The sequence below is a fragment of the Pseudomonas sp. Pmew2 genome, assembly GCF_058129885.1.
The window spans coordinates 3,114,039-3,762,500 of the sequence record NZ_CM176702.1 but is presented as its reverse complement, the minus strand read 5'-3'; the positions used below and the strand labels follow the sequence as shown (position 1 = coordinate 3,762,500).

523 protein-coding genes, 5 tRNA genes, 2 rRNA genes, 73 pseudogenes, 3 riboswitches and 3 other annotated features (1 of these 609 cut by a window edge) are annotated in these 648,462 nt (G+C 58.1%); of the genes and pseudogenes, 293 read left to right on the top strand and 310 right to left on the bottom strand.

Going from position 1 to position 648,462, the window contains the following annotated elements:
* The first annotated feature begins 12 nt into the window (after positions 1-12).
* Positions 13-2,905: ribosomal RNA gene (locus tag AC4ANK_RS17155) — 23S ribosomal RNA — on the top strand.
* A 160-nt stretch (positions 2,906-3,065) separates the two neighbouring features.
* Positions 3,066-3,181 (top strand): 5S ribosomal RNA (gene rrf / locus AC4ANK_RS17150).
* A gap of 130 nt (positions 3,182-3,311) precedes the next feature.
* On the opposite strand, the gene queD is transcribed toward rrf, so the two are convergent.
* On the bottom strand, positions 3,312-3,668 hold the full coding sequence (queD, locus tag AC4ANK_RS17145) for a 6-carboxytetrahydropterin synthase QueD (protein WP_002554029.1): 357 nt from the start codon (positions 3,666-3,668) through the stop codon (positions 3,312-3,314).
* A 214-nt stretch (positions 3,669-3,882) separates the two neighbouring features.
* On the opposite strand from queD, the gene AC4ANK_RS17140 reads away from it, so the two are divergent.
* The 7 genes and pseudogenes from AC4ANK_RS17140 (at position 3,883) to AC4ANK_RS17110 (ending at position 9,502) form a co-directional block, all read left to right on the top strand.
* Positions 3,883-4,191 (top strand): PepSY domain-containing protein, encoded by a 309-nt coding sequence (locus tag AC4ANK_RS17140; protein ID WP_002554028.1) that lies wholly within the window; start codon positions 3,883-3,885, stop codon positions 4,189-4,191.
* Positions 4,191-4,499, top strand: a complete 309-nt coding sequence (locus AC4ANK_RS17135; protein WP_002554027.1) for a PepSY domain-containing protein — start codon at positions 4,191-4,193, stop codon at positions 4,497-4,499. The genes AC4ANK_RS17140 and AC4ANK_RS17135 overlap by 1 nt, the downstream gene beginning before the upstream one ends.
* Positions 4,499-5,167: a response regulator transcription factor gene (locus AC4ANK_RS17130; RefSeq protein ID WP_002554026.1), complete on the top strand. Its 669-nt coding sequence runs from the start codon at positions 4,499-4,501 to the stop codon at positions 5,165-5,167. The genes AC4ANK_RS17135 and AC4ANK_RS17130 overlap by 1 nt, the downstream gene beginning before the upstream one ends.
* Complete coding sequence (locus tag AC4ANK_RS17125) at positions 5,164-6,483, top strand: sensor histidine kinase (protein ID WP_002554025.1); 1,320 nt, start codon at positions 5,164-5,166, stop codon at positions 6,481-6,483. Before AC4ANK_RS17130 ends, AC4ANK_RS17125 begins: the two co-directional genes overlap by 4 nt.
* 125 nt (positions 6,484-6,608) lie before the next feature.
* Positions 6,609-7,430 (top strand): annotated as a pseudogene (locus AC4ANK_RS17120) (cache domain-containing protein); the annotation flags it as partial.
* 15 nt (positions 7,431-7,445) lie between these two features.
* Positions 7,446-8,288, top strand: coding sequence for a methyl-accepting chemotaxis protein (locus AC4ANK_RS17115; protein WP_460414692.1), 843 nt, complete (start codon positions 7,446-7,448; stop codon positions 8,286-8,288).
* A gap of 149 nt (positions 8,289-8,437) precedes the next feature.
* Positions 8,438-9,502 (top strand): AI-2E family transporter, encoded by a 1,065-nt coding sequence (locus AC4ANK_RS17110; protein ID WP_002554024.1) that lies wholly within the window; start codon positions 8,438-8,440, stop codon positions 9,500-9,502.
* Between the two features lie 56 nt (positions 9,503-9,558).
* On the opposite strand, the gene nuoN is transcribed toward AC4ANK_RS17110, so the two are convergent.
* From nuoN to cspD, 24 genes and pseudogenes are all read right to left on the bottom strand, one after another.
* Positions 9,559-11,028 carry an NADH-quinone oxidoreductase subunit NuoN gene (gene nuoN, locus AC4ANK_RS17105; RefSeq protein WP_002554023.1) on the bottom strand — a complete coding sequence of 490 codons (1,470 nt, stop codon included), beginning with the start codon at positions 11,026-11,028 and terminating at the stop codon, positions 9,559-9,561.
* 7 nt (positions 11,029-11,035) lie between these two features.
* Positions 11,036-12,568 (bottom strand): NADH-quinone oxidoreductase subunit M, encoded by a 1,533-nt coding sequence (gene nuoM / locus AC4ANK_RS17100; RefSeq protein ID WP_002554022.1) that lies wholly within the window; start codon positions 12,566-12,568, stop codon positions 11,036-11,038.
* Between the two features lie 39 nt (positions 12,569-12,607).
* Entirely contained in the window at positions 12,608-14,461 is a 1,854-nt protein-coding gene (gene nuoL / locus AC4ANK_RS17095; RefSeq protein ID WP_031596357.1) for an NADH-quinone oxidoreductase subunit L, read from the bottom strand.
* Positions 14,458-14,766, bottom strand: a complete 309-nt coding sequence (gene nuoK, locus AC4ANK_RS17090) for an NADH-quinone oxidoreductase subunit NuoK (RefSeq protein WP_002554020.1) — start codon at positions 14,764-14,766, stop codon at positions 14,458-14,460. The genes nuoL and nuoK overlap by 4 nt, the downstream gene beginning before the upstream one ends.
* A complete protein-coding gene (nuoJ, locus tag AC4ANK_RS17085) occupies positions 14,763-15,272 on the bottom strand; it encodes an NADH-quinone oxidoreductase subunit J (RefSeq protein WP_002554019.1) in 510 nt (169 codons plus the stop codon). Before nuoJ ends, nuoK begins: the two co-directional genes overlap by 4 nt.
* Positions 15,273-15,282: 10 nt before the next feature.
* Positions 15,283-15,831, bottom strand: a complete 549-nt coding sequence (nuoI, locus tag AC4ANK_RS17080) for an NADH-quinone oxidoreductase subunit NuoI (protein ID WP_002554018.1) — start codon at positions 15,829-15,831, stop codon at positions 15,283-15,285.
* Between the two features lie 11 nt (positions 15,832-15,842).
* Positions 15,843-16,850 carry an NADH-quinone oxidoreductase subunit NuoH gene (nuoH, locus tag AC4ANK_RS17075; protein ID WP_002554017.1) on the bottom strand — a complete coding sequence of 336 codons (1,008 nt, stop codon included), beginning with the start codon at positions 16,848-16,850 and terminating at the stop codon, positions 15,843-15,845.
* On the bottom strand, positions 16,847-19,564 hold the full coding sequence (gene nuoG / locus AC4ANK_RS17070) for an NADH-quinone oxidoreductase subunit NuoG (protein ID WP_031596355.1): 2,718 nt from the start codon (positions 19,562-19,564) through the stop codon (positions 16,847-16,849). Before nuoG ends, nuoH begins: the two co-directional genes overlap by 4 nt.
* Before the next feature lie 136 nt (positions 19,565-19,700).
* Positions 19,701-21,059, bottom strand: coding sequence for an NADH-quinone oxidoreductase subunit NuoF (gene nuoF / locus AC4ANK_RS17065; RefSeq protein WP_460384928.1), 1,359 nt, complete (start codon positions 21,057-21,059; stop codon positions 19,701-19,703).
* Entirely contained in the window at positions 21,056-21,553 is a 498-nt protein-coding gene (nuoE, locus tag AC4ANK_RS17060) for an NADH-quinone oxidoreductase subunit NuoE (protein ID WP_460384930.1), read from the bottom strand. The genes nuoF and nuoE overlap by 4 nt, the downstream gene beginning before the upstream one ends.
* A 2-nt stretch (positions 21,554-21,555) precedes the next feature.
* Positions 21,556-23,337: an NADH-quinone oxidoreductase subunit C/D gene (nuoC, locus tag AC4ANK_RS17055; protein WP_460384932.1), complete on the bottom strand. Its 1,782-nt coding sequence runs from the start codon at positions 23,335-23,337 to the stop codon at positions 21,556-21,558.
* A 74-nt stretch (positions 23,338-23,411) separates the two neighbouring features.
* Positions 23,412-24,086 (bottom strand): NuoB/complex I 20 kDa subunit family protein, encoded by a 675-nt coding sequence (locus tag AC4ANK_RS17050; RefSeq protein ID WP_002554012.1) that lies wholly within the window; start codon positions 24,084-24,086, stop codon positions 23,412-23,414.
* Positions 24,087-24,096: 10 nt separating this feature from the next.
* The gene (locus tag AC4ANK_RS17045; RefSeq protein ID WP_002554011.1) at positions 24,097-24,510 is read right to left on the bottom strand and encodes an NADH-quinone oxidoreductase subunit A; all 414 of its coding nucleotides are present in this window, start codon (positions 24,508-24,510) and stop codon (positions 24,097-24,099) included.
* Positions 24,511-24,973: 463 nt separating this feature from the next.
* A pseudogene (aceA, locus tag AC4ANK_RS17040) lies at positions 24,974-26,299 on the bottom strand (isocitrate lyase).
* A 277-nt stretch (positions 26,300-26,576) separates the two neighbouring features.
* Positions 26,577-27,320: a secretin N-terminal domain-containing protein gene (locus AC4ANK_RS17035; RefSeq protein WP_002554009.1), complete on the bottom strand. Its 744-nt coding sequence runs from the start codon at positions 27,318-27,320 to the stop codon at positions 26,577-26,579.
* Between the two features lie 139 nt (positions 27,321-27,459).
* The gene (locus AC4ANK_RS17030) at positions 27,460-28,209 is read right to left on the bottom strand and encodes an IS5 family transposase (protein ID WP_460382697.1); all 750 of its coding nucleotides are present in this window, start codon (positions 28,207-28,209) and stop codon (positions 27,460-27,462) included.
* 147 nt (positions 28,210-28,356) lie between these two features.
* Positions 28,357-28,788, bottom strand: a complete 432-nt coding sequence (locus tag AC4ANK_RS17025) for a GNAT family N-acetyltransferase (protein WP_002554008.1) — start codon at positions 28,786-28,788, stop codon at positions 28,357-28,359.
* Positions 28,781-29,947, bottom strand: coding sequence for a ribosomal protein uL16 3-hydroxylase (locus AC4ANK_RS17020; RefSeq protein WP_002554007.1), 1,167 nt, complete (start codon positions 29,945-29,947; stop codon positions 28,781-28,783). The genes AC4ANK_RS17025 and AC4ANK_RS17020 overlap by 8 nt, the downstream gene beginning before the upstream one ends.
* Before the next feature lie 60 nt (positions 29,948-30,007).
* Positions 30,008-31,378 carry an adenylosuccinate lyase gene (gene purB / locus AC4ANK_RS17015; protein ID WP_031596353.1) on the bottom strand — a complete coding sequence of 457 codons (1,371 nt, stop codon included), beginning with the start codon at positions 31,376-31,378 and terminating at the stop codon, positions 30,008-30,010.
* 131 nt (positions 31,379-31,509) lie between these two features.
* Complete coding sequence (gene hflD / locus AC4ANK_RS17010) at positions 31,510-32,130, bottom strand: high frequency lysogenization protein HflD (RefSeq protein ID WP_002554006.1); 621 nt, start codon at positions 32,128-32,130, stop codon at positions 31,510-31,512.
* The gene (mnmA, locus tag AC4ANK_RS17005; protein ID WP_031596352.1) at positions 32,130-33,260 is read right to left on the bottom strand and encodes a tRNA 2-thiouridine(34) synthase MnmA; all 1,131 of its coding nucleotides are present in this window, start codon (positions 33,258-33,260) and stop codon (positions 32,130-32,132) included. Before mnmA ends, hflD begins: the two co-directional genes overlap by 1 nt.
* Positions 33,261-33,320: 60 nt before the next feature.
* Entirely contained in the window at positions 33,321-33,767 is a 447-nt protein-coding gene (locus tag AC4ANK_RS17000) for an NUDIX hydrolase (RefSeq protein ID WP_002554004.1), read from the bottom strand.
* 161 nt (positions 33,768-33,928) lie between these two features.
* Entirely contained in the window at positions 33,929-36,160 is a 2,232-nt protein-coding gene (locus tag AC4ANK_RS16995; RefSeq protein ID WP_002554003.1) for an NADP-dependent isocitrate dehydrogenase, read from the bottom strand.
* A gap of 573 nt (positions 36,161-36,733) precedes the next feature.
* Entirely contained in the window at positions 36,734-37,018 is a 285-nt protein-coding gene (gene cspD, locus AC4ANK_RS16990; RefSeq protein ID WP_005731877.1) for a cold shock domain-containing protein CspD, read from the bottom strand.
* Between the two features lie 213 nt (positions 37,019-37,231).
* Here cspD and clpS point away from each other — a divergent pair, with 213 nt between their 5' ends.
* On the top strand, positions 37,232-37,594 hold the full coding sequence (gene clpS, locus AC4ANK_RS16985) for an ATP-dependent Clp protease adapter ClpS (RefSeq protein ID WP_002554001.1): 363 nt from the start codon (positions 37,232-37,234) through the stop codon (positions 37,592-37,594).
* Positions 37,595-37,624: 30 nt separating this feature from the next.
* Entirely contained in the window at positions 37,625-39,898 is a 2,274-nt protein-coding gene (gene clpA / locus AC4ANK_RS16980) for an ATP-dependent Clp protease ATP-binding subunit ClpA (RefSeq protein WP_004665689.1), read from the top strand.
* A 116-nt stretch (positions 39,899-40,014) separates the two neighbouring features.
* On the opposite strand, the gene infA is transcribed toward clpA, so the two are convergent.
* The 4 genes from infA to AC4ANK_RS16960 all read right to left on the bottom strand — a co-directional run bounded on the left by infA (position 40,015) and on the right by AC4ANK_RS16960 (position 42,012).
* Positions 40,015-40,233 carry a translation initiation factor IF-1 gene (infA, locus tag AC4ANK_RS16975; RefSeq protein ID WP_002553999.1) on the bottom strand — a complete coding sequence of 73 codons (219 nt, stop codon included), beginning with the start codon at positions 40,231-40,233 and terminating at the stop codon, positions 40,015-40,017.
* A gap of 101 nt (positions 40,234-40,334) precedes the next feature.
* Entirely contained in the window at positions 40,335-41,042 is a 708-nt protein-coding gene (locus AC4ANK_RS16970; RefSeq protein ID WP_010214796.1) for an arginyltransferase, read from the bottom strand.
* A gap of 48 nt (positions 41,043-41,090) precedes the next feature.
* Positions 41,091-41,780, bottom strand: coding sequence for a leucyl/phenylalanyl-tRNA--protein transferase (gene aat / locus AC4ANK_RS16965; protein ID WP_002553997.1), 690 nt, complete (start codon positions 41,778-41,780; stop codon positions 41,091-41,093).
* Between the two features lie 40 nt (positions 41,781-41,820).
* Positions 41,821-42,012 carry a hypothetical protein gene (locus AC4ANK_RS16960; protein ID WP_044320342.1) on the bottom strand — a complete coding sequence of 64 codons (192 nt, stop codon included), beginning with the start codon at positions 42,010-42,012 and terminating at the stop codon, positions 41,821-41,823.
* Positions 42,013-42,248: 236 nt separating this feature from the next.
* Between AC4ANK_RS16960 and ftsK the strand changes: the two genes are divergently transcribed.
* The 6 genes from ftsK (at position 42,249) to cysG (ending at position 49,761) form a co-directional block, all read left to right on the top strand.
* Positions 42,249-44,654, top strand: coding sequence for a DNA translocase FtsK (ftsK, locus tag AC4ANK_RS16955; RefSeq protein ID WP_002553996.1), 2,406 nt, complete (start codon positions 42,249-42,251; stop codon positions 44,652-44,654).
* A 76-nt stretch (positions 44,655-44,730) separates the two neighbouring features.
* Positions 44,731-45,354 (top strand): outer membrane lipoprotein periplasmic chaperone LolA, encoded by a 624-nt coding sequence (lolA, locus tag AC4ANK_RS16950; RefSeq protein ID WP_002553995.1) that lies wholly within the window; start codon positions 44,731-44,733, stop codon positions 45,352-45,354.
* A gap of 18 nt (positions 45,355-45,372) precedes the next feature.
* Complete coding sequence (locus AC4ANK_RS16945; protein ID WP_002553994.1) at positions 45,373-46,695, top strand: replication-associated recombination protein A; 1,323 nt, start codon at positions 45,373-45,375, stop codon at positions 46,693-46,695.
* On the top strand, positions 46,695-47,069 hold the full coding sequence (gene crcB / locus AC4ANK_RS16940) for a fluoride efflux transporter CrcB (RefSeq protein ID WP_002553993.1): 375 nt from the start codon (positions 46,695-46,697) through the stop codon (positions 47,067-47,069). The genes AC4ANK_RS16945 and crcB overlap by 1 nt, the downstream gene beginning before the upstream one ends.
* Before the next feature lie 16 nt (positions 47,070-47,085).
* On the top strand, positions 47,086-48,366 hold the full coding sequence (gene serS / locus AC4ANK_RS16935) for a serine--tRNA ligase (protein ID WP_002553992.1): 1,281 nt from the start codon (positions 47,086-47,088) through the stop codon (positions 48,364-48,366).
* Positions 48,367-49,761, top strand: a complete 1,395-nt coding sequence (cysG, locus tag AC4ANK_RS16930) for a siroheme synthase CysG (protein WP_002553991.1) — start codon at positions 48,367-48,369, stop codon at positions 49,759-49,761.
* Positions 49,762-49,812: 51 nt separating this feature from the next.
* Here the strand turns inward: cysG and AC4ANK_RS16925 are convergent, their stop codons facing one another.
* The 8 genes and pseudogenes from AC4ANK_RS16925 to tusD form a co-directional block, all read right to left on the bottom strand.
* The gene (locus tag AC4ANK_RS16925) at positions 49,813-50,811 is read right to left on the bottom strand and encodes a glutathione S-transferase family protein (protein WP_460384940.1); all 999 of its coding nucleotides are present in this window, start codon (positions 50,809-50,811) and stop codon (positions 49,813-49,815) included.
* Between the two features lie 108 nt (positions 50,812-50,919).
* Positions 50,920-51,417, bottom strand: a pseudogene (locus AC4ANK_RS16920) (glycosyl transferase family protein); the annotation flags it as partial.
* A gap of 14 nt (positions 51,418-51,431) precedes the next feature.
* Positions 51,432-52,181: an IS5 family transposase gene (locus tag AC4ANK_RS16915; RefSeq protein WP_460382697.1), complete on the bottom strand. Its 750-nt coding sequence runs from the start codon at positions 52,179-52,181 to the stop codon at positions 51,432-51,434.
* An 86-nt stretch (positions 52,182-52,267) separates the two neighbouring features.
* Positions 52,268-52,780: pseudogene (locus AC4ANK_RS16910) on the bottom strand (glycosyl transferase family protein); the annotation flags it as partial.
* Positions 52,777-53,112, bottom strand: a complete 336-nt coding sequence (locus AC4ANK_RS16905; protein ID WP_002553988.1) for a TusE/DsrC/DsvC family sulfur relay protein — start codon at positions 53,110-53,112, stop codon at positions 52,777-52,779. The pseudogene AC4ANK_RS16910 and the gene AC4ANK_RS16905, both read right to left, overlap by 4 nt.
* Entirely contained in the window at positions 53,109-53,408 is a 300-nt protein-coding gene (gene tusB, locus AC4ANK_RS16900; protein WP_002553987.1) for a sulfurtransferase complex subunit TusB, read from the bottom strand. Before tusB ends, AC4ANK_RS16905 begins: the two co-directional genes overlap by 4 nt.
* Positions 53,408-53,770, bottom strand: a complete 363-nt coding sequence (gene tusC, locus AC4ANK_RS16895; protein WP_002553986.1) for a sulfurtransferase complex subunit TusC — start codon at positions 53,768-53,770, stop codon at positions 53,408-53,410. Before tusC ends, tusB begins: the two co-directional genes overlap by 1 nt.
* A gap of 1 nt (position 53,771) precedes the next feature.
* Positions 53,772-54,164: a sulfurtransferase complex subunit TusD gene (gene tusD, locus AC4ANK_RS16890; RefSeq protein WP_002553985.1), complete on the bottom strand. Its 393-nt coding sequence runs from the start codon at positions 54,162-54,164 to the stop codon at positions 53,772-53,774.
* Positions 54,165-54,398: 234 nt separating this feature from the next.
* Here tusD and AC4ANK_RS16885 point away from each other — a divergent pair, with 234 nt between their 5' ends.
* Both AC4ANK_RS16885 and AC4ANK_RS16880 read left to right on the top strand, forming a co-directional pair.
* A complete protein-coding gene (locus AC4ANK_RS16885; RefSeq protein WP_002553984.1) occupies positions 54,399-55,700 on the top strand; it encodes an MFS transporter in 1,302 nt (433 codons plus the stop codon).
* Between the two features lie 14 nt (positions 55,701-55,714).
* Entirely contained in the window at positions 55,715-56,494 is a 780-nt protein-coding gene (locus AC4ANK_RS16880; protein ID WP_004665682.1) for a substrate-binding domain-containing protein, read from the top strand.
* Here AC4ANK_RS16880 and AC4ANK_RS16875 read toward each other — a convergent pair.
* From AC4ANK_RS16875 to AC4ANK_RS16855, 5 genes are all read right to left on the bottom strand, one after another.
* The gene (locus tag AC4ANK_RS16875) at positions 56,480-57,394 is read right to left on the bottom strand and encodes a LysR family transcriptional regulator (RefSeq protein ID WP_460384943.1); all 915 of its coding nucleotides are present in this window, start codon (positions 57,392-57,394) and stop codon (positions 56,480-56,482) included. The two genes, AC4ANK_RS16880 and AC4ANK_RS16875, sit on opposite strands and share 15 nt — an antisense overlap.
* Positions 57,395-57,452: 58 nt before the next feature.
* Positions 57,453-59,633, bottom strand: coding sequence for a DEAD/DEAH box helicase (locus AC4ANK_RS16870; protein WP_031594953.1), 2,181 nt, complete (start codon positions 59,631-59,633; stop codon positions 57,453-57,455).
* A gap of 43 nt (positions 59,634-59,676) precedes the next feature.
* Positions 59,677-60,972 (bottom strand): ATP-binding protein, encoded by a 1,296-nt coding sequence (locus AC4ANK_RS16865; protein WP_031594952.1) that lies wholly within the window; start codon positions 60,970-60,972, stop codon positions 59,677-59,679.
* A complete protein-coding gene (locus tag AC4ANK_RS16860; protein ID WP_031594951.1) occupies positions 60,969-63,512 on the bottom strand; it encodes a tellurite resistance TerB family protein in 2,544 nt (847 codons plus the stop codon). The genes AC4ANK_RS16865 and AC4ANK_RS16860 overlap by 4 nt, the downstream gene beginning before the upstream one ends.
* Positions 63,513-63,663: 151 nt before the next feature.
* A tRNA-Ser gene (locus tag AC4ANK_RS16855) sits at positions 63,664-63,751 on the bottom strand.
* A gap of 122 nt (positions 63,752-63,873) precedes the next feature.
* On the opposite strand from AC4ANK_RS16855, the gene AC4ANK_RS16850 reads away from it, so the two are divergent.
* Both AC4ANK_RS16850 and AC4ANK_RS16845 read left to right on the top strand, forming a co-directional pair.
* Positions 63,874-64,545: a Bax inhibitor-1/YccA family protein gene (locus AC4ANK_RS16850; RefSeq protein ID WP_002553978.1), complete on the top strand. Its 672-nt coding sequence runs from the start codon at positions 63,874-63,876 to the stop codon at positions 64,543-64,545.
* Positions 64,546-65,030: 485 nt separating this feature from the next.
* Positions 65,031-65,786 (top strand): annotated as a pseudogene (locus AC4ANK_RS16845) (matrixin family metalloprotease); the annotation flags it as partial.
* 181 nt (positions 65,787-65,967) lie between these two features.
* Here AC4ANK_RS16845 and AC4ANK_RS16840 read toward each other — a convergent pair.
* Positions 65,968-67,197, bottom strand: a complete 1,230-nt coding sequence (locus tag AC4ANK_RS16840; protein ID WP_460382827.1) for an IS91 family transposase — start codon at positions 67,195-67,197, stop codon at positions 65,968-65,970.
* Positions 67,178-67,459 carry a hypothetical protein gene (locus AC4ANK_RS16835; RefSeq protein ID WP_460384945.1) on the bottom strand — a complete coding sequence of 94 codons (282 nt, stop codon included), beginning with the start codon at positions 67,457-67,459 and terminating at the stop codon, positions 67,178-67,180. The genes AC4ANK_RS16840 and AC4ANK_RS16835 overlap by 20 nt, the downstream gene beginning before the upstream one ends.
* A gap of 89 nt (positions 67,460-67,548) precedes the next feature.
* On the opposite strand from AC4ANK_RS16835, the pseudogene AC4ANK_RS16830 reads away from it, so the two are divergent.
* The 5 genes and pseudogenes from AC4ANK_RS16830 to AC4ANK_RS16810 all read left to right on the top strand — a co-directional run.
* Positions 67,549-68,225: pseudogene (locus AC4ANK_RS16830) on the top strand (M10 family metallopeptidase C-terminal domain-containing protein); the annotation flags it as partial.
* A 56-nt stretch (positions 68,226-68,281) separates the two neighbouring features.
* The gene (locus tag AC4ANK_RS16825; protein WP_002553977.1) at positions 68,282-68,665 is read left to right on the top strand and encodes a protease inhibitor Inh/omp19 family protein; all 384 of its coding nucleotides are present in this window, start codon (positions 68,282-68,284) and stop codon (positions 68,663-68,665) included.
* 81 nt (positions 68,666-68,746) lie between these two features.
* Positions 68,747-70,543: a type I secretion system permease/ATPase gene (locus tag AC4ANK_RS16820; protein WP_002553976.1), complete on the top strand. Its 1,797-nt coding sequence runs from the start codon at positions 68,747-68,749 to the stop codon at positions 70,541-70,543.
* Positions 70,540-71,877, top strand: a complete 1,338-nt coding sequence (locus tag AC4ANK_RS16815; protein ID WP_031594950.1) for an HlyD family type I secretion periplasmic adaptor subunit — start codon at positions 70,540-70,542, stop codon at positions 71,875-71,877. Before AC4ANK_RS16820 ends, AC4ANK_RS16815 begins: the two co-directional genes overlap by 4 nt.
* Position 71,878: 1 nt before the next feature.
* A complete protein-coding gene (locus AC4ANK_RS16810; RefSeq protein WP_002553974.1) occupies positions 71,879-73,228 on the top strand; it encodes a TolC family outer membrane protein in 1,350 nt (449 codons plus the stop codon).
* 10 nt (positions 73,229-73,238) lie between these two features.
* Here the strand turns inward: AC4ANK_RS16810 and solA are convergent, their stop codons facing one another.
* The 3 genes from solA to AC4ANK_RS16795 form a co-directional block, all read right to left on the bottom strand.
* Positions 73,239-74,414, bottom strand: coding sequence for an N-methyl-L-tryptophan oxidase (gene solA / locus AC4ANK_RS16805; protein WP_031594949.1), 1,176 nt, complete (start codon positions 74,412-74,414; stop codon positions 73,239-73,241).
* A gap of 432 nt (positions 74,415-74,846) precedes the next feature.
* Positions 74,847-76,436 (bottom strand): aldehyde dehydrogenase (NADP(+)), encoded by a 1,590-nt coding sequence (locus tag AC4ANK_RS16800; RefSeq protein WP_002553972.1) that lies wholly within the window; start codon positions 76,434-76,436, stop codon positions 74,847-74,849.
* Between the two features lie 273 nt (positions 76,437-76,709).
* A complete protein-coding gene (locus tag AC4ANK_RS16795; RefSeq protein WP_002553971.1) occupies positions 76,710-77,606 on the bottom strand; it encodes a LysR family transcriptional regulator in 897 nt (298 codons plus the stop codon).
* A gap of 103 nt (positions 77,607-77,709) precedes the next feature.
* On the opposite strand from AC4ANK_RS16795, the gene AC4ANK_RS16790 reads away from it, so the two are divergent.
* From AC4ANK_RS16790 to AC4ANK_RS16780, 3 genes and pseudogenes are all read left to right on the top strand, one after another.
* Complete coding sequence (locus AC4ANK_RS16790) at positions 77,710-78,249, top strand: GNAT family N-acetyltransferase (protein WP_002553970.1); 540 nt, start codon at positions 77,710-77,712, stop codon at positions 78,247-78,249.
* Positions 78,250-78,254: 5 nt separating this feature from the next.
* Positions 78,255-79,414: pseudogene (locus AC4ANK_RS16785) on the top strand (MFS transporter).
* Between the two features lie 84 nt (positions 79,415-79,498).
* On the top strand, positions 79,499-80,143 hold the full coding sequence (locus tag AC4ANK_RS16780; protein ID WP_002553968.1) for a TetR/AcrR family transcriptional regulator: 645 nt from the start codon (positions 79,499-79,501) through the stop codon (positions 80,141-80,143).
* Between the two features lie 38 nt (positions 80,144-80,181).
* Here the strand turns inward: AC4ANK_RS16780 and AC4ANK_RS16775 are convergent.
* A pseudogene (locus tag AC4ANK_RS16775) lies at positions 80,182-81,762 on the bottom strand (glycoside hydrolase family 3 C-terminal domain-containing protein); the annotation flags it as partial.
* A 114-nt stretch (positions 81,763-81,876) separates the two neighbouring features.
* Between AC4ANK_RS16775 and AC4ANK_RS16770 the strand changes: the two are divergent.
* The 13 genes from AC4ANK_RS16770 to AC4ANK_RS16710 all read left to right on the top strand — a co-directional run bounded on the left by AC4ANK_RS16770 (position 81,877) and on the right by AC4ANK_RS16710 (position 93,071).
* On the top strand, positions 81,877-82,104 hold the full coding sequence (locus tag AC4ANK_RS16770) for a hypothetical protein (protein WP_010214293.1): 228 nt from the start codon (positions 81,877-81,879) through the stop codon (positions 82,102-82,104).
* Positions 82,105-82,187: 83 nt separating this feature from the next.
* Positions 82,188-83,912, top strand: a complete 1,725-nt coding sequence (gspE, locus tag AC4ANK_RS16765; protein WP_031594947.1) for a type II secretion system ATPase GspE — start codon at positions 82,188-82,190, stop codon at positions 83,910-83,912.
* A complete protein-coding gene (gspF, locus tag AC4ANK_RS16760; protein ID WP_002553964.1) occupies positions 83,909-85,111 on the top strand; it encodes a type II secretion system inner membrane protein GspF in 1,203 nt (400 codons plus the stop codon). The genes gspE and gspF overlap by 4 nt, the downstream gene beginning before the upstream one ends.
* A 25-nt stretch (positions 85,112-85,136) precedes the next feature.
* Positions 85,137-85,568: a type II secretion system major pseudopilin GspG gene (gspG, locus tag AC4ANK_RS16755; RefSeq protein ID WP_002553963.1), complete on the top strand. Its 432-nt coding sequence runs from the start codon at positions 85,137-85,139 to the stop codon at positions 85,566-85,568.
* An 8-nt stretch (positions 85,569-85,576) separates the two neighbouring features.
* The gene (locus AC4ANK_RS16750; protein ID WP_002553962.1) at positions 85,577-86,011 is read left to right on the top strand and encodes a prepilin-type N-terminal cleavage/methylation domain-containing protein; all 435 of its coding nucleotides are present in this window, start codon (positions 85,577-85,579) and stop codon (positions 86,009-86,011) included.
* On the top strand, positions 86,011-86,382 hold the full coding sequence (locus AC4ANK_RS16745; RefSeq protein WP_002553961.1) for a type II secretion system protein: 372 nt from the start codon (positions 86,011-86,013) through the stop codon (positions 86,380-86,382). The genes AC4ANK_RS16750 and AC4ANK_RS16745 overlap by 1 nt, the downstream gene beginning before the upstream one ends.
* Positions 86,379-87,011, top strand: a complete 633-nt coding sequence (locus tag AC4ANK_RS16740; RefSeq protein ID WP_002553960.1) for a type II secretion system protein GspJ — start codon at positions 86,379-86,381, stop codon at positions 87,009-87,011. The genes AC4ANK_RS16745 and AC4ANK_RS16740 overlap by 4 nt, the downstream gene beginning before the upstream one ends.
* The gene (locus AC4ANK_RS16735; protein WP_002553959.1) at positions 87,008-87,742 is read left to right on the top strand and encodes a general secretion pathway protein GspK; all 735 of its coding nucleotides are present in this window, start codon (positions 87,008-87,010) and stop codon (positions 87,740-87,742) included. The genes AC4ANK_RS16740 and AC4ANK_RS16735 overlap by 4 nt, the downstream gene beginning before the upstream one ends.
* On the top strand, positions 87,739-88,836 hold the full coding sequence (locus tag AC4ANK_RS16730) for a type II secretion system protein GspL (RefSeq protein ID WP_002553958.1): 1,098 nt from the start codon (positions 87,739-87,741) through the stop codon (positions 88,834-88,836). Before AC4ANK_RS16735 ends, AC4ANK_RS16730 begins: the two co-directional genes overlap by 4 nt.
* Positions 88,811-89,422, top strand: coding sequence for a type II secretion system protein GspM (gene gspM, locus AC4ANK_RS16725; RefSeq protein ID WP_002553957.1), 612 nt, complete (start codon positions 88,811-88,813; stop codon positions 89,420-89,422). Before AC4ANK_RS16730 ends, gspM begins: the two co-directional genes overlap by 26 nt.
* Positions 89,419-89,949, top strand: a complete 531-nt coding sequence (locus AC4ANK_RS16720) for a type II secretion system protein N (RefSeq protein WP_002553956.1) — start codon at positions 89,419-89,421, stop codon at positions 89,947-89,949. The genes gspM and AC4ANK_RS16720 overlap by 4 nt, the downstream gene beginning before the upstream one ends.
* Positions 89,949-92,276, top strand: a complete 2,328-nt coding sequence (gspD, locus tag AC4ANK_RS16715) for a type II secretion system secretin GspD (RefSeq protein WP_460384952.1) — start codon at positions 89,949-89,951, stop codon at positions 92,274-92,276. Before AC4ANK_RS16720 ends, gspD begins: the two co-directional genes overlap by 1 nt.
* 75 nt (positions 92,277-92,351) lie before the next feature.
* The gene (locus tag AC4ANK_RS16710) at positions 92,352-93,071 is read left to right on the top strand and encodes an alpha/beta hydrolase (RefSeq protein ID WP_031594945.1); all 720 of its coding nucleotides are present in this window, start codon (positions 92,352-92,354) and stop codon (positions 93,069-93,071) included.
* A gap of 51 nt (positions 93,072-93,122) precedes the next feature.
* On the opposite strand, the gene AC4ANK_RS16705 is transcribed toward AC4ANK_RS16710, so the two are convergent.
* Both AC4ANK_RS16705 and AC4ANK_RS16700 read right to left on the bottom strand, forming a co-directional pair.
* The gene (locus AC4ANK_RS16705) at positions 93,123-93,869 is read right to left on the bottom strand and encodes a hypothetical protein (RefSeq protein ID WP_002553954.1); all 747 of its coding nucleotides are present in this window, start codon (positions 93,867-93,869) and stop codon (positions 93,123-93,125) included.
* Positions 93,870-94,096: 227 nt separating this feature from the next.
* Positions 94,097-95,294 (bottom strand): annotated as a pseudogene (locus AC4ANK_RS16700) (MFS transporter).
* A gap of 254 nt (positions 95,295-95,548) precedes the next feature.
* Here AC4ANK_RS16700 and AC4ANK_RS16695 point away from each other — a divergent pair.
* Genes AC4ANK_RS16695 through AC4ANK_RS16685 form a run of 3 tightly spaced genes read left to right on the top strand, consistent with a single transcriptional unit; the run spans position 95,549 to position 98,514 of the window.
* Positions 95,549-96,280 (top strand): GntR family transcriptional regulator, encoded by a 732-nt coding sequence (locus tag AC4ANK_RS16695; RefSeq protein ID WP_460384955.1) that lies wholly within the window; start codon positions 95,549-95,551, stop codon positions 96,278-96,280.
* Between the two features lie 50 nt (positions 96,281-96,330).
* Positions 96,331-97,617 carry an MFS transporter gene (locus tag AC4ANK_RS16690; protein ID WP_460384956.1) on the top strand — a complete coding sequence of 429 codons (1,287 nt, stop codon included), beginning with the start codon at positions 96,331-96,333 and terminating at the stop codon, positions 97,615-97,617.
* A 51-nt stretch (positions 97,618-97,668) separates the two neighbouring features.
* Complete coding sequence (locus tag AC4ANK_RS16685) at positions 97,669-98,514, top strand: amidohydrolase family protein (RefSeq protein WP_002553950.1); 846 nt, start codon at positions 97,669-97,671, stop codon at positions 98,512-98,514.
* Between the two features lie 4 nt (positions 98,515-98,518).
* Here AC4ANK_RS16685 and AC4ANK_RS16680 read toward each other — a convergent pair.
* From AC4ANK_RS16680 to pncA, 8 genes and pseudogenes are all read right to left on the bottom strand, one after another.
* Positions 98,519-101,546 (bottom strand): annotated as a pseudogene (locus AC4ANK_RS16680) (efflux RND transporter permease subunit).
* Positions 101,543-102,634: pseudogene (locus AC4ANK_RS16675) on the bottom strand (efflux RND transporter periplasmic adaptor subunit). The pseudogenes AC4ANK_RS16680 and AC4ANK_RS16675 overlap by 4 nt, the downstream one beginning before the upstream one ends.
* Entirely contained in the window at positions 102,631-103,818 is a 1,188-nt protein-coding gene (locus tag AC4ANK_RS16670) for an efflux RND transporter periplasmic adaptor subunit (protein ID WP_002553946.1), read from the bottom strand. The pseudogene AC4ANK_RS16675 and the gene AC4ANK_RS16670 overlap by 4 nt, the downstream one beginning before the upstream one ends.
* A 98-nt stretch (positions 103,819-103,916) precedes the next feature.
* Entirely contained in the window at positions 103,917-104,843 is a 927-nt protein-coding gene (locus AC4ANK_RS16665; protein WP_005731927.1) for an alpha/beta fold hydrolase, read from the bottom strand.
* Between the two features lie 431 nt (positions 104,844-105,274).
* Positions 105,275-106,672 carry a sensor histidine kinase gene (locus AC4ANK_RS16660; RefSeq protein WP_031594943.1) on the bottom strand — a complete coding sequence of 466 codons (1,398 nt, stop codon included), beginning with the start codon at positions 106,670-106,672 and terminating at the stop codon, positions 105,275-105,277.
* Positions 106,650-107,333, bottom strand: coding sequence for a response regulator transcription factor (locus tag AC4ANK_RS16655; RefSeq protein ID WP_002553943.1), 684 nt, complete (start codon positions 107,331-107,333; stop codon positions 106,650-106,652). Before AC4ANK_RS16655 ends, AC4ANK_RS16660 begins: the two co-directional genes overlap by 23 nt.
* 86 nt (positions 107,334-107,419) lie before the next feature.
* Positions 107,420-108,358, bottom strand: coding sequence for a formate/nitrite transporter family protein (locus tag AC4ANK_RS16650; RefSeq protein WP_002553942.1), 939 nt, complete (start codon positions 108,356-108,358; stop codon positions 107,420-107,422).
* 140 nt (positions 108,359-108,498) lie between these two features.
* Entirely contained in the window at positions 108,499-109,143 is a 645-nt protein-coding gene (gene pncA / locus AC4ANK_RS16645; protein ID WP_002553941.1) for a bifunctional nicotinamidase/pyrazinamidase, read from the bottom strand.
* 192 nt (positions 109,144-109,335) lie between these two features.
* On the opposite strand from pncA, the gene AC4ANK_RS16640 reads away from it, so the two are divergent.
* Positions 109,336-111,462 (top strand): TonB-dependent siderophore receptor, encoded by a 2,127-nt coding sequence (locus AC4ANK_RS16640; RefSeq protein ID WP_002553940.1) that lies wholly within the window; start codon positions 109,336-109,338, stop codon positions 111,460-111,462.
* Between the two features lie 97 nt (positions 111,463-111,559).
* On the opposite strand, the gene AC4ANK_RS16635 is transcribed toward AC4ANK_RS16640, so the two are convergent.
* Entirely contained in the window at positions 111,560-112,810 is a 1,251-nt protein-coding gene (locus AC4ANK_RS16635; protein ID WP_002553939.1) for a cellulase family glycosylhydrolase, read from the bottom strand.
* 377 nt (positions 112,811-113,187) lie between these two features.
* Between AC4ANK_RS16635 and AC4ANK_RS16630 the strand changes: the two are divergent.
* Positions 113,188-114,153 (top strand): annotated as a pseudogene (locus AC4ANK_RS16630) (MCP four helix bundle domain-containing protein).
* A gap of 49 nt (positions 114,154-114,202) precedes the next feature.
* Here the strand turns inward: AC4ANK_RS16630 and AC4ANK_RS16625 are convergent.
* From AC4ANK_RS16625 to AC4ANK_RS16610, 4 genes are all read right to left on the bottom strand, one after another.
* A complete protein-coding gene (locus tag AC4ANK_RS16625; RefSeq protein WP_460384961.1) occupies positions 114,203-115,147 on the bottom strand; it encodes a D-2-hydroxyacid dehydrogenase family protein in 945 nt (314 codons plus the stop codon).
* A gap of 40 nt (positions 115,148-115,187) precedes the next feature.
* Positions 115,188-115,841 (bottom strand): DUF1345 domain-containing protein, encoded by a 654-nt coding sequence (locus tag AC4ANK_RS16620; protein WP_057412409.1) that lies wholly within the window; start codon positions 115,839-115,841, stop codon positions 115,188-115,190.
* Positions 115,842-115,988: 147 nt separating this feature from the next.
* Positions 115,989-117,341: a glucarate dehydratase gene (gene gudD / locus AC4ANK_RS16615; RefSeq protein ID WP_002553934.1), complete on the bottom strand. Its 1,353-nt coding sequence runs from the start codon at positions 117,339-117,341 to the stop codon at positions 115,989-115,991.
* A 52-nt stretch (positions 117,342-117,393) separates the two neighbouring features.
* Positions 117,394-118,719 (bottom strand): MFS transporter, encoded by a 1,326-nt coding sequence (locus AC4ANK_RS16610; protein ID WP_005745896.1) that lies wholly within the window; start codon positions 118,717-118,719, stop codon positions 117,394-117,396.
* A gap of 469 nt (positions 118,720-119,188) precedes the next feature.
* On the opposite strand from AC4ANK_RS16610, the gene AC4ANK_RS16605 reads away from it, so the two are divergent.
* On the top strand, positions 119,189-119,902 hold the full coding sequence (locus AC4ANK_RS16605) for a FadR/GntR family transcriptional regulator (protein ID WP_002553932.1): 714 nt from the start codon (positions 119,189-119,191) through the stop codon (positions 119,900-119,902).
* A gap of 13 nt (positions 119,903-119,915) precedes the next feature.
* Here AC4ANK_RS16605 and AC4ANK_RS16600 read toward each other — a convergent pair whose 3' ends face one another.
* A complete protein-coding gene (locus tag AC4ANK_RS16600) occupies positions 119,916-121,007 on the bottom strand; it encodes an alpha/beta hydrolase (protein WP_460385186.1) in 1,092 nt (363 codons plus the stop codon).
* 227 nt (positions 121,008-121,234) lie between these two features.
* Between AC4ANK_RS16600 and AC4ANK_RS16595 the strand changes: the two genes are divergently transcribed.
* The 5 genes and pseudogenes from AC4ANK_RS16595 to AC4ANK_RS16575 all read left to right on the top strand — a co-directional run bounded on the left by AC4ANK_RS16595 (position 121,235) and on the right by AC4ANK_RS16575 (position 126,741).
* On the top strand, positions 121,235-122,326 hold the full coding sequence (locus AC4ANK_RS16595; RefSeq protein WP_002553930.1) for a sugar diacid recognition domain-containing protein: 1,092 nt from the start codon (positions 121,235-121,237) through the stop codon (positions 122,324-122,326).
* A 111-nt stretch (positions 122,327-122,437) separates the two neighbouring features.
* Complete coding sequence (locus AC4ANK_RS16590) at positions 122,438-123,577, top strand: glycerate kinase (RefSeq protein ID WP_002553929.1); 1,140 nt, start codon at positions 122,438-122,440, stop codon at positions 123,575-123,577.
* A 180-nt stretch (positions 123,578-123,757) separates the two neighbouring features.
* Positions 123,758-124,528 (top strand): annotated as a pseudogene (locus tag AC4ANK_RS16585) (MCP four helix bundle domain-containing protein); the annotation flags it as partial.
* Positions 124,517-125,383, top strand: a complete 867-nt coding sequence (locus AC4ANK_RS16580; protein ID WP_374191733.1) for a methyl-accepting chemotaxis protein — start codon at positions 124,517-124,519, stop codon at positions 125,381-125,383. The pseudogene AC4ANK_RS16585 and the gene AC4ANK_RS16580, both read left to right, overlap by 12 nt.
* Positions 125,384-125,508: 125 nt before the next feature.
* Positions 125,509-126,741: a D-mannose isomerase gene (locus AC4ANK_RS16575; protein ID WP_460384964.1), complete on the top strand. Its 1,233-nt coding sequence runs from the start codon at positions 125,509-125,511 to the stop codon at positions 126,739-126,741.
* A 23-nt stretch (positions 126,742-126,764) separates the two neighbouring features.
* On the opposite strand, the gene AC4ANK_RS16570 is transcribed toward AC4ANK_RS16575, so the two are convergent.
* On the bottom strand, positions 126,765-127,877 hold the full coding sequence (locus AC4ANK_RS16570) for an AbrB family transcriptional regulator (protein ID WP_460385188.1): 1,113 nt from the start codon (positions 127,875-127,877) through the stop codon (positions 126,765-126,767).
* An 89-nt stretch (positions 127,878-127,966) separates the two neighbouring features.
* Here AC4ANK_RS16570 and AC4ANK_RS16565 point away from each other — a divergent pair.
* From AC4ANK_RS16565 to AC4ANK_RS16555, 3 pseudogenes are all read left to right on the top strand, one after another.
* A pseudogene (locus tag AC4ANK_RS16565) lies at positions 127,967-128,497 on the top strand (LysR family transcriptional regulator); the annotation flags it as partial.
* Positions 128,495-129,286, top strand: a pseudogene (locus AC4ANK_RS16560) (IS91 family transposase); the annotation flags it as partial. The pseudogenes AC4ANK_RS16565 and AC4ANK_RS16560, both read left to right, overlap by 3 nt.
* 181 nt (positions 129,287-129,467) lie before the next feature.
* A pseudogene (locus AC4ANK_RS16555) lies at positions 129,468-129,842 on the top strand (LysR substrate-binding domain-containing protein); the annotation flags it as partial.
* Positions 129,843-129,856: 14 nt separating this feature from the next.
* On the opposite strand, the gene AC4ANK_RS16550 reads toward AC4ANK_RS16555, so the two are convergent.
* Positions 129,857-130,372, bottom strand: coding sequence for a nucleoside 2-deoxyribosyltransferase (locus AC4ANK_RS16550; RefSeq protein WP_002553924.1), 516 nt, complete (start codon positions 130,370-130,372; stop codon positions 129,857-129,859).
* Between the two features lie 168 nt (positions 130,373-130,540).
* On the opposite strand from AC4ANK_RS16550, the gene AC4ANK_RS16545 reads away from it, so the two are divergent.
* A complete protein-coding gene (locus tag AC4ANK_RS16545) occupies positions 130,541-132,244 on the top strand; it encodes a VRR-NUC domain-containing protein (RefSeq protein ID WP_002553923.1) in 1,704 nt (567 codons plus the stop codon).
* Here the strand turns inward: AC4ANK_RS16545 and AC4ANK_RS16540 are convergent.
* The gene (locus tag AC4ANK_RS16540) at positions 132,220-132,522 is read right to left on the bottom strand and encodes a hypothetical protein (protein WP_031594938.1); all 303 of its coding nucleotides are present in this window, start codon (positions 132,520-132,522) and stop codon (positions 132,220-132,222) included. The genes AC4ANK_RS16545 and AC4ANK_RS16540 overlap by 25 nt on opposite strands.
* A 99-nt stretch (positions 132,523-132,621) precedes the next feature.
* Positions 132,622-132,906, bottom strand: coding sequence for a hypothetical protein (locus AC4ANK_RS16535; RefSeq protein WP_002553922.1), 285 nt, complete (start codon positions 132,904-132,906; stop codon positions 132,622-132,624).
* 537 nt (positions 132,907-133,443) lie between these two features.
* Between AC4ANK_RS16535 and pstS the strand changes: the two genes are divergently transcribed.
* From pstS to pstB, 4 genes are all read left to right on the top strand, one after another.
* Positions 133,444-134,463: a phosphate ABC transporter substrate-binding protein PstS gene (pstS, locus tag AC4ANK_RS16530; protein WP_002553921.1), complete on the top strand. Its 1,020-nt coding sequence runs from the start codon at positions 133,444-133,446 to the stop codon at positions 134,461-134,463.
* Between the two features lie 81 nt (positions 134,464-134,544).
* Positions 134,545-135,540 carry a phosphate ABC transporter permease subunit PstC gene (gene pstC / locus AC4ANK_RS16525; protein WP_002553920.1) on the top strand — a complete coding sequence of 332 codons (996 nt, stop codon included), beginning with the start codon at positions 134,545-134,547 and terminating at the stop codon, positions 135,538-135,540.
* Positions 135,537-136,421 (top strand): phosphate ABC transporter permease PstA, encoded by an 885-nt coding sequence (pstA, locus tag AC4ANK_RS16520; protein ID WP_002553919.1) that lies wholly within the window; start codon positions 135,537-135,539, stop codon positions 136,419-136,421. Before pstC ends, pstA begins: the two co-directional genes overlap by 4 nt.
* A complete protein-coding gene (gene pstB, locus AC4ANK_RS16515; protein WP_002553918.1) occupies positions 136,421-137,200 on the top strand; it encodes a phosphate ABC transporter ATP-binding protein PstB in 780 nt (259 codons plus the stop codon). Before pstA ends, pstB begins: the two co-directional genes overlap by 1 nt.
* Here pstB and AC4ANK_RS16510 read toward each other — a convergent pair whose 3' ends face one another.
* Positions 137,201-138,130 (bottom strand): LysR family transcriptional regulator, encoded by a 930-nt coding sequence (locus tag AC4ANK_RS16510; protein WP_002553917.1) that lies wholly within the window; start codon positions 138,128-138,130, stop codon positions 137,201-137,203.
* A 254-nt stretch (positions 138,131-138,384) separates the two neighbouring features.
* On the opposite strand from AC4ANK_RS16510, the gene AC4ANK_RS16505 reads away from it, so the two are divergent.
* Complete coding sequence (locus tag AC4ANK_RS16505) at positions 138,385-139,383, top strand: alpha/beta fold hydrolase (RefSeq protein WP_002553916.1); 999 nt, start codon at positions 138,385-138,387, stop codon at positions 139,381-139,383.
* A gap of 68 nt (positions 139,384-139,451) precedes the next feature.
* Here AC4ANK_RS16505 and nirD read toward each other — a convergent pair whose 3' ends face one another.
* Together nirD and nirB are read right to left on the bottom strand one after the other, a co-directional pair.
* Positions 139,452-139,838 carry a nitrite reductase small subunit NirD gene (gene nirD / locus AC4ANK_RS16500; RefSeq protein ID WP_002553915.1) on the bottom strand — a complete coding sequence of 129 codons (387 nt, stop codon included), beginning with the start codon at positions 139,836-139,838 and terminating at the stop codon, positions 139,452-139,454.
* Positions 139,838-142,399 (bottom strand): nitrite reductase large subunit NirB, encoded by a 2,562-nt coding sequence (nirB, locus tag AC4ANK_RS16495; RefSeq protein ID WP_031594937.1) that lies wholly within the window; start codon positions 142,397-142,399, stop codon positions 139,838-139,840. The genes nirD and nirB overlap by 1 nt, the downstream gene beginning before the upstream one ends.
* Positions 142,400-142,538: 139 nt before the next feature.
* Here nirB and AC4ANK_RS16490 point away from each other — a divergent pair, with 139 nt between their 5' ends.
* Positions 142,539-142,769 carry a hypothetical protein gene (locus tag AC4ANK_RS16490; RefSeq protein ID WP_141234608.1) on the top strand — a complete coding sequence of 77 codons (231 nt, stop codon included), beginning with the start codon at positions 142,539-142,541 and terminating at the stop codon, positions 142,767-142,769.
* Positions 142,770-143,000: 231 nt separating this feature from the next.
* Positions 143,001-143,495 carry a GNAT family N-acetyltransferase gene (locus AC4ANK_RS16485; RefSeq protein WP_002553913.1) on the top strand — a complete coding sequence of 165 codons (495 nt, stop codon included), beginning with the start codon at positions 143,001-143,003 and terminating at the stop codon, positions 143,493-143,495.
* Positions 143,496-143,554: 59 nt separating this feature from the next.
* On the opposite strand, the pseudogene AC4ANK_RS16480 reads toward AC4ANK_RS16485, so the two are convergent.
* From AC4ANK_RS16480 to AC4ANK_RS16460, 5 genes and pseudogenes are all read right to left on the bottom strand, one after another.
* Positions 143,555-145,548 (bottom strand): annotated as a pseudogene (locus AC4ANK_RS16480) (peptidase U32 family protein).
* 106 nt (positions 145,549-145,654) lie between these two features.
* A complete protein-coding gene (locus AC4ANK_RS16475; protein ID WP_002553911.1) occupies positions 145,655-146,446 on the bottom strand; it encodes an ABC transporter ATP-binding protein in 792 nt (263 codons plus the stop codon).
* On the bottom strand, positions 146,443-147,465 hold the full coding sequence (locus AC4ANK_RS16470; RefSeq protein ID WP_002553910.1) for a FecCD family ABC transporter permease: 1,023 nt from the start codon (positions 147,463-147,465) through the stop codon (positions 146,443-146,445). Before AC4ANK_RS16470 ends, AC4ANK_RS16475 begins: the two co-directional genes overlap by 4 nt.
* Entirely contained in the window at positions 147,462-148,475 is a 1,014-nt protein-coding gene (locus AC4ANK_RS16465) for an ABC transporter substrate-binding protein (protein ID WP_002553909.1), read from the bottom strand. The genes AC4ANK_RS16470 and AC4ANK_RS16465 overlap by 4 nt, the downstream gene beginning before the upstream one ends.
* A 130-nt stretch (positions 148,476-148,605) precedes the next feature.
* A riboswitch (cobalamin riboswitch) is annotated at positions 148,606-148,805 on the bottom strand.
* Positions 148,806-148,823: 18 nt separating this feature from the next.
* Entirely contained in the window at positions 148,824-149,540 is a 717-nt protein-coding gene (locus AC4ANK_RS16460; protein WP_031594936.1) for a FadR/GntR family transcriptional regulator, read from the bottom strand.
* Between the two features lie 108 nt (positions 149,541-149,648).
* Here AC4ANK_RS16460 and AC4ANK_RS16455 point away from each other — a divergent pair, with 108 nt between their 5' ends.
* Complete coding sequence (locus AC4ANK_RS16455) at positions 149,649-150,383, top strand: FadR/GntR family transcriptional regulator (protein ID WP_005755744.1); 735 nt, start codon at positions 149,649-149,651, stop codon at positions 150,381-150,383.
* Positions 150,384-150,809: 426 nt separating this feature from the next.
* Positions 150,810-152,161 (top strand): IS3 family transposase gene (locus AC4ANK_RS16450; RefSeq protein ID WP_095077641.1). Its coding sequence is split into 2 segments (ribosomal slippage): positions 150,810-151,269 and positions 151,269-152,161, totalling 1,353 coding nucleotides; the frame shifts between segments, so codons are not numbered across the junction.
* Positions 152,162-152,369: 208 nt separating this feature from the next.
* On the opposite strand, the gene AC4ANK_RS16445 is transcribed toward AC4ANK_RS16450, so the two are convergent.
* From AC4ANK_RS16445 to AC4ANK_RS16415, 7 genes are all read right to left on the bottom strand, one after another.
* Positions 152,370-153,104 carry an oligogalacturonate-specific porin KdgM family protein gene (locus AC4ANK_RS16445; protein ID WP_460237835.1) on the bottom strand — a complete coding sequence of 245 codons (735 nt, stop codon included), beginning with the start codon at positions 153,102-153,104 and terminating at the stop codon, positions 152,370-152,372.
* Positions 153,105-153,239: 135 nt separating this feature from the next.
* Positions 153,240-154,004: an ABC transporter ATP-binding protein gene (locus tag AC4ANK_RS16440; RefSeq protein ID WP_005731967.1), complete on the bottom strand. Its 765-nt coding sequence runs from the start codon at positions 154,002-154,004 to the stop codon at positions 153,240-153,242.
* Positions 154,005-154,014: 10 nt separating this feature from the next.
* Complete coding sequence (locus AC4ANK_RS16435; protein WP_029240939.1) at positions 154,015-154,854, bottom strand: ABC transporter ATP-binding protein; 840 nt, start codon at positions 154,852-154,854, stop codon at positions 154,015-154,017.
* Positions 154,855-154,903: 49 nt separating this feature from the next.
* Positions 154,904-155,809, bottom strand: a complete 906-nt coding sequence (locus AC4ANK_RS16430) for an ABC transporter permease (protein ID WP_005731969.1) — start codon at positions 155,807-155,809, stop codon at positions 154,904-154,906.
* Positions 155,809-156,846: an ABC transporter permease gene (locus AC4ANK_RS16425; RefSeq protein WP_058886529.1), complete on the bottom strand. Its 1,038-nt coding sequence runs from the start codon at positions 156,844-156,846 to the stop codon at positions 155,809-155,811. The genes AC4ANK_RS16430 and AC4ANK_RS16425 overlap by 1 nt, the downstream gene beginning before the upstream one ends.
* Before the next feature lie 40 nt (positions 156,847-156,886).
* Positions 156,887-158,509: an ABC transporter substrate-binding protein gene (locus AC4ANK_RS16420; RefSeq protein ID WP_031596681.1), complete on the bottom strand. Its 1,623-nt coding sequence runs from the start codon at positions 158,507-158,509 to the stop codon at positions 156,887-156,889.
* A gap of 86 nt (positions 158,510-158,595) precedes the next feature.
* Positions 158,596-159,750, bottom strand: a complete 1,155-nt coding sequence (locus AC4ANK_RS16415; RefSeq protein ID WP_016981371.1) for a mandelate racemase family protein — start codon at positions 159,748-159,750, stop codon at positions 158,596-158,598.
* Between the two features lie 519 nt (positions 159,751-160,269).
* Here AC4ANK_RS16415 and pmrG (AC4ANK_RS16410) point away from each other — a divergent pair.
* Positions 160,270-160,965 (top strand): lipopolysaccharide core heptose(II)-phosphate phosphatase PmrG, encoded by a 696-nt coding sequence (gene pmrG / locus AC4ANK_RS16410; RefSeq protein WP_460384974.1) that lies wholly within the window; start codon positions 160,270-160,272, stop codon positions 160,963-160,965.
* Positions 160,965-161,396: pseudogene (locus AC4ANK_RS16405) on the top strand (phosphatase PAP2 family protein); the annotation flags it as partial. The gene pmrG (AC4ANK_RS16410) and the pseudogene AC4ANK_RS16405, both read left to right, overlap by 1 nt.
* Before the next feature lie 10 nt (positions 161,397-161,406).
* Here the strand turns inward: AC4ANK_RS16405 and AC4ANK_RS16400 are convergent.
* Positions 161,407-162,156 carry an IS5 family transposase gene (locus AC4ANK_RS16400; RefSeq protein ID WP_460382697.1) on the bottom strand — a complete coding sequence of 250 codons (750 nt, stop codon included), beginning with the start codon at positions 162,154-162,156 and terminating at the stop codon, positions 161,407-161,409.
* A gap of 93 nt (positions 162,157-162,249) precedes the next feature.
* Between AC4ANK_RS16400 and AC4ANK_RS16395 the strand changes: the two are divergent.
* A pseudogene (locus tag AC4ANK_RS16395) lies at positions 162,250-162,693 on the top strand (phosphatase PAP2 family protein); the annotation flags it as partial.
* Between the two features lie 19 nt (positions 162,694-162,712).
* Positions 162,713-163,387, top strand: coding sequence for a response regulator transcription factor (locus AC4ANK_RS16390; RefSeq protein ID WP_004665622.1), 675 nt, complete (start codon positions 162,713-162,715; stop codon positions 163,385-163,387).
* A 7-nt stretch (positions 163,388-163,394) separates the two neighbouring features.
* Here the strand turns inward: AC4ANK_RS16390 and AC4ANK_RS16385 are convergent, their stop codons facing one another.
* Both AC4ANK_RS16385 and AC4ANK_RS16380 read right to left on the bottom strand, forming a co-directional pair.
* Entirely contained in the window at positions 163,395-164,432 is a 1,038-nt protein-coding gene (locus tag AC4ANK_RS16385) for an AraC family transcriptional regulator (protein WP_031596678.1), read from the bottom strand.
* Positions 164,433-164,441: 9 nt separating this feature from the next.
* Positions 164,442-165,356: a GGDEF domain-containing protein gene (locus AC4ANK_RS16380; protein WP_044320273.1), complete on the bottom strand. Its 915-nt coding sequence runs from the start codon at positions 165,354-165,356 to the stop codon at positions 164,442-164,444.
* Positions 165,357-165,879: 523 nt separating this feature from the next.
* Here AC4ANK_RS16380 and AC4ANK_RS16375 point away from each other — a divergent pair.
* From AC4ANK_RS16375 to AC4ANK_RS16355, 5 genes and pseudogenes are all read left to right on the top strand, one after another.
* Positions 165,880-168,396 (top strand): annotated as a pseudogene (locus tag AC4ANK_RS16375) (TonB-dependent receptor).
* A gap of 37 nt (positions 168,397-168,433) precedes the next feature.
* Positions 168,434-170,362 carry a phytase gene (locus AC4ANK_RS16370; RefSeq protein WP_460384977.1) on the top strand — a complete coding sequence of 643 codons (1,929 nt, stop codon included), beginning with the start codon at positions 168,434-168,436 and terminating at the stop codon, positions 170,360-170,362.
* A 55-nt stretch (positions 170,363-170,417) separates the two neighbouring features.
* Complete coding sequence (tolQ, locus tag AC4ANK_RS16365) at positions 170,418-171,128, top strand: protein TolQ (protein WP_004658021.1); 711 nt, start codon at positions 170,418-170,420, stop codon at positions 171,126-171,128.
* 9 nt (positions 171,129-171,137) lie between these two features.
* Positions 171,138-171,584: a protein TolR gene (gene tolR / locus AC4ANK_RS16360; protein WP_031596674.1), complete on the top strand. Its 447-nt coding sequence runs from the start codon at positions 171,138-171,140 to the stop codon at positions 171,582-171,584.
* A complete protein-coding gene (locus AC4ANK_RS16355) occupies positions 171,581-172,423 on the top strand; it encodes an energy transducer TonB (protein ID WP_031596673.1) in 843 nt (280 codons plus the stop codon). The genes tolR and AC4ANK_RS16355 overlap by 4 nt, the downstream gene beginning before the upstream one ends.
* A 41-nt stretch (positions 172,424-172,464) precedes the next feature.
* Here AC4ANK_RS16355 and AC4ANK_RS16350 read toward each other — a convergent pair whose 3' ends face one another.
* The 3 genes and pseudogenes from AC4ANK_RS16350 to AC4ANK_RS16340 form a co-directional block, all read right to left on the bottom strand.
* Positions 172,465-173,172, bottom strand: coding sequence for a methyl-accepting chemotaxis protein (locus AC4ANK_RS16350; RefSeq protein WP_460409000.1), 708 nt, complete (start codon positions 173,170-173,172; stop codon positions 172,465-172,467).
* A 201-nt stretch (positions 173,173-173,373) separates the two neighbouring features.
* A pseudogene (locus AC4ANK_RS16345) lies at positions 173,374-173,457 on the bottom strand (hypothetical protein); the annotation flags it as partial.
* Between the two features lie 385 nt (positions 173,458-173,842).
* Positions 173,843-174,463: a hypothetical protein gene (locus AC4ANK_RS16340; RefSeq protein WP_404940500.1), complete on the bottom strand. Its 621-nt coding sequence runs from the start codon at positions 174,461-174,463 to the stop codon at positions 173,843-173,845.
* A gap of 245 nt (positions 174,464-174,708) precedes the next feature.
* Here AC4ANK_RS16340 and AC4ANK_RS16335 point away from each other — a divergent pair.
* Positions 174,709-174,784, top strand: a tRNA-Asn gene (locus AC4ANK_RS16335).
* Positions 174,785-174,951: 167 nt separating this feature from the next.
* On the opposite strand, the gene AC4ANK_RS16330 is transcribed toward AC4ANK_RS16335, so the two are convergent.
* Together AC4ANK_RS16330 and mapR are read right to left on the bottom strand one after the other, a co-directional pair.
* Positions 174,952-175,365 (bottom strand): helix-turn-helix domain-containing protein, encoded by a 414-nt coding sequence (locus tag AC4ANK_RS16330; protein ID WP_080718939.1) that lies wholly within the window; start codon positions 175,363-175,365, stop codon positions 174,952-174,954.
* Positions 175,366-175,781: 416 nt separating this feature from the next.
* Entirely contained in the window at positions 175,782-177,191 is a 1,410-nt protein-coding gene (gene mapR / locus AC4ANK_RS16325; RefSeq protein WP_031596667.1) for a GntR family transcriptional regulator MpaR, read from the bottom strand.
* A gap of 389 nt (positions 177,192-177,580) precedes the next feature.
* Here mapR and AC4ANK_RS16320 point away from each other — a divergent pair, with 389 nt between their 5' ends.
* On the top strand, positions 177,581-179,068 hold the full coding sequence (locus AC4ANK_RS16320; RefSeq protein ID WP_031596665.1) for a SulP family inorganic anion transporter: 1,488 nt from the start codon (positions 177,581-177,583) through the stop codon (positions 179,066-179,068).
* 23 nt (positions 179,069-179,091) lie between these two features.
* On the opposite strand, the pseudogene AC4ANK_RS16315 reads toward AC4ANK_RS16320, so the two are convergent.
* Together AC4ANK_RS16315 and AC4ANK_RS16310 are read right to left on the bottom strand one after the other, a co-directional pair.
* Positions 179,092-180,267: pseudogene (locus AC4ANK_RS16315) on the bottom strand (sensor histidine kinase).
* A 5-nt stretch (positions 180,268-180,272) separates the two neighbouring features.
* On the bottom strand, positions 180,273-180,962 hold the full coding sequence (locus AC4ANK_RS16310; protein WP_004665612.1) for a response regulator: 690 nt from the start codon (positions 180,960-180,962) through the stop codon (positions 180,273-180,275).
* Between the two features lie 98 nt (positions 180,963-181,060).
* On the opposite strand from AC4ANK_RS16310, the gene AC4ANK_RS16305 reads away from it, so the two are divergent.
* From AC4ANK_RS16305 to AC4ANK_RS16285, 5 genes are all read left to right on the top strand, one after another.
* Positions 181,061-182,341, top strand: a complete 1,281-nt coding sequence (locus AC4ANK_RS16305; RefSeq protein WP_031596664.1) for a TolC family protein — start codon at positions 181,061-181,063, stop codon at positions 182,339-182,341.
* Positions 182,342-182,360: 19 nt separating this feature from the next.
* Positions 182,361-183,212 carry a MipA/OmpV family protein gene (locus AC4ANK_RS16300; RefSeq protein ID WP_004665610.1) on the top strand — a complete coding sequence of 284 codons (852 nt, stop codon included), beginning with the start codon at positions 182,361-182,363 and terminating at the stop codon, positions 183,210-183,212.
* Positions 183,213-183,294: 82 nt separating this feature from the next.
* Complete coding sequence (locus AC4ANK_RS16295) at positions 183,295-184,362, top strand: efflux RND transporter periplasmic adaptor subunit (RefSeq protein WP_031596663.1); 1,068 nt, start codon at positions 183,295-183,297, stop codon at positions 184,360-184,362.
* On the top strand, positions 184,359-187,412 hold the full coding sequence (locus AC4ANK_RS16290; RefSeq protein WP_031596662.1) for an efflux RND transporter permease subunit: 3,054 nt from the start codon (positions 184,359-184,361) through the stop codon (positions 187,410-187,412). The genes AC4ANK_RS16295 and AC4ANK_RS16290 overlap by 4 nt, the downstream gene beginning before the upstream one ends.
* Positions 187,413-187,485: 73 nt before the next feature.
* Positions 187,486-188,727, top strand: a complete 1,242-nt coding sequence (locus AC4ANK_RS16285; RefSeq protein WP_460384983.1) for a M20/M25/M40 family metallo-hydrolase — start codon at positions 187,486-187,488, stop codon at positions 188,725-188,727.
* A 60-nt stretch (positions 188,728-188,787) separates the two neighbouring features.
* On the opposite strand, the gene AC4ANK_RS16280 is transcribed toward AC4ANK_RS16285, so the two are convergent.
* Positions 188,788-189,225, bottom strand: a complete 438-nt coding sequence (locus AC4ANK_RS16280) for a DoxX family protein (RefSeq protein ID WP_032074460.1) — start codon at positions 189,223-189,225, stop codon at positions 188,788-188,790.
* Positions 189,226-189,318: 93 nt separating this feature from the next.
* On the opposite strand from AC4ANK_RS16280, the gene AC4ANK_RS16275 reads away from it, so the two are divergent.
* The 3 genes and pseudogenes from AC4ANK_RS16275 to AC4ANK_RS16265 form a co-directional block, all read left to right on the top strand.
* Complete coding sequence (locus tag AC4ANK_RS16275; protein ID WP_031596659.1) at positions 189,319-189,705, top strand: winged helix-turn-helix transcriptional regulator; 387 nt, start codon at positions 189,319-189,321, stop codon at positions 189,703-189,705.
* A 136-nt stretch (positions 189,706-189,841) separates the two neighbouring features.
* Positions 189,842-191,317 carry a TolC family outer membrane protein gene (locus AC4ANK_RS16270; protein WP_080900737.1) on the top strand — a complete coding sequence of 492 codons (1,476 nt, stop codon included), beginning with the start codon at positions 189,842-189,844 and terminating at the stop codon, positions 191,315-191,317.
* A gap of 148 nt (positions 191,318-191,465) precedes the next feature.
* Positions 191,466-192,173 (top strand): annotated as a pseudogene (locus AC4ANK_RS16265) (cysteine peptidase family C39 domain-containing protein); the annotation flags it as partial.
* 123 nt (positions 192,174-192,296) lie between these two features.
* Here the strand turns inward: AC4ANK_RS16265 and AC4ANK_RS16260 are convergent.
* The 6 genes and pseudogenes from AC4ANK_RS16260 to AC4ANK_RS16235 all read right to left on the bottom strand — a co-directional run bounded on the left by AC4ANK_RS16260 (position 192,297) and on the right by AC4ANK_RS16235 (position 197,106).
* Positions 192,297-193,277, bottom strand: a complete 981-nt coding sequence (locus AC4ANK_RS16260; protein WP_044424202.1) for an IS5 family transposase — start codon at positions 193,275-193,277, stop codon at positions 192,297-192,299.
* A gap of 12 nt (positions 193,278-193,289) precedes the next feature.
* Positions 193,290-193,424, bottom strand: a complete 135-nt coding sequence (locus tag AC4ANK_RS16255) for a hypothetical protein (protein ID WP_460385237.1) — start codon at positions 193,422-193,424, stop codon at positions 193,290-193,292.
* A gap of 81 nt (positions 193,425-193,505) precedes the next feature.
* The gene (locus tag AC4ANK_RS16250; protein ID WP_005746894.1) at positions 193,506-194,468 is read right to left on the bottom strand and encodes an LLM class oxidoreductase; all 963 of its coding nucleotides are present in this window, start codon (positions 194,466-194,468) and stop codon (positions 193,506-193,508) included.
* A gap of 11 nt (positions 194,469-194,479) precedes the next feature.
* Positions 194,480-194,953, bottom strand: a pseudogene (locus tag AC4ANK_RS16245) (MFS transporter); the annotation flags it as partial.
* Positions 194,954-195,673: 720 nt separating this feature from the next.
* Positions 195,674-196,378 carry an adenylate dimethylallyltransferase Ptz gene (gene ptz / locus AC4ANK_RS16240; RefSeq protein ID WP_031598371.1) on the bottom strand — a complete coding sequence of 235 codons (705 nt, stop codon included), beginning with the start codon at positions 196,376-196,378 and terminating at the stop codon, positions 195,674-195,676.
* A gap of 113 nt (positions 196,379-196,491) precedes the next feature.
* On the bottom strand, positions 196,492-197,106 hold the full coding sequence (locus tag AC4ANK_RS16235) for a hypothetical protein (RefSeq protein WP_134937633.1): 615 nt from the start codon (positions 197,104-197,106) through the stop codon (positions 196,492-196,494).
* 744 nt (positions 197,107-197,850) lie between these two features.
* Here AC4ANK_RS16235 and istA (AC4ANK_RS16230) point away from each other — a divergent pair.
* From istA (AC4ANK_RS16230) to AC4ANK_RS16220, 3 genes are all read left to right on the top strand, one after another.
* On the top strand, positions 197,851-199,365 hold the full coding sequence (gene istA / locus AC4ANK_RS16230) for an IS21 family transposase (RefSeq protein WP_054082386.1): 1,515 nt from the start codon (positions 197,851-197,853) through the stop codon (positions 199,363-199,365).
* A 20-nt stretch (positions 199,366-199,385) separates the two neighbouring features.
* Positions 199,386-200,141 (top strand): IS21-like element ISPsy14 family helper ATPase IstB, encoded by a 756-nt coding sequence (gene istB / locus AC4ANK_RS16225; protein WP_002552598.1) that lies wholly within the window; start codon positions 199,386-199,388, stop codon positions 200,139-200,141.
* A 343-nt stretch (positions 200,142-200,484) separates the two neighbouring features.
* The gene (locus AC4ANK_RS16220) at positions 200,485-201,714 is read left to right on the top strand and encodes an IS91 family transposase (RefSeq protein ID WP_460384989.1); all 1,230 of its coding nucleotides are present in this window, start codon (positions 200,485-200,487) and stop codon (positions 201,712-201,714) included.
* Positions 201,715-201,892: 178 nt separating this feature from the next.
* Here the strand turns inward: AC4ANK_RS16220 and AC4ANK_RS16215 are convergent.
* A pseudogene (locus AC4ANK_RS16215) lies at positions 201,893-202,048 on the bottom strand (FitA-like ribbon-helix-helix domain-containing protein); the annotation flags it as partial.
* Between the two features lie 358 nt (positions 202,049-202,406).
* Here AC4ANK_RS16215 and AC4ANK_RS16210 point away from each other — a divergent pair.
* The 4 genes from AC4ANK_RS16210 (at position 202,407) to istB (AC4ANK_RS16195) (ending at position 205,686) form a co-directional block, all read left to right on the top strand.
* Positions 202,407-203,063 carry a nucleotide-binding protein gene (locus AC4ANK_RS16210; RefSeq protein WP_017684244.1) on the top strand — a complete coding sequence of 219 codons (657 nt, stop codon included), beginning with the start codon at positions 202,407-202,409 and terminating at the stop codon, positions 203,061-203,063.
* Between the two features lie 47 nt (positions 203,064-203,110).
* Positions 203,111-203,365, top strand: a complete 255-nt coding sequence (locus tag AC4ANK_RS16205) for a hypothetical protein (RefSeq protein WP_058886869.1) — start codon at positions 203,111-203,113, stop codon at positions 203,363-203,365.
* Positions 203,366-203,857: 492 nt separating this feature from the next.
* Complete coding sequence (istA, locus tag AC4ANK_RS16200) at positions 203,858-204,880, top strand: IS21-like element ISPsy4 family transposase (protein WP_460383174.1); 1,023 nt, start codon at positions 203,858-203,860, stop codon at positions 204,878-204,880.
* Entirely contained in the window at positions 204,877-205,686 is an 810-nt protein-coding gene (gene istB, locus AC4ANK_RS16195; RefSeq protein WP_460383172.1) for an IS21-like element ISPsy4 family helper ATPase IstB, read from the top strand. The genes istA (AC4ANK_RS16200) and istB (AC4ANK_RS16195) overlap by 4 nt, the downstream gene beginning before the upstream one ends.
* A 555-nt stretch (positions 205,687-206,241) precedes the next feature.
* On the opposite strand, the pseudogene AC4ANK_RS16190 reads toward istB (AC4ANK_RS16195), so the two are convergent.
* Positions 206,242-206,940 (bottom strand): annotated as a pseudogene (locus AC4ANK_RS16190) (IS110-like element ISPsy16 family transposase); the annotation flags it as partial.
* Between the two features lie 404 nt (positions 206,941-207,344).
* Here AC4ANK_RS16190 and xopAF point away from each other — a divergent pair.
* The 6 genes from xopAF (at position 207,345) to AC4ANK_RS16160 (ending at position 215,116) form a co-directional block, all read left to right on the top strand.
* Complete coding sequence (gene xopAF / locus AC4ANK_RS16185; protein WP_460414670.1) at positions 207,345-208,187, top strand: XopAF/AvrXv3 family type III secretion system effector; 843 nt, start codon at positions 207,345-207,347, stop codon at positions 208,185-208,187.
* A 316-nt stretch (positions 208,188-208,503) separates the two neighbouring features.
* On the top strand, positions 208,504-209,100 hold the full coding sequence (locus AC4ANK_RS16180) for a recombinase family protein (protein WP_015060659.1): 597 nt from the start codon (positions 208,504-208,506) through the stop codon (positions 209,098-209,100).
* A complete protein-coding gene (locus AC4ANK_RS16175) occupies positions 209,090-212,116 on the top strand; it encodes a Tn3-like element ISPsy30 family transposase (protein WP_015060658.1) in 3,027 nt (1,008 codons plus the stop codon). Before AC4ANK_RS16180 ends, AC4ANK_RS16175 begins: the two co-directional genes overlap by 11 nt.
* Before the next feature lie 584 nt (positions 212,117-212,700).
* Positions 212,701-213,339, top strand: a complete 639-nt coding sequence (locus tag AC4ANK_RS16170) for an N-acyl amino acid synthase FeeM domain-containing protein (protein WP_031599113.1) — start codon at positions 212,701-212,703, stop codon at positions 213,337-213,339.
* Between the two features lie 46 nt (positions 213,340-213,385).
* Positions 213,386-214,519 carry an MFS transporter gene (locus tag AC4ANK_RS16165; RefSeq protein WP_058887150.1) on the top strand — a complete coding sequence of 378 codons (1,134 nt, stop codon included), beginning with the start codon at positions 213,386-213,388 and terminating at the stop codon, positions 214,517-214,519.
* 285 nt (positions 214,520-214,804) lie between these two features.
* Complete coding sequence (locus AC4ANK_RS16160; protein ID WP_330218099.1) at positions 214,805-215,116, top strand: MobA/MobL family protein; 312 nt, start codon at positions 214,805-214,807, stop codon at positions 215,114-215,116.
* Here AC4ANK_RS16160 and AC4ANK_RS16155 read toward each other — a convergent pair.
* From AC4ANK_RS16155 to AC4ANK_RS16130, 6 genes are all read right to left on the bottom strand, one after another.
* Positions 215,113-215,640 carry a hypothetical protein gene (locus tag AC4ANK_RS16155; RefSeq protein ID WP_044320037.1) on the bottom strand — a complete coding sequence of 176 codons (528 nt, stop codon included), beginning with the start codon at positions 215,638-215,640 and terminating at the stop codon, positions 215,113-215,115. The two genes, AC4ANK_RS16160 and AC4ANK_RS16155, sit on opposite strands and share 4 nt — an antisense overlap.
* 139 nt (positions 215,641-215,779) lie before the next feature.
* Positions 215,780-216,073 carry a type II toxin-antitoxin system RelE/ParE family toxin gene (locus AC4ANK_RS16150; RefSeq protein ID WP_044424159.1) on the bottom strand — a complete coding sequence of 98 codons (294 nt, stop codon included), beginning with the start codon at positions 216,071-216,073 and terminating at the stop codon, positions 215,780-215,782.
* The gene (gene relB / locus AC4ANK_RS16145; RefSeq protein ID WP_080719061.1) at positions 216,073-216,258 is read right to left on the bottom strand and encodes a type II toxin-antitoxin system RelB family antitoxin; all 186 of its coding nucleotides are present in this window, start codon (positions 216,256-216,258) and stop codon (positions 216,073-216,075) included. The genes AC4ANK_RS16150 and relB overlap by 1 nt, the downstream gene beginning before the upstream one ends.
* A 205-nt stretch (positions 216,259-216,463) precedes the next feature.
* Positions 216,464-216,943 (bottom strand): DUF4411 family protein, encoded by a 480-nt coding sequence (locus tag AC4ANK_RS16140; protein WP_031598957.1) that lies wholly within the window; start codon positions 216,941-216,943, stop codon positions 216,464-216,466.
* Entirely contained in the window at positions 216,930-218,078 is a 1,149-nt protein-coding gene (locus tag AC4ANK_RS16135; protein ID WP_031598959.1) for an ImmA/IrrE family metallo-endopeptidase, read from the bottom strand. The genes AC4ANK_RS16140 and AC4ANK_RS16135 overlap by 14 nt, the downstream gene beginning before the upstream one ends.
* A 265-nt stretch (positions 218,079-218,343) precedes the next feature.
* Positions 218,344-218,658, bottom strand: coding sequence for an HU family DNA-binding protein (locus tag AC4ANK_RS16130; protein ID WP_031598871.1), 315 nt, complete (start codon positions 218,656-218,658; stop codon positions 218,344-218,346).
* 349 nt (positions 218,659-219,007) lie between these two features.
* On the opposite strand from AC4ANK_RS16130, the gene AC4ANK_RS16125 reads away from it, so the two are divergent.
* Both AC4ANK_RS16125 and AC4ANK_RS16120 read left to right on the top strand, forming a co-directional pair.
* Positions 219,008-219,289: a hypothetical protein gene (locus AC4ANK_RS16125; protein WP_015062535.1), complete on the top strand. Its 282-nt coding sequence runs from the start codon at positions 219,008-219,010 to the stop codon at positions 219,287-219,289.
* Entirely contained in the window at positions 219,270-220,499 is a 1,230-nt protein-coding gene (locus tag AC4ANK_RS16120; RefSeq protein ID WP_460382827.1) for an IS91 family transposase, read from the top strand. Before AC4ANK_RS16125 ends, AC4ANK_RS16120 begins: the two co-directional genes overlap by 20 nt.
* A 312-nt stretch (positions 220,500-220,811) precedes the next feature.
* On the opposite strand, the gene AC4ANK_RS16115 is transcribed toward AC4ANK_RS16120, so the two are convergent.
* The 3 genes and pseudogenes from AC4ANK_RS16115 to AC4ANK_RS16105 all read right to left on the bottom strand — a co-directional run bounded on the left by AC4ANK_RS16115 (position 220,812) and on the right by AC4ANK_RS16105 (position 223,672).
* Positions 220,812-221,129 carry a type II secretion system protein GspI gene (locus AC4ANK_RS16115; protein ID WP_460385193.1) on the bottom strand — a complete coding sequence of 106 codons (318 nt, stop codon included), beginning with the start codon at positions 221,127-221,129 and terminating at the stop codon, positions 220,812-220,814.
* Between the two features lie 26 nt (positions 221,130-221,155).
* Positions 221,156-222,031 (bottom strand): annotated as a pseudogene (locus tag AC4ANK_RS16110) (pectate lyase family protein); the annotation flags it as partial.
* 336 nt (positions 222,032-222,367) lie between these two features.
* Positions 222,368-223,672, bottom strand: a complete 1,305-nt coding sequence (locus AC4ANK_RS16105) for a sensor histidine kinase (RefSeq protein ID WP_460384997.1) — start codon at positions 223,670-223,672, stop codon at positions 222,368-222,370.
* A gap of 513 nt (positions 223,673-224,185) precedes the next feature.
* Here AC4ANK_RS16105 and AC4ANK_RS16100 point away from each other — a divergent pair.
* Positions 224,186-225,793 carry a M10 family metallopeptidase gene (locus AC4ANK_RS16100; protein ID WP_002553217.1) on the top strand — a complete coding sequence of 536 codons (1,608 nt, stop codon included), beginning with the start codon at positions 224,186-224,188 and terminating at the stop codon, positions 225,791-225,793.
* 111 nt (positions 225,794-225,904) lie between these two features.
* On the opposite strand, the gene AC4ANK_RS16095 is transcribed toward AC4ANK_RS16100, so the two are convergent.
* Complete coding sequence (locus AC4ANK_RS16095) at positions 225,905-226,180, bottom strand: hypothetical protein (RefSeq protein WP_489980878.1); 276 nt, start codon at positions 226,178-226,180, stop codon at positions 225,905-225,907.
* On the opposite strand from AC4ANK_RS16095, the gene AC4ANK_RS16090 reads away from it, so the two are divergent.
* The 7 genes from AC4ANK_RS16090 (at position 226,134) to AC4ANK_RS16060 (ending at position 233,452) form a co-directional block, all read left to right on the top strand.
* Entirely contained in the window at positions 226,134-227,537 is a 1,404-nt protein-coding gene (locus AC4ANK_RS16090) for an amidase (protein WP_031596941.1), read from the top strand. The two genes, AC4ANK_RS16095 and AC4ANK_RS16090, sit on opposite strands and share 47 nt — an antisense overlap.
* An 80-nt stretch (positions 227,538-227,617) precedes the next feature.
* On the top strand, positions 227,618-228,376 hold the full coding sequence (locus AC4ANK_RS16085; RefSeq protein ID WP_002553219.1) for a DeoR/GlpR family DNA-binding transcription regulator: 759 nt from the start codon (positions 227,618-227,620) through the stop codon (positions 228,374-228,376).
* Positions 228,354-229,634, top strand: a complete 1,281-nt coding sequence (locus AC4ANK_RS16080) for a M20 family metallo-hydrolase (protein ID WP_002553220.1) — start codon at positions 228,354-228,356, stop codon at positions 229,632-229,634. Before AC4ANK_RS16085 ends, AC4ANK_RS16080 begins: the two co-directional genes overlap by 23 nt.
* 9 nt (positions 229,635-229,643) lie before the next feature.
* Positions 229,644-230,597 carry an aminoglycoside phosphotransferase family protein gene (locus AC4ANK_RS16075; RefSeq protein WP_002553221.1) on the top strand — a complete coding sequence of 318 codons (954 nt, stop codon included), beginning with the start codon at positions 229,644-229,646 and terminating at the stop codon, positions 230,595-230,597.
* Positions 230,594-231,529, top strand: a complete 936-nt coding sequence (locus AC4ANK_RS16070; RefSeq protein ID WP_002553222.1) for a choline kinase family protein — start codon at positions 230,594-230,596, stop codon at positions 231,527-231,529. Before AC4ANK_RS16075 ends, AC4ANK_RS16070 begins: the two co-directional genes overlap by 4 nt.
* A 136-nt stretch (positions 231,530-231,665) precedes the next feature.
* Complete coding sequence (locus tag AC4ANK_RS16065) at positions 231,666-231,926, top strand: hypothetical protein (RefSeq protein ID WP_002553223.1); 261 nt, start codon at positions 231,666-231,668, stop codon at positions 231,924-231,926.
* Complete coding sequence (locus AC4ANK_RS16060; RefSeq protein ID WP_002553224.1) at positions 231,923-233,452, top strand: sodium:solute symporter family protein; 1,530 nt, start codon at positions 231,923-231,925, stop codon at positions 233,450-233,452. The genes AC4ANK_RS16065 and AC4ANK_RS16060 overlap by 4 nt, the downstream gene beginning before the upstream one ends.
* Here AC4ANK_RS16060 and AC4ANK_RS16055 read toward each other — a convergent pair.
* Together AC4ANK_RS16055 and AC4ANK_RS16050 are read right to left on the bottom strand one after the other, a co-directional pair.
* Positions 233,449-233,595, bottom strand: a pseudogene (locus AC4ANK_RS16055) (LysR family transcriptional regulator); the annotation flags it as partial. The gene AC4ANK_RS16060 and the pseudogene AC4ANK_RS16055 sit on opposite strands and share 4 nt — an antisense overlap.
* Positions 233,596-233,610: 15 nt before the next feature.
* Positions 233,611-234,447, bottom strand: a complete 837-nt coding sequence (locus AC4ANK_RS16050; RefSeq protein ID WP_002553225.1) for a pirin family protein — start codon at positions 234,445-234,447, stop codon at positions 233,611-233,613.
* A 113-nt stretch (positions 234,448-234,560) separates the two neighbouring features.
* Here AC4ANK_RS16050 and AC4ANK_RS16045 point away from each other — a divergent pair.
* Positions 234,561-235,471: pseudogene (locus AC4ANK_RS16045) on the top strand (LysR family transcriptional regulator).
* A 31-nt stretch (positions 235,472-235,502) separates the two neighbouring features.
* Here AC4ANK_RS16045 and AC4ANK_RS16040 read toward each other — a convergent pair.
* The 7 genes from AC4ANK_RS16040 to AC4ANK_RS16010 form a co-directional block, all read right to left on the bottom strand.
* The gene (locus tag AC4ANK_RS16040; RefSeq protein ID WP_002553227.1) at positions 235,503-235,940 is read right to left on the bottom strand and encodes a helix-turn-helix domain-containing protein; all 438 of its coding nucleotides are present in this window, start codon (positions 235,938-235,940) and stop codon (positions 235,503-235,505) included.
* Between the two features lie 291 nt (positions 235,941-236,231).
* Positions 236,232-236,855 (bottom strand): PqiC family protein, encoded by a 624-nt coding sequence (locus AC4ANK_RS16035; protein WP_002553228.1) that lies wholly within the window; start codon positions 236,853-236,855, stop codon positions 236,232-236,234.
* The gene (locus tag AC4ANK_RS16030; protein ID WP_002553229.1) at positions 236,852-238,531 is read right to left on the bottom strand and encodes a PqiB family protein; all 1,680 of its coding nucleotides are present in this window, start codon (positions 238,529-238,531) and stop codon (positions 236,852-236,854) included. Before AC4ANK_RS16030 ends, AC4ANK_RS16035 begins: the two co-directional genes overlap by 4 nt.
* Complete coding sequence (locus AC4ANK_RS16025) at positions 238,524-239,138, bottom strand: paraquat-inducible protein A (protein ID WP_002553230.1); 615 nt, start codon at positions 239,136-239,138, stop codon at positions 238,524-238,526. The genes AC4ANK_RS16030 and AC4ANK_RS16025 overlap by 8 nt, the downstream gene beginning before the upstream one ends.
* Complete coding sequence (locus tag AC4ANK_RS16020; protein WP_005731758.1) at positions 239,135-239,764, bottom strand: paraquat-inducible protein A; 630 nt, start codon at positions 239,762-239,764, stop codon at positions 239,135-239,137. The genes AC4ANK_RS16025 and AC4ANK_RS16020 overlap by 4 nt, the downstream gene beginning before the upstream one ends.
* 275 nt (positions 239,765-240,039) lie before the next feature.
* Positions 240,040-240,339, bottom strand: coding sequence for a protealysin inhibitor emfourin (locus tag AC4ANK_RS16015; RefSeq protein WP_002553232.1), 300 nt, complete (start codon positions 240,337-240,339; stop codon positions 240,040-240,042).
* A 21-nt stretch (positions 240,340-240,360) separates the two neighbouring features.
* Positions 240,361-241,431, bottom strand: coding sequence for a M4 family metallopeptidase (locus AC4ANK_RS16010; protein WP_002553233.1), 1,071 nt, complete (start codon positions 241,429-241,431; stop codon positions 240,361-240,363).
* A 267-nt stretch (positions 241,432-241,698) separates the two neighbouring features.
* Between AC4ANK_RS16010 and AC4ANK_RS16005 the strand changes: the two genes are divergently transcribed.
* A complete protein-coding gene (locus AC4ANK_RS16005; protein ID WP_005731759.1) occupies positions 241,699-242,055 on the top strand; it encodes a hypothetical protein in 357 nt (118 codons plus the stop codon).
* An 88-nt stretch (positions 242,056-242,143) separates the two neighbouring features.
* Here AC4ANK_RS16005 and AC4ANK_RS16000 read toward each other — a convergent pair whose 3' ends face one another.
* Positions 242,144-242,461, bottom strand: a complete 318-nt coding sequence (locus AC4ANK_RS16000) for an ElaB/YgaM/YqjD family protein (RefSeq protein WP_002553234.1) — start codon at positions 242,459-242,461, stop codon at positions 242,144-242,146.
* 153 nt (positions 242,462-242,614) lie between these two features.
* On the opposite strand from AC4ANK_RS16000, the gene AC4ANK_RS15995 reads away from it, so the two are divergent.
* The 3 genes from AC4ANK_RS15995 (at position 242,615) to AC4ANK_RS15985 (ending at position 245,028) form a co-directional block, all read left to right on the top strand.
* A complete protein-coding gene (locus AC4ANK_RS15995; RefSeq protein ID WP_002553235.1) occupies positions 242,615-242,869 on the top strand; it encodes a hypothetical protein in 255 nt (84 codons plus the stop codon).
* A 124-nt stretch (positions 242,870-242,993) separates the two neighbouring features.
* Positions 242,994-244,355, top strand: a complete 1,362-nt coding sequence (locus tag AC4ANK_RS15990; RefSeq protein WP_002553236.1) for an MATE family efflux transporter — start codon at positions 242,994-242,996, stop codon at positions 244,353-244,355.
* 22 nt (positions 244,356-244,377) lie between these two features.
* The gene (locus AC4ANK_RS15985; RefSeq protein WP_002553237.1) at positions 244,378-245,028 is read left to right on the top strand and encodes a TetR/AcrR family transcriptional regulator; all 651 of its coding nucleotides are present in this window, start codon (positions 244,378-244,380) and stop codon (positions 245,026-245,028) included.
* Positions 245,029-245,044: 16 nt separating this feature from the next.
* Here AC4ANK_RS15985 and AC4ANK_RS15980 read toward each other — a convergent pair whose 3' ends face one another.
* Positions 245,045-247,786 (bottom strand): beta-glucosidase, encoded by a 2,742-nt coding sequence (locus AC4ANK_RS15980; RefSeq protein WP_057425307.1) that lies wholly within the window; start codon positions 247,784-247,786, stop codon positions 245,045-245,047.
* Positions 247,783-248,025: a hypothetical protein gene (locus AC4ANK_RS15975; protein ID WP_002553239.1), complete on the bottom strand. Its 243-nt coding sequence runs from the start codon at positions 248,023-248,025 to the stop codon at positions 247,783-247,785. Before AC4ANK_RS15975 ends, AC4ANK_RS15980 begins: the two co-directional genes overlap by 4 nt.
* A 548-nt stretch (positions 248,026-248,573) precedes the next feature.
* On the opposite strand from AC4ANK_RS15975, the pseudogene AC4ANK_RS15970 reads away from it, so the two are divergent.
* Positions 248,574-248,891, top strand: a pseudogene (locus AC4ANK_RS15970) (hypothetical protein); the annotation flags it as partial.
* A gap of 37 nt (positions 248,892-248,928) precedes the next feature.
* On the opposite strand, the gene AC4ANK_RS15965 reads toward AC4ANK_RS15970, so the two are convergent.
* Together AC4ANK_RS15965 and AC4ANK_RS15960 are read right to left on the bottom strand one after the other, a co-directional pair.
* Complete coding sequence (locus AC4ANK_RS15965) at positions 248,929-249,741, bottom strand: glycoside hydrolase family protein (RefSeq protein ID WP_460385195.1); 813 nt, start codon at positions 249,739-249,741, stop codon at positions 248,929-248,931.
* A 189-nt stretch (positions 249,742-249,930) separates the two neighbouring features.
* Positions 249,931-250,410, bottom strand: coding sequence for an LEA/WHy family protein (locus AC4ANK_RS15960; RefSeq protein WP_002553242.1), 480 nt, complete (start codon positions 250,408-250,410; stop codon positions 249,931-249,933).
* A 174-nt stretch (positions 250,411-250,584) separates the two neighbouring features.
* Here AC4ANK_RS15960 and AC4ANK_RS15955 point away from each other — a divergent pair, with 174 nt between their 5' ends.
* Positions 250,585-251,793, top strand: coding sequence for an acetyl-CoA C-acyltransferase (locus AC4ANK_RS15955; protein WP_031594744.1), 1,209 nt, complete (start codon positions 250,585-250,587; stop codon positions 251,791-251,793).
* A gap of 92 nt (positions 251,794-251,885) precedes the next feature.
* Positions 251,886-252,659, top strand: a complete 774-nt coding sequence (locus tag AC4ANK_RS15950) for an enoyl-CoA hydratase (protein WP_002553244.1) — start codon at positions 251,886-251,888, stop codon at positions 252,657-252,659.
* Here the strand turns inward: AC4ANK_RS15950 and AC4ANK_RS15945 are convergent.
* Positions 252,599-254,239 carry a type VI secretion system Vgr family protein gene (locus tag AC4ANK_RS15945; protein ID WP_460385007.1) on the bottom strand — a complete coding sequence of 547 codons (1,641 nt, stop codon included), beginning with the start codon at positions 254,237-254,239 and terminating at the stop codon, positions 252,599-252,601. The two genes, AC4ANK_RS15950 and AC4ANK_RS15945, sit on opposite strands and share 61 nt — an antisense overlap.
* Positions 254,240-254,564: 325 nt before the next feature.
* On the opposite strand from AC4ANK_RS15945, the gene AC4ANK_RS15940 reads away from it, so the two are divergent.
* Positions 254,565-255,269 carry a YebC/PmpR family DNA-binding transcriptional regulator gene (locus AC4ANK_RS15940; protein ID WP_460385009.1) on the top strand — a complete coding sequence of 235 codons (705 nt, stop codon included), beginning with the start codon at positions 254,565-254,567 and terminating at the stop codon, positions 255,267-255,269.
* 20 nt (positions 255,270-255,289) lie between these two features.
* Here AC4ANK_RS15940 and AC4ANK_RS15935 read toward each other — a convergent pair whose 3' ends face one another.
* On the bottom strand, positions 255,290-256,594 hold the full coding sequence (locus AC4ANK_RS15935; protein WP_460385011.1) for a leucine-rich repeat-containing protein kinase family protein: 1,305 nt from the start codon (positions 256,592-256,594) through the stop codon (positions 255,290-255,292).
* Positions 256,595-256,673: 79 nt separating this feature from the next.
* Positions 256,674-257,219: a TetR/AcrR family transcriptional regulator gene (locus tag AC4ANK_RS15930; RefSeq protein WP_002553247.1), complete on the bottom strand. Its 546-nt coding sequence runs from the start codon at positions 257,217-257,219 to the stop codon at positions 256,674-256,676.
* Positions 257,220-257,325: 106 nt separating this feature from the next.
* Between AC4ANK_RS15930 and AC4ANK_RS15925 the strand changes: the two are divergent.
* A pseudogene (locus tag AC4ANK_RS15925) lies at positions 257,326-258,554 on the top strand (MFS transporter).
* 34 nt (positions 258,555-258,588) lie between these two features.
* Here the strand turns inward: AC4ANK_RS15925 and AC4ANK_RS15920 are convergent.
* The 3 genes from AC4ANK_RS15920 to AC4ANK_RS15910 all read right to left on the bottom strand — a co-directional run bounded on the left by AC4ANK_RS15920 (position 258,589) and on the right by AC4ANK_RS15910 (position 261,320).
* Positions 258,589-259,725 (bottom strand): M14 family metallopeptidase, encoded by a 1,137-nt coding sequence (locus AC4ANK_RS15920; protein ID WP_031594742.1) that lies wholly within the window; start codon positions 259,723-259,725, stop codon positions 258,589-258,591.
* 100 nt (positions 259,726-259,825) lie between these two features.
* Positions 259,826-260,359, bottom strand: coding sequence for a sigma factor-like helix-turn-helix DNA-binding protein (locus AC4ANK_RS15915; RefSeq protein WP_002553251.1), 534 nt, complete (start codon positions 260,357-260,359; stop codon positions 259,826-259,828).
* Between the two features lie 493 nt (positions 260,360-260,852).
* Complete coding sequence (locus AC4ANK_RS15910; RefSeq protein WP_002553253.1) at positions 260,853-261,320, bottom strand: Lrp/AsnC family transcriptional regulator; 468 nt, start codon at positions 261,318-261,320, stop codon at positions 260,853-260,855.
* A gap of 184 nt (positions 261,321-261,504) precedes the next feature.
* On the opposite strand from AC4ANK_RS15910, the gene AC4ANK_RS15905 reads away from it, so the two are divergent.
* On the top strand, positions 261,505-264,990 hold the full coding sequence (locus AC4ANK_RS15905) for an indolepyruvate ferredoxin oxidoreductase family protein (RefSeq protein WP_002553254.1): 3,486 nt from the start codon (positions 261,505-261,507) through the stop codon (positions 264,988-264,990).
* 84 nt (positions 264,991-265,074) lie between these two features.
* Here AC4ANK_RS15905 and cobM read toward each other — a convergent pair whose 3' ends face one another.
* From cobM to AC4ANK_RS15885, 4 genes are read right to left on the bottom strand one after another with little or no spacing between them, the layout of a single operon-like run.
* On the bottom strand, positions 265,075-265,824 hold the full coding sequence (cobM, locus tag AC4ANK_RS15900) for a precorrin-4 C(11)-methyltransferase (RefSeq protein WP_002553255.1): 750 nt from the start codon (positions 265,822-265,824) through the stop codon (positions 265,075-265,077).
* Between the two features lie 32 nt (positions 265,825-265,856).
* Positions 265,857-266,306 carry a cobalamin biosynthesis protein gene (locus AC4ANK_RS15895; protein ID WP_005731779.1) on the bottom strand — a complete coding sequence of 150 codons (450 nt, stop codon included), beginning with the start codon at positions 266,304-266,306 and terminating at the stop codon, positions 265,857-265,859.
* Positions 266,284-266,991, bottom strand: a complete 708-nt coding sequence (locus tag AC4ANK_RS15890; protein WP_002553257.1) for a CbtA family protein — start codon at positions 266,989-266,991, stop codon at positions 266,284-266,286. Before AC4ANK_RS15890 ends, AC4ANK_RS15895 begins: the two co-directional genes overlap by 23 nt.
* A 10-nt stretch (positions 266,992-267,001) precedes the next feature.
* Positions 267,002-267,187 carry a CbtB domain-containing protein gene (locus tag AC4ANK_RS15885; protein WP_002553258.1) on the bottom strand — a complete coding sequence of 62 codons (186 nt, stop codon included), beginning with the start codon at positions 267,185-267,187 and terminating at the stop codon, positions 267,002-267,004.
* A gap of 95 nt (positions 267,188-267,282) precedes the next feature.
* Positions 267,283-267,495, bottom strand: a riboswitch (cobalamin riboswitch).
* A 58-nt stretch (positions 267,496-267,553) separates the two neighbouring features.
* Positions 267,554-267,776: riboswitch (cobalamin riboswitch) on the top strand.
* A gap of 115 nt (positions 267,777-267,891) precedes the next feature.
* Here AC4ANK_RS15885 and cobW point away from each other — a divergent pair.
* From cobW to AC4ANK_RS15865, 4 genes are all read left to right on the top strand, one after another.
* Positions 267,892-268,956, top strand: a complete 1,065-nt coding sequence (cobW, locus tag AC4ANK_RS15880) for a cobalamin biosynthesis protein CobW (RefSeq protein ID WP_002553259.1) — start codon at positions 267,892-267,894, stop codon at positions 268,954-268,956.
* A gap of 4 nt (positions 268,957-268,960) precedes the next feature.
* Positions 268,961-272,722 carry a cobaltochelatase subunit CobN gene (gene cobN, locus AC4ANK_RS15875; protein ID WP_460385016.1) on the top strand — a complete coding sequence of 1,254 codons (3,762 nt, stop codon included), beginning with the start codon at positions 268,961-268,963 and terminating at the stop codon, positions 272,720-272,722.
* On the top strand, positions 272,722-273,750 hold the full coding sequence (locus AC4ANK_RS15870) for a magnesium chelatase ATPase subunit I (protein ID WP_031594740.1): 1,029 nt from the start codon (positions 272,722-272,724) through the stop codon (positions 273,748-273,750). Before cobN ends, AC4ANK_RS15870 begins: the two co-directional genes overlap by 1 nt.
* A gap of 77 nt (positions 273,751-273,827) precedes the next feature.
* The gene (locus AC4ANK_RS15865) at positions 273,828-274,415 is read left to right on the top strand and encodes a vWA domain-containing protein (protein ID WP_002553261.1); all 588 of its coding nucleotides are present in this window, start codon (positions 273,828-273,830) and stop codon (positions 274,413-274,415) included.
* A 95-nt stretch (positions 274,416-274,510) separates the two neighbouring features.
* On the opposite strand, the gene AC4ANK_RS15860 is transcribed toward AC4ANK_RS15865, so the two are convergent.
* Positions 274,511-274,777 (bottom strand): hypothetical protein, encoded by a 267-nt coding sequence (locus AC4ANK_RS15860; RefSeq protein WP_002553262.1) that lies wholly within the window; start codon positions 274,775-274,777, stop codon positions 274,511-274,513.
* 327 nt (positions 274,778-275,104) lie between these two features.
* Here AC4ANK_RS15860 and AC4ANK_RS15855 point away from each other — a divergent pair, with 327 nt between their 5' ends.
* Positions 275,105-276,430 carry a sigma-54 dependent transcriptional regulator gene (locus AC4ANK_RS15855; RefSeq protein ID WP_002553263.1) on the top strand — a complete coding sequence of 442 codons (1,326 nt, stop codon included), beginning with the start codon at positions 275,105-275,107 and terminating at the stop codon, positions 276,428-276,430.
* Here the strand turns inward: AC4ANK_RS15855 and AC4ANK_RS15850 are convergent.
* On the bottom strand, positions 276,418-276,951 hold the full coding sequence (locus AC4ANK_RS15850) for an AAA family ATPase (protein ID WP_002553264.1): 534 nt from the start codon (positions 276,949-276,951) through the stop codon (positions 276,418-276,420). The genes AC4ANK_RS15855 and AC4ANK_RS15850 overlap by 13 nt on opposite strands.
* Positions 276,948-277,511, bottom strand: coding sequence for a nicotinamide riboside transporter PnuC (gene pnuC / locus AC4ANK_RS15845; protein ID WP_002553265.1), 564 nt, complete (start codon positions 277,509-277,511; stop codon positions 276,948-276,950). Before pnuC ends, AC4ANK_RS15850 begins: the two co-directional genes overlap by 4 nt.
* Before the next feature lie 251 nt (positions 277,512-277,762).
* On the opposite strand from pnuC, the gene AC4ANK_RS15840 reads away from it, so the two are divergent.
* Together AC4ANK_RS15840 and AC4ANK_RS15835 are read left to right on the top strand one after the other, a co-directional pair.
* Positions 277,763-278,593, top strand: a complete 831-nt coding sequence (locus AC4ANK_RS15840; protein ID WP_002553266.1) for an undecaprenyl-diphosphate phosphatase — start codon at positions 277,763-277,765, stop codon at positions 278,591-278,593.
* Positions 278,590-279,024 (top strand): DUF1294 domain-containing protein, encoded by a 435-nt coding sequence (locus tag AC4ANK_RS15835; RefSeq protein ID WP_002553267.1) that lies wholly within the window; start codon positions 278,590-278,592, stop codon positions 279,022-279,024. The genes AC4ANK_RS15840 and AC4ANK_RS15835 overlap by 4 nt, the downstream gene beginning before the upstream one ends.
* Here the strand turns inward: AC4ANK_RS15835 and AC4ANK_RS15830 are convergent.
* On the bottom strand, positions 279,019-279,375 hold the full coding sequence (locus tag AC4ANK_RS15830) for an MmcQ/YjbR family DNA-binding protein (RefSeq protein WP_002553268.1): 357 nt from the start codon (positions 279,373-279,375) through the stop codon (positions 279,019-279,021). The two genes, AC4ANK_RS15835 and AC4ANK_RS15830, sit on opposite strands and share 6 nt — an antisense overlap.
* 126 nt (positions 279,376-279,501) lie before the next feature.
* Between AC4ANK_RS15830 and pcaD the strand changes: the two genes are divergently transcribed.
* The 4 genes from pcaD (at position 279,502) to AC4ANK_RS15810 (ending at position 283,417) form a co-directional block, all read left to right on the top strand.
* Complete coding sequence (gene pcaD, locus AC4ANK_RS15825; protein ID WP_002553269.1) at positions 279,502-280,293, top strand: 3-oxoadipate enol-lactonase; 792 nt, start codon at positions 279,502-279,504, stop codon at positions 280,291-280,293.
* A 79-nt stretch (positions 280,294-280,372) separates the two neighbouring features.
* Positions 280,373-281,332: a LysR substrate-binding domain-containing protein gene (locus AC4ANK_RS15820; RefSeq protein ID WP_002553270.1), complete on the top strand. Its 960-nt coding sequence runs from the start codon at positions 280,373-280,375 to the stop codon at positions 281,330-281,332.
* A gap of 74 nt (positions 281,333-281,406) precedes the next feature.
* Positions 281,407-282,015: an FMN-dependent NADH-azoreductase gene (locus tag AC4ANK_RS15815; protein WP_002553271.1), complete on the top strand. Its 609-nt coding sequence runs from the start codon at positions 281,407-281,409 to the stop codon at positions 282,013-282,015.
* 361 nt (positions 282,016-282,376) lie between these two features.
* Positions 282,377-283,417 carry an alpha/beta hydrolase family protein gene (locus AC4ANK_RS15810; RefSeq protein WP_010203452.1) on the top strand — a complete coding sequence of 347 codons (1,041 nt, stop codon included), beginning with the start codon at positions 282,377-282,379 and terminating at the stop codon, positions 283,415-283,417.
* A gap of 7 nt (positions 283,418-283,424) precedes the next feature.
* On the opposite strand, the gene AC4ANK_RS15805 is transcribed toward AC4ANK_RS15810, so the two are convergent.
* The 10 genes from AC4ANK_RS15805 to glgA form a co-directional block, all read right to left on the bottom strand.
* Entirely contained in the window at positions 283,425-284,078 is a 654-nt protein-coding gene (locus AC4ANK_RS15805) for a glycosyltransferase family 2 protein (protein ID WP_002553273.1), read from the bottom strand.
* On the bottom strand, positions 284,047-284,673 hold the full coding sequence (locus tag AC4ANK_RS15800) for an SAM-dependent methyltransferase (protein ID WP_002553274.1): 627 nt from the start codon (positions 284,671-284,673) through the stop codon (positions 284,047-284,049). The genes AC4ANK_RS15805 and AC4ANK_RS15800 overlap by 32 nt, the downstream gene beginning before the upstream one ends.
* On the bottom strand, positions 284,670-285,443 hold the full coding sequence (locus AC4ANK_RS15795) for a PIG-L deacetylase family protein (protein ID WP_002553275.1): 774 nt from the start codon (positions 285,441-285,443) through the stop codon (positions 284,670-284,672). The genes AC4ANK_RS15800 and AC4ANK_RS15795 overlap by 4 nt, the downstream gene beginning before the upstream one ends.
* A 13-nt stretch (positions 285,444-285,456) precedes the next feature.
* Complete coding sequence (locus tag AC4ANK_RS15790; RefSeq protein ID WP_002553276.1) at positions 285,457-286,470, bottom strand: acyl-CoA dehydrogenase family protein; 1,014 nt, start codon at positions 286,468-286,470, stop codon at positions 285,457-285,459.
* On the bottom strand, positions 286,467-288,650 hold the full coding sequence (glgX, locus tag AC4ANK_RS15785) for a glycogen debranching protein GlgX (RefSeq protein ID WP_057425333.1): 2,184 nt from the start codon (positions 288,648-288,650) through the stop codon (positions 286,467-286,469). Before glgX ends, AC4ANK_RS15790 begins: the two co-directional genes overlap by 4 nt.
* A 158-nt stretch (positions 288,651-288,808) precedes the next feature.
* Positions 288,809-289,207: a DUF2934 domain-containing protein gene (locus tag AC4ANK_RS15780; protein WP_002553277.1), complete on the bottom strand. Its 399-nt coding sequence runs from the start codon at positions 289,205-289,207 to the stop codon at positions 288,809-288,811.
* A gap of 17 nt (positions 289,208-289,224) precedes the next feature.
* Positions 289,225-292,008: a malto-oligosyltrehalose synthase gene (locus AC4ANK_RS15775; RefSeq protein WP_002553278.1), complete on the bottom strand. Its 2,784-nt coding sequence runs from the start codon at positions 292,006-292,008 to the stop codon at positions 289,225-289,227.
* Positions 292,005-294,083, bottom strand: a complete 2,079-nt coding sequence (malQ, locus tag AC4ANK_RS15770; RefSeq protein ID WP_002553279.1) for a 4-alpha-glucanotransferase — start codon at positions 294,081-294,083, stop codon at positions 292,005-292,007. Before malQ ends, AC4ANK_RS15775 begins: the two co-directional genes overlap by 4 nt.
* On the bottom strand, positions 294,073-295,896 hold the full coding sequence (gene treZ / locus AC4ANK_RS15765) for a malto-oligosyltrehalose trehalohydrolase (RefSeq protein ID WP_002553280.1): 1,824 nt from the start codon (positions 295,894-295,896) through the stop codon (positions 294,073-294,075). The genes malQ and treZ overlap by 11 nt, the downstream gene beginning before the upstream one ends.
* A 15-nt stretch (positions 295,897-295,911) precedes the next feature.
* Positions 295,912-297,510: a glycogen synthase GlgA gene (gene glgA, locus AC4ANK_RS15760; RefSeq protein ID WP_031594734.1), complete on the bottom strand. Its 1,599-nt coding sequence runs from the start codon at positions 297,508-297,510 to the stop codon at positions 295,912-295,914.
* Between the two features lie 634 nt (positions 297,511-298,144).
* Between glgA and AC4ANK_RS15755 the strand changes: the two are divergent.
* The 3 genes and pseudogenes from AC4ANK_RS15755 to AC4ANK_RS15745 all read left to right on the top strand — a co-directional run.
* Positions 298,145-298,225: pseudogene (locus AC4ANK_RS15755) on the top strand (GNAT family N-acetyltransferase); the annotation flags it as partial.
* Positions 298,226-298,275: 50 nt separating this feature from the next.
* Positions 298,276-299,498, top strand: a protein-coding gene (locus AC4ANK_RS15750) for an IS3-like element IS51 family transposase (protein WP_460385024.1) whose coding sequence is annotated in 2 segments (ribosomal slippage) — positions 298,276-298,561 and positions 298,561-299,498 — 1,224 coding nt in all. Because the reading frame shifts where the segments join, the coding sequence is not laid out codon by codon here.
* Positions 298,554-298,670, top strand: a sequence feature (AL1L pseudoknot). (Overlaps the previous gene by 117 nt.)
* Positions 299,482-299,952 carry a GNAT family N-acetyltransferase gene (locus AC4ANK_RS15745; RefSeq protein WP_460385197.1) on the top strand — a complete coding sequence of 157 codons (471 nt, stop codon included), beginning with the start codon at positions 299,482-299,484 and terminating at the stop codon, positions 299,950-299,952. Before AC4ANK_RS15750 ends, AC4ANK_RS15745 begins: the two co-directional genes overlap by 17 nt.
* 158 nt (positions 299,953-300,110) lie before the next feature.
* On the opposite strand, the gene AC4ANK_RS15740 is transcribed toward AC4ANK_RS15745, so the two are convergent.
* Positions 300,111-300,284, bottom strand: coding sequence for a DUF6026 family protein (locus AC4ANK_RS15740; protein ID WP_002553283.1), 174 nt, complete (start codon positions 300,282-300,284; stop codon positions 300,111-300,113).
* A 315-nt stretch (positions 300,285-300,599) separates the two neighbouring features.
* On the opposite strand from AC4ANK_RS15740, the gene gnd reads away from it, so the two are divergent.
* The 4 genes from gnd to AC4ANK_RS15720 are packed head-to-tail and all read left to right on the top strand — an operon-like array spanning position 300,600 to position 305,777.
* Positions 300,600-301,574 (top strand): phosphogluconate dehydrogenase (NAD(+)-dependent, decarboxylating), encoded by a 975-nt coding sequence (gene gnd / locus AC4ANK_RS15735; protein ID WP_002553284.1) that lies wholly within the window; start codon positions 300,600-300,602, stop codon positions 301,572-301,574.
* Positions 301,574-303,106 carry a glucose-6-phosphate dehydrogenase gene (gene zwf, locus AC4ANK_RS15730; protein ID WP_002553285.1) on the top strand — a complete coding sequence of 511 codons (1,533 nt, stop codon included), beginning with the start codon at positions 301,574-301,576 and terminating at the stop codon, positions 303,104-303,106. The genes gnd and zwf overlap by 1 nt, the downstream gene beginning before the upstream one ends.
* Positions 303,099-303,908 carry a Cof-type HAD-IIB family hydrolase gene (locus AC4ANK_RS15725; protein ID WP_002553286.1) on the top strand — a complete coding sequence of 270 codons (810 nt, stop codon included), beginning with the start codon at positions 303,099-303,101 and terminating at the stop codon, positions 303,906-303,908. The genes zwf and AC4ANK_RS15725 overlap by 8 nt, the downstream gene beginning before the upstream one ends.
* Positions 303,909-303,959: 51 nt before the next feature.
* Positions 303,960-305,777 (top strand): glycoside hydrolase family 15 protein, encoded by a 1,818-nt coding sequence (locus AC4ANK_RS15720; protein ID WP_002553287.1) that lies wholly within the window; start codon positions 303,960-303,962, stop codon positions 305,775-305,777.
* On the opposite strand, the gene alkB is transcribed toward AC4ANK_RS15720, so the two are convergent.
* Genes alkB through AC4ANK_RS15705 form a run of 3 tightly spaced genes read right to left on the bottom strand, consistent with a single transcriptional unit; the run spans position 305,778 to position 306,991 of the window.
* A complete protein-coding gene (alkB, locus tag AC4ANK_RS15715; RefSeq protein ID WP_002553288.1) occupies positions 305,778-306,464 on the bottom strand; it encodes a DNA oxidative demethylase AlkB in 687 nt (228 codons plus the stop codon).
* 24 nt (positions 306,465-306,488) lie between these two features.
* A complete protein-coding gene (locus tag AC4ANK_RS15710) occupies positions 306,489-306,671 on the bottom strand; it encodes a hypothetical protein (protein WP_002553289.1) in 183 nt (60 codons plus the stop codon).
* Between the two features lie 14 nt (positions 306,672-306,685).
* A complete protein-coding gene (locus AC4ANK_RS15705) occupies positions 306,686-306,991 on the bottom strand; it encodes a DUF1883 domain-containing protein (RefSeq protein ID WP_002553290.1) in 306 nt (101 codons plus the stop codon).
* Positions 306,992-307,157: 166 nt separating this feature from the next.
* Here AC4ANK_RS15705 and AC4ANK_RS15700 point away from each other — a divergent pair, with 166 nt between their 5' ends.
* Positions 307,158-307,508: a hypothetical protein gene (locus AC4ANK_RS15700; RefSeq protein WP_002553291.1), complete on the top strand. Its 351-nt coding sequence runs from the start codon at positions 307,158-307,160 to the stop codon at positions 307,506-307,508.
* 55 nt (positions 307,509-307,563) lie between these two features.
* Here the strand turns inward: AC4ANK_RS15700 and AC4ANK_RS15695 are convergent, their stop codons facing one another.
* Positions 307,564-307,845, bottom strand: a complete 282-nt coding sequence (locus AC4ANK_RS15695) for a hypothetical protein (protein ID WP_029240846.1) — start codon at positions 307,843-307,845, stop codon at positions 307,564-307,566.
* Between the two features lie 396 nt (positions 307,846-308,241).
* Here AC4ANK_RS15695 and galU point away from each other — a divergent pair, with 396 nt between their 5' ends.
* The 3 genes from galU to AC4ANK_RS15680 all read left to right on the top strand — a co-directional run bounded on the left by galU (position 308,242) and on the right by AC4ANK_RS15680 (position 311,911).
* A complete protein-coding gene (gene galU / locus AC4ANK_RS15690; protein ID WP_002553293.1) occupies positions 308,242-309,081 on the top strand; it encodes a UTP--glucose-1-phosphate uridylyltransferase GalU in 840 nt (279 codons plus the stop codon).
* A 102-nt stretch (positions 309,082-309,183) separates the two neighbouring features.
* On the top strand, positions 309,184-310,542 hold the full coding sequence (gene gorA, locus AC4ANK_RS15685) for a glutathione-disulfide reductase (RefSeq protein ID WP_031594733.1): 1,359 nt from the start codon (positions 309,184-309,186) through the stop codon (positions 310,540-310,542).
* A 97-nt stretch (positions 310,543-310,639) separates the two neighbouring features.
* Positions 310,640-311,911 (top strand): hybrid sensor histidine kinase/response regulator, encoded by a 1,272-nt coding sequence (locus AC4ANK_RS15680; RefSeq protein WP_044344911.1) that lies wholly within the window; start codon positions 310,640-310,642, stop codon positions 311,909-311,911.
* 10 nt (positions 311,912-311,921) lie between these two features.
* On the opposite strand, the gene AC4ANK_RS15675 is transcribed toward AC4ANK_RS15680, so the two are convergent.
* Positions 311,922-312,932 carry a DNA-binding protein gene (locus AC4ANK_RS15675; protein WP_460385030.1) on the bottom strand — a complete coding sequence of 337 codons (1,011 nt, stop codon included), beginning with the start codon at positions 312,930-312,932 and terminating at the stop codon, positions 311,922-311,924.
* Between the two features lie 176 nt (positions 312,933-313,108).
* Between AC4ANK_RS15675 and AC4ANK_RS15670 the strand changes: the two genes are divergently transcribed.
* The 3 genes from AC4ANK_RS15670 to ahpF all read left to right on the top strand — a co-directional run bounded on the left by AC4ANK_RS15670 (position 313,109) and on the right by ahpF (position 316,429).
* Positions 313,109-314,068 (top strand): site-specific integrase, encoded by a 960-nt coding sequence (locus tag AC4ANK_RS15670; protein WP_002553297.1) that lies wholly within the window; start codon positions 313,109-313,111, stop codon positions 314,066-314,068.
* 110 nt (positions 314,069-314,178) lie between these two features.
* Entirely contained in the window at positions 314,179-314,742 is a 564-nt protein-coding gene (gene ahpC, locus AC4ANK_RS15665) for an alkyl hydroperoxide reductase subunit C (protein ID WP_002553298.1), read from the top strand.
* A 124-nt stretch (positions 314,743-314,866) separates the two neighbouring features.
* Positions 314,867-316,429 (top strand): alkyl hydroperoxide reductase subunit F, encoded by a 1,563-nt coding sequence (gene ahpF / locus AC4ANK_RS15660; protein WP_460385032.1) that lies wholly within the window; start codon positions 314,867-314,869, stop codon positions 316,427-316,429.
* Between the two features lie 102 nt (positions 316,430-316,531).
* Here the strand turns inward: ahpF and gloA are convergent, their stop codons facing one another.
* On the bottom strand, positions 316,532-317,053 hold the full coding sequence (gene gloA, locus AC4ANK_RS15655; RefSeq protein WP_002553300.1) for a lactoylglutathione lyase: 522 nt from the start codon (positions 317,051-317,053) through the stop codon (positions 316,532-316,534).
* Between the two features lie 101 nt (positions 317,054-317,154).
* Between gloA and AC4ANK_RS15650 the strand changes: the two genes are divergently transcribed.
* Positions 317,155-317,763 (top strand): DUF4946 domain-containing protein, encoded by a 609-nt coding sequence (locus tag AC4ANK_RS15650; protein ID WP_031594731.1) that lies wholly within the window; start codon positions 317,155-317,157, stop codon positions 317,761-317,763.
* A 485-nt stretch (positions 317,764-318,248) separates the two neighbouring features.
* Here the strand turns inward: AC4ANK_RS15650 and AC4ANK_RS15645 are convergent, their stop codons facing one another.
* The 5 genes from AC4ANK_RS15645 to mexE form a co-directional block, all read right to left on the bottom strand.
* Positions 318,249-318,611: a histone-like nucleoid-structuring protein, MvaT/MvaU family gene (locus AC4ANK_RS15645; RefSeq protein ID WP_002553302.1), complete on the bottom strand. Its 363-nt coding sequence runs from the start codon at positions 318,609-318,611 to the stop codon at positions 318,249-318,251.
* A 485-nt stretch (positions 318,612-319,096) separates the two neighbouring features.
* Positions 319,097-320,191, bottom strand: a complete 1,095-nt coding sequence (locus AC4ANK_RS15640; RefSeq protein ID WP_002553303.1) for a HEAT repeat domain-containing protein — start codon at positions 320,189-320,191, stop codon at positions 319,097-319,099.
* A 143-nt stretch (positions 320,192-320,334) separates the two neighbouring features.
* Positions 320,335-321,720: an efflux transporter outer membrane subunit gene (locus AC4ANK_RS15635; protein WP_460385035.1), complete on the bottom strand. Its 1,386-nt coding sequence runs from the start codon at positions 321,718-321,720 to the stop codon at positions 320,335-320,337.
* Positions 321,720-324,911 (bottom strand): efflux RND transporter permease subunit, encoded by a 3,192-nt coding sequence (locus tag AC4ANK_RS15630; protein WP_031594729.1) that lies wholly within the window; start codon positions 324,909-324,911, stop codon positions 321,720-321,722. The genes AC4ANK_RS15635 and AC4ANK_RS15630 overlap by 1 nt, the downstream gene beginning before the upstream one ends.
* A 12-nt stretch (positions 324,912-324,923) precedes the next feature.
* Positions 324,924-326,165: a multidrug efflux RND transporter periplasmic adaptor subunit MexE gene (mexE, locus tag AC4ANK_RS15625; RefSeq protein WP_002553305.1), complete on the bottom strand. Its 1,242-nt coding sequence runs from the start codon at positions 326,163-326,165 to the stop codon at positions 324,924-324,926.
* 315 nt (positions 326,166-326,480) lie between these two features.
* On the opposite strand from mexE, the pseudogene AC4ANK_RS15620 reads away from it, so the two are divergent.
* Both AC4ANK_RS15620 and AC4ANK_RS15615 read left to right on the top strand, forming a co-directional pair.
* A pseudogene (locus tag AC4ANK_RS15620) lies at positions 326,481-327,503 on the top strand (methyl-accepting chemotaxis protein); the annotation flags it as partial.
* A 33-nt stretch (positions 327,504-327,536) separates the two neighbouring features.
* On the top strand, positions 327,537-328,409 hold the full coding sequence (locus AC4ANK_RS15615; RefSeq protein ID WP_460414691.1) for a methyl-accepting chemotaxis protein: 873 nt from the start codon (positions 327,537-327,539) through the stop codon (positions 328,407-328,409).
* Positions 328,410-328,476: 67 nt separating this feature from the next.
* Here AC4ANK_RS15615 and AC4ANK_RS15610 read toward each other — a convergent pair whose 3' ends face one another.
* The 9 genes from AC4ANK_RS15610 to AC4ANK_RS15570 form a co-directional block, all read right to left on the bottom strand.
* A complete protein-coding gene (locus AC4ANK_RS15610; protein WP_002553308.1) occupies positions 328,477-329,274 on the bottom strand; it encodes an amino acid ABC transporter ATP-binding protein in 798 nt (265 codons plus the stop codon).
* Positions 329,267-329,917: an ectoine/hydroxyectoine ABC transporter permease subunit EhuD gene (gene ehuD / locus AC4ANK_RS15605; RefSeq protein ID WP_002553309.1), complete on the bottom strand. Its 651-nt coding sequence runs from the start codon at positions 329,915-329,917 to the stop codon at positions 329,267-329,269. Before ehuD ends, AC4ANK_RS15610 begins: the two co-directional genes overlap by 8 nt.
* A gap of 3 nt (positions 329,918-329,920) precedes the next feature.
* Positions 329,921-330,604, bottom strand: a complete 684-nt coding sequence (gene ehuC / locus AC4ANK_RS15600; protein ID WP_460385038.1) for an ectoine/hydroxyectoine ABC transporter permease subunit EhuC — start codon at positions 330,602-330,604, stop codon at positions 329,921-329,923.
* Positions 330,605-330,661: 57 nt separating this feature from the next.
* On the bottom strand, positions 330,662-331,534 hold the full coding sequence (gene ehuB / locus AC4ANK_RS15595) for an ectoine/hydroxyectoine ABC transporter substrate-binding protein EhuB (protein WP_002553311.1): 873 nt from the start codon (positions 331,532-331,534) through the stop codon (positions 330,662-330,664).
* Between the two features lie 243 nt (positions 331,535-331,777).
* The gene (locus AC4ANK_RS15590; protein ID WP_002553312.1) at positions 331,778-333,421 is read right to left on the bottom strand and encodes a dipeptide ABC transporter ATP-binding protein; all 1,644 of its coding nucleotides are present in this window, start codon (positions 333,419-333,421) and stop codon (positions 331,778-331,780) included.
* Entirely contained in the window at positions 333,418-334,350 is a 933-nt protein-coding gene (locus tag AC4ANK_RS15585; protein ID WP_002553313.1) for an ABC transporter permease, read from the bottom strand. Before AC4ANK_RS15585 ends, AC4ANK_RS15590 begins: the two co-directional genes overlap by 4 nt.
* Positions 334,351-334,354: 4 nt before the next feature.
* The gene (locus tag AC4ANK_RS15580) at positions 334,355-335,305 is read right to left on the bottom strand and encodes an ABC transporter permease (protein ID WP_002553314.1); all 951 of its coding nucleotides are present in this window, start codon (positions 335,303-335,305) and stop codon (positions 334,355-334,357) included.
* Entirely contained in the window at positions 335,302-336,933 is a 1,632-nt protein-coding gene (locus AC4ANK_RS15575; protein WP_002553315.1) for an ABC transporter substrate-binding protein, read from the bottom strand. Before AC4ANK_RS15575 ends, AC4ANK_RS15580 begins: the two co-directional genes overlap by 4 nt.
* A gap of 447 nt (positions 336,934-337,380) precedes the next feature.
* On the bottom strand, positions 337,381-338,283 hold the full coding sequence (locus AC4ANK_RS15570) for a LysR family transcriptional regulator (RefSeq protein WP_002553316.1): 903 nt from the start codon (positions 338,281-338,283) through the stop codon (positions 337,381-337,383).
* A 139-nt stretch (positions 338,284-338,422) separates the two neighbouring features.
* On the opposite strand from AC4ANK_RS15570, the gene AC4ANK_RS15565 reads away from it, so the two are divergent.
* On the top strand, positions 338,423-339,520 hold the full coding sequence (locus AC4ANK_RS15565) for an NADH:flavin oxidoreductase (RefSeq protein ID WP_002553317.1): 1,098 nt from the start codon (positions 338,423-338,425) through the stop codon (positions 339,518-339,520).
* Between the two features lie 16 nt (positions 339,521-339,536).
* On the opposite strand, the gene AC4ANK_RS15560 is transcribed toward AC4ANK_RS15565, so the two are convergent.
* Both AC4ANK_RS15560 and AC4ANK_RS15555 read right to left on the bottom strand, forming a co-directional pair.
* On the bottom strand, positions 339,537-340,193 hold the full coding sequence (locus tag AC4ANK_RS15560) for an NAD(P)H-binding protein (RefSeq protein WP_002553318.1): 657 nt from the start codon (positions 340,191-340,193) through the stop codon (positions 339,537-339,539).
* 81 nt (positions 340,194-340,274) lie between these two features.
* The gene (locus AC4ANK_RS15555; protein ID WP_460385202.1) at positions 340,275-341,348 is read right to left on the bottom strand and encodes an acyltransferase family protein; all 1,074 of its coding nucleotides are present in this window, start codon (positions 341,346-341,348) and stop codon (positions 340,275-340,277) included.
* A 501-nt stretch (positions 341,349-341,849) separates the two neighbouring features.
* Between AC4ANK_RS15555 and AC4ANK_RS15550 the strand changes: the two genes are divergently transcribed.
* Entirely contained in the window at positions 341,850-342,275 is a 426-nt protein-coding gene (locus AC4ANK_RS15550; protein ID WP_002553320.1) for a VOC family protein, read from the top strand.
* A gap of 58 nt (positions 342,276-342,333) precedes the next feature.
* Here AC4ANK_RS15550 and AC4ANK_RS15545 read toward each other — a convergent pair whose 3' ends face one another.
* From AC4ANK_RS15545 to AC4ANK_RS15535, 3 genes and pseudogenes are all read right to left on the bottom strand, one after another.
* Complete coding sequence (locus AC4ANK_RS15545) at positions 342,334-343,209, bottom strand: LysR family transcriptional regulator (protein ID WP_002553321.1); 876 nt, start codon at positions 343,207-343,209, stop codon at positions 342,334-342,336.
* Between the two features lie 124 nt (positions 343,210-343,333).
* Positions 343,334-345,182, bottom strand: a pseudogene (locus AC4ANK_RS15540) (ABC transporter ATP-binding protein).
* Positions 345,183-345,283: 101 nt separating this feature from the next.
* The gene (locus AC4ANK_RS15535; protein ID WP_002553323.1) at positions 345,284-345,910 is read right to left on the bottom strand and encodes a TetR/AcrR family transcriptional regulator; all 627 of its coding nucleotides are present in this window, start codon (positions 345,908-345,910) and stop codon (positions 345,284-345,286) included.
* 110 nt (positions 345,911-346,020) lie between these two features.
* On the opposite strand from AC4ANK_RS15535, the gene AC4ANK_RS15530 reads away from it, so the two are divergent.
* On the top strand, positions 346,021-347,208 hold the full coding sequence (locus AC4ANK_RS15530; RefSeq protein WP_002553324.1) for an MFS transporter: 1,188 nt from the start codon (positions 346,021-346,023) through the stop codon (positions 347,206-347,208).
* Between the two features lie 106 nt (positions 347,209-347,314).
* Here AC4ANK_RS15530 and AC4ANK_RS15525 read toward each other — a convergent pair.
* Positions 347,315-348,000 (bottom strand): annotated as a pseudogene (locus AC4ANK_RS15525) (hypothetical protein).
* A gap of 222 nt (positions 348,001-348,222) precedes the next feature.
* Here AC4ANK_RS15525 and AC4ANK_RS15520 point away from each other — a divergent pair.
* Together AC4ANK_RS15520 and AC4ANK_RS15515 are read left to right on the top strand one after the other, a co-directional pair.
* The gene (locus tag AC4ANK_RS15520; protein ID WP_002553326.1) at positions 348,223-349,800 is read left to right on the top strand and encodes a sensor domain-containing diguanylate cyclase; all 1,578 of its coding nucleotides are present in this window, start codon (positions 348,223-348,225) and stop codon (positions 349,798-349,800) included.
* 131 nt (positions 349,801-349,931) lie between these two features.
* Positions 349,932-351,551: a methyl-accepting chemotaxis protein gene (locus tag AC4ANK_RS15515; protein ID WP_460385044.1), complete on the top strand. Its 1,620-nt coding sequence runs from the start codon at positions 349,932-349,934 to the stop codon at positions 351,549-351,551.
* 226 nt (positions 351,552-351,777) lie between these two features.
* Here the strand turns inward: AC4ANK_RS15515 and AC4ANK_RS15510 are convergent, their stop codons facing one another.
* On the bottom strand, positions 351,778-352,692 hold the full coding sequence (locus AC4ANK_RS15510; protein WP_002553328.1) for a LysR family transcriptional regulator: 915 nt from the start codon (positions 352,690-352,692) through the stop codon (positions 351,778-351,780).
* Between the two features lie 309 nt (positions 352,693-353,001).
* On the opposite strand from AC4ANK_RS15510, the gene AC4ANK_RS15505 reads away from it, so the two are divergent.
* The 5 genes from AC4ANK_RS15505 to pgm all read left to right on the top strand — a co-directional run bounded on the left by AC4ANK_RS15505 (position 353,002) and on the right by pgm (position 361,821).
* Positions 353,002-354,024 carry a zinc-dependent alcohol dehydrogenase family protein gene (locus tag AC4ANK_RS15505; RefSeq protein ID WP_002553329.1) on the top strand — a complete coding sequence of 341 codons (1,023 nt, stop codon included), beginning with the start codon at positions 353,002-353,004 and terminating at the stop codon, positions 354,022-354,024.
* A gap of 601 nt (positions 354,025-354,625) precedes the next feature.
* Positions 354,626-356,128: a hypothetical protein gene (locus tag AC4ANK_RS15500; RefSeq protein WP_002553330.1), complete on the top strand. Its 1,503-nt coding sequence runs from the start codon at positions 354,626-354,628 to the stop codon at positions 356,126-356,128.
* A gap of 91 nt (positions 356,129-356,219) precedes the next feature.
* Complete coding sequence (locus AC4ANK_RS15495; RefSeq protein ID WP_002553331.1) at positions 356,220-357,626, top strand: aminotransferase-like domain-containing protein; 1,407 nt, start codon at positions 356,220-356,222, stop codon at positions 357,624-357,626.
* Positions 357,627-357,731: 105 nt separating this feature from the next.
* Positions 357,732-360,059, top strand: a complete 2,328-nt coding sequence (locus AC4ANK_RS15490) for an ATP-dependent DNA helicase (protein ID WP_002553332.1) — start codon at positions 357,732-357,734, stop codon at positions 360,057-360,059.
* 115 nt (positions 360,060-360,174) lie between these two features.
* The gene (gene pgm / locus AC4ANK_RS15485; RefSeq protein ID WP_460385048.1) at positions 360,175-361,821 is read left to right on the top strand and encodes a phosphoglucomutase (alpha-D-glucose-1,6-bisphosphate-dependent); all 1,647 of its coding nucleotides are present in this window, start codon (positions 360,175-360,177) and stop codon (positions 361,819-361,821) included.
* Between the two features lie 74 nt (positions 361,822-361,895).
* Here pgm and AC4ANK_RS15480 read toward each other — a convergent pair whose 3' ends face one another.
* Complete coding sequence (locus AC4ANK_RS15480) at positions 361,896-362,171, bottom strand: peptidylprolyl isomerase (protein WP_002553334.1); 276 nt, start codon at positions 362,169-362,171, stop codon at positions 361,896-361,898.
* A gap of 123 nt (positions 362,172-362,294) precedes the next feature.
* Between AC4ANK_RS15480 and AC4ANK_RS15475 the strand changes: the two genes are divergently transcribed.
* Positions 362,295-363,464, top strand: coding sequence for a PilT/PilU family type 4a pilus ATPase (locus AC4ANK_RS15475; protein ID WP_002553335.1), 1,170 nt, complete (start codon positions 362,295-362,297; stop codon positions 363,462-363,464).
* Between the two features lie 50 nt (positions 363,465-363,514).
* On the opposite strand, the gene AC4ANK_RS15470 is transcribed toward AC4ANK_RS15475, so the two are convergent.
* The 7 genes from AC4ANK_RS15470 to AC4ANK_RS15440 all read right to left on the bottom strand — a co-directional run bounded on the left by AC4ANK_RS15470 (position 363,515) and on the right by AC4ANK_RS15440 (position 371,658).
* A complete protein-coding gene (locus AC4ANK_RS15470) occupies positions 363,515-365,092 on the bottom strand; it encodes an ABC transporter ATP-binding protein (RefSeq protein WP_031594725.1) in 1,578 nt (525 codons plus the stop codon).
* Between the two features lies 1 nt (position 365,093).
* On the bottom strand, positions 365,094-366,116 hold the full coding sequence (locus tag AC4ANK_RS15465; protein ID WP_005732025.1) for an ABC transporter permease: 1,023 nt from the start codon (positions 366,114-366,116) through the stop codon (positions 365,094-365,096).
* Positions 366,116-367,180, bottom strand: coding sequence for a microcin C ABC transporter permease YejB (locus tag AC4ANK_RS15460; RefSeq protein ID WP_002553338.1), 1,065 nt, complete (start codon positions 367,178-367,180; stop codon positions 366,116-366,118). The genes AC4ANK_RS15465 and AC4ANK_RS15460 overlap by 1 nt, the downstream gene beginning before the upstream one ends.
* Positions 367,181-369,049: an extracellular solute-binding protein gene (locus AC4ANK_RS15455; protein ID WP_002553339.1), complete on the bottom strand. Its 1,869-nt coding sequence runs from the start codon at positions 369,047-369,049 to the stop codon at positions 367,181-367,183.
* 224 nt (positions 369,050-369,273) lie between these two features.
* A complete protein-coding gene (locus tag AC4ANK_RS15450; protein WP_002553340.1) occupies positions 369,274-369,555 on the bottom strand; it encodes a peptidylprolyl isomerase in 282 nt (93 codons plus the stop codon).
* An 81-nt stretch (positions 369,556-369,636) separates the two neighbouring features.
* Complete coding sequence (locus AC4ANK_RS15445) at positions 369,637-370,719, bottom strand: 3-deoxy-7-phosphoheptulonate synthase (RefSeq protein ID WP_002553341.1); 1,083 nt, start codon at positions 370,717-370,719, stop codon at positions 369,637-369,639.
* A gap of 702 nt (positions 370,720-371,421) precedes the next feature.
* Positions 371,422-371,658, bottom strand: a complete 237-nt coding sequence (locus AC4ANK_RS15440) for a DNA-binding protein (protein WP_002553342.1) — start codon at positions 371,656-371,658, stop codon at positions 371,422-371,424.
* Between the two features lie 81 nt (positions 371,659-371,739).
* On the opposite strand from AC4ANK_RS15440, the pseudogene AC4ANK_RS15435 reads away from it, so the two are divergent.
* The 6 genes and pseudogenes from AC4ANK_RS15435 to AC4ANK_RS15410 all read left to right on the top strand — a co-directional run bounded on the left by AC4ANK_RS15435 (position 371,740) and on the right by AC4ANK_RS15410 (position 375,714).
* Positions 371,740-372,074: pseudogene (locus AC4ANK_RS15435) on the top strand (helix-turn-helix domain-containing protein).
* A gap of 173 nt (positions 372,075-372,247) precedes the next feature.
* Complete coding sequence (gacA, locus tag AC4ANK_RS15430) at positions 372,248-372,892, top strand: response regulator transcription factor GacA (RefSeq protein WP_002553344.1); 645 nt, start codon at positions 372,248-372,250, stop codon at positions 372,890-372,892.
* Positions 372,893-372,894: 2 nt separating this feature from the next.
* Positions 372,895-374,718 (top strand): excinuclease ABC subunit UvrC, encoded by a 1,824-nt coding sequence (gene uvrC / locus AC4ANK_RS15425; RefSeq protein WP_002553345.1) that lies wholly within the window; start codon positions 372,895-372,897, stop codon positions 374,716-374,718.
* A gap of 32 nt (positions 374,719-374,750) precedes the next feature.
* Positions 374,751-375,311, top strand: coding sequence for a CDP-diacylglycerol--glycerol-3-phosphate 3-phosphatidyltransferase (gene pgsA / locus AC4ANK_RS15420; protein ID WP_002553346.1), 561 nt, complete (start codon positions 374,751-374,753; stop codon positions 375,309-375,311).
* Between the two features lie 66 nt (positions 375,312-375,377).
* Positions 375,378-375,453, top strand: a tRNA-Gly gene (locus AC4ANK_RS15415).
* A 117-nt stretch (positions 375,454-375,570) separates the two neighbouring features.
* Positions 375,571-375,714: a hypothetical protein gene (locus AC4ANK_RS15410; protein WP_162234010.1), complete on the top strand. Its 144-nt coding sequence runs from the start codon at positions 375,571-375,573 to the stop codon at positions 375,712-375,714.
* 52 nt (positions 375,715-375,766) lie between these two features.
* On the opposite strand, the gene AC4ANK_RS15405 is transcribed toward AC4ANK_RS15410, so the two are convergent.
* The 4 genes from AC4ANK_RS15405 to AC4ANK_RS15390 form a co-directional block, all read right to left on the bottom strand.
* Positions 375,767-375,889, bottom strand: coding sequence for a hypothetical protein (locus AC4ANK_RS15405; protein ID WP_002553348.1), 123 nt, complete (start codon positions 375,887-375,889; stop codon positions 375,767-375,769).
* Positions 375,890-375,936: 47 nt separating this feature from the next.
* Positions 375,937-376,863 (bottom strand): sugar ABC transporter substrate-binding protein, encoded by a 927-nt coding sequence (locus AC4ANK_RS15400; protein ID WP_002553349.1) that lies wholly within the window; start codon positions 376,861-376,863, stop codon positions 375,937-375,939.
* A 92-nt stretch (positions 376,864-376,955) separates the two neighbouring features.
* The gene (locus AC4ANK_RS15395) at positions 376,956-377,744 is read right to left on the bottom strand and encodes a TIM barrel protein (protein ID WP_031594724.1); all 789 of its coding nucleotides are present in this window, start codon (positions 377,742-377,744) and stop codon (positions 376,956-376,958) included.
* Positions 377,741-378,763 (bottom strand): Gfo/Idh/MocA family oxidoreductase, encoded by a 1,023-nt coding sequence (locus tag AC4ANK_RS15390; protein WP_002553350.1) that lies wholly within the window; start codon positions 378,761-378,763, stop codon positions 377,741-377,743. The genes AC4ANK_RS15395 and AC4ANK_RS15390 overlap by 4 nt, the downstream gene beginning before the upstream one ends.
* A gap of 192 nt (positions 378,764-378,955) precedes the next feature.
* Here AC4ANK_RS15390 and AC4ANK_RS15385 point away from each other — a divergent pair, with 192 nt between their 5' ends.
* Positions 378,956-380,950 carry a sigma-54 interaction domain-containing protein gene (locus AC4ANK_RS15385; protein ID WP_002553351.1) on the top strand — a complete coding sequence of 665 codons (1,995 nt, stop codon included), beginning with the start codon at positions 378,956-378,958 and terminating at the stop codon, positions 380,948-380,950.
* A 6-nt stretch (positions 380,951-380,956) separates the two neighbouring features.
* On the opposite strand, the pseudogene AC4ANK_RS15380 reads toward AC4ANK_RS15385, so the two are convergent.
* Positions 380,957-382,047: pseudogene (locus AC4ANK_RS15380) on the bottom strand (LacI family DNA-binding transcriptional regulator).
* Between the two features lie 121 nt (positions 382,048-382,168).
* Here AC4ANK_RS15380 and AC4ANK_RS15375 point away from each other — a divergent pair.
* The 3 genes and pseudogenes from AC4ANK_RS15375 to AC4ANK_RS15365 form a co-directional block, all read left to right on the top strand.
* Positions 382,169-383,260: a fatty acid desaturase family protein gene (locus AC4ANK_RS15375; RefSeq protein ID WP_031597058.1), complete on the top strand. Its 1,092-nt coding sequence runs from the start codon at positions 382,169-382,171 to the stop codon at positions 383,258-383,260.
* A gap of 36 nt (positions 383,261-383,296) precedes the next feature.
* Entirely contained in the window at positions 383,297-383,617 is a 321-nt protein-coding gene (locus AC4ANK_RS15370; protein WP_002553354.1) for a MocE family 2Fe-2S type ferredoxin, read from the top strand.
* 18 nt (positions 383,618-383,635) lie between these two features.
* Positions 383,636-384,567 (top strand): annotated as a pseudogene (locus tag AC4ANK_RS15365) (NAD(P)/FAD-dependent oxidoreductase); the annotation flags it as partial.
* Between the two features lie 180 nt (positions 384,568-384,747).
* Here the strand turns inward: AC4ANK_RS15365 and AC4ANK_RS15360 are convergent.
* Together AC4ANK_RS15360 and AC4ANK_RS15355 are read right to left on the bottom strand one after the other, a co-directional pair.
* Positions 384,748-385,977: an IS91 family transposase gene (locus tag AC4ANK_RS15360; RefSeq protein ID WP_460382827.1), complete on the bottom strand. Its 1,230-nt coding sequence runs from the start codon at positions 385,975-385,977 to the stop codon at positions 384,748-384,750.
* Entirely contained in the window at positions 385,958-386,239 is a 282-nt protein-coding gene (locus AC4ANK_RS15355; RefSeq protein WP_015062535.1) for a hypothetical protein, read from the bottom strand. Before AC4ANK_RS15355 ends, AC4ANK_RS15360 begins: the two co-directional genes overlap by 20 nt.
* Before the next feature lie 507 nt (positions 386,240-386,746).
* Between AC4ANK_RS15355 and AC4ANK_RS15350 the strand changes: the two are divergent.
* From AC4ANK_RS15350 to AC4ANK_RS15305, 10 genes and pseudogenes are all read left to right on the top strand, one after another.
* Positions 386,747-386,971, top strand: a pseudogene (locus tag AC4ANK_RS15350) (DUF3313 family protein); the annotation flags it as partial.
* Positions 386,972-387,056: 85 nt separating this feature from the next.
* A complete protein-coding gene (istA, locus tag AC4ANK_RS15345; protein WP_460383174.1) occupies positions 387,057-388,079 on the top strand; it encodes an IS21-like element ISPsy4 family transposase in 1,023 nt (340 codons plus the stop codon).
* Complete coding sequence (gene istB, locus AC4ANK_RS15340) at positions 388,076-388,885, top strand: IS21-like element ISPsy4 family helper ATPase IstB (RefSeq protein ID WP_460383172.1); 810 nt, start codon at positions 388,076-388,078, stop codon at positions 388,883-388,885. The genes istA (AC4ANK_RS15345) and istB (AC4ANK_RS15340) overlap by 4 nt, the downstream gene beginning before the upstream one ends.
* 50 nt (positions 388,886-388,935) lie before the next feature.
* Positions 388,936-389,382 (top strand): annotated as a pseudogene (locus AC4ANK_RS15335) (DUF3313 domain-containing protein); the annotation flags it as partial.
* A gap of 533 nt (positions 389,383-389,915) precedes the next feature.
* On the top strand, positions 389,916-392,366 hold the full coding sequence (locus tag AC4ANK_RS15330) for a TonB-dependent receptor plug domain-containing protein (RefSeq protein WP_460385054.1): 2,451 nt from the start codon (positions 389,916-389,918) through the stop codon (positions 392,364-392,366).
* A 41-nt stretch (positions 392,367-392,407) separates the two neighbouring features.
* Positions 392,408-393,382: an amino acid ABC transporter permease gene (locus AC4ANK_RS15325; protein WP_002553360.1), complete on the top strand. Its 975-nt coding sequence runs from the start codon at positions 392,408-392,410 to the stop codon at positions 393,380-393,382.
* Positions 393,375-394,160, top strand: coding sequence for an amino acid ABC transporter ATP-binding protein (locus AC4ANK_RS15320; RefSeq protein WP_031597061.1), 786 nt, complete (start codon positions 393,375-393,377; stop codon positions 394,158-394,160). The genes AC4ANK_RS15325 and AC4ANK_RS15320 overlap by 8 nt, the downstream gene beginning before the upstream one ends.
* Before the next feature lie 28 nt (positions 394,161-394,188).
* The gene (locus AC4ANK_RS15315) at positions 394,189-395,118 is read left to right on the top strand and encodes an ABC transporter substrate-binding protein (protein ID WP_044324819.1); all 930 of its coding nucleotides are present in this window, start codon (positions 394,189-394,191) and stop codon (positions 395,116-395,118) included.
* Positions 395,119-395,140: 22 nt separating this feature from the next.
* On the top strand, positions 395,141-396,724 hold the full coding sequence (locus AC4ANK_RS15310; protein WP_002553363.1) for a flavin monoamine oxidase family protein: 1,584 nt from the start codon (positions 395,141-395,143) through the stop codon (positions 396,722-396,724).
* Positions 396,725-396,764: 40 nt separating this feature from the next.
* A complete protein-coding gene (locus tag AC4ANK_RS15305) occupies positions 396,765-397,199 on the top strand; it encodes a RidA family protein (RefSeq protein WP_002553364.1) in 435 nt (144 codons plus the stop codon).
* Between the two features lie 45 nt (positions 397,200-397,244).
* On the opposite strand, the gene AC4ANK_RS15300 is transcribed toward AC4ANK_RS15305, so the two are convergent.
* From AC4ANK_RS15300 to xylA, 6 genes are all read right to left on the bottom strand, one after another.
* Positions 397,245-398,126: a hypothetical protein gene (locus AC4ANK_RS15300; RefSeq protein WP_005777017.1), complete on the bottom strand. Its 882-nt coding sequence runs from the start codon at positions 398,124-398,126 to the stop codon at positions 397,245-397,247.
* Between the two features lie 407 nt (positions 398,127-398,533).
* Positions 398,534-398,824, bottom strand: coding sequence for a CesT family type III secretion system chaperone (locus tag AC4ANK_RS15295; RefSeq protein ID WP_004665222.1), 291 nt, complete (start codon positions 398,822-398,824; stop codon positions 398,534-398,536).
* Positions 398,825-399,063: 239 nt separating this feature from the next.
* Entirely contained in the window at positions 399,064-400,200 is a 1,137-nt protein-coding gene (locus tag AC4ANK_RS15290; RefSeq protein WP_002553367.1) for a sugar ABC transporter permease, read from the bottom strand.
* Positions 400,201-401,757, bottom strand: coding sequence for a D-xylose ABC transporter ATP-binding protein (xylG, locus tag AC4ANK_RS15285; RefSeq protein WP_002553368.1), 1,557 nt, complete (start codon positions 401,755-401,757; stop codon positions 400,201-400,203). It lies immediately after the preceding gene.
* A 93-nt stretch (positions 401,758-401,850) separates the two neighbouring features.
* Positions 401,851-402,852 (bottom strand): D-xylose ABC transporter substrate-binding protein, encoded by a 1,002-nt coding sequence (gene xylF, locus AC4ANK_RS15280; RefSeq protein ID WP_002553369.1) that lies wholly within the window; start codon positions 402,850-402,852, stop codon positions 401,851-401,853.
* A 139-nt stretch (positions 402,853-402,991) separates the two neighbouring features.
* Positions 402,992-404,308, bottom strand: coding sequence for a xylose isomerase (gene xylA / locus AC4ANK_RS15275; protein ID WP_002553370.1), 1,317 nt, complete (start codon positions 404,306-404,308; stop codon positions 402,992-402,994).
* A gap of 182 nt (positions 404,309-404,490) precedes the next feature.
* Between xylA and AC4ANK_RS15270 the strand changes: the two genes are divergently transcribed.
* Complete coding sequence (locus AC4ANK_RS15270) at positions 404,491-405,690, top strand: XylR family transcriptional regulator (protein ID WP_002553371.1); 1,200 nt, start codon at positions 404,491-404,493, stop codon at positions 405,688-405,690.
* Between the two features lie 5 nt (positions 405,691-405,695).
* On the opposite strand, the gene AC4ANK_RS15265 is transcribed toward AC4ANK_RS15270, so the two are convergent.
* Positions 405,696-406,463 (bottom strand): C1 family peptidase, encoded by a 768-nt coding sequence (locus tag AC4ANK_RS15265; protein WP_002553372.1) that lies wholly within the window; start codon positions 406,461-406,463, stop codon positions 405,696-405,698.
* 401 nt (positions 406,464-406,864) lie between these two features.
* Between AC4ANK_RS15265 and AC4ANK_RS15260 the strand changes: the two are divergent.
* A pseudogene (locus tag AC4ANK_RS15260) lies at positions 406,865-407,316 on the top strand (DUF3237 family protein).
* A 321-nt stretch (positions 407,317-407,637) separates the two neighbouring features.
* Here AC4ANK_RS15260 and AC4ANK_RS15255 read toward each other — a convergent pair.
* Positions 407,638-408,069, bottom strand: coding sequence for a VirK family protein (locus AC4ANK_RS15255; RefSeq protein WP_002553374.1), 432 nt, complete (start codon positions 408,067-408,069; stop codon positions 407,638-407,640).
* A 162-nt stretch (positions 408,070-408,231) separates the two neighbouring features.
* Here AC4ANK_RS15255 and AC4ANK_RS15250 point away from each other — a divergent pair.
* The 4 genes and pseudogenes from AC4ANK_RS15250 to AC4ANK_RS15235 all read left to right on the top strand — a co-directional run.
* Positions 408,232-408,753: pseudogene (locus AC4ANK_RS15250) on the top strand (MCP four helix bundle domain-containing protein); the annotation flags it as partial.
* Positions 408,727-409,905: a methyl-accepting chemotaxis protein gene (locus AC4ANK_RS15245; RefSeq protein WP_371929229.1), complete on the top strand. Its 1,179-nt coding sequence runs from the start codon at positions 408,727-408,729 to the stop codon at positions 409,903-409,905. The pseudogene AC4ANK_RS15250 and the gene AC4ANK_RS15245, both read left to right, overlap by 27 nt.
* Before the next feature lie 216 nt (positions 409,906-410,121).
* Positions 410,122-411,126 carry a sugar ABC transporter substrate-binding protein gene (locus AC4ANK_RS15240; RefSeq protein ID WP_002553376.1) on the top strand — a complete coding sequence of 335 codons (1,005 nt, stop codon included), beginning with the start codon at positions 410,122-410,124 and terminating at the stop codon, positions 411,124-411,126.
* A 15-nt stretch (positions 411,127-411,141) separates the two neighbouring features.
* A pseudogene (locus AC4ANK_RS15235) lies at positions 411,142-411,513 on the top strand (ATP-binding cassette domain-containing protein); the annotation flags it as partial.
* A gap of 171 nt (positions 411,514-411,684) precedes the next feature.
* Here the strand turns inward: AC4ANK_RS15235 and AC4ANK_RS15230 are convergent.
* On the bottom strand, positions 411,685-412,914 hold the full coding sequence (locus AC4ANK_RS15230) for an IS91 family transposase (protein WP_460385061.1): 1,230 nt from the start codon (positions 412,912-412,914) through the stop codon (positions 411,685-411,687).
* Between the two features lie 351 nt (positions 412,915-413,265).
* Positions 413,266-413,610, bottom strand: a pseudogene (locus AC4ANK_RS15225) (two-component sensor histidine kinase); the annotation flags it as partial.
* A gap of 144 nt (positions 413,611-413,754) precedes the next feature.
* Here AC4ANK_RS15225 and AC4ANK_RS15220 point away from each other — a divergent pair.
* The 5 genes from AC4ANK_RS15220 (at position 413,755) to AC4ANK_RS15200 (ending at position 421,643) form a co-directional block, all read left to right on the top strand.
* Positions 413,755-414,957 carry an efflux RND transporter periplasmic adaptor subunit gene (locus AC4ANK_RS15220; RefSeq protein WP_002553393.1) on the top strand — a complete coding sequence of 401 codons (1,203 nt, stop codon included), beginning with the start codon at positions 413,755-413,757 and terminating at the stop codon, positions 414,955-414,957.
* Positions 414,958-414,959: 2 nt separating this feature from the next.
* On the top strand, positions 414,960-418,106 hold the full coding sequence (locus tag AC4ANK_RS15215) for an efflux RND transporter permease subunit (RefSeq protein WP_460385063.1): 3,147 nt from the start codon (positions 414,960-414,962) through the stop codon (positions 418,104-418,106).
* Positions 418,106-419,515 (top strand): efflux transporter outer membrane subunit, encoded by a 1,410-nt coding sequence (locus AC4ANK_RS15210; RefSeq protein WP_031597100.1) that lies wholly within the window; start codon positions 418,106-418,108, stop codon positions 419,513-419,515. The genes AC4ANK_RS15215 and AC4ANK_RS15210 overlap by 1 nt, the downstream gene beginning before the upstream one ends.
* A gap of 114 nt (positions 419,516-419,629) precedes the next feature.
* Positions 419,630-421,369: a tannase/feruloyl esterase family alpha/beta hydrolase gene (locus tag AC4ANK_RS15205; RefSeq protein WP_002553396.1), complete on the top strand. Its 1,740-nt coding sequence runs from the start codon at positions 419,630-419,632 to the stop codon at positions 421,367-421,369.
* Positions 421,370-421,569: 200 nt separating this feature from the next.
* Positions 421,570-421,643: transfer RNA gene (locus AC4ANK_RS15200), tRNA-Cys, on the top strand.
* A gap of 85 nt (positions 421,644-421,728) precedes the next feature.
* Here the strand turns inward: AC4ANK_RS15200 and AC4ANK_RS15195 are convergent.
* Positions 421,729-422,106 (bottom strand): YceK/YidQ family lipoprotein, encoded by a 378-nt coding sequence (locus AC4ANK_RS15195; protein WP_031597096.1) that lies wholly within the window; start codon positions 422,104-422,106, stop codon positions 421,729-421,731.
* A 193-nt stretch (positions 422,107-422,299) separates the two neighbouring features.
* Between AC4ANK_RS15195 and AC4ANK_RS15190 the strand changes: the two genes are divergently transcribed.
* Positions 422,300-422,953 (top strand): cysteine hydrolase family protein, encoded by a 654-nt coding sequence (locus AC4ANK_RS15190; protein WP_002553398.1) that lies wholly within the window; start codon positions 422,300-422,302, stop codon positions 422,951-422,953.
* Positions 422,954-423,165: 212 nt separating this feature from the next.
* A pseudogene (locus tag AC4ANK_RS15185) lies at positions 423,166-423,858 on the top strand (isopenicillin N synthase family dioxygenase); the annotation flags it as partial.
* A 168-nt stretch (positions 423,859-424,026) separates the two neighbouring features.
* On the opposite strand, the gene AC4ANK_RS15180 reads toward AC4ANK_RS15185, so the two are convergent.
* Positions 424,027-425,256, bottom strand: coding sequence for an IS91 family transposase (locus AC4ANK_RS15180; RefSeq protein WP_460382827.1), 1,230 nt, complete (start codon positions 425,254-425,256; stop codon positions 424,027-424,029).
* Positions 425,237-425,518, bottom strand: a complete 282-nt coding sequence (locus AC4ANK_RS15175; protein ID WP_460384945.1) for a hypothetical protein — start codon at positions 425,516-425,518, stop codon at positions 425,237-425,239. Before AC4ANK_RS15175 ends, AC4ANK_RS15180 begins: the two co-directional genes overlap by 20 nt.
* A gap of 84 nt (positions 425,519-425,602) precedes the next feature.
* On the opposite strand from AC4ANK_RS15175, the pseudogene AC4ANK_RS15170 reads away from it, so the two are divergent.
* The 3 genes and pseudogenes from AC4ANK_RS15170 to AC4ANK_RS15160 form a co-directional block, all read left to right on the top strand.
* Positions 425,603-425,764 (top strand): annotated as a pseudogene (locus AC4ANK_RS15170) (2OG-Fe(II) oxygenase family protein); the annotation flags it as partial.
* Between the two features lies 1 nt (position 425,765).
* Positions 425,766-426,152 carry a VOC family protein gene (locus AC4ANK_RS15165; protein WP_002553400.1) on the top strand — a complete coding sequence of 129 codons (387 nt, stop codon included), beginning with the start codon at positions 425,766-425,768 and terminating at the stop codon, positions 426,150-426,152.
* Positions 426,153-426,296: 144 nt separating this feature from the next.
* Positions 426,297-427,058 carry a lytic polysaccharide monooxygenase auxiliary activity family 9 protein gene (locus AC4ANK_RS15160; protein WP_031597092.1) on the top strand — a complete coding sequence of 254 codons (762 nt, stop codon included), beginning with the start codon at positions 426,297-426,299 and terminating at the stop codon, positions 427,056-427,058.
* 141 nt (positions 427,059-427,199) lie between these two features.
* Here the strand turns inward: AC4ANK_RS15160 and AC4ANK_RS15155 are convergent, their stop codons facing one another.
* Positions 427,200-427,475: a hypothetical protein gene (locus AC4ANK_RS15155; RefSeq protein WP_031597089.1), complete on the bottom strand. Its 276-nt coding sequence runs from the start codon at positions 427,473-427,475 to the stop codon at positions 427,200-427,202.
* A gap of 133 nt (positions 427,476-427,608) precedes the next feature.
* On the opposite strand from AC4ANK_RS15155, the pseudogene AC4ANK_RS15150 reads away from it, so the two are divergent.
* A pseudogene (locus tag AC4ANK_RS15150) lies at positions 427,609-427,953 on the top strand (tail fiber domain-containing protein); the annotation flags it as partial.
* 19 nt (positions 427,954-427,972) lie between these two features.
* On the opposite strand, the gene AC4ANK_RS15145 reads toward AC4ANK_RS15150, so the two are convergent.
* A complete protein-coding gene (locus AC4ANK_RS15145; RefSeq protein ID WP_460385067.1) occupies positions 427,973-428,728 on the bottom strand; it encodes a radical SAM protein in 756 nt (251 codons plus the stop codon).
* A gap of 440 nt (positions 428,729-429,168) precedes the next feature.
* Positions 429,169-430,149, bottom strand: a complete 981-nt coding sequence (locus AC4ANK_RS15140; protein WP_044424202.1) for an IS5 family transposase — start codon at positions 430,147-430,149, stop codon at positions 429,169-429,171.
* Positions 430,150-430,461: 312 nt separating this feature from the next.
* Here AC4ANK_RS15140 and AC4ANK_RS15135 point away from each other — a divergent pair, with 312 nt between their 5' ends.
* The 4 genes and pseudogenes from AC4ANK_RS15135 (at position 430,462) to AC4ANK_RS15120 (ending at position 433,563) form a co-directional block, all read left to right on the top strand.
* A complete protein-coding gene (locus AC4ANK_RS15135; protein ID WP_080394808.1) occupies positions 430,462-430,650 on the top strand; it encodes a hypothetical protein in 189 nt (62 codons plus the stop codon).
* Between the two features lie 160 nt (positions 430,651-430,810).
* Entirely contained in the window at positions 430,811-431,026 is a 216-nt protein-coding gene (locus AC4ANK_RS15130; protein ID WP_031599121.1) for a recombination protein NinG, read from the top strand.
* Between the two features lie 466 nt (positions 431,027-431,492).
* Positions 431,493-432,715, top strand: a protein-coding gene (locus tag AC4ANK_RS15125; RefSeq protein WP_095178853.1) for an IS3-like element IS51 family transposase whose coding sequence is annotated in 2 segments (ribosomal slippage) — positions 431,493-431,778 and positions 431,778-432,715 — 1,224 coding nt in all. Because the reading frame shifts where the segments join, the coding sequence is not laid out codon by codon here.
* Positions 431,771-431,887 (top strand) — a sequence feature (AL1L pseudoknot). Its footprint overlaps the gene before it by 117 nt.
* 223 nt (positions 432,716-432,938) lie before the next feature.
* A pseudogene (locus AC4ANK_RS15120) lies at positions 432,939-433,563 on the top strand (DUF2625 domain-containing protein).
* A 316-nt stretch (positions 433,564-433,879) separates the two neighbouring features.
* Here AC4ANK_RS15120 and AC4ANK_RS15115 read toward each other — a convergent pair.
* The 9 genes and pseudogenes from AC4ANK_RS15115 to AC4ANK_RS15075 form a co-directional block, all read right to left on the bottom strand.
* Positions 433,880-433,965: transfer RNA gene (locus AC4ANK_RS15115), tRNA-Leu, on the bottom strand.
* 167 nt (positions 433,966-434,132) lie between these two features.
* A pseudogene (locus AC4ANK_RS15110) lies at positions 434,133-434,564 on the bottom strand (DNA topoisomerase IB); the annotation flags it as partial.
* Between the two features lie 169 nt (positions 434,565-434,733).
* Entirely contained in the window at positions 434,734-435,963 is a 1,230-nt protein-coding gene (locus AC4ANK_RS15105; RefSeq protein ID WP_460385061.1) for an IS91 family transposase, read from the bottom strand.
* The gene (locus AC4ANK_RS15100; protein ID WP_015062535.1) at positions 435,944-436,225 is read right to left on the bottom strand and encodes a hypothetical protein; all 282 of its coding nucleotides are present in this window, start codon (positions 436,223-436,225) and stop codon (positions 435,944-435,946) included. Before AC4ANK_RS15100 ends, AC4ANK_RS15105 begins: the two co-directional genes overlap by 20 nt.
* An 89-nt stretch (positions 436,226-436,314) precedes the next feature.
* Positions 436,315-436,968: pseudogene (locus AC4ANK_RS15095) on the bottom strand (DNA topoisomerase IB); the annotation flags it as partial.
* Positions 436,969-437,055: 87 nt separating this feature from the next.
* Positions 437,056-438,144: a molybdenum ABC transporter ATP-binding protein gene (modC, locus tag AC4ANK_RS15090; protein WP_002553424.1), complete on the bottom strand. Its 1,089-nt coding sequence runs from the start codon at positions 438,142-438,144 to the stop codon at positions 437,056-437,058.
* Positions 438,145-438,147: 3 nt separating this feature from the next.
* A complete protein-coding gene (modB, locus tag AC4ANK_RS15085; RefSeq protein ID WP_002553425.1) occupies positions 438,148-438,828 on the bottom strand; it encodes a molybdate ABC transporter permease subunit in 681 nt (226 codons plus the stop codon).
* Positions 438,829-439,596: a molybdate ABC transporter substrate-binding protein gene (gene modA, locus AC4ANK_RS15080; protein WP_002553426.1), complete on the bottom strand. Its 768-nt coding sequence runs from the start codon at positions 439,594-439,596 to the stop codon at positions 438,829-438,831. It lies immediately after the preceding gene.
* Between the two features lie 101 nt (positions 439,597-439,697).
* Entirely contained in the window at positions 439,698-440,777 is a 1,080-nt protein-coding gene (locus AC4ANK_RS15075; protein ID WP_002553427.1) for an NAD(P)H-dependent flavin oxidoreductase, read from the bottom strand.
* Positions 440,778-440,919: 142 nt separating this feature from the next.
* Between AC4ANK_RS15075 and acuR the strand changes: the two genes are divergently transcribed.
* Together acuR and AC4ANK_RS15065 are read left to right on the top strand one after the other, a co-directional pair.
* Positions 440,920-441,555 (top strand): acrylate utilization transcriptional regulator AcuR, encoded by a 636-nt coding sequence (gene acuR, locus AC4ANK_RS15070; protein WP_032074467.1) that lies wholly within the window; start codon positions 440,920-440,922, stop codon positions 441,553-441,555.
* 50 nt (positions 441,556-441,605) lie between these two features.
* Positions 441,606-441,857 (top strand): annotated as a pseudogene (locus tag AC4ANK_RS15065) (alcohol dehydrogenase catalytic domain-containing protein); the annotation flags it as partial.
* 181 nt (positions 441,858-442,038) lie between these two features.
* Here the strand turns inward: AC4ANK_RS15065 and AC4ANK_RS15060 are convergent.
* Genes AC4ANK_RS15060 through AC4ANK_RS15050 form a run of 3 tightly spaced genes read right to left on the bottom strand, consistent with a single transcriptional unit; the run spans position 442,039 to position 443,794 of the window.
* Positions 442,039-443,268 carry an IS91 family transposase gene (locus tag AC4ANK_RS15060; RefSeq protein WP_460382827.1) on the bottom strand — a complete coding sequence of 410 codons (1,230 nt, stop codon included), beginning with the start codon at positions 443,266-443,268 and terminating at the stop codon, positions 442,039-442,041.
* Positions 443,249-443,530 (bottom strand): hypothetical protein, encoded by a 282-nt coding sequence (locus tag AC4ANK_RS15055; protein ID WP_015062535.1) that lies wholly within the window; start codon positions 443,528-443,530, stop codon positions 443,249-443,251. Before AC4ANK_RS15055 ends, AC4ANK_RS15060 begins: the two co-directional genes overlap by 20 nt.
* Before the next feature lie 54 nt (positions 443,531-443,584).
* Entirely contained in the window at positions 443,585-443,794 is a 210-nt protein-coding gene (locus AC4ANK_RS15050) for a hypothetical protein (RefSeq protein WP_460382826.1), read from the bottom strand.
* Here AC4ANK_RS15050 and AC4ANK_RS15045 point away from each other — a divergent pair.
* The 11 genes and pseudogenes from AC4ANK_RS15045 (at position 443,793) to AC4ANK_RS14995 (ending at position 457,464) form a co-directional block, all read left to right on the top strand.
* Positions 443,793-444,758 (top strand): site-specific integrase, encoded by a 966-nt coding sequence (locus tag AC4ANK_RS15045; protein WP_031596904.1) that lies wholly within the window; start codon positions 443,793-443,795, stop codon positions 444,756-444,758. The genes AC4ANK_RS15050 and AC4ANK_RS15045 overlap by 2 nt on opposite strands.
* A gap of 335 nt (positions 444,759-445,093) precedes the next feature.
* Positions 445,094-445,486, top strand: a complete 393-nt coding sequence (locus AC4ANK_RS15040) for a cupin domain-containing protein (RefSeq protein WP_002553433.1) — start codon at positions 445,094-445,096, stop codon at positions 445,484-445,486.
* Positions 445,479-446,978, top strand: coding sequence for a methionine--tRNA ligase (locus tag AC4ANK_RS15035; protein WP_002553434.1), 1,500 nt, complete (start codon positions 445,479-445,481; stop codon positions 446,976-446,978). The genes AC4ANK_RS15040 and AC4ANK_RS15035 overlap by 8 nt, the downstream gene beginning before the upstream one ends.
* A 13-nt stretch (positions 446,979-446,991) precedes the next feature.
* The gene (locus tag AC4ANK_RS15030; RefSeq protein ID WP_002553435.1) at positions 446,992-448,131 is read left to right on the top strand and encodes an NAD(P)/FAD-dependent oxidoreductase; all 1,140 of its coding nucleotides are present in this window, start codon (positions 446,992-446,994) and stop codon (positions 448,129-448,131) included.
* A complete protein-coding gene (locus AC4ANK_RS15025; protein WP_002553436.1) occupies positions 448,128-449,105 on the top strand; it encodes an ABC transporter substrate-binding protein in 978 nt (325 codons plus the stop codon). The genes AC4ANK_RS15030 and AC4ANK_RS15025 overlap by 4 nt, the downstream gene beginning before the upstream one ends.
* A 54-nt stretch (positions 449,106-449,159) precedes the next feature.
* Complete coding sequence (locus AC4ANK_RS15020; RefSeq protein WP_002553437.1) at positions 449,160-450,479, top strand: lysine N(6)-hydroxylase/L-ornithine N(5)-oxygenase family protein; 1,320 nt, start codon at positions 449,160-449,162, stop codon at positions 450,477-450,479.
* Between the two features lie 5 nt (positions 450,480-450,484).
* On the top strand, positions 450,485-452,668 hold the full coding sequence (gene sbnB, locus AC4ANK_RS15015) for a 2,3-diaminopropionate biosynthesis protein SbnB (RefSeq protein WP_002553438.1): 2,184 nt from the start codon (positions 450,485-450,487) through the stop codon (positions 452,666-452,668).
* Positions 452,668-454,416 carry an FAD/NAD(P)-binding protein gene (locus AC4ANK_RS15010; RefSeq protein WP_031596890.1) on the top strand — a complete coding sequence of 583 codons (1,749 nt, stop codon included), beginning with the start codon at positions 452,668-452,670 and terminating at the stop codon, positions 454,414-454,416. Before sbnB ends, AC4ANK_RS15010 begins: the two co-directional genes overlap by 1 nt.
* Positions 454,417-454,443: 27 nt before the next feature.
* Positions 454,444-455,088 carry a LysE family transporter gene (locus tag AC4ANK_RS15005; RefSeq protein ID WP_002553440.1) on the top strand — a complete coding sequence of 215 codons (645 nt, stop codon included), beginning with the start codon at positions 454,444-454,446 and terminating at the stop codon, positions 455,086-455,088.
* Positions 455,089-455,112: 24 nt separating this feature from the next.
* Positions 455,113-456,267, top strand: a complete 1,155-nt coding sequence (locus tag AC4ANK_RS15000; RefSeq protein ID WP_460385073.1) for an iron-containing alcohol dehydrogenase — start codon at positions 455,113-455,115, stop codon at positions 456,265-456,267.
* A 3-nt stretch (positions 456,268-456,270) separates the two neighbouring features.
* Positions 456,271-457,464: pseudogene (locus tag AC4ANK_RS14995) on the top strand (serine hydrolase domain-containing protein).
* Here the strand turns inward: AC4ANK_RS14995 and ftrA are convergent.
* Positions 457,424-458,377: a transcriptional regulator FtrA gene (ftrA, locus tag AC4ANK_RS14990; RefSeq protein ID WP_002553443.1), complete on the bottom strand. Its 954-nt coding sequence runs from the start codon at positions 458,375-458,377 to the stop codon at positions 457,424-457,426. The pseudogene AC4ANK_RS14995 and the gene ftrA overlap by 41 nt on opposite strands.
* 142 nt (positions 458,378-458,519) lie before the next feature.
* Between ftrA and AC4ANK_RS14985 the strand changes: the two genes are divergently transcribed.
* From AC4ANK_RS14985 to treS, 4 genes are all read left to right on the top strand, one after another.
* Entirely contained in the window at positions 458,520-459,125 is a 606-nt protein-coding gene (locus tag AC4ANK_RS14985) for a DJ-1/PfpI family protein (protein ID WP_005734627.1), read from the top strand.
* A 229-nt stretch (positions 459,126-459,354) separates the two neighbouring features.
* The gene (locus AC4ANK_RS14980) at positions 459,355-459,615 is read left to right on the top strand and encodes a helix-turn-helix domain-containing protein (protein WP_002553444.1); all 261 of its coding nucleotides are present in this window, start codon (positions 459,355-459,357) and stop codon (positions 459,613-459,615) included.
* A 35-nt stretch (positions 459,616-459,650) separates the two neighbouring features.
* On the top strand, positions 459,651-460,220 hold the full coding sequence (locus AC4ANK_RS14975) for a LysR substrate-binding domain-containing protein (RefSeq protein WP_230848522.1): 570 nt from the start codon (positions 459,651-459,653) through the stop codon (positions 460,218-460,220).
* Between the two features lie 158 nt (positions 460,221-460,378).
* Positions 460,379-462,442, top strand: coding sequence for a maltose alpha-D-glucosyltransferase (gene treS, locus AC4ANK_RS14970; RefSeq protein WP_002553446.1), 2,064 nt, complete (start codon positions 460,379-460,381; stop codon positions 462,440-462,442).
* Here treS and AC4ANK_RS14965 read toward each other — a convergent pair.
* Positions 462,439-464,211 (bottom strand): sigma-54-dependent Fis family transcriptional regulator, encoded by a 1,773-nt coding sequence (locus AC4ANK_RS14965; protein ID WP_057442678.1) that lies wholly within the window; start codon positions 464,209-464,211, stop codon positions 462,439-462,441. The genes treS and AC4ANK_RS14965 overlap by 4 nt on opposite strands.
* A gap of 279 nt (positions 464,212-464,490) precedes the next feature.
* On the opposite strand from AC4ANK_RS14965, the gene AC4ANK_RS14960 reads away from it, so the two are divergent.
* The 3 genes from AC4ANK_RS14960 to AC4ANK_RS14950 all read left to right on the top strand — a co-directional run bounded on the left by AC4ANK_RS14960 (position 464,491) and on the right by AC4ANK_RS14950 (position 467,858).
* Complete coding sequence (locus tag AC4ANK_RS14960; protein ID WP_002553448.1) at positions 464,491-465,972, top strand: benzaldehyde dehydrogenase; 1,482 nt, start codon at positions 464,491-464,493, stop codon at positions 465,970-465,972.
* Positions 465,973-466,058: 86 nt separating this feature from the next.
* Entirely contained in the window at positions 466,059-466,826 is a 768-nt protein-coding gene (locus AC4ANK_RS14955; protein WP_460385077.1) for a coniferyl-alcohol dehydrogenase, read from the top strand.
* Positions 466,827-466,910: 84 nt separating this feature from the next.
* Entirely contained in the window at positions 466,911-467,858 is a 948-nt protein-coding gene (locus AC4ANK_RS14950; RefSeq protein ID WP_002553450.1) for a SphA family protein, read from the top strand.
* Between the two features lie 363 nt (positions 467,859-468,221).
* Here AC4ANK_RS14950 and mhpT read toward each other — a convergent pair whose 3' ends face one another.
* Positions 468,222-469,442, bottom strand: a complete 1,221-nt coding sequence (gene mhpT, locus AC4ANK_RS14945) for a 3-(3-hydroxy-phenyl)propionate transporter MhpT (RefSeq protein ID WP_002553451.1) — start codon at positions 469,440-469,442, stop codon at positions 468,222-468,224.
* A gap of 326 nt (positions 469,443-469,768) precedes the next feature.
* On the opposite strand from mhpT, the pseudogene AC4ANK_RS14940 reads away from it, so the two are divergent.
* The 4 genes and pseudogenes from AC4ANK_RS14940 to AC4ANK_RS14925 all read left to right on the top strand — a co-directional run.
* Positions 469,769-469,924, top strand: a pseudogene (locus AC4ANK_RS14940) (outer membrane porin, OprD family); the annotation flags it as partial.
* Positions 469,925-470,125: 201 nt separating this feature from the next.
* Positions 470,126-471,640: an IS21 family transposase gene (gene istA, locus AC4ANK_RS14935; protein WP_054082386.1), complete on the top strand. Its 1,515-nt coding sequence runs from the start codon at positions 470,126-470,128 to the stop codon at positions 471,638-471,640.
* 20 nt (positions 471,641-471,660) lie between these two features.
* Positions 471,661-472,416 (top strand): IS21-like element ISPsy14 family helper ATPase IstB, encoded by a 756-nt coding sequence (gene istB / locus AC4ANK_RS14930; protein ID WP_002552598.1) that lies wholly within the window; start codon positions 471,661-471,663, stop codon positions 472,414-472,416.
* Between the two features lie 80 nt (positions 472,417-472,496).
* A pseudogene (locus AC4ANK_RS14925) lies at positions 472,497-473,672 on the top strand (OprD family porin); the annotation flags it as partial.
* Between the two features lie 44 nt (positions 473,673-473,716).
* Here the strand turns inward: AC4ANK_RS14925 and AC4ANK_RS14920 are convergent.
* Positions 473,717-474,205: a MarR family winged helix-turn-helix transcriptional regulator gene (locus AC4ANK_RS14920; protein ID WP_002553453.1), complete on the bottom strand. Its 489-nt coding sequence runs from the start codon at positions 474,203-474,205 to the stop codon at positions 473,717-473,719.
* A 211-nt stretch (positions 474,206-474,416) separates the two neighbouring features.
* Between AC4ANK_RS14920 and AC4ANK_RS14915 the strand changes: the two genes are divergently transcribed.
* From AC4ANK_RS14915 to AC4ANK_RS14895, 5 genes are all read left to right on the top strand, one after another.
* Complete coding sequence (locus AC4ANK_RS14915; RefSeq protein WP_002553454.1) at positions 474,417-475,247, top strand: p-hydroxycinnamoyl CoA hydratase/lyase; 831 nt, start codon at positions 474,417-474,419, stop codon at positions 475,245-475,247.
* A 90-nt stretch (positions 475,248-475,337) separates the two neighbouring features.
* The gene (locus AC4ANK_RS14910; protein WP_002553455.1) at positions 475,338-476,786 is read left to right on the top strand and encodes an aldehyde dehydrogenase; all 1,449 of its coding nucleotides are present in this window, start codon (positions 475,338-475,340) and stop codon (positions 476,784-476,786) included.
* 152 nt (positions 476,787-476,938) lie between these two features.
* Complete coding sequence (locus tag AC4ANK_RS14905) at positions 476,939-478,813, top strand: feruloyl-CoA synthase (protein ID WP_460385080.1); 1,875 nt, start codon at positions 476,939-476,941, stop codon at positions 478,811-478,813.
* Between the two features lie 8 nt (positions 478,814-478,821).
* A complete protein-coding gene (locus AC4ANK_RS14900; protein ID WP_002553456.1) occupies positions 478,822-480,066 on the top strand; it encodes a thiolase family protein in 1,245 nt (414 codons plus the stop codon).
* Positions 480,067-480,205: 139 nt separating this feature from the next.
* Complete coding sequence (locus tag AC4ANK_RS14895; RefSeq protein WP_002553457.1) at positions 480,206-480,550, top strand: hypothetical protein; 345 nt, start codon at positions 480,206-480,208, stop codon at positions 480,548-480,550.
* A gap of 14 nt (positions 480,551-480,564) precedes the next feature.
* Here the strand turns inward: AC4ANK_RS14895 and AC4ANK_RS14890 are convergent, their stop codons facing one another.
* Positions 480,565-480,969 carry a RidA family protein gene (locus tag AC4ANK_RS14890; RefSeq protein ID WP_002553458.1) on the bottom strand — a complete coding sequence of 135 codons (405 nt, stop codon included), beginning with the start codon at positions 480,967-480,969 and terminating at the stop codon, positions 480,565-480,567.
* 154 nt (positions 480,970-481,123) lie between these two features.
* On the opposite strand from AC4ANK_RS14890, the gene AC4ANK_RS14885 reads away from it, so the two are divergent.
* The 3 genes from AC4ANK_RS14885 to AC4ANK_RS14875 all read left to right on the top strand — a co-directional run bounded on the left by AC4ANK_RS14885 (position 481,124) and on the right by AC4ANK_RS14875 (position 483,988).
* A complete protein-coding gene (locus tag AC4ANK_RS14885; protein ID WP_002553459.1) occupies positions 481,124-482,059 on the top strand; it encodes a LysR family transcriptional regulator in 936 nt (311 codons plus the stop codon).
* Positions 482,060-482,213: 154 nt separating this feature from the next.
* Positions 482,214-483,530, top strand: a complete 1,317-nt coding sequence (locus AC4ANK_RS14880; RefSeq protein WP_031595650.1) for an AAA family ATPase — start codon at positions 482,214-482,216, stop codon at positions 483,528-483,530.
* Complete coding sequence (locus AC4ANK_RS14875) at positions 483,527-483,988, top strand: hypothetical protein (RefSeq protein ID WP_005731821.1); 462 nt, start codon at positions 483,527-483,529, stop codon at positions 483,986-483,988. Before AC4ANK_RS14880 ends, AC4ANK_RS14875 begins: the two co-directional genes overlap by 4 nt.
* A gap of 5 nt (positions 483,989-483,993) precedes the next feature.
* Here the strand turns inward: AC4ANK_RS14875 and AC4ANK_RS14870 are convergent, their stop codons facing one another.
* Positions 483,994-484,911 carry a LysR family transcriptional regulator gene (locus AC4ANK_RS14870; RefSeq protein ID WP_002553460.1) on the bottom strand — a complete coding sequence of 306 codons (918 nt, stop codon included), beginning with the start codon at positions 484,909-484,911 and terminating at the stop codon, positions 483,994-483,996.
* A 157-nt stretch (positions 484,912-485,068) separates the two neighbouring features.
* Here AC4ANK_RS14870 and AC4ANK_RS14865 point away from each other — a divergent pair, with 157 nt between their 5' ends.
* The 3 genes from AC4ANK_RS14865 (at position 485,069) to AC4ANK_RS14855 (ending at position 487,754) form a co-directional block, all read left to right on the top strand.
* Positions 485,069-485,824 (top strand): 5-oxoprolinase subunit PxpA, encoded by a 756-nt coding sequence (locus tag AC4ANK_RS14865; protein WP_002553461.1) that lies wholly within the window; start codon positions 485,069-485,071, stop codon positions 485,822-485,824.
* Positions 485,825-485,910: 86 nt separating this feature from the next.
* The gene (locus AC4ANK_RS14860; RefSeq protein WP_002553462.1) at positions 485,911-486,783 is read left to right on the top strand and encodes a 5-oxoprolinase subunit B family protein; all 873 of its coding nucleotides are present in this window, start codon (positions 485,911-485,913) and stop codon (positions 486,781-486,783) included.
* A complete protein-coding gene (locus tag AC4ANK_RS14855; RefSeq protein WP_460385085.1) occupies positions 486,780-487,754 on the top strand; it encodes a 5-oxoprolinase subunit C family protein in 975 nt (324 codons plus the stop codon). The genes AC4ANK_RS14860 and AC4ANK_RS14855 overlap by 4 nt, the downstream gene beginning before the upstream one ends.
* A 6-nt stretch (positions 487,755-487,760) precedes the next feature.
* On the opposite strand, the gene AC4ANK_RS14850 is transcribed toward AC4ANK_RS14855, so the two are convergent.
* On the bottom strand, positions 487,761-488,333 hold the full coding sequence (locus tag AC4ANK_RS14850) for a TetR/AcrR family transcriptional regulator (protein WP_002553464.1): 573 nt from the start codon (positions 488,331-488,333) through the stop codon (positions 487,761-487,763).
* Positions 488,334-488,542: 209 nt separating this feature from the next.
* On the opposite strand from AC4ANK_RS14850, the pseudogene AC4ANK_RS14845 reads away from it, so the two are divergent.
* Positions 488,543-489,551: pseudogene (locus tag AC4ANK_RS14845) on the top strand (aldo/keto reductase).
* 29 nt (positions 489,552-489,580) lie between these two features.
* Here the strand turns inward: AC4ANK_RS14845 and AC4ANK_RS14840 are convergent.
* Positions 489,581-489,793: a hypothetical protein gene (locus tag AC4ANK_RS14840; RefSeq protein ID WP_223216219.1), complete on the bottom strand. Its 213-nt coding sequence runs from the start codon at positions 489,791-489,793 to the stop codon at positions 489,581-489,583.
* Positions 489,794-489,865: 72 nt separating this feature from the next.
* Between AC4ANK_RS14840 and AC4ANK_RS14835 the strand changes: the two are divergent.
* Positions 489,866-491,049, top strand: a pseudogene (locus AC4ANK_RS14835) (L-dopachrome tautomerase-related protein).
* Between the two features lie 26 nt (positions 491,050-491,075).
* Positions 491,076-491,384: a putative quinol monooxygenase gene (locus tag AC4ANK_RS14830; RefSeq protein WP_002553466.1), complete on the top strand. Its 309-nt coding sequence runs from the start codon at positions 491,076-491,078 to the stop codon at positions 491,382-491,384.
* A 66-nt stretch (positions 491,385-491,450) separates the two neighbouring features.
* Here AC4ANK_RS14830 and AC4ANK_RS14825 read toward each other — a convergent pair whose 3' ends face one another.
* The 5 genes from AC4ANK_RS14825 to AC4ANK_RS14805 form a co-directional block, all read right to left on the bottom strand.
* A complete protein-coding gene (locus AC4ANK_RS14825) occupies positions 491,451-492,443 on the bottom strand; it encodes a DUF3829 domain-containing protein (protein ID WP_223216220.1) in 993 nt (330 codons plus the stop codon).
* Entirely contained in the window at positions 492,403-494,079 is a 1,677-nt protein-coding gene (locus tag AC4ANK_RS14820) for a J domain-containing protein (RefSeq protein WP_002553468.1), read from the bottom strand. The genes AC4ANK_RS14825 and AC4ANK_RS14820 overlap by 41 nt, the downstream gene beginning before the upstream one ends.
* A gap of 171 nt (positions 494,080-494,250) precedes the next feature.
* Positions 494,251-495,582, bottom strand: coding sequence for an OprD family porin (locus tag AC4ANK_RS14815; protein WP_002553469.1), 1,332 nt, complete (start codon positions 495,580-495,582; stop codon positions 494,251-494,253).
* Between the two features lie 72 nt (positions 495,583-495,654).
* On the bottom strand, positions 495,655-497,253 hold the full coding sequence (locus AC4ANK_RS14810; protein WP_031595654.1) for an MFS transporter: 1,599 nt from the start codon (positions 497,251-497,253) through the stop codon (positions 495,655-495,657).
* Entirely contained in the window at positions 497,225-498,433 is a 1,209-nt protein-coding gene (locus AC4ANK_RS14805) for an aspartate transaminase (RefSeq protein ID WP_002553471.1), read from the bottom strand. Before AC4ANK_RS14805 ends, AC4ANK_RS14810 begins: the two co-directional genes overlap by 29 nt.
* A 276-nt stretch (positions 498,434-498,709) precedes the next feature.
* Between AC4ANK_RS14805 and nac the strand changes: the two genes are divergently transcribed.
* The 13 genes and pseudogenes from nac to AC4ANK_RS14740 all read left to right on the top strand — a co-directional run bounded on the left by nac (position 498,710) and on the right by AC4ANK_RS14740 (position 510,246).
* Positions 498,710-499,621 carry a nitrogen assimilation transcriptional regulator NAC gene (gene nac, locus AC4ANK_RS14800; protein WP_002553472.1) on the top strand — a complete coding sequence of 304 codons (912 nt, stop codon included), beginning with the start codon at positions 498,710-498,712 and terminating at the stop codon, positions 499,619-499,621.
* A gap of 115 nt (positions 499,622-499,736) precedes the next feature.
* Positions 499,737-500,183 (top strand): acetyl-CoA carboxylase biotin carboxyl carrier protein, encoded by a 447-nt coding sequence (locus tag AC4ANK_RS14795; RefSeq protein ID WP_002553473.1) that lies wholly within the window; start codon positions 499,737-499,739, stop codon positions 500,181-500,183.
* 54 nt (positions 500,184-500,237) lie between these two features.
* Positions 500,238-501,590, top strand: coding sequence for an acetyl-CoA carboxylase biotin carboxylase subunit (accC, locus tag AC4ANK_RS14790; protein ID WP_460385090.1), 1,353 nt, complete (start codon positions 500,238-500,240; stop codon positions 501,588-501,590).
* On the top strand, positions 501,587-502,252 hold the full coding sequence (gene pxpB / locus AC4ANK_RS14785) for a 5-oxoprolinase subunit PxpB (protein ID WP_002553475.1): 666 nt from the start codon (positions 501,587-501,589) through the stop codon (positions 502,250-502,252). The genes accC and pxpB overlap by 4 nt, the downstream gene beginning before the upstream one ends.
* Positions 502,249-503,220, top strand: a complete 972-nt coding sequence (locus AC4ANK_RS14780; RefSeq protein ID WP_002553476.1) for a 5-oxoprolinase subunit C family protein — start codon at positions 502,249-502,251, stop codon at positions 503,218-503,220. The genes pxpB and AC4ANK_RS14780 overlap by 4 nt, the downstream gene beginning before the upstream one ends.
* Entirely contained in the window at positions 503,220-503,627 is a 408-nt protein-coding gene (locus tag AC4ANK_RS14775; RefSeq protein ID WP_031595657.1) for a biotin/lipoyl-containing protein, read from the top strand. The genes AC4ANK_RS14780 and AC4ANK_RS14775 overlap by 1 nt, the downstream gene beginning before the upstream one ends.
* A 4-nt stretch (positions 503,628-503,631) precedes the next feature.
* Positions 503,632-504,402, top strand: a complete 771-nt coding sequence (locus AC4ANK_RS14770; protein ID WP_002553477.1) for a LamB/YcsF family protein — start codon at positions 503,632-503,634, stop codon at positions 504,400-504,402.
* Positions 504,403-504,529: 127 nt separating this feature from the next.
* Positions 504,530-505,282 carry an SDR family oxidoreductase gene (locus AC4ANK_RS14765; RefSeq protein ID WP_002553478.1) on the top strand — a complete coding sequence of 251 codons (753 nt, stop codon included), beginning with the start codon at positions 504,530-504,532 and terminating at the stop codon, positions 505,280-505,282.
* A gap of 121 nt (positions 505,283-505,403) precedes the next feature.
* Positions 505,404-506,105 carry an amino acid ABC transporter permease gene (locus AC4ANK_RS14760; protein WP_002553479.1) on the top strand — a complete coding sequence of 234 codons (702 nt, stop codon included), beginning with the start codon at positions 505,404-505,406 and terminating at the stop codon, positions 506,103-506,105.
* Between the two features lie 6 nt (positions 506,106-506,111).
* On the top strand, positions 506,112-506,852 hold the full coding sequence (locus AC4ANK_RS14755) for an amino acid ABC transporter permease (RefSeq protein WP_460385094.1): 741 nt from the start codon (positions 506,112-506,114) through the stop codon (positions 506,850-506,852).
* Between the two features lie 19 nt (positions 506,853-506,871).
* The gene (locus tag AC4ANK_RS14750; protein WP_005731847.1) at positions 506,872-507,600 is read left to right on the top strand and encodes an amino acid ABC transporter ATP-binding protein; all 729 of its coding nucleotides are present in this window, start codon (positions 506,872-506,874) and stop codon (positions 507,598-507,600) included.
* A 51-nt stretch (positions 507,601-507,651) separates the two neighbouring features.
* Positions 507,652-508,485: an ABC transporter substrate-binding protein gene (locus tag AC4ANK_RS14745; RefSeq protein ID WP_002553482.1), complete on the top strand. Its 834-nt coding sequence runs from the start codon at positions 507,652-507,654 to the stop codon at positions 508,483-508,485.
* A gap of 106 nt (positions 508,486-508,591) precedes the next feature.
* Positions 508,592-510,246, top strand: a pseudogene (locus AC4ANK_RS14740) (PqiB family protein).
* A 16-nt stretch (positions 510,247-510,262) separates the two neighbouring features.
* On the opposite strand, the gene AC4ANK_RS14735 reads toward AC4ANK_RS14740, so the two are convergent.
* Entirely contained in the window at positions 510,263-511,537 is a 1,275-nt protein-coding gene (locus AC4ANK_RS14735) for a glucarate dehydratase family protein (RefSeq protein WP_002553484.1), read from the bottom strand.
* A complete protein-coding gene (locus AC4ANK_RS14730) occupies positions 511,534-512,898 on the bottom strand; it encodes an MFS transporter (RefSeq protein WP_031595664.1) in 1,365 nt (454 codons plus the stop codon). Before AC4ANK_RS14730 ends, AC4ANK_RS14735 begins: the two co-directional genes overlap by 4 nt.
* Before the next feature lie 139 nt (positions 512,899-513,037).
* Here AC4ANK_RS14730 and AC4ANK_RS14725 point away from each other — a divergent pair, with 139 nt between their 5' ends.
* Both AC4ANK_RS14725 and AC4ANK_RS14720 read left to right on the top strand, forming a co-directional pair.
* The gene (locus AC4ANK_RS14725) at positions 513,038-513,937 is read left to right on the top strand and encodes a LysR family transcriptional regulator (RefSeq protein ID WP_460385097.1); all 900 of its coding nucleotides are present in this window, start codon (positions 513,038-513,040) and stop codon (positions 513,935-513,937) included.
* 138 nt (positions 513,938-514,075) lie between these two features.
* Positions 514,076-514,768: a hypothetical protein gene (locus AC4ANK_RS14720; RefSeq protein WP_002553487.1), complete on the top strand. Its 693-nt coding sequence runs from the start codon at positions 514,076-514,078 to the stop codon at positions 514,766-514,768.
* A gap of 18 nt (positions 514,769-514,786) precedes the next feature.
* Here AC4ANK_RS14720 and AC4ANK_RS14715 read toward each other — a convergent pair whose 3' ends face one another.
* Entirely contained in the window at positions 514,787-515,785 is a 999-nt protein-coding gene (locus AC4ANK_RS14715) for a nucleoside hydrolase (RefSeq protein WP_002553488.1), read from the bottom strand.
* Positions 515,786-516,032: 247 nt separating this feature from the next.
* Here AC4ANK_RS14715 and AC4ANK_RS14710 point away from each other — a divergent pair, with 247 nt between their 5' ends.
* Together AC4ANK_RS14710 and AC4ANK_RS14705 are read left to right on the top strand one after the other, a co-directional pair.
* The gene (locus AC4ANK_RS14710; protein WP_002553489.1) at positions 516,033-518,003 is read left to right on the top strand and encodes a putative bifunctional diguanylate cyclase/phosphodiesterase; all 1,971 of its coding nucleotides are present in this window, start codon (positions 516,033-516,035) and stop codon (positions 518,001-518,003) included.
* 73 nt (positions 518,004-518,076) lie between these two features.
* Entirely contained in the window at positions 518,077-518,787 is a 711-nt protein-coding gene (locus AC4ANK_RS14705; protein ID WP_031595667.1) for a GntR family transcriptional regulator, read from the top strand.
* Here the strand turns inward: AC4ANK_RS14705 and AC4ANK_RS14700 are convergent, their stop codons facing one another.
* From AC4ANK_RS14700 to AC4ANK_RS14690, 3 genes are all read right to left on the bottom strand, one after another.
* A complete protein-coding gene (locus AC4ANK_RS14700) occupies positions 518,788-519,738 on the bottom strand; it encodes a PDR/VanB family oxidoreductase (protein WP_002553491.1) in 951 nt (316 codons plus the stop codon).
* A gap of 73 nt (positions 519,739-519,811) precedes the next feature.
* Positions 519,812-520,876, bottom strand: coding sequence for an aromatic ring-hydroxylating dioxygenase subunit alpha (locus AC4ANK_RS14695; protein WP_005743729.1), 1,065 nt, complete (start codon positions 520,874-520,876; stop codon positions 519,812-519,814).
* A gap of 147 nt (positions 520,877-521,023) precedes the next feature.
* Positions 521,024-521,911: a LysR family transcriptional regulator gene (locus AC4ANK_RS14690; RefSeq protein ID WP_002553493.1), complete on the bottom strand. Its 888-nt coding sequence runs from the start codon at positions 521,909-521,911 to the stop codon at positions 521,024-521,026.
* A gap of 127 nt (positions 521,912-522,038) precedes the next feature.
* Here AC4ANK_RS14690 and AC4ANK_RS14685 point away from each other — a divergent pair.
* Both AC4ANK_RS14685 and AC4ANK_RS14680 read left to right on the top strand, forming a co-directional pair.
* Positions 522,039-522,793 (top strand): annotated as a pseudogene (locus AC4ANK_RS14685) (gamma-glutamyl-gamma-aminobutyrate hydrolase family protein).
* A gap of 126 nt (positions 522,794-522,919) precedes the next feature.
* The gene (locus tag AC4ANK_RS14680; protein ID WP_002553494.1) at positions 522,920-523,468 is read left to right on the top strand and encodes a cupin domain-containing protein; all 549 of its coding nucleotides are present in this window, start codon (positions 522,920-522,922) and stop codon (positions 523,466-523,468) included.
* A gap of 57 nt (positions 523,469-523,525) precedes the next feature.
* On the opposite strand, the pseudogene galE reads toward AC4ANK_RS14680, so the two are convergent.
* Positions 523,526-524,553: pseudogene (galE, locus tag AC4ANK_RS14675) on the bottom strand (UDP-glucose 4-epimerase GalE).
* Between the two features lie 417 nt (positions 524,554-524,970).
* Here galE and AC4ANK_RS14670 point away from each other — a divergent pair.
* The 5 genes and pseudogenes from AC4ANK_RS14670 (at position 524,971) to AC4ANK_RS14650 (ending at position 531,608) form a co-directional block, all read left to right on the top strand.
* Positions 524,971-526,155: a glycosyltransferase family 1 protein gene (locus AC4ANK_RS14670; protein ID WP_031595670.1), complete on the top strand. Its 1,185-nt coding sequence runs from the start codon at positions 524,971-524,973 to the stop codon at positions 526,153-526,155.
* Positions 526,143-527,207: pseudogene (gene glf / locus AC4ANK_RS14665) on the top strand (UDP-galactopyranose mutase); the annotation flags it as partial. The gene AC4ANK_RS14670 and the pseudogene glf, both read left to right, overlap by 13 nt.
* A 119-nt stretch (positions 527,208-527,326) precedes the next feature.
* A complete protein-coding gene (locus AC4ANK_RS14660) occupies positions 527,327-528,484 on the top strand; it encodes a glycoside hydrolase family 1 protein (RefSeq protein ID WP_002553496.1) in 1,158 nt (385 codons plus the stop codon).
* 126 nt (positions 528,485-528,610) lie between these two features.
* Complete coding sequence (locus AC4ANK_RS14655; protein ID WP_002553497.1) at positions 528,611-530,215, top strand: hybrid sensor histidine kinase/response regulator; 1,605 nt, start codon at positions 528,611-528,613, stop codon at positions 530,213-530,215.
* A gap of 373 nt (positions 530,216-530,588) precedes the next feature.
* Entirely contained in the window at positions 530,589-531,608 is a 1,020-nt protein-coding gene (locus AC4ANK_RS14650; protein WP_002553498.1) for a hypothetical protein, read from the top strand.
* Between the two features lie 271 nt (positions 531,609-531,879).
* Here AC4ANK_RS14650 and AC4ANK_RS14645 read toward each other — a convergent pair whose 3' ends face one another.
* The 4 genes from AC4ANK_RS14645 to AC4ANK_RS14630 all read right to left on the bottom strand — a co-directional run bounded on the left by AC4ANK_RS14645 (position 531,880) and on the right by AC4ANK_RS14630 (position 537,018).
* Positions 531,880-532,959 carry a YncE family protein gene (locus AC4ANK_RS14645; protein ID WP_002553499.1) on the bottom strand — a complete coding sequence of 360 codons (1,080 nt, stop codon included), beginning with the start codon at positions 532,957-532,959 and terminating at the stop codon, positions 531,880-531,882.
* A 4-nt stretch (positions 532,960-532,963) separates the two neighbouring features.
* The gene (locus tag AC4ANK_RS14640; RefSeq protein ID WP_460385103.1) at positions 532,964-535,387 is read right to left on the bottom strand and encodes a TonB-dependent siderophore receptor; all 2,424 of its coding nucleotides are present in this window, start codon (positions 535,385-535,387) and stop codon (positions 532,964-532,966) included.
* Between the two features lie 108 nt (positions 535,388-535,495).
* Entirely contained in the window at positions 535,496-536,476 is a 981-nt protein-coding gene (locus AC4ANK_RS14635; protein WP_460385105.1) for a FecR domain-containing protein, read from the bottom strand.
* On the bottom strand, positions 536,473-537,018 hold the full coding sequence (locus AC4ANK_RS14630) for a sigma-70 family RNA polymerase sigma factor (RefSeq protein ID WP_002553502.1): 546 nt from the start codon (positions 537,016-537,018) through the stop codon (positions 536,473-536,475). Before AC4ANK_RS14630 ends, AC4ANK_RS14635 begins: the two co-directional genes overlap by 4 nt.
* Positions 537,019-537,310: 292 nt before the next feature.
* Here AC4ANK_RS14630 and AC4ANK_RS14625 point away from each other — a divergent pair, with 292 nt between their 5' ends.
* Positions 537,311-538,612 (top strand): sensor histidine kinase, encoded by a 1,302-nt coding sequence (locus AC4ANK_RS14625; RefSeq protein WP_002553504.1) that lies wholly within the window; start codon positions 537,311-537,313, stop codon positions 538,610-538,612.
* On the opposite strand, the gene AC4ANK_RS14620 is transcribed toward AC4ANK_RS14625, so the two are convergent.
* Positions 538,605-539,408 (bottom strand): phosphatase PAP2 family protein, encoded by an 804-nt coding sequence (locus AC4ANK_RS14620; RefSeq protein WP_031598433.1) that lies wholly within the window; start codon positions 539,406-539,408, stop codon positions 538,605-538,607. The two genes, AC4ANK_RS14625 and AC4ANK_RS14620, sit on opposite strands and share 8 nt — an antisense overlap.
* 244 nt (positions 539,409-539,652) lie before the next feature.
* On the opposite strand from AC4ANK_RS14620, the gene pmrG (AC4ANK_RS14615) reads away from it, so the two are divergent.
* Positions 539,653-540,342, top strand: coding sequence for a lipopolysaccharide core heptose(II)-phosphate phosphatase PmrG (gene pmrG / locus AC4ANK_RS14615; RefSeq protein ID WP_220273661.1), 690 nt, complete (start codon positions 539,653-539,655; stop codon positions 540,340-540,342).
* A gap of 119 nt (positions 540,343-540,461) precedes the next feature.
* Here the strand turns inward: pmrG (AC4ANK_RS14615) and AC4ANK_RS14610 are convergent.
* Positions 540,462-542,167, bottom strand: a pseudogene (locus AC4ANK_RS14610) (LTA synthase family protein).
* 327 nt (positions 542,168-542,494) lie between these two features.
* Here AC4ANK_RS14610 and AC4ANK_RS14605 point away from each other — a divergent pair.
* Positions 542,495-543,981 (top strand): annotated as a pseudogene (locus AC4ANK_RS14605) (ArnT family glycosyltransferase).
* 34 nt (positions 543,982-544,015) lie between these two features.
* Here AC4ANK_RS14605 and AC4ANK_RS14600 read toward each other — a convergent pair.
* The 9 genes and pseudogenes from AC4ANK_RS14600 to AC4ANK_RS14560 all read right to left on the bottom strand — a co-directional run bounded on the left by AC4ANK_RS14600 (position 544,016) and on the right by AC4ANK_RS14560 (position 553,742).
* Positions 544,016-545,410: a UDP-glucose dehydrogenase family protein gene (locus AC4ANK_RS14600; protein ID WP_002553510.1), complete on the bottom strand. Its 1,395-nt coding sequence runs from the start codon at positions 545,408-545,410 to the stop codon at positions 544,016-544,018.
* Positions 545,388-545,822 carry a 4-amino-4-deoxy-L-arabinose-phosphoundecaprenol flippase subunit ArnF gene (gene arnF / locus AC4ANK_RS14595; RefSeq protein WP_002553511.1) on the bottom strand — a complete coding sequence of 145 codons (435 nt, stop codon included), beginning with the start codon at positions 545,820-545,822 and terminating at the stop codon, positions 545,388-545,390. Before arnF ends, AC4ANK_RS14600 begins: the two co-directional genes overlap by 23 nt.
* Positions 545,819-546,163, bottom strand: a complete 345-nt coding sequence (arnE, locus tag AC4ANK_RS14590) for a 4-amino-4-deoxy-L-arabinose-phosphoundecaprenol flippase subunit ArnE (RefSeq protein ID WP_002553512.1) — start codon at positions 546,161-546,163, stop codon at positions 545,819-545,821. Before arnE ends, arnF begins: the two co-directional genes overlap by 4 nt.
* Positions 546,160-547,809 carry a lipid IV(A) 4-amino-4-deoxy-L-arabinosyltransferase gene (arnT, locus tag AC4ANK_RS14585; RefSeq protein ID WP_002553513.1) on the bottom strand — a complete coding sequence of 550 codons (1,650 nt, stop codon included), beginning with the start codon at positions 547,807-547,809 and terminating at the stop codon, positions 546,160-546,162. The genes arnE and arnT overlap by 4 nt, the downstream gene beginning before the upstream one ends.
* Positions 547,809-548,690, bottom strand: a complete 882-nt coding sequence (gene arnD / locus AC4ANK_RS14580) for a 4-deoxy-4-formamido-L-arabinose-phosphoundecaprenol deformylase (RefSeq protein WP_002553514.1) — start codon at positions 548,688-548,690, stop codon at positions 547,809-547,811. Before arnD ends, arnT begins: the two co-directional genes overlap by 1 nt.
* Complete coding sequence (gene arnA / locus AC4ANK_RS14575) at positions 548,690-550,681, bottom strand: bifunctional UDP-4-amino-4-deoxy-L-arabinose formyltransferase/UDP-glucuronic acid oxidase ArnA (RefSeq protein WP_031597972.1); 1,992 nt, start codon at positions 550,679-550,681, stop codon at positions 548,690-548,692. Before arnA ends, arnD begins: the two co-directional genes overlap by 1 nt.
* The gene (gene arnC, locus AC4ANK_RS14570; protein ID WP_002553515.1) at positions 550,678-551,691 is read right to left on the bottom strand and encodes an undecaprenyl-phosphate 4-deoxy-4-formamido-L-arabinose transferase; all 1,014 of its coding nucleotides are present in this window, start codon (positions 551,689-551,691) and stop codon (positions 550,678-550,680) included. Before arnC ends, arnA begins: the two co-directional genes overlap by 4 nt.
* Positions 551,688-552,566, bottom strand: a pseudogene (locus AC4ANK_RS14565) (DegT/DnrJ/EryC1/StrS family aminotransferase); the annotation flags it as partial. The pseudogene AC4ANK_RS14565 and the gene arnC, both read right to left, overlap by 4 nt.
* Before the next feature lie 195 nt (positions 552,567-552,761).
* Positions 552,762-553,742, bottom strand: a complete 981-nt coding sequence (locus AC4ANK_RS14560; RefSeq protein ID WP_044424202.1) for an IS5 family transposase — start codon at positions 553,740-553,742, stop codon at positions 552,762-552,764.
* A gap of 89 nt (positions 553,743-553,831) precedes the next feature.
* On the opposite strand from AC4ANK_RS14560, the gene AC4ANK_RS14555 reads away from it, so the two are divergent.
* The 4 genes and pseudogenes from AC4ANK_RS14555 to AC4ANK_RS14540 all read left to right on the top strand — a co-directional run.
* On the top strand, positions 553,832-554,287 hold the full coding sequence (locus AC4ANK_RS14555) for a hypothetical protein (protein WP_489980874.1): 456 nt from the start codon (positions 553,832-553,834) through the stop codon (positions 554,285-554,287).
* A gap of 29 nt (positions 554,288-554,316) precedes the next feature.
* Positions 554,317-554,598 carry a hypothetical protein gene (locus tag AC4ANK_RS14550; RefSeq protein ID WP_460384945.1) on the top strand — a complete coding sequence of 94 codons (282 nt, stop codon included), beginning with the start codon at positions 554,317-554,319 and terminating at the stop codon, positions 554,596-554,598.
* On the top strand, positions 554,579-555,808 hold the full coding sequence (locus tag AC4ANK_RS14545; protein ID WP_460382827.1) for an IS91 family transposase: 1,230 nt from the start codon (positions 554,579-554,581) through the stop codon (positions 555,806-555,808). The genes AC4ANK_RS14550 and AC4ANK_RS14545 overlap by 20 nt, the downstream gene beginning before the upstream one ends.
* Positions 555,809-556,210: 402 nt before the next feature.
* Positions 556,211-556,732, top strand: a pseudogene (locus tag AC4ANK_RS14540) (IS5 family transposase); the annotation flags it as partial.
* Between the two features lie 26 nt (positions 556,733-556,758).
* Here the strand turns inward: AC4ANK_RS14540 and AC4ANK_RS14535 are convergent.
* From AC4ANK_RS14535 to AC4ANK_RS14525, 3 genes and pseudogenes are all read right to left on the bottom strand, one after another.
* A protein-coding gene (locus AC4ANK_RS14535) for an IS3-like element IS51 family transposase (RefSeq protein WP_095178853.1) occupies positions 556,759-557,981 on the bottom strand; the annotation gives its coding sequence in 2 pieces (ribosomal slippage) (positions 556,759-557,696 and positions 557,696-557,981; 1,224 coding nt in all).
* Positions 557,587-557,703: a sequence feature (AL1L pseudoknot), on the bottom strand. It overlaps the preceding gene by 117 nt.
* Positions 557,982-558,032: 51 nt before the next feature.
* Positions 558,033-558,884 (bottom strand): annotated as a pseudogene (gene istA, locus AC4ANK_RS14530) (IS21-like element ISPsy4 family transposase); the annotation flags it as partial.
* 402 nt (positions 558,885-559,286) lie between these two features.
* Positions 559,287-559,577, bottom strand: a complete 291-nt coding sequence (locus AC4ANK_RS14525) for a hypothetical protein (RefSeq protein WP_031597969.1) — start codon at positions 559,575-559,577, stop codon at positions 559,287-559,289.
* A gap of 615 nt (positions 559,578-560,192) precedes the next feature.
* Between AC4ANK_RS14525 and AC4ANK_RS14520 the strand changes: the two are divergent.
* Positions 560,193-560,555 (top strand): annotated as a pseudogene (locus tag AC4ANK_RS14520) (site-specific integrase); the annotation flags it as partial.
* A 352-nt stretch (positions 560,556-560,907) separates the two neighbouring features.
* Here AC4ANK_RS14520 and AC4ANK_RS14515 read toward each other — a convergent pair.
* Entirely contained in the window at positions 560,908-561,090 is a 183-nt protein-coding gene (locus tag AC4ANK_RS14515) for a nuclear transport factor 2 family protein (protein ID WP_460414690.1), read from the bottom strand.
* Between the two features lie 196 nt (positions 561,091-561,286).
* Here AC4ANK_RS14515 and istA (AC4ANK_RS14510) point away from each other — a divergent pair, with 196 nt between their 5' ends.
* Together istA (AC4ANK_RS14510) and istB (AC4ANK_RS14505) are read left to right on the top strand one after the other, a co-directional pair.
* Positions 561,287-562,786, top strand: coding sequence for an IS21-like element ISPsy20 family transposase (gene istA / locus AC4ANK_RS14510; RefSeq protein ID WP_122302115.1), 1,500 nt, complete (start codon positions 561,287-561,289; stop codon positions 562,784-562,786).
* Positions 562,779-563,582, top strand: a complete 804-nt coding sequence (istB, locus tag AC4ANK_RS14505; RefSeq protein WP_031598096.1) for an IS21-like element ISPsy20 family helper ATPase IstB — start codon at positions 562,779-562,781, stop codon at positions 563,580-563,582. The genes istA (AC4ANK_RS14510) and istB (AC4ANK_RS14505) overlap by 8 nt, the downstream gene beginning before the upstream one ends.
* 160 nt (positions 563,583-563,742) lie before the next feature.
* Here the strand turns inward: istB (AC4ANK_RS14505) and AC4ANK_RS14500 are convergent.
* Positions 563,743-563,937 (bottom strand): annotated as a pseudogene (locus AC4ANK_RS14500) (DNA mismatch repair protein MutT); the annotation flags it as partial.
* Positions 563,938-564,084: 147 nt separating this feature from the next.
* Between AC4ANK_RS14500 and AC4ANK_RS14495 the strand changes: the two are divergent.
* Positions 564,085-564,429 carry a hypothetical protein gene (locus AC4ANK_RS14495; protein ID WP_460414698.1) on the top strand — a complete coding sequence of 115 codons (345 nt, stop codon included), beginning with the start codon at positions 564,085-564,087 and terminating at the stop codon, positions 564,427-564,429.
* A 124-nt stretch (positions 564,430-564,553) separates the two neighbouring features.
* Here AC4ANK_RS14495 and AC4ANK_RS14490 read toward each other — a convergent pair whose 3' ends face one another.
* From AC4ANK_RS14490 to AC4ANK_RS14480, 3 genes are all read right to left on the bottom strand, one after another.
* Positions 564,554-565,462, bottom strand: coding sequence for a zinc-dependent alcohol dehydrogenase family protein (locus AC4ANK_RS14490; protein WP_031598698.1), 909 nt, complete (start codon positions 565,460-565,462; stop codon positions 564,554-564,556).
* Positions 565,463-565,542: 80 nt separating this feature from the next.
* Complete coding sequence (locus tag AC4ANK_RS14485) at positions 565,543-566,391, bottom strand: SDR family oxidoreductase (protein WP_002553770.1); 849 nt, start codon at positions 566,389-566,391, stop codon at positions 565,543-565,545.
* Positions 566,388-567,758 carry a flavin-containing monooxygenase gene (locus AC4ANK_RS14480; RefSeq protein ID WP_002553769.1) on the bottom strand — a complete coding sequence of 457 codons (1,371 nt, stop codon included), beginning with the start codon at positions 567,756-567,758 and terminating at the stop codon, positions 566,388-566,390. The genes AC4ANK_RS14485 and AC4ANK_RS14480 overlap by 4 nt, the downstream gene beginning before the upstream one ends.
* A gap of 264 nt (positions 567,759-568,022) precedes the next feature.
* Here AC4ANK_RS14480 and AC4ANK_RS14475 point away from each other — a divergent pair, with 264 nt between their 5' ends.
* From AC4ANK_RS14475 to AC4ANK_RS14465, 3 genes are all read left to right on the top strand, one after another.
* The gene (locus tag AC4ANK_RS14475) at positions 568,023-569,090 is read left to right on the top strand and encodes an AraC family transcriptional regulator (RefSeq protein WP_002553768.1); all 1,068 of its coding nucleotides are present in this window, start codon (positions 568,023-568,025) and stop codon (positions 569,088-569,090) included.
* 146 nt (positions 569,091-569,236) lie between these two features.
* Positions 569,237-570,310, top strand: coding sequence for an NAD-dependent epimerase/dehydratase family protein (locus tag AC4ANK_RS14470; RefSeq protein WP_002553767.1), 1,074 nt, complete (start codon positions 569,237-569,239; stop codon positions 570,308-570,310).
* Between the two features lie 79 nt (positions 570,311-570,389).
* The gene (locus tag AC4ANK_RS14465; RefSeq protein ID WP_002553766.1) at positions 570,390-571,283 is read left to right on the top strand and encodes a LysR substrate-binding domain-containing protein; all 894 of its coding nucleotides are present in this window, start codon (positions 570,390-570,392) and stop codon (positions 571,281-571,283) included.
* Here the strand turns inward: AC4ANK_RS14465 and AC4ANK_RS14460 are convergent.
* The 4 genes from AC4ANK_RS14460 to AC4ANK_RS14445 are packed head-to-tail and all read right to left on the bottom strand — an operon-like array spanning position 571,256 to position 575,282.
* Entirely contained in the window at positions 571,256-572,482 is a 1,227-nt protein-coding gene (locus AC4ANK_RS14460) for an aminotransferase class III-fold pyridoxal phosphate-dependent enzyme (RefSeq protein WP_002553765.1), read from the bottom strand. The two genes, AC4ANK_RS14465 and AC4ANK_RS14460, sit on opposite strands and share 28 nt — an antisense overlap.
* 25 nt (positions 572,483-572,507) lie before the next feature.
* Positions 572,508-573,794: a TRAP transporter large permease gene (locus tag AC4ANK_RS14455; protein ID WP_002553764.1), complete on the bottom strand. Its 1,287-nt coding sequence runs from the start codon at positions 573,792-573,794 to the stop codon at positions 572,508-572,510.
* Positions 573,791-574,285 (bottom strand): TRAP transporter small permease, encoded by a 495-nt coding sequence (locus AC4ANK_RS14450; RefSeq protein ID WP_002553763.1) that lies wholly within the window; start codon positions 574,283-574,285, stop codon positions 573,791-573,793. The genes AC4ANK_RS14455 and AC4ANK_RS14450 overlap by 4 nt, the downstream gene beginning before the upstream one ends.
* 4 nt (positions 574,286-574,289) lie before the next feature.
* Positions 574,290-575,282, bottom strand: coding sequence for a TRAP transporter substrate-binding protein (locus AC4ANK_RS14445; protein WP_031598607.1), 993 nt, complete (start codon positions 575,280-575,282; stop codon positions 574,290-574,292).
* Between the two features lie 375 nt (positions 575,283-575,657).
* Between AC4ANK_RS14445 and AC4ANK_RS14440 the strand changes: the two genes are divergently transcribed.
* The gene (locus tag AC4ANK_RS14440) at positions 575,658-576,776 is read left to right on the top strand and encodes a metallophosphoesterase (RefSeq protein ID WP_002553761.1); all 1,119 of its coding nucleotides are present in this window, start codon (positions 575,658-575,660) and stop codon (positions 576,774-576,776) included.
* A 45-nt stretch (positions 576,777-576,821) separates the two neighbouring features.
* Here the strand turns inward: AC4ANK_RS14440 and AC4ANK_RS14435 are convergent.
* Together AC4ANK_RS14435 and AC4ANK_RS14430 are read right to left on the bottom strand one after the other, a co-directional pair.
* Positions 576,822-577,827: pseudogene (locus AC4ANK_RS14435) on the bottom strand (EAL domain-containing protein).
* A gap of 154 nt (positions 577,828-577,981) precedes the next feature.
* Positions 577,982-579,343 carry a methyl-accepting chemotaxis protein gene (locus tag AC4ANK_RS14430; protein WP_002553760.1) on the bottom strand — a complete coding sequence of 454 codons (1,362 nt, stop codon included), beginning with the start codon at positions 579,341-579,343 and terminating at the stop codon, positions 577,982-577,984.
* Positions 579,344-579,596: 253 nt separating this feature from the next.
* Between AC4ANK_RS14430 and AC4ANK_RS14425 the strand changes: the two genes are divergently transcribed.
* Positions 579,597-580,043 (top strand): NUDIX hydrolase, encoded by a 447-nt coding sequence (locus AC4ANK_RS14425; RefSeq protein WP_002553759.1) that lies wholly within the window; start codon positions 579,597-579,599, stop codon positions 580,041-580,043.
* A 4-nt stretch (positions 580,044-580,047) separates the two neighbouring features.
* On the opposite strand, the gene AC4ANK_RS14420 is transcribed toward AC4ANK_RS14425, so the two are convergent.
* From AC4ANK_RS14420 to AC4ANK_RS14320, 21 genes are all read right to left on the bottom strand, one after another.
* A complete protein-coding gene (locus tag AC4ANK_RS14420) occupies positions 580,048-580,686 on the bottom strand; it encodes an RraA family protein (RefSeq protein ID WP_002553758.1) in 639 nt (212 codons plus the stop codon).
* A complete protein-coding gene (locus AC4ANK_RS14415; protein ID WP_002553757.1) occupies positions 580,683-581,462 on the bottom strand; it encodes an IucA/IucC family C-terminal-domain containing protein in 780 nt (259 codons plus the stop codon). Before AC4ANK_RS14415 ends, AC4ANK_RS14420 begins: the two co-directional genes overlap by 4 nt.
* Positions 581,459-582,250, bottom strand: coding sequence for an ABC transporter ATP-binding protein (locus tag AC4ANK_RS14410; RefSeq protein ID WP_002553756.1), 792 nt, complete (start codon positions 582,248-582,250; stop codon positions 581,459-581,461). Before AC4ANK_RS14410 ends, AC4ANK_RS14415 begins: the two co-directional genes overlap by 4 nt.
* Before the next feature lie 10 nt (positions 582,251-582,260).
* Complete coding sequence (locus tag AC4ANK_RS14405) at positions 582,261-583,292, bottom strand: FecCD family ABC transporter permease (RefSeq protein WP_002553755.1); 1,032 nt, start codon at positions 583,290-583,292, stop codon at positions 582,261-582,263.
* The gene (locus AC4ANK_RS14400; RefSeq protein ID WP_002553754.1) at positions 583,285-584,274 is read right to left on the bottom strand and encodes a FecCD family ABC transporter permease; all 990 of its coding nucleotides are present in this window, start codon (positions 584,272-584,274) and stop codon (positions 583,285-583,287) included. Before AC4ANK_RS14400 ends, AC4ANK_RS14405 begins: the two co-directional genes overlap by 8 nt.
* A complete protein-coding gene (locus tag AC4ANK_RS14395) occupies positions 584,271-585,191 on the bottom strand; it encodes an ABC transporter substrate-binding protein (RefSeq protein ID WP_010214057.1) in 921 nt (306 codons plus the stop codon). The genes AC4ANK_RS14400 and AC4ANK_RS14395 overlap by 4 nt, the downstream gene beginning before the upstream one ends.
* Entirely contained in the window at positions 585,181-587,064 is a 1,884-nt protein-coding gene (locus AC4ANK_RS14390; RefSeq protein ID WP_002553752.1) for an IucA/IucC family protein, read from the bottom strand. The genes AC4ANK_RS14395 and AC4ANK_RS14390 overlap by 11 nt, the downstream gene beginning before the upstream one ends.
* A 4-nt stretch (positions 587,065-587,068) precedes the next feature.
* The gene (locus AC4ANK_RS14385) at positions 587,069-587,842 is read right to left on the bottom strand and encodes an HpcH/HpaI aldolase family protein (RefSeq protein ID WP_002553751.1); all 774 of its coding nucleotides are present in this window, start codon (positions 587,840-587,842) and stop codon (positions 587,069-587,071) included.
* Positions 587,842-589,695, bottom strand: a complete 1,854-nt coding sequence (locus tag AC4ANK_RS14380) for an IucA/IucC family protein (protein ID WP_002553750.1) — start codon at positions 589,693-589,695, stop codon at positions 587,842-587,844. The genes AC4ANK_RS14385 and AC4ANK_RS14380 overlap by 1 nt, the downstream gene beginning before the upstream one ends.
* A 24-nt stretch (positions 589,696-589,719) precedes the next feature.
* Positions 589,720-591,123 (bottom strand): DHA2 family efflux MFS transporter permease subunit, encoded by a 1,404-nt coding sequence (locus tag AC4ANK_RS14375; protein ID WP_031596321.1) that lies wholly within the window; start codon positions 591,121-591,123, stop codon positions 589,720-589,722.
* Positions 591,120-592,328, bottom strand: a complete 1,209-nt coding sequence (locus tag AC4ANK_RS14370; RefSeq protein WP_002553748.1) for a type III PLP-dependent enzyme — start codon at positions 592,326-592,328, stop codon at positions 591,120-591,122. Before AC4ANK_RS14370 ends, AC4ANK_RS14375 begins: the two co-directional genes overlap by 4 nt.
* Positions 592,321-594,105, bottom strand: coding sequence for an IucA/IucC family protein (locus AC4ANK_RS14365; protein WP_005734302.1), 1,785 nt, complete (start codon positions 594,103-594,105; stop codon positions 592,321-592,323). The genes AC4ANK_RS14370 and AC4ANK_RS14365 overlap by 8 nt, the downstream gene beginning before the upstream one ends.
* Before the next feature lie 238 nt (positions 594,106-594,343).
* Positions 594,344-595,720 (bottom strand): diaminobutyrate--2-oxoglutarate transaminase, encoded by a 1,377-nt coding sequence (locus tag AC4ANK_RS14360; protein WP_002553746.1) that lies wholly within the window; start codon positions 595,718-595,720, stop codon positions 594,344-594,346.
* Between the two features lie 345 nt (positions 595,721-596,065).
* Entirely contained in the window at positions 596,066-598,474 is a 2,409-nt protein-coding gene (locus tag AC4ANK_RS14355) for a TonB-dependent receptor (RefSeq protein WP_002553745.1), read from the bottom strand.
* A 69-nt stretch (positions 598,475-598,543) separates the two neighbouring features.
* On the bottom strand, positions 598,544-599,509 hold the full coding sequence (locus AC4ANK_RS14350) for a FecR domain-containing protein (RefSeq protein ID WP_002553744.1): 966 nt from the start codon (positions 599,507-599,509) through the stop codon (positions 598,544-598,546).
* Positions 599,506-600,015, bottom strand: a complete 510-nt coding sequence (locus tag AC4ANK_RS14345; protein ID WP_002553743.1) for a sigma-70 family RNA polymerase sigma factor — start codon at positions 600,013-600,015, stop codon at positions 599,506-599,508. The genes AC4ANK_RS14350 and AC4ANK_RS14345 overlap by 4 nt, the downstream gene beginning before the upstream one ends.
* Before the next feature lie 232 nt (positions 600,016-600,247).
* Positions 600,248-600,964, bottom strand: coding sequence for an ABC transporter ATP-binding protein (locus AC4ANK_RS14340; protein ID WP_002553742.1), 717 nt, complete (start codon positions 600,962-600,964; stop codon positions 600,248-600,250).
* Positions 600,961-601,809: an ABC transporter ATP-binding protein gene (locus AC4ANK_RS14335; protein ID WP_002553741.1), complete on the bottom strand. Its 849-nt coding sequence runs from the start codon at positions 601,807-601,809 to the stop codon at positions 600,961-600,963. Before AC4ANK_RS14335 ends, AC4ANK_RS14340 begins: the two co-directional genes overlap by 4 nt.
* A complete protein-coding gene (locus AC4ANK_RS14330; protein WP_002553740.1) occupies positions 601,799-602,653 on the bottom strand; it encodes an ABC transporter permease in 855 nt (284 codons plus the stop codon). The genes AC4ANK_RS14335 and AC4ANK_RS14330 overlap by 11 nt, the downstream gene beginning before the upstream one ends.
* Positions 602,650-603,684 (bottom strand): ABC transporter permease, encoded by a 1,035-nt coding sequence (locus tag AC4ANK_RS14325; protein ID WP_044423760.1) that lies wholly within the window; start codon positions 603,682-603,684, stop codon positions 602,650-602,652. The genes AC4ANK_RS14330 and AC4ANK_RS14325 overlap by 4 nt, the downstream gene beginning before the upstream one ends.
* Positions 603,681-605,258 (bottom strand): ABC transporter substrate-binding protein, encoded by a 1,578-nt coding sequence (locus tag AC4ANK_RS14320; protein WP_460382695.1) that lies wholly within the window; start codon positions 605,256-605,258, stop codon positions 603,681-603,683. The genes AC4ANK_RS14325 and AC4ANK_RS14320 overlap by 4 nt, the downstream gene beginning before the upstream one ends.
* A gap of 458 nt (positions 605,259-605,716) precedes the next feature.
* Here AC4ANK_RS14320 and AC4ANK_RS14315 point away from each other — a divergent pair, with 458 nt between their 5' ends.
* The 4 genes and pseudogenes from AC4ANK_RS14315 to AC4ANK_RS14300 form a co-directional block, all read left to right on the top strand.
* Positions 605,717-608,545, top strand: coding sequence for a toxin VasX (locus tag AC4ANK_RS14315; protein ID WP_421666661.1), 2,829 nt, complete (start codon positions 605,717-605,719; stop codon positions 608,543-608,545).
* 68 nt (positions 608,546-608,613) lie between these two features.
* Entirely contained in the window at positions 608,614-609,363 is a 750-nt protein-coding gene (locus AC4ANK_RS14310; protein ID WP_460382697.1) for an IS5 family transposase, read from the top strand.
* Between the two features lie 109 nt (positions 609,364-609,472).
* Complete coding sequence (locus AC4ANK_RS14305) at positions 609,473-610,222, top strand: IS5 family transposase (RefSeq protein WP_460382697.1); 750 nt, start codon at positions 609,473-609,475, stop codon at positions 610,220-610,222.
* A pseudogene (locus AC4ANK_RS14300) lies at positions 610,207-610,545 on the top strand (hypothetical protein); the annotation flags it as partial. The gene AC4ANK_RS14305 and the pseudogene AC4ANK_RS14300, both read left to right, overlap by 16 nt.
* A 78-nt stretch (positions 610,546-610,623) precedes the next feature.
* Here the strand turns inward: AC4ANK_RS14300 and AC4ANK_RS14295 are convergent.
* The 7 genes and pseudogenes from AC4ANK_RS14295 to AC4ANK_RS14265 form a co-directional block, all read right to left on the bottom strand.
* Positions 610,624-611,648, bottom strand: a pseudogene (locus tag AC4ANK_RS14295) (ABC transporter ATP-binding protein).
* Positions 611,638-612,636, bottom strand: coding sequence for an ABC transporter ATP-binding protein (locus tag AC4ANK_RS14290; protein WP_002553736.1), 999 nt, complete (start codon positions 612,634-612,636; stop codon positions 611,638-611,640). The pseudogene AC4ANK_RS14295 and the gene AC4ANK_RS14290 overlap by 11 nt, the downstream one beginning before the upstream one ends.
* Positions 612,633-613,553 (bottom strand): ABC transporter permease, encoded by a 921-nt coding sequence (locus AC4ANK_RS14285; RefSeq protein WP_031596326.1) that lies wholly within the window; start codon positions 613,551-613,553, stop codon positions 612,633-612,635. The genes AC4ANK_RS14290 and AC4ANK_RS14285 overlap by 4 nt, the downstream gene beginning before the upstream one ends.
* Positions 613,550-614,531 (bottom strand): annotated as a pseudogene (locus AC4ANK_RS14280) (ABC transporter permease). Before AC4ANK_RS14280 ends, AC4ANK_RS14285 begins: the two are co-directional and overlap by 4 nt.
* Positions 614,528-615,971 (bottom strand): annotated as a pseudogene (locus AC4ANK_RS14275) (NAD(P)-binding domain-containing protein). Before AC4ANK_RS14275 ends, AC4ANK_RS14280 begins: the two co-directional pseudogenes overlap by 4 nt.
* A 241-nt stretch (positions 615,972-616,212) precedes the next feature.
* Complete coding sequence (locus tag AC4ANK_RS14270; RefSeq protein ID WP_002553730.1) at positions 616,213-617,163, bottom strand: LysR family transcriptional regulator; 951 nt, start codon at positions 617,161-617,163, stop codon at positions 616,213-616,215.
* A gap of 108 nt (positions 617,164-617,271) precedes the next feature.
* On the bottom strand, positions 617,272-618,327 hold the full coding sequence (locus AC4ANK_RS14265) for a GGDEF domain-containing protein (RefSeq protein WP_002553729.1): 1,056 nt from the start codon (positions 618,325-618,327) through the stop codon (positions 617,272-617,274).
* Positions 618,328-618,729: 402 nt separating this feature from the next.
* Between AC4ANK_RS14265 and yghX the strand changes: the two genes are divergently transcribed.
* Positions 618,730-619,617 (top strand): YghX family hydrolase, encoded by an 888-nt coding sequence (yghX, locus tag AC4ANK_RS14260; protein ID WP_002553728.1) that lies wholly within the window; start codon positions 618,730-618,732, stop codon positions 619,615-619,617.
* 145 nt (positions 619,618-619,762) lie between these two features.
* On the opposite strand, the gene ydiJ is transcribed toward yghX, so the two are convergent.
* Positions 619,763-622,810 (bottom strand): D-2-hydroxyglutarate dehydrogenase YdiJ, encoded by a 3,048-nt coding sequence (ydiJ, locus tag AC4ANK_RS14255; protein WP_002553727.1) that lies wholly within the window; start codon positions 622,808-622,810, stop codon positions 619,763-619,765.
* 154 nt (positions 622,811-622,964) lie between these two features.
* Between ydiJ and AC4ANK_RS14250 the strand changes: the two genes are divergently transcribed.
* The 4 genes from AC4ANK_RS14250 (at position 622,965) to AC4ANK_RS14235 (ending at position 627,560) form a co-directional block, all read left to right on the top strand.
* A complete protein-coding gene (locus tag AC4ANK_RS14250; RefSeq protein WP_002553726.1) occupies positions 622,965-623,870 on the top strand; it encodes a LysR substrate-binding domain-containing protein in 906 nt (301 codons plus the stop codon).
* Positions 623,871-623,894: 24 nt separating this feature from the next.
* Positions 623,895-624,806, top strand: coding sequence for a LysR substrate-binding domain-containing protein (locus tag AC4ANK_RS14245; RefSeq protein ID WP_002553725.1), 912 nt, complete (start codon positions 623,895-623,897; stop codon positions 624,804-624,806).
* 187 nt (positions 624,807-624,993) lie between these two features.
* Entirely contained in the window at positions 624,994-626,304 is a 1,311-nt protein-coding gene (locus AC4ANK_RS14240) for an MFS transporter (RefSeq protein ID WP_002553724.1), read from the top strand.
* Entirely contained in the window at positions 626,301-627,560 is a 1,260-nt protein-coding gene (locus AC4ANK_RS14235) for a metal-dependent hydrolase family protein (protein WP_002553723.1), read from the top strand. Before AC4ANK_RS14240 ends, AC4ANK_RS14235 begins: the two co-directional genes overlap by 4 nt.
* Positions 627,561-627,567: 7 nt before the next feature.
* Here AC4ANK_RS14235 and AC4ANK_RS14230 read toward each other — a convergent pair whose 3' ends face one another.
* Together AC4ANK_RS14230 and AC4ANK_RS14225 are read right to left on the bottom strand one after the other, a co-directional pair.
* Entirely contained in the window at positions 627,568-628,470 is a 903-nt protein-coding gene (locus AC4ANK_RS14230; RefSeq protein ID WP_002553722.1) for a polysaccharide deacetylase family protein, read from the bottom strand.
* Complete coding sequence (locus tag AC4ANK_RS14225; protein ID WP_002553721.1) at positions 628,467-629,627, bottom strand: peptidase C39 family protein; 1,161 nt, start codon at positions 629,625-629,627, stop codon at positions 628,467-628,469. Before AC4ANK_RS14225 ends, AC4ANK_RS14230 begins: the two co-directional genes overlap by 4 nt.
* A gap of 93 nt (positions 629,628-629,720) precedes the next feature.
* Here AC4ANK_RS14225 and AC4ANK_RS14220 point away from each other — a divergent pair.
* Both AC4ANK_RS14220 and AC4ANK_RS14215 read left to right on the top strand, forming a co-directional pair.
* Positions 629,721-631,306: pseudogene (locus tag AC4ANK_RS14220) on the top strand (RimK family ATP-grasp domain-containing protein).
* A 4-nt stretch (positions 631,307-631,310) separates the two neighbouring features.
* Positions 631,311-632,240: a magnesium transporter CorA family protein gene (locus AC4ANK_RS14215; RefSeq protein ID WP_002553719.1), complete on the top strand. Its 930-nt coding sequence runs from the start codon at positions 631,311-631,313 to the stop codon at positions 632,238-632,240.
* Positions 632,241-632,244: 4 nt separating this feature from the next.
* On the opposite strand, the gene AC4ANK_RS14210 is transcribed toward AC4ANK_RS14215, so the two are convergent.
* The 7 genes from AC4ANK_RS14210 to lexA form a co-directional block, all read right to left on the bottom strand.
* Complete coding sequence (locus AC4ANK_RS14210) at positions 632,245-633,096, bottom strand: urea carboxylase-associated family protein (RefSeq protein WP_002553718.1); 852 nt, start codon at positions 633,094-633,096, stop codon at positions 632,245-632,247.
* Between the two features lie 105 nt (positions 633,097-633,201).
* Positions 633,202-635,163, bottom strand: coding sequence for a hypothetical protein (locus tag AC4ANK_RS14205; protein ID WP_489980873.1), 1,962 nt, complete (start codon positions 635,161-635,163; stop codon positions 633,202-633,204).
* 93 nt (positions 635,164-635,256) lie between these two features.
* Entirely contained in the window at positions 635,257-637,176 is a 1,920-nt protein-coding gene (locus tag AC4ANK_RS14200; RefSeq protein ID WP_460382704.1) for an NACHT domain-containing protein, read from the bottom strand.
* A 99-nt stretch (positions 637,177-637,275) separates the two neighbouring features.
* A complete protein-coding gene (locus tag AC4ANK_RS14195; RefSeq protein ID WP_460382706.1) occupies positions 637,276-640,371 on the bottom strand; it encodes an error-prone DNA polymerase in 3,096 nt (1,031 codons plus the stop codon).
* A complete protein-coding gene (locus AC4ANK_RS14190) occupies positions 640,368-641,783 on the bottom strand; it encodes a Y-family DNA polymerase (RefSeq protein ID WP_010215271.1) in 1,416 nt (471 codons plus the stop codon). The genes AC4ANK_RS14195 and AC4ANK_RS14190 overlap by 4 nt, the downstream gene beginning before the upstream one ends.
* A 7-nt stretch (positions 641,784-641,790) precedes the next feature.
* Positions 641,791-642,411, bottom strand: a complete 621-nt coding sequence (gene imuA, locus AC4ANK_RS14185) for a translesion DNA synthesis-associated protein ImuA (protein WP_032074412.1) — start codon at positions 642,409-642,411, stop codon at positions 641,791-641,793.
* Positions 642,411-643,028 (bottom strand): transcriptional repressor LexA, encoded by a 618-nt coding sequence (gene lexA / locus AC4ANK_RS14180; RefSeq protein ID WP_031594792.1) that lies wholly within the window; start codon positions 643,026-643,028, stop codon positions 642,411-642,413. Before lexA ends, imuA begins: the two co-directional genes overlap by 1 nt.
* 181 nt (positions 643,029-643,209) lie before the next feature.
* On the opposite strand from lexA, the gene AC4ANK_RS14175 reads away from it, so the two are divergent.
* Entirely contained in the window at positions 643,210-644,205 is a 996-nt protein-coding gene (locus tag AC4ANK_RS14175) for an aldo/keto reductase (protein ID WP_031594791.1), read from the top strand.
* Positions 644,206-644,224: 19 nt separating this feature from the next.
* Here the strand turns inward: AC4ANK_RS14175 and AC4ANK_RS14170 are convergent, their stop codons facing one another.
* A complete protein-coding gene (locus AC4ANK_RS14170) occupies positions 644,225-644,911 on the bottom strand; it encodes a hypothetical protein (RefSeq protein WP_002553713.1) in 687 nt (228 codons plus the stop codon).
* A 199-nt stretch (positions 644,912-645,110) separates the two neighbouring features.
* On the opposite strand from AC4ANK_RS14170, the gene AC4ANK_RS14165 reads away from it, so the two are divergent.
* From AC4ANK_RS14165 to AC4ANK_RS14150, 4 genes are read left to right on the top strand one after another with little or no spacing between them, the layout of a single operon-like run.
* On the top strand, positions 645,111-645,506 hold the full coding sequence (locus tag AC4ANK_RS14165) for a hypothetical protein (protein WP_154618438.1): 396 nt from the start codon (positions 645,111-645,113) through the stop codon (positions 645,504-645,506).
* On the top strand, positions 645,421-646,431 hold the full coding sequence (locus tag AC4ANK_RS14160) for an aliphatic sulfonate ABC transporter substrate-binding protein (RefSeq protein ID WP_002553712.1): 1,011 nt from the start codon (positions 645,421-645,423) through the stop codon (positions 646,429-646,431). Before AC4ANK_RS14165 ends, AC4ANK_RS14160 begins: the two co-directional genes overlap by 86 nt.
* Positions 646,428-647,279, top strand: a complete 852-nt coding sequence (locus tag AC4ANK_RS14155; RefSeq protein ID WP_031594790.1) for an ABC transporter permease — start codon at positions 646,428-646,430, stop codon at positions 647,277-647,279. The genes AC4ANK_RS14160 and AC4ANK_RS14155 overlap by 4 nt, the downstream gene beginning before the upstream one ends.
* Positions 647,280-647,993, top strand: coding sequence for an ABC transporter ATP-binding protein (locus AC4ANK_RS14150; RefSeq protein ID WP_002553710.1), 714 nt, complete (start codon positions 647,280-647,282; stop codon positions 647,991-647,993).
* 19 nt (positions 647,994-648,012) lie between these two features.
* On the opposite strand, the gene AC4ANK_RS14145 is transcribed toward AC4ANK_RS14150, so the two are convergent.
* A protein-coding gene (locus AC4ANK_RS14145; protein WP_002553709.1) for a polyamine ABC transporter substrate-binding protein crosses the window boundary here: on the bottom strand, positions 648,013-648,462 show its 3' portion. The gene runs 630 nt beyond the window's last position; 450 of the gene's 1,080 nt are visible here — the last part of the coding sequence; its start codon lies off the right edge, out of view; it ends in the stop codon at positions 648,013-648,015.

Sequence of the window (648,462 nt, the reverse complement as noted above, 5' to 3'; positions counted from 1 at the left end):
TTGGGGTTATATGGTCAAGTGAAGAAGCGCATACGGTGGATGCCTTGGCAGTCAGAGGCGATGAAAGACGTGGTAGCCTGCGAAAAGCTTCGGGGAGTCGGCAAACAGACTGTGATCCGGAGATGTCTGAATGGGGGAACCCAGCCATCATAAGATGGTTATCTTGTACTGAATACATAGGTGCAAGAAGCGAACCAGGGGAACTGAAACATCTAAGTACCCTGAGGAAAAGAAATCAACCGAGATTCCCTTAGTAGTGGCGAGCGAACGGGGACCAGCCCTTAAGTTGTATTGAGATTAGCGGAACGTTCTGGAAAGGACGGCCATAGTGGGTGATAGCCCTGTACGCGAAAATCCCTTTGCAATGAAATCGAGTAGGACGGGGCACGAGAAACCTTGTCTGAATATGGGGGGACCATCCTCCAAGGCTAAATACTACTGACTGACCGATAGTGAACCAGTACCGTGAGGGAAAGGCGAAAAGAACCGCGGAGAGCGGAGTGAAATAGATCCTGAAACCGTATGCGTACAAGCAGTGGGAGCCCACTTTGTTGGGTGACTGCGTACCTTTTGTATAATGGGTCAGCGACTTATTTTCAGTGGCGAGCTTAACCGAATAGGGGAGGCGTAGCGAAAGCGAGTCTTAATAGGGCGTCTAGTCGCTGGGAATAGACCCGAAACCGGGCGATCTATCCATGGGCAGGTTGAAGGTTGGGTAACACTAACTGGAGGACCGAACCGACTACCGTTGAAAAGTTAGCGGATGACCTGTGGATCGGAGTGAAAGGCTAATCAAGCTCGGAGATAGCTGGTTCTCCTCGAAAGCTATTTAGGTAGCGCCTCATGTATCACTGTAGGGGGTAGAGCACTGTTTCGGCTAGGGGGTCATCCCGACTTACCAAACCGATGCAAACTCCGAATACCTACAAGTGCCGAGCATGGGAGACACACGGCGGGTGCTAACGTCCGTCGTGAAAAGGGAAACAACCCAGACCGTCAGCTAAGGTCCCAAAGTCATGGTTAAGTGGGAAACGATGTGGGAAGGCTTAGACAGCTAGGAGGTTGGCTTAGAAGCAGCCACCCTTTAAAGAAAGCGTAATAGCTCACTAGTCGAGTCGGCCTGCGCGGAAGATGTAACGGGGCTCAAACCATGCACCGAAGCTACGGGTATCATCTTTTGATGATGCGGTAGAGGAGCGTTCTGTAAGCCTGTGAAGGTGAGTTGAGAAGCTTGCTGGAGGTATCAGAAGTGCGAATGCTGACATGAGTAACGACAATGGGTGTGAAAAACACCCACGCCGAAAGACCAAGGTTTCCTGCGCAACGTTAATCGACGCAGGGTTAGTCGGTCCCTAAGGCGAGGCTGAAAAGCGTAGTCGATGGAAAACAGGTTAATATTCCTGTACTTCTGGTTATTGCGATGGAGGGACGGAGAAGGCTAGGCCAGCCTGGCGTTGGTTGTCCAGGTTTAAGGTGGTAGGCTGAGATCTTAGGTAAATCCGGGATCTCAAGGCCGAGAGCTGATGACGAGTGTTCTTTAGAACACGAAGTGGTTGATGCCATGCTTCCAAGAAAAGCTTCTAAGCTTCAGGTAACCAGGAACCGTACCCCAAACCGACACAGGTGGTTGGGTAGAGAATACCAAGGCGCTTGAGAGAACTCGGGTGAAGGAACTAGGCAAAATGGCACCGTAACTTCGGGAGAAGGTGCGCCGGTGAGGGTGAAGCATTTACTGCGTAAGCCCACGCCGGTCGAAGATACCAGGCCGCTGCGACTGTTTATTAAAAACACAGCACTCTGCAAACACGAAAGTGGACGTATAGGGTGTGACGCCTGCCCGGTGCCGGAAGGTTAATTGATGGGGTTAGCGCAAGCGAAGCTCTTGATCGAAGCCCCGGTAAACGGCGGCCGTAACTATAACGGTCCTAAGGTAGCGAAATTCCTTGTCGGGTAAGTTCCGACCTGCACGAATGGCGTAACGATGGCGGCGCTGTCTCCACCCGAGACTCAGTGAAATTGAAATCGCTGTGAAGATGCAGTGTATCCGCGGCTAGACGGAAAGACCCCGTGAACCTTTACTATAGCTTTGCACTGGACTTTGAATTTGCTTGTGTAGGATAGGTGGGAGGCTTTGAAGCGTGGACGCCAGTCTGCGTGGAGCCAACCTTGAAATACCACCCTGGCAACTTTGAGGTTCTAACTCAGGTCCGTTATCCGGATCGAGGACAGTGTATGGTGGGTAGTTTGACTGGGGCGGTCTCCTCCTAAAGAGTAACGGAGGAGTACGAAGGTGCGCTCAGACCGGTCGGAAATCGGTCGTAGAGTATAAAGGCAAAAGCGCGCTTGACTGCGAGACAGACACGTCGAGCAGGTACGAAAGTAGGTCTTAGTGATCCGGTGGTTCTGTATGGAAGGGCCATCGCTCAACGGATAAAAGGTACTCCGGGGATAACAGGCTGATACCGCCCAAGAGTTCATATCGACGGCGGTGTTTGGCACCTCGATGTCGGCTCATCACATCCTGGGGCTGAAGCCGGTCCCAAGGGTATGGCTGTTCGCCATTTAAAGTGGTACGCGAGCTGGGTTTAGAACGTCGTGAGACAGTTCGGTCCCTATCTGCCGTGGACGTTTGAGATTTGAGAGGGGCTGCTCCTAGTACGAGAGGACCGGAGTGGACGAACCTCTGGTGTTCCGGTTGTCACGCCAGTGGCATTGCCGGGTAGCTATGTTCGGAAAAGATAACCGCTGAAAGCATCTAAGCGGGAAACTTGCCTCAAGATGAGATCTCACTGGAACCTTGAGTTCCCTAAAGGGCCGTCGAAGACTACGACGTTGATAGGTTGGGTGTGTAAGCGCTGTGAGGCGTTGAGCTAACCAATACTAATTGCCCGTGAGGCTTGACCATATAACACCCAAGCAATTTGAGTGGACTTCCTGACAGGAGCATCAGATTGCGGTGACTGTGAAGACGACACGAACCGAAAGTTTGCGTCACAAACGCACCGAGCTATCACATACCCGATTTGCTGAAGCGCGCCGCATGGCACGATTCGGTACCCGAATTTCTTGACGACCATAGAACATTGGAACCACCTGATCCCATCCCGAACTCAGCAGTGAAACGATGTATCGCCGATGGTAGTGTGGGGTTTCCCCATGTGAGAGTAGGTCATCGTCAAGATTAAATTCCAGAAACCCTCATCGCTTACGCGTTGAGGGTTTTTGTTTTTGAGGCACGATAAAGTCTTTTTCGTACCGTGCAGATACAAAAAAACCACCTGGTCGAGGTGGTTTTTTATTTTCCGGGAGAATCAATCCCCGCGGTATTCGCACCCGCTGGTGCAGGTCTCATGAATACGAACGGCGGACAGCTCCGGCAGCAGAGGCTTCAGCTCATCCCAGATCCATTTCGCCAGGTTTTCGCTGGTTGGATTCTCAAGGCCGGGGATGTCATTCAGGTAATTATGATCAAGGCGTTCGTACAACGGTTTGAAAATAGCCTTGATTTCCGAAAAGTCGCGGATCCAGCCTGTGTGAGGATCAACCTTGCCAGCCAGATGAATGCCGACACGAAACGAATGGCCGTGCAGACGTCCACACTTGTGACCCTCTGGTACGTGAGGGAGGCGGTGTGCTGACTCGAAGGTAAACTCTTTGAAGATTTCCACTGTGTATTGGCCCCGGAAAAATGGCGATCGCAGACGCGATAAATGCAATCGGCCAGTTTAACAGCAATGGCCTGAAACTCCATGCAGGGCTTGTGTGTGACGATTCCTTCAGATGCGATTGATGGCACTCGGCCAGATCTATTCAGTTTGAGTTAAGTTGTACGGGGTAAGGTAAACGCCATAGAAGCATCGACCGCTATGGACTCCTCCAATAATGAAAACGCTGACAACCCTGCTGGCGGCCCTGACATGTGTTCTGACTTCATGTGTCATCCAGGCGCGTGGTGTCGACCCGCATGAGGTATTGCGCCTCAGTAATGCGGGCACTCTCCAGTCTGCTGAAAAGCTCGATGCTAACGCCCTCAGCAAGCACCCTGGTGCCAGTATTCTTGATACACAGTTCAAGAATATATACGGCAGGTACGTTTACAATGTCGAGCTGCGTGACAAGCACGATATTGAGTGGGTTCTCGAAATAGACGCCGCTACGGGTCAGGTCTACAGGAATCATCAGGATAACTAATGAATGTCGACAAGCGTCTCTGTGTCATCCTTGGTTTGAGTCTGACCTGCTCTTTTGTCTATGCCAGGGATCTGAATCAGGATGAAGCGCTCAGTCTGCGGCAGCGTGGGGTGATACTGCCTCTCGAACAGTTTATCGAGCGCGCGCTGGGTCTTCATCCCGGCGCTCGCCTGCTGGAGGCTGAGCTTGAGGAAAAAAATAACATGTACGTGTATGAATTCGAGTTGCTGACCCCGCAGGGTGTTGTCCGTGAGCTCAAGTTCGATGCGCGCGATAGCCGATTGCTGAAAGACGAGGATGATGACTGATGCGCCTGCTACTGGTTGAAGACCATGTTCCTCTCGCGGATGAGTTACTCGCTGCGCTGGGACGGCAAGGCTATGCAGTCGACTGGCTGGCTGACGGTCGTGACGCGGTTTATCAAGGCGCAACCGAGCCCTACGACCTCATTGTTCTGGATCTGGGGTTGCCCGGCATGCCCGGGCTTGAGGTTCTCCAGCAATGGCGCGGCAAGGGCCTGGCTACCCCCGTACTGATTCTGACGGCACGAGGTTCGTGGTCAGAGCGTATAGAAGGCTTGAAGTCGGGGGCTGACGATTACCTGACCAAACCTTTTCATCCTGAAGAACTACAGTTGCGTATTCAGGCCCTGTTGAGGCGTTCGCACGGGCTTGCCAACCAGCCAACCCTGGAGTCTGCCGGCCTTAATCTGGATGAAGGTCGCCAGAGTGTCAGCCGGGATGGCGTTGATATCCAGCTCACGTCTGCAGAGTTTCGTCTGCTGCGCTATTTCATGCTCCACCCTGGACAGATTCTCTCCAAAAGCCATCTCTCTGAGCACTTGTACGATGGCGAAAACGAGCGTGACTCCAATGTCATCGAGGTCCATGTCAATCACCTGAGGCGCAAACTAGGCCGCGCAGTGGTCGAGACACGCCGTGGCCAAGGCTATCTGTACGGCGGAGCCGGAGGTTGAAATCCATACAACGGCGTCTGAGCCTGGGTCTTATCGCCGTTATGGTCGTTGTTGGCCTGGTGATGGCGCAGACCAGTCTCTGGCTGTTTGAAGTGGGCCTGCAGCGCTATCTGGAGTCGGGCTTACGCAACGAGAGCGAGAACCTGCTGGTGGCGCTGGTCCGAGGTCCTGCCGGGCTGCAACTGGATGACCATCGCTTGTCGGGTGCTTATCAGCGCCCGCTGTCCGGCCACTATTTCCGCATGGACTTGCCGCAGGGCCACTGGCGCTCCCGTTCTTTGTGGGATTTTGAGCTGCCGCAGCCTGGGGTGGGGTTGCACGCTAACCTTGAACTTGGCAAGACCGGGCAGTCGCTGTTGATGCTGACCAGCGAATACCGAAAGTTCGGCAAGCAGATTTCAATTACCGTCGCCCAGGATTACACGCCGGTCAGGGCGAGCTTTCGTCTCATGCAGCAGATCGGGGTTGGGCTCGGGCTCGCAGCGCTGATCCTGGTGCTGGTTTTGCAGCGCATCACTGTACGCAGGGCGCTTCGGCCTCTGGAAACCGTTCGCGAGCAGATCTTCCAGCTTCAACAGGGTCAGCGTTCGCAACTGGACAATCAGGTGCCCCTCGAGCTTGAGCCCCTTGTGGCTCAGATCAACCATCTGCTTGCGCATACTGAAGACAGCCTGAAACGCTCACGCAATGCACTGGGCAATCTGGGGCATGCCTTGAAGACACCGCTTGCGGTATTGCTCAGCCTGGCCCTCAGTGGACAGCTGGACGGCAACCCCGCACTGCGCAAGACGTTGCAGGAGCAATTGGAAAATATCCGTCTGCGTCTGGAGCGTGAACTCAATCGGGCCCGTCTTTCCGGGGACGCGCTGCCCGGAGCCCGTTTCGACTGTGATGCTGAACTGCCCGGGCTGTTTTCCACTTTGGGCATGATTCATGGTGCCCACCTTCATTTGGTCAACGATGTCGAAGCAGGCATGCATCTGCCGTGGGACCGGGAGGATATCCTCGAACTGCTGGGCAACCTTCTGGACAACGCCTGCAAGTGGGCCGACAGCGAAGTGCGTCTGAGCATTCTCAGTCAGGCTCAGGGCTTCAGCCTGCTGGTGGACGATGACGGGCCCGGTATTCCGGAGTCGCAGCGCGCAGAGGTGTTCAGCCGTGGCGCTCGCCTTGACGAGCAGATTACCGGTCATGGCCTTGGCCTGGGGATTGTGCGCGATATCGTCGAGGCCTGGGGCGGCCAACTGCAATTGCAGGAGAGCCCCGCTGGTGGCCTTCGCGTACGCATTGATCTTCCCGAGCGCACCGCTCCATAAGTTGCCAGCCTGTAACTTTCAGAGTCTTCATACAAAAAAATACGCCAGGTCTTAATGTCCGTCGGATGCCGCCGATAGCCTGACAGGTATCTCTGACTCATAAAAATAACCATAAGGCCACTCCTATGCGTCTCAGTCTGAAAGCCAAGGTTCTGTCGCTGGCAGTCCTGCCGGTTCTGATATTTGCGCTGGTGATCAGTGCCACCACGGTGTTCATGCTGCACCGGCAGGCAGAGCGCGAGGTCAGTGATACGCGAGAGCGTTTGCTCTCTGAAGCCAAGGCAACGTTGCAGAACTACGTTGCGATCGCCATGACGGCCATCAAGCCGCTTTACGAGGCTGCAGCGCCGGGTGATGAAACTGCGCGCGCTAATGCGATCAAGCTGCTTTCCTCCATCAGTTATGGCAAGGATGGTTATATCTTTGGCTATGACTCTCAGGTAATCCGGATATTCCGTAGCAACAGTCCTGATGGCGTGGGCAAGAGTTTCAATGACGCCCGCGATGCGAACGGGGTCTACATCAACCGCGAACTGGTGGCGGTCGGCAAGGCGGGCACTCACTATGTGATGTACTCCTCGGCCCTGCCTGGCAAGACTGAACCTGTGCCCAAGATTGGCTACACGGATTATCTGCCGAAGTGGGATCTGATCATCGGTTCTGCCGTCAATATAGACGGCATTGACGCTAAAGTTGCCGAAGTCAGGCAGAATGTCGAAGCGCGCCTGAAGGAAATGCTGTACAGCATTTTGGGTATCACCGTCCTGGTGCTGGTCATCATTGGCGTCATCGGGATATTGATGGCCGGCACTCTGCTACGTCCGCTCGGTTTGATGAAAAACAATCTGGATGACATCGCGGCGGGTGAAGGCGATCTGACTCGGCGTCTGGCCATTACCAGTAATGACGAGCTTGGTGATCTGGCTGGTTCGTTCAACCGGTTTGTCGACAAGATCCACGGTATGGTTCGTCAGGTCAGTGAAATGACCGGGCAACTCAATGGACTGGTCGGAGAAGTGTCATCCCAGGCACAGCGCTCGGAAACCGCCATGGACCGTCAGCGCCACGAAACAGATCAGGTGGCGACCGCAATCAATCAGATGTCGGCTGCGGCTCAAGAGGTCGCCAAGAGCGCGCAGGGTGCCTCCGTGGCTGCTCAGCAGACCGACGAGCAAGGGCACGCCGCCAAGCGCGTTGTGGACGGCAGCATCAGACAGATTCATGCGCTGGTAGACGACATCCGCAAAAGTGGCTCGTCACTGGATGTTCTGCAAAAGGACGTTTCTTCGATCGTCAGCATACTGGGCGTCATTCGCTCTATCGCCGAACAAACCAACCTGCTCGCACTCAATGCCGCCATCGAGGCCGCGAGGGCAGGGGAAGCAGGGCGTGGTTTTGCTGTGGTTGCCGACGAGGTTCGGGCGCTGGCCAGCCGCACCCAGCAAAGCACGCAGGAAATTCAAGGGATGATCGGTCGTCTGCAGCAGGGCACTCAGGAGGCTGTTACGGCAATGCGCCGTTCCAGCGAAGCTGGCGACGGGACCTCTGCGCAAGCCAACGAAGCAGGAACATCGCTGGTGACCATAGGTGAGTTGATCGCGACGATCAATTCGATGAACGCGCAAATTGCCAGCGCAGCCGAAGAGCAAACGGCAGTTGCCGAAGAAATCAATCGCAGTGTTCATCAGATCGCAGGTGCAGTCGAAAGCGTCGCCGACGAAACCCGGCAAAGTGCACAGACCTCACGCAGCCTTGCCGAACTGGGCTCGCGCCTTGACAGTCTGGTCGGCCAATTCCGTGTCTGATGCTTGCGTGGCAGGGGCGCTGATGTCCGCAACAGCCTGCGCCTGCCATCGCGGTCATATTGCCTTCATAGAAGATGGCACTCGTACGTTCAAGTGCTGACTAAGCTGTAGACCGGGCGCGAGGCGCGGTCTACTGACATGGACAGGACATGAACGAAACCACGTTGCAATACAAAACCCTCATTATGCTATTGGTGCTGGTCACCATTGCCTTCATATGGATTCTGCTGCCGTTTTACGGCGCAGTATTCTGGGCGGTCATTCTCGGGATCATCTTTGCGCCTGTGCAGCGCAGGTTGCAGATCAAGTTCAACTGGTCACGCAACCTTACCTCCCTGTGCACCCTGACAATCTGTCTGGTGATTGCGATTCTGCCAGTGATCGTCATCAGCGCCTTGCTGGTTCAGGAGGGCACCACGCTGTACAAGAATGTCGAGAGCGGGCAACTGGATATCGCCGGTTATCTCGCCGAGTTCAAGGACCTGCTGCCGCATTCGATCCAGGCACTGCTCGACCGACTGGGCATGGGCGATCTTGAAGGATTGCGCGACAAGATCACCAAAGGGGCAATGCAGGGCAGTCAGTATCTGGCGACTCAAGCGTTCAGCTTCGGGCAGGGCACCTTCGATTTCGTGGTGAGTGTGTTCATCATGTTGTACCTGCTGTACTTCTTCCTGCGAGATGGGCAGGAGTTGGTACGCAAGATACGTACGGCCTTTCCGTTGGGCGAACAGCAGAAGCGTCGTCTGCAACTCAAGTTCACTCGAGTGGTACGTGCCACGGTCAAGGGCAACGTCGTGGTAGCGGTAACGCAAGGTGCGCTGGGCGGTTTTATCTTCTGGGCGCTGGACATCCCGAGTGCGTTGCTGTGGGCGGTGATCATGGCCTTCCTGTCGCTGTTGCCCGCTGTAGGGGCGGGGATTGTCTGGGCGCCAGTGGCTGTCTACTTCCTGCTCAGTGGCATGATCTGGCAAGGTGTAGTGCTGGGGTTGTTCGGTGTTTTCGTGATCGGTCTGGTGGATAACGTGCTGCGTCCGATCCTGGTGGGCAAGGACACGAAAATGCCGGACTACCTGATCCTGATTTCAACGCTGGGTGGTATGTCGGTCTTTGGTCTGAACGGCTTTGTGATAGGGCCTCTGGTGGCTGCGCTGTTCATCTCCAGCTGGGGTTTGTTCAGCGGTGCCAAGAAGCCGATGAAGCTGCCGGGCTAGTTTTCCAGAGACAAAAAAAACCCTGCTGAATGGCAGGGTTTTTTGTTTCTGGATGATCAGCCTGCTACATGCAGACCGGCATTGACCACCAGATCGAGCAGCGGTTGCGGGTACACACCCAGCACGAATGTCAGGATCGCGACGGCCAGCAGCATAACGCCGCCAGTGCGCTGCGCCCAGTTGATCGCTGCATCGTGGCGTGGAAGCTTGTTGTCGACCAGATACATGGTGACCATCACTCTCAGGTAATAGAACACGCCAATGGCGCTACCGATCACCAGTGCTCCGATAAGCCACCACAGTTGCGACTCGACACCGGTGGCAATGATGTAGAACTTGCCGATGAAGCCTGCGGTAAGCGGGATACCTGCCAGCGACAGCATCATCAGGGTCATGACTGCCGTCAGGTACGGACGACGCCAGAACAGCCCGCGGTATTCGAACATCGCATCGGCATCACGTCCGCTGTAAGGCGAAGACATCATGGTGATCACACCGAAGCTGCCTAGCGAGGTCAGCACGTAAGTTGCCAGATAGACACCAATCGCCTCGACCGCCATGCCTTTGCTGGCCACCAGCGCAATCATCAGGTAACCGAAGTGGGCGATGGAGGAGTAGCCCAGCAGACGCTTGAGGTTGGTCTGAGTCAGCGCCAACAGGTTGCCGACCAGGATCGACGCTACGGCGATGACTGCCAGCACGTCATGCAGTACGCCACTGCTGGCTGCCGGTGAAATCTGGAACAGACGCACCAGCACGGCAAACACTGCCACCTTGCTGGCCGTAGCCAGGAAGGCCGCTACCGGCGCAGGAGCGCCTTCGTAGACGTCCGGTGTCCACAGGTGGAAAGGCACCAGCGACAGTTTGAATGCAAGGCCCACAACCATCATGCCCAGACCCAGGCTGGCAATCGGGCTTGGCATCCCTGTCGCGGCAATGGCTTTACCAATGCCCTCGAAGCTCAGCGAGCCGGCTTCTGCGTACAGCAGCGCCATGCCGAACAGCAGGAACGCTGAACCTGCAGCCGATAGCACCATGTACTTGATGCCGCCTTCCAGCGAACGCTTGTTGAAGAAGGCATACGCCACCAGACCGTAGACCGGCACCGACAGCAGTTCCAGGCCGATGAACAGGCCCGCCAGATGCTGAGCACTGACCAGCACCAGACCACCGGCAGCTGCCAGCAGGATCAGCAGGTAAAGCTCTTCACGATTGCCTGGATAACCTGCCTTGCCGTCACCCAGATAGGCGTGTGCCATGGTCACACAGGCCAGGGTAGAGGCAAGGATGATTGCCATGTAAAGGCAGGCAAAGTTATCGATGTGCAGCAGTGGTGTCACGACCAGTGGGGCAACTTTCAGTGCCGGATAGATCGACAGCAGGGCCAGGTTGAGACCTGCTACTGAAAGCAGGAACGTTTGCGAGTGATTGCGGCGCCATGCGATCGCCAGCATCACCACTACAACGGTGAGGCTGGTGATCAGCAGTGGCGCAAGCGCAATAAAGTGTTGAATCGTCAGGTCCATAGCGCTCTTACCGGGCCGAAGCGAGTTGAGTGAAGGCAGTGCCTAGCCATTGCTGCACGCCGTGCATGGTCGCTGCCGATGTGTCGAGGAACGGCTGCGGGAAAACCCCGAGCACGACCAGCAACACCGCAAGGCCCAGCACCATGATCATTTCACGTCCGTCCATGCCCTTCAGAACCTCGTCGGACTTCGACGGGCCGAAGTAGGCGCGGTGGATCATGATCAGCGAGTAGACAGAGCCGAACACCAGGCCGGAGGTAGCGATCGCCGTGATCCATGGTGAGCTGGCGAAGCTGCCCAGCAGAATCAGGAACTCACCTACGAAGTTACCAGTGCCCGGCAGACCCAGAGAGGCGGCGGCAAAGAACAGGCTGATGGCCGGGATGTAGGCGATACGCGACCACAGGCCGCCCATCTCGCGCATGTCACGAGTATGCAGGCGCTCGTACAGCTGACCACTGAGAATGAACAGTGCCGCAGCCGACAGGCCGTGGGCGATCATCTGGATCAGTACGCCTTGCAGCGCTTGCTGGCTGCCGGAGTAGATGCCGATCAGTACAAAGCCCATGTGCGAGACGCTGGAGAACGCGATCAGGCGCTTGATATCGGTCTGGGCAAACGCCAGGAAAGCGCCGTAGAAGATACCGACCAGGCCCAGCGTCATTGCAATCGGTGCGAACTCGGCCGATGCGTTGGGGAACAGCGGAAGGGCAAAGCGCAGCAGACCGTAAGCCGCCGTCTTCAGCAGGATACCCGCCAGGTCGACGGAGCCTGCAGTCGGTGCCTGGGCATGCGCATCCGGCAGCCAGGAGTGCAACGGCACCACCGGCAGCTTCACGGCAAAGGCAATAAAGAAGCCCAGCATCAGGATATATTCGGTACCCGGTGCCAGTTTGGTCTTCAGCAGGTCGGCGTAGGCAAAGGTGATCACGCCGGTCTGATTGAAGTGCACCAGCACCAGACCCAGGATCGCCACCAGCATGATCAGGCCGCTGGCCTGAGTGAAGATGAAGAACTTGGTGGCTGCGTAGATACGGGTTTTCTTCCCATCCGAAGAACTGTGACCCCAGAGCGCGATGAGGAAATACATCGGCACCAGCATCATTTCCCAGAAGAAGAAGAACATGAACAGGTCGATGGCCAGGAACACGCCGACCACACCGCCCAGAATCCACATCAGGTTCAGGTGGAAGAAGCCTACCTTGCGCTGGATTTCCTTCCACGAGCACAGTACCGACAACACGCCGAGCAGGCCGGTCAGCAGGATCATCAGCAAAGACAGGCCATCGAGTGCCAGATGCACGTCGATGCCGAAGCGGGTGATCCACGGGTGGTGGAATTCCAGGGTCCAGGTCGGATCGGCACCCGGCACCGGCGCGTAGCCGAAGTTGCCGGTAGCCCACAGCCAGAGGCCGAGAACCAGTTCCAGGGTCATTGTCAGCAACGCAATCCAGCGCGGCAGGGTAGAGCCGAAGCGCTCACCTAGCCAGCACAGCAGGCCGCCTATGAAGGGGATCAGGATTAGCCAGGGCAGAATCATGACGGGCTCAATTCCTTTCGCAAATTCGCAAGGTTCATATCAGATCGCAACCAGAACGACGGCACCGAGTACCAGAACGGCACCCACGGCGATCGAGGCAGCATACCAACGCAACTGGCCGGTCTCGGTGCGGCTCATGATGTCATGACCGCCTTTGACCAGACGTGGGATCAAGCCGATGGTGCGGTCGAACGGATCACTACGCAGTACATGGCTGATTGCCAGATACGGCTTGACGAACAGCTTGTCGTAGATCCAGTCGAAGCCCCATGCCGCGAACCACCAGGCCGAGAGGAAACGGCCCGGAGCGCTGTTGGCGATAGCCGTCGCCAGGCGGCGCTTGCCGAGAAACAGCAGCGCTGCCAGCAGGATACCGGCCAGGGCGATGGCGCCAGAGGCGATTTCCAGACTGTGTTTGGCTTCGCCACCGGCATGGCCGACGCTCTGCGGTAGAACACCTGCCAGTGGCGGGGTGATCAGCGCGCCAATGAACGTCGACAGCACGATCAGTACCGACAGCGGCAACCAGTGAGCAATACCGTGACCTGCGTGTGCTTCGGTCTTGGCTTCACCGTGGAACGCGATGAAGATCAGACGGAAGGTGTACAGCGACGTCATGAACGCGCCCACCAGACCGGCATACAACAGGCCATTGTTACCGCTGGCGAATGCTTCCCAGAGAATTTCATCCTTCGAGTAGAAGCCTGCCGTCAACAGCGGCAGGGCAGCCAGTGCTGCACCGCCGACGATGAAGCTGGCGTAGGCCAATGGCAGTTTCTTCCACAGGCCGCCCATCTTGAAGATGTTCTGCTCGTGATGGCACGCAACGATCACCGCACCGGAAGCAAGGAACAGCAGCGCCTTGAAGAAGGCGTGTGTCATCAGGTGGAAAATCGCGCCTTCCCATGCGCCTACGCCCAATGCCAGGAACATGTAGCCGATCTGGCTCATGGTCGAGTAGGCGAGGATACGCTTGATGTCGGTCTGTACCAGCGCTGCGAAACCCGCCAGAACCAGCGTGACGCCGCCGACAATGCCTACCAGATGCAGTATGTCCGGTGCCAGTGCGAACAGGCCGTGAGTCCGCGCGATCAGGTAAACGCCCGCGGTAACCATGGTTGCTGCGTGGATCAGTGCCGAAACCGGTGTAGGACCGGCCATCGCATCTGCCAGCCAGGTTTGCAGTGGCAGTTGTGCCGATTTACCGACAGCACCACCCAGCAGCATCAAGGTCGCCAGCACAATCCAGAAATCGCCGACCTTGAAGTGTTCCGGCGCCCGGACCAGCAGTTCCTGCACATTGAGCGTGCCCAATTGCTGGAACAGGATGAACAGCCCGATAGCCATGAATACGTCACCGATACGGGTGACGATGAACGCTTTGAGCGCTGCATTTCCGTTGTTGCGGTTGCTGTAATAGAAACCGATCAACAGGTAGCTGCACAGGCCCACGCCTTCCCAACCGAAGTAGATGAACAACAGGTTGTCGCCCAGGATCAGGAACAGCATGCTGGCAATGAACAGGTTGGTGTAGGAGAAGAAGCGCGAGTAGCCCGCCTCACCGCGCATGTACCAGGATGCGAACAGGTGGATCAGGAAGCCGACACCAACCACTACGCCCAGCATCGTGACGGACAGACCGTCCAGATACAGCGCGAAGTTGGGCTGGAAGCCATCAACGTCCATCCAGCGCCACAGCACCTGGGTGTAGTGACCACCTTCCGGCGGTGCCACGTTGAACTGCCAGATGACCCAGGCCGTGACGATGGCTGAAAGGCCGATAGAGCCGACGCCAATGAGCGCCGCAAGGTTTTCCGATATGCGCCCACGAGAGAACGACAGCAGCAGAAAACCGATGAGGGGAAATATGAAAGTCAGAAAGAGAAGATTCATCCGCGCATCTCGCTGGCAGCATCGATATCGAGAGTGTGGAAGCGGCGATACAGTTGCATCAGGATCGCCAGGCCGATACTGGCCTCGGCTGCCGCAAGGCTGATCACCAGGATGAACATGACCTGCCCATCCGGTTGAGCCCAACGACTGCCGGCAACTACGAACGCCAGTGCAGAGGCGTTCATCATGATTTCCAGGCTCATCAACACGAAGAGAATGTTACGGCGCACCATCAGGCCGACCAGACCCAGGCAGAACAGGACCCCGGCGACCGCCAGACCGTGCTCAAGAGGGATAGCATTCATTGGCTTGGCTCCTTGGCCTCGTTGCGGCCCAGATGGAATGCCGTGACGGCTGCAGCAAGCAGCAGCATCGAGGCAAGTTCCACCACCAGCAGATAAGGCCCGAACAGGCTGATGCCGACCGCCTTGGCGTCGACTGTGGTGTGACTGATTGCAGCGCCAGTCTGATTGGCGAACAGTACGTACAGCAACTCGGCCAGCAACAGCGTGCCGAGAATCACCGGACCAATCCAGATGCCGGGTTTGAGCCATGCACGCTCCTGCTGAACCGAGGCTGGGCCGAGGTTCAGCATCATCACCACAAACACGAACAGGACCATGATCGCGCCCGCATAGGCAATGACTTCCAGCACACCGGCAAACGGCGCACCGAGGCTGAAAAAAGTCATGGCCACAGCGATCAGCGAGATGATCAGGTAGAGCAGGGCATGCACCGGATTCGTGTTGGTGATCACCCGCAGGGTGGACACAACAGCGATACCGGATGCGAAGTAGAAAGCGAATTCCATCTTTACTTCCTTAAGGCAGCAAGCTCTTGACGTTGATCGGCTCGGCTTCATTCTGTGCGGAGCCCTTGGGCTTGCCGCCGATGGCCATACCGGCAACGCGATAGAAGTTGTAGTCAGGGTTCTTGCCGGGACCGGAGATCAGCAGATCTTCCTTCTCGTACACCAGATCCTGACGCTTGAAGTCGGCCATCTCGAAGTCCGGCGTAAGCTGAATTGCGGTAGTCGGACACGCTTCTTCACACAGGCCGCAGAAAATGCAGCGCGAGAAGTTGATGCGGAAAAAGTCCGGGTACCAGCGTCCGTCTTCTGTCTCGGCCTTCTGCAGCGAAATACAGCCGACCGGGCATGCCACTGCACACAGGTTGCAGGCTACGCAGCGCTCTTCTCCGTCAGGGTCGCGGGTCAGAACGATACGACCACGGTAGCGGGGCGGCAGATATACCTGCTCTTCGGGGTATTGCAGGGTGTCGCGTTTGCGGAAGCCGTGGCCGAAGACCATGACCAGGCTGCGCAATTGGGTACCTGTACCCTTAACGATGTCACCAATATATTTGAACATGGGTCAAATCCTCACTGAACCGAGCCTGCCGGTGTGTTCAACAACACAATCGCAGCAGTCACCAGCAAATTGATCAGGGTCAGCGGCAGACAGAACTTCCAGCTGAAATCCATGACCTGGTCATAACGCGGGCGCGGGATGGAAGCACGCAGCAAGATGAACAGCATGATGAAGAACGCGGTTTTCAAGGCGAACCAGAAGAATGCCAGCGATGGCAGAATGTCGAACGGGCCGTGCCAGCCACCGAAGAACAGCGTGACCAGCAGCGCCGAGATCAAGATGATCCCGATGTATTCGCCCACGAAGAACATGCCCCATTTCATGCCGGCATATTCAATATGGTAGCCGTCAGCCAGTTCCTGCTCGGCTTCCGGTTGGTCGAACGGGTGGCGGTGAGTCACCGCAACACCCGCGATGAAGAACGTACAGAAGCCGAAGAACTGCGGAATGATGAACCACAGGTTCTGCGCCTGATATTCAACGATGTCACGCATATTGAACGAACCGACCTGAACCACGATGCCCATCAGCGCAAGGCCCATGAACACTTCGTAGGATACGGTTTGTGCCGAAGCACGCAGGCTGCCCAGCAGGGCGAACTTGTTATTACTCGACCAGCCGGCGAACAGCACCGCATACACCGACAGACCCGCCATGGCGAAGAAGAACAGCAGACCGATGTTCAGGTCCGCCACACCCCATGTCGGGGTAATCGGGATGACTGCGAAGGCAATCAACAAGGCGCTCATTGCAACAACGGGGGCCAGGGTGAAAATCACCTTGTCGGCGAACGGCGGATTCCAGTCTTCCTTGAAGAACATTTTCAGCATGTCGGCTGCAATCTGGAACATGCCGAACGGGCCTACTCGGTTCGGACCATAACGGTCTTGCCACCAACCCAGCAAACGACGTTCCACAAAGCTCAGCAGCGCACCGCAGACCACCACGGCCAGTAGCACGACAATGGCTTTGACGGCCGCAATGATTGCGTCGATCACATCAGGGGTAAACCAGGTCATTGCGCTGCCTCCTGCAGACCGTCAACTGACTTGCCGAAGATCGCTGGCGGAATGCCTGGCAGCCCGGACGGCAATGCCACAAGGCCCGCGCCCAGTTCTTCGTTGATGCGCAACGGCAGGGTCAGCAATTCACCGCCAACGCTCAAGGAGAGCAGGGCACCATCGTTGACACCCAGGCGATCGGCTTCGGATTTGGCCAGCGCTACATAAGCCTGCGGGATACGTTCCTGAACCGGAGCGGCCAGAGACGATGTTTCATCGCTGCCGAACAGGTGAAAGAACGGCACGACTTTCCAGGTGCCGCGCTCTGGAGAGAACGCGCGTGGAACGCTGGAGAACCATGACAGACCGTCGCCCTGGCTTTCGATCAGGCGTGTGCCCGGGTCGCCAGCGCGCAAGTGGCCACCGACTTCGTCCTGGAATTTGTTCCAGGCCTGCGGCGAGTTCCAACCCGGAGACCAGGCGAACGGCACTTGCTGACGAGGTTCGGCGGAACCTGAATAACCTTCCATGGAGAAGGAGAACGCTGTATCGATGTCTTGCGAGGTGCGCGGCTCATGCACGCTGATGTTGGCGCGCATCGCCGTGCGACCACTGTAGCGCAGTGGTTCACGAGCCAGTTTAAGGCCCTTGATCCGGAACCAGGCAGACGGCGCAGCGTTGACGATACCCGCCAGTTGCGGGGTGCTGCTGGCGCAGGCTTCGGTGACGTGATCGAGTTGCGTCCAGTCGACCGGCTTGTTCAACAAGGTGGCGCGCAGGGCATGCAGCCAGCGCCAGCCTTCGTGAACCAGAATGCTGGCATCCAGGTAGGTCGGATCGAACACCTGGAAGAAGCGCTGGGCGCGGCCTTCCTGGCTGACCAGCGTGCCGTCGCCTTCCGCGAAGCTGGCAGCTGGCAGGACCAGATGCGCACGATCACTGGTCGGGGTTTTCTGGTGGTCGGCGACGATCACGACTTTCGCAGCGCTCAGCGCAGCGTCGACGATTTTGGCGTCTACACGGCGATACAGATCGTTTTCCAGTACCACGATGGCGTCGGCCTGACCGGAAATCACTGCTTGCAGGGCGGCATCGACAGAATCGCCACCAAACATCGCCAGACCCATGCTGTTGGCTTCCGGCACGATCAGGCTGATGGAGCCTTGCTTGTCACGCAGCTTCAAGGCCTTGGCAATGTTTGCCGCCGCCTCGATCAGCGCTGTCGAACCCAGCGAGCTGCCGGAAATGATCAGCGGACGTTTGGCCGCGAGCAGGGCATCGGCAATACGTTGCGCCAGTTCCAGCGCCTCGCTGTCCAGACCTTCTACGGCCGGGGCGCTGGCGTCCAGTGCATGGGCAACGGCGAAACCGATGCGAGCCAGGTCGTCAGGTGCAGCGTGCACGCATTCTTCTGCGATATCGTCGAGACGAGTCTCGGCGAGGCTGGCAATGAACAGCGGGTTAAGTTCGTGCTGGCCAATGTTCTTCACGGCAGCGTCGAGCCACGGCTGGACTTTCATCGCCGCAGCCATGTCTTCAGCCTTGCCCTTGACGGCCTGACGCAGGCCCAGGGCCATACGTGCAGCGGTCTGGGTCAGGTCTTCGCCGAGCACGAAAATGGCATCGTGATCTTCGATGTCACGCAGGGTCGGGATCGGCAGCGGACTGTCGTTCAGGACCTTGAGGATCAGCCTGATACGCTCCAGCTCACCGGCTTCGATACCGCTGTAGAAATGCTCGGCTCCGACCAGCTCACGCAGTGCGTAGTTACTCTCAAGGCTGGCGCGAGGTGAGCCGATACCAACGATGTTACGGCCGCGCAGCAGATCCGCCGCCTTGTCCAGTGCTTGGTCAAGGCTCAGTTTGACCTGACCTTCGGCCAGCAATGGCTGACGTGGACGGTCTGTGCGGTTGACGTAGCCATAGCCGAAACGGCCTCGGTCGCAGAGAAAGTACTGGTTGACCGAACCGTTGTAGCGGTTTTCGATACGGCGCAATTCACCGTAACGCTCACCTGGGCTGATGTTGCATCCGCTGGAGCAACCGTGGCAGATGCTTGGCGAGAACTGCATGTCCCACTTGCGGTTGTAGCGCTCGGAGTGGGTCTTGTCGGTGAACACACCGGTCGGGCAGACCTCGGTGAGGTTGCCGGAGAACTCGCTTTCCAGCGTGCCGTCTTCAACGCGACCGAAGTAAACATTGTCGTGAGCGCCGTAAACGCCCAGGTCAGTGCCGCCTGCGTAGTCTTTATAGAAACGTACGCACCGATAACAGGCGATGCAACGGTTCATCTCATGCGCGATGAACGGCCCCAGCTCCTGATTCTGGTGAGTACGTTTAGTGAAGCGATAACGGCGCTCGTTGTGGCCGGTCATCACGGTCATGTCCTGCAGGTGGCAGTGACCGCCTTCTTCACAGACCGGGCAGTCGTGCGGGTGGTTGGTCATCAGCCATTCGACAACACTGGCCCGGAAGGCCTTGGACTCTTCATCTTCGATTGAGATCCAGGTGTTGTCGGTGGCTGGCGTCATGCAGGACATGACGATACGACCGCGTGTGTCGTTCTCGTCCGTGTACTGCTTGACCGCGCACTGGCGACAGGCGCCAACGCTGCCAAGGGCAGGGTGCCAGCAGAAATAAGGGATATCGAGGCCCAGCGACAGACATGCCTGTAACAGGTTGTCTGCACCATCGACTTCGAGCGCTTTGCCGTCTACGTGAATAGTAGCCATGGTTCAAAGGTCTTCGTTGGCCCGTTGTCAGCGGGCGTGGCTAATGGAATCTCGGTAGTACCCGTATCGTTCAGCCCGGAGGGCGTCAGCAGGTACGAGGACGGCAGCCCGAACAGCCGCCGGCCGTTGTGTCTTGTTATGCGCCGACCACGGTCGGACTTTTGCCCGGGACGAGCGTGGTTGCGCTGGCTGGCGCAATACCGGCTTCGAACTCCGAACGGAAATACTTGATCACGCTGCCCAGCGGTTCAACAGCGCCCGGTGCATGAGCGCAGAAGGTCTTGCCTGGGCCGAGGAAATTGACCAGACCCAGCAGGGTTTCGATATCCCCCGGCTGCCCCTGACCCTTCTCGATGGCACGAAGCATTTTCACGCTCCATGGCAAACCGTCGCGGCATGGGGTGCAGAAGCCGCAGGACTCCTGAGCGAAGAACTCTTCCATGTTGCGCAGCAGTGAAACCATGTTGACCGAATCGTCGACGGCCATCGCCAGACCGGTGCCCATCCGGGTACCGACCTTGGCAATACCGCCTGCGTACATCTGGGCGTCCAGATGCTCTGGCAGCAGGAAACCCGTACCGGCGCCGCCGGGTTGCCAGCACTTGAGCTTGAACCCATCGCGCATGCCGCCGGCGTAGTCTTCGAACAGTTCGCGAGCCTGTACGCCAAATGGCAGCTCCCACAAACCCGGGTTTTTAACCTTGCCGGAGAAGCCCATCAGCTTGGTGCCGTGGTCTTCACTTCCTTCGCGGGCCAGCGACTTGTACCAGTCGTTGCCGTTGTTGACGATGGCGGGCACGTTGCACAGGGTTTCGACGTTGTTTACACAGGTCGGTTTGCCCCAGACGCCTACGGCAGCAGGGAAGGGCGGCTTGGAGCGCGGGTTGGCGCGGCGGCCTTCCAGCGAGTTGATCAGCGCGGTTTCTTCACCGCAGATGTAACGACCGGCACCGGTGTGTACGAACAGTTCAAAGTCGAAGCCGGTGCCGAGGATGTTCTTGCCCAGCAGGCCGGCAGCCTTCGCTTCGGCCACGGCGCGGTTCAAGTGCTTGGCGGCCGTTACGTATTCTCCACGCAGGAAGATGTAGCCACGATAGGCTTTCAACGCACGGGCACTGATCAGCATGCCCTCGACCAGCAGATGGGGCAGTTGCTCCATCAGCATGCGGTCTTTCCAGGTGTTGGGTTCCATCTCATCCGCATTGCACAGCAGATAGCGGATGTTCATGGATTCGTCTTTGGGCATCAGGCCCCATTTGACGCCGGTAGGGAAGCCCGCACCGCCGCGGCCTTTGAGGCCCGAGTCCTTGACCGACTGGACGATATCGTCAGGCGACTGTTGCGTCAGCGCCTTGCGCGCTGCTGCATAACCGTCTTTGGCCTGATACTCGTCGAGCCAGACCGGCTCGCCGTCGTCACGCAGACGCCAGGTCAGCGGATGGGTTTCTGCCGTGCGCGCAATGCGGTTGGCAGGGCCGAAGGAAGTGATGGTCATAGGTAACCCTCCAGCATCTTGGCAACGCCAGCAGGCTGTACATCGCCGAAAGTGTCGTCGTCGACCATCACGGTCGGCGCCTTGTCACAGTTGCCGAGGCAGCAGACCGGCAGCAAGGTGAAGCGACCGTCAGCGGTGGTCTGACCCAGGCCGATGCCCAGTGAGCTCTTGATCTCGTCGACCACGTTTTCGTGGCCGCCGATGAAGCACACCATGCTGTTGCAGACGCGAATGATGTGACGTCCGACCGGCTGGCGGAAGATCTGGCTGTAAAAGGTTGCAACACCTTCGACGTCGCTGGCGGGGATGCCGAGCAAATCGCCGATTGCGTAGATGGCACCATCGGGCACCCATCCACGCTCTTTCTGAACGATCTTCAGGGCCTCGATGGACGCCGCACGTGGGTCTTCGTAGTGATGCATCTCGTGCTCGATGGCCGAGCGCTCGGTTTCGCTCAGGGCGAAACGGTCAGTCTGGATTAGCGGGCTATTCATGCTTAGCGGTCCACGTCGGCCATAACGAAATCGATACTACCCAGGTACGCGATCAAGTCCGCGACCATGCTGCCTTTGATCACCGAAGGGATCTGCTGCAGGTGCGGGTAACTCGGGGTGCGGATCCGGGTACGGTAGCTCATGGTGCCGCCGTCGCTCGTCAGGTAATAGCTGTTGATACCCTTGGTCGCTTCGATCATCTGGAAGGACTCGTTGGCCGGCATGACCGGGCCCCACGAAACCTGCAGGAAGTGCGTGATCAGGGTTTCGATGTGCTGCAGGGTGCGCTCTTTCGGTGGCGGCGTGGTCAGCGGATGATCCGCCTTGTACGGGCCTTCCGGCATGTTGCGCATACACTGATCGATGATCTTGATGCTCTGGCGCATCTCTTCTACGCGGACCATGCAGCGGTCGTAAGCGTCGCCGTTCGCGGCCAGCGGTACTTCAAACTCGAAGTTCTCGTAGCCGGAGTAAGGGCGTGCCTTGCGCAAGTCGAAATCGCAGCCGGTGGAGCGCAGGCCTGCACCGGTGACGCCCCATTCCAGGGCCTCTTTGGTGTTGTACGCGGCAACGCCCACGGTACGACCCTTGAGGATGCTGTTCTGCAGGGCAGCCTTGGTGTATTCGTCGAGGCGCTTGGGCAGCCAGTCGACGAAGTCCTTGACCAGTTTTTCCCAGCCACGAGGCAGGTCGTGGGCAACCCCGCCGATGCGATACCAGGCCGGATGCAGACGGAAACCGGTAATGGCTTCGATCACGGTGTAGGCTTTCTGGCGGTCGGTGAACGTAAAGAACACCGGCGTCATGGCACCCACGTCCTGGATGTAGGTACCCAGGAACAGCAGATGGCTGGTGATACGGAAAAACTCGGCCATCATGATGCGGATGACGTCGACCTTTTCCGGCACCTTGATGCCTGCCAGTTTTTCGACCGAGAGTACGTAAGGCAGGTTGTTCATCACCCCGCCGAGATAATCGATGCGGTCGGTGTACGGGATGAAGCTGTGCCAGGACTGACGCTCGGCCATCTTCTCTGCACCACGGTGGTGGTAGCCGATGTCCGGAACGCAGTCGACGATTTCTTCGCCATCCAGCTGCAGAATGATACGGAACGCACCGTGAGCGGAAGGGTGGTTCGGCCCGAGGTTGAGGAACATGTAGTCCTCGTTCGCGCCAGAACGTTTCATGCCCCAGTCTTCCGGACGGAAACGTGCGGCTTCCTCTTCCAGTTGCTGTTTGGCGAGTGTCAGGGTGTAGGGGTCAAACTCCGTCGCGCGGGCAGGGAAGTCCTTGCGCAGCGGGTGACCTTCCCAGGTTGGCGGCATCATGATGCGGCTTAGATGCGGGTGTCCCGGAAAGTCGATGCCGAACATGTCCCAGACTTCGCGCTCATACCAGTTGGCATTTGGCCAGATACTGGTGATGGTTGGCACACTCAGGTCGCTTTCAGACAGCGCTACCTTGATCATCACGTCGCTGTTTCGCTCGATCGACAGCAGGTGATAGAACACGGTGAAATCTGCACCGGGCAGGCCGCGACGGTTGGTACGCAGACGCTCGTCCACGCCATGCAGGTCATAGAGCATGGAGTAGGGTTTGGGAACGTTGCGCAGGAACGTCAGAATTTCAAACAGCCGCGCGCGCTCGACCCACAGCACCGGCATGCCGGTGCGGGTTGGCTGGGCAGTGAACGCCTCGGCGCCAAAACGGTTGTTCAGTTCAACGACGACGTCTTGGTCGTCAGCCTTGTAAGGCGGGATGTACAGAGCGTTGTCTGCAGTCATAGGTCTCAATCACTTCGGTCAACGTACAGAATCAACCCCGGTTCCTGTCTTTTTTATAAGAAGAACGGGCTGGATCAGACTTCGTCGGGGCTGCGCAGGTTGGTCACCTGAATACGCTGTTCGCGGCGCTGTTCCTTTTGCGACGGCATCTCGGCGCGGTATACGCCTTGATCGCCAACGACCCAGGAAAGAGGGCGACGCTCCTTGCCGATGGATTCCTGCAGCAGCATCAAGCCTTGCAGAAATGCTTCGGGGCGGGGCGGGCAGCCGGGCACGTAGACATCCACGGGAAGGAATTTGTCCACCCCCTGGACCACTGAGTAGATGTCGTACATGCCACCGGAGTTGGCACATGAACCCATGGAGATGACCCACTTGGGTTCGAGCATTTGCTCGTAGAGACGCTGGATGATCGGTGCCATCTTGATGAAGCAGGTACCGGCAATGACCATGAAATCCGCCTGCCGTGGCGACGCCCGGATAACTTCCGCACCGAAACGCGCGATATCGTGAGGGGCCGTGAAGGCGGTGGTCATTTCCACATAGCAGCACGACAGGCCGAAATTGTAGGGCCACAGGGAGTTTTTACGTCCCCAGTTGACCGCACCATTCAGCACGTCTTCCAGCTTGCCCATGTAGATGTTTTTGTGGACTTGATCTTCTAACGGATCGGAAACGGTTTCCCGTTTGCCGATGGGGTACTGCTCGTTAGGAGCGTCCGGGTCGATCCTGGTGAGATTATATTGCATCGCCAAAGCCTCATTGTTTCAGCTTCGCTTGCCGATTACGGCGACCTTCAGGAGCCCAGTCAAGAGCGCCAACCCGCCATAGGTAGACAAGACCTGCCAACAGAATTGCTATGAAAACGAGAGCTTCGACGAATCCGGTCCAGCCGCTTTCGCGAACGGACACAGACCAGGCAAAGAGAAAGAGGGCTTCGATGTCAAAGATCACGAAGAGCATCGCGACCAGATAGAATTTTGCGGAGAGCCGCAGACGCGCACTGCCGGTAGGCAGCATGCCGGATTCGAAAGGTTCGTTCTTGCTGCGGCCCCAGGCCTTGCTTCCGAGCAGGCTGGAAAGGCCGAGCATGAAGGCGCAGAGGCCGACAACACCCAAAAGGAAAATGGCGAAGCCCCAGTTATGGGCAATCAGACCTGTCGATTCGGGCATGCTGTCAGTCCTTGTTAGAGAGCAAAGGTCTCTGTGCTTGATAAAGAGTCGAGGCAGTGACGAAATGTCGCAGTGCGGTCAACGGATTGATTTTATGTGCAAACAGTTGGCAAGTAAATTTTCTACATGAAATTTATTTACGAAATTAATCGCCCGCCGTCCTTTATCAGGGCTGTAAGGCATGCCAGCCGGGCTTCAGCAAGGTTTTGGCTAATTATGTTTTTTGGTGACGAAAAGGAATGAAAGACAATTTGAATGATAATTAATATCATTTAAATGGATCTGCATAGTTCGCCAAAGGATACTCGGAGCATAGTTATGCAGGGCACCGCTTATAAAGTGCGGTTTTTGTAGCATCTGTTCGTGAGCTGCACATTGTCCGAAATCAATACAGGCGCTATCTGACACAAAACACAGACCGCCCTTACGGACGGTCTGTGTTTTCAACGCGTTGCGCGGTGTCTCAGTGGAATTGCTCTTCTTCCGTCGAGCCGGTCAGTGCGGTTACCGACGATACGCCGCCCTGAATCACGGTGGTCATGTCATCGAAATACCCCGTGCCCACTTCCTGCTGGTGGGCCACGAAGGTATAGCCCTTGGCAGCATCGGCGAATTCCTGTTCCTGTAGCTTCACGTAGGCAGTCATGTCGTTGCGGGCGTAGTCGTGCGCCAGGTTGAACATGCTGTGCCACATGTTGTGAATGCCCGCCAGGGTGATGAACTGGTGCTTGTAGCCCATGGCCGAAAGCTCGCGCTGAAACTTGGCGATGGTTGAGTCGTCGAGGTTTTTCTTCCAGTTGAAGGACGGCGAGCAGTTTTAGGAAAGCAATTGGTCCGGGTACTCCTTCTTGATTGCTTCGGCGAAGCGGCGTGCCTCGTCCAGATCCGGCTTGGCGGTTTCACACCAGATCAGGTCGGCATAAGGCGCGTAGGCGAGGCCGCGCGAGATTGCCTGATCCAGACCGGCACGTACTTTGTAGAAGCCCTCATGAGTCCGTTCGCCTGTCACGAACGGCTTGTCATAGGGGTCGCAATCGGAAGTCAGCAAGTCGGCAGCGTTGGCGTCGGTGCGGGCCAGAATGATCGTCGGCACACCGGCCACGTCGGCGGCCAGGCGCGCAGCAACCAGTTTTTGAACCGCTTCCTGAGTCGGGACAAGCACTTTGCCGCCCATGTGGCCGCATTTCTTCACCGATGCCAACTGATCTTCAAAATGCACACCGGCGGCCCCCGCCTCGATCATGCTTTTCATCAGCTCGTATGCATTGAGCACGCCGCCGAATCCGGCCTCTGCGTCGGCTACTATTGGCGCGAAATAATCGATATAACCTTCGTCACCCGGAGCCTTGCCAGCTTTCCACTGGATTTGATCGGCGCGGCGGAACGAATTATTGATGCGCTTGACCACGGTTGGCACCGAGTCGACCGGGTACAGCGACTGATCCGGGTACATCGATTCGGCAGAGTTGTTATCGGCAGCAACCTGCCAGCCGGATAGGTAGATGGCCTGAATACCGGCCTTGACCTGCTGCACGGCCTGACCGCCGGTCAGAGCGCCCATGCAGTTGACGAAGTCCTTGTCTGGCCGGAAAGACGGCTAGGCGCCTTGGGTCACCAGGTTCCACAGTTTGTCAGCGCCCAGCCGTGCAAAGGTGTGTTCGGGTTGAACCGAGCCACGCAAGCGGACCACATCGGCTGCGGAGTAAGTACGGGTCACGTTTTTCCAGCGCGGATTTTCGGCCCAGTCTTTTTCGAGAGTGGCTATTTGTTGTTCGCGTGTCAGTGCCATTTTGTAAACCCCGAGAAGTAGGTCTTGATTAGAAGTCCTGCTCCGCCAAAACGCCTCGTTTATCGAAGGCACTGTAGATGGCTGCTCGCTGCTCGGAGAGCGACAGTCAAAGGCTTTTTGCGCAGCCTCCGATCAGCGGGAGCGAGGCAATCATGCCTCGGGGTATCGGGGTCGTCAAACAATTTGTAGTGCTTTTTTGATCTCACTACATAATTGCGTAATCAGACTGGTGAGTCACTAAAAGGCCCGTAGGTGCTGGGTTTCGCGCCAGCGCAGGCTACTCGAGGGTTTCGACCTTTACGCGCAAAATCATGTCGTCGCGACCCTGGGTTGAATAGCGTTGTGCAAGGCCACGCTGATCGGCAACCGATTGATCGCTATTGCTCGCCAGCGTGATCCATTCTCCGAGTCGGCCGCTGACCTGGCTATCGGTACTTTGCACTTTTATGGCATCAGCGCGCTCCTGACTCATGCGGTCATGGTTAGTGCTGATGCTCAGGTGAACGGTATCGCCGGTCACACTGGCAGTGACGTAAAAGCCCTGGGTTACATTGCGATATTCAGTATTGCTTTGGGAGTAGCCATAGGAATCCGTGGACGAGGAGGTCAGCGGAACGCTCTGGCCGATCTGGATAAGTGCTGGCGTACCTTCGCTGGTCTGCACTTGCTGAACGCTGCCCTCACGGCTGGCGGTGCCGTATTCTATGACGCGTGAGCCACTGCTGTTGCGCGTTGCGTTGTCGCTGGTGTCGACGCTAATCAACAGGCGTTTCGGTGCGGTGTCGAGTTGTGCGATAAGGGTGCGAAGTTCTTCTATCTTGCGCGACTCTGCATTGACAATCAGTTGATTGCCATAAGCGCTGACGGAGCCTTCGGTGCCTAGAAAGGATTTAGCTACGGGTAGCAGATCGGCACTGGTGCGGTAATTGAGAGGAACGACTTCGGTCGCTGAAAGGGCCTGAGTGCTGAATGCGATCAGCACTGAGGTGATTACCACGTTAAGCAGGTTAAGGACTGGCATGATCATTCTCCGCGATAAGCGCGTAAAGCATGAGTTTGCCAGTGTATCGGCTATAGTCGGGTAAGCTGAATGGGCCGCCACAAAAACGCCCTGGCATTTTTCGTCTCGACCTGAAAAGTGTCTAGGGTCTGTTCCCGTTTCACATTGGCAGCCACAGAAAAGCGCAGGCCATTGCTATGACGCTTTCATAGTTTCTCTTGAGTTTGTCGAACCGAGAAGCCGCCGCCCGGAAATGCTTCAACCGGGCAAAGGCGTTTTCTACGAGATGTCGATTGCGATATAACCCTTTGTCCAGATCTGCGTTCCCTTTCAGAGAATTGCGCTTTCGTGGAATCACCACTTTGCTGCCTTGCTGCTCGACCTGAGCGCGTATCGCTTCAGTGTCGTAGCCCTTGTCCGCAATGATCACTTCTGCATTGGGCATCTTGGCAATCAACGAGGCCGCCTGCGAACAATCATTGGTCTGGCCTCCGGTCACGTCAAATGCAATGGGCAGCCCACAAGCGTCTACAGCCAGGTGAATCTTGCTGGTGTTACCGGCTCGGCTTTTTCCGATGGCCTGGTCCTGCGTGCTGGCAGCACCTGCACTGTGCTGATGAGCCTTTACATAACTGCCATCAATGAAAACCCACTCCATGTCAGGATCGGTCATCAGCACCTCAAGCACCTTGACCCACTTGCCTGAAGCAGACCAGGCATTGAACCGCTTGTAGACCTTGCTCCAGTTTCCAAACGCTTTCGGCAGGTCTCGCCAAGGGCAACCCACACGCATGCGGTACAGCATGCCTTCAACCGTGGTGCGCAAATCTCGCTTGTTGTAGATCGATTCGTGCAGCAAAATTTCTCGAAGCTTCGGCCAGTGCTCATCACTGAGCATTAATCGGGGCATTGCAGGCTCGTATTGGTGTTGTGTGAGAACTCCAACAATACGGGCCTGTTCTCATAGAGATCAATGGGTTACGTCGAAACGGGAACAGACCCTAGCGAAAAAGAGCAGGGCGATCATCATGTAGTGCCTTGAAAAACGCCTACATAATCAGGTTTCAGGTGTTTCGCGGCGCATTTCGACGTGCGGTAAACCGGCTTCGAGAAACTCGTCACTGACCACGGCAAACCCGAAGCGCTGGTAAAACTCGACGGCCTGCACTTGAGCGCTGAGCTTCAGCGGCTCCAGTCCACGTTGTTCGGCCTCGTGGATCACCGCACCGAGCAACGCTTCACCGACTTTCATGCCGCGCCAGTCCTTGAGAACCGACAGCCGACCGATTTCACCGTCGGGCAGCAGGCGAGCGGTGCCTACTGCGTATTCCCCTTCATAGGCGAGAAAATGCACGGCAGTTGCATCTTCAGCGTCCCACTCCAGCTCCGGTGGCACCGATTGCTCGGCGATGAATACCGAATCGCGTATGCGCCGGATGTCGGCGTTGTTTTTCTGCCATTGTGCGACAGCTACGGTGACTTTATTCATCGGCAAATCCCAGACTTCCTTGTTTTACGAGTTCGCAAAGCAGATTGCGTCCATCGTCATCGGCCAACCATTGGCCGAGGTTTTCACTGTGCAATGCGTCGGCGGCACAGATCAGTTTAAGCAATTCGCGCAGACTGCCCGGCAACAGGCGGCTCTGACCACTGGCAAACAGTAGCAGATCGTCGTCGACTTCAGACCAGGCCAGTCTTGCACTCGGGTTGCGAATCAGCACCGCGCCCTGCTCGAGGCTATCGAGCAAGTCGTCTTCCTCCAGTTCCGGGCCGGTCACCAGTTCAGGGTAGCGCGGTTCGGTCATGAACTGGCCGAACCAGGTCAGCAGCAGGCGCTCGTCACTCATGTGTTCGGTCAGCAGCGCTTTGAGTCGATCCAGCGCATCGTGCTGGATCTGATGCGGATCGCTGACCGGTTGCGCGTCAGCGTCGGTATAGCGCTCTTCATCCGGGATGAACTGGCTGAGGAAATCGGTGAAATGAGTCAGGACCTCGGCAGCGCTTGGCGCGCGGAAACCGACCGAGTAGGTCAGGCAGTCGTCGACGGCAACGCCGCAGTGAGCCAGACGTGGCGGCAGGTAAAGCATGTCGCCCGGTTCCAGCGTCCACTCTTCGGTTTTTTCGAATTCGGCAAGGATGCGCAGGTCGGCATGCTGCAGCAGCGGGCTTTCTGCATCGCACATTTGGCCGATCTGCCAGTGACGCTTGCCGTGGCCCTGAAGCAGGAACACGTCATAGTTATCGAAATGCGGGCCGACGCTGCCACCTGGGGCGGCGTAGCTGATCATTACATCGTCAATGCGCCAGCTTGGCAGGAAGCGGAAGTTTTCCAGCAGTTCGCTGACTTCCGGAACGAACTGGTCCACCGCCTGCACCAGCAGGGTCCAGTCGCGTTCGGGCAGCTTGCTGAATTCATCCTCCGCAAAGGGACCGCGACGCAGCTCCCAGGGACGCTCGCCGTGTTCGAGGACCAGGCGGGACTCGACTTCTTCCTCTAGAGCAAGGCCAGCCAGCTCGTCCGCATCGATCGGGCTTTGAAAGTCCGGCAGAGCCTGGCGGATGAGCAGTGGTTTTTTCTGCCAGTAGTCACGCAGAAAAACGCGTGCACTGATGCCGCCCAGAAGTTGCAGAGGAATATCAGGATTCATGTGTAAGCCCTTGAAATGAAAACGCCCGGCACAGCCGGGCGTGTGCAATTTTTTTGCGTGTCAGATGCGCTTGGCCTGAGCCGCTGCGTTACCGATGTAGTTGGCTGGCGTGAGCTTCTTCAGCTCGACCTTTGCTTCGGCAGGCATGTCCAGACCGTCGATGAAAGTCTGCAGCGCTTCCGGGCCGATGCCCTTGCCGCGTGTCAGTTCTTTCAGTTTTTCGTATGGGTTTTCGATGTTGTAACGGCGCATGACGGTCTGAATCGGCTCTGCCAGAACTTCCCAGCACGCGTCCAGATCGGCAGCAATGCGTTGCTCGTTCAGTTCCAGCTTGCTGATGCCTTTGAGGCTGGCTTCATAAGCAATAACGCTGTGGGCAAAACCGACGCCCAGGTTGCGCAGTACGGTGGAGTCAGTCAGGTCGCGCTGCCAGCGAGAGACAGGCAGTTTGCTCGCCAGATGCTGGAACAGCGCGTTGGCGATGCCCAGATTGCCTTCGGAGTTTTCGAAGTCGATCGGGTTGACCTTGTGTGGCATGGTCGACGAGCCGATTTCGCCAGCAATGGTGCGCTGCTTGAAGTAGCCCAGGGATATATAGCCCCAGATATCGCGGTCGAAGTCGATCAGGATAGTGTTGAAACGCGCAATCGCATCAAACAGCTCGGCGATGTAGTCATGCGGTTCGATTTGCGTGGTGTACGGGTTGAAGCCCAGCCCCAGCTCGTCTTCGATGAACGCGCGTGCGTTGGCTTCCCAGTCGATATCGGCATAAGCGGAGAGGTGGGCATTGTAGTTGCCGACCGCACCGTTGATCTTGCCCAGCAAGGGCACTGCGGCGATCTGGTTGATCTGGCGTTCCAGACGGTAAACCACGTTGGCCAATTCCTTGCCCAGCGTGGTCGGGGACGCTGGCTGACCGTGGGTACGCGAGAGCATCGGCACGTCGGCGAAGCGGATCGCCAGTTCACGGATAGCATCGGCAATCTGGCGCATCAGCGGCAGCATCACAGTGTCACGGCCTTCACGCAGCATCAGGCCGTGAGACAGGTTGTTGATGTCCTCGCTGGTGCAGGCAAAGTGGATGAACTCGCTGACCTTGTCCAGCTCCGGCAGTTTGGCAGCCTGCTCCTTGAGCAGATACTCAACGGCTTTGACGTCGTGGTTGGTGGTGCGCTCGATCTCTTTCACGCGCTCGGCGTGCTCAACCGAGAAGTCTTCAGCCAGGGTGTCGAGGATGGCGTTGGCTTGCGCAGAGAACGCCGGGACTTCGGTAATCTGCGGGTGGGCCGCCAGACGCTGGAGCCAGCGAACTTCAACCATCACACGGAAACGGATCAGGCCGTATTCGCTGAAAATAGGGCGCAAGGCCTGGGTTTTGCCGGCGTAGCGGCCATCAACAGGGGAAACCGCAGTGAGCGAAGAAAGCTGCATGGGATGCTCTCGGGCAGTCGGGCAACGAAAAGGGCGAATATCATACATGAAAAGTCACTCGGACCGGAGCCCGCTGACCAGCGTAGACAGCGCCGTGCCTGTGGTGGTGAAGGTCATTGGTGCGTGGCGGATCAGCCGTGCAGCAATGGGTAGAGTTCTTTCAATAGCTTGCGACGGCTGAACACCAGTTGCCAGCGATGACCGCCAACTTGTCGCCACAGGCGTGCGGAGCGAATGCCTGCCAGCAGGATGGCGCGAATCTTCGACGCGTTGTTCGGTTGCTGCAGGTTGCGCATGTCGCCCTGGACCTGAATGCGTTGGCGCAGGGTGCTCAGGGTGTCTTCATAAAGGGCGCCGGTCGCAGCGATCACGTTTTCGTGAGCGATACCGAAATGTTCGACCTGAGACTGAATCACCGGGATGCGCCTGCCGATGATTTCGAGCAAGTCGTCGCGCTTGGCCAGCTGTCGCTCCAGGCCGAGCATCGATAGGGCGTAACGCAGCGGTTCGCGCTGCAGTGTTGCAGGGTCGCGTTCCAGAGCGCTGGCCATGGCGCGATAGCCTTCGTGCAGGTTGAGGTCATCGCCGCCGTAGACGTCCAGCGTATCCTTCGGGTCAACCACCAGCAGGCTGCCGAGCATGCAGCTCAGCGCGGCTTCGCTGACCTGTCCGGTCTTGGCGATCCGGTCGACCAGTACGGCGGCCTGAAATACGCCACCCAGAGCGATCAGTTGTTCCTGAATCGGGGTCATCAACGCTTGTCCTTGCTGGTCCAGGGTTCGGCAATTTCGATCACACCGCCGCCCAGACATATTTCGCCATCGTAGAACACCACAGACTGTCCGGGTGTGACGGCCCGCTGCGGATCATCGAATGTGGCTCGGTAGCCGTCGGCGGTCTTTTCCAGTGTGCATGGCTGGTCGCCCTGACGATAACGGACTTTGGCCGTGAGTTTGCGCGGGCTGCTCAGATCAATCGGGTTGACCCAGTAGATTTCCGAAGACACCAGTGCGCGGGAAAACAGCCACGGGTGGTCGTTGCCCTGGCCAACGATCAGTTCGTTGTTGTCCAGATCCTTGATCAGCACGTACCACGGATCATCGCTGGCGTCCTTGAGGCCGCCAATCCCAAGGCCCTGGCGCTGGCCGATGGTGTGATACATCAGGCCGCTGTGACGACCGATGACTTCACCTTCGGTGGTTTTGATCTCTCCAGGCTGGGCGGGCAGGTACTGACGCAGGAAGTCGGTGAAACGGCGTTCGCCAATGAAGCAGATTCCGGTGGAGTCCTTCTTTTTGGCCGTCGCCAGGCCGTGTTTCTCAGCAATGGCACGTACTTCCGGTTTTTCCAGCTCGCCCACCGGAAACAGCGTCCGGGCGATCTGTTCGCCACCGACGGCATGCAGGAAGTAGCTTTGATCCTTGTTCGGGTCCAGGCCCTTAAGCAGCTCGGTGCGGCCATCGGTATCGCGACGGCGCACGTAGTGGCCAGTGGCAATCAGGTCGGCACCCAGCATCAGCGCATAGTCAAGAAACGCCTTGAACTTGATTTCCCGGTTGCAGAGGATGTCCGGGTTGGGGGTGCGCCCGGCCTTGTACTCTTCAAGGAAATGTTCGAAGACATTGTCCCAGTACTCGGCGGCGAAGTTGGCCGTGTGCAGCTTGATGCCGATCTTGTCACACACGGCCTGGGCATCTGCCAGGTCTTCGCGGGCGGTGCAATATTCCGTTCCGTCGTCTTCTTCCCAGTTCTTCATGAACAAGCCTTCCACCTGATAACCCTGCTCCATGAGCAGTACGGCGGAAACGGAAGAGTCCACGCCGCCGGACATGCCGACTATGACGCGCTTCATTTCTGAGTTCGAGGGGGCTGGATCACGCATGGGGATTCAACGGCTGACCTGTAAAAGGACGCGATTCTATCAGGCTGAGGGCGTCGAGTCTCACGCCTTGTCGCGCAGCAGGTCGAGACTGAAATGTTCGGCATTGAGGTAATCATCCAGGCAGCGCAGTACCAGCTCGCTGCGCCAGCGTTCCTGTTGGGCCAGCAGTTCGTCGCGAGTCAGCCAGACGGCGCCAACGATGCCTTCGTCCAGCTGATATTCAGGGTTATGGCGTATGGCCTTGGCGGCGAAACATATCCGCTGGTAGGTCACGCCGTTGCTCGGCGCGGTGTACAGGTAAATGCCCACCACGCTGGTCAGTTCGACATCCCAGCCGGTTTCTTCAAGAGTCTCCCGCACTGCCGCACGTTGCAGGCTCTCGTTCGGGTCGAGGTGCCCGGCGGGTTGGTTGAGTACGGCGCGTCCGCCTTTCATTTCTTCGACGAACAGGAAGCGTCCCTGATCTTCGACGATGGTGGCGACGGTAACGTGGGCTTGCCAGGTCATGGATTGATCCTCTGCTGCCAGATAAGAATGTTCAGTATGTGGGCTGCCGGTCTGTCTTTGGCTTTAATGCAAAAGCCCCGACACGCGGGCCGGGGCTTTTGGCTGGGCGACGCAGTTTTGGCTGGGCGACGCAGTAATGCGTCGCACCGGTCTCATGCCGCTTACGCTTTCAACGCATCGATAGCTGCGTTGAGAGTGGCGCTTGGGCGCATGGCCTTGCTGGTGACTTCCGGGTTAGGGAAGTAGTAGCCGCCAATTTCCACCGGCTTGCCCTGAACAGCGTTCAGCTCGGCAACGATTTTTTCTTCGTTGTCAGTCAGGGTTTTGGCCAAAGGCGTGAACTGTGCCTTGAGGTCTGCATCGTCGTTTTGAGCAGCCAGTGCCTGAGCCCAGAACAGGGTCAGGTAGAAGTGACTGCCGCGGTTGTCGATGCCGCCAACCTTGCGCGAAGGCGACTTGTTGCGGTCCAGGAACTCGCCAGTGGCCTGGTCGAGGGTCTTGGACAGAACCAGCGCTTTCGGGTTGTTGTAGGCATTGCCCAGATGTTCCAGGGACGCCGCCAGAGCCAGAAACTCGCCAAGCGAATCCCAGCGCAGGAAGTTTTCTTCAACAAACTGCTGCACATGCTTGGGAGCCGAGCCGCCAGCGCCGGTTTCGAACAGACCGCCGCCGTTCATCAGCGGAACGATCGACAGCATTTTCGCGCTTGTGCCCAGTTCCATGATCGGGAACAGATCGGTCAGGTAATCGCGAAGCACGTTGCCCGTTACCGAGATCGTGTCCTTGCCGGCGCGAGTGCGTTCCAGGGTCAGCTTCATCGCGTCGACAGGTGACAGGATCTGGATATCCAGGCCCGACGTGTCGTGGTCGCCCAGGTACTTGCGGACTTTCTCGATCATCACGCTGTCATGGGCGCGAGACGAATCCAGCCAGAAGATAGCCGGTGTGTTGCTGGCGCGAGCGCGGTTGACGGCCAGTTTTACCCAATCCTGGATCGGCGCGTCCTTGGCCTGGCACATGCGCCAGATATCGCCCGCTTCGACGTTCTGTTCCATCAGCAGGTTGCCCTGGCTGTCGGTTACACGAACCACGCCGTTGGTCTGGATGTGGAAAGTCTTGTCGTGGGAGCCATATTCTTCGGCTTTTTGAGCCATCAGGCCAACGTTCGGTACGCTGCCCATAGTGGTCGGGTCGAATGCGCCATTTTTCTTGCAGTCTTCGATGACCGCTTGATAGATGGTGGCGTAGCAGCGATCCGGGATCACTGCCTTGGCATCGTGCAGTTGACCATCTGTGCCCCACATCTTGCCGGAGTCACGGATCATCGCTGGCATCGATGCGTCGACAATTACGTCGCTCGGCACGTGCAGGTTGGTGATGCCCTTGTCGGAGTTGACCATCGCCAGTTGTGGGCGAGTGGCGTAGACCGCTTCGATGTCAGCCTTGATTTCGGCCTGTTTTTCAGCAGGCAGGCTGGTGATGCGCTCGTACAGGTCACCGATGCCGTTGTTCAGGCTGAAGCCGATCTGCTTCAGCGTGTCAGCGTGCTTGGTCAATGCATCCTTGTAGAACTCATCAACGATCTGGCCGAACATGATCGGGTCGGAGATCTTCATCATGGTGGCTTTCAGATGCACCGAGAACAGAACGCCTTGCTTGCGGGCGTCTTCGATCTCGGCGGCAATGAAGCTGCGCAGAGCTTTGGCGCTCATTACCGAGCAGTCAACGACTTCGCCAGCCTTGACGGCGGTTTTTTCCTTCAGAACGGTGGTGGTGCCGTCCTGAGCGATCAGTTCTATTTTAACGGTGTTGTCGGCTGCGATCTGGGCAGCTTTTTCGCTGCCGTAGAAGTCGCCGTTGCTCATGTGCGCAACGTGGGCCTTGGAGTCGGCGGACCAGGCGCCCATTTTGTGTGGGTGCTTGCGAGCGTAGTTCTTGACCGACAACGGTGCGCGACGATCGGAGTTGCCTTCGCGCAGCACCGGGTTCACGGCGCTGCCCTTGGTCTTGTCGTAGCGTGCGCGGGTTTCTTTTTCCGCGTCAGTGACAGGGTTTTCAGGGTAGTCGGGAATCTTGTAGCCCTGATCCTGAAGCTCCTTGATGGTCGCCTTCAATTGAGGGACCGAGGCACTGATGTTAGGCAGCTTGATGATGTTGGCTTCTGGCGTAGTGGCCAGTTTGCCCAGCTCGGCGAGATGATCCGGCACTTGTTGATCGGCGCCAAGCGACTCCGGGAAGCTTGAAAGAACACGGCCCGCCAGGGAGATGTCGCGCGTTTCCACGTCGATATCGGAGGAGGCTGTGAAAGCTTCGATAATAGGCAGCAGCGAATAGGTGGCGAGGGCCGGAGCTTCGTCGGTGAAGGTGTAGATGATCTTCGAGCGGTTGGACATTCGTATTAACTCTCTGTTTTGCTGATTTGCTGAGCATGCACAAAATCTCGATACGCGCAGGGTATGCACTCTTGCCCACGGTTCGGCCATGGGCCCAGGTCGAGGTTCATTCGCGGTGATGTTGGGTGCATCAGTCGAGCGTCAAGCTGTCAGGCCAGGTAGCGACCCGACGCATAGGAAGGTTGAGGGTCTGATTTCAGACGGGTCAGCCTTTATGACTCTTCGGTCACGGCGCGAGTATATCAAACCATTGGCGCGAGGCATTAATGCTATGCGTGCTATCGAATAATGAACATCCGCCGTTGGTCGAACGACCAGGATGTCTACGAGTTATCAATCAGGCTTCAAGAGGCGGGATCTGGCGGAGGAGTGGGGCGCTGGTGGCTCTGTCACGGTAGGGGCATCCGCGGTGCAATAATCGCTAATTCGATACCCTGTGGAGTCGCATCGGTTCAAGCTACCAAAGCTGCGGTTTCTCAAGATCCGGTACAGGCTCATTGCGTGTTTCTGATTACTCAGTCAGCTGGCGCGAAAGACCATTGATCTGCTGTCAGGCTGTTTCCATGGAGGATTTCAAGCGTGTGCATGTTCAGGTTCATGCTCAGACGCAGCATGGGTTTCCTTCACAGGCTCACCTGCTTTAGCCAGCAATGGCGCGATATTCACGGCATGCAGCCCTTTTGGCCCCTGAATGATTTCAAAACTGACCGGCTGGCCGGCTTTGAGGGTCTTGTAACCTTCCATCTGGATGGTCGAAAAATGGGCGAACAAGTCGTCATCCGGCTTGCCGTCTTCGATTATGAATCCATAACCTTTTGCATTGTTGAACCACTTGACTTTTCCGTTAAGCATCGCCATATCCCTCTGCAAAGGACTCCGTCAGGAGTATCATCCACTTCAATCCGCCTCCCCAAAAATTTTGGTTGACTGCGCGGACCCTTTTTACCCAATGTGGGCTCTATTGTTTGTAACACCGTTTAGCTGATAGTCAAGGTCATGTGGCGGTCTGTTTGAAAAGCGTCCAAACTGCGACTGACAGCTCAATCCGCCCTCAAACGAACATTTCTTTCCATGCATGCATTTAGCAAGATTCGACTAACATTCAATCAGGACAGTCCGCAGTCGCACGAGGACGACGCGGCAGGCATCGCGGTGCAGGACGCCAAGCCGACCCTGCAGGCGCCACCGATGTACAAGGTGGTTTTATTCAACGATGACTACACCCCGATGGATTTCGTCGTAGAAGTGCTCGAGGTGTTTTTTAACCTGAATCGTGAGCTGGCCACCAAAGTCATGCTGGCCGTCCATACAGAGGGACGGGCAGTCTGCGGATTGTTTACCCGCGACATCGCCGAGACCAAGGCAATGCAGGTCAATCAATACGCCAGGGAGAGCCAGCATCCGCTACTCTGTGAGATCGAGAAGGACGGTTAAACGCCGACCACTTGGGTATGAGGTGAAGCTATGTTAAACCGTGAGCTCGAAGTCACCCTCAATCTTGCCTTCAAGGAGGCACGTTCGAAGCGTCATGAGTTCATGACGGTCGAGCACCTCCTGCTGGCTCTATTGGATAATGAGGCTGCAGCCACTGTTCTGCGTGCCTGCGGTGCAAACCTCGATAAACTCAAGCATGATCTGCAGGAGTTCATCGACTCCACCACTCCGCTGATCCCCGTTCATGACGAGGATCGCGAGACACAACCGACGCTCGGGTTCCAGCGTGTGCTGCAACGGGCAGTTTTCCACGTGCAGAGCTCCGGCAAGCGCGAAGTAACCGGCGCCAACGTGCTGGTTGCAATTTTCAGTGAGCAGGAAAGCCAGGCCGTGTTTCTGCTCAAGCAGCAGAGCGTGGCCCGGATTGATGTCGTCAACTATATCGCCCACGGTATCTCCAAGGTTCCGGGGCATGGCGAACACTCTTCTGAAGGTGAACAGGATATGCAGGACGACGAGGGCGGTGAAGCATCTTCCTCAGGCAATCCTCTGGATGCCTATGCCAGCAATCTGAACGAATTGGCGCGCCAGGGGCGCATCGATCCGCTGGTCGGTCGCGAAAGCGAAGTCGAGCGCGTAGCTCAGATTCTGGCTCGTCGTCGCAAGAACAACCCGTTGCTGGTCGGTGAGGCTGGGGTCGGTAAAACGGCTATTGCCGAAGGCCTGGCCAAGCGTATCGTGGACAACCAGGTCCCTGATTTGCTCGCCAGCAGCGTTGTCTACTCGCTTGATCTGGGTGCCCTGCTGGCCGGGACCAAATACCGCGGCGATTTCGAGAAGCGTTTCAAAGCGTTGCTCAATGAGCTGCGCAAGCGTCCTCAGGCTATTCTGTTCATTGACGAGATCCACACTATCATTGGTGCTGGTGCGGCATCAGGCGGGGTGATGGATGCCTCCAACCTGCTCAAACCGTTGCTGTCGTCTGGCGAGATTCGTTGCATCGGCTCCACGACCTTTCAGGAGTTTCGCGGGATTTTCGAAAAAGACCGCGCCTTGGCGCGTCGCTTCCAGAAAGTCGATGTGTCCGAGCCTTCGGTCGAAGACACCATCGGCATCCTTCGTGGCCTGAAAAGCCGTTTCGAGCAGCATCACAGCATCGAGTACAGTGACGAAGCGCTGCGCGCCGCAGCTGAGCTTGCGTCGCGTTACATCAATGACCGTCATATGCCCGACAAGGCGATCGATGTTATTGATGAAGCCGGTGCCTACCAGCGTCTGCAGCCTGTCGAGCAGCGCGTCAAGCGCATTGATGTGCCTCAGGTCGAAGACATCGTCGCCAAGATCGCGCGTATTCCGCCAAAACACGTCAACAGTTCGGACAAGGAGCTGCTGCGTAACCTGGAGCGCGATCTGAAGCTCACCGTGTTTGGTCAGGATGCAGCTATTGACTCGTTGTCGACGGCGATCAAGCTTTCGCGTGCAGGCCTCAAGTCGCCTGACAAGCCGGTCGGTTCGTTCCTGTTCGCAGGCCCTACCGGTGTCGGCAAGACCGAAGCCGCTCGCCAGTTGGCCAAGGCGTTGGGTGTCGAGCTGATTCGTTTCGACATGTCCGAGTACATGGAGCGGCATACCGTTTCCCGTCTGATCGGCGCGCCTCCGGGCTACGTCGGTTTCGATCAGGGCGGTCTTTTGACCGAAGCCATCACTCGTCAACCGCATTGCGTGCTGCTGCTCGATGAAATCGAAAAGGCTCACCCGGAAGTCTTCAACCTGCTTTTGCAGGTGATGGACCACGGTACGCTGACCGATAACAACGGGCGCAAGGCAGATTTCCGCAACGTGATCGTGATCATGACCACCAATGCCGGGGCTGAGTCCGCCGCGCGTGCTTCGATCGGTTTCACGCATCAGGACCACTCGTCTGATGCGATGGAAGTGATCAAGAAGAGCTTCACGCCGGAGTTCCGCAACCGTCTGGACACCATCATTCAGTTTGGCCGTCTCAGCCACGAAGTCATCAAGAGCGTGGTCGACAAGTTCCTTACCGAGCTTCAGGCCCAGCTGGAAGACAAGCGCGTACTGCTCGAAGTGTCCGAGGCGGCGAGAAGCTGGCTGGCGCAGGGTGGTTACGATGCGGCGATGGGTGCCAGACCGATGGCTCGCCTGATTCAGGACAAGATCAAGCGGCCGCTGGCTGAAGAGATCCTGTTCGGCGAATTGTCAGAGCACGGCGGTGTGGTTCACATCGATATCAAGGATGGCGAGATTACCTTCGACTTCGAAACCACAGCAGAAATGGCCTGACGCCGAAGCCTCGCTCCGCATCGTGAATGGATGCGGGGCAGGCCGGGGTCTCTGGTTGTATGAAACAGGCAAACAAAAACGCCCGGCTTATGCCGGGCGTTTTCGTCAATGCCTGTTTAACGAGCGCGGTAGGTGATGCGCCCTTTGCTCAGGTCATAGGGCGTCAGTTCTACACGCACTTTGTCACCGGTCAGAATACGGATGTAATTCTTGCGCATCTTGCCGGAGATATGCGCGGTTACGACGTGCCCGTTTTCCAACTCCACGCGGAACATGGTGTTGGGCAGGGTGTCGACGACAGTGCCTTCCATTTCGAAGCTGTCTTCTTTCGACATGCAGTAAAGCCCTCGGTATACAAATGAGTGGCCCGGTGCAAGTGGCGCCAGGCAAAAGCGGCGTGCATTGTGCCCGAAAAAACCAGTTTAAGCCAAGGGGTTCAATACAGAGTGACCCATCTTTGATTGGTAAGTAGCTCAATGGGCCGATATTGGGTCTTGTAATTCATCTTTTTGCAGTTTTTGATCCAGTAACCCAGGTACACCGCCTGCAGTTGAAGTCTGGCGGCTTCGGCGATCTGCCACAAAATCGCGTAACGGCCCAGACTGCGGCGCTCTTCATCAGGTTCGTAGAACGTGTAGACCGCGGAAAGGCCGTTGGGCAAAAGGTCGGTGACCGCAACTGCCAGCAGTCGTTGGTCGACGCGAAATTCGTAAAAACGCGAAAAGGGCAGGTCGCGAACCAGAAATGTCGAAAACTGTTCACGGCTGGGTGGAAACATGTCGCCGTCAGCATGCCGTTGCTCTATGTAACGTTGATAAAGATCGAAATATTCCTCGGTGAAGGCCGGTCTGGTGCTTTGCACCTGTACATCGGCATTACGTTTCAAAATCCTTTTTTGCTGTCTGTCGGGTACAAACAGGTTCACGGGGATGCGCGCGGGCACGCAAGCGCTGCAGTTCTGGCAGTGGGGGCGGTAAAGATGATCGCCGCTACGGCGAAAGCCCATGTCCGAGAGGTCGGCGTAGACCTGCACATCCATTGGCTGGCTGGGGTCCAGAAACAGGGTAGTCGCCTGCTCTTCAGGCAGGTAACTGCAGGTGTGCGGTTGAGTGGCATAAAACTTCAGCCTCGCCAGCTCTGTCATGGTCGTCGCCTAATGGTAAATCCTTACCTGTGAGTGTATGCCAGCCTGTCAAACTCGCCTAGATGACCAGTCGGCACCGCTTGGCTGATCAAGATGCCCGGACAGATAGTCGGCAAAAGTCTGCCGAGGAATCGAGCGTGCGCCGAAACTGTGAAGGTGTTGGGTCGGCATCTGGCAATCGATCAATACAAAACCCCAGTCGGTCAGGTGCTGCACCAGCGTGGCGAATCCGACTTTGGAGGCGTTGTCTGCACGGCTGAACATGGACTCACCGAAGAACAGCTGGCCCATTGCCAGGCCATACAGCCCGCCGACCAGTTCATTCTGATCCCAGACCTCGACGCTGTGCGCATGGCCGCGTCGGTGCAACTCAAGATAGGCATCCTGCATCGAGCCGGTGATCCAGGTTTCATTGGCGTAACTTCTCGGCGCAGCGCAGGCCTTGATCACGCTCGCAAAATCCCGGTCGAAGGTCACGTGGTAGCGAGACTGGCGCAACATTTTGCCGAGGCTGCGCGAAACATGCAGTTCTTCGGGAAACAGTACGGTACGCGGATCGGGAGACCACCAGAGAATCGGCTGGCCGTCCTGAAACCACGGAAAGCAGCCGTGCCGGTAGGCATTGATCAGGCGATCGGCTGACAGGTCTCCACCGGCGGCAAGTAATCCGTTGGGCTCGCGGAGGGCTTTCTCCAGTGGCGGGAAATCCAGGCTATTGCGGTTCAACCAGGTCAGCATGGCATCACAACTTTGCGGAAGGGGAGGGCGCACCCGCCTGTCAGTGCAACTCTGTGCGGCAGGCGTGGTCACAAGCGGTTGTCATTATGGCGCGTACCTGGCACATACGGTAGGGCAAGAGCGCGGCGATGATGGTGCAGCCCTTGAAGTTGTGGGCGGTTGATAGAAACACGTCATAAGCCTTTGTCACAAAACGGAATGCATGCTCAAATTGAACATCATCAGCGAACATGAAAGCATGTCCCGCATTGCGGAACTGTCTGAAGTCGGTCTGACGCGTTTTCGTACAGACCCCAGCGCCTGTAAAGCCGTACAATGCCCGCTTTGGGCGTTATCATTCAAACGTCTGCCGAACGGGCTTCCCGATGTCTGCTATCCCTGTTCATGCGGGAGCATTCAGCGCCGTCCGACAGCCGTTTCTGGTCAATCAACGAGATGTTCGCGCTACAGCGCAGGAATTAAAGCGTTTTGAAGAAATCCACCCCAGCACCCAGCGCTGTTCCGCTTTGGCGGCAGCAATTGCACTACCGGCTCAAGGAAGGGGCCCTGATCGCCTTTGGCGCCCTGTGCCTGTACCTGATAATGGCATTGTTGACCTACGATCAGAGTGATCCCGGCTGGAGCCACACCAGCAGTAACGCCGCGCAGGTGCAGAACGCTGCGGGGCGCGCAGGTGCCTTCTGTGCCGATATACTGTTCATGATCCTGGGCTATTTCGCCTATATCTTCCCACTGCTGCTGGCAATCAAGGCCTGGCAGGTGTTTCGTCATCGTCACGAACCCTGGCAGTGGAGCGGCTGGCTCTTCTCCTGGCGTCTGATCGGGCTGGTATTCCTGATACTGGCGGGCGCGGCGCTGGCGCACATTCATTTTCACTTTTCGGCAGGCTTTCCGGGCTCTGCTGGCGGCGTGCTGGGCGAAGTGCTGGGCGATCTGGCCAAGAAAGCCCTGAACATCCAGGGCAGCACTTTGCTGTTCATCGCCCTGTTTCTATTCGGTCTGACAGTATTTACCGATCTGTCATGGTTCAAGGTCATGGACGTCACCGGCAAGATCACCCTTGACCTGTTCGAACTGTTCCAGGGGGCGGCGAACCGCTGGTGGACCGCCCGTGCCGAGCGCAAGCAGATGGTCGCGCAGTTGCGTGAAGTCGACATGCGCGTCAACGATGTGGTCGCGCCCGTTGCACCTGACCGTCGCGAGCAGGCCAAGGCCAAAGAGCGCCTGATGGAGCGCGAAGTGTCGCTGAGCAAACACATGACCGAGCGTGAAAAGCACGTGCCTGCGGTTATTGCGCCAGCCCCTTCAAAGCCTGCAGAACCGAGCAAGCGGGTCATGAAGGAAAAACAGGCCCCGCTGTTCGTTGACAGCGCAGTCGAAGGCACCTTGCCGCCCATCTCCATCCTTGATCCGGCAGAAAAGAAGCAGCTCAACTACTCGCCAGAGTCCCTGGCGGCGGTCGGTCATCTGCTGGAAATCAAGCTCAAGGAATTTGGTGTCGAGGTCTCGGTTGACTCCATCCATCCCGGCCCGGTCATTACCCGTTACGAGATTCAGCCGGCCGCTGGCGTCAAGGTCAGTCGCATTGCCAACCTCGCCAAGGACCTTGCCCGCTCACTGGCGGTCACCAGCGTGCGCGTGGTCGAGGTGATCCCGGGCAAGACCACCGTCGGTATCGAGATCCCCAACGAAGACCGCCAGATCGTGCGCTTCTCCGAGGTGCTGTCGACCCCTGAATACGATAATGCCAAGTCGCCGGTCACCCTGGCGCTGGGCCACGACATCGGCGGCAAGCCGGTGATTACCGACCTGGCCAAGATGCCCCACTTGCTGGTGGCCGGTACGACCGGTTCCGGTAAGTCGGTTGGTGTGAACGCCATGATCCTGTCGATCCTGTTCAAGTCCGGCCCGGAAGACGCCAAGCTGATCATGATCGATCCGAAGATGCTTGAGCTGTCCATCTACGAAGGCATTCCGCACCTCTTGTGTCCGGTCGTTACCGACATGAAGGACGCTGCCAACGCCTTGCGCTGGAGCGTTGCCGAGATGGAACGCCGTTACAAGCTGATGGCGAAAATGGGTGTGCGTAACCTTTCGGGCTTCAACCAGAAGGTCAAGGATGCGCAGGATGCCGGGGAGCCACTTGCCGATCCGCTGTACAAGCGGGAAAGCATTCATGACGAAGCGCCGTTGCTGAGCAAGCTGCCGACCATCGTGGTAGTGGTGGATGAATTCGCCGACATGATGATGATCGTCGGCAAGAAGGTTGAAGAGCTGATCGCCCGTATCGCCCAGAAGGCTCGTGCGGCAGGTATCCACCTGATCCTCGCGACACAGCGTCCATCGGTGGATGTGATTACCGGTCTGATCAAGGCCAACATCCCGACGCGCATGGCGTTTCAGGTGTCGAGCAAGATCGATTCCCGGACCATCATCGATCAGGGCGGTGCCGAACAACTGTTGGGCCATGGCGACATGCTATACATGCCGCCGGGCACCAGCCTGCCGATTCGCGTGCACGGCGCGTTTGTTTCCGACGAGGAAGTGCATCGCGTGGTAGAAGCCTGGAAACTGCGTGGTTCGCCTGACTACAACGACGATATTCTCGCCGGTGTGGAAGAGCCCGGCAGCGGCTTTGATGGCGGTGGCGGCGAAGGCAGTGAAGACAGCGAAAGCGACGCGCTTTACGATGAGGCGGTCAAGTTTGTACTCGAAAGCCGCCGCGCATCGATTTCTGCCGTGCAGCGCAAGCTGAAGATCGGCTACAACCGCGCAGCGCGCATGATCGAAGCAATGGAAATGGCTGGCGTCGTGACCTCCATGAATACCAACGGATCGCGTGAAGTTCTGGCTCCAGGACCGGTGCGCGACTGATTTTTATCACCCCGAACTGCGGCGGCAGCGTGCAAGTCACGCTGCCGCATCATCATCGACTTCAAAGAGGAATCCCATGCGTCTTATCCGCATGCTGTTGGCCACCGCACTGACCTTCTCCGTGATGTCCGCCCATGCCGACAGCAAGGACGTGGCACGCCTGACCCAGTTGCTGGAGAAATCCCAGACCCTGACCGCACGCTTCTCGCAATTGACGCTGGACGGTGGCGGCACGCAATTGCAAGAGACTACCGGCGAAATGACGTTGCAGCGTCCAGGCCTGTTCAACTGGCACACCGATGCGCCACAGGAGCAGTTGATGGTTTCCGACGGCAAGAAAGTGTCGTTGTGGGACCCTGATCTGGAGCAGGTCACCATCAAGAAGCTCGATCAGCGCCTGACCCAGACCCCAGCCTTGCTGCTGTCCGGTGACGTGTCGAAGATCAGCGAAAGCTTCGATATCACGGCGAAAGAGGCGGGTGGTGTGATCGACTTCGTGCTCAAGCCCAAGACCAAGGACACCCTGTTCGACAGCCTGCGTTTGTCATTTCGTAACGGCATCATCAACGACATGCAACTGATCGACAGCGTGGGCCAGCGCACCAATATCCTGTTCACCGGCGTCAAGGCCAACGAGCCTGTTGCGGCCAGCAAGTTTCAGTTCCAGATTCCCAAGGGTGCTGATGTCATTCAAGAGTAAAAGGGTTAATTCCTGATCATGGATCTGTTCAGCCGTGAACCGATAGCTCAGCCTCTGGCTGCACGTTTGCGTGCTACCAATCTGGATGAGTACGTCGGTCAGGAGCACGTGCTTGCCCACGGCAAGCCTCTGCGTGAGGCACTGGAGCAGGGTGCGCTGCATTCGATGATTTTCTGGGGCCCGCCCGGTGTGGGCAAGACTACCCTGGCGAGGCTGCTGGCCAAGGTGTCGGACGCGCATTTCGAGACTGTTTCCGCCGTGCTGGCGGGGGTCAAGGAAATTCGTCAGGCAGTGGAAGTCGCCAAACAGCAGGCCGGGCAATATGGCAAACGCACGATTCTGTTCGTCGACGAAGTGCACCGCTTCAACAAGTCGCAACAGGATGCGTTCCTGCCTTATGTCGAGGATGGCACGCTGATTTTTATCGGCGCTACTACCGAAAATCCTTCGTTCGAACTCAATAATGCCTTGTTGTCCCGTGCCCGTGTCTATGTGCTCAAAAGCCTGGACGAGGCGGCGCTGCGCAAGCTGGTCCATCGTGCTCTGACCGAGGAGCGCGGGTTGGGCAAGCGCCAACTGACCCTGAGCGATGAAGGCTTCACGATTCTCATGGCCGCCGCTGATGGCGATGGTCGGCGCATGCTCAATCTTCTGGAAAACGCGTCCGATCTTGCCGAAGACGGCAGCGAGATCGACGTCGAGCTGCTGCAGAGCCTGCTGGGTGACAGCCGACGTCGCTTCGACAAGGGCGGCGAGGCGTTCTATGACCAGATATCGGCTTTGCACAAGTCAATACGTGGTTCTGATCCCGACGCAGCCCTGTACTGGTTTGCCCGGATGATCGACGGCGGCTGCGATCCGCTGTATCTGGCGCGTCGCGTGGTGCGCATGGCCAGTGAAGATATCGGCAATGCAGATCCGCGCGCCTTGCCGCTGTGCATGTCGGCCTGGGACGTGCAGGAGCGTCTGGGCAGCCCCGAGGGCGAACTGGCAGTAGCGCAGGCCATCGTCTATCTGGCCTGTGCGCCAAAAAGCAACGCGGTTTACATGGCCTTCAAGGCTGCAATGCGCGAAGCCGGCGAGCATGGTTCGCTGGAGGTTCCGCTGCATTTGCGCAATGCGCCGACCAAGCTGATGAAGCAGCTCGGTTATGGCGAAGAATACCGATACGCCCATGACGAGCCTGAAGCCTATGCGGCAGGTGAGGACTACTTTCCGGACGAGCTGGAACCACGGCAGTATTACCAGCCTGTGCCACGCGGTCTGGAACTCAAGATCGGTGAGAAGCTCAGGCATCTGAGCGCATTGGACGATGCCAGTCCCCGCCAGCGGAGAAAGTGATGATCCAGACCATTCTTGCGGTGTCGATTGCCGGGATCGCTGGTACATTATTGCGTTTTGCAGCGGGTACCTGGGTAAGCGCCAACTGGCCACGACATTTTTACGCAGCAACGCTTGCGGTCAACATCGTAGGGTGCCTGATAATCGGCGTACTGTATGGATTGTTTCTGCTGCGCCCGGAAGTGCCCATCGAAATTCGTGCCGGCTTGATTGTCGGCTTTGTAGGCGGTCTGACGACCTTTTCATCCTTTTCACTGGATACGCTGCGCCTGCTGGAAAGCGGGCAGGTACCGCTGGCCCTTGGTTATGCCGGTATCAGCGTATTCGGCGGGCTGCTCGCAACCTGGGTTGGCCTGTCCCTGACCAGACTTTGATAGACGAGAGAACGATATGCTCGATTCCAAACTGTTACGTACTCAACTTCAGGACGTAGCGGATCGCCTGGCTTCCCGTGGCTTTACACTGGATGTGGCGCGCATTGAATCGCTGGAAGCCCAGCGCAAGGTGGTGCAGACCCGCACCGAACAGCTGCAGGCCGAGCGCAATGCACGTTCCAAATCCATCGGTCAGGCCAAGCAGCGCGGCGAAGACATTGCGCCGTTGATGGCTGACGTCGAGCGCATGGGCAACGAGCTGAGCGAAGGCAAGGTCGAGCTGGACGGCATTCAGGCCGAGCTGGATGCGCTGGTGCTGAGCATTCCGAACCTGCCTCACGAATCGGTGCCGGTCGGTGCTGACGAAGAAGGCAACGTCGAAGTGCGTCGCTGGGGTACGCCGACTGCCTTCGATTTCGAGGTCAAGGATCACGTTGCTCTGGGCGAGAAGTTCGGCTGGCTCGACTTCGAGACCGCTGCCAAGCTGTCCGGTGCGCGTTTTGCGTTGCTGCGTGGCCCAATCGCGCGCCTGCACCGTGCGCTGGCGCAGTTCATGATCAATCTGCATATCAACGAACACGGCTACGAAGAGACCTACACGCCTTATCTGGTGCAGGCACCTGCGTTGCAGGGTACAGGCCAGTTGCCCAAGTTCGAGGAAGACCTGTTCAAGATCACCCGCGAAGGCGAAGCTGATCTGTACCTGATTCCGACCGCGGAAGTGTCGTTGACCAACATCGTGTCGGGTGAAATTCTCGATGCCAAACAGCTGCCTCTCAAGTTTGTTGCCCACACCCCTTGCTTCCGTAGCGAAGCGGGTGCGTCGGGTCGTGACACGCGTGGCATGATCCGCCAACACCAGTTCGACAAGGTCGAGATGGTTCAGATTGTTGCGCCTGAAGACTCCATGGCTGCGCTTGAATCGCTGACCGGCAACGCCGAGCGCGTTCTGCAGTTGCTGGAACTGCCGTACCGTACGCTGGCGCTGTGCACCGGCGACATGGGTTTCAGTGCCGTGAAGACGTACGACCTGGAAGTGTGGATTCCAAGCCAGGACAAGTACCGCGAAATCTCTTCGTGCTCCAACTGCGGTGATTTCCAGGCGCGCCGCATGCAGGCCCGCTGGCGCAATCCGGAAACCGGCAAGCCGGAACTGGTCCACACCCTCAATGGGTCGGGGCTGGCGGTGGGTCGTACACTGGTCGCGGTGCTGGAAAACTACCAGCAGGCGGATGGGTCGATTCGTGTGCCCGAGGTGCTCAAGCCTTACATGGGCGGCCTTGAGGTCATCGGTTAAATGGAATTTCTGCCGCTGTTCCATAACCTGCGTGGCAGCCGGGTGCTGGTGGTCGGCGGTGGTGAAATTGCCCTGCGCAAATCACGCCTGATTGCCGACGCTGGCGCAGTGCTGCGCGTGGTTGCGCCAGAAATCGAGGCCCAACTGAGCGAGCTGGTCGTCCAGAGCGGCGGTGAGATGATCCTGCGTGGCTACAGCGAAGGCGATCTTGATGGTTGTGTGCTGATTATTGCCGCGACGGATGACGAGCCGCTCAATGCCCAGGTTTCCCATGACGCCCGGCTGCGCTGCGTTCCGGTCAATGTGGTGGATGCCCCGGCGTTGTGTACGGTTATCTTTCCGGCGATTGTCGACCGCTCGCCATTGGTGATCGCTGTGTCCAGTGGTGGCGATGCGCCAGTGCTGGCACGTCTGATCCGTGCCAAGCTGGAAACCTGGATTCCCTCCACCTATGGGCAGCTCGCCGGGCTGGCTGCGCGCTTTCGCAATCAGGTCAAAGGTCTGTTTCCGAATGTGCAGCAACGCCGAGCGTTCTGGGAAGATGTTTTTCAGGGTGCCATTGCCGACCGCCAGTTGGCCGGGCAGGGGGCCGAGGCCGAGCGTCTGCTGATCGCCAAGATCGCTGGCGAGCCGCCGCCGGAGACCGGCGAGGTGTATCTGGTCGGTGCTGGCCCCGGTGATCCTGACTTGCTGACTTTCCGGGCCTTGCGCCTGATGCAGCAAGCGGATGTGGTGCTGTATGACCGCCTTGTCGCGCCTACGATTCTGGACCTGTGCCGTCGCGATGCCGAGCGTGTCTATGTCGGTAAACGCCGTGCAGAGCACGCTGTTCCGCAGGAACAGATCAACCAGCAACTGGTTGCACTGGCCAAGCAAGGCAAGCGAGTGGTGCGCCTCAAAGGCGGCGATCCATTTATCTTCGGCCGTGGCGGTGAGGAAATCGAAGAGCTGGCTGCGCATGGCATTCCGTTTCAGGTGGTTCCGGGTATTACCGCCGCCAGTGGTTGTGCGGCGTATGCCGGTATACCGCTGACGCACCGTGATCACGCACAGTCTGTGCGTTTCATTACCGGTCACTTGAAAAACGGCACCACAGACCTGCCCTGGTCCGACCTGGTTGCGCCTGCTCAGACGCTGGTGTTTTACATGGGGCTGATCGGTTTGCCGGTCATCTGTGAAGAGCTGATCAGGCATGGTCGCTCTGCCGACACGCCTGCTGCGCTGGTCCAGCAGGGCACGACGGTCAATCAGCGTGTGTTTACCGGCACTCTGGCCAATCTGCCGCAACTGGTTGCCGAGCATGAGGTGCATGCGCCAACGCTGGTAATCATCGGCGAAGTGGTCAAGTTGCGTGAAAAACTGGCATGGTTCGAAGGGGCTCAGGCGACTGTCTGAAGCCGATTACGGATAGCCCGTTCGGGCTATCCATCCTTTTTTGCCAATCTGTCAATTGCTCCAGACACCCTCACCGGACAGCCGCTCCCGGTCGTGACCTGCCTGCAGATCAAGCGCTGGACCCTTGGGTATGATGCCGGTCGGATTGATGGTGCGATGGCTCGCGTAGTAGTGGCCCTTGATGTGCTCGAAGTTCACGGTCTCCACGATACCTGGCCATTGGTACAACTCACGTAGCCAATTGCTGAGGTTCGGGTAATCCGCGATGCGCCGCAGGTTGCACTTGAAGTGGCTGTAATACACCGCATCGAAGCGCACGATGGTGGTGAACAGGCGTATGTCGGCTTCGGTCAGGTGTTTTCCCGTCAGGTAGCGCTTTTCGCCCAGCAGGTTTTCCAGCACGTCCAGTTCGGCAAACACATCATTGAATGCATCTTCGTATGCCCCCTGCGAGGTGGCGAACCCGGCCCTGTAGACACCGTTGTTGACGTTCGGATAAATCTGCTCGTTGAGCTCGTCGATGCTCGCCCGCAAGGCTTGCGGATAAAAGTCCAGCGTGTTGCCGGTCAATTCGTCGAATGCGCCATTGAACATGCGAATGATTTCCGCAGACTCATTGCTGACGATGCATTTCCGCTGTTTGTCCCACAGCACAGGGACAGTAACGCGTCCGGTATAGCTGGGATCATCGGCCGTATAGCGTTGGTGAAAGAACTGGAAGTCATCCAGTGCATCGCCGCTGGAGCCTTTCTGCTTATCGAAAGTCCAGCCATTTTCCAGCATCAACCAACTGACCACTGAAACGCCGATCAGGTTTTCCAGTCCCTTGAGCTTGCGTACGATCAGTGTGCGGTGTGCCCACGGGCATGCCAGTGAGACATACAAGTGGTAGCGGCCGGCCTGTGCAGCAAAACCGCCCTCACCGGATGGCCCCGCTTGTCCGTCGACTGTGACCCAGTTGCGTCGTTGCGCATTTTCGCGCTGAAAGGCGCCATCTTTGCTGCTTTCGTACCACTGGTCTTGCCAGTGTCCTTCGACCAGAATACCCATGTCTGACTCCCATTTCCAGGTTGTAGAGCTTGGAGGTCAGCCAGGGCGCATCGGTTCGACCTAAAACGCGCAAGATTATGGGGGCTGGTGATCGTCACAGCCGATAGGTCAAAGGTTCTTGGCGCGGCGATCCCAGAACACTCGGGCTTGCTCGAAAGCGTCGTCGCGAGCGACACCCAGGCCGCGCAGGGCAAGCGCGATTGTCGATATCAACGCCAGTTGCGGGTAGCTTTCTTCGATTTCCCCGCGCCATAAGGCCAACAGTTGCTGCGGGTCGAGTGTCGCCGGTTTTACGTGACGGCGCGGCGAAAGCGCTGGCCACTCCTCGTCCCAAGGCTGGCCGCCAGTGGTGCCGTACAAATGGCTGATGGTGTCCGGATTAATCTCGATTTCGCCACCGTCACCCTTGACCACAATGGCGTTGTCGCCCAGCAGGCTGCTGGCATCGCGATGCACGCTCTGATAGCCCGGATGAAAGATGCTTTGCAGGCCGCAACGGGCCTGAAGCGGGTTGAGAATGCGTGCCAGAGAATGAATGGGGGAGCGCAGGCCCAGCGTGTTGCGCAGATCAATCATGCGTTGCAGCTGCGGTGCCCAGTCCCCTAGGGTCTGTTCCCGTTTCACATTGGCAGCCACAGAAAAGCGCAGGCCATTGCTATGACGCTTTCATAGTTTCTCTTGAGTTTGTCGAACCGAGAAGCCGCCGCCCGGAAATGCTTCAACCGGGCAAAGGCGTTTTCTACGAGATGTCGATTGCGATATAACCCTTTGTCCAGATCTGCGTTCCCTTTCAGAGAATTGCGCTTTCGTGGAATCACCACTTTGCTGCCTTGCTGCTCGACCTGAGCGCGTATCGCTTCAGTGTCGTAGCCCTTGTCCGCAATGATCACTTCTGCATTGGGCATCTTGGCAATCAACGAGGCCGCCTGCGAACAATCATTGGTCTGGCCTCCGGTCACGTCAAATGCAATGGGCAGCCCACAAGCGTCTACAGCCAGGTGAATCTTGCTGGTGTTACCGGCTCGGCTTTTTCCGATGGCCTGGTCCTGCGTGCTGGCAGCACCTGCACTGTGCTGATGAGCCTTTACATAGCTGCCATCAATGAAAACCCACTCCATGTCAGGATCGGTCATCAGCACCTCAAGCACCTTGACCCACTTGCCTGAAGCAGACCAGGCATTGAACCGCTTGTAGACCTTGCTCCAGTTTCCAAACGCTTTCGGCAGGTCTCGCCAAGGGCAACCCACACGCATGCGGTACAGCATGCCTTCAACCGTGGTGCGCAAATCTCGCTTGTTGTAGATCGATTCGTGCAGCAAAATTTCTCGAAGCTTCGGCCAGTGCTCATCACTGAGCATTAATCGGGGCATTGCAGGCTCGTATTGGTGTTGTGTGAGAACTCCAACAATACGGGCCTGTTCTCATAGAGATCAATGGGTTACGTCGAAACGGGAACAGACCCTAGCGGAATGAACGCTATATTGCCTTGCTCAAGCGAGGTTTCGACTGCTGACCAGTTGCGGCACAGGGGAATATTCAGCAGGCCGAGCAATTGTTCGGTGTACAGGCGTCCAGCAGTATGGGCACCGCCGCCGTGCAGGAGGATCTTCACGCCGTTTTGCGCCAGACACTTGGCCGCCAGCAAGTACCACGGCAGATGACGCTTTTTCCCTGCGTAGGTCGGCCAGTCGATATCGACCTGAATCGCCGGAGCATTCAGGCGTTCGCGCACGGCTTCGGTAAACCCCGCCAGTTCCTCAGGGCTTTCTTCCTTATGGCGCAGCAGCATCAGGAATGCCCCGAGCTGAGTGTCCTCGACTTTCTCATCGAGCAACATGCCCATGGCCTCTCGCGCTTCTTCGCGCGTCAGGTTGCGCGCACCGCGTTTGCCTTTGCCCAGAATGCGCACAAATGTCGCAAAGGGATGCTCTTCAGGTGTTTCGGTAACAAGCGCGGCGTAATCGTTCATATGCAATTGGTCGGTTTAGGCAGGCCCGCCAGCTTGGCGGCGAGTTTGGCGGGAGTGCCGTTGAACAGGCGGTTGAGGTGCATGCTGTTGCCTTTTTCCGTACTCAGCTTCAGTGCGGTGTATTTGATCAGCGGCCGAGTGGCTGGCGAAAGCTGAAACTCGGCGTAGAAATCCCGCAGCAACTGGAGGATTTCAATGTGCTCGGCACTCAGGGCGATACCTTCCTCAGCGGACAGGGCGTGGGCGACGTCCAGCGACCAGTCGTTGAGGTCCTGCAGAAAGCCATCCTTGTCCAGTTCGATGCTGTGCCCGTCAATCGTCAACTGTTTCATAGCCAGGTATTGACCTTGTCGAAGCGTAAGGACAGTTCCACGAAGGCAGGGTAGTCGATGCTGTTTACTCCGGCGGGCAGTGGCAGATTGCGTGCCTTGAAGTCTTCATCAAGCACAAACAACTGCAATGAATCGGCCAGGGGCTGTAGGGATTTCAATGGTGCGCATGACGGCGTCAGTGCATAAGTAGCGTCGCCACAGAGCAATACACCGTCGTCACGGCCCAGCAGGCGCAGGCAGCTTTCCAGTCGGGTGTCGGCAAAAGGCGAATGGGAGAGAACGTGCAAAGTAGCCATCAGATCGTAATCACCTCGTCGTAGCGGTCAAAAAGTGCCGACAGTTCGGAGCGTGTGTACAACTGACTGATTTCTTCGCTCAATGCGCTGGCAGGGATGCCGCGCTCGGTCAGGCTTTGCCCGCAGGCATACAGGTCTTCAACGCCGAACATCGACAGGGCCTTGAGGTTTGCGGTCAGGTCTTTCTGTTGCAGGGCGTCGGGCAACTGCTGCGGCGACAACTGGAAAACCCCGTCATCCAGAAACAGCAGTCCGACCGACAGATCGAATGCACCACCCGCCAGCACGATGTCCAGCGCTTCACGGGCACCGGGACCGGACCACGGCGATTGACGGCTGACTACCAATAATGATCTGGGCATGTCACGGCCCTCCAAAGCAGATCAAACGATCAGCCGATTGCACGGCATCGTGCAACTGCCCCAGCCCGGACAATTCCCAAGGCTCCCGCAGATTCGCCGCTGGCCGCTGATAACGCTCGGCCTCTTGGGCATCAAGCACGCCACGACGCAGCGCGGCGGCGATGCATACCACGCCATCCAGGTGGTGTTCGGCGATGAAGTCACGCCATTGCAGGGCCATATCCTGCTCATCCTGAGGCGTCACGACATTGGCCGACGCGCTGTGTACGCCGTCTTGATAAAAAAACAACCGGACGATCTCATGTCCGCCTGCGAGTACGGCTTTGGCGAACAGCAAGGCTCGTCGCGAGGAGGGCGCATGGGCGGCGGAAAAAAGCGAGATGGCGAATTTCATGATCGGCTCTGCCAACAAAACATCCGCAATGATAAAGAATTCAAGGGCCGACGTGTGAGTTTGGCGCGGTTCGACCTGCAAGCGCTGGGTCAGGGCGCAACCGTCTGAGTGTCGATTGATGTTCATCGGGCATCAATCGATGAAAACATAGCACTTATCGTTTCAAAGTGTGTCCGGCAGACTCCTTACCCATAAGCGCTTACAACACTCTAATAAGATCGCTGGAGAACACTGATGCACAGCTCATCCCCATCAGGAACAGGCAACACCCGGTCGAAGGCCGGAGCAGTATTTCGCGTCACTTCAGGCAACTTCCTCGAGCAATTCGACTTCTTCCTGTTTGGCTTTTACGCCACCCAGATCGCCTCCGCCTTTTTCCCGGCCAGCAGTGAGTTTGCTTCGCTGATGATGACCTTCGCGGTCTTCGGTGCGGGCTTCCTGATGCGCCCGTTGGGTGCCGTTATTCTGGGCGCTTACATCGATGACGTGGGCCGGCGCAAAGGCTTGATCGTGACTCTGTCGATCATGGCCAGTGGCACGCTGTTGATTGTCCTGGTGCCCGGTTACGCGAGCATCGGCTTGTGGGCACCGGCATTGGTGCTGGTCGGCCGCTTGCTGCAAGGCTTTTCCGCAGGCGCGGAATTGGGCGGCGTGTCGGTGTATCTGGCAGAGATGGCGACACCCGGCCGCAAGGGCTTCTACACCAGTTGGCAGTCAGGCAGCCAGCAGGTGGCAATCGTTGTCGCCGCCGCGCTGGGTTACGGCTTGAACCAATGGATGACACCTGCTGCTGTCGCCGACTGGGGCTGGAGAATTCCGTTCGCCATCGGCTGCCTGATCATCCCGTTCATTTTCCTGCTACGCCGCAGCCTGCAGGAAACCGAAGAGTTCGCCACGCGCGCTCACCGTCCGACCATGCGACAGGTGTTCGCGACGCTGCTGCAAAACTGGCGCGTGGTGATTGCCGGCATGCTGATGGTGGCGATGACTACCACCACGTTTTACCTGATCACCATTTATGCACCGACATTCGGCAAAACCGTACTCAATCTGAATACCTCCGATGCGCTGCTGGTGACGTTGCTGGTCGGTGTCTCCAACTTTATCTGGCTGCCGGTCGGCGGCATGTTGAGCGACCGTTTCGGACGCAAGCCGCTGCTGGTAGCGATGACCCTGCTGACCATCATCAGCGCTTATCCGGCGCTGTCCTTTCTCGCTCAGGCGCCAAGCTTTGCTCATATGCTGGAAGTGCTGTTGTGGTTCTCGTTTCTCTACGGTTTGTATAACGGCGCGATGATTCCGGCGCTGACTGAAATCATGCCGGTAGAGGTACGGGTGGCCGGTTTTTCTCTGGCCTATAGCCTGGCGACAGCAGTTTTCGGCGGTTTCACCCCGGCAATCTCGACCTGGTTGATCCATCTGACCGGTGACAAGGCTGCACCTGCTTACTGGATGACGTTCGCTGCAGCTTGCGCGCTTGGCGCGACCCTGGTGCTCTACCGGCACCTTTCGGTTCGCCCGCAACTGGCTGTTTAATAAAGGAAAAAACTATGAAACTGTTGCATAAACATCAATTGGCGGTGCTTTTTCTGGGCTGTATGGCAGTCAGCGTTGCCGCTCAGGCTGAAGAGCTCAAGGTCATGACATCAGGCGGCTTTACTGCTGCATATAAACTGCTGGGGCCGCAATACGCGACGTCTTCCGGGGATACACTGGACACCATCCTTGGCCCGTCGATGGGCAAGGCCCCCGAGGCCATTCCAAACCGCCTGGCTCGTGGCGAGCATGCCGATGTGGTGATCATGGTCGGCTATGCGCTGGATGATTTGATCAAGCAAGGCAAGGTAGACCCGGCATCGCGGGTCGAGCTGGCCGATTCGCGGATCGGGATGGTGGTGAAGGAGGGGGCGGCCAAGCCTGCAATCGGTACCGACAGCGAGTTGAAAGACACGCTGCTCAAGGCGAAGTCGGTTGCTTACTCCGACAGCGCCAGTGGTGTGTACATCGAAAAAGAGCTTTTCAAAAAGCTCGGTATTGAGAAGGAACTCGCGCCGAAGGGCAAGATGATCGAGCGCATCCCGGTTGCTTCAGTGGTTGCCAAGGGCGACTACGAAGTGGGCTTTCAACAGGTGGCCGAACTGTTGCCGGTTCCCGGCGTGACATTCGTGGCGAAGATTCCGGAAGACGTTCAGTCGGTTACCCGCTACGCCGCTGGCATTCCGGTCAATGCCGAGCACCCGAAGCAGGCGAAGGCATTGCTCGATTACCTGGCGTCCCCAAAAGCGCAGGCCACGGTGCAGTCTACCGGGCTGGATTCAGTTCCCCGCTGAACGTAGCGGCATCTTCCTGACCAGTCGTTCTAGTTCAAGGGCTGCAGGCGTCAATGTCCTCCCGCGACGTTTGATCAGCCCTACGTTGCGAACCACTTCAGGTGCAACCAATGGCACGCTCACCAGAAACGGGTGAGCGGTCATCGGCATGGCAATCGAGGGCACCGCCGCCACGCCGAGGCCGGCCTCCACAAGGCCGATCATGGTGGTGACATGCCGCGTTTCGCAGATACTCTCCTTGTTCGGGCGTGAGAGCGCCAGCGCCTGATCCAGTACCAGACGGTTACCTGACGTTATGTCCAGAGCGATGTAGTCGTGGCGGTACATTTCCTCCCAGCTCACGCTGGCGCAGGTCGCAAGCGGGTGATCCCGGCGGCAGGCCATCACATAGCGTTCCTGAAGAAGCAATTCGAAGTCGACCTCCGGTGCTAGATTGCCGCTGAAACTCACCCCGAAATCTGCCTCGCCAAGGGCAACCGCGCTGTTGACCTCGTTGGCGCTGGCATCCATGACCCGGATTCTGATTTTTGGAAACAGCTTATGAAACTCGCTGATGACCTGCGGCATGAAGTAGTAGGCGGCTGACGGCACGCAAGCAATGGTGACGCTACCCATCCGGGTGGAACCGACGCCATCGATGGTCATCAATGCGATGTCGAGGTCATCCAGTATTCGCTCGACCTGAGGCAGAAATGCACGGCCCACCGTGGTCAGGCTGACCCTGCGGGTGGTCCGTTCAAACAGCTTCACGTTCAGCGCAGACTCAAGCTTTTCTATACGGCGGCTGAGTGCAGGCTGGGTGATCTGCACGGTTTCAGCGGCCTTGCGGAAGCTGCCATTCTCGACCACGGCACGAAATGCCTGGAGGTCGTTTAGGTCGAAATTAGATGGGCATTGCATGACCAGGATTATTGATTCGGTATGGACATCAATATATCAGGTTGCGCGGGCAGGGCAGTCAGGCCGTCAAGGTCTTCGCAAGCGCAATCGCGTTCGGTATATCAAGCTGGCTGGAGGCAAATGATTTGATCAGCAACGAATTTGGCAGGGCCCAGTCCCACTTCTCCCGTATCAGATTCTTCACATCTTTCAGCAGTGGTTCCACGTCGGTTGCGTCCAGTTCCGCAATCCTGCCCAGTGCTGTCAGCACGCTTTCCTGAGAGGCGCTGATTTCGAGTACTAGTCCCGAAGCTGTGCACATGACCCCAGCCTGGTTAAGCAGCAAGCACAGCGCATCATTGGTGTAGTCGCCCGCCCAGGTCAGCAGATAGCTGTTTGAGGTCGATCCCGTCAGACACTGGTCAGCTAGCCCCAGCCGGTGAAATGTCTGGCGCGCTTCCGCCAGTAGGACTTGTGCATTGGCATCGAGGAACGGGCAGGGGGTGACCTCCGTCAGTACCGCGCGCATTTCTTTACGCACCCGGTCATGGATCTTTGCGCCCAGTCCGTCGAATACCGGAGGTTCGCCGCCACGGGCGCGTTTGACAGTAATGACTTTCTTTTCCAGGTCCACATCCATGACCTGCCAGCGTTTGCCTGCAAAGATGATGCGTTGCCCGAGGGTCAGCGGGCGGCTGACAGGAATGGAACCTAGCGGCTTGCCATCGAGAAGCAGCCTGAATTCTTCGTCGCTGCTGAACGCGCTGTAGAACTCGTAGTGGTTGACCAGCTTTTCACCGATCTCGCCAGGCAATAGCAGGCCAGAGCTGTCCTGGACGATCAGTTTCTTTTCACCCAGAGTCTTGAGAAGGGCCATGAAGTCGTTTTTATCAACGGCCGCGAATGTTCCGCTCGCGATCAGCTCATTCCAGAGCTGTGAAGCATGTGCACCACCTTGCTGCGCAATCGTAGACAGGCATTGCTGGACCAGCGTAGAGGCGTGCAGGCCGTTTGCTCTTGGAGGTTCGAACCACTTTTCGATCAACAATCGAATCATGGCGATTGTCTGCACCAGGTTTTGCCGGAGCTGATCCGAGAGGTCTGAATCAGGTGTCAGGGTGTCTTCCTGGCAGTAGGCGCGAAGTGTGGCGGGCTCACCTGCGCGACGCCCGGAGCGGCCTAGTCGCTGGCGCAGGCTCGCCACTGATGGCGGAGGTCCGATCTGCGCGACCGCCTTGATGTTACCGATATCGATGCCAAGTTCGAGGGTCGTTGTGCAGACGGCCGAGGCGGGCGGGCTGCCGGCCTTCAGTGCTCGCTCCGTATCTTCACGCAAGTCTCGGGACAAGCTTCCGTGGTGAGGCAGGAACTCGTTCGGCAAACCGTCGTTTTCGCACAAATGCCGCAGCCGGTCGGCGTACCATTCAACTTTGTCGCGGCTATTGGGAAAGATCAGATTGTTACTGCCACGTAATACCTTGTACATATGCGCGGCTATAGCGTGTCTGGTCCCGGAGACATCCTCTTTCTGCTCTTCATCCTGATCGTTGTCGTCGTCTTTTGTGACGACCATCTGCAGGTTTGCCGCCAGTTTCTTCATCGGCAGCATGGTGTAACCACGTACCTGAACCTGAAGGTCCTGGCCCGACGTTTGAGAAATGATTTCGTCCATGCGCTGGCCTTGCCCCGGACGCAGGAACTCGCGGGCGAGCGCCATCTCACCTAGGGTTGCAGACAGCCCTACGCGTGGCAGCTTTTTGCCGACGACCGTTTCCACGCGATGCATCAGGGACTGCAATTGTTTGCCGCGCTCGCTGCCGATGAAAGCATGTAATTCGTCGATGACGATGTAGCGAAGGGGCTGAAAGAGGCCAGCAAGTGCCGAGCCCCGGTTCACGAACAGGGCTTCCAGCGACTCGGGGGTTATGAGCAGTACACCGCTGGGCGATTTCAGAAAACGATGCTTTCTGCTTGCCGAAACATCCCCGTGCCAGCCGACCACCGGGATCTCCAGATGCTCGCAAAGACGTGTCAACCTGTCCCACTGATCATTGATCAAGGCTTTGAGCGGGCTGATATAGAGCACAGCGCCCGGCGCATCGGTATTGTTGAGCAAATGGGTCAGAATGGGCAGAAATGCCGCCTCGGTCTTGCCCGCTGCGGTGGAGGCCGCAATTATAACGTCGCGATCAGCGTCGATCAGCGCAGGGATGGCCCATTCCTGAGCATCCCTTAGCGATGTCCAGCCTTGCGACCACACCCATTGCTGTACATTGGGGTGAAGCCGTTGGAATGCGGATGAGTCAGAGCTTGAAGCTTGTGAGTTCATTATCGGCCTCTACAGTGAAATCACTTTTGCCGCCGTCATCCCTGGCAATGTCAATGGCGCCCACAAGGTTTCTCCAGTTGGCCTCAGGGTTTTGCTCCAGAACCGCCAACAGGTTGATAAACGCGGTAATGGTGGTGCGTGGCGTTCTAAAGTAAGCCTCACCCAGACGCTGACCGCAGTGCTCGATAAAGGCCGGGATCGCCTCTTCCGGAAGCAGGTATTGTTCCGCGTCGCCGTATGCATAAACGTTACGCAGGTTCAGCAGCAGGACATAGAAGTCCTCCGGGGTCAGGCTGGTCAGCCGAATGACAGGGCCGGAAAGATCAACGTAGCCTGTCTTGGCAAAGGTGTTTTCTGCAAGGCGCGATTGCAGGGCCGGGTAGCTGTAGAGGCCGCGGCGAGTGTCCATCAGAAATTCCGGCGTGCCGCCCAGAACAAAGCCCAGCCCGTCAGTCGATCCTTGCAGGGAGTCATTGAGGATGCGCAGGATCTGTTCATAGTTCGCATTGCGAGCCTGCGTGTTGGCAAGCTTGTAGAGGTTGACCAATTCGTCCAGGCACACCATAAGCCCGCCGAAGCCTGCCAGACGCACAAATCGGGAAAGCAGTTTGAGCTGATCGTAAACGGACGCGTCGTCAACGATGCTTCTGACTCCCAAGGCCGCGCGAGCGTCTGTCCTGGTTGTGAATTCTCCCCGAAGCCAGCGGATTGCATCGGCTTTCAGCTGTTCGTTCCCTTCGTTAAAGCCTCGGCAGTAAGCGGCTATGACTTCGGCAAAGTCATAGCCGTTGACCATTTCCGTAAGCTCGGCGAGGTTCTGGCGTATGACCGTCTCGCTGTCTACGCCTTTGCTACTCGCGTGGGTTCTGGCCTGGGAAATAAACTTTTCGACAATACCCTGAAGTGCGCCACCGTCCGGCTTGGTGCGTGTAGACATGTTCTTCGCAAGCTCGGCGTACAGGGAGCGGGCCTGACCGCCCGAGGCGTGCAGGCGTCGATCGGGGTTCAGATCGGCGTGCATCGTCACCAGCTTGCGTTCCATCGCAATGCCTCTGACCAGGTTGAGGAAGAAAGTCTTGCCCGCGCCATACTCGCCGACCACGATGCGAAAGGCAGAACCGCCTTCGGCCAGCCGGTCTACATCCTTGATAAGAGCTGACAGCTCACCCGCCCGTCCGACCTGGATCAAGTGCTGTCCGACACGAGGAACGACACCCGCGCGCAGTGATTGAATGACCGCATCGCGATCCTTGGCTCGTATCTTGTTCATAGGGCAAGCTCGCTTAAAATATCCGGGTTGATTTCGATAGGGTCATCGCCCTCGGAAACCGGCATGTCGAACAATTCGAATGCCATATCGTTGATTTGCTCCAGCGCGCCGTCGAGCATCAACGCCATCTCCGCCGTTGCGATTTCCAGCTCTCGTCGACTCCATTGGTTGCGCGAAACCAGCAGGCGCAGAAACGTAGAGTGGCCCGCATCAAGCCCATGAAGATGGGCGTCAGTGTCTGGGGTGTCTTGTGATGCATCGTCTTCGGCTATCTGCTTGTCATCCTGCTGCTCGTCCTCCTGATCGTCGCGAAAAACATCAGCCAGCAGCGCCGACGCCTCTGCCGTTTCACGTCGCAATTGGGCAACCCTGCCCATGTCCAGCACGATTCCGGAGCCTGGCTTCTTGTCGGGCCCTGTTGCTGTAGTGGCTGACAGCGCTGTCGATACCGGGCCTGTCTGCGAACCGGCCGCAGCACCATGGAGGTTGCTGTAAAGGGTGTGAGGATCGAGTCGAAGTGCCCTGTATATCCGCTCAAGCAGTCTGACTTTCTCAGGCGTAACCGCTCCGTCAGCGTGGGCCAGGTGAGTCAGGCAACCGACGATGGTCTGCTTTTCGTCCTGATTTAGCGAGCTCAGCTTCTTTTTCAGGCTTGCCAGGTTGGGCGGCTGCTGCAGTTGCATCAACATATATGCCTTGAGACGTGTTCGATGCGAGATACGCAGATGACCCCATGAGTCGATATGCTGTTCGAGCAGTGCAACTGCACGCTGGCTTGTGCCTCTATCAACCGTTGCAACACTGCTGGCGAGATCCAGCGTGACAACAGCCGCATTGTAATCCACTGTCACCCTCGACATGCCTGGATCGGGCTCGGTCACAAACAGAACGATGCTGTCCTCAGGTTTGGGCGCACGATTGCCTGCCAGCACATCCGGCTCCATACCTATGTGCATGCCTTCAAGCACTTTTGTCAGCGCGACGATCTGGTTGCGTGCCTGGGCACCGTCAGACTTGAAACGTATGGCCAGTTGATCAAGCGTCGTCAGCTTCGTAGCAGTCCTGACCTCCGATTGAAGCTGTCGCAGTTCATGTCTGGCGTATTCGGGCCATAGCGACACGGGCAGCAATAGCAGCGCCTCCAATGACTCATGCTTATTGAGATCATCGGCATTGCGGCCCATGTACCGACTGAATGGAGCAAGTACTGAAGCACAGCTCTGCACGAGGAGTTGAATTTTCTTGCGAGTGGCGGACGTAATGCTGACGTCTGGCAGGTCGCCCACCGGTATTTCCGGTACATCGAGGTAGGCGGACGATGGGCGATAGGCGACCCATAGTCTGGTCTTGTTTCTCAGCAGCTTCAGGCCATCGGGAAACTGTTCTTCATATTCGGCCCTGAACAGCCGCTGAAACAGATCTGTGCATCTGCCAACAGGTTTGCCACGCGAGATATTCGGATCCGTCAGCGCCCAAGACAAGGCCCAGGATGCATTCAGCGGGTGTTTGTCGATGGCCATCTGACCTAGCGCCACTCGCAGCACGATGGGCATTTCATAGTAGTCGGCCGACTCCATTGGTGGCTCGCGCAAATACATCTGCCCTGAAATGACAGGCATGCTCAGGTATTCGAGAAGCCGCGAAGCCTGGTTGCAAAACGAAAAATCCCGATGATAAACAGTCCGCAAACGCTCGATTTCCTCTCTTAAAGCGGGAATTTCTTTTCGTGCGTCGGGATCAGAAAGGCTGTCGATCAGTAAACGCCGTTCAAGGCCGTGGAAAAACATGAACAGGTAACCGCTGCTTGCTTCAGGATCGCAACGTCCCCCTGCCAGCCACTGCAGATAGCCCCGGCGTGCCGCAGGTTCGAGGTCTTTATAGGTCGACCAATAGTATGCCGACCGTGCAGCGGGAGGCGCATCGGAACCGGCCACCGGCAAGGCAGCGTCTATGAAAGAAGGTTCGGATAGCCTGAATTCCGGGTTTTGCGTTCCTGTGTAGATCATGCCGCCGGGCAAGGTGATATCGGCCACGTTGAACGGCTCCCCTGGACGCAGCCATCTGGCCTTCGCCGGACGATCAGGTGCCTTGGGAATGCTGAAAGAGTTGGTGCCGGGAGAGTACTGCCGGATGGTAAAGAACTCAGACTCACGCTCTGTATGGCGCATTTGCGGAGCGAAGGCCGAGGGCGCCTGTTCCGGCGCTATGTCCGCCTGCGGTTGTGTACCGCCAACAAGGTTGGGAGACGGTCTGCTGAAGCGCGCATAGCGCCCTATGGCCAGGTCGGAGAAGCCCTCATCGGAAGCCGTTGTATGGATACGGTCGGGATAAGGCTGAGTGCCGCCCGCGAGATTGCCTGACGCTCGACTGAAGCGGGCATATCGACCGATCGCGAGGCGTTCGAGCTCTTCATCGATAAGGCGTATTTCAAAGGTGTCTGACACTGAGCCGTGACTGTCAGACTCGGCAGCATGCCGAATCTCGCCCGCGTGGGGTTGCGTGCCTCCAACAGGATGGACAAGCGTTCGGCTGGGTGCCATTGGGATCTTCCATGGTTCATCGGCTGGCAAACTGGCAGTATCCACATTTTGTCAGCGCGGGCCAAGCGTGGGCGGATGAGCTTGCGATTGCATTAGCCAAACCCCAGAAACGACAAAGCCCTGAATAATCAGGGCTTTGCGCTACCAAATATGGCGGAGGCATAGAGATTCGAACTCTAGGACCTGTTACAGTCGGCAGTTTTCAAGACTGCTGCCTTAAACCACTCGGCCATACCTCCACTATCGTTGCGGGCGCCATAATACCGGAATGAAACAAGCTGTCAAACTCTGTGACTAGCCAGTTGCAGCGCCTCTGTTATGATCTTTGCAACTCAACATTTCAACAGGAAGGAGTTTCGCCATGCGCGAACAGGATTACAGCCTTAAAACCGGCATGCAGGCCGACCAGCTAGAGGTTAGTCGTGTCCTGCGCAACACTTACGGTCTTCTCGCTCTGACGCTGGCTTTTAGTGGTGTCATGGCATTTGTCGCTCAGCAGATGCGCGTCGGCTATCCGAACATTTTCGTGGTACTGATCGGCTTCTATGGTCTGTTTTTCCTGACCAATAAATTGCGTGATTCGGTCTGGGGCCTGGTTTCGACCTTCGCCCTGACAGGTTTCATGGGTTTCCTGCTTGGCCCTATCCTTAACCGTTATCTGGGCATGGCCGGTGGCGCCGAAGTGGTTAGCTCCGCTTTCGCGATGACCGCACTGGTTTTCGGCGGTCTGTCGGCTTACGTGTTGATCACCCGCAAGGACATGAGCTTCCTGGGTGGCTTCATTACCGCAGGCTTCTTCGTTCTGCTTGGCGCGGTAGTGGCCAGCATGTTCTTCCAGATCAGCGGTTTGCAACTGGCGATCAGCGCAGGCTTCGTGCTGTTCTCGTCGGTCTGCATTCTGTTCCAGACCAGCGCGATTATTCAGGGTGGTGAGCGCAACTACATCATGGCGACGGTCAGCCTGTATGTATCGATCTACAACCTGTTTATCAGCCTGCTGCAGATTTTCGGCATCATGAGCCGCGACGACTGATGACTTCGGCCTGAGTACTCAGGCCGTTGCGCTTCAAATGCGTTAAACAAAAGCCCCGATCTTTCGGGGCTTTTGCATTTCCGGGATTTGAGAAGTGTCAGGATCTCAGGTGATGGCGATATGCCTTTCCGGCAGCCTGGGAAGGGCAAGCCGGATTGGTCAGAGACTGTCCGTCCAGTCAAATTATGCATGGTAGGCAACCTGACCGATCAGTCATCTTTATCAAGATTGTCCTAGTCTGCTCAAGCACTTATCAGCTTTTGATCATCACAAAAAATAATATCGGACGATTCCCCAAGGCCTGTGGCACTTCCTCGTTTTGGGCTAATTGACATCATGGAACAGAGCTGGACACAAGATTTCTAAATGTGTCAGCTTTGTTACGCTTCAACGCATTACGCACCACAAGGCGAGTGACTGGACTCTCTCGCTACAGGGGGAGTCCTGCCGTACCTAACCTGTTAATCAGCAAACAAGGAAGTGTCATGACGAAAGTCAAAGAAAATGCTGCAATTCAACTCTCTGCTGCTACCAGCACCTCTTTCGACCAGATCAATACGTTCGCTCACCAGTATGACCGTGGCGGTAACCTCACGATCAATGGCAAGCCTTCGTACTCGGTCGATCAGGCCGGCGATTACATCCTTCGCGACAACGCTGCGTGGACTGATCGCGATGGCAACGGCACTATCAACCTCACATACACCTTTCTGACCGCCAAACCTGCCGGGTTCGACAATTCGCTGGGGACTTTCAGTGCGTTCAACGCACAGCAGAAAGCACAGGCCGTATTGTCGATGCAATCCTGGGCAGACGTTGTCAAGGTCAGCTTTACCCAGGCCGCTTCCGGCGGCGACGGGCATATGACCTTCGGTAACTACAGCAACGGCAGCGCAGGCGGGGCGGCTTTTGCCTACCTGCCCAGCGGCAACAGCCGCACTGACGGCCAGTCCTGGTACCTTGTCGATAACAGCTACTAGGTCAACACCACCCCGGACAATGGCAACTACGGCCGTCAGACCCTGACCCATGAAATTGGCCACACCCTGGGCCTGTCTCACCCTGGCGACTAAAACGCTGGCGAAGGCAGCCCGACCTACAAGGATGCCAGCTACGCAGAAGATACGCGTGGCTACAGCGTCATGAGTTACTGGAGTGAGTCCAACACCAACCAGAACTTCGTCAAGGGCGGCGCTCCGTCGTACTCTTCGGCACCGTTGCTGGATGACATCACTGCCGTTCATGCATAGGAATTTCAAAATGCCTATGCATGAACCTGACGCTGTGAAGGAGGCGTCATGCCTTCATAGCGATGCGTAGGAAGACGCTGATGCGTTACTTATGCAGTGAAAATCCCTATAAATCCGCATTAACACAGTTTATTTTACCGCTGAGCCTAGGTGCGGACGCACCTTCCCCCTGTCAGGGCTTCACGTACCTCATCTGCGCGATCGCCTGAGCGTTGAGGACCAGTCCCTGCACCGTCAGCCCGCTGATCGCTGCCGTGTATACCATCCGCGCGCCACACAGCACGCAGCGGAACGGATCGACGTTTAGAAAGGCTTTGGCCATCGGCGCAAAATACAGCTTTGGTACCGGTCCTGGCGTCGCCATCTTCAGTGCTTCATACACCTTCGGCAGGTATTTCCCACACACCCGATTGGCCAGAAAACCAAAATACCGGATCATCCGGAAATGCTTTTCCGGGATGTGCTGGACCACCCGGCGCAGCATGTCGGCCTGGCTCAGCGTTTCCTGCTGATAGGTCTGCGTGCGGTGATCCAGGTAGGTAAAGCTCAACGTGGCCCCGCAGGTGTAATGCGCCAGACGACTGCCCGAGATCGGCGGTTTTTTCAGGTAGCGGCCCAGGTAATTGACGGTCTTTCGGCCGTTTTCCGTCTTCTTCGACAAGTGGATGTGCCAGTGCTGGCCACCAGCGGTCAGTATCAAACGGCGCCAGTCGCTTTCACAGTGGATGTGGGCCAGCTGCGGCGGCATCGTCAGTTGCGAAAGCGGCTGTCCCAGCAGGTAATCGCGCACCAGCCACATCCAGCGCCGCCGCAGGGCCTCTTTGTGGAACGACAGATTTTTCCAGACGCCCTGCTCATCCAGGCCGCCCGCGGTCACCGACAGGTGGACGTGGGGATGCCAGTTGAGCCGCCGGCCATAGGTGTGCAGCGCACCGAAAATCCCGACGCGCAAACCGCGCCGCTTGGCGGTGTAGATCAGGTTATCGGCCGCCAGACGAAACAGCGCATCGAGCAGCCAGCGGTTGTAGAAGAACAGGGACCACAGCGTGTCGGGCAGCGTGAACACCAGATGCTGCCAGGGGCAGTCGGGCAGACGGTTGTTTTGCACGGCGATCCACTGGTCGGTGGCCTTTTTGCCGCAGGAAGGACAGGCCCGGCAATGGCAGGTGTTGCACAGGTATTTGACGTGTGGGCAATGCTCATTGCCACAGGTGTAGTGTTTGACGCCCAGTATCGAGGTGCCGCAGGCGAGCATTTTGCTGATCGACTCCACTTCGATTTGGCGCAGACCGCCGGCTTCCAGCAAATCTGCCCAGCAGCCGTTGGCCGTGAAGAGGTTTTTGAGCGGTCGAGGTTTGTAAGCAGGCGGTGCAGAGGCCACGTCAGCAGGATGGCTCCTCATCGTGGTGAATGACGGCGGTGATGGCGAATCCGCCTGGCCCTTCTCTCATCGAAACGCTTACGCAAGAAGCGTCGGGAAACCTGTCGTTCAGATACGCTGTCTGGCAGCAACTACAAAGATCGACATCACCCAAAGGATCGACATCGAAGGAAAAGTCGGTATCGGGAACGAAGGTGGTATGCCCGGCGCGTTGGAGACGGGTCTGCTTTGCCTTGGCTTTTGCCCGGCTTGCCCGTTTACGTTTTTTTGTCTCTGACGCCATGTGTAAGCCTGTGCTGAGGAGGGATCGACTCAATTTTGGCTATGATAACCGATTTCAAAATCCCACAATTTGCAGCCGCAGGCTGCCCAGTTCAGCAGCTCTATGGCGCGAACATGAGCACCCGTGCCGGTGATACGGTCTACGGTTTCAACTCCACCGCCGGGCGTGATTTCTACAGCGCCACTTCTGCCTCTTCCAAGGTGGTGTTCTCGGTGTGGGACGGCGGGGGCAAGGATACCCTCGACTTCTCGGGTTTCACCCAGAACCAGAAGATAAACCTCAATGCGGCCTCGTTCTCGGACGTGGGTGGCATGGTGGGTAACGTTTCAATTGCCAAAGGCGTGGTGGTTGAAAACGCGGTGGGCGGTTCGGGCAACGACCTGTTGATCGGCAATGCCGCTGCCAACGACCTTAAAGGTGGTGCCGGCAACGACATCATCTACGGTGGTGGCGGTGCCGACAGCCTGACCGGTGGTGCTGGTGCAGACATTTTTGTGTTTGGTGCCAGTTCCGATTCCAACCGTGCAGCGCAGGATACGATTCGTGACTTTGTCAGCGGTCAGGACAAAATCGATGTATCGGCCATTTCCACGCTGAGCGCGCTGCAGTTCGGCAACGCGTTCAGCGGCCATGCCGGCGAAGCGATCCTCAGTACAACCAGAGCAGCAATCTGGGTAGCCTGGCGATCGACTTCACAGGTCAGGGTGTGGGGGACTTCCTCGTAGGGACTGTTGGTCAAGCGTTGGCTACTGATATCGTGGTTTAATCTGTAACAATCATGGACGACCCTGCTGTCGTCCATGATCTGGAAAGTACCCCATCATGAAGATCAATCACGTTGTTCGAATCGTGCCAGTGGCTTTTGCGCTGCTGGTGGGTATTTCTGGAGCAAGCATGGCCATGAGTTTGAAACTGCCCGACCCAGCTGAGCGAAGTGGCAAGTGGCGACTTTCGCTTCAGGGAAACACGGACGAAGTTTGTGAGCTGCACCTCAACACTGATGTACCGAAACTGACGGGCGATCTCGCCTGTGCAGTAAAGTGGTTGCACGAAGCCCCCACGGGCTGGTTTCCGACTCCGGATGGCCTGGCATTTACCGACAAGGAAGGCAATCGCCTGATTCACCTCAATAACATGGGGGAGCAGATCTATCAGGCGCGTCTGCCCGGCGGTGAAGTGCTGGTTCTTGGACGGCTCGCCGATTAAGCGTTTCATGGACCTGCGCGAGTTGTTTGTTAAAACCCAGGGATGTCACTCCGTCACCAGCAAGACCATCAAGGAACAACCATGAGTGCGTTGCCCCAAAGCGCCCGGCCGCCGCTTTATAAAGCGCTGGCTGACTACAAGAGCGCGTTGATTGGTGTCGGTTGTTTTACCGCGCTGATCAACGTGTTGATGCTCGCTCCATCGATTTACATGTTGCAAGTCTATGACCGTGTACTGACGTCGCAGAACCAGACTACCCTGGCCATGCTGACGCTGATGGTGGTCGGGTTCTTTGCGTTTATCGGCCTGCTGGAGATGGTCCGCAGCTTTGTGGTAATCCGCATCGGCAGCGAGCTGGAGAGGCGTTTCAATCTGCGCGTCTATCAGGCTGCGTTCGAGAGCAACCTGCACGCCGGACAGCGTCAGGCTGGGCAGGCGCTGGGTGACCTGACCTTTATCCGTCAGTTTCTCACCGGACCGGCGTTGTTCGCGTTCTTCGACGCCCCGTGGTTTCCCATCTACCTGGCGGTGATCTTCCTTTTCGACCCTTGGCTTGGCGTGCTGGCCAGTGTGGGGACAGTGTTGCTGGTCGGACTGGCCTGCCTCAACGAATGGCTGACCCGCAAACCGCTGGCCGAGGCCAGCGGGTACTCGCAGCAGTCTGCGCAATTGGCGACCCGGCACCTGCAACAGGCCGAGGCGATCCAGGCGATGGGCATGCTCGAAGTGTTGCGGCGTCGCTGGTTCCATGTGCATGGGCGCTTTCTGGCCTTGCAAAACCGTGCCAGTGACACTGGAGCGGTGATCAGTTCGATCAGCAAGGCCCTGCGCCTTTGTCTGCAGTCGCTGGTGCTGGGCCTGGGCGCACTGCTGGTGATAAACGGAGACATGACCGCAGGCATGATGATCGCCGGTTCGATCCTCATGGGAAGGGTCCTCAGCCCCATCGATCAACTGATCGCAGTCTGGAAACAATGGAGTTCTGCACGCCTGGCTTACGGACGTCTGGACCAGTTACTCAAGACCTACGCCGAGCCCGCGCCGCGCATGCCACTGCCAGCACCGCGCGGTCAGATCAGCGCGGAACAGGTCAGCGCTGCGCCTCCGGGCAAGACATCGGCGACGATTCAGCAAGTGAGCTTTCAACTGCAAGCTGGTGAAGTGCTCGGTGTACTGGGAGCATCCGGTTCCGGCAAATCGACCCTGGCACGCGTGCTGGTCGGTGTCTGGCCGGTGCTGGGTGGAACGGTACGTCTGGACGGGGCCGACATGCATCGCTGGGACCGCGAGGCGCTGGGCCCCTATATCGGTTATCTGCCGCAGGACATCGAGCTTTTCGGTGGCACCGTGGCAGAAAACATCGCGCGTTTTAGCGAGGGCGACGCGAGCGCCGTGGTTGCTGCTGCGCAACTGGCGGGCGTACACGAATTGATTCTGCGCCTGCCGCAGGGTTACGACACGCGGCTGGGCGACGATGGCGCTGGCTTGTCAGGCGGTCAGAAACAGCGCGTCGCGTTGGCCCGAGCATTGTATGGCGATCCGCGACTGGTGGTACTTGATGAGCCCAATTCCAATCTGGACGCCGCGGGCGAAGCGGCTTTGACTCAGGCGATCGCTGAGCTCAAGACCCGCGGTTGTACCGTCGTGCTCGTCACCCACCGCACACAGTCTCTGAACCAGACCGATCGTCTGCTGGTGCTGAGCGAAGGTCGCATGCAGGCATTCGGCACCACGGCTCAGGTGTTGCAGGCCTTGTCCGGACAGGCATCGCCCGGGCAAGCACCGCAAGCGCACCCTCAATCGCAATCTCGCCCTGCACCCGCCGGGCTTTCCATGAGCCGTCAGTACGGCACGCAGAACAGGCAGTCCGACGTATGAACAGCCCCATCGACACTCATTACGCCGTGCCGGGCAAGGAGCGCGGCGTGCAGTTCTTCGTTCGCGCAGGCTGGATTCTCATGCTGGCAGGGGCGGGCAGCTTCTTTCTGTGGGCCAGTCTCGCCCCGCTGGATCAGGGCATTTCCGTGCAAGGCACCGTCGTGGTGTCGGGCAAGCGCAAGGCCGTGCAGTCGCTGGATGGCGGCGTTGTAAGCAAAATTCTCGTCAGCGAAGGCCAGTCGGTAAAGGAGGGCGAGCCGCTGTTTCGCCTTGATCAGACTCAGGTCGAGGCCGACGTGCAATCGCTGCGTGCCCAGTATCGAATGGCCTGGGCCAGCCTGGCCCGCTGGCAGAGCGAGCGCGACAACCTGGATGAGGTGCACTTTCCCGCAGAACTGATTGCCGCCGGGCAGGGGCAGAACCCCGACCCGCGTCTGGCGCTCGTGCTTGAGGGCCAGCGGCAACTGTTCAGCAGTCGGCGACAGGCGCTGGCTCGAGAGCAATCCGGTTTGCAGGCGAGTATCGAAGGTGCCGGGCTGCAACTCGCCGGTATGCGCCGCGCTCGATCGGACCTGCTGGCTCAGGCTGACTCGCTACGCAAGCAACTGAGTAACCTGGAGCCCTTGGCGCAGAACGGTTTCATTCCAGGCAACCGTCTGCTGGAGTTTCAACGCCAGCTTTCTCAAGTGCAGCAGAGCCTGGCGCAGAACGCAGGCGAAACCGGGCGGATAGAGCAGGGGATCGTCGAGTCGCGGTTGCGTCTTCAGCAGCAGCGCGAGGAATATCAGAAAGAAGTGCGCAGCCAGTGGGCCGATGCCCAGGTCAAGGCGCTTACCCTTGAGCAACAACTGGCTTCGGCAGGTTTCAGTCTGCAGCACAGTGCAATTCTTGCCCCTGCTGATGGCATCGCCGTCAACCTGGGCGTGCACACCGAAGGCGCAGTGGTGCGTGCCGGTGAAACCCTGCTGGAAATTGTACCGCAGGGCACACGGCTTGAAGTCGAAGGGCGTCTGCCGGTGCAGTTGATCGACAAGGTCGCCAGCCATTTGCCGGTCGATATCCTCTTCACTGCGTTCAATCAAAGTCGCACGCCGCGGGTTTCCGGTGAGGTAAACCTGATTTCCGCCGATCAGATGCAGGATGAGAAAACCGGCCAGCCCTATTACGTGCTGCGCACTTCGGTGGGCGATGCGGCACTGGAAAAACTCAACGGGTTGGTGATCAAGCCGGGCATGCCCGCTGAAATGTTTGTGCGCACGGGTGAACGCTCGCTGCTCAATTATCTGTTCAAACCTTTGCTGGACCGTGCCGGCTCCGCGTTGACGGAGGAATAGGATGTCTCGTCATCCCCTGAAAGCCGCTTTGCTGACGGCCATCCTGCTGGGCACTGCTTCATTGAGTCATGCGATGGGCCCGTTTCAGGTCTATGAGCTGGCGCTTCGCAACGACCCGACTTACCTGGGCGCGCTCAAGGAGCGCGATGCGGGCCTGGAAAACCGGGTGATTGGTCGTGCAGGCTTGTTGCCGCGTGTTTCATACAGCTACAACAAAGGACGCAACGACTCCAAGGCCACCCTCAAAGGCGGCCGTGAAGACACCACTGACCATCGCCACTACAACAGCTTTGGTTCAAGCCTGACGGTTCAGCAGCCGCTGATCGATTACGAAGCCTATGCCAATTACCGCAAAGGCCTGGCCCAGGCGTTGTTTGCCGACGAGACCTTTCGCAGCAAGAGTCAGGAATTGCTGGTGCGGGTTCTGACCCTTTATACCCAGGCACTGTTCGCGCAGGACCAGATCAATATAGCCCGCGCTAAACAGCAGGCGTTCGACCGCCAGTTTGCGCAGAACCGGCAAATGTTCCAGCAAGGCGAGGGTACCCGCACCGACATTCTTGAAGCGGAATCGCGCAACGAGCTGGCGATTGCCGAGCAGATAGAAGCCAGCGACGAGCAGGACGCGGCCCTGCGCGAACTGGCCGCGTTGCTGGGCGAGCCGAGTATCGATGTTGCGCAGTTGGAGCCGTTGAGGGACAGTTTTCAGGCGCTGGTGCTGGCACCGTCCAGCTTTACCGAGTGGCATGCGCTGGCCATGGCCAACAGCCCGATCCTGGCCTCGCAACGCCAGTCGCTGGAAGTGGCGCGATACGAGGTGGAGCGCAACCGCGCCGGGCATCTGCCGACGGTGAATGCTTACGCGAGTATCCGTCAGAACGAATCGGACAGCGGCAACACCTACAATCAGCGTTACGACACCAACACGATAGGTATCGAGCTCAGTCTGCCGCTGTACGCCGGAGGCGGCACCAGCGCCTCGGTGCGTCAGGCCAACAGCAAGCGCGAGCAGGCGGAATACGAGCTGGAGGGCAAGACCCGCGAAACCCTGATCGAGCTGCGTCGCCAGTTCAACGCCTGTGCGTCAGGGGTGAGCAAGTTGCGCGCTTATCAGAAAGCACTGGTCTCTGCACAGGCACTGGTCGAGTCGACACGTCAGAGCATTCTCGGCGGCGAGCGCATCAGCCTGGACGCACTCAACGCCGAACAGCAGCTTTACAGCACCCGGCGTGATCTGGCGAAAGCCCGTTACGATTACTTGATGGCCTGGATCAAACTGCATTACTACGCCGGTACGTTGCGCGACACCGATCTGGCGCGTATTGACGAGGCCTTCGTTGTGGCGCGCTGAGTGTCGTTGGTCAGTTCTGCGCGGTGAAACGCGCCAGCGAGAAGGCTGAAAGGTCTACATCGCTGGTGCCGTGAATACAGCGTTGCGCAAGGGCCAGCCCGAGCCCGGCTGAGTGTTTGAAGCCGTGACCGGAGCAGGCCGAAACCACTGTCACGTTCTTCAGATGGGGGTGTTCATCGATGATGAAGTGGCAGTCCGGCGTGACGGTGTAGGCGCAGACCGAAGACTTGACCACGTTCGGCGTCAGTCCCGCAATCTTGCCCTGCACCTGGGTCTGGAACATTTCCTGCTCCTCCCTTGCCGTAACAGTGCGGTCCAGCTGGTCGGCAGCGGATGCTTCAATGTATTGCTCGGTGGCGACCTTCATACTGTTTTCACCGGGCAGGGGCGGGAAGCCATAGTTGACATCATCCTCCCCGGGCCCGTGAGTCAGAATGAAGCTCGGCGAACGTGGTGCAAAAGCGGCATTCTCCTGCAATTCGAACCAGAACAGCTTTTGCCGGCACACCCGCAGCAGATCGCTAAAAGGCGCGCCGAGCAATTCGGCTGACCACATGCCCGCACTGACCACGACCTTGTCAGCGATGATCGTGCCCTTGTCGGTGGTAATACGCACCTGATCACCCTGTGCCTGTAAGTGCGTGACCGTCTCATGGGTCAGCAACCTTGCGCCGTGTTGCCTCGCCAGACGCAGCTGTACCGCGATGCAGCGCTCTGGCCGGACAAATCCGCCTTCGGGTTCAAAGTAGCCAATGGCGGTATCCCGAACAGGGGTGAATTGGGGAAAGCGCTCGCGAATGGCCGCCGCCGACAATACTTCGTGCTTCACGCCATAGGTGCGGGCCAAAGCGATGGTCTGGTGGGTGAAGTCTTTACTGTCTTCAGGATCGTACGCAGGGCTGGAGGTCATCACCAGCACTCCGCACTGCTCGAACAGCGACTCGCCGCTCAGCGCCTCAAGTTCGCGCCAGATGCTGTGCGAACTGCGTACCAGCGGCAGGTATTGCGGGCCCTCGCCAACCGACAGTCGTGTGATGCGGGTATCGCCGTGGCTGGAGCCTTGTGTGTGCGGAGGGGCATAGCGATCGACGCCAATTACATCGACTCCGGCCTTCGCCAGTTGATAGACAGTGGCTGCACCCATGGCACCCAGACCGAGCACGGCCACTTCACAACGCTGCTGCATAATCGGAATGCCTTGATAAATCGCCTATTTCACGCCGGACGGCCTGCCGAATCAACCGCCAAACGTGCATAAGGTTATGTCACGGAGCCCCAAGGGCCATTACCAGTGCCATCACACATGAGGGTGTGGGGAACCTGTAAAAATTTACGCTTGCGCTGCTCAGGGTTTTTAAGGTCCGAAATTGATGAAAAGTTGTCCACGGAAATCGTGGGTATGTCTGTGGGTAACTTTTTGAAACCCTTGTTACACGTGGCTTACAGCTGTGTGGTTATTTTATGAACAGCTCATGTTTTGCACTTCCATGGTGCTGCCACCAGGCTGGAAGACAGGTCCGCCATAAGCGATTTAAAGCACAAAAAAGAAATATTTTTCAAAAAAAAGCGCGACCCTCATCAGGTCGCGCTGCTTTTTTTACGAGTCAAGCGATGGTTGTTACACGAGAGGCTGATCGCTCCATTCACCGTTGACCAGACGACGCAGGCCCAGAGGGTTGGCATTCTGCAACGCAGGCGGCAACTGGCTGTCGGCCAGGTTCTGATAGCAGACCGGGCGCAGGAAACGGTCGATGGCCAGAGTGCCTACCGACGTGCCACGTGCATCCGAGGTTGCCGGGTACGGGCCGCCATGCACCATGGCTTCACAGACCTCAACACCGGTCGGGTAGCCGTTGAACAGAATACGGCCGACTTTCTCTTCCAGTATCGGTTGCAGCCAATTGTATTGGCTCAGGTCTGCAGGTTCGCCGATCACAGTCGCGGTCAACTGGCCACGCAAGGCTTGCAGCGCGTCTTTCAACTGCGCATCGTCAGCGACCTCGATTATCAGCGTGGTCGGGCCGAAAACTTCTTCCTGCAACAACTGGTCGCCGTTCAACAGCAGACTGACGTCAGCCTTGAACAACTGAGCCTGAGCCTGAGCCTGTTTGCCTTCCTGCGGCTTGCCAGCCAGATGCGTCACGCCCGGATGCGACAGCAAATGCTCGACGCCTTTGCTGTAGCTGCGCAGACCACCCGCGTTGAGCATTGTCTGCGGCGCCTGACTGCCCATCTGTTCGGTCAGTTGCTCGACGAACGTCGAAAACGCCGGGGAGCGCAGGCCCATGACCACACCGGGGTTGGTGCAGAACTGACCGGCACCCATCACCACCGAACCGGCAAGCTCTTTGGCCACAGTTTCGCCGCGTGCCTGCAGTGCACCTGGCAGCAACACTACCGGGTTGATGCTGGACATCTCGGCAAACACCGGAATCGGCTGTGGACGCTCGGCGGCCATTTTGCAAAGAGCGTTGCCGCCGTTCAGCGAGCCGGTGAAACCGACGGCCTGGATAGCCGGGTGTTTGACCAGACCTTCACCCACGCCGTTACCGAAGATCATGTTGAATACGCCTTTCGGCATTTGGGTGCGTTCTGCGGCGCGGATGATAGCGCTGGCCACCAGATCGGCAGTCGCCATGTGGCCACTGTGCGCCTTGAACACCACCGGGCAACCGGCAGCCAGTGCAGCAGCGGTGTCACCGCCAGCAGTGGAAAACGCCAGCGGGAAGTTGCTCGCGCCGAACACGGCAACCGGGCCCACACCGATGCGGTACTGGCGCAGGTCGACGCGTGGCAACGGCTTGCGATCCGGCAGGGCCAGGTCAATACGTGCACCGACGAAATCACCGCGACGCAGAACCTTGCCAAACAGGCGCATCTGGCCGCTGGTACGACCGCGCTCACCCTGAATACGTGCCTGGGGCAGAGCGGTTTCCTGGCAGACGATGGCGACGAAATCATCACCCAACTGATCCAGTTCATCGGCAATGGCGTCGAGGAAGTCGGCGCGACGGGCCGGGCTCAGTTGACGGAATTCTGGAAAGGCAGCCTTGGCGGCGAGGGCGGCAGCGTCGATTTCGCCGTCGGTAGCCTGATGGAAGCTGTAAGGCAGTTCTTCGCCTGTTGTGGCATCCAGACTTTTTTGCAGGCTTTGGCCAAGAGCGCTGCGGCCGCCAGCGATGAAATTCTGGCCGAGAATGTTAGGCATCGGTATCTCCTGTTGTTTTGAGGTTGGAGGTCGGTATGGAAGGTATCCGGACCGGCGCTCCTTATGGGTTGCCGAGTTGCTTTACAGATTGTCAGTGATGTGGCGTGTAAAAGCAGGCCAGCGATCATTTTTTCTAAAACCAGTGGGCAGTCATCGTACAACCTGATTCGCTGCTGATGCAACTGTCGGCCTGATTTGCCAAGTCAAGCGCCGCTGCTCTTTATAGCGCATGGGCGCGATCAGGCTTCTATCGTGGCGCGCTTTTGTGACCTTTTAAGGTGGTGTAGCGTTGAGGTTGTGCAATGCATCCAGCACCTGGCGCAACGCCTTGCTGACCGGTTTGTCCTGGCGCAATGCAATTCCCAGCGTGCGGCTCAACCCCGGCACCAGCTGCAGCACCTGCAAACCGCGGCGGTGATGGACTGCAGCAACCGCCATGCGCGGCACGATGCTGTAGCCCAGGCCCGCAGCAACCATTTCCTTGATGGCCTCGATGCTGCCCAGTTCCATGACCGGCTTTACCCGGATCCCGGCCTGCAAGAACCATTCATTGATCAGCAGCCGCGTACTGCTGCCTGCTTCGAAGACCACCAGCGGTAGTTCGCAGAGGTGCTCCGGGGTCATTTCAGCGGCAATCGGCTGCTGGCTGCTGGCGAAGATCGCCAAGAACTCATCCTCAAGCAGCGGGGTGATATGCAGACTGCGACCCGAGGCGGGCAGCGTCACCAGTGCGAGATCCAGACGGTTTTCTTCCACAGCCTTGAGAATGCCGTCCGTGTTGCCGGTGCTGACCCGCACATCCAGTTGTGCAAAGCGACGGCGCAGTGCCTGCAACATGGGCGGCAGCAGATGAATGCAGGCGGTTGCGCCGGTACCGATCGCAACCTTTCCGGCAACGCCGCTGGCGTGACTGGACAACTCCAGCAGGGCGTCTTCGACCACCGCCTCAATGCGCGCAATATGCTCCAGCAACGTAGTGCCCGCCGAGGTGGGCTTGAGCCGCTTGCCTACGCGCTCGATCAATTTCAGGTTCAACTGGTCCTCCAACTGCCGAATTTGCAGGCTTACCGCTGGCTGGGTCAGGTGCAGTCGCTCGGCCGCTGCGGAGAAGCTGCCGTGCGCTATGACCAGCGAGAAGGTATGCAAGTGATTCAGGTTGAGTCGGCGCATGGCAAAGTATTTCTTATGCTGTGAATGATAAATCATAGCTTTTTTAACGGCTTGGTGAGCGGCATGATTGCACTCATCCAACGACATTTGCCCAGAGCCCGATATGACCCCGACCTTTATCCTGCGTGATGCGTGTGATCAAGACATACCTGCCGTACAGGCGATCTACGCCGATCATGTGCTGCATGGCATTTCCAGTTTCGAACTCGATCCGCCGAGTGTCGCCGAGCTGCTGCAGCGCCGTGCGCAGGTGCTCGTCAACGGTCTGCCATATCTGGTGGCCGAGCTCGCCGGAGAGGTGGTTGGCTATGGCTACGCCACACCCTATCGTCCGCGTCCTGCCTACCGCTTTACTGTAGAAGACTCGGTCTATATACGGGATGGTATGGGCGGGCGGGGCATCGGTCTGGCATTGCTTGGCGAGCTGGTACAGCGCTGCGAACAGGGCGGTTGGCGACAGATGGTCGCGGTGATCGGCAATAGCGAGAATATCGCGTCGCTGCGTCTGCACGAGCACCTGGGTTTTCGCCGTGTCGGGGTATTCGAGTCAGTCGGCTTCAAGCACGGTCGCTGGGTGGACACCGTGCTGATGCAGCGCATGCTCGGCGACGGCTCGGGCAGTGCACCTTCCGAACGGGCCTGACTGACGTGGACCGCGCTGATCTGTCCAGGCTGACGGTAGTCAAACTGGGGCTCGCGCAACTGATCAGTTGGGGGGTGACGTTTTATCTAACGGGGGCTTTCGGCAATGCGATTGCCGATGATCTGGGCTGGAGCGGCCAGCAGGTTTTTTCCGGGCTGTCAGTTGCGCTGCTGGTCATGGGCCTGGTTTCGATCTTCAGTGCGCGTTTGCTCCAGCGTCTCGGTGCACGGCAGGTATTGCAATACGGGGCCGGGCTCAACGCGCTTGGCTGCTGCATGCTGGCTGTGTGCGAGACACCTCAGTCGTGGTTTTTGGCTGGGCAGTGCTGGGCGTCGGCATGCGTCTGTCACTTTACGATGCGCTGTTTGCTGCATTGGCAGCGCTGTTCGGTGCACGCTCTCGGGCGCTGATGGTGCAGATTACCTTGTTGGGCGGGCTGGCTTCGGCGGTATTCTGGCCGCTGGGCCACGGCTTGTTGAATGCGTTGGGCTGGCGTAGTGCGGTTGCTGTCTACGGCTGCCTGGCATTGCTCAGCGGGTTATTGGTCAGCGGCCTGCCGGACTCCCGGTTGCCGGTCTTGAACGCCGGGCCAGCCGCGCCTGCGCCCGCTGACACCACTGCCTGGATACCTCAGTTCGGCTACGCCCTGAGCATGTCCCTGATCGCGTTCCTGTCAGCCGGCTTGTCTGCCCATTTACCCGCGTTGCTGGCTGGTTTGGGCGTGCCGGTCGTGCTGGCAGCGCTGTGGGGCATCGGTCAGACCTGCGCGCGTCTGGCGCAGGCTTTGTTGGCGCAGTCGATGCCAGCGCTGCGCCTGAATGTCTGGGTCGCTGCCGGAATGGTGCTGTGTTTTACCCTGGGGCTGCTCAGTCAGGGCCATACCCTGCTGGCCTGCATGTTCCTGTTCGGTTATGGCGCGATGAACGGGCTGGCCACATTGCTGAGGGCGAATCTACCCTTTGAGCTGTTTGCACATTCGCATTACGTACACCTGCAGGGCCGATTGCTGGCTCCTGCCTTTCTGCTGTCAGCTGGCGCTCCGTGGTTTTTTGCGTGGGTGCGTGAAGCGCAGGGCGGCAGCGGTCTGCTGTGGTTGTCGCTGGCGATCAGCCTGGTGTTGATTGCAGTGGCAATTGCATTGAATCTAAATGGCCGCGCAAAATGAAATTGTCCAACAATCCGGTTCAATAGCGTTGCCAGTAGTCGCCTGAATGGTTAGGGTACGCGGCTGTTCAAGAAGGAGCCTGATATGACTCTGCATGACCCCACGGAAACGGGCACGGCAGTCACCCGGCAGCGGCGCGCGCCAAAGGGTGAAAAGCGCCGCAAAGAGCTGCTTGATGCGGCCTTGCAAGTGTTTTCCCTTGAGGGCTATACCGGCGCTTCGGTGGCTAAGGTAGCGGCCATCGTCGGTATTTCCGTCGCCGGGCTGCTGCACCATTTTCCCAGCAAGATTTCGCTGTTGATGGGCGTGCTGGACCGACGCGATGAGGTCAATAGCCGAATTGCTGCCGAGGTGCGCACCGACAACACGTTGACCGGCCTGCTTGGCGGCCTGCGCGCAATCAACCGTTCAAACGCCACGGCGCCCGGCGTGGTGCGTGCCTTTTCGATTCTCAATGCTGAAAGTCTGCTGGAAAACCAGCCAGCCTTTGAATGGTTCCAGACGCGCTACGAGCGTATTCACGCGCACTTGATGGGACAGTTTGCAGGTTTGGTGGAGCGCGGGGAGGTGCGTGCGGATGTGGATCTGGACAAGATCATCCGGCAGATTCTGGCGATGATGGATGGCTTGCAGATTCAGTGGTTACGCTTTCCCGATCAGGTGGACCTGGTCGAGTGTTTCGATACCTACATTGCGCAGGTCGATGCAGCGGTAAGGGCTCGTCCCTGAGCCTTTATTTGTCCGTTTACCCTTCAGTCAGCTAACGCTTACTCGACGGTCTGCTTGAATACACCGCCGGTCTTGACCGGTGGTTTCTCGACCAGAACCGAGTTCAGAGCGGAGCGTGGCAGCGGTTTGCTGGTGGTGGTCGACAGTTCCTGACGGAACGAGTTGACCAGCTTGGCGTTCAGGCGGATGTCCTGCGACGAACCACCGAGCGACAAGTTGAAGGTGTCGGCATCAACCACCCACTGATTGGTTTTAACGTCGAAGTAGGCCAGCGAGCGGTCATTGAGCTCAATGGTCACGCGCTTGCTTTCGCCCGGCTTGAGGAACACTTTCTTGTAGCCTTTGAGTTCCTTGATCGGACGCTCGACTTTCGGGTTCTGCTGGCCCACGTACAACTGAGCGACTTCAGAACCGCCAACCTTGCCGGTGTTGGTCAGATCGAAGGACACCTTGATCGGCGTATTGCCCACCGCAACGCCCGGCGTCACTTTGATGTTGCTGTAACCGAACGTGGTGTACGACAGGCCGTAACCGAACGGGTAGAGCGGCTTGATGCCTTTCTTCTCGTAACCGCGATAACCCAGCATCAGGTCATCCTTGTAATCCATGTCGGTCAGAGTGTTCTGATTGTCGAATTTCGGGAAGGAAGCGTAAGCCGGGTTGTCTTCGATGTTGCGTTCGATACTGATCGGCAGCTTGCCCGACGGGTTGACCTTGCCGAACAGGATCTCGGCCAGAGCCTGACCACCGTTCTGACCCGGGTAGAAGGCATGCAGCGCTACCGGAACCTGTTCGATCCAGTCGCTCATCTTCAGACCCGTACCGCCATACATGGTCACCACGGTGTTCGGGTTGACCTTGGCGATGTTCTGGATCAGCTCGTTCTGGAACTCAGGCAGATCGAAGCTGTGGTCGAAACCTTCACCTTCGTATTCGTTGCTGTTACCCACGGCAACCACAACGGCGTCATAGCCGGACAAGTCCTGAGGAGCGTTCAGCGAAGCCGAACTCAGCTGCACACCTACCAGGCCACCCATGGTCGACAGGTAACCGGCGCGACGCGAGTACTCGAGCTTCACATCGTAAGACTGGCCAGCTTCCAGATTGATCTTGGCGAACTCTGGAATGGTCGGCGGGATGCTGTTGCCCGGCAATGGCTTGCCGTCACCGTTGTCGATGATTTTCTTGCCGTTGACCCACAGACGCACGGCGCCGTCGGCACGAACCTTGAACACCTGCTCGCCGCTCTGGGTCGGGGTGACCTTGCCGGTGTAGCGAATCGAAGTCGACGATGTATCGCCATTCAGTTCGCCAGCGGTCGAACCTTTGCTGGTGTACGGATCGGACGTCGAAGTGTTGCTTTCGAACGGCAGGTTCTTGTCGTTGGCCCAGTCCAGGTCAACATGCTTCTCGGTACGGGTGACCGCTGCATCACCAGACCAGTTGGTGTTGCTGAAGTACTCGACTTTCATGCCCTGGACTTCATTGCCAGTTGCGTCGGTGGTGGTCCAGGCACTGGTGCTTGGGTCCAGCGACAGGCCTTCGATGAAGTCGACTTTGGCGTTGGGCGCGATTTGTTGCAGACCGCTCAATTCGCTGACGTAATGGCTGGCCAGGACGAAGAAAGACAGCTCGCAAGTTGCGATGCGTGCTGTACGCTATTTCTTGCCCGGTCTTTATCCGATTTCTGCCTTTTGCAGAATTCACTTCTTTTTTCTGTGGAGTTAACTACGATGAAATTCTCTGTAATCAGTGCGGGCGTTGTTCTGGGTCTGGCCCTTAGTGGTGCAGTAGTTGCCGCTGAAGCGACCGATGACGATGCAACATCCGGTGCAAGCGATTCGACGGTCATGACTCAGACCCAGGACGCCAAGGCAGCGCAGAAGGCGCAAAAGCAGAAGACCGAGACGACAAAAGGTGGTCGTCCACAGAACGCAACTCCTCAAAAGCAGTCAAATTGATCGTTTGAAGCCTTTGAGCACAGCACTTTCCAGTCGGAGAGTGCTGTAACATGTCCCTCCGAAGTAGCAAAATGCCCTCATTCATGCCGCCAGTTCCCGTCGATGTTTCCCGCCTCCTCATTCCGGATGCCGCGCAGGTTTGCGCCTGGCTGACCGAGCACGCGGGTCTGAAAATGGCCGATCTGGAGCGGGCGCAACGTTTGCAGCAAGAGTCTGAAGGCACCGAGCTGCTCGGGCTGTTGACTCGTCTGGGTCTGGTTTCCGAATTTGAACTGGCCCGCGCATGGGCAGCCCTGTTGCAGGCACCGCTGCTACTTGCTGACGCTGTGCCGCCGCTGCTCGACCCCTTGCCGCCTTTGACCGAGCGCTTCATGCGCCACTATCAAGTCGTGCCCGTAGGCTGGAGCGATCAAGGGCTGCAAGTGCTCAGCGCCAACCCCGGTACGTTGTACCCGTTCCAGGCCATCGCTTATGCCTGCGAAGTGCCGGTGCGGCTGTCCATCGGGCCGCGCAATGAAGTCGAAACCCTTATTGAGCGTTATTACGGACAGGGCCGCTCGGCAATGGGCACCCTGATCGAGAACCTGGATGAGGAGGGCGGCTCGCTGGAAGACATCGAGCACCTCAAGGATCTGGCCTCCGAAGCGCCGGTCATTCGTCTGGTCAACCTGATTCTGCAACGCGCGGTCGAACAGCGTGCGTCGGACATTCATATCGAGCCGTTCGAGAGCCAGTTAAAAGTGCGCTATCGCATCGACGGCGTGCTGCATGAGGCCGAAGCGCCACCGTCCAGTTCTTCGGCGGCGGTTATTTCCCGGGTGAAGATCATGGCGCGGCTGGACATCGCCGAGCGTCGTCTGCCGCAGGATGGCCGGATCATGCTGCGCATCCAGGGCAAGGAGCTGGACCTGCGGGTGTCTACGGTGCCCACCAGCTTCGGCGAATCGGTGGTCATGCGTTTGCTGGACCGGCAGACCATCAATTTCGATTTCCCCAGCCTGGGTTTCGACGGCGAGCGGCTGGATGAATTTCTCGACGTGCTGGAGCGTCCGCACGGCATTCTGCTGGTCACCGGGCCGACCGGCTCCGGCAAGACCACCACTCTTTATACTGCGCTCTCACGGCTCAATACCGCCGAGCGCAAGATCATCACCGTCGAAGACCCGGTCGAGTATCAGCTCGAGGGCATCAATCAGATTCAGGTCAAGCCTTCCATCGGCCTGGACTTCGCCGGGGCACTGCGCTCCATCGTGCGTCAGGACCCGGATGTCATCATGATCGGTGAGATGCGTGACCTGGAAACCTGCCGTATCGCCATTCAGTCCTCGTTGACCGGTCACCTGGTGCTCTCGACGCTGCACACCAACAGCGCGGCGGCGAGTATTACCCGTCTGCTGGACATGGGCGTCGAAAGCTACCTGATCGCCTCGACGGTCAACGGCATTCTGGCCCAGCGTCTGGTCCGCCGTCTTGATCCGGCAACGCGTGAAGCCTTCGATGCGCCGCCGGAGTTGATTGCCGAGCACGGGCTGGAGCGCTTCACTGACGAGCGCCCGATTCGCCTGTATCGCCCGCGTGCCGATGCACCTGGCGGCGGTTACCGGGGGCGCAGTGCAATCACCGAGTTGCTGGTCATGAACGAAGAGCTGCGCAGTCTGTTGATGCGCCACGCCGACGCTTCGACGCTGGAAGAAGCTGCCAGACGCGGCGGGTTGCGCACGCTGCATGAAGAGGGCCTGCGCCAGGCCGTTGCCGGGATGACCTCGCTGGAGGAAGTGCTGCGCGTCACCCGAGGTGAAGGCACATGAGCCTGTTCAAGTACCGCGCACTGGATGCTCAAGGTGCGCCGCAGAACGGCACGCTGGAAGCCCGCGACCAGGATGCTGCAATCGCCGCGCTGCAAAAACGTGGCCTGATGGTCTTGCAGATTGACGCGGCCGGTATGGGCGGGTTGCGCCGCGCACTGGGCAGCGGCTTGCTCAATGGGGCAGCGCTGGTCAGTTTCACGCAGCAGCTCGCAACGTTGCTCGGTGCCGGACAGCCGTTGGAACGATCTCTTGGAATTCTGCTCAAACAGCCTGGACAACCGCAGACCAAGGCATTGATCGAGCGCATCCGCGAACAGGTCAAGGCCGGCAAGCCGTTGTCCGTTGCGCTGGAAGAAGAGGGCACACAGTTTTCGCCACTTTATATAAGCATGGTCCGCGCCGGTGAAGCCGGGGGCGCGCTGGAAAGCACGCTGCGTCAATTGAGTGATTACCTTGAACGTAGCCAGCTGCTGCGTGGCGAGGTCATCAACGCGCTGATCTATCCGGCCTTTCTGGTGGTCGGCGTACTGGGCTCGCTGGCCCTGTTGCTGGCCTATGTAGTGCCGCAATTCGTACCGATCTTCAAGGATCTCGGCGTGCCGATTCCGTTGATCACCGAGGTCATTCTCAACCTCGGACAATTTTTGAGCAACTACGGCCTGGCTGTTCTGGCGAGCCTGATCGCGCTGATCTGGGGCATGGCCATTCGCATGCGCGACCCACAGCGCCGTGAACGCCGCGACCGCCGCATACTCGGCATTCGGGTAATCGGTCCCTTGCTGCAACGCATCGAGGCAGCGCGTCTGACTCGAACGCTTGGCACGCTGTTGACCAATGGAGTGGCGTTGTTGCAGGCGCTGGTGATCGCTCGCCAGGTCTGCACCAACCGCGCCTTGCAGGCGCAGGTGGAGCAGGCTGCCGAGTCGGTGAAGGGCGGCGGCACGCTGGCCAGTGCGTTCGGCGCGCAACCGCTGCTGCCGGATCTGGCGCTGCAAATGATCGAGGTCGGCGAACAGGCGGGCGAACTGGACACCATGCTGATGAAGGTCGCCGATGTGTTCGACGTCGAGGCCAAGCGCGGTATCGACCGCATGCTCGCCGCGCTCGTACCGGCGCTGACGGTGGTGATGGCGGGCATGGTCGCGGTGATCATGCTGGCGATCATGCTGCCGCTGATGAGCCTGACCAGCAATATCTGAATCCATGAAAGAGGAAACCACTCCGATGACTTTTAGCCGCACACGCTTCAAACCCGCACGCCGACAGGGCGGTTTCACTTTGCTGGAAATGCTCGCGGTTATCGTATTGCTGGGCATTGTTGCGACCATCGTCGTGCGCCAGGTAGGTGGCAACGTCGACAAGGGCAAATACGGCGCAGGCAAGGCTCAGTTGGCCAGCCTGGGCATGAAGATCGAAAGCTATGCGCTGGACGTCGGTTCGCCACCCAAGACTTTGCAGCAACTGACCGAGAGACCGGGCAACGCCTCGAACTGGAATGGCCCTTACGCCAAGCCTTCGGACCTTAAAGACCCGTTCGGCCACGCGTTCGGCTACCGCTTCCCGGGCCAGCACGGCAGTTTCGACCTGATTTTCTACGGCCAGGACGGTCAGCCGGGCGGCGAAGGGTACAGCGCCGACCTGGGCAACTGGGAGTAACGTTCAGCATGAGAACGCCTGTCGCAAGCCGGGGTTTTACCCTCATGGAAATGCTGGTAGTGCTGGTGTTGATGAGCATTGCCGTCGGTCTGGTGGGGTTCGGTCTGCAACAGGGTTTGAGTACCGCCAGTGAGCGACGCGCGGTCGGCGACATGGTCGAGGCGCTTAGGGCAACCAGAGTGCGTGCGATTGTCACCGGTCAGCCTGCACGCACTGAGTTCAATCTGCGCAAGGCGACTTTCAAGGCGCCCGGCAAGCGTGAGGTGCACTGGCCTGAAAATCTGCATGTGACCATGCAGACCGCGTCGGATCTCGGCTCGTCCGTGGAGTTCTACCCGGATGGCGGTTCCAGTGGCGGCAACGTGGTTGTCGCCGACGGCGACCGGCGCTGGCGTATTGATATTGGCTGGCTGACCGGTAGCGTTCAGGTACGGTCGCTTTAATGAAAACATCGCAGTCGGGGTTCACCCTGCTGGAGATGCTTGCTGCATTGACCGTTATGGCAGTGTGCAGCGGCGTTCTGCTGGTTGCATTCGGGCAGAGCGCTCGCTCTCTGCAACAGGTGTCGCGCAGTGACCGGATCAGCCATGCAGCACGCACGATTATGGATCAGGAAAGTGCCGGCCCGCTGGAAAACGGTACGCGTCAGGGAACACTCGCAGGCATCGACTGGACCCTGGATATCCGTCAACTGTCGGGTGCCAATGGTGAGGCACGGATGTTTCGCCTCGACCTGATGCTCAGCGAGCACCAGCGCAAAGCGCAGTTCAGTACGCTTAAACTGCGCGGCGCTGTCAGCGGGGCCGGATCATGACCCGCACCCAGCGTGGCTTCACGCTGCTGGAAGTACTGTTGGTGATCAGTCTGTTGGGCGTGCTGCTGGTGTTGGTTGCGGGGGCGCTGCTCGGTGCCAACCGTGCGGTGCTCAAGGCCGAACGTTACACCGTGAACCTGGACGAAGTCCGCGCCGCGCAGGCGTTTCTGCGTAGCTCGATTGGTCAGGCCCTGCCGCTGGATACGTCTGCCGAAGACGACGTCAACAGCGGTTTTTTTGAAGGCTCGGCGCAGCAGTTGCGCTTTGTCGCCACGCTGCCCGGTGAGCTGGGCGGTGGCATACAGGTGCACAGCCTGGAACTTGGAGGGCCGCAAGGCCATCGGTCTTTGCAAGTGTCTTTTGCTCAGGTCCAGTCTGGTGCAAACGGCATTGCCCTGAAACCTTGGGGTGAGCCTCAGGTGTTGTTGCAAAACGTCGAGTCACTGACGTTCAGTTATCGCGGGCTGACCCCCAAGGGCAAGCCGACAGGCTGGATGGCCGAATGGCCCTGGCCGAATCGTTTGCCCGGTGCTGTAAGGATCGACCTGAAGACCAGCGGGGCGGTGAAGTGGGTCCCCGAAGTAGTCGCTTTGCGTCTGGACCTGTCCGGTGGGGCGGGCGGCGAATGAATATAGCCAATCGACAGCAGCGTGGTGTTGCGCTGCTGGTGGTGCTTTGGGTGCTCGCGCTGTTGAGCCTGCTGCTTGGCGGGCTGGCCGGGTGGGTGCAACTGGAAAGCCGACAGGCACTCTGGTTGCGCCAGAACACTCAGGCGCTGATGGCCGCCGAAGCTGGCATGAATATGGCTGTGCAGGGTTTGCTTGATCCTGCGCAGCGCAAACGCTGGATTGCCGATGGGCGTCTGGTGTCGTTGCGGATGGATGATACGCAATTGCTCGTCAGCATCAGGAGCGAGCGCGGCAAGCTGGACCTCAACAGCGCGCCGGTGGCGGATGTATCGCGGCTGTTGCAGGCCTGCGGCGCGGCTAAGAATCAGGCCAGCGGTATTGCCCAGGTGCTGGAAGAGCAGCGCAACGGCGGTCAGTCACCGTTGCGGGTGGTTGAGGAAGTACGCCAGTTGCCGGGCATGAGTCAGGCGTTGTATGCCCGGCTGTTGCCGGAAATAACATTATGGAGCGGCCTTGATCGGCCCGACCCGGCATTCGCTTCGGCGTTGCTGCGACGGGCCTTGAACCTGCCGAACCAAAGCGCGGTCGGGGCCGATCCAGGTGAAGTGCTGGCCATCGACAGCCGCGCAGAAAGACCGGGCGGTGTGACTGCCCTGTTACAAACCACTGTTTTATTGAGCCCATCGGAGGGAGGCGCACAGCCCTACAGGGTGTTGCGTTGGCAAGAATGAATTCATCAGTTTCTGCACGTCTGGCGCCTGTCTACGCGTTACGCGAACAGGTCGCCCGGCAGTGGCGTGGCAGTCCGGCGCAACACGGTTGGCAATGGTGGGTCGCGGAGCTTCGCGCCTGCCTGCCGCCGCGTGTGCGTCGCTGGCTGGGCCGCGAGACCCTGGAGCAGGCGCACGTCTGGCCGCTGGTCGAGCCGCTGCCCGATGCATCGCCTCAGGCACGACGTGTGCTGTTGCTGCCAGCGTCGGCGGTGCTGGTGCAGCCCCTGCAACTGCCAGCTGCCGCGGCGCGCAATCTGTCGACTGTCGTCGGTTACGAGCTGGACCGCTTCACCCCGTTCGACGCTGGCCAGTTGTATTTTGTGGCCCGTCAGGACAGTCGCAGCGCCAGCTTTGTGCAGGTCACACTGGTGGCGATATTGCGCGAGCGGCTGGACGCGATACTCAGTGAGTGCGCCGAGCGCGGTTTGCGTCCCGATGCGGTAGATGTCGTCACTGACATGGGGACTGCCGACATGGGTACTGGCGGGCAGCGTATGGGCATCGACCTGTTGCCGATGCCACTGCGCCCGCAGCAATCGCACTCCGGTCATCGTTTGCAGCGCTGGCTGCTCTGGCTGTGTGCCGGTTTGCTGCTGAGCGCCATGCTGTTGTGGCTGAATGACCGGCAGAGTCTGCTCGATGACATGCAGGCCAGTGTCCAGGCGCAGAAGGCCCAGGTGGGTGAGATTCAACAGCTGCGTCAGCAGTTGACCAACACGCTGGGCGCAGCCAATTACCTGATCCGCCGCAAGGCTGCGCAACCGCCGCTGTCGGCGCTGCTCAGTGAATTGACCGCTTGCCTGCCTTCGGACACCTGGATCGAGCATCTGGAGATCAGTGACAGCGCCGAAGTTGCGTTTTCCGGGCAAAGCGCCAAGGCCAGTGCCCTGATCGGCCGCGTCAAGGATTGTCACAGTCTGGACAACGCGCAGTTTCAGGGCGTGATCCAGCCCGACACCAAGACCGGCAAGGATCAGTATTCACTGCGTGCGCATTTGCACCAGAACCAGCATCAGGAGAACGCCGATGCGCCGTCCACTGACAAGCCGTGAGCGGCGGGGCGCGGCCCTGATGATTCTTGCCTTGGTGCTGTGCCTGGCTTATTGGCTGTTGATCGACAGTTGGTTCGCCGGACCCTTGCGCGACATCAGCGAGCAGACCGACCAGTTGCGCGAACAGCAGCAGCGTTACGCCGGCCTTCTGCAGCAGGGCGACTCATTGCGTGAGCAATTGGAACAGGCCCGTAGTGACCCGGCCAGCAGCACCAGTCTGTTGCCCGGCGAAGACCCGAGTGCTGTGGCGGCGGATCTGATGCAGCGCATTGCCGACCTGATCAGCAGCCAGGCAAGCACTGGCGGCGGCTGCGAGTTGACCCAGCGTATGCCGATCACGCCAGAGCAGGACAGCGCCGAGCCGTATCGGCAGGTCAAGGTCAGCCTGACCCTGAACTGCGCCATCGAACCGCTGACGGCCATTCTGCATGCGCTGGAGTACCAGCGCCCGTTTCTGTTCATTGACGAGATGAGTATGCGTCGCGATGCCAATGCTCCGGCCAGCGGTGCCGCCGGCAAACTGGTGGTGCACCTGCTGGTGCGCGGCTACCTGCAACCGGCCAGCGCCGGGGAGGGTGAGCAATGATCGGTTCCTTACGCCCGCTGGAGTGGTCGCTACTGGCTCTGGCCGCGCTGCTGGCGGGGCTGATCGCCCTGATTTTCAGTGGCGCTGCACACTCGCCCGACTGGCTGCCGGAGCAGGCACCGCGCAACCCGATCGATCAGAAGGCGCAGACCCACAATGCGCCGTCGGCGACGCTGGACAGCCTGGCCAATACCTGGAAAACCCCGCTGTTCAGTCCTGACCGCAGCCCGGACGTGGCGGTTCGCAAAGCCGACGCGCAGGCCACCAGCCTGGCCGGCCTGACCCTGACCGGGGTGATCATGGACGGCTCGCTGCGTGTTGCACTGATCAAACAAGCCAGCGGTCCAGCGTTGAAGATCCGTCAGGGCGATCGCCTGCCCAACGGCTGGACGCTGGACCGTCTGGAGCCTACCCAGGCCACCTTTCAACTCGATGGCCGTACGCAAATGCTACGCCTGCCCGCGTTGCGTCTGCCGCCGCCGTCGAGTACACCGCCGATTACCTTAACCAACGATTCCACCCTGTGATGGGTACCTTTTCTGGAGTTTCTGCCATCGCTACCTTGCGCACACCCTTGCTTTGCCTGGCTACCGCCGTCGCCCTAGGCGGCTGCGCGTCAAAGCCCGACACTCTCGATCCCGACAATGGCATGCTGCAGGAAGCGCTCCAGGGAACCGGTTCACAACGCCCGCCGGTAGACCCGCGCAGCGAACGACCGCCAGTCGAGCCACCTTCACAGCAACCGGCGAGCTCGCCGCAGCGCCAGATCATCAAGGGCAACCAGCGTTTCATCCGCCAGCCCGCTGTTGCTCCGGCGGCGCGTCCGGCCGAAACCGGCGACATCGTCTTCAATTTCACCAATCAGCCGATTCAGGCGGTGATCAACAGCATCATGGGTGATCTGCTGCACGAGAATTACAGCATTGCCCAAGGTGTAAAGGGCGATGTCAGCTTCTCGACCTCCAAGCCGGTCAACAAGCAGCAAGCGTTGTCGATTCTTGAAACGTTGCTGTCCTGGACCGACAACGCCATGATCAAACAGGGCAATCGCTATGTGATCCTGCCCTCGAATCAGGCCGTTGCCGGCAAGCTGGTGCCGGAAATGCCGGTGGCGCAACCGTCGGCGGGCATGTCGGCGCGGTTGTTTCCGTTGCGTTATATCTCGGCGACCGAAATGCAGAAGCTGCTCAAGCCGTTCGCCCGGGAAAACGCGTTCCTGCTGGTTGATCCGGCGCGCAATGTACTGAGCCTGGCGGGTACGCCCGAAGAGCTGTCCAACTATCAGGACACCATCGACACGTTCGATGTGGACTGGCTCAAGGGCATGTCGGTCGGCGTATTCGGTCTGCAACGTGCCTCGGTCGGTGAACTGATGCCTGAGTTGCAGAAAATGTTCGGTCCGGAGAGCGGCATGCCGCTGGCGGGCATGGTGCGTTTCCTGCCGATCGAGCGGACCAATTCGGTGGTGGCGATTTCCTCGCAGCCTGAATACCTGCGCGAAGTCGGCGAGTGGATTCATACCATCGATGAAGGCGGCGGTAACGAGCCGCAGATGTACGTGTACGACGTGCGCAACATGAAAGCTACCGATCTGGCCAAATACCTGCGGCAGATCTACGGGTCGGGTGCCATCAAGGAAGACTCGGCAGCCAAGGTTGCGCCGGGGCTGCGCACCACCACCTTGTCATCGCTCAACTCCAATGGCGGCAGCGGTGTTGGCGGCATGAGCAGTTCCAACGGGCTGGGCAGCAACGGCGGTGGCATGAGTAATGGCGGCGGCTTTGGCAACAGCCAGGGCATGAACAACAGCCAGAACAGTGGCGACAGTGAATCCGAGAGCGACGATCAGAGCGGCGGTGAATCGGATTCGGCCAGCCAGGAAGGTGGAGGCGCGAACGGCAACAGCAAGTCGCTGGACGCCAGCACGCGCATCACTGCGCAGAAGAGCAGCAACCAGTTGCTGGTACGCACCCGTCCGGCGCAGTGGAAGGAAATCGAGTCGGCGATCAAGCGCCTCGACAATCCGCCGCTACAAGTACAAATCGAGACGCGCATTCTGGAAGTCTCGCTGACTGGCGAGCTGGACATGGGCGTGCAGTGGTATCTGGGACGCTTGGCGGGCAACTCGGGTACAACCGGCAACGTTACCAACACTGCGGGCAGTCAGGGTGCGATTGGTACCGGCGGGGCTGCGCTTGCTTCTACTGACGCGTTCTTCTACTCCTTTGTCAGCAACAACTTGCAGGTCGCCTTACGTGCGCTGGAAACCAATGGTCGAACCCAGGTCCTGTCGGCACCATCGCTGGTGGTGATGAACAACCAGCAGGCGCAGATTCAGGTTGGTGACAACATCCCGATCAGCCAGACTTCGATCAACACTAACACCTCCACCAACACCACATTGAGCAGCGTCGAATATGTGCAGACCGGTGTGATTCTCGACGTCGTGCCGCGCATCAATCCGGGCGGACTGGTGTACATGGACATTCAGCAGCAGGTCAGTAGCGCCGACACCAATTCCACTAACAACGACGCCAACGGCAATCCGCGTATCTCCACGCGCTCGGTCGCTACGCAGGTGGCCGCGCAGAGTGGCCAGACAGTGCTGCTGGGCGGTTTGATCAAGCAGGATAACGCCGAGACGGTCAACGCTGTGCCGTATCTGGGACGCATTCCGGGCTTGAGGTGGCTGTTCGGCAGTACCAGTAAGTCCAAGGGCCGTACCGAACTGATCGTGCTGATCACGCCGCGAGTCATCACCAGCAGTAGCCAGGCACGTCAGGTGACGGATGACTACCGTCAGCAGATGCAGTTGATCAAGCCGGAAGTTTCGCGGACCAGCATGCAGAACTGAGGCTGTGTCAGTTTCTGCTTCCGAGCCCACTCACGACGCTGCTTGCTGGCAGCGTCAAACAGAGGTCATGAACCGATGCTGAAATTTTTCACTGCCTTGCTGTTTGCCGTTGCCGGCATGGCGCAGGCGCAGGACACCCTGCACACTGATCTGCCGCTGGATTACCTGGCACAGGTCAACGTCGAAACCCCGAACCGGCCGCTGGTGATCTTCATTCATGGCTACGGCAGTAATGCGGCTGACTTGTTCGGGCTCAAGGAGCATCTTCCGGCCGATTACAACTACCTGTCGGTGCAGGCTCCAGTGGAGTTGCGCGCTGACAGTTACAAGTGGTTCACCCAAAAACCAGGCGTGCCTGACTACGATGGCGTGACCGAAGACCTCAAGAGCAGCGGCAAGCAGTTGAGTGCATTCATCACCCAGGCCACCGGCAAGTTCCACACGCAGCCGGGCAAGGTGTTTCTGGTCGGGTTCAGCCAGGGCGCGATGATGAGCTACGAAGTCGCCCTGCGTCAGCCCAAGCTGGTAGGGGGGATTGCGGCGTTGAGCGGGCGGTTGTTGCCGGTGGTGCAGTCCGAGCTCAAAGCCTCTGATGACCTCAAGCGCCTGAACGTCTTCATCGGTCACGGGGTACAGGATCGCCAGGTGGCCTACGCCAGCGGCCCGCAAGCCGAAGCCACGCTGAAGTCGCTTGGCCTGTCACCGCAATTTCATGGGTATGAAGGGCTGGGGCACAGCATCAACGAAACCGAAGTCATTGACCTGGCTAACTGGCTGCAGCAGTCAGTCCGGTAGCGAATACGTGCGTCGTCATACTCAAGACGACGCACCCTCTATGTTTGCTACTTAATTGACCTTGACCTCGTTGAACTTGAGCACGTTGTCCTTGTTCTCGCGATCACGGAAGGTCAGCTTCAAAGCAGGTGACTGCTTGACCCGGCCCTTGGCCGCTTCAAAGATCAGCGTCACGCGGGTAGGGACGTTACGGATCAACTGGAAGCTGTCCCAGCGGTCGTATTTCGCATCGCCGACACGCAGTTGCGAAAGGCCCAGAGCGCCGCCTGTTTCTTCGAACAGGCTGATCGGGTTCAGAAAACGGAAGTCGCGGTCTGTACTTTTGTTGGTCAGCTCCAACATGCAGGTAGGCGACTGGCCATTCTGATCACAACCCAGCAACTCCATACTCACGTTGTCGACCGTCTCGGAGCGTTTGCCGAACAGGTTGGCGCTTTCATTCTCGGTGAACAGTGTTTGACCGCGGGCGAAATCGACCGAAGGTTTAGCGTATTCGCCGCCCAGTTTGAAGAACACCGCGCAGAGAAACAGTGATAGCGCCAGCCAGACACTGAGTTTGAGAATTGAGGGAAGCTTTCTGGCCAGGAAGGCGATACAAAACCCGCTTATCACCATACCTGTGCCGACGATAATGACCAGTGTCTTCCAGTTGATGAAGTCAATACTGAGGCCAAGAACGGCCGGGTCCGGGAAAAGGTAGGTGAAGATGCTCCAGATAACTCCAATCATGCCGCTGACGCCGATCGATATCCTGGCGAAAATCGCGGAAATTTTGCTTGTTCGTAGTGCTGCGTCCATTGCTGTTTTGCCTTGTTCGGGTTGCGCAAGTGCGTACCGATGCGCTTGAAAAGCAGTATCGGCGGATTCGGGGCCTTGGGATGAGGCGTCTGTACAATCCGTGTTCAATCGCGCAGATCCAGAGGTGCCGGATACGCGGGCCTTGAGGTGCGAGAGAGAGCCAGAAGGGCGATGGGCCATGCCATCGCCGCGGTATTATCCTGCAAATCAGTTACAAAGTGCAGCGTTTACGCATTCTGTCCGGATCGATCCCTGAGCAGCGCCAGCAAGGCAGTCAACGGCAGCACCGTGCCTGCGATCAGCACCCAGGTCCAGCCGCCATGATCAAACAACGGGCTAGCCACCGCCGAGCCAATCGCGCCACCGATGAAAATGCTGGTCATGTACAGGGCGTTGAGCCGGCTGCGGCTGGCGGCATCCAGTGCATAGACGGTTCGCTGGCCCAACACCATGCTGGTCTGCACGCAGAAATCCAGCACCACGCCCGTTACCGCAAGGCCTATCACGCTGTAGGCAGGATGAATAAGGCCCGGAAGAAAGCTCAGTGCACCGAACAGAAGTGCGCCCAAAGACGCGATGCGGGTGTAACCGGCGTCTGCCAGGCGTCCGCTGATGGGTGCCGCAAATGGCACCGATTGCGCCGATCAGGGCAAAGATCGCGATCTGGCTTTGCGACAGCCCGTGATTGCGTGACAGCTCCAGGGGTACGGCGGTCCAGAACAGACTGAAGGTCGCGAACATACATGCCTGATAAAAAGCCCGCTGGCGCAGCACCGGCTGGGTGCGCAAAAGCGTCCAGAGCGAGAACAGCAACTGGCCGTAGGATGCACGATGATCCGGAACGCGTTTGGGCATGGTGGTTGCCAGCACCACACTGATACCGATCATCACCACGGCCGCTGCCCCGAACACTGCGCGCCAGCCGAAATGGTCGGCCACCAGACTGGCAATCGGCCGCGCCAGCAGAATCCCCAGCAACAGCCCGCCCATGATTCCGCCCACCACTCTGCCGCGGGATTCTTCCGGTGCCAGATGCGCCGCCAGCGGGATCAGCATCTGCACCGACACCGAACTGAAACCCACCAGCAGCGACACCAGCAGAAACAGATTCGGCTGCTCGGCAAACGCAGCGCCCAGCAGGCTCAGCACCGCAACCGCAGTGGTGATCAGCATCAGCCTGCGGTTCTCCAGCAAATCCCCCAGTGGCACCAGAAAGAACAAGCCCAGCGCATAACCGATCTGCGTTAACGAAACGATCAGACTCGCCGCCGTACTCGACAGCCCGATGTCCGGGGCAATCAGCTCGATGATCGGCTGCGCATAGTAGATGTTGGCGACAATCGCGCCGCAGCAGAAGGCAAACAGCATGACCATGGCCGGGGTCATGCTCACGGCTTTGTGCGCCGCGTGGGACGAGTGGGGCATGAAGATTCTCGCTTGAGCGTATACCTGACAGGCACGCGAGGCGCATCTGTCAGGCGGGTTTTTGACTGATGGCAAGCAGGCTAACGGTTTTGTCGGGTATTAAGTAGGTGCGGCGAGTTGATACAGGATATTTCCAGGAATGATGATGACAAGTTACATAAGCCTGTACGGGCGTCTGCCCCTATTGACGTCCGCTAACCACGGATGAATACTCGCGTCCGAATATTCATATATATGACTGGATAACTACAACAATGAACAAGCTCTCCAGCGACGAACGCCTTCCGCTTTATCAACGCCTGCGCGACAGTCTGGCCGAACAGATTGCCAATAATCGTTGGCGTCCGGGTGAAGCCATTCCTACTGAAGCGGCGCTGTCCGCTGAGTATTGCCTGTCCACCGGCACCGTGCGCAAGGCCATTGATCTGCTGGTCAGCGACAACGTTCTGGAGCGCCAGCAGGGGCGTGGCACGTTTATTCGGCGTGCCAGGTTTCAGTCGTCGCTGTTTCTTTTCTTCCGTTTTCAGACCGAAGCGGGCGAGCGCCGTGTACCGGAAAGCCGGATTTTATCAATAGAGCCTGTGGCTGCGCCTTCAGCGGTCAGTCAGGCGCTGGGTCTGGTGGCCAATGCGCCGGTCATTCGGATGATCCGGCTGCGCTTGCTGGATGGTCAGCCGGTGCTGGCTGAAGAAATCTGGCTGCCTCGGATCCGCTTCCAGGCGTTGCTGGATCTGGATCTCGATACCCAGGGGCCGTTGCTTTATCCGATCTATGAAGAGGCTTGCGGTCAGGTTGTGGCTTATGCGCAAGAGAGCCTGACGGCTGAAGCGGTCAACGAGGTGTACGGCCGGTTGCTGCAGGTTTCGGCCGGCAGCCCGGTAGTGGTCATTGAACGACTGGCGCGTAATTACGCCGGTGAACCTCTGGAGTGGCGACGTTCACGAGGGCACGCCAGCCATTTCCGCTACAGCGTGGAAATTCGCTGAGCGCACTGCAATCACCCCGACTCATTCGACGCTCATAAGGATAGGAAGCCATGTTCAACTGGTATCGCGAAGTCACTCCCAAGGAGCGCAAGACCTTCTGGGCCTGTTTCGGCGGTTGGTCGCTGGACGCTCTGGAAGTGCAGATGTTCGGTCTGGCCATCCCTGCCTTGATTGCCGCCTTTGCCCTGACCAAAGGCGACGCAGGGCTTATCAGCGCCGTGACGTTGGTGACGTCGGCACTGGGTGGCTGGGTCGGCGGAACGTTGTCGGATCGCTATGGCCGGGTTCGCACGTTGCAATGGATGATCCTGTGGTTTTCCTTCTTCACCTTCCTGTCTGCCTTCGTGACCGGCTTCAATCAGTTATTGATCATCAAAGCGCTGCAGGGCTTTTGCATCGGCGGTGAGTGGGCGGCGGGCGCGGTGTTGATGGCCGAGACGATCCAGTCGCGCTACCGCGGCAAGGTGATGGCAACGGTGCAAAGCGCCTGGGCTGTCGGCTGGGGGCTGGCGGTGGTGTTGTTTACCCTGATCTATTCGTTTGTGCCGGAGGATATTGCCTGGCGGGTAATGTTTTTCGTTGGCCTGCTGCCAGCACTGATGATTATCTGGGTGCGCCGCAACGTCGAGGAGCCGGACAGCTTCCAGCGCATGCAGAAAAACGCTGCGCCGAAGGGTAATTTCTTCAAGTCGATGGCCGGAATCTTTCGCCCCGAATTATTGCGCGTCACCTTGCTCGGCGGCTTGTTGGGCCTTGGTGCGCACGGCGGTTATCACGCGGTCATGACGTGGCTGCCCACCTTTCTGAAAACCGAACGCAACCTGTCAGTGCTCAGCTCCGGCGGCTATCTGGCGGTCATTATCGTTGCATTCTGGTGCGGTTGCGTATGCAGCGGTCTGTTGATCGACCGCATTGGCCGACGCAAGAACATCATGCTGTTCGCGCTGTGCTGCGTGGTCACGGTGCAGTGCTATCTGATGCTGCCGCTGAGCAATACGCAAATGCTGTTTCTTGGCTTTCCGCTGGGGTTCTTCGCCGCTGGCATTCCGGCCAGCCTGGGTTCGTTTTTCAACGAGTTGTACCCGGCAGACGTACGTGGGGCAGGGGTTGGCTTCTGTTACAACTTCGGGCGCGTATTGTCGGCGGTGTTCCCGTTTCTAGTGGGCCATATGAGCGAATCGATGTCGCTGGGCACTGCCATCGGCATCGATGCCGGTATTGCCTATGGCGTGGCGATGGTGGCTGCTTTCTGCCTGCCGGAAACCCGTGGACGCAATCTTGATGCCACGCTGATTGCTGCCGAGCCGCTGGATAAGGGCGCAGCGCAGCAGGCTTGAATATCCTTTCACCCGCGGTGTTACGGCACTGCGTTGACTACAGATGAACTCATGACCGACCCCTGTACCACGCCAATCCTGGGCATTGATGCCCATGCTCATGTCTTCAGCAAGGATTTGAGTCTGACGTCAGGACGACGTTACAGCCCGGACTACGATGCCACTGTGCAAGCGTATCTGGCCCACCTGCACGAACATGGTTTGAGTCATGGCGTACTGGTGCAGCCCAGTTTTCTGGGCACCGATAACCGATTTCTGTTCGACGCTCTGGCGCAGGCCCCTGATCGGTTGCGCGGTGTGGCGGTGGTTGATACCGATATCAGCCGTGGTGCCTTGCAGCGTATGGCGGGGCTGGGCATTGTCGGTATTCGCCTGAACCTCATCGGCAGGGCATTGCCTGACTTCACCGCACCTGAATGGAAGTCGTTGTTCAAGAACGTCTGGACCCTTGGTTGGCATGTTGAACTGCACCGTGAGGTTGCGGACTTGCCGGGGCTGATCCGGCAGTTGCTGCCATTCGGTTGCAAGATTGTGATCGACCATTTTGGTCGGCCCGATGCGCGCCTTGGTATTGATGACCCGGCGTTCCAGGCATTGCTGGAGTTGGGCCTGAGCGGGCAGCTGTGGATGAAAGTCTCGGCAATTTATCGACTGGGCGGCACTGCCGAGCAAAATGCGGCGTTTGCCCACGCTGCATTGCCTCTGCTGCTGCAAAGCTTTGGTCCGCGCCGGTTGGTATGGGGCAGCGACTGGCCACACACCCAGCATGAGCAAGAGGTCAGTTACGCCAGTGTGGTCGAGCAGTTCCGGGCGCTTGAGTGCCCGGAACCGCTCAAAAACATGTTGCTGGTCGAGGCTCCTCAGGCCCTGTTCGATTTTCTGCCAATCGAAATCTGACCCGCTAAGCCGCAGGCGGCCTGATCCTGTAGCTCACCACATACAGCGCAGGCAGAAAAAACAACGTCAGCAAGGTGGCAATGGCGATACCGCCGATCATGGCGATCGCCATCGGGCCCCAGAACACCTCGCGGGCAATCGGGATCATGCCCAGGCTTGCGGCTGCTGCGGTCAGCAGAATCGGCCGGCAGCGATGTTCGGTGGCCTTGACCACCGATTTCCAGGCGCTCTCACCGGCAGCGATGAACTCGTCGATCTGTGTGACCAGAATCACCGAATTGCGAATAATGATGCCGATCAGCGCCAGAACGCCAAGAATCGCGACGAAGCCCAGCGGATAGCCGGATATCAATAACGCTGCGACAACGCCAATCAGACCGAGCGGCACCACGCTGACCACTAGCAGAAGTTTTTTGACACTGTGCAGCTGGATCATCAAAAAGCTCACCACCAGCAGCAACATCAGTGGCACGACCTTCAATATGGGCCCTTGCGAGCGGGCGCTGGCCTCGACCGCACCACCAGTAGCCAGCGAATAGCGTAGTGGCAGGCGGGCGCTGAAGGCGTCGACTTCCGGTTTTAATTGCCTGACCAGCGCGGCCGGTTGCAGTTTTCCGAGCACGCTGGCTTTAAGGGTGATGGTCGCCAGCCGGTCGCGACGCCAGACCAGTGGCTGTTCCTGCTCGTAGCTGAGCGTGGCGAACGCCAGCAGCGGCACGCTCGCACCGTTGGGTGTCGGGATCTGCAGGTTGCCGAGGCTTTGTACCGAGTTGCGCTCATCGTTTTCTGCGCGCGCGACCATGTCGATCAGGTAGGTACTGTCGCGCACCTGAGTGATGGTCGTTCCGCTGACCATACTGTTGAGGATTTGCGCCACGTCTTCCGAAGACAGGCCGAATTGACGCACCTTGTCCTGCGCGATATCAATCTTCAGCACTTTGCCCGGCTCGTTCCAGTCATAGATGACCTGGCCGATGTTTGGGTTGGCGTCGAGGATGGCCGCCAGTGCCATCGCCTGGCTGCGCACCTGTTCGATGTCCGGGCCGCTGACCCGGTATTGCACCGGCCAGCCCACTGGCGGCCCCATGTTCAATGGCTGGACGTAGCCGCCCACCCCGACATAATCGTCACGAAAGCGCTGGCGCAGACGCTCGATCAGACGATCACGCGCTGCGCCGCCCTGGCTCACGATCACCAGTTGCCCATAAAAGGGATTGCTCAGTTGCTGGTCCAGTGGCAGGTAGAAACGCACCGCACCTTTGCCTACATAGGAACTCCAGCGCAGCACATCGGGATCGTTCTTGAGCGTGGCCTCAAAGCGATCCATGGTCTGGCGTGTGCCTTCGATGGAGCCGTTTTGCGGCATATAGATATCCACCAGAATTTCCGGGCGGTCGGAGTCCGGAAAGAACTGGTTCTGCAGCATTCTGGTGGCAAACAGTGAGCCGATGAACATCAGCAACGTGATGCCGATCACCCACCAGCGGCGCTCCAGGGTCTTGATCAGCAGGCCGCTGAAGCCGCGCATCCAGCGCCCCGGCGCGGCATGCGGCGCCGACGCCTTGAGGATATGCACGCCAATCAGTGGCGCAAACAGCACCGCCACCAGCCAGGACAGCAACAGGGCCACGGCGATGACTGCGAACATGGTGAACACGTATTCGCCCGCTGAACTGGAATTCAGGCCGATGGGCACGAAACCGGCAACCGTCACCAGCGTGCCGGTCAGCATCGGGAAGGCCGTCGAGGTATAGGCGAAGGTCGCGGCCTGTGGCAACGAATCGCCGCTTTCCAGGCATTTCGACGGTAATCATGGCGTCATCCACCAACAGCCCCAAGGCGATGATCAGCGCACCCAGCGAGATGCGCTGCATGGTGATGCCGCTGTACTCCATGAACACAAAGACCAGCGCGAGCACCAGTGGAATCGAACAGGCCACCACCAGACCTGCGCGAATGCCGAGGCTGATGAAGCTCACGACCAACACAATCAGGATCGCTTCAAAGAGTGCATGGGTGAAGCCGCCGATGGCTTTTTCAACCACGTCGGCCTGGCTGGACACCAGATGCACGTCGATGCCCAACGGTAGCTCGGTGGTCAGCTCGTCGATGCGCTGCTGCAACTGCGTACCGAATGCCTGAATGTTGCCGCCTTGCTTCATGGCCACCGCAAGCCCGATGGCCGGTTGGCCATTGAAACGGAACAGCGAGGAGGGCGGGTCAGCGTAGCGGCGTTCGATAGTCGCCAGATCGCTGAGGCGAAAGAACCGCTCACCAAAGCGCAGATTGACGGCCTCAAGGTCCTCTTCACTGCTGAATTGACCGCTGGCGCGTACCGCAATGCGTTCCGGGCCTGACTCAATCACCCCGGCGGGCGTTACCGAGTTTTGCGCTTGCAGGCTTTGCAGCACCTGGCGCTGATCGATGCCCAACGCCGCGAGCTTGCGGATCGAAAAATTCAGATAAATGACTTCGCGCTGGGCACCGAGCAGCTCGATCTTGCCCAGGTTGGGCACGCTGCGGATATCGGCGCGCACCTGTTCGACGTAATCGCGCAACTGGCGGAACGACAGGCCGTCAGCGGTGAACGCATAGATACTGCCGAACACATCACCAAACTCGTCGTTGAATGCAGGGCCCTGAATGCCGCTGGGCAATTCGCTGCGTACATCGCTGATCTTCTTGCGTACCTGATACCACGCTGCCGGGATGTCGGCGCTACGGGTCTCGCTTTTGAGGAAGACAAAAAGCGTCGATTCGCCGGCCAGCGTGTAGCTTTTCACGTAATCCAGCGCGTCGATTTCTTCGAGCTTCTTTTCCAGCCGGTCGGTGACCTGTTGCAAGGTGTCGGGCAACGTAGCACCCGGCCAACGCGCCTGAATGACCATGGTCTTGATGGCAAAGGAAGGGTCTTCCTCGCGGCCCAGATTCAGAAACGACCAACTGCCCATCAGCAGTGAAACGAACATCATGTACCAGACCAGCGAGCGATGCCTGAGCCCCCAGGCCGACAGATTGAAACGCTCCCTCACAAACTGACCTCTCGCTGCATGCGTATTTTCTGTCCGGACTGCATGCCGTTAACGCCGGCAGTCACCACTTTTTCGCCCTCGTGCAGCTCGCCGCTGATCCGTACCTTCGAGCCCGTGCGCGTCAGTACCTGCACCGTGCGCGCAACGAGTGTCGAGGTCGATGGGTCGATGACCCATACCTGAGACAGGCCGTCGCACTCCACAACGGCGCTGCCGGGCAGCTCGTGAAACGGCGGTGCGTCGCCGCTGATTTCGACCGTGACCGTCGAGCCCGGACGAAAGCTGTCGGGCATGTGCTGCAAGGCCAGGCGGACATGTTGAGTGCGGGTTTCGGCGTTGATTTGCGGTGCAAGCTGGCGGACTTTTGCGGCCACTGAGACTTGCTCATCGAGTTGCAAAATCACCCTGATGCGCTGATTGTCATCCAGTGCCCCCAGCGGCAAATCGACCACCGCTTCGCGGCTTTCCGGACGCGCAAGGCTGACCACTGCCTGACCGGTCGCGATGACCTGACCGACTTCGGCTTGCCATTCGGTGATCAGGCCGTCGAATTCGGCTGACAGGCGCGTGTAGGACACATGGTCAGTAGCTTATTGCAGCGCAATGCTGGCCTGACTGCGAAGTGCGTCCTGAGTGCGCACTTCACTGTTCAACTGGTCCAGACGCGCCCGCGAGCCGATACCGCGCTCGTAGAGTTGCTGGTAACGCGTTTGCTCATCGCGCGCCTGCTGCCAGGCAGACCGGGCTCTGCCGAGTTCTGCCTGGCGGGCACGCAAACGATGTTGCTGATCGCCTGGCTCCAGCGTGGCGAGCAGATCGCCTTTGCGCACTCGGTCACCGACCTCTGCGTGCCGGGTTGCCAGTCGTCCGGCCACACGAAAACCCAGTGCCACCTCGTATTGCGGCTGGATGACTCCGGCGAAGCGTGCATAAGAGGCGCTGCGCTGATCGGCAATTTCGGTGAACAGCACGGGCCGCTCGACCGCTTCGCGAAGCGGTTTGTCGCGGCAGCCCGGAAGCGTCATGATCAGCAAACAGAGCAGCCAGCAAGCATGTGTCGGTCGTGGTTCTGCAGGTGTGCTGCTCATTGCCCAGGTGCCGATGACGCCAACGAGACGGCCACCTCGACTGGCACTCGCTCGGCGACCTCGACCCGTTGCCCCGGGTAGAGAAACTGCAGCCCTCGGGAAACCACCCGATCGCCCTCGGACAGCCCCTCGGAAACGATCACCTGGCCCTGTTCATAGCGCAGCACGTTGACCCGCGTCAGCTTGACCCTTGCCTGAGCGTCCACCTGCCAGACTGCCGGTTGGCCCTTGGCGCGGCTCAGCGCTGACCAGGGCAGAGCGTACGCCCGTTGTGACCGAACCTGCAGGCGGGCGCTGACCACTGAGCCGAGTGCAGGTGCAACGGCGACGTCCGGCAGCGCAACGCGCACTCGCAATGTGCCGTTAGCGGCGGAAACGATGGGCGTGATTTCCCTGATGATGCCGGTCAACTGAATGCCCTGTTCAGCGATAGGGCTAATGATCACCGTAGCGCCTGTCTGATCGGAGCGCAGCAGCGATTCATACACGGAAAATACCGCTTCGCGTTCGCCATCGTGAGCGACACTGAACACCGGTGCGGCGGCCTGGACCACCTGACCTTCTTCGGCATGCCGTGCAGTGATGACGCCATCTGCTACTGCGAGCAGTTCGGTGTAACCGACTTGATCACGTGCATTGGCCTGTTGAGCTTGCAGCGCTGCCAATTCAGCTCGCGCACTCTCAAGGCCGGAGCGTGCCTTCTGGTATTCACTGAGATTGGTATAGCCCTTGGGCAGCAGTAACTGCTGACGCAGGTAATTTTGTTCGGCGAGGTATAAGCGCGACTGTCGCATGGCCACTTCGGCATTGGCCGACGCCAGCTCGTTCTTCTGTTCTTGCGGGTCCAGCCTGGCAAGCACTTGCCCGGCACGCACGCGGTTCCCGACATCCACGTAGCGTTTGATCAGCTTGCCCGACACGCGAAACGCTTGCTCGGTTACTTTGCGCGCCTGAATATCGCCTGTCAGCGCCACACTGCTTGAGACGTCCACCAAGGCAACTGGCTGCACCTCGACTCGCACCAGCGCCTTTTCTGCAGGTTTCCCTGCGGAACAAGCGCTGAGCGAGAGCAGTGAAATGAACCCCAGCACCAGGCTGGGCTGAACAGGTATGAGGTGCGATGGCCGGACATTTCCGGTAGCACGGCAGTACCAACGCAAGCGCGTTGCAAAGGGAAAAGTCATCAACGAATAGCACTGCCCGATCAAAGAAACCAACACCGGTGAACCACTGCGTCACGCCGGAAAAGCTGAACGGCTTCCCGGGCGCAGGCGAGCGTGTTTCAGGCCATCGCGGTGACGCTTGGCCACACCTGTTGAGTGGCTTCGGTGCCCAGGAACGTCAGTGCGGTGCGTTGCGAGTGGTGCCACGCCGCCTTGCTCTCCAGATCCAGAAAGTGCCCGGTGTCCGGAACGACGTTGAAACTGCTTTTGGCGATGTAGTTGGAAAACATCCGCGCATCTTCAACGGTGGTGTACTCATCTTTTTCACCGTTGATGAACAGCACCGGAATCTTGATCGAGGAAAAACGCTCGACGTAGTTAGTGGCGCTTAGTTTGCGAATCTGGCTGATGTGAAAGTCGATCTGGCGATATTCGTGTTCGGCAAGGCTGATCAGGTGCTTGTAGTTATAAAGTTTGAACAGGCGCGGCAGGTACTTGCCCACGGTGTCATTGAGCAGTGAGCCGATCTTGCGCTTCTCGCGGGCGGCCAGATAGATCTGGGCGTTATCGATGTAATCGAGCATGGCCTCGTTGAGGACCGGCGAGAACGAGCTGATGATCGCCTTTTCCACGGATGGCGGGCACTCGGAAAGGGCCAGCAGGGCCGATACACCGCCCCAGGATACCGACAGCAGGTGGTTCACCTGATAAAGGTCGATCAACTGCAGCAGGATGTTTACTTCATCTTCCTTGCTGACAATCATGTCGTCCGGGTTGTGGGCTCGGGACTGCCCCGAAAACGGCAGGTCGAATAGTACGAGGTTGTAGTGCGGTTGCAGGTACTTGACGGTCTGCCCGAAAGAGCCGGTGGTCGATAACGCACCGTTGACCAGCAAGATGGTCTTGGCCTCGCTGCCTTTCCAGTAAGTCTCGGTGTAAACCTTGTACTGACCTACGCTTAAAATCTTTGATTGTGCGCCCATAACAGCCTCCCAGCCGATGTTGATCCAACTAATTAGTACAGCGTTCTCTGCTTTGGCAGCCATGTCAAAGCCTCGCCTTGTTAGTGGCGAAATCCGGTGAGTTATTATTTTGGGTGCAGCCAAGCGGTGCAGCAGGAACCTTGTTTGCCCGGTTATAGATAGCGCAGCGCCAGCGAAGCGACAAGACGCTGACGTCATAAAAATGTCTATTCGTTCACATTTTGCCTGGAAGGCGAAGAACCGCCATCTGCTCGATGGGGTGATTTATTCGGGGAAAACCGTCATATAAAGCCAGAAAAGCGCATTTATTGAGTGGAACTTGTGAGCGCTGAAACGGTCAAGCTACAGCGTTTTTTGAAATATATTGTTACAAATTAGCGCTTGGCAGGCTGCGCCAGATAACTATCGAAAGTTCTGGAACCACTGACCCAGACGCTTCAAGCTCGTCAAAAAGCAGGCACGTAGTGTTTTGCGCAGGGGATCGCGATTGAATCTCAGGCCAGAGTGTTTACGGTGCGACATTCCAGCAACAAGCTTGCGCCGCCGTATTCGCTGATGCCTATTTGCAGCGTAAAACCATGCAGATTGACGATAGCGGCGACTACGGAAAGACCGAGCCCGAAGCCGCTCTGTTCAGTGCCGGTTTCGCTGCGATAGAAGCGCTGGAAGACGGCTGCGCGCTCGGCGACGGGGATGCCGGGCCCTGAGTCCTGTACTTCAATGCACGGCGTGATGCCGTCGCTGGAGGGGTAGGCGCTGATTTTTACAATCCCGCCGGAAGGGGTGAACTTGATTGCATTTCCCAGCAGGTTGGTCAGCGCTTCAAATAGCAGCGCTCGGTCGCCTACCAGCGTGGGTAATGTGTCGTGCAGGTCCAGCAGCAGGGTGATCTGGTCTTCTTCGGCCAGTGGCAGGTAGAAATCATGCAGTTCCTGCAACAGTGGTTGCAGCTCCAGCTCAATGAACGCCGAACGTCGCTGGCGGTCTTCCAGTTCCGAAATGCGCAGCAGCCCGCGGAAACGCGCCATCAGCGTGTCTGCTTCACTGATGACCTGGGCAATCTGGGTGGAATGGGGCGAATCGTGTGCTGATTGCTGCTGAATGCGATAAAGCTGGGCGCGCAGCCGGGTCAGTGGCGTGCGCAGGTCATGGGCGATATTGTCGCAGACGCCCTTGACCTCGTTCATGAGCTTTTCGATACGGTCGAGCATGGCGTTGACGATCACCGCCAGCATGTCCAGCTCATCACGCCTGTTCGAGACCGGCAGTCGGCCAGCCATGTCGCCGGCGATGATTGATTCGGCGCTGGCCTGAATGGCGCGTATGCGGCGCAACGGGCGGCGGCGCAGCAAATGCCAGCCGGCGACCCCGGGAATAATGGTCAGAGAGATGCCCCACAGCAAGGCATGCAGGATCAGAGTGCTGACGGCAAGCAACGAGCCATTCTCGCGCACCAGTACCAGCCAGCGCCCGTCGGACGTTCGGTTGACTATCGCATCACAGCTGCCTTGCGGCAGGCCCGGGTCATCCGATTCGATGCAGTCGCTCAGTACATGGATCTGGCCGTCGATGGGCAGATTTTTCGGCACACGGGTGATGGGGCCTGCCACGGGACGAAAGTTTCGGTCGAACAGGCCATAGGCGTCCACTGCGCGCGTATCGAAGGTCATGCTGGTGGCCAGAGCATCAACCAGGGCCTGGCCTTCAAAGCGCGAAAACAGCTGCTGGCGGTGAGTGAGTGACTGGCGGGCGAGGTTGTCCAGGTAGGAGTTGACCTCCCAGTAGAGGACGCCCAGCAGCATCACGCTCCAGGCGACAAACAGGGAGCTGTATAGCGCCAGTAATCGGCTTGTTGAAGATCGCCAGCCCTTAGACGGGTTCGGCAATAACATAACCTGAACCTCGCACGGTCTGGATCAGCTGTGCGGTGCCAGGTTGGTCTATCTTCTTGCGCAGACGGCCAATGTGCACGTCGATCAGGTTGGTGCCCGGATCAAAGTGATAGCCCCAGACTTCCTGGAAAATCATCATGCGGGTGATGATCTGGCCGCTGTTACGCATCAGGAACTCCAGCAGCTTGAACTCGGTGGGCAGCAGGGTCAGCGGCTCACCGCCACGGCAGGCTTCGCGGCTGATCAGGTTCAGTTCCAGATCAGCGACCTGTAGCACTGTCTTGCCCGCGCTGACCGGGTTGCTGCGGCGCAGGAGCACTTCGACACGCGCCGCCATTTCGTCGGAAGCAAATGGTTTGGGCAGATAATCATCCCCACCTGCACGCAGCCCGCGCACCCGCTCGTCCACGTCGGAAAGAGCGCTGATCATCAGGATTGGCGTGGCGATACCCTGGGCGCGCAGATGGGTGACGATGGTCAGACCATCCATCTCCGGAAGCATGCGGTCCAGAGTAATCAAGTCATAATCGCCGCTCACTGCACGTGCAAGACCGTCACGGCCGTTGTCCACCCAGTCCACTTCCAGTCCGTGGTTGCTGAGTTCGGTCACGATTTCCTTTGCTGTGATGGCATCATCTTCGATTGCCAGAATTCGGGTCATGGTCCCTGCCTGAATAAGTGCGTTCAAAAACTCATTCTGCCTTTAAAAGCCACTGCGCTTCCTGAAAGAAAGTTTAATGATAGGGATCATATGTCATTCTGCATGCTGATATCCGCGTCCTTGAGCGTTTGCTGCTGCTTTTCCCGGCGGCTTTTTTCTGCCTTGTCCTGACGATCGCGTTCCAGTTTGGCGGTCGTGTCTTTTTCGCTGCGGATCTGTGCATGGCTGATCAAGGCAAAGATAAAGCTGCCACCAATGATATTGCCTGCCAATGTAGGACCGGCAAAGGTAAACCAGAAATCCTTCCAGCCCAGCTCTCCGGCAAATACCAGATAGGACACTTCGGCCGAGCCCACGACAATGTGCGTGAAGTCCCCGAGCGCCATCAGGTAAGTGATCAGAATGATAATGGCGATCTTGGCATTTTCCATGGATGCAATCATCCAGACCATGGTCGCGATCATCCAGCCGGACACGATGCCCTTGGAAAACATCTGACTGACGTCGTTTTCCATGACCTTGTGGCCAATCTCCAGAAATGCCTTGTCTGTACTGGTGTCGAAAATCGGCAGATTGAGCATGACATACGCCACCAGCAGCGTTCCTGCGAGGTTGCCCGCCAATACCACACCCCAGAGCCGAAACAATCGACCGATGTTGGCCAGGTTCAACTTGCTCATGACCGGCAGCACGGCGGTAATAGTGTTTTCAGTGAACAATTGCTGGCGCGCCAGGATGACCGCGAGAAACCCGGCCGAATAGCCAAGGCTGCTGATTACGTGACTGCCGGGTATGCCTTCCAGCCGCGACTTGAACAGCCCCATCGCCATCAACGACAGGCCCATCGTCAGCCCGGCCGCGAGCGCCGACCACCACAGGGCGGCAACACTGCGCTCCAGTTCGTGATCGCCCTGAATACGGATGGTTTCGTGCAGCACCGCCGCGCGGGGCGGCTGGTTCTCATCAATCTCGCGCTCTTCCTCGGCTGACAGGCCGGGGGTCTTGCCGTCTACTTCGTGATCCATACAACATCCTCAGCGCCAGTGATGAAAGGGACCGGCAAGGGCATTGCCGGTCCGATGGTTCAGACAGGCGCCGCGCGCGGTCGTTCGCTAACAGCGGGACGTATCAACGATTGTTTGCGCCGGTTGCAGGGTGCGCCCGTCTAGCCCAGCAGATCTGAGCTTTGCACGCGTTCTACACCCATGCTCAGGAGGGTCTTCCAGGCATTCTCCAGCGAGCCGTTCATGTCGATGGCGCGACAGCCATCTTCGATGACATACGTATTGAAACCGGCACTGCGTGCATCCTGAGCAGACCAGGCGACGCAGAAATCCAGCGCCAGACCGACCACGAATACCGTGTCGATGCCGCGCTCTTTCAGATACCCGGCCAGTCCTGTGCTGGTCGTGCGGTCTGCCTCCAGAAATGCCGAATAGCTGTCGATATGCGTATTGCAGCCCTTGCGCAGGATCAGTTGTGCGTGAGGCAGGTCAAGATCAGCGTGCAACTGCGCACCGTGGCTGCCTTGCACGCAATGGTCCGGCCACAGGGTTTGCGGGCCGTAGGGCAGGGTGATGCTCTCGAACGGCAGGCGCTGAGCGTGGCTTGAAGCAAACGAAATATGCCCGGCAGGATGCCAGTCCTGCGTAATGATCACTTGGGCAAAACGCGCGCCCAGACGATTGATCAACGGCAGCAACGCGTCGCCGTCAGCCACCGCCAGTTGTCCGCCGGGCATGAAGTCGTACTGCATGTCGATCACCAGCAAAGCACAATGCGGGTCGGCGGGCTTGTTGGAAAGAGGCATTGTCGGTTCTCTTGTCAGGTGCGATGAGCGCCAGTTTGCCTGTTTGTCCCCACGGTTGCGAAGTGTGATGCGCAGCATGGGCAAAAGATATTTTTGCGAATTTGTATCAGGTGTTAATACGAATCTGTACTATTCGCGAAAAATCCTGCCGGGTCCCAAGAGGCCTGGTTTCTTGCCAAGGGCTGCACGTCGATGCGTCGTACTCTCGTTTCACTTTGCGTCATTCAAGCGATCTCTCAAGCCGCCTGGGCTGACCAGGTTACTGCCGGGCAACCTTCCGTAGAGTTGCAGAATATCGACATCCAGGGCGCTGCCAATGCCGAAACGGCGCAAGGGCCGGTCGAAGGCTATCGGGCCACACGCTCCGCCAGCGCCACGCGCACCGATACCTCGCTGCATGAAACGCCACAGTCCGTCAGCGTTGTGACCCGCGACGCGGTAGAAGACATCGGTTCCACACGATTGCAGGACGCTCTGGACTACGCGGGTGGCGTCGGGCGGGCCAACAACTTCGGCGGTCAAGGGCTGACTACATTCACGGTGCGCGGTTTTACCACCGGCGAGTTCTATCGCAACGGCTTCCCGATCAATCGCGGCTATCCGAACATGCCGGATGCCAACACCATCGAGCGCCTTGAAGTGTTGCGCGGTCCGGCCACCACGCTGTACGGCCGGGGCGATCCGGGCGGCACCTTCAACGTGGTCTCCAAGCAGCCACTGGCCGAGCGCAAGGTCACGCTGGGCAGCCAGCTCAATGATCAGGGCATGAAGCGCGGCACGCTGGACGCGTCCGGTCCGCTGGATGACGAAGGGCGTTTCGCCTATCGCCTCAACGTCGTGGGCGAAGGCGGCGATACCTTTCGTGATCACGTCGAGACCGAACGCTATGGCGTGGCTCCGGTTTTGAGCTGGGAGGTCAACGACGTCACGCGCATTACCTTCGAAGGCGACTTCATGCGCAACAATGCACCGCTGGATCGTGGCCTGACGCGTTATGCCAACCAGGCGAGTACCGCCTCGCGCGATACGTTCTTCGGTGAGAAGAGCGTGGGCAAGCTGCATAACGACAACAACATGGCTCAGTTGCGCTTCGACCATGACCTCAATGCCGACTGGAAGCTGGGTGGCGGCGTCCAGCTTCTCGACGGTTCCCTGCAAGGCAATGCCATCGAGGCCAACGGCCTGGCGGCAGATGGTCGCACCCTCGGGCGCAACTTCAACTATCGCAAGCTGGAATGGACAGATCGCGATGTGCAGTTGAACCTGACCGGGCACTTTTCCGTCGGTGGTTTCGACCACACGCTGCTGACCGGGGTCGAGTATGAGGATTATGACTACAAGTCGATCATCCAGCGTTCCAGCGGCGCCGTCGGTGCCTACCCGATAGACATCTTCAACCCTGTCTATGGTCAGGCCCGGCCAGCACTTACCCGGACCACGACCCACGACAAGGAAAACCTCAAGACCTGGGCTGCCTTCGTGCAGGACCAGGTGGCGTTGACCGAGCGTCTGAAGCTATTGGGCGGCGTTCGTCTGGAACGTTTTGAACATGATTACGATTCCTTCCTGCCTGGCACCAGCAGTTGGACCGCCAGCGATAATGCCGTCACACCGCGTGTTGGCCTGAGCTACGACCTGACCGACACCATCGCTGTCTACGCCAATACCGCACGTTCATTCAAACCCAACAGCGGCGCGAGCCGGCTGGGTGGCGGCTTCAAGCCGGAAGAGGGCAAGTCTTACGAAATCGGCACCAAGTGGGAAGCGCTGGAAGGCCAGTTGAGTGTTGATGCGGCGATCTACCAGATCGAGAAGCGTAACGTGCTGACCACCGACCCGGTTGATTCCACATTCAGTGTAGCGGCAGGCGAAGTGCGCAGCCGTGGCCTGGATCTCAACGTGGTCGGCAACCTGACGCCCGAATGGCGGATGATGGGCAGCTACGCTTACGTCGACGCCGAAGTGACCAAGGACAACACCCTGCGCTCCGGCACACGGTTGATGAACATCCCTGAGCAGACCTTCAGCCTGCTCAACGTCTACGAGTTTCAGGAGGGTGCCTTGCGCGGCCTGGGTCTGGGCGGCGGCGGTCGTTATGTCGACCAGCGCGCCGGGCGCACCGCCAATGTCGCCTTTTCGATGGACAGCTACACCGTGTTCGACCTGCTGGCCTACTACAAGGTCAACCAGCACGTGAAGCTCAACCTGGACCTGAAGAACGTCTTCGATACCGAGTATGAGGAAGGTGCGTTTGGCAACGTCTATGCGTATCCGGGGGCGCCGCGGACGGTGCAGGTGGGGATTGCTTATACGTTGTGATGGTGCAAGTACCTGAGATGCAAAGCCTGGCCCTTTGAGGGTCAGGTTCAGCAGCGTGTGTGATGGATACCGGACCCTGATCACGCGCCGTATTGAATCATAAGAACTGATCTGACTTTGAAAAGCCGGCACGGCGGCGAAGTTTGCCATCCTGGAACTGGTCCTTGCCAGGTAGAATGTCCGCTCCGGCTGCTTTGAGAGCGGTCATATTATCCTGCAAGGCTTTGGTGGCTTCGTCCTTTTGCTGGAACGTGTTTCCTACCAGAAATTTGGCGTTACCCACTTCGCCAATCTGGAATTTATAACCAGCCTCTCGCAGTGCCTTGATCTGTTTTCCGAGCCGGGAGGAGGCTTCGCTTTCCCTGGCGTACACATGAAAACTGCCAATCAGGGCAGGGTTGCCTTCGCCATTGGCGGCCTTTAATTGATCGGCAAACTTGACCAGGCCGCTTTGCGGGCCAGCAGTCAGGCCACCTCCCCAGTTGCTGTCCTCGACAACAATAGTTCCTTTATAGCCGGAATTGCGCGCGGCTTTAATTAATGTGGTCTGCATGTCAGCCCAGTCCTGACTGGCGCTTTTGCCGCCCTGATTGAAAGTGTCCAGTACGAAACTGGTACGACTGCCAAACTTTTTGACCACATTACTGATGTCGGCCGAGGCCTGCTTCAACTTTTCTCCGGTCAGCACGTTTCCGCCACCCTGGTTCGCATTGTCGCGAAAGGTGAACTGAACTTTCACACCCTGTTTGTCTCCTTCGCTAAGCAATGCCCTGAGCTTATCCATCTGCCTGGCGTTCTTGATCTGATCATGCGTCATCTGGAAGCGTAAGGTCCCGCCTCCAATCGTTTTCAGGTCCTGAATCATCTTCGTGGCAGCAGCAGGTGTGGCGATGTCATCAGGATTGGCGTTGGCTCCCCCGCGCGCGACGGTCTGGGCAGCTTTGGCTGCCTCTGAAGAAGCGGCCTTTTCTGCTTCCTTGGCTTTTTTTTCTGCGTCCGAAAGGGCCGTGCTGTCCTTCACCGCGGCCACTTCGCTGCCAACAGCCTTTGTGTCGTTCTGGCTGACAAGCGCTTTTTGACTGGCAAGCAGAGCCGTGTCTGACGAGGAATCTTCGCTCTCCAGTGACCGGGTATTTCGGCTGAGCATCATTCTTGTATAAACAGGGGACGCTTCCGGTGTCTCGGCGGAGCGGCTGTCGGAGGCCGTATAGGTGTCGAGTTTCGCCTGCTTTTCAGGGTTCGCCTCAGTAACGCCAGCGTCCACGGCCCGCGTGGTTCTGTATGCCGTTGCAGGCTTTTCACTGGTGGCCGTGAGGGGGTCATAGGACCTGGCGGTATGGATGTTCATCGAATGTCTCTGTGGGCTCTTTGCGAAAAGTGGTTGCGCTCGGTGAAGCAGAAAAATGAGTCGCCAGGGAAGCGATAACGTATTGAATGACAGTGTTCATCTTGATGATTGGTGACGTTTCGATGACGCTTTTATTAGTGTTTCGCTTTTTTTGTTTTTTTTAGATGGTTTTTTGGCGAAATTGTACTTTAGTGTATCTGAATTGTATCTGGCGGCGAGGAGGTTTTCCTACATAGAGCGTGTAGGGCAACAAAAAGCCTGATGACTGATTTTTTAGCTTTTTCTTAGAGGGTGGCGGTCATCGACGCTCAACAAGGGTTTGCTATCTGGATCGTCGTTTTAAAATAGCCACGCGAACGTTGGCATGCTTTGCTGTCATGGTTTTGTTGGTCTTGGGATTGGGTATTTTCAGCCTGGCACAGTTGTCCAGTATTCGTGCCAAAGGCCTTGAGATCGAAAACGACTCATTGCCCGGAATTGCCTTGGGCGACGCCATTGCTCTAGCGTTTTCAAACACACGCTACGACGTAATGAAAATGTTATCCGCTCGCAGTGCCGATCAACTGGTTCAGGCGCGCGATGAATTAATGCAGCGCGAATCAGTGTTCGCAAAAGCCATAGATGCGTACCAGCCTTTCATCGATTCACCGGGCGAGCGGGAGTTGATTGAGGGCGTGGGCAAGACGTTTAAAGACTACGCGTGCCATGCCGAACAGGTTCACGCACTGATCACGGTAGGCCAGGAGGACGCAGGTCGTCTGCTGGCCTGGACCTCAGAAACACGCTGAGCCATGTCGGGCAGGCGGCGGGACAATTGTTCACGGCGACCGAAGAACTGAACATATTGATGCGCGATAACAACGCTGACCTGCGTGTACAGAATAGCGAAATAGAGATGTCTGCCGCTGCGGTGACCGAGATGAGCCAGGCGGTACAGGAAGTCACGCGTAATGCTGTTTCCACTTCAGAAGAGTCAAAGGCGTCTGCTCGTGCTGCGCAAGAAGGGCAGGGTGCACGTACAACAAGGCACCCAGGGCACCGTAGCGGCATTGTCGCTAAGCCGCGAGCAGGCGCATCGCACCAAAGCGCAGGCAGAACTGGCCAACGCAGCGTTGGCCTCTATCGCCAACTCGGTGATGATCATTGATGATCGCAACCTGGTAATCGCCAGCGCCTGCGAAGAGCAAACGCAAGTCGCCCGCGAGGTCGACAACAACCTGGTGCGCATTCGGGACCTGGCGGCCCAGTCGGCAGCTCGCGCGGACAAGACCACCAGCGCAAGTCAGCTACTCGCAGAGCTTGCCAACGGCCTGAACGAAAGGTTGAGGCATTTTCAGTTGTAGCAGGCCAGAGCCTCGGCGCAGGCGCAGTGTCGTTATGTTGCAGGACTCGTCACCCAAACACCCGAATCGGCGACCCCGCATGCCAGGCCTGAATGTCTTCGATCATCTGCCCATAAAAGGTCCGGTAGTTGTTTTCGGTGACGTATCCGATATGCGGTGTTGCCAACACGTTGTCCAGCATGCGGAACGGGTGATCGGCGGGCAGCGGTTCGATGTCGAACACGTCCAGCGCGGCGCCGGCGATGTGGCGTTGTTGCAGGGCTTTGATGAGCGCAGCCTGATCGATGATTGGGCCGCGGGACGAGTTGATCAGGTAGGCGCTCGGTTTCATCCAGCCCAGTGCCTCCGCGTCCACCAGGCCACGGCTGCGGTCGCTGAGTACCAGGTGCACCGCCTGTTCGAACAGTTGCTGTTTGCTGACGTACGTGACGCCCGATTCGGCAGCGGCTTCGGGTGTTAGATTCTGGCTCCAGGCAATGACCTGCATGCCGAACGCCTGACCGTAGCGGGCAATCCATTTGCCGATACTGCCCAGCCCGAGAATGCCCAGGGTCTTGCCGTGCAGGTCGCTGCCCAGCCCGACCTGCCAGTTGCCTGCACGCAAAGAGTTGGCCTCGGCCACCAGATTGCGGGTGATGCCCATGATCAGCGCCCAGGTCAGTTCCGGTGCCGCTTGTTTATAGCTTTCTGTTCCGCACACCACAATGCCGTGGCGCTTGGCCGCAGGGATATCAATCGCCGCATTGCGCATGCCGCCTGTGACCAGCAATTTGAGCGCAGGCAGTTGGCTGAGCAGTGCCTCATCGAACAGGGTTCGCTCGCGCATCAGGCAAATGATGTCGAAGCCTTGCAGCCGTTGCACCATGGTTACGGTGTCGGCCGGGAAGTCGTGCAGAAAGCTGATGTCGCCCGCGGAGTCGAGCACCGACCAGTCCACCACATCGCTGGCTATGTTTTGCCAATCATCGAGCACTGCGATTTTCAACGGGGTCATTGTCTGAAGGCCTCTTGACGGGTTTGTATGAAACCGAGCACTAATTGAACAGGCTGGCAGCGATATTAATCGAAAAGCCCAGAATCGCGGTGTTGAACACAAAGCAGATCAACGACTGACCAAGCACAACCTTGCGCATTTCGCGGGTCGCGACGCCGACATCGGAGGTCTGTACCGCAACGCTGAGGGTGAACGAAAAGTACAGAAAGTCCCAGTAGTCAGGGTGCTTTTCTCCGCCGACAAACGCCAGCGCGGGCTCCTTGCCTTTCCAGGTATAGAACATGCGTGCGTAATGCAGGCTGAAGATCACCCCGATCATCAGCCAGGAACCGATGACGGTAAGACCGGTAAAGGCGTGATGGAGCATTTTGGCGTCGCTGGACAGGCCCTTGCTGCTCGCGACTTCGAAGATGATCGCCGCCAGACTCGCCAGTGCCGCCACGCAGACCGTTACCAGAATGACGCCCGCGTTTTCGTCTTCCATCATCGCGACTCGGCGGACATCGTCGGCATTGCTGCGCAGTGTGCGAACGAAAATAAGGATCAGATACAGCCATACCCCTGTGTCCCAGCCGGTCAGCAGGCTCTGCGTGAGTGTTGCGTGGGGGATCAGCCAGGCCCAGGCAATGCCGGCGGTGAGGCCAACCAAAGCTGCGAGCGTCAGGCGAGGGCGGGTGCGGGCAAGATGGCTCATGCGGTCTAGTCGTTACAGGAGATTACGAGACAGTAGCATGCCCATTTTGCATGCCAAGCCGGATTTGAAAAAAACGGCGCGCAAGGGGGTTGCGCGCCGTGTGCCAGCCAGATTGTCAGCAGGCGGCGAGTGGTTTTTTAAGCTGGTTCAACGCATCAGGCAAGGCTGCTTGTTGTTGAATTTCCAGTCCGGGATCAGAAACTGCATGGCCACTGCGTCATTGCGTGCGCCCAGGCCCATGCCTTTGTAGCGTTCGTGAGCCTTGGCCAGCTGGTCCATGTCCAGCTCGACGCCCAGCCCCGCCTGCTTGGGCACGTCGACCTTGCCGCCGATAATCTGCAACGGGGCCTTGGTCAGGCGCTGGCCGTCCTGCCAGATCCAGTGGGTATCAATCGCCGTGATGTTGCCCGGCGCCGCAGCGGCAACGTGGGTGAACATCGCCAGAGAAATATCGAAATGGTTGTTGGAATGCGAGCCCCAGGTCAGACCCCACTCGTTGCACATCTGCGCCACACGTACCGAGCCCTGCATGGTCCAGAAGTGCGGATCAGCCAGTGGAATGTCCACCGATTGCAGTTGAATGGCATGGCCCATTTCCCGCCAGTCGGTGGCGATCATGTTGGTGGCCGTCTTCAGCCCGGTGGCGCGGCGGAACTCGGCCATCACTTCACGACCGGAAAAACCGTTTTCCGCTCCGCACGGGTCTTCGGCATACGCCAGCACGTGATGCTGATCGCGGCACAGGCGGATGGCTTCCTTGAGCGACCAGGCTCCGTTGGGGTCAAGCGTAATTCGCGCATCGGGAAAACGCTCAGCCAGCGCCGTGACGGCTTCGATCTCTGCGTCACCGCTCAGTACGCCGCCCTTGAGCTTGAAGTCCTGAAAGCCGTAACGCTGGTGCGCAGCTTCAGCCAGACGGACCACCGCCTGCGGAGTCAGCGCTTCTTCATGACGAATGCGGAACCAGTCATTATCGGCGTCGGGCTCGCTGCGGTAGGCCAGGTCGGTTTTGCGCTGGTCGCCGACATAAAACAGGTAGCCGAGCATCTCGACCTGATCACGTTGCTGACCTTCGCCCAGCAATGCAGCAACCGGTACGTCCAGGTGCTGACCAAGCAGGTCGAGCAGGGCGGCTTCCAGCGCGGTGACAGCGTGAATGGCAATGCGCAGGTCGAAGGTCTGCAGGCCGCGGCCGCCCGAATCGCGATCGGCGAAGGCTTTGCGTGCCTCATTGAGGATCTTCTGGTAAGTGCCGATGCTGCTGCCGACCACCAGCGAGCGTGCGTCTTCCAGCGTCTGGCGGATCAACTCGCCACCCGGCACTTCGCCGACGCCGACATGCCCGGCATTGTCCTTGAGTATCACGATATTGCGGGTGAAGTAAGGGCCATGCGCGCCGCTGAGGTTGAGCAGCATGTCGTCATGGCCAGCCACTGGCACTACCTGCATCTCGGTAATGACAGGGGCCTTGCTGGTGATGTTGGCTTGTTGAATGTTCATAGCTGATCCCGTAAAAAAATATGGCCTGTAATGGCGTCGCTTCGAACCTGCATCAATGCGTGGCCGGGGTATGGATGGCGGCTACCGGCGTCGCGCCTGGCTTGGGCGTATTGCGCGCAGCGAAGACGATGATCGCGGCAATGATCGATGTGACCGTCAGGCCATACAGCCCGCCCTGGATCGAGCCGGTGTGCTCTTCCAGCAAGCCGAAAGTGGTCGGTGCCACGAAGCCACCCAGGTTGCCCACCGAGTTGATCAGCGCAATGACCGCCGCAGCGATACGTGCATCCAGATACGCTTGCGGGATGGGCCAGAACAGCGACGAAGCCGACTTGAAACCCAGTGCTGCAAAGCAGATGGCAACGAAGGCGAAGATCGGGCTGCCAGTGGTGGACATGAACATCCCGGCAGCGGCAATCAGCAGCGCAATCGCTACCCACGCCTGCTGGCGCTTCCACTTGGCGGACAGCGTGGCGAAAGCGTACATGCCGATGATCGACAGCAGCCATGGAATGGAGTTGAACATGCCGACTTCAAAGTCAGTCAGGCTGCCCATTTTGCGGATGATGCTCGGTAGCCAGAAGGTCGCTGCGTAGATGGTCAACTGAATGAAGAAGTAGATCAGGCAGAACAGAATGATCTGGCTGTCCTTGAGCAACTTGCCGATGGAGGCTTTGACTGGCGTCGCCGCTTCGCGGGCAGCCTGTTCGGCATCGATGGCGCTGACCAGCGCGTCCTGTTCTTCGCGGGTCAGCCATTTGGCGTCGTGCGGTTTGGAGTCCAGCCAGAACCAGACGAAGAAGCACAGGCCCACCGAGAACATGCCTTCGATGAAATACATCCACTGCCAGCCTTTCATTCCGAAACCGGTGATCTGCAACAGCAGGCCTGATAACGGTCCCGAAATCAGCGAAGCGATGGCCGAGCCGCTGAGGAAAATGGCAATTGCCTTGCCGCGCTCAACCCCGGGCAACCAGCGGGTGAAGTAGTAGATCACGCCTGGAAAGAAGCCTGCCTCGGCCACACCCAGCAGAAAACGCAGGATGTAGAAGTGGGTTTCGTTCTGGATGAAGGCCATGCAGGCAGCAACGATGCCCCAGGTGAGCATGATCCGCGTCAACCAGATACGTGCGCCGACTTTCTGCAGCAGGATGTTGGAAGGGACTTCGAAGAGGGCATAACCGATGAAGAACAGTCCGGCACCCAGGCCATAGGCAGCAGCACCGATACCCAGGTCATGCTCCATGTGCGAACGCACAAAGCCGATGTTCACCCGGTCGATGTAGTTGACGATAAACATGATGACGAAAAGCGGCAGGACGTGACGTTTGACCTTCGATACGGCTGAACTCAGAACCGAATCAGTGCCGTCGGCCATCCTGGAATTGGATGTGCTCACAGTTGAATCTCCCACTCGTTGTTTTTATGCGGGTATGTGCGAAGTGTGTCCCTCGCATTGTCGGTCATCATACAAGTAAAAAAGGCTTGTGCAATCCCCTGATGCTGATGATTTGGACGATTGGGAAAGTTTTTCTGGATGCAGGTACATGCGCAGGGTGCGTCAGTATGACGATGTTAATTTAACATTTTTACCCATTGATTGCTGGGTATCAGCCTTTTTTATGAGCCGGGTACGACCTATTCACGGGCCGTTTCTTTCAAGCTGTGCTATTGAAAAAAACGCTTCGAGGTAAATCAAGAGCTTTGACAGTGACAGATAGCTTGTAATACAAGTAAGACAACTGCGCAGGCCGATGCCACCGGCCTTTTTGCGCACTCAACCTCACATTCGCGCTGTCATGAACGTGATACGGCAGCCCGACCAGACAAGTCAGGATTCATTCGCCATGCAAGAGCCTGTCAGCGCAGCGCCCAAACGTCGTCAGCACAGCCTGGCCACCGATCTGGTCACCGAACTGAGCCAGCGTATTTTGCTGGGCAAAATCGCACCCGGTCAGAAGCTGCCTTCCGAAAACCAGATCGTTCGTGAGCACGGCGTCAGTCGCACTGTCGTGCGCGAGGCCATTTCCAAGTTGCAGGCGTCAGGGCTGGTGGTGACCCACCACGGTATCGGTACGTTTGTGCTGGAGCGCAGTGACCAGACCGGCCTGCGTCTGAAGGTTGAAACCGTTTCACGGGTGCGCGATATCATCGAACTGCGTATTGGCCTGGAAACCCAGGCCGTCGCGCTGGCGGCTGTGCGCCGCACCGATGAGCAACTGGCGGCCATGCGTCAGGCACTGGACGATTATCAGGATCTGCTGGCCAATGACGACAGTTGTGTGGAGGCCGACAAACGCTTTCACATGCTCATCGCCGAAGCCACCGGCAACCCGTACTTCATGGAAATCATGCAGCACCTGGGCAGCGCGATCATTCCGCGTAGCCGCATTGCGTCAAGCGAGCGGGCGGGCAATAACCTCGCGCATCAAGGCTATCTGGCCAACCTTGAACACGAAGCACTGCTCAGCGCTATTCGCCGCAAGGACCCGGATGCAGCGCGTGCGGCGATGTGGACGCACCTGAGCAACAGCCGTGAGCGACTGGTGCCGCTGGAGTAAGAGCCTTTGAGTTTTACTGTGTTGCATTCAGCACGCCGAGCATCACTTGGGTTTGCCACTCGAAATACGGGTTGAAGGTCAGGCGTGCGTGGATCTTGCCCGGTTCGGTATAGCCCCAGTCCGAATACCACACCGGCTCGCCCGCCATGCATTTCGCGGTGTCCGGTGTGCTCTGGCCGTTCCAGCAGATGCGCTGGCTACCGGATACGCCATAAAGCGGGTTATCCGCTGAAAAAAGCAGGCCCATGTGGGAAAAGCGGCTGATGCGGTATTCCGGCAGGTAGTCCTTGCGCACCTCGACGCGCGGCGTATTGGCAGCGCGGGCGGGCAGGTCGCCGTACCAGATCAGGCGACTGGCGGGGTTACTGAAGCGCTGGCTGAAATTGTCCAGCACGTAATCAGTGTCGAGTACCGAGTCGTGCTCGGCGATGGCGATGAACACCGGCTTGTCATAGCGACGTTGATGCAGGCGGTCCTGAGTCAGCGCGCTGCTGCGATAGAACTGGGCGAAACCGTTGGTGGGCATGTTCATGTAACGAACCGGCGTCTGCATCGGGCGCAGGCCGTCGTTGGGGGCGGCAAGCCACGGCCTGGCCCAGCCGATCCACGGGGTCAGCCAGGCATAGCCGCTGTTGGAACGAAATGCCGGCGAGAACAACACCAGCCCGGCAATTTCTTCGTGGTCATAGGCGTAATAGAGCACCAGATTGGCCCCGGTTGAAAAGCCCCCCAGATAGACTTTCGGCACCTCGCGGCTTAGCTGTTGGGTCTGCTCTCGCACCACCTGCTGCCACTGCTCCAGGCGCACTTCGAGCATGTCTTCGGGCCTGGTGCCATGCCCCGGCAGCAGCACAGTCCTGACCAGATAGCCCTGATCGGCGAGTTTCTGTGCCACGTCATTGAATGACCACGCTGAGTCACCCAGCCCGTGCACCAGCAGAACGCCGCCTTTAGGCGTTCCAGTCGGGGTCCATTGGCGCGGCGCGTTCCAGCCCAGTTCGGCCTCATGGTCGGCGGTCTGGAAGTTGCGTTGCTTGCGGATCAGTTCAATGGTTTGTTGACGGTAGTCTTCAAAACGCTGCGTCGGTGCTTCGCTTTCCGCCATTGAGGTGCAGGCTTGCAGGGTCAATAGCGAGAGCAGACTGGCGAGTCGGGATTTGATCAAAAGGGGCCTGTGCACGTGTGTGGAAATTCAAAAGGTCGACGCGGGCACTCTGCCATGTACGTCGCGCCGGTGACCACTTTCAGGCACACTCGGGCGTTCTATAACTTCAACAAAATGTATCCATATGCCTAACCATTGCAAGCCTTGCCACGCGTCTGGAGCTTTTCATGTTCGCCCTTGATCGGGCGCTGGCCCAGGACATTGTCGACCGGGCCATGGCCATTCTGCCCTACAACGTCAATGTCATGGACTACCTGGGTATCATCATCGGCAGTGGCGACCCCGAGCGCTTGTGTACCCGTCATGAGGGCGCGCAGCGGGTGCTGGCCAACCGGCAGGTGGTGGAAATTGATTCGCAGGCGGCGTTGCAGCTCGGTGGCGTCAAGCCGGGGGTCAATCTGCCGCTGATGCTTGACCATCAATTGGTCGGCGTGCTCGGCATCACCGGCGAGCCCGACGAGGTCCGGGTGTACGGCGAGCTGGTGAAGATGACCGCCGAGATGCTTATGGAACACCGTCGTCAGCAGGCTGACCTGCAATGGCGGGCACAGCGCAGCGAAGACCTGCTGGCGCGCCTGCTGCTGCCGGATTGCCCCGATAGCCTGGTGGATGAAGCCCGCCAGCTTGGTTTGCAGCCGCATGTGGCGCGTCAGGTGGTATTGATCCAGTTTGACCAGCAAGGGCAGGTTGCCAGCCAGGTGGCAACCTGGCTTGGCACGCGTTACGCCGACAGCTGGTGCGTGCTGCGCGAGCCCACCTTGTTGTACTGGTGCCGCGCCACTGGCAAGGAACGTGACGATGCGCTGCTGCTCAAGCAGTTCGATGAGCACCGCTGGCCGGTGCTGCGCATGGCCACCGTGGCTCAGTCTGCTGACCTGCCTGCCTTGCGTCATGCCTGTGCGGCGGCGCGGGATCTGCTCGATTACGCCAGTCAGGCTCTGCCGGGGCAACGCTTGCTGCGTCTTGAGGCGTACCGTTTGCCGGTGCTGTTCTGGCGCTACCGCCACGACTGGCTGGCTGAAGACGTCGCCGAGCCGATTGGCCGTTTGCATAACCACGTACAACTGCTTGACACCCTGTGCAAATGGTTCGAGTACAGCGGCGAAAGCCAGGCCTGCGCCGAAGCCCTGGGCATCCATCGCAACAGCCTGCGTTACCGGCTGGAGAAGATCGGCGAGCTGACCGGCTGCGATCCTTACAAGACCAATGACCTGCTGCGTCTGTATCTGGGCACGCAGATGATCACTCGTCACGACTGAACACGGTTTTTGTTCAAATGCCCGATAACGGTTGCCGATCGTTGTGCGAAGGGCTGGCGGCAAACCCGGTGGCGGATGAGAGCATGCGAGCATCGGATATGGAGAACAACAATGAAAATAGTCATCGCCCCCGACTCGTTCAAGGACAGCCTCAGTGCACAGGCCGTTGCCGACGCCATCGCCAGTGGTCTGGCCGAGGTCTGGCCGCATGCCCAACTGATCAAATGCCCGATGGCAGATGGCGGGGAGGGCACCATCGAAGCGTTGCTGGCAGCCTGCAATGGTGAACTGATGAGCGCCCGGGTCAGCGGACCGCTGGGCGATCCGGTCCAGGCTCATTGGGGCTGGCTGGCCGAGAGCAGAACGGCAATCATCGAAATGGCCATGGCCAGTGGCTTGCAATTACTGACGCTGGCACAGCGCGATGCCTGTGTGACCAGCACAGCAGGTACGGGCCAGTTGATCTCGGCGGCACTGGATGCGGGTGCCCGTCGCGTGATTCTGGCCATCGGTGGCAGCGCAACCAACGACGGCGGCAGCGGCATGCTCTCGGCATTGGGCGCACGCTTTCTCGATGCCGACGATCAGCCCTTGCCACCGGGCGGTCTCGCGCTTGCCGATCTGGCCCGTATCGACCTGAGCGGCTTTGATCCGCGCTTGTCTGACGTGTGCGTCGAGATTGCCGCCGACGTCGATAATCCTCTGTGTGGACCGAATGGCGCCTCGCATATCTTCGGCCCGCAAAAAGGCGCATCGCCCGAGCAGGTTGTGGCGCTGGATGCCGCACTTGGGTGTTTCGCCGACCATTCGGCGCGGATCCTCGGTCTGGACCAGCGCAACAGCCCTGGCAGCGGCGCGGCAGGCGGAATGGGCTTTGCTGCCAAGGCGTATCTGAATGCCTCGTTTCGCGCAGGCGTTGAGGTGGTTGCCGAGCTGACCGGGCTGGAGCAGGCGTTGACCGGGGCCGACCTGGTCATCACCGGCGAAGGCCGTTTTGATGCGCAGACCTTGCGCGGCAAGACGCCGCTTGGCGTCGCGCGCGTCGCGAAGCGCCAGCAAGTGCCAGTGATCGTGCTGGCTGGAACGCTGGGCGAAGGCTACGAGCAGCTTTACCCGCACGGCATTGGCGCGGCCTTCGCGCTGGCCAGCGGGCCGATGAGCCTTGAACAGGCCTGTCGCGATGCCAGTCGCCTGCTGCACGACCGCGCGCGTGACCTGGCGCGGCTCTGGCAAATGGCGGCAGGACGCTGAAGGCTGCCCTTCGGGCAGCGCCTTGCACAGGCTCGGTCCAGTTGGCCGATCGGCCTTTTGAGTAAAAAACCTGATTATCACCAGCAATCCTAAAGAATTGTCGGACAAGGACGATACGCTCTCGGTTGTCTGACAACTTGGCGTCAGATACTGCCCTCCAAATACAAAAGAGCACTGGTCATGAATCTACGCACACTCACAATCGCTCGTCGTGCCGGTCTGGGTTTTACCCTGATTTCCCTGTTGGTGGCTTTACTTGGATGGTTCGCGCTGGCACAGATGTCGACCATTCGCCAGAGCGAAGTGGCAGTGGAGACCAATTGGCTGCCCAGCATGCGAGTGGTCAACGATATCCGGGAAATCATGCTGCGTATCCGGACCATCTCCTTGCGCATGGCGCTCGACACCGACCCTGCGAGCATTCCGACCTATCGCGGGCAACTGGACGTACGTCTGGGTGATCTGGACAAGAAGCTGGGCATTCTCAAGACGTTCGTCGACACCCCTGAAGAGAAGACCCTGACTGACCAGTTCATGGTCACCATGGGTCAATACCGCAGCGCGCTGGATCGCTCTTTTGTTCTCGCCGGGCAGGGCGACAGCACCGGTCTGAACAAGCTGCTGCTGGTCGATATGAAGCAGATCGTCGATGGCTCCGGCAAACAGCTCAATGATCTGGCTGATTTCTATGTCACCAAGGTGGATGCCGAAGGCAAGTCGGCCGAAGCCCAGTACGACAAATCGCGTGACATCGTCATTGTCTTTGTCGTTATCGCCGCATTGTGCACCATCGGTTTGGCGCTCTGGCTGACCCGCAGTATCGTGGGGCCGTTGCAACGTGCCGTCACTGCTGCCGAGCAGGTTGCCAACGGCGACCTGACCCATACCATCGAGGTCGACGGCGAAGACGAAGTCACCCGACTGCTGCGTGCGCTGGCAATGATGCAGGTCAATTTGCGTGAAGCCATGCGCCACATCGGCAGCTCGGCTACCCAGCTGGCGTCGGCGGCCACCGAGCTAAACTCGGTCACCGAGGACAGCTATCGCGGATTGAACCAGCAGAATGCAGAGATCGATCAGGCCGCCACGGCGATCAACGAAATGACCTCGGCGGTAGAAGAAGTCGCGCGTAACGCCGTGTCCACGTCGGACGCCTCCACCCAGTCCAGTACCTCGGCACTGGCAGGCCAGACGCGGGTGATCGAGACGGTGCAGTCGATCCAGACACTGACCGACAACGTGCAGGCCACCTCGACACTGGTGCAGAACCTTGCCAATCAGTCTCAGGATATCGGCAAGGTGCTGGACGTGATCCGCTCGATTGCCGAACAGACCAACCTGCTGGCGCTCAACGCGGCCATCGAGGCGGCGCGCGCGGGCGAGTCGGGCCGTGGTTTCGCGGTAGTGGCGGATGAAGTCCGTGCGTTGGCGCATCGAACACAGCAGTCGACGCTGGAAATCGACTCGATGGTCAATGCCATGCGCAGCGTTTCTGCGCAGGCGCTCGACTCGATGAACACCAGCCGCGACCGGGCCGATTCGACGTTGGCGCTGGCCAAGGGCGCGGGCGAGTCGTTGAGTGATATCACATCGTCGATCAATCAGATTTCCGAGCGTAATCTGGTGATTGCCAGCGCTGCGGAAGAACAGGCGCAAGTGTCGCGTGAAGTCGACCGCAACATCGTCAACATTCGCGATCTGTCCATGCAGTCGACTCAGGGTGCCAACCAGATCAGTGCGTCGAGTCATGAATTGTCGCGTCTTGCTGCTGACCTGAATCAGGTGGTCTCACGCTTCAAGGTGTAAAACCCTACATTGATACAGGTTGTGTCCGCTTGCCGACGATCGACCGGGCGCGCATTATGCCCTCGGTCGAAATGACCTCCGGTACAGTCTGGGCACAACCTTATCGAAGGGGGCGGCATCGCGTCATGGATAATAATAATCACACCTTCAGCAGTTGGCTGCGCTCGCCAGCCCATCATCAATGGCTGGCACTGGAAGGCAACCGTCTGTTGACCTTCGCCAAGGCTTCCCGACTCGACAACGGTTTTGGCAGTCTTGATGACTACGGCCGTCTGATGGTCGGCGCCACGGCCGAAACCATGAATACCGCACGTATGACCCACTGTTTTGCCATGGCCCATGCGCAAGGCATACCCGGCTGTGCCGCACTGGTCGATCATGGCATCGCCGCATTGCGTGGCCCGTTGCGCGATGCCGAACACGATGGCTGGTTCAGTGCCGCGCTCGAAGACGGCGGCAAAACCGACAAACAAGCGTATCTGCACGCTTTCGTCGCACTGGCGGCCAGTTCTGCCGTGGTGGCGGGGCGGCCTGGCGCGCAAGCATTGCTGTCCGAGGCCATCCAGATCATCCAGACCCGTTTCTGGAGCGAGCAGGAAGGTGCCATGCGTGAGTCGTTTGCGCAGGACTGGAGCAACGAAGAGGCCTATCGCGGTGCCAACAGCAACATGCACAGCACCGAAGCCTTCCTCGCGCTGGCCGACGTGACCGGCGATGCTCAATGGCTCGACCGGGCGTTGAGCATTGTCGAGCGGGTGATCCATCAACATGCCGGGGCCAACAATTTTCAGGTCATCGAGCACTTCACACAAAACTGGCAACCGCTGCCCGATTACAACCGCGAAAACCCGGCTGATGGCTTCCGGCCGTTCGGCACCACGCCGGGGCATGCCTTCGAGTGGGCACGGCTGGTGCTGCATCTGGAGGCCGCGCGTCGCCACGCCGGGCGTTCAAATCCGGAATGGTTACTGGAGCTGTTTGCCAATGCCTGCCGCTACGGCTGGGATGTCGACGGTGCGCCGGGTATCGTCTACACCCTTGACTGGCAGAACCAGCCAGTGGTCCGTCATCGCCTGCACTGGACCCACTGCGAAGCGGCCGCTGCTGCTGCAGCGTTGCTGCAACGTACCGGCGAGCAACAGTACGAAGATTGGTATCGCCGTTTCTGGGAATTCAACGAGACCCTGTTCATCGATCATGAGCATGGCAGCTGGCGCCATGAGCTGAACCAGCGCAACGAACCAAGTGCTGATATCTGGCCGGGCAAGCCGGACCTTTATCACGCCTATCAGGCCACGCTGTTGCCGGTGTTGCCGCTGGCACCCAGCCTGGCCAGTGCTCTGGCGGGGCATGAGTGAACGGCTGAGCCTGGCATCGGCAATCAGAGCGCAGGGATGCGTTTGTCGCTCAGGCGGATAATCTGCCGGGCCAGGAAACTGCCGGTCAGGATCACGCCGAACAGGCGCAGGGTCTGCATGGCCAGCACGAAGCCGACATCGGCATGAGTATCGATGGCAATAATGGCCATGGTGTCCAGGCCGCCCGGGCTGGTTGCCAGGTACACCGAGAGGTAATCCTTGCCCATCATCACTGCAATCAGCCAGGCCGACAGGGCGCACAGAACGATCAGCAGCAGTGAGGCCAGAATCATCATCGGCAGTCGTCGCCACACGTATTGCACTGTCGGCCGGTCGAAACGCAGCCCTACATAACAGCCGATAGCACCATAGCCAATTGGCAGCAGCCAGTCAGGAATGCTGATCTGCATGACGCCGCTCAGTTGCAGCGCGCCGCCCAGCATCAACGGCACCAGTAAGGCACCCGCTGGCAGGCGCGAGCCCAGTGCTACGCCCGTTACGATCACTGCCAGACTCAGGGCGAGGTCGATCAGGTTCAGGCTATGTAAGGCGGCTGCGGTGCTGTGCAGGTCAGCCCCGGAATCCGGTGCGCCGATGAAATGGCTGACCAGCGCGCCGATGGTGACCACGCAGACCACGCGCACATATTGCATGGTGGCAACGACTCGCGAGTCTGCGCCGTAATCCTCGGACATGGCGACCATCGCCGAAGCTGCGCCGGGCGACGTGCCCCAGGCGGCAGTGTTACTCGGGATTCCGCCAAAGCGCACCAGTACCAGACCCACCGCCGCGCTCAGCACCACAGTCAGGATCGTGGCCAGCAGCATGACGTGCCAGGACTGTAGCGCCGTGAGCAATATGCTGACTGACATGGCATGCGCAATCAGCACACCAACGGTGCCCTGGCCGAGTTGAAACGCCCGCTTGGGCATGCGGATGGTGGCGCCCGACACGCCAAAGCCGATAGCAACCAGCATGGGGCCGAGGAACATCGCAGCAGGCATATTGAACAGTTTGAGCAGTTGACCGGCAGCACCGGCCATCAGGATCAGGCCCGTCCATTGAGTCAACGGGGCAAGGGTGGAAAGTGAAAAGCGTGAAGCGTGAAGCGTGTGACAAGGACGTTCTCCTTGAATCGGGTGGATCACATGCAAACAGTATCGACTTGGCAACCGATCAAGTCTATTTTCTAATAATCATGAATTGATAACTTTGGTTGATAGATATGGACCTGCGCGATCTCACTTATTTTGAAACCATTGCCGAACTGGGCCACCTCGGGCGAGCCGCGGAAAAGCTCAATCGCAGTCAGCCCGCGCTGACAAAAAGCATTCAGCGGCTGGAGGAATCATTCGGAACGCGGCTGTTTCAGCGTGACGGTCGACGCATCAAACTGACCCCGGTGGGTGAGCTGTTGCAGGCACGCGGCAAGGAACTGCAGCAGAGCATTGCCCAGACCCAGCGGGAAGTAAGGGATTTCGCCAGTGGCATGGTGGGCAACATTCGCGTCGGCTGCGCCGCGACGATGGCGGAATACCTGATGCCGAAACTGACCTCGGCCCTGTTACAGCGTACGCCGGATGTCACTTTCAAGCTGGTGATAGGCCAGGATGACCTGTTGCGTGAGTCGCTGCGTTCAGGCCAGCTGGACATGATCATCTGCGCACTGGCACCCGATAGCGAAGACGTCACCAGCTTCGCCATACTCAGGGACGAAGCCGTGGTGGTCGCCAGCAAACACCACCCGATCTTCAAGCGGCGCGGTTTGCGCGTCGGGATTTTCGGTGCGCTGCACACCTATGGCCGGCGGCTCAACTGGCATCCCCACGTCCACCTGTCGGTGACCGCGGGCGGCCTGGATGAGCAGGGCGTCTGGAAAAATCTGTCGTTCCACAAAGAGGCCCTGCGGCGGCGCTGGATGTGGCTGGTGCGCGATTACCTGCTGGGACAGCCGCTTTCGCAACTGACGATGCCGCCGCAGCTGGCCCACATCCACTGTGAAAGCGACTGGCGCCGTTTGATACTGACCGCTGGTGGCCAGCACTGGCACATCCACTTGTCGAAGAAGACGGAAAACGGCCGAAAGACCGTCAATTACCTGGGCCGCTACCTGAAAAAACCGCCGATCTCGGGCAGTCGTCTGGCGCATTACACCTGCGGGGCCACGTTGAGCTTTACCTACCTGGATCACCGCACGCAGACCTATCAGCAGGAAACGCTGAGCCAGGCCGACATGCTGCGCCGGGTGGTCCAGCACATCCCGGAAAAGCATTTCCGGATGATCCGGTATTTTGGTTTTCTGGCCAATCGGGTGTGTGGGAAATACCTGCCGAAGGTGTATGAAGCACTGAAGATGGCGACGCCAGGACCGGTACCAAAGCTGTATTTTGCGCCGATGGCCAAAGCCTTTCTAAACGTCGATCCGTTCCGCTGCGTGCTGTGTGGCGCGCGGATGGTATACACGGCAGCGATCAGCGGGCTGACGGTGCAGGGACTGGTCCTCAACGCTCAGGCGATCGCGCAGATGAGGTACGTGAAGCCCTGACAGGGGGAAGGTGCGTCCGCACCTAGGCTCAGCGGTAAAATAAACTGTGTTAATGCGGATTTATAGGGATTTTCACTGCATAAGTAACGCATCAGCGTCTTCCTACGCATCGCTATGAAGGCATGACGCCTCCTTCACAGCGTCAGGTTCATGCATAGGCATTTTGAAATTCCTATGCATCAAGACCTCATTGAAGATGAGTGACCTCTGCGCGTATCGCTGGGTACTTCCGCCAGTCAGCGTTTCATCACGCAAGTGGCTGGACGCGACCTTTGCTGCCAACGGCCTGCCGCTGCCGACAGTGCAGATCGAGGCGAACTCGATCTCCCTGTTGCCAGGCTTGATTGCTCAAAGCAACCTGCTGAGCTTCATCGCCCGCGAGTCGCTGGAGTTTGGCAAGACCATGCAACACCTGCGTGAAGTGCCACTGGAACAGACCACGCTCAAGCGCACAATCGGCGTGACCCTGCGCAAGGGCGGCTACCTGTCGCCAGCGGCAGAGGGCATGTTGCAGATGCTGCGTGACAACGGCGGGGACTTTCTGGGTTGGGGGTGAGCGCGTGCGTTCAGCTACTCGCCGGGCATGACCTTTAAGCCATTCAGGTACCTTGCCAGTGCCTCGGCACCCAGCTCCACGGTAGAGCTGGTACCCGCCCAGCTACAGGCGAGCATCAGGTTGCGGGGCAAGTCGAAGTCCTCAACCATAAAGCCGTCGCGATCAAACCCGTGTTCATCATGAGAAACCAGTTCGCGCAACGAGGTCACTGGCTCGAAGTACGCCCAAACGGGCTTGTTCAATGCCACCGCCATACCGACTTCAAATGCGCTGCCCGAATCCGGCTCCAGACCGCGAAACACATTCAGGTTGACCAGTACGGCAGAGCAGCGATGAATCATCGCGATATTCATCGAGTAAATCTGCTGCGCAGTTTCATGCGGCGTGCGCCCGAGGGTCACTTCATTGTCGAAGGGGTACAAACCTTCAAGCCCGTGTGCCGAGCATAACGCCTTGAGGTAGCGTCCGTACTCGACGGCGTCGGGCCGGAACACGTCGAAGCCTGCGAGATAAACCAGTGGCGTTTGCATATCCGACTCTTGGCTACAGAGGTTATCCCACTGATTCTAAGGCCGACTGTCTGGCCGCGATACGTGCCATTGATCGGCCGACCGGCGCTCAGCAGGTATTTGAGCTGGAATCTGTACGGATAACCAGTATTCTTGTCCAGTCTGATCATTTTCATGTGAACGCTGGCCTTGAATACTGCTCCTCTCGACAATCCGTTCTATTACCTGGAAAACTTCCGGCAGGTCCTTGCCTGGATTGCCCTGCGCTACGACGACCTGCTCGACGCAGCCGAGCGCCGTTTCATCAGCGAGTTTGCCGAGGCGCCCGTGCGTGCCCAGGGTCTGCTGGTACGCATGGTGATGCGCAAGGGCGTATTGTTTCGGGCCAGCAAACTGAGTTACGTCGAAATCGGCGACCCTCGTGAGGCAGTGCAGCCGCTGCTGGATCGCGGCTGGGTCGTCACCAGCCCGCCACTGGGTTTGAGCGAACTGTTCCAGTTGCTGCGCCGCGACGAGCTGACCCAGTGCTTCAAAGCCCATGCAGTCAAGGGGCCAGAGCGCAAGCAGGCATGGCTGGAGCGCTTGCAGCCGTTGTATGAAGCGCCACAGGCACTTGAGCAATGGCACCCGACGTTGTCTGACGCCGTGTTCGGCCTGAACATCATGCCGCTCTGTGACCGCCTGCGATTGTTGTACTTCGGCAATCTGTATCAGGAGTGGTCAGAGTTCGTGCTGGCTGATCTGGGTATCTACCGCTACGAAAAGGTCGAATTTTCGGTGCAGTCGCGCGTCATCAATCAGCGCGCCGACATCGATGTGTGCCTGCAATTGCATGCCTGTCGAGAAGCGCTGGAAGCCTGCATCGATCTGCATGCGCTGGCCGAACAGGTCATCGCGGTCCAGTGCGGCAATGCGTGGTTGCATATGCGCCGCGCCAAACTGCTGTTTCGCATCGGGCAACAGGCCGAGCGCCTGCAGGACTGGCCTCTGGCGATGGCGGTGTACCGTCAGTCCAGCTACCCCGGCGCGCGTTCGCGGCAGATCCGGGTGCTGGAACGCAACGCCGAATACGCAGCCGCCATGACGCTTGTGCAGCAGGCGCGGAGTGCCCCGGAAAGTGATGCCGAGGTTCAGCATTTGTCGCGCGTGTTGCCACGACTGCAACGCAAGCTCGGCCTGACGGTCGAGCGCAGGCGCGCGGCGCGTATCGTCTCGCGGCTGGACGTGCAGGTTGCGCCATTGGCGGGGGTGAGTGTCGAACGTCTGATACGCCAGCACCTTGAACAAGAGCAGGGTGGGGAAGTGCATTACGTCGAGAATGCGCTGATCAATTCCCTGTTTGGTCTGCTGTGCTGGAAGGCCATTTTCGCGCCCTTGCCTGGCGCATTCTTTCACCCGTTTCACAGTGCGCCCAGCGACCTGTACAGCCCGGATTTCTATCAAAACAGGGTGGCATTGTTCGATGCCTGCCTGATGCAACTGGAGTCAGGTGAATATCTGACGACCATTCGCGAGCATTTTCAAAGCAAATTCGGCCTGCAATCACCCTTCGTATTCTGGGCTGCATTGACGCCGCAGCTATTGGAGCAGGCACTGTATTGCCTGCCCGCTGAGCACCTGCGTCACTGGTTTCGTCGTCTGTTGCAGGATGTAAAAGCCAACCGGACCGGAATGCCGGACTTGATCCAGTTCTTCCCGGAGCAGCGGCGTTATCGAATGATAGAGGTCAAAGGACCAGGGGATCGTCTCCAGGACAACCAACTGCGCTGGCTGGATTTCTGCGCCGAGCATGGTATGCCGGTGGAGGTGTGTTATGTGCAGTGGGCAACTGAACATGCTGCCGACGTCATTGAAGAGCTGGCCTGCCATCAAGGCGCTTTGTGTTCATCCTGACTGTCTTGGTGATTGGCGTCATGCGGTTGTTTCGAGTCATGAGGCTTGTCAGCCGCACTGCCGTTCTTTCCGGGCAGCGGGTCCATGCCTTTGGTGCCGGGGCTTGTGCCTGGCGCGCCGGGACTGGTTCCGTCCACGTTCTTTTCCGTTCCGGTGCCGGGTACTTTCGGACCGTCGCCTACCGGGTTCGTCGGGCCTGTAGAGCCTGCGAATGCGCTTGCGCACGAGAGCGCCAGCAGTGCTGCAAGGCCTAATGCCCCCAATCTATTCCTGATCATGCTGCAACCTCCGTGAGTGCAATGGGGTAGAACGGTGTTACGGGATCTGCCACTGACCCGCGAGCAAAACATGTTGTTCTGCCCGCGTCAGAAGCATAATTACTGAGTCTTGGTTTTTTCAGTAACGTTGCTCTTGTCGTGCGTGCCATGTGCGCCCTTGTCATGATTCATCGACTTTTCGGCAGCCGCTTTTTTGCTGTCTGTTTGCGCGCCAGGAGTTTCGGAAGAGGTGCGGTCCATCGGCTGGGTGTTAGTGCCCGGCAGCTTGGTCGCATTCTTGTTGATTGGCGTTTCAGAGCTGGTCGTCGATTCGGCAAAGGCTGCACCCGAAGCGACGGCCATCAGGCCTGCCAGGGTGAGGGCAGTCAGTTTGGTCTTGATCATGATGCTTACTCCGTTGTTTTAAAGTAGTTCTTTAACGTACGTATATTGGTCATTGGTCATTGGCCAGTGGCCATAGGTGCCGTTGAACCCGACGAACGGTAGCTTCGTGCGACACGCTCCCACCAATGCCGACTCCTTGCGTCGGCGGTTTCAAACCTTTTGCATTCGCTGATTTGCATAGATGTGATGAGCGCTGATGGAAAATTTTTAAGTTGATTTAGCTATAACGTGACCGTCTGGTCATCCCCAACGATTCTTAAAATCATACTTTCTTACATTTTTATAACGCAGATGGCGTTTGGCTATCTATCTAAGGGTGGCAAAAAGCTATTTTGCGCTGTGGGGCATGATTTCGCCGTAAACATTGGGTTCTACAGGGTTTTTCAGCGTCGGCAGCGTAGGAAATCGCCTACAAAAAAGTTCCCTCACCGACACGATTCGTTGGATTGTCATGAAACAGCAACATTTCAGGTTTTAAATCCGCCTCGGGCCTCCTTAACTGGGCCACCACACAATCTCCTGGACTGAGGTATTACCGTGATACTGCTGACTAAAAAACGCTTGTCGCTTCTGATCGCTTCGCTGTGCCTCAGCGGTGTGGCCCATGCGACTGATGTCACAGGTGCTGGTTCGAGTTTCGTCTACCCGGTTATTTCAGCGTGGTCCCAGGACTACAGCAAAACCAAGGATAACCGTATCAACTATCAGTCCATCGGTTCGGGCGGCGGTATTGCCCAGATCAAGGCAGCGACTGTTGACTTCGGTGCATCCGACGCCCCTATGTCCGCTGAGGACCTGCAGGCTGGCGGTCTGGGTCAGTTCCCAAGCGTCATCGGCGGTATCGTGCCGATCGTCAACGTCGAAGGCGTTGAAAGTGGCGAGCTGAAGCTGGACGGCCCAACTATCGCCAAGATCTTCATGGGCGACATCAAGAAGTGGAACGACCCGGCAATCACTGCCCTGAACTCGGGCGTGAAGCTGCCTGATACTGCGATCACCGTTGTTCACCGCTCGGACGGTTCGGGTACAACTTACAACTTCACCAACTACCTGAGCAAAGTCAGCCCGGAGTGGAACGAGAAGCTGAAGTTCGGTTCGACCGTGCAGTGGCCAGCCGGTGTGGGTGGCAAGGGTAACGAAGGTGTTTCTGCCTACGTGAAACAGATCAAGGGTTCGATCGGTTACGTTGAGTACTCCTACGCGACGACCAACAAGTTGTCTTACACCCAGTTGAAAAACGCTGCCGGCAAATTCATCAAGCCAGACGCCAAGGCTTTTGCTGCCGCTGCTGACACTGCCGACTGGGCGAGCGCCAAAGACTTCAACCTGATCATGACCAACGCGCCGGGTGAGGCTGCATGGCCGATCACCGCGACCACCTGGATCATCATGTACAAGAAAGCCAAGAACGAAGAGAAAAGCGCAGCCGCTTTCGACTTCTTCAAATGGTCCCTGGAAAACGGCCAGAAACAGGCCGAGAAGCTGGAATACGTAGCATTGCCGAAATCGCTGGTTGAACGCGTGGAAAGCTACTGGAAAACGGAATTCACCAAGTAAGTGATTCAACCCGTACCACCCCTGTCATCAGCCGCGATATAGGCTCGGTGACAGGGGCTTTTCCTTGCGAGTGGCCTCAACATGACTGAAAACCCCCAATACCTGTCCGCTAACGTCTCCGCTGGTGAGTCCGAGGGCGAGAAGCGCGCCAAACGGGATCATCGTCATGACCTGTGGTTCAAGCGTTCATTGCAGGCCGCAGCAATGCTGGTGCTTGCTTTGCTGGGTTGTATTGCCTTGTCGACCCTGTGGGGCGGCAGTCTGGCATTCCAGACTTTCGGGTTTGGCTTTCTGACCAGCACCGAGTGGGACGTGAACGCCGGCAAGTTCGGCGCGCTGGTTCCGATCTACGGCACCCTGGTTACCTCTTTTCTGGCTTTGCTGATCGCCGTCCCGGTGAGTTTCGGCATTGCAATCTTTCTGACCGAAGTAGCTCCGCCTTGGCTGCGCATGCCGATTGCCTCGGCCATCGAGCTGCTGGCAGGTATCCCGTCGATCATCTACGGCATGTGGGGGCTGTTTGTCTTTGGCCCGTTCATGGCTGAACACCTGTCACCCTGGATCACCGAAAACCTCGGCGCACTGCCGCTGATCGGTCCGATGTTTCAAGGCCCGCCGCTGGGTATCGGCATGCTGACCGCCGGTATCGTGCTGGCGATCATGATCACGCCGTTCATTACCTCGGTTATGCAGGAAGTCTTCCGTACCGTGCCCGTGGCCCTCAAAGAGTCGGCCTACGCACTGGGCGGCACGACCTGGGAAGTGGTCTGGGACATCGTGCTGCCTTACACCCGTTCGGCAGTGGTCGGCGGTGTGTTCCTCGGCTTGGGACGCGCGCTGGGTGAAACAATGGCGGTCACCTTTGTACTGGGCAACGCCCATCAGTTCTCTGCATCGCTGATGATGCCGAGCAGTTCCATTGCTTCGGTGATCGCCAACGAGTTCAACGAAGCCTATACCGACTTGCACCGTTCGGCACTGATCGCCCTTGGCTTCCTGTTGTTTGTGGTCACCTTCATCGTGCTGGCCCTTGCACGTCTGATGCTGTCGCGCCTTTCGCGTAAGGAGGGGTTATGAGTAAGGATGTGACAGGCAGCGAGAGCCTGTATCGGGTTCGCAGCATCAAGAACAAGATTGCGATGGTGCTCAGCTGTGGTGCCACTGCCTTCGGCCTGCTGTGGCTGGTGTGGATTCTGCTGACCACTATCATCAAGGGTATCGACGCGCTAAACCTGCAGTTGTTCACCGGCATGACCCCGCCGCCTGGCACCGAGGGTGGCCTGGCCAACGCGTTCTATGGCAGCGTGCTGATGTCGGGCATAGGCCTGTTGATCGGTACACCAATCGGCCTGATGGCCGGTATCTGGCTGGCCGAGTTTGCTCGCTACACCAAGCTGGGTAACGCAGTACGCTTTATTAACGACATCCTGCTGTCGGCACCTTCCATCGTGCTCGGCCTGTTCGTTTACACCGTTGTGGTACTGCCGCTCAACGCAGTCACAGGCCATCAAGTGGGCTTTTCGGCGATTGCCGGCGCGCTGGCTCTGGCATTGCTGGTGATCCCGGTGGTGGTGCGTACCACTGACGAAATGATGCAACTGCAACCCTCGACCATGCGTGAAGCCGCACTGGCGCTGGGTGTGCCGCAATGGAAGCTGACTCTGCAAATCGTCTTGCGCGCTGCCAAGGCGGGTGTGGTTACCGGCGTATTGCTCGCATTGGCACGTATCACCGGCGAGACCGCGCCGCTGCTGTTCACCGCTTTCGGCAACCAGTTCTGGAGCAGTGATCTGCTCAAACCAATCGCCAGTGTTCCGGTGGTGGTTTTCCAGTACGCCATGAGCCCGTTCGATGACTGGCACTCCCTGGCATGGGCCGGTGCGCTGGTCATGACGTTGTTCGTACTGATACTGAGTCTGCTGTCTCGCTTAATTCTTCTGCGCAATAGGGCGTCCTGATGAACAACCTTTCCCTGGCCAACGAAAAGACCAAGATCCAAGTGCGCGGTCTGGAGTTTTTCTACAACAACCAGAAGTCGTTGAAGTCCATCGACATGACCATCCCCGAGAAGCGCATCACTGCGATCATCGGCCCGTCGGGTTGCGGTAAATCGACCCTGCTGCGCGTTTTCAACCGTATCTACGCGATGTACCCGAAACAGGAAGCGCGCGGCGAAGTGCTGCTCAATGGCGAAAACATCCTGGCGCCAGGCTACTCGATGAACCGCCTGCGCAGTCACGTGGGCATGGTGTTCCAGAAGCCAGTGCCGTTTCCGATGTCGATCTACGACAACATTTCCTATGCCATCAAGCACCACGAAAAGCTGTCGCGTCGGGAAATGGAAGATCGCGTCGAGCAGGCACTGCGTGGTGCGGCGTTGTGGGATGAGGTCAAGGACAAGCTCAAGCAGAGCGCAACCGGTCTGTCCGGTGGTCAGCAGCAACGTCTGTGCATCGCCCGCACCATCGCGCTGCGCCCTCAGGTGTTGCTGCTCGATGAGCCCACTTCGGCACTTGACCCGATTTCGACCGGGCGTATCGAACAGCTGATCACTGAACTCAAGGAGCAGTTCACCGTGATCATCGTGACCCACAACATGCAGCAGGCGGCGCGTTGCTCCGACTACACCGCCTTCATGTTCATGGGTGAACTGATCGAGCACGGCGACACCGACACCATCTTCACCAAGCCCTCCAAGACCCAGACCGAAGACTACATTACCGGTCGTTTCGGCTGATCAACCGGCCAGGGCGGGCGCTTCCTGGCGCTCGCCCATGAACTCCTCGATCCTGCTGCGCAGCCAACGCTCGGCAGGGTCGCTGTCCATCACACTCAGCCATGTCATCGACAGGTCCAGCCCCGGCGTGGGGAAGGGCAACGGCTCGTCATACAGCAGACCCAAGGCGCTCATGGCCTTGGCCGCGTAGTCGGACAGGCCCGAAATCATGTCGGTGCCAGCCATCAGTGCGGGCAGGGTGGCGAACTGCGGCACTGACAACACGACCTGACGCTTGCGACCCAGTGCGGTCAGCCACTCATCGGCAAAGCTGCTGATGCTGGCCACGTGCGACACCACCACATGAGGTCGTGAACAATATTCGTCGATGCTCATCGGGCCGCGTGGTTTGTCGGCGCGTACCAGCCGTGGCTGCACGTTGCGCAGCGTCTTGCGTTTGGCATTGGCCGGCAGCTCACGGGTCAGGCAGACGCCGACGGTGATGTCTCCGGACATCAGCACTTCGGAGATATTCAGATAGTCGACGTGCTTGACCACGATCACCACGCCAGGCGCCTCCTCGCGGATGGCCTTGAGCATGGCGGGAAACAGGCCGAATTCGACGTCGTCGGTCAGGCCGATGCGAAAAGTCATCTTGCTGACCGAGGGATCGAAATCGGTGGTCAGGCTCAGCGCGGTAGACATGGCATCCAGCGCTGGCGTCAGGTGCTTGAGAATCTCATGGGCGCGCGCGGTCGGCTCCATACGATGCCCGACGCGGATGAACAACGGGTCATTGAGCAGGTTGCGCAGGCGATTCAGTGCGGCGCTTATCGTGGGTTGGCCGAGAAACAGCTTTTCGGCTGCCCGGGTGACGTTACGCTCCTGCATTAATGTCTCGAAGACCACCATCAGGTTGATGTCGGCCTTGCGCAGTTCATTTCGATTCATTGCTGTTCCTTGGCATCAGACCTGGCTGACCACGACGGCCTGTAACCGACGGCTCAGTCTAGGCAAGCGTGGCAGGGGGCGTCCAGCGTTTTGCCGCCGTCGGGCTGGCATGATGAAACGTCTGCTTACGGTTCTACAGGCAGGAAAGGGGCGAATCTGTAGTGGGAAACAAGGTCTACTTGCTGGTCTGCGGTTTAACGTGGAAGCGGCTGCAGATTTCGACCCCTATCCACAGGCTACAGGAGGTGCCCCTTATGCGGGCTGCAAAGATTGCCGGCATGTTGATGTCGTTGACGCTGTCAGGCGCAGCACTGGCTGAAACGCCCGGTTATGGCCAGCAACTGGAAGGTTTCACTTACCCCCACGCGCTGCACAAATTCAGTTTTCAGTCCCAGGGCCAGACGCTGGAAATGGGTTACATGGATGTCGCACCCACCGGCAAGGCCAATGGCCGCACCGCGGTGCTGATGCATGGCAAGAATTTCTGCGCCGCGACCTGGGAAGACACTATCGAGGGGCTGAGTGCTGCGGGCTATCGCGTTGTTGCGCCTGACCAGATCGGTTTTTGCACCTCGACCAAACCTGCGCACTATCAATACAGCTTCCAGCAGTTGTCGATGAACACCCACGCGTTGCTCGAAAAGCTGGGTATCGACAAGGCGTCGGTCGTCGGCCATTCCACCGGCGGCATGCTGGCCACGCGTTACGCGCTGATGTACCCGAAACAGACCGAGAAACTGGTGATGGTCAACCCGATCGGTCTGGAAGACTGGAAGGCCCTTGGCGTGCCTTACCGCAGCGTCGATCAGTGGTATGAGCGCGAACTGAAAACCACCGCCGAAGGCATTCGCGCCTACGAGCAGAAGACCTACTACGACGGGCGCTGGAAGCCTGAATACGACAAGTGGGTCGACATGCTGGCGGGCCTGAACAAGGGGCCGGGCCATAAGATCGTTGCCTGGAACTCGGCGCTGATCTACGACATGATTTTTACCCAACCAGTGTTCTACGAGTTTCCCAGGCTGCAGGTGCCGACCGTGTTGATGATCGGCGATGCCGATACCACTGCCATCGGCAGCGATATCGCACCGCCCGAGGTCAAGGCCAAGATCGGCAATTACAAGGTATTGGGCAAGCAGGTGGCGCAGATGATCCCTGGTGCCAGACTGGTGGAGTTCAAGGGCAAGGGGCATGCCCCGCAGATGGAAGATCCGCAGGGCTTCAACAAAGCGCTGTTGTCCGAGCTGCAATAGTCGGTCATTCATCCCACGCAACAGCCTGGTCGGCCAGCGATCAGGTTGTCTGGCCCTATTGTTATCAGCTAGACGGCAATCTCTACCTGATCTCCGTTAAGCCGTACCGGCCAGACCTCCAGACGTTGTTCCGGGTACTCAATGCAACTACCGTCGTGCAGACGAAAATGCTGCTTGTACAACGGCGAGGCAATCACCAGCTCGCCAGCGATATGGCCAATCAGTCCGCGACCGATCACATTGGCACCGGACTTGGGGTCGCGGTTGTCGATGGCAAAAAGCTGTTCGCCCTCAGGGGTTTCAGGCAGGTAGAACAGCGCTACCTGCGCGCCGTCCAGCCACGCTACCACGCCGGAGTTGGCGACCAGATCCTTGCGTCCGCACAGGGCATGCCAGTGCAGTTGCAGTGCAGAATGGGCGTTTTCGCCCGCTAATACGGTGTTGGACGAATTCATTACACCACCTCCTTGAACAGCGGGATAAGGGCCAGCTCTTCGGGTTTTGCCGGACGACGCTGGGCGCGCTCCTTGACGAAATGCACGTCCGGGTCGCCACGTCCGTCGTTGACGAAGGTGCGGAAGCGCTTGAGCTTCTCCGGGTCCTTGAGGGCATTGGCCCATTCGCATTCATAGCGGTCGACCACCAGTTGCATCTGCGACTCCAGCTCTGCGGCCAGCCCCAGGCTGTCATCGACAATCACCGCCTTGAGATAGTCGAGGCCGCCTTCCAGCGATTCACGCCAGACCGAGGTGCGTTGCAGCTTGTCGGCAGTGCGGATGTAGAGCATCAGGAAACGGTCGATGTAGCGAATCAGGGTTTCGTCATCCAGGTCGGTGGCGAACAGCTCGGCGTGGCGCGGACGCATGCCGCCGTTGCCGCACAGGTACAGGTTCCAGCCGTTCTCGGTGGCAATCACACCCACATCCTTGCTCTGCGCTTCGGCGCACTCGCGGGTGCAGCCGGATACGGCGAACTTGAGTTTGTGCGGTGAGCGCAGCCCCTTGTAACGGTCCTCGATGCGCAGTGCCATGGCGACGCTGTCCTGCACGCCATAGCGGCACCAGGTACTGCCGACGCAGGACTTAACCGTCCGGGTCGATTTGCCGTAGGCATGCCCGGTCTCGAAACCCGCCTCAATCAACTCACTCCAGATGTCCGGCAGTTCATGCAGTTGCGCGCCGAACAGGTCGATGCGCTGGCCGCCGGTGATCTTGGTGTACAAGTCGTACTTCTTGGCCACGGCACCAATCGCGATCAGCCCGTCGGGGGTGATTTCGCCGCCCGGAATACGCGGTACGACCGAGTAGGTGCCGTTTTTCTGCATGTTAGCCATGAAGGTGTCGTTGGTGTCCTGCAGTGGCACCAGCGAAGGTTCGGTGATGGGGCGGTTCCAGCACGAAGCGAGAATCGAGCCGACCGCAGGCTTGCAGATGTCGCAGCCATGCGCGCCTTTGCCATGGCGAGTCAGCAGCTCGTCAAAGGTCTCGATACCTTCGACGCGGACCATCGAGTACAACTCCTGGCGGGTGTAGGCGAAGTGCTCGCAGAGGCTTTTGTCGACCGCCACACCGCGCGCCATCAACTCATGCTCGAACACCTGCTTGAGCAGCGCGGTGCAGCCGCCACAGCCGGTGGCCGCTTTGGTGCAGGCCTTGATCCCGGCGAGGTCGGTGCAGCCATTGTCGATTGCCGAACAGATAGAGCCCTTGCTGACGTTATGGCAGGAACAGATGGTCGCGGTGGCGGGCAGGGCATCGGCACCCAGCGTCGGCGCGCCTTCGCCACGCGGCAGAATCAGGCTCAATGGATCGGCGGGCAGCGGGATGCCGTTCTGCGCATATTGCAGCAGGGTGTCGTAGTAACTGTTGTCGCCGACCAGCACAGCGCCGAGTACCTGTTTGCCATCGGCCGACACCACCAAGCGACGGTAGCTGGCGGTGGCTTCGTCAATGAAACGATAACTGACAGCCCCGGCCAGCGCACCGTGCGCGTCACCAATGGAGCCGACATCCACGCCCAGCAGCTTGAGCTTGGTGGACATGTCGGCACCGAAGAACGGCTCAGTGTCCTTTTCGCACAACTGTGCAGCTACGCCACGGGCCATCTGATAACCGGGTGCTACCAGGCCGAATACGCTGCCGTTCCAGGCCGCGCACTCGCCGATTGCATAGATATCGGCGTCACTGGTGCGACAGTGCTCGTCGATTGCAATACCGCCACGCGGGCCGAGTTCCAGTTCACACTGGCGAGCCAGAGCGTCCTGCGGGCGGATACCGGCAGAGAACACGATCAGATCGGTTTCCAGAAATTCGTCGTTGGCGAAGTTCATGCGATAGCGGTATTGCTTGCCGTCGCTGATCGATTGTGTGGCGCGCGACAGGTGTACGCCGACGCCCAGCGCTTCGATACGCGCTTTCAAGGCGGCCCCGCCGTGCTCGTCCAGTTGCACCGGCATCAAGCGCGGGGCGAACTCGACAACATGGGCTTCCAGGCCAAGCGATTTCAGTGCATTGGCCGCTTCAAGCCCGAGCAGACCACCGCCGACTACCACGCCACGGCGAGCTTTCGAGGCGGCGTAGCGAATGGTGTCCAGGTCCTCAAGCGTGCGATAGACCAGCCGCGAGTTGCCCTGTGCGCCCTCGATCGGCGGTACGAACGGGAAGGAGCCTGTGGCCAGGATCAGCTTGTCGTAGCTGAAGCAGCCTTCGGCGGTGATGATTTCATGACGATCACGATCAATCTCCAGCACCGGTACGCCCAGGTGCAGCGTCAGGCCAGGTTGTTCGTAGACAGACATTTCACTCATGGCCAGCGACTCGGCATCGCGGCCGGTAAAGTATTCGGACAAATGCACGCGGTCGTAGGCACGCTGTGCTTCTTCGCCAAATACATGGATGCGATAACGCTCCAGTGCGCCGCCTGCGATCAACTGCTCGACGCAATGGTGTCCGACCATGCCATTACCGACGACGATCAGGGTTTTTACATCGTTCATGGGGAAGACTGTGGTGTTCATAGCAAGTCCCGGCCGAGGCCAATCAGGTTTTTTGAAGCAAAAAAAAAGCGCCCGGAACCTTTCGGTTCCAGGCGCCTTTGCCTGTTCTCTTATTGGGTGTTCGGGGATGCCATCAAGCCACGTTGCCGGATGCACCCATGTGGCCCTCTGGTCTCTTCGAGACTGGCGATCAACGTCGATCAACCGGGGCGGCCCGACCACATTCATGGTGGGGTTGTTCAAGATTATGCAGGGGCTGTGCCAGCTTGCGTCGGCAGTGCTCCAGGCCCGAATTGGCAATGCCCGCAAGGCTGCGCAGCGTTTACAACGGCGTCCGGCGCATGATTTTTCCTGCCTTGCATTGGTGCGCATCGAAGGGTTTGCGCTGTAAAGCTGTGCGCCGCATTGCCCGCTCACGATAATCGGCGTTTTTACCTCCGGGCGCCCCAGTCGCTCCAGGCACATATCGTTCCTCACGCTCCGCGTGGGAATGCCTGTCGTGACGCTCCGCGTCACAATTCTGCGCCGCGCCGCCTGCTCTATAGTCAAGCCGTGCGTCCAAAGGCCCATCTCTGGCGTAACATTTGTATCACCCTGCAATTCCCCCAATAAGTCCGTGCTCATGAACATCACTATTACTGAGGTACACCCCTCCGAGATCCCGCACACCGTCGATTTCGTCATGCGTGCACGTGCCGGGATCTTTCCCTTGCTCGACACCGTCACCGTTCCGCCCGATCTGGCCGGTTTCGAGCAGGTGTATCTGGGCGGGGAGGACGGCAAGTTTCTGATCGCCCGCAGTGAAGGGCAGATCATCGCGGCTGTGGGCTACCTGCCGTTCGATCATCGTTTCCTGCAGCTCGATTATCGCGGGCGCAGAACCGTTGAGATCGTGCGCCTGTTCGTCACGCCGGAGTTTCGCGGCGACGGGCTGGCCAGCCGTTTATGTCAGGCGCTCTGGGCGCATGCCGAGGCAGGTGGCATAGAGGTTTTGTACCTGCATACCCATCCGTTTCTGCCCGGCGCGATCCGTTTCTGGGAGAAACAGGGTTTTGCTGTGACCGATGTGGAAAACGACCCGGTGTGGAATACCACCCATATGGAGCGCGTTCTTTAAGATTGCTTTGTCAGAAGACGCAAGGGGCTGGCAGGGCGCCAACCCCCCCCTCATACCGATCAGCGAGTGGAACGCTGACGCGCAGTCTTGAGCAGGTCTTCCGGTGTGATATGGCCGACCACCGATTTGGCCGCCGCGCTGCCGGGGAGCGGCAAGTCGAGAATGTGACCTTTCATCTTGCCGATCACGTGCATTTCGCAAGGCTTGCAATCGAACTTGAGGGTCAACACTTCATCACCGTGCACCAGTTGCATCGGCGCGACCTTGGTGCGCACGCCCGTCACACCTTTGGCCTGTTTCGGGCACAGGTTGAACGAGAAGCGCAGGCAATGCTTGGTGATCATCACGGGCACTTCGCCGGTCTCTTCGTGGGCCTCGTAGGCCGCGTCGATCAGCTGTACGCCGTGGCGATGATAGAAGTCGCGAGCCTTCTGGTTGTAGACGTTGGCCAGAAAAGACAGATGCGACTCCGGGTACACCGGTGGCGGGGTCGTCTCCGCCTTGCGGCCACCGCGTGGATGCGCCTCGATGCGCGCTTCGGTCAGCGCCTCGATGGCATCGCGACGCAGGGTCTTGAGCTGCGAGTTGGGCACGAAGAACGCCTGTGGCGCGTCGAGCCTGACATCCTGAGCATGGTAGATCGTGGTGCCCAGCTGAGTGAGCAGGTCACGCAGTTGATCCAGCGCCTGCTCGGGCTTGTTGGCTGCGCCGAACGGGCCGTCAAGGTTTACCGCGACGCTCACACCTTCTTCACTGATGGCTTCCAGGCGCAGGTGGTCTTCACGAAGGGTAACCTGCCACTGAATGCCGATGCGGCGCTCGACCGAGGTCTTGAGCAGCGCCTGCTGCCAGTTGTGGTCCAGGTTGCGATTCAACGGATGGTTGGGGCGCACACGGGAAAGGGCCGCAGGCATCTCGTTGGGTTCTACACGGTAGCGCCAGCGCTTCTGGCCGTCTTCTTCGAACTCGCCTTATTGGCACGGAAGCCCACCACTTCACGCTTGATCTGCACGTTAAGACCGTCACCGTTGGACAGCGGCTCATGGGTCACAGCGATCAGGTCACGCTTGCCGAGTTTTTCGACGGTGCCGACTGCCAGACCGGTAAACGTCGGCGTATCGAAAGCACCGATGTCGATCTTGCGGTCACTGACGAAATAGTCGGTGCTGCCGCGATGAAAGGTCTTTTCCGGGTCAGGCACGAAGAAGTGTGCGGTACGGCCGCTGGAAGCGCGGGCGAGGTCCGGACGGTCTTCGAGAATCTCGTCCAGACGCTGGCGGTAATAGGCGGTGATATTTTTGACGTAGCCTGCGTCCTTGTAGCGACCTTCAATCTTGAACGAGCGCACGCCTGCGTCCACCAGATCGCGCAGGTTGGCGCTCTGGTTGTTGTCTTTCATCGACAACAGATGCTTTTCGAAGGCAACGACGCGGCCCTGATCATCCTTGAGCGTGTACGGCAGGCGGCAAGCCTGCGAGCAGTCGCCGCGGTTGGCACTGCGGCCGTTTTGCGCGTGGGAAATATTGCACTGCCCGGAGAACGCCACGCACAGGGCGCCGTGGATGAAGAATTCGATGGCCGCATCGGTTTCATCGGCGATTGCGCGGATTTCCTGCAGATTCAGTTCCCGGGCCAGCACCAACTGCGAGAAACCGGCCTGATCGAGAAACTTCGCCCGGCTCAGGGTGCGAATATCGGTTTGCGTGCTGGCGTGCAGCTCGATGGGCGGAATGTCCATCTCCATCACCCCGAGGTCCTGCACGATCAACGCGTCCACGCCGGCGTCGTAAAGCTGGTGAATCAGCTTGCGCGCGGGCTCCAGCTCGTCGTCATGGAGGATGGTGTTGATGGTGGTAAAGATCCGCGCGTGGTAGCGGTGCGCGAATTTGACCAGCTCGGCAATGTCGCTGACCTCGTTGCAGGCGTTGTGCCGCGCACCAAAGCTCGGCCCGCCGATATACACCGCATCGGCACCATGCAGGATGGCTTCACGGGCGATGGTCACATCCCGTGCAGGGCTGAGCAATTCCAGGTGGTGTTTGGGTAACGACATGGCAACGGGATCCTGCGGCGTGCAAAGCGCGCATTGTAGTGCTACAGGCCGCGCGGCGCACCTGTTGAAGCATGCGCCAGGTGACCGGCTGACCATCGGCGCGTCTTCAGTGTGAGCGCAAACGCAGGATTTTCGCGCCGTCGAAAGGGTCGGTCAGCCAGTGCGCCACGACGCCGAAGGTGCTCAGCAGGCGTTCCGGGGTCAGCACCTCGACCGGCGCCCCCAGTGCGACCAGCCGGCCTTTCTCCATGACCGCCACGCGGTCGCAATCCAGCGCCTGATTCAGATCGTGCAGGGCTATCACAGTGGTTACCGGCAAAGCCCTGACCAGACCGAGAATGGTCAGTTGGTGCTGGATATCCAGGTGATTGGTCGGTTCGTCCAGCAGAAGGATCCTGGGTCGTTGCGCCAGTGCCCTGGCGATGTGCACGCGCTGCCGCTCGCCACCGGACAAGGTGTGCCAGGCACGTTTCTGCATGTGCAGCATGTCCACATTCTGCAACGCCTGGCGAACGATTGCGTCATCGTTAGCACTCCACGGCTCGAGTGCCGACAGCCAGGGCGTGCGGCCTAGCTCGACGGCATCCAGAACCGTCACGGCATCGCTGGTTTCCGCTTGTTGTTCGACCACCGCCAGCAAGCGCGCCACGTCTCTGCGGCTCATTGCCTCAAGTGGTTGCCCGCCCAGTCTGACCGTGCCGCAGACCGGTTTCTGAATACCGGCCAATAGTTTCAGCAGGGTGGATTTTCCCGAACCGTTAGGGCCGACCACGGCCAGTGTCTCGCCGGCTGCGATGCTCAAGTCGACGTCGCGCAGCAACGCAGTGCCACGAACCGAATAACCCAGCCCGGAGCAGCCCAGCACCGGTGCGTTGACCAGATGAGGAAAGGCGTTCATCGCGTGCTATTTCCCCGGATAAGAATCAAAGCGAAGACCGGTGCGCCGATCAGTGCGGTAATGACGCCAATCGGCAGCGCCTGGCCCTTGATCAGCGTGCGCGAGAGGATGTCGGCAGCGATCAGAAACAGCGCGCCGCTCAATGCACTCAACGGCACCAGCCGTGCGTGGCGCACACCGATCAGCATACGCACCGCGTGCGGGATCACCAGCCCGACAAAACCGATGGAGCCGACGATCGATACCATCACTGCGGTGACCAGGGCTGCGGTCGCGATCAGGATGATCTGCACGCGCCGCACGGCAATCCCCAGTGACGCCGCCGAGTCGCTGCCGAAAGTGAACGCGTCCAGCGCTCGCCGGTGCCAGAGGCACACCAGCAGACCGACCAGCACCGTCGGCACTGCCAGCCAGACCGAGTGCCAGCGTACGCCGCTGAGGTTGCCCAGCAGCCAGAACATGATGCCGCGTGCCTGTTCGGAGCTGGCGGATTTGGTGATCAGAAACGACGTCAGGGCATTGAACAGCTGTGAACCGGCGATTCCGGCCAGAATGATCTGCCCGGCTGCTGTGGTGCCTCGCGACGAGTGCGCCAGCAGGGCGACCAGCGAAAACGCCGCCACGGCCCCGGCAAAAGCGCCTGCCGACATCGAAATAGCCCCCGCGCCGAAGCCCAGAATGGCGACCAGCACCGCGCCGGTCGAGGCTCCGGCGGAAATTCCCAGCAGATATGGGTCTGCCAGCGGGTTGCGCAACAAGGATTGCAACACCACGCCACAGATCGCCAGCCCGGCCCCGCAGGCTGCCGCGACAATGGCGCGGGTCAGCCGGTAGTTCCAGACGATGCCTTCGTCGATAGGGTCGAGCACATAGCCGGCAGCCCAGAGTTTGTTGGCCAGCACCTGAAAAACCACCTTCAGGCTGATCGAGGTTTCGCCAATCGCTGCACCGACCATGATTGCCAGCACCAGCACTGCCGAGACCCAGAGCACATGGCCCAGTGCTACCTGTAATCTCATTGTGCAGCGTTGAAACGGTTGGCGGCGTCAGCAAGTTCCTCGAACCCGGTAAACAGGCGCAGGCCAGCCTGCATGCCTTCGGCGTCGATGATCACGATCCGGTCATGCTTGACTGCGTCCATGTTGCGCGTCACCGGGTCGCTCTTGAGGAATTCGATCTTTTTCAGGTAGTCGTCGGCCGGGAAGCGGCGGCGATCCATGCGTGCAATCACCAGAATGCTTGGGTTGGCCTTGGCAATGGTCTCCCAGCCCACTGTCGGCCATTCCTCGTCGGACTTGACGATATTACGCATGCCCAGGCTGTTGAGCATGAAGTCCGGGATGCCTTTGCGGCCTGCCACGAACGGGTCGCTGGCGAGGTCGGAACTGGAAAACCAGAACAGCGCCGAGACGTCGTTCGCCTTGTTCTGTTTGACGTTGGCAATCGCCGCGCTCAGGCGGGCCTTGAGGTCGGCGACCAGCGTGTCACCGCGGTCCTGTACGTCGAAAATCTGCGCCAGTTGCTCGATGCTCTTGTAGATGGTCTCGATGCGGAACGGCTCCAGGCGTGTGCCGTCGGCACCGACCAGATTGTCTTTGCCTTCGCAATCGGACGGCAGAATGTAAGTGGGTATTTTCAGGTCATGGAACTGCTCGCGTGTGCCGACCACGCCCTGTTTGCCGACCATCCACTCCAGCTGCACCGCCACCAGTTCCGGACGTTTGCCAATCACCGATTCAAAGCTTGGGTCGTTGTCGGCCAGACGTTCTACCTTGTCGTTCTGCGCCTTGAAGCGTGGTAACACGTTGTTGAACCACAGCGAAGTGCCCACCAGCCGGTCGCCCAGGCCTAGTTCGTAGAGCATTTCAGTACCGGCCTGGCCAATGGTCACTGCCTTGGTCGGCGCATGTGCGAACGTCAGGGTCGAACCACAGTTTTCGAGGGTCAGCGGATACTGAGTAGGCGCGGCGAGGGTCAGGGTGGACAGCGTCAGGCTGGCGGCAAGTACGGCAAGGCGGGGCAGCGACATGAAATGCGGTCTCCGTTGGAGCAGGTGCCAAGGCGCAATGCACATCAGGAAACACATCCCCGGCAAATGACCGGGCACGACGGGAAATGCTGCCGCGTGCGGATGTCCTTCCCGGACACCCCGCCGGTTAGTGGATTGAAGCAGGTCGGCAGGTCTCCTGACTGGCATGTCATCGCCAGGCTCCGGCCTTCCCGGAGCTGAATCCAGTGGCAGTCATGGAGCAGGCTCGATGCCTACAGTTGCGGGGGCAGTTTCGTTTTGGCCTTGTGCAGACAAAGCGTGCGAATTCCCTGTTAGTTCCTCTCGGAAACCGACGGGCGGCATGGTAAACGATAAGCGTTTTAGTGGCTAATCCTTTGCGCGCAGGCGCAGCAGACTGTTGATCAGATGCAGACGCATCGCGGCTCGGGCGGCATCCCGATCCTGATGGACAATGGCGTCGAAGATGGTCTCCTGTTCGCGTTGCTGGATGCCTGGGTCGTCCTCTGCGTGCAACGACGTGATATTGCCGAAGCCGCTGCGGGTGCGGGGCAGGATGCTGCTGCCGAGCTGGCTCATCACGTCGGTAAAGAAGCTATTGGCTGTGCACAGTGATATCTGCCGGTGAAACTCGAAATCGGCCTTCATGGTGTCGTGCCCCAGGCGCGCACAGCGATGCAGCTCATCGAGTGCCTGACGGATGGCATCCAGTTGTTCGGGCGTGCGGCGTTGAGCCGCGAGCGCGGCGGATTCCGGCTCGATGCTCAGGCGCAGCTCGATGATGGATACCGCGTCGCCGGATGTACCGATTGGCGATTCAATCTGCTGGAAATGCCCTGGCTGCGCGGCATCGACTACGAAGGTGCCGATGCCATGCCGGGTTTCGACCAGACCTTCGGCTTGCAGGCGCGACATCGCTTCACGAACCACGGTGCGGCTGACCCCGGTTTCACGGATGATCACCTGTTCGGTAGGAAGCTTTTCACCGCTCTGGATCTCGCCTTCGCGAATTCTGCGCGAAAACTCGGCGACCAGTTGCTGAGTCAGACTGGAGCGACGGCCTTTTGATGTGGAAGGTTGTTCCATGGCGGGTGATCGGGTCCGTGTCGGGTGGCTGAGTATAACCGTACTCAAGGCGTGTTTTGTGTGGTGATCGCAGCCTATACTCGCGTATCGGACAGAACTGAGGCTGCAATGTCGGACAACGCGCTTTCCTCGCAAAAGAACCATCGACGCCTGGCAGAAACCCTTGTCGACCGCTTCGCCCAGCGCATGCGTGACGGTGTGCTGGTGCGCGGCGAGAAATTGCCTTCCGAGATCCACATCATGGAAGCCGAGGGTGTCAGCCGCACGGTGGTGCGCGATGCGCTGTCGCGGATGCAGGCCGCCGGGCTGGTGGAAACCCGGCATGGTGTCGGCACCTTTGTTCTAGACATGCCACCGCCTGAAGGTTTTTCGGTAGGGCCTGCGACCATCGCCACCTTGTCCGATGTGCTGAACCTGCTGGAGTTTCGCTTGAGCCTGGAAGTCGAGGCAGCAGGGCTGGCTGCGCAGCGACGCAGCCCTGAAGCGTTGCTTGAGCTCAAGCGGGCGTTCGATGCGCTGCTCGAAGGCCCGCAGAAATCCGGAACCACCATCAATGCCGATTTTCAATTTCACCTCAAGATCGCCAAGGCGTCTGGCAATGCGTACCTGATCGATATCATGAAACATCTGGGCACCAAGCTGATTCCCCGCACGCGGATGAACTCGGCCTACACAGGGCAGAGCGATCGCAACGCCTACCTGGCCGGAATCAACACCGAACATCGGCAAATCTACAACGCCATCGCCGAAGGCAACGTCGACGCAGCGCGCTCGGCGATGTACCTGCACCTCAACGGCAGCCGCATGCGCCTGCGTCGCACTCAGGCGCTGTACAGCGACTGAGCGATTCAGGGCCGGACGCGGAGTTTCTGCCAGACACCTATCGTTCCTCATGCTCCAGTGTGGTGATGCCTTGAGTGACGCTCCACGGCACAAATCTGCGCCGCACCGCATGCTCTAAAGAGGACGCAGAGCGTCCAGAGCTGCATGTCGACGCGGAGCGTCGGCACGATAATCTGCGGAGTTTCTGCCAGACACCTCTCGTTCCTTACGCTCCAGCGTAGGAATGCCTTGGGTGACGCTCCGCGTCACAAATCTGCGCCGCACCGCATGCTCGAAAGAGGACGCAGAGCGTCCAGAGCTGCATGTCGACGCGGAGCGTCGGCACGATAATCTGCGGAGTTTCTGCCAGACACCTCTCGTTCCTCACGCTCCAGTGAACTGCCCCCAAGAAGTTGGACACCAATCCGACCTCACGGGGGTGTTCAAATGGGTAAGTATTCAGAGCAGTTCAAGCTCACTGTCGTCAAAGCGTATCTTGAAGACAACATGGGCTTTCGTATGGTAGCCCGCCAGTTCTCGATCGATTTCAGCCTGCTTCGACGCTGGGTCGCTAACTACAAGAGTCATGGTCACACCGGCCATCGCAAGCCTGGTCTTCGATACAGCGAAGCTTTCAAGCGCTCAGTGCTTGAGCACAGGCGTGAACACAAGCTATCGCTCCGTCAGGCCGCTGCGCATTTTGGTATCGGGGATCCCGGCCAAATAGTCATTTGGGAAAAGCGGCATTACAGTAGCGGTACAGCCCCGTATGTTCCTGCCAGAAGAAAGCCTGTCGCCATGCCAAAGAAGCCTTATCCCGCCAAACCAGTAACCGCCGACGATACGCAGAAGACGCGCGACCAGTTGATGAGCGAGCTTGAATATCTGCGCATGGAGAACGCTTACCTAAAAAAGTTGGAAGAGCTGAAGGAGCAGAAACGACGGCAACCGAAAAAGCCCTGAGCATCAAGCAACTGAGGGGCCGGTTCCCGCTTTGCGCTCTGCTGAGGCTGGCGGGCTTGGCACGCAGCACGTTTTACTATCAGGTTCAGGTGCAATCCAGACCCGATCCCTATGCTGCTTTGAAACAGTTAGTCGAAAGCATTTACCACGAGGAGAAAGGCCTTTATGGCGCTCGGCGTATCACGGCGGTCATTCGCACTGCAGGTATTTTGGTCAACAAGAAGGTTGTAGAACGACTGATGGCAGAACTGGGCCTGCGATCAGTGGTGCGCCCCAAAAAATACCGCTCCTATAAGGGCGTAATCGGAACCATTGCGCCGAATTTGCTGGAGCGCAATTTCAGCGCGCAACGCCCGAACCAGAAGTGGGTGACCGATGTGACTGAGTTCAAGGTAGGCAATCGAAAGCTGTATCTCTCACCCGTGATGGACTTGTACAACGGTGAAATCGTGGCGTATGAAGTGTCGACAAGGCCGAGCTTTGAGCTGGTCACCAGCATGCTGGACAAGGCGCTTCAGCAGTTGCAGGACGAGCCGAAGCTTGTGATGCACTCGGACCAGGGCTGGCAGTATCAACACGCGCAGTATCGCCATAAGCTATCGGTACGAGGCGTCAAACAAAGCATGTCCCGTAAGGGCAACTGCCTGGACAATGCGGCAATGGAAAGCTTTTTCGGTACACTGAAATCCGAGTTTTTCTACCTGAAACAGTTTGAAAGCATCGATGAGTTGAAAGCAGGTCTGGATGAGTACATCCACTACTACAACCATGACCGCATCAAGCTGAAGCTCAACGGCCAAAGCCCCGTAAAATACAGGGCTCAGGCGGCAAGCTAAAACCGTCCAACTTTTGGGGGGCAGTTCACCAGCGTAGGAATGCCTTGGGTGACGCTCCGCGTCACAAATCTGCGCCGCACCGCATGCTCGAAAGAGGACGCTGAGCGTCCAGAACGGCATGCGACGCGGAGCGTCGGCACGATAATCAGAAGCCAGACAATGCATGCGACGCGGAGCGTCGCACGATGGTGTGCTCCAGTGGGATGCGCTACAGGAAGTTGTACTGCACGCCTACGCGCAATCTCAGCTGGCGCTTGTCATCTTTGGAATCGACCTTGATGTCGCCGACTTCAAAGAACGGCACCCAGTGCTTGTCCCATTTGTATTTGAAGGCCGCATTCTGTTCGTAGTCGGTCTTGCCGTTGTCATAGCGAATGTAGTCGGCATCGAAGTAGGTGAACTGATACTCGTACGCCCACGGGCCTTTGCTGGCGTAGTTGACCCAGACGTCGTAACGATTGATCGACTGATCGTCCATCTGGTTGTCAGGCATTTCGTGGTTGACCTTGTCCCTGTCCAGCTTGATGTCCAGCTTGATCGAGTCGTAGCGATAGCGGCCTGACACGCTCAACTGATCGTTTACTTTGTAGCCCAGCTTGAGGCCCATTTTATAGGCCGTCGATTTCTCGATGCTTTCCAGTGCAAACGAAGGCGTCAGCAGCCATTTTTCGTCAAGCCGGTATTGATAGCTGACCGTCAATTCGTGGCCGTTGCCGACGGTGTTGTCGAACGCTACGTCCTGGCGGTCGCCTGCGGTCTTGTATTTGAGTTCACCTTCGAAGCCCCAGCCGCTGTCCAGCCGGCTGCCGAATTTGACCCGGTCGGCATGCATGCGCGTGCTTTCTGCATATTGGTGACGGTAGTTGATGTACGCGCTGTCGGCATGCGCCCAGGCGCCGGGGAACAGAGCAGTCAGAGAGATCAGTGCGAGTGTTTTTTTCATTTTTTTATTCTTGTTTGATGGCTGTTTTGGGTGTGTTCAGGTAAATCGCAGGCAGCCGGATCCCTTGGCCGAGAGGGCCGGGGATCACAGTGTCGGCAGGTTTACGGGTTCAGCGCTCGTGAGCCCGGCGGCGGGTCATCCCGTCGGGCGCAGGTCCATGTCGCGGCTGGCCTGAATCAGCAGTCGCGAATACTCGTGCCGAGCCTGGTTGTTGATCAACTGGCTGCTATCGAGGGTTTCCAGCACCTGGCCTTGCTGCATGACCGCAACCCGGTCACACAAGTGCGCCACTACACCGAGGTCGTGGGTCACCATGAGGTAGGTCAGGCCTTGCTGATGACGCAAGTCGGCCAGCAGATTGAGAATTTCGGCCTGCACCGAAACGTCCAGTGCCGAGGTAGGTTCGTCGAGCAGCAGCACACGTGGTTCGAGAATCAGCGCCCTTGCAATAGCGACCCGCTGGCGCTGGCCGCCGGACAGCTGATGCGGGTAACGGAAACGAAAGCTCTCGTTGAGACCGACCTTGTTCAGCACTTCACACACGCGACGGTCGCGGTCACCGATCCGGTGGATGCTCAATGGCTCCTTGAGCGCCGCGTCGATGGTGTGGCGCGGATGCAGCGAGGCATAGGGGTCCTGAAAGACCATCTGCACGGTGCGGTAGTGACTGGCATCGAGCTTGCGCTGCACGGTCTGGCCGGCCACGCTCAGTGCGCCGCTCCAGTGATGATATTGTCCTGCCAGGCAGCGCAGCACGGTGGTCTTGCCCGAGCCGGACTCGCCGACCAGGCCGAACGACTGGCCTTGCTCGACCTGCAGGTTGACGTCACGCAGCACCTGATTCAGCGCTGGGCCAGTGCCGAAGCTCAGGTTCAGTGAATCGACTGTGATCATTGCCATGGGAGCATTCTCAGTGAGTGAGCCAAAGGGGATCGCGTTGCAGAACCGGCAGGCTGGCACGCGGGTGATCCAGGCTGGGCAGGGCGGCCAACAGGCCTTGAGTGTAGGGATGACGCGCCTGATCCAGCTCGCTGGCGTTCAGCGATTCCACGACCCGCCCGGCGTACATCACCAGCACCCGGTCGCAAAAGTGACGGACCATATTCAGGTCGTGGCTGATGAAGATCAGGCCCAGATCGCGCTCGCTGACCAGCTCTTCCAGCACGTTGAGCACCTGACGGCGCACCGACACATCCAGTGCAGAAGTCGGCTCGTCGGCGATGATCACTTGCGGGTCGGTGATCACCATCATCGCGATCATGATCCGCTGGCCCATACCGCCCGAAACTTCATGGGGATACAGTTCGTAGACTCGCGCCGGTTCGCGGATGTGCACCTTGGCCAGCATGTCCAGCGTGCGTTCGCGGGCTTCCTTTTTCGAAACCCTGTGATGCGCCAGATAGGCCTCAGCGATCTGTTCGCCTACCTTGATCACCGGGTTCAGCGAGTATTTCGGGTCCTGCATGATCATCGACATGCGCCGCCCGCGAATGCTTTGCATCTGTTTTTCGCTGCATTCAAGTAAATCGATATCGCCGAAACGCAGGGTTTTCGCCGTGACCCTGGCCGTTGCCGGATGCAGACGCAGCAGGCTGCGACCGACCGTGGATTTGCCCGATCCCGATTCGCCAACAATCGCCAGCTTTTCCCGGCCAAGGCTGAATGACACGTCGCGAACGGCTGCCGTGACCTTGCCCGCATGACTGAACTCGACGCGTAAATCTTCTACTGCAAGCTTTATCTGTGGCATGGCTGTGTGTGACATGGTGTTAGCCCCTTTTATTATTGTTCGATGCGTGTCATTCGCTGCGTGGGTCAAGTACATCGCGCAATCCGTCGCCCAGCAGGTTGAACGCCAGACTGACCAGCATGATGGTTGCGCCGGGTGCGGCCACCAGCCACCAGCTTTCCAGCATGTAACGACGGCCACTGGAGATCATCGCGCCCCATTCCGGCAGCGGGGCCTGTGCGCCGAGGCCGAGAAAGCCCAGTGCGGCGGCGGTGAGAATGATGCTGGCCATGTTCATGGTCAGGCGGATGATCACCGAAGACAGGCACATCGGAATGATGTGACGGCCGATCACCCGCACTGCCGAGGCACCTTGCAGCTTCACTGCGACAACGAAATCGGCGTTGCGCAGCGACAGGGTTTCGGCCCGCGCCAGACGGGCGATCGGTGGCCAGGCCGTCAGGGCGATGGCGATGACTGCGTGTTCCAGGCCAGGGCCCAGGGCGGCGATGAAGGCCAGTGCCAGCACCAGACTGGGGAACGAGATGAAGATGTCGGTGATACGCATGAACAGGCTGTCGACCCAGCCGCCGAAATAGCCGGACACAGTGCCGATCAGCAGGCCGATCGGGCCGACGATCACCGTCACCAGCATCACGATGTACAGCGTGATGCGCGAGCCGTAGACGAGTCGGCTGAACACGTCGCGGCCGTACTCATCGGTGCCGAACCAGTTCTGTGCACCGGGCATGCGCAGCGCGGCCGACAGGTCCTGAGCCAGCGGGTCGTGAGTGGCGATCCACGGCGCGAACAGTGCGACGATCATCAGCGTGCCGATGACGATTAGCCCTGCCAGCGTCATCGGGTTGCGCAACAGAAAACGCATCAGGCGCGCACTGCTGGCGGCCAATGCTGCGATGCTTGAGGTTGGCGCCTGAACCATGGGCGTGGCGCTGCTTGCAATGGAAGTCGTCATCAGCGGGTTCTCGGGTCGAAGACTTTATAAAGGGCGTCACTGATCTGATTGAGGATCACGAAGATCAACCCGATCAGCAGGACGCAGGCCATCACGGCATTCATGTCGCCCAGCAGCAGGCTGCTGGTCAGGTACTGGCCGAAGCCGGGCCAGGCGAACACGGTTTCTATGAGTACCGCGCCCTCCAGCAGGCCGCCGTAGGCGAGGGCGACGATGGTCAGCAGTTGCACGCGAATGTTGCGGAACGCGTGGCCCCAGACGATGCGTCGCTGCGACAGGCCCTTGACCTGGGCGGTGATGATGTATTCCTGCGAAAGCTGTTCGAGCATGAAGCTGCGGGTCATGCGGCTGATATACGCCACCGAATTGAAACTGAGGATTACCGCAGGCAGGAGGATGTGGCGCAGTGCGCTGCGAGAGGCCTCCCAGTCGCCGGACAGCGCGGTATCGATCAGCAACAGGCAGGTGCGGGTTTCGATCAGGCCGTCATAGGCCAGACCGATGCGTCCAACCCCTCCGGCCCAGCCCAGCCAGGCGTAGAACACCAGAAAAGCCATCATGCCCAGCCAGAAGATCGGTGTGGAATAGCCAAACAGGGTAATGACCCGGGCAATATGGTCGCCGCTGCGGCCCTGATGGGTGGCGGCATACACCCCCAATGGCAAGCCCAGCAGCACGCCGAACAGGATTGCCAGGGTGGCCAGCTCCAGCGTGGCCGGGAAGACCCGCGCGATGTCGTCTATCACCGGGTGGCCGGTCAGCAGGGCTTTGCCCAGATCACCGTGCAGCAGGTCACTGAGGTACATGACGAACTGGGTGGTCAGCGGCTTGTCCAGGCCCAGTTCCTGATACGCCTGAGCGTAGGTGGTCGCATCTGCGTCAGGGCCGACGATGGCCAGTACCGGGTCCAGCGGCATGACCCGGCCAATGAAGAAAGTGAGCAACAACAGGCCGAACAGGGTCGCCGCCACTGATCCGCTGCGACGGGTGCCGTGGGCAACCCGACTGCTCCAAATTGAAATCGATGCACTCGACATGGTTATTCCTGCCTTGGCTTGAGCGATTGAACGCATGGGTTCAGCGTTGCTTGTAGACGTCACGCAGGCGCGTGGTCGCGGCGCTGTGACCCAGGTAATCCCGGACGTCAGCGTGAATGACCACTTCATCGGTCATCTGCGAAATCGGCATGATCGGCCCGGCTTTCTGGTCATACAGGGTCTGGATGCGTTGGTAGTCGGCCAGTTGCTTGCTGGCGTCACGCTCGCGTTCGGCCTGCTCGATCAACTGGTTGATCTCGGCGTTGTAGAACGAGGTACGCCAGCCCTGAAAGTTGCTCAACCTGGCTTCTTCGCGGTTGTCCGGGTTGTAAATGAGCGCTCGCAGGCTGGAGTGCGGATGGCGCTCGGCACCGCCACCGCCACGCCCGACCAGAATGTCGAAGCGCCGGTCGCGCATTGCGCCGTAGATCTGGTTACCGGTGCCGGTAATGATCGACGCCTGAATACCTGCCTGGGCGAGGGTCGATTGCAGGCTGGTGGCGATGTTGATGAAGGGCGAATCGGTCAGCGAACGAATGGTGATCTTGAAGCCATTCGGGTGCCCGGCTTCGGCGAGCAGGCGGTTGGCCTCGGCGACGTTGAGTGCATAGCCCGGATCATCCAGTCTGGCCGCCAGCCCCAGTTGCAGCGGGCGCTGGTTGATCAGCCCGTAATGCGGCATGACCACGGAGTTGATGCCTTGATAGTCGATCAGCGCACGAATCGCCTGGCGCACCCGGATATCCTGAAACAGTGGCTGCTCCATGCTCAGTGCGATGTAGTACAGAGTGCCGCGCGGGATGGTCTGCACATTGACGTCTTTCGAGCGGGTCAGTGCCTTTATATCGGTGGCCGCCATACCGCGCGCCACGTCCAGGTCTCCGCGCTCCACCATCAGGCGCAGCGCCTGGGATTCGGTCATGTTGCGCATGATCACCCGGCGCAGTCTGGCCGGGCCGCGCCAGTATTGCTCGAAGCGGCTCATCAGAATCACGTCGTTGGCACGCCAGATGTCCAGCTTGAATGCGCCGGAGCCCGCTGTGTTGGTGGTCAGCCAGGCGGCGCCTAGATCATCACCCTTGGCATGTTGCAACGCGGTCAGCCGATCAATGACGAAGGCGCTGGGCGAGGTTGCCAGCGTGTTGAGCACCAGCATGGGGTCGGTGGCTTTGGGCAGGTCAAGCACGAAGGTCGATGGTCCTTCGGCGCGCATCAGTTTGCTGACGTTGTCAGCGGTGTAACCGTAGGCTTTCCAGGTGGAAGCCAGGGCCTTGTTGAGTGTGACCACACGTTGCAGCGACCAGGCAACGTCCTGGGCAGTAAGCGGGTTGCCGGAGTGAAATGTCACGCCCGGGCGTAGGTGGAAGGTAAGGCGCATGCGGTCGGGGCTGATTTCCCAGCGCTCGGCCAGTGCCGGAATCAGCTGGTCGGGGCGGGCAGCGTCCTGTTCCAGCAGCATGTCATAGACATTGGCGTTGACCTCGGACACCTCAAGGCCGGTGGCACCTGCCGGGTCCAGGGACAGCAGGTTGATCATGCTCATGCCGACCACCAGTTGATCGACCGGTGTTTCACCGCGCGCCAGAGCGGGCGGGGTGTGCACGAGTGTCGCCGTCAGGGCGAGGCATAGCAGCCAGGGCAGGCGCTTGAGCCAGAGCTTCATGGGGGCAGTCCTTTTTTATATTTATAAGACGCTGTGTCGGGATGTCGAGCGAAGGGCGCTCGGCGTGCCCTTCGCGATGCTGCCAGTCAGTAACGCTGTTCGGTGTGTGTCTCGATATAGCTGAAGTTGATGTCTTCGCCCAGTCCCGGTTGCCCGGAAAGGTGCACGAAACCGTCGCTGTCCATTGGGTCGACCAGCGTATTGAGGTAGGCCGGTACATCGTCGTATTCAAGAAACGGGTGCAGCAGGCCGCGTTCGTACCAGCGGCAGTTGCTGATCGCGCCGACCACGGCGAGGTTGGCAGCGCCGTTGCCGTGGACTTCGCAGTCCATGCCGAACGACTCGGCCAGATGCGCGACTTTCAGGCACGGCCCGATGCCGCCGACGCCAGCCACGCCAGCGCGGAGGATGTCGCAGGCCTTGTTGGTCACCCAGCTGGCGCGGCTGTGGTACTTGCCGGCAATGCTTTCCGGGCCAAGCACCGGAATGTCCAGGTTGGCCGCCAGCCAGGCGTAGGATTCGGCAGAGTCTTCCATCATCGGCTCTTCGAACCAGGCAAAGTCGAGCTTTTGCAGTTCACGCCCGATGTATAGCGCGTCGGTGCGGCTGTACCAGTGATACCCGTCGAGCATCAGGGCAACGTCCGGGCCTACCGCTTCCCGCACCGCGGCGCAGGCTTGTACATCCATACGCGGGTCAGGCGCGAACGAGATCGGCGGCATCCAGGTGTGCAGTTTGATGCCTTTGTAACCGCGCTTTACCAGCTTTTCGGCAAACTGGCCGTATTCGTCCGGAGTGGACAGGCCGCCGGGCAAGTCGTCACCGCACATGGTCGAGCCGTAGGCCAGTACCTTGTCGCGATAGCCGCCCAACAGTTTGTGCACGGGCAGTTTCAAGGCGCGTCCGGCAAGGTCCCACAGCGCCTGCTCTACCAGTGCCAGCGCACGGTCGGTGAACTGGCTGGCGCTGCCGCGTTGCCAGTGGGCCAGTTCCTGCCAGATTTTTTCACGATTCATCGGGTTCTGGCCGATCAGCACCTTTTTCACGAACGACTCGATGATGTGCGGGCGGATCAGTTCGGGCGAGCCAAAGGAAAATCCTTCGCTGCCCTCGTCACAGGCGATACGCAGCATGGCCATTTTGACCGGTTTTTCTTCGCCTGGATGGGCATGGCCTGCGCTGTCCACAGCGCGGCGTGAAGGGAAGGAAAAAACGTCGACACTGACCGAAGTGATTTTCATGAGGACCTTCATGGATATTGTTGTTATCAGGTTATTGGTATGTCGTCATACAACATTGGGGTGATTATTTGCAGTCTTGTAGGACGATGTCAATAGTCGTATGACGACTATTTCCTGTATTGATGGGCGTTATAGGCGGTTATGAGCGAATCGCGATGAGTGGCGTGGGGCGTTTGAGCGGGATGACAGCGTTTAAGTCGTTATACCTTTGGTCTCTGAATAGCATTAAGTGCTGCACGCAACCTGCCGTCGCGCCAGGAACGCCCCGTGCAGGGCAGGGCGGCGCGCTGAATTTTCCGCAAAACGCTTAAATTATCTTCATGTTCAAGTCAGAAAAGCCGCAAGGCCCCGTTTTCAGGGCTTTCGTAAAAAACATGGCGCTGGGCCACAACATGTTTTTCACATCCTCTTCACTGCGTCAGCACGATGCTGAACCTATCTTGCCTGCACGGGAGCGGTGAAGACATTGGGCACCTCCCGAGTCAACACCACACATAGGTTCATGGCAGGAGTGGTCACTTGGCTGACACGACAATAAACAAGAATGTGCTTGCCGATTCGGGCATTCAGCAGCGCCACAAAGTGCATCAGCACATCGTCTCGATAACGGTGACTGTCGTATTACTGGCGATCTGCGCCTGGTTTTATACGGCGTTCTCAAGCGTGCATGTAGTGGATCTGGGCGTTGGCAGCAACCTGAAGGTTTCCGGTCTTCGCGAGCATTGGCGGCAAGGTGATGTGGTGGTGATGGTTCGGCACGCCGAACGCTGCGACCGCTCGACCAACCCTTGCATGGGTGATGCTGACGGCATTACCTCCAACGGGCGGGATGCGGCACTGGCCGTGGGCGCCGGTCTGCAGAAAATGGGCATGGACCATGTGCGCATGATCGCCAGCCCCAAGACCCGCACTCAGCAGACTGCACAACTTCTGGCAGGCCATTCCGTGGCCGCTCAGGACTGGATCAACGACTGTGACGGCGGTTCCATGAAGGTCGTGGAAGACCACAAGGTCAGTGGCGAAAATCTGGTGCTGGTGACGCACAGTGGCTGTATCGACCAGTTCGAACGCAAGGTCGGCGTGATCGGTGGCGAGCGTTCAAGTGAATACGCTCAGGCATTTTTCGTGCAGATGGATGGTACCCACCGTCCTAAAATTCTCGGCTCCCTGACCTCCGGGCAATGGGCCAACCTCAGCAGCGAGCAATTCAATTGATGACATCCTCCAGCCCCAGGCTGCGGTTTTACGCCGTCAATCTGGGTGTACCCGTTTTTTTCGCTCTACTGGTCTTCGTGACATTCGACCTGACCAGTATTGACCGACAGTTGAGTGACCTGTTTTTTGATTCGGCAGCCGGAGTATTTCCCATCGGGCAGATGCACCTGTTCGAGACCATCACGCACAAGTGGGCGCGAATCATCCCGGACTGGACCGGAGAGTTGGCGATCATCGGTGCGATGCTGTCGTTCGTCTGGCCTTTACTGGAAAAAAAGGCCGGTTCGCGCTTCATGAGGCGCCTGTCGGGTTCCCGGACAGAGGCGCTTCTGCGCTTTACGCGCAGGCATCGGCTGGACTTCTTTTTCGTGATCGTTGCCTTTGCGCTAAGCACCGGCATGATCCATTACCTGAAAAGCCACACTAGGGTCTGTTCCCGTTTCACATTGGCAGCCACAGAAAAGCGCAGGCCATTGCTATGACGCTTTCATAGTTTCTCTTGAGTTTGTCGAACCGAGAAGCCGCCGCCCGGAAATGCTTCAACCGGGCAAAGGCGTTTTCTACGAGATGTCGATTGCGATATAACCCTTTGTCCAGATCTGCGTTCCCTTTCAGAGAATTGCGCTTTCGTGGAATCACCACTTTGCTGCCTTGCTGCTCGACCTGAGCGCGTATCGCTTCAGTGTCGTAGCCCTTGTCCGCAATGATCACTTCTGCATTGGGCATCTTGGCAATCAACGAGGCCGCCTGCGAACAATCATTGGTCTGGCCTCCGGTCACGTCAAATGCAATGGGCAGCCCACAAGCGTCTACAGCCAGGTGAATCTTGCTGGTGTTACCGGCTCGGCTTTTTCCGATGGCCTGGTCCTGCGTGCTGGCAGCACCTGCACTGTGCTGATGAGCCTTTACATAACTGCCATCAATGAAAACCCACTCCATGTCAGGATCGGTCATCAGCACCTCAAGCACCTTGACCCACTTGCCTGAAGCAGACCAGGCATTGAACCGCTTGTAGACCTTGCTCCAGTTTCCAAACGCTTTCGGCAGGTCTCGCCAAGGGCAACCCACACGCATGCGGTACAGCATGCCTTCAACCGTGGTGCGCAAATCTCGCTTGTTGTAGATCGATTCGTGCAGCAAAATTTCTCGAAGCTTCGGCCAGTGCTCATCACTGAGCATTAATCGGGGCATTGCAGGCTCGTATTGGTGTTGTGTGAGAACTCCAACAATACGGGCCTGTTCTCATAGAGATCAATGGGTTACGTCGAAACGGGAACAGACCCTAGTGTGTACTGTCCCGTTGAAACCACCTTGTACGGTGGCAGCGAGGCGCACATCGAGTGGTTCCGAAACTTCAATTTTCTGCATGAAGCCGGTGCCGGGCGTTGCTGGCCGGGCGGTCATGCGTCAAGCGCATTCAGTCTGCTGGCCTTGTACTTTGTGGCTCGGCGCTACTGCTGGCATCATTCCAACATCCTGCTGGCGGGCATTCTCGTGCTTGGCATGATCTACGGCACTACGCGGGTGCTGCAAGGCTGGCACTTTATGTCGCACACGTTCTGGGCGGGTATCGTGGTGTGGCTGAGCACGCTGCTGGTCGCACTATGCTTTTATGGACGATCCAGGTTGCAACAGCCAATTCGTAACGCTGCGGTTTCCGGTCGGCGTGATGAATTTTTTACTCAACCTGCCGATTCAATGGCAACAGGGTCCCGCTCGGCCGGGTAGAAAACAAGAAGGCGCTGCAATGAACATTCTGGTTATTGAAGACCACCGTGACATTCACGATAACCTGCTGGAATTCTTCGAACTCAGGGGGCACGCGGTAGAAGGTGCGCTGGACGGCCTGAGCGGGCTGCACCTGGCGGCCTCGAAGCGCTTCGACGCGATCATCCTCGACATCATGTTGCCGGGCATTGACGGCAACCAGATTTGCCGCAGTCTGCGCCAGTATTCGAAGTCCGAAGTCGCCATTGTGATGCTCAGTGCGCGGGATGAGCTGGATGACCGTCTTACCGGCTTCAAGGTGGGTGCCGATGATTACATCACCAAACCGTTTGCAATGTCCGAGGTGCTCGCCCGGGTCGAAGCGGTGGTGGGCCGACGCCAGCGCAAGGATAACCGGGTGATGGTGGTCGCTGACCTGCACTTCGATCTGGATACCCTTGAGATAACCCGCAACGGTGTGCCTTTGAAGCTCAACCCGACCAACATGAAGCTGTTGGAATTGTTGATGCGCAAAAGTCCCCATATCGTGAAGCGATCCGAGCTGGAAGAAGTGCTTTGGGGGCGTGATGCCCCGAACAGCAGTAGCCTGCGCAGCAACATTCATATCCTTAGGCGGGTGCTGGACGGCGACCACGAGACGCCGTTGCTGCATACCGCTCATGGCCTGGGTTACAAGTTGTGTGTACAGCGCTGAAGCCTGCTCAGTCGAAATTGAACAGGCGCTGGATCAAGGTCGGTGTACTGCCGGTCCAGCGTTTGAACGAGCGGCGGAAGTTGGCCGGATCGTTGAAGTTCAGGTAGTCCGCCACAGCCTCGTTGCTCAGCCCCTTGATCTGATACAGGTACAGCGCGACATGCTTGCGCGCCAGGTCGTGCTGGGCCTGAAAGCTGGTGCCGTGTTTGTGTAGCTTGCGCTTCAGCGTAGCCGGGCTCATGGCGAAGGCATTTGCAACCTGTTCCAGGCTGGTAGCCTGGCGCACGTTGTCACGCAGGTGCTGGTGTAACCGGTCCAGCAGGCTGAATGGCATACCCAGCGCAGCGAGTTGCCCGGCGGCTTCCTGTTGTGCGACCTGCACGGCGATGGGTGATGCGCCTGGCCACGCGCGGGTGAGGTAATGCCGGGGCAGGCGCATCATGTCCAGCGGGCGGCGAAATGCCGTGTTCTCGCCCAGATGCACCCAGTATTGTTCGATGTAGCGCGGTTCCTCGTGACAGAAACTGCATTCCCACGGCAGCCGTTCCCCGCTGAGCAACTGACTCATCGCGACCAGTGCAGTCATACCGGCCTCCAGCAGGAAGCGTTGCTGTTCGCCAGCGCCGCAACTGTCCAGCCAGTAAAGGTAGGCAAAATGCTCATCCAGCTCCAGACGCGGCGTCAGCAGCGGGCTGAGCAGCGCATGCTGGTGGATCAGGATTTCCAGCGCCTGATGCAGGTTTTGCGCATGACGCAGCGCATGGCTTGCGGCGCCGTAATGGCCGGGAAACAGTCGCTGGCCGAACAGGAAACTGGTGTCGTCGGCTTCCATCTGGCGTTGCGCGTTACCGATCAGAACGAAGAATTGCTGCGCACTGAGCCGCGTCTTGCCCGCAACGATGTCTTCGTAGAACAGGCCTGTGCCTTTGAGCAGGCGATGGCTGTCGATCCCGCGCGACAAGGCCAGATCAATCAGCGTAGCCGGCTGGTAATGGCCGGGGATGAAGCGGCTGTCGGCTTCGTACCAGTCACTTTTGAGAGTCACGGCAGTCGCTCAGGCAGTACGGGTCAGGGGACGTCGGGCGCGGGCCAGCGACAGGTTGAGGCGGCGCAGCAGGTTGTCCGGCGTTTCATTGAGGGCCATGACCACCGCCACGCTGGCCGACAGTTGAATGCGTTCACCTTGTTGCCGAGTCTTGTGCGCCAGGCTGGCAACCGCCTGTTGCAGCTCCAGCGCCAGCAGTTTCGCCTGACTCTCTCCGGTATTGGGCAACAACACCACAAACCGGTCGCCCGCCAGACGGCAGAGCAGGTCCTGGCGGCGCAAATTGAGTACCAGCAGATGGCTGAGCGCCGATAGAACCTCATCGCCCTCGGCATGACCGAATGCGTTATTGATCGCGCTGAAGTCATCCACATCCAGTACCAGCAGCGACAACGGTTGCTGCTGGCAGAGGCTTTCTTCAAGGCTGACGACCAGTTGGCGTTTCAGATAGTCGGCGCTGCCCAGCGGTGTGAGCTTGTCGTAAAGCCGATGCTCACGAAAGCCACGCTCGCGCTTTTCCATCTGAGCGCTGATCGCCAGTTGCTCGCGATGCCAGTGATAGATACCGAGGGTCAGCAGGATAAGGCCGATTGGCATCGGTCCGGATTCCAGCCAGTGACCCCACTGGATGTGGCTGGGCAGGCGAATGAACTCGTCCAGCGCGTCGATCCACCAGGAAAAGAACACACAGCTGAGGCCTGTCGACAGGTAATTGGTGACCCGACCGGCTGGTCGGCTCTTGAACACCAGAAACAGCCAGACCAGCGACAGCAGCGCGGAGCCGCCTTCGCCGACGATGTCCAGCCATTGCCATTCGCTGACCTGTTTGACGTTGCCAAATGCCAGAAAGGCCAGCAGGCCCAGGTTGGAAGCGACCATCAGCGCAGCGAGTTTCCAGCGATGGGGTTGGATGATCCTGAACATGAAAAGACGGCTCCCGAGCTGCTGGTTATCGGCCAGCAGAACAGATGTACATGACACTTCGGTGACGGGTAACGCGGACCGCTAAAGGTCGAATCAGCTCACGTGTGTTGCAGGTTTTTTCTACGCGCCTGACTGCCACCCGGCTGGTTCGCCTGCCAAACGCATGCGGTTCGTGACGCTTTGCGTCACAAGTCTCCGGAGCAGCACAATGTCATGATGCGTCTGCAGGAGGTCGCCATACGTGCTTCTCGATCACGGTGGCACTGGCGACGCGGAGCGTCACGAACTCCATTCCAACGCAGAGCGTTGGAAAGAGAGTCATACGCACATCGGCTTTTGATTCCGGCCAGCCCCGCCTGAAAGTCAAATCAGCTCATTTGCCTGCCAAATCACCCTCAAACCCGCTGTTTCCAGCCCCTGCGCCCGTTACCTGTCACAGAACCGTCACTGCGCGGCTCTAGCTTGCGCCTCCAGTTGCCGGGTCATTTGCCTGGCCTGTCGGGATTATGGGGGAGGACTTAACATGCACAGGCGTCGCAGCAGGGCTCAACTGGTCGGCTTCACACTCAGCGCGCTGGCATTTGCCATTGCCAGCGAACGTTTACAGGCGGCCGAAGCCGATACCACCGAGCACGTGCAAGTGGTCGGGCAGGCGGCGAGTATCGACAACGCGCTCAAGGAGCAACGCAGCTCCGACAACATCAAGAGCGTGGTGCATGCCGACGGTGTTGCGCAGTTACCGGACCAGAACGTCGCCGAAGCAGTGCAACGCATGCCGGGCGTCAGCGTCGAGCGCGATCAGGGCGAGGGGCGCTTTGTCACCGTCAGGGGACTGGCGCCTGACCTCAACAGCGTGACCATCAACGGCACGCTGGTGCCTGCCCCGGAAAGTGGCCGACGCGCCGTAGCGCTGGATGTGCTGCCTGCCGAACTGGTGCAGTCACTGTCAGTGATCAAAACCCTGACCCCGGACATGGACGCCAACTCGCTGGGCGGTACAGTCGATGTCGAAAGCCTCTCTGCCTTCGACCACAAAGGGCTGTTCTAAACCGGCAGCAGCGAAGCCAGCTACGACAAGAACACCCACCAGACCAGCCCCAAGTTTTCTGGCGCGGCGAGCAATCGTTTCAGCCTTGGCGACGGCATCGACAACTTCGGTGTGGCGGCAGCACTGAGCTGGCAGAAGCGTGATTTCGGCTCCGACAACGTCGAGACCGGCGGAGACTGGGACGGCTCGCGACTGCAATCGTTTGAACAACGCGACTACGACATCAGCCGCGAGCGCACCGGGGGTGGTCTTAACTTCGATTACAAACCCGATGACCTCAGCAAATACTACCTGCGCACCCTGTACAGCCGTTTCAAGGATGATGAGGTGCGCACCACCAACGGTTTCGAATTTGCCAATGCCCAGAGCGCAGGGCAGACCGGCGATGCCGAGGGCACGCGCAAGCTCAAGGCGCGCACCGAAACTCAGGAAATCCAGTCCTACGTGTTCGGTGGCGAACGTATGGTCGGCCTGTGGACGCTCAGCGGCCAGGCCGGTTACAGCGAGTCCAGTGAAGACAGCCCTAGCCATATTGCCGGGGCCACATTCGTGGGCAACGATGATTTTGCCGACACCGGTTTCTACGACCGCGACAAGCCAAGGCCCATCGTCGATCCCTCGTTCTACGACAATTCGAACTTTACTCTGGACAAGGTCGACCGGGAAAAGCAGTACACCAAAGACACCGAGAAGAACGTGCGCCTCGACCTGGCCCGCGATTACGACTTCAAGGGCTATGCCTCGCAGTTCAAGTTTGGCGGCAAGGTCAGCCGACGCGACAAAAGCAACGATCTGGAAGTCTGGAAATACGACGATTTCGATGATCAGGGTTTCAGCGATCAGCAACTCAACCTGACACAGTTCCAGAAAGGCACCATCGACTATCGACTGGGCAATTTCGGCAGCGGTATCAGTCCCACTGCGGTCAAGGGCCTGATCGGCGGCCTGAACGCCGCCGACGCCTACGACGCGTCGGAAAGCCGGGCCAATGACTTCAAGATCAACGAAGACATCAATGCCGGTTACTTCATGAATACGCTGGATGTCGATAAATGGCGCTTCATCGCCGGTCTACGTTACGAGGGCACGGAGATGGACGCCAAAGGAACTGGCGTGCGCGATGGGGCATTCGAGTCCAGTACCACCAACCGCCGCTATCACCACTGGTTACCAGGTCTGCATGCCCGTTATCAGATCGACAAGAGAACCCAGTTGCGCGCCGCCTGGACCAAAACCGTGGTGCGCCCGACGTTCGGGCAACTGGCGCCGGGCTTTGTGATCGACGATGACGAAGCCTCTTTCGGTAACCCGAATCTGAAGCCGCTGGAGTCGAGCAACCTTGACCTGGGCATCGAACACTTCATGGGCCGAGCGGGGACGGTGTCGGCGTTCGTGTTCTACAAGGACATCCAGAATTTCGTCTACAACACCGACCTGGCGGGCACCGGGCAGTGGGCGAACTTCTCCGAAGCCAACACCTACGCCAACGGCGACAAGGCCAAGCTCTATGGCCTGGAGCTGGCCTATTCGCAAAAGCTCGACTGGCTGCCATCGCCATGGAACGGTCTGCTGCTGGGCGCCAACGCCACGTTGAGCCGTTCCGACGCCAGCATCAACGGTTTCGACCAGAGCACCGGCACCAACCGCAAGCGCGACATCGACCTGCCCAGCCAGTCGAAAACCGTCGGTAACGTCATGCTCGGCTGGGAGAACGACAAGCTGAGTCTGCGTCTGTCCGCCAACTACAAATCGGCCTATCTCTACGAGTTGGCGTCGATCGGCGACAAGGACCACGACCAGTACGTGGATGCGCAGACTTTCGTCGATTTCAGCGCCCGCTATTCACTGACCAAGAACCTCAAGGTCAGCTTCGAGGCGCAGAACCTCACCGATCAGCCGTATTTCGTCTACAGCGGTCATCGCGCCTACAACGGCCAGTACGAAGAATACGGCCCGACCTACAAAGTCGGCCTGACCTTCACTCACTTCTGATCGACCTGACGCGCTCATTCAAAGGATTCAACCGTTCATGATCATTTCGTTATCACCCAAGCCAGCGTGCCTGGCGCTACTGCTTTGTCTTGCGATCGGGGCTGCGCACGCTTCGCCGCCGATGGACCTGAACCTGACACGCTGGGCTGAAAATGCTTCGTTCAAGGCTCAATCGGCGAGCTTTCTGCCGGGCAGTGACGGCACCCGCCGCCTGGCCGCGAGCGTCAAGGCCGGTCTGTTGCTGCTGGATGAGCAGGGCCGCGAGCTGGCGAAAATGCCGGGGTCGTTCCAAGGGCTCGACAGCCGTACTACAGGCTCAAGTGTGCTCATTGCAACGCTGGATAATGCCCGCCAGCAGGCCATGCTGACCCAGCTCGATCCGACCGGAGCACACTGGTCAAAGCCGGTATATCTGCCCGCACGCGATTATTCAGTGGCCGGTCTGTGCCTGTACCGCGATGACGCCAGCAACCTGTTTGTGTTTCTGGTGGGCGAGGAGGGCAAGGGCGAACAATGGCTGATTGGCGCAGATAATCGACTGAACGACGCGCCACGCCTGGTGCGCAACCTGCCGCTACCACCCAAAGCCGAGTTTTGTCAGGTCGATGACGCTGCGCACAGGTTGTTCGTCAATGAACAAAACATCGGTTGGTGGGCTTATTCGGCGCACCCCGAGGCTGAGGTCGCGCGTCAGCCTGTGGCTCTGCGCGAACCGTTTGGCGATTTGAAACAGGCGGCGGGGGCAATGGCCATTGTTCCGGGCGGTTTGCTGGCGCTGGACCCGAAAGGCAAGGCGTTGCATCTCTATCAGCAGCAGGATTCGCTGGAGAGCTGGACGCCGGTGGCCGATCTGTCGCTGATGAGCCTGAAAAAGCCGGAAGGGCTTTCTGTGCGTGAGAGCAAGAACAGCTTGCAGGTGTTGGTTAACGACAATGACGGCGAGCGCCTGTATCAGGGGGAACTGAGCTGGTCGCCCAAACCGGTGAATAACGCCAAGCCGTTGCCGACTGTCATGGCGGCGAGTCAGAGCCAGCCGGTCGGGCGTCAGGGTGACGCCGCCGACGACCCGGCCATTTGGGTCCACCCGAAAAATCCGGCGCTCAGTCGCGTGTTGGGCACCAACAAAAAGCAGGGCCTGCTGGCTTATGACCTGACTGGCAAGCAGCTGCAGGAATTACCGGTAGGCCGCCTGAACAACGTCGATCTACGCCCAGGCTTCATGCTCGGCAAGAAGAATGTCGATCTGGCGGTAGCCAGTAACCGGGATCACAACAGCCTGAGCCTGTTCAGCATCGACCGGACCAGCGGCGTCATTCGTGAAGCGGGAGAGATCCCCACACCATTGGCGGAAATCTATGGCGTCTGCCTGTTCAAACCTGCCAGTGGCGAGCTATACGCCTTCGCCAACGGTAAAGACGGCAGCTTTCTCCAGTATCGGCTCAGCGCGTCCGACGGTAAGGCAAAAGGCGAGCTGGTACGCCGCTTCAAGGTCGACACCCAGCCGGAAGGCTGCGTGGCCGATGACCAGCGTCAACGCCTGTTTCTCGGTGAAGAGGACGTTGGCGTCTGGGAAGTCGATGCGCGCGCCGATCAGCCTGCGACGCTTTCCAGTGTGATCAAGGTGGGCGAGGCGGTGCATGCCGATGTCGAGGGGCTGGCGCTGTATCAGAGTGACAAGCACGACTATCTGGTGATCTCCAGTCAGGGCAACGACAGCTACGTGGTGGTCGATGCCGAGCCGCCTTACGCACTGCGCGGCGCTTTTCGGGTCGGTCTCAACGCGAACGCGGGGATTGACGGTACCTCGGAAACCGACGGCATCGAAGTGACCTCCATGAACCTCGGCGGCCCTTGGAGCAAAGGCATGCTGGTGGTGCAGGACGGGCGCAAACGCATGCCCGAGCAGGCGCAGAACTTCAAGTTCTTACCGTGGGCCGAGGTGGTGAAAACCTTGAAGCTGCCGTAAGTCGTTTGTCATCAAGCGGTGCTAATCATTCGTTCCATTACAGAGGACTACCACGATGCACGCCACCCTCGAACACATGACTATCTGGGGCCTGATCAGCGATGCCAGCCTGCTGGTCAAGGCCGTGATGCTGATTCTGTTACTCGCTTCGCTGGTCAGCTGGTACCTGATCATCCAGCGCAGTCTTGCGCTGGGCCATTACGAGCGGACACTGGATGCGTTTCAGCAGCGCTTTCGCGCTGAAGCCGAGCTGGCACCACTGTACGCCGAAAGCCGTTCGGCTCAAGAGGGCGCTGACGGTATCGAGCGCGTCTTCAACGCCGGTTATGCCGAGTACGTGCAACTCAAGCCACGTCCCGGCATCGAGCCTGACGTGGTGCTGTCAGGCGTCGAACGCGCATTGCAGGTCGCCATCAGCGAGCAGGAGCTGCAACTGGAAAAAGGCCTGCAGTTTCTCGCCACGGTTGGCTCGGTCAGCCCCTACATCGGCCTGTTCGGCACGGTCTGGGGGATCATGAATTCCTTCATCGGCCTGTCTCAAGTGCAGCAGGCCACACTGTCGACGGTCGCGCCGGGTATTGCCGAAGCTTTGATTGCCACGGCCATCGGCCTGTTCGCCGCCATTCCTGCCGTTATCGCCTACAACCGCTTTGCCGCGCGTGGCCAGACGCTCACGGCCCGTTACTACAGCTTCGGCAATGAACTGCAGGTGCGCCTGAACCGCACCCTGCAAGGCCTGACCCGCAACATGGCCGCTGCGGCCTGAGGACTTGTCATGCTGGTCAAACCGCAACGCAAACATGGCCCGAAAGCCGAAATGAATGTCGTGCCCTATATCGACGTGATGCTGGTGCTGCTGGTGATTTTCATGGTCACGGCACCGATGCTGACCCAAGGGGTGAAAATCGAGTTACCCAAAGTCGCCAGCGAAGCACTCGCCAGCGATACCCGGCAGCGCATCGTGACCCTGTCCGTCAAGGCGCAGGGCGGCTACTACTGGAACCTGGGCGACACGGTCGATACTCAGGCGCAGACCGATAAGGCTGCGAGCCTTGAAGACATGCAGGAGCGCATTGCCCGACTGGTTGCCGAGCGCAAGGACACGCAAGTGTTCATCCGTGCCGATGACAAGGCTGATTATGGCCGGGTAGTCGCCGCCATGGCGGCGCTGCAACGCAGTGGCGTAACGCAATTGGGCTTGGTGACCGAGGCCCCGCAATGAACACCCTGGCCCTCGATTACCACCCGCCGCGCCGCGAATGGGTGAATGGGCCCTGGCTGCGCAGCAATGGCCTGGCCGCTGCCATCGCGCTGGCATTGCATGGCGTGCTGCTGGGCGGTCTTATGTTCGGCTGGAGCCCGCACGAAGCACCGCCCGCACAGAGCAGAACCCTGACCACGCAATTAGTGATTTTGCCGCCAGCGCCTGAGCCGGTTCCAGTCGCCGCTGCGCCGGTTGTCGAGCCTTTTCAGCTGCCGCCACCTGCACCGGCCTCGCTGCCGATCACCCAGCCGGTAGAAGCTGCAAAACCGCAGGCAGAGCCGCAGCGCCAGGTCGAACAGGCGGCGTTGGCACGCAAGCGCGTTGATGAGCAAAAGCGTGAGCGCGAACAGCAACAGAGCGTTCAGCGCCTGCACGAAGCCGAGCAGCAAAAGCGCCAGGAACAGCAGCGGCTGGCCGAACAGCAACGTCAGCAGGTTGAGCAACAACGTCAGGCCGAACAGGCGCGTCAGTCTGCCGAGCGCGCCCGCCAGGCGCAGCAATCAGCACAACAGCAGGCCGCCGCTGACAGCAGCCAGTATCAGCCACTCAGCAAGGAGGCTCCGGACTATCCCGAACGGGCTCTGGACAAAGGCATCGAGGGTGATTGCACGGTGGTCTACGACGTGTCGCCGCAAGGCACGGTGGTCAACCCGCAAGTGCAGGGTGCGTGCCATCCATTGTTCATCCGTCCGTCACTGGCCGCAGCGCAAACCTTTCGTTATCAGCCACGGGTTGTCGAGGGCAGGGCAGTGACCGTGTCCGGGGTGAAGAATACTTTCCACTACCGGATCAAATAGACAGCGGGCCTGACGCAAGCTGCGGCAGGCCCGCACAGGTTTTAACTGACCTTGAAGCGCCGTACCAGCGCAATCAGGCGAGTGTTGGACTCGGAAAGGGCAGCGGTGCTGCGTTCGTTACTGGAGCCGCCTTCGACCAGCTCTTCGACGATGTGCCGAACGGCAATGATGTTACGGCTGATTTCCTCTGACACCGCGCTTTGCTCCTCGGCCGCTGTGGCGATTTGCGTGCTCAGGTCGTTGATCTGCAGAACCGAGCGAGTCATGTCGTCCAGGCCGCTTGTTACGGCAGTGGTTTTGCCTGCCGTGGTCTGGCAACTCTGGCGGGTTTTTTCCATCGCGGCTACTGCTGCGCTGACGCCTTGTTGCAGGCTGCCGAGCATTTCGTTGATCTCCGACGTGCTGGCCTGGGTGCGAGCGGCGAGGGCGCGCACCTCATCGGCCACGACCGCAAAGCCACGACCCTGTTCGCCGGCGCGCGCGGCTTCAATGGCGGCGTTAAGTGCGAGCAGGTTGGTCTGCCCGGCGATTTCGCCAATCACCGCCAGCACCGCGTTGATGCGCTTGGCGTCCTGCTCCATCGACTGCACTTTGCTGGTGGCCGAATCGACCTCGCTGATCAGTGCATTCACGCTGTCAGAAGCGTCCGCAACAACGGTTTTCGATACCTGAGCGTTCTCGTTGGCCGACTGCGTGAAGCTTGCGGTCTGCGCCGCGCTGCGGGCCACTTCGTCCGCGGTGGAGGACATCTCGGTGATCGCAGTAACGGCCTGATCGGTTTCGTTGGCGTGGCGGATCAGAATGGCACTGGTAACGCCCGCCTGACTGCGCAGTTGTTCGATACCGCTGGCAATCTCGCTGGTGGAACTGCTGACGTCGAGCATCATGCGTTGCAGGTAGGCAATGAAGTTGTTGACCGACTCACCCACCTGATCCACTTCATCGTGCCCTTTGACGGCAATGCGCCGGGTGAGATCGGCGTCACCGGCCGACAGCGTGTCGATGTTGGTTTTGAGCACGCCCAGACGGTTCATCAGCGTGCGCAACGCAACGATCATCAGCACCAGCAGCACCAGAACCATCGGGATCTGCAGCCAGGCCAGGGTCTTGAGGACGGTTTCGCTCTGGCTTTTCAGCAGATCGGTGTTTTGCGAAACGGCCAGCAACCAGGGCGTTCCAGCAACCGGCATCAGAAACAGGGTTGACTCCTCGCCATCGCTGTTCTGGTAAGTCAGACGCGAGGTGCCAGTACCTTTGACGGCGAGTGCCGACTTGATGCCATTGATGAACGGCGATTGCGCCGCCAGTTCGGAGACGTTGCGCAGCACGATCTTGTCGCTGCTGCCCGGCACGTTGGACAGAATCTTGCCATCGGCCTCAATGATCATGATCCGGCCATGGACTTCCTGCTCTTTGGCTTCAACCAGCTTGTTGAAGAAGCCCAGCGTCACGTCGATGGTAGACACGCCCCAAGGCTGTCCGTCCTTGGTAATGGCCATGGCGCAGTTGGTGCGCGGTTCCGGGCTGGCGGCATCCTGATAGGCGGGCGCCCAAGGCGCATTGGCCAGCAGGGGAGTTCAAGCCGCCTTTGTGCCAGCCCTGTTCGAAATAGTTGAGCGACTCAGGCGAGTTCCAATGGGTGTTGACGATCAATTTTCCCGACGCATCGCGATGGTAGAAGGTGCTGTGCTTGGCACGACCGGGCGTGCGCACGTTCGGCAAAGGCCAGATCCCGCCGCCGAATACCTTGGCTTCGCCGTACTGGTTGACCATGAACGGCAGCAAGCGGTCGATATCGTCACTGGACAGCTGCGGCACCAGCTCGGTGATCACCCGCGCCTGCGCCTGTACGCGCGCCAACTCGGTCTTGATCTCATCGCTGATGTCTGCCGCCTTGGCGGTCAGCATGTTTTCATCGTTGGCCGTAAGCCTGGGGGACACGAACTGACCGATGCCATAAACCGTCAGAACAACGACCAGCGCCATGAATCCTACGAAGGTTGCGGTGTAGCGAGCTTGTACTGTCTTGAGCGAGGCCATTTTTTTGTTATACCTGATCCGTAGGAAAGGAATTACCTGACTCAGGTGTCGACCGGGATAGATATTTCTTGATGTGACAAAAGTGCCAACTTCAGTACGATCGGCTGCGTCCAGCGTCGCGCAAGGCACTAGAGGTATTCTCCCGTGGGTCATCAGGAACAACCGATATCGCGCAAGCCGCAACGCAGAAAATTTTTCAGTCCCTCGCTTGACTTCCTTTTCCTAATCAGTAACATAGCGCTCATTCCGCGATAGCTCAGTTGGTAGAGCAAGTGACTGTTAATCACTGGGTCCCTGGTTCGAGTCCAGGTCGTGGAGCCAGACAAGGTTTCAGAGAAGACTTTAAAAATCTTTGAAACACCGAAAACCCGCCTTCTGGCGGGTTTTTTAGTTTTAGCGCCGAGCACTGGCAACGCGACAATTCATGGACTTGGCAAAGAAAACACCTTGAGTAGTTTTTAAATCGCCTCCAGTACCAGAAATGAATCTTACGTCTGCACCGAACGCGTCGTTGATCCGCTCGCATCGGAGGACTGCGCTTTAGACCTGCGCTTGTAATCCGCAGGCGTCATCCCGGTAAGTTGAATGAAAGCCCGTCGGAACGAGGTATCCTCGTTGTAGCCGCACTTGAGTGCCACTTTTTTAATGCTGGCTCCCGGTGTCTGGAGGAGGACGCAAGCCGTTTCTATCCTCACTCGGGTAATGAGCTCTTCAGGCGACTCATTGGTTAATTTCTTGAATTGTCGATGCATTGTCCGCTCGCTCAGATCCAACATTTTGGCGAGCTCTTCAGCCGTCAGCCCGGGTCTGGCATGGCGAATGATTTGCTCGGTTTCCAGAAGCAGCGGATCAGCACTATTTATAAAACCGCGGGGTGCATAAACCAGTTGAGGCAGTGACAAGACTAGACGGGTAAATCGGCAAGGGTATATGAGGAAGACTAATTAATCGGCTGCTGAACGAGTTTCGAGCAGATTTTCGCGCCAATGCGCAGCATGGGCGCGATAGTCATCAGGACGTGTGTATAACCGTGAGCGATGAGTATCACGGCGATAATCAATGCTCAATACGGCGAAATAGTCCCCAGCAAACCCACCGCTATCGCCAGCAACAAAAAACCTATCAATGAAAGTCCGAGCTTGCCCATGAGCGTCTCCTGCTGATCGATCTGTCTGTAACGAGTCGCAGGTTCCGGTCTATGACGGTTGTCCTGCGCGTTTTAATGCGTGGCCATTATCCTGCGCAGGCAGATTCTGGTACAGATTCAGAAATAGCTTAAAAATACGGATCAGTTGTACGTGGGCCGAACGTAAACACTTCAGAACGACGCGATGATTCGTCCAAGCATCGCCATGGCCTGCTCGCTGCGTTCATCCCAGGGCGTGCCGTAGTTCAGGCGTGCGCAATTCTTGAAGCGCTGCGAGGCCGAGAAGATCGGGCCGGGTGCCAGGCTGATGCCTTGGGCCAGGGCCATCTGGAACACCTGCAGCGAGTCCACTTGCTCGGGGAATTCGAACCACAGAAAGTACCCGCCAGCGGGGCGGGTGACGCGTGTCGCTGCCGGGAAATAACGAGCGGCAGCGGCCAGCATCGCGCCCTGTTGCAGTTCGAGGGTGTCGCGCAATTTGCGCAGGTGCCGGTCGTAGCCGCCATGTTTGAGGTAGTCGGCAATCGCTGCCTGGGCGGGGACAGAGGGTGAAATGGTGGTCATCAGTTTCAGCCGATTGATCTGTTCGGTATAACGCCCGCCTGCCACCCAGCCGACACGGTAGCCGGGGGCCAGGGTCTTGGAAAACGAGCTGCAGTGCATCACCAGCCCGCTGTGATCCAGGCTTTTGACCGGATGGGGTGCATTGGCGCCGTAATACAGCTCGGCGTACACATCGTCCTCGATCAGCGGGATCTGCTGTCGTTCCAGCAGGTTGTAGAGCCTGATTTTTTTCGCCTGGGTCATGCTCGCGCCCAGCGGGTTCTGGAAGCTGCTCATGAACCAGCAGGCTTTGATCGGCAGGCGTGTCAGGCTGTCCTGCAAAGAGTCCAGATCCACGCCGTCACGCGGATGCACGGGGATTTCGACGGCTTTTAGCTTGAGCCGCTCCAGCACCTGAAGGCAGGCATAGAACGCAGGTGCTTCGATGGCGACCAGGTCGCCGGGCTCGGTAACGCATTGCAGGCACAGATTCAGGCCTTCCATCGCGCCGTTGGTGATCACCAGTTCGTCGGCGGGCAGGCGCACGCCACTGATCATGTAGCGCAGAGCAATCTGTCGGCGCAGTTCAGAGTTCCCGGTGGTCATGTCGCTGACAATGCCCGCTGGCGTCATCGCCCGCACCGCTGAAGACATCGACTTGGCCAGGCGCGGCAATGGGTAAAGGTTCGGGCTGGGAAATGCCGAGCCGAAAGGGACGGTGTCCGGGTTCTTGAGCGAGCCAAGCACGGAAAAAATCAGGTCGCTGACGCCCAGCTCGGTGCCTTCGCTGGTGTGCCTGACCAGTTCAGGCTCTGTCAGCGCATTGGCAGCATGCTCGCGCACGTAATACCCGGAGCGTGCACGAGCCTGAATCAGGCCTTTGTCTTCCAGCAGGTAATACGCCTTGAAGACGGTGGCGGGGCTCACCGAATAGGTGCGACTGGCAACCCTGACGGAGGGGACTTTCTCGCCTGCTGGCAACACGCCGCTGCGAATCATTTCCGAAATGTCGGCGGCGAATTTTTCGTAGCGTTTCATAGAAGGCATCGGGGCAAATAATGCCTGCATCATGAGTGAAAACAGCCCTTGCAAACAGGAGCAAGTTATCCTGGAAAAAGCATATGAGCTGCGCGGTGTCGCTGTCGGGCTAGCCTCTGCGTCTTGAAACCCTTAAACGGATGGGGCTATGATAATCGCGTCGTGCGACCCATCGAAGGAATCACTCTTGTCCCGTTCCAGCTGGCTGCCTACGCCGCCTTAGCGCTTCGCCCCCTCGCCACACCTGACTGCCACTGACTGCGGTCGCCTGTCGCTGTGTCCGTTTTACGGTCGCCGCCACCTCCATCACTACTCATTCGAAAACCGATGCACACGTACGTCCGGCATTCGCTGCTGCGCGTCCTGCTGTGCTCGACACAGGTATTTCCATGCTCGAAAAAATCAAAGCTACGTGGTTTTCCAACGTCCGGGCCGATGTTCTGGCCGGGCTTGTCGTTGCACTGGCCCTGATTCCAGAGGCTATCGCGTTCTCCATCATCACGGGGGTAGACCCGAAAGTCGGGCTTTACGCCTCGTTCTGTATCTGTGTGGTCATTGCTTTCGTGGGCGGCCGCCCGGCGATGATTTCCGCCGCCACAGGTGCGATGGCACTGCTGATGGTGAACCTGGTGAAAGAGCACGGTCTTCAGTATTTGCTGGCGGCCACTTTGTTGTGCGGCGTGTTGCAGATCATCGCCGGGTACTTGCGCCTCGGAGAGCTGATGCTCTTTGTTTCACGATCAGTGGTGACCGGCTTTGTGAACGCGCTGGCGATTCTGATTTTCATGGCCCAACTGCCGGAACTGACCCATGCGACCTGGCCGGTCTATGCCATGACGGCGGCGGGCCTGGCAATTATCTATCTGTTCCCGTGCGTGCAGTTGCTGGGCAAGCTGCTGCCGTCGCCGCTGGTGTGCATTCTGCTGCTCACGGCAATGTCCATTTACATGGGCCTTGATGTACGAACAGTTGGTGATATGGGCGCGATGCCTGACAGTCTGCCGGTGTTCATGTGGCCGGACGTTGCGCTGAATCTCGACACGCTGTTGATCATCCTGCCGTACTCCGCGGCTTTGGCGGTGGTGGGCCTGCTTGAGTCGATGATGACCGCAACCATTGTCGACGATCTGACCGATACCACCAGCGACAGGAATCGTGAGTGCAGAGGGCAGGGCATTGCCAATATTGCCAGTGGCCTGATCGGTGGCATGGCCGGTTGCGCGATGATCGGCCAATCAATGATCAACGTGAAGTCGGGGGGCAGAACACGACTCTCGACCCTCAGCGCGGGCTTGCTGCTGTTGATCATGATGCTGTTTCTGGGCGACTGGCTGGCGCGTATTCCGATGGCGGCGCTGGTGGCGGTGATGATCATGGTGTCGATAAGTACGTTCAGCTGGGAGTCGATCCGCAACCTTAAACAGTACCCGCTCTCGACCAATATCGTGATGGTCGTGACGGTGATCATGGTGGTAGCCACCCATAACCTCGCCTATGGCGTGCTGGTGGGGTCCCTGCTGGCCGCGATGTTCTTTGCCAGCAAGATCGCCCGTTATCTCGACGTCACTTCGCAACGCGACCCCGAGCACAGCCACCGCACTTATTACGTGACCGGTCAGGTGTTTTTTGCTTCTGCCGAGCGCTTCATGGCGTCCTTCGACCTGCGCGAAAACGTCGAAACACTCGCCATTGATCTGCGCGAGGCGCATTTCTGGGACATCACTGCGGTTGCCGCGCTGGACAAGGTGGTGCTCAAGCTGAGGAGGGCGGGTATCAGTGTGGACGTTGTAGGTATGAACCGGGCGACGGCCACGCTGGTGGATCGGTTTGGCGTGCACGACAAACCGGACGCTATCGATTCGTTGATGGGGCATTGATCCGCAGGTTCGGGTCAGCAGGATCAGGCCGGGATTTCCAGGCGGATCACCGACCCGCCGCCAGGCCTGTTGCGCACCCCGATAGTGCCGTCATGCTCGAGGCAAATAGCCCGGGCGATGGACAGGCCAAGGCCGCTGCCTCCCGAATAGCGCGCCCGCGAACGTTCGGCGCGCCAGAAACGGTCGAACACCTGCTCAAGGTTTTCCGAGCCGAAGCCGGGCCCGCGGTCGGAGACGGTCAGTTCCATGCTCCGTGCGCGGGCCCTGCCGACAATCAGCAGTTCACCGCCCATCGCCGAGTAGCGCAGCGCATTATCGACGAGAATATTGACCACTTGGCCGATCCGGTCACGGTCGGCGTTGACGGTCAGTCGTTGGGGGATGTCGATCGTCACGACAACGCCCGCTTGATCGAGCTGTGCGGCAAACCAGCTCAGGCGTTCGGCCACCAGTTTCTCAAGGGAAAATACCGTCTTGTCCAGGGTCAGCTGGCCAGCGCTGGCCAGCGAGAGAAGGTGCAGATCGCTCACCAGTTTGTTCAACTGGTTGAGCTGGCGGTGGACCATTTCCAGTTGTGCCAGATCGCGCGGGAACACTTCATCGATCATGCCCTGAATGCGCCCCATGGCCGCGTTCAGTGGCGTGCGCAGTTAATGGGCGATCATCGCGCTGGACTCGCTGACCTCCAGTTCGTAACGGCCTAGCTGGGTGGTCATGGTATTGAAGTCGCTGACCAGCGCCTGTAGCTCGTCCGGGTCTTTGTCGCTCATGGGCAGGCGCGTCTTGAAGTCGCCCTGGGCGACCTGACGTGCGCCTCTGGCAATCGAAGAGAACTGGCTGGAAAGCGGGCGGGAGAACAAAAAGCCGAAAAAGATGATGATAGGGATGGCCATCATCACCAGCGCTGCCAATACCCACCATTCCTTGTTGGCGATGCCCGGCAGCAGGTTTTCGATCGGGTAATACTCGAAGAACAGCTCGCGAAGCTTGACCATGTCCATGGCAGGTTCGGCCTGCAATCGTATGAACTCCGTGCGCACATCGGCTGGCATTGCCTGCAGTGTGAGCCAGTCAGACACTGTGACGTGCAGCCACATGCAGAACGCGATCACGATGACCGCACCGACCGCCAGCATGCTCATGCGCATGCCGACCCAGTGCCATAAAGGTTTCTGCCGGTGTCTGAAAAAACGTCGCATGAGGCTCACCTGAATCGATAGCCGACAGAGCGGACTGTCACCAGCACATTATCCACGCCGTGAATTTCGAGTTTGCGACGCAGATTGTGCACGTGCGCATCGACAACCCTGGCCAGCGCCTCGCTGTCGGGCAGGCAGATTTCCAGCAATTCTTCGCGGGTGAAGGCTTTGGAGGGTGTTTTCAGCAAGGTCGAAAGGATCTTGAACTCGGTGGGTGTCAGGTCGAGCAGTGTGTCTGTGCCGTCGTGTCCTTCAATGATGGCGGTGACTGCATTCAGGTCCACCAGCAGGTTCTGGTAACGCAAATGGCGGTCGTTACTGGCGTTCTGCTGGGAGCGGCGCAGCACCGCGTGCACACGGGCCACCACTTCCTTGGGGTTGTAGGGTTTGACCACGTAATCGTCAGCCCCGTAGCGCAATGCGCCGAGCTTTTCCGGTTCGTCGCCCATGGCCGTGACCATGATCACCGGTGTGTCGCTGCAACGGCGCACTGCCGACAGCACGTCCGTACCACTGACCAGCGGCAGCATGACGTCCAGCAGAATCAGGTCGGGTTTCCACTGGCGATGCATATCGATACCGCGCTGCCCGTTTTCGGCCAGCCCTACGCTGAACCCGTCACGACGCAGATAAGCCTCGAGAATGCTGGCGCTGTCGGCATCGTCTTCGACGATCAGAATGCGTTTTCCTGACACAAGAATGCCTCTTGATCAAATCTTGATAATTCACGAACGGTTTATTGAAAGTCGACGTTCAGGATTGCGTCCAGAGCCCACTGTCGCGGACAGATCCTATGCTGATGAGTACACCGCTGTCCAAGCGTATCCGCAACCTCGGATGCTGTTGCCTGGCTATGCTGCTGAGCCTGGTTTTTTCGGGTTGCTCATTGATTCCCGAGTATCAGCGCCCGGCCTTGCCGGTTCCTGCAGACCAGTTGTCTGCTGTCGTCCCGGCCGGTGATGCGTCCATTGCCATCGCGCTGACCGCTGACGAAGAAGCGCTGGCTGCCGAGCTGTCGCCAAAGGGTGAACTGCGGGTTCTGCTGCAATCAGCCCTGACGTTCAATCGCGATTTTCGCGTGGCGGTGCTGAGAGTGGATGAAGCCAGGGCGATGCGCGGCATAACCCGTGCCGATCGTTTCCCGACGATTGCAGCAGGCGTCCAGCGTAACCGTCAACACTTCGATAATGCGGCTGCCGATGAGCGTTACGGCCAGGACCTTTCCATCGCATCGGTGGGCGTCTCGGACTTTGAGCTGGATTTTTTTGGGCGCGTGCGCAGCCTGTCCGAGGCCGCGCGGCATGATTATCTGGCCAGCACGTATGGCCAGCAGGCGGCGCGCAGTGCGCTGGTTGCCGAAGTGGCTCGCGCCTGGCTGGCCGAGCGTCTGGCCGCCGCCGTGCAGCAGGATGCGCAGACCGTTCATGATGCCCGGCTGATGCTGGTAAAGGCGGCCGAAGAGCAGCAGCGCCAGGGTGCCATTTCACTCGACGATCTGATGGCGCAGCGCCTTGATACCTTGACTGCACAGCAACAGGTGCAGGATGCGCTAAGCGATCACGCGAATGCTTCCCAGGCTTTGCTGCTGCTCACCGGCTACTCGGCAGTGTTGCCAGCCACCACGCCGGATACGCCGGCGCTGACCGCCGCGCTGGTCGAGACCCCGGCCTGGCTGTTCTCCCCGCAACTGAACCTGCCGTTGTTCGACGGAGGGCGTAATCAGGCCAACCTGGATCTGGCGCATGTGCGCCAGCAGATCGCGGTCGCCGAGTATGAAAAAGCCATTCAGAACGCCTTCCGTGAAATGGCCGGTGTGCTGACCCGTCGTCAGCAGGCCCTGGGCCATGTCCGCAACGAGATAGAGCGCGTAGCGCTGGTCCAGGAAAAAGTGCGCCGCCTGTCCTTCGAACTCAATGCCGGTGCTACCGAACGCACGGCATTGCTGGGCTCCACCATCCGTATCGCCGAAGCCGATGCAGCCGGTCGCAAGTCACTCGATGAGCTGCAACAAAACCGGATCGACCTGTTTCGAGTGCTTCGCGGCGCAGAACCGACAACCCCACCTCAATCCTGAATGAAACCGGAGTATCACCATGAGTCCTGAAATCGCTCGTCCTCACGTTCGTCCTGCACTGCTCAAGCCTGCGCTAGGCGTGTTGATCGCCTCAGTGGCCATGACACTGGTCGGTCAGGCCTGTGCTCAGGACAGCGCGTCCACGCAAAGCCAGTCCATTTTCGGCGACAGGTTCAACGTCAATTTCGGCCTCGGCATGGCCGTGCTGCCACGCTACATGGGGGCCGATGAATACCGCAGTCAGGTGTTGCCGATGCTCACTGTCCAGCGCGGTATCTTTTTTGCGGATACCGCACGGGGAGTGGGGCTGCAGTGGCAGTCGGATTCCGGGTTCGGGGCCAGCGCAGCGCTCAACTACGATTTCGGCCGTACCGAGAAAAACAGTACAAACCGCCCTGGTTCCAATGAGCTCATAGGGATGGGCACCGTCAAGGGTGCAACGGTTGGCGACTTCATGATCTCTCAACAGCTCACGCCATGGTTGTCGGCCAGTGCCGAGGCCGAACTGCGTGTGGCCGGTGAAAAGCGTGGCAACCGTTACCGCTTGGGTTTTGAGGGCATCGCCTACCACAGCCAGACCGATACGGTGACGCTGGATATCGATGCGCATGCCGGTGACGGCCGTTACAACCAGACCTACTTCGGTGTGAGCCCGATCCAGAGTCAGCGCACCGGCTTTTCCAGATTCACGGCAGACAGCGGGATTTACGCTTACTCGGCTGCGCTCGCCTGGCAGCACACCTTTGATGCCCACTGGTCAACCGTTGCAAGCGTCGGGGTGACTCACTACACCGATCAGACCCGCGGCAGCCCGCTGGTCGAGACCGATGCTGAAGGCAGCGGTTTGATTGCCTTGAACTACGCCTTCTAAAGGGGTGAAGCCTGCCATGCGATTACATCCCGATGGGTTTCCTGATCTACAGCGATGTGTTTTACACGCTTGCAGTATCGTAATGATTGCCCTGATGGTCAGTGGGTGCAGCGATAAGCATACGGCCAGCGTCTCGGCCGTCCGTGCCGTCAAGGTTGAAGCTGCACGGGCAGGAGAGGGAACCACGGTGCGCTTTATCGGCACCGTTCGGCAGCAGGAGCGCGCCAGTCTGGCGTTTGAATCGGCAGGCACTTTGACAGAGCTGCGGGTCGACATTGGCGATACCGTTGAAAAGGATCAGGTGCTCGCCAGCATTGACCTACAGCCTGCGCAGCTGCGTCTGCAAGAAGCTCTGGCCAGTCTGCGTCTGGCCAGAGCGCAGGCGGTTGAACGTGAGCTTAATTATCAGCGTCAGAAGCGTCTGCTTGCGGCAGGCAGTGTCGCCCAGAGTGTGGTCGAGTCGGCCCTGGCATCCAGCGAGCAGGCCAAAGCCGAGCAGGTCCGGGCCCAGGCCGAACAGGCTCTGGCCCATCGCGAGCTGGACCGTACCCGTTTGATCGCACCCTTTGCCGGGCGAGTAGTAGCGCGGCATGCACAGCCGCGCACCGTGTTGCCCGCCGGGCAAGTGGTGCTGGACATCGAATCCGCTGCCGGGCAGGAGGTGGTGGCTGCTGTTCCGCTAGCACTTGCCGAAACCCTCAAACCTGGTGACCTGGCCAGAGCCTCAAGCACGGCAGATGGCACTTCAGGGTTTGATCTGGCACTTGAAGGCATCTCACCCCGTGCCGATGACGGGCTGGTCAGAACGGCTGTGTTTCGTGTGCTGCGACCTGCCAGTAGATTGCCCAGTGGCATCACGCTGCTGGTGCAGATGCATCCCGATACCGGTACACAGCCCTTGTCGGTCCCGGTCCAGGCGTTATGGATGGGCACCGGCAGCAACTCCGCCGAGGTCTTTGTTTACCAGCCAGGCGGAACAGTCGCCCTGCGCTCTGTTTCGCTGGGTACGGTTAAAGATGGCCGGGCGCTGATCGCCAGCGGCCTGGCTGTCGGGGAGCGAGTGGTTACTGCCGGCGCGGCTTTCCTGCAGGACGGCGAGACCGTCACCCTGTTTCAGCCTGGCACACGCTTGACCGGGGGCACGCAATGAGTCTTACCTACCGCGCAATGAGCGCGAGCCGCCTGACCCTGTTTGCGGCCTTCCTGATTTTGCTGGCCGGTGTCGCGACCTTTTTGGGGTTTCCGTCGCAGGAAGAGCCTTCGGTTACGGTTCGCGACGCACTGGTCAGCGTATCCCTGCCAGGACTCTCCACCGAGCGGACGGAAGAGCTGCTTGCCAGGCCACTCGAAGAACGCATCCGTGAACTGGCCGAGATCAAGAACATTGTCACCACGGTCCAGCCAGGCCGGGTGATTGTGCAAGTCACGGCGTATGACACCGTCAAGGATCTGGGGCTGCTGTGGCAACGACTCCGGGCGAAGGTCAGCGAAACGAACGGCGTTTTCCCGGCCGGTACCCAAGGGCCCTTTGTGGACGATGATTTCGGTCGCGTGGCAGTGGCTTCCGTTGCGTTGACGGCGCCGGGTTTTACCATGAGCGAGATGCGCGCGCCGATAAAACGCCTGCGCAATCAGCTTTATGAGCTCAAGGGTGTCGATCAGGTCGAGCTGTATGGCCTGCAGGACGAGCGAATCTACCTCGACTTCGATCACCAGACCTTGGCGGCAGCCGGGCTTTCGCCGCAACAGTTGCTCCAGCAATTGCAAAACCGCAACCTGATCGCGCCGGGAGGCAACCCGGTCATCGGGCAACAGAGCACCACGCTCTCGGTCAGCGGCGAGGTGCTGTCGCTGGATCAGCTTCGTCAGTTTCCCGTGCAGTTGCCTGGCGGACAGATGGTAGCGTTGCATGACCTGACCCGAATATCGGTGAGCCCTGTCGACCAGCCGGAAACCGAAGCGATCTATCAAGGGCAGGATGCTGTGGTGCTGGCCGTTTCGATGCAGCCCGGGCTCAATGTCCAGACGTTCGGTGCCGCTCTGCGCAAAAAGCTCGGTGAGCTGGAACAACAACTTCCAGCGGGTTTTACCCTGCACATCGTGACTTTTCAGTCCAGCGTGGTTCAGCACGAAATGAACAAGATGTATCACGTCATGGCCGAAACGGTCGTCATCGTGATGTGTGTGGTCATGCTGTTTCTGGGCTGGCGTACCGGCCTGGTGGTCGGGGTGATTGTGCCCCTGACCATCCTGAGTACATTGCTGGTCATGCGCTCGCTGGGGATCGAGCTGCAGACGGTGTCGATTGCCGCGATCATCCTGGCCCTCGGCTTGCTGGTGGACAATGGCATTGTCATCGCCGAGGACATCGAGCGGCGTCTGCACGCCGGGGAGGACCGACGGCGGGCATGCGAGGAAGCCGGGCGCACGTTGATGATCCCTTTGCTGACCTCGTCACTGGTCATTGTGCTGGCGTTTTCGCCGTTCTTTCTGGGGCAGACCAGCACTAACGAATACCTGCGTTCGCTGGCGATTGTGCTCGCCACCACGCTGATCAGCTCGTGGCTGCTCAGCATCACCGTGACGCCCCTGTTATGCTTTTACTTCGCCAAGGCACCGGCAGTCTCGGGTGCGGCTGACAACGCCGATGAGTATGCATCGGTGTTCTATCGAGGCTATCGAAAAGTCATCGAGAGTCTGCTGAATAACTCCTTGATCTTCATCGCCAGCATGCTGGGATTGCTGACAGTTGCGGTCGTCGTGCTGACCCAGGTGCCTTATGACTTTCTGCCCAAGTCCGACCGCATGCAGTTCCAGATTCCGCTGGTGCTGGAACCCGGCAGCAGCTCGCGTGCCACGTCTCAGGCCGTGCGCGATATCAGTCAGTGGCTGAGCAGCGATCAGGACGTCAAACACAGCATCGGCTATGTCGCCAATGGCGGACCGAGAATTGTTCTGGGTCTCAATCCGCCTCTGCCTGCGCCGAATATTGCCTACTTCACGGTCAGCGTGCGTGACGGTGCCAACCTCGATGCAGTCATTGAGCGAACCCGGCATTTCATCCTGACTCAGCACCCCGAAGTCGAAGCGCAGCCCAAGCGGTTTTCCATGGGCACCACCGAAGCCGGGATTGCGGTCTACCGGGTCATTGGTCCTGACGAAAAAGTGCTGCGAAATATTGCCCGCAAGATCGAGCAAGCCTTGTCGGCATTGCCCGGAACCCTGGACGTACGCGATGACTGGCGTACCCGGCTTCTGCGTTACGACGTAGTCGTCGATCAGTACAAGGCGCTGCATGCCGGTGTTTCCACTCAGGACATCGCTCAGGCCCTGCAACTGAGGAACAACGGGCTGTCTGTGTCATCGCTGCAGGATGGCGAAACGGCTGTGGCGATTGTGGCTCGTGAGCAGGGCACACCGATTACGCCTGCCAATGATCTGGACAGCACGCTGATTTACCCGGCTTCCGGGGCGGCACCGCTGATGTTGTCCGCCATCGCGACGGTCGAGCCCCAGGCCGAGGCATCGACCATTCAGCGCCGCAACCTGGAGCGTGCGATTACTGTCGTCGGACACAACCCGTCGTTGACCGCCACCTCGATCATTGAGCATCTGGCACCACAGATTGCGACGCTCAACATGCCAGCGGGGTATCGCATCGAACTGGGTGGCGAAATAGAGGATTCGGCCGAAGCCAACCAGGCGCTTCTGCAATACATGCCGCACGCGCTGGTGGCGATGCTGCTGTTGTTCGTGTGGCAGTTCAATTCGTTTCGCAAGTTGCTGATCGTCATCTCCAGTGTGCCTTTTGTGCTCATCGGCGTGGCGTTGGCCCTGGTGCTCACCGGATATCCCTTCGGCTTCATGGCGACCTTTGGACTGCTGTCGCTGGCCGGCATTATTGTCAACAATGCGGTGTTATTGCTTGAACGCATCGAGGTTGAGCGCGGGCACGGGCTGTCGGTTCGTGAGGCGGTGGTCAACGCAGCGATCAAGCGGTTGCGGCCGATCGTGATGACCAAACTGACCTGCATCATCGGCTTGGTCCCACTGATGCTTTTTGCCGGCCCGCTCTGGGAGGGTATGGCGATCACGATCATGGGCGGGCTGGCGTTGGGCACACTGGTGACGCTGGGGTTGATCCCGATTCTGTATGGGCTGCTGTTTGACACGTTCGAGCGCTGGCGTACCGCGAGTTGACTCATTACGGCCGGTGTTTGTGTAAGGTATGGTCCTGAAAACCTCGACGAACCAAACACAAGGACGGAACAACATGCGCTCATTCTCCCGCTCGCCACTGGCAGCTCATCTCGCTTTGGCGCTTGCGCTGACAGCTCTGGCACCAGCGGCCATGGCCGAACCGCACAAGGCGATCCAGGCCGATGCCGAGCAATACAAGGACGAAGCCTTGAAGCTGCTGGAGCGTCTGGTGAACATCGATTCAGGCTCCGGGTATGTACCGGGCCTGATCAAAGTCAGTGACATCGCGATTGAAGAACTGAAAAAGCTCGGTGCCACCATCGAGCTCGTTCCGAATACACCAGAGGCCAGCAATCATGTAGTCGCCACCCTGAAAGGCACCGGCAAGGCGAAGATTCTGCTGATGGCACACATGGATACCGTGTTCAAGGAAGGCTCTGCGGCCGAGCGTCCGTTTCATATCAAGGACGGTCGTGCCTATGGCCCTGGTGTGATGGATGACAAGGGCGGCATCGTTGCTGCTATCTATGCTCTGAAGGTGCTGCACAACCTGAAATTCACCGACTACGCACAGATCACAGTGTTGCTCGACGCCAGCGAAGAAACCGGTTCAGGCGTCGCTACCGAGCTGATCAAGAAAACAGCGAAAGAGCACGATGTCACGCTCAATCTGGAGCCGGGTCGTCCTGCTGATGGTCTGGTGGTGTGGCGCAAGGGTTCTGCGACGGCACTGGTCGAAGTCAAGGGCAAAGCCTCGCATGCGGGCGTTGCGCCGGAACTGGGGCGTAACGCTGCCACCGAGGTTGCGCATCAGATCCTGCAACTCGGCAAACTGGGCGACGAGGAGAAGAAAACCACCGTCAACTTCACCGTGCTCAAGGCGGGTGATCGCACCAACGTGATTCCTGATCAGGCCAGCGCCAAGGCCGACGTGCGTGCCGCAGTGCCGGAGGAGTTCGATCGCGTCGAGCAGGACCTGGCCAGGGTGTCGGCCAACAAACTGGTGCCTGACACCGAGGTCAAGACCAGTCTGGTCCGTGGCTTGCCGCCAATGCCGCAGACCCCGCAGTCCGATGCTTTGGTCGCTATGGCACAGGGCATCTACGGTGAACTGGGGCGCACCCTGACCATCGAGGGCAGCGGCGGGGCGGCTGATTCAAGTTTGTCTGCCAGCGTAGGAACGCCAACACTGGATGGTTTCGGCATCGTCGGTGGCAACATTCATACGCCTGAAGAGTACGCCGAGGTGGGCAGTGTCGCGCCACGGATCTATCTGCTGTCACGGATGATCATGAAGTTGTCCGGGCAACAGTGATTCGATAGGCCTCCCGCTTGTGCTGCGGGATGCTTGTTGACCCGATGACTGTTCTGGCACTCAGGCAGGCAGCACCTGCGGCAAACCCAGTGTCGCGCGAGTCTGCGGTTGTACCGCAGTTATTTGTCCATAGGCAGAAGGTATCTCACGCGCGGCATTCTGGGTGAAGAAAGAGCAGGCCAACAGTAACAGCCCTACTGCAGCGGGCAGGGCGCCTTGCGGTTGACGCATGCCGATATAAGCCAGCGCGGATAACAGCAAGTGGTAGAACACGCCTGCATACGCAAGATCGCTCAGGCCCACGTTGATGCGCGACAGTATTGCCGCCACCGCGAGAAGTTTCAGTGCAGCGAGCACAGGGACCAGATAGCCCGGATAACCGAGACCGGCAAGCGCGGTGCGGGTCCATTCGCTTTTAAACAGGTAAAGGCCTGCAGAGGCCAGATACAGCAGGCAAAGCAGGGCCGTACTGATCCAGTAAGGTGTGGATTCATTCATGAAGTATTCCTGGCAAATAGTTGTTATCGACGGTGTGCAAGAGTGTCGTCCAACATGGCCGTCCGCAAGTAGGGTGAATGAATAGGACTTAGTATGGAAAAGCAGACTAATGAACCTGCCATTATTAATATGCATGAAGAAATGCGCCGCGCGTTTGCACTGCTTTCGGGTAAGTGGAAACTTGAAATCATGTGGTTGCTCAATCAGCGTGTGTACCGTTTCGGTGAATTGCGAAAAGCCATTCCCGGTGTCACTCAACATATGTTGACGGCGCAGTTGCGCGAACTTGAAATGGACGGTCTGATCACCCGGACGGTGTTCGCCCAGGTGCCACCCCGCGTTGATTACCAGATAACGGAAAAAGCACGTGGGCTTGGGCCCGCGATGACGGCCCTTGCTGAAGGGTGGATGGAATACGGCGCAAGCGTGCTGGCAAGGCCCTGCGTGCGCGGTCGCAAGGGTGGGGAGAGTGGAGCCTGATCAATCCGAAGGGGGCTTCCGGGTGACGCGAAGTCGGCTTATTAAAATAAGTTCAACAAATCGGATACACGGTCGATACAATTATTTGACGCGATCATGATGGCGTTCTAGTATCTCCCTCTTTTTTGATGTCAATATGCTACTGCAAGGATGCGCAGTGTATCTTCATGCCCTCAGAGTGGTCTTGCTGTTCTTCCTCGCCGTTGCGCTGGCTCCCTCGTTTGCAGCGCCTGCCACTGTCAATGTGCCAGACGATCAGTGCCTTGCTCATGACCGTCAGGGTCTGCTTAAGCAGCATGCGGATCTTTTAGATGTTTATAGAGCCGCCTTTTTCAACGATGCGCAATTGTCTGCCGCACGTCATGCGTACAAGGCGCAACGCGAAGCAGTGCCTCAGGCTCGGGCAGGCCTGCTGCCGAATCTGACCGCCGGGGCAACGTCTGAAGTCACCCGTCTGGAGCGGGACGAGCCTTCCTTGAGCCGTGAGCGAAGTGGCACAACGTTTCGTGCGAATCTCAGTCAGCCGTTGTTCCGCATTGATCGCTGGTTTCAATTGAAGGCTGCGCAATCGAGCGTGGATCAGGCCGAGCTTGAGCTGTCCGCTAAAGAGCAAAACCTGCTGCTGACTGCTGCCCAGGCCTACTTCGAAACACTGCGCCAACTGGACGCTTTCGCAGCCGCTCAGGCGGAAGAGGCTGCGCTGTTGCGCCAGCGCGACCAGGCTCAAGGGCGTCTAGAGGATGGTGCTTCAAGCATCACTGACGTGTATGACGCTCAAGCCGCCTATGACAATGCTCGCGCCAACCGGCAACTGGTGCAGCGGAAAGTAGATGATGCCTATGAAGCGCTGGAACGCCTGACCAAGCACAGCTACACGTCAATTGCAGGCATGAAGCATCAGATGCCGGTTGAGGCTCCCGTACCCAATGACCCCCGAGCCTGGGTCGACGTTGCCGTGCGACAGAATCTTGAGCTGCAAGCCAGCGAGCGTGCAGTCAGTGCTGCCGAGCAAACGCTTAATCAGCGTAAGGCCGGGCATGCCCCCACGGTTGACGCTGTTGCTTCTTATCGCAAAGGTGATAACGACAGCTTTGGCTACAGCAACCCGACTGACTTCGGTGCTAACGGCTATCGCGACAATGTTGCCCAAAGTAGCATCGGCATTGAACTCAATATCCCTCTTTACTCGGGCGGAATGACCAACTCCCAGATCAAGGAGTCCACCGAGCGTCTTTATCAGAGCCAGGACGAACAGGAAGACCGCCGCCGCGAAGTGGTGCTGAATACGCGTAATGCGTTTCGCGGCATCAATACGGGCATAGAGCAGATTGCAGCCCGACGCCAAAGCATCGTTTCCGGTCAGAAATCCGTGGAAGCCAATCAGGTCGGCGTTGATGTGGGGTCGCGCAACATCGCCGACGTGCTCAATGCCCAGCGTCAGTTGTATGCCGCAGTTCGTGATTACAACAATGCCCGGTATGACTACATTCTCGACAACCTCAAGCTTAAACAGGCTGCTGGCACTCTCAATCCTGATGACTTGAAAGCACTTGCGTTATACCTGAAGCAAGACTACGACCCTGCCCGCGATTTTCTGCCGCCAGGAGTTTGATATTCGTAATGTCGTTTAGTTAACGCAGTCGAGGGCTGAATCCGTCGGTTATGCCAGTGGCATATCCATTGAAGTGGCCTTTTACAATTAATTTAATCAGTAAATTGATCAGATTTGCCTACCAGTGGCAGGTCGGCAGGGAAGCACTATGAATGATTCGGAAATGAGCGCTCGGACGCCTGGCAATGCCCCTCGCCTCGACACCGGACTGGCCTCGCTGGTCATGCTTGCGCGCTTCCATCAGGTGGCCGCTTCGCCAGAACAACTTGCCCATGAGTTTGGCAGCCCCGACCAGTGCCTGTCGCAAGACAGCCTGTTACTTGCGGCCCGCAAGCTCGGCTTGAAAGCCAAGGCTGCGAAGACCATCACGGAGCGTCTGGACCGCACACCCCTTCCTGCCATCGCCGCGGACAATAACGGTGGGTTCTTTATCATTGCGCGCCTTGATCAAGGCAAGGCATTGATTCACGACCCACTGGCTCAGCGCCCTGAAGTGGTGACTTTCGAGGCGTTACAGGCGCGCTGGACTGGCCAGTTGTTGCTCATTCGTTCTGAAGCTGGCACCCCTGGCGAGTCCTCTAGTTTCGATTTCACCTGGTTCATTCCCGCTATTGTCAAATACCGGAAGTTGCTGGGCGAAGTGATGCTGGTCTCCTTCGTTCTGCAGATTTTCTCGCTGATCACCCCTCTGTTCTTTCAAGTAGTGATGGACAAAGTGTTGGTTCATCACGGCCTGACAACGCTTGATGTCATTGCAATTGGTCTTGCCGGGGTCATGCTCTTTGAGTCGGCCTTGTCGGGCCTGCGCACTTACGTATTTGCACACACCGCCAGCCGGATTGACGTAGAGCTAGGGATGCTCCGATCAACTTGCCGCGCAGCGGTGGCAAGCCGTAATTTGCCAGGCACATAGCGCTATTTTTCTGAAAACGGTCTGATGCAGTGTGAGTCGAGCGCGTTTTTCGCTCGGTTTTCCGTGTTAAGCGCGCAACTCACCCAAACCCATTAGTCGCTTTCGAGCCATCCACAGGTTCGACAGGGCGAACAGCGTGGTCAGTTGGGCCGTGTTTTTCATCAGCCCACGAAAGCGTACTTTCACGTAACCAAACTGGCGCTTGATGACCCGAAACGGATGCTCGACCTTGGCGCGTGTCTGCGCTTTGCAGTACTCGATCTTGCGCTTGGCTTTGTACAACAGGCTGCGTTTGTTCAGCTTGGAATACGTGCTGCGCCGCGCCGCGATTTGCCAGATCACGTTACGATTTTCGTGCTCTTCACGCTTCTCGACACCGGTGTAGCCAGCGTCCGCATAGACCGCGTTTTCTTCCCCGTGGAGCAGTTCGGCGACTTGAGTGACATCGGCCACATTGGCCGCAGTGCCATGGACGTGATGAACCAGTCCAGACTCAACGTCAGCGCCGATGTGGGCCTTCATACCGAAGAAATACTGGTTACCCTTCTTTGTCTGATGCATCTCGGGATCACGCTCGCCGTCTTTGTTCTTGGTCGAGCTTGGGGCATGAATAATGGTGGCATCGACGATGGTGCCCTGGCGCAGCGACAGGCCTTTTTCCTGCAAATAACCGTTGATGACCGCGAGGATTGCAGGAGCCAGTTGATGTTTCTCCAGCAGGTGCCGGAAGTTCATGATCGTGGTGTCTTCCGGTATCGGCGCACTCAACGTCAGGCGTGCAAACTGGCGCATGGGGGTGATTTCGTAGAGCGCTTCTTCCATGGCCGGATCACTCAGGGAGAACCAGTTCTGCAGCAGGTGAATGCGCAGCATGGTTTCCAGCGGATAAGGTTTTCTGCCACCGCCGGCCTTGGGGTAGAACGGTTCGATCAGGCCCAGCAGACCTGTCCAGGGGACGACCTGATCCATCTCGGCGAGGAAGCGTTCGCGGCGTGTCTGCTTGCGCTTGCTGGCATATTCGAAATCGGAAAAGCTCATCTGGCTCATGGGAGGCTCGGATCAGGTGGTCAGGCGATTTTCGCATAACCGGGACTTGTTCGGAGATTCCTTAGTGGAGAAAACACCCAGCTGTATCTTGTTGCGGCTGCTGCGCATCGGGTTAGGTTTTATCGGATAAGCTTTTTCAGTGCGCATGATGACCTCCCAGGTCGGTTTTATGTCGTTCTTCCCTGCTAGATCCTTTGCCGACAGTGGCCGTGTAGGCGAAATACTCGCTCAGGCATGCTCACTGCGTCGGGTCGGGAAATACGGCAGCACATACTCTTCCAGCTCCTGTAACACTTCCGTGGCCGGACGTCTCAGTGGTTTCAGGTTCAGCGCAACATGCGAAACGCCCTGTTCCCGTTGACGCTGCCACAGCTCGATGAGGGCGTTGCGCCCTGTACTGATGCCACGGCCGACTTTCATGGGCGCGTCCTTGTTGTCCTCCAGATCAAAGAACGTCGCATAACCGTAGGGCTTGAATCGTTTTTGCTCGTTGGCATCGCGCCAGTGATTGATCACGTCGGGCAGGGTGTTGAAGCCACTCTGATGCCATATCCAGGCGTCCATATGGTTGGCCAGCCATTTGATGTCCTGCTGACAGCGACCGATGGCGAGCATCGGCAACCGCCCGAAAAAAGGTTTTGGCAGTAGGTCCAGCGTGCCATTGAGTTTCCCGTAGTGGCGCGACGTGAAGGCCGGAAAAGAGTGCTCGGTTACGGCGTGCAGCATCTCGACCCCCTCTCTGAAGCGCTCTGCGCGTGTGTCGAAATTCTCGCCGAATGCAGGGTATTCGCCGGGCCGATCACCCGTCGACAACCCCAGCAGGAAGCGTCCCTCCAGCAATACATCAAGGCTGCAGGCCTGTTTGGCGACCATCAGCGGGTTGCGCAGCGTCAGTACGATACCGGCTGTACCGATGCAGATTTGTGTGGTCACCGCAGCAAGCAGTGCTGCATACACGAAAGGGTCGAATATCTGGCCAGCGTCACCAAAGCCTGGGTCGAGAAGCGGTACATCCCTCAGCCAGAGTGCTGCAAAACCGGCTTTGTCGGCCTGTTTTGCGAGGGCAATGTGATTTTTCATGGTCGGCGCGGCAGCGTCGGGATAGCCTTCCAGCGGCGCAATCAGGCCGAAGGTGAGATGGCCCGGTGCGAACACCTTTGCAAAGGCAGGATGCCGCTGTGTTCCGGTCATCTCATGTGGGCTCACTTGGCTTCTCCCGCCAGGTCAAGCGTGTCGGATGGCTCGAGTGGCGGTTCGTCATGAGCGCGCACGCGACCAAGCAGCGCAAAGACCGCCACGGCCGTCAGCACGGTGGCGGCGCTGAGAATGAACAGCAGATTGCGGAACGCGGTGGCGTACTGTTGGTGCAGCAGTTCTGCCTGGCCGGGCAGAAGACCGATCGCATTCTGCAGGTCGCCCAATGCGGCGCGGTTGGCAGCGTTTGTCACCACATCAGGCGCGACACCCGTCAGGGCATCGAACAGACCCCACTGAATGAACGTGGCGAGCAGTGCGCCTGCGATCGCAATGGCTATGCCGTCGGCAGACACGCGTACGGCATTGAAGATGCCGGTAGCCATACCGGCGCGTTCCTTTTCAACCACACTGATCGCCATGCCATCCATCAGCCCCCAGGGCAGACCGATGCCGATGCCGATCAAGGCCATCGGCAGCAAGATTCAGTCCTCCACCCCAATAGCGCTTTTGTCTCTTTAGGCTCTAGATTTTGTGAAAGTACTATATTAAAAATGAAAATCAACCCTATTTGTAGCGGCTCGCGTTTGAAAACACGCGTGCTCGCAATCAGCGCCTTTTTGGGCTCAGATTATTTGCGTGTATCCGGTGCAGCTGGCTCAGATTAACTGCATCCCAGCTCACGATATTTGCGACCAGCTCAAATTGCAGGTTGCCCGGCTCACGCTTTTTGCAACTGAATGTGAGTGCAGAAATTCGTGGTAATACACATTTTCTGGACGTTGAAATATGTACAGATTTACTGGACTCGGTCACCCCAGCCCTACCATGCCTGCGCCTAGAGCGCGGTTTTTGTCCAAAAAACCCTCGTTTGTTGGACGTGCTAACCGGTGCTGGTTCAGTTGCAGCTAATGTGAGCCGGAAACGATGGAATGCAAGTCGATGCGGCTGAATGCAAGCTCGCTCGCAGTTAATCTGAGCCGAAAATTGCGCTGATTGCGAGCACGGCTGTTTTCGATTTCAAGCCGCTACATCTAGGCTCCCCAGCCAGGCCGACATGCTGCGCCGGGTGGTGTGGCAGGGGTGCAGCCAGATGGCTGCACCCTATGCCGATTGAAAGCATGACGCCTCCTTCACAGCGTCAGCTTCATGCATAGGCATTTTGAAATTCCTATGCATGAACCTTTGCAGTCTTATCCTCCTTACCGTGTACTACGTTCAGCGAGCCACTCCGCAGGGAAATCGCGCTCTTGCCATTTAGCATGCTCATAGTATTCTAATGCTATTCCATTAATGAGTTCCTCTTTCATATCACCAGTCATCACATTCAGAAGTTGAGTGATACTGAGGCGACGCGCCTGAGCATAGTTCATAATATATCGATATCCGTCAATATCTTGTATAGCGAGTTTAGCATTAAGGTCTGACTGAGCCGCAACCAACTCGTCTAACAACCCCGTGGTTTCTGTAGAGCCTACAAGCATACGCCTAACGCGTGCTTTGGCTTTATCCATGAATACATCGGTATCTTGCAATCTCATTCTATGCTGGCTCCATATAAATCTATCGCACCAGTATGGGTCTTTAGAAATAAGCTTCAACAACGAAATCGACCCCCCCTCAAGAATAACCCCACCACTATCTATATGTTTATTTACTTCCAACTTGAGCCTGTCATTAGCTTCTTCTGCACTTATAACCCCTTCAGAAATGCGACGATTATCTAAGTATATACGCCGCGTTGATTGTAGCTCTTCAGGATGCGGCCGCCCACTACCTGTGGCAATATCGAAACAGCACTGAACCCTATCCAAGACTATGACTGGCCAACCAGTACTCTTTGATAACTTAATAGAATGCTCGGTCTTTCCGGTACAAGTAGCACCCCATATTAAATATATTTTCATCCGCACCTCCTAATCAGGCGAGTTTGCAAAAAAAACTATCCGTTTTTTGAAACACAAGCTTGGCTGCCCCCTCCCAACATTATACCCAATCTAAAACTCTAGCCAAACTAAATTCAACATTCACTCGCAAACCGTGCCAACCGTAAAGAAACATGCTCGGAAACTCCTTCCCTCCAACCAGAAGAAAAGAGCATTCCACTTTTACAGTTCGACTTTTCTTCTGGACCGTTCCATTCAACTTGCGCTTGCGCTTTGCACTGATCTAGAATGTGATAATCCGAAAAACAATTACTACTAGTATAAAGCAGACAGGTCCGATTACTCAAGTCGGCATAGCGATTAAAGTGTCTTGCTGCTCTAAAAACCAGGTCACGGCTGGCATGTGGAGACAGATACAAGCAGATTATATCGCTCCTGCTTGATATTAAGGCTGCCTGCCTAATACATTCGTCTTTATACAAAACCAACCCTCTATTCGTTCCTGGAATTATATACCTATGAGGCCTTGTAATCAGAGGCGATAAGATTGAAGCAGAAGTTGATTCTAACTCTGCCAGGCTCAGCATATTATTTAAAATGAGAAACTCAAGATCTTCGAAACTCAATGCTTCGGTAAGTGCCAGCCATTTGAATAAGCCTTGCCCAGTATTACGATCCAAAACTCCACCTCCACTAGCTTGAGCGATAAATCTTATCTTTATCGCCTTTAGAAAAGTATGGTTCGCCATGATCACTGCCCAAACCACAAACGGTATGACTGGGCAAGATCTAATTTAATGTTATGTGGTATTTTCCAGACATAAAGTACTGGGGCCGATGTTTTTTCAAAGTCAGAAATGGGAAGGCCAACTTCTTGCAGAAATTCTCCGAGAATGAGCGCTCCAATGCATGCAATTGAAAGCTTCATAAGAACATTCCGTGCCTTTTTTCGGGGAGAAAGTTAATTTTTTCTAATTTCAACTTGTCTTCTCTCGGGATTTTTAGGGAGACGCTGAACAATTAACCCGTTCGCACCGTCCCCATTCTCAAGCCGGTTTTTTTCAACCTGCCGGCCTTATTTTACGTTTCTCGGGCAGATTTCTGCCCTCATTTTGCTGAAAGGCGGGCCAGTCCCGCCTTTCAGACGGATTTATCCTGCCGCCTGTTGCAAATACCGCTTGGCCAGCATCAGATTGGCCAACCCAAACAAATTGTGGGATTTTGAAATCAGTTATCATAGCCGAAATTGGGTCGATACCTCCTCAGCACAGGCTTACACATGGCGTCAGAGTGCGGATTCCACGACTATCCGGACACCCATTCCACCAACATCCGGACACTGATTCCATGCTGATCCGGACACTCATTCCACAAGCATCTGGACACCGATTCCACGGCCATCCGGACACTTTCAGGCAGGCAGCAACGCAGGACTATTCACTACTATCGACCTCTTTTTTCGAAGCGAAGAGGTCGTCGTGGAGCGTTTATCCATGCGTAAAATCCGAGAGGTACTACGCCTAAAGTTCGACGCTGGCCTGTCCGTGCGCAAGATCGCCGCCAGCTTATCCATCGGCCATTCGAGTGCAGGGGATTACCTTTGCCGGTTCGCCGCCAGTGGGCTTCAGTGGCCCATCGATATTTCTGACGCGGAGTTGAATCGACGGCTGTTTCCACCGGCAGTGCCAGTGCCGACCGACCAGCGCCCAATGCCTGACTGGGCATGGGTACACGCGGAGTTGCGCCGCCCCGGCGTCACTTTGGCCTTGCTCTGGCAGGAATATCGACTCGCTCACCCGCAAGGCTTCCAATACAGCTGGTTCTGCGAGCACTACCGCCTTTGGACCGCCAAGGTCGACGTGGTCATGCGCCAGGAGCATCGTGCTGGCGAAAAGCTGTTCGTCGATTACGCCGGGCAAACAGCGCCGGTCATCGACCGACAAACCGGCGAGATCCGTCAGGCTCAGATCTTCGTCGCCGTTCTCGGCGCGTCCAGCTACACCTTTGCCGAGGCCACCTGGTCGCAGAAACTGCCCGACTGGCTGGGCTCGCACGTCCGATGCTTTGCTTTTTTCGGCGGCACAACGCAGATCCTGGTGCCCGATAATCTGCGCAGTGGCGTGACTAAAGCGCACCGTTACGAGCCGGATATCAACCCCAGCTACCGCGATCTGGCCGAGCATTACGGCGTCGCCGTCTTGCCTGCTCGCTCGCGCAAGCCCAAGGACAAAGCCAAGGTCGAAGTCGGCGTGCAAGTGGTCGAACGCTGGATCCTGGCGGTGCTGCGCAACCGCCAGTTCTTCTCGCTTGGCGAACTCAACACAGCCATCGCGCTACTGCTGGATCGCCTCAACCACAAGCCCTTCAAAAAGCTGCCCGGCTCACGCCGGTCAGCCTTCGAGGCCATCGACCAACCGGCCCTGGAAGGCCTGCCGGAACACCCGTACGTCTATGCCGAATGGAAAAAGGTACGCGTCCATATCGACTATCACGTTGAGGTCGATGGCCACTTTTACTCGGTGCCGTACCAGCTGGTGAAGCACCAAGTCGAAGTGCGGCTCACGGCCCAGACCGTCGAGTGCTTCCACGCCAACCAGCGCGTGGCCAGCCACCTTCGCTCGCAGCACAAAGGCCGCCACACCACCCAAACCGAGCACATGCCCAAGAGCCACCGCGAGCACGCCGAATGGACACCGCAACGGCTGATCCGCTGGGCAGAGCAGACCGGGCCTAACACCGCCGGCGTCATCACCTACATCCTCGAACGCCGAATCCATCCGCAACACGGCTTCCGCGCCTGCCTGGGCATCCTGCGCCTGAGCAAACAGCACGGCGAAGCGCGGCTGGAAGCCGCGTGCCAGCGGGCGCTGGCACTGGGCGCATGCAGCTACAAAAGCCTCGAGTCGATCCTGCGCCAAGGGCTGGAGCGCCTGCCGCTGGCCCAGCAAAACCTGCCGCTGCTGCCTGACGAGCACATCAACCTGCGTGGCCCGGGCTACTACCACTGACCTGAGAAAGGAGCTTCGAAATGCTACCGAATCCAACGCTCGACAAGCTACAAACCTTGCGCCTGCACGGCATGATCAAGTCGCTGGGCGAACAACACGCAACGCCTGATATCAATGATCTGAGCTTCGACGAACGCTTCGGTCTGATGGTCGATCGCGAGCTGACCGAGCGCGAAGACGCCCGCCTGACCACCCGCCTCAAAGCCGCGCGGTTGCGCCACAACGCCTGCCTGGAAGACATCGACTACCGCAGCCCGCGTGGCCTGGATAAGGCCTTGATCCTGCAACTGGGCAGCGGCCAATGGCTGCGCGATGGCCTGAACCTGATCATCGGCGGGCCGACGGGCGTAGGTAAAACCTGGCTTGCCTGCGCGCTGGCTCACAAAGCCTGCCGCGACGGTTACAGCGTGCGCTATCTGCGTCTGCCGCGCTTGATGGAAGAACTAGGCCTGGCCCACGGCGATGGCCGCTTCGCCAAATTGATGGCCGGCTACGCCAAGACTGACCTGCTGATCCTGGACGACTGGGGCCTGGCACCGTTTACCGCCGCGCAACGGCGCGACATGCTTGAGCTGCTGGACGACCGCTACGGCAACCGCTCGACGCTGGTGACCAGCCAAATGCCAGTGGACAAATGGCATGCGTTGATCGGCGATCCGACCTTGGGCGATGCGATCCTCGACCGGCTGGTGCATAACGCTTATCGAATTGAACTGAAGGGTGAATCGATGCGCAGGCGCGCAACGAAATTGACGGCGGCAGGGGCTTCAGACTAACAATGCAAACCTGCGTCGCTGCGCTCCGACTGCCTGTCCGGATAAGCGTGGAACGAGTGTCCGGATGTTGGTGGGCTGAGTGTCCGGATGACGTGGAATTCGCAGTCAGAGACCAAAAAACGTAAACGGGCGAGCCGGGCAAAAGCCAAGGCAAAGCAGACCCGTCTCCAACGCGCCGGGCATACTACCTTCGTGCCCGATACCGACTTTTCCTTCGATGTCGATCTTTGTAGTGGCTGCCAGACAGCGTATCTGAACGACAGGTTTCCCGACGCGTCTTGCGTAAGCGTTTCGATGAGAGAAGGGCCAGGCGGATTCGCCATCACCGCCGTCATTCACCACGATGAGGAGCCATCCTGCTGACGTGGCCTCTGCACCGCCTGCTTACAAACCTCGACCGCTCAAAAATCTCTTCACGGTCAACGGCTGCTGGGCAGGTTTGCTGGAAGCCGGCGGTCTGCGCCACATCGAAGTGGAGTCGATCAGCAAAATGCTCGCCTGCGGCACCTCGATACTGGGCGTCAAACACTACACCTGTGCCAATGAGCATTGCCCGCACGTCAAATACCTGTGCAACACCTGCCATTGCCGGGCCTGTCCTTCCTGCGGCAAAAAGGCCACCGACCAGTGGATCGCCGTGCAAAACAACCGTCTGCCCGACTGCCCCTGGCAGCATCTGGTGTTCACGCTGCCCGACACGCTGTGGTCCCTGTTCTTCTACAACCGCTGGCTGCTCGATGCGCTGTTTCGTCTGGCGGCCGATAACCTGATCTACACCGCCAAGCGGCGCGGTTTGCGCGTCGGGATTTTCGGTGCGCTGCACACCTATGGCCGGCGGCTCAACTGGCATCCCCACGTCCACCTGTCGGTGACCGCGGGCGGCCTGGATGAGCAGGGCGTCTGGAAAAATCTGTCGTTCCACAAAGAGGCCCTGCGGCGGCGCTGGATGTGGCTGGTGCGCGATTACCTGCTGGGACAGCCGCTTTCGCAACTGACGATGCCGCCGCAGCTGGCCCACATCCACTGTGAAAGCGACTGGCGCCGTTTGATACTGACCGCTGGTGGCCAGCACTGGCACATCCACTTGTCGAAGAAGACGGAAAACGGCCGAAAGACCGTCAATTACCTGGGCCGCTACCTGAAAAAACCGCCCATCTCGGGCAGTCGTCTGGCGCATTACACCTCCGGAGCCACGTTGAGCTTTACCTACCTGGATCACCGCACGCAGACCTATCAGCAGGAAACGCTGAGCCAGGCCGACATGCTGCGCCGGGTGGTGCAGCACATCCCGGAAAAGCATTTCCGGATGATCCGGTATTTTGGTTTTCTGGCCAATCGGGTGTGTGGGAAATACCTGCCGAAGGTGTATGAAGCATTGAAGATGGCGACGCCAGGACCGACACCAAAGCTGTATTTTACGCAGATGGCCAAAGCCTTTCTAAACGTCGATCCGTTCCGCTGCGTGCTGTGTGGCGCGCGGATGGTATACACGGCGGCAATCAGCGGGCTGACAGTGCAGGGCCTGGTCAACAATGCCCAAAGCATCGCGCAATTGAGGTACGTGCCGGCCTGATACGGGAGAGGTGCGTCCAAAATCTGGAAAAGGTACAGAAAAGTCGCTTTCAATCCATTTTTCGGCGTGGGTGATGGGTGAAAAAAGATTTTTGCCGACATCGACGCCACGTTGGCATCACGCAGAGGGTGCCTTTTTAGGAGGATTACCATGTATAGGAATTATTGAAATTCCTATGCATGAACGAGCCAAGTTTCACACGTCCCTCGGGTCTCGCCGCCCGCTCCAAGATGTCGCGTATTTCGGCCTCGGTGCTGCGCCCGTGCAGGGCAGCTTGGATGCGGATGGCCCGATGCACTTCATCGGGTAGATTTCTTACGTTCACGTTTGCCACTTGGTAGTTACCAGTTTTTGCCATCAGTGCTATCACTATATGCTTTTGATACCATAAATCAAGAATGCTAGGAAGGTCCATTTAGGTATACCCGACGAAGCTCAGCTCATTAGCTATGGCTCAATCGGCCTAAACGCGACCCTTTAGCGCTAGGTCAGAATGAGCCTACCTTTTACGCCATGATGATTGGTTTTCAACCATATTGCTCTCTAAGCTATCTTCTCCCTTTTTTTTGCGTCAAAGCGTCAAAGCGTCATTTCGTCATAATCCTCTTGCTTGTTCAATAAATGAGGGTTACGATTGCTTGCGTTAATTGACGCAATAACGCAATAACGCACTGAACTTGACTGGAGGCGGTATGGCACTTCGTATCGGTACGGCATCTCAAAAAGGAGGCGTTTACAAAAGCGCCATTGCTCGCGCTCTTGCTACGACATATGCATCAGCTGGCTGGACAGTCAAAATCTGTGACTTGGATATTGACCAATCCACATGTCATGACTGGAACCTGCGCCGTATGAAAGCTGGGATTGAGCCCATAATAAGGGTGGAGACGTTTGGCACTTTTAGCCAGGCGCTCAAGGCTTCTAGCTCAGATGACATAGATTTGCTTATATTTGATGGTGGTCCTCAAGCGACTGCTGGTACGGTCGACATGGGTAAATCAGTTGATCTTATGATTCTTCCGACCGGTCTCAGCCTCGATGACCTAACCCCTACCGTTCGACTGGCTAACAGGTTGGTTGATAAACACGGAATTTCGCCAGACCGGATCGCTTTAGCCTTGGTTCGTGGAGGCGACAGTGACAAAGAAATTGTGGAGGCTCGCTCGTATCTCTCTGCAACACCTTATCACTTACTCGCTGGCACGCTGTATGAAAAAGTGCTGTATCGCCGTGCTCATGACTCTGGATTTTCCGTAACCGAAGTTTCTCACAAAGGGCTTCGAGAACAGGCAGATCGTTTGGTCCAATCAATTGTTGACCGCATAAGCTCTCTGCCGCAAAATGACTAAAGCGTCATTTGACGCTATGACGTTTTGACGCAATATGAGGAGTTCAAATGGTTAATATTCCTAAGCCACCTTCACGAGTAAAGGGCAAAGGCATCCCACCCCGCAGCGATGACCTGTCAACGGTTGTTGGCAACAACACCGAAAAACCAGAAGCCAAAAAAGACGTACCTATGAATCTGCGCGTACCAGATGAATTTAAAAGGCGTGTCGACCAATTTGCTTTGGACCACAGAGTCAGCGTGAAGAAGGTCACCATGCAGGCACTGGAAGAATTTATGAATAGAGCCGGGGCTACGCAATAGCTTCACTGAAAAGCATTCAGCGTCAAATAGTCATTGCGTCATTGCGTCAAATGTAGCAGTAAATGTCAGAGCGGATTTGTAAGAGGGCAAAATCGAATCAGCTAAAAAGATGCTGGGGAATGGCTGTAACCATCCCCCAGCGTGAACAAAACCAACCGGAGAGAAGATAATGTCCGAGCGAGAATATAACACAGTTCGAAACCTGCACCTTAGCCAGCTTTCAGACCCTAAATATCTGCATTTACTGAGAGAGTTTGCTGGCCACATGGCTCCGCCATGCGTAGCAGAAGCCCTAACGAGGTGGCTTGATAGCCTTCAAGGAATGAAACAGGGAGCGGTCGTATGAAAATGTTATCTCTCATCCATCAGTCATCTTTCAAGGAGCTAGCACCGTGAATGGATATGAACTGTCACCGCCACTGTAAAAATGACCCCCTAACGCCAACCTAGAATTGACCCCCTGGGTAAAACTGGCGGCTTTGAGCTGCCAATATGTTGACCCAGGAGCAGTCTGTGGAAATTAAAGTATTGGCCCGTCAGGGCCATGGCATCAAATTCATCGCCCGTGAGCTGGGTATTTCGCGTAACACCGTGCGCAAGTACCTGCGAAAGGCCCGGTCGCTACCCAGTGACAAGGTGAGACCCGCACGTCCGTGCAAAATCGACCCCTTCAAGGACTACCTGCATGAGCGTATTGAGGCAGCGCGCCCGCACTGGATTCCGGCGACCGTCCTGCTGCGTGAGATCACGGCATTGGGGTACAGCGGCGGCGTCAGTCGTCTGAAGGCTTATATTCGCCCCTTCAAACGTAAGGCAGAAGAGCCGGTGGTACGTTTCGAAACTCTGCCCGGCAAGCAGATGCAGGTGGACTTCACCACCATTCGACGAGGCCGTCAGCCGCTTAAGGCGTTCGTGGCGACACTTGGTTTTAGTCGAGCAAGCTTTGTCCGTTTCTCCGAGCGAGAGGACAGCGAAGCCTGGCTGACAGGGCTTCGGGAGGCGTTCGCTTACTTTGGCGGCGTGCCCGAGCAGGCATTGTTTGATAACGCCGGAACCATCATCACCGAGCGAGACGCTTTTGGGGAGGGCCTGCACCGTTGGCATCCCCGATTGGCTGCGCTGGCCGATGAGTTTGGTTTTATTCCCAAGGTCTGCCGCCCTTACCGTGCCCAGACCAAGGGCAAGGTTGAGCGCTTCAACGGGTATCTGAAGGGCAGTTTCATTACCCCGTTGGCCGCTACGCTCAAGAGTGCGGGTCTGACGCTGGATGTGGTGACGGCCAACGCACATATCGGCCAATGGCTCGACGAAGTCGCTCATCAGCGGATTCACGGCACGACGGGTGTTCAACCAGCGGTACGTCTGGCCGAAGAGCAGCAGGTACTATTACCACTGCCAACACAGAGCCTGCGCCCACAACCCGCCCAAGGCCTACGCCTGGGGCGGGTCCTGCCGTACGAGAGCTTGCAGCATCCGCTGTCGGTTTATGAGCAACTGCTGGAGGTGAGAGCATGAACCTTCAACATGCTCGCCTGACAGAACTATGCAAGGGGCTAAAGCTTGAGCGCGTCGGGGTGGACTGGCCGCACCTTGCCCAACAAGCAGCAAGCGGCGAAGACAGCTTTGCCGACTTCCTCGAAAAGCTGCTGGCTGCCGAGACCGATGCCCGAAGTGAACGCTCTCGACAGGCCCTGCTGAAAACTGCCGCGCTGCCCGCCGTGAAAACGCTGGAGCAATACGACTTCGCGTTTGCCACCGGCGTCCCCCGGGCACAGCTCCAGGAGCTGGCAGCATTGAGTTTTGTTGGGCGTACCGAGAACATCGTGTTCCTGGGGCCTAGTGGTGTAGGCAAGAGCCACCTGGCCATCGCCCTGGCCTACCGGGCAGTGATGGCCGGTATCAAAACCCGCTTCGTCACGGCGGCTGACTTGATGCTGCAACTGACCGCTGCGCACCGCCAGGAACGGCTCAAGGAATACTTCAGTCGTGTGGTGATGGCCCCCGGGTTGTTGGTCATCGATGAAATCGGTTACCTGCCGTTTGGTCGTGATGAAGCCAACCTGTTCTTCAATGTTGTCGCCAAGCGCTACGAGCAAGGCAGCCTGATCCTCACGAGTAACTTGCCGTTTACCCAGTGGGCCGGAACCTTTGCGGATGATCAAACACTGACAGCGGCCATGCTGGACAGGCTGTTACATCATGCCCATATCGTGCAGATGACAGGTGAAAGCTATCGACTCAAGGACAAGCGCAAAGCAGGAATCAAATCGTCTCGGGCCGAACCGGCTCGAAAATATGAACCCGAGGGGGGTCAAAACTAAGTTGGCGATTTAGCACGGAAGGGGGTCACTTTTTAGTTGGCGTTGACAATGAACACCCTACCCGCGACACCCCGGTGCACGCAGTCTACAGATTGTCTTGGCTTGCATATGCCAACGTGATAATGACGTCGATTTTTTTGATTGTTGTGTCATTAGGCATCGGCTCGTGGACGACACATAATGCTCAATCTGATCCGGCCTATAAGGGGCGAATAGAGAAAACGGAAAAAATCGTACTACAAGGGCTTCCCCATTGAGCACAAGCCCAATAGTTTCTGTTTGACTCCGCTGCATGTGCCGGATCGACGGAAAGAAGGTGAAGGACTGCGGTACTACAAACGGTCATCTTGAGCTGATCGCTCGGACCCTGATGAAAGACGCACGTGAGGGCCTCGTTCGCTAATCGGGACTGAATTTCCCATACGATTTTTCAGGTATCCCTCACGCAGGTCCAACCCGCTTCACATCAACGACGGCAGTGCACATTGATCCTTTTATCCGCTCATGATCCTCGCCCTAACGCCTTACAAGGTGATCAGTCATGACCTCTGGTGTTTACGCGCCCGTTGGTTCTGCCTGTTCAGGCTTGAACGTGTCGCCGTAATGCAGGACGGCCCAGGCCATCCTCGCATTCTTGGCGGCAATCGCCACGGCCGCACGCCAGTAACCCCGTCGCTCCATGAGGTTGCGGATCCAGCGACTGAGAGGGTCTTGCTTATTGCCCAGGTTGGCCATGACAGATCGAGCTCCAAGCACCAGTAGACTGCGTAAATAGGCATCCCCGGCTTTGGTGATACTTCCCAGGCGCTGCTTGCCGCCGCTACTGTACTGGCTTGGCGTCAGACCGAGCCAGGCAGCCACTTGGCGACCGTTTCTGAAGTCGTGCCCATCTCCAATACTGGCCACTAAAGCACTTGCTGTGGTCGAGCCAACCCCACGCAATTGCAGTAGCCTACGGCTGCGGTCGTCTTCGCGAGCGATCTGATTGATGGCTCGATCAAGTTCCACCAGCCGATCCTCGATATGGCTGGTGTGCTCCAACAGTTCACTCATGCACCGTCTTGCCCAGCCAGGCAAGCTGTCCAGACAGGGACCAATCTCTTTTCTCAATCGCTCTGGGCTTTGTGGCAGGACCACGCCGAATTCAGAAAGTAATCCGCGCAGTCGGTTGTACGTAGAGGTGCGTTCTTCGATGAATCCCTGGCGGGTTCGATGAAGGCAAAGAGTGGCCTGCTGATGCTCGTCTTTAACAGGGGTTGTAAGCCGGAATCCCAGAAATTTCCGTCACCCAGTGCCAAGTCCAACCACGAGTACATCCAGGCGGCGGTCTCGACGAAAGCGACAGACCTTATGCATAGGAATTTCAAAATGCCTATGCATCAAGATGGAACTTTTTCTTGCCCGCTACCACCCATTTTTGTTTTGCAGTTTCAGTTTCCTGCAAGCCCGTAAGCGGAGAAAATCAGCATATGGTGGGTATCAGCAGAGCAGGGTCATCTGGCGCTTATTTTGGTGGGTACACAGATCCGCCACGAATGCATCTAGGCGGCGGTTTAGGCGAGAGCGAAGACTTGACAGCGCAACTATTTCTGCATCGAAATTCACTATGAGCTACAGATGATCTAAGAGTTTAACCCTATTCTAAAGAGATAATTGTTATGGGACTATGTATTTCAAGACCGTCTAGTAGTAGCTATCGTGAAAACTTGGAAACTTCTGCAAGTTCTCCGAACACCAGGCCTACTTTTGGTCATCAACCCGCGTCTACGAGCTACAGAGCATCAGACGAGATGAATGAACGTCCTGCAAAGTTTTCTCATTTTCAACTTGCACGACGTGGTGGAAATTATACCCTTAAAATGGTTTCTTTAGACGCTTATCAAGCAGAAAGACGGCACGGTGGCAATGCAATAAAGGATCGCAGTGAATCTACATTCCCGTGGGTCCGTGTCTATCACTCTAAAACAGGTTTGGATTACAGCTTTCAGATCGACAGAACCACTACTGTCAAAGTGGCGGGGTTCAACGGCCTTACACCCAACGACGAAGGGACTCGGCATCTATACAGTGCTGGCACGAGTCAAATAAACATGCCTGTTGTCACAGATAACATGACTGCTTGTATTGCTGTTGCTTGTGCTGCAGAAAACGTGGATGCTGACACGGGTGAACGTATGCGGGGCGCGCAGGTCCGCGTATTCCATCTGCTCCCTTTTTGTCACGAAGACCTTGTGCCAGAAGAGGTTTTAGCGTCTATACGCGATTATCTGCAAAATGCCAGAGCACAGGGTCTGACAATGCGTGTCGCCATGCATGGTGGGGATAGAGAGGGTGATTTTTCAGTTAGCACGGCGGATGCATTGAAACAGCTATTTGCAGATGAAGGGATTCCTCTAGAGTTCGACGAGACCTGCGCAAACAGAACTTCTGACACTCTGCTGGGCGCTGTTATTTTAGATGACAACTCGACTCACTTTATAAAACATTTGGTGACTGGCTAACTAAACCAACACTAGGTGTAACCTTAAAATGAAAAATCCCCAACCTGCAATCAGCGCGGTTTTTGACCAGGATTAATTGCGACTGACCAGATGGGGCAACCAGCATTAACTGCGAATAAACCTGTATTGAACCGCGCTGAAGCGGTAAATCCAACGATCGTATCACCGGCCACCATCTGGCTGTCGTAAAACAAGTGTTTTACGACAGCACTGATGCACCTGGCGAATATGATCGTGCAGACGCTCTAGAAATGTGCGGAAAACTCTGTCGCATTCCGCTACCATACGGAAACCTATTCTTGATGGTTATTCGTCTATGTTGGTTGGGTACATGCGCGTGTCGTCGGACTCAGACAGGCAAAACACTGACTTACAACGCGATGCGCTGCTCAGTGCCGGCATCGATGCACGACACCTGTTTGAGGATTACGTCTCCGGCACGAAGGATAACCGCACGGGTTTGGCTCAAGCGCTCCAATTCGTTCGCCCCGGCGACGTACTTGTGGTCTGGAAGCTGGATCGGCTCGGTCGCTCGCTGTCGCATCTGCTCAGCATCGTGACCTCGCTCCGGGACAAACAGGTGGCGTTCCGCTCGCTGACCGAGGGCATGGATACCACCACGGCGTCTGGCGAGCTGCTTTTTCATGTGTTCGGTGCGCTCGCGCAATACGAACGCGCGCTGATCCAGGAGCGCGTCGTCGCGGGTCTGGCCGCCGCCCGGCGGCGCGGTCGCATTGGCGGACGGCCGCAGGCGATCACCGGTGAGAAGCTGGATGCCATCGTTGCTGCGCTGAACGATGGCATCTCTAAGGCCGCCGTGTGCCGTAACTTCGGTGTTAAGCGCACCACCTTGATCGAAACCCTGGCGCGTGTCGGTAGGCAAGGTTACGGAAGAGTTGCTGATGATCCATAAGAACAAGCTGATCAGTGTCCTGTCCGACGCCGAACAGGAAGCCCTATACGGGTTGCCGGATTTCGACGACGGTCAGCGACTTGAATTTCTATCGTTATCGGAAACCGAACTGGCGTTCGCCGGCAATCGTCCCAGCCTACCTGCCCAAGTCTACTGCTTTTTGCAGATCGGTTACTTCAAGGCCAAGCATGCCTTCTTCCGCTTCGACTGGAACGAGGTCGAGGACGATTGCACTTTCGTGTTGAGCCGCTATTTCCACGGCGAGACGTTCGAGCGCAAGCCGATCACCAAACATGAGCATTACACCCAGCGCGAAGGGGTCTCCGAGCTGTTCGGCTATCGGCTTTGGACGGCCGACTTCCTGCCGCAGCTTGGGCAGCAGGCCACGCAAGCCGCAAGGCGTGACATGACGCCAGGGTTCGTGGCCGCCGAGCTGATCGTCTGGCTCAACGAGCACAAGATCATCCGGCCCGGCTACACCACCCTGCAAGAGCTGGTCAGCGAAACACTGTCCGCTGAACGTCGGCGCTTGGGTGGCCTGCTGGCGCAAGTGCTGGACGACGCGGCCAAAAACGCGCTGGCCCAGCTTCTGGTACGTGATGACACCCTGTCTCAACTAGCGGCGCTCAAGCAGGATGCCAAAAACTTCGGTTGGCGCCAGATGATCCGCGAGCGCGAGAAGCGCGCCTTGCTGGAGCCGCTGCACCGAATCGCCAAGGCGCTGCTGCCCAAGCTGGGCGTTTCGCAGCAGAACCTGCTGTACTTCGCGAGCCTGGCAAATTTCTACACCGTCCACGATCTGCGCAATCTCAAGGCGGATCAGACCCAACTTTACCTACTGTGCTACGCCTGGCTGCGCTACCGGCAACTCTCCGACAATCTGGTCGATGCAATGGCTTACCACATGAAGCAATTGGAGGAAGAGAGTAGCGCGGGTGCGCAGAAGTCTTTCGTCGCAGAGCAGGTGCGTCGTCAGCAGGACACACCGCAAGTAGGGCGCCTGCTGTTGATCTACGTCGATGACACGGTGGCCGATGCCACACCGTTCGGCGACGTGCGCCAGCGCGCGTACAAGATCATGCCGAAAGATACGCTCCAACTCACCGGCCAGCGCATGAGCGTGAAGCCGGTGAGCAAGCTGTCCCTGCACTGGCAGGCAGTAGACGGCCTGGCCGAACGCAACCGCCGCCATTTGCGACCACTGTACGTCGCACTCGATTTTTCTGGCACTGTCCCCGACAGCCCTTGGCTAAAGGCGCTGGCCTGGGCCAAGAGTGTGTTCGCCAAGCAACAGCGCCTGTCCCAACGGCCCCTAGCTGAATGTCCGGTGGCCACGTTGCCGAAACGGCTGCGGCCGTACCTGCTGACCTTCGATGCCGACGGCAAACCGACCGGTCTGCACGCCGACCGCTACGAGTTCTGGCTGTACCGGCAGATTAGGAAGCGTTTCAAGTCGGGGGAACTCTACCTCGACGACAGCCTGCAACACCGCCACTTATCAGACGAGCTGGTCTCGATGAACGAGAAGGCCGACACGCTTGCGCAAATGGACATCCCCTTCCTACGGCAGCCGGTGGACGCCCAGCTCGATGCGCTGACGCGGGAGCTGCGCGCGCAGTTGCTGGCATTCAACCGCGAGCTGAAGCGGGGCAAGCTGACGCACCTCACCTACGATAAGGACGCGAAGACGCTGATCTGGCACAAGCCCAAGGGCGAGAATCAGAAGGTGCGCGAGCAGTCGTTCTACGAGCAATTGCCGTACTGCGATGTTGCCGACGTATTCCGCTTCGTCAATGGTCAATGCCATTTTTTGTCCGCGTTGACGCCATTGCAGCCGCGCTATGCGAAGAAGGTGGCCGACGCCGATAGTTTGATGGCGGTCGTCATCGCGCAGGCGATGAACCACGGCAATCAGGTCATGGCACGCACCAGCGACATTCCTTACCACGTGCTAGAGACGACCTATCAACAGTACCTGCGCCAAGCATCGCTCCAGGCCGCCAACGACCGGATCAGCAATGCCATCGCCGCGTTGCCGATTTTCCCCCATTACTCGTTCGACCTGGATGCGTTGTACGGTGCCGTCGATGGTCAGAAATTCAGCATCGAGCGCCCAACCGTGAAGGCGCGCCACTCGCGCAAATACTTTGGCCGTGGCAAGGGTGTCGTCGCCTACACGTTGCTGTGTAACCACGTGCCGCTCAACGGCTATTTGATCGGCGCACACGACTTCGAGGCGCACCACGTGTTCGACATCTGGTATCGCAACACGTCGGACGTCGTGCCGACCGCGATTACCGGTGATATGCACAGCGTCAATAAGGCCAACTTCGCCATCTTGCACTGGTTCGGTCCACGCTTTGAGCCGCGCTTCACCAATCTCGAAGACCAACTCCAAGAATTGTACAGCGCCGATGATCCGGCGCTTTACGAGAAGTGCCTGATCCGGCCGGTCGGCCAGATCGATCAGCAGCTCATCATCAGTGAAAAACCGAACATCGACCAGATCGTTGCCACGCTAGGCCTCAAAGAGATGACGCAAGGCACGCTGATCCGCAAGCTTTGCACCTACACCGCGCCGAATCCGACACGGCGCGCGATCTTCGAGTTCGACAAGCTCATCCGTAGCATCTACACGTTACGTTACCTGCGCGATCCGCAGTTGGAACGGAACGTACATCGCTCGCAGAACCGCGTCGAGTCCTACCACCAGCTACGCTCGACCATCGCACAGGTCGGTGGAAAGAAGGAATTGACCGGGCGCACCGACATTGGAATCGAGATCAGCAACCAGTGCGCTAGGCTGATCGCCAACGCCATCATCTACTACAACTCGGCCATCCTGTCGCACCTGCTGACGAAGTGCGAAGCGAGCGGCAATGCCAAGGCCGTGGCGCTGATCACCAAGATTTCACCGGCGGCCTGGCGGCACATTCTGCTGAATGGGCACTACACCTTCCAAAGCGACAAAATGATCGACCTGGACGCACTACTGGCAGGGCTGGAGTTGGGGTGACGGAATTTTCTGGGGTTCCGGCTTACAACCCCCTACTGGGTCAGTTTTCGGTCAGCGGCAACAGACGTGCTAACCGGCGCGGGTTCAGTTGCAGCTAATGTGAGCCGGAAACGATGGAATGCAAGTCGATGCGGCTGAATGCAAGCTCGCTCGCAATTAATCTGAGCCAGACGGCTCCGTCAGTCGCAGTTAATCTGAGCCGAAAATTGCGCTGATTGCGAGCACGGCTGTTTTCGATTGCAAGCCGCTACACCTATGCATGAACGCCAGGCTGGCATTGCTGTAATCGAGGTGGCGGCTGGTGACACTACTGTTACCCCATCAAAATGGAACTTTTTCTTGCCCAGTTGCCACTCAGTTGTCCTGCAGTTCAGTATGCGTTGGTGGGTATCAACAGAGCAGGTTCACATGGCGCTTATTCTGGTGGACACAGAGTCTGAACCAGCACGCGCAACTCCAGCAACGCGAGCCCTAGTTGGTTTTGCTGTTTTTTAAACGAACCCTTGCCATCCCTCAAGATGGGGCGACGGAAATATCTGGGGTCCCGGCTTACAACGTCCACAACGAATGATCAATCGAAATTTATGAAAAACATGTTCTCTGGCATAACCGTACGGCTCTCTGAATCACATCAAGACAAGCAAGCTGTCCATGAGTTGAGAATCAATGCATACGCAAAATATGAGTGGAGCAACAATGGCAAGCGCATGGGGTTCGATGCTACGGACGAAAATCCTTGGGTGGACTCGCTCATTGCATTCCAAAAGAATGAGCCGATTGGCACGATGCGGATCATTCGAGCGAACAGGGACACGATTGATAGGCTGTTGAGCTATGAGCTCTGGAAAGATCATATAGACCAATGCATCTCGAATTCCAGCCCAAACATTCTGGAGTTTAATAGATTCGCCATCACGGAGGGTGGAAATTTCCCAATTGCTGCCTGCGCACTTCTTAAGGCAGCGATGGCCATACAAGCCATTGACGATATTGATTTTATCACCGGGGAAGTGCGTGCTGATCATGCTGGCTTCTATCAAAAATTCTTAGGCATGGCTGTTTCTGAAGAAGTTCGGACTGACCGCATCCTTCAAGTTGACTACAGTCTTCTGACTGGCTATCCAAAATCAGGAATCGGAAAGCTTCAACAACGAAAACCGTGGATGGTGCCGACTCGAGCTGATATCGACTCTTGGAAGCAAGTCGCCTCAATTTCTTGGTGAACTCAATATATTTTGCGGTTGCCGAAGCCAAATACAGGGCTGAAAAATGGATTATTCGGGTGTTAGGGTGTGGCTGCCGAACATAGCAACGTTCCTGCTTTTGGGCAGTATCGGCTGCACCATCCCTTTGTTATCAAGATCCTTGGAGGATACAGGCTTGACCCAAGCCAGGATTGGAATTGTTAGCGGGGCTTTTTGGCTTGCTCCGATACTTTTTAGAGTTTACATTTCCCGCCTGCTAGAATATAAAAAAAAGAAAATGCTGATTGTTTTTGGGCTCGTGACGACGGCGTTTGCATATCTCATCACAAATGAAGTTGAAGGGATTTTTCAGTTGGTGTCAGTGCGCTTCGTTCAGGGTATAGGCTACACGATTTCAATTATTGGAATACTGGCCTTTGCTGTTAATTCTGCGCAGGCTCGTGAGCGCGCCAGCCAGTTTTCAATCAACAGTATATTTAGCTTTCTTGGTTATGCGCTAGGCCCTGCATTAGGCGAATTTGTTATTCAGCGTTTAGGTTACGCACGCACTTTTGAGATGGCTTCTGCCATGTGTTTTTTGGCTGCGGCATTTATTTGCGCAGGTCGCGAGCCTCTCTTGAATTCCCCATCAGGGCCGACCATTAGTACGAAGAGCAAGAAACCTCCGCCACTGCGCTCGACATGCATCCAACTGATGCTGGTCGCTGCCCCCCTAGGTATGGCAGAAGCATTTGTTCCGATTTTTTCGCGGCAGGAGGGTTATGGGTCTGTGAGCGCCTTCTTCCTCATATTTGCTTGTGCCACACTTGCTATCAGGGTGAATATGTCGAAACTGAGCTGTTGGCGAAGTTTCACTTGGCTCGCTCAGGCAGGCGCTCTGTTATGCACGCTGGCGCTCACGGTGCTCGCAGCATCCAACTCGAAATCTATGATGCTTGCGGCTTCGTCTTTCATGGGCCTCGGGTGGGGGCTGGTTTTCCCCTCATTAATAGGATTGAATGCGGAACAAAATCCCGAAGCAAGCTCAACTCAACTTTCTATTTTCAGCTCAGTGTACGATTTTTCTTTCTTCTTCGGTCAGGTGCTCTTTGGTTTGATTATCTCCAGCTTTGGTTATCGACTCTCTTTTATGTTGGCAGGTATAGCTTGTTTGGTATCGTTTGCGTCGATAAAATTTCGTCTGTTTGAAGGCGGCTAACTAAAGGAGTTCACGCAATGGCTGCTGCCTACGAAGGTCTGGCTGAGGTCACCATAAGTGCTGAGTATTTCGGTGCCGAGGCGGTAAAAAGCGAAAATCCCCAGGTATCTATTGCCCTAAGGGGAGCCCGCAGAATTCGGAAAAAATCGTACGTTAAGCACTGCCGACAGGAGGCATGCCCTCGTGCAACCTGGACTGTGTCCGATTGAAGTACACCTCAACCCGGCGTCAGGCCGCTCACCAGCCCCCTGTCAGACTAGGACGGTTTTCTGTATTTCCTGACGGATCGCCGTCAACTTCTATGACCTCAACCTGACAAAATTCACGCTAGCGTACGATTTTTTCCGTTTTCTCTATTCGCCCCAAGTAGTCGCCATCCGCCAGTTGTGGGAGCAGATGGCTAACCGCGCCCTGGAGAACGCTGGTTCAGATGCCCGAATCGATTCACGCAGTCTCAAGGCGCAGGGCCTAGATCGCGAGGCGACCATGCATCTGGGGCCGGTGGCCAGCGACATGGAACGCCGCGGAAAGGCCTCTGATCGGGGCGATGGCAACCGGCAAGTTGCTGTGAACAACGCGATGCTCGAGCAGATTTAATGAAGGCCCGTGGATTTCTGAAGCTGTGACAACTGACGTAGCGAAGGCGAAATGACGCGCGCTAGCCATTTGTCATCCAAAGGCGGAATGGCACCCAATTGTTCTGCGATGTACACACATTGCAGCAACGTTTGCTCCAGTAGCAGATAGGGCGCACCGGTTTCGTCTTCCGACATTTCCAAGAAAGACGGTGACGTCGTCGCCTTTGTGGCTTTCTTGGCATGTTCTGCGGCAAATTTCATATCCAAACGCTCTAGCCTCGACTCACTAGAGACCGTCACAACGGGTTTACCCCATTGCTTGTTAAGCTCGGCTTTGCTCCACCAGGTGGAACCTAACGGTGCCACCAGTTTCGCTTCCTCTAAACTCCATAGCGCGTCTAACATCTGCTCCAGACTGAGCATAACCATGCGCTCACCATTGACCTCCAATTCGAAGGCCAGCCGCTCTGGCGTATTGTCATCCTCATCGAATCGAACTCTGGTCGGCCAAGCTATCAATTTCAAGTCATCAGAAAGCTGCAATGTCCTCTCCTGTGATCATGGAAAAAAAGGGGCCGAAGAGCAATGGAATAGCCAACCAACTTAAGTAGCATCGAAGCATGAATACCAAAATTTCCTACCTGATGACCCACCGCACTTCCCTGGAACGCTGGAGTGAGCACTACGCTAGTCCAGTTTGGGGATATTCTTGCCGTGCGTGGACGACGTTCACCACTTCTATGCGCGTTGAGGTGACGCGATAAAACACCAGGTAGTTAGGATGGGCCACGATCTCGCGCATTCCTGGAACGCGGTCACTTATCGCATACAGATAAGGATGTTCTGAAAGGGGCAGAACGATGCTACGCAAGCGCTGCCACAACCTTTCGGCAGCAGCTATATCACATAAACCTATGTATTCGATTATTGCCGCCAAATCGTTGTCCGCTGATTCTAGCCAGAAAATGGGTAGCATCAGGACGCTCGGCGATGGCGCAATCGTGCCAACCGCTCTGCCATCCTTCGCTCGACTTCATCATGCGGGATAGCAGGGCGCGAGTCGGCCAGACTTGCCTCCACCTTCGCGCGTAGCCAGGCGGTGTAATTGGCCTCTAGCTCTTCAGTTTCAAACTCCGAAACGATAGGCGAACGATCAACCATAAGGATTTTCTCCATTTATCTCTGAGTGAGTTTACACCCGAGCGACTGACGAAGGAATTTTCGGCGGTTCCGGCTTACAACCCCAAACTGCGCGGCTACTCGCGACGGATGCGGCTACCCTCCACCACACCCCAACCGGCAGCGGCCAGCGCTGGATCGATGTACTCGAGCCTTGTTTCAGCTTCGTTCATATGAGTTGACGTCATCAGCCGAAAACCGCTTGCGAACGCTTTATGTAGTCGAGGTAGTCGATCCAGGGTGTTTGCACGCTTGCCATATTGCAAACAACAGGAATCTTCCAGTTGCGTTTTTGCTTGTTCGCAGAAGGTTGAAACGCCTCATCCGTGACCAACTCACAGGCATGCAGCTTTGCGGTGGCGATGATGTACAGATCGTTTTCATCGACTCCGGCACCGTACTTGTCCTCTTCGATCTCAAGCAGGCCCTTTATGCGTAAGGCCTCCAGCAGGATCGCCTCGGTCACGGGCATCTTTTGCAGACCAGCGTCCTTCAGCCAAGTCACGCACTCCGGTGCCTTATGTCCAACTTCCTCGACGGCAACCTCGGACATCCGTATCACCCCTTGCGCTACTCGATCTGACATCCACTTCCAGAGCCCTGGAAACTGAGCGACGGGGTAGTTATCCCATGCGTAGAGCATGGAGGACGCATCAAACACCTGCATAGAAGCGCTCCAGCTTATGCAGGTCTGAGATCTTTAGGTTATCAAGATAACTGCTGGCTTTGGCGAGCGTGATACGACGAGCATTCATAGCTTCGAGCACCGTGCGCACGTAACCATCACCAAAAATGTGCCGAGGTTCGCGGTTGCGGTGCTCGCGGCTGCCGCCCTCTTTTTCAGGTATAACCCGTTGCTGACTCCACTGCCGATAGGCGGCATAGGCTGCATTTGGCAAGCGGCCGGCATCCATCAGACGCCGCAGAATCATCTCACCACTCACACCCCAAGTCCTGCGTTGCGGCTGAAGCCAGTCATCAAATTCAGCTACATCAGCGGGGCGTTCATTGTCGCGAATGCTCAACAGAAAGCGGTCAGGGACTAACAAATGTCCGGCAAAGGCATTCGCCTCCCGCTCTTCACCGTCCGCCGAATACAGATCTCCCTCATCGTCAATTGAACTCGCACGATGAAGGAGTATGTGCCCCAGCTCATGCATCAGAGTGAAGCACTGGCGCGTATCTACATCCTGTTTCTTAACCACAATTACGGGGCACTCAGGCTCATAGAGCGAAAAGCCCAAGATCGGGTTTTCCTTCGCAATCTGCCATTGGCCGTTGTAACCATTGCTGCGGAAAACGAGAAGGCCGCGAGCTTCGATGGCCTGCCTGTAACTGTCGAAATAGTTGCGATCCGACAATCCCAGCCATTCCCGCACACAGCTGGCTGCAGCGGGGATAGTCAGGCCCGCCAGATCGGGCGGCGAGAATCGCACGACCTCTGCCGGGTCAAGTTCCTCGCGCAGTGCGAGGAACACTGCGCGCTGACGTTCTACTCGCTCGATCAGCAGCTTCAAGCGGTGCGAAAGCTCTGGCTTCTGATTGCTCAAGGTGCGGAACTGCGGCGAGTGCACCTTTGCCTCGTTGACCGGCCCTGGATCCATGAAAAACAGAGTGCCACGCCCCAAAAAGGCCGCCAGCTTGCGCAACTGATTGAAGGTCAGCCCTGCCTCTCCGGCCATCACCTTGGCAAAACTGGCAGGCGCTATATCGATCTCACGGGCGAGTTCATCCCGCGTCATACCGTGATCGGCACAACACCAGTCAATTCGCGCGAGATTGATCGATTGGATACGTTCCATGATTTGAGTATATAGGCAGCGCCTACCTGTGAACATGAGCCATCAAAGCTGGCCGCTGAAAGCCTGATGCAGCAGGGATTGCTTTAGCTGGTCGCTTTCCGGCTGGTTCGTCTACCCGACATGGTTTTACGTACACGTTTTACCCATTGAAAGGTGCCATCTTCGCGCTTGGCGCGGCAGCATCGGAAATCAAAGGTTTGGCGTCAACCCGCACCAGTACTGGTTTCCCAAACGTGACGGAAATTTCGTCGTACGTAACCCCAACTTAACGTGTTTTATTTTCCGTTTTCTGAGACGCACCGTGGTTGATCGCGTCGTTCAGCACCTTGGCAGGGACGAACTTGACGACTTTCTTGGCAGCGATTTCGATGGCGGCACCAGTCGAAGGGTTGCGGCCAGTACGTGCTGGACGCTCAGCCACTTTCAGTTTGCCGATGCCCGGTAGAGTGATTTCTGCACCGCTTTCCAGTTGGTCGGCAACGATCTGTCCCAATTGCTCAAGAGCCTTACCCGCGGTGGTTTTTGGCGCATCGATAGCTTCTGCAATACCGGCAACCAATTGGTCTTTCGTCAGAGCCATGGTGGTGTTCCTTCCAGATCAAATTCATTTGGATTGCAGAGTAAGGGGTCAGCTTGGGGCAGGCAAGAGCCCAGCTATCCAGTAGCAGCCCCCATTGACCGCGAAATGTCGAGACCACCAACCAGACTTGAGTTCGGTCCGAACACTCACTGGCACCAGTGCTGGCGGGCTATGCAGCGCAATACTGTGAAGGCTGCACGCACTGAATTCATACGCTCACTACCCATCATGAACCATCCTCATGTTCTGTTTTTAAGAACTGGGCAGCCTGCGGCTGCAAATTGTGGGATTTTGAAATCGGTTATCATAGCCAAAATTGAGTCGATCCCTCCTCAGCACAGGCTTACACATGGCGTCAGAGACAAAAAAACGTAAACGGGCAAGCCGGGCAAAAGCCAAGGCAAAGCAGACCCGTCTCCAACGCGCCGGGCATACCACCTTCGTTCCCGATACCGAATTTTTCTTCGATGTCGATCCTTTGGGTGATGTCGATCTTTGTAGTTGCTGCCAGACAGCGTATCTGAACGACAGGTTTCCCGACGCTTCTTGCGTAAGCGTTTCGATGAGAGAAGGGCCAGGCGGATTCGCCATCACCGCCGTCATTCACCACGATGAGGAGCCATCCTGCTGACGTGGCCTCTGCACCGCCTGCTTACAAACCTCGACCGCTCAAAAACCTCTTCACGGCCAACGGCTGCTGGGCAGATTTGCTGGAAGCCGGCGGTCTGCGCCAAATCGAAGTGGAGTCGATCAGCAAAATGCTCGCCTGCGGCACCTCGATACTGGGCGTCAAACACTACACCTGTGGCAATGAGCATTGCCCACACGTCAAATACCTGTGCAACACCTGCCATTGCCGGGCCTGTCCTTCCTGCGGCAAAAAGGCCACCGACCAGTGGATCGCCGTGCAAAACAACCGTCTGCCCGACTGCCCCTGGCAGCATCTGGTGTTCACGCTGCCCGACACGCTGTGGTCCCTGTTCTTCTACAACCGCTGGCTGCTCGATGCGCTGTTTCGTCTGGCGGCCGATAACCTGATCTACACCGCCAAGCGGCGCGGTTTGCGCGTCGGGATTTTCGGTGCGCTGCACACCTATGGCCGGCGGCTCAACTGGCATCCCCACGTCCACCTGTCGGTGACCGCGGGCGGCCTGGATGAGCAGGGCGTCTGGAAAAATCTGTCGTTCCACAAAGAGGCCCTGCGGCGGCGCTGGATGTGGCTGGTGCGCGATTACCTGCTGGGACAGCCGCTTTCGCAACTGACGATGCCGCCGCAGCTGGCCCACATCCACTGTGAAAGCGACTGGCGCCGTTTGATACTGACCGCTGGTGGCCAGCACTGGCACATCCACTTGTCGAAGAAGACGGAAAACGGCCGAAAGACCGTCAATTACCTGGGCCGCTACCTGAAAAAACCGCCGATCTCGGGCAGTCGTCTGGCGCATTACACCTGCGGGGCCACGTTGAGCTTTACCTACCTGGATCACCGCACGCAGACCTATCAGCAGGAAACGCTGAGCCAGGCCGACATGCTGCGCCGGGTGGTCCAGCACATCCCGGAAAAGCATTTCCGGATGATCCGGTATTTTGGTTTTCTGGCCAATCGGGTGTGTGGGAAATACCTGCCGAAGGTGTATGAAGCACTGAAGATGGCGACGCCAGGACCGGTACCAAAGCTGTATTTTGCGCCGATGGCCAAAGCCTTTCTAAACGTCGATCCGTTCCGCTGCGTGCTGTGTGGCGCGCGGATGGTATACACGGCAGCGATCAGCGGGCTGACGGTGCAGGGACTGGTCCTCAACGCTCAGGCGATCGCGCAGATGAGGTACGTGAAGCCCTGACAGGGGGAAGGTGCGTCCGCACCTAGGCTCAGCGGTAAAATAAACTGTGTTAATGCGGATTTATAGGGATTTTCACTGCATAAGTAACGCATCAGCGTCTTCCTACGCATCGCTATGAAGGCATGACGCCTCCTTCACAGCGTCAGGTTCATGCATAGGCATTTTGAAATTCCTATGCATCAAGGATGTACGTCTGGTGGCTATCGAGAGTGACGCAGTAGTGATCGAGCAGGGTACCGAGCGCACACGATTCAAGGTCGCCAGCCTGGCAGGCCTGCCGGAGTTGCCCAGCCTGCTGCGTCGTTGAAACGCTCATGGAGACTCTTTCGGCTGGCGTCGGATCGCTATAACGGTATCGAGGCGGGCCAGTGGTGGCGCTTTATTGTCCCGCTGTAATACTCGCAGACTGACCCGCATCAACATTCCGTCTGCACTGGCTTTGAGTGTCTGTTCACAGGTCAGCGAGCGCCTGCCCTGGTCGCACTTGCGGGCTGTGAAACCAGGCCTGAGCCTTGTCATCATGCGTAATTCGGCCAGTTGGTTCTGCGCCGCCAGCAGCGCAATGGCGCGGTCGCGCAACACACCGTTGTTGAAGGTCATTACCCCGCTCAAGCGCACGGCCGCCGCCATTGCCACGGCGATGATCAACAGCGCCACCCGACGCCCTGGGCATACACAAACGGGTAGACCTTATGGCTGGTACTTCCAGTGTGGTAGTTGTTGTAAAGATGAACCTGACCAAACCGCACGCGCGGCCCGCGAGAGGAAATATTCTCGAACAACGAGTTATGAATGGTCACCTTCAGTTTGCCGTCATCGGTTGTTTTACTGTCACTTGAACCGATCAGGTTATTCTTTTCATGATTCCGGAACACGGAATACGAGATGGTGACGTAGTTGGCGCCGTTCTTGACGTCCAGTGCGCCATCATGGTGTCGTTTTGGACGGCCATTGGCCGTGCCATTCTGATCATCGGTACGACGGCCGTCGGTAAACGTCACATGATCGATCCATACATTGCTGGCACCTTCGACCGTCAGCCCGTCGTACTCCGAGTTCCAGTTGCCGGCGCTGCCATCTTCCGGGTCCCAAGGGTTTTCAATGGTCAGGTTGCGAATGATGACGTCGTTTTCCTTCGCGTAGAAAAACCCTTCCCTTATCTCGGCACTGCTGGAGGTGCCGACAATCGTGGTTTTGCCGGGGATGTCCAGGCGGGCGCGCTGCTTCATATCAGAGGTTTTGGTGTACGGTTTGCCCTCGCTGACATCAATAACCCCTGTCACCTTGATGATCCGGCCGTTGCTGCCTGCCGACGCAGCCAGTGCGGCTTTCAGCTCGGCGGCGTTTTTCACCGTATAAATGTTATTCGCTGCTGCCCTCGAACCACCCTTGGTGCCCCCGTTTTGAGTAGCCCAACCGGTAGTGGCAATATCGGTGGCGGTATCGGCGTGGGCAGACAGGCTGACAGACAATAGCGATACAAGAATGCCGCCCGTCAATGCGAGCGGCGTTAAACCATGAGGCTTCAACATATAATCTATTCCTTGATTAATGTGTGTACAACGTGCAGTTATTGCAACTGCGTATCCCACAGCAAACATCCTGTTGCCAAGGCAGTAGCGCAAACAGAATGTTTGCTGTTGATTGAATATAGTCGTGAATCGGAAAGCGCCATTGTTGTGAGTGTATTTTTTGTAAAAGAGAACCCACGCTGTTTATTTTTTACAGGCATCTAACGCGCAATAAGTACATTGCTATTGTCGCCATGATGGTAATGTAATTCATGAGGTGAATGCGTCTGATGCGGCCTTGTTATTCATCTAATGAATAACAAGGCCGCGTCAGACGTCTGTGAAGTAGTGGGGCGCTTAATTCGTTGAATTGATCGGACCCAGTATTCTCAGATAGAGATGCACGGTCGTCCCGTTTTCAGGTGCTGTTTCGACGCGTGCGCCTCCGCCTGCGTTCACCGCAAACTCCTGCACCTGAACAAGGCCCAGGCCGGCACCTGGTTCGGAGCGTCTGGTGGTGAAGAAGGGTTCGAATATCTGTTCCTTGAGATCGGCGGCCATGCCTGGGCCATTATCAGCCACGCTGAGTACCAGGTAGTCGCCTTCCGGCAATCGTGGGTCTTCCTTGACTGACTCCAGTCGAGTGGCGATATGTACCTTGCCAGACCCTGACATTGCATCACGGGCGTTGGCCAAGAGGTTCAATACGGCGGCGTGCAACTGCGCTTCGGCGCACAGGACGCCCCAGCCCTGTGCGCTAAGGTCGAACGACAGTTCCAGATTGTCGCCTGCCGAGCGCAATAACAGATCACGGGCGGCATCGAACCGTTCGCTGACATCGATGCAGATCAGTTCGGGGCCGTCCTGACGAACGCTATCGAGCAAACGGGTGACCAATTGTCGACCGTGATCCACAGCTCGCAGGCCCGTGTCACTGAGCGTCTCGACATCAGCTGGGCGACGCGAGCGCATGCGGACAAGTTGCAGGCTGGCGCTCAGCGCCTGGAGCAGGTTGTTGAAGTCGTGGGCGATGCTCGCTGTGAGCATTCCCAATGACGACACCCGCTGTGACTCGCGCAGATTGCGTTCAACGGCCAGGCTTTGACTCTGTGCGCTTTCGAGTCCCAGGGCCAGTTCTGCGGCATGTTGGTCGCGTTGTTGTGTAAGCAGGCGATATTGCATCAAGGCTGCGGTCTGGCGGGCCAGTGCCAGCAGGGCCAGACGTTGTTGTTCGGTCAGAACACGCGGCCAGATATCGATTATACACACCGTGCCCAGCGCATGGCCCGTGTCGGTGCGAATCGGTGCGCCTGCATAAAACCGGATATAAGGAGGGCCCAGCACCAGCGGGCTTTCTCTGAAGCGGGGGTCGGTGGTTGCATCTTCTACGACCAGCACATCGGAAGGTTGCAGGATTGCGTGTGCGCAGAAGGCCAGATCGCGATGGGTTTCCTTGACGTCCAGGCCGATGCAGGCCTTGAACCACTGGCGTTCCCGGTCAACCAGCGAAACCAGGGCGATGGGCGCGTCGCACAGCGTGGTAGCGAGCAGCACAATGTCGTCGAAGTCCTGCTCGGGAACGCTGTCCAGTATCCTGAGATGCTCAAGAGACAGGACTCGTTCTTCTTCGTTGGCAGGAAGTGGCGCAGGGTGGTGGGTCATGGGGCGCACCGCGATCAGATGAGATAAGGTCTTATGATGCCTATGATTTATACAGGGCAGCAAGGTACACAGCGTATAAATGCACGCGATCCGGCCGGACGCGTCAGACTTCAGTTCTGTGCCTGTCGCGAACGCTGAACCGTCCAGCGCGTCGACAGCCGTTACACGATAGCTCAACTGTACCGCCTTCGTTGCCGGTCTTGATCGGGTTCTCGCGTTTTGCCGTGAATGCTCATTGGCGGCTTGGGCAATGAACCCGGTCAGTTGGAATCGTGGGTTTAAAGAAGGTTTCATGTAGCGTTATTAGTAGGAGGCGTATAATAGCTATAAAAGTACATTCGTAATAAGAAGTCTGCGGGTGTTGGCAATGCGCGTCCGGCATCCCTAAGTAGTTTGCTTGTAACTTATTGTGCCCATAGTGTGCCTGTTATGTAATAAACTGCCTGGCGATTTTTGCGTGGGCAAAGATCGTTGGTTAATCACTAACGTGTGTATTCTTCAGGAGCATTGCTGATGCCCGGCCCAAATGATTCAAGTCCTGCCGAACTTTTGCCCGAAGGGTCTCCCGACGACAGAGTCACCAGCCTGTTGTGGGGGCCGTTCTGGTTAGGCGATTCAACCGGTACTCACCTCACTTACAGCTTTCATACTGCCAACTCCGTCTATGCCACTGACTACAGTCGCTCTCAGGAGCCCAGCGATGCCTATTCACTGACCGATGCCCAGGCAGCGGCGGCAAGAAGTGCGTTGGGTGCATGGAGTGCAGTGGCAGACATCAAGTTCACCGAGGTTCAGGACACCCCGGACAATGTCGGAGACATTCGTTTTGGCGGCTTCAAGAGTCTGCAAAGTACTGAGTACGGCCAGGCTTACGCGCCAGGCACACTGGGCCGGTCCGGTGATGTCTGGATCGGGCCGAAAGTCAACGCGGCTGATCCTGCCAAAGGCACGGATGATTACCTGACGTTCATGCATGAAACGGGTCATGCATTGGGTTTGAAACATTCGTTTGAAGCCTCGCAATACAACGATGTTCTGCTCGATGCCAAGTTTGAAGATGCCCGTTACACCATCATGAGCTACACCAACAACTACAGTTTCAAACCCACCACGCCGATGTTGCTCGATGTGGCGGCCATGCAGTTCATATACGGTGCCAACACCAGCTATCACACCGGTAATGACGTCTACAAATGGGCACCCGATCAGTCGGTGTTCGAGACGATCTGGGACGCTGGTGGCAAGGATACGATCGATGCCAGCAATCAGGCTTCGTTTGTGAAGATCAACCTCAACGAGGGTGAGTTCAGCACCATCGGCAAGGCGTTCCTCGATTACAACCAGAATCCTGATGCCCCGACGCTGATGAACTCAGGGCTGGCGATTGCCTACGGTGCGCACATTGAAAACGCCATTGGCTCTGCTTTCAATGACACGCTGATCGGCAACAGCCTGGATAACGTGCTTGATGGTCGTGGCGGTCTGGACACCATGATTGGCGGTCTGGGTAACGACACCTACGTTATTGATCAGGCTGGTGAGCTCGCTTTGGTGCAAGAGAAGGCCAATGAGGGCATCGATACACTCAAGATCACCTATGACAACACATCGCCGGTTGCCACAGTGATCGACCTGAATGCCGGCCCGCTGGCCAACTTTGAAAACGTCCACCTCAAAGGTGAGGGCGAGTTCACTTTGCTGGGCAATGATCGCAACAATACCCTGATCGGTAACGATGCGAACAATGTGCTGTTCGGCGGCGCGGGCAATGACAAGCTGGTTGGCGGTCTGGGCGCAGACATCATGACCGGTGGCAGCGGCGCTGACCGTTTTGTGTTCAATGACCTGGCAGAAATGGGCAAAGGCCACGCCAGCGACGTGATTACCGACTTCAACAGCCAGCAGGGCGACAAGCTGAGCTTCCTGAAGATGGATGCCAACGTGGACACCAAAGCCCTTGATGCTTTCAGCTTCATTGGCAGCGGCGAGTTCACAGGCGCTGGCCAACTGCGTTTCGCCGACCACGTGCTGTCCGGCAACGTCAATGGTGATTTGCATGCAGACTTTGAAATCCAGCTGGTCGGTGTAACCGAGTTCCATGCTCACGATCTGGCGGTTTGATCGCTGACTTGAAATACCGGTTTCAATGACAGGACTGCGCCACGGACAGGCGCCGTTCTATCTGCTTGCCCATCGCCTCCTTCTTTCTTTCTCCTGCCTCTTCCCGCCGTTTTAACTGCGCACCGCAATTGGGCGACGCAGGGTTTTGAGCTTTTTTTGGCACCGTGACGGTGCTGTTACAAAATTTAAAACCACAAATTCAATATATCCAACAAAACCCACTTGACGCGCCAGCCCCTGCTGAATGTAATGCGCCGACAGTCGTCGGCACTGGGCATTGCGCAGAAGTATCTCACTGATGAAAGAGGTATCTACATTGATTGAGCCACAGCCATCGTCCATGCCTACCGTGATTGAAGCTGCCGCGCTTGTCCGCAAAGGCTGCATGACGCCGATACGCTTGACTGAGTTATGTCTGGCAACGATTGAAACCCACAATTCCACACTCAATGCGTTTGGTGACGTATACGCCGATGTCGCGCTCGAACAGGCCTGGACGATGACTGCCGAACTGCAGCGTGGTCAGGTAAGAGGTCCGCTGCACGGCATACCCTTTGGCATCAAGGACCTCTTTTCGACAGCGGGACTGCGCACCACGCGTGGCTCGTTGACTGCTCTGGACTCGGTGCCGGTCCAGGATGCACCGATCATTCGCCGCCTCAAGAATGCTGGTGCGATCATTCTGGGCAAGACAGCGACGACCGAATTCGGCTGGACCGGCGCGAGTACGTCACGGGTGTTCGGCAACGGGCGTAACCCCTGGGACCCGGCACTGACCAGTGGTGGCTCCAGTTCCGGCTCGGCGATTGCGGTGGCGGCGCGCATGGTGCCGGCCGCACTGGGCTCCGATGGTGGCGGCTCGGTGCGCATACCTGGCTCGTTCTGTGGTGCGTTCGCCCTCAAAGGCACTCTGGGACGCATTCCGACCTGGCCCTGGTCAGCCACCGAGATGCTCAGTCATGCCGGACCGATTACCCGAACCGTGCGTGATAGCGCGTTGCTGTTCGATATCCTGTCGGGGCCGGATCCGCTGGATCACCAGGCGCTGCCAGCCCCTGACGAGTCATTTCTGGCACGGTGTGACCAACCGTTGAGTCCGTTGCGTATCGGCTTCTGCCCGACGCTGTTTGACACACCGGTCGACGCGCAAATCGCCTCAGCAGTCGAAGCCGCCGTAGGCAACATCGCCAGGTCGCTGCCCGTCACGGTCAGCACGCTCAAACCGAACTGGCAGGACCCGCTGGCGACGTTCGAAACGCTGTGGGTTGCCGGGCGCGGTATTGCTTATGGCAAAGCGCTTGCGCAGCAACTGGACCAGCTTGACCCTGGCTTTGCCGATCTGATCAGGCGTTCTGCCCAGCACAGCCTGAGCGATTACTTGCAGGCACTTCAGCAGCGCGCTGCGTTTGCCAATCAGGTCCATGCGCTGTTTGAAGATTACGATTTGCTGATCATGCCCACGTTGCCGATTCTGCCGTTTGCTGCCGACGACGTGGCACCGGCCGGTTATGCCGGGCAGGACGGCGCTTTGCCGTGGGCGCGCTGGACGCCATTTACTTACCCTTTCAACATGACCGGCAACCCGGCGGCCAACCTGCCCTGCGGGTGGAGTTCCGGCGGGCTGCCCATTGGTCTGCAAGTGGTCGGGCCACGCTTTGCCGACGCTCAGGTGCTGCAGTTCTGTGCCGCTGTGGAAGCCATCGCGCCATGGGATCAACACTTGCCACCGATTTTGGGGCAGTAGCCATGTCCCTCTTGCTTGCGGATCAACGGCCAACGGGCCCGGACACTGGAGTTCTTACTTTGCAACGGAATGCCACCCCCATGCTCAATCAGCCGCGCCTGGACGAAATCATGCGCCTGCTCGCCCAACAGCAGCGTGTCAAGGCGTCGGACCTTGCACAATTGCTGTTCGTGTCCGAAGAGACCATTCGCCGCGACTTCAAGTATCTGGAAGAAGAGGGCCGATTAAGGAGAATTCACGGTGGCGCGATTCTGCCCAGATCCAGCGAAGAACTGCCTTTGCAGGAACGCAGCAGGCTCAAGCCCCGCGCCAAGGCAGGTATTGCTGCCCGCGCTGCGCAACTGGTCAGCGAAGGCATGGCGATCTTCCTCGACACCGGTACTTCGACGCTGGCGCTGGCCCAGCAACTGACGCGGTTCAGCCAGTTGAAGATCATCACCAATTCGCTGGACATCGCCCAGTTGATATCGCACCAAAGCGACAATCAGGTGCTGGTTGCGCCCGGCGATGTGCGGCGTACCGACAACGCCTTGATCGGGCCGCACACGCTGGAGTTCGCCCGGCAGTTTCATTACGACATCGCCTTCATGGGTATCGGCGGCATTGATCTGGACCTGGGGCTGATGGATTACCAGGAGCCGGAAGCCATGTTGCGCAGGACGCTGGTCAGGCACTGCGCGCGCAGTGTTGTGCTGGCTGATGATGGCAAGTTCGGTCATCGCACCTTTATCAATACTCTTCCGTTCGCCGCGATCACCACCCTGGTCACCAATCGCGCGTTATCCGACGAGTTTGTGACACGCCTGGAGAAAGATCATGTCGACACCCTCTATCCCTGAATTGATCGAGCCAGGTGCAGCTGATCTGGCGGCATTTGAAGCGCTGTTTCAGCAAAGCTCGGCCATTGGTGCAACACCGGCGGGTGGCTTGCACCGGCTGGCGGCATCTGCTGAAGACGGTCGGGTGCGCGACCTGTTTCGGGACTGGCTGAAAGAGCACGGCTTTGAAGTGCGTGTCGATGCGATCGGCAACCTGTTCGGCCTCATGACGTTTGATCCCCAGGCGCCTTATCTGCTGTGCGGTTCACATCTGGACAGCCAGCCGAGCGCGGGTCGTTTCGACGGTGTGTACGGCGTGCTTGCCGGTGCCGTCGCGGTGTCCAGTCTGGCGCGGCAACTGCGTGAACGCGGTGAAATACCTGCCTGCAATCTGGCCGTCGTCAACTGGACCAACGAGGAGGGCGCCCGCTTTCAGCCGAGCCTGATCGGCAGCGGTGTATTTACCGGGGCACTGGCCCTGGAAAATGCCTGGGAAAGCCGCGATGGCGATGGCATCCGTTTGAAGGATGCGCTGCAAGCCATAGGTTATCTGGGTAATGATCAGGTTGATTTGAACATTGCCGGATACGTCGAAATTCATGTCGAACAAGGCACTGGCCTGGAAAGCAGCCAGACGGCAATCGGCGTGGTCCGGGAAACCTGGGCCGCGTTGAAACGGCGGGTGCGTTTCGATGGCGAGCAGAATCATACCGGCCCTACGCCCATGGCCGCCCGCCGTGACGCATTGCTGGCCGCCGCACACACCATCACGGCGGTGCGCGACGAAGCCGGGCAACATGGCTTGCAGATGCACAGCTCGGTAGGACGTATCGAGGTGTACCCCAATTCACCCAATGTCGTGCCTTCCCGGGTCTCCCTGCTGATCGAGTACCGCTCCCGCGATGTCGGTCTGCTGAGCGCGGCAGGTGAACGCCTGGACGCAACGTTGCACACTATCGCCGACAGGACCATGACCGGGTTTGAGGTGGAAAGCAGCGTACTGCGCCCGCCCGCCAGGCTGCATGAAGGGTTTGCGGAACTGGCGCACGCAGTAGGCGGCGAGCTGGGCCTGTCGACCGCCGACAGCATGACGGTCGCCGGTCATGACGCGATCAGCATGAACCGCCATTACCCGGTGTGCCTGCTGTTCATCCCCAGCAGCAATGGCGTTTCCCATAACGAGGCCGAATACACCAACGATCAGGACATGCGCAACGGTTTGCGCATGCTGACCGGGCTGTTGTATCGGGCTTGCACCTCATCCGCTTCGTTTAGTTGAGGACTGACCATGTCATATGCTGACGACCTGACCACACGCCTGCTCGGCGCATTGGCAAACTGCGGGCTGGATGCGAACGCGCACACCGAGGTCGTTACGCAGGGCGTGGCATCGCCCTCCAGGCTGTCGACCGAATGGACGGGTTTTCGAGTGGCCGGTGCACAGGGCGCTGTTTACGCCAAGGTGCTGCATACCGATATGGCGCAACTGATTGATTTCGAAAAGGCAGCGCAGGCCAGTGAATGCGCAGGCCGTAGCGGCGCGGCACCGCGCTTGCTTGGCGCAGACACGGCCTGCGGTGTGCTGATTTTCGAGGATCTGGGTCTGGACTGGCGTGCTGCCCGGCTCGATGACCTGCTCGCGCCGGGCCACCTTCAGGCGCTGTGGGCGCTGAAGCGGCTGGTGCATGTCGGGCCTGTGCCTGATGTTGTGCGCTCGCCGATGATGGATATCGAGCGCCTTCGCACACTCTGCGAACGTGACAACGTTGCACTGCCCGCAGAACACCAATGGATTGACCGCTGTGTTGACATGGTCTGGCAGGCATTGCAGACCCGCTCTGTGCAGGCGGTGCCGCTGCACGGCGACGGCGTTGCCAGCAATGTGATGGTGTCAAGCGAAGGCCGGTTGCGCCTGGTGGATTTCGACTACGGCGGCTGCATGGACCCTTGGTACGACGTTGCGATTACCCTCAACGAGCTTTATTCGTTTGAAAGCCAGTGGCGCGAAGGGATCAGCGCATGGGCGGGGCAGTGTCTGGAAGTCGACTATGCCGTCTGCCGCTTGTATGCGCTGATCAACGACTGGTACTGGACATTGTGGGGGCTTTGGGCAGGTACGACGTCCGTGCGGCCACTGGAGTTTTCCAAGGTCGGTCAATGGACGCTGCTGCGTTGCCGGCAGTGTGTTCAGGACCCGCGCCTGGAAGGCTGGATGCGTCAGGTTCAGGAGGGTAGAGCATGAAAACGTTAGGGCAGTCTGTCAGTACCCAGGAACGACAACTGGAAGCTGCGGTGCGCAGTATCGACAGTTGGCAGGGGCGGCGCGTCGGCTACGAGCCGGTCAGCGGCGGTATCTCCAACACTAATTGGCGGGTCGAGGTCGAGGGGGCCGACACGGCGTACTTCTTCAAGGTGCCGGGCGCCGGCACAGAAATGTTCATTGACCGCCACACGGCCCACGAGGCCAGTGTGAAAGCGGCGCAAACCGGCTACGGTGCGCCGGTGTTTGCGTTTCTTGAAGCGTTCGGTGTCGAAGTGTTCGAGTTCATGGAGGGCTGGCGGGCATCCTCCAATCATGACTTCCTGCAGCGCGACATACGCCACGGCGCTCTGCACGGGCTCAAGGCGTTCAACGATCAGCCGTTGCTGAAACAGACCAAGACCGTGTTCGACATGATTGCCGAGCACCAGAGCCAGGTGGCCGAGCTCAAGGGCATCAAGCCTCAGGATGACGACTGGTTGTGCCTGCAATATCAGCGCGCAAAAGCTGCCCTGCAAGCTTCCGGAATTGATCTGGCACCGTGCATGAATGACACGCTGGCAGGCAACTTCATGCTCAACGCGGAGCGTCAGATTCGTCTGGTGGATTTCGAGTACGCCTCCAATAACGATCGCCATTACGAACTGGCGCTGTGGTTCGGCGAGATGTTTTTCAGTGACGAGATGGAGCTGGCGCTGATCGAGGACTACTTCGGTCAGGTCAGCGCGCAAACCGTAGCGCGGATCAAGCTGAACAAGGCGTTGGCAGATATCAAATGGTCAACCTGGGCAATGGTCCAGCACGCCGTGTCGCAACTGGACTTCGACTTCTACAAGTACGGCACCTGGAAGCACATGCGCGCGCGCAGCATCATCAATGATTCGCAATGGGAAACCTGGTTGCGGCAAGCATGACCCGTCCTCTCCAGGCATACCTGTAACAAGCACTCCAATAATAAAAAAGTAGCGGGTGACCGCGTGTTCCTTTTCCTGCTTGAGTTTTATCCGATCACTTATCCATAGCCAGATCCTGAAATTCAAGGAGCACTCCATGAGTAACGTTCCGTCTTCTGAAAATCCCGGCCGCCTGAAAAATCTGGTGTTTGGCCTGTACTTCTTCGCGCTGTTGACGATGGCGCTGTTTCCACCGTTCTACCTCAAGGTCAGTGGAAGCACCGCGCTGGTGATCGGTGTACCACTGCCGATCTTCTACTGGATTCTGATCGCCGTGCTCATGGGGCTGGGCCTGTGGATGCTGTACGTGGTCGAGTCTCTGCTGGGTGAAATTCCACAAGAGGGGGACGGACAATGATCAGCACGACTACGGTTTCGGACCTTTACATCACTTTCGGCCTGATCGGCGTATTCCTGGCGGGCATGATTGCCGTGTTGTACGCGACCAATCGCAAGAGCGAGAGCTTTTCCGACTACGCGGTGGGCGGTCGTTCCTACGGCCCCTGGTTCATCGCCATGTGCTACACCAACTCGTGGTGGCCGGGTGCAACCTTTACCGCGTTCTTTGCACTGTCTGTCGGTGGCGCGCTGGGCTTTTACGGCATGGTCTACGCCACGCTCGGCGTGACCGCCATGTACCTGATGGCCAATCGTGCCTGGACCTGGGGCAAGCGTTTCAACCTGACCACCCAGCCGGATTTACTGGGCATGCGCTTCAATAGCCCGGTGGTCAAACGCATTGCCTCGATCATTGGCATCATCTCGGTATTTCCCTGGGTGGTGATGGGAATTCAGGCCCTCGCGACTCTTTTTCAGTTCGCCAGTTTCGGCCGTTGGGGCGTGACGACTTGCCTGCTGGTCGGGGTGGTGGTGATCCTGATCCGACAGTACTGGACGGTGAGCATGGGCATGCGCGGCCTGATCATGACCGACATGTATCAGGGGCTGATTGCCTACGTGCTGTGTGCCGCGCTGTGCATTTTCCTGCTGTTCGGTGCTCAGGCGTCGTTCGCCAACCTGTCGCAACTGCCCGCCAGCATGCTGGTGATCCCCGGCGGCGCAGGCAGCACTTACGGCCCGATGTACATGTTCAGCCTGATCTTTACCGGGGTGATCGGCTCAATGTGCTGGCCCATGAGCTTTCAGCGTATCTATACCGCCAGCGGTGTGCGTTCGGTGAAGAAGGGCACACTCCTGACCATCATGCTGGTGGGTGGCTTCTACGGCATTCTGATGCTGTTCGCCGCGGCAATCAGTCAGGACCCCAACGTGGCCGCGCATCCGCAGCATGGCTGGTTCCTGTCACTGTTCGATATCGGCGGGCCGTGGTTGCTGGGGCTGGCAATCATGATTGTCCTGGCGGCCAGCATCGGCCATGTCGACGGCTGCGTTCAGGTGTGCGGTACACAGTTTGCCAACGATCTGGCGACCTGGAGCAAGCCGCGCAGTGATCGCGAGAAGACTGTTCTCGCCAAGGTGGGCATGGTGGTTTTCATCGCGGCGGCGTCGCTGTTGGCGTACCTGACCTTCGATTACGCGCGCCTGCAACTGCTGGCACAGATTTCCTATCAGGGCATCATCCAGCTGGCCGTGCCGCTGTTCTTCGGCGTCTTCAGCCGTCGTGGCAACAAGCAAGGCGCGATTGCCGGCATGCTGGTCGGTATTGTGATCGCGATTGTGCTGACCACAATTTACCCCGACGACATTCCGGCACTGGGTTCGTTGACCAGCGGCATCATCGGCCTGATCTTCAATGCGGGCATTTTTGTCGCGTGCGCCATTGCGATCAAGCCAAGTGCGGAGGAGGTCAGACGCGTTGATGAGTTGTTCGCCATGGCAGCACCGGCGCGCCATGGCGTGCGCCCGATTGCTGCTATGGGCTAGTCGATAAAAGCCCTGAGCGGCGAGGGCAGGTAGCGGCGTTCTGGATAGTACAGATACGGCCAGGTGAGGCGCTGCCACCTGGGCTCAAGTATCGGTTCCAGTGCGCCGCTGTCCAGATGAGTACGTAGCCGGTTTTTGAACAGGAGGCGGCTGCTCAATCAGAGCCTGCCTTGCTCGCGCAGCACTGCGCCGATTCGCTCTATTTCCAGTTCGCCCTGATTAAGCGCGGCCTTACTGGTGTGCACCGAATAGTAGCCGGTGACCAGATCATGCGGATGCTTGACTGCCGACCCCAGCACGAAATGGGTATCGCCTTTTGCGACGAAGTCGATAGGGCGATCCGATTCCTCGAAAATAGCCAGTTCGCCAGCGCTGATCGGGCCGCCTGCGTCGAGGTGTCCGGCGTTGATCGCCAGCCAGGCGACGCTATGACCTGCGGGCGGCGTGTAGCGCCAGTGCTCGCCGTCTTTCAGTTTTACGGCCAGATAATTCATGCCCTGTGGTGCAGGTATGCTGCTTTGTGCTGCACCGTAACGCCCCAGCAGCACCTGTGCCGGGCCTTGCCGCGCAACCTGCGACGCCGCCAGATAAACGCTGTGTGCAGGGCCATTCTCTTGCGCTGCGGGCAGGGCTATCCATAGCTGAAAGCCTGTAATCGGCGCATCGCTTACCGGCTGGGCGTCATGCCATACGCCATTGCCCGCGCTCATCCATTCCACACCACCGTTGGGCAATATGCCTGATTTACCGGTGGTGTCTTCGTAGGCCATTTCGCCTTCGATCATATAGGTCAGCGTTGCAATTCCTGAGTGTGGATGCATGCCGAAGCCTTTTTTTCCCGGCTCGGGTTTGAAGCCGAATTGATCAAGAAATACGAAAGGCTTCAATAACTGACCCAGATCGCCAGGGCTCATCAGGCGAGTGATAGGCCCTCGGCTTTTGCCGCTGGTGCGATGGGTGATGGCGCGTGGCTGAATGCTGACGATAGTGTTCATAGCGTTGTCCTCTAGGCCTTGATGCCTGAGCACAAAGAATAAGCCTCTGTGGATTACTTGATTAGTCGGTATAGTTGGTTTGGACTCATCCATAAATGGAAGGAATAAACCCCGTGGCGCTTGACCTCAACGATGTCGCCCTGTTTGTGCAGGTCGTGCGCAGCGGCAGCTTTGCGCAGGCGGCAAGGCATCTGGGCATGCCTTCCAATACGGTCAGCCGCAGGGTTCAGCAATTGGAAATACAGCTGGGCACTCGATTGTTGCATCGGTCGACACGCAAGCTGGTCCTCACCCAGGCAGGTGAAGACTTCCACGAACGCTGTGTGGGCGCTGTCGATGGTTTGATGGATGCCGCAGAGCAACTTGTTTCACATCGAGAAGAACCTGGCGGTCGGCTGCGCATCGCCGCAATGGCGGATTTCTTCGATTTCTTTTCGATGGAGTGGGTGGCTGATTTTCTTGCCGAATATCCTCTGGTTCAGCTGGAGTTCGTGCTCAGCGATGAGCGCGCCGACCTGATCGCTGACCGGCTGGACATCGCGTTTCGCGGCGGCCCTTTGCAGGATTCGGGCTACGTAGGGCGTCAATTGATCGAAGAGGGGCATGACACTATGGTCGCCAGCCCGGCGTATATCGCCGCTCACGGCTTGCCGGACTCGCTGCAGAGCCTGCACGGGCATTACTGCGTCAGCACGGCCATCCCGGCGGGAGCACTGTCTGGCGGTTGCTCGGGCCGGACGCGAAGATGCATGAGGTGCAGATGGCCAGCCGATTCAATGCCAACACCGCGCAGGCATTGCGTAAAGCGACCCTGGCAGGGCTTGGTATTGCGCTATTGCCCGCGACGCTCATCCGCTCGGATTTGCGCGATGGCAGACTGGTGCCGGTACTGACGCAGTACCAGCGCACCAGTCATGGTCTGCATGTGCTTTATCCCAGTCGGCAACATCTCCCGCCTGCGGTGTCGGCATTCATAGCGCTGGTCATGGAAAAACTCAGGGACAAGGCGTTTGCGGCGCAATGAGCCGCCTTGGCGGCACACTACATGCTCTGCGTCACTTCAACTTCGAGGTCATGTAGATCAGCCGAACGGTCGCAACCGTAATGGCTTCTGCGTCGTTCTTGATGTTTTCCAGCTGGTCGCTGTCGACGTTGCTTTCGCCTGCATTTGATTCAATCAAGCGGGTCACGTGGTACAGGTTCTGAGTCACGTCGTGCAGGTTGCCGTGCAGGCGAGCAACAACGCGGTTGAGAGGAGCGCAGGCCTGGCTATTCGAAATCGTGACGGCGGGTGAGCTGAGACCGGTCACCACGTAGGCCACATCCACGCCCGCATTCGAGACGCTGGAAAGGTAGTCTGCCCGAGGCGAGCGAACACCGTTTTCGTAGTTGCCCTGAGCGTTGGTTTCCACGCCACCTATCGCGCCCAGTGCGCTTTGCGAAAGTTTGAGGCGCAGACGTTCCTTTTTCAGCCGTGCTCCGATCCCTGTCATCCGTTTGTCCTCGATAGACTGTCCGCTGCAAGCCAAAGGCTTGTTGCCACACATCAGGGTTAACAAGCGTTACTGGCACTGATCGATAAGGCACTCCAACAGACCCGGAAAACTGAGCATTCGGGCCGATCAGGTACTAACGTGCCAGACAGGCGGTAGAGTGTACGTAGGAATTAAACAGGGTGATACATTTTTGTACGGACTTGAACGCTTTTAAACGGCGGTTTTGCAAGGCTTTCTGCAGCCATGTTGCCTGAAACCGGGAGGTCTTTAATGGACCTCCCGATAGGCTTACAGGCAGTGAGAGGCGGGTTGTGCGGTCCAGCTGGCGGCAGTTGCGGCGATCTTGTCAGCTAACCGGGACACGGCCTTCTGATGGGCGATGATGAGATTTTCCATGCCTTCCCCGGCCTGTTCGCGAATCACGCTGCTGCACGTCAGACTCTGCCGCTTGCTGCCGGCGGTGGCGCCTGCATCGCGAAGCCCGAGCGTCCAGACCACATCGATCAACGCATAATTGCCAGGCATCGACTCGAAGCGGCGTACATCTGTACGGACCGAAAGCACCGGTTGATCGCTGTTTTTCGGCAGACCGGCCATGTCGCGGCTGCCGAAATGACGTTCAAGTTGCGGCGTCAGCGCATCGTGAAACTCGTCGCCCAGTGGCGAGCCCCAGCGTTCGGTGTCCAGAATCGCAAGGCTGCCGTTGCCCTGGCGAACCACCAGTGGCGGCTGGTCAACCTGAACCGGCATCAAGACCGGCAGCATCTCGAACTGAAACGGCATGGGTCTGGCCGCTACGCTGCTGGCCGCGCCCATGGGCGCAATCAGGGTGTAATAGTGGGTCTGCGTCGATGTGCAGGCACCCAGGCCCAGGGCTGCGGCAAGTAACGCCAGTTTCAGGCGCAAGGTCATTGTTTTGGCTCCAGATCAATGGCTCGGGATGAGGACGGGGCGTTGAACGAGCGTGGGGCTGCATCGCCCGTGCGACCGCGAATCAGCGATTCTGGATGGCGGCTGAGGAAGTCAGTCAGCACCCGTACCGAACGAGCGGTGCGCTGCACTTCATCCAGCGCCTGGCCCAATTGTTGACGCGCAGGCGAATCTTCAGCGAATGAATCGTTGGCGGTGCCCAGCGTTTTTTCAGCCTGCTGCAAGGTGCCACGCATCTGCGGCAGCACACTGCTGTTCACCTGTTTGAGGGTTTTCTGCAGCTCGCTCAGGCTGCCATTCAGATTCTTCGCCAGCTCGTCGATCGGCAGTTTGCTGAGCTTCTCGACGAACGCCTGCAATTGCTCCTGCAACTTGTCGAAGCTGCCCGGTACGGTCGGGATTTCCAGCGGACGGGCCTTGGCATTGAATGCCACTTTCGGTGCCTTGGGATCGAATTCCATGGCGATGTACAACTGGCCGGTCAACAGGTTGCCGTTGCGCACTTGAGCGCGAAGGCCGTTGGCGACAAACGCTCCCAGCACTCTGGCGGATTGTTCCTCTTCATCGCCCTTGCCGCCGAGTTCCTGCAGTTTCGACTCGGCCGCACCCAGGCGCTTGGGATAAATCACTGCACCCACGATACCTGGGAAGGTCTTGGTCGCCGGGTCGTAATCCAGATCGACCGACACCACCTTGCCGATATTGACGCCCAGAAAGTCTACCGCTGCGTTGACCGTCAACCCGCGAAGCGACTGATTGAAGCGCATGCGGATATAGCGCGGTTCGCCGTCGGGCGGAGCCAGCGCGGTGGCCTGATCATCGAATATCTTGAATTCGGCGTTCTCGTCGGCGAGTTTCGAGTCCGGGCTCCAGTTGGGCTCGCGGAAGGCAATGCCGCCGGAGATGATCGAGGTCAGCGACTGGGTATTGACCTTCACCCCTGACGCGCCAACCGTGATGTCGACCCCGCTGGCATTCCAGAAACGGGTGTCGGTGGTGATGTACTGATCATTTGGTGCGTTGATGAAGATCTGAATATCGACCCCGCGACCATCCTTGGACAACTCGTAGCCAACCACCTGACCGACCTGAATGCGTCGATAGTAGATCGGTGAGCCAATGTCCAGAGAGCCGAGGTCGTCGGTATGCAGTTTGAAGCGCTTGCCTTTTTCACCAAAAGTGACCGGTGGCGGTGTTTCCAGACCGGTAAAGCTGGTTTTAGTCTCTTCGGAGCTGCCCGCGTCGGCGCCAATGAAGGCGCCTGACAGCAACGTGTCGACGCCCGATACGCCGTGCGCGCCGATGCGCGGTCGCACCACCCAGAACTGGCTGTCGATTCTCGTGAACGGCGCGGCGCTGGTGTTCAGGTCGATGCTGGCCAGTACATGGGTACGGTCTTCACTAAGGGTGATATCGGTAACCATGCCGATGATCACGTTTTTGTATTTGACCTGGGTCTTGTTGGCCTCAAGGCCTTCTGCGGTCAGGAAGCTCACGGTTATTTTCGGGCCGATGTTCATCCAGTCATGCAAAGCCATGGATACGCCAATGATCGCTGCAACGATCGGCACCAGCCAGATCAGCGAGACGCGCAGGCGACGACGTTTGACTTCAGGGCGTGGCACTGAAGCAGACGGGGGGAGGGTATTGTCAGACATCTTCAACCTCTGCGTCCCAGATAAGCCGGGGATCGAAACTCATGGCGGCGAACATCGTCATCACCACTACCAAGCCAAAAAACAGAATACCGATCCGCGGCTCGATGGTGCTGAGCTCGCGAAACTGAACCAGAGACGCCACAAGGGCCACAACCAGCACATCGAGCATCGACCAGTAGCCGATCAGCTCGATGAAACGGTAAAGACGTGCGCGCTCGCGCATCGCCCAGGTGCTGCGGCGCTGACACGTGATCAGCTGCATGCCCAGCACCAGAAATTTGATACAGGGCACCAGAACACTGGCGACAAAGATCAGGATGGCAATGTCCCAGGAGCCGCTTTCAAAAAACTCCAGTACGCCGCTCATGATGGTGCTTTCACTGCGGTTGCCCAGAAGGTTGGTGTACATCACCGGCAGCACATTGGCCGGGATATAGAAGATCAGTGCGGCAATCAGATAAGCCCAGGTGCGGCTGATACTGTTGGGCTTGCGTCTGTGTACCGGTGAGTCGCAGCGCGGGCAGCGCGTAGCGCCCTCCTGGCAGGCGTAACCGCAGGTATGGCACAGGCAGAGCTTGTGTTCATGGGCGAAGGGAATGCCGTTCATTGCGGCGGCACTCCCAGTTCATCCCACAACCTGCGGATGTCCTTGTTGGCGATCAGCAGAATCAGCACCATCAGCATGGCCATGGCCCACAGCCCGACGCCGGGATGCACGTCGAGCATTCCTGACAGCTTGATGATCGCCACCAGAATACCGAGCATGCACACTTCGAGCATGCTCCACGGCCGCAGGTGTTCCAGGGCGCGCATGCAGGCCCTGAAGCCGGGCGCGATGATGCCTTTGTGCGCATGTACTAACACCCAGAACAGCAAGGCGATCTGCAAAAGCGGCGCAAAGATAATCGAAAGGCCGGCGACCAGCGCAATGATCGTGATTCGCCCTTGGGCAAGGGCTTCAACCGATTGCCAGAGCGTGACCTCGTTGGTCAGGCCCTTCATGCTGATGCTGATCACGGGAAACAGGTTGGCGAATACAAAAAGCATGGCCGCAGCGACGGTCAGTGCCAGTAACTGCTCAATGGTCATTCGGTGGCCGCGCCCGAGCAGTGCCTCGCAACGCAGGCAGAACGCTGCTTCACCGGGCTTCAGCGGTTGCGCTTCGTACAGCGAGTCGCAATGCTCGCAAATGATCAGGCCAGGAGAGTGTTCAGTAGGATGCACAGTGCTCATCGACGCCATTGCTGCAGAGGTAAGGGGTGAGAACGCGAAGCACGAAAAGATACCTCGTTAATGGCAGTGTGAAGCGTTTTTTTTTGTACAGTCCATGCCAACGTATTGGTACACGTCATTGACCGCGATAGCGGTGGGTGGTTCACATGTCATAGCGCCATTATTCCATGCGGGAGCACATGCAGGAATAAGGGTGGAGAATATGTCGGCAACCGATGCCTTTTACACTCATCTGCAAGGCATCGGTCGCCGTATTGTTTTCAAACAGGCCTGTCCTAGAGCTTGCCGGGCTTTACGCGTTGCTTGAGGAACCCTAGCAGCTGGCGGGCGGACGCTGGCACGTTGTGTTCGTCAAACGTGAGGCAGATTTCTCTGGCCTCATCCTCAATAGTGATTTCGTACTGATTCAGATCCCGCGCCTGATCATTGAACGCGCTGCTGGACTGATTCAGGCCGCTGTCACTGACCAGCCGCTGCAGTTGCTCGGCTTCCGGCTGCTCAAGGGTGGACGTATCGACTTCACAGCGTTTGACGGCGCCCGCAAAGCCGCCGGATTGCACTAGACAGACTTTCATTTCAAGCACCTTTGTGTTCGGCTAAACCTTGACCCCGACTTCCTTCCAGGCCGCTTGTACGGCTTTTTTGGCTTTAGGGCCGAAGCGTGAATCCGAGGCGATTTTTATGCTGGCTCTGGCGCAGTCGACAAACTGACTGTCAGAGGCCAGCTCCAGCATCGTTTCATACCAGATTCTGCCCGCTACTTCCCAGGCATTTCCGCCCAACGCCTTGGCGACCAGCACGAACGCCCGATTGGGGATGCCCGAATTGATGTGAACGCCGCCGCGGTCCTTGGCACCAGTGTACAGATCGGCCATCGTTGTCGGTTGCGGATCATCGCCCAGGTCCGGATCGTTGGAATAGGCGGTGCCCGGTTTTTCCATGTCGCGAATACCCCGTCGTGTAGGAGCGGGCACTAGCAATTCCTTGCCGACTACCCAGTCCGACTCGGCGGCGCTGGTGCCCTGTTTCCATTGACGCACCAGCATGCCGAAGACATCGGCGAAATGCTCGTTGAGGGCTCCGGACTGTCCGCGGTAATCCAGGTTCGAGGTGAAACTCTGCACCCCGTGGGTCAGTTCATGGGCGATTACTTCCAGGCTGCCGGTGAAGCGCTTGAAGACCAGATCATCACCGTCGCCATACGCCATCTGGCTGCCATTCCAGTAGGCGTTGCTCAGCGGTACGTGGTCGCCATTGAAGTCCACCTCGGCGACGTGCACCGTAGACACCAGCGACATGCCACTGTCGTCCAGCGAATTGCGCTCGAACAGTTCCGCGTAGAAATCGTAGACATCGCCGGAACCGTCGTATGCTTCATCGGTTGCCTTGTCACCAGTCGGGGCCTGGCCTTCCTTGCGAGCCACAGCGCCGGGAAGATCGTCGGTTCCCTTGGCATCGTGAATCACGCAGTGCTTTCGACCGTCAGGCGATTTGATCGCGTGCATGGAGGGCATGGTTCGGGCTGAAAGTCGTGATGCCAGGAACGCCGAGCTGCTCGTCAGGTTGGCAATGGCCCGGGCGCTTACCAGAGTCTTTGGGGACTGCGCCATACGCTCGAGCATATAAGGCGGAATGAAGCAATGCAGGGGGTTACGGTCGTCGCACATGATGAACTCCTGTTCTAATGCACCAACGGCGGCAAGCCATCGGTCAACATGGTCGCAGGCGTTTGACACTTCATGTTGCGTTTATATGCAAAGAAATATCTGATCACATGACCAGTGATCGCAAAAAATATAACTGATTGTTGCGAGAACAGCGCATGGCCAGTGCCCAAAGCCCTTTGGCCGGGCATGCGACACCTCGACACAGTCCATCAACGGGCATTGCGAGAATGTTAGACTCGCGCCACTTCAGACGAGGAGCAGACCTACGTGCGCAAGACGGTAATGATGATAGTGGTACTGGCTCTGGCCGGATGCGATGCAGGCAACTCGAGTGCGCCCGCCAGGGAAAAAGCCCAGGATGCGGCGGTTACTGCTCCGGTCTCCACGCCACAGTGGTTCATCCAGATGAATTCGCGCGAAGCGGTGAGCGATACCAGTGCCTGGCTGCTGGAACGCAGTTATGCCCCAGTCATCGTGGACATCGACGGTAAGCAGCAATTGTTGATCGGACCTTATGAAAGCCAGGCCCAGGCTGAGGAACAGCGCGTGTTGTTGCAGGCCAAAGTGAGCAAATCCCACCGGTTTGCCGAGCCGTCGGTGGTACAGCACGCCCGCTTAAGGTAATTCATCAGACCTACACCATCGTTACAACAGCATCAAGCATTGCGGGCCCGTACCCAGGCCCGCGATGCTTCTCATCAGCGGCTGTCGATCAACGACGACCCAGCAACAGGCCGACTACCAGGCCGAAGCCTGCAGAAATAGCCACGGTTTGCCACGGGTGACCACCGATGTAGGTTTCGGTCGCTTCAACGACTGGTTTGGTGCGGTCGCGCACGCTGGCCATCGAGTCCAGTGCCTGCTTAAGCTTGAGGCTCAGTTGTGCACGCAGCGTTTCTGCTTCTTCGCCAACCAGCGCAGCGCTTTCCTTGAGCAATTTGTCGGATTCTTCGATCAGTGCCTGCAGGTCACTGAATGCCTGATCCTTGATTTGATCGGCAGCTTGTTGAGCAGGGGTCTTACGAGCCATGGGTATCTTCCTTTCAAGTGATGGCAACAGTGATCAATGGAGTCTCGCGCATCCTGAAAAGTTGCAATTGCTTGAATGACCCGACGCAAGACTCTGCAGGTAACGCCCCTTACGGGTGTAAGATGCAGCCGTTTTTAGCCGTAGGTGACTGTGATGAGTTTCAATCTGGCCAATCGGCCGCTCCCCGAACGTACCGCTCTTGAAGACGAGAAATCCCGTTTGTTCGACCTCTGGCAGAGCAATCTGGGCAAGGCCAAGAGTGAGGCTGCACGCTTGATGGGCGAGCGCGCCAAGCGCAAGGGCAAGTGGTCCGAATGGGTACGTTCCGAACTGGACACGATGAGCCCGCCGGAATACGCCAACATGGTTCGCAGTGAAGTGAATCGTCTGGTGGCGGCGAGCAAGTAGCCCGCGACAGCGACCCTCGCATTTGGCGGTGATCGTTGCTCGTGCCAGTGTTGGCATGACGGTTACAAACTTCCGTTCCTCATGCACTTGCATGCCGGGCTGACCAGGCTTTTTGAGAACATTGATGGCCCAAGCCAGCGCAAGATTCACCCAGGGCAGCGTAGCGCGCCACATCGTCGTCACCGCCAGTACCAGTGCCTTGAGCCTGTTTGCGGTTTTTCTCGTCGACATACTGACGCTGGTCTATGTCTCGATGCTGCATGACCCTGTGCTTCTGGCTGCGGTCGGCATCGCCAAGGTGCTGATTTTTTTCAACAGCGCGCTGGTGACCGGCGTGATCATCGCTGCGACTTCGGTATTGTCGGAGCGCATCGGTCATCGTGCGGTGAAGTCCATCCCTCGATTGACCGGCAGCCTCATGCTGATGGTAGTCACGGTCGCCGCTCTGGCGTCTGTCACGCAGTTGGCGCTGGTGGTGCCGATTACCCACTGGCTGGGGGCCGAGGCGGCCACTTACGAGGCGGCGCGCAGTTTCATCTGGCTGACACTGCCTTTTACCGTGCTACAGGCCGTGATGCAGATGTCGGCGCAGATGCTCAGAACCACCGGTGATAACCGTCGGGCGCTGGCAGTGGTGCTCTCAGCGGCCGCCACGCTGGCGGTCGCAGACCCGCTGTTCATCTTTGTGCTGGACCTGGGGCTGAACGGCGCAGGCATCGCCTTTGCCATATCGGCAGCGGTGTCCGCTTCCATCGGCCTGTATTGGGTGCGCAGCCGCATGGGGATGGTCTTCACACGCAATCTGAAACTGCTGCGCCTGCATGCCGTGCGTACCTTCAGGCTTGCGCTTCCTGCCATGGCGGCGAATCTGGCGACACCGATCGGTTTGGCTTATCTTGTCGCCTCACTTTCGGCATTCGGCACCTCCGCCCTGGCCGCCATGGCAGTGCTGGATCGGGTCCTGCAGTTTTCGTATTGCGCCTTTTTTGCTTTGCCCGGCGCGCTGGCCCCGGTGCTTGGCCAGAATATTGGTGCGAACCGCGATGATCGCGTACGTTCTGCGGTCATCTTTACCCGGCGGCTGGTGGTCTGTTACGGGCTTGCAGTCTGGTTGATGCTGGTGCTGTGTAGCGGCATGATTGCCGATCTCTACCAGCTAGGAGCCGAGGCCCGCGCTGTGTTCATGGCCTTTTGCTTGTGGGGCGGCGGCCTCTGGGTTTTGATTGGTCTGGATTTCGTCGCCATCGCCGTATTCATAACCATGAACAAGTCATGGTGGGTGGCGGTGTTTGCCTGGCTCAGGGCAACAGCGGGTACAGTGCCCTTCGTATTCGCCGGTATTCACTGGTTCGGCAGCAGTGGTGCATTGCCTGGCATGTTTACCGGTAATGCGATCATTGCGCTGATCTCCATCACCACCGCTTCACTGACAGCGAAGCGGTTTTTTACCAGCAGGGCCCCGGTTACCAGCATCGGGGTACATTGAATCAAGGCGTTATCAGGTTTTTATGGTTATCGAAGAATCAGGGAATGAATCCGAAGAAACAGCTGCGCCCAAGCGCCGTCGTGCGCCCAAGGGTGACATGCGCAGAAAGGCCTTGCTGGATGCCGCCACGGTTGTTTTCGCCAGGGACGGCTATTCGAGTGCATCAATGCGCGAGGTTGCATTGCTTGCCGGCATCACCACCGTCGGCTTGCTGCACCATTTCCCCAACAAGGAAGCCTTGCTCGCTGCGTTGCTGGAGCGCAGGGATCAGCGGGTTACGTCACGCTTTCAGGATCTGGTGACCGAACCGACGCTTGACGGGTTTCTGAAATTTCTGAAGCTGAGCATGAGCTTCAGTATCGAGAATGCCGACGAGTGTCAGGCGGCACTGCTGATGAATACCGAGAGCCTGTCGAAGTCGCACCCTGCGTGGACATGGCATCGCGAGCGATTCCAGCTGACTCATGAGCATGCACGCGGCCATTTGCAGGCGTTGATAGAGGCGGGAGAAGTGCGTGCCGACATCAATGTCAAAGCCCTGGCCCAGGAAATCTTCTCGGTCATGGACGGTTTGCAGATTCAGTGGCTGAGAAGCCCGCAAGACGTCGACGTCATGGCGGTTTTCGATATCTACGTGCAGCGTCTGGGCAGGGATATCAAGGCTCATCCCTGAGCCTTGACGGGGTGCATCAGTAAGTCTGTGCCGCGCTGACCTGTACTGCCTTGCGCAGTGGCAGTGGCAGCGGGTTGCTGTCACGAGTGGTCAGTTTTTCCGGGTACAGGGTGATCAGCGTCCTGTTGAGGGTCAGGTTCTCCGAGTCTGCCCCCACGAGAATCTTGAACTTCCCGGCGTCCACGTCCCAGCTTGCCGTCTTGTCGACGTAGTAGGCCAGGGAGCGGGAGTCTATCGGTACGCTGACAGTCTTGCTCTCGCCGGGTTGCAGGTACACCTTGGTGAAGCCCTTGAGCTCTTTCTCCGGACGGTCCACCGCAGGTTTGACCGGCTGCACATATAGCTGTGCCACTTCGAAGCCTGCCTTGTCACCCGTATTGGTCACGGTGAATTTGACGTCGATTGTCGAGCCCGGCGTCAGCACGTTGGTCGACAGTTTCAGGTCGCTGTAGCTGAACGTGGTGTAGGACAGGCCGTAACCGAACGGGTAGAGCGGCTTGGCGTGTTTCTTGTCATAGCCGCGATAACCCATGTACAGGCCTTCGCTGTAGGTCATTTCGGTCAGCGGATTGCTGCCGCGATAGGCAACCGGGTCCGGATAGGAGGCGTAGCTTGGGTTATCCTCGATTTTCTTGTCGATCGTGACCGGCAACTTGCCCGACGGGTTGACCTTGCCATAGAGGATCTCAGCCAGCGCCTGACCGCCTTGCTGGCCCGGGAACCAGGCTTGCAGCGTAGCGCCCACCTTGTTTGCCCAAGGCTGCATGTTGGCCACGCCGCCGCCGTGCATGACGACGATGGTGTTGGGGTTGGCCTTGGCAACGAAGCTGATCAGCTCAGCCTGTTGATCGGGCAGATCGAAACCGTGGTCAGAGCCTTCGCCTTCGTTCTCGGACGTATTCCCTGTAGCAACCACGACTGCATCGTATTTCGACAGGTCTTTTGGCGGACGCAACGACGCCCAGCTCATCTGCACGCCCGTCAGGCTACCCAGCACAGGGATAAAGTTGCCTTGTACACGCTGGTATTCCAGCTTCACGCTATAGGTCTTGCCAGCCGACAATGCTGCGGTTTTCCCCGACGTTGTCAGCGCGTTCACTACGTCACCGGAGTAAGGCACGCCATCGCTCTGCAGAACGAGTTCATCGTTGACCCACAGTTTGTAAGGGCCGTCTGCTCGCACCTTGAACATCTGAGCGCCCGAGACGGTTGGTTTGATGGTGGTGGTAAACCGCGCCGAGAATGCCCCGGGTGACGGGCTGAAGCCAGACACCGCAGTACTGCCTGCGTTGGTGACGTTGCTGCCGGTGGTCCAGTTCAGGTTCAAGCCTGGTTCCACGCGCGTTAGCACCGGGTCGCCGGAAAAGGTGGTGTTGGAGAAGTACTCGGCTTTTACCCCGGCGTTGCTGATTCCGTTGTCGCCGGTTGCTGGCTGATACCACACCGAACTGGCCGGATTCAGGCTCATTTCCGAGAGGTAGGTGACATCGGAGCTGCTGGACGCCAGTTGCTGCAGGCCGCTCAGCTCGGTTACATAGCTGTTGGGCGGCGAGTTCGCAGTGCCAAAAGGAGATGCAGGGACATCGTGGGCCCAGTTGCCAATCACAGCGATTTTCGCCGAGCGCGCCAGCGGCAGCAACGGTTTGCCCGCAGCGGTGTTTTCGTTGCGCAGTAATACGATGGATTCGCGCGCGGTATTCAGTGCAGCGCGCATGCCGTACTCGGGATGCTCCAGAGTCTTGGCGGTGTTGAGGTTTTCCTGGAGGTCGTAGCTGACGATGGCGCGCAGGTTACGTTTGACCTTGTCGTCGATCACGTTCTGGGTCAGTTGCCCGCTCCACAGGTAAGGCAGCAGTTTGGCTTCGGTAAACTGCAGGCCGGATGGCATGTCGATGTCAGTACCGGCCCATGCGCCCTTGAACGCATCGTGAATGGCGTTGAAATCACTGATGACCATGCCCTGATAGCCCCATTCGCCCTTGAGCACTTCAGTGATCAGGTGATGGTTTTCACAGGCATAGTCGCCGTTGACCTTGTTGAAACCGCACATGATCGAGGCGACATTGGCGTTCTTCACCATCGACTCGAAGCCCGGCAGGTACAGTTCACGCAGGGTGCGCTCATCGACCTTGATGTCGACTGCCTGACGATTGGCTTCCTGCTCGTTGGCCAGGTAGTGCTTGCCGCTGGCCTGGATGCCCTGGGCCTGAATGCCGTTGACAATTGCCGGTGCCAGTACCGCGCCGAGGAACGGGTCCTCACCGCTGACATATTCTGCCGAACGACCGTTGTAGGGCGTGCGGTACAGGTTGACGCCTGGCGACAGCATCTGCTGGCCGCCGGAAATCCGTGTCTCATAAGCGATGGCCAGGCCGAATTCCTTGGCCCGGTTGATGCTCCAGGTCGCTGCCAGCGCCGACTGCGAAGGGTACTGAGCACCGAACGTGGCATTGTTGACGTGTACGCCCATGGACGAGTCATACGCCACGGTGCCCTTGATGCCCCACTTGAGCAGGGAAGGGATCATGTGGCCGTCGTCGACGCGAGTGAAGTTGATCTTTTCCGACTGGTTCATGTTGTCGAGAATCGAGCTGACGCGCGCTTCGACTGCGTTACCGGTCGCCGGGGTCACGGCGGCGAGCGCAAGGTTGGCCTGCATGACGCTGAACGTCAGCAGGCTCAGGCTCAGCGTCTGTTTGAAGGCTGACAAGGCAAGTGTCCTTCCGGTCGATGTGATCGGTTGATTGAGGTTGTTCATGGTCGTTGTGCCTGGGCAGGGGCGTCGTCGGTGTCCACTGGCGCTTCGAGCAGGGACGACGAACTCTGTTGTTGAGCCGGGTTGATCTTGTCAGCGCCTGATAACTGGTCGCGCTTGGCTTCCACCTGCGTCCGGATCTGTTGATCGGACACAGCGGTATTTGTGCTGGAAGTTGAGTCCGCTGACAGTGCGCAGACACTGTGCGCGCACAAAAGTACTGCACTGAAAACAGACAGCATGGTTCTAGTCATCGATTGCATCTCGATTAATGGTTTGCAGGAGAAAAACAGACGGCTGTCGCAATGACACATCGCTGAACAGTAAGTCCAACGCGACAGTAAAAAGTTCACCGGTAGATAAAGTATTACTAACCTTATTTTTATTAAATGATGTCAGTTGGTCTTCATCAGGTTTTTCTTGACGAAAAAAAATTGAGATGATGATTTTTACGGGTTTAAATAGCTATTTTTGCTATTAAATTGGTTTTAATTTTTAAAAAAATTGTAATTTTCAGGTTTTAATTGCTTTTTAGTAAACCTAATTGTCGCTAGGTTTAGTGATCTGGTAAGCTTTTCATTCTGACGCTTTTATGTGCGTTCAACACAAGCGACTAATAGTCTATTCAGGGCGGTTCTATAAAAGATTGATGGGCTCAATGATTGTTTTTGAATGCGCTTCAATAAATAGAGTGTTCTAAAAAGTGTGCAAAAATTGACGCTTTGTGCACGGCTTTATTTAAGGTTGAGCGTGTGTTGTGCAGGTCGGGAAGAACGGTATCGGGTGTCCACTGTTTTGCGCGTCAGGCTTCATTAAGTTAAAGGCAAATGCGGTGAGTTACGAATGTCCACGCGTTGACCTCGCGATCTTGAGCATCGTCAAGCGATTGTGCTTGAGCAAACCCCAAAAGCTTACGTTTGGTCAGATCTACCGGGAGCTGGTGCGCGCGTACGCTCGTGCCCCGGCCATCCACGTTTGTGTGGGAGCGGTCGACACGCTGGTCAGGGAGGGGCTTCTGGTCTCCGCAAGAGTCCTGGAGCCCGATCAGTCATTTCCTTATACCCAGCACATCATCAGTGGCCTGACCGAGATTGGCGCAGCCTCGCTTGCCAGCTGTGAAGACCCCGTGGTCACTCAACGCAGTGTCACTCGTTATACGGCAACGAGAGGTAGTATTGGCCCAGTTCGGTCAGCTTACCCTCATTGTTCAACAGGCTGGAAAAGTGCGGGTCCGGGTTCATCCGGCCAGTGAACCAGGCGTACCTGAACACGTCCGTGCGCTGCTCAAGCGTGGCGACCATCTCGGCCATCTGCTGCTTCTGCTTTTCGACCGTATCAATCTGCGCACCGTCATCCAGGGCGTGCCAATTGGCGAACTCGGTGACCCAGAAGGGTTTTCCGTACTTCGACAGCCGATCGAGCATTCCTGGCAAACCATAGTCGTACCAGTGAAAAGCCAGGTAATCGATGCGCGGGTCGCGATTTTGATTCATCGATCGATAGGCTGTGTAGAAGGCATCAAGCCATACCACCGGGTCGCCGTAGCCCGGCATGGTTCCCCAGTTCATCGCTGGCCCAACCAGTTTTACGCCGGTCTGGGCAGCGTCCAGCCTCGGCCAGAAACTGGCCGCCGCTTCGGGCGTCATGTTGGCCTGGTCGAGCAGATTCGGCTCATTGATCACCAGCAAATAGCGGATGGCGGGATGGGCCAGCAGGTATTGCTTCAATTGACCGTCGTCAACGTTGCCGTTCCATACCATCGGGATGAAATCCACACCGTACATTGAGGCGTAGTCGTAGGACGCCAGGCGGTCGTGGGGCTTGGGGCTCCAGTTGTACCACCAGCTCACGCCCGAAGATAACGCACTCAGGTCGGCGGGCAGGGCGATGTCGTAGGCAATGCCGCGCTTGGCGCTTTTTTCTGCAGCCCATGTCGGTGCCATGCACAGGCTGAGCATCAGCGTCACAAGAGACAGAAAGGTCGGGAAAAAACGTGCTGACGGGTTCTGCGGGGTCATTGGCAAATCTTCCTTGAGGATGGGGAGGCATGGAGCATGCTCAGCAGTCAGCCAGCAGAAAGCATGCCACCTGTATCGCCCCGTTTACGCTGCCAAACCCTGACAGGCATTACTACCCGTAATGACTGGTTACCAGGGATCTCCCTCGGCCTGGCGCAAATCCAGCGTGCCGCTGTCACTGAAGCGCATCGTGCCGAACAGGCCGCCAGCCAGTTTGCCGCGAAGCGTATAGGGCAGATTGTCCAAACGCTGGCTCTGACTAAGCCCCAGTGCCTGGCGCAAGGCGGCGAACGCCGACACGCTGACCGGCACCACCAGCACCGCCTCGGAGAAGCGTCCTACGGTGCCTTTCTGGTTGCTCACGCCAGAGGCGAGCAGCTTACCGTTCACGTCCAGATCCAGCGCCACGCCGGTGTAGTTGATCTCGGTTTCGTTCGGGTTCTGCACCCGCAATGTGACCGCCATGCGCAGTTCAAGTCCCTGCCCGGGAACGGGTTCGATACCGACGACGTTGATCGTCAGCGGGTCTCGATGGGGGATGAGTGCACACGCGCTCAAACCAAGGATAAGCAGGCCTGAGAGCAGGGCGCGGATCGGGCGTAGCGACATTCGTGTGCTCCAGCGTCGGGTTCAGTCATCTTCAGACCTCGTCTGCCATGAGAGATTCGTCCTGTCGGGCGCAATGCCGGGATACCCGCTAATCTGCCTGTTTCAACCATTGCGTCCGCAAGGCAGCAGGTTGATGATTCGACCGATCCTATAAAAACAAGACTGGAGATAATCATGTCCATCGAAAGGACACCCCTTCATCAAGACCCTGTGGTCATTGTCAGCGCTGCGCGCACGCCCATGGGCGGTTTTCAGGGTGATCTGCAGAGCCTGAGTGCCACAGAACTGGGTTCGATCGCCATCCGCGCGGCCGTTGAGCGGGCAGGCATTGAAAGTGCAGACGTGCAGCATGTGCTGTTTGGTTGCGTGCTGCCGGCGGGCCTCGGTCAAGCGCCCGCCCGACAAGCTGCGCTCGGGGCCGGGCTAGGCAATGCGACGCTGTGCAGCACGGTCAACAAGATGTGCGGTTCCGGTATGCAGACCGCAATCATGGCCCATGACCTGTTGATGGCAGACAGCACGGCGGTGGTAGTGGCTGGCGGCATGGAGAGTATGTCCAATGCACCTTACCTGCTGGATCGCGCTCGCAATGGCTACCGCATGGGGCACGGCAAGGTGCTGGACCATATGTTTCTGGATGGCCTTGAGGATGCCTATGAGCCGGGTCGGCTGATGGGTGCCTTCGCCGAAGACTGCGCCGGGTCGAACGGTTTCAGTCGCGAGGCGCAGGATGCGTTCGCTCTGGCGTCACTGGCCCGCGCGCAGGAGGCCATCGCCGACGGTCATTTCGACGCAGAAATCGTGCCGGTGCAGGTCACCGTGGGTAAAGAGTCCAGGCAGATCATTCACGATGAACAACCGCCCAAGGCGCGTCCGGACAAGATCCCGACGCTCAAACCCGCCTTTCGCGAGGGCGGCACGGTTACGGCAGCCAACTCCAGCTCAATCTCCGATGGCGCCGCAGCACTGCTGTTGATGCGTCAGTCCGAGGCGCAGCGGCGAGGGTTGCGGCCCTTGGCGGTGTTTTACGCACATGCGGCATTTGCTGATCAGCCGTGCCTGTTTCCAACCGCACCGATAGGCGCCATTCAGCGTCTGCTGAGCAAGACAGGCTGGGCGCTGGATGACGTCGATCTGTTCGAGATCAACGAAGCGTTTGCAGTCGTGCCGCTGGTAGCGATGAGTGAACTGGGCCTTGCGCACGAGAAGGTCAATGTCAACGGTGGGGCGTGCGCGCTGGGTCATCCGATAGGCGCTTCGGGCGCGCGGATCATTGTGACGCTGTTGGCGGCTTTGCAGCGCAGGCAGCTCAAGCGCGGGGTGGCGGCGATTTGCATCGGTGGCGGAGAGGCCACCGCCGTCGCCATTGAAATCATCGATTAGATAATTTATTCAAAGAGTTACGGTTTTTTTTCGAATGTAGATTCTAGGTTTTATGCCTGTGCATGGTTATTAATTTAAAAGGATATTTATCAATGTCTTACGAGACAATTCTAGGTGAGGTTATAGGTAAGGTTGGCGTGATTACGCTGAACCGTCCCGAGGCACTTAATGCATTGAATGCTCAATTGATTGACGAGTTGAACCACGCACTCGACCAGTTCGAAGCAGACAGTGCCATCGGCTGCATCGTGCTGACCGGTTCGGAAAAAGCCTTTGCGGCCGGTGCCGATATCAAGGAAATGGTCGACCTGTCCTACCCACAAATCTACCTCGACGACCTGTTTCGCGAAAGTGATCGGGTGGCCGCGCGGCGCAAACCCATCGTGGCGGCAGTGGCCGGTTTTGCGTTGGGTGGCGGTTGTGAACTGGCGTTGATGTGCGATTTCATTCTGGCGGCTGAAAACGCCAGGTTCGGGCAGCCGGAGATCAATCTCGGTGTGTTGCCGGGCATGGGCGGGACGCAGCGTCTGACTCGCGCCGTCGGCAAGGCCAAAGCCATGGAAATGTGCCTGACCGGTCGCCTGATCGATGCTCACGAAGCCGAACGTGCCGGGCTGGTTGCGCGGGTAGTGCCACTTGAGCAGTTGCTGCCGGAAGCCCTCGCGGTAGCGGCGGTGATCGCCGGCAAGTCCCTGCCGGTGGCGATGATGGTCAAGGAGAGCGTCAACCGCGCGTTCGAGGTCAGTCTGGCCGAAGGCATCCGGTTCGAGCGCCGGGTGTTTCACGCAGCCTTCGCCAGTCACGATCAGAAGGAGGGCATGAACGCGTTTATCGACAAGCGCCAGCCGGATTTCAAGGACTGCTGATCTACGCGACCCAGAATCTGGATGTGCTGCGCATCAATGTGCAGCTCTGCCGCCTGCCCGTGAACAATCAACTCGCTGTCTGTTGTAACGCGCAGGTGCCGGCCGCTCGCAAGTCGAATGCAATCGGCTGGTTTTGCAGACTGGTCGCCGTGCCACAGACTGTCTTGCGAGGCATATTCAGCCGGTGGCAGGGCTGCGCAGATAACCGGGCGCTCGGGATGACTGTCCAGATAACGGACCAGTACGCGTGAGCCAGGCAGCAACTGATGAATCTCGCGGCAGGCCACCAGCGCCATCGGCCAGCGCTGGGTGGTTCGGTCTTCCGGGTGTTGCGCTTGCCAGTCGAAACGAACCGGTCGGTAGCCGGGCTGTTCTGCGTACGTGTCGCTGTCTTGCAGCGTGGCTATATGATCGCCTGTGGCGGCCGGTCGAGGATGTCTGGCTGAAGGGCGAAACGGCATCGCCCAGGGGATGGCCTTGAAACGGTTGCCATAGCCATTGCCTGATAGCTGTGCGGCTGCGGGTGATGAGCGCTGCTCGTCGGTGAGGATGCGCAGGATTGCCAGGGCATCATGGGCGGTGGCCCCTCTGAGCACCTGTAATTGCCGACCTGCGTGCAGCACTTCGGTCAGCAACCATTGGTCGTTAAGCAATGGCTCCGGGTGATCAAGCACCTGTATGACTTCGCCACTGCGCAAGCCAGACCGGTTACTGTGCCCGCTGACCTCGCGCCGTTCGCAGCGCAAGCGCTCCAGCTCGCGCATGCCGCGCTGGCGACCTAGCGCCTCTTCCTGGCTGATTGGGCCGAGAACGCCTGACGGTTGAAATGCATGATTGGCTGCGGGTGTTCTGGCGTTCTCGTCGTGCTTTGACGAGGGGGGCTGCGTCTGTTTCAGGCCTGGAGCGGGTTGTCGCGAAACGCCTGGAAGCGTCAGCACTTCTGCCATGTGCAAGAGCGTCCCGGTCGATGCGCCTGACTGTTCCTGACGCTTGAACCGTAAGGGTACTGGCTGTGCCGGAAAGCTTGCAGAGTCATCCGAGAACACCAGCCGATGGCCGCTCTGACGATGTTCGAAACGGAAATGAATGCCTTCTTCCTCGCACAGGCGTTGCAGCAGGTGCAGATCGCTTTCGTCGTACTGGATATGCAGCGGTCTGGCCGGGTAAAGACCGTTCATGTGCTCGAAGCGGTAAGCGTTTGCGCCAATACCGTGTGTCTCAAGCAACTGAGCGATCAACTGAGGAGGCGCAATATCCTGATAGATGCGCCGGTGCCGATGGGCTGCAAGCTTGCCAAGGCTGGGCATCAGGATCAGGTGATAAAGGCTCACGCGAGCCCCGCTGTGGATTCGGGCCGCATGGCAGATCTGGCCATGCACGCCGCCGCGACGCTCACCGAACCTCAAAAACGCTTCTCGGTGCAGCAGGCTGCGCACATCCAGAAGAGGGGCGCCGATCAGCCAGATATCGAAGCGATACGCTTCATTGAGAGCATCACGGCCGGTGAAGCTGATGACATGCAGATCCGTCTGGCAGTCGGTAATCGCCAGTATGATTGGCATTTGCAGGTCCTTGCGCATCTGCGGGGCTCTCTACCTTCAAAATCAGGGTGCGCAGGTTACGGAATACCTTGGCCTAAAAGCATTGCTGCAAGGTTTTTCGGAAAAAGACTACAAGCAGTGATGGAAAGCGGATGATTGCCGTCGGCCCGATTGGCAGCCATCTTGGCGAGTTCGTTCGAGCAATGTGCGCGGCGGGGGTTTCATCTGCCGTGATCGCGTATAAAATGCGCCGCGCCGGACAGGATATTTGCCGGTGACCCTTTTTCAGCGCCTTGCCAGCGCCGCGTTCTGTCAGTCGTGCAGGCGCAGGCGGCGAGGTGCCTAGCGAATCAAGAGAGCAGACATGGGCGCACAGTGGAAGGTCAAGCATAAAGAAGCGGCAGCCAATGCCAAGGGACGCACGTTTGGCAAGCTGTCCAAGGAGATCATGATCGCCGCACGCGCTGGCGCAGACCCGGACATGAACTCGCGTCTGCGGCTGGTAGTGGAACAGGCCAAAAAGGCCTCGATGCCGCGCGAAACCCTGGAGCGTGCCATCAAGAAAGGCGCAGGCCTGCTGGGCGAGAGCGTCAACTTCGAGCGTCTGACTTACGAAGGATTTGCGCCGCATCGCGTACCGGTGATCGTCGAGTGCCTGACCGACAACATCAATCGTACGGTCTCGGAAATTCGCGTGCTGTTCCGCAAGGGCCAGTTGGGTGCTGCGGGCTCGGTTTCGTGGGACTTTTTGTATCAGGGCATGATCGAGGCTGTCCCTGCAGCAGCGGATGCCGACCCGGAGCTGGCGGCAATCGAAGCCGATGCCCAGGATTTCGAGTCGGCTGAGGAGGGCGCTACGCTGTTCCTGACCGAATCCACAGACATGGATGCGGTTTGCAAGGCGCTCCCTGAATTTGGTTTCACCGTGCAGTCGGCGCAATTGGGTTATCGCCCGAAAAGCACCGTGGATGGTCTGACCGAGGAGCAGATGGCCGAAGTCGAAGCGTTTCTCGAAGCCATCGACAATCACGACGACGTGCAGAACGTGTACGTGGGTCTTGCAGGCTGATCACTGTGTAATGGAGCGCTTTACGCGCCCCATGCTTTTATCTGTAGAAGAATCTCCGCCAGTGACGGTCGTCGCTGGCAATCAGTCTGTACGCAACTCGCCTGAAGCGCCCTTAGCCCCTCGATGACGTTCTGGTTCTGCTCATCTGCATCGCAACGCTCCAGCAATTCTCCCAGCAAGATACCGAATGCCCGTGTTTCGATGCGCTCCAGCGCCTTTCCCTGTACCGCTGACGGGTGAAACGACGCCGCGCCGAAGTCGCTCAGCAGGCAGTTGCCATCTTCCTGCACAAGAATGTTGTGGCCATAAAGATCGCCATGCGTGATGCCGTTGGCATGCAGGTGCGCAGTGACCGACGCGATGCCTTCGGCGATACGTAACAGTACCGGCAGCGAAAAGCGTGTTTCGCGGGCATAGACATCGCGGGTGCAGGACTCCAGGCTCGGCGGCCCGGCAAGATTGCCGAAGTCGGGCGCTATCAGTTCCATGACCAGACCACGCTGTTGATCGGGATGCCCGCTGATTTGCCCGAGCACCTCGATCAGGTTGGCGTGACGGCCAGCGGCGATGCAGGCGGCCATTTCATTGAGCGGTGAGCCATCGCTGGTGACACTGCCTTTGTACAGCTTGACCGCCGTCATTCGCTCATTGTTTGCGTGCTGCCAGAGCGCCTGCTGAATGATCCCGGAAGCGCCTTCGCCCAAGCGCTGACCGATGCTCAACTGATGCCACGGGATCTGACGGATCGGCTCGGCACGGTGCTCGGCGCACAGTGGATTGTCGGCATAGGCAAGCCATGCCAGGGCAGGCAGGCTCAGCAGCCAGTCCGGCAGCTCGGTCAGGCGATTGGCCGCAATGCGGATCAGCTCCAGTTTGTGGCAATCAGCGAGGGTCGTGGGCAGCGTACGCAAGCGATTGCCAGCGAGCATCAGCTTTTGCAGGTCCGGGCGACGGCCCAGTTCATCAGGCAGGTACTCGATACAGTTATCGGTCAGTATCAGCCAGCGCAGGCGCGGTGGCAGTGCTGCGGCGCTGACCTGTTCAATGCGATTGGCCTTGAGGCCGACAATCTGCAGCTGCTGGCATTGGCCGATGCTTTCCGGCAGGTGCGTGAACGCGTTGTCTGACGCGAACAGCACGCGCAGCCGGGTAAGGCGGCACAGGTCGTCAGGCAGCGAAGTCAACGAGTTGCCGCTGAGGTTCAATACTTCCAGGGTGTCCGCCAGGTCGAATATCTCGACCGGGAATTCGCTCAGGCCGCAGGAAAGGTCAAGCCGTTTGATACCTGCCAGCTTGCCGGCGCGTAGATCTGCGAGGGTGTGCATGAATAGGCTCGGTCATTGATATCGGACAAGGCGCGCATCATAACGGGAGTTTCAGCCACTGACTGCAGCAAGTGTTGCCTCAGCTCAGGCAGCGCTCGACCCATTGACGCACGCGTTCGGGCGTGGGGGCCGATTCGGAATACAGAATCCGGTAGATCATCGGCGCAACGATGGCATCAATCAGGTCATCGGCGGTCGGCGAGGCTTCGCCGCGAGCCGTCGCACGATCAATCATCACCTGCAATTGCTCACGGACCATTGCCGCGCACCTGCCGACACAGCCAGAGGTGCTGGCGACCACATCGCGCATCAGGGCTCGACCTGGAGTCGATGACATTTCGTCGAGATACATTTCGCTCCAGGTCAGCAGGTCCTGGTGCAGACTGCCTTGATCTATTGGCGCATCAGGGCGCAGATGCTCAATGGCGGCGTCTGCCAGCAAGGTGGTCAAGTCACCCCAGCGGCGATAAATGGTCGACGGCGTAACGCCCGCCCGGAGCGCGATCATTGGCACGCTGAGCGCCGAACGATCATGCTCCAGCAACAAATCGCGGACCGCGCGGTGAATGGATTCCTGCACTCGGGCGCTGCGGCCTCCGGTGCGTACTGCTTCTTTGATAGCCATACGGCGGACCTTAACACAAAGTATTTGCTTTAAGCGCTCCTGCGTCGCACACTCCGCAAAAGCTAATTTATGGCTTTAACAGGTTGCATTGGCGGAGAGCGTATTCATGTCCCTTCCTTCACAAGGTTCGACGCTATCAGACCTCAAGTCTGATGGCCGGGCGCGAAGCCATCTCGGGTTTCTGGCCTTCACTACACTGTGCTTCTTTGCCGCGTCCAGCACACCCACGCCGCTTTATCACCTGTATCAGGAGGCATGGGGCTTCTCGTCCGGCGTGCTCACCCTGATTTTTGCAGTGTATGCATTCAGCCTGCTGGCCGCCTTGCTGATCGGTGGCTCGTTGTCTGATTACCTGGGGCGGCGTCCGGTGATTTTCGGTGCCTTGCTGCTGCAAATCGTTTCGATGTTGCTGTTCATTTTTGCCAGCGATGTTAGCTGGCTGATGGCCGCGCGTCTGTTGCAGGGGTTTGCTACAGGACTTGCTGCCAGTGCATTGGGGGCTGCCTTGCTGGACAGCGATTCAGTCAAAGGGCCGCTGATCAACAGCATCTCGCCCATGCTCGGCATGGCGGTGGGGGCACTGGGCACGGCACTGCTGGTGCAGTTCGCGCCGTTGCCACTGGTGCTGGGTTACTGCTTCCTGTTGGCCGCCTTTGTGGCGCAAGCGATTTACCTTGGCCGAGTGGAAGAAACCGTCAGCCGCCAGCCAGGCGTCTGGCAATCCCTCAAGCCATCGCTGCACGTTCCGCAGCAGTCGCGGCGCATGTTATGGCTGGTACTGCCGGTGGATATAGCAGCCTGGGCACTGGGCGGTTTTTTTCTGTCGCTGAGCCCATCCTTGCTGGCAGCGGCGACTGGCTTGAACTCGCCACTCAACGGTGGCCTGGCGGTTGCGGCGCTGACGCTCAGTGGCGCGCTGGCGATTCTGAGCTTGCGTCAGCGCGAGCCGGTGCTGGGATTGTGGGTAGGCGCAAGCTTTTTGCCGCTCGGTGTGGCGGTCATTCTACTGGCGGTCAACCTTGGCATGTTGTGGCTGTTCTTCGTCGGTGCCGTGGTGGCGGGCATCGGTTTCGGATCAAGTTTTCTGGGCGCACTGCGGATGCTCATGCCAACCGCGCATGCCCATGAGCGGGGAGGGCTGATGTCAGCCTTCTGGTACTCAGCTACCTGGCCTTCTGCATACCGGCACTGGTTGCCGGATTCTTTGCCCACTCGGCAGGGCTGGTGATGACCAGCAATGTCTACGGAGCAGTGGTGATCACGCTGGCATTAATCGCATTGGCGAGTTTGATCGTACGCCGTACAGCCAGCAAAAACAAAAATGCCCACGTTTAAGTGGGCATCTCGGCTTGCCGACAGGCGGGAGTCTTCAGCGCAGGTCGTTAACCATCTCGGCCAGCACGGTCAATACATCCCCGGCCAGTTGCGCCGAGCGTTCGCCTGACCATCCTGTTACCGGGTCCGGCGCGTTATCGTGGTCCTTGAACGGCATCTCCAGCGTCAGCGCCAGGCATTTATAGCGTTCGCCCACGGCATTTGCCGCCAGGTTCACATTGGCCTGGCCGGGCGCGCTGCGCGGGTAGCCGTAGACCGTCTGGAAGCTGTCGCTAACCTCGCACAGACGGCTGCGAAAGCGCTCTTCAAGCTGGCGTTGATGCGCGGTGTACCCCGGGTTGCCCTCACACGCGGCGGTGAATACGTAGGGGATTTCCTCGTCACCGTGCACGTCGAGGAACATGTCCACGCCGTATTTTTCCATCTGCTGCTTGATGAAAAAGACTTCCGGGCTTTGTTCTTCAGTGCTGTCCTGCCACGCGCGGTTGAGATCCTTGCCGTTGGCATTGGTACGCAAGTGGCCATGAAAGGCGCCGTCCGGGTTGACGTTAGGCACCAGATACAGGTTCGCGTTGGCGAGTAATTGCTGCAGCACTGCGTCGTCTTTTTGCTGAAGGCGTTCGATCACGCCTTCCATGAACCATTCAGCCATGTGCTCGCCGGGATGCTGCTGGGCAATCATCCAGATCTTGCGCTTGCCTTCGGCACCGTCACCTTTGCGCAGCAGCTGAATATCACGACCCTCGACACTTTTGCCGACAGCCAGCAAGTGTGCGCCGGCCTTTTCCTGTGCCTGTTCGATCAGCCGGTCATGGCGCTCACGGCTGTAGGGTTCGAAATACGCAAACCAGACCTGCGGTTGGTCAGGCGCAAGGCTGAAGTTCAGTGCCTTGCCGTCAAAACCGGACGGCACCCGAAACCAGCTCTGCTGGTCGTAGGACGCTACGGCGTTGTAGCCGGTCCAGGCATTGTTGAAGGTGGACTCGCTGGCATTGGTCAGGCTGAAACCATAGGTTTGGCCGACGTTCAGGCCGTCAGCCTTGAAATGAAACCACTGGAAATGCGCGCTTTGCGTGTCTGGCCGGATCGCCAGGCTTATATGCGCGGGGTCGCTTGCGTCGAGAACCTGAATATTGCCACTGTCGAAATCTGAACTGATCGTGAGGGTCAAGATAGGTGCCTGCTTACGTAGATGCCTTTTCAGGCCGCTACTGTACACCGATCAACCGGGCACCTTGCGACGTAAACTTCATCGCAGCGGTCATCCTGTGTCAAGAAATAGCCTCGGCGGTGACCATCAGGCTGCAGATGAATGCCGTCAGCAGGCACCACACCAGATAGGCACGTCGCTTGCGCCGATGCCAGCCGGACGCACCGAGCAACAGGGCGGGTGCCTGCAACTGGCGCCACATGCGCTCGCTGTTCTGGAACGCTGAGAGGTGTGCAGCATCGGCGTCCAGCCAGTGGCGAAATTCGATGCGTTCACTGGCCGTTGCAGCAGGGCTCTGCAAGTGCGCATACCAGCGGCTGGCCTGGTCCTGAATGGCACGGCTGTCATCGGTGCTCTGAAGATGTGCCTTGCCCAGTGCGCGAAGCATCGCGCGCTCTACCCGGGCGATATCGACATCCATGAAACGGGCGATGTCGGCATACGCCAGACCGTCGAGCCGACTGAGCAGAAATATCTGCCGGGTACGGCGCGAAAGCTTGCCAAGCCGGTGGCCGAGTTCGATGACCTGCGGCGCGGGTTGCGGCTCAGGCAGGCGGGCGGGGAGGTGCAGCAAAGAAGGGAGCTGATTACTCATGATGTATCGCTCGCTGATCTTCCATGGGGATTGTTCCTTGCAATGACAGGCATCGTCCGTGACAAGAGTAGACTAGTGAATGCGAGAATCATTCTCAAGTGAAAAGTTGCAGCATTTACTTTTTATATGCCTTATCCGGGCATTTTCGCTGCAAAAACATGACCCGTATCAGGGTTGCTTTGCTATGATCTGCGCCATTGCTACACACCTGCGCAGTACCCAGACTTCATTAGCCTGAAGCAGCGAAACCAAAAGAAAGAACCAAAAAAAGACCCGGCAAAAAGCCGGGTCAAAAACCGTGATTAGCCTGATGAGGAGATAATCAGGAAGCCGACCTAAGACTTCCAGGTTATCCAGCGGATCTCGCGACCCGCTGATGCAATAATAATCATTATCATTTGCAAGTCAAATGTTTTTATTGCCCTCATCGACCCAGATAATCCGCCAGCGCCTGCTCGACGGATTTTTCTTTTTCGGTCCCACCCTACACCCTCTAGTCCAGCGGCAACTCCGTGGTGCGTTTCACCGTGCTCATGGCAATGTTCGAATGGGCCTCATGTACGTGCGGCAACTGCAGCAAATGATCGCGCAGGAAGCGCTCATAGCTGGCGATGTCCTGGGCAACCACCTTGAGCATGAAATCCATCCCCCCGGCCATGGTGTAGCACTCCAGCACCTCCGGGTGGCCGATGATCGCTTCTTCGAATTCGGCCAGATAGCGCCGGCCATGGCCCGACAGCTTGACCTCGACAAACACGGTCATGCTCAGGCCGAGCTTCTGAGTGCTGAGCAGGGCGACAGTGCGTTCTATCACTCCGTCTTCCTGAAGCCGGTGGATGCGCCGCCAGCAGGGCGATTGCGATAACTCGACCCGTTCGGCGATTTCTGCCGCCGACAGGCTGGCGTCATGTTGCAGTAGACGAAGAATCTTGCGATCGATGGGGCTCAATTTAGGCTGCATGAATTGACCTTGTTTTTTGTTCTGGTCGAAAAAAGCATGCTCAATATCAGCAGATTTGCACGCATTTAGAAAGAAAAAGCCTCTTTGCTGCTGGCAGTCTAATGGCAAGGCTGCCGGGTTGGACCGTCCCTGCGCAAAAGCCTGACACCTATAAGAACAAGACAAGAACAAGAGAGGTATCCGCATGTCTCTGGCTGATATTCGTCTGGATGATAAATACCGGCTTGCCACCGGTAATCTGTACCTGACCGGCACACAGGCCCTGACTCGCCTGCCGATGCTGCAAAAACAACGTGATGAAGCGCAGGGCCTGAATACCGCCGGTTTTATTTCCGGCTATCGCGGCTCGCCGTTGGGCAATCTGGACAAAAGCCTTTGGGACGCCAAAGACTACCTGCAACAAAACGCCATCCATTTTCAGCCGGGCATCAACGAAGAACTGGCGGCTACGGCCGTCTGGGGCAGTCAGCAGGTCAACCTGTTCCCCCACGGCAAATACGATGGCGTGTTTGCCCTCTGGTACGGCAAAGGCCCGGGCGTGGACCGTTGCGGGGATGTCTTCAAGCACGGCAACTCGGCAGGCGTTGCAGCCAATGGCGGTGTGCTGATTCTTGCGGGCGATGACCACGGCTGCAAATCATCGACCATTGCCCATCAGAGCGAACATGCGTTTATCGCTTCGATGATCCCGGTACTCAACCCCAGCAATGTTCAGGAAATTCTCGACTACGGCATCATCGGCTGGGAATTGTCGCGTTACAGCGGTTGCTGGGTGGCGATGAAGACCATTGCCGAGAACGTGGATTCTTCAGCCGTGGTCGAGGTTGACCCGTTGCGGGTCAAAACGCGCATTCCGGAAGATTTCGCACTGCCGGAAGGCGGTTTGCACATCCGCTGGCCGGATCCGCCGCTGGCCCAGGAAGCGCGGCTCAACACCTACAAGATCTACGCGGCCAGGGCCTTCGCGCGTGCCAATCAGCTCAACAAGGTGGTTATCGATTCTGCGCAGCCCAGGCTGGGCATCATTACTACCGGCAAGTCCTATCTGGATGTGCGTCAGGCGCTTGAAGAGCTGGGTATCGATCAGGAGCTGTGCGACCGGGTCGGGATTCGCGTGCTCAAGGTCGGCATGAGCTGGCCGCTGGAACCGGTCTCGGTGCACGACTTTGCCGAAGGGCTGGACGAAATTCTGGTGGTCGAGGAAAAACGCAGTGTCATCGAAGATCAACTGACCGGGCAGCTTTACAACTGGCCCGTGGACCGCCGCCCGGTGGTGGTCGGTGAGTTCGATGAACAGGGCCGTTCACTGCTGCCGAACCTCAGCGAACTGACCCCGGCGATGATCGCCAGGGTCATCGCCAAGCGTCTTGCTCCGTTCTACAGCAGCCCGCAGATCGAGGCACGTCTACAGTTTCTCAGCGACAAGGAGCAGGCGCTTCAGGCTCCGCTGTTCAACACCCAGCGCACTCCGCATTTCTGTTCCGGCTGCCCGCACAACACGTCGACGCGTGTGCCGGAAGGCAGTCGCGCCCTGGCCGGGATCGGTTGCCATTACATGACCATCTGGATGGATCGGGAAACCGATACCTTCACCCAGATGGGCGGCGAGGGCGTGACCTGGATCGGTCAGGCACCGTTCACCGAAACACCTCACGTCTTCCAGAATCTGGGCGACGGCACGTACTTTCATTCCGGGCATCTGGCGCTGCGTGCAGCCGTGGCCTCCAAGGTCAATATCACCTACAAGATCCTCTACAACGATGCTGTTGCCATGACCGGTGGCCAGCCAATCGACGGAATACTGCGCGTCGATCAACTGAGCCGCCAGGTGTTCAACGAGGGCGTGCAGCGTATTGCGCTGGTCTCCGACGAGCCGGACAAGTACCCGAGTCGACAGAATTTCGCGCCGATTACTACCTTTCATCATCGGCGTGATCTGGACAGCGTGCAGCGCGAGCTGCGTGAGTTCAAAGGCGTATCGGTGATCATCTACGATCAGACCTGCGCGACTGAAAAGCGCCGCCGTCGCAAACGCGGCACCATGCCGGATCTGGAAAAGCGTGCGTTGATCAATCCGGCTGTATGTGAAGGCTGCGGCGACTGTGGGGTTAAATCCGGTTGCCTGTCTGTGCTGCCCAAGGAAACGGCTCAGGGCCGCAAGCGCGAAATCGATCAGAACGCTTGTAACAAGGATTTCAGCTGCGTAGAAGGTTTCTGCCCAAGCTTCGTCACCGTGCATGGCGGCAAGCTGCGTAAGCCGGCATTGCCCAAGCAAGTCGAGGCGTTCGCTCGCTTGCCCGAACCTGTACTGCCGTCGCTGGAGCGACCGTTCAATATTTTGTTGCCGGGGGTTGGCGGAACAGGCGTAACCACCGTCGGTGCGATGCTGGGTTATGCCGCGAATCTGGAAGGCAAGGGTTGCAGCGTGCTCGATCAGGCCGGGTTGGCACAGAAATTCGGCCCGGTGGTCAGCCACATCCGTATTGCAGCGCGTCAGCAGGATTTGTTCGCGGTGCGTATCGCGGCTGGGGAGGCGCATCTGTTGCTGGGGTGTGACCTGCTGGTAGCGGCCGGGCCGGATGCGATTGCCAAGCTCGACAGCAAGATTTCCCACGCGGTGGTCAACAGCCAGCAAACGCCGACTGCCGAGTTTACGCGCAACCCGGATGCCGTGTTTCCGGCCGAGGCCATGAAGCAGACTATCATCGAGTCGGTCGGCGCTGCGAAGACCCACTTCGTCGAAGCCACATCGCTGGCCACCCGGCTGATGGGCGACAGCATCGCCAGCAACCTGTTCATGCTCGGTTACGCGTTTCAGCTGGGCCTGATTCCGCTGACCTCGGCGGCCATCGAAAAGGCGATCGAACTCAACGGGGTGGCGGTCAATCTCAATCAGCAGGCGTTTCTCTGGGGCCGTCGTACCGCCCATGATCCTGCGGCGGTCGAAGCCTTCGTCAATCCGCAGCAGAAGGTCAGCGAGCCGCAGCAGCCAATGGACCTTGATCAGCGTATTCAGAGCAATGTCGAAACCTTGAAGGCGTATCAGAACGGCGCCTATGCCAAGCGCTATGTGGAGTTGCTGCAACGTGTGCGCGATACCGAATCACGCGTGTTTCCCGGTCAGCAGCCGATGCTCTCTGAAGCGGTTGCGTTCAACTATTTCAAATTGCTGGCCTATAAGGATGAATACGAAGTGGCACGGCTGTACAGCAACGGCGAGTTTACCCGCCAGCTGGAAGCGCAGTTTGAAGGCGATTATCGGCTGGAATTCCACTTGGCCCCGTCATGGTTGGCAAAACGCGATCCGCACAACGGCCTGCCGCGCAAACGCAGTTTCGGCCCCTGGATGCTGCGCGCCTTCAATGTATTGGCGAAATTCAAATTCCTCCGTGGCACAGCGCTTGATCCTTTCGGCCACAGCCTTGAGCGCAAACAGGAGAGGGAGCTGATTGACGGTTACGTGCGTGACATCGAACTGATTCTTCAGCACCTGCAAGCACAGAATCGCCATACCGCCTTGAACCTGGCACGTCTGCCGGAGCGAATTCGTGGTTATGGCTATATCAAGGAGAGCGCCATGAAAGCGGCTGCATTGCAGGCCGACATTCTGCGCAAGAGCCTGGAAAGTGGCGAAGTGGTTGCACCGAAGTTGTACGAGGCGGCTGCCTGACGGGGAGATGCTTCGCATCGACTGGTCGCAGCGACCGGGGGTGATCCGCTGTGTTCAGCGCCGGGAGTACCGCCTTCGCCAATATCAGCTCGGTCTGAACAGGTGTGCATGCCCGGCGCGGTACAGCGAGGAGTCGCTGAACGTGTCGTCGGCAAGCACACGTCCGACCAGAATCAATGCAGTGCGACGAAAGCCTTTGGCCTGCACTTTGTCGTGAATGTCCGCCAGTGTGCCAACTGCCCAGTCCTGATCCGGCCAACTGGCGCGGTGCACCACGGCAATCGGGCAATCGGCTCCGTAATGTGGAACAAGCTCGTCGACAATCCGCTGCAGGTTGTTTACACCCAGATGAATCGCCATGGTTGCCCGGTGACTGGCCAGACTGGCCAGCTCCTCGCCGCTGGGCATTGAGGTCTTGTCGGCATAGCGAGTCAGAATCACGCTTTGCGACACATCCGGCAGGGTCAGCTCGACGCCCAGCAGCGCAGCGCAGGCAGCGGTCGCGGTGACGCCGGGAATGATTTCGAATGGAATACCCAGTTCCCGCAGATGGCGGATCTGCTCGCCGATGGCGCCATACAGGCTCGGGTCGCCGGAATGCACACGAGCAACGTCCTGGCCCTGCGCATGCGCGGTCTTTATCAGCTCAATGATCTGCTCCAGATGCAGCTCGGCGCTGTTGGTCACCTGCACGGCCTGATGGCCCTCCAGCACGGCGAGCGGCATCAGTGAGCCTGCATAGATAATGACTGGGCATGTGCGAATCAGGCGTTGCCCCTTGACGGTGATCAGCTCGGGATCGCCAGGGCCGGCACCGATGAAATAGACAGTCAATGAATTCTCCGGAGTGGATGAGCGCGGGGAGATTATCCGCTGTGTGCAGGGCTGATTGCCAAGGCAAATGTGGCGTTGGCGCTTTTTTGCCGTTCGATCAGCAGGGTGGCGGTGCCGTCTCCCAGTTGCGCGGCCAGCGCCAGTGCCGAACCTTCGGCGACACCGTGACAGCCCGTGGTCTGGAAGACCTGCGCAGAACGATGGGTGAGGTGCAGCTCCCACGCAACCAATTGCGCTGCGTTGAAGAACACCAGCGGCACTGCCAGTTGCGCGGCCAGTTCAAGCAGGCCCGGTTCCTGGTCTTTCAGGTCGATACATGCCAGCGCAGTGACGCTGGCAATCTCCAGGTCGATCACGCGAAGGCTGTTCTCGATCAGCTCGCGCAACGTCGCTGCGGAGCAACCGCGCCGACAACCCAGCCCGGCCACCAGTGACGCGCCGGGCTGAACGGTCGGTGAATCAGGCCTGATGCAGGTCGGCATCGTTTCTGCGGAACAGCCAGGCACTGATCAGCCCCATCGCGACCCAGAACAACGCGTTGGTCAATAGCGAGGCGATCATGAATTGCGATTCCAGAGCTTTGGGTGCCATGCTCTGATGGACCAGCGGCTGTGGTGCGCCGATCACGTGAGGAACGACCAGAATCGCCACGCCCAGCACTTTTAGCAGCCAGTTCTGACCAAATACCAGCAAGGCCAGCCCGGCGGCAGTCGATGCGGCCGTACCTATCCACCAGGCCTGACGCTGACTCAGTTCGGCGGCAGCTGTGCCGGGCAATTCAGGTGGCAGGCCAAGCGTGGGTGCCAGCACAAAAACCGCGAAACCGGCCAGCCCCCACCATACGCCTTGCACCGTGCGGCCCGGCGCACGCAGGGTGTAAAGCCCGGCAAGCATCAGGGCGAAGCCTACTGCGACCACCAGGTTGCCGCCCGTGGTGGACAGCACGCGCTGCCAGCCGTTTTCAGGTTCCCAGGCAGCTTCTTCATGCGCATGACTGTGTTCGGCAGTCGCGCCGTCAGCATGCTCATGGACCTGTTCGGCAGATGCGTTTTCGTAAGTTTCGGCCTGCTGGATCAGTGGCACCACCCAGAAGCTTTGCAGCACGGTCAGCAGCAGGGCCGCAAGCAGGCCCGTGAACCCGGCAGTTTGTGCGATTCGCTTGAACATTGTGGAGTCCTTAATGGCAAGGAAAGGCAGCGCTGTGACGTGTATCGTGTGCGGCGTTGTGTACGGCCGCGATGTGCGAGAAACCGGCGAAGTACACCAGACATGCACCCAGCAGCGCAGCGCTGATGGCGGCTGTCAGGCGTTGAGTGCGTGTGGAGCTGGTAGTGGCGGCGTGGCTGCTGCTGATGGTCGACATGGCGATCCCTCTTGGTGATTGGCAAGCGGGCCACGCGCAAAGGAACCTGCCGGCAGACGCCGAAGGTTTCAACTGCGCCCGCCCACCGCGGGTTTGTCATTCAACGATGTCGGGCCGGTCTCCGGGCTCGCGAGGGGCTCAAACGTCGCGCGTTCAAGGCCTGCAAGGTCACCTTCCCATGCCGTGGCACAGTGGATAAGACCTTCTCTCGCTTACCGTTGCGGGGCAGCACCGGACTTGCTCGACAGCGTGAGCGCACCGGTTTCCCGTTTCACCCCGTGAGGGGCACCCGAAACAAGGCGTACAGGAGAGCATGGGCGGCGGGGAATCGTCAATCTGAACGATTGACCTGTCTGCGGTCACTGCGTAGCCTTGCCGGTTCGAGGTTCTCCATGCGTAAAGCGTTACACATGGAGCTAAGACGGGAATGCGGTACACGCCGCAGCTGCCCCCGCAACTGTAAACGGTGAGGTTCATTGCACAGCCACTGCTACGGCGGGAAGGCGCGATGAATGCGTGTCGGCACGGTCTTGATTGCCTGCCACATGCCGCCGTGAGCCAGGAGACCTGCCTCGAACCGGGCTGACCAAAAGGCCTGCGAATTCTCACTACAACCGGGCGGGGTGATCCGGTGGCGATCCGATCCGTGTGCCAGGCATGCGGTTCTCGTCCTGTTTGCCCGCCGCATTGCCAAAGGGCACCTGATGAAAACACTGGCCAAGCTTCCCGTCACCATCGTCACCGGCTTCCTCGGCTCGGGCAAAACCACCCTGCTGCGGCACATGCTCGATAACGCCGAAGGGCGGCGCATCGCGGTCATCGTCAATGAATTCGGTGAACTGGGCATCGACGGAGAAATCCTTAAGCAGTGCACCATCGGTTGCACCGAAGAAGAGGCCAACGGCCGGGTATATGAGCTGGCCAACGGCTGCCTGTGCTGCACGGTGCAGGAAGAGTTCTTCCCGGTCATGCGCGAGCTGGTCGCTCGCCGTGGCGATCTGGACCACATCCTGATCGAAACCTCGGGGCTGGCATTGCCCAAGCCGCTGGTTCAGGCTTTTCAGTGGCCGGAAATTCGCAACGCCTGCACGGTCGATGCGGTGATCACTGTCGTCGACAGCCCTGCGGTATTGGCCGGTACGTTTGCTGCGTTCCCCGATCAGGTCGATGCGCAGCGCAAACTCGACCCGAATCTGGACCATGAGTCGCCTCTGCACGAGCTGTTCGCTGATCAACTGGCCAGCGCCGATCTGGTGATCCTCAACAAGGCCGACATGATCGACGCCGAAGGTCTGGCAGCGGTGCGTGCCGAAGTTGCCGAAGAACTGCCGCCAGCCGTCAAGGTGATTGAAGCCAGCAGCGGTCGTCTGCCGATCAGCGTACTGCTGGGTGTTGGCGCCGAGTCCGAGCTGCACATCGATGGTCGCAAGACCCACCATGATCATCACGACAATGACGATCATGATGACCACGATCACGATGCTTTCGATTCGATTTCCCTGAAATTGCCTCAGGCCGATGAAAAGTTGTTGCTCGACGCACTGAATCAACTGGTCGTGCAGCACGGCATTCTGCGCGTGAAGGGCTTCGCGGCCATTCCCGGCAAGCCGATGCGCCTGCTGATCCAGGGTGTGGGTACGCGTTTCGCCAAGCACTTCGACCGCGCCTGGCGCGCCGACGAAGAGCGTGCCACGCATCTGGTGCTGATTGGTCAGGAGCTGGATGCCGTGGCCCTGCAAGCGCAGCTCAACGCTGCAGTTGTCGGCTGACCCCATGCATTTACTGAGAACCCAGCCCGGCGGTTTCGTACCCGACGACAGCATTGCCGATCTGGGCCAGACCCCGGCCGAGCTGGTGATTCTCTGTAGCGGAGACTCCAGCCTGGCGCTGCTGGCCGAAGCTGCACGCCAGCTTCCTGACGACTACCCGAGCCTGCGTCTGGCCAACCCCATGCAGGTACAGAATCACGCCTCTGTCGACTTGTACGTCGATGAGGTGCTGCGCCACGCAAAGGTCATTCTGATTTCCCTGCACGGTGGCATCGGTTACTGGCGTTACGGCGTCGAGCGGCTGATGGAGCTGGCGGCACGCGGGGTTCAGGTCATTCTGGTGCCAGGTGATGATCGTCCCGATCCTGAGCTGAGCGACCTGAGCACGGTGCCTGCCGCAGAACGCGACCGGCTCTGGCAGTTTCTGCGTCAGGGCGGCTTGCAGAATGCGCTGGAAATGTATAGTTGCATGGCCAGCCGCTGGCTGGACCGGGACTATTCCTGGACCGAGCCCCAACCGTTGCCACGCACAGCCATTTACCACCCTCGACTGGCAAGTGCGCAGCTCACCGATTGGCAAGCCGACTGGGTTGCAGGACAGCCCGTCGTGGCGCTGCTGTTCTACCGCTCGCACTTGCAGGCCGCCAATACCGGTTTTATCGACGAGTTCTGTGCGCGCTTGCAGGCGCACGGCATCAACCCGCTACCCATAGCCGTGGCCAGCCTCAAGGAGCCCGGCTGTTTCACTCAGGTGGAGAACTGGCTGGACGAGGCCGAAACCGAGCTGATCCTCAACACCACAGGCTTTGCCCAGTCGAGCCCGGAAGCGCCGCATCTGCGCCCGTTTCGGCGCAACGTGCCGGTCATTCAGGCGATCTGCGCGCAGGACAACGAACCTGCCTGGCAGGCCAGCGAACAGGGCCTTGGTGCGCGCGATCTGGCGATGCACATTGCCTTGCCGGAGCTGGACGGGCGGATCATCAGTCGACCGATCAGTTTCAAGGACCTGGCCTGGCGTAGCGAGCGCAGCCAGTCGGACGTGGTGTGTTACCGCGCCCAGCCGGACAGGATGGATTTTGTCGCGCAACTGGCGCGGCGCTGGATCGAACTGGCGCGGCTGCCCAACGGCGACAAGCGTGTGGCGTTGATCCTGGCCAACTATCCGACCCGCGACGGGCGCATCGGCAATGGTGTGGGGCTCGACACGCCTGCTGCGGCGCTGAACATCCTGCGCGCCATGCAGGCCGAGGGTTATCCGCTGGCACAGTTGCCGGACAGCGGCACCGAGCTTATCCAGCAATTGCTGGGTGGCGTGACCAATGATCTGGACAGCATTGACCTGCGGCCCTGCCAGCAAAGCATGGCACTGGAGGAATACCTGGCGGCGTTCAACGAGCTGCCGCAGGAAAACCGTGATGCCGTGAATGCCCGCTGGGGCGCGCCGGACAGCGATCCGATGTTTCGCAGTGGCAGAATGATGATTGCCGGGCTGCGCTTTGGCCTGACCTTCGTTGGCATTCAGCCTGCGCGTGGCTATCAGGTCGACCCCAGCTCGGTGTACCACGACCCGGATCTGGTTCCGCCCCACGGTTATCTGGCGTTTTACTTCTGGCTGCGCAAGGCGTACGGCGCTCATGCCGTGGTGCATGTCGGCAAACACGGCAACCTTGAGTGGCTGCCGGGCAAGGGCGTCGGCCTGTCCCGAACCTGCTGGCCGGACGCCGTACTGGGCGCGATGCCGAACATCTATCCATTTATCGTCAATGATCCGGGCGAGGGCGCACAGGCCAAACGGCGCACTCAGGCGGTGATCATCGATCACTTGATGCCGCCCCTGACCCGTGCGGAAACCTATGGCCCGCTGCGCAATCTGGAACTGCTCGCCGACGAGTTCTATGAGGCGCAACTGCTGGATCCGCGCCGCGCGCGCGAGCTGCAACGGGATATTCTCGAACTGGTCCGTGAAACCCATATAGATCGCGAGCTGGCTCTGGGCGAGAACCTCGACAGCGACGCCGCGGCGCTGTGGCTGCCGCGTCTGGACACTTACCTGTGTGACCTGAAAGAGTCGCAGATTCGCGATGGCCTGCACATCTTCGGTCAGTCGCCGCAAGGCCGCCTGCGCACCGACACCTTGCTGGCCCTGCTGCGCATCCCGCGCGGCGACGGGCGCGGCGCGCAGTCGAGTCTGTTACGGGCGTTGAGCAAAGCGTTCGGTCTGGATTTTGACCCGCTGGATTGCGAACTGGCCGAGCCCTGGACCGGCGCGCGTCCCGCTGCGTTGCTGGCGGTCAGCAGTGACCCGTGGCGCACTGCCGGTGATGCGCGTGAACGGCTTGAGCTTTACGCCGCTGCCCTCATCGAACGCGTGACCCAAGGCGAAGCGCTTCATGACCTGCCGGTCGACGATGATCTGGCACTGATCCTCGACAGCCTGCGTGAAGTGGTCGCGCCGCGTCTGGACGCCTGCGGCCCCGGCGAAATGCAGGGCATGCTAGATGCACTGAGCGGCCGCTTCGTTCCGGCAAGCCCCAGCGGCGCGCCGAGTCGGGGGCGTCTGGATGTGCTGCCCACGGGGCGCAACTTCTTTACCGTAGATGTCCGCAATCTGCCGACCACCACAGCGTGGCGTATCGGTTTCCAGTCCGCCAGCCTGTTGCTGGAAAGGCATCTTCAGGACCATGGCGACCACCTGCGTCAGTTGGGGCTGTCAGTCTGGGGCACGGCGACCATGCGCACCGGTGGTGACGATATCGCTCAGGCGATGGCGCTGATGGGCGTACGCCCGGTCTGGGCGACGGGCAGCCAGCGGGTCGATGATTTCGAGATTCTGCCGGTCAGCCTGCTGGACCGTCCGCGAGTGGACGTGACATTGCGGGTGTCCGGCTTTTTCCGTGATGCCTTCGCCAACCTTATCAAGCTGTTCGACGCTGCGGTGCAGGCAGTTGCCGCGCTGGACGAGCCGGACGACCTGAACCCGCTGGCGGCCAGGGTGCGAGAAGAACGCCAAGGTTTTATCGCAGAAGGGTTGACCGAAGACGAAGCGGCACGTCAGGCGGGCTGGCGGATCTTCGGTGCCAAGCCCGGTGCCTATGGCGCTGGCGTGCAGGGCGCGATCGACGGCCGTCTGTGGCAGAGCCGTGAGGACCTTGCCGAGGTTTACCTGAACTGGGGCGGCTACGCCTATGGCGCTGCCGATGAAGGTACGCCTGCGCGTAAGCGCTTTGCCCAGCGTCTGTCTCAGGTACAGGCCGTGCTGCAGAATCAGGACAATCGCGAACACGACCTGCTTGATTCAAACGATTATTACCAGTTTCAAGGCGGCATGCTGGCGGCTTCGGAAACCCTCAGCGGGCAGAAGACCGCCAGTTACCATGGCGATCACAGCCAGCCGGACCTGCCGAAAATCCGCACCCTGAAGGAAGAGCTGAACCGGGTGATACGCTCGCGCGCAGCGAATCCGAAATGGATCGACGGGGCCAGACGTCATGGCTACAAAGGCGCGTTCGAGATGGCCGCCACGGTGGATTTCCTGTTCGCCTTCGATGCGACGACCGAGCTGATCGATGATCACCAGTACGCGCTGCTGGCCGACGCCTATCTGCTTGACCCGGCCACGCGCGATTTCCTCGCCGAGCACAATCCCGATGCCTTGCGCGACATGACCGAGCGCATGCTCGAAGCCCAGCAGCGCGGCCTCTGGCAGGAGCCGGGCGAGTATCAGCAGGCGCTGGAAGACCTGCTCCTGGACATAGAAGAGAACTGATGACCTTGCCTGACCCGAACATCACCGAAACTCCACATTTTCCGCTGGCCGCTGTGGTCGGTGCCGATGACCTGAAGCTGGCGTTGTGCCTGACCGCCATTGACCCGCGCATCGGCGGCGTATTGATCGAAGGGCCTCGGGGCATGGCCAAGTCGACGCTGGCGCGGGGGTTGGCCGATGTGCTGGCCAGTGGTCAGTTCGTCACCTTGCCGCTGGGTGCTACTGAAGAGCGTCTGGTCGGCACGCTGGATCTGGACGCCGCGCTGGCCGAGGGTCGTGCACAATTTTCCCCGGGTGTACTCGCCAAGGCCGACGGCGGTGTGCTGTATGTCGATGAGGTCAATCTGCTCGCCGACCATCTGGTCGACCTGTTGCTGGACGTTGCTGCCAGCGGCGTCAATATGGTCGAGCGGGATGGTATTTCCCATCGCCATGCAGCGCGCTTCGTACTGATAGGCACCATGAACCCGGAAGAAGGCGAATTGCGCCCGCAGTTGCTGGATCGCTTTGGCTTGAACGTCGCATTGAGTGGCCAGACCCAGCCTGCCGAGCGCAGTCAGATCATCCGTCGCCGTCTGGATTTCGACAGCGATCCGGTAATGTTTTGCCAGCAATGGCAAGCGCAGCAGGACGCCTTGAAGCTTCGTTGTGAGCAGGCGCGTCAGCTGCTGGCAGGTATCGAGCTGGATGACCATTCATTGGCAATGATCACCGAGCGATGCTTTGCTGCAGGTGTCGACGGTATGCGCGCCGATCTGGTCTGGCTGCGCGCCGCGCGCGCCCATGCTGCATGGCGTGGTGCCGGTCGAATTGAAGAACAGGACATCGAAGCGGTCGCCGAGTTTGCCTTGCGTCATCGGCGGCGCGAGCCGGCCCCGCCACCACAAAACCCGGAAGCGCCGCCGCCCGGATCGTCCAGCAGGCAGGCCGACCCTGAAAGCGGGCAGGGCAACTGGGGCGAGCTGCCCGCCCAGGCCGTCACTACCGGCGCACGCCGCGAAGTGCCGAGCTGGCCAAAAAAGCCTTAGGCATCCGCCCTCGTATCGCGCAGGGGGCGGATGCCGTTCCCCGTCCTGGTCGACTGGCCACTGGCAGACAAGGGGCCATGCGTGCCGGTGCTGATGGCCCGGTGCAATGGTTGTCCACACTGTTGCGCGGTCGGCCGAAAAGCCGCAAGGACCTGATTCGCCAGCCGCGCAGCAGCCGTCCCAGTGAGTTATTGCTGGTGATTGTCGATGCTTCAGCTTCTACACGACGCCATCAGGCGTTGAGCCAGGCGAAGGGGCTGTTGTCGCAATTGTTCGACGATGCGTATCGACGCCGCGCGCGTCTTGCCTTGCTGACCGCCAGCGGTGACACGCCACGCTGGCAACATCAGGGCCTGAAAGCGTCCTCGGCATTGAGTCCATGGCTGGATGCACTGGGTGCGGGCGGCGGCACGCCACTGTCTGCAGCGCTCCAGCAGGCCGGTGAATGGCTGGCAAAGCGGCAAAAACGCTATCCGGCCGAGCAGCAGCGGGTTCTGGTGCTGACCGATGGCAGGATCAAGCAGTTACCCGTCCTGCCTGCATTCAATTGCGCGAGTGTGTTGATCGATATCGAGAAAGGCCCGATCCGCTTGGGCAGGGCGCGGGAACTGGCGTCCAGCCTGGGGGCTGATTATCAGCACATTGATGAGCTGAAACCGGTTTGAGCTATCAGGTCTGGCAGTTCTGAAACTGCGTGCCAATGCGCTGAAGCATTGGCACGACAGTCAGTTGCAGTGCACGGGCAACGCTCAAACCTGCGTCAGGCTGGCATGGTCCAAGGCTCAAGGTCGTAGCCTTCGTTGCTGATTTCTTCACGCGCCTGTTCCAGAGCGCTGGCCAGTTGCCGCTTGTCTGAATAGGTGCTGCTCGGGATCTGCTTGCGACCGATACGGTTGCTGGTGCGGTCGATCACCGTCAGGCTCAGTTCGCCGTTACCATCCTGTGGTGCCCAGGCAACACACTGGAAGGGTTCAAAAGCGTGTCCAGCGATCAGAAGTGCATCGTTGAAGCGCAGTGGGACGTTCATGGTTTTTTCCTCAAGTGCCCATATCAATTCAGTCACGGCGGCGGGCTGACCGTCCGGCTGGTTACTTGTGTTGATGAACGACAAGGGGGCATGAGTCACACCCTTCAACGAAAAATATGCGAATTTTTTTCAAGGGTCGCCCGCGTGACCTTGCAAATAAACATCCTTCAGCAGCGACGGCGTTAGTGACAGAGGGTTATGAGCGTTAGACCCAAACGGTACAACGCTGCGTCAAAAAGTTGCTAGGGTGATAGTTGGGCTCGCCAACATGCTGTTTATGAAAAGCTTTTAAAAATCCCACTCCACGTCGGGCACCAAGGAAACTTCATGCATGGATCGGCCCCAACGCGACGTCTGCTAATCATCGACGGCGGTGACGACTGTCATCCTCTGATCCCTGCTTTGAGTGATGCCGGATGGACGGTGCAGGAAAGCACCTCAGGTTCTACCTTCAATCCCGATCATGACGTGGGCCTGATTCGCCTGACGTCCGGTCATTTCGAACAATTGCCCAGGCTTCAAGAGCTTGTCGCCCATAGCAACATGCGCTGGGTTGCAGTGCTGTCAGCCAACGATCTGCAACGCGAAAAAATAGGCGATTTCGTTTGCCAGTGGTTTTTCGATTTTCACGCCCTTCCTTTCGATGCAGCGCGGTTGCATGGCACGCTGGACAAAGCGTTCGCGGCTGGCCGCCCCGAAGCGCAAGGCGGGCTGGCGCTTTCCGAGGCCGAGCCCGAGCTGCTGGGCGACAGTCGGCCCATTCGTGAGCTGCGCAAGTTGTTGAGCCGGCTGGCACCTATCGATTCACCGGTATTGATTCGGGGCGAGCGAGGTACGGGCAAAGAGCTGATCGCACGCAGCCTGCATGTACAGTCTCAGCGACGCGGCAAGCCCTTTGTCGTCGTGGATTGCGGTGCGTTCACCGGGCATTCGATCCAGGCCGAGCTGTTCGGTCATGAGGATGATGCGTTTGATGGTGCTCAGGCGCACAGGATCGGGCTGCTTGAAGCTGCTGACGGCGGCACGCTGCTGCTTGACGAGGTCGGTGATCTGCCGCTGGAAACCCAGGCGTCGCTGTTGCGCTTTCTGGAAGACCGGCAAATCGAGCGCCTGGGCGGCGGTGAGTCGATTGCAGTGGATGTGCGGGTGCTGGCCGCGACCCGTGAGGATCTTGAAACGGCTGTGCGGAAAAAGCGCTTTCGTGAAGACCTGTATTACCAGCTCAACGTGCTGCAGGTCGGGGTGGCGCCGTTGCGCGAGCGTCATGGCGATCTGGCGTTGCTGGCCAACCATTTCGCCCATTTGTACAGTCAGGACAGCGGCAGGCGAGCACGCAGTTTCAGTCAGGATGCGCTGGTGGCGTTGGGCAAGCACGACTGGCCGGGCAATGTGCGAGAGCTGGCCGGTCGGGTACGGCGCGGGCTGGTGCTGGCCGAAGGCCGGCAGATAGAAGCGGCAAACCTGGGCTTGCTGGGCGAAGAAGACAGTGCTGGCAGCATGGGCACGCTGGAGGAATATAAATCGCGTGCCGAGCGTCAGGCATTGTGCGACGTATTGACCCGCCACAGTGACAATCTGAGTGTGGCGGCCAGAGTTCTGGGCATATCGCGACCGACCTTCTATCGGCTGTTACACAAGCATCAGATTCGCTGAGCTCCCAGCAACTGCGCGACAGCCGTCATCGCCTGCTCGCGGCGCTGCGGCCAGTCACCGCCCAGCACTTTATAGGCCTGCCGATGGTGGTCCAGCCATTCCCGGCTGCTGTCGAAGAAGGCCTGGCGTTCGCATAACTGCGGCTGGCAGCGTTGCCCGTCGCTGATCCAGTCCACGCCCTCAGGTGAAAGCAGCAGGTGCAGGTCGTAGGAGCGGCTCAGCAGTTGCTGTTCGATCCACGCCGGACAGTCGCCGAACAGGGTTCGGCTCCAGAGCACATTGCTCAGCAAGTGTGTGTCGAGTATCAGCAAGTGCGGCTCGCTGGCGCGGGCAGTATCCTCCCAGTCCAGCTGGCCGCGAGCAATGGCCGGGATGTCGGCGTAGTGGGTATCGCGCCCCTGTTGATCGATGAAATGACGTACGTATTCGCCGACCAGCACGCCGCCGAACCGATCCTGTATTTCGGCCGACAGCCAGCTCTTGCCGCTGGACTCAGGCCCGGTCAGGACCAGGACTTTCATCGCGCCAGCGCCAGATCGTTACGCCACTCGCGCCAGCCCTGTACGGCCAGCAGGGTAAACAGCGCATAGAGTGCAGCGGTCAGGTACAGCTCTTTGTAGATGAACAGGCCGACAAAAATCACATCCAGCACAATCCATAGCGGCCAGCACTGAACGCGTTTGTGTGCCATCCACACTTGTGCCACCAGGCTTAAGCCCGTGAGAGCTGCGTCAAGCCATGGCTGTGCGGCGTCGGTGAAATGCGCCATGCCAGCGCCCAGCGCGAGGCTGATGACTGCGCCGACAGCCAGCCCTTTAAGCACTGAATGGCTCGGCAGCACAGTGACAGCCTTGACCGGCAGGCCGTCGCCATGGCGAGTCCACTGCAGCCAGCCGTAGATCTGCAAGCCTGCATAGATGACCTGCAGCAGCATGTCCGAATACAGCTTCACGTCGAAGAATATCCAGATGTAGATCACCACCATCACCAGCCCGATTGGCCAGCACCAGGGATTCTGCTTCACTGTCAGCCAGACCGCGATAACGCCAATGGCGGCAGCGAAGAGTTCAAGCCCGGACATGGCGGCTCCTTGGTTAGGGTTGTGAGGGGCAGGGGCGGCGATTGTATGCGCTTCTGCGCGCGGCGTGGAGCTTGTGTTGCGTCAGGCTGCACGTCAGCAGGCTTTGTGCGCGGAGGTCTGCTAGCATTCCGCGCCTTGCATTTGCGCGACTTTCTTCAAGCTTCGTTCAGGCACGCGACGGCATAGTGGCAAGCATTTTTTATACGACAACATTAAACAGCGAGCCTGCGGCATCGCTTCATGGGGGAATGATGGATCTTTGGACCGCTGCTCAGGCGTTGATATTGGGTGTTGTAGAAGGGCTGACGGAGTTCTTGCCGATCTCCAGTACAGGGCATCAGATCATCGTCGCCGACCTGATCGATTTTGGCGGCGAGCGCGCCATGGCCTTCAATATCATTATCCAGCTGGGTGCGATTCTGGCGGTGGTCTGGGAGTTTCGGCGCAAGATTCTCGACGTTGTCACAGGCTTGCCGAAGCAACAGCAAGCGCAGCGTTTCACCCTCAACCTGCTGATCGCCTTCATGCCGGCCGTGGTGTTGGGGGTGATCTTTGCCGACATGATCCACCATTACCTGTTCAATGCCATTACCGTGGCAACGGCGCTGGTCTTGGGTGGTGTGATCATGCTCTGGGCCGAGCGCCGCGAGCACACTGTGCGCACCGAAACCGTCGATGACATGACCTGGAGCGATGCGCTGAAAGTCGGGCTGGTGCAGTGCCTGGCGATGATCCCCGGCACCTCGCGCTCGGGCTCGACCATCATTGGCGGCCTGCTGTTCGGCTTGTCACGCAAGGCAGCGACCGAATTTTCGTTCTTTCTGGCCATGCCGACCATGGTCGGTGCAGCCGTGTATTCGGGCTACAAATACCGGGACATGTTTCGCCCGGACGACTTCGCGGTGTTTGCCATCGGTTTCATTACCTCGTTCATCTTCGCGATGATCGCAGTTCGCGCGCTACTCAAGTTCATCGCAACTCATAGCTATGCAGTGTTCGCCTGGTATCGCATCGCCTTCGGCCTGCTGATTCTGGCGACCTGGCAGTTTGGCTGGATCGACTGGGCATCGGCCAAGGCATGACGCGGGCTCGCGAGCCGCAGCGGCCAGCCGGTCGGGGCAGGGCACCGGTCCGGCAATTGCGCCTGAAGGTGTCGGCGTTCCTGCTGCTGTGTGTGCTACCGGTCTACGGCTCGGCGTCGCTGGGGTTCAGGCAGGTCACGTTGATCCCGGCGCTGGCTTTGATAGTCATGAGCCTGCTGGCGTTTGTGCTCTATAGGCATGACAAGCGACAGGCCGGAAACGGCGGTCAGCGTACGCCGGAGAACGTCCTGCATGCCACCGAGCTGCTCGGTGGCTGGCCCGGAGCATTGCTGGCGCAACAGGTGTTTCGGCACAAGACCCGCAAGGTATCTTTCCAGATCGTGTTCTGGCTGATCGTGCTGGCGCATCAGGTGCTGTGGCTTGACTGGCTGTTTCTGGGCAAGCGGCTTTTACAGCTGTTGCCTTTATAGTTTCAAGCCGATCTGCTGTCGTTTCGGTAGCCTGCCGACTACAAGCTGGTGGGAGCGGGTCAGCAGATCACGCACTTCATCGTCGCTCAGTGTGTGCAGGTCTGCCACGCTGATCCAGTGCGCGCGGGCCAGGTAAGGCGCAGGCCGTATGCCGGGCCGATCCACGTAACCCAGAAACAGTTCCGGATGGACCTTGAATGAAAGGTCCTGGCCGACCAGGTCCATGACCGCAAACATCTTTTTTTCGGCAACGGAAAATACGCGCACACCGCCCCATTTGTAATCCTCTCGGGCGCCTGGCAAGTCCAGGCAGAACCGGGCGATGTCTTCTTTGTGACGGGTCTTGTTCATGGAATGCTCCTTCAATGGGGCGTCGAGCGGTAAGCTGTTCGATAGCCGCACGGATATTCGATCAGCGGATTGTATGCTGCTGCGACACTCATTAGTGTGCAGGTTTGTCCTTCTCCGGAGTCTTGAATGTCTGCCGTGCAACTCGCCGATGGTGAACTGAACTACCTGCTCGAAGGCCCGGCCGGTGCGCCGGTGCTGGTGTTGTCCAACTCGCTGGGCACTGATCTGCATATGTGGGACAACCACATTCCTGCGTTCATTCGTCATTTTCAGGTGTTGCGCTACGACACGCGCGGGCATGGCAAATCGCTGGTCAGCGAGGGCAGTTACAGCATCGAGCAGAATGGTCGCGACGTATTGGCGTTGCTGGATGCGCTGCACATAGACACGGCTTTTTTCTGTGGCTTGTCCATGGGCGGCCTGATCGGTCAGTGGCTCGCCATCAATGCGCCGCAGCGCCTGCGCAAGGTCGTGCTGTGCAATACGGCAGCCAGAATCGGCAACCCTGATATCTGGAACCCCCGCATCGAAACCGTTCTGCGTGACGGGCAGTCAGCCATGGTTGCATTGCGTGATGCTTCTGTTGCGCGCTGGTTCACGCCTTCATTTGCGCACGCCGAGCCTGCTGTGGTCGACACGGTTGTCGGTATGCTGGCCCGCACATCGCCACAGGGATACGCAGCTAACTGCGCTGCCGTGCGTGATGCAGATTTCCGTGAGCAGATTGCCTCCATTCAGTTGCCGGTATTGGTCGTCTGCGGCACTGAAGATGCGGTAACCACCCCGGCGGACGGGCGCTTCATGGTCGAGCGCATTAAAGGTTCGCAGATGATCGAATTGCACGCGGCTCATCTGTCCAGTGTCGAGGCCGGGGAATCATTTACGGTGCCGGTGCTGGCATTCCTGACGGCCGAGTGAGCTGGCGGGATCTGAAACCCGGTATTGAGAGGCTTGCCATGGCGCTGCATACTCGCGGCTCTGAAAGCGAGGTGGCCGGGTGTTTGATCTCAATGATCTGTTTTATTTCGTTCAGGTGGTCGAATGCCTCGGCTTTGCGCCCGCAAGCCGTAAACTGGGAATTCCCAAGTCCAAGCTCAGCCGTCGTATTGCCGGGCTGGAAGAGCGCCTGGGTGTAAGGCTGATTCACCGCTCGACGCGCACTTTCGCCGTGACCGAGAGCGGGCGCGATTACTACGCTCACTGCGTGGCAATGCTGGTCGAAGCCGAGGCTGCCGAAGAGGCGATTCTGCGTTCCAAATCCGAGCCGCAGGGCAGGGTGGCGATCAGCTGTCCTCCGGCACTGGCGGCGATGGGCTTCAACGAGACCATTGCCCGGTTCGCGGCCGATCACCCGAAGGTTCAGGTGCAGGTCGAAAGTACCAACCGCCGTGTCGACCCGCTGACGGAGAACATCGATATTGCGTTGCGTGTGCGCTTCCCGCCGCTGGAAGACGACGGGCTGGTGGTCAAGCTGCTCGGGCACAGCGCTCAACGTCTGGTCGCACGCCCGGATCTGGCTGCCAGGCTGTCCGCAACATCGACACTCGAGGCGCTATCATCACTGCCCAGCCTCGACACGCCGTCTGCAAGCCATGAGCATCGCTGGCTGCTGGAAACTACTTCCGGCCACTATGCTGAAATTCGCCACACGCCGAGGCTGATCAGCTCGGATCTGGACATGATGCTGCAGGCCGCCCTGCAAGGGGTTGGGGTGGCGCAACTGCCGGAACTGATTGTCCGGGAAGCCTTGCAGGACGGACGTCTGGTGGAACTGTTCAGTCAGCATCGGCCAAAGTGCGGCATCGTGCACGCCGTGTTTGCTTCACGCCGTGGGCTGCTTCCCGCGGTCAGAGGGCTGCTGGATGTGTTCGAAACCTCGTTCAAAGAGCTAAGCCTTAGTCCCGACTCGCTTTATTGTTCTCTTCATAGAACGAACAGTCGCATTCAAGACCACTAATCATCTATTGCGATCAAGGATAGGATGCTCGCCACTTCATCGCTAAGTGGCGATTTTCTTTAAGGAGCTACGTTATGAATTTATTGCACCTCGATTCCAGCATCCTCGGCGATCATTCCGCTTCGCGTCAGTTGACCCATGAGGTCGTTCAGGCCTATCAGCGCTCGCATGCCGACAGCCAGGTAACCTACCGCGACCTCGCCAGCGAAGCCCTCGGGCATTTCTCTGCTGCCAGTCTTGCCGCAGCGGGTACCCCTGTAGAAGCCCGAGATGCGTCCCAGCAACAGGAAGTCGACACTAATGAAGCCACCTTGCAGCAGTTTCTTGCCGCCGACGTGCTGGTGATCGGTGCGCCGATGTACAACTTCACTATCCCGTCCCAGTTAAAAGCCTGGTTTGACCGGATCATGGTTGCCGGCCGCACGTTCCGTTATTCCGAAACCGGCCCTGAAGGCCTGTGTGGCGGCAAGAAGGTTATTATCGTTTCCACTTCCGGTGGCCTGCACGTCGGGCAGCCAACCGGCGCTGGCCACGAAGAACTGCTCAAGGCGCTGTTCGCCTTCATCGGTATCACCGACCTGCAATTTGTTCGTGCGCACGGCCTGGCCTATGGTGAAGAGCCGCGTGCCAACGCCATGACAGCCGCGCAGCAACATATCGAGAGCGAGCTGTTCGCCGCCTGAGTCGGTGATGGTCTGAACAAGACTCCACAACTTGCGCGAGCAACGTGCGCCGGGTTGTGGAGTTTTTTTGTGCGCCGCATAAATGCACGCAGTTTTGAGCGTACTCAACCTTGACAGCTTCCTTACAGGTAAGCGGGCTATTCAAGGACTAAACTGCATCTTCGCGGCACTGTGTTTGCGGTTTGTGGTGTTTTTCACGATTGCTGAAAAGAGCGGGCGGTTTATGGCCCGGCTTGTGCACTATTTCTGTTTTACACACTCTCATCTGGGTGAGAGCGGCGCGCTGGAGCACGATGCTCGACACAAGCGCTGAATGGACTATCCGGGCGAGCCTCCGGATTTGCAAAGGTTGGGCCTTTCGATGGTACGTCTTTGTGCAGTGATGCTGGTTTGCTTGCTCGACAGCCTGATTGCGGTTCACGCTCAGGCCGATGACGCCTGGAGCGCGGGCTATCACGAGCTGAGTTTCCCCGACCCGCTGGATTCACAGCCGGTGCAGGCCATCGCTTTTTACCCGTCGACCGCCAGTGAGCAGTGGAGCACCCTGCACGGCTATCGCGTCGAGGCCGGCGAAAATGCGCCGATTGCAATGGGCCGGTTCCCGTTGCTGCTGCTGTCTCATGGCAATACCGGTACACCGCTGGCGTTGCATGACCTGGCCACATCATTGGCGCGCCAGGGGTTTGTGGTGGTTGCTGTGGTTCATCCTGGCGACAATGATCGTGATCACAGTCGGTTGGGCAGCCTGAGTAACCTGTATGGTCGCCCGCTGCAGATCTCTGAAGCGATCAGCACGGCCTTGCTCGACCCTATGCTGGCCCCTTATCTCAATGCTCGTCAGGTGGGCGTGATCGGCTATTCGGCGGGTGGCGAAACTGCGCTTATTCTTGCGGGCGCGCAGCCTGATCTACAGCGCCTGCGCCAGTATTGCCTCGAACGCCCCACAGACCGTGACGCCTGCAAGACTCAAGGGGAGCTGGTCGCTGACCGCGATGACCTGCATGCCCAGGCTGACCCCAGGGTCGGTGCGCTGATGTTGATGGCCCCGTTGAGCCTGATGTTCGGCCGTCACACGCTGGGCGATGTGCATGTACCGGTGCTGATGTATGCCGGGGATGACGACCAGTTGCTGGCCATCGACCGCAACGCCGAAGCGCTGGCGCGCAAACTGCCGCAGGCACCGGATTATAAGTTGTTGGCGGGGGCAGGGCACTTTGTCTTTATGGCACCGTGCAGTGACGAACAGCGTTCGAGCGCACCGTTACTGTGCAACGACCCTGACGGAGTGGACCGCGAAGACATTCACCGCAACCTGAGCGCAGAAGCTGTGCGCTTCTTCAGCACGGCGCTCAATTCTGCCGACTCTGACCATTCAGGTATGCAGACAGCGCATCACGAATAAGCGCTTTTCAGGCGTTCAGCGAACTCAGAAAGTCGCCAAACCCGCCTCTGGCTTTTGAGTCCAGGCGGGTACTGGTCGTGACCCGCGGGCGGCAGCTCCAGGCGATCCGCGCGCCGATCAGCTCCAGCTGGCGAACCAGATGCACGTCTTCGTGGCAGGCCAGTGCCGGAAACCCGCCTGCACTGATATAGGCAATTGAGCTGACACCCAGGTTGGCACCATGAATGTGCCGATGGCCGTCCCGGTGCTGGTAATGCTTGAGGTAAGCCGCCTGCGCAGCCGCAGAGATATCCTTGTTCCAATCGCCGGGCATGACGGTCCCGCATACCGCATCGGCATCCAGTGCCAGTTGCTCGGCAAGCCAGTCATTCGCCACGGTGCTGTCGCCATCGGTGCAGGCCAGCCAGCGCGCACCTCGGTCGAGGAGAAAAGCTGCTCCTTCGGCGCGTGCCTGTCCGACGTTGCGGGCCGAGACCTCAAGGACCATCACCCCGTGCGCTCGCGCGATGTCTGCCGAGCTGTCGGTGCAACTGTCGAGAACCACCAGCACCTCTACTCGCTCACCCTTGAGATCCGGGTGTTCAGCCGCTTGCTTTATCGTTTCGAGGCACAAATCGAGTAGCTGCTCTTCATTGTGCACCGGGATCAGAATGCCGATCATCGGAGAATTCCTGTTCTGCTACGGAGGTTCCATCACGACTCCACAGGTCCAGCAGGAAATCCTGTTCGTGATGACTGAAAAGACGGTGCATGGCCAAGCGTTCGGCAATGATGTCGTGTACAGCCTGTGCGTTCAGCGGGCAGCCCTCGATATCAGGGCGCCAGTGACAGGCGAGCAACTGACCATCGGGTGAAAGCGAGGATAGAATGCAGTCGATCAGGCGGTGCAGGTCATCGACGTCTAGGTAGTAACCCAGCTCGCTGAAGACGATCAGATCAAATTGTCCCTGCGGCCACTGCTGTGGCAAACGGGCCTGCAGCACGCGCACATGGGGCAGGCCTGCCAGACGCTTGCGTGCCAGTTCTACCGCCAGGTTTGACGTGTCGCAGCACACCAGTGCGTCACAGCGCCCGGCAAGGTCGGCACTGAGTTCGCCATTGGCACAGCCAGGCTCGAATACCGAGCGATAGTGTTCACGGGGCAGCGCGGCCAGTGTCAGCGCACGCTTGCGCCGCTCATACCAGCGTTGCTTGAACGCCCACGGGTCATCGTTGTTGCGAAACAGCTCATCGAAATAGCCGTCTTCGACGCTCATACAAACACCAGTTCAAACGGTTGCAGCAGTCTTTCCAGAACAACGGCTGGCAGAACGGGCGCAAGACCGATGGCCGGGTCACCCTGCAATTGGCTGACGAACGCCTGAGCGGCATTACGTTTACGAGCAAGGGTCGCCGGGTCCAGCAGCAACTTGCGTGCGCGGTCCCATGGCAGACGCTCATCTTCAGGGTCAGCCCAGTGCCAGGCCCAGATCGGTACTTCGCAAAGCTGCGCTCCGGTAGACGCACAGGCTCTTGCACTGGCGCGGCCAACGGCTTCGTGGTCGCCATGACCATCTTCTGCCCAGGTGGCGAACACCACGTCGGCAGGGCCCAGATGACGTTCAAGAAACTCTGTCAGCTGATCTTCGGATTCGGCCACAGTCCCATCCTGCAAGCCGCAGCGCAGCCACTCAAGACGCTCGAGGGGAATATCGAGACGATTCAAGGCTTCGGCGCTTTCCTGGGGCCGGATTGCAGAAAGTCGCTCGACAGGCCAGAGCGTGGAGCCCGGATGGCTGGCAGTGCCGTCAGTGACCGAGATCAACAACAGATTGCGTTCCAGCTGCGCCAACTGGCTCATCAAACCGCCGCATGCCAGTACTTCATCGTCCGGATGCGGGGCGATGATGACCGCCCTGCAATTGTTCGGCACCAGCAGGTCTGCAGTAATCGCAGGTACGCTGCGCAGTTTGCCGGAGGCGTTCCAGGCAGCCAGAGGCGTGCCCTGGCCAGACTCGTCGTCGCTGACTAGAAAGCCTTTGCTCATGATAGATACGCTCTCATAGTGACCACGTGCGTAAAGCTGGCAGCCGTTTACCCGTCAATTGACCCAGTGCAGCAAGGTCTTGCTCGGCATGACTCTGGCGCAGAAAAACCGGCAGGTCGGTGATCAGTCGAGCGAAGTGCGGGTCCTTGCAGTAAGGACCCGCACCTACCGCGCGGCCCACGTGCTGAATGACCAGTTCCGCAGCGTGCTCCACGTAGGCACGACAGCGTCTGGCGAGCACCTCGGCATTTTCAGCCGGGGCCTGATCCAGATGCGCAGCGGCGGCACGCAGTACATCGATTGCGGCGTGCAACGCGACATCTACAGCACCCAGGTGCGCAAGAGCGTGTGGCTCTTCGTGTTTGCCGACCTGTGCCAGCAAGCGTTGGGCGATCGCCCGGGAGGCACCATACCAACACGCCGCGATGCCGATGCCGCCTTGCCAGAAGCCAGGCCGTTCCAGGTAGCCGCCCGGCGCTCCAATCGCTTGCCCGGTAGCGTGCTCGAACACGACTTCGACGCTGCCGGTGGCGCCCATGCCAACTGCGCGCCAGCCATCACTGGTCATATGCACGCCGGGCTGGTCGAGTTGCACCGCCACCAGTTGCTGGCGATGTTCTTCATCCCATGTGGTGATCAATGCATGGCTCAAGGCAGTAGCACCGGAACACCACGCTTTTCGGCCATTCAGACGAAGTGAATCGCCAGTGCCGCTGATATTCACCCGTGCCTGCGGCGGCTCTGCCGCCCACATGCCCCAGGTGCTGAATTGTTCGGGGGGCGGGGCACCCAGTTCCGCCATGATCGCCAAGGCGTCGGTATGCCCCTCGTACAACTTGCACAACCCCAGGTCATGGCCTGCAATGCAGGCCAGCGCCCGCCAGCGCTCAAGTGTCTGACCGCTGGCAGGCAGGGGGAGCTGATCAAGACCTTCGTTGACCAATGCCTGCAAGCACTCGCCCAGCGCACGCGTATCGGCATAACCGTGCTTGCGCCAGTCGAGAAACTCACTCAAGGCATCAATCATTGCTGGTCTTCGCGCTTCAGTTCGAACAGCAGCAGCGAGCGCGGCGTGACGGTATATTGCGAACCGAACGCAAAGTGCTCCTTGCTGCGTGCATCATCCTGATTGGTGTCGATCAGGCACTCATAATGGGTGCCTTCAGGCACTTCCGGCAGGGTGAAGTTGACCCCGTCGTGGTGCGCGTTGACGACCAGCAGCAGCGTAGCGTCGGCACCTGGACGACGGATACCGGTTTCCTGTGCACGGCCATCCATCAACATGCCCAGGCAACGGCCATTGGCATCGTGCCATTGCTCGACACTCATCTCGTTGCCATCCGGAGCGAGCCAGGTTACGTCCTTGACGCCGATTTCTTCGTTGTAATCGCCCACCAGGAAGCGACTGCGGCGCAGAATCGGGTAGGTCTGACGCAGCTTGATCACGCGGGTCACGAACTTGAGCAATGCTGCGCCGTCCTCGTCCAGATCCCAGTTGATCCAGCCAATTTCGCTGTCCTGACAGTAGGCATTGTTATTGCCGTGCTGGGTACGGGCGAACTCGTCACCGGCGACGATCATCGGCGTACCTTGCGCCAGCAGCAAAGTAGCGAAGAAGTTACGCATTTGACGCAGACGCAGGGTGTTGATTTCCGCGTCTTCGGTCGGGCCTTCGACGCCGTGGTTCCAGGACAGGTTGTTGTTGCTGCCGTCCTGGTTGTTTTCGTCGTTGGCTTCGTTGTGCTTGTCGTTGTACGACACCAGGTCGTGCAGCGTGAAACCATCGTGCGCGGTGATGAAGTTCACCGACGCCTGTGGACGCCGACCGCGCTGGTTGAACATGTTGCCGGAGGCGGTCATGCGTGCCGCGAAGTCTGCCAATTGGCCTTCGTCGCCTTTCCAGAAGGCACGTACGGTGTCACGAAACTTGTCGTTCCACTCCATCCAGCCTGGCGGGAAACCGCCGACCTGATAGCCACCTGGGCCACAGTCCCAAGGCTCGGCGACCAGTTTGACCTGACGCAGCACCGGGTCCTGACGGCAGGCGACCAGGAAGCTGTGACGTTCGTCGAAACCATCGTGGTAGCGACCCAGAATGGTTGCCAGGTCGAAGCGGAACCCGTCGACATGCATTTCCGAAGCCCAGTAACGCAGGGAGTCAGTGACCATCTGCAGTACGCACGGGTGGCTCAGGTCGAGGGTGTTGCCGGTGCCTGAGTCATTGATGTAATAACGCTTGTCGTCCGGCATCAGCCTGTAATAGGAGGCGTTGTCGATACCGCGCATGGACAGGGTAGGGCCAAGCTCGTTGCCTTCGGCCGTGTGGTTGTAGACCACATCAAGAATGACCTCCAGCTCGGCATGATGCAGGTGCGCAACCATTTCCTTGAACTCGGCAATCTTGCCACTCGCCAGATAACGCGGGTCTGGCGCAAAGAACGCAATACTGTTGTAGCCCCAGTAGTTGGTCATTCCTTTTTGCAGCAGATGCTGATCGTTGACGAAGGCGTGTATCGGCAGCAGCTCGACGGAGGTCACACCCAGCTTGCGGATGTGGTCGACAACGGGGGCTGATCCCAGACCGGCAAACGTGCCGCGCAGCTCTTCGGCAACTTCCGGGTGGCGCATGGTGATGCCGCGCACGTGGGTTTCATAGAAAATGGTCTTGTCCCAAGGCGTACCGATGCGCTGATCGCGGCCCCAGGTGTAAGCCTCGTCGATCACCTTGCTCTTCGGTACAAAGGGCGCGCTGTCACGTTCATCGAAGCTCAGGTCGCCGTCAGGATGACCAATGGTGTAACCGAACAATGCTTCAGACCACTTCAATTCGCCGACCAGTTGCTTGGCATACGGGTCGATCAACAGTTTGTTGTGGTTGAAGCGATGACCGTTTTTAGGGTCATAAGGGCCGTAGACGCGATAGCCATAGATCAGGCCCGGGTGCGCATCGGGCAGGTAGCCGTGATACGTCTCATCGGTGTATTCCGGAAGTTCGATGCGTTCCAGTTCGATTTCACCGGTCGAGTCAAACAGACACAACTCTACTTTGGTGGCGTTGGCCGAAAACAGGGCAAAGTTGACACCCAGGCCGTCCCAGCTGGCGCCGAGAGGAAAGGGAAGTCCTTCACGAATGCGAGACGGGGTGCTGCCTGGATTGTCTTGCGGGGCTGAATTATCTTCTGCCGTTGTAGTGGACTTCGTATTCATGATGACTTCCTGACGTCGAATGATTTTCTGAGCGGCCAAGGCCGCTATCGAAGCCACGAAGGCTTCAATATTGACGATAAAGTATGGGGGTGTAGCAGGCCTCATCTCCGATCAGAGTGCGACCTGCAACAATGGACTGGCGCCCGGCCAGAAGAGTTTCAAGAATTCGACGGTTTGCGTGGCTTCTTGGCAGCAGGCTTGGCTGGGGCATCAGTTGGCGCAGCGGTAGCCGGCTTGGCTTTGGGAGCAGGCTTGGGAGCCGCCTTGGCCGCTGGCTTTGGCTTGGCTTCAGCTGCGGGCTTGGCCGCTGGCTTTGCTGCTGGTGCTGACTTCGCCACAGGCTTGGCCGCGCCCTTGGCAGGCGCCTTGGCGCTGTCTACTTCAGGCAGCTTGGGCTTGCTCGACTTGCGCACGCTGGACTTGTCAGGTGCCAGGGCTTCTGCTTCTGCAAGCTTGCGCGCCATCTCCCAGTGACGCTCGTCGTGTCCGGAGGGCTTACCCTCGGACTCCCAGATTTGGTAAGCAAAATCGCGAATTCTTTTTTCGTCGGCACTCATCTTGAGACTCCCAGCTATTACATAGTTTGAATAAGCAAATTGACGGAAAATCTTTCAAGCGCTGCACTGAGCGGTATCTCCCGAACGTGTGTTGCGACACCGTCGGAAAAGAGTCCTTTCCAGTCAGATCCAGAGTCGGCAAACGGAAGCATAATCCGTGTGTCGCCCCAATTGGCAGCATTAATCAATGGAGTTTGCGCAGTACCCAATAGTTCACTGCTTGTGCGTGGGACTACGATGATAGCGCGCACTCCTTGTGTCTCCCGGGCAAAAGCCATCACGTGCCCGGCGTGGCTACCCTTTATTTCCAGAGGCTGATAACGCCCCTCGCTGAACAGCGTTGGGTGCTCGGCACGCAGGTTCAAAACCTTCGCAATCAGCGCCTGTTTGATGCGGCCATCCTGCCAGTTATCGAGCAGGTCGGAAGCGCTTGCATCTTCTGCCAGCGCTTTCTGTCGGGCTGCATAATCAACCGGTCGCCGGTTGTCCGGATCCACCAGGCTGAAATCCCAGAACTCGGTGCCCTGATACAAATCGGGAACACCGGGTACGGTCAAGCGTAGCAAGGTTTGCGCCAGACTGTTGAGTGCCCCGGCGGTCGCGATACGATTGGCCGTTGCACTCAGTGACTGGCGCAACGCCAGCGCTTCAGGAGCCAACAGCAAACGTTCAAGAAATTCGCGGCAAGCCGTTTCGTAAGGCTGATTCGGCACGCTCCAGCTGCTTTGCAGCTTGGCTTCGCGCAGGGCTTTCTCTTGCCACTGCACCATGCGCTTCGCGTATTCCTGGTGAGCTTCTTCGCCCTCCAGGCTCAGCGGCCAGCTGCCCAGCAAGGCCTGATAAAGCATCAGCTCGTCACCCGCACTGATGGCCGGTTCTTCGCCTTTCAGGGGCACTGCCAGCTGTCTCCAGCGTTCTACCTGTTCGGCGTACCACGGCGCACATTCACTCAGGACCGCAAGGCGTGTACGTGTGTCCTCGCCACGCTTGTGATCGTGCGTTGCAGTGGTCAGCAAGTTGTCGGGGAATTTTTCCAGACGCTCCAGGCAGACCTGATGGAAGTCTTCCACCGGCGCACTGAAATGCTGCGGATGAAAGCCTACATCGTTGCGCGACAACAGCACTGCAGAGCGATAGAACGAGGTGTCCTCAACCGACTTGGCGGCAACCGGGGAGGTCAGTTGCTGGAACCGTACACACGCATTCTTGTACAGCTTGCGCAACGGTCCGCGTGGCAGTTTGCGCCACGCTTCGCCACCCAGCCAGCGTGCCAGATAATCCAGCACTGGCCAGTCGCCTTCGTTCAAAGTGGTGCGAGCGCCTTCCATTGCCTGCTGGAAATACTTGTCGTCCTGCGCCGAGCGGCCGCAGACCGAGATATAGGTGCGATAAATCGGAAAATTGACGATCAGCGCGAGCAGGGCACGGCGAATTGCACCCAGCGTGAGGTCACGACTCATCAGGTCGCTGCGTGCAACTTGCAGCAACGACTGCGCGACGTTCTCGAAATCGCCCGCCAGTGTGCCGTGCAGGACCAGGTCCCGGGCCACCAGCACTTCTTGATCGAAGTCAGCGGTACGTTCTGTCAGTCGACTCCACAGCTCTCCAAGTGGCTCTTTGCCCTTGGGATCGTGTTGCAGCAGCGAGACCTGATTCATGAACTCGTAGCCAGTTGTACCGTCCACGCTCCAGTCTTCACGCAACGGCTCATCCGGCCCCAGTATTTTCTCGACGAAAATAGGCAGATGATCAATGCGCGCCTCGGCAGGACGCAGCTTGAGCAGGCTTTTTACCCGGCGATGCAGCTTGCGGCCGTAGCCGCGCGGGTTGGCCAGCCCATCGATATGATCGATCCGCAACCCGTCAACCAGGCCGTCGGCAATCAGCTGGAATATCTTGCCGTGGGTGGCTTCAAATACCTGCGGCCGTTCGACACGCAAACCACCTAGCTCGTTGATGTCGAAGAAGCGCCGCCAATTGATGTCATCACCGGCAGTACGCCAGCTGGCCAGACGATAGTGCTGACGTTCCAGCAACTGATGCAGACGCTGAAAGCCTTCCGGCTTGCTGGAGTCGAAGTGCGCAAGGATCTGCTCGATGCCTTTGAGCACCTGCGGATCTTTCGCCAGCTCGGCCAGCTCGGTTCTGGCCTGACGTGCACGTTCGTAGGCTTGCGGGTATTGAGCAAGCGCAGTGAAGCGCTGGCCCATTTCCTTCAATTGCGGGTGTTCGACTGCCTGAAGCAATGAATCATAGGTCAGCGGGCAGATCGGGAAATGATGCTGGTAGTGCTCGATATAAAACATGCCGCGCTCGGCGTTGAAGCGCAGCGGGATTTCTCCGGCCTGCAGGACGGTGCCGTAATCGCTGCTCAGAAACGGCAGCAGCAACTGGCCTTCCAGCAACGGATCCGGCGAATTCCACTGAATGTCGAAGAACTCGGCATACGGGCTGCGCCGACCCCATTCGAGCAGGTCCAGCCACCAGGGATTGTCTGCACCACCGACGGCCATGTGGTTGGATACGATGTCGAGGATCAGCCCCATGCCGTGTTCGCGCAAGGCCGATACCAGACGCAGCAGGGCAGGCTCGCCACCCAGTTCCGGGTTGATGACGGTCGGGTCGACGACGTCGTAACCATGCATTGAGCCAGCACGCGCCTTGAGCAGCGGCGAGGCATAGACATGGCTGATCCCCAGACTGGCGAAGTAGGGCACCAGCGGCACCGCATCGTCGAGCGTGAAATCTTTATGAAATTGTAAACGCTGGGTAGCGCGCAAAGGCTGTAATGGACGGGTCATTGGTCACGCTCCGCAGCTTGCAGCCGGGATTGGGAGAGCAATTCCAGTCGTCGAGCAGCATTCGGGTTATCAAGCAAGGAGGCCGCATCGCCGGGGAGGCGTCTGCGCCAGTTCGGGTGGCTGTCAATGGTGCCGGGCAGGTTGGCCTGCTCCTTGACACCCAGCGCATCTTCCATCGGTAGCAGCACCAGTGGAGCGCGCGTGTGACCCAGATAGCGAATGCTCGCGTCGATGATCTGCTCAGGGTCTTCGCTTTCGGACGGCAGGCTGTCGACGTTCTGACTCAAGGCTCGGCACAGGCTTGCATATTCGCGCCCGCGTTCTTCACGCCATTGCGATTCATGTTGCTCGTCGATGTGACCCAGCTGGGCATTCCACTCGATATCCAGCTCGCTGAGCCAGCCTGCCAGTGTCGGCAAATCGTGGGTACTGGTGGTGGCCAGTGCCTGGTCCGACCAGTCAAGGATGGGCTTGAACTGACCGTTGTTCTGTTCGAAGAGCAGCACACGCATGCCCAGAATCGCCCGAGCGCTGAGCTTGTCGCTGAGACCTTCAGGCACAGTTCCAAGGTCTTCACCGAGCACGATCGCCTTGTGCCGCCAGGATTCCAGACTCAGCAGGCGAAGCATGTCGTCCAACGGGAAATTCAGATACGCGCCTTCACTAGGAGGCGCCCCCTGAGGGATGACCCATAGCCGCTGCAAGCCCATGACATGGTCGATACGCAACCCGCCGGCATGGGCGAAGTTGGCCCGCAGCATCTCGATGAACGCGCGAAAACCATTACGCTTGAGGCCGTCCGGTGAAAACGCGGAAATCCCCCAGCTCTGGCCGGCACGGTTGAGAATGTCAGGTGGTGCGCCAACAGTCAGAGCCGACAGCAACTCGTCCTGACGACTCCAGGCCTGACTTCCGGCACCATCGGCACCCACTGCCAGGTCGGCGATCAGGCCGATGCGCATGCCACTGCTGCGTGCGGCAGACTGCGCACGCTCCAGGCCGCGGGCGATGAGCCATTGAGCGAATGCATGAAAACTGATGTGCTCGCTGTGCGCTTCGGCAAATGCTGCGACGGCGTCACTACGAGGGTCTTTGAACTCTTCCGGCCATTCATGCCAATTGCTGCCGATATTCAACGTTTCGGATTCGGCACACAGCGCTTCGAAGCGGCAGTGGTTCTCCAGGGCCTCGCCACCGCTGTGGCGGAAGCTGTTGAAGTCTTCGTGCAAAGGGTGATCACCCGCACTGAACCCTTCGTACAGCTTGTGCAGCGCTTTCCACTTGGCTTGGGCAGCAGCAGGCCAGTCAATCAACTGCTGCGCTTCCAGTTGCTTCATTTCGTCGCCAACGCGCGCGTCTTCTATCGCCTGACGCCATGCATGTTCACCCAGAATGGCACCGGGCGACGCATACAGGCTATTTAGAAACAGTCGGCTGGACGGCGAATAAGGGCTGTAACGGTGTGGATCATTGGCGAACATTGCATGGATCGGGCTGATGCCCAGCGCATCGGCACCGCGCTCTCCGGCAGCGCGAACAACCTTCTCCAGTGCTTCCGTATCGCCAAAACCGCCATCGCCCTCGCGGCGCAGGCTGTAAAGCTGAGCAGTCAGACCCCAGCCATGTGGCTTCGGCGCATCGGTGGCCATTGCCATGCTGAAACAGATTTTAGGGGCGACAGCGATGGTCAGATGTTGACCGGCAATCTCCAACTGTTGATAGCCGGGCGGTGCCAGCGCTGGAAGTTCGCCGGACGCGGTTAGCCTGGCGTCCAGCGATGAACCGTCTTCGAGGTGCAGCGTGAATGGCGTTTGCGGCGCAAACCACTCGGACAGATCCAGATTACTGTCCGTGTCGACCGTCAGCAGCGGCGGGGCGCTTTTGCCGTGGCTGGCGTTTTGCAGGCTTAACAGGCTGGCATCGATAGCCTCGCCGTTTTCGGCCGGATAGCCCAGCGCTTCCAGAACCTTGCGCAGTACATCAGGGCTGACAGTCTGCGGCCGAGCGTTGGCATCGACCCAATGCACCGATAGCCCTGCCTCGGTCGCAAGCCTCTCCAATTGCTCATTGTTCATCCTGTTCCTCCAGAACATCACTTGCTGTCAGGCTGACAATGGCCGTGTAAGGATTGAGGATGGCCTGCGGGGAAAGTTCGGACGATTTTGCGGCGCTGGAGAATATCTGCCGGGCATTTTTCTGCGGCGGAGCATCGACAGCCTGCTCGCTGAGGTTCAGGTCGATACGCAGCTCGCTGCCATCGCCCAGCACCCAGCGTGCACTGACGGCCTTGTCGCCGAGAATATCGGTTTTCAGGAAGCGTGCACCGGGCAGGCGTGGCACGATTTCCTTGTGCCGCAAAGCCAGCAACTGTGTATAAAAGTCGACCCAGCTGCGGTGATCCAGGCCTTTGTCGGTCTCCAGATCAACTGCCGAAAACGCCGGACGTGATGCCTCGAATGTCTTGATGTCGTTCGGGTCGGGAATGTGCTCGCGCTTTTCCGGATCGGCGAATGCGGCAAAGTCGGCGAACTCCTTGCGACGTCCTTCGCGCACCGCATCGGCCAGTTCGCCATGGTGGCTGGTGAAGAACAGAAACGGTTCGCTGGCCGCCCACTCATCGCCCATGAACATCAGCGGAATCATCGGCGAAAGCAGCAACAGGGCGGTTGCGGCCCTCAGCGCAGCAGGCGTGCACAGCTGCGGCAAACGCTCACCGAGTGCGCGGTTGCCGATCTGGTCATGGTTCTGCAGGAACAATACAAAGGCAGTCGGCGCAAGGTGGCCGCTGGGCTCTCCTCGCGTGTGTCCATGCCGCGTCTGTTCGCCCTGATAGACAAACCCTTCGCTGAGCAGGCGCGCAAGCTTTTGCGTAGGCTCCTGAGCGAAGTCGGAATAATAGGCGTCGGTTTCACCGGTCAGCAGCACGTGCAAAGTGTTGTGCCCGTCGTCGTCCCATTGTGCATCGAAGCCTTTCTCCAGAAGACCGGCCTGGTTGAACTCGTTCTCAAGGTTCAGCCACACGTGCCTGTCCGGCTCGATCTGGCCGCGTACGCGAGTTGCGAATTCTGGCAGGAACGTTTTATCGCGAATGGCATGCACAGCGTCCATGCGCAAGCCGTCGATGCGGTATTCCAGCAGCCACATCAGCGCATTGTCGACGAAGAAGTCGCGCACCTGCGGGCGGCGAAAATCAATGGCATCGCCCCACGGGGTATGCAGATCGCTGCGGAAAAACTCCTTGGCGTAACTTCCCAGGTAGTTGCCGTCCGGGCCGAAGTGGTTGTACACCACGTCCAGTATTACCATCAGGCCAAGACCGTGAGCTGTATCGATCAGGTGCTTGAGCTCTTCCGGTGTGCCATAGGAAGATTGCGGGGCGTAGTGCAGAACGCCGTCGTAGCCCCAGTTGCGATCACCGGGAAACTGCGCAAGCGGCATCAGCTCGATCGCGGTAATGCCCATTTGCGCAAGGCGCGGCAGGTGTTTTTCCACCGCAGCATAGCCGCCCATCGCACCTACGTGCAGCTCATAGATCACCGCCTCATGCCACGGCCGACCTTGCCATGAGGTGTTTTGCCATGAATAGGCCAGAGGGTCCACTACGAAGCTTTGAGAATGGACATCGTCGACCTGCGCGCGAGAGGCGGGGTCAGGCACTTCCAGTTCATGGTCGATTTTGAAGCGGTATCGAGTGCCCGCTTCGCAGCGGGCCTCAAGGACGAACCAGCCTTCCGGCTGGGGCAGCATGGCCAGTGACTGAACACCCTGGCCATCCTGGAGTTCGACATTTACGTAGTTGGCATCCGGTGCCCAGAGGGCAAACCGGGTGTGTTCGGGGTCTAGCAAGACGGCGCCGTGGCGCCAGTTATCGTCTGTACGCAGTGGCATCCATTGATCCTTAAACTAGTAGTTGCTGGAAATGCTCACGTTTTTCTTCAACAGGTCACGGTAGAGATCTGCGTAGGGCTCTACTGCCTGATGCCAGTTGAAGGGAGCAGCCATTGCACGGCAGCGCATGGCGTTGAGCAGCTCACGGTGGGCGAATACCTGAAACGTGCGGTTCAGGGCTTCGGTGTAACTTTCGATGGTTGATTCTTTGAACAGGAAGCCAGTCACGCCGTCCTCGATTGTGTCCGCCAGGCCGCCGGTGTTGCGTGCAACAGGCAGGGAGCCGAAGCGTTGCGCATACATCTGGCTCAGACCGCAGGGTTCATAGCGCGATGGCATCAACAGAAAATCGCTGCCGGCGAACATGCGTCGTGCGTCGGTTTCATTGAAGCCGATACGCACACCAATGCGCCCCGGGAAGCGTGCGGCCAGCTCGCGCATGGCATCTTCTTCCTCGGGCTCGCCGCGACCGATAATTGCGATTTGTCCGCCGTTGTTGACGATGTGCTCGGCAACCCCGATGGTCAGGTCCAGGCCTTTTTGATACACAAGGCGCGAAACCACTGCATACAAGGGCCCGGTCGAGGCATCCAGCTCAAACAGCTCACGCACATAGTCGGCGTTGATTTCCTTGCGCGTCCATTCGTTGGGCGCAAAGTGGCAGATCAGGTGTTCGTCGGTCGCTGCATCCCAGCTTTCGTCGATTCCGTTAGGGATGCCGCTGAGCTGACCCTTGTTAGCCTTGCTCTGCAGAAAACCTTCCAGGCCGCAACCAAACTCTGGCGTGGTGATTTCCCGAGCATAGGTGGCACTCACGGTCGTAATGTGGCTCGCGAAGGCCATGCCTGCCTTGATGAAGGACAGCTTGCCGTAGAACTCCATGCCTTCCGGGGTGATCGCTTCATCTGGAATGCCCAGTTCACGACTCGAAGCGGTACTCACGGTCCCCTGATAGGCCAGATTGTGGATAGTAAAGATGCTTGGCGTGGACTGCCCGCGCCAGCGCATGTAGGCAGGCGCCAGGCCGGCAGGCCAGTCATGGGCATGGACCAGCTCGGGGCACCATTGGCTTTTCACTTCGCCAGCCGCAAATTCGGCAGCCGCGAGCCCCAGACGGGCAAAACGAATATGGTTATCGGACCAGTCGCGGCCATCACTGTCGGCGTAAGGCGTGCCTTCACGCTCGTAAAGCTCAGGGCAGATCAACACATAGATCACAAGGCCATCTTTCATGTCCATGCGACCCACCTTGCAAGGTGGCAGTGCAGCATGCCCGCCCAGTTGGCTGATGATATGGATCGGGTTTCCGCTGTTGATGACCTGCGGATAACCTGGAATAAGAACCCGCACGTCATGCAGGTGGCGCATTGCTCGTGGCAATGCGGCGGATACGTCGCCCAGCCCACCGGTTTTCACCAGGTCGGCCAATTCCGAGGTCACGAACAACACTTTGCGTCTGCTGACCTGAGACATGGTCGGCGTAGGCTGATTTGTCGAGGTTGGTAATTGCAGCAAAGGAACGCTCTTGGTAGAGAAGACTGGCAGATGAGTCAGCTCGCCGACAGGCTGGTTAAAACTCTCTCCCTTCTGGGTTTTGACAGCGGCGCTAATCATCGATTTTTCCCCTTAAAACAGTCTTGGTGCATCACTTGATTTTTATTGGCCATTTCCTATGGCCGGGTACACATACGTGCACTACGCAAGATCAATACCCGTTTGGACCATGCGTAGTGACAAAGCCGCGTGATGTCGCCATTACCGGATGTCAGCCAATAGCATAGATGCTCCATTCACCTGACCGGGGCGTTTTGGAGAAGTTTCGACTTTTTTCTGCGCGAATGTCTGGCAAGGGCTTTGAAGCCGCGCTTGTTGGCACGCTGCAAGGGCCAGCCCGGCAGTCGTTGCGCTTTTTTATGGGTTAAATTCGAGTCCCGAGGGCGCATGACCGGTCGTCGGATCGTTCGACAATCGAGGTCATGCGTTTCTTTTTTATCGAAAAAAACGGGTGAGTGGAGCCGCTCATGAGCCCGATCGGTGCGTCGCGCCTTTTCTGGGTGCGTCTGGCGGTCAATCTGTGGGCGTGGCGAGAAAATTCCTACATCCGCGCTGGAACATTTTGCAGCGAGGCAGGATAGAATCGGGCTAGACGCTCTAGTCACAGAGCTGGCTTGAAATAACGTGCTGGCCTTAAAGAGTTACCCTTTGATGATTTTACAGAATCACTTTTATTGAATTGACGAGGATGGAAATGGAAGCCCCCGAGGTATTGGTACTGCAAGCGAGTTACACGAATCCCGTGCACGCTGATGCAATTGGATTTGTGCTGAACTGAACCGCCCCGGGTTTCTCGGAGACTCCAACCTTTGAGAGGATGGAGCGATGAAAAAACTACCGAAGTATTCCCCAGAGGTCCGTGAGCGGGCCATCAGGATGGTTTTCGAACACCTTCCTGAGTACGAGTCGCAGTGGGCCACCATCAGTGCCATTGCCCCCAAGATCGGCTGCACGCCCGAGACATTACGGCTGTGGGTTCGCCAATCTGAGCGCAACAGCGGCCAGCGTGATGGGCTGAGCACAGTCGAACGTGAGCGAGTCAAGCTCTTGGAGCGTGAGAACCGTCAGTTGCGTCAAGCTAACGAGATCTTGCGTAAGGCCTCAGCCTATTTTGCCCAGGCGGAGCTCGACCGCCCATTCAAACGATGAAGACGTTTATTGATGAAAACCGCCAGTCTTACGGGGTCGAGCCGATTTGCAAGGTGTTGCCAATCGCCCCGTCGACGTACTACCGGTACGCTGCTCAGCAGGCTGACCCCAGCCAGCAGTCAGCGCGTGCGCAGCGTGACCAGGAACTGGGTGAGCACATCCAGCGAGTCTGGGATGAGCACTTCCAGGTATATGGCGTGCGCAAGGTCTGGCGACAATTGCTGCGTGACGGACTGCAAGTCGCCCGCTGTACGGTGCAACGTCTGATGGGAGAGCTGGGCCTGCAAGGCGTGGTACGCGGCAAGCCCGTCAAGACGACGGTCAGCGACCAAGCCAGGCCGTGCCCGCAGGATCATGTCAACCGTCAGTTTGTGGCTGAGTGCCCGAACGCCCTATGGGTATCGGACTTTACCTACGTCAGTACCTGGCAGGGTTTTGTTTACGTGGCCTTCATCATTGATGTCTTTGCCCGATTCATCGTCGGTTGGAAGGTGTCCAGTTCAGCGCGTACCGATTTTGTACTCGATGCACTGGAGCAAGCCCTTTACGCCCGTCGCCCAGTCAAGCAGGGTGAACTCATTCACCACAGTGACCGTGGCGTGCAGTACGTGTCCATTCGCTATACCGAGCGTCTTGTCGAAGCCGGTATTGAGCCATCGGTCGGGAGTGTCGGTGACTCTTACGACAATGCTTTGGCTGAGACCATCAATGGTCTTTACAAGGCTGAAGTGATTCATCGACGCTCTTGGCCCACACGGGGGGCGGTGGAGCTGGAAACCCTGAAATGGGTGGACTGGTTCAATCACCGCCGCCTGCTGGAGCCAATCGGTCATATTCCACCGGTCGAAGCAGAAGCAATCTATTATCAGCAACTCACCGAGTCTGCCCAGGTGGCATGACTCAAACAAAAGGGTCTCCGAGAAACCCGGGGCGGTTCAGAACGAATATTCGATGGATGTCATGGGCACAGGTCGGCCGCTGTCGAGCGATGCGCGTCAGCAGTTGGCTATCGAGCTGGCCAAACGTCCCTACGCTTTCAGTGTGTTGGCGTTCATTTCCGGAGAGCCGGTAGGGCTGGTCAATTGCTTTGAGGGTTTTTCAACCTTTGCCTGTCGTCCGCTGGTCAATATTCACGACGTTGCGGTCGTCGCTCAATACCGCGGCATGGGCATCAGCCAGAAAATGTTGCTCAAGGTGGAAGAGATTGCACGCCAGCGAGGTTGCTGCAAACTGACACTTGAGGTTCTGGAGGGCAATGAGGTAGCTCAAGGTGCCTACAGGAAGCTTGGTTTCGACAATTACCAGTTGAGCGCTGAAATGGGGCGTGCCATGTTCTGGCAGAAGGCGCTATAAAGTACGCAGCAGGTTTGTGTGCAGCCGTGTCGGGTATAAGGGAAAAATGTTCAGCAGAATCGGACAGGGAAGGGGCGCAGACTGTGAGAGCAGATCAGGTGGGCAAGCCAGAATATCGGGCTTGCCCTGAAGCGTTTTAAGGGGTTATGCAATGGCAGTCAGGCTTGAAGCATCTTGCCGGGTGCAGACAAGTGGGGTTGCTGCAGCATCGAGCTCAAATGAGCGACCTTTTTCTGCAACTGCTCGCGCTCTTCTTTCAATGCACGCAATTCGTCGCGGCGGATCGTGACATACAGGGTTTGTGGTGCAAGTGCTGGTAGTACAGTGCCCATTGCTCACCTCGCAAATGGCGGATTCAACCTCAGAAAGGTCCGTGGCAATGACTTTCAATCCATGAGCGCCGCTGCTTACCCTCTCTATCGGCACCGATTTTGATTTCTTTTGCATGATTTTGGAACTTTTTTATTTTTAATTGTCGCGAATGTTTATTAATCGCGACAAAATGCACCACAGGAGGGCGTAGACGCCTTCATCTTCTCGCAAGGGAACCGACGTTCCGCCTCGCTTGACTAACCTGCATGCTCGCAACCTGTCGATGCGCTGGACAGCAAGTGCGGCACCTTTTTTACGATTTAAGGAGCACCTTCATGCAACTTGGGATTATTGGACTGGGCCGCATGGGCGGCAACATCGCACGCCGCTTGATGTTGAACGGCCACACGACTGTTGTGTATGACCGCGATGAGGCATCACGCAACGCCCTGGCCAATGACGGTTCGGTTGCAGTCGCAGGCCTGAAGGAAATGGTCGATGCGCTCGACAAGCCACGCGCCATCTGGGTAATGCTCCCGGCAGGTGCGCCGACCGAAGAGACCATTCAGACCCTCAGCCAGTTGCTTGACGCCGATGATGTGATCATCGACGGCGGTAATACCTTCTACAAGGATGACATTCGGCGAGCTCAGGAGCTCACCGAAAAAGGCTTGCACTACGTCGATGTCGGCACGTCAGGCGGGGTCTGGGGGCTTGAGCGCGGCTATTGCATGATGATTGGAGGCGAGGCTGCTGTTGTCGAGCGCCTGGATCCGCTGTTTGCAACGCTGGCACCAGGTCTTGGCTCGATCGAGCGCACCAAAGGCCGTACCTCGACCGACGATCGCGCCGAGCGCGGTTATATCCACTCCGGCCCTGCCGGTTCCGGCCATTTCGTGAAGATGATCCACAACGGTATCGAGTACGGAATGATGCAGGCCTTCGCCGAAGGCTTCGATCTTCTCAAGCAGAAAAACTCCGAGCATCTGCCAGCGGAGCAGCGTTTTGACCTGAACACCGCCGATATCGCCGAGGTCTGGCGTCGTGGCAGTGTGGTGTCTTCCTGGCTGCTGGACCTTACCGCTGATGCCCTGGCCACCGACCCGCACCTGGATGCTTTCTCCGGTTCGGTTGCCGACAGTGGCGAAGGGCGCTGGACCATCGAAGCCGCCATCGAGCAGGCGGTTCCGGTTCCTGTACTGTCCAGCGCCCTGTTTGCGCGTTTCCGTTCTCGCCAGACAAGTTCGTACGCGGACAAGATGCTGTCGGCCATGCGCTTCGGATTTGGTGGCCACAAGGAACCCAAGTAATGGGCCTGTCGCGCGGCAGCGCCGAGCAAAAAGCCGAAGTGGCGCCCCCCACGACCCTGTTTCTGTTTGGTGCCCATGGAGATCTGGTCAAGCGCCTGCTGATGCCGGCACTCTATAACCTGTCGCGCGACGGTCTGGTGGATGAAGGGCTGCACATCGTTGGCGTCGATCACAATGCGATCAGCGATGCCGACTTTGCGAAAAAGCTCGAGAACTTCATTCGCGATGAAGCCGCCGGCAAGGTTGCCGGTGGCGGCAAGGACCCACTCGATCCTACGCTGTGGAGCAAGCTGGCCGAGCGCATCAGTTATGTGCAAGGTGATTTCCTTGACGACTCCACCTATCAGGACATCGCCAGCAAGATCGAGAGCACCGGCACCGCGAACGCGGTGTTCTATCTGGCTACTGCGCCGCGATTTTTCAGCGAGGTCGCCCAGCGGCTGGGTTCGTCAGGTTTGTTGCAGGAAACCGAAGATGGCTTCCGTCGTGTCGTGATCGAAAAGCCCTTCGGCTCCGATCTGGCCAGTGCGGTCGAGCTCAATGGCTGTTTGCTCAAGGTCATGAGCGAAAAGCAGATCTACCGGATCGACCACTACCTGGGCAAGGAAACGGTGCAGAACATTCTGGTCAGCCGTTTCTCCAATGGCCTGTTCGAATCGTTCTGGAACAACCACTACATCGACCACGTACAGATCACGGCGGCGGAGACCGTAGGCGTCGAAACCCGTGGCAGCTTTTACGAACACACCGGTGCATTGCGCGACATGGTGCCCAATCACCTGTTCCAGTTGCTGGCTATGGTTGCCATGGAGCCGCCGGCCGCTTTCGGTGCCGATGCCGTTCGCGGCGAGAAGGCCAAGGTGGTTGGAGCGATCCGGCCCTGGAGTCAGGAGGAAGCTCTGGCAAACTCGGTGCGTGGCCAGTATGCGAAAGGCGCGATGGGTGACAAGGAGGTTGTCGGTTATCGTCAGGAGGATCGCGTGGAGCCCGACAGCACGACCGAAACCTATGTCGCGCTCAAGGTCATGGTCGACAATTGGCGTTGGGTCGGGGTGCCGTTCTATCTGCGCACCGGCAAGCGCATGAGTGCTCGCAGCACGGAAATCGCCATCTGCTTCAAGCCCGCGCCGTATGCGCAATTTCGCGACACCGAAGTCGACCGCCTCAAGCCCAACTACCTGAGGATTCAGATCCAGCCCAACGAAGGCATGTGGTTCGATCTGTTTGCCAAGCGTCCTGGCCCGGAACTGAAAATGGAAGATATCGCGCTGGGCTTCGCCTACAAGGATTTCTTCGAGATGCAGCCCTCCACAGGTTACGAAACCCTTATTTATGACTGCCTGACCGGTGATCAGACGCTCTTCCAGCGGGCCGACAACATCGAGAACGGCTGGCGTGCCGTGCAGCCGTTCCTCGACGCCTGGGCCGCGCAGCCGCAAGTGCAGCTTTACGAAGCTGGCAAGGATGGCCCGCAAGCAGGTGAGGAGCTGCTGAGCCGTGATGGCCGCGAATGGAGAGAATTGAATGTCTGAACTGCCCGTACAGTTCCTGTTGTCCGACATCGACGGCACGTTACTGCGCCGTGATCACAGCCTTAGCCAGGCCAATATCGACTCCATCAAGCGCCTGCGTGATGCTGGCGTTCACTTCTCGCTGGCCAGCAGTCGCCCGCCCAGGGCCATGCGTCAGGTGATCGAAGCGCTGGGTGTGGATTTGCCCACCGTGGCATTCAATGGCGGCACCATCACTCATCCCGATGGCAGCCTGCTGGTGGCTCATCGCATTGACCCCAAAGCGGTCAGGATGTGTCTTGAGCTGTTCACCGGCCAGAACGTTGCGATCTGGGTGTTTGCCGACGATCAATGGCTGTTGCTCGATCCTCACGCCGATTACGTCGATCATGAGCTCGACGCGCTGGGGTACCGCTATGTTCAGGTCGAGAGTTTCGAGCCATACCTTGATCGCGTCGACAAGATCGTTGCGGCCAGCGCTGATTTTGAGCTGCTGAAGACTCTGGAAGCTCGCATCAACCCGCAGATCGAAGGATTGGCCCTGGCTGCGCGTTCGCAAAAATACTACCTCGACGTGACTGCGCTGGAGGCCAACAAGGGCTCCGCGCTGGTTACATTGGCGAAGTATCTGGGAGTCGATCTTTCTCGCACGGCGGCCATTGGCGACGGTGGTAACGACGTGGCGATGTTCCACAAGGCTGGCTTGTCGATTGCGATGGGGCAGGGCGAGCAGACAGTCAAGGGACAGGCTGATCATGTTACAGATAGCAATGAGCAGGACGGCGTTGCTGTCGCCATCGAGCGTTACATTCTTCCAGCTTGATCGAGCGGTTTGCGCATGCGGACGAATCATCATCACGACGGGCATTTCTGAATGGCTGCACTGATCGAAGACTATGCATTGCTGGGCAACTGTCAGACAGCGGCGCTCGTCGCCCGTGATGGTTCGCTGGACTGGTTGTGTTTCCCACGCTTCGACTCTACGGCCTGTTTCGCCGCTCTATTGGGTAGCGATGAGCATGGCCGCTGGAAGATTGCGCCGACTGCCGAGGTTATTGCTGTCGAGCGCCGTTATCGCGACGGCACCCTGATTCTTGAAACTGTTTTCGAAACCCGTGACGGTCGCGCCATGCTGATCGATTTCATGCCCATGAAGACGACTGGTCATGTGGTGCGCATCGTGGTCGGGCTGTCCGGGCGTGTCGAGTTCGGCGTGGACCTCGCCATTCGCTTCGATTACGGCAGCAGTGTGCCTTGGGTCGAGCGCAAGGATGAGCATACGCTGACTGCCGTGGCCGGGCCGGAAATGCTGGTGCTGCGTAGCCCTGTGGCCTTGCACCCGCAGGATCATCACACCGCCAGCCGCTTTCATGTCGATGAGGGCGAGCGCAAGGTCTTCACGCTGGCCTATCAGGCATCCTTTGCACCCTTGCTCGAGCAGATCGATGCCGACCAGGCACTGGAGAGCACCGCTGCCTACTGGCGTGAGTTTTCTGATCGCTGCCCTGACGTCGGGCCGTGGACGGCTCAGGTAAAGCGCTCGCTGATCACTCTCAAAGCCATGACCTACGCTCCTACCGGTGGCATTGTTGCCGCCGTGACCACTTCATTGCCCGAGCAGTTGGGTGGCGAGCGCAATTGGGACTACCGCTATTGCTGGCTGCGCGATGCCACCATGACATTGCTGGCGTTCATGAATCTGGGCTATTTCGAGGAGGCGACCGCCTGGCGAGACTGGCTGCTGCGCTCGGTTGCCGGCAACCCGGAACAGATACAGATCATGTACGGCGTAGGCGGTGAGCGACGTTTGCAGGAGTACGAGCTGCCGTGGCTGAGTGGCTACGAGAACTCGCTGCCGGTGCGTGTCGGCAACGGCGCAGCGACTCAGGTGCAACTGGACGTTTATGGCGAGGTTGCCGATGCCATAATCCAGGCGCTGAGAGGCGGCATGCCGCAGCATCCGCGCAGCGTGGCGATCTCCAAGGTGGTCATGCCCTATCTGGAAAAGATCTGGCACCTGCCGGATGCGGGCATCTGGGAGATTCGTTCAGAACCACGTCACTTTACCCATTCAAAAGTCATGGCCTGGGTGGCCTTCGACCGAAACGCCACTCAGATCGCCAAGGCTGCCGAAAACGATGAGGATCGTGCATTGGCGAGCCACTACCGGCGTGTGGCAGACGAAATCCACGCTGATGTCTGTCGCAACGGTTTCGATGCTGATCTTGGCAGTTTCGTGCAGACGTATGGCTCCAAAGAGGTCGACGCCAGTCTGCTGCAAATTGTGTTGACCGGTTTTCTTGCGCCGGAAGATCCTCGTGTCACCGGCACTGTCGCGCAAATAGAGCGCACGCTGATGCAGGATGGCCTGTTGCTGCGTTACGACAACGAGCGCAGTGTTGATGGTGTCGCCGGCCGCGAAGGGACGTTTCTGGTGTGTTCGTTCTGGCTGGCTGACGCGTACGTGCTGCTGGGTCGGGCTGATGACGCTGCACGGCTGTTCGAGAGGCTGTGTGATCTGTGCAATGACGTTGGTCTGCTGGCGGAACAATATGATCCGAAGGAAGGGCGCATGCTGGGTAATTTCCCTCAGGCGTTCAGTCACATCGGCATTATCAACACCGCATTGAATCTGCATCGAGCGGTGTGCCCCGCACTGGCTCGCACATCGAGCGAGCTTGAAGGCGCATGATCAGTCGTCGCGGCCAGCCTTGCGAAACGTCAGATTGATCCGCTGTTCGCCGAGCAGAGGGTGCTCGGCCTGTTTGACGGGCAGGATGCCGTGAAAGCGCAACCGGTCCTCGCCGCCCCAGACCACCACGTCTCCATGAAACAGTGATATGCGTTGGGTCTTGTCGCTGCGCAGCAGGCCGCCGAACTGGAAGGTGGCCGGAATACCCAGTGACACTGATACCACTGGCCAGCGATGGTCGTACTCGTTTTTGTCCTGATGCAGAGACATCTTCGCCCCAGGGATGTATCGATTGATCAGGCAGGCGTCAGGCATAAAGTCGGCATAGCCCGCCGCGTGCGCAGCATCCTTTGCCAGTTGCATGAAGGCGTCCGGCATCGCAGGCCATACCAGGCCTGTTTGTGGGTCGGTTGCGGTGTATCGATAACCATGACGGTCGGTTATCCAGCCCAGTTGTCCGCAACTGCTCAGCGCTGCAGACATGCTCAAGCCACTGGGGGTCTGCATGTGCCTGAATGGAGAAAGGGCCAGTGTCGCCTCAAGAGAGTCCAGCAGTTGTGGCATGACAGGCAGCGCAAAGCCTCTGAGCAGCCATGACCCAGGCCCGATCAGCTCATTGCTTGCAGGCTGGGTCGTCTGGTCGGCAAACAGATCCAGATTGGCGGGAGTTTCACCTTTGCGTTGCATGGTCGGATCGAGCTCCTGCGGGTATCAGAGCGCCTTGCTGACCTTCACGTCAGTGATTTGATCGTCGCTCTGGCCGTGCATTTTTTTCAAGGCGGCTTCGGCCTCTTCGGTTGAGGCCGATTGCAGTTGGGCGAACTCGAAGCGGCGTTCGCCGTTGAGCTTGTAGCTGACAGCAAATTTAGTGGTGCGCGGGACTGGATTGTTCACGGTGACTCCTTGCATCATCCCAGGCGTGAGGTAGAGCGCCGGACGATCTTGATCTTGTGGGTGAAAGGCGGTTTGCGGCCTGCATTGGTATCTATCTTGCGGCCTGCAGTATCGATGGTGATGTTCCAGAAACCGGTGCTCGGCGCGGCGATCTTGGCCGGAAACGTGTCAAATGCACCGCCATGATAGGTGTGTCGACCGCCATTTTTGAAGCTGCGAAAATTCGCATCGTTCATCAGACGAATATTGCAGGTTTGCGAGCACTCGATAACGACCAGGTCGTCCTCGTTGAGATGCTCACGCTGGTGTACGAATTTCATGACGGGCTCCGAATGAGGGTTTTTCTGAAAAATCAAAACGATAGCATGTGATGCCCGCAATTTGACGTCGGTGGACACTAATTTGCCGTGTTTCTGGCAAATATTGCCTCAGTAGGGATTTAATTGCGCGCGAGCTTGTCGTAGCACCTTTATTTGGAGGCTTTGTATGAAACTGGCTGTAGTAGTCCTGGCTCTGGCAATGACTGGCTGTGCCACAGTAAATGACATCGAACATACACCCCCCACCATGAACGTGATGTCGGGCAAGAACCCCAAGGAGTATGCCGATTGCTTCGTCGGCAAGATCGCCAGCAGTCGCAAGCCGCCGCTTATCGAGCCTCGTCATGATGGCCTGCGGGTAATTGTGGCGCAAAAGCTCAGCAAATCGCCTGCGGCGGTCGTCGATGTCGAGAGCCGCTCGGGTGGCAGTACGATCAAGGTCTATGAACGACTTTCCAACGTTCCGATCCGCTTCAGGGATGTTCAGAACGCTGCCGAAGCGTGCATTTCAGGCTGATCGCTCTGGCGGGTTCAACCGGCCCTGTCCGCTTCGGACAGGGCGGCAGGCTTGATTATTTGCACACTACAAGCACGCTGCGGCTCTTGTAGTTGCCTACGTCCACACCCAGTGTTTTCTCGCTTTCCGCAGGCTGCGGAGTGCCGTCCGTACCGACAATTTCATAACCTGTACCCGCGCAGGAAGCGTCCGCTTTTTCGTAGCAGCTGGCCCAGGACATCGCCTCGCCGGAGCAGTCGATGCTCAAGCCCTGTCTGCCGTTTTTCAGGTAAGTGTTGGAGGCGGTTGCGCAGCCGGTCAGGCCCAGCGCAACAATAATGGACAGTAGGGAAAGGATTCTGATCATGTTTTTCGCTTCAAGATAAGGTCAGAGAATTGACAAATGCGGACGTTGGACTGGTAACAAGTGCCATCGTTCCGCCATGTTTTTCATCATAGATAGCTCGATAAATAGCTCGTCGTTTGCTGGCCACTGTTGCAGCTCTCTGGGAGCAGAGCATAAATGCTTCGGTCGTCGAAAGAGCGTGCACAAGGCTGTTACGCCGGGCTTTGGCGGTGACTTGAGCGTGGTCCAGTCTGCAATTGGCTGTAGGCAATATCCAGGAAGTGCGGAACTATCTGCCTGAGGATTCCTCTATCATGGCATCGTACGGCCAAAGGCGGGGCATTGTAAGGTGACCGCCTCCTGATTAGACTGCGCCGTTAACACCAACAGCCCTTACCAAGGACTTTTATGATCAAGAAATGCTTGTTCCCAGCAGCCGGTTACGGCACTCGCTTCCTGCCAGCGACCAAGGCCATGCCCAAGGAAATGCTGCCGGTGGTCAACAAGCCACTGATCCAATACGGTGTTGAGGAAGCCCTCGCGGCGGGCCTGACCGAAATTTCCATCGTGACCGGTCGTGGCAAGCGTGCTCTTGAAGATCACTTTGATATCAGCTACGAGCTTGAGCATCAGATCAAGGGCACGGACAAGGAAAAGTACCTGGTTGGTATTCGCAAACTGATCGACGAGTGCAGCTTTTCCTACACTCGCCAGACTGAAATGAAAGGTCTGGGTCATGCCATTCTCAGCGGTCGTCCGCTGATTGGTAATGAAGCATTCGCCGTGGTTCTGGCGGATGACCTGTGCGTAAATCCTGATGGTGATGGCGTGCTGGCGCAGATGGTCAAACTGCATAAGCATTATGGCTGCTCGATCATTGCCATTCAGGAAGTCGATCCGCAGGAAACCAACAAGTATGGCGTGATCGCCGGTGAAGAAATCAAGCCGGGCCTGTTTCGCGTGACCAACATGGTTGAAAAACCGAAGCCTGAAGATGCGCCTTCCAACCTGGCGATCATCGGCCGCTACATCCTGACTCCGGACATTTTCGAGAAGATCGAACAGACTGAGCCAGGCAAGGGTGGGGAGATCCAGATCACCGACGCCCTGATGAAGCAGGCTGCAGAAGGCAACGTACTGGCCTACAAGTTCAAGGGCGAGCGCTTTGACTGCGGTGGCGCTGAAGGCTACATCCAGGCTACCAACTTCTGCTTCGAACACTTTTACAAAACCGGCAAAGCGCATTGATTTTCGATTGATGACGCTCGGGACAAGGCCACCTTCGGGTGGCTTTGTCATTTCTGACTGGCCGCCAAGCGGTTATGCTGTGCCTCTGCCAAGGAGATATCGATGGCCTTTGATTTTGATCTGTTTGTAATTGGCGCCGGCTCCGGCGGCGTCAGGGCGGCACGTTTTGCTGCCGGTTTCGGTGCCAAGGTTGCCGTGGCCGAGAGCCGCTATCTGGGTGGAACCTGCGTCAACGTGGGTTGCGTGCCCAAAAAGCTGTTGGTCTACGGAGCGCATTTTTCCGAAGATTTCGATCATGCCAAAGGGTTCGGCTGGTCGCTGGGTGAGGTCAGTTTTGACTGGTCCACACTGATCGCCAACAAGGATCGCGAAATCAATCGCCTCAATGGCATCTACCGCAAACTGCTGGTCGACAGCGGCGTTACCCTGCTCGAAGGCCACGCCAGGCTGGTCGGCCCGCAGCGGGTCGAGATCAACGGCCAGTCCTACAGCGCCGAGCGCATTCTGATCGCAACCGGCGGCTGGCCACAGGTGCCTGATGTGCCAGGACGCGAGCATGCCATTACCTCCAATGAGGCGTTTTACCTCAAGACGTTGCCAAAGCGAGTTGTGGTCGTAGGGGGTGGTTACATTGCCGTGGAATTTGCCTCGATCTTCAATGGATTGGGTGCAGATACCACGCTGGTCTATCGTCGCGAGCTGTTTTTGCGCGGTTTCGATGGCGGGGTCCGTACTCATCTTCATGAGGAACTGCTCAAGCGTCACATGACGATTCGCTTCAATAGCGATATCGAGCGTATCGACAAGCAGGCCGACGGCAGCCTGCTACTGTCCATGAAAGGCGGCGGCACACTCGAGACCGATTGCGTGTTCTACGCAACTGGCCGTCGGCCGATGCTCGACAACCTCGGGCTGGACAGTGTCGACATCAAGCTCGATGAGCATGGCTATATCAAGGTCGATGAGCATTATCAGAGCAGCGAGCCTTCCATTCTGGCCATCGGCGATGTCATCGGTGGCGTGCAACTGACTCCGGTTGCGCTGGCTGAGGGCATGGCCGTCGCACGTCGGCTGTTCAAGCCGGAGCAGTATCGCCCGGTAGACTACAATCACATTCCGACGGCGGTTTTCAGTCTGCCGAACATCGGTACAGTCGGGCTGACTGAAGAGGACGCGATCAAGGCTGGTCACGATGTGCAGGTGTTCGAAAGCCGTTTTCGGCCTATGAAGCTGACCCTGACTGACGATCAGGAACGCACCTTGATGAAACTGGTTGTGGATGCGAAAACCGACCGCGTACTGGGCTGCCATATGGTAGGGCCGGATGCGGGCGAAATCGTCCAGAGTCTGGCAATTGCCATCAAGGCTGGCGCGACCAAGCAGGTGTTCGATGACACTATCGGCGTACACCCGACTGCTGCAGAAGAGTTTGTAACCATGCGCACGCCTGCCAAACGCTAACGTCAGGCAGCGCAATACCCGGAGGTCAGGAAGAGCTCCGGGACAAGGCTTGAAAAGGACGGATCCCGACGTGAACAGAGAAAAATCATCGGCCGGAATGCGCCTGCATCTGGCCGGGCAGGATTGTGAAATCGCGCAGCACATTGATGCATTGCGGGAAAGCGAGCATCAGTTCAGAACCCTGGCTGACAACATGAGTCAGCTGGCCTGGACTGCAAGTCCTCGCGGGCAGGCCCATTGGTATAACGAGCGCTGGTACGCATACACCGGGACGTCGCTCGAGGCGATGAAGGCTCTGGGCTGGCGTTCGTTACTGCATCCCGAGCATCGCGAGCGTGTGCTGGCGCGTTTGCAGTACTGCTTTTCGACGGGCTCGATCTGGGAAGATACCTTTCCACTGCGCGGCAAGGACGGTGCCTTCAACTGGTTTCTGTCGCGTGCACTGCCCATGCGCGACGCGCAGGGCCACATCACCCACTGGCTGGGCACTCATACCGATATTACGGCTCAGGTCAGCGCTGAAGAGGCGCTGCGCGAACTCAATGAAAGTCTGGAGTTGCGCGTTGCCGAGCGCACTCGCGAGCTGGCAACTGCCAATGAATTGTTGCAGGCCGAGATCGTCGAGCGAGCAATGGCTGAAGAGGTCTTGCGCCATGCGCAAAAAATGGACGCAATTGGCCAGTTGACGGGCGGCATCGTCCACGACTTCAACAATGTGCTTTCCGGCGTGATGGGTGCTCTGGACATGATCAGGCTCCGTGTGGCGGCAGGCCGGGTGGAGGAAGTTGATCGTTATCTGGATGCTGCGACCAGTTCCGCAAATCGTGCGGCTGCGTTGACCCGGAGGCTGCTGACATTTGCTCGTCGTCAGTCGCTGAATGTCACGACAGTGGATATCAATCATATGGTCCGGTCTATGGAAGAGCTGCTGCGAGGTACGGTCGGCGCTCGCGCACAATTGCACATCGAGCTGGAGGAGGGGTTGAATTGCGTGCATACGGATGAGCATCAACTGGAAAATGCCTTGTTGAATCTGGTGATCAACGCGCGTGACGCTGTTGCGGTCGGAGGGGCGCTCCGGGTGCGCAGCCAGCTGTTAACGCTTGCCGCTCAGAAAGACGGGCTGGCACCTGGCGATTACGTAAGGCTCAGCGTAGAAGATAACGGCTGTGGAATGGCTCAAGACGTCATCGATCGGGCGTTCGACCCGTTTTTCACCACCAAGCCCGTAGGACGGGGAACGGGGTTGGGTTTGTCCATGGTCTACGGTTTCATCAAGCAGGCGGGCGGGCATGTGCAGATAAAAAGCCATGAAGGTCAGGGCACTCATGTCCACCTGCTCTTGCCTTGCGCAGTAACGGCTGTCTGAGCGTTGCTTGTCATGCCTTGTCTTTTGGCTTTTTTCCATTGGTCGTGGGTTTGTCGGGCTGGCTGAGGCCGTTCTGCAGGTTTTCCAGTGCTGCTTCCTTCTTGGTCAGCAGCATTTCCAGCATCCGGTTCTGCTGCCGAACCTCTGTCATGGCTTGTTTGAGCGTGGAGCTCTCTTCCTGCAGGCTGCCTAACCGTTCTTCCAGCAGAGCGCATTGGGTGCGGGCGTGATGCTGTTGTTCTGCCAGGGCGGCAGCCTGAGTAGTGGCCTGGTTCAGCAGGTCTTTTCGTTCGTGCCGCTCACGCAGTGTGCTGCGGTTTTCAGCCAGTAATCTCTCGTTGTCACGGTTCAGCTGTGTGATGTCTTCCTGGCGCATGGCGATGCCTTGCTGTGCCTGTCGAAGCTCCATTTGCAGTTGCTGAACCTGACCTTCGTGGCGTTGCTGTTCCTGCTCGCGCTGCTCTCTGATCGAGTCGCGATAGTGTTCCAGCGCTTCACGGGCGTGCTGATGTTTTTCCTCAAGCGAGTGGATCTGGCCGTCCTTGTCGTGCAGGCGCGACTCCAGATCCCGGTTGGCCTGAGACAGTCTGGCGTGCTCGGTCTGTGCGGTTTGCAGGTCATTTTGCGTGCGAAGCAGGGCGGCAGCCTGCTGTTCCAGAGTCTCGTTACGTTGCTGCGCATGTTCCTGCAGTTCGCTGATCTGTTGTTGAGTCGTCGCCAATTGTTGCTGCAGGGTGGCGCGATCAGCCTGATACGTGTCGCAGGCCTGATCAATGCGTTCCTGAGCCTGTTCCTGAAGACGCTGGGCAAGATGAGCTACCAGACCGCTCAACTCCTCGTTGATGTCCGGCGCTGGCGTATGCGTGGCGTCCAGCTCTTTGAGGTAGCGGTGAATCGTGGTTTTCGAGCCTGTATTACCCATTTCGATACGTACTGCATCAATGCTGGGGTTTTCACCTCTGGACAGCAGGGAAACCCTTGCTTTCTGCACCAGCGCCTTGTTTACGCCGCCCCGAGCCATGTGTCCCCCTACGATTTCGTACTGTGGTATGTACTCTGTAATTACATACTATATTATTAGGAATAATTTGCTATTTTTTGAATTAATTAACCCGGGATATTGGCGTATTATCCCGTGTCAGGCGTTGTCAGTTCATTTTTCGGCGCTTTCTCCGGTACACCGTGCAGGCTTGAACCATGAATGACGTTGATCGCTATATCGATGCCGCAACCCGTGACAACACACGCCGCAGTTATCGGGCGGCCATCGAGCATTTCGAAGTGACATGGGGCGGGTTTCTGCCGGCGACCAGCGAAAGCGTGGCGCGTTACCTGGCCAGCCATGCCGGAAAGCTATCGGTCAACACTTTGAAACTGCGCCTGTCAGCACTGGCGCAATGGCATGCCAGTCAGGGTTTTGCCGATCCCACCAAGGCGCCCATGGTGCGTAAGGTCATCAAGGGCATTCGTGCATTGCATCCGGCACAAGAGAAGCAGGCCGAGCCTTTGCAGTTGCAGGACCTGGAGAAAGTCATTGCCTGGCTGGAGATCGAGATACGTGATGCAGAGGCGCAACACGATCAGCCGCGGCTATTGCGTTGTCGTCGTGACTCGGCGCTGATCCTCTTGGGGTTCTGGCGCGGCTTTCGCAGCGACGAGCTGTGTCGCCTGCAAGTGCAGGACGTCAAGGCCATCGCCCGCTCGGGCATCAGCCTTTATCTGCCGCGCAGCAAGGGTGATCGCGATAACCTGGGCAGAACGTATCAGACGCCTGCCTTGCAGCGGCTGTGCCCGGTGCAGGCTTATATAGAGTGGATCAATTGCGCGGCGCTGGTGCGCGGTCCGGTGTTTCGGGCGGTGGATCGATGGGGTAATCTTGGTGAGGAGGGGCTGCACGCCAACAGCGTTATCCCGTTGCTGCGTCAGGCTCTCCAGCGTGCAGGCATTGCCGCCGAGCACTACACCAGTCACTCGCTACGCCGCGGCTTCGCCAGTTGGGCGCACAGCAACGGCTGGGACCTCAAGTCACTGATGTCTTATGTAGGCTGGAGGGACATCAAGTCGGCGATGCGCTACATTGACGCCGCGCCGTTCCCGGGCAACCTGGAGACAGGGAGCGGGTCGAAGGTTTCTTCTATCGATAAGCTGCCTTCATAGTGAAAAGCAATCAGTGACATCAGGTTTGCCAATGAGCGATTGTCACTGATCATGCGTAAGCTTCACTCCATCGAATTAACAACCCATCCAACCCATCAGGAGATATACCGATGCCTATCATCAACAGCCAAGTAAAACCGTTCAAGGCTACCGCGTTCAAGAACGGCGCTTTCGTTGACGTTTCGGACGCCGACTTCAAAGGCAAGTGGTCTGTCGTATTCTTCTACCCGGCCGACTTCACCTTCGTTTGCCCGACCGAGCTGGAAGACCTGGCTGACAACTACGAAGAGTTCAAGAAGCTGGGCGTCGAGATCTACAGCGTTTCGACCGACACCCACTTTGCCCACGCTGCATGGCACAACACTTCGCCTGCAATCGGCAAGATCCAGTACACCATGATCGGTGACCCGACCCTGACTATCTCGCGCAACTTCGACGTGCTGATCGAAGAAGCCGGCTTGGCAGATCGCGGTACGTTCGTGATCAACCCTGAAGGTCAGATCAAAATCGTCGAGCTGAACGACGGTGGTGTTGGCCGTGACGCTTCCGAGCTGCTGCGCAAGATCAAGGCTGCTCAGTACGTTGCTGCTCACCCGGGCGAAGTCTGCCCAGCCAAGTGGAAAGAAGGCGAAGCTACTCTGGCTCCGTCCCTGGACCTGGTTGGCAAGATCTGAGTCGCATGAATCGGCTGGGGGCGTTGAGCTCTTGAGCAAGTAAACCGCATCGCCCCAAAAAACGCCCGGGCGGTAATCGCCTGGGCGTTGTTATTTCTACCCTTTGTAAACAGGAAGCCGCCACATGTTGGACGCCAATCTTAAAGCCCAGTTGAAATCCTATCTGGAGCGGGTTACTCGCCCCATCGAGATCGTCGCGTCCCTTGATGACGGCGCGAAGTCTCAGGAAATGCTTGCACTGCTCAATGATGTGATCAGTGTCTCCAAAGATGTCACCCTGAATGACAGCGGCACCGACGCACGTACGCCGTCGTTCTCGCTGAGCAGCCCTGGCCACGATATCAGCCTGGGTTTCGCCGGTATCCCCATGGGCCACGAATTCACCTCGCTGGTCCTGGCGCTGCTGCAAGTTGGCGGTTACCCACCCAAGGTCAGTGCGGAAACCATCGAACAGGTTCGCGCTCTTCAAGGCGAATTCCATTTCGAAACCTATTTCTCGCAGTCCTGCCAGAACTGCCCGGACGTTGTCCAGGCATTGAACCTGATGGCAGTACTGAACCCTGGCATCAAGCATGTCGCTATCGACGGTGCACTGTTCCAGGACGAAGTGACTGATCGCAAGATCATGTCGGTGCCCAGCATCTATCTGAATGGCGAGCTGTTCGGTCAGGGCCGCATGGGCCTGGAAGAAATTCTCGCCAAGATCGACACCGGTGCCGGTGCGCGTCAGGCAGAAAAACTCAACGCCAAACAGGCTTTTGATGTGCTGGTAGTCGGCGGCGGCCCTGCTGGTTCGGCGGCTGCGGTCTACGCAGCCCGCAAAGGCATTCGTACCGGCGTTGCAGCCGAACGTTTCGGCGGTCAGGTGCTCGACACCATGGCCATCGAAAACTTCATTTCGGTACAGCACACCGAGGGCCCAAAACTGGCCGTTGCGCTGGAAGAGCACGTCAAGCAGTACGAAGTCGACATCATGAACCTGCAACGCGCCGACAAGCTGATTCCGGGCGCGGCCGGTGAGCTGCACGAAGTTAAATTCGCCAGCGGTGCCAGCCTCAAGGCCAAGACCGTCATTCTTGCCACCGGTGCACGCTGGAGGGAGATGAACGTACCGGGCGAACAGCAGTACCGTAACAAGGGCGTGGCTTATTGCCCGCACTGCGACGGTCCATTGTTCAAGGGCAAGCGCGTTGCCGTGATTGGTGGCGGTAACTCGGGTGTCGAGGCGGCAATCGATCTGGCGGGTATCGTGTCACACGTGACGCTGCTGGAATTCGATGTGCAACTGCGTGCCGATGCCGTCTTGCAGCGCAAACTGCACAGCCTGCCCAACGTTACCGTGATCACCAGTGCGCAAACCACTGAGGTGACCGGCGATGAGCAGAAGGTCAACGGCCTGCGTTACAAGAACCGCACCACCGGCGAAGAAATCACCGTGCCGCTGGAAGGTACCTTCGTGCAGATCGGCCTGCTGCCTAACAGCGAATGGCTCAAAGGCTCCATCGAGCTGTCGCCGCGTGGTGAGATCGTGGTCGATGCACGTGGTGAAACCTCGGTGCCGGGCATCTTCGCTGCCGGTGACGTGACGGTAACTCCGTACAAGCAGATCATCATCGCCCTGGGCGAGGGTGCCAAAGCCTCCCTGAGTGCCTTTGACCACCTGATCCGTACCTCCGCACCGGCCTGATCGGGCAGCGCTAAACAAAAAGCCCCGTGAACGATCACGGGGCTTTTTGTTGTCTGGGTGATCGTTCCCGAGCGGGAGCAATCACTCAGGGCAACCAAGGCCTCAGAGCGGGGTTGGCTGGATAATCTCTACCCAGTAGCCATCCGGGTCCTTGATGAATGCCAGGCTGTTCATGCGGCCATCGGACAGACGCTTTTGAAAGTCGACGCCCAAAGTCTCGAATCGCTCGCAGGCAACCTTCACGTCTGGTACCGAGACACAAATGTGACCAAAGCCACGCGGGTCGCTGTTGCCGTTGTGGTACGAAGCTGTCGCATCGCTCTCGGTACCGTGATTGTGGGTCAGCTCGAGAATGCCGGGGATCGATTTCATCCACTCGTTGCGGGCTTTGTCGTCTTCCGGGATCTGCGCCTTATCCACCAGTGCGAGGAAGTAGAGGCTGAATTCGGCTTCCGGGAAATCACGCTTTTCAACCAGGCTGAAGCCGAGCACGCGGGTGTAGAAATCCAGCGATTTGGTGATGTCCTTGACGCGCAGCATGGTGTGGTTGAACACAAACTGCCGAGTAGCCGCTTCAGGGTCGGCCGTAACGCCCGGTAGTGTGTTGAGTTCGTGCAAGCTCATCAATGTATCTCCAACAGAATGTACAAATAATGCCAAATGATACGGGGCAGGGCGGGCAGTGCCAAACCTTCGTTCGGATAACGTCGCTTCGGTCTTGCTCGATGCCGGCAACAGGCTCAGAATTTCCGGTCAACTGTTCTGGCGGCCTGACCATGATCCTTTCGCAATACCGATGCTCCTTGCCAGTTCTGTGCCTGTTCCTGCTGCTGGGCGCCGCACAGACTCACGCCGCCGACGCAATGATCATCTGGCCCGCAGGCTGGGAGGTAGAGTCGCTGCCGACCGAGTCGGGCAAGCCCGTGCAACCGTCCGTGCAAGTCAGACAGCGCGCGGTGAAAAACGATCAAAGTGGAAACCCGCTGATGGTCATGGAGCTGACTCAGACACGCCTGACGCCCGGGCATGAGGTTAATGTCCCGGGTGTACTGCTGGAGATGCGCAAGTCGGTTCAGGTCAATTTTGCCCGCAGCGGCCTGCAGAGCGTCTGCACGCATGTGCGTGAGAGCCGGCTCAGCGTCGTGCCTGCACTGGAAACCACCTGCACGATCACCCAGAACGGCGTACATGTATTGACCCAGACACTGGTAGCGGCTGCCAGTAAAGAGATGGCCTGGTCGCTTTCCTACGCGGGATCGGCAGATGGGTACACGGCCAACAAGGAAGAGGCGTTGCGTATCCGCGAGAGTTTGCGTCTGGACGATGCGCAGTGATACCTGCTTTTTCGCAGACAAAAAGAAGCCCGCCGAGGCGGGCATGGGGCGCTATTCCTTTAGCGGTCTTCATCATCCGAGAATCCATGTGAAAAAAGTGTGAAGCTGCGCGGTGTCGGCCATCCGCCGATTTTCGATCCGGCGAAGCACGCAGTAACAAATTCTCTTATCGCTCATTAGACCGAATAAACTGAACAATTACTCTACACATTTCAGCAACTGTTCAGGTTTGTAACTGTGCGCTGAATCGAATAATCGATGAATTTTTATTGGCGTCATTATTTCAACGGTATTAATACCTGACGCGCTGGAAGTACATGTACCGAGCAGTTCACTTAATCATGTATATGAATGTCAGCGGCGGGCAGACAGTCAACTGTGTATGGGCGTTTGATCAGGCAGATGCAGTGTGCAGGCGCTCAGTTGACGTACGGGTAGATAAAAAAAGCCCTGCAAGTGCAGGGCTTCAATTGACAAAGTTTTAATCAGGCGCGAAGCCACGAATCAACAGTGTCTACACCGTACTGCTCTTTCCACGCTTTGAGACCGCGGTGGTTACCACCCTTGGTTTCAATCAGCTCACCGGTGTGGGGGTTCTGGTAAACCTTGACCACGCGTGCACGACGACGCTTTGGTCCGGCGGGTGCGACCAGCGACGTGGCGCTTGAAGGATCAAGGATTGCGATGATGTCACGCAGGCTTTTGCCGTAGGTGCCCATCAGGTCCTGGAGCTTTTGCTCGAACTCGATTTCCTTCTTCAACCCGGCGTCATTCTTCAAGGATTCCAGCTGTGCAAGCTGTTCTTGAAGGGCTTTCTCTGCTGCTCGAAACTCGGCAAGTCTGGACAAGTAATACACTCCAACAATGTAATGGCTGTTGTCAGCCCTATAAAGCGATGAGACAAAACTGATTGGCCGATTCGCTCACTCGATGCTGCCCTGTACCTGCGGTTTCTATGCTGAAACATGGCCTTTGCGGCTTGTCATTGCGCAGACAGAGGATAGTTATAACTCAGTAGCCCGCAAATGATGCACCTTTTTTTTCAGTTAGAAAATAGCCTTTTTCAAATTCGTTAAATAGTCGTGGTGGAGGGTGTTGGATATAGGCGATGAAACCGGCGTTATCAGGCGAGCTGTTGTGTAAGTTATTTCCGACATTAGTCGCAGATGGAAAACGAGCCATGCGACACTGGACGGCTTAAAAGGAGAAACATCTGACAGACATGAAGGCTGGCGGATGCGGAAAGAGCAGAAGTGTCTGAAGGCAGCGGATGAAAGGGCGTGTAGCGGCATAAAAGATGGCCCTTGGCCTGCCTTTTTTTGCCTTTCTGACCCTACAGTCCCTGTTGCAGCACCGGGTCGTCGGGGTTCTGCTGCTCGAGCTCTGCCAGCAGAATCTGCACGTTTTGCAACTGACCATTTTCTTTCCAGTATTGAATCAGCAGCACTCTGGCCTTTCGGTTCGCAGGCTGGCTCTGAACAATCTGCGTCAACTGCCTCTGCGCCGCCTCAAGCTCGTGCAACGAATGCAGGGCAACCGCCAGGTCATAGCGATAGTCGGTGTTATCAGGCGCCAGCTCTGTAGCCTTTGCCAGGCTGAGCACAGCAAACTCTGCCTGCCCGTGGTTAAGCAGCCACATGCCCAGCGCGTGCTGAAGCATGGATGAACCAGGATTATGTTCCAGCAACTGTGCAAAAAGGCTGCGTGCCTGCTCGGCCTGGCCCTTGCGGTCCAGCAGCTCGATGTGCGCCAGCGCCGCTTCGATATTGCCCGGGTCCAGTGCTGTGGCCCTCTGCAGCGCGGCGACTGCCGGCTCCAGGTCGCCGGTCTGCAGGTACAGTCTGGCCAGTTGCAACTGATTTTGTGCGTTTTGCGGCTGGCTCTTTAGCGACTCCTGAAACGCCTCGGCACTTTGCTGCAGCACGGCAAAGTACAGGCCCAGCTCATCAGGTGACAGGCCGAGCAGGGCACTGGTGGCGCGGAATCTGACGGATTGTTCGTCGTCGTTCAGTAATGGGCCCAGCAGCAGGCTGCGCTGGCTGTTGGAGACCAGTCTGACGCTGACATCGATAGCCTCTTCGCGCACCTTGGCGGATCTGTCACCCAGCGCGGCATCAAGCAATTTGAGGGCCTGAGGGCTGGGGTAGTCGCTCAATTCGGCGAGCAGGTTGATGCGCTGTTCGTCAGACAGGTCGGTTCGTGCCAGTTGTTGGTACAGCACGCGTGCAGCGCCGGGCTTGCCGTCGTGTGCCTGTTCCAGTGCCTGAGCGTAGGTGTGGCTCAACCTGGCGGGAGCTGTCTGAACAGGCAAGCGCCACCACCAGAAAGCCAGTGATAGCGCCAGCATTGCCGCAGCCGCTGCGCCGATCAGCCAGCGATGTCGAGTAGTGGGTTGAGGCGATAACCCCTTGGTAGAAAGTCTGGGCATATCGATTTCCAATGCTTGACGGGTTGCAGCTTCGGGGAGTGGGTGGCAGCTGTCAAACGACAATCATGATGCCGTCGGCGTTCGGACAAAAAAAGCCCCGCGTCCTGAAGGGGCGCGGGGCGGGTTTACGGCCTGTTGGCGTATCAGGCCTGAGGTTGCCAGCCGCCACCCAGTGCCTTGTAAATGGCCACGATGCCGCGGTACAGCTCGATTTCTGCCTGTGCCTGAGAGTCTTCGGCCGCCAGACGCTCGCGCTCGGCATCCAGCAGGACCAGGAAGTCCGCTGTGCCTTCGCGGTACTGCACTGACGCCAGCCTGGCTGCGGAACGACTCGCATCGCTTTGGCGCATCAGCGAAACCAGCCGTTGCTGGCGTTTGTCGTAATCGCTGAAGGCGTTCTCCGACTCCTCCAGAGCGAGCAATACCTGCTGCTCATAGTTGGCCAGCGCGCCCTCGGCATCTGCATCGGCGCTGCGAATCTGCGCCCGGACGCTGCCCAGATCGAAAGCCGCCCAGGTGATGCTGGGGCCGAGTGACCATGACGAACCGATCTGCGACCCGCGGCCAGCGGTAAAGCCCAGGAAGCCGCTCAGACTGACCCGCGGAAACAGATCGGCGGTCGCCACGCCGATGCGTGCGGTCGAGGCGGCCAGTTGGCGTTCAGCGGCGCGGATGTCGGGCCGATTGCGCAGCACCTGTGTCGGATCGCCAATCGGCAGAGCCTTGGCGATAGCAGGCAGTTTGCTCGGGCTCAGGTCGACGCTGAGGTTTTCCGGGCGCTCGCCCAGCAACGTGGCGATACGATTGCGTTGGCGAACCTGTTCGGCCTGCAACTGCGGCACGGTCGCTTCAACGGCTGCCAGTCGTGCCTCGGCACGCACCACGTCCAGTTCATTGCCCACGCCGGCATCACGCAACTGGGTGGTCACGTCCTGAGAGCTCTGCTGGTTTTTCAGGTTGTCGCGGGCAATGGCTTCACGCAGCTGTGCGCCGCGTAGCTGCCCGTAGGCGTCGACCACCTCGGCAATCAGAGTCACCTGAAGCTGATACAGGTTGGCTTCGGCGGCTTCCTGATCGGCATTGCTGGCTTCCAGTTGGCGCTGAATACGTCCGAACAGGTCGACCTCCCAGGCCATGTCCAGGCCAAGGTCATACCGCTCGCTATTGACGCGCCGCTCAGTAACACCAGGTTGCTGACCCTTGCCCAGGTCACTGCTGGCCCGGCTGGTGATCACCGGCATGGCGTCGTTGGCAACGTCATCGCGAATCGCCCGTGCGGCTTTCAGGCGGGCAAAGGCAACACGCAGATCGCGGTTGCCGTCCAGCGACCTGGCTACCAGTTTATTGAGGGTAGGGTCCTCAAACTGCTGCCACCAGACGGTGTCCACTTTGCCGCGGTCATAGTTGCCCTGAGCTGCGGACGCCAGTTGTGCTGGCGCCGTAACCGGTGCCTTGTAGTCCGGGCCGACGGCGCAGGCCGCCAGCGCCATGACCAGCAGGCTCGGGAGGAAAAGTTTGAACGCGCTCATCAATGCATCTCCGCAGGCAGGTTTTGCAGTCTTTGTGCCCTGGCGGCCTTGCGGGCGTCCTGGCGTTCGACGTAATTACGGATAAGCACGTAGAACACCGGCGTCAGCAGCAGGCCGAAGAACGTGACCCCCAGCATCCCGGAGAACACGGCGACCCCCATGGCATGGCGCATTTCCGCACCTGCACCGCTGGAAAGCACCAGTGGTACGACGCCCATGATGAACGCGAAGGACGTCATCAGAATCGGACGCAGGCGCAGTCGGCATGCCTCCAGCACTGCATCCAGCGGGCTCATTCCCTCGGCCTGTTTGTCCTTGGCGAACTCGACGATCAGAATCGCGTTCTTGCACGCCAGGCCCACCAGTACGATCAGCCCGATCTGGGTGAAGATGTTGTTATCGCTACCGGCAATCATCACCCCGGCAATCGCCGAGAGCAGGGTCATTGGTACGATCAGGATTACCGCCAGCGGCAGGCTCCAGCTTTCGTATTGAGCCGCCAGTACCAAAAATGCCAGCAGAACACACAGCGGGAAGACGAACAGCGCCGTGTTGCCTGAAAGAATCTGTTGGTACGTAAGGTCAGTCCACTCGTAAACCATGCCGTTGGGCAGCTCTTCACGCAGCAGTTTCTCGACCGCCGCTTGAGCCTGACCAGAGCTGAAGCCAGGACCGGCAGCACCGTTGATTTCTGCCGTGATGAAGCCGTTGTAGTGCATTACGCGGTCGGGACCTGCGGTGTCACTGACTTTGACGAAGGTTGCCAGTGGGATCATTTCTCCCAGATTGTTGCGCACCTTGAGCTGACCGATCTGGTCGGCATCCTGACGGAACTGCTGCTCTGCCTGGACATTGACCTGATACGTGCGGCCAAAACGGTTGAAGTCGTTGGCATACAGCGAGCCCAGATAAACCTGCAGGGTGTCAAAGATGTCGCTGACCGCAACGCCATGCGTCTTGGCCTTCTCGCGGTCGATGGCGGCATCCACCTGCGGCACGTTCACGGTATAGCTGGTGAACAACCCGGCCAGTTCCGGCACGCTGCGGCTCTTGGCAATGATGTTCTGGGTTTCCTTGTACAACTCGTCGTAACCCAGGTTGCCACGGTCCTCTATCTGCAGGCGGAAACCGCCGATGGTGCCCAGCCCCTGTACCGGAGGTGGCGGGAAGATCGCCATGTATGCTTCCTGGATCGACGCGAACTGGCCGTTCAGGGCGCCGGCAATGGCGTTGGCTGACAGACTGGGGTCCTTGCGCTCCTCAAACGGTTTGAGGGCGACGAATACCACACCGTTGTTCGGGCTGTTGGTAAAGCCGTTGATCGACAGGCCGGGGAAGGCAATCGCGTTTTCCACGCCCGGCTGTTTAAGTGCCAGCTCGGACATGCGCTTGATGACGTCTTCGGTACGGTCGAGGCTGGCAGCGTCCGGCAGCTGGGCAAAGGCCACCAGGTACTGCTTGTCCTGGCTGGGTACAAAACCGGTCGGCGTGCTGGCGAAACCCAGCCAGGTCAGGACCATCAGGCCTGCATACACCAACAGTGCGATACCACTGCTGCGAATAACCCGGGCGACGGTGCCGACGTAGCCATGGCTGGCTTTTTCGAAGAAACGGTTGAACGGGCGGAACAGCCAGCCGCCAAGGATTCTGTCGAGGAAACGCGAGAAACGATCCTTGGGCGCATCGTGGCCTTTGAGCAGTACCGCGGCCAGCGCAGGCGACAGGGTCAGCGAGTTGAAGGCCGAAATCACTGTCGAGATGGCGATGGTCAGTGCGAACTGCTTGTAGAACTGCCCGGTCAGGCCGGAAATGAACGCTGCCGGTACGAACACCGCACATAGCACCAGTGCAGTGGCGATGATCGGCCCGGTCACTTCGGCCATGGCCTTGTGCGTGGCCTGGACCGGTTCAAGCCCCAGCTCGATGTTTCGTTCGACGTTCTCCACCACCACGATGGCGTCGTCCACCACGATGCCGATTGCCAGCACCAGCCCGAACAATGACAGTGCGTTCAGAGAGAAGCCGAACATGTGCATGACAGCAAAGGTGCCGATCAGCGAGACCGGTACGGCCACCAGCGGGATAATCGAAGCGCGCCAGGTCTGCAGGAACAGGATCACCACCAGCACGACCAGGATCAGTGCTTCAAACAGGGTGTGAATCACCGCCTCGATGGAGCCGCGCACGAAGATCGTCGGGTCATAGACGATGCTGTAGTCCATGCCTTCCGGGAAGCTCTTTTTCAGCTCGGCCATTCTGGCCCGTACATCGTTGGAGATGTCGATGGCGTTGGAGCCGGGCCGCTGGAAAATAGGGATGGCCACGGCGGGCTGGTTGTTCAGCAGCGAGCGCAGCGCATACTGGCTGGAGCCCAGCTCGATGCGTGCAACGTCCTTCAGACGAGTGATTTCGCCGTCAGCGCCTGCACGAACCACAACGTTTTCGAACTCCTCCTCGGTGACCAGACGGCCCTGGGTGTTGACCGACATCTGAAAGCTGGTGGCATTCGGCGAGGGCGGGGAGCCCAGCTGACCTGCGGCAACCTGACGGTTCTGCTCGCGAATTGCATTGACCACATCGGTGGCGGTCAGGTTGCGTGAGGCAGTCTTGTTCGGGTCCAGCCAGACCCGCAGCGAATAGTCGCCCATACCGAACAGTTGCACGTCACCGACACCGCCCAGTCGCGCGAGCTCATCCTTGATGTTGAGCACTGCGTAGTTGGACAGGTACAGCATGTCGTAGCGCTGGTCCGGCGAGGTCAAGTGCACAACCATGGTCAGGTCGGGGGAGGCCTTGTCCACGGTAATGCCGATGCGCGTCACTTCTTCCGGCAGCTTGGGCTCGGTACGCGTCACACGGTTCTGCACCTGCACCTGCGCGTTGTCCAGTTCAGTGCCCAGCGCAAAGGTGATGGTCAGGGTCAGCTTGCCGTCGGCAGTGGCCTGGGACGACATATAGAGCATGCCTTCCACACCGGTGATGGCCTGTTCCAGTGGCGAGGCTACGGTTTCGCCGATCACCTTGGGATTGGCGCCGGGAAAGTTGGCGCGCACGACTACTGTGGGCGGCACTACTTCCGGGTATTCACTGATCGGCAGCTGGAACAGTGAGATAGCACCGGCGATCAGGATCAGCAGCGACAGCACTGCGGCAAAGATCGGCCGGGAAATAAAGAATTTGGAGAAGTTCATCGGACAAGTCCCTTAGCCGCGCGGCGCAGTGGCGCTGGCGATTTTGACGGCCGCTTTGGGCGCCACTTGTGGCAGGTTGCTGGCTTCGAGGGCCTGGCGTTGTTTGAGCAATGCTGCGAGGGTGTCGGCGCTGGCCATCGGTGTCACCTCAGGGTCCACAGGCTGGCCGGGACGCACGCGTTGCAAGCCTTTGACGACGATGGTGTCGTCCTTGCCCAGACCGTTACGCACAATGCGCAGACCTTCGATTTTCGGGCCCAGTTCGACAGCCCGATAGGCAGGTTTGTTGTCCTTGTCCATCACCAGCACAAACTTCTTGCCCAGGTCGGTGCCCACTGCTTCGTCATTGATCAGCACCGCCGAGTAAGTGCCACTGCCCACCAGTTTCAGACGGGCATACAGGCCGGGGGTGAAATCACCGTCGGCGTTATCGAACACCGCACGACCGCGAATGGTGCCGGTCCTGGGGTTGACCTGGTTGTCGACAAAGTTCATCTGGCCCAGGTGCGGGTTGCCGGTTTCGTTGGACAGGCCCAGGTACACCGGAGTGGTCTGGCCGCGTTGGCCTTTACGGGCCAGTTCGGTGTACTTGAGGAACACGCGTTCGTCTGCGTCGAAGTAGGCGTAGACCTTGTCGGTGGAGACCACGCTGGTCAGCGCGGTGACATCTGCGGTCACAATGTTGCCGGCGGTGATCTCTGCGCGACTGACACGACCTGTAATCGGTGCAGTAACACGGGTAAAACTGAGGTTCAGTCGAGCCAGATCCAGCTGCGCCTGAATGGCCGCGACACCGGCCTTGGCTTCCTGCGCCGAGGTGGTGCGCGAGTCGGCCAGCTCGGCGGAAATCGCGTTGTTGGTACGCAGACGCTCGCCGCGCTGGGCTTCATTGTCACTGCGCAGTGCGACGGCACGGGCCTGTTGCAGTTGCGCCTCAAGACGACGAACTTCGGACTGGAACGGACGCGGGTCAATCTGGAACAGCAGATCGCCTTTTTTGACCAGCGAACCGTCGGTGAACGCTACCTGATCGATCTGACCAGACACCCTTGGACGTACCTCGACGGTTTCCGGTGCTTCAAGACGACCCGTGAATTCATCCCATTCGTTGATCGGCTGCTCCAGCACCTTGGCCACGCTGACCTTGGCTGCGCCAGGCGCACTGGTGGCTTCCGGCGCGCGGCCGCAAGCACTGATAACGATAAGGGCGAGGGCGGTGAGGGGGTAGCGCAGATGGCTGAGTGTCTGGTGCATGGGAAGTTCCGCCGATAGTAAGGAATGGGCGGATTCTGTTGCGCACAGGGTGTTATTAACGAATCGAATAAACCGAAGGTTACTATCACTGGCAATGATGAGTACCCATAGGTCTTCGAAAACCTGCCTCCGGGTGACCCGCAAGGTGGATGGTGGCCAGGCATTCGGGGCTGAGAATGCTCCGCTTATGGCGAGCCAAAAAGCTCATGTCATATTGCTATCTCTTCGATCAATCTTTGCAATCGCCGCCGCTATCAAGTTGTCCAGCGAACAGTCGATCCTTGAGTATTACGATAAATCCCGAGGAAAAGTTTGATGAAGTCGACATGGCTGGACAATTTGAAGGTCAGCAAAAAGCTGAGTATAGGCTTCGGTCTGATACTACTGGGCGTGCTGACGGTCACCGCGATCGGCTACCTCAGCACCAACCTGCTGATCGAGCGGCTGGGCAAGGCAGCCAAAGTTTCTGAAGTAAAGGCCGATGCGCTAAGCCTCAGGATCGCTGCGCAGGCCTATACTGCCAAGCCTGACGCGAGCAATTCGCAGGGCTACACGGTCGCTCTGGACAACCTGGGCAAGACCATCGAGGACGGCCTGAAGCTTCTGACTGTTCCGGCCAATGCCGATATTCTCAGAGGTATTCGCGATCAGGTGGGTGGCTTGAGACAAACGTTCAGTCAGTTGGTCGATAATAATCGGCAAATTGATCAGGCCATGCAGCCGTTGATCACCATTTCCGAGCAGGTGAGCGGAAGCTTCGAGACACTCCTGCAAAAGACCTTCGACGACGTTTCCCGCTCGCTGGATCAAAGCGGTATCGACCAGGTAAAGATTGCCGGCGACCTGCGCAATGGCATGACCAGTTTTCGCCTGGTGTTTCGCCGTTATATCAGTATCCCGACCGCTGAAAACAGGCAGATCACCTTCGATGCTGCCGACTCACTGATCGCTCAGGTGAGCAGTGCGCGCAACCAATTGCCGAACAAGGCCGGCCCGGCAGTGGATGAGGCGCTCAGGGCACTGCAACAGTACAAATCGTTGATGGTCTCCATCTCGCAACTGATGCAACAGAGCGATCAGATTCGCGACAGCCTTCGCCAGCAGTCAATGGACATCGTCACCAGTACCGAAAAGCTGATGGCGGGCCAGGTGGTCAGTGCCAATAAAGAAAAAGACAGCGCGGTCACCCAGTTGCTCATGGTGGCGGTGATCGTATTGCTGCTGGGCATCTTCGCGGCGATCCTGATTACCCGTCAGATTACTCGTCCGCTCGATTCCACGGTGATCGCTGCGCGTCGAATTGCCGACGGCGATCTGACCAATGACCTCAGCACCACTCGCCAGGATGAGCTGGGCCTGCTGCAAAACACCATGCACCAGATGACCGTATCGTTGCGCACCCTGATTGGCGGTATCAGTAATGGTGTGACACAGATCGCCACGGCGGCCGAGGAGCTTTCAGCCGTCAGCGAGCAGACCAGCGCGGGCGTCACTCAGCAGAAACTGGAAGTCGATCAGGTAGCGACCGCCATGAATCAGATGGCGTCTACCGTTCAGGAAGTGGCGCAGAACACTGAAGATGCATCGCAGGCCGCCAGACAGGCCAGTGATCGTGCTGCTCATGGCAGCAGCGTGGTGCAACACGCCACGCGTGAAATCAGCCAGCTTGCCGGTGAAGTGGGGCAACTGGGCGAGGCCATGCAGCGCCTGATTCAGGACAGTGACAAGATTGGCGGTGTAATCGATGTGATCAAGGCGGTCGCAGAACAAACCAACCTGTTGGCCCTCAACGCGGCGATCGAAGCCGCACGTGCGGGTGAGCAGGGGCGTGGCTTTGCCGTGGTGGCCGATGAGGTGCGCTCGCTGGCTCAGCGTACACAGTCATCCACGACTGAAATCGAGGCGCTGATAAAGTCCTTGCAGGATGGCACCGGCGCGGCATCGGAGCTGATGAATGCCAGCCGTCAACGTACCGAAGGCACAGTGGCGCTGGCGCGGCAGGCCGAAGAATCGCTGCTTGAAATCACTCATTCGATTGGGACCATCGAACAGATGAGCCAACAGATTTCTGCTGCCGCTGAAGAGCAGAGCGCCGTCACCGACGAAATCAATCGCAGTTTCATCAGCGTGCGGGACATCGCCGATCAGTCGGCCACGGCCACTGAGCAGAGCGCGGCGTCTACCGTGGAACTGGCGCGCCTGGGCAGCAACCTGCAAGGCATGGTTGCGCGCTTCCGGATCTGATTGCAGCCACTTTCAAAAAGTCGCGAGGCCCAAAAGTCTCACCCTGCAAAAAGAGCAGCGCTGGCAATCAGCGCTGCTCCACCAACTGCAAAAACCTTCGGGTTCGCTCGTTTTGCGGATTCAGCAGAATTTCGCCCGGGGTGCCGTCTGCCACGATGCGGCCGCCCTCCATGAACAGCACTCGGTCAGCGATGTCCTGAGCGAATTTCATCTCGTGGGTAACCAGTAACATGGTCATCTGAAATTCGTGGGCAATCGAGCGAATCACCGACAGCACCTCGCCGACCAGCTCCGGGTCGAGCGCCGAGGTAACTTCATCGAACAACATGACCTGCGGGCGCATGGCCAGAGCTCTGGCAATCGCTACACGTTGTTGCTGACCACCGGAAAGCTGGCTCGGATAGGCATCGGCCTTGTGTGCAAGCCCGACCAGCCCCAGGTATTGATGCGCGCGTTCAAGGGCCTCTTCGCGAGGCAGTCTGAGTACCCGTAACGGCGCTTCGGTGACATTTTCCTGCACGGTGAGGTGAGGGAACAGGTTGAACTGCTGGAACACCATGCCAACCCGATGCTCTACCGGGGCTCTGCGTGAGCCAGGCCATTGCCATTGGACCTTGCGCGCCGGCACGGTTTTGCCAGCGACCTCAATACTGCCTTGCTGGTAGGTTTCCAGGCCCTTGATGAGACGCAGTACGGTTGATTTTCCCGAGCCGCTGGGACCGATCAATGCGACTTTCTGGCCTTGAGGAATGCTCAGGTCGAGGTGATTGATGATCCGGTTACGGGCGAAGTCCTTGACCACTTGTTTCAACTGTATCTGCGCGGCAGTGACAGACGGGATTGCGGTGTGTGCAAGATCAGACATGGCTGCGCCTTTCCAGGTATTTGAACAGCAACGAGGTCGGCACACTGATCGCTAGAAACATCAGCGCCATTACCGTGTACGGTTCGTTGTAACGGTAGGTCATGCCAGCGATCTGCTTGGCAGCCTGAAACAGTTCGGGGATGGTGATCACCGCCAGCAGCGGCGTTTCCTTGAACATGCCGATCAGGTAATTGCCGAGCACCGGCAGCATGGGTTTCAACGCCTGCGGCAGGATAATGCGCCGCCAGGTGTCGCTACGACTGAAGTCCAGCGCGCGTGCGGCTTCCCATTGCCCGGCAGGGATGTCATCGATGGCACCGCGATACGCTTCGGCAATGTAAGCCGCGTAATAGCAGCCAAGGCCGATCACGCCAGTGGTGATCGCCGGGAAGGTGATGCCCGCCAGCGGCAGCGCAAAGAACAGCACATACAGCTGGACCATCAGCGGCGTATTACGAAAAAAGCTCAGGTAGCCTTTGCTCAGGCGATGCACGACGGTTATCTGCGAGCGCAATGTCAGGGCCAGGATCAGACCGAGCAACACTGCGAGCAAGAACCCAAGCACCACGACCTGCACGGTCACCAGCAAGCCCTGAAACAGCTCCGGCAGAATCGACCAGGCGAATGCGATATCAAACTCCATCGTTCATCCCCTTGCCGTGCGCCACGCGGTGGCGTGCTGCTCATAACGCTTGACCAGCCAGCTCAATGGCCAGGTCATCACGAAGTAGCAGACCAGCACGATGCTCCAGATCAGCGTTTGCTGGCCCAGCGTGGTTATCAATTGACTGCCGGTAAAGGTCAGGTCGGTGAGGGTAATGAGGGAAACCAGTGAGGTGGTTTTCAGCAGCTCGACCAATTGGTTGCCCGTCGGCGGGATCATGAACGGCAGGGCCTGCGGCAGAATGATTCGCCGAAACGCGCTTATCGGCCCGAAATCCAGCGCACGCACAGCGTCACGTTGACGCTGGCTGACGTTGATCAGTGCCGAGCGAATGATTTCCGCGCCATACGCCGAAAACGTCAGCCCCAGCCCCAGCACACCCGTGGTCATGGGTGACAGGCGAATGCCGAACAGCGGCAGGATGAAGAACAGATAAAACAGCAACACCAATGCCGAGATGCCACGCAGCACTTCGACATATACCGTGGCGAACCAGCGTAACGCCCTGAATGGCGACAGGCGCATCAGGGCGATTACAAACGAGAGCACCAGCACCAGCACCAGCAGTTCAGCAAGCACAGTGATCTGCAGGGTGATCCAGGCGCCGTGGGCCAGTTGTCTGGCAATGAAACCTGCGGTTTCCAGTGTTGCAGCATCAACAGGCATGGCCGTACTCGTGTGGGTCAGGGCCGTTTACTGCGCGCCCTTGCGGGACGGGGCAGATCATGGGTTGCAGCGTTGGGCTGCGGTGATGGCCGGGTCAGCCAGTTCGTTTTCGGTGTAGCCGTACTTCTGCAGGATTTTCAGCAGCTCGCCCGACGCCCGGAGTTTGGCCAGTTGTTCGTTGAAAGCCTGTTCGAAGGCCGGATCGTTTTTTGGCAGGCCGTAGGCGTGGTAATTCCAGCCCGGTTTGCCACTGGCGTCCGGAATCTGCTCGAAAGGCAAGGCGCGCTCGATGTCCGGACTGTTGGCTTTCTTGATCAGACTGATGACTTCGGCATCCGGGAAATACACCACGTCCACGCGACCCGCCTGCAAGGCGGCCAATGCCTCGGTGTCCTTGTCGAACAACACCACGTTGCCGTTGGCGATACCGCTGTCTTTGGCTTCCTGAACCTGATTGCTGCCAGGTTGCGTGGCCAGGCGCACCTTGGCGTTGCTGGCGACGTCCTTGAGGCTGTGCAGGTTCAGCGGGTTGCCGGTTTTGACAATGAACGCACCGCCGGATCGCGTCACCGGGTTGGAGAACGCGATGACCTTGCAGCGATTCGGATTGATGAACAGGCCTGCACCGATCAAGTCGAAACGACCTGCTGCCAGACCCGGCACCAGCGAACCGAAGTCAGTGATGGGCGTCTCGATCTGCTTGATGCCCAGCGGTTCGAGAATCGCACGCAGTATCTCTACGTTGGCCCCGGTCGCTTTGCCATCGGTGCCGATGTAGGCATAGGGCTGTTCGTTGGCGATGCCAGCGGTCAAGCCGTCAGTGCGGCCTTTTTCCAGCAGTCCGGCCAGGGCGGGAAACGAAATAACGGCATTCAGCAACAGCGCTGAACCCATCAGGGCTGGGAACGACAGGGGGTTGATGCCTTTCATTGCGGGTGCTCGAAGTAGGGGGATAGGGGCTTCTTGCTGATGCGGCCTGAACATGCGAGTCAGGTGCGCAACTTGGCCTGGTCTTGCCTGCATCCTGCTTCGGCAACGTTTGGTGCATAAGATGAAACTCTATAGCTATTAAAAAGATAATTTAAATATCGATAAGGAATATGCATATGCGCAGTCGCCGACGCCATGGACTCCAAACGTCGTGCGACCAATTGATGTAAGCCCAGGTATTTGTCAGTGCATCCCTGTTTGTAACTCCAGACGCCGGCCAGGTATCGCAGCAATCAACTCCTGGGTGTAAGCCGCTTCAGGTCTGGCAAAAACATCCTCGGCCAGACCCTGCTCGACGGTCTTGCCATGCTTGAGCACCAGTACCTGGTGGGCAACGCTGGCGACTACTGCAAGGTCGTGGGACACCAGCACGTAGGCGATGCCGGATTCGGATTGCAGTTCGACCAGCAAGTCGAGAATCTGCGCCTGCACCGATACGTCCAGCGCCGAAACCGGCTCGTCGAGTAGCAGCAGATCCGGTTGCAGGGCCAGCGCTCTGGCAATCGCTACGCGCTGACGCTGGCCACCGGAAAGCTCACGGGGCAGCCGGTCCAGATACGCTATGGGCAAGTGCACTCTCTCGATCAACTGTCGCGCGGCCTGCTCCAGTTCGCGGCCTTTGAGCAGGCCGAACGAGACCAGTGGCTCGACGATGCTTTCGAATAGCGTGAAGCGTGGATCGAGGGCTGCGAAAGGGTTTTGCTGGACCAGCTGGATGCGCCGCCGTAGCGGTCTGAACTCGCGCCAGCCCAGGTCGGTGACATCCTGGCCGTCCAGCAAAACTCGCCCGTGCGTGGGTTTTTCCAGGCCCAGAGCAATGCGCAGCGCAGTACTTTTGCCAGAACCGGACTCGCCGACGATGGCCAGGGTCTGGCCGGGATAAACCTTAAAGTTGACGTCCTGCAAAGCCTGGAAGTCTGTGTCTTCACCTTTCACGTAGGGCAGGCGATAGGTCTTGCCGATGTTGCTCAGGGTCAGCAGAGGTGTGTCGCTGTTCGCGACCGGGCGCACTGTTGCCGGGCTCTTGCGCTGGCCGAAAGCCGGTGCTGCCGCGATCAGTGCGCGGGTATAGGTATGGCGCGGTGTGATGAGTATCTGTTGCGGCGGGCCTTGTTCGACCAACTCGCCCTTGTTCATTACCAGCACACGGTCAGCACGATCGGCAGCCACGCCAAGATCGTGGGTAATGATCAGCAGGGAAATGCCACGCTCGGCCACCAGACGTTGCAGGTGATCGAGGATCTTGCGTTGCACTGTCACGTCCAGAGCGCTGGTGGGCTCATCGGCGATGATCAGGCGCGGATTGCCCGCCAGCGCGATGGCGATCAGCACGCGCTGGCGCATGCCACCGGACAGTTCGTGCGGATACTGGCGGGCGCGCAATACCGGCTTGTCCAGACCGACCTGCTGCAGTAATTCCAGCACATCGGCATCCACTGCCGGGTAACGCCGGCCGTGGGCTTGAATCAGTGCTTCGGCAATTTGCCGGCCGATGCGCAGGGTAGGGTTGAGGCCGACCATCGGGTCTTGCGGCACCAGACCGATCACGCTGCCGCGAACCCGACGTTTTTCTCGCTCGGAAGCTTGGCTCAGGTCGTGACCATCGACGTGCAGCTCGCCGCCTGTGATGGTCGCGTTGTCTGGTAACAGGCCGAGTATGGCGTTGGCCAGGGTCGACTTGCCGGACCCGGATTCACCGACAATTGCCACGGTTTCGCCCCTGGCCACCTGAAACGAGACGCCGCGCACGGCCTGGTTGGTCTGGCCGTCGAAACGGTAGGCGACACTCAGATGACGAATGTCGATCAGTTGGGCGGTATCGGTCATCGTTGAGTCTCTTCCAGAGTGCGGGCGATGTGGTTGAAGCTGAACACTACGCCAACCACGAACAGGCCCGGCAGCAGCGACACCCAGGGCGCGGTCATCAGGAAGTGACGACCATTGGCGATCAGCGTGCCCCATTCGGCAGCCGGTGGTTCGGCACCAAAGCCGAGGAAACTCAGCCCGGCAGTCGCCAGAATCGCTGCACCGAAATCCAGTGTGGCAAGCACCGCCACCGGGCCCCAGGCGTTGGGCAGGATGTGGCGCAGCAGGGTTCGCGTCCAGCTTGCACCGCCCAGCCGCGCGGCCTCGACGTAAGGCAGGGTCTTGACGCGCAATACTTCGGCGCGGGTGGTGCGCGCGAATCCGGGGATGATCCCCACACCGACCGCAATGGCCACCGGAAGGGTGCCGAAACCGATGGCGGTGACAATCGCCAGCGCCAGTAACAGGCCGGGCAGGGCCAGCAATACATCGATCAGGCGCATGATCACTGCATCGATGCGCCCGCCTGCAAAACCGGAAATCACCCCCAGGCTCAGGCCACCGGCCATGGCGATGCCCACCGCCAGCAATGCGGCTTGTACCGACAGGCTCGATCCGTGTACCACGCGGGTGTAGAGATCACGGCCCAGTTCATCGGTGCCGAACCAGTGCGCGGCATTTGGCGCGGTGAGCTTTTCGCTGGGCGAGGTGGCGTAAGGCGCGTAGCTGCTCAGCAGGTTGGGTGCCAGCGCGGCCAGTAATGCAAAGGCGACCATTGCCACCGCGAGCAGAAACCCCGGACGACGCAGCAGGGGCTTGGCGGCCTCTACGGCGCGACTCAGGTTGCTACGCCGCCGCCATTGCGCGGCGGGGGCGGTTTTGCCGGAAAGGCTTTGACTGGAATCAACAAGGCGGGTCAGGCGCGCAAGGCGGTTGTCGAAGATAGTCATGGCGTCAGGAGACCTTTGGCGTGTGGGCGATGCGCGGATCCAGCGCGGGGTACAGCAGGTCAACGATCAGGTTGATCACGACGAAAGCAGCTGCCGAGACCGCAACGATGGCCAGCACCACCGGAATGTCCTGGCGCAGCACGGCCTCCTGGGCAAGACGACCGACCCCGGAGCGGGCGAAAATGGTTTCCACCAGCACGGCACCGGACACGGTGTTGCCCACTTGCAGACCGATCAGCGTCAACAGCGGCAAGGCAGCGTTCTTGAACGCATGGCGGGCCTGAACCTGGGCGCGAGTGAGGCCCTTGGCGTAGGCGGTAATGATGTATGGCTCTTTCCAGACGCCCTGAAAGCCGCGTTGTAAAACCTGCGCGTACACTGCAGCACTGGGGATCGCCAGTGTGACAGCGGGCAATATCAAGCTGGAAAAGCCCTGATTGCCGGTCGCTGGAAACCAGCCAAGGCTGAATGCGAACAGCTGAATAAACAACAGGCCCATCCAGAATACCGGTACTGAGAAGCCCAGCGACGGCAGCCGGGACAAGGCGACCTTCAACGGCTGCCAGCGCACGTAGGCGGTGAGGTAAGCCAGCCCGACGCCACCGATCAGCGACAGAACAATGGCCAGCCCCGCCAGGCTCAGGGTTTGCGGCAAACGTTCGACCAGCAGTTCCGAAACCGGACGATTGAGTGTCAGCGAATTGCCGAAGTCCCCCTGAACAGCGCCCCACAGCAGGTCGACATATTGCTCGAAGACGCCTCGGTCCAGCCCGTAATAGAGCTTGGCTTGAGCCAGGTCCTGCGCGGACAGGGAGTCGATTTCGACACCTGAGGCGCTGAGCATGATCGACAAGGTATCGCCGGGCAGCAGATACAGAATGAAGTAGGTGATGCTGTAGGCACCCCAGAGTACCAGCAGCGCCTGGGCGATCCGGCTGAGGATATAACGGCTCATGGCGCTGCGATCTCGATATCGTTGAACAGCGCAAAGCCTTCCGCCGTCCAGTGGAAGTTACGCACGTTTTTCGCCGTGGCGGCTTGCCAGACCCGCTCGTAGACCGGGAATGCCGAACCTTCATCGATCAGCAGGTCCTGCAGGTCGCCATAGGCTTTTGCGCGTTGTTCGCTGCGCGTGGCGGTCAGCCCGGCGTCAAACAGTTCCAGGGCTTTGGGCAGCGTTTGCGGTGCGTAAAGGTTGGTCGCCAATGTCGAACTGTTGGCGCTACGCGGGTCGATGATGGTCTGCAGGATGATCGGGTCGGCGCGGGTCATGTAGGTGGACGTCAGGTCATAATTGCCTGCCGCATTGGCAGCTGCCCATTCGGCGGTGGTCACCACGTTGAGCTTGAGCTCGATACCCACTTTGCGCAGCTGATCCTGAATCAGCACATCACCAGCGGTTTCAGCGGGGGACAGGTTGTAGGCCAGCTTCAGTCGTTTGCCGTCCTTGTACCGATAGCCGTCGGCGTTCTTCTGCCAGCCGGCTTCGTCGAGCAAACGCTCTGCACCCTGAGGGTCATAGGCCAGTCTGTCGGCCTGATTCTTGTAAAACGGCGTGGTGACGTCGTAGATACCCGACACCGCCGGAAATTGCGGGTTGTAGACAGTGGCGGCGTAGGTCTTGCGGTCGATGGCTTTTTGTAGCGCCAGACGCACATTGCGGTCAGCGAGGATGCGATTGCCGCGCGTGTTGGGGTACATATTCAGGGCCGGCCCTGGCAGCGAGCGGCTCTGGATAGTCGCGCCCCTGGATTTGAACAGGTTCAGGTCCACTTCGGAAAACGGGTTGCGTGGCCAGAGGATGTCCACCTGGCCCTGAACGAACTGGCCGTTGCGCACGCTCTCTTCCGGAACGTAACTGACCTCGACCGCATCCAGATGCGCCTCGCCCCTGTTCTGCGCATTGGCCGATGGCCATGCATAGCCCTTGCGTTTGATCAGGCGCAAACCGCTTTCAGGGGTGTAGCGCTCCAGCACGAATGGCCCGGTGCCGATGATTGCACCCAGCGAGCGTTCCTTGACGCTGAGTGTGTAGGACTCCGGGGCAAGAATGGCGAGGTTGGTGGTTGAGGTGGCTTGCAGAAAGCCCGCATTTGGCGTGGCCAGCACCAGTTTGACAGTGAAATCGTCGACGACTTCGGCGTGGTCGTAACCCTTCAGGTAGGTCGCGCCAAAGGTTGCAGGCAATTGCACGGCAAACGCTTTATTGCTGTCGTAGGCGGTCTTCACGGCCTGTGCGTCGAAGCGCGTGCCATTGCTGAACGTCACATCCTTGCGCAAGTGGAAGGTGTACTCCAGCGCGTTTTCACTGACGTCCCAGCGTTCTGCCAGCCAGGGAATGATAGTGCCGGTCTGTGGGTTCTGATCGGTCAGCGACTCGGCGACATTACGCAGCACCACGCGGTGCTCCAGCCAATACACCTGGAACGGATCAAGGCTGACCAGCGTGGTGTTGTCTCTGAAGAAAGCTACTTTAAGCGTCTTGCTTGCCTGGCCTTCTTGCCCAGAGGGCGAGCAGCCGAGCAGGGTGAGGGCAGTAATGACGGCGAATAACAGGCGTGCAAGAAGAGGGCGCACGGTCATCGCGCTGTCCTCCGATATACGAATCTGTAGGCGAAAGTCGAAGGTTGAGTGCGGTGCATGGAAAAGTCCTCTTCAAGTCGAGCGCAGCGATCCGGCTGGTTTTAAGACCGTATTCTTATGTAAGGAGGCTGTAAAAGTATTTTTTCTTATAAGCTAATATAGGTTTTTATGATTTATTTGATAGTTTATTATGCTTTATAGGTATTTTATGGCGCTTGGTTAATGTCTGCGGTGTAGGTTCGCAGCGATTCCAGAGAGAAGCGTGGTGGAACCTGTTCTTTCCTGATCGCCACACATTGCTGATTTTGCGGGTGAGTCAGCCCGCAGCATCAGGGCGCGCAGGCGAATCCAGCAGCGGAATTGTCGCTGAGTATCCTGATCACGCAGCCCATGCAGGTCTGATTGCAGTGGATGGTTTGCGAACCGGCTTGATGCCGGTTCGTTCGTTTACAAGGTGGCTCCCGCCGCGCCTGCCTTGCTCTTGAGCGCTGCTTCAAGGCGGTCAATGAACAGGCGCACCCTGTGAGGAACGCGCTGGCGTGTTGGCAGCACTGCCGTGACAGACAGCTGTTCGGGCATGGCATCTTCGAAGTCCACCTGCTGAAGGCTGCCTTCGTTGATTTCCTGTCGGACATCCCAATAGGTCAGCATGGCCAGTCCCATACCTTGTTTACATGCCGTGCGCACGGCCTCGACGCTGTTGGCAGAGAAGGGGCCCTGAGCGCGAATGGTGATGGGCTCGCCGTTTTTTGTGAACGACCACCAGGGCATTGCGTGCAAGGCAATGCACGGGTGGTGTCTGAGTTCCTCCAGTAGCGCTGGTTTGCCGTGCCTCGCCAGGTAGTCTGGGCTTGCACACACCACCCGTGGGTTGGGTGCCAGCGATCTGGCCACCAGAGCGGAGTCACGTATCGTGGCGATCCGAATGGCGACATCAATGCCCATCCCGACAATGTCCACGATGCTGTCCGACAACGTCAGGTCGATACTCAGGGCGGGATTCTCCTGCATCAATACCGGCAGTAGCGGCATGATCACGGTCTGACCAAACACGCTGGGCGCGGTGACCCGCAACACGCCACTGGCTGTACCGGTATCGCCTTTCAGCGTGGCGCGGGCAGTTTCGCTGGCGTGCAGCATGGTTTTGGCGTGTGGCAGAAACACTTCGCCCTCTGGCGTCAGTGATACCGAGCGGGTTGTACGGTGAAACAGCCTGACCCCCAGGTCGTTTTCCAGCGCAGCCAGACGTCTGGAGATTGCCATCGGTGACAACCCGAGTCGACGCGCCGCTTCCGACAGGCTTCTGCTGGAAGCAATGGCTGCGAACACCTCTATATCAGATATTTGCACGGATTCTATCCATTTTCGTTAAAGCGCCTTATCTGAACGGCCGGGTTCCAATGGTCTTCGCCAGCCCTTACCGTTGCCGCAGGTTCTGTCCATGACTGCGGGCAATTCGCAGGCGATCTGCACAGTGAGGGTTTGAAGTATGAGCGAGATAAACAAACACGTTACAGCCCCGTTCGACATGGGTCATCTCAAACTTAAGAACAGGTTTGCGGTGGCACCCATGACACGCGTGAGCGCGGACGAGCAGGGCAGTGCAACGCAGAACATGACGCGCTATTACGAGCGGTTCGCCAAGGGTGGTTTTGGCCTGATCATCACCGAGGGCAACTATACAGATCGCAGTTCTTCCCAAGGCTACCGCTTCCAGCCCGGGCTCACCGATGACGAGCAGGCTCAGGCATGGCGTGCCACGACCAATGCTGTGCACCGGCATGGCAGTGTCATGATTGCGCAGCTCATGCACGCAGGCGCACTCAGCCAGGCCAATCGCTTCGTCAGCGAGTCGGCGGGCCCTTCGGCCATTCGTCCCAAGGGCGAACAGATGGCGTTCTATTACGGCGCGGGCAGCTATCGGATTCCGCGAGCCATGAGCGACAAGGATATCGCCGAGGCCATCGACGGGTTCGCCCGTGCCACGCAGCTGGCCTTAGGCACTGCGGGCTTTGACGGTGTCGAGATTCACGGCGCAAACGGTTATTTACTGGACCAGTTTCTGACCGATTACAGCAATCAGCGTACCGATCAATGGGGAGGTGATGTTGAGCAGCGCCTGCGCCTGACGCTCGATGTGATTGCCGAGGTGAAAAAAGTGGCCGGGCAAGCCCCGGTCGGTGTGCGCCTTTCACAAGGCAAGGTCAACGATTTTCAACATAAATGGGCGGGAGGCGAGCGCGATGCCGAGATCATTTTCGGTGCGCTGGCAGATGCCGGAGTCGATTACATTCATGTGACGGAACACGAGGCATGGCAACCTGCTTTTGCCCAGGGTGACGCCAGCCTGATCAAACTGGCCCGTCGCTACGCGCCCGATGTTGCGCTGATCGCCAATGGCGGCTTGCACGACCCGGAAAAAGCCGAGCAGGTGCTGCGCGAGGGCGCTGACATCATCGCCGTGGGCAAGGGCGCCCTGGCAAACCCGGACCTGCCGCGGCTGCTGCTCGAAGGCCGAGCAGCCCGCGACTTTGATCCTGCCCTCCTCGGACCGATCGCCAACATCAAGGACAGCGAACTGGTCTGATTGCTTCTGATGAGTATCAGCGCTTGCTCAGCGTGCTTAATGCCAAGTCGATAGGCGTTGCGCCCTGGGTCAGTTCGATGATCTGCCGGGATATACCGGGTCGTTCGACCAGAGCAGCCAGGACGGCGGCTACGTCGTCGCGTGGTATTTCGCCATAAGCAATGGCCAGGCCTGCGCTGACCTTACCGCTGCCCTGGCTGTCGACCAGGGTGCCCGGTCTGAGAATCACCCAGTCCAGTTCTGAAGATGCCAGATACACATCGGCCTGTTTTTTAACCCGCATGTAATTCTCGAAACCGGCTGAAGTGTCTGTGCCGCGCGCAGCTTCAGGAAATGCCGACACCAGCAGGAAGCGATTTGCCTTGGCAAGCACCGCGGCTGCCACGGCGGTCTCAAGGCCCTTGCCATCAATGGCATTGGTCAGCTCGATGCCCGCGCCGCCGGCCCCGGCGGTGAAAACTACCACGTCGCTGCCTGCCATCAAACTCGCCAGTCGAGACGCATCCAGCTCGCTGAGGTTGCCGAGCAAGGGCAGGGCGCCGGTCTCTTTTATGGCCGCTGACTGCTCTTCCTTGCGGTGCAGTGCGAGCACTTCGTGACCGTTGTCGGCAAGGTTTTTTACAAGGCGTCGGCCGATCTTTCCGGCGGCACCGATGACGAAAACTTTTGACATGAGATCTTCCTCGCGCACGCTTGGCGGGCTTGAAATTTCGTGCTCTGAGACATCCTGAATAAGTATACCCATTGCAGAGCGTCAGTTGGTATACGGTTTTAGCCGAGCAGATAAAGCACTGGCGACTTTTTTACCGACCTTGATTGATGGCTTTTCAATCCACTTAAACATGACTGATGCCATAACGATACTGGCAGTGATCGACAGGATGAACACACCTGATTTCTCAGTGGGTGATGCATTTTTGGACATGAGTTGAGTCAAAAAAACCATCAGAGAGAAATGTACAAGATAGAGTGAGTAGGAAATATCACCGAGGAAAATCAACGTACGATTGCTACCTGCTTCAGAGCGATAACTGAGCATGATCACCGCCGTCATAATAGTCGCGGCTAGCCAGAATCCGCCGCTGATGCCATAGGCCTGCGGGCCGATAAAGCCGGCACTTATTGTTGCAAGCAAGAGCACCAGTCGCATGAATTTTCGTCCGAAAGGTGTTAGCAGGGGCAGTGTGTTCGCGAGAGTTAATTCGGCCAGCATCATGCCGAAGATGAATTCAAAAGCAATGGTGTTGCTAATCAGTTTAATCCAGGCCTGCCACCAGTGTATGACCACAATCGCTGGCGTTGACTGTGATGAGAAGTCAAACTGATCATTATAATAAAGTTGAAAGCCTACCGAAGACATGACAAAAACAAGGGCGCAGATATAGCTGCGGTAACGATAGCTGATGCTCATGGAAATAGTGAATATGAGGTAGAACATGATCTCGTATGACAGCGTCCAGGGTGGCCCCAATACGCTGAAACCAAAAGAGGGAGCCGGAAGACTGTAGTCCAACAGGCAAAAATAGAGGGTGCATGCCATCTGGTGAAGTGCTTTTTCTGGATAAACAAATAGATAGGAAAGCAGCCAGACGATAAAGAAAACCGGCCATATACGAAAGAGGCGTTTGACGATAAATGATATCGGTCTTTCAGTGGTCTGGTAAGTAATAAAAGTCATAATAAACCCACTGATGATAAAGAAAATATCCACGCCCAGTAGTCCAGGTATATGTTTTATCCAACCCTCCCCCAACAAAAAAACGTTATGGGGCAGAACGACAAGTAGCGCGGCGAATCCACGCAAATACTGTAACGAAACTATTCTCATTGACTGTATTCCCATCATTGATCGGGAGGAACATCGAAGGCGGATTTGAAAACAGGAAATAGCTGCGAGTGGATCAAGGTATTGGAAATACCGATCACCCCATGGCTGGAAAACCCTGTCCATATTCCAGTAATAGATCTCTCTTTGACCATTGCAGGCGAGTTGCATCAAGCCACCTCGCTCATCGATCCGTCTACTGTCAGAAATGACAGTTACCGCGTTTTTTTGATCAGTGGTCGCGAGACACTCAGTAATCCATATCCTGCGCAATCGGGGGCACCGGCCGTGCTGAATGCCTCTACGAGGCCGACGGCTTCGTCACGAGCGATCTGGTGGTTACCGCGCAGGTTATTGACAAAAATAATTTGTGCTTATGAAAAATTTATATTGATTTATTTTAGGTTGGCGTGGCTTTAGCATGAAGCTACCTTGAAAAAGCCGTCGGGCAGGGATCGTATCGTCCGACCTCATAAGCCAATAAGAGCTGTAATCGGAGTCCTGATGAGTCTTTCTCCTTTCCATCTTGCAATCCCTGTTTACGACCTGGCCGCGACACGTGCCTTTTACGGCGAAGTGTTCGGTCTTTCCGAAGGACGCTCCAGCGCACAGTGGGTCGATTTCGACTTCTACGGCCACCAGTTGGTGATCCACGAGCACCCGAAAACCGCTTCTCAAGAAAGTGTTCACAGCAACCCGGTGGATGGTCACGACGTACCTGTTCCGCACTTCGGCATCATTCTGGAATGGGGCCAGTGGGAGGCCCTGGCGGAACGCTTGAAATCCTTCGGCACCGAGTTCGTCATCGAACCCTACATTCGATTCAAAGGGCAGGTGGGTGAACAGGCGACCATGTTCCTGTTCGATCCCTGTGGTAATGCCCTTGAGTTCAAGGCCTTCAAGGACATGAGCCAGCTCTTCGCAAAATGATAAAAGGCCTGGCGCGCAACATTGCGCCAGGCCTCTTGAGTGATCAGCAAGTCCTGAGTCAGTGCTTGTTCAGGGCCTGCTGGTTAATCAGTTCGACCAGCGCTTGCACAGGCTCGCTCAGGCTGCGACGAGCGCGATGTACCAGCCCGATATCACGATGAAACGTGTGTTGTTGCAAATCGATGGAACGCACACCAGCAGGCCAGTCCTGACTGCTCGCGGTTTCTGGGACCAGTGCGACACCCACGCCATTGGCCACCAGTTTGATGATCGCATCCAGTTCATCGAGCTCGCATACTTCACGCAGGGAGACATGGGTTTGTCGCAGGAACCGGTCAACCTGACGGCCGCCAAACGACGATCGGTCATAGCGGATGAATGGGTGAGCTGAAACCAGCTCCGACCAGTCATCCCCAAGCGTATCGGCAGGGACGATAAGGCGATAGGGTTCGCTCACCAATGTGGTCCATCGCAAGTCACTGTGCAGCGAGAAGGGTGGGCGAATGATTGCGGCCATGTCGATCTCGCCAGCGTCCACCTGATTGACCAGATCCATGGACAGCCCCGGGATGACACGCGTCCTGCACGCGGCGAATCGTTGGTGAAACTCGGCAAGCGCCTGCGGCAGAAATGAGCGCTGTACAGAGGCAATCGCGCCGATAGTCACCAATACGTTAGCGGGCAACCCCACCGTTGCAGTGCCCAGGGCGTTGAATTGGCGCACCAGGTCCTGCCCCTGTAACAGCACCTGTTGGCCCATTCGGTTGAGTTGGGCTGAGCGTCCTTTTCGGTCAAACAGCTCGACACCGAGTTCCGCCTCCAGACGTTGCATCTGCGCACTGACGGCGGCCTGGGTGAGTCCTATCTTGCTACCGGCAGCCGCAAAAGTCCCTTCTCTGGCCACGGCAATAAATGTTTTCAGTTCTTTGATCATGATCAAATAATAATTGTATTTTTACTGAAAATGCATTTATTAAATTTGTTATTGGCGGGTTGTCCCGCCCGTATGTGAGCGATCACGAATGGCGACAGCCATTGCGGACCGCTCACACTTATACCTACTCCATGGCCTCGGTCAAACCATGATCTTCGCCGAGAAATCCGCCGCTCTGGTGATGCCACAGCCGCGCATAGGTGCCGTTCTTGCCGAGCAGTTCGGCATGGGTGCCTTGCTCGATGATGCGACCGTCGTCCATGACAATGAGCCGGTCCATGGCTGCGATGGTAGACAGGCGATGGGCGATGGCGATCACGGTCTTGCCTTTCATCATTTCATCGAGGCTTTCCTGAATAGCCACTTCGACTTCCGAGTCCAGCGCGCTGGTGGCCTCGTCCAGCAGCAGGATCGGCGCGTTCTTGAGCATCACCCGGGCAATCGCGACACGTTGACGCTGACCGCCCGACAGCTTGATGCCACGCTCACCCACCAGGGTGTCGTAGCCGCTATTGCCCTGCTTGTCGCTCAGTTGGCTGATGAACCCATCGGCCTGGGCACTGGCCGCCGCGCTGTGGATTTGCGCATCAGTCGCGTCGGGACGGCCATAGGCGATGTTGTCGCGAATGGAACGGTGCAGCAGGGACGTGTCCTGAGTGACCATGCCGATGGCGCTACGCAGGCTGTCCTGGGTGACATGCGCAATATTTTGCCCGTCGATGCTGATCGCTGTCCAAGTCATAGAAGCGCAACAGCAGGTTGATGAGTGTGGACTTACCGGCGCCGGAGCGACCCACCAGGCCGATTTTTTCACCTGGACGAATGCTCAGGTTCAGCGCATCGAGCACCTGGCGTTCGCCGTTGTAATTGAAACTCACATTATCAAAGGTTACCGCACCACCCGTAGTGACCAGGGCGGCTGCATCCGGCGCATCCTGAACCTTGGGGCCGCGGGTCAAGGTTTCCATACCGTCCTGTACAGTGCCAATGTTCTCGAACAGCGAGGTCATTTGCCACATGATCCAGTGCGACATGCCATTGACGCGCAACGCCATGGCGGTAATCGCCGCTACGGCACCGGTGCCAACCTGACCCTGGTGCCACAGCCACAGTGCATAACCACCTGCACCCATGATCAACGCGACCACCAATACCTGATTGACGATCTCGAACTGGCTGACCAGGCGCATCTGGCGAAAGCCGGTGAGCTTGAAGTCCTCCATCGCAGCGCGTGCGAAGTGCGCCTCACGTTTGGAGTGGGAGAACAGCTTCACCGTGGTGATGTTGGTGTAGGCATCCGAGATACGCCCGGTCATCGATGAGCGCGCGTTAGCCTGCTCCTGTCCGACTTTGCCCAGGCGAGGCACGAAATACAGCATGGCCAGACCGAACAGGGCGATCCAGGCAATGAAAGGCAGCATCAGCTTCAGGTCGAAGCCGCCGGCCAATGCAATGATCGCGATGAAGTACACCCCGATTCCGGGTGCGATTTCGATGAGGGTGAACAGCACCTCACGCACCGACAGGGCCGTCTGCATCACCTTGGTGGTGACACGGCCAGAGAATTCATCGGAGAAAAAAGAAAGGCTTTGGCGCAACATCAACCGATGGAAATCCCAGCGCAGCCGCAATGGCAGGTTGATCGCCAATACCTGGTGCTGCACCATCGTACGCAACGCCACCAGCCCGATGCTGGTCAGCAATACCAGACCGATGCCCCACAGCACGCTACTTTCCTGCATGGCCGTCGCGTCGCCGGCCTTCCACGCCGACAGCAGGTCCACGACCTGTCCGAGGAAAGAAAACAGCCACGCTTCGTAAATCGATACGCCGGCACTCAATAGCGCAAGCGCCAGGATATAGCCACGAGCCCCCCGTGTGCAGGCCCAGAGAAACCGCACCAGACCGTCAGGAGGCGGCGGCACTTCGTCGGGCGGGAAGGGGTCGAGCCATTTTTCAAACGCGCGAAGCATGGTGGTCTCCGAAAGGATTTAGTGAAGATTCTGGCATTGGACGCCTATGCACAATGCGTCGAGGCATTACCAGGGAATGCAGAGGTTTCTGAGCTCACGGGTCATTGGTCGTCGGCAACACTACGCATGCTATCCCACAGTCCCATCATTTGAGTGACTGCAGCATCCAGTGTGGCATATGGAACACCGTCGCGAGCCAGTGTAGACAAGCCCAGAAGAAAACTGTCGAACGCAGCAGCGAGGGTCTCCGGTATCACCGTCGCGGGCAGCTCCCCTGCGGCAACGGCGCGGTGGATGCAGGCAACGATACCCGCACGATTCAGGTTCCGGGCTTTTGCGAGCGGTTCGGAAATAGCCTTGCTCTCTTCCGTGCAAGCGCTCATCAGGCCTAACGCCACCAGGCATCCCTTGGGATGATCGGGCTCGCACTGCATTTTTGCGGACCGGCGAAGGGTAAGTTCAATCGCCTCCCTGGGCGGCAGAGTGTTGTCAAACAGGCTGTCGGTAACCCGACCGTGGGTGGCGAGGTAGCGCTCCATCACCTCATTGAACAGCGCCTGTTTCGAGCCAAAAGCGGCGTAAAAGCTTGGCGCGGTAATGCCTCCGCCTATGTTCGCCTTCAATTGGCTCAAGGATGTCGCATCGTATCCATGCTCCCAGAACAAATGCAGCGCCTGATTGATTGCCACGTCACGGTCAAACGTGCGCGGACGTCCCATCTTTGCCATGCCAGGTCTCCTTCAGAATCATTTAAATACTAGTCGATACATAAGTCATTGACTACCTTGGATGTCCTGCCTATATTTGTATCGATCAGTATATTAGTGGAGAGATTCGAATGACGGCAGACGAGAAACAGAGCGAAAAACTTCCGCTCGGGGCATTGCTGGCTTTGGCGATGACAGGGTTCATTTGCATCGTGACCGAGACGTTGCCTGCGGGTTTGCTGCCCGAAATCGGCAGTGGCCTGGGAGTCTCGGCATCGTTTGCAGGGCAAATGGTGACTGTTTATGCGTTGGGCTCACTGCTGGCAGCCATTCCGCTGACCATCGCTACGCAGAGCTGGCGCCGCCGAACAGTCTTGTTGCTGACGATTGTCGGCTTCCTGATATTCAATTCCGTCACTGCGCTGTCTTCCAGCTACTGGCTGACCCTGATCGCGAGGTTTTTCGCTGGTGTCTCTGCGGGGCTGGCCTGGAGCCTTATCGCGGGTTACGCACGACGTATGGTCGTCCCGCAATTGCAGGGCCGCGCGCTGGCGGTCGCGATGGTAGGAACGCCCATCGCGTTGTCATTGGGCGTGCCTCTCGGAACCTGGCTGGGCGGGTTGATGGGCTGGCGCATGGCATTCGGGTTGATGTCCGGAATGACCCTGCTGTTGATCATCTGGGTGCTGATCAAAGTGCCGGATTACCCTGGTCAGTCCGCTTCACAGCGCATGGCATTGCGTCAGGTCTTTTTCACCCCTGGCGTACGCTCGGTACTGGGAGTGGTCTTCACCTGGATGCTGGCTCACAACATTCTTTATACCTACGTCGCGCCGTTTGTTTCCGAGGCCGGGTTGGCGAGTGACGTTGATTTGGTATTGCTGACATTTGGTGTCGCCGCGCTGGCAGGCATCTGGGTAACGGGACGGCTGGTTGATCGTCATTTACGCAAGACCGTGCTGGCCAGCCTCGCGAGCTTTGCGGCGGTTTCGGTGTTCCTGGGCCTGTTTTCTGGCTCGGCCCTGGCCATCTATGGAGGCGTATTTATCTGGGGCCTGACCTTTGGGGGTGCCGCCACGCTTCTGCAAACCGCGCTCGCCGACTCGGCAGGTGAGGGCGCTGATGTGGCGCTTTCGATGAATGTCGTTGTCTGGAACAGCGCTATTGCAGGCGGTGGGCTACTGGGCGGCGTGTTGCTTGGGCAGTGGGGCGTGAGCTCGTTTACGTGGGTCTTGTTTGCATTATTAGTGCTGAGCCTGGTTATTGCGCTGCGTGCGCGGGCTCATGGTTTTGCGAGAGGCGATCGGCTGATGGAGTAAATCGGTGCCAGTGGCTGGAGACAACCACTGGACTTGCTCTTCGCTCAACACATGGTCGTCGGCGAGGCGAGCGCCATGGCGTTATCGCATCGCCGGCCGATCGTCATTACGCAATGCTGTAAGCGTTGAATGCCTTGCCCTGTTGCAGGGCGGTGACGATGTTTTTACGGGTCACCGGCAGTTCGCTGCCTTCATTGTCGACGAAGGTTGTTTCCTGCAGTTCGGCGGTGTCGCCTTCGCCGACGACAAAGGTGAAACCAAGGAACTCGAGGGCTTCGCGGTCGACATTAAGGTTGGAACGCGGGGTGCGTAACGGCAGGCTGACACTCTGGCCATCCTTGCTGATGGTGTAGACCTCGGCTTCCTTGCGGGCACGCGTCGTTTTGCTCTTGGCGGTATTGGGGTTGCTGATCGCCTGATGCGTCTGGTTCAGCACCTTGAGCGCCAGGCCGTAGACCAGTTCCTGAAATGCCGGGTCATTCTTGTAGCTGGACAGAATACGGCTGATCGGGAACTGCGTGCCAAGATCGGCCAGTGCTGCGCTGTCTGCCGCTTCGGCAGTTTCAGTTGGCCCATCAGTTCGTAGGCTTTGTCGTCATCGTGCTCATCCTGCGCCAGACGAATGGCGGCACGCAGCTCACGGATTTCTTCGCTTTCCTTGGCGGTCTGGAACGCATCAAGCACCATCTCGCTGATGGTCTTGGCCTGCGGCACGTGCTGGGAAAGACCAATTGCGCTTTCGTATTCCAGCTTGGAGGAGGTCAGGGCTTCGTTGGTCTGGGAATCAGGCATTGAATTTCACTATTTCAGGTTTGAGGCGCGAAAGGCTCAGGGCGTTTCGGGGGGCGTAATTTAGTGGAGCAACGCGAGGATGTCACGGACCATTAGCCAGGAGGTCCAGTCAGCACCTCGGCTTTGACCGAAGACAAGCAAGAAGTGAAGGCACTGGCCAGACCCGCTATCAGGGTACGAAAGATGCATGGAGCGTTCAAAAGTCAATTTGATGACGCACCCATGAAGCATGTTTATCGTCCCTCGGTCAGGCTCGCGCCTTCCATGCTCACCAAAGCACTGATTGGCTTTATTGCCCTGGTGTGTGTATCGCTGGTTTTGGCTACAGCCTGGCAGATGAACCAGTCCAGGCGTGAGCGTGTCGCTACCGCCACAATTACGGTTTCAAACATTGTTCTTGCTGCCGAGCAGCAAGCTCAGGATACGGTACGACAGGCTGATAATACGCTGCGTGATCTCGTGGAACGCGTGGAACACGATGGTGTAGAAGGGCCTCAGCAAGCTCGATTGGCGAAGCGAATGGCTCAGGACGTGTTGAACGTCAACGGCATTCAAGGGCTTTTTATCTACGATGCCCAAGGCAACTGGGTCGCCAACTCTTTTTCTCGAGGTATACAGTTAAAAAACAACAGCGACCGCGCGTACTTCGTCTATCACCGCGACAACGCCGACGAGTCCATCCACATCGGCTCCATCATTGAGAGCCGCAGCACGGGAGACAGGGTCATCCCGATCAGCCGACGTATCAATACTGCGGATGGCACATTTGCAGGTGTGGCTCTGGCGACTGTGCCTGTGGCCTATTTTCAATCATTCTTCAAACGCATGGATGTGGACGACAAGGGCGTTATTTTCCTCGCGCTGAACAATGGCGACCTGCTGGCTCGACGACCGACGCTGGCAGCATTGATGACCACCAATATCGCCAAAGGTGATCTTTTCACTCGCTATCTGCCATACAGCGACAGCGGCACCGCTGTGTTCAAGTCTGTAGTGGATGGCGTGGAAAGAATTTATGCCTATCGGCGGGTGTCCGGATTGCCCATCGTCGCCGCCGCTGGTGTGTCCTGCGAGTATGTATTCGCCCCTTGGTGGGCTTATGCATATCGATCCATGGCGCTGGTCGGCATGATCAGTTTGACCCTGGTTTTACTCGGCATCTTGTTATACAGGCAAATCCGACACCTGATCACTGCGGAAAATGAGTTGAGTGTCGCCAGAGCCGACCTCGAGATCATCGCCAGGACCGACAGTTTGACGCATCTGGCCAATCGGCGTTGTTTCGACGCTACCTTTCAACTGGAGTGGGAACGAGCTTCCAGAGATAACTCATCCATCGCCCTTATTTTGTTGGATATTGACTGGTTCAAACAATACAACGACTGCTACGGCCATCTGCGGGGCGACGACTGCCTAAGCCAGGTAGCGGGGCTTATCGGAAGCGGTATCAAGCGGCCTGGCGACCTGGCCGCACGATATGGCGGAGAAGAGTTTGTGATTCTGTTGCCTGGCACAGATTTAACAGGTGCTTTAAGCGTTGCCGAAGAGGTCAGGTTATCCATTGAAAACGCATTAATAGAGCACTCCGCCAGCCCGCTGGGCAACGTAACAATCAGCTCGGGCGTGGTGGCGATCAACGCACTCGAGACGGAGGGTTACACAGCGGCCCTGAGGGAAGCAGATCGACTTCTTTACTGCGCCAAAACCAGAGGTCGCAACTGCGTCGAGGGGCGGTCGATGGCCCATTCCACACGAAAGCAGTTCATAGGCCAGCCCGTTCTGGATTCAGGCCGCTGCTGAGTTGAGGTCTTGTAAAGTCATGACCGCTTTTTACCATCCAAAAGGTCTTTCGACGACGAGCTTAAAGTTTCCGGATTTGGGTCGATAGCCTCTTTAATATGTCAATAATAATTTAAAGGCAGGAATCTCGAATGCGCCTCCGAAACCTCAATTTAGCTCCCCGAGCTGCCTTGTTTTTCACGTCAATCATCGTATTGGTATTCGTGCTGGGGGTATTTGCAGTCCTGCAAATGGGCAAGCTCAGAGACGCCGAGAAAGACGTCGAACTCAATTGGATGGCCAGCATCCGCCAAACGGCGTTGATGAACACCACGATCCTTCGCCTGAGGCTCGAAACGCAGCGAGGCCTTGCTGATCCTCAATCCATTCAAAAGACTATTGAAAGCTTCGCTGGCTACCGTAAGGCATTCACCGAAGCGGTGGCGAACTATGAGCCCCTCATCGCCGATGAAAAGGAGCGATCGTTTTATATTCCGGTAAAAAATAGTGCTGATGCCTATGCCAAACAACTGGATATTCTTGAGCCTTTGATGAGACAGGGTGATATCGCGGCTGCGGTCAGCCTGGTGAGTACCAGCATCCGCCCTCTGACGAACACGATGGAGGTGCAGATCAAAGACCTCACCAACTTTAACAACGAAGGCGCTGCACGGGCCGGGCAAACTGCGACGGATCTCTATGAAAACGGCCTGTGGCTTGTTGTCGGCCTGATAGCGGGTGTCGTTATCTTGACGGTCGGTTTAGCATTACTGCTGACGAAAAGTATTACCTCCCCGATTAACGACGCGCTGTCTGTCGCTGAGCGCATCGCAGCCAGTGACCTCTCCAAAGAGGTCTTGGTAAGCGGGACCGATGAAGCGGGGAGACTGTTGAAAGCGCTCGCGCAGATGCAGGCAAACCTGCGCGCCACCATCATGCAGATATCCGATTCCTCTACTCAGTTGGCTTCTGCGTCTGAAGAGATGACGGCGGTTACCGAGGAGTCGAGTCGCGGCCTTGTTTCCCAGAACGATGAAGTCAATCAGACAGCGACAGCGGTCACAGAAATGAGCGCTGCCGTTGATGAGGTCGCTCGTAATGCCGAGTCAGCCTCCGAAGAGTCCAAACGTACCCAAGGCTATACCGAGGTAGGTTTGGCGCGGGTGGCTCAGACGTTAAAGTCAATTCAAAAGCTGAACGGTAACGTTGAAAACACGAGCGAGCAGATTCAAGGGTTGTCAGACCGTGCTCAGAGCATCACCAAGGTTGTCGAGGTAATCAGGGCCATTGCAGAGCAAACCAACCTGTTGGCGTTGAACGCCGCCATCGAAGCCGCACGGGCGGGCGAGCAAGGCCGTGGATTTGCGGTGGTGGCTGACGAAGTAAGGGCTTTAGCCCATCGCACCCAGGTGTCTACTCAAGAAATCGAGCAGATGATTGCTGCCATTCAGAGCGATTCTGACCTGGCCGTGAAGGCAATGAATACGAGCAGAGACCTTGCGACCGAATCACTTGGCGTTGCCCAAGAGGCCAGTACCTCGCTGGATCAAATATCAACGGCCATTATTCAAATCAATGAACGCAACCTCATGATCGCGACCGCTTCTGAAGAACAGTCTCATGTCGCTCGAGAGGTGGACCGAAATCTGGTCAGCATTCGTGAGCTTACGACACAGAGTGCTGCTGGAGCCGCGCAAACCGCGAGTGCGTGCGGCGAAATGTCAAAGCTGGCGGTTAATCTGAATCAGTTGGTTAATCGGTTTGTTGTGTGAGAACGGTTTTGGGGGCTGTATCCAGTTCCAGCATGAACGCCTTGAGGAGTGGGTCTTCCACCGCAGGGCTTGATTGCTTGATCAAGTTACAGCCGCCCGTGTGTGCAGTGAGGTAAAGCATGTCCTCAGATGTGCCCCCCAGTGTAGAAATCCACTGGAAGTGAATTTAGCTTCATGGTTTGTGGAAAGGCAGACATGATCAGCTGAACGGCCTGCCTGCCGACGCCTAAAGACTATCCGGATCGCCAAAAAACATCTGAATCCGCGACCTCAACCAACGCTCCCCCGGATCATTATCCTGCGCCCCCCTCCAGGCCATGTGCAGCTCAAACGTACGCGTCTCGATCGGCAGGTCTTCAGACCGAACGCCCCCAGCGGCTGTTAGCACCTGCGCAGCATAGTCAGGCACGGTGGCGATGATGTCGGTGCCGGTCAGCAGTGTCGCCAGGCCATTGAACTGGGGCACGGCGAGGACGACGTGGCGTTTGCGGTCGATTTTTTCCAGGTGCTCGTCAATGAACCCGCTCAGGTCGCCGGCGAAGGAGACCAGTGCGTGGGGGCGGGCGCAGAAATCGTCGAGGCTCAAGGGGCCGGGTATCGAGTCGGCCCGCAGTAATTGCGGCTTGCTCCTGCGCAGAACCTTGCGCTTGGCGTTGGCAGGCAGGTCCTGAGTGTAGCTGACGCCGACCGAGATTTCACCCGAGGCCAGCAATGGCGGCATGAGGATGTAATTGACGCGTCTGACCACCAGCACAATCCCCGGAGCTTCGGAGCGCAGGCGTTTGAGCAGGGTGGGCAGCAAGGCAAACTCGACGTCGTCCGACAAACCGATGCGGAACACTGAAGTGCTGGTGGCCGGGTCGAACTCTGAAGCACGGCTGACCGCTGTCGAGATGGAGTCGAGTGCCGGGGAAAGCAGGCCGAATATTTCTGTGGCGCGGGCGGTGGGCTCCATGCTCCGTCCGGTACGCACGAACAGTGGGTCGTCGAACAGGCCACGCAGGCGAGAAAGTGCTGCGCTGATGGCTGGCTGGCCCAGAAACAGCTTTTCCGCCGCACGTGTAACGCTGCGCTCATGCATCAGGGTTTCGAAAACGATGAGCAGATTGAGGTCGACGCGACGCAGGTCGTTACGATTCATGCGGAATATCTCGGGCCATTTGTCGGTTGGGACGTGAGCAGGGTGCGATAGTACGAGCAAATGCGGGTTTGGCGCAGGGAAAATTAATGGCAAGGCCACGGAATGTCCACATGGCTTGCAATGTCTCGTCGACATGCGAACAATGGCGGCCATTACGCATCGTGGCTTCCAGACGCTTTCTGGCTGCGACATGCAGCTCACAGGACACAATCGATGACAGGCATGTCGACTATCAATAGCCACCGATAGTGTTCCCGGCAATGCCCGGATAAAGTTTGTGGCATCAAGGTTTACCAGGCGAGGTTCTAAATGTCCCGCACGATCCGTTTTCACCAGTTTGGCCCGGCCGAGGTGCTCAAGCTCGAAGAGCATCCTGTCGCGTCGCCTGTTACCGGCGAGGTGCAGGTGCGCGTCCAGGCCATCGGTGTCAGCTGGTACGACGTTCTCTGGCGACAAAATCTCGCGTCTACCCAGGCCCGGCTGCCTGCTGGCCTGGGTTATGAGATGGCTGGCGTGGTGACTGCGCTGGGCGACGGGGTCGACGATTTGCAAGTCGGCGACAAGGTCGCCAGCTTTCCGGCAGCCGATGCCAACCAGCACCCGGTCTATGGCGAAACCATCGTATTGCCGCGTCGGGCATTGACTCGCTACCCGGATGTGCTTTCGCCGGTCGAGGCCAGCGTGCATTACACACCTTATCTGGTGGCGTACTTTGCCTATGTTGACCTGGCGCGTATCAAGTCCGGGCAAACCGTGCTGGTCACCGACGCCAGCCACTGTTCCGGTCCTGCTTTCGTGCAGTTGGGCAAGGCGTTGGGTGCCCGGGTGATCGCCGCGACCAAGACTGAAGATGCCCGTGAGTATTTACAGTCTCTGGGTGCCGACAAGGTGGTGGTCACCGAAGAGCAGGACTTGTTGATGGCAATCAACAAGTACACCGAAAACCGTGGTGTCGATGCTGTTTTCGATGGCCTCGGTGGCCCGCAGATGTCGATCATGGGTGATGTGCTCGCGCCACGCGGCAGCCTTGTGTTGTATGGCCTGCAAGGCGGTAATCAGACGCCGTTCCCGGCCTGCGCTGCGTTCCAGAAGAACATTCAGTTCTACGTGCACTGCCTGGGCAATTTCACCGGCAAGCCTGAACTGGGTATTACTCAGGATGAGGCTGCACTGCAACGCGCCTTGCAGCAGATCAATCAAATGACCGCCGACAAGGTACTTGCGCCGTTGCAGACACGCAGCTTCCCGTTCGAGCAGGTGGTGCAGGCGCACCGTTACATGGATGTCTGCCCGATTGGCGGGCGTGCGGTGCTGGAAGTCGAGTCGGTCTGACTCGGCAGCTTTCAAGTTTAAGCGTGTTATCGAAAAAGCCTTCCGAATGGAAGGCTTTTTGCATTCTATTGTGAAATCCCTGCCATTAATTAAACGTCATTTGAATAACGCATCGTCGAGCCTGTGTGGGTGCGCTAACGGTGAGTGAGAATTAAAAAAAGATAACCACAACAGATAAGTTTACGTCAGGCTCAATTTGTTTATTCAGGTTTATTGGCTCTGTCAGTTAGCGTGATCCATAAATGTTATTTCCTACGAGCTTTGATGAAAACATGATTGAGCGCAAAGCCTGCCGGTCACTGGAGCGCCTTGAGCGGCCAGCCTTATGGCTGGCGGCATTGCGCCGTGGTGAGTCAGTCGCGCAGTATGCAAGTAATCGAGGTATTAAACAGTAAGTTTAGTGGCGGGGAGAACGTTCGGAAGGCTGTACTGTTTTTAAGCACAAACTGTGTCTTGTAATTGTGTTCGCGATATTGATAATGCGTCGGTAATTACCACTCAGGGAATGAGTCATGCTCGACTATAAACTTGGTTGTCAGCTTGATGTTCAATGTTCTGCCTGCACCGTGTCGCGTTTTGAGCGACAGGCAGGTGACACACAATGAGCTCTATCCACGAACAGGCAATGAATTACGTCTATCAGCAAGTATTGCAACGTTTGCTGGGGTATTTCACCCGTGCGGAACGCACGGCGTTGCAGTTGTTGATTCAGCGATTGATTGTCGCGGCTGGCGGGATCGAGCGAATTTCCGGTTTCAAGGTGCTGGTGGCGTTCGGCGGTGGCAAGGACAGTGCCTACACGCTGGCCTTTTTGCGCGCCGCCCAGTTGAGCATTGCCTGTCGATCGCCCGGTACGTTCAATTTGCGGGTCGCCAATCGACGCCACGCGGGAATGACACCCGCGGTGATGGATAACATCAACCGCACCTATTCAGCATTGTTTCTGTATGACGACCCGCGCGTCGAAACGCTGGTGATCGACAACCAGTACACCCAGGCCTTCGAGCCGGATCTGCCTTTTTCCAGCGCAGGGCGCGAGCAGAATCGCCTGGACATGCTGCTCGGTGGACATCTGTCCGCAGGTGACGCGCGCACCACGTTTTGCAATACCTGCTATCTGGGGCTGGCGGAATTTCTGGGGCGCGCGTTGAGCTGGGGTAACGGTGTCGATGCTGTGGTCAGCGGCGATTCACGCATGGAGCAGCGGCAGTACGCGACGTGGATCATGCGTCTGGCCCAGCGCACCGGGCAATACACGGGCAGTTGGGGCAACCAGACGCTGACTGGCGTACTCAAGGTCATCGACACGATCGGCCAAGCGTATTACCACGAACTGTACGGGGACGGCGAAGACAGCCCGCGGGCAAACCGATCCATAGCGGTCCCTGAAAAAGCCAACGCGCCAGCCTTTATCACCATCGCCGATCTGGTCAGTTGCAAGGCAGACGAGCACTGGAACCTGCTGACTGAATTCCTTGATTTCCGCTTCGATGATCTGTCGTTCAGCTTCAGTGAGTCCGATTGCGCCAACCCTTTGCTGATGGCTCATATGCGGGGCCTGACTGCGCAGTACCTGCAAGAGCGAAATTATGCCGACGGGATAGCCGAATACCTTGAGCTGGCAACATCGCTGATGCGCAGAAAGCAGATGCCGCCACGATTGATCGATCAGGCGCTCAGCGCTTATGCCGGGCGGGCGCGAATCGAGACGCGTCGCGAGCTGGCCTCAGGCTTCGCTCAGGAGGGGTTTGGCCTGAAAGAGACTCAACTGGTCTGCATGCTGTTCTCGCCATTCGTCAATCAGGGCGATGGCCTTGAATCATTTCTGCGCCGCTGCCATCCCGGCATGCTGGTGGCACTGCCGGATCTGCACAAGGTGCTCTCGGGCTCGACGGCCCCGGATCAAGTGATGCAGTGGCTGGTGGATATCAGCGGTCTGAGCCTCCAATCGCTGCAAAACCTTTACGGCAAACAACGGGTGAACTTCGATGACCCGCATTCGATCATCGCCAGAATTCGCGCTGCCGATCCTGACAAACGCCGAATCATGACCGTTGACCCGGCGACCGGTCAGGCAGTGGTCGAGATGCTTTCCGGGCGCTGAACCAGTTTCGGATCATGGCTGCTGTCGGCAACCGGCATCAGTCATGTCGCGACTTTCTAAAGCCTGGTCTGGCTGAGCGGCGGATACCTGGATGAAAAACAACATGGATTTCGCTTACCAGGCGGTTTACCGCTATCTGGTGCGGCTGGTTGACCAGCAACAAGGCGAGCTGGCGCTGAAGATGCCATCACTGCGACAGCTGGCGCAGCGACTGAGCGTATCTATATCCACGGTGCAAAGCGCCTATTCGCTACTGGAAAAGGAAGGGCGCGTCTATTCGCTTCCCAAGTCGGGCTATTACTCGGCACCGTGCAGCGGGAACAGGGCGGGGCGGGCATGTTCTGACAGCGATGGCGATCTGTTACACGTACTGTGCGATAACGCCAGTCGTCCGGGCATGTCGCTGCTGGGTTGCGATGAACCGACCCTTCTGCATGCACAGGAAAGTCCGCTACCGGCAATGGAGCGAGAACTGACTCGGCATTATCCGCGCCTGCGGGAGCCAGGTTTTCAGCCGCTCGGCGAGCCAGAGCTGCGCACCGCGTTGGCAGCCCGCTACACCCGTGATGCAGAACACTGCTGGCACGCTGACAATGTCTATATCGCTCCAGACCTGCATGGGGCGTTCAAGGCCGTTATCGAAACGTTGGGGCTGCGTGGCACTGTGGTGTTGGTGGAGTCGCCCTGCGCCTGGGCGTTGCTGCGCTTGCTGCAATCGTTCGACATTCGCGTTATCGAGCTGCCACTGCACGAGACCGGCAGCCTTGATCCTGCGCGACTCGATAACCTGTTGCGCGACAATGATATCGGGCTTGCCGTGTTGCCTTCTTTACTGAACCCGGTGCGAGGCAGCATGCGCCCTCCGGGTAACAGCGAGGCCGTTGCGCAAGCGTTAAATCGCCATCAAGTCTGGGTGCTGGAAAATGACAGCCATGCGGGTGTGCAATTTGCTTACGAGCAGATCCCTCTGCGCCACTGGGTTGACCCGCAGCGTCTGGTGATTATCGGCGCATTTGACAAGAGTCTTGGGCCTGAAGCCCCTTACGGCTATCTGCTGTGCAAAACCCTTGAGGTGCGCTGGCAGCAGTATTTTTGGCTGCGAGCATTCGAACTGCCGCCGATTCGTCAGCGAGCCATTGCCAGGCTGTGCAGCAGTGGTCGTCTGGACAGGCAACTGATGGCGTTGCGAGAAACCCTGGCCAGACGCATGCAGTCGATGACGAGGCAACTGGATGAACAGACGGTTGGAACGTTGCGTTATCAGGTACTCGAGGGCGGCTGCGGCGTCTGGGCCGAGAGCATGCATCCCGTAGACATGCGCCAGGTCTTCGACAGGCTGCTGGCCCAGCGCATCGTCATTACTCCCGGCGAACTGTTCAGTTTGCAAAACCGCTATGGGCAGCATTTATGGGTCAGCTACGCCATCGACTGGAGTCAGGATCCGGCCGCGCGCCTGGCCGCGTTGGGAGAAGCGTTAACGCAGGCGCGTCTGCACTAGGCACTGACATCGCAAGCCGTCGATCCATTTATGTTTGCCAGACGTGATTCAAGGCTGTTAACTGGACGCCTGTCCAGTATTCACAACCTACGGCTTCCCAGCGCAGTGACCCCGACCGCCCCTGTAAAACCCGACTCCGAGCCAGCCCTCATCAGTGACTCGCCTGCACGTTATGTCGTGGCCGTGCGCGCACTGTGCGAGTTCACCGCCAAGGTCGGCGATCTTGACCTGCGCTTCACACCATCACCCACGGCTCAGGAAGGGATTGCCGGACACCGCACGGTCGCGTCGCGTCGCGGTGCTGACTACCAGGCCGAGCTCTCATTGAGTGGTGACTATCGCGAGCTGACGGTAAGGGGCAGGGTGGACGGGTACGACGCCGGTCGCAATCAATTGGAAGAAGTGAAGACCTATCGCGGCGAGCTGGATGCGATGCCCGCCAACCATCGTCGATTGCACTGGGCACAGGTGAAGGTCTACGGCTGGCTGCTTTGCCAGCGTCTGCAACTTGAACAAGTGACGCTGGCACTGGTGTATTTCAACATTGTCAGCGAGCAGGAAACCCTGATTCGCGAGCCATTCAGTGCAACGACGCTGCAACAGTTCTTCGAGCAACAGTGCACGATATTCCTTGGCTGGGCGCAGCAACAGATGGCGCATACGCAGGCGCTGCACAAGACGCTGGGCAGCCTGAAGTTCCCTCACGCGTCCTTTCGAACCGGGCAACGGGTGCTGGCCGAGTCGGTGTACAAGGCGGTGAGCACCGGCTGTTGTCTGATGGCTCAGGCACCCACGGGCATCGGCAAGACGGTGGGCACGCTGTTTCCATTGCTCAAGGCGGCGCCCGGTCAGCAGCTTGACAAGATTTTCTTCCTCACCGCCAAGACTCCCGGGCGTCGGCTGGCACTGGATGCGCTTGAGGTCATCAATCACAGTGCGCCGGAGCTAAAGCTGCGGGTGTTGGAACTGGTGGCGCGGGACAAGGCCTGCGAGCATCTGGACAAGGCTTGTAACGGAGATTCCTGTCCACTGGCCAATGGCTTTTACGATCGTCTGCCAGCGGCCCGCGCCGCTGCACTTGAGTCGCCCTGGCTGAATCAGGCCAGCGTGCGCGAGGCCGCATTGCGGCATCAGGTCTGTCCGTATTACCTCAGCCAGGAACTGGCACACTGGGCTGATGTAGTAATCGCTGATTACAATTATTACTTCGACCTCAGTGCGCTGCTGTTCGGCCTCGGCCAGCTCAATCAGTGGCGCGTGGCGGTGCTGGTCGACGAAGCGCACAACATGGTCGAGCGGGCCCGGCAGATGTACAGCGCCAGTCTTGATCAGAGCCAGTTGAAAGCCCTGATCCAGACGTCGCCCGAACCCGTTAAAAAAGCCTTGCAGCGTCTCGACCGGCAATGGAATGCGCTGCACAAAGTGCAGCCCGCTGCCTATCAGGCGTATTCGGCGGCACCGGAAAAATTCATCGGCAGCCTGAACCAGTGCATCTCGACCATCGGTGATCATTTCAACGAGCACCCGCAGGCAGTGGATGGCACGTTGCAGGGTTTCTATCTGGAAGCCATCGGCTTTGCACGCATCGCCGAGCTGTTCGACGAGCATTTCATATTCGACATCACCCGGCGCGAGGCGGGCGGCAAGCGCATCCTGTCGCGCCTCAGCCTGCGTAACGTGGTTCCAGCACGCTTCATCCGTCCGCGCCTGACCGCTGCGCGCAGCACCGTGCTGTTTTCCGCAACGCTCAACCCGCGGCATTACTATGCGGACCTGCTCGGGCTGCCGGTCAACACAGCGTGGATCAATGTGGAATCACCGTTTAATCACGACCAACTCGACGTGCGGATTGTCAGCCGCATTTCCACCCGTTTCACTCATCGTCAGGCCTCGCTGGCACCGATTGTCGAGCTGATGGCGGAGCAGTTCGAAGCGCGGCCAGGTAACTACCTGGCGTTTTTCAGCAGTTTTGATTACCTGCAACAAGTGGCTGAACTGATGGCGCAGACTCATCCGCACATCACCCTCTGGCAGCAGGCGCGGGGCATGGGCGAGAGTGAGCGTCACGCGTTTCTCGACCGCTTTACCCTGAGCAGTCAGGGCATCGGTTTTGCCGTACTGGGCGGTGCCTTTGGTGAGGGCATCGACTTGCCGGGCGCACGGTTGATCGGCGCGTTCATCGCCACGCTGGGGCTGCCGCAGCTCAACCCGGTCAACGAGCAGTTCAAGCAGCGCATGGCCGCATTGTTCGGTGCTGGCTACGACTACACCTATCTTTACCCCGGCGTGCAAAAGGTGGTGCAGGCCGCTGGACGGGTGATCCGCAGCCAGAGTGATCGTGGCGTGGTGATGCTGATCGACGATCGTTTTGCCGAGCACAAGGTCAGGCAGCTGTTTCCGGCGTGGTGGCGGCCTGAAACGTCAACGGCTTAGGGATCGATACTCAAGCAGTGCTGTCGAACTGCCAGTAAACTGCCGCATCGATTATGTTTTTACCTGCAGCAAGTCTTTATTTTTTCTCTGTATTTCATTTCTTAGTGGAGGTTGTATGAGTCTCAGTCCTTTCGCCGGCAAGCTGGCACCTGCGCAGTTACTGGTCGATATTCCGAGACTGGTCACGGCTTACTACACCGGTCAACCTGATGCATCGGTACCTACTCAACGCGTTGCGTTCGGCACTTCCGGACACCGTGGCACGTCGTTCGATCTGGGCTTCAACGAATGGCACGTGTTGGCTATCAGCCAGGCGATCTGCCTGTACCGAAAGGCAAATGGTATCGACGGCCCTTTGTTCCTTGGGGCTGATACTCATGCGTTGTCCACGCCAGCCGCTGCCACCGCTCTTGAAGTGCTGGCCGCCAACGGCGTTGAGGTGATGATCTCGCAAGGCGATGAATACACGCCAACCCCTGCGGTGTCTCACGCCATTATCTGTTACAACCGTGGCCGTACTTCGGGGCTGGCTGATGGCATCGTCATCACGCCGTCGCACAACCCGCCGCAAAGCGGTGGCTTCAAGTACAACCCGCCCAATGGCGGCCCGGCTGACAGTGATATCACCAAGTGGATCGAGAACAAGGCCAACGAACTGCTGGCCGAGAAAGTCACTGGCGTTTCACGCATCAGCCATGAAAAAGCACTGCGTGCCGACACCACTCACCGCCATGACTACGTCAACACTTACGTAGCCGACCTGAAGAACGTCATTGATCTGGACGCTATTCGCGATTCGGGTCTGCGTCTCGGTGTCGACCCGCTGGGTGGGGCCGGGGTGAACTACTGGTCGGCGATTGGCGAGCATTACGGCCTGAACCTGGATGTGGTCAATAAGTTTGTCGATCCTACGTTCCGTTTCATGACCGTTGACTGGGACGGCCAGATTCGTATGGACCCGTCTTCCAGCCATGCCATGCAGAGCCTGATCGGTCTCAAGGACCGTTATCAAGTGGCATTTGCCTGTGACCCGGATCACGACCGCCACGGCATCGTGACCCCGAGCGGTGGCCTGATGACGCCCAACAGCTACTTGGCGGTATCCATCGACTACCTGTTCCAGAACCGTCCTGAGTGGCGCGCCGATGCGGCAGTCGGCAAGACTGTGGTCAGCAGCGGCATGATTGATCGTGTGGCTGCGCGCCTGGGTCGACGCCTGTACGAAGTGCCGGTCGGCTTCAAGTATTTCGCGCAGGGCCTGTTCGAGGGTTCGTTGGGCTTTGGCGGTGAAGAAAGCGCCGGCGCCTCGTTCCTGCGCCGCGACGGTACTGTCTGGACCACCGACAAGGACGGTCTGATTCCTGCCTTGCTGGCTGTGGAAATCACTGCCCGTACCGGTCGTGACCCAAGCGAAACGTACAAGACCATGACCGACGAGCTGGGCGAGCCGTTCTCGACCCGCGTCGACGCCAAGGCCAACCCGCAACAGAAGGCGCTGCTGAGCAAGCTGTCGCCAGAGCAGGTGACTTCCACCGAGCTGGCGGGGGAGCCGATTCAGAAGGTGCTTAGCAACGCGCCAGGTAATGATCAGGCGTTCGGTGGCGTGAAAGTCATGACTGAAAACGGCTGGTTTGCGGCACGCCCTTCAGGCACCGAGGACATCTACAAGATCTACGCCGAGAGTTTTGTCAGCGAAGATCACCTCAAGCGCCTGGTGGCAGAAGCTCAAGTGCTGGTGGACGGGGCGATTTCGCCGAAATAATCACTGCTTTCGTCAAGGCCCGAAAAACCTCGAACCTCAACCGGTTCGGGGTTTTTCAGCTTTTGACCTGTGGCTCAGTCGCGATAGAAGACCTGCACCAGGTGATAACCGAATTTGCTTTTGATCGGGCCGTGCACCACGCGTAGCGGCTTCTTGAAGATCACCTGATCGATGGCACCGACCATTTGCCCAGGCCTGACTTCGCCCAGATCACCGCCACGTTTGCCGGATGGGCAGCTAGAATGCTTTTTAGCCAGCACGTCAAACGCCTCACCCTTGGCAATGCGCAGCTTGAGCTGTTCGGCCTCTTCGGCGGTTTTCACCAGAATATGGCGGGCTTGGGCTTTCATGTCGCAATATCACCTGCTGCAAAAGGCTGCCATTATGCCTGCTCTTGCTGAGCGACGCCCGCGCGTCACGCGTGCCGTCATGACGGTCGTCGTCTTTTTACTTCATTTTGTACGGTATTGATTATGGATTTTCCGGCGCTGTTGAAGATTCTGGCCAGTCAGGACGGATCGGACCTGTATCTTTCCACCGGAGCGCCTCCGTGCGCCAAGTTCAACGGCGTGCTCAAGCCGCTGGGCAGTGAAACCCTCAAACCGGGCGAGGTGGCGGTGATTGCCCAGGGGCTGATGGACGAGGAGCAGAAGCTCGAATTCCTGCGCGAACTGGAGATGAACCTTGCTGTTTCGCTGGCGGGCATCGGCCGGTTCCGGATCAATATCTTCATGCAGCGTAACGAGGTGTCCATCGTCGCGCGGAATATCAAGCTGGATATTCCGCGTTTCGAGGACCTGTTCCTGCCGCCTGTACTGCTCGATGTGATCATGGAAAAGCACGGCCTGGTGTTGTTCGTCGGTGCCACCGGCTCGGGCAAATCGACCTCGTTGGCAGCGCTGATCGATTACCGCAACCGCAACGCCAGCGGCCATATCATCACCATTGAAGACCCGGTCGAATTCATCCATCGGCACAAGAAGTCCATCGTCAACCAGCGCGAGGTGGGGGTCGATACCCGCAGTTTCCGCGCGGCGCTGAAGAACACGTTGCGTCAGGCTCCGGATGTGATTCTGATCGGCGAAATTCGTGACCGCGAGACCATGGAGCATGCGCTGGCGTTTGCCGACACCGGCCACCTGGCGATCTCGACCCTGCATGCCAACAACGCCAATCAGGCGCTGGACCGGATCATCAACTTCTTCCCGGAAGAGCGTCGTGCGCAGTTGCTGCATGACCTGGGCAATAACCTCAAGGCGTTCGTGTCCCAGCGGCTGGTTAGAACCCCGGACGGCAAACGTCGCGCAGCGGTGGAGGTGATGATGGGCACGCCGACCATTCGCGACCTGATTCAGCGCAATGAACTGACCGAACTCAAGGGCATCATGGAGAAATCCGGCAGCCTCGGTATGCAGACCTTCGACACGGCGTTGTTCAATCTGGCCGTCGAGGGGGCGATCAGCGAGGAGGAAGCGCTGAAGAATGCCGACTCGCAGAACAACGTTCGTCTGCGCCTCAAACTGCACAGTGAAGGCGGAGTCGCCAGCCTGACGGCGCCGCCCCCGGCCCCGATCGGCAGCAGCACGGCAAGTACCGCCGAGTGGGGGCTGGTCGATGACGACGCGCCGGGGCCGCAGGCGTAAATCGGTGAAGCTCCTGCGCCCTCCGGGCAGAAGCTTCGTTGTGGACCAGATTATTCAGGGCGCGCAGCAGCCAGCAATTCCTGTGTATAGGGGTGCTGCGGTGATTCGAACACATCGTGGCTGGCACCGCGCTCGACAACCTTGCCGTCCTTTACCACGATGACATCATGGGCGAGCGCCTTGACCACCGCCAGGTCATGACTGATGAACAGGTACGTCAGGCCGTGCTTTTCCTGAAGCTCGCGCAGCAGTGCGACGATTTGTTTCTGCACGGTGCGGTCCAGCGCCGAGGTAGGCTCGTCGAGCAGAATCAGCGCTGGTTTCAGCACCAGCGCCCGCGCAATGGCGATACGCTGACGTTGACCGCCGGAAAACTCATGGGGGTAGCGATGCCGGCTCTGCGGATCGATGCCGACTTCTTCCAGTGCCCGAATGACCTCTGCATCGCATTTCGTCGGGTTGTACTGGCTGTGTACCTCCAGGCCCTCACTGATGATCTGCGCCACTGACATGCGCGGGCTGAGGCTGCCATAAGGGTCTTGAAAGACCACTTGCATCTCTTTGCGCCACGGGCGCATCTGTTTCTGGCTCAAGCCGTCCAGCGCCTGCCCGCGGAAGCGGATACCGCCGCGTGATTCCAGCAGGCGCAGGATCGCCTGGCCCAGTGTCGACTTGCCGGAACCCGATTCGCCGACGATGCCGAGGGTCTTGCCGCGCTCGATACTCAGGCTGATGTCATCCACCGCCTTGAGGTACTCCTTGTGCCGCCGCAGAATGCCGCCGGTCAGGGAGAACCAGACTTTCAGGTTATCGACCTGCAGAACCGTTTCCCGCGTGTCGCGTGGCAGCGGCTCGCCCGCAGGTTCGGCATCCAGCAGCAGGCGGCTGTAAGGATGCTGCGGCGATTTGAACAACGACTTGCAATCGGACTGCTCGACAATCTCGCCGGCACGCATGACGCAGACGCGCTGCGCCACGCTATGAACCAGATTGAGATCATGACTGATCAACAGCAGCGACATGTCCAGGCGCTGCTGCAGCTCCTTGAGCAGCAAGAGGATCTTGCGTTGCACGGTGACGTCCAGTGCAGTGGTCGGTTCGTCGGCAACCAGCAGTTCCGGCTCGCATGCCAGCGCCATGGCAATCATCACCCGCTGGCGTTGGCCTCCGGACAGTTCGTGCGGGTAGGCTTTCAGGCGTTTTTCCGGCTGCTGAATGCCGACCATTTCCAACAGTTCGACAATGCGCTTCTGCGCTTCACGGCCACTGATGCCGCGATGCAGCAGAAGCGTCTCGCCTATCTGTCGGGCCACGCTGTGCAGCGGGTTCAGCGAGGTCATCGGTTCCTGGAAAATCATGGCAATGCGGTTGCCACGCAGCTCGCGCAGGGTGCGCTGGTCGGCACCCACCAGTTGTTGACCCCGGTAGGTGATGCTGCCAGTGGTCAGCGTACCGTTGTGCGGCAGCAGTTGCAGGATCGAGTGCGCAGTGACGGACTTGCCGGAGCCGGATTCACCCACCAGCGCCAGGCATTCACCGCGGCGTACGTCCAGGCTCAGGTTGCTGACGACCTTTTGCCCGCTGAACGCAACGCTCAGGTCGCGAATTTCGATCAGGTTTTCCGGCATATCAGGACCTCGGGTCAAAGGCATCACGCAGCGCCTCGCCTATGAATACCAGCAGCGTCAAGATCAACGCGAGGGCAAAGAACGCTGTCAGGCCCAGCCAGGGCGCTTGCAGGTTCTGCTTGCCCTGGGCGATCAGTTCGCCCAGTGAAGCGCTGCCCGCTGGCATGCCGAAGCCCAGGAAATCCAGAGCGGTCAGGGTCGAAATGGCACCGGTGAGGATGAACGGCAGATAGCTCAGCGTCGCAGTCATCGCGTTGGGTAGGATATGACGCATGATTATCTTCCGGTCCCCCAGGCCCAGTGCACGCGCTGCCTTGACGTACTCCAGGTTGCGCCCACGGAGGAACTCGGCGCGCACGACATCAACCAGCGTCAGCCAGGAAAACAGCGCCATGATGCCCAGCAGCCACCAGAAATCGGGTTCGACGAAGCCTGACAGGATGATCAGCAGGTACAGCACCGGCAAGCCGGACCAGACCTCCAGCAGACGTTGACCGAGCAAGTCTACCCAGCCGCCGTAATAGCCTTGCAGCGCGCCAGCGGTGATGCCAATCAGCGCGCTGATGAAGGTCAGGACCAGCGCAAACAGGATCGACACCCGAGCGCCGAAAATGACCCGCGCCAGTACATCGCGCGCCTGATCATCGGTGCCGAGCCAGTTGTTCGCTGAGGGCGGGCTGGGGGCCGGGGTAGTCAATTCATAGTTGGGCGTGTCGTCACTGAACGGGACTGGCGGAAACAGCATCCAGCCGTCGCCCTTGGTGATCAACTGGCGCACGTAGTCACTGCGGTAATCCGGCTGGAAGGGCAGTTCGCCGCCAAATTGTTGCTCGGTGTAGCGCTTGAACACCGGAAAGTAGAGCGAGTGCTGGTAACTGACCATCAGTGGTTTGTCATTGGCGATCAGCTCACCGCCCAGAGTCAGTGCAAACAGTGCGCAGAACAGCCACAGCGACCACCAGCCCCGGCGATTGCTGCGAAAGCGCTCCAGACGGCGACGGGCCAGCGGCGAGAGGCTACGCATCATGCATTCCTCGCGCTGAAGTCGATTCGGGGGTCAACCAGCGTGTAGCAGACATCGCCAATCAGTTTTATCAGCAGGCCGAAGACGGTAAAGATGAACAGCGAGCCGAACACCACCGGATAATCCCGCGAAACGGCCGCTTCATAGCTCATGCGGCCCAGGCCATCCAGCGAGAAGATCACCTCGATCAGCAGCGAACCGGCAAAGAACACGCTGATGAACGCCTGCGGAATACCCGACACAACCAGCAGCATTGCATTGCGAAACACATGGCCATAGAGCACGCGCCGCTCGCTCATACCCTTGGCGCGGGCGGTAGTCACATACTGACGGGTTATTTCGTTGAGAAAGGAATGTTTGGTCAGCAGGGTCAGTGTGGCAAAACCGCCGATCACCAGCGCTGAAACAGGCAGCACCAAATGCCAGAAATAGTCAGCGATCTTGCCGACGGTGGTCAGTTGCTCGAAGTTGTCCGAGACCAGCCCGCGCACCGGAAACCAGTTCAGTGACGTGCCACCGCAGAACACCACCACCAGCAGCATGGCGAAAAGGAAGGCTGGCGTGGCGTAACCGATGATGATCGCGGTGCTGCTCCAGATATCGAACTGACTGCCATGTTTGACCGCTTTGCGAATACCCAGCGGGATGGATACCAGGTATGTCAGCAACGTCGCCCAGAGGCCCAATGATATGGAGACCGGCATTTTTTGCAGAATAAGGTCGGTGACCGTGGCACCGCGAAAGAAGCTGTTGCCGAAATCCAGTCGGGCGTAACTCTTCAGCATCAGCCAGAGCCGCTCATGCAAGGGCTTGTCGAAACCGTATTGATGTTCGATCTGTTTGATCAGTACCGGGTCCAGTCCTCGGGACGCTCGGGAGTGTCCGGCACCGGCCGATTCGCTCGCACCGGCGCCCACGGTCGCACCGCCAATTCCCTGCAAGCGCGCAATAGCCTGTTCGACAGGGCCGCCCGGCGCGGCCTGCACGATGAAAAAGTTGACCAGCAAAATGCACAGCAGAGTAGGGATGATCAGCAGCAGGCGACGCAAAATATAGCCGAGCATTCAGTGCATCTCCGAAACGATGGCTGAGGCACCGCGTTTTTCAGCGAACTGCTCATTGGTCAATGGCGTCGGGCTGATTTCCCACCATGTTTCGATGGCTTCATTGTTGCTGGCCTGGATTTTCGGAATGCCGAAACGGTTCCACCAGACGGTGGAGGAGCCTGGCGGGTAATAGTTGGGAATCCAGTAGTAGTTCCACTGTAGTACCCGGTCCAGGCAATGTGCATAGTCGGTCATGGCCTGCTTGTTGTCGGCCTTGAGCAGGCCTGCAATCAAGGTGTCGACGGCGGGGTCCTGAAGCGCCATGTAATTGCTGGAGCCTGGGTCCATCGCTACTTTCGAACCAAAGCTGTTGTACAGCTCGGCCCCGGGCGAGGTAGATACCGGGTAGCCGGTGACAATCATGTCGTAATCGCGGGCCATTACCCGGTTGAGGTATTGCGCGGAATCGATGCGACGAATATCAAAATGAATGCCGATCTGCGCCAGCGTGCGTTTATACGGCAGCAGCATCCGCTCGAAACCATTCTGTGCGTTGAGAAACGTAAAGCTGAAGGGTTCGCCCTGTGCGTTAACCAGTTGGTCGCCCTGCGGCGTCCAGCCAGCCTCTTTCATCAGCGCCAGTGCTTGCAGTTGCTTGTCGCGAATGAAGCCTGTGCCATCGGTTTTTGGTGCCTTGAACACGCTGTCGAACACCTGGTCAGGGACCCTGCCACGCAGCGGCTCAAGGATTTTCAGTTCGGCGGTAGTAGGCAATTCGCTGGCAGCCAGCTCCGAGTTGGAGAAGAAGCTGTCCTGGCGAATGTACATGTTGCGCATCATCTGCCGGTTGGTCCATTCGAAGTCCCAGAGCAACGACAGCGCCTGGCGCACGCGGCGGTCCTGAAACATCGGTCGGCTCAGGTTGAATACGAAGCCCTGTGAGCTTTGCACCGCGCCCTTGGCCAGTTGGGCCTTCTGCAAGCGACCGTCACTGAGTGCCGGGCCGTCATAGCGAATTGAATAGCCGGTCGCTGAAAACTCGCGGTTGTAGTCGTAGGCCCCGCCCTTGAGAACCGTGCGTGCCACGTCAATGTCGCCGAAATACTCGATGCTGAAGGTGTCGAAGTTGTACAGGCCTTTGCTGACCGGCAGGTCTTTGCCCCACCAGCCTGGGTCGCGTTGAAACGTGATGGTGCGCCCCGGGTCGACATGGCTGATGGTGTAAGGCCCGCTGCCCGGAGGAACTTCAAACCCCGCGCCACTGGCGAAGTCGCGGGATTTCCACCAGTGTTCGGGGAATACCGGCAGTGAAGCGAGGTCCAGGGGCAGGGTGCGGCTGTCGCTGTGCTTGAAGTCGAAACGGATCTGCAAGGGGGATTCGACTTCCAGGCCTTTGACCGCCTCAAACTGGGTCCGGTATTGCATGTTGCCTTGGGTCATCAGCAGTTCGTAGGTGTACTTGACGTCGTCGGCGGTAATCGGGGTGCCATCCGCGAAACGCGCCTTCGGGTTGAGGTAAAAGCGCAAGGAAAGGCCGTCTGCACCACGCTCCATTTTCTCGGCGACAAGTCCGTAGACCGTATAAGGCTCATCCATAGAGCGTATGGCCAGCGGGGCATAGAGCAGGCCATTGATCTGCGAAACCCCCATACCTTTGTCGGTAAACGGCATCAAGTGATCGAACTGACCTATTTCAATGGCCGAGCGGCGCATGCTGCCGCCTTTCGGGGCGTCCGGGTTCACATAATCGAAATGTTTGAAGTCGGCAAGGTAGCGCGGGGCCTCGCCGTAAACGGTCAGTGCGTGTTGTGGTGCTGCAGACAGCGATTGAACAACGCAAACGAAGGTCAGCGTGAAGGCGAGCAACGATGAAAAAACAAAACGCATGACTCGAATCCTGACTGACGTTCGCAAGCGAATGTCAGGGTTAAAGGCAACTGACTGTCAAGGTATGACGAAAATCCCGGCAGCGCTCAGGCATCTGCGTCGCGGTATCTTCTACAGACAAATGGTCGCTTCGCCAAGCCGCTGCGAGCAGGCAACGGTATTAACGGCCACCTGCAAAAACGGCCCATCCGAAGATGAGCCGTCTGGTACTCAGCGCAGCAGGATCAGTCCTGGCGGCTGGTCACTTCCAGCAGGTGGTAACCGAACTGGGTCTTTACCGGACCCTGAACGGTGTTCACTGGTGCACTGAACACGACGGTGTCGAATTCCTTGACCATCTGGCCTGGACCGAACGAACCCAGATCACCGCCCTGACGGCTGGATGGGCAGCTGGAATTGGCCTTGGCGATTTCAGCGAAATCAGCGCCGCCTTCGATCTGAGCCTTGAGTTCGTTGCATTTTTCTTCGCTCGAAACAAGGATGTGGCGGGCAGTGGCTTTAGCCATGGGGAATAATCTCCTGTGAAAAAAAAGAAACAGCCTACCGGATTCAGTACGGTATTTCCCGACAAAGTTCCTTCGCTCTGTTTATCTGTAACGCAGACGGTCAACCGCGCGACGCAATAGCTGTTCGGTGCCTTCCCAACCAAGGCAGCCATCGGTGACCGAAACGCCGTACTGCAGCGTCCCGCCCAATGCCTGGCAGCCGTCGAACAAGTGGCTCTCGATCATCATGCCGATCAGTGAGGTATTGCCGGCCAGGCGCTGTTCAAGAACATCGTTAAAGACGTGGGGCTGGCGTGACGGGTCCTTGCCACTGTTGGCGTGGCTGCAATCGACCATGATTCGCGATGGGATATTGTTTTTGGTCAGGCTGGCCTGCACCCGAGCGACACTCTGGCCATCGTAGTTGGGGCCGCTGTGGCCGCCGCGCAGCACAATGTGAGTGTCCGGATTGCCCTGCGTCTGGATGATTGCCGGATGACCGTGACCGTCCATGCCGAAGTGGCGATGCGGATGCGCCGCTGAACGCATTGCATCGCTGGCCACCGCGACGCCACCGTCAGTGCCATTCTTGAAGCCGACTGCCATGGGCAGCCCGCTGGCCATTTCCCGATGGATTTGCGACTCGGTGGTACGTGCGCCGATCGCGACCCAACTGAGCAGGTCATCGAAATAGCCCGCGGCCATGGGTTGCAGTATCTCGGTGGCAATCGGCAGGCCCATTTCCAGCATGTCACGCATCAATTGTCGCGACAGCGCCAGGCCTTCAGCCATATCGTCACTGCCGTCCAGATGGGGATCGTACGCCAGGCCTTTCCAGCCCACTGTCGTGCGCGGTTTTTCGACGTAGGCGCGCATCACCAGCAGCATCTGATCACTGACTTGCGCCGCAAGGCCGGCCAGTCGCTCGGCATATTCACGAGCAGATTGCGGGTCATGGATCGAGCAGGGGCCCACGATAACGAGCAGTCGCGAGTCTTCACCTTCAAGGATGGCGCGTACGGCGCGGCGATGGGCAGCAACCTGTTCGGTCAGCGCTGCATTCAGTGGCAGGCGCATTTTCAGTTCAAGCGTGCCGGGCAGGCGTTTCGAGGCGGGGCTGTTGTCTGCCAGAGCAACGGCATGGCTGGACAGGTCGGACGGCTTTACGGCAACGGACGAATTCATATTCTGGCTTCCTGGGCTGGCGGTGCAGTACCGCGCAGACCTACTGGGGTGTTCGACAAAGGGCCGTATTGGCCGGGCGTTTGTGGTTGCCACCTGGCAGTGACCGAACGGAGGCGGCAGGCTGTCCCGAACGGAGATGGCTAAATCGCCAGGCGAAGTCGATGTCGTTGCGGTAATAAGTGGCGTAGTTCATGTCTTAGTCCTCAATGTGCAGCGTGATATTTATGAAGGGTTGAAAATACCTGGCCCTGAAAAAACAAAACCCCCGGTCGGGAAGCCGACCGGGGGTAGAGAATTCTCTGGTTGGCGTCCCCTTGAAGTGGGCGCCGGATAGGTATCAGGCGCGCCAGTGGCTAAACCAATACCCATAATAAGAGTTGAGCTGAACAGGAGCATTCACCGAGGCAACCCGCACAGCCACAGCGCATGCACGGCAGAAAATGCCGGTAGCCGCTTGAAGCAGTGATGAAGTGGATTGCAGCATGCTGGGTCTCCGTTGATTGCTCCGAAGCTTACTTCAGGAGCGGCGGCGCATTCAATTGGAAAATTCAATCACCAGGATTATCGATGGCTACGAGCATTGACGTGGTGGTCCAGAGGGCGAGGGGTAAACCGCTCAACGGCTGATGACAGTTACCTGGCGGCAGGCTATGGTGCGGCCAGGCTTCTACATATTGCGCCTGCAGTCTCCGGCAGGATCAGCTACTCTTCACCCATTACTTCTTCCTGCGGGGTTTGCATGTTCGGGATGGTCCCGATCTTCATGCCCAGCAATACGGCTACCTTATGCGCTTCACCGCGCCTGCCTTTCTTGCGGCCCGCCAGCACCTGGTAAGTTGTCGCCGGATCAATGCTGTTTTCCCGAGCGAATTCCTGAACAGATTTTCCCTGTTGTTCGAGCCAGGCCTTGGCTTGTGCGGCGGTGCGTATTCCGGGCATAGTTCAAAACCGTTCAAATCTATTCAATTTTGCGGGATTCTAACATTCGTTAGAATGGCTTTAACAGGATAATAGATTCAAATGAGTGGAATCGGTTGTCGGCTGAGAAAAGAACGAGAGCGTCTGAGCATGTCTCAGCGTACCTTCGGTGAATAGGGGGAGTTGAGGCTAACGCCCAGGGAAAGTATGAAAATGGTGATCGCGCGCCCAAGGCCGATTACCTGGCTGCGGTGGCGGCCAAAGGTGTGGATGTGCTCTATGTGCTGACGGGAGCGCGCACGCCGGTGCCGATTGACAACCTCAGTGTGATCGAAGAAAAGATTCTGGGTAATTACCGGGTGTTGGGCAAAGATGATCAGGATGCGATCAGGCGTTTGACGACGACCATTGCCGAGCTTTCCGCTCCTGAAGGGTAAGCATTGCGAGGCGGACATGCAGCCTGCTTTCCTGCGGCCTGCGGGTTTTTTTCGTCGTTCTCGAAGCACCCACCGTCAAGCTGTCGAGAGTCTGAGTTCGCAGTGCTAGGTCTGACTCATTGTTTTTGTTATGGTGATTGGCATTCGTTATGACCGTTGCGCGAGGTGTCTGCTTGATTAAGGTGCTAGTTGTCGATGACCATGATCTTGTCCGGACAGGCATCACACGCATGCTGGCCGACATAGACGGTCTGCAGGTTGTCGGGCAGGCTGATTCCGGCGAGGAATCACTAAAGAAGGCGCGCGAGCTCAAGCCTGACGTTGTACTCATGGACGTCAAGATGCCGGGCATCGGTGGGCTGGAGGCGACGCGCAAGATGCTGCGCAGCCACCCTGATATCAAGGTCGTCGCAGTCACTGTCTGTGAAGAAGACCCGTTTCCGACCCGTTTGCTGCAGGCAGGTGCTGCCGGCTACATGACCAAGGGTGCGGGGCTTGCCGAAATGGTCCAGGCCATTCGCTTGGTGTTTGCCGGTCAGCGTTACATCAGCCCGCAGATTGCCCAGCAGCTGGCCTTGAAGTCGTTTCAGCCGCAGGTCAACAATTCGCCGTTCGATCTGCTTTCCGAGCGTGAAATTCAGATTGCCCTGATGATTGTCGGCTGCCAGAAAGTCCAGACCATCTCGGACAAGCTGTGCCTGTCACCGAAAACCGTTAATACCTACCGATACCGTATCTTTGAAAAGCTCTCGATCAGCAGTGATGTTGAACTGGCTTTGCTCGCTGTACGTCACGGCATGGTTGATGCCAGCGCCTGAACATGACCCAGACTTTCGATCCAAGTGCATTTCTCGCGACCTGTAGCGGTCGTCCCGGCGTCTACCGTATGTTCGACGCCGAAGCCACACTGCTTTACGTCGGCAAGGCCAAGAACCTCAAGAAGCGTCTTGCCAGCTATTTTCGCAAAACCGGACACGCGCCCAAGACCGGAGCGCTGGTGTCGCGCATCGCCCAGATTGAAACGACCATCACGGGCAACGAAACCGAAGCGTTGTTGCTGGAGCAGACCCTCATCAAGGAGTGGCGGCCGCCCTACAACATTTTGCTGCGTGACGATAAGTCCTATCCCTATGTGTTTCTGTCCGATGGTAACTACCCGCGACTGAGTATTCATCGGGGAGCCAAAAAGGCCAAGGGCCGTTATTTCGGGCCTTACCCGAGTGCCGGCGCGATTCGCGAGAGCCTTAGCCTGCTGCAGAAGACCTTTCAGGTGCGGCAGTGCGAGGACAGCTACTTCAAGAACCGCACGCGTCCTTGCCTGCAATATCAGATCAAACGTTGCAAAGGGCCGTGTGTCGGGCTGGTCGAGCCTGAGGTGTATGCCGAGGACGTACGTCACTCGGTGATGTTTCTCGAGGGACGCAGCAATGCCCTGAGTGACGAACTGAACGCCTCCATGGAAAAAGCCGCGATGGCGCTCGACTTCGAACGCGCAGCCGAGTTGCGCGATCAGGTCGCCTTGTTGCGCCGAGTCCAGGATCAGCAAAGCATGGACGGCGGTACCGGCGATGTCGATGTGGTCGCCGCGTTCGTCAACCCTGGCGGTGCCTGCGTGCACCTGATCAGCGTGCGGGGCGGGCGGGTGCTGGGCAGCAAGAACTTCTTCCCGCAGGTCGGCATAGAAGAGGAGGTCGGCGAAGTGATGTCGGCTTTCCTGGCTCAGTATTTTCTCGGCGGCGTTGATCGCGAGTTGCCCAGCGAAGTCATCGTTAACGTCGTCAACGATGACTTCCCGGCGTTGATTGATGCCATCGAGGAGCTTCGCGGTCGTGAAATGGTCATTAGCCATCGGGTGCGTGGCACTCGGGCTCGCTGGCAGCAAATGGCAGTCACCAATGCCGAACAGGCGCTGGCGGCGCGTCTGGCCAACCGTCAGCATGTCGCATCACGTTTCGACGCGCTGGCCAAGGTGCTCGGTCTCGAAGATCCGCCAATGCGCCTCGAATGCTACGACATCAGCCACTCCAGTGGTGAGGCGACCGTAGCGTCCTGTGTGGTGTTTGGGCCTGAAGGCCCGATCAAGTCCGATTACCGGCGTTTCAATATCGAAGGCGTAACGGCGGGCGACGACTATGCCGCCATGCACCAGGCGTTGACCCGACGTTACAGCCGCATCAAGGCCGGGGAGGGCAAGTTGCCGGATGTGCTGCTGGTGGACGGCGGCAAGGGCCAGATGTCCATGGCCCGTGATGTGCTCAATGAATTGCAGGTGCCTGATCTGATTCTGCTCGGTGTCGCCAAGGGCACCACGCGTAAGGCGGGCTTTGAAACCCTTTACTTGAACGACGCAGCACATGAATTCACGCTGCCCGGCGATTCTCCGGCGTTGCACCTTATTCAGCAGATTCGCGACGAGGCTCACCGCTTCGCAATCACCGGTCACCGCGCGCGGCGCGGCAAGACCCGGCGCACCTCGACCCTTGAAGGCGTTGCAGGTGTCGGGCCGACCCGGCGTCGTGACCTGCTCAAACATTTCGGCGGATTACAGGAATTGTCCCGTGCCAGCATCGATGAAATCGCAAAAGCACCTGGAATCAGTAAAAAGCTGGCAGAGTCGATTTATGCAAACCTGCACAGCGAGTAGAATGCCCGCTCACCTCGTAGCCAGTTGTGCCGATGAATATCCCTAATCTGATCACCGTACTACGCGTTTTATTGATTCCGATCTTCATTTTGCTGTTCTACATGCCTTATCACTGGAGCTACATGGCCGCCAGTGCAGTCTTTGCGTTCGCTGCGGCGACCGACTGGCTCGACGGGTATCTGGCCCGCCGTCTTGAACAAAGTACGCCTTTTGGCGCCTTTCTCGACCCGGTAGCAGACAAACTGATGGTGGCCGTGGCATTGGTGCTGCTGGTTCAGGCGCATGCCAATCTGTGGCTGACGCTGCCCGCAGCGGTGATCATCGGTCGCGAAATCGTGATTTCTGCACTCCGCGAGTGGATGGCGGAAATCGGCGCGCGTGCGCAGGTTGCCGTTTCCAATATGGGCAAATGGAAAACGGCGGCGCAAATGCTCGCGCTGGTTATTCTGCTGGGCAACCCGCCTGCGATCACGATCTGGGTGATTCTCGGCTACGCATTGCTGCTCGTTGCAGCGGGGTTGACCCTGTGGTCGATGGTGCAATACCTCAGAGCCGCTTGGCCGCACCTCAAGACTACGGCAGAAAAAAAATAAGTTTTTGAATCAAGAGCTTGACGCAGCTTTCTGAAACGCTAGAATAGCGCCCGTCATCAAGACAATGCGGGAATAGCTCAGTTGGTAGAGCACGACCTTGCCAAGGTCGGGGTCGCGAGTTCGAGTCTCGTTTCCCGCTCCAAATCTAAATCCATGTATGCCCAAGAGGCATATGGGATTAACAAAAAAGACGCTTAGGCGTCTTTTTTCGTTTTTGCGGTAAATATCCCGGGTTTACTTTCTTGTGATGTACTTCTGCTTGTCTGAAGCAGTTTTGGCGTCCGAAGCCATATTGCCGTCGCCACTTCAAGCAGTCGAAGGAACAGTAGACCGGCTGGAGGCCATTATCGGGCACCCGCTGCGCACCTACGAAGACTTCGGCAAGGAAGCCACTGTCGGTTGAATCGCCGGCAGGGCAGCCATCCTGCCGGGTAAGAAACCCGGCAGTCAGTGCTTTAGTAGTTCACCCAGGCGGCATCGTTATTGGCAGACTGTACCCAGCGCACACCTTCTACGCCAGTGTCGATACCCGGCTTGGCAGCCCATGCCATGCGTTGCCCCTGAACTTCGAAACTCATCTGGGCAGGGCGTTCATCCCTCCATTCGATACTCGCCTTCCCGACTACTATTTATAATGTTGCTCGAACACCGCTACCTGCTCCGGTGTAATGAGTTGAAAGGGCACCCAGACCTCGGCGTCGACCGGCTCGCCTTTGATCATTTTTATGGCCGATTGCAGAGCTGTGGTAGCTTGGGCCTTCGGGTCTTGAAACACCGAGGCTGCCAGCATTCCACGTTTGATTGCCGCCAGGCCATCAGGCAAGCCGTCAATGCCTACAATTGCAACTTCCCCCTTCGCTTTGCCAGCCTGTTGTAACGCCATGGCGGCGCCGATGGCCATCTCGTCGTTATTGGCCACGATGGCATCAAAGGTTCTGCCCGCCAGTAGCCAGTTACTGGTCAGGTCCATACCTTTGTTACGTTGCCATTCCGCTGTTTGCTGCTCGACGATCGTTATGCCCGGATAGTCCTTGAGCACCTGTTTGACGCCTTCGCTGCGGTCGTGTGTCGAGTTCTGCGCAAGGTCACCCATGATGAGCGCGATAGTACCTTTGCGTCCCATCTTTTCTGCCAGATAGCGCATCTGCAATTGTCCTGCCTCAATGTCGTTGGACGCCACGGTGGTAACGCCCTTGGGCAAGACGCGCTCATCCGGGTGACGGTTGACGTAGACAAGCGGCATCTTTGCCTCGACCGCTGCGCGGGTCATATTTGCCGTGGCGGCGGTGTCCACCGGCAAGACGATAACCGCATCCACTTTCTGGCTGAGAAAGCCCTGAACCTGATTGATCTGGCGAACGACATCGCCTTGAGCGTCCTCGAACTGGAGCTGCACATTCTCTTTTCGGGCAGCTTCTTCCAGGCCGCTGCGCACATAGGTCATGAAGTTATCGTCGACTCTGGCGATCGTGACGCCAATTCGGTAGCTCGCAGCAGCCCATTGGCTGGAAACCAGTAACAGCACGGCGATAAACAGTTTGCAGAAGGGCATGAGACGTTTCCTTTTGTTGTTATGTGTGACGTTCACCAAGACCTGTCATGAACGTTTCCAGCGCTTTTCACGAGAGCTTGCCAAGGTGTTCCTCAAGTCAGGGTGAAGGCTTTTTTGAAGCGTTCCAGTGCTGCTTCGCTGTTGCCACTGGCCCAGCCTTCAAGCCCGACGACACCCGTGTAGCCCATATCGAACAACGCTCTGGCGATGGCGGGATAATGAATTTCACCCGTACCAGGCTCTTGGCGACCTGGGACGTCGGCGACCTGGATTTCTCCTATGGCGCTGCCTGAGCGCTGGATGAGTTCGATCAGGTTTCCTTCGCCGATTTGCGCGTGATAAAGGTCCAGGTTCATTTTCAGGTGCGGGCTGCCCACGGCCTCGATCAGGGCCAATGTGTCTTCAGCGCGAGCGAACGGGGTGCCGGGGTGGTCGACCTCGGTATTCAGGTTTTCCAGCAAGAATACCCGGCCTGCCTCTTCGCCAAGGCGAGCGAGTTTTTCCAGCGTTTTGCAGGCACTCAGCCACATGCGTCCATTGACATGAGCCACCGGATTGACGGGCAGACCTTTGTCGTCAAGGCCCGTGCCATGCAGGTTCAGGCTCGGGCAATTGAGCCGGGCGGCAACCGCGAGGGATTCGCGTGCGCTGTCCAGCAGGTGCTGGATTGCGTCGGCATCGGTCAGATTGCCGTGGGTGTAGCCGGTCATAGAGGTGAAATTCGCCCCTATGGCAGCCAGCGCTGCGATGTCCTTATTGGCCCAGCTCCATATTTCGGCGCTGAAGCCCAGCTCGTGAATACGCCTGACACGCTCGGTGAAGGGTAAATCCAGGAACACCATCTCGGCGCTGACCGCTAATGTGAACGGTATGGAGCTCATGCGTCGACTCCTCGTGATACTGCTACCGGCCGGCCTTGCTGGAACGACTCGATGCAGGCGCGGGCAATGGCCAGCGCCGCTCGGGCATCTTCGCCACTGGCCAGGGGTTTGGCCCCGGTACGCAGGCAGTCGGCAAAATGATTGAGTTCGGCGATGTAGGCGTCACGCAGCAGGTCGGTGTCCAGTCGTTGGGAGTCGGCCTGTATGCCATTGGGCAGGTAACGGGTCAGATCAGATTCACTGACGTTGCCCATAGTCAACATGCCGGCACTGCCGAAGACCTCGCCCCGGACGTCGTAACCGTAGACCGCCTGAAAGCTGGCTTCAGCGGTGGCAATGGCACCGTTGTCGAAACGGATCATCACCACCGCTGTGTCCAGAAACCCATTGTTCTTGTAATCCGGTGCAATCAGCGCATCAGCCATGACGAACACGCTGACTGCCTCGGCACCGGGATTCAGGTAGCGCAAGGTATCGAAGTCATGAATCAGCGTTTCAAGAAAGATCACCCATTGCGGCGAGGCTGCCGGATTGTTCAGCGCAGGATCGCGGGTTAACGAGCGCAACAGTTGCGGTGTACCTATACGCCCCTCAACCACGTTCAGATGAGCCGTACGAAAGCTTTTGGCGAAGCGACGGTTGAAACCGACTTGCAAGGGCACGCCGGCATCGGCGGCCGCAGCGATAGCGCGGTCGGCTTCCTCGAGAGTGATCGCCATGGGTTTCTCGCAAAAAACGCCCTTGCCGGCCCGCGCCGCGCTGATGACCAATTCTGCGTGGCTGCGCGCGGGGGCAGCGATCAGCACGCCATCCAGGTCTGGGTCGTCCAGCAATTGCTGAGGGTCGGTGTAAACCCGATCTACCCCTAACTCTGCGGCCAGACGCGACGCCTGGCCCGGAGTGGGGTCGGCGATGGCGGCAAGGCAGGCACCGGGAATATGGTGGGCGGCGGTCTGGCCGTCGAAGCTGCCCATGCGACCGGCGCCAATCAGACCAAGGCGGAGAATTTTTTTGCTCATGAAATAACCCTTTTTAATTGTTGTTCGATTATTTCCCGGCCGTAAGCGCGCCGGGCAAAGGGGGAGAGCAAAGGCTATGCCATAACTTAACCTATTGATTTTAAAGGTTTATTAAAAATTTCCAGTCGAAAAGTGTTCATTTTAATGACATGTCTATACTGACATGTTGAATATATGAACATGGATACATCAATGTCCTCACAGTCTGCGACCTTCAGCGTGCAAGACCTCGGATACCTCACAGCATTGGGGACTGTGGCACTCAACAGCGGTCCCATACCCGAACTGGAGCAGGCCTGGCGGGCGCGCCTGAGTGGCGTTGACGAGCGCCCGGCGACGGTCAGGAAGGTTATTTGGGATTCCTGGGGACGCAGCATCGCAGGCGGCGTGAACCCGGAAGACAGCGACTACCGGTTTGTCGACCCTCAACACCTTGCGGCTACTCTGGCGGCCAATCGGGTTTTGATTGCCGCAGCAGCTCAAGTGATGCGCGGCTTGCTTGCCTATAACCCGAGAGGCCATATCAACCTCACCGATGCTGATGGCACCACACTGTATTTTTGCGGGCTGGATCTGACGCCGGTAGGTACGCGCTTGCTGGAGTCGGTGCAGGGCACCAACTGCACCGGGCTGGCCCTGGCTGAAGATTCCCTGGTGTATGTACTGGCAGAGGAAAACTTCGGTACAGGCCTTCGTCAGCGGCGGATGCATTGCGCTGCGGCGCCAATCCGCAATGCCCAAGGCAAGACCCTGGCGATGCTGACTCTGACCGCAGAACCTGGCTGGTTCCATTTTCATACGCTCGGCACTGTCCAGGCGGCAGCCGAGGCCGTCTCGCGGCAAATGGCCTTGCAGGCGCTGCTGGAAGAACAGCAAACCGTGCTCGAAGTGCTCAACGAAGGTTTGGTGGTACTGGACGAACGAGGCTGTATAAAAGCACTCAATCGCTATGCCCGGCAGCTTTTTCGGGTCGGCCTGGATTTGCTGGGCAGCCCGTTCCAGCGTCTGGGGCGCAGTGATTTGAACGAACAGATTCTGGCGCGTATCGGTGAAGGGCTGCGGGACCTGGACTGCACCTTTGAACTGCATGATTTCAGCCAGTTGTCCTGTCTGGTTTCGGTATGCCCACTGGAGCAGGGCGGGCGCGTGGTGTCGCTGCGAGAAAATCGGCGCATTCGGGAGATCACCCGGCGAATTATCGGCACTCAGGCCCGTTACACGTTCGAGACCATTCAGGGCCGTTCACGGGCGATTGCAGATGCCGTGCATTTTGGGCGGATCGCCAGTCGCAGCGATTCCACCACCTTGATTCTTGGCGAAAGCGGCACCGGCAAGGAGTTGTTCGCCCAGGCGATCCATAATGCGAGTGACCGCAATAGCGGGCCTTTTGTAGCGGTCAACTGTGGCGCGATTCCCCGGGACCTGGTGCAAAGCGAGCTGTTCGGCCATGTCGAGGGCGCATTCACGGGTTCGGCTAAAGGCGGGTCGGCGGGCAAGTTCGAACTGGCCGATGGCGGCACGATCTTTCTTGATGAGATCGGCGACATGTCCTTCGACGCGCAGGTCAGCCTTTTACGGGTGTTGCAAGAGGGCGAAGTGACCCGGGTCGGGGCGAAAAGCTCGCGATCAGTGGATGTACGCATCATTGCCGCCACTCACCGTAACTTGAGTCAGGCAGTGGCCGAAGGCGCCTTTCGTGAAGATCTGTATTACCGACTCAACGTGCTCAACCTGACCGTACCGCCGCTGCGTATGCGTCGGGAAGACATTGCCTTGCTGGCGCAACATTTTCTTGATCGTTGTGCCCGTTCATTGCGCAAGTCAGTGCTGGGGCTTTCTGCGCAAGCCCTGGAATTGCTGGTGGCTTATAGCTGGCCGGGCAACGTGCGAGAGCTGGAAAACAGCATTGAGCGCGCGACCAATCTGGCCACGGGTGAGCTCGTCCAGCCCGCCGATCTGCCCCTTGAAATCAGGCAGCGGAGCGGCCCCGCAGTGCCGGGCCGGCTGCCAGTGCCTTTGGCGGCCCATGACCTTGGCACCCACGAAATGCACGCGATTATTGCGGCGCTCGAAAGCACCCGAGGCAATATTCGCCTCGCTGCTCGACAGCTGAACGTTTCCCGCGGCGGGCTGTACAACAAAATGAGTCGATTCGGCTTGAACGCCGCCGATTTTCGAGGGCTCTGACGCCGGTCAGGCGTCGGTATTCTCCGAGGTCACGATCTGTAGCGGTACATACACCCGGTGCCTGAGCGGATCGAAGCTGTTGACGGTCTGCAACTCGATCAGCAGATTTACCAGTGCCTCGGCAATTTGAAGAGGCTGGGAGTCGATCACCACGTCAACCAGCCCGTTCGCGAGTGCGAGGCGCGACAGTTCGGTGGACTCCTGCAAAATGCAGCACAGCGCTGGACGTCTGGGCAGTTGCGCGAGGGCACTGATGATGCCGTCGCCACCACCGCCCACCACGCACAGCCCGCGCAGATCGTCATGATTGCCCAGCAATTCCAGGCTCGCCTCTTCGGTGATATCGCAGTTGTCGAGGTTGATCAGCGGCACCAGAGGACATAACCCCGGCGCATGCTCTGCCAGGTAACTGTGTAGCCCTTCAACCCGCGCCTGATGACCGAGAAAGCGATGGCCGCCGAGCAGAATGCCGATGCTGCCTTTGCGAGCACCGCAGGTACGTGCCAGCAGCCAGCCCATGGTGCGTCCGACCTGATAATTGTCCTGACCGACGTAAGGCTCATCGGCCTTCTCATGTATGTCTGAAAGCAGCGCTATCACCGGGACGCCAGCCTGGCGAATCTGTTCAAGAGCAGCGTTGATCAGCGGGTGGGCGAAGCTGACCACCGCCAGGCCGTCACATTGCACTGCCAGTTGTTCGAGTTGGGCAACGATGGCGGCCGGGCTGCGATCAGTCACGTATTCGAACTGGCAGGTCAGATTGGCCCCGATACGACGTTGCGCGGCCTGGCCAATGGCCTGAGCGAGGTTGGCATAGAACGCCTGGGCGGTGTTCAGCAACAGAATGCCGAAACGGTAAGTGGGACGTTGCTCGACAATGCGCTGCGCAATCAGCCGTGCGGCGAAATAACCCACTGCTTCCGCGGCCTTCAGCACCTGCTCGGCGGTAGCGGGGTTTACCGGAGCGCGGGCGTTGAGCACGCGATCGACAGTCGCGACACTCAAGCCTGCCTGCGCGGCAACAGTCGCGATGGTGGGGCGCTTATTGTTATTCATGACATGCCCTTGAAGCGGCTTGATAGAAAACTATCAAGCACCGCAGATGCTCGATGATAGCTTGATAGTGAATGTATTCAAGGCCTTGAGAGGGGGGTGGGTGCTCTCTATATTTTCTTACGCAAAGTTCCTGAAACTTCACACTTGCGGAGAATAATAACAATGCCTCAAGACACTGCAGCCTGTCAGCGCGACTATAGCCTGACCGGCCCCGAACCTGCCCGTGCAGCGGAAAAAGGCCTGGTATCTGCCGAGTGGTACCAGTCGCCCATATCCCGTCAACGCATGAAACAATTGATGCAGCGCCGCGACGGCCCGGCCTTGCTCGACACCGCGATTTGGTTGCTGGCGCTGCTGGTCAGCGGTTTTGGCGGCTACTGGTTCTGGGGTTCCTGGGCATGTGTGCCGTTCTTCCTGGCTTATGGCGTTCTTTACGCCACAGCCTCCAACCCGCGCTGGCACGAGACTGGCCACGGCACCGCGTTCAAGACCCGGTGGATGAATGACGGGTTGTACCAGGTGGCCAGTTTCATGTGCATGTTCGAGCCACATGTATGGCGCTGGAGCCATGCGCGGCATCATACCGACACTATCGTGGTAGGTCGCGACCCGGAAATTGTCGAGCCACGGCCGCCGAGCCTTGTGATGATGTTCCTGAGCCTGTTTCAGATTCCCTTGCTGATCAAAACAATGGGCGGCGTGTGCCGACATGCTTTTGCGCACATGAGCGAGCAAGAGAAGGATTTCATCCCGGTGTCCGAATGGCCCAGAGTGTTTCTGGCCGCGCGTATCTGGTTCGCCATTTATGCCGGAGTGGTTGCTGCGGCACTGTATCTGCAAAGCTGGTTACCCCTCATGTACGTCGGTTTGCCCATGCTTTATGGCGGCTGGCTGTCTTACCTGTTCGGCCTTACTCAACATGTGGGGCTGGCTGAAGACGTGCTCGATCATCGCAGCAACTGCCGCACTATCTACATGAACCGCGTGCTGCGCTTTCTGTACATGAACATGAACTATCACCTTGAGCACCATATGTACCCGATGGTGCCGTATCACGCGTTGGCGCAACTTCATGAAGAGATCCGCCACGACTGTCCGCCGCCTTATGCCAGCCTCGGCGAAGCCTTCAAGGAAATTATTCCAACCCTCCTGAGGCAGCGCCGCGACCCGACCTACTTCATCAAGCGCCAGGTGTCACATGCTTCAGCGCCTGCCACCGCCGCACGTCCCCAGCCTGAAGCGACCTCCGGCTGACACTTTCCGGTTGTTCCCGAACGAGAGAGAAAAACCATGAACAATCAATGGATTGATGTATGCGCCGTGGGCGAAATTGATGAAGAAGACGTCATGCGCTTCGATCACGGCCCGCATACCTATGCCGTATACCGTTCCGCCGACAACGAATTTTTCGCCACGGCGGGCCTGTGCACCCACGAAAAGATTCACCTCGCCGACGGGCTGGTAATAGATCACGTCATCGAATGCCCTAAACATAACGGCCGCTTCGACTATCGCAATGGCAAAGCCCTGGGAGCACCCGTGTGCGTCAATCTCAAGACCTTTGCCGTACGGGTCGAAGCCGGGCGGGTTTTGCTTGCGGTCAGTGACTGAAAATCAGGAGTGCATGCCATGAATGCTCCATTGATTATCGTTGGCGCGGGTCATGCAGGTGGCCGTGCAGCGCTGACCTTGCGCGATCAGGGTTACGCTGGCCGACTGATACTGATCGGCGCCGAGCCGCACGTGCCGTATGAGCGCCCACCTTTGTCCAAGGGCGTGCTGCGAGGCTCCGTGGACCTGGCCGGTTGCAGCCTGTGTGCGGACACGCGCCTCACTGAGCTGGGTATCGAGCATCTGACCGACAACCCGGTAAAGAGCCTCGACCCGCAGGGTCATCGCCTGCAGTTGGCTGACGGCGATGAGTTGCCTTACAGCCGATGCTGTTGGCGACCGGGGGCAGGGCGCGTTGCCTGGCACAGATCCCCAGGCACCTGAGCAATGTTTTCTACCTGCGCACCCACGATGAAGCATTGGCGTTGCGGGGTGCCTTGATCCACGGTTCACGCCTGGTGATCATCGGTGCCGGGTTCATTGGCCTTGAAGTTGCGGCGACGGCGCGGGCTCTAGGCTGCCAGGTGACGTTGCTCGAAGCAGGCCCTCGTCTGGCCGGGCGCGTCTTGCCTGAAGAAGTGTCCCGGGCATTGCTGGATTTGCATCGGCAGCACGGCGTCGATGTACAACTCAATGTCGTGCTTGAAGGCGTGCAAGGCAATGAGCGCGCCGAGTCAGTGCTGCTGGTCGACGGCCGGAGTGTGCTTTGTGACGCAGTGGTTGTCGGCGTTGGCATGCAGCCGAACATCGAGCTTGCAGTAGCGGCTGGCCTTGCCGTGGGGCAAGGGATTCGTGTCGACGATCGACTGCGCACCAGCGCCCCGGACATCTTCGCCGCCGGTGATGTGTGTGAGTATCGCCTGCACCCGGAGGGGGTATATCAGCGGCAGGAGACCTGGCGCAACGCCGAAGCGCAGGGGCGCCACAGCGCATTGAATATGCTGGGGTACATGCATAGGAATTTCAAAATGCCTATGCATGAACCTGACGCTGTGAAGGAGGCGTCATGCCTTCATAGCGATGCGTAGGAAGACGCTGATGCGTTACTTATGCAGTGAAAATCCCTATAAATCCGCATTAACACAGTTTATTTTACCGCTGAGCCTAGGTGCGGACGCACCTTCCCCCTGTCAGGGCTTCACGTACCTCATCTGCGCGATCGCCTGAGCGTTGAGGACCAGTCCCTGCACCGTCAGCCCGCTGATCGCTGCCGTGTATACCATCCGCGCGCCACACAGCACGCAGCGGAACGGATCGACGTTTAGAAAGGCTTTGGCCATCGGCGCAAAATACAGCTTTGGTACCGGTCCTGGCGTCGCCATCTTCAGTGCTTCATACACCTTCGGCAGGTATTTCCCACACACCCGATTGGCCAGAAAACCAAAATACCGGATCATCCGGAAATGCTTTTCCGGGATGTGCTGGACCACCCGGCGCAGCATGTCGGCCTGGCTCAGCGTTTCCTGCTGATAGGTCTGCGTGCGGTGATCCAGGTAGGTAAAGCTCAACGTGGCCCCGCAGGTGTAATGCGCCAGACGACTGCCCGAGATCGGCGGTTTTTTCAGGTAGCGGCCCAGGTAATTGACGGTCTTTCGGCCGTTTTCCGTCTTCTTCGACAAGTGGATGTGCCAGTGCTGGCCACCAGCGGTCAGTATCAAACGGCGCCAGTCGCTTTCACAGTGGATGTGGGCCAGCTGCGGCGGCATCGTCAGTTGCGAAAGCGGCTGTCCCAGCAGGTAATCGCGCACCAGCCACATCCAGCGCCGCCGCAGGGCCTCTTTGTGGAACGACAGATTTTTCCAGACGCCCTGCTCATCCAGGCCGCCCGCGGTCACCGACAGGTGGACGTGGGGATGCCAGTTGAGCCGCCGGCCATAGGTGTGCAGCGCACCGAAAATCCCGACGCGCAAACCGCGCCGCTTGGCGGTGTAGATCAGGTTATCGGCCGCCAGACGAAACAGCGCATCGAGCAGCCAGCGGTTGTAGAAGAACAGGGACCACAGCGTGTCGGGCAGCGTGAACACCAGATGCTGCCAGGGGCAGTCGGGCAGACGGTTGTTTTGCACGGCGATCCACTGGTCGGTGGCCTTTTTGCCGCAGGAAGGACAGGCCCGGCAATGGCAGGTGTTGCACAGGTATTTGACGTGTGGGCAATGCTCATTGCCACAGGTGTAGTGTTTGACGCCCAGTATCGAGGTGCCGCAGGCGAGCATTTTGCTGATCGACTCCACTTCGATTTGGCGCAGACCGCCGGCTTCCAGCAAATCTGCCCAGCAGCCGTTGGCCGTGAAGAGGTTTTTGAGCGGTCGAGGTTTGTAAGCAGGCGGTGCAGAGGCCACGTCAGCAGGATGGCTCCTCATCGTGGTGAATGACGGCGGTGATGGCGAATCCGCCTGGCCCTTCTCTCATCGAAACGCTTACGCAAGAAGCGTCGGGAAACCTGTCGTTCAGATACGCTGTCTGGCAGCAACTACAAAGATCGACATCACCCAAAGGATCGACATCGAAGAAAAATTCGGTATCGGGAACGAAGGTGGTATGCCCGGCGCGTTGGAGACGGGTCTGCTTTGCCTTGGCTTTTGCCCGGCTTGCCCGTTTACGTTTTTTTGTCTCTGACGCCATGTGTAAGCCTGTGCTGAGGAGGGATCGACTCAATTTTGGCTATGATAACCGATTTCAAAATCCCACAATTTGCAGCCGCAGGCTGCCCAGTTCATGCGAATAGTGAACTCTTCAAAAGCATACCGATGTGTACATTTTAGGTTGACGACCCATCGCCAACGGTTTAAAACTATACACGTCGGTACAGTTTTGGTGGTCTCGCAGTTCATTGCAGACTGACACACATCCAGAACAGTCCGGCAGCGCCTCGCAGAGCAGTCTGATGATGATCGATTAAATGCCGTGCAACGCGGTAAGTCGCGATCATGGATGGCCCTGCATCAGGCAAGAGAGTGCTCCGAGATACAGTGCCTCTGGAAAACGTGCTTCTGGATAAACAGTCCCGGGATATTACCAGTGCCCTTCAAAGGTACTGCCCGTTACGGTGCGTGCCTGATAGTGGTCGGGCTCTGGGATTGACGGTGAGTGCTTGAATTTCAATAACCTGATCACGCTGGAGAGTTCTGCATGCACTACGTTAAAAACATGAAGTTGGCCGGGCTGTTGTTATTGGTTTTTCTGGTCACGGGGTGTGCCAGTCACGAGCCGTCGCCTTATTCAGGAATCGAGTCATCACTTGAAATGCGGCCCAACAAACAGGACAGCTCGGGTCGTATTCCCTTCAAGTACTCGACGTCAGTCAACTGGAACCAATACGATAAAGTAATGCTTGAACCTGTGGTGATCTACTCGGTGTCACCGCCACTGTAAAAATGACCCCCTAACGCCAACCTAGAATTGACCCCCTGGGTAAAACTGGCGGCTTTGAGCTGCCAATATGTTGACCCAGGAGCAGTCTGTGGAAATTAAAGTATTGGCCCGTCAGGGCCATGGCATCAAATTCATCGCCCGTGAGCTGGGTATTTCGCGTAACACCGTGCGCAAGTACCTGCGAAAGGCCCGGTCGCTACCCAGTGACAAGGTGAGACCCGCACGTCCGTGCAAAATCGACCCCTTCAAGGACTACCTGCATGAGCGTATTGAGGCAGCGCGCCCGCACTGGATTCCGGCGACCGTCCTGCTGCGTGAGATCACGGCATTGGGGTACAGCGGCGGCGTCAGTCGTCTGAAGGCTTATATTCGCCCCTTCAAACGTAAGGCAGAAGAGCCGGTGGTACGTTTCGAAACTCTGCCCGGCAAGCAGATGCAGGTGGACTTCACCACCATTCGACGAGGCCGTCAGCCGCTTAAGGCGTTCGTGGCGACACTTGGTTTTAGTCGAGCAAGCTTTGTCCGTTTCTCCGAGCGAGAGGACAGCGAAGCCTGGCTGACAGGGCTTCGGGAGGCGTTCGCTTACTTTGGCGGCGTGCCCGAGCAGGCATTGTTTGATAACGCCGGAACCATCATCACCGAGCGAGACGCTTTTGGGGAGGGCCTGCACCGTTGGCATCCCCGATTGGCTGCGCTGGCCGATGAGTTTGGTTTTATTCCCAAGGTCTGCCGCCCTTACCGTGCCCAGACCAAGGGCAAGGTTGAGCGCTTCAACGGGTATCTGAAGGGCAGTTTCATTACCCCGTTGGCCGCTACGCTCAAGAGTGCGGGTCTGACGCTGGATGTGGTGACGGCCAACGCACATATCGGCCAATGGCTCGACGAAGTCGCTCATCAGCGGATTCACGGCACGACGGGTGTTCAACCAGCGGTACGTCTGGCCGAAGAGCAGCAGGTACTATTACCACTGCCAACACAGAGCCTGCGCCCACAACCCGCCCAAGGCCTACGCCTGGGGCGGGTCCTGCCGTACGAGAGCTTGCAGCATCCGCTGTCGGTTTATGAGCAACTGCTGGAGGTGAGAGCATGAACCTTCAACATGCTCGCCTGACAGAACTATGCAAGGGGCTAAAGCTTGAGCGCGTCGGGGTGGACTGGCCGCACCTTGCCCAACAAGCAGCAAGCGGCGAAGACAGCTTTGCCGACTTCCTCGAAAAGCTGCTGGCTGCCGAGACCGATGCCCGAAGTGAACGCTCTCGACAGGCCCTGCTGAAAACTGCCGCGCTGCCCGCCGTGAAAACGCTGGAGCAATACGACTTCGCGTTTGCCACCGGCGTCCCCCGGGCACAGCTCCAGGAGCTGGCAGCATTGAGTTTTGTTGGGCGTACCGAGAACATCGTGTTCCTGGGGCCTAGTGGTGTAGGCAAGAGCCACCTGGCCATCGCCCTGGCCTACCGGGCAGTGATGGCCGGTATCAAAACCCGCTTCGTCACGGCGGCTGACTTGATGCTGCAACTGACCGCTGCGCACCGCCAGGAACGGCTCAAGGAATACTTCAGTCGTGTGGTGATGGCCCCCGGGTTGTTGGTCATCGATGAAATCGGTTACCTGCCGTTTGGTCGTGATGAAGCCAACCTGTTCTTCAATGTTGTCGCCAAGCGCTACGAGCAAGGCAGCCTGATCCTCACGAGTAACTTGCCGTTTACCCAGTGGGCCGGAACCTTTGCGGATGATCAAACACTGACAGCGGCCATGCTGGACAGGCTGTTACATCATGCCCATATCGTGCAGATGACAGGTGAAAGCTATCGACTCAAGGACAAGCGCAAAGCAGGAATCAAATCGTCTCGGGCCGAACCGGCTCGAAAATATGAACCCGAGGGGGGTCAAAACTAAGTTGGCGATTTAGCACGGAAGGGGGTCACTTTTTAGTTGGCGTTGACAACTCGGGAGCGGATGCGCAATTTTCAGACCTGGAGCGCAACGAAAAGACCGTCCTGGCCAACGACATGACAGTCAGGTTCTCTGAAGCCCTGGGCAAGCATTTCCGGTTCACCGACACACCTTCACGCGGGACAATGCGCATTCGCCTCACCCTGACCGGGGCCGAGACCACTGTTACCGGGCTGTCTACATTCTCGCGATTCGATATCGGCATGGGGTCATATAACCTCGTTCAGGCCTCCAGAGACCGTGAAGGTACGTTTACCGGGTCCGTCAGCTACGCGGTCGAGATTTACGATGCGTCCACTTCGCAGCTTCTGGAGTCCTATGTCACTCGGCAATACCCTAAGGTTTATGACATAAGCTCGACCTTCGGGCGCTTGTCGGCGGCGCAGGCCGGCATTTCCAGAGGCGCAGATGAGCTGGTCGAGCTGTTGCTCTCAAAGTAGAGCAGCCTTGGGAAGCCCGGCCTCATAGCCGGGTCTTCCTGTCAGTCGAACACCTGAGAACTGAAAATGCTATTTATGAATAATAAAATAAATATAAATCAAAAATAATAATATTAGCTTATGACCAAATAGAATTATATTTTCAAAATTGATTCCGTTATGTTTGGTTTCAACAGCCTACCCCTTACCTCGGATGGTACCAATCGTTATCGGGATTCTGCGCTTCAGGCCGCCGTCGAGTGCGCCATGACCGAGGGATAAACCATTCCCCTCAAGCAGAATCGTTGGAAGGGAGTTCGACGTATGTTGCCTGTTCAAGCCTGCCACTGGCTTTATTCCTCTCGCCCTGTCGTTACCAGGCGCTGCGCGACACTTCTGCCGCCAACCGGCTTCTCACCCCACCGCTAGCTCATCGCGCAGGTTTTACCTGCACAGCCTGAAACGTGCGTACCGCGCTGTCCCGACGACAGCAGGAGCGCCCGACTTTGCGATTTGCATGCATGGCTTCAATGACGGCCATGTCTGGAGTGGATATGAAGCAAGCCTTACACCGTGCCCGAGCGTTGTCTGTTGCGCCGGGTTTCTGCCCGCTGGCGTTGGCGATAGGGAGCGTGTTGCTGTCAGGGGCGATTCAGGCCGAGGAAAAAACCTCCGAGGATGAGCGTCGCACCTTGTCCACCGTAGTAGTCACCGGTAATCGCGGTGCCGAGCAGCGCACCGTGATCAGCAGCCCGGTGCCGATCGATGTGGTCAGTGCCAAACAATTACAGAGTACTGGCAAGCCCGGCCTGATGGAGGCATTGAGCGCGGTCATCCCATCTCTGACACTGCCGGAAAAAACCGGTTGGGACGCCAGCGGCATTGCCCGTGCGCCCAACTTGCGTGGTTTAAGTGCCGCCGAGGTGCTGGTGTTGGTCAATGGCAAACGCCGCCATACCAGCGCGACTCTTAATATCAACGGCATCAACACCGGCGCTGCGCCGGCAGACCTCGATCTGATCCCGATCAGCGCCATTGATCATGTCGAAGTGTTACGCGATGGCGCGGCGGCTCAATATGGCTCCGATGCCATTGCCGGGGTGATTAACGTCATCCTCAAGGCCGACACCAGCGGCGCCTCGGTGACCAACGCCGGGCTCGGTTATGACGGCAAGAAGCAGACCGTGCAGCAAAGCCTCAACAAAGGCTTTGAGATTGGCGACGGCGGTATCGTGCAACTGGCGCTGGATGCCCGCAGCCAGAATGACGACAACAAGGCCAGCGCCAATGGCTACAGCTACGAACAAGCCTACGACCTGGCGGGCAAGTCCACGTATGGCGGTTACGGCACGCCGAAAACCAATCTGCTGACCCTGGGTTACAACGCCGAGCTGCCGATCGATGGCAGTTTCAGTCTGTATTCCTTCACCACCTATTCGCGTCGCAAGGCCGAGCAGGGGCAGAATTTTCGCCTGCCGACCATCACCAACACGATCACCACCGGGCCCAATGGTTATCCGGCGGGATACACGCCGACCTGGTACATCGATGAAGACGATTTTCAGGCTGCGTTTGGCGGTAAAGGTACGCTCGGTGAATGGGACTGGGATCTGTCCAGCACTTACGGGCGCAACGAGGCGGAGCAGGGCACCACGCATAACCAGAACCCGTCGCTGGGTGAGGCCACGCCCAACAGCTTCACCTCAGGAACGTGGATCTCCACCGAGCTGACCACCAATCTGGACTTCAAACGCGGCTTCGACGTCGGCCTGCAAAAGCCCCTCGACGTGTCTTACGGCTTTGAGCATCGGCGCGACACCTATGAGGTGCAGGCGGGCGACTATGAATCCTATGCCAACGGCGGCTACTGCGTTGCGCCAGGCAACTGTGCATCTTCAGGTGCGCAGGTCACTAACGGCATTTCGCCGGATGAAGAAAGCAGCGCCTCGCGCAACAGTGTCGCCAGTTATGTCGACGTAGGCTTCAACCCTGTGCCTGACTGGTATGTCGGCAGCGCATTGCGCTATGAACATTACAACCAAGGTGTGGGCGCGACCCGCAGCGGCAAGCTGACCACACGCTACGACTTCACCCCGCAGTTCGCCGTTCGCGCTACCGTCAGCAATGGCTTTCGTGCGCCATCCCTGGCCAACAGCCTGTTCAGTGCACGTTCGACCACTTACGGCGTGGTGGACGGCGTGTATCAGTCGATCAATTACGGCGTATTGCCGACCGGCTCGGGTGCCGCCAGAGCGTTGGGTGCCGAGGACCTCAAGCCGGAGCGCTCCACCAACTTCAGCCTCGGTTTCACCCTGACGCCTACCGATCAGCTGACCCTGACCGCCGACGCCTACGTGATCAATCTGCGTGACCGCATCACCCTGACCGGCACTCTGCTGGGTGATGAAGTCACTCAGGTGCTGCTCAACAACGGCATCGATTCAACGTCGGGCGGCCAGTATTTCATCAACGGTGCCGACACCCGCACCAAGGGTCTGGATCTGGTCAGCAACTACAGCCAGGACCTTGGGCAGTTCGGGGCGGTGAAGTGGACGGCGGCGTTCAACTGGAATCAGACAAAGATCCTCAGCTACAAGGAATCCACCTCGATCCTCGGTACTTCCTATGAGCTGATGGACCGCGAAGCGCGCAATCTGATTACCGGCGTGCAGCCGCGTACCAAACTGATTCTGGGCGGCGACTGGAGCATCGAGCGCTTCAACCTGAACCTGGCGCTGACCCGTTACGGTTCCTACAAAGAGGTCAACTCCTCAACCAATCGCGATCTGGATCGGGTGTACAGCGCCAAGTGGATCACCGATCTGGACCTCGGCTACAACCTCAGCAAAAACCTCAACGTTGCCATCGGCGCAAAGAACCTGTTCGACATCTATCCAAAGAAACAGGGGGTTCCCAGCAGCACCATGGTCAGCAGTTACGGCACCTATTCGCCCTACGGTTTTACCGGCGGTTACTACTACACCCGGCTGACTTACGCCTTTTAAGGCCAGCACCTGAAAACCCCTATTGAGTGCGAGGAACAAGCATGCCCACTGTCGCCAAACCCTATGACTTCATCGACGAGACCAGCCGTTACCCGCTGCGCCAGAGCCGGGTAGCACAACCACCGATCAAGGCGTTGCAAGTAGTACCCGCCCGGCATCCCGGTCGCTGGGTGGGGTCGATATTCGCTGCACTGGTGCTGGTCGCCATCGTGCATTCGCTGGCGACCAATCCGCGCTGGGAGTGGGGCGTGTTCGGGCAATGGTTCTTCTCGCCGTCAGTGCTGCGCGGCCTGGCCCAGACGTTGTTGCTGACACTGCTCAGCACCGTGTTCAGCATCATTCTCGGCACGGCGCTGGCGCTGGCACGCCTGTCGGGCTCACCGCTGCTGGCGGCGCTGGCCTGGGGCTACATCTGGTTTTTCCGCTCGATGCCGGCGCTGCTGGTGTTGATCATTCTCTACAACTTCGCCTACCTGTACGACCACATCGTACTGGGTGTGCCGTTTACCGATCTGGTCTTCGCCGAATGGTCAACGGTCGACGTGCTCAGTCAATTCACCGTGGCGGTCCTGGGCTTGAGCCTGATGCAGGCGGCGTATACCGCAGAAATCATTCGTGGCGGGCTGATCGGTGTCGATGCTGGCCAGCATGAAGCCGCCGCAGCCCTGGGCTTGCCGGCTTCGCGTCGGGTTTTCCGCATCATTTTGCCCCAGGCACTGCGCTCGATCCTGCCTTCGGGCTTCAACGAAATCATCGGCCTGGTCAAAGGCACTTCCATTGTTTACGTGCTGGCCTTGCCTGAGCTGTTTTACACCGTGCAGGTCATCTACAACCGTACCCAAGCGGTGATTCCGCTGCTGATTGTTGCCACTGTCTGGTATCTGATCATTACCACGCTGTTGACCAGCGCGCAGTACTACGTCGAGCGACACTTTGCTCGTGGCACGGCGCGTGTTTTGCCGCCCACGCCCTTGCAGCGAGTGCGCGGCTGGTTGAAGGAGAAGCATCATGAGTGAAGCCTCTGCACCCGTGCGCGCAGGGCGCATTCAGATCCAGGGCGTGGGCAAACGCTTTGGCAGCCAGCAGGTGCTCAGGGATATTGACCTGAGCATTGAGCCGGGCAAGGTCACGGTGATTCTCGGGCCGTCCGGCTCGGGCAAGTCCACGCTGTTGCGCACCATTAACCACCTGGAAAAGATCGACAGCGGTTACATCACCATCGACGGCGACTACGTTGGTTATCGGCGCAAGGGTGATCTGCTCTATGAGCTCAAGGAGCGCGAAATCCTCAAGCGGCGCATCGAGGTCGGCTTCGTATTCCAGAATTTCAACCTGTTCCCGCACCTCACTGCCTGGGAAAACATTGCTGAAGCACCGTTGGCCCATAAACGCTGGAGCAAGGCCGAGGCGCAGGCAAGAGCAGGTGAACTGCTGGCCAGGGTTGGCCTGGCAGACAAAGTGGACGCTTACCCACGCCAGCTTTCCGGAGGCCAGCAACAGCGCGTCGCCATTGCCCGTGCGTTGGCGCTGGACCCCAAGGTGCTGCTGTTTGATGAACCTACCTCAGCCCTCGACCCCGAGCTGGTCGGCGAGGTACTGGATGTCATCAAAGGGCTCACGCAACTGGGTGTCACGCTGGTGGTCGTCACCCACGAGATCGGCTTCGCCCGGGAAGTGGCGGATCACGTGGTGTTTCTCTGCGATGGCCAGTTGATTGAGCAAGGCCCCCCGGAACAAGTGTTCCACCAACCCCGACACCCTCGCACCGCTGCCTTTCTCGGCAAGGTGCTGTGAATTTCCCGCTTTCAAGGAGTGATTGCTGATGCTAGTGAATACCGCCCGCGTAGCCCTGCTGACGATAGCCGTCAGCGTGGCGCAAAGTGCTTTTGCTTCCACCGCGCAACCGGTCGACCTCAGTCCTGACCGGCAACGCATTCATGTACCGCGCAACGAAGCGGCCATTGCGCAGATCCCGGCGGGCTTCAAGTTTGCCCAGCCAGGCAAGTTCACCGTGGCCGTCTCCGGTGTGGCGGGGCCGCCCCTGGCGCTGCTGGCCAATGATGACAAGACCACCATCGGCAGCGAGGCCGACACCGCGCAACTGGTGGCGGACAGCCTGGGCCTGCAATTGAACGTGGTGCAGACCAGTTGGGAGGACTGGCCACTGGGCGTCAGTTCGGGCAAATACGACGCAGTCATCAGTAACGTCACCGTGACCGAAGCGCGCAAGAAACGCTTCGATTTCGCCACCTACCGCCAGGATGTCCTGGGCTTCTATGTCAAGACCAACAGCAAAATCAGCGAGATAAAACAGGCGTCGGACATCGCGGGGCTGAAGATCATCGTCGGCTCCGGCACCAATCAGGAAAAGGTCCTGTTGGTGTGGAACGAGGCTAACGAAAAGGCTGGTATCAAGCCTGCGCTGTTGCAGTATTTCGATGATCAGGCGGCTGCGCAGCTTGCCATTCAGTCGGGGCGCAGTGATGCGCTGTTCGGGCCCAATTCGGTGTATGCCTACTCGGCCGCCATCACCGGAGGCATCAAGCGGGTCGGCACGGTTAACGGCGGCTGGCCACTGCAGGCTGATATCGCCGTGACCACGCGCAAGGACAACGGTCTGGTCAAACCGATTCATACCGCCCTTGAAGGCGCGATTGCCGGCGGGCAGTACGAGCAAGTGTTGCAGCGCTGGGGCCTGGATGTGGAGCGCGTCGACAAGTCGCTGATCAACCCGCCCGGCTTACCGGATTGAGGCCTTCAAGGGAGCAAATGACATGGGACTGACACGACGTGAAGCACTTTCCAGCATTGCTGCGGTAGGTGGCGAAAAAGCCGTCAAGGACGCGCTTGCGGTACTGGGGCTGGGGCCTTCATCACACCGGCGGCCAAAACCTCTTAAACTCGGAAGCGGGCTGGGGCAGGGCACTCGCGTACTGGTGCTGGGTGCCGGAATCGCCGGGCTGGTGACTGCGCTGGAATTGACGCGGGCAGGGTTTACCGTGCAAGTGCTGGAGGCCCGTGATCGAGTGGGCGGCCGCAACTGGACGTTGCGCAGCGGCGATCAGGTGGACTACAAGGACGGTCGCACGCAGACCGTGGGCTTTGATCCCGGGCTGTATTTCAATGCCGGGCCAGCGCGGATTCCCAGCCAGCACCGCACGCTGCTCGACTATTGCAGCGAGCTGGGGGTGCCGCTTGAAGTGCTGGTCAACAGCAGCCATGGCGCTCAGGTCCGCCCGGACCTGCAACAGCCCGCGTTCACTGTCGGCCAGGCTATCAACGACGCCCGCGGCCACCTCTCGGGTCTACTGGCCACGGCGGTGCAGCGCGATGCTCTGGACGATGTGTTGAGCGGCGAAGAGCGTCAGCGCCTGTTAGCGTTTTTGCAGGTGTATGGCGACCTCTCGCAGGAACTGGCTTATGAGGGCAGCCTGCGTTCCGGACATCAGGAGTCGCTCTCGCATCCGGGGGCATTGCCGACCAGTGCGCAGCCGGTAGGGCTGGAGCGCCTGCTGCATCCCGAGCTGTGGGGCGCGCTGCTGCACACTGAGTTTCCCGAGTTCTCGGCGACCATGTTTCAGCCGGTCGGCGGTATGGACCGCATCACCGACGCCTTTTACCAGCGCCTCACTGAACAGGTGCAACTGGGCGCGCAGGTGCGCCAGATTCGTCAACTGGAAGACGGTGTGGCGGTCACCTATCACGACAGACACAGCGGCCGCGAACAGGTAGTACGCGCCGATTACCTGGTCTCGACCCTGCCGTTGCCGTTGCTGGCCAGGCTGGATACCGACTTCAGCAAGCCGGTCAAGGCTGCTTTGCTGAGCACCCGCAACGATCAGGCGACCAAGGTGGCGTGGCAATCCCCGCGCTTCTGGGAAACCGATTACCGCACCTATGGCGGGTTGTCCTGGATCGACCATCCGGCGCGCCTGCTGTGGTACCCGAGCAATGACTTGAACACCCGCGATGGCCTGCTCGTCGCCGGTTACGTGACCGGGGAGGGTGCCGACGTGTTCGGCGCGAAACCGTTCGAGGCGCAATACGCAGCCTCCAGAGAGGCGGTCGAACTGCTGCATCCCGGTTACTCGCATCACCTGCGTAACCCGTTGGCCGTGTCCTGGGAGCAGATTCCTTACAGCGAAGGCCCGTGGCTGCAACGCGAACATTTCCCGGCCGACGCCAGCGCCTTGCTGGATGAACCTCATGGCCGGGTTTACTTCGCTGGCGACGGGCTGGTGCAGAGCGGCGTGGGTATCTGGCAGGAATCAGCCGCCAATTCGGCGCGCCATGTGGTCGGGCAACTGGCCGAGCGGGTTATCCAGCAACGACAGACGGCGGCCCTCACGGCGTCCTGAGCCTTTATTGCAGCATCAACATCCATTGAGGAGTGACACCATGAGCGACAGCATTCAACGTACCAGCGTCGGCGATTTTCCAATCTCGCAAACCGTGACTGTGCCTGCCTCGGCCATTCTGGTGTTCATCAGCGGCACTTTGCCCGACCTTGCCGACCCACACGCTCCGGCGGGTACGCCTGCCGCCTATGGCAACACTGAAGTGCAGAGCGTTTCGGTGTTCAACAAACTGCGCAATATCCTCCGGCAACAGGACCTTGATCTGGGCGATATCGTGCAGTTGCGGGTGTTTCTGGTGGGGGCCGAGGAAACCGGCGGCAAGCTTGACTTTGCAGGCCTGCAGGCCGGTTACACGCAGTTTTTCGGCACCCCCGAGCAACCCTTGAAACCTGCGCGCACCGCTTTGCAGGTGGTGGCGCTGCCGTTGCCCGGTGCGCTGATCGAAGTGGAAGCGGTAGCGGCCAGGCAGGCTTGAGCACCTTTCCTTCCCGGTAGCCTTTAAAGCGAGGGCTTCGATGGGTCAGCCTTTATCGGGCACAACGTTTTCCCAGTGCATCAGTAGATCTTCGCGCAGCATGCCCAATGCCTGTCGTTGGGTCTTCAGGTCTGGTGAGAAAAATGCCGCATCAAATATGATGCCCATTCGCTCCTGGCTCTGCTCTGCTTGCAATTGCGCCTTTTTCGCCTGCTCGGGTTGCATGTCCGAGAAACTGAACACCGGGAGCATATTGCGTGACCAGCTCTCGGGCAAAGGCTGACCGCTGGCGAGCAAGGCACCGGCATAACACTCAGCCAATTGCTGCGAGCCGCGCATCATTCCGGCTCTGTACAACTCCTGCTCGGTGCGGCTTGACGCAAGCCGGGGATAGATCTGGGCAGCGGCTTTGGCGACTTCACTGATGGCGTCATCGTCGCCGCCGAAGAACGCTTTCAGCAGCGTATCTTCGCCGACAGCACCTTCAATACGTTTCGCCGCAGCGGGCCATGAGTCTCCTGTGGCCAGTTTGAAACCGTGATAAGGGTCTTTGGCCAGAGGGATAGGCAAGAGGCGTTTCGGCGTGGGTAGTTTTTCCGTCAGATGAGTGGTCAGGCCTTCGTTCAAGGCTTTCCAGTGCCGATGATCAATGTGACGACCCCTGAACTCCGGGTGGGTGTAACAGTGTATGAACTCGTGCCCTGCGACCTCGGCCGGGTGACTTTCAAGCGCAATGTTGGGGTTCAGCTTCACCTGACGGGTTTTAACGTTCCACTGACCTGCGACGCCAGGGGGAATGTCGTGAGTGACGTCTGCCTTTGCTTTGAAACAGTTACTGTCTTTGGGAATGTAGGCGCCGTAACGCTCCAGAACCGTTCTGTTTCCCTGATCCAGATCGTTCTGAGAAGAGCGATGCTTTAAACTCATGGCCGCCCATATACTGCCTCCAGGATCTTTTGCAAAATCATCCGGATGCCTTGTCAATCGACATCCTGTCGAGAGCGCAAGGGTTCCTACCATCAGTTTCACAAAAAGCCTGACTGGATCAATCCCCGGCTCTCGCCGAGCGCGTGCAGCTCCATTGTTGTCTGCAGCCGCGCTGCCTGAGTTTTCCTGAGCCGCCTGCGGTTCTCCACCTGACGATGTGCCGGACGCTCGTAGGCGTAACGACGATGGCGCGTCCATCGGTGGCAGTGGTCGCTGACCTTGCGCTGCATCCAGTCGCATTGGCGTGGGGCTTGTGGGGCCCTCGACGGCATGGGAAGCAGCGGCTTGTGCGGTAGGGGCAATCCCGTTCAACGTCGGCTTGTTCAACATGGGCTCTGTCCTCAGCGCTAACGCAGGCGCTGCGCGGTGTTACGCAACTCCTGCGTTGTTTCGGCAAAGTTAGCCAGCAGATTTTCGAATCGGGTCTTGTCCAGTGCGAGAAAGTCATGCTCGTAGGAATACACCAACGTGTTCTCGTCCGGGTTGATGGTCAACGCGCCGCGTCGTAGCCGCAGGCCCGGAAAAGCATGGGCAAGCAGCTTGCGCAAGAGGATGTCGTCCTGAGGGTCGGCACGCAGATCGATGATCTCTGCCAACATCGTGAGGCTATCGCCGTTCACATGCAGTGTGAGGTTCATTCCTTCCTGCCACTGTACGGCCTGTGTCGCAGAATTTCCGTTGGCCGCCTGACCACGCCTATCAAGCAGCTTTTGTAGAGTGGAGGATGAGTTCATTGCCAGTATCCGTAGAAAACCATATCGACGGTGAGTGGCTGGAACGCACGCTGTGGTTCCCGGTATCTCGATTAACCTGTGGGAACTGTCGAGACCGGCAACTCCAGAATAAAGTGGTCAGCACAACCTCTGACTTCTGCGAATCACCGCCGTCCGGCCCGTGTGCTCACGTCCACCCACACCGCCAGCACGAGGATGCCGCCCTTGACGATCATCTGCCAGTAACTGTCGACGTCGAGCATGGACATGCCGTTATCGAGACTGGTGATGACCAGCGCGCCAAGCAGGGCACCGTAGACAGTGCCCGAGCCGCCGCGCATGGACGTGCCGCCGATAAAACAGGCGGCAATGGCGTCCAGTTCGCCCATGTTGCCGGCCGAGGGAGAGCCTGCAGCCAGGCGTGCGGTATTGACCAGCCCGGCGAAGGCACACATGACGCCCATGATGCCGAAGATCCACAGTTTTACGGCCTGTACGTTGATGCCGGATAACCGCGTGGCTTCCATGTTGCTGCCCACCGCATAGACGCGCCGTCCGAAAACCGTCTGGCTGGTGACATAACTGAACACACCGAGCAGGACCAGCAACAGCAATACCGGAACGGGGATTCCGTCGTAGCTGTTGAGCACATAGACAAACCCGCCCAACACAGCGCCGATCAATACCACGCGTAACACATCACGGATCATCGAATGTGCCGCCAGCCCGTGCAGGGCTCTATTGCGCCGTTGTTTCCAGGTCAGGAACAGCGTCAGGGCCAGCAACAGTACGCCAAGCGCTGTACCGACAGAGTGCGGCAAATATCCCTGGCCGACGTAGACCAGCGAAGGCGATACCGGGGCGATGGTCGTGCCGCCGGTAATCCCCAGAAGAATGCCGCGAAAGGCCAGCATACCGCCCAGCCCGACAATGAAGGAGGGAATACGCAGGTAGGCCGTCATGTAGCCGTTTGCCAGACCGATCATCAAGCCGCACAGGGCCACCAGACTCAGATTGGCCAGCAGCGGCACGTGGTAAACCACATCCAGAATCGCCGCCAGCCCCCCGAGCAGGCCCAGCAATGAACCCACCGACAGGTCGATCTCGCCACTGATGATCACCAATACCATGCCGCAAGCCAGAATGCCGGTGATGGACATCTGCCGCAGCAGGTTGGAAAGGTTGCGCGGGGTCAGAAACCCTCCATCGGTCTGCCAACTGAAGAACAGCCAGATCACTGCGATGGCAATCACCAGCGCAAGCATTTTGTAGCGGGTGAAGAACTGTTTGACCTGGTTCATCTATGCGGTCTTCCGGGCATTATTGTCAGGGGCATCGGGGTGGCTGAGCGCAGCGGCGAGCACCTGTTCCTGAGTGAGTTCATGGTTGATGAAGTCGCCGCGCAACTGGCCTTCGCCAATCACCAGCACACGGTCGGAGACTCCCAGTACTTCGGCCAGCTCCGAAGAGACCATGATGATTGACACACCTTCGGCCGCCAGCGCGCCCATCAGCTTGTAGATCTCGTACTTGGCACCCACATCGACGCCACGGGTCGGTTCGTCGAGAATCAGAACGCGCGGGCGGGTCAGCAGCATCTTCGCCAGCACGGCTTTCTGCTGGTTGCCACCGGACAGGCTGGTGATCGGCAGGAACGGGCTGGCCGTCTTGAGGTGCATGCGCGAGATTTCCCGGTCGATGCTGCCCAGCTCGGCTTCGGCATCGATGCGGGTCATTTTCGAGTAGGTATCGAGAACCGCGAGGGTGATGTTCTGACCAACGCCCAGGTCCGGAATAATGCCCTGACGCTTACGGTCTTCCGGGACCATGCACAGGCCGGCGCGGATTGATTTGAGCGGCGTGCGCGTGTCGACAGGTTGGCCGTCCAGCCACACTTCGCCGGTATATCGGCCCGGGTAGGCACCGAACAGAGCGGACACCAGTTCGGTGCGACCCGCGCCTACCAGCCCGGCAATGCCGAGAATTTCCCCGCGCTTGAGAGCAAACGAAATGTCGTCGACCCGTTTGCGTCCGGGGTTATCGACGTCGTAACAGGTAATGTTTCGCGCCTCGAAAATCACCTCGCCGATCTCATGGGGTTCGGTGGGGTAAAGGTTGCTCATTTCGCGACCGACCATCTGGGTGATGATCTTCGGGATGTCCATGTCCGACATTGCGGTGGTGGCGATGTGCTTACCATCGCGGATCACCGAAATGGTGTCGCACACGGCCGCCACTTCATCGAGTTTGTGCGAAATGTACACGCACGCCACGCCCTTGGCTTTCAGATCACGAATGATGTCCAGCAGCACCTCGATTTCCGAGCGGGTCAGGGCCGAGGACGGCTCGTCGAGGATCAACAGACGAGCTTTCTTGTTCAGTGCCTTGGCGATTTCCACCAGTTGCTGATAACCGCCGCCGTACTGGGAAACCGGCAGAGCCACGTTCATGTCTGGCACTTTGAGCTCACGCATCAACACTTCGGCGCGATGGATCATGGCCGGGTAGTTCATGCGCCCACCCGGGAGCGTCAGTTCATGACCCATGAAGATGTTTTCGGCCACCGACAGGTCAGGCACCAGCGTGAGTTCCTGATGAATGATGACGATACCGGCTGCTTCCGTTTCGCTGATTGACTGCGCCTTGAGGGGGTTACCATCCCAGAGGATCTCGCCGTCCCAGGTGCCGTAGGGGTAAACCGCTGACAGCACCTTCATCAGCGTGGACTTGCCCGCGCCGTTTTCGCCGCACAGGCCGACGCATTCACCGGGCCGGACCTTTATGTCAATGCCGTTCAGGGCTTTGACGCCGTCAAAGGTTTTGACGATGCCGTTCATTTGCAACAGATAGTCGGACATGGCACAGGCTCACACGGGGATCCAAGGGCGTGCCTGAGCCTGCGCAGCCGTGCTGCACAGGCCCAGGCTTTCTATCGACTGATTATCGATAGCTCACTGGCCGCCCATCTGCGCCTTGGTGTAGAACCCGTCTTTCTCCAGCAGGTCGATGCTGTCCTTGGTCAACGGTGTCGGGGTCAGCAGGATGGTGTCGACTTTCTTGCTGCCATTGTCGTACTGCGCGGTAAAGGCAGGCTTCTCGTTGCGCACCAGTTGCACCGACAGTTTGGCGGCTTCGCTGGCAATCAGCTTCAGCGGCTTGTAGACGGTCATGGTCTGGGTGCCATCAATGACCCGCTTGACCGCCGCCAGGTCCGCATCCTGCCCCGAGATAGGCACTTTGCCGGCCAGTTTCTGTGCGGCCAGCGCCTGAATCGCGCCCCCGGCGGTGGCGTCGTTGGAAGCAACGATGCCATCGATCTTGTTGTTATTTCGGGTCAGGGCATTTTCAACAATGCTCAGGGCTTCAGTGGGGTTCCATTCCTTCACCCACTGTTGGCCGACGATTTTGATATCGCCCTTGTCGATGGCTGGCTGCAGCACCTTCATCTGACCTTCGCGCAGAATCTTGGCGTTATTGTCTGTGGGTGCGCCGCCCAGCAAAAAGTAGTTGCCCTTGGGGGCTGCTTTCAGCACGCCGCCGGCCTGCATTTCGCCGACCTTTTCGTTATCGAAGGAGATGTAAGCATCGATCTCGGCGTTGAGGATCAGCCGGTCATAAGACACCACTTTGATCCCGGCCTTCTTGGCTTCGGCAACGGCATTGGTCAGCACGGTTGCGTTGAACGGCACGATGACAAGCACATCGACGCCGCGAGAGATGAGGTTTTCGATCTGCGATATCTGTTTCTGCTCGTTGGCATCCGCCGACTGTACGTAGACCTTGGCGTCCAGTTTCTCCGCTGCCGCAACGAAGTAATCACGGTCGCGTGACCAGCGTTCCAGACGCAGGTCATCAATGGAAAAACCGATTTTCGGGTGGGCGGAGTCGGCCATGACCGGCAGGGACAGCAAGGCCAGAGCGCTGGCAAGCAGCGTGCGTTTCAGGGTGTTCATAGGGTGCGTCCTTTTATTGTTGTTCGAAAGACACTTAATGATGTGCAGCGTAATGCCGGTGCAACTGTAGAACGTTGTCGGACGCCGCGGGCACAGATTTGTCGTGAGAATGTCACTGCGGCGTCCGTTCAGCCTTGCTTCAGGAGTAGATAAAGCGGTTGACCACTCCTTCAAGCAATTCCTGCCGACCGCTGACGGCTTGTGGGTTGAGGTCGTTGGCGAACGCATGCTCGGCCAGCGAAGCGAGACTGAAACCTCCGCTCAGTACGGATTGGCCAAACGGCTGCTGCCAGCCTGCGTAGCGCTGGTCCTTGAACTGCTGAAGCTTATCGTTCTGCACCATCGCCGCAGCGCGCTCCAGCGCCAGGGCGAGCACGTCCATGGCGGCAACGTGGCCGTGGAACAGGTCGACTTCGTCGAGGCTCTGACGACGGACCTTGGAGTCGAAATTGTAGCCGCCATTGGTGAAACCACCGGCCTTGAGAATCTCGTAGGTGGCGAGGGTCATCTCCTCGACGCTGTTGGGGAACTGGTCAGTGTCCCAGCCGTTCTGCGGGTCGCCGCGGTTGGCATCGATGCTGCCAAAGATCCCCAGCGAGACTGCTGTGGCAATTTCGTGGTGGAAGCTGTGTCCGGCCAGGGTCGCGTGGTTGGCTTCGATGTTGACCTTGATCTCTTTTTCCAGACCGTACTGCTGCAGAAAACCGAACACCGTAGCACTGTCGTAATCGTACTGATGCTTGGTGGGCTCCTGCGGCTTGGGCTCGATCAGCAAGTCGCCTTTGAAGCCAATCTTGTGTTTGTGCTCGACCACCATACGCATGAAGCGGCCCAACTGTTCGCGCTCCTGCCTGAGGTCCGTATTGAGCAGGGTTTCGTAGCCTTCACGACCGCCCCACAGGACGTAGTTGGCCCCTTTGAGTCGCTGGGTGGCGTTCATGGCACTGAACACCTGAGTCGCGGCGTAGGCAAATACTTCAGGGTCCGGATTGCTGGCGGCCCCTGCGGCAAAACGCGGGTTGCTGAAACAGTTAGCGGTGCCCCACAGCAGCTTGATCCCGGTTTGCTCCTGATGACGCTCCAGCTGATCAATCATCTGCGCGAAGTTGTTGCGATACTCCTTGAGCGAGCTGCCTTCCGGTGCCACGTCGGTGTCATGGAAGCTGTAGTAGTCGATGCCGAGTTTGGAGAAAAACTCGAAAGCTGCTTCAGCCTTGCCGATAGCCAGCTCCAGCGGGTCCCCGGAACCTTGCCATGGACGCTTGAAAGTGCCGACACCAAACATGTCGGCGCCCGGCCAGACGAACGTGTGCCAGTAGCAGGCCGCCATGCGCAAATGCTCGCGCATGGGTTTGCCGAGAATCAGTTTGTCGGCATCGTAGTGACGAAAGGCAAGGGGCGAGTCGCTGTCAGGGCCTTCGTAGCGAACCTTGTCGACGGCGGGGAAGTACGGCATCTGCGTTTTCCTTATTGTTCTTGGCGATGCCTCGATACTAGCAACGGCCCCAGGCCTGCTGATTATGAAAATCGTCAACGCGCAGTGCGATTTTGAGTATTGAGATTGGTCCTTTGCGGGCCTAGTCTGTGTTGAGCGATGTAGTGCTTATCGAATCAATATAAAAAACCGGCATAAAAATAATGAAAACCGTACCCCCCGTTCACCGTATTGCACTGTTGTTCAACGGCAGCAAAATCTATGACCGCGGCATCATCAGCGGCATCGGCAACTACCTAAGCAGTACCCGGGTGTCCTGGGATCTGTTTCTGGAGGAAGATTTTCTCTGTCGCCTGAAAGGCATCGAGCGTTGGCAGGGTGACGGGATCATTGCCGACTTCGACGACCCGCTGATTGGCGAGGCATTGGCTGGCATCAGGCTGCCGGTGGTGGCGGTAGGCGGTTCCTATCAGGATCAGCGCGCCTACCCGAAGGGCATTCCCTATGTCGCGACCGACAACCACGCCTTGATCAAGGCCGCCTACGAGCATTTGATAGTGGCCGGGCTGACCCGCTTTGCCTGCTTCAGTCTGCCTGAGGCTCAGGCCAATCGCTGGGCGCAGGAGCGCGAGCAGGCCTTTCGTCGACTGCTGCAGCGCGACGGCCTGCACGCCGAGGTTTATCGCGGCCTGGGCACCAGTGCACCGCTCTGGGACAGCGCTGTGGAACAGCAGATCGCCTGGCTGCAAAGCCTGCCCAAGCCTATCGGGATCATTGCCGTGACAGATGCCCGCGCCCGTCAGTTGTTGCAGGCCTGCCTGACTGCCGGAATTGCCGTGCCTGAACAAGTGGCGCTGATCGGCATCGACAACGATCCGTTGACCAGAACCCTCACGCGTGTCCCGCTGAGCTCGGTGGTTCAAGGCACCGACACAATGGGCCGAACCGCCGCGCGCCTGCTGCACCAGATGTTGCATGGCATGCCGTCTTCCGGCACCCACATTCTGATACCGCCGGACGCTGTCAACGTACAGGCTTCGAGTCTGCACCAACCGTTGGGGGACCCGTATGTCATGCAGGCGTTGCTGTTTATCCGGCAGTACGCGTGCCAAGGCATCAAGACCGCTCAGGTAGCCGCGTACGTGGGCGTTTCGCGCTCGTCGCTGGAAGCGCATTTTCGCCGGGTGCGGGGCTGTAGCGTGCATGACGAGATCCTGCGTTTCAAACTGGCCGCTGCCGCACACGGGCTGCAAAATACGGACTGCGCAATTGCCGACATCGCACGCGATTGTGGTTTCCGGTCGGCGCAATACCTGCATACGGTCTTTCGCCGGGAATTTGGTTGCACGCCGCGAGAGTACCTGCAAGGTGTCAATGCGGCAGTGCAATGCCCAGGTGCCTGAGAAGGTCAGGCAGCCACGACCCTTATCGTCCAGAAGTCGGTGGACAGATTTTCATCCAGCAGATAGCTGTACGGCAGGGTGAAGTAGCCTTCCATGCCCCAGCCAGTGCCCCATGAGTTGCGCAGGATGAAATGCTGATGGGCATCGTTGTAACCCACCGCCAACACGCAGTGCCCTCCGAGCATTTTTTCGTGAGGGCCCGGCATCGGGGCATGACCGGTCTGGGCGACTTTCTTGCTTTCAAAGCTCTCGTAGACGGAAAAACCAATGACAAACGGATAGCCTGCCGCCAGGCAGCCTTTCATCTGGTTGAGGTTTTGCGCAACCTTCTGGTAGGACACCGCTTTGTATTTTCTAGCGTCCTTGTAGCAGGCAGCCGGAGGTTTGACAGCGAACTTTTCAATGTCATAAGGCCACTCTTTTTCAGGGCAATCACCTTGCTCCGCTACACTTTTGATTCCGTGGCGGATCATCGCGCCGCTGTCCGAATCGACGGTATGCTCAATGACCCGTTCGTTGTAGTAGATAAACAACCGCGAGGGCTCGAATGCTGGCGTCAGCTTTTGCTTCATGCGATCAAACTGAATCGCTCCGGCAATACCGTTCGCGGTACAACTGCCCAGTTGGCCCTGGTCGTATACGGGCGGGCAATGGGGACGCAGATCAACCATGTGTGGGAGCGCCGCCAGCGCCGTTGTGGGGGCCGCATAAAGATGATCTCGATGATCAGGCAGATCGCGAATCCATCCATACTGTTTCACGGTATAGGTCATTTCGTATCTCCTTGTAAGACACTGTCGGAAAAGTTGACAGTCCTCATGTAAACAGGTTTTTGGCAGGCGCGGATTAAACTTCATTTAGTAAGTAGTGAGCTATGAGTTGGCCGAGTGGGCTCATTTGGCCAGTACTGTTAGTTGAGTAATAGGCCATGTGAATCAATTTTTAAATGAACTTGCGGAATAGAATTTCCGCTTTTTTCCGCGCTGGGTACGAGCCACAGAGATTTATCGAAAGTGGCAAAACGATACTGCTTTACAGACGCTTATCCTAAGCCTCATAAGCGTACCAGTCGGTACATTTAAATTGACAGCATGCGATGTCCGGGCTAAAAGAAACACCTCGGTACAGTTATGGGCAGGCGCGAGCCACCGCATGCAAGATGAGGGGTAGAGGGATGGAGACGATGCAACTGCATGAAATACTGGCTGCTCACCTGCGTATCGATAAGCCGCAAGCGCTTTGTAACCCTCAACGAGGGCAACGCAGCAGCGGTGAGATACTGGGAGGAGAATTTAACGGCGATCGATTGCAGGGGCAGGTTCTTCCGGGAGGTAGCCTTTTCTCGTGCCCCAGGATGACAGCCTTGCACGATTCAGCCTGTACTACACCTTGCTGACTGACGACGGAATAAAGATAGATGTCGTCGGAGAAGGGCTCGTGGCCTTCGATGAAACGGACCGCGCGCCATTCTCCGAATCGCGCTGTCGGTGCACGTGCAGCAAACAGTTCAGCGTTCCTTCCGGCGCTCATGATTACCTGCTGAGAAACCTGTACGTCGGCAGATTAAATATAAAAGCCGGGGATGACCGCCTGCGTGTCAGTATTTATCAGGTTAACGAGATATAGAGAGCCTTCAAAGAAGCGCGTGGGTGTGAAAGCAAGTGTCAAGTGTGTTATCAAGGTATAAACCTTGTCGCTGACACTTGGCGGGTCGGCGTGATGGCGTTTAAATCATTTTTGCTGGTTATGTATATAACCAGAGACTGGTCAGTCTGACAGGGCGGCTTGCGTGCAGGCTGGGTTCAACCATTCTCAGTTTATCAATCGGGTTTGACGTGCTCGAAATTGTCCACCAATAAGCAATTCAAGCGTTACTTTCAAGGGCGTGAGGACGGTCTGTCGCCCACGCCGGATATATGTCTGGTTCATTTGGTTGTGGCGTGACCGTTACTGGCTGGCAAAAAAGCTTAGTCCTTTGCCGATCGCGCATTCATAACTCACCGGATTGCCGACCTGCTGGTAGCCGGGAACACTCAGCGTCGTCATGCTGAATACTGCACTGCCATTAGAGCGTATCTGGTAGCGAATGAACTGCTCGATGGGCTTGTTATCGCGATCGAGGGTGAAGTGGCTGTCCGAGAACGCGAGGGTGCCGTCGGGAGTGATGCGGTAGGCATCGATGCGTTTGCCGCCTTTGGTTTTGGACGGCTCGGCACCCGCGACCGAAGACTTGCATTGCCCAAGATCAATCGCCACAGCGACCGACTCTCCGGTGTTCAACGCCTGGACGATAGCGGGGTAGCTGACCAGCGCGTCGCCAGCGTGAGCAGCACCGGGCAGTGCAAGGGCAAGTAATGCGGCAGCGTAATAATGTTTCATGGCAACTCCAGTAAGTCAGTCTGAAGGTTGAAAAGACCGTCATCTCGTGGTTATCGAGCGTCGCGAAACCTACCATAAGGTTTCCTTGAAGTGGGCCCTGAATAGCAGTGGCACTGCTCTGATTCGACGTTCTTCATTCTTTTTCTCGATCAGCCGATAGAAATGACGGTGCTAATTTATTCGTCAGCCACGGGAAGGGGATTGAACATGCTGAGACAGCTGAAAATAGCCGCGCGGACCTCCGCCTGCTTTGCGTTGATGGTGGTGCTGGTGTTCGGGCTTGGTATTTTTAGCATTCAGCAATTGCACGGTATTCGTGAGCAATCGCTTGAAATCGAAAACGACGCGCTTCCAGGGATTGCGCTGGGTGACGATATTGCCCTGGCGGTCGAGAAAACCCGCACCACCGTGGCCAAAATGCTTGCCACGCATGATCTTGCGCAGGTAGCTCAGGCTCACAACGAGTTCCTTGAAAGGAAGGCCGGTTTCCAAAAGGCCGTAGAGGCCTACGACCCGCTGATCACCGATGATGAAGAGCGCGCGCTCGTAGAGGGTCTGAAGAGCACTTATCAGGGCTACATCGAGCGTGCCGAAAAGGTCTATACGCTGATCAACGAGAATCAGGCAGAGGCCGGAAGGTCGCTCGTCTGGGGCGAGATGAAGGCCATGGCGGAAAGTATCGAAGCCGCCCTTGGCAAGCTGGAAAAGATCAATGATGACTCCGAAGCCGAATCCAGCGCTGCAGCGACGTCGGTGTATGAAAACGCCCTGATAGTCACTCAGGGGGTTATGTTTCTGATGGTGTTGCTGACCGTATTGCTCGCCTGGCGCCTGACCAAAAGTCTGGCAGTGCCGATCAGTCAGGCGCTGCACAGCTCGGAAACCATTGCTGCGGGCGACCTGCGTCCCAGCGCAATCAACCGTGAGGGCACTGATGAAGCGGCCCTTTTGCTGCAATCAATGGAGCGCATGCGCGGCAATCTGAGCCAGACCCTGACCCAGGTCGGCGATGCCGCTCACCAATTGGCCTCGGCCACAGAGCAAATGAGTGTGCTGATGGTCAACAGCAACGCTGATCTTGTGGTGCAGAACAGCGAGATAGAAATGGCCGCCACCGCCGTTACCGAGATGAGCCAGGCGGTCGACGAAGTAGCGCGAAATGCGGTGGCCACCTCGGAAGAATCCAAAGCCTCTTCGGTGTCGGCCCGCGAAGGTCAGGAAGAGCTCAATCAAACCGTTCAGTCGATCCTTGAACTGACCCGCAATGTCGGCACCGCGTCGGTCGAGGCGCAGGCGCTGGCAACCCGCACGCTGGATATCACCAAGGTCCTGGATGTTATTCGCGCAGTCTCCGAGCAAACCAACCTGCTGGCCCTCAATGCCGCCATCGAGGCGGCACGGGCTGGCGATGCCGGGCGGGGTTTTGCCGTAGTTGCGGACGAAGTTCGCGCGCTGGCTCATCGCACCAGCGAGTCGACCCGTGAGATCGAGACCATGATCGGGCACATCCAGCAGGGCACCAAGAGCACGCTGGTGGCGCTTGAAGTCAGTACCGAGCAGGCCCAACGTACCAAACAGCAGGCCGAGTCGGCCAACGCCGTGCTGGCCAGTATCGCCAGTTCGGTCATGGTCATCGATGAGCGAAATACGGTGATCGCCAGCGCTTCTGAGGAGCAGGCGCTGGTCGCGCGCGAAGTGGATCGCAACCTGGTACGAATCCGTGACTTGTCGGCGCAGTCGGCAGTGCGCACCGGCCAGACCGGCAGTGCCAGTCAGTCTCTGGCCGAACTGGCGAGTGATCTGACTACTACCCTTAGGCAGTTCAAGCTTAGCTAAGCAGTCAGGCATGACCTTGCTGTTGCCCGGACAACAGCGAATCGACAATGTGTTCGCCGCCTTGGGTCTGAAGCGTCGGCTATCAGCCTAGACGCAATTCGGCGCAATAGCCTGCAAGCCAGGCTCTGCGCCGTTGCCAGCGTAACCGCAGGGCTTTGGGCATGACCTGTGCACTGCTGATCAGGATTGTTTTCCTGAGCCAGCGGAGCCACCCGAATGCCTGATGCCGTCCCGATTTATAAGCCAACCCGCCTGCGTGCAATAGGGCGCGCCCTGGCGCTGACCGTGTTGGCCACCAGCCTTGTCGCGACGGCATATGCCGATGAAAGCGATGTACCTTCGCTGGCGGGCAAGCGCATCGCGATCAGCATGACCGGTACCAGTCACTACTTCGATATCAAGACGTTTCAGGCGCAGGTGGATGAGGTCAAGCGCCTGGGCGGCACGCCTATAACGCTCGATGCAGGTCGCAACGACAAGAACCTGGTCAATCAACTGCAGACCGTGGTTACGCAAAAACCCGACGCGGTGATTCAGACCCTGGGCACACTCAGCGTTATCGACCCCTGGCTCAAGCGCATCAGCAAGGCGGGGATTCCACTATTCACCATCGATGCACCTTCGCAATACAGCCTCAACAACACCACCTCGGACAATATTGCCACCGGCAAGGCACTGGCCGGGCAACTGATCAAAGACGCGGGTGGCAAGGGCAACGTGCTGGTATTCAACGGCTTTTATGGTGTGCCGGTGTGTGCCATTCGTTACGACCAGCTCAAGTTGGCGATCAAGGATCATCCGGAACTGAAAATCATCGAGCCGGAGTTGCGTGACGTCATTCCCAACACGGTTCAAGACGCTTACTCGCAAGTCTCGGCACTGCTTAACAAGTATCCCAAAGGCAGTGTTTCGGCGATCTGGGCGGCCTGGGACATTCCCCAGCTGGGTGCCAGCAAGGCACTGATCGACGCCGGAAGAGCTGAAATCAAGACCTATGGCGTCGACGGCACCCCGGAAGTGCTTGAGCTGGTGCGCCGTGAGAACTCGCCGATTGGTGCGGTGGTTGCGCAGCAGCCGGCCCTGATCGGCAAGACCGCGGTGCAGAACGTCGCTCGCTACCTGGCCGGGCAACGCGACCTGCCCAAAGATACTCAGGTGCCGACCTTGCTGACCACGGCCGCCAACCTGCCGCAAGTGCAGGAACTCAGGGGTGATAACTGACGCAGGAGATCGACCATGAGAGCAGCGATTGCAGACGTTACGAGGGCAACGGCGGCCTTGCACTTGCAGGGCATCAGTAAGCGCTTTGGTGCCACTCAGGCACTGGATGGGGTCAACCTGCGGGTCGAGGCCGGAACGATTCATGGGCTGGTTGGCGAAAACGGCGCAGGCAAGTCAACCCTGATCAAGGTCCTCGCCGGTATCCATCGCGCCGATGCGGGCAGCTTGAGCATTCATGGCCAGCAGTTCGACAGCTTTACTCCGCGCCAGATTGAAGCCGCGGGCGTGCATTTCATTCATCAGGAGCGCTTGCTGCCGGGCAGCTTCAGCGTCGGCGAGGCGTTGTTTTTCGGGCAGGAAATCAAACGCGGTCTGTTCATGCATAGGAATTTCAAAATGCCTATGCATGAACCTGACGCTGTGAAGGAGGCGTCATGCCTTCATAGCGATGCGTAGGAAGACGCTGATGCGTTACTTATGCAGTGAAAATCCCTATAAATCCGCATTAACACAGTTTATTTTACCGCTGAGCCTAGGTGCGGACGCACCTTCCCCCTGTCAGGGCTTCACGTACCTCATCTGCGCGATTGCCTGAGCGTTGAGGACCAGTCCCTGCACCGTCAGCCCGCTGATTGCCGCCGTGTAGACCATCCGCGCGCCACACAGCACGCAGCGGAACGGATCGACGTTTAGAAAGGCTTTGGCCATCTGCACAAAATACAGCTTCGGTGTCGGTCCTGGCGTCGCCATCTTCAATGCTTCATAGACCTTCGGCAGGTATTTCCCACACACCCGATTGGCCAGAAAACCAAAATACCGGATCATCCGGAAATGCTTTTCCGGGATGTGCTGCACCACCCGGCGCAGCATGTCGGCCTGGCTCAGCGTTTCCTGCTGATAGGTCTGCGTGCGGTGATCCAGGTAGGTAAAGCTCAACGTGGCCCCGCAGGTGTAATGGGCCAATCGGCTGCCCGAGATGGGCGGTTTTTTCAGGTAGCGGCCCAGGTAATTGACGGTCTTTCGGCCGTTTTTCGTCTTCTTCGACAAGTGGATGTGCCAGTGCTGGCCACCAGCGGTCAGTATCAGACGGCGCCAGTCGCTTTCACAGTGGATGTGGGCCAGCTGCGGCGGCATCGTCAATTGCGAAAGCGGCTGTCCCAGCAGGTAATCGCGCACCAGCCACATCCAGCGCCGCCGCAGGGCCTCTTTGTGGAACGACAGATTTTTCCAGACGCCCTGCTCATCCAGGCCGCCCGCGGTCACCGACAGGTGGACGTGGGGATGCCAGTTGAGCCGCCGGCCATAGGTGTGCAGCGCACCGAAAATCCCGACGCGCAAACCGCGCCGCTTGGCGGTGTAGATCAGGTTATCGGCCGCCAGACGAAACAGCGCATCGAGCAGCCAGCGGTTGTAGAAGAACAGGGACCACAGCGTGTCGGGCAGCGTGAACACCAGATGCTGCCAGGGGCAGTCGGGCAGACGGTTGTTTTGCACGGCGATCCACTGGTCGGTGGCCTTTTTGCCGCAGGAAGGACAGGCCCGGCAATGGCAGGTGTTGCACAGGTATTTGACGTGTGGGCAATGCTCATTGCCACAGGTGTAGTGTTTGACGCCCAGTATCGAGGTGCCGCAGGCGAGCATTTTGCTGATCGACTCCACTTCGATTTGGCGCAGACCGCCGGCTTCCAGCAAATCTGCCCAGCAGCCGTTGGCCGTGAAGAGGTTTTTGAGCGGTCGAGGTTTGTAAGCAGGCGGTGCAGAGGCCACGTCAGCAGGATGGCTCCTCATCGTGGTGAATGACGGCGGTGATGGCGAATCCGCCTGGCCCTTCTCTCATCGAAACGCTTACGCAAGAAGCGTCGGGAAACCTGTCGTTCAGATACGCTGTCTGGCAGCAACTACAAAGATCGACATCACCCAAAGGATCGACATCGAAGAAAAATTCGGTATCGGGAACGAAGGTGGTATGCCCGGCGCGTTGGAGACGGGTCTGCTTTGCCTTGGCTTTTGCCCGGCTTGCCCGTTTACGTTTTTTTGTCTCTGACGCCATGTGTAAGCCTGTGCTGAGGAGGGATCGACTCGATTTCGGCTATGATAACCGATTTCAAAATCCCACAATTTGCAGCCGCAGGCTGCCCAGTTCTTCTGCGCATCCAGCAAGGCGATTCGAAACACTGCACCAGTCAGATCGGAAGTGGGTGGTGTTGCCAGCCCGGGAATGGCGAAGTCCTGTGCGGGCTCCGGGCGCATCACCTCAAACCAGCGATCCTTGTTGTCACGCATGAACTCCCAACTGCCTTCGCGAGCATAGGCCACGGCCAGCCGCGGCAGGACCGGCGACATACGCTGCATGGCCTGCTCGTTGAGATAACCCAGAAAGCCACGGGCAAAACTCCAGTTCGCAGTCAGACCCATGATCAGGATCACTGACAGCACGCTGGCCAGTACCGCGACAAATAATTTGGTGGAGATGCTCGATTTCATGAAGGCTCGGGTTTTCCCTGAAGACGGCGTCCATTTAGGCCTTCGTGACCGCAAGTTTCAAGTCGGCGCAGCAATCTTCAATTTTCCTGCACATTTGCCTCGCACTCTGACATCAGGCTTTCGCCACAACGTCCTGAGGCAAACATGTCGAGCAAGATTTTCGCCAAATACCTGATAACCGTGACCTTTGTCATCTACGCAGCCCTTATCAGTCTTCTGAGCGGTTGTTCGGCGGATGATCCGCCGCCCGCTGCGCCAAAACCAAGCGTGTCGGTCATCACTGTCCAGCCGCGCAGCCAGGCGCTGACCACCGAACTGGCGGGGCGCACTCAAGCGTTCATGGTCGCCGAGATACGGCCGCAGGTCAGTGGCATCGTTCAGCAGCGGCTGTTCGTCGAGGGGGCAGACGTCAAGGCCGGCCAGCCTTTGTATCAGCTCGACAGTGCGACCTACCAGGCTGCGCTGGCGGAGTCACAGGCCACGCTCGCCAAGTCCCGTGCCACGCTCAAATCGTCGCAGGCGACCGCCAGGCGAGATATTGGACTGGCAAAGATAGATGCCATCAGCCAGCAGGATAAAGAAGACGCCGAGGCCAGTCTGTTGACCGCTGCGGCGGAGGTAAAAGTGGCGGAGGCCGATGTGCAGACCGCGCGTATCAACCTGGCTTACACACGTATTACCGCGCCCATCAGTGGCCGTATCGAGACCTCGACCGTCACCCCCGGTGCATTGGTGGTGGCCCAGCAGGACACCGCGCTGACCACGGTTCAGCAACTGGACCCGATTTACGTCGATGTCACGCAGTCCACCACCGAGTTGCTGCGTCTCAAGCGCGACCTGGCCAGCGGAAAGCTGCAAACCAACGGCGATGGGCAAGCCCGAATCACCCTCAAGCTGGATGACGGCAGCACCTATAACCACGACGGCCGCCTGCAATTCAGTGGCGTCAGCGTCAATGAAGGCACCGGCACCGTGACGCTGCGTGCCAGCTTTGCCAACCCCGAGCGGCTGTTGCTGCCGGGCATGTACGTGGTAGCGGTGCTGGAGCAGGCGCAGGATCACAACGCGATCCTGATTCCGCAAAAGGCCGTCAGCCGCAGTGCCAGCGGCCAGACCACCGTGTTACTGGTGGTCGACGGCAAGATCGAGCAGCGGGTGATCAGTGTCGACCGCACAGTGGGCAACCAGTGGTGGGTGAGCAGCGGGCTCAAGGCCAATGAGCAGGTGGTGGTCGAGGGCGGGCAGAAAACGCCGGTGGGCACCGAAGTCAGTGTTCAGAACGCCGACAGCCCGAACTCGCCATCGCCGAGCGGCACTGTCGCTGCCGCTGACGTGAAGGAGCGCTGAACATGGCTCGTTTCTTCATTGATCGTCCCATCTTCGCCTGGGTCATTGCCATTTGCATCATGTTCGCCGGCGGGTTGTCCATCAGCCAGCTGCCGCTTGAGCAATACCCCAATATCGCGCCACCGACGGTAAAGATCTCCGCCACCTACACTGGCGCATCGGCCAAGACCGTCGAAGACTCGGTTACCCAGGTCATCGAGCAGCAGATGAAGGGGCTGGACCGGCTGACTTATATGTCCGCCTCCAGCAGCTCTGCGGGCAGTGCGAGCATCAACCTGACCTTCGCCGCAGGCACCGACCCTGATGTGGCGCAGATGCAGGTGCAGAACAAGCTGCAGCAGGCTGAATCGCGCCTGCCGCAAAGCGTGCAGAGTGAAGGTTTGACGGTGACCAAGGGCAGTTCCGATTTTCTGATGCTGGTTGCCCTGGCATCCGATAACGAAAGTGTCACTGGTACGCAGATAGGTGATTACATTTCCAGCACGCTGCTCGACCAACTCAGCCGTGTGGATGGCGTCGGCGACGTGCAGACCCTGGGTTCGGGTTACGCCATGCGTATCTGGCTGGACCCGGCCAGGCTGGAAAAGTACGCACTGATGCCCTCCGACATCAGCTCGGCGCTGGAGGCGCAGAACACCGAAGTCTCGGCAGGCCAGTTGGGCGCCTTGCCTGCGGTGACCGGCCAGCAACTGAACGCGACCATCAGCGCCCGCAGCAAGCTGCAGACGCCTGAGCAATTCGAAAACGTGGTCGTCAAATCTTCCAGCGACGGTGCTGTTGTGCTCCTGCGCGATGTGGCGCGGGTGGAACTGGGCAGCGAGAGCTACGACATCAATTCGGCGCTCAATGGCAGGCCTGCGGCGGCAATGGGCATTCAACTGGCGTCAGGCGCAAACGCGCTGAGCGTTGGCGAAGCGATCAAGGCCAAACTCAAGGAACTGGAACCGTTCTACCCTACGCAGATGCAACTGAAGACGGTTATTGCCTATGACACGACACCGTTCGTGAGCCTGTCGATCAAAGAGGTGGTGAAGTCGCTGGGTGAGGCGATCGTACTGGTGGTGCTGATCATGTTTCTGTTCATGCAGAACCTGCGCGCCACGCTGATTCCGGCGATTACTGTGCCGGTGGTGCTGCTGGGCACGTTCGGCGTGCTGGCGCTGTTTGGTTATTCGATCAATACCCTGACCATGTTTGCCATGGTCCTGGCCATCGGCCTGCTGGTCGACGATGCGATTGTGGTGGTGGAAAACGTCGAGCGGGTCATGAGCGAAGAGCAACTGAGCCCGCTGGAGGCGACCCGCAAATCGATGGATGAAATTACCAGTGCGCTGATCGGCATCGCGCTGGTGCTGAGCGCCGTATTCATACCGATGGCTTTTTTCAGCGGCTCCACCGGGATCATCTACCGGCAGTTCTCGGTAACCATTGTTTCGGCAATGCTGCTTTCGGTACTGGTGGCGATGACCCTGACACCGGCGTTGTGCGCGACGATGCTCAAAGCCTCGGACGCTCAGTTGCATGCACAACGGGGCGGCTTTTTCGGCTGGTTCAACCGTTCCTTCGACCGCAGCGCCGACCGTTACCAGCGAGGCGTAAGCGGTGTGATCAACCATCGCGGGCGGGCTCTGCTGGTGTACGTGCTGGTGCTGGTGGCCATGGCGGTGGGTTATGTCAGCCTGCCCACATCGTTTTTGCCGGATGAGGACCAGGGCGCGCTGATGGCGCAGATCCAGCTGCCGGTAGGCGCTACCGACAGCCGTACGCAGGCGGTTATGAGGCAGTTCGAGACCTACATGCTCAAGCAGCCGGAGGTCGAGGCACTGATCAGTATCTCCGGGCTGGGGATGGGCGGTAACAGCCAGAACACTGCCAGGGCGTTCATCAAGCTCAAGGACTGGAGCGAGCGTTCCGGCAAGGGGCAGGGCGCAGCGCAGGTGGCTCAGCGGGCAACGCTGGCGCTGGCAAGCATTGGCGACGCCAGCGTGTTTGTCATGCAACCGCCTGCGGTGCGCGGGCTGGGGCAGAGTTCGGGGTTTGATGTGCAGCTCAAAGACCTTGGCGGCGTGGGGCATGAGGCGCTGGTCGCGGCACGCGAGCAGTTTATCGAGCTGGCGAAGAAGGACCCGAGCTTGCTGGGCGTGCGCAGCAACGGCCTGGACGACACCCCACAGTTAAAAGTGACCATCGATGACCGCAAGGCCGGTGCGCTGAGCCTGTCTACCAGCGACATCAATTCGACCCTGTCCACTGCGCTGAGTGGCAGCTACATCAATGACTTCCTCAACCAGGGCCGGGTGAAGAAAGTCTACGTGCAGGGCGAGGCTGCTTCGCGCATGCAGTCAGCCGATCTGAACCACTGGTTCGTGCGCAACAGCAATGACGAAATGGTCCCGTTCTCATCGTTCGCCAGCAGCAGCTGGAGCTATGGTTCGCCGTTGCTGGAGCGTTACAACGGCAGCTCGTCACTTGAAGTGGTGGGCGATCCTGCGCCAGGTGTCAGCTCGGGTACCGCGATGGATGCGGTTGAGGCCATCATCAAGCAACTTCCCGAAGGCATCGGGTACGAGTGGACCGGGCAGTCCTATCAACTGCGTTTGTCCGGCGCTCAGGCGCCGATGCTCTATGCCATTTCAGTGCTGTTCGTGTTTCTCTGCCTGGCAGCCCTGTACGAGAGCTGGTCGGTGCCGTTCTCGGTCATGCTCGTGGTGCCGCTGGGCGTTGTCGGCGCGGTTCTGGCGACACGGCTCAGCGGTTTGAGCAATGACGTGTACTTTCAGGTCGGGCTGTTGACCACCGTGGGCCTGGCGGCAAAGAACGCGATTCTGATCGTCGAGTTCGCCAAGCATCTTCAGGAGCAGGGGAAAAGCCTGCATGAAGCCACCCTCATTGCTGCCCGGCAACGCCTGCGCCCGATTCTTATGACTTCGCTGGCGTTCATGTTCGGTGTACTGCCGTTGGCCCTCAGCACCGGCGCAGGCTCGGCTGGGCGCAATGCAATCGGCACTGGCGTGCTGGGCGGTATGTTCAGCGCCACCGTGCTGGGTATTTTCCTGGTGCCGCTGTTCTTCGTCGAAGTCCGACGCCGCTTCAGTCGTTCTGCAGGCAATGCTCCGGTTGCCCAATCCACATCTACAGGTGAAGCATGATGCGTCTTTTCTGGCCTTCGCTGGCTGTCACGGCGCTGCTCACAGGCTGCGTCAACCTGGCTCCGGATTATCAACGCCCCGAAGCGCCTGTATCGAACCAATGGCTGCCGGCGACGGCGGGCCAACCTGTTGCGTCAGGCAGCGTGCCCACGGATATCGACTGGCAGAACTTTTTCACCGACAAGCGTTTGGTACGCCTGCAAACCCTGGCGTTGGTGAATAACCGTGATCTGCGCCTGGCCAGCCTGAATGTCGAGAAAGCCCAGGCTCAATACCGTATCGAGCGTGCAGCGAGCCTGCCGACCATTGATGCCAGCGGCAGCGGCACGCATACACGCACATCGTCATCGACCTCGATGACCGGCAAGTCGTCGATCAGCCACGAGTACAGCGCGCAGTTGGGCTTGAGCAGCTATGAGCTGGATGTGTTCGGGCGTATCCAGAACCTTCAGGACGAAGCGCTCGAGGATTACCTGGCCTTGACCGAAACCCGGCGCAGCACGCAGATCAGCCTGATTGCCGAAGTCGCGACCGGCTGGCTCACCCTGGCTGCCGACAACCAGCTTTTGAAACTGGCTGAAGACACGTTGGCCAGCCAGCAGAAAAGCTACGACCTGACCAGAAACAGTCATGCGCTGGGCGGCTCTTCCGGCCTGGAAGTGGCTCAGGCGCAAACCACGGTAGAGTCTGCAAGGGGCGATGTGGCGCAATATAAAAGCCAGATTCTTCAGGACCGCAACGCCCTGCGCCTGCTGGTGGGCAGCGATCTGCCGGAGGAGCTTCTGCCCACTGCCGACGTGCCATCCGTGGCGCAACTGGTGCAGGTGCCGGACGAATTGCCCTCCAGCCTGCTGCAACGTCGTCCGGATGTGCTGAGCGCCGAACACAGCCTCAAAGCAGCGAACATCGACATTGGCGCAGCGCGTGCCGCGTTCTTCCCCAGCATCACCCTCACCGCCAATGCAGGCTCTGCCAGTACCAGCCTGTCAGGTCTGTTCAAGTCCGGAACCGGCGCGTGGAGCTTTGCGCCAAGTATCAGCGTGCCGATTTTCGACGGCGGCGCCAATCGGGCCACGCTTGACTCGGCCAAGGTGGAAAACCAGATTCAGATCCAGACCTATCAGCAGACGATTCAGACTGCGTTCAAAGAAGTGGCCGATGCACTGGCGGTGCGCAGCACGCTGGACGAGCGGGTGGCTGCACAACAGGCCTATACCGATGCCAGTCGCAAGAGCTACGAACTTGCCGATGCCCTGTATCGCGGCGGGTCGCAGAGTTATCTGGAGGCACTTGAGTCCCAGCGCTCGCTGTACAGTGCCGAGCAGGAGCTGATTTCCCTTCGCCTTACCGAGCAGAGCAACCGGGTAACGCTCTACAAGGTCATGGGCGGCGGATGGAATCCGCGGTGACTTTTTCTACTAGCCTTTGAATAATTGCCTCGCTTAAACGTTTTACCCTTACCTGCAGTGCGGTCATTTAGATGCTCGCACTGTGGTTTTGATCCTTCATGAACAGGAGTTCTCATGAAACCCTCCCAGCCGAAGTACGTCCGCGCTCTGTCGCTGCTGGTCACTTCACTTATCATTCAGACGCCAGCCCAGGCTCGTACGCCGTCCTCTGCAACTGCCGACAACATTTCCCGGCTTGCGGTGGTCAACCCGGTCAGCGCGTGCTCTGCGCTGACCGGCGTGGACCTCAACGATATCGGCGGGCAGGGCAGTCGTGTGCTATCGGCCAGTGAATCAATGCGCAACGATGTAGCAGTGTGTGCCGTGGAAGGCCGATTGGCACCGCAGATAAACTTCAGGCTTGAACTGCCTACCGGCACTTGGGCACAACGCTACCTGCAAGTCGGCTGCGGTGGGCTGTGTGGCAACATCAACTCGACCGTACGCGCCGCTGATGGCTGTAAGCCGCTTGATACCGGTGCATTTGCAGTAGCCTCCACCGACATGGGGCATCAGGCGGCAGATAACCATTTTGGCGACGACCCGCAAAAACGCGCCGATTTCGCTCACCGTGGCGTGCACCTCACCGCGCTGGCGTCGAAAAAGGTGATCACTGCGTTTTATGGTCGCAAAGCCGAATACGCCTACTTCAGTGGCTGCTCGGACGGCGGCCGGGAGGCCCTGATCGAGGCCCAGCGTTACCCGGACGATTTCGACGGCATCATCGCCGGGGCTCCTGCGCTCAACTTTCAGGTACAGAAAACGCTGTACCACGGCTGGATGGCCCGCTCCAACCGAGGGGCAGACGGCAAGCCGATTCTCCTCGCTTCCCGACTGCCACTGCTGCACAAGGCCGTACTCGCCCAATGCGATGTGCTGGACGGGCAAATCGATGGCCTTGTATCCGACCCACGCATCTGCCACTTCGACCCCGCCGTACTGCAATGCAAGACAGCAGCCGACACTGCCAATTGCCTGAGCGCAGAAGAAGTGGCTGCTGTCAGACGTTTTTACGAGGGGCCGAAAGACCCTGTCAGTGGCGAACATTTGACGTTGGGCGGTCCGCAGCCTGGCTCGGAACTGGCTTGGGCGGGCGTATTCGTACCGGTCAGCGCCGATCAGCCCGTCTACAGCGAAACGGCTGCACTGGAGGCCATTCGCAATGTGGTGTTCGAGAAGAACCCGAGCGCGGATTTCGATCTGAACGCATTGAACTTCGACAAGAAAACCTTTGATCAATTGCGTCCGCTGCATGCGCTGTACGATGCCACCAACCCGGACCTGTCGCCATTCGCCAGCCGCGGCGGCAAGCTGATTCTCTGGCACGGCTGGGCCGACCCGAACATCTCGCCGCTCAACACCCTGGCGTACCACGAGGCGGTCGAAGCACAGATGGGCAAGACACGCACCGAGGCGTTCTCACGGCTATATATGTTGCCCGGTGTTTATCACTGCGGCGGCGGGGAAGGGCCAAGCCTGGTTGATCTGCTGACGCCGATCATGGCCTGGGTTGAAAAAAGCCAGGCACCGGATGCGATTGTCGCCCGACAGGCAGGCCCCGAGAAGGCTGGCAACCGGCAGAGACCGCTGCCAAAAGCCCTGCCAGCATCGATGGTCAAGGAAAACGTCGGTAATCGCGGGCGTACCCGCAAGGTCTTCCCGTACCCGTTCATGGCCGAGTACGACCACAAAGGCTATTCGAAAAACGCGAACAGCTACCAGCGCGCCCAGCCATTGACCACGGAAAAAACACCGCACTGGATGGGGGCAGGCTTCTTCAAACCGTATGCGCCTCTGGAGCGTCAGGTTGATTAGCTATTACACCTGCGCGCAGTGAGCGAATTATTTTCTCCTCGTTCTTGACATGACATGCGAACCAGTACAGAATTGCGTCCATTCCTGAGCGAGGAATTGAAAAAAACCCTTTAGATTCAATGGGTTGGAAGCCAAAGAAATACCGGTTTCCCGCGAAATGAAAATACGTTTGATGTTTAAGTGAAGCATCTTTCGTTTGAGGCCGAGTAGCAAAATGGTTATGCAGCGGATTGCAAATCCGCCTACGCCGGTTCGATTCCGACCTCGGCCTCCACTATTCAAAGCCCCGCAGATTAACGTCTGCGGGGTTTTTTATTGGGCGCGGGAAAGTGATGGGGTTTGAAAACCGAGCTCAGCCGCTATTTAAAGCGGCTTGCGTTGATATAGCCGTATTGGTTTTGCTGATAAATCGTGTAAGGCAGGAGCAATGTATCTACGACGCCTGATAAGCCCATGTCCAGTAAAACCCACTCGGGAGCATTGGTCTTCTGATAAGCGCTACTCTGTTTGGGCTCTGCGTTCAGTTCACAGAAATCGAGCATAACTCCGCTGTAAACGCGCGGAATGGAGGAGCAATTTGATTTCCAGTCAGTGAGCTTTTCACCTGCGACGGAATCGGGCCTGAACGTTGTGTTGATTGTTCCGCATCCCGTCAAAGCAAGCGTGAGCAATAGCAGGCACTGAATTTTCAGATGATGCACACATGACTCTTTTTGCGTTACGAAACCTGGCTTCATGACTACGTTCCTTGTGTTTTCAATGCAATTGGGACGGCAGAGCGAGCGCGCGAGGCACATGCCCGTCGGTGTTGCATGATCGCCGTGGGTGTTCAATGGATGGTTGTTTCGCCGGGAATTGATCTGTCACATGCAGCACGATTATTGCTTGCCATGCCCAACCAGCCTGTCAGGCATAACCGAGGTAAACCCGATGAGCAAACCCCTTGTCCGATGGCCGATCAGCCTGCGCAGAACGGCGGTCATCGTCGTAGACATGCAAAAAGTCTTTTGTGAGCCTACCGGGGCGTTGTACGTAAAAAGTACAGCGGATATCGTCCAGCCGATCCAGACGCTGCTGCAGGCCGCGCGGGCTGCTCAGGTGACGGTGGTTTATCTGCGCCATATCGTGCGCGGCGATGGTTCGGACACCGGGCGCATGCGCGATTTGTACCCGAATGTGGACCAGATACTGGCACGGCATGATCCGGACGTTGAGGTTATCGAAGCGCTCGCGCCCCAGTCGGATGATGTGATTGTCGACAAGCTGTTCTACAGCGGCTTTCATAACACTGATCTGGACACGGTGCTGCGCGCGCGGGATGTCGATACGATCATCGTCTGCGGTACGGTCACCAACGTGTGTTGTGAAACCACGATCAGGGACGGCGTGCACCGGGAATACAAGGTTATCGCCCTGAGTGACGCCAATGCTGCAATGGACTACCCGGATGTCGGTTTTGGTGCAGTTTCAGCCGCAGACGTTCAGCGTATATCGCTGACAACTATTGCCTATGAGTTCGGAGAGGTCACCACGACCGCCGAGGTCATCCGGCGTATTGAAAGTGCGTATCCGCACGGGAGATAAATGTGCGCAGTTCTGGGCCGTTTTTCATCTGTGCGCATTCAAACCATGCGTTCCGTTTCAGACCGTTTGATCTGGCTTGAACGGTCGATACGGCTAACTGTTTGTATGAATTGTGAATTCTTGCAGTGGCATGCTTTCTGCTCTCGTCTCGCTGACCTTCACCCTTGCCGGTGAAACTTTCCCGCACCGTGTCAGCGAGAGGAAGCAGCCGTATGACTCTGCACTATGTGCCCATTATCAACCTGGCCCCTTATTTTTCAGGAGAACCGGACGGCAAGGCAGCCGTGGCGCAGGCAGTCAATCAAGCGTGTAAGGACATTGGGTTTCTGGTAATCACCGAGCACCAGATTCCCAAAGAACTTATTGATAAGGTCTCCGGTTTGACCCGCCAGTTCTTTGATTTGCCGCTGGCGGAAAAACGCAAGGTTGATCGTCCCAGCCCGGAGATGGTGCGTGGGTACAGCGCGATAGCCGAGGAGAGCCTTTCATATTCTCTGGAAGAAAGTGCGCCGGGAGATCTGAAGGAATCCTTCTCCATCGGGCCAAGCAACGTGCCGAATGAAGATTATTACCACAACGCCGAAGCAGGTTCGCATTTCGCGCCGAATGTCTGGCCTGCTGAAGCGTTGTTGCCTGGGTTCAAAGAGGCGTATCAAGCTTATTTCGAGGCGATGAGTGAACTGGCGCAATCGTTGATGCGCCTGTTTGCCTTGGCATTGGAACTGGACGAGTGCTTTTTTGATGACAGAATCGACCGGCATATCAGTATGTTCCGCAGCCTGAGTTACCCGGATATCAAGACCGAAGTCGAAGCCGGCCAGTTGCGCGCCAGTGCGCATACCGACTACGGCAGCCTGACCATCGTGCGCCCTGATAATGCACTGGGCGGCTTGATGCATAGGAATTTCAAAATGCCTATGCATGAACCTGACGCTGTGAAGGAGGCGTCATGCCTTCATAGCGATGCGTAGGAAGACGCTGATGCGTTACTTATGCAGTGAAAATCCCTATAAATCCGCATTAACACAGTTTATTTTACCGCTGAGCCTAGGTGCGGACGCACCTTCCCCCTGTCAGGGCTTCACGTACCTCATCTGCGCGATCGCCTGAGCGTTGAGGACCAGTCCCTGCACCGTCAGCCCGCTGATCGCTGCCGTGTATACCATCCGCGCGCCACACAGCACGCAGCGGAACGGATCGACGTTTAGAAAGGCTTTGGCCATCGGCGCAAAATACAGCTTTGGTACCGGTCCTGGCGTCGCCATCTTCAGTGCTTCATACACCTTCGGCAGGTATTTCCCACACACCCGATTGGCCAGAAAACCAAAATACCGGATCATCCGGAAATGCTTTTCCGGGATGTGCTGGACCACCCGGCGCAGCATGTCGGCCTGGCTCAGCGTTTCCTGCTGATAGGTCTGCGTGCGGTGATCCAGGTAGGTAAAGCTCAACGTGGCCCCGCAGGTGTAATGCGCCAGACGACTGCCCGAGATCGGCGGTTTTTTCAGGTAGCGGCCCAGGTAATTGACGGTCTTTCGGCCGTTTTCCGTCTTCTTCGACAAGTGGATGTGCCAGTGCTGGCCACCAGCGGTCAGTATCAAACGGCGCCAGTCGCTTTCACAGTGGATGTGGGCCAGCTGCGGCGGCATCGTCAGTTGCGAAAGCGGCTGTCCCAGCAGGTAATCGCGCACCAGCCACATCCAGCGCCGCCGCAGGGCCTCTTTGTGGAACGACAGATTTTTCCAGACGCCCTGCTCATCCAGGCCGCCCGCGGTCACCGACAGGTGGACGTGGGGATGCCAGTTGAGCCGCCGGCCATAGGTGTGCAGCGCACCGAAAATCCCGACGCGCAAACCGCGCCGCTTGGCGGTGTAGATCAGGTTATCGGCCGCCAGACGAAACAGCGCATCGAGCAGCCAGCGGTTGTAGAAGAACAGGGACCACAGCGTGTCGGGCAGCGTGAACACCAGATGCTGCCAGGGGCAGTCGGGCAGACGGTTGTTTTGCACGGCGATCCACTGGTCGGTGGCCTTTTTGCCGCAGGAAGGACAGGCCCGGCAATGGCAGGTGTTGCACAGGTATTTGACGTGTGGGCAATGCTCATTGCCACAGGTGTAGTGTTTGACGCCCAGTATCGAGGTGCCGCAGGCGAGCATTTTGCTGATCGACTCCACTTCGATTTGGCGCAGACCGCCGGCTTCCAGCAAATCTGCCCAGCAGCCGTTGGCCGTGAAGAGGTTTTTGAGCGGTCGAGGTTTGTAAGCAGGCGGTGCAGAGGCCACGTCAGCAGGATGGCTCCTCATCGTGGTGAATGACGGCGGTGATGGCGAATCCGCCTGGCCCTTCTCTCATCGAAACGCTTACGCAAGAAGCGTCGGGAAACCTGTCGTTCAGATACGCTGTCTGGCAGCAACTACAAAGATCGACATCACCCAAAGGATCGACATCGAAGGAAAAGTCGGTATCGGGAACGAAGGTGGTATGCCCGGCGCGTTGGAGACGGGTCTGCTTTGCCTTGGCTTTTGCCCGGCTTGCCCGTTTACGTTTTTTTGTCTCTGACGCCATGTGTAAGCCTGTGCTGAGGAGGGATCGACTCAATTTTGGCTATGATAACCGATTTCAAAATCCCACAATTTGCAGCCGCAGGCTGCCCAGTTCTTCCATCAACCCAACTATGACACCTTGATCGAGTGCCTGCCCGGTTGCCTGCCGCCTGGCACCACGCCACGGCACGCGCCGGTGACTTCGGGCGATCACTTGCTGGCCAAGTTCGTCAAACAGACGACCTTCGGCGGCAGCAAGGTAGCCTGATATGAGCACACTTTCATACGTCAACGTGTTCGCGCAGGACATCATCGGTTTAAGCGGTTTTTACTCGAAGCTGTTCGGCTTCAGTGAAATAGAGGCCATCAGGTCGCCTATTTTTCGTGGGCTGGATACAGGCAAATCCTGCATCGGTTTCAATGCACTCGATGCCTACGAATTGTTGGGGCTGGATGAGTTTACTGGTAGCACCGGTTGCCGGTTTCTCCTCAACATTGATGTCGATGAGCAATCCGAGGTGGACAGGTTGGTGCCTCAAGCAGTGGCGCTGGGTGCGCGATTGATCAAGGCGCCGTATCTGACGTATTACCATTGGTATCAGGCGGTTTTGCTGGACCCCGAGGGGAATATATTTCGGATTAACTTCATGCTTTAAGTGCTGCGGGCACGTACAACAAAGGTGGCGGGTTGGGCAGTTCACCAGCCCTCACGTTTCAGGTTTTCACAGAAAAATCTACTGGCTGTACTGCTAGCTATCCGGCCCATGGAAGCAGGTCTTCAATTGTGCAACAGGCAAGGCATGCCTGATTCAACAATTGAGGATATGGAAATGAGTGAATCTGATAGTAAGCAACCCAGGCACGGTAGGGTAACCAATCCTGAATCCCGTGGTTCTTATGCCATAAAAAAAGGCCTATTGCTGGAATGGGAAGTGGTCGCTATGGAAGGTGGCAAAAACTTTCCCGACCTGGAACCTGGTCTTGCACACGACTTCCCTGGTGTCGATGAACCTAAGTTTGATCCTGCTTCGGCTGCTAAACCACCAGCAGACGGATTTATACTGAGTGGCGGGCAAACTGATAACCGGAGATTCGTAAATCTTACTGATAACGGTATTGTTGAAGAAATAAAAAAACAAAACCCGGGTCAGCAAGATGAGGCGTGGCCTCGCTTGAGCGTCAAGCGCGGAGAAGAGTTTAAGGTGACATGGTTCTATGCTGCTAAACATTTGACACGTGGTTACCGTTGGTTTATTACCAAAGACGGATGGGATGAAACTACACCCATCACCCGAGAAGACTTCAAGGGGAAGAACTATGTCGCTGATAAGCATTTCAAAATCGATTCTCAAGATGGGCTGATGTGGAGTGATATTTCTGATCTGGCTCCTGCCGATCAATATCATACTGAGCTTCAGCCGAAAGATATTACATCAGCAACGCTGCCGAGTGATAAGTCCGGGCACCATGTCATTCTTCTTGCCTGGATCATCGCCGAAACCGATAAAGCTTTTTATCAGGCGTTTGATGTCGAATTTGATGCGTCCGAGTCTGAAGAGTGAGGTGACGGAAGTGAAGGGTAAGGGTGCAAGTGTCCAGCGAGACGTCGCCCTCGCTTATTCTGCAAAGTCTGCGCAGATAAGGAATGGGTGATCAGAAGGCCCGGCCTCAGCGCCGGGCTTTTTTGCATCTGCATTGACTGATCAAAAATCACTTTTCCTGAATGTTTCAGTGTCTGCCTGGTCGTTCATGATCGTCAGCTTCCCATTCGAGACGCGGTAGGTTGTCATCGCATCCCCTTGGGAATATTGCTGACGCCAGCGACCCCATTCGCCGGTATCACTCAGGAATGTTCTCCAAGTGACTCGCTCACCCTCCAGTTTGCAGCGATACCTGAAACTGTCGCCATCGTCCCGTCGATAGGCTATCTCAGGTGGATTTTGCTGAACCGTTTTCATGGTTTTGGTTTTACGACCCATTTCAGCTGTATCCGCGCCACAAACCCCGCCTAGCAAAAATGAGGATTGGGTTTAGCGAGGTATCTCTGACGAGCGGTTCCACGGCAACGAGGCTTCGTAATCTCCTACCGATGTAGCATGCGGCAACCGCTCCACCCTGTTTACGTCTGATTATCGGATCAAGAAGTACATCAAGGACTTCACCCCGGAATCCTTCCTTGACCGAATTGGCGCCTATCGTATTGTTACCTATCAGCGCAAAAAACTTGGCGACTTTTTCAAAGGTGGCGATACGGTATTCCAAGGTTTGATCGCGCATGAGGCGCCGGCAGTTAACCCTCTTGCCGTATCCAGGGAGAAAGACGGTGCGGACGAGAATGGCAATCCACGTATTCAACAGCTCTACCCGATGGCACTGATCACCTATCTCATGGGGGCCGTAAAAGAATTGCGGGCTGAAGTAGCGAGCCTGCGAGAGGCTTATTCGCAGGGCAGCTAATAAATAGATTCTACCTAGCTTACTGAGCGCTTTGCAGTTCAACTAATGGAGTTGAGGTGTCTACAGAACCCACCCATCTTAGTGGAAGTACCTTGTTTTCCCAATTCAATGATTTTCCGATGCTGTGAGTTCTAACGAACTGTAATCTATCAACTCCTATGGTTTGTGCCAGTTTCTCCGCGTACTCGATTTCCTGTTCGGAGTCATTGTGCTCAAATAAAATGTATTTCCAAATAACATTTTGGAGGGGGTTTAAAGATTTAGCGTCTTTAGTGAATTTTAAAGCCTTTTCAAAGCTTTCTCCTATTCTGTACTTTTCGTAACTTGACTGATGCGCGCCATCTATTGAAACTATGATCTCATCTATAAATTCTCCGTGGACTTTTTCTGCGAAATCATGGTTTCCATTTGTTATCAAGCGCTGTTTGGCGGATGGATATGCCTCTCTTGTTGTCCGTACTATGCCTTTGAAATTGGGGTGATCCAATGGTTCGCCTTGTCCGCAATATTCAATATTATGTACAGCGTAGCCCTCGGAAGTAAGACCATCGACTAGGTTTTTTAGGCGGCTCATGTCAAGGGTGTGGGGGCCTGGCCGAAGACGTATTTGCTTGCTTCTAGAGCAGCCGGGGCAACCTAACCCGCAGGCTAAGGTCGTTTCTATTTGAAAGTAAGAAATAACCTTGGCTCGAAGATGATTGTCTACAGGGTCTGTTGGGCGATTAAGTGCGCAGTGATTACAAATTGCGTCCCCATGGCATGCCCCCTGATACAAATGCCATCTTCGATGGCTTGATACTTTTCATTGGAGAATATCTCCGATGGAGAGAACTTCGCGTTCTTTTGCACCCAGCCCAAATTCATTTGTTCACCGAAATCGTCATCGCATGGTATTTCGCCATTAGCTCTGAGGTATAGTGAACGCAATATTCTGCACGGCATATCTAGCTCCTCGTGGTCGCCAGTCTTTCGGTCGGCGAAACACTAATACTAGTTTAGTGCTCCGAAAATGCAACAAAATCCTATTTCATTCGTTTTCTGGGAGGCTAAAACCGCTCATCAATCCTAGGCACCATTTAACTATTCTTAAGGATGCTCCGATCAACTTGCCGCGCAGCGGTGGCAAGCCGTAATTTGCCAGGCACATAGCGCTATTTTTCTGAAAACGGTCTGATGCAGTGTGAGTCGAGCGCGTTTTTCGCTCGGTTTTCCGTGTTAAGCGCGCAACTCACCCAAACCCATTAGTCGCTTTCGAGCCATCCACAGGTTCGACAGGGCGAACAGCGTGGTCAGTTGGGCCGTGTTTTTCATCAGCCCACGAAAGCGTACTTTCACGTAACCAAACTGGCGCTTGATGACCCGAAACGGATGCTCGACCTTGGCGCGTGTCTGCGCTTTGCAGTACTCGATCTTGCGCTTGGCTTTGTACAACAGGCTGCGTTTGTTCAGCTTGGAATACGTGCTGCGCCGCGCCGCGATTTGCCAGATCACGTTACGATTTTCGTGCTCTTCACGCTTCTCGACACCGGTGTAGCCAGCGTCCGCATAGACCGCGTTTTCTTCCCCGTGGAGCAGTTCGGCGACTTGAGTGACATCGGCCACATTGGCCGCAGTGCCATGGACGTGATGAACCAGTCCAGACTCAACGTCAGCGCCGATGTGGGCCTTCATACCGAAGAAATACTGGTTACCCTTCTTTGTCTGATGCATCTCGGGATCACGCTCGCCGTCTTTGTTCTTGGTCGAGCTTGGGGCATGAATAATGGTGGCATCGACGATGGTGCCCTGGCGCAGCGACAGGCCTTTTTCCTGCAAATAACCGTTGATGACCGCGAGGATTGCAGGAGCCAGTTGATGTTTCTCCAGCAGGTGCCGGAAGTTCATGATCGTGGTGTCTTCCGGTATCGGCGCACTCAACGTCAGGCGTGCAAACTGGCGCATGGGGGTGATTTCGTAGAGCGCTTCTTCCATGGCCGGATCACTCAGGGAGAACCAGTTCTGCAGCAGGTGAATGCGCAGCATGGTTTCCAGCGGATAAGGTTTTCTGCCACCGCCGGCCTTGGGGTAGAACGGTTCGATCAGGCCCAGCAGACCTGTCCAGGGGACGACCTGATCCATCTCGGCGAGGAAGCGTTCGCGGCGTGTCTGCTTGCGCTTGCTGGCATATTCGAAATCGGAAAAGCTCATCTGGCTCATGGGAGGCTCGGATCAGGTGGTCAGGCGATTTTCGCATAACCGGGACTTGTTCGGAGATTCCCTAAAGGGATGTTCTCCAAATGACTCGCTCACTCTCCAGTTTGCAGCGATACCTGAAACGGTCGCCATCGTCCCGTCGATAGGCTATCTCAGGTGGATTTTGCTGAACCGTCTTCATGGTTCTGGTTTTACGACCCATTTCAACTGAAAGGGCAGCCTTGCATATTTCCGAGGGCGAGAAGTCAGCGCCTTGGGCTCTGGCAACATGAAAAGGCTTAAACTGACTCACGCTTTTTATGTGGAGTTTCAAGTGTGAACAGGCTTTTAGAACGATTGCTTGCCCTTGTTTTGTTTGTGCCTCTGATGTTTGCAGGTGCGTGGCTTGGGTTTGAGATACCTGGAATAGATCACGGCACACGGACAGTATTTTTCGTCGGCTGGATGATCGCTATGGCATTTGTTGTCGATCGAATCTGCACAAGAGTATTCAGGGAAAAGTAGGCAGTAGATCCGGGATCTGTACGACCGCGCCTGGCAACTGAGTAGGGGGCTGGAGATGATGCTTTCAAACCTGAACATTTCCAAGAGGAAGAGCATGAGTCCAGCGTGTGCCTCGCATTTGTAACGTCGTCATCAGTGGGGGGGCGGCGGCCCGGGTTGCATGCTTGCGATCGTGCCGGCGAACAGAGACACGGCGCGAAACGCAATTGCCGACCTAGAGCCACGAGATCTCAAAATCTTCAAGCAGAAGCTGAAGAGCGGGGCGGACTTCATAAGAGATGCTCAAACCGGATTCAACGCCGTCATTCGTGAGAGGTACATGAATCTGCCGTGCATCTGCTGTGAGCCATATCGGCATCGTCTCCATGCTGAATGAACAACTGAATCGGAACGCCTGATTCGTAAAGAGGCCGCTGCTCGCGCTTACCAGTCTGGTGGGCTGGTGAGGATGCTTGTTAAGAAGCCGAGTGTTCAGTAGGTCAGGTTTGCTTTTGGTAGGGACTCATCTTTACCGCTAAAAGAGCTCGTTCCTTCGTAAGAGGCTTCAGCGCCGCCTGGAAGTCTGCCATGCGCTAACCCCATATGCTTTCTGATCCGCTGTTAATACTGGCACCGGTCAATCATTCAAGCTCGAAGGAGTGACATTGCTCAGGGCAATTACGTCGGGGGGTGAAAAAACGTTGAGGACCCTACTTTGCAGTAACTGTGGATGTGTCAACCACTGTCAGGCGTTGGACCCTAAGCCGGGTGCTGATAGCTGGGCCTATTTGGACTGGGCCGGGCGAGGTGTATTGAACCGCCCCGGGTTTCTCGGAGACTCCAACCTTTGAGAGGATGGAGCGATGAAAAAACTACCGAAGTATTCCCCAGAGGTCCGTGAGCGGGCCATCAGGATGGTTTTCGAACACCTTCCTGAGTACGAGTCGCAGTGGGCCACCATCAGTGCCATTGCCCCCAAGATCGGCTGCACGCCCGAGACATTACGGCTGTGGGTTCGCCAATCTGAGCGCAACAGCGGCCAGCGTGATGGGCTGAGCACAGTCGAACGTGAGCGAGTCAAGCTCTTGGAGCGTGAGAACCGTCAGTTGCGTCAAGCTAACGAGATCTTGCGTAAGGCCTCAGCCTATTTTGCCCAGGCGGAGCTCGACCGCCCATTCAAACGATGAAGACGTTTATTGATGAAAACCGCCAGTCTTACGGGGTCGAGCCGATTTGCAAGGTGTTGCCAATCGCCCCGTCGACGTACTACCGGTACGCTGCTCAGCAGGCTGACCCCAGCCAGCAGTCAGCGCGTGCGCAGCGTGACCAGGAACTGGGTGAGCACATCCAGCGAGTCTGGGATGAGCACTTCCAGGTATATGGCGTGCGCAAGGTCTGGCGACAATTGCTGCGTGACGGACTGCAAGTCGCCCGCTGTACGGTGCAACGTCTGATGGGAGAGCTGGGCCTGCAAGGCGTGGTACGCGGCAAGCCCGTCAAGACGACGGTCAGCGACCAAGCCAGGCCGTGCCCGCAGGATCATGTCAACCGTCAGTTTGTGGCTGAGTGCCCGAACGCCCTATGGGTATCGGACTTTACCTACGTCAGTACCTGGCAGGGTTTTGTTTACGTGGCCTTCATCATTGATGTCTTTGCCCGATTCATCGTCGGTTGGAAGGTGTCCAGTTCAGCGCGTACCGATTTTGTACTCGATGCACTGGAGCAAGCCCTTTACGCCCGTCGCCCAGTCAAGCAGGGTGGACTCATTCACCACAGTGACCGTGGCGTGCAGTACGTGTCCATTCGCTATACCGAGCGTCTTGTCGAAGCCGGTATTGAGCCATCGGTCGGGAGTGTCGGTGACTCTTACGACAATGCTTTGGCTGAGACCATCAATGGTCTTTACAAGGCTGAAGTGATTCATCGACGCTCTTGGCCCACACGGGGGGCGGTGGAGCTGGAAACCCTGAAATGGGTGGACTGGTTCAATCACCGCCGCCTGCTGGAGCCAATCGGTCATATTCCACCGGTCGAAGCAGAAGCAATCTATTATCAGCAACTCACCGAGTCTGCCCAGGTGGCATGACTCAAACAAAAGGGTCTCCGAGAAACCCGGGGCGGTTCAGTATTGTGGCATGGTCGCTCCTTGCGTAGCGGGAGGGGTGCGACTTGTAACGGCGATGGTTACTCTGTCTATTTGGAATTCAGCACCTTGGATGTGTACCAGTTTTCCCGCAGGCCCCGGCTCACTATCAGTGACTGAACACAGTCATCATAAATACCACGTTTACTGTTCTCATGGATCAGCAATGAAAGAATTGAAAGACCTTGTAGACCATCGGGAACCTGCATTACCTCTAGTTGAGAAAATGCTGGCAGACGCATCTGTGAATCATCAATTGCTGCCTTCGTCCGCCGAAAGTTCGAGAGTTCTCACCCGTCTTCAGGTGACAACCAGATCAACGCTGGGCACCATTGCTTACCACACGGGCGGGCTATTGATCGATCACGGCTGGCTTCGTGTCTTGGGTTCCGGCCATCCACTATTGCCTCGAAATCTCGCTGACTGGAACGAAGGTCGCGCAGACGGTTGCTTGCTTGTTGCCGACGATGTCGTCGGCGGGTTCTTTGCTATCAATGGCGGTGGCTTGGGCGAAGATGTATTACTGGGCGCCAGATACGTTGAAGTGGGAACAGTTGGAAATTGGCTATACGGACTTTCTAAGCTGGGCTTTGAGTGACCGAATTGTTATTTTTTACGACGGATTGCGATGGGAAGGCTGGCGTAACGACTTGAGAACGCTTGGCTCAGACCAATGCTTCTCGTTCTTTCCGTTTCTTTGGACACAGGACGGCTCGATCGATAGAAGCAGCCGGGCAATGATTGATGTCATCAAGCAGTTTGAAATGAACGTCGATCTGTCTCGCTTGTAAACTGCCGTGTTCAACTGGACAAATAATGTTCTGCGCCGCTTTCATTAAGGCTACTGCGTGGTTGATCCTTCTTCATCGCTGTCTTCTGTTCGGGGTCAAGGTCGATGGAGCTTTCTTTGGCGTATTTGACGTGCGCAGAGCGACCCCCAATCGCTGTGACAGCATTCAGCGGTCGAGTGCTTCAGATCTGGAGGTGTGGTCGGTGGGCTGAAGGCCGCCGGAGGATTGAAACAAGAATTGCGGACCACGACTGTTTTTGCGGAACAAAACAAAAAGGGCCTACCCAGCAAAATGCCCAGTAAGCCCTTCATATATGTGGTGCCCCGAGCCGGGGTCGAACCGGCACGTCCAAAGGACGAGGGATTTTAAGTCCCTTGCGTCTACCAATTTCGCCATCGGGGCGGTAGCGCCAAGAGCAGGGAATATATACACCCGGCCCCCATGAAGCAAGCTTGAAAGCGTCACAAATGACTCGGAATGCCGCTTTTTTGCCTGCCGGAAATGCTTGGTAAATCATGAGGCTACGAAATTTTATTGGAGCAAAGGCTGACTTGCAGCGTTCAGACGGCTCAGGCTTTGCTCTCTTTCACCACCGCATCGTTCACTACAGCCTCGACCTTGTCAGCCAGTATTCGCAGGTAGCTCGCCAGGGCGACTTCCTCCAGGCGCAGGCCTTTGCGTTGCCGGGAGCGGGGGAGTTTGGCCAGGTTGCCGAGCAGGAAGCCTTCCAGTACTGCGGGGTGGATGTAGCATTTTCGGCAGATGGCAGGGGTGTTTCCCAGTTGTTTCGAGACCGCCTTGACCATATCGACGATGTGCCGCTTGGCGTCGGCCTCCGGCTCCCAATGCAGTTTCTGCAACGTCGCGAGCGCCAGCGCACTCGCTGCCCAGGTCCGGTAATCCTTGGCGGTGAAATCCGAGCCGGTAAGGCTTTGCAGGTAGGCGTTGATATCGGATGACGTCACCGCATGGCGCACGCCATCTTCGTCCATGCATAGGAATTTCAAAATGCCTATGCATGAACCTGACGCTGTGAAGGAGGCGTCATGCCTTCATAGCGATGCGTAGGAAGACGCTGATGCGTTACTTATGCAGTGAAAATCCCTATAAATCCGCATTAACACAGTTTATTTTACCGCTGAGCCTAGGTGCGGACGCACCTTCCCCCTGTCAGGGCTTCACGTACCTCATCTGCGCGATTGCCTGAGCGTTGAGGACCAGTCCCTGCACCGTCAGCCCGCTGATTGCCGCCGTGTAGACCATCCGCGCGCCACACAGCACGCAGCGGAACGGATCGACGTTTAGAAAGGCTTTGGCCATCTGCACAAAATACAGCTTCGGTGTCGGTCCTGGCGTCGCCATCTTCAATGCTTCATAGACCTTCGGCAGGTATTTCCCACACACCCGATTGGCCAGAAAACCAAAATACCGGATCATCCGGAAATGCTTTTCCGGGATGTGCTGCACCACCCGGCGCAGCATGTCGGCCTGGCTCAGCGTTTCCTGCTGATAGGTCTGCGTGCGGTGATCCAGGTAGGTAAAGCTCAACGTGGCCCCGCAGGTGTAATGGGCCAATCGGCTGCCCGAGATGGGCGGTTTTTTCAGGTAGCGGCCCAGGTAATTGACGGTCTTTCGGCCGTTTTTCGTCTTCTTCGACAAGTGGATGTGCCAGTGCTGGCCACCAGCGGTCAGTATCAGACGGCGCCAGTCGCTTTCACAGTGGATGTGGGCCAGCTGCGGCGGCATCGTCAATTGCGAAAGCGGCTGTCCCAGCAGGTAATCGCGCACCAGCCACATCCAGCGCCGCCGCAGGGCCTCTTTGTGGAACGACAGATTTTTCCAGACGCCCTGCTCATCCAGGCCGCCCGCGGTCACCGACAGGTGGACGTGGGGATGCCAGTTGAGCCGCCGGCCATAGGTGTGCAGCGCACCGAAAATCCCGACGCGCAAACCGCGCCGCTTGGCGGTGTAGATCAGGTTATCGGCCGCCAGACGAAACAGCGCATCGAGCAGCCAGCGGTTGTAGAAGAACAGGGACCACAGCGTGTCGGGCAGCGTGAACACCAGATGCTGCCAGGGGCAGTCGGGCAGACGGTTGTTTTGCACGGCGATCCACTGGTCGGTGGCCTTTTTGCCGCAGGAAGGACAGGCCCGGCAATGGCAGGTGTTGCACAGGTATTTGACGTGTGGGCAATGCTCATTGCCACAGGTGTAGTGTTTGACGCCCAGTATCGAGGTGCCGCAGGCGAGCATTTTGCTGATCGACTCCACTTCGATTTGGCGCAGACCGCCGGCTTCCAGCAAATCTGCCCAGCAGCCGTTGGCCGTGAAGAGGTTTTTGAGCGGTCGAGGTTTGTAAGCAGGCGGTGCAGAGGCCACGTCAGCAGGATGGCTCCTCATCGTGGTGAATGACGGCGGTGATGGCGAATCCGCCTGGCCCTTCTCTCATCGAAACGCTTACGCAAGAAGCGTCGGGAAACCTGTCGTTCAGATACGCTGTCTGGCAGCAACTACAAAGATCGACATCACCCAAAGGATCGACATCGAAGAAAAATTCGGTATCGGGAACGAAGGTGGTATGCCCGGCGCGTTGGAGACGGGTCTGCTTTGCCTTGGCTTTTGCCCGGCTTGCCCGTTTACGTTTTTTTGTCTCTGACGCCATGTGTAAGCCTGTGCTGAGGAGGGATCGACTCAATTTTGGCTATGATAACCGATTTCAAAATCCCACAATTTGCAGCCGCAGGCTGCCCAGTTCAGGTACTGAAAGAGGTTTTGTCCCGGCAATTCCATGCAACGCTTGATCACATTGGCCAAGCGCCGGTCTTTGACGCTGACCTTGTGTTCAACGCCGCTTTTACCCCGGAACTCAAAGAGGATCTGGCCGCCCTTTACCTCGACATGCTTGTTGCGCAGCGTGGTCAGGCCGTATGAGCGGTTTTCCTTGGCGTACTGGCTGTTGCCGATGCGGATCAGCGTCGCATCCAGCAATGAAATGACCGTCGCCATGACCTTTTCCCGGCCCATGCCCGGCTGCGCGAGTTGTGCTTCTATCTGCTTGCGAACCTTGGGCAGCGCATGACCGAACTCTATCAGGCGCGAGTATTTGTCCTGATCGCGTATCTCGCGCCAGCGCGGGTGGTAGCGGTATTGTTTGCGGCCGCGTGCGTCACGTCCGGTAGCCTGCAGGTGGCCCATCGGGTCGGCACAGATCCACACATCGGTGTAGGCGGGCGGGACTGCCAGCGCGTTGATGCGCTTGATCTCCGACTCGTCCTTGATGCGTTTACCCTCAATGTTGAAGTAGGTGAATTTGCCGCGCAGTACCTTGCGCGTAAGGCCCGGCTGAGTGTCGTCTACATAATGCAGGTCACTGGCGGGCTGGCTGATGGCAGTCGAGTCAGGCATGGCTAATTTCCAAAGGCAGTTAAAAACACTGACCTCGGTCTTTTACCGTGGTGCCGTTTATTTGCTGACTGACCGGTTTTCAGGGCATCAGGCCAGTACGGCAACCGCCTTGATCTGCGCCCAGAGCGACTGGCCTCTGTGCAGGTTCAACTGGTCACTGGAGTAGCGCGTGATGCGCGCGAGCAAAGGCGTGCCCCCGGCGTCCAGTTTCACCAGCACATGTGCCGAGTTGTCAGCCAGCGCTTCCTCCATCACCGTGACCGGCAAGCGGTTGAGAATGCTGCTTTGATCGTCGGGTTGCAGGTTCAGGCTGACATCCCGGGCCTGAACCTTGACGCGCAGAAGGGTGCCGATCTGCATTTCGGCGTGTGCGACGCGCATGCACAATGTGCTGTCGGGCAGCGTCACGCTCAGTAACTGGTAATGACGATCATAGGCGCTGACCGTGCCTTCAATGACCACGCCCGCATCGCCGCCCATGGCCAGTGGCAGGTCCAGCCGCGCCAGTGTTTCGCGAATCGGGCCGCTGGCCAGTACGTTGCCGGCTTCAAGCAGCACCAGATGATCTGCCAGGCGTGCAACCTCATCCTGAGCGTGGCTGACATACAGCATGGGGATGTCCAGCTCTCGATGCAGGCGTTCGAGGTACGGCAGGATTTCACTTTTGCGCCTGGCGTCCAGCGCTGCCAGAGGTTCATCGAGCAGCATCAGGCGCGGGCTGGTCAACAGTGCGCGTGCAATGCCCACGCGCTGACGCTCCCCACCGGACAGCTTGTCAGGACTGCGCTCCAGCAGATGGTCGATGCCGAGCAGTTCAGTGGCCTGCGGCAATTGAATGTTGCGCTGCTGACGCGGGATGCGTTTCATGCCGAATTCCAGATTGGCCCGCACGGACAGGTGCGGGAACAGGCTGGCTTCCTGAAATACATAGCCGATCGCCCGTTTGTGCGGAGCGAGGAAAGCGCCTTTTTCAGTGTCTTGCCAGACTTCATCATGAACACGAATGAAGCCCTGGCCAGCTTTTTCCAGCCCGGCAATGCAGCGCAGGCAGGTGGTCTTGCCCGAGCCCGAAGGCCCGAACAGTGCTGTGATGCCCGACCCCGGCAGGGTCAGGTCGGTACGCACGGTGAAATCCGGGTAGGTCATGTGCAGGCGGACTTCTATCGGTGAGGCCATGACTCAGCTCCATCCTGATTTGGATTTACCGCTGGAATACAGCGCCAACAGCACCAGGAAGGAGAACACCAGCATCGCTCCGGCCAGCCAGTGTGCTTGCAGGTACTCCATGGACTCGACGTGATCGAAAATCTGCACCGACACCACGCGGGTTTTCTCGGGAATGTTGCCGCCAATCATCAGCACCACGCCGAACTCGCCGACCGTGTGCGCGAATCCCAGAATCGCCCCAGTGATAAAGCCAGGCTTTGCCAGCGGCAGAATCACGTGGAAGAACGTGTCCCATGGGCCCGCTCTCAACGTGGCTGCCACCTCCAGCGGACGGGTGCCAATGGCTGCAAATGCGTTCTGTAGCGGCTGGACGACGAAAGGCATCGAGTACAGGACCGAGCCGATCACCAGTCCGGCAAAGCTGAAAGTCAGCGTGCCCAGTCCCAGGCTCTGGGTGAGCTGGCCCACAGCTCCGTTGGGGCCAAGCAACAGCAGCAGATAAAAGCCGATGACTGTCGGCGGCAAAACCAGGGGCAGGGCGACGACCGCGCCAATCGGCCCCTTGAGCCATGAATCAGTGCGCGCCAGCCACAGCGCGATGGGCGTGCCGATGATCAACAGGATGACGGTGGTCAATGACGCCAGCTTCAGTGTCAGCCAGATCGCCGCGATGTCGGCACTTCCCAGTGGCATTTACAGCTGGTATCCGAAGGACTTGATGATGGCGGCGGCTTTCGGCCCTTTCAGGTACTCGACCAGCGCCTTGGCAGCGGCGTTGTCCTTGCCCTTGTTGAGGATGACGGCGTCTTGCTTGATCGGGTCATGCAGGGCGTCCGGCACGATCCAGGCCGACCCGCTGGTCAGTTTGCCGTCCTTGTAGATCTGCGACAGGGCCACAAAGCCAAGTTCCGCATTGCCGGTGGAAACGAACTGGTAGGCCTGAGTAATGCTCTGGCCCTCCACGATCTTGGCTTTGGTTGCGTCGGTCAGACCCAGTTTGCTCAGCACTTGCGTCGCTGCCAGACCATAAGGGGCAGCTTTTGGGTTGGCGATGGACAAGTGTTGATACTGATTGGCCTTGAGCACTTCGCCCTTGCTGTCTACATAACCGTCCTTGGCCGACCACAGCGCCAGGGTGCCCACCGCATACGTGAAACGCGAGCCCTTGACGGTGTCGCCTTCCTGCTCAAGCTTTGCCGGGGTGGTGTCGTCGGCCGACAGGAACACCTCGAAAGGGGCACCATTCTTGATCTGTGTGTAGAACTGACCGGTAGCGCCAAACGCAGCAACAAGCTTGTGGCCGGTGTCCTTCTCAAAGTCAGTGGCAATCGCCTGAATGGGCGCTGTGAAATTGGCTGCGACGGCGACCTGCACCTCGTCGGCAAACACGTTGGCTGTAGCTGATACGGCGAAGGCCAGGGCAGAGAACTTGAGAATGGCGCGCAGCGTGGTCGTTCGCATGGAACAGCTCCTTGATGATGAAAACGCACGCCGTCGAAATAAAGGCGTTTCGCTATATAGTTAAATATATAGCGATAGCCTGTTGTTCTGAAAGCACTGTTTTACCGGGGTGAGAGAATTTTCAGCGCGTTTTCAGCCAGTTGCCGAGTCAGTTCGGTCGCACCCAACTGGTGTTTGATACCAACTGCCTGACCTGCCCAGAGGTTGGTAAAGTCACTGCTGCCCTGTTTTTCCGCTTGTGCGCGCAACGGCATCAAGGCACCGCCTGCCAGAGGGAACGCAGGGGCGAGTGGGCTGACGGGGCCAGCTTCGCGCATGATCCGGTTGACGATGCCGCGCGCCGGACGCCCGGTGAAGAGGTTGGTCAGCGCAGTCTGGCTGTCCGTTGCAGTGTGCAGCGCCTGGCGATGCAGTGCACTGACGCTGGCTTCAGGGCAGAACAGATACGCCGTACCTACCTGTACCGCCGAGGCACCCAGTACAAACGCCGCCGCAACCCCGCGACCATCTGCAATACCACCCGCAGCGATGACCGGAATGCGCACGGCGTCCACTATTTGCGGCACCAGCGCCAGAGTGCCGACTTGAGTGTGCAGTTGATCGCTGAGGAACAGGCCCCGATGACCACCGGCTTCGTAGCCCATGGCGATTACCGCATCACAGCCATGCTGCTCCAGCCAGACGGCTTCCTCGACCGTGGTCGCCGATGAAATGATCTTTGCCCCGGTGGCTCTGACCCGTTCCAGTAGCGCTCGCTCGGGAAGGCCGAAGTGGAAGCTCACCACCTCCGGCTTCAGGCGCTCGACCAGAGCACAGGTGGCGCTGTCGAAAGGGGCACGGTTGGAGACGGGCGTCGGTGCATCGAAATCGGCCCCCAACTCTTCGTAATAGGGTTTAAGTGCCTGTTTCCAATGCTCGGCGCGTTCGGCATCGTAGGCCGGAGCCTGATGGCAGAAGAAGTTCAGGTTCAGGGGCAGATTGCCGGTATGTTGCCGAAAGGTGGTGACTTCCTGTTCGATTTGCTCAGGGGTCAGCATTGCGCAGGGCAGCGATGCCAGCCCGCCAGCCTTCGCGACAGCAATGGCCATTTGTGATCCGGTGGCTCCGGCCATAGGCGCTTGCAGCACCGGCAGCTCTATAGTTAACAGGTCAATAATGCGGGTGTCCGGCCATTGGCTCATGTGTTTCTCCGGCTTGTATTCGGGCAGTCATGCACAGGGCATTGAGCGCGAGAATAGCGTGAATGGCAAACGGCATTTCCGGCGCAACACATAGACCGCGCGGCGAGGTTGACATAAAAAACGATCGGTCTAGTATTCCTGCATGACTCAATTGCCTTTAAAAACCAGACGCCCCGGGCGGCCACCGAAAGTGGACCGCGATAACCTCGAAACCCGCGAGGCACTGTTGCGCCGCGGTCTGGAAGTGCTCACCGAGCAAAGCTTCTCGGCCACCGGGCTGGATTACATCCTCAAGGAAATCGGCATCCCCAAAGGCTCGTTCTATCACTACTTCACCAGCAAGGAAGCCTTCGGCCGGGCGGTACTGGATGAATACGCCCGCTATTTTGCACAGCGGTTGGACCACTGGCTGCTGGACGAAGCGCTTTCGCCACTGGAGCGACTGGTGGGCTTTGTCCAAAGCGCCAAGAGCGGCATGGCGCGGCATGATTATCGACGCGGTTGCATGGTCGGTAATCTGGGCCAGGAAGTCGGTCTGTTGCCGGAGGGGTTTCGTGCCGTACTGGAGCAGACGCTGCTGGACTGGCAGTCAAAGCTGGCCTGCTGCCTCAGGGCCGCGCAGGCGCATGGTGAGTTGGCTAGAAGTGCCGATTGCGATGAATTGGCCGCGTTTTTCTGGATCGGCTGGGAAGGGGCGGTGCTCCGCGCCCGGCTGGTCAAAAGCGACACACCGCTGAACACGTTTATTGCCGGTTATCTTCGTGGTTTACCGCGATGACTTTTTCTTCAGGGCTATTTAAAGACGATCAGTCTAAATTGGAGGCGCACATGTTCAAGGGCATTTTGATCGACAAGGACGAGGCAGGTTATCGCGTCAATCTGACCGATATCGACGAAGCACAGTTGCCTGCAGGTGACGTGACGATAAACGTGTCGCACAGCACGCTGAACTATAAGGATGCGCTGGCAATCACCGGCCAAAGCCCTATTGTGCGTAGTTTTCCGATGGTGCCGGGTATTGATCTGGCGGGTACGGTGCAAGCCAGCGATACGCCTGAGTACAAGGTGGGCGACAAGGTTCATGCATAGGAATTTCAAAATGCCTATGCATGAACCTGACGCTGTGAAGGAGGCGTCATGCCTTCATAGCGATGCGTAGGAAGACGCTGATGCGTTACTTATGCAGTGAAAATCCCTATAAATCCGCATTAACACAGTTTATTTTACCGCTGAGCCTAGGTGCGGACGCACCTTCCCCCTGTCAGGGCTTCACGTACCTCATCTGCGCGATCGCCTGAGCGTTGAGGACCAGTCCCTGCACCGTCAGCCCGCTGATCGCTGCCGTGTATACCATCCGCGCGCCACACAGCACGCAGCGGAACGGATCGACGTTTAGAAAGGCTTTGGCCATCGGCGCAAAATACAGCTTTGGTACCGGTCCTGGCGTCGCCATCTTCAGTGCTTCATACACCTTCGGCAGGTATTTCCCACACACCCGATTGGCCAGAAAACCAAAATACCGGATCATCCGGAAATGCTTTTCCGGGATGTGCTGGACCACCCGGCGCAGCATGTCGGCCTGGCTCAGCGTTTCCTGCTGATAGGTCTGCGTGCGGTGATCCAGGTAGGTAAAGCTCAACGTGGCCCCGCAGGTGTAATGCGCCAGACGACTGCCCGAGATCGGCGGTTTTTTCAGGTAGCGGCCCAGGTAATTGACGGTCTTTCGGCCGTTTTCCGTCTTCTTCGACAAGTGGATGTGCCAGTGCTGGCCACCAGCGGTCAGTATCAAACGGCGCCAGTCGCTTTCACAGTGGATGTGGGCCAGCTGCGGCGGCATCGTCAGTTGCGAAAGCGGCTGTCCCAGCAGGTAATCGCGCACCAGCCACATCCAGCGCCGCCGCAGGGCCTCTTTGTGGAACGACAGATTTTTCCAGACGCCCTGCTCATCCAGGCCGCCCGCGGTCACCGACAGGTGGACGTGGGGATGCCAGTTGAGCCGCCGGCCATAGGTGTGCAGCGCACCGAAAATCCCGACGCGCAAACCGCGCCGCTTGGCGGTGTAGATCAGGTTATCGGCCGCCAGACGAAACAGCGCATCGAGCAGCCAGCGGTTGTAGAAGAACAGGGACCACAGCGTGTCGGGCAGCGTGAACACCAGATGCTGCCAGGGGCAGTCGGGCAGACGGTTGTTTTGCACGGCGATCCACTGGTCGGTGGCCTTTTTGCCGCAGGAAGGACAGGCCCGGCAATGGCAGGTGTTGCACAGGTATTTGACGTGTGGGCAATGCTCATTGCCACAGGTGTAGTGTTTGACGCCCAGTATCGAGGTGCCGCAGGCGAGCATTTTGCTGATCGACTCCACTTCGATTTGGCGCAGACCGCCGGCTTCCAGCAAATCTGCCCAGCAGCCGTTGGCCGTGAAGAGGTTTTTGAGCGGTCGAGGTTTGTAAGCAGGCGGTGCAGAGGCCACGTCAGCAGGATGGCTCCTCATCGTGGTGAATGACGGCGGTGATGGCGAATCCGCCTGGCCCTTCTCTCATCGAAACGCTTACGCAAGAAGCGTCGGGAAACCTGTCGTTCAGATACGCTGTCTGGCAGCAACTACAAAGATCGACATCACCCAAAGGATCGACATCGAAGAAAAATTCGGTATCGGGAACGAAGGTGGTATGCCCGGCGCGTTGGAGACGGGTCTGCTTTGCCTTGGCTTTTGCCCGGCTTGCCCGTTTACGTTTTTTTGTCTCTGACGCCATGTGTAAGCCTGTGCTGAGGAGGGATCGACTCAATTTTGGCTATGATAACCGATTTCAAAATCCCACAATTTGCAGCCGCAGGCTGCCCAGTTCAAGCTGCAGGGTGTTACCGATGATTGCCGGGTGGGCTGAAGCTGCTGAGCTGAACGAGCCGCGCCAGAGGTGTCGCACCAGGGCCCTCGTGCTAAAGTCGGCTGCCTGAATATGAATGAAGAGCGCCGCAGCTGTTCGCGCGCTTGCACCAGAAAAGGCGTCGTTCCACATGCCGCAAGACCCTTGTACCGATCAGGACGCACGCATTGTCAGCCAGCCTTCGCTGCCCGACGTCAACAAGCCGCTGCGCCTCTATCTCGACCGCCTGGCACCCTCAAGCCGCCTGACCATGACTTACGTTTTGCAGGACGCGGCAGATCGTCTGGGTATGGCTGACGTCGATATTCATGACATTCCCTGGCACACCCTGCAGCCTGGCCACGTGACCGCACTGGTCGCGACGCTGCGTGAAGACGACTACGCACCCAATACCACCTCGCTGTACGTGAACGCTATTCGCGGTGTAATGAACGAAGCCTGGCGGCACGACCTGATCAGCCACGAGCAATTACTGAAGATTCGCTCGATCAAACCGGTCAGCGGTACGCGTCTGGCCAAGGGCCGTAATATCCGCCGCACGCTGATTCGTGAATTGATGGAGGCCTGCGCTGCGGACCCCAGGCCGCAAGGGCGTCGCGACGCCGCAATCATTGCGATTCTGTACGGCTCTGGGATGCGCAAGTCCGAGTCGGTCAACCTGGACCTGTCACAGATCGATTTCGCCGAACGCAGCCTGCGGGTGCTGGGCAAAGGCAACAAGCAGTTGATCAAATATGCCCCCGAGTGGGCGTTCAAGGCGCTGAACGACTGGCTGGAACTGCGCCGCTCGTGCCTGCAGCCGGGGCAGGGCGATGACCCGTTCCTGTTCAACCGGATTCGCCGCGGCAGTCACATCACCCGCGACAGAATCACTAAACATGCCATTTACTTCATCGCCAAGCAACGCGGGCGGCAGGTGGGGGTGAACATCATGCCCCACGATTTTCGGCGGTCGTTCATAACCAGGGTGATCGAAGAGTTCGATCTGTCGATTGCCCAGAAACTTGCGCATCACACGCATATTTCGACCACCGCCAGTTACGACATGCGCAGCGAGAACGAGCGCCGCAATGTGGTGGACGGGTTTGATCTTTAGGCAAAAAAAAGCCACCTCGCACAAGCGGGGTGGCTTAAAAGATCTAACCAAAGGAGTGATGAAGCAGAGCAGAGATTCACTGGCCTCGCGACGCGGATTCGCGAGGCCGGGAGATATGTTCGTTCATCGCTGACAACGGTAACACCGCCGCCCCTGATTCAATTATCAGCGTTATTGATACCCGTCATTGCCAAAAAACATATGACCCGCACGTGTTTGCGTGGCCAGCCATCTCCAAAAATCGATTTCTCACCTCCGAGCTATCCGGCAATTGGATAGCCAACAATTGGCAACAATTTCATGCTTTACCGGACTTGAAACGTACGGGACTGAGCATGGAAAAGTTCGATATACACCGTAAAACCCGCTTCGACTCATTGGTACACGAGTACGGGCTCGATGGCAGTCGTCTGTTGCCTTGGGAAGGCTACCCGATGCCGTTCGCTGGCGGCTGGTGCGTGGTCCGTCCGGGCACCAGCAGCGAAGCGCATACCCAGATCGATCAGGAAATCTTCATTGCCATCAAGGGCAGCGCCCGTCTGGTGGTCGGCGAAAAACAGATGGATTTCGTCGTGGGCGATATCGCCGCGATTCCGAAACACACCAATCATTACGTCATCAATGATTCCGCCGAGGACTTCCACTTCTATGTGGTGTGGTGGGACATGAACTACGTGAATGCTTTCGTGGCTCAGCACAGCGAAACCACGGGGTGCCTCGATGAGTAAGTACATCGTGACCATCACGCCGCCCACCCCGAATGGCGATTTGCACATAGGTCATATCGCCGGCCCGTTTCTGGCCGCTGACGTGTTCACCCGGGTCCAGCGCCAGCGCGGTCACGACTGTGTGCTGGTGTCGTATTCCGACGATTACCAGTCCTACATGCTGCGCAAAGGACTGGAGCAGGGCGTTGATCCGGTCGAGCTGGCCGGGCGTAATTCCGACCGCATCGAAGCGTCGCTGGCGGCGATCAACATCAAACCCGACAACTGGATGCGTCCGCACAACAATCCATGGTTTGCCCAGGCGGTTGGCGAGGTGTTCAACGCGTTGCGTGAAGCGGGCTCGATCGAGTTTCGCGATTCCAGCGAGCCGTACTGCCCCGATTGCGATGTGTGGGGCTACGAGGCATTTGCCCGAGGCAACTGCAATTACTGTGGGGCCGAGTCTGATGCCAGCCAGTGCGAGAACTGCGCTCAGGCCCCTGACGCCGAGTTGATGACCGGTCTGCACTGCAAATTGTGCAGGCAGCCGTCGCAATGGAAAAAGGCCCATCGTGCATTTCTGAAGCTGGCTGATTTCAAGCCGCACTTGCGTGATCGTCTGTTGGGCCAGCAATGGCGCAAGCCGCTCGACAACTGGTTGCGCGATACGCTGGAGCACTTGCATGACTGGGGCGTAACCCGTCCGGGCGACGGCGGGCTTGACCTGCAGGCCGACGGCTCGTGCCGGGTCCACACCTGGTTCATGGGGCTGGCGGGCTATATGGCGGCATTTCGTGAATATGCCGACAGTGTCGGGCGTCCGGAGCTGTTCCGTCAGTACTGGCAGTCGGGACAGGGCACGCTGGTGCATTTTCTCGGTTTTGACTGCGTGTTCAGCCACGCCATCGTCTACCCGGCGCAGCTGTCGGCGCTGCGCGATATCAAAGTTCGCCAGCGCTTCATGCCCAATCAGTTTCTGAAACTGGACGGCCTGAACCTGTCGACCAGCCGCAATCATGCGATCTGGGTCGGCGATCTGGCCCGTGAAGCCTGTGCCGACAGTGCGCGCCTGTATCTGGCAAGCATCGCACCCGAGCAAAGCGAAGGCGATTTTCGTCTGACGCATTTCCGCGCATGGCGGGAGCAGATATTCGACGAATTTTTTCCCGCGTTGCTGGACGCTGGAAAGCATCGAGATGACAACTGGTGGAGCGGTATCTGTGGGGCCGATGCCGGGCTGTTGGAAGCGTTACGCCTGCAATGGAGCAGGGCTGCAGAGCCTGCGCAGTTCTCTATGAAGGGCATGGCTCAGGTGCTGCTCGACGTCATCGCCATTGCTCGCGCACGTCTGGCCGAAGGTCGGCCCGTCAGCCATCTGGCGGCGTTCATCGCAGTGGCTGGCAAGGCGCTGATTCCGGAAATGTCAGCGCAGATCATGACCGCATTCGGACTGCCCGAAGCCCGGGTCAACGCCACGCTCATGAACGGCTCGGCCGCTGAATACTCCATCTGAACGGATGCACCACATGTTCATCGATTACGAGATAGCGGTCATCGGCGCCGGGATTACCGGCGCCAGTATCGCGGCGAAGCTGTGCAGCGCAGGTGTGTCGGTCGCTCTGATCGACAAGGGCGCAGCCGGCAGTCTGGGGGCGAGCGGTTATTCCGGCGGACTGGTTCGCCTGTACGACAGCGATCCAATGCTGATGGAGCTTGCGGCGTGGTCCATCAGCCTGATGGACGACGGCATTTTCGCGACCACTTACGCAAGCGCGCTGCGACGTACCGGGGTGATCTACCGGACCGCCATGGACCAGCTGGATAATCTGTACCGGGCTATCGAGCAGCACGGCAGCGAGCGCTACCCGATGCGTCTGCTGGCGGGCCATGAACTCGATGGCGGTCGCTATCCGCACTGCCCGGCAGTTGAGCGGGTCAACCTGTTCGAACCTCGTGCCTGCGTCGGCAATGTACGTCAGGCTGTCGCTGCGCTGTGCCACGTGGTTCGTCAGCAAGGCTTGCTGCTGGAGCATCGCGAGATCAAAGCCATCGACTGTCGTGCTGCGGACCTCGTACATATCGACATAGGGGACGCTACATTGCGTTGTCGGGCCGTAGTGGTGGCTGCGGGTGCCTGGAGTCAGCATCTGGTGCCGCAGGCGGGGCTGGAAGCCCGTTCTATTCCCTTTGCCCGGGTACTGACTGACAGCGATTGGTCAATGCCGGTGATCGATGCGGTTACTCAGAGCTACGCTATACCGCTGACCCGCCATATCGTGCAGACCGGCTGCGGCAGTCGCGATAACAGCCTCTGGCCAGAGCATCTGGCACAGCCTGATGCGCGGCATGCCGAAGACGCCTGCAAGCGCATTGCCCGGCTGTGCGGTTCGGCAACCCACCCACGTGTGCTGGATGTGCTGCCGGGTTTCGACAGTTACAGCGCCGACGGTCGTCCGCTGCTGGGTTTCTGCGCCGAGTACAGCCCGGTTTATCTGGCCGCAGGCATGTCGGGACTGGGGTTCAAGTTTGCTCCTGGTGTTGCCGGTATCGCTTTCGAGCAACTGCGCAGTCATCTGGCAGGAAAGGACCGGCCGAGCCTCGGCTGGTCGGCATTGTCGCCACGCCGACACATGCCCGCTGCCAGTCTGGCGGGGATACAGCCATGACACCGCTCGCGTCACCTGTGCCGGGTCTGCGGGTCGGGGTCAGCGCACTGTTCGACCCCCACGACACGCCGCACGCGCGGACCTTCATGAGGGCGCTGGCCGTGGCGCGCAATTGCGTACCGGGGCTTGCGCGGGTGCAATGGCACTTTCTCGACGACGGAGCCAACGCCGTTCGCGGGGCCGAAGTGGCGCGGCAAATGGTCGACTGGAAAGCCGATCTGGTCATCGGCCATTTCTCTTCGGACGCAGCCGTCAGCGCCGCCGCGCTGTATCGGCAAGCCGGTATCGCGCTGCTGACACCGGCAGCAACGATAGATTGCCTGACGCTTGCGCATCCCAACGTCTTTCGCTTTTGCCCTTCGGACCGGCAACTGGCGGGGGACCTGGTGAACTGGCTGGCGAGCCGTCAATGGCACCGCGTGCATGTCCAGTCTGATGACAGCGCTCACGGTCAGGCCTTGTGCGTTGCTATCTGCGAAGCGCTGGTACGCGCCGGATTGCTGCGCGTCGAAGGGCCTGAGCACGCCGATGTCGAGGTATTTGCCGGCCGCCTCAAGCCCAGTCGTGAACACTGGCAGGCGCGACGACAGGCCGGGAGTAACCGCCCGCTGGTGCTGACTGACGACGCTGCCTCGCCGTATCTGGGCTGCGCAGAGGACCAGCGTGGCAAGACGTTCGTCATCGGTTTCGGGACTCCTGACCACCCAGGAAACGGCTGCCATGCCAGCGCGCTGCACCAAACGTTTTTCGCTGCCGAGCCACACACCTACTTTCGCGAAAGCCTGCTGATGCTTTACGTGCTGGCCGAACTGGCCAACGGCCGTCTTTACGCCGGGCAACTGCTGAACGCGTTGCAGCACACCACCTTCAACACACCGCTGGGCGCAGTCAGCTTTGATCGGGGCGAGCTGCGAGGCGCGATGACCTGCGTCTGGACCCCGGGCCCCAAAGGACTGACCCCCGTCACCCGATAGCCGCAAGAAAAACCAAGAACACCGCTTCACGCCAACTCTAAGGACAGGAATTTCATGGGTAACTCGACACCACACACGTTGCACTCGGACGCCGTCTGTATCGGCTTTGGTCCAGCCGGCATCGCGCTGGCCTGTGCTCTTGAAGACGCACGGGAGGCCAATGACCCGCTCGGCGCGCTGTCCATCCGCTATCTGGAAGCTGCGCAAGACAGCCAATGGCACCGCGAACTGTTGCTGGCCGGGACTGACATCAACCATCACGTATTTCGCGACCTGGTGACGCCGCGCAACCCGCGCAGCCGCTTTTCCTTCGCCATGTACCTCAAGGAACAGGGGCGGATGTTCGATTTCGGCCTGCTGGGCCGTCCCGCCAGTCGCCATGAATGGTCGGATTATCTGGCCTGGGTTTCCAGGCAAGTGGACAGCCAGACCTGCTTCAACACGCCGGTCACCGGGATTGACCCTGTGCTGCGCAACGGTCGTTTGCACGAAGTACGGGTCTGCACGCCGCAAACCTGCTTCACGACGCGCAATGTCGTGCTGTCCAGCGGCAGCGCACCGCGCATTCCACACGCGTTCGAGGCGCTGCTTGGCCCGACGCTGTTTCACACGTCGCAGTTTCTGACCCGCCTGCAAGCCTTTGGCGAACAATTGCCCAAGCGCTGGCTGGTGCTGGGCTCGGGGCAGAGCGCCAGTGAGTCGGTGCTGGAACTGGTCAGCCGCGATCCTGCTATCGAAGTGCAGTCAGTGCATCGCTCTGCCGGTTTCAAGCTCACTCAACTGGGGCAGTTCCCCAACCGGGTGTTTGCCCCGGATCACGTTGATTACTTCCATAGCCTGAGCTCCGCAGCGCGGCAGCGCTTTCTCGACTGGAGCCGTTCGACCAACTACGCCGGGATCGACCCGGATGAAAGTCAGAAGCTGTTTTCGCTGATCTACGAGGACTCCATCGCCGGACGCAAGCGTCTGCAGACCCATGCCTACAGCCTGATCAGTGCCATCGAGCACAGCGCCGAGGGCTACCGGATCGAGTTGACCGACACCTTCAGCCAGCGCACCCAGGTGCTGGAAGTCGATGCCGTTGTGCTCGGCACCGGTTATCAGCAGTACCTGATACCGCCGTTATTGAGTGGTTTGCAGCCATGGCTCAAGGCCGATCTGGATGGCGGCCTGCTGATTGATCGGGATTACCGCGTCGCTATGCAGGGCGAGTGCGACGTGAATATCTGGGTCAACGGTCTTTCCGAACGCAGTCACGGAATCAGCGACAGCCAGTCGTTCTCGCTGATGGCGCTACGCGCCGAGCGTATCGCCAATGCGCTTGAGCGGGCGGTAGAACCGGCAGCCGAACCTTTGCTGGCACAGTGGAAGTGACCCTTATGTACGACTCTATTTGCGACATCGTTCACGATCAGACCTTCCTCAAGGTGTCTGGCCTGGGCGCAGACTTTTTCCTGAAAATGGAATCACTCAACCCGGCTGGCTCGATCAAGCTCAAAACCGCCGTAGGGCTGATCAATGACCTTCAGACTCGGGGTTTGCTGGGCCCTGACACGATTCTGGTCGAATCTTCGTCGGGCAACCTTGGCGTGGCGCTGGCGATGATCTGCGCTGAGCGGGCGATACCCTTTACCTGCGTGGTTGACCCCAACAGCTCCAGCCATAACGTCCGCATGATGCGCAGCTATGGCGCCGAGGTGATTCAGGTTCAGGCCCCGGACGCCAACGGCGGGTTTCTGGGAACACGCATTGCGCTGATCCGGGAAAAGCTCGCCAGCGACCCGCGATACGTCTGGCTCAATCAATACGAGAATGCGGCCAACCCGCGTGCTCACGCCCGGACTACGGCACGCTCGATCAGCCAGCACTTCGGTCATGTCGACTATCTGTTCGTCGGTGCCGGGACCACCGGCACGCTGATGGGTTGTGTCCAGCATTTTCAGCGGCATCACCCGAGCACCAGAATCATTGCCGTCGACAGCGTCGGTTCGGTGACCTTTGGCACTCCGGCCAGCCGTCGCTTCATACCGGGGCTGGGTACCAGCCAGCATCCGCCGATCTTCAAGGCTGATGGTATTTACGCGCTGGAGATGGTTCCGGAATCCCGTACCGTCGCCATGTGTCGCATTCTGGCGCGCAGCAAGGGCTTGCTGGTTGGCGGGTCCACCGCGACGGTGATCGCCGCGGTACATGCCTGGCGCGAGCGCATCGAGCCGGGTTCGGTGGTCGTGGCATTGTCGCCAGACTGGGGCGAGCGCTATCTGGACACCCTCTACGATGACCAGTGGGTCGAGCAGCGTTTTGGCCGTGAAGTGCTGAACATGACCCTGGCGGATCTTTCCTCACCAGAGGCTGCAACATTTCCGGGAAGCGTGAAAACGCCTTCGCGAGCAAGCTCGCTCCCACAGGATGTGTGTGAATCTGTTGTATGCACGTGCGCAAGCCCTTGTGGGAGCGAGCTTGCTCGCGAAAGCGGTGGGTCGGCGACAGCGCCTTCGGGTGCAGGTGCGCTTGCGCAGGAGCAGTGTTCAACCTTCTGGCTGGCTGCCGAGCGCCTGAAGCAGGCGGCGTTTCATGTGGTCGATGGCGAAGTGGTCGCGCGCCTGCTGGCGGCTGATCCGCTGGCTTGCATCGAGGATGTGCAGGCAGCTTATCTGGCCCACGAGGCCGGGCGCACGATCAACCCCGACAGTTACTTTCTGCGTTTTCCCGAGGCACCGGCCAATCGGATCATTGCCTTGCCCGCCAGCCTGTCCGGCGAGCAGGCAGTCAGTGGCATCAAATGGATATCCAGTTTTCCGGGCAATATCGAAATGGGCCTGCAACGCGCCTCGGCTGTGCTGATCCTCAATGACCCGCTCACCGGCTATGCGTTTGCCTGTCTGGAAGCCTCACGCATCAGCGCCATGCGCACGGCGGCCTCGGCGGTGCTCGGTGCGCGCTGGATGAACCGCCATCAGCGCCACGTCGGACGAATGGCGTTCATCGGTGCCGGTTTCATCGCCCGAACCATCCTCGACATGTTCGTCAGCGATGGCTGGACGATGGACGCAATAACCGTCTTCGATCAACACGACGACTCGGCATTGGCGTTGGTCCGGCATGCCGCCAGTCGACATCAGTTGAACAGCCAGCCCAGCGACTTGCCGACCGCCTTGCAGGCTGATGTGGTGGTGTTCGCTACCACCGCGCCGCGCCCTTATGTGCTGGAACCACTGCTTCGGCCAGGGCAACTGCTGCTGAACATTTCGTTGCGTGACCTGGGCCCGGACGTCATTGCGCAGGCCAATAACATTCTTGATGACGTTGAGCACTGCCTCAAGGCTCAGACTTCTCCTGATCTCGCCGTGCAGCAGTATCAGGACCGATCGTTCATCACCGGGACGCTGGCGCAACTGATGACCGGGCAGGTGGAACTGAGCCCGGATCGAGCCTCGATCTTCTCGCCATTCGGTCTCGGCGTACTGGACCTTGCCGTAGGCCAGCGCGTGTATCGCCAGGCAGTAGCCGAAGGCAGTGCGTTGCCGGTGCCGACGTTCTTCTTTGAGTCGAAGCGCTGGTGATGGCCATGCAGACACATACCGTCGCGATTATCGGCCTGGGCTCGCGTGGTTTGAGCGTTCTGGAGCAGCTGATCGGCCTGAGTCGCCATGCCGGTCGGCCGTCGCTGAATATCGAAGTGTTCGACCCGCAACCGCCCGGCAGCGGGCTGCACCATGCGCAGCAGGCGGATTACCTGATGCTCAACACCATGGCCGGCCAGTTATCCGCGTTTTCTTCCGCATTCCCGGCGTGTGCGCCGCCGGGTCCGACCTTTCTGCAATGGTGCCTCAGCCAGGATGTGCGCCTTGACGAGCGCGGCCATGTCAGCACGGACGGGCAGGGCAGAGCGGTGGCGTTTGGCGACTTTTTGCCGCGTGCATTGCTCGGGCGCTACTTGCAGGACAGCTATCGCCTGCTCCTGCAGTGCTGCCCGGCGCATGTGCAGGTGCGCTATCACGCCGAGCAGGTCATGACCTGTGGGCCGCTATTGGAAGCCCCCGGCTTCAGGTTGCACACCCGAAGTCAGGAGATGGATGTCGATGCCGTGTTCCTCACCAGCGGGCATGCCTTTAAAACCGGCGTGCAACTGGAGGTCGGCGATACGGTGGCCATCGAGGGACTGGGACTGACCGCGATGGACACACTGGCCCGCCTGACTCAAGGGCGCGGCGGGCGCTACGTGCGGGATGGAGGCTTTGCAGGTTGGCGATATCTGCCGTCCGGCCGCGAGCCCAAGGTGTTCCTGTACTCGCGCACAGGGCTGCCGTTTCATGCACGGCCGCAATGGAATGCCTGCAGCCAGCCCCCCTTGCCGAGGCTGTTCTTCACCGCTGCCGCCATAGCCCGTTTGCGCGAGCAAAAGGAGGGCGGGCAACTCGACTTTCGGGCCGATGTGCTGCCGCTGATCAAGGATGAAATGCGCGCCGTATTTTATCAGGCCAGGGTCCGGCTCGATGCGCCAGCGCAGTTGGCATCGGTGCAGCGTCTGCTGAGCGAGTCAACCGCCACACCGGCAGCGTTTGAGCGGCTGGCCGAGCTGTGGGGTGAATTTGACCCTGAGCAATGGCTGTTGACCCAACGCTGGTCGGGTGCGCAAGGCGCGTATGGCCAATGGTTCGTCGACTGGATCAAACGGGACCTGGCGCTGAGTCGCCTGGGCACGGCAGGCAGTCCGATCTGCCAGGCACTGGAGGTCTGGCGAGATTATCGCGACCTGTTGCGCCTGATCGCAGATCGCAACGGCCTGACTGAATCGTCGACCCTGGAGTTTTATGGCACATGGGCCGGGTTGAGCAACCGGCTGGTCGGCGGGCCGCAAAAGGAGCGCCAGGAAGATCTGCTGGCGCTGATCGAGGCTGGCGTCGTGACGATCCTGCCGCCGATGGACGATGTGCAAAGGGCCGATTTTCGCCCCGACAGCATGATTGGCGCGCGGGTCGCCCACGGCGGTCTGTCGGGCAATGGCCCGGGGCTGATCAGTGATTTGTACGAGCAAGGGCTGATTCGCGCTGCGCACGCCTGGCCTGCCGACGGTATTGAAACCGATGAGTCTGCTCGTGCCATTGGCCGCGATGGTTCTGTGCAGCAGCGGCTCTGGGTTCTGGGGCCGGCCGTAGAAGGCTGCACCTTTTACAACCACTACGTGCCCACGCCTGACCCGACCTGCCATGCACTGATCGAAGCGCGCAGGGCGGTCGAGTCATGCCTGGAGACGCTGGGAAAGCACACTTCAAGTAGCATCACATTCAAGTTTAATAAAGCTGTTTAACTTATTAATTAAAAAGGAATTACTGATATGTATGAAGTCACTTTACTGACCGCGCTGGCGGGGGCGTTCATCGTGCTGATCATCAGTCCCGGCCCGAACTTCCTGGTAATCACCCAGCTCTCGTTCAGCCAGTCACGGCAGCAGGGCATTTGTGCCGGGCTGGGGGTCGCCTCGGGCAGCATTCTCTGGGCCTTGCTGGCAGCCACCGGGTTAGGGCTTGTGTTTCAGCAGTTGCCGTGGCTGCAGCCGGCGTTGCAATTGCTGGGCGGCGCTTACCTGACATGGCTCGGCGCCAAGAGCCTGCGCAGTGCTGGCAGCCAGCCCAAACCGAGGGACATCGGTGCGCTGGGCATCGGTAGCCTGAGCCGCGCCTATCGGTTTGGCCTGCTGACTAACCTGACCAATCCCAAGGCGTTGGCGTTCTACACCAGCGTGTTCACCACCGTGACCACGCCGGGCATGCCGATGTGGGTGCGCACTGCGGGTGTATCGATCATCGCGGTGCTGGCAATTTCCTGGTTCGTGCTGCTGGCCACGTTGTTTTCGATCCCTGCCGTGCAGGTGCGCTATCAACGGATGAAAAAGGCCATCGATATCGTCACCGGTCTTTTCATGATCGCCTTCGGTCTGCGCCTGCTGATCGGTTTGCTGCCCGCCAACTTCTTTTACTGAAATAACCTGCAAGGGACTACGTACATGCACAGCAACGACTGGCACTACCCGACTTCAATCCGTGCAGGCGCTGGACGCGTCAATGAACTGGTCGACGCCTGCCGGAAGACCGGCATAAAACGGCCGTTACTGATTACCGACAGCTTTCTCGGCAGCACCGATATGATCGCCAGCGCCGTGGAGGATTGCCGCAGCCAATTAGGCCATTGCGGCCTGTTTGACCGAGTCAAGGGTAACCCCACCGGCACCAACGTCGCCGAGGGCCTGCACGCCTACAGAACCGGTGGCTACGACGGCGTCATCGCGTTTGGCGGCGGCTCGGCGCTGGACGCTGCCAAAGCGGTGGCGCTGATGTCAGGCCAGACCCGCCCGTTGTGGGATTTCGAAGACATCGGCCAGAACCACCTGCGCGCCGATCCAGACGGTATTGCGCCAGTAGTTGCGCTGCCGACGACGGCTGGCACCGGCTCTGAAGTGGGGCGTGCGTCGGTGATTACCGATGAACAGGCACAGGTCAAGCGCACCATCCTGCACATTCGCATGATGCCGCGCATCGCGATTCTGGATGCCACGCTGACCCTGAACCTGCCAACGCACCTGACTGCCGCGACGGGTGCGGACGCCTTGACTCACTGCATGGAATCCTGGTGTTCACCGGCCTGGCACCCGATGGCCGAAGCGGTGTCGGTCAAGGGCATGCAGATGATCAAGGAATATTTGCCTCGGGTTGTTGCTGATGGTCAGGACCTGGAGGCGCGGCAGCAGATGCTGGTGGCCTCCAGCCTGGGTGCCGCCGCGTTTCAGCGCGGTCTGGGCGGCGTACACGCGATTGCTCAGAGCCTTGGGGCGCTCTACGACCAGCATCATGGCTTACTGAACGCGATTCTGCTGCCCTACGTGCTGGAGGCCAATCGCTCGGTGCTGCTGAAGCAAATGGATGATCTGGCGGTTTACCTGCGGTTGCCCACGCCCGGTTTTACCGGGGTAATGGACTGGTTACTGGCGCTACGCGAGCAGATCGGCATTGCGCATACGCTGGGCGAAATAGGTATCGACGATCGCGACGCCGAGCGGGTCGGACGCATGGCATTTGCCGACGGCTGCTCGCACACCAATCCGATTCGTCATTCGGCCGAGGCGTATGCGCAGATCTTCGGCCGTGCAGTGAAGGGCCTGTGAGCGATGATTGCCTTGAATGAGCCCGCCGTGCAGCGTGTCGATAAGGTCTGGCAACGCTTCATCGACCAGCGTCGGATCGTTGGCGGGGTGCTGTTGCTGGCCCGGCAGGGACGCCTGGTTTACGCCAGCGCACTCGGCTGGGCAGATCGCGAGCAACAGATTCCGGTCACTCGCAGTACGCGCTTTCGTCTGGCGTCACTGACCAAGCTGTTGACCTCGGTGCTGGTGTTGCGGCTCTGCGAACTGGGCACCTTGAACCTGCAAGCCTCGGTAACGGACTGGCTGCCAGCCTTTCGCCCACGGCTGGTCAGCGGCCGTGAGCCTGTCATCACACTGCAGCATTTGCTGTCGCACACTTGCGGCTTGAGCTACGGCTTCGAACAAACGCCCGGTAATGCCTATGAGCGGGCAGGGGTGTCGGACGGGCTGGATTGGGTGCCGTTCGATCTACCGGAAAACCTGACCCGGTTGGCGCGCCTGCCACTGTTGTTTGAGCCGGGTAGCGCCTGGGGTTACTCGTTGGGCACTGATGTGCTGGGCGCAGTGATTGAACAGGCCACCGGCATGCCGTTGTCAGAGGCTGTTGCCAAGTGGGTCACCCTGCCTTTACGCATGGATGCGACTTCCTTCAGGCACGACCAGCAACTAACGCTGGCCAGCGCCTACAAGGACAGTGTCAACGGCCCGCAGCGTATCGGTGCCAATGATGTGTTGTTGCTCGACAGCGGACAGGCGCGGTTGTCGTCGGCTCGGGCTCGCGACGCTGGCGCATATGAATCTGGCGGGGCAGGCATGCTGGGCACGGCTGATGACTATCTTCGGCTGCTTGAGTGCCTGCGTCTGGGGGGCGCGCCGTTATTGAGCGCCGTCAGTACCGAGCGCTTGCTGAATAACGCGATTGGAAGCATAACCATTGCCAGTCGGGGGCCTGGCTGGAAGTTCGGCCTGGGGCCGATGATCCTTGCCGATCCCGCTGCGGTGCGGGGGCAGCAATAGGGTGTCGGGACCTGGTCGTGGTGCGGCTTGTATGGCAGTCATTACTGGGTTGATCCGGTTTCTGCGCTCAGCATGGTCGTCCTGACCAACACGGCTGTTGCGGGCGCGTGGGGTGAGTTTGCCGATACGCTTGTCGATGCGGTCTACGCCAGGCCCGAGGTCACGCCCGGGCAAACTGCTTGCGATAGCTGCTCGGGCTGATGCCCACCAGATTGCGGAAGTGTCGGCGAAAAGACTCTTCGGAGCCGAAACCGGCGCGGTCCACCACTTCGTTGAGACGCAGCTTCGAGGATTCCAGCAATTCCTTGGCGTAGGCAATGCGCTCGCCGAGCAGCCAGTCGTAAGGCGTAAGGCCGGTACTTTCCATAAAGCTGCGGTGCAAGGTGCGGGTACTGAGCGCCGCCCTTGAGGCCATTTCCTTGATGGTGTGAGGGCGCTGCAGATCGCTGCGGATCCAGTCCATCAGGTTGGAAATCGGCCCGTCGCTGGCCGACACCAGTTGCCGGGACGCATATTGCGATTGCCCGCCTTCGCGATGAGGCGGGATGACCATGCGCTGCGCCACCATGTTGGCAACGCGCGAGCCGTGATCGTTGCGCACCAGGTGCAGCATCATGTCCAGCCCTGCGGCCGAGCCCGCAGCTGTCACGATAGTGCCTTGGTCCACATACAGTTCGTTGGGTTGAATGGTCAGGCCCGGATACATGGTTGCCAGCAGGTCGGTGTAGCGCCAGTGGGTGGTGACTTTGTGCCCGTCGAGCAAACCGGCCGCGGCCAGAACGAAAGCGCCTGTACAGATCGAGCAGATCCGCGCGCCGCGTGCATGAGCAGCCTGGAGCTGTTCGATGAGCCGCTGCGGAACTGCGGACTCCACTCCGCGCCAGCCTGGCACGATGATTGTATCGGCATTCTCCAGCAGCACTTCGCCAGGCGTTGGCACGATGGTAATGCCCCCGGCGGCGGTGATCGGCCCATCGTCGACCGGGAAGGTCGCGAATTCGTACCAGTTGACCCCCAGTTCAGGTCTTTTCAGCGCAAATACTTCGACCGTGCAGCCAAATTCGAAGGTGCACAACTGGTTGTAGATGAGTGCGACAACGAGATGATTTTTCATGGCGCGATGTTACCGGATATTGGCATTTCAGCCAGTAGTTTGGCGTGATGCTACTGGGTAATCTGCACCCTGTCACCGCTTGAAACTGCTTAAACCTTAATATGATGCAAGTGGTCTGCCATGCAGGCCCTGGAGCCAACTCGTGCCACTCAATATCGGTATCTACGTTTATGACGACGTCGAGGTTCTCGACTTCGCTGGCCCCTACGAAGTGTTCACCACCGCAACACGCATGCATGCTCGCAACAGCCGCGATGACCGGCAGTTGTTCAATGTGTTCACCATCGGGCGCAGCACTGCACCAGTGCGTGCCCGCGCCGGGCTCAAGGTCGATCCGGACTTTTCGATCAACGACCATCCGGCCATCGACTGCCTGATCGTCCCGGGCGGGGTCGTGACTGCCGAACTGGAAAAACCCGACGTGATTCACTGGATCAGCGATCAGTCAGAACCCGGGCGCGTTGTGGCTGCCGTGTGCACCGGTGCTTTTCTGTTGGCCAGGACCGGCAAGCTGGCAGGCAAGCAAGTAACCACGCACTGGGAAGACATTGACGACCTCAAGGAAATGTTCCCTTCGGTAGACGTGCTCAGCACCCTGCGCTGGGTCGACGAGGGCTCATTTGTGACATCGGCAGGTATCTCCGCCGGTATCGACATGAGTCTTCACCTGGTAGAGCGCCTGCACAGTCGTGAATTGGCCGAACGCACGGCGCTGCAAATGGATTTCGACTGGACCGAGAACGACTGAGCCACTCAGTTCCGCTGCGGATACCCCTGAAGACGCCGTGCACCCGAAATGTGCATAGCCACGCCTTCAACCTGATAGCCAGCGTTCGCTTTACCCCCGCTTGAGACATTTATTCGAACGGCCGATATCCCGGCCAGTTCGGTGTTTCAGCGGGGGTTTCCTGTATTCCCGAGCCTTCGGCTCAGCGGCAGGGCCGCACCCACCTTTGCAAAACCAGAGTGCAGGACACATGAAAACCCATTTCTTCAAAGTCGTTCAAACCGTTGCCCAGCACGGTTCGTTCTCGGAGGCCGCAGCCATTCTGGGCTGCAGCCAGTCGAACATCAGCTATGCCATCAAGGAAGTCGAAGACTTCTTTGAAAAACGCCTGTTCATTCGCAGCCGTACGGGCTGCACCCTCACCCCTGAAGGCAAGGTCATCAACCAGACCCTCGGAAACATCATGGCCACACTCGAACAACTAAAAAAAATGGGGTCAGCGGCAGCGTAACCATTCATTACCACTCGCATATCCTCGAGACCAGCCTGAGCGCCTCGCTGGACTTTCTCGCCCATCACTACCCCGATATTCACTTGAACGTGCTGCACCGCTCCGAACAAAACCCATCGCTGGACGCGTTGATAAAGGAAGTAGCCGACATCCTCATCCTGCCCGGTACTGTCCTGAATGAGCATTATCTCGAGCATCATTGCTGGTCGGACCATTACGTGCTGGTGGCGGCGCGCAGCAAACAGGCAACGCCGCAAAGCTTCGCCGAGCTTTCGCAGGTGTCACGTTACGTGGCCTGGCGGCATCCCGGGGTCGAGCGTTTGCACCAGCAGCTGGCATCGGCGCAGGTGCGGCTCAGTCAACGCGGCGAACTGACCTGTCTGGACACACTTCTGGATCTGGTCGCCAAGCGCCATTGCATTTCGATTCTGCCCAGGGCGTTGTTGAACGGGCGCTTCCGTGAGCTGGAGTCGATTCCGCTGCCGCTGACCGTGATGCGGCACATCAGTGTGGTGGCGCGGCCGGCCTCGCTGCTTTCCAATGCCGCCAATGCGGTGATTCAGGCACTGAAAAAGCCTCCTGTTGCCATCCCTCAACCTTATTGATGCCGCAAAACTTCGTCATAGCACGGTCGGCGAGCGTCAGACCGCGACATGAATGCAACGAATCGGGCCCTTTGGGCTCATATCCGTAAGCAATACATTCAGGGCGCTCCGCCTGCGGAGCGTCTCAGGTCGCCGATTCGAGAGGAAGACTGGACGCTATGACGATACCGGACAAGCAGTACGTGGACTGGCTGGTCGAGCAATCGATGCTTAATGCCGCAAGACAGCGCGCCAAGACCTATTCGGGGCAGGGCAGGCTCTGGCAGCGTCCTTTCGCCCTTGCACGTCCCAGAGATGCATCCGCCATTGCGTCAGTCTGGTTCACCGCCTATCCGGCTTCTATCGTCACTCGCGAAGGTGGGTCGGTGCTGGAAGCGCTGGGTGATGAAACCCTGTGGCACGCGCTGTCGGAGATCGGCATTCAGGGCATTCACAACGGCCCGCTGAAGCTGTCCGGCGGGCTGAAAGGCCGCGAGCGGACTCCGAGTATCGATGGCAACTTCGACCGCATCAGTTTCGGCATCGACCCTGATCTGGGCACCGAAGCACAACTGTTGAGCCTGTCGCGCATCGCTGCAGCGCACAACGCGGTGATCATCGATGACATCATCCCGTCGCACACCGGCAAGGGCGCAGACTTCCGTCTTGCCGAGCTGGCGTACGAGGATTACCCAGGCCTGTTCCACATGGTCGAGATCCGTGAGGAAGACTGGCCGCTGTTACCTGAAGTGCCGACCGGTCGCGACGCCGTCAACCTGATGCCCGATGTGGTCGATCAGTTACGCGACAAGCATTACATCGTCGGTCAGTTGCAACGGGTGATTTTCTTCGAGCCTGGCGTCAAGGAAACCGACTGGAGCGCCACCGACGTGGTGCATGGCGTCGATGGCAAGGCTCGCCGCTGGGTCTATCTGCATTATTTCAAGGACGGTCAGCCTTCATTGAACTGGCTGGACCCAAGTTTTGCCGCGCAGCAGATGATCATCGGTGACGCGCTGCATGCCATTGATGTGATGGGCGCGCGGGTACTGCGTCTGGACGCCAACGGCTTCCTTGGCGTGGAGCGTCGCGCCGAAGGCACTGCCTGGTCGGAAAGCCATCCGCTGTCGATCACCGGCAACCAGCTACTGGCCGGTGCGATCCGCAAGGCAGGCGGTTTCAGCTTCCAGGAACTCAACCTGACCATCGATGACATCGCGTCCATGGGGCAGGGCGGCGCTGACCTGTCCTACGACTTCATCACGCGACCGGCCTATCAGCATGCACTGTTGACCGGCACCACCGAGTTCCTGCGCTTGATGCTGCGCCAGGTGCATGCGTACGGCATTGATCCGGCATCGCTGATCCATGCCTTGCAGAATCACGATGAGCTGACTCTGGAGCTGGTGCATTTCTGGACGCTGCACGCCCATGACACCTTCCATTACCAGGGGCAGACGTTCCCGGGTAATATCCTGCGCGAGCACATCCGTGAAGAGATGTACGAGAAGTTGTCCGGTGAACACGCGCCGTATAACCTCAAGTTCGTCACCAATGGTGTCTCCTGCACAACGGCCAGCATCATCACCGCCGCGCTGGGCATTCGCGACCTGAGCACGATCAGCGATGCAGACATTCAGCAGATCCAGCACATCCACCTGCTGCTGGTGATGTACAACGCCATGCAGCCTGGCGTGTTTGCCTTGTCGGGCTGGGACCTGGTCGGCGCCTTGACGTTACCGGCAGAGCAGGTCGACCACCTGATGCAGGACGGTGACACGCGCTGGATTCATCGGGGTGCCTACGATCTGGTGGATCTGGACCCGGAAGCTGAATTTTCTGCTGGTGACATGCCGCGTCCGAAGACGCTGTATGGCAGCCTGGTCAGTCAGCTCCAGCGACCTGACTCGTTTGCCTCGCAGCTCAAGAAAATTCTTGCTGTGCGCCGCGCCTACGACATTGCAGCAAGCCGCCAGATTCTGATTCCCGACGTCGAGCATCCAGGGCTGTTGGTCATGGTGCACGAGTTGCCTGCCGGCAAGGGCACGCAGATCACCGCGCTCAACTTCAGCTCAGAGACTATTGTCGAAACGCTGCACCTGCCTGGCATCGCGCCGGGTCCGGTGGTCGATATCATCAACGAGCGGGTCGAGGGCGATCTGACCGATCAGGGCGAGTTCACCATCACGCTGGATGCCTACGAAGGGCTTGCCCTGCGTGTGGTGAGCACCTTGCCGATCTAGGCGCCCCCTGGCTGCTGTTTTTTCAGGCGATAGGCAAGCTGGGCGCGACTCAGGCCCAGTAAACGCGAGGCGGCCGCCAGGTTGCCTTCGCTCTCGTCCAGCGCTTCGTGGATCAGGCGCTGTTCGAGGTCGTCGATGGAGAATGCCTGGCCTGACTGCCCCAAAGTGTCCAGCAGTCTGGCAGTCGATGCCTGCCAGGTTTCTGAAACAGAAGTCTGCCGCAACGTGCCCTCGGGGTTCAACGAGTAGGAGTCCTCCGGTAACGACTCGTTGCGGAAGATATGCACCAGATCAATCGCCTGGCCCTCGTCGCTGGCAATCAGCCCACGCTCGATCAGGTTCTGCAGCTCGCGCACATTCCCGGCGAAGTCATAACGCAGCAACGTCTTCAATGCTCGCATGGTCAAGCCGGCCGGCGTCCTGCCGTACTCCTGACAGAATCTTTTGAGAAAAGCGTTGATCAGCAACGGAATGTCATCGCGGCGTTCGCGCAATGGGGGCAGGGTGATCGGGTAAACATTCAGGCGGTAGAACAGGTCCTCGCGGAACTCGCCATCGGCCACCGCCTTGCGCAAGTCGACGTTGGTCGCCGCCACCACCCGAACATCGACCTTGATGCCGTGGCCGCCCCCGACGCGTTCGATCTCCCGCTCCTGCAGGGCACGCAGCAGTTTGCTTTGCCCGGCCAGGCTCAGGGAGGTAATTTCATCCAGAAACAGCGTGCCGCCATTGGCGCGCTCGAAACGCCCGGGCCTTGAGTGCGTCGCCCCGGTGTATGCCCCACGCTCGACACCGAACAGCTCGGCCTCGATCAGGTTATCGGGAATGGCTGCGCAGTTGAGCGCCACGAACGGGCCTTCGCGGTTGCGGCTGAGCTGGTGCAACTGGCGGGCGAACATTTCCTTGCCGACGCCGGATTCACCGCTGATCAATACCGTTGCCGGGGTCATTGCCACACGCTGCAGTGCCTGGGTGGCGGCGTTGAATGCGGCGCTGGCACCAATCAGCGGCTGCTCGGTGCCGGTGGGCGGACTTGCGTCATGGTTCGCTTTTGCCAGTGAAGGAGTTTGTTCAGGGGCAGGTGGTTTGACCACGTTCAGGTAGCCCAGGTCGCGCTCGACGTCGCCCCATTGTTCCGCGGTCTTGCCAACGACCCGGCAGTTCGCGTGGCCCATGCCGCGGCACTCCACTTCGCGGAAGACCACCATCTGCCCGAACAGGCCGCTGACAAAACCGATGGCGTAGCCGATTTCGGTCCAGCACACCGAATCCTGCCCGATGCCATATGCCGCAACATGCTCGTCGGCTTCGCAGGAGTGGTGCCACAGAAACTCCCCTTCGTAGAACCCGGACTCGGCGTCGAACTTGAAGTGCAACGGCTCGACCTTGGTCATGCCTTCCAGCGTGTGCAAGTGCGTACCGGCACGAAACGCCGATGTTGCATCAGCCAGTGGCCAGCGTTCGCGAATCAGCCGGGCGTCGCGCGCGCCAGACAGATAACCGGCACGGGTGAACATTCCGCGTGCCTGCTCCTGCCCCAGACGCTCGATGATCTCGCGGCGCAAGGTGCCGAACGATGAGGTGTGCAGCAGCAACATGCGCTGATCGTTGAGCCAGATGCGCCCATCGTCAGGCGAGAAGAACAGGCAACCGGTCAATTCCTCGGCGGTCGGTGAGCCACTGGCGTCTGGCTGACTACTGTCGCCCCGAGGCAGGAAGTGCTCAGTGGAGACGCTGTGGTCGGGAAGCTCGCAGTGAGGAATTCTCATTCTTGTACCTCGGCCCGGCATTGGTCTAAATGATCAATTCATGACTTGGTTAATAAACATAACTTTATCAAATGAACAAGCTCGGCCGCGCAGTATTTCCGGTCCTTGATGTTTGCTCCGTTAATGAGGTTGCCGAAAAGTCTTGTTCCAGAGCGGTTGAGCGGCTATATGACAACCTGATTGCAATCCCGGCACAGGCTTTGCTCAGGCCTGTTTACGGCGCGTGCTGTCCATTGGAGTGGAGCAGGCGATTACAACCATAAAAGCCGGAGTCTGAATATGTCAGCGTCTGATGGCACCCCCCTGTTGCACCGCGCGATTGAAGCCGAATGTGTATTCAATGGCGACTGGATTCCTTCCTCATCCCCGTTATTGCCCGTCATCGAGCCTGCGACCGGCGAGCTGTTGATGAACACTGCCATGGCTGACGCGGCGGATATCGCCGTTGCCTGCCGGGAAGCTGCGCTTGCCCAGCCTGCCTGGGCGGCGCTGGGGCCTCGTGAAAAGGCTGAAATATTTTTGCTGGCCGCCGATCACGCGGTCTGTGCGTTCGATGAACTGGCTTTGTACGTGGCTCGGGAGAGCGGCGGCAGTCTGCACAAGGGCCAGCACGAAGTGAATGAGGCCATTGTGTTGCTGCGCCAGGCCGCGGGTATGCTTTCGCAGGCTCATGGTCACGGTCTGATGCTGCCCAGCGCTGCCGGTCGCCTGTCTTATGCACGGCGCGTCGCACACGGTGTGGTGGGGGTGATTTCGCCGTTCAACTTTCCGTTGGTGCTGTCCATGCGCTCGGTTGCTCCTGCGCTTGCCGCTGGCAATGCCGTGGTGCTCAAGCCTGACCCGCAGACGCCGATCAGTGGCGGTTTTCTGATTGCCAGGCTGTTCGAGGAAGCAGGGCTGCCCAAAGGGCTGTTGCATGTGTTGCCGGGGGCGGCGGATGCGGGCGAAGCGCTGTGCCGCGACACCAATGTACAGATGATCACGTTTACCGGATCAACTGCGGCCGGACGCAAGGTTGCCGAGGCTGCCGGGCGCAATCTGAAGAAAGTGTCGCTGGAATTGGGAGGCAAGAACCCCCTGATCATTCTCGAAGACGCCGACCTTGATCTGGCTGCCAGCAATGCAGCGTTTGGAGCCTGGCTCCATCAGGGGCAGATCTGCATGGCCACCGGCCTGATTCTGGTTCACGAATCGATTGTCGCCGACCTGACCCGCAAGCTGGCAGGCAAGGCACGGGCGTTGACGGTCGGTAATGCGGCACGCGGTGAAGCTGCGTTGGGGCCGCTGATCAACAAACGCCAGTTGCAGCACGTACACCAGGTGGTCAGCGACAGCCTGCAAGCTGGTGCGCAGCTGGAAACCGGTGGTGAATACGAGGGCCTGTTCTATCGCCCTACAGTGCTCAGCGGCGTGAAGCCCGGTATGCGTGCATTCGAGGAGGAGATTTTTGGCCCGGTGGCCGTAGTGGTCAGTTTTTCCACCGATGAGGAAGCCATTGAACTGGCCAATCGCTCTGAATATGGCCTGGCCGCTGCCGTTATTTCCCCGAATGTGGGCCGCGCGACGGCGATTGGCGATCGACTGCGGTGCGGCATGCTGCACATCAATGACCAGACCGTGGCCGATGAGTGCATCAACTCGTTCGGCGGGCGCGGAGCGTCGGGCAACGGCTGCAGCGCAGGCAGCCCTTCAGACTGGGAGGAGTACAGCCAGTGGCAGTGGGTGACCGTGAAGAATCAGGCTCCGACCTACCCATTCTGAGGGTGCCTGGGCTTCCATGCTTTATTGCAAGTAGTGATGTGATGCAACGACAAAACGTGATCCAACAACAATAAGAGCGCGTGACTATGAACCTGAATAATAAAACACTGATCATTACGGGTGTGTCCTCCGGAATTGGCGCTGAGCTGGCGAGGGTGGCGCGCTTTCAAGGTGCCAGAGTGATTGGCATCGATCTTCATGAACCGCAACTGACCGTGGACGGATTCTTCCAGGCGGACCTGGCTGATTCTGACAGTATCAATGCGCTGGTCGAGCGCTTGCCCAGACAGATCGACGCCCTGTGCAACATCGCCGGCGTGCCCGGCACTGCGCCGGTTCAGGCGGTCGCCCGAGTCAATTACCTGGGGCTGCGCCATCTGACCCAGTGTTTGCTGCCGCGCATGGCCCCAGGCGGCAGTATCGTCAACGTATCGTCGATACTCGGTGACCAATGGGTTAAACGGCTGGAGTTGCACAAGGCGCTGGCCGCCACTGAAAGCTACAGCGAAGGGCAGGCGTGGCTGGCAGCCAATCCGGTCGCTCAGGAGACCTGCTACCAGTACTTCAAGGAGGCGCTGATTGTCTGGAGCTTTCAGCAGTCGCAAGAGTGGTTTCGCGAGCAGTCGGTGCGTGTCAACTGCGTCGCGCCGGGCCCGGTGTTCACACCTATTCTGGGGGATTTTGTCAGCATGGTCGGCCAGGAGCGGGTCACCCGTGACGGCTTGCACATGAAGCGTCCTGCGCTGGCTGATGAGGTGGCCGAGGTGATTGCGTTTCTGTGTTCCGACGCATCGCGCTGGATCAACGGTGTCAACTTGCCGGTAGACGGAGGGCTGGCAGCTTCTTACGTGTAATGGCTGCAAGCGGTGCAACCCCGATGGCACGCTCGTGGCGTCGGGGATATTGAAAACAACAACAATAAGTACAGGAATCACAAGATGCCCAAGTCTATCTTGCGTACCGTTGCGACCGTATCAATCATCGGCCTTTCATCGACCACCTATGCCTATGACTTGCCCGGCCTTAATCTGGGCAACACCAGCTTCTACGACGGATCGCCAGCCCCGGCAGGGCCAGGCTGGTATCTGGAGGAGTACCTGAACTACGCCAGGGCCGATCGCTTCAATGACGTGAATGGCGACAAACTGCAACTTTCCAAACAGGATGTGGATGTACTGGCCGTGACCACGCAGCTCATTTACGTCGGCCAGCCTTTGGCCAATGGCGCGATGCCGGGTATTACCGCAATCAACACGTCGCTGGCGCATGTCGACGTGGACGATGGTCTGGATAACACCGTGCTGAGTTCGCGCGCAGGGTTTGGCGATGTGATCATCGGCCCGTTTCTTCAGTTACCGACGATAACTCGTGCTGACGGTAGCCCACTGTTGACCCAGCGTATCGAGACGGATATTGCGATCCCGGTTGGTGCCTACAATCGCAATCGTTCGATCAACCCCGGCAGCAACTTCTGGTCGTTCAACCCATACTACGCAGCGACTTACTGGTTTTCCCCGAAATGGTCGGCCAGCGGGCGTTTCATGTACTTGTGGAACGGCAAGAATGACGACCCGCAAGCCGGGTTCGGCAATGTCTCCGACACTCAGGCGGGCCAGGCGCTGCATGCCAACCTGACCGTGCAATACGCAGTGACCGAACAGCTTTCGCTGGGGCTCAACGGCTACTGGCTCAAGCAGTTCACGGACACCCAGGTGGATGGCCATGATGTCAGTGGCCGCAAGGAAAAAGTCTGGGCCATCGGCCCCGGCTTCCTGTACGCCTTTAGCAAGGAGAACGTCCTGACGGTCAACCGCTACTTCGAGCAGGGTGCGGAAAACCGCACCGAAGGCAACAAGCTGGTGCTGAATTTTCTGCACAAGCTGTAAGGCATTACTCGTCGTATAGCGATCGGCCAATGCGTAGCGTGCAGTTCGCGGCGCTACGCGGAGTGCTCGGCGTTACACATGAGTCCAGCTGACTATCGTGCCAATGCTCCGCGTTGGCATGCATTGGGTGACGCTCCGCGTCACAAATCTGCAGCCTTGCGCGGTATCAAGGGCGAAGCAGTCTCAGGCTTTGGTGCTGCCTGTATCTCGGGCCGAATTGAATGATGCGTCACGGCTGCAATGTGACGCAGAGCGTCACGAAATGCATTACCACGCGGAGCGTGGGAGCGAGAAGTATCGGGATTTCAGCTATGTTTTCGGGCTCTTCAAGACTTGTGCATGACGATGGACATAGCGACCTGATCACCTCGACTCTGCAACCTTGAGTTCACGTTTCTCGAGGGCGACCGACCTGGACAGCACCGTGATCGCCGCCAGTGCGGCAATCACCAGGCCGGGTGAGGTGGCCAACAGTACGCCAGCGGTTCCCGCACCGGCTCCGAGCAGATGCCCGGCAGCCAAAGGGCCGGCCACAGAGCCGAGGCGGCCGATGGCTACCGCAGCGCCGACACCGGTGGCACGTACCGAAGTCGGGTACGAAGGAGGGGCCAGCGCATACAGCACCAGTTGCGCGGCCATGACAAATACCCCGGCAGCAAACCCGGCAATTGCCATCGGCACGATGCCGACCGACACGCCCACGCCCGCCAACGCAGCCAGCAAACCGGCGTAGACGAACAGCACGACCTTGGTGCCGTTGCAGCGATCCAGCAACAGCCCGCCCAGTAGCGAGCCCAGCGCGCCGCCAATATTGAACAGCATCTGCACCAGGCCCGCCTGAGGTTTGCTGAAACCCTGGCCGATCAACAGCGACGGCAGCCAGTTGAGCAGCATGTACATGACGGTCAGGGTAAAAAAGTAGCCGACCCACAAGGCCAGTGTCGTGCGAGCTCTGCCTTCGCCGAACAGTGCGCTGGCGCTTGAATGCCGGGCAGCGCTGGCAGTCGTCTGCTGTTTAAAGGCACTGGATTCGGGCAGTAACAGGATCATCAACGGGACCACCAGCAGTGGCACCAGACCACCGATGATGAAAGTTGTCTGCCAGTGCTCGCTGGTAAACATCGCGACCACCGCAGCCAGGGCTCCGCCCAGCGGAACGCCTGCATACATGACGCTGATGGCGAGCCCGCGATGGCGTTCGCCGACAGCTTCGGCGCACAAGGCGATCAGGTTGGGCAGCGCAGCCCCCAGCCCCAGGCCGGTCATGAAGCGCACCAGCAACAGGGCAGAAAAGCTTTCGACATAAGCAGTGCTCAGCGAGAAGACCCCGAACAGCAGTACTGCGCTTACCAGAATCTTCTTGCGGCCGATGCTATCCGCAATCCAGCCGCCAAAAAAAGCGCCCGGCAGCAGCCCGATGATCCCTGCGCTGAATACCCAGCCCATCATTTTCGGGTCAAGGGCAAAGCTTTGACGAAGTCCCGCCGCCGCCGTCCCGGCAGCCTGCAGGTCGAAACCTTCGATGAGTGCGACGATAAAACACAAGATGATGGTCAGCGTCGAACGACGCAACGAACTGTTCATGGCAAGCCTCATTGTTGTTTTTGTTGTGGAGAAAAGCCTGTTCCCGAGCGCCGACGAGGCGTTGTGACAGGTGCTGATCAAGGTAACAAAAATAACTAAAAAATGAATCCGGACCAAGAATTCAATAAAAGCACGAATTAGTCTTTTTAAAACATTTAGTTAGGGAGGTATTTAAAGAGTGGTAGTCAAGTAGTTAACATTATTAATGTTCGATTATCGGTCGCTCTGGATTGACGTCGATACGAAATCCTCCAATTCTCCTTCCACGGACCTGCGGCCAGCGCCGGACCGAATCCAAAAACAACAACAATAAGTGGACATCCAACATGCCAACGCTCACTCGTGGTGCAGCAAAAGCTGTGTCAACTCTCTTTTTCCGTGGAAAAAATTGGGGTCTCGCGCTGGGCCTGCTGGGCGTCAGCGCTGTACCTGACCTCGCACAGGCTCAGGGGTTTCTGAAGGACAGCCACGGCACCTTGACTGCGGATTCCACGACTATCCGGACACCCATTCCACCAACATCCGGACACTGATTCCATGCTGATCCGGACACTCATTCCACAAGCATCTGGACACCGATTCCACGGCCATCCGGACACTTTCAGGCAGGCAGCAACGCAGGACTATTCACTACTATCGACCTCTTTTTTCGAAGCGAAGAGGTCGTCGTGGAGCGTTTATCCATGCGTAAAATCCGAGAGGTACTACGCCTAAAGTTCGACGCTGGCCTGTCCGTGCGCAAGATCGCCGCCAGCTTATCCATCGGCCATTCGAGTGCAGGGGATTACCTTTGCCGGTTCGCCGCCAGTGGGCTTCAGTGGCCCATCGATATTTCTGACGCGGAGTTGAATCGACGGCTGTTTCCACCGGCAGTGCCAGTGCCGACCGACCAGCGCCCAATGCCTGACTGGGCATGGGTACACGCGGAGTTGCGCCGCCCCGGCGTCACTTTGGCCTTGCTCTGGCAGGAATATCGACTCGCTCACCCGCAAGGCTTCCAATACAGCTGGTTCTGCGAGCACTACCGCCTTTGGACCGCCAAGGTCGACGTGGTCATGCGCCAGGAGCATCGTGCTGGCGAAAAGCTGTTCGTCGATTACGCCGGGCAAACAGCGCCGGTCATCGACCGACAAACCGGCGAGATCCGTCAGGCTCAGATCTTCGTCGCCGTTCTCGGCGCGTCCAGCTACACCTTTGCCGAGGCCACCTGGTCGCAGAAACTGCCCGACTGGCTGGGCTCGCACGTCCGATGCTTTGCTTTTTTCGGCGGCACAACGCAGATCCTGGTGCCCGATAATCTGCGCAGTGGCGTGACTAAAGCGCACCGTTACGAGCCGGATATCAACCCCAGCTACCGCGATCTGGCCGAGCATTACGGCGTCGCCGTCTTGCCTGCTCGCTCGCGCAAGCCCAAGGACAAAGCCAAGGTCGAAGTCGGCGTGCAAGTGGTCGAACGCTGGATCCTGGCGGTGCTGCGCAACCGCCAGTTCTTCTCGCTTGGCGAACTCAACACAGCCATCGCGCTACTGCTGGATCGCCTCAACCACAAGCCCTTCAAAAAGCTGCCCGGCTCACGCCGGTCAGCCTTCGAGGCCATCGACCAACCGGCCCTGGAAGGCCTGCCGGAACACCCGTACGTCTATGCCGAATGGAAAAAGGTACGCGTCCATATCGACTATCACGTTGAGGTCGATGGCCACTTTTACTCGGTGCCGTACCAGCTGGTGAAGCACCAAGTCGAAGTGCGGCTCACGGCCCAGACCGTCGAGTGCTTCCACGCCAACCAGCGCGTGGCCAGCCACCTTCGCTCGCAGCACAAAGGCCGCCACACCACCCAAACCGAGCACATGCCCAAGAGCCACCGCGAGCACGCCGAATGGACACCGCAACGGCTGATCCGCTGGGCAGAGCAGACCGGGCCTAACACCGCCGGCGTCATCACCTACATCCTCGAACGCCGAATCCATCCGCAACACGGCTTCCGCGCCTGCCTGGGCATCCTGCGCCTGAGCAAACAGCACGGCGAAGCGCGGCTGGAAGCCGCGTGCCAGCGTGCGCTGGCACTGGGCGCATGCAGCTACAAAAGCCTCGAGTCGATCCTGCGCCAAGGGCTGGAGCGCCTGCCGCTGGCCCAGCAAAACCTGCCGCTGCTGCCTGACGAGCACATCAACCTGCGTGGCCCGGGCTACTACCACTGACCTGAGAAAGGAGCTTCGAAATGCTACCGAATCCAACGCTCGACAAGCTACAAACCTTGCGCCTGCACGGCATGATCAAGTCGCTGGGCGAACAACACGCAACGCCTGATATCAATGATCTGAGCTTCGACGAACGCTTCGGTCTGATGGTCGATCGCGAGCTGACCGAGCGCGAAGACGCCCGCCTGACCACCCGCCTCAAAGCCGCGCGGTTGCGCCACAACGCCTGCCTGGAAGACATCGACTACCGCAGCCCGCGTGGCCTGGATAAGGCCTTGATCCTGCAACTGGGCAGCGGCCAATGGCTGCGCGATGGCCTGAACCTGATCATCGGCGGGCCGACGGGCGTAGGTAAAACCTGGCTTGCCTGCGCGCTGGCTCACAAAGCCTGCCGCGACGGTTACAGCGTGCGCTATCTGCGTCTGCCGCGCTTGATGGAAGAACTAGGCCTGGCCCACGGCGATGGCCGCTTCGCCAAATTGATGGCCGGCTACGCCAAGACTGACCTGCTGATCCTGGACGACTGGGGCCTGGCACCGTTTACCGCCGCGCAACGGCGCGACATGCTTGAGCTGCTGGACGACCGCTACGGCAACCGCTCGACGCTGGTGACCAGCCAAATGCCAGTGGACAAATGGCATGCGTTGATCGGCGATCCGACCTTGGGCGATGCGATCCTCGACCGGCTGGTGCATAACGCTTATCGAATTGAACTGAAGGGTGAATCGATGCGCAGGCGCGCAACGAAATTGACGGCGGCAGGGGCTTCAGACTAACAATGCAAACCTGCGTCGCTGCGCTCCGACTGCCTGTCCGGATAAGCGTGGAACGAGTGTCCGGATGACGTGGAATTCGCACCTTGACGCTGCGCAATTATTATATGGACCGTGATTACAAGGACGATGGTGCCAAAACAGCCACGCGGGAGTGGGCGCAGGGGTTCATTATCAACGCCGAATCCGGCTTCACAGAAGGACCGGTGGGCTTCGGTCTTGATGCGCGAACGCTGGTGGGTGTAAAGCTTGATTCTTCGCCAGACCGCAGCGGTACCGAGCTATTGCCGATATCGGCCAGTGACGGACGGGCTGCTGACGAGTATTCCCGACTGGCGCTGACCGGCAAGCTTAAATTCCGCGAAACCACAATCAAGACTGGCGACGTGTCGATTTTTCTGCCGTTTGCTTTCGCCAGCCCCTCACGCCTGTTGCCGCAGACTTTTCGGGGCACGACGCTGACCTCAAAGGACATCGACGGCTTGACCTTCAATGCCGGCTATATTGATCGGGTCAACAAGCGCGATTCCAGCAACTATCAGGCAATGACCATCGCTTCGCCGAACCGGCGCTTCAATGGTGCAGCAACGTCATCGCACATGGCCTATGCCGGGGGCGACTATCAGGTCAACAAGGAGCTCAGCATACGCGCGTATCACGCTGAAGTGGCTGATCTTTATACTCAGAACACGCTCGCGCTACTACACAAACTGGCAATCGGCGATGGCGTGCTTACCACTGATCTGCGCAGCTTTTTCAGTAGCGACACGGGCAGCGCGAAAGCCGGAGACGTGGATAACCAGAACCTGTCGGCGCTGTTGGGTTACAAGTGGGGAGGGCACAGCGTCAGCCTTGGTTATATGCATTCGAGCGGCGATACCGCTACACCCTATGTATCGGGCACCGAACTGATGGGGTTGAGCGAGATGACCATGAGTTCTGACTTTCTCAATGCCAGGGAGCGTACCTGGCAAGCCATTTACGACTATGACTTCACTGCCGTGGGGCTTGTCGGGTTACGCAGTCGCCTGCGTTATGTGCGCGGCGACAACATCGAACTGGCCGCTTTCAATGCCGATGATCGCAAGGAGCGTGAGTTTCAGATGGAGCTGGGCTACGTCGTTCAGAGCGGCCCGCTGAAGAATATCGGCCTGCTGGCGCGCAAGTCGATCTATCGCAACGACTTCCCCGCAGGCGCCGCCTTTCGCGATGAAAACCAGACGCGCTTTATTGTTCAGTACAGCTTGCCACTCTGGTAATCAGCCCGTCATCGACGGCAAAAATCGCCGTTGATGACGGATTTTTACGAATGGTAGACCTTTTTCAACAGCCTGAGCAGGTCCTGACGTTCCTGGTTATCCAGCGCCGAAGTGGAATCGAGGTCACTGTCGGCGGCGATCTGTTTCAGTTCGCGCAGCAATGTCTCGCCGCTCTTGCTGAGGAAGATGCCATACGAGCGTTTGTCTGGCTTGCAGCGAACCCGCACGGCCAGTGCACGTTCTTCGAGCTTGTTCAGCAACGGTACGACCTGGGGCGGTTCGATAGCCAGCGCCTTGGCCAGGTCTGCCTGCATAAGGCCCGGGTTTTGCTCGATGATCGCCAGCGCCGAAAACTGCGCCGGACGCAGGTCGTGGGCGGAAAGACGTCCGATCAGGTTCTGGAACAGCTTGAGCTGTGCCCGGCGCATGGCATAACCGATCAGATCATCCAGCGCAGAATCCGTTGGCAAAGCTGCTTCGGCAACCTGTGCGGAGGCCTGGCAAATGTCGGCAATGTCGGATGGCTTGGCCATTGAAAGTGCAGTCCTTTTGATGGGGTGGGTCAATCAGCCGATCAGTTTGCCGAGGTTAGCGAACGATAGCTATGGGGTATACGTCACTGTGACCAGCCTGTGCAGGCAGAGTGCCGACTTTTTGATTAATAAATATAACAGTTAATTGACATAACTATATTTGCCGTTTAGCTTTGAGCTATCGTCAAGCCAAGAACAAGAGAGTATCGCCATGAGCAAGTACGAAGGTCGCTGGGCAACCGTCAAGGTCGAAATTGAGCAAGGCATCGCGTGGGTCATACTCAATCGGCCTGAAAAGCGCAATGCCATGAGCCCGACCCTGAACCGTGAAATGATCGATGTGCTGGAAACACTCGAGCAGGATCCCGACGCAGGTGTTCTGGTGTTGACCGGTGCGGGCGAGGCCTGGACTGCCGGCATGGACCTCAAGGAGTACTTTCGTGAGGTGGACGCCGGACCGGAGATTCTTCAGGAAAAAATCCGTCGCGAGGCCTCCCAGTGGCAATGGAAGATGTTGCGCATGTACGCCAAACCGACCATCGCAATGGTCAACGGCTGGTGTTTCGGCGGGGGCTTCAGCCCGCTGGTGGCATGTGACCTGGCGATCTGCGCCGATGAAGCGACCTTCGGGCTGTCGGAAATCAACTGGGGCATTCCGCCTGGCAACCTGGTGAGCAAGGCTATGGCCGATACCGTGGGTCATCGCCAGTCGCTTTACTACATCATGACCGGCAAGACCTTCGATGGTAAGAAAGCCGCTGAAATGGGGCTCGTCAATGAGAGCGTGCCGCTGGCACAACTGCGTCAGGTGACCATCGACCTGGCCCTCAACCTGCTGGAAAAGAACCCGGTGGTACTGCGCGCCGCCAAGCACGGCTTCAAGCGCTGCCGCGAACTGACCTGGGAGCAGAACGAAGACTACCTGTATGCCAAACTCGATCAGTCACGACTGCTGGACAAGGAAGGCGGGCGCGAGCAAGGCATGAAGCAATTCCTCGACGACAAGAGCATCAAACCAGGGTTGGAAGCTTATAAGCGGTAGATGGCAGCTGCACGCGTAAGGCTTTGACTTGAGGCTTGCATTGCAAGGTTCGAGGCAGCCCTTGAACAACAATAACAAAGAGGAATGATCATGCTGGACGTGCCCCTGCTGATCGGCGGCCAGTCGTGCCCCGCCCATGATGGACGTACATTTGAACGCTGTAACCCGGTGACTGGCGAAGTGGTTTCGCGTGTGGCCGCAGCGACCCTGGAAGATGCCGATGCAGCAGTCGGGGCTGCTCAGGCTGCGTTCCCTGCCTGGGCGGCGCTGGCACCCGGCGAGCGCCGAGCGCGCCTGCTCAAGGCTGCCGAGCAGTTGCAGGCGCGCAGTGGCGAATTTATCGCTGCCGCTGGCGAAACCGGGGCGATGGCCAACTGGTATGGCTTCAACGTACAACTGGCCGCCAGCATGCTGCGCGAAGCTGCGTCGATGACCACGCAGATTACCGGTGAAGTCATTCCCTCCAATGTGCCCGGCTGCTTTGCCATGGCGCTGCGCCAACCCTGCGGCGTGGTGCTCGGCATCGCACCGTGGAATGCGCCGGTGATTCTTGCTACCCGCGCCATCGCCATGCCGCTTGCCTGCGGTAACACCGTGGTGCTCAAGGCATCGGAGCTCAGCCCTGCAGTGCATCGGCTGATCGGTCAGGTATTGCAGGATGCCGGGCTGGGCGACGGTGTCGTCAACGTGATCAGCAATGCGCCTGCCGATGCTGCGGCGATTGTCGAGCGTCTGATCGCCAACCCGGCCGTGCGTCGAGTCAATTTCACCGGTTCGACCCATGTGGGGCGTATCGTCGGTGAGCTCTCGGCACGCCATCTGAAACCGGCACTGCTTGAACTGGGCGGCAAGGCACCGTTTCTGGTGCTGGACGACGCTGATCTGGACGCGGCGGTGGAAGCGGCCGCATTTGGTGCCTATTTCAATCAGGGCCAGATCTGCATGTCCACCGAACGGTTGATCATTGATCGGAAGGTGGCGGATGCCTTTGTTGCAAAACTGAGCGCCAAGATCGAAACGTTGCGTGCCGGCAACCCGGATGACAGTGAATCGGTGCTGGGGTCGCTGGTAGACGTCGGGGCTGGCACGCGCATCAAGGCGTTGATCGATGACGCTGTGGATCTGGGCGCAACGCTGGTGATTGGCGGGCAGTTACAGGGCAGCATTCTGCAACCGACGTTGCTCGATGGCGTGACTGACACCATGCGCCTGTACCGCGAAGAGTCCTTCGGGCCGGTGGCTGTGGTGATCCGTGGCGAAGGTGACGAGGCGTTATTGCGGCTGGCCAATGATTCGGAATTCGGCCTCTCGGCGGCAATTTTCAGTCGCGACACCAGCCGTGCTCTGGCGCTTGCGCAGCGGGTCGAGTCGGGTATCTGCCACATCAACGGACCGACTGTGCACGACGAGGCGCAAATGCCCTTTGGCGGGGTCAAGTCCAGCGGGTATGGCAGTTTCGGTGGCAAGGCTTCTGTCGAGCATTTTACTCAGTTGCGCTGGGTGACCTTGCAAAACGGGCCGCGGCACTACCCGATCTGAATCCTCCGGCGCTGGCGTCACCGATGTTGCAAAAGACGGTGTCGCCAGCAAGTCAGGCATAACAATAACAAGGCTGCAGCCTGTGCTGCTACGCCCCGCCCGAACCGCTGCAAGCCGTTGGGTGTCTGCGTACCTTGATGGAGAGAACGCACGTGAGTTCCGATATCAGATCATCAACGCTGCACAGTGAAGATAGCTCACCACGCTATCGCCAGGTCTCCATCGGTCATCCGCCCATCGAGGTGCGGGAAGAGCAGGGCATTTTGCATATGCGCGCTCTGGAACCACTGGCGCAATTGCCCGATCGCTTGCTCGACCGATTGTTGTACTGGGCCAGCATCCGTCCGCAGCAAACCTTTATTGCCGCCCGCGACAGCCGTGGTGGCTGGCGCAAGGTCAGTTACGCCGACATGCTCACAGACGTGCGCGCCATCGCGCAGAGCCTTCTGGCGTATGGCCTCTCCGCCGAGCGGCCGTTGGCGCTGCTCTCGGGTAACGACATCGAGCATTTGCAGCTTGCATTGGGTGCCATGTACGCGGGGATTCCCTATTGCCCGGTATCGCCAGCGTATTCAGTCATGTCCCAGGATTTCGCCAAGCTGCGGCATGTTTGCGAAGTGGTGCAGCCAGGGCTGGTGTTTGTCAGCGAAGCCGCGCCGTTTCAGCGCGCCATTGATGCGGTCATTCCAGCGGATACGCCGATCATCACTGTACGCGGCCAACTCGCTGGCAGGCGTCCACTGAGCTTCGCCAGCCTGTTCGATCAGCCTGGCGGCCGTGAAGCCGAGGCGGCTTTTCTGGCCAGTGGTCCGGACAGTATCGCCAAGTTCCTGTTCACCTCGGGCTCGACCAAACTGCCCAAGGCCGTAGTGACCACGCAGCGCATGCTGTGTGCCAATCAGCAGATGCTGCTGCAGACATTTCCGGTGTTCGGCGAAGAGCCGCCCGTGCTGGTCGACTGGCTACCGTGGAATCACACCTTCGGCGGCAGCCATAACCTCGGTATCGTGTTGTACAACGGTGGCACGTTCTATCTGGACAACGGCAAACCGACCGTCCAGGGTTTTGCCGAAACCCTACGCAACCTTAAGGAAATCTCGCCGACGGCCTACCTGACCGTGCCCAAGGGCTGGGAAGAGCTGGTCAACGCGCTGGAGCAGGACGCCGAACTGCGTGAGCGATTCTTCTCGCGCATGAAACTGTTCTTCTTCGCCGCAGCCGGCCTGTCGCAAAGTATCTGGGATCGCCTTGACCGTGTCGCCGAGCAGCATTGTGGCGAACGGATTCGCATGATGGCGGGGTTGGGCATGACCGAGGCTGCGCCTTCCTGCACGTTCACCACCGGACCGCTGTCGATGGCTGGCTATATCGGCTTGCCTGCGCCCGGTTGCGAAGTGTGTCTGGTGCCGGTGGACGGCAAGCTGGAAGGCCGTTTCCGCGGTCCGCACATCATGCCCGGCTACTGGCGCTCGCCGCAGCAGACTGCCGACGTGTTCGACGAAAACGGTTTTTATTGCTCCGGCGATGCGATCAAGCTCGCCGATCCTGCGGCGCCCGAGCTGGGCCTGATGTTCGACGGGCGTCTTGCCGAGGACTTCAAACTGTCGTCCGGCGTGTTTGTAAGTGTCGGCCCCATGCGCAACCGCGCCGTGCTGGAAGGCTCGCCGTACGTGCAGGATGTGGTCATCACCGCGCCTGATCGTGAATGCCTGGGTGCGCTGGTGTTTCCAAGGTTGCATGAATGTCGCCAATTGGCCGGGCTGGATGCGCAGGCCTCTGATGCGCAGGTGTTGGCCAGTGCGCCGGTACGTGCGTGGTTTGGCGAATGGCTGATCCGCCTGAATCAAGGTGCGAATGGCAATGCCAGCCGTCTGGAGTGGATCGTGCTGCTTGACGAACCCGCGTCTATTGATCGTGGCGAAATCACCGATAAGGGGTCTATCAACCAGCGTGCGGTGCTGCAGTGGCGGGCAGAAATAGTCGAAGCGCTTTATCGTGATCAGTCCCCGGACAAAATCAGTGCCTAGCCGACGGCATGAGCAGCGGCGGGCAATATCTGGCGTTCAGCGACGTGGCCATTGTCGACGCAGTGCGCACGCCGTGGGTCGATCTGGGCGGCGCTCTGGGGCATATTTCACCCATCGATCTGGGTATAAAGGTCGGTCGTGAGGTTCTGGCGCGTGCTGCCATTCAGCCTGATCAGGTCGACAGTGTACTGGCTGGCTCAATGGCGCAAGCCAGTTTCGATGCGTACCTGCTGCCCCGGCATATCGGCCTCTACAGCGGCGTCGCGCAAAGCGTTCCGGCGCTGGGCGTGCAACGCATCTGCGCCACAGGTCTTGAACTGTTGCGTCAGGCCGCTCAGCATGCGAGCGAAGGCGGGCAGATGGCGCTGTGCGTTGCTGCCGAATCGATGTCGCGCAACCCGATTGCGGCCTATACCCATCGTGACGGTTTCCCGCTGGGCGGTGCCGTGCAGTTCAAGGACTTTCTCTGGGAAGCGTTGTACGACCCGGCACCGGCAATGGACATGATCGCTACGGCGGATAATCTTGCAAAACGTTACGGCTTGAGCCGTGAAGCCGTCGACGGTTATGCATTGCTCAGCCATCAGCGCGCACTGCAATCGCAGTTTGGCGGCCAATGGGCTGGCGAAATTGTGCCGGTCAACAGCCAGCGCTTTGAGCTGGAGGGGTATCAGCCGCGCGGCATCGAGTTGCCGCGCGGGGTTGAAACGGTTACGCAGGACAGCCATCCGCGAGCGACCACCCTGGCGGCGTTGTCCCGTTTGCGTGCTATTCATGCTGATGGTGTGCAGACTGCAGGCAACAGCTGTGCGGTGGTCGATGGTGCGGCAGCGGCGTTGGTGGGCAGCGCTTCGCAGTCACAAAGGCCGGTACTGGCGCACCTGCTGGCCAGTGCTGTGATTGGCGTCGCTCCGGAGTTAATGGGCATTGGCCCGACGCCTGCCATCCAGCTGTTATTGCAGCGCAGCGGGCTGGCGCTGAGCGACATTGGCCGGCTGGAAATAAACGAAGCGCAGGCGGCCCAGATGCTGGCGGTGACACAAACGCTGGAACTGGACAACGAACGACTCAACTGTCTGGGCGGTTCACTGGGCCTGGGCCACCCGCTGGCTGCCACCGGATTGCGTCTGGTCATGACTCTGGCGCGGCAATTGCGCGAAAAAAACCTGCGCTACGGGATTGCCGCCGCCTGCGTAGGCGGCGGGCAGGGTATGGCGCTGCTGATCGAGAATCCGGCATTCATTGCCCGCTGAGCCTGCCCCCCTTATCCATGACTCGAAAGCGACACTCAGCCATTTAAAGCGCTGCACTTGACGCAGGTCATCCTTTAGCGCTTGACCGAATTGAAGTGAACAGTGACTCTCGCGTCTCTCAACACTACGGAACCCGTCTATGCGTGCCCTCGCTGAGCTTTCTTTCGATTTCGTCTGGCATTTGATGTTCACGGATGACGATCAGCTCGACCAGGATCTGGCGGTGCGCTCGCTGGAAAATCTGTCTGACTACTTTTCGGCGATGTCCGACGAAGAGAAAAGAGCGTTCATCGCTGTGGCGCATGAACGCAAGGCTCGTCTTTTTGCAGTGCCCGATGCCGATGGCTACTCGCCGATGCTGCACGCCACTGAAGACCAGGCACAGTTTCTTGATCATGTGGTGTCCGGAAAATTCTTCCAGCAGTTTGAAGAGCCCGCGGCTGTTTATGCCAGCGACCGCGTGGTACCGATTCGCAGCAACTGAGCTGCCGGCTGCGGCTAGCCGCGTGCAGTTTCCGGCAACCTGGCAATCACCTTGATTTCAAAATCAAAGCCATAAAGCCAGGTGACGCCGACTCCCGTCAGGGTCGGGTTCGGCGCGTTGCCCCAGAATTCCGGGACCACCTTCCATATACGCTCGAACTTCGCTTCGGGGTCGACAATGAACACCGTCACGTCGACCACATCATCGAACGTGCAGCCAGCGGCCAGCAGAATGGCGTTGAGGTTGGTGAACGCCAGGCGCACCTGCTTTTCGAGATCCGGCTCCGGTGAGCCATCTTGGCGACTGCCCACTTGTCCAGAAACAAACAGAAAACCATTGGAACGTACCGCGGGCGAATAGCGATTGCGCTCGTAAAGCGCCTGACGACCAGCGGGGAAAACGACGTCACGGTGTGGCATGGGTGCCTCCATCAAAGGGTCGAGTGACCTGAAATCAGTGGTGAAGCCACTGTAGGGACTTGCGCCGAACCGATAAACGAGCAACCGTACTCAGCACTGTTTGGAGAACCCAAACAATCCGGCAGGCCAGCGTGACGAGACAGGCAGGGCGAGAATGGACCGTTTTGACGCGATGCAAGCGTTTGCCCGAGTGGTGGAAACAGGCAGCTTCACCAAAGCTGCCGCCACGCTGCACATGAGCAAGACCAGCGTGACGCAGCTGGTGCAGCAACTGGAGGCACGCCTGCGGGTCAGGCTGCTCAACCGCACCACACGCAAGGTCAACGTGACTGCCGACGGCGCAGCCTATTACGAGCGCGTGGTCAGGCTGCTGGCCGACATGGATGACGCGGAGACCAGCCTTTCCGACGCGACGTCGCTGCCCAGAGGTCGATTGCGCGTGGACGTGCCGAGCCCGTTTGCCAGCATGCTGTTGATGCCTGCGCTGCCTGGTTTCCATGCCCGCTATCCGGACATCCAGATCGACATGGGTGTCAGCGACCGTATTGTCGACATGATTGGCGAAAATGTTGACTGCGTCGTGCGCGGTGGTGAAATAACCGATCAGTCACTGATCGCGCGGCGGGTGGGCGACCTGCAACTGGGTGTGTACGCCGCGCCGTATTATCTAACGCGAATGGGCACGCCTGTTCACCCGCGCGAACTTGAAGATTCTGCCCATCGTATCGTTGGCTACCTGTGGGCGCGCACCAGCAAGGCGCTGCCATACGCAATGCACCGCGACGGTGAAAAGGTCCATGTGCAGGGCCGCTATGCGCTGGCGGTGGATGATGGCAATGCCTACATTGCCGCAGGTCTGGCCGGAATGGGCATTCTCTGGCTACCGGACTACATGGCCAGGCAGCATCAGGTGCGCGGCGACCTGATACCGCTGTTCAAAGACTGGCAGCTGGACAGCATGCCGATGTACGTGGCATTCCCGCCGAACCGGCATATCAGCATCAAGGTGCGTGTGTTCATTGACTGGATTACCGAGCTGATGGCCGAGCATGCGCCTGTCAGTCAGCGTCACGGAGCCGAGCAATCGTAATCTGCGCTCGCAGCATTGGCGACTTGCCATGTCAGGAATAGTGTTAAATTCTTGACCTGAGTATGAAAAGCTCAAGGCGGCGGGGATTTCATGCACTTGGGCAACATCGATTATTGGAGAACGACTTGATGACGCGTGTGCGAGTTTCGAAAGCATGTTGATTTCGATTGAACTGAAAAACTTCAAGAGTTACGAGAGTGCAAGTCTTCCGCTGGCAGCCATGACCTTTTTAATCGGTGCCAACGCTTCGGGCAAGAGCAACGTCCTTGAAGCTATTCGCTTGCTCAACTGGCTGGCCAAAGGCAGCCGTCTTGAAGACATCACACGATCAATTCAGAGTGGCGATGCGGTTGTTCGTGGGCAGGCAAATGATTTGCTGCGCGATCCTCTTGCGAGTTTCAGTTTGGGGGGCAGGTTTGAGGGCATGCCAAAGGGGTGGGGGCATTTTGAAATATCGATTGGCCTGGTAGCCGATCAGTTGGTCGTCACAGCGGAAAGCGTAGTGAAACCGGGTGAAGCGGTTCCTCTGTACCAGGTCGACGGTCGCGCCAATGACCATACCGATGAGATCAGGGTTGCCTACAACAACTTCAAACGAGGAAAAAACAAGCCTCATATTCCTTGTTCAAACCGACAAGCCATTTTCTATCAGCTCGAAACGCCAGGTCGATTTGAGTCGGCTCATCATGACTCACAGCGCATCATTCCTGCTGTTACAAAAGCCATACGTGAAACCTTGCGCAATGTGGTGTTTCTTGATCCGCGTCCTGCGCTGATGCGTGACTATGCTTATGTGAAGGACGACCTCATCAAAGAGGACGGCAGCAATCTGTCTGCGGTCCTCTACAGGATTTCTCAAGAGCCGGAACAGAAAACCAGACTGCTCGCCTTTATCAAATCCTTGCCCGAACAGGACATCACCGACATAGAGTTTATAAAGACTGATCGCAACGACGTCATGGTGAGGCTGGTGGAGTCTTTCGGACAGAAAAGCAGAACCGTGGACGCACCGCTGCTCTCTGATGGGACCCTTCGCGTTTTAGCCGTCGGCGCAACGCTTTTAACCGCTCCTGAAGGAGCGCTGGTGGTTATCGAAGAGATTGACAATGGTGTCCATCCCAGTCGTGCGGAAACCCTTGTAAGACAACTCCGAGCTACCGCTGCCGAAAGAAAGCTGCGAGTCCTGCTGACATCACACAACCCTGCTTTGATGGATGCGTTGCCTGATAGTGCGCTGGCTGATGTGGTTGCCTGCTATCGCGATCCTGAACACGGCGACAGCCGTCTGGTGCGCCTGGGAGACCTGAGTCGCTATCCGGAACTGGTCGCGCAGGGGCCATTAGGGCAACTCATGACGCGGAGGATCCTGGATCGTTTCTTGAAGGACGATACAACGGAAGATGAGCGCAAGGCACAAGCGCTGGACTGGTTGGCTGAATTGCGCCAAAACACAGATGGAGGAGCAGAATGACAGCCGTCTGCTTGATTGATACCTCTGTCTTCGTCGAAATTCTCAATGTGCCCATCAAGGCGCAACAACACATTGAAACCCTTCGTCAGTTAGAACAACGCATACTTGCTGGAGAGTCGCTGTTTTTGCCGATGGCTACGATACTCGAAACCGGCAATCATATTGGACAGAATGGAGACGGAGGCGCTCGACGTAAATGTGCAGAGCGTTTTGTCAGGCAGGTACAGGATGCATTGAAAGGGCGTTCCCCGTTCAAAGCCATCAGCTTCCTGCAAGAGGATGAAATGAGCGGTTGGTTGCGCGAGTTTCCAGAGCATGCAATGTGTGGCAGCGGGCTTGGCGATCTTTCCATCATTCATGACTGGAGACGACTCTGTTCTCTGAATCCATCGAGACGGGTTTATATCTGGTCTGAAGATGTACATCTCGGTGCGTTCGATCAACTGCCCCGGTTGTAATATCCTCAACGCCGCGCCGACAGCTGCTGCGGTGCCAGAAACGCATCGTGAAAATAGTTACGAAACGCCTGCATCGCCGGGCTCAGCTCTCGCTCGCGGTGCCAGGCCAGGCCGACGCTCATTGGCGTTACCGAGTCGGTGACAGTCAACGTTTCAATACGTTTGCCTTCCAGCGACCAGGGACGATGTACCAGGTCGGAGAGAATCGCCACGCCGCTGCCGTTGGCGACCATGCTGCGCACTGCTTCCACGGAGCTGGTGCGCACTCTGACATTAGGTCGTTGGCCGGCCAGTTCCCAGTAACGCATTGCACTTTGCTCCGCCTCATCGACGGTCAACAGGATATAGGGCTCTTGTGCCACATCGGCAAGGCTCACGGCGGCGCGCTGGCACAGCGGGTGATGGCTGGACAGCCATAGACGGCGTTCGGAGTTGAACAGCGTCTCCGAGACGATATCCGGGTGAGTGATGTTGGCTGTCAGCACCACTGCCATATCGAAGCGCCCCTGCAACAGACCCTGTTCGATGGCTTGCCTTTCGCGCTCATGAACCTCGATGGCTACATCCGGGTGCCAATGTTCCAGACGTTGCAGGTGGTGAGGCAGAAAGTAGCCAATCACGGTGTAGCTGGCGGCCAGGCGCAATACGCCGCTGGCGCGAATATCGGGTAGCGGGCTGTTCAGTGCGTCATAGACGCTGCGCAGGATCACGTAGGCGCGGTTGAGAAAATGTCGACCCGCTTCGGTCAGGCTCATGCCTTGGGCCGAGCGCTGGAACAACAGCGTGCCGAGCATGCTTTCCAGTTCCTTGATGGCCGTGGTCACCGCAGACTGGGAAATGTTCAGGTGAATGGCCGCCTGCGAGATTTGCCCGATCTCGGCCGTTGCTACGAAATAACGAACCTGGCGCAACGTCAGGGACATAAGCACTCCAATCGGCGGGTATCTGTTTTTCAGAAGATGATGTATCTGTAAATAGATCTACCCAAGGGGTGCAAGCGAATCTAACGTGTTTTGCAGGAAGCCGGATAGCTTCTTTTCCGGACTGACCCTTAACCCGATAGCCCCAGGAGCAAAAGCCATGCAGGTGGATTTCAACTCGGACATGGGTGAAAGCTTCGGCGCGTGGACCATTGGTGATGGTGTCGATAACGAATTGATGGCCTTCATCAGTTCCGCCAACGTCGCTACCGGTTTTCACGCGGGTGACCCCGGCACCATGCGCCGCACCATCGAACAGGCTAAACAGCTGGGCGTTGCCATTGGCGCGCACCCAGGGTTCCGCGATCTGGTCGGCTTCGGGCGGAGGCACATCAACGCAGCGCCGCAGGAGCTGGTCGATGACATGCTCTACCAACTGGGTGCATTACGTGAGCTGGCCCGGGTTCAGGGCGTGGCATTGCAGCATTTCAAACCTCATGGGGCGTTGTATATGCACCTCGCCCGGGATGAAGCCGCTGCCCGTCTACTGGTGGAAAACCTTCAGCGCCTGGAGCCCGAATTACTGCTTTACTGCATGCCCGGTTCGGTTATCTGCAAGATCGCTCAGGAGCTCGGTCAGCCGGTGATTCGCGAGTTCTACGCTGATCGCGACTACGACCTTAGCGGTTCCATCGTCTTCACCCGTAATGTGCGCGCGCATGACCCGGCCGAGGTCGCGGCACGCGTGGTTCGGGCGTGCCAGCAAGGTCTGGTGCGCACCGTCGAGGGCGAGGACCTGAGCATCGAATTCGATTCGATCTGCTTGCACAGCGACACGCCGGGCGCTCTGGCCCTTGCCGAAGCGACCCGCAAGGCGCTGGACGCTGCCGGAATCACGGTGCGTAAGCCGCGCTGAGTCAAATGGCATCGTGTGCACAGACACACGAGCTACGTTACTGATATTTGCCTGCCGTTCTACAACAAATTCAACAAGGAACAGACATGGCTGATCCGATTCGCTACAGCTTTGGCGCTGATGAACACCTGTTCGCGGAAGTCAGCGAGAGTATGTCGCTGGAGGCATTTTTCAAAGGGCTGGCGGTGACCCGTGCAGTCGAGCGTCTGGAACTGGACGGTGTACTGGACGTATGCCTGGCCAACGCGTCGTTCCAGATCCGCTTCGACCCGGACCGTATCGCACCGCATGCCTTGCTCGAAGCGGTGAGAGCTGCCGAGGTCGATGCGGTGGCCGAACGTACGCTGCAAACCCGTATCATCGAGATTCCGGTGCTCTACAACGATCCCTGGACCCATGAAACCCTGATGCGTTTTCGTGACCGCCACCAGGACCCGGGTTCGACGGACCTGGAATACGCTGCGCGCATCAATAACCTGGCGGATGTCGATGCCTTTATTGCGGCTCATAGCGGCGCGCCGTGGTTCGTCTCGATGGTCGGTTTTGTGGCCGGTCTGCCGTTCATGTTTCAGATGGTCGAACGCGAGCGCCAACTGCAAGTGCCCAAATACCTGCGGCCACGTACCGATACACCCAAGCTTACGCTAGGTCACGGTGGCTGCTTCGGCTGCATCTATTCGGTGCGCGGAGCGGGTGGCTACCAGATGTTCGGCGTTACGCCCGCTCCGATCTACGATCCGCAGCAGGGGCTGGCTTATCTGAAAGAGCACATGGTGTTTTTCCGGCCAGGCGACATCGTCCAGTTCAAACCGGTTGATCGGGACACCTATGATATGGCCGTTGCAGAGGTTGAAGCCGGACGCTTCGATTTGCGGATTCGTCCGGTCAAGTTTTCCCTGGATGCCTTTCTGGCTGATCCCGCTGGTTATCCCAAGTCGTTGCAGGAGGTGCTGGCATGATCAAGGTGCTCAAACCCGGTCTGGCGACCTCGGTGCAGGATCTTGGCCGCGAAGGCTATTACCACCTGGGCATTCCGCCCTCGGGTGCGCTGGACCAGTATGCGCTCAGCGCTGCCAATCAACTGGTCGGCAACCCACCCGGTGCCGCCGGGCTTGAATGCACATTGCTGGGGCCGGAGCTGGAGTTTCAGTGCGATACATTGGCCGCTGTCTGTGGCGCGCACATGACGGCGCGCCTCGACGGTGTGGAAATGCACCACGACACTGCCTTTGCGGTAAAGGCCGGACAGGTGCTGCGTTTCGACTTCCCCAAGGACGGCGCGCGCACCTATCTGGCGGTTGCCGGGGGGATTGATGTGCCGCTGGTGTTGGGCAGTCGGTCGACTTACACGCTGGGTGCGCTTGGCGGCTTTCAGGGCCGCCGACTGATGGCTGATGATCAGTTGCCGATAGGTATTCCTGGCGGCAAAGGCCGGGCCGGGGCGAGCCTGCCGATGGCTTTGCGACAGTCTTTGGGCGGGGAAGTGTATCTGCGTGTGGTGCCTGGCCTGTATTACGAGCGTCTGACCGAATTCGCAGCCACCAGCTTTTTCTCCGAGTCCTGGAGCGTAGGCTCGGAAGCCGACCGCATCGGTTATCGCTTCAAGGGCGGCAGGGCGTTGACGTTCCAGCCCAGGGAGCAGCCTTTCGGGGCAGGCTCCGATCCATCGAATATCGTCGACAGCTGCTACCCGATCGGCTCGATTCAGGTGCCTGCCGGGCTTGAGCCCATTGTCTTGCACCGTGACGCGGTGTTCGGCGGAGGCTACGCGATGATCGGTACGGTGATCAGTGCCGACCTCGACCTGATCGGTCAGATGCAACCCAACCAGAAAGCGCGATTCGTGGCGGTAACGCTGGAGGAGGCTCTCGAAGCGCGAAAGTCGTACAAAAAGAAGCTGGCGTGCCTGAGCAAACTGTTTCCTTCATAGAAGCGGTCAAAGAGCCTGCAGTTGCTCAAGCATTTTCGTACGGCACACATCGAGTATTTCGTCTGCCAGTGGCGAGTCGTTCGGGCAACTGCGCGATAGCAGCAGCGCGCCCAGTGCATGGGCAAACATATCGATGGTGTTTGCCCGCGCCTGTTTCCATTCGTTGTCGCCAGGAGACGTGCCTGCCGGAGCCAGGGCGGCAAGCATGCTCTCTATGCCCTCGGCAAAGGTTACCTTGACGTCGTCTGACTGACGTGCAGCATCAGCACTGAGTGCGGCTATCGTGCAGCCTGTGCCTGGGTTATCCCGGTGCTCTCTGGACAGGTAGTACTCGATGAACTGCGCAGGATCGACGTCTTTCGATTGCTCCACGGTGCGCGAGATGGCACAGGCAGCCGATTCGGCCATCAGATCGGACTTGGAGCCGAAATGCTTGTAGAACCCGCCGTGGGTAAAACCCGCTGCGGCCATCAAGTCTGCCACCCCGACACCGTCAAAGCCGTGCTCGCGAAACTGGATGGATGCCGTCTCGACAATGTGTGCCCGGTTGGCCTGGGCCTGCGCCTTGGTGACTCTCATGTGAGTTGCCTCTCTTGCCTGCTTGGTTTTTACCCGTCCGGGTTCGGCAGGGCGTGAATATAGCATTGATGCTGACCATCATCAAAATGATTGACAGTTAAGATGCTGATCGTAATCATAACCGCTCAAAGCTGACTGTTAGCTGTCCACCTTGTTTCTCGGCAACAGGATCGCGCCACGGGCGATCCTCAATCGGCAGGAGCAAAACCATGAAATACAGAACGTTTGGCAAAACCGGGCTCAATGTTTCGCAACTGGCGCTGGGCACAGGAAACTTCGGCACGGGCTGGGGCTACGGCGCAGACCCGGTTGCCAGCAAGGCAATTTTCAACGCCTATGCAGAGGCGGGTGGCAACTTCATCGATACTGCAGACATATATCAGTTCGGTCAGTCCGAAGAGTTACTCGGTACGCTGCTGGAAGGCCGACGCGATGATTTCGTGCTGGCGACCAAATTTACCAACGGTGCCTCGGCCAATCCCGGCCGACTGGCCATCGGCAACAATCGCAAGGCAATGGTCAGCTCGGTGGAAGCAAGTCTCAAACGCTTGAAGACGGATCGCATCGACATCTATTGGGCGCACCATCCAGACGCTGTTACACCCATCGAGGAAATTGTCAGAGGGTTTGAAGATCTGGCGCGTGCAGGGAAAATCCTATACGCAGGCCTGTCCAATTTCCCTGCATGGCTGCTTGCTCGCGCGGTTACGCTGGCCGAAATCAGCCGTGCATTACCGATTGCAGCCGCTCAGTTCGAGCACAGCCTGGTGCATCGCGAGCCTGAGGCTGATCTTTATTCAGGCTTCTTACGCGCTTGGCCTTGGCGTCGTCACCTGGTCACCTCTGGGGGGTGGCATGCTGACCGGCAAATATCGCAAAGGGGAGAGCGGGCGCGCTGAGGGGTTTGGCGGCAAGGTATTCCAGCCTGAGAACTCGGCGCAGCGCACACGGATTCTCGATACTGTTCTGGAGGTTGCCGGTGAGCTTGGTGTCAGCGCGGGTCAGGTAGCCATTGCCTGGGCAGGTTCGCACGGTGCTGTTCCTATCATCGGGCCTCGTTCGCACGAGCAGATTGCCGATAATCTGGGCGCCTTGTCGCTGACGCTGACTGACGAACAGATTCAACGCCTGGATGCGGTCAGCAGTCTGGATCCCTCCGCTGGGCCAAGGTCGGCGGCTGATTGGTCGGATGAGACTCGTGCAAGGGGAGTGGCCTGAGTTGTTATTGGCCTGACTCGGATATTTGTTTATAGCCGCCAAATGAGCGGCTGGAGTCCTTCCAGGCGCAGCGTTGCCGCATGAGCGTGGTGCTTGCGTGTCTTGGCAAAGGCGGTGATCTTCGCCTCGGCGTTGAAAGTGTTAGCGTATTCCCCGCGTTTTTCTTTGTAATGAGAAAGACCAAAATACTCGCAGTCTTGTCCATCCATCGTCCTTGAGCCACGTAGAGTGATGAACGTCATCACCTTCCGTGCGCACAGCCCGTATTACTGAATACCGATGAGCAGCCCTGGCTGTCCCATCAGGAGAGCACCATGCATCGAAAATCAATTTGCGCAGCACTGGCCATCCTGTCCGCCGCCACACTCACCACCTCACTGGCCTACGGCGCGACCATCACCGGGCTCCCTGCAAGCGCCCCTGCCGACAGGTCGGTAGGCAAGCTTGAACAGGTGCATGCCTTTTACGATGCGATGCCTACCGGTGTGACAGTCACTGAAACCGGGCGAATCTTCGTCAACTTCCCTCGTTGGGGCGACAAGGTGCCTTTTACGGTGGGCGAGATTCGTGAAGGCAAAGTTGTTGCCTACCCGGATCTGGCGGTCAACCACGAGAATCCGAAGGACCCCGGCGACGGACTGATCAGCGTGCAGAGTGTGGTGGCTGACGGCAAAGGACGCGTCTGGCTTCTGGACACTGCCGCACCGCAGTTTGCTGCTCCGCGTCCGGGGGTGCCAAGCTGGTTGCGGTAGACCTGGCCACCAACCGAATCGTCAATCGGCTGGTGTTTCCCGATAACGTCATATTGCCCAGCACTTATGTCAACGACATGCGCTTCGACTTTCGCAAAGGATCGCAGGGGACTGTCTATGTGACTGACTCTTCGGTAAGCGGTCCGGGTGCAATCATTGTCATGGACATTGCCAGTGGGCATGCCGTACGGCGCCTGAGCGGCGCGAAGTCGACGTCTGCCGACCCGGCTTTCGTGCCCGTGGTCGAGGGCGTGCCGGTGCTGGGTGATGGCCCGGACGGATCGCGCAAACCGGTTCACGTAGCCGCAGACGGCATTGCGCTGTCGGCCGATGGCAAAACGCTTTATTTCTCGCCACTGTCCAGCCGCCACCTGTACTCCGTCGCGACCGAGCTGTTGAACGACAGCGGTGTAAGTGAGCAGCAACTGGCCGCGGCTGTTCAGGACCTCGGTGAAAAGGGCGCCTCCGATGGTCTTGAGGCTGATGCAGACGGTGCTGTATATGCAGGTGACTACGAGCACAATGCAATTCGCAAACGCCTGCCGAGCGGTGTATGGCAAACCGTGGCGCACGATCCTCGCATGCTGTGGCCTGATACGTTGTCTATCGGTCCGGATGGCTACCTGTATTTCATCGTCAACCAATTGCACCGTCAGGCCGGTTTCAATTCGGGCCACGACAAGCGTGCCAAACCTTATAGCCTGCTACGCGTGAAAGTCGACGCTGCGCCTGCCCCCACTCATTGATCGAATTGAATACCGGAGCATTGATAATGAATACACCTGCAAAGCCGTTGGCCTTGATCGCCGTTCTGAAAGCCGTTGTGGGCAAAGAGTCCGCATTGAAAGAAGCATTATCAGCACTGGTGGAACCGTCCCGATCAGAGTCGGGCAATATCGAGTACACACTGTTCGAAGCGCGCGATGAGCACGGCACGTTTTACATGCGTGAATGCTTCAAGGATCAGGCGGCACTGGATGCGCACGTTGCCACGCCGCATTACCAACAGTTTGCAGCTGCAAGCGGCGAGTGGCTGGCAGAGCCACCGCAGCTGATATTTCTGGATCAGGTGTCTGGCTGAGTTCATTCATCTCTCAAGAGAAATGTATCTGCCGATACATTTCTCTGCCGGCTTCACTTGAAGCGGTTAGTACTGTCCAAGCACCGATGCGTTGTATTGCTTCAGAAGTTGATCGTACTGCTGCTCTACCGTCAGCAGACTCTTGTTCAATTGGTCAACATCGGCATGAGCGGCCCACTGCCGTTGCAAGGTGTCCAGAGCTGATAGCCAGTTCTGTGCGGGCGTCTTGATCACAAGCCATATCGGGCGTTTCCCATTGGCAGACTTGAGGTTGGGCATATTTTTGAAATAGCGCTCGGCATCCAGCCATGCGTTAGCCAGTTCGGTGTGCAAGGCTTCAAGCGCGTCCGGGTTCAGGCGAACGTTATCTGCGTTCTGGTTCAGGTAATTGATCGTTTGCCGGGCGAGGATCATGAAGTTGAGCGTGTGCCAGTGCTGATCGTGGCCAAGGTGATCGTCAATGGCCACGAGCTGTTCGCTGCGTGCCAGAAATTGAGGTTCCTCGAAGCGTTTTCGAACGGCAAGACTGCGCTGCTGCAGTTGTTGTATCCCTTGAGTAATGTCTGCATCCAGCTGCCGGGCAAGTTTGACATCGGGGCGTGGTTGATTGTAGAGCGCCTCGGCATCAAACGTTTTTTCACGCAGTGCGTCGAGCGTCTCGCTGTACTCGGTTACGGCAATGACCAGCGGATCTGACTTGGGGTAGAGCAGTTGTGGGTAACGGATACGGCAGGCCAAACTCTTATTGATTGCGATGGAACGACTGCTCTCACCCATTGCAAAGCTTTGGATGAACGGCCCCACACCCTCGCTGCCATCAATCAGCGCCTGATAGTGCTTGCGATAATCAGCATAGCGTTCAAGCAGAAGAGCATCGTCAAATACCAGGCACGCTGCCGCGTCCCGCATCATTGAAGTATCTGCAATCGTGTCTGTCGGAATGCGGTGGGTGCTGGTCAATCTGTGATGCGCCCAGACGATGGTCGCGAAAACACAAATAGCGGCGATGAACGCTCGATTACTGATCATGGCCAGCCTCCAGAGCAGATGCGGGCGCATACCACTGGTCCCGCGAGGGCGGGTGACAGGGCTGGTTTGTTTCAAGCAGGGCTGCGCAAAGGCGCTTCGGCCACGCCTGCAGACCTTGACCTTCTTGCACCGGCCGGTAGTTGATGACAGTGCCGGAGATGAACAGCAACGAGACTGTCAGGCCCATCACCACAATACCAATCATAAATTCTCTGGCCGGCGAGCCTGGAGCGATTGAAAATGTCCGCTTGAGCCCTTCCGGCCAGGCAATGCGAGTGCCGGCAGCAGCCACGGTGAGTATTGCGGAGTAAATCAGTAACGCTTTCCATCCCCCGATCAGCCAGGCGGGTACTGCGGGCGCCCAGCTTACGGTGCTTTCTCGCAGCAAAAGCGGCACCGGGCGGCGCAGTGTGAGCCAGCGACCAAAGCGCTTGGTGAGTCGCTCATCAAGGCGCCAGGCAAAAACGCCGAGCGTCTGGCCGCCTACGTAAAGCAAACCCGCCATCAGGCCAAGTGCGCCAATAATCAGCAACAGGGCGATCATTGTTTCGCCCGGATCACTTCCCAGTCGGTAATAACTGTCCCATGCCGTCATGGACGCTGCGCCAACGATTGCAAACGGCAATGCCCAAAACGATGTATGTCGGCGCAACGGTCGCCAGAAGTACACGTTTTCGCCGGGCACATGGCTGGCCAAATCCGGGTAATGTCGCGCCACTGTGTTGGCCAGCGACTCACAGGCTTGCCAGTCGGCAGGGGTGAAGCGGATGGTCATTGACACGCGAGCGTCATCGCTCATGGGCAGGAACAGCAGGCGGGCTGCACGTGAGCCTGTACTGTCGATTTTCTGCGTGGCAAGACGCTGCAGCTCTTCGAGAAACAAGGCCTGACGACTGCGTGCCAACAGCCGACTCCAGAAGGGTTCCGGGCAAAAAGTGCGACCGTCGGTTTTCTTCCAGCCTTGCCACTCGCACACGGCATCAAAAATAGGGCTGGACCAGACTTCAGCGTGGGCCAGTAACCCAGCGAGGTATTTGTTAAGCCATATACGCCGGTCGAGAGTCTGCATCCAGGCAGCCTGGTCAAGATGCAGGTACAGACTGGAGAAGGATTCGGCATTGCTGCTGTTCAGCGCCTCTGCCAGCTTCTGTTCGGTATTGCGTGACAGATTGTTCAGAACAGTTTGCGTCGCCCGCAAGGACAGGTCGATGCGTTGCCAGGCACTTAGCCACTGAAAAAGCTCGACTGCGCGCTCGGTCAGCTCGCAGACATCGGGAGCATCCGTCTGGCAATATTCCAGCATGCCTACTTCGAACGCCTGCTCACACTGTGTAGCTCGGGCGTGTTCCAGTCGCTGGTCCAGATTCTTCGCAGTGACACCTTCAAGCAGCAGGTCAGCCCTGCGGCGTTGAAGATCTGAGGCGCTGGAAGACTGAGCTGGCGACGGCATTTCGGGAGTCGGCGCAAGCAATGGGCCTTGCTGTTCCACCGGCTCTTCTTGAGTTTCGGCAGCCCAGCTTAGCGCTTGCTCATAGGCATCACGCAACCGCTGAAAACCAGCCGGATCTTCGTCCGGGCGGTTCTGTTTGAGCAGTACAGCGTAACGGCGCTTGATACTGCGAATATCAGAAGGAGCGTCCAGCCCCAGAATAGACCAGCAATTCACTGCATTGCGCTCAGGTCTGTACCTGCAACCATGGGGTCACGAACTCCTTGTATACCAAGACAGGAATGCAGAAGCGTCCGGGCAAGATGCCCGGACGTGAAAAATAACGGCGGGGGAGTTTAACAGGTGCTCAGACAGCAGACGCTACTTCCATCTGCTGTTTTCGCAGGATCAGAAAATATTGATCGGATAGCTGACAATGATCCGGTGCTCGTCGGCATCACGCTGACTGGCAAACTCGGTACGAAGTTGTGCATGACGCAGTGCAACGCTGAGGTTTTTCGCCGGGCCGGACTGCACCACGTAACTCAGGGTAACGTTGCGTTCCCATTCCTTCTTGTCGCCGTCGGACGTCTGGATGTTCGAACCGCTTTCATACATGGCCAGGAAGTTCAGCCCGGGAACGCCAAGCCTGGCGAAGTCATAGCCGTAACGGACCTGCCAGGTGCGTTCTCCGGCGCGCTGGAACTTGCCGATCATGGATTCGGTCATGAAGTAAGCAGTTGATCCATCGCCCTGATTCAACCATACCGCGTCGCTGTCGCCGGTCACTGCCTGATAACCGGCAGCAAAGGTATGACCGTTGATGAGGTAGGTGAACTGGGCGCTGGACAGGCGGCTGTCGACTTCACCCTTGGTAACGCCGTTGCCGTAATAACCCACCGTGTAGAACGCCGGATCGTGACCGTTTGCACCGTCCGAGCGGTTGTCGAAGTGGCGCAGGTCGGTGCGCAGGGTGCCCGGACCGAGTTGCATGTCGTATTTCAGTCCGAGAAAGTTCTGTTTGTAGAAGTTTTCCAGGTTGCCGTAGTAATACTGCAAGGTCAGGTCTTTGGTCGGTTTGTAATCGACGCCTGCGTAGTAGAACTTGTTGACGAATTCGCCGGTCAGCGGGTTATTGGCACCCGGAATCGACATGCCCATCTGGTTGGTCGAACCGCGGCCCATTACATGTTCCAGTTGCCCGGCAGTGAAGGTGAAATCACTCAGGTCTTTCGACTGGATCTGCCCGCCGCGAAAAGTCTGTTGCAGCATGCGATCAGTGGACATGACCACCGGAAGCATCGGCACCAGCGTGCCGTACTTCAACTCGGTTTTTGAAACGCGTGCCTTGAGCGTCGCGCCCAGGCTGCTGAACTCATCGACCGCGCGGCCGTCACTGTCAGTCGGGAATATGTTGCCATTGAATGCGGTACTTTGCGGGTTGTAGTGGCGGCCCTTGCCCGAGTCCAGACGAATGCCCAACTGGCCCAGCGCATCGACACCAAAGCCGACGGTGCCGGGCGTGTAGCCGGACTGGTAGTTGAGCATGAAGCCCTGGCCCCACTCCTGCGTGTAGTTCGGGTCAGCAGCACCGCTGCGGTTGTCTGCGTTGCTGAAGAAGTTGCGCGCCAGAATGCTGGCCTTGCTGTCTTCCAGAAAACCTTCGCCGAAGCTCTGCTGCGCGATCAGCAGGCCACAAAAGCCCGCAACGAAAGGGGTGGCGCGATTGATACGCTCCATCGGGTTCATCCTCATGCTGTCATTAAGTGTTGTGAGAGGCAGGGTCGGGCGGCAGTCAGGTTTCTTGTTGTTTTAAGAGGCGTGTTTTGCAGCTGAATCCGTTTCAGGTGTCGTTGTGTGAGGCGCTTGATACAGCGTGACGCGAGGTAAGCGGTAAAGAACCACCAGTGCGAGTACGCCCAGTGCGGCGCAGATCAACAGCCCTGTACCGACTGCATGGGCGAGGGCAGTGCGAGCCAGCTGCAACGTGGTGTCGATATCTTTGGGCGTGTGCTGCAGCAAGACCTGAGGGTCGGCCAGACGCGCTATTGCCTGCATCTGGCCTGCCGCTGACAGCGCATGTTGCAGATTGGCGACGTACAGCAACTTGACCAGCACACCCATGGCCGCGGTGCCCAGCAAGCCGCCAACCAGTCGCAACGATTGAGTGAGTGCTGTGGCGATACCGAGAAACTGCCGCTCGGCAAGCGTCTGGGTGAATACGGTGAGGTTGAGCAGAATGAATCCAAGCCCCAACCCCGCCAGCAGAATCAGTCCCAGCAAGGTCGTGAACCCGGCGTGCAGTCCGACCAGTGCCAAGGCTATGCAGGCAATCGACAGGGCAATGAATCCGCCAATCGGTAACCAGTTGGGGTTTGCCAGACGCGTGACGATGCGACTGTTGACGATTGCGCCCAAAGTGATACTCAGGGCCAGCGGTGTGAGCAGCAGCCCGGCGTCCTGCGGCGAGTAACCGTAGCTGCCCTGCAACAGCAGAGGCAGGTAAAACAGCAGGGTGAACATGATCGCACCGGCCAGCAGCGACATGATGAACAGCAGTCGGATGCTGCGATTGGCAAACAGCCCGGCGGGCAGCAAGGCGAACGCGCAACGGCGCTCTCTGAACCAAAGTCCGGTCAAGGCAATAACAGTGATAGCGCCGCACAGCAGGCTGATCGCCAGAGAGCGCTGACCGAGCCATTCAACGAACAATTGCAGGCTGCCCAGGCTCAGGACAATCAACACTGCGCCGATCCAGTCGAGCCTGATCGCACCGGCTGTTGGCGGGCGATACCAGGGTAAAAAGCGCCAGGCAAAAAACAACGCAATCACGCCCAGCGGCAGGTTCAGCCAGAACACCGAACGCCAGCCGAACTCGCCGGACAGGTAACCGCCCAACCCTGGGCCGATGGCATTGACCACGCTGAACATCGCACTCAGCAGAACCTGCCAGCGCAGCCGCTGACGGGTGTCGGGAAACAGCTCCGGCACACAGGCAAATGCCGTACCGATCAGCATCCCGCCACCGACGCCTTGCAGGGCCCGGCCAATGACCAGCACCAGCATGCTGTCGGCCAGCGCGCAGACCAGCGAAGCAACGGTGAAAATGACCGTAGCGGCCAGCACGAACGGTTTACGCCCGTAGAAATCGCCCAGTCGGCCAAAGATCGGAATGGTCACAATGGACGCCAGCAGGTAGCCGGTGGCGACCCAGGCATACAGCTCGAAACCATCGAGTTCCGCGACGATGCTTGGCAATGCGTTGCCGATCACTGTCTGGTCGAGTGCGGACAGCATCAGCACCAGGGAAATGCCGAGCATGGCCAGCAGGGCCTGTTTGAAGGTCAGGGCCGGGTGGCTCGGCGTGGTCATGGCCAGGCGCTCAGCGCAACGCAGCGACAGCAGTCGCAATGCGTGTGCAACCGGTTTCAAGGGTTTCGAGGGCTGTCGCCGTAGACATCCGGAAGAACGGTGCCAGGCCATACGCGGTGCCTGCTACAACCGCAACACCCTGACTTTCCAGCAGGTACAGAACCACATCGGTGTCGGCTTCCAGTACCGAGCCTGACGGGGTGGTTTTGCCGATCAGCGCTGCGCAATTGACGTAGAGATAAAACGCGCCTTGTGGCTGGATGCAACTCAGGCCGTCAATTGCGTTGATCAACTCCAGGCAGCGGTCGCGGCGCTGTTTGTAGACCTTGACGCTCTCGCCGACAAACGACTGGTCGCCATTGAGGGCCGCCACTGCGGCGGCCTGGCTCACCGAGCAGGCGTTGCTGGTGGATTGCGACTGCAGGGTAGCCATCGCGTTGATGATATCGCTGGGGCCTGCGGCATAGCCGATGCGCCAACCGGTCATGGCGTAGGTTTTTGATACACCATTGATGATCAGCACACGCTCGCGCAGGGCGGGTTCGACATTCAGCAGATGGCTGAGCGGGGTGTCGTCATAGCGAATGTGTTCGTAAATATCATCGGTCATGACCAGCACGTCCGGGTAGTCGAGCAGCACGTCGGCCAGTGCCCGCCATTCAGTTGCGCTGTAGGTCGCGCCGGTCGGGTTGCTCGGCGAATTGAGCAGCAGCCAGCGGGTACGCGGCGTGATTGCGTGGCGTAGTTGCTCGGCGGTGAGCTTGAACTGATTGTCTTCGGGGCACGGTAAGGTCACCGGGCGACCATCGCAGGCCAGCACCATGTCCGGGTACGACACCCAGTACGGCGCGGGGATCAGCACTTCGTCGTCAATGCCCAGGGTCGCTGCGAAGGCATTGAAGATCGCAGCCTTGGCACCGCTGGTGACTACGATCTGGCCGGGGGCATAGGTCAGGCCGTTTTCGCGCTGGAGTTTGGTGGCAATCGCGTCGCGCAGCGCTGCAGTACCCGCATTGAGCGTGTAGCGGGTTTCACCGTTTTCGATGGCGGCAGAGGCGGCCTGACGAATGTGGGCAGGCGTATCGAAGTCGGGTTCGCCAACCACCAGATTGATGATCGACTTGCCTGCGCGCCGCAGTTCATTGGCCCGATCGGCAGCAGCGCTGCTGGGCGATGGTTTGATGCGGAGCACGCGGGCAGCGATGCGAGATGCGGTCACGTTGGCATTCCTCGTTGATGGCCTTGACGGGGAATACGTTACGAGCCTGCAGACGGCAGGCCATAAGACGAGTTTGTTCTGGGTTGATAGGCAGCGCTTATGACCGCAGATGAACCAATGCTGCACCAAAAGCGGGCGAGCAATGCCTGCGGGGGCATCCATGCGTTGCAATCACGCTCGGCAGTTTCTGACATAGCAATTGCTTATGTCTGGTTTTTTCAGAGCTGGCCTGTGTCTTGCTGAGGCATCGGGGTCGTGACTCTGGAGTGCAGCACCTTGAACCTTCGCCGCTTGAAATACTTTGTGAAAATTGTCGACATCGGCAGCCTGACCCAGGCCGCCGATGTACTGCACATCGCGCAACCTGCGTTAAGCCAGCAACTGGTGACGCTGGAAGCCGAGTTGCAGCAGCAGTTGCTGATCCGCACCAAGCGCGGCGTTACCCCGACCGAGGCGGGCAAGGTTTTGTATGGCCATGCTCAGGTCATACTGCGTCAGTGTGAGCAGGCGCAAAGTGATGTCAACGCCAGCGGCCTGGCGTTGTCGGGGCCGGTGTCGGTAGGGCTGGCCCCGGGCACTGCTGCGTCAACCTTGTCGCTGCCGTTGCTGAAACGGGTGCGCGAGCGTCATCCGGGTATTCTCCTGTACCTCAACGAGAACTTTGGCACCACGCTGAGCGAACTGATCATGAACGGGCGCATGGACATGGCCGTTCTTTATGGCGGACGTGAGGTGCATGGCCTCAGTTTTGTGCCGTTGATTCGCGAGCAACTGTATCTGGTCAGCGCCCAGGACACGCTTCAGGGCTGTGAGGAAATAGCCCTCGCCGAGCTGGCCGATATCGACCTGCTGTTACCGCGCACCTACAACACCATCCGCCGTCTGGTGGATGAGGCATTTGTGCGCATCGAGCGCAGTGCCCGGGTGGTTGCAGAAGTCGAATCATCGACGACTCTGGCTGCCGCAGTAGCGGATCGATTCGGCTCGACCATTCTTCCCGAGTCTGCTGCGCGGGTGCTGGCCGATACGCATGCGGTCAATCTGAGCCGGATCGCCGAACCCGAGATCGAAGCGCCGCTGGCCCTGTGCCTGTCAGGCCACTTGCCGCTTTCGGTTCCGGCCCAGGCAGTCAAGGCCATCCTACTGGAACTGGTCGCAGAGATGCGCGGCAATCGCCGTACAGAGTAACCCCGGCGTCATAAGGGGCGCTTATCACCCCACAGTCAAACCGTCTTGGCGGTCAAAAATCGCTCTCGTTACATTGCCCTCAGCCACATTTCTTTTGCCAGGCAAGGGCTCTTGCATGAAACCGGAACGTATCAAAGCACTTATCGACCTGATGGCCGAATCAGACCTGAGTGAACTCAGCCTGTCTGAAGGCGATACGCAGTTGCGCTTGCTGCGTGAGTCGGTCGAGGCCGCCAGCGGCGTCAGTCCATCTGCATCAACGTCGCTGAAAGCGCCTGCAACCGATGCTGCTGCTTCCTCTCAGGCAAGTGCAACTGCCAATGCGCAAGAGGCTCAGGCCTGCGCCTCGCTGTATGGGGTCTTGCACCTGACCCCGGCGCCCGACCAGCCGCCCTTCGTTGAAGTCGGCACGTCAGTCGACGTGGGACAGACCCTGGCAGTGGTTGAAGCCATGAAGATGTTTCATCCGGTGACGGCTGAAAAGGCAGGGGTCGTGACCGCCATTCTGGTTGCCAACGGCGAAGAGGTTCAGGCCGGACAAGCGCTTTTCAGCATCGGCTGAAGGTCTTGGGTGGCCGTGCGGCTGCCTTCCGGGTTCACAGATCAGGGGTTTTTGATGTTCGATAAAGTGTTGATCGCCAACCGCGGCGAAATTGCCCTGCGCATCCAGCGCGCCTGCAAAGGCCTGGGCCTGAGTACGGTTGCGGTCTATTCCGAAGCGGATCGCGATGCCAGCTATGTACGGCAGGCCGATGAGTCACTGTGCATAGGCCCGGCCGCGCAGGGGCAGAGTTATCTGAATCAGGCTGCCGTTCTTTACGCTGCGCAGTTGACCGGTGCTCAGGCGATCCATCCCGGTTACGGGTTTCTGTCTGAAAACGCCGCGTTCGCCGAGCGCATCGAACAGGCTGGCCTGACTTTCATCGGCCCCAGTGCCGCCTGCATTCGGGTGATGGGCGACAAGGTCGCGGCCAAGCGGGCAATGCGTGAGGCTGGCGTGCCGTGCGTGCCAGGCCCGGACACCAGCATGCCTGCCGATCCGCAAGGTATCCTGAAGATTGCCCGTGACATTGGTTACCCGGTCATCGTCAAGGCCGCTGGCGGTGGCGGCGGGCGGGGCATGCGCGTGGTTCAGGAAGAGCAGCAATTGCTCGATGCAATTGCGCTGACCAGCGAAGAAGCCCGCCGGGCCTTCGGCAATCCCGAGTTGTATATCGAGAAGTTTCTGGGCCAGCCGCGCCATGTCGAGATTCAGGTGCTGTGCGATGCCTATGGCAATGCCGTCTGGCTTGGCTCGCGGGATTGCTCGATGCAGCGCCGCCACCAGAAGGTGCTTGAAGAGGCTCCTGCACCGGGCATCGACCCGGAATTGATGGCCAGGGTGGGCGAACGTTGCGCACTGGCCTGCCGGCAGATCGGTTACCAGGGCGTAGGCACGTTCGAATTCCTGTTTGAAAACGATGAGTTCTATTTCATCGAAATGAATACTCGCCTGCAGGTCGAGCACCCGGTCACGGAAATGACTTCCGGAATCGACATCGTTCAGCAGCAGATTCGCATGGCGATGGGTGAGCGCCTGAGTTTCAGCCAGGCCGACGTCAGCGTGTCGGGCCATTCTCTGGAATGCCGGATCAACGCCGAGGACCCGCGCAGCTTCATGCCTACGCCGGGGCAAGTCACCCGCTGGGAGATTCCTGGTGGTTTTGGCGTACGGGTCGACTCGCATGTGAGCCACGGTTATCGCGTTCCGCCTTATTACGATTCGATGGTGGCGAAGGTCATCACTCACGGCGCCAGTCGCGATGAGGCCCTGGCACGTATGCGCCTGGCACTGAGCGAAATGCACGTTGAGGGAATCTCTACCAACATCGCGCTGCATCGCGACATTTTGCAGGACCCGGTGTTCTGCAAGGGTGGCATGGACATTCACCACCTGGAGCGCTGGTTACAGACAAGGAGCCACCCATGACCCTCCAGCAGTTGCCGCCACGAATCACTTTGCTGGGAACCACCGCCTTGCTGTTCGAAGCACCCGGCGAGCTTGAGCTGGCAGCGCAGCAACGCATATGGGCGCTGGCCAGCCTGAGCAAGGACTGGCCGCAGGTGCGCGAATCGGTGCCGGGCATGAACAACCTGATGCTGACCTTCGCAGCGCCGCCACGCGACCTGACCGGCTTGAAAACCCGCTTGCTGGAGGCCTGGGAGCAATGCCAGCCGCTGCCGTTGCAAGGCCGGATCATCGAGTTGCCGGTGGTGTATGGCGGTGACGGCGGACCGCACATGGCCGATGTCATCGCCCATACCGGACTGGATATCGAGACCATCGCCAATCTGCATTGCGAACCGCTTTACCCGGTGTACGCCTTGGGCAGCCACCCGGGTTATTGCTATCTGGGCGGCATGGATCAGCGTCTGGCGACGCCTCGGCGCAAAGTGCCGGTACTCGATATCGGTGCCGGCTCGGTTTCCATCGGCGGCGTGCAGACGGGTATCTCCGCTTCAGCCGGCCCCAGTGGCTGGAACACGATAGGGCGCACGGAAATGGTGTTTTTCGACGCTGATCAGATCCCTCCAGCGCTGATGCAGCCCGGCGATCAACTGCGCTTGCGTATCGAGAGGATCATTCGATGATCGAAGTTATCAGCGCCACCGCACTGGCGACGGTCCAGGATTTGGGCCGCCATGGCAGCCTGGGCTACGGCGTCGGCACCTCCGGCGCAATGGACACGCTGTCGTTGCAGCTCGGCAATTTGTTGCTGGGCAACGACGAAGACGCGGCAGGCATCGAAATTCCACTGTTCCCGTTCGAAGTGCGTTTTGTCGAGGACTGCACTTTTGCTATCACCGGTGCTGCCTGTTCTGCACGGCTGGATGGCGAGCGACTGCCGGGTAACTGGGTCGCTCAGGCGCGCAAGAATCAGGTGTTGAAGCTGAGTTACCCAACGACGGGCAGTCGCGCCTATTTATGCCTGGCGGGCGGTGTGGATGTGCCGCAGGTTCTGGGCTCGCGCAGCACGCAATTACGCGGTGCATTTGGTGGCTGGCAGGGCCGCGCCTTGCAGCAGGGCGATCTGATTCCCGCCGGTGCGGCTAATCAACCGCGCGCTGGTGATTTTGGTCTGCAATCTGCTGCGGCGGCCTTGCCGTTGATTATCGACGAGCTACCGGCCATACGCGTACTGCCTGCCGCCGAGTTCGACTGCTTCAGCGTTGAAGCCCAACAAACATTTTTTGCCGGCGAGTGGAAAATCACCACGCAAAGCAATCGCTATGGTTATCGCATGGAGGGTACGCCCCTATTGCCAAGGGAGGCGCTGGAAATTCGCTCTCACGGCATTGTGCCCGGGGTGATTCAGGTGCCCCACGGCGGCCAGCCGATTGTGCAAATGCGCGATGCCCAGCCCAGCGGCGGCTATCCAAAGTTTGCGACGGTTATCGAAGCCGACCTGTGGCGTCTCGGTCAGGCCCCCATCGGCAGCAAGGTGCGCTTCGTGCAATGCAGCTACGAGGAGGCCGTCGAGGCACTGGACACCAATCACGCCTTCATCGAAGACGCCCGGCGCTTGCTTGCGCTGCGCGGCCTGCAAGGACATCGCTGATGAACATCAATGAAATTCGCCAACTGGCAGGCTGGATTCGTGATGCCGGGCTCACGGTTCTTGAACTGAAACGACCAGGGTTCGAGTTGTTGATCCGACGCGGAGTACGTGCGGATAACCCTGCATCGCGACCTGACGTGGACGTCGCAGTCGAACAGCCGCCAGCCACTGCGCTTGTAATAGCTGCGGATAACCCCGGCGTTTTTGTATCGAGACACCCCGACGAAAAAAACAGCTACGTAAAACCCGGCGACACCGTTGCAGTCGGGCAGTTGCTGGGCCTGTTGCGCATCGGCCTGCTTTATCTGCCGGTTCGCAGCCAGCAGGCAGGGCGTGTGACGCGTTTTCTGGCTGCCGAGCATGAACGGGTCGGTTACGGCCAGCCGCTGATTGAACTGGAGGGGTGACACGATGCGCATCGATCTGAACGCTGATCTGGGTGAGGGCTTCGGTCCCTGGACCATGGGTGAGGATGAGGCACTGATGCAACTGATCTCCTCGGCCAACGTGGCCTGTGGTTTTCATGCCGGTGATCCATTGATAATGAACAACACCGTGCACCGCGCCAAAGCGCTGGGCATCGATCTCGGCGCACATGTCGGTTTTCCTGATCTGCAGGGGTTCGGGCGGCGCAGAATGAACATCGAACTCAACGAGTTGTGCAGCATGGTGGTGTATCAGCTGGGCGCTCTGGCAGGCATTGCAGCCGCTGCCGGTTACCGCGTGACGCACATGAGCTTCCACGGCGCGCTGGGTAATATGGCCGCGGCCGATGCCGAACTGGCCAGGCCGCTGGTCAAGGCGGTCGCCAGTTTCGATGCGCAGATGATCATCAGTTCATCCAGCAGCGCGGCCATCGAACAGGCCGCCGAAGCGTGCGGCCTGAGAGTCGCGACCACGTTTCTGGCCGACCGTGCCTACGACGAAAACTGCCTACTGGTGCCGCGTGGCATTGCCGGGGCGGTGATCAAGGACCCGCAGCAGGTCCGCGCCAGGGTTGCGCAACTGTTGCAGGACGGTACGGTTGCGACCCTGAGCGGCAAGCGCGTGGCGGTCAATGCCCAATCAATCCTGTTGCATGGCGACACGCCGGGGGCGGTGGAGCTTGCGCGCAGCATTCGCCAGAGCATCGAAGAGCAGGGCGGTGTCATCACCCCGGTTTCACAGCTGCTCGGGTCATAAGCGCAGCTTATTGCCACACAACCATTGTGTCTTGGTCGCTGCCCATGACGCTCGTTAAAGTCCAGTACAAGGCGATCAGCATTAACAGCCAAGCGGCTGATCGACGCTTATTCAAGGAAACCCCGACATGCCTTTTTCCGATTACAAAACTGCGCTGGTGACCGGCGCTTCTTCCGGTATTGGCGAAGCCGTCGTCGAACGGCTGTGTGCCGAAGGTCTGCAGGTTCATGCGCTGGCGCGCAGTGCAGACAAGCTGGCGGCACTGGCGCAGCGCACCGGCTGCATCGCACATGCTATCGACGTGACTGATCTGGCCGGTCTGACGGCACTGTTCCAGGCCCATCAGTTCGATGTTGTGGTCAACAATGCCGGAGTCGACCGGCCCGGTTCGCTGCTCAAGGCCGACGCAGAAGGGATTGATCTGCTGGTCGATGTGAACCTGCGCGCGGTATTGCAGATCGCCAGGCTTTCGTTGCCGGGTATGGTCGAGCGTGACAGCGGGCACATCATCAACATCAGCTCGATTGCCGCCGCCTACAACTTCGGCGGCAACTCGACGTACCACGCCACCAAGGCTGCCGTGAGCATGCTTTCTCGCCAGCTACGTATCGATGCGTTCGGCAAGCGCGTGCGGGTGACGGAAATCTGCCCGGGGCGTGTGGCCACGGATATTTTTGCCCATGTGCATGGCGATTCCGAGGAAGTGCGCAAACGCTTCATCGAGGGCTATGAGCTGCCTGTGGCCAAGGACATTGCCGATGCAATCGCCTACGTGATCGCTGCGCCCATCGCGGTCAACATCGGCCATATGGAAATCACCCCGACGCTACAGGTACCCGGCGGGCTGTCGACCGCGCGCCCGCAGGACTATGAATGCTGAGGCTGCGCCTCGCTGCGAGCGCTGTACCCATCACGAGAGCGGCACCAGCCGCCATGCGACACCCGCGCCAGTACCCCTGGCGCCTTGCTTCTGCCCTGGCTGAATGTCAATGGGAACAACCATGACGAGTAAATTCGATCTTTCGGCGATCCTGCAGGGCGAGTATGCCGAGCTGATCGTCAAGGGCATAGAGACAACCCTGCAACTGGCGTTCGTTGCCTGGTGCATGGCAATGGCGGTGGCCTTGCTGCTGGTGTCTATTCGCCTGACCGGCAACAAATACGCCGAGCGTCTGGTGGCGGGCTATGTGTCCTACCATCGCAATGTGCCGACACTGGTGCAACTGATGCTCTGGTATTTCGGTATTCCGACGTTGCTCACCGAAAGCACGCAGCTCTGGCTGGCCAACTACAGCACCGAGTACCTGTTTTCGGTGATCGCGCTGGGGCTGTGCCAGGCGGCTTACTTCAGTGAGGACATCCGCAGCGGCTTGCGCGCCATTCCGGCCGGGCAAGTCGAAGCATCGCGCGCATTGGGCCTGGGTTATGTGCGTTCGATGCGTTACGTGATCCTGCCGCAAGGCGTTCGCAACTGCCTGCCGTCATTGATCAATCACACGGTGCTGCTGTTCAAGAACACCAGCCTGGTCATGGCCATCGGCGTCGTCGAGCTGACCTATGCCACTCGCGAGGTCGAGAACTACACCTTTCGCACCTTCGAGGCGTATCTGGTCGCAACCGTGGTCTACCTGGCCATTTCACTGATGCTGATGGGCCTGGGTGCGTTGCTGGCCCGGCATTTCAGCAAAGCCATGGCGAGGTAGGCGGCGATGTTCGATGTGTTCACGATTGTTCGCGATAACTGGACCTTGCTGCTGGTCGGCCAATACCCTCACGGCCCGATGGGCGGGCTGGTTTCAACGCTGATTCTGGCTGCGCTGGCGCTTTTGCTGGCGTTCCCGCTAGGGCTGCTACTGTCGCTGGCACGGGTCTCGCCGTGGCGCTGGCTGCGTTACCCGGTCACGGTCTGGGTCTATGTGATGCGCGGCATTCCGCTGCTGATGGTGATTTTCTGGACTTACTTTCTGGTCCCGCTGCTGATCGGTCATAACATCACCGGCTTCACCACCATGCTCTGCACGCTGGTGGTCTATCAGAGCGCCTACCTGTGCGAAATCATCCGCGGTGCCATTCAGGCGCTGCCGGCTGGTCAGTACGAAGCATCACGCGCGCTGGGCATGGGCTACATGCGCACCACGGTCTGGGTGATTCTGCCGCAAGCGCTGTACAACGCATTGCCAAGCCTGATCAGCCAGTTCATTTCGATCATCAAGGAAACGTCGCTGGGCTACGTGATCAACGTCCAGGAAGTGACCTTTGCCGCCAATCAGATCAATAACCAGCTGCTGACCAAGCCGTTTCAGGTGTTCTTCATTCTGGCGATCACCTACTACGTGCTGTGCTACGGCCTGACCCGGCTGGCCGCAGTGATGGAACGGCGGATTGCCCGCAAACGGGAGGGCAGCGTGTCGCCTGCACCTGTTCCCCTGCCTTTGACTACCGATAATTGAGGGTTGCCCAATGCATCCGATGATCATGTTTTCCAGGATCAATAAGTGGTATGGCGAGTACCAGGCCCTGACCGATATCACCGCTGAAGTGCAGCGCGGCGAAGTGGTGGTGCTGTGCGGGCCCTCGGGCTCGGGCAAGTCGACACTGATCCGCACCGTCAACCGTCTTGAAGATGTTCAACAGGGCCAGATCCTGTTTGACGGCCACGACGTGAACGGCACCGACGCCAACGTCAATCGCTTGCGCAGTCGGGTGGGTTTTGTATTCCAGAGCTTCAATCTGTTCCCGCATCTGTCGGTGCTAGACAATATCATCCTGACCCCGACCAAAGTGCGCGGCCTGAAAAACAGTGAGGCGCGCGCCAGGGCCATGGAACTGCTGGATCGGGTGGGGCTGGCACACAAGGCCGGCGCTTATCCGGCGCAGTTGTCCGGCGGCCAGCAGCAGCGCGTGGCGATTGCCCGGGCGCTGGCCATGGAACCGCCCGTGATGCTCTTTGACGAGCCCACCAGCGCACTCGACCCGGAAATGGTCGGCGAGGTGCTCAGCGTCATGAAAGGCCTGGCCAAAGAGGGCATGACCATGATGTGCGTCACCCACGAGATGAATTTTGCCCGTGAAGTGGCCGATACCATCTGGTTCATGGATGCGGGGCAGATCCTTGAAAAATCCAGTCCTGAGGCTTTCTTTCAGCAGCCGGACCACCCGCGTGCCCAACGCTTCATTTCCGACCTGCGCAGCCATTGAGCACAGGCCCCTGTTTCAGCAATCCCTCCATTTATTTCCAGGAGTCTCACCATGCGTATGAAGTCTTTGCTGGTTGCACTGGCATTGTCGCCATTGGCTGTTTCGGTTGCTCACGCTGATCAGCTCAGTGATGTGATGAGCAAGAAAAGCCTGAGTTGCGGCGTCTATGCTGACGTCCCGCCGTTTTCGGCACCGGACCCGAAAACCCGTGAACTGGTAGGCATGGACGTTGACCTCTGCAAGGCGCTGGCCAAACATATGGGCGTCGAGCTGGAGCTCAAGCCGCTGTCGGTCGAAGCGCGCATTCCTGAAGTCAAAATGGGCCGCGTTGACGTGATTTTTGCCAACCTGGCCTACACCAAGAGCCGCGCCGACCAGATCCAGTTCAGCGATCCGTACTACATCGCCAAGGAAACGCTGGTAGTGCGCGCCGCCAATGCCGATCAACCGAAATCCTTTTTCAAAGGCAAACGCATCAGCTCGACCAAAGGCTCTACGTCCGAACAGTCGATTCGGCTGGCTGATGCCACGCCTGTGACCTTCCAGGACACCGGTTCTGCCTACATGGCGCTGCAACAGAACAAGGTGGTGGGCCTGGTGACCAACACCATGACCGCGATCAAGCTGGTCGGGCAGGCCAAGGCCAGTGGTGTGGAGCTGGCAATCGCCAAGGAGCCGATGGCGCTGGAGCCTATCGGTGCCGGTATGCGTCAGGGCGAGCCGGCATTTCTGGCCAAGGTCAACGAATCGCTGCGTGCGATGGAAGCAGCAGGTGAAATCGACGCGATCTGGGCGCAGTGGATCGGCCCGAATACCGAATACAAAATGGTTCGTGAAGACAAGGTGCAAAGCCTCAGTGAATTGAAGTTCGACCCGCTGCCTTGATCAAATCTTGATATTTCCTTGAGGGTTTATTGATAGTCGACGTTCAGAGTTCTGCCGACAGTATTAACCGTCGGCATGACCCCGTGTGGGCGCCTCAGAGGAAAAAATGTCTGATCGCTCAGGTTCCGTTTCTGCATCGACAATTGGCGCTTCAATCACTGGAAAAAGGCGATTCGGTGCCTCGCCGGTATGGCTGATTCCGGTGATTGCTGCCCTGGTATGCGTATCGCTGCTGATTAGCAGCTCACTGTCGAAAGGGCCGAGAATTTTTATCAGTTTTCAAAGCGCCGAAGGGCTTGAAGCCCACAAGACCAGAGTCAAGGTCAAAAATGTCGTGATCGGCGAGGTGTCGGCCGTCACCCTGAGCAAAGACCGTACCGGTGTTGTGGCGACAGTGGATCTGAATGCCGACGCCCGTGCTTTCACTGCCGAGGATTCCATGTTCTGGGTGGTGCGCCCGCGTATCGGGGCCAAAAGCGTGTCCGGCGTGGATACCCTGCTTTCCGGGCCGTATATCGCGGCAGACAGCGGGACGTCCGAGCACCCGAAAAAACACTTTATTGGTCAGGAAAGCCCACCACCCCTAACGTTTGGCACAAAAGGCACACGTTTTACCCTGCACGCCGAGGACATGGGCTCACTCGATGTCGGTTCTCCTGTCTATTATCGGCGCATTCAAGTCGGTCAAGTGGTTGCCTGTCATTTGTCCGAGGATGGCAAAGGTGTGGATGCGGAAATTTTCATCAATGCCCCCAACGACAGGTTTGTGACCACCGATACACGGTTCTGGAACGCCAGCGGTATTGGCCTGACGGTTGATGCCGATGGGCTGAAGATAAAGACTGAATCGGTTTCGACGTTACTGGCCGGAGGTGTGGCCTTCGTTGAGCCGGGATACGGTTCGAGCGCGCCAAGGGCTGCAGAGCATGCACGTTTCAAGCTGTTCGAGGATCAGCAAAAGGCGCTGTCACCTCCCGATGGCGAGCCGGGTTATATCCGCATGATGTTCAGGCAGTCCTTGCGTGGCCTTGAAGTCAATTCGCCCGTCGAGTTCATGGGCATAAATCTGGGGCGAGTGATCTCCGTCGATCTTGACTACGATGCGGCCAGCAAGTCTTTTTCCAGCATTGTGGGGGCGGTGATCTACCCGGACCGCCTTGGGCAGGCCAACGAAAAGATCCTAGAGACATTGGGCACACCCGACGATTCGCGTACCGCGCAGTTGATCGCCGACTTCGTCAAACAGGGCCTGCGCGCACAGCCTCGCAGTGCGAGTCTGCTGACCGGCCAGCTTTATATTTCTCTGGGTTTCTTTGCCAACGCTGCGCCGGTTCAATTCGATGTCAACGCACGGCCGCTGATAATCCCCACCGTACCGGGAGAGCTGGAGAAAATGCAGGAGCAGGTACAGCTGATCGTTGAAAAGGTCAGCAAATTGCCGGTGCAGGAGATCGCCGGCAATCTGAATGGCAGCCTTGACGAAGCGCACAAGACGTTCAAGCTGTTCAACGCAGACGTAGTGCCCGAACTTCACACTGTTCTGGGGCAGTCCCGAAGCACGATGGAGATGGCCGGGGCGGCCCTTGCAGAAGACTCGCCGGTACGCCAGCAGGTCAGCCGGACAATGGACGTACGGCCCGCTCGGTGCGGGTCCTGACCGATTATATAAGCCGCAACCCCGAAGCCTTGATCCGTGGTCGCACCCGGCAGGATGTGCCGAGTGTCTACCCGCCGGCCAATTCTGCGCCAAGGCCTGACTGACGCTGCCCGGACGTACTCAGTATCTTGGTTTTACAGCCCTCCATTGCGGCTGGTACTTCTGCATCTGCTTCACATCATCGCGCTGACGAATGCCACAGCTGTGGTACTGATCGTTGAGCTTGCCGAGCTGGTCGTAATCCAGCTCAAGGCCAAGGCCCGGCGCGCGGGTGATGCTGACGCAGCCGTCGACAATCGGCAGCTTGCCGCCCTTGATGACTTCCTCGTCCGGTTCCTGCCACGGGTAGTGTGTGTCGCAGGCGTAGTCCAGATTGGGCACGGACGCAGCGACGTGGGCCATGGCCATGAGGCTGATCCCCAAATGCGAGTTGGAGTGCATCGACACACCGAGGCCGAAGGTGTCGCACATCTTCGCCAGCGCCTGGGTGTCGCGCAGGCCGCCCCAGTAATGGTGGTCGGCGAGTACGATCTGCACGCTGTCGAGGGCCACGCTGCGTCGGAATTCATCGAAATCGGTCACGACCATGTTGGTCGCCAGTGGCAGGCCGGTACGCTTGCGCAATTCCGACATGCCATCCAGACCAGGAGTTGGGTCTTCGTAGTACTGCAGGTCATCGCCCAGCAGCTCGGCCATGCGAATCGAGGTTTCCAGCGACCAGTTGCCGTTGGGGTCGATACGCAGCGGGTAGCCGGGGAAGGCTTTTTTCAATGCCTTGATGCAGGACACCTCATGTTCCGGCTCCAGCGCACCGGCCTTGAGCTTGATGCTTTTGAAGCCATAGGCTTCGATCATGCGCCGTGCCTGGGCGACAATCTGTTCTTCGCTGAGCGCTTCACCCCAGCTGTCGGGCGCGTAAGGCGCATCGGCATGCTGCGCGTATTTGAAGAACAGGTAGGCGCTGAAGGGTATCTGGTCACGAATGGCACCGCCGAGCAGGTCCACCAACGGCAGGTTCATGGAACGTGCCTGCAGGTCCAGAAACGCCACCTCGAATGCTGAATAAGCGTTGCTTACCGCTTTGCTGGCGTGCGAACCCGGTGCCAGTTCAGCACCGGCCAGGCTGGCAGGTTTGTGTGCCGCAACCGTCGCCTGAACGATGCTGCGCAGTTGATTGAGGTTGAACGGGTCGAGCCCGATCAACTGGTTCTGCACCTGTTGCTGAATGGCCAGCGCCGGGGCGTCGCCATAGCTTTCGCCGAGGCCGATGTAACCGTTGTCGCTTTCCACTTCGATGATCGAGCGCAGTGCGAAAGGTTCATGGATGCCACTGGCGTTGAGCAGCGGCGGATCGCGAAAGGCGATAGGGGTTACGGTCACGCGTATGATTTTCAAAGGGCGGTCTCCCGGTGATCAGGTTTGAGGCTGGAAGGGGTGCCAGGTACGACGGCGCGGTGGGGTTTGGCTGGCTCATCTCTGGACGGGCGGCGCAGGTCACCACGCGGGGTGGTGCGGGCAAAGAAAATCACGACGGCAGCGAGCAACGAGGTGGCAGCCAGCCCATAAAGACCACCCTGAATCGAACCGGTGGTCTGCTCCAGAAAACCGAACGTAGTGGGAGCAACGAAACCGCCCAGGTTGCCGATGGAGTTGATCAGCGCAATGACCGCTGCGGCAATGCGCGCATCCAGATAGCCCTGAGGGATCGGCCAGAACAGTGCAGACGCGGCCTTGAAACCGATTGCCGCGAAACAGATGGCAACAAAAGCAAACACCGGACCACCAATGGTGGACATGAACATGCCGACGGCGGCGATCACCAGCGTGACAGCGACCCAGGCCTGTTGGTGCTTGAAGCGTGCCGCCAGTGCGGCAAAGCCATACATGGCCACAATCGAGATGATCCATGGCACCGAGTTGAACAGCCCGACCTCAAAGTCGCTGAAACTGCCCATCTTGCGGATCATGCTTGGCAGCCAGAAGGTAGCCCCGTAAATGGTCAGCGCCACCGAAAAGTAGATGAAGCAGAACAGCAGGATCTGCCGGTCTGCCAGCAAGCGAAACACCGATGGCCTGACGGTCTGAGTTGCTTCGCGCAGACGTTGCTCTTCGGATATGGCGGTGCTGAGTGCGGTTTTTTCTTCATCGCTGAGCCAGGTGGCTTCATGCGGGTGTGATTGCAGCCAGAACCAGACGAATCCGCACAGCACTATGGAAGCGAAACCCTCGATCAGGAACATCCACTGCCAGCCGTGCAGACTCAGGCCCTCGATGCCCAGGAGCGCGCCGGATACCGGGCCGGAAATTACCGAAGCGATTGCCGAGCCACTGAGAAACAGCGCCATGGCCTTGCCGCGATCGCTGGAAGGCAACCATTGGGTGAAGTAATAGATGATGCCGGGAAAGAAGCCAGCTTCGGCGGCACCCAGAATGAAACGCAGCACGTAGAAACTGGTTTCACCCTGAACGAACGCCATGGCCATCGCGGCCGCGCCCCAGGTGAACATGATGCGGGTCAGCCAGGCGCGGGCACCGTAGCGCTGCAACAGCATGTTGGAAGGTACTTCGAACAGTGCATAGCCGACAAAGAACAATCCGGCGCCCAGCCCGTAGGCCGCCGCACCGATGCCCAGATCGGTTTCCAGATGACTGCGTACAAAACCGATATTGACCCGGTCGATGTAATTGACGATGAACATCACTACAAACAGCGGCAACACGTGGCGTTTCACCTTGGAGGCCGCACGGGCAAGCACCGTGGGGTCCGTAGTGCCAGGGACGGTATTCAAGAGGCGACTCCCATTCATTGTTTTTTTGGGGATGAGTCGATCATGAGGGGGTGTATTATTCCCGTCCAATCCAGTTAATGACTTGATTGATACCGGGAGTGGATCAATGTTCGAGCTTTCTCAACTGCGCTGCTTCACCACGGTGGCCACGGAACTCAATTTCCGGCGCGCTGCCGAACGGCTGAATATGACCCAGCCTCCGCTGAGCCGGCAAATCCAGATACTGGAGCACAATCTGGGTGTCGAGCTGTTCACGCGCAGCACCCGCAGTGTGGCCCTGACCGCAGCGGGCAGGGCGTTCTTCATTGAAGCGCAGACGTTGCTGGAGCGCGCGCAGCAGGCAGCCATCTCCGCGCGGCGCTTTGCCGAAGGCGATATTGGTTCGGTGACCATCAGTTTTGTCGGCAGCGCGGTGTACGAATTTCTGCCCAGAGTGATCGCCGAGGCGCGGCTCAAGCAGCCGCAGGTGAAGATTTCCCTGACTGAAATGAACACCTATCAGCAGCACGAAGCGCTCAGGGCGCGACGCATTGACCTGGGGATCGTGCGAGCGCCGCTGTTTCAGCCCGGCTACGAGAGCGAATGCCTGGTGCGAGAGCCATTCGTGCTGGCGGTGCCGGGCAATCATCGGCTGGCTCACGCTGATTCAGTTACGGTGGCGGACCTGGAAGGCGCGCCGTTTCTGATGTATTCGCATTCGGCCTATCCACCGTTCAACGAACTGCTGACCGGTATGTTTCGTTCCGCACGAGTTGCGCCGGAGTATGTCCAATGGCTTGGGTCGTCACTGACTATTCTGACACTGGTCAACGCCGGCATGGGCCTGGCACTGGTGCCGCGCTGTGCGACCAATGTGGTGTTCAAGGACGTCGTATTTCGTGACATTGACCTGGGCGAGGGTGTGCAGAGCGAGTTGCATCTGGTCTGGCGTGCCGACAATGACAATCCAGCGTGCCGGATGCTGCTCAAGGCTATTCGTGCGGCTGTCCGGGCGGATGAAAATTAAAGCGGAAAACCTTGCAGTGCGTTGGCATCAACTATCATTCATTCAGTCGATAGTCATCATCAAGCAAGGCAAGTTCTGTTTTTCCGGCAAAGGAGGAGGATGGCGCCATAGCCACCTGCTCCAAAGGGAGACGACGCGATGAGAATGTTTAACCTGTTGACGTTTGCTGCCGTGCTAAGCACCAGCATGATGCTCACTGCGCCAGCCAATGCTGCCGTCTCGTCAGTCTCTACGGTCTCAGAGCAGTCTTGCCACTTCATGCCGGTGGCCGACAGCGCCTCCAGTCTGCAACACACTCAGTCAGTGGGGGTGTTGTACAGCGAAAACACCGTCAGTAACCTCCAGTACCTGAACAACTATCACTCGGTAGCGCTCAGGAGCGGACAGAACGGCGCGCTCGATTCGCGTATCCGCAATGCATTCATCAGCAGTTCGGACCCGAAACTGGCAACCGACTGGCTGGTAGGCTCATTGCAGAAAGAATTCGCCTCGGTGACCGTTTACGACAACCTCGACGCGCTGATGAAAGCGCGCCCCGACGTGGTGGTGATGCTTGATACCTACAACCGTCTGGTAAGCAAGCGCAATAGTCAGGTCGAAGCGCGGTTCATGGCCCGGTTTTATGACACCAATCTGCAATACATCGGCAAGGCAGAAGGTGAGGTGGTCAAGGAGATGACCTCGGTCTGGGTGCAGGGCAAAGCTGCTCCAGAGATTGCCGCACAGATTGACCAGCAGCGTGAGCTGCAGGTCAATGCGCTGAAACAATTCGATGCATCGCTCAAAGCGCTGGTTATGCAAGCCGATAGGGCTCAGGTGGCGGCGAACTGAGTCTAGGTCGCGCCTGGTTCATGTCCGGTTGTTGATGACCTGAGCAAAATTCGCGTTGAACGCGAACTGCGACACACCCAGCACGGAGGTGATGGTTCGCGAACCGCTGCCTTGTAGTTGTATCTGTCCGCAGTGATTGTCCTGCGGTGTAATGCTCGTGTTGACGGACAGAAACTGCTCATCAATTTTCGTCGCTTCAATACCGCCTGCCATCAGCATCGTTGCCAGCGGATCGAATATCGGTACCGGATAACCTTCGGCGTGCGTGCCTGATTTGGTTTCAAGCACTTGCTTGACCAGCAAGGCGACAGGGTCGCTTGCCGTAATCTTTTGCGAGTAGCTCGCGTCGAGAATAACCTGGTTGCAGACGTCCAGCGGGACCAGGGTCAATGGCAGGCTCGACTGAAAAACGGTATCGGCCGCGACAGGGTCGACGAACACATTCCATTCTGCGTAGTGGTTACTGCTGTAGGCCTCACCCTGATCCCATTCCTTTTGAGCGCCGTTCAAGGCGGCGACGTTACCGTCAACATAGACAGCCCCAGCCATGGCGACGATCTGCTCGATCATCTGGAAGTCTGCGGGTTGGTTACTCAGTGAGAGCATCTTCGCAATGTTGGTAAAGCCACCCAGCGAAAGAACAGTGATTTTATCCTGGCTGTTCTTCACGGCCTGATACATGAACTCCCACGCGGGAAGGTTTGATAACGCCGGCAAGGCAGCCGGATTGAGCGTTCCCAGAAGGCCCATGATGTCATTCATATCGTTTTTGAATGGTTGTGGAAACCGGTTGTCGTACTCAAGTGGCTGATCGGTGCCTTTTGCCACAACAGTACTGAGACGGTTGCCAATGCCCAGTAAATGCTGCGCGATGATGACGCCCCAGCCTAGATCCGTTTCGCCACATCCAGTGACCGTGATACCGATGATGTCGATGTCCGGCCTTTTCATCAGGTAGGCGATGGACAGTACGTCGTCCCAGCCCATGTCCGTATCGATAATGACTTTCCTGTTCATGGTAATGCTCCCTGCCCATAGGGGACGTTTGAAAAGAGGGGGTTGCAAGCGTTTTAGATATACCCGAGCACCTGCTCGAAAAGGGTATCGCCTGTTTATTTCCATTAAACCGACGCATGGATCGGTTTTACCGTAAAGAATTAATCACACCTGCCGAGAGCATGACAAGTGGGCCGATCATTAATTGGCTCACATGATGAGCAGCAAGCCACGTGTGCTTTGACTGTAGTGACAGAGAAGCCTTGCGATGCTGAAAAAACTAGTGAGTGCCTTGCGCACCGTGATGTCTGTACCCGCTGATAATCCCAGGCTGTTGCAGGCCCAATACGTTGCGTTGTCCCGACAGCTGCCATTGATGTATTTCGTGCTGCTGGTCAACACCTGGGCGTTGGCATTCACCCATTGGGCAACTGCTCCGATGTGGCTGACCCTGCTGGTTCCGGCGCTGCTCACTATTGTTTGCGCTATTCGTGCGCGCAAGTGGCTGCTCACGGTAAACCGGCCGCCACCCGCGCCAACCACCATTCTGGCGACGCTGCGCGGGACCAACGGACTGGCAGGCGTGATCGCTGCCGGTTTCGCCGCCTGGTCGCTGTCGCTTTATCCCTATGGCGATGCCTATGCCCAGGCGCACGTGGCGTTTTTCATGGGCATCACCGTGATTGTCTGCATCTTCTGCATGATGCACTTGCGGCCTGCGGCGTTGACCACTGCAGTTGTGGTCAACACTGCGTTTGTTATTTTTTTCGCGTCGACGCACAACATTACTTTCATCGCCACAGCAGTGAACATCGTGCTGGTGTCGATTGGCATGCTGATCATTCTTCAGTATCAATACCGCGATTTCACCAGCCTGGTGAATGTGCAGATAAGAACCGAGCAACTGAGCAATGAGAACCTTCTGCTGGCCAATCAGGACAGTTTGACGGGGCTGCCGAACCGCCGACAGTTCTTTCAGACACTGGACACGGCCTTGCAGGAGGCGCTGGCGCAGCGCACCGGGTTGGCGGTCGGCGTGCTGGATCTGGACGGGTTCAAGCCAGTCAATGACCTTTATGGGCATCGTACCGGCGACCGTCTGCTGATGCTGGTAGCCGAACGTTTGACCAGTGCCTTCAGCGATACAGTGCATGTGTCGCGACTGGGCGGTGACGAGTTCGCTCTGGTTATCAAGGGTGATATCAGCAACGATGCATTGCTGGCGTTTGGTAAACACCTGTGTGAACTGATGCATGAAAGCTTCGAGCTGTCGGATATGTCCATCCAGATTGGCGCAACTTTGGGCTTCGCTACGTTTCCGGCCACTGCAGACAATGCCACCCAACTGTTCGAGTTTGCCGACTACGCGCTTTATCAGGGCAAAGACCATAACCCCGGAACTACCTGCCTGTTCTCCGCCAGCCACCGCGAGCAGTTGCACGCCGATGGCGTAACCGAGCAGGCATTGCGGCGTGCCAATCTGGAGACCGAGTTCTACGTGCTGTTTCAGCCGATCATTGAAAGCTGCACACGCGAAACGGTGGCTTTCGAGGCTCTGGCCCGCTGGAAAAGTCCGGAACTGGGCTCGGTATCGCCTGCGCATTTCATTCCGATTGCCGAGCGAATCGGCATGATCAACAAGCTCACCGCACCCTTGTTGACTCATGCATTGAAGAGGGCCTTGTCATGGCCGGCGCCCATCAGACTGTCGTTCAACCTGTCGGCGCACGACTGCGCGACCTGGGAAAGTGTCAGTACCATTGTCGAGATCATCGAAAACAGCGGTTTCGATGCCTCACGGCTCGATCTGGAAATCACCGAAACGGCGGTCATGCAGGACATTGCCCAGGTACAGCAGGCTATTGCACAGTTCCGGCAACTGGGTTGCGGTATCTCGCTGGATGATTTTGGCACCGGGTACTCCAGCCTCAGTCAGTTGCACGCGCTGGCGCTGACCAAACTGAAGATTGACCGCAGTTTTGTAACTGGCGTGCATGACAATCCGGCGAGTTACAAGATCGTGAAATCGCTGGTTGCCTTGAGTCTGGACATGTCTCTTGGCTGCGTGATTGAAGGCGTCGAGACGCAGGATGAGCTGAATGCACTGACCAGCCTTGGGTGCACGATGGTGCAGGGTTATTTCTACAGTCCACCGATCAGTTTTGAACAAACCCTGGTGTGGATCGAAACGCCGGATGAGGAGCGCACCTTCGGTTATGCAGCCTCGTGCCGGATCTGATCGACTGCGCTTGAACCATTCCCCTGTGTACGTGGAGTAAGATGCGTTTTTCGATCTCCACGGAATCCTGTCAATGAGCAAACCCGGGCAGACCATTCTTGTTGCGTTGCGCAAGATGATTGCGTCAGGCGAGCTGGCGGCCGGCGAGCGCTTGATGGAAGTGCCGACCGCCGAGCTGTTCGGCGTGTCGCGCATGCCGGTGCGTATGGCGTTTCGTACCCTGGAGCAGGAAGGCCTGCTGGTGCCCTTTGGCGGGCGCGGTTTTCAGGTGCGCTCGATCACGCCGATGGAAATCGCCGGTGCGGTCGACGTGCGTGGTGTTCTGGAAGGTCTGGCGGCGCGGCAGATGGCCGAACGTGGCTTGGCGCAGGAGGCTCGGGACGAGCTTGAAGCCTGCCTGGTGCAGGGCGATGCGCTGTTCGAAAAGGGTTATGTCACTGAGGACGATCTTGAGGTCTATCACGACATGAATATGCGCCTGCATCGAGTGATCGTGGCGGGCAGCGGTAATCGCGCCATTGCCGATGCGCTGGCACGCAACGACCATCTGCCTTTTGCCTCGGTGACGGCGCTGGCAGTGGATCGCGATAACCTGATTCGCGAATACCGGCGCTTCAATTTCGCCCACATGCAGCATCATGCGGTGGTGGATGCGTTAGTGAGCGGGCAGGGCGCTCGTGCCGAGGCGATCATGCGTGAGCATGCCAATGCTACCCTGCGCTACGCGGAGATTTTCGGTGCCGGTTTGAACGAACGCATGAAGGTCATCCAGCGCTCGAACTGATCAGATGTCGAGCACCAGCAGTGGGGTTTTCGAGCGTGAGCAGCATGGCGTGAACTGATCGTTGAGCGCCTGCTCGTCTTCAGTCAGAAACAGATCCCGATGATCCGGAATGCCCTTGAGGACGCGCGTCAGGCATGTGCCACACACACCTTGTTCGCACGACAGCGGAATATCGATGCCGTGGCTTTCGAGCACTTGGGCGACCGTCTTGTTGGCAGGAACGGCAAGTACCTGGCCGGTGCTGGCAATCTCGATAGAAAAGCTGCCGTCATTGCTGGTGTCCGCCGGCTCTGCAGAAAAGTACTCCCGGTGCAGATTGTCTTCAGACCAGCCGGCAGCACGGGCGCTGTCGAGGATGTGTTGCATGAAACCACCCGGTCCGCACACATACAGATGGGTATCGGGTTGCGGCTGGGCGAGTACATTGGCAGCATCCAGCGCGGTAGTGGGCTGTTCATCAAGGTGCAGCGTGACCCGGTCGGCAAATGATGAACGCTTCAGGCGCTCGATAAACGCGCCGCGCTCGACGGAACGAACACAGTAGTGCAATTCGAAATCGGCACCCTCCAGCGCAAGCTGTTCAGCCATGCACAGAATGGGGGTGATGCCGATGCCGCCGCCAAACAGAAGCGTGCGACGGCTGTTCCCGGCCAGCGGAAACAGGTTGCGCGGCTCGCTGATGCGTAGTTGCGCGCCTGATTGAATCTGTTCATGCAGGCTGCGCGACCCGCCGCGTGAAGCCGGATCGTTGAGTACACCAATCAGGTAACGATGACGCTCGTTCGGTGCGTTGCACAGCGAATACTGGCGGATCAGCCCGTCAGGCAAGTGCACGTCAATGTGTGCGCCTGCCGTGAAAGGCGGCAGCAACTCGCCATCGGCTCGCACTAGCTCGAAACTGCAGATATCCAGCGCTTCATCGTTACGTGATAACACGGTCACGTCGATCATGGTATGTCCTCGGGTGACCGCAGCACGGGTCACTTCTGATTGTTTTCAACGCATTCGGGCTGGCAGCAGGCGGTCATTTAGTGGCCATTACTGGAATCTGTTCAGCTGTGCTGGCTCGTTCGGCGGCGATCAAGCGTTCCAGAATTTTGCGCGACTGCACACCGCCGGCGTCGATGTTGAGCTTGAGCAGGTTGCGCTGCGGGTGCTGAAGCAGGTTCTGTTGCTGGCGTTCAAGCATCTCCAGGTCTTCGCTGAAGATCTTGCGCTGCCCCTCGCGGATGGTGGCCGTCAGTTGCTCGTCAGCCGGGTTGAAGTTGCGCGCCATGCCCCAGAAGTACCAGATCGAGGTGTCGGTCTCTGGCGTGATGAAGTCGACAACGATGCTCGATGCCTTGAACTCGTGGGGCGCGTGATAGCCACCTTTGCCCGCGTGGGCTACGCCTACCTCGATCAGTACATGGCTGGGCGGGGTGAAGCGGCAGATCTGCCAGCGATCGACTGGCACGTCATCGGCCAGGTTGTTGCCACGCAGCGCCATCTGCCAGAACGGCGGCGGCATGATGTTTTCCATGTGGCGTGCGGTAATGACTTCCTCGCCTTCGACCGTCGTGACAGGTGCCGCTTCGTCGATTTCCTTCTGACCGATGCTCGATGCATGCACGTAGGTTTCGTGGGTGAGGTCCATAAGGTTGTCGATCATCAGGCGATAGTCGCACTGAATATGAAACAGGCCGCCACCGTAGGCCCATTCGTCGCTGACCGCCCACTCCAGATGATGGATGAGCGCCGGATCGGCCTTTTCCCGGTCGCCAGGCCAGACCCATATGAAGCCGTAGCGCTCGACCGCGGCGAAGGTTTTGTTGCAGGGGAAGCCTCGAACACGCTGGCCGGGCATCGCGGCGGTCTTGCCATCGCCGCCCATCACCAGCCCGTGATAACCGCATACCAGTTGGCCGTTCTCGACATAACCCAGCGACAGCGGAGCACCGCGGTGCGGGCAGAAATCTTCCAAGGCGACAACTTGCTGGTTCTGGTCGCGATAGAAGACCATCTTTTCGTTGCAGATCTGCCGGCCCAGAGGCTTGTCGGCGACTTCATCCGCTGTACAGGCGACGTACCACGCATTTTTTGGGTGCATGACGGTTCTCCACGGTTCGATTATTGGTCTTATGGATCCACAGAATGAATCATGTTGTTTTCCTCGTGATTATTAATGCCACAGGATCAAGATTAATCCAATGATTAATTTGATTAACTATTATTTAATGGATCCACAGACTGGCCATCAGGCGCATCTGGACACCAGCAATGCTGCGCGCAGACGGGGGGCGAGTGCTTCCAGAAGGGTCTGCACAGAGCGCAATGCCCGGCAGTCGGGACGCGTCAGTAGCCACAGATCGGTGCTGCACCCTTGCAGTGGTTCACTCAACCTTTCCACTGAGGCAAGGCCCTGAATCGTGAAATCGGTCAAGGCCGCCACGCCCAGACCGGCAGCGACCAACTGAGAGACCGCCGACATGTTGCTGCAGCGATAGCGTGGGCTCACCGCCGGAAATGCCTGTTTACGCCAGATCACCGAAGGGTGGTCGGGCATCGAGTCGTCCGGGCTGATCCAGGGAATGGAGGCAGGGCTGTGTGTCAGCGCATCGCGGTATTCGGGGCGACCACAGATGAAGTAGTCCGCGCTGCCCAGGCATCGTCCGATCAGGTGTTCGGGCGGGGTATTGGTCAGGCGCAGCGCGATGTCGGCATCACGACGGCTGAGGTTGGCGAACGCGTTGGAGGTGGCCAGTTCCAGCGTGAGAGCAGGGTACTGCGGCATGAAGTCCGCGAGCGTTGGCAATAGCAGGCTGTGCAATACCGCGTCAGTGCACGTCAGGCGTACCGTACCGCTGACCACCTGTTCGCCTTGCTGCAAGGCGATACGGGCAGCGGCGAGTGCCTGTTCGGCGTGTTCAGCCTGCTCGGCCATGGCCTGGGCAGTATCCGTCGGAATGTAGCCGCGGCGGTTCTTTTCAAACAGCGCAGCACCGAGGGCTGACTCCAGACGTCGGATCGAGCGGAACACTGTCGAAATATCAACGTGCAGCAGATCTGCAGCACGCGCCAAGGTCCGGCCGCGTACCAGCGCCAATACCAGGGCAAGATCGGCATGGGTGATTTCATATTGCATCGCTGCATTGTTCCTTTGCCTGAATGCCTATGTTTGTTGCGTAGATGACTATCCTAGACTGGTTTTATCCCGGCTGGATAGCGTCATATCGACGTGCTGGCTCACCAGATTCACAAGGACTCAACGTATGTCACGACCTCCCTTGATCGGCGTTACTGCCTGCCGTCAGCAGTTGGGCAAGTACTCCTCTCACACCGCAGGCGATGAATATGTCGAGGCGGCTGCGTTTGCGGGTGTCCCGGTCATTCTGCCCGCGCTCGACGTGCCCACCGAGCCTGCGCAGTTGCTGGCCTCACTGGACGGTTTGCTGTTTACCGGCTCGCCGTCCAATGTCGAGCCGCATCATTACAACGGCCCGGCAAGCGTGGAAGGCACTGCCCACGACGTGTTTCGGGATCGCACAACATTACCGCTGCTCAGGGCCGCTATCGCCCAGGGTGTGCCGGTGTTATGCATCTGTCGTGGTTTTCAGGAGCTGAATGTTGCACTGGGCGGCAGCCTGCATCAGCGGGTCCAGGAATTGCCCGGTTATCTGGATCACCGTGAGCCGCAAAGCGATGTGCTGGCCGTGCAGTACGCGCCGCAACACCCGGTGCAGGTGCAATCTGGCGGGTTGCTGGAGGCGCTCGGGCTTGCGCCGGGGTTCGAGGTCAATAGCCTGCACAGTCAGGGAATCGATCGTCTGGCATCGGATCTGCGCGCGGAAGCACTGGCACCCGACGGTCTGGTGGAAGCGGTTTCCCTGCCCGGTGCGCCAGGCTTTGTGCTGGGCGTGCAGTGGCACCGGAGTGGGAGTTCATGAACAACCCTGTGTCGCTGAGCCTGTTCACGGCATTCCGTGAAGCCTGCCTGGCGTATGCCCGGAACCGTCAGGGCAGCTAGTGCGATGAGCTGCTGAGTGTTGCTGACAAACGTGATTTAATATCCGGCTTTGCGGCCTGGGCGATGGACAATCCATTCCTCCTGGGCTTTGCTTCACTCATCGGATATCTTTCGCACAAGGCCATTATGGATACGGGAGCACGACTCAAACTGGTGCGTGAAAGCTACAAGCTGTCACAACGTGAACTCGCCAGACGCAGTGGTGTGACCAATGCCACGATTTCCCTGATTGAGCAAAATCGTGTCAGCCCCTCTATCAGCTCGTTGAAGAAGCTGCTTGAGGGCATCCCCATGACGCTTGCGGATTTCTTCACCTTCGACCAGCCACCGGGGCAGGATCAGTATGTATTCCGCGCCGGTGACCAGCCTGACCTGGGGCGTAACGGTGTTCGCCTGCTGCTGGTCGGCGCAACCCTGCCGAGCCGCCAGATGCGTTTTCTGCGCGAGCAGTACGCGCCGGGCGCAGACTCGGGTGAAGAGCCCATCGTCCACAGCGAAGGCGAGGAGTGCGGGTTGGTGACGCGCGGCACCGTGGAGCTGACCATCGATGGGCAGGTCAATATTCTCGGTCCCGGGGACGGTTATTACTTCCCGACCACCTTGCCACACCGCTTCCGCAACATTGGCCAGGACGAGGCCGAGATCATCAGTTCCAACACACCGGCCAATTTTTAGCGCACAGCAGCCTGCTGCGAGGGTAATTCCCCGCCACTTTACACCTTTGGCCGCACCTCAACTGACCAGTGCTGTCGGCATATAACCCTGTGGGTTCATGCACTGCCAGCGCCAGGCGTCAGTGAGCATCGAATCAAGGTTGAACCTGGCGCGCCAATCCAGCTCACGCAATGCTTTCCCCGGATCCGACCAGCACACCGCAATGTCTCCGGTCCGGCGCGGCTCAAAGATCAAAGGCACGGTTTTGCCGGAGATACGTTCGAAAGCGTGCACCACCTCAAGCACTGAATAACCCTGCCCAGTCCCCAGATTCCAGACGGATACGCCTTTTTGGCCGCGTATTCTGTCCAGCGCCTTCAAGTGGCCCTCGGCCAGATCCATTACGTGAATGTAGTCACGCACACCTGTACCGTCCGGCGTCGGGTAGTCGGTGCCAAAAATGTGCAGGGCAGGGCGTCTTCGATTCGCGACCTGCAGCAGGAAGGGCAGCAGATTATTTGGCGTGTTGCAGGGCGACTCGCCCAGCAGGCCGGACGGATGGGCGCCAATGGGATTGAAGTATCGCAGCAGCCCGATGGACCAGCGTGGATCCGAGCGGGCGACGCTTTTCATCACATGCTCGGCCATCAGTTTGGAATGCCCGTAAGGATTGGTCGGCAAACCCGGTGGGCAGTTCTCGTCCAGCGGCATTTGCTCACGGTCGCCGTATACAGTGCTGATGAGCTGAACAACAGGTTTAACACGCCTGCCTGCTCCATCGCCTGACACAGGTTTACGCTGCCACTCACGTTGGTCTCGAAATAGCGCAACGGCTCTCTGACGCTTTCGCCCACTGCTTTGAGCCCGGCGCAATGCACCACAGCTTTCACTGGGTGGCGAGCGAATAGCCGGTTCAACGTCGCTTTGCTGCGTACATCGCCGTGGATGAACTCCACCTGTCGCCCGCTGAGTGTTTCCACCCGGCTCAATGTCTCTAGCGAGCTATTGCACAAGTTATCAAGCACCACGACATCGTGGCCCTCTTCAAGCAATTCAAGCGCAACGTGAGCGCCAATGTATCCCGCACCACCGGTAACCAGAATCATGATTATCCTTCCTGGATGTTCGCCGCCTCGGCAAGAGGCGTGCTGAGGGCTCGGCGTCGTGACCTTTATCAACAGGACGACAGAGGAGCCTTGCTTGCGAAAATCAGGACCAGACCACCGCGTGGGGAAAACGTACCGCAGGTGCCAAAAAACATTCGCTCAAGACTAGGGGCGTATTTGTTCCGCCGAGTTCAACGGTTCATTCCCGACGGCGCATACCCTTTATCGGAATCAGCGAACAGCGGCCCGGGCGCATGCTCGAAACTGATGAGAATATCTATAGTTGTTCCATGCACGTGATTGTTCCATGCATGCAACAGCCGCCAACGCACATCCTCATCATGAATGCCGTCGAAGTTCAGCCCTTTTCAGAGCCCTTCAGTTTCATCCAGGACTTTTTAGAAAAAGGGAGACTTCATGAACGGTGTCCAGAAAATCCAATACAGAAGGTCAGCTTCAGCCAGAGTCGAGGCAGCCGTCAGACCGCTGCTGCTATGCCTGTCCCACCTCAGGTGGGGGTTTGTGTACCAGCGTCCGCAGCACATCATGTCGCGCATGGCGCAGGATTATCGGGTGTTGTTTCTAGAGGAGCCTGTTTTTTCAGACTCGCCTCGCATCTGGCTTGAGTCACTGCCGCAAGCATGCGGTGTCACCGTATTGGTGCCGCACCTGCCTTCGCAGATGCAGCCTGATCAAGTGATCACTGCACAGCGCACGTTGCTGGATGGTTTTATGGATGCGCAACAATTTGGGGAGCTGCTGTTGTGGTATTTCACCCCGATGGCCCTGGCGTTTACCGACCACCTGCGCGCGCAAGTGACGATCTTCGATTGCATGGACGAGCTGTCTGCGTTCAAAGGTGCGCCGCCAGAGCTTGTCGAGCAGGAGCAAGCGCTGATGAAGCGCGCAGATGTTGTCTTTACCGGCGGCTTCAGCCTCTGGGAGGCCAAGCGCCTACAGCATACAAATGCACACTCCATGCCCAGCAGCGTCGATATCGGGCATTTTGCAGCCGCTCGCAACATGCTTGCCGCCCCGAAGGATCAACAATGCATTCCCTACCCAAGGCTGGGTTATTTTGGCGTCATTGATGAGCGTTTCGATATTGAACTGATTCGAGAAGTGGCGGAATCACAGCCCACATGGCAAATCATTTTGATCGGCCCCGTGGTTAAAATCGATCCGGCAACCCTGCCGCACATGGCCAACGTTCATTATCTGGGCAGCAAGCCTTATGACGATTTACCTGCCTATCTGTCTGGCTGGGATGTCGCATTGATGCCGTTTGCCCTGAACGATTCCACACGCTTTATCAGCCCGACCAAGACGCCGGAGTACCTTGCTGGTGGTTGTCCGGTGGTATCAACCCGGATTGCCGACGTTGTCAGAACTTATGGTGAATCCGGAGTCGTCGCAATTGCCGATGATGCCGACGCGTTTGTTCGCGCGATTCGCGAAGCTCTGGCGCATAAGGATCCTGCTGATTTTCTGCGTAAGGTTGACGCAGTGCTGGCCGGTGAGTCCTGGGACAACACGTGCGCTGTCATGAAGGCGCAAATCGGCCTGGTAACTACCGGGGAGCAAACCCAATGCCTCGGATAAATCCTCAATCAGCCGCGTTTGCAGAGACGCACTATGATTTCCTGATCGTCGGTGCTGGTTTTGCGGGAAGTGTAGTGGCGGAGCGGCTGGCAGCCGGATTGGGTAAACGCGTTTTGCTGATCGACCGACGTCCACACATTGCGGGTAACGCTTACGATCACCTAGACAGCGCCGGGGTGTTGGTCCATCAATACGGGCCGCATATCTTCCACACCAATGCCGAGCGCATTGTGGAATACCTATCGCGATTTACCGAATGGCGCGACTACCAACACCCTGTGCTCGCCAGTGTGGACGGCCAATTGCTGCCTATTCCGATCAACCTCGATACGCTCAACAGCTTGTACGGTTTACAGATGAATGAGCAACAAGCCGAAGCCTTTCTCGCCAGCCGGGCCGAGCCGGTAGAGATGATAAGAACCTCCGAAGACGTTGTGATCAATCAGGTGGGCCGGGAGTTGTACGAGAAGTTTTTTCGTGGCTACACCCGCAAGCAATGGGGGGTGGACCCGTCGCAACTGGACAGGTCGGTCACCTCTCGAGTGCCTACCCGTACCACTTCGGACAATCGCTACTTCACGGATACCTTCCAGAAAATGCCGCTGCATGGCTATACGCACCTGTTTGAACGGATGCTCGATCACCCGCTTATCGACGTGGCACTGGGGGGCAATTTTGCCGATATACGCGGGGCCGTGCAGTATCGGCACCTGATCTACTGCGGGCCGATCGATGAATACTTCGATTATTGCTATGGCCGTCTTCCATATCGGTCGTTGCGTTTCGAGCACAGGACCGTTGATCAGGCACAGTTTCAATCCGTGGCCGTGGTCAACTATCCGGATGAGGCAGTTGCTCATACGCGTATTACGAAATACAAGCACCTCACCGGTCAACTGCATGCCCAGACCAGTATCAGCTATGAGTTCCCGAGTGCCGAGGGCGACCCTTACTACCCCATTCCGCGACCGGAAAATACTGAGTTGTACAAGCGTTACAAGGCGTTGGCCGATCAGTCGGATGAGGTGACTTTCCTTGGGCGGCTCGGTACTTAAAAGTATTACAACATGGACCAGGTTGTCGGTCAGGCATTGGCGCTGTTCCAGCGGCTGGCCCATGAGTTGCCGGAGCAGATTGCCGAACCGATTGAACAGCCTGCGCGAGGCTGAGCATGGGTCGTCTGTTCGACAGCTTCTTCATAGGCGGATTCGAGTGTGCCAGCCATCGACGACGCGACGGCGTGCGACTCGATCTGCTTCACTCCACCGGGCACGACCGTTGGGCACCCGAAGATTTTGCCGCAATGGCGACGCACGGAATACGTACCGTGCGTGACGGTTTGCGCTGGCACCTGATTGAAACCAGCCCGAACTGTTACGACTGGAGCAGTTTTCTGCCCATGTTACGAGCCGCGCGGCGTCAGGGCACTCAGGTGATCTGGGACTTATGCCATTACGGTTATCCTGATGACCTGGATATCTGGCGGCCGGAGTTTGTCGAGCGCTTTGCGCGTTTTGCCGCTGCGGTAGCTCAGGTAGTCAAAGACGAAGGGGAGACCGCCCCCTTTTATTCGCCAATCAATGAAATTTCGTTCTGGAGCTGGGCGGGAGGTGAAGTTGCTTATTTCAACCCTGGTAGTCAGCAGCGCGGCATGGAACTCAAACAGCAACTGGTCCGGGCCAGCATTGCGGCGATAGAGGTGATACGCGCAATAGAGCCAAGCGCGCGTTTTATTCAGGCCGAGCCATTGATTCACGTCGTACCGGCTACGCGCGGTAGTGCGGAGATAGCGGCAGCAGAGTGCTATCGGCAGGCGCAGTTTGAAGCCTGGGATCTTTTATCCGGGCGTCAATTGCCTGGGCTGGGCGGCCGATCCGAGTATCTGGATGTGTTGGGCGTCAACTTCTACCCCCATAACCAATGGCAATTCAAGGGTCGAAAGCTCACTCAGGACGACCCGCAATACAGGCCTTTTCAGGGCATGTTGAGCGAGCTGCATACACGGTACGCAAGACCGATATTGATTTCTGAAACCGGTGCCGAAGATGTTCAGCGTTTGCCCTGGTTCAATTACATTTGTGCCGAGGTCAGCAAGGCTGTCAGGGCAGGCTTACCGGTAGAAGGTATCTGCTGGTACCCCATTCTCGATTATCCGGGCTGGGACGACGCCCGATACTGCCCGACAGGCCTGTTGGGTTATGCAGACGGGCAGGGCAAACGGGCCTCCTTTCACCCTTTGCAGGTGGCGTTACGCGAGAGTGCGAGTGAATTTGCGGCTCTCATTCGACAAAAGGACGAAAAATCGGCTCTCGGCGTGAACGCTTTTTGAGTGTTTAGCCCCTCATATGAATATAATTCGTTTTTTGTCCAAAATCTGAGAACCCTTTCAAGGCTCCGCCAGTCCTAGCTTTGAGAACGTGTATTACACCCAACCAATATGTGTGGAGTTTCTGGAGTGTCGGAAGAAAAAGCCCGTGTCGACAATGCTGCAACGGGAGATATCCAGCATCAGGGAAAAGATATCTTTTTTGCGGCGGTGGAAACGACACGGATGCCAATGATCGTGACGGACCCCAACCGTGCGGACAACCCGATCATTTTTTCCAATCGCGCGTTTCTGGAAATGACGGGCTATTCGTCAGAAGAAATCATCGGTACCAACTGCCGGTTTCTTCAGGGGCCGGAAACGGATCGGGCCGTGGTGCAGTCCATTCGTGAAGCGATTGACGAGCGCGTCGATATCTCCACTGAAATTCTCAATTACCGCAAGGACGGTTCTACGTTCTGGAATGCCTTGTTTATTTCTCCGGTTTATAACGATGCCGGAGACCTGATCTATTTCTTTGCGTCGCAACTGGATATCAGTCGACGTCGGGATGCTGAGGATGCCTTGCGTCAGGCGCAGAAAATGGAAGCCCTGGGGCAGCTTACCGGAGGCATCGCCCATGACTTCAATAACCTGCTTCAAGTCATGGGGGGCTATATTGATTTGATCGGTAGCGCTGCAGAGAAGCCCACTATTGATGTGCAGCGTGTCCAGCGTAGCGTTCATCACGCCAAGTCTGCTGTCGAACGCGCGAGTACGCTGACCAAGCAATTACTGGCATTTGCCCGTAAACAAAAACTGCAGGGACGGGTGCTCAACCTCAATGGCCTGGTTTCCAGCACAGAGCCCTTGATCGAGCGTACGTTCGGGCCGCACGTGACGATCGAAACCGATCTGGATCCGGCATTGAAGAACTGCCGTATCGACCCGACCCAGGCAGAAGTTGCCTTGCTGAATATCTTCATCAACGCCAGGGATGCGTTGATCGGCAGGCCTGACCCGAAAATATCCATTGAAACCCGCAATCTGGTCGTCGATGAGTTGGCCAACATGTCCTATGACGGCTTGCTGCCTGGCCGCTACGTCAGTATTGCCATAATGGACAATGGCATTGGCATGCCATCGAGTATTCGTGACCGCGTAATGGACCCGTTTTTTACCACCAAGGAAGAGGGCAAGGGTTCAGGGCTCGGTCTTTCGATGGTCTATGGCTTTGCCAAACAGTCGGGCGGCGCGGCGCGGATCTATACCGAAGAAGGTGTTGGCACAACGCTGCGTCTGTATTTTCCGGTAGACGAGGCAATGCTGACCCATGCGGAGCCACCGAAAGCTGTCGACAGACGCATTGGCAGCTGCGAGCGGATTCTGATTGTCGAGGACCGGCCCGACGTCGCCGAGCTGGCGAAGATGGTGCTGGATGACTATGGCTATATCTGCGAAATCGTACTCAACGCTCGTGAAGCACTGAAGAAATTCGAATCCGGCAGCAGGTATGATTTGCTGTTCACTGACCTGATCATGCCGGGCGGCATGAACGGCGTGATGCTCGCGAGGGAAGTGAGGCGCAGGTACCCGAAGATCAAGGTGCTGCTGACCACCGGCTATGCTGAAAGCTCGATCGAACGAACTGATATCGGTGGTTCCGAGTTTGATGTGGTATCCAAGCCCTGCATGCCTCAAGACCTTGCCCGGAAGGTCAGGCAGGTGCTGGACGGGCCTAACGGTATCGCTTGATTGTTCCGCTAACGAAGACCTGAAGGCCTGACTGTTCTCGGTCAGGCCGATGAGTGTGTGGCTATACCCACTATTGACGGTGCTTTATGAGGTGCCGGTGATTGTTAATGCCTGTCGAGCATTAACAGACATCAGACAACTTCACTTATAAAATAAAGCAGATAATGAGGCCGGGAAGTTGTAAAGCGTGTGGAGCATTGTCGTCTCCTTCCGTTCCATTGATAGAGATCACTGTTCGTCGCCTTTTTATGTGATTCTGCAGGCCTGAAAAAAAGTCTATAAAAGTTTTAAACTTCTTGAGTGTCGCCCGGGTCATTAACGTGTACGCCACACATTTCAGCGTTCACTGCCAATGACTCAAAGGACTCTTATTATGATTCGCGACGACCGTATCGCTCCAGGCTCCCCTGTGTATCAAGACACGCATGCCATGGCTCCTCTGCTTAAACGAATTTCCTGGAGCGCTATTCTGGCCGGTGTTGTATTGGCCATGGTTGTTTCGCTGTTGTTGAACCTGTTGGGCACTGCCATTGGAAGTGCCAGTATTGACCCAATGCAGGAAGCCAACCCGTTGTCCGGAATTGGCACAGGTGCGGGTATCTGGGTTGTTGTCAGCTCGGTCATCTCGCTGTTTGTCGGTGGTTGGGCGGCTGGCCGTCTGGCTCAGCGTGAAGGCGCTTTTCATGGTCTTCTGGTGTGGGCGAGCGTATCGCTGATTACTGTCTATCTGGTGTCCAGTGCGGTAACAGGCGTGGTGCGCGGTGGCCTTAATCTGGCAGGCAGCGGTATGTCGGCACTGGGCAGCGGTATTGCTCAGGTAGCGCCGGCCGTCGGCGGCAAGATTCAGGATCAGTTGCGCGCTCAGGGTATTGATTTCAATCTGGACGATATCCAGGGTGAGATTGAAACAGCCATGCGCCAGACCGGTAAAGCCGAGCTGAACCCTGACAACGTCAAGCAGGAAGCTCAGGCAACCCAGGAAGATGCCCAGAACACTGCCAAACAAAGTGCACAAAATCCTCAGCAAGCCGATGAGCAATTGGGTGGCCTGATGGACCGCATCAAAGCCAAAGGTGACCAGGCGTGGGATGCTGCTGACCGTCAGGCGCTGGTTAATCTGATCAAGGCGCGTGGCAACAAGACTGATGCCGAAGCCAATCAGATCGTCGATCAGGCTCAGGCCAGCTATCGCCAGGCTTATGCCAAGTATCAGGAGCTGAAAGCTCAGGCAGAACAGAAAGCCCGTGAAGCGGCTGAAGTGACCGCCAAACGTGTTTCGCAAGGTGCCTGGATTCTGCTGATCACTCTGGTGATCTCGGGTCTGGTAGCAGCAGGTGCCGGTGTACTGGGTCGTCGTACTCAGCCGCCAGCCAAAGTTGTTGCTGCTGTCTGATCTAATGCAGCAAGACTGAACTGAAGTACCAGACGGGGAGCGTTAATCGCTCCCCGTTTTTATTTCAGCCATTCGATATCGTGTCAGTGCCGATCCGCTTCGACAACACGTTGGTAAAGTCCATCCCTCAATTTTTTACCTTATCATCGGCGGCTCTACAGCTTGCGTAACAGGGCAACTTTCAAAGAGCAAATACTCTAACAGCGTGCTGCGGGATATATATTCAATCTCAACGGTGGCACCTATGCCATTGATGTTGCCAAGTCTATATTCACTGGGTTTTAAGGGTTGTTACTGTGAAGGTGTCCGGGTGGAATATCGGGTCGGGCTTTGGTTGTTCGGCAGTGGGCTCAGGCTGGGTGAATTCGGCACTGAGCAAGTACGCTTGTGAGCGTGCAGAATCAAACGTCATGTTGTGCGCCCACAAACGGGTGCTGACACTTCCTTTGGTTCGATACTGCCCGTCCGGGTCACGTGCAACCACGGTCAGACTGGCATCTGCACCACTGGGTATCAACAGGCGATCGTTTTGGCGGTCGTACGCCATGCTGTTGACAGCGCGTGTGGTGGGCAATGCTGCGAGGCGTTTGCCGGTCATCAAGTCGGCAATAATTAACTGAGGGCTTGCGCCACGACAGGCAATGAACAGACGTTGTCGCGATTCATCGGCGGCGACCGCGCAGGGTTTGTTGCAGCCCTCGAACGTCCAGTACTGATGTTTCTCCAGCAGTTGGCCTGAAAGAACGGCCACTTGATTCTCGTCACGCATCGGCACTACCAGCGTGCCGTCGCTGAGGACGATCGGCGCGTCGAGTTTCTGTGCCGGAACCTGCCGGGAACCCACGAGTGCGTCGGTACGTGCGTCGATGAAATACAGTGTGGAGTGGTTGCCGCGACGGCCGCTGGTAACGATCACTCGCTGATGCCCGGCATCGTAGATGACATTGTTCAGGTTGCCTGAGTCCAGTTTGAGCCGGTTTTGTACGGTCATGCGGTCCAGCGCGGCGATGCCTAATGTCCCGTCCATGTTGGCGACATAGGCGCGATTGTGCTCGGGTGCAAAGGCAACGGCATTGGCACCGGTCGAGTTGTCCAGGGTCTTGATCAGAACCTGCCGTTCGACGTCGAACACGGATAAACCGTTCTCGCGGCGCGCGATGTACAAATGAGGCTGTGCCGGCTGCAATGCCGCGAACCCCCAACTGTAGCCAGCGCCTGGCAGCACGGTTGCTGCGCGGGTGGTGTACAGCAGCGAGTCATCCGCCTGAGCCGAAAGAGGTGCCAGCAGCGTGAACACACTGGCAAAAATCTGTAATCCCGTCACCTTGAGCCACCTGATCAACGACATCATCGGCTTAAAACTCCAGAGTGGTGGAAAGAATGAACTGCCGCGTATCACCAACGGACACGAAGTAACGGTTGGCGCTGGAGGTGTAATACGTGCGGTCAAACAGGTTCTTCACGTTGAACTGGATGTTGAGCTTGTGCTCATCGACTTTTGTATCGTAAGACGCGAAGGCATCCGCCACGGTATAGGCGGGCAGTGCGAATGAGTTGGCAGAGTCTCCCGGGCGCTCTCCGACGTAATGTGCGCCAGCGCCGGTGCGCAAGCGGTCACCGCCGCCGATAATGCTGCCCCAGTCGTATACCGCAGACACTGCCGCTGTGCGCCGGGCCACGTTCCACAGCTCGTTGCCCTTGTAGAGCGGGTCCTTGGTGATCTTCGCATCCAGTAGTGCAAAGCTGCTGATCACGCTCCAGCGATCGGTCAATTCTCCAGCCACGTCCAGTTCTATGCCTCGCGAGCGGGCTTCTCCGGATGTCCGCCAGTCGGTGAGCTTGGTCGCATCGTTGAACTGGGAGACCAGAATGTTTTTCTTGCGAATATCGAAGACCGCTGCGGTAGCCGTAATGCGTCCCGGAATGTCCAGTTTGGCACCCAGTTCGTAGGACCTGGCTTGCTCAGGCAGCACGGCAGAGTCAATGACCACGCCACTGCTTAACGGCGCAATGGTTGAGCTGGGTTTCAGTGATTGCGTGTAGCTGCCGTAGAACGACAACACATCGTTGTATTTGTAGACGATGCCACCGCGGGGCAGCCATTTCTGCCCATTGATATTGGTGTTTGCCACAAAGGGGCGACCGCGTCCGGCTATTTGATCGTAGGTTTGGTAGCGCGCACCGGCCACCAGAATCCACTGCTCGTTGAGGTGGAACGAGTCCTGAGCAAATAACGAGGTGGCGCGCAGTTTATCGGTCTGGTCACTGTCGCTGGCCGATACCGTGCTGGACGGCGATTCCCGGCCATAGACAGGGTTCAGATAATTGAAGCTGGACCGCGCCGTTTGACGCAGCAGGTCCGAGCGGAAGATTTTGCGTTTCTCATCATCGACGCCGACCTGCAAGTCATTCTGGAAGCCTGCGATCTGAAAGGTGCCTTCCAGGTCGGCAATTGCAAAACTGTCGGTGCTCACAGCACCATGGGTTGCATCGTTACTGCGCGTCACTGCGCCCGTGGCGGCATTGATGGCATTGATTCGCAGTTGGTTGGCATCGTAGGTTTCACGGTTCCAGCTGTAGCCGAAATGAGATTTCCAGTTGTCGTTGAACTGATGGTCGACGCTCAGTTGCGTGAGGTCCGAGCGACCTTCCATTTCATTGAACGGTTCGTCCAGGCGCCGGGTTCTGGGAATATCCAGCGGGTGATTGGTGCGCGGGTCCAGTGCCGTGCCGCGGTCGAAAGGGTAAAGAAATTCCCTGTGCTCATATGAAAGCACCACTTGTGTCGTGTCGCCGTACCAGGCAAGCGATGGTGCGACCAGCGATTCGCGATGGATGCCGAAATTACGCCAGTAATCCTCGTCTTCATAATCCATCACCATGCGATAAGCCAGACGGCTGTCGCCCAGCCCGCCGGTGCTGTCAAAGCTGCCACCGCTACCGTCGCGGCCATGCGCATAGGCGGAGGCGCGACCACTGATTGCGTTGTAGCTCTCCAGCTGCGGGCGTTTACTGACGACGTTGACTACGCCACCCGGGTCCATGATGCCGTAAAGCAGCGATGCCGGACCTTTGAGCACTTCCACGCTGTCAGCAGTAGCGCTCAAACCACGTCCCTGAACGATGGGCATTCCGTTGTGCATGATCGAACCGTCGAGATTGCCGCCAAAGCCACGCTTCATCAAGGTGTCTTGCGTCGCCGCCAGGGTGTTGCCCTGAGTGATGCCGCTGGTATTGGCCAGCGCATCGTCCAGATTGCGCGGTTTCTGATCGCGCAGAACTTGCGCAGAAACCACGTTCACGACCTGGGGCACTTCCAGCGTCGACCTGTCGCTGTGCAGGATCGAACTCGCACCGGTTGGCTGGTAGCTGGTACTGCGATCGGAGTTGGCTTCAACCTGTGTCGCGCGCAACTCCATCGACTCTGAGGCAACCAGCGTGTAGCTGCCGTTGCTTTGCTGCGCGGCAAAGATGCCGCTGCCTGCGAGCAATACGGTCAGTCCTTCAGTGACCGAGTAGTTGCCGTCAAGGCCCGGTCCGACCTTGCCGTCGGTATACGCCGCATTTCCGGCCAACTCGATACCTGCCTGCAGGGCAAAGCGGACAAGTTGCCCGGTGAGTGGGCCTTTCTCGATGCTGAACCGGTGAGTCAATGCGCTTGCATCGGTGGCAGAGGCGGTTGAGACCCACGATGCACTTACACCGCCCACCGTCAATGGAATGATCATGGCCAGCGGCGTCAGGCTGAGATAAAACGGGCGTCGTTTATGGAAATGCATAGTGCTGGCGTCCACGCTGATGAAAGGAAAAAATATTGGCTTTCATCTACACCGGACGAGCAGGGCAAAAGGGGAACCACCGAGTGCAAAAAAAACAGGACCGCGCAATTATGCCCGCGCCTCGACAGTGACCCACCAGGGCAGCGTGCGCTTGATCGCCACGGGCAGTACCGATGCGAGGGCAGCCAGTGCCCTGTCTGTATCCTTGATGGAAAAGGTGCCGACCACTCGCAGCCCTGCAATCTTCTCGTCACAAGCAAGGTAGCCATGCCGGTAGCGGGACAGTTCATTGACGAACTGCAGGAGCGGCATACCTTCAGCGACCAGAATGCCGGACGTCCACGCGTGGCCAGAGGCAGGAGCGGGTTGCGGGCTGTCGAGTCGATCCCCATAAAGGGTTATCTGCTGTCCTGCATGTACATCGCAGCGTTGATCGGCTGCCATGACCGACACCTCGCCTGAATAGACCGTGATGCAGGTGGCGTCATCATTCAGTAGCCGTGCGCTGAATTCTGCGCTGTATGCCTGCGCTTTCCCATGAAGGGTTTTTACCTGCGTCCGCTTGTTCCGCGAGCGGGTAGTGTCGATCAATACTTCGCCTTTCAGCAGTTGCAACGCTTGAACATCAGGGGCGACAGTAACGTTCAATGCGCTGGCGGTGTTGAGCCAGATTCGGGTGCCGTCAGCCAGCGTGAACTCTCGTGTTTCGCCCGTTGAGGTGGATAAATCGGCCCGAATAGAAGCAAACAGCGAGCCGTTCTCACCGTTGTTCAGCAGTTGCCAGCCCAATGCCCCGCCCAGTGCGAGAACGCCCATTGAAAGAAGAGTTTGGCGACGACTCATCAATGAAGAGCTGGTGGACTGTAGAACCTTGTAAGCGCCATTTCTTTCTAGCGGATCCTGAAACTGGGCGAAGCGTCCACCTATCTTCTCCACCAGTGCCCAGGCCTTGCGGTGTTCCTCGTTCTGGCTCAGCCAATTCTGCCACTTGCGTCGCTCGGAATCGCCAGCATCCTCTGCACCCAGACGCGCATACCATGCCGCAGCTTGCTGGAGAACAGCATAGTGATCACTGCGAGGACTGTTCATGGTCGACACTCATCGGCACGTGCGGACAGTTCACGCACCATGCACTGATACATGACCTGTGCCATGTACTGTTTCACCATGCGCTCGCTGGTGCCAATCTGTTCGGCAATCTCGCGGTAAGTGTTGCCTGACAGTTGCGCCAGCAAAAAGGCGGTTCGCGCCTTGTGCGGCAAGTCACGCAGCATGGCGTCGATTTCATGCAGTGTCTCGAGAAGAATGGCAACGTACTCGGGGGAGGGGTGCAGGTTCTCGGGGCGGTTTGCCAGCTCTGTCAGCCATGCCTGCTCTATCTGCCCACGACGCCATTGATCTATGCACAGGCCGCGTGCAACGGTACATAGGAACGACCGCGCTTCACCGGGCAGCCTGAATACTCGAGGCTTGAGCAACAGGCGCAGGAAGGTATCGTGAGTCAGGTCCGCTACGTCGGCAGTGTTGAACGAGTTGCCAAAGCGCCGGGTCAGCCACTGACGTAGCCAGCCGGAGTGCTGTGCATAAAGGTCGTCGATGCGGGTCTGATCAGGAGCGCTTGAGCAGGTCATGAGAAAGCAGTCGTTCCGAAGTTATAGAGAATCATACGCATACAATAAACAATCTCATTGATAAAGCACAGAACAAGCGTGCCAATTGTCTTGTTGACTGACGTATGCCTTGCTGGCGTGTTCTGGCGTTGCCGCTCAATACGCTTGCCGCACGTGGGCTGGCGCTGTCGCAGATTCTGATCCTGCGTGCTATACCGATAAGCTATCGTCGATTTGAACCGGTTGCGTAAAGTGTCCAGCGTCGCGATATCCCGCCCGTGCGTGATGCACAAACGTGTCGTTTTGGTAAGCCATGAATATAAAAACCAACCTGAGACGTCGTATTGTGGTGGTGTTTGCGCTGATGAGCGCATTTGTGGCGGCCATGTTTGGCATCGGTATATACATGACCGAGCACTTCGTTGAATCCAGGCTCATTACCATTGATCTTGAAAACGATCTGCACCGTCTCTTGAATGCGCAAAGTACCAATGAGTGGAGTCATCGGCCTGAGCGCGAGGAATTGTTCTACGTCGAAGAAGGCGCAGGAGATTTGGCTGTTCCGCAGGATCTGGAATATCTGCATCCGGGGTTTCAGGAAATCACCCGTCAGGGCAAGGAGTATTACGCGCTGGTGAGTACCGTCGCCGACCGTCGCTATGTGTTGTTGCGAGATCAAAGTGGTTTCGAAAAGCGCGAAAGGATGTTGCTGGCCATTGTATTTGTCGGTTTTGTGCTCAGCGTGCTGCTTGCCGTGTTGCTTGGGCGTGTGCTCGCCACACGCGTCATCGCTCCGGTCGCGCGCTTGTCGCGTCAGGTTCGACACCGTGATCAACTGTTGTCTATTGCGCCGCCGTTGTCTCCGGACTATGCCGATGATGAAGTGGGTGAGCTGGCTGTTTCTTTTGACCATACGCTCGGGCAATTGCGAGCGGCACTGGGCCGAGAGAAGTTGTTCACCAGTGATGTCAGTCACGAGTTGCGCACTCCTTTGATGGTACTTGCCTCGTCCAGTGAGTTACTGCTTGAGAGTCCCTGCCTGGATGAGGTGGGGCGAGCGAAGGTCTTGCGTATCACCCAGGCGACGTCCGATATGCGCCAGCTCGTGGAAACATTTCTCATGCTGGCCAGGGACAATGGAGCCCATGCGCGCAATGGCCCTCGGGCGACCGTACATGAAGTGGCGTGCGACCTGATTGAGGTATGGCGAAAGCCGATAGAAGAAAAGGGGCTGGAGTTGATTTTCAGTCCTGACGCGAACGCAGGTGCGTCTTACAACGCGACCCTGTTGCATTCGGTAATGGGGAATCTGCTGCGTAATGCCTGGCATTACACCGATACGGGGTATATCAAGCTGTCGCTGTTCAAGACCGGGTTTTCTGTAGAGGACAGCGGTTCGGGCATTTCCGACGACACGCAGAATGCGTTGTCCCGACCCTTCGCACGGGGCGATGAACAACGTGGTGAAGGGATGGGAGTAGGGCTGTCACTGGTTAATCGGATCTGTGCCTACCAGCGATGGCAGGTGACATCAAGCAATCTGCCTGGCGGTTGCAGTTTCCGGGTGGAACTGCAACCGGAGGATGCGGACAGCGAGCCCGTCAGAGTCAGTTGAGTGGTTTATCCGTTCTGGTTTCAAGCGGTTGCGCCAACTGCCGCCAGCCATAAAAAGCAAGCGCGGTAAGCAGCGCACTGAGCCAGACAATCACACCAGCCCAGAACGTGTGGGACATGAAATGCCAGCCTTGAACCACTCGCGTGGTGCCGTAGATTGCACCCAGTACGGTCGATGCGTAGAGGATTGCCTTGGCGTGGCGCCAGCAGTAACGGCGTGCAACGAAATACAGTGCCACCATGGTAAAACCACCCGAGGCATGACCTCCTGGCCAGCAACGACCCGCGCCTGCTTCATGGAACAGGCTGAAGTTTTCGAACCACTCCTTTTTCTCCATTGTGCCGCCATACAGAGTGGTTTCCACAGGGCAGTAAATGCTCGTGTGACTTTTGAAAAAGTGGATCATGCCGGTGATCACCGCGAAAGAGACCACGATAAACAGCAGGTCGCGACGGTGACGAGCAGTGAAGCGTAACAATGGCGCTACCCGAGCGGTTTCAAGCAAGCCAATCACTCGGTCATTGCGCCCGGGTTTCAGCAGTGGCCATATAAAGGACAGCAATAGCCCGATCACCGCGGCTTCTCCCGTCCAGTCGGGAATGATCCTGGGCCAGCGGTGGGTCAGATTTTCAAATAGGCGGTCATGCTCAAACGGAAATACCTGAAGCGGGTAGTACAGCCAGTTGCTGATCGCTTCGTCGAGCGAAGTAAGATCAAAAACGACAAAGGTCAACAGCGCTATTGCCATCGGCACGCCGAAGTTCCACGCATAGAATCTTGATTTTTCGCTTTGCACTCTTTTTTATTCCGTAGTCATTTGCGTGGTTTGAGAGTTCATATCGATGTGCGCAAGTCTTCTGCGAGGCAGAATATACGTAGCCGCCTGTTCAATTCCTAGCGGGAGTTTCATGAAAACCGTTTCATTCAGCTTTGGCATTTTTTTCACATGTCATTGACCCGACGATGACGCGTCCTTGATCAAGCTGGCGGCCTTAAAAGGACAGAGCCAGCGTGTTCGGCTGTCCATTGAACAGGCAGGCATGCGGGGCAACTTGATGAAAAGTTATGGTAAATCCGCGTTCAGGGCATCTTCGCTTCTGGGCGGCAGGATAAACGTTGTTCTGATGGGGGCCGCCATTGTGATTTCCTTGCTCGTGTTGACGGGTTACACCTATTGGCCGCGTTCGCCAGTTCGGCTTGTTCAGGGCGAGAATCTGGCCATGTCCGGTTTGTATGCCAGCTGGAAGAAAGGTGATGTGATGGTACTGGTTCGCCACGGCGAACGCTGCGACCGCTCCAGCAACGAGTGCCTTGATGCAAACGACGGCATCACTCGCTACGGCAGTTCCGTTTCGACAGATGTCGGCCGGTCGTTCAGCGAACTCGGGCTCGCACACACCGATGTAATAACCAGCCCCTTGACCCGCACCGCCCAGACCGCACAAGCCATGTTTGGCCATCCGGTGGAGGCTCAGGAATGGTTGTACAACTGTGACGAGACAATGCTGAATGAGGTCGTGGCGCACAAGTCTCTGAATCGAAATCTGATTCTGGTGACGCACAGCGGTTGTATCGGTCAGCTGGAAAGTCTGCATGGGTATCCTCATGCTGCCACCAGCGAGTACGACAGTGCGCTTTTCATTTCGCTCGACAGCCAGGGTAAACCCGTTATCCGGGGAATTATAAACCCGGAGGACTGGACGCAACTGGCGCAGCAGAAAAGCCGCTGAGTTGCCAGGTACTTGGTGAAACTTGGCAGTGACTGAGGGCGGCGCGCATCGAAGAGGGTCTGCTCGGATAGAGGGCAAGTCGTGGCTTGCCCTCTATAAGTGGCGATGTTGCGTTACGGCTATGGTTTGGCGTTTTCAGGCTTCCAGCCGAGCAACTTGTGTTTGAACCCGTAACTGGCAACCTGGTAATAAGCGATGGCACGAGTGATCAACGGATCATCGCTGGTCGCCTTGCTTTCGACACTTTCTCCCAGCGCATTGTCGTGACGACGCAGGCCTTGGCGGGGGCTGAGGATCGCAAGGTTGTTTCCGTCAAACAGGCCCAGGTGCTGGTAATTGCCGACTACCACGCGAGGCGGCAACGAGGTGTCCAGAAACAGGTTGCGGCCGAAGAACGTCGATTGATAGTCCAGGTTCAACAACCCCAGCAAGGTGGGCGCCAGGTCGATCTGGCTGGCCAGACGGGATATTTCTGCCGGCTGGATCAGCTTGGGGGCGTAGATGAACAGCGGGATAGCGTAGTTATCGATAGGCAGGTCTTCCTTTCCGGCGCTGCCCGCGGTGTGGTCAGCGACGAAGACGAATATTGTGTTGTCGAACCATGGTTTCTGGCGCGCGTCCGCCAGGAACTTGCCAATGGCGTAATCGGTATATTTCACTGCGCCATCACGGCCGTTACCCGACGGGATGTCGATACGTCCTTCGGGATACGTATAAGGGCGATGGTTGGACGTCGTCATGAGTTGCAGCAGGAACGGTTTTTTTGCCGCAAAATCGGCATCCGCCAGGTTCAGCGCCTGACGATAAAGGTCTTCGTCAGCCATACCCCAGGCATTCTTGAAGTGAATGTCCTCTTCCTTGACGCTGCTCTGATCAACGACGCGATAACCGTTGCCGCTGAAAAAAGCATTCATGTTGTCGAAGTAACCACGCCCGCCATAAACGAAAACGCTGTCATAGCCCACATGGGCCAATTGCTGACCCAGGCTGGCAAAACCACTCTCACGACCCACGCGCTTGACCACCGAGCGCCCTGGCGTGGGCGGAATGGAAAGGGTTATTGCCTCCAGACCACGGTCGGTGCGTGTACCTGTGGCGTAGAAGTTGTTGAAGTAAAGACCCTGTTTGCGTAGCGCATCGAGGTTGGGCGTCAGGTTGCGTGTGTCGCCATTGCTGCCCAGGTGTTTGGCACTGAGACTTTCGATGGTGACCAGTACGATGTTAGGCGTGCGTGGCGTTCCCGGGTTGTTGATCCATTGCAGGCTGATACCCGCGAACAATAGCAATATGCACTGGCGGCAAGACGACCACGATAGGACGGCAGGGGCGCTTTCACTGCTGCGGCTACTGCTCGACTGATCAGCAGACTAACGACGATAGCAACCAGCGCCAGAATGCCGAGCAGTTTACCAACAGGGTAGGATTCGAGAATGTTATTGAGTACTTCATCGGAATAGACCAGGTAGTCCACCGCGATAAAGTTGAACCTCCCCCCGAACTCATCCCAGAACAGCCATTCGGCGACCGATACAAACAGCATGACGAATATACTTAACGTCATGACTCCCTGAAGGAACCAGCGGTGCCCGCGGGCACGCCACAACACCGGCGGGCAGAGGAAGACGTAAATGCCCAGGGGGACGGCAGCGTAGCTCAGGAATGCAAGGTCGTAGAGAAGTCCTGTTGCGAAGGTCGCGAAAAACTGCGTTCCTGCTTCATCCATATGAGTCGAAAATAAAAAAAGGCGTGTCAGAAAGAAAATGATCAGCCATGTACCAGTCGCCAGCAGCAAGAATCGGGCTGGGGCTGTTGAATAAATCCGCATTTGTCAATTCCTTGGACGGGAAAAATCTGAAATTTCAGGGTGAAGTGTTGAGCATCAGCGTCTACTGCTGCGGCATGAAAGTTAGAAGAGTTTTTCGCGTTGTCAAATTTCTGTAATCATAAACACACGCGGAAAGACAGTGCATCCTGCACGCTCTATTAATTAGTGTTAGCCAATTATTTATACACAAGGGTGAGTATTTGGTTGCGCAGGCGTGAAAAAAATGTTTAAGAGCTGTTCAACAATTATTCAACAACTCACTGTTTATAATTTGTCGTCCTGTTGCCTGTCGGTATCCTCTTTCTCGTCAAACCGGTATCTCCCTTGATGACTTCTCGTGTGCGTTCGCCGTTGCTGTTACTGCTGGGTGTCTTGCTGTTTTTTCTCGCACTGGGAAATCACCAGTTGCAAAATTCGACGGAACCGCGCGTTGCTGGCATCGCCATGGAAATGCACTTGAGTGGCAACTGGATTACGCCGAAATTGAACAACCAGCCTTTCCTGGAAAAACCGCCGATGAGTGTGTGGCTGGATGCGGCGGCTATTCGGGTGTTCGGTCCTGCCCCATGGGCGGTGAGACTGGCTTCTGCCTGCGCCGGCCTGCTCAGCGTGTTGCTGCTTTACAGCATGCTGCGGCGTTTCGGCCGGCCGGTATTCGTGGCCTGGGTAGCTGCTTTCATGCTGGCGACCCAGGCCAGCTTTTGGAGCAATTCGCGGCAAGTGGGCGAGGACGCCTTGCTGGCGCTGGGGGTAACCACGGCCTTGCTGGCATTCTTCCATGCCAGTAATCGCCTGCGTGGTGACGGACTCTCTACAGGGCCCTGGTTGCTGTTCACGCTGGGTATCACACTGGCGACCCTGAGCAAGGGCGTGCTGGGGCTGGCAATGCCGGGCGTGGTGATTTTCGCCTGGCTTGTTTGCGAGTCGTTGCAGAACAAACGCATTGCTATTGCTCACTGGTTGCGCCCGGCAATGTTCACCCTTGTTGCTCTGACTCCGCTGCTCGTGTGGCTGTGTTTCCTGTACGGACAGGGTGGCACGCAGTCATTGAAGGACGTGCTGTGGACCAACAGCGTTGGACGCTTCAGTGGTTCCTTCGAAGAGGCGGGGCACTACGAACCTGCCTATTACTACCTGACAAAACTGCTTGAAGCATTTTTGCCATGGAATATCCTGGTTTATCTGGGGTTGTGGCATTTTCGAAAGCAGTTAATGGCCAATCGTTATCTGCTGTTCTTCGCCCTGTGGCTGGGCGCGCAGTTCCTGCTGTTGTCGCTGGCCTCCAGTAAACGCATGGTTTATCTGATGTCGTTGGCACCTGCGGCGGCAGTGATTGCTGCGGAATATGCTTTTGTTCTGGGTGAGCGATTGCAGGCTCGCTCGGGACGCTCATTTTTTGCGGCGTCTATCGTGAGGAATGGAAAGGCGCTCATGGCTGCAGGCGTTGTGCTGGTTGTAGCGAGCTATCTAAGTGCAGCCCTATGGCTCGCGCCACAAGCCGACAGGCAGTTGTCATTTCTGCCGCTGACCGACAAAGTCCATACCTTGCAGTTGCAGGGACGGCAGGTTGCCTTGTTCCAGCCCAGCGAACGGCTGGCGGGGCCAGCGTGTTCTATAGTCAGAGCCTTCTGAAAACACTCAATAGTAACGCTGAATTGACTGGTTTTCTTACCAGCGCTGACGGCAATGTCGCTGTGATGGAAAGCATGCAGCCACCCGAACCGCCTCTGCAGATTGTTGACAGCGTAAAGGTCGGGGATCGTGTCTACTATTTCGTCAGTCAGGCACCAGGGGCAGGGGCTGTCAGTAACTGACAGCCCCTCTGTACGGCGGGCGGAGCAGGGCCATTCATATGGCCTGACTGCTGGTTAACTGGTCATAGGGTGTCCACCGCTTCTGCGGGATTGGCAGATCGCACGATTCACCACGACCGATGGGGAAGTAGTGAAAGCCGCGCTTTGCCAGCCGTTCGGTGTCATACAGATTCCGGCCGTCGAAGATGATCGGTGCATTCAGCCGCTGCTGTATCTGCTCGAAATCCGGGGCTTTGAACTGTTGCCACTCGGTGCAGATGATCAGCGCATCGGCATCGTTGAGAACGGACTCAGGTGTTCCCATTAGAATCAGGTCCTTGCGATGACCATATATGCGTTGGGTTTCCTGCATGGCCTCGGGGTCGAACGCGCGCACGCTGGCCCCCGCGTCCCACAGCGCTTCCATGAGCACGCGGCTGGGGGCATCGCGCATGTCGTCGGTGTTGGGCTTGAATGCCAGGCCCCACAGGGCAAAGGTCTTGCCGCGCAGGTCGCCCTGATAGAACGCGTTGACCCGCTCGAACAGTTTGTTCTTCTGTCGTTCGTTGATGGCCTCGACCACCGACAGCAGGTCATTGGAGCAATGCGCCTCTCTGGCGCTGTGAATCAGGGCGCGGATGTCCTTGCCGAAGCATGAGCCGCCATAGCCGCAACCGGGGTAGATGAAGTCATAACCAATGCGTGAGTCGGCACCGATGCCCAGCCTGACGGACTCAACGTCTGCGCCCAGATGTTCTGCCAGCTCGGCGATCTGGTTGATGAAACTGATTTTGGTCGCCAGCATGCAGTTGGCGGCGTACTTGGTCAGTTCGGCGCTGCGCAGGTCCATGAACATGATGCGGTCATGGTTGCGGTTGAACGGTGCATACAGCTCGCGCATGACTTTGCGCACCGCTTCATTTTCGCAGCCGATGACAATCCGGTCCGGGCGCCGGCAATCGTTGACCGCCGAGCCTTCCTTGAGAAACTCGGGGTTGGACACTATATCGAACTGCAACAGGCGACCGGCCTGACGCAATACCTTGTCGATATGGCCTCGCAAGGCGTCGCCACTGCCGACCGGCACGGTGGACTTCTCGACGATGATCAGCGGCTCGCAGCGATGCCGGGCAATGGCTTCGCCTACCGCAAAAAAACCGCCGAGATCGGCCGAGCCATCTGCTCGGGAGGGCGTGCCAACCGCGATGAAAAGCACCTCGGCATGCTCCACCGCCAGTCGCTCGTCGGTGGTGAAGTGCAGACGTTCATGATCCAGATTGTCACGCACGAGATTGGCCAGTCCAGGCTCGTAAATGTGTACCTGACCCTGACGCAGTTGATCGATTTTGGCCTGGTCAATGTCCATACAGACAACATCATGGCCGACTTCGGCAAGTACGGTCGCCTGTACCAGACCTACATATCCGCTACCGAAAACGCTGATTCTCATGGGAAAGATCCTGAAGTGACGGGCTGGAGATGCGCCGCAGGTTGATGGTCAAGACACCTGCCACGATCAGCGTGACACCCACAGTTTTCGATACCGTGAACGTCTCGTGGAAAAATGGCAGAGTTGCAGCCAGCGTATAAACCAGTGCATAGCTGATACTGAGGAGCGAATAGGCACGGCTGAGGGGCAAATCGCGCAGCGCCAGCAGCCAGAAAAGCATGGAGAGTGCATAGGCTGTGATCGAGGCGCAGATGACGGCGATGGCACTGGACTGAACCTGCCCGATGTCCTGCAGGTCGAGCCATTGTCCAGGTGAGGGCAGGCGGCTCATGCTCCAGCGCATGCCCAATTGCGCCGAACTGACCAGTACAACGCTGGTCAAGGCGCACATCGTTGCGCTACGGCGAGTCATGCCTGACGTCCCAGCTGAAATACGCCGACAAGGATCAACGCGATACCAAGCCAGTGCTGTGGGTCAACCGGCTCTTTGAAAACATAGCGTCCCACCAGGGTGATCAGCACGAAGTTGAGGCCCAGCATGGGATACGCGATGCCTACATCCATGCGTTGCAACACCAACAGCCAGACCAGCAGACCCAGCCCGAGGCAGGCGATCGCCAGCCACAGCCACATAGAACGCAGTGCAGCCAATACGCCGGGAAATGTCTCGCGCCAGCCTTCCACGGCGTACTTTTGCGCGATCTGGCCCAGGCACGTCAGCAGGCATGCGCCCAGGAGCATCTGCCAGGTCATGGCGCTGACTTCTCATAAATGAGGATGGCCAGGTTGCCTTCGTCGTAACGCTGGCCATCCTTGGGAAGCAGTTCAAGCTCCCGCAACTCCTCATCACTCTTGCCGCGCATGATCACGCCGACCCGGCCTTCGCTTCGGGCTTTTGTAACCCAGGCGTCGATGCCCTGCAGACGGACTTGGCGGCCCTGTACATCCGGATAGCCCAAGCCGTATTCAAGCTCGCCCCAGGTATTGAAAAGCGTAATGTCCGGTCGTTTCAGGCGCCACGACAGGGCAGAGGCAGCGCCCAGATCATTGCTCAGCAAATGTGTACAGGCTGCCAGCTCCGCTTGATGTCTGGCGACAAACTGGTCGGGAGTCTTGTTGTACACCACGTCGTTTGGCAGGGCCGCGGGCAGCAATACGATCAGCAACCAGCTTCCCACCGCTGGCAGCGCCCAGAAGGTCAAAGGGCGGATGCCTTGCAGGGCGTTGGTGAGCGTCCACCCGGTAAGTACGATGACCGCCAGCAACAAGTGCATCGGTTCGTTTTCGTACAAGGGCTGTTTCAACTGCACGTAGATCAGCGCTAAAAGTCCGAGGAAGGTCAATGCTGCGTTAACTATTCCGTTAACACGCAACGCCCTGCCACGGCCTTGATTGAGACGTTCGACCAGAGCGTCAGCCATGAGCAATGCCAGCGGCAGCAGGCAAGGCAGTATGTAGGTCGGCAATTTACCTTTGCTCAGGCTCAGAAATGCCAGCGGCAGGACCAGCCATAGCAGCAGGAAGGCAGTATCGGGCCTGCTTTTTCGTTGCCAGGCCTGCTTAAACGTCACTGGCAGCAGCAGCGCCCAAGGCAGGCACGCGGCGATCAGCAGAGGCAGGTAGAACCACCAGGGTTGGGCATGCTGCGCATTGTCCCCGGCAAATCGGCGAATGTGCTCGTGCCAGAAAAAGTAACGCCAGTAGTCGGGCTCTTGCTGGTGTACCGCCAGCGCCCATGGCAGACAGACCGCAATGGCAATCACCACCGCAAGCGGGCCGAACCTGAGCAGTTCAGTCAGGCGTCTTTGCCATAGCATGTAGGGCAGGGTGATGATGGCCGGTAACGCCCAGGCCAGAAATCCCTTGGTCATGAACCCCATACCGCAGGCTACGCCGACCACCGTCCAGGCTACCAGGCGGGCTCGGCCGATGCTGTGCACGGCGTACCAGAACGTTACCAGCGTCAAGTTGGTCCAGAGGGTAAATTGCGGGTCGAGATTGCTGTAACCGGCCTGGCCGGCGACGAAACCGAAACTCATGAAAAGCAGTGCGCTGGCAAAGCTTTTGCGCGGGTCGCTCCAGATCTTTCCTGCCAGCAGGTAGGCCAGCAAGACACTTAAACCGGTGCTTATCGCCGAAGCAATGCGCACGCCGAACAGGTTCTCGCCAAAGACCGCTTGGCCCAAGGCAATCAGCCAATAGCCGGCAGCCGGTTTTTCAAAGTAACGCAAGCCCATGAAGTGCGGGGCGATCCAGTTGCCGCTGTGAAGCATTTCCTGGCTGATCTGGGCATAACGGGTTTCATCGGGAATCCACAAACCATGTAAACCCAGCGGTAGCAGGTAGGCCAGCAAGAATGCCGCTAACAGGAGTGCGCCATCACGGTATCTGGAGTGCATCACTGTTGCACTCCCAGCCAGCCTTCGCGACCGGGCAAGTGACCGCGAACAACTTGTCCGCAAGGCAGTTGCTCGATGGATTCCGGCAGCAGCTGGCCCAGCGGGTTGAACTCGATTTCCCGTGCATCGGCCTGCCTTAAAAGCTGCCTGAAGCCGTCCGCCATGACAATGCCTTCGACTTCAGCATGAATGGTGTAGACGTTGAGCCGTTGCGCAGCGAAGCGGTTGAGGATGTATTCGTTGAAGGCACCTGGCTGGAGCTGTGGGCCGACCACCTCGTCGAAGGTCGGCAAGTCCACCGGGATCTGCGGCGTGCCGAGTCTGCCATCAGCCAGTAACGGGCGAAACAGGGTAGCGCCGCGACAGTCGCTGTTGTAGCGGAAGCCAAACGCCTGCTTGGCCTGCACGACATGCTGGTCGGCACGCCAGCCGGCTGCTGCGGAGCAGATCACCGGGTTGCCTAAAATGTCGCTCAGACAGTCGACCCCACGGTGTATCTGTGCGGTCAACTGGCGATCGTTCCAGCGTCCGGCATTGGCTTGCCAGCCATGGTGATCCCACGCATGCAGGCCGACCTCGTGGCCTGCATCCAGAGCGCGACGCATCAACGGGCCAAGGTCGCGTCCGATCGGCTTGCCTGGCCACGCAGTACCCGCCAGCAGAATATCCCAGCCATACAGGCTCGCTGCTCTGGATCGAAGCATCTTCCAGAAAAACGTCGGCCGTGCGAGACGCCACAGGTGACGTCCCATGTTGTCGGGGCCGACGCTGAAAAAGAACGTCGCCTTGACCTGAGCTTCATCGAGTATGTCCAGCAACCTTGGCACGCCTTCACGGGTGCCCCTATATGTGTCGACATCGATTCTTAAGCCTGCCTGCATCAGCGCATATCCGCCTTTTCAGCCATGGCTTCGCGAAGGAAGAAGTCCAGGGTTTTGCCAATCGTTTCGCTCAGCTCGATACCTGGTGTCCAGCCAATCAACTGTCGGGCGTTGTCGATACTCGGTTTGCGATGGCTGACATCCTGATAACCCTTGCCATAAAAGGACTGGCTTTCTACTTCGCGAAAGCCTGCGAATGGCGGGAAGTTGCCGCGCAACGGGTGCGCTTCGAACTGGCGCAGCAGCTCTTCACCCAATTGGCGAATGCTGGCTTCATTGTCGGGGTTACCGATGTTGATGATCTGACCATTACAGCGCCCATCACGATTTTCGATAATCCGCGCCAGCGCCTCGATACCGTCGGCGACATCGGTGAAACAGCGCTTCTGGGCCCCGCCATCCACCAGCCGAATCGGCGTACCTTCCACCAAATGCAAAATCAGTTGGGTGATGGCCCGAGAACTGCCGATACGCGCCGAGTCCAGTCGGTCCAGGCGTGGGCCCATCCAGTTGAACGGGCGAAACAGGGTGAATTGCAGGCCTTTCTGACCATAGGCCCAGATCACGCGGTCCAGCAGTTGCTTGGACACCGAGTAGATCCAGCGCTGCTTGTTGATCGGGCCAACGATAAGGTTCGATGTGTCTTCGTTGAAGCTTGCGTCCTGGCACATACCATAGACTTCGGACGTTGACGGGAAGATCACCCGCTTGTTGTACTTCACGCAGTAACGGACGATCTTCAGGTTTTCTTCAAAATCCAGCTCAAACACCCGCAACGGGTTGCGGGTGTATTCAATCGGTGTAGCGATGGCCACCAATGGCAGCACCACATCGCATTTCTTGATGTGATACTCGATCCACTCGGTGTGGATGCTGATGTCGCCTTCGATAAAGTGAAAGTTCGGCTTGGTTCGCAGGCGCTCAATGGCGTCTGAACCGATGTCCATGCCGTAGATGTCGTAACGATCTTCCTGCAACAAGCGTTCTGACAGATGATTGCCGATGAAACCGTTGACGCCTAGGATCAGCACGCGGGTACGGCGGGCCGGGCGGCGCTTTTCTGTATCGAGCAGTTGCGAGCCTTCCACCAGCCCGAACTCGCGAGCCAGTTGTGCCCCACTGAGGTACAAGCCGTTGTCGCCGCGCTGCCCTGCGTTGATCACCAGCGAACCCTCACCGCAGGCGATACGCAATGGGTCGTGACTGATGACCGTGCCGGGTGCTTCGCCGTTGTTGCCTGCTTCGGCACTGGCGGCCCAGACAATCAACTTGTTTTCGCCTACCGCGCAAAATGCGCCAGGGTAGGGCTGCGTGACTGCCCGTATCAGGTTGTACAGTTGCGTGGCCGGAAGCGACCAGTCGATCAAACCGTCGGCCGGGGTGCGGCGACCGAAACAGCTTGCAAGGGTTTCGTCCTGCGGCGTGCCTGAAAGTTGCCCGAGGGCAAGCAGCGGTAGCGTTTCACTAAGCAGGTCAGCGGCGGCTTCACGCAGTTTGCCGTGGAGCGTCAAGGCTGTATCGGTGGAACTTATCGAGACGCGTTGCTGAGCGACTATCGGCCCTGCATCGGCGCGCTTGACCATCTGATGCAAGGTCACGCCGGTCTCGCTTTCGCCATTGACCAGCACCCAGTTTGCCGGCGCTCGTCCGCGGTAGCGTGGTAACAGCGAGCCATGCAGGTTCAATGCGCCTTTGCTGGCACACGCCAGTAGAGGCTCACCGAGCAACTGGCGGTAATAGAAGGAAAAGATGAAGTCAGGGGCCAGTTTGCCGATGCGTTCCACCCACAAAGGGTGATTAGGGTCCTCAGGAGCATGCACGGGAATGCCATGTCGCGCACACAGCTGCGCCACGGAACCGAAGAAGGTTTTTTCCCTGGGGTCGTCGGCGTGAGTGAAAACTGCAGCAATTTCATAACCTGCGCCCAGCAGCGCTTGCAGGCCGACACAGCCAATATCGTGATAGGCGAAAACGACAGCTTTAGGGCTCATGGCGCAACCTTGTTCATATAGGGAGTTACAGAGGAATCAACGCTTTCGCTGACAACTTCGGACGAGCTGCGCACGACTTTTTCAATGAAGAAGCGCGGGCGCGCGCGGACATCGCTGTACATTCGGCCCAGGTATTCACCCAGTAATCCCATACCGATGAACTGCCCTCCGGTGAATACGAACAACACCGCAAACAGCACGAACGTGCCGTCACCGGCCCATGGCGCACCGAAGATCAGACGCAGAATGATCAGTAACGCAGCGAACAGCACACCGAGCAGCGCCATGCTGAAGCCGATAATGCTGAGCAGGCGCAAGGGCGTAGTGGTCATGCAGGTGATCAGGTCAAACATGAGGTTGACCAGGCGCATGGGGCTGTATTTCGAGTCGCCATGTTCACGTTCAGCGTGATCGACCAATACCTCCGTCGTGTGCCGCGCAAAACTGTTGGCCAAAATCGGAATGAAGGTGCTGCGCTCCCGGCAGGCCAGCATTGCATTGACAATCGTGCGCCGGTACGCGCGCAGCATGCAGCCGTAATCACTCATAGCCACGCCGGTGGAACGCTGTACTGCCACGTTTATGATCTTTGATGGCCAACGTCGCCATGCGGAGTCCTGACGATTGCTGCGCACTGTGCCGACAACGTCATATCCCTGCTCTGCAAGCGCCACCAGCCGGGGAATTTCCTCGGGAGGGTTCTGCAGATCAGCGTCGAGGGTGATTACCACATCACCTTTGCACTGCTCGAACCCAGCCATAATCGCTGCGTGCTGACCGTAGTTACGATTCAGAATCACCGCAACGAAGGGGCTGGCGCTGCGCTCGGCGGCCTGCTGAAGAATCTCTGCCGAGTCGTCGCGACTGCCGTCATCCACCAGCACGATTTCGAAGCGGTGATTCAATTGTTTACAGGCCGCTTCAGTACGCCGTAGCAACTCGGGCAAGCTCTGGCGCTCGTTGTAGACAGGGATGACAATCGACACAAACTTGATTGGGTAGGGTCTCAATGGCTGGATTCCACGGTCGATTCAATGGCACTGACAACCCGCTCGACATCATCCAGCGTCATGTCAGGGAACAGGGGGATAGAGCAAAGCCTTGATGAGTTCCATTCGGTGTCTGGCAGGCAGACGTCAGGGAAACGCTTGCGGTAATAGCTGTGCAGGTGAGTCGCTATGAAGTGGATGCCGGTGCCGATGTTTTGAGCCTGCAAGGCCTTCATGAACGCGTCGCGATCCAGCCCGCAGCGCTCGGGATCAATGCGCAGAATGAACAAGTGCCAGGCGTGATGCTGGGCGTAGCGGGGCAGGGCGAGGGGCAGGACCGGGCTCGCGGCCAGTCGTTCGAGATAGTGGCTGGCGAGCGCCTGACGCTTTGCATTGATTGCGTCAAGGCGTTGCAACTGCACCAGGGCGATACTCGCATTCAGGTCGGCCAGGTTGTATTTGAAGCCTGGCTCCATGACTTCTGCCTGTGGTTTGCGACCCAGCGTCAGCCGGTCGTAGGCGTCGACACCCAGACCATGAAATTTAAGTTGGCGCACCCGATCAGCCAGTTGTGCATTGTCAGTGACGAACATTGCACCTTCGGCACAGGTCATGTTCTTGATCGCGTGAAATGAAAATATCGCGGTGCCTTGGTTGCCGATCGGACGACCCTTGTAAGCGGTTCCGGTCGCATGTGCAGCGTCTTCTATCACCGTAATCCCGTGCCGATCTGCCAGCGCATAAAGCGGGTCGAGATCGAATGCGGCGCCAGCGTAATGCACCGGCACGATCGCTTTGGTTCGTGGCGTGATGGCTTCCTCAATGAGCGCGGCGCTGCTCATCAGAGTGCCACGGTCGACGTCGACAAAAACCGGAGTGGCCCCCAGCAGGCAAATATTGGTATCACCTAAAACTATACTAAGTGCATCAGATTAGAGGTAAAACCTAGCTCTACCTCCCCCCTAGGGATGCTCCGATCAACTTGCCGCGCAGCGGTGGCAAGCCGTAATTTGCCAGGCACATAGCGCTATTTTTCTGAAAACGGTCTGATGCAGTGTGAGTCGAGCGCGTTTTTCGCTCGGTTTTCCGTGTTAAGCGCGCAACTCACCCAAACCCATTAGTCGCTTTCGAGCCATCCACAGGTTCGACAGGGCGAACAGCGTGGTCAGTTGGGCCGTGTTTTTCATCAGCCCACGAAAGCGTACTTTCACGTAACCAAACTGGCGCTTGATGACCCGAAACGGATGCTCGACCTTGGCGCGTGTCTGCGCTTTGCAGTACTCGATCTTGCGCTTGGCTTTGTACAACAGGCTGCGTTTGTTCAGCTTGGAATACGTGCTGCGCCGCGCCGCGATTTGCCAGATCACGTTACGATTTTCGTGCTCTTCACGCTTCTCGACACCGGTGTAGCCAGCGTCCGCATAGACCGCGTTTTCTTCCCCGTGGAGCAGTTCGGCGACTTGAGTGACATCGGCCACATTGGCCGCAGTGCCATGGACGTGATGAACCAGTCCAGACTCAACGTCAGCGCCGATGTGGGCCTTCATACCGAAGAAATACTGGTTACCCTTCTTTGTCTGATGCATCTCGGGATCACGCTCGCCGTCTTTGTTCTTGGTCGAGCTTGGGGCATGAATAATGGTGGCATCGACGATGGTGCCCTGGCGCAGCGACAGGCCTTTTTCCTGCAAATAACCGTTGATGACCGCGAGGATTGCAGGAGCCAGTTGATGTTTCTCCAGCAGGTGCCGGAAGTTCATGATCGTGGTGTCTTCCGGTATCGGCGCACTCAACGTCAGGCGTGCAAACTGGCGCATGGGGGTGATTTCGTAGAGCGCTTCTTCCATGGCCGGATCACTCAGGGAGAACCAGTTCTGCAGCAGGTGAATGCGCAGCATGGTTTCCAGCGGATAAGGTTTTCTGCCACCGCCGGCCTTGGGGTAGAACGGTTCGATCAGGCCCAGCAGACCTGTCCAGGGGACGACCTGATCCATCTCGGCGAGGAAGCGTTCGCGGCGTGTCTGCTTGCGCTTGCTGGCATATTCGAAATCGGAAAAGCTCATCTGGCTCATGGGAGGCTCGGATCAGGTGGTCAGGCGATTTTCGCATAACCGGGACTTGTTCGGAGATTCCCTAGAAATCAAAGTGTTGACACCTATATGTGTACTATCTGTACCATCCGCACCTTTTTGGGTGGGTGCATTGGATGGCGGTGGTTCAGGTAGTAGCGAAGGTGGTGGTTGACGATACGGGAATCCAGAGCGAGATCCCTGTCTTGATAACTGAGCATGGAGTGGTGTCCTCGCTGGTTGACTACCTCCTGGATAACCACCACCTGAGTCCTAGCTGGCAGCGTTCGGTCACTCAGGCCACAAAGCTGCTGCTGGAGTACATGGAGGCCAACCAGCACCACTTCTCCGATCCCCGTGCCCTCTTCCAGGCTTTTGCCTCACGCCTCTATACCGGAACGGTTGGAGATGATGGCCTAGATCCATCTGGTCTAGGGTGGGTTCCAGCCAGCCGCAACTCATCCAACCGTCACGTTTCAGTTCTGAACTGGGCAGCCTGCGGCTGCAAATTGTGGGATTTTGAAATCGGTTATCATAGCCAAAATTGAGTCGATCCCTCCTCAGCACAGGCTTACACATGGCGTCAGAGACAAAAAAACGTAAACGGGCAAGCCGGGCAAAAGCCAAGGCAAAGCAGACCCGTCTCCAACGCGCCGGGCATACCACCTTCGTTCCCGATACCGACTTTTCCTTCGATGTCGATCCTTTGGGTGATGTCGATCTTTGTAGTTGCTGCCAGACAGCGTATCTGAACGACAGGTTTCCCGACGCTTCTTGCGTAAGCGTTTCGATGAGAGAAGGGCCAGGCGGATTCGCCATCACCGCCGTCATTCACCACGATGAGGAGCCATCCTGCTGACGTGGCCTCTGCACCGCCTGCTTACAAACCTCGACCGCTCAAAAACCTCTTCACGGCCAACGGCTGCTGGGCAGATTTGCTGGAAGCCGGCGGTCTGCGCCAAATCGAAGTGGAGTCGATCAGCAAAATGCTCGCCTGCGGCACCTCGATACTGGGCGTCAAACACTACACCTGTGGCAATGAGCATTGCCCACACGTCAAATACCTGTGCAACACCTGCCATTGCCGGGCCTGTCCTTCCTGCGGCAAAAAGGCCACCGACCAGTGGATCGCCGTGCAAAACAACCGTCTGCCCGACTGCCCCTGGCAGCATCTGGTGTTCACGCTGCCCGACACGCTGTGGTCCCTGTTCTTCTACAACCGCTGGCTGCTCGATGCGCTGTTTCGTCTGGCGGCCGATAACCTGATCTACACCGCCAAGCGGCGCGGTTTGCGCGTCGGGATTTTCGGTGCGCTGCACACCTATGGCCGGCGGCTCAACTGGCATCCCCACGTCCACCTGTCGGTGACCGCGGGCGGCCTGGATGAGCAGGGCGTCTGGAAAAATCTGTCGTTCCACAAAGAGGCCCTGCGGCGGCGCTGGATGTGGCTGGTGCGCGATTACCTGCTGGGACAGCCGCTTTCGCAACTGACGATGCCGCCGCAGCTGGCCCACATCCACTGTGAAAGCGACTGGCGCCGTTTGATACTGACCGCTGGTGGCCAGCACTGGCACATCCACTTGTCGAAGAAGACGGAAAACGGCCGAAAGACCGTCAATTACCTGGGCCGCTACCTGAAAAAACCGCCGATCTCGGGCAGTCGTCTGGCGCATTACACCTGCGGGGCCACGTTGAGCTTTACCTACCTGGATCACCGCACGCAGACCTATCAGCAGGAAACGCTGAGCCAGGCCGACATGCTGCGCCGGGTGGTCCAGCACATCCCGGAAAAGCATTTCCGGATGATCCGGTATTTTGGTTTTCTGGCCAATCGGGTGTGTGGGAAATACCTGCCGAAGGTGTATGAAGCACTGAAGATGGCGACGCCAGGACCGGTACCAAAGCTGTATTTTGCGCCGATGGCCAAAGCCTTTCTAAACGTCGATCCGTTCCGCTGCGTGCTGTGTGGCGCGCGGATGGTATACACGGCAGCGATCAGCGGGCTGACGGTGCAGGGACTGGTCCTCAACGCTCAGGCGATCGCGCAGATGAGGTACGTGAAGCCCTGACAGGGGGAAGGTGCGTCCGCACCTAGGCTCAGCGGTAAAATAAACTGTGTTAATGCGGATTTATAGGGATTTTCACTGCATAAGTAACGCATCAGCGTCTTCCTACGCATCGCTATGAAGGCATGACGCCTCCTTCACAGCGTCAGGTTCATGCATAGGCATTTTGAAATTCCTATGCATCAAGGGCTTCACAGACTATTTGGCTGATCTGTACGACGCTCCGGCCATGAACCCCTTGATGACCGCCAGTACCTATGATCAGAGACTTAACTTCGCTGCCTGGCATCGCCGTAACAGCAATGATTTCCTAGGGTCTGTTCCCGTTTCGACGTAACCCATTGATCTCTATGAGAACAGGCCCGTATTGTTGGAGTTCTCACACAACACCAATACGAGCCTGCAATGCCCCGATTAATGCTCAGTGATGAGCACTGGCCGAAGCTTCGAGAAATTTTGCTGCACGAATCGATCTACAACAAGCGAGATTTGCGCACCACGGTTGAAGGCATGCTGTACCGCATGCGTGTGGGTTGCCCTTGGCGAGACCTGCCGAAAGCGTTTGGAAACTGGAGCAAGGTCTACAAGCGGTTCAATGCCTGGTCTGCTTCAGGCAAGTGGGTCAAGGTGCTTGAGGTGCTGATGACCGATCCTGACATGGAGTGGGTTTTCATTGATGGCAGTTATGTAAAGGCTCATCAGCACAGTGCAGGTGCTGCCAGCACGCAGGACCAGGCCATCGGAAAAAGCCGAGCCGGTAACACCAGCAAGATTCACCTGGCTGTAGACGCTTGTGGGCTGCCCATTGCATTTGACGTGACCGGAGGCCAGACCAATGATTGTTCGCAGGCGGCCTCGTTGATTGCCAAGATGCCCAATGCAGAAGTGATCATTGCGGACAAGGGCTACGACACTGAACCGCCCCGGGTTTCTCGGAGACCCTTTTGTTTGAGTCATGCCACCTGGGCAGACTCGGTGAGTTGCTGATAATAGATTGCTTCTGCTTCGACCGGTGGAATATGACCGATTGGCTCCAGCAGGCGGCGGTGATTGAACCAGTCCACCCATTTCAGGGTTTCCAGCTCCACCGCCCCCCGTGTGGGCCAAGAGCGTCGATGAATCACTTCAGCCTTGTAAAGACCATTGATGGTCTCAGCCAAAGCATTGTCGTAAGAGTCACCGACACTCCCGACCGATGGCTCAATACCGGCTTCGACAAGACGCTCGGTATAGCGAATGGACACGTACTGCACGCCACGGTCACTGTGGTGAATGAGTCCACCCTGCTTGACTGGGCGACGGGCGTAAAGGGCTTGCTCCAGTGCATCGAGTACAAAATCGGTACGCGCTGAACTGGACACCTTCCAACCGACGATGAATCGGGCAAAGACATCAATGATGAAGGCCACGTAAACAAAACCCTGCCAGGTACTGACGTAGGTAAAGTCCGATACCCATAGGGCGTTCGGGCACTCAGCCACAAACTGACGGTTGACATGATCCTGCGGGCACGGCCTGGCTTGGTCGCTGACCGTCGTCTTGACGGGCTTGCCGCGTACCACGCCTTGCAGGCCCAGCTCTCCCATCAGACGTTGCACCGTACAGCGGGCGACTTGCAGTCCGTCACGCAGCAATTGTCGCCAGACCTTGCGCACGCCATATACCTGGAAGTGCTCATCCCAGACTCGCTGGATGTGCTCACCCAGTTCCTGGTCACGCTGCGCACGCGCTGACTGCTGGCTGGGGTCAGCCTGCTGAGCAGCGTACCGGTAGTACGTCGACGGGGCGATTGGCAACACCTTGCAAATCGGCTCGACCCCGTAAGACTGGCGGTTTTCATCAATAAACGTCTTCATCGTTTGAATGGGCGGTCGAGCTCCGCCTGGGCAAAATAGGCTGAGGCCTTACGCAAGATCTCGTTAGCTTGACGCAACTGACGGTTCTCACGCTCCAAGAGCTTGACTCGCTCACGTTCGACTGTGCTCAGCCCATCACGCTGGCCGCTGTTGCGCTCAGATTGGCGAACCCACAGCCGTAATGTCTCGGGCGTGCAGCCGATCTTGGGGGCAATGGCACTGATGGTGGCCCACTGCGACTCGTACTCAGGAAGGTGTTCGAAAACCATCCTGATGGCCCGCTCACGGACCTCTGGGGAATACTTCGGTAGTTTTTTCATCGCTCCATCCTCTCAAAGGTTGGAGTCTCCGAGAAACCCGGGGCGGTTCACACCCGTCGTGCCGTGAATCCGCTGATGAGCGACTTCGTCGAGCCATTGGCCGATATGTGCGTTGGCCGTCACCACATCCAGCGTCAGACCCGCACTCTTGAGCGTAGCGGCCAACGGGGTAATGAAACTGCCCTTCAGATACCCGTTGAAGCGCTCAACCTTGCCCTTGGTCTGGGCACGGTAAGGGCGGCAGACCTTGGGAATAAAACCAAACTCATCGGCCAGCGCAGCCAATCGGGGATGCCAACGGTGCAGGCCCTCCCCAAAAGCGTCTCGCTCGGTGATGATGGTTCCGGCGTTATCAAACAATGCCTGCTCGGGCACGCCGCCAAAGTAAGCGAACGCCTCCCGAAGCCCTGTCAGCCAGGCTTCGCTGTCCTCTCGCTCGGAGAAACGGACAAAGCTTGCTCGACTAAAACCAAGTGTCGCCACGAACGCCTTAAGCGGCTGACGGCCTCGTCGAATGGTGGTGAAGTCCACCTGCATCTGCTTGCCGGGCAGAGTTTCGAAACGTACCACCGGCTCTTCTGCCTTACGTTTGAAGGGGCGAATATAAGCCTTCAGACGACTGACGCCGCCGCTGTACCCCAATGCCGTGATCTCACGCAGCAGGACGGTCGCCGGAATCCAGTGCGGGCGCGCTGCCTCAATACGCTCATGCAGGTAGTCCTTGAAGGGGTCGATTTTGCACGGACGTGCGGGTCTCACCTTGTCACTGGGTAGCGACCGGGCCTTTCGCAGGTACTTGCGCACGGTGTTACGCGAAATACCCAGCTCACGGGCGATGAATTTGATGCCATGGCCCTGACGGGCCAATACTTTAATTTCCACAGACTGCTCCTGGGTCAACATATTGGCAGCTCAAAGCCGCCAGTTTTACCCAGGGGGTCAATTCTAGGTTGGCGTTAGGGGGTCATTTTTACAGTGGCGGTGACAGTTACGTGCCTGCAATTAGGAAAATTCTGAAGGAGATCGAATGATCTGACGGGCTGTGGAGGGATGGCTTGTAGTGCAGCGTCTTAGTACATATACTAACCATCCCTCGCGGCTTTAGCCCCCAGCGCTACTAGCCCACGGTCATCTTAGTACAATAGGTGATCTTATCTGTGTGTGTTTAGTTGAGTTATATAGGATATGGCTTGTTGCATAAGTATAAATGGGCGAGGGTTGCTGTTCCAAACCTCGGAACTGTCATATTTATCACCTATCAGGTCATCAGGTCATCAGGCTACAGGGTTGGTTTTGGCAGTGCTGTTACATTCCTTTCATACACTTTCGCACATCATCGTCTATAACGTTGCCTGGTTTGATGCAGTCCCTTAGCGGGTTTTCGTCTTGCCTGTCTTCAAACTCAGCTTTGGCTCGATTCCGGCACTGTTTGTTAACAGCCTTGCCCAGCGGCGATGTATCGCCTTTATATGACTCGCATGTCGCTGCATTTGCAGCTTTTTGCATCTGCACGACCATTGGCAGGGTCGCGGGATCTACAGCCCATGCTGGTGAGCTTATGCAGGCAATATCAGTCCTTGATTTCAGGTTTAGCAGGCGTTGGTACCGTCGGGCGGACACTTTACCGCAAAACGTTTTGAATTCGAGTGCTGACTTGGGTACGTGAGCCAGGCGCAATGTCTCGGTCCGTCATTGTTGAAGTTTACGCTGCACATGGGTCGGACACTGAAGTGTGAGGGGCTTCGATTTTCACGTTCTTGAAATACACAGGAGTCAGTTCTCGGCTTCAAATCTGGTGGCCAGGGCTCACCAAGGATGCATGTGTAGGTACGCATAATGTATATTATGTTAAATTATATCTATTTGTAACTGCTACCAGCAACCTAAGATCCACGCGCCATGGTCTCCATTTGCGCCAATCGCGATTTGAGTGGAAAGCCCTTCTTTATCTTCCCAACCCCTTGATTCTATTGGGCTCTAGTTCACTAGGCATCCCAGTTCGACGCAGCTTTTTGACGATATGAGTGGAAACCTCTCCGATTCATAAATCCATAAGTCATTGATCTGTATAGATTTTAAAAATCCACGTCTAAACGGAACAGCTCCACGCCTAAGGAGAAATCAGTGGAATCATATTTCAGGGGATACATTGTCGACCACCTCGAACCTCTTACAGAACAAGTGCTCCAGGGCTTTTTGAGGAATTGATTTGAACCTGAACGTCATGAGCGCACTCTGTCTCTATTAGCGACGCTGTTTGCGATGTACTTGCGGGTTTCCGATATCGTTGGACGATCCAGCTGGCGACCTTCAATGGGGGATTTTAGACAGGATCCCGAAGGTAATTGGTGGTTTCACGTAGTGGGTAAAGGTGACAAAGTCGGCAAGATTGCTGTCAGGGACGAATATATCGAGCAGTACTTGACGCGTTACCGTACCTTCTTGGGATTACCCGGGTTACCGCAGAGAGGCGAAAAAACACCGCTGATTACTACCCTCACCGGGCGTTCGGGGTTATCAGACCGCCAGGTGCGCGCCCTCCTCCAGGCCGTTTTTGATAATGCTGTTGTTCGATCATCCGTTGATGACCAATTGCACGAGGCGGCACTGCCGCAGAGGCCTGTCCGGAGTGCGGAGCCGAAAGTTGAGTAGTGAGGAAAGCATCCCCGGATCCGGTCGTTGAGGTGGAAGCGGCAGCACGTGTAGGTGACGCCCACTTCCAATATTTCGGTGAAACGGGACGACTCTTGCGATCTGAGTCGAAGCCGCAGCCTAAAAACCGAGTCCGGCAAGGTCCGACGGTTTAGGTGATTAAGCAATTGGGATATCGCTATAGCGTAATGAGTTGCGCGGTTTGAAACCGGCCGCACGCGGGTTCTAAAATCATCAACACGTTAACCTCAGTTTGCTTGTGACAGACATTCGCTCAATTTCTAAGCGCGTGCTGCAAAACATAGCTGTCAGCAACCTGCTGGAGCGCGGCGAGTTTGCCGTCTCTCACCGTCCAAATATGAATGAAACGGATGTCTACTTTCTTTCCCTCTTTGGTGACGCCGTGATATTCGCCAAATACAAAAACATGGTTCTTGTCATCGCCGTAATAGTCCAGCGCCTCGGTGTTCCAAGACGAAAATAGCGGACTAAACTGACCGAAAAAATCTTTCAGTGTGCTGTCGAGGTCTTGGTAAACTGTTGCCGCTGACCGAAAACTGACCCAGTAGAGGCTGTTCTGCCGACTGAAAACTGACCCAGGTGTTCAACTGCTTCTGCTCACTTTTTGAGCAGGAGAACACAGGGTGATCAGCATGGAAATGTTGGGAAAAATCCGGCGGATGTACTTCCGCGACAAGCTCTCGCTGCATCAGATAGCCAAGCGTACCGGGCTGTCGAGAAACACCATCCGAAAATGGGTCAGAGCGCCCGAAGCCAATCAACCAGCGTACCAACGGTGCGCATCCTTCAATAAGCTCAACCCTTTTCACGAGACCTTAGAGCAGGCGCTCAAGGCTGATTCGTTCCGGCCAAAACACAACCGTAGGAGCGCCAAGGCACTTTTTGAGCAGATCAAGGCCGAGGGTTATGACGGCGGTTACAGCCAGCTCACGGCGTTTGTCCGCTCTTGGCGGTGCGAGCAAGGCAAGTCTGTACGCGCTTTTGTACCGCTGACTTTTGCCCTCGGTGAGGCCTTTCAGTTTGACTGGAGCGAAGAAGGCCTGCTGATCGGTGGCCTGTTTCGACGTATCCAGGTCTCCCATATGAAGCTGTGCGCAAGTCGCGCGTTCTGGTTGGTTGCGTACCCCAGTCAAGGCCACGAGATGCTGTTTGATGCCCATACACGTTCGTTTGGAGCGTTGGGTGGCGTGCCACGTCGCGGCATCTACGACAACATGAAAACGGCTGTCGACAAGGTTAACAAAGGCAAAGGCCGCACGGTCAATGCCCGGTTTTCCGTGATGTGCGCGCACTATCTGTTCGATCCGGACTTCTGCAACGTGGCCTCTGGCTGGGAGAAAGGCATCGTCGAAAAGAACGTGCAAGACAGCCGGAGGCGAATCTGGCTCGATGCTCAAAATTGCATGTTCCATACCTTCGAGGAGCTGAACGTCTGGCTCGGCCAACGCTGTCGTACGCTCTGGGCTGAACTTGTACATCCGCAGTACAACGGTTTGACGGTGGCAGAAGTCCTGGAGCTGGAGCAGGCTGAAATGATGCCAATGCCGACGGCCTTTGATGGCTACGTGGAACGCACCGTCCGTGTCTCTAGCACCTGCCTGATCAGCGTGGCGCGCAATCGTTATTCGGTGCCTTGCGAGCGTGTGGGTCAATGGGTCAGCAGCCGTTTGTACCCTTCGCGAATCGTGGTCATTGCCGACGAAACGGTGATCGCCAGTCACGAGCGCCTCTTTGATCGAGATCAGATCGGTTTTGACTGGCAGCACTACATCCCACTCATCGAACGCAAGCCTGGTGCACTGCGCAATGGCGCTCCATTTGCTGATCTGCCAAAACCGTTACAGCTTCTTAAACGCGGACTGAGGCGTCACACCAACGGTGATCGAATCATGATGCAGGTACTGGCTGCTGTGCCCATCGCCGGTCTCGAACCAGTGCTGGTGGCGGTGGAGCTGGTACTTGAATCGGGAAGTCTGAGCGCCGATCACATCCTCAATGTCGTTGCCCGCCTGACCTCCACCGCACCACCTCCCTGTGTAGAAACCAGCCTGCAACTCAAAGTGGCGCCGGTTGCCAATACAGCACGCTACGACCGGCTCCGTACGACCGATGAGGAGAATCGCAATGCGTGACCTAATGACTGAACTCAAAGAACTGCGCCTGCACGGCATGGCCAGTGCTTGGGAAGAACTGGTCTCTCAAGGAACAGCGTCGACGGCTTCATCGAAATGGCTGCTGGAACATCTGCTTCAGCAGGAACATGCGGATCGCGCGGTGCGCTCGGTGAATCATCAGATGAACATGGCAAAACTCCCCATGCACCGTGACTTAGCTGGCTTTGACTTCAGCGCTTCCAGCGCTGATGCCCGGCTGGTCAGCGATCTATCCAGCTTGGCGTTCACTGAAACCGCGCAGAATGTCGTGTTCATCGGCGGCCCTGGCACCGGGAAAACACACCTGGCCAGTGCCTTGGCTGTATCCGGAATCACGGCCTACAACAAACGCGTGCGCTTCTTTTCCACGGTGGATCTGGTGAATCTGCTGGAGCGTGAGAAGTACGATGGCAAGGCAGGGCGAATCGCCCAGGCACTGCTGCGCACAGACCTGGTGATACTGGATGAACTCGGATATTTGCCCTTCAGCCAAAGCGGTGGCGCCCTGTTATTTCACCTGCTGTCCAAACTGTACGAACACACCAGCGTGGTCATCACCACCAACCTGAGCTTCTCGGAATGGTCGAGTGTGTTTGGCGACGCCAAGATGACCACCGCGTTGCTGGATCGGCTGACACACCACTGCCACATCGTCGAAACGGGCAACGAGTCCTACCGCCTACAACACAGCACATTGGCTGCCCAGACAAAGATCAAAACACGCGAACGAAAGCGAAAGGACGGAAATGATATCGAGGACGATGAGCCATTTTGATCCGCACCATAAATGCCCTGCTGCATGCGGTGGGGCTTGATGCGTCTTCAATCGGAACACTGCTGCTAAGCTTATCCACAATTGCTGGGGCAAAAATCAGCAATCCGTCCTGGGTCAATTTTCAATCGGCAGGGTGGGTCAGTTTTCAATCAGCGCCAACAGAGAACCCGGCAGCCGTGAAGATCGGAATGCTCTGGGCACTGCTTATAGGCAGTGTGACCCATGCCAGCGCCAGGCGCTCGTTTTCGATGAGGGTAACCAGCGCGTCGACAGCGTCACGCAACGCTTGCGGGTCATTTGGCAGTGAAGCTGGTTCGACAATGATCCCGTTGAATTTGTCCCGTGTGAATTCCAATGTACACCTTTGGATTGCTTTGTCTGCCGGGATTGTAGTGAGGCGGGAGCAGCTTTGCGAATGCTCGTGAAAACGGGCATAGCGGATTACACTGTTTTATCGAGGACTGTTTTATCGAGGTCTGCGAAACCATCTTTTTAGTGTCTCGTGGCCATCATCGATATAAGTAAAATAACGGGCACTACCAACAGGCTTAGTACGGTCGATGCCGATAGCCCGCCAATGACGACCACCGCCAATCGACGGTCAGCGCCGCCTTGCGATCACCCGCCCGACACGACACCTTTTCCGCCTTTGGGTATGCGTCTGCATAGGCCCTTCACCTTCACGTCATCCGTAAAACCGTTGCCGCCAGCGCCGATTACGTTTGCAGGCGCGCCCATTACTTGCGCGCATAAAAAACCCGCCGAAGCGGGTTGTTTTTTCCATCAATACCATTCCGACATCCTGTCGGTAGCCATCCCGGCAATGGTGATCATCCGTGACCTGTGAAGCGCTTCCTGCGCTTGCAGTTGATGGGTGTAGATTGCTCCTTCGCCGTGGCGCCGTACAGAGTGGATCCACTCCAGATAGTGTAAGCCTTTTGCCATTTTCCGGATGATCCTGTGCCCTGCCCTCAGTTGCGCTCAAACTCGATCAATACGTTTCCTATATGCTTTGCCGCAGCAAAATAAGCGTAGGCTTGGGGGGCATCAGCGAATTTGAACGTCCTGGCAACAACGGTTTCAACCCCATTTGCCTCGATTGCGCGTATGAGGTCGACAAACATCGCGCGGCTACCATTGGCAATGCCCCTGATGGTTACATTTTTCAGGATGAGGGACAGGTAATCTGGAATCGGAGAGTGCTTCTCCGGGGTCACGCCAATGACCGCGATACGTCCGTTGACGGCAGCGGCAGCGATTGATTGCCCCAGGGTGTCCTGGCCTCCGGTTTCTAGGATGACGTCCGCACCGGTGTTATTGGTGAGCGCCATGACTTGCGCAGCCCAGTCAGGGTGTGTTCGGTAATTGATGGTAATGTCCGCGCCCAGCTGGCGGGCGATGTCCAGTTTTTCGTCACTTGACGAGGTAATTGCCACGCGCGCGCCGTGGAGCCTGGCGAGCTTCAAAGCGGCCAGCGCCACCCCGCCGGTTCCGAGACAAAGGACCAGCTCGCCCGGCTTGACTTTGCACACCTCCATCAGCGCGTTCCAGACTGTCAGGCCCGCAGATGCGAGCGCGGCAACGTCTTTGTCCGCCAGCCAGCCGTCGTGGGTTACGCCGACGTCATGGGCAAACACATCGATTCTGAATGGGCCTTCCAGCCAGTCCGGGAAGTGACCGCAGATAACCCGGTCACCCACTTTGACCTGACTGACGCCCTCGCCTACAGCGATGACCTCGCCCACACCTTCGGAAACCGGAATGCGCTCCGGCTCCTGTCTGGCACCGTAAACGCCATGAAGGATCTGAACATCACGACTGATGAGACTCACCAGACGAGGCGCCACAATGGCTTGCCCCGGTCCGTCTGGCTCGATCAACTGTCATCGCCCCTGGACGAACGATGTCCGCAAGCCCTTAGCCCTGAAACGCTCTGTGTTGTCCGCAGCGCAGACGGCTGCTACTTCAAACGCCAAATCCCCTCCACCCGATGCGCCAGACCGCGCTCGCCGAGCGACTCGATGTACTTCTTCATGCCTTTCTCACCGCGCTTTTGCAGCAACCGGGTGGTGCGCGGCAACAGGTTGGGGAACAGCATAGCCAGACTGGATGCCAAGGATTCGCTCGGTTTCGGTGTCCGTTCCAGGCACGGTTTGTCGAGCATGAGTAACACCTGACGTGCGACGTCGTCCGGCGATTGTGGCGGTGCAATGAACTGTAAAGCGTTGCCGCCTTCGATCGCTTCCTTGCGCAGCATTTGGGTGTCTGTCGCGGTTGGCAGGATGGAGCCGACCTTGATGCCCTTCTCGGCCAGATCCAGACCGATCGAGAGCATTGCGCCGCGCAGGCCGAACTTGCTGGCGCAGTAGATCGGTGATTCGGGCGTGGGAAATACGCCCCCCAATGAAACAGTGGATATGACCCGGGCGTCGTTCGAGCGCTTGAGCAATGGAATGGCCAGACGAGTCAGGATCAGCGGTGCGACGAGATTGATGTTGAGCTCTCGACTGATGCTTTCCACCGAGCGTGTATCAAACGCTTCGACTACTGCAATGGCTGCATTGTTGATCAACACGTCAAGTCGGCCAAACTCTGACTCTATGTAGGTCATCAAGCCTGCCAGGCTTTCCTGGTCGGTCAGATCAACTACATAGGGAAAAGCATCTTCGCCAAGGCTTTCCGCCAGCACGCGCAGCTGCTTTTCGTCGATGTCTGCCAGTATCAGTTGCATGCCCCTGCGGATCAGCTGGGCGCAGATCGCCTGGCCAATGCCGCCGGCCGCGCCGGTAATCAGGACCACCGTTTTCATAAGCACGTCTCCTGAATGGCGACCTTCTGTTGCATTGGCGCAGGAATATAGCCAGTGCCTTTACGCAGGCTTTTGTAATAACCCTCTTCGACCGCAGGCCAGCCTTGGCTGTGAAACAGCTTGCGCAGGTATTTCTTGAGCGCATGCGCCTCCAGGTAGACCTCGTGGCGTTGGGATTTGACGAACTTGATTCCCCCGGAAAGATCCGGGTCGTCCGTAGCAATCAACTGATCGAAATGACTGGCCTGGGTTTTCTGATGCAATTGGTCACGCAAGTAACAAGCGACAGCATGCGCCTCGCTATCAAACAGCTTATAGGCGCTCGAGTTCGTCTCGACGTACCCGATGCCGAACAGGTTGTGATGCTCACGACTGAAAATAGACAGGTACAACCGGGGCCGACCGCCCTGCCACTCGAAATACTTCGCGGCATAGGGGCAGCTCCATTTATACCCGGTGGCATACAGCACCAGATCGAGTGGCTCACGCGTGCCGTCTTTGAACACCACGTGCTGACCCTCGTAGTGGGACACGTCCGGCTTTACCTGAATATCGCCGTGCTGCAGGTAGTGCAGCAACTGGGTATTGAGCAACGGGTGGCTCTCAAAGAGCTTGTGGTCCGGCCTGGGCAAGCCAAAGCGCCGGGTATCACCATTTATGACCCGTAAAATGGTCTGGAAAACCGGGCGCGCCAGCCACATCGGCAGTTGCGGTCCCTTTTCACCGAACTCGTCAACCGGCATCCCGAACAGGTGCTTGGGAATGAGGTGGTAGCCGCGACGCATGCTGATAAAGGCTTTATCGGCATGTTTGGCCGCATCGCAGGCAATATCGGCACCGGAGTTACCCGCACCGATGACCATCACCCGCTTGCCCTTGAATTCGTCGGCGTTCTTGTACGTTACCGAGTGCCGAACGGTGCCCTCAAACTGACCTTTCACTTCAGGCATGTTAGGGTCCCAGTTACAGCCGGTGGCACACACTACCGCGCGATAGCGGCGTCGTTCACCGCTGGCCAGCGTGACTAGCCAGCGTCCATCCTGTTCTTTTTCAACGTCTTTGACTGCGGTGTTGAAACGGATCCTGTCGTACAGATCGAACGCCACCGCAAAAGAGCGAACGTACTCGAAAATCTGTCGATTGCTCGGGTAATCGGGAAAGTGCGCGGGCATGGGATAGTCGATAAACCCTGACTGATCGCGAGAGGAGATAAAGTGCGCCGATTGGTACATCGGGGTTCCGGGGTTATTGATATCCCATACACCTCCCACTTCGCCGTGTCGCTCGAACTGCTCGTAATCGAGGCCCTGACGCTTGAGCGCCCTCGCCATACACAGCCCGCCCGGGCCGCTTCCGATAATGCACACCGCGTCGGCGCAATCGTGGATCTTGTTGTTCTCGTGGCTCACTTTGTATTCCTCGGGTTCAACAGCGAGAACCCTAAGTTAGCCAAGGAGGCGCGGAGCATGCAGGGGGCCAATGGACGTAAAAGGGGGTGGTAACGGACTTGTTCGGCTGGCGGGTCGGATCAATGATTAATTTAACGATTCGAGGGGTGTTTCGGCTGTTTTTTCAGGCATGCTGTGATTCGATAAAACAATAAAACCTGTCTGTAAAAGGTCCGGATCAACATGAAGCTCATTGCTGACCCACTGTTCTCTGAAGCCTCGGCTCCGCCGCAGGTATCGCGCATGCTCCTGCAGTACGCGACCGAACGTGGCGTCGATGCCGAGTGGCTATGCCGTGGCCTGGGTTTTGCCCCTGATGACCTGAAAAAGCCCGGCTATCTTCTGTCGCATCGGCAAAGCAACCTGCTGGTACGCCGAACAATCACGGTGCTGGGTGATGACGGCTTGGGTCTGTCGGTCGGCGAGCGCCAGACAGCAGTGTCATGGGGCATTGTCGGGCTGGGTATGCAGGCCAGTCCCACGCTGGGTGAGGCGCTGGACCTGGCCATTCGTTACCAGAAGCATGCCGGTGCCCTGCTCCGCCATCGAATGGCGCTTCATGAAGGTCGCTGCCTGACCTACATGGTGCCGCAGTTCTTTGACCCTGACGTGATCAGTTTTTATCTGGAAGAGGCATTCGCCAGCGCGATGGCCATTGCGCGGCATCTGACTGGGCATCATGACATGCTCCCCAGCCGCATCGAGCTTGAATATCCAGAGCCTGCGCACCGGCAACGATACAGCGAAATATTCCGCTGCCCGGTGGTATTTGCCGGTGCTCACAATCTGATCGAATTCGATGCCCTGTGGCTGGACATTCCATTGTTGACGCGCGATGACTTCGTGGCTGCAGAAGTGGCAGAGTTGCTGGACAGTGCAAACTGGGAAGATAAAGGCACGTCAGATCTTGTCGAAACCGTTCAACGGGAAATACGCAAGCGTCTCTGCGCTCCGCCGTCACTCAATGACCTTGCGCAACAGCTCAATATCGGCGAACGCACCTTAAGGCGTCGTCTTGACGAGGCGGGACAGTCCTATCAGGGCGTCATCGACTCGCTACGCAGGGCCCGGGCATTGTCACTCCTGAGTCACCGTGAAACGAAATTGATCGACGTGGCGACTGAAACCGGCTTCAGCGATATTCGTGATTTCCGTCGGGCGTTCAAACGCTGGACCGGGGTAACGCCCCGCGAAGCCAGATACGAAATTCAACAATTTCGAAAAGACATCCAGGGCCTGTCAACCTCCTGAGTTTTTGCGTACTCGCAAGAACATACGTGATCATCAAACGTCCGCTGCCGCCCCCTTTTTTGTCCGCTCAACCCCTGCGTTCTGTGACCGGTTGTTTATCGTAGCTCTCTGCTCTCCATAAATAATCAAACAAGAGATGGGCCGTGATGACAGAACGAGTGCTTGTTACCGGGGGTGGCGGTTTTGTGGCCTGCCACTTGATTCAGCAACTGCTTGCCAGCGGCAATGTCGTCAATACCACCGTGCGCAACCTCACCAACAGGGCAAAAGTGCTTCCTCTGCTGACGTTGCAAAAGCAACATCCAGGCAAACTTTACCTGTTCGAAGCAGATCTTCTTGTAGACGGCGCGTTTGATGCGCCCATGCACGACTGCACGGTCGTCCATCATGTGGCGTCGCCCTTTCTGCTGCCTGAAAAAATAAAGGACGGCCTCCGGGAAATGCTTGAGCCTGCACTGCTGGGCACCCGGAACGTTCTGAGCAGTGTCGATAAAACGCCCAGCGTCCTTCGTGTCGTCATGACCTCCACCGTCGGGGCAATCTTTGGCGATTACATTGACGTTTTGCACATGAAGAACAAGACCCTTACCGAAGACTATTTCAATACCAGCAGCACGCTTGAAACCAACCCCTATCACTACGCCAAGGTCGAGGCCGAAAAAGAAGCATGGCGGATCTGCGAGAAGCAGACTCGCTGGAGCCTGGTCACTATCAATCCGGGCATGATCCTCGGCCCTTCTCTTACGCCGGCCTCGGACTCCGGAAGCCTGTTTCTTCTGGATGAGATGTTCCGCGGTTACTTCTTCTATGGCATGCCCGACCTGAGTCTGACTACCGTGGACGTCAGGGATGTAGCGGCAGCTCATATCATCGCAGCGAACAAGGTTGACGCTCAGGGGCGCTATATCCTTGCTGAACAACATATGATTTCTTTCGTGGAGATAGCTGGCATTGTGCGCCGTTTGCATCGATGCCCCTGGTTATTGCCGCGTTACCGCATTCCCGACGCTATTGTCAGGTTGATTGGTCCCTTCTTCGGGCTCACTCAGGATTATCTGTGCAAGCACCTCGGCATTCGCTTTGTGGTGGATAACCAGCGCAGCCTGAATGATCTGGGCATCAAATATCGATCCATCACGGAAACGCTGACAGATCATTACCGTTGCTGGGATATGCAGCGTCAGCTCAACAGCCAGGCGAATGAGAAGCTTCGGTCGTGACATTCAAGTTGCTTCACTTCCCGTAACGGAATGGAACGTGCATAGACCTCGCTTATCAGGTTTCACCCGAGGTCTCCCCATGCGCCATCTCGATACCGATTGCCTAGCTGCTTTTGTTGCTGTCATCGATTGCGGCGGGTTCACCACTGCCGGTGAGCGTATCGGCAAGACCCAGGCAGCTGTCAGCCTGATGCTGGGCCGGCTGGAATCCCGGGTCGGGCGCAAGCTGTTGGAGCGGTCACGCCGTGGCGTTACGCTGACGGAGCATGGTGAACGGCTGATCGGCTACGCCAGGCGTATCCAGATGCTCGAAGACGAGGCGCTTGCCGCGCTCGATTGCGGGCAGGAAGCCACTCGCGTTCGTATAGGCATGCCGGATGACTATCTTGAGTCGCTGGGCTGCGAGCTCATGCAGGCGTTCACCCTGCGCTATCCGCATTTACAGGTAGAAATCATCTGTGATTTTTCTTCTCGCCTCGAGTCCATGATTACCGAAGGTAGCATCGACCTGGCGATCATCACCCGCTCCGGCACCAAGGTGCAGGGTGAGTTACTTAGGTGCGAACCGATGTTGTGGTGCGCAGCGCCGGGGCATTTTCCCGAGCAACAGAAGGTTTTGCCGTTGTCGTTATTTACCGAAAGCTGCCGGGCGCGTCCGCAGATCATTGAGGCGCTGGATCTGTTGGGGACGCCCTGGCGGATGGTCAGTTCTTCATCTCATCTGCCGGGCGTCATGCATTCGGTTCGGCTGGGCACCTCGGTGACGGTATTGCCCGCTTCAGTTGTTCCATCTGGCTGGCGCATCCTGAAATCCGAGCAGTTGCCCCGGCTGCCAAGCATCGAACTGGAGCTGCTGGTGCCCGAACATGCCCTGTTGAACACCCGCCGCCTGGCGCATTTCGTCCGTGATTGCTTTCAGGCCGAAAGCCGTTCTGAAAGCGAGTCTCAAAGCGAAGCGATGGCAGCCTTGTAACCTTCAAGCACCGCTTGCAGCGCTTTTTCCTGATGCGCAAAGGTCAGATAAGTTCGGCCAAAGGCAAACGGCATGCTCATGACCCGTTCACGGCGCAGCGCTTTGTGCAGCGAGAGTGTCCACGCGCTGTCAGCCACATGCGCCGCATCGGCGTAGGTTCTGGGTGGCGTCGCCGAGGGCCATAACGTGAACACTGACCCGTAACCCGTACTGCTAACGGCCATGCCTTTGCTGGCAAAGGCTGCGACCACTTGGGCGCGCAGCTGGTCACCGCGTGTCAGCAGTGCGGCATAGTTGGCGGTCGCCAGTTGCTTGAGGGTCGCCAGTACTGCAGCGCACGCTGGCGGCGCTCCACTGTAGGTGCCGGCGCGTACGATTTTTCCCTGCTCGAAAAGACGCATGTATTCGGGTTTGCCAACCAGAGCGGCGACCGGAATACCACTGCCGATCGCCTTGCCGACCGTGGCCAGATCAGGCTCGGCACCCAGCAGCGTGCCGGTCAGCCCTGGACACAGGCGCAACCCCATCAACACTTCATCCAGGATAACCAGTGCGCCATTGCGGTGAGCCAGATCGCTGAGGTGCTTTAAATAGCCCGGCGCAGGCTCGATGCAGCCTGCGTTGGCCAACACGGGTTCCACCACCAGGGCTGCGATGTCGCTGTAATCGCGAAACAGTTGTTCGGCATCCTCAAAATCGTTGTAGCGCAACAGCAGCATGCCATCACGTTCAGGCCGGGTTGTGCCGCTCATCAAGGCCGAGGCCTGCCCCGCATTGCCAAAGGCTACCGAGTCGTACCAGCCGTCATAGCCGGCAGCGAACTTTACAATGCGCTGGCGACCCGTTGCCACGCGCGCGGTGCGGCAGGCCAGGTGCACGGCTTCGCTGCCGGTGTTGAGGAAGATCACCTGGCTGAGATCGCCGGTGAATGTCGCCAATGCGGCAGCAGCGGCCTCCTCGTCCGCGTGGGCAAAGGAAGGCATCGGGCCGTTGAGCATTGCTGCACTGGCCGCTTCCATGACCTCCACCTGAGCATGGCCCAGCATGGTTGCACCAAAACCCATTGCGGTATCCACGTAGCGCACCCCCTTGCTGTCCCACAGCCATGGCCCATTGGAGCGTGCGACATTGAAAGCCTGGCCGTCGATTTCGGGCAAAGCGCGGCCGCCGCTGGAAATTCCACCGATCAAATGTTTCATCTTTATTCTCAGGAAATGGGAGGTATCAATAGCCCATGACGCGGGGCAACCATTGGGTCAGATTCGGGAAAAACACGAGCAAGGCGATGGCAAACGCGGTGGCGATCCAGAACGGTATCAATCGTCGTGATACGGCACCGATATCAATACGTCCTACGTTGCACACCACAAAGATGTTGGTGCCGATAGGCGGAGTGAAAAGTCCCCAACCCAGGGTCATGGTGAAGATAAGGCCGATCTGATAGGGCTCGAAGCCCGCAGCCTTGGCCACGGGGACCAGAATCGGCGCCAGAATGATCATTGCCGGGCCAAGGTCCAGCCAGAAACCGACCACTTTGAGTACCAGAATCACCAGCAATATGGTGACCAGCGGGCCGGTATGCAGGCCGACAATCCAGGTGGCCACTGTATGGGGCACCAGTTCGAAGGTCAGGATCCAGCCAAACGGCATGGCCACAGCCATGATGATCATTACCGAGCCGGTGGTGGTCACCGCTTCGGTCACGGCCGGGAATAGATCGCGCCAGGCCAGTTGTCGATAGACAATGGTACCGACGAACAGCGCATAGAGTACTGACAGCGACGCCGCTTCAGTGGCCGTGGCAAAGCCGGTAACTATCGACCCGAGCACCATGAACGGCATCAGCAACGCAGGCAGCGCGCCACCGGTGTCCCGCAGGAACAGGCCCCAGTCCATCTTGCCTTCAGCTTTTGGAAAGCCCTCGCGAACCCCGACTATGTAAGCGGTCATCATGAAGACTGCGGCGAGCATCAGGCCAGGGATAACGCCAGCCATGAACAGACCACCGATAGACGTGTTGGTCAACACGCCGAACATGATCAGGATGACGCTCGGCGGTACGATAATGCCCAGCGTTCCAGAGGCTGCTGTAACAGCAGCGGCGAAGGCACGTGGGTAGCCACGCGCCTCCATCACCGGAATCATGACCTTGGCAACGGTGCCAGTATCGGCTGTGGCTGATCCGGTCAGACCGCCATAGACGAACGCAGTGGCGACATTTACCTGCCCCAGTCCGCCGCGCAAACGCCCGAAGCAGTGCTCCGCAACACGCATGATGCGCAGCGTCAGACCGCCACGGTTCATCAGCTCTCCGGCCAGCAGAAACAACGGTATCGAGGCCAGGGTCGACGAGTCGGCACCGCGCAGCGTTTGCTGGGCAATCCAGGCCAGCGGCATGTGCAGATCACCCCACAGCAGGGCCGCGATACTGCCACCGGCCATCGCCCAGACAACTGGCAGGCCAGCCATCAGCAAACAGAAAAACGCCAGAAAAAGGATCAGCACGGTCATGGGCGTACTCCGTTGCGAATCAGGCGTGTCAGACGAACCACAGCCAGTAGCGCAAGCATCACGGCGGCGCTGATCAACGCCAGTGAACTCAGCCCGGCGGGCCAGCGCAGCACTGGGGTTGGCATCCAGCCGGTGCGTGAAATGAACGCCACACCGCTGCTCAGCAGCCAAGCGCTGATACCCAGCAGGGCCACACTGGCAAAGGCATCCAGGGCCTTTTGCAAAGACCTTGGCAGCATGCCCACCAGGCCCTGGAATCGCACGTTTTCGTGCCTCATTTCAGCGATCACGGCGCCAATAAATGTCACCCAGATAAACCCGATCGTGGCGATCTCGAACGACCATTCGAAGCCATGCAGATTCAGGTAACGCGAGAAAACGCCTGCCAGAATGGACAGAAAGGTCACGGCGAACATCAGCGAGCCGAATACAGCAAGGCAGCGTTCAGCCAGGCTGCTGGGTGGTTGGTCGGGATGCGGGCTGATAGACATGGCGTCACTCGCCTTGCGCGTCGTGCCGCAGCTGGCTGACGAAGTCTTCGCCCCAGACCTTGCCGAACTGGGCATACACCGGGTTGCTCAACTCGCGGAATGGACGCGGGTTGACGTCATTGAACTTCACGCCTTTGCCCTGCATTTCCTGCTGAATCTTGCTGTACACCGCTTCCAGCTGCGAGCGATACCAGGCTGTGGTGTCTACCACCGCCTTGTCGAGAGCAGCCCGATCAGTTGCGCTCAGGCTTTCATACTTGTCCTTGTTGATGAACCAGAAGTTAGCCGACCACACGTAGTTCGAGAGCGAGACATATTTGGCGACCTCATACCACTTCTGGTCGTAAAAATCGCGCAGCTCGGGCTCCACACCGTCCACTACGCCCGATTGCAGCGAGGTATAAACCTCTCCGAACGGAATCGACTGTCCCAGCCCGCCCAATTGCTTGATGGTTGCCAGAATGACGGGGTTGGGCGGCGTACGTATTTTCAGGCCGCTGAGGTCTGCGGGCTGAATTATCGGGTGTTTGCTGTTGGCGAACTGGCGAAAACCAGAGTCCAGCGCCGAGAGCATGACGAAGCCTTGATCCTGGCCCATGCTGAGGAATTTCTTGCCGGCTGCGCTATCGAGGTAGGCATGCACGGCGACCGAATCTTCGAACAGAAATGGCAGCGACAGCGCGTTCAGGCGTGGATCGATGCCGTCGGTCGAGCCGCCCAGGCCTATGTCGATGGCTCCTGCGCCGACCGAGTCGACAATAGGCGCTTCGTCACCCAATTGCCCGTCGGGATAGACCTGTACGTTCAATTCGCCCTTGGTCTCGGCGCTGACCTCGGCAGCAAAACGTGTCATCGCCTGATTGATCAGGCTGCTGGAGCTTGAGGCGTGGGCTAAACGTAACGTCTGGCCCGCCATTGCGACATTTGCACTGATCAGCAAAGCCAGCCCGGTCAAGGCTCCGAGAACAGCGTTTAGACGAGATGGGAATCTGAGCATGGCGGCGAACCCTACGTTGAATAGCGTTGCAGCCATTAACCATGAGTGCGGACCGTAGCGTCAATTGAGAGATGGCTTTTTGCGATTAGGATGCTTAATGCATCCATACATTTATTTATGGATGCCACTTCCTGCCATTCCAACGTTCTCAGTCAATGCGCCAGGCACTGAAAATCCGCGCCATGAGGGGATCATCGCGAGCAAAGCCGGGCCCGCAGCCGAAAGTGGCCCCAACCACGTTTCCAGTATCGGGTGTTGCTTCATCAGCTTATGAATCAAGTGAGGAAAAACTCCAGTCAACTGCCTCGGAACCCACCGGTCGACGCCTCGAGAGGCGAGCCGTTACTATCGGCGGATGACTAAAGGAGCGCTTTGATGTTTCACGTTATGTTCAGCCTGCCCTGCCTGTACGTTATCGCCAGGTTCTTGTGGCCAATGCCGTGGGCTCTATCGGCAAGAATTGCCGTTGCTCTGCTGCTTGTTCTAGCCTCGCAATATCATCTGTATTGCCGGTTTTCCTCCGGGAGCGTGTTTTCGCCGGAATTTCCACGCACCGTTGTGATGCTGTTCAACTGGGCATTCGGCGCGATCCTGTTGCTTGCGGTGTTGCAAATCATCGTCGATATCGCAACGTTGCTGACGATGCTGATGCGCCGGCAAGCACTGACCATTCCGGCCAATCTGCGCTACGTCATCGGTGTGGCGGCCCTGGCGCTGGCGGCAATCGGCGTGCAGCAGGCCGTGCGCGTGCCGCCTGTGAAAGACATCCAGATCGCGATCAAAAACCTGCCTGTGCAATTCGAGGGCTACAAAGTATTGCAACTGACTGACATGCACATCAGTCGCCTGTTTGACGCACCATGGACGCAGGCGGTGGTGCAGCAGTCAAATGCGCTGGGAGTGAATCTGATCGTCATCACCGGCGACCTGATCGATGGCTCACTCAACAACCGAAAGCAGGATGTCGAAGCGTTGCGCGATTTACGGGCACCTGATGGCGTGTATGTCATACCCGGGAATCATGAATACTTTTTCGACAACCAGACGTGGATGCAGCACTTTGTCTCGCTGGGGATGGTGCCACTCGCCAACAGCCACACTCTGATCGAGCGCGACGGCGCACGGATCGCTCTGGCTGGCGTCACCGATGTGACCGCACCAAAAACCGGCTTCCCCGCGCCAGACGTTGAAAAAGCCATAGCAGGCATCGCAAAAGACACACCGATCATCCTGCTCGACCATCAACCGAGAAACGCGCGAGAAACCGCGGCTAAAGGGGTAACTTTACAACTTTCCGGCCATACCCATGGCGGAATGATCTTCGGTCTTCACCGCCTGCTGGCCCTGGCCAACGGGGGATCTGTGTCGGGGCTTTATGATGTCGGCGGGATGCAGCTGTACGTCAACAACGGCACCGCACTCTGGCCCGGATTTGCCATTCGTCTTGGCCAGCCTTCGGAGTTGACCCGGATTACGCTTCGGCGGGCACCGTAGCTTGCCATTAGTGGCGCGCCACATCCTGTGCGCCCGACGTTCGTGCTACCCGGCACTGGCGCGCGCCCTTATCGGTACTTCGGGCTCGGCCATTGCCAGCAGCGCTGTCACCTGGGCCAAAGGCAAGGGCCGTCCGAACAAGTAACCCTGAGCGAAATCGCACTCGTGGGAGGCTAACCAGTCTGCAAGTTCCTCGTGCTCCACTCCCTCGGCGGTGATTTTCATGCGCAGGCTTTTTCCCAGAGCGAGGATGGCTTTGACCATCTCATTTTGGTTATCCAGTGAGGTGTCAAAGAAAGACCGGTCGATCTTGATTTTGTCGATGGCCAGTTTGGTCAGGTGGTAAAGCCCCGAATAGCCCGTACCGAAATCGTCCAGCGCTACGCTCACCCCCATAGCGCGCAAACGCTCCAGGTTCAGGCGTGCACTGTCGATATTGGCCACAAGGGCATTTTCCGTCACTTCCACTTCCAGCCGACTCAGTGGAAATTGACCTCCACTGGCCACGTGGGCCAACCAGTCGGGAAAATCGACACTTTCGATCATCAATGAAGTGACGTTTATGGACAGCGTAAAGTCGCTGGGCCAGTCACGCGCCTGATCGAAGGCCTGAAGCAGAAGACTTTCAGTGAGTTGCTTGATTAGCCCCAAATGTTCTGCCACGGGTATGAAGTCAAGCGGCATGATAGTTCCACGCTCGGGGTGCAGCCATCGCGCCAATAGTTCGAAGCCCGCGAGGCGTTGCTCCGGAAGATTGACAATAGGCTGATAGAACGGCTGGATTTGCTGTCTTGCAAGCGTTGCATCAGGCGCTTCAAAAGAATGAACGGTACGACCATCGACAGCAATGCAAACCCGGTCGACGTTAATACAAAACGCCAGCGCTCAGCATCTTCGAAGTCTTGATCATACGGTAAGTTCATGGCGTACATGGCGAAGGACTCAAGCTTGAATTCCCACGCGATGGCCACCAAAAAAATAGAAAACAGATAAAACCACAACAGGTGTAAAGGTATTTACGAGCCATGTGCGGACTGCGAATGAATGACATGAACGCTACGCTCAAATGACGACAGGTGTACGACTGCAGGCAGTTCAGCGGTCGCCAGACTTCACACTAGTAGGCATTCGCTACGCCCTATTGACCCTTGCCAGGATGATGACCGGGAACACTACCGGGCTCGGTAGTGTTCCGCCGTTTGCAACTAACTCGAGCGCTGATCGACAAACCGACTGACGGCTCGAACTACTGTGTTGGCGCCTTGCTGGATTTCCTGGATGACACGATCTGCATCGTTAGCCAGCACCAGCGCCTCGGAAGCCTGCTCGGTACTGCGCACAATCACGCCCACGGCATCTGAAGCAAGGCTCTGATTGGTCTTCACGACGTTTACGATTTCTTCTGCCGCTTTGGTCGTGCGTGAGGCCAACTGGCGTACCTCATCGGCCACCACCGCGAACCCCCTGCCCTGTTCGCCCGCCCTCGCGGCTTCAATAGCTGCGTTCAGTGCGAGCAAATTGGTTTGCTCGGCGATTCCACTGATGGTTTTTATGATCGTTCCAATGACCTGACTTTGAGAGTCCAGTGCCTCGATGCCCCGCGTGGCCTCTTCCATCGAAATCGTCAGCTGGCCCAGCATCTGCAAGGTGTCCTTGATGACTTTTCGGCCTTGCTGGGCACTGCCGTCGGTATCGATAGATGTTTGATAGGCCATCTCCGACGCTTCAGCGACAGCTTTCTCACGCTCAACCTGTTCAGTAATCACCGTTGCAAACTTGGCGATTTTATAGAGCTTGCCATTGGCGTCGGTAATCGGGTTATAGGACGCTTCCAGCCATACATCACGACCGGACTTGTCGACGCGCCGGAAACGGTCAACGATAAATTCACCCCGACGCAGCCTTTCCCAAAACAACGTGTAGGCGTCCGAGGCGGACTCTTCAGGTAAACAAAAAATCTTGTGATGTTTTCCCTTGATCTGATGCAACTCGTAGCCCATTGCCTTCAGAAAGTTATCATTGGCTGCGATGACTATTCCATCGAGGGTGAAGTCGATAACGGCGGTTGACCGTTGCAGTGCGTTCACGAGGGCTTCGTTCTCGCGAGAGGCTTCGATGGTGCGTGTCAAAACGCTTGAGTACAGCGTGATCTGCTCCACACCGCCGGTTTCGTTTTTAAAGGGGACAACCACAGTTCTCAGCCACACCCTGGCCCCTGTTTTGCTGACCAGGCGCAACGTGCCGCTGAAATGTTTGCCATCCCGAATAGCAGCCAGAGCACGCTTCTGGTGAACATCAGCGCTCAGCTCTGGCGGGCTCAACTCAGAGAGACTGCGCCCGGCAATCTCGGCTTGTGCATAGCTCAGTTCTGTCTCGAACAAGGCATTGACTGACTGCACTTTGCCCGCCCCGTCCAGAACGGCGGCAACTGTCTCCAGATTCAGAATTTGCCCTGCTTGTTCAAGCATGGCGAGGCGGCGCTCCAATGCCTTATTGGTTTTTTTCAACTGAGAGTTAAACATTGTGGCTATCCGGGACAGTTTGGGCTTGCCACCTTCATCGGTCATCGAATCGAAATCTTTAGCGCGCTGGTCAACTAAACGTCGGAAAATCCTGATGTAAATTCCGAAATCTGATTAGGATCCAGATTGCCTGTCTGGTCGTACGATAACGGTTAATACATGACAATTAATTGTAAGTTTGCACGGAATTAAATTGCAAGGTGGCTGTCGGTCAGCTATTCACCTGAATAATGGCTGAACAACAACTTGATGACGTCTGTGTGTGACTCATGCAGAACGCTGGAAAGGAGATTTATTCATGTCAGAACCGCGCATTCGTGCCCTCGCTCTTTGCGTTTTTCACCACCAGGGAAAAATACTGGTCAACGAATTCCACGACGTCGTTGGAAAGCAAACGCTTTTTCGCCCTCTTGGCGGAGGCATAGAATTTGGCGAACGGAGTATCGATGCCGTGGTCCGGGAAGTGTATGAAGAACTGGGCTTTTCGATCAGCAACGTTCGGTTGATTGGCACGTTGGAGAGCATTTTTACCTACGCGGGCAAGCCAGGGCACGAGATCGTGCAGGTCTACGATGCAAGATTTGACGACGCAGAAATCTATAAGAAGCCCTGGCTGGATGGCCTTGAAAGCGACGGGGCAACTTTCAAGGCCGCGTGGCATTCTGGTTCCAGTTTTACCCGCGAATCTACGCTTGTACCTGAAGGGCTGTTTGATCTACTCAAGAATGCGTCTCTGCTGGATTAATGTGCTAACCGGCAGCAGGTGCTTCATCCCTGTCCAGTCGTCGCAAAAACTCCTCCCGTTTGTCATGGTCCGCTTGTTCCTTGGCCAGCAACCCAGGCAACAACTCACTCGCCTGCTGCGCACTCAGAATGAACACTCCGTCGTCATCGCCAATGGCAATGTCTCCCGGATTAACAACAACCCCACCGATATTAATCTGCCCATTGAGTTCGCCACATTCCCCCAGGCTTCGCGTGGTCACAGCACTGATACCTCGGCTGAATACCGGCAGACGATGTTCGCGTAAGGCGGCGACGTCGGTAACCGCGCCTGATATGACTACGCCGGCCAGGCCTTTGATGAGCGCGGCCAGGGTGCGCAGCTCGCCCCAGCAGGCGCAATGATCGTCGCCGACGCACTCAATGACCAGCACGTCGCCAGGCAGGCTGTTAAGCAATGCATCGCGCAGGATGCTGCCGTCGGGTAGCTGTACTTTGACTGTAACCACGTTGCCGACCAGTCGCGCGCCGTCGAACAGCGGTCTGATCCCTGGCAGATAACCACTGTCAGTCAGGTGGCCGATGGTGGAGGCGGCAATGCCCCGGTATTGCTCTATCACGGCGTCACTGAGTTGTTGCTGACGGTGTGCAATGTGCTTGTTCATCGACATTTTTTTGGCCTCAATAACGGGCAGGTCGAGCAATACTCGACGGGGTTGCTGGCGTCGTAATAGAAGCAACAGGTGCGTCGAAAACGGATGCTTTTGCCCTCTGCTTCCAGCAAAACCGGTGGGCGGCGGAAGTGTTTCAGCGGGTTGTAGTTCAGGCCGAACAGTGCCGGCTCGGCCTGATTCAGCAGCCAGTCGAAATCTGCTTCATAGCGCTGTCGAATCGCCGGGTCTTCAACCTTTTCCATACGTTTGTCGTACAGCGAATAGACACGTACGGCGGTGTTTTCCCAAAGGATGCGCCGGGAAATGCCAGTGATACGGTTGAAGGTCTCCCACAGAGGCTGCAACAGGTCGCGGAACAAGGTGCCGACAATCACCTCCCGCCACGCCTCGCGAGTGCCCGGCTCATAACCCGCAGGTGTTACGTCGTCCAAGGGCATTGAAGAGGTCCACAGGCCCTCCTCGTGTGCGTATTCAATCACGCTATTGTCCAGCGACAGGATCAAGCCCTTGTCGTAGACCGACATGGCGTAAAGGCAGGCACCGGTGCTCAGGAAAGAAAAGCGCTTGGCCAGCAGCGACGCGGTGATCGCCTGCGTCGGAGAGCCGATGACCGGCCCCAATGCTGCAAGCAATTGTTCGCACACCTCGTCGTCCAGCAATGCACGGGCTGGCAACGAGCGGGTATCGCGGTCAACTGCGTGTTTGAGGCGCAGCGCCCCGGACAGCAGCGCCCATTCAGGCTCGCTGAAAGCCTGTGCCAGGCTCATTGCGGCAGTTCCCGGCCAAAGGGAATGCACAGCGGCGTACCAAAGAACGGGTCGGCGATGATCCGGCAATTAAGGCCGAAGACCTGCTTGACCAGTGCTTCACTGAGGATGTCGGCCGGACGTCCCTGGGCAAAGGCGGTGCGCTCGTGGACGGCGACCATGTGATCGGCATAACGGCAAGCCAGGTTCAGATCATGCAGGACCATGACGATGGTCTTGCCTTCCTGGCGATTGAGGTCGCGTAACAAGTCCAGCACTTCGATCTGATGAGCCAGGTCGAGAAAGGTCGTCGGCTCATCCAGCAATACGATGTCGGTATCCTGGGCCAGCGTCATGGCGATCCACGCGCGCTGACGCTGGCCGCCTGACAGCGCATCAACGGGCCGCTCGGCCAGTTCCTGCATACCGGTCTGCGCCAGCGCCCGTTCGACCATGGCTTCATCCTGAACGGACCACTGCTGCATCCAGTTCTGATAGGGATAACGGCCCAGTGCCACCAGCTGACGTACGCTGATGCCTTCCGGGGCGCTTGGCATTTGCGGCAGAATCGCCAGTTCGCGCGCGACCGTAGCAGTGGATTTCTGGTGGATATCGCCACCGTTGAGCACCACAGTGCCCTGCTGCGGCTTGAGCAGACGCGCCAGGGATTTGAGCAAGGTGCTTTTGCCGCAACCGTTACTGCCGATCAGAACGGTCACCTCGCCCGCGGGCAACTGCAGATCAAGGCTGTCGATGATCACCTGCCGCTGGTAACTCAGGGTCAGGTCGTGGGTTGCGATTGACGCCATCCGTAATTCCTTAATGCCGCTGGTTGATCAATAAATAGAGAAAAAACGGTGTGCCCAGCACCGCGACAAAAATCCCTGCAGGCAGGTCCAGTGGCAGGAACAGCGTGCGGCCAGCCAGATCGGCGAGCATTACCAGGTTGGAACCGATCAGCGCCGCCATCAGCGCCTGTCCGGTAAACCCCGGTGGCATCAGGCGTTTGGCAATGTGTGGTGCAATCAGGCCGACAAAGGCAATGGCCCCGCCCCACGCAACCGCCAGACCTGCAAGCGCAACACTCACCAGCAGCAGCCCGGCGCGCAGCCATTGCACACGCACACCGATGCCCTGAGCCAGATCATCATCGAGCTGCTGCATGCGCACCTGTCGGGCGAGCAGCACCAGCAGCGGCAAAGTCAGCGCCAGCCAGCCCGCCAGGGCGCGAGGCTCCGGCCAACTGGCACCATACACGCTCCCGGTCAGCCAGACATAAGCCGACAAGGTAGTGGTCAGCGGGCTGAACACCAGAACGAATGTCGTCACCGCTGCCAGCAGGGCCGACACCCCTACCCCGATCAACACCATGCGCAATGGTGAAGCGCCCTGATTCCACGCCAGCAGATAGATGACCAGTGCGGCAAGGCCTGCACCGCAAATCGCCGCCAAAGGCAGGAATTGCGCCCCCAATGCAGCCGAGAAAAATGACAGATACAACACTGCCGCCGCACTGGCACCGCTGGTGATACCCAACAGGTCCGGCGAAGCCAGCGGATTGCGGATGATGCTTTGCAGGATCAGCCCGGACACCGCAAGCGCCGCGCCGACGAGTGCTGCCAACACCAGTCGGGGCATGCGCAGTTGTTCGACGATGAAAACCAGACTTGCATCCGCCTGACCGGTAAAAACATTCAAAAGGGTCGCGGGCGACAGGTTGATTTTGCCCACAGCCAGCGAGCCCAGAGCGATCAGCAATGTCAGCGTTGCGCCGATCAACAGACGTATCAATGCAGTCAGGCTGAACTGCCTGGAAAAACCGCGGTAGCGCAGGGTCAGATGCCTATCCATAACGTGCCCCCCGGCGAACCAGCGCAATAAAGAACGGCGCGCCGAACAGTGCGGTCATCACGCCCACCGGCACTTCCTGAGGCACGATCACCACCCGCGCCAGCGTATCGGCCAGCAGCAACAGCGTTGCGCCCAGCAACGCGCAGCCGGGCAGCAGCCAGCGATGATCGATGGACAGTGTCTTGCGTACCATGTGCGGCACCAGCAGCCCGATGAAACCAATGCTCCCGGCCAACGCTACAGCACTGCCCGCCAGGACAATGATCACGATGCTCATCAGCAGGCGAATCAAGCCTGTACGCTGGCCCAATGCGGTTGCGATGGTTTCTCCGGTATTGAGCACGTTGACCTGCCCGGCCAGCACCAGTGACCCGGCCAGTGCCACAACCACGCATATCAGTAATGGCGCGGCGGTGGCTAGATCGCGTTCCGACAAGGAACCGGCCAGCCAGAACAATACGGTGTCCAGACCGTCCTGATTGACTACCAGTAACGCCTGACTGAACGCAGTAAACAGCGCGGTAATCGCCGCGCCGGCCAACACAATTCGCAATGGGTTGAGACTGCCCTGCCCGCGGTTGCCGATTATCCAGACAATAGTCCCTGCTACCGCCGCGCCAATGAACGCGCACCACAGCCACTGGCTCATTGACGAAAGCGCAAACAACGACGAACAGGCAATGATCGAAAACGTCGCCCCGGCATTGATGCCGAACAGACCGGGCGAGGCCAGCGGGTTGCGCGTCAGTGCCTGCATCAGCGCGCCAGCAACCGCCAGACTGGAACCCACGGCGACGGCCATCAGGGTTCGCGTCAGGCGCGTATCGAGCAGCACATGCTCGATAGCGCTAAGCGCATCGGGCTGCCACACACTTCGGACAATCGCAGAGGGCGATATCCAGGTGGCTCCGGTTGCCAGGCTCAATCCCATGCACGCTATCAACACCAACAGTCCCAGACCCAGTTTTACCGCAGCGGTCATGAGGGACTATCCGCCATGGCCACGCGAGCGATTTCATCGAGCATGCGGTTGGCACCCAGAATGCCACCGGACAGGCTCCAGGCAACGGCATCCACGCGCCATACCTGACCATCCTGCGCTGCGCGCAACTGTTGCCAGAACGGGTGTCGGACCAGCTTGTCGTAGTTTTGCTGCGCGGCTTTGCTGTCCGCGCGCTGAAAAATGAAAAACAGGTCGGCATCGACCACAGGCAAACTCTCTTTGCTGCTGAGTTTAAGGGAAACGCCCGTTGCTTCGCGGGCAGTGGGCGTCCAGGCGAAGCCCAGTTCGGTCAGCACCGAACCTGCAAAGCTGGCGGGCAGATAGCTGCGGATATGATCTTCACGAATGTCGAGCACCGATACGGTGATCGGCCAGCGCCCGGCGAATTTTTCCTGCAACTGACTGCGTAACGCCGTCACACGCTGTTGCCATTGGTCAAGCAGGTCCATGGCTTGCTGTTGACGCAGCATGGCAGCGCCCATCATCGCCAGCGTGCGCTTGAACTCGAACACCTCTTCCAGCATCAGCACGGGGCTGATCTGCTCGAGCAACGGCGCGATGCGTTGATGGCGAAAGCGTGATGCGACGATAAGATCGGGTTTGAGCAGCACGATATCTTCAAGGCTAGGCTGGGTTTCCAGGCCCACATGCGGTACCACCGCCAGCGCCGGGCGCAGGTAGCGGTACATCGGTTTTTCGCTCCAGGAATCCACCACGCCGCACGGCGTCACGCCCAGGGCCACGGCGCTGTCGGACGCCCCCTGAAACAAGGTGACGACTCTTGGTGGCGTTGCGCGCAATGGCTCTGCCCAGGCAATGCCGGGCAGCGCCAGTAACCCCAATGACAGGCGCAATACCGTGCGCCGCGAAGGATGCAAATGTTGGTCAGGTTGCACGGCGCAACCTGTGGAACGGGTTGACCACCTCGCCCTTGCCGAACGGCATGCTGCCCGGTCCGCCTGCGCGCTCGATCATGGGTGTAAGCAGGAGTTTTTGCGGCCAGTTGGGGGCTTCGAACAGTTGATGCCTGATCATGGCACGCGCCTCGTCGTCAAATTCGATGGTTGTAATGAGATTATCCAAAACATCGCGCAATACCGTCCACAGCGCTGTTAACGGTACCTCATACACCTGGGCCAGAGTATCCATGATTGCCCGCACGTTTACCTGAATGCCCAGTGTCTGCAGCCAGAACAACAGGTCTTCAGGACGGTCATGATAAAGCGTATTGGCATGGCCTTTCTTGATTCGATATTCCGGGTCGCGCATGCCGTTACGCTCAAGCCAGGGCACGAAAATACGCAACGAGTCGTGGTCGCGCAACAACAGCCCTTGTGCCTGACCGGCTTTCCAGACCATGACTGCGTTCTGGCCATGCACCTCGCCGAGCATGCCCAGGCGGAACATGCGCAGGTTGATGTCGAAGAAACTGTGGCTCAGCTCGCGGAACAGTGTCAGTACCGAAGCCTGATTGCGCGGCAGGTCGCGATAGTCCATCCACTCATCGAAGAAATGCCGATTGCTGCCTGGCAACGGTGTACCCAGCGCCGCCATCGGCAGCAGGCGACATTCCGGATCGTCGAGCAAAGCTGCCGGATAGCCTCGCACCATGGCCGAAAGATGCCGGGGGCCTTCGTCGAACAGAGTGGCTTGGGGTGGCATGAACGCCCACCATTTGCGTTCGTCGCACAGGTGCAGCGAGCGACTCAGGGTTTCATCCTTGTCGACAACCTGGCGCAACAGTTTTTCACTCAGCCCGCCGTTGATCATTTTCACCGCTGGCAGGTAGCGGGACGCGCCGAGCGAATAGATCGCCATGGGCAATTTGAGGTAATCGGGGCTGTCGAGGCACGGTGTCATCGAACGCAGCGATGAGGTGGCGTATACCGCGGCCTCGTTGAAGGCCAGACGTTGACAATCGCCCCTGGTGAAGGCATCGCCCAGTTGGACCTGCAGAACATGCTCGAATTGCCAAGGATGAACCGGCAGCGCAACGTGACTGTCGGCAATGCCGCGCTGTTGCAGTTCCTGCTCAAGGACAGCTTGCAGATTCTCTGGCAGCAGGTGGCGAGCAGGGAAAGACTCGTGCAAATCCCCTACTCCGTCACCGCATTGCAGCAAGGTTTTGTCGACGGCGACCCAGTTCAGCGCCACCGGCCGGGCAAACTCAGCCTGATACTGTTGGTATTCCTGCTCGTTCAAGCCTTGCTTGGCTTTGGCCAGTGGATGGTATGGGCGATCACGTAGCGAAGCCCACTGTTCCATCGTCCTGAAGAACGTAGCGCCATCCTGTGCCATCAGGTTGTGCTCGTCGACTTTATGGTCCAGCGACAACGCGGTCTGCCAGACACTGATGCGCAACACCTCCAGAAACAGCGCTATGCCCTTTTCATTGTCCTGGCGCTCGCTGTCCTGAAGCAGGGTTGTTTTACCGGCGAATACCCATTTCATGAACTCTTCCGGGGACAACTGTGTCCAGCGCTCAGCCTGACGGCCCAGCACCGGCGTGCCGGGCACTTTCTCCCATTGTTGAGTAATGCCTGGGCGCAGCGCGGCGCTGATGAAGCGCTGCTCCGAGTCATCGCAGCACCATTCCCAGATTTGCTGTGTGCTGCTCTGCCCTTCAAGTTTTGGGGCGTGCGGGTGGCGCGCTTGCCAGTGAGCGGTGTCCTGCAGGCTCAATGGCTCGCGGCCAAAGAAATCTTCAGCCAGCAGGCAATCGACCAGATCCTGCATGACCAGGTCAGCGGCGAGTGAAGTGAAGTTCATCGGATTATTTTCCTTCTGCTGAATGTTGGGCCAGACGCGCCTGAAGTGCGCGAAAGGCAATGCCACGCTCATCGCCGAGGACGAAGGCATTGACGCCGCGAGCCTGCCAGCGGGCAGCGTCGCCGTCTTTACGGGGAATGGTGCAATAGGCGACGCCTGCTGCCTTGGTGGCTTGCCAGGTGGCCAGCAACGCTTGTTGTACATCGGGTTGATCGATCTGCCAGGGCATCCCGAGTGACTGCGACAGGTCTGCGGCCCCTTCCAGAATCATGTCCAGCCCCGGCACACGGGCAATCTCGGCGGCGCGGCGCACGCCTTCGGCGCTTTCGATCATCGCCACTACCATGATCTGTTGATTGGCGGCTTCAACGTACTGCGCCAGGCTGTGCTTGCCGAACGAGCCGGGACGACCGGCGTTGAGGCTGCGGCGGCCCAGCGGGTGGTACTTGCAGGCGGCAATGGCATCCGCCAGTTGCTCGGGGCTCTCGATCATCGGCAAAACGATGCCCTGCGCACCGCCATCAAGCAGGCGCAGCAGGGTTTTCGGGTTTAGATCGGCGACCCGCACCAATGGCGTGAGGGCGTAGCTCTCTGCAACACGGATCATGTTCTCCACGGTTTCCGGGTTGATCAGCACGTGTTCCATGTCGATGATCACGAAGTCGAAACCGGCCTCGGCGATCAACTCGATGGCGGCCGGGGCCGGGATCGAACTGATTAGCCCGTACACAGGCTGTCCGCTGCCAAGTCTGCTCTTGAGTGTATTGGTCCTCAGCATCATTGCGGCCTGTAGGTATGCAGCGGGTTAGGCACCGAGCGGAAGCGACGCTCACCGTCACCCAACAGGCGGCGCTTGGTCAGTTCTTCCACTTCATAGGATGGTGCGAAGACGTCAAACAGCTCGAAGCGCTCGCGATGCTGCGGGTGCGCACGCTGGTAGTCGAGAATGACGTCGGCGGTCATCTGCCAGAACAGCGCCTCATCCAGCTGGTATTGCTGGCGCAGGAAGATCGCCATTTCGGCCAGGCAGATGAAGAAGAAACAGTCGCAGGAGAAGTCGCGTACCGCATTCACGTCATCGGTAATGATGAACGAGTTACGGTTGAGTTTCGCGTGGCTGTCGGGCAGCGGGACCAGCTCCGGACACAGTTCAGGGCGGCCAAGATGTGCGGGTGAGTAACGCACACCGTCGTGGAAGTCCTTGAGGGCGATACGCTGCGGCCAGCCCTGCTTGACGATAAGCACGATGTTCTGACCGTGAGACTCCATGCCGATGCCCTCGGCGTAGAGCATATGGATGATCGGAGGCACCGTGACCTGCAGCAATTGGCGGGTCCACTCCTTGACGCCGTACTGGCGGATCCACGCATCGATGAACGGTGCCTGCTCACCATCGCCATAGCGGTTTTCCACATGGCTCAGGCCATTGAACGGCACCGCCTGCTCATCGTCCTTGAGGTACTGATGCAGGCTTTCGCGCCATATTGCACCCAGCGTGCCGTAGGTCTGCGCCGAGCGCGCTTCCGGCAGGTGGCGATAGTCGTAACTGACACCGGCAACTTCGCCGAGAATCACAAAATTCAGCGCACGCGCAGTGCTGTCGGTGGCGATCAACTGGTGCAGCCAGTCGGTGATGATCGGACCGTTGAGCACCGTATGCCGCGCCAGAATGCGCGTGCTGGAGGTGTTGGTCATACTCATCGCCAGTTTGACGTAAGGTCGTTTGGGCTGGCTGGCATTGGCCAGTGTACGAATCGACTGCTGAGCCTTGTAGACGTCGGTCGAGGTGCCCAGGTAAATCAGCTCGCCGCTGGCCAGTTCCGGGTAGAAAGTCGACACCGTGACGTTGTCCCATTGCCACGGATGCACTGGCATCAGTTGATAATCGTCAATGGATTTGCCCTGCGCGGCCAGGTCCCGGGACATTTCCTGCCAGCGCTGTGTGCCCAGTTCCTGGCGGATAAACGCCTGGAAATCCATGTTGCGCGCATGACCGACCGACGCGCTCGATTTCGCCACTGCCAGCCAGACCACCCCGAACGGCGTAGCAAATTCGGGCCCGTAGTGACGGTTGTCAGCCAACGAAAAACCGATCCTTGACTTGTAGCACGGGTGGTAGCTGTGGGCGTCCATGAAGTGCTGCTCCAAAGCGTCAACGTCCAGCTCATGTGCGGGTTTTGCGGGCTGATAACCCTGACTGCGCGCTTGCAGGTCCTTAAGTTGGGTTTGCTCGATTTCCTGGATGAAGCGTGCCAGGTGCGGGCTGTCTTTGAACGGGCTGAGTAGCTCGCTCAACGCCAGATGCAAATCCGGCACGCTACGCTCCCCGGCGCTGTCCAAGCGTTCAAGGGTGGCGTGATCCAGGCGTATCAGCTCGAAGCTGGTACTCAGCAGGCCTTCGCAGTGGTACTCCACACCATCACTGACAGCGACAGTGAAACGATGCCGATGATCGTCCAGCGGCTCGCACCGATAAGGCAGTGCAGCCTCGTACAGCAAGGTTTGCAGCAATTGACCGATTACCCGGCGCTGTACTTGTTGGTAGCGCTCGGGGTTGATATCAGCCAGCCAGGCACCGGTGGCCGTTGAGGGTGAAACGGTGTTGCGTTTCAGCGGTAAAGGGGTAGCCATGTTCATACCTCGAACGAAAAATTATCAGGGTTCGACCGCGCCGGGCTGTGCCTCGGTGCGTTCGTCGTTAAGGGGGAAACGCCAGGCACACGGCAGTGCCAGCAGGATCAGCAGGCCGGTGGCAATGAAGACTTCATTGATGGCCGAAGGCGTGGCGGCCGGTCCCGCAGTGTTCAGGCGAAATTCCAGCCACAGCGAGGCGATGACAATTGCCAGCGACGCCACAAGACGGCGGGAAATGTTGTTCATCGCAGCGCCCTGCGTGACCATCGGCTCGGGCAAGGCATTGAGCCCAGCCGTCGTCACCGGCATGTAGGACAGCCCGAGGCCTGCGCCACGAATCATCATCAGCATGAACACCACGCCGATCGCCGTATCCGTCTTGAGCATGCCCAGCGCCAGGGTTGAAGCACCGGTCAGCAGCAGGCCGATGGCGACTACGGTGCGCGGACCATGCCGGTCCAGCGCCTTGCCACCCCACTGCCCGAACAGGCTGGCGAACGCGGCGGTACACAGCAGGGCCAGGCCGGTCCAGATCGGGTTGTAGCCCAGTACCGTCTGCACCAGCAGCGGCAACAGGACCAGACATTCGAACATGCCGACCGACTGCACGACGGCAACGATCACGCTCAGACGGTAACCGCGCAGGTTGAACAGACGCAGATTCAGCAGCGGTGCCTTGCGACTCAACTCGACCCTGACGAAAGCAATCAGACAGGCCACTGCGACCAGCACCATGCCCTGATTGAACGGGTCGAGCAGCGCTTGAGCGTGATGCATGCGGCTGATGGCGATCATCAGCAAGCCGATGCCCGAGGCAACCAGCAAATAGCCGATCAGGTCGAACGGTTTGCGCTCGACAGGCTCGGAGTCTGGCAGCACGCCGACACCCAACAGCAAGGCCAGCAGGCCGATGGGCACATTCATCAGGAACAGCGAGCGCCAGCTGAACCACTCCAGCATCAGGCTGCCGCACAGCGGCCCCAATGCCGGAGCGAGCATTACCGCTGCGCTCCAGAGCCCGGTCACCCTGCCCCGCTCATGCTTTTCATACACGGAGAAAATGATCGCCAGCGACAGTGGGATCATCAACCCGCTAGCGATGCCCTGCACCACCCGCGCAGTGATCACCAATGCGATGGAGTTGGCCAGCGCGCCCAGCAGGGAGCCACCGATGAACAGCGCCACGCCCCACAGGTACAGGCGTTTGCGGCCAATGCGCTGACTGAGAAAGCTGGTCAGCGGCATGGTCATGCCCATGCTGGTCATGAACCCTGCAACGATCCAGGTGGCCAGCAACGGACCGACCTGAAACGCCTCCATGAAGGTTGGCAGCGCCGGGTTGAGCGAGCTATTGCTAAGGCTGACAGTCAGCGTACCGAGCAGCACATTGAACACCACCCAACGGCGTGGGACGTTCAGACTCATGTGCGAACCCGTTCGCCGTTGCGCACAAAGTGCTGTATCGGTCTTGGGTGGCAGAGAAAATCGACATGGGAGATGTTGTAGCCGTAAGCCCCTGCCAGCGGCAACACCAGCAGATCGCCGATGTTCACGCCTTTGAGCGGCTGCTGGCGGCTCAATACGTCCTTTGGCGTACACAACTGGCCGACCACGGTGTAGGCCTGCTCCTCAGATGCGCCCGTCGCTGGCGCACACGGCACATGGATAACCGGATGGTCATGGCCTTGCGCAACCGGCAGACGAAACTGGTGAGTGCCGCCGCGGCAGACCAGAAAATGCTCGCCGTGGCTGGTTTTGCTGTCCAGCACCTCGATGGCGTAATAGCCGCAATAGGCGCTGATGAAACGTCCTGGCTCAAAGCGCAGGATCGGCGCATCACGCTGCTCGCCCAGGCGTTTTTCCAGATAGCGGCACAGGCGCTGCCAGTCGAACTGCTGACTGTTCAGATAATCGACGCCAATGCCGCCGCCAACGTTGAAATGGGTCAACTGCTCCGGGTAGCTGGCCAGTGCTTTCCATTCCTGCCAGCGCTGCAGGTAGAAATCCAGCAACTGCTCGTGACGCTCAACCGACATCTGATGGGACATGGCGTGTACATGGAAACCCTTGAGCGTCAGGTGGCTGGCGCCGTCTAAGCGCCTGATCGCCTCGGCCAGATCGGTTTCGTCAATGCCGAACGGTGTGGCGGTGCCAGCCATCGCCAGCTTGCTCGACTGCGCGGCTGGCAACTGAGGGTTGATGCGCAGAAACACCGGCTGCACGCGCCCGGTTTCCTCTGCCAGATGTTGCAGTCGCGCAATTTCGTTGAGGCTTTCCAGATGGATGGCTTCAACCTTGTTCAGCAACGCCGAGCGCAAGTCGGAGTCAAGCTTGCCAGGGCCGGAGAACACGTAAGGTTTGCGTGTCGGGCAGGCCATCACACGCTCGATCTCGCCCCCCGAAGAGATTTCAAAGCCACTGACCAGCGGCGCGAGGGTTTCCAGCATCAATGCTTCGCTGTTGGCTTTGATCGCGTAATACAGCTCTACGCCCGCAGGCAGCGCTGCCATGACGTCAGTGACATGCTGTTGCAACGCATCCAGATCGTAGACGAAAGCCGCCAGCGGGTCGGTTTCCAGTGCCTGAGCTTCTTTGATGGCGCCCAGTACGGTTTCCGGCAACTTATGCATAACGTGCCTCCTTGGCCCATGGTGAAGCGAGGCGCACATAGTTGGCCTCACGGTCGGCCTTGGCGGCGAGCCGGACCTTCAGGTTGGTCTTGCAGGCAATTGACTGGCCGGCGATCAGCGCGTCCAGTTCTGGCGCGGGCAGCACCAACTCGTCGCGGATGCGTTGCAACTGCCGCTCGACCCGCTGCCACATCAGCGGCGCGAGGTGCGGACGTTCCCAACTCAAGGCCAGCACGGCCTCGGACAGGTTGTTGACCAGCAGGCAATAGGTGATGCGGTTCCAGCCTTGTTCGCGGGTGTAGAGCAATGACTGTCTAATCCGCGGGTGCAGCCCGACCTGAATCGCCTTGATGCCCAGTTCATCGGTCAGTTTGACGCCTTCGAAGTCACGTAATAGCAGCTGTTGAGGGCGTCCGTTATCGTGAATCAATACCGCGTTCTGCAAATGTGGCTCCATCACGATGCCGTGATTGAAGAACAGCGCCATGACCGGGCGCAGCAGCAAGGCCTGGTATTCATCGAACCAGTCCAGCAGGTGCGGGTCCTCAAGTTCACCGCCGTTGAAACGCTCAAGGAAATCGTGCACCAAAGGCCGCGAACGCAGATCACGCGCGAACAATGTACCCGCCATCACGCTGCAGTCCGCGCCGGATCGGCGACAGAAGTTTTCCCGCAGAATCGCGCCGGTCTGCTCGCGAAACCAGTGGCCGTCGGTCTCGCTGGAGCCTTTTGGAGCCCAACTCATCGAACCCGGTTCAGCCACGGTGGACAGCCCGCCGAGGGTTTGCGGGCGGGTCTGCTGCAAGCGCTGAAACAATTCGTCGATGATCAGCGTGCTTTCCAGTTCGTACCAGGCGTTTTTCCTGACGCAGTTGGTAATGCGCACATTCAGTGAGCCCTTGATGAAGTAATCATGCCCTTCGATGTACCAGGTGCGCATCGAAGCCGTCGGGCTGGCCAGCGGCCCGCTGGTGCCCAGATCGGTGATCTGCCCGAGTTCGATCAGGCGCTGCACACGGCGGTCCTGCATAAATAATTGGGCTTGTACCGGATGCATGCAGATCAGCGCATGCCCGGGCCTGGCCCGCGATTGATCCGCGAACCCTGACATCACCTCGGCTTCGCTCAAGCCATTGGAGGTGATTCGCAACCCGTCCAGAGGCACTTCGAACAGATGCAGCGCGGTCTGCGCCTGAAATTCCGGAGCGTAGGTCTCCTGCGCCAGATGCGCAGGCCACAGACGCGCCTTGGGTGCCGGGTGATTGGGATGGCCGAACCACAAGCCCTGTTCGCTGGCCAGATAACCGCTCAGCGGTGCCGGGTGCTGACCGGTCATGTTGTGGGCGACGATGGCGGCAGTCAGGTGCTGGCTTTGCAGGACCTGATCGAGCAGTTCGTCGTTGCTGGCCCGGGTCATGTGCTCGCAGGCGGCCAGCAATTGCCGGGCGAACTCGGCAAAAGCCAGGCAGCGCCAGGTACCCTGCCCCTGCCGCGCATAAACATCGGAAAGGTAGCGATGGCTGCCCAGATGGTCGCGGCGGTCCACCAGCACGAAAAACTGCTGCTCATTAGGCAGGCTGATGGTGAGTGGAATGCCCTTCCATTGCCCGCCATCCACGAAGCTGCCCGGCGCAATACCTTGCATGCCCTGTGGCCAAGTGTAATGAAGGCACTGTTCAGGCAGTGCGAATTCCTTGATCAGGCAATTAAGTAATGCACGAGTGGTTGCCAACTCGCTCACCATGTTTGATAAAACGGTGCGATCGGTATTAGTCATGTCTGCTCCACAGTCGCCTTGACGCTTACTGTTTAAGTGACGTCGCAACAAGCGTTGATTTATCGCTTGCGGCACAACGGCTTAACTGTCGGTGTGGCTTATTATCTGCAACAAGCCAATTGATAATCTGTGCACGACGTGCGATAGGGTCGCTCAGTCCAACGTTGTGTGCGTGTTCTGTTTCAAGCGCAGTGATGTCCTCACTGTTAGTACTGCTTACGCGCTGTTTACAAGCTGCTTACTTGCGCAGCTGGGCCAGTGCAGCCTTGAGGGCGTCCTCGAATCGCTGGATGACCAGTTGGCATTGTTCTTCGGTAATGATCAACGGCGGCAGCAAACGGATCACGTTGCCATTTCGGCCGCCGCGCTCAAGTAACAGCCCCTGCTTGAAACAGTGCTGCTGAATGGCAACTGCCAGTTCCGGATCCATTGGCAAGCTGCCTAGGCGGTCCGCCGGTTTGCGCTCATCGACAATCTCGATGCCCAGCATCAGCCCGCGTCCGCGCACCTGGCCCATCATCGGATAACGTTGCTGCAAAAGGCCAAGCTGTGCCTTGAGCCAGTCCCCGCGTTTTGCGGCCTGGGCAGCCAGGTTTTGCCGTTGCAGCACTTCAAGGGTCGCAAGGCCGGTGGCCATCGCCATTTGATTGCCGCGGAAAGTACCCGCGTGATTGCCCGGAGCCCAGGCGTCGAACTCGCGCTTGAAACCGAGCACGGCCAACGGCAGGCCGCCACCGACGGCTTTGGACATGACGATGACGTCGGGCTCGATCCCGGCGTGTTCGAAGGCGAACATCTTGCCGGTACGGCCGAAGCCGGCCTGTACTTCATCCAGAATCAGCAGAATGCCGTGCTTGCGGGTCACTTCGCGAATCTGCCGCAGCCATGCAGCGGGCGCTGGATTGACACCCCCTTCGCCCTGCACCGCCTCCAGAATCACGGCGGCCGGGAGCGACACGCCACTTTCCACGTCTTCGATGAACTGGGTGAAGTAATAACTCAGCGCCTCGGTGCCGGCTTCACCGCCAATACCCAGCGGGCACCGGTACTCATGAGGGTAAGGCAGGAATTGCACGCCGGGCATCAGGTTGGTGACGGCATTTTTCGGCGCGGTGTTGCCAGTCAATGCCAGAGCCCCGTGGGTCATGCCGTGGTAAGCGCCGGAAAAGCTGATGATGTTGTGCCGGCCGGTGGCAGTCTTGGCCAGCTTGATTGCGGCTTCGACAGCATCGGCACCGGACGGCCCGCAGAACTGCAGGCAGTAATCGCGTCCCTGGCCCGGCAGCAGGCTCAGTAGCGTCTCGCTGAAGGCATCCTTGACCGCGGTGGTCAGGTCAAGGGTGTGCATCGGCATTCCGGACGTCAGGAAGCTGTCGAGACTGGCCATGATAGCTTCGTGATTGTGACCCAGAGCCAGTGTTCCGGCACCGGCCAGGCAGTCCAGATACGTGGTGCCTTCAACATCAGTGACCCATACGCCATGTGCCTTGGCGATGGCCAATGGCAACTTCCGCGGGTAACTTCTTACATTGGATTCAAATCTGCTCTGCCTGTCCAGATAGTTGGCATTGGTTTTCTGCGACGTAGTAGACTGCAATAAGCCATTATTCAACATCGGTTAGTCCTCGCTAAATGCTGGATGCAAACTATTATCATTTCCTTGAAAGTGCAACCCGTTGTTTCAAAAAACAAGATGAAATTTAAATGAACGTTATTGCTTACTTAAAAAGTAGCCAAGCACATGAATAGGCCGCCCTGTAAGTCGGAATTATTCAAAGTGCCATCACTCAGTGGGACGATTGTTATTTATGTAAGGCACCTAAAGAGAGTCTTATATAACAGACTCTTCTATGCTTATACTCAGGTTAATTATTTATATAGCCGCACACGTTGTTCCTCGATGAGGACTGCCAGTTTGTTTACTACGCCGGTGAGCCCTTCCCTGGGCGTCGCGGTCGACTCAGAACCCGATAGTCGCTGACAGCAGATAGGTCCGGGGTGTCGACAGGGTCAGGCCCGGCTCGCTGTCATCCGACGCTCCTGCCGAACTCCAGTAATACTTGTTCATGACGTTCTCGACATTGGCCCGCAGTGTGATGTCCTTCTGATCGACCTTGAACGCATACCGCGCGCCCACGTCGAAGCGCTCGGAAGAATCGATGCTTTTGCTGTTGGCCTGGTCCAGGTACTGCGAGCTGGTGTAGATACCCCGCCCGGTCAGGGTCAGGCCCTTGACGCTCGGCACGTCCCATTCTGCGCCCAGATTGACGTTGTACTCGGGGGTGGCAGGTGCGCGATTGCCATCGAACGTGCCGTTGACGGTATTGGTCAGCTCGCTGTCGATGTACATCACCCCGCCCAGCAGACGGAAGCCCTTGAGCGGTTCGCCGAACATGGTCAGCTCGACGCCGTCGTTGCGGCGCTTGCCGTTCGGGCCGAAGACGCGCGAGATTGTGTTGGTCTCGTAGGCCGGTTGCTTGATACGGAATACGCTGGCAGTGAAGGCGTATGACCCCAGGTCATATTTGGCCCCGACCTCGATCTGGCGGCTGACGAAAGGCGGGAAGATCTGGTCTTCGTTCACCGACGTCGACGGCGCGATCTTGCCCTGGCTCAAGCCCTCCATGTAGTTGGCATACACCGAGAGGTCGTCGGTCACTTTGTACAGAATGCCGCCTGAAGGTGAGACCTTTTCCTCGTCGTAGGAGGTGTCGCCCTTGACGTTGTCGGTCCAGTCATCAACCTTGACTCGCTGCCAGCGGGCACCGAGTGTCAGCAGCAGGCGGTCATCGAAAAAGCCCAGTGTGTCGGTCAGGGCCACACCGCTGAAGCGGTTCTCGGTGTAAACCTTGGAGTCGGCCCGCGTGGGGTTGGAGGGTGTCGGCGTGTCGACCGGATTGTAGAGATTGCTCGGCGCGGCTGCGTAGCGTGCACCACCGTTTTCAAAGTCCATGTAGAAATAGCTGGCAGCCAGATTGACCTCGTGGCTGACCGGTCCGGTATTGAACCAGCTGCGTGCGCCGGCAGTGGCTGTGCGAACATTTTCGTCGCGGGTGAAGTCGCGCGGCTGAACGCTGAAGTCACCTGCGTCGTTGGTGACCGATACCGCATGGCGCAGGAAGTCATGGTTACTTTTGCGCGCGCCGACACCGCCGTACAGCATCACCGAGTCGCTGAAGTCATATTCGGCATTCACTGCGCCGAAGGTATCCTTGGTGCGCGCCTTGCTCCAGGACTGCGCATAGTTGTCGCGAACATCGTTGGCGTTGGGCACCTTTGCATTGGCACCCACCTGTACGCGCTCCTGCGGGGCATCGGTATCGCGCTCGGTGTGCCCGATATCCGTCGACAGGCGCAGGCGGTCGCCGCGAAAATCCAGGCCCAGCACGGCCATGTCGCGATCAACGCTCTGATGATCCCATTCAGTGTCGCCAGACTGCTTCACGCCATTGAAACGGATACCGAACTTGTCGTCCTCGCCAAAGCGACGCGCCACATCCACCGCCGCGCCTGCCTGCCCCTTGGACGCATAGCTGGTGGTCAGCTCGGTGATGGGTTTATCCGTTGCGCGCTTGGGGACCACGTTGATCCCCCCACCGACACTGCCGCGCGGCGAAATGCCATTAATCAACTGGCTTGGACCCTTGAGTATGTCTACCCGCTCGGCCATTTCCATGTCGATGGTGTATGTAGGCAGGATGCCGTACAAGCCGTTGTATGAGACGTCGCTATTGAACAGGCTGAAGCCGCGAATGGTGAACTGTTCGTAACGCCCGCCTGCCGGGTTGGTGGCACGCACCGACGGGTCGCTGGCAATCAGGTCGCCAAGGGTACGGGCCTGCTGGTTTTTCACCGCGTCCTTGGTGTAAGTGGTCATGCTGAAGGGCGTTTCCATGAAGTCCCGCGAACCCAGCATGCCTTGCGAGCCTTTGCGTGCCACTTGGCCGCCTGCGTATTCCTGGCCATCGGTAGAGCCGCTATCACCGACAATCGAGGTGGGTGCGAGTTGCAGGCCTGCGCTCGCGCTGTCAGGTGCCGGGATCAGCGTGTAAGCCTGCTCTCCGACGGAGATCAGTTGCAGACCGGAACCTTGCAGCAAGCGCGCAAAGCCTTCCTCGACCGCGAATTCGCCGGACAACCCCGAACTGTTTCGACCGTTCACCAGCGCAGGGTCTACCGAAAGGTTGACCCCGGCCTGACCGGCAAAGCGGGTGAGCGCGGCGCTCAGGCTGCCAGCCGGCACCTCATAGGCACGTTTGCCCGAGGTTTCGGCCCAACTGGTCGAGGCAAACAACGGACTGGAACTCAACGTCAGCAACAGGCTGAAATGCAAAAGCGGACGCAAACGGTAGGAAGACACTGCGGACATAGAGGGAAACTCTCGTATTTTTTGTGCACTTACCTGAAATGACCAGCGAGACAAAAAAAAGGGACAGCTTCACGCATTATTTTTTGTCGAAATGTTTTTTCGAGGTACCAGCGTGACCCAGTAACGGGTCCGCATCTGCACGTCCACCGGCAGGCTGGCAGCCAGTAACGAAAGCACGCGGTCGGTATTGTCGAGCCTGAAACTGCCCGTCACTCGCAGGGCTTCAAGTGCCGGCTCCCAGCGCAGCAAACCGGGGCGGTAGCGGCCAAGCTCGCGCAGGAAATCACCCAGAGACTGGTTCTGTGCGGTCAATACATCGTCGCGCCAGCCGGGCAGCAAGGCGTCGAAGGCGCTGACAGGCCCGGCTCCGTCCTGTTTGAGGCTGACCTGTTGTTGTGCATGCAATGCCAGCACCGGCCCCTGCAGCGGATAGAGTTGCACTGCGCCGCTGACCACCGATACACGGCAATCGCTCTGGTTGAGACGTACACAGACTTCACTCTGACTGACCACGACGCGCCCGTAGGGGCCCTCGATGGTCAGCGCTGCCCTGCCCGGCACCTTGAGTGCTATCTCGCCACGCACAAGGGTGACTCGACGTGCACCCAGATCGACATTCACCGCGCTGTCGGTGTTCAGTTGCAAGGTGCTGCCATCGGCCAGGGACAGACGCTTGTGCTCGCCGACGGAGGTTTGCAGGTCGGCACGCCAGACATCCAGCGGCAACTGACGGCCCACCAGCCAGGCGGTAGGGACCAATGCCACAGCGCCCAACGCTCTTTTGAGCGCCGCGCGTCTTGCTTTGTCGGGACGATCCAGAGTAGCCATAGCCAGATTGGCAGGCAGGCCGAAAAAACGCTGCCGCAGCTGTTGCGCCTTTTGCCAGGCGCGCTCATGACTGGCAGAGCTGTCGCGCCAGTGCTGCAGCATGGAGTGATCTTCTTCGCTGGCGCCGCCGGATTCCAGAAGCGCCAACCACTGCGCCGCCCTGCGTACTACCTCGCGTTCTTCGTTAGAAGGTGCCGAGCGAATCACCAATCCACCAGCAGGCAGTGTTCGTAGGCTTGCGCCATATAACGTTTGACGGTGCGTTCGGAAACATCCAGGCGCTCTGCGATTTCCCGATACCCCAGCCCCTCAAGCTGGCTCCAGAGAAACGCCCGGCGCACCACTGCCGAAAGACCGTCGAGCAACTCGTCCAGCGCCTGCAGGGTTTCCAGCAACAGCCAGCGCTGCTCAGGCGACGGCACGCTGTCTTCAGGCAACCGCTCCAGCGCTTCGAGGTAAGCCTGTTCCAGGCTGCGGCGAGTATAGAAGTTACTGAGCAGGCGCTTGCCCACCGTCAGCAGGTAAGCGCGTGGCTCCTGCATATCGGCGATCTGCTGAGAGCTGGACAGTACACGCAGGAATGTATCCTGACTCAGGTCCGCAGCATCCCAGGCATTGCCCATGCGTCTGCGCAACCAGCTTTCCAGCCAGCCATGATGATCGCGGTAAAGGGAATGCAAGGTCTGCTGTGATAGCGTCGCTGCTTCAGTCATGTCAAAAGCCTTGAGCGATGGGTGCGCCAAATGAGACTGATTCTAATTAGTGTTATATCCCGAGTCCACGCTCTTTTTTTCAAAAAGCCCGCCGCCGCTGCGTAAAATCGGGGTCATTGGTCCGCAACGCGTTGATCTGCGCTGTATACAAGTGATTCACTCGAGCGACAAATAAACGCGATGTGTAACTTTTTTGTACCACTTTCGACGTAAATTTCTTCCGGGAAATCGATCAGTGGTTCGCCCCCGCTAATACGCCAAGTGCCGCACGATCAAGATGTCGCTCGACACGTCCCTCGCGGATCAACAGTGCCCTGTCACACAAATGGGCAACGGTATTCATGTCGTGACTGACCAGAATCATGGTCATGCCCGTGTCGCGACGCAGGGCCTGGAGAAGATTGAGTATTTCCGCCTGAACGGTCATGTCCAGCGCCGAGGTCGGTTCGTCCAGCAACAACAGTGCTGGATTCAATTGCAGCGCACGAACGATGGCAACGCGCTGACGCTGGCCGCCGGACAGTTGATGCGGGTAGCGATCGAGCATGTCACCCGACAGGCCCACCTGTTCCATCGATGCAACCAGATTGGCCTCGTCGAAAGGAAGGCCGTTGATCTGCCGCGGCTCGCGCAGGCTGCGGCGGATCCGGTGCAGCGGATGCAATGACGCATAAGGGTCCTGAAACACCATCTGCACCTGCTGACGCAAGGTTCCCGTGAAGGCTTTCTGCGCGTGAAGCGGCTGCCCCAAGAGGTTCACACTGCCCTGCCAGTCGCGCTGGAGGCCGGCGAGCACTCGCAACAAAGTCGATTTGCCAGAGCCCGACGCGCCGATCAGGCCAAAGCATTCACCCGGTTCGATTCTCAACTCTGCCATCTGTAGTGCAGTAAAGGCATGCAGGCCGCGCTTGAAGCTTACCGTCAGTTCATTGATATCCACCACGCTCATGGCAGCGCCTCCATTAGTTTGCGATCAAGGGTCGCAAGTGCCTGACCATAGGTCAGAGCAGAGGGCTGACAGCGCCATAGCGTCTGCGTGTAGGGGTTACTGGCAGTTGCCAGTTCGGCGGCGTTGCATCGGTCGACAATCCGCCCGCGGTACATGACCAGCGCCCGGTCACAATATTTCGCCACCAGAGGCAGATCATGACTGATCAGCAGTAACCCCATGTTGCGTTGTTCGACAAGGCCCAGAATCAACTCCAGAATCTGATCGCGCAGGCCGCTGTCGAGTGCCGAGGTGGGTTCGTCGGCAATCAAAAGGCGCGGATCATTGATCAGCATCGCGGCGAGCATCACCCGCTGCCCCATGCCGCCGGACAGTTCGTGGGGGTAGCTGTCATACAGCGCCAGCGGGTTGGGCAAGCCTACAGCCTCCAGCATGTCGAGTGCTTTTTCGCGGCGCTCACGGCGTCCCAGCCGGGTATGCAGCACCAGCGCCTCTTCAACCTGAATGCCGACCCTGAGCACCGGGTTGAGCGAATACCTGGGGTCCTGCAACACCAGTGACAGACGAGTACCGCGCAGGCCCTGCCATTGCTTTGCCGTCAGGCTGCGCAGGTCATCGCCTGCCAGGCTCATGTGTTCGGCGGTCACCTGACCGGGGCGTGCGACAAGCCCCAGCAACGCACGCGCGGTGAGTGACTTGCCCGAGCCGGACTCACCCACCAGCGCGACCTTTTCAGTGCCCACAGTGAAATCGATCCCCTTGACCACCTCGATCAGTTCCGGGCCCGAGCCTGGAAAACCGATCCGCAAGCCCTGCACGTTCAACAGCGATTGTTCATGAGTCATGACGAGGATCCAGTACATCGCGCAGACCGTCGCCCAGCAGGTTGAAAGACAGGCTCGTCAGCAATATCGCGATTCCCGGTGCAGCGGCGACCCACCACTGATCAAAGATGACCCGGCTGCCGTCGGCAACCATCGAGCCCCATTCCGCAGTCGGTGGCTCGACACCCAGGCCAAGAAATCCCAGCCCTGCGGCGGCCAGAATGATGCCGCCCAGGTTCAGTGCTACACGCACGATCACCGAAGGCAGGCACAGCGGCAGGACGTGACCGATCAACAGACGCATGCCACGTATGCCCTGCAAGTGAGCTGCGGCCAGATAGTCGCTGTTGCGCAATACACTGGTTTCCGCCCTTGCCTGACGGGCATACGCGGGCCATGCCGTGAGCGACAGTGCCAGTGCCCCGTTGAGCAGGCCCGGCCCCAGAATTGCGACAAACGCCAAGGCCAGCACCAATTGCGGAAAGGCCATGATTATGTCGGTCAGGCGCATCAGGATTCGCTCGGCCCAGCCGCCGTAAAAGCCGGCAGTAACGCCCACCAGCAAACCGATGGGCAAGGTCAGCAGCAATACCAGCGTTACCAGCAGCAAGGTCGGGCGTGTGCCGTAAAGCAGGCGTGTGAACAGATCCCGGCCAAACGCATCGGTGCCCAGCCAGTGGGTGGCAGACGGCGGCAGCAGACGCTCCTGAATATTCTGCGTATTGGGATCAAAACCACTCAACAGCGGCGCCAGCAACGCCACAAGTACCAGCACCCCGATAATCGACGCGCCGATGAGTAATGCGGGTGAGCGACGCCATCCGCTGCGAGCCACTATATTGTCGAACGCTACGGAAACACTCATGACACCCCCCGTGTTCGCGGATCGATCATGCCAGCCAGCACATCGGCGATGCCGTTGACGACCACAAAACAGAGTCCGATAACCAGCGTGCTACCGAGGATCGCTGGTACGTCACCGGCAAACAACGCCGTGGTGAGGTAGCGGCCGATACCCGGCCAGGCGAAGACCGTCTCGGTGAGAATCGAGCCTTCGAGCAGACTTGCGTAAGACAGGGCAACGACGACCACCAGCGTCCCGGCAACGTTCGGCAACACATGGCGCAACAGCACCCGACCACGTCCCGCCCCCTTGGCCAGCGCAGTCACGACGTACTCCTTGCCCATTTCTCCCAGCAGCGCGGAGCGTGTCATGCGGCAAATGCCTGCCATCGAGTAAAACGCCAGGACTAGAACAGGCAAGACCAGATGACTGAAGGCGTTGGCCAGCGCGCCGCTTTCGCCAGAGCGCCAGGTGTCCCACAACATCAATCCACTGCTCAATTCAAGGGCGTAGAGGTACGAATCGTCCAGACGGCCTGGCCCGCCAGCCCATTCCAGCCTGGCGTAGAACAGCAGGAGCATCAGCAGACCGAGCCAAAAGATCGGCACTGAATAGCCAATCAGCGAGACCAGCCGCACCAGCCCGTCAACCCAGCCTCCCGGCCGCCACGCTGCCAGCAGGCCCAATGACAGGCCGAGGGTACTGCCCAGCAGAATGGCCAGGGTCGCGAGCTCAAGTGTGGCTGGCAGCGCACGGCTCAAACCTTCCAGCACGGGCTGTCCGGAGGTAATGGAAACTCCTAGATCGCCCTGCCTGAGGTTGTTCAGATATCGACCGAACCGCGCTGGCCAAGGTTGATCAAGGCCCAGATCGGTTCGAACCTGGGCCAGCGACGATTCGCTGGCGTGATCGCCAGCAATCCGTAGCGCCGGATCGACTGGCGATAGAGTGGTCAGCATGAATGTGAAGAACAACAGGCCGATCAGTGTTATCGACAACGACAACAGTCCGCTGGCCGCCACTTTAACTCTGCGTGAAGCCCCTGCTCTCACTTGCTTTTGCTCACCTGATCAAAATACGGCAGCGAAACGGTGATGTTCTGTAACACACCTTGCACGCCGTCATGTACCGCGACCTGGTTCTGACCTTGCAGCGCCACGACAAATGGCGAGCTTTGCTGCACAGTTTTTTGCAGGTCGGTATACAGCGCAACACGTTTTTGCGGGTCACGTTCGGCAGCAGCCGTGCGGGTTTCCTGGCTCAGTTGCGGGATATCCCACTGAGTGCGCAAGGCGATGGTTTTCGGACCGTTGGCGACGTTGTAAGTGAAGGCGCTCGCGTTGGAGTGAGGATCCAGATAATCCATCCCCCAGTAGGTGAAGATCAGCTGAAAGTCCCGGGCGCGCATTTTCGCCAGTAGCTCGCTTTCTACCAGCGGACGCACTGAAATCTCTATGCCGGCTTTGGCAAAACTGGCTTGCAGCGCCTGGGCAATATCTGTGTAGGGAGGTTGATTGAACACATTGAGTTCGATTTTCGTGCCTTCGGCAATACCACCCGCCTTTAAGGCGGCCTTGGCTTTATCGACGTCCAGTTTGAACGGTTTGTCGACCAGCGAGCCGATGACACCCTCAGGGAGGAATGCCTGGTGGACGCTGTACTGGTTTTTCAACAGATCTTTGGAAATGCCCTGATAATCAACCAGCCAGCGAGCAGCTTCCCAGAACGCCGGGTTCTTAAGTGCAGGCGCCTGCGTGCTGCCACTGTTGATGGCCAGGTAATAGATCATTGAGGACGGGAATCGCTGCACACTGACGCCCTTCTGCTTTTCCAGAGCGCTGAACTGGTCTGCACCCAGATCGAACGCAAGGTCAGCATCGCCCTGCACCACCAAAAGACGTCGGGTTGCCGGGTCAGTGACGTTCTTGAGGATTACTGTTTTCAGCTTGGGGGCCTTGATGGCATTAGGATTGGCCTGAAGCACCAGCGCCTCGTGCGGCACGTAGCTGCGCAGCGCATAGGAACCCGTACCGGCTGAATGATTTTTCAGCCAGCCGTTGCCCAGATCAGCGTCTTTCGTATGCTTGCCGACCTCTACCGCGTCGACAATGAAGCCCACTGGCGTCGCAGACAGAATGCTCAACGCAAATGAACTGCCTACCGCTGCTGGCCAGGAAATCTTCACATGCTGGTCATCCACCCGGGTCAGGAAGCTGTCGACGTTTTCCGCCGTCCAGCCCAACTCACCCAGGATGAATGCAGGTGACTTGTTCAGTTTGACCACGCGGCTCAGTGAGTAAATGACGTCTTCCGGGCGAACACTGTTGCCCGCGGCAAATCTGGCACCGTCACGCAGTTCGAAAACCAGACTCTTGTCGTCGTCACCCGCCTTCCATCTGGATGCCAGGGCAGGCACCAGACTGGCCGGGTTCTGCCGGTCTGGCTCAAGCAAGCGCTGATAGATATTAGCCAGGGTGTTGGTCGCGGTTATTTCAAAACTTTCGGCGGGGTCCAAGCTGACAATGTCGTCTATTGAACGCGCCACCACCAGCGTATCCGGGGGCGTCGCAGCCCATGCTGAACCGCTGATTGTGATTGCCATAGCCAGAGCTGTCAGACGCCGCATCGTGAATTCCCTTATGAGCTTGAGTTATTGGGAGCAGACGATATAGCGCATTTGGTAATATAAAAAAGACTGTTTAGTCATTAACTTAGAACGTTTTTCCGGGTTGAGACGCTCGGGGATAGGGCTGCGTTGCGGTTTGGGGAGTGGTGCGCAATAGGTTGCGCAATCAGCGGTCGCTTTAGATCACTTAAGGGCTTGCGAGCCTCGCTTAGCGGCGCTTTGACGGCGTTGCGCAATATCTTGTAATCGCACGCAGAATCTCGCGCAGGTTTTTATTGGATTTTCGACTGAGAAATCACTCTCGAATCACATTTAAAATTAACCTTTTGATTTATATGAATAAAAAATATTTGGCACTGTTCTTGTTAGCTCTCACGGCATTCAACTAGCCCAACTGTCCGTTTCTGTCTGGGCCTCGACGGTATCGATCACCAACGCCAGAACAGGGAATTCACACAATGACCAACGGCAGCCTTAGCGCTGGACCATCCTGCGAAATGGACAAACTGATCGTCCAGATCGTGGGTAAGGATCATTCGGAACAGCAGCAGGTTTTGCTGCTGGGTTCTGATGGAACCCGTATCTATTCACCCAAATCAGAAGTGCTGGAAAGGGAGCTGTTCAGCAGCACCCTGAAGGTCTGGGATCACATCGAGGGCACGCACCTTCATCTGCAGATCGCGACCCTTGAAGGCGAGCCGATTCGCCTGCCGTTGCTCAGCGGCACGAAAGTCACGCCGCGACAGGCCGATGCGCAGTTCAACCAGATCGTTCCGGTATTACCGTTCGTGGCATTGCCCGGTTCGAAAACGGTGGACGATATGGGTACACCGGTGCTGGCTCGCGGGGGTTATGTGTATGTGTTTTATCAGGAGAAGCTGTGGCGCGAGCTGGAGATCCACGTCAGCGAAAACGGCAACACGTATCACGACATCGACGTGGCCCGATATCGTCAGCAAAGCGGGTTTCTAGCGGGCGAGCGCAAGGCCACTGGCCAGGCACTTGAGGACATCTGGCTGCCGGCACTCTGGAACAACCGGCACGTGCAGACGCTACAGTTGTGTTTCTCGGAAATACAGCTCAGCGCGGCACGCCTGGAGCATCTGGAAAAAGACGCGGCTTCAAGAGATCAGCGCTGCACCAGCCCTGATCTGAGCGGGTCGAAAATGCGCTTCACGGACCTGTACAAGGGCAAGCCCGATGGCAAGGCGATGCTCGATGCGTTTTCCGGCTTTGATGCCAAAAACCCTGTCGCCCAGGCACTCATCGCCCCGATCAAGGCGACCCGGCTGAATCTGCAATACAACGCGTTTCCGGTCAGCCTGGCTGCACCGCAGCGCGCCCGCCAGCCCGGTTATGAAAGGCTGCTCGATCATCCGGCGCGGTATCTGTGTGATCTGTCGGGGCAGTTTCCGGTCGAGTCCTTCAGAGAAGCCAAGGCATTTCTCGCTCAGGCTGGCAGAGGTGTTGCTGTGCAGGATGTCAGGCACCTGGAAATGACCGCTATGGCCGATGCGCTGCTCGCCAGTCTGCCGGTCGATGACGTTGCCGAGCCCGTCGATGCGGGCGTGCTCTGGGAAGCGCAGGCCGGTGTCGTCGATGTGCTGGACAAAGCGCGGCAGCGGCAGGTCTGCGGCGTGCTGCTGGACGATGCCTGCTATCGACTGCGTCATCTGCGACAACGTGTCGATACGTGCCAGCAACTGTTCGCGCTGTGCGCCCGACACGCCGTTCTTCACCTACACCATGCCAGCGCGTTGCTGGTGCAACAACTGGTGGTGCCGCGCAGTATTCGCGGTCAGGAAAACCCGCTGCATGCGGCGATGGCCAAGCTGCATGAGCCTGGCAGGCGAGCGATCAACCAATGCACTGCCACGGTCCAGCGCGCGGTGGTCTGGCGGCACATGCTCAGTGCTCAGGACGCGCTGGTCGCCAGCCTTAAACAAAGCGCCACGGAGCAAATGCTGGCGGATCACCTGAGCCTTGAAGGTTTCGACTACGTGGCGGCGATGTATGAGTTGAGTCGGACGCTGGCGACTCTCGCGCTGCTGCCATCCAACGTCGATCCGCTGGCACCCGGTGGCGACATGGTGGATGCGGTCACAGGTGTTGGGCTATGGGATCAGGCCGTGAGCCTTGGGCAGAAGTTTTTGAACCAGGCCGCCAGCGATGACACGTCGCCCCTGCACCTCATGCTCTGGCCCGAATGCGATCTACAGACCGCTTGCGCGCCTTATGTCGTGCCGGTTACAGATGACGAGAACAAAGGCGACGGCCGTTTTCGCGCCACCGAACTGGCCCGTTTCGAGACTCAGCCAGCGCCTGACCCCATCGCCCAAGTCACACTGGACGCCACCACCCTCGCTAACTTGCTGGCGGGCGACAGCCTGCAGAACTTCTTCCTGATCAACAACGGCAAAGCCACAACAGCGGCGCTGGTCGGGATCTTTGAAAACCTGCAAAGCGCCGCAGATGGCGCTGCGAACGCCGTCGCCAAAGCCAGCCAGACTCTTGCGTCAGCCAAAGGTAATGCAAACAGCGCCAATGCCAACGTCCGGTCGGCAAACGACCGACTGGCCCAGATGCAAGAACGACTCGGCGCAAACACTGACAAGATCAACGTCAACCGCCAGGGCCGAGGCGTACAACAACTGCGCAGCATGATGCCCGAGCATTTTGGTGCTGCTTTCCTGATCCGGCGCAATCAGGCCACCCCACAACACTACGTGTTCGGCCTGGAAGACCTGCCTGGCAGAGAGTCGCTGCCAAAAACACGTTACGGCGAATACCTGAGACCCGACGGAACGCCCTTCGGCGACATCGCCCCACCGCATCCCTCTTCTACCCGCCTGCCCAAGGGCGACCATCTGGTACTGGTGATTCCCCGCGGCCACAAAACCGCGCAGGTGGTCGGCGACATGAACCGAACGCTTAAAAAAGCTCGTGAGGCGGCCGGTGCGGTGGGTGATGCTGAACGGGGTCATATTCGGGCGAAGAGCGGGTTGAGCGAGGCGATAGAGGGACTGGATTCGGAGAAGAACAAGGCGGCTTATCGGGTGCTGGGGTCGACACCGTTTTGTCTGGCGGTGTTGATGTTGGAGGTTTGGAATGTGAGTTCGGAGAGTGAGGCATTTGCGCAGTCAATACGCGAAAAAGGATTTCTGAGAGCCGGCGCGGGATTGGGAGGAGCCTTATTGGATTTAGCAATTGCGGCCGAGGCCTTGGCGGTCAAGCTGGCCAGTCAAAAAATATTATTTTCTTTAGGGTCTGTTCCCGTTTCGACGTAACCCATTGATCTCTATGAGAACAGGCCCGTATTGTTGGAGTTCTCACACAACACCAATACGAGCCTGCAATGCCCCGATTAATGCTCAGTGATGAGCACTGGCCGAAGCTTCGAGAAATTTTGCTGCACGAATCGATCTACAACAAGCGAGATTTGCGCACCACGGTTGAAGGCATGCTGTACCGCATGCGTGTGGGTTGCCCTTGGCGAGACCTGCCGAAAGCGTTTGGAAACTGGAGCAAGGTCTACAAGCGGTTCAATGCCTGGTCTGCTTCAGGCAAGTGGGTCAAGGTGCTTGAGGTGCTGATGACCGATCCTGACATGGAGTGGGTTTTCATTGATGGCAGCTATGTAAAGGCTCATCAGCACAGTGCAGGTGCTGCCAGCACGCAGGACCAGGCCATCGGAAAAAGCCGAGCCGGTAACACCAGCAAGATTCACCTGGCTGTAGACGCTTGTGGGCTGCCCATTGCATTTGACGTGACCGGAGGCCAGACCAATGATTGTTCGCAGGCGGCCTCGTTGATTGCCAAGATGCCCAATGCAGAAGTGATCATTGCGGACAAGGGCTACGACACTGAAGCGATACGCGCTCAGGTCGAGCAGCAAGGCAGCAAAGTGGTGATTCCACGAAAGCGCAATTCTCTGAAAGGGAACGCAGATCTGGACAAAGGGTTATATCGCAATCGACATCTCGTAGAAAACGCCTTTGCCCGGTTGAAGCATTTCCGGGCGGCGGCTTCTCGGTTCGACAAACTCAAGAGAAACTATGAAAGCGTCATAGCAATGGCCTGCGCTTTTCTGTGGCTGCCAATGTGAAACGGGAACAGACCCTAGGGTCTGTTCCCGTTTCGACGTAACCCATTGATCTCTATGAGAACAGGCCCGTATTGTTGGAGTTCTCACACAACACCAATACGAGCCTGCAATGCCCCGATTAATGCTCAGTGATGAGCACTGGCCGAAGCTTCGAGAAATTTTGCTGCACGAATCGATCTACAACAAGCGAGATTTGCGCACCACGGTTGAAGGCATGCTGTACCGCATGCGTGTGGGTTGCCCTTGGCGAGACCTGCCGAAAGCGTTTGGAAACTGGAGCAAGGTCTACAAGCGGTTCAATGCCTGGTCTGCTTCAGGCAAGTGGGTCAAGGTGCTTGAGGTGCTGATGACCGATCCTGACATGGAGTGGGTTTTCATTGATGGCAGCTATGTAAAGGCTCATCAGCACAGTGCAGGTGCTGCCAGCACGCAGGACCAGGCCATCGGAAAAAGCCGAGCCGGTAACACCAGCAAGATTCACCTGGCTGTAGACGCTTGTGGGCTGCCCATTGCATTTGACGTGACCGGAGGCCAGACCAATGATTGTTCGCAGGCGGCCTCGTTGATTGCCAAGATGCCCAATGCAGAAGTGATCATTGCGGACAAGGGCTACGACACTGAAGCGATACGCGCTCAGGTCGAGCAGCAAGGCAGCAAAGTGGTGATTCCACGAAAGCGCAATTCTCTGAAAGGGAACGCAGATCTGGACAAAGGGTTATATCGCAATCGACATCTCGTAGAAAACGCCTTTGCCCGGTTGAAGCATTTCCGGGCGGCGGCTTCTCGGTTCGACAAACTCAAGAGAAACTATGAAAGCGTCATAGCAATGGCCTGCGCTTTTCTGTGGCTGCCAATGTGAAACGGGAACAGACCCTAGCCAAAAAACTCATTCATTCAGTGACGGGTCGGATAATAGGTATTTTTGTTTCCGGAGTAACTCTATCCGCAGTGAATGCAATAGATGCGTGGCAAGCATGGCAATGGAACGATAAAGCGCTGTACGGATATTTGCTGATATCTCTAGGTGGTCTAGCAGGTTCGCTGGGAACCTTGTTCGGGGCGGCTGTAACTCTTCTTAATCTCACCGCTTTGGGTTGGGCCGCATTACTGTTGGTCGGAGTGGGCGTAGGCCTGGTCATCTTGCTGAGTTCAACGGCGCTGGAATCATGGTTGGCCAACGGCTAACAACGAACGAACGAGTGGTTTCATGGGTGATTCCTTGTACGCAATGGCAGAGGGTGACGAGCTTCAGGCGCTCGTTCAGCGTTGATCATTCAAATGGCACGCGCTCTGGTGGTTCGGCGAAACCTCCCTCAGCGCTGGAACTTCCTCGCGGCAGCGCGCCATGGCGTGCGGACAGCGAGGGTGGAAATGACACCCGGTTGGCGGGTTCAGCGGGCTGGGGATTTCCCCTTGGATCGCGTCATAACAGGTACTGCGGATATCAAAGCGCGGGATCTGCGCCAGCAGGGCCTGGGTATACGGGGGATTGGCACGCGCAAACAGGTCATCGACCGATGCCGTCTCGACCACACGGCCCAGATACATCACGACCACGCGGTCGCACAGGTGCTCGACCACGCCCAGGTCATGGCTGATAAACAGATAGGTCAGCCCCAGTTCGTCGCGCAGGTCCATGAACAGATTGAGGATCTGGGCCTGAATCGACACGTCCAGCGCTGCTACCGACTCGTCGCATACCAACAGTTCCGGCTGCACCGCCAGTGCACCGCCAGTGCACGGGCAATGCCGATGCGCTGACGCTGACCGCCACTGAATTGATGCGGATAGCGCTGGCGCAACTGCGGGCTGAGCCCGGCACGTTGCAACTGGGCACTGACGTAATCATCAGCCCCTTTGCGGTCGGTCAGGCCATGCAGCAGCGCGCCCTCCCCGACGATACGGTCGACCCTCAGGCGCGGGTTGAGGCTTGACGACGGGTCCTGAAAAATCATCTGTACTTTCAGGCGCAGCGCCTTGCGCTCCTGCGTCGTCAGGCTGTCGAGCGGCTTGCCGTCCACCGATGCGACACCTGACGAGACCGGCAGCAGCCCAGCGACCATGCGCCCAAGGGTCGATTTGCCACAGCCCGACTCGCCCACCAGCCCGACCACTTCGCCACGCATGATCCGCAGATCGACTCGATCCACAGCATGGGTCACCGGTTTCGGACGTGTCAGGTGCAGTCGCTGCAGCAGTCCTTGAAGAGAGTGTTCGGCCACCGGTTTGCCGAAGGTCTTGCTGACCTGGTGCAGCTCGATAAGGGGAATCAGATCACTGGGCATCGGCAGCTCCCGGATGAAAGCAGCGAACCGTCTGGCGCGGTCCCGCCTCGTGGGGTTCGGGGTCGCTCTGTACACATATCTGCGACGCTCTGGAGCAGCGCGCCGCAAAGGCGCAGCCGGCAGGCATAGACAGAAGGTCCGGCGCCATGCCGGGTATCTGACGCAGGCGCTGGCCACGCTTGTTGCGACTTGGCAGGCTGTCGATCAGCCCCTGTGTATAAGGATGTTGCGGGCGATCCAGCACCTCGGCGACCGGGCCTTGTTCGACAATGCGTCCGGCGTACATCACTGCCACGTCATCAGCCAGCCCGGCAATCACGGAAAGATCATGGGTGATCCAGATCAGTGAGGTGCCCTGCTCACGTACCAGCTTCTGCACCTCACTGAGAATTTGCGCCTGAATGGTGACGTCCAGCGCAGTGGTTGGCTCATCGGCAATGATCAGGTCCGGGGCGTGCAGCAGCGCGATGGCAATCGCCACTCGCTGGCGCATGCCGCCAGACAGTTGATGCGGGTAGGCGCGCAGGCGTTCTTCAGGGCTGGCGATGCCCATCAGCGCCAGAGTACGACTGGCATGCTCACGGGCCTCTCGCCTGCCGAGCGGGCTATGCGCGCGCACCGCTTCGATCATTTGCGTGTCGACCCGCAGCACCGGGTTGAGGGTCATCATCGGGTCCTGAAAAATCATCGCCACCCGGTTGCCCTGAATGCCGCGCAGTTGCGAGGCAGACAGTTTGGTCAGATCACGCCCTTTGAACAGCACCTGCCCGCCACTGATGCGCCCTGGCTCATCGACAAGGCCGAGAATCGAAAACCCGGTGACCGATTTGCCCGAACCCGACTCACCAACCAGGCCGAGAATACGCCCCGGCTGCACGCTCAAGGACACATCACGCACCGCTGGCAGCACGCCTGCGCGGGTATGGAACGAAGTGCACAGGCCACGCACATCAAGGGTTGGCTGTGCTGACACCTCAGGCTGGCTCATCGCTGCAACCTCGGGTTGAGAACATCACGCAGACGGTCACCGACCAGATTGATCGCCACAATGGTGATCAACAGTGCCAGCCCCGGAAACAGGCTGATCCAGTATTCATTACTGAGCATGTACTGAAAGCCGTTGGCAATCAGCAGCCCCAGTGAAGGCTCGGTCACCGGCACACCCAGACCGAGAAACGACAGGGTCGCTTCCAGGGTAATGGCGCGGGCGATTTGCAGCGCGCCGATCACGATCAGCGGCGGCAGGCAGTTGGGCAGAATGTGGCCGATCACAATGCGCAGCGGACCAACGCCCTGCCCGCGCGCTGCATCGACGTATTCGCGACGGCTTTCGGTTAGCGCCTGACCACGCGCTGTACGGGCGTAATAGGCCCATTCAAGCACTATCAGGGTAAGCATCACGTTGCCGACGCCCTTGCCCAGCCAGGCGAGAATCATCAGCGCCATGAGAATGACCGGGAATGACAGCAGCAAGTCGACCAGACGCATCAGCAAGGCATCGACCCAGCCGCCGACATACGCAGATACAAGCCCCAACAACGTGCCGATCACTGCCGCAATCAGCGCCGAGCCAATGCCGACCCACAGGCTGATGCGCAGGCCATAGATAATCGCCGAGACCAGATCGCGACCCTGTCCGTCGGTGCCCAGCCAATAGGTATAGCCGCTGTCCATATTGAGGCTGCCTGGCGGCATTCGCGCATCCATCACGTTGAGCTGCATCAGGTCGTAGGGGTTCTGCACCACGATCCAGGATGCCAGGACAGCCACCAGCACAATGACCAAAAGGACCATCAGGCCTGTCACCGCAGTCGGTGAGCTGAAGAACTCGGTCAGCACCCGCCGCCATGGCGATTGAGCCTGCAACAGCGTGCTGCCGATCGGGGCTTTTTCAATGACATTCATCGGGAGGCCTCGATGCGTACGCGTGGGTCCAGCAGGTAATACAGGCCATCCACGATCAGGTTGAGCACCACGAAAATCACCACGACCACCATCAGGTAAGCGACCACCACCGGGCGATCAAGCATGTTGATGCTGTCGAGGATCAGCTTGCCGGCACCGGGCCAGGCAAAAATGCTCTCGGTTACCACGGCGTAGGCGATAGTCGAACCCAGTTCCATGGCCAGCACCGTCACCACCGGGATCATGGTGTTGTGCATGACGTGCATGCACATCACACGCATCGGCGAAAGGCCCTTGGCCCTTGGCCCGGGCGAATTTGACGAATTCCTGAGGCAGCACCTCACGCACTCCGGCACGGGTCAGGCGCAGCACCAGCGAAATCTTGAACAGCGCCAGGTTCAGCGCAGGCAGTAGCAGATGTTGCAAACCGTCCAGCGTCAGCCATGACCATTGCACACCCAGCCATTCACGGGTTTCGCCCCGACCGCTGGCCGGCAGCCAGCCCAGCGTGATCGAGAACAGCATGATCATCATCAATGCCACCCAGAACGCCGGCAGCGAAAAACCGACGATGCTGGCCGCCATCATCAGCCGGGAAAGCGGGTGCTCGGGGTACATACCAGCGAACATGCCCAACGGCACACCGATGACTACGGCCAGAAACAAGGCGCTGAACGCCAGCTCAAAGGTCGCGGGCAAGCGCTGCAGAATCAGGCGCATTGCATCTTCGTGGTACACAAAACTTTGCCCAAGATTGCCGTGAACCGCGCCTTTGAGAAAAATCAGGTACTGCTGCCACAGCGGCTGATCCAGCCCCAGATGAGCGATGGCCTGCAGACGTTCGGCCTGATTGAGGTCTTCACCAACCAGAATATCCATCGGATTACCGATGGCGTTGAGGCCGACGAACACCACCACGGTCATCAACAGAATGACCAGCAACGACTGAGTGAGCCTGCGCAACGCCCAGCCGATCATTGGCGCAGCTCTTCGGCGGTCGGCTGGCTGGCCACCCACTCATCGCCCAGCAGCTCCGGTTCGGCGTAATCGAGCATGGTGTCGAAATGCAGCGCGATGTCCTCATTGAACAGCTGCCCGACCAAGGCATGGGCCAGACGCTTGGAGCCTTCGCTGATGGCAGGAATATCCCCGGACACCGCGCCATAGCTCAGCGCTGCCGGGTAACTGAAGCAATGGATATGGTTCAGCCCCGGACAGGCGCCGGGGGTCTTTTCCTGAAACTCGAAACAATTGCCCAAATCCGGCAGCACCGCCAGTTCGCTGTCGGTTTCGCCTTGCGGCGCTTCGAAACGATCCTGCCAGACGCGAATCTGCGACGAAAACGGGGCAAATTCAGGGCGCTGCCGGAAGTCGGTACGAAACCCGGTGGCAAACACCACAAAATCGGCCTCGATACGCGCTTTGGGCGTGTTCAGCCACACGCCGCCAGCCGGGTTCTGTTCGACTGAAAGCACCGGGCTGTCGAGCATGAAGCGGGCTTTGCCCGAACCAGAAGCGTGGCGGTGGCACTTGCTGAGTGTTCAGGTAGTGGCGAATGCGCCATTTCCAGATATCCGGCAGGCGCCAATAACCGTGAACCATGCCCGGGTTACCGACCCCCTTGCCTTTGTTGATGCGAGGCAGCTCGGCGCGCCGGATGAGCAGGTCAACCCGCGTTGCGCCCGCTTCAAGCGCAGTGGCGGCGCTGTCCATGGCCGATGCGCCACCGCCAATGACTGCCACACGTTTGCCGGTGAACCAGCCATCCTGCAGGCCCGCCGCCGAATGCGTCCACAAATGCTCCGGCAACTGCCGGGCAAAATCCGGCACCCAGGGGCCGCCCAGACCGTCACGGCCCGTGGCGAGCACCGCATGCCGGGCCAGCAGGAATTGCGTTTGCACAGGCGTCACGATATCCAGTTCGATCAGGCCGTCCGCTCTGGGTGCGACCCGGCTCACCCGGTGTTCGTTGCGTACGTCCAGCGCCAGCACCTTGCGATACCAACGCAAGTATTCGGCCCATTGCAGGCGTGGAATCTTGTCCAGTAATGCCCAGCCGTCGATACCGAATTGCGCTTCGTACCAGGCGCGGAACGTCAGCGCCGGCAGCCCCAGCGCCGGTCCGGTCAGTTGCTTTGGCGAACGCAGGGTTTCCATTCGCGCGGTGGTTGCCCAAGGGCCTTCGAAACCGGCCGGGGACTGATCGAAAATCACCGCCGCCACGCCGAGGTTGCGCAGTTCTGCGGCCAGAGCAAGACCGGCCATGCCACCGCCGATGATCGCCACATCAAGCACTGCCTGCCCGGCGCTCACCCTGGCTTTGACCCAGGGCCTGGCGGGCAGGTCCAGCCAGACCAGATCCTGCTGCAAACGAGCTTCCAGGGCCGCCAGACCAGCGGGTGCATTTACATCTGACATTGATCGGTACTCGAAAAAATGTTCGGGCCACAAGCCCAAGCAGTGACTCAAACACTTCAAGAATCATTCCAATGTCGCATTAAATGAATTCTTTAAGCCTTTGAATGCTTAATTCGAATAGTAAGAGGCGCTTTTTATTCTCGCAATGCGCAAAAAAAGCATATTGATATTCCTGAATGGAATTTTAACGGGCTCTGCGTGCGGTGCCGTGGAGCGTCACGACACGCATTGCACCTTACGCTCACTCGGCATAAATGCTCTGCAACAGGGCATCGTGCGCGCTGGCTTCGTGCATGATCATTGCCGGCAACAGGGTTTTTGCGCTGTCGGCAATCTCATCGATCAGCGCGCTTGCCACATCGGACAACGGGCTGGCGAAGGCTGAAATCAGACCGAAGAAAAACGGGATGTTGCAGGCGATCGGCCGGACCACTACACCTTGCAACGGCACGCCGATAGCGGTGAACGGATCGACCAGCGCAATGCCCAGCCCGACTCTGGCCATTTGCATGGCGATCAGGGACGTATTGGTGTCAAGCATGCGCGGCGGCTGACCGCCCGCGTCCTGAAACGCCTTGTCGATGCGTCGACGAAAGCGATACGGGTTGGCCATGGTGATCAGCGTTTGCTGACGCAGCAGCTCCATCGACAGCACTTCATGGGTGGCCAGCGCAGAATCGGCAGGCAATACCGCCACGCAAGGCGCTTCGCCGATCCAGTGGATTTCCAGGCCGCGATGCTCCAGCGGCAGGCTTACCGCGCCCAGGTCCATGGTTTTCGACAACACGGCCTGAACCACATTCTCCGGGGACATGCTCTGCAACTGGATCTGTTGCGGACGCAGATGTTCAGGCAATCGCGACAAGGCCGTAGGCAGCAAGCCAGCCGCCAGGGCCGAGATCGCCACCAGCTTGATCTGGTGATTTTCTTCCTGGGCAATATGCTGCGCACGTTGGCGGATATTCCGCACGCCCAGCAGCGCGCTCTCCACTTCGCCATACATCATGAACGCCTTGTGGGTAGGCGTGACCTTCGGCCCGCTGCGCTCGAACAAGGCAAAGCCCAATTCCTGCTCAAGCTCCTGAATAGCCCGTGTAACCGATGGCTGAGAACGGCCAAGCATTTTCCCGGCAGCAGTGACACTGCCTGCCGACATGACCGCCGCGAAGGCTTCGAGCTGACGCAAATCCATAAGCATGCCTTGATCGATACATAGCCAATGAGGAAGCGCGACGCAATGCGCCCTCTGTTCAAAGCGCGAAAGTCTACACGCTGATGGAGCACTGGGTGAATGAACACCTCACCCGGCGATCATTACCCGGTTTCGGCCTTGCTGTTTGCCCAGATAAAGCGACGTGTCGGCACGATTGAGGGTTATCTGAAAGGTCTCGCCCGCGGCAAGGGTTGCCATGGCAAGGGTTGCGGTGACCGCAATGCTGCGTTCATCGATCTGACCGGCCTCTTCAGCAATACGCCGCCAGATGCGCTCCGCCACCCGCAGCGCATCATCGGGCGCGGTGTCCGGCATCAGCACCAAAAACTCCTCACCGCCCCAACGGGCAGCCATATCGCTGTTGCGCACGCTTGAACTGATGACTTCGGCCACCCGCTGCAACACCGCGTCACCGGTCTCATGCCCGTGAAGATCATTGATCTGTTTGAAATGATCGATGTCGAGCAGGATCAGTGAAGCCGAGAACCCCTGACGCCTTGCCTCCAGCTCGCGTATGCGATGCAGGACTCTCCTGCGCGTATAAAGATTGGTCAGGCTGTCGCGGTTGGCAATATGAAACAGGCTCAGTTGCATCGACGACGTGAAACGTACCGAGAGTGCGGTGGCATAAATCGACAGGACAGTGGCCACCAGCGCATTGACGATACCGAACGCATCAAGCACGTTCTGGCTAAGGCCTGATTCCTGGCCCATGTGCCGGCGAAAGGCGAAGCATCCGACCAGCGACAGGAGTATCGCCAGGCTATAGGCAATGCGTCTGATAGCGACCAGTTGAAAGGTAAAGGCAATGATCGGGATCACGCAGAACAGGTAGAAGCTGAAGTTGCTTTCCCAGCCCAACTCCCATGTCGCGAGCAGTGCATGGCCGATGATTTCCAGACACATCAGCTGTCCGGCCTGGCGATAGCGCTGTCTGCGGATCAGGTAAAGGCAGTTGATGTAGAGCAGCGTGCTGACGATGTTCGCTACCCACAGGACCTTCATGCCCAGCCCCAGGAACACCATCAGCAAGACACAGTGAATGCCCAGCGCGACATACACGATCGGAGTGATGTGTTTCCAGAACTGGATAGCCGTGTCCTTGAATAGCTGGGTGCGGTCTTCCGTCGGGAGGGTCATCATCACGTTATCTCGAAATGCAGGTGGAATATGACCATGAGCGTGGGGTGAAGATCATGATGTGTTGTCGGCCTGAACCGACGCTGCTTGATACGGCGGCTCGATAATATGTTGTTTTGCACAGCGCAAACGCCGTGGCATGTGCCGAAGGAGTCAAATGGACATCACTGATGGCAAGTAGTGCAATTAGATGCCTGATTTTCCTGAACCACTGGCAGCAGGCACGGGCCTGCACATCAGGCTCGTTGGCGAGATCGGTAAGGGATGACGGCTTTTTTTCAATTTGCAGTAGCGATCCCGGTGTTCTGGAAATACTATCGGGACCGGACATTGTGTTGATCGCGCTGCGCCCATCAGCCCGCCAACACGCAGGCAGCCCTGTATGATTCAGAAGGAAGCGTACTGATGGAACGTCTCACTGCAAAAGACTTTGCCCCTGAATTGCTTGAGCTTTACGACTACTACGCGCACGGCCGGATCAATCGACGCGAGTTTCTCGATCGTGCTGCGTTGTTCACCTTCGGCGGCCTGACCGCCAGCGCGCTGCTCGCTTCCCTCAGCCCCAACTACGCGCTGGCCGAACAGGTGGAATTCACCGATCCGGATATCGTTGCCGAGTATGTGTCCTATCCCTCACCCAAGGGGCATGGTCAGGTTCGTGGCTATCTGGTACGCCCGGCAAAAGCCACCGGCAAAGTACCGGCAGTGGTCGTGGTGCATGAAAACCGCGGTTTGAACCCCTATATCGAAGACGTTGCCCGCCGTGTGGCCAAAGCCGGTTTCATCGCGCTGGCACCTGATGGCCTGTCCTCGGTCGGCGGCTATCCTGGCAATGACGACAAGGGCCGGGAGCTTCAGCAGACCGTTAACCCGGAAAAGCTCATGAACGATTTCTTCGCTGCCATCGAGTGGCTGATGAAGCATGACGCGAGCACCGGCAAGGTCGGCATCACCGGTTTCTGTTATGGCGGCGGCGTGGCCAATGCTGCAGCCGTGGCGTACCCGGAACTGGGCGCTGCCGTATCGTTCTATGGCCGCCAGCCCAACGTCGAAGACGTGGCGAAGATCAAGGCGCCGGTCATGATTCACTACGGCGAACTGGACACCCGCATCAACGAAGGCTGGCCGGCTTATGAAAAAGCCTTGAAAGCTGCGGGCAAGACGTACGAAACGTACATTTATCCGGGTGCCAACCACGGCTTCCACAATGACTCCACCCCGCGTTACGACGAAGCCGCGGCCAAACTGGCCTGGGACCGCACATTGGGGTGGTTCAACAAATACCTGGTTTAAGTTCTGGCCGAACGGCGCGGCACGGATCTGTGACACGCAGCATCACGCAAGGCATTCCCACGCAGGAGCGTGAGGAACGATAGTTTTGTAACTATCGTGCCCATGCTCCGCGTGGGCATGCCGTTATGGACGCTCTGCGTCCTCTCTATAGCGCCCTCACCCGTTCCAGCAGTACCTGTAGTGGATGCTGCACCACTTTGCCATCCTGGCGCTTGACCTGGCTGCGGCATGAGTAGCCATCGGCGACCAGTCGACCTTCACCGCCATGCCGGGCCACCAGCGGCTGCCAGGACTGACGATAGATGGTGTCGCTGGTTTTCGCGTTTCGGGTTTCATGCCCATAAGTGCCGGACATGCCACAGCAACCGCTGGCCAGCACATCAAGCCTGAGCCCGGCGCGAGCGAAGGCTTTCTGCCAAAGGCCGACACTGGCGGGCTCGTTGGTCTTTTCAGTGCAATGCGGCAGGAAGTAATACGTCTCACCTGACGGAGCGTCACACTGCTCCTCAAGCGCAGAAGCCAGCCATTCCTGCGGCAGCATGACGGTCGGTACGCTCTCGCTGCCCAGCGTCTTGCTGTACTCCTGGCGATAGACCAGGGTCATGGCCGGGTCCAGACCGATCAGCGGAATGCCATACCCTGCCAGCTTGACAAGCGACTGGCTGTTGAAACTGGCAGCCTTCTCGAACGCGGCCAGAAAACCCTGCACGTGCAGCGGCTTGCCGTTGGGTGCGAACGGTGCGAGATAAACCTGATAACCCATGCGCGAGATCAGCTCCAGCCAGTCTGCTGCCAGCGGGGTTTCAAAGTATCGGGTGAACGCATCCTGAACCAGCACCACCGTACGTTTGCGCTCCTGCTCGCTCAACGCGGCCAGACGCTGCGGCGTGGCAATGCCGACATTCCAGCGGGCGCAGGCCGCGCGAAAGTCCATCAGGCTGAGCAATGGGCTGTCGACCATACCGGCGACATGCTCAAGCAGGTAACGCACCGGTTTTGCGCCCATGATCGCGTTATACAGCTTCGGAAAGCGCGCCAGGTGCGGAGTGCTGAACTCCAGCGAGCCAATCAGGTAATCCTTGATCGGGCGCAGGTAGCGGCTGTGGTACAGCTCCAGAAAACGCGAACGGAACTCAGGCACGTTGACCTTGACCGGGCACTGCCCCGCGCAGGACTTGCAGGCCAGACAACCGGCCATGGCATCGTAGACTTCATGAGAGAAATCCTTCTGCCCTGCTACTCTGGCCACGCTGTTGACAGTTCGCTCGGCAAGACTTTTCAGCACATTGGCATTCCGCGCCCTGGCGCTGGCGGTCAGGACGTCGACATCCTGCTCGCCTTGCAGACGCAGCCATTCCCGGACCAGCGAAGCGCGGCCCTTGGGTGAGTGAATGCGGTCACGCGTGGCTTTCCATGACGGACACATGGCATCGTCGGTGTCGTAGTTGTAACAGGCACCGTTGCCATTACAGTGCAGCGCGCTGTCGTAGCTCTGCCAGACCCGTTCATCGATAGTGCGATCCAGATCACCGCGCAACGTCACTTCATCCACCAGCGTCAAGCGTGATTCCGGCACCGTCGCAGGCGTGGCGATCTTGCCGGGGTTCAGCTGGTTGAACGGGTCGCAGGCAGCCTTAAGGGCCTGCAATGCGGGATACAACTCGCCGAAATATTCAGGCACGTATTGCGAACGCAGGCCCTTGCCATGTTCGCCCCACAGCAGCCCGCCGTAGCGCTTGGTCAGCGCGGCGACGGCGTCGGATATTGGCCGAATCAACGCAGCCTGCGCAGGGTCTTTCATGTCCAGAATCGGTCGTACGTGCAGCACGCCTGCATCAACATGGCCAAACATGCCGTATTGCAGGCCGTAGCTGTCCAGCAGCGCACGAAACTCCTGAATGTAATCGGCAAGGTTTTCCGGTGGCACAGCCGTGTCTTCAACAAACGGCTGCGGCCGCGCTTCACCCTTGACGTTGCCGAGCAGCCCTACCGAACGCTTGCGCATGGCGTAGACGCGGTTTACCGCAGCGCTGCCAGTTGCCAGGGTATGACCTAGGCGCACCACCGAGGTGTCTTTTTGCAGGTGAGCGACGAATGCATGGACGCGCTGTTCCACTTCGTCCAGCTCATCACCACTGAACTCGATCAGGTTGATGCCCAGAGTCGGCGTGGCCGGGTCCTGCGGGAAATACTCGGCCACGCCGTGCCAGACGATATCCTGCATGGCCAGCATCAGCACTTTGGAGTCCACGGTCTCGATGGACAGCGGCTTGTGCGCCATCAACGCCTTGGCATCCCGCAGAGCGTCCATGAAACCGGCATAACGAACGTTGACCAGAATCGAATGTTTGGGGATTGGCAGGACGTTGAGTCGGGCCTCGACGATAAAACCCAGCGACCCCTCGGAACCGCAAAGCACGCTGTTGAGGTTGAAACGCCCGTCTTCCTCACGCAGGTGCGCCAGATCGTAACCGGTCAGGCAACGGTTGAGCGGCGGAAAAACGTCCTTGATCAATTGCGCCTGCGTATCGGCGATCTGCTGCGCACAGCGATACACATCGCCAGCACGGTCAACACGCGCTTGCTCGCTGGCCAGCTGCTCAGCGCTGAATGACTGACTGTTGACGTAGGAACCACCGAGCAGCACGGTCGTCAGTTCCAGCACATGGTCACGGGTCTTGCCGTAGGTGCAACTGCCCTGCCCGCTGGCGTCGGTGTTGATCATGCCGCCAATCGTGGCGCGGTTGGAGGTCGACAGTTCCGGCGCGAAAAACAGCCCGTGCGGCTTCAGCGCTGCGTTGAGCTGGTCCTTGACCACGCCGGTCTGCACCCGCACCCAGCGTTTCTCGACGTTGATTTCAAGGATATTGTTCATGTGCCGCGACAGGTCGACCACCACGCCGTCGGTCAACGACTGCCCATTGGTCCCTGTGCCACCACCACGCGGGGTCAGCACCACCTGCTTGTACTCGGGCCGCGCTGCCAGGCGGGCGACAATTGCCACATCGTGGCTGTCCATCGGGAACACCGCAGCCTGCGGCAGGCGCTGATAGATGGAGTTGTCAGTGGCCAGCACAGTACGCGAGCCGAGGTCCCTGGCTATTTCGCCGCGAAAGCCGCCCTCCACCAGGGCATTGAGGAAACGGTCATAGTGACCGACCTGCTCGGAGGTCGGTTTCAACAGCGCAATCATGGTGGTCTTCCTGGCTGGCTAGGCGTTTTATATGCAAAGCACGTATGCTTCGAAACGCTCGTATGCATGGCGTTATCAACGGTTATCGTGATTCTCCGGCGTGTCATGCTTCAGTGCAAACGTAAAAGATGCCGTTTTTCCATGAGTTTTATGAATGAACACCAGAAGACTGACGCCCTCCATGTCTTTGTTGCTCGCTTTCGAGGCGGCCGCGCGGCATGGCAGCTTCACCAAAGCCGCAGACGAACTGGCCTTGACCCAGAGCGCCGTCAGCCGCCAGGTGCAGGCGCTGGAAGCCCAACTGGAAGTCGAGCTGTTCAAGCGTGATGGCAGACGTATCGAACTGACCACTGCCGGTGCCTTGTACCAGCATGAGCTGGCCGCGGCGCTGGGCCGTATTCGCAGTGCAACCCTGCAAACCATTGCGCACAAGGCAGAAGGCGGCACGCTGCACCTGGCCGTGCTGCCCACCTTCGGCTCCAAATGGCTGCTGCCGCGGATGAATGATTTTTACACCCGGCATCCGGGCTATGTGGTGCACATCCACTCACGCATCGTGCATGCCGACCTGACGCCGGCAGCCAGCGAAATGAACGCGATCATCTGTGCGGGTAACGGCAACTGGCCCGGTTACATCGCCCACCCGCTGGTCAGCGAAAAACTGGTGGTCATTGCCAGCCCTGCTGCGCTTGTCGGCTACCAGACGATCACCCCGGCGCAGGTGGCCCAGCATTCGTTGCTGAGCGTGGTATCGCGGCCCAATGCCTGGTCGGACTGGTTCGACAGTAATCGGCTGGACCACCACATCATGCGCCCCGGCCCGAGTTTCGAACTGACCTCGCACCTGATCCAGGCTGTGGCGGCGGGCATCGGTATCGCACTGGTACCGCGCATTCTGGTGCAGGACGAAATCAACAGCGGCGAACTGGTCACCCTGTTCGAGCCGCTGGACAGCGGGCGCAATTACTACCTGGCGTACGCGACGCGCTTTCAGAACCTGCCATCGCTGTGCGTGTTCAGGGATTGGCTGCTATCGACACCGTTTCCCGACCCTTTGTAAAACCTGCCCGCAACAGGAGCCGCCGTGCGTATCGAGCCCCTTCCACCCTTGCAGAACCTGATCGCCTTCGAAGCCGCCGTTCGGCACGCTAGTTTTACCCGTGCCGCCAGCGAACTGAACCTCACCCAGAGCGCGATCAGCCGTCAGGTCGCGCAACTGGAGGAATTTCTCGGCCGCGCGCTGTTTCGTCGCGAGCACAAGCGCATTCATCTGACGGTCGCCGGGCAGATTTACGCCGAGCAGATCCAGCGCGTGCTGACCCTGTGTGCAGAGGCCACGGCACAAGTCATTACCCATAGCGGCGAACAACAACTGACGCTGGCGTGTTCCAGCGGCGTGGCCGCACTGTGGCTGGGCCCTTTGCTGGGACGCTATCGCGATGCCTTCCCCGCCGTGGATATCCGCCTGCGAGTGGTTGACGGGCTGGACTCGCTGATTCGCGCGGAATTCGATCTGGCGCTGTATTTCCTGCGCGAAACATCACCGACGGGCCTCGACAGTCGTTTGCTGTTCGCCGAATCGGTAAATGCCTACTGCTCGCCAGACTACCTGAACGGCCAACTGCTGGAACCTGCACAGTTGCTGGACCACTGCCTGCTGATGCTGGAAGACGGGCAACGTCAGTGGCTGTCCTGGGGAGACTGGTTCGGCCGTCAGGGCGTTGATGCGTCGCTGATCCGCAAGCGCATGACCGTCAACCTGTATCCGGTGCTGGTCGACCTGGCTGTCGCCGGGCACGGCATCGTGCTTGGCTGGCAGCCAATGATTGACCGCCATGTGCAATCCGGTGCACTGGTACCAGCCTGCAAGAAAAGCGTCGGCGCGGTAGGCGGCTATTACTTGCTGACACCCAGCGGTAAAACGCCCCGGCGCGCTGCGCGTGCGTTCGAGAAATGGCTGACAGATGAGATAACCACACTAGCGCCCCGCCTCTGACGCTTGCATGCACATAATGCATGCAAACCTGCGCAATGAGCGTTTTCTTAAAATCGGCCCAGCACCTACTCTCGACTGAAACGGGCAAAAAGACCTGACTCAGCCGCACTTACATCAACCCTGCCCCTTAATCAATGCAGCCACTGCAGGGGCTTCCCTGCGCGCATCGCATGCAGGAGCTTATCCAGTGAGCACATTACGATCCTCTGCTTCACGCACCCATGAACAAAAGACACGCCGCGCGGTGACCGCTACGGTGATCGGCAATGGCCTGGAATGGTTTGACTTCACGGTCTACAGCTTCTTCTCGGTGATCATTGCCAAAGTGTTCTTCCCCACCGGCAGCGAGCTGACCTCTTACCTGTTGGCGCTGGCGACCTTTGGGGTCGGCTTCTTCATGCGTCCGGTGGGCGGCATTGTTCTGGGCATCTACAGTGACAAGCGCGGGCGCAAGGCGGCTTTATCCCTGACCATCCTGCTGATGGCGCTGGGGACGCTGATCATCGGATTGACGCCCAGCTTCGCGCAAATTGGCTATCTGGCACCGCTGCTGATTGTTCTGGCGCGACTGCTGCAAGGGTTCTCTGCCGGTGGCGAGATGGGCAGTGCCACCGCATTCCTGACCGAGCATGCTCCGCCCGGCAAGAAAGCCTTCTACTCCAGCTGGATTCAGGCCAGCATCGGCGTTGCAGTGCTGCTCGGCTCTGCGCTGGGTGCCATTCTGTCCAGTTACCTTACCCAGGCGCAGCTGGAAAGCTGGGGCTGGAGGGTGCCATTTCTTATTGGCACACTGATCGGGCCGGTCGGCTTCTATATTCGCAGCCGGGTGGATGAGACGCCTGCCTACAAGGCCGCAAAACCAGTCGAGTCGCCTCTGCGCGAAGTCATCAAGACCTACCCGCGCCAGACCCTGATCAGCTTTTCGCTGGTCGTGCTGTGGACCGTCTGCACCTATGCCATCCTGTTTTACATCCCCTCCTACGCCCAGCGCTTGCTCGGCCTGCCGTCATGGATGGGCTTCAGCGCCGGCATGATGGGTGGTGCAGTACTGATCGTCGCCACACCGATTGTCGGCGCCCTGGCAGACCGTAGCGGGCATCGCCCATGGTTGTTGGGCTCGGCAATTGCCATCTTCTTCAGCGCCTACCCGATGTTCCTGTTCATCAACCAGATGCCGGGACTGTTTTCGCTGCTGGTCTTTGAGCTGGTACTCGGCCTGCTGATTTCCGGTTACATCGGTTCGATCCTTGCAGCCTTTGGCGAATTACTGCCCACCCACGTGCTGTCCACCGGGCTTTCGGTGGCCTACAACTTTGCCGTCACCATTTTCGGCGGCTTTGCCACCTTCACCATCACCTGGCTGATTGCCTCGACCGGCAGCAACCTGGCACCCGCTTTCTACATCATGTTCGCGGCCGTCGTCAGCGGCATTGGTGCGCTGCTGTATCGCGACCGTGCGCCTGCTGCCCATCGTCCCCTGTCTGGAGCTTTCCAATGAGTAGTGCTGATCCTACACGCCTGATCCTGCGCAACGGCCGTCTGCTGGACCTGCAAAAAGGGCAATTGATTTCCGGCCAGGAAGTCGTGATCGAGGGTGAGCGCATTATCGACGTGCGTGCCGAAGGCGAGCCTGCCGCGGTTGGCGCTCAGATTATCGATCTGGGCGGCAGAACCCTGATGCCCGGCCTGATCGACTGCCATGTGCATGTGCTGGCTTCCAACGCCAACCTGGGCATGAATGCCCTGCAACCCAACGCAATCATCATGTACCGCGCATTACCGATTCTGGCTGCGATGCTCAACCGCGGTTTTACCACTGTTCGTGATGCTGGGGGTGCCGACTGGGCGCTGGCGCGTTCGATCCAGATGGGGCTGATTCCCGGGCCAAGGATCTTCGCTTCGGGCAAAGCACTGTCGCAGACCGGCGGCCATGGCGACATGCGCGCACGGGGCGAATTGCTGCTCAACGAGCCTTGCTCGTGCTGCTTTCGGGCCGGGGCCATCGCCCGCGTAGTGGACGGCGTCGATAACGTGCGTCTGGCCGTGCGCGAAGAGCTGCAACAGGGCGCCAACCAGATCAAGATCATGGCTTCGGGCGGCGTCTCGTCACCAACCGATCCGATTGCCAACACCCAATACAGCGAAGCTGAAATCCGCGCCATCGTTGACGAAGCCGCCGCTGCGAATACCTACGTGATGGCCCATGCCTATACCGCACGAGCGATTCGGCGCGCCATAGAATGCGGCGTAAGAACCATCGAGCACGGCAACCTGGTGGATGCCGACACCGCCCGACTGATGGCCGAAAAAGGCGCATTTGCGGTGCCGACTCAGGTCACCTATGAAATGCTTGCCGAATACGGCGAGCGCTTCGGCCTGCCAGCGGACTCGGTGGCCAAAATCGAGGATGTGCGCCAGGCCGGCCGCAACGCCCTGCTGCTGTTCGCCGAAGCGGGCGTACCGATGGGCTATGGCTCGGATTTACTGGGGGAAATGCACGAGTACCAGACCCACGAACTGAAGATTCGCGCCGAACTGCTCGGTAATCTGGCGGCGTTACGCAGTGCAACAAGTGTTGCGGCGCAGATACTCCAGCGCGAGGGTGAACTGGGTTGCATCAGCGCCGGTGCGATAGCCGATCTGCTGGTGGTGGATGGCGACCCGCTGAGCGATATCGGTTGTCTGGTCGGTCAGGGCGAGCATCTGGCGATGATTGTTCAGGGCGGTCACGTGCGTAAGAACACCCTAGTCTGACCGGGCGTCAGTGAGCGTTGTGGTCCCAGATCCAGCTCCATGCGCCGGGTAGCCTTACAGGCTGCCCCGCGTCCTTGACCGTGCGCGCCAGGGCAGCGCGCTGCAACTGCGCGCTGTCATCGTAGAACGGCTTGTCGGCAAGTCGCACGCCGGTCTGATGGGCACTGTCGACCAGTATCTGCAGGTACTCCCGCGCATGCCGCGCGGTGTAGCGGTTCAGGTCGTGAAAGGTCACCACCACCGGAATCACCCCGTCCACCGCAGGCAGCTCTCCGGCGGCAATGCGCTCGCGCACCTGCGAGAGCTGACTGACCATGTTGGAACGGCGGCGCAGGCTGAAGTTATAGCCCCAGATCTTGCCGTCATTGGCGCTCAGGTCAGTCAGTAATACATGCAGGTCGTGACGCTGGTAGGCGCTGAACGTGCGCTTGTCGTAGTTCCAGAACGGCGGGCGCAACAACGTGGTCGGCACGCCGGTAATCGAGGCGATGATGGCGCAGCCTTGGGTCAGGGACTGCTCCAGCTCCTCATCGGTCAACGAACGATGATTGGTGTGGTGCGGCGTGGCGGTATGAAAGCCGAGCAAATGCCCCTCTTCATGCTGACGATGCATGATCGCCCGCCCCTGATCACTATTCCCTGCGCCTGTGGCGCCGGTCTGCACGAAGAACACGGCCTTGATGTTCGGCTGCAACGGATTGTCGGCCAGGCTGTCGAGTACGGTGATACTGGGGTTGTAAAAAGTCGTCGCACTGGGGCCGTCATCAAAGCTCAGCAGGAACCGCACTGGTGGCTGTTGCTGCAACTGTTCGGCAGTTTTTGGCGTCAGAGGGACTGGCGCGCTGATGCAGGCCGACAGGCTCGCGGCGATGGCCAATGCGCAAAGGGCCTTGAGGGCTGACTTGATCAATGTACGGGATCCTGTGGCCGGGCTGCTGAAGCCGCTTGGGAAGCGCACGCATGATCATCCACAGGCGCGGCAAACACAATCACTGCGGCGCGCAGTTTATCGGTGCCGAAACAACTCATGCGGTTGAAATCGGCATGGCTTACCGGCATATGCTGGCAGTCGATGGCCTGGCGATGCAGGCTGTGATCAATATCAGGATCGTGCAGGTAGACAAAATCGCTGTCGCAATCGGTGACCATCACCCAGTGCGGTGCCTTGGAGCGTGTCAGGCGATAGCTGCTGATCAGCACCAGCGGCTTGCCGCCCTCGGCCAGTACGCGAGGCAGGTTCAATGAGCGGTTGGGCAGCGTCTCTACACCGCAGGTTCGCAGCTCATGACAGAACTGCTCGTGAACCAGGCGAATCACCTGTTTCTTGTTGTCGCTGCGCACGCCGCCCAGAAACAGCGGGCCTGCCACCGACACCAGCAACTTCACGGCGAAGCCCCGTCGCCGGGCAGCCAGCGCCAGCCCTTGAGGGCTGCATCCACCGTGGCCGGAGGTCATGAACACCGTGGTCGCCTCGCGCCAGATCTGCAGTTCTTCGGCGCGATCCATCAAACGCGCAGGTTGCAGAGCCTTCATCGCCATCAACAGGCAGGCCGGGCCACAGGTGAATTCCAGAGTCTGCTGGTAGTAAGGCACTGAACGACTGTCCAGCCGGGCATGCTCGACGATGCGCTTCTCGTAACGCAGCGCCGGCGCATGGTCCTGGTAATAGTCGTCGACCTGAGCGAAGCGCCGGTAACCGTTGCGTTCGTACAGCCCGATAGCCGCGTGGTTATCACGGCGCACCTCAAGGCGCAGGTAAGCGCAGTCGCGGCCCACGGCCTTCTGCTCGGCACGTTGCAACAACTGCTTGCCCAGCCCCTTGCCCCGCGCCGCATCGGCAATCGCCAGCGAATACAAACGCCCCAGCGAGGTGCCCCGATGAAACAGCACCAGCGCATAGCCGGTGAGCTTTCCGACCTGCTCGGCGACGATCAGGCTGGCATTGGCGCGGCGAATCATCCAGTGAAAGCTGCGCGCGGTCAGGCGGTCGCCGTCAAAGCACTGGTTCTCCAAGAGCAGCAATTCGTCGACATCGGTTTCAACTGCATCGCGAAATATAAAGTCCATCTGCACCGCCGTAAAAGTTGTGTAACGAAACGGGACATTTCAAAAAGCACATGCTTAATAGAAAGGACTTGTTTCCCATCGGATCGATTACACATGTCAGCGGCACAGGTGAAGATGAACGAAGTATCTGCGCAACTTGCGCTTTCAGCAACAACCCGACGAGCAGACCCCACAACACTCTTTGCAGCGCAGAGGCAACTGGTGATTATTGTCGAACGGCTCGAAGACTGGGCATCGTACTTCCCCAGCGAAGACTTGATCAGCGCCCAGGATTATCTGGAAAAGCCGCTGAAAGCCACGGCAGGCAAGCGTGTGCAAGTCATCAACCTGTGCCGCAGCTACAAATACCTGGGCCACGGTTATTACTGTTCCCTGCTGGCCGAAGCACGCCAGCACAATGTCATTCCCTCGGTAAAGACCATCAGCGAATTGACCCGCAAGTCACTCTACGGCCTGGCACTCGATGACCTGGACAAGTTGCTGGAAACCGCACTTCAGGATCACCCCTATGACGACACCGAAGGGTTTACCCTGACACTTACTTCGGCCAGACCACACTTGAGCCGTTGAAGGATCTCGCCCGTCAATTGTTTGAAGTCTTCCCCTGCCCGATCCTGATGGTGGAGTTTCGCAAGCGCGACAATTGGCACATTGCCGGTATCAAGGCCGGTGCTTTGCCGCGCCTGCGCGATGATCAGCAGGATGAGTTCGCCATGGCGCTGGAAGGCTTCAGCCGCAACGTCTGGCGCCAGCCCAGCTCCCGGCGCATGGCCCGCTATGACCTGGCGATCCTGCATGACCCGCAGGAACAGCTGCCACCGTCCAACACCGAGGCGCTGGCCAATTTCATCCGCGTCGGTCAGCGCCTGGGCATCGATGTCGAGCTGATTGAAAAGAAAGACTACGCCCGACTGGCCGAGTACGACGCGCTGCTGATTCGCGAAACCACCAGCGTTGACAACCACACCTACCGCTTTGCCAAGAAGGCCGAGAGCGAGGGGCTGGTGGTAATGGATGACTCCACCTCGATCCTGCGTTGCACCAACAAGGTTTACCTGACTGACCTGCTAAAAAGCCACGATCTGGGCATGCCGCGAACGGAAATCCTCTACAAGGATCGCCCTGAAGAACTGCAGCACGTGGCCACACGCCTGGGTTTCCCGCTGGTATTGAAGATTCCCGATGGCTGTTTTTCCAGAGGCGTGATCAAAGTCAGTACGCCCGAGGAAATGCATACGGCGACAGCCCAATTGTTCGAGCATTCGGTGTTGTTGCTGGCTCAGGAGTTTTTCTACACCGAGTACGACTGGCGCATTGGCATTCTCAACCGCAAACCGATATTCGCCTGCCAGTACTTCATGTCCAAAGGGCATTGGCAGATCTACAACCACAAGGCAATCGGTGCCGAGGTCATTGGCGAATGCCGTACCCTGGCGGTGCACGAAGCGCCGCGCGCCGTGGTCGAACTGGCGCTCAAGACTGCCAACCTGATTGGTGACGGGTTGTATGGCGTGGACCTGAAACAGTCAGGCGATCAAGTGGTGGTGATTGAGGTCAACGACAACCCGAATCTGGACGCCGGCATCAAAGACGCTTATCTGCAGAATGATCTGTACAGCCTGGTGCTGGAAGAATTCGTCCGCCGTCTTGAGCTCAAGCGCCTCGGCCAGGCATGGTGAAACGATGATTCAGGGCCTGAAACTCGACAACAACCAGTTGCTGGCATGTGACCCGCAAAAGGCTCAGGTGCTGTGGTTCAGCAAACCCGATGCCGGGGAACGCAGATTATTGCTGGAGCGATTTCACCTTGATGAGCATGCCGTTGCCTCGGCACTCGACCCCGACGAAATTTCGCGCATCGAGTTTCACCCTGATGCGTTGTTCGTCATCTGGAAACGTCCCGAGAACTATTCGGGCAAGGACAGCTTCTCGTTCGACGTTTCGTCCTTTGGCGTGCTGTTGAGCCGGGACCAGCTGGTGCTGATCTGCGATGACGAGCAACCCTTGAGCGCGCTGGGGGCTCACCGCCCGTTGGACCAGCCGCTGGATATCCTTCTGGAGCTGCTGTTCAACAATATTCATCACTATCTGGGCCATTTGAAAGTCATCAAGATGGTCGCCCGGGAATTGCAGCAGAAATTCAACTCTTCCCTGGAAAACCGCCATTTGCTGCAGATGTTCAACCTCAGCGAAAGTCTGGTGTATTACATCAATGCCATCCACAGCAACGGTGCGGTCCTGACGCGTCTGCGCAACCATGCGCAAGGCCGGCAATACGCAGCCGACAGCCTGGCGCTGATCGACGACATGATCATCGAGAACGACCAGTGCTACAAACAGGCGGAGATCTATTCCACGGTGTTCGCCGGGTTGATGGATGCACGCGGAAATCTGGTCAATAACAGCACCAACACCCTGCTGCGCAAACTGACGCTAATCAATGTGGTGTTTCTGCCCCTGAACCTGATTGCCGGGATCGGCGGCATGTCGGAATTCAGCATGATGACCGCCCCCCTGCACTGGTGGGTGGCCTACCCGGCACTGCTTCTGGCCATGCTCGGGCTGGGGGCGGTGATGGTCTGGGGGCTGCGCAAGATGGCTCGCGCAGCCTGAGCGGTTATTTTTCCCATTCAGCCTTGGCAATCTGCAAGCCATGCTGACCGTTATAAGCTGCACGTTCGGGAGACTGCCAACCCTCCAGCAACGCAGCGTCGAGATCGTAGATTTCGACGCCCAGCGGACGGCAAACGCTTAACGGGTCCTGCGCGTCAGGCCCCCACATCGGCAGTGACAGGTCTCCCCCCGGACAGGTCGACAAGGCGCACAGCAGGTCGATTTCAGCAAAGAACTCCAGGTAATCGCCCTTTTGCGCCGGACAGGCTTTCATGAAGTACATGTCGTCATGGTTCAGGCCGGTGCACTGGAAGATATTCAACACGTCATGCACATCGAATTCGGTCAGCCCGTGCGGCAACACTGCGCGGGTCAGGTTCGAATGGCAGTGATGATGAAAGTCTTCGCCGGTCAGCATCTTGTTGACGTAGGGATCACAGCGCGTGCCGAGCAAATCGTGCAGGCGGCCACCATGCTCGTCGATCCCGTAGCTGGCCAGGCTGTCATCGGTGATGGTGACCAGCGGCCGTAAAAACGGCAGGTTCGACCACAGCCGGTCATGGGTGCTGACATGCGCGCCCTGCAACTGACGCGTGCGCGCCGCCCACAGGCGCTCCCGAGGGTCGTTGGCGTTCCACAGATTGAAATCGCCCACCTGCGGGCCAAACGGTGTGGTGACACGAAACACCTGACCGGCCTTGACCTTCCAGGCCCGCCCGGTACGAATCGGTACTTCGAACTGTTCGACGAGGGTGCGTTGCTGCGCATTCGTGCGGATGCGCTCATAAAAGGCAGTGTCCACTTGCAGCGCCGCGCCTTTGCTGACCTGGTAAGCGGCTGGATAGTCTTTGTACATACAGGGCTTCTCGTTGGCAGGATGAAAGTGTTCAACACTGCAAATTGCGGGCCTAATGCCTTTTTTGAAGGTGATGGGCTTGGCCAATCTATTTTCCGAGTGCCCCTAATTGTTGGATGCCGTTAAACGTGCCAAATCCAGCACAACCACGGCGACTCTCCCACTACATGCGGAGCTGCTCTCGCCAGCAAGCATATCTCTGAGCTCATCAGGAGTCGTAGGCGACAGCTTTTCCCTCCCGGGGCTGCGCAAGGATTTATTCTTCATTTCCTGCGCCCCAAACCAAAGTATCAGATATATTCCAAAACTATCAGCACGCCAGTCCCTGGTATAAAGCGTATCAAGCTGCTGGTCAGCGCTTTTCCAGAGTTGAGCGTGCCACTGCCCCTTTACCTCAATCGGTAAACGAAGTGCGCCAGCCGAACAGGTTATATCGACCTCTTTATCGTTAGCCACATGAGTTTCAGGATCATATGAAATATCTGACGATCCTTGACGTAGTATGCCTAAAAGATGGTCGCGACAACGCTCTTCTGCGTAAGGATTTCCGCTATCATCATAAAAACCCCGCCAAGACTCGGCATCATCGCTTTTGATTTTTGCCTGCGCTATTAAAAGCTCTTCAATAACAATGGCTTGTAGATCCGGCATGCATGCTGGGAGGTTATCATGCATGATAGCGGCAATAGCATCCAAGGTTGGCGGCCTATACAAGCTTTCTACAATTTTTCTCGCCTGCTCCGCCACAACAGACTTAATCAATTCAGAGTAGCCATCCGTGCTAGCATCCCTTATACCCGCTAACGCACTCACGCCTTCTTCGTTGCAATAGTTACCTATTCGAGAAATTTGATTAGAAATAAAACTGCTTGCATCCCATGCATTTGAGTTACCTGACGTCGTACCGCTCGGGCGCCCAACCATAGGCCATGATGAGCGGAACGTTTCTACAATCCATTCACGTTGCCCCGCTGTAAGCGGTGAGATACTAACGTCGTTACTGCTTCGATCGCCGACCCTATCTCGTATATACCAAAAAAGCTCAGGAAGAATCTGCTGCGTCTTGAGATAGATTGCAGTGCTAGAGAAGTCCACTATTAGCCCAATAGCAATCCAATTAAGGCGACGCTCTTCGCTCGCCAAAATCAAACGCTGCCCAAGTAAATCTCTTAAAATTTCAAGTCGACTCGAACGAATCAGCCTTTCAATCAGCTCTATTTCTATACCGCTTACTAAATTTGTAAATCGCTGAAGCCATTCGCCAGCAAACACTGTACTCATTTCCAAGTCTAAGGGGTCGCGCATAAGCCTATACAATCCTTCAACGTGTTGATTGCACTCATGCAACTGTGGCTCATAAAACATTCTCATAGCCTCATTCCATATGCCGCGATCCCGAACGGCAGTCTCGACATACCTAAATAGCTCCGGAACTCCTGCATGGTGATCCACGCGACTATGAAGAAGCTGGAATAATCCAGCCATCAGGCGTTCGTTAGATAAGTCTTCTACACCTATCTTTTTTCTATACCTTTCTGCGAGAGCAGCAATAAGAATATAACCAGCCCCAGAGAATCGGCCGTTAGCATGACTATGCGCAATCTGTTGTGCAGTGGGCTCTGGAGAGGCAAGCATAAGAAAAGCTTCAAACCCTTCATGGACAGACTCGGCAATATCATCCCCCAACCATCGACTTACTCGCTCGTGAGCAGGAGCGTCCTCAATATCGTTATAGAGGTTAAGATAGGCTTGGGCAGGTGCCACGAGTTCCTCTGAAGAACCACGGCGCATTTTGTTGATGCGTGCAGCAAAGTAATTTCGATGCCCAGCATGCGCCGCTAAGCGCTTAGCCTCTCGTTGACGATCGTCCTCTATCTGCTGGATTTGCCATTCAGGCATAATGGGTTCTGCCAGATTTTTTATCCAGCTCATTTCTTCTAAGCTATGTGCTGCGAAAGGAATTGCAAGAGCACGAACCTGCACGCCATTCTGAGAGTCATGCGCAATGAGCTGAATAATATCCCGCCAACGCCTGTCGCTTTTGTCCAACGGATCAAGAAACCCCAACAAGATAATGAGGTCGGATTCGGAAACTCTGAAACCGCCTGAACGCTCGTATAATTTACAAGCTTGCTGATAGGAACCACGATCACCAGCCAGTTACAATATCACTAAGCGCTGTACTGCTTGTCGAAAACAATCGTTAACCAAGAGAAACTCATTAAGTTTCTGCCGCGACTCATATCCATATCCAGCACCACTTCGAAACGGCTCTATCCAACGCCAAAGCAACTTTGGATCAGTATTGCCAAAAACAATTCGGCGAGCCACCAAGTGATATACGAAGTCAGTTAGCACATCATTACCTGGACGCTCATAATACTTACCCATTGAGACCGCTAAAACCGCCAAGTTTTCAAGCACACTTTCCAAACTAGACTCTGGAAGATTTTTTTCCAGAGACATTAGAACACCAACGGTACAACTGCCACTTTTAGCGAAAGTAACAACAAGCTCAGCTATCAAACAACCGTCTATCCATTCGTAACCAATGTCATCAATCAACTCAATAGCCAAACGAACCGACAGCTCATCTTCGAAGCTGCGTAATAACGATAAAATCCCAGGCCAAGATAATGCACACTCTAAATCAACAAGTATTTCTCCCGCAACTTTCCTGCATGCAAAATCGGCTACAGGATCCAAAAAGAGCTTTTTTAAGTCATCCTTTAGCGCCGCTGCAATATTACTATCCTGCACTGCCTCCAACATTAGCAATCGAAGACCAAAGGGTGTTTCAGGGGAAACTATCAGTCGCCTAATCTCCTCTATAAGCACTGGAAATCCAAGGCCGTGCATTGCGTAATGGCGCCAATCTCGAAATCTGGGGTTCTCCATTGCTAATTTTTCTAAAGATTTAATTAGGCATTTTGCTTGATCAACTGTTAGCCCGCTTACATCTCCGTATTCAATCAAACCCATTGGATCTGCAGCAATCACATCTTTGGCCAAAGCTGGATCAAGTGCAAGCCATGCATGAATCCCTCGAAGGCTGGAGGGCACGAGCCCATTTACTTGCAACAACGAAAGAAGACGCCTGCGTTTAGTATGTGTATTAGCCTGTTTAGCCAGCCATTGGGCTCCTAAGTATTCTCCCACCCTGCGGTGAAGATAAGAAAATCGATCAGCCCCCTCGGCTTTGAATAGCCTAGTACCAAGAATCTCTTTTAGTACATCCCCACCCGGCAAGAGTGAGACGTCTGCAAGTTGTAGCTCGCCTTCAGAAGCACTTGCTTCAGAAAGTCGAACGATGGCTTCGCTACCGGTCAAAATCAGGCACGCGAACGCAGCACCTGCGCCGTTTAGGCTGGCATCTCTAGGTAGCTGATTTTGGGCATTGGAGTTCCGATGCTCAATTCGTAAAATCTCAATTGCTTGCTTGAATAGTTCGCCAGTCGTCTCAGGAAGTTTTTTCGAACTAGCAATACGGGCAATCAACTCAAGGATTTGCGGATTACCAAGCAATCCTTCTAAGTGACGAAAATTAAAATGCTCAATTATCGACTGAGCGGCTTCTAGACCCACCGAAGCGCTTAAAAACCTTTCAGAGTCATCTTTATCAAAAGCATTCAAGTGCATTTCCAATGTGGTCTTGGGGTATTGTTCTTGAATGGCTTCTAGACTTGTAGCGCCCCACCAATCTGCCACCCGACAAGAAAGAATAAAGCGAGGGTATTCGAGCTCTCCTAATCGACGCAAAACAAGGTCAACAGCGTCGCCGTCTCTCTGGCTGCTTACCTCATCTAATGCGTCAATCACGATGGTCTGAGCGGTGCCCAAAATCGTTTGAGGATCACGGCGGTTGATGAGTTGCCGGGCAGTGCAAAACGCATATCCGGGATGATCGGCAAGCCACTTAAGTAGATGAGACTTCCCCATGCCAGCCTCGCCAAGGATGACTACCGGCTCTTCTTTTGCCAGGACGTCAGCTTGAGATATATGGGTTCGACCATCTGAGGACTCGTACCAAAGGGTACGCATTACGCTCGGAAGCACTTCCATATTTTCGCGTTCGCTCATGTGGTACTGTAACCTTAATAGGGTCAACCCGGATTAGCAGAGATTAAATGAAGGATGTCATAAACCACCATCATCAAGCGATAACCAACAATATGACTTTCACTGAAAATCCCGACTGCGCACATCCAGTCCGGTCAACAGCGGCGTCAGGTCATACAGCCGCTGGGCGATCAGGTGCCGTACGCCGCTTTTTGATTCCAGGCGCCCGAATACCTGCAGCAGTTGCGAGCCCACCAGCACCTTGCGCTGACGTTCGGCCAGGTCGCGCCAGACCACGATGTTGACCATGCCGAATTCGTCTTCCAGCGTCACGAAGGTCACGCCACTGGCGGTGCCCGGCCGTTGACGGCCAATGACCAGCCCCGCCACGCTGAGGGTCCGGTCGTTTTCCAGGTGTAACAAGTCTTGTGAGCTGCGAAAGCGCTTGGCAGCCAGTTGCCGGCGCAGCAAGGCCAGCGGGTGTGGGCCCAGGGTGGTGCCCAGCGTTGTGTAGTCGGCCACCAGGTCTTCGGCCACAGTCGGCAGTGGCAAGATCACTTGGGTTTCTTCGCTGGGCAGGTCGTCGAACAGCGGGCGCTGGGCCTCAACCCCGGCGACTTCCCAGCGCGCCCGGTGCCGATGGCCGATCAGGCCGCCCAAGGCACCGGAATCCGCCAGTGCTTCGGCGGCGCGCGAGTCCAGTTCGGCGCGCAACGTCAGGTCCGTGGCATCGACAAACGGGCGTTTCGCGCGCGCGACTTCGATGCGCAAGGCATCTTCCTCACGAAAGCCACGGACCATGCGCAGCCCGAGGCGAATCGCCAGATTGCGTGTGCGGTCGGGATGATCGAGCGGCTCCAGCGAACAATCCCAGTCGCTGTAGCGCACATCCACCGGGCGGATTTCAATGTGGTGGCGACGTGCGTCCTGCAGCAGTTGATCCGGGCTATAGAACCCCATCGGCCAGCTGTTGATCAGTGCGCAGGTGAACGCTGCCGGTTCATGGCACTTAAGCCAGCAACTGGCGTAGGTCAGCAAGGCGAAACTGGCGGCATGGGACTCGGGGAAACCATAACTGCCAAAGCCCTTGATCTGTTCGAAAATCCGGTCGGCAAAATCCGCTTCGTAGCCGTTTTTCAGCATGCCCGTACGCAGCCGTTCGCGATGCGGCTCCAGCCCGCTGTGACGTTTCCATGCGGCCATCGCGCGGCGCAACTCGTCCGCTTCGCCCGGGGTGTAGTCGGCAGCGATGATCGCCACTTCCATGACCTGCTCCTGGAACAGCGGCACGCCCAGGGTGCGCTCAAAGACGCTTTTTAGTTTAGGCGGATAGGTAATGGCTTCCTCTTTATTACGCCGACGCAGATATGGGTGAACCATGTCGCCCTGGATCGGCCCGGGCCGGACGATGGCGACTTCGATGACCAAGTCGTAGAATTTTTCCGGCCTCAGGCGCGGCAGCATGGCCATCTGCGCACGCGACTCGATCTGGAACACGCCGATGGTGTCGGCGCGGCTGATCATTTCGTAGGTTTTCCGGTCGTCTCCCGGCAGGTCTGCGAGGGTCCAGCGCTTGCCCCGGTGCAGATGCACCAGATCGAACGTGCGGCGCAAAGCGCTGAGCATGCCCAGTGCAAGTATGTCGACTTTCAACAGGCCGACCAGGTCCAGGTCGTCCTTGTCCCACTGAATGATCGTGCGGTCGGCCATCGCGGCGTTCTCGACAGGCACCAGCGTCTCCAGCGGATGCTCGGAAATCACGAAGCCGCCCGGATGTTGCGACAAATGCCGAGGAAAGCCGATCAGCTCGCCGGTGAGTGCCAGCACACGCTTGAGGATTGGCATGTCGGCATCGAAGCCGTATTCGCGCAGGCGTTCGGGCGACGGCAGCGAATCGCTCCAGCGGCTGAAGGCATCGGCCAGGGCGTTGATCTGGTCAGGCGGCAAACCCAGCACCTTGGCCACATCACGCACTGCGCCCGAGCCGTGATGCGTGCTGGCCACCGCCGTCAGCGCCGCCCTGCCCCGACCATAACGCCTGAATATGTACTGAATGACTTCTTCGCGGCGGTCGTGCTCGAAATCCACGTCGATGTCCGGTGGCTCGTTGCGCTCTTTGGAGATGAAGCGCTCGAACAGCAGGTTGCTCTTTTCCGGGTTCAGCTCGGTGATCCCCAGCGCATAACACACTGCCGAGTTGGCCGCCGAGCCACGTCCCTGGCAAAGGATATGCTGGCTGCGGGCAAACTCGACGATGTCATGCACGGTCAGAAAGTAGCTGTCGAACTTCTTTTCCGTGATCAGGGCCAGTTCCTTCTCGACCTGCGCGCGGGTGGCTGGCGTCAGCCCGTTCGGCCAGCGTTTGCGGGCACCGCGCTCGGTCAGTTCACGCAGCCACGACGTGGGTGTCTGGCCTTTGGGGACCAGCTCGTGCGGGTATTCATATTTCAATTGTTTGAGATCAAACGTGCAGCGCCGGGCAATACGCACCGATTCGGCCAGCAGCCAGTCCGGGTAATGCTCGGCAAGCGCATCCAGTGGCCGTAAATGACGCTCGCCGTTGGCAAACAACAGGTGCCCTGCTTCGGCCACGGTCGTGTGATGGCGAATGGCAGTCATGGTGTCCTGCAGGGCACGCCGACCGCGCGCGTGCATGTGCACATCACCGCTGGCAACTGCCGGGATACCCAACGATTGCGCCAGCGCCAGCAAGTCGGCCAGACGCTGCTCGTCATCCGCGCCGCGATGTAACTCCACGCCGAGCCAGAGGCGCTCGGCAAAGCGCTCACGCAACCAGCGTCCATGCGCCAGGCAGGCTTGCGCGTCGCCTTCGATGTCCGGCAGCCAGATGGCCAGCAACCCGTCCGGAGACGGCTCGAAATCTTCACGCAACAACCGGTACTCACCTTTCCTGGCTCTGCGGCGTGCCACCGTGATCAATTTGCACAACGCCTCATAACCTGTCTGGCTTTTCACCAGCAGCACGGCTTTCGGCCCGTTCTCGATGTGCATTTCGCTGCCGATGATCAACGGCAGGCCGGTGCTGATGGACGCCTGCCACGCACGTACGATACCGGCCAGCGTGCACTCGTCAGTGATGGCCAGCGCCTGATAGCCGTGGCGCGAGGCTCGTTCGAACAGCTCACGGGCGCTTGAGGCGCCGCGCTGAAAACTGAAGTTGGACAGGCAATGCAGCTCGGCGTATTCGCTGGTCATGCGAACCAGCCATGCAGCAGCAGTTCACCCTGCTCGCCCACGCTGCGATAGGCCCAGGCGCGCTGGCCGCTGGAGGTTTCGACCAGATAGTAGTCGCGACGTACATCGCCGCCGTCCCACCAGCCTGATTCGATTCGCTCGGGCCCCGCCACGATGCGCGTGGCATGAAGTGGCAGCGGCTGGGGTTCTCGCAGCAACCAGCCCGGGCGCATACAAGCTTTGGCCGGCAAGACCGGTTTGCTTGTGCTGTGTGGTTGCCAGGCACATTCAGGACGGTGATCGGCCTGGGCGCGCAAGCCATTCACAGACTCGTCACCCAGTCGCGCACGCAGGCGCTCGCGCAGTTGCTCCCAAGGCAGGGTCTGCTGCACGCGCTCATCGAACAACTGGCGGTGCGCCGGGACAAAATCCGGCAAATCCTGCGCCAGCAAGCGCACGGCACGTACCGGCGACGCCACCAGCACTTGTTCCAGCCTGCCGCGGGCCAGTTCGAACAGCATCGACGCATCGCGCTCGGCGCTCAGCAGTCCGACTGGCACCACAGTCTCCGGACCTTCAACGTGCTCCAGATGCAGGGAAAATCGCTGCACACCGCTGTCGCGTCCGGCCAGGAACAAAGCCAGATCGGCGATCAGCCGCTTGAGCGGAAACAACAGGGCCTGATGCGACTCGACGTCGAAATTCAGCTCGATGCGTACATCGAAGAAGTCCGGCGGTGTGTAGCACTCCAGTGCCACCGGTCGTTCGCCAAGCAATGTATCGAGATGCTGCAGCACGCTGGCCGGGAACCGCCGCGCCAGTGTATCGCGCGGCAGGGCCAGCACCTGCCGCACAGAGCGCAGCCCCATGCGTGTCAGGGCTGTGGCGGTTTCACGGCTCAGACCGATACGTTCCAGCGGCATATGCTCCAGGCTGCGGCGCAACGCCTGCGGGCAATCAATGCTCAGCCCGTCATGCATGTTGGCCAGCATGCGTGCGGCTATCGGGTTGGGCGCGACCACGATGCGATGCCGGAAGCCCTGCGCGGTCAACTCTTCACGCAAGCGTGCCTCGAACACCGGCCATGGGCCGAACAGCTTGAGGCTGGACTCGATTTCCATCAGCAGCACTCGAGGGTACTTGAGGCTGACATTGGAGCTGAAACCGTATGCCCAGGCCGCGAGCAGTTGCTGCAAGCGCTCGATGTCGGCTGGGTCATGCTCGACCATGGAGAAGTTCGACACCAGCGCCTGAGCGGCCGTCAGTGACTGCCCGGCTTTCAAACCCAGCGCACGCGCCGCCGGATTGACGGCTTGCAACACGCGACGTTGAGCACTGCCGCTGATCAGCGCCAGAGGCTCATCGGGATCGTTACGACGACGCATGACGCCGTCGAGCGCCAGTTGCGGCAGCAAGACACAGGCCCAGAGCATAAGAACCTCAAACGTCGGTCGAAAATGGAATGGGGAAAGGCGGCGCAAGCCCGCCACGGCACTTGAGCACCCGCAATTGTGCAGGACGGGTATCGATAGCGATGCGCAGGGCCGCCGGTGACGGGTTGGCGGCGGCCTGCTGCGGGCGGCAGGCAAACGCCAGGGTCTGCCCGGTTTCGGCAGCGACCTGCAAACGTCGCAGCGCACGGTCATCGACCATGCCGGGCCAGCACACGACCGCGCCACAGCTGCCGGAGCGCAGGCATTGTTCGGCAGCCCATAGGGCATCGCGGGGACCGGCCTCGCTGACGACCAGTTGGCGCAGATCGACCCCGGCGGCCAGCCAGGCTTGCGGGTACGGAATGTAGGGCGGTGCAACCAGCACAATGCGCTCACCGATCGCGGACAACCTTGCCAGACTTGGCCACAGCAGACGCAATTCCCCACTGCCATTGGCCGGGATGAGAATTTCAGTCAGGGCGGCAGCAGGCCAGCCGCCAGTGGGCAAGGCGCTGTCCAGCAATGCATGGCCACTGGGGTGCGGGCTGACCTGCGGCGCGCTCTGCTGACGGCCTTTCCAGACCCTGCGCTCATCCAGCAAAGCGTCAAGGCTGACCACCGCGCCCATCATTCGCGCCGGACCAGCCCGCAGAACACGCCTTCGATGGCGAAGTCCTGATCAGGCGTGACAATGATCGGTTCGTAGGCCGGGTTGCGCGGCAACAGGCGCACCTGATAGGCACTGCGTTGCAGGCGCTTGATGGTGACTTCGCCGTCCAGGCGGGCAACGACGATCTGCCCGTCACTGGCCTGCGGGTTACGGTGCACGCCGACCAGATCGCCATCGAGAATACCGTCTTCGATCATCGAGTCGCCCTGCACGCGCAGTAGGTAGTCCGGCACACGGGTAAACGTGCTGCGATCCAGATGCAATGTGGTGTGAATATCGAGATCCGGCCCGATAGGTACGCCCGCTGCTACGCGCCCCAACACCGGAATTTCGAGCAATTCGGGCCGCGGCTCACTGTTGAGCAGGCGAATACCCCGGGCCTGGTGCGCTACGACCTCGATCAGACCGGCTTCTGTGAGGGCCACAATGTGCTTGCGCGCCACGCTGCGTGAAGCAAAACCGAAAGCCTCGGAGATTTCCGCCAGGCTCGGCGATTGCCCTTGCTGCGCGATGCGATCGCGGATGAAGGTAAGGATTGCGCTGCGACGGGGAGATAATGTGTTCATGGAGTACATTTGTACTCCACTCGTGATTTTGTGACTAGTACGGTTTGTCGGATTGACGCCGCACGCTCTTGCGCTTCGTGGACGTTAATTATTCGGATTTTCACAACAGTGAAATAAGAAACTCCCGGTTTATTGCGCCAACTAAAGCGTAGAGACTTGACGGCTATTTCAACGATCAGGAGAGTTCATTGTGATCACTCGCCAACTGGGTCACCACGGTCCGCAGGTTTCTGCCATCGGACTGGGCTGCATGGGAATGTCGGACTTCTACACCACCGGCATCGACGAAAAGGAATCCATCGCCACCTTGCACCGCGCGCTGGAACTGGGTGTCACTTTTTTTGATACCGCTGACATGTATGGCCCGCACACCAACGAGACGTTGCTCGGCCGGGCTCTTGAAGGCAAGCGTGAAGGTATTTACCTGGCCAGCAAGTTCGGCATCGTGCGTGGCGATGACCCGCATGCGCGTGGCGTGAATGGCAGCCCGGCGTACATTCACCAGTCCATCGATGCCAGCCTGAAACGGCTGAATACCGATTATCTTGATCTCTACTATCAGCACCGTGTCGACCCCAATGTGCCCATCGAGGACACCATCGGTGCCATGGCCGAGCTGGTCAAGGCTGGCAAGGTTCGCCATATAGGTATCTGCGAAGCCAGCGCAGCGACCATCGAAAGAGCCCACAACGTGCATCCGCTGGCGGCCGTGCAAAGTGAATATTCGTTATGGTCACGCGATCCGGAGCACGACAATGTGCTCGCCACTTGCCGTCGCCTGGGTATTGCTTTCGTGGCTTACAGCCCGCTGGGCCGTGGTTTTCTGACTGGCGCATTGCGCACCCCGGACGATTTCGCTGCCGATGACTACCGTCGTTTCAGCCCGCGCTTTCAGGGCGAAAACTTCAATCGCAATCTGGCGCTGGTAGAAAAGGTCAAGGCACTGGCTGCGGCCAAAGGCGTCAGCGCGTCGCAACTGGCGCTGGCCTGGGTACTTGCTCAAGGCGACGACATCATTCCGATCCCGGGCACCAAACAGCGCAAGTACCTGGAAAGCAACGTGGCAGCGGCTTCATTGACACTGAGTACCGATGAGCTGGCTCAACTGGATGCGATCTTCCCGGCGCAAGGGGCCGTGTCGGGCGAGCGTTACAGCCCGGAGTCGATGAAGTCGCTCAACGGCTGAAAACGTTTGCGGTTCGAGATCAGGTCGCCTCAGGGCAGGTCTCGGTGCCGTTGTTTAGGCCCTGTTTTTGATTCTTGTAATCGAGCGTGGCCTTGCCATCGACCCATTTCAGGGTGACGACAATCACTGAGTCGAAATCATCGTTCGTCCAGTCATCAAGCAGGTTAGTGCTCTTGCCGGACGCTTCTTCAGCAACCTTGTTGATCAGCTCCGGCAGGTAGCCATGCGACCAGGCGGTGTAGATAACTGCGTTGTGGTACTTGTCCCGCATCAGCTCATCGGCCAGGTCTGCGGTGTCGTTGGCACCAAAGTCGAGGTTGACGGGCAGACCCAGTTTGATTGCGCTGGGCCCTACCGTCATCAGCGGACGCACGTAGTTGTAGGACAGGTCGCCCTCACCCTCTTCCACGTGTCGGCTGGGGTTGGCGGCGAAGATAAAGTCAGCTTTGCCGAATTCCCTGGGCAAGACCTCCGACAGTTCGATGGCCCGGTTGAGCCCTTGGCAGTTCAGTTGCCCCAGCCCCATGGCCGGTTTTTCGGCATGACGAAGAAATACCAGTGTCTGCGTGCCGTTCTTGGGCTCGGCATGAACCCCCTTGCCCATGGTGAACAGGGCCAGGGCAGAAGCCACCAGCAAGGAGGGGAAGAAGCACCATGCGATGCGGCGCTGGAGTCGGGTGATCGAAGGCATTTTCGGCATATTCATTATTTTCTGAGTCCGGTGCGCATTTGAAAGGGATCAGCCATCTGGCTGGTGCGAATACGCAGGCTTATGCAGCTCGCCCCAAGAATTTCTGCGGATCAGTCAAACAAGGGCGCAGTGGGCGCAGTGGGCGCACACTCATGGATCACGCGCGAATCTTAGTGCTCACATGTTTCGAAATTAAGAATGTGGACGATTAGGAGTGTCAAAAAACGATTCTGTTGCAAACCTGGCGAAAAAAATCACCCGAAAAGCAGAAAACTGTCAGAAAATCGTCGAAAAACAGGCCGTGAGCCTTACTGTTTACCAGGCAACAACAGTTCAACACCTTGCTGCCAGATCAACATCACTTACACTGGAAAATTGCCCTGATACCTTGCTGTTCAAGCACCCGGACCCTTGGCACAGAGCATGCAATATTCCATTTGTGAATTTCATGCTCTCTGGACTGCTGTTTTTGAAATATGCAAACCAGTCTTGCAGCCCTTGCCTCCCCGATCTGGACGCTCACTATGCCACAACCCCCTATTTCTTTTTGGTTGCAAACGCCGCGAGCCCTGATTCGCTGGATGGTAACGACCTGCACATTGGCGATTAGCCTGCAGGGAGTAGCACAGGCCGCTGAAACCGCGCCTGCCGAAGTCCGCCTGGATTACGCCTATTATTCGCCGGTCAGCCTGGTGCTCAAGCATTTTGGCTGGCTGGAGAAAGCCCTGCCGGAGGCGAAAGTCACCTGGGTGTTGAGCCAGGGCAGCAACCGCTCGCTGGAATACCTGAACAGTGGCAGCGTCGACTTTGCTTCGTCGGCCAGCCTGTCTGCGGTGCTGGCCCGGGCCAACGGCAGCCCGATCAAATCGGTGTATGTCTACAGCCGGGCAGAATGGACGGCTCTGGTGGTGCGCAAGGATTCTCCCCTGCAATCGGTTGCCGAACTCAAAGGCAAGAAAATCGCCGCCACCAAAGGCACCGACCCTTATCTGTTCACCTTGCGCGCGCTGCAGAAGGCCGGGCTGAAAAAGGATGATGTCGAGTTGCTGCACCTGCAGCATCCCGATGGACGCACCGCCCTCGAAAAAGGCGACGTAGATGCCTGGGCAGGGCTTGACCCGCACATGGCGGCCAGTGAAATACAGTCCGGCTCGCGCCTGCTTTACCGCAACAAGGACTTCAACAGCTATGGCGTACTGAGCGTCACGGAAACCTACGCCAAGGAGCATCCACAGGCGATCAGAACAGTATTGAGCGCTTATGAGCAGGCTCGGGAATGGGCAGTAAAAAATCCTGATGAGCTGGCCAGGCTGCTGGCGACCGAGTCAGGTTTGCCGCTGGAAGTCGCCAGGCTGCAATTGACCCGCACAGACCTGAGCAACCCGCAACTGAGCGCGAAAGACATGGAAGCGTCCAAGGCCGCGGCGCCGATTCTGGTGTCCGAGGACCTGGTGCGCAAAGGCGTAAACGTCGAACAAGTGATCGATCAGTTGATCACGCCAGAGTTTTCCAAAGCCGTGATCGCAACGCCATGACCAGCCCAGACAAGTCCCTGCCTGCCTGTGCGCAGGCGGCCTTGCCTGACAGGGCGCAGCGCACGTTTTGGCAGCGCTACAAAACGCCGCTCAAAGGCCTGGTAGTCCCCGCTGCAATCATTGTTTTGCTGGAAATTATCGTGCGCATCGGCTGGCTGCCCTCCTACCAGATGCCAGCCCCCAGCGAGATCGTGCTGACATTAAGTGATCTGGCCGATGGTGCGTTGTGGAAACACATCAGTGCCAGCCTGTTGCGTGTGCTCAGCGGCTTTGTGATCGGCGCAAGCCTGGCCTTGGTATTTGCTGCGTGGGTGGGGCTCAGTCGTGAGGCGGAGGCGTATCTGGAGCCGACGTTCGCCGGGCTTCGTTCCATCCCCAGCCTGGCCTGGGTGCCGCTTCTACTGCTGTGGCTGGGCATTGGCGAGACCTCCAAGGTTGTGCTGATCGCCATCGGTGCGTTTTTTCCGGTCTACCTCAACGGCGTGGCCGCGATTCGGGGCATTGACCGAAAGCTGGTGGAAGTCGGCAAGATGTATGGCTTCAGCCGCTATCGCCTGACCCGGCGTATTCTTCTGCCCGCCGCCCTGCCCGGCCTGTTCACCGGTTTGCGCAGCGGCATGAGCCTGTCATGGATGTTTCTGGTAGCCGCCGAGCTGATCGCGGCCACCAAAGGCCTGGGCTACCTGCTCAGTGACGGACGCGAAACCTCGCGCCCGGACATCGTGCTGGCGGCCATCATCGTTCTGGCGACACTGGGCAAGTTGAGCGACGGCCTGTTGGCAGGCCTGGAAAAACGCTTTCTGGCCTGGCGGGACACATTCACCGGTCAAAGCCGCGAGGGTCGATAGATGCCGGAATCGTTGATGAACATACGCGTAGACCGCAAAGCATTCGCTGGCAATACCGTACTGCAGGATATCGATCTGTCATTACAGTCAGGTGAGATCGTCAGCCTGCTGGGGCCAAGCGGTTGCGGTAAAAGCACGCTGCTCAGAATTGTCGCCGGGCTGGAGCAGGACTTTCGTGGCTCGGTGGACAACATTGAGGGAGAAGTCGCGTTTGTGTTTCAGGAACCGCGCCTGATGCCCTGGCTGACCGTCGAACAGAATATCGGCTTCAGTGACGATGCCGGCTACGACCGCAGATGGGGCGGTCAATTGATCGAAGAAGTGGGCCTGTCCGGTTTCGCCGATGCCTTGCCAAAAGCATTGTCCGGAGGCATGGCGCAACGCGTGGCCATTGCTCGCGGCCTGTACTCGCACCCTACGGTACTGCTGCTGGATGAGCCTTTCAGCGCAGTGGACGCGTTTACCCGAATGAAGCTTCAGGACCTGCTGCTGCAATTGGCCGAGCGTCACGCTATCACCCTGTTGCTGGTGACTCACGATGTCGACGAGGCGTTGTACCTGAGCGACCGGGTATTAGTGATGGGCAGCCGCCCCGGCACGATCACCCAGCAACTGCCGGTCGGGCTGCAAGCACCAAGGGATCGCCGCGATCCGTTACTGGCTCGACTGAAAGCTCAGGCACTGACCGAGCTGCATCAGGCGCATATCATTTGACGTCGGTCGCCTCGCAGCCTTACTTGTCGGCCTTGAGCTCTTTCCAGAGTCCCTGGCGCAACGCCTCGATATTAACCGGGACCTGAGACATCACGAACAAGCGGCTCAGCATGTCGGCGTCTGGATAGACAGTGGTATCCGTCCACAGGCCGGGATTGATCAGGGCGTCGGCCTTTTCGTTACCGTTGGCGTAATGCACCGTATTGGTAATGTTGGCGATCACTTCCGGGCGCAGCAGGTAGTTCATGAACGCGTAGGCACCTTTGACATCAGGGGCATCAGCCGGGATGGCGATCATGTCAAACCACATTGGCGCGCCCTCCTTTGGAACCACATAGCTGATTGTGATGTTATTGCCCGCTTTTTGGGCCTGCTCCTGCGCCAGGGAAATATCCCCTGAGTAGCCTACTGCCACACAGATCTTGCCCGTAGCGAGGTCGCCAATATAGTCGGCTGAACTGAAATTGCG

What these genes read in the sequence shown, in the direction of transcription:
- AC4ANK_RS17140 (WP_002554028.1), top strand. Translation starts at nt 3,883, where the DNA reads ATGAAAACGCTGACAACCCTGCTGGCGGCCCTGACATGTGTTCTGACT.
- AC4ANK_RS17135 (WP_002554027.1), top strand. Translation starts at nt 4,191, where the DNA reads ATGAATGTCGACAAGCGTCTCTGTGTCATCCTTGGTTTGAGTCTGACC.
- AC4ANK_RS17130 (WP_002554026.1), top strand. Translation starts at nt 4,499, where the DNA reads ATGCGCCTGCTACTGGTTGAAGACCATGTTCCTCTCGCGGATGAGTTA.
- AC4ANK_RS17115 (WP_460414692.1), top strand. Translation starts at nt 7,446, where the DNA reads ATGGTTCGTCAGGTCAGTGAAATGACCGGGCAACTCAATGGACTGGTC.
- AC4ANK_RS17110 (WP_002554024.1), top strand. Translation starts at nt 8,438, where the DNA reads ATGAACGAAACCACGTTGCAATACAAAACCCTCATTATGCTATTGGTG.
- nuoN (WP_002554023.1), bottom strand. Translation starts at nt 11,028, where the DNA reads ATGGACCTGACGATTCAACACTTTATTGCGCTTGCGCCACTGCTGATC.
- nuoM (WP_002554022.1), bottom strand. Translation starts at nt 12,568, where the DNA reads ATGATTCTGCCCTGGCTAATCCTGATCCCCTTCATAGGCGGCCTGCTG.
- nuoL (WP_031596357.1), bottom strand. Translation starts at nt 14,461, where the DNA reads ATGAATCTTCTCTTTCTGACTTTCATATTTCCCCTCATCGGTTTTCTG.
- nuoK (WP_002554020.1), bottom strand. Translation starts at nt 14,766, where the DNA reads ATGAATGCTATCCCTCTTGAGCACGGTCTGGCGGTCGCCGGGGTCCTG.
- nuoJ (WP_002554019.1), bottom strand. Translation starts at nt 15,272, where the DNA reads ATGGAATTCGCTTTCTACTTCGCATCCGGTATCGCTGTTGTGTCCACC.
- nuoI (WP_002554018.1), bottom strand. Translation starts at nt 15,831, where the DNA reads ATGTTCAAATATATTGGTGACATCGTTAAGGGTACAGGTACCCAATTG.
- nuoH (WP_002554017.1), bottom strand. Translation starts at nt 16,850, where the DNA reads ATGACCTGGTTTACCCCTGATGTGATCGACGCAATCATTGCGGCCGTC.
- nuoG (WP_031596355.1), bottom strand. Translation starts at nt 19,564, where the DNA reads ATGGCTACTATTCACGTAGACGGCAAAGCGCTCGAAGTCGATGGTGCA.
- nuoF (WP_460384928.1), bottom strand. Translation starts at nt 21,059, where the DNA reads ATGACCATCACTTCCTTCGGCCCTGCCAACCGCATTGCGCGCACGGCA.
- nuoE (WP_460384930.1), bottom strand. Translation starts at nt 21,553, where the DNA reads ATGAATAGCCCGCTAATCCAGACTGACCGTTTCGCCCTGAGCGAAACC.
- nuoC (WP_460384932.1), bottom strand. Translation starts at nt 23,337, where the DNA reads ATGACTGCAGACAACGCTCTGTACATCCCGCCTTACAAGGCTGACGAC.
- AC4ANK_RS17050 (WP_002554012.1), bottom strand. Translation starts at nt 24,086, where the DNA reads ATGCAATATAATCTCACCAGGATCGACCCGGACGCTCCTAACGAGCAG.
- AC4ANK_RS17045 (WP_002554011.1), bottom strand. Translation starts at nt 24,510, where the DNA reads ATGCCCGAATCGACAGGTCTGATTGCCCATAACTGGGGCTTCGCCATT.
- AC4ANK_RS17035 (WP_002554009.1), bottom strand. Translation starts at nt 27,320, where the DNA reads ATGCCAGTCCTTAACCTGCTTAACGTGGTAATCACCTCAGTGCTGATC.
- AC4ANK_RS17030 (WP_460382697.1), bottom strand. Translation starts at nt 28,209, where the DNA reads ATGCCCCGATTAATGCTCAGTGATGAGCACTGGCCGAAGCTTCGAGAA.
- AC4ANK_RS17025 (WP_002554008.1), bottom strand. Translation starts at nt 28,788, where the DNA reads ATGAATAAAGTCACCGTAGCTGTCGCACAATGGCAGAAAAACAACGCC.
- AC4ANK_RS17020 (WP_002554007.1), bottom strand. Translation starts at nt 29,947, where the DNA reads ATGAATCCTGATATTCCTCTGCAACTTCTGGGCGGCATCAGTGCACGC.
- purB (WP_031596353.1), bottom strand. Translation starts at nt 31,378, where the DNA reads ATGCAGCTTTCTTCGCTCACTGCGGTTTCCCCTGTTGATGGCCGCTAC.
- hflD (WP_002554006.1), bottom strand. Translation starts at nt 32,130, where the DNA reads ATGACCCCGATTCAGGAACAACTGATCGCTCTGGGTGGCGTATTTCAG.
- mnmA (WP_031596352.1), bottom strand. Translation starts at nt 33,260, where the DNA reads ATGCGTGATCCAGCCCCCTCGAACTCAGAAATGAAGCGCGTCATAGTC.
- AC4ANK_RS17000 (WP_002554004.1), bottom strand. Translation starts at nt 33,767, where the DNA reads ATGACCTGGCAAGCCCACGTTACCGTCGCCACCATCGTCGAAGATCAG.
- AC4ANK_RS16995 (WP_002554003.1), bottom strand. Translation starts at nt 36,160, where the DNA reads ATGTCCAACCGCTCGAAGATCATCTACACCTTCACCGACGAAGCTCCG.
- cspD (WP_005731877.1), bottom strand. Translation starts at nt 37,018, where the DNA reads ATGGCGATGCTTAACGGAAAAGTCAAGTGGTTCAACAATGCAAAAGGT.
- clpS (WP_002554001.1), top strand. Translation starts at nt 37,232, where the DNA reads ATGCATGCATTTAGCAAGATTCGACTAACATTCAATCAGGACAGTCCG.
- clpA (WP_004665689.1), top strand. Translation starts at nt 37,625, where the DNA reads ATGTTAAACCGTGAGCTCGAAGTCACCCTCAATCTTGCCTTCAAGGAG.
- infA (WP_002553999.1), bottom strand. Translation starts at nt 40,233, where the DNA reads ATGTCGAAAGAAGACAGCTTCGAAATGGAAGGCACTGTCGTCGACACC.
- AC4ANK_RS16970 (WP_010214796.1), bottom strand. Translation starts at nt 41,042, where the DNA reads ATGACAGAGCTGGCGAGGCTGAAGTTTTATGCCACTCAACCGCACACC.
- aat (WP_002553997.1), bottom strand. Translation starts at nt 41,780, where the DNA reads ATGCTGACCTGGTTGAACCGCAATAGCCTGGATTTCCCGCCACTGGAG.
- AC4ANK_RS16960 (WP_044320342.1), bottom strand. Translation starts at nt 42,012, where the DNA reads ATGTTCGCTGATGATGTTCAATTTGAGCATGCATTCCGTTTTGTGACA.
- lolA (WP_002553995.1), top strand. Translation starts at nt 44,731, where the DNA reads ATGCGTCTTATCCGCATGCTGTTGGCCACCGCACTGACCTTCTCCGTG.
- AC4ANK_RS16945 (WP_002553994.1), top strand. Translation starts at nt 45,373, where the DNA reads ATGGATCTGTTCAGCCGTGAACCGATAGCTCAGCCTCTGGCTGCACGT.
- crcB (WP_002553993.1), top strand. Translation starts at nt 46,695, where the DNA reads ATGATCCAGACCATTCTTGCGGTGTCGATTGCCGGGATCGCTGGTACA.
- serS (WP_002553992.1), top strand. Translation starts at nt 47,086, where the DNA reads ATGCTCGATTCCAAACTGTTACGTACTCAACTTCAGGACGTAGCGGAT.
- cysG (WP_002553991.1), top strand. Translation starts at nt 48,367, where the DNA reads ATGGAATTTCTGCCGCTGTTCCATAACCTGCGTGGCAGCCGGGTGCTG.
- AC4ANK_RS16925 (WP_460384940.1), bottom strand. Translation starts at nt 50,811, where the DNA reads ATGGGTATTCTGGTCGAAGGACACTGGCAAGACCAGTGGTACGAAAGC.
- AC4ANK_RS16915 (WP_460382697.1), bottom strand. Translation starts at nt 52,181, where the DNA reads ATGCCCCGATTAATGCTCAGTGATGAGCACTGGCCGAAGCTTCGAGAA.
- AC4ANK_RS16905 (WP_002553988.1), bottom strand. Translation starts at nt 53,112, where the DNA reads ATGAAACAGTTGACGATTGACGGGCACAGCATCGAACTGGACAAGGAT.
- tusB (WP_002553987.1), bottom strand. Translation starts at nt 53,408, where the DNA reads ATGGCTACTTTGCACGTTCTCTCCCATTCGCCTTTTGCCGACACCCGA.
- tusC (WP_002553986.1), bottom strand. Translation starts at nt 53,770, where the DNA reads ATGCCCAGATCATTATTGGTAGTCAGCCGTCAATCGCCGTGGTCCGGT.
- tusD (WP_002553985.1), bottom strand. Translation starts at nt 54,164, where the DNA reads ATGAAATTCGCCATCTCGCTTTTTTCCGCCGCCCATGCGCCCTCCTCG.
- AC4ANK_RS16885 (WP_002553984.1), top strand. Translation starts at nt 54,399, where the DNA reads ATGCACAGCTCATCCCCATCAGGAACAGGCAACACCCGGTCGAAGGCC.
- AC4ANK_RS16880 (WP_004665682.1), top strand. Translation starts at nt 55,715, where the DNA reads ATGAAACTGTTGCATAAACATCAATTGGCGGTGCTTTTTCTGGGCTGT.
- AC4ANK_RS16875 (WP_460384943.1), bottom strand. Translation starts at nt 57,394, where the DNA reads ATGCAATGCCCATCTAATTTCGACCTAAACGACCTCCAGGCATTTCGT.
- AC4ANK_RS16865 (WP_031594952.1), bottom strand. Translation starts at nt 60,972, where the DNA reads ATGAACAAGATACGAGCCAAGGATCGCGATGCGGTCATTCAATCACTG.
- AC4ANK_RS16860 (WP_031594951.1), bottom strand. Translation starts at nt 63,512, where the DNA reads ATGGCACCCAGCCGAACGCTTGTCCATCCTGTTGGAGGCACGCAACCC.
- AC4ANK_RS16850 (WP_002553978.1), top strand. Translation starts at nt 63,874, where the DNA reads ATGCGCGAACAGGATTACAGCCTTAAAACCGGCATGCAGGCCGACCAG.
- AC4ANK_RS16840 (WP_460382827.1), bottom strand. Translation starts at nt 67,197, where the DNA reads ATGAGGAGCCATCCTGCTGACGTGGCCTCTGCACCGCCTGCTTACAAA.
- AC4ANK_RS16835 (WP_460384945.1), bottom strand. Translation starts at nt 67,459, where the DNA reads ATGGCGTCAGAGACAAAAAAACGTAAACGGGCAAGCCGGGCAAAAGCC.
- AC4ANK_RS16825 (WP_002553977.1), top strand. Translation starts at nt 68,282, where the DNA reads ATGAAGATCAATCACGTTGTTCGAATCGTGCCAGTGGCTTTTGCGCTG.
- AC4ANK_RS16820 (WP_002553976.1), top strand. Translation starts at nt 68,747, where the DNA reads ATGAGTGCGTTGCCCCAAAGCGCCCGGCCGCCGCTTTATAAAGCGCTG.
- AC4ANK_RS16815 (WP_031594950.1), top strand. Translation starts at nt 70,540, where the DNA reads ATGAACAGCCCCATCGACACTCATTACGCCGTGCCGGGCAAGGAGCGC.
- AC4ANK_RS16810 (WP_002553974.1), top strand. Translation starts at nt 71,879, where the DNA reads ATGTCTCGTCATCCCCTGAAAGCCGCTTTGCTGACGGCCATCCTGCTG.
- solA (WP_031594949.1), bottom strand. Translation starts at nt 74,414, where the DNA reads ATGCAGCAGCGTTGTGAAGTGGCCGTGCTCGGTCTGGGTGCCATGGGT.
- AC4ANK_RS16800 (WP_002553972.1), bottom strand. Translation starts at nt 76,436, where the DNA reads ATGCCTAACATTCTCGGCCAGAATTTCATCGCTGGCGGCCGCAGCGCT.
- AC4ANK_RS16795 (WP_002553971.1), bottom strand. Translation starts at nt 77,606, where the DNA reads ATGCGCCGACTCAACCTGAATCACTTGCATACCTTCTCGCTGGTCATA.
- AC4ANK_RS16790 (WP_002553970.1), top strand. Translation starts at nt 77,710, where the DNA reads ATGACCCCGACCTTTATCCTGCGTGATGCGTGTGATCAAGACATACCT.
- AC4ANK_RS16780 (WP_002553968.1), top strand. Translation starts at nt 79,499, where the DNA reads ATGACTCTGCATGACCCCACGGAAACGGGCACGGCAGTCACCCGGCAG.
- AC4ANK_RS16770 (WP_010214293.1), top strand. Translation starts at nt 81,877, where the DNA reads ATGAAATTCTCTGTAATCAGTGCGGGCGTTGTTCTGGGTCTGGCCCTT.
- gspE (WP_031594947.1), top strand. Translation starts at nt 82,188, where the DNA reads ATGCCGCCAGTTCCCGTCGATGTTTCCCGCCTCCTCATTCCGGATGCC.
- gspF (WP_002553964.1), top strand. Translation starts at nt 83,909, where the DNA reads ATGAGCCTGTTCAAGTACCGCGCACTGGATGCTCAAGGTGCGCCGCAG.
- gspG (WP_002553963.1), top strand. Translation starts at nt 85,137, where the DNA reads ATGACTTTTAGCCGCACACGCTTCAAACCCGCACGCCGACAGGGCGGT.
- AC4ANK_RS16750 (WP_002553962.1), top strand. Translation starts at nt 85,577, where the DNA reads ATGAGAACGCCTGTCGCAAGCCGGGGTTTTACCCTCATGGAAATGCTG.
- AC4ANK_RS16745 (WP_002553961.1), top strand. Translation starts at nt 86,011, where the DNA reads ATGAAAACATCGCAGTCGGGGTTCACCCTGCTGGAGATGCTTGCTGCA.
- AC4ANK_RS16740 (WP_002553960.1), top strand. Translation starts at nt 86,379, where the DNA reads ATGACCCGCACCCAGCGTGGCTTCACGCTGCTGGAAGTACTGTTGGTG.
- AC4ANK_RS16735 (WP_002553959.1), top strand. Translation starts at nt 87,008, where the DNA reads ATGAATATAGCCAATCGACAGCAGCGTGGTGTTGCGCTGCTGGTGGTG.
- AC4ANK_RS16730 (WP_002553958.1), top strand. Translation starts at nt 87,739, where the DNA reads ATGAATTCATCAGTTTCTGCACGTCTGGCGCCTGTCTACGCGTTACGC.
- gspM (WP_002553957.1), top strand. Translation starts at nt 88,811, where the DNA reads ATGCGCCGTCCACTGACAAGCCGTGAGCGGCGGGGCGCGGCCCTGATG.
- AC4ANK_RS16720 (WP_002553956.1), top strand. Translation starts at nt 89,419, where the DNA reads ATGATCGGTTCCTTACGCCCGCTGGAGTGGTCGCTACTGGCTCTGGCC.
- gspD (WP_460384952.1), top strand. Translation starts at nt 89,949, where the DNA reads ATGGGTACCTTTTCTGGAGTTTCTGCCATCGCTACCTTGCGCACACCC.
- AC4ANK_RS16710 (WP_031594945.1), top strand. Translation starts at nt 92,352, where the DNA reads ATGCTGAAATTTTTCACTGCCTTGCTGTTTGCCGTTGCCGGCATGGCG.
- AC4ANK_RS16705 (WP_002553954.1), bottom strand. Translation starts at nt 93,869, where the DNA reads ATGGACGCAGCACTACGAACAAGCAAAATTTCCGCGATTTTCGCCAGG.
- AC4ANK_RS16695 (WP_460384955.1), top strand. Translation starts at nt 95,549, where the DNA reads ATGAACAAGCTCTCCAGCGACGAACGCCTTCCGCTTTATCAACGCCTG.
- AC4ANK_RS16690 (WP_460384956.1), top strand. Translation starts at nt 96,331, where the DNA reads ATGTTCAACTGGTATCGCGAAGTCACTCCCAAGGAGCGCAAGACCTTC.
- AC4ANK_RS16685 (WP_002553950.1), top strand. Translation starts at nt 97,669, where the DNA reads ATGACCGACCCCTGTACCACGCCAATCCTGGGCATTGATGCCCATGCT.
- AC4ANK_RS16670 (WP_002553946.1), bottom strand. Translation starts at nt 103,818, where the DNA reads ATGACTTTTCCCTTTGCAACGCGCTTGCGTTGGTACTGCCGTGCTACC.
- AC4ANK_RS16665 (WP_005731927.1), bottom strand. Translation starts at nt 104,843, where the DNA reads ATGGCTGCCAAAGCAGAGAACGCTGTACTAATTAGTTGGATCAACATC.
- AC4ANK_RS16660 (WP_031594943.1), bottom strand. Translation starts at nt 106,672, where the DNA reads ATGTTATTGCCGAACCCGTCTAAGGGCTGGCGATCTTCAACAAGCCGA.
- AC4ANK_RS16655 (WP_002553943.1), bottom strand. Translation starts at nt 107,333, where the DNA reads ATGACCCGAATTCTGGCAATCGAAGATGATGCCATCACAGCAAAGGAA.
- AC4ANK_RS16650 (WP_002553942.1), bottom strand. Translation starts at nt 108,358, where the DNA reads ATGGATCACGAAGTAGACGGCAAGACCCCCGGCCTGTCAGCCGAGGAA.
- pncA (WP_002553941.1), bottom strand. Translation starts at nt 109,143, where the DNA reads ATGCCTCTTTCCAACAAGCCCGCCGACCCGCATTGTGCTTTGCTGGTG.
- AC4ANK_RS16640 (WP_002553940.1), top strand. Translation starts at nt 109,336, where the DNA reads ATGCGTCGTACTCTCGTTTCACTTTGCGTCATTCAAGCGATCTCTCAA.
- AC4ANK_RS16635 (WP_002553939.1), bottom strand. Translation starts at nt 112,810, where the DNA reads ATGAACATCCATACCGCCAGGTCCTATGACCCCCTCACGGCCACCAGT.
- AC4ANK_RS16625 (WP_460384961.1), bottom strand. Translation starts at nt 115,147, where the DNA reads ATGACCCCGTTGAAAATCGCAGTGCTCGATGATTGGCAAAACATAGCC.
- AC4ANK_RS16620 (WP_057412409.1), bottom strand. Translation starts at nt 115,841, where the DNA reads ATGAGCCATCTTGCCCGCACCCGCCCTCGCCTGACGCTCGCAGCTTTG.
- gudD (WP_002553934.1), bottom strand. Translation starts at nt 117,341, where the DNA reads ATGAACATTCAACAAGCCAACATCACCAGCAAGGCCCCTGTCATTACC.
- AC4ANK_RS16610 (WP_005745896.1), bottom strand. Translation starts at nt 118,719, where the DNA reads ATGGCCGACGGCACTGATTCGGTTCTGAGTTCAGCCGTATCGAAGGTC.
- AC4ANK_RS16605 (WP_002553932.1), top strand. Translation starts at nt 119,189, where the DNA reads ATGCAAGAGCCTGTCAGCGCAGCGCCCAAACGTCGTCAGCACAGCCTG.
- AC4ANK_RS16600 (WP_460385186.1), bottom strand. Translation starts at nt 121,007, where the DNA reads ATGGCGGAAAGCGAAGCACCGACGCAGCGTTTTGAAGACTACCGTCAA.
- AC4ANK_RS16595 (WP_002553930.1), top strand. Translation starts at nt 121,235, where the DNA reads ATGTTCGCCCTTGATCGGGCGCTGGCCCAGGACATTGTCGACCGGGCC.
- AC4ANK_RS16590 (WP_002553929.1), top strand. Translation starts at nt 122,438, where the DNA reads ATGAAAATAGTCATCGCCCCCGACTCGTTCAAGGACAGCCTCAGTGCA.
- AC4ANK_RS16580 (WP_374191733.1), top strand. Translation starts at nt 124,517, where the DNA reads ATGATGCAGGTCAATTTGCGTGAAGCCATGCGCCACATCGGCAGCTCG.
- AC4ANK_RS16575 (WP_460384964.1), top strand. Translation starts at nt 125,509, where the DNA reads ATGGATAATAATAATCACACCTTCAGCAGTTGGCTGCGCTCGCCAGCC.
- AC4ANK_RS16550 (WP_002553924.1), bottom strand. Translation starts at nt 130,372, where the DNA reads ATGCAAACGCCACTGGTTTATCTCGCAGGCTTCGACGTGTTCCGGCCC.
- AC4ANK_RS16540 (WP_031594938.1), bottom strand. Translation starts at nt 132,522, where the DNA reads ATGATCAGGAATAGATTGGGGGCATTAGGCCTTGCAGCACTGCTGGCG.
- AC4ANK_RS16535 (WP_002553922.1), bottom strand. Translation starts at nt 132,906, where the DNA reads ATGATCAAGACCAAACTGACTGCCCTCACCCTGGCAGGCCTGATGGCC.
- pstC (WP_002553920.1), top strand. Translation starts at nt 134,545, where the DNA reads ATGACTGAAAACCCCCAATACCTGTCCGCTAACGTCTCCGCTGGTGAG.
- pstA (WP_002553919.1), top strand. Translation starts at nt 135,537, where the DNA reads ATGAGTAAGGATGTGACAGGCAGCGAGAGCCTGTATCGGGTTCGCAGC.
- pstB (WP_002553918.1), top strand. Translation starts at nt 136,421, where the DNA reads ATGAACAACCTTTCCCTGGCCAACGAAAAGACCAAGATCCAAGTGCGC.
- AC4ANK_RS16510 (WP_002553917.1), bottom strand. Translation starts at nt 138,130, where the DNA reads ATGAATCGAAATGAACTGCGCAAGGCCGACATCAACCTGATGGTGGTC.
- AC4ANK_RS16505 (WP_002553916.1), top strand. Translation starts at nt 138,385, where the DNA reads ATGCGGGCTGCAAAGATTGCCGGCATGTTGATGTCGTTGACGCTGTCA.
- nirD (WP_002553915.1), bottom strand. Translation starts at nt 139,838, where the DNA reads ATGAATTCGTCCAACACCGTATTAGCGGGCGAAAACGCCCATTCTGCA.
- nirB (WP_031594937.1), bottom strand. Translation starts at nt 142,399, where the DNA reads ATGAACACCACAGTCTTCCCCATGAACGATGTAAAAACCCTGATCGTC.
- AC4ANK_RS16485 (WP_002553913.1), top strand. Translation starts at nt 143,001, where the DNA reads ATGAACATCACTATTACTGAGGTACACCCCTCCGAGATCCCGCACACC.
- AC4ANK_RS16475 (WP_002553911.1), bottom strand. Translation starts at nt 146,446, where the DNA reads ATGAACGCCTTTCCTCATCTGGTCAACGCACCGGTGCTGGGCTGCTCC.
- AC4ANK_RS16470 (WP_002553910.1), bottom strand. Translation starts at nt 147,465, where the DNA reads ATGAGATTACAGGTAGCACTGGGCCATGTGCTCTGGGTCTCGGCAGTG.
- AC4ANK_RS16465 (WP_002553909.1), bottom strand. Translation starts at nt 148,475, where the DNA reads ATGTCGCTGCCCCGCCTTGCCGTACTTGCCGCCAGCCTGACGCTGTCC.
- AC4ANK_RS16460 (WP_031594936.1), bottom strand. Translation starts at nt 149,540, where the DNA reads ATGGAACAACCTTCCACATCAAAAGGCCGTCGCTCCAGTCTGACTCAG.
- AC4ANK_RS16455 (WP_005755744.1), top strand. Translation starts at nt 149,649, where the DNA reads ATGTCGGACAACGCGCTTTCCTCGCAAAAGAACCATCGACGCCTGGCA.
- AC4ANK_RS16445 (WP_460237835.1), bottom strand. Translation starts at nt 153,104, where the DNA reads ATGAAAAAAACACTCGCACTGATCTCTCTGACTGCTCTGTTCCCCGGC.
- AC4ANK_RS16440 (WP_005731967.1), bottom strand. Translation starts at nt 154,004, where the DNA reads ATGGCAATGATCACAGTCGATTCACTGAACCTGAGCTTCGGCACTGGC.
- AC4ANK_RS16435 (WP_029240939.1), bottom strand. Translation starts at nt 154,854, where the DNA reads ATGCCACAGATAAAGCTTGCAGTAGAAGATTTACGCGTCGAGTTCAGT.
- AC4ANK_RS16430 (WP_005731969.1), bottom strand. Translation starts at nt 155,809, where the DNA reads ATGACGACTTCCATTGCAAGCAGCGCCACGCCCATGGTTCAGGCGCCA.
- AC4ANK_RS16425 (WP_058886529.1), bottom strand. Translation starts at nt 156,846, where the DNA reads ATGTCGAGTGCATCGATTTCAATTTGGAGCAGTCGGGTTGCCCACGGC.
- AC4ANK_RS16420 (WP_031596681.1), bottom strand. Translation starts at nt 158,509, where the DNA reads ATGAAGCTCTGGCTCAAGCGCCTGCCCTGGCTGCTATGCCTCGCCCTG.
- AC4ANK_RS16415 (WP_016981371.1), bottom strand. Translation starts at nt 159,750, where the DNA reads ATGAAAATCACTTCGGTCAGTGTCGACGTTTTTTCCTTCCCTTCACGC.
- AC4ANK_RS16400 (WP_460382697.1), bottom strand. Translation starts at nt 162,156, where the DNA reads ATGCCCCGATTAATGCTCAGTGATGAGCACTGGCCGAAGCTTCGAGAA.
- AC4ANK_RS16390 (WP_004665622.1), top strand. Translation starts at nt 162,713, where the DNA reads ATGAACATTCTGGTTATTGAAGACCACCGTGACATTCACGATAACCTG.
- AC4ANK_RS16380 (WP_044320273.1), bottom strand. Translation starts at nt 165,356, where the DNA reads ATGTTCAGGATCATCCAACCCCATCGCTGGAAACTCGCTGCGCTGATG.
- AC4ANK_RS16370 (WP_460384977.1), top strand. Translation starts at nt 168,434, where the DNA reads ATGATCATTTCGTTATCACCCAAGCCAGCGTGCCTGGCGCTACTGCTT.
- tolQ (WP_004658021.1), top strand. Translation starts at nt 170,418, where the DNA reads ATGCACGCCACCCTCGAACACATGACTATCTGGGGCCTGATCAGCGAT.
- tolR (WP_031596674.1), top strand. Translation starts at nt 171,138, where the DNA reads ATGCTGGTCAAACCGCAACGCAAACATGGCCCGAAAGCCGAAATGAAT.
- AC4ANK_RS16355 (WP_031596673.1), top strand. Translation starts at nt 171,581, where the DNA reads ATGAACACCCTGGCCCTCGATTACCACCCGCCGCGCCGCGAATGGGTG.
- AC4ANK_RS16350 (WP_460409000.1), bottom strand. Translation starts at nt 173,172, where the DNA reads ATGTCCTCCACCGCGGACGAAGTGGCCCGCAGCGCGGCGCAGACCGCA.
- AC4ANK_RS16340 (WP_404940500.1), bottom strand. Translation starts at nt 174,463, where the DNA reads ATGGCCTCGCTCAAGACAGTACAAGCTCGCTACACCGCAACCTTCGTA.
- mapR (WP_031596667.1), bottom strand. Translation starts at nt 177,191, where the DNA reads ATGAAACGCTACGAAAAATTCGCCGCCGACATTTCGGAAATGATTCGC.
- AC4ANK_RS16320 (WP_031596665.1), top strand. Translation starts at nt 177,581, where the DNA reads ATGCTCGAAAAAATCAAAGCTACGTGGTTTTCCAACGTCCGGGCCGAT.
- AC4ANK_RS16305 (WP_031596664.1), top strand. Translation starts at nt 181,061, where the DNA reads ATGCTGATGAGTACACCGCTGTCCAAGCGTATCCGCAACCTCGGATGC.
- AC4ANK_RS16300 (WP_004665610.1), top strand. Translation starts at nt 182,361, where the DNA reads ATGAGTCCTGAAATCGCTCGTCCTCACGTTCGTCCTGCACTGCTCAAG.
- AC4ANK_RS16295 (WP_031596663.1), top strand. Translation starts at nt 183,295, where the DNA reads ATGATTGCCCTGATGGTCAGTGGGTGCAGCGATAAGCATACGGCCAGC.
- AC4ANK_RS16290 (WP_031596662.1), top strand. Translation starts at nt 184,359, where the DNA reads ATGAGTCTTACCTACCGCGCAATGAGCGCGAGCCGCCTGACCCTGTTT.
- AC4ANK_RS16285 (WP_460384983.1), top strand. Translation starts at nt 187,486, where the DNA reads ATGCGCTCATTCTCCCGCTCGCCACTGGCAGCTCATCTCGCTTTGGCG.
- AC4ANK_RS16280 (WP_032074460.1), bottom strand. Translation starts at nt 189,225, where the DNA reads ATGAATGAATCCACACCTTACTGGATCAGTACGGCCCTGCTTTGCCTG.
- AC4ANK_RS16275 (WP_031596659.1), top strand. Translation starts at nt 189,319, where the DNA reads ATGGAAAAGCAGACTAATGAACCTGCCATTATTAATATGCATGAAGAA.
- AC4ANK_RS16270 (WP_080900737.1), top strand. Translation starts at nt 189,842, where the DNA reads ATGCTACTGCAAGGATGCGCAGTGTATCTTCATGCCCTCAGAGTGGTC.
- AC4ANK_RS16260 (WP_044424202.1), bottom strand. Translation starts at nt 193,277, where the DNA reads ATGAGCCAGATGAGCTTTTCCGATTTCGAATATGCCAGCAAGCGCAAG.
- AC4ANK_RS16255 (WP_460385237.1), bottom strand. Translation starts at nt 193,424, where the DNA reads ATGCGCACTGAAAAAGCTTATCCGATAAAACCTAACCCGATGCGCAGC.
- AC4ANK_RS16250 (WP_005746894.1), bottom strand. Translation starts at nt 194,468, where the DNA reads ATGACCGGAACACAGCGGCATCCTGCCTTTGCAAAGGTGTTCGCACCG.
- ptz (WP_031598371.1), bottom strand. Translation starts at nt 196,378, where the DNA reads ATGAAAATATATTTAATATGGGGTGCTACTTGTACCGGAAAGACCGAG.
- AC4ANK_RS16235 (WP_134937633.1), bottom strand. Translation starts at nt 197,106, where the DNA reads ATGGCGAACCATACTTTTCTAAAGGCGATAAAGATAAGATTTATCGCT.
- istA (WP_054082386.1), top strand. Translation starts at nt 197,851, where the DNA reads ATGCGTAAAATCCGAGAGGTACTACGCCTAAAGTTCGACGCTGGCCTG.
- istB (WP_002552598.1), top strand. Translation starts at nt 199,386, where the DNA reads ATGCTACCGAATCCAACGCTCGACAAGCTACAAACCTTGCGCCTGCAC.
- AC4ANK_RS16220 (WP_460384989.1), top strand. Translation starts at nt 200,485, where the DNA reads ATGAGGAGCCATCCTGCTGACGTGGCCTCTGCACCGCCTGCTTACAAA.
- AC4ANK_RS16210 (WP_017684244.1), top strand. Translation starts at nt 202,407, where the DNA reads ATGGCACTTCGTATCGGTACGGCATCTCAAAAAGGAGGCGTTTACAAA.
- AC4ANK_RS16205 (WP_058886869.1), top strand. Translation starts at nt 203,111, where the DNA reads ATGGTTAATATTCCTAAGCCACCTTCACGAGTAAAGGGCAAAGGCATC.
- istA (WP_460383174.1), top strand. Translation starts at nt 203,858, where the DNA reads ATGTTGACCCAGGAGCAGTCTGTGGAAATTAAAGTATTGGCCCGTCAG.
- istB (WP_460383172.1), top strand. Translation starts at nt 204,877, where the DNA reads ATGAACCTTCAACATGCTCGCCTGACAGAACTATGCAAGGGGCTAAAG.
- xopAF (WP_460414670.1), top strand. Translation starts at nt 207,345, where the DNA reads ATGGGACTATGTATTTCAAGACCGTCTAGTAGTAGCTATCGTGAAAAC.
- AC4ANK_RS16180 (WP_015060659.1), top strand. Translation starts at nt 208,504, where the DNA reads ATGTTGGTTGGGTACATGCGCGTGTCGTCGGACTCAGACAGGCAAAAC.
- AC4ANK_RS16175 (WP_015060658.1), top strand. Translation starts at nt 209,090, where the DNA reads ATGATCCATAAGAACAAGCTGATCAGTGTCCTGTCCGACGCCGAACAG.
- AC4ANK_RS16170 (WP_031599113.1), top strand. Translation starts at nt 212,701, where the DNA reads ATGAAAAACATGTTCTCTGGCATAACCGTACGGCTCTCTGAATCACAT.
- AC4ANK_RS16165 (WP_058887150.1), top strand. Translation starts at nt 213,386, where the DNA reads ATGGATTATTCGGGTGTTAGGGTGTGGCTGCCGAACATAGCAACGTTC.
- AC4ANK_RS16150 (WP_044424159.1), bottom strand. Translation starts at nt 216,073, where the DNA reads ATGCTACCCATTTTCTGGCTAGAATCAGCGGACAACGATTTGGCGGCA.
- relB (WP_080719061.1), bottom strand. Translation starts at nt 216,258, where the DNA reads ATGGTTGATCGTTCGCCTATCGTTTCGGAGTTTGAAACTGAAGAGCTA.
- AC4ANK_RS16140 (WP_031598957.1), bottom strand. Translation starts at nt 216,943, where the DNA reads ATGCAGGTGTTTGATGCGTCCTCCATGCTCTACGCATGGGATAACTAC.
- AC4ANK_RS16135 (WP_031598959.1), bottom strand. Translation starts at nt 218,078, where the DNA reads ATGGAACGTATCCAATCGATCAATCTCGCGCGAATTGACTGGTGTTGT.
- AC4ANK_RS16130 (WP_031598871.1), bottom strand. Translation starts at nt 218,658, where the DNA reads ATGGCTCTGACGAAAGACCAATTGGTTGCCGGTATTGCAGAAGCTATC.
- AC4ANK_RS16125 (WP_015062535.1), top strand. Translation starts at nt 219,008, where the DNA reads ATGGCGTCAGAGACAAAAAAACGTAAACGGGCAAGCCGGGCAAAAGCC.
- AC4ANK_RS16120 (WP_460382827.1), top strand. Translation starts at nt 219,270, where the DNA reads ATGAGGAGCCATCCTGCTGACGTGGCCTCTGCACCGCCTGCTTACAAA.
- AC4ANK_RS16115 (WP_460385193.1), bottom strand. Translation starts at nt 221,129, where the DNA reads ATGGCGGCGGCCGTGCGCTTGAGCGGGGTAATGACCTTCAACAACGGT.
- AC4ANK_RS16105 (WP_460384997.1), bottom strand. Translation starts at nt 223,672, where the DNA reads ATGACCCACCACCCTGCGCCACTTCCTGCCAACGAAGAAGAACGAGTC.
- AC4ANK_RS16100 (WP_002553217.1), top strand. Translation starts at nt 224,186, where the DNA reads ATGCCCGGCCCAAATGATTCAAGTCCTGCCGAACTTTTGCCCGAAGGG.
- AC4ANK_RS16090 (WP_031596941.1), top strand. Translation starts at nt 226,134, where the DNA reads ATGCCTACCGTGATTGAAGCTGCCGCGCTTGTCCGCAAAGGCTGCATG.
- AC4ANK_RS16095 (WP_489980878.1), bottom strand. Translation starts at nt 226,180, where the DNA reads ATGCAGCCTTTGCGGACAAGCGCGGCAGCTTCAATCACGGTAGGCATG.
- AC4ANK_RS16085 (WP_002553219.1), top strand. Translation starts at nt 227,618, where the DNA reads ATGCTCAATCAGCCGCGCCTGGACGAAATCATGCGCCTGCTCGCCCAA.
- AC4ANK_RS16080 (WP_002553220.1), top strand. Translation starts at nt 228,354, where the DNA reads ATGTCGACACCCTCTATCCCTGAATTGATCGAGCCAGGTGCAGCTGAT.
- AC4ANK_RS16075 (WP_002553221.1), top strand. Translation starts at nt 229,644, where the DNA reads ATGTCATATGCTGACGACCTGACCACACGCCTGCTCGGCGCATTGGCA.
- AC4ANK_RS16070 (WP_002553222.1), top strand. Translation starts at nt 230,594, where the DNA reads ATGAAAACGTTAGGGCAGTCTGTCAGTACCCAGGAACGACAACTGGAA.
- AC4ANK_RS16065 (WP_002553223.1), top strand. Translation starts at nt 231,666, where the DNA reads ATGAGTAACGTTCCGTCTTCTGAAAATCCCGGCCGCCTGAAAAATCTG.
- AC4ANK_RS16060 (WP_002553224.1), top strand. Translation starts at nt 231,923, where the DNA reads ATGATCAGCACGACTACGGTTTCGGACCTTTACATCACTTTCGGCCTG.
- AC4ANK_RS16050 (WP_002553225.1), bottom strand. Translation starts at nt 234,447, where the DNA reads ATGAACACTATCGTCAGCATTCAGCCACGCGCCATCACCCATCGCACC.
- AC4ANK_RS16040 (WP_002553227.1), bottom strand. Translation starts at nt 235,940, where the DNA reads ATGACAGGGATCGGAGCACGGCTGAAAAAGGAACGTCTGCGCCTCAAA.
- AC4ANK_RS16035 (WP_002553228.1), bottom strand. Translation starts at nt 236,855, where the DNA reads ATGACCTTGCGCCTGAAACTGGCGTTACTTGCCGCAGCCCTGGGCCTG.
- AC4ANK_RS16030 (WP_002553229.1), bottom strand. Translation starts at nt 238,531, where the DNA reads ATGTCTGACAATACCCTCCCCCCGTCTGCTTCAGTGCCACGCCCTGAA.
- AC4ANK_RS16025 (WP_002553230.1), bottom strand. Translation starts at nt 239,138, where the DNA reads ATGAACGGCATTCCCTTCGCCCATGAACACAAGCTCTGCCTGTGCCAT.
- AC4ANK_RS16020 (WP_005731758.1), bottom strand. Translation starts at nt 239,764, where the DNA reads ATGAGCACTGTGCATCCTACTGAACACTCTCCTGGCCTGATCATTTGC.
- AC4ANK_RS16015 (WP_002553232.1), bottom strand. Translation starts at nt 240,339, where the DNA reads ATGAAAGTCTGTCTAGTGCAATCCGGCGGCTTTGCGGGCGCCGTCAAA.
- AC4ANK_RS16010 (WP_002553233.1), bottom strand. Translation starts at nt 241,431, where the DNA reads ATGTGCGACGACCGTAACCCCCTGCATTGCTTCATTCCGCCTTATATG.
- AC4ANK_RS16000 (WP_002553234.1), bottom strand. Translation starts at nt 242,461, where the DNA reads ATGGCTCGTAAGACCCCTGCTCAACAAGCTGCCGATCAAATCAAGGAT.
- AC4ANK_RS15995 (WP_002553235.1), top strand. Translation starts at nt 242,615, where the DNA reads ATGAGTTTCAATCTGGCCAATCGGCCGCTCCCCGAACGTACCGCTCTT.
- AC4ANK_RS15990 (WP_002553236.1), top strand. Translation starts at nt 242,994, where the DNA reads ATGGCCCAAGCCAGCGCAAGATTCACCCAGGGCAGCGTAGCGCGCCAC.
- AC4ANK_RS15985 (WP_002553237.1), top strand. Translation starts at nt 244,378, where the DNA reads ATGGTTATCGAAGAATCAGGGAATGAATCCGAAGAAACAGCTGCGCCC.
- AC4ANK_RS15980 (WP_057425307.1), bottom strand. Translation starts at nt 247,786, where the DNA reads ATGAACAACCTCAATCAACCGATCACATCGACCGGAAGGACACTTGCC.
- AC4ANK_RS15975 (WP_002553239.1), bottom strand. Translation starts at nt 248,025, where the DNA reads ATGCTGTCTGTTTTCAGTGCAGTACTTTTGTGCGCGCACAGTGTCTGC.
- AC4ANK_RS15965 (WP_460385195.1), bottom strand. Translation starts at nt 249,741, where the DNA reads ATGCTCAGCCTGTGCATGGCACCGACATGGGCTGCAGAAAAAAGCGCC.
- AC4ANK_RS15960 (WP_002553242.1), bottom strand. Translation starts at nt 250,410, where the DNA reads ATGTCGCTACGCCCGATCCGCGCCCTGCTCTCAGGCCTGCTTATCCTT.
- AC4ANK_RS15955 (WP_031594744.1), top strand. Translation starts at nt 250,585, where the DNA reads ATGTCCATCGAAAGGACACCCCTTCATCAAGACCCTGTGGTCATTGTC.
- AC4ANK_RS15950 (WP_002553244.1), top strand. Translation starts at nt 251,886, where the DNA reads ATGTCTTACGAGACAATTCTAGGTGAGGTTATAGGTAAGGTTGGCGTG.
- AC4ANK_RS15945 (WP_460385007.1), bottom strand. Translation starts at nt 254,239, where the DNA reads ATGCGCAAGGACCTGCAAATGCCAATCATACTGGCGATTACCGACTGC.
- AC4ANK_RS15940 (WP_460385009.1), top strand. Translation starts at nt 254,565, where the DNA reads ATGGGCGCACAGTGGAAGGTCAAGCATAAAGAAGCGGCAGCCAATGCC.
- AC4ANK_RS15935 (WP_460385011.1), bottom strand. Translation starts at nt 256,594, where the DNA reads ATGCACACCCTCGCAGATCTACGCGCCGGCAAGCTGGCAGGTATCAAA.
- AC4ANK_RS15930 (WP_002553247.1), bottom strand. Translation starts at nt 257,219, where the DNA reads ATGGCTATCAAAGAAGCAGTACGCACCGGAGGCCGCAGCGCCCGAGTG.
- AC4ANK_RS15915 (WP_002553251.1), bottom strand. Translation starts at nt 260,359, where the DNA reads ATGAGTAATCAGCTCCCTTCTTTGCTGCACCTCCCCGCCCGCCTGCCT.
- AC4ANK_RS15910 (WP_002553253.1), bottom strand. Translation starts at nt 261,320, where the DNA reads ATGCAGCCTAAATTGAGCCCCATCGATCGCAAGATTCTTCGTCTACTG.
- AC4ANK_RS15905 (WP_002553254.1), top strand. Translation starts at nt 261,505, where the DNA reads ATGTCTCTGGCTGATATTCGTCTGGATGATAAATACCGGCTTGCCACC.
- AC4ANK_RS15895 (WP_005731779.1), bottom strand. Translation starts at nt 266,306, where the DNA reads ATGCCGACCTGCATCAGGCCTGATTCACCGACCGTTCAGCCCGGCGCG.
- AC4ANK_RS15890 (WP_002553257.1), bottom strand. Translation starts at nt 266,991, where the DNA reads ATGTTCAAGCGAATCGCACAAACTGCCGGGTTCACGGGCCTGCTTGCG.
- AC4ANK_RS15885 (WP_002553258.1), bottom strand. Translation starts at nt 267,187, where the DNA reads ATGTCGACCATCAGCAGCAGCCACGCCGCCACTACCAGCTCCACACGC.
- cobW (WP_002553259.1), top strand. Translation starts at nt 267,892, where the DNA reads ATGAAAACACTGGCCAAGCTTCCCGTCACCATCGTCACCGGCTTCCTC.
- cobN (WP_460385016.1), top strand. Translation starts at nt 268,961, where the DNA reads ATGCATTTACTGAGAACCCAGCCCGGCGGTTTCGTACCCGACGACAGC.
- AC4ANK_RS15870 (WP_031594740.1), top strand. Translation starts at nt 272,722, where the DNA reads ATGACCTTGCCTGACCCGAACATCACCGAAACTCCACATTTTCCGCTG.
- AC4ANK_RS15865 (WP_002553261.1), top strand. Translation starts at nt 273,828, where the DNA reads ATGCGTGCCGGTGCTGATGGCCCGGTGCAATGGTTGTCCACACTGTTG.
- AC4ANK_RS15860 (WP_002553262.1), bottom strand. Translation starts at nt 274,777, where the DNA reads ATGAACGTCCCACTGCGCTTCAACGATGCACTTCTGATCGCTGGACAC.
- AC4ANK_RS15855 (WP_002553263.1), top strand. Translation starts at nt 275,105, where the DNA reads ATGCATGGATCGGCCCCAACGCGACGTCTGCTAATCATCGACGGCGGT.
- AC4ANK_RS15850 (WP_002553264.1), bottom strand. Translation starts at nt 276,951, where the DNA reads ATGAAAGTCCTGGTCCTGACCGGGCCTGAGTCCAGCGGCAAGAGCTGG.
- pnuC (WP_002553265.1), bottom strand. Translation starts at nt 277,511, where the DNA reads ATGTCCGGGCTTGAACTCTTCGCTGCCGCCATTGGCGTTATCGCGGTC.
- AC4ANK_RS15840 (WP_002553266.1), top strand. Translation starts at nt 277,763, where the DNA reads ATGGATCTTTGGACCGCTGCTCAGGCGTTGATATTGGGTGTTGTAGAA.
- AC4ANK_RS15835 (WP_002553267.1), top strand. Translation starts at nt 278,590, where the DNA reads ATGACGCGGGCTCGCGAGCCGCAGCGGCCAGCCGGTCGGGGCAGGGCA.
- AC4ANK_RS15830 (WP_002553268.1), bottom strand. Translation starts at nt 279,375, where the DNA reads ATGAACAAGACCCGTCACAAAGAAGACATCGCCCGGTTCTGCCTGGAC.
- pcaD (WP_002553269.1), top strand. Translation starts at nt 279,502, where the DNA reads ATGTCTGCCGTGCAACTCGCCGATGGTGAACTGAACTACCTGCTCGAA.
- AC4ANK_RS15815 (WP_002553271.1), top strand. Translation starts at nt 281,407, where the DNA reads ATGAATTTATTGCACCTCGATTCCAGCATCCTCGGCGATCATTCCGCT.
- AC4ANK_RS15810 (WP_010203452.1), top strand. Translation starts at nt 282,377, where the DNA reads ATGGTACGTCTTTGTGCAGTGATGCTGGTTTGCTTGCTCGACAGCCTG.
- AC4ANK_RS15805 (WP_002553273.1), bottom strand. Translation starts at nt 284,078, where the DNA reads ATGATCGGCATTCTGATCCCGGTGCACAATGAAGAGCAGCTACTCGAT.
- AC4ANK_RS15800 (WP_002553274.1), bottom strand. Translation starts at nt 284,673, where the DNA reads ATGAGCGTCGAAGACGGCTATTTCGATGAGCTGTTTCGCAACAACGAT.
- AC4ANK_RS15795 (WP_002553275.1), bottom strand. Translation starts at nt 285,443, where the DNA reads ATGAGCAAAGGCTTTCTAGTCAGCGACGACGAGTCTGGCCAGGGCACG.
- AC4ANK_RS15790 (WP_002553276.1), bottom strand. Translation starts at nt 286,470, where the DNA reads ATGATTGATGCCTTGAGTGAGTTTCTCGACTGGCGCAAGCACGGTTAT.
- glgX (WP_057425333.1), bottom strand. Translation starts at nt 288,650, where the DNA reads ATGAATACGAAGTCCACTACAACGGCAGAAGATAATTCAGCCCCGCAA.
- AC4ANK_RS15780 (WP_002553277.1), bottom strand. Translation starts at nt 289,207, where the DNA reads ATGAGTGCCGACGAAAAAAGAATTCGCGATTTTGCTTACCAAATCTGG.
- AC4ANK_RS15775 (WP_002553278.1), bottom strand. Translation starts at nt 292,008, where the DNA reads ATGACCCGTCCATTACAGCCTTTGCGCGCTACCCAGCGTTTACAATTT.
- malQ (WP_002553279.1), bottom strand. Translation starts at nt 294,083, where the DNA reads ATGAACAATGAGCAATTGGAGAGGCTTGCGACCGAGGCAGGGCTATCG.
- treZ (WP_002553280.1), bottom strand. Translation starts at nt 295,896, where the DNA reads ATGCCACTGCGTACAGACGATAACTGGCGCCACGGCGCCGTCTTGCTA.
- glgA (WP_031594734.1), bottom strand. Translation starts at nt 297,510, where the DNA reads ATGATTAGCGCCGCTGTCAAAACCCAGAAGGGAGAGAGTTTTAACCAG.
- AC4ANK_RS15740 (WP_002553283.1), bottom strand. Translation starts at nt 300,284, where the DNA reads ATGGGCACTGTACTACCAGCACTTGCACCACAAACCCTGTATGTCACG.
- gnd (WP_002553284.1), top strand. Translation starts at nt 300,600, where the DNA reads ATGCAACTTGGGATTATTGGACTGGGCCGCATGGGCGGCAACATCGCA.
- zwf (WP_002553285.1), top strand. Translation starts at nt 301,574, where the DNA reads ATGGGCCTGTCGCGCGGCAGCGCCGAGCAAAAAGCCGAAGTGGCGCCC.
- AC4ANK_RS15725 (WP_002553286.1), top strand. Translation starts at nt 303,099, where the DNA reads ATGTCTGAACTGCCCGTACAGTTCCTGTTGTCCGACATCGACGGCACG.
- AC4ANK_RS15720 (WP_002553287.1), top strand. Translation starts at nt 303,960, where the DNA reads ATGGCTGCACTGATCGAAGACTATGCATTGCTGGGCAACTGTCAGACA.
- alkB (WP_002553288.1), bottom strand. Translation starts at nt 306,464, where the DNA reads ATGCAACGCAAAGGTGAAACTCCCGCCAATCTGGATCTGTTTGCCGAC.
- AC4ANK_RS15705 (WP_002553290.1), bottom strand. Translation starts at nt 306,991, where the DNA reads ATGAAATTCGTACACCAGCGTGAGCATCTCAACGAGGACGACCTGGTC.
- AC4ANK_RS15700 (WP_002553291.1), top strand. Translation starts at nt 307,158, where the DNA reads ATGAAACTGGCTGTAGTAGTCCTGGCTCTGGCAATGACTGGCTGTGCC.
- galU (WP_002553293.1), top strand. Translation starts at nt 308,242, where the DNA reads ATGATCAAGAAATGCTTGTTCCCAGCAGCCGGTTACGGCACTCGCTTC.
- gorA (WP_031594733.1), top strand. Translation starts at nt 309,184, where the DNA reads ATGGCCTTTGATTTTGATCTGTTTGTAATTGGCGCCGGCTCCGGCGGC.
- AC4ANK_RS15680 (WP_044344911.1), top strand. Translation starts at nt 310,640, where the DNA reads ATGCGCCTGCATCTGGCCGGGCAGGATTGTGAAATCGCGCAGCACATT.
- AC4ANK_RS15675 (WP_460385030.1), bottom strand. Translation starts at nt 312,932, where the DNA reads ATGGCTCGGGGCGGCGTAAACAAGGCGCTGGTGCAGAAAGCAAGGGTT.
- AC4ANK_RS15670 (WP_002553297.1), top strand. Translation starts at nt 313,109, where the DNA reads ATGAATGACGTTGATCGCTATATCGATGCCGCAACCCGTGACAACACA.
- ahpC (WP_002553298.1), top strand. Translation starts at nt 314,179, where the DNA reads ATGCCTATCATCAACAGCCAAGTAAAACCGTTCAAGGCTACCGCGTTC.
- ahpF (WP_460385032.1), top strand. Translation starts at nt 314,867, where the DNA reads ATGTTGGACGCCAATCTTAAAGCCCAGTTGAAATCCTATCTGGAGCGG.
- gloA (WP_002553300.1), bottom strand. Translation starts at nt 317,053, where the DNA reads ATGAGCTTGCACGAACTCAACACACTACCGGGCGTTACGGCCGACCCT.
- AC4ANK_RS15650 (WP_031594731.1), top strand. Translation starts at nt 317,155, where the DNA reads ATGCCGGCAACAGGCTCAGAATTTCCGGTCAACTGTTCTGGCGGCCTG.
- AC4ANK_RS15640 (WP_002553303.1), bottom strand. Translation starts at nt 320,191, where the DNA reads ATGCCCAGACTTTCTACCAAGGGGTTATCGCCTCAACCCACTACTCGA.
- AC4ANK_RS15635 (WP_460385035.1), bottom strand. Translation starts at nt 321,720, where the DNA reads ATGAGCGCGTTCAAACTTTTCCTCCCGAGCCTGCTGGTCATGGCGCTG.
- AC4ANK_RS15630 (WP_031594729.1), bottom strand. Translation starts at nt 324,911, where the DNA reads ATGAACTTCTCCAAATTCTTTATTTCCCGGCCGATCTTTGCCGCAGTG.
- mexE (WP_002553305.1), bottom strand. Translation starts at nt 326,165, where the DNA reads ATGCACCAGACACTCAGCCATCTGCGCTACCCCCTCACCGCCCTCGCC.
- AC4ANK_RS15615 (WP_460414691.1), top strand. Translation starts at nt 327,537, where the DNA reads ATGCACCAGATGACCGTATCGTTGCGCACCCTGATTGGCGGTATCAGT.
- AC4ANK_RS15610 (WP_002553308.1), bottom strand. Translation starts at nt 329,274, where the DNA reads ATGTCTGATCTTGCACACACCGCAATCCCGTCTGTCACTGCCGCGCAG.
- ehuD (WP_002553309.1), bottom strand. Translation starts at nt 329,917, where the DNA reads ATGGAGTTTGATATCGCATTCGCCTGGTCGATTCTGCCGGAGCTGTTT.
- ehuC (WP_460385038.1), bottom strand. Translation starts at nt 330,604, where the DNA reads ATGCCTGTTGATGCTGCAACACTGGAAACCGCAGGTTTCATTGCCAGA.
- ehuB (WP_002553311.1), bottom strand. Translation starts at nt 331,534, where the DNA reads ATGAAAGGCATCAACCCCCTGTCGTTCCCAGCCCTGATGGGTTCAGCG.
- AC4ANK_RS15590 (WP_002553312.1), bottom strand. Translation starts at nt 333,421, where the DNA reads ATGACCGATACCGCCCAACTGATCGACATTCGTCATCTGAGTGTCGCC.
- AC4ANK_RS15585 (WP_002553313.1), bottom strand. Translation starts at nt 334,350, where the DNA reads ATGACTATCTTCGACAACCGCCTTGCGCGCCTGACCCGCCTTGTTGAT.
- AC4ANK_RS15580 (WP_002553314.1), bottom strand. Translation starts at nt 335,305, where the DNA reads ATGAGCCGTTATATCCTCAGCCGGATCGCCCAGGCGCTGCTGGTACTC.
- AC4ANK_RS15575 (WP_002553315.1), bottom strand. Translation starts at nt 336,933, where the DNA reads ATGACCGTGCGCCCTCTTCTTGCACGCCTGTTATTCGCCGTCATTACT.
- AC4ANK_RS15565 (WP_002553317.1), top strand. Translation starts at nt 338,423, where the DNA reads ATGAGCGAGATAAACAAACACGTTACAGCCCCGTTCGACATGGGTCAT.
- AC4ANK_RS15560 (WP_002553318.1), bottom strand. Translation starts at nt 340,193, where the DNA reads ATGTCAAAAGTTTTCGTCATCGGTGCCGCCGGAAAGATCGGCCGACGC.
- AC4ANK_RS15555 (WP_460385202.1), bottom strand. Translation starts at nt 341,348, where the DNA reads ATGAGAATAGTTTCGTTACAGTATTTGCGTGGATTCGCCGCGCTACTT.
- AC4ANK_RS15550 (WP_002553320.1), top strand. Translation starts at nt 341,850, where the DNA reads ATGAGTCTTTCTCCTTTCCATCTTGCAATCCCTGTTTACGACCTGGCC.
- AC4ANK_RS15545 (WP_002553321.1), bottom strand. Translation starts at nt 343,209, where the DNA reads ATGATCAAAGAACTGAAAACATTTATTGCCGTGGCCAGAGAAGGGACT.
- AC4ANK_RS15535 (WP_002553323.1), bottom strand. Translation starts at nt 345,910, where the DNA reads ATGGCAAAGATGGGACGTCCGCGCACGTTTGACCGTGACGTGGCAATC.
- AC4ANK_RS15530 (WP_002553324.1), top strand. Translation starts at nt 346,021, where the DNA reads ATGACGGCAGACGAGAAACAGAGCGAAAAACTTCCGCTCGGGGCATTG.
- AC4ANK_RS15520 (WP_002553326.1), top strand. Translation starts at nt 348,223, where the DNA reads ATGAAGCATGTTTATCGTCCCTCGGTCAGGCTCGCGCCTTCCATGCTC.
- AC4ANK_RS15515 (WP_460385044.1), top strand. Translation starts at nt 349,932, where the DNA reads ATGCGCCTCCGAAACCTCAATTTAGCTCCCCGAGCTGCCTTGTTTTTC.
- AC4ANK_RS15510 (WP_002553328.1), bottom strand. Translation starts at nt 352,692, where the DNA reads ATGAATCGTAACGACCTGCGTCGCGTCGACCTCAATCTGCTCATCGTT.
- AC4ANK_RS15505 (WP_002553329.1), top strand. Translation starts at nt 353,002, where the DNA reads ATGTCCCGCACGATCCGTTTTCACCAGTTTGGCCCGGCCGAGGTGCTC.
- AC4ANK_RS15500 (WP_002553330.1), top strand. Translation starts at nt 354,626, where the DNA reads ATGAGCTCTATCCACGAACAGGCAATGAATTACGTCTATCAGCAAGTA.
- AC4ANK_RS15495 (WP_002553331.1), top strand. Translation starts at nt 356,220, where the DNA reads ATGAAAAACAACATGGATTTCGCTTACCAGGCGGTTTACCGCTATCTG.
- pgm (WP_460385048.1), top strand. Translation starts at nt 360,175, where the DNA reads ATGAGTCTCAGTCCTTTCGCCGGCAAGCTGGCACCTGCGCAGTTACTG.
- AC4ANK_RS15480 (WP_002553334.1), bottom strand. Translation starts at nt 362,171, where the DNA reads ATGAAAGCCCAAGCCCGCCATATTCTGGTGAAAACCGCCGAAGAGGCC.
- AC4ANK_RS15475 (WP_002553335.1), top strand. Translation starts at nt 362,295, where the DNA reads ATGGATTTTCCGGCGCTGTTGAAGATTCTGGCCAGTCAGGACGGATCG.
- AC4ANK_RS15470 (WP_031594725.1), bottom strand. Translation starts at nt 365,092, where the DNA reads ATGCCGGAAAACCTGATCGAAATTCGCGACCTGAGCGTTGCGTTCAGC.
- AC4ANK_RS15465 (WP_005732025.1), bottom strand. Translation starts at nt 366,116, where the DNA reads ATGCGTAGCCTCTCGCCGCTGGCCCGTCGCCGTCTGGAGCGCTTTCGC.
- AC4ANK_RS15460 (WP_002553338.1), bottom strand. Translation starts at nt 367,180, where the DNA reads ATGCTCGGCTATATTTTGCGTCGCCTGCTGCTGATCATCCCTACTCTG.
- AC4ANK_RS15455 (WP_002553339.1), bottom strand. Translation starts at nt 369,049, where the DNA reads ATGCGTTTTGTTTTTTCATCGTTGCTCGCCTTCACGCTGACCTTCGTT.
- AC4ANK_RS15450 (WP_002553340.1), bottom strand. Translation starts at nt 369,555, where the DNA reads ATGGCTAAAGCCACTGCCCGCCACATCCTTGTTTCGAGCGAAGAAAAA.
- AC4ANK_RS15445 (WP_002553341.1), bottom strand. Translation starts at nt 370,719, where the DNA reads ATGAATTCGTCCGTTGCCGTAAAGCCGTCCGACCTGTCCAGCCATGCC.
- AC4ANK_RS15440 (WP_002553342.1), bottom strand. Translation starts at nt 371,658, where the DNA reads ATGCCCGGAATACGCACCGCCGCACAAGCCAAGGCCTGGCTCGAACAA.
- uvrC (WP_002553345.1), top strand. Translation starts at nt 372,895, where the DNA reads ATGACCCAGACTTTCGATCCAAGTGCATTTCTCGCGACCTGTAGCGGT.
- pgsA (WP_002553346.1), top strand. Translation starts at nt 374,751, where the DNA reads ATGAATATCCCTAATCTGATCACCGTACTACGCGTTTTATTGATTCCG.
- AC4ANK_RS15405 (WP_002553348.1), bottom strand. Translation starts at nt 375,889, where the DNA reads ATGAGTTTCGAAGTTCAGGGGCAACGCATGGCATGGGCTGCCAAGCCG.
- AC4ANK_RS15400 (WP_002553349.1), bottom strand. Translation starts at nt 376,863, where the DNA reads ATGCCCTTCTGCAAACTGTTTATCGCCGTGCTGTTACTGGTTTCCAGC.
- AC4ANK_RS15395 (WP_031594724.1), bottom strand. Translation starts at nt 377,744, where the DNA reads ATGAGCTCCATACCGTTCACATTAGCGGTCAGCGCCGAGATGGTGTTC.
- AC4ANK_RS15390 (WP_002553350.1), bottom strand. Translation starts at nt 378,763, where the DNA reads ATGAGCAAAAAAATTCTCCGCCTTGGTCTGATTGGCGCCGGTCGCATG.
- AC4ANK_RS15385 (WP_002553351.1), top strand. Translation starts at nt 378,956, where the DNA reads ATGTCCTCACAGTCTGCGACCTTCAGCGTGCAAGACCTCGGATACCTC.
- AC4ANK_RS15375 (WP_031597058.1), top strand. Translation starts at nt 382,169, where the DNA reads ATGCCTCAAGACACTGCAGCCTGTCAGCGCGACTATAGCCTGACCGGC.
- AC4ANK_RS15370 (WP_002553354.1), top strand. Translation starts at nt 383,297, where the DNA reads ATGAACAATCAATGGATTGATGTATGCGCCGTGGGCGAAATTGATGAA.
- AC4ANK_RS15360 (WP_460382827.1), bottom strand. Translation starts at nt 385,977, where the DNA reads ATGAGGAGCCATCCTGCTGACGTGGCCTCTGCACCGCCTGCTTACAAA.
- AC4ANK_RS15355 (WP_015062535.1), bottom strand. Translation starts at nt 386,239, where the DNA reads ATGGCGTCAGAGACAAAAAAACGTAAACGGGCAAGCCGGGCAAAAGCC.
- istA (WP_460383174.1), top strand. Translation starts at nt 387,057, where the DNA reads ATGTTGACCCAGGAGCAGTCTGTGGAAATTAAAGTATTGGCCCGTCAG.
- istB (WP_460383172.1), top strand. Translation starts at nt 388,076, where the DNA reads ATGAACCTTCAACATGCTCGCCTGACAGAACTATGCAAGGGGCTAAAG.
- AC4ANK_RS15330 (WP_460385054.1), top strand. Translation starts at nt 389,916, where the DNA reads ATGAAGCAAGCCTTACACCGTGCCCGAGCGTTGTCTGTTGCGCCGGGT.
- AC4ANK_RS15325 (WP_002553360.1), top strand. Translation starts at nt 392,408, where the DNA reads ATGCCCACTGTCGCCAAACCCTATGACTTCATCGACGAGACCAGCCGT.
- AC4ANK_RS15320 (WP_031597061.1), top strand. Translation starts at nt 393,375, where the DNA reads ATGAGTGAAGCCTCTGCACCCGTGCGCGCAGGGCGCATTCAGATCCAG.
- AC4ANK_RS15315 (WP_044324819.1), top strand. Translation starts at nt 394,189, where the DNA reads ATGCTAGTGAATACCGCCCGCGTAGCCCTGCTGACGATAGCCGTCAGC.
- AC4ANK_RS15310 (WP_002553363.1), top strand. Translation starts at nt 395,141, where the DNA reads ATGGGACTGACACGACGTGAAGCACTTTCCAGCATTGCTGCGGTAGGT.
- AC4ANK_RS15305 (WP_002553364.1), top strand. Translation starts at nt 396,765, where the DNA reads ATGAGCGACAGCATTCAACGTACCAGCGTCGGCGATTTTCCAATCTCG.
- AC4ANK_RS15300 (WP_005777017.1), bottom strand. Translation starts at nt 398,126, where the DNA reads ATGAGTTTAAAGCATCGCTCTTCTCAGAACGATCTGGATCAGGGAAAC.
- AC4ANK_RS15295 (WP_004665222.1), bottom strand. Translation starts at nt 398,824, where the DNA reads ATGAACCTCACACTGCATGTGAACGGCGATAGCCTCACGATGTTGGCA.
- AC4ANK_RS15290 (WP_002553367.1), bottom strand. Translation starts at nt 400,200, where the DNA reads ATGAACCAGGTCAAACAGTTCTTCACCCGCTACAAAATGCTTGCGCTG.
- xylG (WP_002553368.1), bottom strand. Translation starts at nt 401,757, where the DNA reads ATGTCCGACTATCTGTTGCAAATGAACGGCATCGTCAAAACCTTTGAC.
- xylF (WP_002553369.1), bottom strand. Translation starts at nt 402,852, where the DNA reads ATGAACACCCTGAAACGCACGCTGCTTGCCAGCGCTCTGGCCTTGCTG.
- xylA (WP_002553370.1), bottom strand. Translation starts at nt 404,308, where the DNA reads ATGCCGTACTTCCCCGCCGTCGACAAGGTTCGCTACGAAGGCCCTGAC.
- AC4ANK_RS15270 (WP_002553371.1), top strand. Translation starts at nt 404,491, where the DNA reads ATGAAAACCGTACCCCCCGTTCACCGTATTGCACTGTTGTTCAACGGC.
- AC4ANK_RS15265 (WP_002553372.1), bottom strand. Translation starts at nt 406,463, where the DNA reads ATGACCTATACCGTGAAACAGTATGGATGGATTCGCGATCTGCCTGAT.
- AC4ANK_RS15255 (WP_002553374.1), bottom strand. Translation starts at nt 408,069, where the DNA reads ATGAAACATTATTACGCTGCCGCATTACTTGCCCTTGCACTGCCCGGT.
- AC4ANK_RS15245 (WP_371929229.1), top strand. Translation starts at nt 408,727, where the DNA reads ATGAAGGCCATGGCGGAAAGTATCGAAGCCGCCCTTGGCAAGCTGGAA.
- AC4ANK_RS15240 (WP_002553376.1), top strand. Translation starts at nt 410,122, where the DNA reads ATGCCTGATGCCGTCCCGATTTATAAGCCAACCCGCCTGCGTGCAATA.
- AC4ANK_RS15230 (WP_460385061.1), bottom strand. Translation starts at nt 412,914, where the DNA reads ATGAGGAGCCATCCTGCTGACGTGGCCTCTGCACCGCCTGCTTACAAA.
- AC4ANK_RS15220 (WP_002553393.1), top strand. Translation starts at nt 413,755, where the DNA reads ATGTCGAGCAAGATTTTCGCCAAATACCTGATAACCGTGACCTTTGTC.
- AC4ANK_RS15215 (WP_460385063.1), top strand. Translation starts at nt 414,960, where the DNA reads ATGGCTCGTTTCTTCATTGATCGTCCCATCTTCGCCTGGGTCATTGCC.
- AC4ANK_RS15210 (WP_031597100.1), top strand. Translation starts at nt 418,106, where the DNA reads ATGCGTCTTTTCTGGCCTTCGCTGGCTGTCACGGCGCTGCTCACAGGC.
- AC4ANK_RS15205 (WP_002553396.1), top strand. Translation starts at nt 419,630, where the DNA reads ATGAAACCCTCCCAGCCGAAGTACGTCCGCGCTCTGTCGCTGCTGGTC.
- AC4ANK_RS15195 (WP_031597096.1), bottom strand. Translation starts at nt 422,106, where the DNA reads ATGAAGCCAGGTTTCGTAACGCAAAAAGAGTCATGTGTGCATCATCTG.
- AC4ANK_RS15190 (WP_002553398.1), top strand. Translation starts at nt 422,300, where the DNA reads ATGAGCAAACCCCTTGTCCGATGGCCGATCAGCCTGCGCAGAACGGCG.
- AC4ANK_RS15180 (WP_460382827.1), bottom strand. Translation starts at nt 425,256, where the DNA reads ATGAGGAGCCATCCTGCTGACGTGGCCTCTGCACCGCCTGCTTACAAA.
- AC4ANK_RS15175 (WP_460384945.1), bottom strand. Translation starts at nt 425,518, where the DNA reads ATGGCGTCAGAGACAAAAAAACGTAAACGGGCAAGCCGGGCAAAAGCC.
- AC4ANK_RS15165 (WP_002553400.1), top strand. Translation starts at nt 425,766, where the DNA reads ATGAGCACACTTTCATACGTCAACGTGTTCGCGCAGGACATCATCGGT.
- AC4ANK_RS15160 (WP_031597092.1), top strand. Translation starts at nt 426,297, where the DNA reads ATGCCTGATTCAACAATTGAGGATATGGAAATGAGTGAATCTGATAGT.
- AC4ANK_RS15155 (WP_031597089.1), bottom strand. Translation starts at nt 427,475, where the DNA reads ATGGGTCGTAAAACCAAAACCATGAAAACGGTTCAGCAAAATCCACCT.
- AC4ANK_RS15140 (WP_044424202.1), bottom strand. Translation starts at nt 430,149, where the DNA reads ATGAGCCAGATGAGCTTTTCCGATTTCGAATATGCCAGCAAGCGCAAG.
- AC4ANK_RS15130 (WP_031599121.1), top strand. Translation starts at nt 430,811, where the DNA reads ATGCTTGCGATCGTGCCGGCGAACAGAGACACGGCGCGAAACGCAATT.
- AC4ANK_RS15105 (WP_460385061.1), bottom strand. Translation starts at nt 435,963, where the DNA reads ATGAGGAGCCATCCTGCTGACGTGGCCTCTGCACCGCCTGCTTACAAA.
- AC4ANK_RS15100 (WP_015062535.1), bottom strand. Translation starts at nt 436,225, where the DNA reads ATGGCGTCAGAGACAAAAAAACGTAAACGGGCAAGCCGGGCAAAAGCC.
- modC (WP_002553424.1), bottom strand. Translation starts at nt 438,144, where the DNA reads ATGGCCTCACCGATAGAAGTCCGCCTGCACATGACCTACCCGGATTTC.
- modB (WP_002553425.1), bottom strand. Translation starts at nt 438,828, where the DNA reads ATGCCACTGGGAAGTGCCGACATCGCGGCGATCTGGCTGACACTGAAG.
- modA (WP_002553426.1), bottom strand. Translation starts at nt 439,596, where the DNA reads ATGCGAACGACCACGCTGCGCGCCATTCTCAAGTTCTCTGCCCTGGCC.
- AC4ANK_RS15075 (WP_002553427.1), bottom strand. Translation starts at nt 440,777, where the DNA reads ATGAGCCAATGGCCGGACACCCGCATTATTGACCTGTTAACTATAGAG.
- acuR (WP_032074467.1), top strand. Translation starts at nt 440,920, where the DNA reads ATGACTCAATTGCCTTTAAAAACCAGACGCCCCGGGCGGCCACCGAAA.
- AC4ANK_RS15060 (WP_460382827.1), bottom strand. Translation starts at nt 443,268, where the DNA reads ATGAGGAGCCATCCTGCTGACGTGGCCTCTGCACCGCCTGCTTACAAA.
- AC4ANK_RS15055 (WP_015062535.1), bottom strand. Translation starts at nt 443,530, where the DNA reads ATGGCGTCAGAGACAAAAAAACGTAAACGGGCAAGCCGGGCAAAAGCC.
- AC4ANK_RS15045 (WP_031596904.1), top strand. Translation starts at nt 443,793, where the DNA reads ATGCCGCAAGACCCTTGTACCGATCAGGACGCACGCATTGTCAGCCAG.
- AC4ANK_RS15050 (WP_460382826.1), bottom strand. Translation starts at nt 443,794, where the DNA reads ATGTGGAACGACGCCTTTTCTGGTGCAAGCGCGCGAACAGCTGCGGCG.
- AC4ANK_RS15040 (WP_002553433.1), top strand. Translation starts at nt 445,094, where the DNA reads ATGGAAAAGTTCGATATACACCGTAAAACCCGCTTCGACTCATTGGTA.
- AC4ANK_RS15035 (WP_002553434.1), top strand. Translation starts at nt 445,479, where the DNA reads ATGAGTAAGTACATCGTGACCATCACGCCGCCCACCCCGAATGGCGAT.
- AC4ANK_RS15030 (WP_002553435.1), top strand. Translation starts at nt 446,992, where the DNA reads ATGTTCATCGATTACGAGATAGCGGTCATCGGCGCCGGGATTACCGGC.
- AC4ANK_RS15025 (WP_002553436.1), top strand. Translation starts at nt 448,128, where the DNA reads ATGACACCGCTCGCGTCACCTGTGCCGGGTCTGCGGGTCGGGGTCAGC.
- AC4ANK_RS15020 (WP_002553437.1), top strand. Translation starts at nt 449,160, where the DNA reads ATGGGTAACTCGACACCACACACGTTGCACTCGGACGCCGTCTGTATC.
- sbnB (WP_002553438.1), top strand. Translation starts at nt 450,485, where the DNA reads ATGTACGACTCTATTTGCGACATCGTTCACGATCAGACCTTCCTCAAG.
- AC4ANK_RS15010 (WP_031596890.1), top strand. Translation starts at nt 452,668, where the DNA reads ATGGCCATGCAGACACATACCGTCGCGATTATCGGCCTGGGCTCGCGT.
- AC4ANK_RS15005 (WP_002553440.1), top strand. Translation starts at nt 454,444, where the DNA reads ATGTATGAAGTCACTTTACTGACCGCGCTGGCGGGGGCGTTCATCGTG.
- AC4ANK_RS15000 (WP_460385073.1), top strand. Translation starts at nt 455,113, where the DNA reads ATGCACAGCAACGACTGGCACTACCCGACTTCAATCCGTGCAGGCGCT.
- ftrA (WP_002553443.1), bottom strand. Translation starts at nt 458,377, where the DNA reads ATGAAAAATCATCTCGTTGTCGCACTCATCTACAACCAGTTGTGCACC.
- AC4ANK_RS14980 (WP_002553444.1), top strand. Translation starts at nt 459,355, where the DNA reads ATGAAAACCCATTTCTTCAAAGTCGTTCAAACCGTTGCCCAGCACGGT.
- treS (WP_002553446.1), top strand. Translation starts at nt 460,379, where the DNA reads ATGACGATACCGGACAAGCAGTACGTGGACTGGCTGGTCGAGCAATCG.
- AC4ANK_RS14965 (WP_057442678.1), bottom strand. Translation starts at nt 464,211, where the DNA reads ATGAGAATTCCTCACTGCGAGCTTCCCGACCACAGCGTCTCCACTGAG.
- AC4ANK_RS14960 (WP_002553448.1), top strand. Translation starts at nt 464,491, where the DNA reads ATGTCAGCGTCTGATGGCACCCCCCTGTTGCACCGCGCGATTGAAGCC.
- AC4ANK_RS14955 (WP_460385077.1), top strand. Translation starts at nt 466,059, where the DNA reads ATGAACCTGAATAATAAAACACTGATCATTACGGGTGTGTCCTCCGGA.
- AC4ANK_RS14950 (WP_002553450.1), top strand. Translation starts at nt 466,911, where the DNA reads ATGCCCAAGTCTATCTTGCGTACCGTTGCGACCGTATCAATCATCGGC.
- mhpT (WP_002553451.1), bottom strand. Translation starts at nt 469,442, where the DNA reads ATGAACAGTTCGTTGCGTCGTTCGACGCTGACCATCATCTTGTGTTTT.
- istA (WP_054082386.1), top strand. Translation starts at nt 470,126, where the DNA reads ATGCGTAAAATCCGAGAGGTACTACGCCTAAAGTTCGACGCTGGCCTG.
- istB (WP_002552598.1), top strand. Translation starts at nt 471,661, where the DNA reads ATGCTACCGAATCCAACGCTCGACAAGCTACAAACCTTGCGCCTGCAC.
- AC4ANK_RS14920 (WP_002553453.1), bottom strand. Translation starts at nt 474,205, where the DNA reads ATGGCCAAGCCATCCGACATTGCCGACATTTGCCAGGCCTCCGCACAG.
- AC4ANK_RS14915 (WP_002553454.1), top strand. Translation starts at nt 474,417, where the DNA reads ATGAGCAAGTACGAAGGTCGCTGGGCAACCGTCAAGGTCGAAATTGAG.
- AC4ANK_RS14910 (WP_002553455.1), top strand. Translation starts at nt 475,338, where the DNA reads ATGCTGGACGTGCCCCTGCTGATCGGCGGCCAGTCGTGCCCCGCCCAT.
- AC4ANK_RS14900 (WP_002553456.1), top strand. Translation starts at nt 478,822, where the DNA reads ATGAGCAGCGGCGGGCAATATCTGGCGTTCAGCGACGTGGCCATTGTC.
- AC4ANK_RS14895 (WP_002553457.1), top strand. Translation starts at nt 480,206, where the DNA reads ATGCGTGCCCTCGCTGAGCTTTCTTTCGATTTCGTCTGGCATTTGATG.
- AC4ANK_RS14890 (WP_002553458.1), bottom strand. Translation starts at nt 480,969, where the DNA reads ATGCCACACCGTGACGTCGTTTTCCCCGCTGGTCGTCAGGCGCTTTAC.
- AC4ANK_RS14885 (WP_002553459.1), top strand. Translation starts at nt 481,124, where the DNA reads ATGGACCGTTTTGACGCGATGCAAGCGTTTGCCCGAGTGGTGGAAACA.
- AC4ANK_RS14880 (WP_031595650.1), top strand. Translation starts at nt 482,214, where the DNA reads ATGTTGATTTCGATTGAACTGAAAAACTTCAAGAGTTACGAGAGTGCA.
- AC4ANK_RS14875 (WP_005731821.1), top strand. Translation starts at nt 483,527, where the DNA reads ATGACAGCCGTCTGCTTGATTGATACCTCTGTCTTCGTCGAAATTCTC.
- AC4ANK_RS14870 (WP_002553460.1), bottom strand. Translation starts at nt 484,911, where the DNA reads ATGTCCCTGACGTTGCGCCAGGTTCGTTATTTCGTAGCAACGGCCGAG.
- AC4ANK_RS14865 (WP_002553461.1), top strand. Translation starts at nt 485,069, where the DNA reads ATGCAGGTGGATTTCAACTCGGACATGGGTGAAAGCTTCGGCGCGTGG.
- AC4ANK_RS14860 (WP_002553462.1), top strand. Translation starts at nt 485,911, where the DNA reads ATGGCTGATCCGATTCGCTACAGCTTTGGCGCTGATGAACACCTGTTC.
- AC4ANK_RS14855 (WP_460385085.1), top strand. Translation starts at nt 486,780, where the DNA reads ATGATCAAGGTGCTCAAACCCGGTCTGGCGACCTCGGTGCAGGATCTT.
- AC4ANK_RS14850 (WP_002553464.1), bottom strand. Translation starts at nt 488,333, where the DNA reads ATGAGAGTCACCAAGGCGCAGGCCCAGGCCAACCGGGCACACATTGTC.
- AC4ANK_RS14840 (WP_223216219.1), bottom strand. Translation starts at nt 489,793, where the DNA reads ATGACGTTCATCACTCTACGTGGCTCAAGGACGATGGATGGACAAGAC.
- AC4ANK_RS14830 (WP_002553466.1), top strand. Translation starts at nt 491,076, where the DNA reads ATGAATACACCTGCAAAGCCGTTGGCCTTGATCGCCGTTCTGAAAGCC.
- AC4ANK_RS14825 (WP_223216220.1), bottom strand. Translation starts at nt 492,443, where the DNA reads ATGCGCCCGCATCTGCTCTGGAGGCTGGCCATGATCAGTAATCGAGCG.
- AC4ANK_RS14815 (WP_002553469.1), bottom strand. Translation starts at nt 495,582, where the DNA reads ATGGAGCGTATCAATCGCGCCACCCCTTTCGTTGCGGGCTTTTGTGGC.
- AC4ANK_RS14795 (WP_002553473.1), top strand. Translation starts at nt 499,737, where the DNA reads ATGAAACCGGAACGTATCAAAGCACTTATCGACCTGATGGCCGAATCA.
- accC (WP_460385090.1), top strand. Translation starts at nt 500,238, where the DNA reads ATGTTCGATAAAGTGTTGATCGCCAACCGCGGCGAAATTGCCCTGCGC.
- pxpB (WP_002553475.1), top strand. Translation starts at nt 501,587, where the DNA reads ATGACCCTCCAGCAGTTGCCGCCACGAATCACTTTGCTGGGAACCACC.
- AC4ANK_RS14780 (WP_002553476.1), top strand. Translation starts at nt 502,249, where the DNA reads ATGATCGAAGTTATCAGCGCCACCGCACTGGCGACGGTCCAGGATTTG.
- AC4ANK_RS14775 (WP_031595657.1), top strand. Translation starts at nt 503,220, where the DNA reads ATGAACATCAATGAAATTCGCCAACTGGCAGGCTGGATTCGTGATGCC.
- AC4ANK_RS14770 (WP_002553477.1), top strand. Translation starts at nt 503,632, where the DNA reads ATGCGCATCGATCTGAACGCTGATCTGGGTGAGGGCTTCGGTCCCTGG.
- AC4ANK_RS14765 (WP_002553478.1), top strand. Translation starts at nt 504,530, where the DNA reads ATGCCTTTTTCCGATTACAAAACTGCGCTGGTGACCGGCGCTTCTTCC.
- AC4ANK_RS14760 (WP_002553479.1), top strand. Translation starts at nt 505,404, where the DNA reads ATGACGAGTAAATTCGATCTTTCGGCGATCCTGCAGGGCGAGTATGCC.
- AC4ANK_RS14755 (WP_460385094.1), top strand. Translation starts at nt 506,112, where the DNA reads ATGTTCGATGTGTTCACGATTGTTCGCGATAACTGGACCTTGCTGCTG.
- AC4ANK_RS14750 (WP_005731847.1), top strand. Translation starts at nt 506,872, where the DNA reads ATGATCATGTTTTCCAGGATCAATAAGTGGTATGGCGAGTACCAGGCC.
- AC4ANK_RS14745 (WP_002553482.1), top strand. Translation starts at nt 507,652, where the DNA reads ATGCGTATGAAGTCTTTGCTGGTTGCACTGGCATTGTCGCCATTGGCT.
- AC4ANK_RS14725 (WP_460385097.1), top strand. Translation starts at nt 513,038, where the DNA reads ATGTTCGAGCTTTCTCAACTGCGCTGCTTCACCACGGTGGCCACGGAA.
- AC4ANK_RS14720 (WP_002553487.1), top strand. Translation starts at nt 514,076, where the DNA reads ATGAGAATGTTTAACCTGTTGACGTTTGCTGCCGTGCTAAGCACCAGC.
- AC4ANK_RS14715 (WP_002553488.1), bottom strand. Translation starts at nt 515,785, where the DNA reads ATGAACAGGAAAGTCATTATCGATACGGACATGGGCTGGGACGACGTA.
- AC4ANK_RS14710 (WP_002553489.1), top strand. Translation starts at nt 516,033, where the DNA reads ATGCTGAAAAAACTAGTGAGTGCCTTGCGCACCGTGATGTCTGTACCC.
- AC4ANK_RS14705 (WP_031595667.1), top strand. Translation starts at nt 518,077, where the DNA reads ATGAGCAAACCCGGGCAGACCATTCTTGTTGCGTTGCGCAAGATGATT.
- AC4ANK_RS14700 (WP_002553491.1), bottom strand. Translation starts at nt 519,738, where the DNA reads ATGATCGACGTGACCGTGTTATCACGTAACGATGAAGCGCTGGATATC.
- AC4ANK_RS14695 (WP_005743729.1), bottom strand. Translation starts at nt 520,876, where the DNA reads ATGCACCCAAAAAATGCGTGGTACGTCGCCTGTACAGCGGATGAAGTC.
- AC4ANK_RS14690 (WP_002553493.1), bottom strand. Translation starts at nt 521,911, where the DNA reads ATGCAATATGAAATCACCCATGCCGATCTTGCCCTGGTATTGGCGCTG.
- AC4ANK_RS14680 (WP_002553494.1), top strand. Translation starts at nt 522,920, where the DNA reads ATGGATACGGGAGCACGACTCAAACTGGTGCGTGAAAGCTACAAGCTG.
- AC4ANK_RS14670 (WP_031595670.1), top strand. Translation starts at nt 524,971, where the DNA reads ATGAACGGTGTCCAGAAAATCCAATACAGAAGGTCAGCTTCAGCCAGA.
- AC4ANK_RS14660 (WP_002553496.1), top strand. Translation starts at nt 527,327, where the DNA reads ATGGGTCGTCTGTTCGACAGCTTCTTCATAGGCGGATTCGAGTGTGCC.
- AC4ANK_RS14650 (WP_002553498.1), top strand. Translation starts at nt 530,589, where the DNA reads ATGATTCGCGACGACCGTATCGCTCCAGGCTCCCCTGTGTATCAAGAC.
- AC4ANK_RS14645 (WP_002553499.1), bottom strand. Translation starts at nt 532,959, where the DNA reads ATGATGTCGTTGATCAGGTGGCTCAAGGTGACGGGATTACAGATTTTT.
- AC4ANK_RS14640 (WP_460385103.1), bottom strand. Translation starts at nt 535,387, where the DNA reads ATGCATTTCCATAAACGACGCCCGTTTTATCTCAGCCTGACGCCGCTG.
- AC4ANK_RS14635 (WP_460385105.1), bottom strand. Translation starts at nt 536,476, where the DNA reads ATGAACAGTCCTCGCAGTGATCACTATGCTGTTCTCCAGCAAGCTGCG.
- AC4ANK_RS14630 (WP_002553502.1), bottom strand. Translation starts at nt 537,018, where the DNA reads ATGACCTGCTCAAGCGCTCCTGATCAGACCCGCATCGACGACCTTTAT.
- AC4ANK_RS14625 (WP_002553504.1), top strand. Translation starts at nt 537,311, where the DNA reads ATGAATATAAAAACCAACCTGAGACGTCGTATTGTGGTGGTGTTTGCG.
- pmrG (WP_220273661.1), top strand. Translation starts at nt 539,653, where the DNA reads ATGCGGGGCAACTTGATGAAAAGTTATGGTAAATCCGCGTTCAGGGCA.
- AC4ANK_RS14600 (WP_002553510.1), bottom strand. Translation starts at nt 545,410, where the DNA reads ATGAGAATCAGCGTTTTCGGTAGCGGATATGTAGGTCTGGTACAGGCG.
- arnF (WP_002553511.1), bottom strand. Translation starts at nt 545,822, where the DNA reads ATGACTCGCCGTAGCGCAACGATGTGCGCCTTGACCAGCGTTGTACTG.
- arnE (WP_002553512.1), bottom strand. Translation starts at nt 546,163, where the DNA reads ATGACCTGGCAGATGCTCCTGGGCGCATGCCTGCTGACGTGCCTGGGC.
- arnT (WP_002553513.1), bottom strand. Translation starts at nt 547,809, where the DNA reads ATGCACTCCAGATACCGTGATGGCGCACTCCTGTTAGCGGCATTCTTG.
- arnD (WP_002553514.1), bottom strand. Translation starts at nt 548,690, where the DNA reads ATGCAGGCAGGCTTAAGAATCGATGTCGACACATATAGGGGCACCCGT.
- arnA (WP_031597972.1), bottom strand. Translation starts at nt 550,681, where the DNA reads ATGAGCCCTAAAGCTGTCGTTTTCGCCTATCACGATATTGGCTGTGTC.
- AC4ANK_RS14560 (WP_044424202.1), bottom strand. Translation starts at nt 553,742, where the DNA reads ATGAGCCAGATGAGCTTTTCCGATTTCGAATATGCCAGCAAGCGCAAG.
- AC4ANK_RS14550 (WP_460384945.1), top strand. Translation starts at nt 554,317, where the DNA reads ATGGCGTCAGAGACAAAAAAACGTAAACGGGCAAGCCGGGCAAAAGCC.
- AC4ANK_RS14545 (WP_460382827.1), top strand. Translation starts at nt 554,579, where the DNA reads ATGAGGAGCCATCCTGCTGACGTGGCCTCTGCACCGCCTGCTTACAAA.
- istA (WP_122302115.1), top strand. Translation starts at nt 561,287, where the DNA reads ATGGAAATGTTGGGAAAAATCCGGCGGATGTACTTCCGCGACAAGCTC.
- istB (WP_031598096.1), top strand. Translation starts at nt 562,779, where the DNA reads ATGCGTGACCTAATGACTGAACTCAAAGAACTGCGCCTGCACGGCATG.
- AC4ANK_RS14485 (WP_002553770.1), bottom strand. Translation starts at nt 566,391, where the DNA reads ATGAAAACGGTGGTCCTGATTACCGGCGCGGCCGGCGGCATTGGCCAG.
- AC4ANK_RS14475 (WP_002553768.1), top strand. Translation starts at nt 568,023, where the DNA reads ATGAAGCTCATTGCTGACCCACTGTTCTCTGAAGCCTCGGCTCCGCCG.
- AC4ANK_RS14470 (WP_002553767.1), top strand. Translation starts at nt 569,237, where the DNA reads ATGACAGAACGAGTGCTTGTTACCGGGGGTGGCGGTTTTGTGGCCTGC.
- AC4ANK_RS14465 (WP_002553766.1), top strand. Translation starts at nt 570,390, where the DNA reads ATGCGCCATCTCGATACCGATTGCCTAGCTGCTTTTGTTGCTGTCATC.
- AC4ANK_RS14460 (WP_002553765.1), bottom strand. Translation starts at nt 572,482, where the DNA reads ATGAAACATTTGATCGGTGGAATTTCCAGCGGCGGCCGCGCTTTGCCC.
- AC4ANK_RS14455 (WP_002553764.1), bottom strand. Translation starts at nt 573,794, where the DNA reads ATGACCGTGCTGATCCTTTTTCTGGCGTTTTTCTGTTTGCTGATGGCT.
- AC4ANK_RS14450 (WP_002553763.1), bottom strand. Translation starts at nt 574,285, where the DNA reads ATGTCTATCAGCCCGCATCCCGACCAACCACCCAGCAGCCTGGCTGAA.
- AC4ANK_RS14445 (WP_031598607.1), bottom strand. Translation starts at nt 575,282, where the DNA reads ATGCTCAGATTCCCATCTCGTCTAAACGCTGTTCTCGGAGCCTTGACC.
- AC4ANK_RS14440 (WP_002553761.1), top strand. Translation starts at nt 575,658, where the DNA reads ATGTTTCACGTTATGTTCAGCCTGCCCTGCCTGTACGTTATCGCCAGG.
- AC4ANK_RS14430 (WP_002553760.1), bottom strand. Translation starts at nt 579,343, where the DNA reads ATGACCGATGAAGGTGGCAAGCCCAAACTGTCCCGGATAGCCACAATG.
- AC4ANK_RS14425 (WP_002553759.1), top strand. Translation starts at nt 579,597, where the DNA reads ATGTCAGAACCGCGCATTCGTGCCCTCGCTCTTTGCGTTTTTCACCAC.
- AC4ANK_RS14420 (WP_002553758.1), bottom strand. Translation starts at nt 580,686, where the DNA reads ATGAACAAGCACATTGCACACCGTCAGCAACAACTCAGTGACGCCGTG.
- AC4ANK_RS14415 (WP_002553757.1), bottom strand. Translation starts at nt 581,462, where the DNA reads ATGAGCCTGGCACAGGCTTTCAGCGAGCCTGAATGGGCGCTGCTGTCC.
- AC4ANK_RS14410 (WP_002553756.1), bottom strand. Translation starts at nt 582,250, where the DNA reads ATGGCGTCAATCGCAACCCACGACCTGACCCTGAGTTACCAGCGGCAG.
- AC4ANK_RS14405 (WP_002553755.1), bottom strand. Translation starts at nt 583,292, where the DNA reads ATGGATAGGCATCTGACCCTGCGCTACCGCGGTTTTTCCAGGCAGTTC.
- AC4ANK_RS14400 (WP_002553754.1), bottom strand. Translation starts at nt 584,274, where the DNA reads ATGACCGCTGCGGTAAAACTGGGTCTGGGACTGTTGGTGTTGATAGCG.
- AC4ANK_RS14390 (WP_002553752.1), bottom strand. Translation starts at nt 587,064, where the DNA reads ATGAACTTCACTTCACTCGCCGCTGACCTGGTCATGCAGGATCTGGTC.
- AC4ANK_RS14385 (WP_002553751.1), bottom strand. Translation starts at nt 587,842, where the DNA reads ATGCTGAGGACCAATACACTCAAGAGCAGACTTGGCAGCGGACAGCCT.
- AC4ANK_RS14380 (WP_002553750.1), bottom strand. Translation starts at nt 589,695, where the DNA reads ATGGCTACCCCTTTACCGCTGAAACGCAACACCGTTTCACCCTCAACG.
- AC4ANK_RS14375 (WP_031596321.1), bottom strand. Translation starts at nt 591,123, where the DNA reads ATGAGTCTGAACGTCCCACGCCGTTGGGTGGTGTTCAATGTGCTGCTC.
- AC4ANK_RS14370 (WP_002553748.1), bottom strand. Translation starts at nt 592,328, where the DNA reads ATGCATAAGTTGCCGGAAACCGTACTGGGCGCCATCAAAGAAGCTCAG.
- AC4ANK_RS14365 (WP_005734302.1), bottom strand. Translation starts at nt 594,105, where the DNA reads ATGACTAATACCGATCGCACCGTTTTATCAAACATGGTGAGCGAGTTG.
- AC4ANK_RS14360 (WP_002553746.1), bottom strand. Translation starts at nt 595,720, where the DNA reads ATGTTGAATAATGGCTTATTGCAGTCTACTACGTCGCAGAAAACCAAT.
- AC4ANK_RS14355 (WP_002553745.1), bottom strand. Translation starts at nt 598,474, where the DNA reads ATGTCCGCAGTGTCTTCCTACCGTTTGCGTCCGCTTTTGCATTTCAGC.
- AC4ANK_RS14345 (WP_002553743.1), bottom strand. Translation starts at nt 600,015, where the DNA reads ATGACTGAAGCAGCGACGCTATCACAGCAGACCTTGCATTCCCTTTAC.
- AC4ANK_RS14340 (WP_002553742.1), bottom strand. Translation starts at nt 600,964, where the DNA reads ATGAGCGTGGTGGATATCAATGAACTGACGGTAAGCTTCAAGCGCGGC.
- AC4ANK_RS14335 (WP_002553741.1), bottom strand. Translation starts at nt 601,809, where the DNA reads ATGACTCATGAACAATCGCTGTTGAACGTGCAGGGCTTGCGGATCGGT.
- AC4ANK_RS14330 (WP_002553740.1), bottom strand. Translation starts at nt 602,653, where the DNA reads ATGAGTGTTTCCGTAGCGTTCGACAATATAGTGGCTCGCAGCGGATGG.
- AC4ANK_RS14320 (WP_460382695.1), bottom strand. Translation starts at nt 605,258, where the DNA reads ATGCGGCGTCTGACAGCTCTGGCTATGGCAATCACAATCAGCGGTTCA.
- AC4ANK_RS14315 (WP_421666661.1), top strand. Translation starts at nt 605,717, where the DNA reads ATGACCAACGGCAGCCTTAGCGCTGGACCATCCTGCGAAATGGACAAA.
- AC4ANK_RS14310 (WP_460382697.1), top strand. Translation starts at nt 608,614, where the DNA reads ATGCCCCGATTAATGCTCAGTGATGAGCACTGGCCGAAGCTTCGAGAA.
- AC4ANK_RS14305 (WP_460382697.1), top strand. Translation starts at nt 609,473, where the DNA reads ATGCCCCGATTAATGCTCAGTGATGAGCACTGGCCGAAGCTTCGAGAA.
- AC4ANK_RS14290 (WP_002553736.1), bottom strand. Translation starts at nt 612,636, where the DNA reads ATGAGCCAGCCTGAGGTGTCAGCACAGCCAACCCTTGATGTGCGTGGC.
- AC4ANK_RS14285 (WP_031596326.1), bottom strand. Translation starts at nt 613,553, where the DNA reads ATGAATGTCATTGAAAAAGCCCCGATCGGCAGCACGCTGTTGCAGGCT.
- AC4ANK_RS14270 (WP_002553730.1), bottom strand. Translation starts at nt 617,163, where the DNA reads ATGGATTTGCGTCAGCTCGAAGCCTTCGCGGCGGTCATGTCGGCAGGC.
- AC4ANK_RS14265 (WP_002553729.1), bottom strand. Translation starts at nt 618,327, where the DNA reads ATGATGACCCTCCCGACGGAAGACCGCACCCAGCTATTCAAGGACACG.
- yghX (WP_002553728.1), top strand. Translation starts at nt 618,730, where the DNA reads ATGGAACGTCTCACTGCAAAAGACTTTGCCCCTGAATTGCTTGAGCTT.
- ydiJ (WP_002553727.1), bottom strand. Translation starts at nt 622,810, where the DNA reads ATGATTGCGCTGTTGAAACCGACCTCCGAGCAGGTCGGTCACTATGAC.
- AC4ANK_RS14250 (WP_002553726.1), top strand. Translation starts at nt 622,965, where the DNA reads ATGAACACCAGAAGACTGACGCCCTCCATGTCTTTGTTGCTCGCTTTC.
- AC4ANK_RS14235 (WP_002553723.1), top strand. Translation starts at nt 626,301, where the DNA reads ATGAGTAGTGCTGATCCTACACGCCTGATCCTGCGCAACGGCCGTCTG.
- AC4ANK_RS14225 (WP_002553721.1), bottom strand. Translation starts at nt 629,627, where the DNA reads ATGGACTTTATATTTCGCGATGCAGTTGAAACCGATGTCGACGAATTG.
- AC4ANK_RS14215 (WP_002553719.1), top strand. Translation starts at nt 631,311, where the DNA reads ATGATTCAGGGCCTGAAACTCGACAACAACCAGTTGCTGGCATGTGAC.
- AC4ANK_RS14210 (WP_002553718.1), bottom strand. Translation starts at nt 633,096, where the DNA reads ATGTACAAAGACTATCCAGCCGCTTACCAGGTCAGCAAAGGCGCGGCG.
- AC4ANK_RS14200 (WP_460382704.1), bottom strand. Translation starts at nt 637,176, where the DNA reads ATGAGCGAACGCGAAAATATGGAAGTGCTTCCGAGCGTAATGCGTACC.
- AC4ANK_RS14195 (WP_460382706.1), bottom strand. Translation starts at nt 640,371, where the DNA reads ATGACCAGCGAATACGCCGAGCTGCATTGCCTGTCCAACTTCAGTTTT.
- AC4ANK_RS14190 (WP_010215271.1), bottom strand. Translation starts at nt 641,783, where the DNA reads ATGCTCTGGGCCTGTGTCTTGCTGCCGCAACTGGCGCTCGACGGCGTC.
- imuA (WP_032074412.1), bottom strand. Translation starts at nt 642,411, where the DNA reads ATGGGCGCGGTGGTCAGCCTTGACGCTTTGCTGGATGAGCGCAGGGTC.
- lexA (WP_031594792.1), bottom strand. Translation starts at nt 643,028, where the DNA reads ATGTACTCCATGAACACATTATCTCCCCGTCGCAGCGCAATCCTTACC.
- AC4ANK_RS14170 (WP_002553713.1), bottom strand. Translation starts at nt 644,911, where the DNA reads ATGAATATGCCGAAAATGCCTTCGATCACCCGACTCCAGCGCCGCATC.
- AC4ANK_RS14160 (WP_002553712.1), top strand. Translation starts at nt 645,421, where the DNA reads ATGCCACAACCCCCTATTTCTTTTTGGTTGCAAACGCCGCGAGCCCTG.
- AC4ANK_RS14155 (WP_031594790.1), top strand. Translation starts at nt 646,428, where the DNA reads ATGACCAGCCCAGACAAGTCCCTGCCTGCCTGTGCGCAGGCGGCCTTG.
- AC4ANK_RS14150 (WP_002553710.1), top strand. Translation starts at nt 647,280, where the DNA reads ATGCCGGAATCGTTGATGAACATACGCGTAGACCGCAAAGCATTCGCT.